Origin of the sequence: Haloferax mediterranei ATCC 33500 (genome assembly GCF_000306765.2) — an archaeon.
Taxonomy (GTDB): Archaea; Halobacteriota; Halobacteria; order Halobacteriales; family Haloferacaceae; genus Haloferax; species Haloferax mediterranei.
Genome location: NC_017941.2, coordinates 1,786,280 through 2,697,767 on the forward strand (window position 1 = coordinate 1,786,280; position 911,488 = coordinate 2,697,767).

A 911,488-nucleotide genomic window follows, 5' to 3' on the forward strand; every position below is an offset into this window, starting at 1 on the left:
CTCGGCCCGAACCGCCCGCCAGCGGCTGACGACTGAAACATAACTCTCCCCAACGATTCGGCCCTCTAATTCCCCGGCGATTCGGCCCTCTAATTCCCCGGCGATTCGGCCCTCTAATTCCCCGGCGATTTGGCCCTCCAATTCCCTGGCGATTCGCTCTTCCTCTTCTCTCCGAACTGACGGAGGTTTTTATTTGATGACGACACACCACGACTCGTGACAGACGGGACATCTCGCGCGGCGGCCATCGACGAAGCGGAGCGTGTGCTTCAGGAGGAACACGACCGACTGCTGACCGTCGTCAGGCAGTGTGCGGATGCGGTCGCCGCCAAGTGGGACGGCGATTCGGTGTCGGACCGCGACCGAGTTGTCCCGCCGTTCGGCCGCGCGCTCGACGGGTCCGGCGCGCTCTCTCGACTCCCACGCGCCCTCGCCAATGCAGTGACAGCGACCGGCCGACCGATGGCCGCGCCGCCAGTCGCCGGCCCGCCGTACGTCGTCGTAACCGGCGAAGGCGTCGTCTTACGTGCCACCGTCGGCGACGAACGATTGGTGATTCTCCTTCGGACGTTCGAAGTCGACGACGGGGGTGATGGTGATGAGGGTGACGACGAAATCAGCGAAGAGAACACGAGCGAGAGCAATCGCTATCGCAGAATCGACGGTCTCTCCCTCGAAATCGAGATTCGCTGAGTCGCTTTTGTCTGGCGCTCGTCCCGAGTTACATCTGGTAGCGGCGCACGTCGTCCCGCGGCGGGGCTTGCGTCTGGCCCGTCATCTCCTCGTAGGTCATCCCGGCGAGGTATTCGTCGTAGGTCACGTCGTAGCCCTGTCGGAGGTGGAAGTCGAGTTGGCCGCGGTCGAGTTCCGACTGGAACAGCGCGTGGATTGCCCGGCGGACGAGTTCGTCCGTATTCTCGGGGTCGAACAGCGCGACGAGCATGGCGAGTTCGTGTCGCGTCTCGCGGTCGAGCGACACGTCGAGGTCGGTACCGAGGTCGCTGTACGCGGATTCCACGTCGTCTGTGAGGTCGTCGAGTGTCATTGCCCGCCGATGGGGTCGTCACGGGGATACGCGTTTCGACCGACGTCTCCTTGTTCGATTCGCGTGCCCGCCTTTCAGTCGCCGGTCCCCTACAGAAGACACTTACTGGTGATTCGACGATTTCCGTGCATGTCCCCGAAACTCTCCCGACGCGCCCTCCTCGGCGGTTTCGCGGCCGGTTCAGCCCTTCTTTCGGGCTGTCTGGGTGGTCTTCTCGGCAGTAGCTGTACGTCCAGTTACTCGCTCGAAGCGACGGTGGTCACCGACCCCGAACTGGTCGATATCGTGACCGAAGACTTCCACGAGCACGCTGAGACAGTATCGCGTCTCGTCGCAACTGCGGCCAGCGAGGGCGCGGCCACGTACAGTACGTACCACTCCATTCCGCTCGATTCGGGCGACTACGTCGAACACGACGGCGCGTACTATCGGGTCGAGCGCGAGCGAACCGAGACGCGAGAACGCATCGCCCGCGAGGTCAGCATCGAGTACGACCGAGACGAGTCTCCTCCCGCAACCGGGGCGACGGTCTTCAAGTTCGATGAACTCCCAGAAGCCGACCGCGAGGCGTTTCTCGCCACGTACCCGAGCAAGGATTTCGAGAACGGCGACGGCCCACGAGGGTTTTCAATTGGCGGATACGGACACGTCTATCCGGCCGGTGCTGACTCTCAACTCATCGACGCCGGACCCGTCTGGATACGGTACGAGGGGCGGTCGTTCGAAGTCACCGTCGGGGAGACACGGACCGTCGAAGAAGAGACGTTCAGATACACGCTCGAACAGGTCGGCGAAGACAGGGCGGCGTTCGCCGCGTTCGTTCACGAAGAAGTCGTCGTTCCGCTCGACGACCTCTCCGACGCCGAACGTGCGGTGTTCGAGCGCGCAATCGACGAGGGGGTAGACGAGTGCGAACCGCTTTCCGACGACTTCGCCGCGCTCAAAGAGCGGCTAAACGAGATCTCTGAGAATAGAGCGGCCAGCTACGGTGACCAACTCGTGGAGTACGAGGGAACTACGTACGAAGTGGAACTCATGCACGCAGTCGTCTGATGGCCGCTCGGCATCGCCACGGCTAAACGCCGCCCGTCCTAAGCCGGGGCGATGAGTGACGCGGCGTCCGAACTCCCCTCCGAACTCGACCGCGAGGCAGTCCAGACCGCGCTAATCGAGTGGTACGAGGACGACCACCGGGATTTCCCGTGGCGGCGCACCGACGACCCCTACGAGATTCTCGTCTCCGAAGTGATGAGCCAGCAGACCCAACTCGGGCGCGTAGTCGACGCGTGGGAAGCCTTCCTCGACGAGTGGCCCACTCCGGAAGACCTCGCAGAGGCCGACAGAGCCGACGTGGTCGGCTTCTGGACGAGCCACCGACTTGGCTACAACAACCGGGCGAAGTACCTCCACGAGGCGGCCCGACAGGTGGTCGAAGACCACGACGGCGACTTCCCGCGGACACCCGACGGCCTCTCGGAACTCATGGGCGTCGGCCCGTACACCGCCAACGCCGTGGCCTCGTTCGCGTTCAACAACGGCGACGCTGTGGTCGACACCAACGTCAAGCGCGTTCTCCACCGCGCCTTCGCCGTCCCCGATGACGACGCGGCCTTCGAGACCGCCGCTTCGGAACTCATGCCCGACGGCGAGTCCCGCGTCTGGAACAACGCTATCATGGAGTTGGGTGGCGTGGCCTGTGAGAAAACGCCGACGTGCGACGAATCCGGGTGTCCGTGGCGACAGTTCTGTCACGCCTACGAGACCGGCGATTTCACCGCTCCCGACGTGCCGACACAGCCGAGTTTCGAGGGAAGTAGGCGGCAATTTCGGGGGCGAGTCGTTCGGATTCTCGGCGAGTACGACGAACTCGGATTGGACGAGTTAGGTCCACGGGTTCGTGTCGATTACGGCGGCGATACCGGCGAGTCGTGGCTTCGTGACCTTGTTGACGACCTTTCTTCGGACGGACTGGTCGATATCAACGAATCCGACGACGAAATTCGTGTTTCGCTGGCGAAGTGAGGCCGCTCCGCCAACGATATCCACTCCCGCTGACGGGTCGACGCTGTTTTTACCTCCGTACTGATGATACTCGGTATGGCTCAGCCACACATTGTCGCCCTCTGCGGCAGTCTCCGCGATGGTAGTTACACTCGATTGGCACTGGAACACGCCCTCGCCGGTGCATCTGAGGCCGGTGGGACGACCGAACTCGTCGACCTCCGCGAGCTCGACCTTCCGACATTAAACCCCGACTACGACGAGCAGGGTGACTCCGCCGAACTCACCCGTATCATCGACGAAGCGGACGCCGTGATTCTCGGAACGCCGGTCTACCACGGGTCGTACTCGGGCGTCCTCAAGAACGCACTCGACCACTGCGGGTTCGACGAGTTCGGCGACAAGACGGTCGGTCTCCTCGCCGTCGCCGGTGGGTCGTTCCCCGTCACCGCGCTCGAACATCTCCGCTCCGTCTGCCGGGCGCTAAATGCGTGGGTCCTTCCCCATCAAGCCGCGATTCCGAGCGTGTCTTCGGCGTTCGAAGACGGTGTGATCGTTGATGACGACCTCCGCGAACGCGTGGAGCGACTCGGCCGCGACGCCGTCGTGTACACGAACATCGAAGCCGAACCACCGACGCTTGAGAGCAGCGAAAACGTCGGCGCTGACGACTAATCCCGAAAGAACGTCACTCCGAGTAGCACTGTCCTCTATTGCTACTTTGCGCTTGACTGTCAACGAGTGACGACCATCGGCGCAGATGAACAATCGTTTTGACCTTCCTCGTCTCCCTCTCGACGTATGCACGCCATCACGCAGAGTGGATGGGTAGAGGTCATTTCCGGGTCGATGTTCTCGGGAAAGACGGAGGAGTTGCTTCGACGCCTCCGACGCGCGGAGATTGCGGGACAGGAGATTTCGGTGTTCAAACCCCAACTCGACGACCGATACGGTGAGACGACAGTCGGCACGCACGCCGGGCGCTCGTGGGACGCGAGCGTCGTCCCCTCGGAAGGCGATGGTGTCTGGCAAATCGTCGAGGAACTGAACGGCGAAGATGTCGTCGCCATCGACGAGGCGAACTTCTTCTCGGCCGAGTTGGTGGGCGTGTGCGAGCAGTTGGCCGCCGACGGCAAGCGCGTCGTCGTCTCGGGAACCGACCAGACGTTCCGCGCCGAACCGTTCAACCCGGTCCCGCAACTGATGGCGCTCGCCGAGTACGTCGATAAACTGCAGGCAATCTGCACCATCTGCGGCGAACCGGCGACGCGGAACCAGCGACTTATCGACGGCGAACCGGCGCACATGGACGACCCGACCATCCTCGTCGGCGCGGAGGAGTCCTACGAGGCGCGGTGCCGGAACTGTCATACCCTCCGGCGCGACTAGAGGCTAGCGTGACTACTTGGGTCGAGACCCCCCGCGAGGGCCGTGACCGTGGGTTAACTGGTATCCTTCGCGCGTGGGTCGCCGTGCTCGTCAGCCCCCGTCGGTTCTTCCGTGACGGTGTCGCTCCCGGCGATCAGGCTCCCGGACTCTTGTTTGCCATCTCCGTCGCGCTCGTCTACCAGAGTCTCCAGTTCGTCTTCGCACCGGCCACGATTCCGGTTATCGGAGGCGGGCCAGTCGCTTCGGCGCTCGTCGCGCTCTTGGTCATTGCGCTCTTTGTCGCGCCGGCACTGCTTCACCTGACGGCGGCGATACAGACCGCGCTCCTCATCCCGCTTCTCTCTCAGCGCGCCGGCGTGAGCGAGACCGTTCAGGTCATCGCTTACGCCACTGCGCCGTGTGCATTTGCCGCGGTTCCGATTCTCAGCGTTCTGATTCCCGGTTTTTCGATACCCGTTCTTCGAGCGATTTGTGCGGTCTACGGGGCTGTCCTCCTCGCAGTCGGCATCAGCGAGGTCCATCAAACTTCGCTCCCGAAGGCGATTCTCGCGACGGCCGTTCCGTCCGGAGTTGTCTTCGGATATGCCTTCGGCGGCTTTCAGGCGCTCTCGAATATCAACGCAGCGCTAATGACCGTGCTCGGCTGAGTCCACATATCCCTTCGAAAGCGGCAATTCGCCGGATGTAGCCCCGTCGAGTCGGCCGCACGCGTGTCGCTCTAGCCTGAGCGTTTTTCGACAATCGTTTTAGTTAGGGGTTGTTTGCTCAACGCAATGGATTGGATTACGCACGAGGAGGACGTCTGGTTCGAGTTCCGGGGCAATAGCCCCCACCAGCTCGTCCCCGGTCGGTTTTACAAAGGCACCGTCGACGGGTACGCCGACTTCGGTGTCTTCGTCGATCTCGCTTCCAACGTCACAGGCCTACTGCACCGCAGCGAACTCGACCGCCGTCTCGAATCCCTCGAATGGGAACCGGGCGACGAAGTGTTCGTCCAGGTGAAGAACGTCCGCGACAACGGCAACATCGACCTCGGCTGGTCGATTCGACAGTCTGACACCGAGTTCCGCGGTGCTCGCATCCACGACCCCGATGGCGACGCCGACGGCCAACCGGTCGAGAAAGAAGCCGAAAGCAGCGGTCCGACGACGATTAAGACCCGCCCCCAGACGGGTAAGACGACGAAACCCGTCGGCGCGACTACGTCGCAGAAATCCGTCGAGACCGAATCTGAACCGGAACCGGAACCGGAACCGGAACCAGTCGAAGCCGAGCCCGAGCCCGAGTCCGCCGCCGGAGACGAGGGCCGCGCCCCGACCGCGAAGGATGTCGTCACCGACATCTCCGAATCGGAAACGGAAGCCGAAACTGCACCCGAAGCAGCCGAAACACATGAAGCGGCCGCCGAACCCGAAGCAGCCGAAACAGTCGAAGCCGAGGAAGTCGAGCGCGTGAGGATCGACAGCATCGACAACCGCGTCGGCGAAGTCGTTCGCGTCGAGGGCGAAATCGCAAGCGTCCGCCAGACCGGCGGGCCGACCGTCTTCGAACTCCGCGACGAAACGGCCATCGCGGACTGTGCCGCCTTCGTCGAAGCCGGCGTTCGCGCATACCCCAGCGTCGAAGTGGGCGACTACGTCCGCATCGACGGCGAGGTCGAACGCCGCCGCGGCGAACTTCAGATCGAGACCGAGGACCTGACGGTTCTCGAAGGTGCTGACGCAGAAACTATCAAACAGCGCCTTGCGGACGCGCTTTCCGACGAGGCCCGACCGGACGCAGTCGCACCCCTCGCGGCTCACGAGCCGGTCGCCGCCGTCGGCAAGTCGCTTCTGGACGCTGCCGAGGCAATCCGCCGAGCCGTCCTCGAATCGCGCCCCATCGTCGTGCGCCACACGGCCACGGCAGACGGCTACGCCGCCGGTGCCGCCGTCGAGCGCGCCGTGCTCCCGCTCATCCGCGACGAGCACCCCCGCGACGACGCCGAGTACCACTACTTCACCCGTCGCCCGCTCGAAGAGGCCGTCTACGGCATGGACGCCGCCACGAACGACGTGACGCGGATGCTCGAAGACCGCGACCGCCACGACGAGAAGCTTCCGCTCGTACTGCTTCTCGGCGCTGGCTCGACCGCCGAATCCCTCGATGGACTCGGCCTGCTCGGTGTCTACGGCTCCGAGCGCGTCGTCGTCGACGCCGCACCCGCGGACGACGAAGTTGCCGAAGAAGTCGATGTGCTCGTCAATCCTCCCCGTGAGGGTGCTGACGCCCGCGACCTCTCTGTCGGCGCGCTCGCTTCGACGCTCTCGGTTGCTGTCAACGAGGACGTTCGCGACGGCGTGTCGCACCTCCCCGCCGTCAGCTACTGGGAGAACTGCCCGCAGCAGTACCTCGACCTCGCCGCGGACCACGGCTTCGACGCCGACCGCGTCCGCGAACTCCGTGAGGCCGTCGCCCTCGAAGCGTACTACCAGTCCTACCAGGACAAGCGCGAACTCATCGCTGACCTGCTCTTCGACGCCGACGAGGGCCTCGCTGGCCACGTCTCCGAGCAGTTCCGCATCAAACTCGAAGACGAAATCGAGACGGCGCAGGCGAACCTCGAACGCCGCCAGGTCGATTCCGTCTCCGCCGCCGTGCTCGACTCCGACGCCTACAGTCACCGCTTCGACTTCCCGCCGACGGGTCTCCTCGTCGACGAACTGCACCGCCGCACGCGCGAGGGTGACGCGTTCGTGACCGTCGCGCTGGGCATGGACGAACTGTACTTCCGCAGCACGGGCGACCTCGACCTTCGCGCCGTCGTCGAGTCGGCCGCCGAGAAGGCACCCGCCGCCGGTCTCGCCGCCGCCGGTATCCGCGAAGGACGCATCGAGTTCCTGACCGGTGCGCGCGACGAGGCGCTCGAAGCCGTCCTCGCCGCCGCTGCCGAGCAGTTCTAAACGACAATCCAGACTCCTCCTCGTTCGTTCTCGATGGAGGGCTGTTTTCGAGCCTCCCGAGCGACACGCTTATCCACGAAACGACCTGATTCGCGCTCATGAGCCGTTACCACGTCGCCACCCGGGAGGTGTGTCCGTGAGCGCTGAGACCGAAACCGAGTCCGAGGCGTTCCAGCGGACCTGCGAGGCGCTCGTCGAGCGCATCCTCGCGGGCGAAATCGACCGCGACGACCTCGAATCGGCCAAGCTCGACGCCTGTTCGGAACACTCCTCGCCGAAGGTACCGAAGAACACCGAGATTCTACAATACGCCCCCAAAGACCGACGCGAGGAGGTCAAAGAGGTCGTTCGACGAAAACCCGTCCGCACCGCCTCCGGCGTCTCGCCGGTCGCCATCATGACCTCGCCGCACATGTGCCCGCACGGGAAGTGTCTGTACTGTCCCGGCGGTCCGGCGAGCGAGTTCTCGTCGTCGCAGTCGTACACGGGCCACGAACCCGCGGCCGCCCGCGGCGTCCAGAACGACTACGACCCGTACGGACAGGTCACGCTCCGACTCGAACAACTCCGGCACATCGGCCACCCGGTCGACAAGGTCGAACTCATCCTGATGGGCGGGACGATGACCGCCCGGAGCCACGACTACCAGGAGTGGTTCGTCAAGCGGGCGCTCGAAGCGATGAACGACTACGACCTCGACTCGGAACCGCAGCCCGCCGAGGACCAATCGTTCAAACCCGACCCCGAGGATGTCGAATTTAAATACGTCGAAGACGTGATTGCCGAAAACGAGACGGCCGACATCCGAAACATCGGAACGACGTTCGAGACGAAGCCCGACTGGTGCGACCCCGAGCAAATCGACCGGATGCTCGATTTGGGTGCGACGAAGGTCGAAGTCGGCGTCCAGACGACCTACGAGCGAATCAACCGCGAGATGCACCGCGGTCACGGCGTGCAGGCGTCAATCGACGCCAACCGTCGCCTCCGCGACTCGGCGTTCAAGGTCGGCTTCCACATGATGCCGGGACAACCCGGGATGACGAAGGAGATGTGTCTGGAGGACTTCCGCCAACTGTTCGAGAACTCGGACTGGCGGCCAGACTACCTCAAAATCTACCCGACGCTCATCGTCCGCGACACCATCACCTACGACATGTGGCGACGCGACGAGTACGACCCGCTGAACAACGAGGAGGCCGCCGACATCATCGCCGAGGTCATGGGGATGATTCCGAAGTACACGCGCCTCCAGCGCGTCCAGCGCGACATCCCAGCGGACTTCATCGACGCCGGTGTCTGGAAGTCTAACCTCCGACAACTCGCCGCTCAGCGGGCCGAAGAGAAGGGTATCGTCCAGCGCAACATCCGCGCCCGCGAGGTCGGCATGAACGAAGCCAACCCGGACCCAGAGCGCATCGAACTCGACGTGATGACCTACGAGGTCGCTGGTGGAACTGAGCACTTCATCTCGTTCGAAGACCCCGTCGAGGACCTGCTCGTCGGATTCTGTCGACTTCGTTTCCCGGGCAATCCGGTCCGACGCGAACTCCAGAACGCGGCGCTCGTCCGCGAACTGCACGTCTACGGGTCGGAAGTCGGTATCGGAGCTGAGGGCGATTGGCAGCACAAAGGCTACGGAAAGAAGCTTCTCGCCCATGCCGAGGAACTCGCCCGCGACGCTGGATACGACAAGATTTCGGTCATCTCGGGTATCGGTGTCCGGCAGTACTACAAGCAGAAACTCGGCTACCAACAGGACGGTCCGTACGTGTCGAAGCGGCTGTAGTAGACCCGTTAGCGCGTTCGTATCCGATTTTTCGAGCCAGTGGATTCGGCTCCCGAATCTGTGTGCCTGTGGTTCTCAATACTGATTAACACTCCGTCACGTTTTTGGAAGTTCACCCGCCCGACTGGGTACGATGGTCGAACAGGGGGCAAGCGGGGTATCGAATCCGGTAACGAGTTGGCTACAGGACTTGCAGGCGACGCTCGCGCAGTTTGTCTCGACGGAGGAGCGCATCGGTATCTCGGTGGCACTCGTGGCGCTCGCGTTCGGGGTGGCGATTTTCCTCGCACCGCGCGTCGTCTCTCGAGCATCAGTGATGTTCCACAAACGGGTGCTTCAGCACTCGAAGGTCCCTGACTCGGTCACCGACGTGGCGTGGATATTCCCGGCGACGGTTATCGTCCGGGCCCTCCAACTCGGGGTCTTCGTCCTCGTCTCACTTTCGTTGCTGCTCCTGTGGGGCTATACGGGTCTCGCTTCGAGTCTCGCGTCGGTAATCGCGATTGCGGTCCCAAACGTCCTCAAAATCGCGGCGACAGTCGCCCTCCTCGTCGGGGCTTTCGTCGGGACGAACGTCCTCGAAGAACAACTCGAATCCTACGCCCGAAACGTCGACCATATCAACGCCCACCAACAGGGTATCGTCTTCCGCGTGCTCCAACTCGTCGTCCTCCTCGCCGTGGGGATGGCGACGCTCACCGTCTGGCAGTTCAAAATCGGCGGCCTGCTCGTCGGTGCCGGATTCCTCGGTATCGTCGTCGGTATGGCCGCCAGACAGACGCTTGGTTCGCTCATCGCCGGATTCGTCTTGATGTTCTCCCGGCCGTTCGAACTCGGCGACTGGGTGAAAATCAACGACGCCGAAGGCATCGTCACCGACATCACCATCATCAACACCCGCCTGAGCAACGCAGACGGCGAGACAGTCGTCTTTCCGAACGACCGCGTGACCAACGCGAAAATAACGAATCGAACGAAGCGAAATCGGCTTCGACTCCGAATCGACGTCGGCATCGACTACGACGCCGACATCGAACACGCCGAAACGGTCGCACAGGAAGCGCTGACCGACCTCACGTTCGTCGAAGAAGTGCCAAAGCCGCAGGTGATGCCGACGACCTTCGGCGATTCGTCGATTGGCCTCCAACTGCGATTTTGGATTACGAACCCGTCGGCACCGCGCCGCGCGCAGGCGAACGCGGAAGTCCTCCGGAGCGTCAAAACCGCCTTCGACCGCGAGGGAATCAAGATTCCGTACCCGCAGCGCGAACTTCTCGCTCGCGAGGAGTCGACAGGATTCAACCTTCGGAGCGAAGAAAACGACCAAGCCGACGCACGGACACAGTCGGCGCAGTCGAACGACTGACGAACCAACCGAACGGGCTACGGTCTACTTTTTGTCGAAGTGTTCGAGACTCTCGTCGAGGGCGTCGGCCGCCGCGCGCTGTTCTTCGGTCACATCGACGATTGTCTCGGATACCATCGAGATTTCTTCTGCGCCGCGATTCACGTCTTCGAGCGCCGCAGCGACGGCTTCGACGGTGTCAGCCTGGTCGTCGCTGGCGCGTGAGAGTTCGGTAATCCCGTCTGTCGCTTCGGAGACATCTTCCGTTGCTTCGGTTAACGAGCTAACGGTCTCCGACATCGACTCGTCGGCCTCGATGACGTCCTCGTGCGTCTGCTCGACAAGGTTGACCGTCTTCGTGGCCCGGTCCTGAATAGTGTCGATTCGCTCGGCAATTCGCTCGGTGTGCGACTGCGTCTCGTCGGCGAGCGATTTCACTTCGCCGGCGACGACCGCGAAGCCTTCACCCGCCTCGCCAGCGCGGGCAGCCTCGATGTTCGCGTTGAGTGCGAGGATGTTCGTCCGGTCCGCGATATCGGAAATCACGGCGGCGACTTCCTCGATTTCGACCATCTCGTCTTCGAGGTCCGCCACGGTATCGACGAGATTCTCGCTTCGGTGTTTCACTTCGTCCGTAACCGTCTGAGTCTCTTTTGTCGATTCGAGTGACGACTGGATGTTGTCGCGGGCACGCGACGAGGCGTTTGCGACCTCTGTCGAACTCGCTGCAACCTCTTCCATCGTCGCACTGAACGACTCCATCTCGTCGCGAACGGAGGCGAGTTCCTCCTGCTGCTCGGTGGTCTGTTCGAAAATTCCCTCGGCGGCGGAATCGGCGGTATCGACGAACGAGGCGAGGTCGGAAGCGTGGACTTCCATCTCCTGTACGACCTGCTCGAATCGCTCGGCTGTTTCGTCGACCGCATCGAGAATGTGGAGCAGTTCGTCGTCGATATGCTCGGTCGAATCGAGGTCGTAGTTGACTCGTCTATCCAACTGGCCGTCGGCGAGCGCTTCGAGCGTTTCGGTCACTTCGGAGACGAGACCATGAAGCGCATCTCGGCGTCGTATCTCTTCGCTCTGGTCTTGGACGATTTCGACGACGGCTTCGAGGTCTCCGTCGTCGTCGAAGACGGGAATCACCTTGAACGAGAGATGAGCCGTGTTTCCGCCAGCGTTTGTGAGCGCCCGTTGGTCGATGTACACGGGTCCGGCAGGGAGGTCTCTCCGTTCGACATCGTACAGGCTGTCCGCATCCCGTGGATTCTCCTGTACCTTTCCGGCGAGCGTCTTGGCTTCGTCGTCGTCTTCGTAGGTAACGAGTTGGGCAGCTTCCGACTCAGAGAGACCGATAATCTCCTCACGCGGAATTTCGAACATCGCCGCCGCCGTTTTGTTCCACTCGATGACAGTCCCTTCGCCGTCGAGGGCGAAAGCAGGCATCGGAAGCGCGTCTAAAATAGGTTCAGCGGCCATCTGTGGCGACCCGCCCGTCTCTGCCTGTGTCTCTGAACTGGTCACTGCCCCCACGACAAGTGACGAGAGCGCGTTGAGCATGCCCGAAGGACGAATGAGGAACCGTATATAGATATACTGCCGATTATCTCATTTGATTTTCTTAGACATACTTATGTCTGGGGTCGAATATGTATCTTACACTGTCATGTGTTGTCGTGGTCCGTGACTAGAGTCTCTTTTCCATCTTGACGTGCGGGATGCCAGCCTCGTCGAACACGTCGCTCGTCGTTTCGTAGCCTAACTCGTGGTAGAACCCTTCCGCGGAGGTTTGGCCGTGAAGTAGGAGGCGGTCGAAGCCGCGTTCACGTGCTTTTGCTTCGAGTGCGTCCATCAGTCGCCGACCCCATCCTTCTCCACGGGCGGATTCGAGGACGGCAACGCGTTCGACTTTTCCGACCGCAGATTCGCTCTCACGCAGTCGGGCCGCACCGACTGCTTCGCCGTCCCGATAGCCGACGAAGTGGACCGCAGGCGAGTCCGGTTCGTCGTACTCGTCCCACTCTAATTCCTCGTCAACGTCCTGCTCGTCTACGAATACGGTCTTTCGGACGAAAAACGCGTCCTCGCGCTCGGCGTCGGTGGTGACGACGCGGACTTCGGTTTCGGTCATGAGCGGTGATTTAGCGGGTGAGTACCTGATGGTTGCGGAGACGGCACTCTCCGACGTGGTTCACGCGCCCGACGCCGCGTTTTCGCTTCCGCCTACGTGCTCCGTCTCCGGGAACTCACCAGCCAGCGTCCACCCGAGGCGATACACGAGCGTCCCTGTTGCGAGCGTGAGACCACCCCAAACGACGAGCAGTATCGCCATGAACACCGGCCCCCAGCCACCGATGGGTAGTGCTGGAATCGTAAAGGTGACAGGGGCTAAGACGATGGCAAACGCGATTGGACGCGTCTCACGTCCTCGGCGAGCACCGTAACCGAATGGGAGGAACAAGACGACGGCCGTCCCGAGCGCGAGCGCGCTCGGGATGTTCCATGGAACCGACGGCGCGGTCACAACCGAGACGGCAACGGCGGCGACGACCGGCGGGACAACGGCCGCGGCGACGAGTCGCCGGAAGGTGAGGACTTCGGGTCGCTTCGCCGCCACGAGTCCGAACGCCATGAGTTGCAGGCCGAGTACCCACGCCATGACGCTGGTACCTCCCGAGAACATCCCGAGCGCAACGAGACAGAGCGACCACACCACACCGAGTGCCGTGACGACCGTACCGAAGCGTGCCTGTGAATCCCGGCCGTCGTCGAACCGGCGGTTGAAATGCTGAACGAAGAGAATACCGAGTATCAGCATGAGCGTCGGAATGAACGCGACCCGGACGAGGTCAGAAAGCAGATTCGGCCCCGAGTCGACAGCGATACTCGCGTAGGCTGCGGCCGTGGTCGTGAGGCCCCCATCTGGTCCGAAGGTGAGGTACGTCTGACTGTGGACGGTCGACTCGTACTGTTCACTATCGCCCCACGTCGCCGCCGTCTCGTTGGTCGCCGCTTTCGGCGGGTTGGTGAGGAGGTGTGACCCCTCCGGGCCGGTGACGACGAACCGGTCGGCACCGACGTAGACGTGTCGCCTCTCGGTCGGGTCGTTGAAGTAGTCCACGAGAAGCACGTCTCCGACGCCGTGCGAGGCCATCTCGGGGACAGTAAAGGTCACGACGACTGTGTCGCCGGCGATTCGACTACTGAGGTCGTGGGGGTCGTCGACGAGACCCCACCGCTCTTCGAACGTCCGTCGGACAATACTATCGAGCAGGCTCGGATTCTCGCGGAAGGTTGCGGCGGACTCGTCGTCTACTGTCACGCGGGCCGTCCAGTGACCGACGCCGTCTTCGTCTATTTGGACGCGGACCGTACTCGACTCGACAGTGAGGTTGACGCCAGCATCGTCCGCAGTCTCTTCGAATCCGTGGCCGCAAACGACGCAGACTGGTTCGGGTGGCGGACTGGCCATTGTCGCCGTCGTCGCGGCGGGGTGCACCGCGGCGACGAGTAGGAGGGCGAAGAACAGAGAGCGGAATCTCATTCACGCCTGAAATTCAGCCTAGGTGATAAGTATCTTCCCCCGCGACAGCAACCCACAGAAACGACACCCCTTTTCGTCCGCCGCGAAAATGCGAATTCATGGACCCGAAGCGGGAACTCACGAGCGTCGACCTCGCGGCCCTCGTCACCGAGATGAACCGGTACGAGGGGGCGAAAGTCGACAAGGCGTACCTCTACGGCGACGACCTGCTTCGCCTCAAGATGCGGGACTTCGACCGCGGTCGCCTCGAACTCCTCTTGGAAGTCGGCGACATCAAGCGCGCACACATCGCCGCGCAGGAGCACGTCCCGGACGCGCCCGGTCGCCCGCCGAACTTCGCGATGATGCTCCGTAATCGGCTCAGCGGGGCCGACTTCGCGGGCGTCGAACAGTACGAGTTCGACCGCATCCTCACGTTCACGTTCGAACGCGGTGACGAGAACACGAAAATCGTCGTCGAACTGTTCGGACAGGGCAACATCGCGGTGCTCGATGAGACGGGCGAAGTCGTCCGCAGTCTGGAGACGGTGCGCCTCAAATCGCGAACCGTCGCACCGGGGTCGCAGTACGAGTATCCGTCCTCTCGACTCGACCCCCTTACCATCAGCCGAGACGCGCTCGGTCGCCACATGGAGCAGTCGGATACCGACGTGGTTCGAACCATCGCAACGCAACTGAATCTCGGTGGCCTCTACGCCGAAGAGTTGTGTACCCGTGCTGGCGTCGAAAAGACCCTCGATATCGCCGACGCGACAGACGACCACTACGACGCTATCTACGACGCAATCGTCAACCTTCGACAGCAAGTCCGCTCCGGCGAGTTCGACCCACGGCTCTACACCGACGACGACGATGCGGTCGTGGACGTGACGCCGTTCCCGCTGCAGGAACACCAGAACGCGGGACTCGACGAAGAGGCGTACGACACGTTCAACGAGGCACTCGACGAGTACTTCTTCCGTCTCGATTTGACCGCGGACGAGCAAGAAGCCACGTCGAACCGCCCCGACTTCGAGGAACAAATCGCCAAGCAAGAACGCATCATCGAGCAGCAAAAACAGGCCATCGAGGGCTTCGACGAGCAAGCAAACGAGGAGCGCGAGCGCGCCGAACTCCTCTATGCGAACTACGACCTCGTCGACGACGTGCTCTCGACGGTCCGCGAGGCCCGCGAACAGGGCGTCCCGTGGGACGACATCGCCGTGACGCTCGACGAAGGCGCAGAACAGGGCATTCCCGCTGCGGAGGCCGTCACGAACGTCGACGGCGCGAACGGCACTGTCACCATCAAACTCGACGACGCGACTGTCACCCTCGACGTGTCGATGGGCGTCGAAAAGAACGCTGACCGACTGTACACGGAAGCAAAGCGCATCCAAGAGAAAAAACAGGGCGCGCTCGCGGCCATCGAAGACACCCGCGAGGAACTGGAGGCAGCAAAGCGCCGCCGTGACGAGTGGGAGGCGGACGACCAAGAAGACGAGAGCGACGAAGACGAAGAACCGGAAGAGACCGATTGGCTCTCGCTCGACTCGGTGCCGGTCAAGTCGACGGAACACTGGTTCGAACGGTTCCGCTGGTTCCACACGTCCAGCGGCTACCTCGTCGTCGGCGGCCGCAACGCCGACCAAAACGAGGAGTTGGTGAAGAAGTACATGAGCAAACACGACCGCTTCTTCCACACGCAGGCCCACGGCGGGCCGGTCACACTCCTCAAGGCCACGGGACCGAGCGAACCCGCACAGAAGGTCGACTTCTCGGAAGAGACGCTTCAGGAGGCCGCGCAGTTCGCCGTTTCGTACTCCTCCATCTGGAAGGAAGGTCGGTTCGCGGACGACGCCTACATGGTCGAACCGTCACAGGTGTCGAAGACGCCCGAATCCGGCGAGTACATCGAAAAAGGGAGTTTTGTCATCCGCGGCGACCGTCGGTACTTCGAAGACGTGCCCGCGAAAGTCGCCGTCGGCATCCAGTGCGAAGACGAGACGCGAGTCATCGGTGGCCCACCGTCTGCCATCGAGACGCGCGCGGAGACGATGCTGACGCTCACCCCCGGGCAGTACGCCCAAAACGACGCTGCGAAGTTGTGCTACCGCCGACTACGCGAGCGCTTCGCCGACAAATCGTTCGTTAGAAAAATCGCATCACCCGACCAGATTCAGGAGTTCCTCCCACCGGGCGGGAGCGACATCGTAGACGGGTAATCGGCGAGTAGAGGGGTTGAAAGACCCGGTTTCGGGATTAATTCTCAATTATTCTGTTGAGACTAGTACAAGATTATATACTTTCTCGGCGTAATGTTCGCCCGAGCGCGTGTGTCACATACTAACGGGAACTCGGCTCGATGTCCCGTGGTTCGGTGACTGCGCTCGGTGATTCCAATGCTTTCAGAATCAATCGACTACCCCAGAAACGGAGAGGACTGGGTAAAGACGGTCCTCATCGGCGGTGTACTCACACTGTTGAGCGGCTTGATTATCCCGATGTTCCTCGTCATCGGGTACCTGCTTCGGGTCGTTCGCGCGACTATGAAGGGTGACGAGGAACCCCCCGTGTTCGACGAGTGGGGTGATATGACCATCGACGGTCTGAAGGGCTTCGTCATCGCGTTCGTGTATAGCCTCGTCCCAGCGCTCATTGCCGGCGTCTTCGGCTTTGCAGGCATTATGAGTGCCGTCGCCGGTAACGGCTCGCAGACGGCGGGCATCTTCGGCGGCATCGTTGCACTCGTCGGCCTCCTGGTCGCGTTCGTCCTCGGCCTCATCGCCGCCTACATCATCCCGGCAGCGCTGTCGAACTACGCCGAGACCGACCGCATCGGTGCGGCCTTCGACTTCGGGACACTTCGACCGATTCTCACCTCGGGGAAGTACGCCACCGCATGGCTCATGGCCTTCGTGGTGCTGTTCGCGGCGACCGTCGCTATCAGTATCCTGAACGTCATTCCGTTCGTCGGTTTCATCATCGGCACCATCGCCGGCCCCTTCGTGACGTTCTACGCCGCCATCGCCGCATACTACATCATCGGCAGGACGTGGGGTGACCTCCACGACATCGAGATGATGGATGAAGGTGGGACGACTGGTGAACAGCCAGCCGTCTGAGCCGTCAACTAAAATAAGACTTTTCAGCGGAATATCTAAACCGATAGCGGAGCGATAGCTTGCCGTCATGCTCTCCGACGCGCTGAGGTTTATGCCGCAAAGCGACGATTGGCTTGCTACCACCGCAATCGGTGGTATTCTTGCCCTCGTCGCGACTGCGCTGCTGTTCCTTTCTTTCGTCGTCCCGCTCCTGTTTTTCCTCTCAGTACCGTTTGTGCTGGTTGCGACGGCACTACTTCAGGGGTACTACGTCAGGTCCATGCGGGCCGCCGCGGATGGGACGAAAGAAGCACCGTCGTTCACCGATTGGGGCGGACTCGTCGTCGACGGCCTGAAGTTGCTCGTCGTCTCGTTCGTCTGGAGTTTCGTCGTGTTGATTCCGATGTTCGTCCTCCCGGTCGTCCTCGAATTCGGTTCGGCCGCCACCGAGTCGATACCGCAGTCCACAACCGCGGCCACGCAAGCGACGAACCTCGGTCTCGGCATCGTTGGCGTCGTCGGGGGGCTGCTCATCATCACTCTCGCGCTTTTCGTCTCCTACGTGGTTCCCGCCGCCGGAGCGAACTTCGCCATCGAAGGGAATCTCGGTGCTGGGTTCCACGTCCGAACGATTCTCAAAGGCGCGTTCACTAGCGAGTACGCCATCGCATGGGTACTCGCACTCCTCATCTTGATGGTAATCGGAACAGTCGGGAACCTCCTGTCGATTATCCTCGTCGGATTCTTCATCAGCTTCTACGCGCAGGTGGCGTCGTTCTACCTGTGGGGCCGGGGCTACGCCGACGGTCTCGGTCGGACGTCTGGTTGGTAACCGCGATAGCAGGACTCTTTTCCGTTCCGCGACGACCGGACGTATATGCGTATTTCGAGCCGCGGTCGAGGCGAGGAAGGGCGCGAGCGAATCACGCTCGTTCCCGAGAACGTCGACGACCTCTGGCACCTCTCGTACGTCCTCGAACCGGGGGATTTGGTCTCCGGCGACACCACCCGCCGCATCCAACGCGACGACGACCAGATGCGGGACACCGGCGGGGAGCGCGAACACCTCAACGTGACCATCGAAGTCGAAGACATCGAGTTCGCCCGATTCGCCAATCGCCTCCGCGTCGGCGGCGTCATCGTCTCCTGTTCCCGCGAAGACCAACTCGGCCACCACCACACGCTCAACGTCGAAGAGCGCGCCGAGATAACCATCGAGAAGCACTTCAAAGCCGACCAGATTGACCGCATCGAGACGGCCGAGCAGGCCGCCGAGAATCCTGATGTGGCAATTGCGACGGTCGAAGAGGGCGCGGCCTACATCCACACCGTCGCCCAGTACGGGACCGAGGAGTACGCTTCGCTCACGAAACCGACCGGGAAAGGCGAGTACGCGCGCCCGCGCTCCGAGTTGTTCGATGAACTCGGAGCGGCGCTCTCGCACCTCGACGTGGACGCTATCATCCTCGCGGGACCGGGCTTCACGAAGAACGACGCGCTGGACTACTTCGAGAACAACTACGCCGAGGTCGCCGAGAACATCGTTACCACCGTCGACACCGCCGGTGTCGGCGACCGCGGCGTCCACGAAGTACTCAAGCGTGGTGCGGTCGACGACGTACAGAAACAGACCCGAATCGCCGAGGAAGCGAACCTCATCGACCAGTTGATGGAGAACATATCGACGGGCGCGAAAGCCGCCTACGGCATCGAACAGGTGGCCGAAGCGGCCGAGTTCGGTGCCATCGAACAGCTTCTCCTCCTCGATTCTCGACTCCGCGCGGAGCGACAGAGCGAAGGCGACTGGGACATCGACGTGAACGACGTTATCGACTCCGTCGAACAGAAAGGCGGCGAGGTGACCGTCTTCTCCGCGGAGTTCCAACCCGGCGAGCAGTTGAGGAACCTCGGTGGCATCGCCGCGATTCTCCGCTACCGACTGCAGTGAAACACGCGGTATCGTAACTCACGGGACAGCTCCAGAGGAGTTAGCTGAAAGTAGGGTCCTAAATCAAAGACTCGCTGGATGGGAGCATCGAACGCGTCTCTATAACGAAATCGTATTCCAAACTACTGTTACTCTCCCGTGAGCGCCTCGCTCGCCGGTGCGAAGTCGATGGTCGTCCCGAGTCCTTCCTCGCGAGCCTTCTCGTAGAGCATGTACGCCGACGCAACTGTCTCGATGCCCGTGCCACCGCTGTCGAACACGGTAATCTCCTCGTCATCTTCGCGGCCCGAAGCGACGCCAGCGACGACCTCGCCCAGTTCGGCGTGGATGTGGTCTTCGTCGACGACACCCGCGTCCATGGCGGCGAGGAACGACCCAGCGTCCATCGTGGCGCGTTCGCGCAGGTCGGGGACGTAGGTCGCGCGCTCGATGGTCGTCGCGTCGAGTTCGCGCTTGTCCGGGTGGTACTGCCCCATCGCGGTGACGTGCGTCCCGGGTTCGAGCAAGTCGCCATCGAAGACCGGGTCGCTCGCGGTGGTCGCAGTGACGACGATATCCGCGCCTTCGACGGCCGCGGCACTGGAGGCGACGGCGGCGACGCTCGCATCGAGAACGCGGTCCATCTCCCCGGCGAACTGCTCGCGGCTCTCCTTTGTCGGCGAGTAGACCCAGACAGTTTCGAGGTCACGGACCGCCGCGATGGCGCGGAGTTGTCCGCGGGCCTGTGCGCCGCTGCCGATGAGTGCGACTGTCGAGGCGTCTTCGCGGGCGAGCGCGTCCACGGCGACGCCGCCTGCTGCCCCGGTTTTGAAGGGATTCATGCTCGCACCGTCGAGGAGTGCGAGCGGTTCGCCCGACTCGGCGTCGAAAAGCGGCGTCATGAACCAGGCGTCTTCCGCGCCGAAACCGGCGGAGTACATGTAGCCCCCCATCGCACCCGTCTCGGGGAGAACCGACGAGTAGGTGGTGAGCATGCCCGGCGGTTCGCGGTTGAAGAGCTTGGTTCGTGGCTCGGCGGGCGCGCCCTCACCGCGCTGTCTATACCCCTCACGGACTGCCTCGACGTATTCTGCCGGGGTCGCCAGTCCGCTGACCTCGTCGCTCGTGAGGAATAACGTGTCTGTCATCATTGGCGAAACGGCGCCGTCGGTCAAAACCCTGCGGGCCGCGGAACCGGCCAATCGGGCGTACGTACGGGGTTAGTCGGCGTCGAGGACCGAAGGAGAAGAAGTCGCGTCAGCGGGACCGGTGTGTTCGTCGAGTCGGTGGATTGGAGTGGACGGGGAGGACGACGATGGGCCGTTCACGAAGAGCGCGTGGCCGGTGAGGAGCGCGGCCACACCCGCAGCCATCGGCACTGCCATGGTCAGTTGCAAGCCGACCACGACGAGAGAACCAGTGATGCCGATGAGTGCGAGCGGGATGAGCCCAAGAATGTAGTCGTAGTATCCGGTCATAATATAGATTAATATACGTGTGTAAGCGGTATAGTTCTTTCCCATAGATGACTGATATTCTTGCCGTGACTTTGCAAACACATTCTCATAACTTATGAGTAAATAAACGCAAGACGGCGTCGTCCTAGCGTCGGGGTACGTTACCTCATTTTGTTTTCATTGTTGTATTCTGTGTTGTATGCCAACAATTAACATATATCGGTGAGAGGGTCTCGTGTGCGTCATCTGCCGTGACTCCACATGATTATCTGTGTTGGAGTCGTCGTCGAACACGTGAATCGCAACGACCGCGAAATCGTCGCTCTGGTGATGCTCGCCCACGGGATGGTTCACACGTACGAGTTGTCGATTCCCATCTTCGTCGCCATCTGGCTCAACGGGTACGCCACCATCGACCTCGGTCTCACGGCAATTCCCGTTACGACCGCCTCACTGGGTGTGATGGTCGGTCTCGGGTTCGCCCTGTTCGGCTTAGGAGCACTTCCCGGCGGCGTCCTCGTGGACCGCATCGGGTCGAAGCGCCTCATCGTCGCCTGCCTCCTCGGAATGGCCGGTTCGTTCGTTCTTCTCGCGGCGGCCCCCAACCTCGTCGTCGTCGCACTCGCGCTCATCGTCTGGGGCGCAGCAGCGAGCGTGTATCACCCCGCCGGACTCCGGCTCATCAGCACGGGCGTCGAAGAACGGGGCACGGGCTTCGCCTACCACGGCATCGCCGGTAACCTCGGTATCGGCTTCGGCCCCTTCCTCACGGCGCTTCTGTTGCTCTTTTTCGACTGGCACCTCGTCGCTGGCGTCCTCGCGATTCCGGCACTCCTGGCGGCCGTTCTCGCGACACGTGCTGACTTCGAAGAACAGGCGGCCGTCGCCGCGGCAGACGGCGGAACTGGGGACGACGCTGCCGCGGTCGACGCTGACGCCGACGACAAAGCCGGGACTGGCGTCTCCTCGTTCGGCGAGTTCGTCTCGCAGTCGAAGCACCTCTTCGCGGGTGGCTTCGCCCTCGTGTTCGCGCTGGTGATGTTCTCGGGACTCTACTACCGCGGCGTCACGACGTTCCTTCCGGACCTCCTCGGCAACGTTATCGGCATCGAACCGGTTCCCATCTCGTCGCTGCTTCCCGCTGCGCTCGTTCCCGGGTCGGCGGCCGCGGCACCGACGCTCGACGTGGAACTGTATGTGTACGCCGGCCTGCTCACCATCGGCGTCTTCGGACAGTACGTCGGCGGGAAACTCACGGACCGCATTCGAACCGAACGGGGGTTAATCGCCGGCTTCGGCGCGCTCGCGGTCGTCGCCGTCGCGTTCCTTCCCGTCGCGAGTCTCGGCGTTGGCCCGCTCCTCGCAATCTGTGCGCTCCTCGGCTTCTTCCTGTTCATGGTTCAGCCGTTCTATCAGGCGACTGTCGCCGAGTACACGCCCGCCGGATTGCGCGGTCTCTCGTACGGCTTCACCTACCTCGGCGTGTTCGGCGTGGGCGCACTCGGCGGCGCAATCGCGGGCTTCGTGCTCGCGGTCGCCGACTCCACGGCGCTCTTCACGGTGCTCGCCGGGTTCGCGGCGGCCGCGGCGCTCCTTGGTGTGACGTTGTTGCGACGGCGGCCGACCCTCGCCTAAAACGGCTCGGGCGGCCAGAATTCGAGTGTTTCGGGGTTTGTTTTTTGAACGATTCAGAGGGTTGGTTTTCAGACGATTCGGAAGTACAGGGTTCGCCAGACGGCGATGGCGGCCGATCCGAGGACCAGCATGACGGCGACGAACGCGGGTTCTGCGCCGCCTTCGAAAAGCGGGGTCCAGCGAATCCCGACACCGACAACCGCGGCGACGAGCCACGACCGGATGCCGAGCGGAACAGCCGACTTTGCCGACTCCGCCGCACCGGGAGAGTACGCACCCAGAAGCGGCGAGATGATTGCCCACGAGATGAGGAACGGTACGGCTGTGAGTACCCACCCTACTGGTTCATTCGATAGGTATGGGACCCCGTTGTGCTGAATCACGCCAGCGGTCACGAGGAGGAAGATGGCGAGTACGTCACCCACGGCGATGGGTAGCGCCCCGGCATCGAGTCGCTCCTCGAGGAAGGACGTCGAGGTTGCCATACCCGTGGATTCGTCGCCCCCCTAATGGTTTTCCCGTTTTTTCCCGACCACCGTGTATTCGAACCCCGTCTCGACAACTGCCGACTCGAACCCGACGCGTTCGAGAAAGCGCGTCAGTTCCTGCGGCGTCGCAAACGACGACCCGAATCCGACGACTCGCTCAGCAACCACCAACCCGCGCCCGAGGAGCGTTTCGGGGTCGAACTCGTTGACGGCGAAGACGCCGCCGGGTGCGAGCACGCGGTAGACTTCTTCCGCGACGGTCCGCTGACTCGGCATGTGGTGGAAGGCGTCGACGACAGTCACGGCATCGACCGAACCATCCGCAAACGGGAGCGACCGGGCATCACCGCGTACACAATCGAGACCGCGCTCTCGTGCCCGCGAAAGCATCCCTGCCGAGCGGTCGAGGACGATTCGCTCGGGAACGTCGAGCGCGAGCGTCGCTCTGCCGGACCCGCCGCCGATGTCGACGACGCGCTCTACGGGACGGTCGGCACGGGCGAGGGCATCTTCGAGTGCATCCGCTTCGGCGGGCGGCATCACGAGGTCGTAGAGCGGTGCGAACCGGTCGAAGAACCGAACGTCGCCAGCGCCGTGCATGACTGATTCGTCGGCTTCGTCGGGGAAGGTTCTTGCGCGCGGCGGACTCTCTCTCACGCATGGAGTTCGACCTCCTCGGGTGGCCGGACGACGGGCCGCGACTCAGGCTCGACTACCGGCGGTTCGCCTACGCGGGGAAGTTCGTCACCCCAAAGACGGGAAAGGCGGTGCTCCGCGACCCGGACACACCGCTTCCGCCACTGGACGACGAGCGACCCGCACCGACCGGCGGTCCGGATTCGCTACCCCCGCTGTCGGAGGACGTGGTCGCGGCAGTCGCATTCAACGAGGACCGAACTGACCCGACGACCCTCTGGCTTAGGTACGTCACCGTCAGAGCCGACCGGAAGGGCGAGGGACTCGGTCCGAAACTCCTCGCTCGAACTTGTGAGGCGGCCGCCGAACGCGGCTACGAGACGGTTCGAATCGCCACGAACAACCCCTTCGCCTACGAGGCGTGCCACAAGGCCGGATTCGGTTTCACCGGCCGCGAGACGGGTGTCGCCGAACTGGTCTTGGAGCGCCCGGCGGACGCGCCCGCGTCGGTTTCCCGTGAGACGTACCAGTCGGGACTTGACCGCTATCGCGTCCGCGACCTCGACGACCGAGAACGGGAATTTCTCGCTGCCCGCGAGGGAACCACTCCCCCCGGCCACGAAGGAGCCGGTTCTCCCTCCACTGACGACGCGCACTCGGACGATTGAAACCCTCGCATCTCGAAGGCCGAGCAAATGGGAAACGCAGACCTGCGGACGCTCGCCGCGCTTTCTGAGGTGTCGTTCGACGAGGTGGCCGGGAGCGTGGTCGCCGTGGACGCGCACAACTGGCTGTATCGCTATCTTACGACGACGGTCAAGTGGACGAGTTCGGAGAAGTACACGACGAGCGAGGGCGAGGAAGTCGCCAACCTCGTCGGTATCGTCCAAGGTCTCCCCAAGTTCTTCGAACACGACCTGACGCCCGTCTTCGTCTTCGACGGTGGCGTCACGGAGATGAAAGACGACGAGGTCGCAAAGCGTCGCAAACAGCGCGAGAAGGCCGAAGAACGCCTCGAAGAAGCACGCGAAGCTGGCGACGCGGTCGAAGCCGCCCGGATGGAAGCTCGCACGCAACGACTCACGGAGACGATTCAGGACACGAGCCGTGAACTGCTCCGCCTGCTCGACGTGCCGGTGGTCGAAGCACCTGCCGAGGGCGAGGCGCAGGCGTCCTACATGGCTCGTAAAGGCGATGCCGACTACGTCGGAAGCGAGGACTACGACACGCTCCTGTTCGGCGCACCGTACACGCTCCGGCAACTCACGAGCAAAGGGAACCCGGAACTGATGGACCTCGATGCAACCCTCGAAAAACACGATATCTCGTGGGAGCAACTCGTGGACATCGCCATGCTCTGCGGGACCGACTTCAACGAGGGAATCACGGGCGTCGGCCCGAAGACCGCCGTCAAGGAGGTCAAGAAACACGGCGACCTGTGGAGCGTCCTCGAAGCCCGCGGCGACAGCATCCCCAACGCCGACCGGGTGCGCGAGTTCTTCCTCGACCCACCAGTCACCGACGACTACGACTACAACACGGGAATCGACCCCGATGTGGACGCCGCCCGCGAGTTCGTCACCGAGACGTGGGAAGTCGACCCCGACGAAGTTCGGCGCGGTTTCGAGCGCATCGAGAAATCGGTTACGCAGACGGGACTGGACCGCTGGACGTAGGATAGATGTCTTCCCCGAATTGACGACACCACAACACGTTTAGTTCGGTCGATTGCGAGTTCAGCCGTATGCCCGACGACGACGAAACATCGTCCCTCCTTTCGCGCCGACAGCTGCTCGGCCTCCTCGGTGGCGGGAGCGCAGCAGTCGCTGGAGTGAGTTGGTTCGCCCCGACGTGGCTCCCGGACCCGGTGACAGACACGCTAACGACGCTGTACCCGGACCCATCGAGTAACTACGTCTGGCGGCCGCCCGTCAGTGACGACCACGCCGACGAGGCGGTGGCGGCGCTGGAGGATGCAGTCGAACTGGCGAACGAGTTGCGCTCGCGTATCGACCTCGACTCGGTCGAAAACGACAATTTACGAGTCCACCTCAATCGCAGCCCTTCCGGCGGCCACCTCGAATCGGCGAAGAGTGGGACTCGCAGTAATCGCGAGCGACTCCATTCGACAATCAGTGGACTGCTGTTCACTGGCCAAGCAATCGGTGCCGCGAAGGTCGTCCTCGATGAGGCCGACCCCGAAGCAGTCGTCGAACGCGGCCGGAAACTCCGACGGACAACCGACGACATCGCCGACTCCATCTCCGAGTACCGCGTCTCCGATGCGGGCCGCGACCTCGGGTACCTCTACGCTATCGAGCGACGACTCATGTTCGCCCGGCTGGAATCGCATCAGGGCGGAATCTTCACCGGCGGCACGGCCGACGCCGACGAGTACGACGCCCACGACATCGCAAGCACGTGGGGGTCGCATCTCCAAGCGAAGCAGTACATCCGAACTGCCCGGCACTACCGAGACCAGTACCAGTCGAACCTCGGAAGCCAACCCACGTCGCATCGGAGTCGCATCCAAAACGCCCTCGACGACTTTCTGGCCGAAATCGAGGAGTATCCGACCCGCGGAGAGATGCGAACCAACGTCGAAGAAGAACTCGGTGACGACGACCGAACCCCCCACGGCGTGGCCAAATTCGAATTATACAGCCTCTGTTACGACAACGACTTCCGCGTGTTCGAGAACAGTCTCGACCGCGACTTGCTCGTGCTTCGAGTCGTGGCCACCGGCGATGCCCTCCTCAAACGCCGAGCACACGATTTCGCCCTCTCAGAACTCGACGTAGAACAGGGTGACACCGACTACGACTCTGGCCGGTCGTTCCGCGCGAAACGCCGGGCGATGCGTCAGTTCCGAACGACCAAAGACGAGTACGATTCGAACTTCGCGGGTGTCGTCGCGAACGAGGCTGCGAGCTTCATTCGCGGTGGCGACGTCGGCCTCGAAATGGGTGACGGTCCAGCGTGGCGCGACCGCGTCAAATCGTCTGTGTACTCTCTCATCGCCGAAGGGATGCTCCGCAACCTCGGCGACGTGGTCGAGCCACTCGAACAGGGCTGAGAAAGCGTAGAAAAACCGGCCGTCGCCCTACGACACGTCCCCGATAGCATCGAGGAGCATGTTCGCGCCGATGTCGATTTCGCGCTCGGTCACGTCGAGCGGTGGGAGGATACGGAGCACTTTGTGACCGCATGCGAGAGTGAGTAGACCGCGCTTGAGCGCGGCTTCCTGCGCGTCGTCGCGGCGGTCTTTGCTGTCGAACTCGACGGCGAGGAGGAGACCCTTCCCGCGCACGTCGGTGACGGTGTCGGGGGCGCTGTCTCGAACCGTCTCTTTGAACTGGCGGCCGTGGGCGACGGCGTTGTCCAGCAGGTCGTAGTCCTCGATTGCTTCGAGAGTGAACACGCCCTGCATCGACGAGAGGATGTCACCTGCACCCCACGTCGAAGAGAGGCGACTCTTCTCTGACGGGAAGATATCGGAGTTCGAGATGGTCGCACCCACGCGGAGACCTTTCGCGCCGGTGATGACATCCGGTTCCATCGGGTAGTTGTCTGCGCCCCACATCTCGCCGGTTCGGCCCACGCCGGACTGAATCTCGTCAGCGATGAGCGTCAGGTCGTAGTCGTCGACGACGGCGGCGAGTTCGTCGGCGAAGGCGTCGGAGGGGAAGCGATACCCGCCTTCGCCCTGAACCGGCTCGACGATGACGTAGGCGACCTCGTCGGCGTCGACGTGGCCCGTCTCGGGGTGGAGTTTCTGCCGAAGTTTCGACGCGGCGGACTCCGAGTCGGGGAAGAACCCACACGAGCACGTTTCGGGGGAGCACGAGCGGTCGTCGCAGAACGGAACGTCGAGAACGCCCGAAATCTCGGGATACTTGCGCCGGTAGACCGATTTCGAGCGGTTGAGCGAGAGCGCCCCGAGCGTGCGGCCGTGGAACGCGCCTTCGAAGGTGATGCCGTACTTCGCGCCGTCGGCGTTGTCGTAGGAGATTTTGATGGCGTTCTCGACGGCCTCGGCCCCGGAGTTCGAGAGGAAGACGGTATCCATGCCGTAGTGGCTCGTGAGGTCCGTCAGTTTGTCCATGAGGGCGGCGGGACCGGGGAACTGCTCTTCGCCGGGGGCGGACCGGTCGCTAACGTAGAAGTCCTGTCCGGCAATCTTGGTCGGGTCGACGAGGTCGAACTCCGACATTCGGTCCATAATCTTCGGGTTGTTGTAGCCGAGTGGGGCGGCGGCGACGTGACTGGTGAAGTCGAGGAGGACGTTTCCGTCGACATCAGTACAAAACGGACCCTCCGCCTCGGCGGTGATGTCCCAGACGAAGTCGTAGACGTAGGTACTCGGTGCAGCGTGGTCGTGGTGGTATTCGACCCACTCACGAGCGCGTTTGCCGGGCATGGTATCGACGTGGGGTTCCGCCGTCTCTCGGTCCATGAGCAATGGTACAACGGCACGTGGATTAAGACATTCGCTATTAATAATGTAATATATACGAAGATAGAGGTTCAGTCGGTTGGTTTCGCGTGGGTCCCCGTCGGACACCACAGGCAAACGTGACGGAGACACGTCTGACCTGTCGAACGCTCGATAGGCTTTTGCCGTTTCCCCGTCCCTGTCCTGTATGGCTCTCCGTGACATTCAGCGTTCCCGTGCGATGTGGTGGGCGCTCGCGTTGGTTCTCGCGGGTGCGTTCACCTTCGTCGTCTACTCTTTCATCGGGACGTTCGTCTTCGGTCTCTTCATCTACTACGCGACTCGGCCCATCTACCGGCGGATTCGTCGACGAATCCGTCCGCCGAGTCTCGCCGCTGCGGTGGCACTGTTCGCACTCGCACTCCCTGCACTCGGCCTCGTCACCTACGCGGCGACAATCGCCCTCCGGGAGTTCTTGAAGTACGCCGACCGTCTGTCGACCAATAACGGCGTAATCGACCTCGAAGCGTACGGTATCGACCCGAAATTACTCGAGGGGATTGCCAGCCCGCAGGCGCTTTTGGAGTACGACTTCGGCTCGCTTTTGACACCGGATGCCATCAGTTCGTTGTTCGACTCACTCAGCGTCGCAGCCAACACCTTCGCCTTCCTCGGCGTCGGCGCAATCCACCTGTTCGTCATGATTGCGTTCGCGTTCTACCTCCTCCGCGACGACCATCGGCTCAGTCGATGGGGTCGGTCGATGTTCAGCGACGACCACGGTATCTTGGAAGCGTACGTGCGCGCCGTCGACCGCGACTTCAACAACATCTTCTTCGGGAACATCCTGAACGCCGTGCTCACTGGAACAATCGGCGTTATCGCCTACTCACTTCTGAACGTGCTCGCACCCACAGGCGTCGAGATTCCTGCCCCTGCCCTCGTCGGCCTACTCGCTGGTGTCGCGAGTCTTATCCCGGTGGTTGGAATGAAACTCGTCTACGTCCCCGTCACGGGGTACATGGGCTTAGAGGCCACATTGGCGAATCCGCCGGGACTGTGGTTCGTTCTCCTCTTCGCCGCCGTCTCGTTCGTCATCGTCGATACGATTCCCGACCTCGTGCTCAGGCCGTACGTCTCCGGTCGGAGCCTCCACGTCGGTGCCGTGATGATTGCCTACACGTTCGGCCCGCTGCTGTTCGGGTGGTACGGCATCTTCCTCCTGCCGATGGTACTCGTCCTCCTCGTGAACTTCGTCCGACTCGTCCTTCCCGAGTTGCTAGCGGGGAAACCGATTCGGCCGTATATGGTCGACCCAGTGCATCTGGTCGACAGTCCGACGGCTGAGGAGACGACACCCTCGCCGGTGACAGACGAACCGAGCGAAGAAGAGAGAATGGACCGGTCGGCAGATGACGACCTCGACGCCCCCGAGTTTTCCGACCGCGACGAGACGAGACCAAGTCGGGACTCTCGCTCGCCCTCTGACACCGGTCTCGACGGGTAGCCTCCCTAGGCGTCGAAGTCTTCCGGAATGTACTCTGCTTCCCACTCGTCGCGGGCTTTGATTTCACGACGGCCGCGACGCGTGAGCGTGTAGTAGTTGGTTCGGCGGTCACGCTGTCCCTTGTCGACGAGACCCTTCTCTACAAGCGTATCGAGGTTGGGATAGAGACGACCGTGGTGAATCTCCTTTTCGTAGTATGCTTCGAGTTCTTCTTTGATAGCGAGTCCGTGCGGCTCTTCGAGACCGGCGATAACGTACAGCAGGTCTCGCTGGAATCCTGTCAGGTCGTACATCGGTAAATTCGAAATGTATGTTATTGTCTAATTCAGATAAACATATCGGCATGTCCCGATGATTCTACGCCCGAAACGGTTCGAGTCACCAGAATATGCTCTCTCAGATTATGTTGATTGATTTACTATTCTTCGATAACTACTGTTTCGTCGACCGGATATGTTCACAACTGGACGGCTCCTCCTCCTTATGCGGCTTGAATGTTTATAGTTACCAATGGGCATTGACCGACTGTTCGAAACGGAAATCCGGGAACAACGGGCTGGAGTCGCTGTGTATCTCCGTGATGCGGCCGACCGGCTCGAAGCCGGTGAGCTGGAATTTCACGATGATGAAGAAACGGTGGTCCTCGATGTTCCCGAACAGGTCACCCTCGAAGTGACCGTCGAACAAGACGATGATGCCCCCGATGCTGGCGACGTTCGTCGTGTCCGGTTCGAACTCCACTTGGAAAAGACGGCGTAGCGACTCAGACTGATAGTCATCGAGTAGAAGGAAAGCATGCCGTGCCGGAAATCTCCGGCACGGCGTGCCGCCCTGAATTGGTCCCCGCTGACGCTTCGGCCCTCCAAAGCGAAGCGTCACTATCAGCTATCGTTCGGTTTCACTTAAAGATAACGACGAGTGCCAACCATTGACAACACGACTGAATGTACGCTTTATTGATGCTCTGTCGCTCGGATTCGCACCTACCGGTGTTTGTGGTCTTCCCAGTTTTGGCTGTCTAACACCGTCCACATGTGTCCGTATGAACTGTCACATGTGTTCTTCTTCGAGGACCCAACCGAGCGCTCGTCTGTAGTGAGTCATGAGTTTTCGAACGCCTTCGTGTCGCATCTCTTCGGATTCCAGTTCCTCCTTTAGGAACTCGTACTGCTCTCGAACCTCCGATTCGCTGCGCATACATTGCCTCTGGGCCGCCGGACGTATGTAGCCCGGACATTCGTGTCGAAGCTCAAACTATTTTATGCGGGTACTGGTCGCTCGACCCGTTACGGGTCGTCGCGTTTTTGCGCGAGCGGGTCGAACTCGCCCGTATGGAGATACGCGGCGAGCGCGAGTGCAAGGAGTGCGGCCGCCAATGGTCGTACTACGAGACGGGGAGTGTATCGTGCCCGCACTGCGGAAGTATGCGGAGCGTCGGCGTGGGCGACCGAGCGCAGCACACCGCCATGCAGACTGAACTCGACCTTTCGAAACACCGGTCTGCGGTCGGCGACGGAACCATCCGAGATGCCGCACCGGCGCTGAAGTCCGACCTCCGAGATTACATTCGAAAGACGGGGTACATACAGGGAGGCGAACTGCTCCCGCTCGATGAGACGTCGCTCGCGGCCCACGAACTACTCCACGCGGTCGACGTCGTCGCACGGTCGAATCGGCCGTCCGACGACGAACAACTCTACGTTCTCAGTCTGCTCCGCGGGACCGACGAGGGTGACCGCCCCGCTTCCGACGAGGTTCCCGACTCGATGACTGATGCACGCGGTCTCGCCTACGCCGAGGCCATCGACGCCTACCGGCGTGACCTCTCGACGTGGCTCGACGACCACCCTGACCCGGAGGCGAGAAAGACGCTCGAAACGCTCTCGAACCACCTCAAGCGCGTCGAAGCGCTCGAAGGTGCAGTTTCGCTCTCGGAGTCGGAATCACTCGTCAGGGCGACGCGTGATATCTACACTGCACTCGCTGACGACGACCTCGACGCCCTCGCGTCGGCTCGGGACCGACTCGCGGCGCTCTTTTAACCCATACCCGTCGCATCTGACGCCCCGATTCACCGAACGTTTTTGCCCTCCGACGACCCTTCGCCGACGATGACTGCTGGGTTCGACATCCACGACGTTCGACACCGCGTCAAACTGCTCCGCGACGACGGCGAGACGATGCTCGTCGAGAACCGCGACGGCGTGGCCTGTCCCGCCTGCGGCGACGACTTCTCTCAACTCCTCATCTCAAACCGGCAGGCGCACAGTTTCGACGTAGACGCTGGGACGCGCTTCTGCGTCCGGCGCGAAGCCGAGCGACTGCTCGTTGCCACACACGAGTAACATACAAGACTGACCCGAATCGGGCGAAAAACCGAACTAAACTGGGAGGTCTGATTCAGCGCTCGCAGAGGAATCGAATCAGCGCCCGGTCGAGCGTGTCATCCGGGAGCCTTTCGAACCACGACACGTCGGTTATCGACTCGTCTTCGAGCCCCGGGTCGTCGGTGAGTTCGCCTTCGACGCGGGCCTCGTAGATGGCGAAGCGAAAACTCGCTTCGTCACCGCCGTGTTGGAACGTCTGTTCTGTGACGACCCGCAGCGCACCCACGTCAGCATCGAGACCCGTCTCTTCGTCCAGTTCGCGAACCAGTGCCTCTGGCTTCGTCTCACCGGGTTCGACGCCACCACCGGGAAGGAGCCACTGGTCGTCCTGTCGGACGAGGAGGACTGACCCGTCCCGTTCACAGAGCGCGCCGACACCCCATTCGAGTCCGCCGCGGATTCGTTCGAGAGCGCGCTCGAACGACTCGGCATCGAGGTCGTGGCTGTTTCGACGCCTGATGATGCCGGCTTCGTCGACGGTCCACTCGCCGTCGATATCGACCCTGGAGGACGCGTCCATCGTGTCGCCGCTTGCTTAGGGGAGGTCGACGTCGATGCCTTCGGATTCGGCGGCAGCCTTCACCGTGTTCCACAGAAGCATGGCGCGCGTCATCGGGCCGACGCCGCCGGGGACGGGCGTGATAGCACTCGCTTTCTCCTTCGCGGAGTCGAAGTCCACGTCGCCGACGAGTTTGTAGCCCTTGTCGTTGTCCGCATCGACGCGGTTGACGCCCACGTCGATGACGACGACGCCTTCCGAGAGCATGTCGCCCGTGACGAGTTCGGGGACGCCCGCGGCGGCGACGACGATGTCCGCCTCGCGGGTCTTCGCGGCGAGGTCCTCGGTCCGCGAGTGGCAGACCGTGACTGTGGCGTTGCCGCCTTCGGCCTTCTGGATGAGCAGGTTCGCCATCGGCTTGCCGACGATATCGGAGCGGCCGACGACGACCACGTCTGCACCTTCGGTTTCTACGTCGGCGGCGGCGAGGAGCTTCTGGACGCCGTGGGGCGTACAGGGCTTGAAGCGGGCGTCGCCAGCGACGAGACGACCCACGTTCTCGGGGTGGAAGCCGTCGACGTCTTTTGCGGGGTCGATGCGGCGGAGGACCGTCCGGTCGTCGACGTGGTCCGGAACGGGCATCTGGACGAGGATACCGTGTACGTCGTCGTTCTCGTTCAGGTCGTCGACGAGCGAGTAGAGTTCGTCCGCGGGCGTCTCGGGGTCGAGTTCGTAGTCGAACGCCTCGATGCCGACTTCCTCGCAGTCGCGCTGTTTCATCGAGACGTACGTCTCGCTCGCGGGGTCCTCGCTCATCAGCACGGTTGCGAGACCCGGCTTCACGCCAGCGTCTGCGAGCGCGTCGATGGCGTCGGCAAGGTCGTCCCGAATCTCCTCGGCGACGGCGTTGCCGTCGATGATGGTCGTCATTGCGTCAAACAGGGTCCCCCGACCATTTCAAAGATTCGGAATCGTGCGTATTCTCGGTTTCAAAATGGAGTAAATATACATGATTGTGGTCATTTTCTCCCCAAATTCACCCGCCGAAGAGCAGATTCACGACGGCCACCGCGACGCCCGCGAGCGCCATCCGAAGGCCGGCGACGTACCAGCGCTGGTCGGATATTGACCCCATGTACGCGCCGAACGTGAAGAGGATTCCCGTGCCGAGGGAGACGGAGACGAGCGTCGCCATTCTCATCGAGAGGACTGTTCCGGCCGCGAAAAACGGAACCAGTGGAACGACGATACCGACGAGCGGCCCGAGACCACTGGCGGCGGCGTTGATGCTCCGGGCGGCCACTTTGTCGCGTTCGACCGCGGTTCCGCTAAGGTCGGCCAACATGGCGTCTTCGATGCGTCCGAGTTCGGCCAGTTTTTCCGCGCGCTCTATCTCCCAGACGCTCCAGACGCCGGATGTCGTGAGACCGACGGCGGCACCGAGACCGATTTTGACGACGGTCACCCCGTCTGTAACACCGGTGAGAAACGCGCCGATAACCAGACCGATGCACGTCAGCGCGCCGTCGAACCCGTTCGAGACGAAGTACCGCCGGGAGATGGCGCGAACGCTGTCTTCTCGCAGGAGTGAGACGAGTCGCCCGAACATCACGATGGCGACCAGTCTTGTGGTTGGTCGCGGTATTCGACGAGTCTCTCGCCGGCGACAACCTCGTCGATGGAGTGGACCGTGCCGCCGAGGTCGCCGATTCGTCGTTCGACCTCGTCGACGTCGATGTCCTCGCCTTCGGCGATGATCCGGAGGTTCTGTACCTCGCGGTCGGTTTCGAGGAGCGTCGTATTCACCCCCGCCACACCGGTGCTTGCGGCGACTTCGCGGGCGAATTCAACCGTCGACGGCGAGTGTGGTTTCAATACGTCGAGGACGAGGCGACGAATAGGTGCCATGGGGCGACGGTACGTCGCGGCGGGTAATAGTGTTACACGAGGTGCAGGTTCGCGGCGAGTGACGTCGAAAGTATCCCGAGAAGAGTGCGCCTACGCATTAGGGGTGGTAAACGACGCACTGTCGTGTCAAAACGGCCGGTCGGCGTGTCGGGAGTGACGCACGACTCGGGCGGTCAGACAGTCGAAAGAATCGGTGGGTATCGAAGCGACGCTTACTCGTACAGCGGGTTGGCGTCGCAGAGTTCCTGCACGCGCTCGGAAACCTCCGCGAGCACGGCTTCGTCGTCGTGGTTGTTGACGACCTTCACGATGAGTTCGGCGACTTCGCGGGTCTCGTCTTCGCCGAAGCCGCGGGTCGTGAGCGCGGGCGTACCGGCGCGGATGCCACTCGGGTTGAACGCCGAGCGCGTCTCGCCGGGGACGGTGTTCGCGTTGAGGACGATACCCGTCGATTCGAGGGCGTCCTCGGCGTCGCCGCCCGTGAGGTCCGGGTGGGAGTCACGCAGGTCCACGAGAACGAGGTGCGTGTCGGTGCCGTCGGAGACGACGCTGAGACCGTGGTCTTCGAACGTCTCGGCGAGGGCCTTCGCGTTGTCGACGACCTGCTGGGCGTACTCCTCAAATTCGGGCTGGAGTGCTTCTTTGAAGCCGACGGCCTTGCCGGCAATGTTGTGCATGAGGGGACCGCCCTGCCCGCCGGGGAAGACGGCGCTGTCGATGTCGGAGGCGTACTCCTCTTTGCACATGATGATGCCGCCGCGACCGGCGCGGATGGTCTTGTGCGTCGAACCGGTGACGAAGTCGGCGATGCCGACCGGCGAGGGGTGGACATCCGCGGCGACGAGGCCCGTGATGTGGGCGATGTCCGCGAGGTGAAGTGCGTCGACGGAGTCGGCGACGTCCTGAATCGTCTCCCACTCGACGGCGCGCGGGTACGCGGAGTAGCCGGAGACGATGATATCGGGTTCGAACGACTCGGCCTTCTCGGCGAGTTGCTCGTAGTCGATGTAGCCCGTCTCGGCATCGACCTCGTACTGCTCGACATCGTAGAGTTTCCCGGTGAAGTTCGCGGGGTGGCCGTGGCTCAGGTGGCCGCCGTGAGTCAAATCAAGCGAGAGAATCTTGTCGCCGGGTTCGAGCATGGCGAGGTAGACGCCCATGTTCGCCTGCGTCCCGGAGTGGGGCTGAACGTTGACGTGTTCTGCGCCCCAGAGTTCTTTCGCGCGCTCGATGGCGAGGTTCTCTACCTCGTCGGCGTACTCACAGCCAGCGTAGTAACGCTTGCCGGGGTAGCCCTCGGCGTACTTGTTCGTCAGGGCGCTCCCCTGTGCTTCGAGAACCGCTTCGCTGACGTGGTTCTCGGATGCAATCATCGCGAGTGTGTCGCGCTGGCGTTCGACCTCACCTTCGAGGGCATCTGCCACAGCGGGGTCGACGTCGCGGACGTGGCTGTAGTCCATACATACTATCCCGCCCAATCACGGCATAAATGTGTCCCCTTTGGCTACGCCTGCCGGTGATGTGTTGCACACATGTGCATATTCGGCCGTGTCATCGGGTAACAGATACACGAATACGTGGAATCGGTTTCACGAAACCTATCTTTGAACCTGAATATCGGCTTACTAAGATATATGTCAACAAATCGCATTACGGTACTGCCACCAGCTACAAATCGATTTTCCCACATTGGAGTAGAAGTAAAATTTCTGAAATGAATTGCTCAATTCGCTTGATTATTACTTGTTACAACCCATTTTCGTATACGTTCTGCTAGTCGACTTGCGTTAATATTAAATATGTTACGGCCGATATTCAAGCTATGGCTATTGGTTCTAATCTACTCGCTGAGGGGGTAGAAGACATCATTGAGTCCGTCCTTTCCTCGACGGAGGACGAGGTCTTGGTTGCGAACCCGACCGCAGAGGTCATCGAAGGTATCGTATCCGTCTCAACAGACATCGGTGAGACACTTCCCGAGATTCGCCTCGTCGCCGACGAAGGCGTGTTGAAGGACGTGCTGGATGACTTCATCATCGCATCCAACGCCGCGAACCTCGTCGCCGACGGCGTGCTCTCCATGCATACCGCCAACGACGAAGTCAAAAACACGCTCTTCGTCACGCCTAACTCTGTCGTCGCGCTCGTCGGCGCTGGCGGGAAGGTCGCCGGGCTTGTCACCGACGACGCGGAGTTCGTCGAGACGGCGTTCGAAGCACACCAAGCACACTGGGAAGACGCACCGGAGTTCAAACTCCGGACGCCGCCGCTGGCGAAGGTTCGCGAAACGCTCGCCGAGGATATTGGCGAGGAGACGCTTGCCGACTTTGACGCGGTACTCGGTTCGCTCTCATCTGCCCGTGGCGACGGCGACGGCCTCGACGAAGTGACCATCTCGCTTCTCGTTGCCGCCCGCAACGAAGTACTTCTCTACGACATCTCGAAATGGGGCGAAGACGTTGGCATCGCGAGTAAGGCGACGTTCTCCCGGACGAAGACGAAACTCGAAGAACTCGACCTTATCGACACGGAGAAGGTCCCAATCGACGTTGGTCGTCCCCGTCTCCGTCTGAAGCTCGGTGCCGACGAACTCGTCGACGCCGATGCCGACGAACTCGCCGCTGTGGCCCAAGAACTGCTCGAAGGCTAACCGTCCTCCGTCGAAGACCCCCCGCTTTTTTGCTTCTCACTTCTTCGTCGCGAACATGAATATCGGACTCGTCGGGAGCGGTCCCGCCGCCGAGTCGATTCGTGCGGCGTGTACCGATATCGACGCGACAGTTACCGAGACCACTCCGGACTCGCTCGGCGAGTTCGACCTCGGGTTCGTCGTCGCGGCAGTCGGTGACGACGCCTTCGACACGGCCGACGCCACTGCGAAACGATGGCTTACAGTCGAAATCGGCGGCATCGGTGGTCACGCCGTCACTGACATCGACGCCGCCGTCTCGGCGTTCGACGAAACGAGCGCCGGATTCGCCGACCTCCGCGCTCGCGTCGCGTCGACCACCGAATCTGACGGACGGCCCTCGGGCGACCGCGCGGCGGTTCGACTCGCCGGTGCCGTTGCGGGTCGACGCGGTATCGCACTGCTCTCCGGCGGCGATATTGCGGGGACCGTCGTGGAGGTTCCCGGCCGAGAGCGGGCGCTGCTTCCGGTTCCCGAACCGACCGACCGCGACCGAGTCGTCCGCCGCGATTTCCGCACGGTCGAGTTGGACGACGCACTCTCGCGAGCGGAGCAGGCGGTCGACGACCGCGTCGGCATCATCACGCAGGTCGGCGAACGCGAATCGTTCCCGCTTCCGTACTATGTCGCACAGACTGCCGACACGACTGCCTACGCGGACGCCCGCGCTGCTGAACTCGCAGGCGGTGCTGCGGCGGGGTGGGACGAAGCGTACATGAAGGCACTCGGCGAGGCGCTGGAGCGCTATTCGGCCGGGGTCTACCGGACGAGCGAGTTCGCCGTCGCACCCACGGCTTCTCGACCGAATGCCATCCCGCCGAGTCGGTTCATCAGACCCGACTCGTACCGCGACCCCGACCCGAGCGAACCGATTCAGTGGGTCGACGGCGAACACCTTGAGACCGGAGATACCGTCTCGCTCCCTGCAGAGTTCGTCCACTACCCGCCGCCGACGGAGCGACACAAGCCGTCGATTACGACGGGACTCGGACTCGGAAACTCCGGAACGGAAGCGATTCTCTCGGGATTGTACGAGACTATCGAGCGCGACGCGACGATGCTCGCGTGGTACTCGACGTTCGACCCGCTCGGTCTCGATGTGACTGACGAGACGTTCGAGACCTTGACCACTCGCGCCCGCTCGGAAGACCTCGACGTGACGGCGTTGTTGGTGACGCAGGACGTGGACGTACCCGTCGTCGCCGTTGCCGTCCACCGCGAGGGGGAGTGGCCGAAATTCGCGATGGGGTCCGGGGCCGACCTCGACGCCAACAGCGCCGCCCGCTCGGCGCTCGCGGAGGCGCTACAGAACTGGACCGAACTCCGCGGGATGGGGCCCGAACAGGCTGCGACGCAGGGCGGTGCGATTGCCACCTACGCTGATTTCCCAGACGCTGCTCAGACATTCGTCTCGACGGAAGCGACGATTCCCGCCGACTCGGTTGGGCCGGACAAGATTCCCGAAGGAGCGGGCGAACTTGATGCCGTAGTTGAGCGCGTCACGGATGCTGGCCTCGACGCTTACGCCGCTCGAATCACGCCCAGAGATGTCGAGCAACTCGGCTTCGAAGCGGTCCGCGTGTTGGTTCCGGAAGCGCAACCACTGTTCATCGGTGAACCATTCTTCGCCGACCGCGCGCGCTCGGTCCCGCGTGACCTCGGGTTCGAACCGCGACTGGACCGCGAGTTCCATCCGTTCCCGTAATTGTCTGGATTTCGCGCTGCTAAGTGGCTGACAGCCGGCACGCTCGTGGTCGCGCGGCGACGTGCCGGACTCCCGCGAGTCGCCGCGCGGCGTAGGTTAGAGCATAGGCGCGCTGGCCGCGGCTCTGTATATGAATCTTCGTTCGGAAATGGCAGAAAAAGAGGTGTACGTGCTTAGACGCCGAACGTCGCGCGAAGCATGTCGCGGGTACCCGGCCCGAGACCGACCGCGAGGACGGCGATGAGGAGCAAAATCGCGTAGCGCGGACTGTCTTCGAATATCTGTTCGTCAAACACCCAGACAACCGCCGTCGCCGCGACGAGTTTCACGAGCAGGAACGGCCACGCGTCGCCCGTGATGGCGAGCACCGATTCCGGCAGCGTGGAGGCCGTGAGGTCGACGACTGCTTTGTTCACCGGGTGTTTCGGAATGAGGTTGTTGCCCGCTCCGAGGGCGGTCATCCAGTCGAGACCGACGACGTTTGCGACGCCGTCGATTGCGTGTCCCCAGATGACTACGAATCCGATTCGACCCGTCCCCTCGTTGACCTCGGGTGCGAAACGTTCGACGAGCCACCACGTCGCGGTGGCGACGACCGTCGCTCCGGCAAGGATGACGAGGAGTACCTGCGGATAGAACGTTGCACCTTGTGCGCCGGTGATGCCGGCCCACAGGAGGTAGCCGAGCGTGGTCGCGAGGACGGCTGTCCCGGCTCCGAGCAGGGGTTTCATGTAGTTATCGACGATGCCCTCTCGCTCGGCGACGACGCTCCCGACGACGGCGACCAGCGTGATTGCGAAGACGGTCACGTAGATGACCGGGCTGATGACGAGCGTATTCACCGGGTACGTGATGAGCGCGTCGGCCACGCCGGGTGCGTCGTTTGCGTCTTCGACGACGCGGAACGCGCCGCCAAAGAACATGAATGGGACGAGAGCGAAGAAGAACCGCGGGTCTTCGCCGATGTCGAGGCGACGCAGGAGGAACACGATCCCCGTGAGGGCGATGATGAGGGTGACCATATACCCGACTTCGGAGACGAGGGTGTAGCCGGGGTACGCGACTGGTTCAGCCGCAGCGGCACAGGCCGACGCACTGTCGAGGTACTGGGTCACGCCGCCCGACCGGGCAGCACAGACGGCCGAGTTCGCGTCGGCCTGGACCGGTCCCCAGAAGTAGTGCCAGATGAAGCCGTCGTAGACGACACGAGGGAACGCGAGCGACCCGCCGACGAGTGCGACGAGGAGGGTCACGACGCCGACGCCCCAGAGGCGTTCAGGGTCGAGACCGACTCGCTCTGCTACCGTTGCCATAGCCGAAACCCCGACGGCGGGCCTGTTTAGGGTTCCGGTCTTTCGCATTCAGAGCGCACGCCCCGCCGCCGGAAAGCAGCCGGTTGGTACGGTGCGAGGAGTGCGTTCCCTTCCGTCAGTCCTCGTCTTCGGGTTCTCGAATCGGTAAGACGGGGTCGTCGTACTCGGTGCCGAGAATAACCATCGTCTGCGAGCGGGAGAACCCTTCGAGTTCCGCGATGTGGTCGAACATGAGTTCACGCAGGGCGTCCGTGTCCTCGGCGTACACCCGGAGCATCACGTCCCACTCGCCGGTCGTCAGATTGATTTCTTGAACACCTTCGATGTCTCGTAGTTCCTGCAACGCCTCTTTTTCGTGTCCTTGTTTGACCTGAAAGCCGACCAGCGCCGAGGTTCCGAGTCCAACCTGTCGGGGGTCGATATGGGCGTGGTAACCCTCGATAACGCCGGCATCTTCCATCCGTCCGACTCGGTCGTGGACCGTCGCACTCGACATGTCGATTCGGCGGGCAATCTCGCTGAACGGTGTCCGTGCGTCCTCCATCAGGATACGGAGGATTGCCCGGTCCGTCGCGTCGAGTTTCATACCCTTCCGTACTGAGGGGGTTAACTTCGCACTTGCGGATAGAGGCATCAATCACCTATTGATTGACACGACCGACAAACCGGGAACTGAGATGCAGCAGAGACGGGTCCAGAATCCAGTATCGTCCAACGCAGGTTAGTGGTCTCCGGCTTCGATTTCGCGGGCTGCTTCGAGCACCGCATCGTGGACGTGCCCGTTCGAGGCGACGAGACCGCGCGAATCGTGTCGCCATTCGTTCCCGTCGAGGTCGGTGACCGTGCCGCCAGCCATCCGGATGAGATGGACCCCAGCAACGGAATCCCACGGGTTCGCCCGCTTGTTCGTGATGACGCCGTCGAGCGCGCCGTCGGCGACGAACGAGAGTGCGACTTGCATACTCCCGTAGCGACGCATATCGCCGAAGCGCGTGACGATAGCGCGGGTCGCGGCCGTGTACTCGTCGCGGGCGTCGTAGTTCCACCAAAACGTCGGACAGACGGTACACGTCTCCGGGTCGTCGCGTGTGCTCACGGAAATCTCCTCTCCGTTGCGGTAGGCCGCCCCGTCGTCGGCGGCGTACAGGTCCTCGAACGCGGGGAGTGAGTTCGCGGCGGCGACGGGTTCGCCATCGACCACGGTGGCGACTGACGTTGCCCATATCGGAATGTTGCGGACGAAGTTGTTCGTCCCGTCGATGGGGTCGACAATCCACGCCGCGCCGTCGTCTGGAACCGACTTCAACTCGTCCGCTTCCTCGCCGACGATAGCGTCGTCCGGGAACGCCCCGCGGATACGCTCGACGACCCGTTGTTGTGCGTCTCTGTCGGCTTGCGTGACGACATCCGTTTTTCCGTCCTTCGTCTCGACGGAGATTCCTGTTCGGAAGGCGCGTCGTGCGACTGCACCGCCGTCGCGTGCTGCGCGTTGTGCACGGTCCGCACGAGCGTCGAGTTCGTTCATGACCGTGGCAGAACGGGAAGGGGCCTATATCCACCGACCGAAGGCGAGACACCAGTCCGGTGGCTTATCATGATGTAGGACTTATTTTCGTGTCGTGACAGACGCAGTCGACCTCCCGGTGCGCGTTCGCGATGCGCTCACTGCGGCCTTCGGTGACGCCCGAGAAGCGATCCGGAGCGGCGACACTGAGACCGCGCGGGAGTGTACCGAGAAAGCGTCCCGTATTCTTCAGCACAAGGTGCCACCCAGTCCCCTCAAAGAGCAACTGAAACACGGATTGGCGGCCGTCGAGCGGACCGTGGCCGACGAACCACTCGTCGCATCGGAATATCTCCGACTGATGAAGCAGTTGCTCGACGAGTAAGTAGGGCAGAGCGGCGGTCGAGACACGGACAGTCGTCTCAGCGGGTGAATATCGAAAAAACCGAAACCGCAATTAGAACCCGGATGGAAGACGTTTTCCACAACCCTCACGACCTTTTTCGGCTTGCGCCGATTTCCCGAACTCCAATTCCTCGTGGTCCGGTACTTGGTCTTCCTGCCACTCACTCGCAGAGTGGTTAACAGGGTTGCTTCGGTTCTTCTTCGGCACTTTGACCTCGTCTTCCTTTTACGAAAGACTCGGTGTTCATGTCGATTCCATCCCTCCGCATCTTGCGATGCGTACCATCGTCGACGTCTTTCACGTCGCCCGACGGATTCGGTTTGGTCATCCAGTGTGTCCTTGCGCCTCCGGCAACTGAATATATGCCCGGTATCTTAATGAACATTTCTGATAAACTCTGGTACGTCGGAGTCAGCTGAAATTCTGGCTGGGAGACAGAATCTGTTGTGTGCTTGAATGTCGTACCGAGTCGGGTCCCGTATGCGAGTTTTCACCAGAAACGTGGTCTGTTGATGATGTTAGATTTGCGAGCGAGTGGTGGGGTAAAATAGTTCGATTGCAGGGATGGATTTGAACACTGTGAGGCCACAGCCTCGCTTACTCACCCTCACTCCGTTCGCGTGAACCTCACTCGCAACGCTTCGCGTTGCTCGCTGGTTCTAATCCTCCGAATGATTCGCACTGTGTCGTCGTACCCATGCGAGGGGAGGGATTTGAACCACGGTCGCAGCAAGCTGCTCCCTGATTCAAATCCCTCCGGACGCATCGCTATCCTCACTGACGTTCGGAAAAACGCGATGCGAGGGGAGGGATTTGAACCCACGGACCCCTACGGGAGCGGATCTTGAGTCCGCCGCTTTTTCCTGACTTAGCTACCCTCGCGCGTATTGAAGTACGACAGGGGGGCCGCTAAAACGTTGCGAATCGTCAGACGAGAACTCCGAACTGCTCGACGACGAGCAGTCCACCGACGATAATACCGATTGTCCCCGCCACAGCGTGGAGAATTCGCGTGTCGCCGATACTCATCGACTGACCCCACAGGAACGAGACGGTCGCCATCGTCGCCACAGTCAAGAGGCTAAACGCCCCGAGGAAGGCGACTGCCTGCCCCATTCCCGGTGCGGCAGTAACCATCGCGATGACGAGTGCACCGCTTCCGGCGAATCCGTGCAGGACGCCAATGCCGAACGACTCGTCGTGAATGTGGGTGTGTTTCGTCCCGAGTGCGATACCGCCAACGGAGAGGTGTCTGTGTGCTCCCTCGTGGTCGTGACCACGAAGTGTCGGCACCGAAACTCCTCCAGCCCGGAGGAGCATCCGAACACCGAGGACGACGAGTATCGCACCAACGACGACCTCGAAAAAGTGCGTTACCGACTCGGGGAGACTCACGCCGAGTGCGACGAAAAGCAGGCCGACGACGACAATCGGAATCGAGTGACCGACGCCCCAGGAAGCGCCGACGATTCCCGGTCGGTTGTCGTCTTCGACCATCGTCGCGATGGCGGCGAGGTGGTCGGCCTCCAGCGCGTGCCGAATTCCGATAACCCCACCAGCCACGAGTGCTGATGCGAGTGCCATACCCCTTCGAAGTCCATTCCATGTAAATACCTCTTGCATTCGGACGCGGAAGCGGTGGTCACACGGGGAGACAGCGACTACGACTTCGCAGGGTCGGGAGCTACGTAGGTGACCACTCACACGACGCACCGGTGGTGAGTTCCTCGTCTTCGATGTACGCCGAGAGACACGCGTAGTTACAGAACCCACCGACTGAAACTCGCTCGCCGTCGGCGGCCTCCTCGACGAAGACGGGGTCGTGACAAGACACGTCGCTTCCGCAGTACACACACTGGGTCGTTGTTCCAGCCATAGTGGTTGTTAGTAACACACCGTAGAAAGTCCCTCGTGTCTATGTTACGCTCGCCGTCAGTAGTGTTCAGTTACGCTCGCCACCAGTCGTGCTCAGATTCGGCCACCGATGGAGTTACTGGGTTTCCCGCCGCTGTCACACCTATGGACGAACACACCCGTGACCCGAGCGTCGCCCCACCGCTCGGGAACCCCTCGGGGTGGAACGAGGAGTTGCGGATGTGGGAACACGCGACGCTTCGCCGAGCAGTCGAACACGGGACCCGCCTGTTCAACTCGGGTGACTTCCACGAGAGCCACGATTGCTTCGAAATCGAGTGGTACAACTACGGGTCGGGGACCGCAGAAAGCGCCTTCCTCCACGGGATGGTGCAGGTTGCTGCCGGCGCGTACAAACACTTCGACTTCGAGAATGACACCGGAATGCGCTCGCTGTTCGAGACGGCCTTGGAGTATATCCACGGCGTCCCTAGCGACTTCTACGGTGTCGACGTCGACGACGTTCGTGTGACTATGCGGGCGGCACTGGATGACCCGACGGCCCTCCACGGCTGGCAAATCGAACTTGACGGCCACCGGGCGACCGCGTACCCCGCTGATTATGAGTACGTTGAGCGGTTGGACCACTAACAGGGTTTTAGCGACACATCTTCTCGCCGATGCGCTACCACGCGAATCTAAAAGCCCTTTAGCGTCTAGTTCTAGAAACTGGCAATGCGAATCTACGAACTCGGTGACGGCACCCCGGAAGTGTCAGTTGTCGGGTCGATTCACGGTGACGAACCGTGTGGTGCTCGCGCTATCGAGCGGTTCGTCGCGGAAGACCCAGACGTTGAACGGCCGGTGAAACTCATCGTCGCCAACGAGGAAGCACTCGAAGCGGATGTGCGCTACCTCGACGAAGACCTCAACCGCGCGTTTCCGGGCGACCCCCACGCGGAGAATCACGAGCGACGCCTCGCACACGACCTCGGCCGCGAGGTTCGCGGAACGACGGCATTCTCTATCCACTCTACGCAGTCCTACGCCGAACCGTTCGCCATCGTCGACACCGTCGACGCCATCGCTCGGTCGATTCTCCCGCGCCTCCCGGTCGACGTGGCCGTCGAGACGAACAACTTCGCCGAAGGCCGACTCATCGAACACGCCCACACCATCGAGGTCGAAGCAGGTCTCCAGAAGTCTGACGAGGCCGCGGACAACGCCTACTGGTTGATTCGTGCGTTTCTCACGGCGACGAACGTCTTGCCCGCTCCGGCCGTCGCGAGCGACGGGTCCGGTGAGGAGTCCGAACCACAGACCGAAGACGACCGCCTGAAGCTCGGTATCCCCGAGGAAAACAGCCTCGACGTGTTCCGACTGCTGGAGCGACTTCCGAAACCCGTCGCCGAGGAATACGAAGTCCTCACCACCAACTTCACCGCCGTCACCGAAGGAACGACGTTCGCCCGTGCCGACGACGAACGGTTCGTGGCCGACCGCGACTTCTATCCGGTTTTGCTTTCCGCGTACGGCTACGCCGACATCTTCGGCTACGCTGGCGAGAAAGTCGGGACTCTGCCGTAGTACTGTCGCAGTAGTTCGTACCCCGTTTCAGTCGAGGATGCGAGCGACCGCTTCGTCGACCGAGTCTACCCGCGCCGGGTCGTCGTCAGGGCCGTCGGTGCCGACGTGGATGGCATCCCACCCGGCCTGTCGTGCACCCACGATATCCTCGTCGTAGGTGTCGCCGACGTAGACGTAGTCGTCCGCCGGGAGGGACGCTTCGGCAGCATGGAAGATACCTGTGTCCGGCTTTCGGGCTGCGACATCGGGGTCGTTCGACACGACGACAGCGTCGACAACTGCTTCGAGGTCGTGGCGTTCGAGTTTCGCCCGCTGCATCTCCAGTGTCCCGTTCGTCAGAATCCCAGTTGGTCTGTCGGACGCAGTGCGAACGAGTGCCTCGTGGGCTGACTCGGGGACGGTCGTCGCCGCGAGTTCGGCCTCAGCGTGCCGGGTTGTGAGCGTCTCGGGGTCGGCGTCGACATCGAACTCGGAAACGACGGCGCCGAACCCCTCGTAGTAGGGGTCCGTCGAAAGCTGGTCGAACGAATCGAGGAGCACCGAAACGTATCGCTCGTAGGCACCATCTGGCGCGTCCGGGACCGCTCGCTCGAAAATACTCTCGAAGTCAGTCGTATACTGGAGGAGCGTCAAATCGAGGTCGAAAAAGACCGCGGTCGTCATAGGCTGGATACTGAGAGAAACGATAAAAACGCTACCCGTACGCGATACACACAGGCGCTACTCGTGTCTGACCTCCGTCGCTACTCGTCGGCCGCTTCGAATTCGACGAGCGTCAGGTTTCGGTCGAGGTAACAGTGGTCGTGCGGCGGGTCGCCGATGACGGTGCTGATACGGTATTCCTGGTCGAACTCAGCACCCTCGGGGACACAGTACTGGTGGCTCGGACACTCGGTGTGCGGGCACGGGCCTTGGAGGCTGGCCTTGCTCCCGGCGTACGCGCCTTTCGACGGCACGTTCGCCCGAACCGGAGCGGGTTCGACCTCGACGGCGCGGACACCCTCGTCGTGGACGGCGCAGTCGAGTACCTGCGTATTCTCGCGTACATCGATGACGCGATAGCGAACGCCCTCGGTGAGATTGAGACACTGCTGGCGGTACGGACATCCCTCACAGGCACTCGATTCACCGCGGTAGACGAATTCGGTACCCGGGTCGGCCAGGCGGGCACCGATGAGTGTGATGGAGGTCATGGTGTCAGATTCATTCGCAGGGCGGTTAAGGCTCTCGACCAGTTAACTCGTCGAGTTTGTCGAAATAGTCCTCACGCGGGATCTGATAGACACCTCGGTAATCTATCTCTCCATCGGCGAACCGCTGTGCGATGTCTTCGGCACCTTCGACAGCCGCCTCGCGGGAGTCGAACTCCTCGACGACCGCCTCGATTTCGGGTTCGAGGTAAAGCACGGCGTGCCACGTCTCGGTCCGAATCTGTGTCGCACCGGGCCGCTTCGCTCGCGAACCATTCCACACGAAGATGGTCGGCATGCACTCGGCGGGGAACGAACTCTCGTTGAAGACGTCTGGACGGTACGCGAGGATTCGCCGCCCCTCGTGCTCGTCATTCCAGAGTGTCCACCCGTCGGGCAAATCGGTCATACCCCCGCTAGTCCGCCGTACATCCTAAGCCTTCCCGCTTATCTCTGGGGCGAAGACTCTCAAAGAAAATGGTCGGTGAACGGCGACATGATTCCGTAGCGACTCGATTAACGAGTCCGTCAACGGACTGAATCGCCGATTAAATCGACACACCTCGGTCTATGAGAGGGTCAATTTCGATGGTATGTATCTGGATATTTCCTGATTAATGACAATCTCCTGACTTGGAACGGAGAAAGGGTTAAATGCTAACGTCTCTCATTATAAATCAGTCTCGGTCACCGGGCCGAGCGAGCCGCCACGCATCGCCTGCTAACCCGCCGATTCTGTCGCCAATCGCCGACCTGTTGTGAGTGCGCAGCGGCGGCGACGTACTGCCCTCCCCGCTCACCGCGACCTGTCGTCGCGTGACGGAAGTGTAGTGTGTCGTCTGCGACCCGTAAATACGGGCGCGTCGCCCTCGACCGTCTTGGGACGGCTGGTCCGACGAGGCTCCACGAACAATGACCGGCGAAATCGAAACACTCGCAGACCTGAGCAAGCACTACAAAGACTCAGTGCCCGCGGACCTCCGCGAGGCGAAGAGCTTCGAGTGGTACTTAGAAGAGGTCTACGCAAATCCGAAGATCGCTCGCAACGCCCACCAACGCGTGGCGGACATGTTCGACTATTACGGCACCCGTTACGACGAAGACGCGGGCGTCGTGGAGTACCTCATGGCCTCAGAAGACCCGCTCCACAACGGAGAGAACGTCTTCTATGGTCGCGAAGTCCACGAGTCGATACACGAGTTCGTCAACAAGGTGAAATCCGGGGCTCGCGGTCTCGGCCCCGAAAAGCGTATCAAACTCCTCTTGGGTCCCGTTGGCTCGGGGAAGTCGCACTTCGACTGGCTCTCCCGACGGTACTTCGAAGACTACACGATGCGCGACGAGGGGCGGATGTACACCTTCCGCTGGTCGAACCTCGGCGATGTCATCCGTGATCAGGACCCGGCCGACGACGTGGTCACATCACCGATGAATCAGGACCCGCTCGTATTGCTCCCGCAAGAACAGCGCGACATGGTCATCGAGCAACTGAACAAGAACCTCGATGCACCGTACACCATCCGGAACGACCAGGCGCTCGACCCCGCCTCCGAGTTCTACATGGACCGTCTGCTCGCGCACTACGACGACGACCTGGAGTCCGTCTTAGAGAACCACATCGAAATCATTCGACTCGTCGCCTCCGAGAACAAGCGGCAGTGTATCGAGACGTTCGAGCCGAAGGACAAGAAAAACCAAGACGAGACGGAACTGACCGGCGATGTCAACTACTCGAAACTCGCGGTCTACGGCGAATCCGACCCGCGTGCGTTCGACTACGCCGGGGCGTTCTGTAACGCCAACCGGGGTATCTTCTCCGGCGAGGAACTGCTGAAACTCCAGCGCGAGTTCCTCTATGACTTCCTGCACGCCTCGCAGGAACAGACGATTAAGCCGAAGAACAACCCGCGTATCGACATCGACCAGGTCATCGTCGGGCGGACGAACATGCCCGAGTACCGCGAGAAGAAAGGCGACGAGAAGATGGAGGCGTTCAACGACCGGACGAAACGCATCGACTTCCCGTACGTCCTCGAATACGAACAGGAAGCCGAAATCTACCGGAAGATGCTCCGGAACGCCGACGTGCCCGACATCCACGTCGAACCGCACACCCTGGAGATGTCCGGGTTGTTCGGCGTCCTCACACGAATCGTCGAACCCGACTCGGATACCATCTCGCTCGTCCAGAAGGCCAAGGCCTACAACGGTGAGTTAGACGATGGCGATGATGTTGACGTGCGGAAACTCCGCGAAGAGGGCGAATCCAAGGCCGATATCGCCGAGGGGATGGACGGCGTCTCCGCCCGGTTCATCGGCGACGAAATCGCCGAGGCAATCATGGACGCGACCCACCGTGACAAGAAGTACCTCTCGCCGCTTTCGTCCTTTACCCACCTCGGAGAGAACTTGGAGACCCACGGGTCGATTCCCGAAGAGAGCCTCGAACAGTACCACCGCTTCCTCGAGATGGTCCGCGAGGAGTACAAAGAACGCGCCATCGAGGACGTGCGCCACGCTCTCGCCTACGATATCGACGAGATTCAAAGGCAGGGCGAGAAGTACATGGACCACGTCATGGCCTACATCGACGACGCGACGGTCGAAGACGAACTGACGGGCCGCGACCAGGACCCAGACGAGAAATTCCTCCGCGCCGTCGAAGAAAAGCTCAACATCCCCGAGGACCGCAAGGAAGACTTCCGTCAGGAGGTCTCCAACTGGGTCTCGCGCCGCGCACGCGAAGGAACGTCGTTCAACCCGCAGGACAACGACCGACTCCGCCGCGCGCTCGAGCGCAAACTCTGGGAGGACAAGAAACACAACATCAACTTCTCGGCGCTCGTGAGCGCGAACGAACTGGACGACGACGAACGCAACTCGTGGATTGACGCACTCGTCGACCAGGGCTACTCGCGTGACGGTGCCCGGGAGGTGCTCGAGTTCGCCGGTGCGGAGGTGGCCAAGAGCGAACTCGAAGGGTGACCATGCGAGATTACATCCGCGACGCTGACGAGGCGCTTCGTGGTACCTACGAGGAGCCGATGAGCCTCGCCGAGTACGTCGAATCGGCGTTCGAATCACCCTCTATCGCGTCGCACGCGTCGAAGTACCTGCTCGAAGCCATCGAGTCGATGGGAACCCGGCAGGTCGTCGAACAGGGCGAAGAAAAAGAGCGGTACCGCTTCTTCGACGACCCCGCAAACGACGGTGAGCACGCGATTCTCGGCAACACAGACGTGCTCAACGCCTTCGTCGACGACCTCAGAACCATCGCCGCCGACCGCGGGAAGGCTGAGAAAATCGTCTGGTTCGATGGGCCGACTGCGACCGGCAAGTCCGAGTTGAAACGCTGTCTGATAAACGGGCTCCGGGAGTACTCGAAGACCGACGCCGGGCGGCGCTACACTGTCGAGTGGAACGTCGCGAACGCCGAAGACACGCGGGGTCTCTCCTACGGAGGCGAAGTCGACGCCGACGACGAGGACTGGTACGAGAGTCCAGTTCAGTCGCACCCGCTTTCGGTCTTCCCCAGCAACGTTCGAAGGCAACTCCTCAGAGACCTCAACCGGGCGAACGGCGACCACATCCCCATCAGCGTGAACCAGGACCTCGACCCGTTCTGTCTCGAGGCGTACAACTACCTCGAAGAGGAGTTCCGCCGCGCCGGCAAGAACGAACTGTTCAGCACCGTCACGGACCCGAAACACCTCCGAGTGAAGAACTACGTCGTCGACGTGGGTCGCGGCATCGGCGTCCTCCACTCGGAAGACGACGGGACTCCCAAAGAGCGACTCGTCGGGTCGTGGATGCCGAGCATGCTTCGCGAACTGAACTCCCGCGGGCGCAAGAACCCGCAGGCGTTCAGTTTCGACGGCGTGCTCTCGCAAGGCAATGGGCTTCTCACCATCGTCGAAGACGCGGCCCAGCACGCCGACTTACTCCAGAAGCTGCTGAACGTCCCCGACGAGGGGCACGTGAAACTGGACAAGGGAATCGGGATGGACATCGACACCCAGCTTGTCATCATCTCGAATCCGGACCTCGACGCCGAACTCGACAAGTTCGCCGATAGAAACGGGCGCGACCCGCTGAAGGCGCTCAAGCGCCGACTCAATAAACACGAGTTCCGCTACCTGACGAACCTCTCGCTGGAGGCCGAACTCATCCGGCGCGAACTGACGAACGAGACGAGCGTCTGGACCGACGACCCCGAGGCGATGGCCGAGCGCGTCGCCGAAGCGGTCACACTGGACGTGCGGAAGGGTCCCGGGAAAGTCCAGGCCCGCGAACTCGCGCCGCACACCATCGAGGCGGCGGCGCTGTACAGCGTCGTGACGCGTCTGGACCCCGACGATATCCCGCGCGACCCGGAACTCGAATTCGACCTCGTGGACAAGGCGTTGCTCTTCGACCGCGGCTACCTCCAAGTCGGCGACCAGCGACGCGAGGTGTCCGCGTTCGAGTTCATCGGCGACAGCGAGGGGACACACGGGATTCCCGTGACGTTCACTCGCGACGTCATCGCCGACCTGCTTCACGACCGCATCGACCGACGGCATCCTGACCTCGATGTCTCGTCAGTGGTGATGCCCGGAGACGTGCTCGACGAGATGGTCGGTGAGTTGCCCGACGCACCCGTGTTCTCCCGCGCGGAGGCCTCGGAGTACGAGGGACGCATCGACATGGTCGAAGACCACATCTTCGAGCAACAGGAAGCCGACGTGCTCGATGCGTTGCTCGCCGAGAAGGGCGTCGAGCGCGAGACGGTCGAAGAGTACGTCGAACACGTCTACGCGTGGGCCTCTGACGGGCAGTTAGAGACCGAACACGGGCTCGTCGACCCCGACCCGCTTCTCATGAAGCTATTCGAGACCGAACACCTCGGCCGGTTTGCCCCCGCCGACTACGAGGGCAACGACCCCTCCGAGGAAGTCGAAACGTTCCGTCACGAGAAGGTCATCACCGCGCTCAACCGGTACGCGTGGGAGAACCGTGACGAGGGATTCACCGTCTCTGACGTGGACCTCACCGAGATTCCCGTCATTCGGACGGTGCTCGAAACGCACGACTGGGAGGACGTGCGTCGACTGTTCCCCGACCTCGAACCCCGCCAGTGGGATGACCCGCCAGCGAACACCGAGACGGCCCGGGTCAAAGACCGCACTATCGATGAGATGGTGAAACGCGGCTACACCACCGCGTCGGCCGAACTCACGAGCCGTGCCGTAATGAAGAGAGTGAGCCAGACATGGGACTGAGAGACGACCTCGAACGATTCCGCGAAGTGGGCGAAGAGCGCCGCGAAGACCTCAAGGAGTTCATCTCCTACGGTGACCTCGGAGCCTCCGGCTCGAAGGACATCAAGATTCCAATCAAAGTCGTCGACCTCCCGGAGTTCCAGTACGACCGCCTCGACATGGGCGGCGTCGGCCAAGGAAAAGGCGGGACGCCCGACGTCGGCCAACCCCTCGGCCAGCCACAACCCGAACCCGGCGAGGGCGACGAAGGCGAACCCGGGGAAGAGGGGGCCGAACACGAGTACTACGAGATGAACCCCGAACAGTTCGCCGAGGCGCTCGACGAAGAACTCGGTCTCGAGCTCGAACCGAAAGGGAAGGAAGTCATCGACGAAATCGAAGGCGACTTCACCGATATCACCCGGAGCGGACCGCACAGCACGCTCGACTTCGAACGCCTGTTCAAAGAGGGTCTCAAGCGCAAACTCGCGATGGACTTCGACGAGGACTACGTCCGCGAGGCGATGAAGGTCGAGGGAACCTCAGCCAAAGAGGTCTACCACTGGTGCCGCGAGAACAACATCCTCGTCTCGATGGCGTGGATCGACGACGAGTGGGGCCGCATCCCCGACGAAGAACGTGGCACGTGGGAGTCCTTCGAGGAGATGGAAGCAAACGTCGAGCGGACCACGACCGTCCAGCGCATCCGGCGTGACGGACTCAAGGAGATTCCGTTCCGCCGCGAGGACGAGCGCTACCGCCATCCCGAGATAATCGAGAAGAAGCGTTCGAACGTCGTGGTCGTGAACATCCGCGACGTGTCGGGGTCGATGCGCGAGACCAAGCGCGAACTCGTCGAGCGCACGTTTACGCCGCTCGATTGGTACCTCACGGGCAAGTACGACCACGCGGAGTTCGTCTACATCGCCCACGACGCGGAGGCGTGGGAAGTCGAACGCGACGAGTTCTTCGGCATCCGCTCGGGCGGCGGGACGCGAATCTCGTCAGCCTACGAGTTGACGAAAGAAGTCTTGGACGAGCGCTACCCGTGGCGCGAGTGGAACCGCTACGTCTTCGCCGCCGGCGACTCCGAGAACTCCTCGAACGACACGAAAGAGCGGGTTATCCCGCTCATGGAGGAGATTGACGCCAACCTCCACGCCTACGTCGAGACGCAACCCGGCGGCACCGCAATCAACGCGACGCACGCCGAGGAAGTCGAGAAGAACCTCGGCGACGAAGGCAACGTCGTCGTCGCGTACGTCTCCCAGCCCGACGACGTAATCGACGCGATATACCGCATCCTCAGTACGGAGGCGACAGCAGAATGAGCTTTAGACGACACCGCAGAGACGCACAGAGAGAAGCCGCTCAACTGGACGAACCCGTCCGAGAAGCGGGCGAACTCGCCCGCAAACTCGGGCTGGACCCATACCCGGTGAACTACTGGGTCGTCAACTACGACGAAATGAATCAGCTCATCGCCTACGGCGGGTTCCAGGAGCGCTACCCGCACTGGCGGTGGGGAATGACCTACGACCGCCAGCGAAAGTCCGACCAGTTCGGCATGGGCAAGGCGTTCGAAATCGTCAACAACGACGACCCGGCGAACGCCTTCCTACAGGAGTCGAACTCGCTCGCCGACCAGAAGGCCGTCATTACCCACGTCGAGGCGCACTCCGACTTCTTCAAGAACAACCAGTGGTTCAGGCTGTTCTCCGACGATGGGCAGTTCGCCGCCGCCGCGATGCTGGAACAGCACGCACAGGCCATCGAACGCTACGTCCAAAATCCGGACGTGAGCCGCGACGAGGTCGAGAAGTTCATCGATGCCGTGCTCTGTCTCGAAGACACCATCGACCAACACCGGTCGATTCGAGAGGCGGCTGCCGACACGGATAGTCGTATCCCCGAAGACATCAGGGCACAACTCGACAGCCTCGACATCTCCGACGACGTTCGCCGCGAAGTGTTCGACGAGGAGTGGCTCGAAGGCGTCGAAGAGGCCGAGCGCGAGGCCGCCAAACTCACCAAGCCCAGAAAGGACGTACTCGCATACATCCGTGAACACGGGATGCGGTACGACGATGAGACGGAGAAAGCAGAGGAGATGGAGCCGTGGCAGAAGGATGTCCTCGACATGCTCCGCGAGGAGTCGTACTACTTCGCCGCCCAGAAGATGACGAAGGTGATGAACGAGGGTTGGGCCGCCTACTGGGAGTCGCTCATGATGGGCGACGAGCACTTCGCGGGCACGGACGAGTTCATCACGTACGCGGACCACCAGGCCCGCGTCCTCGGGTCGCCCGGTCTCAACCCGTACAAACTGGGGAAGGAACTCTGGGAGTACATCGAGAACACGACGAACCGTGCGGCGGTCGCCGACAAACTCCTCCGCGTGAAAGGAATCACGTGGCGGAACTTCCACGACATGGTCGACTTCGAGGAGGTACAACAGCTCCTGCGTACTGACCCTGCTATCGACGGCATCCACGCAGACGCTGTCGACGACCTCGCCGACCTCAGTGAAGACGACCCGCGAGTTGACCACGAAGTGCTCGACAGGGCGCTTTCGGGTGACGACACCCTCGACTTGGAGCGCTACCCGTGGAAGCTACTCACCTACGAGGGACTCGCCGAGCGCCATTACTCGCTCATCAAACCCCAGAACCGTGGGTTCCTTCGTCGCATTCGCCGTTCTGAACTCGAACAGCTGTCGCGGTACATGTTCGACGACGACCAGTACGACAGCATCGAGGAGGCGGTTGCTGACGTGGACAAGACCACCGGTTGGGACCGGATGCGCGAGATTCGAGAGAGCCACAACGACGTGACGTTCCTCGATGCGTTCCTCACCGAGGAGTTCGTCCGCGACAACCACTACTTCGCCTACGAGTACTCGCGGTCGTCACAGCAGTTCCGCGTCTCATCGTCCGAATACGAAGACGTAAAGAAGAAACTGCTGTTCCAGTTCACGAACTTCGGCAAGCCAACCATCGCCGTCTACGACGGGAACTTCGATAACCGCGGGGAACTGCTCCTCGGCCACCAGTACAACGGCGTCATCCTCGACAAGAAGCAAGCAAAGGGTGTACTGGAGCGGGTCTACCACCTGTGGGGTCGCCCGGTCAACCTGATGACTATCATCAAGGAGTTCGACGACCACGAAATCGAGGTCGCCCGTCGGCGCGGGCGTGAGCCGACGCCGGTCGAACGGGCGATTCGCATCCGGTACGACGGAGACGAATTCGAGGAACACGACCTCGATTCGGACCTCGAAGAACGCATCGCAGCCAGTGACATCGACTATGACACCAAGCCTGATGACTGGCTCTAAACGAAGCGATGGGCATTTCTGACCGTCTCATCGGGAGGGTAGATGATGACCCGACCGAGGGAACGATTGACGAGGCAGATATCCACGACGTGCTCCGAAACGAGCGTCGGCGACTCACTCTCGAACAACTCCGCGACAGCGATGGTACGGAGTCGGTCGGCGACCTCGCCGAACACATCGCGGAAGTGGAGTCCGGCGAGTCACCACCGCCGAAGAACGTCAGACAGAGTGTCTATATCTCGCTACACCAGACACATCTCCCGAAACTCGACACGCTCCACATCGTCGCGTATGATTCGACGGCGAAGGTCGTCTCGCTCGGGACGTGCGCCACCGAACTCGACCCGTATTTTGACGACGGCGACGAGGGAACGACACCGTTCGCAGTGCTCTCGTTTACAACCTGCCTCGCCGGACTAGCGCTCCTCTTCGCCGGGTGGATGGGGATGCCCGTTATCGCCGGCGTCGACCCGCGTTTCGTCGCCATCGTCACACTCCTCGCCGTTGCGCTCGTCAGCGGTGCTGAACTCGGGTTGCGGACGCAGAATCGGACCTAAACCGCGGTCGAACTGTAGTCGTACCGGGTCACGCTCAGATACCCCACGCATCGTCTGTCCCACCAGCGCGGGCGACGGCAACCGAAAGCAGGGTCACGAGCGAGAATGCGATGAGCGAGAGTCGCGGGATAGTCAACAACCCACCGAGCATCGGGTACTGGATGGACGTACACGGCCCGCCGACGGTACAGGTCGCACCCGGCGCGACTTGCAGATAGGTGTGATATCCAGCGAGTGCAACCCCGCCGAGCGAAAGCGGGAGGATAGTCTTCCACACATCCGCCCGGTCTTCAACGGCGGCCACTCCGAGAACCACGACAAGGGGGTACATCAGAATGCGTTGGTACCAACAAAGGTCACAAGGTGTCAGTCCCAGTCCGAGACTGAAGTAGAGACTGCCCGTCGTTGCCGCGAGTGCGACGAGTGTTCCCACAGTCAGCAGCGCTCGCGTCGTGTCGCTCATGTCGTTACGCCCCTCCTCTCGGCGGTTCGGTCGTCTCAGTTGTTTGCACTCGGCTCACTGTCGATTCGTCCTCATCTCCGGACTTCGGGCAACGATTCATCCTGGAGTCAGTCTTTCCGAACGATAGACGCCGGTATACCTGAAGCCATCGGCTGTGGTGATTTCGAGGAGTGGCCCTCGCCACACCGGGGGACGACCGGCGGGCGAATCTTCGGGGCCGCTCGGTAACAAAATGGTATGCACCGAACCAGTGCAACTTGATTGGTGTGACACGATGTAATCAATGTTGTGCCGGTGGCGCGGTTACGGACGAAACAGGACGAGGATACCGCCGAGGATACCACTGGTGACGAGAAGTGCACTCTTCCGAGCGACCGGTGCGAGAAGTTCGCGGTCGATACTCGCAGCGAGGAGAACCTTCACGAGGATACTCGCGGCAGTCCCTGCCAGCACTCCAATGACGGCGGTCGAACTCTCGATTTGGCCGCCACTGTAGAGGGTAACTGCAGTCGTCACGACTGACCCACTCGAAACTAGCCCCCCGAGGAAACTGGTCACGACGAACCCTGTCGCGCCGAAGTACTGCTGTGCCGCCGCGGAGACCAGAAGCACCACGAGGAAGAAGACGCCGAACCGGAGGGCGCTTTCGAGACTAAACGGCGACTCGAAGGCTACGTCGAGGTCGACGCCCCACTCCCGGGAGTGCAGTGCGTAGCTGACACCGACGAGCGCGACGAGTCCGAGGGGGACGCCGACTTCCCACGCGATATCGGGGACGAACACGACGATGAGAGCGAGGTTCCGGACGGCCATCGCGGCGTCGGCCATCAGAATCGCGCCGACGGCGAGCGGCCGAATCGACGGATTTCGTCTCGCCCGCCCCGAGATTTCGCCGATGACGGCGGTCGAGTTGACGAGTCCGCCGAAGAAGCCGGTGATTGCGATGCCTCGCTCTCCGTACCGCCTGATGATGACGTAGTTGAGAAAGCCGATGGCGCTCACGGCCACGACGAGAAGCCAGACCGTCTGCGGACTGACTGCATTCCACGGCCCAATTGGTCCCTCCGGAAGCAAGGGGAAGACGACGAACGCGATGATGGCCAACTCGATTGCGCTCCGGACTTCGTCCGAGGTCAATCGGTGTGCGAATCCGTGGAGTTCCCGCCGGAGCACCAACAGGAGCGACGACGTGAGTGCGACGACGACGCCCTCGATGAGGTAGCCGCTCACCACCGCAGCACCGACCGCGTAGGCGACGAGAAGCGACGTCGACGTGGTAAGCGATAGACTCGCTTCTTTGTCGCCGGTTCTTTCCGAGTCGTCCGTCTCAAGGAGACCCGTTTCCGTTCCGAAGTTGTCTGCCTCGGAGTCGTCCGCCTCGGAATCATCATCAGAATCTTCCCTCCCGAAATCGCCGTGCGCCACGCTTCGTTCGACGATACCACGACCCCCGAGGAGCACCGCCTGCACGACCACCAGCACCCCGCCGATTGCGAGGAGAGTGTCGCTCCCAATGGCCACCGCAACGCCGCCGAGGAGACTCGTCAGTGTGAACGTCCGCATTCCGGCGCTCTTTCTCGACCGCTCGCGTTCCAACCCGAGGAACATTCCGAGCGCCGCTGCGAGGAACAACCGGGCGACGATGGGGTCGATTGACTCGAATACCCCCTGCATCACGACACGTCCGGGGAACGAACTCGCGGGTGGCTACGGTGGGCCATACTATGTATGACATTTGTTGTCACAGGATAAAAAGACGAACCCGGTTACGGGGTTGGGGTTTGGATTGCTCGTAGCTGTGTTTGGGAGGAGGTTGAATGTCGTGTTGGGTTCTGTCATACCCTCTTTGCTCGCATGAACGTTGCCCCCTGTCTCGCGTACACAACTTCACAGTCCGAGTGACACGCACAGCGGTCGCTTGGAAGGTAGTTCAGTAGAGAAATGCTCGGTCAGGGATTGTGAACTCCGTGAGACGCTCGTCTCGCGTGCTCACGCTCACTTCGTTCGCGTGAACCTCACTCGCAGCGAAGCTGCTCGCTGGTTCAAATCCCCTGTCTCGCATACACTCTCACAGAACCGAGAGACACAGAGGTCTCTCGAAGGTTAGTGTTCGAGAGAAATGCTCGGTCAGGGATTTGAACCCTGGTCCTCGGCTCGAAAGGCCAAGATGATTGGCCGGACTACACCAACCGAGCTTCTGCATTCACGAGTGGTAGTTGGATTATTTTAAGGGTTGCGTTCCGAGTCGAGTGAGTGAGAGGAACCCACTCACGATGAGTGGTTACTCGCCGGTGAATTCAGGGTCGCGGTCGCTCGTGAACGCGGCGATACCTTCCATCAGGTCTGCCGTGGTAAAGAGCAGGCCGAAGCCCTGCGCCTCGATTTCGAGACCGGCGTCGGTGTTCTCCCAGCCATTGTGCATCGCGCGCTTGGTGTAGCGCTGTGCAATCGGCGGACCTTGGGCGAACTTCTTGGCGTACTCGAAGGCGCGCTCCTCGAAGTCCTCGTTTTCGACGACCTCGTTGATGAAGCCGTAGTCGGCCATCGTCTCGGCGTCGTAGCGCTCGGCGCTGAAGATAATCTCCTTCGCGCGGCCGGTGCCGACGATGCGCTGCAGACGGACGGTGCCGCCCCAGCCGGGGATGAGACCGAGGTCGTGCTCGGGCTGGCCGAGTTTCGACCGCTCCGTAGCGATTCGGAGGTCGGCGCACGTCGCGAGTTCCATCCCACCGCCGAGACAGAAGCCGTCGATACCGGCGATGACGGGCTTGTCCATGTCTTCGAGCTTTCCGAACGTCTGTTGGCCCTTCCGAGAAATTTCGACACCGGAGACGGCGTCGCCGCCACCCGCGGCGATGCTCGTCACGTCAGCACCGGCGGAGAAGGCGCGTTCGCCAGCACCCGTGAGGAGGATAGCGCGCACCTCGTCGTCGTCTTCGAGCACGTCGAGTGCGTCCGAGAGTTCGTCCATCAGTTCGGTGCTGATGGTGTTGAGGCGGTGCGGGCGGTCGAGCGTGATGTGGCCGATTCCCTCGCGAACGTCGACTGCGACGTTGTCGAATTCGAGACCGCCCTCGTCTTCCTCGTCGCCGCCGTGGAAGCCCTCGCCGAACTCGGCGAGTTCGCGGAGGTACTCGACGACTTCGTAGCGCTCCTCACCGGTCTCTTCGTGCAGTTCGTCGAGCGTTTCGACGAGTGTTGGGATGTCGGCCTCGTCGGCCATCTTCGCCGGGCCGTCGGGGAAGCCAGCGCCGAGCATGACCGCGCGGTCGATTGCATCGGGGTCGGCGACCTCGTTTTCGACGAGTCCGGCGACTTCGTTCGCCATGAGCGCGAGCAGGCGGTTTTTGATTTTCTCGCTCCCCTCGCCGTGAGGAATCTGTGCGCCCTCGCCATCCTCGTAGTCGTAGAAGCCCTTGCCGGTCTTCTTCCCGAGGTTCTTCTCTTCGACCTTCTCGGAGAGCAGCGGGCACGGTGCGTAGGCGTCACCGAGCACGTCGTGCATGTATTCGAGGACGTGGTAGCCCACGTCGACACCGACCTGGTCTGCGAGTTCGAAGCTTCCCATCGGAAGTCCGAGGTCGTACTTCGTCGTGGAATCGACTTCGGCGATGGTTGCGTCGCCCGCGTGGACCGTCCACGCCGCCTCGTTCATCAGTGGGACGAGGATGCGGTTCACGATGAATCCGGGGCTGTCCTTGCGGACGCGGACGGGCGTCTTGCCCATCTCCTCTGCGAGGTCCTCGATAACGTCGAGCGTCTCGTCGTCGGTGTGTGCGCCGGAGATGACCTCGACGAGGTCCATGCGAACCGGCGGGTTGAAAAAGTGCATGCCGCAGAAGCGCTCGGGGCGCTCTGTCACTTCGGAGAGTTCCGTGATGGAAAGGCTGGAGGTGTTCGTCGCGAAGATGGTGTGGTCTGGGGCGTGTTCCTCCAGTTCGGCGTACACCTCCTTCTTGATGGACATCTTCTCGGGGACGGCCTCGATGACCACGTCCGTGTCGGAAACGGCCTCACCGAGGTCGACGACGGCCGTAACACGGTCGAGTGCGGCGTCGGCGTCTTCCTGCGAGAGTCGGTCTTTCTCGGCGAGTTTGTTGAGCGACCACTCGATTTGGTCGTAGCCCTTCTGGACGAACTCTTCTTTGATGTCGCGCAGGACGACGTTGTATCCGGCGAGGGCGGCGACTTCCGCGATGCCGTGGCCCATGTTGCCCGCTCCGAGAACGGTGATGGTGTTGATTTCGTCTACCTTCATGGACGAACGTTACAGTGTGCATCGGTTTCAACGTTTCCCTCCCTCGAAAAATAAACTCAACTTAAATTTATTCCTGAACCCAATCGTGGACGGCGAAACCGACGAACACGATGTTGACAGTTAGTCGACACCCCGTCAGAGAGGCAGTCAGTCGACGCTTCGCCAGAGGTAGAGACTCGCGTAACTTCGATACGGAGTCCACCGCTCTGCTCGTTCGCGCATCTCACCTCTGGAGACAGCGTCCTCGTCGAACCCGAAGACGTGTTCCATTCCGCGACGAATCCCGAGGTCCTCGACCGGGAATACGTCCTCACGCGCGAGCACGAAGATAAGAAACATCTTGGCGGTCCAAACGCCGACGCCGCGAATCTCGGTCAGGGCGTCGATGACCTCGTCGTCGTCCATCGCGTGGAGTGACTCGGTCGAGAGACCATCTTGGAATGCGTCGGCGGCATTGCGAACGTAGCCGACTTTCTGACTGGAGAGGCCGCAGTCGCGTAAGACGGTCTCGTCGGCAGCGAGTATCCCTTCCGGCGTGGCTTCGACGCGGTCGAACAGTCGGTTTCGAATCGTCTCCGCGGCGGTCGTGGAGAGTTGCTGGTTGACGATAGAGATGACCAGTTGCTCGAAGGGGTCGCTCGCGGGGTCGAGTGTCAGTGGTCCGTGGTCCTCGACGACGCTGCCGAGGTTCGGGTCGGTTCGGAGTTCACGATACGCATCGTCACTCATCGGTTCGACGTTCGGCTGTCGGGGAGAAAAGTTCGCGTATTGAAGGTATCCGCTGCGCGTCGATTCTTACTCTTCGAGCAACTCCTCTTCTTCGTTCTCTCCGCCCCGGTCGGCGTTGGCACGGCGACGCACGTCCACGCGGTAGTGTTCGAGGATGTCACGACCGAGAAGCAGCGGGTAGTCCATGTGCGAGCGGTCTTCGACGCTGGCGGTCACGGTGTGCTGGGTGCCGCCGATACCGATAACGAGGTCGACGACCGGACGTGCCTTGCCGGTCTTGAGGCTGCCGGACTTCACGCGCGTCATGCTCTTAATCGGCCCAGCGCCGATTTCGGCGGCGAGGCTCGTGTCGATGCTCGTCCGAGTCGCACCCGTGTCGGACTTGGCGAGGGTCTGTTGCGAACCGCTCGTCCCGTTGACGACGACCTCTTCGATGTAGCCGATGATGGGTGCTTCGCCGTCGACGAGGGGCGACTCGTTGGGTGCGCACGAGGGGGTCGAGTCGTCGAGCGTGGCCGACAGTTCTTCGACGCGCGTTTCGTCGACTTCGCCACCGGCGCGTTCGATAGCGAGTTGAGCGATGTACGGTGCGGGGCTTGTGCCCGTCGCCTGATAGAGACCCTTGAATCCTGCCGTCGGGTTCGCTTCGAGGACGAACCAGCCATCGTCGCCTTCGACGAGGTCGACACCGACGTAGTCCATGTCCATCACTTCCGCGGCGTAGAGGGCGGTCTCCTTCGCTTCTTCGGGCATCTCGTCAGTTGCGTCGAGTACGTCACCGCCGAGGGCGACGTTCGTCCGCCAGTCGCCTTCCGGCGCGTAGCGGTACATCGCGCCGATAACGTCGCCGTCGACGATGTAGACGCGGAGGTCGCGGTGGCGGTCGTTGTCGCGGTCGATGAGTTTCTGGAGGAACGCCTGTCGATTGCCCACCTTCGGGTTCACGGGTTCGGTCAGGTCTACTTTCCATGTCCCACCACCGTGCGTACCGATTGCGGACTTGTAGACGCCCACCTCGCCGAAGCGCTCTCGGTCCTGGTTCAGTCGGTCGTTCGAGAGCGCGAGTAGGGCGTCGGGGACCTTGATGTTCCAGTTGGCGAGCGTCGCGGCCGTAGCGAACTTGTGAATCGCCGCGAGCACTGCATCAGGCTCGTTAAGCATCGGTCGGATGCGGTTGAACGTCGTCGCGAGGCCGAGCAACTCCGCAGGCTCTTCTGTGTTCGACAGGAGCAGTCGATTCGCAATGATGTCCACCTCAGGTTCGACTGTCACCTCGCCGTCTTCGATGCTGACCGCCGCGTTTTCGCGGCGAAGCCAGACTGGTTCGTGGCCGAGGTCTTCGACCGCGTTGAGGATTGCCTTCGTCTCCTTGCTGTTGTGCAGGGAAAGCACTCCGACGCGTACCGTGTCGTTTGTGGTGGACATACTACCTTGATGCGAGGCGACTTTCAAAGCTATGACGGTTGAAACGTGCGTCTACGCGAGTATGGCTTAGTCGAGATGAATGTCTGTGATTCAGTGATGATGCGGTGCCATACTTCGACGCGGAGGGTCCTCGCAGTCGGGTGACTGTTTATAACCCCGGCAGCCCCATCGGTTCACATGGCCGACAACGAGGCCTTCACCTACAACGGGGGGAAGGTCGAACCGGGTAAAACGCAAGATATCCGGTACGGCATCTCGGAGACGTATCTCGGTGACCCGGTTCGAATCCCTGTTACCATCATCAACGGGGAGCAAGCGGGGCCGACCGTCTTCCTCTCTGCTGCTGCCCACGGCGACGAACTGAACGGCATCGAAGTCGTTCGTGAAGTGGCCTACGAGTGGGACCTTTCTGACCTCGCCGGGACACTCGTCTGCATGCCGGTGTTGAACGTTCCCGGATTCCTCGCCCAACAGCGATATCTCCCAATCTACGACCGCGACCTGAACCGGTCGTTCCCGGGGTCGGAAACGTCGACCGGGGCGAAGCGAATGGCACACCGCATCTACCAGAACTTCATCGAACCCTGCGACTTCGGCATCGACTTCCACACGTCGACGCGGGGGCGAACCAACATGCTCCACGTCCGCGCCGACATGTCGGACGATGCCGTCGCCCGCCTCGCAAAAGCGTTCGGCTCGCACGTCATCATCGACAGTTCAGGGTCCGACGGAATGCTCCGAACTGAGGCGGCTAAGAGCGGGACACCTGCAATCACTGTCGAGATGGGCGAAGCCCACCGGTTCCAACGTGAACTCATCGACGAGGCGCTGGCTGGCGTCGAGAGCGTCTTCGCCGAGTACGGGCTTCGTGAAACCTCGACCGTCAACTGGCCGGGGTGGCGGACCGTCATCTCCGACGAAAACGAGAAAACGTGGCTCCGTGCCGACGCGGGCGGCATCGTCGACATGCATCACGACCGCGGCGCACTCGTCCACGAGGGCGACCGTATCTGCACGATTACCAACCCATTCAAAGACGACAACGTCACCGTCGTAGCTCCCTTCACGGGGGTTCTCGTCGGTGTTCTCGAAAACCCGGTCGTCTACCCCGGCAATCCGATTTGCCACCTCGTCGAACTGAAAGACAAGGTTCGACGCGTCGTTGAGCGCGAGCAGTCCACCTCGTTCGAAACACCGGGTTGAGTGGGTACGACGTAGGGTTAGGAACCCGGCGTCCGGCGATTTTTGCCAACCTTGATGATACATCATACACGTAAGTTCTATACCCTCCCCGTCCCGACCCTCACAAGAGCATGAGTCAGTCTTACAATCGGGGCCTCATTGAGGACTTCAGCCGATGGCGGGAGTTCTCGGCTGGCATGTGGGCCTGGATATTCCACAAGTTCACCGGCTGGGTACTTGTGGGGTACCTCTTTACCCACATCGCCGTGTTGTCGACGGCCCTCTCGGGCGCGGCGATGTACACGAACACGATACAGGCGCTGGAGAGCCTACTCGTCGTGCGTATCCTCGAAGTTGGGCTGCTCGCCGTGGCGGTGTTCCACATCCTCAACGGGCTGCGTCTGTTGTTCGTCGACCTGGGCGTCGGGCTGGAAGCACAGGACAAGAGCTTCTACGCGTCCCTCATCTTGACGGGTGTCATCGTCGTTGCGAGCGTTCCAACCTTCCTCGCAGGAGTGAGCATCTAATGGCAGAACGATACACGTCTTTCGAGCCTGGCGGACGTCGGTGGCTGTGGCAACGCCTCACCGCCGCGTTCCTCGTAGTCGTATTGGCATTCCACTTCTTCCTACTGCACTTCCTCAACCACGCGGACGAAGTGACGTTCGCCCTCTCACAGGGGCGGATGGAGAACCTGACGTACTTCTCGCTGATGATTCTGTTTCTCGTCACCGCGACGTTCCACGGGGTCAACGGCGTCTACAACGCCCTCGTCAATCAGGGCCTCTCAGGCACCCGTAAGACGGCGGTCAAGGCGATTCTCGGCTTCGCGAGTGTCGTCCTCATCGTGCAGGGCGTCCGTACTGCACTCGCGTGGGCCGGAGGTGTTCCCATCTAACCATGAGTACGCAAGTTCCCGACCAAGTCGAAGACGAATCGTCCGCTGAGACGGTCCCTGCCGGAAAACAGAAGCGCGACGCGAAAAAGCGCGAGCGCGCGGAGCGAGTCCAAGAGCAGCGCGAGGCCGAAGCGGCCGAGAAAGCGCGCGCTGCGGACGACACGTACCACCTCAAGGTCTTCCGCTATGACCCCGAGGTGCCGGACAAACAGGAACCCCGCTTCGACGACTTCTACGTCCCGTACAAGCAGGGGATGACGATTCTGGACGCGCTCATGTGGGCGCGTGACCACTACGATTCGTCGCTTACCTTCCGACACTCCTGTCGGCAGGCAATCTGTGGGTCCGACGCGCTGTTCGTCAACGGGTCGCAGCGACTCGGCTGTAAGACGCAGCTTTCGGACCTCTCGGAACCCGTTCGCGTCGAACCGCTCCCGCACGCCGACGTGGTCAAAGACCTCGTCGTCGACATGGAGCACTTCTACGACCAGATGGAAGCGGTCGAGCCGTACTTCCAGACGAACTCGCTTCCGGACGGCGAACTCGAAGAGCAGCGTCAGACGCGCGAGAACCGCGAGAAGGTCAAGATGTCCACGCGTTGCATCTGGTGCAGCGCATGTATGTCCTCGTGTAACATCGCCGCTGGCGACAACGAGTACCTCGGACCCGCGGCCATCAACAAGGCCTACCGCTTTGCGATGGACGAACGCGAGGGCGAGGACATGAAACAGCGTCGTCTCGAAATCCTCGAACAGGAACACGGTGTCTGGCGTTGCCAGACGCAGTTCTCCTGTACGGAGGTGTGCCCGAAGGATATCCCCCTCACCGAGCACATCCAGGAACTCAAGCGCGAAGCGATCAAAAACAACCTGAAGTTCTGGTGAACTTTCTGGTGAAACCCTGAAGTTCGACCAACCCTACGACACACCCAAACACACCATGTACGAACACGACGTTATCGTAGTCGGCGCGGGCGGAGCGGGCCTGCGCGCGGCGATTGCGGCACACGAGGAAGGAGCCGACGTGGCCATCGTGTCGAAGCTCCATCCGGTCCGGAGTCACACGGGCGCGGCGGAGGGTGGTATCAACGCCGCACTCCGCGAAGGCGACTCGTGGGAGGACCACGCGTATGACACGATGAAGGGCTCGGACTATCTCGCCGACGCACCGGCGGCCGAGACCCTCTGTAAGGACAGTCCGAAAGAGACCATCAAACTCGAACACTGGGGAATGGCGTTCTCCCGTGACGACGACGGTCGCGTCAGTCAGCGCCCGTTCGGTGGCCTCTCGTTCCCGCGAACCACCTACGCGGGTGCAGAGACCGGCCACCAGTTGCTCCACACGATGTACGAGCAACTCGTCAAGCGCGGCATCAAGGTCTACGACGAGTGGCACGTAACGCGGCTCGCCGTCTCCGACGAGGAGAACCCCGAAGACCGGACCTGCCACGGTATTGTCGCCTACGACGTCCAGACCGGGACGGTCGAAGGCTTCAGCGCTCGCAACGGCGTCATCCTCGCAACCGGCGGTCTCGGTCAGGTCTACGACCACACGACGAACGCAGTCGCCAACACCGGCGACGGCGTCGCGATGGCCTACCGCGCTGGCGTGCCGATGGAGGACATGGAGTTCATCCAGTTCCACCCGACCACGCTCCCCTCGACCGGTGTCCTCATCACCGAGGGTGTTCGCGGTGAGGGTGGCATTCTCTACAACGAGGACGGCGAGCGCTTCATGTTCGAGTACGGCTACGCGAACAACCTCGGCGAACTCGCCTCTCGTGACGTCGTCGCGCGGGCCGAGTTGACCGAGGTCAACGAAGGTCGCGGCATCGAAGACGAGTACGTCCACCTCGACATGCGTCACCTCGGCGAAGAACGCATCATCGACCGTCTCGAAAACATCATCCACCTTTCGGAGGACTTCGAGGGCGTCAACCCGGTCGAAGCGCCGATGCCGGTCAAACCCGGCCAGCACTACGCGATGGGCGGCATCGAGACCGACGAGAACGGCGAGACGTGTATCACCGGTCTCTACGCGGCTGGCGAGTGTGCGTGTGCCTCCGTCCACGGCGGCAACCGCCTCGGCGGCAACGCACTCCCCGAACTCATCGTCTTCGGAAAGCGCGCTGGTCACCACGCCGCGGGCAAGGACATGGAAGAAGCCCGGATTACGACCGGCAAGGTCGGCGACTACGAGACCGCAGAGGTCGAAAGTCCCGTCCAACTCGGCGAAGCGGGCATCGGCGAAGATGCCGTCGCAGATGGAGGCGCGGCCGCCGACTCCGGCGCGGCCGCCACCGGAACCGACCTCGTTCAGCAGGCCGTCGAAGACGAGCGCGAGACCATCAACCACCTGCTAGAGAAGGAAGACGGCATCCAGCACGCGGAGATTCGCGAGCGCGTCCAGCAGTCGATGACGCAATACGTGAACGTCTTCCGTGAGGAGGAAGGTCTCAAGCAGGCGCTCCGCGACATCCGTGAGGCGCGCGAACTCTATCAGGACGTCTTCGTGGGCGACAAGTCCCGAACGTTCAACACGGACCTGCTTCAGACGCTGGAGACGCGAAACATCCTCGACATCGCCGAAGCCATCACCCTCGGTGCGCTCGCCCGCAACGAGTTCCGCGGTGCTCACTGGCGCAAGGAGTACCAGGAACGTCGCGACGAAGAGTGGCTCAAGCACACGCTGCTCTCGTGGAACGACGGCAAGCCGGAACTCTGGTACAAGCCGGTCATCCTCGAAGGCGAGAGCAAGACGTACGAACCGAAGGTCCGGAGCTACTGAGCTCCCTTCGCTCTATCGTTGGACCTGAAACCACCTTCTTTCGACGCCGACTACCACGAGCGACCGCGCCGAACAGTCGCAAGAGCCCTGTTCGAGATGGCACGACCCACGCAGGTGTTGTTGATGGCGCTTGTGTACACGCGCTCGCAGCCTAACCATCTGGGTCACGGCCTCGTCGATTCGGCGCTTCGACGACAGTCGAAAGTTGGGACCGTCGAGGGGTGCATTTTATCGAATAGATATTCGTTATGAATACAACGATTCGTTCGAATTCGAGTACCTCGTGGTCTCACTCCCGTCGTTCGATATTCGACGATTGTTGTAAGAGAGTTTTATTATCGTCGAAGCAAACTGAACGACAACGACCATGCAACAGACGGTTCCGACTATCGAAGTTCCAGGTGAGCTCGAATCGCCCTCGGCAAAGCTCGTGTATCTGTACCTCACGACACACGACGGAGCATCTATCGACGACATACAGGACGGTCTCGAAATGAAGAAGATTGCACTCTACAGTATTCTCAGCACGCTCAGTAAACGTGGCTTCGTTCGACAAGAAGCCGAACGCTACCACATCGCTCAGTGATTTCTCGGCGAGCGCGCCGCTCGCACTTGTGCGCCCTCACGAACCATATCCTCACAGTTCGGACAGACGCGCGGAGCATCTATGCCGTTCGGCGTGAAGACTCGGGCATACGCGGGCGTCACGAACGAACTACAGTTCTGACATTCCGGCATGGTGTCTAGTATCCTTAATGAATATAACATAAGCTTTCTCCCTACACGAATGCGAGGAGTGCGCCGAGGATGAGAAGTGCGAAGATGAGGAGTGACACCGCAAGCATGAACTTGTCAGTCGCGTTCATACCGGAACGACGTTCCGAATGAAGATAAAACTCTGTCACGTCGGTTGTCTCGGCGAAATTTCCTAATTTTCTCCCGCGATAACGAGGGGGGTAGAACTAAATTCCTCCCCCCCGTCGCTGTTATAACGGTCTGCTATGGAGTACGTGTACGCGATGTCTGGGTTACTCGCCGGACTCCTCCTCGGAGCCATCGCAGTCGTGACTGCGCTCACGTACACGCCATATGGTGCCTCTTTGTTCGACACGGCAATCACGGCGTTGACCGGTATTACGCTCCAACTGGGCAATTTACTCTCGATTTCCGCGCTCACCGCGTTCGCCTTCGAAGGTCTCGCAATGAGTGGTATTCGGTACCCGATTGTCGTCCCGGCGACGTTCGCGTACGTGTTAACTCACGTTACCGTCTACTACTCGTGTCTCCGGATTACTGACCTTCAGGCGGAACCGCTCGACCCCGACATTATCATTAAGCATAATCCGTTTCGCGCACTCATCCTCGGCGTTCCGGGGTCACTGCTCTTGATTCGGGTTCGACCGTCGTCGGGACGGAACTGACCCCCGTTTAGGGAGGATAATTGGCGGTCGTTATCGGATTTTTCGACCAACTGGTTCGGACAATCGCGTCTGACGACGCTATAGTAGCGTTTGCAACTGGTGACACATCCGTTCGTACAGTTCTTCATTGTTGCAAGAATCTTTGGCTCAGCTGATAGTGTGTATTCCCGTCTGCCGGACTCATTCGAACCAGACGAATTACCGACTATCGACGTGCTGCTTCCTGCGTACAAAGAGGGAAACGTAATCCATCAAGCGATTGAATCTATTCAAGGAGCAGACTACCCTCAAGAGTTGATTAATATCAATGTTCTCGTCGAACCCGACGACAGCAACACTAGAGATGCGCTTGAGCGTCTCTCAGGGCCTTACAACGAGATTGTCGTACCCGAAGAGTATCCCGGGGAACCGAACAAACCGAGAGCCCTCAATTACGGGTTCGAACTAACTGACGGTGACCTTGTCGGGGTTATCGATGCTGAAGACGTTGTCGACCCGAAGCTGTTTCTAAAAATCGCTAACGCACTCACTGTAGAGAACTTCGACTATCTACAGGGGAAGCTCGATATGGTAAATGAAGGCGACGGGTGGAGAAATCTGGTTTTCCGTGGTGAGTACGCATTCTGGTTCCGGCTCTTACTTCCAAGCTTCCACTTCGTCGGGTATCCGGTTCCGCTCGGTGGGACGACGAACTTCTTTCACCGACACGTTTTGGAGGAGATTAGCGAACGCCGTCTCGACCAGTATGGGTCCATTTGGGATGACGAAGCACGAGCGTGGCTTACCGAGAACGGTCTTCAGGGTCGTATCCCGTGGGACCCACAAAATGTGACCGAGGACTTCGAACTGGGGATTTTCCTCTGGAAAGAGGGGTACGAAATGACACTCATCGACTCGGTTACCCGTGAGGAATCACCGCTTGCAGCCGACGTTTGGGTCCGGCAACGCACCCGTTGGCAGAAAGGAAAGATATACACGCTCATCCAATACGCCCACCACCCTCCGCAGGGATGGGCTGCAAAGCTCCACGGCTATTTCCAGTCGTTTCTCCCGCACTTAGCGCCGATCAACATTATTGGAATCGTCCTGTTGACCATGATTGCGAACCTGCTTCAGTACACGGTCCCGCTTGCTGTCCGGATCGTTCTGACACTCGGAATCGTGTTCCTCGTCGAACTGTTCTTCTTCCACTCGGGCGGCTACTGGATTGTCTCTGAGGAGGAAATACCTCGACGCACGCTGCGAGCAGTGCTGATTCCACTCGTTGTCCCGCTTTACTGGGTCTTGCTCTGGGGTGCAGAACTTCGCGCGATTAAGCAAGTCTATCTTAAACAACTCCACTGGGAAAAAACGGAACACCACGGCCGAAACAGTTCGAACTAATCGAAACTACAGACTCAATCACAACCACGGACTGACAAACCAGTCGGCTGGTTGCTTCGATTTCCGGGTTTACAAAACAGAGAAAGCCAGGAGTGGGATTTGAACCCACGAAGTCTCGATTACAAGTCGAGTGCATGAACCGCCCATGCTCTCCTGGCGCATTTTCCGATTATCCGTCCTCCTTTGAGTGTGTATCGTTTTCCATCGATTTCTCCAGTTCGATTCGGTGGGGGGAATAGCCGTGCCGACGGTAGAACCGACGGGCCGAATCGTTCGCTGCCATCACGTCCAACGCAATCGCCCCGACGCCAGCATCCCGTAGTTCCGTCTCTGCCGCATCCAGTAGACGACTACCGATTCCCGAATCACGTCTGTCCGGGACGACGAACAGATTACGGACGGTCCCACGGGTAATGTCCTGTTCGTATGCGCCCGTCTCGACATCGAACATGACGAACCCGGCGATGTCCCGCTTGTGGTCGTCATCGTCGGCTTCCGTTTCAGTCGCCTCGTCGCGCGCGACGAGTACACCACCGACTGAGAGATGGTACGCCATCGACTCGCGTACCACTGTCCTGTTGGCGTCAGCACCGAGGTGTGAGCCGAAGGCCCGCTGCCCGCTTGCGAGGTCGACCCACATGTCGGCGAGCGTGTCGAGGTCCGACCACTCGGCCGAAGTGACGCGCATACCCTCTTGTCTGGGCGCAACGCGTTTTTACATATCGTTGTTTCTCATCCAATCACACCCCGGTGAATAGAACTCAGTTGTCAATTCTGGGTAATCGATGGAGAAAGACTTATGTTTGATTATCGTCCGCACATACCATGAGGATAGTTATCAATGGGTATTGCAGAAACATACACCCGTGGAAGGCGGTTCGCCATCGAGCGCCCGTTTGCGCTCGTACTGGCAGTCATCGCAGTAGCACTGCTCGGTGACCTGCTTCTCGGGATTGTAACTGGGCAGACACAGTTTGCCGATATTGGCACACTGGTCTGGGATGGTCTGATGCGCGGGCTCGTAATCGGCCTCGCAGGCATCGGGTTGTCGATGACGTACAGTATTCTGAACTTCGCGAACTTTTCGCACGGCGACTACATCACGGCCGGGGCATTTTCCGGCTGGGCGACGACGTACCTCATCGCCGGTCTCGGCAGGGCTGACGTGGGCGCACTCCTGTTAGTCGGAGCAGGTGGCTCTGTCTACGGCGGGACCCTCGACATCGGAATGCTCTCGACGCCGCTCGCCGTCGTCGCTGGCATCATCGTCGCCGGTGGCTCCACTATCGCGCTGTCGCTCGCGGTGGACCGGACCGTCTTCCGGCCGATTCGGAGCGAAGACGGTGTCACGCTCCTCATCACGAGTATCGGTATCGCGTTTGCGCTTCGCTACGTGATGCAGTTCGTCTTCGGGTCAGCCGTTCGCGGGACGACCGCACAACCGCCGTCCCTCGGACTCTACCTCATCGACGGCACTGTTTTCATCAATGCACACGACATCACGCTCCTCATCGTCGCATCCGGGCTGATGCTCGGCGTCCACCTACTCCTGCAGCGGACGAAACTCGGAAAGGCGATGCGCGCGATGGCTGACAATCAGGACCTCGCGCTCATCACCGGTATCCCGACCGAACGCGTCGTCCGCGCGACGTGGGTCATCGGTGGCGGCCTCACGGGTGTCGCAGGATACATGTTTATCCTCTGGAAGGGGACACTCGGCTTCAACGATGGATGGCTCTTGCTACTCCTCATCTTCGCGGCTGTCATCCTCGGCGGCATCGGGTCCATCTACGGCGCGATTACCGGGGGGCTCGTCATCGGGCTGACGGCGTCGATGTCGGTCCTGTGGATTCCGTCCGCGTTCGCGCGGGCCGCCGCGTTCGTCGTGATGATTGTCATCCTGCTCGTGAAACCGTCCGGTCTCTTCAGTGGGAGGGCCACAGCATGAGCGTCCGCGACGACATCGCCGCTCGCGTTCCAGGCGGCGACACGGGTCTCATCGTCCTCGTCCTCGCGTCGGCGTACCTGCTGTACGTCCTCGCGGGTATCGGGCTTGGGTACGACCTTCGCGGGCAACTGAACTCCATCGCCACGCTGACGTTCTACATCGGCGTGTTCGCGATGCTATCGCTCGCGCTCAACCTCCATTGGGGGTACACCGGGCTGTTCAACATCGGCATCGTCGGCTTCATGGCCGTCGGTGTGTACGTGATGGCGCTCGTCTCGAAACCAACCTTCGTCGCCGGCGGCGCAGCGCAGGTCGGGGGGCTTGGCCTGCCGCTGTGGGTCGGTATCCTCGCGGGCATGGTTGCGGCTGCGCTGTTGGGTCTCGTAGTCGCGCTTCCTGCACTCCGGTTGCGGGCGGACTACTTGGCAATCGTGACGATTGCGATGTCAGAAATCGTCCGATTCAGTTTCCTCTCGGGCGAACTCCAGCAGTTCTCGCTGTTCGGAAATACCGTCGGATTCGGTGGCGGGTCGGGTCTCATCCTCGACTTCGTTCCGCCACTCGAAGCGTTGTTCCAGTCGGTGGGACTCTGGGGAGTTTACCTCGGACTCATCGACGCGTTCCAGGTCATCGTTCCGACGAATCCCAAGCCGGTCGTCGACGGTATCGTCTACGGCCTGTTGCTCCTCGGCTTCGTCACCGCGTTCTACTGGTTGCTCAAGCGCACCGGTGAATCGCCCTTCGGTCGCGTACTGAAGGCCATCCGCGAGGACGAAGACGTGGCAAACGCGCTCGGTAAGGACACTGATAAGTTCAAGATCAAGTCGTTCATGCTCGGCTGTGCCCTCATGGGCCTTGCCGGTATCCTCTGGCTCATGCCGCAGGGTGCTGTGACGCCGAACTTCTTCCGGCCGCGCGTGACGTTCTTCGTCTGGATCGCCCTCATCATCGGTGGGGCGGGGTCGAACACCGGCAGCGTCCTCGGCGGCGCGGTGTTCGCCGCAGTGCTCTACCAAGGGCCACGGTACTTCCAGAACCTCGTGTCGACGGTGTTCCCCAACCTCGACTCGCCGTCAGGATTCGGACAGGCTATCGGGCCGTTCATCTCGCAACTCGACCCCGTACCGTTCCTGCTCTACACGGTCGACAGCATCCGACAACTCCAGCTTGTGGTAATGGGTCTCGTGCTCATCTGGTTGATGCACAACCGGCCGGAGGGACTTCTCGGCCACCGCAAAGAGACGGCCTCCGTCATCTCGCTGTCGCGTCCGAAGTCGATGGCGACTGACGGTGGGACGGTAGAGGGGGGTGAAGACGAATGAGTGACGCTGCCTCACCACCTGTCGACGATGTCGCGAAGAAAGTCGATGAAGATGCACTGGGGGCGTTCGCCTCGGGCGTCGACACGACGGTCGACTTCCCGCTGCAGGTCGAGGGACTGCACAAGTCGTTCGGCGGTATCACCGCCGTTGACGGCGCGTCCTTCGAGGTCGAAGCCGGGACGCTTACGGGTCTCATCGGTCCGAACGGGGCCGGTAAGTCCACGACGTTCAACCTCATCACGGGGATGCTCAAACCCGATTCGGGAACGGTCACGTTCAACGGTGAGGACATCACCGGCGAGGAACCGCACGAAATCGCCAACCGCGGCATGGTTCGGACGTTCCAAATCGCTCGCGAACTGAGCGACATGACTGTCCTCGAAAATATGATGCTCGCGCCGAAGCACCAGCGCGGCGAAGAACTGTGGCGCTCCGTCATGCCGGGCGTCCGCGACGACGTTCGCGAACAAGAAGAGGAACTCCTCGAACGTGTCTGGGCAGTCCTCGACTTCTTCGACATCGACCACATCGCCGAAGAGTACGCGGGCAACCTCTCGGGCGGCCAGCGGAAACTCCTCGAAATGGCGCGGGCACTTCTCACCGACCCCGATATGCTGCTCCTCGACGAGCCATTCGCGGGAGTCAACCCGACGCTCGAAAAGAAGTTACTCAAACACATCCACGAACTCCGCGAGCAGGGCTACACGTTCCTGCTCGTCGAACACGACATGGACCTCATCATGAACAACTGTGAACACGTCATCGTCCTCCATCAGGGGAAGGTTCTCACTGAGGGGACACCGGACGACATTCGGAGCAACGAAGAGGTCATCGAGGCCTACCTCGGAGGGAACGTATGAGCGTCGACGCTAACACCAGTGCGACGAGCGGTGCGGGCGTCGAAGACCGAAGCGACGTACTTCTGCGCGTCCGCAACCTCGATGCTGGCTACGGCGACCTGCAAATCCTCACCGACGTCGACATGGACGTGTTCGACGGCGAGTACGTCACTATCGTCGGCCCGAACGGGGCAGGCAAGTCGACGACCATGAAATCCGTCTTCGGGCTGACCGCCCTCATGGGCGGGGAAGTCCAGTTCAAAGAAGAGGATATCACCGGCCGACGCCCCGAAGATATCATCCACGTCGGTATCGGCTACGTCCCGCAGAACGACAACGTGTTTCCCACACTGACGGTCGAAGAGAACCTCGAAATGGGCGCGTACATCCTCGATGAGGTGCCGTCAGAGGCGATGCGGGCAGTCTACGACAGGTTCCCGATTCTCGAAGAGCGCAAACACCAGAAGGCGGGCACCATGTCCGGCGGGCAACAGCAGATGCTCGCAATGGGTCGTGCGCTCATGCTCGACCCAGACTTGCTCCTCCTCGACGAGCCATCGGCGGGACTCGCCCCTGACCTCGTCGAAGAGATGTTCGACAAAATCGACGAAATCAACGAGGCGGGCACGGCCGTCCTGATGGTCGAACAGAACGCCAAAGAGGCGCTCCGGCGCTGTGACCGCGGTTACGTCCTCGCAAACGGACAGAACCGCTACATGGATACTGGCACTGCGCTGCTCGAAGACGAACAGGTCAGACAGGACTTCCTCGGCGGATAGCTATCCTCAAACCCGGCGTCCATTTTTCTGACACCTATCCGAGTAGCGACTGTACTACTCGTTGCACCGACTGCGCCCTCAGTCGCACTGGTACAGGAGCGATTCGACTACCGGAGCGCCGTTTTCGAGCTTCAACGTTACTCTCGTAGTCAAGCAGTAGCAGGCGGTGTATCTCACTGTTTCCGAGCCGTCGTCCGTCTCGATAGTTAGTTCGTACTCGCCGCCGATTGGAATGTCGAATTTGAGTTTCGACTCCCCGGGTGATACTATCCGTGTCGTCTCCGTGACGACCCCTTCGTCGTCCGAAAGCGTCAGCATCACCTCGCGGTCGACATCGTCAGTGTTCTCGACGGAAATCCACTTGCCTCTCGGCCACGAACAGCCGACCCTGAGCGACCCGTCCTCAGCGACGAGAATAGTCAACAACGGCCACGCCCAGTTTTCCGGGATGTTCCACTCGTAGGTCGCACGGCGGCCGTCCTCGGCCTCGACGAACACGTCGTAGGTCGCGTGCGACTCCACCAGTGGGGGCGTCGAAATCTCGCGGTCGGTCTCAGCGTTGAAGGTGTGTTCGATGAATCGGTCGCCGTCGAACTCGATGGCGACGGTGAGCATGGCGTCCTCGTCGCTTTCGTTTCGAATTTCGGCGCGCGGCGGCTCGAAGATTTCTTTCGCACCTGAGACGCTGTACGGGAGGTACTCACTGTTGCCTTCGGTGAGTTGCTGGCGGGGTTTGAGGTCGCCGCCGTTCGTAAGTGACGCGCCACTCGTAGTCGAGCGTTGCGCCGGTATCGAGTTCGGCGGCGACGTGGTACGTCCCCTCGCCGACGAGGGTGTCTTCGACGGACATTCCGAAACCGGGTCCGGCACTGACGTCAACCGACCGGTCGATGATGGTGTCGTCGCCGTCTCGAACACGGACTGAGAGTGTCTGATTCACATCGTCTTCGTTTTCAACGACGAGGTTGGCTCGAGGCTCGTAGTCCGGCGTTTGCGTCTCCGGTTCCGTATCCTTCGGCGGCGGTGTCGGGTTAGTCTTCGTGGCTTGCGTATCTGTTACCCCGTCCTTGTCGGAGAGACACCCGGCGGTGAGCGTGAGATACGACCCGCCGAGCGTCGAGAGGAGGGCACGGCGCTTCATTACCTGAGGAGTGTCAACTTCAGAATAAGCGTCTTGTGTCGCAGCGGTAGCCGACACCGCAACGATAGTGCGGTCGCTCACGACGTTGCGCCGAAAGAAAAGTCGAGTCTGCCCGGGTCTTTCGCCCTGCTCAGTTCTCCGGACCGGAGAGCGCCGTTTCGATGACGGAGGAGTACGACGACTCGCCGATGTTGAACGCGACCTGATTGTACACTTCGCCACCGAACTCGTCGGCGAAGACGTTGCTGAAGCGCTCGGAGAGTTGCTGTCCGTAGTCGTTGTTGACGAACAGCGTCGACACCGTACTGACTTCGAGGCGCTCGGACATGACCTGTGCCATGACGCGACCCTGCAGGAAGTCCGAGGGTGCCGTCCGGAAGATGAAGTCGTTGTCTTCGAGGTTCGAGACGGACAGCGCCGTCGAGGACGGCGAACAGCCGACGATTTCGTTCGGGATGAACGCCTGCTGTGAGACGGGGACGTTCACGCCGGACGACGCCGACCCACACACGGACGGGACGCCCGCGGAGACGAGCGACTGCGCGGCTGAGACACCGGCGTCCGGAGACGTTTGGGTGTCTTCGATTTGCGCGTTGACCGAGATGCCGGCCGGGTTGGCATCGTTGACCTGCTTGACCGGTATCTGGGCGGCCTGAATCATCGGCTGACCGACTGCTGCGAGGTCGCCGGTCTCCGGAAGCAGAATACCCACGTCGAGTTCGCGGTCAGTGCCGCCGGGGCCGCTGTCGGCCGCCGGTCCCGCCCCGTCGGGGTTTTCGCCCGCGAAGGGTTGTTTGTCAACTTCCGTCGTTGCGTTGTTCGCTGCGTCGAACTCCCAGATGGCGTAGGACGCCTCTGCTGGGTCGCCCTTCTTGTCGAAGTTGACCGAAGATGACGCCCCTTCGTAACTGATGTCTTCGCCGTTTGCGGCCGCCTCGATACCCTCGACGAGATTGTCTGGGCCGACGGTCATACCGCCGGGGTTGGCCATCCGGCGCATCTGGTCTTTGATTGCCGGTCCGGAGTTCTCACCGGCCGCGGCGTTCGCAAGGAGTTGGACCGCCACGGAGTCGTAACACTGCGAAGTGAAGACGCCGGGTGCCGCGTTGTACTCGTCTTGGAACAGTTGGTTGAACGTCTCTTGGTTCGGGCCGCCTGCTGCCGGTGCCGTCCCGGTGACGTTCGCCATGTCGTTGCCGACCTGTCCGGGCATCGACCCGGAGCGGAGTCCGTCAGGAACCAGAATTTCTTCGTTCCCCTCGGAAGCGCTGTAGTAGTCGCGGAACAGTTGAATACCACTTTCTGGGTAGCCGATGACGACAAGCCCTCCTGGGCCGTCGCCACCGCCACCACCGCCGCCACCGATGCATCCCGATAAGCCAGTCAAACCTGCTGCGCCCGCGGCTCCCACTCCCTTGAGGAAGTCACGGCGTACGATATCACGTACCATGTGAAATGGCATGGGAAGGGTGGTTTATAAATTTAACTACCGCTATTCAGAAACCAGTAGTAATTGCGGTGGACAGCGGTACGAGCATTGGCTGGTTGACATACTCTATCACTATGTTTTATATACCATCTCCGCGAAAAGCGTGAATCGCTGCGTTCAAACGTTTTCCGGGGTGTCTTTCGGTAGATGACTATTCCGTCGTTCGTCATCGGCATCGCCGGGGGCAGTGGTGCCGGGAAGACGACCGTGGCCCGACTCATCACGGAGAACGTCGGTGAATCCGTGACGCGGATTCCGATTGACAACTACTACAAAGACCAGAGTCACCTCGAAATGGCCGAGCGGGAGCAGATGAACTACGACCACCCGTCGGCGTTCGAATGGGACCTGTTGTACGACCAGTTATCCGAACTGCTCGAAGGGCGGTCCGTGGAGATGCCGCAGTACGATTTCGAGGTTCACAACCGAAAACCGGAGCGAGTGACCGTCGAACCCACCGACGTTATCATTCTGGAGGGGATTCTCGCGCTCTACGACGAGGACGTCAACGAGATGCTCGACCTGCGTCTGTACGTCGAAACCGACGCCGACGTTCGTATCCTTCGGCGCATCCAGCGCGACGCCATCGACCGCGGACGCGACCTTCAGGGCGTCATCGACCAGTATCTCTCGACGGTCAAGCCGATGCACGAGCAGTTTATCGAGCCGACGAAGAAGCACGCGGACCTCATCATCCCCGAGGGTGCAAACAGCGTCGCCGTGACGCTTCTCGAAGAGAAGGTTCAGGCCGAAGTCGAAGGCGACGAGACGCGCACGTGGGAACGAGACGCTATCGAACGGGAAGTACAAGAACGAGCCTCGTACGAGAAGTCCGACAGCTAATCGCTCGGTTGGAAGTCCGTGCTTGCGGCGACGATTACGCCGTGTTACTCGTGACGAACTGTTCTGCGCCTTCGTAGAACCAGAAGTCGTTTTCGCGCATCGCCTTGCCGACGGCCTTGTGGAGTTCGATGAAGTCGCCGAACTCCTCGCCTTCGACGTGTTCGAAGATGTCTGCGAGCGAGACGACGCGCTCGTAGTCGAGTCGAATGGGGTGGTCGCCGTACTCCTCGACGAACTCCGCTTTGTTCAGCGGGAAGTCCTCGTCTTCGTCGACCTTCTTCGCGATGACTGCCTGGCCGTACTTGCGTCCGCCTTCGCTCCCTTCTTCGCCGTCCGGGTCGTGTGGCCAATCCATACCCGAGTGTTGGCAGGCCGATTCAAAGCCGTTACGCATTTGTGGAAATCTGTCATGGGGGATTGGGTTGGAAGAGTCAGTAGGTCGCGGTTACTTTGCGGTGATTTCTGGTTGGACTGGGATTGTGAACAACGCCGAGACGGTCCCTCGCTTCGCTCGGGTTGCGACTCGTCTCGTTCAAATCCCAGCCGTTCCCGATTCAGACGCTCACGGAGGCGAGCACACGCTACGCGGTGCTTTGTGTCCGAACTACTACTGAGGTTCCTCAGAAAACCACAGTTTTGTTCAGGGTCTCTCAGCAACTCGATTGTTTTAGCAGATTATCGTCTTTTGTATCGTTTGACTTGGTACGGACGTATTTCGTCGTTCCGCGCGTTGCACTACGAACTTTTGTCCTCCTACCGTTGTGTTCTACTACAACGTCACGTCCTTTGTTCTCAATCAAGTCGTACACCTCCGCAGGTGTTTTTTGCCCCATACCGTCCGACAATCCAATTGACTGAATATCTCGGCAGTCTTGAGGTTTCGATTCTACGTCCACACAATTGACAATTAATGCCATGCCTATCGATACCACTTCAGCAATTATAAAAGTCAGGAATCCAAGATATTGTTAGAATGCGGTGGGACTGGGATTTGAACCTCACTCGCAACGCTTCGCGTTGCTCGCTGCTTCAAATCCACAGTGGACCGATTCAGACGCTCACGGAGGCGAGCACACGCTACGCGGTGCTCGCCGGGTTGTTCGCGTCAGAATGCGGTGGGACTGGGATTTGAACCCAGGATTCCGTGAGGAAACCTGCTTTCAAGGCAGGCGCGTTAGGCCGCTCCGCCATCCCACCTTCGCACGACAATTTTGATTCCGGTACCTAAGAGTTGTCGCTTTCGTTAGCCGCGGACGAGTTCCAACACGCCGTCTGTCTCCTCGACGCGAAGCCCGTGGTCGAAGACGAACGTCGTCGTGTGCTCGGGAACGACGCGCTCCGCCTCGACACGCGAGCGAAGCATCGGAACGACGGTTGCGAGGTCGGCACCCGTTTCGAGGACCGGAAGCATCGGGATGTAATCGAGATTGCGGTCGGCGTCGTCGGCGCACTCGGCGAGCGTCTCGATTTCCGGCGTCTCGTACGCATCGGTGAAGTCAATCGGCTCGCGGAACCCGGAGAAGTAGACCCGTCCTTCCGTCGACGGACCGAGGACGACCGGCGTACTGCGGAGCTTCATCGCCGCGCTGTCGATGTGCGTGCGACCCAAAAGCGGGACGACTGGTCGAGCGACTGCGACCGAGTGGACTTCCTCTTCGTTTAGAAGGTGCGAAACGGTGTTACCCGCGCGTGCGGCGAACGTCGACCCGACCTGTGGCTCGAAGCGCACGTCGCCGGTTCCACCGAGAGCGTCGGCGACGACGCTTCGAATCTCGGCCTCCGCGGAGTGTTCGGCGACGAACTCCTCGGGAAGTTGGTCGTCCGGTCGGTAGTTCACGAGTAAGTCGCCGCCCGACCGCTCTACGGCGGTACAGATGTCCTTGAGCATCGCGGCGTAGAGCGCTGCGGCTTCGTCTTCCGACAGGGGGCTGGTCTCCGCGAGGTCAGAGAGAACCAGTCCGGGCCGCGGCGGTTCGGCGAGTACGGCGATGACGGTCATGGTCTCTTCTCACGCCGGGAAACCCTTGAACCCGCCGCTTATCGACCGCCGTCTCAGCGACTCTGTCGTCCTTTCGTCTGTCGATAGTCTCGGCCGAAGACCGACTCACGGACGTGTTCGACGAACGCCTCAGTCTCCGCGTCAGTCTGTTGTTCCGGTTCCTTCATCGGAACCAGTTCGAACCCGCGCCCGCGGATGGTCGTCGCGTGCTCCGCGTCGATGTCGAAGCTATCCGCCGCGCGCGTGGTGTAATCGAACGCGAGCGCCTCCAGTGCAGCCTGCCCGACGGGAACGATGATGTGCGGGTTTATCATCCGAACCTCGGCGTTCAAGTACGGCTCGCAGGTCGAAACCTCGGTTTCTTCCGGTCCTCGCTCGGGGTGGTGACAGCGGGTCAGATACGTGAGAAAAACGTTCTGTACGTCCGGCTCTTCGGCGTCCGGCTCGGACCGCGAGAACCCGAGTTCACCGAGGATGCGCTGAACCCGTTCGCCAGCGTCGTCACCGGTGAAGGGGACGCCCGTCCGCTCTGCACTCGCAGAGGGGGCCTGGCCGACGAACAGGAACTCCGCCCCCACGTCGCCGTAGCCGTGGACGACCTGCTCGCGGACCTCGCAGAGGCCCGAGCAGTTGGTGCAGTCGGTGTCCATCGAGAAGGGGTTCCGGAACTGGCGTTGGTGTGCGTCCACAGGTATGGATTCGGCTCTAGAACCAAAACCGGCCCGGTCTGTGCAGTCTCTTCTGGTGAGGACGTACCCTCTCACACCAACCAGCCCGTGTTCGAGGTGCGTAGTGAAAGTGAACAGACGACAGAGTAGTATCTGAAACCGCAGGGATTGCTTCGACGGGAAAAACAGCTGTTTCTCAGTAAGCGAATGTGAAATCGAGCGTCGCCGGACTCGTCGCGGTCGAACTCGTAGCAGTCGAATCTGTTGTTCCCGCTTTATCAGCGGTCGAGACCGCCCTGCGCCTTGATATCCATGATGTGACGGACGTTCAGGTATATCTCCTCCGGCGAGGTGTCGCCGTCGGGGTCGTAGAGGTCGCTCACGCGGTAGAGGATGGCCGACACCTGCTTGCTCTCCGAAGAGTCGCCGTAAATATCGTCTGCGACCTCGCGGAGGAGTTCGACCTTCTCGGGGTTTGCGGGGAACTCGGCGTCCGAGTCGGGGGCCATCTCCCAGTCGACTTCGTCCGCGGGCGTCTCATCGTGAGGTCGCTCCTCGTCACTCATTTCTCGCTAACACTCCGTCGCTGGACGATACCGACCATGTCGGCCACGTTTTCGGTCATCACGCGGAAGGCATCAGCGGTCTCGTTCTCGTCTTCGAGGACGATGGGTTGCCCGCCGTCGCCGCCTTCGCGGACGGCCGGGTCGAGGGGGAGCGCGCCGAGGAACGGGAGTTCGTTCGAAGCGGCGAACTCGCGGCCACCGCCCGCGCCGAAGATGTCGTGGTTGTTCCCGCAGTCGGGACAGCGGAACGTGCTCATGTTCTCGACGATGCCGAGGACGTTCGTATCGTGCTTGCCGAACATCCGAAGCCCCTTGTTGGCGTCGTCGAGGGCGACGTCCTGCGGTGTCGTGACGATAACTGCGCCGGTAAGCGGGAGCGTCTGGAGAATCGTCAGTTGTGTGTCGCCCGTCCCCGGCGGCAGGTCGAGAACGAGGTAGTCGAGCGAACCCCACTCAACGTCTTCGACGAGTTGGGTGAGCAGTTGGTGCACCATCGGACCGCGCCAGATGACCGGGTCGTCCTCGCCGACGAGGAAGGCCATCGACATGAGTTTCATCCCGTATCGTTCCGGCGGGACGATGGTCTGGTCCTGCGTCGCCTGCGGCGCTTCCTCGGCGGAGACCATCCGCGGGACGTTCGGCCCGTAGATGTCGGCGTCGAACAGGCCGACGCGCGCACCGAGTTTCGAGAGACCGGCCGCAAGGTTCACCGCGACAGTCGACTTTCCGACGCCACCTTTGCCGGAGGAGACGGCAATAATATTCTTGACGCCCGGCAGAACCTCCTCGTCGGGGTCGCGGTTGGTCGGTATCTTGGCGGTGAGGTCGGCTTCGAGTCCATCTTCTGCGAGCACTTCGCGGATTCGACGGCCGATGGCCGTCTCCGACGGGGAGTATGGTGCCCCGAGCGCGAGTGAAATACGGGCGGTGTCGCCGTCGACTTCGACGGCGTTCACCAGTCCGAGCGAGACAATATCGTCTCCGAGGTCGGGGTCCTCGACCGCTCGTAAGCGGTCGCGTACGTCGGCTTCGTCCATGTCCGTTCATCCGGTGGTGTGTCCGATAAGGGTTTTGTAAGGTCTCGTCTGCTGGTGATGACCCACTGTGACGTCTGCCAACTCAGGCGGCTGACTCGTTGCAACTCGTGTGACTGGCTCGTGTAACCCATACAACCGACTCGTTGCAATCCATGCTATCGGCCTGTACGGACCTGACTTTGACGGCGGCGCATTCGTAACGAAAACCAGTTACTAGTATCCTGCAATCGACAGCGAATTTATCAACGTACATCCCGACTGTTCGGCACATGGTGCTGGTGGACGACTTCGGGAGAGAGGTAACCGGCGTTCGCATCTCCTTGACCGACCGGTGTAACTTCGACTGCGTCTACTGCCACAACGAGGGGTTGGGAGATACGCGCGGACCGATGGACGCCTCGGACGACGAGATGAGCGCGGACGACGTGGTCCGATTCCTCGATGTCGTCGAGGAATACGGCGTCAAGAAAGTGAAATTCACGGGCGGCGAGCCGATGCTCCGTGCCGACCTCGAAGAGATAATCCGGCGAACGCCCGAGTCCATGGAGACTTCGCTTACGACTAATGGGACATTTCTCCCGGACCGTGCCGACGACCTCGTCGAGGTCGGTCTCGACCGCGTAAACGTTTCGCAGGACGCCCTCGACCCGGAGGCGTTCGCCGAGATTACGAAGTCCGGTGCGTACGACAAGGTGATGGAAGGCGTCAAAGCGGCCGTCGACGCCGGTCTAACGCCCGTCAAGCTCAATATGGTTGTATTCACCAAAACCGCGGGCTACGTCGAAGATATGGTCGAGTACGTCGCAGAGAACGAAGGCCTCCAACTCCAACTCATCCAGTACATGCCGGAACTCACGGGTCGCCCTGAGTGGAACATCGATATCGAGCGCGTCCACAAGTGGTTAACAGACCTCGCGGACGAGGTCGAAGTCCGGGACATGCACAACCGCCGTCGCTACTACGTCGGAAACGGTTCCGCGAGCGACGCGAGTGGTGCCCCGTCGGACGCGTCCGGCGGTGGCATGGTCGAAATCGTCGACCCCGTCGAGAACGCCGAATTCTGTGCGAACTGTCATCGCGTGCGTGTGACACACCAAGGATACCTCAAGGGCTGTCTCAACCGGAACGACGACCTGCGACCGATGGGCGAGATGACTCGCACGGATATTCAGCACGCGTTCGAAGAAGTCGTCGCCAACCGTGTCCCCTACTACGGCGAGTACCTCGTCCGCGACGGCGACGGCGGATGGACGCTCAACGAAGAGTACATCGGCGTGTGAACGGTCCACTGACGTTCACTGCTGGTATTCCCCAACAGCACTGAGTAAACTTGTAGGATATTTTTTGAAGTTTCGTTCAATTTATATGTGCTCTCTCCTGACCGTAGGATGTTGATTGTACGTTCAGTCAATTGGGTTTCGACGTGGACAACAGACCGATCTCACGTCTCTACACCCAACCTGGACACAGTAATCACCCACTCCCCACCACTGCTTCACACTCCATGAAATCCTCACGTGCACTTGCGGTCTTACTGGTCGTCTTGGTTGCAGTACCAAGCCCAGCGATGGCCGGAATCGTCGGTGAACCGAACCTTCAGGCGTACGCGCCGAGCAACAAACTCGTCCCCGGACAAGAGACAGCACTGAACGTTGTTGTCACGAACTACGGCGGCGACACCGAATATCGGCGGTTCTCCTCGACTGAGAGTGCCGCAACGCTGAGTAACCAACGGCGCTCGCAACTCGAAACGCAGGTTCGGTCCGCCCGTAACGTCCGTCTCACACTCAAATCCAAGGGTGCGCCCGTCGACGTGAACACGGCGACGCTCCCGATTGGTGACCTCCCGCACGCGACTCAGCGGGATGCGAAGTTCTCTGTTTCCGTCCACGAAAACGCGACTCCGGGAACCTACGAAATGAAACTCGTCGCTCGATACGAACACGACGAGTCCGTCCGCGACAACGGTGACGTCAAAAACGAGGAAGATAAGAAAGTCAAGATTCCCGTGACCGTCGTCATCGAGCAGGCTCCGCGGTTTGAAGTCGTCTCTGTCGAGACCAACGCACAGGTCGGCGGAACCGGAACGACGACCGTCACGATGCGCAACGTCGGCACCCAGACGGCCTTCGACTCCTCGGTTGCGCTGAGTTCCGAGAACACCGATGTTACGTTCGGGAAGGCAGCCTCTGCGAGCCGGTACGCCGGTCAGTGGAGCGTCAACGAGACGCGCCGTCTCGAATACGAGACCACTGTTGCGCCGTCAGCGGCGGCCCAGTCGTACTCGCTTTCTGCCCTCGTCAACTACGAGGACGAAGACGGTGTGCCCACGAAGTCGAAAAAGCTCACCACCGGCGTAAGGCCGCTGGCAGAACAGTCGTTCGTGCTTGATGCGGAAGACAGCACACTCCGCGTCGGTCGAGAGTCGACCATCCAAGGCACCATCACTAACGACGGGCCACAGACCGCCCATGATGCCGTACTCGTCGTCTCCTCGAAGTCCCCTAACACGAACATCAAGGAGACGGAGTATGCACTCGGAACGCTCGAAATCGGCGACTCGTCTGACTTCTCGTTCTCCGTCGAGATGACTGACTCCGCCGACGCCGGCCAGCGGCAACTCAGCTACGTTGTCGAGTACCGCAACACCAACGGCGACACCCAGCAGTCGAAGTCGCTCCTGATGAACGCCGAGGTGAAGCACAAACAGAACCTGTTCGACGTGACGCCGAAAAGCAGGTCTCTCGAAGCGGGTGGCTCGAAGGTCGTCACGCTCGTCGTGACCAACAACGGCGACGAGACGTACCGTAACATCGACGCGGAGGCGAGCGCTGACAGTCCGCTTTCGCTCGCCGACGAAACCGCCTTCATCGACGAACTCGCTCCCGGTGAATCGACCGAGATTCCCGTCGAACTGAGCGCGAGCTCTTCGGCGAACCTGAAGACCTACTCGTTCGACATCGACTTCCAGTACGAGAACGAGGACGGCGAGCAGAAACTCTCCGAGCAGTATCCCGTCCCCGTCGAGGTGACCGACTCGTCGGGTGGTGGCGGTCTCTCGATGTCCCTCGTTGGCGGCATCCTCATCGTCGGGCTCGGTATCGTCGGCTTCCTCTGGTACCGCCGCTAACCGCCCCACTTTCCCCTCACAATGATTGACTACGAAGTGTACGTCGACCGCCTTGGCGAGTACATCGTCACGAACCCCGGCAGAGTCGTCGCGCTGTTCTTCGTGCTGACACTCGTCTTCGGTGCCGGTCTCGGGAATATCTCGACCGACGCCGGAACCTCGCAGTTCACCGAGGACTCGCCTGCACAGGAAGCGCTCGATGACGTTAACCGTGAGTTCAACCCGACGTTCGAGACGAGTTCCGGGAGTACACAACTCATCCAACGGGACGAGAACGTGCTGTCGAAACCGGCGATGCTCGACATGTTGCGGCTCCAAGAGCGCGTCTTGGACCGTCCCGGCCTTCGCACCACCTCCGCGTCGAGTGTCGCATCGACGGTCGCTCAGACGCTCGACCCGTCGGCGGAGACGCTCGACGAGCAGATTGACGCGCTCGAATCGGCGTCGCCGAGCGAAGTCCGCGCCGCGGCCAAGCGGGCAACTGCGAACCCGCAGGTTGCGTCGTTGTTGAGCGACGATTTCAACCGTGAATCCGTCAGCGCCTCTTCGACTATCGGCGTCGTCAGCCACGAGGTTCCCGGACTCTCGTCGACCGCCGGGACTTCGGGAACGAGTCCGATGACCGGTATCCAAGAAGAGATACAGACGATGACCTCCGTCGCCGACAGCGACATTCGCGTGTTCGGCAGCGGTATCATCTCCAGTGAGTTGGGGAACGTCATTTCCGACTCGCTGTTGCTCGTCGTCCCCGCGGCGGTGCTCCTCATCTTCGGGTTCCTCGTCATCGCGTACCGCGACCCTATCGACCTGCTACTCGGGGTTATCTCGCTTCTCTTGGCGGTTATCTGGACGTTCGGGTTTATGGGTCTCGCAGATATCGCGTTCAGCCAGATGCTCATCGCGGTTCCGCCGCTTCTCTTGGCGGTCGGTATCGACTTCGGGCTTCACGCAGTGAACCGCTACCGCGAAGAGCGCGTGAAGGATATCTCCCCCGTTCCGTCGATGCGGACGACCGTCAAACAACTCTCCATCGCGTTCTTCATCGTCACCGGGACGACGGTCCTCGGGTTCCTCGCGAACGTCACGAGCGACCTCGCACCCATCCGCGACTTCGGTCTCGTCGCGGCGGTCGGTATCCTGTTTACCTTCCTCATCTTCGGGGTGTTCCTCCCGGCGGCGAAGCTCTATGCGGACCAACTTCGCGAGCAGTATGACGTCCCCAAATTCGGGTCGACGCCGCTGGGCAACGAAGGCGGGCTACTCGCCCGGGTGCTTTCTGTCGGTGTCGTCATCGGCCGCAAGGCACCTCGTGCGTTCCTCGTCGGTATCCTGCTGACGACCGTCGTCGCGGGTGCATACGGGACCGGCGTCGATACGACGTTCTCACAGGAAGACTTCCTCCCGCCGGAGGAACAGCCCGCATATCTGCAAGACCTCCCTGAGCCGTTCAAACCCGGCGTCTACACCGTTACGAAGGACCTGAACTACCTCGAAGACAACTTCGAAACGACGCAAGGCGACAGCGTGACGATTTACGCCGAAGGGAAACTGAGACGGGACTCCGCGCTGGAAGAGCTATACCGCGCCGGTACGAGTCCGCCCGACTCGTTCGTCACCGAGGACCGCCGTGCTGAATCGAAGAGTATCATCACGGTCATCCAGAGCTACGCGGCTCAGGACCCCGAATTTGCGGCACTCGTCGCCCGGAACGACGCCGACGGCAACGGCGTCCCCGACGACAACCTCGAAACGATATACGACGAACTGCTCGCCTCGCCCGTCTCCGGGCAGGCGTCGTCGTACATCACCGAGGATTACCGCAAGACTCGCGTTGTCTACACGGTCGAGGCCGACGCCTCGCAGGACGACATCGTCGCCGACGGGAAACACGTCGCAGAAGAGCTTCGCATGAAAGGCACTGCGACCGGAAGCACGGTCGTGTTCAAGGACATCTCTGATACTATCTTCATGTCCGCTATCGAGAGCCTCACGGTCGCGCTCTTGGCGACAGCACTGTTCTTGATTCTCATCTATCAGCTCCTCGAAGGACAGTGGACGCTCGGCGTGGTCAACCTCGTTCCCATCGTCGTCTCGCTCGCACTTCTCGCGGGGTCGATGCGGTATCTCGGTATTCCGCTGAACGCGTTGACGGCGACCATCCTCTCGATTGCAATCGGGTTGGGTATCGACTACTCCGCCCACGTCGTCCACCGGTTCGCCGACGAGTACAACGACTCCAACCTCAACGAGGCGCTGCACATGACCGTCAGCGGGACTGGCGGCGCACTGACCGGGAGTATGCTGACGACGACGACCGGTCTCGGCGTCCTCGCAATCGCAATCACCCCCGTCCTCGGACAGTTCGGCGTCGTGACCGCACTGAGTATCTTCTACTCGTATCTCACCGCGCTCGTCGTGACGCCGCCGACCCTCGTGGTCTGGGAACAGCTGACGCAGCAGACCGAATCGACTCCGACAGCACCCTGATAGCCCACGACCAGAACCACTCCTGAAACAGCCCCACTATGCCAGAACCACGCGCCAAACAACCTTTTTCGACTCGGCCGCCTGCAACGCGCACGGTGGCTCCGGTCGTTTACCCCTGCCCATACGCTCGAATCGTCCGCAGAACAGCCCCACGGTGAATCACACGCCAACCGAACTCCAAACCCCACACGACACATTACAAACGGAACTCACATGACCAAGAACCACCCGAACCAAACTATGTCCAAACGCGCAATGGTTCGTCCATTGATTGCCGCAGTGCTCGGTATCCCCATTATGGGGTTTGGCCACCTCTTCCTGCGGCGCTGGCGACGTGCCTTGCTCTGGATGGCGCTTGCTGTCTCTGTTGGCCTGTTGTTTGTCCCTGAGAGTGCGCGCGAATTGCTAATCACCGGTGGGTCGGTACCACCTCTCATGGATGTCCTGCCTCTTCTCGTGGTGAATCTCGTAAGCGTGGTCGACGCATTCTTGCTCGGGATGAAGCAGGTCGCCGAATCGACCCGCGCTGAAATGCTCGATGAGGACATAGAAACGGTCTCTTGCCCGCAGTGCGGGCGCGAAGTCGACCCGGGCCTCGGCTTCTGTCACTGGTGTACCACCCGCCTCGACGAACCGATAGACGACTGAATTACTACGGACACAATATGGACGACGAACGAATCGACACCGGGCGAAGCGAGACCGAGCAGGCGATTATGGACGCCACGCTCAGAGCACTCGCAGAACACGGTTACGCGGACCTTTCGATAAAGAACATCGGCACGGAGTTCGAAAAAAGCACCTCACTCCTGTACTATCACTACGAGAACAAAGACGAACTGCTCTTGGCGTTTCTCGACTACATCATCGACCTGTTCGTCGCGAGCATCGACCCCGATGCGGACGACCCCGACGCGGAGCTTCGAGAGTTCGTTGAGTACGTTCTTCCCCCGGAAGACGGGCCAGATACGTGCGATACGATTCCTCCCGCAGTGCCGTTTCACGAGGATGCAGAACCGTTCCAACGAGTCATCTTCGAGCTTCGCACGCAGACTATCCACGACGAGGCGTACCGCGAGAAGTTCGGACGCATGGAGTCACACATGGTCGAGACCGTCACAGCGCTTATCAGGAGAGAGATGGATGCCGGGAACTACCGCGAGATGAATGCGGAAATCATGGCCGAGAACTTGATGGCGTTTCTCTTTCGGAGTCTCGACGTTCGAATCACAGGAACGAGACCCGAGTCGGCACACATGATGCGTGAATCAGTGTACTTCCTTCTCGACAACGTGATGCCGAAAGGAAGCCACCCAGAAGACGCGGCGAGAGAGCAACGCGACTTCGACGCCTGACACCCGGTTTCTGTCCGCTGCTTTCCTTCTCCGACACTCGTTCGCTCGTCCTGCTCGCTCGTTCTTGCTCGCTCATTCCCGCTCGCTCATTCTTGTTTGCTTACTCTCGCCCTTACTCTGGCCGTTCGACGAAGTCGACGATAGCCTGTGCTCCCTGAAACCCGTCTGCAAGTCGGTCGACGAGTGCTCCATCTTCGAACAGCAGTAGCGTCGGAACGCTCCGAATCGTGTACTGCTCGGCGACGGCCATGTCCGTCTGCGGGTTAATCATCGCAACGACCACGTCGGTCGCCTTTGCGACGTTCCCGAGGACAGGCTCGATGCTCTGACACAGCGTACACCCTTTCGTGTAAATGTCGAGGAGGACGCGGTCGTGTTCGTCGACGAGGGCGTCTAATTCAGCTACTGTCTCGATTCGAACGGGCTTCGTCGGTGCGCTGGCCGAGTCTGTCGAACTCATTGGCCGGAATACGTAACTGTAGTAGTTATGATTTTGGTGAATTGTCATACCACACCACAATTCGGTCGTAACAGGCGGTGTCCCGGCGTCACACGCGAGGTCCCTTTCGTGATGTTTAAGTAATGCCCCCGTCTCGTAACGCATGCAATCGCTGTAGGGGAATGTAGTCCCCGAGTCCGTATGGGCGAAAATAACACGAACGCAGTGTTGCGGTAGCCAAGCCTGGCCCAAGGCGCTGGGTTGCTAACTCAGTGGCGTCAAGCCCCCGGGGTTCGAATCCCCGCCGCAACGCTCACAATACGACTCTCCAAGTCATGAGTGCAGAAGAACCACAGGACGGCTCTCCGGAGGAGGAAGAGGACCTCCGTTACTTCATCCGAATTGGTCAGACCGACCTTGACGGGACGAAGACGGTAGAGCGCAGTCTGACGGACATGAAGGGTATCGGCAAGCGCGCAGCGCGCATCATCGCCGACGCCGCGGAAGTGGACCGAACGGCGCTGTTCGGTAAGCTTCCCGAAGACGAGATCGACTCCGTTGTCGGTGTCGTCGAGAACTTCGAGGACCACGTACCTGAGTGGATGGCAAACCGGCAGAAGGACTTCTTCTCCGGAGAGACCAACCACATCACGGGTTCGGACCTCGAAGAGAAGCGGCGGCATGACATCAACCGCATGAAGATGATCAGCTCCTACAAGGGCGTTCGACACCAGCGCGGCCAGAAGGTTCGCGGCCAGCGGACGAAGTCCACTGGACGTACCGAAGGCACCATCGGTGTCAACGTCGAGGAGATCAAAGAGGCGCAAGAAGAATGACAACGGGCAACAACACAAAGTTCTACGAGACGCCCAACCACCCGTTCCAGGGCGAGCGCATCGCTCAGGAAGCGGACCTCCTCTCTCGGTATGGTCTCAAGAACAAAGAGGAACTCTGGCGTGCGCAGTCCGAACTGCGTAACATCCGCCGTGAGGCACGGAGCCTTCTCGGTCAGGCCCAGGGTGACGTCGAAGAAGCCGAGGCGCTTGGTGCCGAGTTCATGGCACGTCTGCGCCGCTACGGGATTCTGTCTACGGAAGACGACATTTCCCAGACGCTGCGTCTCGACGTAACGGACATTCTCGAGCGACGGTTCCAGACGATTGCCTACCGCAAGGGTCTCGCACAGACTCCGCAGCAGGCACGTCAGTTCATTTCCCACGGTCACGTGACCGTTGGCGGCGCTCGAACGACTGTTCCGTCCCGCAAGGTCGAAGTTGACGAAGAGGACACCGTGGCTTTCGACGAGACGTCGAAGCTCTCGGACGAACTGCACCCTGAGCGCGCGGAGGCCCAAGAATGAGCGAATCTGAAACTGGTGACAAGTGGGGCATCGCCCACGTCCACGCATCGTTCAACAACACGCTCATCACGGTCACTGACATCACGGGCGCCGAGACGATTGTCAAATCGTCCGGTGGTTCCGTCGTCAAGCAGAACCGTGACGAGGCATCCCCGTATGCGGCCATGCAGATGGCAGAGAGCGTCGCCGACCAGATCAAGGCGGCTGGCATCTCGGGTCTGCACGTCCGCGTCCGTGGTCCTGGTGGAAACCAGAACAAAAGCCCCGGACCCGGTGCACAGGCAACGATTCGCGCCCTCGCTCGCGCCGGTCTCGAAATCGGTCGCATCGAGGACGTGACGCCGATTCCGCACGACGGAACTCGCGCGCCCAAAAACAGCCGACTCTAAATCACCATGGCAAACGACTTCGAGGTCGAGTTCATCGAACGCGAGGACCGACGCGCCCGTTTCGTCGTGAACGGTCTGACCCCGGCACTAGCCAACGGCATTCGCCGGGCGATGGTCGCCGACGTGCCGACGTTCTCTATCGACACCGTTCGGTTCGTGGAGAACACATCGGTCATGTTCGACGAGATGATAGGGCTTCGTCTCGGTCTGGTTCCGTTGACCACGCCCCTCGACGAGTTCGAGCCAGGTGACACTGTCACCGTCGCGCTCGAAGTCGATGGGCCGGCAACCGCATACTCTGGGGACATCGAATCCGCGGACGAAATGGTCGTTCCTGCGGACGAGAACATCCCAATCATCGAGCTGAAGGAGGGCCAGCGCCTCGAATTCGAGGCTGACGCCGTCCTTGGTTACGGAAAAGACCACGCCAAGAATCAAGGCGGGGTCGCCGTCGGCTACCGACACCTCCAACGCGTGGAGGTCGTCGGCGATGCTGGCGAGTTCGAGGAACAAGAGCCGAACATTCTCCGTGGCGTCATCGAAGAGGCCGCGGCAGAACACGCGGACGACGAGGACGCCGAAGACGGCGACCTCGTGGTCACAGACGAGTTCGGTAACGACCTGACGAAGCGGTACCCCGGCAAAGAGGTCGAAGTGCACGACGTGCCGGGAGCGTTCGTCTTCAGTGTGGAGACGGACGGTTCCTTCACCGTCGACGAGCTCGTGAAGCGCTCTGTCGCCTCCTTAGGTGACCGCGCAGCCGAGCTCGAAGAGAAGGTCGCACTGTAAGAATGAATACTGCCCCGTCTCAACACCGACGTTCGCCCACCCCGAGAGCAGCCGCAGCCACCGATAGCGTGGCGTGCGACACTCTCGCGGCACCGGGTCGGACCGAAGGTGTTTTTACGGGGCATGAAGTACAGCGGAATGCTTGCAGGGATAGCCAAGTCTGGCCAACGGCGCAGCGTTCAGGGCGCTGTCTCATAGGAGTCCGCAGGTTCAAATCCTGCTCCCTGCACTCCGCTTTCTCTCTGGAGGTAGACAATGAGTAAGACGAACCCGAGACTCAAGAGTCTCATCGCCGAGCTGAAGGCGGTCTCGCGTGAGTCCGGTGCCAACGTCTGGCAGGATGTCGCGGACCGTCTCGAAAAGCCACGGCGCACCCACGCGGAAGTCAACCTCGGTCGTATCGAACGATACGCCCAGGAAGACGAGACCGTCGTCGTGCCCGGCAAGGTGCTGGGTAGCGGTGTGCTGCAGAAGAACGTCACAGTCGCGGCCGTGGACTTCTCGTCCACCGCTCGAACGAAGATCGAGCAGGTCGGCGATGTCGTGACACTAGAACAACTCGCAGAACAGAACCCCGATGGTTCCAACGTACGGGTGATCCGATGAGTTTCGCCGAATTCGACGCAGATGTCGTTGTTAACGCCCGAAACTGCATTATGGGTCGTGTCTCCTCGGAGGTCGCACAGCGCGTCCTCGCAGGCGAGACAGTCGCCGTCGTCAACGCGGAAGACACCGTCATCACGGGCTCGGAAGAGGACGTGATGGGTAAGTTCCGCAAGCGCGTCGAAGTTGGGTCGGACCAGGGTCCCTACTACCCGAAGCGTCCCGACCGAATCTTCAAGCGTGCTATTCGCGGCATGCTCCCGTACAAGAAGCCCCGCGGTCGCGAGGCACTTTCGAACGTCCGCGTCTACGTCGGCAATCCGTACGACGAAGACGGCGAGATGCTCGAAGACACCTCGCTGGACCGCCTTTCGAACATCAAGTTCATCTCGCTCGGAGAAGTTTCCGAGAAGCTGGGTGCTAACGTCACATGGTAACGAACACGTCCGGTAAAAAGAAGACTGCAATCGCTCGCGCCACCGTGCGCGAGGGTGAAGGTCGAGTCCGTATCAACTCCCAGCCGGTCGAGCTGGTCGAGCCGGAGATGGCCCGTCTGAAGATGCTGGAACCCTTCCGCATTGCAGGCGAGGACCTCCGCTCGCAGGTCGACATCGACGTGAGCGTCAACGGCGGCGGCGTGGCCGGTCAGGCCGACGCAGTCCGCACCGCGCTCGCTCGTGGCCTGGTGCAGTACCTGAACGACGCGGAGCTTCGCGACGCGTACATGGAGTTCGACCGTTCGCTGCTGGTCAACGACGTTCGTCAGTCCGAACCCAAGAAGTGGGGCGGACCAGGCGCACGCGCTCGTTACCAGAAATCCTACCGCTGAGGTGATCTAACCATGATGATTCCCGTCCGGTGTTTCACCTGCGGCACAGTGATTGGCGAACACTGGGACGAATTCAAGGCCCGTGCTCGCGACGGTGACGAGGACCCCGCAGATGTCCTCGACGACCTCGGTGTCACCCGTGCCTGCTGCCGGCGGATGATGGTGTCGCACAAGGACCTCGTGGACGTCGTGTCACCCTATCAATGATACAACGGTACAACCGATACGAGAAAGCCCGCATCCTCGGCGCGCGAGCGCTGCAGGTCTCCTACGGCGCACCTGTGCTCGTGGAGACTGAGCAGACCGAACCTATACTAATCGCCGCTGAGGAGTACGACGCAGGTGTACTTCCGTTCACCGTAAAACGAGAGGGCAAGTGACAACATGACTCGAATCACATCCGTATCTCTGCGCCGCGTGCTCGACTCCCGTGGAAACCCGACGGTCGAAGCCGACGTTCTCACCGAATCCGGTGGGTTCGGTCGTGCTGCGGCCCCCAGTGGTGCATCTACCGGCGAGTACGAGGCAATCGAACTGCCGCCGACCGAAGCCATCGCTGCTGCACGCCGACACGCTGTTCCCCGACTCGTGGGCGAAGTCCACGCGGGCAACCAGCGTGAGGTCGATGCCGCACTGCGCGCTGCCGACGGTTCCGAGAACTTCTCGGAAATCGGCGCAAACAGTGCTGTCGCAATCTCGATGGCGGCCGCAAAGGCCGGTGCCGACGTGCTCGGTGCACCTCTGTACCAGCACCTCGGCGGTGCGTTCCGCGGCGACAACTTCCCGACGCCGCTCGGGAACGTCATCGGTGGCGGTGAACACGCCAAGGAAGCGACGAACATCCAGGAGTTCCTCGCCGCACCGGTCGGTGCGCCGAGCGTCTCCGAGGCCGTCTTCGCCAACGCGAAGGTCCACGCCCGCGCATCCGAGATTCTCGATGAGCGCGACGTGCCCGCCGCAAAGGGCGACGAGGGTGCATGGGCACCCGCCGTTTCCGACGCCGACGCGTTCGAGATTATGGCTGAAGCCGTCTCCGATGTCGAGGACGAACTCGGCTTCGAGATTCGCTTCGGACTCGACATCGCGGCGTCCGAAATGTTCGAAGATGGCGTCTACCACTACGGTGACGAGACGAAAACGACCGACGAGCAGATCGACTACGTCGCCGAGATGGTTGACGAGTACGACCTCGTCTACGTCGAAGACCCCCTCGACGAGAACGACTACGAGGGATTCGCGGAACTCACAGACCGTGTGGGCGACCGCACGCTCATCTGTGGTGACGACCTGTTCGTCACCAACGTCGACCGCCTGCAGGACGGCATCGACGTGGGCGCCGCGAACTCCATTCTCATCAAGCCGAACCAGATCGGGACGCTGACCGACGCATTCGATGCCGTCGAACTGGCGGCCCGAAACGGGATGGACGCCGTCATCTCTCACCGCTCCGGTGAGACGGAAGATACGACCATCGCACACCTCGCCGTCGCCACCGACGCGCCGTTCATCAAGACTGGCACGGTGCAAGGCGAGCGAACCGCCAAACTGAACGAACTCATCCGCATCGCGGACGACGCAGTATGAGCGACAACGAAAACGACGCGGTGGAGGTCGCCGACGAGGAACCCGAGACGGAGACCGAAGCGGTCGCCGAGACGGGCACCGACGAGGCCGCCACCGAAGACGAGACAGTAGAGACCGCCGAGGCGGCCGACGAGGCTGCCGAGGCAGAAGAAACGGAAGAGCCGGAACCGGCCTTCGACGAGGACGTTATGCCCGACGAAGACGCCGACCTGCTCATCCCGGTTGAAGACTATCTGGCTGCCGGTGTCCACATCGGTACCCAGCAGAAGACCAACGACATGGTGCGTTTCATCCACCGTGTCCGCGACGACGGGCTATACGTGCTCGACGTCAGCCAGACGGACTCGCGAATCCGCACCGCTGCGGACTTCCTCGCGAACTACAGTCCGGAGCAGATTCTGGTTACGTCCTCCCGTCAGTACGGTCGTTTCCCGGCCGAGAAGTTCGCAGACGCCGTCGGCGCTCGTGCCCGCACGGGACGCTTTATCCCCGGCACGCTGACGAACCCGGACTACGCCGGCTACATCGAACCCGACGTGGTCGTCGTCACCGACCCGATTGGTGACGCGCAGGCCGTCAAAGAGGCAATCACGGTCGGCATCCCGGTTATCGCGATGTGCGACTCCAACAACCAGACGTCGAACGTCGACCTCGTCGTCCCGACGAACAACAAGGGTCGTCGTGCGCTGTCGGTCGTCTACTGGCTCCTCGCCAACGAGACGCTCGACCGCCGCGGCTCTGACACCGTCTACGCCCTCGAAGACTTCGAGGCCGAGCTGTAAGACGGGACGACGACTGTAGTTCGACTTTTCTAACACTCGTCCGGTGAGTGACTGCTTCGGTATTCGCTGAGTTGTGCTGCGTTGGTAGCTGTGACGCCGGGAACTGACAGGGACCGCCGAGAGCCGCCACAAATAGTTTTGTGTATTGTTCACATATCTATACCTATGGGAACGCTCCTCCACCAGATCACCGTCGAAGAACTCGCAGCGGAGTTGGACACCGGTTCGTCCGTCACCGTAATCGATACGCGTCCGCCCGAGAGTTTCGACGCGTGGCATATCGAGGGTGCCGTGAATGTTCCGTTCCACCCAATCGAGGGGCTCGGCAGTGACTGGGATTGGGAGCAAGTCGCCGCGCTCGCCGCCGACGGACCAGTCGTCGCCATCTGCGGGAAGGGATTGTCGTCTACCTCGTTCGGATTCGAACTTTCCGAGCGGGGCTACGATGACGTAACCGTGGTCAAAGGCGGCATGGAAGACTGGAGCAAACTGTACGAGATAGTCGAACTCGACACCGGCGACGACGACCTGTTCGTCGCACAGATTCAGCGCCGGGCGAAGGGATGTCTCGGCTACGTCGTCGGGTCTCGTTCGGCACGTGAAGCAGTCGTCGTGGACGCAACGCGACAGTACCACGAGTTCGAACTCGTCGCCGCCGATGCGGGTATGACGATTTCTGGCGTCCTCGATACCCACGTTCACGCCGACCACATCTCGGGTGGGCACGAACTGGCCGACCGATTGGGCGTCCCGTACTATCTCGGCGCGCACGCGACGGACCGCGACGTTCAGTACGACTTTACCCCACTCGAAGACGGGGAGTCCGTGACGGTTGGTGAGTACGACATCGAGGCGACGTACGCCCCTGGGCACACCTCGGATATGACCAACTATCTCGTCGACGGACGGTTCCTCCTGACTGGTGACACGCTGTTCGTCGAGTCCGTCGGGAGAACGGAACTCCAGTTCGGCGACGAGAAGGCAGCGACCGGCGCGGAACTCCTTTACGACACGCTTCACGGAACAGTTCTCTCGCTTCCGGACGAGACGCGAATTCTCCCCGGACACGTCTCCGTCAGCACCGACGGGACCTACGGCGTCGCCGCGCCGGGCGAGCTCGTGAGCACGACACTCGGTGAACTCCGCGACGAACTCGACATGCTGGAGATGGACAAAGAGACGTTCGTTCATCGCGTTGCCGACAACACGCCGGAGAAACCGCCGAACTACGAGCGCGTTATCGCCATCAATACCGGCCGCGAGACAGTCGGCGACGAAGAAGAGGCGACGGAACTCGAACTGGGACCGAACAACTGCGCCGCCTGAGGGGCACACCCCGGCGAGGACCTCCCTTCACGGGAGTTCGACGACGCCCAACCGACCGTCGAACAACTCGTGGTCGAACCACGCCATCCGGCGGTCGCTGTATCGAATTTCGGCACCGAGCGAAAGCACCTGTCGTGTCCTATCGAGGTCGGTAACGCCGACGAGGAACGCACAGGGTCCTTCGCCAACCTCGTCGAGTCTGTTCGTAAGCGCGCCGCCATTGGGTTCACACAAGGCGACGGGCGTCCCCGGCAGGGCGGCGAAGTTCGAAAACGGACCGTTGATGTCGACCGGAGACGGATAGCGGTGCCGACGAGCGAATAGGTCGGCGGTCGCCTCGCGGTCGCGGGTGGCGACGACGACAGTCTGTAGTCCACGAACTGACGTGTTCTGTGCCGCCTTTGGGACGCGGTAGCCGCGAGGCGTCCGGTCTCGGATGGTAAAGGGAAGCCGCTGGTCTGTTCCTTCGAAGCACATGTCCCACTCGACGAGCCGCCCGTCTGGACGCTCTCTGGCTGCTTCGTGTGGTCCGTCGACTGGCACACCGGCGTCGATGGCAGCCTTGGCACTAGCGGTGATATCGGAGGCTTCGATGCACCACGCGGTCGGCCCGGCCCCGGCTGCGAGGTGGGTCGGCCAGAAACCGGCGTCTTCGGCGTCGGTTCCGAGTGTCGGCGCGATGAGTTCGAGATACGACCCGTCGGGGAACGGAACGACGGCCATGTGAGTCGTTCCACTGCTGTGTTCGCCGCCGTAGGTCGGCGTCAGCCCAACCTCGTTCGCGGCGGCACGGAGTTCGTACAGTTCGATACCACCGAACGCGACGTGGTCGATGGTTCGGTCCATACGCCCTCCACGTCAGACTGCGTATAGTGTCTAGGGGCGTCCTGTCTGTGAATCTGAGCGTCGACCGAAGCGTTTTGCCTCCGGCACCCCTCGATAGCGTATGAACCTCCTTCGGAGCGTCAGAGCGGTTGCAGACGCTTCGGCGACCGGGTCCGGCACGATTGACTGGGACGCTGTCGCCGAGGCCGCAAAAGCTGCGACCGACCCGGGGCCACTCAACCTTTCAGCAGCCGAGCGAGCGGGGTACGCGGCCGACGTTCGCGACGCCCGCGACCGACTCAGGGTCGTCGCCGACGTGACGTTCGACGTGCCCGATGTCGCGGAAGTCCAGAACCGTCACCACTGGATCGACGCCAACGTCGAGACGTTCCGCCGTATCATGCTCCCCTTCGAGGAACACGGGCCGATACTCCTGCCGGGCGTCACCCGCGCTGTCAACACTGGGACCTTCGCGTTCGTCCTCTCATTTCTGGGGAACAACGTCCTCGGTCAGTACGACCCGCTTTTGTTGGCCGAAGGTGACGACGACCACGGGCTGTACTTCGTCCATCCGAACATCCGTCGCGTGGCCGACTCACTCGACGTCGACTATCCGCGGTTCCGTCGCTGGATTGCCTTCCACGAGGTGTCGCACGCGGCGGAGTTCGGTGCGGCCCCTTGGCTCTCGACACACCTCGAATCGCGGATGAAACGCGGTGTCGACGCACTCGTCGACGGTGACCTCGACCGCGACGCCTTCCGCGAACTCGACACGGCGATGACGGCGGTCGAAGGCTACGCAGAACTGCTGATGGACCGCGCGTTCGACGACGATTACGAAGACCTCCGTCGAAAACTCGATGAGCGACGGCAGGGTGGCGGTCCCGTCGCGAAAATTGCACGCCGAGTCCTCGGTCTCGGTCTCAAACGCCGCCAGTACGAGCGCGGCGCGCAGTTCTTCGAATACGTCGCAGACGAGCGCGGCATCGCCGCTGCCTCGCGTGTGTGGGACCATCCGGAGAATTTACCGACCGACGCGGAATTGGACGCGCCCGAGCGATGGATCGCACGGGTGTCGCCCTGAGGAGACTGCAACTCCATCAGAGTGCGCACCCGATACCCGAACGTTGTTCGGGTCGTGCACGCACCTTGGGTAGGTGCGTCGTGTTGAACCAGAGGCCCAACTCCGGTACCCCACGACGCATTCCGGTGTAGAACCAGGTCATTGCCCCTGCCCTGGTTACCGGCGGAAATTTGTGCACAGGGCAGAGATATATACCCTGCGATTCATTGTCACACATTCAGTTCTATTTACGTATGTGTGAGTGAATATCTAAGAAAACGACGTGTTTATTCACAGATTCGTTACTAACGACGGTTTACTTCGGTGAATTCTCGACTCCATTTTGATAGATACCGTGTAAGGAGTACGCCGACGAGAAGTCCACCGATGAGCGCGAGACCCGTCTGGAGAAGCGTCGCACCTGCTTGAACGGCGATGAGCGTCGCGGAAACACCGATGAGTAAGATAAAACCAAGCTTGAGGCGACTGTTTGCGAGTTTCGTCTCGTCGTCGCTCAGGCTTGGTCCGACCATTTCGCCTCCCGCTTACGGACCGAACGCGGTTGTAATGGTCTCTCTACGAATCCTTCGTCCATACACTAGTTAACGGTTTGTAACGGTTTGAAACCGCGGGTGCTTACTCACTGGAACCCGCGGCCGACACCGTCGGATTCGATGAGGTCGTCGAGTTCTGACGAGAGTAACTCGTCGGCGTCCGTGAACTCGTCCGACAGACTGTCGAGGCGGTCGGGTCGGGCGTCGAACTCGTAGTCCATCGGGCCGAACGCGGGACTCTCCAGTGCCTCCATCACGTCGGTGAAAAAGTCGTCAGGTGAGGTCGGGGCCTCCGCGTGGACCTTCACCGTCTCTTCGAGGCGTCGCGCCATCGACTCCGCCTGCGATTCGTCTTCGGGCGGACGTTGCACCCCGAACAGGCCAGCGTCGTCTTCCTCGTGGCGATTCGGGAACAGTGGGTCGAGGTCGTCGTCGATGCGGCGGGCAACGCGAGCACCGACGCCGCGCACGTCGTACGGGTTCTTCGCGTACGTCTTGAGTTGGTAGACACCGACGTCGGGATGACCGAGAAAGAGGTCCTCGCCGATATGCTGCCGTCGCTGACCCGCGACGGCACGCCATGCATCCGGGTCGCGGCCGTCGTCGACAACGTCCGAGAGAATGTCTTGCCAATCTCTGACGCGCATGGGTGAGCATATCGCTGCAGCGGGAAAGAACGTGACGGTTGTTCGGTTCACATTGTCGTTTCGATGGCGGCGCAGTCGTCAGGCCGAGTCGAACGACCGACGGCTATTTGCCCGCGCCTCACCGACGACTTCGACGTGAACCTTCGCGGTCCGCTCGTCGAAGTCGGAGAGCCACGTGAAGTCGAGACGCGGTACGGCGAGCGCTCGCTGGCGGAGGTGACGCTTCGCCCCGAACGCGGGACGGCCGACCCCGTCACCGTGACACTGTGGGGGAAGTGGACCCACGCCGCCGAGCACGCCGAACCGGGGATGGACCTGCTCGTCACCGACGTGGACGAATCGGAGTACAAAGGCGAGACGACCTACGCGACCGGAAAAGAGTCGTTCGTCGTCGTCGAACCCGACTTCCTCGTCGACGTGACCGACATCCGTTCGTGGGTGCAGTGCTCGCGGATGTATTACCTGAACAAACTCTCGGGCATCCCGCTGAACTACCCGGTCGTGAAAGGGACCATCGTCCACGACGTATTCGGCGACCTCCTTCGCGGGCGCGACCTCGATTCTTCCATCGACGAACGTATCGAAGAGCGCGGCCTCGAACTCGGGTTACTTGGGCGCGAAGTCGAGGAAGTCGCGGACGAAGTCCGCCGAAACGCCGCCGCCATCGAGGGCTGGCTTTCGCAGGGCGTGCTCACCGACGAAGACGAATGGCGTTCGGAGTACACGCTCATCTCGCCGACGTTCGGCATCAAAGGCCGCGCCGACGCCCTCCGTCGGGGGTCGCCGGTCGAACTCAAGACCGGCAAGAACCTCAAGCGCGACCCGCGGTTTCAGGACAAGATTCAGGCCGCGGCGTACGCGCTCATTCTGGACGAACGCGGCGTTCCGGTCGATACGGGAACGCTCCTCTACACGAAGAACACGACGCTCGACCGAACCGAAGAATCGGGCGACCTCTCGCCGGCGAAGGACTTCTCCATCGGTCGCGGTCTCCTCGAATTCGTCGTCCGCACCCGAAACGAAATCGCGGCGATGGAACACGACGTGTCGGTGCCGACGGGTTACGAGTCGAACTCGAAGTGCCAGTACTGCTTCGAGAAGGACACCTGCATGGTCGTCTCCGGCCGACTCGGACAGGAGTCGAAAGCCGGAGCCATCGGTAACCCGGTCTCCGAGGACGAACGCGAGTACTTCGACCGCTTCTACCGCGCCATCGAAGAAGAGCGCCGGGCAGTCCACGACGAGTACCGAAAACTCTGGGACCAAACTGCCGAAGAGCGGGCCGACGACGACCGGGCCATCATCGGTCTCGAACCACTCGGCCGCGAGGAACGACCCGACGGGACGTGGGAACTCCGCGCGAAGAAGACCGACGACGCGGTGTCGAAACTCCGCGAGGGCGACGTTGCGCTCGCCAGTGACGGCCACCCCGTCGAGGGTCACGCCGAACTCGCCCGCATCGTCGAACTCGGCGAGGAAGTCGTCGTCACGACCGACGAACCCGTCCCGCTTCGCCGACTGGACGTGTACCCCTCGGAACTCACCGTGGACAGGCTCCTCACCGCCCTCCACGACGCGATTCTGAAGGGGAGTCCAGACCGAAAGGACGTGTTGTTCGACCGCCGTGCGCCCGATTTTTCGGACCGCTCCGCCGAGACGACCTACATCGACAACAACGAGGCACAGGACGAGGCGGTCAGTCTCGCCATCGACGCGGACGACCTCGCACTCATCCACGGGCCGCCGGGCACGGGCAAGACCTACACCATCGCCCGGACCATTCGCGCCCTCGTCGAAGACGGAAACCGTGTCCTCTTGTCCGCGTTTACGAACCGTGCCGTCGACAACGCCCTCGAAGCCCTGCGCGACCAAGGGTTCGAATCTATCGTCCGAGTCGGCACCGAGTCGGGCGTCCGCGAGGACATGCTGGACGTTCGACTCTCCCGAAGCGGCGACCCGAACACGCTCGCAAGCGCCCTTCACGATGCCCCGGTTGTGGCCGCGACGACAGCGACGTGTGGCTCGCGCGTGATGCGCGAACAGTCGTTCGACGTCGCGCTCGTCGACGAAGCGTCACAACTCACCGAACCGGGAACGCTCGCCGCCGCGAACCTCGCAGACCGGTTCGTTCTCGTCGGCGACCACAAGCAACTGCCGCCGGTCGTCCGCGCCGAAAACGACCTGCAGACCTCGCTGTTTCAGCGACTCATCGAATCACATCCGGACGCGTCGGTGATGCTCGACCGCCAGTACCGGATGTCACAGCGGATTCAGGCGTTCGCCTCTGCGGAGTTCTACGACGGCGCACTCCGCCCGGCAACCGGGGAGGTGGCTGCACAGCACCTCCGAGACCTCGGCATCGGTGTCGCCGATCTGCCCGACGAAACCGCCGACCCCGTCTCCTTTGTCGACCCCGACGGTCGGCGCGTCGGCAACACGAACCCAGTCGAGGCCGACCGCGTGGCCGAAATCGTCGCCGCCTACGAGGCCGCTGGAGTCGACGCCGACGACATCGGCGTCATCGCGCCGTTCCGCGCCCAGGTGGCCGAAATCTCCCGCCGAACCGACGTGACCGTCGACACGGTCGACCGGTTCCAAGGGTCGTCGAAGGAGGTTATTATCGTCTCCTTTGTCGCCACCGGCGACCTCGACGGACCGCTGTTCGAGGACCACCGCAGAATCAACGTCGCTCTCACGCGGGCGAAAAAGGCGCTCTGTCTCGTTGGTGACGCCGACGCGCTCGAATCGGACCCGTTCTACGACCGGATGTTGCAGTGGGCGCGACGGTAGTCTCTTAAACCGTGTCGCGTCGGCGGTGACCGCCCTGTCTGCGCCGCCGAGAGCCGGGGTCGCTGAGAGTCGGGGTCGCTGAGAGTCGGGCCGCAGACAGTCGGGCCGCCGTCGAGAGTTGGGCCGCCGACAGATTCTCCTTTCTGCTGCCGTACCAGAAGGCATGAACCTCCCTCTCGGCGATGGGAGACTGTCCGTCTCACTCCCGTCGTGTTCGGTCGATGTCGCACGTCCACCGGGTGGTGCACCCGTCGACCCCCGGACCGCGGCTGAGGCCGCAATGGAGCGCCCGCACGGGCCGCCGCTCGCCGGGCTCGTCAATTCGACCGATGAGGTCGCCATCGTCGTCACCGACGTGACCCGAGATACCCCGGACGACGTGCTCTTGGACGTGCTCTTCGACCATCTGCCGGTCCCGCGAGAGAACGTTACTGTCGTCGTCGGTCTCGGACTGCACCGCCCGATGACGGACGCGGAACTCCGCGACGGTCTCGGCGAGTACGCTGACCTCGCGGTGAACCACGACCCCGACTCGGTCGTCGCCCTCGGCGCGGTCGATGGGTGCCCGGTCTCCGTCCATCCCGCCGTCGCCGACGCCGACGTAGTCCTCTCCACCGGCATGGCCGAACCGCACCAGTACGCGGGTTTTTCCGGCGGCGCGAAGACGGTCGTCATCGGCGCAGGCTCCGAATCCATCATCCGCTACACCCACGGCCCGGACATGCTCTCGCGGGACGGTGTTCGCCTCGGCCGCGTCCGCGGGAACCCATTCCGCGAGACACTCGACAGAGCCGGACTCATCGCCGGTCCCGACTTCTGTCTCAACGTGACGAAGGGACCGGATGGGTTCCTCGGCGCGGCCGCCGGGAACCCAATCTCAGTCGTTCGCTCCTTGGCTGCAACCGCCCGCGAAGCGCTCTCTGTTTCGGTCGACACCAACTACGACGCGGTCGTCTGCGGCGTCGGCGCGCCGAAAGACGCGAACCTCTATCAGGCGACCCGCGCGGCGACGTACGTCGCTCTCGGCGACCGAAACCCGCTCGGGAGCGGTTCCGATGATTGCGGCCGACTCGTCATCCCCGCGGCGCTTCCCGAGGGTGCTGGCGAGGGGACCGGCGAAAAACGATTCTTCGACGCGCTCTCGTCGGCGACCGACGCCGCCTCGCTCTACGAGTCGATGCGGGCGGGCTACGAACCGGGCGCGCAACGGGCGTTCGTCGTCGCGCGCGTCCTCCGCGACCACGACGTGTACGTGACGAACTCGGCGTCGCCGGACGTGGTGAATTCGTGTCTCATGCATGCCCGCGAGTCGGTCGAAGACGCCGTCGAACCCGGCAGTCGCGTGCTCGTCGTTCCCAACGCGCTGAACACGCTGTTGGTCTGATTTTCAGGCGACGTCGATGTCGAGGTCGTCGCCCCCGTCACCGATTTCGTTCAGGACGCGCTCGTGGAACTCTCGAAGCGCCGCGCTCTCGTCTTCGGCGAGAACCACGTCGCTCGCCATCAACGTCGCAAGCCCGAAGGCGCGCGGGGTTGGCGTCGATACCTGTTGGTCAACGATGTCGACCTCGTCGTCCTGTACGGCTTCGAGCACGTCCTCGATGGCCGCGAGGTTCAGTTTGTCCTGCAGAATCTCGCGGTAGGTCTCCTCCATCACGGCGAACTCGTCTAAGTCCTGTGTAAACGACAGCAGCATCTCGGAGGAGACTTGCTGCTGGGCGGCGGACTTCTCGTAGCCCTTGTAGCGCTTCAGAATCATGAGCGAGCGCGTCGCGTTGATACGGAAATAGCGCTTCAGGAGGTCGGTTCCGTTCAGGGCCGCGCGGAGGTCTGCTTCGACCACATCCGGATTCAGGTCGCGAAGGATGCCCGCGAGGTCGACCTTGCGGTTCAGCGGCATCGAGAGCGAAAATCCGTTGTCGGCGACGGCGACCTGGACGTTTGCGTTGGTCCGGCGGGCACAATGGTACGCGAGGAGGCGCGAGAGACCGTCGTTGAACTGTCTGCCGTAGGTGCAGTGAACGTAGTAGTGGCGGCGGTAGGCGTCGCGGTCGAGTTCGGCTTCGACGACCAGTCTCGATGGGGTCGCTACGCTCTCCGGACCGCCGTACTGGACCTGTTCGTCGAACATCCGCGTGATGGCGCGAACGCTGTTTTCGTCGAGCGAGTGGTCGCGGAGCCACGTCCGAACCGCTGGTGGGCCGCCGGACTGGAGACGGTCGACGAGTTCGGCCTGAAACGCGGCTATCTCGCGGCCGAGGTCGTACGAGAGGGGTAGTCGCTCTGAGAACCACGAGGGAACAGTCGGCCGTTGCGAGGTCCGGTCGACGTAGACCTTCGACCCGCGGCGGTATCGGTAGGCGAAGTTGTCGCCGCCGAGGACGAACACGTCGCCTTTCTCCAGCGTGTCGAGGTAGCTTTCGTCCAGCGTGCCGACCCACTGGTCGGCCCCGCGGACCAACACGTCGCAGGTGAAGGAATCGGGGATGGTCCCGATATTGGTCATGTAGATGACGCGGGCCATCCGACCGCGCTTACCGACGAGTGGTTCGCCGACGGGGTACTCCTCGTAGTGATGTTCGCCGTCCGGTGGGTCGTTGGTGTCGCACCAGACCTTCGCGTAGACGTGCTTGTCTTCGAGACCCGCGTAGTCAGCGGTGAGATAGCGAAACAGGCGCTCGAAGTCGTCGTCCGAGAAGTTCCGGTACGGGTAAGCACGTCGGAGTGTCTTGCGGACCTCGAACTCGGGTCGAATCGAATTGATGGCCATCCCGTAGACCTGCTGGGAAGCCACGTCGAAGGCGTTCTCGGGGATAAACACCCGGTCTACGAAGCCCTCCTCGGCTTTCGTCAGCATCACCGCGCACTCGACGAGTTCGTCTCTGTCGAGCGCGATGACCCGGCCTTCGACGGTCTGGCCGAGTTGGTGGCCCGCCCGCCCGACGCGCTGGAGAAGCGAGGCGACGGATTTCGGCGACCCGACCTGCACCACGAGGTCGATGTGGGGCATGTCGATGCCGAGTTCGAGGCTCGTGGAGGTGGTGACGACCTGCAACTCGCCCGCCTTCAGTCTTGACTCGATTTCCTGTCTCCGCTCCTTCGAGAGACTACCGTGGTGGCATCCAGAGTTCGTCTCGTCGATGTCGTCGTAGGTCTCCCGGAGGTTGTGCAGGACGCGCTCCGCCCCGGACCGCGTGTTCGTAAAGACGAGCGTGTTCGTGTGCGACGCGACGAGTTCGTGCAGGCGGTCGTAGAATCGCGTCTGTACCTCGTCTCGGGGCGTCCGAATCAGGTCGTCTGTGGGACACTCAAGTTCGATGTCGAAGTCGCGGACGAACCGCGTGTCGACGATGTCATAGTCGCGTGGCTCGCCGTCTTCGTAGCCGACAAGGAACTCGGCGACCGTATCAAGCGGTTCGACAGTGGCCGAACAGCCGATTCGCGTCGGCGACGACTCGGCAAGGTCTTCTAAGCGCTCTAGTGACACCGACAAATGAGTCCCGCGTTTGTTCTCCGCGAGGCTGTGAATCTCGTCGACGACGACGTACTCGACGGTCCGGAGTTTCTCTTTGAACTTCGGTGAGTTGAGCAGGATGGCGAGTGTCTCCGGCGTCGTATTGAGGATGTGCGGCGTCTCCGAGAGCATCTTCTGCCGGTCGGTAGAGGACGTGTCGCCGTGGCGGATGGCGTGTCTGATATTGATAGTCTCGTCGCGGGCGGCGGCGATGTCCGCGATGCCATCCAGTGGCTCGGTGAGATTCCGATGGATGTCGTTTGCAAGCGATTTGAGCGGTGAGACGTACAGGCAGTAGACGGAGTTGTCGAGCCCGTCGGGAGACTCCCGGTCGCGGCGGAACAACTCGTTGATGATGGCGGTAAAGGACGCGAGCGTCTTTCCCGACCCCGTGGGGGCACAGATGAGGGCGTTTTCTTCCTCGTGAATGAGGGGAATCGCCCCGCGTTGCGGCGGAGTGAAAAAGCCGCCGTTGCCGGGGACGAACTCGCCGAACTGGTCGACCCACCACTCTTGAACGGCGGGTTCCAGTAAGTCGAGTACGCCCTCGTCGGCGACGGACACCGTTTCTGGGTCGAATTCGTAGTCGTCCCCCTTCGCGGTGAGGAGGGAACGGCCACGCTGGGTCATTACTTCGGGGTTAGCCTGCGCAGGTATGAGGGTTGTGCCCCGTCAGTCGTCGTTATGTCCCGTCATCGTCGAACCGGGACGAACGTGTGTTGCGGCCGACTTGAGCACAAGGACTAACGGCCGAGACGTGGTATTTGAGCGTATGCGCGTCACATTCCTCGGTACTGGTAGTGCGATGCCCGTTTCCGGTCGTGCTCAGACCGGACTGCTGCTCGAATCGGACACGCACGCGCTCCTTGTCGACTGCGGGTCGGGCGTGCTGGCTCGACTCGCCGAGACCGAGGTTGGGTACGAAGGCATCTCATCGGTGCTCCTCACACACCTCCATCTCGACCACGTTTCGGACCTCATGCCCCTCGTCAAGGCCCGTTGGCTTGCCGGTGAAGAGTATCTCGAAATCGTCGGGCCGGAGGGGACGAAGGCGCTCGTCGACGGTCTCTTCGACGTACACGACTACCTGAAAGGCCGATTAGAGATTCGGGTCCGCGAGGTCGGTCCCCACGAGTTCGGTATCACCGGATTCGACGTGCTCGGCTACGAAGTCCGCCACTCGATTCCGACGCTCGCGTACCGGTTCACGCACGAAATGGGAGAATCCGACTTCGTCTTCTCCGGCGACACCGAGGCGTTCGACGGACTCGCCGAGTTCGCCGACGGTGCTTCTGTCCTCGTCCACGACTGCTCGTTCCCCGACGACGTGGACGTCTCGAACCACCCGACGCCGAGCAAAGTGGGTGAAACGCTCGCCGGGTACGACATCGACAGGGTCATTCTCACGCACTTGTACCCGCACGCCGACCGCGTCACCGACAACCTCGAAGCGCGAGTCAGTGACCACTTCGACGGCGACGTACAGGTCGCAGAAGACGGGTTAGTCGTCGAATTCTGAACGGTTGTCGCTCTGAGAGCGACCGATACGAAAATCGGGTTTCTTCCGTTATTCCCCGCGAATCACGGTGCCGGGCGACTCGCCAGCGACGAATGCGGAGAGTCCGTCGGGACCGAACACGTGGGCGGGTGCGCCGAGCGCGAGCAACTTGCGAACTTTCGCGGCCATGCCGCCGGTCACGTCCGTCGATTCCGACCCGCCGAGCGCGTCTGCTGCGTCCGCAAACGCGGTGATTTCCGGAATCACCGCTCCGTCGGTATCGAGGACGCCGGGGACGGTCGAACAGAGACCGACGCGGTCGGCGTCGAGACCGGACGCCAGCGAGACCACGAGGTCGTCGCCGCTGACGATGGTTGCACCCTCGCCCGCGTGCGCGATGACATCCCCGTGGAGAACCGGGACGAATCCTTCGGCGAGCATCGTCTCAGTTGCGGCGAGTGAGAGCGACAGCGACCCATCTGTTTCGCGCGCACCAGCCGAGAGTGGGTGAACCGGGAGGGCAGAGACGCCTCGTTCCGCGAGCGCGTCGAGGACGGCGTCGTTCAGGCGCTTCATCGCATCGTGGATGGCACGGACACCGATTTCGTCGTGCGTGCCTGTATCCGAGGAGACGTCGTGGTCGGCGGCGTGGGGGTGCCCGAAGCTTCCGGCGCCGTGGACGACGACGACCTGCCCTGATTCTGCAAGGGTTGCGACGGCGTCTGCAGCAGCGGCAAGACCGTCTTTATCGATCGTCTCGAGTTCGTCTTTGTCGGTGACGACGCTCCCGCCGAGTTTGAGGACGACGAGGCTCACGCCGACCCCTCCGGGGACTGGTCGTCGCCCACATTCGATTCTGCCGATGCTGCCGACGCTGGCGGCTCTTCGACACGAACGCCCTCAGTTGCGAGTTCGGCCCGGAACGCATCCTCACAGCCCGGCGTGAACCGAAGTGCGGTCTGCGTCTCGGGCGTGGGGTCGAGCGCGACGATACAACCGCCGCCGCCCGCACCGGTGAGTTTTGCGCCGTAGGCACCCGCCTCGCGGGCCGCCCAGACCATGGAATCGAGCGAGCGAGAGGAGACGCCGAGGGCTTCGAGCAGGCCGTGGTTGAAGTTCATGAACCGGCCGAGTTCGGAGAGGAGCGCTTCGGAGGGTTCCTCCGGGTCGGCGTCGGCGAGGAGGTCTTCGCCCCGGCGGACGATGTCGCCGATAGTTGAGACGGTGTCGGCGGCGAAGTCGTACTCTTCGCGCAGGGCGCGGACGCCGGAGACGAGCGCGCCGGTGTCGCCTGCGCCGCCGTCGAAGCCGATGACAAACGGGAGTGGAGGCGCGTCGATGGTCCGGCAGTCGTCGCCTTCGACGCGGACGGCCCCACCCATCGCGGAGCAGAACGTATCGGCGCGCGAAGCCTGTCCGTCCTGAACCTCGTGTTCGGCGCGGTAGGCCCGGTCGGCTATCTCTCGGGGGGAGAGTTCGACGCCCAGTTCGCGCGTTGCGGCGTCGATACCGGCGACGACGACGGCCGCGGACGAGCCGAGACCAGCGCCGAGCGGGATGTCGCTTTTGACGGTGATGTCGAATCCAGCGTCGGGCGCGTCGGCGGCGTCACGGGCCTGTGCAACAGCCGCATCGATGTAGCCCATCGCGGCCTCGACGAGCGGTGTGGGAACGTCTACGTCGGGATGGTTGCCGGTCGACCCGCTGTACTCTACCGTGAAGCCGTTGAGACTCAGGTCTTCGGCACGGACGCGGACGTGGTCGTCGTCGCGGGCAGAGACGGAGACGGTCGCTCGTCGCTCGACGGCGCATGGAACCGCCGGTTCGCCGTAGACGACTGCGTGCTCCCCGAACAGATACACCTTGCCGGGAGCGCTCGAAACGGTCATGCTCCGGGCTTTCCACGGGATTCGCTTAAGCGTATCCGACCGGCGTCGTCACTGATGATTAGCTGCTGCCGTATCTTCGGATGAAAAACAGCCGAATCAGGACGGGGTAAGCCGTCGAGTCGTGTTGGGTCTCCGGTCGAGTCAGTGTTACGCGCCGACTTCGACTTCCTCACGTTCGTCGAGTTCGCCGAGTTCGGCCAGTTCGTCGCCGCCGCGGAGGAAGCGAACTGCGGCCGCAACGCCAGCGAGGAGGACGAGACCGAACAGCAGCGCCATCGCGGTGCGGCTCTTCGACCCGCTTTCTTCGCCAGCCTCCTCGGCTTCGGTTTCGTACTCGCCTTCGAGTTCCGCTTCCGCCGCCGTCTCTCCGCCCTTGCTGACGAACGGGGCGCGGTTGGTGGGGCTGAACTCGAAGCCGTCGTGCAGGTGCACCTCGAAGAGGGTAATGTCGGCCATACATTTCAATACGCTCAGAAAACGGATAGTCGTTGCGGCGACGAGTCGACCTGTCGCCAATTGTCCAGCCACCTCCGACACTGAACCACCAGACTGCGGCGAGGATTCGTTGTGTTCTTCACCGGTCCCCCATGAACGAACAGTATGGAAGACGACCGACGCGAATTTCTCGAAGACCTGCTTACCACACCAAGTCCGTCCGGCTACGAGACCGACGGACAGCGCGTGTGGATAGACTACGTCTCCCAGTTTGCAGACGACGTAACCGTCGACGCGTACGGTAACGCTGTCGCGGTTCACGAAGGCTCCGGCGACGGCCCCGAAATCGCCTTTACCGGCCACGCCGACCAGATTGGCTACATCGTCCGCGACATCGACGATGACGGCTTCGTCCGCATCGGTCCCATCGGCGGTGCCGACCGAACCGTCTCGAAGGGCCAGCACGTGACAGTTCACGCCGACGGAGGCGATGTCCACGGCGTCATCGGCCAGACTGCCATCCACCTCCGCGACGTTGGAGAGGAAGAATACGACGACCTCGAAGAGCAGTTCGTCGATATCGGCGCGACGAGCAAGGACGAGGCGAATGACTACGTCGAAGTCGGCGACCCCGTGACGGTCGAAGCACGAGTCCGCGACCTCGCGGGCGACCGCGTCGCAGCCAACGGGATGGACAACCGCGTCGGCACGTGGTCGGCCGCCGAAGGACTTCGCGCTGCCGTCGAGAACGACGTGGACGCGACGGTATACGCCGTCAGCACGGTACAAGAGGAAGTCGGCGTGCAAGGTGCGAAGATGGTCGGCTACGACCTCAATCCCGACGCGGTGGTCGCGGTCGACGTAACGCACGCAACCGACAACCCGGACGTACCGGGCAAGCAGAAAGGACCGGTCGAACTCGCTGAGGGACCGGTTATCTCCCGCGGGAGCGCGAATCACCCGAACGTCGTCGCACTCGCCCGCGACGCGGCTGACGAGGCCGACATCGACGTACAGCTACAGGCCGACGGCATCCGCACGGGTACGGACGCGGACGCTTTCTACACGAGTCGCTCCGGCATTCCCTCCCTCAACATCGGCATCCCGAACCGCTACATGCACACGCCGGTCGAAGTCATCTCGACGACCGACCTCGACGACGTGGCCGCGCTTCTCGGGTCGATAGCGGCGCTCGCTGGCGACGTTGAGTCGTTCGGCGTCGAACTGTAAGCGACCGGCATACGAGCGCGCCCTTCACTGTGCGTAGTTGTCGCATACGGCTCCGGGCGAAAGAAAACCGTTAAAAGTCGCCACACGGTGTTTCCACGTATGGCTGGAACTATCGAAGTACTCGTTCCCGGCGGGAAGGCGAACCCCGGTCCGCCGCTCGGCCCGGAACTCGGCCCGACCCCTGTCGACGTGCAGGCTGTCGTTGGCGAAATCAACGACCAGACCGACGCATTCGACGGCATGGAAGTGCCGGTCACCGTCGAGTACGATGACGACGGCTCGTTCAGCATCGAGGTCGGTGTCCCTCCGACGGCCGCCCTCATCAAGGACGAAGTCGGATTCGAGACTGGCAGCGGCGAACCCCAGAAGAACTTCGTCGCCGACATGTCCGTCGAACAGCTAAAGAAGGTCGCAGAGCAGAAGTCTTCTGACCTGCTCGCGTACGACCTCAAGAACGCCTCGAAGGAAGTCGCAGGGACGTGCGCGTCGCTCGGTGTCACCATCGAGGGCGAGGACGCCCGTACGTTCAAGGAGCGTATCGACGGCGGCGACTTCGACGACCAGTTCGACGACGAGTAATCGTTCCGTCGGGTCGAACCGCCCTTTCCGTCGGGCCGAGTCGACTCGGCCCGCTTTCTTCTCTCCATAAAACCGGACAGTCGAATAGACGTCGCGTTCTCGTCTGGTTGCGTGTGTGGAGGTGGCACGCGAAACACCCGAATTCGGGTGTTTCGGCTCCCGTTCTTCGACGGACTTAAGTTGAGCCTGCTCGTCCTGCCGGACGAGGCAGGCAGTAGCCTGTTTCACTGACCCGTAGGAGCAATCCTGCGTACTACGGAGGTGAATAATGGCAGACACAATAGTTGACGCAGTATCTCGCGCACTCGACGAGGCGCCCGGGCGGAACTTCCGCGAAACGGTCGACCTCGCCGTCAACCTGCGCGATTTAGATCTTAACGACCCGTCGAAGCGTGTTGACGAGAGCATCGTGCTCCCGTCTGGCACCGGCCAGGACACCCAGATTGTGGTGTTCGCGACCGGTGAGACCGCGCTCCGCGCAGAGGATGTCGCCGACGAAGTTCTCGGGCCCGATGAGCTCGAAGACTTCGGCGACGACACCGATGCGGCGAAAGACCTTGCCGACGAGACCGACTTCTTCGTTGCCGAGGCAGCACTGATGCAGGACATCGGTCGCTACCTTGGTACCGTTCTCGGTCCCCGCGGTAAGATGCCGACCCCACTTCAGCCCGACGACGACGTCGTCGAGACAGTGGACCGGATGAAAAACACGGTGCAGCTCCGCTCCCGTGACCGACGCACGTTCCACACGCGCGTTGGTGCGGACGACATGTCTTCTGACGAGATCGCGGAGAACATCGACGTTATCGTCCGTCGTCTCGAAGCGACGCTCGAAAAGGGCCCCCTCAACATTGACTCTATCTTCGTGAAGACGACGATGGGTCCGTCCGTGGAGGTGCCCGCATGAGCGAATCCGGGACTCGACAGACCGAGGTTATTCCGCAGTGGAAGCGTGACGAAGTCGAGGAACTCGTCGACTTCATCGACAGCTACGAATCCGTTGGCGTCGTCGGTGTCGCGGGCATTCCGAGCAAGCAGCTCCAGGCCATGCGCCGCGAGCTGCACGGTTCGGCTGCAGTGCGCATGAGCCGTAACACGCTCGTGAACCGCGCACTCGACGAAGTCAACGATGGCTTCGAGGAACTCAAGGAGTACATCGCCGGACAGGTCGCCCTCATCGGCACGAACGACAACCCGTTCGCCCTGTACAAGGAGCTCGAAGCGTCGAAGACACCCGCTCCCATCAACGCTGGCGAAGTTGCCCCGAACGACATCGTCATCCCCGAGGGTGACACGGGCGTAGACCCGGGTCCGTTCGTCGGCGAACTCCAGCAGGTCGGTGCCTCCGCCCGCATTATGGAAGGCTCGATCAAGGTGACCGAAGACTCCCACGTCCTCGACGAGGGCGAGGAAGTCTCTGAGGAACTCGCCAACGTGCTGGTAGAACTCGGTATCGAACCCAAGGAGGTCGGTCTCGACCTTCGTGGCGTCTTCTCCGAAGGCGTCCTGTTCGAACCCGACGAACTCGCCATCGACGTGGACGAGTACCGTGCCGACATCCAGTCGGCCGTTTCCGCCGCAACGAACCTCTCGGTCAACGCGGTCTACCCGACCGCCCAGACCGCGCCGTCGCTCATCGCGAAGGCGACCAGCGAGGCCAAATCCGTCGGTCTCTTCGCCAACATCGAAAGCCCGGACTTCATGCCGGAGCTTATCACGAAGGCAGACGCCCAGCTTCGGGCGCTCGCCACGAAGATCGACGACGAGGAGGCGCTCCCCGAGGAACTCCGCGGTGTCTCCGCGCCTAGCGCGCCCGCCGCGGACGAAGACGAATCGACTGACGAAGAAGCAGAGGAAGCCGACGAGGCTGAAGCCGACGACACCGACGACGAAGGTGACGACGAAGACGCCGGCGACGCCCTTGGCTCCCTGTTCTAAAACACACAACGAGGAATACAACAATGGAATACGTCTACGCTGCTCTCATCCTGAACGAGACGGACGAAGAGGTCAACGAAGAGAACATCACCGCAGTCCTCGAGGCTGCCGGTGTCGATGTCGAAGAGTCCCGCGCCAAGGCGCTCGTCGCCGCGCTCGAGGACGTTGACATCGAAGAGGCCATCGAGACGGCCGCCGCTGCCCCCGCACCCGCTGCGGGCGGCGCTGCTGGTGGCGAGGTCGAGGCTGCTGAGGCTGACGAAGCCGAAGAAGCCGAAGAAGCCGAAGAAGAGGCCGCTGAAGAAGAAGACGAGGACGAGGAGGCCGACGGTGAAGGTCTCGGCGCCCTCTTCGGCTAACTCTCGCGAGACACACGCCGCACACGCGGCAACGCTCGCTCGATAACTCTGATTTCTTTTGACACCACTCCCCAAGCGACAGCGCTCGCAACGGTTGTAACCGTAGTGTGCACCCTCGCGTCCGTAGCTTCATATCCCAACCCGCGGCTATCTCGGAGCGATGTCGCCCACCGGAACGGTTGGATTCGTCGCGCTGCGCGCCCTCGACCCGACGACCGCCGTCTTCGTCGGCGTCGGTGTTGGCATCCTTCTCGGGACGTGTTCGGGTCTCGTCCCGGGGCTTCACGCGAATGCTTTTGCGCTCGTGCTCGCCAGCGTCGCGGCTGACATACCCGCTCCGCCAGTCGCCGTCGCCGCCGCCGTCCTCGCGGCCTCGACGGTTCACACGTTTCTCGACGTGGTTCCGGCGCTGACGCTCGGCGTCCCTGATGCGGCGCTCGCACCCGGTGCGCTCCCGGCTCACAAACTCGTCCTCGGCGGGCGGGGACGCGAGGCACTCCGTCTCTCAGCGCTTGGAAGCGGTGTCGCGCTCTGTCTCGCCGTCCCTGTGGCAGTTCCCGTCACCGAGGTGCTGGTTCACGGCTATCCGATTATCCGTGACTACCTGTGGGTCGTTCTCGTCGGTGTCGCGGTCGCTCTCATCTGGACCGAACCGACCATCCGGGCGAAACTCACCGCCGGAGTGACTGTTGCCGCCGCGACGGGTCTCGGACTCGCCGTTCTCGACCGCTCTTTCGTCGGACCGCTTCCCGTCGGCGGGGTTTTAGCGCCGTTGTTAGCTGGCCTGTTCGGTGTGCCGGTGCTTCTGGAGGCGCGCCACGGTACCGGAGTCCCTCCACAGGGCGATACGACACTCGCCACGTCTCCGTGGGCCGTTGCGCGGAGTGTTCTCGCGGGCACGGGCGGTGGCGCGTTCGTGGGCTACCTTCCGGGCGTTTCGGCCGGTGTCGCGGGAACACTCGCGCTCGCGGTTCTTCCCGGAAGCGACCCCGACGAATCGGCACGTGCCTACGTTACGGCGACGAGTGCCGCGACAACTGCAACGACCGTCTTCGCACTTTTCGCGCTGGCTGGACTGGGGACGCCGCGAACGGGCGCACTCGTTGCTCTCTCGGCGGCCGACCTGCCGACCGGACTCGGTATCGCGGTCCCAACGACGATTTTCGCGGGCGTCTGCGGTTCGATGTTAGTGCCGATTCTCGGTGACCGCGCGTTGGTGTTCGTCGGTCGACTCGACCAGCGCCGACTCGTCGCCGGAGTCTGTCTCTTTCTCGTCGTTCTCTCGTGGGCGTTTGCGGGCGTGGGTGGTATAGTCGTACTCGGCGTCGCCGCGGGGGTTGGGCACCTCCCGGTAAAATTCGGTTGTCGACGCATCCATCTAATGAGTGTGCTCATGGGGCCGCTTGCACTCGGGTGAGCCATGTCGACTCGGCACACGGTTTTCCCCCGGAAGAACCCGGAAAGACAACGGTTAAAAGTCGTGCGCCGGTTTGTGAGCGTATGAGCGAGTCCGAACAGCGACACGCGCACCAGTGTGTGTCCTGCGGCATCAACATCGCTGGCATGAGCGCCGCGACGTTCAAGTGCCCAGACTGTGGCCAAGAGATTTCGCGTTGTTCCAAGTGCCGTAAGCAGAGCAACCTCTACGAGTGCCCCGACTGCGGGTTCATGGGTCCATAATCATGGGAAAAGTAGCCGCCAAAATCAAGGTCATGCCGAACAGCCCCGAGCTCGACCTCGACGACCTCGAGGACCTGCTCGAAGACTCCCTCCCTGAGGGTGCAAAGATCAAGGGCTTCGAGCGCGACGACGTCGCGTTCGGTCTCGTCGCCCTCCTGCCGACGGTCATCGTCCCCGACGATGCTGGTGGCACTGAAGCTGTCGAGGAAGCATTCATCGAAGTCGACGGCGTCGAAAGCGTCTCCGTCGAGAACGTCGGCCGTATCTGAACTGACGACCGACCCTTTCTCTCACACTCGCCTGCCGAGCAACAGCGTTTTTCTGACCGAGCGTCAGCGATATTCCATCAGTACGACCCCGAAGACGACGCCGACTGTCAAGCCGAGCATCACGCCGAGCGAGAGCGAGTTCGTGAGCACACCGAGAATACCTCCGAGGAGGAATCCGGCGGTGAGCCCGATACCGAACTGCTCTGCGCTGTGACTCGACCCTTCGTGGTCGTCAGAATCGACCATCTTGTGGTCTGTCGACTCGGTCTGCGCCTGCTGCTGTATAGACTCTGCGCTCAACGAGACCGATTCTTGGGACATATGTAATGATTCTTCCCCACACTCAATAACCCTTACTCGCGTTCCCAACTGGCGGCAACAACCGTTAGTGCATGCGAGAGTGCCTGCTGTGGGTGGCACCCACTGAAACGGAAAATCGAGTGTAGAGTGTTAGAACGCCGCGTCGAACGCCTGTTCGAGGTCCGCCTTCATGTCGTCAATGTGCTCGATGCCGACGGAGACGCGGATGAGACCGTCGGTGAGACCGGCTTCGAGGCGTTCTTCGCGGGGGATGGCCGCGTGGGTCATCGCCGCCGGCTGTTCGATGAGGCTCTCGACGCCGCCAAGACTTTCGGCGAGGGTGAACACCTCGGTCTCCTCGACGACGGTCGACGCCTGTTCGAGCGTCCCGTCGAGTTCGAACGAGAGCATACCGCCGAAATCGTCCATCTGTTCGGCCGCGAGTTCGTGTTGCGGGTGGGAGTCGAGTCCGGGATAGTGAACGGTTTCGACCGCGTCGTGGTTGTCGAGCCACGTGGCGAGGTCGCGGGCGTTGTCGCAGTGGCGGTCCATCCGAACCGGGAGCGTCTTCGCCCCGCGGAGGACGAGGAAGCAGTCGAACGGCGACGGCGTCGCACCGACGGAGTTTTGGTAGAAGGCGATTTCCTCGTCGAGTTCTTCGTCGTCGGTGATGAGCGCGCCGCCGACGATGTCGGAGTGGCCGCCGAGATACTTCGTCAAGGAGTGCGAGACGATGTCCGCGCCGAGGTCGAGCGGGCGCTGGAGATACGGCGTCGCGAAGGTGTTGTCGACGGCACAGAGTGCGTCGACCTCGTGTGCGATGTCCGCCAGCGCTTCGATGTCGTTGACGCGCATGAGCGGGTTCGTCGGTGTTTCGACCCACACGAGCGCCGTCTCGTCGCGGACCGCGTCGCGGACCGCGTCGTGGTCGGTCGTCTCGACGAAGTCGAATTCGAGGTCGTACTTCTCGTAGACCTGCGTGAAGATGCGGTGGGTTCCGCCGTACACGTCGTTGCCGGCGACGACGTGGTCGCCCGCTTCGAGCAGGTTGAGCACGGTGTTTATCGCACCCATCCCCGAGGAGAACGCGCGACCGTACGACCCGTTTTCGAGCGCTGCGAGGTTCGATTCGAGGTCAGTTCGCGTCGGGTTCCCCGTTCGGGAGTACTCGTATCCGCGGTGGTCGCCGGGACCGTCCTGTGCGTACGTGGAGTTCGCGTAGATGGGCGTCATGAGCGCCCCGGTCTCTTCGTCGGGTTCCTGACCCGCGTGGATGGCGCGCGTCTCGATGCGTCGCTCGTCTTCAGACATACGAAAACCCCCGTACCCACTCGGGTTAAGTCCGTCCCTCCCGCGCGACCACGCGGGGGCAACACACGCGCGTTCCGTAACGTGCAATTTATAATGACGACGCAAGTATTCGTTCTCACGACTATGCCGAGCTCCAACGGTCCGATGAAGGGGACGCGAGGAAAGCTCTCGAACAAGCCGCGCGAGCGCGGCACTTCGCCGCCGCAGCGCGCTATCGCGGAATTCGAGGAGGGCCAGAAGGTCCACCTCAACCTCGACCCGAGCGTGCGTGATGGTCGGTTCCACCCGCGTTTCAACGGTCTCACCGGTGAGGTCGTCGGAAAGCAGGGCCGCGCGTTCAAGGTCCAGATCAACGACGGCGGCAAAGAGAAGATGGTAATCGCCCGACCTGCTCACCTGCGCGCCCAGCAGTAAGCGATGACCATCTTCAAAGAAAAGCTCGACGAGGAGTATCTAACGACCTCCGAGGTCAAGGAGCTGCTCGCCGAGGTTGAGGCGGAGCGCGCTGCCGACGAAGAGCGTGAGATGCGCTACGAACTGGCTCGTGCAATCGAACACGTCAACCGGTTCGCCCACCTCGACCCCGAGGAATCTCGCGAACTCGTCGAGGAGCTCGCCGAGCTCGAAAAGGTCGACAATCCGACTGCTATCAAAGTCGCAGACCTCCTGCCGCAGTCGCGTGACGAACTGCGTGCGGTGTTCGCCCAACAGCGCTACGCGCTCTCTGGCGACGAACTCGACGAAATTCTGAACATCGTCGCAAAGTACGTCTGACCGCGCGACGGCGCGGCCTACTATTTAAATATCGGCTCACCGTAACTACTGACATGACACGTTCGGAGAGCGGTGACGCCGACGCCACGGCCGAGTACGTTATCGTGCTCGATGTACTCCGCCACGGGCGTCAAGGAGACGGCCAACGGCGATTCGACGCGGAACCTATCGCGTACGCGCTCGGTGAGTCGGACTTCCGTCTCCTCGAGTTGACCCTGGTAGAAGATGCCGACGTGAGTATCGGTGACAGACTTGTCGTGTCACCGACCGCCGACCGTGAAGCAATTCAGTCGGTCGAGGAAGTGTCCTACGATGACCTCTCGAACACCGCAACCGCCGAGGTGGAGTACGTCGTCGAGGATATCGTCGAAGCCAACGAACAACGCTTCACCGACTTCTACAACGATGCACAGCCGATTACCCTGCGACTCCACCAGCTTAATTTACTCCCGGGTATCGGGAAGAAACTCCGGGACAAAATCCTCGAAGAACGCAAGCGTCACGGGCCGTTCGACTCGTTCGAGGACCTCCAAGAGCGCGTCTCCGGACTTCACCATCCGAAAGATGTGATTGTCGAGCGAATCATCGATGAACTGCAGGACAACGACGTGAAGTACAAGACGTTCGTCAGAAACGACGGATAAGCGGAACGGGACTTTTACCCGCTCCCACACGATATCTCTCCCAATGACGAGCGACGGAAGCGAACAGGTTCGTGAGGCCGCGGCACGCGACCCTGACGCCCTCATCCGACGGGCCGGCGTCCGCGGCGACCCGGATCGAGACCAGCACTTTCTCGTCGACGACCGCGTTGTCGACCGAATTCCGACGTACCTCCCTGATGATACCGACCACTCACACGTCCTCGAAATCGGTGGCGGCCCCGGCGTTCTCACCGACCGCCTCCTCGCAGTTGCCGACCGCGTGACGGTCGTCGAACAGGACCGGACGTTCGCCGACCACCTGCGCCGTGAGTTCTCCGATCCGGTCGAAGCCGACCGCCTTACGGTTATCGAAGGCGACGCGCTGGAAGCCGACCTCCCCGAGTTCACGGCGTGTGTCTCGAACCTCCCGTACGGTATCTCCTCGGAGATTTCGTTCCGCCTCCTGCCACGCGGAAAGCCGCTCGTGCTCATGTTCCAAAAGGAGTTCGGCGAGCGGATGGCCGCCGAATCCGGCACGTCCGAATACGGCAGACTCTCGGTAAGCGCCCAGCACTACGGCGATGTCGAAGTCTGCGAAATCGTCCCCCGAGAGGCGTTCGACCCGAAACCGGCGGTTCAAAGCGCAATCGTCCGCGTGACGCCGCGCGACCCGGACTACGAGGTCGACAACGAGGAGTTCTTCTTCGACTTCGTGAAGGCGCTGTTTACCCAGCGTCGCAAAACCATCCGAAACGGCATCCGAAATACGTCGCACATCTCCGGACTCTCCGACCCAGAAGCCGTCGTCGAGGCGGCCGACGAAGACGTACTCCGGAAACGCGCCGGAAACATGGCCCCCGCGGAGTTCGCCGAACTCGCTCAACTCGCCGCGTCCGTCGGCTTATAATCCATGACACTCCCCGCGCTCGATGCGCTTTTGACCCCGCTGTTGCTCCGTTCGACCAGTATCGCCCTCCAGACTAACGGGTTCGTGGACTTCGAAGCGTGGTTCCCCACGTTCGAACTTCGCCTTGCTGCCAGTATCTTCGTCGCCGCCGCCGTCATCGCAATCTGGCGACTCGGCGCTCGTCTCCACGATATGGACGTCGAAGGGGTTTCTTCCCCTGTCTGGCACCTCGGGGTCACAGTGCTTCGCCTCACCGGTGTTGTTTTCGGTGGTACGTTCTTATTCGCGGTCTGGTCGCTTTCGGGCGACATCGGCACGCTCTCCGAGCAGTACAACCTCGGAAAGGAGACGCTCATTCGCGTCAGTCTCTCGGCCGCCTTCCTCGTCGGCGCGTACGTATTGACATCGGTTCTCGGACGGTTTATCAAGGAAATCGCGAGTACGCGCCCCGAGATATCCGACCACCAGCGCGAGATAATCTATCGTCTCGCACAGGTCACGACGTATCTCGTCGCCACCGCTGTCGTTCTCGGTATCTGGGAGGTAAATCTCGGTGGTCTCCTCGTCGGTGCCGGGTTCCTCGGCATCGTCGTCGGTATGGCCGCGAGACAGACGCTCGGCGCGCTCATCGCCGGGTTCGTGCTGATGTTCTCTCGGCCGTTCGAAATCGGCGACTGGGTCGAAGTCGGAAATCACGAGGGTATCGTCACCGAAATCACGGTCGTGAACACGCGAATCCAGACGTTCGACGGGGAGTTCGTGATGATTCCCAACGACGTGGTGAGTTCCGAGAGCCTCGTCAACCGGAGTCGAAAAGGACGACTCCGCCTCGATATCGACGTCGGTGTCGACTACGAAACCGACCTCGACCACGCCGCATCGGTGGCGCAGGCCGCCGTCGAAGAGCTCGACGAGGTGCTGTCGGTGCCGAAACCGCAGGTGGTCGCCAAGCAGTTCGGCGATTCGGCTGTCGTGCTCGGCGTGCGCCCGTGGATCGACCGCCCGAGCGCCCGCCGTCGATGGCGCGCACGAACCGCCGCCATCGGAGCTATCCACGAGGCGTTCGCCGACGAGAATATCACCATCCCGTTCCCGCAGCGCGAACTCTCGGGACGAGAGCAATCAGGGGCGGTTCCTCTCACCGACGGGCCGTCTACGGCAGCGCCAGAGGCCGACGGCGGCGTCGGCAAGACGGAAGACGCCGACGCAGTAGGTGATGACAGATGACCGACCTCGCCGAACGCCGCGGTATGAACACGTCCGTATACCAACCGGCTGAAGACTCCGGACTTCTCGCGCAGGCGGCGCTCGGCCGCGTCAGTGGGCGCGTCCTCGAAGTCGGAACCGGTTCGGGGTGGGTCGCCGCACAACTCGCCGAGAAGACGGACGCCGAGGTTGTCGCAAGCGACCTGAATCCGCACGCATGCAAGCAGGCCGCCGAGCGGTCAGCGTCTCTTCGCGCCGACGGGGACCGCGGCTTCGAGGTTGTCCGCGGGAACCTCGTCGAACCGTTCCGCGACGACTCGTTCGACGCGGTGGCATTCAACCCGCCGTACCTCCCAGAAGACCTCGAAGCGGCCCGAGACGACTGGATGGAAGTCGCACTCACCGGTGGCGAAGACGGCCGCGAAATCATCGACCCCTTCCTCGACACCGTCGGTCGCGTCCTCAAACCGGGCGGTGAGGTGTTCCTTCTCGTAAGTAGCCTCACCGGCTACGACGAGGTGCTCGCCCGCGCCGAGTCGAACGGCTTCGGCCACGAGGTCGTCGTTCAGGAGTCCTACCCCTACGAGACGCTCACAGTTCTCGCACTAAAATAACTGGCGCGCATTTGTCGATACAGGAAATATTATACTCCGTCATTTCTTAGCGGCGAGTGATGACTGAACTCGTCTCGACTACACCGGGATTGTATCCCCTCCCGGATTGGGCGAAGCAAGACCTCTCAGACCTCAAAGGGCACCAGAAACACGACCTCATCTCCGGCGACGAGGGCGCGGACATCGTAAGCGCGTACGAGCGCGCCCGCGAAGAAGTCGTCTCGGAGCAGGTCGACGCCGGTCTCGACCGCGTCGTCGAGGGCCAACTCCGCTGGGACGACATGCTCGCGCATCCGCTGACCGTCCACGAGAACGTCGAGACGGGCGGCATCGTCCGCTACTACGACAACAACAACTTCTACCGCGACCCGCAGGTCCGCGGCGAACTCACCTTCTCCGGTGACGTCGCGGCCGAACTGGACGCGACTGCCGACCTCCTCGGCGACGAGTCGCTACAGGCCGTCCTCCCCGGGCCGTACTCCCTTGCGGACCTCGCGACCGACGAGCACTACGGCGACGACGCCGAGTTCCTCGACGCCGTCGGCGACTTCCTCGCCGGCGAAGTCGACGCCTTCCCGGAACACGAGACGCTGTTCCTCCTCGAACCCTCTCTCGTGTTCTCGCCGCCAGGCGAAGACATCGACGCACAGGTCCCCGAAGCAATCTCCGCCGTCGCCGACGCGACCGATGCAAACGTCGTCGTCCACACTTACTGGGGCGCACTCGAAGAGAAAGTCTACGCGCACCTGATGGACGCCGATGTCGACGCGCTCGGGTTCGACTTCGTCGCTGGCGACCGCGACCAGACGCTCTACAACGTCAACGAGTACGGTACGAAAGACGACATCGCCCTCGGTCTCGTCGACGGCCAGAACACGCTGGTCGAAGACCCCGAGACAGTTCGCGAGCGCGTCGAGTGGACCCTCGACCACGTTCAGAGCCAGACCTTCGACACCGCCTACGTGACCACCAACACCGAACTGTTCTACCTGCCGGAGAACCGCGCCACGGAGAAACTCGCCGCCCTCGCCGCTGCGACCGAGGAGACACAGGAGGTGGAAGCATGAGCCGAAACGTCCAGAACCGCGAGCAGTTCCGCCCCGAGGGCCACGAAAACGAACATTTCCTGCTCACGACGGTCGTCGGGTCGTACCCGAAGCCCAAGTGGCTCAACCGCGCGACCGACCTCGCGGAGGACCCCGATTCGAAGTTCACAGAAGAGCACCTCCACGAGGCGCACGACGACGCGTGCCGGGCTATCGTCGACGAACACGAACGCGCCGGTCTCGACACCGTCGTCGACGGCGAGATGCGCCGCAACGAGATGGTCGAATACTTCGCCCACCGCATCCCGGGCTACGAGTTCAACGGTCCGGTGAAAGTGTGGGGCCACAACTACTTCGACAAGCCCTCGGTCATCGGTGAAGTCGAGTACGACGAACCGTGGCTGGTCGACGAGTTCGAATTCACCCGCAACGCCGCTTCCCGCCCGGTCAAGGTGCCAATTACGGGTCCGTACACCCTCGCCAGTTGGTCGTTCAACGAGCACTACGACTCGGAAGCAGAACTCGCGTACGCGCTTGCCGACCTCGTCAACGAGGAAATCGAGCAACTCGTCGAGGCGGGCGCGACGTATATCCAAATCGACGAACCCGCGCTGGCGACGACGCCAGACGACCACGCCATCGTCGGGGAGTGTCTCGAACGCATCGTCGCGGGCGTCCCCGACGAGGTTCGTATCGGCCTGCACGTCTGTTACGGCGACTACTCGCGTATCTACCCTGAACTCAACGACTACCCAATCGACGAGTTCGACGTGGAACTCTGCAACGGCGGGTACGAGCAGATAGACGTGTTCACCGACCCCGAGTTCGAACCCGACCTTGCACTCGGCGTCGTCGACGTACACACCGCCGAGGTCGAGACGGTCGAAGAAATCAAGGAGAACATCAAACAGGGTCTGAAGGTCGTTCCACCGGAGAGACTCACCGTCTCACCCGACTGCGGCGTGAAACTCCTCCCGCGCGAAGTCGCGTACGAGAAGATGAAGAACATGGTCACGGCCGCTCGCGAAGTCGAAGCCGAACTCGACGCTGGCGAAATCGACCTTACTGCGCCCGTCCCGCAGGCCGACTGAGCGCCACCAGCTCGATTCCTGCGCATCTTTTGTCAGTCTCGGTTTGCTGATTGTCCTCGTTGATAACTGATTTGTCAATAGTTAACAACTGACACAACGTAGTATCGTGTATGAGTTCTGAATCAGTCGCACCGGAGACAGAGAACATCGAACTCTGCCGTCGATACGTCGAAGAGTTCGCGAATACGGGTGACGAAACCGTCGCTGTGGCGGTGCTCCACGAAGATGTACTCACCCACCAGCTAGGTATTGGTGAAGACCGCATGGGTCGAGACGCGCTTGTCGAGCAGATACTCAGTTTCCGCGAGGCAGTCCCAGACTGGCACCTGACGGTCGAAGATGTAACCGCACAGGATGACCGGGTGATGTTCCGCCTGACGGCCCGTGGGACGCCGAAGAAAGCGTGGAGAAACCTCGTTCCGACGGGCCGGTCGTTCGAGGCGGACGCATTCTTCGCGTTCCGTGTTGAAGATGGGCGCATCGTCGAACAGTGGAACCTGGTGAACCTGATGGGAATCTCCCGGCAACTCGGGATGATGCCGCCGACGCCGCGAGCCATCGCAAAGATGATTTCGCACCGTCTCAGGTCCCGGTTCGGGTCAGCGTAGCTGCCCATAGGACAGCCCCGAGCTATCCCGAGAAACAGTCGGAGAACGTCGGGTGCTACCCACCCGCACATTCCGCGCCGAGAGTAGCCCTCTCGTCGAAGAGAGCGCGGACGAGAGGGAGTACGACGTAGCCGCCGCTCCTCTCGGGCAAGAAACTGAAAATCGGTGACGAGAGCTTACTCGTAGAGCCAGGTCTCGTCGATGCGCTCGTAGTCGACCAGTTCTTCTTCGTCGAAGAACAGGGCGATTTCGCGCTCGTTTGCGCCCTCGTCCTCGTGGTCGGAGCCGTGGATGACGTTCCGACCGAGGTCGAGACCGTAGTCACCGCGGATAGTACCGGGGGCGGATGCTGCGGGGTCGGTCTCGCCCATCATACGGCGGACCTGACGCGTCGCGTCCTGACCTTCCCAGACCATCGCGAAGACGGGACCGGACGTGATGAAGTCGACGAGACCCTCGAAGAAGGGCTTGCCCTCGTGTTCGCCGTAGTGCTCGTGGGCGAGTTCCTCGTCGATCTGCATGAACTTCCCGGCGACCATCTTGAGACCGCGGTCCTCGAATCGGGAGACGATGTCTCCGATGAGTCCGCGCTGGACGCCGTCCGGTTTGACCATCACGAAGGTGCGCTCGGCGTCGGACATTTAGTTGTCCTCCTCCGCACGGCCGCTTGCGCGGCGGCCGGCTTCCGTCCACTCAAGGTCGCGAGCCTCGCGACCGAGGAAGTAGTTCTTCTCGGCCTTCGAGTTCTTGAAGTGAAGGATGGTTCCGTCGGTCTTGACGTACATCGTGCCCGTTCCGGGCTCGATCTCTTCACCGCTGTAGTCACACGTGCGCTTCTCGACCATTGTTACTGTCCTCCGATGGAGTCGGCGTCACGCTGGGTCTCGCGGAGCTGGAGAATGTCGCCCTCACGGACGGGACCCAGCACGTTTCGCGTGATGATACGGCCCTTGTTGGAGCCTTCACGGATGCGGCACTTGACCTGCATGGCCTCGCCGTGCATCCCTGTCTTTCCAACGACTTCGATGACTTCAGCAGGCGTCGAGTCGCTGGCTTGTTCGTCCGCGCTCATGGTCGGTTATCGAAGGTCCTCGACCTTAGTCGCGATGTCCTCGACATCGTCGGACGCTTCACCAGCGTCGACGATGGCGGCCGCGGCACTGCCGACTTCGAGGCCGGCGGCGTGGCCGATGTCGTCCTGCGTCTCGACAAAGAGGAACGGAATGCCCTTCTCGTCGGCGAGTTCGGGCAGGTGCATGACGATCTCCTCGGGGGAGACGTCTTCCGCGATGAGAACGAGCTGGGCGTTGCCCCGCTCGATGGACTTGGTCGTTTCGTTGGTTCCTTTCTTCACGATACCAGTATCTCGGGCGACCTCGAGCGCCTCGACGGCGCTGTCAGCGAGGTCGGCCGGTACGTCGAAGTCTACGTAAACAGCCATTGTTGTTCACCTATATCCTGCTCGCGGGCTCGACTCCCTCGCCGGCACACCGGTTGGTCGGTCACAACCGGTAGGCACGAAATCCCTACGGCGAGGAGGTTCATCAACCCCGGACAGGCTGTAACCATTCTTTGCTCCGGCCCCCATAAAAGCGCTTTCAAAATCTCGACGGCGTGCCACGAGTCCGCACGGGACGCGAAAAACGCCGATTTTCACGACTTCGAGTCCGCACACGACTGCCGAACGAAGCGACCGAAGAACGTGAATAGGCTCGCCAGCATAACGGTGATATGACCCGTTCCGGCGACGCTTCTCGCCGACCTGACGCACCCGATATCGAGTCGCTCGCGGCCGCCCGCCGCGACGAGGCGATGGCGGCTAACCAGCGACGACTCCTCGTCTTCACCGGCGACAGGGACGCCGGCATCGACGCCGCCTTTGATGTGGTTCGCGGAACCGACGTCCCCGAGGACGAGGTAACCTTTGTCACGTCCCGTGAGGGCTTTAGATTCGACCGTGTCGAACCCCGGCAGGCCTCGTCGCTTCTTGGGACGACACGAACCGTCGTCGTCCTCGACGCCCACGAGGATTTCTCGCCGAACACGCTCGGTCGCGTCGCCGGTGCTGTCGACGGCGGCGGCCTGCTCGTCCTCCTCACCCCCTCACTCGACGAGTGGGTTTCCCGCCGTGATTCGTTCGACGAGCGCCTCGCCGTCCCGCCGTTTACCGTCGATGACGTGGCCAGTCGCTTCCGCGGCCGATTCGCCTCGATTCTCCGTGACCATCCCGGCGTCGCGCTCGTCGACCTCGACGCCCAAACCGTCGAACGCGATGGGTCGTACAGTCAGGGTATCTCGTTCGATACGCCGGTTCCGTCGGTTCCCCGCGACCGCACCCTTCGATTCCCGCACCGCGCCTACGAGGACTGTCTCACCGCCGACCAGTCAGACGCCCTCGCCGCGCTCGAAGCCCTCAGGAAGTCGGAACAGGCGGTCGTCGTCGAAGCCGACCGGGGCCGCGGGAAATCGAGTGCAGCTGGCCTCGCCGCCGGAAGCCTCGCCGCCGAGGGGCGAGACGTGGTCGTGACCGCACCAAACAAGCGAAACGCCGCCGAGGTGTTCGTCCGGGCCGAACGACTCCTTGCGAAACTCGACAAACTCGTCGCCGGAAGCGCGGACGAGTTCGACCTGTCGACACCCGGTGGTGGACGCGTTCGCTACGTCCCACCGACCGAAGCGGGGGCTGTCGCCGCGACCGCCGAGACCGACGCCCTCATTGTGGACGAAGCGGCCGCGCTCCCCGTTCGACTTCTCGCGTCGTTTCTCGATGCGCCCGCAGTCGCGTTCTGTACGACTGTCCGCGGATACGAGGGTGCAGGTCGCGGTTTCGCCGTCCGGTTCCGTGACCGACTCGACGAGTCTGAGTACGAAGTCACTGACGTACGCCTCGACGACCCGATTCGATACGCTGCTGGTGACCCTGTCGAATCGTGGGCGTTTCGCGCGCTTCTTCTCGACGCCCGTCCGCCTGTCGACCAGTTAGTCGCGGACGCAGCCCCGGAAAACGTCTCGTACTGGACGCTCACGCCAGACGACCTCCTCGCCGACGAACACCTCCTTCGGGAGGCGTTCGGCCTGCTCGTTCTCGCCCACTATCGCACCGAACCGGACGATTTGGCTCGGCTCCTCGACGCGCCGAACCTGACGCTCCGAGCGCTCACCTACGAGGGGAGAATCGTCTCGGTCGCGCTGCTCGCCCGCGAGGGCAATCTGGCTGCCGAGACGCGAACGCACATGTACGACGGCGGGCGCATCCGTGGAAACATGCTCCCCGACGTGTTCACCAGTCAACTCCGCGACGAGGACGCCGGGATTCCTGTCGGCTACCGCGTGATGCGAATCGCCACCCACCACGCGGTTCGTTCGTCCGGACTCGGCTCACGATTGCTCTCTGAGATTCGCGAGGAGTTCGAAGCCGACGCGGACTACCTCGGTGTCGGCTTCGGTGCGACCCCGGAACTCCTCTCGTTCTGGCGTAAGAACGGCTACAGCACGGTTCACCTCTCGACCACCCGAAACGACACCAGCGGCGAGTACTCCGCGCTCATGTTGCACCCGCTCTCGGAGGCCGGCCACGAACTCCACGACCGACACGCCGACTGGTTCCTCCAGCGCGTCGGTGACGTACTCGGAGACGCCCTTTCCGACCTCGATGCCGATGTCGCGCGGGCGGCACTCGCCGCCGTCGACGCCGACTACGAGGCCGCGCTCTCGGACTACGAGTGGCGTGTCGTCGTCGGGGCCTCCTACGGACCGGGGCTCTACACGACCGCTCCCGGTGCATTCCGGAGACTCGCACTCGCACACCTCACGTCACCCGACTGTGCCTCGCTTTCGGCGCGAGCGGAGCGCCTGCTCGTCCGAAAAGTGTTACAAACGCGAGCGTGGTCGGCGGTGGCCGACGAACTCGACTTCCACTCGACTGCGCAAGCGATGCGCGCACTCGGCGACGCCTACGAACCGCTCGTCGACGAGTACGGCGGCGACGTGGCACACGACGAGCGCGAGCGGTATCAGTAACACCTGTCAGATCGCTGCTTCGAGCCGAATCGCCGATACACCGATGGTCGTCGGGGCCGACAGATTTCGCATGGCCGAGTGCAGCGAATCCGACTGCGAGAACGTCGCGGCGGTCAGACTCTACATCCCGTGGGACGCCGACAGAAACGTCTGTACGGCACATGCTCGGACGCTCGCCCAGCAGGATGGCGTCGTCGCCGAACCCCTCGACGGCGCAGCAGAGAATTGGTCGTAGATCCGGTCCGAGACCGGTAGCGCAGCGCGTCCGCTCTCCCAACAAGGTCGATAAAAACCCGGGTTCGGGTTCGATGGCTCCACCTGCGCTTTAGCGGAGCCTGACGGCCATCATCACTTCGTCGACGTACTCGCCGTTGATTTTGTAGTGGTCCTCGCGGACGGCTTCCGTCTCCCAGCCGTGGTCTTCGAGGAACTCGATTGCTCCCTCGTTGGTCGCGGGCACGCTGTTGTACAGTTTCTCGAAGCCGTGTTCGCGGGCCCAGTCGACGCCCCGTTCGAGGAGTTTGCTCCCGATGCCGTGGCCGCGGAACTCCGGTCGCGTTCCGACGGTGAGCACGGCCGTGTGGCTCAGTTTCTCCGCTTCGGGCAGGTCGAGGTGGACCCATCCGGCGAGTTCGTCTTCGACGGTCGCGACGAACACCATCCGGGAACGGACCTCGTTGTGCCGGAGGACGACTTCTTCGTGGTCGAGCACGTCCGCGACGGTCTCTCCCTCGATGTAGCGGCCCTCGTCTGCAACCTCGTGAATAGCGTCGACAAGGCTTTCGAGGTCGACATCCTGTGCCATCCGAATCGTTACGTCGAGGTCGTCGAGTTCGAACGTCTCCTCTTCACCCGGCGCGTAGGCGACCTCGACGTGCTTTCCGACCTTTCGGATGTAGCCGTCGCGCCGCAGAATCGTCAGGTGAGTTCCGAGCGCTACCGGTTCGAAATTGAGCGCTCGCCGAACCTCGTCCTCCCGAACGGTTCCGTGGCTTTCGATGTATTCGTAGATATCTTTCCGGTCTTTGTGTCCGAAGTTGAGACTATCTGTTACTTCCATGGTACACAATCACACTCATGGTTAATAATTGTTGTTCGTGATAGTTTTGACGAATTGTCGGTTTTTTCACAATAGTCTCTGGAACACCGGCGGTTTCCTCGTCGGATGGCGGGTACCAGATGTCACCTTTCACCGCCGCGCCGGAACACACGTCAGCAACTGCGCCGTATCGCGGACGTTGTGCGTCTTGAGAAGCACCTCGGCGGCCTCTCGAATCGTGAAGTCGGCGTCGAGGTCGACCTCGTAGCACCGGGCGTACAGCGTGAGCCAATCGTTGAGTGTTCGGTGAAGTAACTGAAACTCCGTCTCGGTGAACTCGACCATTCGCCCGCCGGTTCGCGCTTCGATGTACAACGAGACGACCGGGCCGACGCCGTCGCGGGCGCATTCGAGGGCACGCTCGTCGGCCGTCGATTCGTCCGGTGGGTCGAACGTCTCTCTCGCCTGCCGCGCCTCGGCCGCGAGGTCCCTGACGCGCTCGCCGAACCGGACGTGCTCCGGGTTGCGGTCGGTGTCTGCCGTGGGCTTCGATGCAGTGTCTCCAGCCACCGACTCACCCCCACTTGAACTCGACGCCCTTGTCGCCGCGTGGGTGTTCCCACTCGGTTTCGGCGACAACGGCGCAGGTTCCGCACTCGACACAGGGTTGTGTGTCGAGACTGACGACGCGCTCCTCTGAGCCGTTCGTCCGGACGAGTTCCTCGCGGTAGCACCCGCCGCCGAAGTCGACCGCCGAAACCGGACAGGCCGCGACGGCGGCCCCACTTGCCTCGTAGGAGTTGTCGAGGAGCGTGATGTGCGGTGACCCGATATCGGTGTCGTACGTCAGGTCGCCGATGCGCGCTTCGAGACTCGGCGGCGTCACCGTATTCTCCTCACGCACACGCGTCCCGAGTTCTTCCGCGATAACCGTCGGGAGCGTGACGTAGGGCGTCTGCGTGTCGGGTATCATCGACGACAGCATCGGAACGTTGTAGAACCGTTCGAGTTGGCCGGAGAGGGCGCGAATCCCGGCGCGTCCGACGGCCGACGTGAGGACGGAATCGACCATGTCGGCCACACTGTCGTCTTCGGCGACGCCGCGGAACAGTTCGTACCCGCGAGGCCGGAGCTTCTTCATCACGCCCTCGCTTCGGAGTTTGCGGGCGTATCGCGTCCCCGCTTTCTCCGGTTCGTTACGGGACTTCGCCTGCGCGTACGCCTCGGCCGCGAGCGCCCCCGCGGTGACAGCGTGGTTCATCCCCTTGATGATGGGACCCTGTGCCTGCATCTGGCCGGCCGCATCGCCGACGAGGAGGAGGCGGCCGAAGTGTGGTTCTCGGAGTGCGACTTTCTTCGAGTCGGGGACGAGTTTGGCGCTGTACTCCAGTTCTGTGTAGTCGTCGCCGAGCCACTGTGCGAGAAGTGGATGCGTCAAAAGCGCATCGAGGAGTTCGTGCGGTTCGGCCTGTTCGGCGACGAGGCTGTCGAGGTGGAAGACGGTCCCGAGCGACAGCGTATCGCGGTTGGTGTAGAGGAATCCGCCGCCGCGGACGCCCTCGAACAGGTCGCCGGAGAACAGGTGTGCGACCCCTTCGTCCGCACCGACGTCGAATCGCTCGGCGATAACGTCGTTCGGCATGTCGACGACGGCTTTCACGCCTTGGAACCACTCTTCGGGTTCTTCCCAGTCCATCAAGCCCGCGTCGCGGGCGAGTTCGGAGTTCACCCCGTCGGCGGCGACGATGATATCGGCCGTTATCGGGTCGAGTTCGTCGGTCGTCACGCCGACAATCTTCCCTTCCTCGCGAAGGAGTCCAGTGACGTGGACGCCGGTCAAGAGTCCACCGCCGGCTTCGCGCGTCCGCTCGTGGACGCGGTCTTCAAGCCACGAATCCATCTTTCGACGGAGGACGGAGTCGGACCACTCGGTGTCGTGTTCGTGGAGTTTGGTCAGGTCGAACGACTCCACCTTGTCGCCGGCGATGTTGTGGATGCGGTACTTCGTGATAGGCCGCTCCGACGCCTCTTCGCGGAAGTCGGGAAAGAGGTCGTCGATGGTGTAGGGTGCGGACTCCTCGGCGTAGATAAGTCCGCCCGAGACGTTCTTCGACCCGGCTTCGACGCCGCGTTCGAGAACGAGCGTCTCGATTCCGTAGTTAGCGAACGTTGCGGCCGCGGCCGCCCCGCCGGGACCAGCCCCGACGACGATTGCTTCGTAGTGTTCGTGTTCAGTCATTGGGTGTCTCCTCGTTCGTCCGCAACCTCGCTGTCGGACGGAACGCCCGACGTGCTCTCATCTGTGGCGAGACCGCCATCGGGCGAAACGTCCGATGTACTCTCACCTTCGGTGAGGCCGCCATCGCGGGCGACCGCCGCCTCGAACTGTCCTTCTTTCAGTGCCGCCGTCAGTTCTGGGAGCACCTCGAACAGGTCTCCCTCGATGAAGTAGTCGGAGAAGTCGCGGATGCGGGCGTCCGGGTCCGTGTTGATGGCGATAATCGTATCCGACTCGTCCATCCCGACCTTGTGCTGAACTGCGCCGGAGATTCCCGCCGCGATGTAGAGTTTGGGCGCGACGACCTGTCCGGTCTCGCCGATTTGTCGCTCTTCGTGGGTGTACTGCTCGACGTGACCGTCGAACTGGAACGACCCCGTGACGATACCGCGAGTGACGCCGATTTCCGAGCCCTCGAATTGGTCTGCGAGTTCCAACGCGAGTTCGATACCCTTCGTCGGGTCGTCGCCGATGCCGCGACCGACCGCGACGATGACCTCGTGGCCCGTCAGGTCGATACCTTCGTCCAACTGGTCGTACTCGGTCACGGTAATGCGGAACCAGTCGTCGTCGAGCGGCGCGTCGTGGTCGACGACGAGTCCTTCACGGAACGGGTCCGGCTCCGGAACGTCGAAGCTCCCCGGAATGACAGACGCGCCCTGCGGGTGGAACTCCCGCGCCGGATTGTCGATACAGAGAATCGTCGAATACTCGAAGCCCGAGAAGTCGGGACGCTTCATATGCAGCACACGCTCGAACTCCTTTTTCTCGCCGGCGACGCCGGTCTTGACGGGATTCGAGATGACCTCTTTCGTGATGTAGAGACCGGAACAGTCGCTGGCGAGTCCCGAGTCGAGTTCGGCCTGCACGAGCGCCGAGAGGTCGCGGCCGTTGTTCGTCGCCGGGAAGAGCACGTACCGCGGCTTGTCGTAGTCGCGCCACTCCTCGTCGCGGCCGCCGTGAACCTCGCCGTTTTCGTGGGTTGCGCCCGCGCGAGCCATATCGCAGAAGATTTCGGTGAACGGTTTGTGCTGGAAGCGGTCGAGACGGTCGTCCTCGCGGGCGACGACCACGTCAGCGCCGTAGGCGATTACGTCGTCGACGTGCTTCGACACGTCCGACCCGATGAGGACGGCGACGACTCGCTCGTCCTCCTCGTAGTCGTCGTTGTAGGTGTCCATCAACTCGCGGGCCTTCCCGAGCATCTCCTTCGACACGTCGATGAGTTCGCCCGCCTGCGTCTCGCAGTAGACCCACATATCACGGTAGGTCCCGTCGCTGAGCGAGCGAACGTGTCGCTTGTCGCGGGTGGGATGGTCGAGGTCCGGATGCCGTTCCTCGGGAGGTCGTTCGTCGATTTCGACTTCAGCGGCTTCTTCGTCGCTGCCCTGCACGGAGTCGATGCGATTTCGGATGAGTCGCTTCACGGGGTCGCGGTCCTCGCTAGCCTCCTCGCGTTCGAGCAGTGATTCGAGGTCCGAAACCTCGTCGACGCTCTGGAGGGCATTTCCGACCTCCGCGGTGCTCATGGACGCGAGGTCGAGTCCCTCGGCGTCGGCCGGTTCCTCCTCGTCTTCGGAGAACTTCTCGATGCGACTCTCGATGAGTGCGATGGCTCCGGCGCGGTTCTCCCCGCGATGTTCGGCCTGGAGAATCTCCTCTAACTCGCCGAGGTCTTCGATATCCTTGATTGCCGGGCCGAGTTCCGAAATCTCGTAGTCTCCCGGGTCGAAGTCGGTCATCGTCAGTCACCCCCCGCAGCGGCGGTATCGCCGCCGACTGCCGACTTCATCGCCTCCAGTACGTCCTGCATCGCGCTCGAATCGTCCGGGTCGACCATCGTCGCCTCGCGTTCCGCTGGTGCCTTCGGAATCGGGTCGACAGAGGAGACGATGGTCGGCGAGCCATCGAGACCGATGTAGTCCGGGTCGACGTTGATGTCCGCGTGGTCCCGAACCGTGAGATGGTCCTCGTAGTTCTCGGCACGCTCCTGTGTCTCCGCGCGGAGGTCTTTCAGCGTGAGTCGCTCGCCCGCCGTCCGATACGACGGGGTGAATTCGGGGTCGGTGACGACGAACGCCGGAAGCGACGTCTCGACCGTTTCGACCTCTTCGATGTCGCCCTCGACGAGTCGTTTCGCGCGCAGGACGCCCTCATCCTCGTCGATATCGAGTGAGATGACGTGCGTGACGAGCGGCATATCCAGACACCAGTTCGTCTGCGGGCCGGTGTGGCCCGTCTCCCCGTCGGCCGTTTTGAATCCCGCAAAGACGATATCGGGTTCGCCGAGCGTTTCGATGCCCGCGCTGAGCGTGATGGCCGTCGCCCACGTGTCGGCGGCCGCCATCTCGCGGTCCGAAACCAGGTGGAGGTCGTCGGCGTACACCGACTCCATCGCCTCCTGTAGCACCTCCTTGTACCCCGGCGGACCCATGCTCATCACGCTGACTCTGCCACCGTGTCGGACTCGCGTCTGCAACGCCGCTTCCAGTGCGAAGCGGTCGTTTGGATTCATCACCGTGGGCGTCTTCCCCCGTTCGAGGTGCCCATCCTCGTCGAACGATACCTGGCCCTCGCGGAAGTCGGGCACACCTTTTGTAAGTACCACCATGTGCATTGAGAACACTCTCGCGTTAATGCTAGTTCATATTCATAATAATCTTTTGTGCCGGCCAGCTGGAACGTCCCCGGTGGCAAGCGCTCACGACGGTGCTCGTGCCGCGAAAAGGACGCGAGTCCCCAGTGACCCCAGTCAGATGCGCCCTGCTCGGCCGGGGTCAACGTCGATTGCGTCGACGGGGCACACGTCGACACAGAGCATGCAGTCGATACACTGGTCTTCGTGTGTCGGTTCCGCCTTGATGTCCGACTCCGGGTGGCCGGGCGTGTCGACCCACGTGAACACGTCGACGGGGCAGTCTTCCAGACACGCGCCGTCAGCGAGGCAGATATCGAAGTCGACGGCGACGTGGGTGCCGTGGATGCCCTGCTTTTCTGGCGGATCGACCGGTCCCCAGACGGCGACACCATCACCAAACGAAGTTTGGTTTGCCGACGAACGGAGTTCGTCCAGCTTTTCTTCGCCGACTTTCTCTCGGTTCGTTTCGAACTGCGGGTCGATAGCCATAGTGTGTCGTGTTATTTTACTGTAAGCGCATTAAATCATACCCCAAGTTAACACATCACTCGCCACTCGAAAACGGTAGTCACCGGAATGCGGAACAGCGTGGACACTGGAAGCCGAATAGAGCGGACACTGGAAGCCGAATAGAGCGGACACTGGAGGCCGAATAGAGCGAACACAGGAACGGCTGGCTCCCCGCTGGGATGATTATCCTGCACGCCGAACGCCCGGCATGGACGTGTTCCTCTGGGTCGCAGTCGCCCTCCTGGTCCTCGGCGTCGTCGGAAGCGTGCTTCCGCTCCTCCCCGGTGCCCTCCTTTCGGTTATCGGTGTTCTCGTTTACTGGTGGTCCACCGGCTACTCGGACCCCGGTCTCCTTGGACTCGTCGGCCTCCTCCTCGTTGGACTCGCTGCACTCGCTGCTGACTATGGGGCTGGCTTCGTCGCCGCCCGCGTCGGGGGTGCATCGAACCGAACATCGCTCCTCGCCGGTCTCGTTGGGTTCGTCCTCCTGTTCCTGCTCGGCCCGCTCGGCATCTTCATCGGGGTCGCTGGAACCGTCTTTCTCGTCGAATACTACGAACACGAAGACGCAGAAGAGAGCGGTCGTCGCGCTCTCTACGCGACAGTCGGCGTCCTCGCGTCCTCAGTCGTGCAGGTGCTCTTGACGTTCTCGATGCTCGTCGGATTCGCCCTCGTCGTCCTGCTCTAGCCCCCGTTCAGGCTCAACTGGCTTCCGACCTCCGCGACGACCCGAGCGGGCGCGCCGTCGGCATCCACACGGAGCGGCATGACGAACAGGTCGAACGTCCGGTCTACGGGAAGTGCATCCAATCCACAGAGATTCTCCACGATGAGTAATTCCGCCCCGAGGAGTGCGTGATGGACTGGTACATCGTCCCCACCTGTTAGGTCCGGGCTGAGTGCGTCGATACCGACCGCGAGTCCTCGGTCGGCGCACACTTGCGCCGTCTCGGGAGCGAGCGCCGGATGGTCGACCATGCGGTCTGTCCCCCACTCGGCTTCCCATCCAGTTCGGAATATCAGACAGTCGACGCCCGGTTCGAGGCGGTCCGGAATCGCGCCGGGCGCGACGAGTTCGTTCGCGCCGATATCGCGGCAATCGACGAGTCGGGTAGTAAACCGAAGGTCGTCAACCGAGTACGAGTCGAGCGTCGCGCCGTCCGGTTCGGTGTGCGCCGGGGCATCGACGTGCGTCCCCGCGTGGCTTCCGAGTTCGAGACGTGAGACGCGGTAGCCGTCCGTGTCGAAATCGGCGTGCGATTCGACCGAGACGGATGGGTCGCCGGGGTACGTCGGCATCCCCGATTCGACGCGGCGAGTGAGGTCTACGAGGGTCACGAGTGGTGCTACGACGGCCGTCGGTAAAACGAGTGTTTGTGTCGGACTGCGCGAGAGGGTCGAACGGGACGGCGGCTTACTTGTGCGCGAAGTAGACGACCGTCTCGTCGTCGCCGCGGTCGTCCACGCGCACGAAGCCGACGCGCTCGAACTGGACGAGTTCGTCCACGCGCACGTCACCGAAGTCGGGTTCCGCGACGCCAGCCACGTCGCCGTCCATGGTGCGCATGCGGACCTGCACGCCCTCGGTCGGTACCCAGTGAATCACGTCGACTTCACCCTCGCGGACCACATCGAGGTCGTCGTCGGTGTAGACGAGGGTGTCGTCCTCGCGGCGGACACAGCCGAAGCCTTTCAGCCAGACGCGGTCGCCTTCGGCGGGGATGTCACCGGATTCGAGGTGGACGCTATCGTCGACGGGGATGTCGCGGGTGCCGCGGTCTTCGAAGCTCGGATGAAGCGGCGGGTGCGCGGTGTCCGGTCCACCTTCGACGCTGAATGCCTCTCCATCCCGGACGAGGAAGTAGCGGTCCGTCTCGTCGTCGACGAGGTCGCGGTTATTCGCGTAGACGGTGGACATCGAGAGGTCGACGTTGGAGGTGGACGTGCCGAGTCCGACCATCGCGTCGACGATGGCCTGTCCGCGGATGCCACGGCGGCGGAGACTCTTGATTGTCGGCGCGCGCGGGTCGTCCCAGTCGTCGAGTTCGCCCGCGTCGATGCGTTCCTTGATGCTCGACGTGGACATCTTCACGTCGTAGGCGTCGACCTGGACGTGACCCCAGTGGACGACTTCGGGGTAGTCCCAGCCGAAGTAGTCGTAGACGAACTGCTGGCGCTTCGCGGAGTCCTGAAGGTCGATGCCGCGGATGATGTGGGTAACACCCGTGAGGTGGTCGTCGACGCCGGACTGGAAGTCGAGCATCGGCCACGCGCGGTAGTCTTCGGCTTCTTCGCGCGGGTGCGGCGTGTCTATCATACGGAAAGCGACCCAGTCGCGCAGGGCGGGGTTCTTGTGCTCGATGTCGGTCTTGACGCGGAGAACCATCTCGCCGGACGAGTAGTCGCCATCGACCATGGCTTCGAACTCGTCCAGCGTCGTTTCTTTGTCCTTGTCGCGGTGGGGACACGGCTTGCCGTTGTTCTTCAGGTTCGAGAAGTCCTCGCCGGAACACGAGCAGGTGTACGCGCCGCCCATCTCGATGAGTTCGCGAGCGTGGTCGTAGTAGGTCTCCACGCGGTCGGAGGCGCGAATCACGTCGTCAGGCTCGAAGCCGAGATACTCGATATCTTCGAGGATGGCGTCGTAGGCCGTCAGGTCGGGTCGCTTCGTCTCCGGGTCGGTGTCGTCGAAGCGGACGATAAAGGAGCCATCGTACATCTCCTTGTACGTCCCGATGACTGCGGGCATTCGGGCGTGGCCGAGGTGCCACGGGCCGTTGGGATTCGGAGCCGCACGCATGCGGACTTCGTCGTAGGCCTCCACGTTCGGGAGGTCGGGAAGCAGCGACTCGTCTTCCTCTTCTTCGGCTTCCATCTCGGCGAGTTCCTCGGGCGCGAGCTCTTCGAGTCGGTCGCGCTTTTCTTCGGTGGAGAGTTGGTTGACCTCCGCGACGACGGGTCCGATGAGTCCCGGAATCTCACCGCCGTGTTGTCGGAAGTCGGGGTTTTCGCCCATCAGCGGGCCCATGATGGCACCTACGTCGGCGTCGCTTTCGTGTTTGACCGCATTGAGGAGGGCGTGTTTCTCCGCCTCTCGCTCGATGCGCTCTCGAAGGTCGTCGTCCATTACCGTCCGATTCCGCGGCGCGCGTAAAAACAGGCCCGGATTGCGGGAAGGGTAATTCTCGCGCGGGCAGGGGTACGATACTTGCTAGCATTCCTGCATAGATATGGGTTGCGGCGACGACGATACAACTCGTGGCGAGTTGACAACGCAAAGAAGACGTAATGGGTCGGAGACGGCTGGCGAGCGGCGAGCGCGATGCGCCGTCAGTATCCGCGGGTGATGAGGTAGTCCGCGATGTCACGGAGCAGGTCGCGGGCCTCGTTGTCGGGAAGGACGTCGAGGCGCGCTTTCGCCTGTTCGGTGAGGTCTTCGGCCATGTCGCGGGCGTAGTCGATGCTGCCTGCCTCGTCGAGTTCGGCGACGGCGGCTTCGACAGCGTCCTCGGTGAGTTCTTCCGCCGTCTCGACATCGACGAGATTGTCCACGTCGATACCCTGTTGACGGGCGTGCAGGGAGATAATCGTCTCCTTGTTCTCGACGAGGTCCGACCCGCGCTGTTTGCCCAGTTTTTCCGACGGGACCGTCAGGTCGAGCACGTCGTCTTGAATCTGGAACGCGCTGCCGGATTCCATACCGTACTGGTAGAGCGCCTCGACAACATCATCGTCAGCACCCATGATAACCGCCGGGACGGCGGCCGCAGTTCCGTAGAGGACTGCAGTCTTGAGTTCGACCATCTGAAGGTACTCATCCGGGGGCACCTCTGTGCGACGCTCGAACTCGATGTCGAGGGCCTGTCCCTCACAAATCTGGGTGCAGGTGGTGGCGAGGCGTCGAACGGCTTCGAGGCTGTTCGCCGGGTCTGCTCCCGTCTTCGTCAGCAGTTCGAACGCTTTGGCGTACAGCGTGTCTCCGGCGAGAATCGCTGTTTCCGTGTCGTACTCCTTGTGGACCGCCGGGACGCCGCGTCGGAGGTCGTCGTCGTCCATGATGTCGTCGTGGATGAGTGTGAACGACTGGATGACCTCGATGCTCCCGGCGGCAATCATCACGTCGATGGGGTCGCCTGCGAGCGTCGGGAACGAGCGGTAATCCTCCGACATCGGCTCGACATCCGCGAGGGCTTCGGCAGTCAGGAGGGACACAGTCGGGCGGAGGCGCTTTCCACCGGCCTGTATGAGGTACCGCGAGGCCTCATAGAGCCGCGCTGGCTCGGCCATCGGTACATCTTCGTCGAGTGCGTCGTTGATGAGTTCGCGTCGCTGGCGAATCGCCTCGAGTACTCGCTGTTCCGTCGCGTCCGGGCTCATCACTCCACCAGTTGAATCATGTTACCGTTCCGCGTCACGTGGAGGTCACGACCGAGGGCGTAGCCCTGCGACTCACAGAGGTCCACGTACGGAGCGAAACCTTTCAGGTTCTGGTGAGCCGGGATGACGTGCTGGGGCTGGAGCGCCTGCAGCATCTCGTAGTGGCCCTCCTCACGAAGGTGACCGGAAACGTGGATGTCGTCGTAGATGCGTGCACCCTGCATGCGCAGGAGACGTTCGGACTGGTAGCGCTGTCCCTCGTTGGTCGGCTCCGGGATGACCCGTGCCGAGAAGATAACCTTGTCACCGTCGTCAAGCTCGTACGGGGTCTCGCCGCGACCCATGCGGGTGAGCATCGCGCGTGGCTCGCCCTGGTGGCCCGTGACGATGGGCAGGTAGTTCTCCTTGCCCTCCTTCATGATTCGCTTGAAGGTACGGTCGACGGACTTGCGGTGGCCGTACATCCCAAGGTCGTCCGGCAGGTCGACGAAGCCGAGACGCTCGGCGGTACCGGAGTACTTCTCCATCGAGCGGCCGAGGAGAACCGGCTGACGACCGATGTCCTTGGCAAACTCGACGAGCGAGGAGACACGCGAGATGTGCGAGGAGAACGTCGTGGCGACGATACCGCCGTCGTAGTCCTCGACGGAGGTCATAACGTCCTTGAGGTGACGACGTGCGACGGACTCGGAGGGCGTACGGCCCTTCCGGCCGGCGTTCGTACAGTCTTCGATGTACGCGAGCACGCCGTTGCCCTCTCGGCCAATCTCACGGAAGCGCTTCATGTCGATGGGGTCTTCGAGGACCGGCGAGTGGTCCATACGCTTGTCAAGCCCGTAGACGATTGCGCCTTCCGGCGTGTGGACGACCGGGTTGATGGCGTCGATAATGGAGTGAGTGACGTGGACGAACTCGAGTTCGACCTGTCCGGAGTCCCCGATGGACATCGTCTCTCCGGCTTCCATCTTGACGAGGTCGTTGTTGACGTTGAATTTGTTCTCGCCTTCGATCTGCTGTTTCACCAGTTCGATGGTGAAAGGCGTCGCAACGACGGGCGCGTCGTAGCGGTGGGCGAGCTTGGAGATTGCCCCGATGTGGTCGAGGTGGCCGTGCGTGGGGACGATGGCCTTTACGTCTCCTTCGAGGTCGCTCATGACACGGTCGTCCGGGATGGCGCCCATGTCGATGAGGTCGAGGCTGTGCATCTTTTCGGTCTCGACGTTGTCGTGGATGAGGACCTGCGACAGGTTGAGACCCATGTCGAAGACGACAACGTCGTCTCCGGCACGGACGGCCGTCATCTGACGGCCGACTTCTTCGTATCCGCCTATGGTTGCAATTTCGATTTCCATGGTTTGTCTCGATAGTTCCGAGCATCGAAAGCCACTGGGTGGCGAGGGTGCTCACGGAAAGACGGGCGTCTGGGGGCCACCGGCCCCGGCGTCTTGCAGCTCGTCGGTCGATTGACCCCGCGTGCGAGACGGCCCGAATCGCGTGGATTGGGCACGTCCGCACTTACCCGCGGGTTTCTGGTACTGGAATCTACTCACGGGGGTACTAAAAACTACGTGGGTTCACTGCGCCCGCACGCCCGCCGTGGTGAGCGCACACACGAGTGGCCAGTCAGGCGCTTTCGTCGAGATACGAGCGGCCAACCGGTCGATTCCGTCGAAATATCACGTTCACTGAGGCTGAAAAATAGGAATATCGGTTCGGTCGGTCCGGCACCTTTAAGATAACTACGAGACGGATTTGAAACATGAGCGGCCGACCCCTCGACGTCCTCGAAGCGTCACTCGACGAACCGGTGACGGTTCTCCTCAAGGACGGAAATGCATACTTCGGCGTCCTCGCTGGTTACGACCAGCACATGAACGTCGTACTCGAAGAAGCGCTAGATGAAGACTCCGTGCCCGGGGATATCGAACTCGAGCAAGTCCAAGACACAACCATTATACGCGGCGATAACGTCGTGACCATCAAAGCATGACGGGTGCAGGAACCCCTAGCCAAGGAAAGAAGAACAAGACGACGCACGTCAAGTGCCGTCGCTGCGGTGAGAAGTCCTACCACGTGAAGAAGAAGGTCTGCTCGTCCTGCGGCTTCGGTAAGTCGAAGAAGCGTCGCAGCTACGCCTGGCAGTCGAAGTCGGGCGACAACTAACGGAAACGACTCTGGACGGTCCCCGACCGTCACTCTGTCTTCTATCTCGCCGCTCGGCGGCGAGAATGACACTGCGTTCCTGACACCCGTTCAGGTTTCAATTCTGTGCTATTAGCTATCACTAGCCATCACTTTCTCCGCTCGATTTCTGTGGACTCACGGAATCAATAGTCTAAAACATGTGCAAATACACCAATTGCCAATACACAATCTTGTATATTATTCGGTTCTAGACCCCGTTGTTACTGCATAAGGACGGGTTTTTTACCTCCTCGACTCTCTACCGTCTTCTATGGCAACTGGGCGGGACGACTCCCACCACATTAGCGGACCGACCGAGAAGTGCGGTGTCGTCGGCGTCGCACTCGGCGGTCGAGACGCTGCACGACCCCTGTACTACTCGCTGTACGCCCTCCAACACCGCGGACAAGAGTCTGCGGGTATCGTCACCCACGATGGGTTCCAACAACACAGCCACGTCCAGATGGGTCTCGTCGGCGACGCCTTCGATGCGGACGATTTAGATGGGTTAAACGGCTCGGCCGGTATCGGCCACGTCCGCTACCCAACCGCCGGCGACGTTTCGAAATCGTGTGCGCAACCGTTCGCCGTCTCGTTCAAATCGGGGTCGCTCGGCCTCGCACACAACGGAAATCTCGTCAACGCCGACGAACTCCGAGACGAACTGGAGAACGTCGGTCACGCCTTTACCTCAACGGGCGACACCGAGGTCATCGCCCACGACCTCGCGCGCAACCTTCTCGAAGAAGACCTCGTCCGCGCAGTCAAGCGAACGATGGAGCGAATCCACGGCTCGTACGCGCTCACGATTATGCACGATGAGACGGTCCTCGGCGTGCGCGACCCCGAAGGAAATCGCCCGCTCTGTATCGGCAAAGTCGACGACGGCTACGTTCTCGCTTCCGAGTCCGCCGCCATCGACACCCTCGACGGCGAACTCGTCCGCGACGTTCGGCCCGGTGAACTCATCGTCCTCGAACCCGACGGCACCGGGTTCGATTCGTATCAACTGGTCGAACGCGACAACACGGCCCACTGCTTCTTCGAACACGTCTACTTCGCCCGCCCTGACTCCGTGATGAACGACACGCTCGTCTACGAGGTGCGCCGCGGACTCGGGCGCAAACTCTGGGAAGAAGGCGGCGTCGATACCGATGTCGTCATGCCTGTTCCTGATTCCGGGCGCGCGTTCGCCTCCGGGTACGCCGAAGCAGCGCAGGAAGACGGTGCCACCGTCGAGTTCGCCGAGGGACTGATGAAGAATCGATACGTCGGCCGGACGTTCATCATGCCGACACAGGACGAGCGCGAACGCGCCGTCCGGCTGAAACTCAACCCGATAAAGAGCACCGTCGAAGGTAAGTCTGTAACGCTCATCGACGACAGTATCGTCCGCGGTACCACCTCCACGCAACTCGTGCAACTGCTCCGCGATGCGGGCGCGGCCGAAGTTCACATGCGAATCGGTGCGCCGCCCATCGTCGCCCCCTGTTACATGGGTATCAACATGGCTACGCGAGAGGAACTCATCGCCTCGGACAAGTCGGTCGAGGACGTGCGCGACACAATCGACGCCGACAGTCTCGGCTACCTCTCTATCGACGCTATCGCGGAGGTTCTCGAGAAGTCCCGCGCCGACCTTTGTCTCGGTTGTGTCACCGGCGAGTACCCCTACGACATCGACGGCGAGGAGACCGACCGCGACGTGACTCGCCCTGCTGTCGACGCTGATGCGCCGTTGAGCGACTAACGGCCACTGCTTGGACGCTCAACGTTCGTGCGTGAACACCGCCTCTCCCGCTTCCGTCGGAAGTTGTTACAATCTCAGTGCTGCCGCGTCTTATCACAATCTCGAACAGTCACTGAAAAACCCGATAACATAATCAACGGGGGATTTCTTTTACCCGGCGTTCGTAGTTTAACGCGTACTTCGACTCGCTGAGTACCGGGTAGCGAGACGGAGTACGGAGTGCGATACTGAAAGACGGGGTGGCTGTGTATTTGCGGGAATGCCCGCCCACCTCGTCTCTGCGACCTGCCGGTCGAGACACGTACTACTACCCGTCTGAGGGACCGCGGTTGCGAGCGAACATCGCAGTGAGGTCCAGACGGGGAACTCCCTTATCCCGTTTTGTCCCCTCCAGCGCCTTAGTAGATGACGTAGAGAAGCGCGTATACGACGTTTCCGAGGACGAACGACACGAGCCACAGCGACGCGGCGATGCGACCGAATCGGGCGTGTTGTGTCCCGAAAACCTCCGAGATGGGTCGCGTCAGCGCCAGCAGCATGGCGTAGTAGACGACCGGAACACAGACGACGGCGAGGAGGATGTGAATCGCCAGCGTCGGGAGATAGATGAACTGATAGACGACTTCCGGCCCTTGGGCCGGGAACGGCGTCGTCCCTTTGACCACGACCTTGTAGAGATAGAGGACGAGGAACGTCGCAAACAGGAGAAACGAAGCGAGCATCATGCGCTGGTGTTTCTCGACCTCGCCGCGTTTGATGAACCGAACACCGGCGACGATAGTCACGATTGCGGCGGTGCTGATGACGGCGTTCGCGTGTGGAATCGCGTCGAACACGGCGTCGGGTGCGGTCGGAATCGCCGCGCGTGGAATCGCCCCGAGCACCGCGCCGAAGACGAGTGCGAGCGAGACGACCGAGAGGAAGGCGGTCAGGCCGCGGACGTGGTCGCGTGCACGAAACTCCATAGGCGTATTGGAGGGCCGTAACGCCAAAATCGTTCTGTCCACGCCCGCTCCACGACGCCTGCAAACGCCCGACATTGTCGAATCGAAAGGAAAGTCATTTAAATTACCGCGGGGTAACGAAGAATGCAGCAAGACACAGCGAGCGTGGGTAGCCAAGCCAGGCCAACGGCGCAGCGTTGAGGGCGCTGTCCTGTAGAGGTCCGCCGGTTCAAATCCGGTCCCACGCATCGCAAGATGCAGGTGATTTCCTACATGGACATCACCCACGCACAATCCTTCCGAACACTACACCCCTGAGAGATTCCTCTCGGTGGGTTTCTACACCGTACCTACATCGCACCGACAGCGACCGCGCTGTCCTGTAGCGGTCCGCCGGTGAGAATCCGGTCTGCCGGATTCGAACGTCGAGACGAGCAACGTGAGTCTCGGAAGTTCAAATCCGGTCCCACGCATCGCATGGGCGGAGTGAAACTCCGCCAGTGAGGCGGCCTAGCCGCCGAACGATGCAGGTGATTTCCTACATGGACATCACCCACGCACAATCCTTCCGAACACTACACCCCTGAGAGATACCTCTCGGTGGGTTTCTACACCGTACCTACACCGCACCGACAGCGACCGCGCTGTCTTCTTTTGCAAACCGACTCCGTGCCGCGAGTTTAAAAGGGTAGAACGAGTAACACGCGCCATGGCCAAGTACTCGACAAACCGGGGCGGTGGTGGCTCCGACGGAGACAGTTGCGAACTCTGCGGTCGAACGACGGCGAAACTCCGCCGTGCGAACGTGGCCGGTGCCGACCTCCTTGTCTGTCCGGACTGCGCACCGCACGGGGAGAACCGCTACACCGACCAAAAGCGCGAATCGACCGACAGCACCCGCGACGACTCCGAACGAAGTCGCCGCAAGCGCGCCGCCCAGCGGACGGCCAAGATGTACGATAGCGCCAAAGGCGACTCGAAACACTGGGAAGAAGAAGGGACGAACTACGAGAAGGACCGACTCCCGTATCTCGTCTCGGGATACGGCGGTGCCGTCGAATCCGCCCGCCAAGACGCTGGGCTTCAACTGTCCGAACTCGCCGAGGAACTCGACCTCGAAGAGAAACAACTCCTCGCTATCGAACAGGGTCGGGCGACGCGTGCGAACGTCGGTGGCTCTGTCATCCGCGCGCTCGAGGAGCGCCTCGACGTGTCCCTCGTCGACGAGTAGCACGATTTTTCTCTCTTGGGCGTCTCGACGCCCACATGTCACTCTCTCTCGCACCCGAATCGCCCGAGGTCCGGGCGTTCGAGTCGACCGTGGCGAGCATCGACGGCCGGTCGGTCGTTCTCGACGAGACGTACTTCTATCCTGAAGGCGGCGGCCAGCCTGCCGACCGCGGCGTCCTCGGCGGTGTCGAGGTCGAACATGTCCGGTCCGAAGGCGAGACCGTCGTCCACGACCTCGCCGCCGCGCCCGAATTCGCGGTCGGCGACGAGGTGACTGGCGTCGTTGACGACGATTTCCGAACCTACTGTATGCGGGCGCACACTGCGAGTCACGTTCTCTACGGTGCGGGCCGCCATATCTTCGACGACCTCGGTTACGGTGGCTTCGACATCTCCGCGGAGAAAGTTCGCGTCGACTTCGAGACGACGACCGAAGTGGACGACGATGCACTCGTCGAGTTAGAACGGCTGGTCAACCGCGCAGTCTGGGACGCTCGCGAGGTTTCGTGGGACGAGATTCCCGTCCCCGAAGCCCGCTCCCGTGATGAAATCGCGTTCAACGTCAAGACCGAGGAGGGCGTCTTCGCCGACGCTGACGAGGTTCGCGTCGTCACTATCGAGGGCTGGGACTGGGGTGCCTGCGGAGGTACGCACGTCTCGAACACTATCGAAATCGGCCCGGTCGAAGTGCTCGGCCGGTCGAATCCCGGCGAGGGACTCACCCGCGTCGAGTTCGCGGTCGGCCCTTCGGCGGTCGACCACCGCGCCGAAGTACAGACTGCAGCCTACGAAGCGGCCCGCGCACTCGGGACGAATCTGGAATCACTCGGAGAGACGGCGGTCGACGTGGTCGCCGCAAGAGACGAACTCGAATCCGAACTCGCAGACCTGAAAACAGAGGTTCTGGGCGCACGACTCGCGAGCTTCGAGACGGTCGAACGCGACGGTGTGACGTGGAAACTCGGCTCAGTCTCGGGATTCGGCGCGAACGAAGTCGGCGAGGCAGCAAAGGAGGCTCGCGACGAGTCCGAAGCGGACGTGTTCGTCGCCGTCGACGAGTCGAACGCACCGTTCCTCGTCGTCGCCAGCACCGGTGACGTCGCTGCTGGCGATATCGTCTCCGAGGTGACGGACGAATTCGGCGGCGGCGGTGGTGGTGGACCGACGTTCGCACAGGGAGGCGGCCTCGGCGCGTCCGCCGAGGAGGTGTTGGCGTACCTCCGCGAGTGAGTCGGCCGCTCTCTCCCTCCGTTTTTCAGCCGACGCGCCGCAAACTGGTCGGTCCGCTGACGGGCGCGCCGACATTTCAATCATCTTTTTCAATGACGGTCCGTACTGACGAGCATGGAAACCGTAGGGTCTGCCACGGGTCTGACCGACGAGCAACGGGCTATCCGCGACGTGGTCCACGAGTTCGCAGTCGAGGAGATTCGCCCAACTGCGCGCGAGGCCGACGAGACGGAGACGTTCCCCGAAGACGTGTGGGACGGCCTCGCAGAACTCGACCTGACCGGACTAACCGTCCCCGAAGAGTACGGTGGCTTCGGTGCCGACCGAGCGACCTACGCGGTGGTCAACGAGGAAGTCGCCTACGGCCAACTCGCCGTCGCGACCGCCCTCTCGGTCCACTGCCTCGCCACGGAGTGTATCGCCGAGTTCGCCACCGACGAACAGAAAGAAGAGTGGCTGCCGAAGATGGCCCGCGGCCGACCCGTTGGGATGTTCGGTCTTTCCGAACCCGAGGCTGGTTCGAACCCCGCACAGATGTCGACCGTCGCCCGCCGCGAGGGCGACGAGTACGTCATCAACGGGAAGAAACAGTGGATAACCAACGGCCAGCGCGGCGGCGTCTGTATCCTCTTCGCCAAGACGGACCCCGACGACCCGTCGTCGGTCACGCAGTTCCTCGTCCCCAAAGAAGCCGGCTACGAAGTCGGCAAGAAAGAAGAGAAACTCGGTCTCCGCGCATCCGATACGACGGCGCTCATCTTCGACGACGTGCGCATCCCGGCCGAGAACCGACTCACCGAGGAGGGGAAGGGTCTCTCGGCCGCCTTCCGCATCCTGACCGGCGGTCGTATCGGTATTGCCTCGCAGGCCGTGGGCCTCGCGCAGGCCGCCCTCGACGACGCCATCGACTACGCCAACGAGCGCGAGCAGTTCGACAAGCCCATCTCGAAGATTCAGGCGATTCGCCACAAGATTGCGGACATGGGAACGCAGGTCCACGCCTCGCGCATGCTCGTCCGCGAAGCCGCCCGCGTCGCCGACGCCGGCGACGACCCGCGAACCGCCGCGTCGATAGCGAAGTACTTCGCCAGCGAGGCCGCGGTCGACGTGACCAACGAAGCCGTGCAGGTCCACGGTGGCTACGGCTACACGACGGACTTCGACGTAGAGCGGTACTACCGCGATTCGAAGATTACGACTATCTACGAGGGAACGAGCGAGATTCAAAAAGAGATTATCGCGCGGTCGCTCCTCGACTGAGTTCGCGCGCTTTTTCCACGCAGCCTTTCTACGCGGTCGATTTCACTCGTTTTCGACGGCGGTAGAGTCCAATCGCAGCGACAGCGGTGAGAAACAGACAGCCCGCGAGCGTCACCCACGTGCCGGGTCCCGCGATGAACGTCCCCTGCCACGACTGGATGAACCAGCCGACTGCGAGTGCTCCGACTGCTCCGACGACGAGTTCGCCGCGCCGATAGCGATAACCAGCTAGCGACAGCGCCGAGAGAAGCAGGACGGTTGGTACGAGGACGAGCCCGTGTGGAAGTTCGAGGCCGCTTCCCATTCCAGAGTGGTAGATACTGATGACGGGTCCCTCGTGCGCGGGACTGACCCGAACCCACGGCAGGAGGACGCCGGCCACGACGACGAGCGAGGGAGCGACTGGAGCGATACGCTCCGGGACTGAGGGGGACACACAGGACGGTGTTCTGTGCGACAGCATAGGCCTTCTCCCAAAGCGTCTTTTCACTCCGGTCCCGTACTGCGGTCAATGGCGCTCCCCGACCTCTCGGATTTCGATGCCGTCGTCTACGACCTCGACGGGACGCTCGTGAACCTCCGCGTCGACTGGGCTGCAGCCGCTCAAGACGCCGCGCTCGTCTTGCAAGACGCGGGCGTCGAAGCGGACTCGATGGACCTCTGGCGGATGCTCGATGTCGCCGACGAGGCCGGCGTCCGCGACGAACTAGAACGAGAACTTTCGGCACACGAGCGACAGGGAGCGTGGACTTCCGACCGGCTCCCGCTCGCCGACCACCTTACCGCCGACGGCGTTCCGTCGGGTGTCTGTTCGCTCAACGCCGAAGACGCCTGTCGCGTCGCACTCGATGTTCACGACCTCACCCACCACGTTGACGCACTCGTCGGTCGCGACACTGTGGCGACGCAAAAACCGGCCCCCGAGCCACTCCTCGAGACGCTCGGTCGGATGGACGTTGACCCCGGCGCCGCGGTGTTCATCGGCGACTCGGCTCGAGACAAGAAGACTGCGGAGCGCGCCGATATCGCGTTCAGATACGTCGATGGCGGTCCATCAGGAGTCTGAACGTCACTTCTGTTGCGGACAGGCGGCACTCGGCACGACCGCTCCGCGAGACGCCGTGCCGCACACCCGCGTCACGCCTCGCGGCGATACTTAGCGCACGGGGATACTGGCCGCGGAATCGTATATGAACATTTGCGGACCGGCGTCTTTCGTTCCGCCGAGGCCGTTAAGCCCGACGGGTTCTACTTCCTCGACATGGGATACCCGGTCTCGTACTACTGTCCGCACTGCGGCGCGGTCGTCGAACTCGAACGCGACGGCTACCTCGCCGACAAGTCAGTAACGCCCTATCCGCTCGAAGGGTGGGTGTACGCTGACCCGGACGAGGACTTCGAGGACGCCGAAGGAATCCACTTCGTCTGCGGCGAAAGCGACGCGCCTGACCTGACGTGGACCGACGTGGTGAGCGAGGCGGACGACGTGGAGAACCCGGGATTGGCGTCGCCATGCGGCCGCGACTTCTATCTCTCGTTCGTAAAGTACGAACACGGCCGCGAAGTGGAGTCCGTTCCCGAAAGCGACTACGTCGTCATCGGCGGACAGGGACCATCGAGTCCGCGAGGGCCGGATACTGGCCCGCGCGGGCCGGGTCGGTTCTGAGAATTCGGGAGTCTCGGACGGTTAGCCCTTGATGTTGCAGACGGGGAACGTCCGAACCACCTTGTCGCCGATGCCTAACTCGTCGGAGACGCGAACGACTTCGTCAACGTCCTTGTAGACGCCGGGTGCTTCCTCGGCCACCGTCGCGCCCGATTGCGCCTTGACGAAGATTTTCTGTTGCTCGCGGAGTTCTTCCTGAACCGTCTCGCCCCAGTACTCCTGTTTCGCTTGCGTTCGGCTCATTAAGCGGCCTGCGCCGTGGGCGGTCGACCCGAACGTGAGGTCGAGCGAGGACTCGCCGCCGCGGAGGATGTAACTTCCCGCGCCCATGCTGCCGGGGATGATGACCGGCTGCCCCACGTCGGCGTACGCCGGTGGGAGTTCGGGTCGGCCCGCGGGGAACGCTCTGGTCGCGCCCTTGCGGTGGACGTAGAGTTCTCGGTCCTCGCCGTCAACGGTGTGGACTTCCTTCTTGGCGATGTTGTGTGCCACGTCGTAGAGGAGTCGCATCTCCATGTCGCGCCAGTCGCGGTCGAACACGTCGGCGAACACCTCGCGCGTGCGGTGCATGACGAGTTGCCGGTTCACCCACGCGAAGTTGATGGCGGCGCACATCGCGCCGTAGTACTCTTCGGCGAGTTGCGACCTCGCGGGTGCGGCGGCGAGTTCCTTGTCCGGTAGCTCTTCGAGGAGGTCCGCGTGTTCCTTCTCGATTCGCCGGAGGTAGTCCGTACAGGTCTGGTGGCCGAGACCGCGAGAGCCACAGTGAATGAGGACGACGATTTGGTCGGCTTCGAGACCGAACGATTCGGCCACGTCCTCGCGGTACACGTCGGTGACGCGCTGCACTTCGAGGAAGTGGTTCCCGGAGCCGAGGCTTCCGATTTGGTTGCGTCCGCGGTCTTTGGCCTTCTGCGAGACGTATTCGGGTCGTGCGTCGTCACGGGACCCCTCGTCTTCGCAGTGTGCAAGGTCGTCTTCGGTCGCATAGCCCGCGTCGAGCGCCCACTCCATCCCACGGGCGAGGATATCGTCGATAGTCTCCGCGTCGCCCGTGACGACACCACCACCGCCGAGACCGGACGGAATCGCCTCGAAGAGGGCGTCGACCAGTTCCGCTTCCTTGCCCTTGAGGTCCTCGTAGGTGAGGTTCGTCGTCATCATGCGGACGCCGCAGTTGATGTCGTAGCCGACAGCACCCGGCGAGATACAGCCATCTGTGGCGTCGGTCGCGCCGACGCCGCCGACAGGGAAGCCGTAGCCCTGGTGGCCGTCGGGCATGCAGATAGCGTGGTTGGTGATGCCCGGCAGGTGCGTCGCGTTCCGCAACTGCTCGAGCGTCTTGTCCTGTCCGATCTGTTCGAGCAACGCTTCGGAGGCGAGCACCCGTGCGGGGGCGTTCATCTCGCCCTCCTGTGGAATCTCCCAGACGTGCTCACGAACTCGTCGCAGTTCGATATCGCCGAACTCGCGTGTAGTCATGTATGAATAATCGAGACGGCGACTCAATAGGATTCCGTCACGCGTCCGCACAAGAAAACGTCTTCACGACACCAAGGTCTGCCCGTCTACCATTTATCCGACTGTCAGTATCGTCGGTTCACACGTCGAAAACGACGTACGCTTCCCACCCGTTTCCGGTCTCCTCGAGTCGCATCTCGGAGTACGTGACGGCCTTCACGTCGCGGGCGTCCACGTCGGCAAAGGGGATTCCCCGTGCCGAGGCGTCGACAATCCACTCGTCGTCTGTCTGACGCACTGTCGCCTCGTGGGCGGCCGGGAGGACGCCGCGCACGTCGCGTTCGTAGATGAGTTGGTCGAGGTAGTCAAACAGCAGCGCTTCTCGACTCTCCGCCCGAACGGAAAACGAAAATCGGTCGCCTGTCTCGGCTAACTCGTCGCACATCGCGGCAGTGAGACCGTCGGCGACGGCGGCGAAGACGTTGCCGAGGGTCGACCCGTGGGCTTCGACTGCCACGTCGGCAGTGTGTTCGCGAAGTGTGTAGCACATACTGAACACAGGGGCACCGCCTACCCTCGTCCTTTCGGTCAGTCGTCGTCCCTGCGCCTCTCAAGAACCCGTCACTTCCCAGGTCTGTTGCCGGCTCTTGACACATTCCACCAGTGGTATCTATGAGGTATACTGACGGACGGTGGAGTTATATTCTCGCTCCGGTAACCTCGGAATGTGAGCGTCAACGTGGAGATGCGGGTCGACGCCCCCGGACAGAAGGAGTACGCCGAGGAGGCGTGGGACCTGAAAGAGCAAATTCGGGTCGATGAGGGTCTCCTGAAGCAACGACGAGGGTTCTTCATGGACGCCTACCGACGGTCGACGACGTATCTCCTCTTCGAAAACGACACGCTCGTCGCCTTCGCCTCGACACGACGTGACGGCTACATTCTCTTTCTCGCCGTCTCCCCCGACGCCCGCGGGAAGGGATACGCGAAGCGACTCGTCGCGGAAGTTGCCAAGGAGCATCCCGTCGTGACCTGTCACGCCCGCACGACGAATCAGAATGCCCTCGACTTCTACGAGAACATCGGCTTTACCGTCCGCCGCCGCATCGAGAACTACTACGAAGACGGCGGCTCCGCGTTCTATCTCCGACTCGGCGAGGAAGCGAGTCTCAGAGAGCGCCTCTCCGAATTCCTCCTTCGGTAGCTCACCACTTCGACCGGCTGCGCGCGTCGATTACCAGTGAATTACCAGTGAGCCACGAGGCTCTTTGCCCGCATCCTTAATTTTTATTCAGTTCGTAGTAATATGCTCGTGTATGTACATCGGTGTGCTCACTGTCCCACTCGGAAACGAATCTCTCGCCGACGCGCTCGACTATCTGTCGGGTATCGGCGTCGAAGGCGTCGAACTCGGCGTCGGCGGATGGCCCGGCGAAGACCACGTCGACCGAGCGGCCGTCCTCGGTGACGACGAGAGACAGGCTGCCCTGCTCGCCGCCGTCGAGGAGCGCGAGATGCAAATCAGCGCGCTAGCGACTCACAACAACCCGCTGCATCCCGACGAAGAAACAGCCGCCGAGGCGGACGAAGAACTCCGCGAGGCAATCGAACTCGCCAGTGTCCTCGACGTAAACACCGTCACGTGTTTCTCCGGCCTCCCGGCAGGCGGCCCGAACGACGAAGTGCCGAACTGGATTACGGCCCCGTGGCCGACCGAGCACGCCGACGCCCACGAGTACCAGTGGGACGTCGCCATCGACTACTGGTCCGACCTCGCCGAATTCGCCGACGACCACGGCGTCGACATGGCCATCGAGATGCACCCGAACATGCTCGTCTACGAACCGACGGGCATGATGCGTCTGCGCGAGGCGACCAACGAACGCATCGGTGCGAACTTCGACCCTTCGCACCTCTATTGGCAGGATATCGACGTAACCGAAGCGATTCGCTTCCTCGGCGACCACGACGCTATCCACCACTTCCACGCGAAGGACACGAAAGTGTACGACCACCACGCGAAGGTCAAGGGTGTCCTCGACACCACCTCCTACACCGACACCGCCGCCCGCTCGTGGCTCTTCCGCTCGATTGGCTACGGCCACGACGAAGGCCACTGGAAGGACGTGGTCTCGACGCTTCGAATGGTCGGCTACGAGGGCGCGCTCTCTATCGAACACGAAGACGCGCTCACCTCCTCGAACGAGGGACTGGAGAAGGCCGTCGACGTGCTCTCGCGCGCCGTCTTCGAAACGCAACCCGGCGAGGCCTACTGGGCGGAGTGATTCTCGATGAGTAACACCGATTCTACGACCGAACCCCTCAAAATCGGCGTCCTCGGCTACCGATTCAGGCCCACCTTTTTCCGGTTCGGGGCCGCTTCGTGGCCCGCTCACCGGAAAAATCTGGACCAAAAAGTGCCACGAGACTCGGCCTTCGGCCTCGCTCGCGGTACTGAATCGGCTGGTGGGGTGACACAATGACTGAATCCCTCAAAATCGGCGTCCTCGGCTACCGATTCATGGGTAAGGCGCACGCGAACGCCCTCGCACGCCTGCCGATGTTCTTCCCCGACGCGCCGGACGTAGAGCGCTCCGTCATCGTCGGTCGCGACGAGGAAGCCCTCGCCGATGCCGCCGACCGCTTCGGCTTCGAGTCGACGGCGACGGACTGGCGCGACGTGGTCGGCGATGTGGACGTGTTCTACAACCTCGGGCCGAACCATCTCCACGCCGAACCGTCCATCGCGGCCCTCGAAGCCGGTGCACACGTCTTCTGTGAGAAACCGCTCGCCCCGACGCTCGAAGAAGCCGAAGAGATGCGCGACGCCGCCCGCGACGCCGACGGCGTGGCCGGATGCGCGTTCAACTACCGGTTCGTCCCGGCGATTCAGTACGCGAAGGGTCTCATCGAGGACGGCGAACTCGGTGAGATTCACCATGTCCGCGGACGCTACCTACAGGATTGGCTCGTCGACCCCGAAGCACCGTGGGCGTGGCGCATGGACAAAGACCTCGCCGGGTCCGGCGCGCTCGGCGACCTCGGTGCGCACACTATCGACCTCGTGCGCTTCCTCGTCGGGGATTCGGATGTCGCGGGCGACATTACACGCGTCTCCGGCCACCTCCAGACGTTCGTCGACGAGCGACCGGTGCCCGGAACGGACGAGTACAAACCCGTCACGGTCGACGACGCCTACACGGCACAGGCCGAGTTCGAAAACGGCGCAGTCGGCTCGTTCGAAGCCTCTCGATTCGCCGACGGCCACAAGAACGACCACACCATCGAGATTCACGGCTCCGAGGGGAGTCTGACGTTCTCGCTCGAACGCCTCAACGAACTGGAGGTAAAGACGGGCGACGCCCGCGGCTACGAGACCGTGCTCGTCACCGACGAGTCGGACCCCTACGTAGGAAACTGGTGGCCACCGGGCCACGTCATCGGCTGGGAACACACCTTCGTCCACGAGAACTACGAGTTCCTCACCGCCGTCGCAGAGCGGGCCGCTGCGGGCAGCCGGACGCAGTCCGGCGAGGCGGCCGAAGGTGGCGAGTTCCACCCATCGTTCGAGGACGCCTACGAGGTCCAAGAAGTGCTCGACGCCATCGAGCGGTCCGACGAGACCGGCGAGTGGGTCAGCCTCGAATAGGCTGAGATGAAACTAGGCCGACAGGATTTTTCACACGCTCTACCGACACGTAGTTGATGGTCCTCAGCCAGCCGCTCATCTTCGGCCTATTGGCCTTCGGTGCGGTCGTCAGCGTCGGCGCTGGCGTCGTGATTCGCCGTCTGGATGTTCATTCGGTTTCTCGACTGCAACTCGGCGTCACGGGACTCGTCGCTGGGACGCTCTTTCCGCTTGCCACGCTCGGCTCGGCCTACTTTCGCGTCGTTCCCGGTCCACTTTGGGACAACCTCGTGGTGAACGCGGTCGTCGTTTCGCTCCCGATTGGCGCGCTGTTCGGATTCCTCGGCTTCCCAGCGGGCACCTCGGCGAAAGCGCGTGCCGCCGCCTCGATTGGATTCGGCGCAGGCTGTGTCGTGCTGCTCGTCGGCGCACTCTTCGTTGGCCAACTCTGAAACCCGCGACGGTGAAAATGAGAACCGCGAATCAGAACGTCAGCACGCCCTCGTCGGTGATGACCTCGTCGATGAGGTCGACCGGCGTGGCGTCGTAGGCGGGGTTCTCCAACTCGATGCCTTCGACGGGTTCGAGCATTACTTCGGAGGGCGAGCGAATCTCGTTTTCGAAGCGGAAACCGTCGTCGACGACTTTCGCACCGGACCCGACGACAGTAACGGGGACGCCAACTTCGTTTGCGGCGGCGACGAGTGGGAACGTTCCGACGCGGTTGTACAGCGTGTCCTCGACGATACAGTCCATCCCGATGATGACGCGGTCGCACTTGGGAAGGAACAGTCCGGATGCACTGTCGACCAGCAGGTGCGGTTCGACGCCGTCGACATCGGCGAGTTCGCGTGCGAACTTGCGCCCGAGGTACCGTGGGCGGGCCTCGGTGAGGTAGGCGGTGAGTTCAGCGCCGTCGGCGACGGCGATTTCGACGGCTTCCATCACCGTCGACGAGTAGTCGTGCGTGAGGAACGTGTCTCCGTCTTCGATTGTCTTGGCCGCCTCTTGCGCCGCGCGGCGCTTGCCCGTCTCGACGTTCTCGACGACGCGGTTGATTGTTTTGTGGGTGAGTTCCCGCGCTTCATCGAGGCTGTCCGTCTCGCCCTGGACGCTCTGGAGAACGTCCTGCAAGGCGTTGTAGAGCGATGCATGCGATGGGTTTGCGCGCTTGAGTGCGCCGATGTTCCGTTCGAGGTCGCGCTCGAACTCCTCGACGGTCGCGTAGTCGCGCTCGGTCAACTCTGCGAGCGACTGCGTGGCCTTGACGGCGACGACCGAGGAGCTGTGCGTCTGCATCTCACGAATCTCCTCGATGGTCTCGTCTATCATACGCGAACGTCGCCGTATCGTGTGAAAGAGTTTCCGGCACTCACCGCCGGAGTGTCAGGTATCTGCTGGGGTCGTTAGGTATCTGCTGGGGTCGTTAGGTCTTTCTGGAAGTCGTCAGGTTCGGAGTCGGGGGTATCAGTCTTCGGTGCTAGTCTCGGCTTTGGTTTCAGGGTCACTTCCGCCGTCGCCCGCGTCGGTTCGCTTGGCGTAGATGAACAGGGCGATGGAGGTCACGAACCAGATGACTGCACCAACACGAATCGCGAATTCGGCGCGCGCACCCCACGTCTGTAGCCCAGCGTTCAACGAGAGGAGCGCAACGATGGGCGACCCGACGAGAATCGTCGTCACGAAGGTCATCTGCATGACCCATCCGTAATCGACACCCTCCGGATTCGTCCGCTCGACTAGTTGCACGGGTAGAGCTATCACGGCGGGGGCTAATGTGTGCCGGTTCCGGTCGGAATTTCGCGTTGTTTACGACCCGAATCAGTCGATACGCCGGGACGGTTACACCCCGGACCGCAAGGGTGACGCTCATAACCCGGACGTGCGAACGGCCTGCATGGTCACGGTACGTGCCCTTCGGTCGAAGGCTGGAAACGAGCCAATCACGATGCTTACGGCATACGATGCGTCGACGGCGCACATCGTCGACGACGTAGGTATCGACATCATTCTCGTCGGCGACAGCATGGGCAATACGGAACTCGGCTACGAGTCGACGCTGCCGGTGACAGTCGAAGAGATGCAGAGTCGAACCGGTGCGGTGGCGCGTGCAACCGACGATGCCCTCGTCGTCGCCGATATGCCCTTCCTCTCGTTCGGCGTGGACGAGGCATCGAGTATCGAGCACTGCGGACGAATGTTGAAGGAGGCCAACGCGGACGCGGTCAAACTCGAAAGCGGGCCGCACACCGTCGAGTTGACTGAGCAACTCGTTCAACTCGGCATCCCCGTGATGGCGCACCTCGGTCTCACGCCGCAGCGTGTCAAACAACTCGGCTACAGCAGACAGGGAACCGACCGGGATGCCGCCCGTGAAATCCTCGAACTTGCGGAGGCGCACGCCGATGCTGGCGCGTTTTCGCTCGTCCTCGAACACGTTCCCGCGAACGTCGCAAAGCAGGTCACGGAGGCAATCGACATTCCGACTATTGGCATCGGTGCGGGACCGGATTGCGACGGACAGGTCCTCGTCGTCGACGACGTCATCGGTATGAGCGACCGCGTGCCGCCCTTTGCAACCCAGTTCGGCGACGTGAAATCGGAGATGGAGAAGGCCGTCGGCGCGTACAAGGAGGCCGTCGAAGACGGCGAGTTCCCCGCCAAAGAACACAGTCACGTCGAAGACGACCTCGACGAGTTGTACTGAGAACTGACAGCAAGCCGGAATTTTTACCTCCTATTCGAGTCGGCGGTCGAGAAACGAGGTCACCGCGTCGTTGAACGCCGTCGGTTGCTCTAACATGGCGAGATGAGCGGCGTCTTCGACGGTTCCGAACTCGCAATCCGGAAGCTCGGCGGCGAGATATTCGTGGTATGACGGCGGTGTCAGGCGGTCGTGCTCGCCGACGAGCGCCAGCGTCGGAACGGTAATCTGGTCGAGGTCGTCGCGAACATCGAAGGTGTGACACGAGCGGAAGTCGCGTCGAGTGACGACCTGTCCCGCATCGTACATCGCTTCTTTCGACCCTTCGCGGAACCGCTCATCGTCCGTGTGTAGTAGTTTGTCTCCGCTGTGGAGAAACGAGATGGCGCGGTCGAAGTCGTTGTCGAGCCACGTCAGGAGATCATCGAGCACGGAGAGTTTAGCCCCAGTTCCGGTGAGAACCAGTGCATCGAGGTCGAGGTCGCGTTCGAGCGCAAGCGTCATCGCAACGGCACCGCCGAGGGAGTTCCCGACGAGGACGCTCGCCCCAGTTGCTTCGGCTACGGCGACCACGTCGTCGACGTAGGCAGAGAGCGTCTCGTAGCCGGGGGCGGCGTCAACATCGTCGCTGTCGCCGTGCCCGCTCAGGTCGAGCGCGGCAACCGGATAGTCGCTGGCGATGCGGAACTGTCCGCGCCAGACGGCGTGTGAGCCGCCGCTTCCGTGAATACACAGCACTGTCGGTCCTGTCCCGCCAGCGTCACGGTGTCGATATGCTATCGTCCGTCCGTGGTGGTCCACCGTAGCCGCGTCCATGGTGGAATCTGGACGCCGCGAGCGAATAAACCCCTACGCCGTGTCGGCCCGCCTTTGCTGCGCCGTGACCGTTCGTTTTCTCCGCTGTATCTATCTCTCTTCGGACGCACCGATTCGACCCTACAACGGACGCTCACCCCGTGTTCTCCCCGGTTCGTACAATAACCGGGATTGTAGCCACTAGATTGACGTTCCTCCGGTGTGAACTATACTGTGAGGTGTGACGAGTGTGAACCGCAATTCAACCAAAGTTCGGTAATACGCCACTGTCACCCGATTCACCGAAACAAGATTTAAATATACAAAGAGCTAACCTTAGGTTAGACTCACTATGAGCATGCAACAGTTCACCGGTGGAAACGAGCGTTTCATCCGCCGGTACGAATACGAAGACAGCTGGGTCATCGCGGCCGACGTCGCTCTCTCGGAAGACGAGATCGACGTCGATATCGTCGGCTCGACGGCCATCGTCGTGGCCAACACCGACGACCACGTGACCGAGACGGAGTTCGAACTCCCCGGCAGCGATGCCGATGTAGAGGTTCGAAACGGCGTGCTCACCATCACCATCCACAAATAAATGAAACTCATCGTCAAACCGCTCAAACAGAAGGACGCCGGCCGTGGACTCGCCGCAATCGACCGAGCCGCTGCCTCCGAACTCGACCTCGAAGGCGGCGACTTCATCCGCATCGAGGGGCCGAACGAGGGCACCGCAATCGCGCGCGTCTGGCCGGGCTACCCCGAAGACCAGGGAACGGGTATCATCCGCATCGATGGCCGTCTCCGCCAGCAGGCTGGCGTCGGTATCGACGACCGCGTCAACGTGGAGAAAGCAGACGTGAAACCCGCCAGTCGCGTCACCATCGCTCTCCCCCAGAACCTCCGTATCGGCGGAAACATCGGGACGTACATCCGCGATAAGCTCTCGGGGCAACCTGTCACGCAGGGTCAGAGTATCCAACTGCCGCTCGGCTTCGGTTTCATGAGCGCGTCGAGCCAGTCGGTGCCCATCAAGATTGCCTCGACTAATCCGGAGGGAACGGTCGTCGTCACCGACAACACTGAGTTCCAGGTGAGCCAGAAACCCGCCGAGCAGATTACAGAGACCGCGGCAGGTGACGGAAGCGGTCCATCCGTAACCTACGAAGACATCGGTGGTCTCGACAAGGAACTCGAACAGGTCCGAGAGATGATTGAACTGCCGATGCGTCACCCGGAACTGTTCAAGCGCCTCGGCATCGAGCCGCCGAAAGGTGTCCTCCTGCACGGCCCGCCGGGTACCGGAAAGACGCTCATCGCGAAGGCCGTCGCCAACGAAATCGACGCGTCCTTCCACACTATCTCCGGGCCGGAGATTATGTCGAAGTACTACGGAGAGTCCGAAGAACAACTCCGTGAAGTCTTCGAGGAAGCGACCGAGAACTCGCCAGCAATCGTCTTCATCGACGAACTCGACTCCATCGCGCCAAAGCGGGGTGAGGCCGGTGGCGACGTGGAACGCCGCGTCGTGGCCCAACTGCTCTCGCTGATGGACGGACTGGACGAACGTGGCGAAGTCGTCGTCATCGGTGCGACCAACCGCGTCGACGCCATCGACACGGCACTCCGTCGTGGTGGCCGGTTCGACCGCGAAATCGAAATCGGTGTTCCGGACCGCGACGGCCGCAAGGAGATTCTGCAGGTCCACACGCGGAACATGCCGCTTACGGACGACATCGACCTCGATGCCTACGCCGACAGCACCCACGGGTTCGTCGGTGCCGACCTCGAATCCCTCGCCAAGGAGTCGGCGATGCACGCACTGCGCCGCATCCGCCCGCAACTCGACCTCGAGGCCGAGGAAATCGACGCCGAAGTACTGGAGACGCTTCGCGTCACCGAGGACGACTTCAAACAGGCGCTCAAGGGTATCGAACCCTCGGCACTCCGCGAGGTGTTCGTCGAGGTCCCCGACGTTACGTGGAAAGATGTCGGCGGACTTGGAGATACCAAAGAACGCCTCCGCGAAACCATCCAGTGGCCCCTCGAATACCCCGAGGTGTTCCAGGCGATGGACATGGACGCCGCCAAGGGCGTCTTGATGTACGGTCCGCCGGGGACGGGGAAGACCCTTCTCGCCAAGGCCGTCGCCAACGAGGCGGAGTCGAACTTCATCTCAATCAAGGGGCCGGAACTCCTGAACAAGTTCGTCGGCGAGTCCGAAAAGGGCGTCCGCGAAGTGTTCAAGAAAGCCCGCGAGAACGCTCCGACTGTGGTGTTCTTCGACGAAATCGACTCCATCGCGGCCGAACGCGGCAGTGATACGACGAGTTCGGGTGTCACAGAACGCGTCGTCTCGCAACTCCTGACGGAGTTGGACGGTCTCGAAGCACTCGAAGACGTGGTCGTTATCGCCACGACGAACCGGCCGGACCTCATCGACGCGGCGCTCTTGCGCCCCGGTCGGCTGGACCGCCACGTCCACGTCCCCGTGCCGGACGAGGAGGCCCGTCGCGCCATCCTCGACGTGCACACGCGCGAGAAGCCGTTGGCCGACGATGTCGACCTCGACAAAATCGCGTCCAAAACCGAGGGGTACGTCGGTGCCGACCTCGAAGCCCTCGCCCGCGAGGCATCGATGAACGCCTCCCGCGAGTTCATCCAGAGTGTGAACAAAGAGGAAATCGACGAGAGCATCGGCAACGTCCGCGTAACGATGGAACACTTCGAAAACGCCCTCGACGAAATCGGCCCGAGCGTCACCGACGACGTGCGCCGCCGCTACGATGAAATCGAAGAACGCTTCCAAAAGAGCGAGGTCGAACGCGACCGCGATACCGGCGTCGGGCGGACCTTCCAGTAAACGGGCTGTAACCCGTCTCTAACCGGCTTCGTTCATTTCGACTCGCTGCTGTTTTTTGGCACATCTTTCGACTGCTGAAGCCACTTTTGACTCCACAATCGATACGTTCTTATCACTCTTGTCCGCTATGTAGGAATACGCAGTTCTCGGGATACGAAATTATCAACTAGTTCTACGTTCATTTCACCGGAAATCCGGTGTGCCCCTCCTCGTTTGTAAAGATAGTACTCGGCATTCGGTAGTCGGTTCTGCGTCTCGTGAGACCGCTCGAGTCTACAGAAACACGAGACGGTCCACAGGGTACTCTCGGAATCTACAGACGACGTCGTTGACGAAGAACTACTGGTGTCTACAGGCGGCGCAATTTACGAAACGTTGCCGACAAATCGCCGACCCTTCCGAGACTCAGGCGTCGATATCGTCGAGAATCGCTTCGGCGTGGCCCTCGGGCGAGACGCCCTCGTAGACCTGTTCGATAGCGCCGTCGGGGCCGACGATGTACGTGTTCCGGAAGACACCGTCGAACGTGTTTCCGAACATGTTCTTTTCGCCGTACGAATCGTACTTCGTCGAGACGCTTCCGTCCTCGTCCGAGAGGAGGGTAAACGGCAGGTCGTACTTTTCGGTAAACGAGTCGAGGTCCGAAACGGGGTCGTCGCTGATGCCGATGACGGCTACGTCGCGGGCTTCGAACTCGTCCCACGCATCCCGGAAGCCGCAGGCTTCGGTGGTACAGCCCGGTGTGTCCGCTCGCGGGTAGAAGTAGACGACGACGTGTTCGCCGTGGAAGTCCGAAAGCGAGACGGTGTCGCCGTGCTGGTCAGACAGTTCGAAGTCGGGAGCCTCGTCGCCAATTTCGAGCATTGCTCCCAGTTCAAGCGGCGCAAAGAAGGGTCTTTCTCACTCGAGTTTTTCCGCGGCACCGCGCTCGACAAGTGGGTCGACGTTGGCGGCGGGGAGCGTCACCACGTCCTCGTTGGCGAGGTCGTATTCGCGTTCGTCGACGCCGAGAATAGTTCCCACGTCGGCGGTGATTCGGACTGTCTCGCGTTCGTCGGCGAGACCCGAAAGTGGGTCGTCTTCGGTGGAGTCCGTACCGCTGCCACTCGTTGGGTCGTCGCCACCAACGACGGCCGCCGCTTCGTCGGTAGGACGGTCCGTTGCGGAGGCGTCGGCACCGTCAGCTGAGGACTGGGATGTCGAGTCGCTCGTACCGGTTCCCATCGCGTCGGCGAGTACGTCGCCGGCGTCTGCTGCAGGTGAGCCAGCGTCGGTAGTCGACCCGGCCGTCTCCGAGTCCGGTTCGTCCGGCGGAAAAGCTGGCTCCGAGTCGGGTGCCTGTGCGGTGTCCGACGATGGCATTGGGTTTGCTGCCGAGTCGGGACCTGTCCCCGTCGGCTCCGAAGTCGACACGTCAGTCGCCGACACCTCGGTCGGTGCGGAATCAGCAGCCGCAACGTCTTCGAGTGCCGAGAGGACGATTCCGCGATTTTCCTCGATTCGAGCGACCAAATCGTCGAACAGTTGCTGTTCTTCGTGAGTCAGGCCGGCCGTCTCGGATGACATGCCGGCGGCAGCGAAACTTGCGGCCTTGACGACCTTGCCGACGCGGCGTTCGTAGATAGACGTTACCACCTCTTCTGCGGTCTCGATTTCGTCGGTGAGGCGCCGGATTTCGGGAGAATAAGGGGTTCCGAGCTGTTCGGCTTTCTGCTGTCGCTTCGCTTTCTGTTGGGCAATATACTCCGCAACGTCCTCGTAGAACGACTCGCGGAGTTGCTGTAAGCTATCTTTCTGTCGCTCCGTCCGAAGCACACTCCTGAGGTCGTCTACGTTCATTCTGTCACCTTCTCAGCTCGACCGCGGGTCATGAGAAACACCCCGAGGCTTTCGCGTACCGACTGCACACCGGATGTGAGTGTAAAGGTATCGCCATCGAACGTCACCTCACCGGGGTCGGTGACTTTGATGGAAACCTCACTTCCGCGGAAGCGGTCCGGAACGGCGTCGACCAGCGGGTCGAACGCCTCGATTTCGTCGCGAGCGAGGGGTTCGACGACGAGTCCCGAACCACCGTGGAGGCTCTTCGGGAGTCGAATCAGCCGCTTCGTGTCGGTCGTCACGGGTTCGTCTATCGGTGACGTTTCGTCTTCGACGGTCTCCCGAGCGAGTGATTCGACCAGTGTTCGAACGCCGGGACCACCGGCTTCGACGTTCCCCTCGCGGATGGCGTCCGGATTATTCCGGAACGCGCCGAGGATGGTCTTCGCTCGACCGTCGCCGATGCCGTCGAGTTCCTTCAGCCGTTCGAGCGCTGCCTCCTCTTCCATGTCCATCAGGCCGTCGACGAAGTCGAGGAGTCTGCGGTGCGTGCGGCGGCCCCACCCGCCTTCGGCTCGGAGGACCCGCTGTGTCGTCGTGCCGTGCTGTCGAGTCTCGATGAGCGCGTCGAAGTCGAGGTCGATGGCGCGGATGTAATCGACGACTTCGCGGCGCGCCTCGCTGTCGAGACCGCGGATAGACTCGTCGCGCACGTGGACGTGGTATCCGCGGCCGCCCGAGAAGACCGCTTGCATCTCGTCGAAGTCGAAATCGTCTTCGAGAAGGTCGAGGAGGTCCAAAAGTGCCTGCTTGCCCGCTTCGAGCATGTCGGCGTAACCGGTCGTCTCGGGGTCGACACCGGGGAGGTGGTCGGCGTCGATATCGAATACGAGGTCGGCTTCTCGCCAACCTTTGTCGTCCATCGTCGCCGCGCCGGGGTCGGCAAACCGGGCCGACGAGAAGTAGACGTGCCGGGGCGCACTGCGGGCGAGGTAGTCCGAGAGCTCACCCAAATCGAGTAACGACTGGTGGCGGTGCATTCGTGTTCCGCCAGCCGACCACGGGATGACGCCCCACTCCCGCTCGTCGGGGGCGGGTGGGAGCGGAACGTCGGTACTCCGGTAGTAGTCACCGAAGCGACCTTCGAGATACTCGCGTGTGCGCCCATCCATACACCCCGGATTCCGGAGGCGGGGCTAAAGCGATTACGTCTCTGCGCGCCCGTGGGCGACTCTCTCACCGTGCGCACGTTTTGTTGTTTGCTAGCTAACACCTAGCCATGTCTGAGATGTCGTACACACGGCTCTGAACGACCGGTCTAGAAGTCTCACGACTTTGTCTCGGCTGTATGAACTTCGGGTCCGGCGCGGACTGGATGATGAACGACCGTGAGGCGAGTCTCGAACTCCTCGACGAGAACCTCGGTGCACTCGAAATCGACCTGACCGACGACGAGATGGCACGTATCGAAGCGCCGAAGACGCCGCAGGGCCGGTGCCGGGTAAAGACTAATACATTATAGGACAAACATATTCAATAATAATTATAAATCGGTGGATTGACTGAAGTCCGGACTGCCGGTAATATTGACAAGTAATTTACTACAACAGCGGTAGTGGCCAGCACCAAAACTATAAATAATCATTGATTGTAGATTACAAACTGTAATGGTTGATATTGACTCTCACACGAGTAAGCGAACTGGCGTCTCTCGCCGCAGTTTCGTAAAGGCTGCCGGCGCATCGGGCGTCGCCGTCGGACTCGCCGGTTGTATTAGCACAGATGGAGGGGGTGGAAACGGTGGTGGTGGAGCGGACACTGATACGCCGATTAACACTGAAGCACCCACAGAAGACATCACGGTCCAGTGGGCCGCCGACACTCGCGTCGGAAACGCAAAGGAGGAAGTATTTCAAGCGCTCCGGGATGCCGGTCTCCCGGAAAACATCACCGTCGAAATCATCGCCGGGTCGCAGGTGACGGACAACCGTCAGGCGCAGTACCAGCAGTGGCTCGGTGGTGACCGTTCGGAACCAACGCTTCTCATGATGGACAGTGGGTGGACGATTCCGTTTATCGCCCGCAACCTCCTACAGAATTTCTCGAAGTCGCTCCCGAGTGAGATGGTGTCAACCATCGAAGACGAATACTTCCAGGCCAGCGTCTCGACGGCGAAAGGGACAGACGGCGACCTCTACGGGCAACCGCTCTTCCCGGACTTCCCGACGATGCAGTATCGCAAGGACCTGCTCCGGAATGCGGGCTACACTGACGCCGATTTCGAGACGTGGGCGACCGAATCCATGTCTTGGGCGGAATTCTCGAAGGTTACGAAGGAAGCACTCGACGCCAACGATGTCAAGCACGGCTACACGTTCCAGGCAAACGTCTACGAGGGTCTGTCGTGCTGTGACTTCAACGAGTTCATGACCTCGTACGGCGGCGCGTACTTCGGCGGCCGAGACAACCTCTTCGGCCCCGTCGGCGACCGTCCCATCACAGTCGAAGAAGAACCCGTACTCGACGCCATTCGAATGGTCCGCACGCTCATCCACGGCGAGGATGACGAGCACTCGCTCGACGGTATCACGGGCAAGGTTTCGCCCGAAGCCGTTCTCCAGTGGACCGAAGAACCGTCGCGCAAACCGTTCACCGGTGGCGACGCCGTCATGCACCGCAACTGGCCGTACTCCATCGTCATCAACGGTGCCGAGCCGTCGGCAGAAAACGACCAGACCGGATTCGGTGAAGACCTCGGTGTCATGCCGATTCCGTACGGCGTCACACCCGAGAACGCCAAGTACGAGGGTACTGGTGGCCCGGTCGCAGCCCTCGGTGGCTGGCACATGACGATGAACCCGAACGCCACGGACAAGAAAAAGCAGGCAGCAGTGCAGGTGCTGAAGACGATGCAAGACGAGCAGTTCCAGCTCGACCTCTTCGAGATTATCGGCTGGATTCCGCCCCGACCGTCGCTTCTCGACTCCGAGCAAGCGAAACAGGTGCCTATCATCGGTCGCTACCTCGACGCCCTAAAGGTCGCCGGAGAAAACGCCATTCCGCGTCCAGTTACCGTCGTCTGGCCCCAGCAGTCCGGGAAAATCGCTCAGGAAGTCAACAACGCGATGGCTCGGGAGAAGACGCCCGAGCAGGCGATGTCCGACCTCGCCTCACAGCTGGAACAAACCGAGCAGAATGCGTAGAGTAACGTCTTTACCGAGACGCACCAAATACATACGTTAACATTTGACATGGCAACAGAACAACAATCTGGGGAGGCGCTTTCCGAAACCCAGCGAAGCGGCCCGTATTCGTCGGTCGTCAACTGGATGGAGACGCTCTCGGAGACGCAGTTCGCGTACCTGCTTCTCGCACCCGCACTCATCCTGTTAGGGGTCATTGCGGTCTACCCGCTCGTGTCGACGTTCAGCATGTCGCTTTTCGCCGACCAGATAACGGGGACCGCACGACTTGGTGAGTTCGTCGGGTTGCAGAACTACGTCGACCTGTTTACTGGCGCGCGAGACTTTGCGCTCCCATCGGCCTTCCTCCCGACATTCACGACAGAATTCCCGTTCGTAACAGACATTTATTCGAGCGCGCTGATGGTGACGCTCATCTTCACCGTGTTCAGCGTGCTCTTCGAAACGCTCATCGGCTTCGGTCAGGCGCTCATTTTGGACCAGGACTTCCGCGGTCGGAGATGGGTCCGCGTTGCCATCATCATCCCGTGGGCTGTGCCCATCGTCATTCAGGGGATGATTTGGTTCCTGATGTTCCAGCCGAACATCGGGTTCCTCGTCGGCACGACCGACAACCCGGCCATCATGAACCAACTCGGCCTCATCGGAACGACACCGCTGCGCGACACCGCAGACGCGTTGTTCCTCATCATCGTGGCTGACGTGTGGAAGACTTCGGCATTCATGGCGCTTCTCATCCTCGCCGGGATGCAGAGCATCGACCGCTCGCTGTACGACGTGGCGAAGGTCGCTGGCGCGTCGCGTTGGCAGCAGTTCAAGCTCATCACCTTTCCGCTCATCCTGCCGACGGTATTGGTTGCGATGCTGTTCCGCACCATCGACGCGATGCGAGTTTACGGTATCATCGAGACGATGGCGGGATGTCAGACCGTCCCGTCGTTGTCGTGTCTCGTCGTCACCACGTTCAACGCACCGCTGTACGGGACCTCGGCGACAGTGGCGTTCGTCACCGCCGGTATCATCGCCATCGTGGTCTCCGTATACATCGTGAACTTCGCCAGTGAGGGAATCTAACATGCCCGACGAAAACCCGGAAATCGGTCTCGGCGCCGAAGACGCAGAGATAAAACGAGGACCGCTCGGTCGGTGGGTCAACACGGCTATCAAAAACCCCGACAGAGTCTACCGCGCGATGTTCTACGTCGCAACGGTGTTCTTCCTCGTCACGACACTCTTCCCGTTCTACTGGCTCCTCGTCTTGGCGCTCACACCGAATCGCCTCATCACCGACATGGGACTGGCCCCGAAGGGGTTCAACCCCGAGGTGTTCATCACGATGTTCGAACGGGTACCGTTCCACTGGTACATGTTCAATAGCTTCGTGCTCGGTATCACGACGACCGTACTCGTGTTGCTCATCGCAAGCCTCGCGGGCTACGTCTTCGGACGCCTCCGCTTCCCCGGGAAGAGCCTACTGATGCTCGGCATTCTCGCCATCTCGTACTTCCCGCCAGCGGCGTTCCTCCTCCCGCTTTTCGAACTGTTCACCGGAAACACCGCCATTAGCATCGGCACGGTAACCATCTCGACGCCGGACCTGTTCAACACGCCGGCACCGATGGTGTTCCCGTTCAGCGCGTTGTTCCTGCCGCTTTCCATCTTCATCCTTACAACCTTCTACGGGCAGATTCCCGACGGGTTGGAAGATGCGGCGCGGGTCGAAGGAACGACTCGTCTCGGGGCGCTTTTCCGCGTCATCGTGCCGCTTTCGGCACCCGGCGTGGCTACTGCGGGAGTGCTCACGTTCATCTCGGTGTACAACGAGTTCTTCTTCTCGTTCTTGATGAACAACGGTGAAGCCTCCTCGTGGGCACCTATCGTCGCTGGTATTCTGAAATATCAGGGCCAGTTCGACACCCCGTTCAACCTGATGGCCGCCGCCTCCATCGTGGGGGTCTTACCCGTGGCCATCCTTGTCATAATTGCGCAGGAACGTATCGTGAGTGGACTGACTGCAGGAGCACTGAAGGAGTAACTATGGGAGACGTTAAACTCGAACACGTAAGCAAGCACTACGGCGACGTAACGGCGGTCGACGACATGAACCTCGAAATCGAGGATGGTGAATTCATCTGCCTCGTCGGTCCGTCGGGGTGTGGGAAGTCGACGACGATGGAGATGATTGCCGGGTTGACCATCCCCTCGGAAGGGAAGGTCTTCATCGGCGACCGCGAGGTCACGAATCTCCCACCGAAGGACCGCGGAGTGGCGATGGTGTTCCAGAACATCGCGCTGTTCCCGCACATGAACGTATACGACAACATCTCCTTCGGGCTTCGACTCCGAAACTACGACAAAGAGGAGATTCAACACCGCGTCGAACGCGCCGCGGATGTCGTCCAACTCGAAGGAATGCTCGAACGCATGCCCGACGAGATGTCCGGCGGTCAGCGCCAGCGCGTCGCTATAGCCCGCGCAATCGTCCGAAACCCCGGCGTGTTCCTCATGGACGAACCGCTCGCGAACCTCGACGCGAAACTTCGCGTCCACATGCGGACCGAACTCCAGCGCCTGCACAAGGAACTGGACACGACCATCATCTACGTCACACACGACCAGGCGGAGGCGATGACGATGTCTGACCGCATCGCAGTTATCGATTCGGGACAACTCCAGCAGATTGACCCACCGCTGGTCTGCTACAACGAACCCGAGAACCTGTTCGTCGCCGGGTTCATCGGGTCGCCCTCGATGAACTTCCTCGACGGTGAAGTCACCGAATACGGATTCGAATCGACGTACATCAGCGTCGAGTTCGACCCCGCGAAGCTGGGGGTCGAGGTCGGAACCGACGTGACGATGGGTATCCGCCCCGAGGACGTGTACCTCCGCGAAGACCAGGGCCTCGTGTCGAACCCCAGCCACCAAATCGACGCGATGACGGACGTGCTGGAGCCGATGGGCGACGAAATCTTCGTCTACCTGAAGCTCTCCGAGGAGGCTCACGCCGACCTCGAAGACACAACCGGCGTCATCAACGACCAACTGCTGATGAGCGTCGCTCCCGACGCGGACATCGAAGATGACGAGGACGTCACGGTCGTCCTCGACCGTTCGCGGGTCCACCTCTTCGATACGGAGACTGGAAAGGCAATCAGCCACGGCATCGAAAGCGGTATCCAGGCAAGCGGCGCGCCCGGCACGGAGGCCGAAAGCGACGACTGAGTCTGGATTCGACCATCCGCCGTCGACCACGTAGCACCTCCAAGCCTCACGATACGCCACCTACCACACAACACCTTTCGAACGACCAACCACCTACCGAACACGCACAACACCTTTCGAACGACCAACCACCTTCCAAACCCCACACTCACACACCATGGTTACCGAAATCGGCTTGTTCTACCTCGTCGGGATGACGGTTCTGTTCTTCTTCTGGGCGTACGGAATCGTCTCGTTCGTTCTCGACCTGAAGAACAAGTTCATCCCAAAAGGGCGGCAGTACCTCCGCGGACGGCGACGCCTTAAGGAAGAACAGAAACGCGAAAAAGAGCGTCAGGAACGCGAGGAGCAACTCTACTAAGACGAGACACTCCCACTGGCCGCCAACGACGGCCACGATTCCTGCCGCCTCTTGTCGGTTCTGGTAAATCAGGCCAAAGAACGTGAAACTTAACACCAGTAGTAGTTAATAATTATCTCATGAGTACAGCGTCATCGGCCCGGGTCGGTATCATCGGACTCGGAAACATCGGACACCACCACGCAGACCGGTTAGTCGACCTCGGTGCAACCCTCGTCGGCGGTCTCGACATTCAGGCGGACGCGCGCCGTCGGTTCGCAGAGAAGTACGACGTGAACACCTACGAGGAGAAAGAAGAACTGTTCGCGGAGGTCGACGCCGTCGTCATCACGACACCGAATCGCTTCCACGAGGAGTACGCCGTCGCCGCGCTCGATGCGGGACTCGACGTCTTACTCGAAAAGCCGCTCGCACACTCGCTGGAGTCTGCCGAGCGCATCGCCGCCGCTTCTGAACGGGCGGACGGCTTCTGTATGGTCGGGTTCAACAACCGCTTTGCCAACCCGGTCGAAGTTATCCGTCACCACCGCGAGACTGGCCGTTTCGGCGACATCACCCACGTGGAAGCCAACTACGTCCGACGACGCGGTATCCCCGGTCGCGGTTCGTGGTTCACCTCGAAGGACATCGCCGGTGGCGGTTCGCTTATCGACATCGGTGTCCACGCAATCGACCTCGCGCTCTACTTCCTCGACTTCCCCGAAGTCGTCGAAGTCTCCGGTATCACTCGCTCCGAGTTCGGCGACCGCGACGACTACACCTTCGTCGAGATGTGGGGCGACGACGTCGGACCGGAAGGCTTCGACGTGGACGACTCCGCCAGCGCGTTCATCCGCACTGACGAGGGCACGACCATCTCCCTCGAAGTCGCGTGGGCAACGAATCGCCCGACCAACGACGAGTTCTTCCTCCGCGGTACTGAGGGCGGCGTCCGGTTCGACCGCGCGAGTCACGAACTCCAGTTCTACGAGGGCGGCGTCGGCGGCGGAAACCACCTTTCGACCGCCGATATCGACACGCAAGCCAACGACACCCACAAGACGGAACAGCAGGTCTTCCTCGACGCAGTCGCGGCGGGCGAACATCCCGGTCGAAACACGGTCGAACAGGGCCTTGCCGTCCAGCGCGTCATCGACGCCATCTACCGTTCGTCCGAGGAGGGTCAATCGGTCCGCCTCGATACGCTCGAAACGCCGCCCGTGAACTAACCTCTACACAGCGCCACCATCCCGAAAACAGCGCTTCCTCCCAAACAGCGAAACACACCCACCCCAATTCTTCCAGTATGTCCGTCTTCGACGCACTCAGGCGACCAGAACACACCGGCGAGAATCGATGTCTCCCGTGCACCGCCGTCAACGCAGTTCTCGTCGTCCTCGTCGGTCTGGCGCTTGGCGTCCTATGGCCCCCCATCGGGGCCGTCGTCATCGCCGTCGGAACACTACTCGTCTACCTGCGCGGCTACGTCGTCCCCGGAACCCCCTCGTTCGCGCCGAAGCTCGTCTCGGCGGTCGGTCTCGACGGCATCTTCGGCCACAGGGAGGACGACGCCGCCGCACGCCAGTCTGACTCGCTCGACGCCAACGTCGACCCCGACGTGATGCTCTCGACGCTCCTGAACGCCGGTGTTCTCGTGGAAGAACCCGACGGACTGTTTCTGACCGACGAGGCCCGCGAGGAGTGGGAATCAGCGATGGCGACGCTCCGAACGGCCTCGGACGAAGAATTGGCCGACGCCGTTGCGAGTGCGGTTCCGTTCGAAGCGACGGTGACGCCCGATTTTGGTGGCCTCGCAATCGAGGGGCCGGCCATGTCGGTGTGGCTCTCGCGCCCGCAAGCAATCGCTGACGTGGCGACGCTCGACACCGTCGTCGAACGCGATGTCGACCCGATGGTCGCACTCGCCGCGACCGAACCGATGCGGATGTTCACCGAAGTGTGTCCCGAGTGCGGCGGCGTCGTCGAAGAGACGACGACGCGCAACTGTTGCGGCGGGACGGCAGGTCTCCACGACTCACCGGAACACGAGATACTCGGCTGTGTGGACTGCGGTGCGGTCGTCTACGAGTTCCGCGAAGAATAGTGAGTGGTTCGCCGTTTCCGCCAGTGTCGAGTTCCCGAGTTAGGCGAACTGGTCGCGGTCCGGAACTTCGTCGCGGCCGAGCAGAATCTCCTGTCCTTCTACGTCTTCGAGCGCGGCGACGAGGCCGCCGACTTCGACGACGCCTTCGTCGGTCTCGATGTGAAGCGACGCGACTTCTTCTGTGTCCTCGAAGGCCGTCTCGATGACGCGGCCCTCGACGACGATGGCATCGCCCGTTTCCACGTCGCGGCCGGAGATGGAAGCGTAGAAGTCACCTTCGATTTCGCGGATGTCCTTGACGGCGCGGCGAATCGAGGCGTAGCGGCGCGGGAAGGGACGGCGCTTGCCGTTCGCGACGATGGTTTCGGCGGTACTCCAGAGGACGGTCCCGAAGAAGCCGCTCACGAGGAAGCCGAGCGCGGAGCGGTTGAAGATGACGCCGTAGCGGTCGCGGTCGTCGCGGAGCGCGTCCTGCGTCGCGTAGATTGAGTACTCGCCGTCGGCAACCGCGAGGACGGGCGAGGTGATACCGCGGCGGGCGCGGGCGATGGTCGCCACGTCGAGGTAGTTGAACTCGTCCGGGTCGGGTGCGCGGGAGGCGGGCGTAATCAGGAGGTCGATGCTGACGCCGCTGTCGATGGCCGCCGCGAGGTCGTCGCGGAAGCGACGGAGCAGGTCCGGCGTCAAAGAGAGCACGAGTTCGTACTCGGCCGCCTCGATAATCTCCTCGATGTAGCGCAGGATGGTCGACCGCGACTTGACGAGCGAGACTGCCTCGGTGTCTCGGGCGGGGGCGGTGTAGCGCGCTTCCAGTTCCTCGATGAGTTCCTCCAGCGAGGTCTTGACGTTCGAGAAGGCGTCGTCCGGGTCGACCGCGACGATTTTCATGGGGCGCGACTCGCGGAGTTCGACGAGTCCGCGGTCGGAGAGGCTTCGAACCGTGTCGTACACCCGAGGTTGCGGGATACTGGTTCGGTCGGCGATTTCGCTCGCCGTCAACTGTCCGTGTTCGAGGACGGCAAGGTACGCGTCGATTTCGTACTCGCCGAGGTTGAAGCGCTCACCGACTCGCTCCATGGTGAGTCGCAGTTCGTCAGCCATGGTCGTGACGTGTACGTCATCACCTAAAACATTTACTGAAAACCGAGTAGCACAGAATTCCGAAAATAGGTGGTATAGTTGGAGACGCGTGGAAGCGGTAGCCGGAGCCACGCCGAGCAGAATTCGTCTCTATATACCGCTTACATATCCCCGGAGTATCTGGTAGTTCCGGTTTGCGCTTGCGGAGTCGCTCGACGAGGCCGTCGCATCCGTGGTCTAGTCTCTGTGTGGCAACTTCCTGTTCGGAGTACCAATACGTAGCCGTTCACTGCGACCTGAATTCCCGCAGTGGCAACCCTTTTTTCGACCCTTCCCGTTGCGGTTTCCATGGACGGAGTCGAGGGGGTCGTCAGCATGCGGGATGTTGTCACCGGGACGTTGCTGGCCGACGGGACACATCCCGCGCTTGTCGCGCTTCAGTCCGGGGCGATGAAACCGCCGGACTTCGTCCCCGAGTATCTGGTGTTCCCCGGATGGCAACTCGTCTTGGCCGCTCTCGTTCTCGGATTGTCAGTCGGTCTCTCGAAGTACGTCGTTCGCCTACTCGGTCGGCCGGTCGCCCGACACTTCCGCCGCCAGAGCGTCGCACAGACGATTCTCAGATTCGTCCGCCTATCCATTATCCTCACGGGTGGCGGCGTCGCCGCGGGTATTCTCGGTTTCGAACTGGGCAACATCGTCCTCTCGGTGACGGTGTTTTCTGCCGTTCTCGGTATCGTGCTCGCTCCCATCGTCGGGAGCATCATCAACGGCGTATTCGTCCTCGCGGACCAGCCCTACGAAATCGGCGACATGATCGAACTCGACAACGGGACCCGCGGGTTCGTCGAGGAAATCAACCTGCGCTACACGAAGGTGTTCACCCTTGACAACACCTTTCTGGTCATGCCGAATTCGAACATCCGCGAGCGCGACGTTACCAACTACTCCGCCGAAGACGAGCGGACGCGCCTGACGCTCGACGTGCTCGTCACCTACGAATCCGATATCGCGGCCGCCCGCGACCTCGTCGAACGCGCCGCCCGCGACTGCGAGGCAGTTATCGAAGGCGGTCCGGACATCCGCATCGGGAGCGCCCGGTATCCGGCGAAGCCAACCGCGTATATCGAATCGTACGCGGATAACGGCGTCCTCCTGCGACTCCGCTACTGGGCGCTGAAACCGTACAAGATGCTCAAGATTCAGTCCGAGGTCCAGACGAGGTTGTGGTCTCACCTCGAAGACTCCGACGCGAACGTCGAGTTCGCGTACCCGCACACGCACCTCGTCTTCGACGACACGAGCGGGGCAGTTCGGGTCTCCGGTGGCGACGGTCCCGAAGACCACCGTCACACGGTTGCGTCGCCACCGACTGGACGGACCGACTCGGTAGAAGCAGCGGATGACGAAGCAGACGAGTAACTCGGTTCGAGCGATACTCAGGAGTCGGCGCGGACAGTGATAACCGTACAGTCGAGTTTCTCGCGGAGGTACACGTCGATATCGGGGTCGTCGAGGAACCGACGGAGCATCTTTCGCCATCGACTCGCCTGTTTCGACCCGATGACGACGATGTCCGCTTCTTCGGCGGCCACCTCTTCGAGAATCGTCTCCTCGACGAGGAACCCATGGCGGACGACGTATCGGGCGCGGACGAGCGGGCCGAACTCGCGTTCGACCGCCCGCTTGAGTTCCGTCCGCGTCACGCCGCGGTTCGACTGGTAGAGGTCGACGTGCAGCACCGTCAACTCGGCGTCGCGCTCTCTCGCAACTCGAATCGCCTCTTCGAGTGTCGCCCGGGAGTGCTTCGAGAGCGGATACCGGACCGGCACTACGACCCGTGTCATACTCGGGACCCACTCGCTACGCGTGCGTGAACCTTTCCTTCGCGGATGGGTTCGCCTCGGTCACTGTCTCTGTCTTGGATAAAGTCGCTGCCGTTGCGGTGGGACCACAGCACGAGTCAGTCCTCTGTGTGGGCGCTCGACCGACGTTCGATTCGGCCTTCGATTTCGGCGTCGAAGCCGACTTCGCGGGCGTACCGCGCCACCGCGTCGTGTTGAATCTCGAACTCGCCGGCGCGGTGCGCCCGCGTGAGCGCCGAGAATTCGACGGAACTGTGAAGCAGGTAGTCACTCGTCGCAACCGTGTAGAGCGCCTCGGAGTCGATTGGGTCGCCGTCGACGAAGGCTTCGACGACTTCGTCCCGGTCGTCGTCCCAGACGATTCGCGCGCCGCTTATCTGGGCGTGCCACCACTCGGGTTCGCCGAAGCCCATCGCGGACCCACGGGCATCGTTGAACACGTCCAGAAGTTCCTCGCCGGTCACTTCGGCGACCACGAGGTGTTCTTCGAAGGGGACGAGACTCACGATATCGGCGTGGGTCACGTCGGGTCCGACGGGTGGACCCGAGCGAATGCCACCGCTATTCTGGAGTCCCACGTCGGCCTCGGTGGCCCACCGGTAGGCGTCCGCGATGGCGTTTCCGACGCGACACTCGCCCGCGGCGACGGTCTCTTCGGTACGGTCCATCGGTTGGTCGATTCTGCAGAGCACTTCGTCGAGACCGGCGGCGTCGACGCGCCCGTGAAGTGCCTCGACGAGCGATTCGTCGCCCCGGTACTCGGACGTTCTGTGTCGAACCGTCTCGATTCGTTCGTCGTCGAGTCGGACTTCCCAGACGACGTGGCCGTTGGCTCCGGGTCGGACAATAGGAACGCCGTCGACGACATCGTCTCGTTCGGCGTGGACGTGCCCACCGAGAACGAGGTCGACATCGCAGCGGCGAGCGAGTTCGTCGTCACCGCTGCCGAGGTGCGAGAGCGCGACGACCGCATCCACGCCTTCTTCGCGGAGTGCAGCGATGGCGTCGGCGGCCGCTTCGTAGGGGTCGGTGAACGTGAGGTCGACCGCTTCGGGGTTGGTCGACTCCGTCGCGGGGTCGGTGACGCCGAAGAACCCGAGCGTCAGTCCGTCGACCGCTGCGGTGGCCCACGGGGCAGTCCCTTCGGCGGCACCGAACCGGTCGCCGGTTTCGTCGTAGACGTTGCTCGTAACCCACGTGGGACGACTCGCGGAGACGAGTTCGCGGGTCCGAGTAGGACCGTAATCGAAGTCGTGGTTGCCGAACGTCTCGAAGTCGGCGTCGACGGCGTGATAAAAGTCGAGCGCCTGCCCACCGCGTTCGATGAGTGACAGAACGCCCGGAGAGGTGTTGTCGCCACTGCCGACGACGAGCGTGTGGTCGTCGTCGAGGGCGGAGACGCACCCGGCGAGCCGACCAGCACGCAGGGGGTCGTCGAAGACGTTCTCGATATCGGAGTAGTGGAGGAGACGAGGCATTCGCTTCTCGAATGTGGGGGTCTGAGTGGACAAGAAGCCGTCGGGACAACACGACGGAGAGGGGTTGATGCGGACGGAAGAACGGGTCGGGACAGTGGTGGGTCCACCTCCCGACTCGCCTCACTCCGCCGCAGTGTGGCGCTCGTCTATTCTTCTGCTTCGAGTTCGAACGCGACGATAACCTCGGCTTGGTACTCTCGTGTCTCGACGGACGCGACTTCGACGCCGAGTTCTTCCACTTCGACCCAGTGGACGCCGGCGAGCGTCTCCTCCGCTCGGTCGATGGCGTCGTCGACTGCCGCGTCGAAACTCTCGTTACTCCGACCGATGAGGGTGATTTTCTTAAACACCATCTCGGCTGACCATTCGTCGTACTATCACAAATAATCGTCCCCAATTTCACGATACAGCATCGCGGTTCCGGTACACCGTAGACGAGCGTCTATAAACACTCGACTACGAGGTCAGCAGCTCGGAAGACGGAAATCACCCTTCCGGGTGGCCTTCTCAAGTTTAGCGGGTGGCCTTCTCAAGTCGTTGTTGAAGCGCCCCGACCACATCAGTAAGGTGAGCCGTTCCCCAGATGGCGACGACGACGCCGCCGATAGCGTCGAACACGAGGTCCAAGAGTGTGTCTTCGAGTCCGTACTGCGTCAGGACGGACCCGGTTCCGGCGAGCGTGGCGACCCCCGAGATGGCGAACTCGATGACTTCCCAGAAGACTCCGAACGCGAGGACGAAAAGCAGGATAAAGACGAACATAAATCTGGGCGGGAGGTAGATGGCAGTCGTGTGTTCGTCGACCGCGCGGACGGTCGCGTAGCCAGCGGCGGCGACAACAGAAGACGACAGTGCGTGCGTGAAGTGGTCCCACCACCAGATGCCTGCGTAGAAACTCGTCTCCGTGCCGGGAACGCCAACGGTCCCGAGGGCGTGGAAAAACGCCGCGGAGGATATCCAAAGCGTCAGGCCCGCATCCATGGGAATGCGGTAGTCGCGTTCGAGTAGTGCTGGGAGGTACGTCACACCGAGGCTGACCGAGGCGTTGACGACGATACCGAAGTTTGGCCGGTCAAGGCCGATGAAGATGAGACCGATGAGAATTATCTGCATGGCTCGTGAGAGCTGTTGCTGTCGCCGTTCGTCGATGTGGAGCCTCGTTCGAACCTTCACGGCAGGTCACCGTCCTCCGACTCTTGGGTCTCCCCGACTTCTGCGACTTCGTTGGGGAGGCGTTCTCGCGACCCCGCCCGGCGGCGGAAGTAGTGCTCGAACAGTAATCCGGCGACGAGCCCGGCGACCGTGGCGGCGACGAAATCCCACATCAGACCTGTCTCGATGACATCGTCGCTCCGCCCGTTGAACAGCAATTCCGTTCCGAGATAGATATCTGAGAGCCACTGTACGACCGCCCAGACGCCCGCCGCGGCCATCGTGGCGATGACGACGAAGACGATAGCAAACGAGTAGTTCATCCGGACGGGTGTGAACACGTCCAACTCGACCGCGACGATGAGTGCGACCGCGGCGACCGCGAGATAGGTCGAAACGCGGCCCGTGAACATCACGCCGCCGATGGTCTGGCCTCGAACGAGAACCCGGGCGACGAGCGGAAACGAAGCCAGCGCGATGACTTCCCACGGAAGCATCGCCTGTGGCTCACGAAACGCAACGGCGGGGACGACGGTCAGGATGGCGACACCCGCGGCGAAGCCGCCCCACACGAGGTCGCCGCCGGTGACGACACTCCCGATAGCGACCGCTGTGAGAAAGCCGACGAACAGCCACGCGAGCGCTGCATTGAGTCGTCTGCTACGGACGAATCGACGGAGCCCCGTCTGCGTGGTCCGTGTCATGCCCGTCCGTTAGCGACGGGCTGAGAAAACGTTTGGGCGCGTGTCTGTGATTATAAGCTGTGCAGGCCGACCCGAGTCACGTGTTCGTGCCCCGGACGACCTCGTAGTCGTCACCTCCGTTGTCGGAGACGCCGATAATTGCCCATTCGTACGGAAGGTCGATACCGCGAAGTCGCTCTCGAAGCGCGCTAATGTGGTCGTCCCACGTCACGAAACAGCGGAGCCGGTACTGTGTCTCGGTTCCGCCGTCTGTAAACGCCGGACGGCAATTGGTCGCTTCGCGCGAACTCAGTGCGGTCACTTGGACCGTACGCCACTTGCGTTCAGCCAGCATATCGGGACCGTCGCCCGAGACGGTGTAGCCGAGCTGACCGAATATCGACCGAGCCTCCTGAACAGGAGGCATCGAAGCCTGGGCCATGCAGGTCAACGTACACCCGCACCTGTGATAAAGATTGTCACGATATACCGTACCAATGACGGCGAATGTGTTGCTTTTGCGGCGATACTATTCGTGGGCGGCGTCCCACTCGTCTGGTTTCCGGACGTTTCCACACTCGTTGCATTCGACGCGACCCATCGTGTCCATCGCGGTATCGAACGAATCGCAGTTCCCACAGCGGTAGCCCCATCGGGACTCGGCGCTATCGGTCGAGTACACGACGTAGAACGGGCCTTTCGACCCACGGTCGAATTCGTTGCTCGCGACGAACACAGTTTTCCCACCCGGTACAGTCTGTGACTGGAGTTGGGTCATAGCACCCGGTTGGGAAGCAGGTGGCTTAAGAAATTGGACCTATGTGCGGAAGGATTCGCCACAGCCGCAACTGCTCGATGCGTTCGGGTTCTCGACGTTGAAACCTGCCCCCTGCAGGCCGCCCTCGTAGTCGAGCGTCGCGCCGCCGATGTAGTTCATACTCGCCGGGTCGACGAACACGCGGAGGCCGTGTTGTTCGACGACGGTGTCGTCGTCTTCCGGTTCGCCATCGAACCGCATCCCATACGACAAACCGGCGCAGCCGCCCTGCTGGACGAACAGGCGGAGACCAGCCACGTCGGTGTCCATCGACTCTCCTTCGAGGAGCGAGATGGCTTCGTCCGCGGCCTCGGGCGTAACCGTGACGGCCGCCTCGTCGCTGCCAGTCGCGGATTCGGTACTCATACTACCCGTTATACTGTGGGAACGGTTAACTGTGCCGCCGGGTGAAAAAAGCTGCTGCCGCGACGACGGTCGTGCCGTTTCCGACCCTTACTCCTCGAACCGTTCGCGGACGCTCTGTGCGTGCGCGTCGAGTCCTTCCGCTTCGGCGAGCGTCGTAACCGTCTCTGAGAGGCCCGAAAGCGCCTCCTGGTCGAGTCGCTGGACAGTTGTCGAGCGGACGAAGTGGTCCACCGAGAGTCCGCCCTGTTGCTTCGCACCGGCACCAGTCGGTAGCACGTGGTTCGTTCCGGAGGCGTAGTCGCCCGCGGCGACTGGGGTGTACGGACCGAGGAAGACGCTTCCGGCCGAGTCGATACGGTCGAGGAGAGCTTCGTCATCGTCGGCCTGAATCGACAGGTGCTCTGCGGCGTACTCTTCGGCGAAGAGCACCGCTTCGGACATCGAGCGGGCGACGAGCACGCCCGAAGCGTCGTTCTCCAGCGCTGCCTCGATGGTCTCGGTGCGTTCGCGCTCTGCGGCCTGTCGCTCGACCTCCTCGACGATTTCTGTGGCGAGGTCGGCGTCGTCGGTGACGGCGACCACGGAAGCGTTCGGGTCGTGTTCGGCCTGTGCGACGAGGTCGGCCGCGACGAATCGCGCCTCTGCGGTCTCGTCGGCGACGACGAGTACCTCGGAGGGACCGGCGAGGAAGTCGATGTCAACGTCGCCGCGAACCTCGGCCTTCGCGGCCGTAACCCACTTGTTGCCCGGGCCGACGACCTTCTGGACGGCCTTCACGGTCTCTGTCCCGTAGGCGAGAGCGGCGATGCCTTGTGCGCCACCAACAGAGTACACCGCGTCAGCACCCGCGACGTGCATTGCAGCGAGGGTGACGGGGTTCATCGTGTCGGCCGGTGGCGTGGCGACCGCGACGTGCTCGACGCCCGCGACTTTGGCGGGGATGACACCCATGAGAACGCTGGACGGGTAGGCTGCGGTACCGCCGGGTGCGTAGACGCCGACGCGGTCAAGGGGGCGGTAGCGTCGCCCGAGTTCGCGCGTGCCGGAAGCGCCGAAGTCCTCGCGCCAGTCTTCGGGGACCTGTCGCTCGTGGAATTCGCGGATGTTCGCCGCCGCCGTCTCGATAGCTTCGCGCACGTCGTCGTCGATTTCGTCGTAGGCGCGTTCGGCCGCGTCGCTCACGTCGATGTTGCCGACTTCGACGTCGTCGAACTCGCGGGAGTAGTCCCGGAGCGCAACGTCGCCCTCCCTGCGGACTCGTTCGACGATGTCGCGTACGTCGGAGCGAACGTCGCCGACGCCGGCGTCTCGTTCGAAGAAGGCGCGGCGAGCGTCGGGGCCGAGGTCGGCCAGTTCGCGAACCTCGATGTTCATACCCGGGCTTTAGCGTCGGCGCGAAAAGTCGTTGCGGAAGCGGTGGGCCACTTTTCGGCGCTCAAACGTCGCTCGCGTCTGCAACCAAATCTCGGATGATGCCCGCAATCAAATATCGGATGACGACCGCAACCAAATCTCGGATGATGCCCGCAATCAGATAACGTCCCGGCGCTCCGAGTATGTAAGCGTCTGCTCGTCGGTTTCGATGGTCGTCTGAATCGTAATCCATCCGTCAGCTTGCTGCACCGCAAACGCCTCCGAGAGCGAGAGTTTGACGCGCCTCGTCGTCGAGTAGGACTCACCAGCAGGCAGGTTTCCGACCTCCTCGCTTCCGCGCCAAATTTCGTCGTCCGCATCGGTGCTGTTGCCGACGAAGATACGACTGTAGACGGTAACGCCGGTGGCGTCTGCGTCCTGTTGATTGACCAGCGTACTCGTCACGTCGCGGCACGTCTGTCCGCACTTCTCGATTTCGTCTATCTGGAATACGAACGGCGGTTCTGGAGTTGACTCGCCCGATGTGGGCGCATCTTCCGTCGAATCACTTTTCTCGTCTTCGCTTGGTGTCGGAGACGACATCTGCGTCGGTGTTGGCGTCTGCGTGGGGAAGTCACTACTGGATGCGTCTTTGTCCCCCGACTCGGGACCGAACCCGGTACCGAGTGCGATACCAACTCCACCGACTGCGAGTACAACGACCAATACGACAACCACGCTGCGTCGCTTCATTGTATGTATTGACGTTCCAGAACATCATGAAGTAGTGAATTAGTTCACGTCATTTTACTCCAGTTTCTCTGATACTCGTTTGTCTCGCTTCGGTTTGGCAGTGGCTAACCCGAAATTGGACCGGGGCAGTCTGTGCCACTCCGTGAGTACTGCGGCCCCACCGTCGCGGTTGGTCAAACCCTACTCGGCAAGCGCGTGGCGCATCGCCTCGAACCCGGTGTCCACGTCCACATCGGCATCCTGCGCCTCCAGCGCCTCGCTGAGCGCCGTTATGAGGAACGAAACGTTCTCGGGCTGGGCGGAGTAGCCCATACAGCCGATACGGAAGATGTCGCCCGCGAGCGCGCCGAGACCGCCGGCGATTTCGAGGTCGTACTGTTCGAGGACGTAGTCGATTGCCTCACCTGCGTGGACCCCGTCGGGGACGAGCACCGCGTTGAGACTCGGCAGCCAGTACTCGTCTTCGGGATTCAGCCCGAGACCCATCGCTTCGACGGCCGCTTTCAGTGCGCCCGCGACGCGGCGGTGGCGGTCCCACCGGTTTTCGATACCCTCCTCGGCGACCAACCTGAGCGCCTCGCGAATGGCGTAGACGTTGGTGATGGGCGCAGTATGGTGGTACGACCGGTCGTCACCCCAGTACCCTTCGAGCAGTGAGAGGTCGAGATACCACGAGCGGGGCGGTTCCTCGCGCGACAGAACCTTGTCCATCGCGCGGTCGTTGAGCGTGAGCGGACTCGCACCCGGCGGACAGGAGAGACACTTCTGCGGCCCAGCGTAGGCGACGTCGATACCCCAGTCGTCGACTTCGAGTTCGACGCCGCCGAGCGAAGTCACACAGTCCGCGATGACGAGGGCGTCGTGGTCGTGAGCGATGCCCGTCAGTTCGGGGACGCTCGGTTGCTTGACGCCGGTCGACGTTTCGGCGTGGACGAACCCGAACACGTCCGGTTGGTATTCGTCGAAGGCCGCCTGCACGTCGGCGGAGTCGAGCGGTTCGCCCCACGGCGCGTCGACGTGGACGACGTTGCCGCCGGCGCGTTCGGCCATCGACTCCATGCGACCGCCGAAATATCCGTTCGTGGGGACGAGCACCGTATCACCCGGTTCGACGAGGTTGCCGATGGCAGCCTCCATCGACGCCGACCCGGTCCCGGACACCGGTATCGTCCACTGGTTATCGGTGCGGAACGTGTAGCGCATGAGGTCCTGCACCTCGTTCATGATGTCGATGAACGACGGGTCGAGATGGCCGACGAGCGGCGTCGACATCGCTCGGAGGACGCGCGGGTGGGCGTCGCTCGGTCCGGGACCCATCAGGGTTCGATTCGGCGGGGTGAGTTCGCCGACATCGGGTGCGTCTGTCATGGTCTTGTGTGACGTGCCACGCAGTGGAACAAAAGAAATGTGATTGCGGAAGGACGTTCGGAGAGCGGTCGGTCTTGTGACTAGAGCCGGTAGAGCGTCTTAGCCGGCCAACGCCGCCGCCACCTTCTCTATCGGGTGGGCTGGCCGGTGCACTCCCTCACGCTCCCGCTCGGCGAGTTGCGACCGACACGAGGCACCGGGCGCGACCACAGTATCGGCCTCGCTCTCGTCTACTTTCTCGAACAGGATGCGGCCGATTGCCTTCGAGAGGTCGTAGTGTTCGGATTCGTAGCCGAAGCTTCCGGCCATCCCGCAGCACCCCGAATTGAGCGGGTCCACGTCGTAGCCGACGCGCCGGAGGACGCCCACGGCGTGGTGGTCCTTGTTCAGCGCCTTCTGATTGCAGTGGCCGTGGTACGTCAGCGACCCGAACTCGCCGCCGTCGGCGACGGCGGTTCCGGCGGTTCCCACAGACCCCAAACCGGTCGATTCGCGGCCGCGAATGGGGAATTCCTCGTCGAGTCGGTACACGTCGATGAACTCCATGACGCCGTAGGCTGCCGCTCCGACCGGAGCGACGGCTTCGTTCGGCAGGAGGTCGTCGTACTCGTCTTGGAACATCACCACGTCGGACGGCTCGGTGAAGACCACGGACCAGCCGTCTTCGACGAACGGACGGAGCGCCTCGACGTTGTGTCCCGCGCGCTTCCGTGCGAGGTCGAGAAATCCGCCGGAATAGGCGGCTCGCCCGCTCGGGTGGACGTTCTCGGCCAGTTGGACGTGGACGCCCGCCGCTTCCAGTGTCCGCACCGCGGCTTTGCCGATTTCGGGCGTGACGTAGTTCGTGTACGTGTCCGGGAACAGGAGGACGCGATGTGTCGCCTCGGCCTGCGAGACGGTGGCTTCGCGGAATTTCATCCACTGTTCGAGCGTGTTGCTGGTGAACGACGGTAGTTCTCGGTCGGACGCGATGCCGACGAGGCGGTCCATCGCGTCCCGCGCACCCGGCAGTTCAGCGGCCCAGTTCGAAACGGGTGCCAGTACGCTCCCGAGTCGCGCAAATCGGTCGATGTTGGCGAATAGTCGTTCCCGAATCGACGCGCCTGCTTCGGCGTGGTGCTTGTGCTTCACTTCGGCTTTGAGTTTCGCGAGGTCGACGCCGGTCGGACAGTCGTTCTTGCAGCCCTTACACCCGATACAGAGGCCGAGAATCTCCTCTTGGAACCGGTCGGTGTAGAGTTCTTCTTCGGGAAGGTCGCCGCTGATGGCCGCCCGCAACATGTTCGCCCTGCCGCGAGTCGTCTCCGCCTCGTCCTTGGATGCCCGGTACGTCGGGCACATCGTCTCCGACCCGGTCTGGCGACACGTTCCACAGCCGTTGCACAGCTCCACGAGGTGCGAGAAGCCGCCTTCGTCCTCGAACTCGAGCGTCGTCGCCGGTTCGAGCGAGGCGTACGACGCGCCGTACCGCAGGTTCTCGCGCATGTCGGTCGGGTCATCGCTGCGGTAGACGACCTTCCCCGGATTCATGCGCCAGTCGGGGTCGAACGCCGATTTTACCTGCTTGAACGCGTCCCAGAGCGCCGGGCCGTACATCTTCGGATTCCACTCGGTTCTGGCGAGACCGTCGCCGTGCTCGCCGGAGAACGCCCCGTGGTGTTCCAATACGAGGTCGGTCACGTCGTCGGTTATCGACCGCATCGTCTCGATGCCGTCTCGGTCTTTCAGGTTCAGAATGGGTCGAATGTGAAGCGTCCCGGCCCCGGCGTGGGCGAAGTACGCCGCCGATGTTCCGTGGTCCGCCAGTACGTCCTCGAACGACTGCACGTACTCCGCGAGTTCTTCCGGCGGAACGCTCGCGTCCTCAATGAAGGGGTACGGCTTCGGGTCGCCCTGCAAGGACATGAGCAGCGGAATCGCCGCCTTCCGGAGTTTCCAGAGGTTCGCCTGCGCCTCGTCGGTGTAGGCTTCGATGGCGTCGAACGCCCTGCCGTCGTCCGCTTCCGATTTCAACTCCGCCTCCGCTTTCGACTCCGCCTCCGCTTTCGACTCCGACCGCAGGAAGTGGTCGTTGGCCGCCTGAATCACCGCCTCGAAGTCGTCGTGGAGTTCGGAATCGAACTCCAGCATCAGCGTCGCAGCCGTCCCGTCGGGAATCCCCTCGACGTACTGGGCGTATTCGCTCGACTCGGCGGCCATCCTGAACACCTCGTCGTCCATGAGTTCGACGGCGCTCGCGTCGAAGTCGAGCGCGTCGGGAACCGCCGTCATCGCGTCGAGGAGGTCGTCGTAGGCGTAGAGCACGAGTGCCGTCTCTTCGGGCACCGTCACGAGCGACACGGTGGCTTCGACGACGACGCCGAGTGTACCCTCCGCGCCGACGAACAGTTTCGAGAGGTTGACGACCGTTTCACCGTCGTCGTTCTCGAAGACGACTTTGTGGAGGTTGTAGCCGGAGACACAGCGCTTGAGCTCGGGATACCGCTGTTCGATTTCGGTTTCGTTCTCTTCGACCAGTCGGACTACGGTCCGATAGATTTCGGCCTCGCGGTCGTCTTTCGCCACGATGTCGTCCCACTCGTCGCTTCCGACGACCACGTCGCGGGTGTGCATGAGCGACCCATCGGCGAGTACGACGCGCAACTCCTCGGTGTAGGCGTCGGTGATGCCGTAGCGGACCGAGTGCGCCCCGGTCGAGTTGTTGCCGATGCCACCGCCGATTGTCGCTCGATTCGAGGACGCGGGGTCGGGTGCGAACTTCAGGCCGTGCGCCGAGAGACGGTCGTCGAGGTCGTCCTGAACCACGCCGGGTTGAACCGTCGCCCGTCGATTCTCGGGGTCGACCGCGACGATATCGTCCATATACTTCGAGAAGTCGAGGACGACACAGCCGGGACCGACCGTCTGCCCCGCCAGCGACGACCCCGCCCCGCGCGGGAGAATCGGAACGTCGTGCGCCACGGCTATCTCGACCGCCGCCCGAACGTCGTCGGGGTCGCGGGGGATGACCACTCCCGCCGGACGGGCGCGGTAAATCGACCCGTCTGTGGCGTACAAGACCTGCGTGTACTCGTCGAATCGAACCTCGCCCTCGACGGCGTCGCGCAAGTCGGACGCCAACTCGGCGTGGGCCGCTACGTCGGATACCTCGTAGTCACGTGACTCCTGAAATCGCCGGAAGTCGCTCAAGTCCCCTTCGTCAACCGCCGTCGTGGCGCGATTCGGCCACGAAGAGTCGTCGCCAACCATTATCATATATAATTGTTTAGAATAGCAAAAGTGTGTGTGCGAGCCGCCATCTTTGCCACCAGAAGGGAGAGATGGCAATTCCTCGCCGAGTTACTGCGGCGGGTTCCGCGGATAGTTCCCCGCGCCCGTCTGGAGTTCGCCGTCGACGACGACCCAGCCCTGTCGGTCAGCAGGGATATCGTAGGCGTGGATTCGGTCGCTGTACTCGTTGTAGTTCCACCCGCCGACCCACCACGAGTTTGTTCCGTAGAGTTCGACGTTCACGGAGACGTTGGTCGTCTCCGGACCGTCGTACTGCAGGAACAGCATCGTGTCGTACGAGTAGCACCGCGTCTCGTCGTCTTCGCGGGGCCACTCGCACGGGACTCGCTGCGAGTTAGCACGCGGGTGGAAGAGCGGTTCAGCTCCCTCGGGAGACCGCGTGTCGATAGAGCGGTTTACCGTCGCGTCGGCGTTGAGGTCTACCGCATCGTGTTCGACGCGGAGCGTATCGGAGTCGTTTCGGCTGTACTCGCGTTCGGGAATCTGCTCCCAGCGGACGAGTCGGTCGTTCTCTACGACTGCTCGGTGGTAGGTCGGTTCGGCGGGTATCTCGTCCGCTCGAACCCGAAGCATCGGGCCGTACTGCGTCTCTACCACGTCGTAGGTCCACGTTTCGGGGACGAGATACTCCCGCGATTCGACGGTATCGCCGATTGGAGACGAGTTGTTAGCGACAGGAAGTGGGACGAGAATCGTCACGTTGGAAATCTGCTCGTCCGCCGAGATACGGACGCTGTAGTCGTACTGACTCCCGTAGGAGTCGAGAAACGAGAGTCGGCCAAACGCCCAGAGACCGCCGCCGATAGCGGCGACGACGAGCAGGACGACGACGACAACGATGCCCAGTGTGCGGCGTTTCATCGGACTCACCCACTGGTCTCTGTCGAAGCGTCGTCCCCACCGTCGTCGACTGAGATTGTCACCGTCTCGTGCCCGCCCGCTTCGAGCAGCGTCGCGATTCGGTCGGCTATCTTCGCAGTCCGTCCCTCTCGTGTACCGTAGGCAATCAGGAGTGAATCCATCTGTTCCCACCATCTTCCTATTCGTTCGCTTACAGCATAACCCTGATACAGGCTCTCAAACCGCGGGAAACGGAGCCGAATCGTGGATGCCCCAGTAGGAACTATTTTGGGGACCTGTGAACCACTACCGAATACAACTAATGAATACCCCGATAGACACCTACCTCGTCACGCAGTCTGACCTCTCCAACGGTCGGACGACGCTCGACGTGGTGCAGGCCGCAGTTGATGGGGGCGTCGATGTTGTCCAGCTCCGCGAGAAGCACGCAAGCGCCCGCGAGCGATACGAAACCGGGTGTGAAGTTCGGGACGTGACGGCCGATGCGGGCGTCTCGCTCGTCGTCAACGACCGAGTCGATATCGCCGCTGCAATCGACGCCGACGGCGTCCACCTCGGCGACGACGACGTTCCCGTCTCCGTCGCACGCGAGCAACTCGGCGCAGACACCATCATCGGTCGGTCGGTTTCGACCGTCGCAGGCGCGAAGGCCGCCGAAGAAGCGGGTGCGGACTACCTCGGCGTGGGTGCCGTCTTTTCGACGACAACGAAGCAGACTGACCCCGACCAGTCCGAAATCGGCGTCAAGCGAGTTTCCGCGGTCGCCGACGCCGTCTCGATTCCGCTCGTCGGCATCGGCGGCATCACGCCGTCGAACGCCGCCGATGTCGTCGCCGCTGGAGCCGATGGCGTCGCTGTCGTCTCCGCCATCACCGCCGCAGACGACCCAGAAAGCGCGACACGTCGGCTTGCGACCGCCGTCGCCGAAGGGAGGGACCGCCGATGAGCAGTCTCGACCCGGAATTCGGACTCTCGCTCGACGAGGCGCTCACCGCTGTTGCCGACAACCAACCGCTCGTCAACTCGGTCACGAACAACGTCACCGTCAACGACGTGGCGAACATCACGCTGCACTGGGGCGGCCTGCCGGTCATGTCCGACGACGAACGCGAGGTTGCCGACATGGTCGCAATCGCCGACGGCTGTCTGCTCAACATGGGAACCGTGAGCGAGACGGGTGAGGCGACGATGCTGGCCGCCGGTGCCGCGGCGGGAGACCACGACGTGCCGCTCGTCGTCGACCCCGTCGGCGTCGGTGCGACCCCAACCCGTTCGCGGGTTGCAGAGCGCCTCGTCACCGAACTCGACGTCGACGTGCTCAACGGAAACTACGGCGAAATTTCCGCGCTCGTCGGCGAGAACGCCGAAGTTCGGGGCGTGGAGTCGGTCGGCGAGTACGCCGAAATCGCCGCGACGGCGGTCGAATGCGCTCGCCAGACGGGTGCCGTCGTCGTCGCGTCCGGTGAGACCGACATCGTCGCAACCGAGGACGCGGCCTACGAGGTTCACGCAGGCCACTCGATGATGGGCGAAGTCGTCGGTACCGGCTGTATGCTCGGCGTGACGCTCGCCGTCTTCGCCGCCGCAATCGACGACCCGCTCGATGCTGCGCTCGCGGGAACGGCCGCCTACGGATTGGCTGGCGAACTCGCGGCTGACGGCGTTTTCGGCGACTACCACGGTCCGGCGAGCTACAGGGTCTCGTTCCTCGACGCGGCTGCCGGACTCGCGGGGGAAGAACTCTCCGACCTCTCCGACCGCGTCGAACGAATCGAGGTGCGGTGAGATGTCACCGACACAGCCGACTCCGCAGACCCCGCCGTACGCAATTACGATTGCCACCAGCGACTCCGGCGGCGGCGCGGGCATCCAAGCCGACTTGAAGACGATGACGCGACTTGGCGTCTACGGCGGGTCGGTCATCGTCGCCGCGACGGCGCAAAACACCCGCGGCGTCGAGGCGACTCACGTCCTTCCCACAGACGCGATTCGCGCGCAGTTTGACGCGCTCGTTGACGACTTCGACATTGCGGCCGTCAAACTCGGCATGTTGGCGACGGCGGAGGCTATCGAGACGGTCGCGGACTGCCTCGCCGACTACGACGGCCCGGTCGTCCTCGACCCCGTGATGGTCGCCACCTCCGGCGACCGACTGCTCGACGAGGACGCCGTCGACGACTACACCGACCTGTTCGCACAGGCGACACTCGTGACCCCGAACGCGGACGAGGCCGAGGCGATTACCGGCCACTTCCCCGATACGGAAGAGACACAGCACGCCGCCGCAGACCAGTTCTTCGAGTGGGGTGCGGACGCCGTGCTCCTGAAAGGCGGGCATGTCGACACCGACGATTCGACCGTCGTCGACGCGCTCGTAACGCCCGAAGAAACGACGACGTACGTCAACTCTCGAATCGACTCCGCAGCTACGCACGGTTCCGGATGCACGCTGTCGAGCGCAATCGCCGCCCGCCTCGCCCGCGGTGACGACCTGCCGGATGCGGTCGAACGCGGTATCGAGTTCACGCACGCGGCGCTCTCCGAACCGGCGGACGTCGGCGAAGGCGCAGGAAGCGTGAATCACCTCGTCGGCGGCGAGTGGTCGAACATGGGGGAGTGAGCAAATCTACCGGGTTCAGAACTTCCCCCACAACCGCGTGAGTTCGTCGGCAACGTCGCTCTCATCACTCTGGCGCTCGATAGTCCAGTCCAGTTCTCCGTCTCGGACTGTTAACTCGAACCGGTCGCGCGGGAGTAGACTCCGCGTTCGTCGCCGGGAACACAGCCTCGACACAGAACTTTCCGTCGCGCCTACCTACGAATCGACTCGCTTTTCGACGTGGCTGATATCGTAAACGGCTGAGTTCTCTATAACGAAAACAGCTGATTCCCCTGCAACGAAAACGGCTGATATCACGGCTATGACCCGGTAACACTCACGTCAGCAGACACTCAAGTCGTTCCGACTCCTACGCTGCGGTGATGACTGACCACACTCCGACGCCGGGCATCCACCACGTTACGTGTATCGCGGGCGACCCACAGCGGAACCTCGATTTCTGGGTCGAGACGCTCGGTCTTCGGCTCGTCAAGCGCTCCATCAATCAGGACGACCCCAGCACGTACCACTTCTTCTTCGCGGACGCCGAGGGGACGCCCGGGACGAGTATGACGTTCTTCCCGTGGGAGAACCTCTCGCAGGGAAAAGTCGGCACCGGACAGGTCTCTCGAACCGCATTCCGCGTCCCCGACGGAAGCCTGGACTACTGGGAAGCCCGGTTCGACGAGTACGGTGTCGAGTACGACGACCGAATCGAGCGGTTTGGCGAGACTGTCCTCCCCTTCAGCGACCCGGACGGCCTGCCGGTCGAACTGGTCGAAGTCGACATCCCCGAGGACGACCCGACCGTCCCGTGGACCGAGTTCGTTCCCGAGGAATCGGCGATTCGAGGGTTCCATTCAGTGACGCTCTGGGTGGCGGACCCCCAACCAACCGAAGAACTCCTCCGGACGATGGGGCTGGAGGAAGTCGGCACCGAGCAGGCACAGGGCGACGTGCAGGGTGACGAGCGAACTCGATTCGCCGCCGCTGGACCCGTCGGGAAGTACGTCGACGTGCTCCCGACTATCGAGGGGAGCCGACAGGGTCACGGGACGGTCCACCACGTCGCCTTCCAGACGCCGACCGACGAGGACCAAGCGGCGATGCGCGAGGCTGTCCAGTCGGAAGGGCTGCGCCCGACAGCCCAGATAAACCGCCACTGGTTCCGTTCGGTCTACTTCCGGGAATTCGGCGGCATCCTGTTCGAACTCGCCACGAAGGACCCGGGTTACACTAGCGACGAACCGCGTTCCGACCTCGGCGGGCGACTCGTCCTCCCCGGCGAGTTCGAAGCACAGCGCGAACAAATCGAAGCGGGGCTGACGGACGTGACGATACCGCGAGCCGATTCGGCGGAAGCCGATAACTGAAGCTGTTAGTTGGTCCGTCACCCGGTGGTGGCCCCGACCCGGCTCGGATAAACAACCGGATTGGTCCGGCACCACACACTCACGATACAGGCGAGAAGCAACACTGGATGGCGACACCGATATCGGATTCGTCTCGGGGGAGACAGGGACAGGGACAGGAACAGGGAAAGAGACAGGACAGCGGCCGTGAACAACCCACGGTCGTTTCACTCGATGGCGAGAAACAGGTTGCCTACGCCGAGTACGGGTGCTCCGATGGCGCGCCGGTCGTGTTTCTTCACGGGACTCCCGGCTCTCGGCGATTAGGGGCACTGTTCGATGCCGCCGCACGAGAACGCGATATTCGAGTGCTCGCGCCCGACCGCCCCGGCTATGGACGGTCTACCCACTGGTCGTCCCGCTCGATACACGACGCAGACGCGGTTATCACTGCCGTCCTCGACGACGCCGACGAGGAGGTTGCGGGTCTCGTCGCATTCTCCGGCGGCGCTCCGCACGCACTCGCAACTGTAGCAACCCAACCGGACCGAATCAATCGAGTCGATGTTGTCGCCGGTGCGACGCCTCCCGGTACCGCCGACTCGACGCCCGCGATACAGCGACTTCTCGGGAAATTGGCGACGGCCACCCCGACAGTTCTCCGCGGACTCCTTCGAGGACAGGCGTGGCTCGCAGACCGCCTCGACCCGTCGTTCGTCGTTTCACAGTACACGAATGGGACCGAGTCGATTCCGGACGATGTCGCGGCCATCGTGAAGGCGGATTTCGTCGAGGCCATTTCGGGCCACGGGGTAGGTGCTGTCACAGATTTTCGAGACGCTGCGACGGCGTGGGAACTGCCCGCCGGTACTATCGAGACCGACGTGTGTTTCTGGCACGGTGCGGAGGACACGAACGTCCCGATTGACGGCGTTCGGCGCTTCAAATCACAGTTTCCGACTGCTCGACTGAACGTCTTCGACGACGCGGACCACCTGCAGACGCTCGTTCGAAGCATCCCCGCCGTCTTGGATGCACACGACCGCGCCGACTAACACCAAGGATTTGCACACACCCATGCCGACTAACACCAACGTACACCGCCGCGTCGACTGATATCACGCCGTTTGATATGCGAGTCGACCGAACGATTTCAAATCGCGGTATGAAACGCATCCTGTTTTCGGTCGCCTATCCCGACCGGCTCGTTCACCCGCTTCATCGGCGGGTCGTGGAGGAACCGTCGGTTACGCGGGCTGAGTTGCTGATGTGGAGTCCAACCGAAGACGCGACGACGCTGCTCTGGTGCGACGGCGACCGAGCGGACACAGAGCGGGTTGTCGCTGGTATCGACTCGCTCGTCACGAGCCATTTCGTGGGGGGCACCGACGGGACCTACGTGTTCCTCCGGCAGGACGGCTACGAGTTCTCGGCGACGTTACTGGATATCGTCGCGGATTCGCGGGTGATTTTCCTTCCACCGGTCGTCTTTTCCGAAGACGGAACGGTCGAGTTCGAGGCCGTTGGCGAATCGACGGCGCTCAGCGCGTTTTACGAGGCACTCTCAGAACTCGGGTCGCTCACCATCGAACGGGTCAGCGAGTTCGAACGACGAAACTCGCCGTCACAGCTCACCTCCCGCCAGCAAGCGGCGCTGGAGACGGCCGTCTCTGTGGGATACTACGAAGTCCCTCGCGACGGGTCCGTCGAGAACGTCGCAGACGAGCTCGACTGCTCGACGAGCACGGCGGGTGAACTGATCCGGAAAGCCGAGGCTGCGGTGATTTCGGCGTACACCGAGACGACCTGACGACTAGACGGTCGGGTTTCGTCAACCGATGGAGTGCCTGTCCAGACCGTGGGTAAGTGGTCTATCGGCCGACAAACGCTGACCATGTCGAGCGTTAACGAACAAGTCGATTTATGCTGATAGCCGCACTATATTCAGCAAACAATGGTTCGTTGCTACATCTGTGAAACACAGTTTAAACGTGACGACGAGGTGTTCTTCTGCCGGCACTGCGGGTGTTACTGCCACCAGCGCTGTATGGAGGAATACAAGGCCGAAGCCTGCCCGAAGTGTGTTGGTGAACCAATGATCGGCGCTGTTGAGTTCTAAGCCTCACTAGTACTGTTGATTCGCCGTATTAGCTGGTGCGTTGTCTCGCCTGTTCCATCCAGGTTGTCACTCGTGACTCGCTGACTCCGAGCCGGTCAGCAAGCGTAGCGGCCTCTGCGGTTGCGAGTTGACCCACCGTCGTGATGCCCGCATCACGGAGTCGTTCCTCGTACGTCGGGCCGATACCGTCGATTGTCTGCAACGATGTCTCCTGTTCGGCCTCCATCTGGGCTTCTTCGCGTTCGGTTGTATCCGGACTCACCGCTTGTGTCGTGGACCGCTCGCGGAACCACGTCGCTACGCGGGGCCACAACTCACCGTGGGATTTCCCCGACACGGCCATGCCGACGTGGCCGGTAGGGAACTCGTAGATATCCGTATCTTCGCTCGGGATGACCTCGCTGAAGGGTTTGCTCGCACCCGGTGGAATGAGGTGGTCGAACGACCCGACAATCTGTAACACCGGCATCGTGAGATTTTCGATGTCGACGTGGTCCCCGTCCAGAACCAGTTCGTTTCGGTAGAGCGCGTTGTCCTGATATATGTCTTCGATGAACTGTCGGTAAGCCTCACCCGCCACGTCCACTCCGTCACGAACCCAGCGTTCCATCCGCCCGAAGTTCTCGACGGCTTCCTTGTCGTCGAGGTGGTCGTACAGAATTCCGTATTTCATGAGGGCGTTTTCGATCAGGTTGAGTTGTGCGAAACCTGTCGCGAGGAACTCCGAAGGCACGTTTCCGTACGTTTCGGTAATCCTTTTCGGGTCGAAGTAGTCCTCGCTCCCCCAGCGTTCGAGAATCCCGCCAGTGTCGTTAAAACACAACCCAGTTGCCATGAGTCCGAGATTGTTGACCTTCTCCGGATACAGCGCGGCGTACATCGTACTTATCGTCCCGCCCATACAGTAGCCGAGCACATTGATCGAATCAGCTCCGGTCTGGTCTCGGACGACGTCGACACAGTTGTCGATGTACCGATTCACGTAGTCACCGAGCGTCAGCGACGCATCGAGGCGAGATGGTTCGCCCCAGTCGATGAGATACACGTCGAATCCGTCTTCGAGGAACCGTCGAACGACACTCTTGTCCGGCTGAAGGTCGAGAATGTAGGGTCGGTTGATCAGCGCGTAGACGACGAGAAGCGGCGTATTATGGCGGTCGTCGTTCAGCGGCTCGTAGTGCAAGAGGTCGAGTTTGTTCTCCGAGTGAATAACCTCACTCGGCGTCTGTCCGACCTCGACGGACGCGAGGTCGTCGAGTCGCTCTGGAAGGAGTCGCATCTTATCGATGGTGTCCGCACCTCGTTCGAACGTTTGACGCTGAATATCCAGTGCCGTCGTAAACGGGTTCATGGTCATCTTTTATCTCGAGTGTGGTGGCGAATTGCTCTGGAAGGGGTCTCTTCGAGTACCGTGGAATCGTCTATCGAGTGGTCGAACCCCCCTCGGCTCAACCGTACGGGAGTCGGGGGTGGATGGTCCCTCCCGCTTCGACGAGATTACGATGTGGAACCTCGCCGTACTTCTGGGGCGCACTGGTAAACAGCGCTCTGCAGTCTCCCGAACAGAAGTCACACAGCCTCCTCCCGTATTCACTGGTCGCACCGGCGGCGTCTGTCGGAATCCCCTCCCACATCCGGAGTCAACCGGCAGAGACGCAGTTGGCGATTTGCTGATGCAATGTGGCTCACAGGTGATGGACTCGTTCAACCGTTTGTCTAGTGTAACGCGGACATTTGTAATCAATTTATGTGCAGGTCTCGGTGGTGCGAAGGGACACTATGCGCTATCGGACGTTCGAATTTCTTCTTCTGTGATACGTATGAGAAAATGGTCATATCACAATCGGACTCAACAAGGACGAGAACCATAAGTTAACAATGAACGAGAGGGGAGACACGCCAGAGACGCGGTTCGCGATCTCGTTAGCGGACGACGATGCGACAAAACTCTCAGTAACCGGTGGAAAAGGTGCAACCCTCGCACGCCTTATCGCGGCTGACTTTCCTGTTCCCTCTGGGTTTTGTGCGACGACCGCTGTCTACCACACCCTCACTGATACTCCCGAAATCCGGGCGGCAATCGAATCGTTGGAAGCACTTGCGCCCGAAGAGACGGAGGCAATCGCCGATGGCAGTTCCGAGGTCCGGTCGAAGATTCAGAGCCGAACCCTCCCGGACACCGTCCGACACGCCGTCACGGAGGAACTCGATACGCCCGATGGAGACACGTATGCGGTCCGGTCGAGCGCCACGGCGGAAGATTTGCCAACCGCGTCGTTTGCGGGCCAACACGAGACGTTTCTCGGAGTCAGCGACGGAGAACCGGTTTTCGACCGGCTCCGTGACTGTTTGGCGAGTCTGTTCACCGAACGCGCCGTCGCATACCGACTCCGGAACGACATCGCTCACTCCGAGGTGGCGATGGCAGTCGTCATTCAGGAGATGGTTGACCCGGCGGTCGCCGGTGTACTATTCACGGCAGACCCCGTAACCGGCAACCGACACGTTGCATCCGTTGATGCCAACTACGGTCTCGGTGAAACGGTCGTTTCGGGCGAGGTATCGCCGGATAACGCCCGTATCGACCGACGCACCAGAGAGATACTCGCGTACGAGGTCGGTGAGAAACGCTACGCACTTCGTTCGGATGCGGGGGGGAACGGGACGGAACCAGTAGCGCTCGATTCCGAAAAACAGGCCACTCGTGTGCTGTCGGATGCCCAACTGCGGAGACTGGTTGCGCTCGGTGGACAGGTCGAGGACCTGCTCGGTACTCCACAGGACATCGAGTGGGCACTCGTCGAGGGGGACTTTGTACTCCTCCAATCCCGTCCAATTACGTCGTTGTTTCCGCTCCCGGAACCAGCCCCGGACGACGACCGCTTACACGTCTATTTCAGTATCGGCCATCAGCAAGCGATGGCAGAGGCACTTCCACCGCTCGTCGTAGACTGGTGGCGGGAACTGCTCAATAACACGGCCGCACGAGTTCGTTCAGGGAACACCGAAGCACCGTGGGCGGTCGAAGCCGGCCATCGAGTGTATATCGATATAACCCCGCTGCTCCGTTTCGGTCCGCTGAAACGAGGAATTCCTGTAGGCATCGCAGCAGCGAACGAACCAGCGGCGGCGGCTCTCCAAGGCCTGCTCACAGGACGGAGCGAAGCGTTCCCTGCTCACGGGCGGGTAACGACTATTCGTTCAGTGGGTCGCGTACTTCGCCGCGGAGCACCGAAACTCGTACCCCATCTTTTGAGAGCTAGTGGCCGATTTATTCGCGTATTCGTTTCCGGGCCGCCGGAGCCAAGACGGGAGCAGGCTCGGATTGAGGCATGGGGTGAAGAACTCGCTTCACGGATACGGGAACCTGAGACGGTCGCTGAGCGCGTCCGAGCCGCCTTCCAGCGCTCTGATTTGTTGACAGTACTCAGTAGATTACTCCCCCGTATCGGGCCGCTCTTGGTTGCGAGCCTCCTCGCCCAGAAGACACTCGAACGCCTGTTTCCGGATGCCGACACGGACCTGGATGCGAGTAGCAAAGGCTTAGAAAATGAGCTGGTCACGCGGATGAACCAGCGACTCGGTGACCTTGCCGACCTCGCCCGTGAACATTCCGAGGTCCGAGAGGCACTCCGGAAAGAGGCTTCGCTCGCGGATATCTCCGAGGGTGAGGGTGGACAGGCCTTCGGTAACGCACTGTCGGAGTTTCTCGACGAGTTCGGACACCGGGCAAGCGGTGAAATCGACCTCAGTCGGCCGCGCTGGAACGATAACCCTGCGACGTTGATACGGACAATCCGGAGCAATCTCGCAGGCACCGACCCCGGCACACACCGAGCACATCTCCAACACTTGGAACGCAATGCTGCGGCGGCGGCGACTCGCCTCGAAGCACGCGCTGACCACGGCGTCCTCGGACCGGTCAGGAAGGCGGTCGTCCGGCGATTGATTCGGGCATACCGCGGCGGGATTCAGTTTCGGGAGTACCCAAAGCAAGGAGTGGCTCACCTCTTTACGGCCGTCCACGAAGTAATATCTGACGCCGGAGCGGCGCTCGCTGCTGACGGCCGTCTCGACGGCCCGGAAGACGTGTGGTATCTCCGCAAGGAGGAGTTATTCGCCGCGCTCGCGGAGGATGCGCCCATCGACGCGGATATCGACGCTCGTCGACGAGCCTACGAACGCGACAGGAAGAAGACGGCCCCGCCGATTCTCACCAGTGAAGGGGAGGCCCCGGCGGCGACGATGGAACCCGAACGTACCGAAGGCGTTCTCTCTGGGACACCTGTCTCTTCGGGCGTCGTTGAAGGACCAGCCCGCGTTATCCGTGACCCGTCCAGCGAGTCACTCGAAAAAGGCGAGATACTCGTTGCTCCCACGACGGACCCGGGATGGACACCGCTGTTTTTGAACGCAGCAGGGCTCGTGATGGAGGTCGGTGGCCGGATGACACACGGGGCGTTAGTCGCACGCGAGTACGGGATTCCGGCCGTTGCCTCCGTTTCGAACGCAACGGAGGAAATCCGAACTGGGGAACGGATTCGCCTTGACGGGAAGCGCGGTACCGTCGAACTCCTCGACCGGTCCGAACGGTACTGACCACACCTTACTCTCGCAACTACGACCGGTTCTTCGGTCCTGCCTCGGCGACAAAACTCGAAATAATCCGACTTTCAGCCCGATGGCGCAATCGACTCACCGCCGAAACGTTGACGTCGAGCGTCTCCGCGAGCTCGCTGAGCGTACACTCACGCGAGGTGTCGTAAAAACCCTGTTCGACTGCTGCGGTAACGAACTCCCATTGTCGTTCGGTAAGCAACTCGACCGAATCGTGAGTTTGGGTTACAGACAGAATCTGATACGGGACGCCGGCAGCCGATAACTCCGCCACATAAGCAGATAGTTGCTGGTGTGAGGCCCGAATCTCCCCCGAAAACCACCCGTCGTGAAGGGGGATGGGGTAGAGTGGGAGATTTCCGGATTCGAGAAGCGCATTATAGGTCTCCGAGATTGGGATCGTGAATCGTATCAGTATCGTCTGTGCATGGGAATGAATCACCTCAAACGAGCGCACTTCGGGTGCGTCCTCGAAATGGCGAACGAGTTTGTCACCATCAGATGTCGTTACCTCGACAATTTCGAACAGGTGGTCGTCGAGAGGTTGGCTCGCCAATATTCTGAATTCGGCGTCTGGAAATTCGGTCGAGGCATCTGCCAGCGTATCCCTCACCGGCGAACCATTGACCCGAAACTGTACACGAGGCATACGTTTCGTTCTCCCGGGTAGTACTTAAATGCAGAAAGTACTTTACGCGCGAAATCATGGTGGTGTCCCATCTGTTATCCGGCATGGTTACACCAAATCCGCAACTTGAGATGCGTAACGTTACCCTCGTGGAAGGTGGGTCCGGAGGAAACGAAGACCAGGACGGCGGTGAATGATGACCCGAACAGACGGGAACACTCGATTGCGCACCGTAGCATTGCTGCTGACGAGTATGTTGACCGTCATGGTATCAACGGCAATCGCCCCGGCGCTACCGGCCATCCATAACGCGTTCGGCGAGGTACCGAACGCGGACTTCCTCGTCCGGTTCGTGTTGACGGTTCCAGCGCTCTCCGTCATCGTTCTCTCGCCCGTCGTCGGCGTGATTATCGACCGTTTTGGACGAACGGTACCCTTGTTCGTGTCGATGGTTCTCTACGGACTGGCTGGTGGAGCAAGTACGGACAGCCGTACACGAGTGACTACGTGCTGGACGAGACAGTGACACTTACGCGTGTTCGAACGGGGTCGTTCGATGCCGCGAACACAGTCGCCAGACGTATCCTTGGTGAAGACCCGTTTCCGACTGTCTTTGAAACGATTCACGTCGAACCCGACGACGTGCGGTCATCGCTGGAGACGTTCCGACGATATGCAGATCAGGACCTTAGTTTCACAGACGCATCTAGCATCTACCTATGCGAGTCGCGAGGCACCGACGCCATGTTGAGTTTCGACGACGACTTCGACGGCCTAGTAGAACGAATCGAAACCGGGTCGCTGAGGCAACAGTCGACGCTGTTGCTAGCGATTCGGAAGTGTCGCCCAGGACACTAACGGCCGGTATCATCCCGAGGCGGCGTGCCGCGTCAACCGGGAAACCCTCGTGCCAGGCGGTCCGTCTTTCGGGCGCGGACGTTCCGAAGTACGCCGGCGGGTGCCGGCCAGTAGGTGTTGCGCACCCGGGTTCGCCGTTCTGTCATCGCTCCCAATGTGGGACAACTCGGACGGGGACTTGAGGTACGCACCCGGGTCTAGTCCACCCGAGGTAAAACGACTTCCGACCGCCTCGTCTCCTCACCGGCGAAGAAGACGGCCCGAACTCTGACAACCTGTCCCTCGATGCGCACGTAGTACAGACGGTCTTCGGACCGATGGACTGCCGGGAGCGCGTCGAGGTCCTGCCGAAGGTCGTCGTAATCGCTCAAACAGTCGGAGACAGTCAACTCGCGTGGATGGCCGCCCGAAGCCGACTCGACGACTTTCTTCACCCATGGACTTTGTTCGACACGCGGGTCGTCTACGTCTACGACGGTTGCATTTTGCGGTACGTGGCCGACTAACTCTCCTCGGAGAAATATCTCGGCAGATGAGCAGCCACGAAGCGACGAGCACCCCGCGAACGAACCCAAAAGACCGACGCCTGCCGTGGCAAGTCCACGGCGGAGAACACGGCGGCGAGATGGAAGCGGGGTCATCGACTGACAGAAATTCGGAATGGCTGATAAAACTTCTGTCAGCTATACTGAATACTCGGATTCGTTCAGCTGGACGTACTTGCCGTTTCGGTACTTGAGTTTCGTCCGCTTGTACTGGGTCGCAAGTTTCGCAGCACTGAATCCGGCGCTGAGTTTGGTGGCGCCGAACGCCTTGTAGCCTTCGTCCTTATCGAGAAGCTTTCTGGCCGCCTTGAACGACTTGTCCCAGTTGCTCGGGCCGTAGTCGTGGACGATTTTGGCCATGGCGACGTTCCGCAGAACCTCGTCGCCGATGGCGTCCTTCCAGCGGGCGTTGTACTCGCTCAGGTCTCCTTCGGCGGCGAGTTCACCCGCAATGGCACCCGTGCGGACGGCAACGTGGTCGCCACCTTCGTGGAAGGCCGAGGTTGCGCCCATTGCACCGCCGGTGACGGCGATACCCGCCGCACTGGGCGAATCGATGGGGCGCGTCGAGGAGATGGCGTACGTCTCGGTCCCGTTGGTCTTGCCACGGTCTTCGACGAGCGGGAAGTCCTCGTCGATGTCGTACTCGTCGCCGAACTCTTGTTCGAGCAAGCGACGGATGTACTCGCGGCCCTGCGGAATGCTGTCGTCGTCTTCGCGGAGGAGTTTGTACTTGTCGCGGTCTTCGACTTCGTCGATGTCCATTCCGATTGGCATCGTGAGTCCGACGCGGCAGACGTTGTTGTCGTTCGGAAACACCCACGGATACGCCGTGTGGCCGGGCATGTAGCCCCACCAGAACTTGATAGCGCCGTCGACTTCGTCGAACAGTTCCGGCGGGAACTCGCGGTGTTCCTGATACGCGATGTGGTTGACTTCCGTCGACGCGAGTCTGTCCGTGATTGCGAACGGCAGGAAGTCGTCGAGAACCTTGTTCGTGACCGTCCGCTGCGGCCCGTCGGCGAGAATGAGGAAGTCCGCACCCACGTCTTCGCCGTTGGCCAACCGGACGACGTGGCGCGGGTCGGTTTCGCTGCCCGATGCGTCGAGGTCCGTCTCTACGTCGCGGACGGATGCCTTGAGTCGGTACTCCGCGCCTGCTTCCTCGGCACGGCTGCGAAGCCAGTCGTCGAACTTGGCTCGGTGAAACGTGTACCCGAACTCGTCGTACGACGAGTCGAGACCGGTACTTCGGAGTGTTAGCGATTCGTTCGGCCCGATGAATTCGGCTCGGTCGAGGACATCGAGGACGACATCGTCCGGCATCTCGTCCGGGTGAATGTCCATGATGTCCACCCAGTAATCGAGGATGCCGGCCGCGTCCGTTGAATCCGGACCGAGACCCTGTCGGTCCGCTCGGGGGACGCCCTTCTCGAGGACCAAAGCGGAGGCACCGGCCGAGGCGGCAGCGTGTGCCGCTGACGTACCGGCCGGGCCGCCGCCAACGATGGCGACGTCTACGCGTTCCATACCGCAACAGCACTTCGCTCAGGTATTAAACCCCCTGAACCGCCTCGCCGGGTCGAAGCGTGGGTATCGTGTCCTTCGTCACCCGATTTTCGCGCCGTCTCGGTTTCAAAACTCGCGGTATTCGAGACCCATACCACACCCAAATACCGCGTCTGATAACTAGGGACGGAGATTTATGGAGGGAACTGCGCTATATGCGAACCAATGACCGCTGACGAGTCGGGCGACCAGCGAGAGCCTGTGGTATTCCGCGACGAGACGGGCGACCTTGTCTTCGTCGATGGCGGCCCCGCACCGCAGGGCTACGCTCCCGTCGCGTGGAAAATCGGCGAAGATGGGTCTCGGTTCGTTGTCGACCCGACTGTCGACGCGGTAGCCGTCACCCGAACGATTTCGAAGCGACGACCACGGAGGCGCGACCCACTCGATTGACGAATTATCTTTGGTGAGAACTACGCCGCGCCGAATCGGACAGATTCATCACCGACTTCGAGAATCATCGACCATGCGCGACCCCGACATTGTGGTGCTGCGTCAGAAGATACACGGACTGTCTGCCGAGGAGTACGCCGAAACGCTCCGTGAGAGACTCCCAGACCGGGAAGTCGCCCTCGCCAACACGCCGACAGAAGAGCGAGACTTGCTCTCTCGCGCCCGCGTCGCCACTGGGTTCACTCTCGCTGAGGACGTACTCGAAACCGCCGCAAACCTCGACCTGTTTGCCTGCGTCTTCGCCGGTACTGGGCACCTCCCGCTCGAAGCGCTGGAGGCCAACGATATCGTCGTCACCAATGCGTCGGGCGTCCACGGCCCGAACATCGCCGAGCAGGTTCTCGGCAGCATCCTCTATTTCACCCGTCGGTTCCACGTCGCAGAGCGGCACAAACAGGACAATCGCTGGCAGTCCTACCCGACCCACGAACTGCAAGGTTCGACGGTCACCGTCGTCGGACTCGGCGCTATCGGACAGGCCGTCGTCGACAGACTCGAACCCTTCGGCGTGGACACCATCGGCGTTCGCTACTCGCCCGAAAAGGGAGGCCCGACCGACGAAGTCGTCGGCTTCGACGACGAGCAGGGCCTCCACGACGCATTCGCCCGCTCGGAGTACGTCGTCATCGCGTGCCCGCTGACGGACGCCACACGCGGTCTCGTTGACGCGGATGCGTTCAAATCGATGGCACCCGAGACCGTCCTCGTCAACATCGGTCGCGGCCCGGTCGTCGACACCGAGGCGCTGGTCTCCGCACTCCGAAACAACGGTATCCGGGGTGCAGCCCTCGACGTGACCGACCCCGAACCGCTCCCGTCGGACCACGAACTCTGGAACTTCGACAACGTGCTCATCACGCCCCACAACGCGGGCCACACGCCGAAGTACTGGGAACGCATGGCAGATATTATCGCCGAGAACCTCGGCAAGTTGGACGAGGGTGACGATGACCTGCGTAATCGCGTGGTCTAAGCCGGGTCGAATCGACACCCTCGCCACCGCGAATTCGGCGGGAATACGACAGCATCCCTCGCCGAAAGTGGTAATTGGTTGAAAGTATTGGGTGTTGTTGTGCAGCTTTCAGAGTGGCAGTGGAATCGAATCTTTGCCTTCTTCGGCGGACTCGGAATTCTGTTTCTCTACTCGTGGGCGGGCCTGTACCAAGTCGTTCCGGAGTGGGCTGTCGACGTTCTCATGTCGATTCCGCTCGGGTTGTGTTGCTACGGCTTCACCGAGCAACCGCGGAAGGTGATTGTACTGATTCCGGTCGGAACGGCGCTTGGAGTCGGGGTCCTCATCCTTTACCGGGCGTCTGGTATTCACCTGTTTTGACGGCGTTCGCGCCGAAATAGAAGCCGCCAGCGACCCGTAGAGAGTCGCTTACTCGTCCCGCTTGACGGCCGGGTTCGTCACGGCACCGTTCGCCGCAGAGCCGAAGTCGCGGGCGTACTTCGCCAGCACGCCGGAGGTGTACGCCGGCGGCTTGGGTTCCCAGTCTTCCGTTCGCGCTTCGAGTTCTTCGTCGGAGAGGTCCACGGAGAGTTCGCGGCTTGGGATGTCGACGGTCACTTCGTCGCCGTCTTCGAGGAGCGCGATTGGACCGCCTTTGGCGGCCTCGGGTGCGACGTGGCCGACCATCGGCCCGCGAGTCGCACCGGAGAAGCGACCGTCGGTGAGAAGCGCCACGTCGTCTTCGTGGCCCTGTCCGACGACGGCGGCGGTGACACCGAGCATCTCGCGCATCCCGGGACCGCCGCACGGTCCCTCGTTGCGGATGGCGATGACGTCACCCGATTCGATGTGGCCTTCCTGCACGTAGCGCATTGCATCCTCTTCGTTCTCGAACACGCGGGCGGGACCGGTGTGGTGGAACTTGTCGTCGCCGGTGACTTTGAGCACCGCGCCGTCGGGCGCGAGGTTGCCGGTGAGAATCTTGATGGCACCCTCCGACTGGTACGGTTCGTCGACGGTGTAGAGGAAGTCCTCGTCTATCTCGTCGTCGGTCGGCAAGTCGAGGTAGTCGAGTTCCTCGGCGATGGTGCGGCCCGTGACAGTCATCGCGTCGCCGTGGAACAGGTCGGCCTCGACGAGGCGACGGACGACAATCGGAATGCCGCCGACCTCGTGGAGGTCGTTCATGACGCGCGTGCCGCCGGGTTGAAGGTTCGCAATCTTCGGCGTGCGCCGGGAGATTTCGTTGAACTCCTCGATGTCGAGGTCGATACCCGCTTCGGCGGCGAGTGCCAGCAGGTGGAGAACGGCGTTGGTCGACCCGCCGATGGCGACCTGGAGGGCGATGGCGTTCTCGAAGGACTTCTTCGTGAGGATGTCGGAGGGGCGGCGGTCGTTTTCGACGCACTGGAGGACGGCCTCACCGGCGCGGCGGGCGACCTCGTAGCGTTCTTCGGACTCGGCAGGGGGCGACGCAGACCCGAGCGGTGCCATCCCGAGGGCTTCCGAGATGGAGGCCATCGTGTTGGCGGTGAACATCCCGCCGCAGGAGCCCGCACCGGGGCAGGCGTGGCGTTCGAGGTCGTCGAGTTCGTCGGCGCTCATGTCGCCTTCGGCGTAGGTGCCGACACCCTCGAAGACGTTCTGGACGGTGACCTCGCGGCCTTCGTGCTCGCCGGGCATGATAGAACCACCGTAGAGGAACACCGAGGGGAGGTCGGTCCGGATGGACGCCATCATCATCCCGGGGAGGTTCTTGTCACAGCCCGCGACGGTGACGAGCGCGTCCATGCGCTCGCCGAAGGAGACGAGTTCGACGGAGTCGGCGATGACCTCGCGGGAGATGAGCGAGGCCTTCATCCCTTCGGTCCCCATGGAGATGGCGTCGGAGATGGTGACGGTCCCGAACTCGATTGGCATCCCCCCGGCGTCTTCGATGCCCTCAATGGCCGCCTCGGCGACGTCGTCGAGGTGAACGTTACACGGGGTGATGTCCGCGGCGGGGTTCGGCACGCCGACCATCGGCGACGAGAGGTCTTCGTCGTCGAAGCCCATGGCGCGGAACATCGCTCGGTGCGGGGCCTTATCGGGGCCTTCTGTGACCTCCGTACTCCGAAGGTTCGGGTCCTTACCGCTGGAGAACACGTCGTCTGCGTCCTCCTCGTGTGGGGACTGCTGGCTCATACCTGTCCGGAGCGGGTGTGCGAACTTAAATGGACGCGACTGGGCAGACGTTGCAGTCGGATTTGGCGGGCTGAACCACAGTTCTATGGGTGATTATTTGCTTCTCGACTGCGAGTCTCCCTCTCCCGCTCGTTCATCGCTTACGCCTCGTCGCGTCGGGCGAGTCCCGTGAGGTGCGGCGCTTCAGGGACGAGTATCTCGGCGGTCCCGAGGCGCGCGGCGTTCTCGCTGCCCGGTAAGCAGAACACCGGCATCCCATCGATGATACCCGCGGTCGCTCGCGTGCCGACGACGCGAGTCCCGATTTCGTCGTATGAGAGGTGTCGGAACAACTCGCCGAATCCGGGGAGCGTCTTGTCGAACAGTTGTTCGGCGGCTTCGACCGTCTCGTCGTCGGGCGTAACGCCGGTTCCGCCGGTGGTAACTGTTACGTCGACATCGCCGCGGTCTACCATCCGCGAGACCTCGGTCTGTATCTCGTCGTAGTCGTCGTCGATGACGCGCCGGACCGAGACCGAGTGGTCGGCCTCGTGGAGAATCGTCTTGATTGCATCGCCCGCGGGGTCGTTCTCCACGTCGCGAGTCGACGAAATCGTCAGGACTGCGACTTGGAGTTCTGCCACGTCGTGTTCGTGATGGTCGTGATTGTGGCCATGATTGTGGTCGTCGTGGTCGTCGTGGTCGTCGTGGTCGCTCACGAACCCGGCTTCGTCACCAGGTGATAAAGTTCTCGCGTCGACTCTCACAGCACTGCAAGGTGGTACCCACGGCTTTAGCCGTTCACAAGACGCAACGCGTCTTGTTAGCTAACCCGAATTCGGAGGGTTCTGATGACGTGGGGGAAATCCGACGTGCGTAACGTTTCTCCAGCCAAAAACTGGTCCGGCGCGTCGCTTCGGCGTGGTTGTGTGTTCACCGGTCTCTCTGGAGTATGCGAGCGTGCATGTGCTGTGCTATTTGATGACCAAGGACGTTATCGGATGTCGTTAAGTTGTCCCTTATCGAATTCGTGCCGATTTCAACAGTCGTGGAAGTTCAGGAAAGATGATTGGCGTAAACCCACACTTTAGTCGCTTCGCTTCGTCAATCGGTCCGAGATGAAAGCGGTCCAATTCGCGGAACACGGCGGTCGAGAGGTGCTCGAATACGGCGGTTTCCCCGACCCGGAGGTCGACCCTGATGAGGTTCTCGTCGACGTAAAAGCGGCGTCGCTGAACCACCTCGATATCTGGACGCGACGGGGGCTTCCGATTCTCGATTTGGACATGCCGCACATCCCCGGCAGCGACATGGCCGGTATCGTCACCGAGGTCGGCGAGCGCGTGACTCGATTCGAGGAAGGCGACCGCGTCGCGCTCCTCGCGGGTGTCGCGGACGGCGACGACGAGTTCTCGCGGAAGGGCGACATGACGCTCGCTCCCGACTACCGACTCATCGGCGAGCACATGCGCGGCGTCCACGCCGAATTCGCGGCCGTGCCCGAGGAGAACCTCGTTCCAGTTCCCGAAGACGTGCCGTGGGAAGTCGCCGGGTCCGCCTCGCTCGTCTTCCAGACAGCGTGGCGCATGCTCATCCACCGCGGCGAACTCCAAGCCGGCGAGAAGGTGCTCGTCCTCGGCGCGTCCGGCGGCGTCGGCCACGCGGCCGTCCAAATCGCCGACTACGCGGGCGCAGAAGTGTACGCCACGGCTTCCACCGACGAGAAACTGGAGTACGCCCGCGAGTGCGGCGCGGACTACGTCATCAACTACGAGGAAGAGAGCTTCTCGAAGGAGGTGTACGAGATGACCGACGGCCGCGGCGTCGACATGGTCGTCGACCATATCGGCGAGAAAACGTACAAGCAGTCGCTCAAAAGCCTCGCTAACGGCGGGCGAGTCGTCACCTGCGGCGCGACGACTGGACCTGACCCGGGTGCGGGACTCAACTACATCTTCTGGAACCAACTGTCAGTTATCGGCTCGACGATGGCGACGCCCGGACAGGCAGACGAAGTGCTCGAACTCGTCTGGGACGGCACGTTCGAACCGCGAATCCGCGAGACGCTCCCGATGAGCGAAATCGAGCGTGCACACGAACTCATCGAGGAGCGACAGGGCTTTGGCAAGGTGGTCGTAATCCCAGATAGTGAGCTCTGACACCACGTCTGGGGGCGACACCGCGAGTCGGTCCGACACCTACGTCCACCGACCGGGCGAGAGCGATGTCGGCGGTAGCGAACCCGAGGCGAAGGGCTTCGGGAGTCGCGGGTGGATACTCGTCGGTGTCGTCGCGCTCTGTTTCCTCGTCGTTCCTGGAGCCGTGTATCTCGTCCCCTCGCTCCCCGCGATGGCGGGCCTGCCGTACATTACCGCGATGCTGGCGCTGCCGATGCTGCCGGCGCTTCTCCTCGGTCTGGTCGCCGTCTGGTCGATGACCGCGGCGACTCGCGGCGGCGACTGAGTTCGGCAACTCGCAACGGGACTCAGATATTCAGGCACCACGGCATCCTGTAACTTTCAGGCACCACGGCATCCAGTCACTCAAACACCACCGGTTCTGGTACTTCGACACCTCAATAGTTCGTTATCTCAACACTCCATTTTCTGACACATCAGTCCCCCCGACCCTCTGAGACGCAAACATCCCGACAACACTGCGCTGCCGCTACCCCGAAACGGTCGAATTGCGGTCCAATATAAAGGATTCCGACAAGGCTTATCCCTTGTCGTGCATGGTATTCACTTGCACAGATGTTTGAACGATTCTCCAGTGGGTACTTCCTCGGCCGGATGTACGTCGAACCGTACGACGGAACCGAGGCCGCGATTCACCGAACGGAACACGAGCGACTCAACGAGCACGTCTACACCACAGGACAGGGTATCGAGCGAACCGACTTCCCGCTCGTAATGAAACTCGACAGCGCACACTTCCCGGTCGTCGGCGATGAGGGTATTCCGTCGGGAACACTCGCACTCCCCCGTGACCGAGTAGACCCACACGCCCTCCCCGACGACCGACCGGTTCTCCTCGCTGACGCACCCCGCGCGGCGGAACTGCTCCGATACGCCGGCTACGACCTCGACGGAATCGACGAACTCATACCGGCGTAGTCGCCGCCGAGAATCTTTTTCGCGGACGAATGTAGCCCACCGCACGAGTACCAACCACGAGTTACGGTGATGTACACTTCTGTGTCACGTCACGTCCACATCTCTCCTCCACGTCCGCATCTTTCCTCGCCACGCCCACATCTCTCCCTCGCCGCGCCACGTCCGAACCCTCAAGTGGTCGGCCTGCACGCTTCCGCGTATGCTGGACGAGTTGTTGGGCCGGGCCAAACTCAAAGCGCGCATCGCCGAGTTGGAAGACGAACGCGATGCGCTCGCGGGTCGTCTCGAAGGCGAGTCTGAACGCCGGAAGGACGCGGTCCGTGCGCGACAGGAAGCCGAAGCAGAAGTCAACCACCTCGAAGACCGCATCACCGAACTCGAAGACCGGGTCGAACGCCTCTCCGGTGACGACGACTCACTCGACTTCCGCGGGACCGACGACCTTCGTGGCGACCGTCTTCGTGAAATTCGTTCCCGCCTCGAATCCGTTTCGACCGCGCCTGAGGGCGCGCTGACCGCTGTCGTCGACAACGAGCGCTCGCTCCCCTCGTCGGTCGAAGACGCCTTCGGTGACCGCGCGTCGTTGGTCCGCCGGGCCGCACCCTGTATCGCCCTCACCGACGACGCCGGACTGGTGCGTGTCGCTCTCTCGCCACCGCGTCTCCCAGCCGCGTTCGACGCGTGGGACGGCGGATTTACCCTCGATTCGGCGTGGTTCCACCCGACCGATACCACGGTCGTCGCGCTCGTCCGGGCCGACCTATTCGCCCTCGGTCGCTACGAAGACGGCGAACTGCACTACGTGACGGGGTTCGAAAGCGACGTGAAATCAGCCCACTCGAAAGGCGGATTCTCACAGGGTCGTTTCGAGCGCATCCGTGAGGGCCAGATTGCGGACCACATCGACCGGTGCCACGAGGCGCTCGACGAGCACGCTGCGGGTGCTGATTCCGAGACCACCACCGACGCCGACGCAGACCTCATCGTCCTCGGCGAACAAACCGTCCTCGACGAGTTCCGCGAGCGGTCGGCACTGACCGCTACGGTCGATGCCAGTGGCGACCCTGAAACGGCGCTAACGGAGGCTTCACGAGAATTCTGGACCACGCGACTGTACCGGCTCTGACCGGAGGTCGCCGTGGGAGAGTGGGGGGAGAAAGTGACGAATAATCGAACTGATTTCCCAACAGTCACTGCCGAATCGACTGCCCTTTTAGGGTGTCATTGCGTGCCACCAACTATGAGCGAGCCACAGCGAGTTGTCGTCCTCGCACACGAGAAGTTCCCCGACCGCGCGAAGACCGCTACGGGCGTGCTGAAGTACGCCGACTACGACGTGGTTGCCGTCCTCGACCGCGACAACCCGGGAACCTCCGCTGCCGACCACCGCCGCGACCTCCCCGACGTACCCATCGTCTCCTCGATGGCCGATGCGCCCGAGGCCGACGCACTCCTCGTTGGTATCGCACCCATCGGCGGCGGCTTCGACGAGACGTGGCGTGACGACGTGCGGACTGCGCTGGAACGCGAGTGCGACATCATCGCTGGCCTGCACTACTTCCTCACCGACGACGAGGAGTTCGCCGCACTCGCCGCCGAACACGGCTGTGAGATAAACGACGTTCGCAAACCCCACGACGACATCGGCGTCGCGCAGGGCAACTCCGCCGACGTGGACGCCGAAGTCGTCCTCACCGTCGGGACCGACTGCTCGGTCGGTAAGATGACCGCGACGCTCGAACTCGTCGAAGCCGCCCGCGAGCAGGGTATCGACGCCGGATTCATCCCGACGGGCCAGACCGGTATCATGATTTCCGGCTGGGGCAACCCCGTCGACCGCGTCGTGAGCGACTTCACCGCCGGGTCCGTCGAGGAGATGATTCTGGAGAAAGGCGACGAATACGACGTGCTCTTCGTGGAAGGCCAAGGCAGTATCACCCATCCAGCGTACTCCGCGGTCACCTGCGGGCTTCTCCACGGCTCGATGGCCGACAAACTCATCCTCTGTCACGAGTCCACCCGCGAAGCGATTCACGGTTACGAGGAGTTCGCACTCCCCTCGATTTCGGAGTACGTCTCGCTCTACGAGACCCTCGCCGAACCGGTCCACGAGGCGGAAGTCGTCGCTGGCGCGCTCAACACGTCGCACGTCGACGACGACGAGGAAGCCGCCGCCGCAGTCGAATCGTTCGCCGACGAACTCGGCGCTCCGGCGGTCGACCCGGTTCGGTTCGACGCCACAGACCTCATCGACGAGGTGTTCTGAGTGCTCTCGACCGAGTTCGAGCGGATTTCGATGCCGCTCGCCGAACCCTTCGGTATCTCTCGCGGCGTCCAGACTGAAGCCGAGAACGTCGTCGTCCGAATCGAAGACGAAGGCGGCATGACGGGCGTCGGCGCGGCCGCCCCGTCGTCGCACTACGGCGAAACCGCCGACACGGTCGAAGCCGTCCTTCCAGACCTGCTCGCGGTCGTCGAGGAGGTCGGCGACCCGCACGCAATCGACCGAATCGAGCGCCGAATGGCCGAGACGGTCCGCCGAAACCCGGCCGCCAGAACCGCCGTGAGCATCGCGCTCCACGACCTCGCCGCGAAGCGACTCGGCGTCCCGCTCTACAGACTCTGGGGACTCGACGCCGACCGAGCGCCGACCTCGTCGTTCACCATCGGTCTCGACGACCTCGACACGATGCGCGAGAAGACGAACGAGGCGTACGAGGCGGGCTACGACGTGCTCAAGGTCAAACTCGGCACCGACCGCGACAAGGCTATCATCGAGGCCGTCCGCGACGAAGCACCCGGCGTGAGAATCCGCGTCGATGCCAACGAGGCGTGGACGCCCCGCGAAGCCGTCGAAATGTCCGAATTCCTTGCGGGCTACGGTGTAGAGTTCGTCGAACAACCCGTTCCCGCCGAGGACTACGAGGGCCTGCAGTTCGTCTACGACCACGGTGCGCTCCCCATCGCGGCCGACGAATCCTGCATCACGGCCGACGACATCCCCAAGATTGCCGACCGTGTCGATATCGCAAACCTGAAGCTCATGAAATGTGGCGGTCTCGTGGAAGCGAAGCGCGCGATTCACACCGCCCGCGCGCACGGTCTCGAAGTCATGCTCGGTTGCATGATTGAGACGAACGCCGCCATCGCGGCAGGGTGTCACCTCACGCCGCTGCTCGATTACGCCGACCTCGACGGGTCGCTCCTCCTCGCGAACGACCCCTACGAGGGCGTTCCGATGCCGAACGGCGCAATCAACCTCACGGAACTGGACCGCGCCGGAACCGGCGCACAGTTGCAATAAGAACGCAGGTCTCCTCGATTAACGTCCGGGAGTCCGACTTAGGATTCCCAATCGAGGTCCTCTTCTCTCGTTTCCGAGCGCAACACGAACGGGCCGATAGAGAGCGTCCGCTTTGCGACCGTCGAAATTCGGAGCACGGCGGCAGCGAGGACCGAGAAGGGCGCTAACGAGATGGCAGTCACGAAAGCAACAACCAACAAGAGATTCGAGACGCCGAGTGTCGCGCCCGTAACGGTCGAGAGGTCGTTGAGAAAGAGAATCGAGCCGACGCTCACCACGAGCGCGGGGACGGCGGTGTAAAACATCGACCGCGAAAGGTTGACGAGTTCCCACCGGAAGTAGAGCGTCTTGACGTGTTCGCGGGCGGGACCGAACAGTTCGAGCGCATCGCGTAGGTCCGAGAGTGCTGCCCTCGTTTCGTCCGGGAGGTCGTCCTCGTAGACGCGGCGGAGCCGCGTTGCCTGATACATCTTCCACGAGTAGTTGAGGTCCAGCGCCGCGGAGAGAACACCGAACGTTCCGAACTGCCGGCCCTCCAGACGCTCGGCGACCGCCTCGGCGTTTCCTTCGACTTCCGATGCGAACTCCCGGACGCGCGCCGCCGCGTCAGTCTCTGGCGCGCGGTCGCCGGAGACCGTCTCTTCGACGGTTCGCGCACGGGCGGCGATGCTCTCGGCGAGCGCGCGCAAGAACGCTGATGGCTCCGGCGGAGCGACCGGTGCGTCGAGTAAGTCGGCGACGTCCTCGCGGAACGCTATCGACCCTTGAATCCGGTCGCGTTGCTCGCCGAGCGGACCGAGTTCGCGCGAGAGTACGAGTTGGTTGATACTGACGACGAGCGTGACACCGGTGATGATTGCAGTGAGAAGTCCCTGTGCGAGCGTCTCGATGGGGTCGGATGCCTCGACGGCCGATTCGAGTGGACTCGGGTCGAGCACGCCGAGAACGACGATACTGAGAAACACAACGACGAGCGGCGCGGTCGCGACGAGTCTGCGGTCGGCACCGAGATAGATGCGAAGCTTTGCCCGACTCGCTGCACCGCGGTCTCGCATCGTATCGTCGGGTTCACCCGACGACGGACCGCCGTTGCTCGCCATATCGTGGTGTTGAGTGGCGCAGTAAAGTTAGTGGCGGCAGTCACCCGCCCGAAGCGTCTCTCTGAAGGGCGGCACAGCCTAACTACAACGCGGCGCGATGTTGCGCGGTGTAGGCGGCACGGTGTAGCGCGATGCGGCGCGATGCGGCACGGTTCGGGGCCAACCGTGAGCGTTTAACGGCCCACAGCGGTTCAGGACGACTCGTCTTCGCTCCTCAGTTCTTCGAGTTCCGCTTCGACTTCCTCGTCGGCAACATCGACATCTGCCTCGACGTCCGTTTCAACATCGGATTCGACATCCACGTCGGAATCGGATTCCGCGTCTTCGGCTGGGGCGGACGATTTACCCATCTCGGATTTCAGCGTCTCCAACTCGGTGTCGACTTCGGCGTCGGACCGTCCGGCTTCGAGTTCACGCTCGATGGCGTCCTTGTCCGAGAGCACCTCGTCGAACGCGCCCTCGTCGACGAGTTCGTCCATCGCGGCGGAACGCGCTTCCATTTCGTCGGTCTGCTCTTCGGCGCGTTCGAGGGCACGGCCCACGTCGGACATTTCGTCGCCGACGCCGGACATGGCTTCGGAGACGCGACTCGACGCTTCGGCGGCCTCGTAGCGGGCCTTCATCGTCTCTTTCTTCGTGCGGAACTCCTCGATGCGGCCCTGGAGTTCGTTCTTCTTCTGGACGAGCGAGTCCTGGGTCTCTTGGAGGCCCGCAATCTGTGCGTCGAGTTCCTCGATTTGGTTCATCTTGGCCTGCTTCTTTTGGAGCGCCTGCCGGGCGAGGTCTTCGCGGTCCTGCCGGACAGCTTCGCGGGCCTGGTCGTTGTGCTTCTCGACGTTCTCTTCGAGGCGGCGCTTTTGAATCTCCAGTCGTTTCTTCTGTGTCGTCAGGTCGGCAATACCCTGTTTGACCTGCTGGAGTTCGTCGCGCATCTTCTCGTACGAGTAGTCGAGTGTCTCGGTCGGGTCCTCCGCACGGTTGAGGAGGGCGTTTATCTTCGACCGAATGACGTACGACGTGCGAGAGAGGATTCCCATATCCATTACCTACGTGACGTTCGGCTTAAAACCTCACCAGTTCAACCGGTCCGTATGACCGACACGATTCTGGTACCGGGCGGCCGTGACGTGCGTGCGACGCTGGATACCGCCGCCGGTGGAACCGGTGGCGACGGTGAGGACGACCAACCGAGAGCCAGCACCGTTGTCGTCGCCTGCCCGCCACATCCACAACACACCGGTCACCGCGGCGACTCCCGCCTCGTCGCCGTCAGCGACGAGCTGACCGACCGCGGCATCGACTGTCTTCGCTTCGATTACGGCGCGTGGGACGAAGGCTACGGCGAACGCGCCGACACGCTCCGGGCGGTCGAGTGGGCGAACGCTCGCTACGAGCGCGTCGCACTCTTCGGATTCAGTTTCGGCGGCGCGATGGCGCTTCTCGCCGCCGCGGAGGGCGCGGACGTAGAAGCCGTATCGGCGCTCGGCCCCGCCGGACGACTTGCAGACGACCTAGACGTGACCGCGGTCTTCGACCAGATTCCCGTACCTGTACAGGTCATCTACGGGACCCGTGACGACATCGCCGACTGGGAACCCGTCGTCGACTGCGCACGCGAGTATCACCAGTCTGTCGTCGAGTTCGCCGCGGACCACTTCTTCGTCGGCCAGCACGGAAAAGTCGCGGATGCGGTCGCCGACTTCCTCGTCCCGTGGCTTCAGGCCGGAGGCGAACGATAGCCGACGTAGAACTGGGTTGCGACGGCGACTAGACCTGCGGCGAGGGCGAACGCCCAGAACGCGCCCCACGCCGCGACGGCGACTTCGGCGGTGATTGTCGTGTACACTACCGCACCGACGGCAAAGGCGACGGCGAACGGTGCGAGGAGAGGGGTGTCGGTCCACCGACCACCTGCGTTGTGATATTCGACGACGTAGCCCCATATGCTTCCGACGGTGAACTGGAAGACGATAGCACCGAGTAGGCCACTGACAACGGCCATGAGTACCGGAAGTGGTTCGAGCGGTTCTCCGCGCAGGGACCACACCGTTCCAGCGACGAACACGGTGAAAATCACGGCGTGCCACGGACGAATACGCTCTCGAAGTCGATTTTGGAGGGACATACGTCGATAATTATGGCCGACTGATAAGAGAATTTGGGGACGACCAGATTCGATGATGGTCGTCTCCCGACTACTATCCAACCGAACGACATTTTTACTCCTGAACGGAACGCGACTGCATGGTCCCACTGAAACGACTCGCCGCCGTCGTCGCCCTCCTCCTCGTCGGCGTGTTGATAACCCAGTCGTTCTCGGTTGCTGGTGAACTACAGACGACGTACGTCTCCGAGGAAGCGACAGCCGAAACCGCCCCCGAACTCGTCGCAGCACACGACTCCGATATCGTCAGCCTCTCCAGACACGTCAACGGAACACCGCAACTCGAAGCACCAGTCGAGACCGCCGCCGAGACTGGAACGTTCGACGGTCAGATTGAATCCGAGGCCTACATGGCCCTCAGTGATATAAACGAAGACACCGAATTTGCGGTCTACGGCGGGCAATACTACCGTCTCTCGCTGACCGTCTCTGGTGACCCCGTTAGCGCGACGCTCCGCCTCTCGCCGACCGACTGGGAAACTGTGTCCCAAGCCGCCACGGAACCCGCCGCGAACGCGAGCGCCAACGTCCAAGCGGCAATCGACGACGGGTCGGTTGATGTCGGGTCGTTCGTGGACCAAGGACTATTCAGTCGTGGCGGGACCTCCTATCTCGTGTACCCGGAGAACATCGGCGCGGTCTACGGGAAGTTCTTCTCGGCTATCGGCGCGTACCTCTTTAATCCGGTCGGATGGGCGTACACTATCGCCGGAATCGGCCTTCTCGTCGCATTTCGGAGCCGCGGTACCGCCCGCCCGCTCGACCAAAGGACGGCACTTGCGGTGATTCCGGGAACGCTCCTCGCCCTGTGGCTGGCGACGACGCTCACCGGAAGCGGGTCGCTGTCGATGCGATACGTGCTCACGCCCGCTTCCGGCGTGGTTGCCGCCTTCGGACTGTTCGCAGGTTTTTGTCTCCGTAGACGAGCGTGGAAATCGCTGGTCGCGGGAAGCGTCATCCTTCCGATTGTCGTCATCGGGGCGAACGCGCTCCTCCTCGGTGCCTTCGGCGCGATATTCTCGGTCCTGTTCGGTCTCTTCATCGGGGGCGTTGGAAGCCTACTGCTCGTGCCCTACGGGTACGTGTTTGCCGCCGACCCGGACGAAACAGTGTCGAGTGATGTCGGTGCAGTGACGGCGGCTGAGCTTATCGACGACTGAGTATTCGGTTTATAGTAGCGTTTGCAAGTCATTACACACTCGGTCGACCGCTGTCATGCGGTCGGATATGTAACCAGTTGCAAACGCTACTATAGCTATCGGATACGCTGTGCCGGAGTAAACAGCTACAGAACAAAATGACGATACCAGCTTGAATGCCCAAAGTAGGGTACGTGATTTGTTTTTGCTTTGGTGTTTGTTATGAGAACATGCACAACAAACCAAGGACAAGAATTACTGCCAAGGTGTGTTATCAGCTCTTTTGAGGCACTGTCTAGTCACGCCAGTTTGAGGAACGAGCAGGTCGTTGAGTGAGTTTGGGAAGATGCTCGCAGCCCTGCTCATCGAGTGCTTTGCGACGGATTATGAAGAAACTGGGAGCGTGAGCGGACGGCGACGTCCCAAACTCGCGATGCGAGTTTGTGGGCTCGAAAGACGCTTGCGTCTTTCGAACGTTCACGAGAGCAGAGCTCTCGTGCAGCCCATCAGAACGCGAAGCGTTCTGAGGACGCCCGTCAGGGTGTTCGCCGTCCAGCTCCACGCGACCGGGTGTTCACTTAGAGAGACAAAAGAAATTCTTCGAATACTCGGCGTTGAACGCTCTCATCAAGCTGTTTGGCAGTGGGTACATCGACTGGCTGACAGCGGTTACACCCCGCCTGAGGCGAAGCCGAAGCGGGTTGCGGTCGACGAGACCGCTGTCAAAATCAATGGCGAATGGTCTTGGTTGTACGCTGCAATAGACATCGAGACGAAGCTGGTTCTTGATGTCGAATTATTTGGACGGCATGGGACTGATCCAGCTGCTGCATTTCTCCATCGACTCTCGGAGAAACACGATCTCTCAGACGCTGTGTTTCTCGTTGATGGCTACGGGTATCAGACTGCCCTCTCTCGATTAGGATTGAGCGGTCGGCTTGACTACGTCGAGCGAAACCTCATCGAAAAGTGGTTTCATACTCTCACAATGCGAGTCGACCGCTTCCATAATTCGTTGGCGGGCAGTCACGGAAACGTCCGCGAGTGGTTCATACAATTTGCGTAATACTATAATTTTCAGAGACCGCATCAAGCGCTTGATGGACGAACACCGGTTGAAGAGGTTACTAACTAGACAGTGCCACTCAACTATGTATTCCATCTGTATAATACAAAAGATTCATAAATTTTCGGTGACACGAGTTGGTATGGCTTATATAAAGTCATTCCCCGAGGAAGAAACTAAGGAAGCGGCAGATAGGTTAATGACATTAGCCAAAAGAGACCTAGTTCTCGACAAACAGTCCAACTCTAATCCTTGGTCGACAGAGTCAGTTGACATTGGTCCGAACCCGATCCCGGATCCACTAGATGATGCTCCAATTGCAAATGAACTTGAGAATTCAATCTCAATAGAAGAGATTGCTAAATCATTATCTGGCAAAAAAAATTTGTATTGACACATCTGATCTTGATGGAGTTGGAGCCGATAAGGTCTGTTTTACTCCCTCAAAATTGGTTGATGCAGGTTGTGATGGGAAACTGAGTGCTGGTAAGGGCGTTTCGTTCGGTTTCCAATTAGTTGGACTTGCAATGACCGATTGTAGAGGGCGTACTATAAGTTACAATATGGGTGGTTTTCTAGGGTTGAATTTTGAGAATGCTTGTATCTATGGTGGCGGTTCCTTTCTACCAGGTATATACCAATGTCAAGAGATATTTTGTTTAGATGATTTATCTAATTCTGGTATTCCAAGTTTGGCAGATCTGTCCCCTCCGAGCTTTAATATTGTCAAACAAGCAATCGCAATGTCAGACGATCTTATGGAGCTTATAAATGGAAATAAAGTTCTTCTTGCTGCATTGGCTGTCATATTTGGTTGTTTTCTCGCGGCAATGGTTGTATCTGGGCCTGGTGCAATTGCTGCTTCGTTCATGGCACTTGGATCTGGTCAGGCTGCGACTCTTGCAAGTGCACTAGGAATTTCTATTTTTGCATACTTTGCAGTAAATTCAGCAAAACCGACTAGATCAATATCGGGATAGAGATACTGGATCCTATTCGCTTTTAGTTCTACTCAACCGTATAGAATGCCGCTGTGACTTTGCGACGGGTTTAGAAGAGTAGGAGCGTGGGGAACGCCAATGTCCCAAACTCGCTTCGCTTTGCGTCTTTTGAACGTTATGAGAACGAAGTCCTCGTGCAGACCAGAGGTCTCTAACTTCTGGAGACGCCCGCCAGGGCGTCTACTGCCCTGCTTCACGCGACTGGTTGTTCCCTCAGAGAGATTCTTCGTTTGCTTAGCGTTCAACGCTCTCATCAAGCGATTTGGCAATAGGTACATCGGATTTCTGACAGCAGTTACAACCCACCTGAGGCGAAGTCGAAGCGGGTTGCGGTTGACGACCCGCTCCAAAACCAATGGTGAGTGGTCTTGGTTGAATACTGTAATGGGTATCAAGACAAAATTGATTCTTGCCATCAAGTTCTTTGGACAACATGGTGCCTGTCCGTCGACTTACTGGGAAACATGATCTCTCAAAAATGTGTTTCTCGCCAGTGGCTACCGCTATCAACTGTACTCGATTAGGATTAAGTGACCGACTCGACTACGTCGAGCGAAACCTCATCGAAAAATAGTTTCGCACCCTCAAAATGTCGACTGCTTTTTAATTTGTGAGTCGGAAGTTACCGAAGTATCCGCGAGTAGTTCATGCAATTTGTGCAATACTGCAACTTCCAGCGGCCGCATCAAGTTCGACGGGCGAACTCTGGTTGAGGAGATTACTAACTAGACAGTACCAGGTTATGTCTCCTCTGTGTTGATTAATTCTTTATCAGTTGATGTCTTTCTAATCATCCAATATCTGATGGGAAGGTACATAGCTGCTAGGTAAAATGCAAACATCTGTCTCGTTAGTACAAGTATCACAACGAAGACTACACCTATCCCTCCCCAATAAAGTGGGTAGGGATTCCAACCAACAGCGCTCTGTCGAATCTTTTTTGTGTCAAAAAATAACGCAACGGGCATAGCCAGTGATAAAATACCCGCACTAAGTGTGAAGAGTATCGTGATACCTGCTAGGGGTATTGTCGTTGCTGACCCAGCCTCATTACTCACTTTTGCAAGTTGGTAGAATATTTGTCCTACTAAATGGAGTGCTCCCGGAACAAGTATCAGTAACCACCAACCGGAGATACTAATCTGTCGCTTAAAATGCTCGTAAGTACTTTGTACGCTCATGTTCGTAGACATGTCTCCATTGGTATAACTTTTATCAGATATTAGGATCTGAGAATTAATTTAGACATAACATATTTTGATAATTAACATAGTATTCAGCAACCATCAAATATACTAAAATCCACTATTCAACGACTTGATGCAAAACTAGGTAGGGCGGATAGAAGTGCCACGAATAGTGGCACATTAATATTGACTGAATTTAACTGTTCATACAATATTTTGAGAATATACAATATGCCAGGGCATCCTTACCGACAGCGACTATTCACATAATTATTTGCTCTTGTTGGCACTGTCTAGTTAAGCCAGTTTGAGGAACGAGCAGGCCGTTGAGTTAGTTGGTCAAGATGCTCGCAGACCTGCTCAGCGAGTGCTTTGAGACGGATTATGAAGAAACTTGGGAGCGTGAGCGGACGGCGACACCCGTCAGGGTGTTCGCCGTCCAGCTCCACGCGACTGGTTGTTCGCTTAGAGAGACAAAAGAAATTCTTCGATACCTCGGCGTTGAACGCTCTCATCAAGCTATTTGGCAGTGGGTACATCGACTGGCTGACAGCGGTCACACCCCGCCTGAGGCGAAGCCGAAGCGGGTTGCGGTCGACGAGACCGCTGTCAAAATCAATGGCGAATGGTCTTGGTTGTACGCTGCAATAGACATCGAGACGAAGCTGATTCTCGATGTCGAATTGTTTGGACGACATGGTACCGATCCAGCTGCTGCGTTTCTCCATCGACTCTCGGAGAAACACGATCTCTCAGACGCTGTGTTTCTCGTCGATGGCTACGGCTATCAGACTGCCCTCTCTCGATTAGGATTGAGCGGTCGGCTTGACTACGTCGAGCGAAACCTCATCGAAAATGGTTTCATACTCTCAAAATGCGAGTCGACCGCTTCCATAATTCGTGGGTGGGCAGTCATGGGCGCTTCCGCGAGTGGTTCATACAATTTGCGCAATACTACAATTATCAGAGACCGCACCAAGCGCTTGACGGACAAACGCTGGTCGAGGAGGTTCTAAACTAGACAGTGCCTAGTACGCTTCTCTCTGGGTAAACAAAAAGAGACGCACCAAATCAGGCGTCGGGACGAGGCATCGATTCCAGCTCTTTGATTCGGCTTGTCTTTTTCACAGCCGCGTATTGCCGTTTCCACGCTTCTTCGGGGAAGAGACCGTTTCGGTCGAATAGTTCGCGTGCTTCGGGAGTGAGTTCGAAGAACTGGTAGGGGTATCCTCGGATACGATTCCCCGGTTCGAACTCGAGAACCCGGACGACACCGACGCCTGCGAGTGTATCGAGATGCCGTCGAATGGAGTCGTCGCTGAGTGGCGGGTTCATATAGTCCAGTTCCTCGACACTGGGTGCCCCTAATGGATGACCGACTATATCCGCGATGATGTCTGCCCGTTTCTTGTTCGTGGCTCGTTGCAGCGCTCGCCACGTATCGAACTCTGATTTGGTATCGGTGACGCCGCCTCCGTTTCCGGCCACGGATTCTGTTTTTGGTTTCATATGATTCTCTCGCCCCTCCACTGCTCAGTACGCTTTGCGTTGGAGAATTGTAGTTCTCCAATTCACATGTATCTCTTGTATTCCCACCAGCATAAAGACTTGCATCTAAATGAGGTTAGTTAGAAACTGATGGCACAACTATCTAAAAGAAGAATCTACAATTAATTAGTGAAGAGATAATACAATTGGATAATGGACGATAACGTCAGTAGTCCCGAAATAGGGGACACTGCTGTAGAAGACATCCCATCGGAGGCCGAAATCATGAGCGGGATAGCTGACGTTCACTTTTCTCCGTCCGATCACCAACGCATCAAGGATTTGGTAAATGGTGAGGAGATGCAGCACATCAAGAACCACGACCGGCGGTACTTGATCGTGGGCGTAGGGGGCGAAACCGGAGCCGCAACACGCCGGATGGATGTGTACGACCTTCTCAACGACCGCAATGGTGCAATTTCGATGCGTTTAGAGGACTTCGGCCTCACCCCCGACGAAATCGAACTGTGGAATCGTGTGTTCGACATCCTCTGTGGACGCGCAACGCACATCGTGGGTGTCTTGGAAGACTTCGACGGCGGGTACGTTTGGGAACTCGGTCTGCTTTTTGCCCCATCGTACCGACAGAAAGTCTGGGTGCTGAAACGACTGTACCCAGACGAGCAGACGGAACGCGACAAATTTGACAACGGAATGGCCGCTTCTCACGTCAAAATGCTGTTGACTGGCAACCGATGTCTGGAATGGCGTGACGAAGATGAACTCTACGACGCTGTGAGCCAACTTCCCTAACAGAGACAGTCGAGATGTGGCGCTCTCTTTATCGTGAGTAAACCTTCTGACCCTCCAACGCGCGAATCTGTACACGTCGAAACCCGTACTAGCAGATCTCCACCGTTTTGCTACTTTGGCTGAGATATGCCGGTGGTAGTGAGGCGTCGCCCCCGTTGTTTAGGTCTTCCCACACCTACGGTAGGTGAGACATGAGAACGTCCGAACACTACCTGATCAATAGGTTAATTTCGTTAGATATTCTAGTTCGAATTGGCTAGAGACGTGGCGCAACTTTCCAAATCGTTCGAAAAACCATTCTCCGGAATGATGGGGTCTGAGCAGATTCGTTAGTTGTACTCCCGCCACCGATACCCGCATTCCTTACATTTAAAGAACCGCGTCGGCGGTTCGTCGGCCGACGCCGTCTGCTTGATGGTGTACCACGCTTCGGTGTGGCCGCACTCGTCGCAGTGAACGTCTTTTGCGGTCGGTTTGCCCTCGAACTCGGCTCCTTCTTCGGTCTCGATGAGTTCGTCACCGGACTGGGCCTCGGTCGAGACGAACTCCTTGGCGCGTTCTTCGTCCCGTTCGGCGGTCGCGCCGCACTCCTCGTTCGTACAGGTCATCACCCCGTTCTGTGAGACCATCATCGAACCGCACTCGTCGCAGAATTGCATACTCAGAACTAGCGGGGCGGGGCACCAAGAAACTGTCACTCTCTGGATTGTTACCAACCCACCCACTACCGACCGCGACGTTACTCGTCGTCTTCGACGATGGGACAGTTCCGCACCCGGAAGTGGTCGCTGTCTACAACCTCGATAATGGCGGTTCCCTCGTGGGTACACGCCAGTTTCGGCGGTGCGCCGAAGTGCTCACACCGCTGGCAAAACTCTTTTTTGGCGACGATGTGGTCCGGGAGCCCGTCGGCGTCGTCGACGGCTTCCGCCTCGGCACCGAGACCGACGCTCTCGGTTTCGTCGCCACCTTCGACGAGCGCCGTCCACACGTCCTCGTCGTCCAGTTCGTCGACTTCCACCGATTCGAACAACTCGGCTACGTCGTCGGGCTCGTTGGAGACGCGTGACCGACCGCGCCGCTCCGCCACTCGGCCAGCGAGGTCCGAAAGCGGAGCAGACTGCGGTTGCTCGTCGGCATCGGCGCGGTCGCTCCGCTCAGCATCGGCGCGGTTGCTCCGCTCAGCATCGGTACGCTCGCTCCAGTCGGTATCTTCGTCGGCGGTTGCGGGCTCCCGCTCGGGTCGCCGTTCGTCTGTCGCGTCGTCTTCGGCTGTGTCGTCGGTCATCGTCGTCGGTGTTCGTCAGTCGTCGCCGTGGTCGCCGCTTGCCGCGGCTTCCTGTTGCGGTGACTCGTCGCTCGGCTTCGGTCGGTCTACTTCGCTGTTCGTCGCGCCGGTTGCCGCCTCGTCTAGGAGTTCCGCTACCTCTTCGCCGTCCTCATCGACCGTTCCGGCGGCCTCGAGTGCGGGTGGCCGCCCGGTGTGGAGCGTCGCCGACCCGAAAAACCCGCTCGATGGTGATAACTCGCGGAACGGTACACGGCACGCGGGACACCGCGGTTCCGTAAGGAGGTTCAGATGTACCGTCTCTCCACAGCCCCCGCACTTCGCCTTGTGCTCGTTGGCGTCGTTCGCAACGCGAAGGAGGTCCGAAAGCGCCTTGCGTTCGAGTTCTGCGGCCTCGATATCAGTCGCCCGAGACCGGAGGTCCAAGAGCACCTGTGCAACCGTGCGAAGGTTCTCATCGAGAGATTCCGTCGCCTCGTCGAGGTACGTGAGTATCTCTTCGAAGTTTTCGAATCCCGCGCCAAGCCGGTTGTCCAACTCCGTGACCCGGTCTCGAATGGCTTCGATATCGTCAGTTGCCCGGTCGAGACGTGCTTCCAACTCGAGGTGTTCGTGTCCCTGCGATGCTTTTTCGTCCGTCTCGCGTTTGACCTGTACGACCCGCATCCGAACGTCGGATATCTTCTCGTCGAGGTCGTCTTCGAGGTCGCCGACGCGACCTTCGACGGTATCGATGCGACTCGGAACCGACGCCGTGTCGTCGAGCGACTCTCCCGCATCGGTCACCGCGAGTCTGTAGATGCCCACTGCTCGCGTGAGCACCGTTTCCGGGTCGACGCCCTCTTCGTCGGCGCGTTCGTCGACCCACTCGCGAAGACCGTCCGGGAGTTCCCCTTCATCGTCCCCTTCCATCTTCGTTTGACGTTCGTCTCCGAACTTTAAGAACTATCGCCGCTGACGGACGCTCTACACAACTGTAACGTGTTTGTTGTTGACAAAAGGGAGGTTACCGTATCTTTCGGATGTCGCTCACGTCGAGTCCGCTCTCGTTGATATCCGTCTCGAATTGGACAATATTCTCAGTTTCCAGCCGTGAGAGGACGCCACGGAACTCTTGGACGACCATCGTCCGGGCACGCTTCGACCCGCCCGATTCCCACTGGAAGAGCAATGTCCCGCCAGTCGCACCTTTGAGGACGCCAAGCTCGGTATTCGAGAGTGCTTCGGTGCTCACGAGCACCAAGATGAGACCGCCCCACTGGTAGGACGCTTTTTCGAGCCCCTTGATGACCATCGCGATATCGGACCACGTCATCTCGTCTGACTGGCTCGCCACGAGGTCGGTCAACGAGTCGATGACGACGAGGTTCCCCGGTGCGTGCTCGCTCAGCGTGCTCCCGAGTGCGCCCAAGACGGACTCGCGGTTGTGGCGGTGGCCGAGGTCCTCCAGTTGCGTCGGCTGGCCGAGATACCACTCGCGCGGAATCGGACTGAGTTGGAAATACTCGGGCGAGAGGTCGTGAAATTCGATATGGTCGCCCGCGGCGTCGACAACCTCGTCGTCCATCGTGTAGCCCATCTCGCGGCGAAGGTACTCTTCGCCAGCGGTGAACGAAATGTAGTGTATCTCCGGCGGTGGAGTGGCGTCGTCGTCGAGCGTTCCGTAGTGGAGATTAAACAGTTCCTCGTCGGCGTGCGAGAGTGCATTCATCGTGGCGCTCGTATAGAGGAATTCACGAGCGCCCGCTCCGGACTCTCCCGCGAGGAGAACGACGTTTCCCGGCGGGGCCCCACCGCCGATGATGCCGTCGAGTCGGGGGACTCCGAAGGGGATGTAGTCCATGTCACTCCCGACTCGACCCCGGCGGTTAGGCGTTTCGGGGACTCGCCGTACCGAACAACACCGCACACAACCCGCGAAGCGGGTGTCTCCCGAGAGTCAGCCCATTTGCGCGCCGTGATTCCGGCCCCGAGCGACTGTGACGGTTCCGTCGATGTCGGCCTCGGCGAGCGCCAGCCGCCCTGCTTCGACCGCTTCGTCAACGTGTTCGGCGTCGGTTACGCCGTAGACTGTAGGACCCCACGACGACTGCCCGGCACCGTAGACGGCCGGTGATTCCGAGAGTACCGAGACGAGCGCACCAACCGGTGGCCGGTAGACACCGCCCTGTTCGTCCGCGTACCACGTGCCGTTGAGTCGGCCAACCGACTCCACTGCCTCGCCGAAGCGCTCGGCGGACCCCTCCGCGAGCGCCGGAAGGAGCCGCCGGGTGACGATACCAGCGATTCGGTCGCTCGTCCGCGGGTCGGCACGTTCGACGACCGAGCGCATACTCGACTCTTCTGCCGCGCCGTTTCGGCCGGGGTCCGCATCGGGGACGACCAAAAGAAAGCGCCACTCGTCTGGGACCGGATGCCGGGCTGCGACGGCCGGAACGGTCCACGAGCCGTCTTCGGGTCGGTCAGTGGTAAATCGGGCTGTCGGGTGACCGGCGTCGACGACGGCTCCCCCATCTTCGAACGTGGCGACACCGACCCCGGAGCGACCGCCACGGCCCATCTCCGGTGCGAGCCTTCGAACGTCGGCTTCGCGTCCGTTCGCGGCGGCGACCGCCCGCAACACGGCGAGTGCGAGTTGTGTTCCGCTCCCGAGACCGGCGTGTCGAGGCAGGGTGCGCTCGACCACGACATCTGCCCCGCGGACGCCGAGGAGTTCGACCGCTTGCTCGGCATACTCGCGCGCGGCGGGGTGACGGCACCGAACGTCCGCGGCGGGTTCGGCGGTGACAACCACCTGTGGTTCGTCGAGTCCGACACCCAGCCCGCCGTAGAGGCGACTGCGGGCGAGGCTCAAGTTGAGGAACCCGAAGTGGATGCGCGCGCCGGTCGAGACCCGTACCATGCTACCGGACCTCAGTGTGCACTGATAAAGGGAGTTGCGACCATGGCAACGCAGGCCGCCATTCCCCGACCACGTCGTGCGATTAGGGGTGCGAAAAGCGGTCGAAACGGGGGTGGTCAGTCGCGACTACGAGTGTGGATGCAGTCGGTCAGTGTGACAGACTGCTCTCTCACTCACTAACTAAACCGATACTAGAATCGAGTACGCTGTAGACAACCCCGGTCGGTTACGAGGGGAGAACCATCCGGAGTCGGTTACGGGGTCGTCCGTGAGATTTCCGTGGCTGTTTAACTGGTTTCGGTGGTCGTCTGGTTAGTTTCTGTAGTCGTCTGGTTGGTTTCGGTGGTTTGGTTAGATTCCGTGGTTGTCTGGTTGGTCTCGGTGGTCGTTTGATTGGTCTCGGTTGTCTCGGCCGATTCGTACTGCACCGTCACCTCGTCGGCGACGGGTTGGAGGACGTACTTTCCGGTTTTTCCGGCCTTCACGGGCGTGAAGTCGGCCGTGAACGTCGTCGTCTCGTCAGCACGAATCTCGAACGACTGTTCGAATTTCAGCGGGGCGGAACCGGGGACTTCGACAGTCGCGGACGACCCGTCAGTAAGGGTCGCGTCGGTGCCTGCGATTTCTAATTGGAGGAATTCGTAGGTGGCCGTCTCCACCTCGAACTCCTCGATGAGGGCCGAAGCATCTCCTTGGAGGTCGACGAGGTCGACTTCGGTGTTTCCGGCGTCGAGCGACTTCGGCTCGCCGTCGGTCGGCTTCACGCGAATAGTCGAGACCGTAACGAGACAAGACTCGAAGTCCGCGATATCTCCGGGCTTGTCGCTCACGCGTGTGGAGAGCGTTCCGGTCTCCGCGGACGCGGTTCCCATGCAGCCAGCGGTTCCAACGGTACTTGCGGCGGCGATTCCGGCGGCGCTCTTAACGAAGTCTCGTCGATTCAGTGTCATTGTCGTGTTGTGTCGGGGGTTCGCGTGTCGTCTCTGGTGTTCGTGTTGCGGTTCGGGTCCTTACTGACGACCGCTCACTTGGGGAGAGCGGCCGAGAGGGATGAGCGAGGGGCGCTCATGCTCATGAAGCGGCCAGTTCCGGCCGTACCCGCGACGCTTCGGCCTGCAGGGACGACTGCATGCAAGCCGACCGCTGCGCCGCGGTACTTCTGGCTGTGGTCGCCGGGGTATTGAAGGGTGGAAATCGCTTCACTGGGTTGTGGTCGTTGGGCTGGAATTGGGCACTGTTCGGACTGATTTTCGCCGAATTTCGTGGGAACTGAGCATCCAAATTCGCCGCTCGTCGCCGGGTTTCACCGATTTTGGGGGACCGGTACACGACCGAGGTGCGTCGGTTAAGGACATACGACCGAGGTGCGTCGGTTAAGGACATACGACCGAGGTGCGTCGGTTAAGGACATACGACCGAGGTGCGTCGGTTAAGGACATACGACCGAGGTGCGTCGGTTAAGGACATACGACCGAGGTGCGTCGGTTAAGGACACACGACCGAGGCGCGTCAGCCGAGCAGTGTCCAACGCGGAATTAAGTTTCTTGCGTCGGCACCACCGCTGGGTCGGGAACCGCTCTTACACTACCAACAATTACGCTACCGACAGGGAAGTACCCGCCTGCACCGAGGCACTCTGAGGAGAAGGAATTGAAAGAAAGAGAACGTCAGCGGTTGAGACAGCCGGGAATCCCGGGTCGCCTCAGACGAGTTCTTCGGCGACCACGTCAACCGCGAGCAGGTCGGGGTCGACCGCAAGGTCGGCCTGTCCTTTGGCGAATTCGGGGAGCGAGTCGTGGGCGTAGGTCACGACGCGCACGTCGGGGTTGCGTTCCTTCGCCACCGAGATAGCCGTCGCGTCGTCCATATCTGTGAGGACGAGCAGGTCGGCCTCGTCGATTCCGGCCTCGTCGAGCGAGTCAGCGGCGGCGATTCCGGTGATTCGAACGACGTTCGCACCTTCCGATTCGAGGGCTTCACCGAGTCCGTCGGGGTCGGTCCCCGCGACGATTGCCGTCGTCATTCGTACTCGATGGTCGCCGGTGGTTTGTGGGTCACGTCGTAGACGACGCGGGCGACATTGTCGTTCGTGCCGGTGATACGCGACTGAATGCGCTGGAGGGTGTCCCACGGGAGTTCCTGTGCGCGCGCGGTCATACCGTCGCGCGACTCCACGGAGCGGACCGAAACGATCCAGCCGTGGACGCGGTTGTCGCCCTTGACACCGGTACCCTTGCCGATGACGGCGGCGAACGCCTGCCATGGCTCGTGCTTTTCGGTCTCGTCTTCGACGATGTGGCACGCCTCACGGGCGACTTCGACCTTCTCGGGCGTGACTTCACCGAGGACGCGGACAGCGAGTCCCGGTCCGGGGAAGGGCATACGCTCCGCGATGATAGATTCGAGTCCGAGCGCGCGAGCGACCTCGCGAACCTCGTCCTTGTAGAGGTCGCGGACGGGTTCGACGATGCCGTCGAAGTCGACAACGTCCGGCAGACCGCCGACGTTGTGGTGGGATTTGATGTTCCCTTCGGACTCGATGCGGTCGGGGTAGATGGTCCCCTGAACGAGGTACTGGGCGTCGGTATCTTTCGCCTCGCGCTCGAACTCTCGGATGAACTGCTCGCCGATGACGGCGCGCTTTTCTTCGGGGTCGATGACGCCTTCGAGCGCGTCGAAAAAGCGCGCTTCGGCGTCGACGACGCGGAGGCTCTCCATGAAGGAGAAGGTATCCGCAATCTGCTCGGTCTCGCCTTTGCGCATCAGGCCGGTGTCGACGTAGACCGGGGTGAGTTGTTCACCGACGGCCTCGTAGGCGAGGGTCGCGGCGACGGAGGAGTCGACGCCGCCCGAGAGGGCGATGATGGCGTGCTCGTCGCCGATTTGGTCGCGAATCGATGCTTTTGCGTCTTCGATAAATGAATCTACGTCTACCATTATGCTGTCACCTCTTCGTTGTCCAGTTCACGCGCGTCGAGTTCGCCGAGGACGCCGCGGAGGAAGCCGAGGAACGGCGGACTCGCGCGGTCGGGCCGGGAACGGAACTCGGGGTGGAACTGCGTTCCGAGGAAGAACGGGTGGTCTGTCAGTTCGAGAATTTCCATGCGGTTGTCTGCGCGGCCGGAGAAGCGGAGCCCCTCGGATTCGAGTTCGTCGATGAGTTCGGGGTTCACCTCGTAGCGGTGACGGTGCCGCTCCGTACAGGAGGTGTCGCCGTAGACCGCTTCGGCGAGGGTTCCGGCCGAGATGTCGGTTTCGTGTGCGCCGAGACGCATCGTCCCGCCCATCGCTTCGACGTCGTACTGCTCGGGGAGCAGGTCGATAACCGGGTACGGCGTGTCGGGGTCGAGTTCGGCAGAGTGGGCGTCCTCGTGGTTGAGGACGTTCCGGGCCTGTTCGACGACGGCCATCTGGAAGCCAAGACAGAGGCCGAGGAACGGAACGTCGTTCTCGCGGGCGTAGCGGATGGCGTCGATTTTGCCGTCGGTTCCGCGGGAGCCGAAGCCGCCGGGGACGACGATGCCATCGGCGTCCTTCAGGCGCTCTTCGTGCTTGTCGTGCATCTCGTCGGCATCGACCCACAGGATGTTCACGTCGACACCGCACTCGATGCCTGCGTGCTTGAGCGCCTCGTGGATGGACATGTAGGCGTCTTCGAGGGCGTACTTGCCGACGAGCGCAATGTCGACCGAGCCGGTGCGCTCGGCGGTGACGAGTTCGCGCCAGCGGTTGTCGCGTTCTTCCTTCGGCATAGCCTCGTCGTCGATTTCGAGTCGCTCCATCACGTACTCGTCGAGACCCTCTTCTTCGACCATCAGCGGGACGTGGTAGATGTCCGGCACGTCGGGGTTCGAGAACACGGCGGCGTCCGGCACGTCACAGAACTGCGCAATCTTGGTCTTGGTCTCGGGGTCGAGTTTGTTATCGGCGCGGCCGACGAGAATGTCGGGTTGGAGACCGATGCTTCGAAGCTCCTTGACGGAGTGCTGTGTGGGCTTGGTCTTCTGCTCGCCGTTCTTCGAGTAGGGAACGAGCGTGACGTGCGTAAAGAGCACGTCGCCGTCCTCCTCTTCGGAGGCGAACTGGCGGAGGGCTTCGAGGAACGGCATGGACTCGATGTCACCGACCGTCCCGCCGACTTCGACGATACACACGTCGGTCCCTTCGGCCGCTTCGCGGATGCGACGCTTGATGTCCTCGGTGACGTGCGGGATAATCTGGACCGTCTTCCCGAGGTAGTCACCAGCGCGTTCCTTCTGGATGACGTGCTGGTAGGTCTTGCCCGTCGTGATGTTGTGGTCGGCGGTCATGTCGATACCCAGGAACCGTTCGTAGTTCCCGAGGTCGAGGTCGACTTCCGCGCCGTCTTTCAACACGTACACTTCCCCGTGTTCGTAGGGGTTCATGGTCCCCGCGTCGACGTTCAGGTACGGGTCAATCTTGACCGCGGTGACGTCGAACCCGGCGTTCTTCAGGAGTCGGCCGGTGCTCGCGGCCGTGATACCCTTCCCGAGGCCGGACATGACACCCCCGGTTACGAAAATGAACTTGCGCCCCATCTCTGGGTCGTATTCGTCCGTCGGCATACTGACCGTGTGCGAGCGTACTTCAAAACCATTTCGGAGCCAACACCGTGTGCCAGACGACCGCATACGCCGAAATTCTCCAGAATCGCCGGACGGGGAGCGAACTATCAGATGCTGTGAGTGTCTGGTGCTGGGGGAGGTCGTCTTGACGGTTAGCCGCGGCTTTCCGCTTTGACCCGTCAGTCCAACTCCTTGACGATGCGCGCCGGGTTCCCGCCGACGACGACGCTATCGGGCACATCATCTGTGACGACGGCCCCCGAAGCGACGACCACGTCGTCGCCGATGGTGACGCCGGGGTTGATAACCGCCCGGCCGCCGAGCCACGCATTGTCGCCAATCGTCACCGGTTCGCCCGACTCAGGGCCTTTGATTCGCTCGGCCGCGTCGAGCGGGTGCGTTGCGGTGTAGATGTGGACGCCCGGCCCGATTTGGGCGTTGTCGCCGATGGTGATTGGACACACGTCGAGAAAGACGCAGTCGAAGTTGGCGAAGAAGTCCTCGCCGACGCTGATGTTGTAGCCGTAATCGCACCGAAACGGTGGTTCGATTTCGAACTCCTCGCCGACCTCGCCGAATAGTTCCCGAATGAGTTCTTCGCGCCGGAGAGACTCAGTTTCGTCGCTCGCGTTGAATCGCCGCGTGAGTCGTCGCGCGCGCTTTCGCTCCATGACGAGTTCCGGGTCGCTCGCGTCGTACAACTCGCCTGCAAGCATCTTCTCTTTCTCGGAGGGCATGGTGGTGAGTTCACGAGGATGTCTCATGTATGTATCCCCGAGTCACTCGTATGTATCCCCGAGTCACTCCTCGCGACCCGACAGTGACGTCACGCCGAACGCGCTTGGGTCGGCATCGGCAACTGCGGGGAGGCGTCGGAGTTGGGGACGCACAAGGAGATACATTCCGGTGAATCCGAACCCGAGCGCGGCGACCGCCATCGTCGTCGTCGTGCCGAGTCCCTCCGCGACGAACCCACCGAGGAGCGACCCGAGTGGGAGCGTCGCGCCGGATGCCGTCCCCTTGGCAGTGGAGACGCGCCCGAGGAGGTCTTTCGGGAATACAGTCTGGTTCAGCGTCGACGTGAGCACGCCGTTGATACCAGCGGGAACCCACGCGAGTCCGAACAAAACGACTGTGAGCGCCGTCGACGGTGCGTACACGGCCGCGAACCAGCAGCACGCTCCTGTCGAGTTGCTGACGAACACGAGTCGGCCGTACGACACGTGCTCAAGGTACGGTGCGACGAGCGACCCGAGGAGGCGACCGATTCCGAGCGCGCCGAGCAACAGGCCGTAAGCGACGGGGCCGCCAAGGGTGTCACCAAACGCCGGGAGAATTGCGAGTGTCACGCCCGCTGCAAGGTTGGCTACCGCCGTCGTGAGTACCAATTCGACGAAGACGGTGCCGCGGAGCGCCGCAGCACCCGCGCGCAGGTCGGAGACGTACGAGCTGAATATCGACTCGTTGGTCGGCTCTGTGGTCGTCGAGTCAGTCGAATCAGGGGTTGTCGCGTCGTCCGACCTGTCAGGTGACGCATCGGTCGGTCCGGTAGTCTGTTCGGCGTCGTCGTGGTCACTGTGCCTCGATACTGCAATCCCGGCAAACAGCAGACCGGCGATGGCGAACGTGGCCGAGTCGAACAGGAACAGCGTCGTCGCACCGAAGACGGCGATGAATGCGCCGCCAAGCGCGTCGAACACCATATCCAGTCCGAGCGTGACGGTCGCCAGCGCGGAGTTTGCCCGCGATAAACGGCCGTCGCTCACGATACGAGGGACGACAGTCGCCTCCATCGGCGTCATCAACAGCGATGCGAGCATCAACACCGGGACGACGCCGAGTAGGACGCCGACACTCAGATGCCCGGTGACTGCGGCTAATGGGAGGACGAGAACGACGATGCCTTGCGAGACTTGCGACCCGACGAGTACGGGTTTGAGCGGGAGGCGGTCGACGACCGGCCCGGCGAATATCTGCAGGAGCCACGGGAGCAGCAACACCGAATTGGCGATGCCCGTGAGAACCGTCGACCCGCTGAGGTCGAAGATGAGCCACAGCACGGCGACGGTGTAGAGACTGTCTCCGGCGTTCGTCACGAACTGTCCGGCGAAGAATCGCCGGAAGTTGGGGTTCCGCCACAGCGACGAGTGTGCATCGGTCGCGTCGGCGGTGTCGGCCGCAGTCATCGACGGCCACCTCCAGCAGTCGGCGCGAGGTTGCCACGCGGTCGACGGGATGTGGAGCGATACGGCTGGTGTTTGGAAATCGAACGGAGGCCGAGCGAGCCCCGACTGTGCGCCGGTGGCTCAGCGAATATCTGCATGTACGTGTGTGTTCGGTCAGTGTATTTCGGCTACAGAACGTAGCGGAGTGAACCCGAGTGCTGCGGCTATCGGGCCCCTCACGCGGCGGTGAGCGCGGGGGGGTTGAACACTGGCCGAATCACACGCCAGCAGGCCATAGAACGCTTCTATCCGTGCGTTTGTGGCTCTCTACTTAGTAGTAACGGTCAGTTGATACGTCAAGCTCGACCGATTCGGGCGGGGAGGCGACCCTCCTCGTTCGTTTCCAGATAACCCCGACAACGGTTCCGCAACCGTAGGATTTGAACCCTCTGCGCGAATTTACTCGCTCATGAAGGAGTTCCCGCAACTCGGTTTCGGGACGTACAAACTCGAAGACCGCGACGAGTGCGTCGAAGCCGTAACGACCGCCCTCGACGTGGGCTACCGCCACATCGACACGGCCCAGATGTACGACAACGAGGAGTTCGTCGGCGAGGGTCTCGCCGAGTCGGACGTTGACCTCGACGACATCTTCGTGGCGACGAAACTCGACACCGACAACCTCGGCTACGACGACGTACTGGAGACCGCACGGGAGTCCGCCGAGAAACTCGGCGTCGAGACCATCGACCTGTTGTACGTCCACTGGCCGCTCGATAGCTACGACGAAGCGGAGACGCTCGCAGCCCTCGACGAACTCTACGAGGACGGACTCATCGCCAACATCGGCCTGAGCAACTTCCGACCCGACCAACTCGAAACGGCTATCGAGAGCCTCGACGCCCCGGTGTTCGCCCACCAGGTCGAGATGCATCCGCTGCTCCAGCAGGACGAACTCCGCGCGTTCGCCGAGGAACACGACCACTACCTCGTCGCCTACTCGCCCATCGCGCGCAACGAGGTCGCCGAAAACGAAACCATCGTCGACATCGCGGAGAAACACGACGCGTCGCCCGCGCAGGTCAGCCTCGCGTGGTTGATGGCGAAGGGCGCGACGCCCATCCCGAAGGCCGCCTCGCCCGAACACATCCGCGACAACTTCGCCGCGCTCGACCTCGAACTCGACGACGAAGACGTGGCAGCCATCGACGCCATCGACGAAACCCACCGCATCGTCGACTTCGACGAAGCGCCGTGGAATCAGGTCTAGACACGCCAACCGAACCCGTCACCTACAGGCCACCCAGTGGCCTGATTCGAAGTTTTTGCCTCCCTTTTGACCTCACTTCCGGCCTTGTTCCGAGCCTCGTTTCCGGGTTCGTTTCCGACGCCTCGAAGGATTGTGTGTCGGCTGCTCCCGAACTGAGTGAACATATATAGCGAACACTCTCGTACGTCTGAATATGGCAACGGTGGTGGTGGTGTGCCCACACTGCGGACAGCAAGTCGAATCGGGATACGAAGGAACGGCCGACTTTGACGGCGTTCGGCATCGGCTCAAACGCGAATATCGCGTGGCACGAGAGACCTGCCCGGTTTGCTCGAATGCGTACGACCTGCGGCGGGCCTGACTCCGCGCGAGTCGGTTGACTGTCTCGGTGGGTGGCCGAGGGGTCGAACGGTTCCGTGTTCAGCTATCTCGGATTCGGTACCTCGTGTGCTTCAATCTCGGGGTTAGCCCGTGTTCTTCATCCCCGCAGCGATACCTTTGACCGTGAGCCGAAGGGTTCGCTCTTCTTCTTCGGTCCGGTGGGTCTGCGCGAGCAGGTGCGTCTGTAACAGGTTCAGCGGGTCGACGTAGGGGTTCCGGCGGCGGAGGCTCTCTTTGAGCCACTCGCGCTTCAGGAGGCTACTGCGCTCGCTGATATCGAGCATGAGGTTCGCGGCGTCCTCGTACTCGGCGGTGAGTCGCGTGAAGAACTCTTCGCGGAGGTCTTCGTCCGCGAGGTCGGCGTACTCGGCGGCGATTTCGAAGTCCGTACGTGCCAGCGACATCGCGGCGTTGTCGAGCGTGCTGCGGAAGAACGGCCACTCGTCGTACATCTCGCGGAGGGCGTCCATGTCGCCGCCGTCGTCGAGATAGGCGTTGACCCCCGCGGCCAGCGAGTACCAACCGGGGAGGATACACCGCGACTGCGTCCACGAGAACACCCACGGGATGGCCCGCAGGTCCTCGACAGTGCGTTCGCCGGACCGAGAGGCCGGCCGAGAGCCGAGGTTGAGTTCCTCGATGACCGTGATGGGCGTCGCCTGCTCGAAGTAGGAGACGAACCCGTCGGATTCGAGGAGGTTGCGATACTCCTCGCGGGCGGCCGCCGCCATCGTGTCCATGGCGTCAACCCAGCGGTCGGGAACCTCCTCTTCGGGTTGCCGAATCGCTTGCAGGCGGGCGCGAATCTGGGCGTTGAGCATCTGTTCGAGGTTTCGCTCCGCGACGCGCGGGTTGGCGTACTTCTCGGCGATTGCCTCGCCCTGCTCCGTGAACTTGATTTGACCCGTGATGGTCTCGTTCGGCAGCGCCAACATCGCCTCGTTCATCGGGCCGCCGCCGCGGGAAATCGAGCCGCCGCGACCGTGGAACAACCGCATCGTCACGTCGAAATCGTCGCAGATGTCGGCGAGGCGGCGCTGGTTCTTGTAGAGGTCCCAGTTGGCCGCGAGGAAGCCGTTTTCCTTGTTGGAGTCGGAGTAGCCCAGCATAATCTCCTGGACGTTGTTCCGGGCGGCGAGCGCCTTGCCGTACGCCTCGTTCTCGAACAGCGTTCCCATGATGCGGCGCGCGCCGTTCAGCGCCGACTCGGTTTCGAGAAGCGGAACGACATCGAGACCGCAGTGGTCCGGCAGAGAGACGACGCCGGCCTGGTCGGCAAGGAAGAGTACTTCGAGGACGTGCGACGGCTCTTCGGTCATCGAGATACAGTAGGTGTCGATGGCGCTGACGCCGTACTCGCGCTGCCATTCGCCGAGTTTGCGGAAGCGGCGAAGCACGCGCTGGGCCGTCTCAGACACGTCGCCGGGGTTTTCGAGGTCGACGACCGGTTCTTCCTGAAGAATCGCGTCGGTAAGGAGTTCGACGCGCTTCTCCTCGGAGCTCCCGTAGTAGTCGAGTCCTTCGTGCGCGAGGGCTTCGTGCACGGCCTCGGTGTGGTTCTCCTGGTGGTCGCGGAGGTCGAGGCTGGCGAGCGTGAAGCCGAAGGTATCGACCTGTCGCATCAGGGGTTCGACGTACACGTCCGCGACCTGCTCGGCACCAATCTCACGAAGGCTGGTGTCGATGACTCCCAGGTCCTCCATGAGTTCGCTCGCTTCGGCGTAGCCGTTGGGTCGAACGTCTTCGATGCGGCGAAGTCGCTCGCGCATCAGTTTCAGTTTCTGGCGGTACGGCTCGTTGGGATAGCGCTCGTCTGCTTCCTCCGCCACGACCGGAAGCAGTTCGCGGTCGGCCTTCAACGAGCGTTCGAGTTCGGGACCGTGGTCGGTTCGTGTTGCGTCTTGACTCAGCACACCGGAGAGACGCTTGAGGGCGCTGCTGTACTGTTCGAGGGCGACGTTCCGCTGGCGGGCGAGTGTGTCTTCTGTGACCTCAGGTGTGACGAAGGGGTTGCCGTCACGGTCAGACCCGGCCCACGACCGGAACTCGAACAGCTTCGGCACGTCGAGGTTGGGGTACTCCTTGTGGAGTTCCTCTTCGAGTTCCTCGTACACCTCGCCGACTACGTCGAAGAGGATGTTTTCGAGGTACCACTGGACGTTTCGGGCCTCGTCGGTCGGCTCCGGACGGCGGTTGCGGACCTGCGAGGTCTGCCAAAGGCTCGTCACCTCGGCGACGATGTGCCGCCATTCCTGGTCGTGTTCGAGGTCGGTGAGGCGGCGCTCGTCGACCGTCTCAAGTCGGTTTGCGATGGAGCGAAGCTTCGCTTTCACCGTCTTCCGGCGCGCTTCAGTCGGGTGCGCCGTGAACGTCGGTTCGATGAGCACGTCTTCGAGAACCTGCCCGAGCAGTTCCTCGTCGACATCCTCCGCTTGGAGTGTGTCGAGTGTGTCGAGGATGCCGTCTTCGAGCGTTCCTTCCTGCGACGCCTCGCGAATGACGCGAACGCGCTCGCGCTCTTCGGCGAGGTTGATGAGTTCGAAGTACGTGGTGAACGCCCGCGCGACGATACTCTCGCGTTCGGGGTCGAGGTCACCGAGCACTTCGTAGAGTGCTTCGCGGGACCCCGCCTCACCCTTTCTGTAGGCGATAGCGGCCTGTCGAAGCTCTTCGACCGTCTCGAACGACGCCGTAGAGGTCTGTGCCTCCAGTACGTCCCCGAGCAGTGCCCCAAGCTCGCGGACGTCCTGTCTGACGTCTCTGGTGTGCAGTCGCATCTCGTACTCGAATACGAGTACCACGTTGTAAAAGCCCACGAGTAGCGCCGAAAAATTGCCCATAATTTAGTTATGAACGAATGTTAGTAACCAACTGGTGGGTTTCTCGGCCACCACCAAGAATCGCGTAATTCACCACCCACAGTATTGGGGGCGGGCGTTTCGTGGTCTATCGTAACACGGGGGATTCGTCACGCTTTTACTGACCGGGTCGAAGTTCAGGGTATGAGCGATAGCGACAAGTACCCCGCCGACTCGGGTCGCCGCCGGTTCGTCAAAGGCGTCGTCGGGGGAGCGGCACTCGCGGGCGTGGGAACGACGGGTGCGGCCGCCATCAACACCGCAACGTCCTCGTCCGGCCACGGTGGCGGTTCGACACAGGCGTACGCCATCGAGAACACCGCCGGTCCCGCTCCGCGCGGCATGCCGCAGATTCCGATCGAGATCGATAGTGACGGTTTCATCAAGGGTGTTTGGCCCGATGTACAGACTGTCACACAGAATGGTGTCGAAGTCAGTCTTGCCCTGGTAGACGACTACAAAGGTACCGGTGTTACCTACTCCCAGGACTGGTTCCAGTACTGCGGTGTGCAGTCCTACGAGGGACTCGCCCCCGACTTCGAGTCTGACAACTACTTCCGTTCTGACAGTGGTAAATACGACTGGCAGAGGGATGCCTACAGCTCCGGTGACAAACTGAACATCGCGGACTTCGACGACTACACCGAATGGGGCAACGATATCGGTCAGTCCGGCCTCGGCAAGCCCGCGACCGGTACGTGGCGCTCGCAGGACGTCGAAAACGTGATTCCGATTCAGGTGCTCCGCTCGAAGCGCATCGAAGAGGCAGCCAAGGACAACGAGTGGCTCGCTGCTTCGACCGATAAGGGCGTCATCGCGTGGCTCAACAAGTGTACCCACTTCTGCTGTGTCCCCGGGTACAAGCAGTCCTCCGACGCCGCCAAGTTCAACGCTGAAGACGGCGTCTACTGTCAGTGCCACCAGTCCGTCTACGACCCGTTCTCCATCGTTCAGACGCTCTTTACGGCACTTCCGCGCCCCGAAGAGTAACGTTTCACTGCGGCCTTCCCTTTCGGCGCGACTCCGCTACACTTCGGTTTCCGTTTTTCCCCATTCCACGGCGGTTAGTATCTTCACTTCCTACGTGGGCGCATGACCGATTCCCCTGTTCCTCCAGTTACGTCCGCACAACTGGAATCGCTCGCCCACCTCGTCTCGCCGGATGGCTCCCGCGAGCAACTCCTAGTTCGGGCCCCGTACGACGACAGTGTCGTCGGTGAGGTCCCGTTGTGTACTCCCGAGGACGTTCAATCGACAGTTGATGAAGCCCGGACGGCCCGGTCAGAGTGGTCAACGTGGCCCGTCGAAGACCGCGCCGCCGTCTTTCGTCGATTCCACGATGCCCTTCTCGACCGCCGCGAATCCCTCCTCGACGTGATTCAGACCGAGACCGGTAAAGCCCGCCCAGATGCGCTCGAAGAAGTCCTCGACGCCGCCACGACAGCTAGATACTACGCGAATCTCGCAGAGCGTGCTCTCACACCGACCCGGCGTTCGGGTGCGGTTCCGTTCGTGACGAAGACCGTCGAACATCACCACCCAGTCGGTGTCGTCGGCGTTATTTCGCCCTGGAACTACCCCCTGTCGCTGTCGGTGTCGGAATCGATTCCGGCCCTTCTCGCGGGTAACGCCGTCGTCCTCAAGCCCGACGAGGGGACGCCATTCACGGCGCTGTGGGCGCTCGACCTGCTCCGCGAGTGCGGGCTTCCGGACACGGTCTTGCAGGTCGTCACCGGCGAAGGACCGACGCTCGGCGACTCGCTCATCGAAGGCGTCGACTACGTGAGCTTCACCGGGAGCACCGAAGTCGGCCGCATCGTCGCCGAAACCGCAGGGCGGCATCTCACCGACTGCTCGCTCGAACTCGGCGGCAAGAATCCGCTTTTGGTCCTCGACGATGCGGATGTCGATGCGGCGGCCCGCGGCGCTGCTCGCGGCTGTTTCGCCAATGCGGGACAACTGTGTATCTCCATCGAGCGAATCTACGTCCACGAGTCCGTCGCCGACGACTTCCGCGACGCATTCATTCGAGAGACGCAGGCGCTCACGCTCGATGCGGGCTACGACTACGACCACGATGTCGGCTCGCTCTTGGACCAAGAGTTGCTGGAGAAAGTCGAGGCCCACGTTTCTGACGCCGTCGAGAAGGGGGCAACGGTCCTCACCGGCGGTCGCGCCCGCCCCGAACTCGGACCGTATTTCTACGAACCGACGGTGTTGACCGACGTGACACCGGAAATGACGCTCGCAGACGAGGAGACGTTCGGTCCGGTCGTCTCGCTGTACGAAGTCGAAAGCGTCTCCGAAGCCATCGAGCGCGCCAACGACTCTGCGTACGGGCTAAACGCGAGCGTCTGGACGCAAAACACCGAACGCGGCGAACAAGTCGCCACTCGGTTGGACGCGGGGACCGTCAACGTCAACGAAGCCTACGTGGCGGCGTGGGCATCCATCGACGCGCCGATGGGCGGGATGAAAGACTCCGGACTCGGACGGCGGCACGGTCGCCACGGTCTCGTGAAGTACACCGAGCCGCAGACCGTCGCAACGCAGCGATTCGGTCTGCTCTCGCCGCCGAAGCGCGGGAAACGACTCTGGGCCGACGGCGCGACGCTCGGGCTTCGGCTCTGGAAACGACTCACCGAGTTGGGACCGTAAGCAACTTCGCCCGCAAGAATCCGGCTGTTCGCTCTGATGCGATGGGCTAACTCTACGGACAGTCTATGCTTTCTTCCCCGAGTCGGTGCTATCTCTCATCCGCCACTAACCGGCGGGAACAGCGCCAGTTCGTCGCCAACGTCCGCATCGTCGCGGAGCGTCGCGGCCTCGCCGTTTCGTAGCACATTGATGTGGTCGTACAGTTCGCCGTCGTCGGCGAACACGCGCGATTCGAGCGACGGGTGCGACCCGACCAGCGCGTCGAGGGCGTCACCGACGGTCGCGCCGCCCTCGACGTCGACGCGGACGGTTCGCGCTCCAGCAACCTCAGCGAGGTCAGCGAACAGTTTCCACTCCATAGTACCGTCTCCTCGCTCGGCGGTCATGAGGATTGCGCCCCCGACGGTCGAGATGATTCGCCGTCCGCATCACTCCCATCATTCGTATCGCCCGCATCGTCACCACCATCTGTTTGACTGTCGGCCATCGTCGCCCGGCGTTCGACCTTCCGGAGCACTTCCGGCCGGCCGACGACGTACAGCGTGTCTCCGGCAGCCAGTCTCCGACTCCGCGGCGGAATGGCGTCGATAGGCTTGTTCGCCGACCGAACGGCGGCAACGGTCGTATCTACGTCGGAAACGAGTTTGCCATCGAGGTTGGCATCGGCGACGATTGTCGTGATAGCCATCGTCTCGTCGGCGTTCCGCAGGAGCGACGCGAACTCGCGGTCGACGGGTGGGTTCGCCGGAAGCGTGACGAGCCGATAGTGTTCGTTACTAGATAGGTTGCTTGCGTCTTCCTCGTCGAGGGCGATGGTTGCTGCGTCCTCTGTGACGCCTCGGAGTTCGCCGAAGGCGATTCGAGTCGGTGTCGGTTCTTCGGGTTCCTCAGCGTCGCCACCGGGCGGTGAATCGACCACGTCGGTCGTGTCAGTGGTGGCCCCTCGCTCGATTTGTTTCGGTTCCTCCGAGTTTGGGTCGGGTTCGGCAGCCTGCTTCGGCACTGACCACACCTGGACCGGGTCGCCAGCGGCCGCACCGGAGCCGGGGTCTCCGCGGATTGCGAGCGCGACGGTCCCCGGCGCGAGCGTCGGGCCGAGACCGGCTGCTCGACTCCCGAGTGCGAGATACGACACGTCGCCGTCTTCGAACTCCACGTCGACGTGGCCGACGCCGTGGTCGTCTTTAATTCGCGTGACGAGTCGGTCGCGAAGTTCTGCTTCGGTGAGTCGGCGAGGGAACAAGAGCGTCTTGCCGCTCAACTGCTCTTTAACCGCGTCTGAAACCGGGTCGTAGCCGCCGATATCGTCGATTACCTCGGGAAGCGTCACCGAGGAAACACGGCCGACTGTCCGGACGAGTCGGCTCACGTCGCTGTTGAGTTCTCTCGCGCCGGCAACGGCGAATACGTCAGTTGCGAGTCGGTCGCCAACGACCCGGCCGGCCGGAGAGATGAGCGCCCCGCCAGCGAGCGACGCCGTGTTGAAAAGGACCGTCTCCAGTTGGAACACCGCAGGTTCGTCTCCCGTGAGAAAGTCACCGAACAGGCCGATGGTGTTCAGGTACAGCGCGACGAGCGCCCCGCCGAAGAGGATGGCGAGCGCGCGCGGAATCATCTCGCGGGTGTACCACCGGTAGAGCAAGGAGACGATGCCCGAGACGACGAACGCGCCGACGACGAGACCCACGAATCGGAGGGTTTGCCTGACGAGCGAGTCGTCTGCGGGCAGTAGTGTGACCTGTTCGGCGAGAACAACAGATATCACGCGACCACCTCCTCGAAGGCGGCGAGGTCACCCCGCGACCCGGCGGCGTAGACCGTATCACCGGCCGAAACACGTTGGTCTCCGCGCGGGGCAATCGTCCAATTGCCGCCGTGGCGGACGGCGAGGACGGCGACACCGTAGGAATCGCGGACACTCACATCCCCGAGTGTTACGTCGTCGAGCGGTCCGTCAGCCCCGACGGAGAGTCGAGCGAATCGTTTGCCGGCGCGGCGGAGCAGCGACACGAGTTCGAACTCGCGGCGCACGCCGCGGGACGTGACGACGAACCGTTCCACATCGGCACTGAGGAGCGATTCGACGGCAGTCCGGTCGACGGAGAGTGTAACTCGTCCCTCCCCACCAACTGCTGTCGGGGCGCGGGGTGCGGCCTTCGGCGCATCGTTGTCGGTGTCGTCGTCCGATTCGCTGGCGACGGGAGTCTCGGCGACCGTATCCACGCCCGCGACGGCCGCCGAAACCGTCTCGTCGTCGGTGACGACCACGACCTCGTCGCCTTGTGCGAGTCCGGTCGGGACGAGCGCGGTGACCGAAACGGCGCGTTCGCCGGGTGGGAGTCGCTTCGAAAGCCCGCCGACGGGGGCGGCCGCCGAGACGGTTGCGTGGGCACGTTCGTCCAGTCTGACTTCGACGGCCGCGAGGTCGAATTCGGTCTGCAGTCGGTCGGCGAACCGTGATTCGAGTTCCACGAGCGGGATATCAGCGGGGAAGGTCCACTCGCCGTTTCGAATACGCGTGCGAATATCGAGTGGAACCGGCGGATAGCCTTCGATATCTCCGACTTCGCCCGCGACGGCGACGCGGACCTGTCCGCGCCCGCCGACGAGTTCGACCACGTCGGTTGAGAGCGTTCGCTCCGTGAGCTTTCGAAGCGAGACCTTTCGCGGAATCTCGTTGGCGAAGGCGTCACCGCGGTTGTGCGCGTACAACGACCCCATCAGGACGACGAGCAGTGCGACCGTCAGTCGGACCTGATTTTCCGACTGCGTAATCGTGGGGTCGGCGAGAGCCATGAGCCCCCCGCTCGCACCGGCGATGGCGACGCTGAGTACGACGACTGCCAGCCCGGGGACGGTGACACCCGTGACGTACCGGAACCCGAACCCCAAGAGCCACGCGATGGCGGCGGGGACGAGTCCCGTAAGAACGCCGAAGTAGAGTCCGTAGACGACTTCGACGGGGAGTGCAGCCATAGCCCTGTCCACTCGTCGGCAGCATAAATGCGTGCCGACGACGTGGATTTCGGGTTATGCCCCGTTTTGAGACCCGACTGTTTTTCCCCGCTCACTGCGGAGGTGCCAGAGGTATGGTCTCGGTACGCGGTTGGTTCGGCGCGCGAACGACTGTCGGGACGGTGTTCGTCGTCGCCGTCCTCTCGGTAGCCATCGGTCTCGTGAACATCAGTTCACCGACGGCCGGCGGTATTCTCGCGCTGTACATTCCGGACGCGGCTCGAATCACGGCCAGTTACACCGGCGCGTTGACCGGCTTTCTGCTTCTCGTCAGCGTGTTTGGGCTCCGACGTCGCCTCCGTGCGGCGTGGTACTTGACGGTCATCCTCCTGCCGGTGACGGCCGCGCAGGGACTCATCCAATCGCCGGAGCGTGCCGCCGTACTGGTCGGTCTATCGGGTGTCAGCCTCGCGCTCTCGCTGTTCAACTACCGCGCATTTGACCGCGCGCTCGACCTGACGGTGACGCAACTGTCGGCGCTTCTCGCCATCGCCGGCGCGCAGACCTACGCGACCGTCGGCACGTACGCCCTCAGAGAAGACTTCAACGGCGTCGAGACGGTCTTCGACGCGTTCTACTACTCGCTCGTCACCGGCAGCACCGTCGGCTACGGCGACGTGACGCCCAACACGTTCTTCGCCAAACTGTTCGCGCTCTCGGCGCTGCTCGTTACGGTATCGAGCTTCGCGGTGGCCCTCGGTGTACTGCTCACGCCCGCAATCGAAGCACGACTCACGAAAGCACTTGGACGTATGACCGAATCACAACTCGACATCCTGGAGAACCACGTCCTCGTTCTCGGCTACGGGGAACTGACCGAACCGATACTCGAAGAACTCGGGAGCCGTGCTCGCGTGGTCATCGTCACGCCTGACGAATCGCGCGCGAAGCGCCTCACGGACCGCGGCTACGACGTTGTCACCGACGACCCGAGCGACGAAGAGGCACTTGAACGGACTCGCGTCGACGCGGCGCGCTCTGTCGTCGTCGCCACCAACAACGACGCTGAAGACGCGCTTGCCATCCTCACAGCGCGGCAACTCAACCCTGACGTGCATATCGTTGCATCGGCGACACAGCGGGAAAACGAGCGAAAGCTTCGCCGCGCCGGAGCGAACACCGTTATCAGTCCCGCTGCTCTCGGCGGGCACTTCCTCGCTGAGTCGGCTCTCGGTGGGACCGGTCTCGAAACGCTCGAAGAACGACTCCTTAACGAACGCCCGGACGAGCCAGCCGACGCCGGTCTCGATAGTTCGAACACCGAATTCGGTGGCTAGCCCTCTCGACACTACCCTCGGCCGCTAGTGTCCGCGGTCGAAGACGGCCACACCAGAGTCGATTTCTTTGATTCGCTCGAACGTCGGCGGTGAGATAAAGCGCGAGGCGGCAGACCGGTCGCCACTCGACCCGAGGACGACGAGGTCGTAGGTCGCAGCGTTCGACGTGATGAACGTCGTCACCTCGGCGCGAGCGACCCGCGTTTCGATGTTCCCGTCCGCCGTCTCGACGAGATTTGCGAGTTTCGACTCCGCCGGTCTGCGCTCGACTTCTGACGAGATACACGTCGTGACGCTCACGTTGCCGGTTTCTCCGGCCAGTCGGGTTGCGAAATCGATCATCGCGTGGGCGGTGTCGCCGGGGCGCGAGACGAGGACGAGGATGCGCCGCCAGCGGAACCTCTCTTCGGTCGACCGAAATGCAACGGTGTCGTAGCTGCCGCCGAACAGGCCGCGAACGTAGTCCGAGAGCAGTCCGCGGTCTTCTTCGTACGGAGTGACGACGAGGTCCGAATTGGTGTTCTCCGCGGCTTTCGTTGTTGCCGACAGCGGGTCACCACGGGCGACGACGACCTCGACGGGGACGCCCAGTCGCGTCCGCAGTCGGTGTGCACACGATTCGAGGCGCTCGACTGCGGCGTCGGCGGCGGGACTCCCAGTCGATTCGCTGGATTCGTCCATCTTCTCGCCTTCGCACGACTGCCCGGCCGCGTCTGTTTCCTCGCCCTCATCTATCCTCCTAACTTCGTCTTTCTGCGAATTAACCTCTGTTACGGGCTCGCTAACCGCTGAGTCCTCCGTGCTCGCAGTGACATCGTTCGATTCAGCGGTGGATGCCGCTGTGCTTTCAGCGGTCGATTCGGGAGCGTCGGGAGAGAGCACGTCGAGCAGTACAACTCTCCCGGCACTGTGGGCCGCGGCGAGTCGCGCGGCGAAGAAAGCCGTCTGGGGAGCTGATTCGCCACGCATCGGAACGATGACGTGGTCGTCCCCGCGGACGGTTCCGTAGAGGTACTCCGCCCGCCGCTCGTAGAACTGCTCGCGCCAGATGAAGAACGCGGCAGCGATGACCAGACTCGCAAAGAAGATACTCACCACGTACTCTTCGGGATTCACGTCGCCCGTGACGAGTGTCAAAAGCGCCGTCGAGAACGCGGAGGGTGCCTCGACGTTCAGGAGCCACGTCGCACTGCCGGTGAGAAAGATTGCGAGCGCGGCCGCCGAGGGGTGAACGAACGCGGTACCAGTCGGTCCGTACGCCCAGTCGGAAAAGCCGACGGCGACGAGGCCACAGAGCGCGCCGACGGTGAGCGTGACGACGAACTTACTCGGTGAGGCGTAGCGACCTTCGGGGTCCGAAAACAACGTGTACGTCCCGGATGCAAGCGGCGGGAACAAGAGGAACGAGAGGGTGCTAACCGCGTTGGAGACGAACGTCACGCTTGCGATGAGAAGCGGGATAACCAGTAAAACGGTGAGATGCAGCAGATTGTTCGTATTCTCTACCCAGCGTCCAAACGCCACCAGTTCACGCCGCTCTATGCACCGAATTCGCGTATAGAGCTTGCTTACGCGTGCGACCACCCGGGCCGCGAGGTGGCGAAGGTTCACGGGTCGTGTCTACGCGAGGTTAGTTGCAGCGTCGAGGGTGATACTAATGGCGCGCTCGACGTTATTCTTCGCCTTCTCGGGCAGTTCATCGTCGGAGTCGGCACCCTTCTGGGTCCCTGCGACGAGGTTGCCGTCGACCGTACAGATTGCGCCTGCGCGGAGGCCCTTCCGGCGAGCGAGCGAGAACACTGTCGCGGCTTCCATCTCGATAGCGAGGAGCCCAGCCGCGTTCCAGTTTTTCACGTACTCGTCGGACTCGTTGTAGAATGCGTCGTCGGAGACGATGGGACCGACGTGTACCTCTTCGTCGTTCGCTTCCGCGGAATCGACGAGCGAGGTGAGCACGTCGTAGTCCGGAACGGCCGGAATGACCTCGGACTCGTAGCGCTTGGAGGTCCCTTCCTCTTTTGCGGCACCCGTGGCGACAATCATGTCACCGATTTCGATGTCCTCCTGTAGGGCACCGGTGGTACCAACGCGGATGAACGTCTCCACACCGACGCGGGAGAGTTCTTCGACGGCGATAGCGGCAGACGGGCAACCGATACCGGTCGAAGAGATGGTAATCGGGACGCCGTCGTACTCCGCGTTGACGATTTTGTACTCGCGGTTCTGTGCGACTTCCTCGACGTTTTCGCACTGCTTGGCGATTCGGTCGACACGTCCCGGGTCGCCCGGGATGAGTGCGATATCGTTCACGTCGCCTTCTTCGATGAGGAGATGGGGTTGCTTCGCCATATCCAAACGTCTCGGGTCGTGGGCAAAAACGACGCGGTTCTCGGGAACCTTGACTCGCTGTCTCTTCCTTCGCACGCTCTCGGGACGAGACCGACTGGTAAGCGGTTCGTAACACTAACCAAAAACGGGTAAATCCGGGTTAAAACGCCCAAATGCGGCGTCTATGGGGTCAAACCGAGCGGCTAACTAACCGGCTTCTTCGCTTCCAACGAGGCGATGGGAACTCGGTCTGTCTCGGTCGTCTCCTCCCCGGAAACACAGAGCGGCGACTGGCGATTCTGGGCGGTTGCTGCGGCGAGAAGTCCGCGCGTGCTCGTATTCGCCACGCTTGCCGTGGTGAGCCTCGGTCTCCTCCCACTTTACGAATCAATCTGGTGGTGGGACATCGCCATGCACTCGACAAATAGCGCCGTGATCGTTGCGTGGTCGTTCCGCTTCCGGTATACGCCACTCTCCGCGCTCGTCCTCCTCTTTGGCATCGGTGTCGGGTGGGAGTTTCTCGAAGCAATGACGCCACACTTCGCTCTCATGGCCGGTGATAGCATCGACACCGCCGGGGACATCGTCTCGAATACGGCTGGCTGGTTCGTCGCGACGCTCATCAGGCGGCGGGTGCGAAGGCTCGACTCGTGATGTGGTTGTGAGGGGGTCGTGATGTGGTTGTGAGGGGGTCGTGATGTGGTTGTGAGGGGGTCGTGATGTGGTTGTGAGGGGGTCGTGATGTGGTGTCGTCACTCTGGCTGTGGTGTGCCGTCTCGCCGCCACGGTAGTTACGAAAGGCCGGTAAACAACGCCGGGGCGAGAATCAACAGCGTTGCGCCGAAGACGAGCGACGAGCGGAGCCACTGCCCGCGAACCGCGGTCGCACGCTCTTCGTAGATTCTCCGCCCGGCACGGGGGAGGACGAAGTGCGAAAACAGGAAGTAGATACTCGCCACGACAGCACCAGTCGCGATGAGGTGCGATGGCACGTCGATGCCGACGAGCGGCAAGTCGGGGAGCACGAAATCGGTGGCCAGATAGACGAGTGCATAGAGAAGTCCTGAGAGTGCACCAGCAACGTGGTGGACGACGTTCGCATCGAGAAACCCGATCTCGTCCGGCTGTGTCCGACGAAGCACCGACGCAGCGATGTAGGCGGGGGTAAAACCCTCGTCCTGTCGCCACATCGGGATATCCATCACAATCGCGGCCGCGACGCCGACGACGGCACCGAGTGCCAATCGCCCGGCGAGTGCGCCGAGGCTCGGAACGACTCCGAGGGCGGCGATGACGGCCGACATGTGCTCCAGCATCGTTCCCAGGGAAGACGGGTGAGGATAAAATTGGTCGGGTCGGCGTGTCGGCACGGAATGTAGCGAGAATGACGAGACGATAGACGACACAGCCATCGATAGAGCGGCGGCTTAGTCGTCGATGAACGTGATTCAGCCGTCGATAAAACTGATTTAGTCGTCGACGAAAGCGGTTTAGCCGTCGATAAGGTCGTCTAGTCGCTGCCAACTCAGTTGTGTTCGCGCACCGGGTTCGGCCGCGGTCAGCGCGCCGCACGCGTTTGCGATGGTAAGTGCCCGCTCGTAGGATGTTCCCTCGATTCGGGCGGCGATGAAACCCGAAGCGAACGCATCGCCCGCACCGGTCGTGTCCACGGCGTCGATGGGATATCCCGGATGGACGTGTTGCTCACCGTCGTCTCGAACTTCTGCACCGTTCGGCCCGTGTTTGAGGACGAGTGTGGTCTGTTCGAGTACCTTGGCGACTGCGCTTCCGTTCGTGGCGGCGTTGCTGTCGTTCGCGCTGGCTTCACCGAGTGCGGTCGCGGCCTCGCGGTCGTTGAGGAAGACGAAATCGACCTGTCGAAGCGCGTCGGTGTAGCCCCGGTCGCCGATGCGCCGCCCGGGGTCGAAACTGACCGTCGTCCCGACTTCGGTGGCTCGGCGGGCGAGCGCGGCAGCCGTCGCTGGTGCCTGACTCGTCAAGTGGAGGTGGTCGGCGGCGGCCAGCGATTCGGCTGGCAAATTCGACGCCTCGAACGCCTCGTTGACGCCGGGAGACCCGAGGACGAACACCTCGCCCGCGGCGTCGACGACGACGTACTTGACGGTCGTCGGGCCGTGGTCGACACGTTCGACGTACCGGCAGTCGACCCCTTTCGAGGCGAGTTCGGCGACGGCGGCGTGGCCGTGTTCGTCGTCGCCGACGCTCCCGAGAAGTGACGACGGAACGCCCAGGCCGACGAGACCGCTGGCAACGTTGGCGGCGCTTCCGCCGCCAGCGCCGACACGTGACTCGACGGTCGCCTCACCGTCTGGGTCGGGGAGTGCGTCCACGCGGAGGGTGACGTCCCAGTTCACGTGGCCGGCGCAGATGACACGGGACATGCGTCCTCATGAATGGGTTCGCCTGTCAGATAACTTTCTCGGGTGGTCGATATTTCCCGGTCGTTTGGAACTTCACGATGCCCGTATCTCAGCGATGTGGAACGGTCGCACAGCACCGACGAAAGAAGACTGGTTATGAGACGTTACGCACCGGCAATCGCGAACAACAGCAGATTGTGAACCCCCGGTCCGAGACCCACGGCGGCGACGAAGCCCAAGAGGAGCGCGCCTTCGGTCGGTTCCTCGCGGACGTAGTCGGCGAGGAGCGTCACGACGAGACCCACCACGGCGAGTTTCACGAGCACGAAGAGCCATCCGATACCGAGCGTTTCGGCGGTCGGAAGCGCGGCGGCAACTTCGAGGATGACCTGCGAGAGCGGCGTTCGCTCACCGAACCCGAGCACGTCGATGCCGACGGCGGTCGAGACGGCGTCGAGGGTGTGACCGAAGATGGCGAGCAATCCGAGCGAGCCTGCTGTGGCCGCCTCCGGGGAAAGCCGCTGGACGACCAGCCACGCAATCGGGCTAATAACGAGTGAGACGACGAGACCGATACCCGGCCAAAACAGGGCGAGCGTCCCGCGCTGGAGTCCTGCTGCGATGGTCGCCGCGACGAGTCCGCCCGCGACGACGAGTCCGGGACCTGCAAGCGCTCGCGGCGAGGCAGCGCTGGCCGCATCGAGCACGAGCCACGTCGCACCGGCGACGATTGCCACCGTGACGTAGACCGATGGCGTCCCGGCCAGCGGTTCGACGACTGGCGGAAGCAGTCCGACCACGTACAGGACGTGCAGCACCGACCCGGTCACCATCCACGGGACGAGTGCGAGGACGTGCGCCGACGAGACGGTCGGGCGCGTTCGAACCAGTCCGACGCCGACACCAACGAGTCCCGCGACGAGGACGACGAGATACGGCAGCGGGGGGAGCGCGAATCCTTCGGGGAGGATGGCCATGCAGGAGGCGCGACGGGGCGGCGTGAAAGCCTTACGTTCTTTAGGCCCGCGTTGCCACCTCCCGGTATGAATCGCGACGACCTCGCCGCCCGTATCGACCACACGGTACTCGGTCCCGAGACGACGATGGCTGACGTAGAATCCGTCCTCGACGACGCCGACGAGTGGGGCATGAACGCCTGCATTCCACCGTGCTACGTCGCCGAGGCGAGCGAGTACGCACCCGACGTGCTGCTCGCGACGGTCATCGGCTTCCCGCACGGCCAGAATACCACCGTCGCCAAGCGCGAAGAAGCGGTCGACGCGTGGGAAGCCGGTGCCGACGAACTGGACATGGTCATCAACATCGGCCGACTCAAAGCCGGAGACGACGAGGCTGTCACCGAGGACATCTCGGAAGTCGTCGCCGCCGTTCCCATCCCGGTGAAGGTCATCATCGAGACGGCGCTTCTCACCGACGAAGAGAAGCACCGCGCCTGCGAGGCGGCCGCCGAGGCCGATGCCGCGTTCGTCAAGACCTCGACCGGCTTCGCCGATGGTGGTGCCACGGTCGAAGACGTGGAACTCATGGCCGAGTATCTGCCCGTGAAGGCCTCCGGCGGCGTCGGGTCGTACGACGAGGCGCTGGCGATGTTCGAAGCCGGTGCAGAGCGTATCGGCGCGTCGTCGGGCGTCGAAATCGTCTCCGGAGCGCCTGAAGAATAGTCGTCTCATCTTTTTCTAACGGCACGTCTCGCAACGCGGCCAGCTGCGTAGCGTCCGCTATCGAATCACGATTAATTGGTGTGTTTCTTGTGGGCGCGAGCGTCCGAGACCGCGCCTCTTTTGCCCGCGGACCCGATATGTGGAGTAACCGAATGGCCCGATACCACATCGAGACGTACGGCTGTACCTCGAACCGCGGCGAGAGCCGCGCCATCGAGAGTGCGCTCCGAGACGCGGGACACTACCGCGTCGATGGCCCCGAGGAAGCCGACGTCGCCATCATGAACTCCTGTACGGTCGTGGAGAAGACGGAGCGGAACATGCTCCGTCGGGCCAAAGAACTCGAACAGGAGACGGCCGACCTCATCGTCACCGGCTGTATGGCGCTCGCACAGGGTGACGACTTCCGCGAGGAGGACATCGACGCCCAGATTCTCCACTGGGACGACGTGCCCACCGCCGTCACCAACGGCGAGTGTCCGACTCCCGGACCCGGCGTCGAACCCGTCTTGGACGGCGTCGTCGGCATTCTGCCTATCGCCCGCGGGTGCATGTCGAACTGCTCGTACTGCATCACGAAGTTCGCGACCGGCCGCGTCGATTCTCCGTCGGTCGAAGAGAACGTCGAGAAGGCTCGTGCGCTCGTCCACGCCGGTGCGAAGGAACTCCGCATCACCGGTCAAGACACCGGCGTCTACGGCTGGGACAAGGGCGACCGCAAGCTTCCCGAACTGCTCGACCGCATCTGCTCCGAAATCGAGGGCGACTTCCGCGTCCGCGTCGGGATGGCTAACCCCGGCGGCGTCCACGGCATTCGGCAGGAACTCGCCGACGTGTTCGCGGAGCACGACAAACTCTACAACTTCATTCACGCCCCCGTCCAGTCGGGGTCCGACGAGGTGCTCGAACACATGCGCCGCCAGCACCGCGTGGACAAGTTCAAGGAAATCGTCGAGACGTTCGACGAGACGCTCGACTACTGGACGCTCTCGACGGACTTCATCGTCGGCTATCCGACCGAGACCGACGAAGACCACGCCAAGTCGATGGACCTGCTCCGCGAGGTCCACCCCGAGAAAATCAACGTCACGCGCTTTTCGAAGCGCCCCGGCACCGACGCCGCCGACCTGAAGGGTCTCGGCGGGACCATCAAGAAGGAACGCTCGAAGGAGATGTCCGAAACGAAGATGGACATCGTCGCCGCCGCCTACGAGGATATGGTCGGGACGGAACACGACGTGCTCGTCGTCGAGGAAGGTACCGGCGACTCCGTGAAGTGCCGCGACGAGGCGTACCGCCAGATTATCGTCCAGAACGCGTCAGAACACGGGCTCGAACCCGGCGATTTCGCCCGTGTGAAGGTGACAGCCCACCAGACCGTCTACGCCTTCGGCGAACTGGTCGAAACGCGCGCCGGACCCGACCGCGAACGCGTGAGCGCCTGAACACACCGACTCACGCGACTACATCCAAGTTTTCCCGTTTACTCTTCGCGCCCGGAAACGCCGTCATCATCGACACGTAGAAACATTCCTTTCGACGCTGGCGCGGTCGGTTCGAACCCCCAGCGTTCGTAGTAGCCGTCTACGTCGGCCATGAGGTTCACGTACGCCGACGGCGGGGCTTCCCGGTCGAGGTAGTCGACGAGGGCATCCATGATACGGGTGCCGAGGCCCTGCCCTTGGTGCTCCGGGCGGACGGCAACGTCTACAATCTGAAAGACGGTTCCGCCGTCGCCGACGAGTCGGCCCATTCCGACGACGCGGTTACTGCCGTCGCCGTCGTCGCCACCGTCGAGGTCGTCAGTCCCTTCGTCGAGGACGATGCTAACGCCGAACGTCGTGTTCGGGACGCCGCGTTTCGCAGCGGCGAGCGAGCGGGAAGCCATTCCGGCGACCTCGCGGAGTTCGACGTACGTCTCTGGGTCCGGAAACTCGGGGACGAGGTGGTACTCAGTAGTCACAACCCGATAGAGACCACTCGGTCTCGTAACCGTTTCTCCCCCAAATACATCAACAGATTGATATCGATTCGAGCGGAGACGAGCACCTGTGTCAGCAGACAGTCCGTCATCCGCGCGTCTGTACGCCAAAGACGTCGCCGAAACGATTGCAGTGGTCGCCGCTGTTGGTGCCATTCTCTTCGCGGTCACCGGTGTCTGGCCACCCATGGTCGCCGTCGAGAGCCCGAGCATGGAACCACACCTCGAACGCGGTGACCTCGTGCTCGTCACCGACGAGGGGCGGTACGCCGGTCCCGCGGCCGACACTAACAACATCATCACGGCGAACGAGAGCGAGGGATACGGACGTATCGGCGGTCGCGGCGATGTCATCGTGTACAAACAGCCGTCCAGAACGGACTCGCCGATAATCCATCGAGCAGTGTTCCATGTCCAAAAGGACGAGAACTGGTACGATAAGGCGAACAAGTCCTACGTTCTCGGCGCGGACTCGTGTTCGGAGTTGCAAAACTGCCCCGCGCCGCACGCCGGATACATCACCCGCGGCGACAACAACGGCTACTACGACCAAGCGAACGACATCGCTCCGCCCGTCCGACCGAAGTGGATTCGGGCGAAAGCACAGTTCCATGTGCCGTATCTCGGTTCGATTCGACTCGAACTGCAAAAGCTGGCCTGAGGCCCGATAGCCTGACTGCGCCCAGTCGGTGCTGGCTCTTACTCGTCGAGACTGACTCCTACTCGTCGCCGCCGTCCGGGGAAAAGATGGTGTATCGGTCCGTGTCGGTGCCGTCTTTCCACTCGCCGAGTTCTTTCGGGTCCACATGGACGAACACGTCGTCTACTTCGTCTATTTCGCCGATGGCCTCTACGACCCACGTTTCGATGTCGTGGGCTTCCGTGATTGTCATGTCGCCTTCGACCTCGATGTGGAGGCTCACGTCGACCTCCGGGCCGACGTAGTGGGCGACTACGTCGTGTGCGCCGTACACGTCAGGGTGCGACAGCGCCGTCTGGACGATAAGGTCGCGGAGATACTCCGGCGGGGCGGCCCCGACGAGGTAGTTCACGTTGTCGCGGACGATTTCGTACCCGGTGTAGATGATGCCGATAGAGACGACCATCGCGGCGAGCGGGTCGAGAATCGGGTAACCGAACTGTGCACCGGCGACGCCGACGAGCGCCGCGCCCGCGGTGAGGATGTCGTTTCGGTTGTCGAGTCCGGCGGCGACGAGCGCCGGAGAGTTTTGCTCGCGTCCGACCGTGTAGCAGTAGCGATAGAGGAAGTATTTGAACAGTGCTGCGGCGACAAGAACGGCGGCACCGAGAACGCCAGCAGTTCCGCCGTAGGTTTCGGTGAGGATGCTACTCGTACTCTGCCAGAGAATCGCGCCGCCAGCCGCGAAGATACCGACAGCGACGAACAGCGAGACGAACGGTTCGATTCGCTCGTGTCCGTGCGGGTGCTCGAAGTCCGGCGGTTTCGTCGTGAGATAGAGTCCGCCGACGATAATCGCGCTGTAGACGGTGTCGGCGAGACTGTTGACGGCCTCCGACCCGAGTGCCAAACTGCCCGTCGTCCACCACACACTTCCCTTTCCGAGGACGAGAAGCACGTTCGCCACGAGGACGACGAGTCCCACTCGACGGATGGCCCGTTTCCGCTCCATTACCGTGGCCTTCGAGACACGGGTTGAAATGCTCTTCGGGCGATAGCGACCGTTTAGTCGTGTTTCACAAGTGTTTTAGATTCAGTCTAATTCAAAGAAAACCGCGTCATTGTCGCCGTCCGTGACGGCTCCATCGAGACCCGCGAAGGCGTCAGAGAGTTGTTCGTAACTGTCGTCCAGCGCCTGCACGAGCACTTTCGTATCCGAGATGATTGGCATGAAGTTGGTGTCTCCGTTCCACCGCGGGACGACGTGGGTGTGAAGGTGGTCGTCGATAGAACCGCCGGCGGCCGACCCGCCGAGGTTTTCGCCTGTGTTGAACCCGTCGGGGTCGAACGCGGCATCGAGAGCGGCGAGCGTCCGTGATTTGAGTCGGGCGTGGTCGAGGAGTTCTTCGTCCGAGAGGTCGGCGAAGTCCCCGGTGTGACGGTACGGAATGACCATCACGTGGCCGGGGGCGTACGGGTAGTTGTTGAGGAGGACGAACGAGTGTTCGGAGCGGGCGACGATTTTGCTCTCGTCGTCGTCGTCGCGCTCGGGGAGCGCACAGAAGGGACAGTTGTCGTCGTCCGAGTCGTCGGCGTCGGCCGCGTCCTGGTCGTCGTCGCGGGCGACCCACTCGATGCGCCACGGCGCGAACAGTTGGTCCATGGCGGGAGAATGGCCCGAGGGATGCAAGCAGTTTCGGTCCTCGGTCTGCGCTCGAATAGGGGCGGTCCTCGGCCGAGCGATTACTTCGTGATGTTCTCGTAGCCGTCTTCGGTGACGATGACGGTATGTTCGGCCTGTCCGACCATCGCACCCTCTTCTTCCTTCAGGACGGGGTAGCCGCGGAGGACGCCCTGCTGTTCGAGGCGACGGATAGCCATCTCGGAGCGCCCGCCGTCGAACCAACGGGCCGCGAAGGGGAGCAGTTTGTACTTATCGCGCACTTCGTCGAGGAGTTGCCGCGACATTCGGTCGCGGACCGAGCGGTCGTTGACGAGGCTGTAAATCTCGTTTTTCGAGCCTTCGGTGACCTTTCCGGAGCCGTCAGTTGCGAACGGCTCGATGGCGACGACGTCGCCGACTTCGAGTTCGACGCCGCGGTCTGCGCCGCGGTTCGGGATGGTCGGGTCGGTGTGTGCGTCCCACTGCTCGACGCCGTGACCGGAGAGATTGAGCACCGGCGTGTAGCCGTAACCGCGAATCACGTCTTCGATTTCGGCACCAATCTTCCCCGTGTGTGCGCCAGCCTCGACCATATCGAGGGCGGCGTCGAGTGCCTCCTCTGCGGACTCGACGAGTTCGTCGTTGCCGGAAAGGTCGACGGTTACGGCCGAGTCGGCGATGTAGCCGTCGACGTGGACGCCGAGGTCCAGACAGACCATGTCCTCGCCGAAGACCGTGTCGTCGTCGCGGCCGGGACTCGCGTGAGACGCTTCTTCGTTGATGCTGATGTTGGCCGGGAACGCACAGCCGTCGGCGAGTTCGCGGATTCGCTCTTCCGCGTACTCGGCCACTTCGAGGTGGGTGACGCCCGGTTCGACCATCTCGGCCGACTCGTCCATCACCGTGCGGAGGACCTCCCCTGCCTTCTGATACTTTTCGACCGTCTCGTCGTCGAGGGGTCCGATACTCATGACCGCGACTTTGCGGTCCCGCCGGAAAGCGATTGCGGGATACGTGAGGGTGTGGACGCGACGCCGTCGCCGAAAGTCTGACTCAGTCGTTGCTCCGAAACGCCTCGCTTTGGTCTGTCTCGGGTTGTCTCGGGACGCTCCTCTTGTTCCCCTGTCTATATAGGTCAATCCTCAGCAACTAGCAACCCTTTCTACCGCCCCACTCCCGAATAATCAAAGAGTCAGCGCCCACATGAGTGTTCCATCCTTCCACCCCGACGTCGCCGAACAGCACCTTCGAGTCGATATCGACGACTGGGACGACGTGTACGTCGTCGGCGACGTACACGGGTGTCTCTCTACGCTCGAACGACTCGTCGGCCGTCTCGAACCCTCGGACGACGACCTCGTCGTCTTCGTCGGCGACCTCGTTCGGAAGGGCCCGGACAGCAAAGGTGTTATCGACTACGTCCGCGGGCGCGACAATTTCCTGACTGTCCGCGGCAACAACGAGGAAAAACTCATCCGGGGCACGAAGGAGGTAGACTCGCTCACGGATGACGACCTTGCGTGGATTGAGGGCCTTCCAGTCGCCATCTCGTGGGACGGCGCGCTCGTCGTCCACGGCGGTGTCCACCCCGAAAAGCCGCTCGATGAGCACGACGTAGACGACCTCGAAACCACCCGTGCGATGAACCCCGGCGACAGCTACGACGGTCCCTTCTGGTTCGAACACTACGAGGGTCCCGACCGCGTCTTTTTCGGCCACACTGTGATGGCACATCCGGCGGTCTTCGAGTACGCGATGGGCCTCGACACTGGCGCGGTCTACGGCGGCGAACTCACGGCCTACGACTTCCACGCGAACGAACTCGTCTCCGTCGATGTGGAAGTCACCCACGAGTCGCGCAAGGACTCAAAGATTCTCGAGCCGGGCCAACCCGCGCTCGTCTGAATCCGAGCACACACAGCGCCGTGGTCGAAGTCGATGCTTCCCATGACGACCAGCCTAGATATTTGCAGAGACTATAGTAGCGTTTGCAAGTCAGTGGACACTCGCCCGACCGCTGTCGTGCAATCGGATGTGTCTCCAGTTGCAAACGCTACTATAGAATGCTGTCTCTCAGAAGTCTCAAAGTACTGAATTCACTCGAACTAGACAATCTACACACAGTTCTAAGCCACTCGGGCGAGTACTCTTAGCCATGGCTGACACTGGTCCAACCCTCGTCTCGATACCCGTCGATGACGTGGAGTTAGAAGGCGACCTCAGGGTTCCTGACGGTGCGTCGGGACTCGTGGTGTTCGCCCATGGAAGCGGAAGCAGTCGGAAGAGTCCGCGAAACAACTTCGTTGCGGAGGTCATCCGCGACCACGGGGTCGGGACGCTCTTGTTCGACCTCCTGACGGAAAGAGAAGACCAAGTCTACGAAAACCGGTTCGACATCCCGCTTTTGACAGAGCGCCTTCTCGGCGCGACCGAATGGCTCCGTGAACGCGACGAGACCGCGGACCTCGAATACGGCTACTTCGGTTCGAGCACGGGTGCAGCGGCGGCCCTTCGTGCGGCGGCCGACCTCGGAGAACAGGCGGGTGCCGTCGTCTCGCGCGGCGGCCGCGTCGACCTCGCCGAATCTCGACTCGGTGACGTGTCCGCACCCACGCTGTTCATCGTCGGTGGCGCGGACGAGCAAGTGCTCGAACTCAACCGCGAGGCGCTCACTCAACTCGACTGTGAGAAGTCGTTAGAAACCGTGCCCGGCGCGGGTCACCTGTTCGAAGGTCCCGGCGAACTGGACGAAGTCGCCGACTTCGCCGCCAACTGGTTCGAGAAGCACCTCGGGTGAGTGCTCTGGTTGCGCCGACCCCGATTTGGTGTCGTCAGAACCCTTCGACCAGTCGTTCTAGCTGTTCCGGTGGGACGGCACCGCGAGCGGCGTAGCCGTCGTAGGCGAACGTCGGCACACCCGTCACGCCGTGGCGCTGCGCCTCGGCGAACTGCTCGTGGACTTCCTCGAAAAGTGCGTCGTCGTCGAGTGCAGAGCGAATCTCGTCCCCCTCGATGCCTGCATCCTCGGCGAGTTCGACCAACAGTTCTTCGTCGCCGATATCCGCACCGTCCTGCCAGAGTGCGTCGAAGATGGACACGTCGAACGCCAGCCACGTCTCGGTATCGTAGTGTTGCTTGACGTAGTACGAGGCCACCTGCGCCGGGAGTGAGTCGATATCGGTGGCAATGTCTAACGTCATGTCGACGCCGTACTTTTCCTGTAGCCGTCGGACGCCCTGTTTCGCCTGTTCGAAATACTCGTCGTCTTTCCCGTCATCGACGGAGAAGTCGATGCTCCCGTCGGGTCGTCGTTTGTGGCTTCGGAGGTCGAACGGGTGCCAGTCGATGTCCAGTTCGTCTTCTCGCGTCTCCTGATAGCGCTTTAGCGACTCGCGGCCGAGGTAGCAAAACGGACAGACGTAGTCCGAATAGATGGTAATGTAGTCGGGGTCGGTCTCGCTCATACATACTTGTATCCGTCACGGTTACAAAAACGAATTGCTTGGCTGTGTGGCATCGTCTCCACACCCGGTGGACATCCCGAGTGACAGCCTACCGAGACGCCGTGCTCGTCTGCATTTCGTCGGCGTTGAACGCCGAACCGAATCCCTCGTCGTCGAGGAGGATGACGCCCGCGGACGAGCCGGTGAGCTCGCCGAACTCTTGAATCGCGAGGTCTGCGGCGGTCTGTGCGTCACAGCCGCGTTCGACGTGGCGGACTGCTCGGCGAGCGAGCGTCACGCGAGCGATGTCTTCGCCCGCGCCCGTCGTGGACGCGCCGCCCGCGGGAGAAGCGTAGAAGCCGGAGCCGATTTGCGGCACGTCGCCGACGCGTCCGGCGAGTGCGAACCAGCGGCCGCCGGTCGAAGTCGCGGAGGCGAACGTCTCGCCGTCCGTGGCAACCGCGCCGACCGTATCGTGGCCGGGGAGGTCAGCGTCGTGCGCCGAGCGGTCGAGACTGCCGGGAGAGAGGCATCCGTCGCTCGCTTTCGCTGTCGGGTCACTCGTACTGCCACCGAAGCGGTCGGCGAGCCACGAGAGGTGCTCCGTGGGCGAACCCTCGGGCGCATCGGCCGCCTCCCAGCGCTCGCGGGTATCCTCGGTAAACAGGTCGACGCCCGTTTCGACGCCCACGTCGGCGGCGAAGTCCACTGCCGGTTCACCCGACAGGAGGACGTGCGGCGTCTCTTCGAGGACCGCCCGAGCGACTGAGACGGCGTGTTCGACACCGGTCATCCCCGACGCAGCGCCCGCCTGCCGGTCGCTCAGCATAATTCCGGCATCGGTTCGGACGACGCCATCCGACTGCACCGCGCCGCCGACACCGGCGTTGAAGCGGCGGTTCGATTCGAGAACACGTACCGCAGATTCGACCGCAGAAAGCGGGTCCGACTCGGCGACGCCGGCGTTTGCTGCTTCGTCGAGAACGTCCTGCCGTGGCTCCGGTTCGTCGGGAATCTCGCCCGCGCCACCGTGAACGATAATACGCATACGAGGGTGCTATCGGAGGGTCTGTGTAAACGTATCGAACGAGCCGTGTTCAGGCGAGATTTGCGAATCGGCGGAGAGAACGGCAGGACTTTTACATCGTACTCAAAATCCCTCATTGTTCATGAGCTACGACCAGATTGAGGTTCCTGCAGACGGCGAGAAAATCACGGTCGATGAAGAAACGGGTGAACTCTCTGTTCCTGACAACCCGATTATTCCGATTATTCACGGGGACGGAATCGGAACTGACGTCGGCCCGGCCGCACAGAAGGTCCTCGACGCTGCCGCAGAGGCAACGGGGCGTTCTGTATCCTGGATGCGAGTCTACGCCGGTTCATCTGCCCGCGACAAGTACGACGAAAACCTTCCCGTAGACACGGTCAGCGCCATCCGCGACCACCGCGTCGCCATCAAGGGCCCGCTCACGACGCCGGTCGGTGCAGGCTTCCGCTCGCTCAACGTCGCGCTCCGCAAAAAGCTCGACCTCTACGCGAACGTCCGTCCGACCTACCACCTCGACGGTGTCCCGTCGCCGGTCAAGAACCCCTCGGCGATGGATATGGTCACGTTCCGTGAGAACACCGAAGACGTGTACGCCGGCATCGAGTGGGAAGCCGGTACCGACGAAGTCCAGCAGGTCAAGGAGTTCGTCGAAGACGAGATGGGCGCAGAGGGCGTCATCCACGACGGTCCCGTCGGCATCGGCATCAAGCCCATCACCGAGTTCGGGACGAAGCGTCTCGTCCGCGAGGCAATCGAGTACGCCATCGAGAACGACCGTCCCTCCGTCACCCTCGTCCACAAGGGTAACATCATGAAGTTCACCGAGGGTGCCTTCCGTGACTGGGGCTACGAACTCGCAGAAGAGGAGTTCGGCGACGTCACCATCACCGAAGACGAACTTTGGGAGGAGTACGACGGCGAGCGTCCCGAGGACAAGATTGTCGTCAAGGACCGCATCGCCGACAACATGCTCCAGCAGCTTCTCACCCGCACCGCCGACTACGACGTCATCGCCACGATGAACCTCAACGGCGACTACATGTCCGACGCCGCCGGCGCACAGATTGGTGGTCTCGGCATCGCACCCGGCGCGAACTTCGGTGAGGGCCTCTGTCTCGCAGAGCCGGTCCACGGCTCCGCGCCCAAGTACGCAGGCGAGGACAAGGTCAACCCGACCGCGATGATTCTCTCCGGCCGTCTCATGTTCGAGTACATGGGCTGGAAGGACGCCGGCAAGCTCATCCGCGACGCCGTCGAGAAGACCATCTCCGAGGGCGACGTCACGTACGACCTCCACCGCCAGATCGAAGGCGGCAACAAGCTCGCAACGAGCGAGTACGCGGACAAGGTCGTCGAAAATATTCACGAATTAGCGTAAACTAATTCGTGGGTCTGCCGAGCTTTGCTCGGCCACTATTCACGAACTCGCGTAAGCCAACGAACTCCCTTCAGAGGCTGTTTCTGGCCTCAATTTCTCCGCTTTCACAGCCGGTTCGGGTCCCGCCGTAACGTCGCAACCCGGTCCCACAGCGGCCGAACGATACCGAAGACGACAGCACCGGCAGTGTCGGCGACGATGTCGATACCCGTGTCTTCGAGATAGAACGAGAGCGACCAATTGACCCAGAAGTCGGTGAAGAGTCGCTCGTACACCTCGAACCACGTCCCGATGGCGGCGACGGCCATCGGAAGGACGACGAGAAGCGCGAGACGCGACCGAAGCAGTCGCGGTTCGAGGACGTACAGCACCGCCGCAACGCCGAACCCGGATGCGGCGTGGACGAAGATGTCCCACCACCAGATGCGGGTGTAGAGGAACAGCGCCATGCTCGTAAAGTGCGTCGCGGTCACGAGGGTACCCCACACGGCGACGACGGCCATCTCTCGTGGACGGTCCTCCCACCGCGAGAGCACCATCTCGTCCCACACCCGCCTCAGCATTCGAGTCGGAGCAAGCGCTGTGCGCTGAGCGAGCTGCATTGCATCTGACTCTGAGTGGTATTGACAAACGGTCGCATAGAAGAGTAATGGAGAATCTGTAATATGTACGTTACTCCCGGGGAAAACAGGTTCCGGCTTAAATTAATATCCCACGCAACCGAGTTTCAGCCGAGAGTCAGTCCGAACGGCCGACTCAGTCGGTCTCAGACTGCGGTTGCTCGCCGCCATCGGACCGGAGTCGTTTGGATGGTTCTGTTGAAGCCGCCTCCAGTTTCGAACCGACCGCGACCGTGGGCCGTCTGGTGAGACTGTTGACGAAGGCGACGAACACGAGTCCGCCGAGAACGTCGACGACGAGGTCGACGAGAGTGTCTTCGACGTAGTACGCCATCGACCAGCCGTACCAGAAGTCCTTGAACAGGTATTCGTACACCTCGAATCCTGCGCCGATAGCGAGGATGAGAGTGCCGACGACCACCGGCGCGCGAGTATCCTCGAATAGTCGCGGAAAGACCAGGAACAGGACGCCTGCGACGCCGAATCCGGAGAGCGTATGGGTGAGAAGGTCCCACCACCAGAGTTTCGTGTAAATATCGTACGCGAGACCTCCGAAGTGGAGCGCGCTGACGAAGACCGCCCAGACACCGACGAATACCCAGAGCCACGGCTTGCGTGCGAGTTCGCGGCGATTCATGGTCACCTGTGGCTCGCTTCCGTGGGTGGTGTGTTCGACGTGCTGGACGCTGTCCATGGAGGATATACGCGGGGAGAGGGCATAGTTGGGGACTACTGTCAAGTGAGTAGTGATACTCCCTTGATAAATGCTTTCTCCTAAGAGTTTCCTCTCAGCAGGTCCCGAACGTTCAAATTCGAAGCGGCGAAATGCACGGCTATGTACGCGGTCGTGGGGTGTACGGACTGTGCGAACATGTGGTTGCTCTCGGACCCACGAGAGTCGAAGACAGCGACGTGTCCGCGCTGCGGCAGGCGACACCAGACGAAGAAACTCAGGCACTTTTTCGAGTCGGAGGACCGGGACGCCGCCAGACAGGCGCGCTCGGCCCTCTTGGCGAAGAAGCACGGCGACAGTGAGGCGTTCGCGGAGGTTGCACACGTCTCGGAACTCGACCGGCAGGTCGACGAATCGGGCGTCGACGACCGCGAATATCTCGAAGGGTCGGGTCTCGACGCCGACGAGGTGTTCGAGGCGGGCGAGAAGGCAACACAGGGTCGAAATTCGGCGACGGGGTCGGCCGACCGCTTGACCATCGTCCGCGAGGCGATTCAGGACGGCGACCGACCGACTGAGGAGGAAATCGTCGCCGCCGCGAGCGACCGAGGCGTCCCGGAAGAGCGCGCTCGCGACCTCCTCGACAAACTCCGACGGCGCGGAGAAGTGTCGGAATCGCGGGGTCGACACCGCTTGCTCTGACCAGCGGCGACTCGGTGGTTCGGTAGTTCGGTGGGTGGACTCAGAGTACACCGAGGAGTTTTGCGACCGTCAGACCGGACGCGACGATTCCCAACGTCAGCTTCACCAACTTGAGCGCGAGGGCGAGTCGCCGCACCTCGTCGTGTTCGTCGGACGATTCTGTGCCGGTGCTGAGGCGAGGGACAGACATGGGAGGGGATGGGATGTGGACACGCCCGCGGGTGCCCCCCGACGGACGCATTTTAATCGTTCTGCCGGGACGGGAGTAAAACCGAGCCACGGATGCGGAGTGAAAGTGAAAGTGGACGAGAGACTACCAATTTAGCTGACCAATGGGCTGTAAAGCACTCACGGCCGCCGATTCAAAATCATACGCCGAGTGAAAGTAAAGACGCAGATGTGTGCTGTTCGGAGTGCTGCTCGGACTGGAATCTCTCCCGAACGCGTTCAATCAGACCGGTTCTGTACCATGTCCTCGTCGCCGCCCTCAGAACAGAATGCTATCGTAGGCGGCCGTCGCAATGCCACCAATCACCCGTTCGCAGTGCGGGCAAACAACCAACTCGGAAGAGCCAGTGCTACTTTCGCTTATTCGCAGGAATCCGACTTTATCGTCGGTAGTTATTCGCTTGTCACACTCGGGGCAGCGCGCACTATCGACAAATGTAAATCCTATGTATAGTTTTGAGAACCGACACGATATGGTATCTTCTCAATACTTTTTCGGGGTGACCCCGCGTCGAACGACCGAGTACACGCGGCGTGTCTGTTCTCGGTGGCTGTTGTGGCTGTTCCGCCGAGTAGCCTCCTACGCCGCCTTACCGACCGAGGTCGGCGTGCGCGCTGGAGAGGTGCCGCGAGGCGAGCGCGGAGAGAAGTGAGAGTTCGCCAGCGAGCGAGCCGACGGCGATTGCTTCCGCGAGCGCGTCGGCGTTCGAACCCGCCGGGTCGCCGCCGCCGCGGACGCCGAGGATGTCGAGGCCTTCGGCTTGGGTCGGGAGCTTCGTCCCGCCGCCGACGGTGCCGACTTCGAGCGAGGCGATAGAGACGGAGACGTAGAGGTCGCCACCGGACTCCGTCCGGTGAGCCTCCGAGTCCCCCGACTCGGAGACGCCCTCCTGTACCTCGGCGGTCGTGATGGCGTTCGCGCCCTCGACGACCTGCGCTTCGTCCTGCCCGGTAGCGAGGAACATCGCGGCGACGACGTTTGCGACGTGGGCGTTGAAGCCGAGGCTCGCGGCCTTCGCCGAGCCGATGAGGTTCTTGCGCGTGTTGAGTTCCGCGATGGCCTCGGGCGTCGTGTGGAGGCGCTCTTCGACGACTTCCCGCGGGATGCGCACGTCGGCGGTGACGCTGCGGCCGCGGCCTTCGACGGCGTTGATGGCGGCGGGCTTCTTGTCGGTACAGAGGTTGCCCGAGAGGGCGACGAGGGAGGCGGTCGTCTCTTCTTCGACGAGGTCACACGCCGCACCCGTGGCGATGGTCACCATGTTCATCCCCATGGCGTCCTTCGTGTCGTAGCGGAAGCGCAGGTAGACTGAGTTGCCGACGACGTAGGGCGTCACGTCGAGGAGTTCGCCGTGGTTCGTCGTCTCCTCGGCGGCGTCTTTCAGCGCCTCGAAGTTGTCGCGGGTCCACGAGACGAGGGCTTCGGCCTCGGCGACGTCGGCGACGCGGAAGACCGGCGCGCGGGTCATCCCGGACTTGAGGACGCGAGCGGTCGCGCCGCCGGCGCTGTTGATGACCGAGCAGCCGCGGTTGACGGATGCGAGAAGCGCGCCCTCGGTGGTTGCGAGCGGGAGGTACTTCTCGCCGGAGGCGGCACCGCCGTCGATGGTGACGGGACCGGCGACGCCCATCGGTACCTGAATCGTGCCGACCATGTTCTCGATGGCCGTCTCGGCGTCTTCGGCGGGGAAGCCGTAGTTCCCGACCGAGTCGAGCGACGCACCCGTGTCCTCTTCGACGAGGAGGCGGCGAGCCTCAGTGGCGGTGTCGGCATCGGCGTGTGCTTCGAGTTCGTGAAGGCGGAGTTCGCCCGCTCGAACGCGGTCGGCGAGAGACGCAGCGTCTGTCATGCTCCGACGTTTTCCGCGCCGGCCCTAACGGTTTCCGGTTCTGTGGATGGCACAGTCGTAACTGGGAGTCGGGCACTCGACTTCGCTCCTTCCCGAACGATTTTGCCCTCCCGCATCGGGGTCGAATGTATGACTGCGGCAGCGGACCTCGTACTGACGAACGCCGAGGTACACACCCTCGAATCACCGGACGAGACCCACGAAGCGGTCGCTATCCGCGGTGGCGAGATTGTCCGCGTCGGCCGCGCCTACGACGTAGAACTACTCGTTGGTGTCGAAACGACCGTCATCGACTGCGAGGGCCGAGTCGTCCTCCCCGGATTCATCGACGCCCACACCCACCTCCCGATGGTCGGCCGGTCGCTCGTCCACGCCGACCTCTCGGGAGCTGATTCGGCCGCGGAGGCTGTCGACCTGCTCCGCGACCGAGCAGCCGAGGTTGGTGACAGTGACGGTGGCTCCGACGCCGTGGATTCGGAGGCTCGTCGGACAACGTCCGGCGGTGACTGGGTGCTCGGGTTCGGCTACGACGAGAGTACGTGGGACGAATCGCGCTACCTCACCCGCGAGGACCTCGATTCCGTCTCCGAAACGGCTCCAGTTGTCGCCTTCCGCGAAGACCTCCACACCGTCGGCGTCAACTCGGTCGTCCTCGACCGCTACGGCGACGAGATGCCCAGCGAGGGCGTCCAGACCGAAGGTGGCGAGCCGACGGGGGTCGTCGTCGAGGAGGCGGTCGACGTGCTCTGGGAAGCGACCGAACCAGACCGTGAGGAGATGACGAAACTCGTCCGCGCGGCACAGGAGTACGCGACCGCCCGCGGAGTCACCGGCGTCCACGACATGGTCCGTGGCTCTCGCGCTCCCGAAGTCTACCGCAACCTCGCCGCCGCGGGCGAGTTAGACCTCCGCGTCCGAATCAACTACTGGTCGGACCACCTCGATTCCCTACGCGAGATTGGCTTGCGGACGAACCACGGTAGCGACCTCGTGCAGGTCGGCGCGATAAAGTCGTTCACCGACGGAAGCTTCGGCGGCCGAACCGCGAAGCTCTCCGAACCGTACACTGACGCCGATACCAACGCCGCGGAGGAGGACGAGAGCGGAACGGGCCAGTGGGTCGTCGCCCCCGACGAACTCCGCGAGTTGGTCGCCGGCGCCGACGAGTCGGGCTACCAATTCACTGCCCACGCTATCGGCGACGTGGCTATCGACACTGTCCTTTCGGCCTACGCGGAAACGTCGGACCCGGAGACCGCCCGCCACCGTGTCGAGCACGTCGAACTCGCCTCGGACGAGGCCATCGAAGCGTTCGCCGAGTTGGGCGTCGTCGCCTCCGTCCAGCCGAATTTCCTGAAGTGGGCCGGTGAAGACGGACTCTACGATGCCCGACTCGGCGACCGACGCCTCCGGACGAACCGCTACCGCGACCTGCTCGACGCTGGTGTCGACCTCGCGTTCGGGAGCGACTGTATGCCGCTCGGCCCGCTTTTCGGTATCGACCTCGCCACCGACCACCCGAACCCCGACCAGTCGCTCACCGTGACCGAAGCGCTTCATGCGTACACGTCCGGGGCCGCTTACGCCGGATTCGACGAGGACCGACTGGGAACCATCGAAGTCGGTACCGCCGCCGACCTCGTCGTCCTCGACGAGTCGCCGTGGGAAGCCACGTCGATTCGAGATATCGACGTTTCGTTGACTATCGTTGACGGTCGCGTCGTCTTCAACGACCGAGCATAACGCGCCCCGCTCGCTCGTCCCGCCCGTCTCGCCTGCTCCGCCCGACTCGCCTGCTCCGCCCGACTCGCCTGCTCTGCCCGACTCGCTTGGTTCGCTCGTGCCGTTCGTTCTGTTTCAGCTCGCTTACTTCTGTTCGTCCCTCCTGTCCCACGTACCCTGTGCGACCAAACGGCAACTCATTTTGAAGAAAATTCTTCTTCAACGAGCGAACGCTGCTTTTCGCCACCTAACAACGATTCGTGTCATATATCACGTCCTAATACGGCCTATAGGAGAACTCCACGTCTCTTTGAGCAGTATTGAAGAAAAATATTTTTCAATATGGCCTACTGATAGTGAGCCAATCGTGGTGAAAATTCGTGGTTGAATTAGAGTCGGTCGGGTTCGAGTCGGATCTCAGTCTGTTCAAATACGACACGTTCGAGCAGCTTCCGGAGAGCCACCGAGACCTCGACGAGGAAGAACGTTCTCAGCGCATCGCCGCCGCCCGTGAACAACTCGGTGACCGAGTTATCGTCCTCGGGCACAACTACCAGCGCCGGGAAATCGTCGAGCACGCGGACTTCATCGGCGACTCCTACGAACTTTCGAAGCGCGCTGCCGAGTCGGACGCCGAGTACGTCGTTTTCGGCGGCGTGACGTTCATGGCGGAAAGTGCGGATATCATCACCGACGACGACCAGACGGTGATTCTCCCGTCGATGGAGGCGTCCTGTCCGATGGCGGGGATGGCCGAGGCGGTACAGGTCGACTCCGCGTGGGAGGAACTCGTCGACGGAACCGGCGGGAAAGACATCATCCCGGTGACGTACATGAACTCCTACGCCGACCTGAAGGCGTTTTGTGCCTCCCACGGTGGTCTCATCTGTACGTCCTCGAACGCCACCGACGCCTTCGAGTGGGCCTTCGAGCGGGGCGACGCCGTGCTCTTCCTGCCCGACAAGCATCTCGGACGCAACACGGCCAACGACCTCGGCATCGAAAACGTGGTCGAGTGGGACCCGTGGGCTGGCGGCGTCGCAGGGGCGGAGGAAGAACTGAACGACGAGGGTGATGAACTCCCCGGCCTCGACGACGCCGACCTCGAAGACGCCGAGGTCATCCTCTGGGACGGCTACTGCCAGGTCCACGAGCGCTTCGAGGTCGACCACGTCGAAGACGCCCGCGACGCGGGTGCGAACGTCGTCGTCCACCCCGAGTGCCGCCCGAGCGTCGTCGCGGCCGCCGACGAAGTCGGTTCGACGAGCCACATCTGCGATGTCATCGCCAACGCCGACCCCGGCGAGACGTGGGCCATCGGGACCGAAGTCCACCTCGCGCGACACCTCGCGCGCTGGCACCCCGAAGTCGACGTGCGCCCGCTCTGTGGCGACGCCTGTATGGACTGCAACGCCATGCGGCAGGTCGACCCCAACTACCTGACGTGGGTGCTCGAAGAACTGGCCGCGGGCCGCGAACCGAACGTCGTCGAAGTCGCGCCCGAGGAGAAAGAACTCGCCGCGGTCGCACTCGACCGCATGCTCGAACTATGAAGACCGACGTATTGGTCGTCGGGTCGGGAATCGCCGGGTGTGCCGCCGCGCTCGCCGCCTTCCGCGAGGGTGCGGACGTGCTGGTCGTCACGAAAGCAACCGAACCCGAAGACGCGAACACCGACTGGGCGCAAGGCGGCATCGCGGTCACGCAGTCGAAACCCGATGCGTTCGCCGAGGATATCCGCCGGGCGAGCGACGACACCGCCGACCCGGAGGCGGTCGACGTGCTCGTCTCAGAGGCCCGTGAGGTCGTCGAGAACGTGCTCTTGGACACCCTCGGCGTGGAGTTCGACACCGCCGGCGACGACTTCGACCTCGCCCGCGAGGCGGGTCACTCGAACCGCCGCATCCTCCACGTCGACGCTAGCACCGGAAAGTACGTCCTCCGTCCGTTCCTCGAACACCTCTCCGACCACGACGGCGTGCGTATCATCGACGACGCGATGGTCCTCGACCTCGTGAGCGACGAAGGCACCGTCCGCGGCGCAACCGTCCTCACCGACGACGGCGTCGAACCCGTATTCGCCGGGGCGACAGTCCTCGCAACCGGCGGTATCGGCGCGTGTTACGCCCAGTCGACGAACCCGTCGGGCGCGACCGGAGACGGCGTCGCGATGGCCGCCCTCGCGGGTGCGACCGTCTCGGACATGCAGTACGTGCAGTTCCACCCGACCGCGTACGACCCGGAAACCGACCCGTCCGCCGAGGAGTCGGCGCAACCGTTCCTCGTGAGCGAAGCCGTCCGCGGCGAGGGTGCTGTCCTGCGAGATGCCGACGGTCGGCGCTTCATGCCCGATGTCCACGAGGACGCCGAACTCGCACCCCGCGACGTGGTCTCCCGCGCCGTCGCTCGCGCCCGCGACCAAACCGGCCGAGTCGTCCTCGACGTCTCCGACATCGACTTCCGCGAAGCGTTCCCCGACCTCGCCGACCTGTGCGACGACCGCGGCGTCGACCTCGACGCCGGGATTCCAGTCGCTCCGAGCGAGCACTTCCTCTGTGGCGGCATCGCCGTCGACAAGCATGGGCAGACCTCGCTCGACCGACTGTTCGCCGCCGGTGAGTGCGCCCGAACCGGCGTCCACGGCGCGAACCGCCTCGCCTCGACGAGCCTTCTCGAAGGACTCGTCTGGGGCACCCGCGCTGGCGAGACGGCGGCAGCGCAAGGTCGTGGAAACGCGACTGTCGTCGAATATTCGCCGCCGCGAGATTCGGACCCGGCGCTCCCCGACGCGTTCGCGGACGCGAAGTTTGCTCGCCTCGGCAAGACGATGGACGAGTTCGTCGGCGTTGAGCGAACCCCGGACGGACTCGAAACCGCTCGGTTGCGGCTCCGCCGCTTGAAGGGCGAGGTCGACGCCTACGCCCGAACTCGCGTTTCGAGGTCGCTCTACGAACTCCGGAACGCCTGTATCTCGTCGCTTCTCGTCGCCCGCGCCGCCGCATCCGCACCGTCAGCTGGCTGTCACTCGCTCTCCGATTCGGAGGTGACTGCCAGTGCTGACGACTGAGACGGTCGAACGATGGTTGGCCGAAGATATCGGCCACCGGGACGTGACGAACCACGTTCCCGGTGAGACGACCGGACGACTCGTTGCAAAAGAATCGACGGTCGTCGCCGGACTGGACGCCGCGGTCGCGGTCTTCGACTACCTCGGAGTCGAGGCCGAACGGACGGTCGAAAACGGTGAGTCGGTCGACGCTGGCGACGTGGTCCTGCGCGCCGCAGGCGATGCACAGAACGTCTTCCGTGGAGAGCGCGCCGCGGCCAACGTCGTCGGCCACGCCTCGGGAGTCGCGACCGCGACCAGAGAGGCGGTCGACATCGTCCGAGAAGTATCCAACTCGGCTCGTGTTGCTGCAACCCGGAAGACGACGCCCGGTCTGCGCGGAGTCGAAAAACGGGCCGTCGTCGCCGGTGGCGGCGACACCCACCGACTCACGCTGTCCGGGATGGTCATGGTGAAAGACAACCATATCGCGGAACTCGGATTAGAGCAGGCGGTTCGACGGTTCGCCGAACGGAAATCGTTCGCAACGAAACTCGAAGTCGAAGTGGAGTCACCGGAGATGGGCGAGCGTGCCGCGGCCGCCGGTGCCGATATCGTCCTCTTCGACAACCTCCCACCCGAACGCGTCCGCGAAGGTGTCGCCCGGCTACCGGACGATGTCATCTCGGAAGCCAGCGGCGGTATCACGCTAGAAACGCTCCAGTCGTACGCGGAGACCGGCGTCGATGTCGTCTCGATGGGGTGGCTCACACACAGTGCGCCGAGTTCGGATTTCTCGTTTAGAACAGGGTGATACCTCCCTGACTGTCACCGAACCGCCACGTTCATAACCGCGTGCAAAGTGGGTCGCACGATGACCGACCAGCGCACCGTCCGCGACTTCTCTGTGACTCCGGTCGCGAAGTATTACGCCTACAAGACGACTGAGTACGTCTCGTTTACCGCGGCGATTTGGATTCTATTCGTCAGGTCGCAGGGTCTCTCGTTTGCTGAAGTCGGTGCGCTCAACAGTATCTGGTGGCTCGCGCTGGTCGCCGGCGAGATTCCGACCGGGTACCTCGGTGACCGACTCGGCCGCCGGTCCGCGATGTCGTTGGGCACGGCCATCATCGCCATCTCGACAGTTGCGATGGGGCTGTCGCAGACGTTTCTCCAGTTCGCCGTCGTCTACGCCGCGTGGGCAATCGGCCAAACCTTCAGGTCGGGCAGCGACGATGCGTGGCTGTACGACCTACTGGAGGAAACGAGCGAGACACACGAGTTCGCCAATGTTCGCGGGCGAGCCACCGGAATTGGCCTCGCAATCGGGGCCGTGACGACACTCGCTGGCGGCGTACTCGCCGACGTAGCGAACTACTCGGTTCCCTTCTTCGCCACCGCAGTGGTGACAGCGCTCGGCATTCCGGTTCTGCTTTCGGTTCCCGAAACGGGTGACGGTGGCGGCGACTTCACCCCGCGGAAGGCGATTCGCGTCATCCGAAATCGACTGACTCAACCCCCACTTCGGAGCTTCGTGGTCTACTTCGCGCTCCTGTTTGGCGTCGTCAACATGGCGTACATCCTCGACCAGCCGATACTCCGTGCTGTCGCAGTGGACCTTGGTATCCCCGAGTCAGCGACAAATACGGCCGTGAGTACCTCGTATGCCGCCTTCTCGATTATCGCGGCGGGGGCAACCTACCGTTCCGGGTGGATTAGCGACCGACTCGGCGTCCGACGGTGGTTCCTCGTCTCGCCGCTTCTCGTCGCCGTGTCCTACGCCGTGCTCCCAATCTTCGGTCCACTGGCGTTCCCGGTATTTGCCGTCGTTCGCGGCGTAAACAACGTCTCGGGCGTCCTCGGAAACCAGTACATCAACGACCGTGTCGACTCGGTTGGGCGCGCAACCGTCCTCTCCGCCGCCGGGATGCTCTACTCGCTCGCCGTCGTTCCGTTCGAACTCGCGGGTGGTGTCGTCGCCGACGTGGTCTCTCCAACCGGCGCACTCGCCCTATTCGGCGGGGTTCTTGCGGTCGGTGCAGGCGTGTTGTGGGTTGTCGAACGCCCAATCTGAGTTTTCTTGTGTGCGGTTCCCTTGCGTACAGTTCCCAGCGACCTTCCCGGCTGCGACGAAGGGAAAACCCCTTACATACGGTCGTCGCACTCGCGGGCAATGGGCTTCTTTGACGACCTTCAGGACCGCATCGAGAAGGTGGACAGTGTCGTCTCGGTCGGACTCGACGCCGACCTCGACCGGATTCCCGAACACCTCCGCGACGAGGACCTGCCGCGGTGGGCGTTCAACCGCCGCATCATCGACGCGACGCACGAACACGCGGCGGCCTACAAGCCGAACGCGGCCTTCTACGAGGACGAAGACGGCTGGCGCTCGCTCCGCGAGACCATCGCCTACGCACACGGAAAGGATGTTCCCGTCCTCCTCGACGCCAAGCGCGCCGACATCGGCAACACGACGCGACAGTACGCGAACCTGCTTGACGACGCCGATGCCATCACCGTCAACCCCTACATGGGCCGCGATTCCATCCAGCCGTTCCTCGCCCGCGAGGACAAGGGCGTGTTCGTCCTCTGTCGCACCTCTAACCCGGGCAGCGCGGACCTCCAGTCGCTCGAACTCGCCTCCGGAGAACCCCTGTACGAGCGCGTCGCGGCGCTCTGCGACCTCTGGAACGAAAACGACAACGTCGGACTCGTCGTCGGCGCGACCGGCCCCGAAGAGTTGGAAGACCTCCGCGAGCAGGTCCCCGACCTGCCGTTTCTCGTCCCCGGCGTCGGCGCACAGGGTGGCGATGCCGAGGCGGCAGTCGAGTACGGACTGGCAGACGGCGTCGGTCTCGTGAACTCCTCACGCGGCATCATCTTCGCCGGCGAAGACCAGGGAGAACACTTCGACAAGGCTGCGGGACAGGCGGCGAAGCGACTCAAAGAGCGGCTGAACCAGTACCGGTAAGTCTGCGGAAATCACAGACTGGCACTGGACTGTACCGCTCTCGGCGGGACGTTTACCAGCGTGCGTCACCAACTACGTCCGTGGACCGAGACCGACTTATCATGGGCCTCGCGGCGGTGTTCGCGGGTATTACCATGCTCCTCGTCGTGTTGGCATTCGCCTACCGACAGCTGTTGTTGTTGTTCGTAGCTGTGCCCTTCGGCGCGACGACGTACTTCATGTACTCGGACGTGAGCGGCCGGTTCGAAGAACGGTTTAGACGGCGAGTTCAGGCGGATGCTGGCGGGGTCGGCTTTCAGTCGGGCGGTGGCGGCCCACAGCAGCGCGAAACCGGCGGGTTCGGTGCAGGGCCACGACGTGGTCCCCGAGAAGGCCCCGGTGCAGGACGGTTCGGGCGCGCCGGACGACAGGGTGGACCGCAAAGTGGCGCACGTACTGACCAGAACAGGGTTCGCCCACCTCGACGCGGGATGAGCCGAAAGAAGGCCCTCCGGACTCTCGGTCTCGACGCCGATGCCTCCTCCGAGGACGTGAAACGAGCGTACCGAGCGCGAGTGAAGGAGACGCATCCAGACGCCGAATCGGGCGACGAAGAGACGTTCAAGCGCGTCAACCGCGCCTACGAACGGCTCTCCGAGTGACGGGTTGCGAACTACTTTTCGAGTAACGGGCTACGAACGGCTTTTCAAGTACGAACTGTGCGTACCGAGTAGTCTACAGAAGGAACAAGGCGAGTGCCTCGGAGTCTCGCAAATCGCGCTGCGATTTGCTGGATACAAGAAATCGAAGATTACCCTTGACTTGACCCCGAGGCAGTTCACAGATTTCTGATAGCTGTTCGAGACGACGCCGTCTCAATTGTGGTATTGTATCATGGTAGTCTCTACCGCGGAAAGCGTTTTCACGGTCGGTTTCCTACGGCTTTCCATGAGCGTGGATCGGTCTCTCCTCGAAGAGGCCCTCGAGCGCGGTGAGGAGGAAGGCGGAAGCGTCGAGTTCAAAGAACGCCTCACCCGTGCCGTTCACCTGTCCGACGGTCGGATGGAGTCGCTCGCGGCCCAACTCCGACACCGAGTGCTTTCCGGCGACGGCGTCGCCACCTACGTGGTCGGCGTCACCGACGACGGGGGCATTGCCGGTATCTCCCCCGATGACTTCTCCGAAACGATGGACGTGCTCTCCTTGCTCGCCGAGGAGGCAGGTGCTCACATCGAAGACGTAGAGACGTGGGGCGTCGGCGACGCCGCCGAACGCGGACTCGTCGGGGTCGCGACCATCCGCGAGGGTGCGATGCTAGATGTCGATGACGACCACATCGTCGTCGGCACCGCCGGCCACGTCGACCACGGCAAATCGACCCTCGTCGGGTCGCTCGTGACGGGACAAGCCGACAACGGAGACGGCGAGACGCGTTCGTTCCTCGACGTGCAGCCCCACGAGGTCGAACGCGGTCTGTCCGCGGACCTCTCGTATGCCGTCTACGGCTTCAGCGAGGACGGACCGATTCACATGCGGAATCCCCACCGCAAATCCGACCGAGCACAAATCGTCCAAGAGGCGGACCGATTGGTCTCGTTCGTCGACACCGTCGGCCACGAGCCGTGGCTCCGGACGACGATTCGCGGACTGGTCGGTCAGCGACTCGACTACGGGTTGCTCGTCGTCGCCGCCGACGACGGCCCGACGCGGACGACCCGCGAACACCTCGGCATCTTGCTGGCGATGGAACTCCCGACGGTCGTCGCCATCACGAAAGTCGACGCCGTCACCGACGAGCGCGTCGACGAAGTCGAACGCGAGGTCGAGCGACTCCTCCGCGACGTGGGACGGACGCCGCTCAGCGTCGCACGTCACGGTGTCGACGCCGCGGTCGACGAAATTAGCGAATCCGTCGTTCCGCTCGTACTGACAAGCGCCGTGACGATGGACGGATTGGAGGTTCTCGACCATCTTTTCGAGGCACTCCCGAAGCGCAGCGCCGCCGAAGGCGACTTCAAGATGTACATCGACCGGACGTACTCGGTCACCGGCGTCGGGGCAGTCGCCTCCGGCACGGTCAACTCCGGCGCGGTCGAAGCGGGGGATACGCTCCTCTTGGGACCGATGTCGGATGGGGAGTTCCGTGAAGTCGAAGTTCGCTCTATCGAGATGCACTACCACCGTGTCGACCGGGCCAACGCCGGTCGAATCGTCGGTATCGCGCTCAAGGGCGTCCGCGAATCCGAAATCGAACGCGGGATGGTGTTGCTCCCGGCGGACGCCGAACCGACAGCGGTCCGCGAGTTCGAAGCCGAAGTGATGGTGCTGAACCACCCGACGCGAATCCGGGAGGGCTACGAACCGGTCATCCACCTCGAAACCGTCTCCGAGGCGGCTATCTTCCACCCCGAGGGCGGCCAACTCCTTCCGGGCGACACGGGGGAGACACGCATCGAATTCAAGTTCCGGCCGTATTTCGTCGAAGAAGGGCAACGATTCGTCTTCCGTGAGGGTCGGTCGAAGGGCGTCGGAACGGTGACGAAGGTTGACTAGTTAGATAGCTGAGTAGCCGAATAACTAGGCGTCGACTGCGACGTACCCGCCGTCTTTCTGCGCTGCCACCCCGAACAGCACCGCCCAGTCGAGAAGCCGCGCGACCCGGTCGCGCCAGCGAGACTCCCAGCCTTCGGGGTCGCGGTGTCGTTCCCAGTTCGGGACCGTCGGTTCGAACGCCTCGAACACGTCGTCTGCCGAACGCGGGTCGTCGCCGAGAGCGTCGAGAACCTCCTGTGCGCCGAAGACGTGCTCGACAAACGCGGTTCTGAGTTCCTCTTTTTGCCGGTCGCCGCGGACGCGCTCGAAGCCACGGCTCACTTCGCGGGCAAGCCCGAGGGACTGACAGAATACCAGCCAGTCGCGGCCCTCGTCAGGTGTCACGTCCAGTCGCTCTGCTACTCGGCCGCAACAGTCGTCTTCGGACCCCGGAATCAGCGGGACGGCGCGGTGGGCATCCCACAGTCTGTCGAGCGAATCCGGGGCGGGCGGGACCGGCTTTCGCCTCACAGTCCGAACGATTCGGCGAGGATATCCTCGTCCGTCTCACCGAGCGTGTAGGTCGGCCCGTCGATAACGTCGATAGTGGCCTGTGCGGGACCGAACACGTCGGGGTCGACCTCGCCGAAGTCCCAGTCGGCGTCTTCGAAGAGTTGCTCGAACGGGACGGCGTAGTCTGCACCGGCGTTGGAGACGACGCTGTCGAACTCGTCGAAGTCCTCGGCGACGGTTACGTGAACCCGCCCGCCGTAGGCGACGGCGTCGTTCGTTCGGCCCATCGCCACACTCTCGTCGTAACTGACAGGGGCAAGCGGGGCGGAACCGCTGATAGAGATGACGTTCGCTGGTTCGTAACCCGCCTCGAACAGGTTGAACATCGCGAGTTCGGCGGCGCGGGCCGCTCCTGTGACGCTTCCGACGAGCGACCCGGTTGCGTACGTCGGGAGGAAGATAGCGCTCGGTTCGAGACCGGTCATGTCGGCGACGTGCTCTGCGACTTCGTCGGTCGGGAGTTCGATACTCTCGACGGCGAGGGCCGTCAGGTCGAACTCGTCGTAGTAGCCGAGGTGGTGGAACTCCTCTTCCTCGCCGACGAGTGCGCGGGCGGGGCCAGAGCCGAGTCCGTCGAAGTCGTCGAAAACGAGTTCCCAGCCCGCTTTCTGCGAGCAAAGAAGGGCGAGAGCGGGGCGGTCTGTCGAGAGTTCGACGGAGGGGCGGGGGGTCCCTGCGACCTCACCCATCCGTGTCTGTACTGTGGCGAGACCCGCGGTCTGAATCTCCGCGAGGAGCATCCCCGCTTCGACACCGCCGTCGGCGTCGACGCCGAAGTCGATGACCGTCGCACCCGAGTCGAGTTCGTAGCCCTCGATGCCGAGTTCACCGGCGAAGTCGAGCGCCTCGTCGACCAGTTCGATGGCCATCCGATTGATGCTATCCATGCGGGTCGATTGCGCGTCTTCAGGTAAAGGGTTTGTCAGTCGGCCACCCTCCGGTGTGCGTGGACGTGCCCCGAAGCCCGCGGTTCGGAGGGCGATAAATCCCTCGTCAGCGCGTTATTCCCGCTCTCCTTTGGCCGCCCGTCCGAGATGCTCTTCGACCGCGTCGACCTTGTCTGCGGCGCGCTGGTCGACCGTTCGCTTGTCGTCTACTTTCAGGAACGTGCTCACACGGTCGCCGTCGACCGCCTTGTGGGCCGCGCCGACGGCGGCGAGGAGTTCGTCGATATCGTCGGCCTCGATGACCGTCCCCATCGGGTTCGTCTCGTAGGACACGTCGAAGTCGTCGAGTGCAGCGACCGCTTTTGCGACTTCACCCGCCATACTGTCTTCGACGACCGGTGCGACGCTCAACATCGCAATGACTGTCATACCTGTATTCTCGTCGTACGGGTTAGTAAAAAGAGGTGTGTGGTGATGACGCACGTCGTGTTGGAACCGATGAGGCTATGACCGCAAACTACCTCGGGTTCCGATATGTTCCAGAGCGGAATCATACGGCTGGCGCTCGTCTTCGCGGCGAACGTCGTCGGGGGAGTTACACTTGGCTCGGCAATCGGGGGGACAGTCGGGTACACGGTGGAGTGGACCGTCACCGGGGCCGTCTTGGGTATCGCCGTCGCCGTCTTCGCCGCTCAGCGGTAGTCATGGACGGCAGCAGGGAACCGAGACAGATGACATTCTGTTAGTCAGTTATCGGCAAACTCACTGTCTACTCTCTTTCGGCCCTCTGCATCGATGTGTTCGCCGTGCTCCCGGAGGGCTTCGAACGTCGTATCGATGTCCGCCGGGGTAGTCCGGTGGCTACAGATGGACAGTCGTATCGCAGTGTCGTCTCGAATTTCGGTCGTCGTAACGAACGCCTCTCCAGTGAGTCTGAGTTCGTCGGTAATTCGCTGGTTGAGCCAGTCGACATAATCGTTGATAGCCTCGCGCTGGTCCGCGTCCGCAACAGCGTCGCGCAGGTCGGTCGGGAGATAGCGGAACGAGTAGATGAACAGATTCGGCTCTTGGAGTACCTCGAAATCGTCCGCTGCAACGACCCGGTCGTGAAGGTGTTCTGCACATCGGCAGTTCTGTCGTAGGAGCTGGCGGTACCCTTCGACACCCCGGTGCTTGAGGCTCATCCAGAGCTTCAGTGCGCGGAACGGGCGCGACATCTCCGGGCCGAGGAAGCCGAGGTTCGTCCCGTGGTACGCTTCCTCTTCGGTGAAGTCGAGATACTCGGCGTGCATGGAGAACGCCTGTGTCTGTGCGTCGGGGTCACGGAAGAGAACGCAGCCACAGGAGTACGGGACCGAGAGCCACTTGTGCGGGTCCAGCGTGACCGAGTCGGCCCGCTCGATACCCTCGTAGAGGTGCTCCTTCTCTGGCAGGATCGCACCAACTGCACCGCAGGCCCCGTCGGCGTGCATCCAGACGCCGTGGTCGGCACACACGTCCGCAATCTCCGCCAGTGGGTCGACTGTCGAGACGTTGATGGAACCGACGTAGGCGATCACACAGAACGGGATACGGCCGTTCTCTACGTCCGCAGTCAACATGTCGTCGAGTGCGGCGGGGTCCATTCGGAGGTCCTCGTCGCACGGCACCGACCGGATGGCGTCGCTGCCGACGCCGATCATCTCGGCGACGCGCTCGGCCGAAGAGTGGCCCTCGTGGGCGGATTCGTAGAGCGTGAACCGGCCGGGACGGTCGATTGAGCGGAGCCCCGACTCCCGCGTCTCGAACTCCGTCGCGGACTGCAGTGCGGTGTAGAGGGCCGCGTGGTTGGCCATCGTCCCGCCACTGGTGAGCACGCCCCCGCAGTCGGCCGGGTAGCCGATCATCTCCGCGAGCCACTGCAGGCACTGGCGCTCGATCTCCGTCGCGGACGGCCCCCCCATCCAGGCACCTGCGTTCATGTTGACCGACGCGGCGAGCGCGTCGGCCAGTGCTCCGATTGGTGTCCCCGACCCCATCACGTATCCGTACCACCGGGGAGAACCCTGGTGAGTCGCGTTGGGGTACACACGCTCGTTCCACTCGGCGAGCACTGCTTCCGGGTCCTCGCCGTCCCGGGGCAGGGGGTCGTCGAACTCCTCGGCTACCTCCGGTGGTGTGGTCTCCGGGAAGGTATCTACCGCTCGAATATTTGCAAAATGCTCTGCCATCATGTCGACCGCTCTGTATCCGAGTTCACGGAACTCCTCGGGGTCCGGGTCGAGTGAATCAAAGCCTTCGGACATGTCTATGTTAGAGTATCTATTTCATGTATGTTATCACTTACCGTGACAATTAGTACGCTGCTTCTTGAAGTAGCGATTGGAGGGTAAAAGGGAATGAGCGATATGCGCCTTCGATTCGGCACGACTGCTGGAACCTAACAGCCAAAAGATTTCAACAGACCCAGCGTTCTTTTTCCCGCCGCCGACGTATCGGATTCTATGAATCCACGCGCAACACGAGCGCTCACGCTCGGTCGAGCAATCGCCTACGAGGTACGAACCGAGCGACTCACGTTCATGGCGGGAAGCATCGCTTACGGAGCTTTTGTCTCGCTTCTCCCCCTTTTTCTCCTCGTTCTCTCAGCGGTCTCCGCGACTGGGAATGGAACTCTCCGACAGAGCGTCATCGCCGTTATCCAGTCCGTCCTGACACCCGGTGCCGGGGAAGTCATCGTCGCCGAACTCGAAGCGTCGACCCAACTTGCGAGTCTCTCCATCGTCGGGGTGTTAGTTCTCATCTGGGGGACGCTCCGCATTTTCCGCGGTCTCGACACCGCCTTCTCGGATATCTACGAGTCCGAGGCGGCGAACACGTTCGCCGACCAACTCACAGACGGCGTCGTAGTTCTCATCACCGTCGCACTCGCTGTCGTCGCCGGGGCACTCATCGAATCCTCCCTCCCCGAACTGGACGGTGCACTCGGCTGGGTCGTCTACCGCAGCCTCCTCGTCGTCGTGCTGTTCGTGACGTTCTACCCGATGTACTACATTTTCCCCGACGAGGATGTGACGTATATCGAAGTCGTTCCCGGGACACTCGTCGCAGCCGTCGGGTTGACGACCTTCGAGTCGCTGTTTCGGCTCTACGTCCAGTTCAGCAGTCGGTCCCCCGAATCGAGCGTCGTCGCCGGAATTCTCGTCCTCCTGACGTGGCTCTATTTCAGCGGTCTGGTCATCCTCCTCGGCGCGGCAGTGAACGCCGTTCTCTCGAACCGCTCTCGCGACGTTAACGTCCGACCACTCTTCGGTGGCGTCCCACTCGACTCACAGGAAGGCGGGGCGACCCGGCGGACCGTCGTCACGGCAATCCAACGCTTCGACCACCTCGTCGCAGACAACCCGCATGAGGACGTAGAAGTCCGCGTCGGTGACGAGACAGTCGTGATTCCGACCCCCGAGAAACTCGTCGTCGACACCGACGTCAACAGATTCTTTCCAGAGGGGCCGGTCCGGCTGGAACTCAGATGGTCGTCGTGGCCGGACAGTAAAGAGGACTGACACGGCTGTTATGCCGCCGGAGACCGTATAATTGTGTATGGCTATCAAAACACCTGCACAGCCGACGCGACCGCTCGAACCAGACCGTCCACTGTGGGAAACTGTCGAGACCAGTCCGACGACGGCGTCTCGGGCAGTTTGCCCGCCAACCGTCGTAGAGCACCGACAGTTGAGTCAGAAAAACTTCGGTGAAGCGCACCTCGTCTGGCGGTGCGACGACTGCGGCGAACTCGGCCCGCTGACCGCGTTTCCGACTGCGTGTCCGGGGTGTGGTGCCGGGCGTGAAGCGCTGTTCTACTGCACCGAAGATTGAGCTCGGTGCGATGCGGCACCTCCGCGGCATCGACCGCGACCGTTTTCTTTCCGGCCGTCAACCGGCGGGTATGTACCTCTCTCATCCGGTTCGTCGCATGCGCGACGACCCACTCGAAGCCGAAACCGTGGAACTCCGGGTCGAACCCGTTGATGACGACGCGCGAGCGAAATTGTCCGAATACGTCCGCTCACTCGGCGGGTCGGTCGAACGGGAACTACAATTTGGCGGCGTCGTCGTCGCGCTCGACGAGGCGAACGTCTCTGCACTCTGTGAATTCGACGGTATCGAACGAATCGAGACGGTCGACACGCTCGGCTACTGATCTCGGACGCTTACTAGTTCTTCTCCGCTCACGCGTGTGTACTGAGATGTCAACTGATTAGTGGTGAGCGTCCGGAGAGCACGTATGGTCTCTGCATCCTCCAGAACGAGCTGGCTGGTCGGTGCCGCCGCCGGGGCTGTTAGTGTCGGAGTCGTCCTCTCGAACGGGACGCTCGACACTGGTGTCCGACAGAGTGTCAACCCGATCGACCTCCTTCTGTCACTGGCCACGAGTTCGCCACTCGTCTTCGGTGCACTAGTCGTCGCCGTGGCTGGATTCGCCGTGGTAGTGCGCCGAGGTACTGAATCGTGATTCCCGAACTGGGCGATAGCTGGCTCCTCCTCGCGTATGCACTCATTCTCGGCGGTGTCGTGATTCAGTACACTCGCGGCAAGTTACCCTTCCATCGAACCGTGCTTCTCGTCTCGGTGAGTTTCACGTGGCTTTCGTACGCGCTCTTCCAAGTCCAACACGGTCTCGTTCCAACTGGAACAACACTCAGCTACGCTCTGCATGGGGTTGCGCTCGTCTTGCTCGTCGTCGGACTGTATGGACTGTACTGGTGGTGGCGACATAGAGACGACGATGGTGATGACCGTGATTCCGGACGGGTTGAAGTGGCGGTGCGTCGCGACTAGGCCGTGTTTGTGGACGTGGGTTGAGCGGCGGGCACCGTGAGCGATAGCAGGTGTGAGTCAGGACCCCGTGAACGAACGAAGTGAGTGAGCGGGTGCGACGGAAGTACCGCGAACGAAGTGAGTAGTACGTCGGCGAGACTACGTCTCGCCAGGATTTGAACTTCACTCGCTCACGGCGTTCGCTCGCTAGTTCAAATCCCAGTGGGCCGCATTTCTTCACTCCACAGAAACTCGGAGTCTAACGACTCCTCGTTTGGTTCCGTTCAGAAAGTGCGTCGGCTGGGATTTGAACCCAGGTTGTGACCATGGCAAGGTCACGTGATACCACTACACTACCGACGCATGTGGTGGAAGTGCGCTGGCTGGGATTTGAACCCAGGTTGTGACCATGGCAAGGTCACGTGATACCACTACACTACCAGCGCATTCCGTGCGTATCGTGGCGTACTGCTGCGTTACTCGATAGTGTCGGGTTGATAAATAAGACTTGCGAAACGGGGGAGGAATCGGGTGACAGCGCGGCACCTGCTACCACGTAAGATTCGTTTGTTTCGACCTGTCGTCGGTCGTGTAATTCGTTGTCATGCGTTTTTCGCTAATTCCCCTACAAACTGGTGCGTGGGACCCTCTATCACCCCAGATAGGATTCGCTACTCTTTTAGGTGGTCACCCGGTACAAACGCCACAGTCTAGACGAGACGAGGATGAATCCGGCATGAACCTTAGCGTACTCGTGCCGACCTCACTCGTCCGGGAAGCCGAAGATCAACGCGAGGCAACTCGCAAACTCGGCTACGTCGCCCGCGCGGCGGCGGTCTTCCGGGCGAACGAACTCGTCGTCTTCCCCGACGAAGACGGCGAGAACAAGTGGGGCGGCGAGTTCGTCGAAACCGTACTTCGGTACGCCGCAACGCCCCCCTACCTCCGGAAGGAGGTCTGGGGCAAGCGCGACGAACTTCGCTACGCTGGGATTCTGCCACCGGTCCTGGTATCGTCTACGACCGCGGGCGACTCTGACGAGACGCCCGCGTTGCGAGAAGGAATCGTGACCGAGGTCGGACCTGACGACCGCGTTCGGGTCAATTGCGGAATGCAACACCCGATCTCCCTGTTCATCCCTCCGGGGATGGATATTGCAAAGGGGGAGCGCGTCGCTGTCAGGATCTCTTCGCGAGAACCGGTCCGTGCGAGGATCGTCGACGAGCCCCTTCCGGGCTTCGACGTATCCCGCATGGACCTCACGGAAGCACTCGGCAGGCCAGATGCGGGCGTGCGAATCGCCACGTCTCGCTATGGCGAGTCGCTGTCGGTCCCCCGACTGGGTGACCTGACGGCCCGCATCACCGATGCCGGCGGTATGACCGTCGCCTTCGGTTCACCAGGCCGTGGGCTTCCGGACATGCTTGGGATGTCTCCCGAGGATGTTGCAGACGTCGAACCTTCCGTTGGTCCGGGGTTCGACCTCTGGCTCAATACGATTCCGCGACAGGGGAGCGAAGTGGTGCGAACTGAAGAAGCGATGTTCGCATCACTCGCCTCCCTGACACTCACGGAGTGAATCCATGCCACAACCAAGCAGACCACGAAAAGGCTCGATGGGCTTCAGCCCGCGCAAGCGAGCGGTCAAGGAGGTCCCACGCATCAAGTCGTGGCCCGACGACGATGGCTCCCCTGCACTGCAGGGCTTCGCTGGCTACAAAGCCGGCATGACCCACGTCATGATGGTCAACGACGAGGCCGACTCCCCCCGCGAGGGAATGGAGGAGTCCGTGCCCGTGACCGTCGTCGAGACGCCGCCAATGCGCGCCGTCGCCCTTCGCGCCTACGAGCAGACGCCGTACGGTATGAAGCCGAAGACCGAGGTCTGGGCGAGCGAGTTCCACGACGAACTCGACCGCGTCCTCGATCTTCCGGCAGAAGACACGTTCGAATCGGACGCCGACGCACTTCGCGAGGCCGTCGAGGCCGGCGAAGTCGATGACCTCCGCGTCATCACGCACACGGTGCCCGCCGAACTCAAGAACGTGCCTAAGAAGAAGCCCGACGTGATGGAGACTCGCGTCGGTGGCGGCTCCATGGTGGAGCGCGCCGACTTCGCCCTCGACCTCGTCGAAGAGGGCGGCGAACACGAGATGTCCGACGTGTTCCGTGCTGGCGAGTATCTCGACGCCGCCGGTGTCACGAAGGGTAAGGGTACGCAGGGTCCCGTCAAGCGATGGGGCGTCCAGAAGCGTAAGGGCAAGCACGCCCGCCAGGGCTGGAGACGCCGTATTGGCAACCTCGGCCCCTGGAACCCGTCGCGTGTCCGTTCCACGGTTCCGCAGCTCGGTCAGACTGGTTACCACCAGCGCACCGAACTCAACAAGCGCCTCATCGACCTCGGTGAGGGTGACGACGCCTCCGTCGAAGGTGGCTTCGTCAACTACGGTGAGGTCGACGGCTCCTACGCGCTCATCAAGGGCTCGCTTCCGGGCCCCAACAAGCGCCTTCTGCGGTTCCGCCCGGCCATCCGGCCGAACGACCAACCGCGCCTCGACCCCGAGGTGCGCTTCGTCTCTACCGCATCGAACCAGGGTTAAACCATGCAGGCAACTATCCGAGACCTGAACGGCGACGACGCGGGCAGCATCGACCTGCCCGAGGTCTTCGAGACGGCTTACCGTCCGGACCTCATCAAGCGCGCTGTCATCGCCGCACAGGCAAACCGAAAACAGCCGTACGGTGCCGACCCCTACGCCGGACTTCGAACCCCGGCAGAGTCCATGGGCAGTGGCCGTGGTATGTCCCACGACCCACGCCAGAATGGCGTTGCCCGACGCGTCCCGCACGCCGTCTCCGGCCGTCGCGCTCACCCGCCGAAGGCCGAGAAGGACCAGGGGAAGGAGATCAACACGAAGGAGCGCAAACTCGCCGTCCGCTCGGCACTCGCCGCAACGACGGACTCCGAACTCGTCGCAGAGCGCGGACACCGCTTCGACGACGACCTCGAACTGCCGCTTGTCGTCTCCGACGACTTCGAGGACCTCGTCAAGACCAAGGAGGTCGTCGACCTCCTGCAGACGCTCGGCGTCTACGACGATATCGAGCGCTCCGAGGACAACAAGAAAGTGAAGGGCGGCCAAGGGAAGCTCCGTGGCCGCAAGTACACCCGTCCGAAATCCATTCTCTTCGTGACGGCAGAGGAGCCCTCGAAGGCTGCTCGTAACCTCGCCGGTGTCGACGTTGCCACCGCGGCAAACGTCTCCGCCGAGGACCTCGCGCCCGGTACGCACGCCGGTCGCCTCACGCTCTTCACCGAGAGTGCAATCGAGGAGGTCGCAGAACGATGAGCATCATCGAGCACCCGCTGGTCACCGAGAAAGCGATGAACCAGATGGACTTCCAGAACAAGCTCCAGTTCATCGTCCACGTTGACTCGTCCAAGGCCGACGTTAAGGACGAAGTCGAGTCGCGTTACGACGTGACCGTCGAGAAAGTCAACACGCAGGTCACGATGAAAGGTAAGAAGAAAGCAACAGTTCGTCTCTCTGAAGACGACGACGCGCAGGAAGTCGCGTCGCGTATCGGGGTGTTCTAACGATGGGACGCCGAATTCAGGGCCAGCGTCGTGGTCGCGGTTCGTCCACCTTCCGGGCGCCGTCGCACCGCTACAAGGCCGAACTGTCGCACAAGAAGTCCGAAGAGAAAGACACCATCACGGGTACGGTCGTCGGCATCGAGCACGACCCAGCACGCAGTGCGCCCATCGCCCTCGTCGAGTTCGAGGACGAACAGCGCATGATTCTTGCGCCCGAAGGAATCTCCGTCGGCGAAGAGCTTCAAATCGGCGTCTCCGCCGAGATCAAGCCCGGCAACACGCTGCCGCTCGCCGAGATTCCTGAAGGTGTCCCCGTCTGTAACGTCGAGCATCAGCCCGGCGACGGCGGGAAGTTCGCCCGCGCCTCTGGCGTCAGCGCGCAGTTGCTCTCGCACGACCGCGAGGTCGCAATCGTGAAGCTGCCGTCGGGTGAGGTCAAGCGCCTCAACCCCAACTGCCGTGCCACCATCGGCGTCGTCGCCGGTGGCGGCCGCACGGAGAAGCCGTTCGTCAAGGCAGGGAAGAAGTACCACAAGATGAAAGCGCGCGGTATCAAGTGGCCGCGCGTGCGTGGTGTTGCTATGAACGCCGTCGACCACCCGTTCGGTGGCGGTGGCCGGCAGCACCCCGGTCAGCCGAAGTCCGTCTCGCGGGACGCCCCGCCGGGCCGGAAGGTCGGCGACATCGCCTCCAAGCGCACCGGTCGCGGTGGGAAGGGAGGTAACTAATCATGAGCACGCAATACCGTACTGGCCGCGAAGGTGAGTTCACCTACCGTGGCTACACGCTCGAAGAGCTGCAGGATATGGAGCTCGACGAAGTCGCGGAACTGCTCCCCGCTCGTCAGCGGCGAACTATCACCCGTGGCCTGTCGACCGAACACGAGAAGTTGCTCGCGAAGGCTGAGAACAAGACGGAAGAAGAGACGGCAAACACGCCGATCCGCACGCACCTGCGTGACATGCCGGTTCTCCCAGAATTCGTCGGTCTCACCTTCGCCGTTTACAACGGTCAGGAGTTCGAGCGCGTCGAGGTTCAGCCCGAGATGATCGGACACTACCTTGGCGAGTTCCAGCTGACCCGAACGTCGGTCGAGCACGGCCAGGCCGGCATCGGCGCGACCCGGTCTTCGAAGTTCGTGCCGCTCAAGTAAACCATGGGAATCAACTACAGCGTCGAGGCCGACCCGGACACAACGGCCAAGGGTATGCTCCGGGACCGGCCCATCAGCCTCAAGCACAGCAAGGCTATCTCCCGCGCCATCAAGGGGATGCCCGTCGCCGACGCCGAGGAGTACCTCGAAGCCGTCATCGACGGCGAGCGGTCGGTTCCGTTCAAGCAACACAACTCTGGTGTCGGTCACCGAAGCGACATCGAGGGCTGGGACGCAGGACGATACCCTGAGAAAGCGTCCAAGGCGTTCCTCGAACTCCTCGAGAACGTCCGCAACAACGCGACCGAACAGGGATTCGACGGACCAGCCATGGAGATTAAGCACATCGCCGCCCACAAGGTCGGCGAGCGCCCAGGTCGGAAGCCCCGTGCCTTCGGCCGGGCAGACCCGTGGAACACCCCAATCTGTGACGTCGAACTCATCATCGAAGAGGTCGAGGAATAATGGCTGACGAACACCAATTCATCGAGAACGGACTGCAGCGGTCCCAGATCGACGAGTTCTTCGCAGAAGAACTCGGTCGCGCCGGCTACGGCGGCATGGACGTCGCCAAGACGCCGATGGGCACCCAAATCGTGCTCAAGGCCGAAAAGCCCGGAATGGTCATCGGTAAGGGCGGAAAGAACATCCGCAAGGTGACCCGCGAACTCGAAGAGCGGTTCAACCTCGACGACCCGCAGATCGACGTGCAGGAAGTCGACGAACCGGACCTCAACGCCCGGATCGTCGCCGACCGCCTCGCCAACGCGCTTGAGCGTGGTTGGTACTTCCGTAAGGCGGGCCACACGACCATCGACCGCATCATGGACGCTGGCGCCCTCGGTGCCGAAATCGTCCTCTCCGGTAAGGTCACTGGTGCCCGCTCCCGCGTGGAGAAGTTCAACCGCGGCTACATCAAGCACAACGGTGAGCCGGCACAGGAGATCGTTGACGAAGGCCAGGGTGTCGCCGTCATGAAGCTCGGCACCATCGGTGTCACGGTCAAGATCATCCCGCCGGGTGCGCAGCTTCCCGACGACTTCGAAGTCGAAGAAGACGCCGAACCCGAACCGGTCGAACAGATCGAAGAGACCGAAAGCGTCGAAGACCTCCTCGAAGAGGAACCGGAGGAGATTCCGGAAGTCTCCGAGGACACTGACGCAGAGACGGAGGAACTCGATGAGGACATCGTCGAGGAAGAAGCCGTTGAAGCGGTCGAAGAGGAAGTCGTCGAAGAAGACGCTGACGAGGAAGCAGTCGAAGAGGAAGTCGTCGACGAAGACGACGAACTCGACGAAGATGTCGCCGAAGAGGCGGCCGACCTCGTCGCCGAGATGGAAGACGACGAAGAAACGGAGGAAGAATAAATGGCGATCCTCTACACCGAAGAGATTCGCGACATGACGCCCGCAGAGCGCGTTGCCGAGCTCGAAGAGCTCGAAACCGAACTGCTCAACGCGAAGGCCGTTCAGGCCGCGGGTGGCGCGCCGGAAAACCCCGGCCGCGTCTCTGAACTGAAGAAGACCATCGCTCGAATCAAGACGATTCAGGGCGAAGAAGGCGACCTCGACGAAGAATAAAATGCCACTCACACCCGAGACCCTCACGCGACACGAGCTTAACGGCCTCCACGTAGAGGTCGTCGACGCGGCAAACCCCGATTTGGTCGGGATAGCCGGTCGTATCGTCGTTGAGACGATGCAGACGCTCATGGTCGACGATGGCTCTCGGGTGCGGCAGGTGCCAAAGCGAGGGGCGACCTTCGAATTTGAGATTCCGTGTACAGATGAAGCCGCCGACGCTGCGAAGGCGTCGGGGACCACGTCCAAACTTCGGTCGGATACTACTGGCGGATTTGATGCCAGTCAGTCTGATCGGCACGCCGAGTCACACTCGGCTGCTTCCCAGTCCGGGAATTGCGAGGGCGTGGCTTACGTTACGGTGGATGGTACACAACTGCTCTCACGACCCGCCCTGCGCACCGAAACTACAGGTGACTCGAAATGGCGATAGGACTTGACGTTCCACAGCCCCCGGAACCCGACGACCCGGAGGCATACGACTATGAGAAGTGTCCGTTCTACGGCTCGCTCTCTGTCCGGGGTCAGACCCTGGAAGGGACAGTCGTCTCGACGGACATGGCAAAGACCGTCATCGTCGAGCGGGAGTACGACGTATTCGTTCCGAAGTACGACCGCTACATGAAGCGACGTTCCCGCATCCCGGCACACGTGCCGGGCGTGCTCGACGACGTCGCTGTCGGTGACGAAGTAACGATTGCGGAGACCCGCCCCCTCTCGAAGACGAAATCTCACGTCGTTGTTGAGATTATCGGAGGTGACGAGTGATGGAAGCGCTCAAAGCAGACATCACCAAAGGCGTCGCTCGCGGCTCGCTGGTCACGTGCGCCGACAACACCGGCGCTCGTGAACTTAAGATTATCAGCGTCGCGGGTTACTCCGGTACGAAGAACCGCCACCCCAAGGCAGGCATCGGGGACAAGGTGACCGTCTCGGTCACCAAAGGTACCCCCGAGATGCGCCGCCAGGTGCTCGAAGCCGTCATCGTCCGCCAGCGGAAATCGATCCGCCGGCCCGACGGGACGCGTGTGAAGTTTGAGGACAACGCCGCCGTCATCATCGACGAGATGGAAGAGCCTCGCGGGACCGAGATTAAGGGCCCCATCGCACGCGAAGTTGCCGAGCGCTTCGGGAGTATCGCATCGACGGCTACGATGATTGTATAGTATGACTCGACAACCGCGCAAACAGCGAACTCAGACTCGCGACGCGCCGCTCCACGAGCGGCAAAAGCAGGTCCGCGCACCGCTGTCGGCCGACCTCCGTGAGGAGTACGGCAGCCGTAACGTCCGCGTCAACGCGGGCGACACGGTAGAGGTTCTCCGCGGCGATTTCGCCGGCGAAGAAGGCGAAGTCACCGAGGTTGACCTCACTGACGCCGTCATCTTCGTTGAGGACGTCACCGTTGCCAAAGCCGACGGCGAAGAGGTCCCACGCCCCCTTCAGGCCAGTAACGTCCGCGTGACGGAACTGGACCTCGAAGACGACGTGCGCGAGGCCCGACTCAAGGAGGATAACGAATGACTCGACACCAGAAGCGACTGTCCGTACCGAAGTCCTGGCCGGTCGAGCGCAAGACAGGCACGTTCACGGTCAAAGCCGGCGCCGGTCCGCACGGCGAAGAGGGGGTTCCCCTCCTCATCGTCCTGCGCGACGTGCTCGGCTACGTGGACTCGAAGAAGGAAGCCAAGTACGCCCTCAACCACCAGAGCATTCTGGTCAACGGCGACCCGGCTTCCGACGTTCGCCGTCCCATCGGGATGTTCGACATCCTGGCGTTCGTCCAGCGTGAGGAGTACTACCGCATCTTCCCCGACGAGGGTGGCCGTCTGGCCCTGACCCCCGTCGACGCTGATGCGGCATCCAGCCGCCTCGGAAAGATCGTGCGTAAGACGCAGGTCACCGGCGGCAACTTCCAGCTGACGCTGCACGACGGTGCCACGCTCGTCGTCGAAGACGCCTCGGAGTACAGCGGTAAGGACTCCATCGTCGTCGACAACGAGACGAAGGAAATCGTCGCACACTTCCCCTACGAGGAAGGCGCACTCGTGACCGCCGTCGCCGGCAGTCACGCGGGCGAAATTGGCGAAGTCACCGAGATTATCGTCACGCCCGGCAGCGGGAACAACTCCGTCGTCGTCGAAACCGACGAGGGCGAGTTCGAAACCGTCGAACAGTACGTCGTCGTCATCGACGAGAACTTCACGGGTGATGATGAATGAGCGAGGCCGAATTCCACGAGATGCGCGACCCGCGCATCGAGAAGGTCGTCGTCCACATGGGCGTCGGCGAAGGTGGCCGTGAACTCGCGAAATCCGAAGACATCCTCGAGGAGATTACCGGTCAGGAGAGCGTTCGTACGATCTCCGGCCGTGCCTCGCAGGACTTCGGTGTCCGTCAGGGCGAACCTGTCGGCGCGAAGGTCACGCTCCGCGGCGAGAGCGCCGTCGAGTTCCTCGAAACCGCACTCCCTATTACGGACCTCTCCGCCTCGTCGTTCGACGAGACCGGTAACTTCGGCTTTGGTGTCGAAGAACACACCGAGTTCCCGAGTCAGGAGTACGACCCGCAGATCGGTATCTACGGACTGGACGTGACGGTCAACATCGTCCGCCCCGGTTACCGTGTGAAGAAGCGCGACAAGCGTTCCCGACAGATTCCGTCATCCCACCGGATGACCGTTGAGGACGCAGTTGCGTTCATCGAGTCCACGTTCGACGTGGAGGTTGAAGAATGAGCGACAGCGAAACAGAACAGACGGGCGAGCACGCATCCCGCCGCACCGGCCAGGAGAACGAGTGCCGTCGCTGCGGTCGGAAACAGGGACTTGTCAGTAAGTACGACATCAACCTGTGCCGACAGTGCTTCCGAGAGATTGCCCGCGAGATGGGATTCAAGAAGTACCGATAAGAATGGCTGACAACGACCCACTCAGTAGCGCGCTTTCCGGTGTGGACAACGCCGAGAGCGTCGGACACCTGTCCCACGAGATCCAGCCCGCCTCCAACATGATTGGCTCCGTCCTCGAGGTCTTCTACGACCGCGGGTACATCGACGGCTTCGAGTTCGTCGACGACGGCAAGGCCGGTCTGTTCGAGGTTGAACTGAAAGGCGCAATCAACGATTGTGGCGCCGTCAAGCCGCGGTATTCCGCTGGCGCTGACGACTTCGAGAAATGGGAGAAGCGTTTCCTCCCCGCCCGTGACTACGGTGCGCTCATCGTCACGACGAGCCACGGCGTCATGAGCCACTACGAGGCCCGCGAACAGGGCATCGGTGGCCAGATCATCGCCTACGTCTACTAGAACAATGAGCCGAATAGAAATCGAAATCCCGGACGAGGTATCCGCCGAGGTCAGCAACCTCGAACTCACCATCGAGGGCCCTAACGGTAGCGTCACCAAGCGCCTCTGGTACCCGAACGTCTCGGTCTCCGCAGAAGACGGCGCAATCGCTATCGAAAGCGACGTCGAGAACGCGAAGACCAACGCGACGATCGGTACCTTCGAGAGCCACGTGAACAACATGCTTCACGGCGCCACCGAGGGGTGGGAGTACCAGATGGAAGTTCACTACGCTCACTTCCCGATGCAAGTGAGTGTCGAAGGTGACGACGTCGTCATCAAGAACTTCCTCGGCGAGAAGTCCCCGCGACGAGCAGCAATTCGCGGAGACACGGACGTACAGGTAGACGGCGAAGAGGTCACCCTGACGGGTCCTGACAAGGAAGACGTCGGGCAGACCGCCGCCGACATCGAACAACTCACTCGCGTCAAGGACAAGGACACTCGCGTGTTCACAGACGGCGTGTACATCACCCAGAAACCGAAGACTGGTGATGCCTAATGTCGGAAGAAATCACCGAACTCGAAGACATCAGCGGTGTCGGCCCGTCGAAGGCCGACGCACTCCGCGAAGCCGGCTTCGAGAGCGTCGACGACGTACAGGCCGCGAGCCAGTCCGAACTGGCCGAGGTCGACGGCATCGGTAACGCGCTTGCCGCGCGTATCAAAGCCGACGTCGGTGGCCTTGAAGTCTCGGAAGAGGCTGAGGCCGAAGTCGAAGACGAGTCCGAAGCCGAAGTAGAAGAGCCAGCCGAAGACGTCGAGACGGAGCTTCGCCCCCGCGGTCACGCGGACAAGAAGCCCCAGCTCGACGACGAAACGGCGGAGGCCCTGGCGCAGAAGCGCCGCGAGGGCAAGCCGCAGTTCAATCGGCAGGACTACCACAAGAAGAAGCGCACGCCCACGTCGTGGCGTCGCCCCCGTGGTGGTCTGTCCAAGCAGCGTCGTGGTGTCAAGGGTAAGGGCCCGAAGGTCGAAGCGGGTTACCGCACGCCGAAGGCCGCCCGTGACCTGCACCCGTCCGGCTTCGAGGAAGTCCGCGTGTTCAACACGGACGACCTCGAGGGCGTCGACGGCGACACACAGGCAGTTCGCATTGCTTCCTCGGTCGGCGCGCGCAAGCGCGAGCGCATCGAGGAAGTGTGTGAGGACCGCGAAATTCGCGTTCTCAACCCCACCTACGTCGAAGTCGAGGTGGATAACTGATGACGGACCTAAAAGCGCAGAAGCGAATGGCTGCCGACGTTCTTGACGTTGGCAAGGGTCGAGTTTGGTTCGACCCCGAGGCACAGTCCGACATCGCGGAGGCCATCACGCGCGAAGACATTCGTGAACTCGTCGACGAGGGAACGATTCGCGCCAAGAACGCCAAGGGCAACTCCAAAGGTCGCGCACGCGAGCGCGCCGCCAAGCGTTCCTACGGTCACCGCAAGGGTGCCGGCTCCCGCAAGGGCCGTTCCGGCGCTCGACAGAACAAGAAAGACGCATGGGTCAGCCGAATCCGCGCCCAGCGCCGTCGCCTGAAGGAGCTTCGCGAGGACGGTACGCTCGACCGTACCCAGTACCGCACGCTCTACAACAAGGCGTCCGGTGGCGAATTCGACAGCGTGGACCGGCTTGAAGCATACATCCAGAACAACTACCAGGTGGAGATTCAATAATGGCGACCGGACCACGATACAAGGTTCCGATGCGGCGTCGCCGCGAAGTCCGGACGGACTACCATCAAAGGTTGCGCCTGCTGAAATCGGGCAAGCCCCGCCTTGTTGCTCGCGTGAGCAACAAGCACGTCAGGGCGCAGCTGGTCACTCCGGGCCCGCAGGGCGACGAGACCCACGCTGCAGCGACCTCTGCCGACCTCGATGAGTACGGCTGGGAAGCCCCCACGGGCAACCTCCCGAGCGCGTACCTCACGGGGTACCTGGCAGGTATCCGAGCGCTGGCCGCCGGCGTCGAGGAAGCGGTCCTCGACATCGGCCTCAACACGGCCACGCCCGGAAACAAGGTCTTCGCGGTGCAGGAGGGTGCTATCGACGCTGGCCTCGAAATCCCCCACAACGACGCAGTACTCGCTGACTGGGACCGCAACCGCGGTGTCCACATCGCTGAGTACGCAGAGCAGCTCGACGAGCCGCTCTACAGTGGAGACTTCGATGCCACGAACCTCCCCGAACACTTCGATGAAGTGCTCGGGAACCTTCAGGAGGACGAATGAGCAGAGATAACAACGGCTGGGAGCCGCGAACGCGGCTCGGCCGCATGGTGCAGAACGGCGACGTCACGTCGATGGACCAGGCGCTCGAGACCGGGCTTCCGCTCAAGGAGCCCCAGATCGTCGACCAGCTCCTTCCGGGGATGGACGACGAAGTGCTCGACATCAACATGGTTCAGCGTATGACCGACTCCGGCCGCCGGGTGAAGTTCCGGTGTGTCGTTGCAGTCGGGAATCGTGACGGCTACCTCGGCTACGCTGAGGCCCGCGACGATCAGGTCGGCGGTGCCATCCAGAAAGCCATCGAGGTGGCGAAACTGAACATTATCAAGGTAGACCGCGGCTCGGGTTCGTGGGAAGACCGCGCAGGCGGCCTCAACTCCCTCTCGCGTAAGGCAGAGGGGAAGGCCGGCTCCGTGACGGTCCGTATCATCCCGGCCCCGCAGGGTCTCGGCCTTGCGGCCGCAGAGACCGTCCGCAACATCCTCGAACTCGCCGGTATCCAAGACGCTTGGACCAAGAGCGACGGGAACACGCGGACGACGGTCAACCTCGCAAAAGCGACCTACAACGCGCTCAAGAACGCGTCGCAGTCCCGTACTCCGCGACGCGCTCGCGAGATTCGACGGGAGGTGCGTGAATAATGCAGGCTATCGTCCAACTTCGCGGTGAAGTCAACATCTCACAGGACGTTCGCGACACGCTGTCGATGCTCAACATCCACCGCGTGAACCACGCGACGTTCGTGCCGGAGAACGACGCCTACCGTGGCATGATCACGAAGGTCAACGACTTCGTTGCACACGGCACGCCGAGTGTCGACGTCGTCGAGACCCTCGTCCGCACGCGTGCCGAGCCCGAATCGGGCGACGGCGACATCTCCGATGAGTGGGTTTCCGAGAACACCGACTACGACGACGTGGCTGCGCTCGCGCAGGCACTCGTCGACGAGGAGACGACGCTGCGCGAGCAGGGCGTCTCCCCCGTGCTCCGTCTGCACCCGCCGCGTGGCGGTCACCGCGGACAGAAGCACGTCACCAAGGAAGGCGGCCAACTCGGTAAGCACGACACCGAACAGATCGACGAACTTCTGGAGGCAATGCGATGACGTCCAAGAAGCGACGACAACGTGGCTCCCGTACGCACAGTGGCGGTACCCACAAGAACCGGCGTGGTGCCGGCCACCGTGGTGGCCGTGGCCGTGCCGGACGCGACAAGCACGAGTACCACCACTACGAGCCGCGCGGCAAGCACGGCTTCAAGCGACCGGACTCCCTGCAGGACACAGTCGCCGAAGTCAAGATCCAGAAGCTCGACGAGGACGCAGCGCTCCTCGCGGCCGACGGAGTCGCCGAGAAAGACGGTGACGCATACACCATCGACGCCCGCGACGTAGCCGAGGACGGCTGGGACGTGGATGTCGTGAAGGTTATCGGTGGCGGACAGGTTCGCAACGAACTGAACGTCGTTGCCGACGCCTTCACTGCTGGTGCCGTCGAACTCATCGAAGAGGCTGGCGGCAGTGCCGACCTCTCCGAACGTGCAGAAGAAGCGGCCGAGGCCGAAGCAGAAGAAGCTGAAGCCGACGCCGACGAGGACGACGAGGAATAAATTATGGGATGGAAGGACGCCGCCGAACCAGTGCTGGCGCGGATGCCCGCAGTCGCCCGTCCGGAGGGACACGTACCGTTCCGCCGGAAACTCGGGTGGACTGGTGGTATCCTCGTCCTGTACTTCTTCCTGACGAACGTGACGCTGTTCGGCCTCGACACCGCGACCGCGAACGACCTCTTCGGTCAGTTCCGGTCCATCCTGGCTGGCCAGCAGGGCTCGGTGCTCCAACTGGGTATCGGTCCAATCGTCACGGCGAGCATCGTCCTACAACTGCTTGGCGGTGCTGACCTGCTCGGGCTCGACACGGACAACAACCCGCGCGATCAGGTCCTCTATCAGGGCCTACAGAAGCTACTCGTCGGGGTTATGATTGTCCTGACGGGTCTGCCGATGGTGTTCGCTGGCAACTTCCTGCCGGCTGACCCAGCCGTAGCAACTTCGCTCGGCATCGGTACAATCGGCGTGAAGGGTCTCATCTTCGCGCAAATCGCCGTCGGTGGTGTCCTCATCCTGTTCATGGACGAGATTGTCAGCAAGTGGGGCGTCGGCTCCGGTGTTGGGCTGTTCATCATCGCCGGTGTCAGCCAGCAGCTCGTCGGTGGGCTGTTCAGCTGGCAGGGACTCGGCGGCGCGTCGGGCTTCTTCCCGACGTGGTTCGGCATCGCTACCGGTGCCGTCGACCTGCCGGCCGCGCCGGACGACCTGCTTTCGACAATCTTCCTCGGCCAGGGTCAACTGCTCGCGCTCATCACGACGCTGCTCATCTTCGGCATCGTCGTGTACGCCGAAAGCGTCCGCGTTGAGATCCCCCTCTCGCACGCTCGTGTGAAGGGTGCTCGCGGTCGCTTCCCGGTCAAACTCATCTACGCGAGCGTCCTGCCGATGATCCTCGTCCGCGCCCTGCAGGCGAACATTCAGTTCCTCGGGCGCATCCTCAACAACCAGTGGGCGGCGATGCCCGCGTGGCTCGGACAGTACACGGGTGGACAGGTCACAGGTGGCCTGTTCTACTACGTTGCGCCCATCCAGTCGCGCTCCGACTGGATGTGGTTCCTCGGACTCACGTCGGCCGACCCCCTCGACATTGCGATTCGCGTGCTCATCGACCTCGGATTCATGATCATCGGTGGTGCGGTGTTCGCAGTGTTCTGGGTCGAGACGACGGGAATGGGTCCCGAGTCGACCGCGCGACAGATTCAGAACTCCGGGATGCAGATTCCCGGGTTCCGACGTAACCCACAGGTCATCGAGAAGGTCATGGAGCGGTACATCCCGCAAGTGACTATCATCGGTGGCGCACTCGTCGGTCTCTTGGCCGTCATGGCCAACATGCTGGGTACCATCGGTGCCGTCTCCGGGACGGGGCTGCTGCTCACGGTCTCCATTACGTACAAGCTGTACGAGGAGATCGCGGAGGAACAGCTCATGGAGATGCATCCGATGATGCGCAACATGTTCGGCTCGGAATAGCTGTTATCTGAGGCCGCTCGGCCTCGATTTTTCCGAACCCACTTTCTTAGAAACACGACGCTCCGAGAGCGGTAGCGCTTTCTCCGACAGGGAGAGAGTTTCCTGATGGGCGTTTTACGCTGATCTCAGTTACGAGTGCAAACGGAAGCTATCGCGCCCCCGTCCACGGAGTGAGGATGAACGACCGGCGAAAAGTAGTGGGTGGTGGTGGAAGTACCAGTGGGGTGCGTGACGTTAGTGCCGTGCATGCAACGCCATCGCCTGAGGCCTCATAATGGTATATGAACACAACCACCAAAGACCTAGTTAAATAGGAAACAATTGTCTCGGGAGAAAGTTGTGATATTCTCTGAAAAACCGGACACCCCTATCGTGTGGCACAACGTATCTCACTCGTCGTCGGGGAACCCGTGTTCTCCGATGAGCGGGACGAACCGAACGCCGCCGTAAGTCGTCCGTTCGATTCTCCCATCCTGTTTCGTTACTAATACCAACTCTTGTGACCCGCCGCGGGGGCCGAGTGGAATGACCATCCGCCCGTCGTCAGCGAGTTGGTCGAAAAGCGGGTCGGGAATTTCCGGTGCGACCGACGCCACGTTGATTCTATCGAAGGGGGCGTGTTCGGGTAACCCGCCAGACCCGTCTGTGACGACCACCGTCACGTCACCGTAGTCAGTCCGAGCGAGAGCGTCCCGTGCAGCATCTGCGAGTTCGGGAACTCGTTCGACAGTGAAGACGTTCTCGGGGCCGACAATCTCCGCGAGAACGGCGGCGTGGTAGCCGCTTCCCGTCCCGATTTCGAGGACGCGCTGTCCCGGTCGCGGTTCGAGCAGTTCGGTCATCCGTGCAACGAGGTGCGGCGCGGTCACGACCTGGTCGTGGCCGATGCCGAGCGGTTCGTCCGCGTAGGCGCGGTCGCGTACCGGATCGGGAACGAACTCGTGCCGCGGGACGGTCTCCATCGCCTTCGCAACCCTCGTCGTGTAGAGTTCGCCCTGCTCGCGGAGCGATGCGACGAGCCTCCGCCGCGCCTGTTCGGTTCGGTCGTCGTCCATATCGGGTTCCCCTCGTCTCTAGCGACGGCTCGAGGGAACAAAGGACTGTCTCGCGGGGGGCGCATCGGCTGGATAGCTATCGCGGAAACACGCTTGATTCCGGTCATTTTTCACACCCCATAGCGACCACCGAGGTATGAACGAGGGGCGACTCGCACTCGACATCGAGACGGCCAGTCCGAACGGCACGCCGAGCGACTTCCGAAACACCGCTGACTTCGAACTCGTCGCCGTCGGTCTCGGCTTCTGTGTCGGTGACGGCGACCCCGAAGTCGAAGTCGTCCTCCGTGACGGTGATTGGAGCGTCGAGCACACGGCCGGCCTCCTCCGAGAAGTCGTCGAGTGGTGCGAGGCCCGAAGTGGACCGGTCATCACCTACAACGGCGAGTACTTCGACGAACACCATCTTCGAGCATGGGCCGAGCAAGTTGCGGACGAAGGCGTCTGGTCTGACGCCCCGGACCGCGTGGATTCGCTTTTCGCCGACCATATCGACCTCGGAACGCTCGCCGCGGAAGCCTACCCGCACGCAGTCCGGCAAAACCGGGATATTCCGGCGCTGTGGAAGGCGTGCAAGGAGGCAGGCATCGACCAACCGACGGTTTGGTACGACGACTACGAGCTCGATTCGAATTATCTCGACCGTCTCGGCATCGACGAGAAACACGTCAAAGGCGCACACGTCGGGGAAGCCCTCGGAGAAGCCTACGTCGACGGCGTCGTCGCCGGTATCGACCATACCCAGACGCATACCGAACTCACGCGACTACTCGCCGAGTACGCCGCTGGCGACATCGCACCTCTCTTTTCGCTTCACGACGCACTCCGGCAGGCCGACGCACAGGTGTAGACGGGCACTGGTCGGCGGATGTTGATTAGTAGACACCGGTCGGCAGACACTGGCGGCAGATGCTGGGGTCGTTCCCGTCCTGTCTCGCGGCAAACGTTTAGCCGTCAGGTATCGTAGCGCTTGGCATGACCGACCTCGAACCGGCGGCCGCCGTCGAGGAGGCGCTTCGTGGTAATGGTATCAGCGTCGAGTCGCTCTCCATCGACGAGTCGGTGTCTTTGACCTACCTCACGGCATTCCCGGATGTCGAACCCGACCACGGGGAGGTAGGACGTGCAGTCACCACCTTCCTCGAACTCGCCCAGAGCGACGAGTGGGAACCGACCACCGTCGAAGCGACGATTCTTCGAAGCGAGGGCGACGTACAGGCGACGTGGCGACTCGAAGCGGACTGGATTCAGGCGTACAACGACTACACGCTGGACGACGAGGAACTGTCCCAGCGCGTCCTCGACACCCTCTACGAGGGGGGAGACGCGTGAGTTCGTGGCGTCTTCGGGGAAAGCAGTCCACCGCTCGCGGTCCCCGCCGCCCGTCGCATTTCGAGTACTCTCGGGTCACCTTGACGTTCGAAAGCGAGGGGACAAACTGCACCGGCTGGCTCTACCGACCTGATGGCGTCGAGTCCCCGCCGGTGGTCGTTATGGCCGGTGAACTCGCCGCAGAGCGTCGGTTCGGTCTGCGAACCTACGCCGAGCGATTGGCTGAAGCGGGCTACGCCGCGTTCCTCTTCGACTATCGAAACACCGGCGACTCCGACGGCGAACCGCGAAACCTCGTTGACCCCGATTCGCAGATTGCTGACTGGCACGCGGCAGTCGAAGGACTCCGCGAACGGGACGAAATCGACGCGAACTCGCTTATTCTCTGGGGGGCCGGTCTCTCCGGTGGGTATGCGCTCCGAGCGGCGGCCGAAGATGGCCGTATCGCTGCCGCCGTCGCCCAGAATCCGATGCTCGACGGAAAAGCTGTGACCGGCGGCCGGGGGCTCAGAGGGACGCTTGGCGCACTCGCGTCCGGACTCCGCGATAAATTCCAGTCGCGCCTTTTCGGCCCGCATCGCGTTTCAGTCCTCGGTGACGGGTCGTCGATGGCCGTCTTCGAAGACCCCGGCGTGCGCACCGCCTACCGCGAACTCGTCCCGCCGGGGAGTGCGTGGCGCGACGAGACGCCCGCGCGCCTGTTCCTCTCGCTGTTCCGCTACCGGGCGCTTCCGGACCCCGAGCGCATCGCCTGTCCGGTATTGCTCGTCGCTGGAACGCGCGACGACATCGCCCCTGCCGACGCGGTGGTCGACCTCGCGGACGAACTCTCGGACGCGACGCTCGTCGAACTCCCGGTGGACCACTTCGACCACTACGACCGGGCGTTCGAACAGACCTTCGGCCACCTACTGTCGTTCCTCCGAACAGTCCGATAAGCGATAACCTCTCAGCCCGCTGAACGCTCGCGGGAATATTATGTCCCCGGTCAGCATACGTCGTATCGCCATGTCCGCAACCCACCGTTTAGTCTCGCTCTTCCTCGTCGTTCTTCTCGTCTCTGCCCCGGGAACAGTTCTCGCACAGGAATCAGAGACGCCCAGCGACGAAGAGATGCAAGAACTCCTCGAAGAGGGAGTCGCGCTGTACAACGAGAACATCGACCAACTCGACGTTTCGTTTGCCCGCGACCTCATCGCCGGAAAGACGGTGAACGTCTACGTCGAAGATGGCGACGAGACGCACGTGTTTTCCGCTGTCGTTAAAGACGATATGCGCATCGCCGACGTAGCCGCAGAGTCGAACGAAGACGCCTCGACGCGCATCGAGACTGACCGCGCGACGCTCGAAACAATCGCTCAGTCGTCAAACCCAGTGGCTGGCGTCAAACAGGCGCTTCGAAACGACCGTATTCGCGTCTCCGGCGAGAAGGGCCACCCGGTCGACCAGGCGGTGTGGACCGTCGCCAACCTATTCAAAGGATTCGTCCTCTGAGGACGATACACGGTCCGTTTTCACTGCTGGCGATTGATTTCACCCCTTCCGCTCGGCGACTGTGAGATACCCCGGAACGGGTATCCGGTTCGTTTCGTAGGGTGTTGCTTCAATGCGCTCGACTGACCACGAATCGCCGAACGAGCGACGAAGGTCGTCCGGCGAGAGGGTGGCCGGACCCCAGTCGTCCGGTGCCTCGTCGCTGAACGCGAGCGAATAGAGTCGGCTGCCGGGATTCGTCACTGCCGCGAGTTCGTCGGTGTAGGACTGTCGTTGGTCGGCTTCTCCGAAGACGTGCAAGAGACCACAGTCGACGACGGTGTTGAACGGCCCCAGACTCGGAGGGAGGTCGAAAGCGTCGGCGACGTGGAACGTTGCCTGAACAGCTCGGTCGTCCGCTTTCTTCCGTGCGAGTTCGATTGCCCGAGTCGACACGTCGATACCCGTCACCGTGTGACCACGCTCGGCGAAATAACACACGTGGGTTCCGGTTCCACACCCTGCATCGAGTACGGGTCCCGAAACCCGCCCGTCTTCGGCGAGTTCCACGAAAATCGGCTGTGGCCGACCGATATCCCACGGTGGAGTTCCATCGTACGCTTCGTTCCACGAAGATTCGGTGTTGTCCGGCATCGGTTTTACTCCGCTGCGATTGCATGTGAAATGTCGGTAGAATTTGATTTGTCCCGGCCTGCGACGGACGAATTCCCGACGATTGGTACGTCGCGTCCGTAACCCACTTTGCCCTCTCCGTTGATTCTTCGTTAATGACGCACACGCGCACGGTCGAACTCGATGGCCACATCATCGACTCGGGGTCGATGCAACAGGCGATGGGCATCGTGATGGACCTCGGGGGCGACTTCGATATCGAGAAGTTCGACGTCGGTCGGCAGAAAGAGGACACGTCGTACTGTCGGATGACGGTCTCTGCCGACGACGAAGACGGCCTGCAGGAGATTCTCCACGAACTCCACCAGATTGGCGCGAACCTCACAGACCCCGTCGATGCGCACGTCGAGCCGTCGCCCGCAGACCAGGTCGTCCCGGTTGGGTTCTACTCGACGACCAATCACCCGACTGACGTTCGATACGACGGCGAATGGATTCCCGTCGAGGACATCGAGATGGACTGTGCGATTATCGTCGAAGAGACCGAAGACGGTGCGCGCGCATACACGAAAGTCCTCAACAGCGTCGAAGAGGGCGACCTCGTCGTCACCGACGAGGCGGGTATCCGCGTCAAACCGCCGGAACGTCCCCGGGATTCCTCCGGTCCATTCGGCTTCATGCAGGGTGGCGTCTCCTCCGAGCGCCCCTCCGAGTCGCTCATCGGTGAGGTCGCGGATGCGCTCCGCGAGACCAAAAAAGAGGGCGGAAACGTCCTCGTCGTCGCCGGTCCGGCGCTCATTCACTCCGGCGGCGGCGACGCTCTCGCGCGACTCATCCGAGAGGGCTACATCGACATGATTTCCGCCGGGAACGGCTTTGCGACCCACGACATCGAGCGCGGCCTCTACGGGACCTCACTCGGGATGGACATGGAGACGATGGAGCACCCACGCAAGGGGCACAAACACCACATCTACACCATAAGCGAAGTCATCCGTGCTGGCGGCATCGAGGAAGCCGTCGACGAGGGACTCATCAAAGAAGGTATCATGTACGAGTGCGTGAAAAACGACGTCTCCTACGTCCTCGCGGGGTCCATCCGCGACGACGGTCCGCTTCCGGACACCATCACTGACGCCATCGAAGCGCAGAACGCCATCCGCGAGCAGGCCCACCAGGCCGACATGGTGCTCATGCTCTCGACGCTCCTGCACTCGGTCGCCGTCGGGAACTGTCTCCCCTCTACGGCGAAGACCGTCTGTGTGGACATCAACCCCGCAACCGTCACGCAACTGCTCGACCGCGGTTCGTCGCAGGCTATCGGGATGGTGACCGACATCGGGACGTTCGTGCCGACGCTCGCCGAGAAAGTGCTCGACGAGACAGACGAGTAACTGTCTCACCGAGCGACGACCATCCGAGTGACGACCGTTTTCCCGCTTACTTGTCATATTCGTGCCGGAGAGACGCTCTGTTTCTCGTACCTATTATGACCCCCGACGTTCTCACCTGAGCCATGCGAACGACAATACGGATTCTTCTCGTCGCACTCCTGGTCCTCGTGGCCGGGTGCTCCGGCGGAATTGGCGGCGACGGCACGACAACAACAGCAGCCCAGACGACGGTAGAGACGGGCACTGCGACAGATGGCGAGACCAGTACCCCCGGAAACGAAAGCGGAAACGCGTCGTCGACGACGGCGTTCGAGTTTAACGGAACGTGGGACAACCAGTACCGTACGGGCCAGTACTACCGATACGAGATAACCGCCGACAGCATCGACGGCACAGCGACCTACGAGTGGGAGGTCCTCTCTGCGACCGACGACGAGGTGACGGTTCGGGCGAAGCTCGTCACGTCCAACACGACGAGCGAACGGACCGTGACCGCGTCGCCGGACAAGATTAACAGCAAACTCTCGGGCAGCCCCACCGGGTCCGTTGCAACACTCGGCTTCGGCTCGCCGTACTACAGCAGCATCGACGGTAAGTCGCTCAGCGTCGGCGACAGTTGGGAAGTCTCGGGAGCCAACGGTGATACGAGCTTCAAGGTCGAGCGCGTCTCTACGTACGCGGGCTTAGAGTGTGCGAACTTCGTCGTCCGGACGAACGGCAGCGTCACCTGGGAGAGTTGCGTCTCGCCCGAAAGCCCGCTTCCGGGTCACATGGCCTTCTACGAGGAGGAAGGTGACGACGAACCGGCGTTCGAGATGGTTCTCGTCGAGTACCGGTCCGGAAACTGAGTACCGCCTGAAAACTGAGATTCCTCAGTAGACTTTTGCTAACGGAACGACTGCCATCGGAATGTTCGAGTTCAACAGCACGTCCTGTGCGGTGCTTCCAAAGACGATTTTCGAGGTCGGGTTTCGCTTTCGAACCCCGATGACGATTTCGTCGGCGTTCTGTTCTTTTGCACACTGAAGGATATCGTCAGCGGGGTCGTTTCCGCGGATGTACTGGTGTGTCTCGATGGTGACGGTGTCGCCGAGCCGGGAGCCGACAACGTTCATCGCGTCTTCCCCGTCGCGGACGTCGTCGCTGTCGGTGTGGTCGCCGCCTTGGTGCGAATTGACGACGTGGATAACGTCGTCTGTTTCAATTCGTTGAGAGAGGTAATCACAAACCTCGGCGCTGGTGTGTACCGAGTCCGTACCCATAACATACGTTGCCATGCCACATATCCCTACGTCGTCCTATAAAAATCCATGCCCCACTACCGCTGGTCAGACTGCTTTCGACGGAGCGAAAATACATCGCTGACGGTCATTCTCCGACGCATTCATCTGGGACAAGACATTTACCGCCCGAAAAATGTCAGTCTGGTATGGATAGGAACGCCCTTCTTGCCAGCGGGGCGGTCGGCGTCGTGGTCATCGCCCTCGCCGCCGCCATCGTCGTTCCCGGTGTCCTCGCGGACCCGACCGACGAGGGACCGGTCCGTCCCGGCCCGGTAGACGTGGCTGATGTCTCTATCGCCGCGGGCCCGGCCACGGGAGAGACGGCGACGCTGGAGATAGAAACACGAATCGACCACCGAAGAAATCCCACGCAGAACGTGAGTGTCCTCGTTCGCGCCGTCGACGCCGAATCAGGACTCCTGACAACGACAAAACAAGTCGACGTCGGCACCATCTCACGCGACGGTGAAAAGACGGTCTCGACGAACCTCACCGTCCCTAGAGAAGGCGGCTACGACATCGAGGTTATACTCTACCGCAACGCAGAGCGTGTCGATGAGGCTCGAAAAAGCGTCCGCGGCGTTTCGGCTATCAAGCCGCCATACTTGCAGTCGACCACGTCGTTCACCGACAGCGAGGCACTCCCGCCCGTCTCGTTTTCCATCGCGGACGCAGGTGAAGACCAGACGACGCTCGACCTCTCGGCGACGCTTGCCAACACCGGCGACGACCCGGCTGAGGACCTCTCGGTCATGTTCGTACTCCGGCAAGCCGAATCGAATATCGTCGCGTCCCGGACGACGGTCGATGCGGGAGCAATCCGCGCCGGGCGAACAGAGACGGTCAGCGCGACGACCACAGTACCGAACGACTACAACTACTACATCGACGCCGTGTTGCTCCGGGATGGTGTCGTCATCGACACCGCCCGCGGCGCGGCGAACCTGAACCCAACGAGGACGATTAGCGTGAACCAGACGACAGAAGAAGTAGAACTGCGCGTCGAAGACTTCGAAAACGGCGGAGACGGCGGCGCACCAGATGAGAGGGAGTACGCGGCCACAGAAACCGAGTCGGCAGCACCCGGCTTCGGTGCCGTCGTCGCACTCGTGGCGCTCCTCGCGAGCGCTCTCATCGCTCGGAGGCGGTCCCAATGAGCGACGAAGCGCCGACGAAATCGAATGCAGACGAGGACCGAATCCCGGCGACGACCGCCGAACCGGCCGAAGACGTGGACGAACAGGAGGACCGCGAGTTCGCCGAGCGACTTCGACGGTATCTCGACTACGCCGTCCTCGCCGGACTGCTACTGCTCGCGCTCATCGCGGCGCTGCAGTTCTACCTCAACGCGAGCCAAATCATCTCGACGTGGGTGAACCCCGAGTTCCGGCCAATCTTCCACGCCGCGTTCAACGTCGTGTTGCTCCTCGGTGCGGCGCTCGGCATCTCCGTCCAACTCCGGCGGTTGACGGACTAATCGGGACGACGGGATACCACCCTATCCCGACACCAGCGCAGCACCGCCGAAGAACAATCCCAGTGCGACGAAGAACAGGCCCATCAGTTTGGTTAGCGTGACGTTCCACGCTGCCGGTTCGACTTCGCTCGCGTGGGTTTTGCTCCCGATTGCGTCGAGCTGCTCGCCGAATTTCGTGATGCCGTAGGCGTACCGATAGGTGATGACTCCGCCAGTAATCGCAAGTAGCCCGAACAATACCGTCTGGATGTCCATCGGTGGCCGACGGTTGTCTCTCGAGTAGTATGTTGTCTTTGACCGGATCTACAAGCGGTAGACGAAAGTCAGCAAGTCGGCCCTAACACGCAGTATTAGCTGAGTAGCAACCACGCACCGAAGACGGCGCCACCGCCGACGACGGTGCTTATCGCGGCGTGAACTCGAAGTCTGTCGAGAATCGCGTGGGCGTGTTCGTCTTCGACGGACAGGAGGTCGTGAATCTCGCTGCCAATCTCACAGCGGGGCAAGAAATCCATGGCGACGTGGAGGAACACGCCCGAGGCGAATCCGAAGACGACACCGCGGAAGGCGTCGGTCGCCGGAAGCGACACGGCACTGGAGATGATAGCCGCGATACCCAGCCCCGCAGCGGGAAGGAGAAGCGGGAAGACGGGCTTGTTCTGGCTCGAAAGGCGACGAGCGGCGGCGTATCCGGCGGGGCCTTTGTGAGAGACGATAGCGAGGCCGAGTCCGACCCCGACATCGATGTTTCCGTAGACGATTCCGATGATGGCACCCGCGGAAATGGCGTGTGCGGAGAGTTCCGTCACGGTGCGGTCGACCGGGAAGTTCATGTGAGCGAACCGGTGGCCCACGGTGTGTGCGCCGAATCCGGCGAGGATACCGAACGCGATACCAAATCCGCCGAACTGGGTGTGGTGGCCGAGTGCCTGCGGGACGAGAAAGACGGCCGCGCTCGTCACCATCGCGCCGCTGGCGAGACCGTAGCCCCAGACGAGTCCCTCGGCGTGTTCGGTCCGAGCGCGCGCGCCGAACGGGGCAGCAAACGCCATCGCCGCAAAGGCAGCCCACGAGACGACGAGGAGCTTCCACGCTCCCGTCGAGACGGCGTACGCCGAGAGTGCGACAAGTATCACGACGCTCCCCGCGCCGACGGCTGTCGAGCGATTCATGTTGTGAACGAAAATACTCTGGTTAATAAGATGCGCGGTTCGACCATTTAGCGTCAGCGCGTCTCACTGAGTTGCGTTCTTCCACGCCGTACGGTCGAGTGTGCCGCCGTCGAAGTCGGTTGGGTCCGCCTCAGTCGCAGCCCAGACGAACAACCCGGCGACATCGTCGGGGTCTCGTCCCTGTCCGCCGCTGAGGTCGGTGGCGACGAGCCCCGGGTCGACGACACAGACGGACTGGTCGCAATCGGCGGCGAACTGCCGAACGAGCGCCTCGGCAGCAGCCTTCGAGACGGCGTATGCCCCCATTCCGGGTTCCGCATCGCGGGCGACGGACCCCGAGGGGACGAGAATGCGAGCGTCGTCGGCCATGTGGGGACGTGCTTCTTTGACCGCCGCGAAGACGCCGCGAACGTTCGTTCGCAAGGTGTCGTCGAAGGCGGCGTAGGATTCTTCGTCGAGAGGCATCTCACCGGGTGTGCCGTGGTTGATGCCAGCGTTGGCGACGAGCACGTCGATATCGCCGCCGATACGGGCGGCAGTTTCCATCAGACGCTCCATATCGAGTTCGTCTCGAACGTCGGCACGGAGTCCCTCGGCGACTCCACCCACGTCTTCTACATCGTCGAGGACATCCCGGAGTGCGTCCTTATCGCGGGCGCAGGCGACGACTGTCGCACCGGTTCGACCGAAGGCCCGGGCGACAGCAGCACCGAGACCTGAACTCGCGCCGGTGACCACCACGGTGGTGTCGTTCATGCAGGCCGTACGGAGGCGGCGTGCCTAAAGATACCTGCCGAGCGCCCCCGATTTGGTCAGTCGATTTATGTTCTCAACGTCCTTACAAAGCTCCATGAATTCCGTCTCGGCCCTCGACTCCCTCGCTGGCGAATCAATCGTCGTTATCGGTGGTGGATTCGGCGGTCTCTCGACAGCCTGCTACCTCGCCGACGCCGGGGCAGATGTGACGCTGCTGGAGAAAAACGAGCAACTCGGTGGCCGAGCGAGCACGCTCGAACGAGACGGATTCCGGTTCGACATGGGTCCATCGTGGTACCTGATGCCCGACGTGTTCGAGCGGTTCTTCGCGTACTTCGGCAAGCGGCCCTCGGACTACTACGAACTCACCCGCCTCGACCCCCATTATCGCATCTTCTTCAAAGACGGCGACCGAGTCGACATGGTTCCCGACCTCGAAACGAACAAGGCGACATTCGAGTCGTACGAACCCGGTGCGGGCGATAAACTCGACGACTACCTCCGGAAATCCGAGCGGAACTACCGCATCGGAATGGAACACTTCGTCTACACCGACCGGCCGAACCTGACGGACTACATCGACCTCGACGTGTTCAAAAACTCGTGGGGGCTGTCGCTCGTCGGGTCGATGCAGGACCACGTCGAGAACTACTTCGACCACCCCAAACTCCAGCAGATAATGCAGTACACGCTGGTGTTCCTCGGTGGCGCACCGAACAACACGCCCGCGCTCTACAATCTCATGAGCCACGTCGACTTCAACATGGGCGTCTACTACCCCGACGGCGGTCTCGCAGGCGTCGTCGACGCCATGGTTTCGCTCGGCGAGGAACTCGGCGTCGAGTACCACACGAACTCGCCGGTGGCCGAGATTGCGGGTCGGCGCGGCGGGTTCGCCGTCCGTACAGAGGGCGGTCGCGAGTTCCTCTGTGACCAGGTCGTAAGCGACGCCGACTACGCCCACACCGAACAAGAACTCCTCCCCGAGAAGAAACGCCAGTACGACGCCGACTACTGGGAGTCGCGAACGTACGCACCGTCCGCGTTCCTGCTCTATCTCGGCGTCGAGGGCGACGTGGACGAACTCGCTCATCACACGCTCGTGCTCCCGACCCAGTGGGACGGCCACTTCGAGACCATCTTCGAGGACCCGGCGTGGCCCGACGACCCCGCCTACTACCTGTGTGTTCCCTCGAAGACCGACGACACGGTCGCACCTGCGGGCCACAGTAACCTGTTCGCACTCGTTCCCGTCGCGGCCGGACTCGAAGACACGCCCGAACTCCGCGAATCCTATCGTGACCTTGTCCTCGACGACATCGCCGAAAACACCGGTGTCGACCTCCGAGACCGCATCGTCGTCGAAGAAACGTTCTGTGTGAGTGACTTCGCCGAACGGTACAACAGCACCAAAGGCACCGCACTCGGTCTCGCGCACACGCTTTTCCAGACGTCGCTGCTCCGCCCGCCACACGGCTCGAAGAAGGTCGACGGTCTCTACTTCACCGGGTCGTTCACCACGCCGGGCATCGGCGTCCCGATGTGTCTCATCAGCGGCCAACTCACCGCGGAGGAGATGGCTGAAGACGCGAGATGAACGGAGACATGGGAGAAGGGTATCTGAGATGAACGGAGACATGAGACGAAGAGGTCTGAGATGAACGGGGACATGAGATGAAGAGGTCTGAGATGAACGGGGACATGAGATGAAGAGGTCTGAGATGAACGGGGACATGGCGGCCAACACAGGGGTCGAAGGCGGCCTTCGGGACCGACTTGCCTACCTGTTGGTCCTCTCACGCCCCCGGTTTTGGCTCTATCTCGCCGGACCGGTCATCGTCGGCGCAGCGGCCGCAGCGAGCACGTTGGCAGACCTGCTAGCCCTCGATACCGTTCTGCTGTTCGCGTACTTCCTCATTCCAGCGAACGTGTTCCTCTACGGCGTCAACGACGTGTTTGACGCCGATATCGACGAAGCCAATCCGAAGAAAGACGACCGCGAGGCGCGCTGGCGCGGCGACCCAGTGAACCTCGTAGTCGTCGTCGGAAGCGGTGTCCTCGGCGTCGGTCTGTTCGCGCTCACGCCGCAGGTCGCGTGGCCGTGGCTCGTCGCGTACTTCTTCCTCGCCGTCGAGTACAGTGCCCCGCCGTTCCGGTTCAAGACGACGCCGTTTCTGGACTCCGTCTCGAACGGGCTGTATATCCTTCCGGGCGTGGCCGCGTACGCGGCGATTACCGGTTCGAACCCGCCAACACTCGCTATCGCCGGGGCGTGGCTCTGGACGATGGGGATGCACACGTTCTCGGCGATTCCCGATATCGACCCCGACCGCGAGACCGGTATTCAGACGACGGCGACAGTCCTCGGCGAGCGCCGAACTTACGCCTACTGCGCCGTGGTGTGGGGGCTCGCGGCCGCCGCCTTCGCTGCCGTCGACGTTCGACTCGGTGGGTTGCTCGCGGCCTATCCGGTCGTTGTCCTCGGAATTGCACTCTCAGGTGTCGACGTAGAGCGGGCGTACTGGTGGTACCCCATTTTGAACACCGTCGTCGGCATGCTCATCACCGTCGGGGCACTTTGGGGTGTCGTCTATGGCTGACTCGCGAACGCAGCTCCCGAGACCACCGAGCACGCGGCGGGAGGCCGAACTCGCGCTCGACCGACTCGTGTGCGACAATCGGTTTACCATCTCGGTGTTCTTCCCGCTGAACGGGGCGGTTCTCCTCGTCGCCAGCGCGATGACGTGGCTCCCGGAGCCGCTGGCGTTCAACGCGTTTCTTATCCTCTTCGGGACGCTCGTCATGCGCTCGCCCCTCATCGTCGGCGTCCTACCACTCGTGACGCGACGGGTCGCGTTCGGGGTCGCTGCGCTCACGGGCTACGCATACGCCATCGAGTACACCGGCATCACGACTGGGTGGCCCTACGGCTGGTTCGAATACGGCATCGACCTCGGGCCGACGGTCGCCGGCGTCCCCATCGGGCTTCCCGTGTTTTTCATCCCGCTCGTGATGAACGCCTACCTGCTTTGTCTCCTGCTTTTGGGCGACCGCGCCAGAGACACGCTCGTCCGACTTCCAGTCGTCATCGCCATGGTCCTCGCCATGGACGTGGTGCTCGACCCCGGCGCGGTCGCACTCGGCTTCTGGGAATACTACCGTCTGGCCGACGGCGCGATAATCTTCTACGGCGTCCCGCTTTCGAACTACGCCGGGTGGGTCGTCAGCGCCACTATCGCCGTCGCCACGCTCGACTGGGCGTTCGACCGCGAGGCGCTTCTCGAACGACTCGATGCGACCGGATTCATGCTCGACGATTTGGTGAGTTTCGTCATCCTCTGGGGCGGCATCAACGCGTGGTTCGGCAACTGGATTCCCGTCGCCGTCGCCGCTCTCTTCGGCATCGGTCTCCTCCGAACCGAGCGATTCGACTCGCGACTGTTCCGTCTCCCGCGGCGCTTGCCGTGGCGGTCCTAAGTCGTAAGTGGACTTCAAAAATCAACGACCAAACTCAGTCCGAACCCCATCGACTCAGCGCCCGTATCCACCCCGAAACGCGGCCTCGGCTCCGTACTTTGCCGACCGGGGTCGAACCGGGACCGAAGTCCGCGTCGAATTCCTCATCTTCCGGGTAGGGAACGACGCTGACGGCCTTGAACACGGCGACCGGGTCACGCCAGACAGCCCAGTACGCCGCCGTCTTCCCGAGCAAGAAGACTTTTCGACCGAAGCTCAGGTCCGGCGTCGTCGAGAGCGTATCGTAGCCGAGTTTGCGAATCGACCGATGGTGGTCGGCGTACAGGACCGCCGAGAGGAGCACCGGGAACTGGCAATCGTGGGGTAGGTACTCGATGCCGGCGACGCCGTCTCGGTAGAGTGACTCGGCTCGGCGGAGTTCGTCGCGCATCACTTCGGCGACACGGTCGTCGAATTCGAGGTCAAGAATCTGCGCTACGTCGACGCCGTGGCGCTCCAGCGTCGTCTCTGGAAGATAGACTCGGTCGCGTTCGACCACGTCCTCGCCAACGTCGCGGAGGAAGTTCGACAGTTGGAACGCCTGTCCGAGCGCCGTCGCGTGCGGCAGTGCCTGTTTCGGGTCGTCGGGGCGCATCACGGCGGTCATCATGCGACCGACGGCCGACGCCGAACCGTCCATGTACGTCTCTAACTCCTCGTAGGTCGCATGTCGGTCCTTGTGGATATCCGACTCCATGGCGTCGATGAAGACGTTCACGTCGTCGGGGTCGATATCGTACTGCTCTCGGAGTTCGGCGAATGCGGACAACACCGGGTCACCTGTCTCGACGTCGCCGAGTGCCTCGGCGCGAAGTCGTTCGAGACGCTCACGCTGTTGCTCCGGTGGGGCGGTCTCCTCAGCGTCGACGACCTCGTCGGCGACGCGGAAGAACGCGTAGAGTACGTATGTGGCGTGTCTGACGCGTTCTGGGAGGAGCCGAGTTGCGAAGTAGAACGTCTTTCCCGTCCGTTGTTGTATTTCTTTTCCGGCTTCGACCTGTGATTCGTTGAGCATTTTCGTATACCGCGTACCGTCCCTGTCACGGGACCGAGTAAGGTGACCGAACGGGCCGCAAATGGTCTCACCTTCTCGTTGGGTTGCTGTCGACATAGCGTTTCGTGCAGCCGTGAAGTCAACCGTTGAATCCACTGACGGCTCTGTGATGGCTGTTTTATTGATTTGTGTCAGGTATCGTTACCAGAACGTGTCGCTACAGTCATAGACGACCCCGTGTTCTGGACAGATGTACTTGCAGTGGCGATGGGTCATCGATGTCTCACAGATAGGGCACGGACGGCCTTTCGGAGACTCGATAGCACACGCGTCCAGACTGGTGTTGTCGTCCATACGATGTTTTCATAGGACGCAAGCGACATATTGCTTACTGCTGTTTGCGGTGTCTCCTCCCAGTTCGATTCGCTCGAATATTGGCCTCTGGTCGACACCGGATCTGTGTGTACCCTCGGACCGACACCGGATTGAAGTAACTTCGGGCCGGGACCGAACGGAAGTACCCACACGCCGCACGAGACGTACCCCGAATTTGGTACTGAAGTGGAACAATACTCATGTACGACGGTCATCGACACACATCGTGGAGTATCGTCCCGGACCCGTGCGAATATTACACCTCTCGACCAACCAGTAGAAAGAACAGTCGATGGAGAAGGCGCTCTGGTATCTACTCACGGCGACACGAGGTGGTGAGAACCGCGTCCGGATAATCCGTACACTGTCGGAGCGTCCGCGGAACGCAAACCGCCTCGCCGACGAACTCGACGTCGGATACAAGACCATCAGACACCACCTCGATGTACTCGAATCCCACGGGGTCATCGAGGCCGGTGGCGACAAGTACGGGCGACTGTACTTCCTCACAGACCACTTCGAACAGTACCGCGATACCTTCGAAGAAATCGCAACACACCTCGATTGAACATGGCAATGAGTACCCAGATTCTGGCAGCGAGCGTCCTCTCGGGCGTGAACATAGTCTTCCTCTCGGCGTTAGCCGCCGTGTGGGTTCGAAACTACCGGACGTTCCGCACGTCGCTCGTCCTCGGCCTTCTCGCGTTTGCTGTCGTGATGCTCGTCGAGAACGCATTCGCCCTGTACTTCTTTTTCACCATGCAGAGTCTCTACTCCGGCGACCCACACGTCCAGCAGGCCGTGTTGGTCCTTCGCGGTCTCCAACTCGTCGCGGTTGCGTTCTTGACGTACGTGACCGTTCGCTGAGCGTCCCCAGTGTGTTCGTTGTGTTATTTTCGGAGCGAATTTGGTACTGACTCAACCCTAACTCGTCACAGAGTCGTCCCGAATCTCGAAAAATCCCCATTAAGTCGTCGTGCGTCTGCTTTGTCGTGGATTCGACCACGTGAGAAGAACCATGACCGATACGAACCCTTCAACGACACGACGAACCGTCCTCGGCCTGACCGGTGCGGGTGCACTGACTGCACTTGCCGGGTGCCTCGGCGACGTAATGATTCCCGGGCAGTCCAGTAACGGCGGTGACCAGTCCGCACGAACCTACCGCGTGACTGTGGCAAATCTCACTACCGGCCAACCGTTCACCCCACCGGCAGTGGTCGCACACCGCGCCAGCGTCGAACTGTTTGCCGTCGGAGACCCAGCCAGCGACGCCATCAAAGAACTCGCCGAAAACGGGAACCTCGACCCGTTAAGCGAACTCGCCGAGAGCACAACGGATATTCGTACCCTCTCCGCGGCCGAGACGCCGCTCGTCCCTCCTGAACTCCCGGCGAGTGAGATGTTCCCCGCCGCAGCCACCCTCGAACTGGAAACCGACGCCAGCGGGATGTATCTCTCGTTCGTGAGCATGCTCATCGGGACGAACGATGGCTTCACCGGTCTCGACACCGTCCCGCTCCCCGAGCGCGTGAACGAGTCGCGGTCGTACTTCGCGTCGAGTTACGACGCTGGAACGGAGATGAACACCGAAGCGTACGGTGACATGGTTCCACCAGCACAGGCACTCTACGGCATCGACTCGGGGACCGAAGGAGCCGGAATGAGCAACCCGGACCTCGCCGAAGATGGCGTCATCACACCCCACGGCGGTATCGTCGGCGACGGCGACCTCGACCCCGCGGTCTACGGCTGGGATGACCCCGCCGCGCTGGTCCAAGTCGAGCGAATCGAGTGAGACGGGAACTGGTGTGTGTTCTGGCTGTCGAGTGGGAGTCGGCCTGGTCTCGGCGTGGTCGTCGCTCACCGAAACTCATGTCGCGTCGGTGAACCGACTTGCTGCAGAGCCACGTCAAAAATGAACGACTCGAGAGCCGTTCGCCACGTCGTGTCCCACGTGGGAACGTAGGTGGCGTTCACCACGTGGTTCTAGTGCAGCCGCGTTTGCCCGTTGTCGGAGCATCGTGGCCCGCTCTGGTGAGATGGTGGTGTGGTGGGGGAGAGATTAGTGAGGGGTACCGGTCGACGTGTCGTCGACATGGCTGAGGGAGGCTCTGACAACGGCAGTTACCAATTTGTTACCATACACCAAAGATGTGTCGGTTGGTGTCATTTGAATCGATACTGGTGTGGGTGAGAGTGTTAGTTTCTTTGTCGAGATTCCAGCGGCGGTAGGTGTGCTCGGGGAAGTATTTAACATGACAATATGGGATGGTATGGTTGAGGCTGTAGACGAAGATGTCTGTGGAAAGCACGCGACGAACGGTTCTCAAATCCGCTTTCGGCACCTGCTTTTGTGGGGTATTCGCTGGGTGTATTGATTTTCAGAAACCCGACACAGACTCACCGTCAACTGAGACGAGCGGCGCGTCGCCCGATACGCGAACGTCGACTTCGGCTCCAACAAGCCAGCATATCGCCCTCCGAATCAACAACTTCAGAGAGACGGAGCGTAGCGGGACGGTCTCGGTTTATCGCCACTCACCCGACGGCGAGGCCGATATCACACGCATTACGGCGACGCCACCCGACGACTCAGTACAGGTCACCCACCACTCGTGGCGTATTCCGCCGGCGGAACAAACGACGTACGAATCGGTGTTCCGACCGGGGACTGCGTATTTGCTGCAGTCAAGCTCGATTCCGGGCTGAGAGAATCGTACGGGGTTTCGATAGCAGACGGCCAAGACCCCGCCTTCGTTAGCGTCGGTCTCTTTGCAGACGAAATTGATGTGAATACGGTGTGGACGTAGGGTCCTCGGTTCAGCTACCCAGCCCCCACATATGACATTCTGAAACAATTATGAGGATGTCAGTGCTGGTCAGTCGTATAATGCTCAGACCGAGGGCAACCGCGCGGAAGACGCCGGCGTGGCCAACCCCGACTCCGGAACAGGTCGAAGTCGTCCTTTTCGGGACGTACCACATGGACGACCCCGGCTTAGACGAGGTGAACGTCAGCGCCGACGATGTTCTCACCGACGGCCGCCAGCGTGAACTGGACTCACTCGTCTCGAACCTCGAACGCATAGGCCCGGACTTCGTCGCTGTCGAACGCCCCGCATCGCAGGCCGAGGCCGTGAACGACCTGTACGTGCGCTATCGAGATGGTGAGGCCACCTACGACGAGGAACACGCATTCGAACCGCGGCATCCGGAACGGGACGATGCCCGGATGGCGTGCCGAAGCGAGGTCATCCAAATCGGGTTCCGACTTGCCGACCGCCTCGGGCACGACCGTGTCGTTCCCGTTGACGTTCCGGAACAACTCGGGACAGGTCCCGACTTCGAGGAACTCGAAGAGCGGGGGTACGAACCGACTCCGAAGATAGATATCCCGCGAATCGACCACGACGAACTCCAGCAGTCGCTCGACGACCGTCTCGCGGACTCGACCATCACAGCGTACCACCGATATCTAAACGAAGCGGCTGCACTCCACTACAACGATGGGATGTTCGACGAGTTCCTCCGATACGGCGACCAAGACAACTACGCTGGTCCCGATGCCCTTTCGAGATGGTACCGGCGGAACCTCCGGATGATTCACAACATCTGGCGGGCCGTGGACGAAGACACTAACCGTGTTTGCTTCGTCGTCGGCTCCGGACACGTCCATATTCTCCGGCAACTCCTCACCGAGTTCCCGCAGTTCTGCCCCGTGAGTCCGCTTCCGTATCTGCCCCGTGGTGAGTAAGCGGGTGTTGAAGATGGTGACGAGTGGATAGTAGTTGACTCGGGAGGTTAGGTGTGGTTGGTGGGTTCGAAGGGGGTGTCCGGATTGGCCGGATAGGCATTTCCGTCGACCCCCCGGGGGGTTGAGGGGTATTGGAGGTCGACGGAAACACTTGAGTGCGAACCGCCTGTAGAGTACTTGTGGCACTCAAATCGGCCATGGTTACAGACGAACCCTAGTTGGGTTGAAGCCACGTCAGGTCGTGTGCCTTGCGCGTTGCGTTGACTTCCGAGCGCACGCTCTTGGTTACAGACGAACCCTAGTTGGGTTGAAGCGGACCCAAAACCCCAATCGAAGACGCGACAGTCGGTTACAGACGAACCCTAGTTGGGTTGAAGCGTGTACGAGGTCGCCCACGACCGTGCCGTCGATGGTGTTACAGACGAACCCTAGTTGGGTTGAAGCCACGGATGGACGGCTAAGACGTAGTCGCCTTCGACAGTTACAGACGAACCCTAGTTGGGTTGAAGCGCGGACGGTGGTTCGGAATGACTGACTCTGCTAAATGTTACAGACGAACCCTAGTTGGGTTGAAGCGGAGGTACAAAACGAGTCACAAAATCTAACGTCGGGTTACAGACGAACCCTAGTTGGGTTGAAGCGGGGAGTGGGAGGTGTCGCAGACCCGACGGCCCGCCGGTTACAGACGAACCCTAGTTGGGTTGAAGCTTCGACGCGAAGGTCGTACACCTGCCCGATTTGGACGTTACAGACGAACCCTAGTTGGGTTGAAGCGAAGATTATTGAGGGAGTAACGTATGAACCATCTAGTTACAGACGAACCCTAGTTGGGTTGAAGCCTTTGTCGGCGAGGACGAGCGCGCCGGCTTCGAGCGTCGTTACAGACGAACCCTAGTTGGGTTGAAGCGACCAGACCCATGTACTCCGCAGACCCGGCCTTCGCGTGTTACAGACGAACCCTAGTTGGGTTGAAGCCGCGAATGCAACAATCGGCGTTGCATGCATGACGTGTTACAGACGAACCCTAGTTGGGTTGAAGCTTGACGAGGGGACAATCCATGAAATCCATGTGAAATTGTTACAGACGAACCCTAGTTGGGTTGAAGCACGGTCTCGAAATGTTGCCCGACCGGAACGCATATCGTTACAGACGAACCCTAGTTGGGTTGAAGCCGGTCCTCCGGCAGATTGGGGAGATTTATCCAGAGGTGTTACAGACGAACCCTAGTTGGGTTGAAGCACACGGCATGGGGGGAAGGATTTGGGGGGGTTGTGAGAGTTACAGACGAACCCTAGTTGGGTTGAAGCGTCTGGAAGCTGGCCATGTTGTTCTACAACGCTTGTTACAGACGAACCCTAGTTGGGTTGAAGCTACGTTGGGGCAGACCCCAATTCCGGAGGGTCGCAGGTTACAGACGAACCCTAGTTGGGTTGAAGCCGTGACAGTCTTCGGGCCGGTCGACGACCAGGGCGTTACAGACGAACCCTAGTTGGGTTGAAGCTTCTGGACGCACCTTCTTCACGTCGTAAACCCCGGGTTACAGACGAACCCTAGTTGGGTTGAAGCAGCAGTCAAATACCGAACTCGCGCTTGAAAATCTGTTACAGACGAACCCTAGTTGGGTTGAAGCGCGGAAATCGTAGTCGAACCCACGCCCGACGACGAGTTACAGACGAACCCTAGTTGGGTTGAAGCGTGGACGGGGACGAGTCTATCACCATCGACAGCACCGTTACAGACGAACCCTAGTTGGGTTGAAGCGGGCGCGCCAGTGAATTTCGTCGTCATGTTACATTCAAGAGCAACAGGTTACAGACGAACCCTAGTTGGGTTGAAGCTCTGGGTCGACCGGCATCAACAGCTCGGTCTACGGTTACAGACGAACGCCTCTGTTTAAATCCTCAGTAATTGATACAAACTGTGTGCTGAATATAGAGGGTGCATTCAGCAACTCCACGACTGGCTGTAGGAGACTCTGATGGAGAAGCACGACTGATCGTGCTGAAATCGGAGTAGGATACCAACCTCGGGTTATTTCAGGACGTGATACATTGCGAAACTGGGAATGCGGGTATTCAGATGGGTGGTTAACCGATACAGACAACTCGAAAATATGGCGTCACACCCTGCAGTAGCTGGAGGACCTGAGATTGCAGTTGACCTGACTATCGTACTGGGTCTTTGGTGCCTCTGGGTACTGATAAGTAGGGGTGTAGGTGCGGCTTTAGATTTCACTCCACTCATACTCATCCCACTTGGTACCGCTATTGCGTTTCTGCTCATTGATACAGTAGTTAGTCGGGTATTTTGACAGAGGCACGATGCAAACAGTGGACTTCAGTGTCTGCCAGCCAACTGAATTCACAACGTAGACTCTTGGGTGCTACACACACGCCCTGTATTCAGCACGGTTTCGATAAACTATCACCGACCGAGGATTTCAACAGAGCCAGACGAACCCTAGTTGGGTTGAAATAAGGTGGAAGCATGGGTGACACTATGAATCGCGGTGGCGGAGATACAGCCTACCAACGAGACAGCCCACCGCCACGAACAACAAGCCGCCACTCAAAACGTCTCTGAGCAACCCAGACACCCCAGTATTTTCCACGATGCCGAAGCTATTCTGAAACACGAGCAATTGAATAACTAAAGCCGACCCTCCAAGCACAGTCAACAGTCGTGCGTTACTGACATTTTGAATACGGCTCATGACACATTCAATACTCAGACATATAAAAATTCATTAACATAATAAAGAATAATTCCGGCGTGGTTTCGGAATATTGGAGATCTGGCAAAACATCCATCTGAATTCCGAGCCTATAGCCCTCTAAGCCACGTGTTCACACGAGCTTCAGACGACCCAAATCAGAGAGAACTCCACAAACACGTCATATCTGCGGCATCACTCAACTTCCACAGTATGGACAGTAAGGTCGTCGTCGACGACGAGTGTCGCAACGGAACCCTCGAATTCGACGTCGACGGCGGCGCGGAAGGGTTCGTCCGACTGGACCCAACCACGCACATGGGGGAGCAGACTCTCCGTCGCCTGCATGTTGCTCGAGGTGGCGGGCGACACGCCCAGTTCGAGTAATGCGCTCGCTACTCGTGGCTCGAACTGGAGTGCGCTCACGATATCGACAGTTGCGAGCCACGAACACGTCTTACAGGACATCTCAGCTGTCGGCGTTTGTTCGCCGTCGAGTCGGTCCTGCGGTATGCGAGACGATATCGCGCCTGCACACGACGGGCACTGTCCCGTCCGCGCCAGTCCGACGTGATACATAGCCCGGTCGTAGAGCGGCTGAGAAATGTCTTCGTCTTGTTGGGCGACGATCCCGTTCTTCGGGAACGCGTACGTCAACCCCCAGAATACGTCACACTCCGGACAGTCGATGGTGAGGTACTCCTGTTCGTACTGGCCGCGTAACTTCGACTCGCAATTCGGACACGGCGCTTCGATGTCGAAATCACTAGGTAGTTGCTCTGTCGGCCGATTCGCGACGACGGCTCGGTAGATCGCGACGGCACCGGCTGTCGGGGCGTACTTGTCGCCGACGTTCTCCACGTAGACGCCGCGAAGCTTCTCTAAGTGATAGTTGAACTTCCCGCTGTCCTGCATGTCGACCGCCGCCATCAGTTCCGAGTACGACAGATGGCGTTTGTCTTTCACTTCAGAAAGTGAGTCCGGGTCCAACGGTTCGTAGGTGTCGAAGAACGCCCGCAAGATGTCGAGTCGCACCTCGTGACCCAAAATCGAGAATGCTTCCTCGGGGACGTTCTCCTCCCAATCGTGACCAGTCATGGTCGTGTATCTGTGAGCGAAGTACTCAACATTGTGATAGATGCTGCTGTGTGAATTGTTCTTGTGAATTTCGGTTCACAGAACCAATAACTTCCACGGTGGCCACCAGTCATTCAATGTCAGAAACACGACGCGGTTCTGCGTCACGCTCTCGCGTTTCGCGCATCCGTGAACGCATCAAGTCGATTAGCCCGTTGTCGTTGGTGATGTTGGGATTTCTCGGGTTCCTCGGAGACGCGTTTAGTCAGCTAGAAATTCTCAAACTCTTCAAGTTCTTCTGGCTATTCGCTTTTTGGCCGATTGCTGCAATGCTATTCGGCGCGATTCGGAACGCACTCGGGTACGAAAAGGACAGTCCAGGCCCGCGTGACTGGCTGTCGATGGACGACAGCCTAACCACGTACCTCGCATTTTTTGTCGGACTCCTGCTTTCGTTTTTTAATCCTCTCGCGCTCTGTCAAGACATGATGCAACTGTTGGGGAGTATCGTCGCTATCGTTCGTAATCGCGGCTCTCTTCCGGACCCAGAGAGCTACGAACAGTCGGGTTCGTACCGGCTTCCCGTCGAGGGAACGTGGACGGTCATCAACGGAAGTCCGATCAAAAAATACTCGCACTCGTGGTTTCCGGCCACCCAGCGGTACGCCCACGACTTCGTGATTACGGACGAGGACGGACGAACGCACCCCGAAGGAACGGACACGAACACGGCCAACTACTACTGCTACGACCAACCGGTTGTTGCACCCGCCGACGGTACCGTTGTCAGCGTCGGCGACAGTGACCCCGAACTGTCGCGAGGCGGCGGATTCTCCCACCCGTTCAAGCGCAGTATCATCGGAAACCACGTCGCGATTCGCCACGCAGAAGGAGAATACAGCAATCTCGTCCACCTCGTTCCGGGGAGCATCGAGGTCGAACCAGGTGACCACGTCAAGCAGGGCGAACAGATTGGTCGGTGTGGTCACACCGGGAACTCCTCAGAACCACACCTGCACTTTCAGCTTCAAGACCACCCGACGTTCGAAATTGCCGCCGGACTCCCGGTCAAGTTCGAGAACGTCGACATCGAAATTCCCGGAACGGATGTCGTCGAAACCACCGACTGGAGCACCCCGGAAGACGAGGACAGCGGTCGGTACATTCACGTCGGCCAGCGGGTCACGCACAACCCGGACGATAGGTCACACCGCAACGAGGTAGAGACGAAACCGTCCGAGACATCGCTCGATACGAGTTCCAATCGCGCCGTCGCGGTTGGGGTGTTCGCCAAGGGTATCTCCATCGGCGGCATCCTCACCGTCTTCGCTGGGGCCGTCGTATCGTCGCTGTCGACTGTTGCAGTGGTGCTCACGGGGAGTGCTGCACTCGCCGTTGCGTACTGGTGCGGCCGCCGTCTCCTGAGCGATGACCCGCCGAGTTCAAGCGGTCTCGTCATAGCTGTTGCCGTGGGTCTCACAGCACTCTCGTGGGCGCGGCCGGAGAACTCGATACGGTTTCGGGATTTAGTTCGTTCTCTGTCGGAGGTGGAATGTTCGTGATAGGTTTCCTGTTGTACGGTGTTACCAGTGCGTATCTGCGGTATCGACTCTCGGAAGATGACGTTGCAGGTAGCCTGTCCCGACGTGTAGGGTCGTAAACGGAGAGTCCGCACCATTCAGAAGCACGGTTACCGTTCGACAGCAGCCACGACCGTCACTGGTCGTGACAGATATCAAAGAACTGTCTCCGTCCTTCAGTAAAACCGTGAGACAGTGTCTCGACTCTGCTATTCGGATAGAATTGTAAAGTAATTGGACCACCCTAGTTAGGTTGAAGCAAGAACTGCCTGTCCAAGCAAGCGGTGATAGAACAGCGGCCGTGCCGACTCGATGGGAATCCTGCGACCCATAGCGAGCATGAGAACAGGATGGGGCGCAGAAGACCGGCCTCTATTTTGTGTCGGAGAACGCGTGGTGCTGAATAGAAGGCACTTACCCAGTGACGGTTGTAGGGGTCGCCTTCGAGTTCCGAATGGAGTGATACGTTTGAGGCCGAATTCTTTACCCAGTTCGTCACGAACAATAGACAATGACCGACACCAGCCCAATCGAGATGGACGAGGATGAGCGGGACGAATTCCTCGGCAACGGCGGCACGGGCGTCATCTCGTTCTCAACGCCGGACGACGACGCTCCCCACTCGGTCCCTGTTTCGTACGGGTATGACGCGACCGAATCGACCTTTTACTTCCGCCTCGCCCTCGGAGGAAACAAGAGTGACGTCATTGACCGTGCTGTTACGTTTGTGACCTACAGCCACGAGGATGACGAGTGGCGGAGCGTCGTTGCCAGCGGACGGCTGGAAGAAGTCTCCGAGGAGTCCATTGCCACCGAAAGCCTTCAGGGACTCGAGAGAGTTCATATCCCACTCGTCGATATATTCGGTGTTCCTTCGCGAGATGTGCCGTTTGGATTCTACCGGCTTACGACCGAGAAACTAACCAGTCGGAAGGAATCGAAGACGATGACTTGAACGACGTGTCGGTTTCACGCTGGGTCAGCAGTTCGCTATTCAATACGACTCTCTGTCTTTTAACTTGACGCGCTACAGCGTCTCTCGGAAGCGTCGGCGCGGATGCGGCTTTCGGAGACTGTCGAATTGTGTGGTGTTGAGCGAGTGAATCATGTCACGTGCAGGAGTCGGCGCACAGACAGCGAAGAGATAGACGCCACCTTCTTCGAGAAGATGCTCGTGTTGGCTCCGTCGGAGAAGGAACCGTCCGCGGCGCTGTGCTTCGCCGTAGACGACCATCGCGCTCTCGATTTCGACGACAGTCCCGGGTTTGAGGAGACAGATGCCGACGAAGAGCAACTACCACAACCACTGCTGGTCGTGACAGGCATCAGAGAATCGCCCCCTCTGTTTCCAGTGAAAAATTAGGAGACAGTGATGTGGCTACCCTATTTGAATGGGCATGTAAAGGAATTGAGGTATGCCCGGGGTGGGCTCCGAACCCACGATCTCCGCATGTCCCAGGTACGAGGCCGGCATGACCTCGCGAGGGGCGGAGGCTTCCAAGGCGTTCCGCACCGATTGTGAAACCCTATGAGTGCGGCGCTATGTCCAGCTAAGCCACCCGGGCTCATCTTGGCGTTGTGCGCTGGTTGTATTTAAGCTTCTCATCTCGGTCGGCCCTGTATCGGGTCACCACAGCACTCGATTCGGTTCATCACCCACGGATTTATGCCCCAACACTGGGTGCACACACGCATGAGCCAACCGGAGATCGTCCAGTCCGTCCTTGGTGAGGAAGACGTGGTGACCCGCGTCCACCTCGGGGGCGAGGACGAACTGTTTGTAACTCCGACGCGGACGCTCGTCTATCGAGCCGAAGGTCTCCTTTCGGACGAGTCCGTCGACGAGTTTTCGCACGGTGCCGAGCGACTGTCCGTAAGCGAGGGTCGACGAAAGGCGAAAATCTCTCTCGACTACGGTCTCGACGGGAGTGAAACGTTCTCTCTCTCCGCGAAACGACTCGACGATGCACTGCAGCCTATCGTCGGCGGCGTGCTCGCGGCCGCTGGCGTGACAGACGAAGGCGAAAGCGTCATCCAGACGTTCCGTTTCAGCGAACTCACCTTCGCCGTCACCGACGCGCGTGTCGTCCGCCATATCGGGAGTGCAGTCTGGGACGAAGACTACGAATCGTACCACTACAGCGACGTCTCCGACCTGGAGTTCGAATCCGGGAGCGTCGCAACGACTGTCGTCCTCACCGTCGACGGCCGACAGGAACGATTCAAGATTCCGAACGAGGAGGCGCGACTCGTCCGCGAGAAACTCGCGCAGGCGTTGTGTGAGTACCACGGGGTCGGTAGTCTCGAAGAGTTCCGCGTCAAGATGGCCGAACAGGCTGAAGCCGAAGCGGAGACTGAACAGGAGCGGGACAACACGGACTTCGGCGCGGGTCCTGACCCGCTGAGTGCGAACCCCGGCGAGCTATCCGACGAGCCCGCCAACGCCACCCGAACGGAAAACGACGAGCCAACTGAATCACCCAACCGCCAACCCGTTGAAGCGGCGTCGACAGCCGGTTCCGTGTCTGAGACGCAGTCAGTCACGTCTGAACCGGACAACGTTGCCGACGCATCTGACCTCGGGTTCGAGGGGTCGGGCTTCGAGTCAGCCACGGAATCGGACGGAAACCAGGCCGACCTCGCCGCCGAAATCGAATCGCTCCGCGAGGTCGTCGAGGCACAGAACGAACAACTCCACTACCAGCAAGAACTCATCGAACAACTCATCAACGAACTGCGCCGCGGTCGATAAGGCCTGAGTTGGAAGGGCTTGACTCGGTAGAGTTAGATTCGATTACTCTCGCCCGAGCACTTTTCTGATACACGACGAGCCGAACGGCCCGAGTTCTCCGGATTCGAAGCGAACGAAGTGACCTGTCGAAATTGACGCCCCGCAACGGCGACAGTCGAAGTCGCCCTCGCGTTGGACGACCTGACTCTCGAAGCGGACGAACGTCCCGCCGCGCTGATGTCGGATGCGCCCGCCGTCTCGCTCGATGATGCCGCGAAGTTCCGCAGTATCGAGAATGTCTCGTGTGAGCGTCGGGTCGGTCGTGACCGTTTCGATGCGGTCGACGACCTCCGAAAGCGAAAGCTCGTCCGCTTCGAGGTGGGCGAGCAGGTCGAGTGCGAGTTCCACGCGTTCTTCGCGCGAGTGTTCCGGTTCCGTCACGAATTAGGAGGCAATCGAGCGGCATCGGGCTAAAGCCCTCCGAAGCACAAAGCGTTTGGTCGCGGCGCGACGACCCAGTGCAGAGCCATCGTGTCCCGTTCGCGTCTCGCTGCCGGTCTCGCACTGGCCGCCGTCCTCGTCGGTGTCCTCCTCGCCTCCCCGGAGACAGTTGTCTCCCGCGCGACGTGGGTCGCCGCAGACCCGGTTCGACTCGTCGTCGTTGTGAGCGCACTCGCGCTCGTTCGCCCGCTGCTTGCGTGGCCGACGACGCTCCTCGCGCTCATCGTCGGCTACGGACTCGGCCCCGTGGGGCTTCCGTTTGCACTCACACTCATCGTTCTCACGAGTATCCCGCCGTATCTCTTCGCGCGCCGCTACCGCGGGTCGACCAGACTGGCCGATATGGGCGAACGAACTATCGCCGTCACCGGTTCTATCCGAGGTGTGACGGCGAGCCGACTGCTTCCGATTCCGTCCGACGTGGTGTCAGTTGCGGCGGGCGTCTCGAACGTCAGTCTCGCCGCGTTCACTCTCGGCACTGCGGTCGGTGAACTCCCGTGGGCCATCGGGGGCGTCGTCGCCGGTGCGTCCGTCGAGACCCTCACGACTGAGTCGTTCGGGGCAATCGTTCGTCCGGAGTTTATCGCGCTCGCGGCGGTCGCGGGAGTTGCACTCCTGGTCCCGACAGTCTACCGCCGGTATCGGGTGGGAACCGAAGCGTAGTCGGAGAAAGTGTGCCGTTCTACAGCGGAGAGTGCGGTTCGAACAGGAGAGTGTAATCCGAAAGCGACTCGCCTATTCGAGCAGTGACTCCCTATTCGAGCAGTGACTCCCTATTCGAGCAGCGACTCGCCGGTCATCGCGGTCGGTTGGTCGACCGTGACGAGTTCGAGGAGCGTCGGCGCGATGTCACAGAGTGAGCCGCCGTCGCGGACGGTTCGACCACCGGAAAGCGGTCGGTCCGCGTCCGCCTCGTCGGTGTCCTTCTGGGTTTCGTTGTCGGTAGTTTCACCGGACGCACCTGCATTTTCCTCCGCGTCCTCGGCCGCGAGGTAGACGAACGGGACCGGGTTGAACGTGTGTGCCGTGTGGGGGGCGTCTTCCGTGCCCATGTCGTCGGCGTTGCCGTGGTCGGCGGTGATGCAGACGTGGCCGCCGTGGTCGCGGACGGTCTCGACGAGTCGGCCGAGTTGTTCGTCGACCGCTTCGACGGCCTCGATAGCAGCCTCGTAGTCGCCGGTGTGGCCGACCATGTCGGGGTTCGCGTAGTTGAGGACCATCACGTTCGGGTCGTCGGACTCGATGGTGTCGATGGCCGTGTCGGTGAGTTCCTCGGCGGACATCTCGGGTTGGAGGTCGTAGGTCGGTACGTCCGGACTCTCGACGATTTGTCTGATTTCGCCGTCGAATTCGACCTCGCGGCCGCCGTTGAGGAAGTACGTGACGTGGGGGTACTTCTCGGATTCGGCCATGCGCATCTGCGTCATCCCCTCTTCCGCGAGGACCTCTCCGAGCGTGTCTTCGGGCTGCTCCGGCGGGAAGGCGACTGACACGTCGAACGTCTTGTCGTACTGCGTCATCGTCGTCATGAGAATCTCCGGCGGGGTCGTCTCGAACTCCCATTCGGGTTCGATGTCGCAGAGCATCCGGACGAGTTGGCGTGCGCGGTCCGCGCGGAAGTTGAAGAAGACGACCGAATCGCCGTCTTCGAGCGCGGGCGCGTCGTCGATAAGCGTCGGTTCGACGAACTCGTCCGTGTCGTCGCGGGCGTACGACTCCGTGACCGCGTCGACCGCCGTCTCGGCAGTCCACTCGGCCTCGCGGTTGACGATGGCGTCGTAGGCGCGCTTGGTGCGCTCCCAGTTCTGGTCGCGGTCCATCGCGTAGTACCGACCGGAGACAGTAGCGACGTGGCCGGTTCCCTGTTCGTCGGCGACGGCTTCGAGTGTCGAGAGGTACTCCTCGCCGCCCGTGGGACTGGTATCGCGGCCGTCGGTGAAGGCGTGGGAGACGGCTTCGACGCCGCGCTCTGCGGCGAGTTCGATGAATGCGTGAAGGTGTTCCTGGTCTGAGTGGACGCCGCCGTCGGAGACGAGTCCCATGAGGTGGACGCGGCCGCCGGTCTCTTCGACGTGGTCGTAAGCCGCCGTGATAGCCTCGTTTTCGTAGAACGAACCGTCTTCGATGCTGTCGCCGATGCGGGTGTACGCCTGCTTGACGACACGGCCCGCCCCGATGTTGAGGTGGCCGACTTCGCTGTTGCCCATCTGGCCGTCAGGCAGGCCGACGCGTCGGCCGTCGACGACGAGCGTCCCGAAGGCACCGGTGTCGCGGTAGCGGTCGAAGTTCGGCGTGTCCGCCGCTTTGACCGCGTCGCGGTGGTCGTGGTCGCCGAGACCCCAGCCATCGAGGATAATGAGGGCTGCGTTCATGCTCGGAGGTTCGACACCCCGGGGTAATTGTCCTTTGTTCTCGGCAGTGGGTGAGAGATTGTCGCGTACTGAGTCGCTGCTTGCGTCCTACTGCGTCGCTGCTTGCGTACCCCTCACCATCGTCCTCGTCGTCACCATCTCAATCCTATCGACCACCACAACCACCACTATCGCCATCTCAATCCCATCAACCACCATCTCCCGACGGCCTTTTCTTTCACCGCTGCGTCCGAATCGGCGATGCGCCTGCGAGACTTCGACCTCGACGCGGCCGTCGACGAGTGGGTCGAGTACTACCTCGGAAACGGACCCAGCCTCGTCGTCTTTCTCGTTCTCAACGCCTCTGCGTTCCTCGTTGGGGTGAGTTTCTACGTCCACTCGGACCCTTCCCTCGCCGACCTGCCGACCTTCTTCTACCCGCTTTTCGGCGACTCGCCCGCGGCCCTCGCGTTGATGACGCTCTCGGCCGCGACGCTTCTTCCGAACCTCGGCCGCCGCGTGGCTGACGCCCCCGTGAACCGCCCGCTCGCGTACCTCCATACCCTCGCATTCGTCTGGTTGCTCAAGTACGGCATCTGGACGGTCGTCGCGCTCAATCTCCGACCCGACCTCTACGTCGGCTTTTCGGGGGCCGCACTCTGGGACTACTGGGGTATCATGCTCACCCACGCCGGGTTCCTCGCACTCGCCTTCCTCGTCCCGCGCTACGGTGCGACCACGAAGGGGGCACTTGGGTTCGCGCTCGCGCTCGCGCTCGTGAACGATATATTCGATTACGGCTTTGGATACTACCCGCCGCTGAAGTACGAAGCAGGGCTTTTGCTCGCGGCTATCACGGTCGGGCTTTCGTTTCTCTCGGTGGTTCTTGCGGCGCGCTCGTTCGACCGCCTCTCACGTACCTCCCCGGAACGGCATAATCGCTAACCGCCCGACTGCGGTGGGTTCCACATGAGTCAGGCTTTTCCCCGCCCACAGTCTATGAGCAGATAATGGACTCCGCGGTACTGCTAGACCTACTCGGGAACGAAAACCGCCGCCGAATCCTGCGGTTGCTCTCGCACAAACCGTGCTACGTCACCGAGATTAGTGAGTACCTCGGCGTCAGCCCCAAGGCCGTCATCGACCACCTTCGGAAACTGGAGGATGCGGGACTCATCGAGTCCCGAACCGACGACCAACGACGAAAGTATTTCCACATCTCGCGGAACCTCAGACTCGAAGTGAACGTCTCACCGTACGGATTCGGCGCGAAGAGTGCCTACCCGCCGAGTCCGAGCCTCGACATGGCCGGCCGGTGTCCGCACGTGTCGCTCGAACTCGAAAACACCGAGACGGACGATATCTCCGACTTGGCGCGCGAACTCGGCAAACTCGAAGAACTCGACAACGAACTCTCACTGGCACAACGGTGGATTCAGGGTCGACTCACGGAGATACTCGACCGCATCAACGACAGACTCGGCGTCGACGCCGACAGTCGGTTCTACGCGGAGATTCTCGCCTCGCTCGCAAACGGGTCACAGTCGGTTCACGGTGTCGCAAAGGACCTGAACGCGGACCCCGCGGTCGTCGACACAGCGCTTCACCACCTCGCTGAGGGCGGATTGGTCGCTCGTGACGGCGACGGTTGGCGAATCGACTGACTAAATCGACTTACAGGTCTTGTGTCAGTCCGCTCCGGAGGTCGCGTCCGAAGTAGTGGCCGACGAGCCCGGCGACCCCGCCGCTCAGTGCGCCGACGCCCGCGATAGCGATTCCGTAATCCGCGAGCAACTGCACCGCAAAGGGCGCGAATACGGAGAACAGCGTCGAGATGACGAACGCGAGACCGGCGGCGATAGCCCCCGCGAGGCCGACTTCGGCGTAGCGTCGTTTCGACCCGACGAGACCGATGAGGAACCCGACGGCAGCGATACCGGCAAAGCGGCCGAAAAACCCGATAATCGGGATTGCACCACCGACGACGAGACCGCCGACGGAGAGGAGCAGGGCCGCGAGGAACGCGCGCGGGGAGAACAGCCCACTGAAACGACCCCCGTTACCGCCTGCTGACTGGGTTGTCGGCGTCGGTTCGTCGTCGGAGTTCAGTCCGGAGAGGATATCGTCGACGGACCGCTCAGACTCTTTTTGGTCCGACCGTTGCATGTGTGACAGGTCGTGGGCGAGGGTGATGGCTCTTGTGCTGAGCCGATTGGAAAAGTGTAGTCAGAGAGGGACGGACCGAGTTCGTATCGCTCCGTTAGGCGTTCCGGCCGAGGAGGACGTACAGCACGATTCCGAGGAGCGGGGCGAGAAAGACGACAACTGCCCAGAGGAAGGCCGGGTGGCTACTGTTCTTCCGTGCATCACTGTACGTCCACACGACCATCCCAATCGTGACGAGGAAGATAAGAAAAAACAGTACGAATGCACCACCACCGCCTGACTGGAGGAATATACTGGAGAGCATACTGTGGCGAATGAGTCTCCGTATAAAATACCTTTTAAATATCATTTCAATGAAATCATAGTATTTCCATCTCCGTCCCTAAGGTCGTACCACTCCAGCAATCGTACCGAGAGACGAGCAAAGCGAGTCTCTCGGCACTTTTTGGTCCAGATTTTTGCTCCGAGCGGGTCGCGGAGCGACCCCGAGGAGGAAAAAGGTGGAATGGTGGGTTTGAAGTCTGCCCCCGCGGTATCCCGCGATATGAACGCAGGGGACCGCGTCCGCGTCACCCGCGCGGGCGTCACGAACGAAGGCGTGCTCATGCCGTCTTCCACAGAGGACCACCTCGTCGTCAAACTCGGCGGCGGCTACAACGTCGGCATCGAACGCGACGATGCAGACGTCGAGGTTCTCGAATCGGATGTCTACGACATCGAAGATGCACAGTCCGAAGGTGACGGCACCTCCGAAATCGAGTTCGACGAGGACCTACCGACCATCTCGCTCATCTCGACCGGCGGGACCATCGCCTCCACCGTCGACTACCGGACGGGAGCCGTGACGGCGCAGTTCGACGCCGAAGACGTGCTTCGTGCCGTGCCGGACCTCGCGGGGCGCGCGAACTACCGCGGGCGCGTCGTCGCCAACATCCTCTCGGAGAACATGACGACCGACGTGTGGGTCGACCTCGCCGAGGCCATCGCGGAGGAAATCGAAGCGGGTGCCGACGGCGTCGTCGTCATGCACGGCACCGACACGATGCAGTTCTCCGCGTCGGCGATGTCGTTCATGCTCGACACGCCCGTTCCCATCGTCTTTACGGGCAGTCAGCGCTCTGCGGACCGGCCCTCTTCGGACAACGTCATGAACGCCGTCTGCGCCGTCGAGGCCGCGAAAGCCGACGCCGCCGAGGTCATGATTTGCATGCACGCCTCGGAGTCCGACGACGTGTGCGCGCTCCACGAGGGCACGCGCGTCCGCAAGAACCACACGTCCCGGCGCGATGCTTTCCAGACCATCGGCGCAAAGCCGCTCGGCAAAGTCGACTACGAGGCAGAAGAAGTCACGTTCCGCCGCGACTACACCGCACGCGACGAAGAAGACCTCGCCCTTCACGCCGACCTCGACGCGGATGTCGAACTCATGAAGTTCACGCCGGGGATGGACCCCGCGGCGCTCGATTACCTCGACGGGAAAGCGGGTCTCGTCATCGAGGGAACAGGTCTCGGCCACATCCACACTGACCTCATCCCTCGTATCGAGGAACTCATCGAGGACGGCACGGTCGTCGCCATGACCTCGCAGTGTCTCGAAGGCCGCGTCTGCGACCGCGTCTACGACACCGGCCGCGACCTGCTCGATGCCGGTGTCATCGAAGCGGGCGACACCCTCCCCGGTACGGCGAAGGTGAAACTCATGTGGGCGCTGGCGAATCTCAGTGACCCCGCGGACGCGATGGGCCGCAACCTCGAAGGGGAACTCACCGAACGGTCGGTTCCGTGGGAGTAACGTGATGGAGGTACGACCCGCACGACCGGAAGACTACGACGCGGTCGCCGCATTCACCCGCGACACGTGGGCCGACCGCGGCGGGTCGGACTACATCCCCGAAATCTACCACGAGTGGATTGCTCCCGACGACCCCGAGCAGGCGACCCTCCTCGTGGATATGGGCGACGAGACACCCTCAGACGAGATTGCGGCCATCGCGCAGGTCGTCATGCTCTCGGAGTACGAAGGCTGGGCACAGGGGATGCGCGTCGCACCCGATTACCGCGAACAGGGGATTGCGACCCACCTCACCCACGCCCTGTTCGACTGGGCGCGAGAGCAAGGCGCACGACGAGTGCGGAACATGATTCACTCGTGGAACACGCCAAGTCTCTCGAACGCCCGTAGCGTCGGGTTCGAACCCGGAACCGAGTTCCGGTGGGCGACCCCCGAACCAGATGCTGACGCGACATCCGAACTGTCCGTCAGCGACGATGCCGACGCGGCGTGGGCGTTCTGGACCGAAAACGAGATGCGAAGCGCGCTTTCCGGCCTCGCGCTCGACCCCGACGAATCGTGGGCGCTGTCGGAACTGACCCGCGACCGACTGCACGACGCCGCGGCCGACGACCGTCTGTTCGTCGTCGGCGACGACAGCGCAAGCGGCTTCACGTACCGAAACCGGACCTACTCGCGCGAACTCGAAGACGAAGGCGAAGTGCTGTGGGCCGAGTACGCCGTCGCCGCGTGGGACGACCTCGACGCCTGTCAGGCCATCATAGATGCCGTTCGACGCGATGCTGCATCCGTCGGTGCCGACCGGACGCGTGTCCTCTTCCCCGAGAGCGTCCAGTGGGTGTCCGACGCAGCGGCAACCAGAAGTGACGTTGCGGACGAACCGACGTTCGTGATGGAAGCCGACCTCTCGTAAGACAGGTCGTCGGGGTTCTTCTCACAGCCACTCCACACCGTCCACTTCGAACCGAGCACCGCCGAGTTCCGAGTCTGAAACTTCGAACGTCCAGCCGTGAAGGTCCACGATTCGCCTCGCGACCGACAGTTGCATCGACTCGTAATCGACGCCGAGCAACTGGTCCGGCTTCGTCGCTGCCCGCTCTTCCGCCGAGGGGCGCGGCCCGTCGTCATCGACGTAGAACCCGCTGTCCGTCGAGCCGACGATAATCTCAGTGGGATAGCCCGGAAACGAACTTCGCTGGACGCTGTTGGTCAGTAGTGACCCGAGGAGCAGGCCGAACAGATGGCGGTCCGCCGAGAGCGTCCCGTCACCGACGATGCGAAACGACGCCTCGCGTTCCTCGTCGAGGTCGTGCCACGCCTGCATCGTGCACTCCCGAAACTCAACCGCTTCGAGTTCCAGCGAATTCGTCTGGGTGACGAGTCCGATGCTCCGTTTGACGATGGTATCGATACGCGAGAGTGCTTCCGAGAGCGCCACCGCGTCTTTTCCGTCCGCCGAAACGAGCCGTTTCGCTGCTTCGATAGCCGACGTGAGGGGTTGTCTGAGTTCCGTCGAGAGGACATTGACGAGCAACGCGAGATGTTGGTTCTTCTCGTTGACCTGCAACTCTGCGAGTCGTCTGTCGGTGATATCGAGGTGGACGACGAGAGCGAACTGGCCGTGTTTCCGTGTGTCGAACGGGACGGCACGGAGCATGAACCACCGGAACACGGACGGGGAGTGACACGGATACTCGGCGGTGAACAGGTCTTGTTCCCCTCGGAGTATCGACCGAATACCGTCGCTGACGACACCGGCCACTTCCTCGTCCTCGCTTGCGGCATCGCACACGTCGAGATAGTTCTCACCGATGGAAGAGACATCACCGACGTAGCCGTTTGCGGCCGCAAACGTCCGCCACGACCGGTTCGTGTAGACGATATCTCCGTGCTCGTTGAGAAGAGCCACCTCCGCCGGAAGTTCGTCGAAACCGCGCTCGATGAGCGATACGTCGTCCATCACATGACAAAATAGGCCGTGAGACTGTTTGACAGTTTCTCCGACCCGAGACGGAGCGCACCGCTCCGTGGGCAACGGTCGCGTCGATTATAAATAGAAAAACGAAATCTGGCCGCAGTGAGACGGCGTTAGTCGGCGATAACTCGCCGCTTACGCCCGTTTCCCTCCGACTCCGTCATAGCGAGTACGTCGTCGAAGAAGCCGAGCGAGTCGTGGGGGCCGGGGTGGGCTTCGGGGTGGTACTGACGGGTGATGACGCTCAGTTCCTCGCTTGCGAGCCCTTCGGCGGTGTCGTCGTTGACGTTGACTTGCGTCACGTCGAGGTGTTCGCCGGGGTCGGCGACGGTGTACCCGTGGTTCTGCGTCGTCATGACGACCTTTCCGGTCTGGAGGTCACGAACGGGCTGGTTCACACCGCGATGGCCGAAGGCCATCTTCTCGGTGGTGCCACCGAGTGCGCTCGCGACGATTTGCTGACCGAGGCAGATACCCGCGAGTGGAATGTCACCGGCGAATTCCTCGACGAGTTCGCGCGTCGCCGTGTAGTTCTTCGGGTCGCCGGGGCCGTTCGAGATAAACAGCACGTCGGGTTCGAGTTCGGATACGTCCTCGGCAGTCGCGTCGTAGGGGAGGACGTGAACCGTCGCGCCGCGGTCGACGAGCGAGTCGGCGATGGACTGCTTCGCACCGCAGTCGACGAGTGCGACTGTCGTATCGCCGTCGCCTTCGAACGTCGTCAGTTCGGGCGTCGTGACCTGCGCACCGATATCGACGTGGTCGCTCATGCCTTTACACTTCGAAAGCTCTTCTTTCGCATCCTCGGGGGTCGCATCCTCGCCGACGGCGATTCCGACTTTCATCGCGCCCTCTTCGCGAATCGACGTGACGAGGTCGCGAGTGTCGAGATGGTCAACCGCCGGGACGTCCTCCTCGGCGAGCCACTCGACGACTTCGTCGGTGAACTCGCGTGCAACGGCGGCACGAGGGTGGACCCGGTCGGACTCGAATCGCTCGGCTCGGACGCCATAGTTCCCGATGAGGGGGTACGAGAAGGTGAGCACCTGTTCCTCGTACGAGGGGTCAGTCAAGCTCTCTTCGTATCCAGTGTATGCGGTTGTGAACACCAGTTCACCGCGTGTGCGTCCCGGAACGCGACCACGCGCTTCGACCACGCGGCCGTCTTCCAGGGCCAGATAGGCGTCCGACATTACGAGAAACGAACGGAACACGGGTGCATAAGTGTTACTTTCGAAGCCGAGTTACGAAATTCGTAATTGGTAAGTCGCTGGGGTCGGCACGTGGGATATGGACGAGTTGGACCGACGTATCCTCGATATCCTTCGACGGGACGCTCGGACCCCGAACACGGAGATAGCGGCGGAGGTCGGGACCTCCGAAGGCACCGTCAGAAACCGCGTCGAACGGTTAGTCGAGGAGGGCGTCATCGAGCGCTTTACGATTGCGACCCGGACGGGGAACCTGAAGGCGATGGTCGAGGTGACTGTCGCGGTCGACGTGGACACGAACGACGTGTCAGATTTGATGGCCGAGTGGGAAGATGTCGACTTCGTCTGGCAGGTTTCCGGCGAGGAAGATATCGTCCTCGTCATCGACGCGGCGGACACGCGAGCGGTCAACGACCTCATCACTCGCGCACGCGAGCACGAAGACGTAAAGAGTACGAAGACGCGCCTGATTCTCGACGAGCGCATCGGCTAACCGTCACCGAGAGCCGTTCCGCATCGAAGCTTAGTTTACCCCCGACTCCGACGAGACGGACATGAGCGACGCACAGGCCGGTGAGGCCACGGAACTCCACGAGAACGCAGCACAGGACGTTATCGCCGTCGACTCTGACGACAACCCCGAAGGGCTCGTCAATCGACTCGAAGCCCACACGGGCGATGGCATCCGACACCGCGCCTTTACGTGTCTCGTGTTCAACGAGGAGGGCCAACTGCTTCTCGCTCAACGCGCGCCGAACAAGCGCCTGTGGGACACCCACTGGGACGGCACCGTTGCCTCCCATCCCGTACAGGGACAGACCCAGAAAGAGGCGACCGAAGAGCGACTCGAAGAGGAACTCGGTATCACGCCCGACCAGTACTCCGACCTCCGCGTGACAGATAAGTTCGAGTACAAGCGCTACTACGGCAACTCCGGTCTCGAATGGGAGGTCTGTGCCGTCCTGAAGGTCACGCTCGAAGACACCAGCCTCGACCCCGACGAAGACGAGATTGCGGGGATGCTCTGGGTGGACTACGAGCACCTTCACGACCACCCCAAATGGTACCGCCAACTGCGTCTCTGTCCGTGGTTCGAAATCGCGATGCGCCGTGACTTCGAATAAACTCTCGCTCGAAGCAGCCACCTCCACGACGATTCTCTCGCACGCTCGCGAGGGGGCCGCCCGCGACCCGCCGCAAGAGGTCTGCGGCGTCCTCGTCGGCGACCGCGACGCGGCGACAATCACCGCCGTCCTCCCCGTCTCGAATGTTGCCGAAGAGCCGCGTGTCGCCTACGAACTCGACCCCGAAGAGACCGTTTCCGCCTTCGACGAAGCCGAATCCGAGGGAAACGACGTGGTTGGCTTCTATCACTCGCATCCCGAGACAGACCCGGTTCCGAGCGCCACCGACCGAGAGCAGGCGTCGTGGCCGGGGTACGTCTATCTCATCTGCAATCCGGATGGTCGCTTCACTGCTCACGAGTGGACCGGCGACGAGTTCCGCGAACTGGCTATCGTCGTGGAGTAGGCGGCCCGGCCGCTCTGCTTCGGTGAGAATATCCTCCCTGAGTCCGCAGTGTCGCCTATGGAACCCACCGTCTACGACGACCTCGACGGACAGATTGCGCTCGTCACGGGCGCGAACCGAGGTATCGGCCGCAAGATTGCGGAGAATCTCCGCGACCTCGGGGCGACGGTCTACGCCGGGTCGCGAAGCGTCACGAACGAGACGCCCGACGGGACTGAACGCGTCCTGCTCGACGTAACCCAAGAGGGCGACATCGAAGACGTGGTCGACGGCATTTTCGCCGACCAAGGACGACTCGACATCCTCGTCAACAACGCCGGAATCGGCGGCGAAGGAGACGACATCGTCGCGGAACCGACCGAACGAATCGACCGTACCCTCGCGGTCAACCTCCGCGGCCCGATGCTCATATGCAAACACGCCGTCCCGCTGCTCCTCCAAAGCGAGGGCGGCCGCGTCGTCAACGTCTCCTCCGGAATGGGCGCGCTCGAAGAGGGCCAGTCCGGTGGCTCGCCGTCGTATCGAATTTCAAAAACCGGTCTCAACGGCCTCACGGTCTACCTCGACGGGCAGTACGGCGACGACGGTCTCATCGCTAACTCGGTCTGTCCGGGGTGGGTCCGAACCGACATGGGCGGCGAGGAAGCGGACCGTTCAGTCGAGAAGGGGGCGGAGACGCCCACGTGGCTTTCGAGATTCGAAGCGGGCAGTCCGTCGGGCAAATTCTGGCGCGATAAGGAAGTTATCGACTGGTAGAGGAAGTGGAATCGTTTTAGCGCCCTTCGTGTCGAACAGACGATTGTTCATGTACGCACTCGCCAACTCCATCGCCTGACTTTCACGTCACCCCGCCGCTCTGTTTCTCGAACTCCTCGTACTCCTTCTCGTCCAGAACTTCGCGCAGATGCTCCACCGTCCTGTACACGTCCTCGAAGCCGACGTAGGACGGAACGGGCGCGATGCGGACGACATCCGGCTGGCGGAAATCCACGATGACGCCGCGTTCTTTCAGCGCGAGGCTGATGCGGTACGCTTCGGGATGTTCGACCGCGACGTGACCGCCGCGGGCCGCCGGGTCGCGAGGAGTACCGACCTCGCACTCGGGAAGGTGCTCGTCTACGAGTTCGATGAGGAAGTCGGTGAGCGCGAGCGATTTCTCGCGGAGTGCGGCCACGCCGCCGGCGTCTTCGACGATGTCGAGTGCGCCATCGAGCGGCGCGGTGGCGAGAATCGAAATCGTCCCGGTCTGGAACGCGGCGGCGGAGTGGGCGGGGTCGTACGTCAGCGCCATATCGAACTGCGTTTCCCTGGCGTTGCCCCACCAGCCAGCCAGCGCGGGGGTCACGCCGAAATGTCGCTCGTTGACGTAGAGACCGGCGAGTGCGCCGGGCCCGGCGTTGAGATATTTGTAATGACACCAGACGGCGAAATCCACGCCGATATCGGAGAGTCGGTGCGGGACGGCCCCGATGGAGTGTGCGAGGTCGAACCCGGCGAGTGCGCCGGCGTCGTGGGCCGCTTCGGTGATGGTCTGGATGTCGAACAACTGGCCGCTCCGGTAGAGCACGGAGGGGAGAAACACCATGCCCACGTCGTCGTCGATAGCTGCGAGCACGTCTTCGATGTCGATGGTCCGGCCGTCACGGCTTTCGACTACACGCAGTGCCTCGTCTGGGTCGCGGCCGTGCTGGCGGAGTTGCGCCCGAATCGCGTAGTGGTCGGTCGGGAAGTCGAGGTCGTCGACGACGATTTTCTCGCCGCGGTCGGGGTCGTAGAACGTTCCGATGAGCGTGTGGATATTGACCGTCGTGGAGTTGGCGACGACGACTTCCTCGGGGTCGGCACCGACGAGGGGTGCGAGTCGTTCGCCGAGTCGCTCGCCGTAGGTGTGCCAGTCTGGGTCGGCGTCAGTCCACCCGCGGATAGCGAGCTCTCTCCACTCGTCGATGACATGTTCGAGTGCGTCCTCGGCGTCGACCGAGAAGAGACCGAGCGAATTACCGTCCATGTACAGTTCGCCGTCCGGAACGTAGAACCGCTCTCGGAGGTCCGAAAGCGGGTCCGCCGCGTCCCTCTCACGGGCGGTTTCGACGGCACTCTCGTCGTCGTTCATAACCTTTGGTAAGCGCGCACATGATAAGTAGTTGCACGACCCATACGGCGTGGTGTTTTTCGTATCCGTTTGCGCTGACAGGAGTTCACTCGTATCGATGAATGCCGGGCGACTACGCTACTTCTCTGCTTCGTTGGCGAGGCGTTCGTAGGCACCCCACGACGGGTCCACATCGGGGTGGTCGATGCGCTTGCCGTCGACGACGACACCCTCGCCCAAGACGACGGTTCCTGCGACGCCGACGGGAGTTCCCCGAGCATTGAGCGCGGAGATTACGTCGTCCGTCACCTCGGGGTCGGTCGCGACGATGAGCGACCCCGCGGTGGTCGAACGCCACGGGTCGATATCGAGATACTCGCACACGTCGCGGACGCCCGGTCGGAACGGAATACTCGATTCGTCGATTTCCAGTTGGACGCCCGCACTCCCTGCAATCTCGTTGAGGGCACCGTGGACGCCGCACTCGGTGGCGTCGTGCATCGCGTGGACACCGTGTCCGCCCGCGGCCGAGACAGTCATGGCGTCGCGGACGGCGTCGGTTTCGTCGAGTCGTTCCTGTGCGATTTCGAGGGTGTCGGGGCCGAGTCCGTCGAAGCCGTCGGGAAAGAGCGTCGTCAAGAGACCAGTCGTCTCGACAGCGGGGCCTTTCGTCACGAGCACATCGTCGCCCGGGCGTGCGCCGTCCGGGCGAACAACGTCGTCGTGGTCGCCGACCGCGAGGGCGGTTGCGCCGCCGACCCACGGGTACGAACAGTCCGAATAGCGGGCGGTGTGACCGGTGACGATACTCACACCGAGGTCTTCGGCCTCGTCGTGCATCGCAGCCCAGAGTTCGGCAAACTCCGCGTCCGTCATCTCTGGCGGGAGCGTAAACGAGATGGCGAGATGCGACGGGTCGAGACCTGAAACGGCGATATCGGAGAGGACAATGTCGATAGCGAACTGGCCTGCTCGCTCGAATCCGAGTGCCGGGAGGACTGATACCGGGTCTGTCGCCAGTGCAACCGCTGTTCCGTCGATGTCGAGGAGGCCGAAGTCGACGCCGTGAGTCGGACCGAGCGCCACGTCGTCCCGGGTGGCACCGAGTCGCGGGTAGATGTACTCATCAAAGAAGTCACGGTCGACCTTTCCGAGGTCGGTCATATCCCGAAGTGAGGTGGCCGCGAGTAAGAACGTACCCATCCGCCGAGGGCGGGCAGGTCAGACGGGGCCAATGCAACGGAGGGACCACCAAGCGCCGGTGTAGTGACTCGGCGAGTGAAAGTGGGACGGTCCCCCGTCCCTGCTCATGAAGAAGACGCGGAGACGGTTCGAAGGAGTATGGAACGTCCCACCACCGGACTGCAACCGCGTCACTCCGATTTGAAGGCCGGACGTACAAGAACCTCGCTAAGTCCCCTCGATGGACCTATATAGTTGAATTTAGACACCGACAAATATTGCCGGATTCGGGGTGTCGACGTGTCACGAACGTTAGACCGGACGATGACTCGTCTCGTCGGGGGTGTTGTTCGGTGTCCGCCACGCATCGTCGACGTGCTCGATGATTGCGCGGGCGACGGCCACTGGCTCTTCGTGGTGTACCCAGTGTGTCGCTTCGTCGAACATCCGGAGATGGCCGTCAGAACAGAACGATAGGCTCTCTCTTGCCATCTTCGACCGGAGGAAGCGGTCACGGGACCCCCAGACGACAAGTGTCGGAACCTCGACCGTCTCGGTTCTCGGCTGTGGGCGCTCTCGAACGGCGGCCCGGTACCAGTTGACCATCGACTGATACGCTCCGGGAACGGACCACGCCGACCGGTAGTGCTCAAGCTCCGCCGTCGAGAATGTTCCTGGAAGCGCGGAGTCGGTCATCGTCCGCTCCAGGACAGCCCAGTCGCCGAGGGGTGCGATAAGTTCTGGGAGCTTCGGAACTTGGAAGAACAGCATGTACCAACTTCGAAGCTGCTGTGCCGGGTCGCGCTTGAGGTGCCGAGCAAAGACCGTCGGATGCGGGACGTTTATCGTCGTGAGTGACCGCACCCGGTCTGGATGGTGAAGCGAGGTCCACCACGCGACAGCGGCCCCCGAGTCGTGGCCGACGATGTGTGCTTTCTCACGGTCGAGTGCATCGAGCAGGCCGACGATATCACTGGCCAGTTCGTCGATACTGTACCACTCGATACCCTCGGGATGGTCGCTCAGGTTGTATCCACGCTGGTCCGGGACGACGACTCGGTAGCCCGCGTCCGTGAGCGGGCGAAGGTAGTCGGCCCAGGCGTACCAACACTCGGGGAACCCGTGAAGCAGGACGACTAACTCTCCGTCTTCCGGCCCTGCTTCGACGGCGTGGAGCGTCACATCACCCACGTCGATACGGCGACCAGTTGCCTCGACGAGCAACTGTACGTCATCGCACGCCAGCCCAGATTGATCCGACATACCCACCGCTACGCAGGCGAGAGACAAATGTACCCCGGCGAGCGGGCCAAGGCCTTAACATTCGCCGGATAAACGTGACGTTCGTTTGGTTCGTCCGGAGGCGTCCGTCCCGTCCGTGTCAGATGGCGGTGACCCACGCGCGGTAGTCCTCTTCGCGGCTATAGACTGCCTGGAAGACGCGATCTGCGAATCCGGCGAGTCGATTCGCATCCGAACGCGCGGTGATTCGGACGTTTGTTCCTTCGGCCTCATCCGGACTTTCGAGTTGGTCGATACGGAACTCGGGGAACTCCGAGAGCAGGTCCTTGAGGCGGTCGAGTTCCTCGTCGGTCACGTCCATATTGAACGTCCGTTCGGAGAACTGAATCCACGGCCCGGGACCCTCGCCGTCGAGGTCCGGGTTGCGTTCCGCCTCGATAGTGAGAAAGGCGCTCCCGCGGTTGCGGTGGGCCTCGACGGCGTCGGCGAAGAGTTTCCGGCGCTCACGGGATGTGTCGGCCTCGAATCGAGTCATGAACGTGGCTACTCCCGCTCGGTACAAAAACGACCCGCGTCTCGATGATGGGACAGAATAGCTCACGTCTCAATAAGAGGGCAACACGGCCCAAGGACCGCCACAAATCAAAAGAGCGTGAGCACCGCTGCAAGCGTTAGTGCGCTGATGGTGAGTAATTGTACGCCGAGGACGGCCAGCGGGGCAACGCCCGTTTCGCGCATGGCATCGAGACGAATGTCGAGTCCGAGACCGACGAACGCGAGTGCGAACAGCGCGTCGCTGGCAGTTCCCACGGCCGCCAGTGCGTCCCCGGAGAGGATACCGAGATTGGCGATAACGGCGACCAGTCCGAATCCGATGAGGAAGCGTGGAACGCCCTCGAAGACGGATTGGAGACCGCTCGTATCTCCTCCAGCGTAGCGAACTGCGTACCAGAGAGCGACGAGGCCGAGCATCGAGTTTCGGGCGAGTTTCGTCACGGTCGCCCACTGACCAGCGACTTCGGAGTGGGCGAATCCGGCCGCGGTAACCGGGCCGGTGCTGAACATACTCAATCCGGCCCAGATTCCGAACTGGCGACCGGTGAGGGGAAGCAAGTCGCCCGCGAGAGGGAACACAGCGAGGGTGAGCGCGTCGAAGAGAAGCACTGCCGCGACGACGTGTGCGAGTGACTCGCCGTCGGCATCGATGGTGCCGGCAATGGCGGTGGCCGCCGAGACGCCGCAGACACTTGCACCCGCTGCGAGAAGCGAGCCAGTTTCGTCGGCGAGACCGAACACGCGCCCGGAGACGAGTTCGACGAGCAAGACGCCCGCGCCGACCGTCACGACGACGAGTGTGACAAGCGTCGGTCCCGAGGCGATGAGTTCGTCGATGGCAATGCGTGCGCCGAGGAGGACGATGCCGGTTTCGAGCAGTAACGTCTGTGTAGCGACGCCCGGACGGGCCCATTCGGGGACGCCCGTCGCGTTGGCGACGATGGCTCCGAAGAAGACACCGAGAAGGAGCGCATTGACACCCGGAATGGCCCCAGCGACAAGCGTCGCTACCCCGGCGAGGACGACGAGGAGGGCGAGTCCGGGGAGGAGACGACCGAGCCGAGCGATTGGCTCCTCGCTCACGGCCCGAGCACTGCGAGGGCGGTCACAACTCCGAGTCCGAGGGCGGTCGCGCGCCACCCGCGTTCGAGGGTGCGCCAGCGACTATAGGCGCGCGCGAGCGGGTCCTTCAGGGTATCGCGCATGAGTGACGAGTCGCGCATTGGTTGGGGTCACGAGGCCCTCCCCGTTGAACGTATCGCCTCTCGTCAGTGGAATCGGCAACATATTCCCATACACTCGGCGTTGAATCACTCCCCCGGTGGTTTACTCGACTAATTGAGGCAATATAATCCTAATTCGACGACGAATATCGCCGCAGAACTGGGCTAGTATCTTCAACACTATATGCTCTCGACGGATGGTGGTCGATATGGGAAAGCGCATCCTCCTGCTCGGAGCCCCGGGCGCAGGTAAGGGCACACAGTCGAAGCGACTCGCCGAAACGTACGACATCGACCACGTCACCACGGGCGACGCGCTCCGCGCGAACAAGGACATGGAGACCGAGTACGGTACGCCCCGGTCGTTCATGGAGAAGGGCGAACTCGTCCCCGACGCGGTTGTCAACGAAATCGTCGAGGCCGCACTCGAAGACGCCGACGGCTACGTCCTCGACGGCTACCCGCGCAACCTCTCGCAGGCGGAGTACCTCTCCGAAATCGCCGACCTCGACGCCGTCCTCTCCCTCGAGGTCGCCGAGTCGGAACTCGTCGAACGACTCACCGGTCGCCGCGTCTGCTCGGAGTGCGGTACGAACTTCCACGTGAAGTTCAACCAGCCCGAAGAAGCGGGCGTCTGCGACGAGTGTGGCGGCGAACTCATCCAGCGCGACGACGACACCGAAGAGACCGTCCGCGAGCGACTCTCTGTCTTCGAAGAGAACACGGAACCCGTTATCGAGCACTACCGCGACGAAGGCGTCCTCGTCGAAATCGACGGCGAACAGACTCCCGACGAAGTGTTCGACGACATCGTCGACAGCCTCGACGACGCGTAATCGACGCGCGCTTTCGGTTTTTTCTGCGCCAGTGGGTGGCTAACTACGTCAGCGGGAGCCGTAGGTGGGTCACGACGCCAGTGGCAGCTGTGCGCAGGCTCGGACGGAGAGTAAAACCTTGATAACGGCCGGTTGCTAAAGAGGTCGTAATGGCACGAATCGAATCTAGGGTGCGCGACCTCGTCGGCTCCGACGCCGACATGCGCGCCGCCGTCGATACCGTCCTCGAACGGGCGGACGACGGAGAAGTCGCGTGGGCCGACGTTCGCGATGAGCTCACGAGCGGCCAATGGGGCCGTCTTATCGAGAAGGGAATCCTCGTCGACGGCGACGAAGGCTTCCGGCTTGCCGACGCGGCGGCGACTCGCGCCGGTCTCGAAGATGACGAGTCCTCGACCGGGTCGAGTAGTTCATCGCCCGTGTCGGTCGACACCGGCGACTCCTCGTGGTCGAAGTACGACAAGGGTGCGGCCGTCGTAACTGTTGGCCTGTTCCTCGGCTACTCGGTCTCTGAGGTCCGCAACGTCATCGGCAGCGCGATGGACATCGCACTCGGACCGCTCGCCGATATGCTCCCCTTCTACGCTATCGTGATGGTGCTCGCGCTCGCAACCGGTCTCTACTCCACGCTCCTCCAGGCGAACCTCATGGACATGGAGAAGATGGGCGCGTACCAAGAGCGGATGAAAGACATCCAAAAACGGCAGAAGGATGCGAAAGAGCGCGGTGACGACGCGGCGCTCGAAAAGATTCAGGAAGAACAGATGGAAGCGATGGGCGACCAGATGGGCATGTTCAAAGAGCAGTTCCGCCCGATGGTCTGGATTATGTTCCTCACCATCCCGGTGTTCCTCTGGATGTACTGGGCCATCGGCGTCGGCGGAAACGCCCAGCCACACATTGATGTCGGAACACTCGTGCTCCCGCTCACGGGGACCGTCGAGTGGACCGAAGGCGTTCTCGGCCCCATGCAGGCGTGGATTGTCTGGTACTTCCTCTGCTCGATGGGCTTCACCCAGATTATCCGCAAGGCGCTCAACATCGACATGTCGCCGTCGGCGTCGTAACGCGGCCATCCTGACCGCTATCGACCCGGCTTTTTCTCCACGACTTTCGTTCTACCAGACTGATTGACACGACTCTCGACGGGCGTGAGAAGTCCCCACAGGGGTCGTCGCCAACGATAACCTCTTTTAGCCAACCCCACCGAGCATGGATATGTTACTGACTGTTTCCGGCCCGCCGGGCAGCGGGAAGAGTACGACCGCCGCCGCACTCGCCGAGGCGTTCGACCTCGAACACATAAGTGGTGGAGACATCTTCCGGGAACTCGCCGCGGAGCGCGACATGACCGCCGTCGAGTTCAACAAACTCGCCGAGGAGGACGACCAAATCGACCGCGACCTCGACCGTCGCCTTCGAACTATCGCACTCGAACGCGACGACGTGCTCCTCGAATCTCGACTCGCCGGCTGGCTGGCAGGCGACGCCGCCGACCTCCGATTCTGGCTGGATGCGCCAGTCGACGTTCGCGCGGAGCGAATCGCCGACCGCGAGGACAAGGCTGTCGACACCGCCCGCGACGAGACTGTCACCCGCGAGGAGAGCGAAAAACACCGCTACGGCGAATATTACGACATCGACATCACGGACCTCTCTATCTACGATATCGCACTCAACACGGCCCGCTGGGGCGAAGCGGAAGTACCCGAAATCATCACCGCCGCAGTCGAATCGTACGACGCCTCGGACGACGAAGGCAAGTACCCCGTCGAAGGCATTCGCTACGATTTCTAACCATGCTCCGAGACCCACCCGAAGACAGAAGCGTCGACGACCTGCTCTCGTTCGGCGTCGTCAACCTCGACAAGCCACCGGGGCCGTCAGCCCACCAGGTGACCGGGTGGGTCCGCGACATGGCGGGACTCGACCGTGCGGCCCACTCGGGAACGCTCGACCCGAAGGTAACCGGCTGTCTGCCCATCCTTCTCGGTGATGCAACTGGCATGGCACAGGTGTTCCTCGAAGGCTCGAAGGAGTACGTCTCGGTGCTCGAACTCCACGGCCCTGCACCCGCCGATATCGAGTCGACTGTCGCGGAGTTCGAGACCAAACTCTACCAGAAACCGCCGCGCAAGTCGGCCGTTTCGCGCCGCCTCCGCGTACGCGAGATTTACGACCTCGACCTCCTCGAAGTACAGGACCGACAGGCGCTCTTGCGAATCCGCTGTGAGTCGGGCACCTACATCCGAAAACTCTGTCACGACCTCGGGCTCGCGCTCGGCACCGGCGGCCACATGGGACATCTCCGCCGCACCGCGACCGACCCCTTCGACGACTCGACGCTCGTGAACCTCCACGACTTCAAAGACGCCCTCGCGTTCGCCGAAGAGGGTGATGAATCCTGGATTCGGGATATCGTTTCACCCGCCGAACGGGCGCTGACGCACCTTCCGGCGGTTACCATCGCCAACAGCGCCGCCCGCGAAGTCGCAAACGGTGCACCCGTCTACGCTCCCGGCGTGTTCGACGTGGACGACGACGCCGACCACGGCGACCTCGTTGCGTGTTTCACCGACGACGGGTCCGCCGTCTGTCTGGGCGAACTCGTCGGCGATGCCGACGCCGAATCCGGCGAGGTTGTGTCGCTGGAAGCCGTGCTGGTCTGAGGGCCGTTTTCCGACATCGGTCGCTATTTTGCTCACTATTTCCGCCGTTTCTGTTCGACGTCCGCGAGTGTCTCCGCTTGCTCGTGGACCGACGCCACTTCTCGGTCGGCCGCCGCCTTGTCGAGGTCGTAGACGTACCGCCACGACGCGAGCGGGTAGCCGCGCGAGTCTTCCGAGCGGTCCTGCGGAGGTTCGGATTCCTCTCCCCGACGGATGGCCCGCCACCGGTGGACGGCCACACCGAATGCGAAGACGACAGCCAGCATCACGAGTCCGGGGAGCAGGCCGAACGGGATGTTCTCCAGCAGTGCAGACATATTGTTGTCATTACTTGGCTGGCGGCAAAAGCGTATCTTCGGTGCGATTTCATAGCACGTCAGGCCGTCTCTCTGCCACGACGAAACGAAGGGCTTAACCGCAAGACACGCATCGCTTTGAATACACCCTGGGACCGTGGGGTAGTGGTATCCTCTGCCGATGGGGTCGGTAGGACCTGAGTTCGACTCTCAGCGGTCCCATAATTTCTCTCGACGCAACTCTTCGAGCCGTGGGTCCGTCAGGACTCCGGCGAGTACTTTCTGTGTCGGGTGGATTCTGCACGAAGCTGAGCGTCGAGCCCGGACGTCGCCTCGACCGGCCAGCGACCGCCGTCACTTCGAATCTGGGGGACCCGTAATTCTCCGTTAGATGTGTGGCTAAAGAGCCACAACCCAAGATTACTTCAGATGAAACACTTGAAGCAGGGGTCGCCGCGCCTACTCGGCGCGGCTTGCTAAGCGCAAACCCTCTAAAGGAGTGGGTCTAGGTAGCGCAGTCCAAAGGAAACGCTCAGAGCGCGGAAGTCACATGTTTCCTTGAGAATTTCTTGTTTTGTCCACCCAGTGCTATTACCAACAGCAAACTTATTGTATATTGATTGTTTTACGATGGACAAATAGAACAAGTATCGCCCGAAGGCCTAAATTAGGCTACAGGTCGATTAAAAAGGACTCAAACGCTTCTCGACTTCTTTAGCTGGAGACATATCTGGCGAAGCTCTGCGAGACGTTATTGTTCGAGGGGATTGGAACAAAGGGCGAACTGAATGTAAAGAATGGTTCTCTGGATTAAATCCAGATATTCGTAGTTATGTCACTGAAAACTATTCCTTCTGGAAGAAAATGTGGGTAATACGAACACCCCGAGCAAGGTGGCCACAGGGTGTGTAACCGTCACTGACGACGACGAAGCGTTGACCGTCCAGACGTTGTACCCGAATGAAGTGGTCGGGTTGCCGTCAGGCACGCTGTGCAGACGCATAGAGAAGTAGCGGTGTGAAATATTAGGGCTTATCGAAGTATATAGTCACCATGACTACGGAAATGGGGGTGCAAGCAGTAAACATCTGTCGCTGAATGTATAATTTGATTAGGTGTAGTAGTCGCAAAATATTGACAATTTGCCAAGAGTACCGCCGACCAGATGATTATCGGTGACAGCTAGTTCTGATTTGTGACTACTTATTTGCATGTCTATTTGGTATATTAAATACTTTCATCACCGAGTGATTATTCACCACAGATATATCTATATAGTATACATTTAGAATTTAAATGACAATTCAAAAAGGTTATTTTAACACTATAATTATGAATTGGTATAGTGAAACTCACCAAAAGAGAATTCGGAAGAATTGCCGTGGGGTCGCTTGGAATTGGTATTGTTGGAGGCAGCGTTTCTGCTGACTCTGGTGATGTTACAACACATTCAGGAGGTAGTAAAGAATACGACAGTGATAGTTATGTTTCGTTGGATGTTGGGTCTTCTCTAGAATATGTCACGAGTGAATGGCAGACACGACCTGACGGTGATGAAGTCTATTCACACATATTTAATGCTGAGATGTGTGCTGAGGACTACAATGAAGATAAAAATGAGAAGTCATATGGGATTAGATCCCAAACATTTGTGGCTGAAACAGATGGAACTGCTACGTTCGATACGGTTCCTAACTCATCAGAATATCTAGCTGGGATGGCAAAACCCAGTACAACTGGCGACGGAAATGTTGCTGAAGCCATTTTGGCAACCACAGAAGGTATTTTGGGTGCAACTCCTGTTGGCTATCTGATTAGTGCTGAAAATATTTATTCAGCATATCATGAAGATTATAACTTTGATGGTGGTAATACAACGAAGTTAGAATTTACGGACGATTATTCTTTTGGGAACTGGGCCGCGTCACATTATGTTGGTTTCCAAGTAGATATGCACACAATAAATAGCACGTCCGGTGAAATGAGCGTACGTATGGGTGTCAATGAAGATGGTTGGGGAGCGATGACTGAATTCGATGTAACGTTTGTTCCTGGTGGGTCTGTCTCTATAAATAGTCTGAATAATATCTCATACGATGAATTAGATTCCTTAAGTAACGCGGAACTGAAGCGAATGGGTATTGAACGACTAACTCGAGACGATATCCGTAAAGGAAATTACAACCATCGACTACCGTTCTGGAAGGTTAACGAATATCTCAACCGAGAGGGTCCAATTTACTTGACTGAATTCCCAGTTGAACTGTCGTCGTAGACACTCCACCAATTACGTTTATCACTGATGAATCTCCCTCTTACTAGGCGAAAGGTACTGTCCAGCACCGCAGTAGCTGCGAGTGCGGCGGTTGGAGGTTGCCTCGGCAGCGGTGAAATACTCAAATCTACAAAGTCAGAACCGCGGCGGTTGTTGTTTGCTATGTTAACTAATAACACGTCAACAAATCAACATATAGAAGTTCGCCTTACTCGTGACGACGAACAAGTTCTACACGCAACCTACAAAGTACCACCTGCTGGAACTCCATCACAGGCTGTTCCTGGAACAACGACACCAAGTCAGTATATGATTGAGCCCAGTTGGAAGAATACACCTGCTGAGTTTATCCTCCATGCACGAACGTCCGAGCGTGAATGGGTTAGAAAATCCGCATCAGATGCCCCGTATGAACACGTGGGAGCTTGGATTACTCTCTGGCCTGAGCCGGTAATAAATATGGTCGGATATCCGGAACCGGAAAAAACGAAATCTGACTCACTTGCAGAAAGAATGACCGCTACGGAGGCCCGTAAGTGGTCTAAAATGTATCTCGATAAGCAAGGAGAACGAGATTATCGCGTGACAGGTAGTTCCACCAGAACCAATCACATCTATACGCTCTCATTTTTATAACCCTGATACAGGACTAATTCTCTAGAAAACAGCAAGGATTCCACGGAGCCCCCATCTCGGGGTTGTCACTCGATTAAAACCCCGCTATTCTGTGGAACTGCGTAAAGCATTTTCGTAGGTTCTCGGCCACTCATCTATCGTTGGTCTCGATTCAATGGCAGACAGAACCAAACTCGCACACTGGCTGAACAGCCCTTCAATTTATTGGAAGTCGAGATGTTCCATCACTCTCGAGGTTATATGGTCCGGCACGGGACCGAGGTAATTCTGCCGGAACGTCTCGCGTTCCGGTCTTCCCGTCGGGAATCGTGAGTCGCCACTTCCCGTTGTCGTCGAGCGGCTGGAAGTGTCGTGGCTTGACGTTCCGTACTTCGTCGCTGCGGAGACCGTGGAGTGCGAGGTCGAGGGCGATGCGTCGACGTGGGTACTCGTCCTCGACGAGTGAGAGGAGTTTCTCTTGTTCCGCGTGTGAGAGCCACAGTCGCTTTCCTGACTTCGATGGATATGGGCGTGCCTGCATGGTTCCGGTATTGGTAGGTAGCTCTATATTCCGGAACCTTAGCTAGTTGGGTCGGGTCGATCTCGGGTGAAAACAGGCCGATTTGGTGGCCTCGACGCGCCGGAGGTTACGAGAATAGGTTATTCTCGGAAGCCTTTGACGAGGAATTGTTTTTGGAGTACCTATCACCAAGTCTATATGATGCCAGCAAGCCAAGAGGTAGAGATACATCGTGATTGGGTTACCGCGGAAGTGAAGCCGAAAGAGACAGACCGAGACATATACTTTACCGACGAGTCGCCAGAATTCACGCTCTCAGTCAGCAATCATCTGGATGCAGATCTTCGTGAAGACAGTAGACTCACATGGTCAATTGCTGTAGGTGATGGTTATCCTGATCCGTACGTCAGAGAACATCTAGAAATACCGGTTCCAGCGAACGAAACAGTTGATTTTACCATCGGTGGCGAACAACTGGCGTTCGAAGGGCATGGAATTGTAGGGTTGAGCGCTGGTGGGATGGGTGGTCCAAGAAGTGACGAACCAGTATTGCAAAAGAGTACGTCGAACAGCTACAACCCTGCCTTGTCATTTAGTATCTGGGACCGAGAACATTACGATGTCATACATCGACAGCCGAAGCGGACACAGGAGCTTGCTTTATTATCTTCAGTTGCAGTTGTAATCCTCGCAATTATCCAAGTTAGTATCGCTTTAGAGGGTCTCTTGGTTGGGTTTGTAGCCATTATACTCGTGATATCTGGGTACTGGGAGGTGGGGAACTTTGAGAGACTCCTCAACCCATGAATCAATCCATAATCGTGCCGACGGTAGCTTACTCTCGTAAGCTGATTGGAGAAATCATCTAGGTCACTGCTAGTTTGACTGAACTGTGCAAGTATTTTTGGCAGTAACTAACATATTGTTTTAGTATGATTGGAATTGGTGACTTACCAGACTTTATCTACATTGATGAACCCCGCGTCAACCAACGCCTACAATTCGTAAACGAAGGCCAAGTTGCCGAACTTGTTGAGACATCTGGTGAGCATGAGTCAAAAGCAAGCGGAGGTGGATTGAATATTTACAAGGTTTTGAACTATAACCGAGAAAAATCAACAGGGGAGACTGAAGAGGTTGTTCGGACTATTCAGAATACCCCGACAGGGAAACTTTCGATATTTTTCAGTTTCATGGATCAGGAGTTAGGAGTAACTGATCTTGATGATGTGACTGTTAGCCAACGAGATGAGCTACAACAAGGAGATTATGTGGTATTCTCAGGAATCGTCGAAGAGCCACCGATCTCAAAGCTCATGCGACTTTCAGAAAAATACGGGCTAGACCTGAGGCAAATTATTGATTTCTCAGATACAGAGGCCACACCAGAAGCTCTTTTCGCAGAGTTAGAAGATGCTCGCAATTATTATTCAATCCAAATGTCTGATAAAGTCAATGGACGGTTTGTTTTCCGCTTAGATCCAGAGAATATGACTGGTATTGAGAGGCAATTCCCTAGTCAATATAAAGAATATACGGTGTTCGGACGCATTGAGCATTTATTCGAAGGCAATGAACGACAGTATCACCTTTCTATCTTTAATGAGATGAGTGCGGGTTCCAGGAGAGAGCGGACAAAAAGGCGACAGAAGATGAAATCATTGGCGAGCGACTTTAGCCAGCTCTACGACCAAGACACCGGCGAGTCAATGTTCTACATCGAATCTCCAGACATACTGATCAACCCGATATCGATCTACGCTCTTATGTAGAGCTGAGGAACGACCGTGTAGTTACGGTGAACGAGCCGAAATCATGAGGTTATGCCTCAGACTCAGCCAGCGTTCGGTGGAATGCTTCGCCAGCTCGTTGATCTTGGATTGTTCGAGTTGGACACCGAGCCGCTCGATGCCGTCATTGAGCGGCGACTCAAGGAGTTCTGGGAGTATACCACGTGTCCTCGCTGCGGCCACCCCAGCATTCACACGTGGGAGTCGTCCGACCGCGTTATCTGCCGAAACTGCGATTTTAAACCGGTCTACACCTATGGCACGCCCTTCCACGAGAAGCACCTCACCACCGGAGAGGTGCTTCTCGCGTACCTCCTCTATGCAGACACGTTGCTCAGTATCTCTCAAATCGCGGTTGTGCTCGACAGGGCGTACAAGACCGTCTATTACGCGATTCGAGAGGTGGAAGCCGCGGTCACGCGCGGCTTCCCCCTCGTCTGGGAGCAATTCCAACACTCCATCTCGGGCCCAACGCAAATCGACGAATCGAGCACGGTCTGTTCAGGCTACAAAGGCCAAGACCCGCCGCGGACCAGTCGGTACCGCGGCGGGTCGTCCCGATCGGGGCGCTCACGATGGAAGGGCCGTCACGGAGACCAGATAACGCTCGTCGCGGCGTGCCGCGACGTGCTTCGGGTGATTCGCGGTCACCTTGGAATCAGCTACCAGGGAGACCTCGAACCGGTACTGCAAGAGGCTGAAGACCTCTCCCAGCGGCTGGGAGAGGTCTGGACTGATGGACTCCAAGCGTATCGAGAGATGGAGTACGACCACCGAACCGTTATCCACGACGAACGGTACGTTTCGGCCGACGGCGTCCACATCAACCAAGTCGAGTGCCTCTTCTCGCTAGTCAAACCGTGGCTGCGGAAGTTTCGCGGCCTGTCCAAGCAGGGCTTGGAGCAGGCCGCTCACACCTTCGGGCTCATTCGCTCGCTGAATCTGGTCGGCGCATCCCTCGAAATCGTCGTCGATTGCCTTGCTACGGGGTCACTCCACAGTTCTACATAAGAGCGTCGATCTATTCCTAACTCAAGTTTAGTGCCGAGAATAACCTCTTCTCGGAAGTTCTCGCACCGAATTCATCGGTCAAAGGGCACCTCCCCAGTGGCCGCAATGTAGCCTGCGATTCCGAGTGCGCCTATACCAGCAACTCCACTCACCCAAGCAGGGACAACCGGAGAAAAAGAGGTGGGCCGTTTCCGTACCCAGCCATGTGGCTGGCGGCGAGAAGGTTCGTTCTGCGAGTCTATCACACCGACGTGCCTGTCGCGTCGACCCATGCAGAACCGTCATACCAGATAGGTTGTCCGAGGTCAGTGTCAAAGAAACGCTGACCAACGACTGGCGACGACGGACGGTTAGCGGTGGTGTCTGACTCCCATACAACATTTGTCGAGACGTTTTGATAGTTGTCGAACTCCGTGAACAACCGCATCCCACCGCCTTTTAGGAAATAGAGGTAATTCTGCCCCCCAGATGCGACTTTTAGATGACCGCCAGAATCTTGGTCTAAATGCTCAATTCGGAAATCAGTCGTGCCGTCGGGGGCTTCGTAGTGGAACCCTGTTCGGCCAGCAGAGTGCCCTTGTCGGAGCGCGTAAATCGTGTTTGTCCCGTCTTGTGCCATATTCCGCACGGCGCTCAGATTTTGCCAGCGCGCCTCGGTCTGGTCGGCCCCTCCGAATACGTCTAGGCGCTTCCAAACGTCGTTATTGTCGACCGTCCCTGCCGGGTCCTTGTGCGTGTAGAGCGACCAGTGCTCATGTTTCGCGTGCGCCCCCATCTTTGCTAACCGCTGGTCTACCTCATGATGCCACCAGCTAATATTACTCTTGTCGGTGATTGCATCCGGGTCGTCACTCGCACGAAGGATCATCGCTACAGCATCATCGCCCTTCGCCCGGATCACCGCGGGCGGGTCGTGCGCGTCGATTTCCTCACGAGCCGATGTTTCGCCGGCTGGCGTTATATCCTCTTGCTCTGTACTTAGCGACGGCACTAGGTCCTCCCCAGATCCGACGTTCGGCTTCTGCCATCCTGACATCGTCACGCACCTCCGAAGTCAAGCACGACACCGCCATCAAGCGTGATGCCGACTGCCGGGTAGTTATCAGGCTCTTCCAGATCGTCGAGTGTCTCTCCGAGATGGAACTCTTTTGCTTCGCTCATGTTGTGTTGTCCGTCAATGTCTGCATCTGTACCGGCCACCCACCACCCCGATTCGAGGGTGATGCAGATTGCCGGGAGTGTCGGCGGCTGTCCGAGAGCGTCGTCTGTCTCCGCGACGAAGACGTTCTCGACGAGTCCGCCGTCGATGGAACGGTTCGTCTGCCCACCTCCTGAGAGGAGAGCTTCGCCACCGTCATCGTCGTCAGCGTCTTGATGGCCGAGATAGGCTCCACCAGCTAACGCTCCGAGTGCCGCGCTGAACGTCCGCCGGCTGACTTCGCTGTCTTTCTTCTTTTCCATGGTTCGTGCAGGCACTCTCCGCCTGCGATGGCCTCTCGTCGGACTCGAACCGACGTCTCGCACCTGCAAGGCCGTACCGTCACGCCGTCAGAGTGGGAGGAGACCCCGAAACCGACGGCAGTGACAGTGTGAAGCCGGGTAACACGGAATACCCGGCGTAGAAACCGACACCGCCGAAGCCGAGGACGACCATCGCGAGGCGCGTCTGGAGCTTCTCGACGACAAGCTCTCGGAAGAGCCACACGAGGACGATAGCGGCCACCGCGATGACGATTGTCTGCGAGTCTGGCATGTTTTGGATTATGATGTCAATCATGTTAAGCTTACCTCATAGATAGAGATTTCTGGCTTTCTGAGTCTTGTCGGCGGAGAATTCGCCGATTCTATCCCACGCATAATTTGGGCAGTACCTCGGCGCGGGCGACATCTGCGCAGCACATCGGACACAGCAACGACTCGCCCTGGAGCGACGCCATCGTGTCCTCGATATCAGACAGCCGAGACCGACAGAACCCGAGCTTGATCCGACGTCGTAAGCGACGAATCATTGCTGGACCTCCAAGACGACGCTCCACGAGTCAATCCCGAATAACCCGAAGGTCTCGCACACCCAGAGCGCGAGCCGGTCACTCGGCAGTAGTCGACCTACACGCACACGAGACACGGACCAGTCGACTACCGAAAGCTCTGGGAACAGCAAGTCACCATCCTCGAGGAATTCTACTGGATGTATCTGGCGCGTGTGATCGAGCCGAGCCGATGATGGATTGTTTGGGTACGGTGTGACGATCTCCAAACGACTAACCGGAGCAAGCACTCGAATTGCTTCCTTCATTGCCTCGACTGGATCGACCAAGTGCTCGAGAACATTATCGAGAAGGTTCGTCTTCCGACGTTCGACTCCACCTTTTTCTGCGTCGGGGTCGCCTCTGGCGACCCACTCCTTGAAAAATCTGGACCAAAAAGGCCGCGAGTGCTCGCTACGCTCGATGTGAGTGAACCGTTCGGTACATTAGGAGATGTTTGCAAAGAGAAGAATCGGAGACCAAATTAGTCAGACAAGTTTAATCAAATCGCCAGATATTCCGAGGACCCTTACTAACTCGGCTGGAAGGCTTATCACGTAGTTTTCCGAGAGCTGTTCTTACTCTGTGTTTCCACTCTTCTTGGGCTGCACCTTCGCCGCAAGTGTGCTTACACATCACGCTGTCGTCACAGAGATGAGGATATTTAGACTTGACCGCAGGGTATATCTCCTTGGAAATGTGGCGTTCCCCTGCCTGCATAAATCGGAAATCTGTTTGTCGTAGCACTTGTTCAACTTCATTCACATGGTCTGGTATACTTCCCATATTTTGTTTCCTCAATTAGTAGCTTGAGACTGACACTGCCAGATTTTTGGTACTAAATAATAAAAAGTATATCGGTTGAATTCGGGGCCCTCAGGCACGTTAAAGCTAATTTCCTAATTCACTCATTCCTAATCTCTTCTAGCTTAGACTAGTCCACTAGCGGCTAGCCATAATCCATTCAGAGCTTGACTTAGTCCACTAGCAACTATTTCTGATCTCGTCTAGCCATGGCTAATTGTGTGATGATCAAACTGCACGCACTACTTCGCAGTTAATTCAACGCTGTTGGGACGGAATAAACGCGATCTTGGAGAGATCTATCCTCTGTATCTATCACTTCGGTCACTTCGAAGCGTACAGGAAGAATTCTATGACACGCTGAACTAACTAGTAATCTACCGTATCTTTGACCCACGTCGATCTCGCAGCTCCTCAAGTAACCCACCACCCAAAATCGAGACTTCACCGAGGATCGGCGGCCACCGGGGGTCCGCCAAATTGCCCCATAATGTAAGTAAGTATACGCCCGGTAGGGGGTGTGTGGTGGTGGCCACTTCCCGAAGTATGCGCCATCTGCCGGTTCGACGTTTTGGACCGACCACGGTCTCACATTCGTAACGAGTCACATCGAAGATAGAACTAAGTAGGATTGGGTGACCGGTAAGGTTCCAAGATACAGAATAGAGAGCGCATGCTTCGGACAGCACACGCCAATGTTCGACAAAAGATGGCACCTGCGAGAAGTGTTCGCCTCCGGGTTCGCTTAGACGCTTGCGGTAGTGCCACTGGACCCGACCTCGTCGCGCACGACGAAGTAGAGAATCCAGACGATGACACCACCCAAGAACGCACCGATACCCCACGCGAGCGCGTGCCTACTGTTTCGGCGCTTTGCGTCTCGATAGACGAAGAAAGCCACGGCTAGCGGTACGACGAGCAGTAGCCCGATGAAGAACAAAATGAGCAGTTCCGGGCCGCCGGGGACACCTGCTTGAAGGATAGACAGCATACTGTCTATTTTTCAAAGTCATACACAAATAGTTTCGGTTGGCCGTCTTGAAGTTCCGAATGAGGGATTTCTATCGAGGGAGTCGCGTACGGATGGACGAGCGTTCCGGCCGTTTTCAGACGGTCCCGCCCGACCACAAACCGAACCTCACCTCGCGTCCGGGGACCCGTACGAGAACCGTCCGAGCAAGCGCTCACGGGCCACGAGAAGGCACGGAAGCACGGTCATACACGCGACGAACGCGTAGATGATGCTCAGTCCAGTGACGAGACCGAACCGCTGCAGCGGTGGCGAAAGCGACAGTGCGAGCACGCCGAACCCGGATGCGGTCGTCACAGCACTGCCGAGCAATGCACTTCCAGTGCCGGTGAGTGCCGTAGACAGCGTGTCCGCAAGCGAGTCGCGCTGGGCGCGTTCGTCGATGAATCGTTCACTGACGTGGATGCTGTAATCCACGCCGAGACCAATCGCCAGACTGGTAATAACGACCGTCTCGCTGTTGAACGGGATATCGAGTACCGCCATCGTTCCGAGCAACCACGCGAGTGCAATCAGGACGGGGGCGATCGTCACCAACCCCACCCCCGGCGCACCGTAGCGCACCCAGTATAGCCCGACGAGAAGCGTGAGAATGACGCCGAGCGTGATGGCGAACCCTTCGACGAGCGTCTCGAACAGCGCGCTTTGGACGACAGCGGTGATGACCGGCCCGCCGGTCGCAGTCGCTCTCACCGGCGCATCCGACTCGATGGCCGATGCGACGTCTCGCACGTCGCCTGCAACCGACTGGGCCGAGGCGTCGCCTTCCACGCCGATAGTCAGTCGCGCGGATTCGTACGTTCCCGTCTCAGAGCGGTAGAGGACCGAGGATGCCTGTTCGGGGGCGACGTCGAACAACAGGTCGTAGACTGCCGCGACGTCCCTCTCCGGAAGCCCGTCACCATCTGTGTCACGCGATTCGATTGCGCCCGCGACCGTCTCGTTTTGGGCGGCGACGCTCCGAAGAACGGATGCCGGGCTCTCGATAGCGGCGTTGCCGTCAGAGCCGACGACGACCGTCTCTCGACTGCTCACGCTATGGGTCACGTCGTCGGTTGCGGTGAGTAGTGCCGGCGCAGTGACGTTCCCCCGTACGAGTATCTGTCCCGCCGACCCCTGTCCACGTTGGCGGAAGTTGTCGCTCAGGTAGTCGAGGTTCTCGCTCGCCTCGTAGTCGCTGGGCGCGAACGGTTCCGGGAGGGACTTCATCCACGCCGGGGCATCCTGCGGGAGGAAGTCGGCTTGGTTGAACTCGGTGTCGATACCAGTCGCACCATACGCGCCTGCGGAGGCGAGCAGTAGCGAGACCACGAGAACGACGACGGGCGCTCGCTGTGCGAGCCTGGCAGCACCTGACAGAAGGCCGTTCAGCCGCCCGGAGCCGACGCCGACAGCAACGTTTCGGCGGCGACCGCGGCGGGCGAACACTCGTTCGAGTTCGAGTTTGACAGCCGGGACGAGCGCGGCGAAGACGACGAAGATGGCGACGATGCCAACGCTGCTCAAGATGGCGAAGTCCTGAATCGAACCCAGCGGGCTAACGTAGTTCGACGAGAAGCCAACAGCCGTCGAAAATGCGGCAGTCGCTAATGCGAGGACGACACCGGCAACCCCGACACGCATCGCTGTCGTTGGGTCTCGCTGGCCGGCAGTTTCGTCGTCGGTGTCGAGGACACCCGCTCGGGCCTCTCGATAGCGCATCACGACGTGGAGCGAGTAGTCGATGCTCAGGCCAATGAGCAAGAACGGCACGGCGATCAACGTCGAGTTCGACGGAATGCCGAGCCACCCCTGTACGCCGGCGTACCAGACCATCACGACGCCGACACCGAACACGCTCACGAGAACGTCCACGATGTCGCGGTAGGCGATGGCGAGCACGACGAGGAGGAGGACGATTGCGACCGGCGTGACGATGATAAACGTATCACCAATCGCCTGCGAGGACTCCGCGTCGATGGTGCCCTGTCCGAAAACGAACGCGTCGGCGAAGCGCTCCGTGACGAGCGACTCGATAGCAACCTGCGCATCGTTGACCTCCCGGGTGGTCGCCGCCGACCCGTCCGGATTCCTCTGGAAGACGAGAGTCGTTCTCGCGTCCGCACTCGAAGTGCCTGGTTCGTATTTCGACGGCAGGAATTCGGCCGGGTCGTTGCCGGGAACGGATGCGTCTGGGCCGAGAATACGGCTGAGATACGTCTCGACCGCTTCATCGGAACTAGCTTCGAGTGCCGCAATCTGCTGGTCGAGCGTCGGCGTTTGCGACGCGCCTCGGGCCGACTGGGCCGAAGCAGACGTGTTGTTTCTCGCGGCCGTAGAGGGCCTCGATGTAGTGTGACTGTCGCGCTGTTCGTGGGCGTACGCGACGTTCGCCACGATGTTCTCGATGCCGACGAGTTTCGTCTCGTCGTGGAGCGTCGAATTGATCGACTCGTTTTCGCGGAGGTCCCGTTGTAGGCGGAGGCTCCGTAGTAGCGAGTCACGAGTGAGAACGTCACCTCCCCGGTCTCTGACGACGATTTGTGCGACGACTGCATCGTCAGTTTCGTACGTCGATTCGATCTGGTCGAGCGCCGCCTGCTCCGGCGAATCGAGACGTGCGGTGCCGATGTCTCCGTCTCCGGTGGTGCCGACAATCGCGCCAGCGCCGACAACGGCACTGACGACGAGTACCAGCGCGATTACCAACCGACTCCGCGAAGCGACCACGTCTGCGTATCGAGACGTTAGGTCCCGCTTCATCGGTCGCAAACACCACCTGTTACGAGAGCGACTGTGAAGTCAGGCCGAGTAACGGACGCTTCGAATTCGTTCATACTCCCACTGCGATAGCGGTCGATAAGGAGCAATGGAGGCGTCCCAAGATGTGGGAGAACTACAGCCGCGTTTCTCCGTCAGTGCGCACGCGACCGACCGCTGTCGTTCGATTTGCTATGTGCCCAGTTGCAAACCTACGGCCGCTTCGATTCGAGGTTAAGTGACCGGATAGCACCCGTTCTGAGAAAATTGGCTCTCAAGTCTGGTAGAGGCCGAATATCATCACGACGAATCCCAGACAGATAATCACGCTCTCGAAGAGCATTCCCTCGGTGGTCGAAGCTCCGCCGAGGTGGTGAAACACGCCGACGAGGGCCGTTCCCAGCGTGATGACTGCTAACCCCACTGCAAAGTACTGAAGGCCGGCAATCCGCGTGCGGTTGTAGGCCCGATACGCCATCAACGAGACGACTCCGCCGAGGACCAACGCGGCAATCTTGACGACAACGAGCGATGCGACGAGTAGCTCCATTACGACTCCTCTTTCATCGCCGACCAGAACGTCGCTAATCGGTCTTCCGCATCCGTCTCTGGACGAGCCACCGTCAACGAGAACTCACCGGTGTCGTCGATGCCGATAGTGACCTCCGTGAAATCCCGCTCGTAGAGCGTGACGTTCGGCCCGTCGCGTCGAACCTCGGTATACTCCCGAACGAGCGCCGAGTCGCGGAGTAATTCGAGCTTTCGGTAGACGGTCGAACTGGACAGGTCGCACTCCTCACAGAGTTCGCTCGCGGACATCGGGCTGTCTAACTGCGAGAGTATCGCTCGACAGTTGCTGTCGTCGAGTGATTGCAACACTATCGGGAGCACGGGACCGTCGAGGTCGTCAGAGGAAACGTGGGCCATTTCGGTAGATGAGTCTGTCGAGCCACTGCTCGACGGGATCAGCGAGAGTCGATTCGACCCAAGGTGTTGTTCACTCATCTCACGTGTTGTCGGTCGCGTCTCCGATTCGGGAATCAGCGGTCACCATACGCTATACACTCGACTCTTCTTTTCGCAGAAGAGGTATAGAAATCCCGGCCATTCCCAGATGCGCGGAATGCCTCGATCACGTTCTTTCCGTACGGTTCTCTCTTTCGTCACCGAAGCTATAGTAGCGTTTGCAACTGGTGACACAGCCGATCGAGTGTGCAATGACTTGCAAACGCGACTGTAGTCCCACAACTTGGGACGCCTCCATCGATGTTTATCTGCCACTCTCGAACACCCCGAAGATGACACACAGAACGGTCGAGCGTAATCCACACGAGTTCAGTTGTCTGGGTACAACCACCACAGCGCGCCGAGAAAACCCGACCGCCGCGCCGACCACGGGGTGTTGCCGATGACGACGGGCTTCGACGTGGCGATGACCATCCACACCCTCTTCGCGGCGCTTTGGACGGGCGGGACGCTCGTCGTTTCGGGTGCGGTTGTTCCGGCGGCGCGCCGTGAACTGCTACCCACGGATGGTCTGACCCTTATCGCGCGTCGGTTCTGGTATCTCACAGTCGCTTCGGTTCTCTTCTTGTTGTTCAGCGGCGGCCATCTCGCCGGGACGCTCTACACCGCCGAAACGCTCCAGACCACGGGACGGGGACACCGCATCTTAGCGATGGTCGGCTTGTGGCTCGTCCTCGCAGTGACGCTTTTCTTCGGCTTCCGCCGACTCACCGGTAGCCAATCCGGCGGGGCCGCAACGGCGGCGACGAAGGCGCGCCCGTGGTTTCTCGGGGCGAGTGGCGTCTCGATAGCACTCCTCGTCCTCGCAGGACTGCTCTGATTCGACGAGTGAGAGACGTGGATTCCTGTCCACGAAACGGGTTTCACGAGAGCAAAGGCGAACTGCGGTCTGAAGATAACGTATCGTTTCGAATCTACGTTCGAGCATAGGGTGGACAGATGCCCGCCGGACTGACCTGGATTCCCACGAGAATCCGAGACTCGCGGTGAGTCTGTCCTGTCCGGCGAACCGCTACCGCATCCGGGGGACACTCACCCAGCAGATTCCAGATTCCAGATACAGAGGGAGGTGTTCAGTTACTCAAAATAGCAAATGTTGCCATCACGAGTCTCATTTCTTGGACAGCACTTGTATTTTCGATTATGATTTTGGCACTGTCAACTATATCGGCGATTAAAAGATAATAATGGACGCACTGCATTAGCGGAGCGGATTTCTCGGTGAGGATAGCTCAAAACTTTTGACCCAAGTCAATTTCAAAAATCTCAGTAGATAGTTTTTCCAGAGATTGAGAAATCACCGCTACCGAGAGAAACAGGCTCGAAACAACTCAGACGAGACCAGTCCAAACAGCAACCGCAACCAACAAACCGAGCACCCCAACCGACAGTACTGTCCATTTCAAAATCGAATTGCTCTCTCGGTCTAGCGCTATTGCATCTTCCGCTAGGTAGTCAGGCTCATCCTCGTATTGTAATGTCCCATCGGGATTCAGGTCTGGACTCTTCGAGTACGTCGGCTCAATTGCTGTACCGACGGTGAGTTCTGGTTCAAATACGCGGTACGGTTTTCCACTCCGTTCGCTCGGTGGCTCGCCGAGAAATTTCGGCTTTTTAGGGGTTCCAGCCGTTGGTTCGCCGCTCAATATTTTGTTGAGACGGCTAATCTTCTCTCGGCGTTCGTCCTCGGTTCGTGATACCGCGTTGGATTTCTGTTCGAGGTGTTTGACTGTTTCATCGACTTGAGAAGGGTCTGTCCCCTCTGCAGTAACGACAGAACGTTCGTCGTCCTTGTTCTGAATGAACCATTTGTCTTCAAGGGATAGTGTGAGTGCGAGTCCAACACAGCCATGCTTCTCGGGTATCCTGTGTTCCGGACAGAAACCATCGCCACAGTAGTTACACTGATAGAATAGGTGCTCAAGCTCGTCACCACAGGCGTCACACGAATGCGCTTGTTTGTTCCCCCTCATTCGAGACACTCAGTATCGGAGTAACCATCAGTATCAAAGAATATCACTGTTCCGGGAATTCGAGGGGAGAAATCAAAGTCGATACTAGATATCTGGGTGGGATTTAATGAAAATCACACGTAACAACAGCTTAGATTCATCCTCCCACTCAAACCAATCGATGATATTATACTTGATAAACAGACACTACAGTTAGAATTCAAGAGATGGGTCGATGTGATCTCCGGGATTGTGACGGAAACGAGCGAATGACATACACCTGCCGTCGGTGTAAGCAAACGTTCTGTTCGACTCACCGACTTCCAGAAACGCACGATTGTCCCGCGCTCGTGTACGAGAAGATGTCTGAAGGGTGGTTTGCCGACCGGGACGAACGGCCAATTATCCGACGGGAGAGCAAGTGGGACCGTCCGAAGGCGATGGACGAACGCGATATTGGCCGGGTTGGTGGCGATGGAAAGCCGATAAAGACGTCTTCGAGCCCCGGTGTGAACGAAGACGGCTCACTCGATTGGAGCAACCGCACTCCACAATCAGATACGGGCAGTGTAAGCGATAAACCGAGCTTTGCCGACCGAATCAAAAGCAGATGGCCGTCGGTAAAACGACGCCTCAAACGAACGCAATGGAAGCTCAAATGGAAGGCAAAACGGACGATGAACCGACTCGTTTCGCTCTGTCTCTCATTGGCAAAGGTCGCTGTCGCGATATTCGTGATTATCGCAGTCGCATCCTTTTCGGCCGGGCTACTCGATGGCGGTTCGATACCCGTGCTTTCGGGGTCGAACGCAACCGAAACAACGCCGATACCAGACGAGAGTACCGCGATTCCGGAGTCAAAGGGGAAATCGTACGTCTCGTCGGATGACCTGGATACGCATCGAATCGAGCTACTCATCTTCGAACGGCTCAACGAAGAGCGCCAAAAACGGGGGCTCAGTCCCGTCGAATACGACTTGGAACTCCAAGCGATTGCCCGCTATCACAGCAAAGATATGGCCGAATCAGGGTATTTTGCTCACGATTCACCCGATGGGGAGTCATTGAAGGCACGCTACCAGAAGTTCGGTTACAACTGTAAGGTCCCAGTCGGCGGGAACGCATACATGACAGGGTCGGAAAACATTGCGCAAACCTATCACGACGAGAACGTCGTTGGGGCTGGCTATCTGGCCACCGAACAAGAGTTGGCAGATGGCCTGATGGATCAATGGATGAACTCGACCGGTCACCGCAAAAACATCCTGACGCCGGAGTGGAATAACATCGGCGTCGGTGTGTACATAATCGAGGAATCGGGCGGAACTGCCGTCTATGCGACGCAGAACTTCTGTTGAGTTCCGGTTCTGCTCACCGAACGTTGACGCCCCCGACCGCCGACTCAACTCCCCGGTGAACCGCCACGAGCGCCACTACGCTCACCACGATAATCCCAACATCCACCGCCGTCGAGAGCAGGCCGAGCGAGACGATAAGTGTCGTCGCACACGCCGGAGGATGAACAGCATCCGTTTTCACCATTCCCCAACTCGTTGCGGCGACGGAGACGACCCCGCTAGTGACGAGTCGAAGCCCATCCACGGACACCGGCGGCGGTGACGCGGTGAGCGTCACGCCCGACGCAACGAGTGCGTAGGAGAGAAAGCCAACCACCGCACCGACGAGGTGTCCGACGACGACGCGAGACGGGCGGGGTTGCGCCCCCCGACGCTCGAACGCGAGGACGAACGCCGACGGGCCGAGACTCGGGAAGATGAACGCCCGTCCGGTCGCCCACGCGACGACGCCGAGCGTGGCGAAGAGCAGCCCGGCGGCGAGTCCCGTTTCGAGCCCGCGACGTTGCATACCCCTACTCGATGGATGCGCACTGAAAACGATGTCTGACTGGACGCGCCGCGCCCGAACGCCTATCGCCCGCTGAAGTGTCTGACTGCGCCGCCCGCCAGACCTGTGATGGCGAAGTCGATGCCTCGAACGACCACGTTGTACAGTGCGCTCCAGACGAGAGTCAATTCGAACGACCCGGATGGGATAATTGCGATGGCGGCCGGGACGAACCCGACGAGTGCTGCGCCGCCGCCGACGAGACCGAAGAGCGCGGCGAACGACGTGTACTCGGCAGGGATGTCCGCTCGGCCGGCGGCCCAGTAGCCGGTCAGAAACAGGAAGACTGGAGCGAGGAGAAACGAGATAGCGCTCAGTCCTATCGCCATCTCGCCGAGCGAGACAGCGCTTCGGTGTGCGACGACCGGGAGGAACTGCTGGACGGCAGTAACGACGCCGATGAGCAAGCCGAGAAGTGCAACGGTGAGTCCAATCTGGCGGGTACGCATAGTGAGCCGTGTATGAAAGTAGACAGCAAGTAGGTCTGTCGGCCACGCCACCAAAATTTCGTCCACTCGCGGCTGGGAAGTGTCCCGCTCATCCGACCCCGCATGAGGGCATTAAAATGTATTTACGGAGATACGTCACACATGCCCGGAGCAATCTTTCTCGAAGGCGACCGCGTCGAACTCCGAACCATCGAATCGGAAGACACCGAATTTCTCCACGAGACCATCAACGACCGGCGAGTTCGACAGGGTCTCGCCGCCGTCGATCCGGTAACGCGGTCGAACGAACGCGACTGGGTCGAGTCCCGCGGCGAGGGCGACGACATCAACTTCCTCATCTGCGACGGCGGGGAGCCGGTCGGAACGATTGGTCTCAAGCCGCCGAACGTCATCAACGGGGCGACCGAGGTCGGCTACATGGTCGCGCCCGACCACTGGGGGAACGACTATGCAACCGACGCGCTCCGGGCACTCTGTGGGTACGCCTTCGAAGAGCGACGGCTCAACAAAGTGTACGCGAACGCCTACGAGACCAACCCGGCTTCGAGTCGCGTCCTAGAGAAAGTCGGATTCCAGCGCGAGGGCGTCCACCGCGAACAGGGCTTTGTCGACGGCGAACACGTGGACGTGTTCCGGTACGGACTGCTCGCTCACGAGTGGCAGCATACTGCCGACGAACCCGGCCGTAAGGCCGAACGCGACAGTTGGATTTAGCTTAAATCCAGCCTTCTTCGGCGAGGAGTTCGCCGTTGAGAACAGACGCGCCAGCAGCACCGCGAATCGTGTTGTGCGCGAGGCAGTTGTACTTCACGCCGCGGTCGGTCGCCTGAATGCCACCGGCGGAGATCTGCATACCATCACCGCGCTCGCGGTCGAGGCGGGGCTGTGGGCGGAAGTTGTCCTCGAAGACGTGGATGAGTTTCTCGGGCGCGCTCGGGAGGTCGACGCCGGGGTACTCCCGCATCGCGGCCGCGACATCCTCGGGGGAGGCGTCCTCAGCGAGGTCCGCGAAGACGCTTTCGAGGTGACCGTCGAGCGTCGGAATACGGTTACAAGAGGCGTTGACCTCGGCGTCGTGGAGTGCGACTTCCGCACCGTCGAACGTGCCGAGAAGCTTCCGCGACTCGCTTTCCATCTTTTCTTCTTCGCCGCCGATGTGCGGGATGGCGTTGTCGATGATTTCCATCGAGGTGACGCCGTCGTAGCCCGCGCCGGAGACGGCCTGCAGGGTCGTCACGTGGACGCGGTCGAGACCGAACTGGTCAAGCGCGGCGAGCGTCGGGACCATCGTGATGGTCGAGCAGTTCGGGTTCTTCACGAGTGCGCCGTCCCACCCGCGCTCGTCGCGCTGGACCTCGATGAGGTCGAGATGGCCGGGGTTGATTTCGGGAATCGTCAGCGGCACGTCGGGGGCCATGCGGTCGTTCGAGGAGTTCGAGGAGACGACGTACCCGGCTTCGAGGAAGTCCGGTTCGACCTCCGCGGCGACCGACGAGGGAAGCGACGAAAAGAGGAGGTCGATGTCGTCTGGCACGTCCGCGGGGTCGGTCCGACCGACTTCCATCTCCGCGACGTCGTCCGGGATGGGGGTATTGACACGCCACTTTGCCGCTTCGTCATATCGCTTGCCCGCGCTCGACTCGCTCGCGGTGAGCGCCGCGAGTTCGAACGTTGGGTGGTCTTCGAGAAGCTGGATGAATCGCTGTCCAACTGCACCGGTTGCGCCGAGGATTCCGACTCGTACTGCCATTACCCATGTCGTAGTGTCGCACACGCATAAGGCCGTTTGGATTTGAGTCGATATTCACCGTATTCCGCTTGTACGTTAGGTTTCTGGCGGGTTCTTTCATGGTCGAACACGTAAATCGTTGACTGTCGAATCATGAACCGACGTGCGTTGTGAAACCGATAGAATAACGTGTGGTTCCCTGAAAGACTACTGTAAATGTTCAGCAAGGTTCTCGTCGCCAACCGAGGCGAGATCGCAGTGCGCGTCATGCGTGCGTGCGAGGAGCTTGGAGTCCGAACTGTCGCGGTCTACAGCGAGGCCGACAAACACGGTGGGCACGTACGCTACGCGGACGAGGCGTACAACATCGGCCCAGCCCGTGCGGCCGACTCCTACCTCGACCACGAGTCAGTCATCGAAGCAGCCCGGAAGGCTGACGCCGACGCTATCCATCCGGGGTACGGATTCCTGGCTGAGAACGCCGAGTTCGCCCGAAAGGTCGAAGATTCCGAGTTCACGTGGGTCGGTCCGTCCGCCGACGCGATGGAGCGACTGGGTGAAAAGACGAAGGCCCGGTCGCTCATGCAGGACGCCGACGTGCCGGTCGTCCCCGGTACGACCGAGCCCGCAGACTCCGCCGAGGACGTGAAAGCCGTCGCCGACGACTACGGCTACCCGGTCGCCATCAAGGCCGAAGGTGGCGGTGGCGGTCGTGGCCTGAAGGTCGTCCACTCCGAAGACGAGGTCGATGGCCAGTTCGAGACGGCAAAGCGAGAGGGTGAGGCGTACTTCGACAACGCCTCCGTCTACGTCGAGAAGTATCTCGAAGCGCCGCGCCACATCGAGGTGCAGATTCTCGCCGACGAACACGGAAACGTCCGTCACCTCGGCGAGCGTGACTGCTCGCTCCAGCGCCGCCACCAGAAGGTCATCGAGGAAGCGCCGTCGCCTGCGCTCTCCGAGGACCTGCGCGAGCGTATCGGCGAGGCCGCCCGACGCGGTGTCCGCGCGGCGGAGTACACCAACGCCGGGACGGTGGAGTTCCTCGTCGAGGACGGCGAGTTCTACTTTATGGAGGTCAACACGCGTATCCAGGTCGAACACACCGTTACCGAGGAAGTGACGGGTCTCGACGTGGTGAAGTGGCAACTGCGCGTCGCCGCGGGCGAGGAACTCGACTTCTCGCAGGACGACGTGGAAATCGAAGGCCACTCGATGGAGTTCCGCATCAACGCGGAAGCCCCCGAAAAGGAATTCGCGCCCGCGACGGGCACGCTTTCGACCTACGACCCGCCGGGCGGCATCGGCATCCGCATGGACGACGCCGTCCGTCAGGGCGACGAAATCGGCGGTGACTACGACTCGATGATTGCAAAGCTCATCGTCACCGGGTCTGACCGCGAGGAAGTCCTCGTTCGCGCCGAGCGCGCACTCAACGAGTTCGACATCGAAGGACTTCGAACGGTCATTCCGTTCCACCGCCTCATGCTCACCGACGAGGCGTTCCGCGAGGGAAGCCACACGACGAAGTACCTCGACGAGGTGCTCGACCCCGAGCGCATCGAGGCCGCCGTCGAGCGCTGGTCCCCCGAAGCCGTCGCCGGCGACGAAGAGGAAGGAGAGGTGACAGAGCGCACCTTCACCGTCGAGGTCAACGGCAAGCGCTTCGAAGTCAGCCTCGAAGAGCGCGGCGCACCCGCTATCCCGCTCGGCGGCGCATCGGCCGCCGCGTCCGCATCGAAGCCCTCCGGCCCACGAAAGCGCCGTGAAGAGAGCGACGAAGGTGGACAGCAGGTAATCGAGGGTGACGGCGAGTCCGTCGCCGCCGAGATGCAGGGGACCATCCTCGCTGTCGAAGTCGACGAGGGCGACGACGTCGAGCCCGGCGACACTGTCTGCATCCTCGAAGCGATGAAGATGGAAAACGACGTTGTCGCCGAACGCGGTGGCACCGTCTCGCAGGTGCTCGTCGGCGAAGGCGATAGCGTCGACATGGGCGACGTGCTTCTCGTCCTCGAATAGCCACTCTCGGTCGAAGTTCTCGCACGGAGAACCGGAACCACGAACCTCTTTCTTCGCGCCGTCGTAGCCGACTTCATGAGCGACACGCGACGCACCCTCCTCGATGCACTCGCCGAGGGGCCAGTCTCCGGTCCCGACCTCGCGGACCGACTCGGCGTCTCTCGCGCCGCGGTCTGGAAGCACGTCGAATCACTCCGCGATGACGGCTTCGGCGTCGAGAGTACAAGTGATGGGTACACCATAACCGACGTTCCCGAATACGGTGGCCCGGCTATCGAGTACGGACTGGAGGCCGACTACGACGTGGAGTTCCACGAGGTTCTTGCCTCGTCGAACGACCGCGCTCGCGAACTCGCCGCCGACGGCGCGACGGACGTGGCCGTCATCGCTCGCGAGCAGTCCGCCAGCAAGGGCCGGAAGGGACGCGAGTGGTCCGCACCCGACGGCGGCGTCTGGATGAGCCTGCTCGTCCGGCCCGACGAGCCACCGGCGCACGCACCGCTGTACACGCTCGCGATGGCCGTCGCCGTCTGCGATGCGGCGCGTGAAGCAGGTGTTGATGCGAGTATCAAGTGGCCGAATGACGTTATCGTGAGTCGTCCGCCGCAGCGGGCGACGAACGATGGCTCGTCGGGCGCATCAGCGTCCGACGGGGGGATTGCGAGCGAAGCGAGCAATCGTTCGGCTGACTCTGGCGAGTCTGACCGCGGCTACAAAAAGCTCTGCGGCATCCTCACCGAGATGGAAGGTGAAGCCGACCGCATCTCGTGGTTAATCATCGGACCCGGTACCAACGTCAACCTCGACCCCGAGACGCTCCCGGAGGGTGCGACGAGTATCGCCGCCGAAGCCGGCCCGGTCGAACGCCGCGTGTTCGTCCAGCGGGTACTCGAACGGTTCGAAGAACTGCGAGATGACCTCGATAGCGTCCTCCTGGCGTGGCGCGAGCGGGCCGACACGCTCGGCAGACAGGTTCGCGTCCACACCGCAAGCGGCGTGGTCGAAGGAAAAGCGGTGGACGTAGAGCACCCCGGAACACTCGTCGTCCAAACCGACGAGGGTGAGACACGCGTCCACGCCGGCGACTGCGAACACCTGCGCCCGGCAACTGACGACAGTCGCTGAGCGGCTTATCTTTCTCCGTCGACAGTGGCGGTTGTGTCTGCTGTTGTCTCAGCATCCACAGGAGAGTCCGCCGCGGATTCGACGGGTACTTCGACTGCCGATTCATCGGTATTGTCTCGGCCGCCTGCGATACGGACAGTCAAGACGGGAACGTTCGACGCGCGGACGACTTTCTCTGCGACCGACCCCAAGAGTAACCGGTCGATGCCACCGCGGCCGTGTGTCCCCATCACGATAAGGTCGCAGTCGCCGCGCTCGGCGAACTCGACGATTTCCCGACTCGGTGACCCTTCGAGGACGTGCGTCTCGACCGGGATATCGTGTTCCTCGGCCGTCCGTTTAATCAGTCTGAGGGCCGCTTCGGCGTCGGAACGCAACAGTTCATCGACGCCTTCCCACGATGATTCCGCTGGAAGTCCGACGAAACTTCCCGCATTTACGACGTAGACCCCGTGTAGTTCCGCATTGTGAACCCCCGCAAGCGCGGCCGCGTGGGTCGCGACGCGCTCGGACCCGTCTGACCCGTCGATGGGGACGATAATTCGGTCATACAACACCATGACACATGGTAACATATTCTTACCAGTAGTAATAACCCTTTGCTACGTGAGGAGTACTGCGAGAATATGATGTGAAGCTGATTGGTCTGAGAAGGTGTCACCGGTGACGGTCGACAGCCGCTCAGAGATGGACGTCTTTTACGTCCGACAGTCCGGCTCGACGGACGACGGCGCGGACCACGTCTTGGACGCCTGCGAGGTTGTCCGTGTCGCCGTCGAGGACGAGCAGTTTCCCCTCGCGGCCCTCCTCGATGAGTCCATAGTTCAGGTCCGCGAGGTCGGCCCCGTTTATCGTCGCCATTCTGAGCACCTCGGCGGCGGATACGTCTGCGAGTTTCGAGGTGAACTCCATCTCGCGGAACATCGACGGACTGTTGAGCATCACGTTGTCCGTTCCGAGCGCGACCTTCGTCCGGTTGGCTAGTTCGCGCACCGGCGGGACACCGACACCGGTGACGAGGTTCGACCGCGGGCAGACGACGATTGGAATCTCGCTGTCTGCGACCCGTTCGAGGTGGAGCGGTTCGGGGTGAACCATGTGGACGAGGAAGTCGGGTTCGAGGTCCAACGCCGGATTGATGTCGTGGGCGTCGCGCTCGCCGGCGTGGATGCCGAACAGTTTTCCGGCCTCTGCGGTCGCGTTTCGAAGCGTTGCGAACTCGGCGTCCCGCGCACCGGACGCCCCGAAGCCATCCGCAATCTCCATTGCGTCCGCTGTCTCCCGTCCGAGGATGACGGCCTCGATGTCTCTGCCGTCGAGCGCCTGACGGATGACATCGACACCGTCGACGCCGCCCTCGCGGAATTCGAGACAGGCCGCCGTTCCCCCTTGTTCCATCAGTCGGAGCGACCGGTGCATTGCGGCGACTTTCTCCTCGGTACTCGCCGCCCGCAGAAGTCGGTGTTTGAGACCATCCGGCGGAGCGACTAACTCGTCTAAGGAGAGCCCACCGCCTGCTTCCTTGGCGATTGAGTCGCCGAGGTGCGTGTGCGCGTTAACGAACGCGGGAAGAATGATATCCGTCGAATCGGTGTCCGCCTCCTCGATGGCGGTGATAATTCCATCTTCGACCACGACCCGCCCTTCGACCGGTTCGAAGTCGCGACCGCGGAGTACCGTGCCCTCGAATTGCATCGCGTTCGAATCAGTCGTCCCGCGGCTTGAACCTCCCGTCTCGTGACGGCGTGTGGATTGTCGATGTCTCGATATCGCTACTCGAACTCGTCGAGCGTGGCGTTGAGTCCGCTTCGAACCTCGGAGACGAGTGTCCCCTTGATGTCGAGACCGAGAACGTTCGCGGCAGCGCGCCCGACTCGCTCTGTCTGTGCTTCGGGTGCGTAGACGCCGAATCGCCACTGCTGTTCCTGTGCGGTTCGAAGCGCCTGCACGAGCGGCGATTCGCGTTCTAACTGCCGCATTTCGCCGTTTACCATCACTCGTGACGAGGATTCTGTCATCGACGGGCGCGGGGGGATGTCGAGAATGACGGACTCGGCGTCTACGTCGGCGGCCGCGGCGATTTCACGCTCGAAGTCGGCTACAGCGTCGTGTTCGGCGTCGATAATCGAGTCGGGTACGTTCGGGAGTTCCGCCCAGACGGCCCGCTTGTACAGGTCGCGTGTGGCGAGTCGCTCCGCAAACTCGGTTGTCGAGGGATTGAGACGGAGCGCGACGAGAAGGTCATAATCGTCCATCCGGCGGAGTTCGTGCGCGTCGATATCCGGTTCCGTGAGGAGCTGTTCGGCCGCTCGTCGGAGCATCGCCTTCGAGATACGTGCGACAGGGTGCTGGTAGACGGTCGGGTTCATCAGTGCACGGGCCAAAAGGAGGGATTCTGCGGTCTGGACGTTCCCCTCGGCAAGCACGAGTTCGCCATCGACGAAGGTGAGTTCACGAATCAGTCGCTCGTGGTCGATGGTGCCGTAGGGGACGCCCGTGTGGTGGGCGTCGCGCACGAGGTAGTCCATCCGGTCCACGTCGAGTTCGCCCGAAACGAGTTGGCCGAACTCGCCGTCACCTTCCACGAGTGCGGCGACGCGCTTCGGGTCGAGTCCCTCGGCTTCGAGCGTCTCGCCGATGGTTCCGCGAGCGACCAGTTCCTCCACGTCGTCGTGGTACTTGCCGGTGTGGCGGTGCGTCACCGACTCGATGTTGTGACTGTAAGGACCGTGACCGACGTCGTGGAGGAGTGCCGCGGCTTCGATGTGAGCGGCGGCGTCGCCCTCGATACCGAGATGCGAGAGAGCACGCGAAGCGAGGTGATAGACGCCAAGGCTGTGTTCGAACCGGGTGTGGTTCGCGGAGGGGTAGACCAGTTGGACCGTACCCAACTGCTTGATTCGCCGAAGTCGCTGCATCTCCGGCGTGTCGAGGAGGGCCTCGGCCGCGCCCTCGACCTCGATGTGGTCGTGGACGCTGTCCTTGATGGTCGTCATTGTCGGGGATTCGGCCGCCATCGGGTAAAAATGGTCGGGCGGGTTTCGAATAAAAAACCGGTCAGTTGCACCACGCCTGAGTCGAGTACTGCCCGGTCACACTACGACAGAATACAGATTGGTCACACTACGACAGAATACAGATTGGCCACACAGGAATACAGATTGGCCACACAGGGAACCACAGCGCGTGGGGCGGCAGCGGCACAACACCCTACTGCGAACCGCTTCAGTCGAGCGCGAATAGACGCTGAGATGGAACCCTGCCCGATGCCACTGTGGCGCATCGGGGCGTACCGCGGCGAGCCATAACTGCGGTCGTCTCCGGTGAAGGAACTTTCAAACCGCCACTCGCCTTACGGCGGAACATGGTCACTTTCCTCGCTGGGGGAACGGGAACCCCCAAACTCCTCGACGGGGCCGCCGAGGTGTTCGACCCCGCTGAGACGACCGTCGTCGCCAACACCGGTGACGACGTCGAACTCGGCGGCCACCTCGTCTGCCCCGACGTGGATACGGTCCTCTTCTCCGGCGGCGGCGTCCTCGACACCGACCGCTGGTGGGGCATCGCCGACGACACCACCGAAACGGACGACGAACTCCACCGTCTCGCCGACGCGGCCGGTCTCGACGCCGGTCCGCGATACCTCCCCGACGAGGCGCAGACCGCCGGGCGCGACATCGCCCGCTGGCGGCGGTTCTCCGGCATCGCGGAGTTCATGGAAATCGGCGACCGCGACCGCGCGGTCCACATCACGCGAACCTCGCTCCTCGACGAGGGCAACACGCTCACCGAAGTTACCCGGACGCTCGCGGCTGCCTTCGGTCTCGACGTGTCTCTCCTCCCGATGACGGACGACCCCGTTGCGACCCTCGTCCACACCGACGAGGGCGTGATGCACTTTCAGGAGTACTGGGTTCACCGCCGAGCCGACCCCACCGTCCACGACGTGGAGTTCCGCGGCGCGGACGAGGCAACCATCACCAACGCGGTCGCCGACGCTCTCTCAGACCCCGTTGTCATCGGCCCGTCGAACCCAGTCACGAGTATCGGACCGATGCTCGCACTCGGTGGCTTCGCCGACGCCCTCGCCGACACGCCTGTCGTCGCCGTCTCTCCGTTCGTCGAAGACCGCGTGTTCTCCGGTCCCGCTGCCGACCTCATGGAAGGCGTCGGCTATGACCCCTCGACCGCAGGCGTCGCTGAGGCGTACCCATTCGCGGACGCGTTCGTCTTGGACGAAGCGGATGGGACGGACCTCGGCTGTCCGGTCGTCCGAACTGACACCCGAATCGATGGCCCGAAAGACGCGGAACGTGTCGCCCGTGCTGTCGATGGCGCGCTCGCGGAGGTGATGTGATGTTCTCCCCTCGCGTCGGAGCCGCAAGCCTCAGCGGCGAATCTGACGCTGCATGGGCACGCGCTGCTGCGCCCCACGTCGGCGCGGCTTTCCTCGGTGGCATCGCCCTCGACGACCCCGCACGGGAGGCCGCACGCGAACTCGTCGCCCGCGGCCGCTCGGAGTTTCTGCCCGACGACCCGTTAGCGTTCGTCACGGACCAACTCGCTACGCTGGACGAGACGGACTTGTTTATCGGTGTCAACGTCCGAGCGACCGAAGCAGAACCGATTCGCCAAGTCGCCGCAATCTGTTCCGACTACGGTGCTGGTGTCGAAGTAAACGCCCACTGCCGACAGGACGAACTCTGCGCCGCCGGTTGCGGCGAGACACTTCTCCGTGACACCGACAGGCTGGTCGAGTTCGTCGGTGCTGCCGCCAACTCCGGTGCACCCGTCGGCGTGAAAGTTCGCGCCGAAGTCGACGGCGTCGCCCTCCGGGAACTCGCACCAACGCTCGCCGATGCGGGGGCCGACTGGCTTCACATCGACGCGATGGATTCCGAGTCGGTCGTCGCCGACGTGGTTGACGCCGCACCAGACCTGTTCGTCGTCGCCAACAACGGCGTCCGCGACCGGGTGACTGCTCACGAGTACCTCCAGTACGGCGCTGACGCTGTGAGCGTCGGCCGTCCGAGCGATGACCCCTCCGTCCTCCATCGCGTCAGAACCGCCGTCGACGACTGGTTCGCGGACGATGGAGTGGAAGGACCGACGAAGTACGACGACGAGGTATCTCTCTGATGTCACCGACGCCGGTCACCAACCGCGGATTCGGCCCCGCACGCCACGCGGAACTCGCGCTCCTGCTCGAAGTCGCCGGAACGCCCAAACCGGGGAACGTCGACCGTCGCCGCGACCTCTCGGACCTTCACTTCGAGCACTTTCTGACCGGTGCTGTCGGGGCGGCGAAAGGACTCCGACTCGCGGAATCCGGCACATCCGTCGGCGAGGCGTTCGAAACAGCCGTCGCAGGAATGAGCAAGCAGGGCGGTGGCAACACGCAATTTGGCTGTCTCCTGCTTCTCGTCCCACTCGTCCGGGCGGCCACCGCAGGTGACCTCTCACCCGACGGCGCGGCGGCGGTTGTCGAATCAACCACCGTCGACGACGCGGTGAATTTCTACCGGGCGTTCGAGCACGTGAACGTTGCCGTTGGCGAGGTGCCTGACGACGCGTCCGACCTCGACGTTCGTCACGGCGGCGATGCTGAGTCCGCGCTCCGGGACCGCGACTTTTCCCTCTACGATGTGATGGAACTCAGCGCCGACCGCGATGCCAACGCACGCGAGTGGACCGGCGGATTCGACCGCACGTTCCGTGCAGCCGACGCGATTCTCGTGGACGACGGCCCAGTCACCGACCGCGTGGCGCGGGCATTTCTCGACCTGCTCGCCGAGGAACCGGACACGCTCGTCGTAACGAATCACGGCGAGTCGGTCGCCCGCGACGTGATGGACCGCGCCGCTGCCGTCTCGAATCTCGACGAGGCCGAGGAGCTGGCTGAGACGTTCGTCACCGAGGGAATCAACCCGGGGACGACCGCCGATATCGCCTGTGCGGCGACGTTCGTCGCGCTGGAGCGGGGGGTCCCGCTGTGACCGACGAGCCTCAGTCCGGGACCGAAGAACCCACCGAGTGGCCCGTCGAACTTCGCGGCGTCACCGAGTCGGTCGTCGCCACGCTCGGCCCGAACGACCTGTGGAACTTCGCGGCACTCGGGCTTCACGCGCCCGAATCGTCGGCGGGCAGCGTACCGGACAGCGTCACCGCAACGACGTGGGGAAACACCCGAACCCGCCGAAACTTCCACCGGCAGGGCGGCGGCGTCGTTCAATTCGTGTCCGACCCGCGGGACTTCGTCGAGGCTGCGATGACCATCTACGAGCGAGAGTCGCCCGTCCTCGACTCGGCCGACGCGTGGGCCGAAGTCGAGGCGACGATGGTCGACTCGGGCGAGGACGGCGGGACGCAGTGGGAAACATGGGAACTGCACCCCGTCGACGCCGACATCGAGCGAACCCGCCCGTGTACCATCAACCGCGGGTTCGGAGCTGTCATCGACGCGACAGTCGCCGCCTCCCGCCTCGACGTGCCCGCCTTCGACACCGACGAGTTGCTCTCCCGACTCGCGTACTTCGCGGAAACGGTCGACAAGTGCGGCGGACCGGCGGAGCGCGAAGCGTTCGCACGAATCGATGAGTTGACCGGGTGGCGCGAGCGGGCGGCGGAGCGACGGAACGAATCGTTTTAGTGTTCGTCCGGGGAAATCTCCGACATGGCAATCAAGCCCAAGTACGTCAAGCAGCTTGGTAACATCCTGCTGGAGCGTTACCCGCAGGCGTTCAACACGGATTTCGAGACGAACAAGGACAGCGTCGAGCAACTGACCACCGTCGAGTCGAAGGGCGTCCGCAACCGCATCGCCGGGTACATCACCCGCAAGAAGGGCGGACAGACCGCGTAATTTCGTAGCAGACGATTCTCTCTGCAATTCCTCTTCTCGCCCCGTTCGGGAGCGGATGCGCCGGCCGCTTTGCTGACCTGTCGCGTGAGATAACGTTTAGTCGCTCGTCTCGCGATGCTCACCCATGCGCGCCATCGGCCACCGTGGTTGTCCCGCTCTCGCCCCCGAGAACACGCTCGCCGCCTTCACCGCCGCCGCCGAACGACTCGACTGGGTCGAACTCGACGTTCGACGCTGCGCGAGCGGCGAACTCGTCGTCTTCCACGACGAGACGCTCGACCGCCTGACCGACGTTGATGGTTCGGTCGCAGAAACGCCCCTCTCGGACCTCCGTGAAGTCACCATCGGCAGTTCCGACGAGCCGATTCCGACGCTCGCCGAAGTGTTCGAGGTACTACCCGACGACATCGCCGTCAACGTCGAACTGAAAGAGGACGGTCTCGCGTCGGACCTCGGGGCTATCGTCGCCGACGCCCCGAACGAGGTGCTGGTCTCGTCGTTCGACGCGGACGCACTCCGAGAAGTGCGCGAAGCGACCGACCTCCCTGTTGCATTCCTTTTCGCCGACGACTGGAACGAATCGCTCGATATCGCCGCGGAACTCGACTGCACGGCTATCCACCCGTACTACGAACTGCTCTCGGAGGCTCGAATCGAAGACGCACACGACGCAGGGTTCGAGGTCAACACGTGGACAGTCCCCGACCGCGGAACAGTCGAGAAACTGCGCGACTGGGGCGTCGATGGCGTCGTTATCGACAACCCGGCGTTCGCGGAGTAAGAACGAAGTAAAGAGGGAACGCATCCCCGGTCTGCGCCGCGACGTACCGCTTACCAGTCAGAACCGGTCAGTACGTCCCGAAGTCAGAACCGGTCAGTACGTCCCGAAGCGGCCCACGCGTTCGTTGGTGCGCCCGACGGGACGCGACGGGCGCATCCCGTAACCGAGTCGAGGCGACCGGCGTACTGCCAGCGCTTTTCGTCCCACGTCTCTTCTTCGTCTGCTGCGGCGGCGACCGCGGCGGCCGTCTGGTCGTGGAGATGTGCGCCGACTGCAGCAGCGATGGCCGCTGCCTCCTCCGAGTCCGCGTCGTCGGGAATCGACAGCCCCGAGAGCAGGTCCTCCGTCATAGCGGGATATTACCGTGCTTCTTGTCGGGTTGCGACTTGCGCTTCGACTTCAGCATCCGGAGGTCCGCAATGAGTCGGTTCCGGGTATCGCCGGGTTCGATAACGTCGTCGACGAAGCCGCGGTCGGCCGCCGTGTACGGGTTAGCGAACTCCTCGCGGTACTCTTCGATGAGTTCGTCGCGGCGGGCGTCAGGGTCGTCGGCCGCTTCGAGTTCGTCGCGGTAGAGGATGTTGACCGCGCCCTGTGGCCCCATGACGGCGATTTCGGCGGTCGGCCACGCGTAGTTCACGTCCGCGCCGAGGTGTTTCGAGGCCATGACGTCGTAGGCACCGCCGTAGGCCTTGCGGGTGATAACTGTCATGAGCGGGACCGTCGCCTCGGAGTAGGCGTACAGGAGTTTCGCGCCGTGGCGGATGATGCCGTTGTGCTCCTGGTCGGTGCCGGGGAGGAATCCGGGTACGTCCACGAACGACAGGATGGGGATATTAAACGAGTCACAGAATCGGATGAATCGCGCACCCTTTTCGGACGCTTCGATGTCGAGGGTACCGGCGTTCACCCGGGGCTGGTTGGCGACGATACCGACGGAGTGGCCGTCGAGCCGGCCGAAGCCGACGACGATGTTCTTCGCGAAGTCCTCCTGTACGCCGAAGAACGAACCTTCGTCGAGGACGCCGTTGAGCACGTCGTGAATGTCGTAGGGCTTCCGCGGTTGGTCGGGAACGATCTCTTCGAGTTCGTCTGCGACGCGCTCTGGGTCGTCCCACGGCTCCACTCGCGGCGGGTCTTCGACGTTGTTCTGCGGGAGGTAGGAAAGCAGGTGGCGGATATCGTCGAGCGCCTGTTCTTCGGTGTCCGTAGCGAAGTGAGCCACCCCGCTCGTCGAAGTGTGGGTCGTCGCACCGCCGAGTTCGTCGAAGGTGACTTCCTCGCCGGTGACCGTCTTGATAACGTCGGGTCCGGTGATGAACATGTGGCTGGTGTCGCGGACCATGAACGTGAAGTCCGTCAGCGCGGGGGAGTACACCGCACCGCCAGCACAGGGACCCATAATAGCCGAAATCTGCGGAACGACGCCGGATGCCTCGGTGTTCCGGCGGAAGATTTCGCCGAAGCCACCGAGCGACTGGACACCCTCTTGAATCCGAGCGCCCGCGGAGTCGTTCAGGCCGATGACCGGCGCACCGACTTCCATCGCCTTGTCCATGACCTTGCATATCTTCTCGGCGAACACTTCGCCGAGCGACCCGCCGAAGACGGTGAAGTCGTGGGCGAAAACAAAGACAGTTCGACCGTCAACCTCGCCGTGTCCGGTGATGACGCCGTCGCCCGGAAGCTTCGTCTCTTCCATTCCGAATTTGTGGTTCCGGTGGGTTCGGAACTGGTCGAATTCTCGGAACGTACCGTCATCGAGGAAATAGTCGATTCGCTCGCGGGCGGTCATTTTGCCCTTGTCGTGCTGGGAGGCGATTCGGTCCTCACCGCCACCCTTCAGCGCTTCCTCGCGTTTCTCACGAAGTTCGTCGATCCGGTCTTCCATCGTCATGCCAGATCACCTTCTCTCATTGAACTGTCAGTGCGCAGGCTGGGGTCAAAGGAGTTCCGCAATCCGGCAACCCTTACTTCGACAGTTGACGTATATTGGTCCGAACAATCATCACAGTTACGAGCCGTGAAAGTAGCGTCCCCGAGAATGTCGCGAAAGGCGGAGTGGGAGAAAACGGACCGGAAACACAGAGCGTGAGAGGACGACCCGGGAAAATTAGTTGGAAATACAGTTCTAATCAACTAGCTGTCAAATAGTGCTAGAGTTTAGACGACAGAATGGGGGTGGCGAAGACCGAGGAATGCGGCGGTGCTCGCGACGATGGCGAGGGCGACGGTCGGCCAGAAGCCGATGTTCGTGTCCACGCCGAAGTGCGTCAGCAGCGTGAAGACGAGAAACAGGGGAAGGATGACACCAACGGCAAAGAGCCACGGCGTTCCGAGGGTTCGTCCAAACTCGCCCGCGCCCGAGGCGAACTCCTCGATAGCGTCACGGCCCATGACCCAGCCAACGAACAGCAGGAAGGCGGCGAGGCCCGCAGTCATGAGTATGTTCACAAGGGTGCCTGCAACGAAGCCGAAAATGGCAGGGTTGAACGCGCAGACGGTCCCGGTCACGGCGACGATGGCGGTCATGCTTATGACAGCATGCTTGCGCGAGACGCCGTACTCGTCGACGAGGAACGCGACGGGGATTTCGAGCATGCTGATGGAACTCGACAGCGCCGCGAGGGTCACGACGGCAAAGAAGGTCGTGGCGATGAGCGTCCCGGCGGGGAGTTGCGAGAACGCGCCCGCGAGGCCAATGAACAGCGCACCCGGCCCGGTTCCGGTCTCGGTCGGGTTGATACCCTGCGAGAAGAGAAGCGGGAAGACGACGAGACCAGTGATGACGCCGACACTCGTATTGAGCACGGCAATGGCGCTCCCGTCGAAGGGAAGCGACCGGTCTTCGTCGAGATACGAGGAGTAGGTAATCATGGTTCCCGCGCCGAGTGAGAGGGTAAAGAGTGCCTGCCCGACGGCCGGGCCGAGGATAGCAAAGAAGTTCTCCGAGATGACGGAGGGGTCGAATCGGAGGAAGAAAGCGTATCCGGCGGCGGCGTTCGGTTGTGTCGCGGCCCACGCCGCGAGCGTGACGAGGAGGACGAGAACTGCGGGCATCATGACTTTGGTGCCGAGTTCGATGCCCTTGCGAATACCTGCGAAGACGATGAGTGCGGTCAGTCCGAGGAACAGGAGGTGGTAGAGTGCGGCATCAGTACCGGCGGAGACACCGCCGAAGTACTGTCCGGGGTTAGTGAAGTACGCGGGATTTCCACCGACGATGGCAGCCCCGCTTTCGATGAGGTAGCGGAGAATCCAGCCACCGACGACGCTGTAGAACGAGAGAAGCGAGAGACCGGTGATAACCGAGAATGCGCCGACGACGCCCCACTTTTTCGACCCCGAGAGGTCACGGAGTGCGCCAACTGGTGATTTATTCGCGCGTCGGCCGATAACGAACTCGCCGAGGAGCCCAGGCACACCGACGAGAAGAACGATTCCGAGATATACGACGAGGAACGCGCTCCCCCCGTTTTCGGCGGTTTGCCACGGAAACCGCCAGATGTTCCCGAGTCCTACCGCGCTTCCGACAGCGGCGAGGATGAACCCGAGCCGTGTTGCCCATGTTTCTCGTGTCATTGATACCCATTGACAGCCCAGGCCTAAAATGACTTTCGAACCGACGAAACATCACTGGAGAAATTTAACGGTTTTAGGTGTCCTATGTGCAAAAACCACTGTCGATGAATCAGAAATAATGTGTTGCCACTAACGATTCATAACTAGCTAAAAAGTGCGATTGTTCGCCGCCTCAGAGAGGCAGCGATGGCAGAGCCGGCGGGATAATGGCCGGCGACTCGCCGAGGAATAACGTCTGGAGACCGAGCACCAGCGTTGCCACGACGGCCACGATGACGAGCGTCCGGGCCATCCAGAGCCACGTGAGGCCGATACCGTCGCCGAGGCCACTACCCTTCATCAGTTCGTCGAGGGCGGGGGCACCGTAGACCCACGCCGCGAAGACGAGGATACCGAGGACGGACACCGGAAGCAGTAGTTTGTACGCGAGCGTGTCGAACCAACCGAGCCACGCGGTGTCGATTGCCGACGGGACGCCGAGCAGGAAGATGACGCTGCCGAGACCGACTGCCATCTGCGGGCGACTCACGTCGTAGTTGTCGATGGCCCACGAGACGACCACTTCGAGGAGACTGATTGCGGACGAAAGCGCCGCGATGAGAACCACCCCGAAGAAGACGAGACCGATGATATTGCCACCGGGAATGTCTCCGAACGCGCCAGCGACGCTGATGAACACTGCACCCGCACCGCTCGTGTTGGGGTCGATACCCTGTGCGAACAAAAGCGGGAGAACGACGAGACCGGCGAGGATGCCGACGAAACTGTTCAGGAAGACGATGGTGATGCCGTCACCGAACAGGCTCTGGTCGCCGTCGATGTAAGAGGCGTAGGTAATCATCGCGCCCATCCCGAGCGACAGCGAGAAGAACGCCTGCCCGACGGCGAACGGGACGATGTCTCCGAAGTTCTCGGCGAGCGCGTTGAAGTCCGGCGAGAGGAAGTACGCGTACCCCTCGGACGCGCCGGGGAGCGTGAAGGCGAACACGGCGAGGATTCCGAGGATGACGATGATACTCGGAACCATCAGCTTCGTCGCCTTCTCGATGCCGTCTTCGATACCGGCCGCGACGATGCCGACGACGAGTACCATGAAGACGGCGTGAAGCGCGAGTGCGTCCATACCGGCCGAAATCTGGCCGAAGTACTCCGCCGGTGCGCCGAAGTACGCACCCGTCAGACTGCCGCCGATGTATCGGAGGACCCACCCACCGACGACGCTATAGTACGAGAGAATCCAAAAGCCGGTGAATAAACCGATTGCCCCGACGATGCGCCAGTTCTTGTAGCCGAGTTTCTCGAAGGCGCTGATGGTATTCAGGTTGGTTTTCCGTCCGATAACGAACTCGGCGAGGATGGCCGGAAGGCCGATACCAAGTGCCGAGATGAGGTAGACGATAAGGAAGGATGCACCACCGAACTGGGCGGTCTTGAAGGGGAACTGCCAGATGTTCCCGAGGCCGACCGCACTGCCCACAGCAGCGAGGATGAACCCTGCCCTAGTTGCCCACGTTTCACGTTCGCTCATTTCTATCACCCTGTTGCTGATGTGGGTATGATAAATGATGCGGTATGCCGTCGCATATCGGAGGAAAAATCAACACATTTCTCCAACCGATTATATATGGTGGCACGTTCGTCCGAATATCGAGGTGATGTATCCTCTATTTTCTAACGGGTGTCGTGTTTGTGATTGGTTCACTTGGGCCGTAATAATTTGCGCGCGCCGGAACTTGTGGGCCGTCTCAGGCCTGTCTTAGGCTTCGCCGTAGACCGGCACCGCGGCACCACTCGTCACCGACGCGGCGTCAGAACAGAGACACAGAATCGTCCGGGCAATCTCCTCCGGCTTCACCCACTTGTCGAAGTCGGCGTCGGGCATCATGTCGCGGTTCATCTCGGTGTCGATGACGCTCGGCATCACCGCGTTTGCGCGCACGACGCCGAGGTTCTCTTCAGCGATGGTCTCCGTAAGCAGTCGAACACCGGCCTTCGATGCCCGGTAGATGCCGTCCCCCTCGCCACCTTCGAGCGACGCCCGAGCAGAGATGCTCACGATTGCGCCATCGGTCTCACGAAGGTGTGGAATCGCGTGTTTCGACGCGAGAAACATCGTCTTCAGGTTCACGTCGAAGAGGAAATCGAACGTCTCAGCGTCGGTCTCGTCGATTGGTGTTCCACCGCGCCACGTCCCGGCGATGTTGGCGAGGTGGTCGATTCGCCCGAAGTCGGAGACAGCGGCGTCGACGACTCGGGCAACCTCCTCCTCGTCGGTGAAGTCTGCCTTGTAGAAGCGGACGCCGTCCGAGTCGTAGAAGCCATCTTCGTTGTCCGGTTCAACCACGTCTGCGGCCGCGACGTTCGCGCCCGCGTCGGCGAACGCCCGTGTGACAGCACTACCGAGTGCGCCGCTGGCACCGGTTACGAGCGCGACTGTCCCATCGAAGTCAAATGACACGTCCATGCGAGTGTGGTTAGTGCGCATATGACATAATTCGGTCGCGGGGGCGTCTTTCCCAGTCCCGTGTTTCGCTTCCCGGCCTCGTCTCTCAGGGCGTGATGACGAGTTTCCCGAGGAAACTGTCTTCCATCACGGCTCGGTGGGCTTCGGCAGCCTCGTCGAGGTCGTAGGTCCGCGCGACCTCGATTTCGAAGTCTCCCGTCTCCATCAGACCGGCAAGTTCGCGCAGCGGGACGGCGAGTTCGGGGGTATTGAACATGCTCATCATCGTGATGTTCAGGTCCTTTCCGCGGGCGGCAGACGAGAGTTCGAACCCGACTTGCGGGTCGTTCTCGCCGATACCGACGACGCGGCCGCCGGTGGTAGCAACCTCGGCGTCGAACTGGAGGTAGTCGTCCAGTCGGTGGTCGAGCGTCAGGTCGACGCCGTCGCCGTTTGCGGCGTCTTTCACGGCATCGGCGAGGTCGTCGCGGCTGTAGTCGAGGACGACATCTGCACCGAGTTCGGAGACGCGGTCGTGGTTCTTCGGTGCCGCCGTGGCGATGACGTGTGCGCCCGCCGCGTCTGCGAGTTGGACCGCTGTGTGGCCGACGCCGCCGGACCCGCCGTGAATCAACACTGTCTCGCCGAGTTGCATCCCACCGTGGTCGACGAGGGCGCGCCATGCGGTGACGCCGACGACGCCCGCCCCACCCGCCGCGACGAGGTCCACATCTTCGGGGAGAACCGCGAGGCGGTCGGTTGGGACCGCCGCGAACTCGGCGTAGCCGCCGTAGTGGTCCTTTCCGATGCCGGTACCGACAACGGAGTCGCCCGCTTCGAATTCGGTCACACCGGGGCCGACCGCCGCGACCGTTCCAGCCACGTCGATACCGGGAATCATCGGCATGGCGAAGGGCTGATACGACCCTTCTCGGAAGTAGGTGTCTACGGGGTTGACACCCGCGGCTGCGACCTCGACGAGGACCTCATCCGAGACCGGCTCGGGCGTGTCGATGTCGTCTACCTGCAATACATTGCGTCCGCCGTGTTCGTGGAATCTGACTGCGTGCATACCGTGTGGTGTGTTCGCGTCGCTGATAAAATCGGAGTCAGCGGAGAGAATCGTAGTGTTTCGGTGCGGCCAGCGCGTCGCTTCCTCGCCGCCATATAGACATTCTTCGTCCGGGCTACCGTCGAGTCATGCCTTCCAGAACGTGTCTCGACTGCAACGTGTCGATGGAACCGGTCGGGCACAAGACGACTTACAACGGCGATGGAATCCGTATCGACACCGACGGCGGTCTCCTCGGTGCACTCGACCTCCGCGGGTCGTACGTGCAGGCGTACGTCTGCGAATCCTGCGGACTCATCCGATTTCACGCCGAACAAACACGACCCCCGGGTCGTTATCTCGTCCACGAGTAAAGTCTCTGCGGCGGGTTGTGCCGGTTTTGGGTGAACGAAGATGAATGGGATTTAAGCGCGTGCCTTCCCCTCCCACGCATGGTAATGAAGCTTCACGAATACCAGGCGAAGGAAATCTTCGCAGAGGCTGGGATTCCGGTGCCAGAGTCCCGTCTCGCGTCGTCCGTAGAGGAGGTTATGGAGGCGGTCGAGGATATCGGATACCCCGCCGCTATCAAGGCGCAGGTACACGTCGGTGGGCGTGGAAAGGCTGGCGGCATCAAGATCGCCATGGACGAAGACGAGGCTCGACAGGCCGCCGAGGACATCCTCGGAATGGACCTCAAAGGCTACACGGTCGAGAAGGTACTCGTCGAGGCCGGCGTCGACTTCGAAAACGAACTGTACGTGGGTATCACGATGGACCGAAGCGAGGGCAAGCCCGTCGCGATGGTCTCGACGGAGGGTGGCGTCAACATCGAGGAAGTCGCAGAAGAGACCCCCGAAGCCATCGCGCGCGAGCACATCGACCCCGCGTTCGGCCTGCACCCGTACCAGGCCCGCAAGATCGTTTTCGAGGCGGGAATCCCCCGCGACGTCGCCTTCGACGTCGCCTCGTTCCTCTCGACGCTCTACGACCTCTACGAGGCCAACGACGCGTCGGACATCGAAATCAACCCCGTCATGATTACGTCCGACCGCGATGTCGTCGCTGCGGACGCCGTCATGAACATCGACGACGACGCGCTCTTCCGCCACGAGGACCTCGCGGCGATGGAAGAGGACTCCTACGAGGACGAACTCGAAGCCAAAGCTGGCGAATACGGCTTCGACTACGTCCGTCTGTCGGGCAACGTCGGTATCATCGGCAACGGTGCCGGACTCGTCATGACGACGCTCGACCTCGTCGACTACTTCGGTGGCTCCCCCGCCAACTTCCTCGACATCGGTGGCGGCGCGAAGGCCGAGCGCGTGGCGAACGCGCTGGACATGGTCTTCTCGGACGAGAACGTCGACTCTGTCGTCTTCAACATCTTCGGCGGCATCACCCGCGGTGACGAGGTCGCCAAGGGTATCAACGAAGCGCTGGAGCAGTTCGACGAGATTCCGAAACCGGTCGTCGTCCGCCTCGCGGGCACGAACGCCGAAGAGGGGATGGAGATTCTGAACACGGAACTCGTACAGGTCGAAGGGACGCTGGAGAACGCCGTCCAGCGTGCCGTCGAGAACGCACAGGAGGTGTCCCAATGAGCATTTTCGTCGACGACGACACGCGGGTAGTTGTACAGGGTATCACCGGTGGGGAAGGCAAGTTCCACACCCAGCAGATGATGGAATACGGCACGAACGTCGTTGCTGGTGCGGTCCCCGGCAAGGGCGGTCAGGAAGTCGAAGGCGTTCCCGTCTACGACACCGTCGCCGAGGCCGTCGAAGAGGAAGACGCCAACGCCTCCGTCGTGTTCGTCCCGCCGGCGTTCGCCGGCGACGCCATCTTCGAGGCACTCGACACGGACCTCGACCTCGTCGTGGCCATCACCGAGGGCGTCCCGACGCAGGACATGGCCAAGGTCAACAAGCGCCTGTCCGAAGTCGACACGCGCCTCATCGGCCCCAACTGTCCGGGAATCATCACGCCCGGCGAGGCCAAACTCGGCATCCTCCCCGGTAACATCTTCGAGGAGGGGAACGTCGGACTCGTCTCGCGTTCCGGCACCCTCACGTATCAGGTCGTTTCGAACCTGACCGAGCGCGGCATCGGCCAGACCACCGCTATCGGTATCGGTGGCGACCCAATCATCGGCACGTCGTTCGTCGACGCTCTCGAAGCGTTCGAGAACGACCCCGACACGCACGCCGTCGTCATGTGCGGTGAGATCGGTGGCGAAGACGAAGAGCAGGCGGCGAAGTTCATCGCCGAGAACATGGACACGCCCGTCGCTGGCTTTATCGCCGGCCGCACGGCACCGCCGGGCAAGCGCATGGGTCACGCCGGCGCTATCGTCTCCGGTTCCGGAACCGGTACCGCGGAGTCCAAGATTTCCGCCCTCAACGACGCGGGCGTCCCCGTCGGCGACACCCCCGAGGAAGTCGCCGACCACATCGAAGACTTCCTCTAAGTCTTCCTCTCGCTATCTTCGTTTTAGCCGCGTTCCACATAGCCCACAGCGTCTGCTCTCGACCGTGTTCGGTGCGCCACACCCCTGACAAACGGTCATCTGTTGGTGCGACTTTTCCCGGGCGGATTGGAGAAACGCGGTCGGGTCGAGAGACGTTCCGGCCGTCCCGGCATCCTCGTCGAGTCTGTCGAGGACGCGCTCGACGAGCGCATCGTCTCGCATGGCGTCGAGGAGACGGACGAACCCGACGAACATGAGCGAGGGCGCAACGATGCAGAACCCCGCTACGAGGAGGCGAAAGCCAACGCCCATGAGGTCTGCTAGCGCCCAGCAACAATGTGGTTGACGTTCGGAGCGGTGACGGCTGCGTTAAAAAACGCTCTCCGAGAATCGCAATCGAACCCACAATAATATCGAATTTGATATTCAGAAACGCGGATTTATGCACGTCATTCTGGTCGGTTTCTCTAATGGCTGATACTATCGTTGAGGAGGCCGAAAGACGGCTCCCTGATGCGATTACAGAAAGTTACATACGTCGGCTCGTCTCCGCGATGCTTCTCGTTTCCGTCCTCGTAGCTGGTGTCGGAATCATTCAGTATCAACAGACGGCATCCAGCATCGACGAAGACGCCCGCGCCGACCTCCTGACCGAGGCAGAACGCGAGGCACTGCAAGTCAATTCGTGGTTCGAAGAACGCGAACGGCTCGCGAGTATCGTCGCTGCCGACCCGTCGGCGGGGAGTACCCTCGGGGACCGTTCCTCTACGGCGCTCACGCAGGCGAAGACCGATATGCCCGACGACGTCGCGGCGTTGCACTTCGTGAACACCGAAACGACCACCGTCATTGGGTCGTCAGAAGACGGTGCTGTCGGTACACCGCTGTTCGAGAACGGAACGCTCCCGCTCCCAGACCGCGCCGACCTCTCTGATGAGGGCGTCGAGCGAACCACGGTTTTCGTCAAGGACGGCGTCGCCTACATGGGCTTTGTCGCGCCGCTTCCCTCCCTCGAACCCCACGCAATCGTCCTCGTGGCCGAAGCATCGTCGCTCGGGACCGCACTCGACGGAAATCGACTCGACGGTGGATTCGCCCAACTCGTGACGAAAAACGGGACCGTCCTGTACGACGGTGGCGGCGGCCAATCGAACGTCGCATACCCCGCAACGAATTCTGACTCCCTCAGCGATGCGTTCGCCGGTGAAGTTGGCGTCTCGCGTCTTTCGCCGGTTGAGGGGTTCATCTCTTCGCCACATGTCGTCGCGCACGTCCCGGTTTACGGTGGTGACGTGCTTCTCCTGCACGCGCCCGCAAGCAGCGTCTTCGCACTCTCTCGGAGCGTCGGATTCCAGATTGCGACGCTTCTGTTCCTCTTTATGCTCGGGCTCGGCGCGTTCGCATTCATCATCCGCGGCAACACCGCAGTTCCGCTCGTCAACCTCGAATCGACCGTCTCCGAACTCCGCAAGGGGGACCTCGACGTGGAACTCGAAACGACCCGCGACGACGAATTCGGACAGGTCGTCCGCGGCATCGACAACCTCCGAAACGACCTCCGTGACCAACGCGCCGACGCCGGTGAGTACAGCGAAGCGATGACTCGGGCGGCGGACGGCGACCTCAGAGTTCGCCTTCCGACCGATTCGAACAGCCAAGATATGGCGCTTGTCGCGGAGGCATACAACGAAATGATGGACGATATCGAACAGACCGTCGGAACGGTCAAAGCATTCGGTGAAGACGTGACAACGCTCGCTAATCGCGTTGCCTCGCGGGCCGACGATGTCTCGTCCGCAAGCGAGGAAGTATCGGGGTCCATCCAGCAGATTTCCGACGGTGCAAGCGAGCAAACGGAGAATCTGATGGCCGCCGCCGACGAGATAAACGACCTCTCAGCGTCGATTCAACAGATTGCTTCGTCCGCGGACGAACTCGTGCGCCTGACCGAGGAAGCGGAGGCCCGCTCGCGTGACGGCCAGTCCGCCGCTACCGACGCCCTCGACGATATCGACGCAGTTCGGTCGGAAACCGAAGCGACCGTCACCGAAGTCAACGAACTGGACGACCGCCTCGAACAGATCGAGCAAATCGTCGAAGTCATCACGGAAATCGCGGAACAGACGGATATCCTCGCGCTCAACGCGAACATCGAAGCAGCCCGCGCAGGCGAGGCCGGCGAAGGATTCGCTGTCGTCTCCAACGAGGTCAAGCAGTTGGCACAGGAGACGAAGTCCTCCGCCGCGGACATCGAAGCACTCGTCGAAGAAATCGAAAGCCAGCGCGATGCCGTTGTCACTCGCATCGAACGGATGCGCGACCAGGTCGAAGAGAGCGCAACCTCGGTCGACGAGGCGCTTGCGTCCTTCGACGGCATCGTCGAGCGCGTCGAAGACACGACTGCGAGCGTCCACGAGATTTCTGACGCGACGAGCAGCCAGGCGGATTCTTCACAGGAGGTGCTGTCGATGACCGACGAGATTGCGGGTATCTCCGAGGAGACAACCGCCGAAGCGCAGAACGTCTCCGCCGCCGCCGAACAGCAGACCGCTGCACTCGACGGTGTCAATCAGGACGTACGCGAACTCTCGACGAACGTCAACCACCTCGACGAACTCCTCGACGCCTTCGAGGTCGGAGACGAATCCGACGTCTCGTCAACGGGGAACAAAAACGGCGTCTCGTCAACGGGGAACGAAACCGACATCGGGCCGACAACAGACGACGTACGCTCCGCCGACGATGAAGCGCCGACACAGCAGTCCGAACCCACTTCCAAACTGTCTCACGAGCAGGCAGAGTCAGTCGCGGACGACTGACCATGCGCGTGGACGAAATCATGACCGAAGCGGTGGCAACCGTCGGCTTGGATGCCAGTATCGCCGACTGCGCGCGGACCATGCTTCGGGAGGGTGCGGGGAGCGTCGTCGTGACGACGGACGACCGCCCCGTCGGTATCGTCACCGAGTCCGATGCTCTCCAAGCGGGTGTCGCGGCTGGCAAACCGCTGTCAGCGATTCCGGCGCGTTCGACCATGTCGAACCCAATCAAGTGGGTCCGGCCGGATTCGACAACTCGCGTCGCCGCCGAGAAGATGCGCGACCAGCACGTGAAGAAACTCGTCGTCGTCGACGGCGCGGATATGGTCGGCATCGTGACGGCGACCGACATCGCGTTTCACCTCTCCGATGTCGCCCGAGGCATCGGTGAGATGGTCGAACTGAAAGACAAGTGGGAATCCGACCGACGGTTCCGATAGTCGCAGGTCGTCGTTCACTCTTCGGTTGCGGTCTCGTTACTGTTTGCCCGGCGAAGAATTGATACTATCTTCTCTCTTCTAATTCGTAACAAGTGCGCGAGAGAATAGCGTCGGTTCGGACCCGCATTCGGACGGGACTCGAACGGGCCTTCGCGGCGGAACACACCCCGCACGAGATTGCCGCGAGCTTTGCGTTTGGCGTGTTTATCGTGGCGATGCCGACCGCGGGAACTGCATTCGCGCTGTTCGCACTCGTCGCGTACTTCGTCAACCGGGCGAGCAAACTCGCGCTCGCCGCCACGCTCGTCGTGTTCAACCCGCCGGTCAAGTGGGCCGTCTACGGCGCGAGCTTTTGGCTCGGGTCGTACCTGCTCGGGCCGGTCCCCGGTGTGTCCCTCTCCGACGTCTCGCTCACCGCCGGTATCGACATCGTCCTCCGACAACTGCTCGGAAACACGATTCTCGCCGTCGCCATGGCGCTCGTCGGCTATATGATTGTGTTGCAGCTTGCGCAGTTTCATCGGCGGCGAAAAGAAGTGGGTACGAATGAGTCGTGGGTAGATATTTTCTCGTGACAATATAATTTAGATTTGAACCTCGCCGAGACGTGCTCGCTCACGTTGTTCGCTGTGCGCGACTCGTCTGGTTCAAATCCGCCGTGACCATTTTCGATTCCACGGACTCCTCGCTCTGCTCACTACGTTCGCTCCGCTCGTCGTTGCGAGGAATCAGAAAATGGGTTGGGGCAGATTTGAACTGCCGGCCTCCTCCATGTCAAGGAGGTGTCATAACCAGACTAGACCACCAACCCGGTGTGTTGCTGACATCGACCGAACTCCAAAACGTGGGAAGAGTAGTGGGTTGGGGCAGATTTGAACTGCCGGCCTCCTCCATGTCAAGGAGGTGTCATAACCAGACTAGACCACCAACCCGGTTACGGTGCTTCCCACGCCCGTTCGGACGTATCTCTCCGTTATCCGGGGTTACAATTTAAGCTTTCGAATCGGACCACGTGCGGCGATTCACAGCACAGCACGCTCCCGACGACCCACACGGCCGAATCGTAGTCGTGCCGCCGGGTCATTCGGCCTGAGACGCACATCCGATGGCGGCGATTTTCGCCAGCCCGATATCCTTAAGACGATGTACGGATTTGTACATTGTAACCCGAACAAGTACATCGGTGATTACCAATGCAGGATTATATCGAACGTGTCACTGGCGGCTCGGACCTGACTGTCGAGGAGGCGCGGGAGGCCGCACAGGCGGTTTTCAACGGTGCGACGGAGGCGCAAATCGGCGCGCTGCTCACCGCTCTCCGCGCGAAAGGAGAAACAGAGGCCGAAATCGCCGGCTTCGCACAGGGCATGCGCGACGCCGCGTTGACCATCGAACCGTCCCGTGGGCCGCTCGTCGACACTTGCGGCACCGGCGGCGACGACTACAACACCATCAATGTCTCGACGACCAGCGCGCTCGTGGCTGCCGGGGCAGGCGCGGCGGTCGCCAAGCACGGCAACTACTCCGTCTCTTCTTCTTCTGGGAGTGCTGACGTGCTCGAAGTCGCCGGCGTGAACGTCGAAGCCAACCCCGACTCCGTCGAGGAGTGTATCGATACCAACGGTCTGGGATTCATGCTCGCGCCCGTGTTCCACCCCGCGATGAAAGCGGTCATCGGCCCGCGGAAAGAACTCGGCATGCGCACGATTTTCAACGTCCTCGGCCCGCTGACGAACCCTGCCGGGGCCGATGCGCAAGTGCTCGGCGTCTACGACCCAGACCTCGTTCCCATGATTGCCCGTGCGCTCTCTCACATGCCCGTCGAGCGCGCCCTCGTCGTCCACGGCTCCGGAATGGACGAAATCGCGCTCCACGACGCGACCACCGTGGCCGAAGTCAACGGCGACGAAATCACCGAGTACACGCTCACGCCGGGCGACCTCGGCCTCGAACAGGCACCGATTGACGCCGTTTCAGGCGGAACGCCGCAAGAGAATGCCCGCGACCTCGAAGGCATCCTGACCGGCGACGTGACCGGCGCGAAACGGGACCTCATCCTCGCCAATGCGGGGGCTGCCCTCTACGTGGCTGACCTCGCAGACTCGCTCGAAGACGGCGTCGACGCCGCCCGCGACGCTATCGACACCGGCGCGGCGAAAGCCAAACTCGACGCGCTCCGGGAGGCGTGAGATGGTTCGTGTGAAAGTCTGTGGCGTCACCCGCGAATCCGACCTCGAAGCCGTCGCCGCTACCGGCGCAGATGCGGTCGGCGCTATCTGTGACGTACCTGTCGACACACCGCGAGAAGTTGACGCCGCACGCGCTCGGGAACTGTTCGCCGCCGCGCCGCCGTTTCTCTCGACGGTGCTCGTGACGATGCCCGAGTCGGTCGAACACGCACGCGAACTCGTCCGCGAGGTACAACCCGATGTACTCCAACTCCACACAGACCTCCCGGCCGACGAACTTGCTGCGCTCCGCGATGAAGGCGTTCGCATCGTCCCGGTCGTCGAAGCGACTGCGGTCGAACGCGCACGCGCTCTCGCGCCCGCTGTGGACGCCATCCTCGTTGACACACCCTCTGCGTCGGGTGCCGGCGGAACCGGACAGACACACGATTGGGACGCTTCCCGGTCGCTCGCAGACGCTGTCGACGTTCCAGTGATACTCGCCGGCGGGCTGACCCCCGAGAACGTCGCCGACGCGGTGCGGACGGTCGCCCCCTACGGCGTCGACGTTGCAAGCGGCGTCGAGGCCGACGGTGGCGTCAAAGACCACGGTGCGGTTCGTACCTTCGTCACTGAAGCGAAAGCTGCACGCGAAGAATACGAAGAGGTGCTCGCGTGACGCGCCCTGAGACCGACCGCGACGAATTCGTCGAACTCGTCGCCAATGTCGACGAGCAACGCTCGTCGGCCTGCCAGACGCAGTCCGGCGACGCCGAAAGAGCCGTGGTGACGCATCTCGTCTCGGAACTCGACGTAGACGTCGACCCGCTCGCCGCGTACACTGCGCTCGCGGACCGGAGCGACTACGGCTTCCTCTTAGAGAGCGCAGAGAAAGTCTCTTCCAGCAATCCGCAAGGTGCGTTCTCGTCGCAGACGACGACTGCAGACTCTCACGCCCGCTTCTCGTTCGTCGGCTACGACCCCGAAGCAGTCGTGACCGTCGGTCCCGACGGTGTCGACGTAACCGACCTCGGCGGCCCCGCCGCGGAATTCGTCGGCGAGGCTGACGGCGACGTACTCGACTCGCTTCGCGGTGCGCTTCCCGACCTCCCACGAATCAACTTCCCCGAGACTGACCGCCAGACGCTCACCGGCGGGCTGGTCGGATTCCTCGCCTACGAGGCCGTCTACGACCTCTGGTTGGACGAAGTCGGCCGCGAGCGCCCCGAGACTGACGACCCGGATGCCGAGTTCGTTCTCACAACACGGACGCTCGCATTCGACCACCGCGAAGACACCGTCCGTTTAGTCTGTACACCGGTCGTGACGCCTGACGACGACCCGGGAGCAGTCTACGACGAAGTCGTCGCGGAGGCCGAACGAGTCGCCGAGAAACTCGCCGCGGCGGACGACCCCTCACCCGGTGGCTTCGAACGAACCGGCGAGGAAGCAGGGTCTCGTGAGTCGTACGAAGCCGCAGTCCGGCAGACGAAAGAACACGTCCGCGACGGCGACATCTATCAGGGTGTCCTCTCCCGGACTCGGAAACTCCGGGGACAAATCGACCCTGTCGGTCTGTACGCCTCGCTCCGCGAGGTGAACCCATCACCCTACATGTACCTCCTCCGCCACGGTGACCGGCGCGTGGTTGGGGCGAGTCCCGAGACACTCGTCTCCGTCGGCGGCGACCGCGTCGCCGTCAACCCCATCGCAGGCACGTGCCAACGGGGGTCCGGCCCAGTCGAAGACCGTCGTCTCGCCGGCGAACTCCTCGCCGATTCGAAAGAGCGGTCCGAACACACCATGCTGGTCGACCTCGGCCGCAACGACGTTCGCCGGGTCGCAAAACCCGGCAGCGTCCGCGTCGAAGACTTCATGAGCATCATCAAATACAGCCACGTCCAGCACATCGAATCGACCGTCACGGGGACGGTCGACGACGACTCCGATGCCTTCGACGCCACGCGCGCGACGTTCCCCGCGGGAACGCTGACCGGTGCACCGAAAGTCCGCGCAATGGAGATTATCGATGACCTCGAAGACGAACCGCGCGGCGTCTACGGCGGCGGCGTCGGCTACTACTCGTGGACCGGTGATGCCGACATGGCCATCGTCATCCGGACGGCGACGGTCGAATCCGACGGAAATGAAGACATTATCACTGTCCGTGCTGGCGCGGGCCTCGTCGCCGACTCCGACCCGGCCTCGGAGTACGACGAGACTGAACAGAAGATGGGCGGCGTGCTCGACGCAATCCGTCGCATCGAGTACAAACCGACGGAGGTGCCGCGATGACGCGCCTCGTCATCGTCGACAACTTCGACTCGTTCACCTACAACCTCGTCGAGTACTTCTCGGAACAGACGGTCGACGGTGAACCGCTCGATATCGAAGTCCGGAAGAACACCGCCTCGCTCGACGAGATTCGTGACCTCGACCCCGACGCTATCGTCATCTCACCGGGACCGGGCCATCCGAAGAACGACCGCGACGTGGGCGTGACGAACGATGTGCTCACCGAACTTTCGCCGGAAATCCCGACCCTCGGTGTCTGTCTCGGTCTCGAAGCCGCGGTGTACGCCTACGGCGGGACAATCGGTCACGCGCCGGAGCCGATTCACGGGAAGGCGTTCCCCGTCGACCACGATGGAGTTGGCGTCTTCACGGAGCTCAAAGACGGCTTTCCGGCCGGTCGGTACCACTCGCTCGTCGCGACCGAGGTTCCCGACTGTTTCTCGGTGTCGGCGACGACCGACCACGACGGCGAAGCACTCGTGATGGGAGTCCGCCACCGCGACTATCCCATCGAATGTGTCCAGTTCCACCCGGAAAGCGTGCTCACAGGGTCGGGACACGGCGTCGTCAGAAACTTCCTTTCGGCAGTCGCTGGCTTCGACGTGGCGTAACCGTGACCGGGGCTACCACCCCGGTGATACAGCGACAGATGCCGGTTCTTAGAAGACGTTGATACCGAAGAACGACAGCAGTAGCAACGCACCGACGATGATTGCGGCAATCGTGACGAGTCGCCACGCAACCTTCAACACGAGACGACCTACGAGGATGACGACGGCAATCGCAACGAGCACCAAGAGAATCCGACCGAGCGGCGCGGCCAGAAGTCCGCCGAGCTGTAACGGCGCGACCGCGAGTGGGGAAAGTACCATACTTCGATATGATACTATTGGGAAGAATAAGCTTGTTGGGGGATAGCGCCGGGCGACACTGACGGTCGACTGCCCCCGCGAAACGACCGATTTTCGCCCCCCTGTGTACCGGCCCTCCCGACAGTATATGACTGGCCTCTTCGGTGTCATACTATTTCTGATACTTCTGCCGGTGTCAACTTTCGCCATGCCCTTTATATTCTCTACGCCGATGCGAGACGCATCACCATGAGACAGCTTCAGTCGGAGTTTATCCCCCCTCACATTCTACTGCATAATCCACCTCCGTCTGTTGGTTTTTGCGAACAAGATTCCACTTTCACTCCGCTCTGGCTACCGTTATGTGACTCCCCTCCCTTCTAGGAAGATGTGCACTTCGGACCGGGAGATTTGCCCCACACATAATTGCACAAAATATGATATATCTGGGGTAAAACGCTCCCAAGTCCGAAGCCCTTAACCGACCACATCACACACACCAACACCATTACCAATGAGCGGAATTCCCGGATACTATCGACGCAACCTCGCCCGAACACATCTCGGGTGGGAGGTACAGTGACATGAGCGACGCTGAACTCTCTACGGACGAAATCGTCTTGCCGGTCAAGCGGACCGAAGGCGAGACGCTCGCCGAGCGGATGACCGGCAACGCATACAACAACATCCTGCCCGCGCGGTACCTGCGCAAGGATGCCGATGGCGAACTCGTCGAGACGCAGGAGGACCTCTTCCCCCGCGTCGCGAAGAACATCGCTCTCGCTGAGGCCGTCTTCGAGGCCGAAAAGCGTGACATCGAGATTACCGTCACGCCGGACCTCATCAAGCCCGGCCACCCCCGCCGCGACGAACTCGCCGAAGAAGTCTTCGGCAAGGGAACCACTGCGGACGACACGGACGAAGAAACGACGCTTTCTGTCTACAACGTCAATAAGTTCGCCTACGACACGCTCGTCCCCGAACTTCCCGAGGAGGTCCACGACGCTGTCGTCGAGAAGCGCGAGACGTTCCAGGAGATGATGGAACAGCTCTCCTTTATGCCGAATTCGCCGACTCTGATGAACGCTGGCGACGAACTCCAGCAGCTTTCGGCGTGTTTCGTCGACTCCCCCGGTGACGATATCACCGACATCCACCAGACGGCGAAGGAGGCCGCAGAGGTCTTCCAGTCCGGCGGTGGCATGGGCTACGCGTTCTGGAAGCTCCGACCTTACGGCGACGCAGTCGGCTCGACCGGTGGCATCGCCTCCGGTCCCATCACGTTCATGCGGACGTTCGACCAGATGTGCGAAACCATCGCACAGGGCGGTGCCCGCCGCGGTGCCCAGATGGGTGTCATGCGCGTCAGCCACCCCGACGTTATCCAGTTCCTCCACGCGAAGAACAAGGACGTTTCGCTCGCACACACGCTCCGTCTGAACGACCCGGACGACTTCACGCACACCAAGTTCGCCGACGCCCTCGAAGAGGCGCGCGAACTCATCGACGAGGACGGTCGCGTCCCCAAGCACCTCCGCAACGCCGTCGAAGGCCACCTCTCGAACTTCAACATCTCCGTCGGCATCACCGACGGCTTCATGGAAGCGCTCTACAACGACGAGGAGTTCGTCTTCACGAACCCCCGCACCGAAGAGCCGCACATTGCGACGCCAGAAACCAAGGAAATCTACGACCTGTTCGGTCTCGGCGAGTACGTCGAAGTCGGCGAAGTCCTCTCAGTTCCCGCCAAGGAACTGTGGGACCAGATTATCGAGGGCGCGTGGGAGAACGGCGAACCCGGTGTCGTCTATCTCGAACGCGCGAACAAGCAGCACTCCTTCGACGTCGAAGAGCACCCCGAACACCGCATCCTCGCGACGAACCCGTGTGGCGAACAGCCGCTCGAAGAGTACGAGGCGTGTAACCTCGGGCACATCAACCTCTCGACGCTCGTCGACTTCGACGCGCCCGACTGGCGCGTCTGGTACGACAACCACGGTGACGAGTACGAGGACCTCTCGGCCGCCGTCGACGCCTTCCTCGAAAACGCCGTCGACTGGGAAGCGTTCGACCACCGCATCGAGAACGGCACGCGCTTCCTCGAGAACGTCGTCACAATGTCGGACTTCCCGGTCGAGAAAATCGAGCAGAAGGTCCGCGAACTCCGTAAGATTGGTCTCGGCATCATGGGTCTCGCTCAGATGTACATCCAGCTCGGCGTCCGCTACGGCTCCGAGGAGGGCAACGAGATTGCCCAGCAGCTCATGACCCACATCAACCACCAGTCCAAGTGGGCCTCTCACGAACTCGCCGAAGAACGCGGTTCGTTCGAGGCGTGGGATGACTCCAAGTACGCGAACCCGACCGAGTACCGAGAGTGGTTCGAACACCACACCGGCGAGTCCGCCGACGACTGGGAAGACGGCTTCCCCATCCGCAACCACAACACGACGACTATCGCCCCGACGGGCACCACGTCGATGGTGTCGAACACCACCGGTGGCTGTGAGCCGATTTACAACGTCGCCTACTACAAGAACGTCTCCGACGACGTGCAGGGCGACGAGATGCTCGTCGAGTTCGACGACTACTTCCTCCGCGTGCTCGAGGCCAACGATATCGACGTCGAGACCGTCAAGACCGAGGCACAAGAACAGATGGCGAAAAACGAGTTCGACGGTGTCTCTTCGCTTTCGACCGTTCCGGACGCTATCTCCGAACTGTTCGTCGTGACGTCCGACCTGGCCGGTCTCGAACACGCCAGTGTCCAGTGTGCCCTCCAGAAGGGCGTCGACTCCGCCATCTCCAAGACCTGTAACTTCCCGAACTCCGCCTCGAAAGAGGACATGGACGAGGTCTACCGCTACATCTACGACCACGGCGGCAAGGGCGTCACCGTCTACCGCGACGGGACGCGCTCGAAGCAGGTTCTCACCACGCGTGCGAAGAACACCGAGTTCTCCGACGACGAAGAGGCCGCTGAGGCTATCGTCTCGCAGATTCGCGATGTCTTCGGCGACGTGGATGCCTTCCTCGAATCCGAGGAAGTCTCCGACCTGATTGGCGACGAACTCGAACTCGCCTTCGCCGACTCGCCCAGCGAAGTCGGCAAGAAGCGCCCACGTCCGGACGTGCTCTACGGCGTCACCCAGCGCATCGACACCGGCTACGGGAAGCTCTACGTCAACATCAACGAAGACGAAGATGGCAACCCGTTCGAACTGTTTGCCAACATCGGCAACTCCGGCGGCTTCACCGCGTCCTTCACCGAGGCGCTCGCGAAGACCGTCTCCACCGCGCTCCGCTCGGGTGTCGACCCCGAAGAGATTGCGAACGAGTTGAAGGGTATCCGGAGCCCGAAAGTCGCTTGGGACAAGGGCGAACAGATCAACTCCATCCCGGACGCTATCGGCACCGCCATGCGCCGCTACCTCGACGGCGACATCGACAAGGGCTACCCGCGTCAGAAGAACCTGACCGAAGTCGAAGCCGAAGCCGCGGCGGCCGAGGATACCGACACTGACGGCGGCGTCGCCGTCGACAACGGGCCGGGCGACGAGTCGGATGCCGTTGCTGACTTGCTCGCGGCGGGCGAAAGCCCCGAGTGCCCCGAGTGTGGAGAGATGGACCTCTACTACTCCGAGGGTTGTAAGACCTGCCAGAACTGCGGCTGGTCCGAGTGCTGACGACGCGACACTAACGTTACCTCAACACCCACGCTTCGGTCACTAACCGGGCGTGGAAGCAACCCCGTTTCTTCCGCTCCGTTCTTTCTACGCCGTCGACAACTCACTCCGGTAGTTCGTCTCTATCCTCCCCGTCTCAATCTCCGTGTTAGCGTCAGTAGAGGTAGCTGAACAACCGACCATTGAAGCGGATGAAACAACGGCTGTCGCTTTTCTGCCGAGGCACTAGCGTTGTCAGTCGCCGATACTGAGTACTGATTCGCGAGACCCGTCCAGACCCCTTCTACGCTCTCACGTTGGACCAGTCGACCTCTCGAAGGCACAGCATCCGTGTGCGGTTGCATTCTCATACCGTCTACGGTCGATGCGACTGAACACGCAATATCACTTGACAGACGCAATGTCTGTGGTCGTGGACACAACTAGTGAGTGCTATTGTAGCCACCCACTAACCCTACCGCCAGAGGTGCCGCCCCAATAATCACGAAGCACTGAGCGCAATAGGAACACTGAGCCGAGAGTGTATTCGTGCTTCGGAGGGCGTTGTTTTGGAACTACAGTAGTTACTCGTCTGTTCCAGATACATCTCCGGGAGCATCTATCCTCACTTCGTCACTCATCGCGGCGGCCACTATCCGTTGAAACAGCCAACCGGATAGTTAGCATTCAGACGGTATTCACGAGTCACGAACGTGACGTGTAGCGGGTCCACAGAAGAGATACCAGTCACCCGAGTGCTGCCGCTCAGAGGTTGAGCGCCGAAAGAAAGGAAAAGGGCCGGGAATGTCCCGGTAGTTAGTTAACGGAATTTAGTCGCGACGGACTGCGAGGAGCGCAGCGGCGACGAGTGCGACGAGGGCAACGACGACACCGAAGCCGGGCGTATCGCCTTCAGTGGTCGTCGTGGTTTCGTTAGTTGCCGTCGTGGTTTCCGTGGTCGTTTCCGTGACATCGGTCGTGTCCGTGACCTCGGTCGTGGTGGTGTTGTTGTCACCAGTTTCCGTGGTGGTCTCGGTTTCGACCGTCTCGAGGACGTTGCCGTCGACCGTCTCGTCAGGTGCGACGCCACCGTCAGCGGTCACTTCGAACTCGTCACCGACGCTCTGTTCGGAGAAGTCGAAGGTTGCAGAGAACGAGCCGTCTTCCTGCACGTAGACCGTAGCGGTCTTGAGGAATTTCGGCTGCGTGTCACCGGAGGACTCGGCCTTGAGCGCGAGTTCCGTACCGGGCGCGACGTTGGAGGAACCAGAGATAACCTGGTCCGCAGCGTTCGTCACGTTGACCTCGTCATTGTCGGAGACATCGAACGTGTGCTCGGCTTCAACGTGACTGTACGAAGTCACAGCCGACTTGTTGTCCTCGACGAGAGCGAGGCTGTTCTGGACTTCCTTCTTCTCGATCATCTTGAACTCGACGTTGTACTCGTCGTCGTCCTCGACGTCAACTGCGTTGTTCGAGGTCATCTCGCCAGAGTCGACCACACCGTTGTCGTCGGAGTCACGGTATGCTTCGATCTCGTTGGAGTCGATCACGACGTAGTACGTGTCGTTGTCACCGTCAGCAACGACGGATGCGTTGGAGACGGCGAGGATCTTGGGGTCGCGGTTCGGACCAGGGTTGGACTGGTTGATGGTCAGACGGTACGAGTCGTTGAAGCCGTTGGATTTCGCGAAGAACTGCGGCGTCTCGTCGTCCTGAGCGCCGACAGTACCTTCGAGGCCGGGGGCTTCAATCTGGACAACAACCTGGTCCTTGAACGCGATCTTCTGGTCCTTGGTCAGGTTAGCGTTGTCGAGTGCGTCGTTAACTTCGTCGAGGTCCGAGAGGGACTCACTGGACGGTGCAGTCCACGTCTGGACGTTGTTGACACCAGCTTCGTTGAGGGTAAGCTGAGCGACGTTCTCGGCGTCCGTCGGCGCGTCGCCGGTGCGGATTTCGAGGTCGTAGGTACCCTCTTCGATGAGTTCACTGGTTGCGACGGTGACTTCCGTCGTACCATCGGAGCCAGTGAGGATGTCGTCGTCACCGTCTTCAACGTCGAAGACAGTGTTGTGGACGTTGTTGGTCACCGTGGACTGCGAACTGTCCCAGAGGAGGGTAACCGTACCGTCGTCGTTACCGTCTTCGACGGTGACGTTTGCGGCGTAACCCTGTTCGGGGGTACCGACGGAGACAGTTGCAATGTCAGTGTTTTCGAGGGTCACCGGGATGGCGACAACGTCGCCACGGTGGTCGTCGATGACGGAGTCGTTGAAGTCCGTCTTACCTTCGCCAGCCTTCGTCACGGTGATGGTGTCGGACTCAACGGTGACACCGGATGGACCGTCAACAACTTCGATAGTGTAATCGCCAACGTCGAGGTCGAGAGAGTCAGTGTCGAATTCGAAGTCGTATTCACCCTGACCGTCGAGCTCTGCGGGGATCGAGTCTTCTTCGTCACCATCGTCGTCGAGGAGGTTGACGTCGACGTCACGGTTACCTGCACGTGCAGAGGCCGTACCCTCGATGATGTCTTCGTTAGTGACGTTCAGGTCGTCGACAGCAACGGAGAGGTTGAGGTCCTTGACCTCGACCTTGCTGTCGGAGTCAGAAGCGATGGTGATGTTGTAGCGCTCACCGGCATTACGCTTCTGGGTGTCGAACGTGAAGACCTCAGAGGTCTTGCCAGTGGAACCCGAGAAGGAGTAACCTTCGTTGTCACCCTGTCCGTCGTCAGATTCGACTTCGACAGGAGTGTTGAGGCTACCGTTCGTCAGAGCGACGACTTCGCCCTTGTAGGCGTCGGTGGTGCCAGAGTCGCTCTCGGTGACAGTGACAGTTGCGACAGTAACAGTCGCGTTGTTGTCGTCGTCGATACCATCACCGATTTCGGTGCTGGAAGTGTCTGTGACACCTTCGAGGTTGACAACGAGGTCACCCGTGTAGAGGTCGTTCGTCTGAACGACGACCTGACCAGGGTTAGGCTCGGAAGATGACGAGACGATAGTATTCGTCTTTTCTTCGTCGTCCTGGTAGACCTGAATGTTGCTCAGGGTAGAGTCGTCCATATCCTCGGAGAAGGAGAGCTCAAGAACGTCGTTTCCGTTCGCGTTCGTGTAGTGAACGGCGGATTCGAGTTCAGGAGCCTCGCTGTCGTCGATGGTGACCGTACCACTGGACATCGTCGTCGCTTCGGACGACGAATTCGTGATGTTGGTCACGACACCGACGTTGTAGTTGCCGCCAGAAACGCCGCTGACGTCAACATCCTCGCTGAGCGAGGTTGCGCCACCGAGGTTCGTGTTGTTCGTGTGCGGTTCGCTTGCGTCGAATGCGTTGTCGCCGTCAACGTCGACGAACGCCGTAGCGTTGTCTTCGTTGCCAGCAAGCGTCGCGGAGACAGTTACCGTGTCGCCAGACACAGAACCGCTCACGCTGGACGCATCGGCAGCAGCACTACCCGTAAACGCGATGGACCCGGCGAAAACCGAGAAGACCATCAGCGCAGCGAGGAGTACCGCGCGGATTTGCTTATTGCGTGTCATTGTTGATTTGATGGGTGTTGCAGTCGGGGACACCGTTTTCGTCGACCCTCGGACGTAACCAAGCCGGGCAAAACCCGGGCCGAGGCGAGGTACTCGCGAATGTCTCCATGGGCAGGGGTACAGTTACACCCGTTGGGCGTTCCCGGTAAATACTTTGTGTGATTGAACCGTTTCTGAAACGTTAACATTCGTTAGATACAGCCCGCGAAAGCGGCATGTAGTCCACAAAGCATTTGTAGTGCTATAGAAAACGGGTATGTTGCGTGCGCACGCCACCTTGGGTAGGAACGGCGTCCCCGGTTCTCCGGGGGCGTACTCGTTCTCGACGACACTGATTCTTGAGTGACTGCTATCTCACGAGAGATTTCACGGAGCGTTTGTCCACACGCGCATACGTGAGAACAATTACTATAGACGAAATGAGCTGAGTCTCATCTCGAAAGTACATCCGCGAGTTCGCTTTTCTCCGCGGTAGCCAGTAATCAAGTCAAGAATACAACGACTAATGTCAATATTAGTTCACAGTCTCTTTCGGGATACCGGCTTTAGAAACTTAAACACCATATAAACAGCATATTAAGCTACCAAATCCTGTCTGTAATATCCCATTAATTTGGCACCTACATTTAAGTTATCCCGGAGATACCAGTCGATTGGACACACCGCGGCGGGTGCCGGGCAGGGAGCTGGCCGAAACGCGTACCAGCACTACGCGCCAGCATGGTTCGGCGTTGCTACCGTCCGGGTGTCGGACACAACGCATGCAACTCAAACATCTCTTCACAGAAGACCGTGCAGTCAGTCCAGTTATCGGGGTTATCCTGATGGTGGCAATCACCGTCATCCTCGCCGCCGTTATCGGTACCTTCGTTCTCGGACTCGGCGACCAAGTTAGTGAGACGGCACCGCAGGCGAGTTTCAGTTTCGATTACGACGGTGTTGACACCCTTACGATTACTCACGAAAGTGGTGAGCAGATTGATGGTGGACTCGTTACTATTACTGGTCCAATCACTACTGATGGTACTGCCTGGGAATCACAGACCGGTGGTACTGCGACTATCTCCGCAGGTGCTAGTATTACAGTTCAAGACCAAGGGACTGATGGATTCTCTGACGGTGAAACTGTCCGCGTCGTCTGGACCTCCGAAAGTGGCAGTACGTCTTCCACTCTCCAGAAGTGGACCTACAACGGATAGATGAATTTCAAGCAACTCCTCGCTGACGACGACGCAGTCTCGCCGGTGATTGGAGTCATCCTGATGGTGGCTATCACCGTCATCCTCGCCGCCGTTATCGGGACGTTCGTCCTCGGTCTCGGCGATCAGGTTGGAGACACGGCTCCGCAGGCGAGTTTCAGCTTCAGCTACAACCAGAGCGCTGACGACTACCTTAACATCACCCACGAAAGCGGTGAATCTGTGAGCCCAAGCCAGCTCAATATCTCAACGAGTGTTACCATCAACGCGACAAGCGCGAAGAATGGGCTCACACCAGCACAGAGTCTTAGCTGGGAAGACCTCACTGACTCCAGTGCCGATGTAACTGCTGGGTCTACAGTGACAGTCTTCGGGAAAAGCGATACACTCCACGACAAAACCGTCCGCATCGTCTGGACCTCCGAAAGTGGCAGCAACTCCGCCACCCTCCAGAAGTGGTCCGGCCCCGACGCCTAACCACGAACTAACCTTCACACCACTGTTTTCTTTGCACTCCTGAATCCCCGGTAGCTTTAGGTTCAAACAAACTGAATTTTCATTGTAACTGACATACCTCCCCAATGAAATTCAAACAACTCCTCACAGACGATAGTGCAGTCTCGCCAGTCATCGGGGTCATCCTGATGGTCGCGATTACCGTCATCCTCGCTGCCGTTATCGGCACGTTCGTGCTGGGACTCGGCCAGCAGACGGGGACGGCACCGCAAGCGAGCTTCGACTTCGACTACACCAACAATTCAGCAAACTCGGACGCGAGTGCAGATGGTGACGTCCTCGAGATTACCCACGAGACCGGTGATAAAATACCTGCAGCGAGGCTCTCCGTCGTAATCGATGGTGCGAAAGACGGTGAAGGGAACGGTGCATCACTTGATTCTGGTGAGCCATCGATACCCGACCCGATGAGTGCCGGTAAGACGATAACAGTCGACGACGACTCGTTTTCCGGACTCGCAACTGGTTCGGGTGAAAACGGTGCAGGAGCAGACGTCAACCTCGCAAGCGCCACCGCCAGCGTTGTCTGGGAATCCGACTCCGGCGAGAACTCCGCGACACTCCAGAAGTGGAGCGGACCAGAGGCGTAACGCGAACGTAGAATTCAGTCTTTTTTGAACGATACGACGAGTGGAAGCGACGGATTCAGACCGGACGGCCGCCTTCGGACGTGCCGACCATCCACGTGCCGAGCGTGAGCGCAAGCGCACCGGGAACGAGTGCGACTGTCATCATCTGTTTGGCTGCCGGAAGCATTCCCGGCAGCATCCCAATCGTCCCGACAATCATCAGCACCATCCCGAGCATGGCTTTGCGCGAACTGAGCAGTCCCATATCTACCGCTGCGGAAGCGTCCGATATGGAACTTGCGCTTTCGATTGCTACGCGGAGTCGTACGTCTGTTCACCCGCGGGAACGACCACGTCGAGCCAATTTTCTTCCGGTGGGAGCGGGCAATCGAACGTGTCCGTAAAGGCACAGAAGGGGTTGTACGCGAGATTGAAATCGACGACTACCTCGTCCAACTCGTCGAGTGGCGCGTCGGGCGTGAGTTCCATGTACCGGCCGCCGTTGTACGTCTGCTGCCCGGTGGTCTTGTCACGGAACGGAACGAACAGCGTCGGTGAGTTGTCGTGTTCCTGTCGGTAGGCACCGAGTTCGAGGTCGGTTCCGCGCAGTTCGAAGTGGAACGTCGCAACGCGGAGATACCGAACTTCACGGCCCGTAGAGGTGTCCATTACGACTGGTTCGGGGTCGTCGTGCGTCTCGACCGATGCGGTCACGCGGTAGTCTGGGTCCGGGTCGAAGTAGTCCAATCCGTCGAACGTGTCCCGCTCTTCTGGCGGAATGGGTGACTGCGGATGGGTGTCGAAAAATTCGTCTTTCTCCGTTCGCTTTGCCCGGAGTTCGGCGATGTATGCTTCGGAGTCGAACACGTCGTCGGTCATGACCGGTGATACCCGCCGCCGACACCTACACCTGACGGTTCGGCGTGTTCACGCGGAGAGATGTTGTTTGGCGGCCGAAATGCGCTCGAATTGGTCGGCCGTGAGGTCGATGTTGGCGGCGACGATATCCTCTTTAAGCTGGTCGACTGTCCGCGCACCGATAATGGGGGCAGTGACCTGCGGGTGGTGCATGAGCCACGCGAGACTAACCTGTGCGGGCGAAGCGTCGACTTCGGTCGCGACAGTCTCGATAACTTCGAGTGCGTCGAAGTTGGCCGGAGTCAGATACGAATCGGCGAAGCGCTGGTCATTCGCAGCGCGAGAGTCCGCTGGTGGGCGCTCGCCGCGAGTGTACTTTCCGGTGAGAAATCCACCGGCTAGCGGCGACCACGGGATGAGACCGATGTCGTAGTCGGCGCACATGTCGAGATAGTTCCCTTCGACTTCGCGGTTGACCGCGTTGTACCGCGGCTGGGCGAGTCGGAACGGTTCGTAGCCGCGCTTGTCCGCGAGTTCGTTGGCCTTGACGACCTTCCAAGCGTTAGGTTCGAGCGTCGACGTTCCGAGATAGTTCACCTTTCCATCGCGGACGAACCCGTCGAGCGTCCGCATGAACTCCTCAACCGGCGTCTCGTCGTCCCAGCGGTGGATATAAAGCAGGTCGACGTAGTCGGTTCCGAGCCGGTCGAGAATGAGGTCAATCTGCCGACGGAGGTGTTTTCGGTTGAGTCCACATCCGTTTGCGTCCTCTCGAGTCGGCCAGAAAATCTTCGATGCGATAACGAAGTCCTCTCGGTCACGGTCCGAGAGCCAGTCTCCGATAAATGTCTCACTCGCCCCGTCGCCGTACATATCCGCAGTGTCGATGAAGTTCCCCCCAGAAGCGGCGTATGCATCGAGGAGTTCGTGTGCCCGGTCACCCCCGACCTCGACAACGCCCGCATCGTTCTGCCGACCGAACCGCCACGTTCCGAATGCAATCTCCGAAACTTTCGTCCCGGTTCGTCCCAGTGGAACCATCTCCAGCGACATACGAAATTCGACGGCCGGACCAGTGGTAAAGACCCCCGATTTGCGACTGTTAATCGTGGTACACCCGTTCTCGCGAGAGTCGGGTGTTGAGACGTAAATTGGAGGGAGGGAAAAGGGAAGGGTGGAAGAGGAGGGAAGAGGAAGGGAGGGATGGAAGAGGAGGGAAGAGGAAGGGAGGGCAGTGAGAGAAACCGTAGCGGTGCAGACTACGAGCGGGCGTAGTTGTGGCCGACGACGAGCGCGAGCGCATTGACTGCGACAAGCGCGACGAAGGCAGTCAGTTCACTTCCGGAGAGACCTCCCACCAGTAGTGGAAGATAGAGGAACGGAAGCGCGACGGCAACCCAGAACCCGATAAAACGAACTGGAATAGCGATGAGTCTGAGCCCGGTGGTGAGTTGCTGTTCGTCCGTGACCCTCTCCCGAAGTTTGGAGAGGCGTTCGCGGGGGACCGTAGACGAGGAGTTCGACATCGTTGGGGGACACCTACAACTACTGTATAGACACGTGGGGTCATAATTACGTGCGAGGATTCGATTCGTTTCATTCTCATTTACCTGTTACAATCTGCTAAACGAGAACATTCACAAATAGCTTAGAAGTAAGCTAATACTTTACAAGCGTCTCTAACTTTTTTATTCATGATAACAATATGAGTTATTGAATAGTCACAGAACCCTGACTAACGTACGACGTCTCGGTGAGTAGCCGAGAGCCAGTCGAGGCCACGTTGAGCATTGGTGTAGTTGTCTATATGAGCGATTTATGATAGTTATAGCACCGTCGGGCTGTCGGGACAGTCTAGGATATTGACGTCGGTGGGTCGACACCAACCGAGTCAGTACCGACAGTCCCGTAGCGATTTATTCGCCGAGAACGACTGTCGAACGATGGCTGACCTCAATCGTGTCGCAAAGCGCATGTACAACATCCATCCGAACACCATGCACCTCGTCGTCGGCGAGGAACTCGACGGAACGTTCACACTGGAGAGCGCCGAGTTCTTCCAGACCGAGTTTCAGGCGGAAGGAAGAAGGGAGGGTGACGACGCAGTGTATCGGTTCGCGACCACTGACGACAACGATGCCGTCATCGTCGGACGACAGCAACCGGGTGAAGACGGGTGGACGATGATCGGTGAAGTCGTCTCCGTCGAACGGCTCGACGAGTAGGCAGTCAGTCGGTCGTTCTGGCTTCGTTGCCGAGTCGATACCGGAGCTCGCTCTGAATCGCCCTGCGTTTTAACAGGATAAACCCGATAAAGATGAGACCGAATCCACCCACTGTGGCAGAAGTCGGTACTTCGTTCAAGAATACCCAGCCAGACAACGCCGCGAAGACGGGTGCGACGTAGGAGACGAGATTAATCTCAATCGGGCCGAGACGGGCGAGCAGGTCGAAGTAGATGAGAAAGCCGAGCGCACTCGCCGCGAGCGACAGGTACGCGAGCGCGACAATGGATTCCGTATTGAGAACCACGTCGGCGAACGACTCGTTGAGACCGACAGAGACGACGTGCATCAGCAGCGCCCCACCGAGCATCGACCACGCCTCCATCGTTTCTATCGGCATGTCGGAATCGACGCGTCGAGTGAGAACCGACCCAAGAGCGAACGCCGCTGCCGCCCCGAAGATGAGGAGTTTCGCAACGGTTCCGCCAGCCAGTAGATTACTCGGGTCGAGTTCGGAGAGGACGGCAACGCCGACGAGTCCGAGGAGGAGACCGACAATTCCGAGCGGCGTCAATCGCTCACTCGGAAGCAGTAGTCGTGCGAAACCGCTCGTGAGAACCGGGCTGAGACTCACAATAACGGCGGCAGCGGCACTGGTAACTGCCGGGTCAGTCTCACCGATAAACAGGAGGGCGTGATAGCTCGCGATGAGGAAGACGGCTCCAATAGCGATTTCCGTCCACTCTGCTCGACCGCGTGGAAGCGGCGAGTCGGTCGCGTAGAACGCATACCCGAGCATTATCACTCCTGCAACGTCGTAGCGCAGAGCGGCAAAGAGAACCGGAGGGAAGAATTCCAGTCCGGCTTTGATTGCCATGAACGCGGACCCCCAGACAGCGGCGAGGACGACGAATAATCCGAGATTGCGATACCGTGTCACAGCGATGATGTGCTCGGTGGGTGCCTGAACGTTTCGTTACGGGGTGATTTCGCCGGTGGGCGAAAGCGGCCATCCAGGTTATGTAGTCGTCTGCGGCGGGACAGAAGCTCAGTCGTCTGCTTCCGCGGGAGTATTGGCGTTCGTCTCGGTAACCGTCACCTCGGGTGACCCCTCGTAAAGGTGGCACGCTGCGGGGTGGGGAACGTCCCCAACGGCAGGGCGGTGTGTTTCACACCGACTCTCGAATCGATCTCGAAGCGTCTCGCGTGCACGTTCGAAATCGCCCTCTGTGAGGTGGCTGAGCGCCGTGTCGACGACGCCCGCAACCTCACCGTGGAGTTCGACGGCGACGTGTCGCGACCGTGCCTCCTCGATGAACGCCTCTGTATCGACTCGCTCGGGGTCGGCGGCCTCCCAGATATGGTCCGGGTTGACATCACCGACAGCGAGAGCGTCTCGGAGGTCCATCACGGCGCGGTACGTCTCTTGGTCGATATCGAGGTCGTCCGGCGGGATGACCTGCGGACACCGCGTCCGGAACCGGCACCCTGACGGGGGGTTCCGGGGAGATGGAACATCTCCCGAAAGCGCCTCGACGCGGCGGCCGTGTTCGTCGGTCGACGGTCGTGGAACGCTTTCCAAGAGCGCTTTCGTGTAGGGATGTTTCGGTGATTCGAACAGGTCAGCTGTGGGTCCGAGTTCGACGATATTTCCGAGGTACATCACCGCGACACGGTCGCAGATGTGTCTGACCACAGAGAGGTCGTGTGCGATGAACAGATAGGTGAGTCCGAACTCGTCTTGCAGGTCGTCGAGCAGGTTCAACACCTGTGCTTGGACGGATACGTCGAGCGCCGAGACGGGTTCGTCGAGGACGATGAAGTCCGGTTCGAGCGCCAGCGCCCGGGCGATACCGATACGTTGGCGCTGGCCGCCGGAGAACTCGTGTGGATACCGGTCGAGTTGGTTCGCGGAGAGACCGACCCGTTCCAGCAACTCACCGGCTTTGTCGCGACGCCACTCCCGTTTCGAGGCGTCGCCGGAGTCGTCCGGAATGCCGTGAATCTTCAGCGGTTCGGCGACGATATCACCGATTGTCATCCGCGGGTCGAGACTCGAAAACGGGTCCTGAAAGACGATTTGTGCCTCCTTGCGGAACGCTTTGAGGTCGTCGTCACCCATCTCGAAGACGTTCTGCCCGTCGAACCGGACCGACCCACCGGTCGCCTCGCGCAGTCGAAGCAGCGTCTCACCGGTCGTGGACTTTCCACACCCGGATTCGCCGACGAGTCCGAGCGTCTCGCCGCGTTCAATCTCGAATGAAATTCCGTCGACCGCTTTGACGCTCTGTTGGCCCCGTCCGAGGAGGCTATCGATGAGCGTGTCCTGTTCGAAATAGTACTTCTGGAGGTCGCGGACCGCCAAGAGCGAGTTAGTCATCGGCTACTTCCTCCGGTTCGATAGATTCGGTTGGGTCGTACTCCTGTTCGACGAGGACACAGCGAGCGCTGTGGCGTCCATCGACTTCGTACTCCGGAATGCGGGTCAGACAGTCAGACATAGCTTTGGGACATCGGTCGGCGAAGAAACACGCGTTCGGCATCTCCGAGTCGATGAGACTCGGAACGTTCCCCGAGATGGGTTCGAGACGGGCGGCGGGGTCGTCAACGTCCGGTATCGACCCGAGTAATCCTTGCGTGTAGGGGTGGACGGGGTTATCGAAAATATCCGCGAGCGACCCCCGCTCGACGACTTCACCGGCGTACATGACGCCGACGCGGTCGCACATCCGAGCGATAACGCCCAGGTCGTGAGTAATCATCAGGATGCTCATCCCCTCTTTTTCCTGCAGGTCGCGGAGCAGGTTGAGAATCTGCGCTTGGATGGTCACGTCGAGCGCCGTCGTCGGTTCGTCGGCGACGAGGATGTCGGGTTCGCCCGCGAGCGCCTGTGCAATCATCGCACGCTGAAGCATCCCGCCGGAGAACTGGTGCGGATACTCGTTTGCGCGGTCTTCCGGGTCGGGGATACCGACTTGGTCCAGCAACTCGACCGCTCTCTCCATGCTTTCGTCGGAGACGTACTCCCGCGAGGGGACGAGTGTGTCCACGATGAGCGAACCGAGACCGTACCCCTGCGTCCGAGAGCGCGTACTCCGTGGGTTCGAGCGGGCGCGGCGCTGTACCTCGACCGCCTCGGCAATCTGCTCGCCGACGGTGATAGAGGGGTTGAAACTACTCATCGGGTCCTGAAACACCATGCTGAACGAGGGGCCGCGGAGCGACCGACGGACGCCTTCCGAGAGTTGTCGGATATCAACGAGGTCGCCGTCGACGGCTTGCGGTTTCGACCCGCGGAACTCGTCGGCGAGGTCGGCGTTGCGGTACCAGACCTCGCCGCTGGTCACGCGACCGGGCGACTCGATGAGGTCGATAACCGACAGTGCGGTGACCGACTTTCCGGACCCCGACTCACCGACGATACCGAATATCTCGCCGTCCTCGATATCGAACGAGACGTTCTCGACGGCGTTGACCTGTCCCTCTTCGGTGAAAAACCGAGTACTGAGACCACGGACTTCGAGAATCTTGTCCGCCATCTTAGACGCCTCCCTCGCCCTCGATACCCGGGTCGAGCGCGTCTCTGAGCCAGTCGCCGACGAGGTTTAGCCCGATGACCGTCACCACGATAGCGAGACCGGGCATCGTCGAAATCCACCACGCGGTCGATTGGTACTGCCGACCGAGGGCGATATCGAAGCCCCACGACACGTCGGCCCCGGAGAACCCGAGGAACGACAGCGCGGATTCGAGGAGGATGATGGCGGCCACCTGAATCGTCGCCAAGACGAGGATGGGTGTGATTGCGTTGGGGAGGACGTGCCGAAGCATCGTCCGCCCATCACTCGCGCCGAGAGCGTGTGCGGCTTTCACGTACTCTTCCTCGCGAATAGAGAGTGCTTCACCGCGCGCGACGCGGGCGAACCAGACCCAGTTGACGAGGGCGACCACGACGATGACCGTCCCCGGAAGCACGGCAGTTTCCGGCATCCCAGTCGGGAGACCGACAGCGGAACGGAACGCCGGGGCGAGCCCAGTCACGACGAACGGGTCGGGGATGGGCGCTTGTGCTTGTCCCCAGACGCCGACGAGGGCGATAGCGAGGACGAGAGAGGGGAACGCGAGCATGATGTCGGCGCTCCGCATCAGCAGGTCGTCGACGCGTCCGCGGTAGAACCCCGCCGACAACCCGACGAGGACACCGATGAGTGCAGCGAGCGACGTTCCGAACAGGCCGACGAGGATGGACGTTCTCGCGCCGTAAATGAGACGAGAGAGGATGTCTCTCCCGTTTCCGTCGGTCCCGAGCGGATGGGCGAGCGTCGCGTTCGTGTAGACAGTTCGCGTCTCGGTGACGACTTCGCCGTTTTCGATGACGACGCTCCCGTTTTCCATCTTCGTGACTTCCTTCGTCTCTTTAGTGCTGAAGCCAATCGGCGGCTGGCGCGCGTTGTCGAGGTCTTGTTTAGACGGACTGTACGGCGAGACAAACGGCGCGAAGATCGCCATCGCGACCATGAAGACGACGACGACGATACCAATCTTCGCGAGAAGACTTCGCTGGAGTTCCCGGCGAAGGTTTCTGCGTGTGCGTTCCGATATCATCGATTAACCTGGAGATTCAATCGTAGGCCACCTGTGGGTTGACGTAGGCGTACAGGGCATCTACGAGGATGTTTACGAGGACGAAGCCGACCGCGACCACGATGAGCGACCCTTGCAGGACCGGCCAGTCGCGGGCGTTGATACTGTTGATGATGAGCGTCCCGAGTCCCGGCCACGCGAAGACGGCCTCCGTGATGACGGCCCCGCCGATGAGCGTGCCGAGTTGGAGCCCGATAACGGTGATGACCGGGATAAGCGTGTTTCGAAGCGCGTGCTTGTAGCGGACCAGCGTCTCCGGGAGCCCCTTCGCCCGCGTCGCACGGACGTAGGTCTGGCCTAACTGGTCGAGCATCCCGCTTCGGGTGAGTCGCGTGATGAGCGCGGTGAAGTACGTCCCGAGCGTGATGGCGGGCAGCGTGATGTGCCACAGCCACGTTCCGAAGCCGTCTATCGCCGCATCAAGGTTACCGCTGGTGAGAAGCCCCACGATGCCGTCGAAACCGATGGGTCGCTGACTCGTCGGGAACAGATTGAACTGCACCGAGAGGACGATGATGAGCATCACCCCGAGCCAGAAGTTCGGGGTGCTGATACCGACGAGCGAGAACACCGTCGCTCCGTAGTCCGCGGGTTCGTGTCGGCGAGTCGCCGAGAGGACGCCCAACGGAATCGCGATGACGATGGCGACGACGGTCGCCGCGATGGCTAGCTCCAGCGTCGCTGGCAACTTCGCAAGGACGCGGGCCGTGACCGGCGTCCGAGTCACGAGCGAGAGCCCAAGGTCGCCGACGGGAACCCCGGAGATGAACTCCCAGTACTGGATGTACAGCGGCTCATTTAGCCCGAGTTCGGCGATGACTTGCGCTCTGACCTCGGGGTCGACGTCGGGGGGCAAGAGCACGTTCGCCGGGTCGCCCGGTGAGATAAACCGGAGACCGAAGACGACCGTGATGACCCCCCAGATGACGAACAGCCCCTGGAGCGAGCGCTTGATGAGGAACCTCGACAGGGACATCGGCTACGGTTGGCTCATCGCGTATGCATCAATGCGCTCGTCGGAGCGGGGTTCCCATTTGATGGCGTTGTTGACGCCGTAGACGCTGAACTGCTGGTTCAGGAATATCCATGGAGCCTGCTCGTGTGCGAGTGCGTTCGCCTCCTGGAGCGTCGCCTCTCGCTCCTCGCCGGACTGGTTTCCGGCCTGTTCGAGAAGCGAATCGAACTCGTCGTTCTTCCACGTGGTGAGCGTCCCGTCCGACGCGAGAAGCGCTTCCATGACGAGACCGCCATCGAAGGTCGCTTCGCCCCAGCCGATGAGAAACCACGGTGGACGCTTTTCGATAGAACCTGCGAGGAGTTCGTCCACGAGCGACCCGAAGTCACGCTGACGAACCGTCGCCGTGACGTTCGGGAGTTCGTCGATGTAGCCGACGACCGCCTGTGCGACTTCGAGGTCCTTCAGATACCGACCGACCGGCGTATTGAGTTCGATTTCGGCACCGGCGTAGCCGGACTCCTCGACGAGTTGCTCGGCCATGTCGGGGTCGTACGGATACGGGTCGATATCGGGGTTGTGACCGACGAACTCGGGAAGCGTCGGCTGGCCCGTCTGTGCGCCGAACCCACCGAGGATATTCTGAACGATACTTTCGAGGTCGATGGCGTAGTTCAGCGCCTGACGGAATTTGACCGAATCGAACGGTTCGAGGTCGTACCGAAGCCCGTTGTAGATAATCCGGGTCGACGGTGCCGCGGCGATGCTGGCATTGTCGGAGTTGTTGATGCGCGAAACCTCCTGTGGCGGGACGTTCACGATGACATCCGTTTCGCCTTGGAGGAGTTGGTTCACGCGCGTACTGGCCTCGGATGCGGCACGGAAGGTGAGTGTATCGACCGCTGCGCGTTCCTGCCAGTACTCTTCGTACGCGGAGAAGACGACGACTTCGTCTTCGGTGTACGAATCGAGTTTGAACGGTCCGGTCCCGTTTACGTTCTGTGCGATGTACGACTTGTCGTTGTTCTCAACCCACGACTGTTGCATCACGTCGAGGTAGGTTGCGAACTCGGAGAACACGATGGGGTTCAGGCCGTCGTTGTTCACCTTGACGGCGTTTTCGCCCTCGATTGCCTCCGCACCGGCGACACCGGCGAGTTGGTCACTCTGTGGGCTCGCGAAGCCGACTTCCTCGTCGACGACGCGGTTGATACTGTACGCCACGTCTTCGGGAGTGAGTTCGTCGCCGTTGTGGAAGGTGACGCCCTCGCGGAGGTCGAACCGAACCGCGTTTTCGCCCTCGATTCGCTCGTAGTTCGTTGCGAGCGCGGTCTGTACTGCGCCGTCGGCGTCGCGGGTCAACACGCCCTCGTACGCGTGCAAGACGACGATAGTCGTCGGTGTTTCGCGGTGGTCGTGCGGGTCGAGACCGGACGGCATCTGCCCCTGTGTAATCGTCACATCGAACGTATCGCCGTTTTCCGACGGCGTCGTGGTCGTCTCAGTCTCGTTCCCCCCACCGGCTGTAGTCGTCGTCTCTGTCCCTTCACCATCATCACCGGTACAGCCGGCGAGTGCAGCCGAGGCCGCTGCGCCGCCTGCTAATTTGAGGTATGAGCGGCGATTAATGTGTGAATTGTTATCAGCCATCGAAGGAAGATTGCGTCGGCCATTCTTATAATTTGCCCGACCACAACCCCAGTATATATTGTCCGACCTATATATTGTTACCAAGCACCATAGTGCATATCCCACTCCAACACGGGGTACGCTTATTAGTCCCCATCGCTGAACGATTTGTATGGCCGTGACCGGCCGTCCTAGCCTCAGGGACTTGTTCGACGAGTCGCCGACGCCCCACATCGCACACCCGCCGCGGACGCACCAACGGCACTTCTACGTCGCGACGGATGGGTCGTACCGTCCGAACGGTGGTGGACTCGGTGTTGTGATAGAGACCCGCGACGGCGAGCGAGTCGCCCGTATCGCGCTTCCAGACGTCGCTCCGGACAACAACGTCTCGGAGTATCGAGCACTCCACCTCGGGTTGGACGTGCTCGCCCACCGGGCACCACCGGGTTCCCGTGTTGGCGTCCTTATCGACCACGACGACCTGGCAGCGAACGTCAACAACGCGGTTCTCGCCAGCGACCACCCAGACTGGAAGTCGCCAAAGCGCATCGTCGTCCCCGCCGGGAGTGAACACCACTGGCGCGGGATTCAGGCTCGAATCTCCGGCTTCGAAGAGATTCGTGCCGCCCGAATCGATAGCCGAGAGAACCCCGCACATCCGCTTGCGAACTCACCGAGCGAGTACGAACACGTCAACAGACGCCCCAATCGGTGCGTGATTCCGGACCCGCCGGAGTTCGAGACGGAAACGGACGCGAGCTACCTGCCGCCGTCCCGGTTCGAAGGTCGGGCGAGCGACTGAACACCGTCAGACCCCACGCCTCGACTCACCGGTCGGAGGTTGATGAGCGCGAGCGGTCCCATTCTACGACCCCCCGTCGAAACAGTCCTCCTCGTCAAAAAGTTGACAACGGGGCGTAGCGACAGCTACACCATGGACACGACGGGAGTCGTCGAACCGTTCGACCCCCGAGGATACGGGCTGTCGCCACTCGCCGCGACACTCAGATGCCGTGCACCGCGACTCATCGCCGGCAGTCTCCTCGTAGCGGTTGTCGTCTTCTTCGCCGCTCGGGACCCAGGATACCTTTCGCCGACTGCGGGACTCCGAACAGACGTGTTCGCCAGTGGCTCGCCTGACCTTCTCGTCCGCCTCGAACTGGCCGGACTCGTGGGTGCTCTCGTCGGCGGGACACATCTCGTCTTGCTGACCGGCCGCGACGCCGCGGTCGACCTCCGTTCGGCCGCGAAATACCTCATTTCTGCCGCTGCGGCGTTCATCATCGGGGTCGGACTGACCTGGTTCGTCGCTCCGAGCGTTGTCGACCTCCTCATCAGTACGGACCGACTCGCATCCGGGTCCCGGCAGGCAATCCTCGAACTCGAACTGTTCTTGCCCGTCGCTGGAGGACTCGGAATGGCTACTGCACCGCTCCTCGTCGGGTTGGCTCGGTCCGGGGCGCTTCCGAGCCGACTCGGTGAGCGGACCAAAGGGATGGCACTCTTGCTTACAGTGGCATTCGCCGCGTTCTTCTCGCCGCCGGACCCGACGACGTTCGCCCTCTACGCGATGCCGCCGCTGGCCGGTGTTGCGGTCGCTGTCGCGTGGATTGACTTCAGGTGACGATTGGGTTGCCTCCGAAAAAATACGACTACCGGACCGATTACTCCTGCTGTGCGTCCACGACCGCAGTCGCTGCGAGGTTGACGATGTCTTTGACTTCGTCGCCGCGCTGGAGGACGTGAACGGGTTTGTCCATGCCGACGAGCATAGGACCGATGGCCTCCGCGCCGCCGAGGCGCTGGAGGAGTTTGTAACCGATGTTACCCGCTTCGAGGTTCGGGAAGATGAGGACGTTCGCCGGGTCGTCGAGTTCCGCGAAGTCGTAGGTCCCTTCGAGGATGTCTTCGACGAGGGCCGTGTCGGCCTGCATCTCGCCGTCGACCGGGAAGTCCACTTCGGGGTCGTTTTGGAGGAGTCTCGCCGCGTCACGCGGCTTCGCAGTTCCCTCGTTACGGACGCTGCCGAAGTTAGAGTACGAGAGGAGTGCGGCGCGCGGTTCGACGTTGAACCGGCGGGCCAGTTCGGCCGTGTGTTTCGTAATCTCCGCGAGAATCTCCTCGTCGGGGTCGAGATTGACTGTCGTGTCAGCACAGAAGACCACGCGGTTCTTGAACGTCATCATGTAGACACCGGCCGCGTAGTTGGCGTCCTCGGCCGTGCCGATAAGCTGGAGTGGCGGTCGAAGCGCCGAGGGGTAGTGGTGGGTCAGACCGGTGAGCATCGCGTCGGCGTCGTCCATGGAGACCATCACGCTGGCGAAGTAATTCGAGTCCTGCTGGACGAGTTCGGCCGCTTCGGTACGAGTAAGTCCCTTCCGACGGCGGCGTTCGTAGAGATGGTCGACGTAGTGGTTCCACTCGCCGTCGTGGGGGTTGGCGATGGTCGGGTCAAATTCGAGGCCCAACTCTTCGGCCTTCCGCAGGATGGTGGTGGTATCGCCGACGAGGATTGGCTCGGCAATGCCCTCCTCTTGCATCTGGTAGGCAGCGCGAATCATCTTCTCGTTGGACCCCTCGGCGAGGGCGACCCGCTTGGGGTCGGATTTCGCCTTATTGAGGACGACGCGCATCATCTCGCGGGACTTGCCGAGGCGCGCTTCGAGTCGCTCGCGGTACTCGTTCATATCGAGGCGCTCTCGGGCCGCGCCGGAGGTCATCGCCGCCTGCGCGACGGCCGGCGCGACTTCGAACAGCACACGTGGGTCGAGTGGTTTGGGGATGAGGTAGTCGGGACCGAACTGCAGCGGGTGGTCGCCGTAGGCTTTGACGACGGCGTCGGGTACGTCTTGCCGGGCGAGTTCGGCGAGTGCCTCGGCGGCGGCGCGCTTCATCGCCTCGTTGATTTCAGTCGCACGCACGTCGAGTGCACCGCGGAAGATGAACGGGAAGCCGAGAACGTTGTTCACCTGATTCGGGTAGTCCGAGCGACCCGTCGCCATGATGACCGTGTCGTCACGGGCGTTCTTGGCATCCTCGTAGGTAATCTCGGGGTCCGGGTTCGCCATCGCGAAGATGATGGGGTTGTCGGCCATCGACCGGACCATGTCTTGACTCACGATGCCACCGACGGAAAGACCGGCGAACACGTCCGCTCCCTCCATGGCGTGCGCGAGCGAGCCCTCTTCGACGTCCTGGGCGAACTCGGCTTTGTACTTGTTAACGTCGCCTGCACTGACGCGTGACTCGGTGATGATACCTGACGAGTCACACATCGTGATGTTCTCTTTTTTCGCGCCGAGCGAGACGTAGAATCGCGCTGTTGCGAGCGCCGACGCGCCCGCACCGGAGAAGACGATTTCGAGGTCTTCGAGGTCCTTACCGAGAACGTCGGCGGCGTTGAGCAGTGCTGCCCCGGAGATGATGGCTGTCCCGTGCTGGTCGTCGTGGAACACGGGGATATCCATCGTTTCGCGGAGTTGTCGCTCGATTTCGAAACATTCCGGTGCCTTGATGTCCTCGAGGTTGATGCCACCGAAGGTCGGTTCCATCGCCTTCGTTGCGGCGACGAAGTCGTCCACGTCGGTGATGTCGAGTTCGACGTCGAACACGTCGATGTCGGCGAAGCGTTTGAACAGGACGCCCTTGCCCTCCATGACCGGCTTCGACGCCTGCGAGCCGATATCACCGAGACCGAGGACCGCCGTCCCGTTCGAAACGACGCCCACGAGGTTGCCCTTCGCGGTGTACTCGTATGCCGCGTCTTCGTCTTCGTCGATATCCCGGCACGGGGCCGCCACACCCGGGGAGTACGCGAGGCTCAGGTCGCGCTGCGTGTTCGTCGGTTTTGTCGTGGCAATCTCTATTTTCCCGGGCGGGTCCCGGCGGTGATATTCTCGTGAGTCGTCGTCCAGTCCCATGAATCACACCACCTCGCCCGGGGGCAAAAAACTATCCAACGGCGTCGAACAGTATTTTCGACAGTAGTCGAATGACTGGGGGACAAAAGGGGGTTTCGACGTCGGTTCAGCGCCACACACTCACAAAAATTACTCCGTTTCGATGTGAAGAATTTCGGGGCGTTCGAGTTCGACCGACCCGTCTTCGGCGGCGACTGTCCGAGTCGGCCACTGGCTTGTCGCCGTCAACACTTCGACGTCGTCAGCCGTGACGAGCACCGTGTCCTCGCTCTTTGCGCCCTCGATGGTTGGGTTGTAGGCGTAGGCCATCGGCACGTGGACAGCATCGTCCGCGTCGGGTGCGGCGAACCACTCTCGTCCGGCGAATCCGGCGGCACCGCCCTGATGGTGATTCAGCCACTCGTCGGATTTGCCGACCTCGTCGTAGGTGTCGCGGATGGAGTCGAACACATCCGCCGCCGTTCCCCCTTCGGCCGCCACTCGCTTCGTCGCCGCAAGCGCTTCCACTTCTACTTGCATCGTCTTCTCGTGTCGCGTTTCGAGCCAGTCGGGCGCGTCGAACGCGACGGTTCGCGTACAACTCGCGTAAAGACCGTCCCGTTGGGCCGTCACGGAGATGAGCGCGTAGTCTCCGAGTTCCTCTTCGGTCGGCGTGTAATGCCGGTACTTCTGGGCGCGTCGGGCACCGCCGACGAGGGCGACGGGCGTCTCGATACCCATCGCGTGCAGTGTGACGCGGAGGCCCGAGGCGACTTCGTGTTCCGTGTCCTGCGGTTCGAGTTCTCGACAGACCCGCTCGACGGCGCTCGCCACGTCGCGGCCGAGTTCGCGGTACGCCTCGATGTCGGCTTCGGTGAGTGGTTGACGAACTGCCGAGGCGTCCACCTCGTCGAATCCGGGTACGTCGAAGTCCGCGGCCGCAGGTGTCGGAGAAACCGTCGCGACGCCGGACGCGAGAGACCCTTCGTGCCACTGGTAGCGGTGAATACGAACGTCTTCGTGCGGGACTTCTTCGTGGAGCAGTCGCGTGGCCTCGATGTTGTCGGTCACGACGTGGAACTCCTCGCCGTCGTAGCCGGCGGCCGCGACACCGATGGGTGCGTCGCGGTCGACGACGTTGTCGCCGCCGAGGAGCCACGCGAAGGAGTTCGGGCGGGCGAACCAGACTGCCTCGATGTCGTGTGTTTCGAGGTACGTGTCGAGGCGGTCTGCCCGAGATGCGAGTCGCTCGTCCATAGTCGGTCGTCCAACTGCACCGACTTGAATGGGACGACTCAGTTGAGAAGCGACGCCCGAACCGGAACAATACGAAATGTGACACCTTCGACGGACGTACCTACGAGGTATAAGTTTGCGCGGGCCTGACCCCCGCGTATGACACCTCGGCTTCGCCGCCTCCTCGCGGGGTCCGCCGTGCTGACTGGTATCCTGATGGTGCTCGGGGTTTACACCGCCGCCGCGGGTGCCGGACTCACGTGTGCCGGTCGCTGGCCCTTCTGCGACGGCTTCCTCGGACTGTTCCCGGCCAACTGGGGCAGTTTCCTCGAATGGTTCCACCGACTCGTCGCCATGATTACCGGCTTCGTCATCCTCGGAACGACGATAAAAGCGTGGCGCGAAGGCGTCTCGAAGCGCGTCCGATACGCACTCGTGGTCGCCACCGCCATCCTTCCGTTCCAAATCGTCCTCGGTGCACTCACCGTCACCGAGTACGAGTGGGTCATCCTCACCGCCCACTACGTCGTTGCCACATCAATCTTCACTGCGATTGTCGCCGCCGCCGCGTGGGGGCTTTCCAACCGCGGAATTCCCCGTATCGCCGACGCGGTCCGGCTGGCGCTCGTCGGGATGCCGATTATGCTCGTCCTCGCTCCCCACATGTTCGTCTCGTTCGGCCCGCTGACGCAGGCCGTATACTACGTCGTCGGTCTCACAACGTACGGCGCGCTCCTCTCCGCGACACTCTGGACCAGCGCCGCACACGGTGCGCGCGCAGATGCGTACGGCCGCCTCAAGGTATCCCTCGCACCCGCGAGCGCAATCGTCGTCACCCTCCTCATCGCCGGACGGCAGGTGTACGACCCGATACTCCAACTGGCTCATCTCGGCGGAACAGTCATCGCACTCGTCCTCGTCGTCGGTGCAGCGGTCGTCGTCCGCGGCGGTCTCCCAATCCCACAGACGAGCGTTACAAACGACGCAGACTGAGTTCGCGGCCAATACCGCTTCTTCGGATACGTTTTCCCGTCTGTCGAATCGAAAATCAGTGACAGAATGATAGTCATACACAATCAAGATGTTTAAAGTTGTAGAGTGTTCGAAAATTAATCGATTTCTTATCGATTTTCTTTCTTTGCTGGCAATTTTCACCAAAATAGGCGCGAATTGATGTTTCGACCGAAGAAGTGTTATAGGGGGAGTGCCACCTGTGGCTTGTTATGAAACGTCGTACCTATCTCAAGGGATCGGCAGGGGCTGCGGCCGCGTTCACGTTGGCTGGTTGTCTCGGTGGTGGAGACGAGATTGTCATCGGTTCGGACATTCCGTACCGGCCGTTCGAGTACGAGACGACCGAAGGCGAACTCGTCGGCTTCGACGTCGAAATCGCACAGGCCGTCTTCACCGACCAACTCGGCTATGAACACAGGTTCAAACCGACGAGCTTCGACGGTATCATCCCGGCGTTGAAAAACGGGAACTTCCGCGTCATCATGTCTGCGATGACCATCACCGAAGAACGCGCCGAGGAGATCGACTTCTCCGACCCGTACTTCACGGCGTACCAGACTGTCGTCGTCCTCAAAAACGGCGACATCTCCTCGAAGGAGGACCTCAAAGGGAAGACCGTCGGCGTTCAGAAGGGGACGACCGGCGCGGCCGCGGCCGATTCACTCAAAGAAGAGTTCGACGGCAACCTGAACATCCAGCGGTACGACCAGATTCCCGGCGCGTTCGACGCGCTCAGGAACAACCAGGTCGTCGCCGTCATCAACGACAACACGGTTAACGCCGAGTTCGTCAACCAGAGTGACAGCGTCACATTCCTCGAAGGCTCCGGTGCCGCGGAGGAGCAGGGCAAAAACGCTCCGCCGTACCTCACGCTCACCGTCGAAGAGTACGGCATCGGGTTCCGCCAAGACGACGACGAGTTCCGCAAGGAGGTCAACGGCGCACTCGAGACGATTCGAGAAAACGGGACGTACGACGAGATTTACTCGAAGTACTTCTCCGGCTAATCCGAACCACCACGCGATTTTATTACACCACTGTGAGATTAATTACCAATGGCAGAATCATACTCTGAGGGGCGAGCCGCCGACGACGGATACGAGGAGCAGTTTTTGAACGACAAGACGCTCAAACTCGCTGGTGCCGCAGTTGCGACACTATTTACGCTTGGTGTCGGTGTCTTTATCGCTGCCATCATATTCACACAGGTCGACTTCGACCTGTTCGTCGAGATTATCTACCCGCAGTTCGTCTTCGCGTACCTGCGGGTGCTCGGCATCTTCCTGGCGGGGAGCGTCCTCTCTATCATCGCCGGCATTTTCGTCGGCCTCGGCCGCGTTTCGAAGACCAGAATTACAAATATGGTTGCGAGTGGCTACGTCGAGTTCTTCCGTGGAACGCCGCTTCTCTTCCAACTTGTCGTCATCTTCTTCGGGATTCCCGCGTTCTGGCCGCCGGGTCAATTCCCCATCTCGAACTGGGCAATTCCGGCTGCTATTATCGGCCTGACGCTCAACCACGCCGCGTACGTCGGTGAGGCTGTCCGCGGCGGCATCAACGCTGTTCCGGAAGGTCAGATGGAGGCGGCCCGCTCGCTTGGAATGTCTTACGTCCAGTCGATGCGCGAAGTCGTGCTGCCGCAGGCGTGGCGCAATGCGCTCGCCGCCATCGGTAACGATCAGGTCATCCTCGTGAAGGACACCTCACTCCTGACGGTTATCGCTGTTGAGGAACTCATCAGTGCCTTCCGGAACGTCAATTCTACGACGTTCGATCCGTGGACGCCGATTCTGCTCGTCGCCATCGCCTACCTCGGAATCACGCTGCCGCTCGGCAAGGTGGTTCGACACCTCGAATCCCGTGCCGAGTGGGGAGGTGACCGACGATGAGCCTCCTCGAATTCGAGAAGGTAAACAAGTACTTCGGCGAGACGCACGTCCTGAAAGACGTCGACCTGCACGTCGAAGAAGGAGAAGTGTGCGTCATCATCGGCCCCTCTGGGTCCGGGAAGTCCACGCTCCTTCGCTGTGCGAACCGCCTCGAAGAGATTCAGGACGGTGAGATTCGACTCGCGGGACAGTCAATCTCCAACCCCGAAGCGGATATCAACCGACTGCGTCAGCGCATCGGGATGGTGTTCCAGAGCTTCAACCTCTTCCCCCACAAGACGGCGCTGGAGAATGTGACGCTCGGGCCGCAGAAGGTCAAAGGAGTCGACAAGGCCACCGCGAAACGAAATGCGGAGACGCTTCTCGACCGCGTCGGTCTCGGCGATCAGGCCGACTCCTACCCGAATCAACTCTCCGGCGGCCAGCAACAGCGCGTCGCCATCGCTCGCGCCCTCGCGATGGACCCGCACGTGATGCTCTTCGACGAGGTGACAAGCGCACTCGACCCCGAACTGGTCGGGGAAGTGCTCGAAGTGATGCACGGACTCGCCGAGGAGGGGATGACGATGCTCGTCGTCACCCACGAGATGGGCTTCGCCCGCGAAGTGGGCGACCGCATCGTCCTCATGGCCGACGGCCGTGTCGTCGAGGATTCGCCGCCCGAAGTATTCTTCGAGAACCCACGAACTGACCGGGGCAAACAGTTCCTCTCGAAGTTGCTCTGAGTTGGGGCCCACTTGCACCCGTGTGTGCTGAGTGAGTCGGGCACACACCCGACAACCATCCAACAAGCTTATACGCGGAACTGCCGCTTCACTGCGGCATGAACGACGTAATTCGCAACTTCAGCTCTGAACCCCCCGATTTCGAACGACGGAAGGCGATTCTGTTCTGCCAAACCTGTGGTCGCGCCGCGCACATCGACGAGTGGCCGGTACAGACAACCGACGACCACACCCGGCGAATCGACTGTCCGGACTGCGGCGAGGTCGTCTGGAACGGACTGGAGTCCGACGAGGCAGAAGCAGCGGACCGACTGCCGACGCCGACGGCGTAATCAGGCGGTCGAATTAACGAACGAATCAGCAGCAGCGGCTCGATTAGAAGAAGTCACTCAGCCCAGACTGACCGTCGTCGGTCGACGCCTCGGCTTCGTCGCTCGCCGCGGATTCGTCGTCGCGGTTGAGAACATCGTCGTCTCCGTCGGTCGCGGCGTCGGTCTCGCCCCCGTTTTCGCCATCGATGGAGACATCCTCCATTCCGGCGAACGCTCCACCGGCGTGTTCTTCGACCAGTTCCTCGCGGAGTTCTTCGGCGTCTTCGACGATGGACTGGACTTTGTTCGTCGTCTCACCGCTCCCGGTGACAAACGAGACGTGAGAGGTGTCGAAGTCGTAGTACGCGGTCATCGCAACCGTCAACTCCCGGGGCTTGCAGTGATGGGTCACCGCCGAGAGATAAGGAAGCACTTCGCGGCGGGCGGTCGACATGCTGAATCCGCCTTTCTCGGCGATTTTCCGGACGACGGTATCGCGTGTCTTGTCTCGGGTCGACCGATAGGGTGCGCCCCCGTAGCGAGTCCACCCGCCGCGGGTTCGGTCCCGCGACGCGGCGACACCGGCGGCGAGGTTGTCCGTCGCGTAGCGCCAGTACGAGTAGTTCTGCGAGGCGCGAACGCGACCCAGCCAGCGGTCGGCGTTGGCGAGGAATTCGTAGGCGCGGGCGAGTTCGTCCGGTTCGTAGACGAGAGAGACTTTGTCCTCGACCCACTTCGTGAGGTCGTCCGGCGTCTCGTCCACGTCGTAGGCGGTGTAGAGCGCCTCTTGTGCGGATTCCTCTTTGAGAACGGCGTCGAGGAACTCGAACAGACCGACCGAGCGGTCGCGGTCGCCCATAATCACGTCTTCTTCCGTGATTTTGTCGCGTCCCTCGGCGATTGCCTGGAGGTCGTTGACCGCCGAGCGCAGGTCGCCGCTGTTCATGTCGGCGATTGCTTGGAGGGCGTCCGATTCGAACTCCAGTCCTTCCTTCCGGCAGATATCGCGGAGGACGGGAACGATAGAACGCGCCGACACGTCGCGGAACTCGATTTCCTGACAGGCGTTCCGCAGGCCGCGACTCATGTCGTAGAACTCGTTGGCGATGAGGACGATAGGTTGGCTCGACGACTTGACGAGTTTCGTCACGGCACTGGACCCGCCGCGGTCGTAGTTGCCGTGGATGTTGTCCGCTTCGTCGAGGATGACCAACTGTCGGGTGGACGTGCCCGTCGACGACCCGGAAAGCGTCGCGTTCTTCGCAGCGCGCCCGGCGAAGCGTTCGATGACATCGCCGGTTCGCTGGTCTGACGCGTTCAATTCGACCGTCTCCCAGCCCATGTCCGACGCGAGCGCGTGGGCGGCAGAGGTCTTTCCGATGCCCGGACTCCCGTAGACGACAACAGCCTCTCGGTGGTCGTCCCACGATTTAGCCCACTCTGCGAGGGCGTCGCGAGCCTTGTTGTTGCCGCGGACCTCGGAGAGCGACGATGGGCGGTACTTCTCCGTCCAGTCTACCATTACCGGAGGAAGGAACGAGGCGCGTTTAGTGATTGCGGAGCGGCGTTCGCCTACGTGGTCTCGTCGGTCAATTCGTCGAACGTTCCGTCTTCGCTCACGTCGGCCAGCGCCCGGTTGAGTAACTCGTAGACCACGAACTCCTCGTAATGCTGTGTCTCGCAGTACTCACACGGTTGTAGCTCCCGCGCGACCGCCTCGATACGCTCGCCGTGTTCGCGGTACAACTGCTCGATAAGCGAAGTGACCCCCTCCCGCGCCGTCGCTTGCGCCTCGCGTAGTTCGTCCGCACTCTCTTCGGGGAGGTCGTACGCGAACACGCGCGTATTCGATTTGTAGTATCTGAGTGTCCCCCCGCTGGCATCTTCGAGCCGGGCGATTTCGATGAGACCAGCGTCTTTGAGGATGGTAACGTGGTGCCGAACTGTCGTCTCTACTTTGTCCTCACCGCGCCGTTGCAACTCCTCGTGAATCTCGCTGATGGTCATCTCCCGGTCGGCCAGCATATCGAGAATTTTCGCGCGTACGTCGTTTTCCAGCGCCTTTGCTTTCTCCGGAGCCATCGTGATGATGTTCCGTACTGGAACATCGGTTTCGAGGAGCGACATCTGTGTCACTAGATATGGGTCTGGGAATCCTAAGGCTGTCGTGAATCTATGCTACCAGTTGGATGAATATAGAACCGGTACAAAATCTATCATAGTGCCTTTCACTGCTCCACTCCAAAGATGAATCACGATGAGTACCGCACGCGTCCACTACGACATCGGGGGAATGTCGTGTTCGTTCTGCGCCGAGAGTATCCGTAAGGCGTACAAACGAACGGAGGGCGTCGAGGAAGTGAACGTGAGCCTCGCCCACGAAGAGGTGCGCCTACGGTACGACGAAGACCTGCTCAGCGAGGTCGAACTCAAGGATACGCTACGCGACCTCGGCTACACCATCCGCGACCCGGACAAGCAGAAGCGATTCGAGGAACAGCAAAAGCAAGTCGAACAGGCCAAGCGACGATTGACGCTCGCGGGCGTGGCATCGCTCGTGACGGCCGGACTGATGCTGTTCATGATTTTCGTTCGAGGGTCCTTCGAATCGGACGCGCTCTGGATGGACCTCGTGACCCTCGGTCTCGCACTGGGGACGGTGTTCGGCCCCGGTCGATATATCATCGAGAAGGCGTACAACAGCCTTCGACGCCGCATTTTCAATCAACACGTCCTCCTCGAAGCCGGCGCGTTCGCCGGACTGTTTGGGGGATTCCTCGGGCTGTTCGTCTTTCCGGCGTTCCCGACGGTCCACTTCTTCGCCGTCTCGGTGTTCATCACGACGTATCACATCCTCTCCGAGTACACGAGCCTCATCGTTCGAACGCGGGCCTCACGAGCAGTACAAGGGCTGCTCGACCTTCGACCCGATACCGCCCGGCGCGTCCACGACGGTACGGTCGAAGAAGTCGGTGTCAGCGAACTGGAAGTGGGCGACCACGTGCGCGTCAAACCCGGCGAAAGCGTCCCTGTGGACGGCACCATCGTTGAAGGCGAAACCGCCGTGGACGAGAGCGTCGCGACGGGTGAGTCCGTTCCCGTAGACAAGAAACCGGGCGACGGGGTGATTGGCGGAAGCATCAACGAAACCGGAACGCTTCTCGTAGAAGTGACCGCCACCGGCGACGACGCGTTCTTGAATCAGGTTGCGCGGCAAATCGAGGCGGCGAGGACGATGAAACCCGGTATCGTCCAGTTAGCGGACCGCGTGCTGAAGTACTTCGTCCCCGGCGTCCTCACTATCGCTGTTGCGTCCTTCTTGTTCTGGGTACTTGCTCCCGCCGTCTGGGCAGGCGGTCCGCTCGGGACGACACCGAACGTTCAGCGCGGGGCGTTCGCGGCGCTGGCCGTCCTCGTCCTCGGGTATCCGTGTGCGCTCGGGATGGCGACGCCGCTCGCCCTTATCCGAGGTGGCGGACTCGCCGCAAACCGAGGGATTCTGATGCGCAGCGGCGACGCCTTCCAGATATTCCAAGACGTGGACACCGTCGTCCTCGACAAGACCGGGACTATCACGAGGGGTAAGCCTGCCGTCGAGGAGGTCGTCGCACTCGGTCGCAACGAGGCGGACACACTCGACCGGGACGAGGCGGACACACTCGACCGGGACGAGGCGGACACACTCGACCGGGACGAGGCGGACACACTTGACCGGGACGAGACTGACGTCGTTCGTTTGGCGGCCAGTGCCGAAGTGTTCAGCGAGCACCCGCTTGCGGACGCTATTCTCGACTACGCCCACGAGCACAACGTCGAGTTTCCCACGCCGGACGAGTTCGATAGCGTGACCGGCAAAGGAGTCCGTGCAGAAACCGAAACAGCGCGGATTCTGGTCGGAAAACCAGCTTGGCTAACCGAGACTGGAATCGACCTCACTGCCGCCCAGGACGACATCGACAGACTCCAAGGACGTGGCTCTACCGTGGTCTGCGTCGCCGTCACCGAATCACGACGCGATTCCGCTGACGCGGCTGAAGTCGTCGGCCTCGTCGCCATCGGCGACCCCGTAAAGAACGACGCCGCGGAGACCGTCGAGCGAATGCAAGCAGTCGGTGTCACGCCCGTTATGATTACCGGCGACAACGAGCGGACCGCCAACGCTGTCGCAGAGCGAGTCGACATCTCTCGGGTGATGGCTGGCGTCCTTCCCGACGACAAGCGCGACGAGATTCGCCGATTGCAGGAGGGTGGCGAGCGCGTTGCGATGGTTGGGGACGGAATCAATGACGCGCCCGCGCTAACACAGGCCGACATCGGCATCGCCATCGGCGCAGGCACCGATATCGCCATCGAATCGGCGGATATCGTGTTGGTTGGAGACCGACTCGGGGGCGTGATGGATGCGTACGAGATTGGAACGAGCAGTTACCGGAAGACGAAGCATAATCTCCTCGCCGCGTTCTCGTTCAACGGAATCGGCGTCACCGCCGCGACGACGGGACTCGTCCACCCGGTGTTCGCGATGATTGCGATGGTACTCTCCGTCTCGGCCGTCCTCGCGAATAGTTTCGGTGGGCAGTTGCTCCGTGGGGAGAGACTCAATACAGACTTCGCTGTCGACTCCGACACCGAATCCGCCAGTTGATGTAGATATCCACTGACGCCGTCGCGCTGAGAATCGAGTTTCACGAAGGTGCGCGCGCACTCTCTCAAAGATTGGATTATCCGGGACACTAAGAGGCAGTAATACCGAGTTTCAACCATGACTGAGCCCTTCGATGATGTTCAGTTCCTTGCTCGGGCGAACACCCGTATCCGAGCAATCAAATTGCTCGCAAAACGTCCGTACAGTCGGGACGAACTCATCGAGGCACTCGATATCTCCCGGGCTACGCTGAGTCGGTTACTACGGCAATTTGAAGACCGAGGATGGGTGGCGAAGGACGGACGACAATACGTGACGACTCGGTTCGGGTCAGCCATCGCCAATGACATCTCCTCGCTCGTAGATACTGTCACCACCACTCAACAGACCCAACACCTCGCACAGTACCTCCCGTTCGATGAACTCGGACTCAAGATACACCAGCTTCGTGGGGCAGAAATAACCGAACCAACGTCTTCAGACCCTGCTGCTCCAGCACGACGCGTCGGGCAGATTCTCGAATCGTCGAACCGAACTCGAATCCTCAAACATGCGATTGATCCGAACGCTTCCCGGCCACACTACGAGGCTGTCATTGAAGGGCGGCAGCGGACAGAAGTCGTCCTCACACGTGAGGCGATGAGGACAGTGAACCAGAATAGTGAAACGAGACACTGGTTCAAAGAGATGATTACGAACGATGTGCCGCTCTACCAGTACGATGGCTCACTGCCGGTGAATCTGAAAATCGTCGATGAGAGGGTGTTACTTACTCCGAGTGATGAAAATGGACTGATTGTGGCGCTCATCGAATGTGAGAACAAGGACATCTTCTCATGGGCAACGGATCTGTTCGAGACGTACTGTAGTCAAGCGACTCGGGTCGGCGCGGATGCGTTCGAACCTTGAGATCGGGTGGCTCATAACTGTTGTAGTCTCTTATCGGTGTCGTCAGCACCGGGACACGGTCACCGATAAATAGTTACAACAGTCCTTGGGGACGACCGATTCCACGTGTGATTGCGCGGGGTGCAATATCGCCGTTTCGTTGCAGTGGGAATCACTAATCGGTCTCTGACCTATCGTTGCATATGGCTCAAAATCAGCCAAGCCAGAGCGACACGCCAGTTGACATCGCAGGAGATGTTCAGGAACTACTCAACGACCGCCCGCTTGACGGAAAGGTCGCACTCGTAACAGGGGGTTCCGGGAGTATGGGAAGCGAAGCCGCGAAAATGCTCGGCGCTCTCGGCGCAGATGTCGCTGTCCACTACCACAGCGATGTGGACACTGCTGCCGCCGTCGTCGATGCAGTTCAGGAGTTCGATAGTACGGCCACCGCGATTCAAGCCGACGTGACCGATGTCGAGTCTATCGAAGCACTGTACGAACAGGTAATCGACGAACTCGGTGGTGTGGATATTCTCATCAACACGCCCGGTGTGATGCTGAAAAAGCCGGTTGCAGAGGTGAGTGAAGACGAGTTCGATAGGATGTTCAACGTCCACACCAAAGGGACGTTCTTCTGCCTACGTGAGGCTGCCCGACACATGAACGACGATGGCCGAATCCTCAATCTCTCGACGACATTAACTGGGGTGATGACTGGGGAGTACTCGGTCTACGCTGGTGCGAAGGCGGCGACCGAACAGTTCACGAAGATGCTTGCGAAGGAAATCGGGAACCGGGGAATCACTGTCAACACAGTTGCGCCGGGACCGGTCGATACATCGTTCTACCATCCCAGTGAAACTGAGGAGTCCACGGAGTTCTACAAGTCGCTCAGTATCGCCAATCGACTGGGTAAGGTGAGCGACGTAATCCCAGTACTCGCGTTCCTCTGTACAGAGCAAGCTGGCTGGATCACCGCCCAAACGATTCGCGTGAACGGCGGACTCGCAAACTAACGACCCGGCAATGGAACCAGACCGACGCTGTTGGCGTGAGGGAAGTGCAGTAGGCGGCACAGGGCAGCGCGCCCTGCCCCAGAGGTTTATTCCAGATTCTCCCGTTATTTGCGGTAATAGACGATGAGTACGCCCGAAACACCAGTAGATGTATCGACAGATGCAGGAGAACGAGAGCAATCCGTAACTCCGCTCGAACTATTCTTCGACCTCGTGTTCGTCTTCGCATTTACTCAGGTGACGAGCTTTCTCGCCCACCATCTCACATGGGCCGGCCTCGCACAGGGTGCTGCACTCTTCGGGGTTCTCTGGTGGTCGTGGGTCTGTTATTCGTGGCTCACCGGAACTGTCAACGCCGAAGAAGTGATGCCTGCTCGATTGGTGGTGTTGACCGCGATGGCGGCGATGCTCATCGTTGCGCTCACCGTTCCCGATGCCTTCGGCGACGACGCGATACTGTTCGGCCTCGCGTACGTCGTCGTTAGACTCCTCCATATCGTCCTCTATACCGTCGTCGCACCCCCAGAGACACAAACCGCAGTTCGACGGATCGCGCCGGGGTTCCTCGGTGGTCCTGCGCTACTCGTCGTCGCCGGGTTCTTCGATGGAGCGATTCAGGCCAGTCTCTGGGTGTTGGCTATCGGTATCGACTACGGCATCGTCTTCGTTCGAGGGGTGGAAGGATTCCACGTCCAAGTCGAACACTTCGTCGAGCGCCACCGGCTTATCATGATTATCGCCCTCGGTGAGTCGCTCATCGCTATCGGTATTGGTGCGGAAGAGATTCCGAGAACACCAACCATTATCGGAGCGGCGTTGCTCGGCATCACCCTCGTCATCGCATTGTGGTGGCTCTACTTCGATTACATCGTCCTCGCCGCAGAGAACCGACTCAGTAAGGAAACGGGCACCGATCGGACTGTGCTGGCACGGGACTCCTACAGCTACATCCACCTGCTCATCGTCGGGAGCATCATCTTCGTCGCCCTCGGAATCGAGCAGACCATCACCCACGTCGGTGAACCACTCGGTCTGATACCGGCTATCGCGTTCTGCGGTGGGTGTGGCCTGTACCTGTTCGGCCACAACGCCTTCCGATACCGCGACCATCGAACCGTTAGCGTTCTCCGTCTCGTCGTTGGTATCGTCGCTGTCGCGCTGATTCCGGTGGCCACGCAGGTCACAGCACTCACAGCCCTGGCACTCCTTACCGCTTTGTTCGTCGGCCTCGCGGTTTACGAGACGGTCTGGTCCGACCACCGGAACCGACTTCGGAGCAGCGAAACGGGACCGGGGCAGTAACGGGACTTCCGGCCACCCCTACCAAAGGCCGGACCTCACGAGCGAACCAAATTTCTACTTCTGATGACGCTAGCCAGTAGTTTTGGACCCCGTTTCGTGCGAGTAATCAGCGGGCGCTCCAGTCGAAACGGATACCACGACAGCCGAGAACATGTGTCAAATATAGGAAAACTTATTACTCCCCTCCGAGTGCGCTCTGTTCCATGTTTCCCGATGAAATTGTCACCCCACGGCTTCGGCTTCGCGCCATGTCGCGGGAGGTTGTCGACCCGCTAGCTACCTACGACTACTTCGCCGCCTCGCGGTCGGACACCATCGAAGAGGAGACGGAGTACGTCTCGTGGACTCCGTACGAGACACCGAAAGAAGGGGTTGATTTCTTGACCCTCGCCGAGGAAGGCCACAAAAAGGCTGAAAACGCCATCTACGCGGTCTTCCCCCGTGACGGCGAAGACGGCGCCGGCGAGTTCGCCGGGACCACCGGGTTCAAGCCCGAGTGGGACAAGCGCCGTGCCGTCTTCGGCATGTGGCTCCGGAAGAAATTCTGGGGCTGGGGCTACTCGGGCGAGCGCGCTGCGGCGCTCTTTGCGGCCGTCTTCGACGTGCTCGACCTCGAAGTCGCCTACGTGCAGGTCGACCCGGAGAACGAGAAGTCCATTCGGGCTATCGAGAAGTACGTCGACCGCTTCGGCGGCCAACACGACGGCCTGTTCCGAAACGCCACCTGCACCTTGGACGGGACACCCCTCGACGTGCACACCTACTCGGTGACGCGCGAGCAGTGGGAAGGCGCGACCGACGGCGAGTACGACGCCGAGTTCCGCTGGGAGGACCGCGAATGAGCGACCTCTTTCCGGAAGTTATCGAAACGGACCGGCTTCGACTCGCGGCCGCAACCCCAGAGGCCGTCCACCCGCTCGACGTGTACGAGGTCTGTTCGAAACCGGAGATGGACGAGGTGACGACGTACATGCCGTGGTCGCGCCACGAGACGCCGAAGGTGACCAAGGACTTCCTCGACGACTGCGCGTCGAAGTGGAACGACGCCGAGAGCGCCCAGTTCGCCGTCTTCCCGCGTGAGGGTGAAGACAGTGCGGGTGAACTCGCCGGCTTCGGTGGTCTCCACACCGACTGGGACCGCCGGGCGGGCACGCTCGGCTTCTGGCTTCGACCGCGGTACTGGGGTCGTGGGTATTCGGGTGAGCGCGCCGAGGCACTTGTGGCGTTGGCCTTCGACGTGCTCGACCTCGAAATCGTCGAAGTCAAGCACGCCGTTGAGAACGAGAACTCAAAGCGGGCCATCGAGAAGTACATGGCTGTACTTGGCGGGGACCGCGACGGGCGCGACCGAAATAGTCTGCCGGTTAGGGACGACGTGGTCGACCAGTTCGTCTACAGCGTCTCCCGCGAGGAGTGGCTGGAGACGACCGGTGGCGAGTACGATGCCGAATTCTACTGGGACGCGAGCGACGTCATCTGATTCGGTATCTTTCACCGCGCGCAATGTGGCCGAGTCATCCGCGAGACTGCCCAGCACGACGGCCACGAGACATATACCGGAGACCGACAACCGGTACCGATACAATGTCAGTAGCAACCCGACCAACCGCCAGTTCGACACAGTCGACGCGAAAAACGGTCGGCACCGGTGCGGTGGCCGGTTTCGGTGCGGCCCTCCTCGGCTATCTCGTGACCTACGTCGCCACCTCGTCGACTATCGAGAACTCGACCGCGAGTCAGATACTCGAAGCGCTCGGCTCGGATATCTCTACGTGGAAGGTCGTCGGCTGGGTGTTCATGAACGCCCACGGCGTCACGACGACGTTCCCGGGCCTGTTCGGAACGACATCGTCAGCAAACCTCATCGAGGGCATCGAGTCGTTCTCGGTCGTCCTCTACACCGTGCCCGTGGTGGCGTTGCTCGCAGCAGGCGTCGCCGCAGCAGTCCTCAGCGGAGCGTCGTCGGCGAAGTCGGGTGCGATGGCCGGTGGTTCGACCGTTCTTGGCTACCTCCCCGTCGCGCTTGCGGGTATCGCGCTGTTCGCCATCACCATCGGTGACGCGACTGCTCGGCCCGACCCGGTGACGAGCGTGCTCCTCGCCGGTATCGTCTACCCCGTCGTACTCGGCGTCATCGGCGGGGCGGCCACCGCAACCCTTCGATAACTGCAGGCGACACGCGCTCGACAACCATCAGAGGTCGCGCGCGACGAGTTCGCCCCAGTGGTCGAACCCATATCGGCTGTAAAATGCCCTCGCCCTGTCGTTCGCCTCGTCTACGTCGAGGACCATCCGGTCCAGCGGGAGGTCCTGTGACCGCGCGTGGTCGAGGACCGCATCCATGAGTGCATCTGCGACACCCGTTCCGCGATACTCGGGAACTAAGAAGAGTTCGTTGAGCACCGCTGCGTCCCAGATAAACGTCATCTCCTCCGGTAACGCGAACGCATAGCCGACGAGCGTGGAGTCGCCCTCGCCGTCCGCGTCTGTCGCTTCCGCGACGACAACGCAGCCGGGGTCCTCGGACGTGCACCGCTCGACCCACGAGAGATACCGTGTTCGATAGTCCTCGGTGAGCTTGGCTTCGTACGTCGTGAGTTTGTCGTCGCCACCGGTCCCCTCACCGATTCCGAGTTCGAATCCGCGCTTGAGTTCCCAGAATTCGTCGGCATCCGAAGTTTCGTACGGTCGAATCTCGACGCCGCCCGGTGTCTCGCTCATGGGGAGCGGTGCGCCGGCATCGGATATGAATGCTTGGAGTCGGTGGGTGGTCGGCGGCGCGTGGACCTTCAGTCGGAGAGCGACGACTGCCGGCGCTCCGAAACGAGTCGACCACCGACGACACTTCCACCGAGGAGTATCAATAGCAGTTCCAGACCAGACGAGGCGAGCGGTGCGATTCGCTCTACAGCCTCCGGTTCAGCACCGGGTGAGGGGTCAACGACGGTACTGTAATGAAGCGTCTTTGTCGTCGGCGGCGACGGTTCTGGCTGCAGTTCGATGAACGTCTGGACGAACCCGCGCGTACTCGACCACTCGGCGTGCCCGTTCACCGAGTAAAAGGCGTCGTGGAGGGGGTAAAAGACGTTGACGCCGTTGGTGAACAAATCGGGGAGGATACCGCCGCCGAGCAGTGCGGCGAGTGCAACCCACGCGACGGCAATACCACGGGTCCCCCACCGTCCCCGAAGGAGCGACTGCTCACGAATGCGCGTGTCGTAGAGTACAAGCACGGCGAGTAAAAGGGGCAATAAGAGCGTGTGGAGGAGCGCTCTGTGACTCCCGGGAATGAGCGTGCTAGTGAACGAGTCGAGGTCCGGGACCGCGGCGGCGACGAGGACGACCGCAACCGCCCGTACATCGAACCAGCGGCCGAGGAGTGCTGTCCCGACAAGTCCACCGACAGCGACGTGAACGAGGGTCGATGGCATGACACACAGTCACTATCCGATGGCCTTGAACGTTCCCGCCCGAGTCGTTCGAACGCACTTCGCTCGTTCTTACCCCCGACGACCACCTGCTGGTGCTCGTGGGACTCCCGCCGGGTTCGTCAGGCGACGACTACCACTTTCGACACCCTTTTGCGGGACACTCTCGCACGTACCCCCATGTCCTACTCGTCCGTCGTACCGAGGTGCGGCCGATGACCGCGGCACCACGCGACGACCTCGCCCGCCGTATTGCGGGAGAGATTACCCTCTCGGACGATCCCGGTGCGACCCTCCGAAAGTGGCGCACAGACTTCGACATCTCGCAGACGGCACTCGCCGAACAACTGGATGTGTCTTCGTCCGTCGTCTCGGACTACGAGAGCGGCCGACGCGAGAGTCCCGGTATCGGCGTCATCCGTCGGATGGTCGAAGCCCTTCTCGATATCGACGAGGCTCGCGGTGGCAGTCGTATACGGCAATACGCCCGCGTTCTCTCCGCCGGGTTCGAAAGCGACATCGTACAGGACCTCCGGGAGTACCCGACCTCGATTCCACTCGATAGCTTCTACGATGCTATCGGTGCGACGCCCATCGTCGACGGCGACCAAGACCGCATCAGCGGCCACACCGTCATCAACAGTATTCAGGCGATTACCCGACTCTCCTCGGAAGAGTTCTACCGCCTGTACGGTCAATCGACGAGTCGCGCACTCGTCTTTACCGACGTCACCCGCGGGGAGTCACCGCTCGTCGCCATGCGCGTCGTCACCCCGACCCCGAACGCGGTGATTCTGCACGGACTTACGGAAGACGAACTCTGGGAGCACGCCCCTTCGCTCGCCACTATCGACGGTTTCGCCCTCGCCGTGACGAACCGCGAGTTAGATGGAATGCTCGAAGACCTGCGGAAGTTACCCTAACCGAATCTCCCGATAGCGCCCGCGAGACACGTCGTTTTCCCAGACTTTCTTCGAGAAGCCCAAAAAGACCGAAGGGACAGTACGTCGACAATCATTCATGGAAATTCGTGAACTTCCAGCACTCCTCGAATCCGAACTCACGTACCCGGTCGATACCGGCCATGTCGTCGACCAGATTGGAAACGTCGAACTCGACACCCCGGCGACAGATACGTCTGAGACCATCGGAGTGATTTTAGCCCCGTTAGGCGCGACAACGTTCGACTCTCCCAACGAGTTGTATAATACGATTCTTGGGAACGTGAGCGACGACTTCATCGGCCGAAAGTTCTACGACGACCGCGGTGCGAACCCGGCGGCCCCCTCGAACGCGCCAGACCCGACTGACGAGATTCAGTCGTTCTGAGGGCGCTTCGGGTCCCCGCCCTTCAACGTCGTTACTCGACGTACTCGTACTTCCGAAGCGGCAGGGCCGCTTCGCCTTCATTCTCACTTCGTTCGAGTGAGCGCTCCCCCGCTACTCGACGTACTCGTAGCGGCGCTCGTTCATCCGACCCCAGCCCGTAAAGACGAATTCGGCTTCGGGTTGGGAGAATTCCTCGACTTCGATTTCCTTTTCGTGGTTGTGCACGTCGTGGATGAGTTCGTAGTCGTCGAATGAAATCTCTGTGCGGGCGGCAAGTTGGTCATCGACGTCGAGTGCCTCGATTTCGTCGAGCCACGTCTCTTGGACAGTTTCGGCGTGAATCTCGGCCTGCGCACCGGAGCCGTACGAGCCGAGTAGAAGCTGTTTTCCGACCATATCCTTGCCCTCCTCGGCGGCGGCTTTCAGCGCCGACGCGCGGGCAATGTGGATCGACCCGGTGTACCAGTTGCCGACGCGGCTGGAGATATCGAGCGTCGGCTCGATGACGCGGGCGTACCAGTCGCGGTACTGCTCGGTCGTCTTCAGCTCATCCATGTACGCGCGGATGGCTTCCTCGTAGTCGTCCCACGTCTCGAAGTCGGCTTCGCGGGGTTGGCGACCGATTTCGCTTTCGAGTTCGTCTTCGATTTCCGTATCGCGACTCATGTGACGGAAGCCGAGTAGTGCGGCCTTGCGGACCATTCCGGGGAACGGCGTGTGGAACGGGATGTACTCGAAGTCGTCGGGATGTGTCCGACCCGCGACGCTCTCGTAGTCTTCGAGCGCCTCGCGCATGCGTGCGAGATACACCTGCATGGAACGCTTGCCGTCCACGGAGGGGAACTGCTGGTTCGGCTTGAGGAAGTCAGTCTCGTCCATGCTGCCGTATCCCTGTTCAGTCGAGAGTTCGACGAGGTCTGGGTCTTCGTCGATGAGCATCGCAACGGCACCGGCACCCTGCGTCGCCTCACCGGGGTCGCCGCGCTCGTAGAGGGCGGTGTCGGTTGCAATGACGAGCGCCGCGCGTCCGCGGTTGCGCCCGGCCTTAATCCAGTTGTAGGCGTCGTCGAGGCTCTGGGTTCCGGCAATGCACGCGAACTTTCGCTCGCCCTTGTTGGCGTGGCGGAAGTCGTCTTCAAACACCTGTTCGAGACAACCGGCGATGTACGTCGATACCGGCTTGGAGTTGTCGAATGCGGACTCGGTCGCCACGTCGATGCGGCCGATATCGTTGGGCGTGAGGCCCTTTCTCTCCATCAGTCGCTTGGCGGCGTTCGCGCCCATCGTGACGATGTCCTCGTACACGTCGGGGAACGACGACATGTGGAGGCCGAGGCCCTTCGTGTACTTCTCCGGGTCTTCGCCCTTCACCGGCGCGAAGGTGTTGGGGAGGTCTAATACGAGGTTGCCCGTCCAAATCTCGATGGCATCGATGCCGACGGAAGTCATGGTCGAGGTTACAGATTCGGGGGATAAGGTTTTGTCGATGACTGGTTACGTTGGATGTCGAACATCCGAACGACCACCGGAGTTCATCTCAGTAGGGATCCGTAGCCGTAAACGTGTACTCTTGTGAACTTCCGTCCCCGAAGTACAGGGTCACGGCCACTTCTTCGCCTTCCATTCTGACACGGTTCCCACCGTTGTTTTGGAATTCGTAGATGTATATCGTCGCTTGACTCCCAGCGTCTACCACGCCATTTTCAGTGAGGCGCTCTCGCTGACCCAGACTGTATGGCGTCCCACTGTCTCCGTAGTACGGCGGGCCGCCGTCCATCTCAAGGAGACCGTCGTCAGATGCGTCGAGATACACCTCGTGTTGTCCGTCTTGATACTGGCCACCGTTGCTCTCACGCACGTAGCGTGCTTGTGATGCGCTGGTTTCGATCGAGATGCCGGTGATACTGACCGAGTCGGAACCGTCGTTTCGAACCTTGAACTGGGCACCGGATGTCTCGCCACCATTTGCGAGTGCAAGCCCGCTCCCCGAGACGTGATTCATATTGTCTCCCGAGGAGCCTCCACCACTTCCCGAGACGATTTTAACACGTATCGTATCGGACGAACCACCGGCCGTCGCGTAAGCAGTTGCGACCCCATCGGAGACTGAAATCGTCGTGCTGGCGACACCACTCCCGTCTGTTTCGTCCGTTCCTAATCCACCGGTCAAAACGGTCGAGTCGTTCGTCGCAAAGTCGACATTCGCGTTCGAAACTGACTGGCTGTCATCCGCCACAGTGACGATTCCGTCGAAGTCCGAAACACTACTGCTGTCAACGACGAGCGTGTCGTTTGCACTGTAATAGTCGACGGCACTGCCGCCGGTCGAATCCATCTCGTCACCATCCCAGACAATATCGTATAGTCCAGTGATTCCGGACCCCGACCCGGAACCAGGGACGACTTCGGCGGTTGCATTCTGCAGGCGAGACGCGTCGAAGTCTGTCGATGGGTCGCGGTTGATACTCGCCCGTACGGTGTAGCTTGTCGCACTCGGATCAGTCAACGAGACCGTAACCTGTCCATCCGCGTCTGTGTCGAGGTCCGTGAGTTTCGATCCGGATTGTCCCTGTGCCGCAAGCGGTGTCGAAGGGAGCGCGGTTACATTTAGGGTTGCTCCACTCACCGGATTGTTGTACCTGTCTCTCACCTCGAACGTCACCGACGAACTACTCTTGTCAGCGACTGTGAGGTAGTGTGGTGACTGGGATTCGGCACCCGACCCGACCTCAATCTTCCCGACTCGGAGGTTATAGGTCTCGCCGCGCTCCATCTCGATGACGACGCTCCCGGCCGCCCCATCGTGAACTTCGTGAACGTAGGCGTCGTTCGACGTATCGCCCGAACCATCTAATTCCTCGGCGTCGGTCAGAATCGTCTTCCAATCCTCGACCGAGAGCTTCGTCGGCACGGTAATCGTCACGTTGCTCGTTGACGAGTTGTTCGTCACGGACACCGTCCGGGTCGCCGAACTCACTGCCTGCGCGTCGATAGTCGCGCTTCTGACGCCGTTTTCGGAGTAGTTCCCGTCGAGAAGAACCAGCGAGATGGTTCGGCCATCCACGAGCGACTGTCCAGTAAGCGTCCCGTTGTACCCGCTTTCGAAGCGGTTGTATGCGATAGTGTTCTCGTACACCGTCGTCGGCGAACTCTGCATGACGTGGTAGCGCGGGCTGTATTCGAGCGATTTCGTGGTGAAGGAAAGCGCATTATCGGCGACGTAGTCGTCCGTTTCGTCCTCGCTCGTGCTGACATTCGAGACGGTGAGCGTTCCGAGTGACTGTGTCTGGAGTGTCCCAGAGACTGGTCCGGGATTGACGAACAGCGTCCGACTCGGATAGCGTGTGCCGAGTGAGACGGTCGCCGGACGAGTCATCGGTTCTGACGCGCTCTCGATGACGGCCCCGCGGAGCGAGACGAAATCGTCGTGAACGTTTTGGTTGTGTTGGAACTCGACCTGCTCGTTTTGATTCGGGACGACGGTTGCCTGGTACATCGACATCGAGATGATGATGATGCCGAAGAGCAGCACTGCTCCGATCTGAACAGTGACTGCACGCTCATCGCCCCGAAAGTTCATATAACCCGAAGGTAACTCGAAGGGGAAAAAGACTCCTACCGTCGTCGATGTGCGTGAGAGGCGGCCGAGATTAGTCTTCTTCTTCGACGACTTCAGGCTCCGACAGCCCGCTCTGGAGGCTGTCGAGACCGTTGACCCACTCGGTGACGAGTCCGAACTCGAGTTCGTCGAGCACTTCGATGTCGAGTTCGTCGCCGTCGATGACGCGGGTACCGACCTGCACGATGTAGCCAAGCGCACTGTCGAGGTCGTCCGCTTCCTCGGCGTCCGCGGCGGCGAGCACGTACGCCTCCATGTCGTCTTCGAGCTCTGCAGGACCTGCAACGAGGTACTCCTCGGCCGCGAAGAAGGCACACGAGAGGCTCGTCTGGACGCTCCCGATGAGAATCTCGGCTTCTTCGTTCTCCGACTCGAATTCGGCTTCCGCCATCACGATGTCGTGGACGGTTGCGAGTTCGTCGAGCGCCTCCTCTTCGTCGAGGGTGTCGTCGTCGTAGGCGGTCAGAATCTTCGCGATTGCGATTGCCGCGTCGTTCTGCACGTTCATCAGCAGACGACCGGTCTCCTCACTTTCGAGGTCCAGGTCCTCTTCTTCGACGCGCGTCAACCAGTTCTGCCAGCGTTCCGGCGAGTAGTATCGTTCCTCGGCCTCGGTCATACTTACAACCTCCCGTGCCGGACTCAAATGCCTTTCTTATCCTGCTGGCAGTGCGTGCGATTCAGGAGCATGTGCGCTCTCGACACGAGACGCACCAAGAACCACCGTCAGCACCCCTTCTGTGCCGCATCAGAACAGCAGCCGAGAGGTATCGGTGATGTTCGCAGTCGGGAGTCGCTTCAGACGAAGTTAGTTGTCGAGGGTCGACTCGGTGTCCACGTCGTACACGAGTGCGGGCGTCTCGACGTGCGCGTTTCTAACTGCCGCATCGTATCCCTCGTCCAAGAGCCAGTCGACCCGACGCGGAACTGTCTTCGGTCCCATCACCGCACCGGGTCGGTCAGGGTCGTCGATAAAATCGGTCTCCATGAGGAACGGCACACCTCGCTCGGCGGCGTCTTCGAGGCGGTCTTTGTCGCTCATGACGCTCGGCGTCCCGCCGGTGAGGTGTCCCTGCGCGTAGTGTTTGACCACTCGCTCGCGCGGGACGTCGCGCTCGTCGGCCCAGTCGGCCACGTCCGAGAGGTCGGTCGTCGATTCCGTGTGGAGTTGGAGTGCGCAGTCGCAGTCGGCCGCGAGGTCGAGTCCGTGTCGGAGCACGGCGTTCGATGCCTCCCAGACGGCGTCCGTAACCTCGTAGTGCGGTCGCCCGGATTTGAGCGCGAGCGCGTCGCCCGCGCGGACATACTCTGCGGCAACATCCAGACCGGCGGCCATCAGGTCTCGCGCGTCTTCGGGGTCGTACCCCCTGTCGTCGACGAGTTTCGAGACGAGTCCGGGGTGGACGCCGAGGACGGGCCACGCGCGTCCGTCGAGGATTTCTGCGGCCGCTCGAACCACGTCGATGGTCGTCTCGAAAACCGGGCGGAAGTCCTCGCCCGTCTCCACCTCGTGGCCGAGGAGCCACGAGGGTTTATTCACGACGAGCAGGTGCGTGCCGCCGCTTCGAGCGAAGTCCTTCACGGCCTCCAGTCCGCGACCGTGGTCCGGGTCGAGGTGGAGGTGATTGTCCAGTACCGGCGTGTCGAACTCCTGCATAGTGTGGTGGTCGAGCGGAGCGGGAAAAAGCGAACCGTTCGCGTGCGACGAAGATGACCCGGTGAACAGTTACAACCGTCTTTATCAGTCGTCGGTGTGGTCGACAACTTCGTCGAGCGTCATCGCGTGGGTGGCCGCGTTTTGGAGTGCGTCCGACCGTCCGTAGCTTCCGGGTGCGATGGCGACCGTTCGGAGACCGTACTCGTTTGCCGTCTCCAGTGCGGGCTTAAAGTCGGTATCCCGCGAGGCAACAGCGATGACATCCGCGCGACCCTCGACGGCAAAGCGTGTGAGGTCGACTGCGAGTTTCACGTCGACATCACCGCTCGTAATCACGACTTCGAAGCCGCGGGCTTCGGCCGCCTGAATCAGTCCGGGGGTAGCGTGCTCGTCGAGATATAGTCGCGTCGCGCTCATCGTTCCGCCGAGCGACCGCGCAGCCATCCGAATGTCGTCTAAATCTACGTCGAACTCGTCGCGGAGAACGTTCGGTCCATCCACGAAGAGTGCTACTTGGCCCGACGGTGCACCATCGGGACCGAACAACCGCCGCAGGAGGTCCATACACCACCTCGCCCGGTTTCAGGTTTATAAATTTCGAGGGAGTCGCCGAAGTAGTGCCGGGGCAGACCGACGGAGCCGACGCGAGAACAATTAGTCAATTTATTTGAGTTTCTGACTATCTCTTAGTAATGTCTTGATAATTATGGTGAAATCTAAATTTCAGTCAAGCTAACACATAATATCGTAGTGCACTGAGTCATGTTTGCCCATGGCAGGCACACCGAACTTCGACAGACGAAGCTTCCTACGACTCGCCGCAGCCGCAGGCCTCACCGGCATGGCTGGTGTAACTAGTGCGACTCCCGGTCGCTCGCCCGGTCCGAAGAAGGACGAAATCCTCGTCGGCGTCACGTCGACTGCCGACAGTCCGCGGAAGGCAGTTGCGGATGCAGTTCCGGGGAATGCTGAGATCGTTCACGAGAACGAGACCCTCAGCTACGCTGCAGTCAAGTTCCCCTCTAAGGCACCGAAACAAGCGCGTGAAAACTTCATCTCGGCGATTACGAAGCGAGATGAAGTGAAGTACGCCGAGAAGAACGCGACGCACGAAGCGCTCTATACGGCGAACGACCCGAAGTATGGTAGTCAGTACGCACCCCAGCAGGTAAACGCCGACTCCGCGTGGGACACCACGCTCGGAAGTTCCTCCGTGAAGATTGCCGTCGTCGACCAGGGTGTCAAGTACGACCACCCCGACCTTTCGAGCCAGTTCGGCTCGAACAAAGGTCGAGACTTCGTCGACAACGACGGAGACCCGTATCCGGACCTGCTCTCCGACGAGTACCACGGAACCCACGTCGCAGGTATCGCCGCCGGGACCACCGATAACAACGAAGGTATTGGCGGAATCAGTAACTCCACGCTCCTCTCTGGACGCGCCCTTTCCGAATCCGGAAGCGGTTCGACGAGTGACATCGCGGACGCTATCGAGTGGGCCGCAGACCAGGGTGCAGACGTTATCAACCTCTCCCTGGGTGGTGGCGGCTACTCCTCGACGATGAAAAACGCCGTATCCTACGCGACGCAGCAAGGTTCGCTCGTCGTCGCCGCTGCTGGTAATGACGGCCGGCAAAGCGTCTCCTACCCCGCGGCATACAGCGAGTGTGTCGCCGTCTCGGCGCTCGACCCCGACGAGACGCTCGCATCGTACTCGAACTACGGGTCGGAAATCGACCTCGCAGCACCGGGGACGAACGTCCTCTCGTGCTGGACGACCAGTACCGAGTACAACGAAATCTCCGGGACGTCGATGGCGACGCCCGTCGTCTCGGGTGTGGCCGGTCTCGCGCTTGCCGTTCACAACCTCTCGCCCGCCGACCTGCGGAACCACCTGAAGAACACCGCAGTCGATATCGGCCTCAGCAGTACGAAACAGGGTTCGGGTCGCGTCGACGCCGCAAACGCTGTCACGACTGACCCCGGCGATGGCGGGGGCGGTGGTGGCGGCGGTTCGAAGGAAACGACCTACGATGGGACGCTCTCCTCGTCGTCGGACTCAAACTGTGTGAGCCACTCGTGGAACTACAGCTCCCCGTCACAGGTGGTCATCGACCTCAGCGGTCCGAGCAGCGCCGACTTCGACCTGTACGCGACCGAAGGGTCGGGAACGTGTCCGACGACGCGCTCCTACGATTACCGCTCGTGGTCCTACGACAGTACCGAACAGATCGTCATCGACAACCCCGACACGTCGGCAGACCTCGGTATCCTGGTCGACAGCTACAGCGGCAGCGGCAGCTACACCGTGACCATCACGGAAAAGGAATAACTCTCCCCAAGAAAGCGCGCTAGCCGTCTTCCGACGGACATTCGAGCAGGCATCGGCTCCACGGACTGTCGATGCTTCATGAGCGCGTAGGGCTATGGTCCCGAAAACCGGGTCCCGAAAACGCGTCATCACGCCCTACATCCTTGCGGCACGGAACCCCACGATGCGCTGATACGACTTCGCTGCCTACCTCCCGTATGACTGGGCGCGAGGCAACACAAACAGTTGGTATTCTGGGGTTCCACAACAGCAGAGAGACGAAAGCCATCTGTAACGCCGTCTCTATGCTCGGGCAGAACGCCGTCTGGCTTCACGAGGAGGCCGTCAGTATTGACGTGTCGTCTGAGGGTGTTACACTCGACCCCGACGTCGATGTCGTGGTCAACCGGCTCCTCCTTTCGAAATCGACGACACCACTCGAAGACCGCTCTATCACCAGTTGCTACGCGGCCGTGCAGTCAGTTCTCAACGACCCTCGAAACGCTCTCTTTGCTGTCCACAAACATGCGGCAGCGAGTCGACTGTCTCTGTATTCCCTCCGGTGCCGAGAGAGGTCTGACCGCGATGATGTGAAAAAGAACGGGTGTGGGTCGAACCGCGTTATTCGTTGACTTCGAGGACCTTCCCGGCCGCGATGGTCTGGCCCATGTCGCGGATTGCGAAGCTACCGAGTTCGGGGATATTCGAGGATGGCTCGATGCTGAGTGGCTTCTGCGGGCGGAGCGTGACGATTGCGGCGTCGCCAGCCTTGATGAAGTCAGGGTTCTCCTCTGCAACCTCGCCCGACGCGGGGTCGAGTTTCTGGTCGAGCGATTCGAACGTACACGCCACCTGTGACGTGTGGGCGTGAATGACCGGCGTGTAGCCAGCAGTGATAACAGACGGGTGCTGCATGACGACAATCTGTGCACTGAACGTCTCGGCTACGGACGGCGGCTCGTCGGCCGGACCACAAACGTCCCCGCGACGGATATCGTCTTTGCCCACGCCGCGGACGTTGAACCCGATGTTGTCGCCCGGACCAGCCTCGGCGACCTCCTCGTGGTGCATCTCGATGGTCTTCACCTCTCCGCCGACGTTCGACGGCATGAACATGACGTTGTCGCCGGTGTTCAGGATACCCGTCTCGACACGGCCGACGGGGACAGTCCCGATACCGGAGATGGTGTACACGTCCTGAATCGGGATGCGGAGCGGTGCGTCAGTCGGCGGTGACGGTTCTGGCAGGTTATTGAGCGACTCCAGCACTGTCGGACCGTCGAACCACGACATGTTCTCCGAGGACTCGGCGATGTTGTCGCCTTCGAACGCGGAGATGGGGATGAACCCGGCGTCTTCGGTGTCGAAGCGGACCTGTTTGAGGAGCTGTTGGACTTCCTCTTTGACCTGCTTGTAGGTGTCCTCGCTGTAGTCAACAACGTCCATCTTGTTGACCGCGATGATGAGCTCCTCGATGCCGAGGGTGCGGGCGAGGAAGACGTGTTCGCGGGTCTGCGGCGCAACGCCGTCGTCGGCTGCCACGACGAGAATAGCATGGTCGGCCTGCGACGCGCCCGTAATCATGTTCTTCACGAAGTCACGGTGACCGGGCGTGTCGACGATAGTGAAGTAGTATTTGTCCGTGTCGAAGCGCTGGTGGGCGATATCGATGGTGACACCGCGCTCACGTTCTTCCGCGAGGTTGTCCATGACGTAGGCGAACTCGAAGCCTGACTTCCCCTTGGACTCCGCTTCCTCGCGGTGCTGTTCGATAATGTGTTCGGGTACGCTACCTGTTTCGAACAGGAGTCGACCGACGAGTGTGGATTTCCCGTGGTCGACGTGTCCGATGATGGCTAAGTTTTGGTGTGGTTTGTCTGCCATGGGTATCAGGGCACTGTCGCCCAGTTTGGTAAAATATGACACGCAGGGGTAAATCCGTTTCCCGGGTTACGGCGTGTTTCTTCCGAAGTCGAACGGTTACGGCGGATATTCCACCCTACGAGACTCTCGCAACAAATCACAGATAAGAATACGTCTCGAATCTACGGAGACGGCCGAGATAGAACAGTAAAATTCGTTCAAAGACGGTGCATCGCGGCGGCCATGTCGGCGAACGTGGCCGTGCGACGAACGGGTACCTCGCGAGCGTCAGCCTCGTCGGTGTTGGTCCTTACAACAATCATAGTAACTGTTTTGTGTCATTGGATAATAAAGATATCCCAAATCATTTTTCGTTTGGATTATGCTGCATTGCGTCCAACGGTTACAGTGCGAACCTTTATTTTTGACCTCCGAAACGTAACATGTGCATGATTCGAAACGAACGAAGCTGTACTCGAAGCCGTGAGTCCGGTGCGACTCACGGCTGGGTTCCGCGATAGTCGTCTCAACGCTGTTTCTCCCCGATTACTGACGAGCACTGTCCTGTTCGACACGTCACCCAGCCACCGGTTCATTGGAGGTGTCCGACGTGCGGCGGAGTGAAGCGATGCTGTTCACCAGTCGCGAAGCAGCGGGCTGGGAGAACGACACGGTTCAACTCGCAGTTCGCGCCGGTTTCATCAGACAGTTCGGAAGTGGACTGTTCGGTTTTACTCCCACCGGAGAGCGCGTCCGGAGAAAAATTATCCGTCGAATCAAGACGGAGATGGATACCATCGGCGGGCAAGCGGTTAGCTTGCCCAACCTCCAGTACAAACCCATCTGGGAGCAAAGCGGTCGCTGGGGGAGTTTCGAAGGCGAGATGTTTACCTTCGAGAACCGCGACGGACAGCAGTTGTGTCTCGCTCCTTCGCACGAGGAAGGAATCGTCCACCTCGTCGAGGGCATTGTCCGTTCCTACGAGGACGTTCCCCTGCTCTTGTATCAGGTCGAACGGAAACACCGCGACGACCATCCCCGGAATGGACTCCTTCGGACGAAGGAGTTCACGATGAAAGACGCCTACAGCCTGCACGCAACCGCCGACTCGCTCGACGAGTGGTACGGCCGCGTCCGCGACGCGTACTGCCGCATCTTCGACGCGCTCGGCATCGACTTCGTCGTCGCCGACGCACAGAATAGTGTGATGGGTGGCTCCGCCTCCGAGGAGTTCATCGCCCCCGTCGAAACGGGAAGCGTCGAACTCGTCTACTGTGAAGCCCAAGGATGTCGCGTCGGTGTGACCGACGAATCTCCCGACGCCTCGCTCTTCGAAGGCGACGTATGCCCCGACTGCGGCGCGGCCCTCACCAGCGGCGAAGGTATCGAAATCGGCCACGTGTTCAAGTTGGGGACGCGGTACACTGACCCCGCCGACCTCACTGTCGACATGGCGGACGGCTCCGAACGACCCGTCCTGATGGGGAGTTACGGAATCGGCGTCGACCGACTCGTCCATACACTCATCGAGCAACACGGCGACGAAACCGGCTGTCGATGGCCCGTGACCGACCGCGGAACCGCCGCACCCTACACCGTCTCGATTATCCCCCTCGAATACGGGGGCGACATCCAAGCGGTGGCCGACCGACTCCACCGTGAGTGCGGCCGAGCAACCGCCCTCCTCTTCGACGACCTCGACCAGACAATCGGCGAACGATTCGCCGAGAGCGACCTTCTCGGCGTTCCCTGGAAGGTAATCCTCGGGAACCACTTCAGGGAGACGGGCGAAGTCGAACTCGAACACCGAGACGGGAAGACTCGGTTCATTGCACCCGGAGCAGTTTCTGAACTTGTCGGGCAGGCGTCATCAGGCAGCGAGTAAGGGAGCGCTCTTTCGGCCTACTGTTTTTTGCTCATTTCGGAGATGCCCACTGGGACCACGAAAGGACACATGTATACTAAATTGGCATTCTGGAATACATGTGTGGTGTCTGCATCTCTTAGATGAATCGTCGGCTAAATCGGGACAACGGTTCGGATTCCGATGTCAAATGGGAATCGTTTCGGGAACACGTCATCTGAGTCTCCAGTTCAGTGAACTGAGATAAAATTCAAATGACCATACGCACCCCCGAAGAGTGAGTTTAGCGCGGACGTTCACTTCGAGTGACTGGATTCGAATCGGGTGAGCGCGTGACCATCTTGTCGAAGACCACTGTTCATCACGCTCAAAACGCCTCAAGCGGCAATAATAATTGACCTCCAACGAGCTTTTCCGCTTTCATCTTCCACGCTACTTCGATGACTAACCGGAGTAAGCCTTCGTTCTCCAAGGGGGGGAGTGGCCTTGAGAACGTCTTTACTGCATCTCCGCTTGATTTCGACGCCGCGAATTTTTGTCAAACGCTGGTGGCGAACACGTCAGGGGGGCTGCTCACGGTTGACGAAGACGGCGTCATCGTCTTTGCCAACCCGGCGCTCGAACACATCTTAGGGTATCAGCCGGACGAGCTGGTCGGACAACCGTTGCAGACACTCGTTCCCGACCACCTCGAACAGGACCCCATGCAGGCGTTCCAGCGGTATCTCCAAACAGGCGAACGACAGAAAGACTGGAACGACATCGGCCTGACAGCGAAACATAACGAAGGCCACGAGGTACCGGTGTCGATCCGATTCCAAGAACACACACACCACGGTCAGCGACTCTTCACAGGGACACTCCGGGACAACACCGACCGAGAACAACGCCGGAACGAACTCGAACGCTACGAAGACATCATCACGCACCTTCCCGAGGGTATCTATCGTACTGAGGCCTGCCCCGATGGCAACTTCGTCGAGGGAAATGCAGCGTTACGAGAGATGCTCGACGTCCCATCGATAGATGCGCTCCGCCAAAAGGGCCCCGAGGATTTCTACGCCAATCCGGATGAGCGAGAGGTATTAGAGGAGCGTCTCCACGAAGATGAAATCCTCTCGGACCACGAGCTGAAAGTACAAACCGCGACGGGCGAGACGATTTGGACGTCGGTCACGGCGATTAAGCGCGAAGAACACGGAGAGATATACTTCGATGGCGTCGTCGAGGACATCACCGAGCGCAAGGAGCGCGAGGAGCGATTTCGTGCCTTCCGGGAAGCGGTTGAACAGGCTGGCCACTCGATTTACATGACCGATCCCGATGGCACCATCGAGTACGTCAACCCGGCATTCGAGAGCATCACCGGCTACTCGGAAGAGGATGCCTGCGGTGAGACCCCACGTCTCTTCAGCTCCAACGAGCACGATGACGACTTCTATGCGGACCTCTGGGAGACCATTAAATCGGGTGACGTGTGGCAGGGTGAAGTGACCAACCAGCGGAAGAACGGTGACCAGTACGTCGTTAATCAGACGATTGCCCCCGTGAAAGATGAAAACGGTGATATCGAACGGTTTGTGGCGGTGAACGCCGACATCACCGAGCAAAAGGAGCGCGAGCGGACACTCGAACGCCAACGGGCGGCGCTCAAGTGTATCAAAAAGATGACTGAGAACCTCCGCCCGCTCAATCGTGCGCTCTCACGGGTCTCGACGCAAGCGGAAATCGAACAGGTCGTCTGTGAACATCTCGCCATGTCCGACACCTACCTGTTCGCGTGGTACGGCGATTACACGCCCGAACGTGAGCAAGTGACCCCACAGGAGTGGGCAGGGGTCGAAGCCGGCTATGTCGACGACTTCGAGTTGGCGACTGACGAGAGCGATGTCGGCCATCGGCTGATTAGTCAGGCCGTCCACACTCGCGATGTCCAAGCATCCCGGAATGTCCTCTCTGACCCGGTATACGAATCGTGGCGTGAAGACGCGCTCGCCCGTGGGTATCAGTCCTTGGCCGCCGTCCCGGTCGTCTTCGGAGACACCGTGTATGGCGTTACTGTGGTGTACTCGAGTCGGCCGAACGCGTTCGACGAATACGAAAAGGGGCTACTCCGCGAACTCGGAGAACGAGTCGGCCATGCAGTCCACGCCGCAGAGAACGAACGACTCCTCCACACGGACACCGTTACCGAACTCGAGTTCCAGACGACGGGCGCGGAGTCCGTCCCCGTTCAAGTGGCTGAGGAACTCGACTGCCGGTTCGAGTTCGAAACCGTCGTTCCGACCTCGGAAAACGGGTTCCTCTGTTATGCGGCTGTTGAAGACGCAACCCCCGAGACAGTTATCGAGTATCTCTCGAACTCGCCGACGGTCGATCATGCGCGAGCGATCAACGCAACGGGCACTCAGGGAATGATCGAGTACAGAGTGAGTGAGTCCCCGATGACAAAGCTACTCGATTACGGCGCGACCGTGACATCGAAGGTCGTCGAAGACGGTGAAGAGACAATCGTTGCGGAGGTTGCACCAGATTCGAATACCCGTAAAGTCATCTCGGGGGTTCAGGCGGCGTATCCGGACACGACCTTCGTCGCCAAACGTTCGGTCGACCGCCCCGTACAGTCGATCAATCTCACGCACGACGTGCTCGACGACCTGTTGACCGACAGACAGCGAGAAGTGCTGGAACTCGCCTATCACGCAGGGTTCTTCGAATCGCCACGCTGCTCGACGGGTGACGAACTCGCTGCTGCACTCGGGATCGCGTCGCCGACGTTCTATCTTCACGTGCGGAAGGCGACTCGGAAGATTCTAGAGCAGATCGACGAAATCGGGCTGTTCGACTAGGTTTAACCCCCGATTTACCATCAGAGGGTGAACTACCACGACACGTGGTGACTAGTGCACTAGGACTGTCGTGATTTTATCAACGTTCATTCACTAGTGTGCTAGAGGCGTTCTACTTCTCGTTTCTCTATTGATATGTGTCCGTTCCAATGAATAGGATCCAAGCAGTTTCCGAACTAAAAGCCCAGCCCACGCTCACCGCACTGCACAACGTTGACTGCCAGCTAACGCTCCCCGATGCGTTGGCCGCCACGTTACCGGTGGACCAACGCCTCACGCGGAACTCGGCTTTGAGCACCGAAACGAAGCGCCCCGTGATAGGATAATGAGCGAAAAAACCACCAATCAACAGCAGATTGAGAAGTACCGCGACCTGTTTATCGAGATTACCGGCAAATCGACGGTAACGGAGCGACAAGAAGAAGCTCGTCTCCGGCGGACCGACGATTCGGAGAAATACCACGAACATCAGGCCCTTTCGGAGTACGTTAAAACTTCGGCGAACGCGGATGGTCTCGGAGATGCAGTCGGCGGGGCGGATTCCACTAGCGAATCGTAAGATTCTGCGGTAGTGGACCGTTCACTCATCTATCGCTAGTAAGCTAGTCTCCCGGTTTTCGGTAGTCCCCCACGACAAATGATTATAATGACCGATCCAGATCGGCACTGGTCAGAGATGGATTCACATGGCAATGAGGTCTCTCTAGATGTCACATTCGATCTACTTCGCAGTAGACGGCGACGCTACATCCTACGGTATCTCACACATCACTCCGATACCATCGAGTTACAGGAGTTAGCTGACCAACTCGTGGCGTGCGAGGAGACGCCTCTGGACGACCGGGAGCGACTCGTTACGTCTCTCTACCACGTTCATCTCCCGAAACTCGCTGACAGTGGTGTCGTCACGTTCTACCCGGAGCAACGTCTGGTCGAACCCGAGGCGACAGCAGACGCCTTGCTTCCTTATCTTGCTCTCGCCGCCAACGACGACGTTCAGACGGATGAATTCAGCCCGGGATGTGAGAGTGGCGTCGGGTAACACACCCTGAATCGACCTACAACAGAGCTACCATATACACACCATCTCCCATGTCCAAAGACCCCAATACAGCGACGAACTGCTCTCAACTCCCCACACACCCCTACCGCCGTCAGATGCTGGTTCACCTCGAACGGCATGTGACGCTCTCGTTAGCCGATATGGCGGACGAACTGGCGGTCTGGGAGAACGACTGTCCCCTTACCGAAATTCCAGCTGAGGACGTTCGAGACATCTATCTGGAACTCTATCACACACACCTCCCGCGACTGGTGCATGCCAACGTCGCCGTGTACGACCAGGAACAGGACCTCGTTTCGCGTTCGGGATACGGTGCGGCTGCAGTGGCCGATATACGCGTCGTTGACGAACAGAGTATCGACGACTACGACGATACTGTTAGCTCCTAACTGATACTTGCTATCAGTTGATTCCGGCCACTTCACACCAGTTAGAGACCGGGAAACGGAAGGTGTGGTTTATTCTATTCATGGCTTGGATGATTGATACTATTTGGATGAGTGACACTAATCCGTTCTGCGTGTCCCGACGAATGGCGATATCGACGCGAGAACTAGCCCTAGTAAGCTAGCCCTCTTACACATCTCAGTCAACTAGTCGACTAGCTATTGGGTTCGTGTCAACCAAGCACATCCCTTTGGATGCCGTCCAAACGACGTCCACCACCTGAGTGAGAAATGGTGGCAAAACAGGAGATCAAACGGTCTCCTCGGTGGAACGGTACGGTCGGTTGTCTCCGACTGAACGAATCCCGTGCAAAGGTGGTTACCGTGGTTTGGCCGGCAACAACTTACGAAGACAAATCATGTACATACATCATCACAAGCGGTTCGTAACGACGTGTTTCGCCCGAAGTCTCGGAACAATGATGTCGGCAGTCCCGGACAGACAATACCGGTGGATGCCTGTTTTGAGTAGCGGACGGAGGCCATCATGAGGGCGTTCTTTTCCTGTTCAGACGGGCAGTACTACTCAGATGTCCAGATCTGGGAACGGTTGGAGAATGATGTCTGGCACGTCTGCTGTTGGGACCCCGAAGATGGTTCGGAATGGGTAGAAACGAACGAGGGGACGCTGTTGCACTTGGTTCCGGTTGCAGAAGAGCAGTTACCCCATACGGTAACCACTGAATCGGTCGATGGTGGCCAAATCGTGGTCGCCAGATCCCACTCGTGAAACCGAGTCACCCATCGTAGGACCGCACAACTGCACTTTAGTATCGCACTATTCAGTTTATCACTCTTTCAGACAGTGTGCTCCAAACCCCATCCATAAGGAAAGTTCCACCGCGTTAGTTGCGGGTTTGTGGTGTTTTTACCCGCAAACAAGTACCGATTAGTGCACGATGATGTACATACCGCGAGAGAAGATACCAAAGCATTACTTATCGTAGTTCGCAGTGCCCTGTATGGGCCTTCGAAAACCGCCGTTATACGACGCCCACGAAGACGCTGGGGCGCATTTCACCGAGTTCGGCGGATGGGACATGCCAGTGGAGTACGACTCCATCAAGGCAGAACACGCGGCCGTCCGTGAGTCCGTTGGCATCTTCGATGTCTCACATATGAGTGAGATTGAGGTGTCTGGCCCGGACGCAACCGCGTTGATGCAACGCCTAACGACGAACGACGTGGCGGCCCTCGAACCGGGTGACTCGCAGTACTCGGCCATCGTGAACGACGAGGGCGTCATCATCGACGACACCGTCGTCTATCGACTCCCGGACCGAGATAACCGGGTGTACCTCTTCATCCCGAACGCTGGGCACGACGAAGAGATGTACGACCGGTGGGCCTCGTTCCGTGACGAGTGGGACCTCGACGCCACCGTCGAGGATGTCACCGAGGACTGGGCCATGTTCGCGGTGCAGGGTCCCGACGCACTCGACACGGTTTCCGAGGCCGCACCTGACGCCAGTTTAGGCGACCTCTCGAAGTTCCAGGCGACGTTCGCCGACGTGGCGGGCATCGAGTGCTGGGTCGCCCGAACGGGCTACACCGGCGAAGACGGCTTCGAGATTCTCTGTCCGTGGGGTGACGCCGAGACCGTGTGGTCGGCGCTGGACGCCACTCCGTGTGGACTCGGCTCCCGCGACACGCTCCGACTGGAGATGGGCTATCTGCTCTCCGGGCAGGACTTCGACCCAGAAAACGAGCCTCGAACCCCCTACGAGGCCGGTATCGGCTTCGTTGTCAAATTGGACACAGAGTTCGTGGGCCGCGACGCCCTCGAACAGCAACACGAGGCGGGCGTCGACGAAACCTTCGTCGGCTTTACCCTCCTCGACCGGGGTGTTCCCCGGCACGGCTACGACATCGCCACCGAAGACGGCGAGGTCATCGGCGTGGTGACGAGCGGGACGATGAGTCCGACCCTGTCGGAACCGATCGGTCTCGGCTACGTCCCCGTCGAATACGCGGACGACGGAACAGAGGTTCACGTCCTCGTCCGCGGCCGTGAGAAGCGCGCAGAAATCGTCACACCTCCCTTTATCAACCAATAATGTTCGAAATTCCCGACGACCGCAAGTACCTGGAATCGCACGAATGGACCACCACCGAAGGCGACACCGTCCGCATCGGTATCTCCGACTTCGCACAGGACGAACTGGGCGACGTCGTCTTCGTCGAACTCCCCACCGAGGGCGACGAACTCGACGCCGGCGACGAGTTCGGTGTCGTCGAGAGTATCAAGGCGGTTTCCGACCTCTACGCGCCGATTTCGGGAACGGTCACCGCGGTCAACGAAGCACTGTTCGACGCACCCGAACTCGTCAACGACGACCCCTACGGCGACGGCTGGATGTTCGAGATGGAACCGTCCGACACGGACGAGTTCGACGACCTCCTCTCTCCCGAGGAGTACCGCGAGCAGACGGAGTGAGATGACGGCTGGAAACGGACGGCGGGCCGGAAGCCCGTACGCCCCACATACCGACGCCGACGAAGCCGCGATGCTGGATGCAATCGGTGTCGACAGCGCCGAAGCCCTCTTCGATATCCCCGAGGAGGTCCGCTTCGACGGCGAATTCGGCATCGACGGCATGGACGAACAGGAACTCAGACAGTCGCTTGCGGACCTCTTTGCGCGCAACGAAGACCTGACTGAGTTCCTCGGCCGCGGCCACCACGCTCACTACGTGCCAGCGCTTGTTGACGACCTCTCGCGTCGCTCCGAGTTCCTCACGTCCTACACGCAGTACCAGCCTGAAATCGCGCAGGGCTTCCTGCAGGTACTCTTCGAGTACCAGTCGATGCTGGTCGAACTGACCGGGCTTCCGGTCGCGAACTGCTCGATGTACGACGCTGCGACCGCCCTCGCCGAGGCCGCACTCCTCGCAAACCGCCTTCGACGCGGCGCGAGCGGCCACCGCGTGCTCGTTCCTGAGCACCTTCACGAAGGCCGCCTCGGCGTCCTCGAAAACTACCTCGACGGCGCGGACATGGCAATCGGCGAGTACCCGATGGACGACGGCGCAGTCGACATTGACGCCCTTTCGGACCTCGTCGACGACGAGACCGTGATGGTCTACGCCGAGAGTCCGACCGTCCGCGGTGTCATCGAGGAGCGACTCACCGGCATCGGCGACCTCGCCCACGAGAACGACGCGCTGTTCTGTCTCGGCAGCGACCTCGTCGCGCTGGCGCTTCTCGAAGAACCCGCGAGCGTCGGTGCCGACGTGGTCGTCGGCGAGGCCGACGCACTCGGTGTCGGCACGGCCTACGGTATGGGTCTCGGTATCTTCGCCACCCGCGAGAAGTTCCTGCGGCAGGTCCCGGGCCGACTCGTCGGCACGTCCGAAGACACCGCCGACAAGCGGGCCTTTACGCTGACGCTCCAGACTCGCGAACAGCACATCCGCAAGGAACGTGCGACTTCGAACATCTGTACGAATCAGGCGTGGGTCGCGCTCCGAACCGCCATGCACATGGCGTGGCTCGGTCCGGACCGTCTCGTCAACCTCGCTACGGACGCCGTCACCGACGCGCGGAACCTCGCAAAGCGCCTCGACAACATTTCGGGTCTGCAAGCGCCGGTCCACGACCGACACCACTTCCGCGAGTTCGTCGTCCACACGGACCAGCCTGCACCCGCTATCACGAACGACCTCGCGGGTCGCGGCTTCGCGGTCCACGCCCTCGACGACCACTACATTCAGGTCTGTATCACCGACGTGAACGCCGATGCCGCGGATGAACTGGTCGCGGCCTTCGAGGAGGTAGCCTAATGAACTTCGACCAAGCCCGATTCAGCCGCGACGACGTGTACGAGCCGCTTCTGTCCGAAAAGGACAGCACTACCGTCGAGGTCGACTCGGAGGACGTCCTCCCGGACGACCTGACCCGCGACGAACTCACGCTACCGGGGCTTTCGGAGCCGCAGCTGGCGCGACACTACACGCGTCTGTCGCAGATGAACTACAGCGTCGAACTGGGGCCGTACCCGCTCGGGTCGTGTACGATGAAGTACAACCCGTCGTTCACCGAGGACGTTGCGGCCGACCCCAACGCCGCTGTCCACCCTGCCCGCTCCGACCGGACGGTTCAGGGGACACTCGGTCTCCTGCACGGTCTCCAGGAGTATCTCGCCGAAATCGGCGGCATGGACGCCGTGACGCTCCATCCCCCAGCGGGTGCCGCAGGCGAATTCACGGGTATTCTCGTCGCAAAAGCGTATCACGAGTCGCGCGACGACGACCGCTCGGAGATTATCATCCCCTCGTCGGCCCACGGGACGAACTTCGCATCGGCCGCCCTGGCGGGCTACGACGTGGTCGAACTCCCCTCGGACGACGATGGTCGCGTCGATATGGAGGCGCTGGACGCCGCCATCTCCGAGGAGACGGCCGCGCTCATGCTCACGAACCCGAACACGCTCGGATTGTTCGAACGCGACATCGTCGACATCGCCGAGATGGTCCACGACGCTGGCGGCCTGCTCTACTACGACGGGGCGAACCTCAACGCCCTCCTCGGGCGCGCTCGCCCCGGTGATATGGGCTTCGACATCGTTCACTACAACGTCCACAAGACGTTTGCCACGCCGCACGGCGGCGGTGGTCCCGGTGCCGGCCCGGTCGGCGTCGTCGACGAACTCGCAGAATTCCTCCCGAGTCCGATGGTTCGCGAGACGGCCGCGGGGTACGAACAGTACGAGCCGGAGTCGTCCATCGGCAAGGTTCACGGCTTCACCGGCAACTGGCTGGTGCTCATCAAGGCGTACGCCTACATCGCCCGTCTGGGCGACGACGGCCTCGCAGACTCCAGCGCGAAGGCCGTGCTGAACGCGAATTACCTCGCTTCGCAGGTGGACTTGGAGGTCCCGTACGGACCGTTCCACCACGAGTTCGCGGCGACTGCCGGCGACCGAGACGCCGCAGACGTGGCAAAGCGCATGCTCGATTACGGCGTCCACCCGCCGACGACGAAGTGGCCCGAACTCGTCTCGCAGGCGATGCTCACCGAACCCACGGAAGTCGAGGACAAGGCGTCCCTGGACGACCTCGCACACGCCTTTAACGCCGCATATGCTGACTCTGACGAGGCACTCGAATCTGCGCCCTCGAAGACGAGCGCTCGCCGCATCGACCAGGTGTCTGCGGCCCGGAACCCGCGGCTTTCGTGGCAGGCGCTCGAACAGGACGAATAACGAAGAATCTCTTTTTCGGCGGTTACGCTTCGGCTTCGACGTAGGTTTCCACGTCGTCGGTGATGTGGATGTAGCCGTAGTCGCACTCGGTGCAGTGCCACTTGGTTTTCTTGCCGAGGTGGACGAGCATGCTGGCGGCGAGGTAGAACGTGTCGTTACCGCAGACGGGGCAGTCGCGCTCGATTTCGAGGTCGCTCATACCCCGGATTCTGTCGGGGTCGTTGTTGAAGATATTGGTTCGTCGGCGGGTGTTTAACGGTGTGATAAATCAGATAGCGCGATATGAAATAGTCCGAGATGGTTCGAATCAGTACGAGAACGACTCGGATGGCCGTCCGGGGGAGGTGACACCGGGGAAGGTCCGCCTTTGACAGTCGGACTGGTTTCTCATTACGAACTCGAACGGCGGAGCGATTCAGCTACGACTGGCTAGTCAGTGTGTCAAAAGATTATCGTCTGGGGGCCGTAACCAGCGCTTGTGCCCTCCACTTCCAAACCGAATTCCTTGGGGTATCACTCACTACTGTTTGGCCTTCTCACGGTGGTCCTCGGTGCAGCGACCGTCTGGACTTTCGTACGCGGCCGAGCGTTGATTCGAGTAGTGCTTCTCGCCTCTCTGACGGCGTACGCATGCAGTAATTTACTGCTCCAGCACATTCCACACATCCAACGCCTCGCTGCGGTCCCGCTCGGCGTCGTCGGCGTGGTTGCGTACGTTCTCGGGGCACCGACGGACCTCCCGATACTTTTGATTCTCCTAGGCGTCGGCAGTCTCGTCGATTTGCTCTGGGACCCAACCGGAAACGTCTACGAGAACCAATCGGAGTAAAACTCGGCTTGCTCACCGAACAATCCGCTCAAGTTCCGACGCAATCTCCCTCGCCCGCTGCTCGTACATCTCGTCCTCTGAGTCGTACCAAAACGGAAGCGCCGCCACCGACCGCCCCATCGCAAGCACTCGGTAGAAGTCCCGCTTCGGCACCCCCGGACCGAATGGAAGCGGGTCGTAGAGCGCGTCACGAATGGGGGCCGGGTCGTCGACGTACCGCGTCAACAGGTACTCAGCGTTGACGGCGGCGAACTCCAGCGGGCCGATTTTGGCTCGTTCGAGGTCGATGACACCGGTGAGTTCATCGACACTGTTCGGCGGAGTCCCATCTCGGCTCATCAGATTCGCTGGCGAGAAGTCCGTGATAATGACAGAGGGAGATGGGGCCTCCGGTAGTCGGTTGCGGTTCGCTCGGAGGAATTCGAGCACATCCGGAACGATTGCGTTCAGCGACTCGTGGTCCGCCGCCGCGTCGTAGAGTTCGGTCCCGTACTCGACGAGCCACGACGAGCAATCGTCGTACTCGCCGACGGCGACCGGGCTACCGTCGCGGTAGTCGGTACGCTGGATGTATCCGTACCCGTCGGTGGCTCGTGCGGGAATCGACCCGAACGCGGCCATGACCGCCCCGAGAAGTCGAACCGCGGCGGGGTCCGTCGCCCGCTCCGTGTCGGGAAAGCCACCGGCCAGCGCCGCGCCGGGGCGGTGTTCCATCGCCACGAACGGAGGGGTTTGGTCGTCACCCTGGTCGAACGCGACGACTTCGGGGACCGGGAGGTCGGTGAACTCCGCGAGGAGTTGGTAGGCGGTCACGCCCGCGCGGAGGTGTCTCGGTTCGGAGTAGGTCCCGAACTTAACGACGAGTCGGTCGGTGTCTCGGTCGTCTCGGGCTTTGCCTTGGGGAGGAGAGAGAACGAATACGTCGTTGAAACCGTCGCCCACGTGCATCAACGATGCCTCCGAGAGAGGGAGATATCCTTCGAGTTCCGGCGCATCCACCCGACGGAGCGCCTGAGAAACGTCGGCACGCGTGAGAGACGACGGTGGTGTCGACATAGCAAACACCTCACGTTCACAACACAATACGATTTCGGAGCCACTGTTTCGAGCATGACAACCGACAGACTGCAATGTTTTTAGGCCGGCCTAAAATATATGTGGGCTACAGAAGATGTTCTACCGATGGCCGAAATCAACGACGACGACTGGCCGATAGTCACCGTGACGTTCGATGGTGGACCAGCAGTACAGGAAACGGAGGCGTTTCTGACGGCTTTCGACGGGTGGTTATCCCGCGAATCGGAGTTTGCTGTCCTCTTGGAGAAGCAGTCGTTTGGGGGAAGCAAAGACGAAACCAAGGAAGCGACGAAGCGGCGCGACGAGTGGCTTGCAGCGAACCGGGCGGAAATCGAGCAGTATTGTCGTGGAATCGCCGTTGTTACCGAATCTCGCACGCTATTCCGCCTCTTCAAGCCGGTGGTCAAGCGTCTGATGGGAAAGAAGTTCGGCTGCCCCGGCGTAATGTACAGTTCGCGGTCCGAGGCGCAGCAGTGGCTCGACGAACGGGTGGGTTCTCACTGAGCTCAGAGCGGTGACACTCGACTTTGGAGACACACGAACAAGAAGCGAATCTCCGCAGCGTTCAGAAGCTAGTTACGCGTCGGACGAGTCGATGCTTCCCAGTTCAGGAACTGTATCTTCTCCGGCCCGCTCCTGCAGTTTGCCGATGACGACGGAGACGGCGTAGATACCTACTGCGAACAGGACAATGACGCCCCCCGCAGTGGCCCCACCGTAGTAAGAGACACCGATACCGAGGAGGACCGCGAGTTCGGCGAGAACGACCGAGACGAGAAGCGACTCGGTGAAACTCTTGGAGACCTGCGCCGCGCCCGCGACCGGGACGACGAGCATCGCGGCGACGAGGATGACGCCCATAATCTGCATCGCACCGACGACGACCAGCGCGGTGAGCATGACCATCACGCGGTTGTACCACGTGACCGAGATGCCCGACACTGCTGCTGCGGTCTCGTCAAAGGTGACGTAAAGCAGTTGGTTCCGGGTGAGGGCAATCGTCGCGACGATGATACCGAAGAGAACGAGGAGGATAGCCGCGTTCTCCGCGGAAACGGTCGAGAGATTCCCGAAGAGATACTGGTTGATACCGACTGCGAGGCCGCCCGCGTTGAGGCTGATAAGCACCGTCCCCAGCGCGAACCCGGTCGAGAGCACGATTGCCATCGACACGTCGTTGTAGGCGTCGGTCGCCTCGGAGATGAGTTCGATGAGGAGTGCGGCGATGACGGCGACGACGACGGCCGTCAGGTACGGCGAGACGCCGAGGCTGAATACGCCGTTGAGGAACAACCCGACCGCGACACCGGCGAAGGCGGTGTGTGCGAGGGCGTCGCCGATGAGCGCGAGTTGCCTATGAACCAGAAACGTCCCGATGAGAGGAGCCATCACGCCGATGCAGAGACCGACGAGGATGGCCCGGTGCATGAACTGGTACTGGAGAAATTCGAGTCCCGTCACGTCGCGGACGACGAACAGCAGGTCCGACCAGAGCGAGAGGAACCAGTAGAGTGGTGCGAGGACCGTGTCTAACGGACCGGCCTGCAACAGGGTGAAGAGTTCGATGTGCATCACACATCACCCATGAACGTCGCGGCCGTCCCGAAGGCCCGGGCGAGCGCGTCGCTCTCGACGAAGTCGTCGGTCGGACCGTCGAAGTACACTTCACGGTTGAGACAGACGATACGCTCTGCGTGGTCAGTGACCGCGCCGAGGTCGTGCTCGATGAGGAGAATCGTGATTCCGTCCTCGTTGAGCGATTCGAGCAGGTCGTAGAACGCGTCGACCGACTCGGCGTCGACACCGACTGTTGGCTCGTCCAAGACGAGTAAGTCGGCTTCCCCGGCGAGTGCGCGGGCGATGAACGCGCGCTGGCGCTGGCCACCCGAGAGTTGGGTTACGCGTCGGTCAGCAAAGGCCGACATCCCGACCGTGGCGAGCGCTTCGTCGACGATTTTGTGGTCTTTGCCCGAGAGTATCCCGAAGCCGACGTGGGGGAACCGACCCATTTTGACGACTTCCCGAACCGTGATTGGCATCTCCTTCGAGGCGCTCGCGTGCTGAGCGACGTACCCGATACGAGCGCCGTCGTCGAACGTGCGCGAGGGTTCACCGAACAGTTGCGCCGACCCCGTATCGGGTTGGAGTAAGCCGAGGATGAGCTTCATCAGCGTCGACTTCCCCGAGCCATTCGGGCCGACGACGGCGACGTACTCGCCGGGGTTGATACGGAGCGAGATATCTTCGACGACGGGTGCCGCGGTGTACCCGAACTCGACGTTCGACAGTTCGATGAGCGGGTCCGCCGATTCGGCTGCTGATTTCGGCTCCGATTCCGGTTCAGCGTGTTCTTTATCGCTTAAAATGCTCATTCAAAGTTCCTCCACTCGTCAGCCCACCCGTCGTAGCCCGCCTCAGTTGGGGACTTGTTGCCGAGGACGACTTCGAAGGTGGGCATGTTGATTTTGTACGCGATTTCCTCGTAGCCCCAGTTGTTTTCGACCCACTCCTCGCGGACGCCCGCGTAGGGAGTCACTGGGTAGTACGACTCGACTGCGGTCTCAGCAATTAGCTGTTTCGCGGGCTTGCGCGTCTCGAAGACGCCGGCACCGATGTACTTGATGTCGTTTTCGTCGATAACGTTCTTTGCTTCCGTGATGTCCGACGGCTTCACGTCGCCGCTGGCTGCGAGATTGACCACGAGCGGGCGCATCTCGACGCCATAGCGGACGCCGATGTACTGGAACGCGTTGTGGGCTGCCAGCTGGACGACGTCCCGAGATGCGCGGTCGAAGATATCTTGGTAGTCCTGGTCGATTCGGTCGAGTACGTCGGTCTTGTACGTCGACGCGTTCTCGCGGAAGGTATCTTCGTGGTCGGGTGCGAGTTCGACCAGCCCCTCCGTGATGTTGTCGACGGAGGTTTTCGCACGCTGCGGGTCGAGCCAGAAGTGCGGGTCTTTCCCGCGACCTTGACCGACGCCCTCTTCGTCCCTGTCGAGGCTGGCGGCGAGTTCGACGAGTTCGACACCCTCGCGGACGTTGATGAGTTGGGTGTCGATGTCGTCGTCTTTCAGCGTTTGAATCGCGCGGTCTGCCCACGGCTGGAAGTCCTCTCCGACATGGATGAACGCGTCCGCTTCGATGATATCTCTCGTGACGCTCGCGTCGGGTTCCCACCCGTGGCCGTGGAGACCGGTCGGTATCAGATTCTTCACCGTGACCGGCGTGTCCTTTGTAATCTTCCGCGCGAAATCGTAGAAACTGAAGAATGACGCGACGGCAACGGGTCCATCGTCGGACCCAGAATTGGAGTTACCCCCGCTAACAGTACTACTCGTTCCACCCAGACAACCGGCGAATCCGGCGGTGGCGAGTCCGGCCCCCGCTGTAAGAATCTTCCTACGCGAGACAGCCGAATTCGTCAGACGACTTTTGTCATCCATTACAATATGAAGTAGATTACACCCAACACATATATTTGTTGCTCTAAGTATGATTTTAGACTAGTCTAATTTTGGCGAGGGCAAGCAGATAGCTGCCGGTGCAAATCTCTTTCCCGGGGGACACCCAAAGCCGAATATGGGAATCGTGTTATACGCGCTCGATGGCTGTCCGTTCTGTGAGGCGGTCCACGACGCGCTTTCGACCGCCGGTGTCGACTACGAGACACACTGGGTCGATGCGCTTCACTCCGAGCGCGATGAGGTAAAGCGAGTCAGCGGCCAGCGCGCTGTCCCCGTTCTCGTGGACGACGACCACGGCGTGACGATGGCCGAAAGCGAAAAGATTCTCCAGTACATCGACCAGACTCTCGCACAATGAAAGTATACACCGGCCGCGGCGACGAAGGAATGACCGACCTGCGGGATATGACCCGCGTGTCGAAAACGAGCCACCGAATCGAGGCGTACGGCACCGTCGACGAGGTAAATGCCATCGTCGGGACCGCCCGTCCGACCGGGTACGACGACGTGGACGAACTCCTCGAAATCGTACAGAACCACCTCCACATCGTCCAGGCGGACCTTGCAAATCCCGACCCCGACGAAGACGACCCGCAGGTCCGCGAGGAACACGTCGAAGCACTCGAAACACGAATCGACGAAGCCGACGAGGAGCTCGACCCGCTTACCTCGTTTATCCTCCCCGGCGGAAGCGAAACGGGGGCGAAACTCCACCACGCCCGCACCGTCTCCCGACGAGCGGAGCGGCGCGCCGTCTCGCTCGCCTCCGAGGAACCCATCAATGCCGAAGTCGTCGCCTATCTCAACCGACTGTCGGACGCGCTTTTCGTCTACGCTCGACTGGTCAACAAACGCGACGGCGTCCCTGAAGCGTCGCCGACATACTGAGAGTGCAGACGCTCACGGGAGGATAAGGTGTCCAGGACGGACGAATCGTGCCCACGGTATCGCCGCCCCGGAAGGGCCAGACGCTAACTGGGGGCCAACCACGGGGGGTGGTCGGTGTCCCAGTTTTAGGTACGCCTAAGAATCACTAAAGTGTATCGCTCTTTCTCTGAAATATGAGTCTTGGTATCTATTGACATAATCGTTTTCTCGTTGCCGGGACTATATGGGGGCATGAACCGACACTTCAGTGATGCGAGATACTACTTCCGACGAGGGTTTGAGCACCTGTACGACGGTCTCACCGAAGAGACAGAACCGCTCCGCCGCCGTCTGATGGAGATGCTCGGGCGTGAGGAAGCAGAGGAAGCGGGGCCGCAGACGCCTCGCGAGCGTGTCGAACGGGGTGCCCGGGAAGCGGCTACCCAAGGTCGGCAGGCCGTGCGGAAAGTCCGCAGGCGCGTGCGGTAATCCTGCCGGCAAAGGAGTCGCGTTCTGCCCCTAATCGGGGCACAACGTAAGTCTTAATTGGCGGCGCGGGAAAGCAGAATCCGTAGCCGGGTTGGTGGTCTAGCTAGGTTATGACGGCTCCTTCACACGGAGCAGGTCGGCAGTTCGAATCTGCCCCAACCCATTTTCTGATTCCTCGCAACGACGAGCGATAGCGAGGAGTCCGTGGAATCGAAAATGGAGACGGCAGATTCGAACTCGGGAGCGAAGCGAACGCAGTGAGTGGAGCGACCAAAGTTCGAATCTGCCCCAACCCACTGCGTCACGTGCTTCTCACACAATAGGAACTCGCCGATACCACAATTCAACCACCTATTGACCCGTATTCACAACGGATTCGTTCGACTCAGTTTCGTTCGATTCGGGTTCATCCGGTTCAAGGACAAGGGAGTCACCGATTTCAGATTCATTCGATTCAGACTCATTCGAATCAGGTTCGTCTGGTTCAGGGATAATCTGCTCACTAATGTCGAACCGGACTGGAACCGGACAGTCGACAACTGGCTCCGGAAGCGTGGCGTAAACCCGGTCGGCGACGTGGGCAGATTCGACGTGGATGACCAACTCCCGGTCGCCACTGACACCCCACACGCCGTCACGCTCTAGCAGGTCGTCGTCGTACCTGTCTCTGAGGTCCGAGACGGTGCAGACTGTGAATCGTTCGGTGTAATCCGGACCAACCGTGTGATAGACCGCACGGTACTCTCCGGGTGTCGTATTGGTTGGGACATCCCATGTATTGACGATGGAATCACCGGGTGAGAGCGTTGTCCCAATATCGAGAACGAGCCCCTGATCTTTGACTGTGACCCACCCATTTCGGGTTCGTTGGTGGATTTCAACGACAGCGATAGTTCCACCTCCGTGCAGAGTGACGCGTCCATCGGTTGCCGTAAACACGATCCGAAGTGGGTCGCCGGGTGAGATGGTGTCCAGATTAAGCAGCAGTGTCCCGTTCCGGCGGGCCATCGGTGCTGGCTCTGAGTGACTGAACTGGCGGTCTGAAGCGATATGTGGTGACGAACTCTCTGACACGCCCATCGGATCAGGTGCTGGCGATTGAGATGAACCGGTGGAACTCGAAAGCCCCGCCCCGAGCGTACCAACGACGACAATTAGTGCAAGCCCGACTGCGATAACCGCAACTGAAGAAGACTGAGCGCGTTTGTCGAAGCGATTCTGCACCGCTACTTTCGAGCGAATACGTTTCATTCGCCCTCCGAACTGTCGAAGCGTACTCTTCATAGGGCAATTCAATATTCGCGAGGAAGTGCGATAATAGCTAGCACGAATAACAAGTTAGGAGAAATAACAGATACCAAAATAGACACGCACACCTTCTGAAACCTCCATCTCACCGCTTCTACACCACTTCACTGACCAAGCGCCGCCAAAATCCCCGCTGGGCACTGAGCAATCCGAACCACACCAACAGGACGACAAGCACCGTATACCCGACCGAGAGGCAGAAATCTTTGACGAGACTGCGAGTGATACACGGCTCTCCCTCCGCAGAAACCACGTCGACAACGACGCGCTCGACGACGATGTTCAAGCCGAGTTGCGCGCACGCCGAGCGGTGACGACGACGGAAGCGTCTGCGAATTTAAGGTAATATTTACCACGACATTGTTAAACATAGTCACAGACTTTCTCGCGCGGAAATTCGCGCCTTTAGCCCGTCGGGGCCTTGCGATTTCGCTCCTTCTTGTGGGGTGGTAACGGGACGAAGTTTCAAGACAGGACAGGTTGTATATCAGAATGTATTATGGATATTGCTGATATCGCCACTCCTGATTTCATCGAGGTCGACGTTGACGAGCGATTAGGCAAGGTCCGCTCTATCTTCGAGCGGGAGAACCCTAAAGCCATCATCGTCCAGAACGACGGCGAGTACGCGGGCGTCATCGGTGAGAAGCAACTCATCAACTCGCACGTCGAAGACAACACGAAAGCAGCGGCTCTCACCCAAGCCGTCCCCAAGATAGACCGACACGAGGACGTGCGCGAGGTCGCACGGATGCTCGTCGAGGGCAACACGAAGGTTGCGCCAGTCTACGAGGGTGAAAAGCAGTACGGAATCATCACGCAGGACGCCATCCTCGAGGCAGTCCTCGACAATCTCGACGCGCTGACGGTCGAACAGATCTACACCGACGATGTCGTCACCATCGGCGAGCGCGACCACCTCGGGCAGGCTATCAACCGGCTCCGAGAACACGGTATCTCGCGGCTCCCGGTTGTCGACAGTGAAAACCGTCTCGCCGGTATCCTGACTACCTACGACCTCGTCGAGTTCATGGTGCGCGACGAAGGCCGCCAGGGCAAACAGGACCGCCGCGGCGACACCGACCGAATGCTCGACCTCCCTGTGTACGACCTGATGACCAGTCCGGCGCGCACGGCGTCGCCCGGGGAGAGCGTCCGCGACGCAGTCGCGCGCATGTTCGAAGACAACATCGCCGGACTCGTCGTCACGCCGGAAGACGACGACGGCGAGGTGCTCGGCGTCATGACGAAGACCGACGTGCTTCGCGCGCTCACGTACACGGAAGAAGAACAGATGGACGTGCAGGTCACGAACATCGGGCTGCTCGAGACGCTCACCCGTTCGACTATTGTCTCGGCCATCACCGAGGTGGCAGACAAGTACCAGCGGATGAACGTTCACCACGCCCACGTTCGCTTCCACGAACACAAAGAGAAACTCCGCGGCACGCCGCTCATCCAGTGCCAGATTCGGCTCCGCACGAGCCACGGCCAACTGGCTGGTAGCGGCGAGGGCTACGGGGCAGAACACGCGTTCCACGTCGCGCTCGACAAACTCGAACGCAACGTGCTCGAAGTGAAGGGCTTCGAAGCCGACGAACGCTACCGCGGACAGCTCCTGCGGAAGCTGAACGAGCTGTAATCGACCACACGAACTGAAACGCCACGCGAACGGATGCGCCCACAGGATTCGACCGGGTCGCCCGGTCACGTCGACCTCTTTTTATAAGTCAGTACCGGTCAGCCCGCGGTCAGTGATTTTGAACGTCGCCGTCTCACCGGCGGGTTTCGCACGGTGCTTTTCGAGCGTCGCACGACGGTTGCCGCCGCGGAATCTGTCGAGTCGGAGGACTGTCCCGGTCCAGTGTTCGAGGGTGTGCCCGCCGAGTGCGCGTGTCCGGTCGCTTTCGGGGTCGGAGTACACCTGGTTCGTGAGGACGACGGCGAGGTCGTGTTTTCGGGCGAGAGAAAGGAGATGTGTGACCTGTCGGGCGACACGGCGAAGCGCTTCGCCGCCGTCGCCGTCGGCGGTTCGTTCGAGTCTGTAGAACCCTGTCGCGGAGTCGAGGACGATGAGGTCCGCACCATCCGCGAACTCAGCGGCATCGCGAACGGCCTGTTCTTGGTCTTCGAAGTCGTACGCCTCGCTGATCATCAGTCGCGAGGTCACAGACTCCACGTCCTCGGGAGCGACGGACTCGGCGAGTTGCTGGAAGCGGTCTACCGACAGCCCTTCGGTGTCGATGTAGACGACGGTTCCTCCCGCGGCGGCGACGCGGACCGCGGCCGAGAGGGCGACGTTCGTCTTTCCGGCGGCCGACGGGCCGTACACCTGCGTGACGGTGCCGCGTTCGAACCCGCCGTCGAGGAGGTCGTCGAGCGTGGAACACCCGGTGGAGACTGACTCTGTCACATCCGTTGGTGGGAACCACCGGCCGAAAAAGACCTCGGTCCCCCCGTCGACCGCCGGACGCCAGCGCACCACTCTTTATTCCTCACCATCGCTAAGAGCCGACTGTGATAGTCGTCGCCACTGCTGACTTCGAACTCTACCACGAAGCCGTCGACGAGTTACGGAGTCGAGGAGTCTCCTTTACGACCGTCGAGCCGGGTGACCCGATACCCGAGCAAGCGCGTGTTCTCATCACCGGCCCGAATGACGATATCGATGCGGATATCGCCCGTGTGACGGCGACCGGCGACGATGTTCGCCGCGCCGTCGACGAAGCCCTCACGACACTCCGCGGTGGCGGCGGACAAACAATCGTCGGCGTCGACCCCGGAATCAGACCGGGCATCGCCGTCCTCTCGGGCGAAACTGTCGTCGCCGCGTTTCACGTCCCGCTCGCGAACGCAGTCGACGTCATCCGACAAGAAACGGAAGACGCCGTCGACCCAGTTGTCCGCATCGGCGACGGTGCCCGCCTGCAGGGCGCGAAGCTGATAAACGACCTCGACGGCGTCGCGGTCGAACTCGTCGACGAAACGGGAACGACGCCGTATCTCGGAACGGGCGCGCGCGGCATGGGCGACGTACTCGCGGCGGTGAACATCGCCCGCATGAACGGCGAAGACACCGAATCCCGCGAGATAGAGCCGACCGAGGGCGAGCTCCAGCGTATCAAGGACCGTTCCCGCGAGGCGTCCGACGACAGCCGAAGCATCGACGACGAACTCGCCCGTCGGGTCGCCGGTGGTGAGCTGAGCATCGAAGAGGCCCTTGTCGAACATCGCGCGCGTGAGGAGTAAGACACCGTAAGTGTCTACACCTCGTAAATGACTGCTTAACCCCCGTTAGCCGCCGTAACTCGGCGTATCGGTGCTCCCGACTTATCCCAATGGCGTGCGTATTGTGCAACTATGTCATCCGCCAGTTCGAACGCGAGAGACGAGGTCATCGCGGCAATTCACGAGGAAGCAGACTGGGTCGACCGTACCGTGTACCCGTTCGAATCGCGGTGTATCGGGCTTTCGTCGGGAGCTGTCCACTATATCGACGAGGGACCGGACGACGGCGGGCGGGAGACGCTCCTGATGCTCCACGGAAATCCGACGTGGTCGTTCCTCTACCGACACCTGGTTCGGGACCTGCGCGACGAGTATCGATGTGTCGCACTCGACTACCTCGGATTCGGTCTCTCGGAGCGCCCAACGGACTTCTCGTACCGCCCCGAGGACCACGCCGATGTCGTCGAAGAATTCATCGACGAACTCGGCCTCGAAGACGTAGTGCTCGTCGGACACGACTGGGGCGGCCCAATCGGGTTTTCGTACGCCATCGACCACCCTGAGAACGTCGGCGGGCTCGTCGTGATGAACACGTGGATGTGGCCGGTGAGCGACGACAAGCACTTCAGTCGATTCTCGAAACTCCTCGGCGGACGCATCGGCCGCGAACTCTGCGAGCGCTACGACCTGTTTACGCGCGTGATAATGCCGATGGGCTTTGCCGACCGCTCGCGGTTCACGGAGTCGGCCCGAGAGCAGTACCGCGCGGCCAACCGCGGCGACAGAACCGGGACGGGCATCTTCCCGCAGGCGATTCTCGGGTCGAGAGCGTGGCTTTCGTCGCTGTGGGAGCAACGCGACAACATCGCCGATATCCCCGCGCGAATCATCTGGGGGATGGAAGATTCGGCGTTCCGACCGGCCGAGTTGCGAACGTTCGAGGCACTCTTCGAGGATTCCTCGACAGTTCGACTCTACGGCGTCGGCCACTACGTCCCAGAAGAATTCGGGTCCGACCTCGTGCCGTTGGTTCGAGAGTTCCTCGAAGAGGTGTAACTACGAGGCCGTTTCTTCGGAGTTGTTTGATTCGGATTTTGCTACGACATCCACCGCCCGGCGCATGACCTCCCGGACGGCGAGCCCCGTCTCCGTGGCGACTTCGAGCGCGTCGTCGTACTCGGTGCTCCGGTCGTAGACGACGCCGTCGGCGTCGCTCGCAACTTTGACCGTTACGTCGTACTCCTCGCCGTCGATATCGAGGGTCGCCGTTTCGAACTCTCGGCGGGCGGTCCAGCGGTGGCCCGCGCCGTGTTCCCGGATTCCGAGCGTGCCGGTTTCGACGGCGAGGCGGTAGGCGACCCGCTCTACGTCCTCGGGTCTGACGATGGCCTTCACGAGGTGTCCGGGTCGGGACTTCTTCATCGTCGCCGGAAGGATGGTCACGTCGCGCGCGCCAGCGTCTTTCAGCGTCTGTTGGAGGCTCCCGAGGATTTCGGGGGTGGCGTCGTCGAGGTTCGTCTCGAGGACGGAAATTTCGTCGCGGACGAGTCGAGAGCCGCCGTCGCCAACGATGGCGCGGAGGACGTTCGGGTGGTCCGGGAAGTCCCAGCCACCGGCCCCGTAGCCGGATGCCTCGACCGACACCGACGGGAGCGTTTCGACGCCGTCGGCGATGTGCGCGAGGATGGCCGCACCCGTCGGGGTGAGCAGTTCGGCCTCGACGGGACCGCCGCGAATCGACCAGTCGGCCTGTTTGGTGACGTTGAGGACCGCAGGGGCCGGGACGGGGTACGTGCCGTGGCTCATCTCGGCTTCGCCGCCGCCGACTGCGACGGGGCCGGTCACGACGCGGTCGATATCGAGGTCGGAGAGAAGCAGACACACCCCGACCACATCGGCGATGGCGTCGTCCGCACCGACTTCGTGGAAGTGGGTTTCGTCGAGGTCGGTCCCGTGAACCTCGGCCTCGGCCTCGCCGAGAATGCGGAAGATAGCTGTCGCGTCTTCGACGACGTCCGCCGGAAGGTCCATCGATTCGACGAGTTCGACCACTTCTGGGTACGTTCGGTGTGGACCGTGGCCCTCGGCGTGTGTGTGGTCGTGGTGCGAATGGTCGTGGTGCGAATGGTCGTGCTGGTGGTGCGAGTGCGTGTGCCCGTGGCCAGCAGATAGACTCCCTCGCAGTCGGTGCTGACGCGGTTCGTCGTCTTCGTCGTGCTCGTCGTGACCCTCGCCGTGCGGGCCGCCGCCGTCGGTCTCCGCGAGGAGGACATCGACTTTCGTCGCCATAATACCGTTTTTGTCCACCTCGTGGATTCGGTAGGTCACGTCGAGCGCGTCTTCGACGGGGTCGAGAACGGACGGGTCGGCACCGGCGGCGACGAGTGCTCCGAGGAGCATGTCACCGCTGGCACCCATCCGGCCGTCGAACGTGAGCAGTCGCATACCTGTACCCCTCGTGCCCGAGGATAAAAACGACAGCCATCGCCGTATCAAACCCTGCGTAGTCGGTAGGGATTAGTAGCCACCCGCCATAGTTTGAGGTAGGCTGTGACTACGAGAAGGCTCGACCCCGGACCGACCGGGGAAGGACTTATCCGATGGCCTCTCACAGGTATCAGCATCCCCGCGAGGTAATCATGAACGAAGTCCAACTCGAAGTGGCGAAAGCGTACCCGAACGACTCGGGGCGCGGTATCGCCCGTCTTGATCCGGACACCTTGCTCCATCTCAAGCTCTCGCCGGGAGACATCATCGAGATAGAGGGAGGGAAAACGACCGCCGCGAAGGTGTGGCGGGCAGACCGGCAGGACTGGAACACGGATACCGTCCGTATCGACGGGTTCACGCGGCAGAACGCCGACGTGAGCATCGGCGAACGGGTGACAATCCGCAAAGCAGAGGCCAAGAAGGCTGACAAACTCGTGTTGGCACCGCCCGAAGAGGCGAGTGTCCAGTTCGGGTCCGATGCGGCCGGCATGGTCAAACGGCAGATTCTCAAGCGACCGGTGGTCGAACGCGACATCGTCCCGGTGATGTCGAGTACGAACCACCCATTCATGCGGTCGCCCGGACAGGCGATTCCGCTTATCGGCGTCGAGACGAAGCCCGAGGGCGTTGTCCTCGTCACCGAGGATACCGACGTCGAACTCCGCGAGGAGCCGATTTCAGGCTTCGAGAAGACCGGAAGCGGAATTACGTACGAGGATATCGGTGGGCTGACCAACGAGATTCAGCGCGTCCGCGAGATGGTCGAACTGCCGATGAAGCACCCCCAGATATTCCAGAAACTCGGCATCGAGCCGCCGCAAGGGGTGCTGCTTCACGGCCCGCCGGGGACCGGGAAGACGCTTCTCGCCCGCGCGGTCGCAAACGAGACCTCGGCGAGTTTCTTCTCTATCGCTGGTCCGGAAATCATCTCGAAGTACTACGGTGAATCCGAACAGCAACTCCGCGAGATATTCGAGGACGCCAAAGAGGAGTCGCCGAGCATCATCTTCATCGACGAACTCGACTCCATCGCGCCGAAGCGTGAGGACGTGACCGGCGAGGTCGAACGCCGCGTCGTTGCCCAACTCCTGACGATGATGGACGGGCTCGAAGCGCGCGGACAGGTTATCGTCATCGCGGCGACGAACCGCGTCGACTCCGTCGACCCCGCGCTTCGTCGTCCCGGTCGGTTCGACCGCGAAATCGAAATCGGCGTCCCCGACGAGGAAGGCCGCAAGGAGATTCTCCAGATTCACACCCGCGGCATGCCGCTTTCGGACGATGTGGACCTCAATAACCTCGCGGACGACACTCACGGCTTCGTCGGTGCCGACATCGAAGCGTTGACCAAGGAGGCCGCGATGAAGGCGCTGCGTCGGTACTTGCCCGAAATCGACCTCGACCGGGAGGACATCCCGCCGAGTCTTATCGACCGGATGGTCGTCAAGAACGACGACTTCGGCGGCGCGCTCGGCGAGGTCGAACCCTCGGCGATGCGCGAGGTGCTCGTCGAGATTCCGAAGGTCACGTGGAAAGACGTCGGCGGACTCGAAGAACCCAAACAGAAGGTCAAAGAGAGTGTCGAGTGGCCGTTGACCACGCCGGAGAAGTTCAACCGAATGGGAATCGAGGCACCGAAAGGGGTGCTCCTCTACGGCCCACCCGGAACCGGGAAGACGCTCATCGCAAAGGCGGTCGCCAACGAGACGAACGCGAACTTCATCTCGGTTCGTGGCCCGCAACTGCTCTCGAAGTGGGTCGGTGAGTCGGAGAAGGCGATTCGGCAGACGTTCCGCAAGGCGCGGCAGGTCTCGCCGACCATCATCTTCTTCGACGAGTTGGACGCACTCGCACCAGCCCGTGGCAACGATATGGGTAACAACGTCTCCGAGCGCGTCGTCAACCAGCTCCTGACGGAGTTAGACGGACTCGAAGACACCGGAAACGTCATGGTCATCGCGGCGACGAACCGCCCGGACATGATCGACCCCGCGCTCATCCGCTCGGGTCGTTTCGACCGTCTCGTGCTCATCGGCCAACCCGAAGAGGAGGGTCGCGAGCAGATTCTCGACATTCACACCCAGTCGAGCCCGCTCGCGCCCGACGTGAGCCTCCGCGAAATTGCGGAGATAACCGACGGCTACGTCGGTTCGGACCTCGAATCCATCTGCCGCGAGGCCGCCATCGAGGCCCTTCGGGAGAACGACGACGCCGAAGAAATCGAGATGCGGCACTTCCGCAAGGCGATGGAGTCGGTCCGGCCGACCATCACCGAGGACCTCATGCGGTACTACGAAGAGATTCAAGACCAGTTCAAGGGCGGCACCCGCGAGGGCCTCTCGCCCGACACGCGCGACGGCCGTATCGGCTTCCAATAGGTCGCCGCCGTCGTATCGCCGTCGGATTTTTGCACTGATTGGTTGGTCGCGATTCCGTGTTCAATGTGTCAGAGACGCATCTGTGCCGAGGCACGTAGAAAGCGAGAAAACGGGAAAACGGAACCGTACCGAAAATCGTCGGTCGAGTTAGAACAACAGCGAGTCGTCGTTGTCGATCATGTAGAGCGTCCGCGCAGCAACGTTGACGGCGTGGTCGCCGATGCGTTCGAGGTCGCGAACCGTAAGCAGGAGTCGGCGCACGTCGATGAGGAAGTCCTCGGGTTCGAGGTCGCTGTCGCCTTCGAAGTCGTCGCCGGACATGAGGTCGCGGACGATACTCTGGGAGGCTTCGTCACACATCGTGTCGAGGCTGTCGTCCCGCTCGGCAACGGAACGACACAGTTCCGTATCTTCGCTCTCGTAGGCATCCATCGCCTGGTCGACCATATCGAGGGCAGCGTCGCCGATGCGCTGGATGTCAACTTCCGCGTACACGTCGTGTTCAGCGTCGATTGCGTACTGCGCGAGGTTGGTCGCGAGGTCGCCGATGCGTTCGAGGTCGGTGATAATCTTGAACGATGCGGCGATAAAGCGGAGGTCACCTGCGACCGGCTGTTGGAGTGCCAGCAGGTCGATGCAGTCCTGTTCGAGGTCGAGGTAGATTCGGTTGATTTCGCGGTCCCCCTCGATAACCTCCTGTGCTTTCTGTTCGTCTTTGTCTTCGAGTGCGTCGAGGGCGAATCGGACCCGTTCAGCGACGAGTTCACTGAGGTACAACACGTCCTCTTCGAGTTCTCGGAGGCGTGATTGGTACGTGTTTCTAGCCATATGTGGTGTTCCGAGAGGAGGCATCAAATTCCTTGTGATGGGTTGAGTATGTGTCACAAGGACAATAATTGATTCGAACAATCCGATGCTCGATGAGATGGTGACAAACAGAATGAGCGAAACCGGAACTGAGCCGAACGTACAGACTGGGCTGACGGTCGATGCCACGGTCGAAGACTGCCTGATAGTTCGGTTCGCGCGAGTCGCGGGCGCGGCGTTATCCGAATTTACCGGTGATGTAGTCTTCGACGCGCTGGCTCTCGGGGTTCTCGAAGATTTTCTGCGTGTCGTCGAACTCGACGAGTTCGCCGCCGGTGAGGAACACGGCGGTCTTGTCGGAGATACGCGCGGCCTGTTGCATGTTGTGAGTAACGATGACGACCGTGTAGTCCTCGGCGAGTTCCTCGACGAGGTCTTCGATTTGTGAGGTCGCAACCGGGTCGAGTGCGGACGCCGGTTCGTCCATCAAGAGGACTTCCGGGTCGGGTGCAATCGCGCGGGCGATGCAGAGACGCTGTTGTTGCCCGCCGGACAGGTCGAGACCGGATTCGTGGAGGCGGTCTTTGACTTCGTCCCAGAGGGCGGCGCGCTTGAGCGACTTCTCGACGATTTCGTCGTAGTCGCCGTCGATTCCCTGAATCTTCAGGCCGTAGATGACGTTCTCGTAGATGCTCTTCGGGAACGGGTTCGGCTTCTGGAACACCATTCCGACGCGGCGGCGAAGTGCGACCGGGTCAACATTATCGTCGTAAACGTTCTTGCCGCGGAGGGTGAGGTCACCTTCGACACGGGCAACGTCGATGAGGTCGTTCATGCGGTTGATACACCGGAGGAACGTCGATTTCCCACAGCCAGAGGGACCAATCATCGCGGTCACGCTGTTTTCGGGAATCTCCATCGAGATGTCGGTGAGCGCGTGGTCGTCACCGTACCAGACGTTGATGTCTTCCGAGCGAATGACGGTCTCCGCCTCGTGGGTTACCGACTCCTCCGACGCCGAGAGACCCTCGCTTACGTCCGTCTGTACGAGCATCTCGTCGTTCGTCGGGTCCTCTGTTCCGGTCATAGCTGACTGTTCTATCTCGGTTGCTTTGTCTCTTTGGCTCATTGGTTTCACTTAACTTTCGCTTTCGAACTTGTTCCGGAGGACGATGGCGATGGAGTTCATCGCGAGGAGCACGACGAGCAACACGACGACGCCTGCCGGGACGGCCTTCGTGTAGAAGTCTTCACTCGCGAACAGACTCGACCATGCGTACACCTGCAGGGGCATCGCACTCACCTTGGAGGAGAGTTCGGTCGGGAGACTGAACACGACGCTCGGTGCACCAATCATGATAAGCGGTGCAGTCTCACCGATAGCGCGGCCCAACGCGAGAATCGTCCCGGTCAGGATACCGGGGAATGCTTCGGGGATGACGACGTTCTTGACGGTTTGCCAACGAGTCGCACCCATCCCGTAGGACGCCTGTCGGAGGTCACCCGGAACAGCCCGAATCGCCTCTCGGGAGGAGATGATGACGATGGGCAGAATGAGCAGTGCGAGTGTCGCACCGCCGATGAGAACGGTCCCCGTAGACTGTCCGAGGTACGTGACGAACACGCCGAGTCCGAGCAGTCCGTAGACGACGGAGGGGACACCGGCGAGATTCGAGATGTTGACGTCGATAAAGCGGGTGAAGGTGTTGTCAGGAGCGTACTCTTCGAGATAGACTGCCGCACCAACGCCAATCGGGAACGAGAGCGCGGCGACTGTGGCCATGAGTAGGATGGAGCCGCCGATGGCGGGATAGAGACCGGCATTCTCGGCAGACCCGCTGTGGGGACTCGTGAGGAAGTGCCAGTTGACCCACGACTGTGGTCCGGCGAACCCGAGTATGTCGACGGCCGCCGCACCGACCAGCGAACCGACAATGACGGTTGCTGCGAAGAGGAGGCCGATTCGTTCCTGTTCACGGGTGAGCGCCGCGCCGCCAGCGTACGTTGCGGTGGGAACGAACGCGACGGTGGTGACGACGACGAGGGCGTTCGCATCGATACCCAGGAATGGGCCAACGAGTGCTGCGAGACCCGTCAGACCGAGCGCGGCGACACCGGCGAGCAGTCCTGCGGTGGTGTCTTCGCGGATTCGTGCGACGTATCGACTGACCGCGAGTGCGACCACGCCACCGAGAACGAGAGTGAGGATGACCCATTCGGTCGGAACCACCGGGGCTTTTTGGACGAGTTCCGGCACGCTGTGAAGGTAGCCCGGAACACCGAACAGCGAGAGGAAAAAGGCCGCACCCGTCACGGCGACACGCGGGGTGAACGAAATCTTGTTTTCGTACTTCGTCAGGACGACGGTGAGCGCGGCGGGAATTGCGAGTCCGATGGCGTACGAGAGTCCAGTGAGCGGTGGGATAATATCGATGAACGTGATGGCCATTCCGCCACTGAACAGCAGAGAGACGGCCAACATGCCGACAATCAGACCTCCGAGTTTGAGCGCGGCGGTGTTCCGCCGGTAGAGATATCCGCCGACGAGTATCGTCGGAAGCACGAGCGTCACGAAGAACGTGAGGTGCCATCCGAGGTCGGCGGTAAGCGGTCGAATCGCGTCGTTTGCGACGTAGACGAGGAGTACGGCAAGTGTGACGATGCCGAACATCGTCGCAGCCAACAGCAGATACCGGAAGATAGTTCCTGCCGTTCGGCTGACCTGACCGAAGCCACCGGCATAGCTGGATTCGGTGTCGGTTGCCATGGTTAGTAGACCTCCCGGTACCGCCGTGTCACGTAGTCGCTGATGACGTTCATGATGAGCGTGATAACGAACAGGACGAGACCGATAGCGAACAGGCTACGGTAGGCCAGTCCGCCGCCGGTGATGTCACCGGTGAGTAGCTTGATCATCGCGGCGGTCATCGGAAGCGCGCCTTCGAGGTAGGACGAGGGGAGGAACGGATTGAGGAACTGCGCTTTCGAACCGGCAGCGACGGTGACGGCCATCGTCTCGCCGATAGCGCGAGAAATCGCGAGGATAAACGAAGAGAAGATACCGGAGAGCGCCGCGGGAACGACAATTCCGGTGGATACGTCGAACTTCGTCGCGCCCATCCCGTAGCCCGCCTGTCGGAGTTCGTCCGGAACGGCGGACATCGCGTCCTCGCTGATGGACGCGACCATCGGGATAATCATGATGCCGACGACGATACTCGCAGAGAGCATGTTGAACGTCCCGATGCTGGGGAAGATAACACTAAGCGCGGGCGTGATGTACAGGATTGCGAAGAATCCGTAGACGACGGTCGGGATTCCGGCGAGAATCTCAAGTGCGGGCTTGAGGATGGAACGGGCCTGCGGACTCGCGTACTCGCTGAGGTAGATTGCCGTCGCAACACCGAGTGGAAGGGCGATGATGCCCGACCCGAAAGTCACCATCAGGGTCGCGGATACGAGTGTGAGGACGCCGAATTCCTGGTTGTGTATGTTCCAAGTCGTTCCTGTGAGGAAGTCGATGAGAGACGCCGTCTCCCCTTTGACACCCATCAGCGGGGCTGTAACGCTGAAGAACTTGGACGCCTCGACGGTGAGGAGTCCAACGATACTGAGTGTCGTCACGACGGATAACGCCGCGCACAGGAAAAAGAACGACCGCGTCAGTAACTCACGCGGCGTGTTCTCCGTATTCCGCGTGAGGTCAGTTTCGAGGTCATCTGTGCTCATTGGATGATATGAATTGTGGGTTGTGAAAAAGCGCTTCGTTAGGCTATTGTGTCGGGAATTCTCTACTTAGCCTCTTCGATGGCCGAGTTGAGCTTGTCGAGCATCTCCTGCTGTGTGTCCTCACTGAGCGGGACGTAGCCGACTTCGTCGGCGACGATTTTCTCATCCGTGGAGTTGTTCAGCCAGAAGCGAGCGAACTCGGCGACGGGCTTCTCTGCGAGGGACTCCTTCGCGGGGTAGGTAAACAGCGGACGCGACAGCGGCGTGTACTCGCCGGAAAGCGCCGTGTCGAGAGACGGTTCGACGTAACCGTCGCCGTTGTCGATGGCGACAGCCTGTACGGTGTCGGTGTTCTCGCTGTAGTAGGCGAATCCCATGTATCCGATGGCGTACTTCGAACCTTTGACACCCTGAATGATGTTGCGGTCCTGTTCGGTCGGAGAGTAATCTTGGCGGTGACCCGGACCTTCCTCGCCGAGGATTGACTCGATGAAGTAGTCGTAGGTACCGGATGCGTCGGTGGGGCCGAAGATTTCGATTTCCTTGTCCGGCCACTCGGAGTTGACGTCTGCCCACGTTTTGGGCTTGGTCTCGGCGGAGAAGATGGTCTTGAGCTGTTCGACGGTAAGACCCTCACCGAGGAAGTCGTTGTCGTTGTTGACGATGACCGTCAGCGCGTCAGTTGCGACCTTGAGTTCGAGGGGGGTGATACCGTTGTTGGAACACTGCTCTTTCTCTTCGGGCTTGATTGGACGCGAGGCGTTGTTGAAGTCCGTCTGTCCGGTACAGAAGTTGTTCGCAAACCCGCCACCGGTACCGGTGGGCTGAGTGGGGACGCTGACCTTCGGGTGTTTTTCCTTGAAGCGCTCGGCCATGGCGGTTGCGAGCGGGAAGACCGTCGAAGACCCGGAAACGTCGACGGTTCCAGACAGCTCCTGGCTTCCTTCGTCACCCGACTGCTCCGTTCCACCGGATTCGCCGCCGTCCGAGCCATCGCTGTTGTTTTCCGTACAACCAGCAAGGCCCGTGAGGCCAGCAGCACCCGATGCAATCAGGAATTTTCGCCGCGAAAGAACACCTTCCGAGTTACGCGTCATCAACGTTGTGGAGCCGATTTGTCCGTAAATACCCTGCTATGACAAATATATAGTGGTACGTTTTGCTATGTGGACCGTGGCTATCCGCGGGTCGTGGACACAGGCGGCTATATTCGCCGATATTCGAATAACCGTTAGACGGGTGAGTGTCAATTGGTGTCGTGCCTCGGCTCAGTACAGCCGGTTTACGGCATATATACAGTGTGAAGGAGTGCTCCAGAGTTGCCGAGACGCCCACCATCTCTCAGCGTCTCTGATATGATATCTTCGCTCGCGGTAATTCCCGTGGTCAGTATATAGAGATAGACAGTTTTATTGTGTGAAGATGATGACCATCATTCATGGTCGAAACCCGAAAGGTGCAGGTGACCGGTGGTTCCACCTACACCGTCTCCATCCCCAAAGACTGGGCGACCGAGAACGGCGTCTCTGCAGGGAGCGAAGTCGAATTCTACCCAGAGGGCGATTCGTTGTTCTTGACTCCCCGGTCCGAAGAAGAACGTACTGAGGGTACACTCGACATTACAAACCTCGAAGGCGACGAACTCACGCGTGCGGTCATGACGATGTACGTGAGCGGGTTCGACATCATCGCGCTGGAGAGTTCGCGTATCACGACCGACCAGCGCCGAACCATCCGAGAGGCGACACAGAGCCTCGTCGGGTTGGAAGTCCTCGAAGAGACCCGCGACCGAGTCGTCATCCGCGACCTGCTGGACTCCTCGGAACTCTCTATTCACAACGCGGTCACACGCATGCGTCTCATTGCACTTTCCATGCTCGAAGACGCCATCGCCGCCATCGCCGAGATGGACGAAGACATGGCCCGCGACGTTATCCAACGCGACGACGACGTAGACCGACTCTGGATGGTCGTTTCCCGTATCTTCCGGGCGACGCTTCGGACGCCGAAGGCCGCCGAGGAACTCGGTCTGCCTCGCGAGGCCTGTTTCGACTACCAGTCTGCGGCACGACAACTCGAACGCATCGGCGACCACGCGACGAAGATTGCACACCTCTCGTTGAACTTCGAGGAACCCGTCAACGAGGAAATCGTCGAGGCCGTCTGGGAACTGTTCGAAGAGGCCAAGTCGGTCGTCAACGGCGGGATGGACGCACTTTTCGCCGAAGACAGCGGCGAGGCGACCAGGCTGGCAAACGAGTCGCGCGAAGCCGTTCAGGCTATCGACGAGCGCGCCCGGAGCATCGACGAACTCCTCCGTGACCTCGACCCGGCCCGTGCACAACTGCTCGGTCTCATCGTCGACTCCGTTTCCCGGAGCGCCGACTACGGTGGCAACATCGCAGAAACGGCGCTGCAGAAGGCTGCGCCGACGCCCTGAATTGCGACACTGCCACGATACTGGTTGAAACTGTTACGACGGTCTCGATTCATTCTCGATTCCTTTTCGATTCGGGTTTTCATCTGCGTCGTTCTCGATGAAGATGCAGTACGGTCACTCTCAGTGCAGAAATGCTACATCACTACCCCGGGCAAAACCACAGCGCTGCCGCTTTCCGTACTGAAACAGTAATACCGCGCCGAATCCGACGCGGAGAGGGAGAACTTACTCCTCGTCGATGCGGACTGCGTTGACCTGCCCGTCCTGACCGGGGCGGGAGGTGACGCGGGCGCGACCGGCGCTCGTGTCGATGATGGAGCCCTTCGTGATGATGTTCCGGCGGGCGTAGTTGACGTTCGACGGGTTGTCGATGACGCCTTCGATGTCGGCCTGCGTGACCTCGGCACCGTCGGCGACCTGCGCGACGTCGGTCGAGAGGGCGCGGATCTTCTCGTTGTTACCGCGGGAGTCGATAATCTGGAATCGGTGTTCACCGACCGTCGTGGCGGCAGGCTCGCGACCCAGCTGGTAGCGCTTCTTGTTTCGGAACGGCTTGCGCCGTCCACCGGTCCGCTTCCGCTTGGAGCGTCCTTGGTCCTTCATACGGGGTAAAAACCTCGGTGAGTACTTGAATCGCTCGGAACGGCTTTCAGCGAGTGGGGGAAGAGGGGCCTCGGGGCGTCGAAGCCAACACAAACCGTTTAGTTCGCCCGCGCCCGCCGTCGAACCGATGAGTCTCGACGTTACCGTCGCCGTCCCCTTCCGTCAGCACGGGTCGACCCGACTCGGCGAAGGCGAGTTCGTCGTCGCCCTGTCTCTCGACCGCGACTGGTTCTCGCCGGACCAGGCAAAGCGTCTCATCGACCTCGCCACGGGTCGGGGGCTGGTCGAACGCGACGACGGCGACGTGGTCGCAACGTTCGACCCCGCGACCGTCCAGATTCCCGAAGAGTTCGAACCCGACGCGTCCGTTCTCCGCGAGCAGTCCGCATTCGAGCAGGTGCTCGATGCCTGCGTCGCCGCCGGTATCGAAAAGCAGGCCGCGGTCGCCGGTATCAACGAGCGCCAGTCCCGCCTCGGCGTGACCGCGGAGGCCGCGGCGATTCTCTTCGCCCGCGAAAACGATGTCGGCGTGGGCGACGTGGTCGCGAAGGCGAAGCAATCGTTGAGTGAGTAGCGGTAAGGCGACAGACGTGGTGCTGGCCCGCCGCCGAAGCGACACCCCAAAACCGTCCGCCCGCGAACGAGACGACATGGTCGTCGACAAACTCTCCGACGGAACACGTATCGCACAGCTCCTTGCGTCCGAGTTGACCGGCCACGAAGACGCCTTTTCGGTGCTTTCGGTCGTCGACGCCGACCCCGACGTGAAACCGACCGACGACGGTGCCCTCGCCTACGCCGTCGCGGCCGGTGACGAACGGGTCGCAGAAGTGTACGTCCAACCCGACCGCGCCCGCGTGGAGTTTCTCGCCCATCCGGACGTGACCGCCGACGCGGCGTCCGAAGAAAACCTCCGCGTGCGACCGAAAGCTGTCCGCCCGCCGCGGACGCTCGTGTTCGTCGAAGACGGCGCGCAAGTGAAGTGGACCCTTCCGGCGTTCCGCGCGCTGGTCGCGGCACTCGAAGCAGAAGCCGAGAACGGAGACGGGGACGAAGCAGAAGCCCAAGACGAAGATAAAACAGAAGGGAGCGACTAATTAGAGGTCTGCGAGAAGTTCCGGAAGTTCTGTCGGGAGCGATTCGCGCGGAATGTGCGCGATTGCGCGAGGGTCCGGGTCGTCACAGCCCTCGCCAAGAACCTGTACCGGGAGTAGTCCTGCGTCGTGCGCGCCAGCAATGTCGTGGTGAACGCTGTCGCCGACGTAGACGGTCTCTTCTGGGGGGACGCCGAGCGCATCGAGGAGCGCTTCAAACGCCCGTTCGTCCGGTTTGCCGGCCGGAAGTGCACCGGTGACGAGCGCTGTATCGAAATAATCGCGCCAGCCGAGTTTGTCGAGTTTCGCCTCCTGTGCGACCACAGGACCGTTGGTGAGGAGACCGACCCGGTAGGTTGTCCGAAGTCCGACGAGCATCGATTCGACACCGTCTGCGGGAACGACCGCGTCCGTGATTCGTTCCCGGTAGGCCGTCGCCACGTGCTCCGGGTCGACGGGTGAGCCGTGCTCGTCGAGGAGCGTCTCGAAGATAGGCTCGCGCGTCTCGCGCGTGAGATTGTCTTGATGTGCCCGAAGATACGCCTCCCGAGACAGTGGCGGAGCACCTGCTGCCGCCGCCGCCTCGGAGAGAATCGTCTCGCGGTCCCGCGTCGGAACCGCGAGCGTGTAGTCGAGGTCGAACCCGACCGCGGTGACAGACATCGTCGGCGAATCGTTGGAAACGAACCGATATGAGCGTGCCGGGAACTGTCGGAGCGAGCGACACTCACCGCAGTGGTTGGATTCGGCTCTGAGTTCGACCCGGCGGACGACAATTCATATTACTGTCCACGACGACGCCGAAATATGACCCTCGACCCCGTCCACGTGGACGACATCGCGTCCATGGCGAGTTCCATCGCGGACTCGGTCGATGACACCGACTACGACGACCTCGCGCGGACGGTCTGGGAGTCGTGGCTGGACCCACTCTCATCGCCCGACGGCGGACGGCCGATTATCGAGCCAATCGGCGAAAAGCGACTCCACGCCGCAAACGTGGACGACATTGCACTTACCGAGACGCCCTTTCCGACCGTCCACGGACTCGATTCGGGTACTATCAACCCGACGACGTTCAAGAACGGCCTCGTACTCGACGTGGCACACGCCGCGATGGCGGCCGAACCATCGGACCTCGACCTCCACCGTGCCCGGTCCATCGTCATGACCGCCCACACGCACGACCCGGTTCCGATTTTCGACACCAACGAGTGGTTGAAGTCCGACCGCGGGTACACCCGCAAACGGATTCTCCGCGCTCCCCGCGTCAACCGCTACGCCGAAGGCGTCGTCCACGCGCTATCTCTGTATCTCGCTGAGAGCGCCCACGCGCTCGAATACGCGGAGGCGGTCTCTGACCTCCTCATCCTCGACGGCCCGGTGTATCCGAAGGAGCTTCTGAACTGGCGGGACCGCGACGCCGAACTCAACGACCTCGCCCGCGACGCGAAGCCGAAAGCGATTGTCGAGAACTACGTCCGAATCGTCGAGCGGTTCGTCGAACGCGACGTTCCCGTCGCCGGATTCGTAAAGAATCCGGGTGCCAAACACATCGTGCGCACGGTCAAAAAGCACCTCAACGAGAGCGGAGACGGCAACGCACCGTGGGTAGACGACACCTCGTTTTTCGTCAGTTTGCTCGAACGGCGCGACGGTCCCGACTCCGAAGACCGCCGCACGGACGAACTCACGTTCACGAACTGGTTCATCTCGCGCGGCGGGTCCGACCGACAGATGAGCGCCGACGGCGATGCGTTCGGCGTCGAGCGAAACCTCGACCCCGAATCATACACGCTCACGTTCTTCGTGCTGTACGACCCCCGTACCGACGTGTGCTACCGGGTCGAAGCCCCCTACGCGTTCACGAAAGACGCCGACCGCCGGGAGAATCTGATGCACCATATCGTCCGCGACGTGGCCGCGACTCGCGGACCACCACAGGCAGTCGAGAAAGCCGACGAGTTAGCACGGGTGAGCGTCGGCGAAAAAGCCGCACTCAGACGAAAGCTCTCGGAAAAACTCGGGTCTGACGCGGTAAAGAGCTACGACAATATCCGCTGGGTCGACGCTGACGAGTGAGCAAAAGCGAGTTCGAATTCGAGTGAGTCACTCGTCCCCGTCGGGTTAGCCCTCTTCTTCGGGTCTGACGACCTCGATTCGAACGTCGTCCTCCGGAACGCCGATGCGTGCGAACTGTGTCCTGATATGTTCTTTCGCCGCATCGAGTGCTTGCTCGCGGGTATCGAATCCGCGCGGAAGCGGCGTGTCGAACGCCACCCGGATGGAGTGGCCGTCGATTTCCATCTTGGAGCCGCCACTTTCGACCTCGTAGAATTCGTCGCAGACCCATACGTACGGTGCGTCTTCGTTTGGGGCACCGCGGTACGTCGGCGCTTCCTCACCTCGTTCGAATATTGTTCCGGTGAGCGCCGTGCCGCCACCGTGTCCGCGGACAAGAAGCATATTTTGAGTTATGGGCGCTATACGGAAAAATCGCACGCGGCGGTACGATGGCATGCCACACACATGTATGCGACTGGCTGTGTAATCTGGCGTCGTCGACGTGTGGGTTTTTACTCACCGCCTACAAGCGTTGGAACATGACCGACCTGGGGGACTTCAGCGACTTCGGCGGCGACGGCCCCGAAGAGCCGGACGACTCGGAGCGAGGCGACCGAGCGGAGCAACCCGCCGCAGACGGCGCTGGGAGTAGCCGTGAGGATGTTACTTCCACCGACACCAACCGGGAGAACGTCGCTTCCGTCGAGACGAACCGGCAAACGGAAGACGAACTGCAGTTCGACGAGTACGACGCCGACCCGGTCGGAACCGAGCAAGGTATTGGCTCGATTGCAGTCTCACAGGGACTTCGCGTCGCCGAAGACCACGAGCGGACGAGACTCCGAGCGTACGTCACAGCCGGGAATCGCGAGCAAGTCAGACTCGGGAAGTATCTCATCGTTCCCTACCCCGACGACGAACTGCTGTTCTGCCGAATCGTCGGCCTGGAGTACGCCCAGGAGTTCCAGGCCGACGACGCAACCGAGATTCACGCGCGGCGCGCCATGCGCCGCTCGGCCGACGAGTTCGTCGAGCGCGACTACAAGTTCATGGCCGAACTCGAACCCATCGCCGTCCTGTTTTCGGACCGCGGCGAACTCAAGCGCCGAATGGTCGACCGCGTGCCGAAACCCGGAGCGACAGTCGGTGAGGCCGACGACGCGACCCAAATCAAGACCGGACTGAAGATTCCCGAAGACGGCGTCTTCCTCGGCCACCTCTCAGTCGGTGGCGAGAAGGTCCGAACCGCGGCGCAACCGCCGACTATCGACTACCGATTGAAGGACGACTACACCGACGGCGACCCCCTCGTCTTCCGTCACACGCTCGTCGCCGGTGGAACCGGGTCGGGGAAGACCCACGCCTCGAAGAACATGCTCCGACAGTATCTCTCGGGCGAGCGAACCTACGAGATGGACGACGGGCGCGACGTTCAAGCCGCCGTCGTGCAGTTCGACCCGCAGGACGAGTACGCACAGATGCACGACGATAATCCGGATATGGACACAGAAATCGCCCGACGCTACGAGCGAGAGGGTATCGCCCACGGTGGCCACGACGACACGATTGCGCTCGTCCCGAAGATGGCTGGGTCGTCGTATCCGGGGTCGAACCACCGTGCAGAGCAGTTGGAGTTCACCATCCCCTTTTCGATGGCGCGCGACCTGCCGTGGCTCGTTGCCGGAAGCAGCCTCAACGACAACCAGTATCCGGCACTTCTCGAACTACTGAATCGGTTCTTCCGGAACTACAGCGACAGCGGAACCTACAAGGAGTTCCTGACGTTCCTCGACGACCCGGCGCTCAAGGAGGAACTGCACGAATCGGGTCGCGTCCACGAAGCGACCTTCGACGCGGTGAAACGCAGAGTTCGTGGGGTTCCGAACGGTGTCTTCGACCAAGACGCCCGGCCCATTACGGACCTCGACCACGAACTGGTCCGTCCCGGCGGACTGACGGTCGTTCCGACCTACCACCTCTCGTCGAGTCGGGCGAAAGAGCTGTTTGTCCTCGCCGTTTCGGCGCTCCTCATCGACGACAAACTCTCGAACGACCCGTCGAGCCAGCGCATCAAGGAGACGCCGCTCGTGCTCGGGATGGACGAAGCGCACAACTTCCTAACCGACGCAGACACGGTACAGGCACGGAAGGTCATCGAGAAGTTCACCGAGGCGGCCAAACAAGGCCGAAAAGAGCGCCTCGGCCTGTTCCTCATCACGCAGGACCCACAGGACATCGCCGACCCCGTGTTCAAGCAGGTGAACACGAAGGTCGTGCTCAACCTCGGTGACGAGGATGCCATCAAGAGCGTCAACATCCCGCCGAACCTCGAAGACAAAGTCCCCTACATGGAGAAAGGACAGATGGTCGTCTACTCCCCGGACAACTCCGAGCCGGTCGAACTGAAGGGCCTTTCGACCTGTGTGACGCGCCACGGCGACTGATACTGCCCGCTGTGAGCCCGTGAAGAGTTTCGGTACCACGGGTGGCGAATATCTTGAATACGTTCTCTCAGCACGTCTCACCGCGAGTCCGCAGGACGGGTTTTTGTCCCAGCACCAAGTAGATGGGGATATGGCCGAACACGTTCTCGTTCCCGTCGATGGGTCGCCGCAGTCAGTCGCTGCGCTACGTTTTGCCGCTTCGGAGTGGCCGGACGCCCGAATCACGCTGTTGAAAGTCATCAACCCCGCAGATGCAGACTTCCGAGAGCGGGCCCTCAGTGGGACCGAAGAGTGGTACCAAGAGGAAAAACGGAAGGCGAACGAGACGTTCGCCGAGGTAAAATCCGAGGTCGATATCGAACGACCAGTCGCGGACATCACCGAAGTCGGAAGCCCCGAAAAGGCTATCGTGGAGGTGTTAGAAGCAGATGGCGCCGACTTCGACCACGTCGTTATGGGAAGCCACGGCCGAACCGGTGTCTCGCGCATCCTCCTCGGGAGCGTCGCCGAAGAGGTCGTCCGTCGTTCGCCCGTCCCGGTCACTATCGTCAGGTGACCGCACTCCGTGTGACGCCCACCATCGCACCAAGTAACATCGATGTTACCAGGTAAAATCGATGGAATGAGTACTGCGACCATACTGGAATCGGCGGATTCACCCGGATTCCGACCCCCTATTGTCGTGTCGACCATTATACGGAACAATGGATTTCGAAGAAGTCGTTGCAACCCGACGTTCTATCCACGAGTACGCCGACGAACCGCTCGACGACGAGACGCTCGAAACGATATTCGAAAACGCGATTCAGGCACCGTCGAGCTACAACCTCCAGCCGTGGGAGTTCGTCGTCCTGCGCGAAGACGAGACGAAGCAGGCTCTGCGCGAGGCCGCCTACGACCAGGAACACGTTACGGGTGCCGCCGCATCGGTCATTATCCTCGGCAACAAGGACCCGGAAGCGCATGCCCAGACCGTCGCCGACGACATGCTGGAGAAGGGCTACCTCCCGAACGAGGACGCCCGCGACGGCGTCCTCGAAAGCATCGCCGGAATGGCTGACCTCCCCGAACAGGAGCGTCGCGTCTGGACCGTTCGCTCCACGTCGCTCGTTGCGATGTCTCTCATGAACGCCGCGTGGGACGAGGGTGTCGGCACCTGCCCAATCGGCGGCTTCGACCCCGATGCGGTCCTCGAAGCGTTCGACATCGACGGCGAGCAGTACGAACCCGTGATGCTCCTGACGATGGGCATCCCCGCCGAAGACGCCGGCGAACTGCAGGCCGAAAAGAAGTACCGCCGTCCCGTCGACGAAGTCGTCCACTACGAGGCGTTCGCGCCGGAGCAGACGGCCGACCCCGCACCCGCCGACGACTGAGCGAGATTCTTCTCCTCGGACACGTTCTACTTCCCCCGTTCTCTCGCTTTTGTTAATTACCGAGGCCGCAGGTTCGGGTGTAGCCGAGAGTATTATTCAGCACGCGATTCTTATCAAATTTTGAGGATTCCAACGGAGCCGGATTAGAAAATATTCGCCTGCCGGTAGACGCTGATTCCATCGCTCGTGAGTTCGTAGGGCTTCGTCTCACGGGAGTGGTTGGCGTCGCGTATCTTCTGAATCTCGATTGCGAGGCGCGTCTCGCGGAAGTCGTCGGGGCGGACGTATTGAAGGACGAACACTGCGTCAGAGAGGTACTCGACGATGCCGTGCCGAGAGACGTAGGGGTTAGTCTGGTCCGCTTCGGAGGTGAGCATCGTCGTCACACCCGCGTCCTTCAGCGACCGGGTGAAGTTGAACACCTCGCTGCGGCGCTTGGACGGCCGGTCGTACATCATCTCCAAGAGCGACACGGAGTCGAGGACGAGTCGGTCCGCGCCGAAATCCTCGATGAGTCGCGGGAGGTCGTTTCGGATGCTCGAAAGACTGTTCGCCATCTCGACGGGGTCCAAGTCGACGATAGCCAGTCGGTCGTCCGCCTCGTGTTCGGAGAAGTCCCAGCCTTTCTCGTCGGCGGTGTTGAGGATGCGTTCGCGGCTTTCTTCGAGCGTAATATAAACGCCACTGCCACCTTCTCGGAGCGTCTTCCAGAGGAACTGGAGCCCGAACGTCGTTTTCCCGGTCCCGGCGCTCCCGATAGCGACCATGAGCGACCGCTTCGGGACGCCACCGAGAATCATGTCGTCGAGCCCCTCGATGCCGATGTCGATACGGTCGATTTGGGATTCGAACTCCTCGTCGTCGAACGACTGCGAGTCAGGTCGGTCACCCGCATCAAACATGAAGTCGTCACCCATGCCGCCGGACGACTGCCCACCGAATCCACCTTCCGTGTCGTCCACCTCCGGCATCGGCGCGTTCTCGAAGGCCGTGGCGAAGTCCATCGAGAATGGGTCGTCTTCGACATCGTCCGGTGAGTCCGCCGGGGCGTCCGCAGCTGTGTCTGCCGGTGCGTCTGCCAGGTTATCTCGGTCGGATGCGTCGTCTGACGAACCCGCCGGGAAGGCTGCGGGAGGTTGGTCGGAAAACGTGTCGCTGTCCGGGGCGTCACGCTGCGAGGTATCCGGAACGTCGGCGTCGCTGTCGTTAGTGTCGGCTTCAGAACCGTCGCTACCCGAGTCTGCTCCGGAGTCGTCGCTGCCCACATCGGCCGTTGAATCAGTAGCCGCCTCTGATTCGGTATCTTCCTCGTCCCCATCGGTCTCGCCATCGCCACGCTCTCGGAGTGCTCGCTCAAACCAGTCGTCGTCTTCGCTCATAGAGACCACCTCCAGAGGGCCGCGTGGCTGGCGTCCGTGCCTGCCATCATCTCATGGTCGTAAGGAAGCGTCATGAACGTTTCCCGTGTGGGGGAATAGCGTGACGGTGGGCTTTTGCCCGGGGACATCAAATCGCGGGGCATGAAAGTCGGTATCGTCGCACAGAAAGGCAACAGTCGGGCCGCATACCTCGCAGCGGACATACGTGAGGCGCTTTCGGGCGTCGACGTCGAGGCGGTCGTCGATGGAGCGACGGCCGACGAACTGGATGTTGACGGTCTGCCCGTGGAAGCGTTCGACGAGTGCGACCTCGTGGTGAGTATCGGTGGCGATGGCACGTTTCTCTACGCCGCCAGAGGCGCGGACGGTGTTCCAATCCTCGGCGTGAATCTCGGCGAAGTTGGGTTCCTGAACGCCGTTTCGCCGGCCGACGCCATCGACGAAGTGTTATCGGAGGTCGCCGCGTTTCGTGACGGTACCTCGTCGGTTCGGGAAGTCCCTCGAATCGTCGCCCGCGGCGACGACTGGGAGATAGAACCGTCGGTCAACGAAGTCGTCGTCCACGGCCCGAGACGAGGCCACGGCGGCGGTGCCGGATTAGAGATTCGCGTCGATGGGTCGCTCTACTCAGGTGGCAACGCCGATGGCGTCCTCGTCACGACGCCTACAGGCAGCACAGCCTACAACCTCAGCGAGGGCGGCCCGCTCGTCCACCCGGGAGTCGACGGACTCGTCGTTACCGAGATGGCCCCGCAGGAGGGAATGCCGCCGCTCGTCGTCCCGCAGGATGCGACGGTGACCGTTACCGTTACCGACGCCGACTCGGCAATTGTCGTCGGCGACGGTCGGATTCGACAACCGATTTCACCGCCGACCGAGGTACGCATCGAACAGTCTAACTCGCCGGTTCGACTCGCCGGACCGACATCTGATTTCTTCGAGGCGCTCGGCAAACTCGACTAGTCAGCGTCGTCGCTTCGGAGCGTTTCGGAACTACGTGCGAATGCAGAACTAATCTGCTGGCTCGCGCTCGCCGCTTTGGGATTCGTCCTGCGGAATCGGTGTCCACTGTACGTCGACGACGCGGTCCGCTCGGCCGCGAAGTCCCGGTCGCGAGACGATTTCGAACGTCCGTTTTTCTGTTTCTCTCGTGAATAGCGAGTGGACGAGGACGTTCGCCACGTCGGCCCGTGGGATGCTTCCGCAGACCGAGTCACCACCCTCACCGACGAGCACCTCGCCAGTTGCGGGGGCGTCGGTGAGCGCACCCGGCCGGATAATCGTATGGTCGAGCGGCGCGTTCCGAAGTCGCGTTTCGCTCTGCGCTTTCGCTGAGAGGACGCCGGCGGCGGTGAGAATAGCCCGCAACGACAGCGGGAGACCATCTTTCGAGTCGCCGACGCCGATAGAGGACATAAGAACGAATCGCTGGGTTCCGGAAGCAGTTGCGGCATCGACGAGGTTTTCGATGCCAACTCCATCCACGAGGTCGCCGCGAATCGTGTCGAGTCCAGCGGCGACGCCAACGGTCGAGACCACGGCATCGACATCGGCGACCGCCCGCCGGGCGTCACCGGGTTCTAATAAGTCACCGACGACGACCTCGTCAGCACCGCGTGCTCGGAGGTCCGCTTTCGCGTTGGAGTCGCGGGTCAGCGCCCTGACGACGAACGGCGTTTCCGCCAGCGCATCGAGGACGAGTCGGCCCGTCCGACCCGTCGCACCGGCGACGAGGACGCGGCCGCGCTTCCGTGTCATATCCGCACATGGGTCCGAGAGTCAATAACCTTCGTGAACGCGTCAAAAGTCCTGTGAGGTAGGTCGTGTCGTCTAGAAAACGAGCGGTGTACCACACCCCGCTCGAAGATGTCGCTATTACGGTCAGAGAGTGGTTGAGAGAGGTTAGAAGCTACCTAGAACGCGAGCTTACTTGCCCCAATCGGCGACGACGCGCGGACGCTCGGAGACGGGGTGAACGTCGATGTCTTCGTCCGCTGCGCCGCGTGCTTTGAGGGCAGCCTTCGCGGAGGCGTAGGTGGAGAAGTAGCTAACTTCCTCTTCGACACAGTCGATGAGTGTCTCGCGGTCGCGGGAGACGACGAACTCGAGTTCGCCCTCGCGGAGCGACGTAAGAAGGTCGTCCACGTCGTCGGGCGTGAGTACGTCGTAATACTCGGCGAGTCCATCGAGAAGCTCCTGTCCGGCCTCGCTGTCGGCGTCGGGGAACTCCGAGTCGGCGAGGTCGACGAAGATGGTTCCGTCCTCCGGAACAGGGTCGTTCGCCGCGGCTTGGGCCTTCTCGTAGGCTTTGCCGAAGGTGGTCGCGGTCCCCATGACTTCACCCGTGGACTTCATCTCCGGGCCGAGACGCGGGTCCGAACCCGGCAGGCGGTCGAACGGAAGGACGACTTCCTTGACCGACACCTGCTCGGGAATCTGTTCGTCCACGTCGAGGTCGGAAAGCGTGTTGCCGGCCATGACCTTCGCGGCGAGTTTGGCAATCGGCACGCCCGTCGCCTTCGAAACGAACGGGACAGTGCGCGACGAGCGCGGGTTTGCTTCGAGGACGTACACGTCGTTCGAGCCGTCTGCCTTCTCCTTGACCGCCAATTGGACGTTCATGAGACCGACCGTACCGAGGGCGCTGGCAATGTCCTCTGTAACCTCGCGCACGCGGGTCATCGTCTCCTCCTCGAGCGAACGCGGCGGAATCATACAGGCGGAGTCGCCGGAGTGGACACCCGCAGCCTCGACGTGTTCCATCACCCCGCCGATGAGGACGTTTTCGCCGTCGGAGACGGCGTCCACGTCGAGTTCGACGCCGTCGGCGAGGAACTCGTCGATGAGGATTGGTTTGTCCGGCGAGACGCGAACTGCTTCCTCGATGTACTCTTTGAGTTCCGCGTCGGAGTAGACGACTTCCATCGCGCGGCCGCCGAGCACGTACGACGGGCGGACGAGAACTGGGTAGCCGAGGTCGTTGGCGAGGTCGAGCGCTTCGGACTCGCTCGTCGCGGAGCCACCTTCCGGTTGCAGGATGCCGAGGTCGTCCATCAGGCGGTTGAAGCGGTCGCGGTCCTCGGCGAGGTCCATCGCGTCGATGGTCGTACCGAGAATCTCGCAGTCGAGACCGCGGCGCTTGAGTTCGGATTCGAGCGGATGGCCGATGTTGACCGAGGTCTGCCCACCGAACTGGAGCATCACGCCGTCGGCGTCGATTGCCTCGACAACGTCGGCGACCTCTTCGGCCGTAATCGGCTCGAAGAAGAGACCGTCGGAGGTGTCGTAGTCGGTCGAGACCGTCTCGGGGTTGTTGTTGACGACGTGCGCGTCGATGCCCATGTCGCGGAGCGCCTGCACAGCGTGGACAGAACAGTAGTCGAACTCGACTCCCTGTCCAATGCGGATGGGGCCACCGCCGACAACCACGACGCTCTCGATGTCACGGTCGACGCGAAGTTCGTCGCCCGCGGCGTCGCCCTTGAGCGGCCCGCGGAGGAATTCCGGCTGGCGCGCGGAGTAGTAATACGGGGTCTGTGCGGCGAACTCGCCAGCACAGGTGTCGACCTGTTTGTACGTGCGTCCGGGAACCTGTTGTTCGACTTCGTCAACGGTCGCTCCAGTTGTCGCAGCGATGCTGGCGTTCGTGTGGCCAGCAGAGGCGGCCTCGGCGAAGTCGCCCTCCGAGGCGGCGGCCACGGACTCGACGACGCGTCCGAAGCGCTCGACGTACCATTCTTTGATGCCCGTGAGTTCGACCACGTCTTCAGTAGTGTACCCGCGCTCGAACGCCTCGAAGATGGCGTACGGACGGTCCGGCGTCGGCTTCACGAGGTACTCCGATTCGAGTTCGTCGTCGGACACCTCGTCCCAATCGGCGGCGGGTTCGTACTCGGAGGAGCGAAGCGCCTTCAACAGCGACTCTTCGAACGTCCGGCCGATGGCCATCGCCTCACCCGTGGACTTCATCGCCGTCGAAAGCTCGAAGTCCACGTCGGTGAACTTGTCCTTGGGCCACCGGGGAACCTTCGTGACGACGTAGTCGATTGCCGGTTCGAAGGCGGCGGTGGTCTCGCCCGTAATCTCGTTGGTAATCTCGTGGAGGCGCTTGCCGAGTGCGACCTTTGCGGTCACGCGGGCGATGGGGTACCCGGTCGCCTTCGAGGCGAGCGCGGAGGAGCGAGAGACGCGGGGGTTCACTTCGACGACGCGGTATTCGCCGCCGGGTGTGCCGTCGTCATGCCACGCGAACTGGATGTTACAGCCACCCTGGATTCCGAGTTCGCGGATGACTTCGAGCGCGGCGTCACGCATCTCCTGGTGGCCCTCGTCGGGAATGACCTGCGATGGAGTGACGACGGTGGATTCGCCGGTGTGAATCCCCATCGGGTCGATGTTCTCCATGTTGCAGATGATGATACACGAGTCGTCGGCGTCGCGCATCACTTCGTATTCGAGTTCGACCCATCCGGAGATGGACTCCGTGATGAGCACCTCGCTGTTGCGAGAGAGACGAAGCCCCTTGCGGACGCGGGCGACGAGTTCATCCATCTCGTGGACGACGCCGGAGCCGGACCCGCCAAGCGTGTAGGTCGTGCGGGCGATGACCGGCAGGCCACCGACTTCGTCGACGGCCGCTTCGACGCGTTCTTCGAGGTCCGATTCGGTGATGTTGGAGACCTTCTCGTCGTCCTCCAGCGAGATGGTCGTCGAACGCGGAACCGGCTGGCCGATTTTCTCCATCCGCTGGCGGAAGAGGTCGCGGTCCTCCGTGGCGTAGATAGTGTCCAGCGGCGTCCCCATGATGTCCACGTCGAACTCGTCGAGGACGCCTTCCTCGGCCAGTTCAGCCGTGACGTTCAGCCCCGTCTGGCCACCCAGTCCGGCGATGACGCCATCGGGACGTTCCTGTTCGATAATCTCCGAGATAGCGTCGGTCGTGATAGGTTCGATGTAGACCTTGTCGGCCATCTCGGGGTCCGTCATAATCGTCGCGGGATTCGAGTTGACGAGGACAACTCGTGCACCCTCTTCTCGGAGCGCGCGGCAGGCCTGCGCGCCCGAGTAGTCGAATTCCGCTGCCTGTCCAATCTGGATTGGGCCACTTCCGATGAGCAGAATCGTCCGGTCCTCTGCGTCCGGTTGAGTCCCGGTTGCGGTGTCCTCGTCAGTCATCGTCGTAATCCAATCCGCACATCGTAATAAGCCCGGCGAAAAATTACGAGGTCCGAAACTCGATTGCGAATTTCGAAATACTTGCCGAGCGCCGGTGTCACGGCTGGGGAAGGCTTTTCCAGGGGGTTGCGAAGAACTTTTGCTGAATTTGCGTGAACTACGCCCATGCCACCCGTGTTCACGACCCCTCCACCACTCGAAACCGAGAGCCAAATCGCTATCGTCGCCCCGTCGCGTCCCATCGACGAGTCGCATCTCGACCGGGCATGTACGCGGCTTCGAGAGACGTTTTCGCTCGAACCGGTCGTCTTCGAGTCGGCTCGAAAGGACTGGGAGTGGCTTCGAGATAATCCACGGGCGCGCGCGGAAGACATTATGGAGGCGTTCGAAGACCCCTCGATACGCGGCGTTATCGCTGTCACCGGCGGCGACGACCAACTGCGCGTGCTTCCCCATCTCGACCCGACCAGACTGACCGCCTCCCCGACTCGCTTCTTCGGCTACAGCGACAACGACAATCTCCGACTGTACCTGTGGAAACACGGCATCGTGAGCTACGGCGCGACGCTCCACCCGACGCTCACGGTTGACTCTCAGATTCACCCCTACGTCGAGCGGTATCTGAATCGCGCATTCTTTCAGCGGTCGCTCGGGGTCGTCGAACCGACTCCCGAGTGGACCGACGAGTGGTTCGATTTCGACACTGGAGAGCCACGTGAGTGGCGTGACAATCCGGGCCGGACGTGGCACGGTGAAGCGCGCGTGACTGGGCGGCTCTGGGGAGGCAATTTCAGCATCGTGAAGTGGCACCTCCAGACCGACCACTATCTCCCCTCCCTCGACGAACTCGATGGGGCGATTCTCGCACTGGAAACGTCGGAGGACGTCCCACTCCCCCGTGAGATCCGCTACACGCTTCGGGCGATGGGCGAGCGCGGTCTCCTCGAACGGTTCGACGGTCTCGTGATGGGACGACCCCGAACGCACTCACCGGGGTTAGAGTGGGAGCCACCCGCGGACTACGGCGAGCAACTCCGCGAAGAAGTGCTGTCGGTTCTCGGCGAGTACAACCCCGACGCGACGGCGGTGTTCGACGTCGAATTCGGCCACGCAGACCCGAACGTCCCGCTTCCATTGGGCGCGAAGGCGACGCTGGACCCGACTGTGGGTCGGATTCGAATCGAGTAGCAAAACAGAGGCGCGCGCACATCACTCGAACAGAGACGCGCACATCACTCGAACAGAGACGCGTGCGTCACGCGGGGGATGACCGCGCGCATCTACGCGTCACATGTACGGTTCTGGGTCGAGGTCGCGCTGGGCGCGGTACTGTTCGACGAACTCGCTCACGTCGAACTCGAGCATCTTCGATTCGAACTCGGAGACGACGCTGTCGTCGTCGGCGTGGCTCACGGCGTGTTCCATGAGTTCGACGACGAGTTCGACGATAATCTCGTGGAGCCTTCGAGAATCGAAGTCGGTCACCCAGACGATGCCCGCGCCGACTTCGCCGTCATCGGAGACATCTTCGGAGATGACGGCTTCGGGGAACTCTTCGAGGACGATTCCCATGAGGTGCGCCGTGCCGAACTCGGGCATATCCTCGCTCGTCGTTTCAATCGTCTCCTGAAGGATTTCGACGAGGAATTCGGGAATGAATCGGTCCGGTGGGTGCGCGTCCATGACGACGGCGTGCGTGTCGCCACAGGGGCAGTCGAACTCTCGTTTGCCCAAGTCGAGTTCCCGGACGCGCTTTTCTTCGCCACAGGGCAACTCCAAGACGGCCCCGCGACCGCCGGGAACGCGCGGTTCAGACATACCCGTGGGTTGCGGTTCTCGCCGTTTAAACGTCGCGTTCTTCCGAATCGGCGGCGGAGAATTGGTCGGTCGGTGTCGATGCGTCGGTCAGCGGCGGCCCGTAACGTAGAGGATGGGACCGACGATGAGCAGCGTGACGCCGAAAAAGAGGTAGTGCGGCTTGGCCAGCGTCACCGGCGTCAACAGGAAGATGAGCCCGAAGATGACGGTGTTGATACCGATGATACGACGGGACTTCAGCGGCAGTGCTCCGACCGTCGACAGAATGAACACGAGCAACAGCGCCTGCCCGATGTTGTAGTCGAGCAGGAAGGTGTCTATGAGCTGAAGGGGAAGCATTCTTGTTTTCTCGGTCGGTTCGAATCGACTATCAAAGTTCCGTTATTCTCGCTGGAGACGCGTGTCCACGACCCATCATATAGGGGCATTCCCGGTTGGAGTGGTCTCGGCACGGAATTACGTCGCCATCAGGTCGTCAGGGATTCTGCTCTTTTGGACCGGTGATGTCGAGCGGTCGAATCCAGCCGAACCAGACGATGAACACCATTCCAGCGTAGCCGAGGGCGAACACAATCATCCCGAGGTTCGTGTAGCCCGCGTTCCCGAGATACCAGCGCGCGACGCCCGGGAGAATGACCCCGAGCGTCACGACGGCGATGAGAAAGAGGTTCCCTCGCGTGAAAAACGACTCCTGCGTCTCGCTCATGTACTGGTGTCAGGGCCGTGGGGACGTGAATCGTACGGTTCGTTGAGGACGTCACCCAGACAACCGGAATCGCCCGACTGCGGTCGAGAGCCACCCAAAGCATATACCACCCGCCGACGCACCGCGATTATGCATCTTCGTTTCCTTCCCGAAGAACACCGCGAGACGTACGGCGAATTTCTCAATTACGCCTTCCGTCCGCAAGAAGGCCCTAACTGGGACGATAACCGCATTCCCGACCCCGAGATATACCACCCCAGAGGGTTCTACGACGCACCACCCGACACACCAGCGGCGGACCTCGACTCAGCAGACCTCGTGACCGTCTGCGCCTTCTACGACTTCACGGCGCGCGTCCGCGACGAGTGGCACCCACTTCCCGGCATCTCGGCGGTCGCATCGCCGCCGGAAGCGCGCCGACAGGGACACATTGCCGCGATGCTCGACGAACTTCTCGTCGAGTTCCGCGATAGCGGTCGCTATCTCTCGGCGCTGTGGCCGTTCAAGTACGAGTTCTACCGCCGATTCGGGTGGGCGACGACGAACAACTACGCGCAGACGACCGTCCCGCCGGACGAACTCTCGGCGGCCGTCCCCGAACCGGACGGCGAATTCGTGCGCCTCGACGCCGACGACTGGGACCGGACCGAATCTATCTACGCCACTGCCGCGACCGAAGACCTCGCGCTCGACCGAACCGAAGGATGGATTCGACACCGTCTCTTCCGCAGGTGGGACTCCGACCCCTACGTGTACGGGTGGGAACGAGATGGCGACCTCCGCGGCTACGTCGTCTACACGGTGGACGGTGACTTCGACTCCCGGACGCTCACCGTTTACGAACTCGTCGGCGTCGACGCCGACGCACGAAGCCACCTGCTTCGGTTCCTCCGTGACCACGATTCGCAGGTTGACGAGGTCTTCTTCAAACGCGAGCACGAGTCCACCCGCCTCATCGACGACCTGACCGACCCGCGGGCGGCGACAGTCGAGATTCAGCCGGGACCGATGGTCCGAATCACGGATGTTTCGGCGGCGCTTGAAGCCGTGTCGCTGCCGGAGGACGCAACCTGTGACCTCGTTATCGATGTGGCCGACGACCGCTGCGAGTGGAACGATGGCGCGTTCCGTCTCGTCGTCGAAGCAGGATCGGCAACCGTCGAAGCGACCAATGTCGACTCGGACGTGGCAGTCGAAATCGGCGCGCTTTCACAACTACTCGTCGGCGCACAGTCAGTCGACGAGTTGGTTCGGACCGAGGCCCTATCAGTCGCTGATGCGGACGCAGCCGACACACTCAGAGCGGTCTTCACCGAGCGGGACGTCTTCCTCCGAGAAGGTTTCTAACGCATCAGTTCGGGAGAGTCGTGAAAACGGACCGTCTCCGAAGCGTCTGCACAGCGCAGTCGCTCCGAGCGTAAAAACAGACTCGCCGCGAAAGAGGTCCTGCGGCGAGCGAGGTTGATATTGACCGCACGGGCGGTCGGGCCGGGGGAGGACTCCCGAATCCTGCTTAGTCGCCGGGCGTGTTACCACGCTGGTAGCGACCGACCATCTTCCACATCGCCGCGTCGAGGTCGTCGCCATCCGCGGCGGACTGGAGCTGACGGTACAGGTGTTCGGAGACGTCGATGGTTGGCATCACCAGCACGTATGTCGTGTGTGACTTTAATACTACTGGGATACAGAACTGAGTAAATTTGTTCAGGGTGTGTCGGTCGAATAGCGAATAATCGGCCGACAGCGAGTACCTGCTTCGCTTTCCACAGTTAGGCATTCGAGACAGTCGAAGTATTCTATTTGGCAACTTTCTTTGTGATTGCTCGAATTCCCCGCCGAACATCGCCTCCTTCGAACTACAAGCGGAGTACAACGCGCTCAACGCCCTACAGAGCGATACCAGAGGGATATGACACCGATACGTATCTTTCCCATAGACGATGACGTGTGACCAGTTCCAAACACTCAGGGACTGTCTGTATTCGGAGTCGAGAGAACCATCGCGAACGAACGCCAGAGCGAACGCTCTTTGTTGTAGTTTCGTCAGAAGTTGGGTGGCCGGGGAGTTTGAGCCCCTAACTCGCATCGGCAACGAATCGTTACCGATGTGAGTGGGCCAACGCGGATTTGAACCGCGGGCCTCCCGGTTATCAGCCGAGCGCTCAACCTGACTGAGCTATTGGCCCAGGTAAGCGCATTCACTCGTTGTGCGCTGTTGATTTTAAGACTTTCTTTTCGAGGCAGCGTTGGTGCGTGTTAGTGAATGTCGGCTTCGTCGGTCGATTCAAGCGAGGGACACGAAAGCGAATACCCGGATTCGACTGCAGGCGCTCACAACACGGCTGTACAGAAAGAAAGCGAGAAGCGCAGAGGAGGAACGTTACTCGGAGTCCTGCCCGCCGAAGCGGTACGAGTCGGGGTCCGCGTCGTAAACGCCGTCGCCGCCGCCACTGCCACTGCCGCCACCGCCGTTTGTGGTCTCGTCCTGCGGGAAGCCAGCGGTCCAGACGTTTCCGGTGACGAAGCCGTCGGCCCGCTTGTCGAGGTACGGCTTGACGACAAAGCGCTTGAGCACCGTGCGGATGGGGTACCGAGTCACCGGAATGGCGAGGAGGAAGCCAATGGTGTCGGTGACGAGTCCCGGCGTGAGGAGGAACGCACCCGCCGCGATGAGCAGTCCGCCGTCCATGACCTCGTTCGTCGGGAGGTCACCGCGAGCAAATTTCCGCTGGAGACTTCGAAGCGTGTGTCTCCCTTCGGCGCGGACGATGAGCATCCCGACCAGGCCGGTCAGGACCACCAGTGCGACGGTGGGGACGAGGTCGATGTGCTGCGCCACGACCACGAGCAGCAACGCGTCGGAGAAGGGGATGAGGAGCAAGAGCGCAATGAGCGTACGCGTTCGCATACGCGCCACTACCGGGTCGCGGCCCATAGCCCTTTTGTCCCGCTTTCGACGTCGGGTGAGACCGTCCAACCCGCCGACGGAACTGCCTCCGTGCGCCGTGGCCTCGAAGCGCTTACCCGCATCCACCGCGGAAGTGGGGACATGACCGACGAGACACGCGTCGAGTGGCGGTCGTGGGGTCCCGACGCGTTCGCCGAAGCACGAGCGACGGACAAGCCTGTCCTGCTATCGCTGACAGCGACGTGGTGTGAAGACTGTCACGAGATGGACGCCGAGACGTACGCGGAACCGCGCATCGCCGCGAACCTCAACGACGGGTTCGTGCCGATTCGGGTCGATGTGGACCGCCACCCGCGCATCCGCGAGCGATACAACATGGGCGGGTTCCCGTCGACGGTGTTTCTCGCGCCGGACGGCCACCCGATTACGGGCGCGACGTTCATCGGTCCGGAGGGGATGCGACAGGTCATCGACCGCGTCCGCGAAGTGTGGGAAAAGAAGGGGTCCGACGCCGGGCGAACCCCGCGCGCACTCGCTGGTGACCTCCCACCAGCGGGCGAAGTCTCGCCGCAAATCGAGGCGCACCTCGCCGGCCAATTGGAAGTCAACTTCGACGAATCCCACGGTGGATGGGGTGACGCCGCGAAGTTCCCACTTCCGCGGACCGTCGAGTTCGCCCTGAAACGCGACCAACAGCGCGCGCTCCGGACGCTCGATGCGATTCGTGACGGTCTATTCGACCCCGTCGAAGGCGGCTTTTTCCGCTACGCTGACGACGCGGCGTGGACAAAGCCGAATCGCGAGAAGACGCTGGAGTCGAACGCCGCACTTCTCCGAGCATTCGCCAACGGCTATCGGTACACCGGCGAGGAGGCGTACCGTGACCCCGCCGTCGAGACGGCCGAATTCCTCGTGGAGTCGCTGTGGACCGGGACCGGATTCGGTGGGAGCATGGGTCCCGCTTCGGGAACCGATTACTACCTCCTCGGGGCTGAGGGTCGTGCGAGTGCACCGGGACCACGAACCGACCTCACGGTCTACGCCGGCGGCAACGCCCTCGCGGTGGACGCGCTCTTGGTTCTCAGCGGCCTCACAGACCACGAACAGGCCCGCGAGTTCGCCGCTCGAACTCTCGACCGAATCGCCGAAGACCTCGTCGAGGACGGCGTCGTGACGCACTTCCACTCAGGCGGCGACGTCGGCGAGTCGCTTCTCCTCGAAGACCATGCGCGTGTGGTCACCGCGGCCTGCCGCGCCCGGCAGGTACTCGGTGACGGCACCGTCGCAGGCGAGTCCTATCTCGACTTCGCCGCGGCAGTTGCAGACGCAGCCATCGATGAACTGTTCGTCGACGATTCGTTCCTCGACGGCCCTGCGAGCGGCGAGGCGCTTCTCTCGTCGCCGCTTCGCCCCCTCGACGGGAACGCCGAGATGGCGAACGCGCTTCTCGACCTCGCCGCGCTCACGGACGACGACACCTATCGCGACGTGGCCGAGACGACTATCGGCGCGTTCGCCGGCGCGTGGGACCGCATCGGCGTGCAGGTCGCCGAGTACGGGACCGCGGCGGCACGACTCCTTCGCGACCCGATTCTCATCGAACTCGGCGACGAGGCCTGGTCTGACCTTCACCGCGCCGCGCTCCGCGTTGCCGACCACGAGGCACTGGTCGTCCCCGAAGCCGATGTTACCGACGGTGTTGCCCGTGTCAGCTCTGGAACTACATCAGTGGAAGCAACCACTCCCGACGAGTTGATGCAGGCGGTCTCCTCAGTCACACCCGACGCCTAAGTAGAATTGATGCCAACACCAACCGGGTGTAAACATCCGGTTTGTTTATAACGGAGAAACGAGACGAACGGAGCATGACCAGTCTTCGAGACCTCGGGTTGTCCGAGTACGAAGCCCGTGCGTACCGAGCATTGCTGCGGACCGGTGCGACGACGGCGAAAGAATTGTCGCGTGCGAGCGACGTTCCGATGGGTCGGATTTACGACGTGCTGAACAGCCTCGAACAGTATCATCTCATCCGGAGTCAGGCGGCGAGTCGCCCGAAAAAGTACGTCGCTGTCGAACCGGACACGGCGCTCGACCGACTCCTCGAAAGCAAGCACCAGGAGTTAGAAGAGAAAGCAGAGCAGTACGAAAACGTCGTCGCGGAGTTGACCGACGAACTCGACGCCGCAGAGCCGGTTCACGACCAGTTCTGGACGGCCGCCGTCGGTGCAGACGAGACGATGGACCTGCTCGTCGAGCGGTTGGCAGCGGCCGACGACACGCTCATCATGGTTGCCGGAACGCCCTCGCCGCAGTTCGACCTCGGCACGCTCGGCGACCTCGTCGTCGAAGAACTCGAAGCAGCACTCGAACGAGGCGTCGAGATATCGCTCCTTATGTCACCGGACCTCGTCGACAGTCTTCCCGAGAGCGTCGGTCGGCGGTACATGAATCGGCTCTCGAAGCTCCCGAACTTCCACGTTCGGACGGCGGAGAATCTCACAGGCGTGTTCAACCTCATCGACGACGTCGAAGTCTGTATCGAGGTTCACAACCCGCTCAACCCAGGACAGGCGTTTGCGATGATCGACCTGAAAGACCCCGACTTCGCCGCGGACCTTCGGTCGACGTTCGACCCGCGCTGGGAAGAGGCAACGCCGCTTCCGTTGTAATGCCACTCCCGCTGTAACGCTGCTCCCGTTGTAACGTCGCTCCCAATGTAACACCGACTTCGCTGTCGCGTTGCCACCGTCGAAATAGAACCCGAAAAACGCAGAAAAACGTAGAGACGTTAGACGTCGAGTTCGTCGCGGAGTCGCCCCAGCGTCACTTCGCGCTCTGCGTGCGCGTTGTGCTGGTGAATCGATTCGTCGTTCGACTGTTTCATGTGGACCACCGCGTCGTCATCGAGATGCTCGAACGAATCGACGGCCATCTCCGCCATCGACCGGACGCAGTCTTCGACGAACTTCGCGTTCGCGTGGGCGTGGTACGTCATGTGGTCTTCGTCCGGGCGCTTTGCGAGGTTGTAGATGCGCGCGGACATCGAATCACGGGCGATATCGATCAGGTCGATCAGGTCGACATCCGGCGACCCTTCCGTTTCGACGGTGAGCGTCGCGTGGCCGCGCTGGGAGTGACCCGGTTGCGGGACCTTTTCGAGGAACTCCTCGATGGTGTCGTCGTCGACCGAGAGGTCTTGGAGCACGTCGCGGGCGCGGGAGGCGGACATTCCCTGCGAGCAGGGACAGACGGTCATTCCGACGACTTCTGCGCCGATCTCTTCGCGGGTTCCGTCCTCGGTAGCGGTCGCACTCGCAATGATCTGGGCGGTGCTTTGCGTGGAGAGACCGCTCGCGGGGGTGTCCTCGCGGACGACGAGTTCAGCGGTCATGCTGACCTTGGCGGTCGACGTGTAGTCGTGTTTCGCGAGGAGGCGCTCGGCGGCGTCGCCGCACATATCTTCGACGCGGTAGGCGGGTTCGGAGACCGCCGCTTCGAGCACCTCGTCGATGACCTGCATATTTCGGCTCATGTCGATGCCCTTGCGGCCTCCCGGAAGATCGACGAAGACTTCGAACTCCGCCATCAAGACGAGGGGACGCTTTCCGTCGCGGGCGATCTTGACGAGCTTCTCGACGCCTGTGACGCCGACTTGGCTCAACCCGACGGTCACGTCCGGCTGAGAGGCCTGGACGTCAGGCAACTGGTGACTCATCGGCGAGTAAGAAGTGCTGTTGCTGATTAGTGCTTTCGATAGGGGAACGGAATCACGAGAAGAAACGGCAATGTGCGCTGGATTTTCTACCTAGAACGATTTTCGGGAGTAGTCTGGCTACCGAGTGTCGTTTCTGTGTCGTCACTGCCGTCACGACTGTCGCCGAGTAACCTGTCTCTCCTTGCCATTCTAAACCCAACAATCATCCAGCACCAATGATTCCGTGAGTAAGTTCGGTCCACTCGATTTCTGTAAAAGTGTACATTTCGCTGTTCTACTCGCGTTTACCTCCTCACCACAGAGATAATTGACACAACCTATATGTTCCAAGTCAACATAGGACATGGCATGAGTGCCGAAAGCCTCGAACGAGAAACGCGGAGCTATCTGAGCAATAACGTCCCGCAGATACAGGAACACGGCGGCTTCTTCGAGATACAAGACATCGACGAGGAGACCGGAGAAGTGACCGTCGCCATCGGCGGTGCGTGCTCCGGATGTGGTATCGCACCGATGACGATGAACGCAATCAAACACCGACTGCCCGACGAACTCGAAGAGATTTCGAAAGTGAACGTGATTCGGGCGGGCGGCCCGCGCGCCGCCGTGATGCCAACCAAGACAGAAGATATGGAAGAAATGGAGGAGTACGAAGACTACTCCCCACCGTTCTGAGCGATTCCGGATTCACTTCGTATTCTATTCGACACTTGCGCACACGGAGTGCTGTTGCTGAGTAGACTTTGAAGCGAGACCGAAACGGTCAGAAAGCGGACCGCTACGGCGCTACATTCCGACGAGGGCTGCTGTCTCCCCGACGATGGCTGTCGTTTTCCGACTACGGCCAGTCGTCGCGGCCGTCGTCTTCGAAGGGGTCTTCGACGGGTTCGTCGTCATCGGCGAGCGCCCACTCGGCGGCCTCGGCGGCGTCTTCGACGGCGAGATACTCCCAACCGGTCTCCTCGGCCATCTCGCGGTCCTCGTCGGACGTGCCGATGAAGACGTGTCTGTCGGTGTCGAACTGGCGCATCACGTTTCCGAGGCTCTCTTCGACGCCGCGTGGCCCGGAGAAGAAATCCTGACGGATGCGCTCTTTCCGAGTGAAGTTGGTCACAACGTAGGTGGGCTTTTCGCTCACCACGCCGACGTACTTCGTCCACGTCCGGGCGTCCGAAAACGCCGCGTTCGGGTCTGCAAGGTGTTTGAGTGCCTCTAGTTCGAACGCGAGCGTCATCGTCCCTTGTCCGCCACCTGCTGCCATACCCGCCGATATGCAGCGAAGCGTGGAAAACCACTTCGGTCCTCGCCGTCAGCCGAGAAGTGGGTTGGCCGACAGCCGGGGAGCCGAGAGCCGGGGGCTGAAAGCCGATTCGGACGACCGACGACGTGGTAGTGGAGAGTGTTGCTGTGACGAGTCTACCGGAGACTCACGTCTGACTGATCTCGAAGATATGACACTCCGCGGAGAACACCCGGAGAGTTCACTGAATGCGGACGTATTCGGTAAATACGACGACATCGCCACGCGAGAGGCGCGTGGTCGACGGGTCGATGTCGAGTTCTCCCGTCGGGAGTGCAGTCAAGAGTGCGTCCTGTGTCCGCTCGCCCAATTCGTCGAAGTGGTGCACGCGGGCACTGCTGGGAACATCAGTAACGGGGACGACAGTCGGCGTCGTAGTGACGTCTGTAGCAGACGTTGGCTGTCCATCCATTGATGACATGTGATAACACACATCAGTAAATAACATAAATGTTTGGTATATTCGATGTTCGTACTACGGCGGGGAACAAACCGCGATTCTCGGTTGAGCAAAGCAGGAATCGGAGAAGAGACAGGCAGTCGCAAAGATGCGAACTGCGGCGAAAACCGTGAGTCTCCGAGAGAGTCAGTCGAGACGAACGCAGTCGCGGCTGTGCGAGATGAAAATAACGGGGTATGTCGACCCGGTTACTGTTCTGCTGCTGCGCCTTCGAGGTCGTCCAGCTCGAAGTCCTGTTTCATCAGGACGTCTTTCTGTCCGCTGATGTCGACCTGTTCGCGCATGAGCTTCTTGTACTTCGTCTGCGGCGAGAGGTCGCCGATGAGGACGCCACCGACGATTTTGCCGTCCTTGATGGCGAGACGCCGCCATTCGGTGTCGGAGTACTTCGCTTCGACGTGGTCGTCGCCGAGGGTCGGGTGACCGAACGAGAGGAACGGGAAGTCGAAGTGCGTAATGGAGTACGACGAGACCCAGCGGAACTCTTCGGAGCCGTAGTCGACCATGTTCTTGGCCGCGATGGTGCCCTGTTCCTTGGCGGAGCCCCACGCACCGTTCTGGGCGCGCTCGCCGAGGATAAGGTCGTGGAACTCGGTGATATCACCGGCCGCGAAGATGTCCTCGTGGCTCGTACACATGAACTCGTCCGTGTAGATACCGTTGTCGTACTCGATACCGGTCCCCTTGATAATCTCCGTATTGAAGTTCAGGCCGATAGCGATACCAACGAAGTCGGCGTCGTAGCGGTCGCCATTGGGGTCGACAGCGGTCGTGACACGGTCGTCGTCGTCGACTTCGAAGTGGTCGACGCCGGAGTCGAAGACGGGTTCGACGTTACGCTCGCGGAGGGCGTTGTGGATAATCTCCGCACCGTCTTGGGAGAGTGCGTAGCGCCACCACGCCTTCCCGCGCATGAGATACTTGCCTTCGACGTCCTGTGCGGCGGTGATGGCCGCGAGGTCGATACCGAGGAGACCTGCGCCGATAACGACGGAGTTGTCGGCCTGCTCGATGTGGTCCTTGATGTCGCGGGCGTCCTGGAACGTCCAGAAGTGGTGAATACCGTCTGCGTCGGAGTTCTCGACGGGAAGCTGCGTCGGCGTGCCACCGATAGCGAGGAGGAGCTTGTCGTAGTCGAACTCGGTACCGTCGTGAGCCGTGACGGTGTGTCCTTCGGGGTCGATATCCGTGATGAGCGTATTCAGGACGAGGTCTACGTCGCGGTCGTCGTACCACGACTCTTCGTGGATGGAGATGGGTGCCTCGGGAAGTTTGCCCTTGGCGAATTCTTTGATCAGAATACGATTGTACAGTGGTTCACCCTCGTCCGTAATGATGGTGATGTCGGCGTCGGGTTCCTCTTCGCGGAGTGTCTCAGCCGCTGAGGCCCCGGCGACACCGTCGCCGACGATCACGTACGATTGACTCATGACCCGACGTTTGTATTCGGGGTTAATGTGGATTGCTATCTCCCTCATGATTGTTTAAAAGTCAAAAGCGGCTCCGAAACGGAATCTGCGAGCAGAACAGCGGTTACTGGCAGTCACACGGCTCGCCCGGACAGCCGCCGTCAGTTACGACGGGGTCAGGGATGCGGCGACGACGGAGTGCCCCACGAGCGAGCGCGGGAACGCCGCTTTTGACGACTGCGTGAGTGGCTTTGCGGAGTGCGAGCACCGTCGCAACGAACCCGACTGGCCAGCCGAGGAACAGCGTGACCAGCCCGAGTACCGGAGCGAAGGGAGCGACGAGGGCCGCAGCGACTGCTGCCGCGACGATACCGATACCTGCTGCAAGCGAGAGGAGCGCCGTCTCCGCGAGTGAGCGATGTCCAGTCTTCGCGTGCGTGTCGAGTTCGTTTGGCGGCGTGTCCTGTCTGTTCGGTTGCATGTCCACTGCGTCAGGAACTCCGGGGTGGTTGTCGTGCGTCATCGTGGTTCTTCTCAACTAGACGAACGACTCCTGCTACCAAAAGGGTAATCAGAATGATATTTTTGTAAGCCGACTTACCGTACCGAGTTTATGCAGTTGCTTCGATAGGTTCGACGGTCGAATCGACAACGAGGAGGGACTCATCGAGGTCGACGACGAGCGCCTCGTCGCCGTATTCGATACGGACGCGGATGTGCCACGGGTCGTCCGAGACCACGGTGAGGGCGTCGTTGCCGACGACCCACGGGAACTGCCAGAAGGGCGTTCCGCACACGTCGTTCCCGCGTGAGGAGAGGAACCCGAGGACGGTGGACTCATCGAGAAGGACCAGTCCAACGGGCGAGATAGCTTCGTAGGCACACTGTGCGCAGCGGTGGGTCACGACCACGTCGAGGTCGAACGGTTCGGAGTCACGCGAGAGGTTGGTTCCGGTCGTTCCGCCGCACTCCGGGCAGACGCCGTCGGCGGCGAGACAGTGGAGGTGGCGAACCCGCTGGTCGAACGCCGACAGAAGTGCGTCCGAGGTCCGACCTTCGAGTCCGCCGGGTGGGAACTCCTCGTGCGCGTGAACTCGTGCGCAGTCGGCGCACGAGATGGTGAGTTTCTCGTCGCCGTAGTCGGCTTCGAGTGACCCACCGCACGAGACGCATGCCCCGGGTGCGGGGAATGCCGGGAGGACCGGGTCTTCGTTGAACGTTCCGGCCAATACGGCGCGGACGACCTTCTCACCGGCGTGGCGGAAGTCGTAGCCGTCGTCGGTTTTGCGGACGAACTGGCCGCGGAGTTTCCCGAGATGGTAGTTGAACCGCGCGCTATCGTCGACGCCGACCCGTCGACGAAGGTCGGAAAACGAGACGGGACGGTCCGGGGACTCCCAGAGCGCTTCGAGAATGGTCAGTCGAGTCTCGTCGGCGACGATTGCGAAGGCTTCGGCGGGGGAGAGACAGTCGTCACAGTCGAGGACGGAGTCCTCGCGGACGGATGCGGAATTACTCATACTCGATGCATGTGGACGAATCACATTAAATAGGTCGTGAAATTTCGTTCAGTATGACGGAGAACGCGGCCGGACATTCGACCTTCAAGAGACGTGGTCTTTAGGTGTATCCGACCCTAAGCCGACGACGAAATGAAAATTCGCCAGAACATTCGTCATTTTGCGACGAAGAAGGCCCTCACGATGCCGGTCATCGGTGACATCGCCACCGAGAAGATGGTGAATCTCCACGTCCGAATCTTCGGCGAGCGCGCGGACCCAGACCACCGAGAAGAGCGCGAAGCCCACATGGCGGCGTTCTTCGAGTGCACCTTCGACACCTACCTCGAAGCGTTAGACGCCGGTTTTTCCGAGGCCGAGGCGCGCGAGATAACTCACATCCAATCTAATTTCGACTTCTACAACCACGGCTGGACCGAGATGATGGAGTTCCCGGTCGACGAGGTAGAAGCTCACTACGAGCGCTACGGGGAGTTCTTCGAGCGCCACGACATCGACATCGCCAACCCGCTGGGTGAGTTCCGGACTATCGACATTCCGGACGCACCCGCGACGTTGGAGAAATTAGACGACCCAGAACACCCGCACGCAGAGGCTGGCTTCGCCGACGACGTGTACGTCGAAGACGAGAGCGGCGATGTCGATGTCGGCGGCACTGAAGAACCGGACGACGTGGACGTGACGGCTGCACCCGGCATGCAAGAAGTCGACAACGCCGACGAAGAAACCGCGTAACAGAGCGTTCAACCCCGACCACTGGTCGGAGGCGTAGTGGCGAAGACCTCAGTCGTCGCTCGGCACGCGAGGGCCAGCGTCGACGACGCTTTCTTTCCACGTTCCGCGCGTGAACCACGCGAACGCGAGGAACGCCGCCGCGACGTTCGAGAAGGCGATACCGTACCAGATACCGGTCGGTCCCATCGAGAAGAACTCGACGAGGACGAACGACGCCGGAATGCGGAGTACCCAAAGCGAGATGAGCGAGAACGTCATCGCCGTTCGGGTCGACCCGCTCCCCCGGAACCCGCCGTTGACGACGTTGAACACCCCGAGGAAGAGGAACGTCGGACCGATGATTCTGAGATACTCGACGCCGATAGAGATGACCGCCTGCTCACCGGGGATGAACACCGCAACGATGGGTTCGGCGAAGAGGTACGCCACCGCGGAGACGAACACCAGTGTGCCCGCGATGATGCCGACCGCCCAGAAGACGGCGCGCTCCGCCCTGTCGGCGTAGTCGGCACCGAGGTTCTGCCCGACCACTGTCGAGACCCCCTGTGCAAGCCCGATAGCCGGGAGGAAGACGAGCGAGTTGAGGCGGTTCCCGATACCGAAGGCGGCGACGGCTGTTTCGGTGTCGACACCGGCCGCGTTGACGGCAGCGTAGGCGACGAGCGCCGTGAGCGCGGTGACGCCGAGCGCGCGGGTCGATTGCTCGATGCTCGACGGTGCGCCGATGCGGACGATTTTCTCGACCGTCTCGCGCTCCGGTACGAGGTCACGGGGCGAGAGGTCGATGCCGACCCGACCGGACAGGAGGAGCCAGAAACCGACGAGCGCGCCGACGCCGCGGGAGAACACCGTGGCGATGGCCGCGCCCTGCACGCCGAACCCGTGGAAGCCGGTCTGTACGAGGAGCCACTGGCGGAGGCCGTCGAGACCGAGCACCGCAAAGACGGGGTTCGCGTCGAACCCGAGGATAAGGAACGGGTCGAGGAAGACGTTGAGGACGACACCGAACGCCATCAGATACATCGGCGTCTTGGTGTCACCCCATCCGCGGAGCAGCGCCTGGAAGATGAAGAAGCCGAACATGAACGCGACACCGAGGAAGATGGTTCGCGTGTAGTCGACCGAGAGGCGGTGAACTTGTGTTCCCGGCGTCGTCCCGATGAGCGGGAGCAGTATCGGCGTCAGGAAGTAGCCGAGGATGGCGAACCCGGTCGACAGGAGAATGACGAACCCGAGGGTCTGTCCGGCGACGCGGTTGACCTGGTCGTGGTTACCTGCGCCCTTGTTCTGAGCGACCAGCACCGTCCCGGCGACGGTGAACCCGCCGCCGAAGGAAATCATGAGGAAGACGAGCGGCCACGAGAACGAGAGGGCCGAGACCGCATCGGCACCGACGCGGCCGACCCAGAAGGTGTCCGCGAGGTTGTACGCGACCTGCATCAACTGCGAGAGCACGATTGGAAGCGACAGCACCAACATCGGCTTGACGAGGTCGCCGTCGACGAGGTCGACGTCCTTCGGTTTCGCGCTCATCAGGTTCCCTCCTCGCGGACGAGGTGCGACACGACGAACTCGTCGAGCGCGGCGCGCACATCGTGCGGCGCTTCGTGTGCGGGCGTTCGCTCACCTTCCGCCGTCGGTTCGGCCACGACGACCCGTTGCAGTCGTGCACCGTCGAGCGCAGCGAAGAGGAGCGTCGCCGTGCGGTCGGCGTCGACCTCGCGGAAGACGCCCTGTTCGATACCGTCGCGGATGACATCGGCGAACCGCCCGCGAATTGCCGCCTCGCTCTGGGCGATTTGCTCGCGGTAGGTCTCCACGTAGGGTGCTTGCGTCCGAATTTCCGCCAAGGCGAGACCGAAGCGGTCGTACTCGCCGTCGTCGTCCTCGTCCGGGACCATCTTGTCGAGGAGGAATCGAAGTCGCTCCTCGGGAGCGTCGCCTTCGGTCGCTTCGACCCGCTTTTCGAAGCGCTCGAAGAGGAAGCCGAGAAACGCGACGAGTAGTTCGCGCTTCGTCCCGTAGTGGTAGTGGAGGAGGGACTTGCTCTTTCCAGCCTCGTCGGCGATTCGTTGCATCGTCAAATCGGCGTACCCGTGGGCACACAGCGCCCGATAGGTCGCCTCCATCAACGTTTGGTGAACGTCGTCGGGGACCGATTGGTCAGACGTTTCGTCAGAACTCACTAACTGACTAGTCAGTCAGCGAGTTCAAAAGGGGTTTCGAATAGAAAATAGATTGCCGGTAAGCGTGGTATGAGCTGTCGCTTCGCGGTGGACGCATGGAAAACGCAAATCGGGACGTACGCCGAGAGAGCAGCCGATTACAGTCAGTCGACGATTCGGTCGGCGACTTCGTAGCCTGCGACGATACCGCCGTTCAGCGAGCGCTCGGGGTACTGCGCTTCGGACGCCATTCCGGCGTAGTAGACGCCCTCGGCGACGTCGTCTGCGAGGTCGTAGGGAACGACGAGGTCGAGGTAGCCGCGTTCGTACACCGGCCCGGCACGGGGGTTCCGGGAGACGCGGAACTCCTCGACGGCCGAGCGGTCGAAGTCGGGGTACATGGATTCGATTTCGTCGAACCACACGTCGTAGACTTCGTCGTCGTCCATCTGCCAGAGGTCCTCGTGGGGTCCCTGTACGTAGCTTGCGATGTAGAGGAGGTGGTCGCCGCCGTAGCGCTCTTTCGGGATGAAGTTCGTGTGCTCGATGAGCGAGCCAAAGGGCGCGTCGTGGGCGATGTTGAGCCAGTAGGTGTCCATCAGCGACTCGGACATCGTCGCGAGGCCGCAGACTGCGCCCTGGAAGTCGATGTCGCACTCGAATCCGGTCAGGTCTTCGAGCACGTTCGGCATCGTCGCGACAATCACCGAATCGACCTCGTGGGTTTCGGTTCCGTCTTCTGTTTCGACGGTCAACGTGCTTACTTCCTCGCCGTCGGTGTCGAGTTCAGTCACGCGAGCGCCGGTTTGGATGTTTTCGCGGCCAACCGCGCCTACGAGGGCGTCGATAAGTGGCTCAAAACCGCCGTCGAAGTACCCGAGTTTCTCGCCGCGGAGGAGGTCACGCTCGCCGCGGAAACGGACGCGTCCGAGGAACCACGCCGCCGACACGTCGTGTTTGCGCTCGCCGAACTTCCCATCCAAGAGCGGGTCGACGAAGTTGTCGTAGACGCCCTCCGTCGTGTGTTCGACGACGAAATCCTTGATGGGCGTGTGTTCGTACTCTGAGAGCGTCTCGTAGGCGTTGACGTCCGGAATCCCGCCGCGAACGTCGACACCGAGCGTGAGCATTCCGAGGCGGAACTTGTCGTAGAAGCTCATGTGCGGATAGGCCGCGATTTGCCACGCGGTGTCCAGCGGGTGGGCTACTCCGTCGACGTAGTAGGCGTTCTTGCCGATGCGCCACTCTAAGTCGTCGCCGAGGCCGAGTTCTTCGGCGAGTTCGACGATGGTCTCTTCGGATTTCGAGAGGTGATGGTAGTACCGCTCGATGTCGTCGCCTTTCGTCTCGTAGGTGGCCGCGAGGCCGCCGAGTGAGTCGGCCGCCTCGAAGATTCGAACGTCGTGACCCCGGTTACGGAGTCGGTGCGCCGCAGCGAGACCCGCAATGCCGCCGCCGACGATACCTATCATAGCCCGGATTTCGATGTGCGGCGGAAAGTCCTTTCTGATGTGGTCAGTGCCGGTTTCGACGGGGGAATTTTAACCCCGGTCGATAGAGTGCGGAGCATGCAGGGCGCGTCTCAATGGCAGGCTACGCCGTACACGATTCCGCTTGGGGTCGGTGCCGGTCTCTTCGTAGCCCTCGGACTGTATCTTCTCCACCGCCAGACGGAACGCCGCCTCATCCCGGGCGCGGCACTCGGTGCACTCCTGTTGTTCGCATCGGGGCTCTGGATGGGGCTGTACGCGCTCGAACTCTCCCGAACCGGCTTCGCGACCAAGGTGCTTTTGAACCAACTCGGCTATTTCGGCATCGCGCCGCTCCCGTTGCTGTGGTTCGCGTACGTGATGCGTCACGCCGGATTTGATGATTTGCCGCGGTCGGCGTGGGCGGCCCTCGGGAGTGTCCCTGTCGTCACAATCGGACTCGTCCTGACGAACCAGTGGCACAAACTCATCTGGACCGACCTGCGGCTCTCCACGCAGCCTGGGTACGTCGTCCTCGTGAACGAACACGGCGTCGCGTTCACTGTCTACATCATCTACGCGTACGTACTCGTCTTCGCGGGCGTCGGCATCCTCGTTCGGACGCTCTTCCGTGCTAGTGGAATCCATCGAAAACAGACACTCGGGTTGCTCGTCGGCGGTCTCATCCCTGCGGCTGGTGGCATCATCTACATCACCGACCTGAGTCCCGTTTCGGGCCTAAACCTCCCCGCACTGGCGTTTTCGCTCACCTCGGCAGCCGTCGCGTGGAGTGTCTTCCGACACCGACTGTTCACGCTCGTTCCGGTCGCATGGGAGTCCGTCATCGAGTCGATGCACGACGCCGCCATCGTCCTCGACAACGACAGGCGAGTGCTCGATGCGAATCCAGCGAGTGAGCGACTCCTCACCCGTTCGCTCGAAGGGTCATACGGGCAGTTGGTCGACGACGTGTTGTTACCCGAAGTCGTTGCTGCGCTTCCTGCAACTCCCAACGCGGAGGCGACGGTCACACTCGACGGCGAGGAACGGGACCTGTTGGTGGAGACGACACCGCTCGGCGAGGAGTCGCTGACCACGGGAACACTCGTTCTCGTCCGCGACATCACTGAGCGTACGGAGCGCGAACGACAACTCCAGCGCCAGAACGAGCGCCTCGATGAGTTCGCTTCGGTCGTCTCCCACGACCTGCGAAACCCGCTTACGGTCGCCTGCGGCTATCTGGAACTGGCACAGGAGACCGGTGACGACCAGTACTTCCAACGGGTCGAAGAAGCCCACGACCGGATGGAGACAATCATCGAAGACCTGCTGACGCTCGCCCGGCAGGGGGAGACACTGACGGACGTGACACCGGTTGCCCTGAAGACGGTCGCGCAGGAGGCATGGGACAGTACCGCCGTCGGCGACGCCACGCTCGATGTTCGACTGGACCGGACGATTGCTGCCGACCGGGGGCGACTCCGCCAACTGCTCGAAAACCTGTTTCGGAACTCGGTAGAACACGGTGAGACAGACGAGTTCGCGTCCGACGACCGCTCAATCACTGTTACTGTCGGTGCGCTGGACGACGGGTTCTACGTCGAAGACGACGGTCCCGGAATCCCCGAGCGGGAGCGAGAAAACGTGTTCGAACGTGGCTACACGACACACGAAGACGGCACCGGCTTCGGCCTTCCTATCGTCAAATCAATCGCCGACGCCCACGGCTGGTCAGTCGACCTCGTGGCGTCATCGTCCGGCGGGGCGCGGTTCGAGTTCACCGACGTAGCAGCCGAACCGGAGGCCGTGGCCGCAGAGAACCGAGAAGCGACCGAATAGCTGGACGGCTGACTGACTGATTGGATTGGTGAGTAGAATTACACGTCTGCGGGACAGTTGCGACGTTCGCCACATTTTTATCTGCGATACGGCAACTGCGGGCATGGTTACGGTCCGCGCACCCGCCACGAGCGCCAATCTCGGAAGTGGGTTCGACGTTTTCGGAGTGGCTCTCGACCGCCCCGCTGACGTCGTTCACGTCGAAAAGGCGGACCGCACAACAATCGAGGTCACGGGCGTCGGTCGCCAGTACATTCCGACTGACCCGGACCGAAACGTCGTCGGTGCCGTCGCCGAGGCACTCGACGCCCCCGCACACATTCGTATCGACAAAGGTGTCCGGCCCTCGTCGGGTCTCGGGTCGTCGGCCGCGAGTTCCGCCGCGGCCGCAGTCGCCCTGAACGAACTGTACGACCGCGGACTCTCCCGCGAGGAACTCGTCCCGGTCGCCGCTGAGGGGGAGGCAGTCGTCTCCGGCGAACCCCACGCCGACAACGTCGCGCCCGCACTGCTCGGCGGTTTCACCGTCGCAACCGACGACGGAGTCACGACTGTCGACGCCGACATCCCGCTCGTCGCGTGCCTTCCCGAAATCGCCGTCTCGACTCGCGATGCACGGCGTGTCGTCCCGAGTCGGGCCAGCATCGAAGACATGGTTCACACGGTCGGTCGGGCAGCGACGCTCGCTGTCGGGATGTGCCGTCGCGACCCCGAACTCGTCGGGGCCGGGATGGACGACCGCATCGTCACGCCGGCACGAGCGGAACTCATCACCGGCTATCACGATGTTCGAGAGGCGGCACTCGAAGCCGGGGCGGAAGGCGTCACCGTCTCAGGTGCCGGCCCGTCGGTTCTCAGTGTGTGCCACGCCAGCGACCGAACTCGCGTTGCGGGTGCGATGCTCGAAGCCTTCGACGAGACCGATGTGGCTGCCCGCGCCTACAAGACGCGTGTCGGTCGCGGCGCTGAAATATTTGATATCTGAATGGTATAGAGAGAACAACTAGCACACCAAATTATGGTGTTTTTTGGACCCTGAGCCACTGGAAAAAGTTCTCACGGTCCGTGTTAACACGATTCCGAGAAGACTTTTCTCATTTACGCGAGACATTCAGGATATGCAACGAGCACTCGTCGTCGTCAGTCCGAACGAACGGTCGAATCGAATCCTCCGCGAAGCAGGCGAACTCGCCGCCGGCAGCGGAGCGGAACTCGTCGTCCTCACCGTCCTCCCCGACGAGGAGTTCGAGCGCACGCGCTCGGCCCTCGCCGATGTCGGGTCGTCCGATGTCGTCTACGGCATCGACCAGGCAACCGAGTCGGCCACGCGCAAAGCCAAGCGTCTCGCACGCGAGGCTCTCGACGACCTCGATGTCGACTACCGAGTCGTCGCCGACATCGGCCCGGAAGTCGATTCGGTTCTCGAAACGGCCGAGGCGGAATCGTGCGACCACCTCTTCGTGTCCGGTCGCCGCCGCTCGCCGACAGGGAAGCTTCTCTCTCGGGACGTGACCCAGACGGTCATGCTCAACTTCGACGGGCCGGTCACCGTCCTCCTCGGCGAAGAGTCAGAGACGGAAGACGACTCGAATCGGAAGTCCCGCGCGCTCGCGTAAGACTGCCAAGAGAACCCGCGTACGTGGACGCGTCGGCGACGAACACGATTCTCATTTTCCGACACCGCCGACAGTCGTACCTCGAAAACGCGCATTACTGCCGACCTGTAGACACCACTGTCGACCTGTAGAGACTGGTCCGTGTGTCACGCGTCGTTCGGCGACAACAATCTAAGCGTCGCGCTCACGACTGTTTCGTAGCAAAAGCGGTCGAAATCGGTACGAGAGTGGAGTGAGAAGTCGCTTAGACGCCGCGGCCTTGCAGCTTCTTCTCTTCGGGCATGTCGACGTTCGCTTCGCCCTTCATGCCCTTGCCGATGCCGGAGGCGATGTCGGCGAGTTTCTCGGGGTCGTCCCAGTTGTTGACGGCCTCGACGACTGCCTCGCCCATCGTCTCTGGGTCCTCTGCGCCGAAGATGCCGGAGCCGACGAAGATACCGTCACACTCGTGGTACATCATGAGCGCCGCGTCGGCGGGCGTCGCGATGCCACCGGCGGCGAAGTTCACGACCGGCAGCCGACCCATCTCGGCTGTCTCGTGGACGAGGTCAGCAGGTGCTTCGTGCTCGCGAGCCCACTTCTCGCGCTCGTCGAAGTTCAGACCCGTAAGCGTCCGAATCTGGTTTTTGATGGTCCGCTGGTGAGTGACGGCCTGGTTGACGTCGCCAGTACCGGCTTCTCCCTTGGTGCGAATCATCGCGGCACCCTCGTTGATGCGGCGGAGCGCCTCGGGGAGGTTGCGCGCACCACAGACGAACGGCGACGTGAACTCGCGCTTGTCGATGTGGTATTCGTTGTCCGCCGGGGTGAGAACCTCACTCTCGTCGACCATGTCGACACCGATAGCTTCGAGAATCTGTGCTTCGGTGTAGTGGCCGATGCGGGCCTTGCCCATCACCGGGATGGAGACGGCGTCGATGATTTCTTTGACCTTCTCGGGGTCGGCCATCCGAGAGACGCCACCACGCTTGCGGATGTCGGCCGGAACGGCTTCGAGTGCCATTACGGCGACTGCGCCCGCCTCCTCGGCAATCTTCGCTTGCTCTGCGTTGACAACGTCCATGATGACGCCGCCTTTCTGCATCTGGGCGAACCCGCGCTTGACGAGTTCGGTCCCACGCCGGAGTTCCTCAAGGTCGGTCTCCTCAGCCATGTCCGTGGGTTGCGACCGGGTACACTTAAGCAATCGCTTCCGCTCGTCAGTTCTTCGCACGGTCGGCCCCTCCATGGGTGAGACCGGCACCGCTTTGGCTTCCCCCTACTTCGGCGTGTATATGGACGAGGCGACGCGATTACGCCACATACTCGACGACCCGAGACGCCTCTTCGGCGACGACGACTTGCCGCCCACGACGAATCTGCCGCGGTGGCTCGCGCCCCTCCCGGAGTGGCTGGAAAATTTCGGACTCAATATCGCGTGGCTCGTCGTCGTCATCAACCTCGTCGGGACCGCGTTCGGGTTCTGGTACTACGGCTTCCAGTTCAGCATCGAACCGACGGTAATGTGGCCGCTCGTTCCCGATAGCCCCGTCGCTACGCTCTTTATCGCACTCTCACTCGCGTTCTGGAAACTCGGGCGGTCGAACGAGTATATCAACGCGCTCGCGTTCTTCGGCTGTCTCAAACTCGGGTTGTGGACGCCGTACGTGCTTCTCGTGTTCAAAAGCGACTTCTCGTATCTCCACTGGGCGATGTACAACTTCCTCTTTTGGAGCCACCTCGCCATGGTCGTCGAGGCGTTTCTCATCCAGCGCTACGCCCGGTTTCCCATCGGTGCCGTCCTCGTCGCGGTCGTCTGGTACGGTTTCAACGACCTCGTCGACTACTTCGTCCCCATCGTCGGGTCGGCGCACCACACGCTCATTCCCGCCGAACCAATCGTCGATGGCGTCGTCCAGCACGTCGCGCCAGCCCACGAACTCGCCGCCGCCGGTGCTGTCGTACTGACGTTCGCGGCGACGTTCCTCGCGCTTGCGACGCGGGTAGAGAAGGTCGAACACGGCGCGGTCTGAATCACAAACGCAACACAGTTCGAATCGGCACCAACCGGCCCGACGTGTACGTTTTTAGGCCTCCGAATCCAACTGCTCACTCGATGACTCTTTTCGACCGCGTGGCTGACCTGCCGCTCACCGTCGAGTCTGTCACCCGCGACCGCTTCGAGAGCGACACGTCGAGTGACTTTCTCCGCAAGACAACGGTCTTCTCACTCTCCGGCGACGGCGACGTTGGCCGTGGCGAAGACGTAACGTACGACTCGGAGGACCACGACGCCCTCGCTGACGCGCCCGACGACGTGTTTGACCTTCAGGGGGCGTACGACTCCTTCGCCGACTTCTCCGCTGCTCTCGACGATGTGGACCTGTTCCCGACGAAGGGACCCGAACGCGAGACATCGGTGCACTACCGTCGCTGGGCGCTCGAATCCGCCGGACTCGACCTCGCGCTCCGACAGCACGGGACCGACCTCGCGGCGGCACTCGGTCGCGAGCGCGACCCGGTTCGGTTCGTGGTGAGCACGCGACTCGGCGACTCACCATCGGCCGACCGAATCGAGATGCTCCTCGACCGCGACCCCGACTGCGAGTTCAAACTGGACCCCACGTCGGCGTGGGACGACGACCTCGTGGCGACCCTCGCCGAGCGGGACTGTGTCCGCATCCTCGACCTCAAGGGCCAGTACAAGAACACCTCTGTCGATCAGGAAGCAGACCCTGCACTCTACGAGCGAATCATCTCGGGATTCCCCGACGCCGTGATAGAAGACCCCGAGTTCACCGACGAGACCCGACCGTTATTCGACGGCGAGAAATCGCGTGTTTCGTGGGACGCGCCGATTACGGGCGTCGAGTCGGTCGAAGAACTCCCGTTCGAACCGTCGTGGCTCAATATCAAGCCTTCGCGGTTCGGGACCGTCGAGTCACTCTTCGAGACCATCGAGTACGCCGAGGCTCGCGGCATGTCCCTGTACGGCGGCGGCCAGTTCGAACTCGATGTGGGACGCGACCACATCCAACTGCTCGCGTCGGTGTTCTATCCGGACGGCCCGAACGACGTAGCTCCTCGCGGCTACAATCTCCCGGACCCGCCGAGCGGACTTCCGCGGAGTCCGCTGACCCCGAGTAACGACCCGTCGGGTCTCGAGTTCTAAAGAGTACAGCGAGAGTTCCACGGACCACCTGACCGTGGTACTCTACACCGTCTGGACTGCTATCGGTGGTTGGTTGTGCGACACGTTGGCGGCCCCGCACACACCAGAGCAATACCGGTCTTCCCTCGTACCGTCTCGTTATTCCATCACCAGCGGCCGCGACCCGAATCAACACCGCTGTTGAAAGCGGTTGGACGAGCCTGTCGGGACCGCGAGGCTAGACGCTACACGAACGGCGTCCTCGGCCGTCAGTTCGCCGATTTGAATCGGAACCGGGTCTAGATGAGTTGGGTCGTCGGTGGTTTGTGAGTACCATTCAAGATATTCCTTTTCGAGGTCAGTCAGCGGGCGACGCTGAACGATGTGCCCGTCCATCCGGACGACTATCCGTGCATTTTCGACCGAATCAGGGAGGAATGTCTGAAACGTGGGACCGAACAAGGACCGGATATACCGGTTCTCTTCTGTGGGTGCAGCTACTTCGTAGGCTTCCCCACGGGTCTGGATACTAATGTCGTCTGAGACGAGGTCGTTTCGTCCAATTGAACTCTCAAAACGGTGTTGGAGGTTTTTTGATGAGTTCCAATCCGGTTTTTCGAGTGTGACAGAGACCCTCCCGGACGGTTCGAGAAGGCGACGAACTCTTGTCACCGCCTCACGAACTGGTTGTGATTCAGCACTCACAATACCGACCTGCGTCTTTGTTGCAGAAAGCTCGGGGAGGGAAAGTGCTACACTCGCAGCGGCTTCGTGGAGTGCTTCGACACGTTGGACTAGGAGTGGTGTTTCCCAAGGCCAACTGGACGACCCATCGATATCAGAGAGCGAACCTCCGTCGGTTGTGTAGGTCTCAATCGAGAGAGTGGTCAGGCCCCATAATCGACGGTGGCAGTGGCAGTGTAGCCGCGTTCTTCGAGAGTCCTTTCGACATCCCTCGCTGCAGCTCCTTGATCGAATGGCACCTTAACGAGAGTAACCCGTGACTGTAGAGTTAAGACTGCAGACATACTGGAACAGGAAAGGGTTCGCCCCGAACCAGCCACACAACCAGCAAGGCTACTGGCTGTCAAGAGAGAGATGATCCTGAGAATCCACCGCCGTGATGGCTTTTCCATATGCTTGCTCATAACTCAGCGATAGAAAGGTTCGGGTGGTCGCCGACTACGTCTTGACGCCTGCCGCAATACCTCGTTCGAGTAATTCGACGAGAGATACCACTTCAGAATTCAACGATTCCTGTTCCGCTCCAGAGAGTGTCTTTATCCGCTTGATATGAGTGAACAGTCCGTTGAGTCGTTGCTTCGGGGAGAACATCTTTTGTGGCGCTTGTTTGCTTGAAAGCGTTCCGTCACTGAGACCGATAGCGACCGATTTCGGCTCCCGAAGCGACTGATTTGTAATCGGCCGTACCGACCTGAGAGAGTGACGATTCTTTCTCAATCGCCTCGAAAACGACAGATTCGACTCACTCCTCGCTGTCCGCGTGGGCGCGGACCCACAACTCGCCGATACGGGAGAGTCGCGTCCGGTAGGACTTCCCTCGTTCTTCCTGCTCGATGTAGCCCTTCCCGCCGGGGCCGAGACGGTCCACGTTGTAGATGACCTTCGAGCGGAAAGAATCGGTGTACTCCTCGTTCATCTCGCGGGCGAGCGCCTCCGCGAGTTCCGAGACGGACCCGAACTCGCCGTGTTCGCCGAGTTTGAACAGGATGACTTCCTCGAACGGCTTGACGTTGGAAAAGGAGGCGACGGGCAGTTCGACGATGTGCCGACCGTCGATTTCCTTCGCGCCGATGGTCGTCCCTCGCTCGTCGAATTCCGAGAGGAGGTCCGAGGCGACGTCGAGGCGTTCGCGGATTCGGTCGGCGTCGATTTCACCGGATTCGAGGATATCCTCCAGCAGGTCGCGGCCGGTTCGGAGTTCCTCGGCGAGTTCGGTCTCCAGATACTTCTCGGGGGCCGTGTAGTAGGTGTGGATGCGGTCTCGGTCGGCCTGCCGTTCTACCATGATGGAGTGCGCGGCGGTTGCGAAGGCAAAGGAGACGGGCCGTGGCATCGCGCTCACGTTGACCCACACCTCACCCGGTTCCTCGTCGTCCCCGCGGAGTTCGTCGTCGGCGTCGAGTTCGGCGTTGATGAGGTCGTAGGCCTGCTCGAATGCGGCGTCGTAGTCGTACACGTCGTCGACGATGACCTGCTCGGTCTCCGCGCCGAGGAGGTTCTGGAAGTCCTTGCCGAGTTTCCCCGACAGGTTCCGCGAGTACTCGACGTTCGCTTCGCTCCCGATAGCGCCTTCGAGGAGGATGACGCGGTCAACGTCCAACTGGTCGCGGATGAGTGGCGCGATGAGTCGGTCGTAGTCGAACCCGACGGGAACGATGTGCGTCTGCATACGCTATACTCCGTGGGAACGTTTATTAATCCCCTCAAGTAGCATACCGTTCAATTGTACATTGCCCATGTTCGCACCTCTCCCGTCGCGGGCTTCACAAGAACCGCAGGGCCGAATGTTATAATCGTTTGGCAGGTGAAGATAATTCTCCCCCTGAATCTCACCCTACGCCCCGGGGGCTGATGGGGGGTCTGTGGTTAGCGGGGCGATGAGTGAGAAACCCGTCGGGGAGTTACTTCCGCCCATTGTGCTTGTGGGGTCGGATTGGACAGGTGAACACCACGTCGGTTGGGATGATGTCTACGTTAGTCGCGTTCTGAATGCGGCTGGCGCTGGTTAGATAGTCTCCATTTTGGTCTGTTCTGACCAAATCCTCCGGGGGTTTACCCCCTTCCTCCACGACAAAATGAACGTGCCACTGAGCAGTGAACGAAGGTCCATCTAACGGAACGACGTGGTCGATATCAAATGGAAGTGGGGCTGGATGTGGGCTATGCTCACTTCCATCTACGCCCGTATCAGTCATGGGTTTGATTAACCAAAGCGGTCTGTGGGCCGCTTCGTTTCCTTCATTATCTTTACTCCCCGGGTGTGGCTCCGATTCCAGCATTTCAAAGAGGGTGTTCTGCCCCCACGCGAACGTGTCTTGTCGCCTATTATTCCCAGTATCGCCGGCGGTTGCTGTCCCTACAAGCGTGGTCCCCCCTGCTACACCTGCTCCGATTGTTTTCAGTACTGTTCGTCTGTCGAAAATATGGTCTGCCATTGTTGGGACCCGTCACTGAATTCCGCGTGCACCATGGTAGCTATAAGCTCCCTTCTTCATGTTAATCGTTGGCTATCAATAGGGGTAGAATTAGATGCTCTCGCTGAGATGGATGGTGCGTAGTCTTCTCCCTAACTGCTTGGCAATCATCCATGTCCCGACCATGGAGACAGTGACCCCCGTTGAGTTGACGGGGGTGAGTCCACCGATACCTGGTTTCTCGAATCGTAGACTTAGAGATTCGTCCGAATTGGGTGGTTAGCAGTGGAATCACTCCGTGTTCGTCGGTCGCATCTTCGCGGTTGTGGTCGATGTAGTTGTAAAAAGGGCCAGACTGACGGGTGGCAAATGACGCTTCGAACGAGCCCATAGATGCTCACGAGGGAATGATTTTTTCGCTTACACTAGTTCAGGTCACCCATGGAACGAAACAAGGCACTCACAGTGTACATCATCCTCCCGTGTCTCCTGTTTGGTGCTGTCTTCGTGGCCGCACTCACGAAGCTCTCTACCAGCGTCAGTCTCATCCAACTCCGCCTGTTGACGACCGCATTCGGTGTGGTCTTGACACTAATCGTCTACACGAAGAAAGACGAATTAGCGAAGCAGTAGGCGTCTGCTCCACTGAGTGGGTTACCACGGGTTGGTTAGCGGCCATCAGCAACGTCAGTCGCGACCCCCTCGGCTACCAACCCACTCCCACACCACCCAAACCCCAACCCCGACCACAAACGCCACTCCAAGATTCACCACGACCCCAACCACGCCCACACCAACCACGAACGCGTACCCCTCCGCCCGAACCAAACTCGTCCGACCCAACTGCACGCCGATAATCGCCAGTACGACGCCGAGCATCGCCACGGGAAACGCGGCGACAACGTCCACGGCGAAGAGGGCGACGAGCACGTAGCCCACGCCGAGAACGACGTTCGCGCCCGCGGTTCGAGCGCCGAAGGCGTACTTTCCGGCGACGCCGCCGCTGCCGTGGCACATGGGGAAGCCGCCGAACGGGACGGCGACGAGGTTCATCACACCCATGCTGGAGGCGAGTTCGTCGGCCGAGATATCGCGGTTGAAGTAGTCGGCCAAGAGGACTGAGGTTGCAAGCGCGGCGTTGCCGACGGTCATGGCCAACTGGGCACCCGCCGCCTCTAGTGCGGGCGCGGTGAATTCGACGGTTCTGAAGAGAGCAAAACTGCCTACGGACGGAAGCGTCGGCGACGGAATTCCGACGTGGAAGAGGGCGACCACACCGCCGACCGCGAGAACCGCGAGCGCGCTCAGGTTGCGGCGTCGGCCCACGACCGCGAGCAACGCGACGACGACCGCGAGACCGGCCAGTCGAAGGTCACCCAATCCGAGTCGGAGACCGGTCGTGAGCAGGACGAGGGCGACGCCGAACTGGACGCCGCGGACGACCGGGTCGCCGATATACCGACTCACGCGACCCAGCGAGTTTGTCCGACCGATGCCGAGGAGGACGACGCCGAGAAGCACGCCCGCGAGGAGCGCCTCGCCCGCCGTGACCGACTCCGCGAGGACGAGCGCGGCCAGCGCCTTCATCGGTTCGACCGACAGCGGGGCCGCGTAGTAGAGCCCCCACACGACCTGAAAGACGCCGAACCAGACGAGAACGAGGGCCAACGAGAGGTCCGTCAGGCGGGCGACCGCAACGACAATTGGGAGGACCGTGACCGAATCACCCACCGCGCCGGTGAACTCGTTCCACGCGAAATCGACTGCGAGCTTATCGCGGTACGGAAACGAGACTCCCATCTCGAATCAGATTTCGTGGGAAAGCTGAAATGCATTTGCGTAATTGTACCATGGTACATATTCGGTCGAGAGAAATCAGATATAGTTACGCACTGGTCAGACGCCGACACCAATCTCAGGGCCTGAAAGCCGTGCAATCACAGGTCGAACACGCCGAGACCGAAGAGAAATCGTCGCTTCATACGGATGCTATTCTCGACAGGCATGAAAAAATATCGACAAAATCAGGAGCGGCCGCGGGCGTCGGATTACCGCGTCGGCAACAGCGCCGCCGACTCGACGATAGTCGCGAATTCCCCGTGTAGGTGCGCTAGCGCGGTCCGGTGCATCTCGTCGGCCGTGTACGACTGGCCGTCGTGTCCCTCGCGGTCGAACGTCGCCGTCGCGTCGGCGGGGAGATACACGTCGAAGCCGAGGTTTTCGGCCATCCGCGTCGTCGTCGAGACGCAGTGGTCGGTCGTGAGACCGCAGATGACGAGCGTGTCGTAGTCGCGCTCGCGGAGCCACGCTTCGAGGTCGGTGCCGATGAAGCCGCTGTTGACGTGTTTCGTGAACGTCGGTTCGTCGCCGACGGGCTCGGATTCGGGTTTCCAGCCGAATCCCTCGCCGTCGCTTCGAAGGGGTGAGTCCGGTTCCGTGGAGTCGTGGCGGACGTGGACGACCGGGCGGTCGGTCTCGCGCCACGCCGTGAGGAGGTCCGAAACGCGGGCTTCCATCCCGGGGTTGTTTCGGTCGCCCCACGCGGGGTCGTCGAAGCCGACCTGCATGTCGATACAGACGAGAGCGGTGTCGTCGGGAAGGTCGAGAACGGCGTCGGCCGGGAGTTCGAGCGTACGCGTCGGTGTGGCGTTATCGTCGGTCATTAGTCGTCCGCCGGAGCCACCGGCACTTTCGGGTGCTCGCGGGAGATTCGAATCGGGCACTCGTCGGGTGCTTGCGACTCGTCCGACGAGAACATGTACTGCGGCCACTCGCGGTCGCCCTCGACGCCCCAGTCACCGAGGTCGGCGTGGGGACAGACGCCGTCGTACTCCTCGATGCGGTTCTGGATGACGTTGCGTGCTTTCTGTCCGGCCTCGGTGTCGGCGGTGATGCCGTCGAACAGCGCCCGTGGTTGGAACGTGATTTCGAGGCCCCACGGGCAGTAGCGACTCATCCGCTCGTCGTAGAAGGGAGCACGCGTCGTCGGGAACATCGGTTCGCCGCCGAAGGAGAACTCCCACTTCGGGTCGTCGGGGTCGGTCGGGATGCCCTCGGGCCACGGCTCCGGGTCGTTGACGTGGAGGAACTGGAGAATGTGCCAGAGGTGTTCGTGGTAGTCGGCTTCGGTCAACTCCTCCGCGGGTGGTTTGAAGAACGTGACGAGCGAACACTGCTCGGAGTACTCTCGGTACACGTCGATGTATTCGAGGAGGGTGTCCCGAAGCGCCAGCAGGGCGTCCTTGTCGGTCATCGAATCGACGAACGTGTACAGCGCGTCGCCGTTTCGCTCGGAGTCGATGCCAAAGTAACACGGGAACGGCGCACCATCGTGGTCGCCGAGCATCGTCTCGCGGAACGTCTCGTAGTGCTGTTCCGCCCATTCGGGCAGGGTGCCGTCGTCGAGACGGCGACGAAGCACGTCCTGCTCCATGAGCACCTGGTGACCCGGCTCGTTCATGCGCGGGGGTTGGAGTGCGGAGGTTTGAGGGTTCGGGTTTGAGGGCCGAATGGCCCTCTCGAAACAAAACGGAGGGTCAATACGAGAGGAAGCGTCCGTTCACAGCGGGCGGTCCATCTTCACGTATCGTGTCTCGTAACCCAGTTCCTCGTAACACGACTGTGCAACGTCGTTGCGGGCGTGGACGCTCAGGGTGGCTTGTTCGCATCCACGCTCGCGGCCCCACTCGTGTGCCCGCTCCAGCAGTGCCGTCCCGAGACCGTCGCCCCGTGCCTCGGGAGCGACGTAGAGGTCTTTCACCTTGGCAACCGAGCCGCGGGCGAACACCGACGGTGCCTCGGAGTACGAGACTGTCGTGTACCCAGCGAGACTCTGCCTCTCACTCTCGTCGTCGACCGCGACAAACGTCTGTACGTCTTCGTCGCCGAGTTGGTTCCGCCGGTACTGGATGGCTTCAGAGCGAACGTCCACATCGTCAGCCAGCGAATCGTGCGGGTCGATATCGCCCATCTCCTCCGCGAATGGGAACCACAGGTCGTCGACGAGTGCAGGTACGTCGGCGGCGTGAAGCGGTCGAATCTCCATGTGTCACCGACAACACCCAGTGTTGTCAAAAGATTATCTTCTTAAAAAGCGGTGAATATTCGGTCGCCTCTGTACTCGGTTACTCGATTTCCAGACTTCCGGATTCGCCCCCATCGCCGCCGTCTTCGTCCCATTCGAGTTCGAACTCGATGCTCAGCTCGCCGGGACCGTTGGCGGGGCCTTCGCGTTCGGCTTTCACCTCGAACGTCGGGGAAGCCGGTGGTTCCATCGTCACCGTCTGGTCGCCGGTCTTCAGCGTAATCGACTCGCCGGCGTCGAGTTTATCGGCGACGGTTCGGAGGTATGTCGCGATTTCGGTTCTCGTCTGTCGGCTCTCGGATTTGAATAGGACTTCTTCAGGCACAATCAGGCATTGGGCACGCAAGGGGATAAGCTTCGTCTCGGTAACAGAAAGAGACCTGTGACACGAAACGGGATGAGTCAGTCCGCTCGCAGGCCCTCAGTGAACCGGTGCTGGTTCTCCTCGGGTGCGGCGACAGTGAGCGCGGAAACACCGACAGTGAGGACGGCCGAGAGGACCATTCCCCAGAGGGCGTAGTCCCACGTGAGGTAGGTCGCACCGAAGACCGTCATCGACCCGACTTCGACCGCGGGGATGAAGACGTGTGCGAGGTAGAACACCTGTCCACCGAGGATACCGGCGAACATGCCCGAGCGCGTGGTCTTGGCCCAGTAGAGCGCGACGATAACCGGCAGTGCCATCTGGGCGAAGCCGCCGAAGGCGGTGTCACCGACTTCGACGAGCGTGCCGGGGCGGAACAGGCTCGCAACGAAGGTCAGGGTCGCAAAGAGCGCGACGCCGATGCGGGCAATCCACGCCTCGCGGGCGTCGGTCGCCGACGGGTTGACGAACGGGCGGTAGAGGTCGCGGGTGAAGTACGACGACCCCGAAAGCAGCATCGAGTCCGACGACGACATCATCGCGGCCATCGCACCGGCGACGACGAGGGCGGCGAACCATACCGGCGTGTACTCGTTGAGCAGGACAGGAAGGACGTTCGCACCTTCGGGTACGGAGATGCCGAGACCGGCGGCCCACGTGCCGAGAATGAACGCGGGGACGAAAAGCAGGACGACGAGGACGGGCCACAGGGCAAACGAGCGCTTGAGGACCGCGCCCGATTTGGCGACGAAAAAGCGCTGGTTAATCTGCGGGAACATCGCCACGCCGAAGGCGATGGTGACGGCCGACGAGATGATGAACTGCGGCGAGTACAGCCCGCCGCCGAGGGCGAGAAACTCGGGCTTGTTCGTTGCGAGCGCGTTCGAGAGCGCCGAGGGACCGCCGGCCGCGGTCGCGACCCAGCCGACCGCGAGCCACACGACGCCGAGCATGAACAGCCCCTGAAGCGTGTCGGTCCACGCGACACCGCGCAGCCCCGCGATAACGACGTAGACAATCATGAACACCGTGATTCCGGCGGCACCGGCCCAGTACGGGACGATACCGTTTGTGAGGCCGACGATAGCCTCACCGGCACCCATCTGCTGGAGCATCACGTACGGGAACAGCCAGAAGAGACTGAGACCCGCGACGAGGGCGCGGAGGCGCTTCGAGCCGAAGCGGTCGCCGAGCATCTCGCCGAGGGTAACGTAGCCGTGGGCCTTCCCGACGAGCCACTGCTTGTAGCCGACGACGTACCAGAGAATCGCGAAGAGAACGCCGTCCATGACGCCCATCACGAGAATCCACTCCGGACCTGCCCGGAAGGCGAGGTCCGGCCCGCCGAAGAACGTAAACGCCGACAGGAGCGTCGCAAACGTCGTAAAGAGGAGGACGACGGTCCCGACGGACCGTCCGGCGAGGTAGTAGTCTTCAGCGTCCCTACTGGTGAGACGGTAAGCGAGTAACCCGACAGCGAGTGCGACCACCAGGTACGCCCCGACGACGCCGAGTTGGATTTCGAGTTGAGACACCATCACTGCGTCCCTCCGATGATGCCACGGTCCCACGCCTGCCGCGTGAACAGGTGAAAGACGATGGCCGTCAGAATCATCCAGCCGATGTGCCACCAGAGCCACAGCGGAAGCCCAGCAAACACCCGGTCGTCGCCCCAGAGAAACCACGGGATGGCGAACGCCACGAGGACCGCGAACGTCGCAATCCAGCGATAGTCGATGCGCGTGCTCGTCATTCGTAGGAACGATAATCGACAATTAGACGTAAAGGTTACCCTATTAATCTTCGTTGCGGCGAATTGAAGACTAATTTTCTTCAATGGGCGGCGGCGTTCCGGCCGCGACGATTCGCCAGTGACCGCACCGGCGGAACAATTTCCAGCGGTGCACCCGTCTTTGTAGCGTATGAAGTTCGGGTTGCAGTTGTACTCGCTCCGGGCGCTCGGCGAGTCGACGCCGTCGATGATGAAACGCGCCGCCGCCGCCGGCTTCGACGGTGTCGAGTTCGCGGGCGTCGACGAGGACGAGTCCGTTCGCGCGGTGCTCGACGAGACGGGTCTCGAAGCACCCGCCGCCCACGTCCCAATCGAGGACCTCGAATCCGACCTCGACGCCGTCTGCGAGCGATATGGGAGACTCGGCGTGGAGACACTCGTCGTTCCGTATCTCCCACCCGAAGCCTTCGCGGACGCCGACACGGTCGACGAAACAGCGCATCGGTTAGACGACTTGACGGCGAAGTGCGACGACCGAGGGGTCAGACTGCTGTATCACAATCACGAGCACGAATTCAGGACGGTTGCGGGCGAACCTGTGCTCGAAAGGGTGGCAGCACACTCCGGTATCGGATTCGAACTCGACCTTGCATGGATACTGGCCGCCGGCTACGACCCCGCCGAATACGTCGCCCGCTACGCCGACCGGACACCCATTATCCACCTGAAAGATGTCGTCCTCGACCCCGACGCCGAACGCGGCGGTCGGCCTGTCGCGCTCGGCGAAGGCGAACTCGATATCGAGCGCTGCCTCGCGGCCGCCGGAACCGAGTTCGTCGAGTGGGGTATCGTCGAACACGACGACCCCGACGACCCGGCCACGTTCTGTGAATCCGCAGGGAGTGCCATTGCGACCTTCCGCACCGAGAAGTGATAACGAAGTAGGGAGAGGTGTGACGGGAAAACGAGTGGAAGCGTGACGGCTGTTAGCGTCAGTGAATGACCGATGTAGCACGTTCGAATCGTCGGCCACGATAGATATTTCCCTCGGGGACAACTTATATAAAGACGTTCGTGGGTCACGCCCATGACGCCATCACAATCACCCCATCATCACCCCCCGTGGGGGGAATTCACCAATGGACGACACTGCAAAATATCTCATTCACGCTTCCATCTCCGCCGACGGAGTCGTCGAACGGAGCGACGTGGTCGGGGCCATCTTCGGCCAGACCGAGGGCCTCCTCGGCGACGACCTCGACCTCCGTGACCTCCAACAGTCCTCGAAGGTCGGTCGGATAGACGTACAGATAGACTCGGAAAACGGCCACTCGTTCGGCCAAATGACCATCGCGAGCAGTCTTGATAAGGTTGAGACGGCGATTCTCGCGGCCTCACTGGAGACGCTGACCCGCGTCGGCCCGTGTCAGGCGGTCATCGAAGTTACGAACATCGAAGACGTTCGGGAGGCCAAACGCCGGATGGTCGTCGAACGCGCCAAAGAACTGCTCTCGGAATCGTTCGACGACACCGTGATGACCTCGTCGGAAATCCTCGAAGAGGTCAAAGAGAGCGTCCGCGTCGAAGACATCTCCGAGTATCACGGGCTTCCGGCCGGTCCTCGCGTCACCGACTCGGACGCCATCATCGTCGTCGAAGGCCGTGCCGACGTGCTGACGCTGCTTCGATACGGTATCAAAAACGCCATCGCCGTCGAGGGGACCAACATCCCAGACGAGGTGGCCGGACTCACCCAAGAGCGGACCGTCACGACGTTTCTCGACGGCGACCGCGGCGGCGAACTCATCCTCCGCGAACTCGCGCAAGTCGGCGACGTAGACTACGTCGCGTTCGCACCCGAGGGGCAGTCCGTCGAAGACCTCGACCGCAGTGCAGTCATCCGGTCGCTTCGGAACAAAGTCGCCTTGGCATCGCTCCCCGACGACAGCGAATTCCGGGCCGCCGTTGCTGCTGCCAACGAGACAGGGGAAGTTCCACCGGACCCTCACACGGAGTCGCCGACGACTGACGACGCGTCGTCGACTCCAACCGCGGACGACCCCACCGACGCGGCCACCGAGACGGGTTCCAACACCGGCAGTGCCGTCACCGTCGAAAAAACTGCGGACGTTGACGCCGGTATCGACACGGACGACAGCGTCGGTTCGGGGGAGCGTATCGATACAGGCGACGAAGGAGACGGAAACACCGGCACCGATGCAGGCGCAGGTTCTGACGTGTTCACGGCGGAAGTCGAAACCGTCGCCGAGACAGTCGACGCTGTACCGGAGACACGGTCGCTCTCAGACCACGTCCGCGAGATTGTCGACGACGAAAGCGGCTTGGCTCGCCTGCTCGATTCGGACCTCGGACTCATCGACGAAGTCGCCGTCGAGAAGATTTACGACACGATAGAGTACACCGAACCAGTCCCGGCTTTCGTCGTTATCGACGGCGAGGCGAGTCAGAAACTCGTCGATATCGCGGCCCAGCAGGGTGTTGGAGATATCGTTGCTCGCTCGACCGGAGAGTACGTGAAAAAACCAGTCAGCGTCCGCGTCAGGACTGCCAGTCAACTGCTAGACTAAGAGCCAACGATACCTAAGGCGTCAGAACGAGTCGTATTCCGTCGTCGCTGCCGAACGCACCGGAAATTCGGTCATCACGGTGGAACCCGAGTGTTTCGTAGCATGCCCGAGCACCGTCGTTTTCCGGATGAACTAACACCGTGAGCGGCGCATCCGACCGTGCCGCACGGTACGCCTCGAGCAACGCAGTCGCACGCCCCTCCCGTCGGGCATCGACGGAAACCGCGAGTTCGGTCAAGTGGGTGCCAACACCGAGGAGATAGCCGACCGGCCGGTCGCAGTCGTCGACAGAAACGAAGAGCATACCGACCGCCGGCCACGCGTCGAGGAGGGCTGGTGACGGATGCGAGATGAGACGCTGGAGCGATTCGACAGCGTGTTCGTCATCGGGTCGGCCGCGCCGAACGGTCACAGCGGAATCCACACGGCGAGCGCACCCAGCGCGCCAGCAAGGGTTGCGAGGAAGTTGACCGCCTGATTGCCGAGTCCAGCACCCTCGACGGTCGCACCGAGGAGACTGTCGACCGTCATGCCGATGATACCGCCCGCGAGAACCGCAACCGCGCCCGTGGTCGAGAGCGGAAGCAACACCGAAGCGACGCCCGCGATAAGCGCCGACCCGACGATACCAGCGACTTCACCCTGCCACGTGACCCCACCGTCGGTACCCGGCGGAACCGGTTTGAACGACGTGATAAGCCGTGGGTTATCGAACAGGCCACCGATTTCGCTGGAGAGTGTGTCGCTCATCGCGGCGGCGACGGACCCGGCAAACGCGAGGACGAACAGGTCGGTTCCGAGCGAGTGTCCGAGCGTCTGTGTCGTAGCATAGCCGATAACCGAGACGAGTGCGACCGCCGCGTTACCGAGGACGTTCCCCGTGCCACGAGCGCCGTCATTCCCTTCTGCGACGCCGCGTTCGGCCTTCTGGTCGTACTTGAACTTGGTTGCGAGCGCGCCGACACCGAAGAACGAGACGAGGACGACAGCCCACCCGAATCCGCCGAAGCCGATAGTGAGGAGCAAAAGCAGTACGCCCGTAATAACGCCAGCAATGGAGGCCGTGCCGAGCGCGTAGGCGGCATACCCGATTGCAATCGTAAAGGCAAACGAGACGGCAGTCTGTGTCGGTGAAATCGGCCCGGCAATCGCGTTGAACCCCCACAGTGAGAGGCCGACAGAGAGCATGACGAGCGGGTCGTCACGCTCGTAGAGGGTGGTTCGGAGCAGTGTGGCGACGAGTCCGCCCAGCGCGGCGAGGAACGTGAACTGGGAAATCTGAACCTGATTCAGTTCACCCGTCAGTACCACGATAACCACTTGTCCGGCCGTTCCGGCCAGTACCGCGGCGGTGACGAACCCGGCCGAGCGAAGGAACTCGTCGTCCGTCGTCGACTCCACCAGTCGTGCCCCGAGGTTGCCGTATGCGAGTAGTAACACGGCTGCAACGAACACCGTGAGCGGCATCTTGACCCGGGGGACAGTCGCTAACAGCGCCAGTCCGGTCGCGGCGAGGGCGAATCCAGCCAGCCCGTTGAGGCGGCCGTCTTCCCTGTCACCGGGTCGCGCGAACAGCTCGAAGAGGGGGCCGTCGTCGATGACGAAGGCCGCCAAGAGCGCGACTGCGGCGAAGGGCGCGAAGGCGGCCGTACCGAGACTGGGGGCCGCGAGGGCCAACGTCCCGACGACCGCGAACCCACCCGCTCGCCGTAGTGTGGAAGTCACACCGTTCGGTATCCCCGACTCGCACTTAACCCTCCCGACATCAGAGACCCCCGACAATCGCGCCCACACCCCGGCGCGTCGAACCCGAAGCGTTAGGGGAACCGGCGAAAGACGAGACGGCGTGGGACTGTACGACTACTACCTTGCCCTCCGGTTCCGCCTCGACGACGCTGCAGCACCCGAACACGTCGCGCTCGTCATCACCGAGCGCGACCTGCTGGAACAGGGTGCCTACGACACGCTCGAAGCGTTCATTCGCTGGGCGTTCGAGTTCGGGAGCGAACGCGTTACCATCTCCGTGAGCGTCCTCGACGAGGCAGTCGTTCCGACGCTCGCCCGCGAACTCCGCGACATCGATTCGCCCGCCGAAATCGAGGTCCGAGAACCCGGCGATACCGAGCGCGCCGACGCCCCCGTACAGGTCAATATCGGTCTCGGCGGCAAGCGCGAGTTCGCCGCCGTCGTCCGGTCGCTCGCCGAGGAAGTCGATGCCGGAGAAATCGACCCCAAGGATATCGACTCCGAGGACATCGAAGAACGACTCGTGTTCCCCGACGAACCCGATTTCGTGGTCAAGACGGGGGCAGAGCGCCTGTCTGACTTCATGATTTGGCAGTCCGTGTACGCCGAACTGTACTTCACCGACGTGAACTGGCGGGACTTCCGGAAACGGGACTACTTGCGTGCGTTGCGTGACTATCAGGACAGACAGCGGCGGTTTGGTCGATAGCCCGAATCACGCATCGACGGACATCAACTCCTGCTGCTTTCCGACCGAATCGCGTTTCTCGATAACACAAAGAGCACGTTGACTTAACAGAAAGCACATTGTTAGCCAATTGAATGGTTTCGTATGAATCGCCGTGAGATACTGGCGCTGTCGGGCGCACTCGCCGCCGCGAGCCTTGCGGGTTGCGCTGGCGGTGACGGGTCGCAGACAGAGACCGAGACAGACGAAACACCCTCCACAGACACGCCGACGGAAACGCCAACCGAGACACCGGACGGAGAGCCACCGACTGGTGAGCCAACTGTCGACAACGAGCAACTCGCTGCTCTGGCGGCTGGAAACGCCGAGTTCGCACTCGACCTGCATTCCCATCTCGCGGCCAAGGACGGCGGCAATCAGTTCCTCTCGCCGTACAGCATCTCGGTCGCACTGGCGATGACCTACGCCGGTGCCCGCGGCGAGACCCGCACGCAGATGGAGGAGACGTTGCGCTACACGCTCGGTGACGAGGTTCACCCGGCATTTTCCGACCTGCAAGCCGCCCTCGAATCTCGGGAGACGGCGAAGAATAGAGTAGAGGACGAGGAGGTCGATGCCTTCCAGTTGGCCGTCGCAAACGCGCTGTGGGGGCAAGAGGGGTACCCGTTTTCCGACGAGTACCTCTCGGTGCTGGAGGAGAATTACGGGAGCGGACTCCGAGAGGCGGACTTCACCAACGACCCCGACGGCGAGCGAAAGCGCATCAACCAATGGGTCGCCGACCAGACCGAAGACCGAATCGAAGACCTGCTTCCGGCGGACGCCATCACCCCACAGACCGTCCTCGTCCTCACGAACGCCATCTACTTCATGGCCAGTTGGTTGCACAAGTTCGACCCCAAGAACACCGAAGACGGCATCTTCACCGCGCTGGACGGAACCGAATCGACGGTTCCACTCATGCAACAAGAACTGGAGGCAAACTACGCTGACCTCCCTACTGCGCAGGCTGTCGAACTCCCGTACATCGGTGAGGAGGTGTCGATGGTGCTCATGCTCCCCGACGAAGGTGAGTTCGAGTCGTTCGAGCAGAACCTCGATACGAGTCGCCTGTTCGGCATTTTCCAAGAATTGAGTCGGGCACAAGGAACGCTCGTGTTTCCTCGGTTCGAGTTCGAGACGGAGGTCCAACTCTCGGACGCACTCTCCGAACTCGGAATGCCCATTGCGTTCGGTTCGGGTGCCGACTTCAGCGGCATGGTCGAAGGCGACCAGAGTGGCCTCATGATAGACGAAGTGTACCACAAGACGTTCGTATCCGTCGACGAGGAAGGGACGGAGGCAGCGGCCTCGACAGCCGTGGTTATGATGGAGTCGTTGCCGCCGCAGTGGGACGAACTCCGGTTCGACCGCCCGTTCCTGTTCTGTATCCGCGACAAGCCGACTGACGCGGTGCTGTTCTACGGCCGGGTCGTCGATGCCGGCGCTGCACAGGACGAGAACTAGCACCGCAGAATCTTCGCGCCGCGGAATCGGTGGTCGTTCGTTCCGGTTAGTCCGCCATCTCGTCGCTTCGCTTTGCCAACTCGGCCGACACCTTGTCGGCTCCCGACGAGGGAAGTTGCTTCCGGAGTCGACCCGCAACGGCCCGCGCATCCGCTAATTCGACTTCGGCAACAGCCCGGACGAGCGTAACGGCGCGTTCGGTCCGCGTCCGTTGCCACGATTTCTCACGCGACTCGTAGGTTCGGATACCGCGGAGCAGGTCGACCCGCGAAAACTCCGGCCAGTAGGGTGCACAGAAGTAGACCGCGGCCTCGTTGCCGTTTGCGTGCCACGGAAGAAAGTTCGAAGTTCGTTCGTCGCCGCCGGTGCGGATGATGAGGTCGACGTCGCGGACGGGCTTTCGAGAGAGGCGCTGGTCGACCGCCGACACGTCGACATCCTCTGGAGACAGTTCACCGGACTCGACTGCGTGACAGACATCGCGGGCGGCCCCGAGTAGTTCCGCTCGCCCGCCGTACGCGAGTGCGACATTGAGCGTAAAGCCGTCGTAGTCGGCAGTCCGCGACTCCGCGTAATCGACGGCCTCGCGGAGGCGGTCGGGGAGCATGTCCACCTCACCGATGGCCCTGATGACCACCTCACTGTCGTGGACGCGGTCGGATTCGGCGAACTCGTACAGTTTGTCCTCGATAAGGTCGAAAAGCGGTTCGCGTTCGTGGGGCGGGCGGTCGAAATTCTCGGTCGAGAAGGTGTACAGCGTCAGTTCCTCGATACCGAGTTCCTCACACCAAGTCAGGACGTTCTCCGCCGTTTGCGCACCCGCACGGTGGCCGTCCGGGGCGTCGCCGCCGTGCTTTCGAGCGTAGCGTCGATTCCCGTCCTGAATGATGGCGACGTGGGTCGGTCCGTCGCCAATCTCGCGAGAGAGTACACGCTCGTACGCACGTCGAAATCCACGTCGGACCCACCCGAACATGTACCGTGTGTTGCATGCCGGGGCTATGTGTCTTGTGGGTTACGGAGACCCATGGGTACGTGAACGAGAACCATAGCCCTCGATAGACGGGCGGTTTAGATGGGGGTTCGACCGACAAATCGCCATCCGTTTGTATCTCCCCGAGAAGACACCGACATGAGCGAAACTATCGACGAGGACCTCTACCAGCGAACGCTTGCACTGCTCGAACCCGGCGACATCGAGCTTGTGGGAGCTATCGTCCACACCGACCTCTCCGGCCGCGAGGACCTAGAGATGCAAGAGCTGACCGTCGAAATCAACGAGGTCATTGCCGAACACGCGGGCAAGGGCGACGCGTGGATTTACGCCGGTAACGACGACACGGACTTCTCGTCGAACCAGTTCCAGGGACTGTCTGTCGAGGACGACGAATTCGTCTGGGAGTGCCAACAGCTCATCCGAAACGGCACATTCGACCTCGTATTCTACTACGAGGCCATCGCGGATCAGGACGCCATCGTCGATGGATTGGCGGCGCTCGAACACATCGACCGCGTCACGCCCGTTCCCTGACCAGACTTTTTTCCCCTCGGCGATCGGGTCTGAGCAGCAGCGAATCGAGGGCGTACCGATATCTCGGCGACCGTACCGACCGTTTCGCGGATATGAGAACAAGCGAGTCGTTTATTCCCCTTGCATCCTGATTCACGTCCATGATTCAGGCGGACGCGGACCTTTCTCGTCTCGACCGCGCCATCGTCAACGCCTTCCAAGGTGGCTTTCCTGTTGTCGAACACCCCTTCGAACCTGCCGCGGCCGCGCTCCGAGAGCGCGGGGTGGACGTGACCGAAACGGAACTCTGTGACCAAGTCAAGGCGCTCGATGAATCGGGTGTCCTCTCGCGCTTCGGTGCACTCGTCAACGCCGAGGAGATCGGCGGTACAGCGACGCTCGTCGCCATGCACGCGCCGCCGGAGCGGTTTGACGAGGTAGCCGAACAGGTGAACGCTCACCGCGAAGTCGCACATAACTACGAGCGCGAACACCCCCATCTCAACATGTGGTTCGTCGTCTCGGTCGCCTCGGAGTCACGAGTCGACGAGGTGCTCGGCGAAATCGAGTCGGAGACTGGACAGCAGACGTACAACATGCCCAAGCGCCACGAATTCCACGTCGGTGCGAAGTTCCTCCTCGACGGCCCCGTTTCCGACGGCGACCTCGACTGCTCGCATCTCGGTCCCGACGTGGAACCGTCGGGCGAGCAAACCCTGACCCCCGACGAACGGGACCTCGTCTTGGAGATTCAGGGCGGTCTGCCTATCACGGAGACGCCCTACGCCGACGTGGCTGAGGCGCTTGAACAGGATACCGCGTGGGTCGTCGAGACCATCAAGCGATTCAATTTAGAGGGCAAGGTGCGCCGCGTCGGCGTCATCCCGAACCATTACGCACTCGGCTACTCGGAAAACGGGATGACCGTCTGGAACGTCCCCGACGACCTCGTGATGGAGGTCGGTCCCGAAATCGCCTCACTCGACTTCGTGACGCACTGTTACCGCCGACCGCGACACGAGGGTGTCTGGCCGTACAACTTCTTCGCGATGACGCACGGTCGCTCAGAGGAAGAGAGCCAAGCCCGCATCGAACGCGTCCGCGAGGTTATGAGCGACTACTGGCAGGTCGGCGACGACGACTGGGACACCCTGTTTTCGACGCGCATCCTGAAGAAGACGGGTATCAGACTCGACGAACGCGCCGACGCCAACACGGAGTGAGATGATTCCACTGATTCACGACCTGTCCGGTGAGACTGTCCTCGTGTTCGGCGGCGGCCCCGTCGGCGCACGAAAGGCCCGGCGGTTCGCACGCGAAACCCGAACCGTCGTCGTCAGCCCCGAGTTCGCCGAGCAGGATTTCGGTGACGCCGAACTCATTCGTGCGGCTCCGACCGCCGACGGTGTGTCCAGTTGGGTCGAGCGGTTCGAACCGGCGCTCGTCGTCGCGGCGACAGACGATACCGAGGTGAACGACGCTATCGTCGCGGCGGCGCGTGACTGTGACGCGCTGGTCAACCGAGCCGACCGAAGCGGCGAGCGCGAGGTTGGAAGCGTGGTCGTCCCCGCGACAGTCGAAGACGGCACCGTGTCGGTTGCAATCACCACCGGCGGGGCGAGTCCGGCCCTGTCGAAGTACCTCCGCGAGCGTATCGAGACCGAACTTGAGGGAGCGGGTGCGATGGCCGCGCTGACCGCGGACCTCCGCGAAGAACTCAAGGATTCTGACAGGTCTCCGTCCGAGCGCCGTGATGCGATTCGCGCTGTGGTTCAGGATTCGTCAGTTTGGAAGGCTTTACGTAGTGGCGATGCAAATCCCCGACGAGAGGCAGCGCGCGTGATACGAAACACACAGCGGGGTGATTCATGAGAAACGCAGGAGTCATCTCTGGTGTGAGCGTGGCCCACGACCGGGCTACCGTCCGAGAGATAGAATCCGCTTCGAGTGACGACGTACAGACGGTCGTCAAACGACTCCTCGCCTGCGAGGGCGTCTCGGAGGCGTTCTCCTTACAGACGTGTAACCGGGCCGAAGCGTACGTCGTCACCGACGACGCGACCGACGGCCGTCGCGCGCTGGACGATTTCGCTCCCGACGTCCGAGACGGGAGCGTTCGACACATGGACCACGAGGAGAGCCTTCGCCACCTCATGCGCGTGGCGGCGGGGCTCGAATCGCTCGTCCTCGGTGAAGACCAGATTCTCGGGCAGGTCAAATCCAGCATCGAGACGGCTCGAGAACTCGGCGCAATCGGCCCGATGCTCGAAGATGCCCTGCTGAAAGCGGTCCACGTCGGCGAGCGCGCCCGCGACGAGACGGCAATCAACGAGGGGGCGGTCTCGCTCGGAAGCGCCGCCGTCAGACTTGCTCGGGCGGAACTGGACGAACCAATCTGTGCGAGCACCGCCCTCGTCATCGGTGCCGGTGAGATGGGGACGCTCGCCACGAAAGCGCTCGCGTCCGTCAATGTCGGCGAATTGGTGGTGGCGAACCGGACCGTCTCACACGCAGTCCACCTCGCTCGTGAGGTTCCCGGCGTCACCACCGCTGCCGGACTCGACGACATCAGCGACTTGCTCGGCGAGGCAGACCTCGTCATCACCGCGACGAGCAGTCCGGACTACGTCGTCGACGCCACGCATCTGTCCGGTGCCGAGACGACGATACTCATCGATATCGCACAACCCCGCGACGTCGACCCCGCCGCCGACGAACTCGACGGTATCAGCGTCCGCGACATCGACGACTTAGAGACGGTCACCGACCGAACGGCCGAACGCCGCGAACGTGCGTCCCGTGCGGTCGAAGCCATGATAGACGAGGAGTTCGACCGCCTGCTCGCCGCCTACAAGCGCAAGCGGGCCGACGAGGCCATTAGCTCGATGTACGAGGCCGCAGAGCACGTCAAGCGCCGCGAGGTGTCGACCGCGCTTTCGAAACTCGAAGCACAGGGAGACCTCACGGACGAACAGCGTGAGACGGTCGAATCCCTCGCAGATGCGCTTATCGGCCAACTGCTCGCCGCGCCGACGAAGAGCCTCCGCGACGCCGCTGGCGACGACGACTGGACGACCATCCAGACCGCGATGCGCCTGTTCGACCCGGGATTCGGCGACCTGCCCGGACCGAACGCCGCGGACTCGTCGACACCGCGTGTGGACATTCCCGACGACCACCCCATCGAGATGGACCGTGACGTGTCCGAAAAAGAGGTGTCTCGTCGGATGCTCGAACAGCTCTCGAACGACTGAGAGCGTTCAGAACGACTGAAGACACTCGGTTCGGACCACTGAGAGCGTTCAATTCTGTTTCTGGCGACGATACTGACCGGCCGCAGTCGTGGTGAAGCTTCTTGTACGAAGCCGAGTCCAATCGCCCTCAATGGACGTCCCAGTTCGACCGACGCTGATACTATCGGGAATCCCCGGAGGGAGTGTGTCCCGTCGTCTCTGCGGTTCCCGAAACTTCGGTCGGCGACTCATCTCGCGGTTCCACGTACGTCACAGCCGCCGTCTCATCGAAGGGACGCCCCGACGGCGGGTGTGCGACCTCGCCGATGTCACCCGGGCGACCGTTGTCGGGCGAGTCGTCGAGGTTGCGGGCGACGGCCCCGCAGTCAAGACATGGCGGGAAGGGGGTGCAGAAGGGGAAACAAAAAGCAAGCCAGTTGTGGGTCGGACGACTCGGCCGTTCACCGTCGGCGACGAAACAGGAACCGTTCGCGTTCGCGTGCCGCCGGACGGGCATATCGTCGCCGCCGACGGGCATGGGACCGTCAGCAGGTGTGACCCGCCAGTCGTCCTCGACTGTGGTGACACAGTATCCGTTACGGGGCACGTCGTCCGCGGGCGAGGGACAGACCGACTCCTGACCGGCCCAAGGTTCGTCATCGCAGTTCTGTGACGACCCGGCAGAATCCTTATCGGTTTACCGCCCGACAGATTCGCCATGGCAGATACACTCTCCGCAGACGAGGTCGAGGCGCAACTGAGTGACGGCTGGGAACGCGACGGCGACGAAATCGTCCGCGTCTACGAGTTCGATGATTACCTCGACGGCGTGGCGTTCGCCACCGACGTCGGCGAAGTCGCAGAAGAGGAGTTCCACCACCCGGAGATAACGATTCGGTACAAAGAGGTCGAAGTCCGCCTCACGACCCACGACGCGGGTGGAATTACCGAAAAAGACCTTCGTCTCGCCGACCTGTTCGACGACGAGTTGTGAGCGGCGATGGGACTCACGTACGTATTCCGCGTTCGCTTCTATCTCGAAACGGCGGCGGGCGTCCACACTGACCCCCGCGAGTTCGAGACGGTTGTTCGCGTCACACCGCCGGAACCGGGCGAGTCCGGATGGATGCTGTTCCGGGACGCGCTCTGGCGCGGTGAGGTAAACGACGACGTCTACGCTCGCCAACTCGCCGAGTCGTGGCTCGATGTGTCGGTCGTCGCCTGCGAATTCGCCGAGTTGCGGACGGACGAAGACGCGCTGGACGACCTTCGCGAGGTCATCGCCGCGAATCTCGACGAGTTCAACGCCGAGTCGGTCCGTGAGGTGCTACACAAGTACTTCGGGAGCGCAATTCATATCAAATCAAACGAATGAGAATCTGCAGCGGCAGAAGACATTTATTCGCTCTTGACCTACATAGTTATCCGAATGGTCGCCGATAATTACAATTTCTGGCTGTTCGACCTCGACGGTACCCTCGTGGACGCCGAATGGTCCTACACGCGCGACGTGTTCGACCGGGTCGGCGAACGGTTGGGCCGCCAGTTTACCGACCGAGAAGCAGAGATAATCTGGCACGGACTCGGCGGTGCACGCGACCCGACCCTCCGCGAGTGGGACATCGACCCCACCGAGTTCTGGTCCGCCTTCCACCGTGAGGAAGACCCGCTAAAGCGTGCCGAAGTAACGTACCTCCACGATGACGCCGCCCGACTTATCGACGAAATCCACGCCACGGGCCGCCCCGTCGGCATCGTAACGCACTGCCAGCAGTTCTTGACAGACCCCGTGTTGGACCACCTCGATATCCGCGACTGGTTCGACACCGTCGTCTGTTGTACCGAAGAGACTGGCTGGAAACCCGATGCACAACCCGTAAAGCGTGCGATTTCACAGCTGAGTCGAGACGACCAACTCCTGACCGACGGCGGGACCGCAGGTGTCCTCGCCGGCGACGGTGAAAGCGACATCGGTGCCGCGTGGAATGCCGGTCTCGACGGGATTCACGTCGAACGACACGGCCCCGACCACCGCGGTCGTTGTGTCCTCGGCGAGTACCGCGTCGAGACGTTTGACGAACTCCCGCGGGCCGGAGACTAATAACCGAGTCTACGAGCAAAAGCGTCCCGTGGCTGACAGCAATCCGTCGATTAGTAGAGCGTCTCGGCAGGCATCGGCCGGGCGTAGATATCACCGGCGCTCGTGACGGCGAGTTGGAAGTCGTCGTAGGGGAATCGGATTTCGATACCCGGACGCTCCTCGTCTTCGATGACCGGACGAAGCAGTTCTTCGAGTGCGTCTGCGTCGATAAATTCGTATAGGGGGTTCTCGATAGCTGGGAGTCCGGCGTGGGACTCGATGGCCTCGACGATGACGATACCGAGTTCTTCGTCACCAACCCACTGGCCGATGAGTTCCCAGTCCTCGTTGAGACTGAAGGTTGCTTCCGAAGTGGCGTCGGCATGGTCCGAGAGTGCTCTGGTCACCGCCGATGAATCATCACCTTCGAGTCCGATGTCGACACCGGCGCTGGCGTCCTCGTCGGTGAGGTTTCGGACACGCTGGAGCACCGTCGAGAGGTCACCGGGACCAGCCTTTTGGACGTACTCAGTGACGCCAGCGGTCGAAGCCACATCGGCGACTTCCGGCCACTCCTTCGCCGTGAACAGGAAGATAGGGATGTCGTCGCGCTCCTGTCGAACGGCTTCGACAAGTGAGACTCCGTTGGGAAGGACCAACGAGTCACTGACGACGCAATCGACATGCTCTCGTGAGACGACGTCGAGCGCTTCGCTGGCCGACCCAGCGGTACGGAGAGAAACCGCGTCGAGTTGTCGAAACGCGGCCTCCGAGAGCGCAAGCATCTCGGGGTCGTCGTCAGCATGAAGGACTGTTAGCGGACGATGCATATAGCCTATATTTAGACTACGTCGGTAAAAACGTTCCACATATTTTATACTTCAATGAATCATGAATATCTGAACGTGGAGAGGTTTCTTTTTAAAGCGTTACCGTCGTGTTCGGACCTTCTCGAACCCTGTGAGCGCGTCAAATATGTCGTCGCTTTCGGCGAGTACGTCGCCGAACGACCGCACACTCGGCTTCTCCGTCCGGGCGGAGTTTGCCAGGACTCGAACAGGTTGCTCGCCGAGTGAGACAAAGTCCAACCCGAGCGAGTCGGCCGTCTCACGAAGTCCCAAGCCGACGGCCGCGCGTCCGGACCGGACGGCACGGGCCGGACTCTCGAACGCCTTCGCCCCGTGGTCGAATCCTTCGATTTCGTCAACGAGTTCGTGTCGGGTCGTCCCGCGCGCCTCGGCGAGGGCGGCGATGGCGTCCCCGAGTTCGGTTCGCAGCCCAGAGTTTGTATCGCGGTTGACGAACCGCAGGTCTTCGTCGACGAGTTCTTCGAGACCGGTCACGCCGTCCGGGTTTCCAGCGGGGACGACAAGTCCCCACTCGCGTGTCCACGACCCGAGTTCGACCGCGTCCACGTCTACGTCTCCGTGGGTCTCACCCGCGACGACGGCCACGTCGGGAATCCCGTCGCGGAGTCGACGAATCCCCTCGCGCGACCCGAATGCGAGATACCGCGGTGTCGGTACGCGGTCGAGCAGTCGCGATAGGGCCGGGTCGTCCTCGCCGACGCCGAGCAGTTCCGGCGGACGAACATCGGGTGAGAACAGTTGGACCGTGACCGATTCGCCTTCGGCGAGATACTCGACATCGGCAGGGATTTCGACCACGCCGTCCGCTTCGACCAGACTCGTCGTCGCGCCGGAGCCTTTGTCGACGGGGTAGACGAGCATCTCACCCGCGCCGTCGGACTGCGTTTGGCGGGGTGACGGCGTTCCTCCGATGACGAGACCGACCGGCATGAGTCGCGTCCGGCCCTCGGCGTATCGCTCGCGGACGGCCATCGACCCTTCGACGGTCGCAGTCTGCGGTTCGGGGAGTCCCGCAGCGCTGCGGATGGCTGGTGCAGCGAAGGTTCGGAAAATCGTGAGCGCCGAGACGGGGTAGCCGGGCAAGCCGATGTAGGCGCTTCCCTCGCCGAGCGTGCCGACGAGCATCGGTTTTCCGGGCTTGACGGAGACGCCGTGAAGCAGCAACTCGCCGCGTTCTTCGACGACGCGGTAGATAACGTCAACCGCGCTCGCCGAGGTCGACCCCGACGAGAGGACGAGGTCGCACTCGTCGGCCGCCTGTCTGAGCAGGCGCTCCATCTCGTCGTAGTCGTCGCCAGCGTGGGGGTAGAGTTTGGGCACGCCGCCAGCTTCCTCGACGCCCGCAGCGATGGTGTAAGTGTTCACGTCGTAGATTTGGCCCGCTTCGGGTCGCAGCTCTTCACCCGGTCGGACGAGTTCGTCACCGGTCGAAACGATGCCCACGACGGGCGCGCCGCGGACGGGCACCTCGTCGATGCCGAGCGCCGAGAGAAGCCCGATTTCGCGGGGTGTGAGTCGCGTTCCGGGACCGAGCGCACGAGCGCCTGCGGCGATGTCGGTTCCGGCGGGCATCACGCTGTCACCCGGCGCGACGGATTTGTAGACGACGAGTGAATCGTCTCGCTCTTCGGTTCGTTCGACGATGACGACGGCATCTGCACCCGGCGGCATGACCGCGCCGGTCGATATCTCGACCGCGGTTCCGGGGTCGACTTCCACGTCGGGTTCGGCACCCGCGTGAACCTCGCCGACGAGTTCGAGCGTGACTGGGTCGGCTTCGTCCGCGCCGAACGTGTCGCGGGCGCGAACTGCGTAGCCGTCCATGCTCGCGCGGTCGAAGCCGGGAACGTCCATTCCGGCGTCGATTCGCTCGGCGAGGACGCGCCCGCGAGCGTCGGACAGCGGGACGGTCTCCGAATCGGGTGTCAGGTCGAGCGACGCGATGGTCTCACGCGCCGCTGCTGGAGTGGACAGGTCGCGGAACTGCCGTCTCATGCGGACCACTCCCACCCCTCGACGGTGACAGTTTCGCCTTCGTCGTGGCCCTCCAGGTCCTCGGGGACGACCACCCAGCCGTCGGAGAGTGCGACGCTGGAGAGAATCCCCGACCCGCTGGTCCGGGCAGGTTCAGCAGTTATCTCGTCGCCGGAGTGGTCGAGCCGGACGCGGGCGAAGGTCCGAGTGCCGGGTGAACTCGGGACTTTCCGGGTGAGCGTCGCGCCGACCGTCGGAAGTGGGCGCTGGGGAAGCGAGCCAACGTGTTTGAGCAGCGGTCGGAGGAACTGGAAGGCGTTGACGAGGCAGGCGACCGGGTAGCCGGGGAGCATGACGACTGGCGTGCCTTCGACAACGCCGAGCGCGACGGGGTGGCCGGGTTTGAGCGCGACGCCGTGGACCAGTACCTCGCCGAGTTCGGCGACGACATCGGGGATGAGGTCGCGTTCGCCGACGGACGACCCGCCGGTGGTGACGACCACGTCGTGGTCGAGGTCGGACTCGATGGCCTCCCGAAGCAGGTCGGCATCGTCGACGACGATATCGCGGTAGGTCGCGTCGCCGCCCCAGCGCTCGACCAGTCGGGAGACAGTCAGTCCGTTCGTCTCGATGACCTGACCGGGTTCGGGGTCGGATTCGACGAGTTCCTCGCCTGTCGGTACGACGGCGATTCGGGGGCGCTCGAACACGGTCACGTCTTCGACGCCGACCGACCGAAGGAGTCCGAGGTCAGACGGTCGAAGTTCGTGTCCGACGTCGAACAGCGCGTCGCCTTCGCGTACGTCTTCACCGCGCTCGCCGACGTTCTTTCCTTCAGCGAGGGGGGAAAACACCTCCAGTTCGTCGCCGAGGCGTTCCGTGTCTTCGACCATCACGACGGCGTCGGCACCGTCCGGAAGGTCGCTTCCCGTGTGGACGCGGGCCGCGGTGCCGGGCTCGACTACGCCGTCGACGACGCGGAGGATACTCGGTGACCGACCGCTCGCCCCGAAGGTGTCGGCCGCGCGGACGGCGTATCCGTCGACTGCGGCGCGGTCGTAGCCGGGAACGTCCGCGGGTGCGACAGCGGTTTCGGCAAGTGCCCGACCGTCAGCCTCGCCGAGCGGGCGTCGCTCGGTCCGTTCGTGGGGAGAGACCGCCGCGAGGAGTGTCTCGCGGGCATCCGCCACCCGGGTTCGTTCTTTGAACCCGGCCGTGCGTCGGTCGTCGTGGTTCATAGCGAACCTTTGGCGGCGGGGACAAAAAGCGTCGGCCCCGCTCTCGATTTCGGAGACTGCGCCGGAGGTCGGTCGAACCGCGAGGTGTGCGTGGCGGCCGAACTTCGAACCGCGAGACGGATGTGGGGCGGTCGAAGACGGATGTGGGGCGGTCGAAGACGGATGTGGGGCGGTCGAACCTGCATCTCGAGCTTACACGCGCCCGCGCGGGACCGCCGGGTTTTTCGACCCCGCCTCCTTATGGTCGCTCATGTCAACGCTGCGCGACGCGCTGTCCGAACTCCCGGACGCGGTGTTCGCCGACCTGTTGGAATCCGAGACGTCGTACCTGCTGGTCCTCGACCTCCCGGGTGTGACCGCCGGGACCGCCGACCTTCGGGTCGAGAAGGGTCGATTGGTCGTCGAAGCGCGACGCGACAAAAGCCTCCCTCCGGAGTTCGATTACGTCCGCGAGGAACGCCCGTTGTTCCTCGATGCCGAACTTCCACTTCCTCCGGACGCCGTCGCCGACGACGCCGAGGCGACGATGGAGCGCGGAACCCTCGAAATCCGCCTTCCAAAGCGTAAGGCCGCCACAGAGCGGACCATTCCCATCACCGCTGGCGACGACGAGGGAACCTCGTCGGCCCACCGGAAGACATCCGGCGACGTTGATGAGGGAACCACATCAGCCCGCCAGAAGAAATCCGGCGACGACGCCTGACGAGGCGGGTGGTCACGCTGGTCAATCTTCGCGCCTATTGGCGGTTCCTCGTCGTCCTGTACCAGTTCTTCCCGCTTATCGTCGCGTACACCCGCGACAAGCGGAAGTACATCCTCTTCGGCGGCACACGCCGCGTCTCGACGGAGATGCGCGTCAAGCGTGCCGAAGTCCTCTTAGAGTCGCTACTCACGCTCGGCCCGACGTTCATCAAACTCGGCCAACTGCTGTCGACGCGTCCCGACATCCTCCCACCGCAGTACATCGATGTCCTCGGGAGCCTCCAAGACGACGTGCCGCCTGCGCCGTGGTCCGAGTCGAAAGTCGTTCTCGAAGAGGAACTCGGCCCGGTCGACGAGGCGTTCGACTCGTTCGACAGCGACCCGATAAGCGGCGCGAGTCTCGGGCAGGTGTACGTGGCGGAGTACGAAGGCGAGAAAGTCGCCGTCAAGATTCGACGCCCCGGTATCGAGGAACTCGTCGAAGCCGACCTTCGGGTGATTCGGTGGTCGCTGCCGCTTCTCATGCGCTTTATCGGCCAAAGCCGAGCGTTCTCGCTCGAAAACCTCGCCGACGAGTTCGCCAAAACCATCCGCGAGGAGATGGATTACGACGAGGAAGCGGAGACGCTCCGGCAGATTCAGGAGAACTTCGAAGACGACGACACGCTCGTCATCCCCGAACCCATCGAAGAGCGGTCGGACGACCGGGTACTCACGATGGAGTACCTCCCGGGGACGAAGATAAACAACGTCGCTGCACTCGACGAACTCGGTATCGACCGGACCGAGTTGGCGACGAACCTGCAACGAACCTACCTGCAGATGATTGTCGAAGACGGCGTCTTCCACGCCGACCCGCATCCGGGGAACCTCTCTGTGACCGACGACGGGCGAATCATCTTCTACGACTTCGGGATGCACGGGGAGGTCGACCCGTTCATCCAAGAGAAAATCGTGGAGTTCTACATCGCCGTCGCCAATCAGGACGTGGACGCGATTCTCGACACCCTCATCGAGATGGGGACGCTCAGCCCCAACGTCGACCGACAGGTGATGGGCGACGTGATGGAACTCGCCATCGCGGACGCTCGCGGCGACGACATCGAACAGTACCGGGTCAATCAGATTCTCGAACAGGTCGAATCGACCATCTACGAGTTCCCGCTTCGACTCCCGCGAAATCTCGCACTCGTCTTGCGCGTGGCAGGCGTGGTCGAAGGAGTGTGCGTCACGCTCGACCCGAACTTCGATTTCATCTCGGTGGCGACCGACTATCTGACAGAACAAGGCTACCGCGAAGAGAGTATCCAGAAAATCATCGAAGGCTTCGGACAACAGACCCAGCAGACTGCCCAGTCGCTGGTTCGCGTCCCGCCGAAACTGGAGCGTGTCCTCGACAGGGCGGACCGAGACAACCTGACCGTCAACGTCCGCCTCGAAGACAACAAAGGCATCTTCGACCGACTGGCGAAGCGACTCATCTACGGTATCTTCCTGTCGTTCGGGTTTGTCTCGACGGTCATCATCTACGCGCTGAATCCGGAGAATCTCACTGCTGTCGGGGCCGCCGGGGTGCCGACGGCAGTCGTCGCCGTGCTCCTGTGGCGGTCGTTCCGCGGGCGAAAGGGCATCCGTGCCACGCCACAGTTCACCCGGCAGAACCTCCGACAGCAGCGCGAAGAGTAATCAAAGCTGAGAATCAGGCGCATAATTTTATCCGTATTCGTGAAGTAACCTCCCGCCATGACGGAGTGGCGGCCGGTACTCGTTGGAACGTGCCTCGCCGCGTGTACCGAGGCGCTTGTCTACGCGATGACCGGACAGTTCACGCTTGTCGGCGGGGTCACAGGGAGTGCACTCGCCGGATACGTCGTCGGCACCGACCCTGCCGACGGTGGGTGGCACGGACTGATGGCTGGCGTCGTCTGGGGAAGTCTGCTCATGCCCGTCTCCATCCTCCTCACGTTCCTCAACCGAACGCCGATTCTCTTCCCATTTCAGTATCTTATCCCGCTGTTCGAGTCGCCCGGAGAGCTCACGACAGCCATCATGTTGGCACTGGCGCTGCCTAACGTCGCCACGGGGATGCTCGGCAGTCTCGCCCGCCGCGACGCCAAAGGGACGTGGTTCGACCCGGCGATGGCAGAAGTCGATGCGGTTGAAGACGCCTGAGTGGCGCGGTCGAATCCCTGTGAACTGAGCGGAGCAGTCGAACACCGAGGAAGCGTGTCTGGCCGCCTGCGGAGGCCACGGCAAGGATTCGCGTGCGAAGACGGTTCCAAACCGTTTATACCTTCCATCCGATAACGAGTGGACATGGCGAAAGAGCAGAAGCAGGTGCGCGAGCTCCAAGAAGGCAGCTACGTCATGATGGAAGAAAAGCCGTGCAAAATCTACGCTTATAGTACCGCAAAGCCCGGTAAGCACGGCAGCGCGAAAGCGCGTGTCGAAGCCCGCGGTGTCTTCGACGACAAAAAGCGCTCGCTCTCCCAGCCTGTCGACGCGAAGGTGTGGGTCCCCATCATCGAGCGAAAGCAGGGCCAGGTCGTCTCGGTCACCGGCGAAGACGCCCAGATCATGGACCTCGAGACCTACCAGACGTTCACGATGCTCATCCCGGACGACGAAGACCTCAACCCCGAAGACGAGATCGAGTACCTCGAGTACGAAGGCCAGCGAAAGATCGTCTAAACGGGGGCGAGAGAGATGTTCCCCGGAGCCATCGCAGACCGCGAGGTCGCTGACTACGTTATCGTCGGTGCTCCGCTCGACATCTCCACGTCATTCCAACCTGGAACCCGTTTTGGACCGAATCGTATCCGTCGGTTCGCCGAGTCGTTCGACGATTACGACCGGCGCACCGACCAATTTTTCACTGACTTGCGCGTCCACGACGCGGGAGATATCCGCGCGTGGGACGACGCACCTGAATACAGCGAGTGGCTTGCCGGGAGCGTCCGCGACGCCGTCTGGGACGATGCCGTTCCGCTCATCCTTGGCGGTGAACACACCGTCACGGCCGCTGGCGTCACCGGCGTCGAACCCGACGTGTTCGTCTGTCTCGACGCCCACCTCGACCTCCGGCGCGAGTACGATGGCAACGAATGGAGTCACGCCACGATTACGCGCCGCGTGCTCGACAAACTCGACGTCGACGAGGCCATCATTCTCGGCGCGCGTACCGGGTCACCCGAGGAGTGGGAACGCGCCGAATCGGACGACGTGACCGTCGTCGAGCCCGAGGCGGTCGCCGACTGGAATCCGGATTTCGACGACGAATCGGTCTATCTGAGCGCCGATATCGACGCCGCGGACCCTGCGTTCGCGCCGGGAACCGGGACGAAAGAGCCGTTTGGCCTCACGTCTCGCGAGATGCGTGACGTGGTTCGGGCGGTCGCCCCGTACACGGACGGCTTCGACGTGGTCGAAGTGAACGACCGAGACGACGGACAGGCGGCGTCGTTGGCGGCGAAGTTGCTTCGGGAGTTCGTGTTTTCGCACGCCGCGACGGACGACTGAGTTCACGTCTCACACGCCGCGGACGACCGAGTTCACGTCTCACACGCCGCTGACGACTGAGTTCACACTCGCACCTGCGTTCGGTCGGTCTTCTTCCGATTCGACCGCATCCCGTTTCTTACAAGTCGCCGAACCACGACTGACCAGTATGCAACTCTCCGAAATCGTCTCCCAGCTCGACGAGACGCTCTCGACCGCCGACTTCGCCGACGTGGACGCCAGCGCGAACGGCTTGCAGGTCGGCCCCGACGAGAAATCCGTCGAGACGGTGGCGTTCGCCGTCGATGCCGCGGAAGCGACCATCAAAGCGGCCGTCGATGCCGACGCCGACTTGCTCGTCACCCACCACGGACTGGTCTGGGGCGGTCTCGACCGCCTGACCGGACGGGATTTCTCCCGCACCGAGCCGTTGATTCGCAACGACCTCGCGCTCTACGTCTCGCACCTCCCGCTCGATGGCCACCAAGAAGTCGGGAACGCGGCGGGCGTCGCCGACCATCTCGGTCTGTCGGACCGCGAGCCATTCGGCGAAATCGGTCCGATTCACATCGGCCAGTCCGGGGCGTTCGAGTCGCCGAAGACGGCCGACGAGATTCGAGCGGCGCTCGACGACCTTGACGGCAACGAGGGGACGCAAGTGCTCGACTTCGGTCCCGACGAGATTTCCGAGGTCGCTATCGTCACCGGCTCCGGCGTCGACTGGCTGGACGAAGCCATCGACCGCGGCGTCGACGCGCTCGTCACCGGAGAAGGTAAACAGAAGGTGTACCACGAGGCGCGCGAAGCCGGAATCTCCGTATTCCTCGCCGGGCACTACGCGACCGAGACGTTCGGGGTTCGAAACCTCGAAAAGAGGGTCGCCGAGATGGGATTGGAAACCGTGTATATCAGCCACCCGACCGGGTTATAGGACTGTTTGATTGGCCTTGTTGAATCCCTCAACCGATGATATGTTCTGGGGGGCGTGATAAATACACAGCGCGTATCGGTCAACGTGATTAGTGAACCAGCGCAGGGTCAAGCCAAGGGAAATCGAAGATTACCCGTATCCAACAATCGCGGAGCGGTTTGCGAGACTCTGAGGCACTCGCTTGCTTATCTGTAGATTAGGTGAATAACCAAATCTTTAACACTAAATTAGGCTAGCCTAAACATATGTTGGACGACGTCGCGGTACGCGAGGTACCGACACAGCAAGACATCGTGAAGCACGACGGCACGGCATTGAGGATGGGCCTGCTCGTCGGCAGTACCAACCCGCTTTCCGGTGGCGACTCCTGCAATGAGGGTCCTACTGGTACTTCTAGGAAAAACCGCTTACACTCACGATGTCGCCAACACAATTCGTTAAGCTTGAACCGACGTCAGAAAGCTCCGTACCACACAGTTCCAAGTAAATGACAACAGCCAGCCGCGACGTCGTCATCATCGGTGGTGGTCCAGCGGGATGCGCTGTCGGGGTCTGTACTGCCCGATACGGACTCGACGCCGTGATATTCGACCGGGGGAACTCATCACTTCGCCGTTGTGCGTTTCTGGAGAATTACCTTGGGTTCCCTGCGGGTATCGACATCGAGACGTTCTACAAACTCATGCACGACCACGCCGTTGAGGCGGGCTGTGACCTCGTATCCGACATGGTCGAGTCTGTTGAGCGTACGGATGGTGGCTTCCGTGTTCGGACCCAAGACGGCCGCTCCGTCCTCGCCCCACGAGTCGTGGCGGCGACCACCTACGATGGCGAATATCTCAGGGGACTTGACAGCGACGAGGCGATGTTCGACACCCATGAGCATCACGGTGAGGTTCACGAAGAGTTCGACCGTGAGTACGCCGACGCCGACGGACGGACTTCGGTCGACGGACTGTACGTGGCCGGGGGTCTCGCTGGACATGGCGAACAGGTACTCGTCGCAGCCGGGCACGGAATGACCGTCGGCCGTGAACTGCTGGCCGATGTCCGCCGCGAAGAAGGGTACTGGGAAGAAGCCGCCCCCCACTACGACTGGCTTCGGCGGCGTGCGGCTCTCGATTACGACTGGGACGACGAAGAGACCTGGCACCGGCAATTCGCGGATCACAGGGTAGCTGACGACCACGACATCGATCAGGAGCGACTCCAACGGGTCCGCCAGCGCGAAATCGAGTTCGTCAAATCCAACCACCTCGACCGGTCGGAGATTGACCATCGTCGAGAACGCGCACAACGACGGCTCGCTACTCATCTCGACGAGGAACTCCTCCTCGAGGTCATCGACGACGATCGGTTACGGGAATACATGGCCGAACAGGCGGAGACGGCGGGTAATGGCGGGAGGGACATTCGCGACTAATATCCAATAGAATTGGGAGACGACGCCGTGGCAGTGACGCAAGGTCCACCGCTGGACCGGACAGACCAGGGTGGCAGAGAGCCCTGTTCTCGTAGCTGTCCAGGGTACAGGTAGAAATAGTTATGTGTTTTTAGGTCAGCCTAAAAGCATGGCAACAGAGACCGACGTTCACGAGGTTCCGACACGGAGGGAGATGATAAAGGGCGGCAGTACCATCCTCGGCGGAGGGCTGCTCGCGGGATGTACCAGCGATGGTGATAACCCAACGCCGGCAGATGGGACTGACACGGCGACGAACTCGCCGCCGCCGACGGACAGTCCGACGTCGTACGAGGTGACCATCGAGCCGGCGGGGAGCCGCACGTTCGAGGAGGCTCCAGAAACGTACGCGAGCATTCCCGGAGCGTGGATGGATATCGCGATGGGATTTGGCATCCAGCCGAAGGCTGTCGCGGCCTTCGATCGGCTCCCGTTGAAGTACTACGATGCGCTCCCCGGCGTCGATTTCGATGCCGATGCCGTCCGAACGCTCGGTGAATCGGCCGAATCGCAGTACGATAAGGAGGTGTTCTACGACGTTGACGTTGACGTCCATCTCATGGACCCGCGTATGCTGAAGAAGTACTCAGGGTGGAATGACGAGGACCTCGAAGAGATTGAATCGAACGTCGGCCCGATTCTCGGGTCACTGATTCGGTTCCCGTTCGGCGGACGCGATCCGTACTACACGCTCTACGAGGCGTTCGAGAAGGCGGCTCAGATTTTCCAGCGTCAGGCCCAGTACGAGGCGTGGGTCACCCTCAAGGAGTCGTTCTACACCGACATCGAATCCCGTGTGCCCGTCTCGGGAGACGACATACCGACGGTCGCCGCCTTCAACTTCGGGTTCGACCCCGAGTCTGGGAAGTTCTTCGCGGCGAACATCGACGCGCCGCGGAACGATACACGGAGCTTCCGGATGCTGGGCGTCAACAATGCGTTCCAGGGCGAAGAGTACATCCCATTCAAGCCGATTGGGACCGAGAAACTCCTCGATGTCGACCCCGACTACATTGGGATGATCGGCTCCCTCTCGTATATCGATGACACTCAGTTCCAGAAGATTGTCGAGACGGCACAGGACCACGACACGCTGAGTCAACTACGTGCCGTCGAAAACGGGAACTTCGTCCGGACTGGCGGCCAATACATGGGACCGATTATCGACCTCTTCTCGGCGGAGGCGCTCGCCAAACAGCTGTATCCCGAAGAGTACGGCGAGTGGCCTGGTTCGATTCAGGATGTTCCCGAAGAGGAGCAGCTGTTCGACCGCCAGCGGGTCGCGGACATCATCAACGGCGACGTCTAATCCAGAAACGCATACAGGCTCCGACACTCATTACCTACGCACTCCCATGGCTATTTTCGGGAGCTATCTGAATCCAGCCTCGTATGCAGTAGACCATTCCTCTCAGAATCAGCAGGGAGAACTATTCTATGATACACTCCCAACCGAGCAGTAATCAGTAGCCGTCATTTTCAAATCCCGCCAAGCCTCCACACGGCTTCGCCGGACCGGGGCGTTCAAACGCTCGGCCGTCGCACATCACCCCATGAGCGACCACGACGACGCCCACGACGGCGGGCACGAGGAGTCCCACGGCGACGAGGGACACGACGATACCAACGAGGAGGGCGGCTACGAGATGCCGCACCGAGAGGAGTTCCAGCACGACCCGTTAGGCCACGCCGAGGTTCACGGCGGCATGACCGTCGGCGAACTCGTCGAGCAGTACGGCCACGCCGGAATCGGCGCGGCCGACGTTCACGAGGCGGCCGACATCTACGCCGAGATGCTGGCCGACGAGGACTGCACCGTCTTCATGTCGCTCGCCGGCGCGATGGTTCCCACGGGCATGCGTAAGGTCGTCTCCGACCTCATCCGTGACGGCTACGTCGACGCGCTCGTGACGACGGGCGCGAACTTGACCCACGACGCCATCGAAGCTATCGGCGGCAAGCACCACCACGGGTGTGAGAGCCACGACGAAAAGACCCACCGCGAGCACGACGAGACGCTCCGCGACGAGGAGGTCGACCGCATCTACAACGTCTATCTCCCGCAGGAGTACTTCGCGCTGTTCGAGTCACACCTTCGAGACGAGGTGTTCCCGCCGCTCGAAGAAGAGGGCATCGTCAGCATCGAACGCCTCTGCCGCGAACTCGGCCGCGCCAACAGCGAGGTCAACGAGCGCGAGGGAATCGAGGAAGATGCGGGCGTTGCCGCCGCGGCCTACGAGTGCGACGTCCCCATCTACTGCCCGGCAGTGCAGGACTCCGTCCTCGGCTTGCAGGCGTGGATGTACTCCCAAACCTCGTCGTTCTCGTTGGATGCGCTTTCGGACATGACGCCGCTTACGGACCTCGCGTACGACGCCGACAAGGCCGGTTGTCTCCTCGTCGGCGGCGGCGTTCCGAAGAACTTCACGCTCCAGACGATGCTCGTCACACCCGGTGCGTACGACTACGGCGTCCAGATTACGATGGACCCCGCGGCGACCGGCGGCCTCTCCGGCGCGACGCTCGATGAAGCTCGCTCGTGGGGGAAATTAGAGAAAGACGCCCGGAACACGACGGTGCTGGGCGATGCAACCATCATGCTCCCGCTTCTGGTCGCGGCAGCCCGCGAGCGACTCGACTGAGTCGTTTTCGAATTCGATATTTTCAGTTCCTTGATTCGAGGCGTTGTCACTGGATTGATTGGCAAGTTCTCAACTCCGAGAACTGCGTACTAACATCTAACAGTCGCGACTGGCATCGTCGGGATGAATGAAAGAGCCGTCGCTCGGGTCGATTATCGGAGACCGCTCCGATGTCGAACTCGCGGCCATCTTCGAGCGAATTTGGGAGGCACGAGGATACGAGGCACGGGTCAGGTTCCACGGCCCGGACGTGAACGTCGAAGCCGAGGGCGAAACACCTGAAGGGGCGCACCGTGAGATTCGTATCTGGGTGACGTCGACCAGAGCCATCACTGCAGACATGACGAGCGCGTTCGTCAGGACCTGCAATCGGGCAGATATCGAACCCTACGTGGCTGCAGTCGGCCACGGCCGACTCGAAGCCGACGCGTACCAACCCGGACTCGTCGTGCTCGACGCACCTTCGATTGCCGTCGAAGTCCGCGAAACCGGCGTCGAGTCCTTCGTGCACCAACTCGTCGATGAGGATGACGAATCCACCGCGACGAACTGGTTGGGCGACCCCGTCGACGCCGACGGGGAGGCGGACGAAACTGCGACCGACGAAACCGACGACGAGGAGGACGGCGAAGACGACGATGACAAGATATCCCGCCGCGAGGCCGTGAAAAAGGCCGGCACGTACGTCACCGGCGGTCTCGTGACGTACCTGATTGTCGAGAAGATATCGGACATCGTCCAACGGTCTCCGAAACTTCGGGCGGCCATCTCGCGCCGTGCGGCGTGGGTCGAATCCCACCTCCCCGAGATTAACACCCCTACGGTCGAGTGGTCGGTGCCGACTCCCCAACCGCTCTACGACGACCCGAGGCAACCCAACCGCACGACTACGTCGAGCAAGCCCGCGAACGCGACAGCGATTCCATACGAGACGCTTCGGGAAGACCCTGCGGCATACACCGGAACGGCCGTCACGTACACCGGCCGAGTCGAAGAGACGATGGAGCGAGGTGAGATACGATTTGCGACGATTGCCGTCGAGGACTCGAAAGGCCGCCTTCGCGGTGATGTGGTTGCCCGCTGGCCCGTGGGTCAGTTTTTCGACGACGATATCGGCTTTCGGCTCCTCGATACCGAGCGCGTCCGAATATGGGGTGTCGTTTCCGGTGCAGGGTCGTTGTCTGGGAGCAGGCAGTACCCACAAATCGATGTCTCGGTGCTGGAGAAAGCGTGACTAAACTCGGCTGAGACCGATGGTGATTACTCGATTGCGGGGCGATATACGGGTGGCCGATGACGACGGCACCGTTCCGAACCGAACTAGGCACTCGGTGATGCGGAGCCCTATGAGTGCCGAGGCCGACCATTCTGGTCCCGTTTCAGACCAAATAAACCCAAGAAATCCAATTTCAGGGAGTTTTGTAGCATATTGACTATATAGTCGTTCGGTGGTTGATTTTCATAGGATTTCAGTGGGCCGAGGGAGGCCCGAATGATTATTATCAATCGATGGTGTCGCACAATTGTTCTCACGCCGTGTGAGAATGATGTCTGTCTCGACTGCGACCATTCGACCATATTTCCATACACTGACCGAGATGACGAGATAACATCCGCGCTCTGTGCTCTCCAAGGTGAGTGGATTCATTTATGGATGTACTGGGAATTACGGATACTGTAGGCGTTTTCGCCATTTGCCGTCTGCGGAACCGTTTCGCTCCTCGTCTTTTCGGGGTGGTTAGCCGAGTGTGACCTGATCAGACCCGGATTGCCTGAACTATATTCGACAGACCTTCTATATCTAATACGAAAGATGAACGCACTACGAATTGACCACGTTCACCTCCGAATCCCGGAGGACGAGATCGAGCACGCAGTCGAATTTTATCAGGGCCACCTCGGGTTCCCGCTCGAAGGATTCGACGAGTACGAAGCGGGTGAGACACCGATTTTCCACTTCCGGCTGACACCAGACACGATTATCCACGTGAGACCGACCGACGAGTTCGTCCACCCTGAACGCGAGAACTTCGATCACCTCGCAATCATTCTGAACGAGGATATCAAAGACGTCAAGCAGGAACTCGAGGACGCCGGCGTCATTATCGAGCGAGAAGGGACGCCCTACGGTGCGACTGGTGAAGCCCCAGCAATCTACGTTCGAGATCCGTTCGGCTATCTTCTCGAACTCAAAGAACCCGTCGTGGAAACAGCCTAATCGACGCACGCACACGACCACCAACTACAATTCAGCACATATGGGACGCCTCATCGACGGCCACTGGAAGACGACTGACGAATTGACCGAGAACGACCAGAATCGAAGTGACGATGGATTCCGGGAGCGGGTCTCCCCGGACTCTCGATATCCCCCGGAATCGGGACGCTATCACCTGTACATCGCCCGCGCCTGTCCATGGGCACACGGGGCTACCCTCGTCCGGAAACTGCTCGGGCTTGAGGACGTCATCTCAATGGACATCGTCGACCCCGACCGTGGGGCCGGTGGCTGGCAGTTCACCCCTGACAAACCCGGCTGTACGCCGGATTCCATCCACGATTCGGACTTCCTCCACGAAGTCTACACAGCAGCCGACCGGGAGTATACTGGCGGCGTCACCACGCCAGTCCTCTGGGACCGAGAGGACGGGACTATCGTCAACAACGAGTCCATCGAGATCATGCAGATGCTCGCGACGGCGTTCGCTGACCACACCGACGAGTACGACCTGTACCCGGCGGGCAAGCGTGACCGCATCGACGCGGTCGTCGAGAAACTGTACGAACCGATTCTCAAAGGCGTGTATACTGCCGGCTTCGCGCAGTCGCAGGACACCTACGAGAGAGCAGTCGAGGCCATGTTCGACGCCCTCGACTACTGGGAGGACGTGCTCGATAACCAGCGATTCCTCGTCGGGGATTCACTCACCATCGCCGATCTTCGACTGTTCCCCGCGCTGGTCCGGTTCGACCCGGTCTACTACACGCATTTCAAGTGTAACATCCGACGACTCGTCGACTATCCCAACCTCTGGGGATACACGCGCGACATTTACCAACACGACGGCGTCTCAGAGACGGTTAATCTCGACCACATCAAGAAGCACTACTACCGGAGTCACACGGATATCAATCCGACCGGATTCGTGCCGGTCGGACCGAATATCGATTTTACGGCCTCTCACAGTCGCAAACGAACAGTAAGTAAATGACATCGGCCCAATGAGTCCCTGTATTCGAAGTCACTGGGGAGAGAAGCGGTCCATATGAATCGTTCCAACTCGCCCGAAACAGGATTCATCGATCCGAGTGGGGCTAACGCCGAAGCCATCCGGGATCTCACCGAGGACGTGCTCGATCAGCTCCTCGGGCAGCTCGGAGCGGCCGAAAAGCGGTCGCCGTTACCTGACGAGTCGACCGCCCCTACGGGAACGATTCCAGAATCACCACGGTCCCAGACCGACCTTCTCGACGACCTCGAGACCATCGCTGCTGGGTCGATGAACCCCGCGCATCCGGGATATATCGGTCATATGGATACGATGCCGACGACGGTATCGGTACTGGGTGACCTCGTCGCATCGGCGGTCAACAACAATATGTTGAGCGTGGAGATGTCGCCAGTATTCTCGGAACTCGAGGTCCAGTTGACCGAGACCATCGCCAGCGAGTTCGGCCTCGGCCCCAACGCCGGTGGGGTCCTCGCCAGCGGGGGGTCACTCGCGAACCTACATGCCCTCTCGGTCGCTCGAAACCAAGCATTCGATGTTCACGACGATGGGCTCGCCGGACTGGATGGTGAGCCGGTGCTGTTCGCGTCAGACGTTGCACACACCTCCCTACAGAAAGCCGCGATGCTGCTGGGGCTCGGGACCGACGCGGTCGTCGCCGTCGAAACGAACGCGAACTCTCGAATGAAGCCGAGCGCGCTGAACCAGGCGGTCGAACAGGCCGAACGAGACGGTCGCGTGCCCTTCTGTGTCGTCGCGACCGCTGGCACGACCACGACTGGGAACATCGACCCGCTCCCGGCGGTTCGTGATGTCGTCGATGAACATGACCTGTGGTTCCACGTCGACGCGGCCTACGGCGGGGCGCTCGTCTTCTCCGAAGCCGAACGGGACCGACTGGATGGCATCGAGGGGGCCGACTCCGTGACGTTCAACCCCCAGAAGTGGTGTTACGTCGCGAAAACGTGCGCCATGGCTCTGTTCGCTGATTTGGACATCTTACAGGAGGACTTCCGGGTTGGGGCGCCGTATATGCGCGGTGACGATGCGATTCCGAACCTCGGTGAACTGAGCGTCCAAGGGACCCGGCGGGCGGAGGTTCTGAAACTTTGGCTCACCTTTCAGCACCTCGGCCGGGAGGGACTCGGACAGTTAATCGACGAGAGCTACCGCCTGGCGGCTGTGATTCGTGACCGCGTCGCTGACCAGGATGCGCTGGAGCTGGCCAGCGAGCCAGAGATGAACATCGTCTGTTTCCGTGCCGCCCCGGACTGGTGTCCACCGGACGAGCGAGATGCACTCAACGGACGACTCCAGCGCTACCTGCTCTCCAGACAGGACGTCTTTGTCTCGCTACCGACCTATCGGGACACACGGTGGCTCCGAGTCGTCCTATTGAACCCATTCACAGACAAAACGACGCTTGATCGACTGTTCGACGGAATTGATCTCTTCCTAGAGGCTGAACGACCGTAGCCTACTGGAGATGACTTCATGAGCGATACGTATCCCATCCCGGTTCAGTCATTCCAGTTTACCCTCATCTAAATATAGAAGTCGCGCTACCAATTACGATAAAGGCGCAAATCACCTGTACAGCCGGTACGCTCATCAGTATCTGAGAGGCACAAGGCAATCCAAGACAAATGCTTACATTGGGGGACTGCCGTATAGCCGATATGGTCCCAGCACCCGACGAGGAGATCGATGACAACCTACGAGAGGTTCGGGAACTCACACCGGAAGCATGTTCGGGCGTTCAATCGCTGGATCAGTTCGGCACCAAGTGGCGGCTTCGGATTCTGTATAACCTGTTCGATGGCGACCACCGATTTAACGAGCTGAAACGAGCCTCTGGGGCGAGTTCGTACACACTCTCGCGGGTGCTCGAATCGCTCGAGGAAGACGCAATCGTCGACCGCCGTGTCGAGGAAGGGCCGCCCGTCGAGACCCACTACAGCCTGACTGAGAAGGGTGCAGCACTCCAGCCAGTGTTCGACGCAATCGACGAATGGAATGCAGAGTGGGTGGGTGAGAATGGCGAAGAATGCCACAGAAACGCATGACGTGTGAGTTACTCCTTGAGGGCGTGGGCAGCGACTGCGAGTTTTCCGAGGCCTCCTTGATTGGCGATAACCTTCACCGTCTCGGCGAGTTCCTGCTCGGAAACGCCCTGTGAACGGGCGACGGCAGCGAGATCTTTCACGCCGGTCGTGTTACCATCGGCGGCATCGAGTGCGAGCGTGATGAGTGTCTTCGTCTGTGCTGACAGTTCGCCGTCTGTCCCGGCGGTTCGCGCTCAGAGAGAACGGCTAAGAAACCAGCGTCTTCACCGGAAAAGCTCCACGTCAGGCGGCCACCCCGATAATCCAGAGCAGAGACGCTTTACCCGAATCTCCCCTCATCAAGCAGTTCAGAATCCGCTCGAACCGACGCATACACACGCTCGGCCCACTCGCGGGCGATGGGTGAGTCGGTATCGACGAACACCTCCATCATGCCCGTCGATTCGTCGTAGCCGCCGATGCCGACGCAGTCGTCGAAGAGCACGAGTCCGTACGGAAGCTCCTCGCGCGTCCGGAGGGTCAGGTGCCCGCGTTCGACCGCTTCGGTTGCCTTCTCCGGGTAGGTATCGAACAACTTCTCGACGATGTGCGGCAGGTAGATAATCTCGGTTTCGGTCCCCTCGAAGACGTGCTCGTGGAACTCGCCGAGGACGAGCGGGGCCATGTGGGTCGTATTGAATCCGCGGAAGGTCTCCGACTCGCGGACGAGAGAGATAAAGCGCTCGACCGGGCGGTAGGGATTGTCCGGTTCGGCGACGCTCACAGCCGCATCGACGAACGGTTCGACGACGAACTCCTGGTGGTCTTCGCAAATCACGTCCAAAAGCGGAGCCAGTCGGTGGACAGTCTGGATGTTGGCCTCGAACCGGAGCACTTCGTCGGTGATGGCCTCACCGCGGCCGGTTAGTTGGAACCGGCTGTCGACCTTCTCGGCGAAGCCTCGCTCGTCGAGCCACTGCGTCAAGCGATGGCTCGTCGCCCGCGAAACATCCAGTCGGTCTTCGATTTCACCGCGGTCGAGCGGTTCCTGTCGGAGCGCTTCGAGTACGGGGCCGTGCCGAATGATGTCGCCGAGGAGGTCCGTGTCGATGCGGTCGCCCGTCGCGTCCAGTCGCTGTCCGAGATACTGCCGGTTTCGTGCGTTCTCCAGTACCGCCTCCAGTATCGGTGACCCCGGCGGGGGAAGCACGTCGCCGGAGTCAGTCTCGTCTTCGTGAGTCCCCATGGATACCTTCTTCGTGAACTACGGTGTCGCGGGTCGTAACTGTACGGCCATAGATACCCTACCGCATGAATGGCAACTGTGGTTGCGAGCAACCACTTCATCTCACACCGTGAAACGAGTCTCACGTCGCCGAACGCTTCTCGATAGGTGAGGCCAACAGCCATGCACACGTTTGTTATTCCATGGCACAGAACGCGCTCGACGACAGACTGGCCGAACAGTTCGAAGGAGACCTTCACGGACCACTCATTCGCCCCGGAGACTCCGACTACGACGACGCCCGCGCCGTCTGGAACGGGATGATAGACAAGTATCCAGGCCTCATTGCACAGTGTTCGGGTGTTGCGGACGTCATCAGGTCAGTGAACTTCGCCCGCGAGAACGACATTCCCGTATCGGTTCGCGGCGGCGGCCACAACGTCGCCGGAACGGCAGTCTGCGACGACGGACTGGTCATCGATTGCTCGGAAATGACCGGCGTCAAAGTCGACCCCGATGCCCAAACTGCGTGGGTCCAATCCGGTGCGACGTGGGCCGACCTCGACCACGAAACACAGGAGTTCGGACTCGCGACGCCGGGCGGGGTCGTTTCGGATACTGGCATCGCCGGGTTGACCCTCGGCGGCGGTATTGGCCATCTCCGCTGCAAATACGGGCTCAGCTGTGACAACCTCCGCTCGGTCGAACTCGTCACGGCCGACGGCGAGTTCCTGCGGGCGAGCGCGGATGAGAACCCCGAATTATTCTGGGGACTTCGTGGTGGTGGTGGTAACTTCGGGGTTGTCACGGCCTTCGAATACGAACTCCACCCTGTCGGTCCGGAGGTCGCGACCTGTCTCGTGTTCTACTCGGCGGACAAGTTGACCGAGTTGCTGCAAGCGTACCGCGGATTCGTCGCGACGGCCCCCGAAGAGATTAGTTCCCTCGTCTTCGCCGGTGAACTCCCGGACGAGGAGTTGTTTTCGGGTGCCGACGTTCACAGACAGAAGTTCGCCATCATGGGCTGTTACGCCGGCCCCCCCGACGTCGGCGAAGTCGAACTCGCACCCCTACGAGAGTTCGCAGAGCCGATTGCCGACTTCAGCGGCACTATGCCCTACACCGAATTCCAGCAACTCCTCGACGAGGAGTATCCGGACGGGATGCGCTACTACTGGAAATCGCTCTACCTCGACGGGCTTTCCAGAACCGCCATCGACCGAATCGAGTACTGGGCCGAAGCCGCACCGTCCCCGCTTTCGACGGTCGACGTCTGGCAACTCGGTGGCGCAATCGAGGACATCGGTATCGAAGAGAGTGCCTTCGCCGGTCGACACGCACCGTTCCTCCTCGGCGTGGAGGCGAATTGGGAGGATGCTGAACACGACGAGGCTAACGTTCAGTGGGTCCGCGACTGTCTCGACGACATGCGCCAGTTCTCCGACGGCTCGGTGTATCTGAACTTCCCGGGCTTCCTCGAAGAGGGCGACGAGATGATGCAGACCACATTCGGTCCGGCCTACGAACGGTTAGTCGCCTTGAAAGACGAGTACGACCCGACGAATCTGTTCAACCTAAATCAGAATATCGCGCCGTCCGAGGAGGTGTGAACCGACCACTGTCGGCATCGCACTCGGTTCCCTCACACAGAGCGAACCACTTTTCCGCCGATTAGTAAAACGGACTCTATGCAACAACTCGAGCAGTCTCTGCACGAAGCGCCCATCATCGACAAAGACGGCTACCACTATCTCGTCCACCCAATCAGCAACGGCGTCCCGATGCTCGACCCCGAACTCCTTCGGGAGGTCGTCATCGGAATTTCCCGCGTAGCAGACCTCGACGTGGACAAAATCGTCGCCCCGGAAGCGATGGGAATCCACATCGCCACCGCGCTCTCCCTGCAGACGGACATCCCCCTCGTCGTCATCCGCAAGCGCGAATACGGTCTCGATGGCGAAGTCGCACTCCACCAGACCACCGGCTACTCCGAATCGGAGATGTACATCAACGACGTCGAAGAGGGCGACCGCGTGCTCATCGTCGACGACCTGCTTTCGACCGGCGGCACGCTCGCGGCAATCTGTGACGCGCTCGACGACATCGGCGCGGACATCTCCGATATCGTCGTCGCCATTCGGAAGGTTGGCGAGACAGCGCTCGACGACACCGACTACGAGGCGACGAGTCTCATCGACATCACCGTCGACGGCGACGAAGTCACGATTCACTGACTGACGACGAGGTCGCCAGTTCGTCCGCTTTCTGCCCGGCTTCCGTTTTCTGCTTGTTCGACGCTAGTTGTCTGTCCACCTACGTCGGAATCCCAGTTGGGCGAAAGTATACAAGAATATGTATTGAACGTGTGCTTAGAAGGCCAAAAATGAGCTCGAACGCGAAACTATTATCTGAGGACACTCTGTTCGTGGTGAGTATAGATGTCAGCCGACAAAAGCGGGGAAATCGACCTCGAGTACGAACTCGACGACCGGCCACCGTGGCTGGAGTCGATTCTATTGGGGATACAGCACGTTGCGGTGATGATTGTACCGGCGACTGCGGTCGCATTCATCGTCGCGGGTGAAGTCGGACTCGACGCGGCCAATACCGCGTACATCGTTCAGATGGTGCTCCTATTTTCCGGGCTGGCGACCGTAGTGCAAGCCTACACCGTCGGTCCGGTCGGGTCGCGACTCCCCATCGTGATGGGGACGAGTTTCACGTTCGTCGGCGCGGCGGCGACAGTCGGAATCGACTACGGCTTGAGTGCGGTTTTCGGCGCGATACTCGTCACCGGATTCGTCGTCGAAGGACTCATCGGCTGGCAGTTCAACCGCATCAAACCCTTCTTCCCGCCGCTTGTGACGGGGTTAGTCGTCGCTATCATCGGCCTCTATCTCGTTCCCGTCGGGATGGACTACTCAGCCGGTGGCGTGGGTGCCGCCGACTACGGTGCGGCCTACAACATCGGACTCGCGGCGCTCGTCCTCGGGGTCGCTATCGCGCTCAACCTCTTTACGGACGGAGCGACGCGCCTTCTGAGTACGCTTGCTGGTATTGCCGTCGGCTACGCTGTCGCTATCCCGCTCGGTGTCGTTGACTTCGGGCCAGTCACCAGTGCCGCGTGGGTCGCAATTCCCCAACCCGGTGCGTTCGGGCTTTCGTTCGAACCGGTTCCCATCGTTACGTTTGCCTTCCTCTTTCTGGTGTCCGCGATGGAGACTGTCGGCGACATGTCCGGCATCACGGCTGCAGAGGGTCGAAACCCGACTGACGAAGAGTTCCGTGGTGGATTACTGACGGACGGACTGCTGAGTTCGGTCGCATCTATCTTCGGCGCGTTCCCTGTCACGTCGTTCTCGCAGAACGTGGGTATCGTCAACTTCACCGGCGTGATGAGTCGTCACGTCGTCGGCGTCGCCGGCGTCATCCTCGCGGTGTTAGGTCTCAGCCCGAAGGTGGGTGCCGCCGTTACCACTATCCCGAGTGCCGTCTTCGGCGGGGCCGTGCTCCTGATGGCCGGAATGGTCGCCGCAAGCGGCGTGCGCCTCATCTTCCTCCATACGAACCTCGACCGCCGGAACATGGTCGTCGTCGCCGCCTCACTCGGTCTCGGTCTAGGCATCGCCACGCGTCCCGAAGCGTTGCATGGACTTCCGCAAGCGGCTCAGACCTTCTTCGGCCAACCAGTCATCGTGACCGCCCTGACAGCGCTCGTGCTCAACACGTTCGCACCGGGTGACCAGAGTCCACTGTTCGAGACAGCGGACGACGGCACTCTCGCCGACACCCCGGAGCAACCAACGGTCACCGACGACTGATACACGACAGCGCCTATCTTCAGCGAACGGCGTCAGCCGTGAGCGAGTAGGGTAGAGAAGGGTGGGTAGAGTAGAGAAGGGTGGGTAGAGTAGAGAAGGGTGGGTAGAGTAGAGAAGGGTGGGTAGAGTAGAGAAGGGTGAGTCGAGTAGAATAGTCCACAAACAATTACTCTCTTCTGTGCTATTCCATATCCCGAGAAGTGTTGTTGTCAGCATACGACCATACTGGATATCAGTGGTTTTTTAGATATATCTGCCATGAATTGTTAGATTCCGAATAGCACCCACTATTAGTTGTCAGTTCATCAAGAAAACAGTCAATCGACCAATGAATTAATTTCTGTCCACCACATTGAACCAATCCTAGATGAGTGAGCAGCGGGTCAAATTCAACGGAGATACGAAGGTGTTGTATCGAAAAGCGGTCAGGATACCGCTACCAGATAAAGACGCCGAGCGAATGGTTCACGAGGATATGATGAACGTCGCGGACGCTCGAGAGCAGACAGCGGAGATGCTTGCTGACCCCGATATTCCGTTGGTCGAGGCCTACGAGAAGGAAACAGAACGGGCTGCTGAAACGTACAGACGACGCTGTCGCCACATTGCGGGAGACGACTACGAAGAAATCGCGATGGCGTACAGTCGCGGCGAGCGCAACGACCGAGTCGGTGCGATAACCGCGTACTTCTTCGAGGGGTTGTGGCGAATGCAACAGCGCATCAGCGTCACCGATATGATGTTCTTTCCCATCATTCTGCGGTATCCCGATTGTCTCACTGTTAACATCCGATTCACAAGTAGTGGATACACCACGTCCGAGTCCGTTTTGTACGAGTCTCCGGAGCACTCGCCCGAAGACCTCGAGGGCGAGTACGGCGAGCGGTACTACAACGAGAGTCTCTACTCGCAAAAGGAAGCGGCAAAGCAAATCAAAGCCACCTCACAGATAATCCGCGAAGAATTCCCGAGTCCGGATGAATCGACCTTTGAGGAGCGTAAATACGGCGGGATTGTGACTGCCGGTGGGAAAAAGGGGTCTGTGTTCTCGTCGATGCTCCAGCGCGTCGAACCGGACCCAAACCGGTTTTCGGAACCAGCCACTGAACCGATGCTCGTCGACGAGGGGAACGAAGCAAAGCGAACCGAACGGGAGTTGCTCCCCGACGGCGTAATCGTCCTCTGATGTCGTCTACGCGGATGTATCTGGGCTACTAGCGACTCCTCAACCCGCTCCAATCCGCTCTGAGGAGAGAGCAGGTATTTCTTCGGTCAGTCGGCACTGCTGGAATCCACTTCGACTATTGAGACGACTACGGTCGCCGCCACGGTATAAGTAGCTCACGGGTGAATCCGAAATATGGGTAGCCACGCGCCCGGCTCGCACGGAGGGACTCTCCGAGACGTCATTCGATTTTACCTCCTCGACCACAAGACGATTGTCGGCAAGGCAATCGACATCTCGCTGCTCGTGCTTAATCTCGTGTTCGTGGGAGTGTTCGTCGCCGAGACGTACTCAGTCGCTGCGTCACTCCAGTCGATGTTCTGGGTTATCGAAGCCGGTATCTCGGTTATCTTCCTCGTGGAGTATCTGCTTCGGGTGTACGGTGCCCGGAGCCGTCTGGATGAAATATTCAATTTCTACTCGTTCGTCGACCTCTTGGCCATCTTGCCGACGCTCGCGGTGTTGGTCTTATCGGTTCCGGCTGCCACGGCGAACAGCGGTTTTCTCCGTTCGATTCGCGTGGTTCGTGTGCTTCGCTTCTACCGATTTACGCGGGACGAGGAGTTCTTCTTCGGGACTGTTTCGGTCGGCACACTCCGTGTGATGAAGTTACTACTGACGGTCTTGACCATCTTCTTCGTCGCCGCGGGGATGTTCTACTCGTTCGAGCACGAACTGAACCCCGGCATCAACACGTTCGGCGATGCGTTCTACTTCACCGTCGTCACACTCTCGACGGTTGGATTCGGAGATATCGTCCCTGTCACACAACCGGGGCGGTGGGTCACAGTCGCGGCGATTCTAGCGGGCATTATCCTCATCCCGTGGCAGGCGAGTAAAATCGTCAAAGAGTGGGGTCACAGGGACAAGGTAAACGTCGTCTGCGAGAACTGCGGGTTGGCGTACCACGACCGCGACGCCTCACACTGCAAGTCGTGTGGCCACGTCATCTACCAAGAGTTCGACTCGCGAGAGTAACCCGCGTTCCCAGGGGCGAACATCGGAACACGAGGGAATCAAACAGTCCGGATGAGTTCAACATGAACATTTATTATAGATTGGGATGAACTGCCGGGTACATCATGTCGGTCGTACGTGTACACCCCTAACTCTCATTCGTAACAGTACAGCCGTCCGACCGAACTATCACACCCTATACCCGTGAGCACAAACATACGCCCGACATACGAACCGCAACGACAGCCAAACCGACAGTCGACATCCCGAGCTACCGAGACCACCGAGACCGACTCGTGGGTCGCGCGGTGTCAACAACAGTTCAACGCTTCTCGAACCGAGCGCATCCACAACCTCGTCGACCGCGAAAACCAGTCGATACCGCGGATGCGCCGAGACGCACCCGCATCCGACTAAGCTATTCGTGTCCGACTAAGACACCAGAACCCGGCTAAGCACCCTGTACCCTGCCCCCGACAAAAGCGGGCTGCGCCATCGACTACCTCATCGCTACGTTGGAGACCACTTACAGAGACACGGCGCTTGAAGTAAGTGGCCAACGCACACACGGATGATGCGATTGGCACGGATTCGAACCGACGACGGAGTTCTGGCTGGGGAGTATGACGACGGCGTCGTCGCGGTGGGCACTGACCAGTACGAAGTTGGCGTCGACGCCGAGTTACTCGCCCCCTGTGGGCCATCGGCACTCTACTGTGTCGGGCGGAACTACGCGGCGACGGTCGACCAGATGGAGTACGAGATTCCAGACCAACCGGACTGGTTCATCAAACCACCCGTTTCGGTACTCGACCCCGGTTCGCTCATCGAGTATCCAGCATGGACCGAGGAACTGACCTACGCCGGTGAGTTGGCGGCCGTCATCGACTGTGAGTGCTCGAACGTGGACGAAGCCGACGTCCCGGATGTCGTCCGCGGCTACACGATTCTGAACGACCTCGATGCCCTCGACCAACCGGGTCGAACCGCACGGAAGGCCTTCGATGGCTCAGGGCCACTGGGACCGTGGATAGAGACTGCTGTCGACCCGTCGAACCTCGATATGACGACCCATGTCGGCGGCGAGTTACGACAGGAAGCAAACACCGAGCAGATGCTCTTTTCACCCGCCGAAGTCGTCTCGTTCCTCTCCGAACGCTACACCTTCCAACCGGGCGATGTCGTCTCGTTCGGAAGTCCAGCGAATCCCGGTCTAATCGAGCCCGGCGACGAAGTCGAAATCTGGTACGAAGGAATCGGGACGCTCACGAATCGCGTTGCCGAAAAAAGCTAATCGGAGCCGGCATGGGGTGCCACGCTCGCTCAATTCAACGCGTCAACCTCGTTCGTAAGGTCGGCCGCTTCGTCCACAGGGCCGTTGATGAACAGGCCGTGGCCCATCACGCCGGCAGCGAGGAAACTGAATACGACGAGAGAGGTCGTCAGCGCTATCGGAGTGAGATGACCCACGAGGACGCCGGCGGCGAGGCTCCCGAAGATACCGGCGAGGACGAGGTCGTAATATTGCAACGTGTACCCCATGCGTGGTAATTATATGGCCAACACCGAAGGTGTATTGTTTGTTTACCATCCATTATTGGTTGGGAATAATGGGAATCGTGTCCCGGTTGCGGGAAGAACGGTCACGGAACGGCTATACGTCGCCAGACACTCGAAAGCCTATGGAGTATCAGACTGCGCTCGACCGAGCGCTCGACGTCCTTCCGGAACGAAACGTAGAACAGGAGCGTCTCACAGTCCCAGACCCCGCAGGTGAGACTGACGGCGCGTTCACGCGTCTCACCAACCTCGGCGAAATCGCGGACGCCCTGTCACGGACGCCCGCACACCTTCACAGTACCATCCAGCGTACCCTCGGTACCAGCGGACAACTGGAAGACGACCGCGCCCGCTACAGTGGTTCGTTTTCCATCAACGACTTCGAGGAAGCCATCGACGGCTACGTCGAAGAGTACGTCATCTGTTCGGAGTGTGGCCTTCCGGACACGCGTCTCGTGACCGAAGACGGCGTCGACATGCTTCGCTGTGAGGCCTGTGGTGCCTTCCGCCCGGTCCAGAAGAGCTCCAGCGTGAGCAAGAAACGCCAGCGCGAAGCCGTGGAAGAAGGTCGTACCTACGAGGTCGAAATTACCGGTACCGGCCGCAAAGGCGACGGTGTCGCCCAGCGCGGGAAGTACACTATCTTCGTTCCCGGCGCGCAGGAAGGACAGACCGTCCGTGTCTACATCAAGAACACGAGCGGTTCGCTCGCATTCGCACGACTCGCCTGAAGGCGTTTGGCTCTCATCTAATTTCGTGACTGCGAGACGCAGCCACGTTCGTGGCTGAGAACTGCAGCACAGTCTTATATTCTCTCGTCACGGCCGGGACACGCGACTGAGTAGCGACGGTACTGGAGGCGACAGTACCGAAGCGACGACGCGACGGGCGTGCGTTACTCGTCCTCGTCGCTCCCACGACACAGTCCCCGAAGGCCGAGATAGAGGAACACGGCTCCTTCGACTCGCGTTGCGGTCGTCATCCACGACTTCGCCGTCATCTCGCTTCCGTCTTCGTAAGCAATGCGAGTGAGGACACGGACGAGTTGGTCGGGGAATAGCAATTCAACCAGACCGAACAGGACGAACAGTGCTCGAATCATACGAAAACGTAGGCGCGCAATCAGTGAAAAGCTGCTGTCGGTTCCCACGGTACGAGAGTAGTGGCGGGACGGCCTCGGTCACGATTCGGCTTCATGTCACAACACCACAGTACGTCTTTGACGACAACTCCGGGGCGAACCACATCAGCACGCCTGCGAGGAGTTGATACTTCAGAAGTCCGAGTGAAGTCTCCGCGCCCGAGAGACACGTGATTGAACAAATAAGGCTGTGTGGAAATCAGAGACGAGTGCAACAACAGTGAGAGTGGTTCTACGTGATTTTCGCAACCCCGTTGTCAACCAGAAGTTCCCACCGAGCGGGAACTGGCAAATAGAGTGATAGGCTTCCAGCCTAACATCCAATCGATGTACGATACTATCCTCGTGCCAATCGACGGAAGCGACTCGATGATGCCGGTCGTCGAAGACGCTGCGGCCCTCGCTGCCGAGCGTGATGCCTCCGTCTACCTTCTCTACGTCCTCGACAAACGAGCCTTCCTGACGCTTGCCGATGACCGACTTGACGAAGTGTACGAGGAACTCGAAGCACAGGGCGAGGCCGCCCTCGAAGCGGCCGCAGAAATCATGGCAGAACACGGTGTCGACGCCGAGACCATGCTCCGCCGCGGCGACCCGGCAAACGAGATTCTCTCGTTCGCCGGTGAAATCGATGCGGACCTCATCTCGATGGGAACCCACGCCCGGTTCGAAGACAACATCCTCGGAAGTGTCTCGCGCTCGGTCGTCACTGAGTCGGACATCCCCGTGCTCACGACCCCAATCGAGGCACGCTGACTGCGACTCGGTTCGATGGCTCTCACGCGCAACTGACGTAACGGTAGTTCCCCGCAACTGAGAGAGCGCCGGTCCACCACCGGCGTCTCGGACTGCTTATCGAAGCACGTGCTACAGGCGAAGGAACAACAGGACCAGTCCGTACAGCGTCGATGGCACACCGAGGAGCAGGAGCCCGACGCTTATTACAATCGCTTGGCCGTTTACCCCCGGAATCGACCCGGCCGCGGCGATATACATGCCGGAGAGTCCTGATAGGATGTCGAACGTAAGAACGAGAACAGCGGCACAGAACGCGGCTGCTCCGGAGAAAATGAGTACGAACGAGGTGAACGACGGTTTCTGTCGTGGGGAATGGTGGTGAGTGGAGTAACCACGGGACATATCCCAGAGTACGACACTAACCAAGTTTGTTACATGTCGACTAGCGGCAAATTCTCGTCGTTAGAAGGGTCCTACTGCGCTGAAACGGGGTTTGGTTGAGGACATACCGTCATCGGACTCACCGGGCTGTGTTTGTGACTGAAGTCGACGCCACCAACGTCACTCCGACTGCACGGTGTCGTTGCTGTCCGTCCGACTACGCGTCGTCGCCGTCTCCGTCCGCATCTTCGTCCGGTTCGAAGTCGAGCGCGACCGAGTTGATACAGAACCGTTTGCCCGTCGGTTCCGGGCCGTCGTCGAAGACGTGTCCGAGGTGGCCATCACAGGTCGAACAGACGACTTCGGTGCGGTCCATGCCGTGGCTCCGGTCGCGTCGGAGTTCGATGTTCGAATCCTCGGCGGCGTAGAAACTCGGCCACCCACAGTGGGAGTCGTACTTCGTGTCCGACGTGAACAACTCGGTTCCGCATCCAGTACACCGATAGATGCCGTCGTCGCTGCGGTCGACGTGCTCGCCAGAGAATCGCGGTTCGGTTCCCTGTTCACGGAGGACGCGATACGCCTCGTCAGAGAGTCGTTCGCGCCACTCGGACTCTGAGAGACTGAAATTGTTGCTCATACGGGTTCAAAAGTACTCCGAGCGGAAAGGCACGTCGGCTATTCGAGTCAGAAACGGTAACGTCGGCTATTCGAGTCAGAAACGGTAACGTCGGCTATTCGAGTCAGAAACGGTATCGGCTAGCCGCACACGGAAGAAATCGTCACCTATTCGCGCCGGAGGAACTCGGGCAGTCGAAGCTGAGAGAAGTCATCAGTCCCGGCGTCGAGCACGTCAATTCGGTCGACAGCCTTCGGGATGCCCTGTTTATCCGTGGGCTTTTGCATCGACACGTCGGCACGTCCTGTCGTCGATGGGGTAGCGTTCTCGTCGACGAGGGCCTCCCACACGTCCTGTTTCGAGTCATATTCGCCCTTGTTGCGAGCAACGCGCTGTTTTCCCTCCTCGAATGCGAGTTGGAGAACGCTACGACCGTACGCAGTCCCCGCCTGTCGGCGAATGCGTTCAAATTCCCCTCGGTTCGGGTAGCCGAGAGCGCTGGAGACACCGAGTGCGTACATCCGGCGGATGGCCTCTTCGTCCGAAATCGTCCGCCAATCCGTCCCATAGACCCGTTCGTACATAATTCTCCTCAGAGGTCGACCTTCGAGCGTGGGTTGACCACAAGCCCGTTGTCGGTGAAGTTGAGCGACCGGATGTCGCAATCGATGTTCGTCCCGCGCATCTTGATGACCTGGATACCACGAGTCATCCCCGTCGCTTCGAGATAGTTGTGGAAGAACACGACGCCGTGGGCCAGGAAGTGTTCGTCGGAGTACGACGACGGGTCGGTCATCTCCGAGATGAGAAGTGTCGTCGCGTCACCCTGCTTGAGCGCCGTGAGGAACCGCGTCATCTCCTCGGACCCGTTGGCGAAGAACAGACGGAGAAGCATCGTCGAGTCGATGACGAGACGGTCGACCTGTCGGGAGTTGACGAAGGCGACAATCTTGTCGGTGAGACTCTGGACACTCGACGCACTGCCGCCTTGGGAGAACTGGTTGAGGATGTGTTTGCCCTTCGGACTCACGAGGTTGATAAACCGGAACCCCTCCGAACTCGCGAGCGCCTCGAACCCGAAGTCAAAACTTGACATATCGTTGATTAGTTCGTCTTCGGTCTCGTGCATGGTGATGTACATACACTTCTCACCGTTTCGAAGTCCTTCGGCGATAAACTGTGCCGTAAACGTCGTCTTTCCACTCCCTGGTGGTCCGCTCAACACATACAGGCGTCGCGGAAGGAAGCCACCCTGGATGAGTTCGTCGAACCCGCTTACCCCACTCGGAATCCGCATGTTCGGACACTCCGTGCGTCCTATTATAATCGTTCCGGGACTGGTCTCAAAATTGAGACTTCGTAGGCGCCGATTCCCCCGGGTGACAAGTCATTCCGGAAACAGTTCGACTTCGGCTTCGATGCTATCGATGGCGGCGACATCGGTCTCGTCGAGTTCCAGTTCGACCGCCTCCAAGTTCGTTCGGAGATGGCGCTCGCTCGACGCCTTCGGAATGGAGCACAGACCCTTCGCGGCCAGCCACGCGAGACTCACGGTTTCGGGGGTCGTGTCGTGTTTCTCCGCGACATCGACGACCTCGTCTACCTCGCGGACGCGCCCGCCAGCGAGCGGCGAGTAGGCGACCACATCGTAATCGTGTTCTTCGGCGTGGTCGAGGAGTTCAGGGCGCTGGAACAGCGGATGAGACTCCGTCTGGTGGGCGACAAGCGGCGCGTCGAGTAGGTCGACCGCCTCGTCCAGTTCGGAGACGGTGAAGTTGCTGACACCGACAGCGCGGGCGAGACTGTCGTCGACGAGTTCGTCGAACGCGGAAAGCGTCGATTCGGGGTCGTACGTCTCGATTGGTCGGTGGACGTACAGCAAGTCCACGTAGTCCGTCCCCAGTCGGTCGAGACTCTCGCGGGTCGTCCGAAGCACGTCGTCGTACGCGAGGCTGTCGGCCCAGACTTTGGTCGCGAGAAATACGTGCTTCCGCGGGACCTCGGCGGCCGCGATGGCGTCGCCGACGACGGCTTCGTTCTCGTAAATCTGGGCGGTGTCGATGTGACGGTAGCCCATCTCCAGCGCCGTCGTCACGGCGGCGGCTTCCTCGGGCGTGTCGAGACCCATCGTTCCGAGTCCGATTCGGGGGATAGAGCGGCTCATTGTGTCGTCTCTTCGTCGGTAAGGCTGGGGCCACCCGCAACTGGGACGCCGTCGATATCGAGTAGGTCGTCGAGACCGCCAATCTCGTGTGTCGGGTCGGGCGATGGTGTGTGGTCAGCACGGTGGCCGCGGCGGATGAACGCCGAGTCGACACCTGCGGCCCGGGCCGCGACGATGTCGCTGTCGCTGTCACCGACGAAAAGCGGCGAGTTGACGCCGAGGTCCGACATCGCGCGTTCGATGTAGTACGGTTCGGGCTTCTTCCGGTGCAGACTCGTCATCGACGGTTCGCGGCCGTAAGCAGTCCCGAACAGGTCGGTCGCATCGAGGTGGTCGAGCACGTAGTCGATGGTCGCCTGTTGGTTGCTGGAGACGATTCCCATCGGGGCGTCGATACGCCGGATGGCGTCGAAGTCGTCGTATGGCACTTTTCGCCCGTCGTTGACGGCCTCTTTCTGGGCGGCCGAGGCGATTTCGTCGCGGACGCGAAACAGCGTTTCGGGGTCGAGGTCGTACGCGCCAGCGACGGCGTGTACGTCGGCGGGCGTGACGTGGATGACCATCCGCTCGACGTGGTCTGGGTCGGGGTCCGTGACGCCGAGTTCGTCGAATGCATCCCACGTCGCATCGTGGAGGAGCGAAAGGTCGACGAGCGTGGTCAACACGCCGTCGTGGTCAAAGATGACCGAGTCGTACATACACGCTGTCCGTCGTCGAGAACTGAATCGTTTTCGTCTCCGGACATCGGCTTTCCACAGTGATTCCCCATCCCGCCGCGTTAGGAGCCTTTTAGCGCCTCGAAGTCCACAGGTTCAGACAATGCTGGCTGGACTCACACGCGAGGGGTCAACATGACTCGTGACGTGTGCATCGTCGGAGCGGGTGCCGCGGGGGCTGGCGCGGCGTACGCACTGCGCGATACGAATTCGAACGTGACAATTCTCGAAAAGAGCCGCGGAGTGTGCGGGCGCGCCGCGACCCGCCGAAAAAACGGCTGTCGATACGACCACGGCGCGAACTACATCAAAAATCACGACCAGCGGACGACGCAACTCATCCGCGACCTTGGTGAAGACGGACTCGTCGACGTCGAAAAGCCCGTCTGGACGTTCGACGGCGACGGCGTCATCTCCACAGGCGATGCGCGCGACCAGTACAAGTGGTCGTGGACCGAGGGAATCACCCAACTGGCGAAGCGACTGCTCGCACAAACCGATGCGGCTGTCGAACGCGAGACACAAGTCGCCGCCATCGACCACAACCCGGACACCGGATACTGGTCTGTCGTCGACGCAACGGGAACACGGCGCGGGCCGTTCGACGTCGTCCTGTTGACGCCACCGGCCCCGCAGACGGCCGCAATCCTCACCGAAACAGGGTGGGGCAACCAGTGCATGGTCGGCCTCCGCGAGGCCATCGGAAGCGTCGAATACCGGACGATTCGAACGATTGTGCTCCACTACCCGTTCGAGCGCGAAGAACCGTGGTACGCGCTCGTCAACACCGACAAGGAACACGATATCGGCTGGGTCGCACGCGAGGAGTGCAAGGACGGCCACGTGCCCGATGGCGAGAGTCTCCTCGTCGTGCAACTGAGTCCCGAATGGTCGACAGAACACTACGATGACCCACTCTCAGAGGTTGCCCCCGATGTGGCAGACATGGTCGCGGCCCTCCTCGACGACGACCGACTCCGCGACCCTGACTGGGTCGATGACCAGGGCTGGCGGTATGCACTCCCTAACGGCGTTGCCAACCGCGAAATCATTCGCCGTGGGGAGCCGAACGGACTGTACTTCGCGGGCGACTGGACGGTCGGCGAGGGACGGGTTCACGCCGCCCTCTGGAGCGGTATCGAAGCGGGCGAGCGAATCGCTAACGGCTGATGAGAACGAGTATGACAGTAGCCCTCGGCGAAACCACAATCGTCGTGGCGGTACTGATGCTCACGGGACTGGGTCTCTGTTATCTCGGCTATCGCATCCGGTATCTGAAGGACTATCATCTGATTGCCGGGTACCGGTCGGAGGAGGTCGCCGACGCGGACAGTCTCGCGCGACTGGTCGGCGGCGGGACGATTGTCATCGGTCTCGTCACACTCCTTTACGGGGCCGGAGCCATCGTGCTTCGAGCAGGCGACACCTACTGGCTCAGCTACACTGTCCTCGTACTCGTCTCTGCGGGCTACCTCTCGGTGCAGAGTCGGCAGTACGCGGCCGAGACGTGAGCAAAAGTTGGGTGCCATCTGCTTCAGGTTTCTTCGTGAAGTGAGCGACCGCGCGGCCAGCGTCGTTCACTCGACCCTCCGCGTCGAACGTCGCGGCGAGGGTTTCGAGCCCGGCCGTGGATGCCATATGCAAACAATCGACAGAAGAATTCCTAAACGTTCGCTGAATTGAATTTATGTACGCAGAGGGGACAGTTCGCGGATAGCAGAAACAATTCACGGATACGCGAGAGCATTCAAAACGGTGCTGTCCTCGAAGGCCAGACCCAACAGGATGTTGTCGTGTCGGATGGTACTAGCTAGCACACTTCTGGCATGTCTTTTTCGTTACCGAACTCTAACGAGTGAGTGTGTCCACGCTGACCGTTCGCATCGACCCTCACGTCCACTCGGAAGGTTCATACGACGCACACGACCCGGTCGAGCTTATCTTAGAGCAGGCCGCGGAGATTGGACTGGACGCCGTCGTCGTCACCGACCACGACGTTATCGACGAGTCCATCCGAGCGGCGCAACTCGCACCGATGTACGGTCTCGTCGGTATCCCCGGTGTGGAAGTTTCGACGGCTGACGGCCATCTTCTGGCCCTCGGCGTGGAGGAGCTACCCCCGCGCCGTCGACCGCTCGACGAGACCGCTCGTTGGGTTCGCGAGCGCGGTGGCGTCGCAATCGTTCCCCACCCGTTCCAGCGGAGTCGGCACGGCGTCCGACGCAAGCGACTCGGCCGATACGACGACGCCGCCCGCGGCGACGCCTTCGACGCCATCGAGACGTACAACTCGTGGCTGTTCACCGGGTACAAGAACCGCCGCGCCCGCCGGTTCGCCAGAAAGCGTCAGTATCCCAGTGTTGCCGGAAGTGACGCCCACAACGTCGGATACGTCGGACGTGCCTACACGGAGATGGAGATTCCCGACGTGTCTCGGGCTTCGCTCACGGCCGACCACATTCTCGACGCCATCCGCGACGGTTCGACGCAGGTTCAGGGCCGCCGGACGCCGATTCCGACGAGTACGAAACACTACGCGGGTGCGGCGGGGCGCAAATCCGCGTACTACGCCAAACGGGGCGCGTTGGGAAGCGCCATTCTCGCCAAGAAAGGCGCATTTAAATCCGGGTACTACGCGAAAATCGGCGCGCTGAAAAGCGGGTCGCTCGCGAAGACCGGTGCCGTACAGGCCGCACGAATGCTCTACCGCGTTTCGCCGTTCTCGCAGTAATTCATCGTCCGATTGCTCCGTGGCACGACTACAACAACAGTGACCGGCAGGTCTGGCGGGAAGAAAGCGTCATGTTGGCCGGTATCTCACTCGTCCGGCCCGGTAGCTCACTCGTCCGAACTGACTAACGTTTCGTACTGCGCGCCGGTCTGTTTCAACTTCTCCGTCGAGTAGAGGCGTTCGTGGTCGAACGGCAGATACTCATCGGCGAGTTCGTCGATTTTCTCGTCCACTGCGTCGGGGTCGCGGCCGTGAATCATGGTGAATAGGCTGTACGGCCAGTCTTGGTCGGGTCGGCGCGGGCGGTGATAACAGAGCGTTACGTACGGGAGGCTTCCGACGAGTTCGCCGCGGTCGTCGAGTTCGTCGTCCGGCACGTCCCAGACGACCATGCAGTTGTTTCGAAAGCCGGTGACGATGTGGTTGACGACACAGCCGATACGCTTGATACAGCCGTCGGCGAGGAGGCGCTCGATGGCCGAAACGACCGCGTCGGTGTCGGCGTCGATGGCCTCGGCCACGTCGCGGTACGGTGTCTTCGATAGCGGGAAGCCGCCTTGAATCTCCACGAGCAGTCGGGCGTCGAGGTCCGAGAGGTTCCCCGTGGCGTTCTCGGAGATACGAGTCGCGCTCACCTCGGTCTCGTCGAGACTCTCGCGGGCGAAGCGGTCGTCGTTCATGATGGGAAATTCGAGGTCGATGTAGTAGTCGGTGAGCATCGGGAGGTTCAGCACCTCACACCCGGTTCGCTCCTCGATTTCGGTGAGGATGTGGTCGCGCGTCTCGCGGGACCCGGCGGTGACGACGAACCACATGTTCCACTCGTGGGCGCGGCGGTAGTTGTGGTTCACCTGCTGGTAGCCGTTGATTAGCTCGGCAATCTCGTCGAAGCGGTCGTCGGGTGCCGAGACGGCCGCGAGGGTCGAACTACCGATGACTGGCGGGTTGAGAACGGGACCGAAGCGACGGAAGATACCTTGCTCCCGGAGTCGCCGAACGCGGGCGAGGGCGTCGTCCTCGTCGATTCCTAACTCGTCGGCGACGACGCGGAAGGGGCGTTCTTCGACCGGGAATCCGCTTTGGTACCCGTCGATGAGTGCCGCGTCGACCTCGTCGAGACCGTCCCGCCAGCCATCCGACAACGCGCTCATTGGCCGGGGTTAGGAGTCAAGCGGCCTATCCCTTTCGGACCGCGAGACACCTCCCGAAAGCCGGGACCGAACAGGACGTTTTTTGCACACACAACCGAAGGTATGGGCATGGCAGCAGTCGACAGCGAGTTCGGTGAGTGGCCGCTGAAGCGTCTGATGACCGAGGTTGTCGGGACGGGCACGAAGTCCGCCGAGGACATGACCCGCGAGCAGGCGATGGAAGCGATGCGTCGCATCCTCGCCGACGAACCCGACCACACCACGCTCGGGGCGTTCTGGCTCGCCAACCGCTGGAAGCACAACAACGCCGAGGAACTCGCCGGGTTCACCGACGTGATGGCCGAACACGTCGAGTACGCCGAACCCGAAGTCGACCCCGTCGACTGTGGCGCGAACTACGACGGCAAGGGCAAGACGGCTATTCTCGGCGTCGCCGCTGGCATCACCGCCGCGGCCGCCGGCACACCTGTCGTCGTCCACTCCGGCGACCGCGTTCCGACACAGAAACAGGACGCCTACAAGCACGTCCTCGACGAACTCGGCGTTCGAACGGAACTCGACCCCGACGAGTCCGCCGACATGGTCGACGAGACCGGCTTCGGCTTCTACTACCAGCCGAAATTCAACCCCGCAATCCACGCGCTCTGGGAGCGCCGCGACAACATGGGCGTTCGGACCTTCGTCAACACCATCGAGACCATCGCCAACCCGGCGAACGCCTCGACGCACCTCGGGTCGTTCTACCACCTCGCGTTCGCCAAGAAGATGGTGAACACCTTCGAAGCGAGCGAACACCACGACCTCCACCGCGTCGTCATGTTCCAGGGGATGGAAGGCTACGACGACATCCGCCCCGGCTACACGAAGGTCGCAGAATGGACCGACGGCGAGTTCGACGACTTCGAAATCGAGACCGCCGACTACGGCATGGACTTCGAGTACGACGACCTCGGCGTCGACGAAGACGACGTTGCTGGTGACTCCGCGGAAATTACGGAAGCCGTGCTCTCCGGCGACCGCGAGGACCGCTTTGCCGACGCCGTCGCCCTCAACGCCGCACTCCGCATCTACGCCCGCGAAGACGCCGATTCCATCGACGAAGGGCTTGAGATGGCGCGCGAGGCCATCGACTCCGGCGCGGCCGCGGACGTGCTCGAAGACCTGCGCGCGTTCTAAGGTTCGACCACGTCGAACAGCGCGCCGAGCGATTTTTCAGGCGTCATTCCGGATGCGACGGTCGCATCGCGGTCGAACAAGCGGGTTCAGTCGGTGGATGCGCGTTCAGTCGCTCGTCGCCCCCGCACCCTCACCGACGTTCGTGACTTCGACGCCGCCCGAGAGTTCCGTGTTGGGGTACGGCATATCGATTCCTTCCGCGTCGAAGCGCTCCTTGACCGCCTCGACGAACTGCGCGCGCACCGCGCCGTAACTACTTTCGTCCGGGTCAATCCAGAGTCGACCCGAGAGGACGACCGCCGAGTCGCCCAGTTCCGTGACGGGGGCCGTCGGCTCGGGGTCGTCGAGGACGCCCTCGATGCGCGACCCTTCCTCGACGATGGCATCGCGTGCCTGCTCGATGTCGTCGTCGTACCCGATGCCGAATCCCACCGACACCCGACGCTGGTCGTTCGCCACGTTGTTGACCACTGCCGCGTTAGCGAGGTCGCTGTTCGGGACGGTGACCAGTTCGTTGTCGAACGTGTCCAGCCTCGTCACACGCAGTTGAATATCGCGGACTACACCGCTGTTTCCGTTCCACTCGATCCAGTCACCGACGGTGAACGGTTCGTCTTGGATGATGAACACGCCAGCGACGAAGTTGGCGATGAGGTCCTGTGCAGCGAACCCGACTGCGAGGGCGAGAGCACCACCCAACGTCGCAAACGCCGCGAGGACGACACCGAAGCCAGCGACTGTCGCGGCCAGCGCGACTGCGACGACGGCGGTGACGACGGTGGTGGTGCTCATTGCAAGCCCGATAATCGTCTCGTCGAAGTCGCGACGTCTGAGGCCTTCTTCCACCACCCGGGTCACGAAGGACTTTCCGAACAGATAGATGACGGCGAACACGACGACGAACAACACGACCGTCGTGACTGCACTGACGAGTTGCGGGACGTACTGCTGTGGGTCGAGCGCGAACCCCTGTTGAAGTAAGACCATATTCCTTCGACAATCATCCATGATTAAACATAATAGTGTGGTAGAATCGAGACGAACGAGGCGCGTCAACAGGCACAGGGCGAACTACAACGGTCGACTGCCGGTTCAATCGGTGCCACCTAGGCCCCGACAGTCCGTCTGCTCGAAGGTTCCGGCGGGCGCGTAGTCCTATATGTCAAGCACGTCGTCGTCGTCCGCGAACGGGTCGTCTTCATCCAGGTCAGCGTCCAGTCCGTCGGCCAAGGGAAGCGCGACACCGACGAGCGTCGTTCCGGCCGTGACGGTGGCCTCGCGAGTAATGGAGTAAACGATGCCCGCGCGCTCGGCTTCGACCTCTTGGAGAACCGTGTACTCTGTCGGGTCGTACACCCAGCCGAGGTGGTCGCCGGGGCGGACCTCGTGGCCGAGTTCGACGTCCTCGCGGGCGACGAAGAGACCGGAGGTGGCTGCGCTGACGCGACCGAGGTGGTTCCGATAGGTTTGGCCGTTCCACGGTTCGACTGCGCCTGTGAGAATACTCAGACTGCGGCAGACGTTGAGCAGGCCTTCGACGCCGGCGACGATGGCCGATTCGACGAGTTGCTTGTTATGCGCGAGTTCCGGCGTAATCGAAGGGATATTGGCCGTTGTCGCCGCCACGCGGAGCTTCCCATCGAAGTTTCGCTTCGTCCATTCTTCTTCGGCATCTTCGCCGGCGGCTTCCGCGAGGAGGAGGTCGGCGCCGAACGCCTCCGCGAGTTCCCGCGACTCGTCGTCGTTCTGGCGGTAGACCGTGTGAGTGAGCATATCCGGGCTGCCGGTGTGGAGGTCGACGATGGCGTCGGCCTCGCCCGCAAATTCCCAGAGCGTAGCGGCCATACGCTCGTGGAGAGTGCCTTCGGCATCCCCCGGCCAGACGCGGTTCATGTTCGAGTTGAGCGAATCGAGCGCCTCCGGGGTCGCATACGAGACGCGGTCGAACGTGAGCGGGTCGGCGACGGGAACCGCGACGACGCGGCCCGAAAGGTCAGCACGTTCGAGTTGACTGTGGAGCCGTCGGAGTACCTCGGTTCCGTTTATCTCGCGACCGTGTTGCGCAGCTTGCACGTAGAGCGTCGGCCCGTCGGTACCGTCATCGGGTTCGTAGGTATGAACCGTCGTTTGTACCGGGACGCCGGAAGGAAGGCGAGCGAGCGTCACGGTCTCCGCAGTGTGCATATTCGACGCATCGCGGGGGGATGTCTTGTAGTTAGGGGACGATACAACTCCGAGACGAGCGAATCCGACCGCAGCGAAATCTAGACTGTCGTCGCCGCCGACGAGATTTAGTCGTCTGCGGGTGACGTTCGAACGACTGCCTCTTCAGCGCGCGAGAAGTAACTCGCCAAGAGCGGCCCGGTGATGTTGTGCCAGACGCTGAAGAGCGCAGGTGGAAGTGCTGCCGCCGGGGAGAAAAACGAGAGCGCGAGCGCGGCCGCGAGACCGCTGTTTTGGAGTCCGACTTCGAAGGTCGTCGTTCGAACGCGGTCGTCCGACATGTCCGCGAGTCGTCCCGTGCCGTACCCTGTGCTGAGACCGATGGCGTTGTGGATGACGACGGCGGCGATGGCCGCCACGCCCGCACCGAGAATCGTGTCCACGTTGAGGCCGACGACGGCCGCGACGATAGCGACGATAGTCACGACCGACACGAGAGGGAACACGTCGAGTCCGACTTCGGCCACCTCGGGTGCGTATCTGTCGAGCGCGAGTCGGAGCGCGAACCCGAACACGACGGGGATGAAGACGATTTGAAGGATGTTCACGAAGAGGTCCACGAACCCGACCTGTAGCTGTTCGCCGGCGAGGAGGACGACCCACGCGGGCATGACGAGCGGCGCGGCTAGCGTAGTGACGGTCGTGATTGCGACCGAGAGGGCCACGTCGCCTTTTCCGAGATAGGCCATGACGTTTGACGCGGTGCCGCCGGGTGCCGCACCGACGAGGATGACACCGACGGCGACCGCCGGCGGAAGCGACAGGGCGACGGTGAGCGCGTAGGCGGCCACCGGCATGATGACCCACTGCGCGACAGCGCCGATGGCAACGTCCCGGGGACGCTCTGCAAGCCGCCGAAAGTCGACCGGTCGGAGCGTAAGCCCCATGCCGAGCATGATGACGCCGAGTAGCGGCGAGATGTACGGCGCAATCCACGTGAATGTGCCGGGGCGCACCAGCGCAGTGGCCGACGCGAGAAGTACAAGCCCGACGAAATAGGTGTTTGCGAGGTCCGACAGACGCCGAAGGGCTGACCGAGCAGTCACGCTCAGAAACCTCCATTCGTTTGATACATCATTTCACGAGAATCGGTAGCGAACGACAAATATGTTTATCGGTATGACATCACGGTTCGAGGCGGCACGGTTTTCACCCGTCCGCCCGACGGTGGTACCATGAGCGACAACCCAACGGCCACGCTCCACACCAACAAGGGCGACATCACGGTCGAACTCTTCGAAGACAAGGTCCCGAACACGGTCGAGAACTTCATCGGCCTCGCGACGGGCGAAAAGACGTGGGTCCACCCGGAGACCGACGAGACGATGGAGGGCGAACCGCTCTACGAGGACATTCTCTTCCATCGAATCATCAGCGACTTCATGATTCAGGGCGGCGACCCGACCGGAACCGGCCGCGGCGGCCCGGGTTACACCTTCGACGACGAGTTCCACTCGGACCTCAGCCACGACGGTCCCGGCGTCCTCTCGATGGCGAACCGCGGTCCCAACACGAACGGGTCGCAGTTCTTCATCACACTCGACGCACAGCCCCACCTCGACGGCAAGCACGCCGTCTTCGGGAAAGTTACCGACGGAATGGATGTCGTCGAAGACATCGGTTCGGTCCCGACCGACAGTAACGACAAGCCGGTGTCGGACGTCGTCCTCGAATCCGTCGACGTCGAGCAGTAAGCGAACACACTTGGTCACCGTCTGCTATAGTAGCGGTCGACCCACAGCGGTCGCCTGACCGTCGTCTCGCCGACGGCATCGTATTCGAACCAGACGGTGATGCCGAGTCCGTCGCGTGTCTCGTAGGAGACCCGCATCGAACGGACGAACCCATTTCTTCGCCGACCGCAGTAGCCTCGTAGTCACGCGAGCGCGGGAAATCTCAAGGGAGGAATATCAGCCGCGCCCGACGACCGACAGCGCAAAGTCCGCTGAGTTGTAATCACCGCCGATGAGCGAGGAGTCCGACCGACCGAAGCCGAGCGACTTCGGCACCGACGAGAACGCCCCACCGGTCGAAGAAAAGCCCTACAAGATAATCTTCGAGGCGAACAAGTGCTTCGGGGCTGGCCGATGCGCAGAGGTCGCCGACAATTGGGTGATGGACCTCGAAACCAGTCTCGCCCGCGCGAAATCGTACTTTATCGGCGAAGACGAACTCGACGAGAACATCCGCGCGGCGGAGGTCTGCCCGGCGAAGAAGGACCGTGGCGTCATCCACATTATCGACCGTCGGACCGACGAGGAGATTTCGCCTGACCCTCACGGCGACGGGACCCTCTCGGTCGACTGGTAAAGCGAAAGCACTTTTCACCCCCTCGGTGAACGATAGACTGAGCGGGGGTGGCTGAGCTAGGCCAAAAGCGGCGGACTTAAGATCCGCTCCCGTAGGGGTTCGCGAGTTCAAATCTCGTCCCCCGCATTTTCATCTCCGAGCGACAGCGAGGCGTGAAAATCGAACGACGAATTTGAACTAAGGAGCGACGCGAGCGGAGCGAGTGGAGTTCAAACCTCGTCCCCCGCACTTGTGCCGAGGAACGAAGTGACGAGTGTCAAGTGCAGACAGAGAGATTGGAACGAGACGAGTCGCAGCGCCCGAGTGAAACGAGGGCGACCGTCTCGGCGTTGTTCAAACCTCGTCCCCCGCACTCGTTGCTTCGAACGTCAGTGAGAATAGTGATGCGTCCGGACTCACACCGAAGTTGGTGTTCACCGTGAACCCGCGCACGCAACCGTGAAAAAACGGACCCGACCCAGCACCCACCACGTGCTTACGTCGGGATATCGATGCCGAGTTGGTCGAATAGTATCCCCATGCTCGCCGCGTCTTTGACTTCGGCGATGGTGCCGTCGTCGAATTCGTCGAGGTTGTTCTCGTCCACACCCACTCGAATTTCGTCTGGACCGTGTCCTGGTTCCCTCCGAGAGCCTTCCTGTCGGCATGTGTTCCGACTGGCGTCATCCCCCCACCACCCGGCGCAGTAGCTTGACGCCGTTGCCTACTACAACGAGGACGCACATAGTTTCTTGTTACCATATAGCATTCAAAATCCGGCATGGCTGTGTGTGAGTACTGTTGGTTCACGCCTGCAACCGAGGTTGAGGCGAGTAGTCCCGCGCCCACAAATATTTTGACAGTTCCGATAATTACATCTAATTAGAACGTGCCTCCCAAGTCCCTCCCAAGTCGATTCGACGCCGCTCTCGCCGGAATGGCACTTTGCCTCGCTATCGGTGTCGGCATCGGTGTCACGTCGGGGTTGTCGATGCCTGTCGCCACGGGCGGCGGCGCCACCGGCGCTGCCGTGGTCGCACTCGGCGTGACCGTCAGCGAATTTATGTGAGTCTCCAGTTCGATAGCGACTGGTTTTACCGGCAGGCGTGTCGATAGTTATCACGCCTGATACTCGGCGGGTCAACGCTTTACGTTTCATCTCCATGCCAACGAGTATCATGAGACTCGCCACGCTGGTTCCGACGGTACTCAGGCGGAGTTACCTTCGGAAGTTTCTGCTCGTTCTCTTGGTCGTGGCCGGGGTGATGGGGGGATTCGGCCTCTACGTCTCGGACATGGTCGGACAAGAGGTCAGAGCGGACGCGCACGCCGAACTCGAGATGGTCGCCACGCTCGAAGCCGAAGAATTGTCGAGTTGGATGGACGGGTACACCCAGACCGCCCGGATGCTCTCGGAGTACGAGGACATCCGAACAGGCGACCCCGAGACGATAGACGAGGCACTCGAAACGGAGAAGGATAATCTCCCGTCGGAGGTGCTCGCCATCCACTACGTCAAGCCGTCGAACCGTAAAATCGTCCGAAGTACCGACGGGGTGATAGAGACGAAAAGCGTCTCCGACCTCGACGTATCGTGGACGACCGGTGCGCTGACCATGTACGACCCCGACGGTGTCGCCATCTCGGAAGTGTACCGCTACGGCGGTGGCGAACGACTCGCATTCCTCAGCCCCGTCGAAGGCCGCGACGGTGCCGTGATGGTCGTCGTGGACGCGACCGAACACGCAAAGACCCTGAGCGAACCCGTCGAAGGGTCTCGAACGCGGGTGGTCACCGCCGAACAGGTCATCGCCTTCGACAAGTACGGAAACAACGTGCTCACGAAGTACCGCGACGGAACCGAGACGCCCGCGCTCGACGCCGCACTCGATGGCAACGCGGGCGTGCTCGAACGAGCAGGAGAGAAAGGAACGCAAAACGAGGATTCTGTCGTCGCCTACGCGCCCGTCTCGGGGACGAGTTGGGCTGTTATTATCGAGGCACCGCCCCAGAACGCCTACGCGGTCGCGCAGTTCGTCGAACGGGACATTGCGATTCTCATCGGTGTCGCACTCGGCGGCCTCGCATTAGTCGGTCTCACCATCGGCCGCGGAACCGTCGTCTCGCTCCGTCGACTCCGGAAGCGCGCCGATACACTCGCTGGCGGCGACCTCGACGTTGACCTCACGACCCAGCGTGTCGACGAATTCGGGGTGCTGACCGAGGCGTTCGCAGAGATGCGAGACGGGTTGCGCGACCGCATTGAAGCCGCTGAAGCCGCCAGCCGTGACCTCGCGAACGCGGCGACGGACTACCAGAAGACGATGGACCGCGCCGCAACGGGCGACCTGACTGTCCGCACGACTGTCGAGCCCGACGACGAGGCGATGGCCGCCGTTGGCGAGGGAATCGACGCGATGCTCGCCGACCTCGAAGCGACCGTCGGGCAGGTTGCGACGTTCGCGGCCACGGTTGACGCCGCGGGCGAGCGCGTCACTGCCGGAACCGAAGAAGTGAGTTCGGCGTCCGAGCGTGTCGAGCAGGCGACCGCCGAAATTTCGGAAGGTGCGGCCGAACAAGCGTCGCTTCTCGACGAGGTATCCTCGGAGATGCAAGACCTCTCTGCGACAGTCCAAGAGGTCGCCGCCTCCGCCGACGAACTCGCTCAACTCACGAGTGATGCAACCAAGTACGGTGAAGCCGGCCGTGATGCGAGCGCCGCCGTCCACGAGGAGATGGCGAATATCGACGACCGAGTCGCGTCCGCGGCCGAAGGCGTCGAAACGCTCCGCGAGGAGGTCACAGAGATTGGCGAAGTGGTCGACCTCATCGAGGACATCGCCGACCAGACCAACCTGCTGGCGCTCAACGCCTCTATCGAAGCAGCTCGCGCGGGCGAGGCTGGCGAGGGGTTCGCGGTCGTCGCCGAAAGCGTGAAAGAACTCGCGGGGGAGACCGCCGAGGCGACGACCGAAATCGCCGACTCCATCGCGGCGGTCGAGACGGCCGCAGACGAGACGGTCGAAGAAGTCAGAGCCGCGCGCGAGCAAGTCTCACAAGGCTCCGAAACGGTCGAAGAAGGCGTCGAAGCAATCGACGAAGCGGTCGACCGACTCGACGAGGTTGACCACGGCGTGGCCGCGATAGACGAAGCGACTGCCACCCAAGCGTCGGCGGCGCAGTCGGTTGCAGTTCTCGCCGACGAAGCGGCCGAAATCGCCTCCGAGACGCAGACCGAGGCCGCGGATGTCGCCAATGCGGCGCACGACCAGAACGACGCCATGGTCGGCGTCGCCGGACAGATGCAGGAACTCTCGTCGACCACCGACGAACTGCGGTCGCTTGCCGACCGGTTCGAGGTGCGAGATGAGGCGACGGTCGGTGACGGCGCAGGCGAACGACCCGGCAGTAGTGACACTGACCAAGTAACCGGGGGTGACAACACGGGCGAAGTCGACGATATCGACGAGGTCGACGACGCGGAAGCGGGCGACGAACCGAATGAATTCGGTGAACCTAGTGAGTCCAGTGACCCTAGTGAGTCCGACGAGTCCAACGAACTCGACGAGCCTGACGACTCCGCTGAACCAGACAAACCAACTGGTCCCGACGAACCTGCTGAATCCGCTGAACCCGTCGACTCCGACGAACCCAACAAAAAATCGGTAGACGCGGAGGCCAGAGAGTCGATGTCGTCACCGACGATGGCAGACCTCGCAGCAGACGGCCCGGGCGCGGACGGCGAGTAAGCGTCGGCGACGGACGGTTTTTACGAGTACTTCGCGCCGACGCCGAGTCGAGAGTGCGGCCGCTCGCGCGCTGCGTTCGAGTCAGTACTCGGAAGCCGACGGCTCGTTGGTGTTGGTTCTTCAGAAAGGGATAGGCAGCCGCACGGGAGCGGCCCGCGCGGCAATTGCCGCCCTAGATTGGTCCCCGCTGACGCTTCGGCCCTCCAAAGCGAAGCGTCACCTGAAAGGAGTGCGGCAAGATACTTAAACGTGCCGCCATCGGGTTGATTCCGGCGTTGTCGGCCGATTCAGGGGGTGAATGCGACGCAATGGGCTTTTCTCTCGTCGGAACGTTCACCCTCCCATGAGCGAACACGAGATTCCCGGTCGGGTTCGTCGTGCGTTCGGCGACCATGGGTCGTTCGAACAGGCCGACGACGGGATGTTCGAGTCGGTGACGACGCCCTTCGACGGCACCGTCAGCGTCGCAACACGAGAGAACGGACACGTCGAATTCGATGTCGAGATTCGCGTGCCGATGCTCTCGGCTGTCGTGGCCGACGAAGTCGCCGAAATCGTCGAAGACGGCTGGTACGAGACGTTCGAACTCCGTCTGGAAGACGTTGACGGCGTCGTCGCTGGCGACCACGAACTCGACCCGGCCGTCCGGCGCGTCGCAGATGAGGCGGTCATCGAGGCGACGTTCTCCGACATTAACGAGCGACGCGGCGTTGACGACGCCGGCGCAGTCATCGACTACGTCGAAGGAACGTACGTCGAGGGAATCATCCCCGGCTACGAGTACACGGAACCGGTGACGAGTATCCTGCGCAGCGCACGCGACGCGGCCGGAACTGGATTCTGAGGCGTTGGGGTTTTCTGAGGTGCTGGAGGGCACTCTCAAGCATTAGTTACCGACCACTGCTGGCATTAGTTACCGACCACTTCTGAGCAGTCTTTCGAGAGCCACCGGAACGGTGGCGACACGGAAAGCGGTTCGAAGTGGGCCGATGAAAACGTGTGTCGACAGCCGAGTCGGGGGCGATAGCCGCCTGCGACCGCTCAGTCCATCGTGATGTACGTCTGAGTATCTTCGATGCCCTCGACGGACTGAATCCCACCGGCGATATCTTTCACGTCTGTCGGCGACTCTACATCGACCTTGACAATGAAGTCGACGTCGCCAGCGACGATGTGAGCACTCTCGATACCGTTGTCGACCGCGAGCAAGTCCTCTTTCAGTTGATCGATACCGTTCGTCAGGGCTGCAGCTTTGACCATGATGTAAGCGGTAACCATTATTATGCACCTCCTGCCGCGGCAGCAACTTCATCGCCGACGAGCAGTTGTCGCACCTCGTTGAGCACGTCGAAGTCGGCGAGAACGGCGACACGGTCTCCCGTTTCGAGGGAGTCGTCGGAAAGCGGAATCCCCATCGACTGACCCTTCTTGCCGAACGCAAGAAGCCGGGAATTCGCCGGGAGTGCCACCTCCTCGATACTGTATCCGTTCATTGGCGAACTCTCGGTCACCGTCACGAGAATGACCTGCAAGTGCTGTGCGATGTCCGCGATAGCGCGGATAGACCCGCCGAGCAAGGCATTCTTCGCACCGATTGCACCGAGGCGCTCGGGGTAGACGATTTCGTCCACCTCTCTGGCGTACTTCTGGTAGATTTCTTCGCGGTAATCCTCGTCGACGCGGAGGACCGTCCGACAATCGAAGTGCTTGGCGATCATACACGCCGCGAAGTTCACGTTGAGGTCAGCCGTGAGTGCGCCGAGTGCATCCGAATCCTCGATTCCCGCCTCGATGAGCACGTCTTCGCGGGCACCGTCGCCTTCGATAACCTCGAAGCCCACCTCTCGAGCCCGCTTGACGCGGTCTCGGTCTAGTTCGACCAAGACGATATCGTGGCCCTCCTCGCGAAGGACACGGGCAGTGCGCAAACCGACCCGTCCAGAACCAATGATAACGAACCGCATGGTAATACGGTATGTCGGCGGGAACAAATAACCTTACCCCGGTTTGGGTCAAGTTGGCGCGTTCGGTCGAAGCAAGGCTTTTGCCACATGTGGTAGAATATATCACGCATGGTTCACGCGTTCATCATGGTGAAGACCGGCGCTGGGGAATCCGAACAGTTGCTCGGTCCCATCCGCGACTTCGACGCGGTGGCCGAGGCACACATCGTCGCCGGTGCGTACGACGTTATCGCCGAGGTCGACACCGACGCAGTGTACGAGGTGCTGAAGACGGCATCGAGTCGAATTCAAGGGTTAGAAGGTGTCGCCGACACGAAGACGTATATATCGCTCGACGACTGAGGTGGCGACACAGCGGGCTGCAGTGTTGATGTGGCAAGCTACGGTACCGACGCAGCATCCCACGGTACTGACGCAGCATCCCACGGTACTGACGCGGCGGGTTACGGTGCCATCGCAACGGCACCAGCCGCACCAATCCAGTTATGCAGCGTTCGTCGTCTAGCCTTAGCGCTCGATATCGAACGGGCCGTGTTCTTCGATAAACTCGACGTGTTCCTCGCGCTGGCGGGCGAGTTCAGGCGGCAATTCCTCGTAGATGTGACCGAATAGCTCCTCGGTTCCCGGTTCGGGAGTCTCTTCGGCTATCTCGATGGCCTCGCGTAGCTCCTCGTTGGCTTCCTCGTACATCGATTCGATGAGGTCGTCATCGGCGATGTCATGCTCACGGCAGAACTCCTCGAAGCGTTCGACCGGGTCACGGGTCCGCCACTCCGGAAGGTCCGGGTCGTCGTCGCGGTACCGCGAGGGGTCGTCCGCAGTCGTGTGTGGCCCCTGTCGGTAGGTCAGGCTCTCGATGAGCACTGGCTCGCCGTTGCGTGCCTTCTCCAGTCCTTTCTCGACGGCTCCCCTGACTGCGAGCGGGTCGTTACCGTCAACCTGCATTCCTTCGATGCCGTAGGCCTCAGCCTTCGCAGCGATGGACTCGCTTGCTGTCTGTCGGTCGCGGGGGAGCGAAATCGCCCACCCGTTGTTCTCACAGAAGAAGACGACAGGTGCGTCGAAGACACCGGCGAAGTTGAGCCCTTCGTGGAAGTCGCCTTCGGACGTCGCGCCGTCGCCGAAGCAGGCCAGCGCCGCGTAGTCGTCGTCGCGGTAGTCCGCGGCCATACCGACGCCCGCAGCGTGGGGAATTTGGCTGGCGATTGGGACCGCCTGTGGAAACACCGGCACGTCGTGGTCGGAGGTGTACTCGGCGTGACCGCGGCGGAAGAGAAGCAGGTCACTCGGGGGGACCCCACGGGCGATTTGGAAGGCGTTGGACCGATAGGTCGGCAAGAGCACGTCGTCCTCGCGCATTGCGTGGGCTGCTCCGATTTGTGATGCTTCCTGTCCATGGAACGGCGGGTAGCCGCTCATCCAGCCGCGTCGCTGGAGAGCAAGTGCACGCTCGTCGAACCGTCGCGCTCGAATCATGTCGCGGAGGGCGGTGCGAGCATCCTCGGCGGTGAATCCCGTTCCGTCCAACCCGCGCTCTGCGATGAGTCGATGCATAGCGGTCAGTCACGGTCCTTCGTGATAAACGTCTGCGGTTCGCATACTCCAGTGGGGATGTACTCCAGTCGAGTTATTATTGTTCCGTGGGCGCACGGGACGGCCACCGAGAGCGACAGGCCAAAGACCACCGCCACCGTAGGCGGGATATGGTCTCGGTGGTCAACCTCGTGCTCATGGGAGTGGTCATTATCCTCCACACCCTCATCGCGGCGGTCATGACGCGCTTCTTCCGCCTCCGACTGAAGACGCAGTGGGGGTACATACTGTATGCGCTGTTTCTCATCCCACTCGTGCTGTTCGTCTCGACGCTGGTATTCTCCGGGGTGCTCGGTATCGGTGTGGACCTCGGCAGTGCCACGGCCGCGTTCGGCGTGATGATTGGCATGCCGCTAGCGCTCGGATTCACTATCGACACGCTGTACGTCCCGCCGCCGGAAGAGTTCGAGAACCTCCCCGAATCGCAGTAGCGAAGGTAAGTCCGTAGAGACGACCGACACGTCGTCTCTGACTGGACTGCTCAGTTTGAGCCTCTTCCTTCGAACGTTTATAGCGGGCAAGTTTATGTGGCGGATGTGGTTTGTTTCACTCACCCGGTCAGTGTGTTCACGGACTGTTCTCCATAAGGTATTTGATAGGTCATGTAGATTTCAAAAACGCTTACCACGAATGTCTGTGTGTAATACTACCGTGGGAAAGGATGCATTATGCTTATTGGGAAGCGGTGTACAACATGCCACGATAGCATCGAGACGGACGAGTACGTGTACTGTGATGCGTGTGGGAGGACGATTCACAAACGCTGTGCAGAATACGAGATGGCCTTCGAATGCCCAGAGTGTGCGACCGACCTCGAAATCGGAGTCGTGGAGTTCTGACGGGTGTTACCCGTGTCACTTCCACTCTGGGTCCGCGTCGTTAGTTTTGCTGAAGGGTTTGAGAACGACACCGCCGACCTACATCGAACGGATGTGAGAACGGCTCTATGACGCCGTCGCGTTGTTTTCGAGACAGTATTTGAGTGTCGCTCAGTTCGCGTCGAGAATCTCTTCGAGCGCCGACTCGACGGCATCGAGTACGTCTTCCGGCGGCTGCGTCGCGTCGACGCGGACGAACCGCTCCGGTTCGGCGTCGATGAGTCGCTCGTAGTTCGCCCGCACGTCCGCGAGGTACGCTGCCTGCTCGAACTTATTCGTCGACCCACTTCGGGCGGCCGCCGTCTCGGGGTCCACATCGAGGTAGATGGTCTTGTCCGGCGGACGCGAGAACGCAGAGTGGATACCCATGATGTACTCCATCGGGCGCGTGAGGTCGCTGTCGCGGAGCGAGGCGGCCTGATAGGCGTACCGGGAGTCCGAGTAGCGGTCCGAGATGACGAGGTCTCCCTCGGCGAGCGCCGGGCGAACGACGCGCGAAAGGTGGTCGGCGTGGTCCGCGGTGAAAAGAAAGAGCGTCGCCAGCGGGTCGGCGTCGTCGTCGCCGATTGCACGGTTGACCGCATCTCCGTACCACGAATCCGACGTGGGTTCCCGAGTGAAGACTGCATCCGGATAGACATCGTGGAGCGCCTCCCAGACGGTGGTCTTGCCGCTTCCGTCGAGGCCCTCAAGCGTGACGAGCATACACCCATAGATTCGGCGCTGCGGAAAAAGCACCCCGAACTGCCGCAACGATAATGTCAATTCAGAATTATCTATGCGTGTGCCATCCGCTTACGGACAGCCAGATACCCTCCTCCCGACCGAACAGTCCTACAGTATCGTCCGCTTCGACGAGAGCGTTCCACCTGACCACGAATTGTTCGCAACGAAACTGGCGGAAGTGGACGACCTCGATGAGTCTCCGGACGAATGGAAGCGCTCGAACGAAGAACTCGTCGTATACGACGAAGTCGGTCGAATCATCAAGCGAACCGACGGTCCGGCTGCCCCGTCGGTATTATTCTAAGTTTCCGTCCTTCGTGTCTAGTTATCTCTCAGAGAGACAGTATTGACACTCATAGAGACAGTCATTGGCACCAAATTGTTTCCGAGTGAAATCGATTTTACTTCCCCGTTAGCTTTACCCTGATTCCGCCGAATATTACGGTATGAACGTCCTTGTTGTCGGTGGAACTGGATTCATCGGAAGCCACCTCTGCCGCGAATTACACTCGCGAGGACACGACGTGACCGCGATGTCACGGAGTCCAAGCGGGGCAGACCTTCCGGACGGTGTCGAAACGGCAACTGGTGACGTTACGGACTACAACTCCATGACGGACGAGTTCGAGGGGCAGGATGCCGTGGTAAATCTCGTCGCCCTCTCGCCGTTGTTCGAGCCAAAGGGAGGCAACCGGATGCACGATATCGTCCACTGGCAAGGGACCGAAAACGTCGTGAAGGCCGCCGAGTCCCACGACGTTCCCCGCGTCGTTCAGATGAGTGCTCTCGGTGCCGACCCCGAGGGTGACACGGCGTACATCCGCTCGAAAGGGAAAGCAGAGCGGGCGGTTAAGTCGTCGGGCCTCGACTGGGTCATCTTCCGACCGTCCGTCGTCTTCGGTGACGGCGGTGAGTTCGTCTCGTTCACCAAGCGTCTCAAAGGGATGTTCGCCCCCGGCGTTCCCCTCTATCCACTCCCCGGAAACGGGAAGACGCGCTTCCAACCCATCTGGGTCGGCGACCTCGCCCCGATGCTCGCGGGCGCCGTGGAGGGAGATGAACACGTCGGCGAGACGTACACTATTGGCGGCCCAGAAAATCTCACACTCCGCGAGATTACGGAGATGGTCTACGATGCCGAAGGGAAATCTATCACCATCGTCCCCCTCCCCATGGCCCTCGCTGGCATCGGATTGACGGTCCTTGGCGCGGTTCCAGGGTTCCCGATGGGGAAAGACCAGTATCGCTCGCTCCAGTTCGACAACACGACGGACACAAACGACTGTACTGTGTTCGGCGTCGACACGTCTTCGATGAAGACACTCGGGACGTATCTGTCCGAACGAAACTGACAATTAAAAAATCCACCCTAGCAACATATCTCGGTCTGAACAACAGCAGAATCTGCCGCATTCATCGCTCTATGAACGATAATGTGTGCTTAACACCGCTTCGGCGGGTCCTATTTTTCCGCATAATCTGACGTTTGTCATACACTTACCATCACAACGCTTATGTCCGCGTTCGTACTGCCATTCACGCAATGGCGAGGGGACCGAACCTATGAAGCTCGCAATGATCGGATTCGGGCAAGCCGGGGGAAAAGTAGTCGACAAATTTGTCGAGTACGACCGTGAACGCAACGCTGGAATCGTCCGCGCTGCGGTCGCAGTGAACTCAGCGAAAGCCGACTTGCTCGGATTGAAGAACATCCCGAAGGACCAGCGCGTCCTCATCGGCCAGTCCCGCGTGAAGGGACATGGTGTCGGTGCGGACAACGAACTCGGTGCCGAAATCGCCGAGGAGGACATCGACGAGGTACAGGGAGCTATCGACAGCATCCCCGTCCACGAAGTCGACGCCTTCCTCGTCGTCTCCGGTCTCGGTGGCGGTACCGGGTCCGGCGGCGCGCCGGTCCTCGCAAAACATCTCAAACGTATCTACACTGAGCCTGTCTACGGTCTCGGCATCCTGCCGGGGTCCGACGAGGGTGGTATCTACACCCTGAACGCCGCACGCTCCTTCCAGACGTTCGTCCGCGAGGTTGACAACCTTCTCGTGTTCGACAACGACGCCTGGCGGAAGACCGGTGAGTCGGTGCAGGGTGGCTACGACGAGATTAACGAAGAGATTGTCAACCGCTTCGGCGTGCTCTTCGGCGCTGGCGAAGTCCAAGACGGACAGGAAGTCGCAGAGTCCGTCGTCGACTCGTCGGAGATTATCAACACGCTCGCCGGCGGCGGCGTTTCGACCGTCGGCTACGCTTCCGAGGGCGTTGAGCCTCGGAAGCAGAAGGGTGGCGGCCTCCTGTCGCGGCTCACTGGCAGTGAGGAACCCGACGACAATCTCGATACTGCACACACTACGAACCGCATCACCAGCCTCGTGCGCAAAGCCGCACTCGGCCGCCTCACACTCCCGTGTGAGATTGAAGGCGCAGAGCGCGCGCTGCTCGTTCTCGCTGGTCCGCCGGAGCATCTGAACCGGAAAGGCATAGAGCGCGGGCGGAAATGGATCGAGGAGCAGACCGGTTCCATGGAAGTTCGCGGCGGCGACTACCCGATTCCGGGCGCAGGGAAGGTGGCTGGTGTCATCCTCCTCTCGGGCGTGACGAACGTCCCGCGCATCAAGGAGCTACAGCAGGTTGCCATCGAAGCGCAGGACAACATCGAAGAGATTAGACAGGAGAGCGATTCCAATCTGGAGAACCTCATAAACGATGACGAGGACGAACTGGAGTCGCTTTTCTAAGCTGGCGCTCGCGCTCGTCGTGCTCCTGTCGGTCACCGCGATTCCGGCAGGTGCCGTGAGCGTTGCGTCTAAGGACGTACCCGAGGAGGAGGAAGTCGGGTCGAAGGTGACCACATCGGTCACACTCGACGAACTCTACAAGGACCCACAACTCGAATCGTGGACGCTTGCAGGTGAGACCGAACTCGAAGACGTGACGTGGACCGTCACGTACTACGACCAAACGGGCGCGAAGGTCGACCAGCAGTCCTTCGACGGGCAGAACTTCAGCGGCGCGCAGGTCGCTGCAAACGACGGCACGAGCGAAGTTGAGGTCTCCGTGACTGGAACGACGCCTGCGGTCGAGGAGTACTCCTACGACCCTGAACAGTCGTTCACGCTCATCTCGCTCGACCAGACCCGCGAGGGCGGCTCCAGTAACGATATCGACACGTGGACGGCTCACCACTACACGCAGGAAAGCGCTGCCACACGCGACAAACTCGACAGTGCGCAGACAGCCATCTCGGCTGCCGGTGGTGCCAACACGAAAGACGCACAGAACCAGTTCGACAACGCAGTCGAAGCGTTCGAAGGGGGCGAGTTCGGGCTTGCGTCGAACCTCGCCGAGGACGCAAAGACGAAAGCGAACAAGGCGAAGCAGTCGAGTCAGACGACGCAACTGCTCATCTACGCCGCGGGCGGTCTCGTAGTCATCGCCCTCATCGTCGGTGGATTCCTCTACTGGCGGTCACAGCAGAGCACGTACGACAAGCTGGGCTGATTCTCAGTGCGAGTCGTCGTACCGTTCGGGGGACGCGCCCCGAAGACACGACTCGCTTCATTTTTCGATGCCGACGAGCGACGCGACTTCGCCACCGCGATGCTCCGGGACGTGCTCGACGCCGTCACGGACGCCGGCGGCGACCCATCGGTGGTCGCAGACACCCGCGTCGACGTCGACGCACCCGTCACGGTCGACGACCGACCGCTTTCCGCTGTCGTCGAAGACGAACTCGGAAGTGACGAGCCTGTAGCCGTTGTCATGGCCGACCTCGCACTCGCGACACCGGCGGCACTTACCCGCCTGTTCGAAACCGACGGCGACGTGGTCGCTGCCCCCGGTCTCGGTGGAGGGACGAACGCGCTCGTCGTTCGCCACCCGGATTTCTCGGTCGACTACCACGGTGCGTCGATTCTCGACCATCGGCATATCGCCCGCGACGCCGGCCTCTCGTTCGTCGAAGTCGATTCGATGCGACTCGCCGTCGACGTGGACGAACCGACGGACCTCGTGGAGGTTCTGTTACACGGGACGAGTCGCGCGCGAACGTGGTTGACGGACGCTGGTGTGGAACTCGAATGTGGAACGGGACGAGTCGAGGCGGTCCGACACCGCCGATAGGACCATAACACTCCGAGATAAACATTGGCTGGCGCGGTTGTCCGTCTGCCCGGCGGGAACTGAGGCAACGTGCGCCGCGCGCTCCCGTGCCGCAAGTCGGCGCGGGGATGAAGTGGAGTCCGAACGTCACGGCGACAGCGCGAGTTTCCCTCGCATGCGGTTACAGCGCCTGACATCGCTTCGGACGGACCGGGGAGTGTCTGGCACCAATGTCCCGGTCCCTTTCTCGACTTCTGTCTCTGGAATCGACCGCGAGTGACACGTTTTTAGTGATTCGTTGCGCACCGGGAGGTATGTTCCCGGGTGCCGCTGAGTACGGAGTCGACGTGCATATCGACGACGCCGAAGTCGAAAGACTACTCTCGGTTACCCCGGACGACGCCGAGCCACCCGCATCGCTGTCGTTCTCGCGCAACGTGTTTCTCCCCTTGACCACCGCGTGTCGCTACACCTGTACCTACTGCACCTACTACGACGTGCCCGGCGAAGCGACGCTCATGTCGCTCGACGACGTGCGAGAGGTGGTCCGCATGGGTGCGGATGCTGGCTGTACGGAGGCACTGTTTACGTTCGGAGACGAACCGGACGAGCGCTACACCGAGGTTCACCGCCAACTCGACGAGTGGGGCTACGACGATATTCTCGACTACCTCGCTGCCGCGTGCGAGGTCGCACTGGATGAAGGACTCTTGCCGCACTCGAATCCCGGTGACTTGACTCGCGAGGAGTTCGCCGACCTCGCACCGCTGAACGTCAGTATGGGCGTGATGCTGGAGACGACGGCCGACGTGGTCGCTCACTCGGGCAATCGGCGGAAAACACCGGGACAGCGACTCAACACCATCCGTGCCGCGGGCGAAGTGGGCGTCCCGTTCACGACGGGCATCCTCGTCGGCATCGGCGAGTCGTGGCGCGACAGAGCCGAAAGCTTGCTCGCCATCCGCGCCCTCCACGAGCGGTACGGGCACATTCAGGAGGTCATCGTCCAGAACGTCGTGCCGAACGAGCGGTCGAGCTTCGAGCGCCCGTCGCTCGAAACGATGCGGCGAGTAGTGTCGATGGCACGGGTCGCCCTTCCCGAGGAGGTGTCCGTGCAGGTCCCGCCGAACCTCTCTGCGGCCGCCGAGTTAGTCGATTGCGGCGTGGACGACCTCGGCGGCGTCTCGCCGGTTACCGACGACTACGTGAATCCCGACTACGCGTGGCCGGCTCTCCAGGAACTCGTCGATATCGCCGACGACGCGGGCGTGCCGCTCCGCGAGCGACTACCAGTGTACGAGCGGTTCCTACCCGACGACGCTCGGGCGACAGATAGCGATATTGTACCCGCCGAGAAGGCCGAGATAACTCGGAACGCCGAGGAGACCGATTGCGACTGGCTCGGAGACCCAATCATCGAGCGTCTCCGGTCAGAAGATGTCCACGGTGAGCGATTCCGGAGCGTCGCTCGCGGCGACGGGCCGCTGTCGATTCCGAAGTAACCAGTGGACCGAGTGAGGTGCCGATTGGTCGCCTACCGCCGGCGGACAAGCATGGAGAGAAACGCGACGAGTGCCGGGTACACCGCGGGCGTCCGTCCGGAGAGTTGCGGGACGCGCTTTCGAACGATGGTGTATCCAACGCCAACGAGGAGACTCCCGATGAGCACCGTTCGAGCGCCGTCGCCGAGCGTCGTGAAGCCCGGAACCGAGAGGATAGCCGCGAGTGTGAGGTCGCCGGGCGACCCGTCGTAGGCAGCGATGCGTCGAGGTGCAACCCATCCGCCGGCGGTGCGGACGTAGATTCCGCGGTCGGTTTTCGCTTCCCACGGGTTCGGTTCGCTGCTGCCACCGAAGTAGTCCGCAACGCAGTGAAGCGAAGCAGCGGCAAAGCCGGTCGCAGCGAGAACCGCCACAGGAGCGCGAGTGGTGGCCGCGAGAGCGCCGAAGAGAAGCATTCCGATGGTGAACGCCTCGAACTGGTGGAGCGTCTTACGATGGACGCCAACGACCATATCGAGGTCGGGGAAGACGCCACCGACGAGCGCGACGACGGCGACGAGTGGCGCGACGGCCGGAGCGACGACCGCAACCGCAGCGGCGAGCGCGAGGCTCATCGCCACGTGGGTTGGAGCCATCACGGAGCGGCCACCCCCGGACAATCCTGTCGACGAACCATTATCACATCCTCTCGGCGACCGAGACGTATGAGTCTCGTGGTATTTCCCGTGCTGCCGAAGAAACCGCCGCGTTAGGTGCTCCGAAGAAACACCCGATAGATGCCGAAGAACACCCGTTAGATGCCGAGCCAATCCGGAACCCGTTTTCTGAAGCCGGTGTAGACGAGCGCGATGGCGACGCTAAGTGCGACGACCACGCGAAGCACGCCATCGAAGGCGAACATCGGCGGGACAGAAAACAGCAGAGTCAACACGAGGTCTTCGGGCGCACCGTCATAGCGGACGACATACTGCGGCTGGAGCCATCGCTTCGTCGGGTGGACGTAGACCGCGCGGTTGGACGTGCGGTCCCACGGGCGGAGTTCGTCGCCCGCGCCGAACCAGTCTAAGACCGAGTGGAGCGCCGCCGAGAGGAAGAAAAACGTCAGTCCGACAGTGAGCGCTGAAGTCGAGACGGTGGCGACGAATCCGGTAGCACCCGCGGCGACGGTGTAGTAAACCGGGAAGTGCAGGGTCTTGCGGTGGACGCCGACGAAGAGGTCTACGTCGGGGAAGACGCTCCCGACGAGCGCACCGACCGCCGCGACGGTCGCGAGTTCGGGTGCCACCCACACGAGCGACGCGGCGAGGCTGAGACCCATCGCCGCGTGGGTCGTCGCCATCATCTCAATCGTCGGCCGTTGGGGGGTCGCGGCGGCGGTCGAGGAGGGGCGTACCGTCGGCACGCGGGCCGAGCGTCGGGCCGTGTGAGCCGTCGTCGGGGTCGAGCGGGCGGCGCGTCCGGTAGTCGGTCGAGCGTTCGACCGGCCGGCGACCGATGGCGGTTATCATATCGACGTAGTCGTCGAACGAGCGGAACTCGCCGAACCCGCCGCCCGCGCGCTTCGTAATCTCCTCGGAGAGAATCGTTCCCATCAGGTCGTCAGCACCGCAGTTGAGGAGTTTAAGTGACTTCGCGTTCCCGAACTTCACCCACGACGACTGGATATGGTCGATGTTGTCGAGATAGAGCCGCGAAACGGCAACCATCAACTCGTCTTCGTCGTCGGACGCACCTTCGGTGACGAGACCGCGCTCGTAGAGCGGCGTGTTCTGGTAGACGAACGATAAGGGGACGAACTCCGTGATACCGCCGTAGCGGTCCTGGAGGTCGCGAATCACATCGAGGTGCAGCACGCGGTGTTTCTCGTTTTCGACGTGGCCGTACATGATGGTCGCCGTCACGTCGAGACCGGCGTCCATCGCGCCCTCCATCCCGGCAACCCACTCGTCGGTGCCGATTTTTCCGGGACAGATAACGTCTCGAACTTCAGGGACGAGTATCTCTGCGGCGGTCCCCGGGGCGCTGTCGAGTCCGGCGTCGGCGAGGCGGCGGTACACCTCCACGTAGCTCCAGTCGGTCCCGCGTTTTGCGTGGTAAGCCTCTTCGGGCGTCATCGAGTGGACGTGGACGCCGTCGACCGACATCGCCGCCAGTTGCTCGGTGTAGCTCCCGGGGTCTATGTCGTACGCCGCGGGCGGTTTGTAGTTCACCTCGGCGGCGGGGTTGTTGTACGATTCGAGGATTTCGCGGTGTTCCTCATCGAGAACGAGCGCCGGGTGAAGCCCGGAAACGGACGTGACTTCGTAGATACCCATCTCGACTGCGTCGGCGACGATATCGCGTGATTCGGCCGGCGTCTTCGTGAATCCACCGTGGTCAGCGTCGGAGTCGGCCTCGAAGAGGTGTGCGGTGTTCTTGAAATTACAGAACAGACAGCCCGTGGTACAAGCCGTCGTCACGTTGTTGTTGAGGTTGGCGACGAAGGTCACGTCGTCGCCGACGACTTCGGCGCGGCGACGGTCGGCGGCTTCGAGGACGAGTTCCTTTCGGTGGCGGTCGATTCCCTCGCGGTCGGTCCCCGTCGTCATCAGTTCGACGCCGTCCGCGACGGTGAGGCGCTCGCCCGCTCGCGCCTTTGCTAAGGCGTTCTCGAACGACTGGTCGGTCTCCGGGCGGTGGTCGAACCCGAAGTCGTGGGCGGCACCGGTCATGGTCGATGAGAACGCGCCACGGTCGTAAAAAACGGGGCGGTACAGGAACTACGGGTGGTCAACAACGACTGGTCGAACAGGGGGAGAAAGGATTAGTCCGCAGACGGTGTTATGTCGAGTATGGAACACTCAACGTCCCCAACCACCGAGTCCACCCTCGACGACAACGGGGAGAGCCTCCTGTTTTCGGCACTCGTCGGCGCAATCGCCAGCCTCGTTCTCTCTCCGGTTCCGGGGTCGCCAATCCTTGGCGGCGCGCTTGCGGGCTACCTGACCGGAACCGACCGCACTCTCGGCACGAAATCCGGCGCGCTCTCCGGCCTGTTCATGGGTCTCGTCAGTACCTTGTTGGCCGTCGTCTTCCTCGGGTTCTTCGGTATTTTTGTTTTCGCCAGCGCGCCGTTCGACTTCAGTCTCGGATTTCTCGGGGTCGCCACCGTCGCTATCTTTGGACTTCTTATCGGTCTCGTCTACACCGTTGGCCTCGGTGCACTCGGCGGCTATCTCGGTGCGTACCTAAATGAAGAGTTCAACTGAGCCGATTCGAGCCATCCAAAACCGAATAGTGGTCCCCCGCCTCAAACGAGTTCTTCGACCGCGGGCAGGAACTCCGTGAGGTCGTCGCGAACGACCCGGTCTGCACTGCTGTCGTACTGCGTCTCGTCGAAGTTGACGACGACCAGCGAGCCGTCTTCGGCGGCTCTACCGGCGAGTCCGGCCGCCGGATGAACCGTCAGCGACGACCCGAGCGCGAGAAACACGTCGGCCTTGTCCGCCAGTCGGTTGGCCTTACTGTAGGCGACGCGCGGAAGTCGCTCGCCGAACAGCACGACATCGGGTTTGACGATACCGCCGCACTCGCCGCAGGTCGCTGGCGCGTCACCGGCGCGGACCTGTTCGAGCGCCGTTTCGGCCGCAAAGTGGGATTCGCAGTCCTCACAAACGACCTGCGAGGCGTTTCCGTGGAGTTCGACGACGCGGTTCGACCCGGATTCACGGTGGAGACCATCCGTATTCTGTGTGATGACCCTGTCGAGAATGCCCCGTGATTCGAGTTCGGCGAGCACGTCGTGACCGGCGTTCGGGGCCACGCCATCGGGAAACATCCGCTCGTGGAGGCGAACGCGCTCCCGCCAGAACCCCGCCGGGTCGTTCACGAAGCGGTCGCGGTGAAACGACGCCGGGTCGAACTCGGTGTTCCAGATGCCGTCGTCGCCGCGGAAATCGGGGATGCCCGAAGCGGTGCTCATCCCCGCGCCGGTGAAAGCGACGACGAACTCGGCCTCGCGGAGTCGGCGGGCAACCCACGCGGCATCGGATTCGAGGGCAATGTCCATAGCCAGACGGACGAGTTCCGAGCGAAAAAGCGGCTTGATTTGTCGGTGTTCGAGTTCGTGTATATATTAGGACAAAGTAAGTGCGAGATGCGCACAGAAGTGGAAGGTTCTTAGTGTGAAGAGCGTGAGGGTCGACCATGACCAGCGTGAAGGACTTCCGCGTCGAGGAGGAACCGACGGCGACCGACCTCGGCCGGGGCCGCTTCGTCTTTTCCGACCGCTACTCCGTGTTCGACTGGGGTGAGATGCCCGACCACATCCCGAACAAGGGCGCAAGCCTCTGTCTCATGGGCGCGTACAACTTCGAACTGCTCGACGTGAACCACATTCCGACCCACTACCTCGGGGTACTCGAAGACGGCGAAATCAAGGACCTCGAAGAGTGCGAGTCGCCGCCGACGGAGATGGCAATCGAACTCACGCAGGTGCCTGACCTCCCGCACGACGACGGCGAGTACGACTACGACGCCTACCACGAGACGGCGGGCGACAACTACCTCATCCCGCTCGAAATCGTCTTCCGAAACACCGTTCCCGTGGGGTCGAGCCTCCGGAAGCGCGGCGAACCCGCCGACTACGGTCTCGATGTCGACGAGTGGCCGGACGAAGCCGTTTCACTCCCCGACCCCGTCGTGGAGTTCTCCACGAAGTACGAAGAACAGGACCGCTATCTCGACCGCGAGGAAGCCGACTTTGTCGCTGGCGCAGTCGACCTCGACCGCCTCGAAGAACTCGCGCTCGCCGTGAACCACGTCCTGAACGAGCAGGCCGTACGCGCCGGGTTCGACCACGAAGACGGGAAAATCGAGTGTCTGTACCACGACGGGACCGTGAAGGTCGCGGACGTGGTCGGCACGTTCGACGAAAATCGCTTCTCCTACGACGGCCAGCAGGTCTCGAAGGAGGTCGTCCGCCAGTACTACAAGCGCGTCCAACCCGAGTGGGTCGACGCCGTGTCCGCCGCGAAGCAGGAAGCCATCGAAACGGGCGAACCCAACTGGCGCGAGGCGTGCGAAATCGAACCCGAGCACCTCCCCGACGACATCGTAACCGCACTTTCGGACATCTACTGCGCGGGGACGAACGCCTACGTCGATTACGACTGGTTCGACGCGCCAGATATCGAGGACGCGGTCGAGCGCGTGCAAGAGCTGTAACTCGGTCCGCACTACCAACTCGGTCCGCACTACCCTCCGAAACCGCTGACACGAGACGGGAAGGCACTTGTCTGCCTACCGTCACTATCGGGGCATGCCCTCCCTGCCCTCCCGTCGAGCATTTCTCGCTACACTCGGAACCGCCGCGAGCGTCAGCCTCGCGGGGTGTAGCGGTCTCCGCAGGAGATACTTCCCGCGGTCGCACACGAACGACGCTGACCTCTCGGGTGACGACGGCCCGTGGCCGACTCTCGGCCACGACGCCCGGCGAACCGGGTCGACGCCCGCGAGTGGTCCCGACGAAGGGGCGGCGCTCGGACTCCACGCCGAAGCGAGTCACTACCCAGAACGGCAGGTCGTCGTCGGGTCCGACGTGATTCTGTTCACGGTTCGTCGATGGCGGGAATACGAGCACTCCGACCTGTTTTCGGGAGTCGTCGCCGTCGGCCGACACGGTGGTGAACACTGGCGCTTGGAAGCTAAATCAGATATGGGCGTTCCTACGGTCGTCGGCGACACAGTATTCATCGAGGACAGAGTCGGCACGCGCGCCGTCGATATCGAGACGGGCGACGTGAACTGGACCTACCGAAGTGGCTACGGGTTCCCCCACGTCTCACCCGCAGTGACCGAGGGCCGAGTGTTCATCGGTGGCCGCGAGTTCCTCGCCCTCGACGCGGTGACCGGGAAACGACTGTGGCAGACCGACGAAGAGATGCCCGCCGTACAAACGTGCGCCGCGACAGACGAGTCCGTCGTCGTCTCGAACGGGTACAACGAGAACGGCGGCGGCCTGTTCTGTCTCGATGCCGCAGATGGGAGCGTTCGCTGGGAGTCGTCGATACCCGTCGTTCACAACCCGGCCGCCGTCGGCGACGAGGCGTGTTACGTCGTCGACGACAGGGGCACCCTGCGGGCCGTCTCACTCGCTGACGGCGAGGAGCTGTGGACGCAACACGCCGCCGGAATCAACGGCGGATACGACAGGTACGAACAGGCCGTTCTGGCGGGTGATACCGTCCTCTCCAGTGGTCGCGACGACCCGCTCGTTGCCTACGACCGGAAGACGGGTAACCGAGTGTGGTCTGCAGGACCGGCGGGAGAGCGGTACCACGTTCCAGTCGTCGCTTCCGATGGCATCTACGGCGTCACCCGCGAGGGTACCGTCTTCGAGGTCGGTTTCGACGGAACGGAGCGCTGGCGACGTAGTATCGACCTGACGGTGTCGGCGTCACCGTCACTCGCGGATGGGTCGCTCTACATGGGTGGTCGAACTGGCGAGCGTAGCGGGGAGTGGGAAGGTGGGTTCTTCCGGTTCGGTCCGTGAACGCCGGCCGCGTCTCGGACCGGATTGCTCGTACTGCTCGGTGAGAGGCGGAATCGAGGTCGGAGGCGTGTTTTCGGAGTCGTTCGACCTCGGCATCGAGGCCGCCGGTGGGTTCGCCGAGGCCGACGACAAAAAAGAGACCAGTCTCAGTCTTCGGACGGTTCGAGCGTAAGCGCTTCTCGCTCGCCGCCGAGCCCGTCGATGAGACCGTCGACCGGCCGGTCGGGGTTCAACGCCTGCGCTTCGCGGGAGAGCCCGAGTTGGTAGTCCTCGGCGTCGGTCTCCGAGCGGAGGCTGGTGCGTCCACGGTGAACCGTAATGTCGTCGTTGAGGTGGAGCTTCACGGCTTCGAGGAGCGCGTCGGCCTCAAGCGGTTGCCCGCGCGACTTTATCTCGTCGATGGTGGCGTCGTCGGGCACGTCGAAGGCCCGCTGGGCGATAATCGGCCCTTGGTCGAGGTCCGTCGTCACGTAGTGGGCGGTGACGCCCGCGATGCGGACGCCGCCTTCTTTCGCCTGCCGGTAGGCGGCGGCACCGGGGAAGGCCGGGAGCAACGACGGGTGGATGTTGATGATGCGGTCTTCGTAGCGGAAGACGACGTTCGGCCCGAGGATGCGCATGTAGCGCGCGAGGACGATGAGGTCGACGTCGTACTCTTCGAGGAGTTCGAGCAGGTGGTCTTCGTCCGCGGTGCCCTTCTCGTCGCCGATGTCGTGGAAGGGAACGTCGTAGTGGCTCGCCAGCGGTTCGAGCGTGTCGTGATTACCGATGACGACCGAAATCTCCGCGCCGAGGTCGTCGTTCGCCCACGCCTCGAACAGCGCTTCGAGACAGTGGGACTCCTTCGTGACGAGCACGGCGATTTCGCGCGTCTTGCGGTCCGACGGGAATCGTACCTGCACGTCGACGCCGAGTTCGTCGCCGAGGTCGGTGAGTGCGTCGCGGAGTTCGTCGCGGCTGCAGGTCATCTCCGAGGTGTCCGCGTGAAGCGTCATCCGGAAGATTCCCTCCCGGACCGCTTGGTCGAGGTCCTCGACGTTGATTCCGCGTTCGAACAGCAGGGTGGTCACATTCGCGATGAGTCCGGTCTTGTCTCCTCCGATGACCGTGATTTCGGTTAGTTCTCGCGTCATACCGTCACCTCCAGCTGTTCGAAGCTGAACATACACCGCCCTGAGTGGTCGAACGGTAAACCGCTGTCGTTCTCCGCAACGGTCCCACCTGAACGACCGTGAATTACCGGCGGACGGCTCGAACGGTGGGCAACCGAGTTACGACAGCGGGAACACCGTCGAGACGACGAGGACGACGACGAGGCCGGTTACGGAGATAATCGTCGTCAAGGCGGTCCACGTCTTCAGCGTCTCGGCCTGCGTGAGGCCGCCGATTTCCTTGACGAGCCAGAACCCGGAGTCGTTGTACCACGAGCAGATGTTGCCGCCCGCGCCGATGACCATCACCAGATACGCGGTGTGGACCGGAAGCTGACCGGTCAAGGGAGCCATGATTCCAGCTGCGGTGAGCATCGCCGCGGTCGCGGAACCCTGCGCGACGCGGACGATAGCGGCGATGAGCCACGCCGTCACGAGAAGCGGAATGCCGAAGCCTTCGAGTCCGTTTGCGATGTAGGGGCCGATTCCCGAGGCGGCGAGCAGTGCGCCGAACGCGCCACCCATCGAGGTGATGGCCGCGATGTTACCGCCGCTTTTCAGCGCCTCGGTGAGCTCTTCTTCCCACGCCGACCGCGAGAGGTCGGTCCAGCGGTAGTACGTGTAGGCTGCGGCGAGCGCGGCGACGGTGAGCGCGACGTTCTTGTCGCCGATGAACGCGATAAACGGCCTGACCTGTTCGACCATCGGCGCCACGCCTTCGAGGGCGTTGGCGACGGTGAGCGAGCCGACGAGCGCGACGGCGATGACGATAGGCGCAGTGGCTTCGAGGAAGCTCGGCAGCGACGACACGTCGCGCTGGGCGCGCTCCTGCAGTTCGTCCGTGGTCGTCCCCATCGCATCGCGGAGCGGGATGTCGATGCGGCGGTTAATCCAGCGACCGTAGACGAGTCCCCCCATCGTGGCCGACGGGACGGCGACGGTGACGCCGATGAGCATCGTGGTGCCGATGTCGGCCCCGATTTCGCTGGCGACCGCGAGCGGGCCGGGCGTCGGCGGGATGAACACGTGAGCCGTGGCAGCGCCGGCCCCGACGACGACGAGGTAGAGCGCGTAGTTGTCGCCCATCCGCGCCCGCATCGAACGTGCGAGTGGTGCCATCAGGTAGAAGACGCTGTCGAAGAAGACGGGGATGGCGAGGACCGTACTGCTCCCCCACAGCGCGATATCGCTATTGTCTTTCCCGACGAGAGACTGGAACGACCGGACAATTCGCTGGGCGGAGCCGCTTTCAAGCATCGACTTCCCGATGATTGCAGCCATCAGGATGGGGATGCCGATTCCGGCCATCCCATCCCCGAATGCCGTCGCCGTCTTCGTCGCCGCCTGAGCGAGTGTGAAGTCGGGGACGAACGCCGCGTTGACGAGTCCGACCGCGAACGCGGCTATCGCTAACCCGACGAAGGCAGGGAGGTCCAAGACGACGAGGAGAAGCACGACTAGTGCGAGTCCGACTACGAACGTCAAAAGTGGGCTCTGTGCGAATTCGAGTACCATGTGCGGGACAGTGTCCCAATCACGGGTAGAAAATGATTACTATTTGTTGTATACATGATTTTTATTAACTAGTATTATATTATTATTCTAATTGACCGCAAGCATCAGATATCGTGCGTTCAAAACCGCCTGTCGGGGTCTTCCCGGGTTGTTGACGCCTGTAGACGAGACACTCGCTCTCACCACGACGGGCACTTCACTGACCAGATCGTTTCCCGATCTCTGAGAGAGTAACCGCTAGTCCGCACTGGATGAGCATATTCATGTACAACAAACACGACCCAAAACCGTTTTTGCACATCACCACGCATCGTCACCCGATGACCACCTACACCGCGACGGTGACGGTGCGCCTCAAGCGTGGCGTGCTCGACCCGGAGGCGGAGACGACGAAGCGCGCACTGGAACGACTCGGGTTCGAACTCGACGCGTTGCGCTTCACCGAACGGTACGAAGTCGACCTCGACGCGTCGGGTGCCGACGAGGCCGCCGACCGCGCCGACGAGATGGCCGAACGCTTACTGGCGAACCCGACCATCCACGACTACGAGGTCGAGGTCGCAGAGGCTTGAGATGATTGCAGTTGTGCAGTTCGGCGGGTCGAACTGCGACCGAGACGCCGTGCGCGCGCTGGAGGACCTCGGGTTCGAAGCCGAGCGCGTCTGGCACGAAGACCAACTACCGGAAGAAACGACGGGTATCATGCTCCCCGGTGGGTTCTCCTACGGCGACTACCTGCGCGGTGGTGCGATGGCCGCACGCTCGCCCATCATGAAGACTGTCCGCGAGGCTGTCGACGACGACCTCCCCGTCCTCGGCGTCTGCAACGGCGCGCAGGTCGGCTGTGAGTCCGGTCTCACGCCCGGCGCGTTCACGACGAATGCGAGCGCTCGATTCCAGTGTGAACACGTCTATCTGCGCGTCGAAAACGCCGACACGCCGTGGACCGAAGCATACGAGGAAGGCGACGTCATCGAACTGCCCATCGCACACGGCGAAGGGCGATTCGAAATCGACGACGAAGGCTACGAAGAACTCGAGTCGGAAGACCGCATTCTGTTTCGGTACTGTGACGAAGACGGGAACATCACCGACGAGGCGAACCCTAACGGCTCGCGCGGAAATGTCGCCGGAATCCTCGGTGCGTCCGAGTCAGTGGCAGTGCTGATGCCGCACCCTGAGCGGGCATCGCTCCCGAACCTCGGCAATACCGACGGTCGTGGCGTGCTTGCGGGCTTCGACGGCTGACTGCGATAAAGAGACCGTCCGCTGCGGTGGCGGGCGGTACGGGGTCGGTTGGGCGAATGTAGCGGCGTACACGATGAGCGATGGTTGGAGTTTGGGATTTTCCGACCCGCGTACTGCGTGCTATGGAGCGAGAGCGCAAGGAGCGTCCGTAGCAACCCATGCTTCGGTGTTCTCCTCCTCGCGAATCTCGAACCATCCATCCGCATAGTAGACGGTCTTGTACGTGTGTTTCGTCATGATGGCGGGCAGTCCGGATGGACACGTCCGAACCACCAAATGTGACAATGATTCACATCCTCTTTGATACAAACGCCCTATCGACCCGTTAGGAGCCACTTACCACCGTATAGGAGTCCCTAATGTCACTAGAACCCACAAAATACGGGCCTACTATAGCCTGAGACTGGGCAAACGTACGGTGTCTGTCTCAGCGAACGAGCGGCATATTGTAGCTCGTCTCGTTGTCGAGAACGAACTCCCAGGTCGACTCGCACTCACAGGACACCTGGTCGAAGACGCTCGGGTCCTGTCGGAGGTTGAAGTCCTTGACCGCCTTGAACACGAGTTCGTCGCACTCGCCGCAGTTGTGTGCGCCGCGTTCTTGGCCGCCGCCGACGGGGTCGGAGACGACGATTGCGTCCACGTCGACCGTGTCACGGAGCGCCTCGGCGACCGACCAGAGCCACGGCGGACGGTACCCGCCGTTGAAGAACAGTTCGTCCACCATCGTGTAGCGCTGGACGTTCGTCGGGTTCATCGAGACGGTGTGGCAGTTGTCCACTGCAGCACATCGGCGGATAGAGGATTTCATGTCATCGAGCGCTTCGGGTTCCGAGAGGAACGGCGGCTTCATCAGCAGGTACGCCTTCACGCCGCCACCCGCCGCGGCCGCCTCGTCGCAGGCGTCTTCGAAGTCGGCGAAGTCGAAGTACTTGTTCACGCAGTCGTGGCGGACGCGGTCGGTCGCCGTCTCCAGTCCGATTGCCACGTCCGTTTCGAGGCCGCGGTCGGTGAAGTCAGCGAGTTTCTCGCGCGTGACGAAATCCGGCAGCGACTCGACGACCATGCGGTCGCGGTCCGAGAACGTCTCGGCGATAGCGTCGCGTGTCTCTGCGGGCACTTCGCGCTCGTCGAGGAACGACCCGGAGGTGTAGATTTTGATGAGACCGGCCTTCTCGCCGTCGTCCATGGTATCGGCTTCGTGGTCGAGACAGACCTGAATCTGGTCCATCAGCGCCTCGTGCGAGACGGTCCCGCCTTCGACGGACTCGGCGACGTAGCCGCACATCGTACACCCGCCAGCGCGGGCCCAGCGACAGCCGCCGGTGTTGAGGATAATCGTCAGCGAGTCGTACACGCCGTCGGGCGTGTTGTCCTCGTCAATCCACACCCGCGTCGGTTCGTGAGGGTCGTAGGTCTTCTGCTTCTGCGAACGGATGTCGCGCATCACCTTGTTGTGCGCGTCCATCCCGCGTCCCCGTTCGTAGACCTCGGGGCTCGGCTTACTCATTGGAGACTCCTATCGGATGGGTGCGTAAAGCCGCTTCGTCTGGGCTGCGCCGACGTCGGAGAGTGAGTTCGGGACCGGCAGGGACTCCCCGTCGAACCCGACGGACGTTCATGTGCTCGCAGGCCGTAGACGGTGCTATGGACCGCCGGACCCTTCTCTCGCTCGTCGCGGCCGGTGTCACCGGGGGAGCGGGCTGTGGAACGCCCGAAGTCGAGACTGTAACACCCACACCGGAAGCGGAGACGCAACCGCCGACTGCGACACGAACACGAACGCCTGAATCGCGCGTCGAGCGCACGCTCACTATCTGGAATCCGACGCCGATGCCGGTGTTCACGACGGTCGTCGGCACCCGCAACGACCGCGACGTATTTTTCGAGAATCGCGACCTCCTCGCCGGGGAACGAACCATGGCTACGGTTGCTGTTCCGCTCGGCGACACCGAGGTCCTCGTCGAAACTGATACGGGCGTTCGAGCCCGGTCGACGTGGACCGTCGAGACCCACTTCGACGGGTTTGCGGTCGTGCTCGGGCTGGAGACGACGGCGTTCTGGCACACCGTTTCGTGCGACCCGCGCGGTGAGTGTGCGCTCGGCGCTAGCTCCAACAGCGACATCGAATCAGCAGTCGAACTTCCGCTCGTCGGCGACGGTCTCTCGCGGTGGTACGCACCCGCTGGCGTCGTCGTAGAGAATTCCGGCCCGAAGACGACGGCGAGACTCCGTATCGACTTCCGCGACACGGTACTCGTCGACCGACGATACCGACTCCCGGCGAGAACGCAACTGACCGTGCCGGTGACCTACCGAACCGGAACCTACCGCGTCGTCGTGGAGACTGACGAACGAACTGTCGATACGACGTGGTCCGTCCCCGACGAGCCGACGAAATACATCGATTCGACGAGTGGAAAAACGGGGTGTGGGCCGGCGAATACGACATTGATGGTCGACAACCGCGACGACGAGCCCCACCGACTCAGACTCCGAGTCAACTCGAAAGGGAACGTGTTCGACCGCGTCGACTCCACGGGCGAAGTGTTCGACCGCGTCCTCGACCTCGGCCCCGACGAAACGCGCGAACTGGTTCCTGTAGCCACGTCTGGGTCGTACCATGTCACCGCGACCCTCGAAACCGGCGCGGAAGTGTCCGGGACGTGGTGGTCGTGTCCGCCGCGTGGCCCGGCGAGCGTCGTCGTCGACGCCACGGGGTCGCCCTCGTTGACCGCGGCGGGACCGCAACCAGGATGAGTCGCACAGAGTGCCGCAATGCCGAGACGGAACAGCGTCGTCGCAGTGGGGAGTAACCACGATTGGTTACGGACGTGTGAGAATCACTAACTCAGCAGAATACGTATATAACCATTGAGGATTACAATGACCGAACTTGGTGGCTATCACGACAGAGTCGCGCGTGTGGACCTGTCGGAGGACGATATTCGATACGAGGGCATCGACGACGAGGACGCAAAGAAGTACATCGGGGCACGGGGGCTCGGCGTCAAATACGTGTTCGACCAGGGGCCGGACGTGGACCCGCTTGGCCCCGACAACCTACTCGCGTTCATGACAGGACCGCTAACGGGCACACAGACCGTGATGAGTGGTCGTATTGCGGTCGTGACGAAGTCTCCGTTGACGGGGACGGTCACTGACTCGCACCACGGCGGTTGGAGTGGTGCCCGGCTCAAGTGGTCCGGTCTCGACGGCCTGCTTTTCACCGGGAAGGCCGACCACCCGGTGTATGCTGTCGTCGAAGACGGCGATGTGACGCTCCACAGCGCCGAACACATCTGGGGATGGGGCGTCCACGACACCATCGACGAACTCGAAAGCGAGGTCGACGGCCAACTCGGCAAGAACCTCTCGGTGATGGCTATCGGACCGGGTGGCGAAAACGGCGTCCGCTTCGGCTGTATCGTCAACGAGGACGACCGGGCGTCAGGCCGCGGTGGCACGGGTGCCGTCATGGGGTCGAAGAACCTCAAAGCCGTCGTCGTCAAATCCGGCACGAAGATGCCGAAGCCCGCCGACCCCGAGACGTTTAAACAGGGCTACCAGCAGGCGATGCAACTCATCCGCGAGTCGGAAGTCACCGCTCCGAACGAAGGCGGCCTGTCACTGTACGGAACGAACGTCCTGATGAACGCGACCGAGGAGATGGACGGGCTTCCGACCCGCAACGGGAGATACACGTCTACGTCGAGCGAGGCGGCGGCGAACCCAACAGACCACAATATCGAAGCCGAGAAAGTCTCCGGCGAGAACGTCCGCGAGAACATCCTCGTCGACGAACCGACGTGTCACTCCTGTCCGGTCGCCTGCAAGAAGGAAGTCGAGGTGACCACGACGGTCAAAGGCGAGGAGATGAACGTCCGCGGCGAGTCCTACGAGTACGAATCGGCGTTCGCGCTCGGCCCGAACTCGATGAACGACGACCGCGACAAGATTGCGGTCATGATTAACCTATGTAACGACCTCGGCATCGACACCATCGAGGCTGGCAACATGATTGCCATGGCGATGGAGATGACCGAGCAGGGCAAACTCGACACCCTTGACGAGGATATCGAGTGGGGCGACGCCGACGAGATGATCGAGCTCCTCGAACGCATCGCCAACCGCGACGGCGACCTCGGCGACCTGCTCGCGGGCGGCGCAACCCACATCGCCGAGACGATGGACGCCCACGAGAATTCGCTCGCCGTCAAGGGCCAAACTATCCCGGCGTACGACCCCCGCTCTATGAAAGGCATGGGCATCGGTTACGCCACCTCGAATCGTGGTGCATGCCACCTGCGTGGCTACACGCCATCTGCCGAGATTCTCGGCATCCCCGAGAAGTACGACCCTCACGAGTGGGAAGGCAAGGGCGACCTCGTCGCGCTTTTCCAGGACATGCACGCCATCTCGGACTCGTTCGACATCTGCAAATTCAACGCGTTCGCGGAGGGCATCGAAGAGTACGTCCTGCAGTACAACGGCATGACCGGCCGCGACGTGACCGAGGAAGAACTCCTCGAAACCGGCGACCGCATCTACACCCTCGAACGCTATTACAACAACCTCGTCGGCTTCGACGGGTCGGACGACTCGCTGCCGGGTCGCTTTATCCCCGGCGACGAGGCAGTTCCGGGACAGGGTGGCTCCGAAGGCCAACTGTGCGAACTCGAAGAGATGAAAGAAGAGTACTACGCGCGCCGCAAGTGGGTCGACGGCGTCGTTCCCGACGAGCGCCTCGACGAACTCGGCATCGACATCGGCCCCGGCACGGGCGTCTCCCGCGGCGACTCGTCGGCACCGGCGGACGACTGAGTCGAACGAATCAAAAGGCAGAGCTAGCCAACACGCCGACCCACCTTTTGCGTGTTTCGACAGGAACCACTCGACACGTCGCCGTGCATGGTCTCCTGCGTATCACGGAGCCTCAGACCACGAACCGGAGGAACCAGAGCGCACCCATCCCGACGGCGATGGTGACGATAACGCGCTCTGTGTACCACGCCGCGAGCGCGGCGAGCACGCCAGCCACGAGTCGTTCGTTGCCGAGTGAGACCGAAAGGTCGCCCGCGGGAGCGACGAGAGGCGGGAAGACGAGCGCCGCAAAAACGGCCGCAGGCACGTAGTTGAGAGCTGACTTGGCTCGCGGTGGAAGCTCATCGATACGGCCGAACAGGTAGACGAACGAGCCTCTGATGGCGAAGGTGAGTGCGCCCGCAAGGACGATGACCCCCCAAACGGTGATGGGGTCGTAACTCGTCGTCATCTACAGTTCACCCCCGAACGATTCGACCGCTAGACCGGCGAGGACGCCGACGACGGCGGCGACAATGATGTCGAGGTGGAACGGAACCCCGGCGACGACGACCGCGACTGCGACGACGCCACCGGTGAGGCCCGAGGCCGCCGCGGCACGGTTCTTCAGAGCGGGGACGAGAAGCGCGAGAAACACCAGCGGAGCGGCGAACTCGAAGCCCCATTCGGGTGGGAGTCCCGTCCCGAGGAGCGCGCCAGCGATAGTCGCGAACTGCCAGACGACCCACAGCGAGGCGGCGACGCCGAAGTAGTATGCGAATCGGTCGGTCTCGCCATCGCGACCGTAGCGAGCGATAGAGAGCGCGTATGCCTGGTCGGTGAGGAGATACGACGAGACCGCTTTCGACCGCGCGGCGAAATCCCGGAAGTGCGGGGCGATAGAAGCCGAGTACATCAGCATCCGGAGGTTCACGACGACGGCGGTTCCGACGACGATAGCGAGCGGCGCGTCGGCACCGAGGAGTTCTATCATCGCCAGTTGCGAGGCACCCGCGAAGACGACGCTGGAGAATCCAATCGCGTGGAATATCGAAAGACCCTGTTCGACGGCGGCGACACCCGCGACGAGGCCGAAGGGAGCGATGCCGAGGTGGAGCGGTGCTGCATCCCGAACACCATCGAGAAAGTCAGAGGGGAGTGTTGGCATCTATCGCATGCAGGACATCGCACCCGAAATAGGCGTCTATCTAACAGTGCCCCATTATGTGTTATTTTCCATGATTTATTCCTGGGCTAGTGCACATTAATCACGAGGTTCCGACAAATTATCAGTCTGGGTTGTTAGAGGTTAAACGCGATATTCTTCAGCAGAATCAGCATCCCCTTTGCTCACTGAAGGTGTACAGTAGTACCTTGATTACTGCTCATCACAGACAGTATCAATACGAATTTTATACTCGTATCCACACGTCGCTTTTAGCTCAGATAGTGAATTTCGAACCAGGTCCAGATCTGTCGTCTCCTCCACGTTGACCGTTGTTGGCAATTCGTTGTTCCGGTCAACCAGCTTTGATAAGATAGCCGACGACAGATTTTGGCTTTGCCAAGTAAACCTAATCGTATGATTTTGTTCATTAATATGAATCTCTGATAGGCGGTTAAGATCGATCCACGTTGGAGAGTCATCTTCTTTGATTGGAGTAATGCCGAGTCGAGTCGGTTTGAGGACGTATCGGTACTGTTCACCTTTCCAGTGGGTGATATATGGTACTGGGAAAATGCCAACACCATCGAGGTCTTGAATGCACTCTTCAACTTGGTAGACTATCGACGATGCATCTGTATTATCGCGTAAATCGCGTTCAAACGAACTTTCAGGGAAGACATGGCAGATCCACTCACCCTTATTTAAAACCGCAATGTGTCTTACCCCGTATAAGCGCCAGGCAAGACACGAGTCTTCTCCGTTGTCGAGTGACAATAGGTCAGAAATGAGTGGTTCTCCATCCGGTAGAGCCGCCCGATATTCGACGCCATCCTGTCCAAGGATACGATCACTCTCCCGAACGTGAGTAAACTCGGAATCAAGCCGGTCAGCTATACTAGGCTTGGATGATTGAATTTCTTCGGTCCACACCGAAACTCGGACTTCATCGCCGAAGTGAGAGGAAGTCCTAACGAGACAATTTTCGGCGCGTATTCGCTGTCTGTTTGCTTCCTCATTAGGGGAACAAACAAACAGCCGATGAGTGGCATCATCGGGATCAATTACAGTCATAACTGGTCTCGTATCCGGAAGGAATTATATTTATGTTAGATTGGGGTGCCGGTCGGTGGAGCGAGAATCATTCCGGCTGCGATGGCATAGGCAAGTGCTGCTGCTACGCCTGCTGGAAGTACAATTCCAGCTGCATCTGCTGAACTCTTGATAGCTTTCTCTATTTTGTCTGTAAGCCAACTCACACCGGGCAGACCGTCACCGCTATTTGGACAATGGCGCCAGCAGCGCTGTGTTTTATTTTCTTCTCCAACCCAAGTACAATCACCATCCGTTTCTTGACCATAGTAGAAACTCACGCCTCCATTTGCATTATTGGTTGGGACGACCTCAAATTTCCAAACATTAATTAATGGAGTATGATCTCCTGCAGGAGGAGTACTTTCACACTTCTCTCTAGAAGAATATCCTCCCCGAGCGTTCACGCACCAAATCCCTGCGACTTTAGTATCTACCTTTTTATGGCACCGTTTTGCGCCTTGTAGCGTAATACCCGATTTTTGATCTGCAATTAGTGGCTTAATATCCCGGATATCATCACTAATTTTAGTAGACTGGATCTCACTGGACGATCTAATTTCGGACTTATACGTAGCCCCGTCCATTGAATAAGTCAGGGTAAGCCTACTCGCTTTTTGATCATGTTTTATTCCATGAACTCCAGCATCAGCGTGGGTGAGTTGTTGGGGATCATCAACTGGGACTTCCGCCGAATTAGCCCCTCGTTGAATGTATAGTTGGAAACCATCCCCGAGATACGGGGTAGTGAAAGCAACTGCTGAATAATCAGGAAGAACGATATACTCGGTAGCAATATCACGAATTAATTCAACTACACTTGAGTTATTTTCTTGATATTCTTTATTAGTGGAATTGGATTTAGCACTAGCAAGTGGAACCTGTGTTGTCACTGCTGCTATACCAATACCCTCCAATAGCCGACGTCTATTGAATTTCTTGCCTGACATTAATAACTACATAAACCATGGATAATAATAATGTTTTATATATTATCATATAATTGGAGAATCAATAATGCCGAGATATAACCTTACTATTTGATGAGTTATGAACTATATTAATTAATGTAGTCATATATTTCCGATGAATTTTCCTCCCAAATACTGTATTTTCTATCTGCACTGGTCCAAGAACCTTTACGAGCGTTACCGTCTTCACAACCAGCCCTCGCTATCGGTGAACGACGGCGACTTCACGTATTTCGAGTGCGGTCTCGAACTCGTCGCGGCGGTCCGCCTCCCTGCCGACGCGTCGGAGGTGCTCGGTGTGCGCCCGGCGGACCGCGTCAACCTCGCGGTGAGAAAAGCCGAGGGCGACGCCTTTCGTGTCCCAGTGACCGAGCGGGACGAAGTAGACCGCTGTATCGGCGTCTTTGTGGATACACTCAAACTCCTGTGCGTACTCGTCTGCGTGGTCGTCGAGATACGCCTGCACTCTGTCGAGGAGTATCGGGAGTACCGAGGAAGGCACACTCGCCATCGCGGCGGCAATCATGATGGCGGTGCCGTCAATTGCACTTTCCCGTGGTGTCTCATCGTCCATATCTGAGGCGAGTCTGTCGCTGGGTCGTTCGTGGTCGCGTTGCCGGTCTCCGTCGGTTCCCATGGCTCACCCTCCCGCGCGCATCGCCTTACGGGAGAACCGCTCGATGAGGTCGTCGAGTGTCTCGTCGTCGCCCTCGAAGGTGAGTTGGACCTCGGTGAGTTGGATACTGTTCGTTATCGTGACCTCCTCGGTGTCGAGGTCGACCGTCCAATCGGGACCGACGACACGTGTCTCGCTCTCGGCTTCCCCACCGAGACCTTCGAGGTACTGAATGGCGAGACGTGTCGAGATACCGCGAAACGCCCGCTCTCGTCGTGCCATCTCAACCACCGGCAACAGGTGGGAAAACGCTCACTGCATCCCCGTCTTCGAGGTCAGTTTCGAGACCATCGAGGTGGACCACTTCGCGTCCATTCTTCAGCACGTTCACGTGGGGTCGAATATCACCATTTTCGATGAGTTGACCGGAGAACCCATCGTACTCGGCTTCGAGTGAGTGCAGTACGTTGCCGACCGTCGAGCCGTCGTCGACCCGCCAGTGAATCGTCTTCTGTCCGACCACCTCCCGAAACGTCGCGAAAAAACGTAATTCGAGTTCCATACCCCTTCTCGGCGGTCACGAGACAAAAAGGTACGTCGCACAGATAGCAGTCTGCCGTAATCGTCTCTCCCACCTACTGCGAACCAATATTGTGCTAGGAACACAATTTAATCAGAGGATAGGAGAAAATATATGATAATATTTAACTAACAATAATATGGCTTGGGGCATATTTAATTATTGATCGTAATTCAGTCGCTATCACGCGGTAATGAGATTGAAAGGACATTCGTCACGGAGATGAGTCCGAGACCGCACTACAAACCCAACCAGACGTGGGTTTCACAGCCGCGATTTATTTTGGATTTCGATGAGACCGGCCGAATCGACAGTGACGACGAGCGCTCCGTATGAGAACTCGAGTGTTGCACCAGATAACGAAGGTGCTCCGGGGCTGTTATCCCCGAAAAGCGTGTTGAGCGCGTCGATGTCGGTATACGAGGACAGCGGTGGTAATTCCGACGTATCACAGTCTGCATGCTCACTCGCAGCCGAGAGTACGGCCTCCGAGATAGATTCTGTACGGTCGCAGTCGTACCAGACCCGCGTCCGTTCACGTTCGTCCTTTTGATGTGCGATGGCAGTAGTGATAGTAGACACCTCCGAGTGTCGTCTACTCGATATGTACTCCGAAGTGTTATATCACTTGCGTACTGTCGGTATGTGCTTCCAATATTGTTCTAATTTAGCAATATAATTTCGGATTGATACGGTTGTAGGCCACTCGTCGGGACCACCAACAGGAATGGTCGAAATGAAGTGGGGTGGATGAGATGGCGGCAGTCAAAGTCGATGTCCCGGTAACGATGGTCAGTAGCGGTGGACCAGTATGGTGTAGTCGAGGATTTCGGTGTCGAAAATGTTGTATCAGCAGGAAAATGAGTGAACGCCGGTCGAGGCGTCAGATTATGCCGATGAGGCGACGCCGTCGCCCCACTTGACGCGGTCGTACGCCGAGTCGAGTGCCTGTGCGTCTTCGGGTAAGAGCGCAGCGACGAGGAACGACGGGTACTGTTCGAAGTGGTCGACCAACGCCGCGATACGTTCGGAATCGATGGCTTCCACTGAATCGAGGAGCATGAACGGAACGTCCTCGTACACTTCGTGGACGAGATAGCCCGCGAGTGCGAACACGAGACCGATAACCTCGCGTTCGCTCTCACTGAGATGGTCGATAGAGTCTTCGTACACCGCGCCGGAGTCGGACTCTCTGACGATGTGGAGTTCGAACTGCGTCTGTCGGACCTTCCTGCGACCCTCACGAACTCGGCGTTCGACCTGTTCTAACCAGACGCGCTCGATGTTTTCGTACCCGAGGAGACCGAGAACCGTCTCCATCTCTTCGTTGAATGCCTCGACGGCAGACGACGTAAGCGACTGAATTCGAGTTCTCGCATCTTCGAGGTCGGCGGTCAGTTGCTCGCGCTCGTCTTTGAGCGACGAGCGCTTGTCGAACTTCGCGTCGAGTGCCTCCAGGTCGTCGTGTACCGCCGCGAGGTCGTCTCGCGTTCGGTCGAGGGTGAACTCGACTTCGTTGAGTTCCTTGTGCAGTTCGATGAGGTCCCCTTCGGCCTGCCCACGAAGCTCGGACGCTTCGGTTTCCAGTTCCTCGACGCGGTCGGCGAGTTCCTCTCGCTGGTCGGTCAACGACTCGATTTGGTCGGTTCGACGGTCGAGTTCGTCTTCGAGACGGTCGAGTTTTTGCCGTGCCTGCTGCCGCTGCGTCTGCGATTTTTCTGCGGCTCGTAGGTCACTTTCGAGGTCGTCGAGTTCGCGGCGGAGTTCGGAGCGCTGTTCGCGGTGTTCGTCTCTGACCTCGCGAAGTCGACCCGTTGTCTGCTGAATCTGGTCGCGCTCGACTTCGGTGCCACATGTCCAGCAGGTAATCATGCTCGACGAGACCAGTTGGTCGGTGACTGCACCGGTCTCAGCGTCTCCGCCGAGCGAGTCCTCGACGAGGTCGGCTTTACCGTCCAGTACGTCCTCCGTGTACTGGATAACCGTCTGAAGTTCGGAAATCGTCTTGTTCAGCGATTCGATTTGCGTTCGAATCTGGTCGATGCGCGTCGTGACCTCACTGTGGTCGATGTCGGTCGCTTCGAACGAGTCGAGTTCTGCTTCGAGTTCCGAGCGCTCCTGTCGGAGCGACTCCACGCTCTCGCGTTCGCTCTGGAGACGGAACCGAACTGTTTCGAGGTCCGAGCGCGCCGACTGAAGGTCCGAGAGGACGGCATCCAACTCCGCTTGGTTCTCGCGCTGTGTCTCGACTGTCTGGTCCTCTTCGTCGATACGCTCCGCGAGTCGGTCACGCTCGGCTTCGAGGTCTTCGATCTTCGCTTCGAGTTCCCCCCGCTTGGTTTCGAGCGACTGCTGTTCGGATTCGAGCGATTCGAGCGATTCAAGCCGACCTTCGACCTGTTTCCGCTCGGTCTGCAAGCGCTCGATTTCCGCTTCGATGGCGTCGGTATCGACCGGTGCCATGATGACCTCGTGGAGGTCACGCTTCGTGATGACCGCCTGTCGCGCCTCGTTCGACCCAAGGAGAAACGCGAACAGGTCCGCGGTTGTCGTATCCTGAAGATACGGCGTGCCGTCGAGCGTGACCTGCCCGTTTTCCCGTTTGAGGATTCGTGTGAACGTTCGCCCATTAAGTTCGAGTTCGACAGACCCCTCGTCCGCGTCACCTTTGAGACTGACCGCGTCGCTACCGCACGCACCCATGAGTGCGCGAAGGAACGACGTTCGGTTAGTCGCGTTCCGACCGGTGAGAACGGTTACACCGGGTGAGAGGGTAACAGTACGTTCATCGATCCCCCCAATATTTCGAATTCGAACAGTTCCTGCCTCAAATGCCTCTGAGTTATTCATGTGAAGAGCTGTGTTGTCTGGCGTGGCTACTCGTCTACTGCGTGGTCGCAGTTACAGTGCCCGGAGGAGAGCAGCGCCGCCGGTGTCATTCGTGTTTCGCAGTCTGTACAGGTTACGCGGATGTCCACTTCGACCTCGTACGCGCCGATGACGACTTCCTCGGCCTTGACTAGACGGTCGATAACGTCGATTGTAACCGTCCGTAGTCGAGACCGAAGCTTTCGAATCGTGTTCAGTCCGGATTCAGCCGCGGTCTGGTCGTCATCGCTGGATTTGCGTTCGACGTTCCGATGTCGTTTGAGGTAGTTATAGACCGACTGATAGGAGATGATGTCTGCTTCCAACTGGTCGACATCAACGCCCTTCTCCCGAAGCGTGTTCCGTGCTTCGGTGCGACTACCCGCAGTCACATCGTCGCTCGTCAGGAGTCGATAGAAGTTGTCAACTTCGCCGTCGAGGACGTGTGCGCCTGCTTCGTCGAGGGCGGCCTGGATAACCCGTCTGTTTACGTCCCCTTCGAGTTCACGGAGGCTCCGCTGTTCTCGGCCTTCACCGAGCCATGCGTCGACGAGTTCATCGCCGAGACCGGTGATTCCGTATCGGTCTGCGATTCGTTCGATCTTTGGACCCCGTCCACCGCGGCGGGAGACCTTGGTTCCTGTATCTCGCATCCTGACTTTGCCTTCGAATATTCGGTGTGCAGTACCGTAAACATTACTTAACAATTATCACGAGTGATAAAATTAAGAACACTAGTATTTTACACGACTAGTGGGTTACAAATGTCTAGCTATGTCTATAAATATACGACAATCAGAAGACTCTGTCGCGTTAAATAGCGTATCGAACCTCTCTCCGGAGGTCGAAGTCAGACAGATGTCAGTCTCTGGTAATGGGGAGTCACGCCGCCAGCGACTGAACGTTACTCGGGGCGAACCGTGACCCAGAGGTGAACTTCTTGATACGCATTCTCGATAGTCGGCGATTCCGGCGGCGCTTCCTTGTAGAGTAGGTACGTCAGTCGGAGGCGCTCACCGGTCATCGTCGGCTGAATCTGGTGTTCCTGGTGCCACGTCTCGTTGTGTTCGAGTTGCGGTGAGAACGTCTTGAGTCGCTCTTCTTCGAGGACGGTCGTAGAATTGTTCTCCACTTCGACCCGCTGGAGTAACACGACCGTGGTGTAGTTCACCGGCCGGTGTTCCTGATTACCGATACCGAGGACGAGCGAGGTGGGTTCACCCTGAACGAGTGTTTCAGGATAATTGTCTGCCACGAGTTCGTCTCCGTCTTCGGTGAGAAGGTACAGTTCGCTGAAGGACTCGCCGCCGTCGTTGGGCACTGCAACGACATAGCCAACAGACGTCGTTGCGAGGAGCAGACTCACGACGAGGACGACGTTCAATACCGCGTCCGTGCTGGAATCGGGGTCGAAAAGCTCTCCCTTCGCCGCGTCGATCCACGTCTCGTACGGGACGGCGAAACGCTCGTCTTCGGGGAGTGCGTTCCGACGGACCGACGCAAATACGAGAGTGACAACGGTAAACCCGCCCACTGCGGTGAGGATAGGGACGAGTCGAAGCCCCCACGGCGTGAAGTTAAGGACGAGTCCGATGAGGGGGGAGACAGCGATACTCGCCCCGAACGAGAGTGCGACCCGCTCGATACCGTCGATTCCGCTGTAGTCGCCGTCTGGTTCGTTCGATGTTGGACCACACTCGGGGAAGAGTGCGGCGATGAGTGTGTATCCGGGAACGAATAGAACGAACGGGAGGCCGATGATGTCTCGAAGCGGTGTCTGGTTGAGTCCGGGTGTGAGTGCCGCAATGAGCGTCAGTACGACTGTTGCGAGCACTACGGCGAGGTCGGCCGGAAGGGCTCGAATCGGCTCGGGAAAGTAAAGTCTCCAGTCTGAGCGCGCCGCCATCTATCTGGGGATGGGAAGTAGAGACACAAAAATCAGTTGGTCAACGTGTCTGGTTCAGTTGCATCGACGAGCGCATGCGCCGTCTCGACTAACTGTTCGGCATCGTCCTCACTCACCGAAACACCACTATACGCCGCTGTTTCGTAGCCAGCGGTGAGTGATTCGAGCGACTCGGCAGAGCCGACCTCCGCATCGACACACTGCTCGTAGAACTCCCAGTGGGTCGCGGCGGCATCGATATCGGTTGCTGCTGCGAGTGCGTTCCGTGCTCCCGCGTAGGCGACGACGACAGCATCATTCGGTCGGCCCGCAGAGAGCGAGTCCACCGCAGATTCGAGCGCGGTGGCCACCACGTCGGCCGATTCCGGCTCTGTTTCCTCGTCATGAGTCGAGATGACTGGTTCTGCGGTACCCCCGTCAGAGGCGGCCGTTTCGTTACCTCGTCGAAGGAGAACCGCGGCGACGAGTCCGACGATTGCCGTGCCTGAGACGACCCACAGAAGGTCAAATAGGCCGAACGGAAGCCCGCCGCCCGCCGATTCACCACCACCGCTCGGGCGCGGAATGTCCGTCGTCGCTGACGACGAGTCGAGGTTCGTCCCGTCACCGTCGAACGCAACCGTAACTGTCGCGTTCCTCGCGCTCACGTCTGCCGGGAGGTCGATTGTCGTCCGATACGTTCCCGACTCACCGGTTGTGACCGTATCGATGGTCTGACCGTCGATGCTGACGGTAACAGGTTGGTCGCCGACCGCTTCGCCCTCCTGTGTTTCGAGTTGTCCATCGATGACGACGGTCCGGTTCGCCGATGTGCGGGCGCGCACATCAAGCGCCGTCTCCTCGCTCGTGATGGGAACCGACACCGTTCCCGGTTCGAACCGGACGGCGCGGCCATCACGGTCGGGTGCCACCCGAATCGCTGCGGTGCCAACCGAAGCAGTCGCAGGAATCGTTCCGGTAAGCGTCGACCGGCCGCTCGAATCTGTCTCCGCCGTCGACAGCGGGACGCCACCGAGCGATGCGGAAATCGGGTAGTTCGCAATCGGCGTCTCGTTTACCGACACGGTCGCACGAAGGGAGACCGAATCCGCGTATCCGTACGCCGACTTCGCGGGGCCAGACAGTGCCGTCGTCGCGGTCACTTGCGTAACCGACACGGGAATCGTCTGCTCCGATATCTGGTACACCGACGAGTTCGATGGGAGATACGTGACGGTGAGTTCCGAACTGTTCGCTGGGACCCGTATTGGTCGATACGTGAGTTCGAACTGTCCGTCGGCGTCGACTGCCGTTTGTAGCGTCTGTCCGCCGATGGCAAAGCTCGCATTCGTCGCCTCGACTGGCGTTCCGTTGTCGGTTGCGAGTGAACCGGACAGCACTAACGGGTCAGTAAAGGAGATATTTTGCTCGTACGACTCGACAGTAAGGTTCGTCGCAATGAACTCGCGGCCGATAATCTCGTTTCGCTGCTCGGTGATGTTGGACTGAATCGACGCGAGTTGGGTGCTCGTCTCTGTGAGGTCGCTGTCGGTCTCGTTCGAGATACTGCCGAACATGTCAACTAAACTCCCCGATTGCGTTTCGCCGTCCTCAGCGAGGCGCGACAGTCGCCGAGCGAGTTCGCGAGCGCGCTCCGTCTCGCCAGCCTGTTTCGCCGCTTCGTACTTCCGGCGCGTCTCGTGGAACTCGCGGACGGTGTCGATATACTCGCGCTGTGTCTCCTGGACGGTTTCGTACTCCTCGCGGGAACCGTCCCCATCAGTCTCGCCTTCGACATCGACGTATTTGCTAAGCGAATCGTCGTAGTCGTCGCCGAGCGCCGATTTGGCGGCTTCGTACTCGCCTTGACTGAGTCGAAGCGTACTCGACCCAATCTGTGTGTTCAGCTCGCCGGAGAGATAGGAGATGAGGCGATTGAGGTCGTCCTCGTCGTCGACCTCGTCGGGGTTCTCGTGAATTACGCCGCTGGTGTTGTTCGTCTCTCCCGCAGTCTGTTGCGGCAGCGACTGGTGCTCGCCGAGCGCGGGGGCTACTGGCGCTTTCTCGTCGGCAATCGCCGAAACGGCAGCAACGGGTGCTGTCGTGACGGCACTCACCACGATCAGTAGCGTCCAGAGTAGACAAACCGAACGACTCCAGTCTCTACGCACTACTCGTAGCCAAACGTGCGACCGTAATGGGTTTTCGCATTTGAACCGGTACGGGGTGTGAGAAATCTGAGGAGTGTTGGGGAAAATCGACGTACAGTCGCTCGCAGCGGTTTTTTCGCGTTTAGCAACTGTATAAGGTCGTGAGGGACGTGGTCGTCAGACAATATGATAGTTGGAATGAATCGACACGGCAATAGACAACAACCATCGTAGCCCGGTTACACGTCGGAGAACACAAACATTCAACTTCGGTGCAACGAATCGACACCACGATGCTTCCGACCCGTCGGTGGGCCGTGCTCGCTGGAACTGCGTGCTTCTTCGCCGTCTTTGCAGTCCTCCTCGGCGAGTCGACGCCGCTTTTCGCCGCGGGCGGTCTTGCCGCGTGGCTCGTAGTTGCGCAGTTCGGCGCGCTGCGGACGATGACTAAGGTCGACCAGTCTCTTTCGGCGACCGTTTCGGTCGACCGTGCGACCGCGTTCGTCGGCGACCGCACCGCAGTTACGATGACCGCATCGATGCCCGACGCGCTCGATTCACCCGTCGAAGTCGAACTCGTCGCACCACCGAGTGTGGACGCACCGGAGCGGAGTCGCCGGACAGTCACCATCGAACCCGGCGCGACCGCCGGTTCGACCACGTGCAGCGTCGAGTTCCCGATTGCCGGGCGAATCGCGTTCGACACTGTCCGTGTCACAATCGAAGACCGAGCAGGATACTTCACCGAGACGGTGACGCTGGATGTCGATGCCCGCTGTCTCGTCGAACCGCCGGCCCCCGATGGCGTCCACATCGGGCAGGGCGGCGAGTTAGTCGGTGCGACGTTCGGAGACCATTCGAGCGACCAGACTGGACCGGGGTTGGTTCCCCACGAGACGCGGCAGTACCTCCCGGGCGATACGCTCTCGCAGATTGATTGGCGGACGACAGCCCGGATGAACCAACCGTACATCCGCGAGTTCGAGTCTGCGTCCGACTATCTGCTCTCGCTCGTCGTCGACATGGGGTCGCACATGAACAGCGGGCCGACGGGTCGAACGATGTTCTCGTACGCGCGCGAAGTCGCACTCGGCTGTATCCACGCGGCGGAATTGCACGGTGACCCGGTTTCGGCACAGTTCGTCGACGACAGCGCGACGACGTGGGAGTTCGGCCCGTCGTCGTCATCGAACGCATACCAGACGATTCGGCGGGAGTTGCTGGAGGTCACACCGACAGACGGCGACCGCCGAACGGTCGAGTCGTCGCGACCGGTTGCGCCGGCAGACGCCCGCAAGCGAAGCCAGTCGCTCGTCGGCGACGAGTCGGCGTTTGCGACGACACTTCGGCCGTTCCTTTCCGACGGGACTAGCTACGTCTCGCGGGTTAGCGACCGGCCGCTTTTCGATGCAGTCAAAGCCTCGTGTTTGCGCTCGGACCGCGAGGACCACCTCGTTCTCGTTACCGACGACTCGGCGAAAGTCGAGACCTACGAGTCCGTCGTCGTCGCATCGAAACGAAGCAGTCAGACGACGGTCTTTCTCACGCCGAACGTGTTGTTCGGCGACGTACCGACGGCTTCCGGCGATGGATTCGACGGATTTGTCGACTTCGAGCAGTTCCGAAAGCGCCTCGACCGCTTGCCGAACGTCACCGCCTACGAAGTCGCACCGCGGAGTGCAGTTGAACTGGCGACGGCCGAGACGGCCGCGACGGTGGAGTGATACTCGATGGAAACAACGCTGAAACAGCGCATCCCGACGATTCGAACTGTGTTGGAGTCAAACGAGCTTACCCCCGCAGACGCGGTCGGCGTGTTCCTACTCACCGGCGCGTTAACGCTCACGGGCGGTGTGTGGGGCGTCGTTGCTGGTCTTTCCGTCCTCGGTGGCGCACTCGCTACCGCCGGTCCAGCCGCGTTTATCATTGCGCAACTCTGGGTAATCTCGTTGCTGTCGGCAGAGACCATGTGGTTAGTGACTGCCACACAGGTTGCGACATTCCCACTTCTCGTGAGTGCGGCGTGTTCGTGGCCGCCGGACCGACCCCGACTCACCCGGTTGACGGCGGCGTTCTTCGTCGCGCTCGGGACGGTCTGGGCGCTCTGGGCGAGTCTCAAGTGGGCGTGGCAGTCCGCACTGGTGTTCGTCGTACTCGCGGTGACCATCTCGTACGCGCTGCACCGGTACGAGCGCGTCACACTCGGGTTCGTCTCCGCGGAGGCTGACCGATGAGTGTAGACAAGCGGAATAACCGCAAACTGGCGAACGGGCAGTCACACGGTCCCGTCTCGTCCCCGACGCAGGGCAGTTCCGACACCGAAAACACGTCCGAACTCGCTGCACTCCGCCGCGAGAACGCCCGGCTCAGACAGCGGTACGACAGCCTCAGACAGAGCCAGTACCGACAGGCAACCGCCGTGCTGGCCGCGCTCGGTGTCGCCGGGGTACTGGGTGCTGCGCTCTTCCCACCTGTCCGAGAGGTGCTCGTCGTTCTCGGCGCAATCGGGCTGTTCGCCGCGGCCGTGACGCGATATCTCAGCCCCGAGCAGTTCATCCCCGTTGGCATCGGGTCATCGGTGTTCCAAGCACACGCGGCAAACCACGGGGCCATCGTCAACGAACTCGGGCTTCAGGACACGACTGTATACGTCCCCGACGCTGAGAGGGAAACAGTTCGCCTATTCGTTCCCGAGCACCGGTCGTACACGCTCCCGGACCCGGACGCGCTTCGCGACACGTTCGTCGTCACCGACGACGAGACACAGCGCGGCGTCACGTTCACCCCGAGCGGCGTCGGTCTGTTCGACGAATTCGAGCGGAGCAGCGACGGTCCGCTCGGTGACGACCCGACGACGCTCGCCCGTCAGACCACCGACGCGCTCGTCGAACTGTTCGAACTCGTGGAGACGACGACAACGGAGACAGACGCCGCAGATGGCCGACTCACCGTCCGCGTCGAAGGCTGTCGATTCGCGTCGGCGGAGACGTTCGACACGCCTGTTGCATCGTTCCTCGGCGTCACCGTCGCTCGCGGACTCGACACGCCAGTCACCACCGAGGTGACACCCGGTGACGAGACGAGTTTCGCCGTTACCTGCCGCTGGGAAGTGGGTGACGATATTCCTGAAACGGGTGACGATATTCCTGAAACGGGTGGCGATATTTCTAAATCGGGTGACGGTACCTCTGAGCCGGCTGCAGGAGTCGACGGAATCGAAGATACCGAAAAAGCGAACTGAATCGAATCGAGACCCGGACCGCGCTTAGTCGTCGCTCGCAACCGACGGCGGCTTCGAATCGCCTAACTCGACTTCCGGTGTCGGAACGGTGTCGACGACTTCATCGACGATTTCTCTCGGGTTGCGTCCACTGATATCCGCTTCCGTCCCGAGGACGAGACGATGCGAGAGGATGAGCGGCGCGAGTCGCTTGACATCGTCGGGGATGACGTAGTCGCGGCCACGAATCGCTGCGGCAGCCTTCCCGGCTCGCAGGAACGCGAGCGAGGCACGGGGAGATGCGCCGAAGTCGACCGCGGAGTGGGTTCGCGTCGCAGAGACGAGGTCGAGGATGTAGTCGAACACTTTGTCGGCGACGTGGACGTTCGTGACGACCTTCCGCGCTGCGCCGATATCGGCGTCGCTGATGACGTTCGAAATGTCCGACGGCTTGAGCGACGGTGAGTTGTCGAACCGTTCCAGAACCTCGCGTTCGTCCGCACGCTCGGGAAGGTCGACGACGACCTTGAACTGGAAGCGGTCGCGCTGGGCCTCGGGGAGGTTGAACGTCCCTTCGTACTCGATTGGGTTCTGGGTTGCGATGACCATGAACGGATAGGGGAGTTTGAGCGTCTCGCCCTCGATTGTCACCTGCCCCTCTTCCATCGCTTCCAGCAGCGCGGACTGCGTCTTCGGTGTCGCCCGATTAATCTCGTCGGCGAGGACGACGTTGGAGAAGACGGGACCCCGCTGCAGGTCGAATTCACCGAGATTCTCGCGGTAGATGTGCGTGCCGGTGATGTCCGCCGGAAGCACGTCGGGTGTCATCTGAATCCGCTGGTAGTCGAGGTTCGCGGCGTGCGCAAAGAGGTTCGCAATCGTCGTCTTGGCGACGCCCGGGACCCCTTCGAGGAGTACGTGTCCGTTGGTTAGTAACGCGATTGTAAGCGCCTCAATCGCGTCTTCGTTCCCGACGAGGAGCTGTGATGTCTCGTCGAGGATGGCTGAGTAGACCTCTTCGGGAGCACTCATTCTTACTGCTACTCCGGACGGCGACCACAAATAAGTGCGGACTTTCGACAGAGTTGAGACAAAAAATCAAGTCGTGGACGAGAGGAAACGAGTATTGTCGAACAGCACGACCGCAACAGTCGTTACAACTCGAATCGGCCGCGCCGGGAGATGAGGGCCAGTGCGCCGACGACGACGACGCCGAAGAGTAACTGGAGGCTAGCTGAGTCGCGAAGGGTGCGGAGTGCAATCTGAAGCGGCGGTCGTTCCTTGGTGTGTGAGAAGTCCAGGAAGACGGTCTCGTGTGACCCTACAAGTGACGCTGTGAAGGCGCGGTTGTCCGGTTGTTCGAGCATCGAGTTGATGAAGATACTCGGGTCGCTGACGACGACAACCTCGCCAGCGCCGAGTCGCTCAGTAGTCACGACGGGATACGACTGGAGCGACTCGGACTCGTCGAGTTCCTCGTCGCCGTCGGTGTCGCGGTACGAGAAGTTCGACGAACGGACGAGCACGGTGCTTTCGTTCGCTGCCACCGTCGCCGGGTGGTTTAGCGTGAGTTGGTCTACGTTACTGGTGAGTGAGTCCGATGTCGTCTGCGTCGCTATCGGGAGCGCGCCCGACTTGAATTGGTGGCGGTCGTCGCGAAGCGGCGTCCGGTTGATGCGCGCGCTTGCGCCGAGCCGGGTCAAGAGGGCGTTCCCGTGCGGTCTGAAGTCGTCGGCGACGACGAGTGTCCCTCCGTCGCGGACGAACGACTCGATGCGGGCCGACTCGGCGTCGGTGTACCCTGTCTCAGGAGAGATGACGAATGCGACCGACTGGGACGCCTTAGCCTCGCCGTAGTCGGTGGTGTTGTAGGCAATGGTCGTCTCGGCGGGCGAGTCCGCCGCAACGTCACGAACGCCGGAGCCACCGTCCCACGCGGGGTTGAACGCGCCGTAGGTGGACGAAGACGTGCTCGCACCGATGCCGACGCCGATGAGCATCGTGAGGAGCAAGCCCGCTGCGAGGAGGTGCGGATAGCCAACCTCGCGAGACCCGATACGCACTCAGACCACCCCCGACGGAAGGATGTCGAGAATCCGTCGTATGACGATGTATCCGAAGACCACGAGTCCGCCGCCGATGAGCCACAGGAGTCTGCGCCGCCACGTCGGCGTCACTGCGATGGGCGCGGTGAGTTCGACGATGACGAGAAAGCCGATGAGCGACACGACGAACACCAATTCGTAGGACAGCGAGTCGAGGAGAACGAGGATGAGCGTCGCTCCGAGCATCCACGCGAGTTGTGCACGGATGAATCGCTCACGTCGTGCCGTTGCCATATGCAGTGGTGGTCAGTCCGGGGTAACTAAACTATCGCTTGTGGGTGCGGGTGCGTAAAGCGGTGTAAATCGTCGCCGCCGCGGACAGCCGACGCCTTACAGGTGCTCAAGCGGTCGAATACCGGCAATTTGTCGGCTGACGACGAGTGACGAGATGAGGCTCATCAGGAACGCGATGGCAAAGCCGCCGATGAGGACGGACTGTGGGAGGACGACGATATCACCGAACCCGACGACGAGTTTCGCCAGTCGGTTCAGACCGCGCGCGGCCGGGAAACTGAGTACGACGCCGAGGATACCGCCGACAGTCCCGAGGACGAGCGCCTGCACGACGAGCGTCAACGAGAGCGTCGACGAGGACGTACCGAGTGCCTTGAGCGCGGCGAACTCCCGCTGTTGGTGGTACACGTGCGAGAGCAGGATATTCACGGTGAGCGCAAGCCCCGCGAGCAGCGCGAGGAAGACAAGACTTCCGCCGGCGGCCATGAGGACCGCCTGGTCGCGGAGAATCTCTTTCAGTTGCTCCTTGTTCGTCCGAATATCGTAGGCCGGATACTCCGCTTCGAGGTCGTCCGCAACCGCTTCGGGGTCGGCGTCGTCGGCGACGGTGAGCGTCATAATCGTCGCTTTGTCAGTGCCGGTCGTTCCCGTCACTTCTTGTAGTTCGCTCAACTGGACGACGACGCTCGGCGAGCCGAGGAACCGCGAGAACGTCGGCGAGATGCCGACGACGGTAAACTCGTTTTTCCGAGCAATACCCGTTGTCCCGCCGATGTACAGCGAGTCGCCGATTGAGACGTTCATCATGTCGGCGGTTCGCTGGTCGATGATGACCTCGTGAGTCATCGGCCCGGAATAGTTGCCGTCGGCGTAGTGTACGTCTCTAGAACTGAATCCGGAGCCGTTCGTAATCTGAACCGACCCGCCGTGGGCGGGCGACCCAACACCGATGAGCGTCTGATAGTCCGTGTCGTTCGATTTGACGTACACTGTCTGGAACGCCATCGGAACCGCCACCTGAACGTCTTCGTGGGCCTCTAACTCGGCGTCTAACTCGTGTGCGCCGACAATAGTGTTCTCGAAGCCGCCGACACCGGCTGGCGAGAACCGAACCGGGCCGCCGGTAACCCACACGTCGCGGCCAGCCGCGTCAAACTTCTGTTGACCCGTCTGGATAACACCGATACCTGTTCCGGCGAGAAGCGTCGCCGCGAGCACGGCCAGCGTGATGCCGAGAACGGTCAGAACCGTCCGCCCGCGGGCGTGCGAGAGTTGCGAGAACGCGATGCCCGCCGCGGCGCGAGCGCGAGCGAGTCGCGGGAATCGCGCAGTAGTCGGGTCGGAATCAGTCATGCGACATCGCCTCCAGTGTCGGGGTTCGCCAGGTGAGCCACGCGGGATACACGGACGAGATAAGCCCGATAGCCGCCGCGACGGCGACGCTGTACCCGATGAGAATCGGGTCGAACAGCGCGACCTGCACACCAAGTATCTCCTGTGTAATCGCGTTCGTCAGATGGATGCCGCCGATACCCATGATGACGCCGATGACGCCGCCGATAGTAGCGACGATGACCGTCTCCGCGACGACGAGGAGCGTTTGTGAGCCGGTTCGATAGCCCATCGCCGAGAGAACGGCGAGATTGCGCCGGTCAGCGTTGACTTCGAGCCCCATCATGGTCGCCACGAAGAGGACGCCGACGAGGATGGCGACGGTAAGTGAGACGGCGGCCATCGCGAGCGGGAGACTCGACGTAGACGCGCCGCGAACCGCTAGCCCGGTCTGCGTGACGACCGAAGTTCGCGGATACACCGCTTCGATGTCCGACTTCACGCCCGCGGCGTTCGTGCTTACGAGGAGTTGGTCCGCGAGGTCGCCAGAAGTCGACCCAGTCATCGTCTGGAGTTCCGAGTGGTGGACGAGTGCAACCGGAACGGGACCGACGCCGCTCGAAACGTCGGCCTGCCGAACGTCGGTGACCGTGAACGTCGCACGCGAATTGCCGACCGTTGCGGTCACTTCGTCGCTAGCCGAGAGACCCAACAGCTCTGCACCGGCCTCGTTGAGCACGAGTTCGCCGGTTCGCGGCCCTTCGTAGGTGCCGTTTGCATAGTGGGGGTCTCCCGGTTCGAGCGCGTCCGTCGGGACGCCGACGACTTTCGTCGGCTTTTCGGGTGGGATAATGCCTGCAACCAGGACGTACTCCTCTGTGGACCCGTTTCCATCGCCGGGAGACAACCGGACGAGTTGCGTCTGGACCGGCGTCGCGTAGTCGATGCGCTCGTCCGTGTCGAGTCGCTCGGTAATCGCGTGTGTGTTACCGAGTTGCGGACTGCCGACGTCGACCGCGACCGAAGAGGCCGTACTCGCCTCGGGGACGACCCAGTAGTCGACATCCTCGCTTTGAATCGCGTTCTCCGCACCCATCCCGAGCGCGATGCCGCTGACGGTCGTCATGAGCGTCACCGCGAGCGCGACGCCGAGGACGCTCAACAGGACCTGCTTGGACGAGGTCGTCCGCAGGCGACCGAGAATACGCCGGACAGCAAGTCCGAGGATGCCGAGCAGTCGATGCCGCCTACTCATCGCTCACCACAACACCGTCACGGAGGCGAACGACGCGGTCGGCCCGGTCGATGACGTGGTCGTCGTGCGTTGCGACGACGACCGCACGGTCAGAGGCCGTCTGTTCGATGTAGTCGAGGACGCGTTGGCCCGTTTCCGTGTCGAGTTCGCCCGTCGGTTCGTCGGCGATGAGAACCGCGGGGTCAGAAACGAGCGCCCGTGCAATCGCGACGCGCTGTTGCTCGCCGCCGGAGAGTTCGCCCGGTTTGTGCCCGGCGCGGTCGGCGAGTCCGACCTGTTCGAGCAGTTCGTCGGCGCGCTTGCGACGCCCTCGTTTGGAGACGCCGCGTTCGATAAGCGGGAGTGCGACGTTGCCGCGAGCCGAAAGCGAGGGCAACAGGTGGAAATGCTGGAAGACGATGCCGATGGTATCGCGTCTGAGCTTCGTCCGACCGCGAGCGGACAGGGAACGAACGTCGGTTTCGGCGACGGTCACGTCACCCTGCGTCGGCGTGTCGAGGGCGGCGAGGAGGTGCAACAACGTCGACTTGCCGCTGCCGCTCGGGCCGGCGATGGCGACGAACTCACCGGTCGAAATCGACAGGGAGACGCCATCGAGGGCACGAACCGTCGGCGCGTCCGACCCACGGGAAAAAAGCGAGTCGGGACCGCGTGAGTACTCCCGAACGACACGCTCACAATGGAGAGCAGTCGCTGCGTCGTCTACTGAACGGGGGCGATGTTCGGAGACCGAATCAGCCATTACCCCACGTGATGCGCGACGGAGCATATAGCTGGCGTGTCAATGTAAGAATGGGTCTCGACTGCATAGCCACGGCGAAGCGCTCGATTACCACCGTCTAGTCGGACGCTCCGGTCACTCCGGTCACCCCGGCCACTCCAGCCCAGTCGCTCCGGTCAGCCCAATCGCTACCAATGAAAGCTACATAAAAGAGCCAACCGAGATGGTGGCGTCAGTCAGTTACGGACGAGTCGTCGGCCGACAGCGAAGACGACGAGCACACCGAACAGCGCTTGGGGTGCCGTGTTCGGGACGTCCGACGAAGTCGTCGGTTGCTCGGTCGTCGTTGCCGACTCGTTTGGCGTCACGACGTTGTCCGTCGTCGTTGTTGCCGTAGTCGTGGGCTCCGAGTGGTCCGTCCCTTCGGTGGTCGTCGTGGTCGTCGGGTTGTTTGTCGTGGTCGTCGGCGTCGTCGAGTTGTTCGACGTGGTCGTCGTGGTCTTGTTCGTGGAATCGGAGTCGCCATCCGACGAATCGCCGTCGGACGGGTCGCCACCGGACCCGCCACCGCCGGGCGTCGAGGTTTCGGATTCCTTCTGGTCGACGACTTCGACCGTCGAAGCGTCGCTCACGCCGACGAGTTCGTTCTCGCCCATCGCCTTGTCGTCGGTGCGGACGACTGCGTACAGCGAGTAGTCGCCGGTTGCGAAGTCGTCGGTCGAGACCGACGCCGAGTAGTTCGAATCGTTGACTTTCGAAGCGTCGACTCGGGTGTTCTTGGAGTCGTTCGCGAGGACGACTTGGACGGTTTCGACGGGTTCGCCCGACTCGACTTGGTCGAGTTCGACCGTCACGTCGAGGTCGTTGCCATTTTCGACGGCGTCGTCGGCGTTGACCGTGAGGCGGTACGCGCGAATCACGAGCGGTTCAACGTCGTGCACCTCCTCGGTCGATTGGTTGGTGGCCGAGACGGAGTAAGTGCCCGGTTCGAGTCCGTCGGTATCGAATGACTTTGAGTCGTCGCCGGTGCGAGAAATCGACCGGCGGATATTCTCGTCGGCGTCGTGAATCATAATCGAGTATTCGGCACCGCTCGGTGCGTCAACCGAGACTCCGACGCTATCGCCAGCGTCGGCACGGCCGACCTCAGTGACGAGGAAGTCGCCGCGTTCTGTCGAAACAGTTCTGTCGACGGTGTCGATGGAACCGTCGATGTCGATATCGTAGTTGCCACTCGCCCCAAGAGTTGGGGGTGCGACCGCTGCGAGGAGTACCGCAGCAACCACAAGGGCAAAAATCAAGAAACGGGGTCGAGGCATCGTTGTCCGATTTGGACACCGGTAATAAAAATCTGTAGGCAGTTGCGTCGCTCTCGGACCGCAAAAGATGAAAAAGGAATGAAACGAACCGCGTCGAGCGGTTACTAGTCGCGGCGCACCGCGATGAGTGCGACCGCGAGCAGCGCAATCACGGCGAGCACGGCACCGAAGCCGGGGACGCCAGTACCCGTCGTGGCCGGTTCACCCGTCGTGGTGGGCGATTCGTCCGTCGTCGGCGGTTCGTCGGTCGTCGTCGGCGGTTCAGTCGTCGTGGTCGTCGGCGGTTCGGTCGTCGTGGTCGTCACCTGCTTCGACGTGATGGCGAAGTAGGAGAACCCGGGCGTTTCAGCCTCGAGAACGACCGTGTCGCTGGATTCGTTGACCACGCGCGTGTCGAGTGCTTCCCACTCGCCGGTGTCGCCGTTGAACCGTTGGACCTGAAGGTCCGACGCGCTCAGGTCGAGGTCGTCCAGTCTGCTCTGTCTGACCGAGAACGTGAGCGTCGACGGTTCGTCGCGTGCCGAAGCGGGAACCTGAATCTTGACGTAGCCGACCGCGGTTTCCGCAGGCTCACCGACGATTCCGGGGACGCTGGTCCGTTCTTCCACGGTGACCTGACCAGTCGTCTCGTTGCTGAAGGTGATGTTCGCAGCGGAGACCGACTCGCCACCCTTCAGCGGCGCGTCGAACTGCGTCTCGTGGAAGAGACGGCCGCTCTCGTAGGCGTCGTCCGCGTCGTCACCACCGCCGCCGCCACCGCCACCGCCGGTGGTTGGGGTTTTGACGGTAATCGTTCCGAGCGTGACGCCATCGACCGTGAGGGTGTAGTTCCCGTCAGAGTCAATCGACGTGGAGTACGTCAACGTACTCGAGCCGCCAGCGTCAAGCGTGACGCTCTCGGTTGCGAGTGCGGTTCCGTTCGCCTTCAGGGCCTTGCTGAAGGTTCCACGAGCGGTACCGACGTTGTCGACATCGACCGAGACGGTGAACGTCTCGTCCGGTTTGACCGTCTGCTCCGAGATGGAACTCGAACCGGCGTCGACGCTGAAGGACGGCGCGCGTTGGGAGACGGTAACCGTTCCAACTTCAGCGCCGTTGAAGGTGTAGACGTAGTCACCGGTCGACGGCGGCGTGTCGGTGAAGGTGAACGTCTTCTTCGCACCCGAGGCAATCGTCGTGCTCGGGATCTGGTAGACAGTGGAACCGTTTCGGGTCACGTCACCCGAGATGGTTCCGCCCGACCCACCGAGGTTGCCGAGGGTGACCGTGACGGTCGTCTCCTCGTTCTCAAGGAGCGTCGTCGGACTGACCGACGACTCACTGAGCACCTGGATATCCGCGTTCGGCGAGGTGACCGTCAGCGCGTTGGTCGTGGTCGTTCCGTTGACCATGACGCTGTAGGTACCTGCGTCGTCCGGCGTGATGACGAAGTTCACGGACTTCGATTCGGAGGCGTTGACCTCGACGGACTTCGTGACGCCGAAGTCGGTCGTGCCGGCCTGACTCTCGCCGGTAACGCCGAGAGCCATCGTACCGTCCTCGTCGCCGAAGTTCTCGACGGTGGCGCTCACTTCAACTGGGTCGTTAATCTGTACGTCGGTCGTGTTGAGACCAGCGTTCGTGACCTGGATGTCCGAACCCTGGCTGACCGAGAACGTCGTCTCGTTCGCCGTCAGGTCACCATTGTTGTTGGTGACGTGGACACCAAGTTGGTGCTCACCGGAGCCGATGTCGCTCGAACTGAGTTCGAGCGAGGCACCGGGGTTCGGATGGACGGTCGCGTTCTCAGTGACATCCTCGCCGTCGAGCAGTAGCGTCACCGCGGAGGCGTCGATACCGCTCTCGGGGTCGGTGTAGTTCACTTCGATAGCAAGGGTGCCAGTGCTGTCGAAGGTCTGGTCCTTCGAGCTCACTCGCGTGATTTCCGGCGCGGTCTCGTCGGGGGCAACCGTGAAGTTGACCGTCGACTGGTTGACGTTGCCGTCCGCGTCGGCCGCGGAGACGACGACCGTGTGGCTCGTGCCGGGTTCGAGACCCGTCTTATTGAACCAGATGTTCGAGAGGTCGTCGAGGTTCGCCGCGCTCGTGACCTCCGTGCCGTCGAAGGTGACCGCAACTGAGCTGAGGTTCACACCGCTCTCAGCGTCCGACACGGTCGCCGTGACGTTTGCGTACGTCGTCGTGTTCGAGAGTTCGTCGCCCTCTGCGGGGTTCGTAATCTCGACTGCGGGGTCAGTGTCGTCAGCCGTGACACTGAAGTTCGTCGTTTGTTCGATGCTGTTACCGGCCTTGTCGGGCACGCGGACCGTCAGGTTGTGCGTCTCGGTGTCGCTTACCGTGACGTTGGTGTCGAATCCGCTTGCCGTGACATCGGCCGCGCTGGTGATGTCTTCACCGTCGTAGAGGACGGTGATGTTCCGCGTGTCGATGCCGGTGTCGTTCACCGCATCGCTTGCTTCCTCGTAGGTCGCGTTGAGGCGGAACTCGGACGTTCCGAACGGGAACGTCTCCCCTTCGGTCGGGTTGAACGAAGTGAACGACGGCGCTTCGCGGTCGTCTTCGATGGTGAAGTTGACCTGCTCGGTCGCCGTGTTCGCCGTGAGGTTCGTGTCCGACGCTTCGATGGTCACCGTGTAGTCACCGGGTGCCAGCGCGTGCGTCGTGTAGTTCACCGACTCGTTGGTGATAGCCGCCGAGCCAGTGACGTCCATGCTGTCGGTGCCGTTGTCGAGCGTGACTGTGACCGACGATTCGTTGACTTCGACGTCGTCCGAGAGCGTGGCGTTCACGTCGACCGTGTTCTCGGTCTCGTTGAACGTTGCGCCTTCGGCCGGAGTGTCGAAGGTAATCGTCGGCGCGGTCGTATCGTTCACCATTGCACCGTAGGTGGACAGTCCACCGCGGGTCCCCACGTAGTAGTCACCGTTGAGACCGAACGGGTCGGTCTGGCGCTCAGTCGGGAGGACCTTCGTCCCACCGTTCTCGATGTAGGTGATGTAGAAGCCCTGTCCCGTCGTGTCGAGGTCTTCGCTGAAGCCGTAGGAGACTTCCTCGATTTGGTCGTCGGACAGTCCGGAGTTCGCTTCGAGGTACCGCGTTGCTGCGGTGCCCTGTGAGAGCGCGTTCGGCGGAACGTTCGTATCGGACAGCGTGATGACCGTCTGGCCGTCCGGCAGGTTCGCCGAGTCGCTGGCGTTGATGTGGATGAACGTGTCGCCGCTCGCACTCACGAGGAGGACGGTCTTGTCGTCCGAGAAGTTGTGACCCTCAACCTTCGAGGTGCTGGTGTCGCTCGCCGAGTTGCCGGCGAGGTCGGTTCCGGAAACGTCCAGCGTGTACTCGCCGGACGCGTTCGTGTCGAGTTCGTCGGTCCACGTCGTCGAGCCGACCTTCGTGAGCGTCAGGGCTTCCGTGTTCGAATTGGGGTACGTAACCTCTGCGTCCGGCGTCGTGGCGAGCGATTCCGTGCTCGTCACGTTGACGGTGAGGTTCCCCGTCGCCTCGTTGAAGTCGAGCGTTGCCGCGATTCCGGGCTTCGTCGTGTCGACTACGACCGGGTTGTTCCGGGTGACGACGCGCTCGTTGTTCGCTTCGTCGGTGACCGTCGCTTTCACGCTGTAGGTGCCGTCCGAGAGTGCGGACGTCACGTCGAGCGTGTGGTCCGCACCGGACGTCTGGCCCGACGTTCGCGTGAACGTCTTCTTCACGCCGGTTTCAGACTCCAGCGTGTATACGATGGTGACGTTCTCATCAGTGCTGTACGTGACGTTGACCGAGTCGTTCGTGTAGACCGTGCTGTCGGTGCCGTCGATGGACGCGAGGTCGTACGTCGGCAAGTTGTTGTCGACAGAGACGGTCGCGTTGCCGACCTGGCTGTTGTCACCAGCGTCGGTGCTCACGAGCGTGAGGTTGTAGTTGCCGTTGGAGAGTTTGTTACCGCTGTCGTCAGTGGCGTCCCACTCGACGACGAACGAGTCGTCGCTCGCCTGTGCGAGCGTCGTCACGTCGCGCGTGTAGACCGCATCGCCGTTGGAGTCTTCGACGACGAACTGTGCGGTTTCGAGGTTCGCATCCCCGGCGTCGAGCGTGACGTTAACCGTGTTGTTGGCGCTCACGTGCTCCGAGATATCCGTCGAGAGGTCAGCCGTCGGCTTCGTCTCGTCGTACTCGAAGGTGAACAGACGCGAGGTCGCGTGACCAGCGTCGTCCTCGACCGTGAGCTTCGCGGTCATCTCGCCTTCGGTCAGCGAGACGCCGAGTTCGGAGAAGTCGATTTCGAGCGCGGACTCGGTGTTGGTCGTCGCACCCGAGAGGTCGACGGTCTGCCCGTCGATGACGAGCGTCGTCGCGCTGGCGTTGATGCCCGTCTCCGAGCTACCGTGGCGGTTGTCGGCGAACGTCGCGTTGATAGTGCTCGACGGACCGACGACGTCCGTCGGGGTGACGCTCTTGATACGCGGCGAGGAGACGAAGTCGAACTCGAAGGTCCGCGTGAGTTCGTTACCCTCCGTGTCCGTCGCGGTGACGGTGAGCGTCTTCTGACCCTCTTCGAGCGAGTCGGTCGCGATAGTCGCGGTGCCGTTCGCGTCGAGCGAGAGCGTCTTCGAGTCGTTACCGAAGCTGTAGGTTGCCGAGTCGACGCCCGAGCCATCAGTAACGGAGAGGTTGATGGGCGTGCCGTACGGGGTCAGCCCCTGCGACGGCGTCTGGAGTCGAATCGTCGGCGGAAGCCGGTCGGACTTCGCGACCGTCAGCTTCGTGTTCGCCTCGACATCGTTGACTTCGACGGTGAAGTTCTCGATGTCGTCGGAGCCGAGTTCCTGCGGGGCGAGCGTCGAGACGGTCTTTTGTTCGGTCGCGTCGGGACCGACGACGAGCGTCTGCGTGGTGTTGTAGACTTCTTCCGTACTTTCGTTGGAGACGGTGTACGTCAGGTCGACAACGTCCGAGAGTCCGCCGGTGTTCTCGACCGTCGCGGTGATCGAGTAGCGCTCGGCGGTGTCGATAGTCGACGGAGCGACCGACACGTTGGTCACACTCGAATTTGCGGCCGCGACGACGCGGACGGACTTCGAGATGAGTTCGTCGCTCTCGGTCGAGCGTTCATCGATAGTGACGTTGTAGCTACCGGCGGTGTTGAACGTCTTCGTGAAGCTCACCGTCGTCGATTGACCGGGCGTCAGGTTACCGGTCGACGAGGTTTGAGCGGTCCCGTCGACGACGAGTGTCGCATTGTAGCTTCCTGCGATATCGCCGACGTTCTCGATGGTCGCGTTCACGGTCACGTTGGAACCGGGGAGGACCTGCCGCGGTTCGACGGTCAGGTTACTGTATTCGAACGTTGCGGGTGACTGCACGTCGAGTGCGAGCGTGTCGTCAGCAAACACTTCGCCACCGGCAACCGCTTTCGAGACGGTTGCGGTGAGCGTCCCGGACGTGTCGACAGGGACCGTCGCCACACCGTTGGCGTTCGTTTGCATGCTCGTTCCATCGACCGTGACGTTCGCGTCTTCGACTGTCGCGCCGGTGTCTTCGCGCGTGACAGTGAATTTCACGTCATTGCCTGCGAGCGGGGACGTCGTGTTCGCCGTCAGGTTGAGTTGGACACTCTCTGCGACCTGCAGCGGTTCTCGGTCCGTCACCGAGTTCGTCCCGGACTGGTTCGTCGCGACGTGCATCACGACGTACTCGCCCGCGGGGGCGTCGTCAGCGATGGGGACTTCAACGGTTGTCTGGTTACCCGCAACCTTCGCCACGGCAGAGCCGTGAACCGTCGCCTTTGGGCCGACAACCGAGATGTTGTCGAAATTGGAGGTGGAGTTGTTGAAGCGCTCGAAAACTGACAGGGCCGTCACGCTCCCGGAGTACGACTGCGAGCCGGGGGCGACGCCCATAATATTCGCGTTGGACGGGATGTCACCCGTGCCGTTGACCCGCGCGATTTCGGTCTCGAGCGTGATGTTCGAGCGGTCCGTCGCGTTGATAGTCTGGTCGTACTTCGTGAGGTCGGACTCGTTGAAGATGGCGACCGTGTGAGTGACCTCGGACGCATCGAGCGACGAGGCGTCAACGGAGACTGTCACGTTCTGGCCGTTGCCAGCGAGTTCTGGGACGTCTACTGACGACGAGCCTTCGTGGACGGGGAGGGCGTCGACGCCGACGAAGGTGACGTTCCCGTTCGTTTCGAGGTTACCGTCAGAGTCGGTGTCGGAGAAACCGGTACCGTCATCGACGGTGGCGACCGCGAACATCCAGAGGCCGGACTCGTTGGGCGTAAACGAGAACGAATTCTCGTTTTCGGTTCCAGTTGTCGAGCCGACGACAGACGCGGTCACGTCCTCGTCATTGGTGAGTTTCTGTGCAACAGCGGAGATGTTTCGGGGCACCGAGGCACCCTTTTCCATCTTGGCTGCGACGAGTTGGACTTCTTTCCCGTCGATTAGCTGGTCGTTCGAAACGCCTTCGAAGGTGAAGGGAACCTCCGAACCGGCGTTATAGACGTAGACGGGGTTCTTCTGAAGGTCCTTGTTGGCGACACTCGATTTGACGAACGTGTCGACAGTCTTGACCTTGTACGCCTGGGCCGAATCAAACCGCGAGTCGGACGTGTTCGGCCGAAGCGTGAGAAACGCGCCGTCCCAGACACTGATGTTTTCGGATGCAGTAGTCAGTTGGTCACTGGGAACGGTATCCAGTTGTTGGGCGGGTGGTCCGCCTGGCTGTACCTCATGTGTGGCACTCCCGAGACTTGCAGATACGGGGCCTGCAAAGACCGAGATTACCATTATGAGTGTGAATGCGAGACTCAACCCTTGTTGGGAGAGCCTGCGGTAGCGACTCATATATCTCTCAACTAATAGAATCGTCATAATACTTTTGAATATCAGGGTATTTGAACTGTCTTCATCAGGGCCACTGTATCCGTCAAATTCTGCTAATCGCATGCCGTCACGGTGAACGAAAAATGAACCCGTTGTGCTTACTCTATCTAACAATCATCTATGTTACAATTATGTCGAAGACTGTTACAGAAAGGTAACCAATGGCCCGAACCAATCCCAACGGAGTCCATACCTGACCGAAATCGTCGGAGTTCCTGCCTCTCCAACCAAGTATAACAAACGTACGTATATCATACTAGGCAGGTCGTCGCCCCCGTGACGAGCCTTTTAAATGAATCAACCCCGAGCCGTGAGTGATGTGATTTGAGAAATAATTATGTCAGTGGTGGTTAAAGAGTTATTCGAACTGCTCAAGCAGTACCTCGAAAAGAGGGTGGGTTACTGCTGTGAGTTATCGACACAGGTGTGGGTTGTCAAAGCATGGCCAACAAGAAATTCGATGCAGGGGACGTTGTACCGGTGGAAATCTACTCAGCTCCCGACGGCGAGAGCGAAGTTGAGTTCGCCGTCTCCGTCGAGGTTTACGACGGGTTCGGGAGTGCGAAGCACATCTATCCGACAGAACAAATCGACCGTGCCTCCGACCTGTTCGCCGAGGACAAGTCCGACGGAATCACAGTCAACGATGAAGTAAGACTGTACACGATTCCGCACGACGAACTTCGGTGAGCCTGCGCGGACAGTTTCACGGTCGTTTTCGGGTTGTTCACTCGTCGGCTGCGGGTGTTATTCGAAGGTGTGACGTGAGTCGGTTGCGGTAAACCGGAAGGAATCACGTTTCGCCGCATTCGTGAGCGATGCGGTCGGTCGCTGTGAGAGGACTGTGTAGCCTGCTCTGCAGACAACCTACACAATCATAGTCGTGCTCACAAAACTACTCACTGAGCTATTGCTTTATCCAATGCATTTTCTCAGCCCTCGCTGTTGGAGCGAAGAGGCTACATTTCTCAACGACTGCATCACGATTAATGACACTCGAGGACGACGCCCGAGACTACCACCGCCGACCACCGTCGGGGAAAATAGAGATTGCCACGACGAAGCCGACGAACACGCAGCGCGACCTGAGCCTCGCGTACTCCCCTGGTGTGGCGGCCCCGTGTCTCGACATCGCAGATGACGAAACGGTCGCGTACGACTACACGGCAAAGGGAAACCTCGTGGGTGTCGTCTCGAACGGCTCTGCGGTCCTCGGTCTCGGCGATATCGGCGCGCAGGCGTCGAAGCCGGTCATGGAGGGCAAGGGCGTCCTGTTCAAACGCTTCGCCGACATCGACGTGTTCGACGTCGAACTCGGCCTCGATGACCCCGAGTCATTCGTGCAGGCCGTCGCGGCGATGGAACCGACCTTCGGTGGCATCAATCTCGAAGACATCAAAGCGCCGGAGTGCTTCGAAATCGAGGCCGGTCTCCGCGACGAAATGTCGATTCCCGTCTTCCACGACGACCAACACGGCACGGCCATCATCTCCGGAGCGGCGCTCTTGAACGCCGTCGATATCGCCGACAAAGACCGCTCCTCGCTACAGGTCACTTTCGCGGGTGCGGGCGCGGCAGCGACGGCGACAGCCCGGTTCTACGTTTCGCTCGGCATCCCCCGCGAGAACATCACGATGTGCGACATCGACGGAATTCTCTCGGAGCGTCGCGCCGACGCAGGCGACCTCAACGAGTACACCGAACCCTTCGCCCGCGGCGTCGACGACGGCGAACTCGAAGATGCGATGGAAGGTGCGGACGTGTTCGTCGGTCTCTCTGTGGGCGGCATCGTGAGTCAGGACATGGTCCGGTCGATGGCCGACAATCCCATCATCTTCGCGATGGCGAACCCGGACCCCGAGATTACCTACGAGGATGCCAAGAACGCCCGCGACGACACGGTCATCATGGCGACGGGTCGCTCGGACTACCCGAATCAGGTGAACAACGTTCTCGGGTTCCCGTTCATCTTCCGTGGCGCGCTCGACGTGCGCGCGACCGAAATCAACGAGGCGATGAAGCGCGCCGCCGCCGAGGCGCTTGCAAACCTCGCTAGACAGGACGTTCCTGACGCCGTTGTCAAAGCCTACGGCGACGAACCGCTGCAGTTCGGTCCCGACTACCTCATCCCCAAACCGCTCGACCAGCGCGTGCTTTACGAAGTGACGCCTGCCGTCGCCGAGGCGGCGATGGAAAGCGGTGCGGCACGCCGCGAGCGCGACCTCGACGCGTACCGCGAAGAACTCGAAGCGCGCCTCGGCAAGTCCCGCGAGATGATGCGCGTCGTCCTCAACAAGGCGAAATCCGACCCCAAGCGCGTCGCCCTCGCGGAGGGAGAAGACGAGAAGATGATTCGCGCGGCGAGTCAACTGGTCGAAGACGGCATCGCCGAGCCGATTCTCATCGGGCGCACGACGGAGATTCTCCGGACGGCCGAAGAACTGGGTCTCGATTTCGACCCGACCATCGCCAACCCCCACGACGGCGAATGGAACCACTACGTCGACCACCTCTACGAGCAACGCCAGCGGAAGGGCCTCACCCGAACCGAGGCGGCCGAACTCGTCCAACAGGACTCGAACCACTTCGCCAGCGTGATGGTCGATATCGGCGATGCCGACGCGATGCTCACGGGTCTCACGCATCATTACTCATCGGCGCTTCGACCGCCACTCCAGCTTATCGGCACCGCCGAGGACGCGACCTACGCCGCTGGCGTCTACATGCTGACGTTCAGGAACCGCGTGATTTTCTGCGCCGACGCGACGGTCAACCTCGACCCCGACGAAGAGGTGCTCGCCGAGGTGACGAAACACACAGCCGAGCTCGCCCGCCGGTTCAACGTCGAACCGCGCGCCGCACTCCTCTCGTACTCCGATTTCGGCAGCGTCAATAACGCCGGTACCGCCAAGCCACAGAATGCAGTGAAACGCCTGCATGACGACCCGGACGTTGACTTCCCGGTCGACGGCGAGATGCAGGCCGACACGGCCCTCGTCGAAGAGATGCTCACCGATACCTACGACTTCACGGAACTCGACGGGCCTGCAAACGTCCTCGTCTTTCCGAACCTCGAAGCGGGTAACATCGGCTACAAACTCCTCCAGCGCCTCGGCGGCGCGGAGGCTATCGGTCCGATGCTCGTCGGTATGGACAAACCCGTCCACGTCCTCCAGCGCGGCGACGAAGTCAAAGATATCGTCAACCTCGCTGGGATTGCGGTGGTCGACGCGCAAGAATAGCGTAGACCTCAAATCACAACCCAACCATATTGTGTTATAGTTGAACTACTAGTGAGCTTAGATTGTAGTTACCTAGCTTTATCGATGTGAGCAAACCCATCAGAGAGACGAGTTGTTTGCTCGTTCGACCCGGGCGTGGCGGTTCTTCTCATTCACAAGACACCAACACCCACAGGATGCACAATCGCCGTGCAAGAATCGACTGGCCAACCCTCACAGTGGCAGGGAAACCGCAGACGGACTCACAGAATCGCCGCTGAGCGTGTTGCATATGGGCCGCTTCCTCGTTGAGACTCATGCTCTGTTCCCGGAGTTTCTGATGGAAATAATTGCGTTCTGCTCAAATGAATAGTGATGAGACACAGCACTCCCATCCAAATGATATTCTGCATTTTTCACACTACTATAAGACAGTACGTCCCCCACAAGAGTCCCATTAGGTCCAGCGTCTCACTCCCACGGATTCGTCCCGAGCGCGTGAACGATGAAAATCGCACTCACCGCGATGCCGATGAGGACGACCGCGACGGGAAGCGCCGCATCGAGACCCGTCGAGAGGTACGACACCCAAATCTGGACGGGGAGGGTCCGCGGATAGTACGCCATCATGAGCGTCGCGCCGAACTCGCCGATAGCCCGAGCGAACGTCAGCGTCACGCCGGCGAGAATCCCGGGTTTGGCGAGCGGAAGCGTAATCCGCCGAATGGCACCGAGTCCGTCTTCGCCGAGCGAGCGGGCGGCCGCCTCAAGTTCTCTGTCGACCCCATCGAACGCCGTCTTCGCGGTGACGACCAGAAACGGTGAGGCGACGTACGTCTGGGCGAGAATGACGCCGAACAACGAGCGCGTCAGCGGAACGGTGACCACGCGTCCGAGTCCCGCCGGACCGACGACTTTGAGTAGCAACATCCCGCTTACGACCGGCGGCAGGACGAGCGGAAGCATCACGATTGCGAGCACCACGTTCTGCCCGCGGAACTTCGTCCGCGAGAGCCAGTACGCCAGCGGTACCCCGAAGATGACCGCAAGTAGCGTGCTAAGAGACGCCGCGACGATTGAGTTGGTCGCCGCCGTCAGAACGAACTCGCTCGTAATGCCGTCGACCAACGCGCTCGGCGATTGCGACGTCCAGAGCGCGACGACCGGCAGGAGATAATAGACGAAGAGGACGCAAGCGAGCACCAGCGTGACGCCGCGCCACTGCGATACCGACGTGAGTGAGCCACCGCGGGAGCGATAGCTAGCGTGTTGTTGGGACATCTCCGGAGTAGGTGGGCTGTTCGGCGTGGACGGTAAAGCCGTGCGATTCGAGGTACTCCGTCGCGGTTTCGACGAGGGCGTCGAAGACGGCCGTCGCGGCCTCGGTTTTCGTCCGCTGCGTTGCGGCGTACTGAATGGGTGACCCGCGAACGACGACCCCATCGGGGAGTGTGTAACTGGTCGTCGCGTACGACGAGGCGTGTTCGGGATCACTCAGATTAATCGCCGCCGGGAGGTCGAGAGACGGGTACCCCCGCTCGACAGCCATACTTCGATAGACGAACGCGGCGTCGATGCTCCCGGCGTCGAACTGCGCAAGAAGTTGCGTCTCGGGATAGATTTGCTCGCGAGACAGGAGGTCGTTGCCTAGTGCTGGGCGGTCGTAGTAGTCGGCAGCGAGCGTGAGCGCGAACCGCGTCCGGTAGCCAAGCGGGTCGAGGTCAGGGTCGGTACGGCCGAGTCGAACACCACCGTCGAGTAGTGGAGCAAACCACGTGTCGGCGGATTCGAATCGCTTCCCTTCAGGCGTCGATGGATTGTACGCGAGTACGACTGCGTTGTTGGCGAAGGTCGCATACCACGGAACCGAAAGCGGTGCCGTGAACAACGCGGGGTCCGCGAGTGCGACGATATCCGGGTCACGCTGCTGGTCTGCGACCATGCGGGCGGCCCGAGCCGACCCGTGAGCTTCGACCTCGATGCGGGTATCTGCCGGCGGTTCGAAGCCAGTCGTGAGCGCGTTCTGAAGACTTCCGGCGACGAGGAGCGTGACCGCCGAATTCGACGAGGACCTGCCGACACAGCCAGTTGTCGTCGCAAGCCCGGCGGTCGCCGCAAGAAACGCCCGACGGCTCCAGCCCGGCGGGGACTGATTCATTGGTTCGCCTCGCACGGCGCTGCGATTCGTTCGAGTTCTCGACACGTATTGACGTTCGTCACCGAGGTTCGGACCGCTCGCGGCAGGTCGGCAAACGGCACGTAGTCGACATCGGCGAGTTGCTTCAGCAGGACGCCGAACCCGTCACCCGTCGAGAGCGCGGAAGCAATGTTGCGGACCGCCGAGCACCGATACAGGGCGTGCAGCGGTTCGTGGTAGCCACCTTCCGAACGCGGAACAATCGCGGAGGCGGTTCGGGCGGAGTCCTGCGCAGCTTTGTCGAACAATGCGCTGATGGCTCGCGGTTCGAGAAGCGGCATATCACACCCGGCCACGAAGAGCCACGGCGTTTCGGCTTCCGCACAGGCCGCCGTCACACCGGCGACTGGACCCGAAAGTGACTCCGCATCCTGTACGAATCGAACGTCCCACGCTGTCGGAAGCACAGTCGACAGTCGCGCTTGCTGCTCAGGCGTTCGGACAGCGACGATAGGAGGTCGTCCCGTCACGGCGCGGAGAGTACCGACCACGCGTTTCAAAAGCGGGTCGTCGCCGAGCGTGGCAAGGGCTTTGTCTCCGGCTTCGAAGCGGCGGCTCTGTCCTCCAGCGAGGACGACACCGGTCACATCGAGCGGATGGTCGGTCATGTGAAATCAGGGTTTCTTGAAGATATCTTCGAGCGTCTCGGGGTCGGTTCCGGGGTCAAGCTGTCGGGCCTCGATTGACTGGACATCCTTCGCCGTCCGAGAACCGTCGATACTGGGCGCGATAAATCGGGTTTCGTACGACTTCTCGTCGGCAATCGGCGTCCCGTCGCGGGCGAACGCGAGCAGGCCATCGAGCGCCGCATAGACGTCGATGCAGATTCGATAGCCGTCGTCGCTTTCGACGAGGACGTGGGTCGTCTCGTCCGAGAGGTCGGCTTCCGACAGCAGGTCGAGGACTGGAATCCCGGTCCACGTGGCGGTATGACGCGTCCCCGAGGCACACTTCACCGTCACCGTGCACTCGTCGGTGGGGAACGTCGCAAGGTCAGCACCGGACAGCGAGACCTGTCTGTCACCCCTCACGTGAATCGGGGTTGTAAGCGGAAACGCCTCGTGAGTAGGGAACCGTGGTACAGACATGAGCAGTCACTATGCAATGGTTGGTTGACGCGGACGCTGTATGTAACCGCGAATAATTAAGGGCTTTAATACAAGGAGGTGGAGACGAAGCGCTCCGACCGGGTTCCTAGCAGTTCAAAACAGTGTAGGGGGGAGTCAGTCGTAGGCTGCTGACTGCGGCGATGGCGAAGTTGCGCTGAGCGGAATCGTCACTGGCGTCCACACGACTGTTGTCAGGTTGTCGGTCATCGTCCGGAGTCGGTCGAGACACTGGTGGTGGCTCTCGGCGGTGACGAACGCGTTCCAGTCGCCGAGCGTATCGAACTCGAATCGAAGTCGGACGCTCGGCCCCGGCCCGACCACGGTGTGTTCACACTGAAAGCCGCACACCGTCTCGGCGGTAATCCACTGCGCCGTTGCCGCAGAGAGCCACGACTCGTATTCATCTCGGGACCCGTCGACGACATCGTACGTGACTTCGTAGCTGTATCGGTCGGAAGTCCTCATGACAAACCCTCCACGTTCGGTGGTGCTACCGTCGTGGTCCACCCCGAACGCGAGCTACCGTTGGAGCACCTCGCGCGTCGTCGCTGCCAGCGACGCGTAGAACGGCTCGTTCGTCTCGGCTTCGACCCGGTCGAGGAACGCCGTCGTCCAAGCCCGGGGGTGTTCGTCGAGGAACTGTTCGAGGCGGTCGTCCCTCCCCTCCGACGCGAGGTGGGCACAGAACTCCAGTTCGGTTGCGATGTGGTCCGGCAGGTCCGCCTGCTCGGGAGCGTTTTCGAGACCGAAGGAGCGATACCAGTGGTCGACCGCAATCGTCGCGGGACCCATGACTGGTCCGAAGTCGTCGCCGTCGCCGTCGCGGTAGACGCTCTCGTACGGCGGACACGGCGGGCCGGCCGGCCCGATGAACAATCGGGCGTACTCGCTTCGAAGGTCGCGTCCGTCAACCTCGTCGAGCGACCCGAAAAGCGGCGTCAGCTCGCCGCGTTCGAGGACCGAAACGAGGTGGTCGGTCGGCTCGCGCCAGCACGTGGTGAGGACGGCATACGTCGCCGCGACCTCCGAGTCGAACGACTCAGCAGATTCCGACTGTGTGCCGGATGGGCTGTCGGGTTGGGTTTCAGGTGTTTCAGGGGTTTCAGCCGTTGGATTGCTCATCGTTCTCCCTCCGAGAGGGTCGTTGGTTCGCCGCCGTCAGTCGCGTGAGCCGGTTCGACACCGTGGGTGTCGGGAGTCGACTGCGTGTCGAACTGCTCCATCGGAATGTACCGAAGCCCGAGCGTGACGATTATCGCACCAAGTGCGACGATGCCGAGCGTGATGGTAACTTCGACGAGCGTGGGCGTGTACGTCCCCGCAGTCGCCCAAATATCGGTGGTGACGCCGTTGTATCCAGCACCCACGGAGATACCCGGTGCGGCGTCGATGTTCGCCACGTCGTAGCCCGTGAAGACGAGGCGGATACCCTCGAACATCGTCCCGAAGACCGCCAGCAGACCGGCCGTGAAGATAACCGACACGCGCTTGCGGAGCGACGGCACCGACAGTAAGGCGAGCGGAATCGCCCCGCCGACGACGGTCCACAGCCAGAAGTAGGCCGATTCGCCGACGAGGAAGCCGCTGGTGATTGCCCAGAACTCGAAGTGGTCCGCCCACGCGTGCGGGAGTCGCTCGGCAGCGAGCAGGTAGACCACGTGGAACGCGAGGAAGATACCGAGCACCTTCCCGAGGCTGGTGAGTTCCTCGCGGTTGACGCTGAACTTCGTGAACCGGTCTGCGAGGATGGACACGACCAACAGCAGGCCGAGGCCGGAGACGAGCGCCTTTGCGATGAACACCGGCGCGACGAGCGGGCTAAACCAGTCACCGCGACCGATTTGCGTCGCGAAAATCCACCCGGTGACCGAGTGGAGCGCGACGGCGGTCGGCAGCGCGATGGCTGCGGTCCAGAACATGAGCTTACGGTCGCGTTTGCGACCGGCCTCCGTATCCGAGACGCCGAAGGCTAACTTCGAGCCGCGAGCCGCGAGGTCACGCCGAGTCAGCAACCACAGGTACCAGAGGTTGAGCACCCCGTAGAGGATGACGATGGCAAAGTCCCACACCATCGGCGACCGGAAGTCCGGCGAGGTGAAAAACTGATAGATACGCTCTGGGCGACCGATGTCGGGCAGGATTAACAGCCCGGCGACGGTGATACACGCGAGACTCACCAAGACACCGAGGCGTGCGAATCCTTCGTATCGGTGCGAGTGGAAGAACTTCGGGGCGCTCGAAATGATGAGTCCGCCCGCCGACAGCCCGACGAACAGGACGAACATCATGATGTACAGCCCCCACGAGAACACGTTGCGCATTCCCGTCGCGACCAACCCGGTGGTGAGTTGGTACATCCACGCGGCGACGCCCGCGACCACGAGCACGCTGAGGAGACCTAACCATAGCTTCCCGGTGCTCCCGAACGCTGGAATCGCAAACCGTGATGAGACGGTCTGTCTGGACATTAGTCGTCACCTCCGTTGTTCACGACCGGAACGTGTGGCATCGCATCGGCCGAGACCGAGCCGTGACTTGCGCCGGCACCGCTCGACTCATCCGCCGATGGTTCCTCCGGGGGCGTCCACGTAGAGAGGTCTTCTTCGTCGAGTTCGCTCTCCATCTTGTCCGAGGTCTGCGGTCGACCGGGACTCATCTCCCCGCGGATGTAGTACGTCTTCGGGTCGGTGCCGCGGTCTTCGAGCAGTCGGTGGGTTTCGTACTTCTTGATGTACCGCGAGACGGTGCTTTCCTCGTTGTCGAGGTCGCCGAAGATACGAGCATCGGCGGGACAGTTCACGACACAGGCGGGGTCGAGGCCCTCGTCGACGCGGTGGCTACAGAAGGTACACTTCTCGACGACGCCCTGCGGACGGGCCGGAACGTCACCGGTCCCTTCCTCGGGAATCGTCTTGGATTCTTCCCAGTTGAACACCCGTGCGTTGTACGGACAGGCGGCCATGCAGTACCGGCACCCGATACACTTGTCGTAGTCGATTTCGACGATTCCGTCGTCGCGGGTGTAGGTCGCGTTGACCGGACACACTTTGACACAGGGTGCGTTCTCACAGTGTTGGCACGCCGTCGGCTGGTAGCCCATGTCGAGCGTGCCGTCTTCGCCGTGTTCCGGGTACGTCCCGGCCGGGGTGTCGATTTTGTCGCCGCCTTCCGTGAGGACGCGGTTCCAATACTGTCCCATCGGGACGTTGTTCTCTTGTTTACACGTGACTGCACACGCGTGACAGCCGATACATCGCTCTTGGTCGATTACGAGTCCGTATTTCGTCATGATTAGTCACCTCCTGCCCCAGCGACGGGTTTGTTGACCCCGGTCGGCTGGTTATCCGCGTATTTGCTCGTGTCGATATCGTCCGGGGCCGGTTCGACCTCGACCCGCACGTCGTAGAACGCGAAGTTGCCGGTCACTTCGCAGACATCGGTGTGCGTCAGGTCGTTGTGGTGGCCGCGAACGTAGTCGCTACCCCACCAACCCTGATCGGTGTTGACTAAGCCGGGTTGGATAGCTTCGTTCAGCTTCGCTTTGACGACCATCTCGCCGCGGTCGTTGTGGACGCGGACGTAGTCGCTGTCCTCGATACCGCGTGCCTTCGCATCTTTGGGGTTGATGTCGAGCTGCGGCTCAGGGTTAATCTCACGAAGCCAGTTTTGGTACTCGTACTGCGAGTGGATGCGCCACTTCGAGTGCTTCTGGATGAACGTCAGTGGGTAGTCGTCCGCAGTCTCCCAGTCGTCGGCGGTCCGACTCTCCATCGGTTTCGGGAATTCGAGGGAGACCCCGTTTTCCGTCGGCGCGTCTTCGTCGTATATCTCCAGCCGACCCGACGGCGTGTTGAACTCGCCTTTGAACTTGACCGTCGGGGTGTTGACCTTGACCGTACCTTGTCTCTTGAGCGTCTCGTAGTCGACGACGTCGTCGTGTTTCAACATCGTCTTCAGCGTCTCCGACTTGTCGCGGATGAAGTAGTCGCCGTACCCGAGCCGTTCGGCGAGGCGGACGAGCATCCAGTGGTCGGATTTCGCCTCCCACAGCGGGTCGTGTGCCGGCTGGCGATACATGATGTGCGGGTGGCCACCCCACGTCGTGACGACGTCCTCACGCTCGAACCAGTGCGACGCGGGCAGGATGATATCCGCGTGCTGGACGGTCGGCGTGTGGTGCATGTCCGCCACGGCGATGAGGTCGAGGTTCTTCGCCGCCTCCAGCCAGCGTTGTCGGTCGGGGAGCTGGTTGGCGATGAAGTTCGATTCCTGGGCGTACATCACCTTCAGTTGGTGCGGGTCGCCCGACTCCATGGCTGTGAGAATTTTTGTCTGTGGGAGGACGGTCGTGCCGGCGCCGTCTTCCACCGAGCCGTAGCCACCGTCGTTGTAGGAACCGCCTGCGGGGTGGCTTCCCTGAAGGCTCCCGTGGCGACCGTAGTCGCCGGTGAGCGCCAGTAGGATGGCGTACGCCTGCCCAAAGATATGACCGTACTTGTACCGGTCGATACCGTACCCAGACGCGATTCCGCCGGGGCCGCGGGTCGCAAGCCACCGTGCGGCCGTCCGGATGTTCTGGGCTTGGATGCCGACCTCGCTGGCGATTTCGTCCGGGTCGTAGTCGGCGACGAACGATTCGAGCATCGTCATGGCCGTCTGGCAGGTAACCCCGCCGACGGTGTACTCCCCGAAGAGCGCGTACTCGCCGTACGTCTCGGGTTCGAGTGCGACCGGTTCGCCCGTCGTTTCGTCGATGGCGACCGGGCGGTCCTCGGTGACGCCCTCGACGACCTCGCTCGCGTCGAGCAGTTTGCCGTTGTCCGAGCGGACAAGCGCCGGAGCGAGCGACCGCTCGCGGAGGAACTCGGTGTCGTAGGTCTCTTCGTCGAGAACAGTCTTGATCATCGCCAGCGTCAGCGGCGTGTCTTTGCCGGGTTTGACCGGCAACCACAGGTCCGCTTTGGCCGCGGTGTTGGTGAACACCGGGTCGACGCAAACGAGTTTCGCCCCGTTTTCGACGGCATCGAGGAGCTTCGACGCATCTTGCTGCAGTTGGCTGGCGAAGATGTCCGACCCCCAGACGATGACCGTGTTCGCGTTTTTCCAGTCGGCGACCTCGTTCGTCGGGACGTTGAAGAAACCGCCGCCGGAGAGGCGACGGAATCCGAGACCGACGTTGATGTCGATAGACCACGTCATCTGCGTCCCACCGAAGAGGGACGAGAGACGGCTCTGTATCGTCGCGCTGATACCGTTGTCACCGGAGCCGGTTTCGAAGTAGACGCTCTCGGGACCGTACTGTTCGCGCGCGTCTTCCATCTCCGACGCGATGTGGTCGAGGGCTTCGTCCCACGTGATGCGCTCGAATTCGGCGTCGTCACCGCGGCCCTCCGGGTTCGGGTCGTCCGGCGACCAACCGACACGACGCATCGGGTATTTCAAGCGCGTGGAGTTGTAGACGCGCTGTGTGTGAGACAGGCCGAGCGTACAGGCGCGCTTGTACCGCTCGTCTTCGGGAACCTGCGGTTCGATCTTTCGGACGCGTCCGTCGCGGACGTGCGCCTCTAACGGGCACTTGCCACGGCAGTTAGGGGCGCACGCGGTCTTGATGACCTCGTCCTGCCCGACGAAACTGTCGATGCCGGGGTTTTGCTGCGAGAACGGTTCGTCGCCCGTCTGGGCCAGCGACGAAATGTATCCGCCCCCGCCGAGGCCGAGTGCGACGGCGGCGGCGCTACTCGCCTTCAGGACGTCGCGGCGGTAGACACCATCACCGTCCGCCATCATCGAATCCCTCTGGACGCGTCGGGCGGCTGTCCTCGCCGAACTCGGCGAGGACCTCCTCGTGGTACTTCTCGTGGAACGCTTCGTCGGTTAGCTCGCCGTTTGAGACACGAATCGCGTCACGGGCCATGCGTAATCCTAAATCGGCGTCGTAGTCGACGCCGTCCAGAATCTGCTTGGCCTCGGCTTCCCACTCCGGGAGTGGTGTCAGTCTCGGCTGTTGGAGGTCCCTCATGGGTACACCTGAACTGACGGACTCGGGTCCGGTAGGCCGCTTGCTGCATAATGAAGCGGTTTATATACCGTCTTCGACGTGTGCGAACAATCGTCAGTGGCTTCACCGCGAGAAACGGGCCGTTGCGGTCGGTGAGAGACGAGTCGGTCAACGGCACTGGCACTCGAAGAGACCAGTCGCTCAGGAGAATGGGGGACCAGTCGATCAGGAGAACGAGAGACGACCAGACGACGGGAGAACTCGGCTTGTCTTCGAACGCGTGAATGGGGAGTGAGGAGGGGTGGGAGACGACCAGTTCACTCCCCGACGGCAATGATGCGATGTGTGCCGTTCCGATTAGTCACCTCCCACGCCAGCGCTCGACGCGTCAGCGCCGGTCGGCTGGTTGCCTTCGTATTTGCTCGTGTCGATGTCGTCCGGTGCCGGTTCGACCTCGACGCGCACGTCGTAGAACGAGAACGTCTTTCCGACGTCGCTCACTTCGTCGTGCGTCAGGTCGTTGTGGTGTCCTTTGACGTAATCCCGTGTCCACCATCCCTGGTCGGTGTTGACGAGACCGGGTTTCATCGCGTCGTTCAGCTTCGCTTTGACAACCATCTCGCCGCGGTCGTTGTGGACGCGGACGTAGTCGTCGTCCTCGATACCGCGCGCTTCGGCGTCTTTCGGGTGAATGTCGAGCTGTGGCTCCGGGTTAATCTCCCGAATCCACTGCTGATACTCGAACTGCGAGTGGAGACGGAACCGCCCGTGTTTCTGCATGAAGATGAGTGGGTACTCGTCGGCCCCCTCGTAGTCCTCGGCCGTCCGCGACTCGATGGGCTTCGGTAACTGGAGGTCGACGCCCTTCTCCGAGGGTGCGTCCTCGTCGTACAGTTCGATACGGCCGCTCGGAGTCGGGAACTCGCCGGTGTACTTGACGGTCGGCGTCCCGAGGTGTGCGGTCCCCCGTTCGCGGAGTTCGTCGAAGTCGAACCGGTCGTCGCCATCCGACATCGTCCGGAGGACCTCCCGCTTTTCTTCCGGGAAGTAGTCCCCGAAGCCGAGTTTCTTCGCGAGGTCGCGAATCATATAGTAGTCGTCGCGCGACTCCCAAAGCGGCTCTTGGACCTTGTGTCGATAGGTGATGTGCGGGTGGGACCCCCACGACGAGACGATGTCTTCGGTCTCGAACCAGTGGGCCGCCGGGAGGATGATGTCCGCCTGTTGGACCGTCGGCGTGTGGTGGATGTCTGCGACGACGAACATATCGAGATTCTCGATACCCTTGAGGTGGCGCTGGCGGTTGGGGAACTGGTTCCCCAGCATGTTCGACTCGATGGAGTAGACGGCCTTGATTTGTCGCGGGTCGCCGTTCAGCATCGCGTCGGCGTACTCGTGGAAGTAGAGCGTCTTCGAACCGGGCGCATCGTCCGGCGACCCCCACCCACCGGTGTCGAGCGATGCGCCGAGTGGGTGGTGGGCGTGAACGTTTCCGTGCTTCCCGTAGTCGCCGGTGAGCGCGAGCATAATCGCGTACGCCTGCCCGAAGACGTGGCCGTGGATGTACCGGCCGATTGCGTAACTCGGCGCGATACCGCCGGGGCCACGGGTCGCAAGCCACCGCGCAGCCTTCCGGATGTTCTTCGCGGGCACGCCGCTGATTTCGGCCATCTCCTCGACGGGGTAGTCGGCGACGTGTCCCTTGAGTCGAGACAGCGCCGTCTCGTACGATTTCCCGTCGACTGTGTACGTGCCGGTGAGGACGTACGAGCCGGGCGTCTCGGGTTCGAGCGCGACGAGTTCCCCGGTCTGTTCGTCTACGCCCACCGGTTTCGACTCCGTCACGCCCTCGATGACGCCCTTCGCGTCGAGCATCGTTCCGTCGGGGCCGATGAGTGCGGGCGCTGTCGTCCGCTTCCGGAGGAACTCGGTATCTTCGAGTCCCATATCGAGGACGTAGTTCATCATCCCGAGGATGAGGTGTACGTCCTTGCCGGGGTTGACGGGTAACCAGAGGTCGGCCTTCGACGCGGTCGTCGTGTAGACCGGGTCGACGACGACGAGCTTTCCGCCCTGTTCTTTCATATCGAGGAGCTTCGACGCGTCCATCTGGAGTTGGCTGGAGAAGATATCGGTCCCCCAAGCGATGAACGTCTTCGCGTTCTCCCAGTCTTCGGACTCGTTCGTCTGCGGGAGGTAGTACCCGTGTCCAGTGATTCTGTTGAACCCGCGGCCGACGTTGGCGTCGATAGACCACCCCGGCGTCGACCCACCGAAGAGGTTGGCGAGGCGGGATTCGACGGTGCTGTTAATCCCGTAGTTCCCGGAGCCAGCGTGGAACAGGACGCTCTCGGGACTGTACGTGTCTTTGACGCGGGTCATCCCTTCTGCGACGAGGTCTAACGCCTCGTCCCACGTGACGCGCTCGAACTCCGCGTCCTCACCGCGGCCCTGCGGGTTCGGACTGTCCGGCGACCAGTCGACCCGCTTCATCGGGTACTTGAGTCGCGTCGGGTTGTAGATACGCTGGGTGTGACTCAGACCGAGTAGACACGCCCGCTTGTACCGCTCGTCTTCGGGCACCTGCGGTTCGATTTTACGGACGCGCCCGTCTCGGACGTGGACCTCTAACGGACACTTCCCACGGCAGTTGGGTGAACAGGCGGACTTGAACACCTCGTCCTGCCCGACGAAACTATCGATGCCCGGGTCTTTCTGTGAGAACGGTTCGTCATCGGTCTCGGCTAGCGATGAGATGTAGCCCCCGCCACCGAGGCCGAGCGCGACGGCGGCGGCACTACTTGCTTTCAGTACGTCTCGTCGATACACGCCGTCACCGTCACTCATCGTCGAAACCCTCCGGTCGCGTCGGGCGGCTGTCCTCGCCGAACTCGTCGAGGACCTCCTCGTGATATTTCTCGTGGAACGCTTCGTCGGTTAACTCGCCGTTTGAGACGCGAATCGCGTCACGGGCCATTCGTAATCCAAGGTCGGCGTCGTAGTCGACGCCGTCCAGAATCTGCTTGGCCTCGTCCTCCCATTCCGGGAGTGGCGTCAGTCTCGGCTGTTGGGGGTCCGTCATAGGTACAGTCGAGATGAGGTATTCCGGTCCAGTAGGGAAGTCGCTGCATAATGAAGTAGTTTATAACCACGCTATGCGGCGAGAAGCCATAGCACAGAACGATTGAGACGCATACTGACACTCGAATCGTCGTGCAATGCAACTAGGTCTGAGACGAGTCGGCAGAATCGAAGACGGCCCTCGTAAGCTTCGATTCGACGGCGTTCAGTCGCTGTGAGAGCGCCGACTTCGAGATTTCGAGGGTCGCCGCAAGCGTTTCGAGGTCTGTCCGCCGTGGCGTCTCGTAATAGCCTTCGCTGACAGCAATCATCGCGGCCTCTCGTTGTTTCTCCGTGAGGTGCGAGAGGTCGATTGTGGCCGTCGGCGACGCAGTCGCCGCCGTCGACTGCTTGGTCGTCAGACGTCTGAGTGAGACGCGCTCGGCAACAGCATCGAGCCGTTCGATAAGGTCGTTGATAATCGACCGCTCGGAGAGGAACGTCTCGATAATGATACCGGACGAATCGGCACGCTGGATACGAGGGACACAACCGACTTCACTGAACGCGAGGCAGAGACACGATTCGTCGACCGATGTCGTCGAATGGACAACGTGAGAATCGCCGGCTTCACCGTGAATAGTGACTTCCGCGTGGCACGTATCCTGGGTAATCTGATTGTGTACGTCCTCGACGGTCGAGTCCGGATGCGACAGCGGACAAGCGCACTCCTCTGCAAGTTCAATCTCCAACAGAACTTGAAGCGATTGCTCCCGCGAAGGTACTGGCTTTGAACGCGTTGACCCCGTCTCAGAATCCCCCATCGTAACCAGAAGTCGACAGTGTGGTATTAAATATATTGTGTTGATTTGAAAAATACAGTAATGATAGAGTGCGATATGAGCTAGGAACAGAATAAATGTCTACTCTATAACCATTGTAGTTTACAAATTATGAATATCCAATTGTAAACAATATGTGCGTCTATTGGTTTCGTTTCGTGCGTCCTCAGGCGCCGGGTGCTCCGACATACACTTGGCCAATGTATAGAACCCCGAACAACGTCGCGTTGTACAGGCCGTGGACCAGCGAGGGGACGACGATATTGTCGGAGTATTCGTACACGGTTCCGAAGGCGAGCGCCGGGACGAGCAACAGCCCGATTGTCACGAGTCGGGCGCTGGCAGCGCCCGTCAGTGCGACGTAGTGAATCGAGGCGAACAGAAGACTGGTCAACCCGATTGCGAGTACGGGCCCGAATCGCTCGCGGAGCCGGCCCTGAACGACACCCCGGAACAAGAGTTCTTCACCGGGGCCGATTAGCAGAATCGAGGCGGGAACCAACAACAGCAGAATGTGTGGGTGTTCCAGCCCGGTGGTGGCGGCGCTGTTTGCTGCGCCTTCGAGGCCGAGTTGTGAGATTGTGTAGCCAGCAATCCCGATTCCGACGAACGTGAGAACGTAGGTTACAACGACGGCAAGCGCCTCGCGGGTCGAGGGCACGCGAGCGGGGATTCGGAACTTCGACTGCCGGACCCACGACCGGTCGCCGACGACTGTTGCGAGGAACTGGCCGACGTAGTGTCGAGCGCCGGCGTAGGTCAGTGCCGTCGCGAAGCAGCCGACCCCCTGTGTCGTAATCAACCCGATGACGATGAGCGCCGTCGGGGTGAGTTCGTATCCAGCTACCGAAAGCGCCAAAATCGAAATCACCGAGAGGAATGCACCGAGAGCTAATCCGCCAGCACCGAGAAACGTCCCGCTGAGCACGGGCAGCAGAAGGCCAAGAATGCGGTCCAAAAGACCGGGGACCGACTCAGCGTCTCCCGATTTTTGATAGGAGGACATACTAGTCAACACGGACTTACTTGTGAAATATGGGACTTCCGTTTTTCCGGGTCAGAAAATTGCGCTCAGGGTTCATGTGGACCCACGGTATCTGTGTAATTGCCGGGTACGCGTCCCCCCGCTGACCCGACCCCCTCCATACGCCTTTGGATACCTCCCCCCGGTATCCAACCCGTTTTCAGCGTCTGGAGCGACAGTAGCAACACGTTCGCCGGAGATTTCGGAATTCTGTTATCGCATCTGAAGGGACGGGCGCGACGAACCCGCCGGACGCCAAAAAGAAAGCGGGGACCAGAGTGGTGCTTAAATCGCTTCAGTAGTCGCTGCGGCTGACCGCTCGTCCCGGAGTTGGACGAACGCCTCCGCGATGATACCGAGGCTGAGCACCGAGAAGGGGAGGAACACGAGCGCGGAGAGGATAGTCGAGGCGGCCGGAGAGAGCATGGAACCGATGGAGAACAGCACTCCCAGGACCCCACCGATAACGCCGATAACAACGAACAACAGGAACAATCGGAGCCAGTTACCGCGGGTCAGCGACCAACTGTCTCCGAGCGCCGCGACGAAGTTCTCGTCCTCGACGGCGATGTAGACCGTCATGAAGACGAACGCCAGGTACGCGATGATGCCGGGGATGACGAGTATCGAGCCGATGACAACGAGAGCGCTATAGACGATGCCACCGACGAACAGGTTGACGATTGCAAGCGGGATGTTCCGCGTCAACAGGTCGTTCGGAATCGTGCGTTCGTAGCCGCCGACGAGGATTCGGGTTGCGACCAGCGCCATATACTGGAGCACGAGGAATAGAACAAACGTTAGCACAGCGAGAACCCCAAGAGGAAGGTCGACACTTAGCACCCCAGGTGAGGCATCAGCAGCCTCGGGAGCGAATTGCGCAACCCCTTGTACGAAGAGGCTATTGAACGAGACCTGCCAGATGAGCCCGACAACGGCGTATGCGGCTATGAGCAGGAGTCCGTTTCGCGTCGCGACACGACGGAATCCGCCTTTGATGGAGGTTGTAACGTTGAGTGACACAGAAGAATAGATACTGCAATGATAGTTAAGCAGTCGCCCTTTTTTCTGAGTCAGAAAACCGATGAGGATATTGATACCTGTTCACCGCCTCAGGTGGGTTGTTGGCCGTGTTGCCCCACGCTGGCCAACAGCCCCTGCCCGATTCGTTCTTCTCCCTTCTCTCTCCCGTTCTCGACTATCGTCCGTGCTCTCGTACTCATCTCACCTGATTGAGAGTGAATACAGAATCACTCCAAGCCCACACACCTCGACAATCCGCCCCACGATTGGGAGGTAGTATGTGTATACAATCGGTTCTGCGCCGAGGAGTTGCCCGACTGACGCCCCAGCAAGCGAGATACCAAACGGGATGACAGTCAGCAGTGCAAATCCGATTGCGAGATAGAGCATCGGTTGGCTCTGGTTGCGACGATAGCCACGGTACGCCTGAAACACGATGAAAAGCCCCATTGCGATTGCGACGAGCGTGATGCCGAGGAGTACGAGATAGGCGGCGTAAACCGATGCGGAGTCAGCGTGGAGAGGAATCATTAGAGACCCTCCCACATGTCGGTAAAGCGGTCGGCGACGTCGGGCGCGGGCTTGGTTTCGATAGAGAGTTTGAGCTCATCGTCTTCGAGTTCGATGGTGAGTCGTTCGAGGCGGGCCTCGTAGACGCTGTAGTGGTGGCCGTCTTTGACCACCTCCGTTTGTTCCTCGAGGAGGCCACACTCGATGAGGCGGTCGGCACGTCGATAAATCGTCGGCAAGGACGCATCGCATGCGTCACTCAGGGCTTTAGCTGACATCGGTTCGGCGTTGGTAGCAGTGAGAATCGCGCGTGCGTACTCATCGTCGAGGAGTGCGTACACGTCGGTTGCGCGAATATCCTCACTCACAGAAACGCATCTACTGGATTCGAGTTGAAATAGGTGGCTGGTTTTCTCGCCCAGAAAACCGGACGTGAAACACGGATGAACTGACGCAGTACCCTCTAGCGTCTGATAGTGCGTATCTCGATACGGTTAACACCACGACTTGTGTGCCTTCCCAGTATGGCTCTTCACGTCCGCCATGCAATCCGCGAGGGACTCGCTCGCGGAACTGCGCGCAGCGGTATCATTCTCATGATACTGTTCTTTCTTGGAACGGCTATCCAGACGGTATTCGTCTGGCTTGCCACCTCGACGTACCTTCCGCTTGGGACGGTTGCGACACCTCCAGAAGCGATTGGTTCCGACTTACCGCTCGCTGGGACAGAACTACCGAAAGCGCTCGCCTTTCAGGCGTCGATCGTTGCGAGTTTCGTCGGTGGACTCCTGACCATTCCGGTTCAAGTCGTCGCACACCGGACTCTCGTAAGCGACTGGCGTGAGAGCATCCCCGAGGAGTTCGTCCTGTATCGACTCGGTCGAGCGACCCTTCATCTACTCCTTGGGTCGTGGATTACGTTCGTCCTCGGTGCGATTATCTTCCTGCTGTCGGCCGGTATCGGCGTTGCGGGCGCGGCGGCCGTCACGACCGTTACGGCATCCGACTGGCTGGTGGCGACGTGGCCCGGACGCGGCCTGTTGGTGGTCGCCTCGCTCGTTCTCCTCCTGCCGACGGCCGTCTTCGGCATCGGTGTCGCCTTCTTTAGTCAGGAGGTTGCGATTCGCGACAAGGGCGTTCGTGGCGCACTCGTCGGAAGTTGGCGGCTGACCCGTGGGCACCGACTCCGACTGGGCGTGCTCATTTTCGTCCCGCTTGTGATACACGGCATTCTTGGCATGGTCTTGTCCCTGTTGGCGACCGGTGCACTCTCACAGGGCATCGTCGTCGTAGAGACTGCAATCGCGACCGTACTCATACAGGGTATCATGGCGGTTGCGTACCTCGAAATTAGTGGGATTAATCCAGATACGGAACTCACAACCACGCGAGTCCGCTAACCTCAAAATAGAGACCCGCTCCCTCGGAGCACAGAGACGTCGTCCACACAAAGTTGCTATCCCTGGAACACAGACTGCAACGCAACTTTTCATCGGTTCAGAAGACAAAGCCCAACTAGTTCTATTGTCCCTCCGAGATACCCGCCTACCCCACCAAGCACTTACCGGCGGGCCGTGTAGTTCAAGCACACTGATGAACGGCATCGAGCTTTCGAGTCGATTGCTCGTTGGACTGCTCCTCATCCTCGTCAACGGATTTTTCGTCGCCATCGAATTCGCGCTGACGCGGGTCCGTCAGTACCCAGAAGCCGAGTTCGACAAGCCGGGGCTCCGGCGGGCGTGGGAGATGACGAACGACCTCGAAATCTATCTGACGAGCTGTCAGGTCGGAATTACGGCGTCGAGTATCGCCGTCGGTATCGTCGCCGAGCCTGCGCTCGCAGCGTTGTTCGAACCGTACTTCGAGTCGACCATTCTCGCGTCGGTCGGCGCTGGTGGCATCATCGCCTTCGCCATCATCAACCTCCTGCATCTAACACACGGTGAACAGACGCCGACCTACCTCGGCGTCGAACGAACGAAATTCGTCACCCGCTACGGGGCCACGCCGCTGTACTGGTTCGCAAAGCTCATCTCGCCGCTTATCTCACTCGGAGACTCCGTCGCAAAGTGGACGCTCAAACTGTTCGGCGTCGAGATGACCGGCGCGTGGTTGGAAGCCGAAACAGACGCCATCGAATCGCGCGCGGACCTCAGAAACCGAATCGGCTCCGTTCTCGACCGCGGTGACCTCTCCGACGAACGCCGCGAAGAAGTCCTCAACGCCCTCTCCGTCGACGAACAATCGGTCGGCGACGTCATGGTTCCGACCGAGGAAATCGTCTCGCTTTCGACCGCAGACACCATACAGGAGAACATCGACCGTATCGGCGGGAGCCCCCACACGCGCTTCCCGCTCGTCGGCGACGACCACGAGGAGTTCCACGGTATCGTCTACGTGCCGACCGTCGTCGACAACATCGACGAACTTCGGGCGGGCAACGTGACGCTACGCGATATCGCCACGCCGCCGATGACGCTCTCAGCGGAGACATCGATTAGCGAGGCAATCGACCAGTTCCAAGCCGCGAGCCAGGAGTTGGCGCTCGTTCTCGACGGCGGCGAAGTGACCGGGTTGCTGACCGCGACCGACGCGTTCGAGGCCGTCATGGGCGACCTCGAAGACCCACTGGACGTACGCCACAGCGCACCGGTTGCGAGCCATACCTGAGAGTAACAACACAGCTACCGTCCTTACCATGCGCTGGCGACCATCCTTCCATATTTTGTAGCTACACTGAGAACTGTGAACTATGTTTGACCGCCTGCTCTTTCCGACAGACGGCAGTCGTGGGTCCGAGGCAGTCCTCGAACACGTCCTCGATATCGCCGAGATGCACGGGGCTGCGCTCCATCTACTGCACGTCGCGCCGCCCGAACCGGAACGACGCCCCCAACCCGACGACGAGGCCACGAGTCGCCGTGCCACCGAGGGTGAGAAATTCGTCGACGATGCGGCCGCCCGTGCGTCACAGACCGATGTCGAGACGATAACCGAAGTTGTACATGGCGAACCGTATCAGGAGATTATCAACTACGGGGAGACGAACGATATCGACCTCATCGTCATGCCGACCCACGGGCGGAGCGGGCTGAGTCGCCTCTTGCTTGGGAGCACGACAGAGCGCGTCGTCCGCCGCTCGGATGTACCCGTGCTCACGGTACGCCCGGATGAACAATCTGCACTCTCGTATCCGTACGAGCATATTCTCACGCCGACCGACGGAAGTCCGTGTGCGAACGCCGCGGTCACGCTCGGGAGCGAACTCGCGGTGGCGACCGAGGCGGACATCCACGGGCTTTCAGTCGTGAATGTTGCGTACTTTGGTGCGGATGTTCGGGGACCGGTTCTCGTCGAGGAGTTCGAAGAACGCGCCGAACGTGCAGTGAGCGAGGCTATCGACATCGCGACGGAGACGGGTGTTGCGAACGTCACCGACGCTGTCGAGCGTGACGTCTCGATTCATCAGGGTGTGCTCTCGTACATCGACGACCACGATATCGACCTCGTGGTGATGGGAACACACGGTCACACGGGATTCGACCGCTACATGCTGGGGAGCGTCGCCGAAAAGCTGCTCCGCACGTCGCCGGTACCCGTCTTGACCGTTCGCGAACCGAAACGAGAAGAGTAGCAGCGGGCGGTTAGTTTTGAATCAGATTTGTCAGCCCGATTGTTTCAGTGACAATCCACGCGACGAACACGAGGTACGAGAGCATGAGCCCGTAGGCCTCGCCTCGTGTGAGCGATAAGTCGGTTCGGAGCATACCGAACAGGAGAACCGTTGCGAGCGTCAGCACACCCAACATCGGGACAGCGACGGCGAAGTCGACCGGGACGCTGCCGACGATGAGGACGCCCACGGGGATGGCAACGAGCAGGTCGAAGGTGTTCGACCCGAGGACGTTTCCGAGGCTCGTCGCGCTGTTTCCGTTCGTCGCGGAGCGGACGCTCACGAGCGTGTCGGGAAGACTCGTCGCCGCAGCAATGATGGTAATACCAGAGAGGAACGTCGGGACACCGAAGGTCCTGCTGAGCGATTCGACGCTACCGACTAACAGGTCGACGCCGACGAGGATAATCAGGAGACCGACGAGCAGTCGACCCCACTCGCGGGCGATGCCGTCGTCGACGCCCTCGCCGCCGCCGTCGTAGTCGCTCACGTCCTGCCACTGAATGAAGAGGTAGAGTCCGTAGAGAAACAGCGGGATGAGTGCGAGCGGACGGGTGATTTGGCCGGTGAGCGGTGGAGCGTTCGGCTCGGGGAAGTAGATGACGGCAAGCGAAAACGTGACCACGAGTGTAGCGACGGCGACCATGTAGAATTGCGCCTCCTTGTAGACGACGAGACGGCTGGTTTCGAGGTCGCCTTCGGAGGCGAGTCCCGACAGCGCCGGAATCACGAGAATGTTGAAGATGGCGGACCCGACAATTGCGCCGACACCCATGTCGAAGACACCGGCGGCCGCAGCGATAGTGACGCTTGCGAACTCGGGGAAACTCGACCCAAGCGCGACGATAATCGAGCCTTGAACCACTGCTGGCAGGCCGTAGTGGGTCGCGAGGTGGTCCGCAGACTCTTCGAGCCACCCGCTGCCGAACCAGATGAGGCCGGGCGTAAGGAGAACCACGAGGACGTTCACGAGCGGAGACGAGGGGACGAAATCGCCGAGGACCATCGAGGTAGCAATTCAAACACGGAGAAAATGAAGCCACCGACACGTCGCGGAAATATCCGATTGCACGCTGTTCGCTGTTCGCCGCAACGTATTAGTAAGTGACACCCACACAACATTTATGGCAGTGAGAGGTGGGTCCCGGATTCGGCGTCTCCAGCAAGGACTCGCCGTCGGCGTTTTCGGGGTTCTCATCGCACTGTTCACCATTCCGCCTGTGCGTCTCTCGCAGTTGTCGGCGACGACACTGGGAGGGGTCGTAATCGGTGGTGGGATATGGGTTACACCAGCCCTCCTGAGCGTGGTTTCCCTCACTCAGGTTCGTGCCGCCGAACGCAGTATCGCCTCGGTCGTCATCGTCGGACTGAGTTTCGTGACGCTCGGACTCACGCTACTGAACGTTCGGACACTCGTCGTCACCGAGGAATTCCTTCGGTACGGCGGGAAAGGGGCGTTCGTCGGACCATTGATTGCCCTCGTGACTGGCTGCCTGCTCGGCGGTGTGGTGCTCCTCGGTGAGGCGGTCTCGTCCACTTCGGACTGAGGGTTTTCGGCCCTTTAGTCGTCGGCGTGGCTGTGTTCGTGTTCGTGGTCGTGTTCCGGCGTGAACGTGACGCCGTTGATTTCGATTTCCTCGGGGACGCCGCTCGTGTCGTGCGTGCCGACCGGGGGAAGGTTCGCCTCAGCAGCTTCGGACACGTTCAGGTCCGTCTCGGATTCGATTTCCGACATCTCGCCGTCGGCGTCGCGGGCGTCTTGGTCGATGCGCATCGAACAGAACTCGACACCACACATCGAGCAGAACCGCGCTTCCTTGTAGTTGTCGCCGGGCAGCGTCTGGTCGTGGTACGACTGGGCGCGTTCGGGGTCGAGTGCGAGGTCGAACTGCCGACGCCAGTCGAACTGGTAGCGTGCCTCCGAGAGCGCGTCGTCCCAGTCGCGAGCGCCCGGCAGGTCGTTGGCGACGTCGGCCGCGTGGGCGGCGATTCGGTACGCGGCGAGTCCCTCGCGCACGTCCTCTTGCTCGGGAAGTCCGAGATGTTCTTTCGGCGTCACGTAACACAGCATCGCGGCCCCGGAGCGACCCGCTTCGGCCGCTCCGATAGCGCTCGTAATGTGGTCGTAGCCGGGAGCAACGTCGGTGACGAGGGGACCGAGGACGTAGAACGGCGCGCCGTCACAGACCGCCTGCTGTCCTTCGACGTTGTCCGCAATCTCGTCCATCGGAACGTGTCCGGGGCCTTCGACCATCACCTGAACACCGTGGTCCCACGCGGTCCGGGTGAGTTCGCCCAGCGTTTCGAGTTCGGCAAACTGCGCGTCGTCGGATGCGTCGGCGAGACAACCCGGCCGAAGCCCATCGCCGAGTGAGAAGGTCACGTCGTGCTCGGCGAAGATGTCACAGATCTCTTCGAACTTCGTGTACAGCGGGTTCTGCATGCCGTTTTCTTCCATCCATTGTGCGAGGATAGACCCGCCGCGAGAGACAATTCCCGTCTTCCGGCCGTCGGTCAAAGGCAAGTGTTCCATCAACACCCCGGCGTGAATCGTCATGTAATCGACGCCCTGTTTGGCCTGCTTTTCGATGACATCGAGCAGCAGTTCGTGGGTGATTTCTTCGGGGCTTTCGGCGCGTTTGACCGCCTCGTAAATCGGGACCGTCCCGACCGGAACGGGCGAATATTTGATGTTCGCTTCCCGGATTTCGTCGAGGTTCGACCCCGTCGAGAGGTCCATGACGGTGTCGGCCCCGTAGTGAACGGCCGTGTGAAGTTTTTTGAGTTCCCCTTCGAGGCTGCTCGTCTCCTCGCTGTTGCCGATGTTGGCGTTGACCTTCGTGGAGAACTCCCGCCCGATAATCATCGGGTCGAGCGACTCGTGGGCGTGGTTGGCCGGGATAACGGCCTGCCCGTTGGCGACTTGCTCCCGGACGAACTCGGGGTCACGGTTCTCACGCTCTGCCACGCGTTCCATCGCCGGGGTTACCTGCCCGTCGCGGGCACGCTGCATTTGAGTTGACGCCATTAACCACCTAGTTATACCACTAGCTGATAATCTTTATGACAAGCGGCTCTGAGCGTTGTGTAGGTTGCTATCACTGGTAGTGATTGGTTCCCGACCACCCAAATAGATAATTGGTTGACAATACAATCAGTCAGTAATGCCCTCCACACCGCTTTTTGCCCCACGCGAGTTTTTCGAACAGCACACGCCCTCGTTCGCTGGCGCTGTACTCATCCTGTATCTCACCGGGGTCGTCGCCGTCGCAAGTGGTCTCCCCTTCCTGTCGCAGTTCAGCGACGCCGACTTCTCGGTGGGTATCCAAGTCGTCGCGGTCCTGCTCGGCGGCGGAATCGGCGCGGCCGGTATCTGGGTCGTTTCGACCGCCTTGGTGTACATCCTCTCACGAGTGGCCGGTGGCGTTGGCTCGGTTACGAGCACTGTGGTGACTGTTGGTTGGGTTGCGTTGCCGCTGTTACTCGTGAATACGATTTCGACAGCGACGGTCTGGGTTCTTCACCTCACCGGTGGACTCCCAACCACTACGCCGACACAAACGCAGCTTCCGGAGTGGCTCGTCCTGCTCAACACCGTGACTGGGTTCGTTGGATACCTGTGGATTGGCTACATACTTACGTATGCAATTCACGATGTACACGACCTCACAGTCCGACGGGCGGCCGCTATCTCGGGAGTCGTGATTCTGGTCCCTCTGTTGAGTAGCATCTCCACTCTCGTTTCCTAAAAAGCGACCCACCACACCCTCGAAAGCCCGTGAACCCCTCCCTCGGACGCTTCACGTAGATGGGTATGGCTGCCAAAAATGAACGACTCGGGGGACAGTCCCCGCGAGTTATTGCGGTTCGTAGCCCGCGTAGTCCATCAGTTGCGAGAAGATATCGCTCTTCATCGCTTCCTTGTAGACGACGCCGCCGAGCATGCCGCCGGGGTAGAAGTCCCCGTTCATCACGTGGTTCACCTTGTGGCAGTGCATCAGGTAGATACCCGGCTCTGAGTCGGCAGTGAACTCGATAGTATGGCGCTCCGCAGGTGCGATATTCGTCACGTCTTCCTCGTAGCGCGCGGCCTCGGGGATGACCCCACCATCCTTCTCGACGAGTTGGAAGCGGTGGTTGTGGATGTGCATCGGGTGGCTCATGTAGCCCGCGTTGACGTAGTGAAGCCGGACTTTGTCGCCGTGTTCGACGATAATCGGTGAGCCATCTTCGGGGTGGAGCGTCCGCGGGGCGCTCTTCCCGTTGACGGTGAACACGTCGGGCTTGCGGTTACGCGGGTCGTAGCTCACGTCCTCGCCAGCCATCTGCCGGGGAAGCCGCGAATCCCAGTCTCTAACCGTCATGAAGTACTCCTTGTCGGCCGGTTCGTAGCCCTTCGGGTCGACACGGAAGATACCGTACATCCCCATCTCGATGTGGCGATGGGTCTGGTAGTGGCAGTGATAGAGGTGGGTGCCGGGAACGTTCGCCGGGATGGTGTAGGTGTGTTTCTCGCCCGGGTCGACGCGGATACCCGTCGTCGTCGGTACGCCGTCGTCCTTCCACGCCTTTTGCGCACCGTGGAAGTGGACCGTGTGAGGGCGCATCCCGTCGGTGTTATCGAGCGTCACTTCCATGTCGTTGCCCTCGGTCGTCCGGAGAATCGGACCGGGAACGCTCGGGTCACCGTCGTCAGCACTGAATGCCCACACCTGCGGTAACTCGACAGGGCCGCCCATCGACTCGCCGGGGTGGACGGCGTGGCGTGCTGGTGCGCTCTTGAGCGTCACTTTGCCGCCCTGGTCGTCAACCTGAACCACCTCGGGCGGGCTGGTGTACGGCAGCGCCGAGTTGTCAGTTGCCGCCGTCGTTGTATCATCGGTACCGACTGCTGCATTCGAATCTTCGTTCGTGGGCGCAGTACAGCCAGCGAGACCAAAGATACCTGCCCCGCCGGTCGCAGCGAGGAACTCGCGACGCGACATCGTCGAACCGGGTGCACCGACGTATTTTCTCATTACAACCGGTCGTTAGCCCAGGGTATCGGTATAACGCTCGTCTGTTCCCAGGCCTCAGGAATAATTCGAACATGTTCGGGGGCGACGATACATTCCGAGAGGGAAAACAGGTCAAGTGAGATTACCTGTCAGAACCGACGGCCAATCGTTCGGCGTGTTACGCCACTGGACCACACACCTTTCCCACTAGCTGAGGATATACCGACAGCGCGATATGGATTGCGAGCAGAGTACACCCGTACACCCGAGGAACTGAGTCGATGTCTACGAACCCTCTCTCTGACGCGCTCGAACCGGATTTTCAGACCGTGTTCGACGCGCTCACGAGTCAGCAGTGTCGGACAGTCCTCAGACACCTCGACAGTCCGATGACCGCCAGCGAAATCGCGGATACCTGTAACCTTCCCCGGTCGACAGTGTACCGGAAACTCGAACAGATGGTCGACGCCGGGTTACTCGATAAGCGCGGCGACAAACGGGAGGCCGCGCAGTACGCACTCGGGTTCGACGAAGTGGTTGTGACACATACTTCGGGCGAACTCGACCTGTCAGTCTCTTCGCCGTCGCGGTCGGCGTCAGACCAGCTCTCACAACTCTGGTCGGAAGTCAGGAAGGAGACGGGACAGCGGGAGTAGTCAGGAAGCGAGACAACGAAATAGCAGAGAACCACGACTACGGAAGCGTTGGCCTGGCGGCACACTCAATCTAACGTGATGTCGTCCCGCGTGAGGAACGCTTTCATGACTTTTCCCTCGGCACGGTGGAGTTTTTCGCTCGTCGTCGACTTCGCCAGACCCACGGTGTCGGCCAGTGCTGTGAGTGTACACGTACGCGGCGTGTCGTAGTACCCCTCCGAGACTGCCGTTTCGAGGAGGTCGTACTGGTCGTCGGTGAGAAGCGACTCCGTGCTGACCGACTGGTGAATCGAGACGAGGTCGAACGGGATACCGAACTGGGTAAGCTGTTTTCCTAACTCCGAGAGGCTCTCTCGGGGTGCCGTAACCTCGACGATAACCTCGCTATCGACAATCGTAATCGGGAGTTCGAGCGGGATGCCGACCTCACTCAAGGTGAGAATCAACAACGGCTCGGTCGTCTCGAACTGGACCAACGCTTGGTCGGGTTGCGCTTCGAGAATCGTCACCGAGACGACCGAGTCGTACTCGTCGATTGTCGTAACGATTGGCTCGATATCGTCCGCGTGTATCTCGACGAGTCCGACACCCGTCTCTTCGGCGGGCATGGCTGCGAGGACGGTGAACTCGGCGTCGGGGTACCGACTGGAGAGGTCGGAGACCCAAACCACGTCGGGGAGACTGAGAGAAAGTGTTGCCCTGGGCATCTGTATATGGTCCTTTCCCCCTACCGAGACAAAAACATTCGCGAACATGTTCGGGATATTTCCACGTTTCGGGAACAACCGGTTCGGGTATTCATGTATAGCCCAACAGTTCAGGTGTCGAGCGAGGTTGCCCACCATCCTCGCCGCGGTACCATTCATGACGACAAACGACTCCACAAACCCGACGCTCGGACGACGAAACGTACTACGATTATTTGGCGGCGCTGTCGTCACCGGGTCCGCACTGGGGAGCGTCGCGGAGACCGCGCAAGCGCAGGCGAGCGGTGCCAACCTCGACAGTTGGTTCGAGAAGACCTCGAACTACGACGGCATCGTCGACAAGACCGGGTCGTCGTCGGTGACGGTCACTGTCGGGTCGCAGGCGAACAACGGCGCATTCGGGTTTGGCCCCGCGGCAGTTCGCGTCGACCCCGGCACGACCGTCGTCTGGGAGTGGACCGGGAAAGGCGGCGTTCACGACGTGACGGCCGACGACGGCTCGTTCGGGAGTGAACTCGTCGGCGATGCGGGCCACACGTTCGAACACACCTTCGACAGCGAGGGCGTCTACAAGTACGTCTGTTCTCCCCACGCAGCCTTGGGGATGAAAGGGGCAATCGTCGTCGGCAACGCCGCGGCAGGGTCGGCCGCGACGACGCAGTCGAGCGAAGAGACGGAGCAGGAGGAAACTGAAGAGACTGCCGAGCAATCCAGCGGAGAGGACGTCGACCTCAACACATGGTTCGAAAACACGTCGAACTTCGACGGCGTCGAAGGTCAGACCGGACTGAAGCGGGTGACGGTCGAAGTCGGGACCCAAGCGAACGACGGGGCATTTGGCTTTGGGCCGGCGGCGATTCGCGTCTCCAAGGGGACGACCGTCGTCTGGAAGTGGACCGGCAACGGCGGGTCCCACAACGTCGCGGCGACGGACGGGAGCTTCAAATCCGAACTGGTCAGCGACAGCGGGCACACGTTCGAACACACCTTCGACGAGACGGGGACGTACAGATACGCGTGTACGCCGCACGAGACGCTCGGTATGAAGGGCGCAGTCGTCGTGAGCGACGACGAAGGCGGTTCCAACGCGCAGGTCGCCGAACCGTTCGACGACCCGGAGACGGAGCGACTCGGTGGACTGGCACTGGCCGGAACGTTCGGTGCCGCAATCACCTCGCCGGCGCTCTTCGGCGCGTTCCTCTGGTTCAAGGACCGCGGCAACGACGGTGAGTCGTACCCGAAGCAAAAATCAGAGTAAACGGGGACGGCTCGCTACAAAACCAGTGACATAACTCGACACGAACCGTCGAACAATCGCTGACTCAATTCTGCTCCAGCGCAATTAGGCAACGTAGACACGGGTGACGTGTCCACCGCAACCGCACTGTTGGATGTACTCGAACTCGATTGCTGTGTCACAGTGCTGTGAGAGCGCGTCGTAGAGGTACGTCCGGGGGTGGCCGTGGTCGCCGTGTGTGACGAGGTTGACGTGGTTGCCGGGAACCGTGTGTTCGATTGCATCGAGTGCCTGCTCGACGACGAGGTCGCGGTCGGCGGCGTGCTGCGGTTTTTCGAGGTTCGCCGACCACGAGTTGTCGTGTCGCCGCTCCGTTACCGGGTCCGGTTCGTCGTGGTCGTGGCCCGCGTCGGTTGCTTTCCCGCTGCTCTCTCCGTGTTCATCTGGGGAGCTCATCACAGTCTGAAGTAACGGCACACCAACCAAAGAGCGCAAAGGCGAACATGTTCGACCCGCCTGACGGACGACGAGAACTGTCGTATGCACCCTATAGGTAGCCTTCGAACCACATCTTGTATGGAACTCAAGCGTAAGACCATCGCGAAGGTGATCGCCGTCGTGTTCATCTTCAACCTCGTCGTGATGGGTGCCGGTGCCTGGTTTGCATACCAGGAGGCACCGCCCATTCCGGAGAAGGTTGTCGGTCCCGACGGCGAGGTCATCGTCAACGGCGAAGAGATTAGAGACGGAAAGAAAGTCTTCCAACAAAACGGCCTGATGAACCACGGGTCGATACTGGGCAACGGGGCGTACTACGGTGTGGATTACACCGCCGACGCGCTCGAATTGAAAGTCCAGTACATGCGGGACTATTACGCCCAAGAGCGCCACGGCGAATCGTACAGCGCGCTCGATTCCGCGACGCAGGCCGCCATCGCCGATGTCGTCGAAAAGGACCTCGACGGCACGTACGAAGGCGGTGCTATCGAGTACTCCGAAGCGGAGCGATACGCCCACGAACAGGTCCGCCAGGAGTACGTTCAGCGCTACCACGAGGGCGACCACGAGCGCGGCGTCCCCGTCGGAATGATCGACAGTGAGGCCGAAGCCGAACAGTTCGCCGACTTCGCCATGTGGACGGCGTGGTTCTCGCACACCGACCGACCCGGGAGCACCCACTCCTACACGAACGACTGGCCGTACCAACCCGGTGCCGGGAACGACGCAACGGCCGCCTCGATGACGTGGAGCGTCATCGCCATGGTGCTTCTCGTCGCCGGCGCGGGGCTCGGAATTTGGCTCTACAAGTCGGTTGAACTCCCCGAACCGTCCGCGGAGGGGATTTCGGTTCCCGAGCCGGGAGAGGTGAGTATCTTCCCGAGCCAGCGGGCAGCACTCCGGTTCATCCCGGTGGCAGCGGGGTTATTCGTCGCGCAAGTACTCCTCGGTGGGTTACTCGCGCACTTCTACATCGAACGGGCCGGGTTCTTCGGTATCGAGACGCTATTCGGCATCCACATCCTGCAACTGCTTCCGTTCTCGATTGCGAAGACCTGGCATATCGACCTCGCCATCCTCTGGATTGCCGCGACGTGGCTCGGGGCCGGGTTGTTCCTGCCACCGCTCTTGACCGGCTATGAACCACGGAAACAGTCGACGTACATCAACGGCTTGCTCGGTGCTATCGTCGTCGTCACCCTCGGCGGTCTCGGTGGTATCTGGCTCGGCGCGAACGGCTACATCGACGGACCGCTCTGGTGGATTCTCGGCAACGAAGGTCTCGAATACCTCGAAGTCGGGAAGCTCTGGCAGTTCGGTATCCTCGCCGGCTTCCTCATCTGGGCCGGACTCGCGGTTCGCGGGTTGAAGCCACTCTTGGACAAAGAACCGGTGTACGGACTGGCGCACATGATTCTGTACGCCGGTGGCTCGATTGCCCTCCTGTTCACCGCCGGGTTCCTCTTTACCCCCGATACGAACATCGCCGTAACGGAGTTCTGGCGCTGGTGGGTCGTCCACATGTGGGTCGAAGGGGCCTTCGAGTTCTTCATCGTCGCCATCGTCGGCCTGACGCTGGTGTCGATGAATCTCCTCTCGCGCCGGAGCGCCGAGAAAGCGGTCATGCTGCAGGCGCTCCTCGTGATGGGGACGGGCATCATCGGCGTCTCGCACCACTACTGGTGGGTCGGGATGCCCGATATGTGGGTCCCGCTCGGAAGCGTCTTCTCGACGCTCGAACTCATCCCGCTGGTGTTCATCCTCTATGAGGCACTCGGCCAGTACCGCACCATGTCGACCGGCGAGAACTTCCCGTACCGCCTGCCGTTCATGTTCATCATCGCAAGCGGTGTGTGGAACTTCGTCGGCGCGGGCGTCCTCGGATTCTTCATCAACCTCCCGCTCATCAACTACTACGAACACGGGACGTATCTCACCGTAGGACACGCCCACGCCGCGATGTTCGGCGCGTTCGGGTTCCTCGCGCTCGGGATGGTCACGTACATGCTCCAACTCTCTATCGACCCCGCGCGCTGGGACGGGTCGTGGCTCCGCGCCGCGTTCTGGTGTTGGAACGTCGGTCTCGTACTGATGGTGTTCGTCTCGGTGCTCCCGGTCGGATTCCTCCAGTTGGAGACGGCGTTTACCGGAAGCTACGCCGCCGCCCGGAGCCTCGCCTTCTACAACCAGCCGATTATTCAGACGCTGTTCTGGGCGCGACTCCCCGGTGACACGCTCATGATTCTCGGGACGGTCATCTACGCCGCCGACCTCGTCAGAAAACGGTTCGTCCTCCGTGAGTCGTCGGACGACCCGAGCGTCGAAGACATGGCCGTGGCCGAGGGTATCCTCGGCGACGACTGAGAACGCGGTTCGTCAGACTTCTTTTTTCGCTCTTATGTAGAACTGTGGAGTGACCCCGTAGCAAGGCAATCGACGACGATTTCGAGGGATGCGCCGACCAGATTCAGCGAGCGAATGAGCCCGAAGGTGTGAGCGGCCTGCTCCAAGCCCTGCTTGGACAGGCCGCGAAACTTCCGCAGCCACGGTTTGACTAGCGAGAAGAGGCACTCGACTTGGTTGATGTGGACGCCGTCGGCCGAAACGTACCGTTCGTCGTGGATAACGGTTCGGTGGTCGTACTCCATCTCTCGATACGCTTGGAGTCCATCAGTCCAGACCTCTCCCAGCCGCTGGGAGAGGTCTTCAGCCTCTTGCAGTACCGGTTCGAGGTCTCCCTGGTAGCTGATTCCAAGGTGACCGCGAATCACCCGAAGCACGTCGCGGCACGCCGCGACGAGCGTTATCTGGTCTCCGTGACGGCCCTTCCATCGTGAGCGCCCCGATCGGGACGACCCGCCGCGGTACCGACTGGTCCGCGGCGGGTCTTGGCCTTTGTAGCCTGAACAGACCGTGCTCGATTCGTCGATTTGCGTTGGGCCCGAGATGGAGTGTTGGAATTGCTCCCAGACGAGGGGGAAGCCGCGCGTGACCGCGGCTTCCACCTCTCGAATCGCGTAATAGACGGTCTTGTACGCCCTGTCGAGCACAACCGCGATTTGAGAGATACTGAGCAACGTGTCTGCATAGAGGAGGTACGCGAGAAGCACCTCTCCGGTGGTGAGGTGCTTCTCGTGGAAGGGCGTGCCATAGGTGTAGACCGGTTTAAAATCGCAGTTTCGGCAGATAACGCGGTCGGACGACTCCCACGTGTGAATGCTGGGGTGGCCGCAGCGAGGACACGTGGTATACTCCCAGAACTCCTTGAGTCGCCGCTCAATGACGGCATCGAGCGGCTCGGTGTCCAACTCGAACAATCCAAGATCAACGAGCTGGCGAAGCATTCCACCGAACGCTGGCTGAGTCTGAGGCATAACCTCATGATTTCGGCTCGTTCACCGTAACTACACGGTCGTTCCTCAGCTCTACATAAGAGCGTCTTTTTTTGATGCGACGTGGAGGCAAACTCATGCTGAGTGACCGCTATGCCGAACAGCAGTCGGCCTCTATTCTCGCATCGAGAGTATCTTCGGAGGCGCGAGGGGGCCTTACAGAACTAGCACCACGACGTGAGTCTACATTGGCATTGACCAAGAACAGCCGACTGGAGGAGAGCCACTCCACTCACTGAGCATCCCTCACGGGTTGCCGCAGTACCGGCGAACGAGGGTCACGAAAGCAATCCGGAACGCGGAAAACTGGAACGGCGAAAAGAGAAGGGACAGGCCGGTCACTGAAGAGCGACCCTCAGGAACACTCGATTCGGACGCTGCCTACTCGACGACCACCGCGCCTTTCATGCCGAGCGTCTCGTGAGGGACACAGGAGTACGTGAACGTCCCCGCTTCCTCGAAGGTGTGTTCGAACGTGTGGCCCGAATCGCCGACCATCTCGGATTCGAACGCCCCGTCCGTCTCGACGACGTTGTGTGACCCGCCGTCGCCGGTCCATTCCCAAGCGACGGTCGTTCCCTTCGAGACGCGAATAGCGGCGGGACCAAACCCGAACGCCCCGCCGTTGGCCTCCACCCCGACATCGACCGTAACCGTGTCGGAACCGGTCTTGTCCACGACGCCGTCGTAGTTCTTGACGCCGTCGAACCACCCGTCGAAGGACTGTTTCGCTGCGTCCCCGCCAGCGCTGTCTCCGCCGGACTCCGCCGGTTCCGTTGTCGCAGCCGGTTCGGACTCGGCCTGGTTCTGGCCCGAGTCAGCCGATGCGCTACTGTTCGAACCCGTACAACCGGCGAGTGTCGCAGAGAGGGATGCGGTTGCAGCGAGTGCGGTAAAGCGCCGTCGCGTGAGTGTACGTTCGTGCGTCATCGTTTGCTCGTCAGTGTCGACCGATGCAATCGATTATCCCGAACATGTTCGTACCCAGTCTCATCAGTCGCTACTCGCTCGTCCAGTCGGCATAGGACCGGTGTATCCCTCGGGGACGTACGCACAGAGCGGGTCGCTCGCGTGCGGGTCGCCCGTGTGGGCGTAGGCACGTGACCTGCTTCCACCGCAGATGTGGCGGAACTCGCAGGACCCGCACTTTCCGCGGAGGTTGTCGCGGTCGCGGAGCGCTCGGAACAACTCGCTTTCTCTGTATCCCTCGACGAGTCCGCCGTCGCGGACGTTCCCGACCGATTTCGGGAGGAAGCCAGACGGGAACAGCTCACCGGTGTGGCTGACGAACGCGAAGCCGTCGCCTGCGGAGATGCCGAGCCGCCGACCGATGCCGTCGTTCGACGGGGCGTCGATAGAATCCCGCCGCTGTTGAATCGAGACGCGCCGGTAGTGTGGTGCTTCGGTCGTCTTCACGCCGAAGGGAGCGTCGTCGCTCACCGCCGAGAGCCACTCCATAACCTCCTCGGCGTGGTCAGGAGTCAGCGGGTCGAGGACGCGGCCGCGACCCACGGGAACGAGGAAAAACACCGACCACAGCACCGCGCCGAGGTCCGCCACGAGGTCGCGAAGGGCTGGTAGTTCGTCGACCGTTTGGGCACAGACGGTCGTATTTATCTGAAGCGGAATACCGGCGTCGCGGGCCGCCCGTGCCGCTTGGACCGTCTGCTCGAAGCTCCCGTCGACACCTCTGAAAGAGTCGTGTGCCGATGCGGACCCGCCGTCGAGGCTCAACGCGAGACGCTTGATTCCCGCGTCGCCCAGTTGGCTGACCGTCTCCGGCGTCAACGACGTTGTCCCACTGGGCGTCAACGTCATTCGAAGCCCCTGTTTCGTCCCGTACTCGACGAGTTCCGTGAGGTCCGGGCGTGTGAGCGGGTCACCCCCGGAGAGGACGACAAGTTGTCCCGGTCCGAACTCGCTCGCCTGGTCGAGCAGTCGCTTGCCCTCTTCGGTCGTCAGTTCCTCGGGATGACGCAGCGGATTCGCGTCCGCCCGGCAGTGGTTACAGGCCAGATGGCAGGCCTGCGTCACCTCCCAGATGAGGACGAACGGTCGTTGCGTCGTATCGATGTTCGACGGGTCCGGTGCGGCGGATTTCGGTGGGCGTTGTGGTCGAGTCATGAGTCGTTCTGGACAGGGCAGTCGTCACCGCGCTCCGAGCGGAACGTTTCGGACGGTTCTCGCGTTGCCGGTTGCGCCGTCGGTCTCATTATAGGGCTAGTTCATTCCCACAGCAAGAGAGTCGCATCCCGAATATATTCGCCCCCGTGACGGAGACCCCGGGCGAACCAGTTCGGGGTGAACTACCTGCAGGTGCAGGACCATCGATTGAACATGGATACCGATGCGTACCTCGACGAAGTTGGTGCACCGAACAGACGAACAGTCGACTTTCTCGACGCGCGCGAACTCCCCCCACCGGAACCACTTCAACAGACGATGAACCGGCTGGTGGAACTCGACGCCGAGACGGTGTTCGTCCAACTCAACGACCGAGCGCCGCAGTTCCTCTATCCGAAACTTGAGGACCGCGGGTTCTCGTATCGAACCGCCGAACACGACGACGGCGTCGTCACCGCAATCTGGCAGGCAGAACCCGACGAGTGAGTACTGCAAGAAATCGACCGGGCAACCACATTCGGTCACGATACATGAAAATGGAGGTGTTTGAAATATATGGAGAAAATAGCCACTAATCAAACAATCCTTCCGCAGAGTCTTCTCAGTATGTGATTAGAAGTCCACCAGTAGGAAACGTACGTCCAATCTTCACCGAATATGTTCGCACAGCATCTCTCAACGGTGAAATCGGTGTTTGATTATACCCGTCGAAAACTCCTCGATTCAACTGGAGGGAGACGACAATGCTATCAACAACCCGAAGACGGACGTTACAGTTACTCGGTCTCGGCGGTGTCGCATCACTCGCAGGGTGTGCCTCTGAGGCACCGACCGCGGCACAATCGCTCGACCAAACTGAAGAACCAACCCCGGCGCAACAAGAGAGCCCGAAAATCGTGGAGCAAGTCGCAGCTAACCCGACGGATATCCCAGACCCGATTACCCGAAGCGAACCCACCGAAGTGGACGTAACGCTCCGTCCAGAGGAGGTGACAGCCGAGGTGGAAGAGGGAGTCACGTTCACCTACATGACCTACAACGGGCAGGTACCGGGACCGTTTATCCGCGTCCGGCAGGGCGACACGGTCAACCTGACCTTCGAGAACCCAGAAGAGAACTCCATGCCGCACAACGTCGATTTCCATGCGGTCGCCGGTCCCGGTGGCGGCGCGGAAGCGACGATGACGAACCCCGGTGAGACAGTGAAAATCCGGTTCAAAGCGACCTATCCCGGTGCGTACATCTACCACTGTGCGGTGCCGAACATGGATATGCACATCAGCGCGGGGATGTTCGGACTCATCCTCGTCGAACCGCCGGAGGGACTTCCGGAAGTCGACAAAGAGGTCTACATCGGACAGCACGAACTGTACACCGACAAGAAGGCGGGCAAGAAAGGAAAGCACAACTTCGACTTCGAAGCGATGCGGAACGAAGAACCGACGTACGTCGTCATGAACGGTGAAAAGTACGCGTGGACCGACGCCGGACGCGGCCCCGCAGCGACCGTCAACACCGGCGAGACGGTTCGGGTGTTCTTCGTCGACGGCGGGCCGAACCTCTCCAGTAGCTTCCACCCCATCGGCAGCGTCTGGGAGACGCTCTACCCCGATGGGTCGCTGAGTACGGACCCACAGACGCACATCCAGACGCGGCTCGTGCCGCCAGGAAGTACGACAGTCGCGACAATGAGTTCGCCAGTTCCGGGTGACTTCAAACTCGTCGACCACTCACTGTCCCGTGTCACACGCAAGGGTTGTATGGCAGTTATCAGAGCAGAGGGGCCCGAAGACCCCGAAATCTTCGACCCAAACCCTGAGTAGGTGACAACCGCCCGTATCGGGCAGTGAAACTGTTCCTTCGATTCCCACCTCGGTGCTGTTCCTTCGATTCTCGCTGCTTCTTCTCTCCCCATCCCGGTGAACATGTCCGGGGGTACCCATAGGGTCCGTCCGACCGTCGATACAGGTATGATCGGATTCCCCTCACCGTTCGGCGGCGGAAGCGACGACGAACTCTTCGACGAGTACGACGAGTTCGTCCCCGAGCACATCCCCGAACCGGACGAGTTCCTCGACGGACACCGCGTCCTCACCGGCGACGAGCACGTCGCGTTCCACGAGATTACCCGCGACCTGTTCGACGAGCGGACGGTGTACGATATGACCTTCAACTACAACCTCGCCCGATTGAATCTCGATACGCGGCACGAGGGTGCGGGCTACCGCTACGCGGAAGAGCGCGACGACCCCTCGGTGCTGCGAGCCGAATTCACGCCGACGACGCCGTTTTGCCCGCAGACGACTACACTCATCGTCGGGTCTTTTCGAGCGTGGAACGGACTCTCGGAGCGCCACGACTACGACCTCGTCCGCGTTCGCGTCTCGCAGATGCACCACCAAAGCGAGGTAATCAACGAGCAACTCAAGGAATTAGAGACGACAGTCGGTGACTCGGAGTCGGTCGGTTCAGGGTCGGCAGACGAAGACAGACTGTCCGCTACGGACGAGGACGCGATGGAGGGACTGAACGAGGGTGAACTCGACGTTGACGGATTCGGAGAGAGCAACCTCCAATCGCCGTTCTAACACTGAGGTCGGGATGTTTCGGGGACTGGTTCCCACACCAAAAGGCGGTTATTCAGAGGTGGGGGCTGGCGCGAACACGAGAACCGCCGTACTGTCGTCGACTGCGCGGGGCGAGATATCGCGTTCGCCGCTGAATTGAACGAGTTCCCCCGGATGTACGTCGACTGTCTCGTCGTCAAGAGACAGTTCGAGGTGGCCCGAGACGAGGTGGAGGACGATATCCATCCCCGGGTGGGTATGTGCAGGGATTTTCTCACCTTGTTCGAGGGTGAGCCTGACCGTTCGGGGCCTGTGTGCTTCGAAGACCTCTGCGTGCGTCTCTTCTGGAAGTTCGTCGAGGGAGGTATGTTCAGCCATGAGTGGGTTGTAGTCCAGCGAGCGGGTAAGTGTTCAGCCGAACCGGTTCGGAACTGCCGGGCAGGGAAATTGTCACCTCGTGTCGACCGAGTCAGTCGAATCGTGCCCCGGTTCGGCGTCTTCGAACAGGGTCGTAACCAGAACGCCGAACAACGAGTGAGGGCTGTGCGTTCGGATGACCGACAACACGTTGGTGATGAACAACGCGACGCCGACGAGAATGAAGGCGCTTCCCAGTCCGGTCGCCACGGTCGGAAGCGCGAATAAATCGGCCGCGACGAGTACGACGCTCCCCCCGACGAGGAGTCCGAAATCGAGCGTGGCGAGGCGAGTGCTGTACAGGTCGTCGACCATCGGGACCGACTCGTATCCGAGTCGGTCGCTGTAGCGGTGAACCCAGACGATGAACGGGACGACGTGGTACAAGGTGCCGAAGATGACGAAGCCGACGAAGCCGACGGCAAAGAGGTGGACTGTGGCTGGCGCGCCGAATAACGTGTCGCGGGCGAGCGGGTTCGCGAGCCACGACGGAAGCGTGAGCAGTCCCCAGACTGCGAGTGCCGGTGCGGCGACTGCATACCGAGCGAGCATCGGGTTCCAGCCGACCGACGACTCGTAGAGTCGCCGCCCGAACACGACGCTAAAGCCGAGCAGTGAGAGTGTGACGAAAAGCCCGCCGACCCGAGCGAGCGACGCGAACTCGACGAGTCGTCCGGTTGCGAGGAGCAGGACACCGACGGGGTATCCGACTTCCTCGACCCGCTGGAGCCAACTATCGATACGACCGAGTTCCGTCTGCGTGAACATGGGACCGAGTTGGTAGAGCGCGCCGACGATTGTCGTCACGACCGCACCAAACACAGCAAGCGTCGCATGTGACTCGATGACGGCCCCTCGCGTCACGCCAAGTGTCGCAAAGACGGGATAGACGAACCCGAGCGCGAGAAGGAACCCAAACGTCGTGACGAGCAAGAAAAATCCGAGTGCGAGAGCGAAATGTCGCTCCGTCACGTCGTACTCACTGCACCGCCGAAGCGTTCGGCCGATATTGTACGCGAAGACCCAGAAGCCGAGGAGCATCGCGGCACCGAACACGGGCGTCCATGCGAACTCACCCAGAAGGAGACTCACGGCGAACCCGACCAAACCACCGGTCACCAACCACAACTGAACGGTCGAAAGTCGCTGAGAGTAAAGTTCGACGCCGGACCAGACCGGAACGAACTGCGTCATCGCGCCCATGATGGTCACACAAACCCACCCCGTAAGCAGGAGATGAACATGCGCGAGCGTGCTGCCACCGGAGATGACATCCAAGACGATGCCGAGTCCGATGGCCACCCCAAACAGGAGGAGACCGAGGGCGACGAGAAAGTGGCGAAGCGGGACTGTCATCGGCGGTTGCCGGGACGCTTCGACTTTCGCGAGGAGATTGTTCATACACTAGTGGACGAACCGCTGGACTGTACAGGTGCCTCCGAACATATTCGCCACTCACGGTGTGCACGATATACGTCGAAGGAGTACGGTGAAGAGTGTGCGCCGACGGACTGTCTCGCGGCGCTCGGGCCGACGACTGCGACTATTTTTTCGGGAACGTCGCAGCGAATTCTGCCGGGCCGCGCTGCTCGACGGCGTAGTTGTCGGCATCGAATGCATCGACCTCGGCCTGCATTTCGTAGAACAGCGGCTTCGGGTCGTGGTCGTTCAGAATCGTGAGCGCCTCGCCGCTTTCGAGGTCGTCAAACGCGCTGTGAATCTTCGGATGGCGCTCTGCGGGAGGTAACTCGCGAACGTCGAGTGTCGTATCGGACATGCATCTCCCGGTTCTCGACCCTCCATTGAGGGTGTTGTCCCGAACATATTCGGCGACAACCTCCGCAACGTGGTCGACGAGTGCAGAACTACGGAGGCCGACGAATCAGGGCCAGAGCCCGCGCGCGTCGTGTGCTGCCGCAATCCGCGACAGTGCAACGATGTACGCCGCATCGCGCCACGGGACGTCGCGCGACTCGTATTCGTCGCGGACGACCGACCACGCGTTCAGCATCTCCGTTTCGAGTTCGTCGTGGACGCGTTCGAGGGACCACGTCCGCCGGTTGATGTCCTGCAACCACTCGAAGTAGCTCACGGTGACGCCGCCAGCGTTGGCGAGAATATCCGGGATGACCGGAACCCCACGCTCGGCGAAGTTGGCGTCGGCCGCACTCGTCGTCGGCCCGTTAGCACCCTCGACGATGAGGTTCGCCTGTACGTCGTCGGCGTTCTCGGCGGTCAAGACGTTGCCGACCGCCGCCGGGATGAGCACGTCGACGTCGAGTTCGAGGAGTTCCTCGTTCGAAAACGTCTCCGGCGCGTCGTGCGTCATCACGGCTTCGGGTTCTTCTTCGTGAGTCGGAATTGCGTGCGTGTCCAGTCCGTCGGGGTCGTAGATTGCGCCGTTCACGTCGGAGACGGCGACGACATTCGCGCCGTAATCATCGAGCAGACGTGCAGCGGGGGCACCGACGGAACCGAAGCCCTGCACGGCGACCGTGGTGTCTTCGATATCCCAACTGAGGTAGTCGATGGCTTCGCGGGCGATGATGGCAACCGAGCGACCGGGTGCGGTATCACGGCCTTCGCTCCCACCGACAATCGGCGGTTTGCCCGTCACGACGCCGGGGACCGTCTCGCCTTCCTGCATCGAATAGGCGTCCATCACCCACGCCATCGTCTGCGGGTCGGTCCCCATATCCGGTGCCGGGATATCCTTCATCGGCCCGATGATGGTTCGAATCTCTTGTGTGAACCGTCGAGTGAGCCGTTCTTTCTCGTCGAGGGTCAGGTCCTTCGGGTTGACCGCGATACCGCCTTTCGCGCCGCCGAAGGGGAGGTCCATCACGGCGCACTTCCACGTCATCCACATCGAAAGCCCGACGCACTCATCGCGGGTCACACCCGGGTGATAGCGGAGGCCACCTTTGTAGGGACCGCGGACGCTGTCGTGCTGGGCTCGGTAGCCGGTGTAGACCGAAACAGACCCGTCGTCGCGCTCGATTGGGACGGTCACCTCGTGGACTGCTTCCGGGTGTTTGAGACGCTCGACCACGTTTGGGTCGATATCGAGGTGGTCGGCGGCGCGGTAGAGCTGTCGCCGTGCCGTTTCGAGCGCCGACTCCGACGCTGGCTTCGGCTCCGAGGACTGAGACGCTGCCTCCGCGGTGTTAGGGGACGACCCTTCAGGTTCAGATGTCTGCATTACTCGAGTGGCGTTCCTCGGTTCCGGAGTCGACCGCTACAGTCGGGGCAGGTTCCGGGGTTCGATTCTGCGACGATAATCGTCCCGCACTGGAAGCACTCGTACGGCCGTTCGCTATCGGGGTTCGCTGGAACATCTCTCATAGATATCTGAGCGCGCCGAACTCGTGCCGACCGCGCTCTGCAAACAGATATCAATTGTATAAGGGAGTATTTACACGTTGAATAACGAAGTAGTTGCAGAAGTTCTACCTAGTTATTCAACTCTTTTATAAAGAGTCAGTGGATGCCGGGATACTGGCGTCTTCGAACAGCGTCGAGAACAGCTTTCGTTGCACTGTGCGTACATGTTGATAGAACGCTGGCGGCGAGATGTCGAGCATGTCGGCGACGTCCTCGCCGGTGTTCTCTCGCGGGGATTCGAAGAAGCCGCTGTAGTACGCTGTCTGGAGCACTTCGAGTTGGCGCTCGGTCAATCGTTCGAAGAACTTCGGCCCGGCCGTCTGCGCCTTCGACTGGTCAAACGTTCGCTTCGAACGGAGTTCGGCGACCGCGAATGCTCGTTTGACTAAGTCGGTGACGTGGTGTAAGTCGACGCTCTCGGGAACGTCAATGACGACTGTCGTGCGCGTTGTGTCGGCGGTTGCGCTCCGGAGCACCGCGCCGTGGTCTGCGAGTTCGAGCGCCAAGAACGGCTGCGAGAGGCGGAGTCTCAGTACCCCACCGGTGCCGTCGGCGGAGATTCGCTGGACATCGTCAACAGCGAGAATGTCTGCGGCTGCCCGTTCGACCGCCTTGACGGACGTGCCGTCAACGGTGACGAACACGAATGTCCCGTCCGCAGTCTGTTGGACACCCCCCTGATACGAGACCGAACAGTCAGCCTGTGCCGCGAGTCTGGAGAGAACGAACGTCGAGTCGTCGATTCCGAACTCCAGGCGGGTCAAAGACGTTGTGAGGAGTGCGTTTTTCCGTTCGAGTGCACTCGTGGCTGAGGCGATCGTCTCACCGAGTTCGCCCAAGACCGCCTGGGCGGTTTCGTCGAACGCGTGCTGGCTGTCTGCGTAGACTGTCAGCACGCCGTAGGAGAATTCGTTGTACACGAGCGGGATGCTTAGTACCGACAGGAAGTCACGCGAGAGCGCGTGCTTTCGCCACTCTTCCTGTCTGAGTTTGCTGGCGACGTTGGTGACCATCACCATCTGCTGTGTTGCCGCCGTTCGGACCGATGGCTCGCTGCCGGACTGCGCTTGCTGAATCATCACACTATCTAGATAGCCCTGTTCGGCACCGGACCACGCGCGGGGTTCGAGCGTACCAGTCGCCGAATCGGCAGTGCCAATCCACGCGAAGTCGAACCTGTCGTCGGCGGTCAGGAGTTCGCAGACCGTGTGTTCGATTTCTTCGCGCGTCTCCGCCTGCACCAGTGCCTGGTCGATTTCGCGAATGGTCTCGTTGATTCGGTTTAGCGCCGTCAACTGGTCGTTTCGACGTTGCAGTTCTCGGTCCTGCTCGCGCAGCGTGCTCTCACGAGCGACCCTGTCGAGTGCCGCCTCGGCGGTAGCGGCCAACAGGTCGACGAGTTCGCGGGCGACGTCGTCGAAGACCGCTACATCGGGCGACCCGACGACGAACACGCCGTGTTCGCCGAGCGGAACGTACGCCGCGCTTCGGAGGTCAGTCGCTCTATTTTCGAGTTTCTGGGCGTCGTGTACGTCATCGAAAAACAACGCCTCGTCTTCGACGAAACTGTGACTGGGAAGTGTTTCAGTGTCCGCGTGGACGACCGAGAGCGGTCCGTTCACTCGCTCTATCTCGGGCGAACTGGCCACTGGCCGGAGGTCGTTCGCCTTCGCATCGAACAGGTAGACGGCGCTCGCGTCCACGTCGAGTACCCCGGCGGTGTCGTCGACGACGTGCTGGGCGATTTCGTGTTTCGTCTCCGCATAGAGGAAATCGCGCGCCGTCTCCTGAAGAGTCGCCAGCGCTTCTTCGCGTTGCTTTCGTTTGGTGATGTCACGACAGCTATACAGGAGCGTCCCGTCCTGAATCGAGACTTCACGGACGTTCACCAACAGCGTGTGTTCCCGGCCGAGTTTGTCAGTCGCGGTGCATTCGATGTTCTTGAGCACGCCCTCGGACGCGAGTTCGTCGCGGTCGAACAGGTCTTCGCCGAGTAGTTCGTCGATACCGCCCAACTCGCGAATTTCGTCGGCTGAGTAGCCGAAGATAAAGTGAACGTTCGGGCAGACGTAGGTGTACTCACCTGCCTCGTCGGTCATGAGGACGGTGTCGGTCATGTTGTTGAGCGTGACGCGGTGGAGTTCTTCGGACTGTCGAAGGTCCCGTTCGAGGTCGACTCGGTCGGTGATATCGACTCCCTCGACAACGACCGAAACGAGTTCACCGCGCTCGGAGTGAACCGGCCGTGCGGAGAGTTCGATGACCTGCACCGAATCCGCGTCGGGGCGGGTGACGACCGCGTTCCCGAACGTGCCGTTTAGCGCGGGGTCGATGATTTGTTTCACGTCTTCCCGCGTACCAGCGGAGTCGGTCCACCACGGGAGTTCCCAGAACGGCCGCCCGACGACTTCCTCAACGCCACGGTCGACCATCTCCTGTGCGGTCCGGTTCACGCGAGCGAGGTTGCCGTCGGCGTCGAGCACCCACGTCGCGGTTCGCGAGTCGTGAAAGATGGCATCAAACTGTCGTGCTCGCTCGCGGCGGGTCCCAGTTCGCCGGGTATCACGAAGACAGCGTTCGGCCCGCGAGAGAACGTGCTCCGGATCGACCGTATCCGACGACGAGAGTGCGATATAGTCGTCGACCCCGGCGGCAATCGCGTCACTGGCGAGTGATTCACTTCCCCCGGCAGTACACAACACGACGGGAAGCGTGGGAGCGTACTCACGAACCCGCGCGAGCAGTTCGAGCCCCGTCGATTCATCCAGTTCGTACTCCGTGATAACGCAGTCGATGGCCTGCGACCGGACTGCTTCGAGCGCATCCTCGGCGGTCGGTTCCATCCGTACGGTCGCCTCGGTACTCGTTTGCAGGGCCACTGCAACCGGAGCGACCCAACTGGTCTTCCCAACGAGAACGACGCTCGCTGTGTTCAAGGTACCGGCGGATGCGTCCATTGCGGTGGGGTAACAGAGCGGTGAGGTTCAAGATGTCGACACCACACAGAGAGTCTTTTCCGGAAAGGTTGCAAGCCAATCTCAGCGGTGGTCACGCTCACCACGCAAAACTAGCCGGTGCGTTACTGACCAGTAACCATATGGGTACCTTCGTCACCCATTAGTTATCGAGAGTATAGCTGGTTACCAACCTTCCTCTTCATCACCTAGTGGTTAGCGAGAATATATCGATTGATAATACGTACTAGTATATGCTGTTCACAGTGTCTGTAAGCCACGAATCAATGAATTGAGCAATTGTCAATTGCAGCATGATTTGATTCTGAAGCTATCGGCTTCCCGTGAGCAGAGGTGAACACAATGATAACTAAATACCTACTCAAACCTCTCTCCACTCTACTAGTGCTCAGTATGGTGCTGTCGGTGATAGCTGCGCCAGCCGCAGCGAGTCACCGGTCCGACTTCGATGTCGAGATTGGAGACAACCGTGTCGAGCTTCAAGGCGACGACTTCGACATCGAATTTAGAGACGACGGTCGGATCGACATCGAAGGCGAAGATGACGATCTCGATATCGAACTCGACGGTGACCGCGTCGAAATCGATAGCGATGACGTTGACGTTGATATCGACGACAACTCGATCGAGGTCGAAGGCCGTAGCGGTGGCAGCCTCGGGCTCGACGTCGAGTACGACGGCGAGGACCTCGAGGTCGAAAGTGACGATTTCGACATCGAACGTAGAAACGGCGAACACGACATCGAAACCAACGACGAAGACCTCGAGGTCGAGAGCGATGGCGACACCATCGAAATCGAGAGCGACGACTTCGATGTCGAGTTCGACGACGACCGTATCGAGATAGAGGGTGACGACTTCGACGTCGAGATCGACGCTGACGGCGACGTCGAGGTCGAAACCGATGAGTTCGACTTCGAGTACGACGGCGACGAACTCGACCTCGAAAGCGACGACTTCGACGTCGAGTTCGATGACGGTCGCATCGAAGTTGACGGCGACGACAGAGACTTCGAGTTCGACCTCGACTCGAACAATGGCTTCGGTGGCCTCGATATCGATGCCGACGATGACGATGTCGACTTCGACGTGGAGCTAGACGACCTCGAAGTCGAACGCGACGGCGACCGCGCCGAGGTCGACAGCGACGACCTAGAGTTCGACAGCGATGATGGTGAAGTCGACATCGAGGTTCGTTCTGGCGGCGGCGTGGACATCGAAATCCGTGACGGACGCGTCGAGTTCGAGAACGACGACTTCGACATCGACCACGACGGCGACGAATTCGAGTTCGAGGGCGGCGACCTCGACCTCGACCAAGACTGAGCACCGTCCCAGTGATTTTTGATCGCAGTAGAGACGGAGTAGAGACACTGACAGGAACTATCGTGGCTCCGACTTTGGTCCCGTTTTGGCCTGTAATATGTGAGCAATCGAGCCTAAACAGCGCCAGCGGTGTCGGAGCAATTCGCGTGTAGAAACTAATTTAGGCTGCCCTAAATAATACGCTTTCATTCAGATGCCGATAGTAAATTCGGAGCACCGGGTGGGAGGCTGGAACGACGGAGGCCCGTCGCACAGTGCGATTGAATCGGTCGCATTCCTTACTCGCTCGGAACACCGCGTCCACGTTCTCGAACTGCTTGACCAGGGGCCTTGTACCCGCGATAAACTGAAGGAGCGGATGAACGTTTCACGAGTAACGCTTAGTCGAATCCTCGGTGACTTAACGGACCGCGGATGGATTACACGAAACACGTCGGAGAACGTGTACACGCTCACCAACTTCGGGGAACTTGTGTACACGGATTTCAGCCGACTACTCGGGACTGTGTCGGTCGGAAGCGAATACCCCAACATCGTCGAGCGACTGCCGACGGAGTGGTTCGACTTCGACCTTCGGTGTCTCGCCGACAGTGAACTGGTGGCTGGTGAGAGCGCGGACCCGCTGTCTGCGGCTCGTGTCGTTGCGAACGCCGTTCAGAATGCATCTTCCTGTGACTCCTTCCTTGGGACGTTTATCACCCTTCCAATGTACACCTACGAAGAGGCGGTCCGGGCGGGAAACGAGCCGGAGACGACCGTCGTCTTCGATGCCGATGTTACCGAAACCATGCTCACCGATTCGGACTTAGTGAACCGGTGGCAGGAGATCGAGGGCGCCACCGAGTCTGTAGTCTACTACTGTGTCGAGAATCGCGTCCCTTGCAGTATTGACCTCATCGACGAGGAGACGGTGTTCCTGACCGTCGACCGCGAACAGCAAAGCGGCTTTGACATCATACGGTCTACGCACCCTGAAGTGGTCGAGTGGGCACAGAAAGTACTCGAGGAGTACCAAGCGATAGCAACCCCGCTCAAGCAGCGTGCGAGTAACAGCGAGACCTAAACATCCGAATCGAAAACACGACCGGCCAGAGGATACAGTTCTATAGGAGATTGCAGTGAGGAGATTGTAGGGAAATGACATTGTAGTGATAGAAACACACCGTGATACACGTAACACGGTGTGTTTCAACGTAAGCCAGGAATCACTAATACGTTTTAGGACAGCCTAAACCACATGCCGAATAGGCGTCAACTACTCTCTCGTAGCGCAGGTCTGATTGCCGTTGGTCTCGCTGGCTGTCTGGGAAGTAACTCCAACTCGGAGACGACAACAAGCACGAACGAGTCTACGGAGACGGAGACACCGACGAATACGACCGCTTCTGAGACGGAAGAAGGTATCGAACCGTACACCGTGACGGTCGAGCCGAACCCGTCGTACACCTTCGAAGAGGTCCCCGAAACGTACGCAACTATCCCCAGCGTCTGGATGGATATCGGGATGGCACTCGGGATACAGCCCTCGGCGACGGCGAGTCTCAAGCGCGCACCGTTGAAATTCTACGAGCTGCTCCCTGGAGTCTCCTTCGACGAGAGCGAGATTACAAAGCTCGCAGAGGGTTCCGAATCGGGGTTCGACAAGGAGAACTTCTACGCGGCGGACTGCGATGTCCACCTCATCGACCGTCGGATGCTGAAGTTCTATGCCAACTGGGACGAGTCCGACCTCGACGAGATTTCCACCAGTGTCGGTCCGTTCCTCGGCTCGTCGATTCGGTTCGCCTCCACATCGGTGACCGAAAACGAGCCGTACTACGACCTATACGGTGCATTCGAGAAGGGGGCAAAAATCTTCCAGCGACAGGACCGCTTCGAGGCGTGGCAGTCGCTTCACGACGACTTCATGTCTGAGATTACATCGGAGCTTCCGCCCGAAGACGAACGGCCGACTGTCGCTGCAATCTGGCGCGGCGTCAACCCCGATTCCGGGAAGTTCCGCATCGCACCGCTCCATCCACTCCAGAACAACACGCTCACCTACCGTCGCCTCGGGATGCGAGACGCGTTTGCGGGGCGCGTTCCGGACGGTCCCATCGGCTACGAAGAACTGCTCGACGTCGACCCGGACTACATCGGCGCAGTCGGTGGTCTCACTTCGTTGACGCACGAGGAATTCGTGAACACCATCGTCGAACCGTTCGAGAACAACCAGAACGCGAAGAACCTGACCGCCGTTCAAGAGAAAAATCTCGTCCGAACCGCCGGGCAGTTCATGGGTCCTATCGTCGACCTCTTCGCAACCGAGGCGCTCGCCAAGATGGTCTACCCCGACACGTTCGGCGAATGGCCGGGGTCCGCAGCGGAAATCCCCGAGTCAGAACGGCTCTTCGACCGCCAACGAGTCTCGGACATCATCAACGGAAACAACTAGGCCGTCAGGAATACTCGACCCCCGCACTAATTGTATATTTTCATACAATAATGCCATAGTAGGACAAACGACTATATCGAGATGTACGACAGTCTTAATGTACATAGTAACGGTATATCGAATATGAAAGGTGCAACTGTTGACAATATAGAAACATTACTAGAGGGGGTCCTTGCGGAGGCGGACGATTCGGAGATTCACTTTAAAATTAGGACGGCGCTTCAGTTCCTGTCGGCCCTCAGAGTCCAGCACCAAGACGAACTCGAAATCATCGAGGACAGCGGTGAAATCGACTCGGACGTGTTCGAGAATCTCCGCAAGATGGGATACATTGAGTAGCGGTATTGACGTTGGCCTTCTGACATCAAGACCAGCTTATTATTCAAACGACGATGGACGTAACCAATTACGAATACGCGTCCGCGAGGACTACCTCAACGCTAATTCGGGAATACCTCAACGCTAATTCGGGAATACCTCAACGCTAATTCGGGAATTACCGTACTGGGTACCTGTCTTACCCATTAGTTATCGAAAGTATAGCTGGTTACCGACCTTCTTCTCCCTCACCCATTGGTTAGCGAGAGTATATCTTCTAAGAATGCTTACTAGTATACGCTGTTCACAGTGTTTGTAGCCCCAACTGTGGCGAATCAATAATTTGAGCTGCTATCAGTTGCAGTACATTATTGTTCTGAAACTGTTTCGGCTTCCCGTGAGCAGAGGTGAAAAACAATGATACCTAAGCGATTAACCAAACCTCTCTCCACCTTGCTAATTCTTAGCATGGTTCTGTCGATGATAGCTGCGCCAGCCGCAGCGAGTCACCGGTCCGACTTCGACGTCGAAATCGGAAATGACCGTGTTGAGGTCGAGGGAAACGACTTCGATATCGAATTTAGAAGCGACGGCCGCATCGACATCGAAGGTGACGATATCGAAATCGAACTCGACGGTGACCGGGTCGAAATCGATAGTGATGACGTCGACATTGATATCGACGACAACTCGATTGAAGTCGAGGGCCGCAGCGGCAGCAGCCTCGGGCTCGACGTCGAATACGACGGCGACGACCTCGAAGTCGACAGTGACGACTTCGATATCGAACGCAGAAACGGCGAATACGACGTTGAATCCCACGGTGGCGACCTCGAAATCGAGAGCGACGGCGACAACGTCGAGATAGAAGGCGATGACTTCGACATCGAGTTCAACGACAACCGTATCGAGATCCAGACTGACGAATTCGACATCGAAATCGACGCCGACGGCGACATAGAAGTCGAGACCAATGACTTCGAATTCGAGTACGACGGCGACGAACTCGACCTCGAAAGCGACGACTTCGACGTCGAGTTCGACGACGGCCGTATCGAAGTCGACAGCGACGACCAAGACTTCGAGTTCGACCTCGCCAGCGGCAGTGGCCTTGACATCGACGCCGATGACGACGGCGTGGATTTCGACGTTGAACTAGACGACCTCGAAGTCGAACGCCGTGGTGACCGCGTCGAGGTCGACAGCGACGACCTGGAGTTCGACAGCGATGACGGTCGCGTCGACATCGAGGTTCGTTCTGGTGGCGGCGTGGACATCGAAATCCGTGACGGACGCGTCGAGTTCGAGAACGACGACTTCGACATCGACCACGACGGCGACAAATTCGAGTTCGAGGGCGGCGACCTCGACCTCGACCAGGACTGAACACCGTCCCAACAATTTTTGGCCACAGTAGTGATTCCGTGGCTACTTTCGCCCGCAGTAGTCCCATCAAAATAGATATGAAACTATCGCTGGACTACCACAAATATGGTTGCTTTCGGACCGGACGAGCGGGAGGCCGTCTACAAATCCATCTATACGCGCCGGGATATCAGACGTTTTAGCGGGGAGGCGATTCCCGAAATAGCGCTCGCGCGTATACTCGATGCTGCACATCACGCCCCCAGCGTTGGGTTTTCGCAACCGTGGGACTTCGTGGTCATCGAAGACGACGACACGAAACGCGAGATTGCAGGAATTGCTGAGCGGGCGATTGCTGCCGCGCGTGAGGGCTATCAAGAACCGCGAAAGTCCGACTTCGGTGAGCTGAAATTAGAGGGTATTACCGATGCGCCGGTGAACATCTGTGTAACCTGCGACCCGACTCGCGATGCCCCCCACGTCCTCGGCCGCAATACGATGCAGGAGATGGACCGCTATTCGACGTGTCTCGCGGTCCAGAACCTCTGGTTAGCCGCTCGTGCCGAGGGTATCGGTGTCGGCTGGGTTTCGTTTCTCTATCCCCACGAAGTCCGTGACGTGCTGAATATTCCGCACCACATCCAACCAATCGCCTACCTCTGTGTTGGCTATCCCGAGGACGGATTCCCCGACGAACCGGTGCTTCAAAAACAGGGGTGGCGAGAGCGGATTGACGGAGACGAGTTAGTTCACTACGGGGAGTGGAACCACACGCAGACGCCAGCAAAGCAACCGCACGACTGCGTCTCAGTAGACGATTGAAAGGGTGTATCGTCGCAATGCAAGGATTTCCCGCTTGGGAATCGAAACACGGTGTCGGCTCCCAGAATGCGAAACGTTCGGTCAACTACGATACTCCCTATGAGACGCCAACGAACGAAGAACTATGAGACGCCAACGAACGAAGAACTATGAGACGCCAACGAACGAAGAACTATGAGACGCCAACGAACGAAGAACTATGAGACGCCAACGAACGAAGAACTATGAGACGCCAACGAACGAAGAATCTCGAGTTAGCGCCCGTTCGACGAATCGTACTCTGAGAGGCGAGTGGAAACCTGGTCGTTCATCTGCCGAAGCACGCGGTCGAGGTCGCGTCCATCGAAGAGTTCAGAGAGTCCCTCGGAGATGATTGTCCGGACGGTCGTAAACGGACCGACGCGAGCACCGCGCGTCGCCGGTGTGTCCTCGCTCTCGGCCAACTGTTCGAATGCGACCGCAAACTCGGGTTGTTCGTCGAACCAGCCGTCCCGGTCGAGAAGCTGTTTCGTCTGCTGGTGAACCGGGAAATAGCCCGTCTGACGGTGCCACCGGGCCTGCTGCTCGGGCTGTGTCAACCACGCAAGGAACTCGCCTGCGGCGGCCTGCTGTTGGTCCGGCACGTCGTCGGCGACCCAAAGCGAGGCTCCGCCGACGACGACTCCCGAGCGCGACCCGGGTGCCGGGAGCTTTCCGACCTTGGCGGTGAATCCGTTTGCGTCCGCTCCTTCGATGACCGACATGGTACTCGAACTGGAGTCGATGAGCATCGCCGCCTCCCCGTTGAGGAATGCATCCCGCGCATCGCCACGCGCCTCGACGCCGGGGTCGTAGAGAAGCCCGTTCTGTTCGAGGTCGCGCCACCACCCGAAGATGGTCGCCGCAGCCTCTCCATCGAAATTTGCGTGTTTTGAAGCCCCGTGTCGTCCGTTTTCGGCGTCGAAGAGACACTCGCCCGCCGCTGCAAACCACTGTTCGATAAACCAACTGTAGTTCGCCCACGTGGCTCCGTACTGAGTGGTTCCGTTCGTCGTCAACGTCGCCGCAGCATTCGTCACGTCGTCGAACGTCTCGGGCGGCGAATCCGGGTCGAGTCCGGCACGGCGGAACGCATCCGCATTGTAGTATAAGACAGGGTTCGACGCGTTGAACGGCATCGACCAGAGCGTGCCATCGTGGCGGTAGTAGTTCGCTATTTCGGGGACGAGAGCGTTTGCCGATGCGGTTCCGGGGAGAACCGATTCGACGGGCGTGAACTCCCCGCTGTCCAGTGCGCGCTGCGTTCCGATTTCGTAGAGTTGTGCAATCGTCGGCGGCATCCCCGAGCGTGCGGCAGCAAGGGTCGCATCGAACGTACCGCGATAGTTTCCTTTTGCCGCCGCTTCGACGCGGATATCGTCGTGCTCGGCGTTGAACTCCGACACCAACGAATCCAGTAACATCGCCTTCGACCCGGACATCGCATGCCAGAACTGGACGACCGTCTGGCCGCTTTCCGTCGTCCGCTCCGAACGTAACTGGTAGTCGTCGATTGTCTCTTGGAGCGCATCGGCTTGCTCCGTGAGGCTGTGTATCTTGCTTACCGCTTCGGAGAGCGAGACGGTCTGTCGCCGGGCCGAGCCAGCAACCTCGGTCGCCTGAGAGGCGGTCTCTTCACTGATTGCACCGACGTTGTCGGCCTGGGTCACAACCTCCTGCGACGTGGCCGCCTGCGAGTCCGTCGCATCACTAATCTCGTGGACGCTACTGTTGGTTTCGTGGATGTCTTCGACGACGCTATCGAGCGCGAGCAACGCATCTTGAATGGTCTCGCTGCCGTCTTCGATGCGACGTTTGGTGTCCGTGATTTCGTCGACCGTCTCGACCGACTGTGATTGGACCGCGTCAATCGTCGTCTCGATGTCTTCGGTTGCGGACTGTGTCTCCTCGGCGAGCGACTTCACCTCGTTCGCGACGACTGCGAATCCCTCTCCTGCTTCACCGGCGCGTGCTGCCTCGATTGAAGCGTTCAGCGCGAGGATGTTCGTCTGTTCGGCAATATCGGAGATTTTCGAGGCGATACCCGTAATCTCCCCAATGTGGTCGTTGAGCGTCTCGACTTGTTCGACCGTCGCGTTGGTCTGTTCGCCGATTGCGTCCAGTTCTTCGATTGCCTCCTCGGCCGCTTGCTTCCCCTGTTCACCCCGCGTGACTGCCTCGTCGGTGGAGTGTCTGATTTCGTCCGCCGACGCGGCGACCTCTTCAATCGTCGCCGACAGGTTCCGCATCTCGTCTGCGACTTCGTCGACGCTCTGACTCTGCTGGCGCGCACCAGTTGCGATATCGTCGACCGATTCGGCGACTGTCCGACTTTCGCTCCGACTCTCTTCGACCGAATCCGCGACGACCGCAGTCGAGGCAGCGACCTGTTCTGCGAACGCATCGACGTTGCGTATCGATGCTTGCATGCCCTCGAACAGTTCGTTGAGCAACCGCGCATGGCGTTCGAGCGTCGGGTCGTCCGGGACATCGACGCGAACGGTCAGGTCACCGTCGATACACTGTGCGACTGCGTCAGAGAGTGCTTCGAGTTGCTCCCTCGACGCAACTGCATCGTCGCGTTCGCGTTCGTGCGGATCTACTTCAGTCTCGCCTGTGAGAACTGTCTGCCCGTTGCTCGACGAAGGTGACGGTGGGTCGTCATCCTCGACCCGTTCCGAAGCATCTGTTTGCTCCGTGCCATTCGTGACGAGTGCTGTTTCGAGGGCCGCTCGGACCGATGACAATTGTTGTCGAATTCGGTCATCGCTGTTCATTATCTGAGTTCATTTATCATCGCTAATAATCACTCGGCTCCGAGTATCAGGGTTGATATCTGATGAGAAGGCCATGTGGTGTCGGAGGGGTAATTCGGGCAAATATAACAATTTATAATCATTGATTGGAGAAGGACTGCGTTCGCTCGGGGATTCTTTAAGTAGTAGTATATAAAACACAACTATGATGTCGCACGAAGCTCGTCTCGAGTCTCTTGAGATTCAGAACGTCGTCGCCTCCACGGCCGTTGGTCAGGAGTTAGACCTGGAATCGCTTTCGATGGACCTCGTCGGCGCGGACTACGACCCGGACAACTTCCCCGGACTCGTTTACCGCACGCAAGAGCCGAAAGCAGCGAGTCTCATCTTCCGCTCGGGTAAGATTGTGTGTACTGGCGCGAGCAGCGTCGACGATGTCGACCGAGCGCTCGAACAAGTCTTCGGGGAACTGAGTAAACTCGGTATCCCAACTGAGGACCGCGAAGAAGCCACGATTCAGAACATCGTCTCGAGTGCCGACCTCGGAACGACACTCAACCTGAACGCGCTTGCTATCGGACTTGGTCTCGAAGACGTCGAATACGAACCCGAACAGTTCCCCGGTCTCGTCTACCGAATCGACGAACCGAGTGTGGTTGTCCTGATGTTCGGCTCCGGTAAAATCGTCATCACGGGAGCCAAACAGGTCGAACACGCGCGCGAGGCGATTAACGTCGTCACCGACGAAATCGACTCGCTCGGTCTGCTCGGCTAAGCGCCGGTCGAGAGTGCACAAAACAGAAGTAACGTCCGGGGGATGGGCCGCCGTCCCCTCTGTCAATCGAGGTATGCGAGGTGTTCTTACGACGAGGGGGTGGACACCTGCACCACCTGTTTTCCAATATTATCACCGGAGAAGAGACCAAGGAACGCATCCGGTGCGTTCTCCAGTCCGTCGACGACGGTCTCGCGGTGGGAGAGATCACCGGTCGCAACCCACGTCGCGAGGCGCTCGCTTGCCTCACCGAATCGTGTCGCATAATCGCCGACGAGTAGTCCCTGAACCTTGGCGCGCGGAGCGATGAGCATGGGGAGCTTCCGCGGCCCCATCGGCACGTCTTCGTCGTTGTAGTGGGCGATTTGTCCGCACACTGCAACGCGGGCGTCGACGTTCAGTTTCGTGAAGACGGCGTCCGTAATCGGGCCACCGACGTTATCGAAGTACACGTCGACACCGCCAGGTGCAACCTCGTCCAGTGCAGTGCGGTAGTCGTCGGTCGTTTTGTAGTTGATCGCGGCGTCGAAACCGAGGTCCTCGGTGAGCCATTCGGTCTTTTCGTCCGACCCGGCGAACCCGACGACACGACAGCCGTTCAGTTTCGCAATCTGGCCGACGACCGAGCCGACAGCACCCGCCGCACCGGAGACGACGACCGTGTCACCGGGCTTTGGCTCACCGACGTCGAGCAGGCCGAAGTACGCCGTTCGGCCGGGCATTCCCAGAACTCCTAGATACGCCGGGAGGTCGGCGACCGTCGGGTCGACTGGGGCGACATCGTCCGCATCCACGACGCTGTAATCTGCCCACGTCCCTTCGCCGGTAACGAGGTCGCCGGTGTCGTACTGGTCGCTCTCGCTCTCGACGACCTCGCCGACGATACCGCCTTTCAGGATATCGCCGACATCCCACGGCTCAGCGTACGATTCGGTATCGCGCATCCGGCCGCGCATGTACGGGTCGACCGAGAGGTAGTTGACGCGCACGAGGAGTTCGCCACTCGTCGGCTCTGGACGTTCGGTTTCGCGCAGTTCGAAGCTGTCCGCGTCTGGTTCGCCATCCGGTCGCGCAGCGAAGTACCACGCACGGTTCGTATCTCGCATACCGCCCTTCCGAGTGTCCTATAAAAGGGCCTTCGGGCTTCGGCACGCATTTCTGCCATTTGACAACTCATTCGGCGTTTTCGAGCGTTGTCGTCGACTCGCAGCAGCCGTCGTCTCTGATATTCGATGGTTTGTCAGAGTCGTAAGAGTGCCGCTGTGAGGAGGTAACCGTGAGCGTGCTGCTACTTCGTAGTACATATGTCTGTTTAGAGACAATTTTCGAAGCATGGTTGAGAAACTACCCCGAAACCGACGGCGAGACGGGTTCTTCACTCTCCTCGGAATTACTGGGTTGGTGTTCATCGAAGCCATCGTGCCGTCAGGGTCACTCGTTGCTGGACCGCTAACGGTCGACGGCACCGCTCCTCACGAGTTCGTATTCGGATGCTCGCTCGGGATACTTTTCTCTGGGATATTCCGGAGACCCAACAGACAGGCGCTCATCTCGACCGTTGCGACTGGGGTCGGCTTCGCCGTGGGTGCGCTGCTATAGACTCGAACAACTGTACCTGTATTCAGGAGTGTGCATCTCGGTGGATTACCGAATGCGCTACCGTCGCCGAAAACCGTTCGAGGGAGGGGACTCAGTTCATCCGCGACTGTGCGACACCGACGACGTTTCCGACGGCCGTGTCGAGAAGGTCGATAGCGAGGTCGAGTTCGCGCTCGGTGACGTCGAGCGGCGGGAGGAGTCGGAGCGACCGCTTACCGCAGCCGAGCGTCAGCAGGCCTTCGGCCAGCGCGGCATCGACGACGGCATCGCGGTTGTCTTTGGTATCGAACTCGATTGCGGTCATCAGACCGAGACCGCGGACATCGGTGATGCAGTTGGTGCGCTCGGCGAGGCGGTCGAGGTGGGTGCGGAGGTACGTCCCTTTCTCGGCGGCGTTCGACATCAGGTTCTGCTCTTCGATGATTTCGAGCGTCAGTGCGCCCTGAATCGAAGCGAGGATGTCGCCTGCGCCCCACGTCGAGGAGAGTCGCGCTTCCGTATCGGGGAACATCTCGTCGTTCGATACCGTCGCGCCGACGCGGAGGGCCTTTGCACTCGTAATCACGTCCGGTTCGAGGTCGTAGTGGTCCGATGCCCACATCTCGCCGGTACGGCCAACGCCCGACTGGATTTCGTCGGCGATGACGGGAATGTCGTGCTCGCTACAGATATCCTGGAGTTCGCGCATGAACTCCTCGCTCGGTACGCGGTAGCCGCCTTCTCCCTGCACCGGTTCGAGGATGAGGAACGCGACTTGGTCGGCAGGGACGTGGCCGTGTTTGGAGTCCAGTTTGGCGCGGAGTTGTTCGAGTCCCGCCATCGAATACGGGACATCGTGAATCCCGCTTATCTCGGGGAATTTTCGTCGGTGAACGGATTTCGACCGGTTCAGCGAGAGTGCGCCGAGCGTCCGACCGTGGAACGCTCCTTCGAACGTGATTCCGTACTTCGGTGTCTCACAGTGGTCGTAGCAGACTTTGATTGCGTTTTCGACCGCTTCAGCCCCGGAGTTAGAGAGGAAGACCGTATCTAGCCCGTACTGGTCTGTGGCGTCGGTCAAGAGGTCCATAAGGTGGGACGGGCCGGGGAGCGACGTGGTCTCCGGCGTTCCGCCGGTGCTCACATAGAAATCCTGCCCGGCGATTTTCATCGGGTCGACGAGGTCAAGTCCATCGAGACGCGCCTTCAGTTCCGGGTTGTTATACCCGAGCGGGGCCGCAGCGACGTGGCTGGTGAAATCCAGCAACACGTTGCCGTCCGGGTCGGTACAGAACGGACCAATCGCATCCTTCGTGATATCCCAGACGAATTCGTAAACGTACGTACTGGTTGCGGCCGTCTGTTGGTGATATTCAACCCACTCTGTCGCTTTGGGACCGGGAAGCGACGTAACACTCGGCTCGACTGTGTCTCGATCCATACTAACACCGTACTTAACAATCATACATAAATTTAGCTGATAAACTATCTATCTACTCGAATTGCTGTGTTGAACAGACGATTGTCAGACTCTGTTCGGACTCAATTCGATAATACCAAACAATATTGGAGCGTGTGAACACTCACCAGATTATGGTATCGCTCGTAATCCTGCGATAACATCGTCAATCCTTCACAGTCAGGGGACTATTCACCGACAGATGGGTTTGGAACTATCAAACAGATGCTCTCGATTAGTGCTGCTGTTCGAAAACAGTCGTTTCAAGATTCACTTCGATAATATTCGCTGTTTGCATCACGAGTTCTGGAATCTCCGTCTGGAAGCGCTCCCCGGAGAGTCGACTTGTCGGGGCCGTCACGCTGACCGCGCCACAGATATCGCCGTCGACGCCGCGGACCGGAGCACCAATCGACCGCGTGCCGCGTAGCTCTTCTTCGTCGTTGACAGCGTACCCCCGTTCACGAATCTGTTCGAGTTCGCGAAACAGGCGGTCCGGGTCGGTGATGGTGTTTTCAGTCCGCTTGGCGAGACCCTGCTCGTCGATGATATCGCGGACGCGGGCTTCGTCGAAGTTCGCGAGCATCGCTTTCCCAGTCGACGTACAGTGGAGGTACTGAGGTGCCTCGCGCATGCGGAGGTGGTAATCCATCGCGACGGCGTTGTCACCGCGACTCTCGTACATCGTCACTTCCTTGCCACGGTAAGCAACAGTCAAGTGGACGTACTCGCTGGTCTGTTCTGCGAGTTTGTCGACCTCGACTTGGCCCGCCCGGTACAGGTCCGTCTCGTTGCGGACGGTCTCACCCATCGTAACGAAGCGCAAGCCGAGCCGGTAGTGTCCATCCGACTTCGCGATGAATCCCTCATCTTCGAGCGTCGCGAGGTAGGTGTGGACGGTCCCCTTCGATGCATCGAGCACGTCACACAGTTCACTGAACGTCGGTTCGGACTGCTGTTGTATCGTGTCCAATATCTCACTCGCAGTCTGTACGGACTTGATTCGACGGGGGGCGTCTGCGTGCCGATTGTCGTCCATACCCCTCTTTCTCGACGGCCGTGTAATAGTTCTGGTATATCAAACAGTGAATCAGTGGCGTGTTTCATATGTCCGCTTTCGGCACCCATCTGTTTGAGATTCCCAAACATATCACGGCATAGTGTCCGAATAAAAAATTTATATGCGACGTTCATGATTGTTTGAGTGGTATGGATTGTCAACCACACCACCGCCGTCGGCACGTCGACGCGGGGGACTGGTTACGAGTGTTCGCGCATCGGCTTTCAATCTCTCGCAGCAGAAGCGTTCTGATGGCACGGGGAGACAACAGGCTCACTCCCACCCTTGTGGTTGACTCTCAACGGGAGACTCCGGAGGTACCCCGATGGGACTAGCATTCGAACCGCAACTGTATGAGGAAATCGACCCAGAAAAACGACCATCGCTGCTTGAGGCGTTGGTACCGGTTGTCGGGATGCTCGTGTTCCTCGGAGCAGGCATCGTGGTGTACGGGCTTGACCCGCAGTTCCCCCTCTTTTGGGGCATTACGTTTACTGGACTCTTCAGTCGGTACTGGCTCGGCATCACGTGGGACGACCTCTACAGCGGTATCACGGACAGTCTCCACATGGGGATTCAGGTCATCCTCATCATGTTCGTCGTCTACACGCTCATCGCTACGTGGGTCGCCGCGGGGACGATTCCGAGCCTGATGTACTACGGGCTCGAACTGTTAACACCGAAGATTTTCCTGCCCGTCACGGCGGTGCTCGCAGCACTTGTCACGTTCGCCATCGGGTCGTCGTGGACGGCCGCCGGGACGCTCGGAGTCTCCTTTATTGGTATCGGGGCTGGACTCGGAATCCCCGAACCGATGACCGCCGGTGCAATCCTCTCTGGAGCGTACATGGGTGACAAGCAGTCACCGCTGTCGGATACAACGAACCTCGCGGCGGCCGTGACGAACACGGACCTATTCGACCACGTCAACGCGATGCGCAACGGGTCGCTCCTCGCGTTCGTAATCGCGGTCGCGCTGTACGCCGTCCTCGGATTCCAGGCGTCCGGTAACATCCCAGTGGGTCGTATCGCCGAGATACAGGGCGCACTCACCGGGTCGTACGAGATTTCGGTGCTCACGTTCGTCCCGCTTTTAGTTACGTTCGGACTCGCCATCTACGGCGTTCCCGCGCTGCCGACGCTCGGGGCGGGTGTGTTCGCGGGCGCGATAACGTCGGTCGCGATGCAGGGAACCAAATTCGCCGCCGTGTGGTCGATTGCCCAGTCCGGAACGAGCCCCGCGACCGGCATGGAACTCGTCGATGGTCTGCTGGCGAGTAGTGGCATGATCGGCGGTGCGTGGGTCGTCACCATCGCCATCGCCGCGCTCTCGCTCGGTGGCATGCTCGAACGGACCGGTATTCTTGCCGTCCTCGCACACCACCTCGGTCGGCTCAGCCGTGGCGTCGCCAGTCTGACCGGCGTCACTGCCATCTCCGCGGTCTCGATGAACATCCTCGCCGCAGAGCAGTACATCAGCATCGTCGTCCCCGGAATCACGCTCCGGAACCTCTACGAAGACCAGGGACTCAGCAGTGAGAACCTCTCGCGAGCCATCGAGTCCGCCGGAACGACCACGAGCGCGCTCATCCCGTGGAACAGCGGGGCGCTCTTCATGGCCGGAACACTCGGCGTCGGCACCCTCGAATACGCGCCGTACTACTTTTTCGGCATCCTCTCGCCGGTGGTCTTACTGCTGATGGGTCTCACCGGCTGGCAAATCACGTACAAAGCGGGTGCGGCCCCCGCCGGTGCCGAAACGCACCGCGGGCCGGCGTCGACGACCGACGACTGACACCAGTCGTGGCTCAGGGGTCGAGCAGTTTCGCCTCGGCCTTGCGGAGATGTTCGAGAAACGTCGTTTTCGATATATCTAACGCGGCAGCGAGTTTGCGGGTCGAAGTGTCACGTGGCCAGTTGTAGTATCCTCGTTCGCGGGCCAGTTCGAACACCTCGCGTTGTCGCGGAGTCAGTGTCTCCAGTTGGTGTACTTCCCGCGGACCACCACTGACGGCCCCGATGCGTGCGATTTTGATATCCGCGTTCGAACTGTCGCGGACCGCATCGAGCGCCGTCTCGATTTCACTTCGCGTCCCCGTGTAGCGAACGTCCCAATACTCGCGGCCATCTTCGATTTTGCCCGGCGCGCTGTGGACGAAGCCGTGTTTTCGCAACTGGGGGAAAATCAGGTCACTGGGGTCGTATTCGACGAACACCTCCCGGGCGACGGCCCCCGGAGCGATGCGTTGTCTTCGGGTGTCAAACTGCGTCTGAATCTCGTCAATCGCCCCGACCAGCGGTGAGGCCCCGATAGCCTCGATTAACCGCGTCAGCTCCCGTTCCGAATCGGCGTATGCAGTGTACAGGCCCGTCACCGTCGATGACTCCGTGCCGTACGTCGGGGTTTCGTACACCGCGTGAGCGATGATGCCGCCTGCGTGCTCGGCAGTCGCTTGGATGGCCCAACAGTTCGGATGCCAGAGGTCGAGCGTCAAGTGAGTGCCAGTGTCCGTCGACGACGCGCTCATGGGGTCGGTGAAACACACGTCGTCGTAACTGTATCAATTTTTCCGTCGGGTTCTTCGGGAGGGCAGCGAGTGACCATCTCCCGATTCAGTCACTCGATTCTTCGGGCCGGGGAACGAGCACGACCGGCACCGGTGACAGTCGCGCGAGTCGGTCCGCAGTGCCTCCGAGAATCGCTTCTGGAAGCGAAGTACTGCCGTGTCGACCGGCGACGATGAGGTCGGCATCGACCGCCTCCGAATGCGCAAGAATCCCATCGTAGGGGGTCTGTGCCCGCCGGACCTCGGTCTGAATCTCGACGGTAGTCCGCTCACGGGCCGCGACAGCCGCCTCGACGAGGTCCTGAATCGCGGCATCCAACTCCGCGACATCGTTGGAAGCGAATCCGAGTCCGCCACCGGATGGCTCGACCACGGTAATCACGTGGACGGCTGCGTCGAACGGTTCCGCAATCGACAGTGCGTGCTGGAGGGCAGCATGTGACGCGTCAGTGCCGTCAATCGGAACGAGAATAGACTGGTACATGGTAAAAATTGCGTTGGAATCGAGAAAAAGCCTCTGTCGAGGGGGAGTACGGCCGAATGTAGTTCAGACAACTACCACACCCCTGTTAAAAAGTGAAAACAATTCACATACATAGTCTATAGAGAATATTTATATGGTGTGCGTGATGAGTGCACAGCGAATCACATGCTTGGAAGAGATGAACTCGCGGCCCACTCTCCGTGGAGACGGCCGCTGACGGGGCGACACGTCGCCCGACGGAGGCGACCATGATGCAAGTCGATGTGACGGTCCTCCCGATTAGCCCTCGCATCACGCAGTTGTTTATCGCGGCGGCGTTAGGGATGTTTCTCGGTCTCGAACGTGAGTGGTCACAGAAGTCAGCAGGGATTCGAACCTTCGCACTCACGAGTCTTATCGGGGCGATTTCGACGACAATCGACAACAACGCGCTCCTCATACTCGGCGGGGTTCTCGTCTTGCTGCAGACCGTCCTGCTCGGTGCTGATGGTCTCCTCGACGATGACTCGCCGCGAAGCCTCTCGTTGACCACCTCTGCCTCGCTGTTCGTCGCCTATAGCGCCGGGGTGATGGTCGCCGCAGATTTCGTCCTCGAAGCGGTCGTGCTCGTGATTATCTCGTCGCTGCTCTTGGTGCTCCGGCGAGAGCTACACCAGTTCGCGTGGGGCCTCTCGAAAGAGGAGGTCAAGAGCGCGGCCGAGTTCGCGATTCTCGCGTTCGTCGTCTATCCGCTTCTCCCGTCAGACCCGGTTGGCCCGTGGAACGCCATTCAGCCCCAACTCGTCTGGTTGCTCGTCGTCGCCGTGAGCGGGCTCGGCTTCGTCAACTACGTCATCATGCAGCGCTACGGGAGTCGCGGCATCGCGATTACGGGTTTTTTCGGCGGTCTCGTGAACTCCACAGCGGTCATCGGCGAGTTCGCAGACCGCGCGGAGCGAAACAAAAACATCCTCTCGCTGTCGGTCGGCGCGGTGTTGCTCGCGGACGCGGCGATGGCCGTCCGAAACCTGTTTCTCGTCGGGGTGTTCATCCCGGAGGTCGTCCCTGAGGTCGGAACGCCACTCGGCGTCATAGCGATTGTCGGTGTCGGTCTCTCCGTCTACCTTACCGACTGGGATACCGAGTTGCAACTCGATTTCGACTCTCCGTTTAGCCTGTCGAACGCGCTCAAGTTCGGCGGGCTGTTCTTGGTGATTCTCGTCGTTTCGGCGGGCGCACAGCAGTTCTTCGGTGCAGCCGGATTGGTGACGACCAGCTTCCTGAGCGGTCTTATTTCCAGCGGGTCCACGACCACGACCGCTGTCACGCTCTATCTCGCCGGGAAGGTGTCCGCCGACGTCGCTGCAGCAAGCATCCTCGCCGGGACGAGCGCGAGTATTATCGTGAAAATCGTCCTCGCAGCCAGCATCAACCGCTCGCTCTTCCGACCCGTCGCAAAGGCGAGTGGCGCACTCATCGTTGCTGGTCTCATCAGTGGCGGACTATTAGCCGCCATCTAACAGCCCAATATATACATATTACTATTTTCGGGTATTTCCACGATATACTACTATATAATCATTCATAACATTTATACCGAATGTCCGTTTCAATGGCGGTACACCAATGACTAGGTTCGACCAATCGAGACGTTCACTCCTCGCTAGCGGCGCAGCAGCCATGTCTTTCGGCTTCGCAGGCTGTATCCAAAGTGGCGGTGAAGACGGTAACGCCACCGAGTCGGCGACCGACTCAGAGGGCGAGTCCGGCAGTGAAAGCACGGATAGTGGCAGTACGTCGGACTTCGATCCGTCGAACCCAGAGTTCCCACAGCCCATGGCGGCGCTCATCAACGCCGGGTTCGAGACGGGGTCACTTTCGGACCTCAATAACATGGAAGAGCGGGACAAGCCCCGCTACGGGAAACCGGTCAAGGAGACGCCGACCAAGGAAAGCGAACTCCTCGACCCCGACAAACTCGCGTTCGCGATGACGCCATCCGAGGACCCGGCGGCCTACCGGACGACCATGAAGCCGCTCATGGACAACATCGCCAAAGAGACCGGCAAGGAAGTCGAGTACTTCCCACTGCAGTCGTACGCGTCGCAGGTCGAAGCGATGCGCTCCGAGCGACTCCACATCGCCGGCTTCTCCACGGGACCGACGCCGTTCGCCGTGAACCTCGCCGGTGCCGTGCCGTTCTCGCTGCAGGTCTCCGGCGAAGGAGACTTCGGCTACCGGCTCTGGCTGGCAACGCAGGCCGACAACGACGAAATCGACTCGCTTTCGGACCTGAAGGGCAAGCGCGTCGCCCACTCCGAGCCGTCGTCGAACTCCGGCAACCAGGCTCCGCGCGCACTCTTCGCCAATCAGGGCGTCGTGCCCGGTGACGACTACGAAGTCGCCTACTCCGGCGGGCACGAACAGAGCGTCCTCGGCGTGGCAAACGGCGACTACGACGCCGCCCCCGTCTGCAGTACGTGTGTGACGCGCGTCGCAAACGCCGGCAACCTCGACCCCTCGAAAATCAAGGTCGTCTGGGCGAGCAACCCCTTCCCGACGACGAGCTTTACCTACCGCTACAACCTCACTCCCGAGATTCAGGAGGGAATCCGGGCTGCGTTCGTCGACTACGATTACTCCGACACGCAGATCGCAGAGACGTTCGAAGGGCGTGGGAAGTTCACAGAAATCGACTACGCGACCGTCTACGACATCATCCTCCAGATTCAGGAGAACAACGGCGTCGAGTACCAGACGGAGAACCTCGGCGAATAATCTACACTACCCAATCCCATGCTGACTGTCAACGACATAGAAAAAGTATACGACTCCGGCGACCGGGCCCTCAAGGGCCTCTCGATGGAAGTCAGTGGCAACGAAATCGTCTCGATTATCGGGCCGAGCGGAGCCGGTAAGAGTACGCTTATCCGCTGTATCAACCGTCTCACGGAGCCGACGGACGGTGAGGTCTGGCTCGGCGACACCGAGATTACGGGGCTATCGAGCACGGAACTCCGGGACGCCCGCCGCGACATGGGCATGATTCACCAGGAGTTCAACCTCATCGAGCGCCTAACCGTGATGGAAAACGTCCTCTCGGGTCGACTCGGCTACATGAGCACGTGGGACGCGTTCCGCCGCAACTTCGACAGCGAGGACATCGCCAAGGCGCGAGAGGTCCTGCACCGGGTCGGGCTCGAAGGCGTCGAAAACGACCGCGCGGACGAACTCTCCGGCGGCCAGCGCCAACGCGTCGGCATCGCCAGAGCCGTCATTCAGCGCCCGAAAATCCTCCTCGTCGACGAACCGACGAGCGCGCTCGACCCGGAAACGTCGGTCGAAGTGATGGACCTGCTCACCGAAATCGCGCGCGAAGACGATATCCCCGTCCTCATCAACATCCACGAAGTCGACCTCGCGACCGACTACGCCGACCGCGTCGTCGGCCTGAGCGACGGCGAACTCGTCTTCGAGGGCGACGCGGACGACCTCGACGAGCGCGCCAAAGACATCATCTACCGCGGCGGCGAGTCGCGCGAAGAGCGCGACGCCGCCAAGGCAGAACAGACAGCGAGCGCGGGGGAGTAAGCGATGGCGACCAAGTCCGGCTCGGTCGATGGCAAATGGGAGCGCCCAACCGCCTTCTACAATCGGACGACCAAGTACCTCGTGTACGCCGTCATCGCTGCGTTCGTCCTCTACAGCATCTGGAGCATTCGCGTCCCGCCGGACCGCCTCCTTCGAGGTGTCGGAGAGGGGATAGCACTCGTCTCGAACATGCTCCCACCGGCGCTGACGCCGGTGCAGTTCGACCTGATGGTGCAGGGTATCTTCGAGAGTATCCTCATGTCCATCGTCGCCACGACGCTCGGCATCATCGTCAGTGCACCCGTGGCGTTCATGGCGGCCAACAACCTCGCTCCGCGTCCCATCTACCTCGTCGGACGGAGTATCATCGCCGTCACGCGGTCGTTCCACGAACTCATCGTCGCTATCGTCATGGTGAAAGCGGTGGGTTTCGGCCCGCTCGCGGGCGTGCTCGCGCTTGCATTCAAGACGGTCGGGTTCTTCGCAAAGCTCCTCTCGGAGGAGATCGAGGATATCGACACGGGACAGATGCAGGCTATCGAGGCCGTCGGTGGTAGTCGCCTACAGGTGTACCTCTACAGCGTCCTGCCGCAGATTATCCCGCGAATCATCGGGCTGTCCATCTACCGCCTCGACATCAACCTTCGACACAGTACCGTCGTCGGTATCGTCGGCGCGGGTGGTATCGGTATCACCCTGTTGAACTCGTTCCAGAAGTACGACTACCAGTACAGTTCGATGATTATCCTCGTCATCGTCGGCATCGTCATGATTGGCGAGGCCGCGAGTGCGTACGCCCGACGGAGGGTTCAGTAAATGGCGAGTAAATCTTCGAACGGCACGGCAGAGTGGGAGCGGTTCGAACCGCGCGAACGCCTGCTTCGGTATCTCGTCACGCTGGGCGTGTTGGTCGTCCTCGCCGCCTCGTGGCGGGCAATGGACATCAACTACGGCTACGTCGCGTCCGCGCCGCGCGAAGTGATGGACCTCTTCACGCGGATGTACCCGCCGAACGTGATGTACACGAGCGAGATCGCCAGGCCGCTGCTCGAGACCATCAACATCTCGATTCTCGGCACGGCGCTCGCCATCGTGATGGCGCTTCCGGTCGCGTTCCTCAGCGCCAGCAACACGACACCCAGCCGCGCGACGTACCTCCTCGGGAAGTTCATCGTCTCGTTCACGCGCTCCGTGAACGTCATCATCTGGGCGCTCATCTTCGTCGTGGTGTTCGGCCCGGGCGCACTCGCCGGCGTACTGGCGATTGCGGTCCGCTCGGTCGGATTCACCGCGAAACTTCTCGGTGAAGCTATCGAGGAGATCGACCCCGGCGAAGTCGAGGCCGTCAGAGCCACCGGTGCGTCGACGCTTCAGACGTTCATCTACGGGATTGTCCCGCAGATCAAGCCAGCGTTCATCAGCGTCGCGACCTTCCGCTGGGACATCAACGTGCGCGCGTCGACCATCATCGGATTCGTCGGCGCGGGCGGCATCGGCGTCCCCCTGCAGACGAATATTAACTACTTCAAGTGGGATGCCGTACTCACGATTCTGCTCGCCATCCTCGGCATCGTGCTCATCAGCGAGGGCGTCTCCGCGTACCTCCGCGGGAAGGTGAGCTAACTTCACCTTCAGTCGAGAACACCGTTCTCGACGCGCAACCTCGTTTCCAACCTCGATTTTGTCCCTCGCCATCGGCGAGGGATTACTCGTTACTCGTTGATTCGCAATACGGTAGCCATCGAATTCGGTTGCGAACCAACTGGTGCAGTGCGTGCTGAATTATTCGTCAGTCAGAAGTCCCACTGCTGGGGATGGCCCACTTAATGTAGATTGTGAGTCCGCAGATGTACATCCCACTAACAAGCAGTGGAACGGCCAACAGTGACCATTCTTCGGGCGTCAAAAGTTGAAACTGGTAGGCAACCGAGCCGAGAGCGATGAATGACAGTGCCCCGAATGTAGTAATCGCAAAGAGGGCAATCCGAGCAGATGGAGGCAGGTTCCACCAGACTCGGCGAATGAGCGACATGTTTTCTCGTTCATGGTTGTATTCAGTTGTCTTGAAATTTCGGGTTTCTAACAGTACGGCGTTCGTTGGAACGTATGGAAGCAGTATCACTCGCGTCAGGCGACAGTATGGACCATCGTAAGTGTGTGCTCACGAGGAGAGGGGGAGGGAGATGCAAGCCACTGCTCCTCGGCAGTTCCGTGGAGCGGAAACTGCTACACACACGGACAGCGGCCTGCGCTATCTATGAACGCCGCACATTACGTGCCGCAGGACCAGACAGCAAGTCCTGCGCGTGGATATGTTCTGGTGCAAGCATGGTAGGTATATTGGTTCACCCCTCAAATTACGGTGTTCTTAGTGGATTTCGAGGCAGAGACAGAACTACCGAAGTGGGGGACGCTCCAACCCTGTGTTGAGAACCACGAAATGTGGCGTCTTCTCCTATCAGCCTCAGTATTAGCCTCATAAACCCCGAGATAGCTACCCCCGATATTCCCGAGTTACCCCGCTTTACTGGCTGGTAATGGCCTGTTAACGGTAGTTAATATACTAGTTACATTATCAGAATAAAACAAATTCATAGATGAAATCCTATGGTGTCCCTCAGAATAGTTTTGGTACTCTTCATCGCCGGGTTGCTCCTGGCGGCAACACTGGTTCCAACCGTCGCGAGCCAGCCCCCAGGTACCCCGCCTGTCGAGACCGCCGATGGAACGGATACGGCAGATAGTGCAGGTGCGTCCGGTGCCGCGGATGATGCATCGAACGACAGTAACCAGACCAACAAGTCCGAGCGAGCCGCTTCGAACTCCGATACGGCGACGAATGGCAGTTCACGCGCTAGCGACAGGTCCGCGTCCGAATCAAACACTACCGAAGCCGCCAGCGAGAGGACCGAGTCCGGCGCGAACACGACGCTCGAAGCGACTCCGGCCCCTCAGCAGTCATCGAATCACTCCGAAGTCGCTGTCGTTCCGGCAGCAGAGAACGACTCCACCGACCCGAGAGCGGACAATCGGTCTGCCGCTGGAAGTTCCACACCGTCCATGCCACATGCTGATCCGAACGACTGCCAACTTGCGTCCAACGACTCGAAGACGATTGGACAGCACGTCTCCGAGTTCGTCGGTGGTCTTGTCGGCGCTGACGAGCGGGCGAATAACCACTCAAACTGTGGGTCAGCTTCCAATGCATCTCCTTCCGGTGTTCCGGCCACGCCACCCGCGCACCAATGTGACCAGCCCACCGAAGACGACGACGACGACGCACCGACCAGCATCGGTGAACAGGTCTCCCAGTACGTCGCTAGCCTTCTCGGCGGAAGCGACCGGCCTACAGCACCCGACTCACAGCCATCTCACCCGGTGGACTGCGACGACGGGGATACAGATAATGGCGACGATGCGGGTGATGGTGACGATGGCGACGGTGCGGGTGATGGTGACGATGGCGACGATGCGGATGATGGAAGCGATGGTGACGATGCGGATGATGGAAGCGATGGTGACGACGCCGGCACCCCCGACGATGGAGACAGCACTGGTGACGCTGACAACTCTACTGATGAAGACAGCAGTGGAGATACCACGTCTGGAGACGGCGATAGTACTGGTGACGACGGTACCAGCGATGGTGATAGTACCGAAAACACTACCGACGACACCAGCGACTCCAACGAAACCGGCGAGGTAGAGAACGAAACCACTACTTCGACATCCAGCGACGACACGACCCAATCTACGGAAGACGAGACAACCACCAGCAACGAGATCTCGTCCAGTAGTGGGTCATCAAGTCTGGATAGTGGAGATTCGAGTTCGTCGACGACGACTACCGACGCGACCTCCGAGGCGGGGAGTTCTGAGACGGAGACGAATGTCACCGATGGGGCTGTCGTCGGAGGCGACACCGAAGGTGACGACGGTGATGGGCAGTCTGCGGACGATTCGGTGAGCACTGAGACGGAAACGACGGATGCCGCTGTCGCTGAGATGGGTCAACCCAGCGGCCCATCCGGTGGTGACAACCTTACATCGCCCACCGACCAATCCAGCAGCATCCTCCCCCTCCTGTTGGTACTCCTCTGGCTCTTGGTCGTCGTCGTCATCTACCGACACTACAAAGAAGAACTCGCTAGCCACGCTGGCGGCGTAGAGTCGCCAATCCAGTCACCCTCCCGCTGACTGTTCGGGAGGATTCTACCTGTTTGGGAGACAACGTTTACTACGCCCGAAGCGAAGAGGTATCCTACTGTCCCGCCCCTGCTTCTCGACCATATGACCGCTTTGGTTGGAATTCGAACTGCGCACCACCAGCCGAACTTTCGGTCACTGACGCAGTCCACCCGTGAGCGTCGGCAATTTCTTTGACAATCGAGAGCCCGAGGCCGGTCCCCTGCGATGCAGTCGAGTATCCCGGACGGAACACCTGCTCGAACTGTTCGGTGGGAATCCCACACCCGTTGTCGGCGACGAAAAAGCCACCACTGTCGAGTGGGCCGACGGTAACTGCCGTCGCGCCGCCGTGTGTGATTGCGTTCCGAAAGAGATTCTCGAAGAGGTGTCGACTCCGCATAGCATCCGCCTCGACGACGAGGTCGTCAGTGTCGGCCGTCTCGACCGAGAGCGTTGCAGCCTCCGTCTCGACGTAGTCCCACGATTCCGTAGCGAGTGCCTCCATATCAACAGGGGCCGGGTCGACGACACGTTCGCCTTGCCGTGCGAGCATTAGGACACCTTCGATGACTTCTTCCATGCGTTTGTGCGCGCGCGTCATTCGGTCGAGTTGCTCGGTGAAGTCGCGCATCTGTCCGAGTGTGCCTTCGGCGACGTTCAGCGGGTTTCGCAAGTCGTGCGAGACGGTCTGTGCGAAGCGTTCGAGTCGCTCGTTTTCGTGGGCTAACTCCTGTTCGTGTTCGAGCATTCGCAACGCCGATTCGGCGTTCATGCCGAGAATCTCGACGAGTTGCGTGTCGGTCTCCGTGAATGCATTCGGGGCGGTCTGGCCAACGCTGATGATGCCGTAGTCACCGAGTGGGACGTAGAGCCACGACCGGATCGAACCGCGGGTCTCGGTGTCGGTGTCGGTGTCCGAAAGTGCCTGAATATCGTCGTAGACGCGTGGCTCGCCCGCTCGGAAGGCCTCGCCGACCAGACTATCGTCGATGTCGTAGACGGGGCGGTCACCGAGGAGGTCTCTGGTCTGGTCGTCGACGTGCACCGGGACTAACTGGTTGTCGTCGCGAAGCCGAACTACGTTGATGGGAAACCCGAGAATGGCCGTAATCGCCTCTCCAACACCGGTCGCGACACCATCGAAGCTCTCCGCCTGGAGGAGGTCTCGCGTCGCGGTGTGCAGTGCTTCGATGCTTCGCTCGCGTTCCCACTTCTCGGTGATCTCGATATTGATGGCGACGTAGCCGTGTCGCTCACCATCCTGTGTAATCGGGGCGATAGTCTGCTCGATGACGTAGGTCTCGCCGTTCTTGCGTTTGTTGACCAGTTCACCCTCCCAGACATTCCCCGACGAGATGGTCTCCCACATATCGGCATAGAGTTCGTCGTCGTGAACCCCCGAGCGGAGCATACTGGGATTGCTCCCGATGGCCTCCGATGCATCGTAGCCAGTCGTCTCCTCGAACGTCGAGTTGACGTACTGGATTGTTCCATCCAAGTCGGTGAACATCACGACGTGCCCGGAGCTTTCGACCGCTTCCTGGAAATACATCTGATCGACCATGTCGTGGTCCGAGGGCGGAACCCACCCGCCATCGAAACAGACGCGCCTATCGGCGCAGGGTTTCTCGCACGAGAGAGACCACCTATCCATACGCTTCGGTGCACCCTCCGCGCGCTTGAAGATGGCGTTCCACCATACACATGTAAGAGTACTGGATTTTCTATAGTCGGTCGTAGACCGGAAGTTCGAGCCAACACTCAGAGAGTTCATATGTTTTATCCGAATACAAACACTTTGAATCGACATGTGAGTTGATGTATATTCTGGTGGTGTGCAGGCGACAGGTGACGTGTTGCTCGCAGTTGGAAGAGGAATCAAGTGAGTAACTGGTCGTCGGCAGGTGAATGTATAAGCGAGAATATCTAATATGTTCATATTATCTCCATGGCACCTACACCCATGCCTCGACGTCACTTGGCGCGGGCGCTCGCGGCGCTGGTGGTATCCTCGCTGTTGGTCTCAGTGGGAATATCCGCGCTGACCCACACGCCGACGGACTCCCGAACTGGCACGGTCGAGTCGCCCGCTGATGGCCCGACGGTCGTTGGCATCCAAGGATTCCACTTCCGTGGTCAAGGTGCCACGAAGAAGCCAGCGCGGCTCATCTCCGTGGGGCCGAAGGCTAGTCTGCACCGGTCGTTCGACGGCTCTCGCGTCGGCGCGCAGTGGTTCTACGATGTCGACCCAGTGGGCGATAACGACATTCTGGTCAGCGCAACGATTCCGCAGGGGACCGTCGTCGTCCGATTCGACCGCCTGACGGGCAAGGTCGTCTGGTCCGAGCAGCTGCCGTATCACGACACGCACGATGTCGACTCCCTCGGCGACGGCAAACTGCTCATCGCAAACATGCGTCAGTACAACGAGACGACGAGCGTCAGCAACGACCGGCTGCTCGTCTACGACCGTCACGAGGACGAAGTAGTCTGGGAGTGGCTGTTTCACGAGCACTACCCCAACTCGACGGACGGCGGCTTTGCTGGCGACTGGACCCACGTCAACGATGTCGACAAGGTTGGTGACGGGCTCTACTTGGCATCGCCGCGCAACTTCGACCAGGTCATCGTCGTCAACCGCTCTACGGGAGAGATAGAACTCCGGCTTGGCGAGGACGACACCCGTGAGATTCTCCACAGACAACACAATCCCGACCTTATCCGAGGGCCGAACGGTTCGGTGTCAGTCCTCGTCGCCGACAGCGAAAACGACCGCGTCGTGGAGTACACCCGGCACTGCGAGGATGGGAAAGTCGGCGTCGTCGAGGCCGACCCCGAAGACTGCGAGTGGGAACGCACGTGGACACTCGCGGGCGGACTCAACTGGCCGCGGGACGCCGACCGACTCCCAAACGGTAACACACTCGTGACGGACACGCTCAACCACCGCGTCATCGAGGTCACCCCCGAGGGCCGCATCGTCTGGGAGTATTACGCTACCTGGGGTCCCTACGACGCCGAGCGAATCGGCACCGGCGACGGGTCGAACGGCCCTCCGATGGTCTCTATCGACGCACCCAAACACGCCACTCTGTCGAATTCAGTGGGGGTGACGCCGGGGACCGGCGACCGTCAGACGTTCCACGGCTGGCTCACCGAGACTACTGCCGGAACACCGCTTTCCGGCCCTGTCGAGAAGTTCGCCCTCCGCTGGGCGCACGTAACGCCGTGGCTGACGCCCGTCTGGATGACCGGTTGGGACTTCGCGCGGACCATTCTCGCGATGCTCGTCCTGCTCGGCTGGACCACCGTCGAGACCTATTACCGCCGGGAACGCCTCTGGGACCGCGTCAACAACTTCGCCGAGCGGGTCCGTGCCGCAAGCGATGACTGGTAGTCAGAAGACTGGGCACTGTCTAGTCCTCTTCTGGACCGTCCTCTTCTGACCCGAATCTAACTCAAGGAGAGCGTTCAGTCGGTTACGGTGTTGACGAGACCACCGCCAAAATAACGGCGATTGTCTTGTCTACAAACTACAATATCGGTCGGAGGGATTACACTGTCCTATCGTAGTTTTAAGCGACACGTGACTGAACCGTCGAGTGCGTTCCTTCACAACCGTACCGGGACACACGATTATCTACAAGCAATATATCATCCTACCCATATCAGTTGTTGAGGGTATAGGGGTTTTACTCTGGATAAACAGACAAATGTTAGACACTGACAAAAATATGATTGGAATCGATTTTAAACGTGAACAGAGAATCAGCTGTTCCACGATTTGTGGGTCGGGAATCGGTCAGATGTCCACCATAGTATTGTGGTTTTTGTTCAATACTATCGAATTCAATGTCGAGTTCAACAAAGTTCTCGACTGCTCGATAGACGAACGCCAACTCAGGAGTGGTAAGGCGAGTTTAAACGAGATACCCGGTCTGAATCACATTCCGTTTTCGGAGTTGCAGTGGCCTACTAGTGTAACATGAATATGTCCGTTATATCTTCAATCGCAGCGCCTCGTGACAGCTGGCGTGGAACCCCCGTTTCTGTGGGGTGGCTCAGTTCTCTTCAGCCGCGGTTTCCCGCAGTTCCGTCCGCCGAATCTTCCCCGTCACAGTCTTCGGAAGTTCGTCGACGAACTCGATTTCGCGGGGGTACTCGTGCGCGGAGAGTTCGGATTTGACGTGCGCTTTGATCTCCTCGGCGAGCGAGTCCGACGGCGTCGCATCCGCACTCGGGACGATAAACGCCTTGACGATGTTCCCGCGTTCGCGATGGGGCTTGGGGACGACCGCGGCCTCTGCGACCGCCGGGTGCTCGCCAAGCGAACTCTCGACTTCGAACGGGCCGATGCGGTAGCCCGACGAGAGAATCACGTCGTCGGCGCGGCCTTCGAACCAGAAGTAGCCGTCTTCGTCCATGTGCGCGAGGTCGCCCGACAGATACCACTCCCCGTCAGGGCCGTCGATGAAGCAGGCACGCGTCTTCTCGGGCTTGTTCCAGTACTCCGCGAAGAAACAGGGGTAGTCACCGCGTTCGGCGATTTCGCCCGTCTCACCCGGCGGCAGAACCTCGCCGGACTCGGGGTCGACGATGGCTGCCTCGATGCCGGGGAGGGGCTTGCCCATCGACCCCGGTCGCACGGGCATCGTCGGGTAGTTGTTGATAATCATGTTCCCCGTCTCGGTCTGGCCGTAGGTGTCGAGAACGGTCACGCCGAGGGTGTCTTCGGCCCATTCGACGACGCCCGCACTGAGGGGTTCGCCGATGGAGAGGGCGTGACGGAGGTCGGAGTCGGTGTCCGCGAGCACGTCTTCGTGTTCGCGGAGCATGCGGTAGGCCGTCGGGACGGAGAAAAGGACCGTGATAGGATAGGTGTCGAGCAGGTCCGCCCACATTTCGGGGTCGAACTCGCCTTCGTAGGTGAAGAGTGCCGACCCCCAGAACCACGCACCGAGGGTGTTGATTGCCCCCGTCAGCCAGCCGAGGTCACCGGTGCTCCAGTACACGTCGCCGGGTTGGAGGTCGACGGCGTAACGCTGGGTTGCCGCGACGCCCGCAATCCAGCGGTGTTTGTGCAGGACGCCCTTTGCGAGCCCGGTCGTCCCGGAGGTGTAGTACAGAAGCGCGTTGTCCTCGCCGCCGGTCCGTGCGGGTTCGTAGTCCGTGCTGGCGTCGTCGAGCGCCGTGTTGAAGACCACATCGTCGGTCGGTGCGCCGTCACCGCGGTCGACTGTGATGACGTGTTCGACGCTCGGCGCGTCGGTGAGTGCGTCGGCGATGGTCTCGCGGTTGTCCGTCGTCGTGACGACGACCGAGGCGTTACAGTCGTCGAGTCGGTAGGAGATGCCGTCGGGACCGAACCGCTCGTTGACGCTGCCCCACACTGCGCCGTGTTTGAGCGTCCCCACGAGGGCGACGTAGTGTTCCGGAATGCGCGGCATGTACGAGACCACGCGGTCGCCCGCCTCGACGCCGAGGTCGTCGAGGACGTTCGCGAACTGGCTCGAACGGTTTGCGAGTTCCCAAAAGGTCAGCGTCGTGAGTTCGCCGTCCGTGTCGACCTGATAGAGAGCGACTCGGTCGCCGTTTGCCGCATGTCGGTCGACGGTTTCGTGAGCGATATTGAGTTCCTCCGGGGCGTTCCACGAGGCTTCAGTGTAGATGTCGTCCCACGAGAAGTCGGCTCGCGTCGCGTCGTAGTCGCCGAGATTGTGTGTCATCATTTCGACCTGAGAGACGATATTTGGGTAAATAATTGTGAGGGATGGGAACAGGGAACGTGTGGTTGGTTGGCGCCCCAAATAATATCAATATTATATTATTTGAAGCCGTTCGATTTATGTTCTAAGTGACTGAAAACGGACCTGTGAAAATACCTGAGTCAATTCACGAAAAAATGACTAGTGCGCTAAGACTCCCGTACTATAGCTATCTTTCCTGTTGGTTCGGAGTCACATCGCGGCGGCCTATTGGTACTAACATATTTTCCCGGGACTGGGATGTCCTAATAGTATTAGATGCATGTCGAGTAGATGCACTTGATCAAGTGAAAGAAGAGTACGACTTCCTTCCTGATAAGATCGACAGTATTTGGTCTCTTGGAAGTGGCTCTGCAGAGTGGATTGCACAGACATTTTCAGAGGACTATGCCGATGAGATTGCTGACACGGCATACGTATCTACTAACGGCTTCACAGAATGGGTGTTAAACCATAGAGAGATGCCTTCTGAAAAAGGTTGGTTTGATATATCTAAGTGGGACACGGTTCATCCAGAAGACTTCAAACTACTACACTATATCAAAGACGATGCACCAGAGCTGGATTTCTACCGATATGTTCCTACAAAATATATTAATGAAAGAGCGATAGCTGCAAAACAGCAAATTGATCCTGAACGGCTGGTTATTCATTACCAACAGCCTCATGACCCTTACGCTCACGAAGCGCTGAGTGAAGGACGTGAACTCACCGAATATGAGAAAAAGCCTCTCCGTCATCTTGCACGTGGCGAATGTAGCCGAGAAAAAGCGTGGGGGGACTATATTCAGGAATTGCGAGCGGGCTTAGATGGTGTGGAAGACTTATTAGAATCAATTGATGCCGATAAGGTCGTGATTACAGCTGATCACGGCGAAGCCTTCGGAGAGTACAATATCCATCGACATCCATTAGGAATACCAATTCCAGAATTACGTAGAGTTCCGTGGGTGGAAACGTCAGCAGAGCGTATGAAAGACGTAGATGTAAACTACAATTTCGAATCTGATAAGATGGGGACAAAAGATGAGATTCTAGACCACCTTGCTAACCTCGGTTATCGATAGCGGACAGGGTATTACAAGATGGTAAGAGCAATTCGAATAAGATACAATAGGACATGAAAATGACAAAAAATAACAAGACAATAACATGGTTAACCCCACATAGTTCTCAAACTGGGGGGAACTGGGTGACAAAAAAAGTTCAGTCTGAGCTTTCCGAGAACTATTCGATAACAACAAAAACATTTGAACACGGTTCATCACTAATAGGCCATGGATTATCTGCAGCTCAATTTGCAACACATAACAATGATTCAGTTGACCTATGGGTTGAAAATCCATTCACTTTCTCATTTAAAAGGCCAGGAATTAGAACAGATGACATAGTTGCGTGCCATCACATACATTATCCACACCCATCAAATGCATGGTATCAACCGTCGGAAGTGGGACGTCGAATCAAAAATGAGTTGTTCTTAAAGAGAGCAGCACATGCTAGTCGCGTAGTTGTTGTTTCAGATTACTGGAAACAGTTCTTAAATAATCACGGAATAACGAATGTTTCCAAGGTACATAATGGACTTCCAATAGAAAATTTTGACTTTGACCAGGAGAAAGTAGACAAGTTAAAGAAAGAGCTTTCGCCAGATGATAAGCCGATCATTCATCTTGGGATACCAGCTAAACTAAAGGGTACAAAAAAAGCCTACCACGAACTCAAAGGGATGGATGCAAAATTCATTACGACAGGTCGAAAGGACTACCATTTGCCGGTTGAACATTTAAATCCAGACTACGAAGGCTATCTCAGGATTCTTGCTGCAGCAGATGTTGTCGTATCTATGTCTCAGTTTGATGAAGGTTGGGGGTTATTTGTTCACGAGGCTCTGCTAGCTGGGACCCCCGTCGTTGGTACTGGTCGAGGAGGAATGAGTGAGTTACTGAACGGCGGAGATCAAATCGTGTGTGAGGAATTTTCAGACCTAAAATCATCAGTTAGGAAGGCGCTGGATATGAAAGAGTCACTTGGAAAGTCGGGTCATCAATTTGTGAAGCAATTCTCAGTTGAACGGATGGTCTCTGGCTGGGATCAGATATTCAAAGAGATTCCATAGATCTACTGTTGAGAGAATCGTTAATACAACTATTTCCCAGAGCCCACATAATATAGTCTAAATGTGCTACTTGAATATACTTTATTAATATCTCGGTCACGGTTGAGGTAATTAAAGTCGGTGGAGTTGAACCTGAAGCCACCATACAATTTAGTTTCACGTACTGTGTCTCCTTCTGTTACAGCAAGATAGTGTGGTTCGGCATAAGCGGAGGGTAAGTCGTGGTTATTGAAGTGGTCAGGTGCCATTGACTTTCTGAGCCATGCTCTTCTGTCAACACCCTCAATTGCATATCGATATCGAAATGCCTCAGCTCGAATCTCGTTATACTCAACCGACTCCTCTTCGAATTGGAAGATCCAACTATACCCGTCCATATTTGTTTCGGGTATATGTTTATTTGGCCTAAGCATATCTGAGGAAGCATAAGCGCCGGATACGGATACTGTCAGTCCTATTACCAAGAACAACGTAACTGCAACCGAAGAGGCGTTGACATCTAAAATTGAGTATTTGGGACTTGTGTCAATTAGCACAGATACGAGTCCAGAGACCACGACTGTCGAGAAAAACACAAATATAGAAATTAAACGATAACTGAATTCACCATAATCAATGGCTACAAATATAGCAAATGCTACGAACACGAAAGATAGTCCAAACCCTAATCGGAGTACGTCTAATTCCAGACTATTTACGGACTCTTGTCTAAGTACTTTTTTAAGTGACCACAGTCCATAGAGGCCGGCAATAATACACAGTAAAATGTCAAATCCATAAATGTTCAGAATAACCGAAGACACAGATTGCCCAGTTGAATTCACACTTGATGACTGAGACGAAAAATACCCATAAATATCAATGGAGTTTATTTTTGCAAAAATCCCCGATGCTGCACGTTGATACATAAATTGATTCATGATCCGATAAAAGAACGCCAGCAGTACAATTATCACACCTCCAATTGCTGATGAGCGAATCCCAATTGGAAATCTGCCAACTAGAACGGAGACTATCAGTACACAACCAATGAGAATTCCTGCAAGAGGATGGGCCAAACAAATGACGACAGCGCCACACAAACCGATAATGGAACTTCTCCATCCGTTTACCGATGATCGATCCGCAGAATAAAAGTACGCGAGACTAACAAACGGCAAGGACAACATTGCTAGACTAAATGGGTGAGGGGTTAGTCGAGTGGAAAAAGCGTCTACAACACCAAACATTACTGCAAATATTGCACCGCCAACATACCCAATTCGGGTTCCAGTGAAATGCCTAACGACAATAGGGAGAGTAACCATATACAAGATTCCATAAACAACCACCGAGAACATAAGTGCCCGACGTAAACTAATGTTCAATATACTCGATATAACCAAGGAAATCAATTGTAGACCCATATATCGAAGTCCAAAGATGGAGAACTCACCATCTTTTATTGCTTTCAACCAACCTAACTGAGTGAGTCCATCACCTCCAGCATGGAAATAGAACCCTAGGAGGGTCGGTGCAAATAAAACAATTACTCCAACCAGGTATAGGACCCCAATTGATAATCTTCTACGCGAGCCTAGAACGATCGTAACGATACTAAGTCCACCTGCAATAGTAACACCCAACCAAAAAAGCGGGTTCTCGGCGTAAATACTTAGGCTGTACTTTGATGACGGATTGAAACTCGCATATACAACTGTAAGGGAAAGACATACAGTCGATAGTGTAATAGCAAATTTCTCCCAATCCATATTTAATGGCCGTCTGACTAGACAAAATGGTTTTCGGTACAGACCCTTTCAATGGGATAGTTTAGTATTGTACTAGTGACAGGTTTAGCTTAAACTCTCAAATAATAGCTGATCTCGTTCTGAGAATAGGAACAGATAGACTACCGAGATGAAAGCTAGGCTCCCAACAACTCCTGCACCAAGAGCAGCAATTAAGCTGGATGGGTAGATGAATTTAATAGAAACAAATATAATTCCTGACACCATGATCCCCGGGACGATTTTAATTATGCTTGAGAAACCGGGCCGGATTCCGAGTAGATAGCTCGCCTGAGAAACTCGAAGGGTATTCAATAGAACTAGAGACGTTCCAGTAGCAACTGCCGCACCGATAATTCCATACTGGCTAATCAAAATATAGTTTAAAACGATATTTGATAGAGCAGTTACTATTGTATTAGCGGATTCAACCCTCTCGTATTGAGACATTGAAAGTAGATACCCTGCAGGTCCAGCGACTGCATTAGCAATGTACCCAACACACAAGACGGCAATCATTGGTTTGACTCCATCAAACTCGTTTCCGAATATGGACATCACTTGGCTAGAATAAGTGACCAGATATAGTGATCCAAGTATTGTGAACCCGCCAGTCCATTTCGTGGTTGATTTGTAGATATTTGTTAAGCGTTTTCTATCACCATTATGATATAATCCAGACGCGATAGATGGGAAGACGGAGTTTACTGAATATAGTATAAACCCAAGCATCGCTGTCGTCTGGAAAGCTGCCTGATACTGGCCAATTTTTGCATTATTTGAGAGTAGTGCCCCTAACATGAGAATATCTGTCCAAGTTACGAGATAATTTGCAACAGCAGATAACATGAGGGGAAGAGAATACACAGTGATTTTTTTCAGTTCGAACTTTGGCTTCATGGAGAAAGACAAACCACTCAGTTTTAACAGATAGTACGAAATCACAATAGCACCGAACAATAGTGACAGACTGTATCCAATAACAACAAATTCTATCGATTCGAGAACAAATGCTGCAATCCCAACTAAGATAATCGCCGACCCTGATTGGACGATGTCTTTTGCATAGACTGCATAAGTCGTGTTGAAAAAACCTCTCGAAGCAGCCATACCAACGCTCAACACTGCTAAAAGCGGGACTCCAAATAAAAAGAAAGTCGCCTCATCTGGTATTGAGACCCCAAATGTAGACCTAATAGTCCCTAAGAAGACAAATATGAGGAGAGAGATAATTGACCCAACTACAAACGCACCGCCCAGTGATGAGATAACAACACCAACTAGTCTCTCTTGATCTCCAGACTCTCGATAAACGGGAATGAACTTACGCGCAGCATTGTCTAATCCTAAACGACTTACAACACTGGCAATATTGAGGATAACGTATCCAATTGAGAAGACACCCAATGCCTCTGCACCTAAGCCCCTAGCAATTGCAATATATACACCGTACTGCAAGAGTCGGCCAAGCGCACCACCGACAAATGTGATTGAAGCTAAATCCGTGATTGATTTGTCACTCATTGTTCATCCATACTACCAATCTGTTCAAGAATTATCGATGTTGTATCAGTCTTCTCAGCTAGTAATTCTGCTCTCTGCTCCTCGATGCCAAGGTCAGATTCCAATATTTGAACTGCACGAGAAATTGCATTCTGCTGTGCATTTTCTCCAGTCATATGATGCACCAAGCCATACTTGGATTCCAGTTCGTCAATATAGCCTAATCTCAAAGAGTTCACGTAAATCGCCGGGGTCCCCAAGACAGCGGACTCAGCCGCCATTGTTGAACTTTCGCCGATGAATACGTCTGCAAACGCCATCACGTGATGCATCTTCTCGGGAGGTACTTCCAAGCAGCGGGCTTCGAGTACGTCCGGAAGATCACCCTCAGCACTAACAACGACCGAAGCACCGGTTTCCTCAAGACTCCCCACAACATCAGCGACACTGTTGAACCCTTTTTGACCAACGTCGTGGGCAGCTTTCCAAGCGACTGACCGAACGATGGCATACTTCTCATGAGGATCAACACCAGCCTCACGAACAATCTGTGGGTCCGGTTCAAACCGGTTTGGGTGTAAGTAGGATAATTCGTGATACCCCGGATAAGAGACTTGCTTCGAGCCAATAGTATCATAGTAGCATTCCGGAGTACAAATTCGGTGAGCAAAGGGGAATGCCAATCTATTCTGGAGCGTCGCGTGCTCAGTATCGACGAATATTACGCTCTTCGAATTAATCAGCCGAGAAACATGTGTGACTGCCGGTTCTGAGATGGCAGTCATCACGTCTGGCTTAAACTTGATCGCACGCGCCAACAATTTACTCTCGTAGACAGCTTGTGTTTTTACAAGTTCACTAAATGTTGAAGAGTCGCCGGCGAGGATTTCGTACTCAATGTCGTATGCATCAAGCAACTCGACAGCTATATCTTTGTTCCGACAACACACCTTCACCTCGTGGCCACTATCTAATAGTTCAGAAATTGCATTCCGAAAGAAATGCACGTGTGCTGGATGCTGAATAGTGACGAGAACCTTCATTCATACACCTGCGTTTCGAGATCTCGGTTGACCTGCATATCGAACAGCATACCGAACATGAGGAACATGCTCCCGATACTAAACAGGAGCAGACTCGACACTGCCGGGACAAACAGAGAGTCTCCGTAGGTGAACTTTGCGTAGGTTGCCCACCCAGCACCCAATAACGCGAATAAGGACATTATCGAACCAAACACGTAAAATAAAGCGAGAGGATGGAAGTCAAGGACTAGGTACTTGACCTTCAACCTCCAGAAGAAATTGCGCAACAGCATCAACGAGACCTTACGGATATAGGTTGAATATTGGATACTTGATTCCTCGTCTCCATAGACAGCAGGCATCGCAACGTCTGCAACGCGGATTCCTTTCGCGTTCATCTTTACGAGGAGGTCGTTGCAGTAGCCATAGTACTCATACATGTCCTCAATCCCTGCATTCTCAAGTGCATAGAGGGAAATCGCAGTGTATCCGTTTTGAGGATCCATTGTTTTCCAGTAACCACTGGATATCTTTGTGAGGAACGTCAAGATAGAATTGCCAAAGAATCTGAATTTTGGCATCTCAATACGATAATCCTTGTACAGAAGCCTATTCCCCTTTGCATAGTCAGCGTCACCTTCTACAATAGGATCGAGTAGCTTCGGTAATAAGCTGAGATCCATCTGACCGTCCCCATCCACGGTCGCTGTTATATCGATCTCATCTTCTCGTGCTGCGAGGTACCCTGTTTTGATGGCACCACCTGCACCGAGGTTCTCAGTGTGTTCAATTGGGACTACGCGACCAATCGTATCATGCCTCTTCGCCCGGTTAGTGAGCGACAGACCACCATCTGTCGCCGTCATAACTCCATCAGCGGAGTTATCCCCGTTTGGGCTTTCGCGGGTTTCACGCGCAGATGCTAAAATCTCGTCCCAAGTACCATCAGTGGAACAATCGTCGATCACAAAAATCCGATCGACATATTCGGGCATGTCACGAATGACGTCGCCGATAAACCCCTCTTCATTGTAAGCAGGGACGACAACGCCGATTGAGTGTTCACGATACATTAGAGTCGATAGTATTTGATGTTGGTTTCTTTGAGATCCCCTTCGAATATGTCTTCAGTATCGATGAAAACAGGGTTTTCACCGAGTTCTTCTGACATCGTCTTTATATCTATGCTCTCATACTCATCGTGAGCGGCACCGAGAATAACCGCATCAAAATTGTCGAAGTCAAGCTCGTTTTGGACTGCAATCTCGAACTCGCAACGAACTTCATCATTGTCCGCTTGTGGGTCGTGACCGGTAACCTCGATACCGAACTCCTCAAGACCTTTGATTGTCCCGCCAATCGCTGATGTCCGAATGTCTTCGACGTTTGGTTTGTAAGTAAGACCCAGAATCAGTACCTTGCTTTCTTGCAGAACCTTCCCTGACAGATTCAGACCCTTGATCGTCTGCTTTGCAACATGCTCTGGAATGTATTCATTCACCTCACGCGCAGTTTCGATTAAATTCGGATTGAACCCCTGTTTTTTAGCCTTGTATATGAAGAAGAATGGGTCAACTGGTATACAATGACCGCCAACAAGACCTGGGCGGTAGTCGTGGAAATTCCACTTTGTTCCTGCTGCCTCGAGTACTGCATTCGAGTCAACCCCAAGATAATCGCACGCAATGGCTAATTCATTGACAAGGGCGATGTTTATGTCTCGTTGAATGTTTTCGATACATTTCGCGGCCTCGGCAACTTCTAGTGATGGTGCTTCATGAATACCGGCGTCAATAACCGAGCTGTATAATTCAACTAGATCATCAAGGGTTTCCTTGTTACAACCACTTACAATCTTAACGACGTTTTCTAAGCTATGTTTCTCATCTCCAGGAACAAGACGCTCAGGAGAGTACCCAACAGAGAATTCGTCACCAAGTGTGTAGTTCGATGCTTCCTCTATCACTGGTGCAAGGACTTCCCGAGTTGCACCAGGGAACACAGTTGACTCAAGGACTACAGTCGAACCGGGGCTCAAGTTCTCGCCTACTGTACGGGCTGCACTCTTAACATAGTCAAGGTTTGGGTCTTTCTCATCGGAAACTGGTGTCGGTACGGTGATGATTACATACTCGGCATCAGTGATCAATTCTGGATCGGTTCCAAAATTAATATCTGAGTTTTGAATTGTGTCATCACCGAGATCTTTGGTGGGATCTTCTCCCTCTTCAAGCCGACTTATTGTTGCTTTCGATATGTCATAACCTCGTACGTTATGGCCTGCTTGGTCGAATCCCACTGCTAGGGGGAGACCCACGTATCCGAGCCCCACAATACAAACGTTTCTCGTGTCTACGGCCTTGTACCTCTCTGACTGTCTATTTAGTTTTGTATCTGACATTGATATCCCCACCAAGACAGAGGCCGGTAGTAACTCAACCACAGGCACGACACACTGGAATTATTACAAGTGTTATTGTAGCCGTGATTGCGACACTCTGTGAACTTGATATTTTCTTTCTCACTATGTCCATACTCGAACCAAAACATAAAATTGACGGCTATTTATTAATGAATAAACAGGAGAGTAAGTGAGGATGAGAGTGGCATAATTAAATTTAGCTCACCTAGAAAAAATCTGTGACGTAAAAATGAAATGGACACACGCAAAAAAATATTACAATGAAAGCAATCATTCTCGCTGCTGGTGAGGGAACCCGGCTTCGCCCACTTACCCAAGCACGACCCAAAGCGATGCTCCCAATTGGAGACAAACCATTGCTGGAGCACATCGTCGAAGCAATCAAAGCCGCCAGTGTTGACGAGATCATCATCGTGGTCGGCCACAAACGCGAGCGAATCCAGAACCACTTCCAAAACGGTGACGACTGGGGAGTCGACATCCAGTACGTCGTCCAAGAGAACCCCCGAGGCACCGGTGACGCACTACTAGAGGCGGAACACGCAGTCAGCGGGGACTGTATCGTCATCAACGGCGACCGAATCGTCGAACCGGAACTCATCGAGCGACTGATCGAGCGCCACCGGACGACCAACGATGCCTGCCTCGCAATCACCGAGGTCGAAGACCCGACTCAGCACGGTTCTGTCAGCGTCCAAACCGGCCACGTAACCGACATCAAAGAGAAACCGGAGGAACACGAGGTCCAATCGAACCTCATCAATGCGGGCGTGTACGCGTTCGGCCCGGAAATTTTCGCGGCCATCCGGCGGACCGACCACTACGGCGAGCTCAGACTGACCGACACGCTCAGAGAGTACATTCAGGACCACCCACTCCACGCCGTCCACTACGATGGACTGTGGCTCGAACTCTCTCGACTGTGGGACCTGCTGTCGGTCAATAGCGGCGTCCTCGCCAAGAATAACTCGATGGTCGCTGCGTCCGCGAGTATCAGCGAGGATGCAACGGTCGGCGAGCCGGTCGTTGTCGGCGAACACTCCCGTATCCAACCCGGCGCGCGGGTCTTCCGCGACGTCGTCATCGGCGATAACGTCACCATCGGGGCAAACGCCGTCGTCACGAATGCCGTCATTCTCGAAGATACGGTCATCAAGCCGGGAGCGGTCATCTCCGACTGTATCATCGGCGCAGGCTCCGAAGTCGGACCACTGACCGCAATCGAAGGCGGCCACAGCGACGTCCGCGTCGACGACGAACTCTACACCGACGTTAGATTCGGCGGCCTCATCGGTGACAACGTCCGAATGAAAGGCAACGTCACTGTCGAACCGGGGACGATTGTCGGCAACAATGCCCGCGTCGAAAGCGGGGCGACACTCACCGGACAAGTCCCCGGCGATGCGAATGTCTTCCGAGGCTGACCAAGATCTAACGAACATACCTCTGTTTTACTACCCGAATTATACAACGAAAATGTGTATTCAGGTTTGTACTAGTTAAGCCATTAACACTAAATAGATTCATCCGAATACAATGATATCAACGACTACGTTGGCGTTCGCCAGCGATTAGCAACAGGAGTTTACGAAAACAATGTGTGGGATTACCGGATACATCGGTGTGGAAGAGAGTGCGTCGATCCTTGCGTCGGGGTTGAAGAATTTGGAGTATCGTGGCTACGATTCGGCTGGGGTCGCCCTCGTCGGCGACCAGATCAACGTGCACAAACAGGAAGGGACGATTGATGGGCTAACTATCCCGAACGAGACGAGTGCAACTCACGGCATCGGCCATACGCGATGGTCGACCCATGGGGAACCGACTGACGAAAACGCCCATCCGCATACGGACTGCAGCGGTGATATCGCGGTCGTACACAACGGTATCATCTCGAATTACGACGAACTGAAGCGGCAACTCGGTGGGCACATCTTCGAAAGTGAGACCGATACCGAGGTCATTCCGCATCTTTTGGAAGAAGAAATGGCCACAGGTGCAGACCTCCGCGCAGCAGTCATGCGCGTGCTCGACCGCCTTGAAGGGAGCTTCGCCGTCGCCGCAACGCACGTGGACTACGAAGGCATCGTCGCGGCACGCCAGGACAGCCCACTCGTCATCGGTCACGGTGAGGATGGGATGTACCTCGGAAGCGACGTGACGGCGTTCGTCGAGTACACCCGACAGGTCTCCTATCTCGAAGACGGCGACGTGGCGCACCTGTATTCGGATGGTATCACCGTGTTCAACGAAGGCGAGCGCGTCGAGCGCGAGATTCAGACGGTCGACTGGGATGCCTCCGCCGCAGGCAAGGCCGGTCACGACCATTACATGCACAAGGAGATTCACGAGCAACCCAATGCGCTCCGACAGGCCATCTCCGGACGCATCGACGAACTCGCCGGAAACGCCTCGCTCGATATCGACCTCGACGACCGCTTCCTCCAAGCCATCGACGAGATTCACATCGTCGCGTGCGGAACCTCGTATCACGCTGGACTCTACGCGAAAGAGTTGCTCGAAGAACTCGTCGACATCACCGTGCGCGTCGACCTCGCGAGCGAGTACGAGGTCTGTGACGGCCACGATACACGACGGACGCTCGTCGTCGCAGTCACCCAGAGTGGTGAGACAGCCGACACGCTGTCGGCGATCCGCCGTGCGAAGGCTCCGGGAATGACGACGCTCGCTGTGACGAACACGGTCGGCAGTACGATTACGCGAGAAGTCGACGATTCGCTGTTTATCAAAGCCGGACCGGAAATCGGCGTCGCGGCGACGAAGACGTTCGTCTCGCAGGTGACGGCACTCGCGTTATTCGCGACATACCTCGGTCGCCTCCGCGGGACGCTCACTGCGGGCGAAGGCGTCGACATCCTCGGGAATATCCGCCAACTCCCGAACGCCGTCCAATCGGTTCTAGATTCTGAGTCCCGGATTCGCCGACTCGCCGACCAGTACACCGGCAGTGACGCGTTCTTCTTTATCGGGCGCGGTCCCGCCTACCCGGTCGCACTCGAAAGTGCCCTCAAGCTGAAGGAAATCTCGTACGCTCACGCAGAGGGCTTCGCCGCGGGTGAGCTGAAACACGGTCCCCTCGCGCTCGTCACCGAGAACACGCCCGTGCTCGCGTTCCTCAACCAGAGTGCGTCGCCCGAAGAGACGCTCAACAACGTGAAAGAGGTAGAATCACGCGGTGCGCCCGTCATCTGCCTCTCAACGCCGGGTGAAACCGCGTCGTTCTGCAATCACACCATCGAAATTCCGGATATCGGTCGCCTCGAACCGCTCGTTGCCAACGTCGCCCTCCAACTGTTCGCCTACCACGTCGCCCACGAGATGGGACGCCCTATCGACAAGCCGCGAAACCTCGCGAAGTCCGTGACTGTTGAGTAACGGACTTCGCTTCTTCTGACCAACTGCTAACCAACCGTTTTGGTGGGTTTTCTTATCTAGTTGGCCGCTACTGCAATGTAATGAAAGTCACACCGGGTCGCCGTCTCATTGGGATTTTCCTTCTATTAGGGTGTCTTTTCGGGCTACTGGTCTGGTTTGGGTCTCTTGCACCTGCCCCTGCTGTGGGGGCGTATCCTGACGACACGAACTTAGGGACAAACTACGATGCGTGGGTCGGTGAGAAAGCGAGTCTGACCGGCGAGGTGGTCGAAACCGACCCGCTCACGATTGTTGCCGAATACAGTGCTGGTGAGCGTATTCGCCTCCGCGTGACCGGAACAGACCTCCAGCCAGCACCGGGAGACCGACTTACCGTCTTCGGCGTCGTCAAACCGGACCGGACACTCCACGTGCAGACAGCCTATATCGTCCCCAGTTCGGGGTACACCTACATGTACACCGTTTCGTTTATCGCCGGTCTCTGGGTCCTCGGACGACTCGTTCGAACGTGGCGAATCGACCGGCAAACGTGGTCGTTGGAACCGCGGTCGACACCCCTCAGGTTGAGTAACGTCATCCGTAGCCAAAACGCGGAGGACCGCGATGCCTGATCTGCTCGCACACGCGCTGTTGGCCTACAGCCTCGCGACGGTTGCCTCGTGGCGCTACGAGTGGATTTCACGGCCCTACGTGACCGTCGCGATGGCCGGGGCATTCATCCCCGATATGGCGAAGGCTGCACTCGTCATCCCCAGTGCTCGAGTCGAGCAACTGCTCGGTGTTCCGTTCGATTGGTTTGGACTCCACACGGCGGGGGCTGTACTGTGCTCAGTCCTCGTTGGCGTCCTTCTCGTCACCGAGTCCGAACAGCTCCGTGTCTTCACCCTCCTCGCAGTCGGTGCTGCATCCCATCTCGTCGCAGATGCACTTCTGTTGAAACCCACGGGTGTATCGTATCCACTCCTCTGGCCACTCACCAGAATATACCCACCAACGCCGGGATTGTACCTAAGTACGGACATCGAGCCAGCTATCGTCCTCGGTGCAGCCGCACTTCTCGTGTCTGGGGTGACTCGATACCGAACTGGACGACGTGAGTCGAGTCGAAGTATTCAGGAATAGGCGTTGTCAGCCTACCTGCGCATCGGAAAACCTCTCGATTAGACTCGAACTACTACCCAACTTCAGGAGCTACCACAACATCTCACTTCTCAGTCGTCGAATCTCGAACCGACTGACCCCCACCCCTCGCAACGAGTGACAGCGGGGCGGGAGACAGTCTCGCTTGGAGTGTTGAGAAACCCCTCATACTCACCCCTCGTACCGAGTGACAAACTGGCTTGTTAGAGCCTTATACCCGTGATTTGGTAGACCGTGGAAATCTGACTGTGCAGTAGTGCATCTCCTCTGTGACGAATGTAGTAACGAAGAGAATAGAAGTGATTTATATATTTACTTGTGTGGGCAATATGTGAACTAATATTACTGCTAACTCGATGTTCTGGTACGTCTCTCAAAGAGATTGAGTTCACAGTTGAGTCCGACAACTGACCCGCGATTCGATGATTGCTGTCACTCGTTGCGAGGGGTGGGCGTAGCTGTCGACTCTCGATCCAGACGACCATCGTCACTCGGTACGAGGAGTGGCTAGGTCGTCAACATAGAATCACAAAAGCATAGATTCAATGACTGTAGATAGATGATATCGACGTTTGTCACTCGGTGCGAGGTTCGGTAGCTTAATGGTACTCCGCCCTTCTCTTCCTTCAATGAGTGAGGGCTACTCTGACGCCGACCTCTTCTCGACGGGCGATATCTTTGCTCGCCGGGAGCTCCTCCGTGTCGGCCACGTCCCTGACCGGGACCGTATCGTCGGTCGTGATAGTGAAATGCGACAGGTCGGGTCAGCCTTGGGGCCGGCAACGAACGGTGGGCCACCGCGGAACCTCATCGCCTTCGGGAAGACTGGAACCGGAAAGTCACTCGTCTCGCGACACATCTGCCGGCGTGCGCGTAAACACTCCAAAAAGAACGGTGTCAACCTTCGGCACGTCTACGTCGACTGTAGCGACGCCGACACCGAGACGCGCGTCGCTCGCGAGTTGGCACTCCAAATGCGCGACGAACTCGCTCCATCGACGGATATCCCGGTGCAAGGGATCGGAGCCTCAGAATACTATCGCTACCTGTGGACGCTTCTCGACGACGTGGATGTCTTCGTGGTCATCCTCGACGAAATCGACAAGCTCGGTGATGACGACGTTCTCATGCAACTGTCGCGCGCAGAGGAATCAGGGAAGACCGACACCTACGTCGGCGTTATCTCGATCTCCAACAAAATCGAGTATCGCGAGCAACTCAACGAACGCGTCAATTCCTCGCTTCAGGACCGGGAGCTGACGTTTCATCCGTACGACGCCCCGCAACTAGAGGAAATCCTTGAAAATCGTCGTGATGCGTTTCTCGACGGTGTGCTCCACGATGACGTGATTCCGAAAACCGCGGCACTCGCCGCTCGTGAACACGGCGATGCTCGTAAGGCCGTTGACATCCTCTTCGAGGCCGGCTCGCTTGCGGAGGAACATGGTGACTCGGAAGTAACGAGTCAACACGTCGACGACGCCCAACAGCGTACAGAAGTCAAGCGTTTCCAAGACCTCGTCTCCGGCTCAACGCCACACGTCAAGTACATCCTGCGAGCACTCGCGTTGCTCACACTCAACAGCGACGATCAGCAGTTCTCGACAAGTGACATTCACCGACTCTACGAACGCCTCGCAGAGAAGGAAGGCTCAGATCCACTCTCACATGACCGTGTTTATCGCTTACTCAAAGAACAGTCATTCCTTGGAATCACCGAGAGCTACCATACCGGCGGCGGCGCATCGAAGGGAGCGTTCCTCCAACATCGGCTGATGAAAGATCCCGAAATCGTAATCGAAGCGCTGGATTCCGGCGAGAAAAGAAACTAATCCAGACCCTCGAAGGATGGTTCGCTGAATACAGGCGGTTTGGAACGCTCCCCATACACCGTAATCGGAATTGGTTCTCCTGGCCGCTAGTTGACCCTCTTTTCGGCTCTTCTCATATACATCCGGCCGACGGTGTAAAGTATGGTTCTTCGAGGTCGCCGACGACCTCGACGAAACCACCCACCCCCACGACTTCATCTGTTTTCGCGTGTCTAACGGCCCAAAAAGCCGGATATCGACCGGGGACACAAATCGAAACCGAACGTCCTATGCAAAACCTTCTCACATCCTCTCACCCCCCACGACTTCATCTGTTCTGCAGAGACGCGCAAGCGATGTCGTGCAACGCGCACGCCGTAGCCTGTCGGACCACCGTCAAATGTGTTCCAAGTGTTCAGGTTGCATATATACCGCCCTCACACCGTTTTGCAAGTGCTATTCTCATATCTCTGTCTGCTTCCCAAACAGAAACACTTGCAAAACGGTGTGTCTGACACCGTCAATACCACAACAAATTTTGGCTGTTCGAGAAGCACTGTATTGCTCAAAGAACACTTGCAAAACGTGTCCCCCTCTCAAACGCACCGACTGCTGTCTTACAACGCGAAAAGCATACGAAATCTACTGTCCTTCACCCGAACCAATACCCGACCGTCGTCGTAAATCCAAACACCCTTCAAAAACCCATATGGATTGACAATAGCGCATGATGATTTACATGCCCTATCTCATTGCTGGACTTCTCACAGTGCTGTTGTTCGTCGGGCTTGTCACTATCCACGCGACTCGACGAGGGCTTCCTGCAGGAGTTCATCGGCTGTCGTCGGTACTCGTCGCCGCGGCCGGTGTGTTCGGCTTTGCCATCCCGTACGTGTACGACCGCCAAATCGGTTATCTGTACTTCATGGTCCTCAAGCCGAGGCCAATTGCGGTGTCGCCGTACGAGGCGATTGTCATGCAATTTACGGTCGGGTTACTGATCAACCTCGTGGTGTTCCTCTTGTATATCGGCTACACTCGGAGGGCCTCCTTCGAGAGCGCCAGTACCGACCGCTAACAGCCCAACAATTAAGCGTGACTGAGTACTCGTGGCGTTGGGATAGCCGAATCGTACTTTCCGCGTAAACGAACGGTTCCCTGAGACCGATACCTGTGCCGAGCTACTGGTCTTCGAGGTAGGGTTCACACACTCGCTCGACACCCTCCTCGAACGTAATCTCGGGTTCCCAACCAGTATCCTCCTTCATCTTCGAGTAGTCAGCCTTCGTGTCGTGCACGTAGATCTCGAAGGGATTCTCGATGTATTCCGGCTCTACGGCGGTCCCAAGCACTTCGTTAATCATCGCGACCATCTCGTTGAAGTTGTAGCTCTGACTGGTGCCGAGGTTGTAGATACCTTGCAGTCGCTCGTCAGCAGCCATCTCCAACCCACGGACAATGTCGTCGACGTGCGTGAAGTCACGCGTTTGTGAACCATCACCAAACAACTCCGGTGACTCGCCGTTAGCAATCTTGTCGGCGAACTGCGCGACCGTATTCGCGAACTCTCCTTTATGCTCTTCTGCGCCGCCGAAGCCCTGATACACCGAGAAGAAGCGCATCCCGGCGAGTTGCATGTCGTAGTGGTTGTGGAAATACTCGGCGTACCGTTCACGAGCCAACTTCGATGCCTCGTATCCCGTCCGGGCTTTGACGGGCATATCTTCGGGCGAGGGTTCCGTCCGCGAGCCATAGATGGAGGATGTCGTTGCATAGACAACGGTGTCACAGCCATCCTCGCGAGCCTGCTCGACCGTATTCACGAACCCTTCGATGTTCACACGTGCACCCTTCGTGGGGTTCTCTTCGTGCATCTTGTACGACGACAGCGCTGCAAGGTGGAACACTACGTCTACATCCTCGGTCGGCAGGTCGTCGTCGAGAACGCTCACGTCGTGGAACTCGACAGCATCATCAAGATTCTCGGGCGTCCCGAGATAGAGGTCGTCAATCGCAACCACGTCGTTGTCCGCAGCGAGGTGATTTGCGAGGTTCGACCCGATGAATCCGGCACCGCCAGTAACGAGGACTCGTTTACCGTCCATAGTTCGACCCTCTCGTGAAATGATATGAAGGTATCGGCGACCGTGACAGGCGTGAACAACCGTGGAAAACGACTCAAACGGCCGAAATCAAAATATGCCGGGGATGACAAGTACGTACTGCGAATGGATACGCGAGAGAAGATCGATCAGAAGCCAACCAGCGAACAGCGCGCAAAACTCGCCGAACAGGATACTCGCGACGATTCCGAAACCGTCGCTACGACCCCGAGCGGCGCATACACGGGCGGCTACGCGTACCACGAACTCGACGACGAGGGCGAACTCGTCTGCGGCGGCCACAGCGAAGGCCACTTCGTGGAGATGACCCGCGGCGAAGCCAAAAAGAGCGGAAAGACGCCGTGCGGGAAGTGCGAGTGGATTCTCGACCTACAGCAGTCCTAAGGGCATACCGTAGCTGACTACGTACAGAACAACCAGTGAGATATCCGTCTATTAGTATAACATACGTACATCCATTATACCGACCACACAGTTGAGACCATACCGAGATGGTCACAACCGGCCCAAGCGTTCATACTTTCGCAACCACATTCTGAAACCCACATACGTGAATCGAGACACCGTAACAATGACTCTCAAGAAGAGAAAGACCCATAACGAATACTCATCACACGTCCGACATGGGATTATTTGATCGCCTCACCGGTGGGAGTGACGACCCCCGCGTCGCCTTCCTCGGTATCGACGGTGTACCGTACTCGCTTATCGACGAGAATCCGGACGTCTTCCCGAACCTCACCCGAATCGCGTCGCAAGGAACAGGCACTCCGATTGACTCAATCGTGCCGCCGGAGTCCAGCGCCTGCTGGCCCGCACTCACGACCGGCGTCAACCCCGGTGAAACGGGTGTGTTCGGTTTCCAGGACCGCGAGCCCGGAAGCTACGACGCCTACGTTCCGATGGGGAGCCACGTCGAAGCAACCCGCGTCTGGGACCGCGTCACCGACGCCGGCCGCAAGGCAACCGTGATGAACGTCCCCGTGACGTTCCCACCGCAGCGAGACGTCCAGCGCATGGTCTCTGGGTTCCTCTCGCCCAGCGTCGACAAGGCTGCCCATCCACAGTCGCTTGCGGACACCCTAAACGAGGGTAATTACCGAATCGACACGGATGCAAAACTCGGTCATAAAGACGACAAGTCGGGGTTTGTCGAGAACGCCGAACAGACACTCAAACGTCGCTACGAAGCGTTTAAACGGTATATCGAACAGGACGACTGGGACCTCTTTTTCGGCGTCTTCATGACGACCGACCGCGTCAACCACTTCCTGTTCAAGGATTACGCCGAAGACGGCACCTACAGCGAGGAGTTCATCGAGTTCTACCGCACGGTCGACGAATACATCGGCGACCTCCACGACTCGCTCCCCGAGGACGTGACGCTCGTCGTCGCCTCCGACCACGGCTTCACCTCGCTCGATTACGAAGTCCACTGTAACACGTGGCTCGAAGAGAACGGCTGGCTCACCTACCAGAGCGAGGACCACGACTCGCTTGGCGATATTGCCGCGGAGTCGAAGGCGTACTCGCTCATCCCCGGTCGCTTCTTCATCAACCTCGAAGGCCGTGACCCACGCGGGTCGGTCCCCCAGGACGAGTACGAGGAAGTCCGCGCCGAGCTGAAGGCCGAACTCGAAGCCCTCGAAGGCCCGAACGGGAAGAAGGTCGCCGACCGCGTCGTCACGAAAGAAGAGGGGTTCCACGGCGCACAGGACCATCTCGCCCCGGACCTCGTCATCATCCCGAACCACGGGTTCGACCTCAAATCCGGCTTCAAGGGTCACGACGACGTGTTCGGCGTCGGCCCCCGCAACGGCATGCACTCGTTCGATAACGCGACGCTGCTTATCGACGACCCCGAGGTATCGGTCAGTGACGATATCGACCTCTACAACATCACGCCGACGATTCTCGATCTCATGGAGATTGATACTGACGCCACGTTCGAAGGTCGGAGTCTCATCTGAGCTTCGGCTTAGCAAGTCCGAGGAACGCCTGTGCTCTCAGTAGCCTATGGACTCGGTCTCCAGAAAGAGATGTACGTTCCTCAGTGGAAGCAAGCGAACAAAAGGCTCACAGATACTGTTTGCGAGGAGTGTCACCCTCGTCAAAAACCACAGAACGGCTGCAAACTGTGTCCTATTTTCGCTTCTCCACCAACCGCCGGAAGCTGACCGCGAGGGAGATAGATGCCACCGCGAGCCCTAACACAACCAGCAGACTGTAACCGGGGTCATCCGTCGCTCCAGCGTCGCTCTCACCAGCGCTATCCGTGGGTGGGGTTCCGAACTTCGAACTGCCCTCCTTGACGGTCACGTCGACGACTCGGTCGTTCACCCTGAGGGTGTACTCGCCGGGTGACTCGATAGTCTGTTCGAACGTAACGACTTCCCGTTGTCCAGCGGGAACGGTGACCGTTCTGGACTCGGTGACGCTGTCGACCCCTTCGAACGTGAGCGTCGTCGTCTCCTCACCCTCGCCAGTGTTGGTGACGGTCGCGATGAGCGTGACGCTCTCGCCCGGCCCGATGGTCGATGCATCCACCGTTAGGTCGGTGAGCACGGCGGTAGACTGTTCACGTACGACGGTGTCGACGCGTTCCCCATTGAGTGCCACAGTGTGCGACCCGGCCGTATCGAACTGGTGGTCGAACGTGACGGACTGCGTGTCTCCGGATTGGAGTGTCACCGACTGGTTCGAGACTATCTCACCATCGACGGTTAGGTTGACTGTGACGACACCGTCGACGTGGCCCGTGTTGGTCACGTCGGCGGTTACGGTGGTTGTCTCGCCGGTCACGATGCCCGGTTCAGTGGTAACGTTCGAGACGGTCGCGACGGGGTGCTGGATTCCGAGCGCGAAGTAGGACGTTCCCGGTGATGTCGCTTGCATCAGGTACTGTGACTGCGTGTTCGTCTCTTTCAGTTTCGTATCGAGTTGTTCCCACGTTCCGTTGTGGTATCGGTAGAATGCGACGTTCTCTGGAGTCGTCCCGCGGGCACTGAGGTCGTCTTTCGCCAGGGAGAAGTCCACGGTCGCCGCGTCGAGAGACCGGTTCATCGTCTCGTCGCCCTCGATCTCCAGATACAACGGCACGTCGTCGGTGAGAGCGACTGCCCCGACGCCCTCAGGCCGCTCCGTGTATCCCTTCACGTCCATCGTGAACGTGGATGCGGGCTTGGACAACGTGACTGTAACCTGGGTGACTTCGACACTGGATTCGGCAGTCACCGACGAGGGGAGTCGGACTTCGATTGGCGTCTCGGCTTGGGCATCACTCACAGTGTACCGAACGTGGGTGTCCGTTACCTTCGTGGTCTCAACTTTGGTTGTCGGCTTCGGGGAACTGTAACTCCCACTGCTAGAGCTACTACTGCTTGAACTCCCACCGCTTGAACCGCCGCCACCTGAGCTACGCGTCGGTGTAGGCTCGGGCGTTGGTGTTGGAGTTGGTGTTGAGGTCGGCGTCGGTGTCGGGGTCGGTGTTGGAGTCGGCGTCGGTGTCGGGGTCGGTGTTGGAGTCGGCGTTGGGGTTGGGGTCGGCGTCGGAGTCGGTGTTGGTGTTGGGGTCGGCGTCGGAGTCGGTGTTGGTGTTGGGGTCGGCGTCGGAGTCGGAGTCGGTGTTGGTGTCGAGGTTGGCGTCGGAGTTGGTGTCGGCGTTGGGGTTGGCGTCGGGGTCGGCGTCGGTGTTGGTGTTGGGGTCGGCGTCGGAGTCGGAGTTGGCGTTGGTGTTGGTGTTGGCGTTGGTGTTGGTGTTGGCGTTGGCGTCGGAGTTGGTGTCGGCGTTGACTCCTGGCACGAACCGGCGGTAATCGTGAGTTCCGACTCCATGTCGAGGGTGACAGTACTCTCGTTGGCGTGGATAAGTCGGAACTCGGTGATTTGGTTGTCGCCGGTGCTCCAGCGCCAGTCGTCATAGTGGTCCGCCTGTTCGTTGAAGCCAGGCGTAATCGTGACGTTGTCGCCCGTCTCGAGGTTCTCGAACCCGCGGTAGGCACCCCCATCGGTTCGGTTAGGTGCCCATTTCCAGTCGATATTCGCTGTCGAGTTTTCTTCAACCCAGTCGTCGTCCTGCGTCCCGTTGCCGTAGTAGTCGTCTCGAACGACCCAGCCGTCGCCCGACGGAAGGCCATCGAACGCCATCGTCACGGTCCCGCCGGATGGACTGTCACCGAGTCTGTCGTGAAGAATGACGAGACTGACACCCTGCGAGCCGTGATAGAAGAACAGATTACTCGTCTGATTCTCCTGCAGGTAGCCTGTCCCGTACGACGAGAAGATACCAGTCGGCGAGGTCTCGTTGTTCCGGTAGTCGTAGAACGAACCGACGGGTGTTGTCCCGTCACCGAGTGCCTCGACGGTATAGCAGACACCGCCCTGACTAACGGAATAGACCGGAGTCTCGCCGTGGTGGGCGAATGTGCCACTCATCATCGAAGGCAGGACCACCAGCAGGGCTATCCCGACGACGAGAAGTCGTTGCAGAGCGGTCATCAGTCACGCTTTACCGTGGCGGTCGATGGCGACTGCTGGCGCGAACTGTCCCATTCCATAGCAACGGACGAACCACAAACCGCAGTCCGAGAGGTGTTGGATGGAGTCATATTACCAGTAGTAGTTGACTAATACGCTCGCAGGAGTTTCGTTATGAATGTTGTACCACCAATTAAGCTGAATGAGACTGGCGACTCCCCCGACACTAACCACGACCAGTGCGTCGAATCGGTCGCAATGGACCGCGATGGACAGCCTCCGAAAAGTCACAACTCCACGGGTCGATGGCCGAGAATACTCTGGAGAACGCCACATGAACTAAATAATCTGATGTATTAGGCATGGATAGAAGGAAGTACCTAACCAACGATTCCGTTCACATACTGGCAGTACATACGTATACGTACCCAAACTACTGGAACTGACGAAAGAAATATAGACTGTCCAACACGTCTGTGAGACGATGACTCAAACGCTCGAGGTCGCCCCACACGTAATTACGGAGGGGTCGACGATTCGGCATGCGACGTTATGTACGGAACAGACGGTGGTGGAGATTGCAGAGGAGACGATTCGAACGACACAGGGCGACGAAGAGTTCGTCTATCCGCGTGAGCAACTCGCCCTTGACCTCTCTGTCGGACGGTTTGAAGTCATCTCTTAGGACGGTACCGACGCCACAGAGCGTTGGCATGCAGGCGAGTTGAACGGTGTCCCTGTACTGTCGAACCGTAGACTCACCCAATAGTACAGACGAAGACCGGAGGCTGGCCTTTTAAACGCACCAACTATATTCTGGTAAACTGTCGAAGTCGAAACTGTTTTAATGCGATTTGGTATATAGCTGAGATACATGTGGGTAGTGGGTACTCATGGCATACCATGAGTAAACGCGGTAGACCGCTCTCCGCTATTCGCTGTGAGTAAATCATACTATGACACAGGATAACAGCAAACAGATGCGTGCGATAGTCCTCGCGGCGCTGATGGTGCTTTCCGTTATGGGAGGCACCGTCGCGTTCACGGGGGGGACTGTTGCCGCTCAAGCCGCCGGCCCTGAGGGGGCCTCCGATATGGGAACGGACGCGGGGGAACTCGCGGGCGGCGACACAGCAGTCGTACAGACGATCAAACTAACCGACACGGACCGTAACGACACGAGCACGGTCAATCTAACGGCGGTCACGGTCGCCGGCAGTAGCGACAACACCGCCTCCGCAGCAGACCTCTCGTCGGTCCGTATCCTAGACGCGGACGGGAACGAACTCGCCAGTGCTGCTCCCACTGACAATCTGTTCGGCACAGGGCAGACGTTCGATATCTCGGATGTCACTATCCCGGACGACGGCAGTACCACGCTCCAAGTGTCGGTCACGGTTGCCGCCAACGTCTCCGAGTCAGCAGTTCTGGGACTTGAGACGAATGCCGACTGGAAAGAAAACGGGAGTTCCGGCCAGACAGCGTTCGTTTCTGACGGGAAGCCTGAGTCGCTTGGAACGGCCGCGACCAACCTGAACGGAAACGAGACGGTCGACAGCGGGAACCAAACGGCTGACAGCGACAACCAGACTGCCGACAGCGGAAACGAAACAGTCGGTAGCAACGAGACGACCGACAGCGGCAACCAGACCGTCGACAGCGGCAACGAAACAATCGACAGCGGCAACCAGACCGTCGACAGCGGCAACGAAACAATCGACAGCGGCGACGAGACGGCCGAAAACGACACCGTCACCACCGAACCGACCGGTGAAATGACGACGACCCCAGACGAGCAGAACGCAACGACGAACGAAACGGAACAAAACACCACGTCGTCCGATTCGGCGACTGCGACGCTCAATAACTCGTCTGCCGCGCCGGACCTGCAAATCGTCTCTCCTGAAAACCAGACCATCGTCGAGTCCGACGACCTCCTCGATGTGACCTACGGGTACGTCGAAGACGTCCCGGACGACGTTGTGTCCACGAGAGTCACGCTAACCGACGAGCAGGGAACGTCGTACGACTACACGGTCGACAAAGCCGACTACGTCGCGGGTGCGACCGTGACGGTACCGCTTGACCTCGACAAGCCCGCCGACAATCTCACTGACGGCGCATACTACGTCGAGGTGGCGGTGACAAACGCCTCGGGTGATACCGAGACAACCCAGACCGCAACGCCAGTCGTCGTGGTGAACGACGAGGCCCCGACGGTGGGTAACGTCTCTATCACGAGTAATACGACCGACCTCGCGCGCGACGCGGCGCTGAATCTCACGTACGACTACGGCCCGGCACCGAACGCTTCGAGCGTCACGGTATGGGTCGTCGACAGCGAGGACACCGCGAACTTCACGTCCGGCGACCTCGCGAACGCATCGTACACGACCTACGAACAGTCCGTCGACCACGGCGTCGTCGCTGACCGCAACCTCACCGTCGGTCTCGGCTACCGGCTTGCGGACAACGCCAACTACAGCGTCTTCGTTACCGCGACCGACGCGACTGGGCTGCAGAGCAACGCCAGCGCGACCGGAACGCTCGACGTGAACGCCGAAAAGCCGAGCATCGAATCCGTGGAAGCGACCATCGGTAGCGACACGGTGACGGTCCACTTCACCGAAACCGTGGTCGCCGGTGACGGCGACGACAATATCTCCCGCGCCGACTTCGCGTTCCAGAACGGTAACGACGGTGGCGCTGGGTCGATTACGTCCGTCGTCGTACACAGCGGCGATACGGTGACGCTCGGTCTCGACGCCAACGTCACGCTTGGGGACCTCGATAGCGACCACGTGAGCGTCCGCAGTGGCCAACTCGTGGACACTCACGACGACGACCCCCGAGCGGTTGGTACCGGTTCGGTCGCACTCGACGATACGATTCCTCCAGGGTTCGGGTCAATCACAGTACCCGACATCAACGCGAGCAACACCGACAACTACAGGGTTGCAATCGACACGTACAGTGATGCGACCGACGTCACGGTGACACTCACTGGGTCTGGTGGCACGACAGTCACCAAAAGCAAGGACGCGGTGACGGGCGAGGCGAACTTCACGCTGAACGCCACCTCCCTCGACGAAGGCTACGCGAACGTAGAATTCAATCTGACGGATAGGGCCGGAAACAGCCAGATTGTTGGGCGTGACACCGAGAAGGACACTGTCGCGCCGACACTCGAATCGGTAACGACGAACGCGGGAACCAAAGAAATCGAATTACAGTTCTCCGAGTTCGTTGCTGACCCGTCGACGTCGGACTTCGAACTGTCCAACCTCTCTCACAAGGTCAACACGACAAGAGCCGTGGGCGGGGACGTGTTGCTGACGCTAAACGAGTCCCTTCCGGCGAGTGCTATCAACTCCAGCGACGTCGTGATATCTGCGTCTGGTGTCACGGACATCGCCGGGAACCCAGCCACGAACGACCACACGCTCGATGACGTTGACGCACCGACCCTGTCGGGTGTCGCCGCCGAGCCAGGTGACGAGCAGATTGTCGTCACGTTCTCCGAAGATGTCACGCCCGGAGCCGACGAGACATTCACCGTCGACGACTTCGGATACACGGAGAACAACAGCTCTGGTGTCACTGCTCTCGAGTCGGTCACCCAGACCGGCCCGCAGACGGTCGTCCTCGAAACGAACGGTCCGCTCACGCCCGACGACCTCGAACAGGACAACGTTACCGTCGCAGCCAACAGCGTCTACGACGTGGTCGGACATTCGGTTTCGGAGGCCAACTACACGATTGGTGTCGAATCCGAGCTCAAAGTCTCCGTCAACAGTGGCACAATGACCGTGACCGTCGTGTCGCTGAAAAACATCACTAACGCGACTGACTTGGGGATTACGATTAGTGAGATGAACCGTGAACTCGACTCGCTCGAAGGCTTCGAACTCGACGACCGGTTTGTGACGACGCTGAACGCGTCTGACTTCGAGCAGACGGAATCCGACGTGTTCGAAGCGACTGTTACCGTTCCATCGGACGGCGACTACGCCGAAGACGGCGAGTACAGGGTCACTGGCAGCGTTGACGGTCAGATGAGATCCAAATTAGTCTCCGTCGATACGACCGCACCGCATCCGACCGACGCGGTCCTTCTCGACGTGACTGACGCTGCACAGCTCGACGACACCCGGAATACCACCGAGATTCGCGTGCTGTTCAACGAGCCAATCAACGCCAGCAACATCATGCCGAGCGACGTGTCCATCGAAGGATTCGATGGAGAAATCATCGCAGTGCAGAATGCTGGCCCGTTCGGCTCGGTTACGATTATCACCGAAGGCAAGGTCCAGACAGGGACTCGCCCCACGGTGACAATCGACGGTGACAGCTACGTCGACGCCGCCGGAACGAACGGCAACGCCAACAGCCAAACCGTCATCCATACCGATGTGCTCGATCTCGAAACGGGCCGGAACTTCGTCTCCGTGCCCGCATCGAGCGGCGACCTCTCGCTCGACGAGGTGAACCTGTCCGCCGTCGACGCCATCTACGCGTACGACGCGGAATCCGGGTCCTGGGATGCCTTCGACCCTGATGCCAGCGAGAACGACATCACGGCGCTGGAGGGCGGTAACGGCTACATCTTCGTGATGGACCACGCCACGACGCTCACACTGAACGTCTACAACCGCCCCGGAAGCGAACAGAATGCGAGCGACATCGCGCCTGCACCGACACAACAGGAACTGACCGAAGGCTGGAACCTAGTGGGTCACTATCAGGAGTACGACCAGAACGTCTCCACGGCGCTCTCGTCGTTAGATAGCGACTCCGTCTACAACCTCCTCGCACACGACGAGTCGGCCGACAGTCTCGCTTACCGCTCTTACAACGCCGGTGACTTCGAGACGATGGACCGCGGCGAAGCCTACTGGGTCTTCGTCCGTAACGACGAGGTCTACACCGAAGCGACGAGGAACACGGCGGACAGCTAACACACTCCCCCATCTTTGCGTAACCTACTATGAGAATACGACAGACGAACTGGCGAACCGGGCTGACGGCCGCAGCGGTGGCACTCGTCACGCTGCTCGTCGTCACCGGTGCCGCGGGCACAGCAATGGCGTCGCCCCCGTCGCCGCCACATCGGTTCTTCGGGACCGTTGAAGACGACGGCGAACTAGTCTCCGGTGCCACCGTCGAAGTGGTGTACGAAGGTTCGGTCGTTGCGTCCGACACGACCGACTCGGACGGCTACTTCGACCTGAAGGTACCTGAAGAACACATCAACACCAGCGGGGAACGGACTGTGACCGTCACCGTCCGTAACCAGTCGAAGCAGTTCGAGTGGCAGTCGACGGGGTCGACCGAAGTGAACTTCGCTTTCGGCGACAGCGACGATGGCGATGACAACACCGACGGTGGCGGCGATGGTAACACCGGCGGTGGCGGCGACGGTAACACTGGCGGCAACGGCGATGGTAACACCGGCGGTGGCGGCGGCGGTAACACTGGCGGTGGCGCGGAAACGACAACGTCCACCTCCACGAGTACGCCCACGACAACCACAACGATGTCGCCGACTACGAGTGAAACGACGCAGACTGCGACGGCGTCACCCACCGCGAGCACGACGGCGGCAACCACGACGGAAACCACAGCGGCCAACGATACACCGACGACAGGGACCGGCGTCCCCGGCTTCGGTGTGAGCGCTGCGCTCATGGCCCTCCTTGCGGCCGCCCTGCTCGCGCTCCGAATCGAGTAGTTCGCCGGCTACCCCCGACCGATTTTTTCGGCCGACGGGGCCTTAGTTAAGTGATTCTCTCCCATGTTCTTCGGTAACAATATATATGATTGGTATATGCTGGTATACATGGAGCAGACACGTCGAAGATTTATCAAGACAGCTGCGGCCGCAGCAGGTGGCCTGTCGATGGCAACGTCTCCGGTTGTCGCAAACGGCGTCCGCGAGAACCACTTCCTCGTCGATACGCGTTCGGCAGATTCGGAAGCGTGGCGTGAACAAGTAGAGATTGTCGACGAAGCCGACGCGGTTCAATTTGCATCGGTGAAAGGAGACGAAAGTGACCTCGAAGGCTTCGGGCTCGATTTCGCACCGGAAATCGAATTCTCTATCGAACCGCCGGAAGTCAAAGGCGTCTCACCCGACGACGTTCCGGACAAACTCCCCGAAACCGGACAGTTCGACGCCACACAGGAGGCCGAAGACGGGATTCCGGAGCCACACCCATACCAGTGGTCGAAACGCAGTCAGAACGTCAAAGCGCTCCACGAGGATGGCATCACGGGTGACGGGGCGACGATTGCGATTGTCGATTCCGGTATCGACCCAGACCACCCGGACCTCGTCGTCGACACGGAACGCTCCGGGAATTTCTCGCTGGACGATTCTATCGGCACCAGCGACGACAGCAGCCACGGAACGCACTGTGCCGGAATCTCCGCCGCAAACGGGAGCCGTGCTTCTGAGGGCGGTCCGTACGTCGTCGGCGTCGCACCCGATGCCGTCCTCTTGGACATGAAGGTGTTCCCGTTCAAATCCAGCGCCTCGATTCTGAGCGCCGTGACGACGGCCGTCGACAACGGTGCCGATGCGATTAATCTGAGCCTCGGCCCGGGCAGTCCCGTGGGGCCGAGCGTCAGCCAGCATCTGAGTGTTAAATCGTACCGTCGCGTCGGCGAGTACGCACGCAAAAACGGCGCGATACTCATCGAGGCGGCCGGAAACGACGACACGAACATCGACGAGTTCGAGCCCCAGATTACGAACGCCGGAAAGGGCAGCCAGTCCGGTTGGGTGACGGTGTCTGCGACCGGACCGTACTCAGAGGCGCCCTCGTACATGGATGCACCGAAGGACCTAGACGAAAACGGGAACCCCGACTACGGTACGATTTTACCGGTTCACACGCCGTCAGATTACACGAACTACGGTCCCAAATCGCTTGACGTGAGCGCACCGGGCGGGAACGCCGGATACCGCGGGACGCTGTTCGACGGCGTCATGAGTACGCTCTCACCGAAGGTCGACAACTATGGGTTCGTCCGTATCGGTCCTGGCGGAGGGTCGGCGGGCCTTGTCGGCTCCGGAATGTACGGGACGCTCCACGGAACGAGCATGGCCGCCCCGCACGTCACGGGGCTTGCTGCGCTCATTATGGCCGAATACCCAGATGCTGCCCCAGACCAGGTGAAAGCACACATCAAGAATACGGCTAAACACATCGACGCGACCTACTCGAATTCGAATTACTTCACGGACGAACCCACCGACAGGGACGACTACGACGACGGTATGCTCGAAGACCCGTACGACTCGAAGACGTTCCGCGGCGCTGGACATATCGACATCGAGCGCGCGGGAAGAAAATCGATTCCCTTCCCCGGTGGAGTCGAAGTCGACGGCCAGACGGTCTACCCCGCCGACCCTGACGACGACGGTCTCTACGAAGACGTCAACGGCGACGGGGTCGTCGATATGAAAGACGCCGAGTTGCTCTATCAAATCGCACTCGAAGACGCCGTCGATTCCGAAGCAACGGCGTTCGACTTCGACGGTAACGGCCGGTTCGATATGAACGACGTGCAGGAACTGATTCGCCGAGTCGAGTAGCGTAATTGAGTCGGCGGGTTAGTGGTACATCTTTTTTAGAGAGCCCGGACCACGAGTTCCCGGAAATCACGGTAGTTACCCGCGCAGTATCTCCACAAGTATTTTGACCTAATTCCAGAACATATCGGTATGCAGACTGTCATCCTCGCTGCCGGACAGGGAACGCGAATGCGGCCGCTCACCGAGCGCCGTGCGAAGCCGATGCTCCCCGTTGCGGACAAACCGCTGGCCGCGCACACCGCCGCAACCGCCGTTGATGCCGGCGCATCGCGTCTCATCATCGTCGTCGGCTACGAATCCGAAGCCGTGCGCGAGTACTTCGGTGAGGAGTACGCGGGCGTCCCCGTCGAGTACGCCGAACAGACCGAACAGCGAGGAACGGCCGATGCCGTCCGCGCCGCCGAACCACACCTCGACGACGGTCCCTTCGCCGTGCTGAATGGCGACGCCCTCTACGACGAACCGTCGCTCACACGGCTGTACGAGTCCGCCCCCGCAGTCGGGTCGTACCGCGTCGACGACCCAACCCAGTACGGTGTCCTCTACACCGACGAGACTGGCGACGATACCCGCGTCACGGGCGTCATCGAAAAGCCCGCAGACCCGCCGTCGAATCTCATCAACACGGGAGCGTACGTCTTCCCCGACGATGCACAAGCGTGGTTGGAGGTCGGCGAAAGCGAGCGTGGCGAACTCGAACTGACTGACGTCCTCGAACGCGCGTGTGAGGAGTCGACTGTGACGGCTGTCCCGTTCGAGCGCTGGTTGGACGTTGGCCGGCCGTGGGAACTCCTCGAAGCCAACGAGTGGAAAGTCGGCGAGGTCACTCGCACGCTCACCGGCGAGGTCCACGACGACGCCGACATCCGCGGCGATGTTGTCGTCGAAGCGGGCGCAACCGTCGATGCGGGCGTCGTCATCGAGGGACCGGCTCTCATCCGTCGTGGGGCGACCGTCGGCCCGAACGCGTACATCCGCGGGAACACGCTCGTCGCGGAAGACGCGAAGGTTGGTCACAGCGTCGAAATCAAGAATAGCGTCCTGATGGCGGGTGCAACCGTCGGTCACCTCTCCTATGTCGGCGACAGCGTCCTCGGACGCGACGTGAACTTCGGTGCGGGAACGACCGTTGCGAACCTGCGCCACGACGACGAACCCGTGAAGACGCCCGTCAAAGGAGACCTCACCTCGACCGGCCGTCGCAAGTTCGGCGTCGTCTGCGGCGACGACGTGAAGACCGCGATTCAGACCAGCCTCAACGCGGGCGTGAAATTAGACTGCGACGCGACGACAACGCTCGGGGAAGTCGTGCTTCGGGATAAATCCGAGTAGCGACGTCGGCAACACAACGTACTCGGCACGGAGGTTGGGAACGAGAACGGCTAATGGTACGTGGAGAGTCCAATGGGAATGGGAACTGGGAGCCGTTCTCAACTGCCATATCGGCCGGCACGAGCCTGAATCCAGTGGTCACTGCAATTTCGACCACAACGTGATAGGTTGGGTTGGAATATAGGTACGGTGTACACCGATTTTTCAGCCGCCACCTGTGTCGACCCGGCAAATTTCGTGGACATCTGATATTGTGATTCTCAACGGGAATATCACAACGCGGTCCGTGAAGCCCACTACTGGCAGTCTCGTAACGGCAAAAAGATTAATTAGAAGCTGAGTGGTGGTCGGTACCATATGGGAGTGGTCAGAAACATCCAAGAGCTCACCCAGGTGCTCGAGGAGTTACATAGTATCAGTGGAACACTCACTGACGTCCAACTTACGAGCGAGGGGTCGAGTGAAGACGGCATCGCGACCGCAAGCGGCACACTCGAGTTTCCGGTAGCGGCAGCCGTCGGTATCGACGCCGACCGACTGTCGTTTTCGACGCCATCCGGACAATCGTCCGAAGACGGACATCTCCGTATCGAACTCGATATCGAGCTTACGCCAGCCGCAGAGACGACTGTCGATGCAAGTACAGACAGAGATGCAGACACAACCGGCAGCGCCAACACCGCACAGGTACATACCGATGGGGGTGGAGTCGGTGTGCATCCACCGGGCGTCCGACAGACGCCGCCACTCGAAGCAGCTGAGTCTCCATCCGCATCGTCGACCGACGCGACGAGCGTCGATGATGCAGTCGAAGCCGGTACTGCGACCAATACCGCCTCAGAGACCAGTGTAGACACGTCAACCGAGTCGGCTGCGAGCAGCAATTCTGGTGGGAGTGCTGACGCGACAGGCGTCTCGACAGCCGACACCGAAGACACGGGCACGGATACGGACGGAGCCGAAGACGTCCCCGCACATCGCGACCCTGCACAACTTCAGGCGGTCTACGACGAACACAAGACGTTCAAGGAAATGACCGACGCACTCGGCGTGGACGTCACCCCGCAGACCGTCCGTAACCAGATGATTCAACACGGGATTCACCAGCCAAACTCCTACGGCGAAACCTCGTCGTCGGAGTCCGACGAGCCGTCTCCGTCCGACTCGCAGGGAGATGCGACCGATATGGAGTCCCAGTCAGATGTACGGTCAGTTGGTGTGAGCGAAAAGCCGGATACGACGTCGGCGACGAGGGACGCAGAGAGAGAGGATAAGGCGGACAGAGACACAGAGTCAGAAGATAAGGCAGACACAGAGGGAGAGGATGAGATAGACACAGAGGGAGAGGATGAGATAGACACAGAAACAAAAGAGAAGACAGACACAGTGACGGAGACGACCGCAGGCTCCGACGCAACCGAGCGCGAGACTGACGAAGCGACAGAGACACAGCCCGAGTCAACGACAGCGTCGCTTCCACCGCTTCCGGAGGAGTTTGCACACCTCGAACTCACCACCACCGAAGTCTGCGACGCAGTCGAAGGCGCGAAGACACTCTACGAAGTCGAGCGCACCCTTGGACTCGACCGCGAGCCCGTTCGCGATCTCCTGTCGACGCTCGACCTCCTCGAACTCGTCACGGGACGGATGGTACGTCGCGACCAACCGTCTGCCGCCGAACCCGAGATTCACGAGCGGGTTCACACAGCGCTGGACGCATAATAGCCAGTACAACCCGTCCTTACATGCACCCTTCCCAACCTGCACAGTTATAGCCTAGTATCCCAAATTCACTATATGGTGAATATAGAAAATATAAACGAGACGGGAACCCAAACACCGGTCGAAACCCCACGAAGCGGTCCACTCGGACTCTGGGACCGGCTCGTTGGACCGAGCGCGAGCGTCACGGAACAGGCACTCGTACTGGCGTTTGGGGTCGTGTTCACCGGCGTCGTGTTCTTCTACGCCCGTACGAAAGCACTCGATTGGACGGTGATTCAGCAACTGCTCGTCGCGTTTCTGGCACTCGACATCGCGGGGGGTATCGTCGCCAACACGACTACGAGCGGGGTCGAATGGTGGCATCGACCCTCGCAGCGCCGCCGCGACCACTTCGCGTTCGTGGCACTCCACATCTACCCGTTCGCGCTGGCGCTGGTCTTCGAGACGGTTTCGTGGGCCGAAGGCGCGCTCGTCTACGGCTATCTCCTCGGGAGCGCGGTGATGATTCTCCTGAGTCCGCGGCACCTTCGACGACCGGTCGCGATGCTGTTCACGGCAGTCGGAATCCTGCTTGCACTCGTTGGTGTCTCGTTCGGTCCCGGCTTGGAGTGGTTCGTCCCGTTCCTCTATCTCAAACTCCTCGGGGGACACCTCGCAGCGGAGTGAGGGCGAGAAAACGACCGAGTGAAGGATAGCAGAAAACGACCGAGTGAAGGATAGCAGAAAACGACCGAGTGAAGGATAGCAGAAAACAAGAACCCTTCAGCTGAGGTGACGCTACGAGTCGTCGCCCGTCGAGTCGCGCGCCTCGACTTCGGCGGCGACGGCGAGGAACTCGTCGAGTGAGACGTTCGTGAAAAACGAAAGTAGCTGTTCGGACTGGTCGTAGAAGTGTTGGAGGTCCGCAATCCGCGCTTGCGCCTGTGCCGTCTGTTCCGTCTCGGGCGCGTTGTCGAGCGTCTCCTGTGCCGTTTCGAGCGCCCGCGTCATGATTCGAATCTCGCGGCGACCCTGCTGTTCGAGAAATTCCTGCATAACTGTCCAGAAGTCCGTCTCGGCCTCGAAGTACACTTTCCGGCCCTCACCGGGACTCGACTGCCGACGGACGAGGTGATACGGTTCTAACGCGGACATGGCGTTGCTCACGGTCGATTTGGCGTAGCCCGATTCGGCAACTAACTCGTCGAGCGACATGGGTTCCCCCACGAAGTACAGCAGTCCGTAGATGTGCCCGTAGCTCCGGTTGAGCCCGTACATCTCCGCTGTTCGGGCCATCGCATCGGCGATTTCGACCTTTGCGTCGTCGTATGCGTCGGCGGTCATGACGCGGTGTTCGCGCCGGAATAGTAATACAGTATCGAGACTATATTCGGTATATAGTGAATATAGAAAACATAAGGTCGGAGCGAACGGGAGCAGAGCGATGACGCGTGTGTTGGTCGCCGGGGCAACCGGCTATCTCGGAAGGCACGCCGTACAGGCGTTCAGCAATCGGGGATACAGCGTCCGGGCGCTTTCGCGACCGCAGTCGGTGGACAAACTCTCGACCGCGGGGAAGTATCTCGAACCGGCAGTCCGCGACGATATTGATGACCTCTTTGTCGGGACTGCGACCGACCCAGACACTCTCGGGGGACTGTGCGACGATGTGGATGTCGTGTTTTCGTCGCTCGGAGTGACTCGTCAGCAGGCGAGCCACTGGGAGGTAGACTACGAGGCGAACCGGACGATTCTCAATCTCGCGGCTGCGGCGGCTGTCGACCAGTTCGTGTTCGTCTCGGTAGAGCGTCCGGACCTCTGGGGGTCGCTCATCGAACCGCGGGAGCAATTCGTCGCGGAACTCCACGAGTCGGGACTCTCACATACCGTCGTCCGCCCGACGGGCTACTTCTCAGATATGACCGAATTCTTCGAGATGGCACGCCGCGGCCGGGCGTTTCTCGTCGGCGACGGGACGGCACAGATGAATCCCATTCACGGGGCTGACCTCGCCGAGGTGTGTGTCGATGCCGTCGGCGACTCCCGAAGCGAATTCTCCGTTGGCGGTCCGGATGTCTTCACCTACGACGAGATTGCCGAACTCGCGTTTGATGCCCTCGACAAGTCGCCGACGGTGACGCACCTCCCGAAGTGGCTCGTCGATTCCCTACTGACGGCGGTCCAACCGTTCAATCGACGCTATGCAGCGCTGGGAAGTGCGTTCTCGGATATTCTCACGACCGACGTGGTTGCCCCGAAAACGGGGTCGCACTCGCTGGCGGAGCAGTACGCGAAGTTGGCGGCGCGTACGTGAGAGAAAAAACGCGGAAGATTACCGGGCGTCGTCGACGAACTCCCGAGCGTCGGCCAACAACGCATCCGCACGGGCCTCGTCGCGGGCTTCGGCAGTCAACCGAATCAACGGCTGTGTCCCGCTCGCGCGAACGAGGAACCAGCCGTCGTCCTCTTCGACGCGGACGCCGTCGAGCGTCGATACGGCGTCAGGGTCGTAGGTATCTAAGAGCGCACTGCGGACCGCGCTCATCACTTCGCGTTTCCGGTCGGTTTCGACACTTGTCCGTCGCAGTGGGTACGACGCGAGTTCTTCGCGCTGCGCTGCGAGCGGGCCGCGTCGGTCGATGAGTTCGACGAGCTTGCACGCCGCCAGCGGACCGTCGGGGCAGAGCGTCTCCGCGGGCCAAATCCACGCGCCGCTCGGTTCGCCGCCGAAGACGACATCGTCGTCACGGGCCGCCTCCGCGACGAACACGTCGCCGACTTTCGTCCGGGTGAGCGACGCGCCCTGCGTGTCGAGTACGTCGTCGACGACGAGACTCGTGTTGAGCGGGGCGGCGACGCGTTCGCCGGAGGATACGGCCTCACGACCGAACAGCGCGAGGAGTTCGTCGCCTTCGATGAACGACCCCGTTTCGTCGACAGCCATCATGCGGTCGGAATCGCCGTCGTGTGCAATGCCGAGGTCGGCGTCCGTATGTGCGACGACCGAACACAGTGTCTCGCAGGTTTCGGCCGTTGGCTCACTCGGCCGGCCGGGGAAGCGACCGTCGGGCGTGGCATTGAGTGTCTGTACGTCACACCCCAGTCGACGGAGGGCCTCGACGGTCGCGCCACCCATGCCGTTTCCGAGGTCGACGACGACCGAAAGGTCGCCTTCGATATCGACTGCCGAACAGAGCGCATCGACGTGTCGGGCGGTGAGGTCCGGTGCAGTCGACTCGTCGCCGACAGCGTCCCACGCCGCGTATGACCGCTCGTCGGCGTCGAGCGCGGCTTCGATTTCCGTGCGCCGGTCCTCGCCGAACGCTTGGCCGGACGGGGCCCACAGTTTGAATCCGTTATCTTCCGGCGGGTTGTGCGAGGCGGTAATCATTAGTCCAGCGTCCGAGTCGGTCCACGCGACACCGCGTGCGAGCGCCGGCGTCGACACTTGACCGGCGCGGACGACTTCCACACCAGCACTTCGGAGCGCCGCACTCGCTGCATCGGAAAGAAGCGGGCTGGTCGTTCGTGCGTCACGGCCGACGACGACGCGGTTGTTCCCACAGGCTGCGAGCGCCTGTCCAAGTGCTGTCGCAAACTCGGGCGTGATCAGGTCCCCGACGGGTCCCCGCACACCACTCGTTCCGAACATGTGCGACGATTTTCTCATTGAACAATGAACGCTTCGGCCTGCAAACCGACCACGTATCGATAGACGAAATCAGGAACTAACAGGATTGTGCCGGGGAACATCGGCTTTCTTCCCGAGATTGACCTGAAGAGATGTGCAACAGAGATAACTACAGAACACCCCAGTCTTCGGGACAATATACGTAGAGGCCCCTAATGGGGCAGGAACAGCCAGCGGAGCCAATAGTGTGTAGTGGGTGTACACAGTATCAGCGCTGACCATTCACCCAGACACGGTTCTCCAAGAAAAAATATTTGGTTGGCATGTACTGCTAGTACTTTCAGAGGCAATTTCGAAGAGCCAGTCGTGAAACGGGCATCGGTCGGGTCGCCCGCGACAACGGTTCAGATGTTGACTCCGATACGACCGCTCAAGTGGTGAGTAGTAGACAATATATATGACACTATACATACATTCTCTCCCCCACAAATAGACAGTTTATCAAAATATCACATCATCTATGTACTACAATTATTAGAGATTATCAACCACCAATCGGAGCGGACAGGTGTGTCTTCGCACACACCGAAACAGTCAGCACTCAGTCGCACTGTAACGGTGCTATTGGTGTTAGTGCTCACAACCGCAATGCTCCCCACAGGCGTGGCGAGCGCGGCGGCGGACACTGACATCACTGCACTCGAAACCACCAATCAGTTCGCGATGGACGAAGCCGCCGGACCAGCCGACGTGTCCATCACCGAACTCCAGTCGAATACGACCGATGGCGACGCCTCGGCCTACGAAGGTCAGGTCGTCAACACCTCGGGAACCGTCACAGCAACCAACGCCAATGGCTTCTTCTTGCAGGACGCGTCCGCGGACGATGTTCAGCACAGCGGCGTGTACGTCTACACCGGCGGCGCGCCGAGTGTCGCACCCGGCGATGTCGTGGACGTGGAAGCTCCCGTAAAGGAGTACAACGGACTCACGGAACTCGACCTGACGGGCGACAACGCCACGGTGTCGACGACCGGCAGTGAGTCCGTCCCTGAAGCGACGCCCATCTCCACGGCGGACGCCGCACAGGAAGCCTACGAGGGCGTCTTCGTCAACGTGACCGACCTCGAAGTCACGAAAACGCCCGGCCAGTACGGCGAGTGGGCAGTCACCGACGGCTCGTCAGCCATCGCCGTGGACGACAAGACGACCGGCGACGAGACCACGCCGAGCGAGAATGGAAGCACCATCGACGCCATCGAAGGCCCGGTGTTCTACAGCTTCGGCGCGTTCAAGCTTCAGCCTGCGACCGTTTCGAACCTGACCGCCCCGGGAACCGGCGGCGGCGATGGCGGCGACGGGGGAAGCGGAGACGGTTCCGATAACACCACGAGTCCGAACGAGACGACGATTACGCTCGTCGGCTACAACGACATCGGCAAGGCCGCGGCCGGTTCGGGCGACGACGAACTCGGCCGGATGATTACGCTCATCGAACAACAGCGCGCCAACGCGGACGGTCCCGTGTTCGTCGCCGGCGGCGGCGACGAACTGAGTCCGCACGCCCTCCGCAACTACGACGGCCTCGACAAGCCCTACGAACCGCCGGTAACGGCGCTGAACCTCATCAACCCCGACGCTGAGGTCGTCCAGAATCACGAACTCGACTACGACGAAGACGCCGGGGCCAACGACTTCGCCGTCTTCGAAGCAATCTCCAACGAATCCACCTACCCGTGGTTGCTCGCCAACGTGGTTCACGAGGACACCGGCAAGAACCTCCCAGGAACCCAGAACTACACCGTCGTCGAGCGCGACGGTGTCCGCGTCGGCTTCTTCGGACTCACCGACGAGGCTATCAACGCCAAGACAGACGGCGTCATGGAGCGCAACGGCTACAAAGTCCTCGACCCGACGACGGCCGCACAGCGGACGACGAACACCCTCCGCAACGAGGAGAACGTCGATGTCGTCGTCGCGCTCGCGCCGCTCGGCATTCCGGACTCGAAGCAACTCGCACGGGACGTCGACGGGATGGACGCGCTCATCTCCGGCGACGACCACCAGCGTTACTCCCCGCAGCAGACCGACGGCGTCCTCATCGGCGAGACGAGCGGGAAGGCAAGCGCCATCATGTCGATGAAGCTCACCGTCGAAGACGGCACAGTCACCGATTCGTCGGGCGAACTTGTCGACGTGACGACCAACACGTCCCGCAACGAGACGTGGAAGAACTACATCAACCCGCTCCGCGAGGAGTACCTCAACACGAAGCTCGCAACGGCGGTCATGCCGGAACACACGGGTGTCGGCTCTAGCTACACCGACGACTCCGCCACGGGCCACCTCGTCACTGACGGGGTTCGAAATTACACCGGCGCTGACGTGGCCGTGACGAACGCCGGCGGCATCCGTGACACGCTCTACCCGACCGACAAATACGGCGCGGGTGAGACGTTCAACATCACCCGCGGGATGGTCACCTCGACTCACTCGTTCGGAAACACCATCGTCGTCGTGGAAGTGACGGGCGCGGAACTCCGCGAGGTCGTCAAGAGCCAAATCACGCCGCTCGGTATGGAGAACCAGTACGGCACACAAACCCAAGAACAGGTAAGCGGCGTCACCTTCGAATGGGTTCCGCACTCCGACAGCGCGTCCCCAAGTGAGGGCGATGCGACCGTACAGGACCTCACGGTGAACGGCGAACCCGTCAACGACTCCGAGACGTACACGCTCGCAGTCAACTCCTACATCGCCGACGGCGGCAGTAGCTACCCACTCGCCGACGCTCCGCGCGTGAAGGTGTACAACGAGACGACGATGGCCGAAGGTGTCATCGGCTACCTCCAGAACCGAAGCACAATCGAAGCCGTCGAAGTCGATACCGAGTCCGACGACCGGATGCGCCGCGTCGACACGGTCGTCGACGCCTCAGCAGTCGACATGTCCGCATCGAACGGCCAGACGCCGTTCACCATCGACGCCCCCTCGCGTGTGACCGGCGTCGACGGCGCGGCAGCGTTCGCCGACCGCAACGGTACGTACGTCACGACGACGAACGTCACCTACGACGGCCAGTCCGGTACGGTGACTGTGACGGTCCCGACTGACGAATTGGCCGCCTTCGAGACGGCCCCGCTCGCGCCTAACTCGGGTATCGACCTCTACGTCGACTACACCGACAGCGAGTATTCGAGTCAGTACGAGAACTTCGACACCGCAGTGTTGAATGTCGACCTCGAAACCGGGTCGCCGACGCCGACACCGTCGCAGTCGGTCGCGCTCGCCATCGGAGACAGCGACGGACCCGTCCCGCTCGGCGACGAACGGGAATTCGAAATCACCGCAAGCGACGTCGAGCAGGGCATCGGTGCCTACGAAATGACGGTGACGGTCGGCGACGCCGAGGTTGCTCGCATCACCGACGTTTCGTTCGCCAGCGAACCCGGCTTTTCGGAAGTTCACATCAGTGAGAACGGAACGAGCGCGGACATCGCCGTCGCAGGTGCCGAAGCGTCCGCATCGGACGAACAGGTTCTCGCAACCGTCTCGGTCGAGGGCGTCACCCTCAACGAGTCGACGACGCTCGAACTGACGCCGACCGCCGGGCCGTACGCCCAAAACGGAAGCAGTTACGGGGTCTCGGAAATCGACAACCGACAGGTGACTGTCGAACCCGGTGACGTGACCGGAAACGGGCAGAAGATGGCCGACCCCGACGGTGACGGCACGTTCGAAGACATCAACGGCGATGGCTCCGTGGATATCATCGACGCACAGGCGCTGTTCGTGAACCGCGAAAGCGACACCATGCAGTCGAACGTCGATGCGTTCGACCTGAACGACGACGGGAAGGTCAACGTGGGCGACGTGCAGCGACTGTTCTACGGCGCAGATGTCTAAGCCAGTGACCCAACACATGTCGACAGCGACGACGCGAATCACGCGGGTGCTCGGCCTTGCAGTCTGTCTCAGTGTGGTCTGTCTGGTCGTGGCTGCCCCAGTCACACTCGCGGCCACAGCGACCAGCGTCGGCTTCGAGACGGGACAGACGACCATCGAACCCGGTTCGACAACGACTGTCGACATCGTCGTCGACAACGTCGATGCCGGCGTCGGTGCGTACAACCTGACGGTTGCGCTCGAAGACGAATCTGTCGGCGAGATTTCTGAGGTGACGCTTCCGGACGGTGCTGAAGTCGCACCGAGAAACGTCTCGTACAGTGATAACCGAACGTCGGCGACCGTTCGAGTGGTCGGTCTCGACACGGCTGAGACGGGAACCGTTCCGATTGCCAGCGTCACCGTCGAAGTGGCTGATTCGACCGGCGAGAGCACGCTGGACGTTGCCGTCTCCAAACTCGGTGACAAAAACGGCAACGCCTACACGGTCTCCGATACCTCTGGAATCGACCTGTCGGTCTCCGAGTCTAACGGGTCGACAGGCGGTGGGGGTGGAGGCGGCGGAGGCGGCGGCGGTTCGGACAACGACGATTCCGACGGCGACGGTTCGGACAACGACTCGCAGACGACCACCGCGAGTTCACCAACGCCGACAACCGACGCACCGACGACGACCGCGTCGGCGACGCCGACATCCCAATCGACGACCGTGACGACACAGGATACCGCGACTGGCGAACCAACGACCGAAACCGGCGTGCCCGGGTTTGGAACCGTGGCTACGCTCGTCGCGGCGGGCGTCTTCAGCCTGCTGCGTGTAACGCGACGGCGTCGCTAGCGACGCTCGGCTATTTTTTTGGCTGTCGCAGAGAGTGTTGTATCTGTGTCTGTGCTCCCGACCCTACTCGAAATAGAGGAGTAGTATGCAAACCGGAGCAATCACAGCACCCCCGAGTAGTATCCCAGCGATAGACGATAGCAAGCCCAACCCTCCATCGGGGGCGAAGGTGAGTCCAGCGTAGATTCCCACTGTGATGCTGATAAGCGTCAGCGTGAAAACTAACGCCGGTGTCAGAACCGGGCGGTTCAGTTCATCTTTCCCGAAGAGTCCGTTTACAGTCGCTTCGAGGTCAGACGCCATGCGATAGTGTTCGTCCACGTCCAGATATAGATGTTGGGCAGACGAGGGTCGGGTACGAAAAAGTATGTCTTGCAACCGCCCTCAGGTCGTATCGTGTGGCACGTACGCGCCAAGGTACAGAGCACGTACTCACTAAATGCACACCGACAGTCTGTGTACGCCAAGACACCTAATCACGATGAATCGAAACGAAACGTCTGAAGGGAGGTGGCGGATTTCGGATGCAGTTGTCGGAGGTTTTTCACTGCTAATCGCGTCCCGGATGGGATTTCGTTCGCATTTTTTCAGCGCAGTTAGGATTGCGATGTTTAGTGTCGTTGCCGCGCTGCGATTTCGGTCACGGCGTGTTCGCGCGTGGATGGACGAGCACACATGGGGCTTTGTTGACGATTCTGACCGTGTTTTTCCTCATTACGGTCGCCGGAGTGTATCCATGACGACCGCTGCCCGCGAATTAGTCGCCGCTAGTCGAGGTAAACGGGTGATTGCCACCGAGGAAGGGAGTGGTCAGACTGCCTCAGTAGTGTGGTGGTGGGGGGAAGAGAGGTACCGAGGCGGATGGGCATCTGACCAGTATCCGATTTTCACTGAAGTATGAAAAACATACTGGTAGTAGTTACCATCGATAGCGCCCAAGTCAGCCAATAGATGAAGCCTACAAACGAGACATAGTTGGTGTAATCGGCACGAAGCCTCGTTAACGGTGGTTCGATAGGTTACAGCGACTATATTCAACCGCAACCACATTGTTTTTCATTGATAGGTTCGATAGCTACCACTATGGCCCTCCATTCAACGACGAGTGTCGAACCGATTCCGAGCGTCGACGGACTCCCTGTGTACGCAGCGTCGGGGAACCGCATTGGTGAGGCAATCGACCTCTGTGTCGACCTCGAAAACGACTGTGTGACGGGGCTTCTCGTCTCGATGGACGAGCCACTGGCGAACGTCGAAGCGGGGGAACGCGGCGTTCGAATCCCATACCGGTTCGTCGATGGCATTGCAGATATCATCGTCCTGACGAGCGACCCCATCATCGAATCCGTGGAGTGATGGTTCTCCCGTTTCCGACGGATGTAGACACGTTGATAGTTCGCAATCGAGAACAAGAGGTATGAGTCTCTACGAGTCGATACATAAGTTCGTCGGCGACCACGAGACGCTTCACTCGGTCAGCCAGCATGAGCAGGCGACGGTGCTCCTGACGGACACGCGTCTCGTCGAAGTTCAGTATACGGCCGGTGGGGAGAAGCCGGAAGACCTCACAAGGTTGCGGTCAATCCAACTCAATCGCTCACTCTTTGCCGGATACTCGGCGGTGTTCGATGAGGACCGGACGGTCATCGAGTTCCACGGGGAATCCGGCGATACGGTCGAATCGGTCACGTTACCCGCCCGAGACCACGGATTCGTCGCCACGTTCTCGGCGGTCGTCGGCGATGCCGAAGCGGCCGAAGTGGCCTCACAGTAGCTGCCGTGGTGTGAATCTGTGCCAGTACGTGACAATCTATTTATGAAATAGACACTGAATGTGAGGTGTCGTGAAAAACGACCCTCGGTGCGCCTACGAGCACGTCTACCGCGATACAACCGACGAGCAGGTGGACGCCAAAGAGGGCCCCACCGTCTGGCAGTGTCCACATCCAGCGAGCGGCGCGACCGAATACTGTCTCTTTCACGCGCCGATTGAGGGGAAGAACGCGGAGGCGGTGACGGAGAGCCTTCTCGACGTTGTTAACGACCCCACGAGACCGTCTGTGTTCATCGGCGGGAAGTTCGAGACGCTCGGGTTGGCGTCGGCGGACCTCGAAAGCGAGGAACCAATCGACCTCCGTGGAGCCATGATTCACCACAACTGCGACCTCAGAGATGCGACCGTTGATGCTCCACTACGACTCGACGGGGTTTCGGTTGGTGGGGCGATGTGCATGCAACGATTTGAGGCGCGTTCGACGGTCTCCTGCCGAGGACTCCAAGTCGGCGGTCGATGGGCACTCTGTGAGGCGACCGTCGACGGCCGTCTCGATGCGACTGACTTTAGCACCGAGTCGCTTATCGCGACAGATGCGCACTTCGTCCGTGGTGCCACGTTCAGGAGAGGGACTGTCGAAGCCCAGTTTGCCGCTGCTCGTGCCACGTTCGACGGCCCGACATGGCTCTCACATACGCGAGTCGGAGGACACCTCGACCTCGGGAACGTCACGTGTACGCATCGACTCTCCCTCGCACACTGCCACGTCGACGAACACGTCAACATCCAGTCGGCGACAGTCGACGACGGAATATCTCTCGACCATCTTCACGTCGGTCACGAGTTCGATGCAACACGGCTCACGGTCACGGGCGGAATCGACGCAACCACCGGACAGTTCGACGGCACCGTCGACTGTACGGGACTCACAGTGACGGACGGACGAGTCGACTTCGGACACTGCACGTTCGAAGGCCCAGTGTACTTCGACGGCGCAACAATCAGTGGCCGGAAACTCCGGTTCCACGATGCGCAGTTCGAATCAGGAACTGTATCGTTCGTCCGAACTGCTATTTCCGGAAACCTCGACCTCTCGGGTGTGACGTGCTCGACCACAGCTACAGTACGTGTCGTAGAAGGGTCAGTCGGGGGGAGCATCATCTGTGACCATGCGACGTTCGAGGACGAACTGTTCTTCTCGAACGTCCGCGTGAAACGCGACTTCGACTTCTCGGACTGTACCGTCGGAACACTCACGTTCGGCGTCGAAGTCGACGGCCGATTGGACTTCGCGTACACACACGTCACTGATAGCGCCGAGTTCAGAGCGACAATCATACACGGCCCCGCTCGATTCACCAGCGCACAGTTCGATACCGACCCGTCGCTCACGGATGCAACGCTCGACGGGACCGTCGCGGCGTACAACCTCTCGGTCGAGTCTCCCGACCAGTCGTGACTCCTCGTCGTCGCCGGACGAACATTATATGTCACGTGAGCGAATCCTCTGACATATGACGAGTGACGGGCAGAACAGACTCCTCGCCCTTTATCGGCACTACGTCGGCTCAGACCCCGACGAGACGACCGTCTATCTGGGCTTCGCGCTGTTCTTCACGGCAATCGGACTACTCGCAGTCGCACTGGCGACGGTGATCTGGAGCGGTGGCGTCCCACCCGAAAACATCTTCAAATACGAACTCCGCGAGGTCGCCGGCGTTACGGGCGCAATCGGGATTCCGTTGTTGCTTACCTCGGTCGTCGTGTTGTTGCCGACGAAGTATCGACTGCCGACGATTATCGTCGCCGTCGTTGGCCTCATCATCTGCGCTGTTGGCGTCAACCAGTTCGTCACCGCGTACCCGCACAACTGGAACGTCGGGGCGGCCGCAGACCAGAGTGGGGAAATCGTCGGTATCTACGCCATCGGCGCGGTCGCCGTCGTCGCCGCGAGCGGAACGACGCTCGTCGGGTTCCAACTGGCGCGCGCTCGGACGCCGGAACCATCGGCGGCGGACAACAATGCTGACGGTGACGATGGCGTCGACGAGGAAGCCGTCTCGGAGCAAGTGCGCCGCGACATGGACGAAGCGCTCTCGAACACCGAACTGTCGTGGGGCGGCGTCCGAAAGAAAGAGACGACGCGCCTCAAACTCGACACGTCGTCGGTCGACGACATTGACCGGTCCAGTTTCGAGAACGCGAAGGTAACCGAGACACGTGGAGGCAGCGTCGACGATGCGGTCTCGGGACTCCAAGGGCTTCGTGGCGGTGAAAAAGAGACGGCCGTCGGTGAAAGCACGGACGACCAAGCCACCGCACTCTCCGAACTCCGTAAGCAACAGCAGGCCACAGAGGAGGCGGAATCGACCGGCCTTCTCGACCGGATTCGCGGGCTGTTTTCCTGAACGCCGCGCGCTCGCGCAAGGTTATTTTGCAGGTTCTGGGGCCGACTGACTTCACAACATCAAGCGTGCCGCGAAACAGTGAAACCAACCGCCGTATAGCGATTCACCAGAGCCTAATTTTCAGCGACCGCATCAATCGCTCAACGGACGACCGCCAGCTCAGGAGGTTAACTAGACAGTGTCCACGAAACTATTGTGTCACGGGGTATAGCTCAACCTGAATTCGAAGGGGTATCCTATTCGTGGGGTCCGGAGAAATGACAGCGGTTGATACGTGTTTGCCCTGCATTAACCGGCAGTGTTCAGATAGGGATGAGCAGTGAGGCTGCGCGTTTTCTGCGTGCACTATGCTCGAAAACGCCTGACACAGTGGCTTCGCCTTCGCGTAGCATCAGCCAATCAGAACCTACCGAAATGAAGGGGATAGCCTGGCGGTTCACTGCCCCCCGGACATCAGCGAGGTCGGGTAGCGAAGTAGGTCAGCACGACCAGGCCACCGATCGGACCAAGTAACTCGGCCCCGAATCGCGAGAAATCGCCCGTGAGATAGCCGAACGCGAGGCCAACAATCAATATAGCGACGAGCAGGCTGACGAAGCCCCAGACGTAACTCGGTGACTGATTGCTGTCACAATGGTCGATGCCTGAACTGGTCAGTTCACCCAGGGCGGCGACGATACCAGACACCCCCCACAGCAGACCAACAGTCAACTCTGGCACCCACGCGATCGCTGGGGCGTTCGCAGCAGATTCGACCGCGGGAACAACCCGCATAAACGACATTGATCCGCTAATGACGAGGAACGCCACCGCCTTCTGGGTACGCTTTTCCATCGTATTACAGGTGTTCTTGGCCTTGGATGTAATGGTACGGGGGAAGGTTGTCTGGTGCCGGGTCGACGTAGTCGTTGACGATGAGGACATCGATCGCGACGCCATGCCCGTCGTTCGATATCTTTACCCAAGAGAGTTCAACAGCGATGACGGCAGCAAAGGCCGCAATGATGAGTGGCCCAATCGGGCCGGTGACGCCGGCAGAAACCAGGGCCGCTTCGGCTGCCACCGCACCGACCCCGCTGGCCGCTGTGACCGCTTCAACTAGGTCCTTCGTCAAGTTGTCGTCCATGAAGATCCGGTACCTGTCGCGTAGGGGACCCTGATGAAGGATTTCCAGTTTGGTTTTGCCGCTGTTGCCTGAGTTATGCGACAAGGTACCTACTTGGTCATTACTCTTAATGTGCCACTCGGCTTCGACTTGGTCGCCGTCCTCGCTGAACGTCACGTCGCCGTCCTCAGAGGCCTTGTTGAGGCCCTGAATGCCCTGGTTCATCTCGTTGTAGCTGAGACGCTTGAAGTGGTCCGGGACGTGATCCACTTCGGAGGCGTCCGGCGCGGACTCCCACTCTCGTTCGGAGACAGCCATGTTGAAACGGCCATTCTGGAACTGTGCCCAGTCAGGCGGACCTCGTCGCCCTCTCCCTTGACCGTCGCCGCGACCACGACCGGGGTTCGCAGATGCGGCGCCAGAGGCACCAACGAGTCCGACGAGAGTCATTCCGGTAGTTTTCAAGATGTTTCGTCTAGTCGAATTTGAATCATTTGGTGACATGATTCAAATCATATTTCAAACAAGTAGATTTAAAACATTTTCATATGCTGGGATGCGGGAAACGACTACTGTGTCCACCAGCGCCGATTCCCTGCAAGATGAGACTTGTACCAACGAGTCCCGCGATCTCGTTGTCCGTACCCATCGTGTTACCGAGAATTTCGTGAACTCGTCGTAAAATGTGTTGTTCATAACATCAAGCGTACCGCAACATAGCCGGATCAACCGCTGTATGGCGATTCACCAGAGCCAAATGCCACAGACCGTGGTTGCCATCAAAGTGATTTCGCCGGAGACAGAACGCAGACCCAAGTTATCACTCATTAATACATAACGAGAGTGAATGTAATCTCTGTATACAGATTTATGCGAGGGCCATACGAGGTATTACGTATGGCGAAAGGCCTTGACGTAGGTACGATGAACATCCTGTCCGCGAGTCAGGATGGAAACGAGACGGTTTTTGTCCAGCAGCGAAACTCGTTTGTCGAAATCGACTACAGCGACATGGCGGAACAGATGCTCTCGCGGAGCGACGTTCTGCACATCCGCAAGGACGACAAAGTGTACGTCGTCGGCGACGACGCACTCAACTTTGCGAACATCTTCAGCAAGGAAACGCGGCGGCCGATGCAACACGGCATCCTCTCCAGCGAGGAGTCCTCCGCGATTCCGATGATTAAACTCATCATCGAACAGGTCGTCGGCGCGCCCTCCCGCCCGAACGAACGCCTGTTCTATTCGAGTCCCGCAGACCCCATCGACTCCGAGCTTTCGACGCTGTATCACGACAAGACGCTCGAATCGATGCTCGGCGATATGGGGTACGACCCCGAACCCATCAACGAGGGGATGGCGGTCATCTACAGCGAACTCGCAGACAACAACTTCACCGGTCTCGGCATCTCGTTCGGCGCAGGCATGACGAACATCTGTCTGTCGTACTACGCGGTCCCCGTGATGCAGTTCTCCATTGCCCGCGGTGGCGACTGGATCGACAACCAGACCGCACAGGCGACCGGAACAGCCGTCGACAAGGTGACCTCAATCAAGGAAGACGGCTTCGAACTCGACTTCCGCACCGACGTCGGCGGCGTCGAGGGCGCACTGTCCATCTACTACGAAAACCTCCTCGACTACGTTATCGAGAACATTGAACGCGAAGTCGACGAAGAAGACATCGAAGAAGGACTGGACGTACCGGTCGTCGTCACCGGCGGTACGTCGAGTCCCGAAGGCTTCGAACAACTGTTCGAACACCACCTCGAAGACTCGACGATTCCGTTCTCCGTGAACGAGGTCCGCAGTATCGAACGCCCGCTGTACAGCGTCGCTCGCGGGTCGCTCGTCGCGGCACGGTCTGAAGAGGAATCCAACGGTGGGTCCGGAAGCGGGTCCCGCAAAAGCTCGAAGTCGAAATCTAAGTCCAAAGCGAACTCCAAGTCCAAGTCCAAGTCCAAGTCCAAGTCCAAGTCCAAGTCCAAGTCCAAGTCCAAGTCCAAGTCGAAAAAGGAAGCCGAAGCGTCGAGCGAATCGAACTAACCAACGACGCCAGACGAAGTGTCGAGCACGCGGCACCGACAGCAGCGCGGCGGTGACCAGTCGGAAGCGCCGAAAGCGGAAGCGACTCGTTTAGCAGTCGTCGCCGCCGTCGCATCGCGTCTCCGCGGCCTGTTTGCGAAAACGCGTTATAGCGTCGTCCCACGACTCACTTGCAGGGGCGTCGCGCTCGTGCGATGCTTCGATATCAGCGAAACCGCAGCGCTCGCAGTACAGCGCTGCATGTCCATCGAAAGCAAGCGTAGACAGGTGCTGTGAGCAACGCGGGCAAGGCATACGGTATCCGACGCCCGATACTCACTCACGTCGTATAGAACTAACCCAGTTGCTTCAGCGAGAGACCGGTCGGTGAAACCTCCATATATAAATAATGGATATCTAACAGAAGATTCACCACGACGTGGGTCCGAACGGGTAGATGATGAAGGTCCTCTGCTTTGGTATGGGGCAAGCGGGCGGGAACGTCCTCGACGCCCTCATCCAGTACGAAAAACGAACGAACGCCGATTTCCTCATCGACGCGGTTGCCTACAATACGGCGTCTGCAGACCTCCGTGGGCTCGAACACGTTCCCGAGTCGAACCGCATCCTCTTCGGTGCCGACGAGGTGAGCGGACACGGCGTCGGCGCGGACAACGAACTCGCCGCGGAACTCGCAGAGCGCGACAGTCGACAACTGCTCCGCGGTACCGACGGAACGCCGACATCGCAAGCGGACGCGTTCATGATATTCGCTGGACTCGGCGGTGGAACCGGCAGCGGCGCAGCGCCGGTCCTCGCAAAGCACCTCAAACGCATCTACAACCAGCCCGTCTACGGCGTCGGCATCCTCCCTGCGGCGGACGAAGGCGGTCTCTACTCGCGGAACGCCGCTCGCTCGCTCAAGACGTTTGTCGACGTAACTGACCACGTCTTCGCCTTCGACAACGGCGCGTGGTCACAGAGCGGCGAAGACGTCGCACAGGCACACGATTCGATGAACGAGACGCTCGTCCGGCGGCTGGGTATCCTCCTTGCATCCGGCGAAGTGAGCGACTCGGGAACCGTCGCAGAGAGCGTCGTCGACTCGTCCGAGATTATCAACACCCTCCGCGGCGGCGGCATCTCGACGATTGGCTATGCGGCGAGCGAACTGCCGACCGACGCCGACGACAGCAGTGGGTTCAGCATCAAAGGGTTGCTCGGCAAGAAGTCGTCGTCGGTGGACGAACTCGACTCCATCAACCGCATCACGACGCAGACGCGAAAGGCGGTTCTCGGCCGACTCACCCTCCCGTGCGACGTTGACTCGGCAGCGCGTGGACTCGTCATCGTGAGTGGCCCGCCCGAATGGTTGAACAGAAAAGCTATCGAGCGGAGTCGAACGTGGGTCGAAGAACAGACCCAGAGCATGGAAGTTCGCGGCGGCGACTACCCGGTGCCGGCGTCGAACCACATCGGTGTGTTGGTCCTCCTCGGCGACGTGGCGAGAAGCGACCGCATCAAAGAGATTCAATCGACCGCCATCGATGCACAGCGAAACGGTGAGTCGACCCACGAAGCGACGGAGCAAGTCGTCGACGAACGGCTCGACACGCTCTTTTGAACGCGTTCGGTTTCCTTCGCTTCTGAGAGGTGGGGAGTGCTTCGGTGACACGGAGATACGGGTAATATTCCGCAGTTTGAGAATGTTCTCTCAAACTGCAGGTCGACACCGAACTAATGGCTCGTCCGGTGGACGGTCGACGACAGCGGAGGAACAATCGACGTTCGGAACAACGACCCAAGAGGAGCAGTTGTTGAGGTCCGGATACCGCGGAAGTCGCAGGATGACCCGAACTAACACATTTTGACCGGGACACAGTGAGACACATCGAAGAAGAGAGCAGATGGTGCACTAGGACTGACAATTCGTCAATGGGCCGTTACACCGGTTTATCACCGTCTGAGTTGGCATACTACTAGACAGTATATGAGAAAATATCATATAGTCTCGTTGAGAACTCTTGAATGCGTGTCCCAGATTAGCATGGTGTCGACACCACGCCTCCTCGTTTATGGACCACCACCGGACCAGCAGCCGCCCCAAGGAGTTGTGGAGGTACAGTACGTGAGTTCGAATCAGGAGTTGTCCGACCAATTGACCGGACAACCAGCGCATTTGATACTCTGTCTACACGCACCACCGCAGTTCAACGGTGTCGAGGCGGTGAAGGCGGTCCGCCGCTTCGATGCGTCGGTTCCGGTGGTGTTAGCAACGCAGATGCAGAATGCGAGAGTCAACATACAGGCGATACAATCACAGGTCACCTGGAGCGTGGGTCTTCCGAGCGATGTGCCGGCAGAGGAAGCGCTCTCTGAAGTCGTCGTCGACGCGGCCGAGTGGCTTGACGGTCAAACCGAGTAAGAACTCCCGTGTGTAGCGGAACCTCGCTTAGTCGTGAGTCGGCGTATCGGCTGACTCCAGCGATACGTCGGCGTCAGTCGATGGAACCACATGTTCCAGTTCGTACTGTGCGCTCCACAAATTGTCGAACAGTCGGTCGAACTCATCGGGGGTTGTATCGGTGGGGCGACGGCGCGAATACTCCCACAGAAGCACCTCCGCCTGTTGGAGATACACTTTGGCCTGCAGGAGCGTATCGTCAACGCCGTGCTCTGGATAGTGACGAGACATATCATGATACACGCTATCAAACAACATGAGTGTTTCAATTACTGTGACGGCAGTATGGTTGTTTTATCACTGATTTTTCCATACATGTGTCAGGCTCAAAACCAGAATCATTAATATGTCGTCAGTAAGTGTATGCTAGTGGATGCAGTACCGCACAGTGTAACCCCTCGGACGCATCCGCTGACCGAACTCATCCCCCCTTCCCCCTTCCCATTAGGTTCGGTCACCCACCTTTATAAGAAAATTACCTGCACGAGACAGTTCCGTCCGCGCTGAACTCCAGAACTACGTCGAAAAGTGAGGCGAACGTTCGAATCGTCTGCTCGTCGTGGCGAGTCGGGTCGAGATAATACTGTGCACGGGCGTCTGCGGCCCTAACCTGTGCAGTAAGGGCGTGAAGGAACCGGAAGACATGCTGGTCGTTATCGACAGCCTCGAGAAGACTCGATAGTGAGTGGATAGACACGTTCCACGGTGCGTCGGTCCACTGAGTCAGAAGATTGGTTACTTCGGTACCGAGACGGGGGAGGTCAGTCGGTCGCTCGACGTTCAGTACGTCGACCTGTCTCTCCGACATCTCGATGGCGCGGGTCCGGTCGTGAGGCGGTGCAGTGATGACCACGCGTTGTTCGGTTACTTCAGTACGAGAGGTACGGAGAATGTCGAGTTGTGCGTCGAACGGTGTCTCGATACACATAAGAAGTTGGTTCGTTGCTGTCGATTCCGTCATTGACTGCCGTATGGAGCGACCACACGCGACTGCAGACGCAGCAGGGCCGACGAAGAGTACGTTTGGCTGGTCCGTAAGACGGTCGAACGCATCAGTTGCCGGTGTGCCGAACCCAATTTCGGAGGCAGTATCGTCGCTCCCCACAGGCTCGGTTTGCTCGGGAGGATTCGGGGGAGTTGCGTCGCTGGTGCGGACCCCCGCACGACTCGTCTGTCGTGATGCTGCGAGGCCCACTTGAGACGACGAGGGTTGCATCTCGGAGTCGGAAGTCGACGTGGGAGGCTCTAGCTCGTCGTGTTCGTCCATAGTTCCCAATGTTGTTCAGAGAGAATAAAAATATATCGGGATATATCCCAACTATCTGGACAACAGAAGATAAGTAGCCTAGAAGAAACACTATAAGACAATCTATATCCAATATTTGTAATCAATTGTAAACCAACAGGTGCTGGAGCCACCCCAGGAGGATTGGGGATTGCATAATGGTATCTACCTCGGTTACTAACTGCCCTGAGTCATGGTAGATACCAAGCAAATTCGGGCATAAGAGATATATCAAGACTGTGCTATATAAAATCCAATACTACTCCAAGTGGGTCAACAATGGGAATGAGTATCTCGGGGCACGAAAGCCCCAAACGAACGCGGGTGTGGTACGACTGTGAACGAGACGAATCAGTGTCCGAGGCGATTCTGACAGCGACAAGCGAGCATAAAGCGTGTGAACCGACCGAGCTCGCACCGCTCGGCGAGTACGCCGATACAGATGCACTCGACACGTTATTCGGTGCCGAGAGTTCGTTCTCGCCGTCGCTGTCGAACGGGAACCTCGAATTCGAATACGACGACGTGGTCGTCAAAGTCGATACGATGGGCGTAGTCGAAATCATCGACCCCGACTGAATTAACACTGGAGAAACGGTGGGCAGTATTGCTCATATTACAAAATTTAACTCCGCGCCCACAAGTAGACCGGTATCAACAGAAGTGCCCCAGATAGCAATATGCGTTATTCTTTCGCTCATCCTACTCAGTATTCTTCAGAGAGTGTGAACCCCACACTATAAAAAGAATAAATCATACCTGTATGGTGCTTAGTGCCTCCTAATATAGGACCTAAAGTCAGGATAAACCGCATACTGCACGATATATTGGCTGAAGGTGTGTTATGTCGAATTTTGAATATTGTATATTTTAAGCAATATTATTGGACCATACCAGATCACTATAGCCATAGAATTGCGTCGACAGCAACTGCGACACGGAAAAGGCAATCGGGCGAGCGTTCGGTCGGACGCAGTTCTCAATTAACGCTTCCCGAATCGAATCCCGTCTTCGACGAGTCGGAGGTTTCGTTCGCGGTCGACGTATGGTTTCAGCCAGTCGTACTCCTGAAGCTGTACGATGAGGTCGGCTTGGAGGTTTCGCCACGCAATCGCGTAGATAGGTGATTGTCCCCACGCGCGGAGTTCAGGGACGAACTCGTCGTACTTCTCGTAGTGGGCTTCGAGTCGTTCGATTGCGTCGACGACGTATTCGGCTGCCTCCGTTTCCGACTCGGCGTCGGCGATAGCACGGTTCAATCTCGTCTCCAGTCCTTCGACCGCTCGCTGCATGTCCTGTGCGGCCGTCCCCTCCGGTTCCGGCAGTGCGTCGAGAATCGGCTTCGGAACACCAAGTGAGAGTTCTTCGATAGGCATATCGTGCAGTGAGTGACCAGATAGCAAAAAGGCGGCGACGACCCAGTACGAGCACGAGAACCAGTGCGCCAAATACGGTCATCAGAGTCCGAGGCCGGTTTCGTATCCACTTCTGAGAATGAAGCTGGCGTTGTAACTCGTCGTACGGTTCGTCCGCAGAAGCGCGCCGGGGTGCCTCCGAAGGCCGTCCCAGACCTTCGGTTGTGGCGCGTAGTTGTCTCGCTATTCTGCTGCAGCGTCGTCGCCGGTCCGTGCCCTAAGTTCGGACTCGACGAGGTCGTCGAAATCGACGCCTTCTGTACGATACTGGTCGCGGTTGTCGAGGACGACCAGTCCCTTCTCGGTAATCTCGTACAGACCGGAGTTCGGCGCGGGCCCGACTCGCGCCAGCAGTCCGTAGTCTGCTAGTATCGGCAGTCGCGTGTTAATGTACGAACGGTTCTTGTCGAGGATATACGAGAGGTTTACAGCAGTATTCCGCCTCCCATCAGAGAGTGCCTCCAGTATATCGAAGTCAGTTGGGACGGCCAACTTCATACACGGTTGTTTTCATCGCATGTTAAATAAACATCTTATGAGTAGGTCACATACAGATATTAGTAGGTAGACACGATTGGTGTCGGAGAAAACGGGAATATCGGCACCAAAAGTGGGAGTAGCCTGGTCAAAGTGTCTAGTTTGGGAAGCTGCTACTTGTGCTCGAGTGCGTCGCGAGCGAATCGAAGGTCTTCGAGAATCTGTTCGTGTCGGTCGATAGCGGCATCGATGTGTGCCCGAGGCGAAACCGCCTCGTGGTCGTCGTGGTTGTGGTACTGTGCCTGTATCAGATGCGCCTCAAGTGCGCGAGACGTCGAGTCACTCGCGGCCAAGAGCGCCTGCGTAATCGTCCAGTCGATCGAGTTGTTGTCGGGGAGTTCGTCGAATACCGCTAGTTCCCCCTCGTGTCGATTGTCCATCATTGACCACGTTGTGGCGTGATAGTATTTAAAACTATAGAGAACTGATAATTCCAAGACTCCAGAACCTCCATAAAACCAGCTATATGGCTGATTAAGGCCGTTATGACCTATCAAACTGTCCTTGTAAATTCATCAAATAAAATATAATTTCGTTAATCAGATGTTGTCGGCCGCTGGTTTACTGCCGGAAAAGAAGGTTTTCCTCCCCCACTTCGGTACCGTGGGGAATCGTCGCTACTTCTCTTCGACGTGGCGAATCTCGACGCCGATACCGCGCGTGGAGTCGACCATCTCAGCACCACTCATCTCCGCGCGCCCGATAGCGAATGCCTTCGGACCCTCGACAATAACCTCGTCGCCCGAGCGAATCTCCGCGTCAGCGTCGACGACACCGGGTGCGAGGACCGAGCCGTGCGGAACGAACCCGTCGATTTCGACTGTCTTCGTCGGCGCGTCGCTGTCGCGCCAGACCTTCGCACCTTCGAGCGTAAAGGAGATGACGCCGTACTGCGGCACCATCGTCGCTAACTGCTCGCCTTCGCCGTTCCACACCTGCAGTTTGGGGTAGCGACTCGTCATCTCCAGTTCCACATCAGAAAAGAGCGCGTCGCCAGCCGCCGGGCCGAGTTGGTAGTCGGCGATAGCCTTTACCACGTTGTGCTCGCGTTCCTCCCGGGTGAATTTGGGTTCGCCGTCGAGCGTCCGCATCAGGTTCCCGATGGATTCACTCGTCGTCGGGTGTTCCGAAACCGTGTACTCGACATCGAGGTCGAGGTCGGCTTCGACGCGTTCGACGATTTCGGTGTACGCGCCCGGCGGCACGTGCGCGATGATGCGCGGGTAGTCGTTGCGCTTCAGGTACCGACGGAGTACCTCGGCGACGAACGTTTTCTCGTCTTCGGACCAGTCACCCGTGACGACCGAGTCGTAGTGCTGGGCGGGATACGTGAGTTCCAACTCCTGCGGAACGACGCCGATAGGCGAGGTCATCGACACCATGTGTCCACGGTATTGGACGGCCTCGTGGAACTGACGGTGACTCTGTGACTCGCTGTAGGGCTTTTTCGCCGAACACGGAAGGAGAACGAGCGGGTGGTCGAACCGGTTTTTGTAGCGCGTCGTCACGCGGTCGGCGAACCGCTGAATCTCCACGCGGTCGATGGATTCCTCGGATGCGGCCGTGAGTTCCGAGTCGCGGATGACGGGAATCCGCTCTTCCATGAACGAGTACTGCTGGTCGAACCGGCGGAACGCGGCGGTCAGCCACTGGTCGTTTCGGGCCTGCCCCTCGATGTAGTCGCGGAGGCGACCGTCACGAATTCGGCGACGGACGCGGGCGAGTTCCGCCCGAAGCGCGTTGGCGTTGTGGTCGGCGGCGTCGGCGCGGGTGAACTCCGAGGCGGGTTTCTGGCAGGCGGTACAGACACACGGGAGTTCGTCGAGGTCTTCGAGGAAGTATTCGCCGTCGGTCGTGAGATAGAAGCCGTCAAGGCCGCGGGCACGCGCGAACGTCTCGTCGACGAGGTCGACGCCCGCGTAGGCGAGAAGCGAAACGTTCCGCGGCGTGGCAACGCCCGAGAGCATGAGCGCCGTGTCAGCAGGCAGATTTTCTTTCGCCTCGACGATGTTGTCGCGGAAGGCTCGCGCGTGGCCGACGAAGCCCTGCGCGTCCGAGAGGATGTACGCGTCAGCGCCGTAGTCATCGGACGTATCGGCGGTGACGGTGGCCGCGGACGGAAAGTCCACATCGGGGTAGTCGACGGAGAACGACTCACGAATCTCGTCTGCACTCCCGGCAGGGAGCGAGCGGTGTGGGAGGACGGTCAGCACGTCGTCTGAACCATCCGGCATCTCGCGCTCGGCGGCCCAAAGGCTACCGGCGTCCTCGATAACGTCGTCCACGACCGCCGGCGTCGTCACCGAGTCGGAGAGGCGCAACTCCCCGATTCGGGCGGCACCGTCGCGCGCGTGAACCTCGAAGTAGTCGGTCATACGGGTTCGTCAGCCCCCCACGGGCAATTATCTTCCCTTCCGCGGGCGCAAACCACAGGGCTATTCACGTCGATAATCCAACGTGTTGGTGATGCGCACGCCCTCCTCGCTCTCTCGACGACGCGCCCTCTCGCTGCTTGGAGGTGGTCTTTGCGTCGGCGCTGTCGGTGGCTACGTCGTCCGCGACACTCTCGGTAGGAACGCCGAAGCCGCGCCGCTGGTTATCACGCCATCGGACTGGAGCCATCCGAACTACGACGCGACCAACAACCGGCACCCGCCGAAAGCGAACGCGCCCGACGACCCCCATGTACTCGATGTCGTCTGGACTGCGTCCATACCGCTCAAACAGGGGTATTTCCCGGACTTGCCAGAGCCAGTAACTACGAACGGCCTCGTGGTCGCCAGTGAATCCACCGTCAACCCGGATGGCGTCCAATTCGATTTCCTCACCACTCGAAATGGGACGTCCTCCCAACGCTTCTCCAAGGTCGGTCCGGAGCACGTCGTAGTTGCCACGAGCAGCCGACTATTCAGCCACTACGACGGAACAGACGGGATGCAACTGGATGCGTGGAGTCTCAGTGGTGGCGAGAAATTGTGGTCGTGGAGCGAAAATATGTCAAGTCACCCACCGCTGCAACCCGTCGTTGCGGGAGGTCTCGTCCACGTAGCAACACCGACGAGTCATTCGACCTCGATGGCGTACGGGTTCACGCCGGATGGGAAGGTCGAGTGGAAAACACGGTTTGGGGGGTCAACACTCACTCTGGTCCCCCCGGCTGCAACGGCCCGCACGCTGGTCCACCCGAAGTCAGACGGGTTCACCGTCTTCGATACGCAAACCGGTGAGTATCGGTGGGAGACCGACTGGACCGATTCGACCCACTGGTCCGGGTCGTCCCGGACGATATCCGCCGCCCCGGTCATCTACGACGAACTACTTTACACATCGGCCCACGGTCGGGTGGCCGTCTACGACCTCGAAGAGAAACGAGACCCACGATGGGTCAACGAACAGGGCGACAGCAGGAGCGTCCGAATCGCCGCCGTCGATGAAAATCACGTGTATCTAACGCAGTTCGGAGGAGCACTCACCGCCCTTCACGCTGACGACGGAACCATCGACTGGACGCTCGGGTTCCGTGACCTCCATCCTGCTGCGACCGGACAGACGGCGGCGACACTGTGTGATGGGAAACTCTACGTCGGCGTCTACGCGGAGGAAGACGACCACCAACCCAGACTCGCCATCGTCGACGCTGAGTCCGGGGAAATAGACAAACGAACAACCCTTCCTGCCGTACCCAAATCCGGTCCGATACTATCCAACGGGACAGTTGTCCTGCGGACGAGAGAAGGATTCGTCGGCCTCCGGTAGCCCGGGCTCGCGTGGGCGGCCTAACAGGCAGACAGCCACCGTACCTTAGCCCCTGGCCCGCGAACATCCCACTATGAACGGTCCTGAGCCATCCGGCCCGTGGTCGCGCGAACGCGTCGAGGAGTTCCTGACGATGACGACGATTCCCGTCAGACTCTCGTGTCGAACCCCGGCGGACGACCTCTGGATGCTCTCGTTGTGGTACGAGTGGGACGCCGAGCAGTCCGAACTTCGATGCGCCACCTCGGCCGACGCCGACGTGGTTCGGTTCCTTCGCGCGTACGACGACGTCGCCTTCGAAATCTCGACGAACGACCCGCCGTATCGCGGCGTCCGCGGACGGGGAACCACGACCGTCGAAGCCGACGAGCAAAAGACGGTGCTCCGGCGGCTTATCGGCCGCTATCTCGGTGACGACGATACCCCGCTGGCCGAGCGACTGTTGTCGCCCGAGCGCGACGAAGTGACGATTCGAATCCGGCCCACGAAGTTGCATACGTGGGACTACGCGAGTCGAATGAGTTCATCAAAATAACCCCAAACGGGGCCGGTGCCGCGCGGAGAGGGGCTTTGTTGCCCGCGCGGCGTACGAAAAGTGGGTGTTTGGAGGGTTGTACGAGGGTAGGTCAGCGGAACCCGATTACCGACGCCGGGCGGCGATAAGTGCCGCCGCGACAAGGGCGATGAGGGCAACGACGAGACCGAATCCGGGCGCTTCGGCGGACGAATCGGTCGTCGGTTCGTCGGTCATGTCGCCCATCTCGTCGTCCGTCATTTCGTCGTCTGTCATCGTCTCAGTCTCCATCGGCGTCCCGGTGTCCGTGCCTTCGACCGTGTAGGCCGCCGTGTCGACGACCGCGCTGCCATTCGCCACGTACGGACCGTCGTCAGCGCCTTCGCTGGTCAGGAAGTCGTAGGCCTCGTTGCCGTTGGTGTCTCTGTGCGCCATCGGAACGAGCGTGCCAGACTCTTCGAGCGGCGTGTCGAGGGTGATTTCGACGTTCTCGTGCGTGCCGGGTTCGAGGTATTCGGACGTTCCGCGGACGCTTTCGAAGACCTCACCGTCGGTGACCGTCGCGTCGTGAATCGTCACGAAGCCGCCGTCGTGGAGCGTGACGGACTCGACCGTGACGGTCGTGCCATCGCCGGACTGATCCACCGCGGTCACGACGGCGCTAACCGAGGTGTGGGCGCTGGCGACGACCGCGCCGCCGTCTGCGGTGTACGGGCCATCAGCCTCACCATCTGACTCCTCGAAGGTGTACATCTCGTCGCCGTCGGTGTCCATGTGCGCCATGGGAGTGAGCACCTGCGAGGAGCGAATCGGTTCGTCGAGCGTCACGACCACGTCCTCGTGGACGCCGGTCGAGAGGTATTCGGACGTGCCGATGACGCTGTCAAAGACTGCGCCGCCGGAGAGCGCGGGGTCGTGGATGACGACGAAGCCGCCCTCCGAGAGTTCGACGCGGTCGACCACGACGGTCGTGCCGTCGGACGATTTCATCGTGTAATCGACGCTCGCGGAGACGGTCGCGTTCCCACTATCGATGACTGCACCGCCGTTTGCGGTGTACGGGCCGTCGTTCTCGCCTTCCGATTCGGGGAAGGTGTACGTCTCGTCACCGTCAGTATCCATGTGTGCCATCGGGACCACGGTGGTCGTCTCGTTCAGCGGGGAATCGAGTGTGACCCGCACGTCGCGGTGCAGACCGGGTTCGAGGTACGCGGACGTGCCGCGGATGCTCTCGAACACTTTGCCTTCGGTGACGGTCCCGTCGTGGACGGTCACGAAGCCACCATCGGGGAGGTACGCGGACTCGACGACGATGGAGTAGCCACCGGTCGCCTGCGCGCTGTAGTTGACGCTCGCGGTGTCCGAAGGCATCACCATCGCCGTGTCGACGACGGCGCTCCCGTCAGCGGTGTACGGGCCGTCCGTCTCGCCTTCCGACTCGGGGAAAGTGTAGGTCTCGTCACCATCAGTGTCCATGTGCGCCATCGGGACGAGCGTCGTGTTCTCGGTCACGGGCGCGTCCAGTTCGACGCGGACGTTCTCGTGAACGCCTGCTTCGAGGTATGCCGAGGTGCCGCGGATGCTCTCGAACACTTCGCCTTCAGTGACCGTCGCATCGTGAATCGTCACGAAGCCGCCCTCCGAGAGTTCGACGCGGTCGACCACGACGGAGTCGCCGGTCGTTGGCTGGTCAGTCATCGAGACGGACGCGCTGGCGTTCACCATCGCGTCGTCGACGACTGCACCGCCGTCTGCGGTGTACGGCCCGTCGGCGTTGCCGTTGGCGGCGACGAACGAGTACACGCGGTCATCGTCGGTATCCATGTGGGGCATGGCGACGAACGTTCCCGATTCGTCGATTGGGTCGTCCAGATGGACGGTTACGTTCTCGTGCGTACCGGCGTCGAGGTACGTCGACGAACCGACGACGCTCCCGAGCACGCTCCCGTCTGAGAGCGAGGCGTCGTGAATGGTCACAAAGCCACCCTCCGGAAGCGTTACGGAGTCAACTGTGACAGTCGTTCCACCCGTTGCTTGGTCTTCGAAGGAGACGCTCGCGGCCTCCTGCTGTGCCGTCACGGCCACCGGGACGCCCCCGGCGACCACGACGAGAGTCATCAGTACTGCGAGTGTTCGTCGCATACCTCAGTTGGGGACGAGTATTTAAAAGAAGATTTTCCGAACTCTCACCCAAATCTATCCCCGATGTGCCCCCAGTCTCCCGATTTCGGCTGCCAGAAGCGTTATCATACGGATAGTCGAGCCGACGAGGGTAGTTGATCGACCGGATGGGACGCGCTTCCAGAATGATACGAAAAAACGACAATCGAAAGCAATGAGACGAGATTAAATAGCGTCCGCCCACCAACTATCGCTATCGAATGTCCTACACGTACTCGGGCGACGTTCACCAGAGCCTCATAGCGTCGTACCGCGACGACGAACCCCCGTTCCCAACCGATACGTCGCTTTCCTTCCCGCGGCGGAACCACCTCCGGGAGGACGTGGACCTCCTCAAGCGACTCTTGTTCCCGCGATGCTGGAACGCCGGGAACTGGGTCGAAGACGGAGAGACACTCCGTGACGGCGTTGCAAACTTCGCTTCACTCTGTTATTCTGGAATCAAACCCTACAACGGGAACGACGCGCAAGTGGTGGTCGATACGGTCGTCGAACGCCTGCCGTCGATTCGAGAGACGCTAAAGAAAGACGTCGAGGCGGCTTACAAAGGTGACCCCGCGGCGCGAAGCTACATGGAGATTATTCGGTCGTACCCCGGCGTACAGGCGGTCGTCGTCCACCGAATCGCCCACGCATTCTACGAGGCTGGCGCACCGGAATACGCCCGTGAACTGGCTGAATACGCAAAGATGGAGTCCGGCATCGATATCCACCCCGGAGCCACCATCGGCGACTACTTCTTTATCGACCACGGCACGGGCGTCGTCATCGGCGAGACGACGACCATCGGCGAGTGGGCCAGAATCTATCAGGACGTGACGCTCGGCGCGCTCCACTTCGAAGAACAAGAAGACGAAGAGCACACACTGAAGAAGGGATACAAACGCCACCCGGATATCGGTGACAGCGTCGTCATCGGTGCGGGAAGCAAAGTTCTCGGCGCGGTCGCAATCGGTGACCACGTGAGCATCGGCGCGAACTCGTGGGTCACAGAAGACGTGCCGGACCACACGAGCGTCTTTATCTCCGAACATCCGACCCACGAGCGAAAACAGCGAGACTGAGCGGGAGACGGGGCGACCGCGACGCAGGTAGTTTAGTCGACCGTTACCCACGCGAGGAACGCAAGCCCAATCGTCTCGAAGACGTGGAGGAGCATCATGAGTCGCCAGACGATGACGGGCACTTTGGTGCTGAACCATCCCGATAACGTGGGGTCCAAAAGGTACATGTAGAACGCGAGCGCGTTCTCCGCGAGGAGGAACACCCCGAACACGAGGAGGCCGACGGCGTGTTTGGACCTGAAGGTCAGGTAGTTCCGGGCCCAAATCGCCGACAGTGCGAGAAGCACGACGACGTTGATTCCCGAGGAGACCTTCGCAACGTCCACCCAGATACTCATTCGTCCACCTGTTTCCCCGTGAGCCTCATATACACTTTCCCAAATCTCTCCATAGTCAGTCTATCCTGTCGACAATCGTCTCGACGGTTTCCCAGTTGGCGCGGCATCGCTGCGACGGGAGGTAGACCGCGCCGTAATCGTCGCCGCTGCGCTGGACGACGTCGTTGTCCATCAGTACATCGAGGTGGTGTCTGATGGTCTTGTAGTCGAGGTCGAGCGTCTCGGCCAGTTGGTTCGCGTTGCGTGGCTGTTCCTCCACGGTCTTGAGAATACGCACACGGTTTTCACCCCCGCGAGTTCCCGTGAGTACGTACCAGAGGACAGCCTCCATCGTATGCGGTGACACGTCGGGAGAACCTAAGACCATCGACCGGCAGACTGCGGGGCGGTCGAGAAGGGAAGAACCCGACTCATCGGCCGAGATGTCAGGAGCGAATTCTACTCGTCGGCCGAGATATCGTGCGAAGTTGCAGAAGCGTCTTCTTCGTCCGCCGCCTCCTCCGCCAGTCGCTCGGAGACCGCCGACAGCGCCTCCAGTTCGACCGACTCGGGGACGAGTTCGAGCGCCGACGCGGGCCAGTCGTTGTGGGCGAGCGTGAACGTCGCATCGGGGTTCTCCTCGACCAATCGGGACACACCGGTCGCGGCCTGTTCGTAGGCGTCGCGGTCGAGTCGCTCCGGCACTTCGGCGGTGAGCGGGTACGTCTCCGAGAGTGCACGCGGGAAGGGGCCGAACGGCGGGACGACCCGCCACGTCGCGTCGAACTCGTCGCCGGAAGGCGTGCCGCCTTCAGTGAGGAGAACGTGACCCTCGGCGGTCAGGCGGTCCATTCGGTCGTGGTGGCGCACAACCTCGGGCCGGTGAGCGCTCTCGTTGGAGACGTAGAAGAACGCGCCCTTCGAGGCGGGGTCCTCGCGTTCGAGCAGGTCGGCGTGGTCGAGTAGAGCGCGGTAGCCATCGAGCATCGCGGGGTGCGAACGGGCGCGCTCCTCGACGAGTTCCATCAGGTCGCCGTCGCGGATGGCCTGTTTGATGCGGCGGAGTTCCGCGAACGTGACGTGGAGGTTGTGCTCGGCGAGCAGTTGTTCCTGTTTTTCCGACCCCTTCGCCCGGAGGTCGTCCGGCGAGTATTCGGTACAGATGGGACAGGTACACGGGAGATAGTCGAGGTCTTCGAGGTGTTCGGTCCCGCGAACCGTCAGATAGCGCCCGTCGCGAGCGTAGAGCGCGTAGGCGGCCGAGTCGAACAGGTCACAGCCGAGGGCGACCGCGAGAGCGAGCATCATCGGGTGGCCCGCGCCGAACAGGTGAACCGGCGTGTCGACGCCGAGACCCCGTTTCGCGGCGGCAACAGCGTCAACCATGTCGCCGTAGCGGTAGGCGTTCATCATCGGCACGACCGCGCCGACAGGGAACACGTCGAGGTCGGACGCCGAAGCGTGACGACCGGCCTCCTCGCGGAGGTCGGGATACGTCGACCCCTGGACGGGCGCGTTGACGAGCATTTCACCCGTATCGGCGACCTCGGCGTCGGCGATAGCCTGTTTCGTGACTTCGAGGTCCTCTTCAGCCTGCTCGCGGTCGGCGTCCGGCGGAGTTGGAATATCGACCGGCGTGGCGATGTCCGTGCCGATGTCGTGTTGGAACTGCAGAATCTCCTCGGTGGTCGTATCGATTTCGCCGTACTCCGCAAGTTGGAACGACCCGGAGTCGGTCATGATGGCCCCGTGGAAATCAAGCATCTCGTGAAGCCCCACGTCGAGTGCCTCCTCTTGGAGGTGCTCGTTTTTCTTGATGATGTAGGAGTTGGTGATGAGAATCTCCGCTCCGAACTCGGATTCGAGTCGCTCCGGAGGGATAGTAATGATATTCGGGTTGACGACCGGCAGGAGGGCCGGCGTCTCGACAGTGACCCCCGCGCGAGGGACGGTCAAGCGGCCGATTCGGCCGGCGAGGTCCCCATCGCGGATTTCGAAATGGTCGCGCATGGGTTGGCGTTCCGCGAGCGCGGCGGTAAGGGTTGCGTTCGCACCTGAAGATGACGGCGCACATCGAGACACCCTATACCGTAATCGATTGCGGCAGATACTGTCAGTTCTTAAAAATAAGTTTGCATATGTCTAGCTAGTGGGCGAGAGAATTATCAAAATAGATTATTTGGGCGACTAATTTAAAAACATTTTAGCAGAACTAGGAACTCAAATGTTGGCTGAGCTATCACCACTCGAAGTAACTGGACTGGTCGTGTCCCTCGTCGGGCTCATACCAGTCGTTACGCAGTACAGAGACGAAACGAAACTGTTCACCGCAGGCTACGTGTTGCTCGTCGCTGGAATGGTGGCGACGAACGTCGAAGTGTTCCTCTTAGAACCACTGTTCAACTTCGTCGAACACGGTCTCGGCATCGGCATGGCTGGTATCACGTTCCTCGCAGCGGCGTACGTCCGCCGCCAGCAGGTCATCAATACGGAGTGAACAGAGATGGTTACACTCGCAGCACTCTTCGACGCAATCGGCACGCTCGGCTTCATCGGTGCGGCAGGACTTGGATGGCTCAACTACCGCGATAGCGACGCTGAATCACCGTTTTGGCTCACGTTCGCCTTCGGTTCCATCCTCGGCGTCATGTGGACGTTCAGCCTCGCACTCGAAAAGGCAGGGATCTACGCAGAGGTGTTTGACCTCGTGACCGGGCCGCTTATGACCGCGACGGTTGCCGTGTTCGCAATCGGCGGCACCGCGACGCTCGCAATCGTCGAGGACATGAAGGACCTCCTCGCGGACGCGGAAGCAAAGCGCGAGGAACTCGACAAACAGCGTTCAGAACTCGACGCGCTCACGTCTGACCTCGAACGGCAGGCCGAGGAATACGGCGAAGCGATGGAACAGGCCGCCGCCGGCGACCTCACCGTCCGAGTCGACGCGCAGAGTCAGAACAAAGCGATGCAGCGTATCGGGAACGGATTCAACGAGATGATGGACGCCATCGACTCGGTGATTATCCAGATTCAATCGTTCGCAGAACAGGTCGACGACGAGAGTTCGGAAGTCACCGCGAGCGCGAACGCGGTGAAGGTAACGAGCACCGACGTCGCCGACAGTATCGAAGAAATCTCCGCGGGGAACGAGACGCAACACCGGAATCTCAACTCCGCGGAGTCGGAACTGAGTAACCTCTCTGCGACAATCGAGGAGATTGCATCCTCCTCCGAAGAGATTGCTCGGCAGTCGCGGCGAACCGTCGACCGCGCAAAAGAGAGCCAGCAGGCGGCCAGTTCGACTATCGAGAAGATGGAGCAGTTAGAATCGCGGTCGACCGAGACCGTCTCCGAAGTCGAAGACCTCCAGCAGTCGGTCACGCAGATCGGAGAGGTCGTCGAACTCATCGACGACATCGCCGAGAAGACGAGTATTCTCGCGCTCAACGCCTCCATCGAAGCGGCCGGTGCTGGCGATGCGGGCGAAGGCTTCGCTGTCGTCGCAAGCGAAGTGAAGACACTCGCCGAAGAAACCGCAGAGGCGACCCAAGAAGTCGAGTCGCTCATCGGCGATATCGAAGAGTCAACTGAGAACGTCGCGGAAGACACCTTCGAGACGCAATCCGAAGTCGAAGCGAGTCGCGAAACGGTCGGCGAGACGGTCGAAGTACTCGAAGAAATCGTCCACAAAATCGAAGACAGCAACGACTCCATCCAGTCGATTAGCAGTGCCACCGACGAGCAGGCGAAATCGACGCAGGAGGTCGTCACGATGATGGACGAGATTACGAATCTCAGCGACAAGACGGCGACAGAAGCACAGAACGTCTCGGCGGCGGCCGAAGAACAGACGGCCGCGACTCAGGAAATCGCGTCCGCGTCCGAATCTCTCTCGGACCGCGCACAGCAACTCCAGTCACTCGTTACCCAGTTCGAGTCCAGCAACTCACCAGCGGGGAACGCTGGCCAGCAGTCGACTCACTCGGACTCGACGGGTCAGCCGTCGGTGTCGAACGGCGCAACTGAGACCAGACAACTGAACTGAAAACAGAATCGAACCAGACCGGACACCGGGACAGAACAGGGCTGAACGTCCCGCAAGCCCACGAATGTTGATTCGTGGTGAAACGCTTCGTTCTCCCGTCTGCCCGCCAACACCTTTTATCGCACCTCCTGAATGCCCGGTATGCAACCAGTCAACGAGACAGACATCGAGTGGGACGACTACGAGGGCGTCGAAGGCGAGTTCAAACAGAAACAGTTGGGTGGGACCGCCGGGAGCGAGCAACTCGGCTGTAGCCTCTACGAACTCCCGGCGGGGTGCCAACCGTGGTCGTACCACTACCACGCGGCGAACGAAGAGGCGCTGTACGTCCTTTCTGGTACTGGAACGCTCCGCCTCGGCAGTGAAACGTACGAGTTACAAGAGGGAGACTACGTGCCGTGTCCAACCGACGAGTCCGGCGCGCACTGCGTCGTCAACGACTCCGATTCCACGCTCCGATATCTCGCAGTGTCGACCATGCGCGAACCTGACGTGACGGTCCACCCCGATATCGGGAAAGTCGGAGTGTACGTCGGTGCACCGCCGGGAAGCGACGACGACCGAGCGATTTCGGAGTTCTACGACCACGCGAGCGGCGCGGAGTCGGAAGAGCCGTAACCCCGCCTCACACGCCCAGCCCCCAGAAGAACGCGATTCCGAGGACGGTGACGATCGACAGGAGAAACTGCAACGGCGCACCCACACGCAGGAAGTCGGAGAACGTGTACCCGCCGGGGCCGTAGACGAAGAGATTCGTCTGGTAGCCCACCGGCGTCATGAACGCTGTCGACGCGGCGAAGGTCACGGCGAGGACGAACGCGAACGCATTCGCACCGATTGATTCGGCGGCGCTGGCGGCGACGGGAATCATGAGCACGACGCTCGCGTTGTTCGAAATGACGCTCGTCAGCAAACCGGTTGCGAGGTAGAATACCCACAGGACACCGAGCGCAGGGAGAAACGTCGCCGTTGAGGCGACTGCCGACCCGAGGAGTGACGCCGCCCCCGTCTGCTGGAGGGCGATACCGAGCGGGATAACCCCCGCCAAGAGGAAGATGACGTTCCACTCGACGGATTTGTACAGTTCGTTCGGTTTGAGGACGCCGGTGAGAATCATCGCAACCACGCCGGCGAGCGCCGAGACGACGATAGGCAGGATGTTGAATGCCGGAAGCCCGACGACGCCAGCGATGATAGCGACGGCGAACGGAATTTTCTCGTTTCGGTAGTCCACGTCTTCGAATTCGTGGGCGACGATGAAGTCCTCGTTTTGAACGAGGCGGGTGAGGCTATCCGGTGGGGCCTGTACGAGGAGTGTGTCGCCGACGCGAATCCGAATATCCTCGAAGCGGTCGCGGACGACTTTCCCGCGGGTGCGAAACGCGAGGACATTCGCGTCGTAGCGCTGGCGGAACGTCGAACTGGAGAGTGTCTCGCCGACGAGGAACGACCCCGAAGGGATAACAACCTCGACGAGAACCGGCTCTTTTTCACCCGGGTGGAGGTCTTCTGCAGTCCGAGGCCCGCCGACGAAGGTGAGTCCCTCGGTCCCCATGATTTGTTCGAGCGTTTCCCGGTTCGTCCGGAGCCTGAGGGTGTCGTTCTCGTGAATCTCTTTGCGGGCGAGCGGCTCGGAGAACTGCTCACCGTAGCGGATGAGCTGTAACACATCGATATCGAGGGTATCGTCACCGAGCGCCTCCTCGACTGTCTGCCCGATGAGCGTCGAGTTGGCGGGGACGACCACGTCTGCGAGATACTCTTGTAGCGCGTACTCCTCGACCAGGTCGTCCTCGGCCGGAACGCGCTCGGGAAGCAGTCGGACGCCGACAGTCATCAAGTAGAGTGCACCGACGGCGAAGACGACAATACCGAGCTTGGTGAACTCGAACATCCCAAACGCGTGCAGGCCGAGACCCGGTGACTCACGTCCGATTTGGGCCGCGATGTCGCTCGCGAGGATGTTGGTGGAGGTCCCGATGACCGTCAGCGTCCCCCCGAGCATCGAGGCGTACGAAAGCGGGATGAGAAGCTTCGACGGCGACGTTTTTCCCTTGTGCGCGATGTCAGAAACGACGGGAACCAGTATCGCGACAACTGGCGTGTTGTTGACGAACCCCGAGACCGGACCGGTGACGCCGATGGTCGCGGCGAGTTGTTTCTGGCGGTCGTTTCCAGCGAAGGCGGCCATCTTTCGCCCGATGAGTTGGACGATTCCGGTTCGGTTGATACCCGTGCTCAGAATGAGCATCGCCAGCACCGTTATCGTGGCGGGACTGGCGAATCCTGAAAGCCCTTCTCGTGGGGAGATTTGCGTCCACGGTTCGAGTACCATCAGAAGAACCATCACCACGATTGCGGTGACGTCGATGGGGAGCCATTCGGTCGCGAACAAGACGAGAGAGAGAAGAATCAGCGCGAAAACGACAAGCATCTCGCCTGTGATGGCAGTCGGAACTACACCCTGGGCTGCCAACATAGGTTGCGAAAAGAACACAATTACCCGAGGTGGCAGCGAAAGAAAAAAGCTGGTATTGTCGTCGGTCAGAACAGCAGTTCGGTCGGAATCTCACCGGGGTTCATCTCGGCGAGCTTGAACGTGAGATACGCGATGGTGAAGAGTGTCGCGTTGTACGCGCCGTGGATGAGCGCCGGGACGGCGAGGTTGTCGGTGAGTTCGTACGCTGTCCCGAAGACGACGCTCGGGAAAAAGAGGATACCGATGGTGACGAGCCGACCACCCGCGCCGCCCGTGAGCGCGACGTAGTGAATCGCAGCGAAGATGGCGCTGGCGAGGGCGATACCCGGGACCGGACCGAACGCCTCGCGGATGCGATTCTGGACGACGCCGCGGAACAGTAGTTCCTCACCGGGGCCGATGAGGAGGAACGACGCCGGAACGAGGAGGAGTAACACTTCGGGGTCCTTCGCAGCGATTTCCGTCACCTGATTCGACCCGGGTTCGACGCCAATCGCCGAGATGATGAACGCGCTCACGAAGACCGCACCAAGCGCCGTCATGTAGCCGAGAACGACGGCAACGATGTCACGAAGCGACGGGATTGATACGCCGAAGTACGACCGGTCGAGACCGCGATAACGGGAGTACAGGAGGGCGACGCCACCGAAGGAAATCCCCTGGATGAGGATGAGCGAGGTGACGATAAGCGACAGCGGTGTCAGTTCAACGCCTGCGCTCACCACCGCAAACTGGGTGGTGAAGACGAGTGCCGTCCCCACGATGAGACCACCAGCGCCGAGGGCGATAGCGGCAAAGAAGGACCGGATTGGGTCAGAAGAGCGCGTCGTAGTAGTCACAGGCGAGTAATACGAACCCCGACGCCAAAATCCTTCCCGCCTGCGCCCCCGAATTCGACCGCTCGACTCGCGTCCTGACCCGCCTCACTCACCGGCGAGTTCGTAGTAGAGAACCCCGAGAACCGTCCGGGCGTCCCGAACCTCGCCCGCGAGAATCGACTGCCGGAACTCGTCGTAGTCGACCGTCGTCGGTCGAATGCTCTCGTTGAAGTCGAGGTTCTGGTCGGCGCGCTGTTCGCACCCGCGGGCGACGAAGTAGTGGTGAATCGAGTTGGCGATGCCGTTGGCGGGCTCGACGGTCACGAGCGGTTCCATCGACTCCGCCTCGTAGCCCGTTTCCTCCACGAGTTCGCGGTGGGCGGCGGCCGCGTAATCGTCGTCGCCCTCCTCGGTGCCACCGGCGGGGAGACCGCGGTTCGTCCGCCCGACCGCCTGTCGCCACTCGTCGATGACGACGAGTTCGCCCGCGGACGTGAAGGGAAGGACCACGACCGCCGGTGGCTCGTCCACGTAGTGGAAGTCCGTCTCGGTCCCGTCAGGAAGTCGCACGTCGTCCATGCGGATGTCGAAACCGGGACACGAGTAGTCGATTCGCGTGTCGGTTGTCTCCCACGCGAGGTCGTCATCAGCCATAGATTCACGTGGCGGTGGTGAGTGCAAAAACGTCGCGGTCGGCGTACGGGGCCCTCCAAAGACGACGAATCTCAGTTCGTGCCGTCGAACGAGACCTGCGCAAGGTCGGCTTCTAACTCGTCGACGTACTCGTTGTACGCCTCGACGAATCCGACGAAATCACCGGCGAGTTCCCGAACGTCCGGGGCTGACGGCGGTTCGTACTGCGAGAGCAGGTAGACACCACCCTCACCGCCGACGCGGAGATACGACACTTGCGGGCCATCCCACTTTAGCTCCCAGCGGGTGCCGCCGACGCGCTGGGTGAACGTGCCGTACTCGCCGTCGAATCGGTTCAGTTCACCCGCGATGGTGTTTGCGACTTCGCGGATGGTGCCGACCAGTTGGTCCCGCTCGGCGACGATTTCCTCAGTCGTCGTGATTGCCGGGAACTCGGTCGGCACGTCGTCGAGAACCCCGTCGAGCGACTCGACGTGTTCGTTGTACGCCTCGACGAACACCGGGTAGTCCTGCATCGCCGTCGCCAACGGCTTCGGCTCGGGCGGTTGCTTGGTCGAGACGACGTACGTCTCACCACCTGATTTGCCTTTGAACCGGAGGTACTGCAGCGCGCCCGCCTCGTACTTGAGCGTCCACTTCCCGCGGCGCGTCTTGAATGTCTCTTGACCGTAGTCGCCGCCCTGGAGGATAGCGAGTTCGCGCGCAATGGTTCCGGCGTGGGATTCGACCGCCGCGACCACTTCGTCCCGATTTTCGGCAACGTCGTCGACGCTCGTAATATCGAACGAGAGGGCGTCTGTCATTGAGGGGAGGACGCTACTGGAAGGGATAAGTGCGTCCGTCGCCGGGGGCGAACCGGTGTGTCCGTCGCCGACCGCGAGCCGATGTGTCGCCGACCGCGAACCGGCGCGTTCTCAACCGCCGGGAAGCGGCAAGGCGACATTTACTCTCGGTAGAGTATCTTCACTCGGAGCTGTAACGTATGTCCACACGCCCCTCCGAAGCGTCCTGGTTCGCCGTTCCAAACAGCCGTCGGGGGACAACCCGGTTGTTCCTCGCCGTCTTCGCCGTCGTCGGCCTGCTCTATCTTTTCACTTTCACTGTCGTCGTCAACCCGTGGGTAAAAGCGAACGTCAATATCCCTTTGTACGAGGCGACGGGAGGGTTCCTCCGGCCAGAGCTTTTGGTCTATCTCGGTGGGCTCGCCCTCGTCCTCGCGATTCTCAGGCGCGAATCGCTCCGGCCGAGTGACGTCGGGTTAGATAGCACGAAGACCCGGATGGCACTCCGGAGTATCGTCCTCGTCTGGGTCGTCGCACAGGGTATCATCGTCGCCGCGGCGTACGTTTCGACCGGCACGATTCCCGGACCGTCTCCCACACTCTCAGGGGGTCCCGTCGTTCTCGCGGGGCTGGTGGTCACCGAACTGGCAGGTAACTCGCTGTTCGAGGAGGTCGTCTATCGCGGCTTTCTCGCGGAGCAGGTTCGTCTGTACGTCGAACAGCGAGGAGACTTCCCTGCGACACCGACGCTGGGGCTCGCACTGCTCGGGTCTCAATCTGTATTCGCCCTCGTTCACGTACCCGTTCGTCTGTACCAGGGTGCGACGCCGACGCAGACGCTCCAGAGCGTGGGCCTGTTGTTCGTACTCGGAGTGTTGTTCGCGCTCGTCTACTACCGAACCGGGAACCTCCTGCTCGCAGTCGGGGTCCACACGCTCAACAACGTCCCGCTGTTCGCGTTGGGGGGCCCGGTCAAGTGGCCAATCTGGGTTGCAACTGGGGTTGTCCTGTCCGTCTGGCCGCGGTTGGAGACGGCGTTGCTGGCGAGCGCAAGCGCCGAGTCGACGACACATTCATAACAGCCTCGTTCGTCACTCGTCTCGTCTGAACACGCGCAACGTGTCGTGTTCGCCGCGTTCCGACTCTACTTGGACGAATCCGTACTGAGTAAAGATATCTCGCCAGTTCCGATAGTAGAGTGGGAAGTCGTACTGGGTGTCGTTGACCGACCTCCCGTCCGTCGACTGGTGTTCGTCCCCCTCGTTTTCGACGGTGATGAGCACATCACTCGTACACCGAGCGAGTTCCTCAAAAACCCATTCGTCGTCCGGGTGGATGTGCTGAAGCGTCTCGATGGAGTAACTGGCGTCGAACTGCTCGTCGTCGAACTCGGTGACGATATTCTCGATAGCGTCGGCGTAGAACGTGCCGTCGGCGGCGAGGTCGGGATACGTGTCGGCCATTACCTCGAACGAGTCGGCGTTGATATCGACGCCGGCGAGGTTCTCGAAGCCGTGTTCGTGGAGGTGCGAGAGGTGGCGTCCCGGCCCACAGCCGAGTTCGAGGATTACCGCAGTCGGGTCGAGAAATCGCTCGAAGAGTCGACGTATCGATTCACTCGCCTCGTTTGGTCCGTAGTACGCGTAGTATTCTGGCGAAAACTCTCCCGACCGGCCTTCCCACTTGCGACGAACGTCGTTAGCATCCACAGGTATCGACACGGCCGCTCCACGGGTAAAGCCTCGTCGGAGACGGTGGCTGTCTTTCGAACCACAGAATTGTCAGCATGACAGAATAACTCGCAAATCTTTGAAATACGAGACAAGCGCGTGTATAACCGAAACATCATTCAATACAGACACCACATATAATAAATTTCACATCTTTTTGGCCCACCTAAATTCGGAACGTTTATCAAATATTAGGTGGCCCTAAAAACACATGAACCGACGGCGTTTCATCGCGGCAGGCGGAACAGCACTTGGGGCGATATTGGCTGGCTGTACGGGCCAAACTGAAAACGGGGGCGAATCGACGCCAACAACAACGTCCACATCTACTTCGACCCAATCGGAGTCGACAGAGACAACGACGGCAGAATCACAGTCCTACACTGCCTCGATGGAACCGGTCGGTGAGGTCTCATTCGACCAAGTGCCAGAAACGTGGGTTGCGAATAATGGGAGTTGGGCCGACATGGGTATCGCGCTCGGACAGGAACCGCCCAAAGGAGTCTGGCTCACTTCGCGCTATCACACGCACTATTACGACGACATTCCAGGACTGAGCGTCGATAAGAGCGATATGGTGTCCCTCTCACAGGGCGGCAGCGTCAGTAAGGAAGTACTCTACAAACTCGACGGGGACGTCCACATTATGGACCCCAACTTCCTGATGAACCGCTTCAAGGGGTGGGAACAGAAGGACATCGACGAAGTGCGCGAGAACATTGGCCCGGTGTTCGGTAATACGGTCTTCTCGACGGATTACCCGTGGCATGAAGATTACCGGTACTACACCCTGATGGAGGCCTTCGAGAAACTCGCGCAGGTGTTCCAGCAACAGGAGCGCTACGAGGCGTTCGAGGCGGTCCACGATGAGTTCCAGACGAACCTCGCTCCAGTTGTGCCCGGCCGAAGCGAACGCCCATCGGTGGCTGTCACCTGGGCCAGCGGTGACGCACCGGGGAAATTCTATCCCTACACAATCAGCTCTGGAACGAGCTTCAAACATCTCCGCGACCTCAAAGTAAAGGACGCGCTCGCGAAGACAGACGTTAAAGACTTCCACAGTAGCCGCGGGGCAATCGACTACGAGACGCTGTTGGAGGTCGATCCCGAAGTGTTGCTCATCCGCGGGCAAGAAGCCAAGACCGCCGAGGAATTCCAGAACACGGTCGTCAAGCATATGAAAAACCATGAGGTGGCAAGCAGCCTCACCGCAGTCAAGAACGATAACGTCTACCGTGCGGGTGGTCTCTACCAGGGTCCGATTACGAATCTCGTGGTGACCGAACGTCTGGCGGCCGACCTGTACGGCGCTGATGCAGAGCTATACGACCGTCAACGCGTTGCCGACATCGTCAACGGCGACTTCTGACGCGACGGCCGAAGCAAAAACGAACCACGCGCCATCGTTTCGTTCGGTAGATATTTTGGAAATATTGAAATTTCGAGTATTCGGGTCGCACCCCGGCGAGACACCTTCTGCGCGGCCGTTGCTCAAGTGAGATTTCGTCGGAGACAGCGACCGTCTTTCGAGCCTCAAAACTGCTGATACCACAGAAGGGCGTGCAATCCTCTTCGAAGCACTAGGTCAGCGCGCACAGAACCGACATACTAGAAACAAATGTCTACTGATACCGCTGTTTCAGAAAAGATTCACAGAAAAATGCACCCATGACACTACGACCCTCACAAGTCTTATCCGTGAAGGGCGTGTGTGTTCAAAAGCAATGGCGAAAGGAAACGTTGATTTCTTCAACGACACTGGCGGCTACGGTTTCATTTCGACGGACGATGCTGACGACGACGTGTTCTTCCACATGGAAGACATCGGCGGCCCGGACCTCGAAGAAGGCACGGATGTGGAATTCGATATCGAGCAGGCCCCCAAGGGCCCTCGCGCGACGAACCTCACGCGTCTTTAAACTAATTTAGTACGCCGCACCTCGCGGCAGAACGATAACACACACTTTCTATAGCAACTCAACCGGTGAGCGACGCGTCGCGTCGACACTGAGAGACTGAATTTCCAAACAGCACCTGCTGGCGCAGTCGCGACCTCAGAGTTTGTTTGCGTTCTGCGCCTGCTCAGAGCGACGACGGGACTGGGTAAGTCGACGCTCGGTCGCCTGAAAGAGTTCGTCCGGGAGGTCCGAACGAGCCGCGGCTAACCGCTCTGCAACTCGTTCGAGCCGCGAAACGACGGTGTCGAGGTTTGCATCGGCCTGCCCGCGGTCACCCGCGTCGGCGCGTTCCGCTGCCCGCCGAGCAGCCTCGGCGACGGCACCGAGCGCCTGTGCAAGCCCCTGAACAGCATTTGATGCACCACCGTTGTCGGTCTGCTGGTTGCCAGTCGATGTGTCTCCGTCGTCGGTCTGCTGGCTGTCGGTCCCGTCGGTGCTATCGTCTACGTTGGCGACCGCCGCCTGCGTCTCTTCGGCCACGTCGGCGAGGTACGACGCCAACGACGCCTTTCCGGTTCGGGGGGTGTCGATGCGGACGGCGTCGGCGATATCCGACCCCGGCTCGGAACTGTCCGAATCGACGTTCGGGTCCGGGTTCACGCGGAAGGCCCCAATCTCGTCGTCGGTGTCGCGAACCTCGACGGTGTAGGCACCGCCGCGGTGGACGTAGACGGCATCCGGACCCGAAAGCGGAGCATCGTACAGTTGGCCGGCGAAGTCGTCTTCCAGCGCGAGGACCGTGAGGTCGCTGTCGGCCCCGTCGGCGTCGACCTCCAGTTTCGTCGCCGACTCGCGGGCGACGAGCGGAATCTCGCCGTCGACACCAGCCGCCACGAAGCCGTCTTCGGACTCGCCGACGCGAACACTCTCGCTGTGCGGCGCGACACCCGCCCCGTTGACGGTGATTCGATGCTCCCCCGCGGGTACGTCCTGTACTATGCCGATGCCGCCGAACGTCGGAGCCGCCTCGGGGTCGCTTTCCAACAGCAACACCGACTCGACGGTCGGTTCCTTCGTCGTTAGCCCCTCACCGTCGGGTGCGTCGTCGGACGTGACCGCATCTGTAACTTCCACGAAGACGGTGTTCAGCGTCGATGGCCCGTCGATACTGTCGTAGCGCTCGGCCAGTGCGGCCCGATGACTCGGGTCGGAGATGTCCGCCGCGGGATTCTCATACCGCGATTGGGTCCACGGCGTGCTCGTCGTGGTGATGTGGCTGGCGATGGCGTCCTCGGCGAACGACGGCACGGCGAACTCGAAGCTCAGTTGCGGCCCGACGAAGTCAGCGATGTGTTCGACCTCGCTCGTCGGGACGAGCGTGTATTCCACGTCGGCGTCGGCGGCAGTGGCGGTGTTAGTATCAGCGTTCGGAGCGAACACCAATCCCGTCGAGCGCTCCGGCAGGTCCGCCGGCGGGGAAGTGAGTGCGTCGAACGACCGGACGGTCAGCGCCTGGTCAACGAGGTTGTCCCGAGTCACCGAGGGGAGTCGCTCGTTCTCGTACAGTGGAACGCCGTCGAGTTCCGGAACGACGTACGGCAATCGCGCCCCTTCGTCCCGCGGCAGTCCGTAGGCGACCGGAATCTCCTCGAGGTCCTCGAGGCGGTCGAGTGCGCGGTTTGTGATGTCCGCGAACGTCTCGCCGGTCGGCAGTCGCTGGAATCGGTCGGGCCTGTCGTTGAGCGAGAGCGCACTCGAATGCGAACCGAGTTCGGAGAGGATACGCGGCGGTCGCTCGGGGTCCGGGTCGAGGAACTCGTTGTTCGGCACCTTCCGCGAGTGCGAACTGGCGACGTAGAGTTGCGGCACGCCGACGGACTCGCCGGCCTCCGTGTCGACGAAGACGTGCAGTACCTCCCAGTCGTGCCAGTGGAAGTTCGTCGAGAACTGGTCGAACGCCGAGTACAGCCAGTACTGGACCACCGCGAGCGGCGAGTCGTCGTACTGGACCACGTTGTAGAACACCGTCGGGTCCGGTGCCTGCTCGCCCGTCTCGTGTTTCCGTTCGTGGTAGCCGTTGAAGGCGTCGAAACCGGAGACGACCGTCTTGCCGTCCTGCTCTGTGGTGTACGGACGCGGGTCCGTCGGGAACCACTGTTCGGCCGCGTCGAAGTACAGCGTCGGCGCGAACTGGGTTGCGAGTTCGCGGGCAGTTTCAGACCCGACTGCGGACGTATCTCCATCTCGGTTCTCGGTGCCGCCGCCGAGGGCCGAACACCCCGCGAGCGACCCGAGACCGGCAGTTGCGAGTGCGCCGAGGACGGTTCTGCGGTCGAGTGGTGGACTGTCCGTCATTGCATCACCGTTGGGAGGGTATTCGCGTCGGATGACGGTCGCTCAGCACCGTACCGTGTCTTCGTTGCCACACGGACAGGGCGTATCATACCGGGTGCAACCAAGGCCGGGACATAGCTCTTTTGTCACGGGAGTTACGAGATGGCAGCTTTCTAAGGAGTGTTTAGCCCGCGATATGCACGAAGAATCGACTCACATACGACGCATAGAATACCTCTCTTTCGCCTGCTTCAAGTGGAACTCCAACGCCCGAGACAACCCTTCTGTACTTGCTCGGACCACCAGCGTGTGCCTCCAGACACGCTTCCGAAGGTGCCGTACCACACAACGGAAAGACGGCCCGTCTGGCGGATTCACCCATCTGCTCACAGGTTAGTCTGAGCCATCACTACCGCAACTACATTCGGATCGCAGCCGGTTGGTATGTAACTGGAGGTGAAAGACACGGGTTGGTGGAGAGTGTTGCCACTCACACGGAGCGAGCTATCTTCTTTCGGTGGGAGAATTCCACAGTTTACGGCGGGCGTGAATCACTGCTGACACATCGGCTGAACCAAACCAACCTACTCTCGTTGCCAGTCTGCTGAATAGAATCGCTTCACCCAGTTCAGCAGCCGAAGTACAAGACCGAGGACTCCGTTACCGGCTGTGACGCTCCGTGACTGTCACCGATTCGTTCGAGGACGCAGTCACCGCGACCGAGTCGAGGAACGTCTCGTTTCCTGCCAGCAGAACCGTCGTCTCCGGTGCGACGCGCTTGAACCGATATCGGTACGCATCGGTATTCGCTCGCTGCCGGTCGAGATGGCGTTTCGCCGCATCCTCGAACTGGTCCGCCTCAGTTGGCGAATCCCACCGGTGGGCCCACACGACGCCAACTGTTTCAGCACCCTCCGGACCGAACTGATAGTACGTGTCGTTGCTCCAGCCCGCTGTGGCACGGGTTGCCCGTTCTTCTCTCAGTGAGTCCCGTAACATAATCCGGGTAGCGAGTTCACCCCACGTCTGGGTTCTCGTGACCGACTTGTTCACTGAGGCGACGACCGAAAGCGGGGCCGTGCCGGAACCGTTCGCATGCAGTACTTGTTCACTCGTCGCCCGCGGAGTCCGAACCACCGCAGGAAGCTCCGATGGGGAGTCGACTCGCCGGTCGTAGTATTGCATCCCATAGAAGTACGGGGCAAACGTGTATCGTTCCGCCGTCGACGACGTATCGTACCTGGTCTGGCGACGGTCGGATGGGAGGTCGAGATAGCGGCGTTCGTACGCCTTCTGCACGTACTCTGCCATCCCCTCACGAAGCGTCGTCGCTACCATCCAGTCCTTCGAGGAAGGACCGGAGCCGTTCCGACGGAATCGCTGGTCTCGGCTTTGTATCGCGTGCCCGTATTCATGGACGAGTATCGCTTCCAACTCGTCAGGTGTCGACTGGTTTACCGTCCGTTGGTAGATAACGACGGTGTCGTTCAACGGGAGGTACGCCCCACCAATGCCAGATTGACGCTCTTTCGAGACGTTCGTGAAGACACGCAGATATCGCGGAAGTCCAAAGTACCCAGTTGACTCGACTTCGATGACCTTGATGGACGGACGCTGTTGTATCTGTGTGCCGACCATCTGTGTCGTTCGATTCCACGCCTTCGTCGCATTCACACCAGCATCAGCCAGCGGTCGAACTGAGTCCGAGGCACTCGTCGTGGGTGCTGACTCCGAGGGAGAGGGAGTGGGTGTGGATGTGGGTGTGGGGGAGGTGGTGGTAGTCGTTTGGGCTCCGCTACAACCAGCAAGCGCGACGAGGAGAACCAGTATGATCGTCGCGGTAGACCGGCGGAATTGCCGGTCACAAACTCGTTGCAAGAGGTTGGGTGGCTTACTTGGGGACATACGATTCAAACATAAACCGTCTGTCACATAAACCCCGGAACTAATTCGACAGACGCTAAACTCACAGTGGGGACCGGGTGATTGTGGTGTCGAGTCCGAGTCCAGTCGGTGAGTCTCGTCTCTGTACTGAGTGGCTGTTTCAGAGGCAATTCCGAATACAGAATCCCTACTACCAGCGTCTACCACGGTAAACGAGTTCGGCGTCGAACTCGCGATGGAGGACGCCAAGCACGGTTCCGACATCAGATAGTTAGATATGGACTCCGGTTCCGGGAACCTCAAAATGTGAGGCCCGAATTCTCAGCGGGTCTACTTGGGGGTGAGAATATTTGTTCTCTCGACTTGGGTTCTAACATCATCCCCAGATACCTAGTCTTTAGACCGGGATTTATCTGTATGTTCGCTTACACTTGCGTCTAAACAAGCCCCAAGGGCGCGTATTGATCACAGTGTGTCGATGAACTGGCTCACGACCCGATTGAACCGTTCGGGTTCCTCGAAGCACGGTCCGTGGCCGCTGTCTTCGAACAGTTCGAACTGGGCGTCTGGAACGAGGTCCGCGACGTTTCTCACTGCCGCGACGGTCCCCCGTGTTGTTTCTTCGTCTGCCCCGGCGCACACCAACATGGGGACATCTATCTCGCGGAGGACGCGTCGGTAATCGCGTGTGACCGCATCGATCAGAATAGCACTTCTGATTGAGGCCGGCGTCCGAGAGATCTCGTCGAACTGTAACGTTTTCGTCTCGGCGCTGGGGTTTTTGAAGACCTGCTCCGTCATGCGTTCGATGAGGCTCGTCCGGTCTCCCTGCGCCAACGCGAGCGTGTCCTGAATTCCCTCCAAGTCGGTGAGTCCGTGATCGTAGTCATCCCACTGAAATCGAGATGCCTCCATGTCAACGTCGACCAGTCCTCGTATCCGTTCGGTGCCGAATTGATCCACGTAATCCCACGAAACGAGAGCGCCCAACGACCATCCAACGAGGACGACATCCTCAAGGTCTCGTTGTTCGACGAAGGTGTGAATATCGCGGGCATATTGGGCAACTGTGTGGCCCAGTTCCGTCTTCTCCGACCGGCCGTGACCCCTGAAATCGACGGCGACCGCGCGGTACTTGTCCGAGAGACCAGCTAACTGCGGCTCGAAAAAACGCAGGCTGTGCAACACACCGTGGAGAAACACGATTGGGGGGCCTTCGCCGTGATCTTCGTAATAGAGGTCTGCCCCGTTACACTGGACGTATGCCATGGCAGATTGTACATTGTATTTAATGATAAATCCGCTCTTCAGACCAACGAGAGGTGGAGAAGTCTCTCTATTCAGCAGCCCATGCCTGTCAGTATCACTGTGGCTCACTACCGTTCATGGAGACTGTAAGAGCCTTTTTGATATTGTGAACGACACACTGATAACGAGTTCACGGAACTGCTTCCACCAGATGCGTGACCGCACGAATACCCCAAATTTCTGTTTAATCGCCGCCGGAGACGTGCCGTATCTCTGTGTGGTGTTGTAGAAGGGTTGTTTCGACGGTGTCTCCCGCCTTCCGAGAGGGCGCGAGACTCATGCCGACCACCCCCAGCAGTGGCTGGAAAGTGTAAGAAAATGCGGGAAAGGGGTATATACAGTATGGGCCGGCTCAGATTCGAACCACGGTCACTCACTGCGTTCGTTCCCTGATTCGAACCTTCACCGGGTGAAATCTCCCACACCTCTCAGACCACTCGCTGTCGCTCGTGGTCTGTGAGAGGTGGGGAGAATATGGGCCGGCTCAGATTCGAACTGAGGTTACGGCCACCCGAAGGCCGAAGGATACCAAGCTACCCCACCGGCCCGCATTCTCACGCAAGCCACGGCCGCGTTTAACAGTTATGATTGGCAGCCACTGAACGACTCAGTGGCACACCTCGACCCCGATTCAGTACTGCGAATAGCCTTCTGTATCGAGGTAGTTGTGCGCCACCGTAATCGAGTGGTCGGCGTGGAGAATCTCCGGTCCGAGGCGAACCCGCTCGTCCGCTGCATCGGCCAACAGGTCGGCCTCCTCGTCGGTGAAATTGTTGTGGTCCGAGAGGACGAACAGGGGATTCTCCGGGGGTTCGACTTCGACCACTGCGTCGCCGTCTTCGTGGAGTTCGACGACAGTCGCGTCGCGGGCCGCTTCGTCGAGCGTCTCCTCGAAGCCCATCCGCCGGATGGAGACTCCCGGTGACGACTCGGCGGGCATGTGGCCGATTGCTTCCTCGCGTTTCTCCAGCGCTTTTCGGACGAGGGCGGCGGTAGAGCGCTCGTCGGGATTGAGTCGCCGAAGCTCCGAACCTTCGAACCGGACGGTGTACTCGTCGCCGAGGACGAGATGCACGCGTACATCCTTGCGGATATCGTGCGAGAGGAAGAACGCGGAGTTGACACAGCGACAGAGGACGTCGAGGCGACCGGCACCACCGGCGATGTCGTCGAGCGAGAAGTCGGGTGTCGTCGGCGCGTCGTGGCCGAGGACGATGAATTGGCGCATGGAGATACCTCGTTTCGAGGTCATCTTAGCCCTGTTCACTCGCGGGCTGAATAGAGACCCGAGACAGTGCTGAAGGAGACACCGGAGGGAGCGTTAGTCCGTCAGCCCGTACCCGCGCCGGAACAACACGACGTTGACACCGACGACCCCGAGCGTGAGCGCCGTCAGCACGCCGAGAGACAGGTTCGGATCGACTTCCGTAACGCCGAGGAAGCCGTAGCGGACGCCGTTGACCATGTAAATCATCGGATTGAGGAGCGACGCCTGTCGGAACAGTTCGGGAATCTCGTTGAGCGAGTAGAAGACGCCGCCGAAGAAGACCAGTGGGCGGAGGATGAACTGGTTCATCATCGTCAAGTCGTCGAAGTCGTCGGCCCAGAGACCGCCAACGACGCCGAGACCCGCGAAGAGCAGGGTGATGACGAGCATGAACGCGACGAGGTAGAAGGGCCGGGCGACGCCGACAGCCGTGAAGAACGCGCCGATGAGGGCAACGAGTGTACCGACGAGAATGCCGCGGGTCGCACTGGAGAGGACGTACGCGCCGACCATCGAAGTGTACGAAAGCGGCGAGGTGAGTGCCTCCTCGATGTAGCGGTTCCAGCGGCCGTGGAAGATGGAAAACGACGCGTTCTCGAAGGCGTTCGAGACGGCTCCGAGGACGATGAGGCCCGGGAGGATAAACAGGATGTAGGGCACACCCGCAATCTCGTCGATTCGCTCGCCGAGGATGACGCCGAAGACGGAGAAGTACAGCACGTTCGTGATAAATGGTGGGACGAACGTGTTACGCGGGCGACGGACGAAACGGAGGATTTCGCGCCGGAGCAGGGCGTAAAAACCGGTTACGTCGAGGTTCATTGTGTCACCTCCGCCGTCGCGCGGCCTTCGCCCTGTCGCGTCATCTCGACGAACACCTCTTCGAGCGACGTGCGCGAGATTTCGAGGTCGACGATTTCGTGGCCCGCGCGGTCGAGTGTCTGGACCACGTCGGGGGCGACGAGTCCCCCCTGTTGGGCGGTGACGACGAGGCGGGTGCCCTCAAGGTTGACTGCCTCTACGCGGTCGTCGTCGGCCGCGAAGTCGGGGACTGCCGTCGGCGGGTCGCGAAGTTGGACGACGATGTCGTCGGTGCCGCGGTCCATCAGCTCCTCGGGGCTGGCGACTTCGATGATGCGCCCGGAGTCGAGGATAGCCACTTCGTCACAGAGTCGTTCTGCTTCCTCGATGTAGTGGGTGGTCAGCAGGATGGTCGTCCCGCGGTCGTTGAGGTCGATGATGGTCTCCCAGAGTTCGTGGCGGAGTTGCACGTCGACGCCGGCGGTCGGTTCGTCGAGGATGAGGAGGTCCGGGTCGGTGATGAGCGCTCGTGCGAGCATGAAGCGGCGTTTCATCCCGCCGGAGAGCCAGTCGAACCGGGTGTCGCGCTTGTCGTAGATGCCGACTCGCTTGAGTACCTCGTCAGCCCGTTCCCGCGCCTCCGACTGCGGAATTCCGTGATAGCCAGCCTTGTGTTCGAGCACTTCTCGGATGGGGAAAAAGCGGTCGACGTTGAACTCCTGCGGTGCGAGGCCGATTCGGTCGCGGGCCTCGCGGTAGTCGTCTTCGACGTCGTAACCGAACACGCTCGCCGTCCCGCCGGATTTGCGCACGAGACCGACGAGGATGTTGATGAACGTCGTTTTCCCGGCACCGTTCGGCCCCAACAGTCCGAAGAACGACCCTTCGGGCACGTCGAGGTCGATACCGTCGAGCGCCGTGACGTCGCCGTAGGACTTCGTCAGGTCGCGTATCTCAATCGCAGATGCCATTCGCTGGTGCGTCGTCGGGTGTGAACGCGATTAAGCGTGGTGTACGCGGAATGCACTGTTAGCACGTGCCATAACGAACGACGGAGGTGAGTCTGACCGGGTGCGCACCGGCACTAGTTTGGTATGCTATAACACCACAATTTATGTCATAATATGCCACCGTACTAAAGTAAATCATTAATGAATATTATCATTATAAATGATTAACTTTTAGTGTCGGACCCGACTCGGACCATGTGAGGCAACGCACAATGGTAGTATCCGCAGCATCTGACCTCACACCCACCGCCACACGACTGGACCGCTATCGACCACCGACTCCACCAACGTAGACGATGACAGACCAACCCAACACGACCCGAACCGACACGACCCGAACCGACACGACAACTCGCCCTCCCCAGATCCCTCGGCGGTACCCCAACAACGAGGAGAACATGGACGCGCCGCTCGTCCCCTTCATCCAGCAACCGGGTGAAGAAGACGAGCTGACGAACGTCCGGCGCGAACTCGCCGCGCTCCGTGCCCAACTGAACCGTATCGAGCGAGCTATCCAGAATCCTACCGACACCCAATGAATCCGACCGAACTCGACAGCGACGTCTTCGTCCGCGATATCGACAACCCGAAAGGCCGCGAACTCCGCGAGATGCTGAACACGCAGGACTTCGTGTTCGCACCCGGCATGTACCATGCTCTCGACGCGCGGCTCGCCGAGATGACCGGCCACGACGCTGCCTACATGTCCGGGTATTCGACCGTCCTCGGGCAGTTCGGCTTCCCGGACCTGGAGATGGTCACGATGACCGAAATGGTCGAGAATGCAAAGCGCATGGTCGAGGCGACGAACCTCCCTATCATCGCCGACTGTGACACGGGCTACGGCGGCATCCACAACGTCCGTCGCGCCGTCCGCGAGTACGAGAAGGCCGGTGTCGCCGCCATCCACATCGAAGACCAGACGACGCCGAAGCGCTGTGGCCACATCGCGGGCAAGCAAATCATCTCCCGCGAGAAGGCTCGCGCCCGCTTCGAGGCGGCCGTCGACGCCAAGCAGTGCGACGACACGGTCATCATCGCCCGCACCGACGCCTACGGCTCGGCCAACGGCGACTGGGAAGAACACCTCGAACGCGGTCGCATCTACGCCGACGCCGGCGTCGACCTCGTCTGGCCCGAGATGCCGAACCCGTCCCGTGAAGATGCGGTCAACTACGCCGAGAAGATTCACGAGACGCACCCGGACCTGAAGCTCGCGTTCAACTACTCGTCGTCGTTCGCGTGGTCCGAAGAGGAAGACCCGCTCACGTTCCAGGAACTGGGTGACCTCGGCTACAAGTACATCTTCATCACGCTGTTCGGCCTGCACTCGGGTGCCCACTCGGTCTACGAGGACTTCAAGAAGCTCGCCGAAGAGGACGAACAGGGGCAGTTCGACCTCGAACAGCGCTACCTCGGCCACCCGACCGAGAGCCACCACGAACTCTCGTTCGTCTCGCGCTACCAGGACATCGAGACGGAATTCGACCCCGAGGCGCGCCGCCGCATCGAGGAGTCGGAAGGCTTCAGCGAAGACGAAGCCGACCCCATTACGAGCAACGCCAGAGCCAACGACGATGACTGAGCGACGCCACGACCGCGAGTTCGTGCGGACGTTCTTCACCTCGCCGACGGCCGTCGAGGGCGAAGACGACTCCGCGAAGATGCTCCGGAGCGCCGCCCAACTCCGCGGCATGCAGGCACCGGACGTGTGGGTGCCGGACAACGAGGATGCAACAGCACCCTCGATGCGTGACGAGGGTGCCGAGAACATCATCGAAGTCGTCTCCGAACACGGCGCGGACTTCCCCGGCGAGATTCACCCCCGAATCGTCTGGCACCGCGACAGCCCGACGACTCGGTATCAGGGCTTCCAGCACATGCTGGAAATCGCCGACCCCGAGCGAGGAGCCATCGAGCACATCGACGGATTCGTCGTCCCCGAAGTCGGCGACATCGACGACTGGAAGAAGGCCGACGAGTTCTTCACTATCGTCGAAAACGAGCACGGTCTCGAAGCAGGCAGCATCGCCATGTCCGTCATCATCGAGAGCGGTCAGGCCGAACTCGCGATGGGGACACTCCGCGAGGAGATGGGCAAGCCCACGAACAATCTCGAACGCCTGTTCCTCCTCGTCGACGGCGAAGTCGACTACACGAAGGACATGCGCGCGATTACGCCGACCGGCGAGTTGCCGCCGTGGCCGGAACTCCGACACAACACCTCTCGCGGCGCAAGCGCTGCGGGTCTCATCGCGGTCGACGGTCCCTACGACGACATCCGCGACGTGGAAGGCTACCACGAGCGCATGACCGAGAATCAGGCGAAAGGGATGCTCGGCATCTGGTCGCTCACGCCCGGACAGGTCGTGGAGGCGAACACGTCGCCGCTTCCGCCGAAGACCGGTAGTTGGCTGCTCGATATCGACGGGCAGCAAATCGAACTCGAATCTGAAGACGGCGTTGAAGTGTACGACGGCGACCGCTTGTCACTCGAAGCCACGGGCGACGGGTACGAACTCCGTATCGGCGGAGATACCCGAGAACTCGACGAGGACGAACTGCGCGAGGAACTCCTCGATATAACCTCGTACGTCCCGAGCATGGACGACATCGTCGACTCCATGGAGGAGTTCGAGGCGGCCAAAGAGGCCGGGCGCGGTGCTATCGCCATGGAGCAGTCGGCGACGCTCCGTATCGGTGGAACCGAGCTCTCCATCTCTAAGGACCGAATGTGGGACGAGGCGACGTATCAGGCTGCGATGACGCCGATTAGCCTGTTCCAAGACGTCTACGAGAACCGTCCGGACCAACACGAGGAACTGAACGAGCGCTACGGCGCGAGCGTCGTGTCGCGCGCGATGGAGGTGGGTCTCTAAGGAGAACCATCGACACCTGAGCAATCACCGTCGGTCTCCTCACCACCTCATCCGACGGTGCTTCCCTGGTTGTAGCTCTTCTTCGGCGCACCGCCCGATACCGTGGGGGCAGTGTGCCACACCCGTTTTTGACACCGTATCACCGTCGTTGCCGCCAAAACCATCCACCGTCGTTGACACCACGCTCAAGTCCGAGCCACGTGATTCGTCGCGTGTGAACGATTCGACGGATTCGGCCGGAGCGACCACCCCCGCGGGCGACGACGACGAGCCACTGGAACCAGACACCATCGTCGACTTCGACGATAGTAGAGTCAACGCCAGTGCCGACCTCGACACCATCGCGTCCGGTTCCACACCCGAAGCCACACTCGACCGACTCCACACCGTGAGTTTCTATCTCGACGAAGCGTTCGAGATTCCGGGGACGAACTATCGTATCGGACTGGACCCGTTGTTGGGACTCGTTCCGGGTATCGGCGACGCGACGGCAGCGGCGCTCTCCGCGTACATCCTCGTCGAGGCCGCGATGCTTGGCGTTCCCAGAGCGACGCTTGCCCGAATGTTCGGGAATATCCTCCTTGATTCGACCGTTGGTTCGTTGCCGCTGGTCGGTGACGTGTTCGACGCCGTCTGGAAGGCGAACGCGCGGAACGTTCGACTCCTCGAAGCACGCTACGAAGACCCATCACGCGAAGCCGTCGAAGCAGACCGTCGCTTCCTCATCGCTGCCGTCGTTTTGATTATGATTCTGTTAGTGGCACTGGGTGTGGCCACGACACTCGCCGCGCTGTGGATACTCGGACAGGCCGGTTTACTCTAAGTCCCCATTTTCGATATTGATAAAATTGTCCGTGTTGAGGGTTATCATCAACCAAAATATAAAGTATAAGACATTTATACATCCTCGAAAGAGAGACTGTATGGAACGACGAACTTTCCTCAAAAGCGTCACTGCTGCAGGAGCCCTCCTCACCACCGCTGGCTGTCTCGGCGGTGGGTCTGGGCCCGGAGCCGGGTCGGAAAATAACTCGTCGGCGACGGGCACGAGCGAGTCCGTGCCAGTTCCGAATCCCGACATCAGCTTCAAGACCAAAGACGGTGTTCTCCGCGTTGTCCACATGGGCGGCGACGAAATCAAAGATGAGAACACTACGGAAGTGTACGTGACCGTCGACGGCGAGCGAGCCACGACGTGGGTCGCGGACGACAAGGAAACGCAGGCGTACCCCATCTCGGTGGGTAACTTCATCGAAACCGAATCCGCCGAAGCCGGATCGACCGTGGAGGTCGTCTGGGTCGACAAAGCGGGCACCGAGTCCGTCCTCGCCACGCACGAGGTTCCCACCGAGGAGACCACCACCAACGAAACGACCACGTCTAACGAGACGGCGACGAACGAAACCGTGACGACGACCACCAACGAAACGGCGGTCAACAGCACGACGACGACCACGTCCAACGAGACGACTACGACAACCGGCAACGAGACCACGACGACGAACTCTACGACGACCGACAGCGAGTAAGCGACTCTCTCCGTCGATACTTGGTGACGTTTTTTCTGCGAAGATTGGAATCGATACGGTTCAGTACGACCAGTCTATCCAGTTCGTTCGATAACGACCGCTGAGACAGCAGCAGTGAACCCACCCCGAGGTCAAGCCTCGGGGCTTCCTGCTTCTACGACGCGCTTTGCAGGAACCGAAAGGGGTCCCGTAGGGAGCGCAGTCTGCACAGGCGTTGATTCGGAGCGTCCCGCCCCTATCTGTGAGCGACCGCGAGAAAGGATGTTCTTCGCCGCGTTCAGGTCCCTGTCCTCGGTGTGACCGCACGCCGGACAAGAGTGTTCTCGAATCCAGAGTGGCTTTGACGTTTCCACACCGCACTCCGAACACTCTTTGGTCGTTCCTGCTGGTTTGACTCGAACGACGTGAGTGCCATGCAGGTCGGCTTTGTACTCCAAGAGGTCCAGAAACCGCGACCATGCGGCGTCCTGCTTGTTCTTGGCATTCTGGCTGGTTTCCAGCATCGGCTTTACGTCCAAATCCTCGACGGCCACCAAATCGTACTTTCGGACCAGCCACGTCGTGAGTTTGTGCTGATAGTCCAGCACTTTCCGTTTGATTTGCCGCTTCGCCGCAGCGACCTTCTGCCGTTGTTTCTCCCAGTTGTTCGAGCCGTGCTGTTTGCGGTCGAGTTTCCGCTGTTCGCGCCCGTAGCGGTCGTACTCGTCGGACAGGTCGAGCATATCCACCGCCGTATCGTCGCTGGTGTGGATATACGAGAGAATCCCGAGGTCTACCCCTACGCAGTCGGCAGGGTCGAGCGTACTGGGGTCGGGTTTTTCGGGAAGGTCCTCGTCCGGGCGTTCCGTGACGAGACAGACAAACCAGTCGCCAGTTCGCTCCTTCTTTAACACGACGCGCTTGATGTTCTCGGTCGCGGGAAGCTCTCGGTGCGCTCGAATCGGGATGTTGCCGATTTTCGAGAGTCGAACAGTGGCGTACTCGTCTTGGCCCGTGGTGTGATTCACGTCGAAGCCTTCGGTCTGATACGCGACTGACCGACAGTCGCCGCTTCCCTGCCACTTCAACCGCCCCGTCTTGTGGCCGTTTTCCCGCCGACCCTTCTGTGTCTCGACGTTCTTGTGTATCTCCGAAACAGTCTGTTGGGCGGCGTGTGCCGAAACTTCCGAAAAGAGCGGCCACCGCTGTTTCCAGCCGGTGAGTTTGCGGTGCTGGTCGTAGGCGGTTGGCCGGTTTCCGTAGTCGTGTGAGTAGTAGTCGCGGATGGCGTGGTTTCGTATCTGTCGATGGATTTCGATGTGACGCCACGCTTCGCTGGCGGTTTCCTCGTCGGGATACGCACGACAGCGAAGCGTTACGTCCATCTGAGTTAGTCCAGTCGTTCGACAGTGAGTTTGATTCGGTCGCCCGGCTCGATACCGAGCGGTTCGCGCACATCTTCGGGAATCGTGACCTGTCCCCGGTCACGGACAGTCGGGTAACATTCCATCTCTGTCTGACCCATACACACTCATTCTGATTCGCTCGAAGTGAGTGTTTCGATACCGTGGGCCTGTGGGAAGGGAGAAACAACCCGGCGGCTGGTCGGCCACTGTCGGCTTCACCCTCGGGGTCAAGCCCCGAGGCACTCGCCTTGAACCGCCTGTAGAATCAAATCCAGAATCCGAGTTAGGTCCGAATTAAATCGAGGCCGGAACAGAGATTTCTTCAGTCGTCAGCGGGCACGCCGTCGGGGTTAAACACCGAATCCGGCGTGATGATGCCTGCGCGGATGCCAAGGCGGTAGACGACCGGCTGGAGGGAAGCGCGTTTCATGAACGCGAATCCGGTGAGGATGAGGAAGAATCCGGAGATGGTTGCGGGACCGATATGCTCGTCGAGGAACACCCACCCGCTGACGGCGGCGACGATGGGGACGGCGTAGTTGACGAGGCTGATTTCTACCGCGCCGATGCGGTCCAAGAGGACGAAGTAGATGATGAAGCCGACCGCGCTGCACAGCACCGCGAGAAAGAGCAGCGAGCCGACGACGAGCGGTGACCACTCGACGGTCGAAAGCCCCGGTTCGCCGAGAATCGGGCTGACGATGTGGAGCATGCCCGAACCGAGGAGCATCATCCACGCCTGCATCGGGACGACCGGCGGATTTCCGGGGAGGCGTTTGACGAGAACGGAGCCGAACGCCCAACTCGCAGCGGCGAGGAAAAGCAGTACGACGCCGATGAGTTGGCCGCCGACCGACCCCGATGAGAGGGCGATAACGACGGTGCCAGCGAGACCCAAGAAGACGCCGAGGAAGCCGAACGCGTCGAGTCGCTCTTCGGGGAGCATCGAGAAGGCGAAAAGCGGCGTCAGAACCGGAGACAGACTAAGGACGATTGCGGCAACGCCACTTGTCACGTAGCGCTGACCGGAAAACAGGAGCGCGAAGTGCGCCCCGATAAGCAACGCGCCGCCGACGGCGACGACAATCCACTCGTCGCGACCGCGGGGTCGCCAGTCCTCTGCGGCGAGCAGACCGTAGACGAACAGGACGGCACCCGCAACGTCGTAGCGAAGCGCGGCGAAGAGTGCAGGTGGAAGCACATCAAGCCCGACTTCGATAGCCATGAATGATGTCCCCCAGAGAACCGCGAGCGTAGCGAACAATGCGAGATTCCGATGTGTTTGTGTTCCGATAGACACGAGATATCGACCTTGGACCCAGGTGTTGAAGCGCCTACCACCTCTCCGTACATGAATTTTCTCGGAGTCGAGATAGCACCTGACTTGGTGTTCGTTCACAAATGCCTCATGGACTGAACAAGCATTTCAGATTATTGACTTCCATCACACCAGCAAGCGAACAAAGTAAGGTAGTTACGCGCGCCCCGATAGACACCGAACATGAGTATCCTCGAGGACGCGCGAGCGCTCGCCGAGAGCGGGCCGGTCTGTGACGCCTGTCTGGGCAGGGTGTTCGCCGACCGCAGTTTCGGATTGACGAACGCCGAACGAGGGAAGTCGCTTCGAATCGCTGCCGCCCTCGACGCGGACGAACCCTACGAAGCGGTCGAGACCGAAGCCTGCTGGGTCTGCGAAGGCGCTTGTGCACACTTCGACGAGTGGGCCGAACGCTGCGCCGCGGCCATCGAAGACGTTGAAGTCGAGACGTACCAGGTCGGGACGCGAGCGCCGCCGCTGGTCGAAGAAAACGAAATCCTCCTGCGCGAAGGGGCCGGACTTCCCGAAGACGCTGGCGAACTGTTCAAATCCGAGTTCAACCGCGAAGTCGGAAAGCGCGTCGGGCGACTCACCGGCACCGAGGTGGACTTCACCCGGCCGGACGTACAGTTCCTTCTCGATATCGAAGCCGACACCGTGGAGGCGCAGATTAACTCCGCGTTCGTCTACGGTCGCTACCGCAAACTCGAACGCGACATTCCGCAGACCGAGTGGCCCTGCCGCGAGTGCGACGGCTCCGGCTACAAGGGCAAAGAGCCGTGTGACTACTGCGGCGGGTCCGGCTACCTCTACGAGGACAGCGTCGAGGGCTTCGTCGCCCCCGTCGTGATGGACGTGATGGACGGTGTCGACGCGAAGTTCCACGGCGCGGGCCGCGAGGACGTCGACGCCCTGATGCTCGGAACGGGCCGCCCGTTCGTCGTCGAAATCATGGAACCTCGCCGCCGAAACGTCGATGCCGAACAACTCGAAGGCGACATCAACGCGATGGCCGAAGGCGAAATCGAAGTCGAAGGGCTTCGCCTCGCTACCTACGACATGGTCGAGCGCGTGAAGAAACTCGATGCATCGAAGCAGTACCGCGCCGCCGTCGAATTCGACGACGACGTGACCAACGAGGACCTCCAAGCCGCGCTGGACGAACTGACCGGCGCGACCATCGAGCAGTACACGCCGAATCGCGTCGACCACCGGCGCGCGAGTCTCACACGCACGCGACACGTCTACGACGCTACCGGTGACCTCGAAGACGAACGACACGCCACCGTCGAGATTCACGGCGAAGGCGGACTCTACATCAAAGAACTCGTTTCCGGCGACGAAGGCCGAACGAACCCGAGTCTTGCAGGTATCCTCGATACGGGCGCAGTCGTTACCGCGCTCGACGTGATTGCGGTGGAAGGCGAGGACGAACCATTCGAGGACGACGAGTTCTTCAAGGACTGAACAGCAAATCGCAGACCGCAATCTCTAATCCCTCACCCCAACACCCGACGAAGTATGCGAATCGGCGTCGACGAGGCCGGAAAGGGACCCGTATTGGGTCCGATGGTCGCCGCAGCGGTCCGGGCGGACCCGGAGGCGCTACCTGATGGAATCGCTGACTCGAAGCGACTCACACCCGTCCGGCGCGAGGAACTCGCCGCGAAACTCCGCGAGCGGGACGACATCGCGGTCGGCGTCGCATTCATCGAACCCGCGACCATCGACGACCCCGAGACGGATATGAACCTGCTTACCGTTCGGGCGCAGGTCGAAGCGGCCGCCGCAGTCGCGGCCGACGACGACGAACTCGTCTGCGACGCGGGCGACGTGAGCGAATCCCGGTTCGGGCGACGCGTGCGCGACGGGGTGGCCGAAGCGGGCGCGTCTGTCGAGGTCCACGCCCAGCACCGTGCCGACGACGAACACGCTATCGTCGGCGCAGCGAGTATCGTTGCAAAGGTCGAACGCGACCGGCGCGTGGCGGCCATCGCCGACGAGTACGGCGAAGTCGGCAGTGGCTATCCGAGCGACCAGACAACCCGCGATTTCTTGCGCGAGTTCGTCCGCGAACACGGCATTCTCCCGGACTGCGCTCGGAAGTCGTGGTCGACGTGCGCCGACCTGTTGGCCGCACACGAACAGTCGTCACTGGGCGATTTCTGAACCGAGTCCGCAAAAACCAGAATCGTGGTGGGTTGCGCTACGCGAGAGCGGAGAACTATCGCATCGCTTCGAGTGAGACGTACGCGCCCTCCTGTGCGGAGACCCACGTCGTCATCATCTCGGCCTCGGTGAGACCAGCGGGGAAGATGGTGCATTCGTCTGGGGCATCGTCGTAAGGTGCGACGATTGCCGTATACTCCACGTCGTCTGTCGAGAGGTTTGCTCCCGGGTTCTCCGTCCGCGTCGTCGTTGTCGCGTCCGAGTCGTCGTGTCGAAGAGGAGTGTCTTCCATAATTGGAGTATGTACACCGTGATTACCGACGGGCGGCGGTTTTTCAATGGTCGCTTCAATCAATAGTTTTGGGACGCTCTATATGATTCTGTCGGAGAGTATACCAATGTTAGAATAATCAACACACGATACCTATGTAGAGTCTAGAGGCCTGCCAGTCACGGTTTTTGAGTACGGAGCGGAGAAACGGAGAAGTGAGACGTTCGAAAAGGGTCTGATGCCGCTGAGCGGCGTTAGCGGTCCTCGGTCAGGAGGAGACGCAGAATGTCACCGTAGGCGGGGCGCGTGACGAGCACACCGACGATGACACCGAGGATGGTGAAGATAGCGAAGCCCTGCAGGTCGCCGAGCGAGAGCACGGCGAGCGGACTCATCGCGATGATAGTCGTTGCTGCAGCAGCGCCGATTACCCAGAAGGCGCGACGGAAGCGAGACCGGAAGACCTTGCGTGACTTCACCGACCCTTCGGCCATCACCTCATCGGCGATAATGATGAGGTCGTCTACACCGGTCCCGATGACGGCGATGAACCCGGCGATGACAGAAAGGTCGAGCGGGTAGCCGATTGCCGCGGCGAAGCCGAGGAGGACGTACACCTCGGAGAGGCCGGTGACAATCATCGGGAGTGCGACCTGCGGCTTGCCGTACCGAATGAAGACGACGCCGGCGACGGCGAGGACGGCGACGATACCCGTGATGAGCGAGTCGGTCTTGAAGCTCTCACCCTGGCTCGGGGAGATGTACGACGAGGTGCCGCCGTCTTCACCCGAGAGGTCGAGCTTGGCCGGAAGCGCACCGGCGCGGAGGTTGATAGCGATTTCCTGTGCTTCGGAGATGTTGCGCGTCGAGAGTTGGAAGCCCGGTGCTTGGGCCCACTCGCCGGAGCGCATACTGTCGGCGAGGCTGGCCTGCATCCCGAACGCGTTGACGACTTCGCCGTTGACGACGAGGAGGAGGCACGGCTCAGTCGAGTTCTTCCCGCCCTCTTCCATGTAGGTACACCGCGACCCACCGGGCTGTGCGACGCCGGTTTCGACAGTGGCCTGCTGGAAGCCGGGTGCAGGTTCGTCACGGACCGAGACGGGAACGAACGCGCCGCCGCCGGCCTGCGGTTCCTGTGCGGTCCCGATGGACGTGAAGTCCGACTGCGTGAGAACTGCTTCGCGTGTCTCGTAGACCCGCGAGCCGTTCTGCGTGGTCGGGTAGTAAATGTCTATCTGGACAGTCCCACGCTCGCCGACGAGGTCGATAACGTCCTGTCGGTCGCGGTTCGGGACCTCGACGAGGACGAAGTGGTCGTTCGTCGCCGTGGTCACCTGTTGAACCGTCCCGCCGGAGAGACCGGCTTCGTTGATTTTCGACTGGAGGACACGAACCGTCTCGGCCCGCGTCGTCTCGGTGACGCCGTCTCTAACTTCGCCGTGGGCATATCCCGCGGCATCGAGGGCGCTGCTCAACTCGTCGGTCGTGACGTTCTCGATGGTCACTTCGACGGTGTTGGATTCCGCGCCGAAGCGAGCGATAACGTCGGCCGCGTCGGCACCGTCCAATTCGGCGGCGACCTGCTGTTCGATGACGCGTTTAGACTCGTTGTTGAACTCGACATCTTCGGCTGTGATACCGACGAGCGGGGCGCGGATGCGCGTCCCACCATCGAGTTGCAGACCGTATTTGAGGTTGGTCATGCTATTGTCCTCGCCGACGGTGGGTTGGGAGCCAATCGTCGGTGAGAACAGGGCGAACGTCGAAACCAGGATGGCCACGACGAGGAAGATGACCCGCCAGTTGTCTCGGAACGTGCTCATCGGGCCACCCCCTCGAACTTGTACCAGCGAAGGAGCGTCACGTTGAGCATGTAGGTGTTCATCAGGTCGGCGGTGAGACCGAAGACGAGGACCGTCCCGATAGCGGCGAGCAGCTGAATACCGAACAGCGTCGCCGTGATGGTCATGACGACCATCGCCGCGATAGATGTGAGCGTCATAGTCACACCAGTTCGCATGGCGCGGGCGGTGGATTCGTAGAAGTCACCGGACCGACGAAGGATGTGGTTGTTCAGGAGAATGTCCGAGTCGACCGAGTAACCGATGAGCATGAGCAGTGCTGCGACGGTCCCGAGCGACAGTTCGATGCCGAGGAGATTCATCAGCGCCACCGGAATGACGATGTCGGAGAACGCCGAGATGACGACGGCGATAGAGGGAACGAACGACCGGAACATCGCGAACACGAGCACGCTCATGCCGACGAACGCGACGGCGACGCCGCCGAGTGCGAGCAGTTGCGTGTCGGACCCGAAGCTCGCCGAAACGGCGTCGATAGAGCGGACTTCGTAGCCCGCTGCCTCGGCTTGCTGTTCGAGTTCGGTCGTCGATGCACTGCCGGACTGGAAGGTCACGACGTACGTCCCGTCTGCGGCGACAGAGCGAATCGACTCAGGAGGGGTATTGAAGGCTGTAGAGACTTCCTCTTGCGGGGCATCCGTTGCGATACGGAGTTCAGTGCCACCGGTGAAATCGACGCCCGGGTCCACCGGTGCACCAGTCGCAGCGTACCACCCTCCGATGACCAACAAGGCCACCGCGAGTACCGCGAGGGGGACAGCCGCGAGTTGGCGATTCGTGTACCGGGTGTAGTCTACCTCCGGTACCGTAAACTCAACCATGGGTTGCGGTCCTGAGCGATGCCGAATAAGGTTTCTTATCCGCGATAGGATTTCCCCGAGGGTCGGTCTGACGAGGCGGTAACGAACCCGCGACAACCCCATAGTCATTGAACAATAATCGTGAGCTATGGCGACCGAATCGACGGCGACGAACGTCGTCGTCTCCTTTCCGGACGAACTCAGTGCGTGGGGTTACGACCAACTGACCGCCGACCGCTTCGTGAACTACCTGAAACGGGTCCACGAGGAAGCGGTTCCGGGCGACGAATGGGAGGAGTTCCTCGATGTCGGGTGTTGTGGTGACGCGCTTACACTGACACTCCGCGTCGAAGCACTCGAACCGGAAGGAGCGACGACACTCGGCGAGGAAACCGAAATCGAGTTCGTCGAACGCGAGGGGACCGTCAACGGCGGCTGGTGCGTCCAGAGTGCCGACGGTCCCAAATCATCGACCGCAAATCAGCGATAGCGAAGCGTTAGACTGGCGTTCCGACGCGACTTAGGGCATGTATCGAACCGCGACGACACCCGGTTGGGAGCGAATTTCGACGCGATTGACTTCGAGTCTGGCGGCCCGCGAGAGCAGTCCCTCGCGGTCGTCGAGGATGTCTTCGACGGCCTGTTCGGTCATGTCGTCGGGGACAGAAAGGACGTGAATCTCACCGATTCCCGCCCGCTCTTTCCGGACGAGTTCGCCGTCGGGGTTGTCGCTGGCGATATTTCGTGAGTTGGTCGTCGGCGACTCCGACGAGTGCTCTACGGAGAGAGACCAGCGGGATTCGACCTCCACGAGTTGCCACGAGACGTTCATCGGCGGGTCGGGTGCGACGGTACCGCGGACGGCTTCCTCCTCGGAGACGCCGGGGTTCGAAGAAAGCGCGTGTACCTGCCCGGACTGAACGTCTTTCAACACTGCCGACTCCTCGTCGGCCGCAGTTACGAGATACGTTCCCGTTCGTTCGGACTCGGTCATCACCCGGTGTATGCCATCGTGCCTTTTCCCCGTTTCGGGCGCTGACGACGGCCTTTGGCACTCGTGTGCACGCCGGCGGTGCGCTTTTCTCGCCCGCCTTCGACCCGACGAACGATGCCCGCGCTCTGGCGGTTGACCCGAACCGAGACGGCACACCGCGTCTACGACGCACTGAAGGCACACGGTCTGACGGCGACCCAGATGGACGAATACGTCGTCCACACGAGCGAACTAGAGGCGACCCGCGACCCGCCGACCGGCGTCGAAGTTCGCGCACTCGACTCCGATGACGCACGCGTGCACGAACAGACATACGACGCATTCGCCGAACTCCGCGACGACGAGCGGGCGGTGTGTGCGTTCGACACCGATACGGTCGACAGTGACTCGTTTGGTGGGGACTCACTCGGTGACGACTCGGTTGATGGCGACTCGCTCGTCGGCTACCTCTTTCTCGGCGACCCGGGCCTGACGTATCGCATCCACCCGCTGGAGACGGACGTGACGTTTTCCGGCGGGTACATCCGAAGGGTGTTCGTCGCGCCGTCGGCACGGAATCGCGGCATCGCCACGACGCTCGTCTCGGAGGCGGTTTCGCTGGCCGACGAACAAGGCGCAGAGACCGTCCACGCACTCGTCGCCCGCGACAACCGACCATCGCAGTGGACGTTCGAGTCCAACGACTTCCGCGTGGAGCGAACGCGGTCGTACTACCGTATCGGGCCGTGGCGTCGACAGCGCGTCACCGAGCGCTAACCAGCAGTATAGAGTCCTCTATGCGTAATCGACCACTCTGAGTGGCACAGAACACTCTGTTCACCACAGAGTGCTTCATCCGGGGACATTTGTATATAGATTTCAATTTTATATATACTATAGCGATTAACTTTATACTCTATCGGCCGGGTATGTCAGGTAGACAGGCATGACGGACGAACTCAGGTCAACGCTTCGTGGCGGGGTGAATGCGATTGACGCGCGAGCGAGTGAGATTGTGCGGTCCTCGACGGGAGAGAACATGATTTCGCGGCTCGGCACCGCGGACTGGTTGAGTTTGGGCGCGCTCTTTTGGGCGTGGGTCGGGGCAATCCTCTTCGTGTCGAACGAGCCGAATTGGGCGATTATGGCCGTCCTCGTCGGATTCGTCTTCGACAAGGCGGATGGCTACTACGCCCGAAAGACGGGAACCACGTCGGCGTTCGGCCGCCAAATCGACTCTTTCATCGACATCTTCACGTACCTCGTGTCGGCGGCGCTTCTGTACCATATCGCGCTCGCGCCGAACGCGGTCGTGAGCGCCGTCGTCGGGTTCGTCGTCCTCTCCTTCGGCGGCCTTCGCCTCATCCGGCACAATAGCGAAGGGTTCGGCGACGAGTCCGGAACCTCGTACTACCACGGGACGACCGTCGTCCACACGCATCTCGTGGTGCTGGCGAACTACTTCCTCTTTCAGTTCGTGCCGATGTGGAACGGGTGGGTTGCCGGCGCGACTATCGTCGCCGTCTGCCCGCTCATGACTTCCGACTACAAGGCGTACAAAACCGACGCTGGTCACGTTCTCGTCGGCATCGCCGGTTCCATTGCGGTTGCAGGCTGTCTCGCGCTCGAATTCGGCGTGCTATGACAGGACAGAAGCCCGACGAAGCGGACAGCAACAGCAGGGAAGACAGTGGTGGACGCGATAAGACAACTCTTGCAGTCGACCTTCACGTCCACACTGACGCGTCCTACGACTGCGAGATGTCGGTCGAAACGGTGTTGGCCCGCGCTTCGGCGGTCGGTCTCGACGCCGTCACAATCACTGACCACGACTCGGTCGGGTCGCTCTCGCGGGCGTTCGAAATCGCCCACGAATACGGCGTCCGAGTCGTACCCGGCGTCGAAGTCACCACGGCGGACGGCCACCTTCTCGCGCTCGGCATCGACGAACCACCGGAGCGAGGACGGCAACTTGTCGAGACGGCACGGTCAGTCCGCGAGTCGGGGGGACTCGCGGTCGTTCCGCATCCGTTTCAGACGTTCCGACACGGGGCGTCTCGCCGGGATATCCGCGACGTTGACGCCATCGAGGTCTACAATGCGCACACGCTCACCGGATTCAGAAACGGGCAGGCGCGACGATACGCCCGACGGCAGGGACTTCCGGGCACGGCTGGGAGCGATGCGCACAGAGCTTCGCTGGTCGGACAGGCACACACGATGGTCTCGGTCAAGCCAGCGAACGAGCCGATTTCGACCGCCGACATCTTGGACGCGATTCGCGCCGGGCGAACCGTCGCCCGCGGGACACGAACGTCCGCGCGACAGTACCTGAAAAAGTACGCGACTAACGCCCGTCTCAAGACCTTCTCGTTACTGTGACTCGCCGCGTGTTCGACTCCGCGAGAGCGCGGACTGCGGCGCTCGTCCGACTCGGGGTCGTTGCGATTCTGCTCGGTGCAGGTGTCCTCGTAATTGCCGAGTTCGCACCCTCACTTACCGACCCGGCGTGGATTCAGTCGGCCGTTTCCGCGGCGGGGCCGTTCGCCCCGCTGGTGTTTGTCGGTATCCAGACGGTGCAGGTGATACTCGCACCCATCCCCGGACAGGCGCTCGCGGCCGTCGGCGGCTATCTCTTCGGGACAGTCGTCGGGACTGTCTACAGCATGGTCGGCGTCGTGACCGGGAGCGTCGTCGTCTTCCTTCTCGCGCGTCGGTTCGGCCGCCCGGCCGTCGAGCGCTTCGTCGACGACGCGATTCTGGAGAGGTTCGACGACTTCGCCGAGCACCGCGGTGTCGCCGGTCTGTTCGTTCTCTTTCTCTTGCCGACGTTCCCCGACGACGCGCTCTGCGCGCTCGCCGGTCTCTCCCCGATTCGACTGCGGACGCTCGTCGTCCTCGTCGCCGTCGGCCGCCTCCCGACGTTCGCGTTGGCGGCCGCCGCGGGGCAGAGCGCAGAGGCGGCGAACTACAGCACGATGGTCGTTCTCGTCGTCGCGGGACTCGGCGCGTCGGCGGTCGTCTACCGATACCGCGACAAACTCGCGGGCGTGGCTGGCTGAGAAGGGGAAGGAGTCCGTTTCAGACAGCGGCGCGAGGATTCAAACAGAAAGACGGCTCCACAGCGTCCTACGACTCTCACCGGAGCAGTCGGTGAACGCCGTAGATACCCAGCGCGCAGACGACCGGCGGGACGAGACCGTAGATGGCCGGAAGGTCGTAGAGGAAGTTGACGAACAGAACGGCCACCGAACCGGTCGTTTGGCCGACCGGCGTCTGCAACTCAGCAGGAACCGACGCAACCAGACCGACGTATACCGACGCCATGAACACGAAGCCCGAAAGCGCGAGCGTGAGGTCGTACCGGCGGTCGGAGCCGGTTTTTCGGTGTCGCCGCGCGACGAACAGTATCGGGGCGATGAGCGGTGCGACGATAAACAGTCCAACGAGGATGTAGAACGACCGCGAGAGGGTGAGCGAGCCACCGGGAACGCCCGCCGTGGCGCCGATGAGGACCACGAGTCCGAAGACGACGAGCAACGAGACGATACCGGTCGCGACGGCACCGGCGAGGACGTAGCACTTGAACAGCCACGACTCGCTGTGCCGAAACGCGTACGGAAACGCGCCGATGACGCCGCCGTAGTCGTCTGCCATTGGTCGCCCCTTGGAAGCGGCCGCGATTAAAGCGACCGGTGTCGTTTTGACGCCGGGGGACGCGCCATCCAGTATGCAGGTAGACCTCGGGAACGTTCTCGACACCGCAACGGTCCACGGTGTCTCCCGCGAGACACTCGAACGACTCGACGCGCGCGTCGCGGACGCTCACGACCGAATCGAACGCGGCCGCGAGGCGAGCGAACACGGCTACGAGGCGCTGAACCTCCCGAGCCGAACCGACCCCGACGCGATTCGCGACGCAGTGAGCCGGTTCGACGACCCATCCGCCGTCGTCACGGTCGGTATCGGCGGGAGCGCCCTCGGCGCGGCCACGCTCACCGACGCTCTCGAAAGCGACGTGGACGCCTACTACCTCGACAACGTCGACCCCGAAGCGGTCGAAGAACTCCTCGACTCGCTCGACCTCGCTTCGACCGTCGTCAACGTCGTCTCCCGGTCCGGCACGACCGCCGAGACGCTGGCCAACTTCCTCGTCGTCCAAGAAGCGATGGCCGACGCCGGTGTCGACTGGGCCGACCGAACCTTCGTCACGACCGGCGAGGAAGGCAACCTCCGCGACCTCGCCGAGAAACACGACCTCCCCTCGCTTTCCGTTCCCGACGGCGTGCCGGGACGCTTCTCGGTGCTCTCGACGGTCGGTCTCGCCGCCGCGGCAATCTGCGGCCACGATATCGACGCGATTCTGGAAGGCGCGGCCGCACAGGAAGCCCAACTCTCCGACTCGCTGTTTGACTCGCCCGCCTACGCCTACGGAGCCGTCTCCTACGCCCTCGCCGAGCGCGGCATGCTCCAGAACGCGATGATGCCCTACGCGGAATCCCTCGAAACGTTTTCCGAGTGGTTCGCGCAACTGTGGGCCGAATCGCTCGGCAAGGACGGTCTCGGCCAGACGCCGCTTCGCGCACTCGGCGCGACCGACCAGCACTCGCAACTCCAACTGTACCGCGCCGGGCCGCGCGACAAACTCGTGACGCTCGTCCGCGCGACCGAACGCGAAGACGTGGCCATCCCCGAGACCGACCTCGACGGTCTCGCGTACCTCGGCGGCTCCTCGCTCGGCGAACTTCTCGACGCCGAGTTCGAGGCGACCGAAGCCAGCCTCGCCGCCGCCGGTCGCCCGAACGTCCGCATCGAAATCGACCGCGTGGACGAGTACGGCCTCGGCGAACTGCTCTACGCGATGGAAGCAGCCTGCGTCCTCTACGGCGAACTCGCTAACGTGGACACCTTCGTCCAACCGGCCGTCGAGTGGGGCAAACGCGCCGCCCGCGGTCTCCTCGGCGGCGGCGACTTCGAGGAAGCCGACGCAGTTGCCGAGAAAGAGCGACTCGTCATCGAGTAGACGAAACCGCCGGACGCGACATCGACGGGCTGTTTTTCGGCGACGGCCGCCTGCCAATCCACGAGCGACGACTGCCGGCTACTCTACGAGCGACAACTAACCGAGCAATCCACGGGTGGGACTGAAAGGGGCCGCGACGAGCACGAAGGCGGCCGACAGTAGCACCGCAGGCCGAAGGCCGAGGAGCGCACGGAGGCCCCCGAGCGCTCGTCGCGGGGGCTTTCGAGGTGTCGTCGTCAGCTCTCGAACCAAAGCCAGCCATAACCACGTCTCCAGCGGTCAACGGGGTTCAAATCCAGAGGTGCCGAATGAAAATCGTAATCGACCCGAATCGGTTATCCGACACGATTACGAAGAAAGGCCAATGGCACACGACTCCGCCCGTGCGTCCGGGTCCTCCGGAGACCACCTCCAGACGTACGGTGGCATCATCATCGTCGTCGCCCTCGCGCTCATCGTCGGCGCGACATTCGGGTCACTCGCAAAAGGATTTGCAATCAACTTCCTCCCACAGACGGACCCGCTCGTCGGCGCGCTCTCCAGCGCCGGACAGTTCGTCGGGTTCGGTGTCGTCGGCGTGGGTTACCTCGCGGCCCGTGACGACTGGCGTCTCGTCCGCTTTGACTGGCCGACCCGACGTGACCTACTCTGGATTGGCGGCGGCCTCGTCGCCGTCGTCGGCGTCTATCTCGGTGCAACGGCGCTCATGAACGTCCTCGGTATCCAGAGCGGTAACAGCGTCATTGCGCAACAAGGCCGAGAAAGTCCGGTGTACTTCCTCTATCTCACCGTCGTCACTATCGTCCTCGTCGGCCCCGCCGAGGAACTCATCTTCCGCGGCATCGCCTTCGGCGAACTCCGCCGACTCTGGGGTCCGATGCCGGCCATCGCCCTGTCGAGTCTCGTGTTCGCGTCGATTCACTTGTGGTCCTTCTCGGGCGAAGGGATGTACGTCTCGCTGGCGATGGTGTTCCTCCTCGGAAGCGTGCTCGCGGTCGTCTACGAGAAAAGTGGGAACTTGCTCGTGGCCGCGGTCGTCCACGGCCTGTTCAACGCGGTGCAGTTCCTGGTGAGTTACGCGCAGGCGACCGGGCTGGCGTAAAACGCGCGAACGATAGGTTACGCCGGATTCTTCCGCGACAGGTCCATCCCGCAGATGGGACAGCGGTCTTTGTTCTCGTCGAACTCGCGTCCACAGCCTTGGCACTGGAACTTCCAGTTTCGTTGCTCGGCGATGCCGTCCTGTGCGATGACTTCGACGGCGACGTTGAGCCGTTCGGCGACGTTTTGCATCGCGTAATCGTCGGTGACGAGCGTCGCATCGAGTTCGAACGCGGCGGCGATGAGACGCGCGTCGGTCTCGGAGAGCACATCCCTGTCGCCGGTCTTGCCAGCGGCTCGAAGTACCTTATCGACGGTACCCTGTCCGGGGATGTGGACGTACATGCCAGCGCCTTCGAGGGCGTCGAAGCGGAAGGCATGCTCGCCGGTAAGTTCCTCCTTGACGAGCGGAATCGAAGCCGTCTCGTCTTCGGTATGATACTCGTGGATGAAAGCAGAAGCGTCGAGGATCCGCATTGAAAACTTACCGTTGGACGACGATGTAGTCTTTGACTGCCTGCACGCGATTCACCGGAATGCGGAATCGACCATTTTCGTCTTGGTCGAATGGGACGCGGCCGGGGGCGACTTCCTCGTTCGGTCGGACGAGCAGGTCGTCGAGTTCTCCCGACTTCATGTTCATCGTGATGTTGTACAGCATCCCGAGTTCCGTTCCGTCCGACCCCATGACGGCCTTTCCGGAGAGGTTCTCGGCGAGTATGTCGGCCATACACACTCCTTCCTCGCCAGTTCACATAAACGACACGGGCACGTCTGACGAGCGACCGACGCGTCAACAGCGAGCTATTACGATAACAATTGTCACACTAGAATTTGGTTTCCATGCGTACGGGCGTGACGATGGACTTAACTTGAGTCACCGACTCGATTCCGGTAAGAGCTTTCTCCGGGGCGATTCTCCATGTCCGACACTGATTCGACGTCACAATCCGATACGCTTCGCACACCTATCGTGGCCGTCCTCGGCCACGTGGACCACGGGAAGACGAGTCTTCTCGACAAGATTCGCGGGTCCGCCGTCAGCGAGGGTGAAGCCGGTGCCATCACCCAGCACATCGGCGCGACCGCGGTCCCGTTAGACACAGTCTCGCAGATGGCAGGCAGCCTCGTCAAGCCCGAGGACTTCGACCTGCCGGGACTGTTGTTTATCGACACGCCGGGACACCACTCGTTCAGCACGCTTCGTTCGCGTGGTGGTGCCCTCGCCGACATCGCCATTCTCGTGGTCGACGTAAACGACAGTTTCCAGCCACAGACCGAGGAGGCAATCGACATCCTCAAACGAACGGGAACGCCGTTCATCGTGGCCGCGAACAAAATCGACACGACACCGGGATGGAACCCACAGGAGGGAGAACCCATCCAGAAGAGTTACGAGGCACAGTCCCAGCGCGCCCGGTCGAAACTCGACGAAAAACTGTACGAGATTATCGGCGAACTCTCCGATATGGGCTTTTCGTCCGACTTCTACTGGCGCGTCCAGAACTTCCAGTCGAACATCGGTGTCGTCCCCGTCTCCGCGCTGACCGGCGAGGGGATTCCGGACCTCCTCGGCGTTCTCATGGGCCTCTCGCAGCGGTACATGAAAGACGAGATGGCCATCGACGTGGCCGGTCCCGGTTCCGGGACCGTCCTCGAAGTCAAGGAAGAACGCGGATTCGGTGCAACCCTCGACGTGGTCCTCTACGACGGGACGATTCACGCGGGCGACACTATCGTCGTCGGCGGCGCGAACGACCCCATCGTGACCGAAGTCCGCGCGCTCCTCCAGCCTCGACCGAACGCCGAAATCCGAACTGAAAAGCGGTTCGACAAGGTCGACGAAGTCCGCGCCGCGGCGGGTATCAAAATCGCCGCTCCCGACCTCGAAGACGCGATGGCCGGTGCGCCGGTTCGCGTCGTCGGCGACCGCGACACCGACGAGGTCATCCGCGAGGTCGAAGCCGAACTTGCCGACATCGAAGTTACCACCGAAGAGGAGGGTGTCGTCGTCAAGGCGGACACGCTCGGCAGCCTCGAAGCAATGGCGAACGCGCTCCAAGAGGCCGAAGTCCCCATCCTCCGCGCCGAAGTCGGCGACGTCGCCCCGCGCGACGTTGCCGTCGCATCGACCGCCCGCGAACCGGAGCACGAGGTCATCCTCGGATTCAACGTGGACGTGCTCTCGAACGCCGAAGACGAACTCGACAAAAACGACGTCAAACTGTTCGAAGACGACGTTATCTACCAACTCGTCGATGAGTACAAGGAGTACGTCGACGAGATGAAGCGCGCCCAACAGGAGACGATTCTCGACAAAATCGTCCGACCGTGTCGCTTCCGCATCCTCAAAGACCACGTCTTCCGCCAGAACAACCCCGCCGTCGTCGGCGTCGAAATCATGGCCGGGACGATAAAGAACAACATGAACGTCATGAAGTGGGAAGACGGCGAGCCGACTCGCGTCGGCCAACTCTCGGGGATTCAAGAACAGGGTGAAGACGTATCGAGCGCCCGCGCCGGCTCTCGCGTCAGTGTCGCTATCGACGGCCCGACCGTCGGCCGCCAGATAGACGAGGGCGACGAACTCTGGATCGAACTCCCCGAAAAGCACGCGAAGATTCTCGAACAGGAACTCCGCGACGACATTCCGACCGACGAACTGGAGGCACTTTCGGGCTATCTCGAAAAGCACCGCCGTCGCGACCCCTTCTGGGGCAAATAACGACTCACGCGTCCAGTCTGCACCCCACACATCCAGTTTGCGACCTACGCCTCCGATGTACGGGGTTAGATGGCTGTGCGCGCCGAAACGAATAATATTCTCACGTTCGTACCTGTCTGATGGTGGTATCATGCGCAGACAAACAACTCATAGCGACAGCATCGTCTCGGAGCCAACGCGGTACGACGCCATCCTCGCGACGCTCCCGCTCCCGCTTTTCCTCGGCGTCACCGTCGGGATGCTCACCGAACTTCCGATTTCGCTCGTCGTCGGTGTGAGCGGTCTCATCTCGGTCGCCGTCCTCGCCTACGGATTGTTCGTCGCCGCGCCGACGACGCCGACGGCACCAGCATCGAGTGCGACCGAGGTGTCACTCGATGGGCGGAAATCGCACACCCGCGACAACGCTCGGCGAAATCGTCGCCGCGGAAGTGTCTAACGAACCAGTTGTCCTCGGCTGTCGATTCAAGGGCGGTTCCACTCCCAGAACCAGTACGCCACGCCGAACAGCATTAATCCGGCGCCGAAGGTGGACGTTGCCGGTTCAGGGATGAGGACCAACACGAGGCCGACAATGATGATAGCCGTTGGTCCGATTTCGTCCGCGTAGTCGACACGAGAAACCATATCACACCTACGGTCCCATCCGTAAAGTGCATTGTTCTGATTCTAGTACGGTGATAGCGCGCCAAAGCGGCGACAGAAAGCGGTAGCCGAGACTCGGCGTGGGGAAATCAGCCGGACGAACAGAAGTCAGCCGGCTGGCAGGGACGGGCAGAAGTCAGCCGGCTGGAAGTAATCACCGCGTGCGCTCGGGGCGAGGCAAACGTTGTTATCGAGCTGCGGGCGTGAGGTCGTCGCCGACGGCGCTCATCACCTGGAACGCGGCGCTGGCGGCGAGACCACGTGCGACTTCGTCGCGGTCCTCGTCAGTGAGTCCAGCGTCGAGGTCGTCGGCGTTCGGCGAGAACCCGGCGCTGACGGGGTGGCCGACAGGAGGATGTACGGCGACGGTAGCTAGTGGGCCGGCCGACCCGGTCGAAAGTTCGGACCCGACGGCGAACCCCTCGGGGAGATACGACTCCGTCCGGGAGACGATACCGGCGACCGCTCGCCGGAGCGAGTCCATCTGTTCGACGGTCAGTTCGCGGTCTTGCGACGGCTGACCGGCACCAGGTACGCCGGGAGCGCCCGCATATGGGTTGTTCCCGTTCATCAGTCGTCTGGGCTACGGGAAGGACGTGTAAAAAGGCGTCGTCGGTCAGGGTCGGGTGCCGCACGTCGAAACTCGAAGACGGCGTGCCTACGACGGCGAACAGGGGATCGAGACGGTCACAACTGTGCCCTGGTCGTCCCCGGTCTCGATATCGAGGGTCCCACCGGACGCATCGACGATGGCGCGAACCAACCAGAGGCCAACGCCACTCGTGTGACTCAGTTGCGTTTCGGTCCCCGAGTCGAGCGCGTCGCGTTCGGCTCCCGGGATACCAGGACCGTCGTCAACGATAGTGACGTGCGCCGTTTCAGCGGTTTTTTGCACGGTGACATCGACGGCTGTCTCGTCGCCATTCGAGTGGATGGCGGCATTTTCGAGTAGTTCCGTGATACTTCGTGGCAGCGCCGGGTGTGCCTGTACCACCAGTGTTGCCGGTGCTGTCACCGAGACATCCACACGTGGATGTTCAGTTCGGAAGTCCTTGACGGCATCGCCAACCGCACAGGAGAGGTCAATTTCGACTTCGGTCCCCTCTGCTAACTCGACGCTACGGAGGAGTGCGACTTCGTCGCTCACCTCGACCAACCGGTTCGCACGCGCTCGAATCGCTTCGACAGGGTCGACACTTTCGGGGGCGTCCGCCTGCGGTTCGATGAGCTCGGCGTAGCCCAAAATCGACATGCAGGCGTTTCTGATGTCGTGTCGGAGGATTCGGTGGAGGACGCTCGTATGCGAGAGCGTCGATTCGAGTCGCGAGGTCGTTCGGCTCAGTTTGGAGTGGCTGCGGTCGACGAGGACATAGACGAGAACCGCGGAGATAGTGACGAACAACCACCCTTTCACCGTCTGGAGAACGACTTGGTTGGGGAGCTTCGCGACCACCTGGTCGCTCGTGGCGACCCACAGAAAGCCGAACGCGGCATAAATAAGTGCTACTCGACCGGGTGAGAGGTCGGAGCGTGTGTCCCCACTCATGAGTGAGGATTCTCACACCGCCTGATGAGTACGTCGGTCAACGCTCGAGAATGTCAGGGAGAGAGACACATAATTCGAGGTGGGGACTCAGGGCGGGAACTGGCAGAGAATCCTGACTCAGAAGATAGATTCGCTCTGCCCGTAGGCTGCGACCGTAATCGCGGTCGTGTAGCCGTCGTCCTCGTGTTCCGCCGTGGTGAGTGCGACCTGTTCGTCGTCGAACGACCAGTCACGAAGCCCTTTCCCGGCGTCGAGTCCGTCGACGACCGCTTTTCGAACGGCAGATTCGTTGGTGCCGGTCGCCTCGTAGAAGAGTCCCGGACCGGAGCCGGTCGCCCAGCCGAGACCGGCGACGGCGGTCTCACCGGGGGTCGAAGTCGTCTGGCGGGCCTGCACGACGGTTAGTCGGTTCCCGGCGGGGCCGAGGTCGGGTGCGACCTCGACTTCCTCGACGGTTGCGTCGCCGGGGACGACCGAGGAGACGGCGACGAGATTGTAGTTGTGGATGTTCGCCGCGGCGAGGGCGGCATCGTAGGAGGCCATCTCCGTCGGGGCGGTTCCGACCCCGCGGACGACGCGAATCGTGTTCATGCCCGAACTCTCGCGTCGGTGGAAAAGGGGGTTACGAATGAGCGCTCCCGGAGTGAGAGTAAAGCCGCGAATATCTCTATATAGAACGGTTCTGACGGACGAAACTCCATAGATAGGTGGCGCGGCACCGCCGACCCAATAACAGCGGCAGTTATCTGACGAGTTACCGAAACACCGACGAGCGAACCGAAACCGGTGTCGAAAACGCAGACGCAGACGTGTTAGTACTGGTAGTCGGTGAATCCGGTGATGGGACCCGTTCCGGATTCTTCGACGTTCGTAAGTTTCTCGTGGGCCGCATCGAAGTCAACGCCGGTGACTTCGGTTCGGCCGTCGCGGATGGCGAACATCCCCGCTTCCGTGGTGAGCGACGCGATATCGGCACCGGAGTAGTCGTCGAGTTCATCCGCGAGCGCGTCGAGGTTCACGTCGTCGGCGACGTTCATATCGCGGGTGTGGATATCGAGAATGCGGCGACGTCCTTCGACGGCGGGCTTGGGGACCTCGATGAGACGGTCGAACCGACCGGGGCGGAGAATCGCCTCGTCGAGCATGTCGAAGCGGTTGGTCGCCGCGATAATGCGAATCTCGCCGCGGTCGTCGAAGCCGTCCATCTCGGAGAGCAACTGCATCATGGTCCGCTGGACCTCGGCGTCGCCGGAGGTCTTCGAGTCGGTCCGCTTGGAGGCCACGGCGTCGATTTCGTCGATGAAGATGACAACTGGTTCACGCTCGGCCGCGAGTTTGAACAGGTCGCGGACGAGTCGCGCGCCCTCGCCGATGAACTTCTGGACGAGTTCGGAGCCGGCCATCTTGATGAACGAGGCGTTCGTTTCGTTGGCGACGGCCTTCGCGAGCATCGTCTTCCCGGTCCCCGGCGGACCGTAGAGGAGCACACCAGCGGGCGGGTCGATGCCGACTTCCTCGAACATCTCGGGGTTTTCGAGCGGTTGTTCGACCGCCTCGCGGACTTCGCGAACCTGTTCGTCGATGCCGCCGATGTCGTCGTAGCAGACGGTGGGCGACTCGACAACTTCCATCGCCTGCGCCCGCGCATCCGTCTCGTCGTCGAGGACGGTCTGGACGGCAAACGAGTCGTTGATGGCGACGCGGTCGCCGGGCTCGATGTCGTCGTAGCGTAGGTTCGGTGCGAACTCGGTCAGAACTTCCTGGTTGTTGCCGTGTTGTTTGATGATGACGCCATTGTCGGTCAACTCCTCGACCGTGGCGATGTAGTACGAGGCCGTCTTCAGGGCCTCGTTGCGTGCTTTCATCTGGTCGACCTCGTCGACCAACTCGGCGTGCCGGTTGTCAGCAGTCTGGAGACGCTGGGTGAGTTCTCGGTTGACCTCGACCATGCGTTCGAAGTGCTGGCGGAGTGCAGAGAGACGCTCTGCATCCGACATCTCGGGGTCCAGATCGAGATGAGGGCGTTCCGGGAGAGATGGACTCCGTGACATCAGTGATTGGACGCACTTAGGTGTGCGCGTAAATGTGCCTTTGGGTCAGGGAACATTGGTACGCCTCTCGAAAAGGCCATACGTACCGGAATGGCGCAGCACGTCTACTCACCGAATGAAAAATGCAGTCGGGAGGAAGGTGCGGAGGTATTGGTCTTCAGGTCGCCCCTCGCTCGGCCCGGACACTACTCCTCCGCAAGCTAATAATAGACCGGCCAGTGACTTGAAACAAATTCGTCATTACCGAGAACGTCGGGAGAACTAGTACGTTACTACTTCTCCCGTATTTTTGGAGCGAGATGGTGGCCGAGAGGCGGGACTGTCCGTCGTTCGGTTCGTTAGGGCGTCGGGTCGGTTCGTTCGCCCTGATAGCTCCCGTCGTACGTCTCGTTGTGGTTCGCCTTCGTGAGTACGATTTGCGCGACTCGCGCGCCGCGTTCGAGTTCGATGGGGTGGTGTACTTGCAGCAGTCCTTCCCCTTTGCCCTCGTAGCCGGCGTCCCAGACGGCGGTGTTGAGCATACACGAGTTCCGCATCAGCGACGAGCGAGGATAGATGAACCCAACGTGTCCGTCGGGGATGTGGACCGTCTCGGCGTATTGGAGGACGTACCCACCGGGTTCGAGGTGGTACGATTCCGTATCGGCATCGGCGAGGTCGAGTTCGCGGCGCTCACCGATTGTCTTCCCCTCGCGACCGATGCGGCCGGGTTCGACCTGTTCGAGCACCGAGTCGAGTGTCAGGTCCACGCCATTGGGTTGGACCTGTTCGTCGGTGACTGGCGAGATATGCTGTGCGACGAAGGAGCCAGCGCGGTACATAATTGGTCAGCGTTGGGGGGGCCAAAAACAGTAGCGAAACCCGAGTCAACACATAAACCTCGGGGACGGTTATCATGGAAGAACCACCAAGGAGTTTAATGGTCCTTAGACGCTAGAAACCCGGAGACGGCGGTATCCTTCACGTTCGAAGATAGGGAAGTACGCGGGATTTATATCCGAGGGCCATCGACATTCGCCTGTTATGGGACAGACGCTCACGGAAAAGATTCTCTCGGACCACCTCGTCGAGGGCGAACTTACCCCCGGAGAGGAAATTGGAATCGAAATCGACCAGGTCCTGATGCAGGACACGACTGGGACGATGGTGTGGCTCCAGTTCGAGGCACTCGACCTCGACGAGGCCCAGACCGAACTCGCAGCCCAGTACTGTGACCACCAGACCTACCAGTTCGACTTCAAGAACACGGACGACCACCGCTTCCTCCGTTCCGCGGCCGGGACATACGGTGCCCACTTCTCCCGACCCGGTAACGGTATTTGTCACAACGTCCACAAGGAGAACTTCGCCGCACCCGGCAAGACGCTCCTCGGCTCCGACTCGCACACGCCGACTCCCGGTGGTCTCGGCCAGCTCGCCATCGGTGCAGGTGGTCTCGACATCGCCGTCGCCATGGGTGGCGGCGCGTACTACGTCGAGATGCCGGAAGTCGTCAACGTTCGCCTCGAAGGCGAGCTTCCCGAGTGGTCCTCTGCGAAGGACGTTATCCTCGAGATGCTCCGCCGCGAGACCGTCAAAGGCGGCGTCGGCAAGGTCTTCGAATACTCCGGCCCCGGTGCTGAATCGCTCTCCGTGCCCGAGCGCACGACCATCACCAACATGGGGACGGAACTCGGCGCGACCTCGTCCATCTTCGAGACGGACGAAAAGACCAAAGACTACCTCGAACGCCAGGGCCGCGGCGACGAGTACGTCGAGCTGACGGCCGACGACGACGCGGAATACGCCGACGAAATCGTCATCGACCTCTCGGACCTCGAACCGCTCATCGCCTGCCCGTCGATGCCCGACAAGGTCGTGCCCGTCCGCGAAGTCGCCGGCAAGAAGGTCGAGCAGGTCCTCGTCGGTTCCTGTACGAACGGTGGCTACGAGGACATCCTCCCGGCCGCGAAGATGTTCGAGGGCCGCGAAGTCGCAAAGCACCTCGAAATGATTGTCGCACCCGGTTCGAAGCAGGCCGGCGAGATTCTGGCCCGTGAAGGCTGGACGGCTGAGATGATGGCGGCCGGCGTCAACGTCTCCGAGGCGACCTGTGGACCGTGTATCGGTATCGGCCACGTGCCCGCCTCTGACTCCATCTCCCTGCGTACCTTCAACCGCAACTTCGAGGGTCGCTCCGGTATCGAAGACGACAACGTCTACCTCTGCTCGCCGCAGGTCGCCGCCGCCGCGGCACTCGAGGGCGAAATCATCGACCCGCGCGACCTCGCCGACGAACTCGACGACCTCGAAGCGCCCGGCGTCGAGCTTCCCGACGAGTACGACGGTTCCAAGACGGACCTCATCTACGCGGAAGACGCCATCGACGACGACCTCATCAAGGGACCGAACATCGGCGAAGTCCCACTGCAGGACCCACTCGGTGCCGACATCTCGGGTGAGGCGCTCCTGAAGATGGAGGACAACATCACGACCGACCACATCATCCCGGCAACGTCCGACATCCTCAAGTTCCGCTCGAACATCGAGCGCCTCTCGGACTTCACGCTCTCGCGTGTCGACGAGACGTTCGCACAGCGCGCCAAGGAAGCCGGTTCCGGTGTTCTCGTCGCTGGCGAGAACTACGGTCAGGGTTCCTCCCGCGAACACGCCGCGATGTGTCCGATGTACCTCGGCATCGAGACCGTCCTCGCGCAGTCGTTCGCCCGCATCCACAAGGCGAACCTGTTCAACTTCGGTATCGTCCCTCTCGCCATCGACGAGGAGACCTACGAGAAGCTCGAACAGGGCGACGACATCGAAATCGTCGACGACGTGGCCGAAGGCGTCAAATCCGGCCAGGAAGAGTTCACCATCCGCGTGAACGGCGACTGGGAAGCGACGGCGGACCTGCACGCCTCCGAGCGTGAGCGTCGTATTCTCACCGCCGGTGGTAAGCTGCCTCTCACGAAGCAGCAGGCCGAAGGCGGCGCAGCGCCCGCGGACGACTAAGTCCACACCCAATATTCTCACGTTTTTCGGCCGGTGAGCGGCCGCACCGTGAGCGCCATTCATTCGACTCGGTGAGCGCCATTCATTCGACCCGGTGAGCGCCATTCATTCGACCGATTACAAACGATATTCGACCGTAACTCACACACGAGCGAAGCCGCGTGCTTTTCCATCACCGTCACATACCGCCGAATGTGAGGGAGTTCGACGACGCACTCGCCGACAACGTGGTCATCCGGCAAGCTGACCGCGCCGATTTACTCGACGTGCTCCGCATCGAGCGGGCGTGTTTCTCAGAGCCGTGGCCATACTCGGCGTTCGAGCTATTCGTCGACGAACCCGCATTCCTTGTGGCGACTCGCGAAAACGAGGTCCTCGGCTACGTCGTCGCCGACGTGATGCCGAACCACGGCAACGATATCGGCCACGTCAAGGACCTCGCGGTCCGAGAAGACGCCCGCGGAAACGGACTTGGACGGCGACTACTCGTACAGTCACTGGCGGCGATGACCATCGCAGGAGCGACCGTCGTCAAACTCGAAGTTCGCGTCTCTAACGACCCGGCGATACGGCTCTACCGGAGCGTCGGCTTCGAATCCGCCCGTCGAATTCCCGGCTACTACGGCAACGGGGAAGACGCCTATATCATGGTTCTGGACCTCAGCGAGTGGAAATCTGACTGACACAAGCGCGGTGAAGTTCGTGGGAGTCCTTATCATGGACACGGTCGTACTTCGATTGTGTCACCGCCAGCCGAAGTTCTCTGTGTAAGTGACGACGGCGGTTTTGTGGATTCCCTCGAATCGTCGTTCGACTCACGTTCCGAGGACACAACCATCCGCCACGTCAAAAGCGGATTCGCTGCCTACGTGGAACTTCTCGATGCAGCGTCGGTTATCCACTGTGTCGTCCTCGCTGTCCCGCTCGCAGACGGTGACGAAGCCGAATTTACCCGCAATATTCGCGAACACGGACTTGACGTTCCAGTCGTCGTTGCGACCGACGACGAGCGCGTCGCCAAGCGGGTTCTCGACGCGGGCGCGACGGATTATGTCGTGTACGACGACCCCGAAACGCTGTCGCGGGTCGCCACTCGTGTCCAGCGAGCGCTTTCGGAATACCGCTTTAGACAGTCCCATCGCGACCGCCTCGAACAACAGGAACGAGAAGCAGCGGCCGAGCAGTACGTCCGAATGGTGGACGCCGTCGCCGACGCGGTATACGCGATCGACGCCGACGGACGGTTCACCGCCATCAACCCCGCGTTCGAGCGTCTCACGGGACTGACGCGCGAGCAGGTCATTGGCTCGCCTGCGAGTCACATCGTCGGAACCCACGACCCAACCGACGGCGGTGACGGCGACGACCCAACCGACAGCAGTGATAACGCCTTTGTGGCGACATCGACGCAGATAGTCGAGTTCGAGCTAGAGACGCCCGACAACGGCGTGGTTCGGGTCGAAAACCACCGGACACCACTCGTCGTCGACGGCGAAAAAGTCGGGTCGGTCGGCGTGCTTCGCGACGTGACGCAACGACACCGCTACGAGCAGTTACTGGCGACACTTCACGAACGAACACGTGAGATGATGAGTGCAACCAACCGGGAGGCGGTTCTCGACGCCGCCGTCGAAACCTGTGACGAGGTACTCGGCGACGCTCGAACTGAGTTGTTCGTCTTCGACGAGGACCGAACCGCTCTCACTCGCGTCGGCGAGGAGGGGTCGGGTCTGGGTGAGAAGCCGCCCAGTAGCGGTATCAGCGACGGCGGCGTCTGGGAGGCGTTCGTCACCGGCGAGGTTCGCGTTGTCGAGGTGATACTGGGCGGGGATGTCGTCGATGGCGCAGAACAAGTTATCGCTGCGCCACTCGGTCGACACGGCGTCCTCGTCACCGGCCATCCGGGAACCGTCGCCCCGAACGAGGTCGACGTCGAACTCGTGAACTTGCTGTCTGCCACCGTCGAAGAGTTACTGGAGCGAATCGACGCAGAAACCGAGTTACGCGAGCGCGACAAGCGACTTGCCAGACAGAACAAGGCGCTCACGAAACTCAACCGGATAAACACGACTATCCGAAACGTCATTCAGTCGCTCATTCGTGCCCCAACCCGTGGCGAGGCACTCTCCGCCGTGTCCGAGCATCTCGCCGATGCAGCCCCTTACAGCGTCGTCTGGCATGCCGAAGCGAGCGAGGTCGACGACGAGTTCCGGCCACCGCCAGACACCGTACACGGAGCGGATGCCGCCTACATAGATAGACTCGGTGAGGTAGCGACGAACGCGCCGCTGTTCGGTCTGCTCACCGACGCCATCGAGACGGGCGAGATACAGACCGTCGACGACGTGCTCGACGACCTCGCATGGGCGGACCACCGGGGCGATGCGCTCGCCTACGGATTCCGGTCTATTGCAGTCATCCCCGCGGTTGCCGACGACCGGGTCGAAGCGTTGTTCGTCGTCCACGCAAACGAACAGGAGACCATCGCGAACGAAGACGGCCTCCTCACGGAACTCGGAGAGACCGTAGGCTACGCCATCACCGCGACGAATCGCGCCGATGCCATGCTGACAGAACGACAGACACAACTCCAGGTCCAACTCGGTGGCGACCGACTCTCACTCACCCGTCTCGCTCAGCGCGTCGGCCACGAGGTGAACCTCACTGGAGTCATCCCGCAGTCGGATGGCTCCGTCATCGCGTTTATCGTCACCGACGCAGCCCCCGACGACGTGGCCGATGCGGGACGGGACGTTGCGACTCGTGTCAGACAACTCTCGACGGATGGGTCAGAACATCTATTCGAACTTCGTCTTCCGCGAGAATCGTTATTCGAGACACTGTACGCCTCCGAGGCAACGCTCTGCGCACTGCACGCGTCAGGAACACAGACCACGCTCACAGTCGAAGTTCCGGAGCGGATTCGCGTCCGGTCGTTCGTCGACGCACTCGATACGAACTACCCCGGCACGAGCCTCCTGTCTCGTCGGACCTGTACCGAAGGAGCCACGTCACCGGCGACGTTCGTCTCCGAGATACGCGATGCGTGGACGGACCGCCAGTACGAGTCGATTCGGGCGGCACACCTCGCGGGATTCTACGAGTGGCCGCGTCGCAGTACGGCGGAGACGCTTGCCGAGACGTTCGACATCAGCGCGCCGACGTTCCAGTACCACCTTCGCGCCGCCGAACGGAAGCTTGTCGAACACGTCTTCGAATGAGGCGTGTTACCAATTGTTTCTCAGTCAGGACTCTAGGTGAATAGAGTCGTCACAGGAGACACCACTAGTTGGATAGCAGGGAGCGATATATCCACAACTGCCGACAGGGTAGATGTCGGCATCTCGCCGACGCGAACCGAACCATGGACGAAACTCGCGTATTACAGGGCAATGATGTGGGATGGAACACTGGCACGAGCGAAGAGGTTGTCGCTCGACATGATTGGGATGGACAAGACACACTCGCTGTGACTGTCGTTTCGGCGACCGCCCAACTAATTGATAAAGACGTTTCTGAGCTTCCACCACTCTCCGAAACCATCGACCCGGATGCGCTCAGTCGACTGTTCGCCCCGCTGTCCCGGGAACCAGCGTCGGGCGAACCGATTGTGCGTGGATCGAAGGGCTCTGCACGCGGGCGAGTCCGGTTTCGGTACGCTGCCTGTGACGTGACCGTCTGGGCCGACGGGACGGTCATGGTCACGTCTACCTAACAGCATCGCGACGCAATTACCACCACCACCATAGGACACACCACAGAGGGGTGCGCCGTGGCCACTCGTCGGCAGTCCGCACACCACAACCACACCACACCGCACCATTGCGGACGCCACGACCGCTTCCTCCCTCTTTCGAGTAAACTGCGACGGGTTTTGGTACACTCAGCCACTACCGGCCGGTATGGGATACGCCTGTCCGGTCTGCGACGCACCGCAACGCGACGAGACGCATCTCGCGAACCACCTCGCGTTGCAAGCCATCGTCCACGGTGACGACCACGAGACGTGGCTGGACGAACACGCGCCCGACTGGGATTCGATGAATCCCGATTCGCTCGGGCCAGTCGTTTCCGACTTCGCGGAGGAACACGAGTTCGACGAAGTGTTCGAAGACACGGTCGACCGCACGCAGCGCCACAAGCACGGACACGGCCACGAGCATGGAATCGGACACGAACACGGACACGGTCAGACACCCCAGTTCGGCGGCCGAGACGGGTCGGAACCGCTGTCCGGTGACGCGGCACGCATTTTCGAGGAGGCGAGGTCGCTCACTGAGGAGATGCAAGACGACGAGGGAGGAACGAATGACGACGAGAGTGGAGCAAACGGCGACGAGAGTGGAGCAAACGGCGACGAGGGCGGTGCAAACGGCGACGAAGTCGGGACCGAGGATGCCGACCAGCGCAACTCGGACGACGACGCCGACGAGAAAGAGTCGTAAGCCCGGCCCTCGAATCGATGGGCGATGGAAACCCACGGGACGATTTCTCCGGAGTCGCTCGCTGACGCCGAAACGGCCTTCGACCGCGTTGGGCCGACAGCGCAGGTGGTCGTCAGAGAGACAGCCAAAGCGATGGACTTCGACCGCGACGAGTACCGAGACCGCGTGACCGGCGAGGTCGTCGAGACCGTCCGCAACGCGCTGTTCGCCGAGTCACTGGCGGTTCGCGTCGGGTCGCGAGCCGAATTCGACGACTGGCGTTCGGACCACCCGGACTACGAGGTGGTCGAACTGGGCAACCCCGATGTCGAGCGCGTCGCGTGGCACGCGATTCCGTTCGCTGAGACGGTCATCGCGACGACCTTCCAGAACGAACGCGAGGCCGCGGTAAGCACGCTCCGCCGCAACGCCTTCGGACGCGTCTACCGTGATGCAATTCTTGAGGGAGGAGACGAAGACAACGACGACACGGGTGACGGTGAAGAACACGAAGGCGACACAGGTAGCGACGAAGACAACAGAGACGATACAGACGGCGACGAAGACAACAGAGACGATACAGACGGCGACGAAGACAACAGAGACGATACAGACGGCGACGGAGGCGACCAATGACCGACGACGGCCGTCGGCACGAACAACTTCCTGACCCCGAGTGGCCGGTGCTCGAATCGGAGACCGAGTACGAAACGGGCTGGTTCACCGGCGGGTACGACCTCGTCAAACAGCCGAACGGCACCACGAAACGCTACTACTGGGCCGAACTGGCGACTGCCGTCGTCGTCATCGCCGTCGCCGACGACCACGTCGTCTTCGTCGAGCAGTACCGTCCGACCATCCGCCAGACGCAACTCGAACTGCCCGCGGGAATCGTCGAACAGGGCGAGTCTTTCACGGATGCCGCAGTGCGCGAACTCCGTGAGGAAACCGGGTTCGCCGCCGATTCGGCTTCGGTCATCGGCGACGTGTGGTGTTCAACTGGCGTGCTCCGTCACCGACGCGGCTTCGTCTTCGCGGAGGGACTCACGCCGGTCGAGCGCGACTTAGACGACAACGAGTTCCTCTCGGTTCGTGCGGTCCCAGTCGACGAAGTCGTCGAACGCGCGACCGAGTCGCCGACAAACGACGCCACGCTCGAAGGCGTCCTGCTCGCGTACGAAGAGGGGTTATTGTAACGTGTCAGTCGAAGAAATCCCGCCCGCGGAAGTCCAGTCGCTCCTCGACAGCGACGACCCACCGGTCGTCGTCGACGTGAGCACGGAAGCGGAGTTCGAGTTGGGTCACATCCCCGGAAGCATCAACATCCCGCTCGTCAACCTCGTGTCGCATCTCGGGCGCGTCGCGGGCGCGGACCACATCATCACCGTCTGTCCCCGGGGAGAAGCGAGTATACAGGCGGTCCGACTGCTATCGTCCTACGAGGGGACCCAAGACGCGCAAATCGAGAGTATGGCCGGTGGCCTCAACGAGTGGGAGGGACCACTCGAAGAGGGCCTCGACGAAGCGACTGCTGGTGGCGAGTAGTTCAGACTGTCGGCTGTAACTGGTTCAAGATATTCGGCACCCCAAGGTGCCGAAATGCTTCACGGACTTACAGCCGGTAGTATCAACGCAACGCGCAGTCGAGCTAGTGCAGTCGCTCTCGACGGCTTGGTCACAAAAATAACTCGACGTCGGGCTAGTTTAGAGGTCGGTCACGCGACGTTGAACCCCTTTTCGCGGAGGAAATCCCCCACTCGGCCGCGGTGGTTGCCTTGGAGTTCGATGGAATCGTCTTCCACGGTCCCACCACAGGCGAATTTCGATTTCAGGTCCGACGACAGGCTATCCATGTCGACGTCCTTCGGATCGAATCCCTCGATGACTGTAACCTCTTTTCCGTAGCGGCGCTCGTCGATGCGGATGACAATCTCCTGAGACTCTTTAGCGACGTCCTCGCAGACGCAGAGCTCTTCAGGGAGCCCGCACGTCGAGCAGACTTCCGACATTACAGTGTGGACCTACAGGATGGGGATATTAAACAGTATCGGGAGAAAGGGTGTGGTCGCCCGAATTAGGTATTCGAATCGTCGGTGGACGACGTTTCGCTATCGGCGGTGGTCGTCTCCGTGTCACCGTCTGCTGTCGCCTCCGTTCCGTCTTCAGTGGACTCGTCGTCCGTCGTCACAAACGGGTTTCCGTGGTCGGCGTCTTTGGCTTTCGCGTCTCGGCCCGGCGGCGTGTCGGGAGAGTTGGTGCGGTCGTCGTCAGCGGGACCATTTCCAGACTTCTTGTTGGAGGAGCTAGTGTCGCTGGCGTTCTCTGTCGAGTTGTTCCCTCCCGAATTACCATTTCCCGGGACAGCACCCGGACCAACGTCGTTCGGCCTGCCTCGGTTGTCGTCGGACTCGTTTTTATCGTCGCCCGACCTTGCTCGTTCGAGACCCTTTCCGGGGTTGTCGCCCGTGAGGCCACGGGCCATCTCGGCCACTTCCGGTCCGGTGAGTTCGCTCGCCCGAGTACGGAGTCTGTCGAGGTCGGCGGTATCGACCCCGCGCTCACGCAGGGCTTCGGCGGGGACCGACGAAGCGGCGTCCGAGGTCCGGTTCAACATCGACTTGGTCCGTTCGATATCCGCAACCGTCCGAGTCATCTTAACCCGGTACTGGCCCTCAGGAATCGTCCCGTTCTCACGACGTGCGTCGAGTCGTGCTTTGCGCTGTTGGAGGTCAGTCAGTCGCCCGCGGACCGTCTCGACCTGTTGGGCGACGACGGCCGCCTTTGAACTGTTAGAGTTCGCCTTGGAGAGACGTGTCTCGAACGCTCGGCGTTCGAGTTCACCGTCTGTCTCGGACCCCTGAACGCCGATAACAGCGGCGAGTTTCTGTCCAGGTGGCGTCTGTGAGGCGGCGGCGTTGGCGGGCGGGGATTCGGTGCTGTTGTTCGTTGAACTCTGGGCAGCAGGAGCTGTGAGTGGCCCGTCAGAGACAGCGGCAACTGTCTGTGTCGGACTACTCGGGGCGGCAATAGCGAGCGGTGCACCCACCGTCGCCAGCAACACGAGCGCAGCGACAGCAAGTGCAGCGGTTCGTCGGCTCATCACGCCACTGTTGGACTCCCGATTCAATATAAGCGTGCGGTCGTGGCCGCGAATCAACTCCAGTTAACGGCAGTTTGGGGGTTCCAAACCAACACGCCTCCGTCTCCCGATTAGCAGGTACTGAGAACCGTGAACGGTCGTAAGCCTTTTATTGGTCCTCGGAATCGTCGTCTTCTGGCAGCCTAAGTACGTTTTCGCGGCCGAGGCGGAAGCCTTCGATGGTACCCTCGTCGCGCATCCCGCGAACGACCTTGCTCGTCTTCGCGTCGGTCCAGTCGAGCGCGCCGGCGACTTCCTGTTGCTTGACGCGGCCGCCGCGAGACTCGATGAGGCGAAGGACGCGCTCTTCGTTGCTGAGGAGTTCGGACGGTGGACTCGGGGTCTCGTCGCCAGCCTCGTCGGCCGACGGTTCGGGACCTGCCACGCTCCCCTCGTCGCCCGAATCCGCTTCGGCGGCTGTGTCGCTGGCAGCGCCCGGACCAGCGGTTGGCCCTGTCGTTTCAACGCTATCGGCTGACGAGGGTTCGCCGCCACCGAATACTCCGCGTGACCGGAGGTACATAGCTGCACCACCGACAAGTATCGCCACGAGGGCAAGTGCGGCGAGCGCGCCTGTCGTGGAGAAGGGACTGTCTGCCGTGTCCGGCGTCGGACTCTGCGTCGTCCCGGGTCCACCCGCGCCGCGTTCGAGGACGACGCTGGGTTCACCCGAGACGAATTCGGTTTGGGAACCGCGCCAGATAGCCGTGTTTTCTCGCGTATCGTCGGCCGACGGTTCGACCGTCACCGCGCCGTACTCGTCGGGCCACGAGACGATAAGTCGGGAACTGCTATCGAGGAAAAAACCCTCGATGGAATCGCCGACGACGATTCGGTCACCGTCGACCGCCGCGAAGTTGGACCAGTCGAACGAGTAAGTGACGACGCCATAGCTGTCGGGAAGCGACCGCGTTTCGGCCGAGACAGAGATGTTCGTCTCGGCCATCTCGCGACCGGTCGCGTTCTCCGCGGCGGTGACCGTCGAGTTGATACGGTCCGCGAACGCGGCCGTGTAATCGCCCGGGTTGGCTCGTACGTCTTCCTGTAACGACTGGAAGGCGTCGGTGGTGTTCTGGTCGTCGAGTCGGGTCCAGTATTGGATTTCCCAGCGAGCATCGCCACTCGCGTCGACATCGACGACGATACGCGTGCTGTCAGGCTCGACGCCCTGCTGGACGAGAGGCTCGACACCGGGGCCGGTTGCTGACCCCTGTGCCGTGACTGGTGCGGCCACGGCAAGCACACAGAGCACGGCACATAGCAGTGCGGAGACAGCGTGTCGTGTCGCCATTGGACGTTCCTGTGTGCGCACACAGAAAAAGTGACGCGATTCAGTTCGTCCAGCGTCTGACAACCGGCAGACGCGACCTAACGGCAGTGTTCGCCACAGCGATTGCTTCATCAGCGTCCGCCCGGGTGACGCCGTGGCCGTACCGGGCGCGCTCGTAGATTCGACCGACGTGCCGAGTTCGTTCGTCGAGGCCGACCCGAGAGAGTGCGTCGAGGTAGTGCCGAACCGTCTCGCCGGGGCGGCGCGGTCGATATTCGCGTTCGAGTGCGAGTTCCAGACGGTCGTACGCGCGGAACACGTCGTGTGCTGGCGAGTCAGTTCGTCGCTGATATGCCGCGGTGGTCACAAAGCGAAGTTGGTCCGGGAACCGAGTCCGACGGACGCCCGCGACGAGACCGACGAGGGCGGCAAAGCCAACAAACAGCGTCTCCCGCGACGGTAACGTCGGATTGAATCCGCCGCCCGTGTCATCCGTGCCCGTCGTGTTACTGGCGGTTGGGGTGATACCGAGGCGCTCGTCGAGGCTGGGAGGGCGGCGGTTTTCGGTCGTCGTGTTCGATTCCGTCTCGTTCGGCGTCTCGGTGGGAGTTGGCGTAACCTCCTCGAACGTGTTCTCCTCATCTTTCGTCTCGTTGGTGTCGACTCCCGCAAGACCCTCGGTTCGGGCGTCGTCGAGCGCCGTCGATTCGGCGTTCCGCCGGGGGCCTGTGGGCGTCGGGTCGAAGCGAACCCATCCGGTGTCCTCGAAGTACACCTCGACCCACGCGTGCGAGTCGAGGCCGCGAACGACGTACCGGTCGTCACCAACGCGTTCGCCTGTCGTGTAGCCGGTTACGAAGCGCGCCGGAACGCCCTCAGAGCGCAGGAGGACGACCATCGTCGAAGCATAGTAGGTGCAGTATCCCTCCTCCATCTCGAAGAGGAACGATTCGGCGATGTCTCCGTCCGGACGCGACACCTGCAAGGAGTAGTTCTTGTTCGTTTCGAGCCATTTCTCGACGGCGACGGCCTTGTCGTAGGGTGTCTCCGCAGTGGCTGTTATCTCGGCGGCGTGCTCGCGAACGCGGTCAGACGTGCTGTCGGGGAGCACAAGATAGCGCTCGCGAATCTCGTCCGGGTAGTCGGTTCCGGTTCGCCGGAGTGATGCCGGGGTGTACTGCGGGACGGCGCTCGTCACGTTGTAGGTCTCGTCCGTGCCGATAGTCCGACTGGGTCGGATATTCCCTTGCTGGGTGACGAGCGTCTCGGATGCAACATCCCCGTTGACGGCGACCGGTCGCCACGCCGCGGGCATCGCATCGAGCGGTGTCGCCGGCGAGACAGTCTGTTCGACCAGCCGTGACGGTCCCTTTGGGCCAGTCAGTCGTCCGCCTGAGTAGGGTTCAGCATCGCCGGTACGAACCCACCCGTCGCCCGTATATCGGTCGAACGAGGCTGTCTGCCAGTACGACGGCGACGTGCTCTCGACCTCGAACCGAACCTTCGGCGAGAGACTGATGCTCCCGATGACGGAGATGCGGTCGCTTGCGCTCACCAGACTGGCTTCGACGGTCGGTTGCTCGGCCACGCCGCCGCTCGGGATGACGGGCGACGCGCCCGCACCGGGGAGCACCGTGACACTGGCCGAGAGGACAATCATCGCGGCGAGAACGATGGTAAGGACGTCGAGTTGGCCGCCGTCGCGACCGAATCGGTCGATACCGTCGAAGCCAACCGCCGCCATGCCCGCGGCGATGCCGACGAACGTGAGCGTTCCGGTCGCGTCGGTCGTCAGAACGAACAATCCGAGGCCGCTCCCGGCGATGGCGACCGCGGGGGCGATACGACCCCGGACAGCGAGGTACCACGCGAGAAACGTCGGACCGGGCGTTACTGCGAGCGCCCATACGTCCGCAGAGAGCAGGCGGAGCGCCGACAGGCCGCTGAGCAACGCCAGCGAGTCGGCGAGGATTCGCTCCGGTGAGAGCAACGCGAGTTGACTCGGCGGGAGTGCAAGAAAGTACGCAGCGAAGCCGCCACCGGCGATGAGTGCGCCGAGAGCGAGTGCGACGCGCGGTCGAACCGTGCGCCCGACAATGGTCGCGAGGACGAGCGTTCCGGCCGCGAGAAGGACAAACTGGGTGCGTCGACCGACCACGTCGGTGATGTCGTAGAGTACGGTGAGGAACGTCCCGAGGAGGACGAGCGTTCCGGCCACGGCCAACAGATTCGCGGGGATTCCAAAGACCGTGTGCTGCGCCGTCGAATCGGTCGCTTCCGTCGAAGACGACCGTCTGCGGGGCGATTCGGTACTCATGCTGTCACCCCGTGTCGTCCAGACTGACCTATTCCACCGTCGCCGGACCGGCCATCCGCAGAGGCACCCGTGTCCGTGGTCTCGCTCACCCGAAGTTGGTCGAACGTCGTCTCGCGCCCGGCAATCCGCACGTGTGTCCGTCCGGCGTCACCGCGGACGACGACTTCAGCGGTCTCGTCCGGGACCACGCCCGTCCGCATCCGCGAGAGGTGAGCGAGGATACGCCGTCCGTCGCCGGGTGCCGCATCGACGATGCCAGCGGGCGTCGTGAGACGGACCGGGATGCCCACATCGAGGAGTGAACAACAGAGCGTCGCGGCCGCCTCAGCCACATCGTCTTCGTAGCCGTCCGACGTGCCGACCGAGACGGCCACTGCGTCGGATGCAGCGCGGTCGTTGTACGCCTTCACCACGAGGTCGCCCGATTTGGCGCTCGATTTCCAGTGGATATCGCGGAGCGAGTCGCCCGGAACGTACTCGCGGAGACGGTCGAACTCGTCGCGGTCGTCGGTTAGTTGGCGCGTAACGAGCGCCGAGAGGTTGCGCCGAGCCGTCGCGGTGAGCGACCGAACGCGGGGAAAAACGAGTACCTCGGTCGTTTCGCCGACAGTGAAGGACTTCGAGAACAGGCTGAGGAGGTCGTGTGCGACGATAGTCACCGGGCCAATCGTCGCCGGGCCGCGAGCGCGGTACGTCACGTCGTACGAACGTCGCCCGTCGCCGACGACCGACTCGATTGTCGCCTCTCCCGAGAGACCGTCCGAGAGCGCGTCCGTCGTCGTCGCCGGAAACGCCCTGTCGGCCTCAATAGTAAGTGAGACTGTGTGTGTTTCACCCGGGAAACCGTCGTCAGGTGGGTCACGAACGACTCGCGGCGGGGAGGCCCGCCATACCTGTACCGCCCCAACAACGAGGGCGACGACGACCGGGATGACGACGGCGTTGAGCGCCCGCGGTCCGAACGCGACGGCGTTCACCACCCCGAGTACGACGACTACCAGCGCGACCCAGCCACGGCGAGTCAGTCTCATTCGACCGGGGTGTACTCGACCGCTCGTTCGACCACATCAACCCCGGATTCGCCACTCGTCGTCCGAATGCGGTGCGCCCAGACGCTCCGAACCTCGCGCTGTACGTCGTCGGGAACGACGTAGTCGCGGGCGTCGAGCGCGGCGCGGGCCTGCGCGGCGCGGATGAGCGCAATCGAGCCGCGCGGACTCACGCCGAGATGTGCGCGTTCTCGGGTGTCGGCGGCGAGTCGCGAGACGTAGCGCCGAACGGGTTCGCTCACGGTTACGCCGAGGATGGTCTCACGGGCGTCTCGAACGTCGGCCGCTGTTGCGACTGGTTCAAGCGACTCTATCGGATGATGGCCGGAAACGCGGCCGAGTAGTTCGGTCTCTTCGGCTTCGTTCGGATAGCCCAGATGAATCTTCTTCATGAACCGGTCGAGTTCGGCCAACGGGAGGTCGTAGGTTCGGTCGGGTTCGACGTCGTTCTGTGTCGCGATGACCGTGAAGGGGTCGGGAACCCGTCGTGTGACGCCGTCGACGGTGACCTGCAACTCCTCCATTACTTCGAGGAGCGCGGCCTGCGTCTTCGGCGGTGCGCGGTTTATCTCGTCGCCGAGGACGACGTTTCCGAACACCGGGCCTTCGCGGAATTCGAACTCACTCGTCTGTTGATTGAAGACGTTCACGCCGGTCACGTCCGACGGCAGGAGGTCGGGGGTAAACTGAATGCGCTCGAACGAGCCTTCGATGGAGGTGGCGATAGCGCGGGCGAGCATCGTCTTTCCCACGCCCGGAACGTCCTCCAAGAGGAGGTGACCGCGGGCGAACAGCGTCACGATGATATCTTCTATCGCGTCGTGGTGGCCGACGATGACGCGTTCGACGTTCTCGGAGATTCGCGTTGCAAGGTCCGAGACCGCCTCGGCCGACTGCGCGGAGTCGAAGTCGGAGTCTGCATGTGCATCAGTCATTGATAATCCGGATGTCCCGCCGACTGGACTGCAAAGCCGGACGGGTCTCTGTTCAGTATTATTATCTCAATCTACCTAACCTTGCTGGGTGTGCGCACACATCACCCAAGAGAACCGCCGGACGGGTGAGGTGCCCCAAGAGAACGCCGAACAGTCGAGATGACCCAAGGAAACGCCGGACAGTCGGAATTCTTACACGAAACGGGTGACTCCCGAGCGGGCCGTTCCCGGGCGTTTTTATCGCTCGGCAACCCGGTACCGGGTATGAATTCGGACGCCCAGCGCGAGGCGGTGTACGGCGCACCGCCGGAGATGCTGGAAGTGCGAGACGACCTGACGCCCATGCTCTCGCAGTACGCCGACCTCTGTGAGACCCACGATGACGCGGTCGTACTGTTCCAGGTCGGCGACTTCTACGAGGCGTTCTGTGGTGCGGCGAAAGCGGTCGCACGAACCTGTGAGGTCACGCTCACCAAGCGCGAGGACTCGACCGGGACGTGGCCGATGGCCGGCATTCCCATCGATAACGCGGCGGGCTACCTCGAACGACTGCTCGACGCAGGCTATCGCGTCGCGCTCGCCGAGCAGGTCGAAGACGCCTCGGAAGCCTCCGGCTTGGTGGACCGCGCCGTCACACAACTCATCACGCCGGGGACCGTCGTCGACGAAGAGCTACTGGAAGCGGGACGGGCGACCTACCTCGGCGCAGTCGCAAAGAGTAGCAAGAACAGAAGTGACGACGAATACGGCATCGCCGTCGTCGATGTCTCGACCGGTGAGTGTCTCGTTACGGGCGCTGACAGGGCCTTGGCACTCGAAGAACTGGAACGCCTCGCGCCCGCCGAACTCGTCGTCGGGCCGAACTGCGACCTGCCGTCGCTCTCGTTCGACCCGATGCAAACGCCGTTCGAACCGGAAGCATTCGAGCCGGGAGCAGCGAGAGAGACGCTTTCTCAGTACGCGCCGCGCCCCGAGGCCGTCGTCGACTCTGATGCAGAACTCCGGGCGGTCGGCGCGCTCCTCGCCTACGCGGAGTACGCACAGGGCGATTCGAAACTGGAGTACGTGACTCGGGTGACGCGCTTCGACCCCCGTGAGTTCCTCCAACTCGACGCGACGGCCATCCAGAGCCTCGAACTGTTCGACTCGCGGAGCACCCGCGCCGGAAGCACGCTCTTTTCGGTCCTCGACGAGACGGCCTGCGCACTGGGTCGCCGCCGACTCGAAGCGTGGCTTCGTCGCCCGCTCGTAGACCGCGAGGCCATCGAGGCGCGACTGGACGCGGTGGACGCCCTCTGCGACGACGCGCTCTCGCGGGCCGACCTTCGAGACCACCTCTCGTCGGTCTACGACCTCGAACGTCTGGTCGCCCGGGTCTCGCGCGAGCGAGCGAACGCCCGCGACCTTCGCTCCCTGAAGACGACGCTCGACCGCGTTCCCGAAATTCGCGAAAGTCTCGCAGAGACCGACTCCGCGCTCCTCTCCAAACTCCGTGACTCGCTAGACGAACTCGAATGTGTTCGCGACCTCGTCGGTCGCGCAATCGTCACCGACCCGCCGCAGGAGATTACCGAAGGCGGCGTCATCGCCGACGGGTTCAATGCCGAACTCGACGACCTCCGCGGCACCGCCGAAGACGGCCGCGAGTGGGTTTCGAACCTCGAAGTACAGGAGCGCGAACGAACCGGCATCGACTCCCTCGAAGTCGGCTACAATCAGGTCCACGGCTACTACATCGAGGTGACGAATCCGAATCTCGACCGCGTGCCCGACGACTACGTCCGCCGCCAGACGCTGAAGAACTCCGAGCGCTTCTACACGCCCGAATTGAAGGAGCGCGAAGACGAGATTCTCCGGGCCGCCGACCGGGCCGACGCCCTCGAATACGACCTCTTCTGCGAGGTTCGCGCCGACGTGGCCACGGAATCGGAGCGCATCCAAGCCGTCGCGGACGTGTTGGCCGACCTCGATGTGTTGCGCACCCTCGCCGACGTGGCCGTCGCCAACGACTACGCCCGGCCGGAGTTCCACGGCGGTAGTGCTGGTGGCGGCGAGAACACGTCGAACGCGAAGTTCGACGGAGAAGGCATCGAGATCGACGCCGGAAGACACCCTGTCGTCGAGCGCGCCCAAGGCGAGTTCGTCCCAAATCCGGCGTCGATTCCACAGGGCGGCGTTGCGCTCATCACTGGACCGAATATGTCCGGCAAGTCGACGTACATGCGGCAGGTGGCGCTCGTCTGCATCCTCGCCCAGATGGGGAGTTTCGTCCCCGCCGATGCGGCCCGGTTGCCGGTCGTTGACCGCGTGTTCACCCGCATCGGTGCCTCTGACGACATCGCGGGTGGCCAATCGACGTTCATGCGCGAGATGAGCGAGTTGACCGAGATTCTCCACAACGCCACCGACGACTCGCTCGTCCTCCTCGACGAGGTCGGCCGCGGCACCTCGACGGCCGACGGGTTGGCTATCGCCCGCGCCGCAACCGAGTTCGTCCACGACGAAGTCGGCGCGATGACACTCTTCGCCACACACTATCACGACCTGACCGACGCCGCCGCCGACCGCGACGGCGTGTTCAACCTCCACTTCACCGCCACCCAGCGCGACGGCGAGGTCACCTTCCTCCACAGCGTCGCCGACGGTCCCTCGTCGTCCTCGTACGGGGTCGAAGTGGCTCATCTGGCGGGCGTCCCCTCGACCGTGGTCGACCGTGCGCGGAACCTCGTGGAAGAAGACGTATCTAACGAGGCCGAAATGAACACGGTCGGTGCTGCCGCGAATGGAAAAGCCGGAGCAACCGACCATACCGAAACAGCCGGAGACGGGACGCTTGCGGCGTACGTCGATGGACTGGAGAACGGCCACAGCGAGGGAGAAACTCGTGACGTGGCGAAATCGAATGCCGAGCCGGCTCCCGAACTCGAAGTCGTCGCCGACCGACTCCGCGAGGCTGATTTGGTTGATACCACCCCACTGGAGGCGCTCAACCTCCTCTCGGAACTCAAAGGCCACCTCGAATGATTCACCGACTCGACCCACAGACCCGCTCGAAAATCGCCGCCGGAGAGGTCGCTACCCGACCCGCGAGCGTCGTGGTCGAACTGGTCGAAAACGCCCTCGACGCGGGTGCTGGAACCGTCGAAATCGAGGTCGGAGGTGACGGAACCGACCGAATTCGCGTTGCTGACGACGGCCACGGAATGTCCGAATCGGACGCCGAACTCGCCGTCGAGCACCACACGACGAGCAAATTGACGGAGGCTGACGACATCGAAACCGTCGAGACGCTCGGCTTCCGGGGCGAAGCCCTCCCGAGCATCGCCGCGGTCTCCCGCCTCGAACTGACGACCAACACCGGCGGACCGCGAGGAACGCGAGTCGTGGTCGAAGACGACGAAACAACTGTCTCGCCCGCGGGCCGCGCGAAAGGGACGACCGTCGAAGTCACCGACCTCTTCGCCGACCGCCCGGCCCGGAAAAAGGCGCTCGCCTCGCCGAAAGCAGAATTTGCCCGCATCTCGGCGGTCGTCACGCGGTACGCGCTGACCCGTCCGGACGTTCGGTTCGTCCTTCGGCACGACGGGCACGAAACCCTCACCACGCCCGGAACGGGCCGGTTCGCGGACGTGATGCTCGCAGTCTACGGACGCGATGCGGCGAGCCACGCGTCCACTTTCGACTCGGTGCGCGAGGTAAAAGCGGGCGGCGAGACGGCTACCGTCGAAATCGACGGGCTACTGTGCTACCCGGACGTGACGCGCTCTCGCCGGGACCACGTCCACGTCTCGGTGAACGGCCGTGCTCTCGCCGAGCCACGAATCAGGCGGGCGGTTGTCGAGGGCTATGGAACGCTGCTCCCGGACGGCCGCGAGCCAGTTGGCGTCGTTCGCGTCAACCTCCCTCCCGAATGGGTCGACCACAACGTCCACCCCGCGAAGGACGAAGTGGGCTTCAGGGACGCAGACGCGGTGGCCGAGGCCGTCGAATCGAGCGTCCGCGACGCGCTCTCGACCGCCGACCTCCGGCGGAGCGGCGAGTTGGCGATGGACCTCGACAGTTCGCTCGAACCGGTCTCTGCCGAGTCGGTCTTCGACGAGATTCGCGTCATCGGTCGCTTCCGTGAGTTGTACCTGCTCTGTGAGGCCGACGACGACCTGCTCGTCGTGGACCAACACGCCGCCCACGAACGCATCAACTACGAACGACTCCGTGAGGCCGTCGAAACCGCGGGAATCGACTCTGTCGCGGTCGACCCACCAGCGACCGTCTCGCTCTCGTCGACCGACGTAGCGCTCCTCGAAGCGAACCGGGGCGTTGTCGAGGCCCTCGGCTTCCGTATCGCCGAGTTCGGTGACGGAACATACCGCGTCGGGGCCGTGCCAGCACCGCTCGGACGGCCATTTAGCCCGGATGCGCTCACTGACGTGGTTGCCGATGTCGCAGCAGGCGATGTCTCCGACCCCCGCGACGAGTTGCTCAAAGACCTCGCGTGTCACCCGTCCATCAAAGCCGGTGACGACCTCACGGACGAGGACGCGACGCGGTTAGTCGAACGCCTCGGGTCGTGCGAGACGCCCTACGCCTGCCCGCACGGTCGGCCGACGGTCCTCTCCATCGACGAAGAGACGTTCGTCCGCGGCTTCGGCCGTCGGAGCGGCCGGCGCGGGTAGATTCGTTTTGTGTGCAGTCTGCTACCGAATGTTTGCTAACTAGTAGCAAGATGGTTGCGCATAGACACCACATATATACCAATTACTTACCAACTGAATACCACACGGTTGCTACAGCACCACAACCGGAGAGCAGCGACTACCAGTCTTTGCAGTCGATACAGACGTACTCGTCGCCGTCGAGCCACCGCTTTTCGACCGATTCGCCACATTGCGGGCACGGTGTCCCGTCAGGGTTCCAGCGGTAGGTTGCGAGTGTGTGTACGCTGTTCTCGGAGTCTGCTTCGGCGTCGCCTTTCGTGTCACTCCCCATGTCGGCAACGGTGTCGCTCTCGGAGTCCGCTTCGGCATCGTCCTCTCCGTCCGTGTCGGCAGTCGATAACTCGGTAGACTCCGTCTCTTCGTCGTCCTCAGCGAAGTAATCGTCAAGCGAGCGGTTCGGCATGGCTCTGAGTCGGTGGGCGCGGCCCTTATCGGTGCCGACAGTCGCCGACAGAGTGTTACTCCGCCACCACCGCCGCCGTGCGAAACCCACACAATCAATATCCCCGAATCCCGAGACTCGCCTATGGCAACACTCACGGATTTCGTCGTGGCGCTCATCCAGAGCGTCCTCGAACTTGTGGTGACGTTCGCCGATGTGGCGCTGAGCGACCCGCTTTCGACGATAAACTTCGTCTTCGGGAACCTGTTTATTCTCGCGTCGGTGGGCGCGTTCGCGTACCTCGTCCTCGGCGCACTCGGCGCGGAGATTGGCATCGGCGCTACTGCTCGGTCACGCAGTATGCCTCCGCAGCAAGAGTAATCGCTTCTTCGAGGTCGGGACCGATTGGTGACCCGACCACGATACCGTCCGCGTAGTCGCGCACTGCGGCCATCTGGTCGGCCACATCGTCGGGCGACCCGGCCATCGAGAAGGCGTCTATCATCGCCGGCGTGACGAGGCCGAACGCCTCGGAGAACGCCCCAGCCGAGATTTTTTCACCGATGTCGCTCGCACGCTCGGCGTCGATACCGTGTCTATCGAGGACCGGCGGGGCCGCTCCCGCAGTGATGAACGCGACCGGCGGCCGGGCAGCCTCGCGGGCCGCGTCCTCGTCTTCCGAGATGGAGACGCTTGCGTAGGCAGCGAGTGTAAACTCGCCACGTTCGTCGGGGCGGTCCTCGCGGCCGATATCGACTTGCTCGCGGGCCCACGCGAGGTCGTCAGGGTGAGAGCCGTTGAACAGCAAGCCATCGGCGTGCTTGCCCGCCATGCGACACATGTGCGGGCCTTCGCCGCCGACGTAGACCGGAATCTCGCCGGGCACGTCGAAGTTGAGTCCGGCGTCGTTGGCTTCGAAGGTACCGTCGTGAGAGACGCGCTTTCCGTTCCAGAGGTCCTGTGCGACTTTGAACGCCTCCAAGACGGAGCGGAGGCCGCGTTCGTCCTCCAGACCAAGGTTTCGGAGCGTCGATGGGTCGCCGGGGCCGATGCCGAGGAGGCCGCGCCCGCCGGAGGATTCAGCGACGGTCGCGACCTTCGCGGCGAGCGTCACGGGGTGCATTTCGTAGGGGTTGGCGACGCCGGGTCCGAGGCGGATATCGTCCGTCTCGGCGGCGAGTCGCGCGAGGACCGCGAAGGGGTCGCGGTTGTTGTAGTGACACGAGACGAAAAGCGAGTCGTAGCCCTCGCGTTCCGCCTGCGTGCCCAGTTCGACGAGGTCGGCTACCGGGTGTTCCGGGGTGAGTTCGAGTCCGAGCATGGATGTGATGTGATGAAGGAAAGAGGGTTCTTAGGGTTCGTAGCTCCAGTCGCGGAGCGCCTGTCGCACGAAATCGCCGTCGATGTCGCGGAAGTGGGCCTCGCTTTCGCCGTGGTCGCCCCACTCGAAGTTGCGGACGACGACGACCGGCGTGCCGTCGTCGCCCTCGCCCTGTACGAGGTTGGCCGCGGCGGCGAGTTCGTCGACGACGCTTTCGACGGTGACGCCGAGTTCGCGGCCGTCGCGGTCGGTTTCGCCGCGCCAGTCTCGTGACGCGCTCAGTCCGGCCCAGCCGAGAGCGACGCCGCGCTGGCCGTGTCTGAAGGGTCGACCGCAAGTATCGGAGACGATGACGCGGTCGGCGGTGATACCGGCGCAGATGCGCTCGGCCGACTTGTTCGGGCGCTTGGGGAGCAACAGCAAGTCGTGGTCGGGGACGTTCGACCGGTCGATGCCGGCGTTGACGCCGACGTGGCCGAATCGCGTCTCGGTCAGGAGGAACGGTTCGTCCATCACGAGGTCGACGCTCTCTTCGAGGACGGCCTGCGCGAATCGCGGATCCTTCTCGTCGTCCGTTAGTTCCGAGAGTCGGGCGGCGAGTTCGCGGGCCCGCGGACCGGCGGGGAAATCGTCGAGGTCGGCGAACCGCCCTTCGGCCTTCGAAACGACCGTCGACGCGACACAGACCACGTCACCGGGGCGAAGGTCGACGCGCTCCGAGATGAGGGCCGCAAGGTCGTCGCCCTCACGAATCTCGGGGACGTCGGGGACGGGAAACAACTCCATACGGGACGGGAGGAAGACGGCAGTGAAAAACAACGGGGTGTTGGCGAACCGGGCCGGTATCACAGTTGGGGTCGAAGTCTGAGAACCCGCGGTACGATTAAGCCATTGTGAACAAACCACATAGTATGCACGACCGGCCGATCGACCCGATGGGGGAACACACAGTCGAGGCGTACCTCGAATACGTCGGTCGCGTTCCGCAGTCAATCCGCGACCGAATCGAGAGGGATGTCCATCCGTTGACTGGAAATCGGGGTTCGTTCCGGTTGAACAATCACGTCCTCTTCGCGGAACTGTATCTCCTCGCCGAAAAGACGGGGACCAGTCCGACGCCGGTCGATATGACGCGGTTCGGAGCGTTTCACGTCTCGTTCTATCGGGACCGGTTTGGGGCGTTCGCGTGCGGGGTCGAGTTCGCCGGTCTCGAACCGAATTTTCACTCGCCCGAAGAACGCGTTCGATACGAGGAGTACGACGTACGCGAGTTCTATACTGAGCCAGTGACGGACGACTGACAGGGAGTATCGTAGCCATCGACAGGGAGTATCGTAGCCATCCGTCTGTTTCGGGTTCCGGGAGTCGACACCGTGGTTCGAGTCCCGAGCAGGAAATCGCTGCACTACGACGATATGCCCCACGAGCGAACAGCAGCAACTCGCCACGTCACCCGCCGCGAACGACCTCGACTGAAAGCGACCCGTCGACGACCGAGCCGACCATCATCGTCGCGTCGTCACTCGGGTTCGCAGCCGTCGCAGTACCCGGATTCAGGATGCGGATACCATCGACGACCTCGTCAAGCACTTCGTGGATGTGGCCGGCGATGCCGACCGCGCCGGTTCCCGCGGCGTCTCTGACGACCTCAGCGACGCGAGACAAGTACCCCGTTCTCGTCCCCGTGCCGTGCGTAACGACGAAGGTGAGTCCATTGAATTCGACGACCTCGACGAAGGGGAGGTCAATCTCTGGTGGGTCGACGTTTCCACAGACGCCGACGAATCTCGACGAGAGGGAACGGAGGTGTTCGAGCGTTTCCGCCGAGTCGAAATCGCCCGCGTGAATCACGAGGTCGGCCGCCCGGACGCGGTCTTCGACCCACATCGGAATGGCGTCGACCCGGCCCGGAACGTGCGTATCGCTCAAAATAGCGAGTCGCATAGTAACACCACAACACCAGTCTGAATAGGCGTTTTGTCAGTTGCCGACGTAGTTCACGATATGACGCACGTCGCCACCGCGTTCCTTCGACACGGCGGGCGCGTTCTCCTCACGCGCCGGAGTGACGAAGTCGGAACGTACCAAGGGCGCTGGGCTGGGGTCTCAGGCTACGTCGAGGGAGACCCCGAAAACACCGAGGTCGACGCTCGGCGAGAACTCAGAGAGGAAGTCGGCGTCACCGATGCCGAACTCGTCCGCTCGGGCCAGCCGCTGTCCATCACCGACGACGGCCGAGAGTGGACCGTCCACCCGTTTCTGTTCGACGTGGCGGACCGCACAGTCGACCCGAACGAGGAACTCGCCGAAGTTGAGTGGGTCCACCCGACCGAAATCCCGAACCGCGAGACAGTCCCCGGGTTATGGTCGACCTATCGCCGCGTTGCGCCGACCGTCGAAACCGTTCGTGACGACGAGACGCACGGCTCAGCCTGGATTTCAATCCGCGCACTGGAGGTGCTGCGTGACACCGCAGTCGAGGCAGAATCGCGAGATGATTTGGTCTCGCTCGCCCGGGAACTCCGCGACGCCCGTCCCAGCATGACCGCCGTCGGCAACCGCGTTAATCGGGTGATGGCGGACGCCGACCGGAGTCCGGAGGGAATCCGCCGCCGCACCGAAGCGGAAATCGACAGCGCGGTCGTCGCCGACGAAACCGCGGCGGCGGAGGCGGCACAACTCCTCCGCAAGCGCGACTTCGACCGGGTTGCGACGCTCTCTCGCTCCGGTACAGTCGTCGCGGCACTCAAAGATGCACAGCCAAGTGTCGTCGTCGCCGAATCACGACCCGGACTTGAAGGCGTCACCGTCGTCGAAACGTTGGCGCGAGCGGGCATCGAAACCACACTCACCACCGATGCGGCGCTTCCGAACCTCGTCGCGTCGGGCGAGGTCGACTGCGTGCTCGTCGGTGCCGACTCGGTTCTCGCGTCGGGTGCCGTCGTCAACAAGGTCGGGAGTTACCCCGTCGCGCTCGCGGCCGACCGCGGCGGAGTTCCGTTCTTCACGGTCTGCGCCCGCGACAAGATACGCAGTGATGACGAGTTTGTTGGTGAAGACGACGGTTCGTTGTACGACGGCGAGGAGTCGGTGAAGACTGAAAACCCGCTTTTCGAGGTCGTTCCCGAGGAGTTCGTGGCGGGCGTCGTCACCGAAGACGGGGTTCTCGACGCTGAAGGCGTTTCGAAGGTTACGGTGGAACACGCCGAACTCGAAGCGTGGGACGACCAAGACGACGACACCGGTCGATGAAAACCGTGAAATGTGCCACCGGCCTAGTCCCTCACGGGCGGCGGTGACGAAGGTTACCCCCTCCGAGCCCCTTGTGACGATGCTCAACAACACCTGAGCCGCCCTTCTAACGACGATTGATTGCTGAGATACATCGTTCCTATCCCTAATCCGTGCGACACTGACACACAACCCCAGTGCGGTTTCAGCCTCCGCGACCCCAGATACCGCATGGACCGACGGGCATTTCTCGGCGTTCTCTCGGCCGCAACTGCCGGACTCGCGGGCTGTACCGGCGGGAATATCCGACCGCCGATAGCGGGCTTTCCCGCGCCCGAAAACCCCGACCCGGTGGTCAAACACGGCTTTCCTGGAACCGTCTGTGGCGACCCGCCGAACCCGTTCGTCGGTATCGAGGCGATTCTCGAACCAGCAGTTGCTCCGGATTGGGAGGGCCGGAACATCGCCGAGAAGTACCGCCTCGGCTACGAGGTTGGACCGGGTCTCGACGACGACGGCTACGTGATTGGTATCGAACGCGGGGGCACGGCCCGCGCGTATCCGCTTTCGATTCTCTGGTGGCACGAAGTCGTCAACGACACCCTCGGCGGCGACCCGGTACTCGTGACCTACTGTCCGATTTGTCAGTCCGGAATGGTCGCGGAGCGCCGCGTCGACGGCGAGGAAACGCGCTTTCAGGTTTCCGGACACCTCTGGCAACCGCCCGAAATCTACGGGTTCGCCAGCGTGCAGGAGGGCCGGGCGTTCGGCGCGTCCGCGTCGTCCGGCGACGCCGACGTTCGAAATTCGGGGAATCTCGTCCTCTACGACGAAGCGACCGGAAGCTACTGGAGTCAACTCTTGGCGAAGGCCATCTGCGGGCCGCAGTCGGGCGAACGAATGCGTATTCTTCCATCGACGGTAACGACATGGGGCGAGTGGCGCGCGGCGCACCCGGGGACTGACACGGTGCTTCCGCTGCCGTGGTCGGAGACGGCGTAGCGTCATTTCGAGGGGCGGAGTTCCGCGGTGAGAACCGGTCACCGACGCCGCCGGCACAAGTTCCTTCGTCCATCGGTGTGACACGCACCCATGCATATCGAACGTCTCGCGGTGGACGAATCGGTCGGTCGCGCAATGCCGCCACAGCGATTCATCGAGGCACTGTCCGACCTCGGCGTGCCCGTCGAATTCGCCGGCGAGGACGAACAGTTCGGGCCGGGCGACGCGGTGGCCTCGTTCGGCCACAGAGACGCCTTTCTCGATGCGGACTGGGTCCACTGCATTCGCGCCGGATACGACGAGTTCCCCGTCGGTGTCTACGAAGAAGCGGGGACGTATCTCACCAACAGTACTGGAATACACGGCACGACCGTCGGCGAGACGGTCGCAGGGTACATGCTGACGTTCGCCCGCCGTCTCCACGCCTACCGCGACGCCCAGCACGACCACGCGTGGGACCTGCCGCGCTACGAAGAGCCGTTCACCCTCGCGGGAGAGCGCGTCTGTGTCGTCGGTCTCGGCACGCTCGGTCGGGGGGTCGTCGACCGCGCGGCCGCCCTCGGTATGGAGGTCGTCGGCGTCCGCCGCTCGGGCGACCCGGTCGACAACGTCTCGACGGTCTACACGCCCGACCGATTGCACGAGGCCATCGCAGATGCTCGGTTCGTCGTCTTAGCGACGCCGCTGACGGACGAAACCGAAGGAATGGTCGCCGCGCCGGAGTTCGAAACGATGCGCGAAGACGCCTCTCTCGTGAACGTCGCTCGCGGACCGGTCGTCGTCGAGTCGGACCTTGTCGCGGCACTCGACTCGGGCGACATCGCGGGCGCAGCACTCGACGTGTTCTCCGAGGAACCGCTCCCGGAAGACTCGCCGTTGTGGGATTTCGAGGACGTGCTCATCACACCGCACGTCAGTGCCGCGACGAGCAAGTACCACGAGGACGTTGCCGCACTCATCCGTGAGAATATCGAGAAGATAGCTACCGGAGACGAACTCACAAATCGCGTGGTGTAATCACCGGGCGAGCGAGGGAGACGGAAAGAACTCCGCGAGAACCGCTAGAGGAACTTGAACAGGTCGTCGCGACCCTGTTCGTGGAGATGCGACCGGAGTGCCTCTTCGAGGTTCGTGATGTCGCCTCGCTTGGCGGTAATCGGGGCGATGACGTTCCGCCACTGCTTCCACGGCGGGAAGAGACCGAGACGGTCACAGAGGTCGTTCAGGCGCTCGTCGCGGTCGTCGACTTTGTCCATCTTGTTCACGGCGACGACGGTCGGAATGTCGAGTTCGTCGAGGAAGTAGAACATCTCCACGTCGTGCGGAATCGACTCGTCTGTGGTGTGGCGGTCGATAATGTCGATGACGCTCTTGCCATCGACGACGAGAACTGCCGCGAGGATATCGTCGGCGTTCTCCTCGATATACTGGACGATATCGGTCTTGATGGCCTCGCGGGTGTCGCTGTTGACGCCCGACATGAACCCGAACCCAGGAAGGTCGGTGAACATGAATTTCTCCGAGGTCCAGTCGAAATGGTTGGGTTTGCGCGTGACGCCGGGTTTCTTTCCCGTCGTGAACTTGCTGTGACCAGTCAACTCTCGCATCAGGGTCGACTTGCCCACGTTCGACCGCCCGACGAGGACGATTTCGTCGCGGTTCGGTCGGTCTTCGAACATACCCGGGGTTCGCCATCACGACAGATAAGCGGGACGGAAGCGACGCGGTAGGTGCTTGGCTCGGTCAATCGCTGGAGAGCGACGAAGGAGAACTCAGATGCGTCTGACGAGTTTGAGCGTCGCCGCCGGAAGGTCGTCGTGTGGTTGCGAGTCGGCGACATCGAACCCTCGTGCCCGATAGAACGAAAGCGTGTCTTCGTCGCCGTCGAGACAGGACGCCCACTGCTCGCGCGCACCGCTGACGACGTGTTTCGCCGTCATCGTCCGGAGGAGCGCAGTGCCGGCACCCGACCCCCGCACATCCGGGTGCGTGTGGAGCGAAAACACCTCACCGCGGCGTTTGTCCGTCATGCCACCGCCGCCAGCCGCGACGACTTCGCCGTCCTCGACAGCGACGACCCACCCATGTATGTCGTCCGCCTTACGCACTTCTCGGTGGAGACGTGACTCGCTGAACCGCGCGTCGACGACCGACCCGACTTCGGTCGGTGCGACGATATTCGCCGCCGCGTCGCGCCACCCTTCGGCGCAGATATGGGCGATGTCCGATACGTCGGCCGCTCTCGCAGTTCGGACGAACATACGCATACGTTCGGACAGATATTGCAAAATCGTTTCGCGGGAGTGAAAGTCAGACTACGGGGGTGAACCAACCAAGACGGGGAAGCTATTCACCCCGTCTGAGATACTGAAGACGAGACCGATGGACAAAGCAGCACTCCGAGACACGGTCTGGGACGAACTCGAATCATCGGGCGAAGCCCGCTTTCCCTTCCCGCCACACGGTCGCATTCCCAACTTCGCCGACGCACGGGCAGCGGCCGATAGGCTCGCCGGGACGCCCGAATGGGCAGACGCGACCGCAATCAAGGCCAATCCTGATGCCCCACAACTCCCGGTCAGGCGGCGCGCCCTCCGCGAAGGTAAAGTCGTCTACATGGCCGTCCCGCGACTCCGCGACGAGCGGTGTTTCTACGAACTCGACCCCGCCCGCATCGACGACGACAACCTCGATAGCGCGCCGACCGTTTCACACGTCGAAAGCTACGCCGAGCAGGTCGCCCCGGACGAACTGCCGGCAATCGATTTCGTGGTCTCCGGGTCGGTCGTCGTCTCCGAGCAGGGTGTCCGAATCGGCAAAGGCGAAGGGTTCAGCGACCTCGAATACGCGGTGTTGCAGGGCCTCGGGGCGGTCGACGACGAGACGACCATCGCAACGACGGTTCACGAACTGCAAGTCCGCGACGACCTCCCGGAGCCGGATTCCCACGACGTGCCGATGGACCTCGTCGTCACGCCCGAGCGGACGGTTCGAACCGAAACGCCGTATCCGCGACCGGAAGGAATCGACTGGTCGGCGCTTTCGGCCGAGCGACTCGAAGAGATGCCCGTGTTGCAGCGGCTTCGGGACAAGCGGGACGCCGAATAGCCCCTGCTTATTTGGCTGTCCGGAGTGACGTGAGGCCGTGCGACTCGTACAGGTGATGGTGCCGACCGGCAAGCGCAAAGCGGTCCTTCGGACACTTGACGAGGAGGGTGTCGACTACGCCGTCTCCGAGGAGACGTCCGGGCGCGACTTCGTCGCCGTCGTCACCTTCCCGGTCCCGAAGGAAGCGGTCGAGCCAGTGCTGGCGCGCTTGCGAGACGCGGGTGTCGAACGCGACGCCTACACCGTCGTTGTCGCCGCCGAGACCGTTGCGTCGAAGCGGTTCGACAAGCTACAGAAAGAGTACGAGGAGGAGGATGAAAACGGCGATAGAATCGCTCGGGAGGAGTTGGCGTCGAAAGCCGCCAGTCTGGCCCCGTCGGTGCCGACGTTCGTCATCATGACGATTATCTCGGCGGTCGTCGCCACCGCCGGGTTGCTCCTCGACTCACCCGCAGTGGTCGTCGGGTCGATGGTTATCGCCCCGCTCGTCGGGCCCGCGATGTCGGCAAGCGTCGGCACCGTCGTCGACGACGACCAGATGTTCGCCCGCGGGATTCGACTCCAAGTGTTCGGCGGTGTCCTCGCCGTCGGGTCGGCGGCCCTGTTCGCGCTTCTCCTCAGGGAATCGGGTGCAGTCCCGCTTTCAACCGCGGAAGTCCTCTCAGTTCCCGAAGTAGACGAACGCCTCGCACCGGACGTGCTCTCGTTGGTTATCGCTCTCGGGGCCGGTGCAGCGGGTGCGATTTCGCTATCGTCGGGCGTCTCGACGGCGCTCGTCGGCGTCATGATTGCCGCCGCGTTGATTCCGCCGACAGCCGTGGTCGGGATTGGAATCGCGTGGGGGTCACCCGAGGCGGTCGTCGGCTCTGCGATTCTCGTCCTCGTGAACATCCTCTCTATCAATTTCGTGGCAATCGGCGTGCTCTGGCAACAGGGCTACCGCCCGGAACACTGGATTCGACGCGACGAGGCCCGTCGGGCCGCCCTGTACCGTATTGCAATCATCGGGATTGGACTGCTCGTCCTCTCGTCGTTCCTCGGGACGGTCACGTACACGACGTACCGAAACGCGGGATTCCAGAGCGATGCACAGGAAGCCATCGAAGGCGTGCTCGCAGACACCGACGCGCAACTGCTATCGATGGACGTCCGGTACGATAGCGGACCGTTACAGGAACCCGCCAGAGTCGTCGTTACGGTCGGGTACGACCCGTGGTCCGACCCACCGGAAGTAAAAGATGAACTCACACAACGAGTGAATGCGGTCGCACCTGACCCGCTTTCACCGTGGGGGACAGACCGGATTGCGGTCGAGGTTCGCTACGTCGCCGTCGCAGAGTAGGTCGCCGTCGACGAATCGGCCGCTGTCACCGAGTCATCGTCGTTGCGAATCGGCCGCTGTCACCGAGTCATCGTCGTTGCGAATAGACCGCTATCGTCGAGTATCACACCGCTACACAGTCAGGGATTCAGTAGTTTTCACTAAAGGGTACAGTCGCTCTTTGTCTTTAGCGCGACTTGAATAGCATCGCAGACGTTTCAGCAAGTATGCAACGACGCATCATCGCCCCACTACTCCTCGTGGGACTCGTACTCCTCGCAGGGTGTCTGTCACCGTTACAGGCGGCACCTGGAGAGAGCGCAAACAGCACAAATGCGACGACCATCTCCGCGACCGGAACTGGTGAGGTCACCGCCGACGCCGACCTCGCCGTCGTCAACATCGCGGTGACCCACACCGCAGACTCCGCCGACGAGGCGCGCGGGACGGTCGCTGACAACGTTTCAGCTGTTCGCACCGCCCTCACTGACGCCGGTATCGCCGAGGACGACATCCAAACGACCGGCTTCACTATCCGTCCCGAATACGACCACGGCGGTGAAAAACGCGAACTAGTCGGCTACCGCGCTGTCCACACGCTGAGCGTCGAAGTCGCCCCCGACCGTGCCGGTGAAGTCATCGACCTCGCCGTCGGTGCCGGAGCCAGCGAGGTCCAGAACGTGCGCTTCACGCTCACCGACGAGACGCGCGCCGAACTCCGCAGTGAAGCCCTGACGAAGGCCGTCGAATCGGCAAAGGCGGACGCTGACGACGTCGCCACCGCATCCGACCTCACTGTCACGGGCGTCCAGACCGCCACCGTCGGCGGGAGCAACTCGCCCGGTCCGTACCCAGTCGCCTTCGAAGACGCCCGCACGACTTCCGGAGCACCAACTGAACTCACACCCGGTCCCGTAACCGTCTCGGCGACGGTTGAGGTCGTCTACACGGCCGAGTAACGAGCAGTATCACGCGAACACCCGCTGACCGCCCTCCAATCGGCCCTCCACCGCATTCAGGCCACCCCGCACCCTCCCCCTTCGGTCCACACACTCCCAACGCCTGCCTTCGGCCCTCCCCACCCCCGCTCCCGCTTCGACCCTCCCCGCTTCCGAACCCAACCCCCCTACCTCGGACTACTCGACTCCTCACATCAGTCGCTACACGCTGAGTTCAGTCACACACTCCCCGCTCCGCGTCACTCTTTCAACAGTAGAAAACAGACCAAAAGCCGAGCAGTTACTCGTTTCGCGACGGCGGGATGTCGGGTTCGAACCCGATGGCGTCGGCCGCGGCGTCGAGGACTGCATCGACGTTTTCACCCGTCTCGACGCTCATGTAGAGGTCTGCCTCCATGTCGGTCGAGCGGTCGCTCTTGTTGCAGACGGTGAGGACCGGAATGTCACGTTCCTCGAATCGGGCTTGCACCGCGTCTCGGAGTTCGAGTTGCGATTCGATGGGGTAGCCGCACTCCGCGCTGGCGTCGGCGACGAAGATGACGGCGTCCGCGAGGTGTTCGAGGGCGCTGACGGCCTGTTTCTCGATATCGTTTCGCTCGTCTTCGGGACGGTCGAGCAGCCCCGGCGTGTCGATAATCTGGTACCGGATGCGCTCGCGGTCGAAATGGCCGATTTGGACGCCCTTCGTCGTGAAGGGGTAGCGCGCGATTTCGTTCGATGCGCGGGTCACGTCGTTGACGAACGAGGACTTCCCGACGTTCGGATAGCCGGCGACGACGATTGCCGGTTCGTCCGGGCGGATGTCGGGGAGGTTCTTCAGTGCGTCGCGGGCCTCGCCGATTCGGAGCAGGTCGTCTTCGACCTCCTCGGTGATGTTTGCCATACGGGCAAACGCCTGTTTTCGGTGCTTGCGAGCGAGGTCGGCGTCGGTTTTGCGGAGTTTCGGCTGGTACTCGCGAGCAATCTCGTCAATCTGCCGCGAGGCCCACATAATCTCCGAGAGGCTCTTTCGAACCTCGTCGACATCGACGATTGCGTCGGCGAGTTCGTAGTAGAACGGGTCGACCGTCTCGAAGTCGGGCCACTCGACGACGACGTTTTCGAGGTTGTCCGAGAGGATGTTCGACGCCGTCTGAAGCATCGACTGCTGAGCCTCCAACTTGTTCTGCTTCGCTCGCCCCGTGCGCGCGGCCCGCGAAAAGGCCTTGTCGATGAGTTCGTCCGACCGGGGCGTGGTCGGGAGAGACTCGAAAATCATTGCAACCCGCTACACGGTCGAGGCGTAAAAGCGCGTTCGTTTGGGGCTTGGCGCCTCGAACGCTGAATTAAGCGTGCTTGTCACCCGCACGGTTCGCCACGAGGTTCTTACCCGAAGACGATGAACCTCAGCACATGACAGACTGGAAAGCGGTCGCCGTCGGCTTCGTCATCATCCTCGTCATCGGCACCGGCGGGCTGTCAATCCCAATTATCGGGCAAATCGGAGCGGGCCTCGTCGGCGGGTTCGCGGCGGGCTATCTCGCCGGTGGCACGCTCGGCAACGGCGCGTGGAACGGACTGGTCGCCGGGTCGCTGTCCGGTATCGCCGTCACCCTGCTTGCAGCGCTCCTCGGCGGACTCGTGGGACTCGCGGGCGGACCGCTCGGTAGTCTCCTCGGCGGCGTCGGCGTCTTCGTCGTCGGTATCGTCTTGACGCTCATCTTCGCCATCGACAGCGCCATCGCCGGGGCAGTCGGTGCGTGGGTGAAAGGTTGAGAACGTTCGAATCCCAGCTATTCGCCGCGTTCGAGGTACTCGCGCTGAACTTCGACGACCTCGGTCGAATTCTCGCACTCGCTGTAGCGCCGCAGCGGTTCCTCGTTGAGTTCGAGGAAGGTGTGACCCCAGTTGAATTTCGAGAGAATTTCCTCGGCGTGCGGCTTCTCGCCGAAGATGACGAGCGCGGCGGCCAGTGCCTCGACGGTCGTCAGTTGCATCGGACGACCGAAATTCACGGGGTTGGCGGCGACGAGATACGGGAGCGCGCGATGCTCACCGGGAAGCGAAAACATCGCCTCCTCGGCGGACTCCCACGAGCAGTCGAGCGCGACGAGCGCGCCCGTGTCCTTGTCAGCAGGCGAGAGCGCCCGCTCGGCGTGGGGATTGAGCACGACGCCGTAGGGTGTCGCCCGGTCCGTGCCGTGGAGGGTCGCCATCTCGAACCGTTCGAGCTTTTTCGCCGTGCACTTCTTCGGGTCGTCGTCACCCTCGTATCGAACGTGCAGGTCCACATCGGCGGTACGCGACTCCCGGAGAAAAGCGTCCCGAACGAGACAGTGGGGTCGGTACAGGGTCTATCCGAGCGTGCCGACGGCGCGGGCGGCGGATTCTTCCGCCCGGCCGACGAAGGGGAACCGTGCATCCCGACGCAACGTATCTGGCTCGACAGTATTACACGGCAATCGACCACCATGGATACGACATGCTTCGGAACCTCCTCGACCCCGGGTTCGTCCAGCAGCGCGAGGACATGCGACTCGACGGGCGCGAGGAGTTCGTTTCGTTCATGCGCGACGGTCGGCCGCAGACGGATACGAGGCACGTCATCGACCGCTACATCCAGTCGAAATCCGACGACGAAGTCGTCGTCCGCGGTCACCTCGAAGACAGTGGCGGAAGCGAGATATTCGTCTTCCTCGACCGGTTTCGAGCGCGGGACGGAAAGCTCGCCGAGTTGAAGACGTTCACGCGCCCGCCGAACTGAGCGCAGTCGCCACACAAAAGAGAATAGAGAAACGAACGCGTCAGTCCTTCTTGCCCGCGCCGACTGCCGATTCACCGACCGGCTCGTGACCCTCGATGACTTCGCGGCCGCCCATGTAGGGCTGGAGGACTTCGGGCACGTCGACCGTGCCGTCCTCGTTCTGGTAGTATTCGAGCAGCGCGACCATGATTCGGCCGACGGCCGTCCCCGACGCGTTGAGCGTGTGGAGATACTCGGCCGACTCGTGGCGCTCGGGGCGGTAGCGAAGCCCGGCTCGGCGCGCCTGGAAGTCCTCGAAGTTCGAGGCCGACGAGACTTCGAGCCAGCGACCGCCCAGTTCCGGAGCGTCGTCCGACTCGGTGCCCGGTGCCCAGACTTCGAGGTCGTACGTCTTCGCCGACGCGAAGGTGAGGTCACCGGTACAGAGCGAGAGCACGCGGTACGGCAGGCCGAGTCGGTCGAGCACTTCTGCCGCCTCGTCGACGAGGGCTTCCAGTCGGTCGTACGACTCGTCGGGTTCGACGAAGTTGACGAGTTCGACCTTGTTGAACTGGTGGACGCGGACGATACCGCGGGTTTCGGTCCCGTGTTCGCCAGCCTCGCGTCGGAAGTTCGGCGTGTACGCCTGATGCTTCAGCGGGAGGTCGTCCTTCAGGAGGATTTCGTCGCGGTACATGTTCGTGACCGGCACCTCCGCCGTCGGGCAGAGCCACAGGTCGTCGTCCTCGTAGTTCTCGGTCTCCGACCCGCCAATGCGATAGGCGTCCTCGGCGAACTTCGGAAGTTGGCCGGTGCCGACCATCGAGGTCGTCTTGACCGGAACCGGCGGGAAGAGGTCCACGTAGTCCTGTTCGCGGTGCACGTCCAGCATGAACTGGATGAGCGCGTGTTCGAGCATCGCGCCCTCGCCCTTGAGGAAGTAGAAGCCCGACCCGGTCGTCTTCGCCGCGCGCGCCTCGTCGATGATGTCGAGTTCCTCGCCGAGGTCGTAGTGCGGCGTCACCTCGTCGGGGAGGTCGCGCAGGTCGTCGAAGCCGACGCGGCGAATCTCCTCGTTGTCCGACTCGTCTGCACCGACCGGGACCGACTCGTTCGGGATGTTGGGGAGTTCGAGAAGCGCTTCGTCGAGTTCCGCTTCGAGTTCGTCGGCGCGGTCTTCGAGTTCCTGTAGTTCTTCTTTGAGTTCACCCGAGCGGTCGATGGCCGCCTGGGCTTCCTCGTCTTTGCCCTCCTGCTTTAGCTGGCCGATTTTTTGGCTGACCTCGTTTCGCTCGTGTCGGAGGTCGTCTCCCTCGGCTTTCAGCGTACGCCACTCGTCGTACACGTCGATGATGTGGTCGACATCCACGCCCTCCATGTTTCGGGCCGCGAGCGCGTCGCGGACTCGCTCCGGTTCGTCGCGGAGCAGTTGCCTGTCAATCATTGGTCAGTGATTCCCGGGCGGGCGGGAAAATCGTATCGCATCACCGGGGGATGGTACAGTACGGCGAAAAACAGAACCCGGGGGTACCCGCCACCCCGAAGAGTAGGTTACAAGCGGTTACAGGTCCACCCGCTCGAACCGGCGATAGCCGAGGTACAGCGGGAGCGTCGTCGCTGTTAGAACGACGACCGCGCTAAAGACGAAAAGCGGGACAGACCCTGGAACGGGGTCATCAGGAATCTGTAGAGGGAACAGCATTCGTCCGAGCGTTGTGTGCGCTCGGAGCGGGCTCAGGTGGTTGATGAATTGGGCTGGCGGTGTTGTCATACCAACATGAAGACCCCTAGTATCGGTCCCAGTGAGAGCTCCGATTACTGGCCTTACCACGTCCCCCCAGAACAGCAAAAAAAACAGAAACGTCGTAGCAGTGCCCGCAATCGAACGGTATGGTGACGAGGTGGCCGCGGAAAACCCAAGTGAGATTGTAGTCCAAAGGAGCGTGAGCGTGGTAACACTCCCGACCACGGTGAGGAATAACACAGGGTAGCTATGGCCGAATCGAACAAGCACGAGTAGTTCAGCGAAAACGAACAGCGGAAGCAAAACAAGAACCGCCGTGGTCAATCGAGAGACGGCTTTGGCGACGAAAACGTCCCGACGAGTCGCCGAGTTGCCAAGAACGACACGGAGCGTTTTCTCCGCTCGCTCGCCGACGATGGCTCGATATCCGAATAGCGCTCCCAGCACTAACGGGGCAAAAGAGAACGCACCACTGATATCAGCCACCTGTTCTCTTGGGCCGAACGCAGAGGACGGGTCTATCGACTGTGAGATACCAGGGAGTACAAACAACGCCGTCACGGCGATACCGCCAAGTACCAACCGGTTCCGGAACAGTTGTCGAACGTCCTGAACCAAAAGTACCCACAAGCGCGAGTCGCTCCACCGAGTGGGTCGTAGCAGTTGTCTCGCTGGCTTCGTCACGCGGCCAACGTATCGGCGGAGACGCGTCTGTCCCGACGACGAGTCGTCACCGAGATCCCTTCGAGTGAGGCGACGATAACCGAACAGGAGCGGGACCGCGCCGAATCCGAGAAACACGAGCGTCCCGAAGAGGTTCAACGCGAGGGTTTCGCCGAAATCACCCGAAGGCGTTCCGGGGCCGACCACGCGAACCGACCAACTCGCGGCCTTCCAGAAGGCGAGTAGCGGGTTGAACCGCTCGGTAACACGGTACCACAGCGGCATTTCGGCCAATACCTCGTACGAGGCCGTGGACAAAGAACCGGTGAAGATAAACGTGAACGCGGGACGGAACGTGGACCCCCACACGGAGTAATCAGGCGAGAAAAGAAAGAAGGACCCGGCGATTGCGAGTAACGTTCGATACGCCGAATCGAAGGCCGCTGAATAGCCGACGGTGACCGCAGTCCAGACGACGACGTACAGGAGCATCCACGCGCCAATCGTCCAGTACGGGAGCAGATACGGCCGTCCGTATCCTTGAGCGAGCAAGAAATTCCCGATTACGAGTATCGTCGCGGTCGCTACGAGAGAGATTACGACCCGCGACAGCACCTTTGCGAGAAGCAGGTCACGACGCGTACTGGGCAGACCGAAGATAAGCTTCATCGTTTTGGCCGTTCGCTCACCGACGACGGAGTTGTAACCGACAGCCGCGACGACGACTAACGTGTACGTCTGCAACTCGTACGGGATGAGAAGGGTGTACTCGGCAATCGGCCTGTGACCGCTCGCCGCGATAGAGCCTGCACTCGGCAAGTACATCAGTCCGAGCAGAATCACCGCACCCCAGACCAGTCGGTCCCGGAGCGCGTGACCGAAGTCGTGCCGTGCGAGCAAGAGAACCCGCTTCATGCGCACGGACCCTCGACTGCCGTCTCCATGAAGACCTGTTCTAACGACGGTTCACCGGTCCTGACGTCGAGTATCGCCGCTTCGGTGTCGTCGAGGAGCGTGATAACGTCGGCTTTCGCACTCGCGTCGGCGCAACCGACACGCAGGACGTCGTCATTCGTCGAGACCGCTTCGACGCCGTCGAGACACAGCAAGTCGTCCTGTATACGGTCTGGAACCGTATCGAGCGTGACCGATAGCTCGAACGGGACCTCCGGCATCGTCCGGAGCGCTTCGACCGTATCGACCGCGACGAGACGGCCGTCGTTCATGATACCGACGCGGTCGCAGATAGCCTCGACTTGGTCCATGATGTGACTCGAAAAGAAGACTGCCGCGCCGCGGTCGCGCTCTTCTCGGATGATGTTGCGGAAGGTCTGGGCGCCGGTCGGGTCGAGACCGCCGAGGGGTTCGTCGAGGATGATGAGGTCCGGTTCGCCGACGAGCGCAATCGCCAAGCCGAGGCGCTGACGCATGCCTTTCGAAAAGCCCCCGACAGCCCTGTCGCCGGCGTCCGCGATGCCGACTCGTTCGAGCAACGCCTGCGGGTCGTCGTCCGCGCGCTTCATCGCGATTGCGAATTCGAGATGCTCGCGGGCGGTATCGCGTTCGTAGAAGCCGGTCGCTTCCGAGAGCACGCCGAGGCGTTCACGAGCGGCACGCGGGTCTTCCTGCGGGTCGATACCGAAGATAGAGGCACGCCCGGCTGTCGGCCGCACGAAGTCGAGAAGGATATTGATAGTCGTTGATTTTCCGGCACCGTTCGGGCCGAGAAAGCCGAACACTTCGCCTTGCTCGACAGTGAGACTGACATCCTCCACTGCACAGATATCGCCGTACCGTTTCGTGAGAGAGTGTAGTTCGATTGCCACTACTGACCGGGTTTAAAGAAACAGAACTAAAATATTTATATTTATTTGATATTTTGTCCCACCGGCTGGCGTCGAGCGGGTACCGAGCGGATGTCGAGCGGGTATCGGGCGGGTGTCGGGCGTTTCGTCTCTCGGTCGTAAACTGAGAGTCGGAGCGGATGGCGATGGCCGAACGCTTTTGCTCCCCGGAGACGGCCCTCAACTATGGCCATTGGCGATGTCGAAGCCGTTCCGAACAGCACGGACGTGTACTACGTCGATACCGGAATGTACGAAGTCGAACACTACGGTTCTGTCTATCTCATCGACGCGGAAAAGCCGGCGCTCATCGATACCGGCATCGCGGCCGACAGAGAGCACGTGTTCGGAATGCTCGACGAACTCGGCGTGGACGACCTCGCGTACATTCTGCCGACGCACGTCCACCTCGACCACGCGGGCGGCGCGGGCTACCTCGCCGAGCGCTACCCCGATGCGACCCTCATGACCCACGAAATCGGCGCACCGCACCTCGTGGACCCCTCGCGTCTCGTTGCGGGCACGAAAGCCGCCGTCGAAGACCAGTGGCGCTTCTACGACGAACCACTCCCAATCGACGAAGACCGGGTGGAGTCGCTCACCGACGGCGACGAAATCGACCTCGGCGACCGGACGCTCACGGTGCACCACGCGCCCGGCCACGCACCGCATCAGGTGATGTATCACGACGACCGCGACGACCTGCTATTCACGGGCGACGCGCTCGGAATCTGGGAACCGCGGTCGCGGACGCTGCTCCAGACCTCGCCGCCCTCGCAGTTCCACCTCGAAAAGGCGCTCGACGACGTGCGAACCATCGAGGACATCGACCCCGAAACCATCTGCTTCGGCCACTTCGGGTCGAGACCGTACGACGATGACCTCGCAGCGGAGTACAAGCGCGTTCTCGTGGAGTGGGTCGAAGCCATCCGACAGAAGCGCGAGGAACTCGACGATGACGAGGCGGTCATCACGCACTTCGTAGAAAACACCGAGATGGACGAGGTTTGGGGCGTGCGGAAGGCTCAGGACGAAGAACGATTGAACGTGCGAGGCGTACTCGGCTACCTCGACTACATCGAAGACGACGAGTAGCGACCCGCAGGCGAGACGCCTAGCGGCCCTGTATCTGCGTTTTCCCGTGATACGTCGGGCTTTCAATTGTACGAACGTACATAGTTTTAAATGTTGAATCTGTACTAACAGGATATGGACTGGCGGGACGCAGAGGCGACTTTCGACGACCCCGTTATCGCTCGAACGACCCTCCCACGAATGTTCGAAGAGAGCGCAGCGCGGAACGCCTCACGAATCGCACAGCAGTACAAAGGTGGTATCTACGAGCGCTCACTCGTCGGCGAGGGTGTCGTACCGGCGGCACCCAACGGCGTGTTCAGCGACGTGACCTACGAGAAGATGCGAGATATCGTCCGGAACCTCGCCGCGGGGTTCCGTGACCTCGGAATGGAGACGGGTGACCGAGTGGGCATCTTCGCACACACACGCATGGAGTGGGCACAGACCGACTTCGCCGTCCTCGGTGCTGGCGGTGTCGTCACCACGGTCTACACGTCGTCGTCGGAGCGGCAGGTTCGGTATCTCCTGTCGGACCCCGGTGCAAACGCCGTCGTCGTCGAGAATCAGGAACTCTTAGAGCGCGTACTGGCCGTCGAAGACGACCTCGACTTACGGTTTATCGTCGTCATCGACGAGTACGAGGGCTACGACGACCGCGACGACATTCTGACGCTCGGTGAAGTACATCGCCACGGCGAGGAGGTGTTCGACGAAGCGGAGTACGAATCGTGGTTGGATGCGCGCGACCCCGACGACCTTGCCAGCCTCATTTACACCTCCGGAACCACGGGACAGCCAAAGGGTGCCCAACTCACCCACTGGAACTTTCGGTCGAACGTCAACGAGAGTTATCGACGGTTCGGGCCGCGTCCGAACAAGAGCGACGCACCCGCTGTCAGCCCCGACTCCGTGTCGCTGTCGTTCCTCCCCTTGGCACACGTCTTGGAGCGCATGGCCGGTCACTTCATGATGTTCGCTGCGGGTGCGACCGTCGCCTACGCCGAGAGTCCGGACACCTTGCGCGAGGACTTCCAACTCGTCCAGCCGACCGCCGGGACGAGCGTCCCGCGCGTGTACGAAAAGCTCTACGACGCGATTCGTGCGCAGGCGAGCGAATCACCGGTCAAAAAGCGCATTTTCGAATGGGCCGTCGACGTCGGACAGGAATACCACACGACGGACTCGCCCGGCTATCTTCTCAGTGCGAAACACAGAGTCGCTGACCGCCTCGTCTTCGACCAGGTGCGTGAAGCCCTCGGTGGCAACATCGAGTTCTTCATCAGCGGCGGTGGAAGCCTCTCGGCGGAACTCTGTGCACTGTATCACGCCATGGGACTACCGATATTCGAGGGCTATGGACTCACCGAGACCTCGCCTGTCATCACGGTCAATCCACCGGAAGCGCCGAAAATCGGGACTATCGGCTACCCGCTTCGGGAGGTTGAAATAAAACTCGACAAGACGGTCGTCGGCGACCAGCTTGGTGATGCGGGTGGCGAAGTCGGGGAACTACTCGTTCGCGGGCCGAACGTCACCCCGGGATACTGGAACCGCCCCGAAGAAACCGAGGAGGCCTTCGTCGAAGACGACGAGGGCAACCGCTGGTTCCGGACCGGCGACGTAGTCGAACGCCGGCCAGACGGGTACATCGCCTTCCGCGAGCGTGCCAAACAGATTCTCGTGCTTTCGACGGGGAAGAACGTCCCTCCTGGACCCATCGAAGACGCCTTCGCTTCGTCGACAGTGGTCGAACAGTGCATGGTTCTCGGGGACGGCCGGAAGTTCATCTCCGCGCTCATCGTCCCAAGTTTCGACGGCCTACATGCGTGGGCCGACGAGCAGGGAATCGACCTCCCCGAAGACCCCAAAGACATCTGTCGCGACGACCGGGTGTACGAGCGCATCGAGGAGGAAGTCGAGAAAGCAAACGAGAACTTCGAGTCGTACGAGCGAATCAAACAGTTCCGAATCGTCCCCGAAGAGTTCTCCGAAGGTAACGACCTCATGACGCCGACGATGAAAAAGAAGCGTCGAAACATTCTCGACCGCTATGCCGACGAGGTCGACCTCATCTACGACGAGGCCAATCAACGGACAGAAGAGCAACGGAGCGGCAGACAAACAGCGGAGCGATAGAATATAACAGGATAAACTTTTTTCGAAATATTCTGAACATACGTTTCCGTAAAACGGCGGAAATGCCGTCCGAGATGTATGGTTTTATCTTCCGTCGTCACATGAACCGAATCTATGGAGGCGATATAAGTGGCCGCAGCTGGAGGGGCGAATCTCATCCCGCTCGTCGCCGCAATCATCGGCATCGGCGTGGTCTCGCAGGTGCTTTCGGACCGGTTTCAGGTCCCGAGCGTCGTGTTCCTCATCGCGTCGGGTATCCTACTCGGCCCCGAGGTTCTCGGCGTCATCTCTCCCGATTCGTTCGGGAACGCACTACAGGCCATCGTCGGTCTCTCGGTCGCTATCATCGTGTTCGAAGGGGCGTTCCACCTTCGAATCGATAAGCTCCGGGAGGCACCGTCGGCGACGTTCCGCCTCGTCACGCTCGGTGCGGTAATTTCGTTCATCGGAACGAGTGTCGTCGTCCACTACGCGCTCGACGCGCCGTGGGCGGTCTCGTTCCTCGTCGGAGCGTTGCTCGTCGCAACCGGGCCAACGGTCATTGCCCCGATTCTCGAAGTCGTCCCCGTCCGTGACCGGGTCGGGGCGGCACTCGACACCGAAGGGATTGTCAACGACGTGACGGCTGCCATCGTCGCCGTCGTCATCTTCGAGGCTATCCTCGAAGGCGTCAGTAGTCCCAACGCGCTCGTGACGCTGTTCGCCGAGCGACTCGGCGTCGGCGTCGTCGTCGGGGGTATCGTCGCGGCGGCGCTGTACTACGTGCTTCGGTACGTCGACCTCTCGCCCGGAAACGCGCCGCAGAACGCGCGACTACTCACTCTCGCAGGGGCGCTCGTATCCTACGCGGCCGCCGACTTCGTCGCCACCGAAGCGGGTATCGCCGCCGTGGCGACCGCCGGTATCCTGCTCGGGAACGCCGAGGTTCCGTACGAAGAGGAGATTTCGGCGTTCAAAGGCGACATTACGCTGCTCGTCCTCTCGTTCGTCTTCATCGCCCTCGCGGCGTTGCTGGAGTTCGAGAACCTTCTCAGCCTCGGCGTCGGCGGCATCGCGGTCGTCGTCGCGGTCGCCCTCATCATCCGGCCGCTTCTGGTCTTCATCTCGGCGAGAGGCGACCGATTCACCAGAGAAGAGAAGCTCTTTATGAGCTTCGTCGGCCCGCGCGGTATCATCCCCGCGTCGGTTGCGACGCTGTTCGCCATCGCATTCCGCGAGAAGGCGACAGAGCTCGCCGCTCAGGGGGCGACACAGCAGGCCGTCATGCTGAACCAGAGCGCCTCGATTCTCGTCGGGACGGTCTTCTTGGTCATCCTCACGACCGTCGTCTTCGAAGCAGGGCTCGCTCGGCAGATTGCAGAATACCTCGATGTCATCCCAATGCGTGTACTTATCATCGGAGGCGGAAAGGTGGGCCGTGCGCTCGCCGAACGCCTCGCAGACCGTGGAGAGAACGTGGTCCTCATCGAACAGGACCTGGAAGTAGTCCAGACCGCCCGAAACAAGGGCTTTACCGTCCATCACGGTGATGGAACCGACACGGATGTCCTTCGGTCGGCGGGGGCGGATAACGCCAAAGTCGTGGTCGCCGCGACCGGTGACGACGACGTGAATCTGCTCGTCTCGCAACTGTCGAACTCGAAGTTCGACCCCGAGAGTGTCCTCGCGCGGGCGAACAACCCCGACAACGTCGAGGCGTTCGAAGAACTCGGTGTCCGAACTATCTCGTCGACCATGGCTACCGCACAGGCGATGGACAACTACATCGAGCGACCGACGATGTCCAACTGGATGGGCGAAATCGGTCGGTCCGGCGACGTTCAGGAGGTCGAAGTCACGGCTGAGGAACTCATCGGTCGGACCATCCGCGAGGTCGGTCCCGAACTCCCCGACGGGTGTCTCATCACGCTCATCTCCCGAAACGGCGACACGACCGTCCCCAACGCGGAGTTCACACTCCAAGAGGGAGACCGCATCACCATCATCGGTGAGCGGGACGCCGTTCGCAACGCCGAAACGTTCGTCCACCCGAACTAACCGTACCCACCCTCGTTTTCGGACCTTAGCTCCGTGCCCACCGCAGGAAGACGGTCCAGTAGCCGACGGTGATGGCGACGAGTACGTACCAGACAGGTGCGCCGAGGTCGGGACTCGGAACAACGCCCGACGACGCGACGCCAACGGCCGCGAGCAGCGCGAAAACCCCCGTCAGTACAGTCGTCGTGAGATTCATCGTCCGCTATTCTCTGGCTGTACAGTATGAACGTGACGGAAGCAGCATATACATTCATTACGGATAACAATATTACAGAAGGTGTCAGTAAAGACCACAGTATATTTGGTTTATATAATGTGGCGTCGAATTCCATGTCCATTGTGAACATACGAATCATTATTCGGCTGGTGACCGAAACATAACTATGCGACACGCGGAGGGCCCACTGTGCTCGGTCGACCTCACGGCGTGGACAGTCGGGACGACCGACATCGACGACGTACTCGAATCGTACCTCGGGGGTCGAGGCGTCGGGACGAAACTCGTCTACGACCGCGTCCCGTTCGACGCCTCTCCACTCGGTCCGGAAAATCGGTTGGTCCTCGCCGCCGGGCCGATGCAACAGTCTCGGATGAGCTTCACCGGCCGGACCAGTCTGACCGGCGTCTCACCGCTAACCGACGGGCTTGTCTCGTCGAACGCCGGAGGTTTTCTCTCGCGGAACCTCGTCGGGACGGGCTACGGCGCAGTCGAATTCACCGGCGCGGCCGACGAACTCCTTGCGGTCCACGTCCGACCCGATGGCGTCGAGTTCGAACCCGTCCCGGACTTGGAAGGGGAAGAGGTCCCTGCCGTTACCGAGTACGCAGACACGGAGTGGGACCTCGACGCGGAACAACTCATCTGCATCGGACCGGCGGGCGAAAACGAAGTCCGCTTTGCGGCCGTGATGACGACCGAAACGCGGGCGTTCGGTCGCGGCGGTCTCGGGGCTGTGATGGGTTCGAAGAACCTCAAAGTCGTCACCTTCGAGGGCGACGACGCGCCCGACGTCGAAATCGAGTTCCCGAGCGAGGCGATGGATGTCCACCGCAAAGCCGCCACCTCGGACCACGCGATGAAGCGACAGGGAACGAACGCCGGTACCGACTACGCGAACGAAGTCGAGGCGTTGCCGACGCGGTACTTTTCAGAACGTGAGTTCGAGGGTGTCGAGGGAATCAACGGCGACGCCGTCGAATCGAAGAAGTACAAGAAAGGGACCTGCTCGCAGTGCGCCTTCGCGTGCAAACTCCCGACCAAAGACGAGGCGGCAGACATCGAAACCGAGGGGCCGGAGTTCGAGACGATGATGGCCTTCGGGTCGAACTGCGCCGTCGACGACATCGTCGAGGTGATGAAATCCAACGACCTGTGTGACCGCCTCGGCATGGATACCATCTCCTGTGGCGACACCATCGCGGCGTACCTGATGGCCGAAGACGAGTTCGGCAACGTCGACCTGATTCACGAACTCGTCGAGCAAATCGGCTACCGCGAGGGCATCGGCGACCTGCTCGCGGAAGGGACCCACCGCGCACACGAGGAACTCGGCGTCCACGATTGGACGGTCAAAGGCATGGACTTCCCGGCCCACGACGGTCGCCATCTCCACGGACAGGGTCTCTCCTTCGCCACGGCGAACCGCGGCGCGGACCACATGTACGCCTCGTTCTACGCGCTGGAGTACCCCTACGTGGAGAAGTCGAAAGCGGTCGAACCGCACGGTCTCGACGGCAAGCCCGAACTCCTCGTGAAGAAAGAAAATCACAACGCCGTCCTCGACAGCGGCGTCGTCTGTAAGTTCTCGCGGGACTTCCTCGACGAGGAGACGCTGGCCACGCTGTTGGACACGACCTACGACCGCCTTCAGGACGTCGGAAATCGCATCGTCACCCTCGAACGCCACTTCAACAACCAGCGCGGCTTCGACCGTGACGACGATAGGCTCCCGTACGACCTCCCCGGATTCGAACACGCACTGTCAGAATACTACGAGATTCGCGGGTGGAGCGACGATGGAGTGGTTCCGGAGTCGGCAGTGGGTGGGACAAGTGGGGCGGCACCGGCGGACGACTGAAGCGACGGTCCATATACAGTTGGGCTGAAATGTATGCCCAGCTATGAAACGAAACGCGAAGCTCACGTTCGTCACGAGCGCCCACCTCGTGTTGCTGTCGCTGTTTTTCAAACTGGAACCGGCCAACACCGATGCAGCGGGCTTTCTCGCCACGGCCGGGGTGGTCGTATTCCTCGCGGGACTGGCCCTCGAAACGTCGGTTATCTCGTTTAGCTCGTCGGATACTGAGTCGTCGTGAGCGGTCGCTGCGTGGCAGTTCTGGCAGTCTAAAATCAGGGTAAAGAGGCCTTACCGGCTGAACTCTATTGCCGCACCGCTGCCACCTTTTTCCGGGATTCGCTCACGCTCATCCCGCAAAAATCTGGACCAAAAACCGCTTAGAGAGGCCTTACCGGCTGAACTCTATTGCCGCACCCTGACCGAACCCGACACAGAGCGAGGCGAGACCGCGGTCCACGTCGCGCTTAATCATTTCGTGGATAAGCGTCACGGGGAGGCGCGCACCGGAGGCACCGAGCGGGTGACCGAGGGCGATTGCGCCGCCGTTGACGTTGAGTTTGTCCTCGTCGATACCGAGTTCGCGACGGGAGTATTCGCACTGGCTGGCAAACGCTTCGTTGATTTCGACGAGGTCGTAGTCCTCGATATCGCTTCCGGCGCGTTCGAGGAGACCGCGGGTGGCCGGAACCGGACCGATACCCATCACGGTCGGGTCGACACCAGCGACGTTGTTGGTGCCGACAGATGCGAGTACCTCGAGGCCGTGTTCGTCGGCGAACTCGCGACTCGTGACGAGAACGGCGGCCGCACCGTCGGTAATCTGCGAGGAGTTACCTGCGGTGACAGAGCCGTCGCCGGAGAACGCCGGCGGAAGGCCGCCGAGCGCTTCCAGCGAGGTGTCGTGGCGAATTCCCTCGTCTTCGGTGACGACGCCGTCGTCCGTCTCGATAGGGACGATTTCGTCGTCGAAGCGACCGGTTTCGGTTGCCTCGGCAGCTCGCTCGTGGCTGCGGAGCGCGAAGGCGTCCTGGTCCTCGCGGGAGACTTCGTGTTGCTCTGCGACCTTCTCGGCGGTCATCCCCATCTGGAGTTGGAAGACGTTGTACTGCTCGCTCAGTCCGGGGTGGAGGTGCTGGTAGGAGTCGCCGTCCATCGGGACGCGAGACATGCTCTCGACGCCACCGGCGATGATGCACTCGCGGTTGCCCGCGGCGATGGCGTCGGACGCCGAGATAATCGCCTGCATGGACGAGGCGCACCAGCGGTTGATGCTCGTCCCGGGCGTCCCCTCGCCGAGTTTCGAGAGAAGCGCGATGACGCGAGCGACGTTGTTGTCCTGTTCGGCTCGCTGCTGGGCGACACCCCACATCAGGTCTTCCACGTCGTCAGCCTCGACATCGTGTTCGTCGAGGATGTGGTCGATGAGCGCGACCGAGAGGTCTTCGCTTCGAACGTCTTCGAAGACGCCGCCCGCCTTCCCGAACGGCGTTCGATATGCTGCTGCGATGACTGGTTCTGGCATGACACACTATCGGGGTTCAAACACCATAAATAGTTTAGAACCCATAATACGTCGTAAAGAGTTGTTTTGGGAGCAGTACGTGAAAAGCAGAAAAAATCGAGGAAAGCGGGAAAAGCGGGTCGAACGAAGTCGGCTCCCGTTAATCGGGTTCGACAGCGTGTCCTGATTCGTCCGCAGAAGCCGAGTCCGAATCGACCGTACTCACCGGGAACAGCTCAGGTGCGACATCGGCGGAGGCGTGTTCACGGACCGTATCTCCGAGGTCGAAATAGTCATCCGACATACTCAATCACTCGTCATCGGTTGCTCCGTCTTCGGGGGTTCGTCCTCGTCGGCGAAGGGGTACCAAGACTGCTTCGCGTCGTGCATGTAGGGGGCTTCGAAGTCCGTCTCAATGGGTTCGCAGTACTCGGCGACGGCGTCGGGTCCTTCGGCTTCGACCCACTGCCGGAACGTCTGTCCGGCGGTTCGGTGGGCGGCGAACGCCTCGACTAACGATGCGATGGCCCCGGGAACCTCGTCCGCGGGAACGCGCTGGTGAATCCACTCGACGAAGGAAGGTTCGTCACCGATACCGCCGCCGACGCCGATATCCATCGCCTCGACCATCTCGCCGTCTTTCTGCGCGCGCATCCCGAACAGGCCGATATCGGCCGTGTTCGCCTGTCCACAGTCGGCGGTACAGCCCGAATAGTGAATCTTCAACTGGTGGACGTCGTCGGGAACCTCGACATTGTCTCTGAGCCAGCGAAGCATCCGGGCCGTCCGCGCCTTCGTCTCGGTGAGCGCGAGTGAACAGAACTCCGTCCCGGTACAGGCGACGGTCCCGCGCTGGAACGGGTTCGGCTCCGGCGTGTGCTTCGAGAGGAGCGGTTCGGCAAGCAAGTCGTCGAGAGCACCTGCCGGAACGTCCATCACGATTGGATTCTGTCGGCGAGTGAGTCGTATCTTGCCAGAACCGTACTTATCGGCGAGGTCGGCTAGTTCGAGCGCGTCCGCCGCAGTAAGTCGGCCGACCGCGACGCTGAGTCCGACGTAATACCGACCGTCAGATTGCTCGTGAACGCCGACGTGGTCGGACTTGCCTGCCGACTGCGGTCGACCCGCATTGTAGGTGTACTCGTCGCGGATGTCCTCTCCTGCCGACTGGAGTTCGAAGTCGAGGTACTCCGATTCGAGTCGGTCGCGTATCTTTTCCGTTCCCCAGTCGTCGACGAAGAATCGACTGCGGGCGCGGGCGCGAACGTCCCGGTTCCCGTGGTCGTGGTAGAGTTCGACGAATCCGCGAACCACCTCGTAAGCACGCTCTTCGTCGGCGACGAACACGTCGAGGCTGCGTGCAACGCGCGGTTTTCGAGAGCCGAGACCACCACCGACGCGGACGTTGAAGCCCGTGATAACCTCTCCGTCGACCTCTTTCCGGGCGGGTTCCAGTCCGATGTCGTTTATCGAGTCCTGTGCGCAACCCTCCCGACAGCCGGTGACGCTGATGTTGAACTTTCGAGGCATGTTCGACAGCGCGTCGTCCTCGCGGAGTTCCGACTGGAACCGGTCGAGAAGTGGTTTCGATTCGACCAGTTCGTGGGTGTCCTTTCCGGCGACCGGACAGCCGGTGATGTTCCGCATCGTGTCGCCACCGGCGGACCGTGAGGTCACACCGACGGATTCCAGCTGCTCCCAGATTTCGGGGATATCTTCGAGTTCGAGCCAGTGGAGCTGAATCGACTGGCGCGTCGTCAAGTCCACCCACCCGTTTCCGAACTCGGGGTTGTCGACGGGGCCGGTGGCATAGTCGCGTGCCACCTCGGCAATCGTCCGGAGTTGTCCGGGTTCGAGAACGCCGTTCGCGTTCGTCAGCCGCATCATGAAGTACGACTCCTGACCCGTCCGCTGCTGGAAGACACCCCAGAACTTGAAGCGAGTGAACCACTTGTCACGCTCGTCTTCCGGAATCGACTCGAAGCCCTCCTCGGCGAACGCCTCCAGTTCGTCGCGAACCGCGTCGCCGTAGAGGTCCGATTTCCACTGTTCCTTCTTACTCGCCATGGCCGACCACCAGTGGGCATTCGTCCACTAATCGAGCGCATCTAATTCCGAACACAGTCATGTTACGTGATAACACTGCAGACAACGATACATAATACTACTCGTTGTCAAAACACACAAATGACCTCAATTTCAGAATATTTTCCAATTTATAACCATATATTCCGAATATAAGGTTGTATTCTGACCAAGTATTGGTTCTTTTTCTTCACAATCAGAACTCAAGTTCGTGGACAATCATTACCATTCTACGAGGGAGCAATCAGCGCCGGGAGGAGAGCGCGCGCAGGTCGTCGATAGTATTCACGTTGGAGAACGCGTCTAAACCGGCGTGTGCCTGCACTTCGCGCCCGTCCAAGACGTTCACACCGAGCGTGGACATCACATCCTTGAGTCGGTCGCTTCCCGCCCGAATCGTCTCGGTACAGGCGACTTCCCCGGCGCGACAGTGAACGACCGAGGGTAGCGGGACGGGAGTCTCGGAGACAGACGGAATCACGCCAGTTCCGCCCTGAACTCGGCCGAAGAGGTGCGAGATAAAGCCGGTCGGGACGAGCGGCATGTCACACGGGAGAATGGCCGCGTACTCGGCGTTCGAAGCTCGTACTGCGGTCCTGAGGCCGAAGACGGGACCATGGTCTGGGTGAGAGTCCTCCGCGAACCGGACATCGAAGTCCGACAGTGCGGCGGCAAACGTGTCTCGTTGGTCGGCGCGGCAGTTGATGACGAGTTCGTCGACGGCGGGGTCGAGAGATGCCGCAACACGGTGAATCATCGGTCGTCCGCCGACCGGTGCAGTCGCCTTGTCGATGCCGTCGAACCTTCTTGACCGACCACCCGCGAGGATGATGCCGGCGCGGCCCGTGTCGAGGTTGCGGGAGGACTGTTCGGCCATTGTTCAGTCGTCGCTCTGACTGGACTCGAAGCGACTCCCGTCGAAGAAGCCGTCCACGTGGGCGCGACTCGCGATATGCGGACGCGAGATGAACGCGTTCAACGCGAGTATCGGAATCATGAGCGCCGCCACGATGACGTAGCCCGTGTGAATCATCCCTTCCGCGGCGGCGAACGAGTAGACGAGCGGGAATCCGATGCCGCCGAAGGTTCCGATTCCGCCCACGATACCGGCGGCAGCGCCCGACCGGTTCGGGAACATGGCAGGGACTTGCGCGAATATCGCACCCTCCGTGAACGCGCAACTCATCCCGACGAGGAAGCCAGCTGCGACGGTCAGGAGGACGTTTCCAGTCTGCCCTGCGAAGGTGAGTCCGGTCATCGAGACGACGATGAACGTCATGCAGAGGACAGTCCACTGCTCCCGGTAGCGACCCGCGAAGAACGGGAGAATGTCGCGCTGGTCGCGAACGAGGCGGTCGGAGACGTAGCCGCCGATTGGCCGAAGCAACCCGGCAGCGAGCGAGAACGTCGCCGCGAAGGTGCTGGCGATGACGAGGTTCGAACCGAATCCTTCGCGGAAGTACGTCGGAAGCCAGCCGTTCATCGAGATTTCGAGCCCGAAGCTCATCACGTAGCCGAGTGCGAGCGCGACGACGCCGTAGCGGGTCGCTGTGTGGACCCACGTCGAGAGCGTCGCCGACTCGCTGGTGGCCGCTGCACGGGCTTTCGTGGCGGCGTCCTGTCCGAAAACGACGTAGACGATGGCCATCAGGATGGCGACGACACCGGTGTAGAAGAACGCCGCGCGCCACCCGGTCGAAAACAGCGGGCCGCTCCAGTTCCCGAACGCCCGCGGGAGGATGAGCGCACCCCCCGCGGCACCGGCATTGCCGATACCCGCGTAGATGCCCTCGGCAGTCCCGAGTTCCTCCTCGGGGAACCACTGGGAGACGTGCTGGATACCGACGACGAAGGTGATACCCGCCGAGGCGACGACGACCCGTTCGACGAAGAACACCTCGTACGAGGTCGCGAACGCGCTGGCCATGCTGAATATGCCGACGTAGGCGAGGACGATACCGAACACCGTCGAAGCGCCGAAGCGGTCCGAGAGCCAGCCAGTGAGAATACGCCCCGGCGGTGCCGACCAGATGGCGGCGCTGGCGAGAATGCCGAGGTCGGTGAGCGAGAGTCCGAACTCCGCGGCGATTTGCCCCGTGAACGGGGCGAACGAGAACCAGATGAGAAACGAGAGGTTGAACGCCGCGGTGGCGAGGACGAGCGTCCGCCACCGAGTCATCTTGACGAGACCCATCAGTCGCTCACCTCCGCCGCGAGAAAGTCAGCTTTGGCGGGTGCATCGGGATGCACAAAGCGGACCGCACACTGTTTGAAGTTCGGTTCGTTCGACTGCGGGTCGACTGCGGGGCTGGTGAGTTGGTTGGTCATTGGGTGGTGAATCGAAAGCCAGACGAGTCCTGGCGGGACAGCGTCGTCGCGGTCGAGCGTCACGGAAACGGACGCGCGACGCGAGACAACGGTAGTTCGAAGCTCGCCGTCCGTGTCGGCGACTGCGTCGTGATACGTGTCGACGGTCTCGGGGTTGACGCGGGCAACCGGCTCTTCCGGCGTGTCGCTCCGTGAGCGAACGCCGGTGTTGTACCCGTCGGCCTCGCGGCCGGTCGTAAGCGTCAGCGGGTAGTCGCCGTCAACCGGCTCGGGCAGCGGTTCCCCATCGAGTGTGCTGAATCGAGCTTTCCCCGATGGCGTCGGGAACGTCCAGCGCGAAGTGCTGGGGTCGTAGTACCGGTAGCCCGCGTCACTGTTCGGTTCCGGAGCGGGCCAGCGGACGGCACGCTCGCCGTCGAGCCGGGTGTACGAGATGCCGGAACAGTCAGCGTCGGTTCCCTCCGTGAGCGCGGCGAACTCGTCGAATATCGCGCTGGGGGAGACGGGTGGCCGAGGGAGGAGACCGGGGGCAACCCGAGCGGCCACATCGGCAATAATGTCGAGGTCCTGTCGGACGCCGGGAGGCGTCTCTGTGGCCGCGCGGATGCGCGAGACCGTCCGCTCCATGTTCATCGCCGTCCCCTCGGACTCGCCCCACGTCGCGGCCGGAAGCACTACATCGGCGAGTTCAACCGTATCCGACCGGAAGGCGTCTTGCACCACGAGGAACGAGTCGCGGAGAACCTCGCGAGCAGCCGTCGCATCCGGGAACCCGGCGAGTGGGTTCGTCGCAACAGTCCAGACCACGGATGGCGACGAGTCGAGGATGCCCACCGGACCCGGTCCGCTGTCGTCGGGGAGTCGAGAGACAGGAACGTCCCACGCCTCGGCGACCGCTCGGCGGTGGTCGGGATGTTCGAACGGTCGGTGACCGGACCACGTTCCTTTCGAGGAACAGACTCGCGTCCCCATCGAGTTCGCTTGACCGGTGAGCGAGAACGGACCGGTTCCCGGACCGAGGTTACCCGACGCGAGACAAAGATTCACGAGCGCACCGGCGGTTGCGGTACCGCGGACGCTCTGATTCACACCCATCCCCCAGTAGATGAGCGTCGGCGCGTCGAGCAGTGCAGCCAGTTCCTCGACTGTGTCGAGCGAGACGCCAGCGCGGGCCGCCGCGTCCGTGACCGACGGGAGTGCAGAGACGACGTCGTCGAACCCCTCGGTGTTCGAGCGGACGAACGACTCGTCGATTTGGTCGGTATCGACGAGGTGCCGGAGGATGGCGCGGGCCAGCGCGAGGTCACCGCCGGGCGCGACAGAGACGTGGTCGTCTGCGACCGCCGCAGTCTTCGTCTCGACGGGGTCGACCACGACGAGTCGACCGTCTGTCGCCGACTGCCGTATCCAACGGAACATGACAGGATGGGCAACTGCGGGGTTCGCACCCCAGACGAGGTGTGTCTCGGCGTTCGGGATATCGTCGTACGTCGGTGGGGGCGCATCGCTCCCGAACGCCCGATAGTACGCTGTGACTGCGCTCGCCATGCAGAGTGTCGTGTTCGCGTCGTAGTTTCGGGTCCCAATGCCGGCACGAGCGAGTTTGCCGAGCGCGTACGCGGCCTCGTTCGTCTGCTGGCCGCTTCCCAGAACCGCGACCTCGTCCGGGTCGGTCGCCACCGCTGTTCGGATGGTAGCGCCGACACGGGCCATCGCGTCCGACCACGAGGTCTGTACCAGTTCGCCGTCCTCCCGGACGAGCGGCCGAGTAAGCCACTCGCCAGCAGGGTCTGCCGACTCGCGGATGCCACGACCGCACGCCAGTCCGTTGTTTACCGGATGTGAGGGGTCGCCACGAACTGTTTCGAGACCGTACGCGTTTTCGGACCCAAGGTGAACGTGACCACACCCCACAGCACAGCGCATACAGGTCGTCGGGACTTGTTTCGTCACGTGGTTCACCACCGACAAGAATCGGAGATTCCGGGGCATTTGTGCAATTTTTCCATGTATGATGAACACATCATTTCACTATCTTGGCTCATACTGGTGAAAGGAGAACATAAAATACCAATCGTTTAATAAATCAAATTATTCCGCCCAATTCCCCCATATCGTGCAATCTACAAACGTATACTAAGAATATAGTCGCGTAATCCCGGTGTTTTTAGATATTTATTTGAAAATGTTTTTCGGAATTAATTCGTCGTGCGGTCCACCGGGGCGTCCCTGTATACCCGGAGCGCGCGGTGAGAAGGTTTCTCTTGGTCACGCGCGCTCCGACGCTCTTATGCGTCTGCCCCGGCAATTTCGGGGGGATGAGTGAACGGGCGCTCGAGGTTGTCGAGTTTCTGCTGACGGCTCACCTCTACACCGACGACCGAACGCTTGACGAGAACGACCTTCCCCCGCGGTATCGGCGCGTCTTCTGGGCGGACACCGGAGACGACGAAGACGATTCGTCGGCGGGCGGCATCGAGCGACCGCTCGTGGTGACCGATTCCATCGCGCGGAAGGCGACAGGAGTCGAACACCCATGGGACGCGATTTCGGACCTCATGTTCACCCAACGTGAGGACTTCTCCGGCCGCCTCTCTCTGACGCAACCCGAGATGGCGCTGGAGTGGTTTGTCAACCGTGCCAACTACGACCGGTTGGTGACGAACCCGACTATCGCGAAGGCGGTCGAAGGACACGACGACGTGGACGTAACCCACGAAGAAGCGAGAGAGCAAACGCGACCGATTCACGCCGACCGGGTCTGGATCGACAGCCTCCTCGACGAGTACTTCGACGACGAGGACGACGCCGAGATGCTCGACCTCGTGCAGGTCCGCGCACCCGAGGAGATAGAGATGACTCTCGACGACCTCGTGCTCACGACGGACCAGGAAGGCGAAATTCACAAACTCATGAAGGCTATCGAGCACCGCGAGTACCTCGCGCAGATTGGCCTTCGCGAAATCGGGAAGATTCTCTTCGTCGGCCCGCCGGGGACGGGGAAGACGACCGTGTCGCGGGCGCTCGCCCACGAACTCGGTCTTCCCTTCGTCGAGGTGAAACTCTCGATGATTACGAGCCAGTACCTCGGTGAGACGGCCAAGAACGTCGAGAAGACCTTCGAGGTCGCAAAGCGACTCTCGCCGTGTATCCTCTTTATCGACGAGTTCGACTCGGTCGCAAAGACGCGCCGGTCGGACGAACACGCCGCGCTCAAGCGCGCCGTCAACACGCTCCTCAAGAGCATCGACGACATCTCGCTGATTCGCGACGAGGTCATCCTCATCGGGGCGACGAACCACCCCGACCAACTCGATTCGGCGGCGTGGCGGCGCTTCGACGAAATCGTCAACTTCCCCAAGCCGGACCACGGCATGCGCGCCGACATCCTGCGCGTCATCACGAACCGGATGGACATCAACGAGTTCGACCCCGAGGCCATCGCCGAAGTAACCCAAGGCCTTACCGGGTCCGACCTGCGACTCGTGCTCCGCGAGGCCGTCCTCGAAGCACTCACCGAAGAGCGAATGGAACTCAAGCAGGACGACCTGCTGGAAGCCGTCGCCGACTTCGAAGAGCGGGACAACCTGAAGAACCTCGACATGATGTCGGATTCGTCGGAACTCGTCGCCGGGTCGGGAGATGGGCACGACCACGGCCACGACGACCACGACCACGCGGACGAACACGAAGGCGAGACGCAGAAAGACGCCGGCACGGCGCAGTAACTGCGCTCTTTTCTGAGAAAGTTTTCACCAGTTGTCAGTGCACGTCGAGCCGATGCCTTCCAGCAGACGGCGGTTCGTTCAGGCGCTTGGGGCGACTGGACTGTTCTCGTTCGGCGGCTGTCTTACAGACGAACGTGGTGCAGAAAAACCAGCCACCGAGACGACGACTTCGCGGACGACGGTGAAGACGACAGCACAGCGTTCGCCCACAACCGCCGAGCCAACGAGCGAACAGACACCTGCAGTTGCTCCCACATATGAGAAGGTTCGCGGCGAAGCCGCCCCCGTCTCGGCCAGTCAGAAGTTCACCGAGAACGATGGATACGAGTACCTCGAAGAAGAGGACGAAGTTCGGTACGTCGCCGCCTACCGGTCGAGTACGGGCAACGAGACGCGCGCGCCGGTGTATGACACTATTTCGTTCGACGACTGGGCGACATCCGAGTGTGCCAGCGTAGCAAGACAAGCGGTGATGACTGCCCTCTACCAAGCACTCGGGGAATCGAACCTCGACTCAATTGTTGCCAGTGTCCGCGGGCGAAACACGGGGAGTGCTACAATCACTATTCTGCATCAGACAGTTCTCTCACGTTCGGGGAGTGTCGTGAGCCAGCCTACTATCCCATTCGACGAACTCGTCGCGACGACGCCACGAAGTGCAACTGGGACGGTGAACCTAGACGGTGCAGAGCCCGCCGAACGAACCTCCGAAGTCTGGGTCGACGACTGGGTGATACAAGAAGAGTGACTCACCGCCGTCGGCCACGTTTAAGCCGCACCATCTCCCTTCTCTGAATCGATGCGCGTGACCCTCCTCGGCACCGGCGACACGACCGGGACGCCGACCGTCGGCTGCGACTGCGACACTTGCCGCGAGGCCCACGAGCGGGGTATCGAGCGGACACGCTTTTCGGTCCACGTCGAAAACGAGCGAACCGACGAGTCGCTGCTCGTGGACTTCAGTCCCGACTTTCGCCACCAGTTTCTCACACAGGAGGTGCCGCTCCCCGACGAAGCGCTCGTGACCCACATTCACTTCGACCACTTAGACGGTCTCGGGAACGTCTACCGCCTACTCGACGACCTTGACGTCCACGCCACAGACGAAGTCGACCCGGTCACGGGCGAAAGCGTCGCCGACACGATTCGCTCGAAGTTCGACTACCTCGACCGAATCGCGGTCGAAGACCAGACGCCCTTCGAGTCGTTCCGCGCCTGCGGGTTCGACGTGACGTTTGTCCCGGTCGTCCATCCGCCGCTCGTCTGCTACGGCGTCGCCATCGAGGACCCGGAAACCGGGGCGAAGCTCTCGCTGTCGGGCGATTCGACGTACGCGATTCCGGCGGAATCCCGCGACGTACTCCGCGGCCCGGACCTCCTCCTCGCGGAGGCCATCGTCCCCGCGTCGGTCTGCGAGTATCACCCAATCGGCGGCGACGATTACGACGAAGACGGTGTTGCGCGGACGTTCGGCACGAAGCATATGACCCGCGAGGGAGCCATCGCACTCGGCGAAGACCTCGACGCCGACGTGACCCGACTCGTCCACGTCGCGCACTACTACCCGCCCGAAGAGGCCTTCGAAGACCCGCTAGCCGTCGACGGCGAAGTGTACGAATTGTAATAGTTTTTTCACGGTCGCGGGGGGAGCGTTGGTATGGTCCCTTCCCTGCGAACCTCCCGAGGAATTTCGTCTGTCGTTTCGCTCGGAATCGTGGGTACCGTCGGGTACACGCTCTTGTCCCCCCGACCGCCCACAGAGACGCAACTCGCGATTCTGTTCGTCCTCTCGGTCTGTCTCGGTGCGGCGAGTCTCTGGATGCTGTCGGAGCCACCGGAGGGTGACGCGTGAGTCTCCGAGCGATTGTGGAGGACAACGCGTTCAAGTATTTTCTCCTCGTGGGCGGTCTCGCCGCCGTGATTGACCTTCTCACGACCTACTTCGAGACGGGAGGAGTCGATTTGCTCGTATCAGCACTCCATTTCGTCGTCGTCGTTATCTTCGCAGTTCCGCTCATCGCGTACTGGAACTACATGGACAGACGCGCCGAAGCCGAGTGACCAGCGGTGCGGAAATTTGTGCTCGCGCAGTAACAGCTTCTTTGAATTTAGCGCCGTACCGGTCTGTTGGTCGCCCGCAGACAGATTAGGCAACCTTATTTGTCATAATTAAATCTCGCTTGTATATGAGAGAGAATCCGGGTCGAGCAAGTATCGCAAAAGTCGGACCCAGTCGTCGACGAGTACTACAGGGGGTAGCCGCTGGAATCGGAGGAATTGCGGGGTGTATCGGAGAATCTGACCACGGACAGCGAGACACGGGTCAGTCGGCAGACGATACGGTGACGTTCCGCGTCGGTTCGCCGTGGACGCCTGACGCGCTCGACCCGATTATTAACGGCTGGTTGTGGCGTCGAATCAGCGTCATCGAGCCGCTTCTGACGGTCGATTACGACACGTCAATTACCGCTGGTCTGGCGACGTCGTGGGAACTGGCGGACGACGGAGAAACGTGGCGGTTCGACCTCAGGGAGGGCGTAGAATTTCACGACGGAACGCCGTTAACCGCGGATGCAGTCGTCTTTTCGTTGAAGCGGGCGTTCGACTCGAACGCGCTGGCGGCGCTGCCTATCGAGTCGGTATCGGCGCTGGATGAACAGACAGTGTCTATCACCACAGACGGCCCCTTTGCCCCGCTCCCGGCGCACTTGACTCGTGGGAGAACCAGTATCATCGCGTCGAGTTCCGTCAACTCGGACGGAGACGTTACCAAGCCAGTCGGAACCGGTCCGTTCCAGTTTGCGTCTTGGGAGCCGGGGATGAGCATCACGGCGACTGCGAATGGGGACTATCACGGCCCCTCACCCAAGATAGACCGCTTGGTCTACGAAGGAGTCGCTGATTCACAGACACGCCGTCTCAAGCTCCAAAACGACGAGCTCGATATGGCACGGATTTTGCCGAATCACACGGTTGAGCAGATACAGCAGACAGAGAATCTGAAGGCGTACACCTACGAGATTCCTCGCTCGCGGTACCTGGTCTTCGATACGACCTCGGAACCGTTTGACGACCGACGTGTTCGGCAGGCGGTCATGCACGCCATCGATGGGCAAGCGCTTGTGGAATCGATTCTCGAAGGGCTCGGGTCGGCGGCGACCGGCCCGTTCCCACCCGAGATGACCTCGTGGGCGAACGACGACCTCGAACCATACGAGTACGCGCCGGAAAAAGCGGGCGAACTCCTCACGGAGGCTGGCTGGCGAATGGTGGATGGGACACGCCAACGGGACGGTGTCCCGCTCGACGTTGATATCTGGACGTACGAATCTCGGCCGCTTCTTTCCCCTCTCGCGCAGGTTCTCCAGGCGAAATTAGGCGAGGTCGGCTTCGACGTCTCCATTCTGACGATGGAGCCAGCAACGATTAGAGAGCGGGCAAATTCCGAAGCGTTCGGGATGGTGCTGTGGTCGAACTCGGTCCTGTGGTATCCCGACCCTGATCGGTTGACGGATTTCGTACACTCCAGTGAGGCGACAATGTTCAGCGGCTACGAAAACCCCGAAGTCGATGCGCTCCTCGAACAGGGGCGAAGGACGCCGAAGTACGAGGAGCGCAAGCAGATATACGACGACGTACAGGCGATACTTCAACGCGACGTGCCGATTGGGTGGCTGACGTACTACACGAACGTCGTCGGGACGCGCGCAGACGTGACAGGATATCGGCCGCATCCGACAGAGGCGTCGTATCATCTCGAAACCGTGAACAAATAAGGACACGAGAGAGCAGTCACCAAAACCGGTCCAAACCCGACTGTCGCCGAGTGATGCCGGTTGGGTCTGCAACCCAGCCGGTTCGAGCCTCGCGAAGTTCCGCGCGGTCGAGTTCCGGCGGGTCGGCCGGTTCGAATGCGGTACACTCGGTTCCGCACTCCGAACCGGGGTCGACCACGCGACCGAAGTGTTCGCAGACGGGGCGACCGTCGGCGTCGACGCCGGCGTGAGTGCACGCCGGTAAGTCGTATCCTCGCCACCCTTTGCCGTAGGCGCGCTCGGCGAGTCGGAGCCGAGCGGTTCGCTTGTCGGCGGGCGGCACGAGGGCGACATCTGTGTGAAGTGAGTGGTATTCGACTGGTTCGACACCGGTCGCATCGGCGGTGAGCGGTTCGGCGTCGCGGACGACTTCGCGCTCGCCGGTTTCGGGGTCGAATCGCCAGACACCGACTTGGTCGGGAATTCGGTTCAGGTGCGCGCCCGTGACGTAACTCTCAGTGGCGAGAACGACCTCGTCGAAAAGTGCGAGGCTCACGTCGAGTCGGAGTTGCCGGAGGAGGTCGCCCGGTTCGCCGAGGTCGGGTTTGTTCTCGATACCGACGAGGCGGGAGAACCAATCGCCGGGATAGCGAGTCGCGCGGCGGACGTACTCCCGACTACGGCGATGCTCGGACTCGAAGAACCCGACTTCGACGGCGCGGTCGGTGGCGCGACGGGCGCGGGCAGGGGGGCAATCGAAGGCGTCGCGCCAGAAGACGGCGCGTCCGACTCCGACGTCGCTCTCGATGGCTGTCGCGGGGATATCACGGTCGGTAATACGAGTTCGGTCGGTGAACGCTGGGCCCGGAACGACGGCGCAGATGTCGATAATCCGGCTCCCCGGCGAGGCGACGGCAGCGCCGAGTTGCCGGGCAGGGAGCCAGTCCGTCGTCTGTTCGAGATGCGAACACAGCGCCAGTTCGAAGGCGAACTCCGAAGGCGACGACACCGGAGCGGGCACATACGAATTCGGGAGGCGAACGGCAAAAGTCTCGCTTTCAGAAATCTCGACCGAGAGGAGGTGTGTTCTCGTATTTGATTTTCGGGGAGATAGCTATTTGGGAGAGAACGCGGCAACATCGACCGATGAAGGGGAAAGACGACGGAGCCGACAGAATCGGACGGCGAACGTACCTTGGGGTTGCGGCTAGTGCGGGACTTGCCGGCCTCGCCGGGTGTACTTCCGGAACCACCGCGAGCGCCGGGCGGGCACCTCCGAAAGTACCGAAGGCGATGCTCGAATCGGGCGGCTGGGAGCACATCGGTGGCCAGACACTCGACCCGGCCTTCGAGCAGTCGGTCGGGCCGGTGAGCGTCTCCGCCGCATTCGAGACGCTCGTGTACGAGGACACGGCACTGGCGGCCGAGATAAAAGAACAGACGCTCGGGCAGGCCGAAGGGCAGTTTTTCCTGTTTTTCGCCACGCGCGTAACGCTCGAACCGAGCCTCTCGAACATCCCCAAAGCGGCTCGCGGGACGGTCGTCGACCAGATTGAGACGCAGGCACGGACACAGTACGAAGCACAACTGAAAGACGTCGGGGTCACGAACGTCGAGCAATCGGGGACGGGGTCGATGACGGTCGACACCGGCGATTCGGCGCGCGTGACCGAGTACGCGGCCACCATCCCGTTCGAGAGCATCACCTTCCCGTTTACCGAGGAGAAAAAATTCGAAATCGAAGGGCGCGAAGTCGACGTTAGTGGGCTGCTCGCCGTCTGGGAACACGATGGGACGGTCCTCGTCGCGGGCGGGGCGTATCCGGGTGAGAACTTCGAACTCGACGTCACCAAGGAACCGACCGACGCCATTTCGGTGTCGGTCGACATCGACCTCGGACTCACGCCGGACGCCTACCGGGAAGAACTCCGAAGTATCATCAAAGCGGTCGAGTAACGCCGAACGAAGACCAATTTTGTACGCACCTGGAGATTCGTTTCGGACCGACCGCGTCTCGAAGGTCAGCCTCAGTCACGGAGCATCGAGTCGCGAGAGTCAGCCTCGGTCGCGGAGCATCGAGTCGCGAGAGTCAGCCTCGGTCGCGGGGCATCGCCGTGAGACACCGATAAACGGCACTTCGTGGTGTGTGACCGGCCGACGTAGCGGCAGCGTTGCCGCCCCGAGAACAGCACCTTTATCAGTCGTTCGGAGCCAAGTTCACGCAAGATTACTCTCAGGAGGTCAATGGTGACGAAAAACCCACAACAACCGGAGGTGAACATCGGACTCGTCGGTCACGTCGACCACGGAAAGACGACGCTCGTCCAAGCGTTGTCTGGGTCGTGGACGGACCAACACTCGGAAGAGATGAAGCGCGGTATCTCCATCCGACTCGGATACGCCGACGCGACGTTCCGTCAGATTCCCGGCGCCGATGCGCCGGAGTGCTACACAGTCGAAGAAGAGACCGAAGACGGTGACGAGACGGACGTTCTTCGTACCGTTTCGTTCGTCGACGCGCCCGGTCACGAGACGCTCATGGCGACGATGCTCTCTGGTGCCGCCATCATGGACGGTGCCATCCTGCTCGTGAGCGCGACCGAGGACGTGCCGCAGGCCCAGACGGCCGAGCACCTGATGGCGCTCGATATCATCGGTATCGAGAACATCGTCATCGCGCAGAACAAAGTCGACCTCGTCGACCGCGAGCGTGCCCTCGACAACTACGAACAAATCAAGGAGTTCGTAGAGGGGACGGTGGCCGAAGACGCCCCAATCGTGCCCATCAGCGCACAGCAAGAGGTCAACCTCGATCTGCTCATCGAGACTATCGAAGCGGAGATTCCGACGCCCGAACGCGACGAGACTGAAGACAGTCAAATGTACGTCGCGCGCAGTTTCGACATCAACCGTCCGGGGACGACCTGGGACGGTCTCATGGGCGGCGTTGTCGGCGGCAGCGTCGTCGCCGGAAAGCTCGAAGAAGGCGACGAACTCGAACTTCGCCCCGGCCGCGAAGTCGAAGAGGAAGGCCAGACCGAATGGCGCTCCATCACGACCGAGATTCGCTCGCTTCAGGCGGGCGGCAACATGGTCGACGAAGTCCGCCCCGGCGGGCTCTGCGGTGTCGGGACCGGTCTCGACCCGAGCTTCACGAAAGGCGACGCCCTCGCAGGGCAGGTCGCCGGCGAACCCGGCACGCTCCCGCCGACGCGCGAACGGTTCACGATGGACGTGGAACTGCTCGAACGCGTCGTCGGTGGCAACGGAGACGAGGGTATCGAGGAGATATCCACCGGCGAACCGCTGATGCTCACCGTCGGCACCGCGACCACCGTTGGCGCGGTGACGAGTGCGCGCAGCGGTGAAGCCGAAGTTTCGCTCAAGCGACCCGTCTGCGCCGAGGAAGGTGCGAAGATTGCCATCAACCGCCGCGTGGGCGCTCGATGGCGTCTCATCGGTATCGGGACGCTCAAGTGACGTGACCGCCACCGTAGTCGTCATGGACACGAACGCACTCATGATGCCGGTCGAACTCAACGTTCGCGTGTTCGACGAACTCGACCGGCTTCTCGCGGCCGACGCGGACCTCGTGGTCCCCACGGCCGTCCTCGACGAGCTGGAGAAGCTCTCGACGGGCGGCGGGACCGAGGGCGTCGCGGCGAGTGTGGGTGCGGACCTGGCGAACCGGTGCCGGGCGGTCGAGACGGACGAATCGTACGCCGACGACGCAGTTGTCGAACTCGCCGAATCGGGCGAAGTCGACTACGTCGTCACGAACGACAAGCCCCTCCGTGACCGGGTGCTCGACTGCGGGATTCCCGTCGTCGGCATCCGGGGGCACGCCACACTGGCAATCACGGAACCTTAACGAAACTATGTACAAACGGGTACGACTCAAAGATACAGTCGAAGTCCCACCCCGACACTTGGGCGACGTGACGCCCGAGCGGGTCAAGCGACTGTTGCAGGACAAACTGGAAGGACGGATGGACGAAGACGTGGGGAGCGTCGTCAGTGTCGTGAACGTCAACGACATCGGCGAGGGCACCGTGTTGCCCAACCGCCCCGGCGTCTACTACGAAGCCGACTTCGACGCCATCACCTACGACCCCGACATGCAGGAGGTCGTCGATGGCATCGTGGTCGAAGTGGTCGAGTTCGGTGCCTTCGTCGGTATCGGTCCGGTCGACGGACTGCTGCACGTCTCACAGATTTCCGATGAATACCTCGCCTACGACGGCGAGAACCAGCAACTCGCATCCACCGAGTCCAACCAGACGCTCGCCGTGGACGACGAGGTGCGCGCCCGCATCGTCACAAAGAGCATCGACGAGCGCAACCCGCGCGACTCGAAGATTGGACTCACCGCCAAACAGCCGGGGCTCGGCAAGCACGGTTGGCTCGAAGCAAAGCGCCAGCAGAGCGAGGCCTCGGCGGAGGGTAACTGATGGCGAAGCAGCGTCTCGCCTGCCGCGAGTGTCACTTCGTCAACGACCCGAACAAGCAGACGTGTGATAACTGTGGTTCGACGAGTCTCACCGAAGACTGGGCGGGCTACGTCGTCATCACCCACCCCGAAGAGAGCGAAATCGCCACCGAGATGAACGTCACCGAACCCGGCGGCTACGCGCTCAAGGTCCGCTGAAGATGCTCACCCTGCCGACGGACCTCCGCGCGGCGTTCAAAGAGCCGTTCGGCCCCGTCTACACCGAGGCCGAGGCGCTCCTCGCAGATGCATCCAGCGAGGAGACGGACGCGCCACTCGTCGCCGTCGGCGACGTTGTCACCTTCCACCTCCGCCGCGCCGGTCGCCCACCGGACGTAGCCATCATCGACGGCAAGACGAAACGTGAGGCCGTCGACGAGGAGATTCGTCGAGCAATCGAAACCGGCCGCCTCGTCGAAGTCACCAACGAACCGGGCACTCTCTCTTTCGATCTCGTTTCGGCGCTCGTCGAGGCGCTCGACGCCGAAGAACCGACGACGCTTCTCGTCACGGGCGAAGAGGACCTCGCGACGCTTCCGGCGGTCCTCGCCGCGCCGCTCGGGTCGACAGTCGTCTACGGCCAACCAGACGAAGGAATGGTCCGTGTGACCGTTACAGAGGCCGCTAAGACCGAAATGCGCGACCTCCTCGCGCAGTTCGACGGCGACATCGAGACGGTTCTTTCCCCCCTCGACACCTGATTCAGACGCCTCTTCGTCCCTTCGAAATCCTTTTACTTGCTTCGCGGGGAATTACTGGTAACTGAACCATGGATATCGAAATCATCTCCGAGGAGGAGAACCCCATGTTGCACCGGACGGACGTCCGATTCGAGATCGTCCACGAGGAAGCTACGCCCTCCCGTCTGTCGGTCCGCGACTCGCTCGCGGCCAAGCTGAACAAGGACTCCGACGAAGTCGTCGTCCACGAACTCGACACGAAGTTCGGTATGCGCAAGACGGCGGGCTACGCGAAGGTCTACGAGAGCCCCGAGTTCGCACGCGACGTCGAACAGGAACACATGCTCGAACGCAACAAGATCACCGACGCCGAAGCCGAAGCCGAAGAGGCCTAATTTCGGCTTCGAATCGCCGTTTCTTCACACTCGATGCGCATTCTCGGAATCGAAGGTACAGCGTGGGCCGCGAGCGCCGCGGTTTTCGAAACGGACGACCCCGACGCGCTCAGTACTGAAACGTATCGAACGCCGGACCCGTCTGCGGACCACGTCTTTATCGAATCGAATCCCTACCAACCCGAAAGCGGCGGCATCCATCCGCGCGAGGCCGCAGAACACATGGGAAACGCTATTCCCGAAGTGGTCGACACGGCACTCGCACACGCCGCCGACAGACACGACGGTGACGGCCCGATTGTCGACGGCGTCGCCTTCTCTCGCGGCCCCGGGCTCGGCCCGTGTCTCCGTATCGTCGGCACCGCGGCCCGTGCTGTCGCCCAGACGCTCGGTGTGCCGCTCCTCGGCGTCAATCACATGGTCGCCCACCTCGAAATCGGGCGCTACCAATCCGGGTTCGAATCGCCCGTCTGTCTGAACGCGTCGGGCGCGAACGCCCACCTGCTCGGCTACCACAACGGTCGGTACCGCGTCCTCGGAGAGACGATGGACACCGGCGTCGGCAACTCCATCGACAAGTTCACCCGCCACGTCGGCTGGACTCACCCCGGCGGCCCGAAGGTCGAACAGGCCGCGAAAGACGGCTCGTACGTCGACTTGCCGTACGTCGTCAAGGGGATGGACTTCTCGTTTTCGGGCATCATGAGCGCCGCGAAGCAGGAAGCGGACGCCGGAACGCCCGTCGAAGACATCTGCGTCGGATTACAGGAGACCATCTTCGCGATGCTCACCGAAGTCGCCGAGCGCGCCCTGTCGCTGACGGGGACGGACGAACTCGTCCTCGGCGGCGGCGTCGGGCAGAACGCCCGTCTCCGCGAGATGCTCGCCGAAATGTGCGAGCAGCGCGGTGCGAAATTCCACGCACCCGAACCGCGGTTCCTCCGCGACAACGCGGGGATGATTGCGGTGCTCGGTGCACGGATGCTCAATTCGGGCGACGCGCTTTCGGTCGAAGAATCCTCGGTCGACCCGAACTTCCGCCCGGACCAGGTAGCGGTGACGTGGCGCGGGGCCGACGAATCGGTCGCGCGCGCGTACACCGACGACGGCGCAATCCGCGGGGCCGAAGCGACAGTCGATATCGGCACCGACGAGGTCGTAAAGCGGCGCGTCCCGAAGACGTATCGCCACCCCGAACTGGACGACCGACTCCGGCGCGAGCGGACGAAAGCCGAAGCGCGCCTGACGAGCGATGCGCGGCGCGCCGGCGTCCGAACACCAATCGTCCGCGACGTAGACCCCATCGAGGCCGTTATCACCTTCCAAAAGGTCGGTGATGCGGACCTCGCAGAGCGCCTCAGTCCCGAGGCCGCTCGTACTGTCGGCGAGTATCTCGCGAAACTCCACCGGGTAGGAATCGTTCACGGCGACCCGACCACACGGAACGTCCGCGTCGAGAGTGGGACGCACGGAACCTCTCGCGTCTTCCTCATCGACTTCGGTCTCGGGTTCCACACGGACCACGTCGAGGACCACGCGATGGACCTTCACGTATTCGCCCAGAGCGTCGAAGGCACCGCTGACGACGCCGAGCCGCTGCTCGACGCCCTCGAAGCGGGGTACGAATCTATCGGCTCCGACGAGGTCATTACCCGACTTCGCGAAGTCGAATCCCGCGGCCGGTACCGGTAGTCGGCGGTCGGTGATTCCATCGTAAGGCCAAAACGATTTATCGCCCGCCAGCATATTCGTCTCATATGGTAGACAAACCGCAGAGCGGAACTCTCTTTGGCATCCCATACAACTTCGAGCGCCCGAGCGTGGGCCGACTACTATCATCTTACTGGCAACCCGGTGAGGGGATGCTCGTCGAGAAGCCATTCGGCATCGGTTACACGCTGAATCTCGCGAGTTGGCGGTCGTGGGTCGTCCTTCTCGTCGCCGGTGGCCTGCTCTGGAACGAGCGCCAGAAAGCGGAGGAAAAAGAAGAGGTAGAGGCCGACGAAGGTCCCGTCGAGGTCATCGTCGACTAACTCCGAGAACGAACGAACTACCAGCGGACGGACAGACGAACGACACACCGACGACTTTTCGATGCCCGCCCCCGGAGGGGCGGACATGCTCAGATACGTTACGACGAACGAGGGAAAGGTCCGCGAGGCACTCGACTACCTCGACGACGACGTGACACAACTCGACTTCGACTACACCGAGATTCAGGCGGCCGAACTCGGTCCAATCGCGGCCCACGGTGCCCGCGAAGCCTACCGCTACGCCGACGAGCCAGTCCTCGTCGACGACGCCGGCCTGTTCATCGACGGGTTCGACGGTTTCCCCGGCCCGTACTCGTCGTACGCCGAGGACACGCTCGGAGTCGAGGCGGTCTACCGACTCGCCGCCGCCGAACTCGACGAACCGCGGCGCGCCTCCTTCCGCTGCGTGCTCGCGTACTGTGACGGCCAGCCATTCGAAGCGAGTCCCAACCCAATCGACCGCGACGACAGGACGGTTGCGGCCGCCCGTGGCGCGGAGCAGGACGAAGAGGAGACGGACGTGCTTCCCGTGAAGTTGTTCGAAGGCGTCGTCAACGGGCGTATCGTCCCGCCGCGCGGTGAGGGTGGATTCGGGTACGACCCGATTTTCGAACATGACGGAACGACGTTTGCCGAGATGAGCGCCGAAGAGAAGAATTCGATTTCCCACCGGGGGCGGGCGTTAGCGAAGTTTGCGACGTGGTATGCTGAGCGAACGGCGTGAGCGAAGCATGCCTCGTCGGGCGCGAAGCGTCCGACGGTGGTACGCCGAACGCTAGTGAGGCGTACGTCGAGAACCGTTGGTTTTCGGGAGTACGCCGAAGGTAGTGAGGCGTACGCTGGAAATCAGAGATTTCCAGAAGTTCGCTGAAGCTAGTGAAGCGAACGGCGTGAGCGAAGCAAGCGGCACAACCCCTGACGAATGAGAACGATTCACGCGAATTAGTCCGTCTCAGGCCGAAAAGCGCACTACTGACCCGAGAATTTGATATGGCCGGGCGTAGCATGTCAACTATGATGTTCCCCGACCGTGACCCTCCAGTCGCGCTCGTTACCGGGTTCGGTTCAACCGGTGACATCGGCCGCACGCCCTCCCCAGGACCGGCCACAGGCTGGTGCAACCGAGCGGCCGTCCGAAAGACGGTACGTCTCGTCCAGCCACGCCCACAGCCAGATGTGTATCGACTCGTGAATCCGCTTCAACAGTCCAACTGACGATGGAACGTATCGAAGCTCACCGATTCGGTTCAGGAGTACACACAGTCGCTATCGACGCACACGGAGGAACATGAATCGAGCGACCGCCGTCGCTGCCGGCGCAGCGAGTGGCTATGGCGTCGCCGTCTTCGCAGCTATCGCGGTGTTCTTCCAGGATATGTCCGGAAGCGTCAGCGTCGCGGTCGCATTCGGCGTCGTGACCCTGCTCGCGACGTTCGCCGTGACGCGCGTCACTCACGACAAGTGAGCGACCTGCTGTGACTGTTACGCCCGCGGGTCGCGGTCCGGACCCGGATAGGGGTCGTCCGCGACCTCGGCGTAGAGACTTTCCGGCGCGAATAGCGACGCAAACGCCTTCGGGTGACGAATGCTGACCGGGAAGCGTTCGCCGAGCGACACGCCCGCCTCCGCGGAGCGAAGTCGCTCGTCGAACGTGAGCAGATGCATCGCACCGCCGTGATAGGCAGCTGCGAGTGCGGGATGGTCGCCTTCTGGATGGTCGACGACTTCGGCCCACTCGTCGACCTTGGTACGCCAGTCCGCGGCGAGTTCCTCGTCCGAGAGCGTCGAAATGACCGCCTCGGCGTCGTCGAGAAGAGCGTCGCTGGCGACGAGCGTCGTCCACGAATGGCCCCGAAGCTGGTCGAGTGCGGCTCTGGACGGCCCGTCGACGAGAAGGTCGGCGGCGAGTACGTCAGCGTCGGCGACGACTCGCGTGGGCGACGGCTCGACCTCAGGCATCGTCGCCTCGGTGGGCGCGAAGCGCCTCAGTAATCTCCGTTTCGGTCGTCTCGTACGCTGCTGCGCGGACGAAGAGTGACTCCCAGTTCATAGACGAACAGACGTATTCGTTGGAGATGAATCCGACGCAACCACCCATGGGTTCGAAGTGATTACGCGGGGCGAATATTTGAACCATTAATAATTACATCGCGTGGGAAACAGTTAATTCCCGTTCAGCACAGGAGACAGTCATGACGATACAGCGACGGCGCTTCTTGCAGGCGGCGGGGGTCGGTGCGATTCTCGGACTGAGTGGTTGTACGGGCGAGTCGAATCCGCAGCAGGCAGACGACGGAACACAGACAGACACCGCCTCCGGCGGTGGTTCGGGCGAGGGTGACAGTGGTACGAAACAGGAGTTGACGCTGGCAACGACCACGAGTACCTACGACACGGGGCTCCTCGATGCGCTCAACCCGGTGTTCGAAGAGAAGTTCAACGCCCGAGTGAAGACCATCTCGCAGGGGACCGGCGCAGCCATCGAGACGGCTCGAAACGGGGACGCCGATGTTATTCTCGTCCACGCTCGCGGCGCGGAAGACGAGTTCCTGCAGGAGGGCTACGGCGTCAACCGCCGAGACGTGATGTTCAACGACTTCGTCATCGTGGGACCGTCGAACGACCCCGCCGGAATCAAGGGGATGGAACGTGCGACCGAGGCATTTGCGACCATCGCCGAGTCCGAATCGACGTTCGTCTCGCGCGGCGACGACTCCGGGACGAACAAGAAGGAACTGCTCATCTGGGACGCCGCTGGCGTGGACCCGAGCGGAAAGTGGTACCGCGAAATCGGCAAGGGGATGGGCGACACACTCGTTCAGGCCGACCAGTCGGGTGCGTACACGCTCTCAGACCGCGGGACGTACCTCGCGACGAAGACCAACATCAAATCAGAGATTCTGGTGCAGGGACCGCTCAAAGGCGGCCCGACCATTCTGAAGAACCCCTACGGCGTCATCCCGGTCAACCCCGCGAAGTACCCCGACGTGAACTACGCGCTGGCGATGGCCTACGTCGGATTCCTCACGAGTCCCGAGGGACAAAACATCATAAGCAGTTACACCGCAAACGGCTCGCAGTTGTTCTTCCCGAACGCGCTCTCTGAGTCCTCACAGTTCGGTCAGTACGTTCCCGAAGAGTACGAGGGTGGAAACGCTGCAAACGCCTCGACGGCAGACGCCTCAGCGTCGGTCTCCGACGCGCAGTTCGAACAGTGGGTTACGGAGAACGTCCCCGAGGACTTTTAGTCCGGTCAGCCCCCATCACATCCCGTGTTCGGCCTTGGCGACCTGAATCTCACCTACCTCGTCAGCATTACTCTCGTCTCACTGTACGTGAGTACCGTGGCTGTCGTCCTCAGCGCCGCCATCGGCCTTCCGATATCCCTCGCCGTCGGCTTCCGCGACTTTTACGGAAAGTCCGTCGTAACCTCCATCATCTCGACGGGGATGGGATTTCCGAGCGTCGTCGTGGGTCTCGTCGTCCTCCTCGGACTCTCACGGTCGGGACCGCTCGGCACGTTCGACCTCCTGTTTACGCCCGAGGCCATGATTATCTCGCAGACGATTCTCGCACTCCCCGTCCTCGTGAGCGTCTCGCTTTCCGCGGTCCAATCGGTCCCACAGGACCTCAGAGACGCCGCGTTCGCCGCGGGCGGAACCTCGACTGACGTTGCCTTCCTCGTCGTCCGTGAGGCTCGCTACGGTATCGTCACGGCACTCTTAGCCGCGTACGGCCGCGCCATAAGCGAAGTCGGGTCCGTGCTCATCGTCGGCGGTAACATCGTCTTCTCCGACAGCACGTCGTTCACGCGGACGCTCACGACCGCCATCACGGTCGAAGCGCGGAAGGGGAACATCGAGACGGGTATCGCCCTCGGAACGATTCTGTTGACGCTCGTCCTGACAGTGAACGCACTCGGCGCGCGCTTCCGTGACCGAACGCCGAGGGGAGGCAACCGATGACGAGCGAGAGGCGGTCACCGGATACGCACGAGTCGGCAGCAACAGGCGAAAAGCGGGCAGGTACCCGACTGGCCGCCCGCAACCTCAGTCACGGCTTCGAAAACGGTGCTATCCTCGAAGACATCTCCATCGCCGTCGAACCCGGCGAGATTCTCGCCGTCGTCGGCCCCTCCGGAACCGGAAAGACGACGCTCTTTCGACTGCTCGCGATGTTCGAGCGACCGACAGATGGGACGGTCGAAGTCGACGGCGACGACGTGTGGGAACTCCCCGAAGAGCGTCGGCTAGCCGTTAGACGCCGGGTTGGAATGGCGTTTCAGAGTCGGAGTCTCTTCTCTTCGACTGTCGTCGAGAACGTCTCGTACGGACTGCGCGTGCGGCGGGCGTGGTCGGCTCGGCTCCGCGATGCGGTCGAGAGCGCCTTCGGCTCCGACGAACCGTCAGAGACCGTCGTGACGGCGTTGCAGACTGTCGGCATGGCGGATAAGATACACCGCGACGCTGCGTCGCTCTCAGCCGGTGAGGCCCAACGGGTTGCCATCGCGCGGGCGCTCGCGCCGGACCCCGACGTGTTACTCCTCGACGAGCCGACGTCGAATCTCGACCCGCGAAACACCGCCGCCATCGAGTCGGCGATGCGAGCAGCGCGCGACCGCGGCATCGCCGTCGCGTTGGCGACCCACGATATGCAACAAGCACAACGAGTGTCTGACCGGACGGCCGTCCTCCTTGATGGGACGTGTATCGAATCGGGGCCGACTGCGCAGGTATTCGAATCGCCAGCCGACGACCGGGTTCGAAGATTTGTCGAAGGTAAACTCGTTTACTGATGGCAAAATACCGCGGTTTGCTGGAAGGCGAAAGAGCCGAATATGGGACGTAACCAGCGTGTGACTGCCGTCTGACACAGCTTTAAGGTCCGAGGAGCGTACCCCAGAATAGGGCGCGCATTTCCGGCCTCAGTTCCCATCCTCCCACCCGCGCGCCCGGCACACACCACCACCTTCGTCGTTCTGGTTCCCCCGGTACGGCGTGCGGCGCCGCCACCACGGCGCCATTTTCGAGTGACCTACTCAGTGAGCGAATGCGCTCTGCTCCGAGTCGTGTCATCAGCCGAGGAGCTTCGACCGGACCTCTTTAAGCGCATCGCGTTCCGCAATGAGTGCCAACTGGTCACCGGGTTCAACAATCGTCCCTGGAAGCGGAATCGTCATCGATTCGTGCTTCCGCCCGTGAGCGTAGACGCGCCCACCCGACCCGAGGTCGATGTTAGCGACGTGTTCGCCGATGATGGGTGCACCTTCGGGAACCCGAACCGTTGTGAGACTGAGTTGGTCGGTCAAGTCGCCGATGGCGTTGAAGTCACCCCCGAGGAGTGCCGTCTTCGCACCGGCCGCACCGAGACGTTCGGGATAGACGATTTCGTCGACGCCGTCGGCATAGCGCTCGTAAATCTCCTGCCGGTAGTCTTCGCTGATTCGCATGACCGTCCGGCAGCCGAACTCTTTGCCGAGCATACACGCCGCGAAGTTGATGTTCGGGTCGCCGGTTAGCCCACCAATCGCGTCGGCGTCTTCGATGCCCGCCTCTTTCAGGACACTTTCTGTCCCGCCGTCACCGAGGATGGCGTCGAATCCTTCGTCGCGGGCGCGGTCGACTTTCCGTTCGTTGTTGTCGACGATGGTCAGGTCGTGTCCCTCCTCTCGAAGCACCCGCGCGGTCCGGGAACCGACGCGACCATATCCTACGATAACGCACTTCATGGTATTACTATGCACACCAGGTGGCTAAAAGATAGTCCCCGGTCAGGTTCGGGTGCGTTCGAGGTGTTCAGTTAGCGAGTCGATGGTCTCTGTGAGGGGCGAGGTTCCGAACAGAGCCACGAGGGCCGCGCCGACGCTGTCGAAGACGAGGTCGATAATCGTGTCGCCGAGTCCGTACTGGACGAGGATGGCCTCCATCCCGACTGCGTCGGCCGCGAGGCGTGCACCGAACTCCAACACCTCCCAGAAGACGCCCGCTGCGAGGGTAAAAAGTAGGATGTAAACGAACATAAACCGGTCAGGAAAGTAGACGGCGTCGGAGTACTCGTCGATGGCCCGCGCCGTCGTGTAGCCGACGGCAGCGACCACCGTCGCCGAGAGCGTGTGGGTAACGTGGTCCCACCAATCGATGTAGTGGTACGGCCCGAGCATCCCGATTGCGTGGAGCAGAACCGCCATCGCCAGCCACATGCCAAGAAACGGGTGAAGTCTAATCTGCCAGTCGCGACGGAGTATCGCGGGGAGAAACGTCGCACTGAGCGCGACGACAGCGTTGACGAGGACGCTCAGATTCCGCGTATACACGCCCGCGAAGAAGATGAGACAGATAGCGAGCTGTATCGCTCGGCCTACCACTCGCTCGCTCTGCTGTGACCACATAGATACCGATACGTACGCCATAGACACGCTAAATCCCGGTGTGGCAAGAGCTAGCACAACCACCGACATTGTTTTTCCTTCTGGTTACATACGCCCCACCGATGATGGCCACCACTCACGCCCTCGCGGGTGTCGTCCTCGGCACCGCCGTGTGGGCGTTGGTCCCCGAGGCCGGGATGCTTCCGGTCCTCGCGGCCGCACTGGGCGGCCTGTTCCCCGACTTCGACTTGTACGCAGGACACCGGAAAACACTCCACTTCCCTGTGTATTTCAGCGCACTCGCCGCTCCAGCGAGTGTAATCGCCGCGTTGAATCCGACTACCACCAGCCTCGCCGTCGCACTGTTCCTCGCGGCCGCCGCGCTGCACTCCGCTTCGGACGTGCTCGGCGGCGGCCTCGAACTCAAGCCGTGGCTCGGCACGTCCGAGCGCGCCGTGTACGACCACTGGAATGGCCGCTGGCTCGCCCCGAAACGGCTGATTCGGTACGATGGCGCACCTGAAGACCTCGCGCTAACGCTTGCCTTCGCCGTTCCACCTGTCGTCGCCTTTGACGGACTCGTCGAGATGCTCGTCATCGGTGCAGTCGCTATCTCGGGCATCTACGTGCTGCTCCGGAAACCGATGGTCACGATTGCCGAGAAACTCGTCGATGCGATGCCAGACCACGTTATCGACCACGTCCCCGAACGATTCGTGCAGGACCTCCGGTAGTCGGTCCCGTCGTCCAGCCCGGCCGTCACAACTCCGAAAAAGGAGAAGACGAAGACGCGTAACTGCTCACACCAGACAGTCTTAGTCAAACAGTAGGTGGTTGAGAGGGAGTCGGTTAGTCAGGAATCGAGTAGTCAGGAGTTGGCTAGTCAGGAATCGAGTAGTCGGCCAGTCAAGAGTCGGTTAGTCAATCGGTCACTTCGGCACTCTTCGTCGGTGTTGCCTCGGTCCGTGACTCGCGTCGGTGGAGCAGATAGGCACACAGCACCGCGATACTTCCTGCAGCGGTGGCAATACCGAACGCCACGCGATAGCCAGCGGGTGTGTAGACTCGTGCGCCGGCGACGGTCTCGCCCGTCCAGTAGGCGTCGAGCGCGAAGCCCATCACCGCGGGGAAAACGGCCGCGCCGAAGTACCCCATGCTGTTTATCGCACCTGTCGCCGTCGCACTCGCGGTTGCGTCGTGTCGCTCCTTGGCGACGGTGAAAGCGATGACCGCCCCTCCCATGACAAACAGGGCGGCGAAAAGCAGGACGCCGACCACGAGCAACGGCGGCGTCACGAGGAGGAAGATGAGACTGTAGGAGACAGTAAACACCAGACAAGACGCGAGGATGAATTCGGTTCGGTGGCCCAGTCGGTCCGAGAGCGTCCCGATGACGGGCGACCCGAGGAGAAACCCGATGTTGCCGACGAAAACGAAAAGCGAAGCCGTCTGAACCGACACGTCGTAGAGGTCGGCAATGTACGGCACCCCCCACAATCCGGTGACGGTGAAGTTCGTCCCGATGACCAGAAAGAGCATCGTCCCCATCAACCACGTCTCGAACTCCCCGAGAACTCGTCTGGTGTTCGTGACGACGGTCGAGAACTCGACGTTCGACTCCGGTGGCTGGACGCCGTCGAGTGGGTCGAACCCGGCGTCACGCGGTCGGTCTCGAACCGCGAGATACGTCACCACCGCGAGGCCGACACCGCCGACACCGATTGCAAGGAGGACGGACCGCCACCCGGCGCTGTCGATTGCGATAGCCAACGGCGTCGTGGCGAGAACACCGCCCATGCCCGCCGCCGCGACGGTCCACCCGGTCATCGTGGCGAACTCGTCCGGTCGATACCAGTTCGCGAGGAACCGCAACGTCGCCGTGTAGAGGACGCTTCCGCCAAGCCCCAACAGTGCTCGTGAGGCGAACGCGATGCCATAAGTCGGTGCAAGCGCGAATCCGAACACCCCGACTGCCATCACCCCGAGCCCACCGGCGGCAACTCGACGCGACCCCGTACGGTCTACGAGGATTCCCGCGGGTAGCTGTAGCCCGGCGTAGATGTAGAAAAAGGAGGCGTGCAACAGACCGAGTTCCGTTCCGGTCGTGTCGAACGCCCGCGAAAGGTCATCGGCGAGGACGGCCGATGTTACCCGATGGAAACTGACGAGCAGAAACCCGGCCGTGAGGAGCGCCCAGAGGACCCATCGGAGGCGTGTCGGACTGGTCCGAATCGAGAACCGTGTCATGAGTCACGAAACAGAGCGTGCGTGTAAATGTCTATCGAGGAGAACGATGGAAAGCAGGTACCGGTCATCGGGAGAAAAGCTCCCAGTCACAGCCACCCCTCCGGGTTTATGGCAGTGTGTCTTCAGTTCATCTGTGATGGTTACCTTGGAAGACCCAGAACAACTCCGCGACCGAGAAAACATCGCGTTTCACGAGGAGACACACATCGTCGGGCACGAGGAGTTCGAATCCTGCCGCGACGACTTAGATAGTCACGTCGCAGTCGGTGTCACCAACGACGCGAGCGAGGTTCTCCTGATGGACGACGGGTCGCACGGGTGGACACTCACCGCCTTCCCGGCCGAACCGGGCGACGATTGGGTGGCGACTGCCCGCGAAGGAGTGCAGTCGTTGATTGGCGTTCCCGTCGAACTCGACTGCCCGGAGCGAGTCCGCCGTATCGACTTCCAAAAGGAAGGGACGGACCAGCAAACCACGATATACAACGTCGTCTGCCGAGCGGTGCCCGTGGAAGGGTGTCCAGTCGCTTCGAACCCTGAACTCGACGGCGAAGCGCTACAGGACCTCAGATGGTTCGACGAAATTCCGACGGAGTGTGAGGGACCGATTGTCGAGGATATCCGGTTGTTTGTCGAGTGAAAATCCCGCAGGAATGACGAAACCGTCTCCTTCAGTCAGTTCGACGAATTAGCGACAGCCCGGTCGTACCACGATGGCTGTTCCACCATCGTCGACCCGATATCTGAGTAGGTGGCCTGTTCTGTCACGTTCACCTCGTCGCCGTTCAGCGTTCCCTGAAATGATAGCTGATACGTTTTGACGAGTCCGTCCGCAGTGACCGTCGCTGTGAGATTGGCGGCCGTAACGTTCGTCACCATCAGTCCGTCGACTTCCAGTAAATCGCTTTTAAACGACGTCGCAGTGACGCGATAGGTCGATTCGTCCTGCTTCGTGACTGAGTCGTTCGAAAATCCCGCAAGGAGAACCGGGATCCACCCATTGTTGAGCGGTGTACCGCGAGAGACCTCCGACGGGGGGACGGTTTGTCCGCTCGGGCCCGCAATGATTCCGTACGTGCTATTCTGTCCCGTCTCGATTTTTCGGAACGCGACAGACCCGTTTGAATAGTGGGCGACCGTGCCGTTCGTTTCGTTGCCGAACCGCGGGAACGACCCCTCCATAGTCGAATTGAACAGGAAGCGGTTCTCAGTCGATGAGACCTGTGTCGAGACCGTGTTACGGGTGTATACCGTTCCGTTCTCCGCATAACGGATTTCGGAAACTTCCTGCACTGAGTAGGACGACTCTTGGAGAATAGTTTCGTGGGCACCCGATACTGTAAACGGTTCTTCGACACCGTCAGCAGTTATTCCCGGCGGGAATTGGGCGGACTCCTCTGCTGTAGTCGTCGCAGTCGTGGTCGTCGTTGTAGCTGTGTTGGGAGTTGTCGTCGAAGTTGTGTTTGCGGGTGTCGCCGTGTCTGTCGTCGGTGAACCGGGACCGAAGCCAAAGCCGGAACAACCGGCAAGGAGGACGATACTGAGGGCGGCGAGTGCTGACCAGCGAGAGCACATAAAGACAAATTTCTAACAACTCAAGGAATGTCTTGTGGCTACCTCAACACCGTGGACGCAAAACGGACTCTCGTGTCGTTCTCGGGTGAGGTTCCTCAGCAGACAGCTGCCGGTTTCGATTGGGTCTCCGACTCTCCGCGGGTGAGGAGCGCGGTCACGAGGAAAATCGCCGCCGTCGGCAGCATGACCAGTCCGATGGTGAACTGCCAGAAGCCGAGGAGGAACAGCCCAAGAGCACTGCCGACAGTTAGGGCGAATCGATTCCGGACTGCGCCAGCGGCACCAACCCATCCCAACCCGATAACGACCGCGAACAGAACGAGTCGCGATGTTTGATAGCCGGGTTGTGGAAGCAGGGCCACGAGAAATATCGTTTGGAGTGCTGCGGCTGCGACTGACGCTCCTCTGAGGATGTTCGCTTTCGAGTAGGAGGGCATCATATGTTGTGATACGTCTGTTGGTTAGTTAATAGTTTTCTCAGAAGTGGGCCGGTCGTGCAGTCAAACCGTTGAGATGGGGTATTGACACCTACAAAGAGAGACGAGGGTCACGTCTCCGTTCGCCAGTCCTCCGCTAACAGTCCGTAGTGGTGCAAGTCGAGGTGTCGCCCGTTGTGGTAGACGTGGTTACGAAGCGTCCCTTCGTGTGTGAAGCCGAGTTTCTCGGCCAGCCCACGCGAAGCCCGGTTCGAATCGAAGATTCGAGCTACGATTTTGGTAACTGGCAAGTGGTCGAATCCGTATCCGATGAGCAACTGGCAGGCTTCGGTGGCCAATCCTCGACCGTGGAACTCCGGAGCCACGTAACACGTGAGTTCGGCGTTCCCCCAGTCTTTGTCAATATCTACGAGTCTGACTCTCCCCGCTGGCGCTTCATCGCGGCAAATGAGCAGTTCGACGTCCGTATTTTGTTCCTCAAACTGTTGGGCTACTGTGTGTCGGCTTCGAGGGTTCGGAGCGCCGAACCCCTGCCATAAATCGGGGTTGTTGATCATCTCGTGGAGGAAGTCGATGTCCTCCCGTTCGATGGTTCGAAGCGTGACTGTGTCCCCGTGAAGAAACGCGGCTCCGGGCATAATGGAATTTGTTTGATAGAACTGAAATTTGTTTGGGAGTTCGGAGGTTAGTGGGGAGTTGCCGGTGTGCTGTGCTGTCGTCGGGAAGAGGACGTCGGCGAGCAACGCGATGGCGAACGCCGCTGCGAAGACCAGCCCCGCTAACGCCCGTGCTTTTCGAAGTCGCATTCATGAGTCTCTGAGGGTTGGTGGTCGGCCGCGAGGGCCCCTCTTCACGTCGCGGGGCCGGTGATGTCAGTTGGGGGCTCGCTCCGTGAGTCGACGGCGTCAGGGATGGTGACGGTGCGGGGGGTCATCGCGGGTTAATTACAGGGGTGGGGAAAGAGAATCAGCCGCTAACTACGCGCCTAAAGCGTTCAGGCCGATCTCGGGACTTTGTAAATCTTGAATGTGAGTTCTACGCTGGCATTCGCAGTCTGCTCGATGAACGCAACACGGGTTTCGCCACCGCCGTAACGCATCTCGTGTCGCACGTCGACCGCGGCCGCCGGCTCAGTTGCGAATGACCACACTGGCAAAACAGGCTCTGTCGGACCAGTATCCACGGTCACCACTGTCGAACTCCCGGCCGACACAGTCACAGTCCCCTCGTTGACGACTTGACCTCCGACCAGTTCCTCCCATTCGGAACGTGTGTCGGAGTAAAATCGCGGGAACTCCGTGCTAAGGTTGTAATAAAGCCGACCATTCGCTGGTCCGGCTTTTATGAATGTCGTGGGGTCGGACGACATTTTAGGGAGTGTGGTAACCGTCTCGCTGGTCGTTTCATCGGTGATGATTGAGAGGCCTGGGGCGTCGATGTCGTGAGTTAGACTATTCTGAGCAACGGTCGAGTAGTCAACTGTCTTGATCGTACATCCACGCCTCCCCCTTGCGATGGCGTAGGCGTTCTGAAACGTCGTGTTCTTCCCGATTTTTAAATCTGAGCTGTCGGTGACGACTATACATGGCTCATTATCTCCGTTCGCATCGTAGAGGCTGTTAGAAAATGCTAACACCACCGATTCCTGTTTGGCTTTGATCACGGAGTTCCCGCCACCGGTCCCTACAATCTCTCCCTCACACTCTAGCATCGAATTGATTAGCTCGATGTTATTGTCCGCGCCGGTTGTCCCGGTAATGTCCCATTTTGAGGCAGCGTCGATACGAAGGACAGAGTTCTGACCGACGCCTGCATTTCTGAAGCCTCCGTCAATCACATCACAGTTGATTGTTTTGCAGTAGACGAGATTCCGCAGGAGCAGATTCCGATTGTCGGCGTTCTTCAAGACAACGTTTTCGAGAGTTACCAGCATCGGACCCCACGCGTCAACACCGTACTTGTTCCCACTCGCGTCGAGAACGCCAGCAGGATTCCCGCTCCCGTCGGTTGCCCCAACGATATGGAGGAACGGAACGGACGCCTCTCGGAGTTCGACCAGGTCGGTTGCGGTGTCGCTAATAGTGTCGCTTCCGATGTCTATAGTGAGTCGAGTAGTTCGGTCGCCGTGGATAGGCGCGTCTGCGATGGCGGCATTAATCGTTTGCTTGGGGTTGTCCGCAGAGAGACCGTCGTTCGCGTCGTCGCCGGTCGACCGAACGTACATTGTCACGCCCCCGACATATGCGGATTCTGTAGTTAGCTCTTCGACCGGGACTGCAACCTTGTTTCCAGTGTCTTTGTCGTACGCGACGATCTGTCCGCCTTCGTTTTTGAGTTCGATATCCGTCATTTAAGCCTCCGTGTCCGCAAGTCCGAGTCCTGTGTTTGCTTCGATGACGAGCCGACCGCCATCGTGCCATTCGATACTGTCGAACCACTCGACGCTCGTCGTGGTCGTCGTCGTCTCCGCCGGGACGACGAGCGTTCCGTTCGCGGCCGTGGCCGTCGCGCCCGGCGTCTCTGTGTTATCCTGCGGTTCGTTGTACCCTGCGAGCCCGGCCGTCGCCCCAACGACGACCAGCAACTCCCTTCGCGTGAGACCTGCACCCATTGTGTTACTTTTTCATACATTACAATTGGCATAAATTTTGTCGTGATTATCACGCTGAAGTGTCTGGGAGCACGAGGGAGTCCACCGACAGTGCGCCGGTCCCATCGAGTGTGGTTTGACAGGTACGGTGTGCTGAATATAGAGGGCGTATGCAGCAACTGCTGCCCTCTCTTTCACCGGAGGTCGGTTAGATTGTCTGATAGAAAGAAACTGTGTACGCCTCAGATTGGACAGCACGTGTCTGAGTAAGTACGCTCGTGAGTTACAATCCGCCGATTGCGATTCCACCACCGTATAATATAATCAGCAGACCGGCGGCTCGGCCAAGCATTATGGACTCTTGACTCATCTCGACATCGGTTGCACTTTGTTTGGTCCCCATCGTTCTCGAGGCGCGCCTGATTTTGTCTACAAGAGGGTGGGTGATTCACAACGGCTAACGCACCCATCGCCGCGATTGCAAGCCCTATCCCGACCCGGAGAAGATCGGTCATAGAGGTACCCAACAGACAGTCGTATGAATATTTTGTCACTTAGCATATACTTCCACCCCTTCCGTGAGGAGTACCTACTCTCTATCCACCACTCGATACAACCAATGATGGCAACGTAGTGATAGCCGATACGCGCTCTGTATTCAGCACGGGGTTACTAAACCATCAACGACTGAGGATTTCAGCGGGGCCAGATAGCATAAGGAATGACCCCGGCTAGAACACGCCGAAACGCTGCGGTCCCGAATCAACGTAACCCGCCGCGAGAAAATTTGTGGATTTTGAATATAGCATAAGGCCGTCCACTAAGCCCTGCTGAAATGTCAACTGCTGTTGTGTGCTATCACTCGCGCGTTCCCGCGTTTCACCGCCATTTCCAGAAAACCGCCTACGGCACAGGGTGGTTGCGCACGCGGGTGTCCTTTCACAGGCCGATTCATCGCAAATCAGGCCGAAAAACGGGTGTCCTTCTCGAATCTAATCGGTTGAAAACTTATGCTAGAGGACCACTGTCTACGAATTACAATTTGCTTCGAAGAAGCAATCCTAGGCCGGGATTTGAACTCACTCGCAAATCGAAGATTTGCTCGCTGCTCAAATCGCCGGGGACGGCATTTCCCTCACCCCGTCGCAGCGCGACAAGACGCGCTGCTCGGGAGTTGGGTTCGGAAAAAGCCTAGGCCGGGATTTGAACCCGGGCTCTCGTCCTTACCAAGGACGCGCTTTACCGCTAAGCTACCCAGGCGCTCTATGGGTGAATATCCCCATTGACGCGCTTTCTGCATCCAATTTTACTACAGGGCTGTATAAGAATGTGATGAAACGCTTCGGGTGTGTCTCAACGTACCGTGCCAAAACAATCCTCCTTTGTTTCTCGGCTATCTGACCCGCGCTCAATGAATTAAACTGGTCCATCAATATTATAAGGAGTGAATCAACGGTAACCGCCGATGATTTCGATACATTTGTTGAGAACAAACGTTTGATTGGAATTCGACGTTCAGAAATAGTTCCTACTTGCAGTTCGGAAACTTTTGTTTACCTCTTCAATAGAATTGAAATTGGTGACGTGTTCCATCTGATTGAATAATTCCACTACGTCGTCATCATCTAGAACCTCAGCATCCTCTTTCCCACTTATTTCTTCTATCGCCTCAGGCGTCCCTTTAAATTTCACTACAAAGCCTGGTTCACAATCTTCGAACCGATTCCCGCTATGGCCTGAGATGCCCGGTAAGTCCCCATACTTTGGTCGGAAAGAATCCCCATGCTTCCCACTACCAATTGTAGGTACTCGGAACCAGCCAGTCTCTATCTGTTCCACGTGCTTTACCCAACGGTCTATTAAATTAATATAGACCCCACAGATGTCAACAACAGAAACAAACGACATAGAAAAAGACCCTACTTCTTGAGTGAAGTGTTCATAAACACTCTTTGGAAGGTCGCCAACAGCAAAGCAAACAGTACCTTCTACAACTACCATTCTACGTGAAATTCCGGAATACGGTTCATCAATCCACTCGTTAGGATGATGTATTGGATTCCGAAGGCTGGTTCGTAGGAAATTATGTAAATCTGCTTTCCATTCTGAATCAGTCCATTTGTCAAATTGTTTGACACTCTGCGATTGATAAAATGCCTTGATGCTCATTATCGAACCGATATACCCGTCGAAGTAGTAACGAAACTCGTTTGCCTCATCACTATCAGAAGAAAGAGGTTCAAGTTCCGCCATTTTATCTTTGAAGAACTCAGCGGCGTCCAGTTTATCTAATAGCAATTGTTTTGGAAATGTTTGTTTATTTTCTGTGTCGTGTATGTCAGAAACGCTAATTCCTTCGCCTAAGCCCTCGGGGGTTGATTCTCGCACGTTTTCTTAGAGGTATTTGACAAAAATAAGTTGACCGGGGAACTAATCCTCTACCAGATTTGTTCCACCGCCGTAGACCGCATCTCGGTGTCCGAGTGTAGGTACTTCATCGTCGTCGTCACGCTCTTGTGACGAAGTTGCTCCTTCGCATGATGTGGGCCGACGTGGTTCGCCCAATGGGTCGCCACACCGTGCCGAATCGAGTACCACGTAATCTCCTTGTGTTCTGGAATCGGCACATCTCCCTCCTCAATGAGTCGAGTCAATAGGTAGTTACACGACTTCGAACTGTACGGAGTCGCCTTCTTTGTCAACCACAACTCGTCGCGGTCTTGGTACTTGTCGTAGGTGGCACGCTCATTGAGCCAGCGACGAAGCACCTTGACCGTTCGGTTCTTCAGCGTACAGTTCCAGTGAGCCTCGTTCTTCGTCGACTCATCCTTCGGGATGTTCAACTCGTGAGCCTCCAGATTCACCCAATCCACGGTGGCCCGTCCCGCCTCGATGGGTCGAAGCCCTGTATCGAGCGTTACGGCGAGAAGCGATGGAACCTTCCATGAGTTCGCGGCCTTGAACTCCTCCGGGCCGATCTCGTCTTTGGGAACTCCATCTCGCCGGGCGAGGTACGTCTTGATTCGGTCGCGCTCCTCGGGCGTCATCGAAGAACTGTGATAACTCTTGACCGTGCCGAAGTCAAGCGCGGCTTTATACAGTGCCTTGAACGCCCGTCGATGAAGGTAATCACGCTCGTCTCCGTTGGATTGGCTCAACTCAACGTCTGGATTCCAGTCGTAATCCGTTCCGTGGACGTGGTTGTGGAACTTGAAGTACCGTTTGATGACCTTGAGATGGTGGAGAACGCTGGAGTCAATCATCCCATCGGACATATTCAGGAGATGGATGAACCGGTCTGCCTTCTCCGGGGTTAGATCAGTCGTGTACTTCTGCTCGTAGTCCCACAGCCAGCGGAAGACTGTCTCAAGTTTGTAGTGGGTGGATTGGAGCGTGCTTTCTGCCAGTCCTTCTCCCTTCTCGGGGTGCTTCCCATAGTTGGCGAGCCACGACAGGACTTCCTCTTTGAAGTCATAGTAGTCGCCAAGCATATTGACCCCAAATTTCTCCAAGTCCTCCTTGGAACGCTTGCTCACGAGCGGGGACGAGAACTCGACCGGCTTGCGAGCCGGAGGAAGATTTGGAGTCTCCTCGGAACTCGATGCGGGGAT

At 60.9% G+C, this 911,488-nt stretch carries 918 protein-coding genes, 18 tRNA genes, 5 pseudogenes and 1 CRISPR repeat array (2 of these 942 cut by a window edge); of the genes and pseudogenes, 504 read left to right on the top strand and 437 right to left on the bottom strand.

What is annotated here, in order from left to right; translation table 11 throughout:
• Together HFX_RS09105 and HFX_RS09110 are read left to right on the top strand one after the other, a co-directional pair.
• Positions 1-36: the final stretch of a methyl-accepting chemotaxis protein gene (locus HFX_RS09105; RefSeq protein WP_014732573.1), read on the top strand. The gene continues 2,268 nt to the left of window position 1, outside the view; the window shows 36 of its 2,304 coding nt (coding positions 2,269-2,304); its start codon lies beyond the left edge, outside the window; its stop codon occupies positions 34-36.
• Between the two features lie 180 nt (positions 37-216).
• On the top strand, positions 217-693 hold the full coding sequence (locus HFX_RS09110; protein ID WP_004060394.1) for a hypothetical protein: 477 nt from the start codon (positions 217-219) through the stop codon (positions 691-693).
• Between the two features lie 28 nt (positions 694-721).
• Here HFX_RS09110 and HFX_RS09115 read toward each other — a convergent pair whose 3' ends face one another.
• Positions 722-1,045 carry a hypothetical protein gene (locus HFX_RS09115; RefSeq protein ID WP_004060393.1) on the bottom strand — a complete coding sequence of 108 codons (324 nt, stop codon included), beginning with the start codon at positions 1,043-1,045 and terminating at the stop codon, positions 722-724.
• A 129-nt stretch (positions 1,046-1,174) separates the two neighbouring features.
• Between HFX_RS09115 and HFX_RS09120 the strand changes: the two genes are divergently transcribed.
• The 8 genes from HFX_RS09120 to HFX_RS09155 all read left to right on the top strand — a co-directional run bounded on the left by HFX_RS09120 (position 1,175) and on the right by HFX_RS09155 (position 10,532).
• Complete coding sequence (locus HFX_RS09120; RefSeq protein ID WP_004060392.1) at positions 1,175-2,098, top strand: hypothetical protein; 924 nt, start codon at positions 1,175-1,177, stop codon at positions 2,096-2,098.
• 51 nt (positions 2,099-2,149) lie between these two features.
• Positions 2,150-3,067, top strand: coding sequence for an HhH-GPD family protein (locus HFX_RS09125; RefSeq protein ID WP_004060391.1), 918 nt, complete (start codon positions 2,150-2,152; stop codon positions 3,065-3,067).
• Between the two features lie 75 nt (positions 3,068-3,142).
• Positions 3,143-3,721, top strand: a complete 579-nt coding sequence (locus HFX_RS09130) for an NADPH-dependent FMN reductase (RefSeq protein WP_004060390.1) — start codon at positions 3,143-3,145, stop codon at positions 3,719-3,721.
• 126 nt (positions 3,722-3,847) lie between these two features.
• Complete coding sequence (locus HFX_RS09135; RefSeq protein ID WP_004060389.1) at positions 3,848-4,435, top strand: thymidine kinase; 588 nt, start codon at positions 3,848-3,850, stop codon at positions 4,433-4,435.
• Between the two features lie 8 nt (positions 4,436-4,443).
• Positions 4,444-5,082, top strand: coding sequence for a YIP1 family protein (locus HFX_RS09140; RefSeq protein WP_004060388.1), 639 nt, complete (start codon positions 4,444-4,446; stop codon positions 5,080-5,082).
• Between the two features lie 126 nt (positions 5,083-5,208).
• Positions 5,209-7,377 carry a DHH family phosphoesterase gene (locus HFX_RS09145; protein ID WP_004060387.1) on the top strand — a complete coding sequence of 723 codons (2,169 nt, stop codon included), beginning with the start codon at positions 5,209-5,211 and terminating at the stop codon, positions 7,375-7,377.
• 130 nt (positions 7,378-7,507) lie between these two features.
• The gene (locus HFX_RS09150) at positions 7,508-9,166 is read left to right on the top strand and encodes a tRNA uridine(34) 5-carboxymethylaminomethyl modification radical SAM/GNAT enzyme Elp3 (RefSeq protein ID WP_004060386.1); all 1,659 of its coding nucleotides are present in this window, start codon (positions 7,508-7,510) and stop codon (positions 9,164-9,166) included.
• Positions 9,167-9,299: 133 nt separating this feature from the next.
• Positions 9,300-10,532, top strand: coding sequence for a mechanosensitive ion channel family protein (locus HFX_RS09155; protein ID WP_004060385.1), 1,233 nt, complete (start codon positions 9,300-9,302; stop codon positions 10,530-10,532).
• Between the two features lie 24 nt (positions 10,533-10,556).
• Here HFX_RS09155 and HFX_RS09160 read toward each other — a convergent pair whose 3' ends face one another.
• From HFX_RS09160 to HFX_RS09170, 3 genes are all read right to left on the bottom strand, one after another.
• On the bottom strand, positions 10,557-12,068 hold the full coding sequence (locus tag HFX_RS09160; RefSeq protein WP_004060384.1) for a methyl-accepting chemotaxis protein: 1,512 nt from the start codon (positions 12,066-12,068) through the stop codon (positions 10,557-10,559).
• A 127-nt stretch (positions 12,069-12,195) separates the two neighbouring features.
• Positions 12,196-12,639: a GNAT family N-acetyltransferase gene (locus HFX_RS09165; protein WP_004060383.1), complete on the bottom strand. Its 444-nt coding sequence runs from the start codon at positions 12,637-12,639 to the stop codon at positions 12,196-12,198.
• Positions 12,640-12,699: 60 nt separating this feature from the next.
• On the bottom strand, positions 12,700-14,052 hold the full coding sequence (locus HFX_RS09170) for a hypothetical protein (protein ID WP_004060382.1): 1,353 nt from the start codon (positions 14,050-14,052) through the stop codon (positions 12,700-12,702).
• Between the two features lie 98 nt (positions 14,053-14,150).
• On the opposite strand from HFX_RS09170, the gene rqcH reads away from it, so the two are divergent.
• The 4 genes from rqcH (at position 14,151) to HFX_RS09190 (ending at position 19,083) form a co-directional block, all read left to right on the top strand.
• The gene (gene rqcH, locus HFX_RS09175) at positions 14,151-16,256 is read left to right on the top strand and encodes a ribosome rescue protein RqcH (protein ID WP_004060381.1); all 2,106 of its coding nucleotides are present in this window, start codon (positions 14,151-14,153) and stop codon (positions 16,254-16,256) included.
• A 177-nt stretch (positions 16,257-16,433) separates the two neighbouring features.
• On the top strand, positions 16,434-17,156 hold the full coding sequence (locus HFX_RS09180; protein ID WP_004060380.1) for a DUF4013 domain-containing protein: 723 nt from the start codon (positions 16,434-16,436) through the stop codon (positions 17,154-17,156).
• Positions 17,157-17,223: 67 nt separating this feature from the next.
• Positions 17,224-17,967, top strand: coding sequence for a DUF4013 domain-containing protein (locus tag HFX_RS09185; RefSeq protein WP_004060379.1), 744 nt, complete (start codon positions 17,224-17,226; stop codon positions 17,965-17,967).
• Positions 17,968-18,012: 45 nt separating this feature from the next.
• On the top strand, positions 18,013-19,083 hold the full coding sequence (locus tag HFX_RS09190; protein ID WP_004060378.1) for an mRNA surveillance protein pelota: 1,071 nt from the start codon (positions 18,013-18,015) through the stop codon (positions 19,081-19,083).
• Positions 19,084-19,211: 128 nt separating this feature from the next.
• Here the strand turns inward: HFX_RS09190 and HFX_RS09195 are convergent, their stop codons facing one another.
• Positions 19,212-20,210: an ornithine cyclodeaminase family protein gene (locus tag HFX_RS09195; protein ID WP_004060377.1), complete on the bottom strand. Its 999-nt coding sequence runs from the start codon at positions 20,208-20,210 to the stop codon at positions 19,212-19,214.
• A gap of 72 nt (positions 20,211-20,282) precedes the next feature.
• A complete protein-coding gene (locus tag HFX_RS09200) occupies positions 20,283-20,540 on the bottom strand; it encodes a hypothetical protein (protein ID WP_004060376.1) in 258 nt (85 codons plus the stop codon).
• Between the two features lie 246 nt (positions 20,541-20,786).
• Between HFX_RS09200 and HFX_RS09205 the strand changes: the two genes are divergently transcribed.
• Positions 20,787-22,154, top strand: a complete 1,368-nt coding sequence (locus HFX_RS09205; RefSeq protein WP_394295041.1) for an MFS transporter — start codon at positions 20,787-20,789, stop codon at positions 22,152-22,154.
• Positions 22,155-22,222: 68 nt separating this feature from the next.
• On the opposite strand, the gene HFX_RS09210 is transcribed toward HFX_RS09205, so the two are convergent.
• Positions 22,223-22,639 (bottom strand): DUF3054 domain-containing protein, encoded by a 417-nt coding sequence (locus HFX_RS09210; protein WP_004060374.1) that lies wholly within the window; start codon positions 22,637-22,639, stop codon positions 22,223-22,225.
• A 21-nt stretch (positions 22,640-22,660) separates the two neighbouring features.
• On the bottom strand, positions 22,661-23,242 hold the full coding sequence (locus HFX_RS09215) for a class I SAM-dependent methyltransferase (RefSeq protein ID WP_004060373.1): 582 nt from the start codon (positions 23,240-23,242) through the stop codon (positions 22,661-22,663).
• Positions 23,243-23,301: 59 nt separating this feature from the next.
• Between HFX_RS09215 and HFX_RS09220 the strand changes: the two genes are divergently transcribed.
• The 3 genes from HFX_RS09220 (at position 23,302) to HFX_RS09230 (ending at position 26,354) form a co-directional block, all read left to right on the top strand.
• Positions 23,302-23,946, top strand: coding sequence for a GNAT family N-acetyltransferase (locus HFX_RS09220; RefSeq protein WP_004060372.1), 645 nt, complete (start codon positions 23,302-23,304; stop codon positions 23,944-23,946).
• A 27-nt stretch (positions 23,947-23,973) separates the two neighbouring features.
• The gene (gene fen / locus HFX_RS09225; RefSeq protein WP_004060371.1) at positions 23,974-24,954 is read left to right on the top strand and encodes a flap endonuclease-1; all 981 of its coding nucleotides are present in this window, start codon (positions 23,974-23,976) and stop codon (positions 24,952-24,954) included.
• A gap of 68 nt (positions 24,955-25,022) precedes the next feature.
• Positions 25,023-26,354: a hypothetical protein gene (locus HFX_RS09230; RefSeq protein ID WP_004060370.1), complete on the top strand. Its 1,332-nt coding sequence runs from the start codon at positions 25,023-25,025 to the stop codon at positions 26,352-26,354.
• A gap of 27 nt (positions 26,355-26,381) precedes the next feature.
• Here the strand turns inward: HFX_RS09230 and HFX_RS09235 are convergent, their stop codons facing one another.
• A complete protein-coding gene (locus HFX_RS09235) occupies positions 26,382-27,734 on the bottom strand; it encodes an aminotransferase class III-fold pyridoxal phosphate-dependent enzyme (protein ID WP_004060369.1) in 1,353 nt (450 codons plus the stop codon).
• Between the two features lie 220 nt (positions 27,735-27,954).
• Here HFX_RS09235 and HFX_RS09240 point away from each other — a divergent pair, with 220 nt between their 5' ends.
• Positions 27,955-29,220: an AI-2E family transporter gene (locus HFX_RS09240; protein ID WP_004060368.1), complete on the top strand. Its 1,266-nt coding sequence runs from the start codon at positions 27,955-27,957 to the stop codon at positions 29,218-29,220.
• A 5-nt stretch (positions 29,221-29,225) separates the two neighbouring features.
• Here HFX_RS09240 and HFX_RS09245 read toward each other — a convergent pair whose 3' ends face one another.
• Entirely contained in the window at positions 29,226-29,513 is a 288-nt protein-coding gene (locus tag HFX_RS09245) for a PadR family transcriptional regulator (protein WP_004060367.1), read from the bottom strand.
• A gap of 217 nt (positions 29,514-29,730) precedes the next feature.
• Between HFX_RS09245 and HFX_RS09250 the strand changes: the two genes are divergently transcribed.
• Entirely contained in the window at positions 29,731-29,979 is a 249-nt protein-coding gene (locus tag HFX_RS09250; RefSeq protein ID WP_049917517.1) for an amphi-Trp domain-containing protein, read from the top strand.
• 291 nt (positions 29,980-30,270) lie between these two features.
• Here HFX_RS09250 and HFX_RS20035 read toward each other — a convergent pair whose 3' ends face one another.
• Positions 30,271-30,417 (bottom strand): hypothetical protein, encoded by a 147-nt coding sequence (locus HFX_RS20035; protein ID WP_004060365.1) that lies wholly within the window; start codon positions 30,415-30,417, stop codon positions 30,271-30,273.
• Positions 30,418-30,551: 134 nt separating this feature from the next.
• Between HFX_RS20035 and HFX_RS09255 the strand changes: the two genes are divergently transcribed.
• Together HFX_RS09255 and HFX_RS09260 are read left to right on the top strand one after the other, a co-directional pair.
• On the top strand, positions 30,552-31,262 hold the full coding sequence (locus HFX_RS09255; RefSeq protein ID WP_049917516.1) for a DUF7117 family protein: 711 nt from the start codon (positions 30,552-30,554) through the stop codon (positions 31,260-31,262).
• 69 nt (positions 31,263-31,331) lie between these two features.
• Complete coding sequence (locus HFX_RS09260) at positions 31,332-31,565, top strand: DUF7385 family protein (RefSeq protein WP_004060363.1); 234 nt, start codon at positions 31,332-31,334, stop codon at positions 31,563-31,565.
• Between the two features lie 55 nt (positions 31,566-31,620).
• Here HFX_RS09260 and HFX_RS09265 read toward each other — a convergent pair whose 3' ends face one another.
• The 5 genes from HFX_RS09265 to glyA form a co-directional block, all read right to left on the bottom strand.
• Positions 31,621-32,127: an NUDIX domain-containing protein gene (locus HFX_RS09265; RefSeq protein WP_004060362.1), complete on the bottom strand. Its 507-nt coding sequence runs from the start codon at positions 32,125-32,127 to the stop codon at positions 31,621-31,623.
• A 15-nt stretch (positions 32,128-32,142) separates the two neighbouring features.
• Positions 32,143-33,036 carry a bifunctional methylenetetrahydrofolate dehydrogenase/methenyltetrahydrofolate cyclohydrolase FolD gene (gene folD, locus HFX_RS09270; protein ID WP_004060361.1) on the bottom strand — a complete coding sequence of 298 codons (894 nt, stop codon included), beginning with the start codon at positions 33,034-33,036 and terminating at the stop codon, positions 32,143-32,145.
• Between the two features lie 106 nt (positions 33,037-33,142).
• Positions 33,143-33,715 carry a VIT1/CCC1 transporter family protein gene (locus tag HFX_RS09275; protein WP_004060360.1) on the bottom strand — a complete coding sequence of 191 codons (573 nt, stop codon included), beginning with the start codon at positions 33,713-33,715 and terminating at the stop codon, positions 33,143-33,145.
• Positions 33,715-34,014 carry a DUF211 domain-containing protein gene (locus HFX_RS09280; RefSeq protein ID WP_004060359.1) on the bottom strand — a complete coding sequence of 100 codons (300 nt, stop codon included), beginning with the start codon at positions 34,012-34,014 and terminating at the stop codon, positions 33,715-33,717. Before HFX_RS09280 ends, HFX_RS09275 begins: the two co-directional genes overlap by 1 nt.
• Positions 34,015-34,226: 212 nt before the next feature.
• Positions 34,227-35,474 carry a serine hydroxymethyltransferase gene (gene glyA / locus HFX_RS09285; protein WP_004060358.1) on the bottom strand — a complete coding sequence of 416 codons (1,248 nt, stop codon included), beginning with the start codon at positions 35,472-35,474 and terminating at the stop codon, positions 34,227-34,229.
• Between the two features lie 362 nt (positions 35,475-35,836).
• Here glyA and tbsP point away from each other — a divergent pair, with 362 nt between their 5' ends.
• Together tbsP and HFX_RS09295 are read left to right on the top strand one after the other, a co-directional pair.
• Positions 35,837-36,664, top strand: a complete 828-nt coding sequence (gene tbsP, locus HFX_RS09290; RefSeq protein ID WP_004060357.1) for a transcriptional regulator TbsP — start codon at positions 35,837-35,839, stop codon at positions 36,662-36,664.
• A 55-nt stretch (positions 36,665-36,719) separates the two neighbouring features.
• Positions 36,720-38,408, top strand: coding sequence for a YcaO-like family protein (locus tag HFX_RS09295; RefSeq protein WP_004060356.1), 1,689 nt, complete (start codon positions 36,720-36,722; stop codon positions 38,406-38,408).
• Between the two features lie 173 nt (positions 38,409-38,581).
• On the opposite strand, the gene HFX_RS09300 is transcribed toward HFX_RS09295, so the two are convergent.
• The 3 genes from HFX_RS09300 to HFX_RS09310 form a co-directional block, all read right to left on the bottom strand.
• Entirely contained in the window at positions 38,582-39,721 is a 1,140-nt protein-coding gene (locus tag HFX_RS09300; protein ID WP_004060355.1) for a DUF63 family protein, read from the bottom strand.
• 115 nt (positions 39,722-39,836) lie between these two features.
• Positions 39,837-40,307 carry an Lrp/AsnC family transcriptional regulator gene (locus HFX_RS09305; RefSeq protein ID WP_004060354.1) on the bottom strand — a complete coding sequence of 157 codons (471 nt, stop codon included), beginning with the start codon at positions 40,305-40,307 and terminating at the stop codon, positions 39,837-39,839.
• 135 nt (positions 40,308-40,442) lie between these two features.
• Positions 40,443-41,246, bottom strand: a complete 804-nt coding sequence (locus HFX_RS09310; protein WP_004060353.1) for an inositol monophosphatase family protein — start codon at positions 41,244-41,246, stop codon at positions 40,443-40,445.
• A 94-nt stretch (positions 41,247-41,340) separates the two neighbouring features.
• Here HFX_RS09310 and HFX_RS09315 point away from each other — a divergent pair, with 94 nt between their 5' ends.
• Entirely contained in the window at positions 41,341-41,610 is a 270-nt protein-coding gene (locus tag HFX_RS09315) for a hypothetical protein (protein ID WP_004060352.1), read from the top strand.
• Between the two features lie 819 nt (positions 41,611-42,429).
• Here HFX_RS09315 and HFX_RS09320 read toward each other — a convergent pair.
• The 3 genes from HFX_RS09320 to HFX_RS09330 form a co-directional block, all read right to left on the bottom strand.
• A tRNA-Leu gene (locus HFX_RS09320) sits at positions 42,430-42,513 on the bottom strand.
• Positions 42,514-42,558: 45 nt separating this feature from the next.
• A complete protein-coding gene (locus HFX_RS09325) occupies positions 42,559-43,215 on the bottom strand; it encodes a sulfite exporter TauE/SafE family protein (RefSeq protein WP_004060351.1) in 657 nt (218 codons plus the stop codon).
• 100 nt (positions 43,216-43,315) lie between these two features.
• On the bottom strand, positions 43,316-43,507 hold the full coding sequence (locus tag HFX_RS09330) for a hypothetical protein (RefSeq protein ID WP_004060350.1): 192 nt from the start codon (positions 43,505-43,507) through the stop codon (positions 43,316-43,318).
• Positions 43,508-43,650: 143 nt separating this feature from the next.
• On the opposite strand from HFX_RS09330, the gene HFX_RS09335 reads away from it, so the two are divergent.
• Together HFX_RS09335 and HFX_RS09340 are read left to right on the top strand one after the other, a co-directional pair.
• Positions 43,651-44,136 carry a DUF309 domain-containing protein gene (locus HFX_RS09335; RefSeq protein WP_004060349.1) on the top strand — a complete coding sequence of 162 codons (486 nt, stop codon included), beginning with the start codon at positions 43,651-43,653 and terminating at the stop codon, positions 44,134-44,136.
• Positions 44,137-44,220: 84 nt separating this feature from the next.
• Positions 44,221-45,072, top strand: coding sequence for a M14 family metallopeptidase (locus HFX_RS09340; protein ID WP_004060348.1), 852 nt, complete (start codon positions 44,221-44,223; stop codon positions 45,070-45,072).
• 27 nt (positions 45,073-45,099) lie between these two features.
• On the opposite strand, the gene HFX_RS09345 is transcribed toward HFX_RS09340, so the two are convergent.
• From HFX_RS09345 to HFX_RS09355, 3 genes are all read right to left on the bottom strand, one after another.
• Positions 45,100-45,735: an HAD family hydrolase gene (locus HFX_RS09345; RefSeq protein ID WP_004060347.1), complete on the bottom strand. Its 636-nt coding sequence runs from the start codon at positions 45,733-45,735 to the stop codon at positions 45,100-45,102.
• A gap of 80 nt (positions 45,736-45,815) precedes the next feature.
• Positions 45,816-46,265, bottom strand: a complete 450-nt coding sequence (locus tag HFX_RS09350) for a UPF0179 family protein (RefSeq protein ID WP_004060344.1) — start codon at positions 46,263-46,265, stop codon at positions 45,816-45,818.
• 25 nt (positions 46,266-46,290) lie between these two features.
• Positions 46,291-46,671 carry a DUF5820 family protein gene (locus HFX_RS09355; protein ID WP_004060342.1) on the bottom strand — a complete coding sequence of 127 codons (381 nt, stop codon included), beginning with the start codon at positions 46,669-46,671 and terminating at the stop codon, positions 46,291-46,293.
• Positions 46,672-47,174: 503 nt separating this feature from the next.
• Here HFX_RS09355 and HFX_RS09360 point away from each other — a divergent pair.
• Genes HFX_RS09360 through HFX_RS09380 form a run of 5 tightly spaced genes read left to right on the top strand, consistent with a single transcriptional unit; the run spans position 47,175 to position 55,396 of the window.
• Positions 47,175-49,247, top strand: coding sequence for a PrkA family serine protein kinase (locus tag HFX_RS09360; protein ID WP_004060340.1), 2,073 nt, complete (start codon positions 47,175-47,177; stop codon positions 49,245-49,247).
• Positions 49,248-49,249: 2 nt separating this feature from the next.
• Entirely contained in the window at positions 49,250-51,523 is a 2,274-nt protein-coding gene (locus HFX_RS09365; RefSeq protein WP_004060338.1) for a PrkA family serine protein kinase, read from the top strand.
• Complete coding sequence (locus HFX_RS09370; RefSeq protein WP_004060335.1) at positions 51,514-52,833, top strand: YeaH/YhbH family protein; 1,320 nt, start codon at positions 51,514-51,516, stop codon at positions 52,831-52,833. The genes HFX_RS09365 and HFX_RS09370 overlap by 10 nt, the downstream gene beginning before the upstream one ends.
• On the top strand, positions 52,830-54,839 hold the full coding sequence (locus HFX_RS09375) for a SpoVR family protein (RefSeq protein WP_004060333.1): 2,010 nt from the start codon (positions 52,830-52,832) through the stop codon (positions 54,837-54,839). Before HFX_RS09370 ends, HFX_RS09375 begins: the two co-directional genes overlap by 4 nt.
• 8 nt (positions 54,840-54,847) lie before the next feature.
• The gene (locus tag HFX_RS09380) at positions 54,848-55,396 is read left to right on the top strand and encodes a DUF7344 domain-containing protein (RefSeq protein WP_004060332.1); all 549 of its coding nucleotides are present in this window, start codon (positions 54,848-54,850) and stop codon (positions 55,394-55,396) included.
• Between the two features lie 34 nt (positions 55,397-55,430).
• On the opposite strand, the gene HFX_RS09385 is transcribed toward HFX_RS09380, so the two are convergent.
• The 6 genes from HFX_RS09385 to HFX_RS09410 form a co-directional block, all read right to left on the bottom strand.
• On the bottom strand, positions 55,431-55,859 hold the full coding sequence (locus HFX_RS09385) for a disulfide bond formation protein B (RefSeq protein ID WP_004060330.1): 429 nt from the start codon (positions 55,857-55,859) through the stop codon (positions 55,431-55,433).
• Between the two features lie 303 nt (positions 55,860-56,162).
• Positions 56,163-57,533, bottom strand: a complete 1,371-nt coding sequence (locus HFX_RS09390; protein ID WP_004060328.1) for an MgtC/SapB family protein — start codon at positions 57,531-57,533, stop codon at positions 56,163-56,165.
• 446 nt (positions 57,534-57,979) lie between these two features.
• Positions 57,980-58,054: transfer RNA gene (locus HFX_RS09395), tRNA-Glu, on the bottom strand.
• An 86-nt stretch (positions 58,055-58,140) separates the two neighbouring features.
• Positions 58,141-60,117, bottom strand: a complete 1,977-nt coding sequence (locus tag HFX_RS09400; RefSeq protein WP_004060326.1) for a 3-hydroxyacyl-CoA dehydrogenase/enoyl-CoA hydratase family protein — start codon at positions 60,115-60,117, stop codon at positions 58,141-58,143.
• Between the two features lie 147 nt (positions 60,118-60,264).
• Positions 60,265-60,846: a DNA-3-methyladenine glycosylase family protein gene (locus tag HFX_RS09405; protein ID WP_004060324.1), complete on the bottom strand. Its 582-nt coding sequence runs from the start codon at positions 60,844-60,846 to the stop codon at positions 60,265-60,267.
• Positions 60,847-60,912: 66 nt separating this feature from the next.
• Positions 60,913-62,271 carry a putative ATP-dependent zinc protease gene (locus HFX_RS09410; protein ID WP_004060322.1) on the bottom strand — a complete coding sequence of 453 codons (1,359 nt, stop codon included), beginning with the start codon at positions 62,269-62,271 and terminating at the stop codon, positions 60,913-60,915.
• 177 nt (positions 62,272-62,448) lie between these two features.
• On the opposite strand from HFX_RS09410, the gene HFX_RS09415 reads away from it, so the two are divergent.
• The 6 genes from HFX_RS09415 (at position 62,449) to HFX_RS09440 (ending at position 67,724) form a co-directional block, all read left to right on the top strand.
• Positions 62,449-63,474, top strand: a complete 1,026-nt coding sequence (locus tag HFX_RS09415) for a succinylglutamate desuccinylase/aspartoacylase family protein (RefSeq protein ID WP_004060320.1) — start codon at positions 62,449-62,451, stop codon at positions 63,472-63,474.
• Positions 63,475-63,584: 110 nt separating this feature from the next.
• Positions 63,585-63,980 carry a succinate dehydrogenase, cytochrome b556 subunit gene (sdhC, locus tag HFX_RS09420; protein WP_004060318.1) on the top strand — a complete coding sequence of 132 codons (396 nt, stop codon included), beginning with the start codon at positions 63,585-63,587 and terminating at the stop codon, positions 63,978-63,980.
• Positions 63,980-64,351 (top strand): succinate dehydrogenase hydrophobic membrane anchor subunit, encoded by a 372-nt coding sequence (locus HFX_RS09425; RefSeq protein ID WP_004060316.1) that lies wholly within the window; start codon positions 63,980-63,982, stop codon positions 64,349-64,351. The genes sdhC and HFX_RS09425 overlap by 1 nt, the downstream gene beginning before the upstream one ends.
• A gap of 2 nt (positions 64,352-64,353) precedes the next feature.
• On the top strand, positions 64,354-65,235 hold the full coding sequence (locus tag HFX_RS09430) for a succinate dehydrogenase/fumarate reductase iron-sulfur subunit (RefSeq protein WP_004060314.1): 882 nt from the start codon (positions 64,354-64,356) through the stop codon (positions 65,233-65,235).
• Between the two features lie 55 nt (positions 65,236-65,290).
• Entirely contained in the window at positions 65,291-67,138 is a 1,848-nt protein-coding gene (locus tag HFX_RS09435; protein ID WP_004060312.1) for an FAD-binding protein, read from the top strand.
• Positions 67,139-67,505: 367 nt separating this feature from the next.
• Positions 67,506-67,724, top strand: a complete 219-nt coding sequence (locus tag HFX_RS09440) for a helix-turn-helix domain-containing protein (protein WP_004060310.1) — start codon at positions 67,506-67,508, stop codon at positions 67,722-67,724.
• On the opposite strand, the gene HFX_RS20690 is transcribed toward HFX_RS09440, so the two are convergent.
• The gene (locus tag HFX_RS20690; RefSeq protein WP_425497312.1) at positions 67,718-67,876 is read right to left on the bottom strand and encodes a DUF7563 family protein; all 159 of its coding nucleotides are present in this window, start codon (positions 67,874-67,876) and stop codon (positions 67,718-67,720) included. The two genes, HFX_RS09440 and HFX_RS20690, sit on opposite strands and share 7 nt — an antisense overlap.
• A gap of 41 nt (positions 67,877-67,917) precedes the next feature.
• A complete protein-coding gene (locus tag HFX_RS20500) occupies positions 67,918-68,043 on the bottom strand; it encodes a hypothetical protein (protein ID WP_269321948.1) in 126 nt (41 codons plus the stop codon).
• 96 nt (positions 68,044-68,139) lie between these two features.
• Between HFX_RS20500 and HFX_RS09445 the strand changes: the two genes are divergently transcribed.
• A complete protein-coding gene (locus HFX_RS09445; RefSeq protein WP_004060309.1) occupies positions 68,140-68,559 on the top strand; it encodes a hypothetical protein in 420 nt (139 codons plus the stop codon).
• A gap of 99 nt (positions 68,560-68,658) precedes the next feature.
• Complete coding sequence (locus HFX_RS09450; RefSeq protein ID WP_238547482.1) at positions 68,659-69,942, top strand: glycosyltransferase; 1,284 nt, start codon at positions 68,659-68,661, stop codon at positions 69,940-69,942.
• An 84-nt stretch (positions 69,943-70,026) separates the two neighbouring features.
• Here the strand turns inward: HFX_RS09450 and HFX_RS09455 are convergent.
• Together HFX_RS09455 and HFX_RS09460 are read right to left on the bottom strand one after the other, a co-directional pair.
• Positions 70,027-70,100 (bottom strand) — tRNA-Thr (locus HFX_RS09455).
• An 11-nt stretch (positions 70,101-70,111) separates the two neighbouring features.
• Positions 70,112-70,630: a GNAT family N-acetyltransferase gene (locus tag HFX_RS09460; protein ID WP_004060305.1), complete on the bottom strand. Its 519-nt coding sequence runs from the start codon at positions 70,628-70,630 to the stop codon at positions 70,112-70,114.
• A 321-nt stretch (positions 70,631-70,951) separates the two neighbouring features.
• Here HFX_RS09460 and HFX_RS09465 point away from each other — a divergent pair, with 321 nt between their 5' ends.
• The 4 genes from HFX_RS09465 to HFX_RS09480 are packed head-to-tail and all read left to right on the top strand — an operon-like array spanning position 70,952 to position 74,830.
• Positions 70,952-71,890 carry a branched-chain amino acid ABC transporter permease gene (locus HFX_RS09465; protein WP_179955377.1) on the top strand — a complete coding sequence of 313 codons (939 nt, stop codon included), beginning with the start codon at positions 70,952-70,954 and terminating at the stop codon, positions 71,888-71,890.
• Positions 71,887-73,212, top strand: a complete 1,326-nt coding sequence (locus tag HFX_RS09470; protein WP_004060301.1) for a branched-chain amino acid ABC transporter permease — start codon at positions 71,887-71,889, stop codon at positions 73,210-73,212. Before HFX_RS09465 ends, HFX_RS09470 begins: the two co-directional genes overlap by 4 nt.
• The gene (locus tag HFX_RS09475; protein ID WP_004060298.1) at positions 73,209-74,072 is read left to right on the top strand and encodes an ABC transporter ATP-binding protein; all 864 of its coding nucleotides are present in this window, start codon (positions 73,209-73,211) and stop codon (positions 74,070-74,072) included. The genes HFX_RS09470 and HFX_RS09475 overlap by 4 nt, the downstream gene beginning before the upstream one ends.
• Positions 74,069-74,830, top strand: coding sequence for an ABC transporter ATP-binding protein (locus tag HFX_RS09480; RefSeq protein WP_004060296.1), 762 nt, complete (start codon positions 74,069-74,071; stop codon positions 74,828-74,830). Before HFX_RS09475 ends, HFX_RS09480 begins: the two co-directional genes overlap by 4 nt.
• 78 nt (positions 74,831-74,908) lie before the next feature.
• On the opposite strand, the gene HFX_RS09485 is transcribed toward HFX_RS09480, so the two are convergent.
• The 3 genes from HFX_RS09485 to HFX_RS09495 form a co-directional block, all read right to left on the bottom strand.
• Complete coding sequence (locus HFX_RS09485) at positions 74,909-75,445, bottom strand: hypothetical protein (RefSeq protein ID WP_004060294.1); 537 nt, start codon at positions 75,443-75,445, stop codon at positions 74,909-74,911.
• Between the two features lie 85 nt (positions 75,446-75,530).
• Complete coding sequence (locus HFX_RS09490; protein WP_004060292.1) at positions 75,531-75,971, bottom strand: hypothetical protein; 441 nt, start codon at positions 75,969-75,971, stop codon at positions 75,531-75,533.
• Positions 75,972-76,101: 130 nt separating this feature from the next.
• On the bottom strand, positions 76,102-77,421 hold the full coding sequence (locus tag HFX_RS09495) for an ABC transporter substrate-binding protein (protein ID WP_004060289.1): 1,320 nt from the start codon (positions 77,419-77,421) through the stop codon (positions 76,102-76,104).
• A 186-nt stretch (positions 77,422-77,607) separates the two neighbouring features.
• Here HFX_RS09495 and udk point away from each other — a divergent pair, with 186 nt between their 5' ends.
• Complete coding sequence (gene udk, locus HFX_RS09500; RefSeq protein ID WP_004060288.1) at positions 77,608-78,303, top strand: uridine kinase; 696 nt, start codon at positions 77,608-77,610, stop codon at positions 78,301-78,303.
• Positions 78,304-78,337: 34 nt separating this feature from the next.
• Here udk and HFX_RS09505 read toward each other — a convergent pair whose 3' ends face one another.
• From HFX_RS09505 to HFX_RS09530, 7 genes are all read right to left on the bottom strand, one after another.
• Positions 78,338-78,658 carry a DUF5785 family protein gene (locus HFX_RS09505; RefSeq protein WP_004060286.1) on the bottom strand — a complete coding sequence of 107 codons (321 nt, stop codon included), beginning with the start codon at positions 78,656-78,658 and terminating at the stop codon, positions 78,338-78,340.
• Between the two features lie 295 nt (positions 78,659-78,953).
• The gene (locus HFX_RS20620) at positions 78,954-79,220 is read right to left on the bottom strand and encodes a DUF3892 domain-containing protein (protein WP_081603730.1); all 267 of its coding nucleotides are present in this window, start codon (positions 79,218-79,220) and stop codon (positions 78,954-78,956) included.
• 196 nt (positions 79,221-79,416) lie between these two features.
• Positions 79,417-79,500, bottom strand: a tRNA-Ser gene (locus tag HFX_RS09510).
• A 46-nt stretch (positions 79,501-79,546) separates the two neighbouring features.
• Complete coding sequence (locus HFX_RS09515) at positions 79,547-80,302, bottom strand: TIGR04282 family arsenosugar biosynthesis glycosyltransferase (protein ID WP_004060284.1); 756 nt, start codon at positions 80,300-80,302, stop codon at positions 79,547-79,549.
• Positions 80,303-80,355: 53 nt separating this feature from the next.
• Positions 80,356-80,991: a uracil-DNA glycosylase gene (locus HFX_RS09520; protein WP_004060282.1), complete on the bottom strand. Its 636-nt coding sequence runs from the start codon at positions 80,989-80,991 to the stop codon at positions 80,356-80,358.
• 257 nt (positions 80,992-81,248) lie between these two features.
• On the bottom strand, positions 81,249-81,536 hold the full coding sequence (locus HFX_RS09525) for a hypothetical protein (protein ID WP_004060279.1): 288 nt from the start codon (positions 81,534-81,536) through the stop codon (positions 81,249-81,251).
• A complete protein-coding gene (locus tag HFX_RS09530; RefSeq protein WP_004060278.1) occupies positions 81,533-82,573 on the bottom strand; it encodes an Mrp/NBP35 family ATP-binding protein in 1,041 nt (346 codons plus the stop codon). The genes HFX_RS09525 and HFX_RS09530 overlap by 4 nt, the downstream gene beginning before the upstream one ends.
• Before the next feature lie 269 nt (positions 82,574-82,842).
• Between HFX_RS09530 and moaA the strand changes: the two genes are divergently transcribed.
• The 5 genes from moaA (at position 82,843) to HFX_RS09555 (ending at position 89,545) form a co-directional block, all read left to right on the top strand.
• Positions 82,843-83,853: a GTP 3',8-cyclase MoaA gene (moaA, locus tag HFX_RS09535; RefSeq protein ID WP_004060277.1), complete on the top strand. Its 1,011-nt coding sequence runs from the start codon at positions 82,843-82,845 to the stop codon at positions 83,851-83,853.
• A gap of 224 nt (positions 83,854-84,077) precedes the next feature.
• Positions 84,078-85,703: a COG1361 S-layer family protein gene (locus HFX_RS09540; RefSeq protein WP_014732559.1), complete on the top strand. Its 1,626-nt coding sequence runs from the start codon at positions 84,078-84,080 to the stop codon at positions 85,701-85,703.
• Positions 85,704-85,724: 21 nt separating this feature from the next.
• The gene (locus HFX_RS09545; RefSeq protein ID WP_004060275.1) at positions 85,725-88,190 is read left to right on the top strand and encodes an efflux RND transporter permease subunit; all 2,466 of its coding nucleotides are present in this window, start codon (positions 85,725-85,727) and stop codon (positions 88,188-88,190) included.
• Between the two features lie 240 nt (positions 88,191-88,430).
• Complete coding sequence (locus HFX_RS09550; RefSeq protein ID WP_049917522.1) at positions 88,431-88,838, top strand: zinc ribbon domain-containing protein; 408 nt, start codon at positions 88,431-88,433, stop codon at positions 88,836-88,838.
• A gap of 17 nt (positions 88,839-88,855) precedes the next feature.
• A complete protein-coding gene (locus HFX_RS09555; RefSeq protein WP_004060273.1) occupies positions 88,856-89,545 on the top strand; it encodes a TetR/AcrR family transcriptional regulator in 690 nt (229 codons plus the stop codon).
• Positions 89,546-89,657: 112 nt separating this feature from the next.
• On the opposite strand, the gene HFX_RS09560 is transcribed toward HFX_RS09555, so the two are convergent.
• Positions 89,658-90,005, bottom strand: a complete 348-nt coding sequence (locus HFX_RS09560) for a thioredoxin family protein (protein WP_004060272.1) — start codon at positions 90,003-90,005, stop codon at positions 89,658-89,660.
• Positions 90,006-90,211: 206 nt separating this feature from the next.
• On the opposite strand from HFX_RS09560, the gene HFX_RS09565 reads away from it, so the two are divergent.
• The 14 genes from HFX_RS09565 (at position 90,212) to HFX_RS09630 (ending at position 97,646) form a co-directional block, all read left to right on the top strand.
• Positions 90,212-90,296 (top strand) — tRNA-Ser (locus tag HFX_RS09565).
• A 23-nt stretch (positions 90,297-90,319) separates the two neighbouring features.
• Entirely contained in the window at positions 90,320-90,820 is a 501-nt protein-coding gene (locus HFX_RS09570; protein WP_004060271.1) for a 30S ribosomal protein S13, read from the top strand.
• Positions 90,817-91,344, top strand: coding sequence for a 30S ribosomal protein S4 (locus HFX_RS09575; protein ID WP_004060270.1), 528 nt, complete (start codon positions 90,817-90,819; stop codon positions 91,342-91,344). Before HFX_RS09570 ends, HFX_RS09575 begins: the two co-directional genes overlap by 4 nt.
• Positions 91,341-91,733 carry a 30S ribosomal protein S11 gene (locus HFX_RS09580; protein ID WP_004060269.1) on the top strand — a complete coding sequence of 131 codons (393 nt, stop codon included), beginning with the start codon at positions 91,341-91,343 and terminating at the stop codon, positions 91,731-91,733. Before HFX_RS09575 ends, HFX_RS09580 begins: the two co-directional genes overlap by 4 nt.
• Positions 91,734-91,739: 6 nt before the next feature.
• Positions 91,740-92,522 (top strand): DNA-directed RNA polymerase subunit D, encoded by a 783-nt coding sequence (locus tag HFX_RS09585; protein ID WP_004060268.1) that lies wholly within the window; start codon positions 91,740-91,742, stop codon positions 92,520-92,522.
• 144 nt (positions 92,523-92,666) lie between these two features.
• Positions 92,667-92,751: transfer RNA gene (locus tag HFX_RS09590), tRNA-Leu, on the top strand.
• A 26-nt stretch (positions 92,752-92,777) separates the two neighbouring features.
• The gene (locus tag HFX_RS09595; protein WP_004060267.1) at positions 92,778-93,128 is read left to right on the top strand and encodes a 50S ribosomal protein L18e; all 351 of its coding nucleotides are present in this window, start codon (positions 92,778-92,780) and stop codon (positions 93,126-93,128) included.
• A complete protein-coding gene (locus tag HFX_RS09600; protein WP_004060266.1) occupies positions 93,125-93,562 on the top strand; it encodes a 50S ribosomal protein L13 in 438 nt (145 codons plus the stop codon). The genes HFX_RS09595 and HFX_RS09600 overlap by 4 nt, the downstream gene beginning before the upstream one ends.
• Positions 93,556-93,954, top strand: coding sequence for a 30S ribosomal protein S9 (locus tag HFX_RS09605; RefSeq protein ID WP_004060265.1), 399 nt, complete (start codon positions 93,556-93,558; stop codon positions 93,952-93,954). The genes HFX_RS09600 and HFX_RS09605 overlap by 7 nt, the downstream gene beginning before the upstream one ends.
• A gap of 12 nt (positions 93,955-93,966) precedes the next feature.
• The gene (locus tag HFX_RS09610) at positions 93,967-94,161 is read left to right on the top strand and encodes a DNA-directed RNA polymerase subunit N (protein ID WP_004060264.1); all 195 of its coding nucleotides are present in this window, start codon (positions 93,967-93,969) and stop codon (positions 94,159-94,161) included.
• The gene (locus tag HFX_RS09615) at positions 94,158-94,334 is read left to right on the top strand and encodes a DNA-directed RNA polymerase subunit K (RefSeq protein ID WP_004060263.1); all 177 of its coding nucleotides are present in this window, start codon (positions 94,158-94,160) and stop codon (positions 94,332-94,334) included. The genes HFX_RS09610 and HFX_RS09615 overlap by 4 nt, the downstream gene beginning before the upstream one ends.
• 4 nt (positions 94,335-94,338) lie before the next feature.
• Positions 94,339-95,538 (top strand): phosphopyruvate hydratase, encoded by a 1,200-nt coding sequence (gene eno / locus HFX_RS09620; protein WP_004060262.1) that lies wholly within the window; start codon positions 94,339-94,341, stop codon positions 95,536-95,538.
• Entirely contained in the window at positions 95,535-96,320 is a 786-nt protein-coding gene (gene rpsB, locus HFX_RS09625; RefSeq protein ID WP_004060261.1) for a 30S ribosomal protein S2, read from the top strand. The genes eno and rpsB overlap by 4 nt, the downstream gene beginning before the upstream one ends.
• A 165-nt stretch (positions 96,321-96,485) precedes the next feature.
• Positions 96,486-97,646: an MBL fold metallo-hydrolase gene (locus HFX_RS09630; RefSeq protein WP_004060260.1), complete on the top strand. Its 1,161-nt coding sequence runs from the start codon at positions 96,486-96,488 to the stop codon at positions 97,644-97,646.
• A gap of 27 nt (positions 97,647-97,673) precedes the next feature.
• Here the strand turns inward: HFX_RS09630 and HFX_RS09635 are convergent, their stop codons facing one another.
• Positions 97,674-98,492: a VOC family protein gene (locus HFX_RS09635; RefSeq protein ID WP_004060259.1), complete on the bottom strand. Its 819-nt coding sequence runs from the start codon at positions 98,490-98,492 to the stop codon at positions 97,674-97,676.
• Positions 98,493-98,592: 100 nt separating this feature from the next.
• Here HFX_RS09635 and HFX_RS09640 point away from each other — a divergent pair, with 100 nt between their 5' ends.
• Positions 98,593-99,555 (top strand): zinc-dependent metalloprotease, encoded by a 963-nt coding sequence (locus HFX_RS09640; RefSeq protein WP_004060258.1) that lies wholly within the window; start codon positions 98,593-98,595, stop codon positions 99,553-99,555.
• A 284-nt stretch (positions 99,556-99,839) separates the two neighbouring features.
• Here the strand turns inward: HFX_RS09640 and HFX_RS09645 are convergent, their stop codons facing one another.
• Complete coding sequence (locus HFX_RS09645; protein WP_004060257.1) at positions 99,840-100,067, bottom strand: hypothetical protein; 228 nt, start codon at positions 100,065-100,067, stop codon at positions 99,840-99,842.
• A gap of 107 nt (positions 100,068-100,174) precedes the next feature.
• Entirely contained in the window at positions 100,175-100,735 is a 561-nt protein-coding gene (locus tag HFX_RS09650; protein ID WP_004060256.1) for a hypothetical protein, read from the bottom strand.
• A gap of 135 nt (positions 100,736-100,870) precedes the next feature.
• On the opposite strand from HFX_RS09650, the gene HFX_RS09655 reads away from it, so the two are divergent.
• Both HFX_RS09655 and HFX_RS09660 read left to right on the top strand, forming a co-directional pair.
• Positions 100,871-103,525 carry an AAA domain-containing protein gene (locus HFX_RS09655; protein WP_004060255.1) on the top strand — a complete coding sequence of 885 codons (2,655 nt, stop codon included), beginning with the start codon at positions 100,871-100,873 and terminating at the stop codon, positions 103,523-103,525.
• Positions 103,526-103,688: 163 nt separating this feature from the next.
• On the top strand, positions 103,689-104,909 hold the full coding sequence (locus HFX_RS09660; protein ID WP_004060254.1) for a lactate racemase domain-containing protein: 1,221 nt from the start codon (positions 103,689-103,691) through the stop codon (positions 104,907-104,909).
• 3 nt (positions 104,910-104,912) lie between these two features.
• Here the strand turns inward: HFX_RS09660 and HFX_RS09665 are convergent, their stop codons facing one another.
• On the bottom strand, positions 104,913-107,669 hold the full coding sequence (locus tag HFX_RS09665) for an ATP-dependent helicase (RefSeq protein WP_004060253.1): 2,757 nt from the start codon (positions 107,667-107,669) through the stop codon (positions 104,913-104,915).
• 142 nt (positions 107,670-107,811) lie between these two features.
• On the opposite strand from HFX_RS09665, the gene HFX_RS09670 reads away from it, so the two are divergent.
• Entirely contained in the window at positions 107,812-108,558 is a 747-nt protein-coding gene (locus HFX_RS09670) for an MBL fold metallo-hydrolase (RefSeq protein ID WP_004060252.1), read from the top strand.
• Between the two features lie 48 nt (positions 108,559-108,606).
• On the opposite strand, the gene HFX_RS09675 is transcribed toward HFX_RS09670, so the two are convergent.
• From HFX_RS09675 to HFX_RS09685, 3 genes are all read right to left on the bottom strand, one after another.
• The gene (locus tag HFX_RS09675) at positions 108,607-109,353 is read right to left on the bottom strand and encodes an isopentenyl phosphate kinase (RefSeq protein ID WP_004060251.1); all 747 of its coding nucleotides are present in this window, start codon (positions 109,351-109,353) and stop codon (positions 108,607-108,609) included.
• Complete coding sequence (gene mvk, locus HFX_RS09680) at positions 109,350-110,426, bottom strand: mevalonate kinase (RefSeq protein WP_004060250.1); 1,077 nt, start codon at positions 110,424-110,426, stop codon at positions 109,350-109,352. The genes HFX_RS09675 and mvk overlap by 4 nt, the downstream gene beginning before the upstream one ends.
• 147 nt (positions 110,427-110,573) lie before the next feature.
• Positions 110,574-110,882 (bottom strand): hypothetical protein, encoded by a 309-nt coding sequence (locus tag HFX_RS09685; RefSeq protein ID WP_004060249.1) that lies wholly within the window; start codon positions 110,880-110,882, stop codon positions 110,574-110,576.
• Positions 110,883-111,026: 144 nt separating this feature from the next.
• Here HFX_RS09685 and HFX_RS09690 point away from each other — a divergent pair, with 144 nt between their 5' ends.
• The 8 genes from HFX_RS09690 to HFX_RS09720 all read left to right on the top strand — a co-directional run bounded on the left by HFX_RS09690 (position 111,027) and on the right by HFX_RS09720 (position 116,916).
• Complete coding sequence (locus tag HFX_RS09690; protein WP_004060248.1) at positions 111,027-112,091, top strand: M20/M25/M40 family metallo-hydrolase; 1,065 nt, start codon at positions 111,027-111,029, stop codon at positions 112,089-112,091.
• Positions 112,092-112,190: 99 nt separating this feature from the next.
• Positions 112,191-112,670 (top strand): 50S ribosomal protein L11, encoded by a 480-nt coding sequence (locus HFX_RS09695; RefSeq protein WP_004060247.1) that lies wholly within the window; start codon positions 112,191-112,193, stop codon positions 112,668-112,670.
• 268 nt (positions 112,671-112,938) lie between these two features.
• Positions 112,939-113,577: a 50S ribosomal protein L1 gene (locus tag HFX_RS09700; protein ID WP_004060246.1), complete on the top strand. Its 639-nt coding sequence runs from the start codon at positions 112,939-112,941 to the stop codon at positions 113,575-113,577.
• Positions 113,574-114,608, top strand: coding sequence for a 50S ribosomal protein L10 (locus HFX_RS09705; protein WP_004060245.1), 1,035 nt, complete (start codon positions 113,574-113,576; stop codon positions 114,606-114,608). The genes HFX_RS09700 and HFX_RS09705 overlap by 4 nt, the downstream gene beginning before the upstream one ends.
• Positions 114,609-114,631: 23 nt before the next feature.
• Complete coding sequence (gene rpl12p, locus HFX_RS09710; protein ID WP_004060244.1) at positions 114,632-114,967, top strand: 50S ribosomal protein P1; 336 nt, start codon at positions 114,632-114,634, stop codon at positions 114,965-114,967.
• Positions 114,968-115,127: 160 nt separating this feature from the next.
• Complete coding sequence (locus tag HFX_RS09715) at positions 115,128-116,384, top strand: tripartite tricarboxylate transporter permease (RefSeq protein ID WP_004060243.1); 1,257 nt, start codon at positions 115,128-115,130, stop codon at positions 116,382-116,384.
• An 83-nt stretch (positions 116,385-116,467) separates the two neighbouring features.
• Positions 116,468-116,647: an HVO_2753 family zinc finger protein gene (locus HFX_RS19145; RefSeq protein WP_004042997.1), complete on the top strand. Its 180-nt coding sequence runs from the start codon at positions 116,468-116,470 to the stop codon at positions 116,645-116,647.
• A gap of 2 nt (positions 116,648-116,649) precedes the next feature.
• A complete protein-coding gene (locus tag HFX_RS09720) occupies positions 116,650-116,916 on the top strand; it encodes an elongation factor 1-beta (RefSeq protein WP_004060242.1) in 267 nt (88 codons plus the stop codon).
• A 63-nt stretch (positions 116,917-116,979) separates the two neighbouring features.
• Here the strand turns inward: HFX_RS09720 and HFX_RS09725 are convergent, their stop codons facing one another.
• Positions 116,980-117,237 carry a hypothetical protein gene (locus tag HFX_RS09725; protein ID WP_004060241.1) on the bottom strand — a complete coding sequence of 86 codons (258 nt, stop codon included), beginning with the start codon at positions 117,235-117,237 and terminating at the stop codon, positions 116,980-116,982.
• 129 nt (positions 117,238-117,366) lie between these two features.
• Positions 117,367-118,527 carry a cystathionine gamma-synthase gene (locus tag HFX_RS09730; protein ID WP_004060240.1) on the bottom strand — a complete coding sequence of 387 codons (1,161 nt, stop codon included), beginning with the start codon at positions 118,525-118,527 and terminating at the stop codon, positions 117,367-117,369.
• Between the two features lie 123 nt (positions 118,528-118,650).
• Here HFX_RS09730 and HFX_RS09735 point away from each other — a divergent pair, with 123 nt between their 5' ends.
• The 9 genes from HFX_RS09735 (at position 118,651) to HFX_RS09775 (ending at position 125,417) form a co-directional block, all read left to right on the top strand.
• Entirely contained in the window at positions 118,651-118,941 is a 291-nt protein-coding gene (locus tag HFX_RS09735) for a 50S ribosomal protein L21e (protein ID WP_004060239.1), read from the top strand.
• 3 nt (positions 118,942-118,944) lie between these two features.
• Positions 118,945-119,301 carry an RNA polymerase Rpb4 family protein gene (locus tag HFX_RS09740; protein ID WP_004060238.1) on the top strand — a complete coding sequence of 119 codons (357 nt, stop codon included), beginning with the start codon at positions 118,945-118,947 and terminating at the stop codon, positions 119,299-119,301.
• A gap of 53 nt (positions 119,302-119,354) precedes the next feature.
• On the top strand, positions 119,355-119,945 hold the full coding sequence (locus tag HFX_RS09745) for a DUF655 domain-containing protein (RefSeq protein WP_004060237.1): 591 nt from the start codon (positions 119,355-119,357) through the stop codon (positions 119,943-119,945).
• A gap of 43 nt (positions 119,946-119,988) precedes the next feature.
• Entirely contained in the window at positions 119,989-120,852 is an 864-nt protein-coding gene (locus HFX_RS09750) for a 16S ribosomal RNA methyltransferase A (RefSeq protein ID WP_004060236.1), read from the top strand.
• 3 nt (positions 120,853-120,855) lie between these two features.
• The gene (locus tag HFX_RS09755; protein WP_004060235.1) at positions 120,856-122,079 is read left to right on the top strand and encodes a mechanosensitive ion channel family protein; all 1,224 of its coding nucleotides are present in this window, start codon (positions 120,856-120,858) and stop codon (positions 122,077-122,079) included.
• Positions 122,076-122,672 (top strand): HemK2/MTQ2 family protein methyltransferase, encoded by a 597-nt coding sequence (locus HFX_RS09760; protein WP_004060234.1) that lies wholly within the window; start codon positions 122,076-122,078, stop codon positions 122,670-122,672. The genes HFX_RS09755 and HFX_RS09760 overlap by 4 nt, the downstream gene beginning before the upstream one ends.
• Positions 122,673-122,731: 59 nt before the next feature.
• Complete coding sequence (locus HFX_RS09765) at positions 122,732-123,739, top strand: 5-methyltetrahydropteroyltriglutamate--homocysteine S-methyltransferase (protein WP_004060233.1); 1,008 nt, start codon at positions 122,732-122,734, stop codon at positions 123,737-123,739.
• Positions 123,736-124,809: a methionine synthase gene (locus HFX_RS09770; RefSeq protein ID WP_004060232.1), complete on the top strand. Its 1,074-nt coding sequence runs from the start codon at positions 123,736-123,738 to the stop codon at positions 124,807-124,809. Before HFX_RS09765 ends, HFX_RS09770 begins: the two co-directional genes overlap by 4 nt.
• Positions 124,810-124,919: 110 nt before the next feature.
• Positions 124,920-125,417 (top strand): ester cyclase, encoded by a 498-nt coding sequence (locus tag HFX_RS09775; protein WP_004060231.1) that lies wholly within the window; start codon positions 124,920-124,922, stop codon positions 125,415-125,417.
• Between the two features lie 176 nt (positions 125,418-125,593).
• On the opposite strand, the gene ndk is transcribed toward HFX_RS09775, so the two are convergent.
• Genes ndk through rpl7ae form a run of 4 tightly spaced genes read right to left on the bottom strand, consistent with a single transcriptional unit; the run spans position 125,594 to position 126,858 of the window.
• On the bottom strand, positions 125,594-126,058 hold the full coding sequence (ndk, locus tag HFX_RS09780; RefSeq protein ID WP_004060230.1) for a nucleoside-diphosphate kinase: 465 nt from the start codon (positions 126,056-126,058) through the stop codon (positions 125,594-125,596).
• The gene (locus HFX_RS09785) at positions 126,059-126,262 is read right to left on the bottom strand and encodes a 50S ribosomal protein L24e (RefSeq protein ID WP_004060229.1); all 204 of its coding nucleotides are present in this window, start codon (positions 126,260-126,262) and stop codon (positions 126,059-126,061) included.
• Between the two features lie 2 nt (positions 126,263-126,264).
• The gene (locus HFX_RS09790) at positions 126,265-126,489 is read right to left on the bottom strand and encodes a 30S ribosomal protein S28e (RefSeq protein WP_004060228.1); all 225 of its coding nucleotides are present in this window, start codon (positions 126,487-126,489) and stop codon (positions 126,265-126,267) included.
• Positions 126,490-126,495: 6 nt separating this feature from the next.
• Positions 126,496-126,858: a 50S ribosomal protein L7Ae gene (gene rpl7ae, locus HFX_RS09795; RefSeq protein WP_004060227.1), complete on the bottom strand. Its 363-nt coding sequence runs from the start codon at positions 126,856-126,858 to the stop codon at positions 126,496-126,498.
• A gap of 290 nt (positions 126,859-127,148) precedes the next feature.
• Here rpl7ae and tmcA point away from each other — a divergent pair, with 290 nt between their 5' ends.
• Both tmcA and HFX_RS09805 read left to right on the top strand, forming a co-directional pair.
• Positions 127,149-129,437, top strand: coding sequence for a tRNA(Met) cytidine acetyltransferase TmcA (gene tmcA, locus HFX_RS09800; RefSeq protein ID WP_004060226.1), 2,289 nt, complete (start codon positions 127,149-127,151; stop codon positions 129,435-129,437).
• A gap of 70 nt (positions 129,438-129,507) precedes the next feature.
• The gene (locus HFX_RS09805) at positions 129,508-129,672 is read left to right on the top strand and encodes a hypothetical protein (RefSeq protein ID WP_169330960.1); all 165 of its coding nucleotides are present in this window, start codon (positions 129,508-129,510) and stop codon (positions 129,670-129,672) included.
• A 90-nt stretch (positions 129,673-129,762) separates the two neighbouring features.
• On the opposite strand, the gene HFX_RS09810 is transcribed toward HFX_RS09805, so the two are convergent.
• The 6 genes from HFX_RS09810 to HFX_RS09835 all read right to left on the bottom strand — a co-directional run bounded on the left by HFX_RS09810 (position 129,763) and on the right by HFX_RS09835 (position 135,881).
• The gene (locus tag HFX_RS09810; RefSeq protein ID WP_004060224.1) at positions 129,763-130,497 is read right to left on the bottom strand and encodes a GNAT family N-acetyltransferase; all 735 of its coding nucleotides are present in this window, start codon (positions 130,495-130,497) and stop codon (positions 129,763-129,765) included.
• A gap of 129 nt (positions 130,498-130,626) precedes the next feature.
• Positions 130,627-131,046, bottom strand: a complete 420-nt coding sequence (locus HFX_RS09815) for a hypothetical protein (RefSeq protein WP_004060223.1) — start codon at positions 131,044-131,046, stop codon at positions 130,627-130,629.
• Between the two features lie 4 nt (positions 131,047-131,050).
• Entirely contained in the window at positions 131,051-132,715 is a 1,665-nt protein-coding gene (locus HFX_RS09820; RefSeq protein ID WP_004060222.1) for an FAD-dependent monooxygenase, read from the bottom strand.
• Positions 132,712-134,496 (bottom strand): electron transfer flavoprotein subunit alpha/FixB family protein, encoded by a 1,785-nt coding sequence (locus tag HFX_RS09825; protein WP_004060221.1) that lies wholly within the window; start codon positions 134,494-134,496, stop codon positions 132,712-132,714. Before HFX_RS09825 ends, HFX_RS09820 begins: the two co-directional genes overlap by 4 nt.
• Before the next feature lie 2 nt (positions 134,497-134,498).
• Positions 134,499-135,371 (bottom strand): electron transfer flavoprotein subunit beta/FixA family protein, encoded by an 873-nt coding sequence (locus HFX_RS09830; RefSeq protein WP_049917514.1) that lies wholly within the window; start codon positions 135,369-135,371, stop codon positions 134,499-134,501.
• Positions 135,372-135,506: 135 nt separating this feature from the next.
• Positions 135,507-135,881, bottom strand: coding sequence for a 4Fe-4S dicluster domain-containing protein (locus HFX_RS09835; protein ID WP_004060219.1), 375 nt, complete (start codon positions 135,879-135,881; stop codon positions 135,507-135,509).
• 229 nt (positions 135,882-136,110) lie between these two features.
• Here HFX_RS09835 and HFX_RS09840 point away from each other — a divergent pair, with 229 nt between their 5' ends.
• A complete protein-coding gene (locus HFX_RS09840) occupies positions 136,111-136,590 on the top strand; it encodes a DUF456 domain-containing protein (protein ID WP_004060218.1) in 480 nt (159 codons plus the stop codon).
• Here the strand turns inward: HFX_RS09840 and HFX_RS09845 are convergent.
• The 4 genes from HFX_RS09845 to HFX_RS09860 all read right to left on the bottom strand — a co-directional run bounded on the left by HFX_RS09845 (position 136,587) and on the right by HFX_RS09860 (position 141,631).
• Positions 136,587-137,240, bottom strand: a complete 654-nt coding sequence (locus HFX_RS09845) for a cyclase family protein (protein WP_004060217.1) — start codon at positions 137,238-137,240, stop codon at positions 136,587-136,589. The genes HFX_RS09840 and HFX_RS09845 overlap by 4 nt on opposite strands.
• A gap of 76 nt (positions 137,241-137,316) precedes the next feature.
• Positions 137,317-139,029, bottom strand: a complete 1,713-nt coding sequence (locus tag HFX_RS09850; RefSeq protein WP_004060216.1) for a glutamate--tRNA ligase — start codon at positions 139,027-139,029, stop codon at positions 137,317-137,319.
• 203 nt (positions 139,030-139,232) lie between these two features.
• Positions 139,233-140,279 carry a geranylfarnesyl diphosphate synthase gene (gene idsA3, locus HFX_RS09855; RefSeq protein ID WP_004060215.1) on the bottom strand — a complete coding sequence of 349 codons (1,047 nt, stop codon included), beginning with the start codon at positions 140,277-140,279 and terminating at the stop codon, positions 139,233-139,235.
• A complete protein-coding gene (locus tag HFX_RS09860) occupies positions 140,279-141,631 on the bottom strand; it encodes a ribonuclease J (RefSeq protein ID WP_004060214.1) in 1,353 nt (450 codons plus the stop codon). Before HFX_RS09860 ends, idsA3 begins: the two co-directional genes overlap by 1 nt.
• A gap of 407 nt (positions 141,632-142,038) precedes the next feature.
• Between HFX_RS09860 and HFX_RS09865 the strand changes: the two genes are divergently transcribed.
• From HFX_RS09865 to purF, 3 genes are all read left to right on the top strand, one after another.
• Entirely contained in the window at positions 142,039-142,269 is a 231-nt protein-coding gene (locus HFX_RS09865) for an LSM domain-containing protein (RefSeq protein ID WP_004060213.1), read from the top strand.
• Entirely contained in the window at positions 142,266-142,442 is a 177-nt protein-coding gene (locus tag HFX_RS09870) for a 50S ribosomal protein L37e (RefSeq protein ID WP_004042936.1), read from the top strand. Before HFX_RS09865 ends, HFX_RS09870 begins: the two co-directional genes overlap by 4 nt.
• 292 nt (positions 142,443-142,734) lie before the next feature.
• Positions 142,735-144,213: an amidophosphoribosyltransferase gene (gene purF / locus HFX_RS09875; protein ID WP_004060212.1), complete on the top strand. Its 1,479-nt coding sequence runs from the start codon at positions 142,735-142,737 to the stop codon at positions 144,211-144,213.
• A gap of 398 nt (positions 144,214-144,611) precedes the next feature.
• Here the strand turns inward: purF and HFX_RS09880 are convergent, their stop codons facing one another.
• Positions 144,612-145,178, bottom strand: a complete 567-nt coding sequence (locus tag HFX_RS09880) for a DUF420 domain-containing protein (protein WP_004060211.1) — start codon at positions 145,176-145,178, stop codon at positions 144,612-144,614.
• Between the two features lie 142 nt (positions 145,179-145,320).
• Between HFX_RS09880 and HFX_RS09885 the strand changes: the two genes are divergently transcribed.
• The 4 genes from HFX_RS09885 (at position 145,321) to HFX_RS09900 (ending at position 148,877) form a co-directional block, all read left to right on the top strand.
• Positions 145,321-145,405, top strand: a tRNA-Leu gene (locus HFX_RS09885).
• A gap of 461 nt (positions 145,406-145,866) precedes the next feature.
• Positions 145,867-146,388 carry a helix-turn-helix domain-containing protein gene (locus HFX_RS09890; RefSeq protein WP_004060210.1) on the top strand — a complete coding sequence of 174 codons (522 nt, stop codon included), beginning with the start codon at positions 145,867-145,869 and terminating at the stop codon, positions 146,386-146,388.
• A gap of 35 nt (positions 146,389-146,423) precedes the next feature.
• A complete protein-coding gene (locus HFX_RS09895) occupies positions 146,424-147,617 on the top strand; it encodes an alanyl-tRNA editing protein (protein ID WP_014732553.1) in 1,194 nt (397 codons plus the stop codon).
• A gap of 114 nt (positions 147,618-147,731) precedes the next feature.
• The gene (locus HFX_RS09900) at positions 147,732-148,877 is read left to right on the top strand and encodes an acyl-CoA dehydrogenase family protein (RefSeq protein WP_004060207.1); all 1,146 of its coding nucleotides are present in this window, start codon (positions 147,732-147,734) and stop codon (positions 148,875-148,877) included.
• A gap of 28 nt (positions 148,878-148,905) precedes the next feature.
• Here the strand turns inward: HFX_RS09900 and HFX_RS09905 are convergent, their stop codons facing one another.
• Entirely contained in the window at positions 148,906-149,313 is a 408-nt protein-coding gene (locus HFX_RS09905; protein WP_049917507.1) for a hypothetical protein, read from the bottom strand.
• Positions 149,314-149,388: 75 nt separating this feature from the next.
• On the opposite strand from HFX_RS09905, the gene HFX_RS09910 reads away from it, so the two are divergent.
• A complete protein-coding gene (locus HFX_RS09910) occupies positions 149,389-149,943 on the top strand; it encodes an HAD family hydrolase (protein WP_004060205.1) in 555 nt (184 codons plus the stop codon).
• A 195-nt stretch (positions 149,944-150,138) separates the two neighbouring features.
• Complete coding sequence (locus HFX_RS09915) at positions 150,139-150,543, top strand: hypothetical protein (RefSeq protein WP_049917513.1); 405 nt, start codon at positions 150,139-150,141, stop codon at positions 150,541-150,543.
• Between the two features lie 21 nt (positions 150,544-150,564).
• Here HFX_RS09915 and HFX_RS09920 read toward each other — a convergent pair whose 3' ends face one another.
• Positions 150,565-152,025, bottom strand: a complete 1,461-nt coding sequence (locus tag HFX_RS09920; protein ID WP_004060203.1) for an RtcB family protein — start codon at positions 152,023-152,025, stop codon at positions 150,565-150,567.
• Positions 152,026-152,143: 118 nt separating this feature from the next.
• On the bottom strand, positions 152,144-152,554 hold the full coding sequence (locus HFX_RS09925; protein ID WP_049917506.1) for an archease: 411 nt from the start codon (positions 152,552-152,554) through the stop codon (positions 152,144-152,146).
• A 177-nt stretch (positions 152,555-152,731) separates the two neighbouring features.
• Between HFX_RS09925 and HFX_RS09930 the strand changes: the two genes are divergently transcribed.
• From HFX_RS09930 to HFX_RS09945, 5 genes are all read left to right on the top strand, one after another.
• Complete coding sequence (locus HFX_RS09930) at positions 152,732-153,208, top strand: GNAT family N-acetyltransferase (protein WP_049917505.1); 477 nt, start codon at positions 152,732-152,734, stop codon at positions 153,206-153,208.
• A gap of 112 nt (positions 153,209-153,320) precedes the next feature.
• On the top strand, positions 153,321-154,289 hold the full coding sequence (locus HFX_RS09935) for a sugar phosphate isomerase/epimerase family protein (RefSeq protein WP_004060200.1): 969 nt from the start codon (positions 153,321-153,323) through the stop codon (positions 154,287-154,289).
• Positions 154,290-154,295: 6 nt separating this feature from the next.
• Positions 154,296-154,487: a hypothetical protein gene (locus HFX_RS19675; protein ID WP_137685674.1), complete on the top strand. Its 192-nt coding sequence runs from the start codon at positions 154,296-154,298 to the stop codon at positions 154,485-154,487.
• Positions 154,484-155,653 carry a Gfo/Idh/MocA family protein gene (locus HFX_RS09940; protein WP_004060199.1) on the top strand — a complete coding sequence of 390 codons (1,170 nt, stop codon included), beginning with the start codon at positions 154,484-154,486 and terminating at the stop codon, positions 155,651-155,653. Before HFX_RS19675 ends, HFX_RS09940 begins: the two co-directional genes overlap by 4 nt.
• Before the next feature lie 56 nt (positions 155,654-155,709).
• Positions 155,710-156,084: a hypothetical protein gene (locus HFX_RS09945; RefSeq protein ID WP_004060198.1), complete on the top strand. Its 375-nt coding sequence runs from the start codon at positions 155,710-155,712 to the stop codon at positions 156,082-156,084.
• Positions 156,085-156,115: 31 nt separating this feature from the next.
• Here HFX_RS09945 and HFX_RS09950 read toward each other — a convergent pair whose 3' ends face one another.
• Together HFX_RS09950 and HFX_RS09955 are read right to left on the bottom strand one after the other, a co-directional pair.
• Positions 156,116-156,964, bottom strand: a complete 849-nt coding sequence (locus HFX_RS09950; protein WP_004060197.1) for a translation initiation factor eIF-2B — start codon at positions 156,962-156,964, stop codon at positions 156,116-156,118.
• Positions 156,965-157,099: 135 nt separating this feature from the next.
• Positions 157,100-157,381, bottom strand: a complete 282-nt coding sequence (locus HFX_RS09955) for a DUF5822 domain-containing protein (protein WP_014732551.1) — start codon at positions 157,379-157,381, stop codon at positions 157,100-157,102.
• Positions 157,382-157,529: 148 nt separating this feature from the next.
• Between HFX_RS09955 and panB the strand changes: the two genes are divergently transcribed.
• Complete coding sequence (panB, locus tag HFX_RS09960; protein WP_004060195.1) at positions 157,530-158,339, top strand: 3-methyl-2-oxobutanoate hydroxymethyltransferase; 810 nt, start codon at positions 157,530-157,532, stop codon at positions 158,337-158,339.
• Between the two features lie 30 nt (positions 158,340-158,369).
• Here the strand turns inward: panB and HFX_RS09965 are convergent, their stop codons facing one another.
• Complete coding sequence (locus HFX_RS09965) at positions 158,370-159,152, bottom strand: alpha/beta fold hydrolase (protein WP_004060194.1); 783 nt, start codon at positions 159,150-159,152, stop codon at positions 158,370-158,372.
• Between the two features lie 331 nt (positions 159,153-159,483).
• On the opposite strand from HFX_RS09965, the gene HFX_RS09970 reads away from it, so the two are divergent.
• Both HFX_RS09970 and HFX_RS09975 read left to right on the top strand, forming a co-directional pair.
• Positions 159,484-159,732 (top strand): DUF7127 family protein, encoded by a 249-nt coding sequence (locus HFX_RS09970; protein ID WP_014732550.1) that lies wholly within the window; start codon positions 159,484-159,486, stop codon positions 159,730-159,732.
• Positions 159,733-161,997 (top strand): CDC48 family AAA ATPase, encoded by a 2,265-nt coding sequence (locus tag HFX_RS09975; RefSeq protein WP_004060192.1) that lies wholly within the window; start codon positions 159,733-159,735, stop codon positions 161,995-161,997.
• Between the two features lie 405 nt (positions 161,998-162,402).
• Here the strand turns inward: HFX_RS09975 and bcp are convergent, their stop codons facing one another.
• From bcp to priS, 3 genes are read right to left on the bottom strand one after another with little or no spacing between them, the layout of a single operon-like run.
• Positions 162,403-162,861, bottom strand: a complete 459-nt coding sequence (bcp, locus tag HFX_RS09980) for a thioredoxin-dependent thiol peroxidase (protein WP_004060191.1) — start codon at positions 162,859-162,861, stop codon at positions 162,403-162,405.
• 36 nt (positions 162,862-162,897) lie between these two features.
• On the bottom strand, positions 162,898-163,836 hold the full coding sequence (locus HFX_RS09985; protein ID WP_004060190.1) for a hypothetical protein: 939 nt from the start codon (positions 163,834-163,836) through the stop codon (positions 162,898-162,900).
• Complete coding sequence (gene priS, locus HFX_RS09990; protein ID WP_004060189.1) at positions 163,833-164,990, bottom strand: DNA primase small subunit PriS; 1,158 nt, start codon at positions 164,988-164,990, stop codon at positions 163,833-163,835. The genes HFX_RS09985 and priS overlap by 4 nt, the downstream gene beginning before the upstream one ends.
• 107 nt (positions 164,991-165,097) lie before the next feature.
• Here priS and HFX_RS20290 point away from each other — a divergent pair.
• The 8 genes and pseudogenes from HFX_RS20290 to HFX_RS10025 all read left to right on the top strand — a co-directional run.
• A pseudogene (locus tag HFX_RS20290) lies at positions 165,098-165,247 on the top strand (aldo/keto reductase); the annotation flags it as partial.
• 238 nt (positions 165,248-165,485) lie between these two features.
• Positions 165,486-167,021: a substrate-binding domain-containing protein gene (locus tag HFX_RS09995; protein ID WP_004060187.1), complete on the top strand. Its 1,536-nt coding sequence runs from the start codon at positions 165,486-165,488 to the stop codon at positions 167,019-167,021.
• Positions 167,022-167,147: 126 nt separating this feature from the next.
• Positions 167,148-168,095: a carbohydrate ABC transporter permease gene (locus HFX_RS10000; protein ID WP_049917512.1), complete on the top strand. Its 948-nt coding sequence runs from the start codon at positions 167,148-167,150 to the stop codon at positions 168,093-168,095.
• Position 168,096: 1 nt separating this feature from the next.
• Positions 168,097-169,056, top strand: a complete 960-nt coding sequence (locus tag HFX_RS10005) for a carbohydrate ABC transporter permease (RefSeq protein WP_004060185.1) — start codon at positions 168,097-168,099, stop codon at positions 169,054-169,056.
• Positions 169,057-169,058: 2 nt separating this feature from the next.
• Positions 169,059-170,246: an ABC transporter ATP-binding protein gene (locus HFX_RS10010; RefSeq protein WP_004060184.1), complete on the top strand. Its 1,188-nt coding sequence runs from the start codon at positions 169,059-169,061 to the stop codon at positions 170,244-170,246.
• Positions 170,247-170,403: 157 nt separating this feature from the next.
• On the top strand, positions 170,404-170,607 hold the full coding sequence (locus HFX_RS10015; RefSeq protein ID WP_004060183.1) for a hypothetical protein: 204 nt from the start codon (positions 170,404-170,406) through the stop codon (positions 170,605-170,607).
• 119 nt (positions 170,608-170,726) lie between these two features.
• On the top strand, positions 170,727-171,815 hold the full coding sequence (locus tag HFX_RS10020) for a Gfo/Idh/MocA family protein (RefSeq protein WP_004060182.1): 1,089 nt from the start codon (positions 170,727-170,729) through the stop codon (positions 171,813-171,815).
• Positions 171,816-171,892: 77 nt separating this feature from the next.
• Complete coding sequence (locus tag HFX_RS10025) at positions 171,893-172,690, top strand: hypothetical protein (RefSeq protein WP_004060181.1); 798 nt, start codon at positions 171,893-171,895, stop codon at positions 172,688-172,690.
• 39 nt (positions 172,691-172,729) lie between these two features.
• Here HFX_RS10025 and trmB read toward each other — a convergent pair whose 3' ends face one another.
• Positions 172,730-173,791, bottom strand: a complete 1,062-nt coding sequence (trmB, locus tag HFX_RS10030; protein ID WP_004060180.1) for an HTH-type sugar sensing transcriptional regulator TrmB — start codon at positions 173,789-173,791, stop codon at positions 172,730-172,732.
• Between the two features lie 327 nt (positions 173,792-174,118).
• On the opposite strand from trmB, the gene HFX_RS10035 reads away from it, so the two are divergent.
• Complete coding sequence (locus tag HFX_RS10035) at positions 174,119-175,192, top strand: mechanosensitive ion channel family protein (RefSeq protein ID WP_004060179.1); 1,074 nt, start codon at positions 174,119-174,121, stop codon at positions 175,190-175,192.
• A 17-nt stretch (positions 175,193-175,209) separates the two neighbouring features.
• Here HFX_RS10035 and HFX_RS10040 read toward each other — a convergent pair whose 3' ends face one another.
• The 14 genes from HFX_RS10040 to HFX_RS20045 all read right to left on the bottom strand — a co-directional run bounded on the left by HFX_RS10040 (position 175,210) and on the right by HFX_RS20045 (position 187,918).
• The gene (locus tag HFX_RS10040; protein ID WP_004060178.1) at positions 175,210-175,617 is read right to left on the bottom strand and encodes a universal stress protein; all 408 of its coding nucleotides are present in this window, start codon (positions 175,615-175,617) and stop codon (positions 175,210-175,212) included.
• A 116-nt stretch (positions 175,618-175,733) separates the two neighbouring features.
• Entirely contained in the window at positions 175,734-177,113 is a 1,380-nt protein-coding gene (locus HFX_RS10045; RefSeq protein WP_004060177.1) for a bifunctional metallophosphatase/5'-nucleotidase, read from the bottom strand.
• Between the two features lie 146 nt (positions 177,114-177,259).
• Positions 177,260-177,466, bottom strand: a complete 207-nt coding sequence (locus HFX_RS10050) for a dodecin (RefSeq protein ID WP_004060176.1) — start codon at positions 177,464-177,466, stop codon at positions 177,260-177,262.
• Between the two features lie 160 nt (positions 177,467-177,626).
• Positions 177,627-178,286 (bottom strand): hypothetical protein, encoded by a 660-nt coding sequence (locus tag HFX_RS10055; protein ID WP_004060175.1) that lies wholly within the window; start codon positions 178,284-178,286, stop codon positions 177,627-177,629.
• On the bottom strand, positions 178,283-178,969 hold the full coding sequence (locus HFX_RS10060) for a hypothetical protein (RefSeq protein ID WP_004060174.1): 687 nt from the start codon (positions 178,967-178,969) through the stop codon (positions 178,283-178,285). The genes HFX_RS10055 and HFX_RS10060 overlap by 4 nt, the downstream gene beginning before the upstream one ends.
• Before the next feature lie 76 nt (positions 178,970-179,045).
• The gene (locus tag HFX_RS10065) at positions 179,046-179,390 is read right to left on the bottom strand and encodes a DUF7116 family protein (RefSeq protein ID WP_014732548.1); all 345 of its coding nucleotides are present in this window, start codon (positions 179,388-179,390) and stop codon (positions 179,046-179,048) included.
• Positions 179,391-179,477: 87 nt separating this feature from the next.
• Positions 179,478-179,726, bottom strand: coding sequence for a DUF5816 domain-containing protein (locus HFX_RS10070; RefSeq protein ID WP_004060172.1), 249 nt, complete (start codon positions 179,724-179,726; stop codon positions 179,478-179,480).
• A 39-nt stretch (positions 179,727-179,765) separates the two neighbouring features.
• Positions 179,766-180,131: a HesB/IscA family protein gene (locus HFX_RS10075; protein WP_004060171.1), complete on the bottom strand. Its 366-nt coding sequence runs from the start codon at positions 180,129-180,131 to the stop codon at positions 179,766-179,768.
• Positions 180,132-180,218: 87 nt separating this feature from the next.
• On the bottom strand, positions 180,219-181,499 hold the full coding sequence (gene hisD, locus HFX_RS10080) for a histidinol dehydrogenase (RefSeq protein ID WP_179955378.1): 1,281 nt from the start codon (positions 181,497-181,499) through the stop codon (positions 180,219-180,221).
• A 162-nt stretch (positions 181,500-181,661) separates the two neighbouring features.
• The gene (locus tag HFX_RS10085) at positions 181,662-182,237 is read right to left on the bottom strand and encodes a hypothetical protein (protein WP_004060169.1); all 576 of its coding nucleotides are present in this window, start codon (positions 182,235-182,237) and stop codon (positions 181,662-181,664) included.
• A gap of 180 nt (positions 182,238-182,417) precedes the next feature.
• A complete protein-coding gene (locus tag HFX_RS10090; protein ID WP_179955379.1) occupies positions 182,418-183,554 on the bottom strand; it encodes a pyridoxal-phosphate-dependent aminotransferase family protein in 1,137 nt (378 codons plus the stop codon).
• A 150-nt stretch (positions 183,555-183,704) separates the two neighbouring features.
• The gene (locus HFX_RS10095; protein WP_004060167.1) at positions 183,705-186,854 is read right to left on the bottom strand and encodes an FAD-binding and (Fe-S)-binding domain-containing protein; all 3,150 of its coding nucleotides are present in this window, start codon (positions 186,852-186,854) and stop codon (positions 183,705-183,707) included.
• Positions 186,855-186,944: 90 nt separating this feature from the next.
• The gene (locus tag HFX_RS10100) at positions 186,945-187,757 is read right to left on the bottom strand and encodes a hypothetical protein (protein WP_004060166.1); all 813 of its coding nucleotides are present in this window, start codon (positions 187,755-187,757) and stop codon (positions 186,945-186,947) included.
• 5 nt (positions 187,758-187,762) lie between these two features.
• On the bottom strand, positions 187,763-187,918 hold the full coding sequence (locus HFX_RS20045) for an NADPH-dependent FMN reductase family protein (RefSeq protein WP_004060165.1): 156 nt from the start codon (positions 187,916-187,918) through the stop codon (positions 187,763-187,765).
• Positions 187,919-188,058: 140 nt separating this feature from the next.
• Between HFX_RS20045 and thiE the strand changes: the two genes are divergently transcribed.
• From thiE to thiD, 3 genes are read left to right on the top strand one after another with little or no spacing between them, the layout of a single operon-like run.
• Positions 188,059-188,703 (top strand): thiamine phosphate synthase, encoded by a 645-nt coding sequence (gene thiE / locus HFX_RS10105; protein WP_004060164.1) that lies wholly within the window; start codon positions 188,059-188,061, stop codon positions 188,701-188,703.
• Positions 188,700-189,542 carry a hydroxyethylthiazole kinase gene (gene thiM, locus HFX_RS10110; protein WP_004060163.1) on the top strand — a complete coding sequence of 281 codons (843 nt, stop codon included), beginning with the start codon at positions 188,700-188,702 and terminating at the stop codon, positions 189,540-189,542. The genes thiE and thiM overlap by 4 nt, the downstream gene beginning before the upstream one ends.
• 1 nt (position 189,543) lies before the next feature.
• Positions 189,544-190,377 (top strand): bifunctional hydroxymethylpyrimidine kinase/phosphomethylpyrimidine kinase, encoded by an 834-nt coding sequence (gene thiD, locus HFX_RS10115; protein WP_004060162.1) that lies wholly within the window; start codon positions 189,544-189,546, stop codon positions 190,375-190,377.
• Between the two features lie 15 nt (positions 190,378-190,392).
• Here the strand turns inward: thiD and HFX_RS20050 are convergent, their stop codons facing one another.
• On the bottom strand, positions 190,393-190,551 hold the full coding sequence (locus HFX_RS20050) for a hypothetical protein (RefSeq protein WP_004060161.1): 159 nt from the start codon (positions 190,549-190,551) through the stop codon (positions 190,393-190,395).
• A 188-nt stretch (positions 190,552-190,739) separates the two neighbouring features.
• On the opposite strand from HFX_RS20050, the gene HFX_RS10120 reads away from it, so the two are divergent.
• The 3 genes from HFX_RS10120 (at position 190,740) to HFX_RS10130 (ending at position 193,518) form a co-directional block, all read left to right on the top strand.
• A complete protein-coding gene (locus HFX_RS10120) occupies positions 190,740-191,729 on the top strand; it encodes a ring-cleaving dioxygenase (RefSeq protein ID WP_004060160.1) in 990 nt (329 codons plus the stop codon).
• Between the two features lie 107 nt (positions 191,730-191,836).
• The gene (locus HFX_RS10125; protein ID WP_004060159.1) at positions 191,837-192,763 is read left to right on the top strand and encodes an alpha/beta fold hydrolase; all 927 of its coding nucleotides are present in this window, start codon (positions 191,837-191,839) and stop codon (positions 192,761-192,763) included.
• A 110-nt stretch (positions 192,764-192,873) separates the two neighbouring features.
• Complete coding sequence (locus tag HFX_RS10130) at positions 192,874-193,518, top strand: helix-turn-helix domain-containing protein (RefSeq protein ID WP_197034210.1); 645 nt, start codon at positions 192,874-192,876, stop codon at positions 193,516-193,518.
• A gap of 337 nt (positions 193,519-193,855) precedes the next feature.
• Here HFX_RS10130 and phaC read toward each other — a convergent pair whose 3' ends face one another.
• Positions 193,856-195,184: a class III poly(R)-hydroxyalkanoic acid synthase subunit PhaC gene (gene phaC / locus HFX_RS10135; protein ID WP_004060157.1), complete on the bottom strand. Its 1,329-nt coding sequence runs from the start codon at positions 195,182-195,184 to the stop codon at positions 193,856-193,858.
• A gap of 521 nt (positions 195,185-195,705) precedes the next feature.
• Between phaC and HFX_RS10140 the strand changes: the two genes are divergently transcribed.
• Positions 195,706-198,426, top strand: coding sequence for a PEP/pyruvate-binding domain-containing protein (locus HFX_RS10140; protein ID WP_004060156.1), 2,721 nt, complete (start codon positions 195,706-195,708; stop codon positions 198,424-198,426).
• Between the two features lie 19 nt (positions 198,427-198,445).
• On the opposite strand, the gene HFX_RS10145 is transcribed toward HFX_RS10140, so the two are convergent.
• A complete protein-coding gene (locus HFX_RS10145; RefSeq protein ID WP_004060155.1) occupies positions 198,446-199,093 on the bottom strand; it encodes a helix-turn-helix domain-containing protein in 648 nt (215 codons plus the stop codon).
• A 172-nt stretch (positions 199,094-199,265) separates the two neighbouring features.
• On the opposite strand from HFX_RS10145, the gene HFX_RS10150 reads away from it, so the two are divergent.
• Both HFX_RS10150 and HFX_RS10155 read left to right on the top strand, forming a co-directional pair.
• Positions 199,266-199,598 (top strand): MFS transporter, encoded by a 333-nt coding sequence (locus tag HFX_RS10150; protein WP_004060154.1) that lies wholly within the window; start codon positions 199,266-199,268, stop codon positions 199,596-199,598.
• Entirely contained in the window at positions 199,580-199,930 is a 351-nt protein-coding gene (locus HFX_RS10155; protein WP_345775729.1) for a type II toxin-antitoxin system VapC family toxin, read from the top strand. The genes HFX_RS10150 and HFX_RS10155 overlap by 19 nt, the downstream gene beginning before the upstream one ends.
• A 197-nt stretch (positions 199,931-200,127) precedes the next feature.
• Here the strand turns inward: HFX_RS10155 and HFX_RS19150 are convergent, their stop codons facing one another.
• The gene (locus tag HFX_RS19150) at positions 200,128-200,571 is read right to left on the bottom strand and encodes a Tat pathway signal protein (RefSeq protein ID WP_081603729.1); all 444 of its coding nucleotides are present in this window, start codon (positions 200,569-200,571) and stop codon (positions 200,128-200,130) included.
• Between the two features lie 42 nt (positions 200,572-200,613).
• Positions 200,614-202,005, bottom strand: a complete 1,392-nt coding sequence (locus HFX_RS10165; protein WP_004060151.1) for an NAD(P)/FAD-dependent oxidoreductase — start codon at positions 202,003-202,005, stop codon at positions 200,614-200,616.
• A 204-nt stretch (positions 202,006-202,209) separates the two neighbouring features.
• Between HFX_RS10165 and HFX_RS10170 the strand changes: the two genes are divergently transcribed.
• From HFX_RS10170 to HFX_RS10180, 3 genes are all read left to right on the top strand, one after another.
• A complete protein-coding gene (locus HFX_RS10170; protein WP_004060150.1) occupies positions 202,210-202,437 on the top strand; it encodes a hypothetical protein in 228 nt (75 codons plus the stop codon).
• 73 nt (positions 202,438-202,510) lie between these two features.
• The gene (locus tag HFX_RS10175) at positions 202,511-203,470 is read left to right on the top strand and encodes a D-2-hydroxyacid dehydrogenase (RefSeq protein WP_004060149.1); all 960 of its coding nucleotides are present in this window, start codon (positions 202,511-202,513) and stop codon (positions 203,468-203,470) included.
• A 99-nt stretch (positions 203,471-203,569) separates the two neighbouring features.
• On the top strand, positions 203,570-203,830 hold the full coding sequence (locus HFX_RS10180) for a hypothetical protein (protein ID WP_004060148.1): 261 nt from the start codon (positions 203,570-203,572) through the stop codon (positions 203,828-203,830).
• A gap of 48 nt (positions 203,831-203,878) precedes the next feature.
• Here HFX_RS10180 and ilvD read toward each other — a convergent pair whose 3' ends face one another.
• Both ilvD and HFX_RS10190 read right to left on the bottom strand, forming a co-directional pair.
• Positions 203,879-205,633 carry a dihydroxy-acid dehydratase gene (gene ilvD, locus HFX_RS10185; RefSeq protein ID WP_004060147.1) on the bottom strand — a complete coding sequence of 585 codons (1,755 nt, stop codon included), beginning with the start codon at positions 205,631-205,633 and terminating at the stop codon, positions 203,879-203,881.
• A gap of 140 nt (positions 205,634-205,773) precedes the next feature.
• On the bottom strand, positions 205,774-206,331 hold the full coding sequence (locus HFX_RS10190) for a MogA/MoaB family molybdenum cofactor biosynthesis protein (protein ID WP_004060146.1): 558 nt from the start codon (positions 206,329-206,331) through the stop codon (positions 205,774-205,776).
• A gap of 399 nt (positions 206,332-206,730) precedes the next feature.
• Here HFX_RS10190 and HFX_RS10195 point away from each other — a divergent pair, with 399 nt between their 5' ends.
• The 6 genes from HFX_RS10195 to HFX_RS10220 all read left to right on the top strand — a co-directional run bounded on the left by HFX_RS10195 (position 206,731) and on the right by HFX_RS10220 (position 212,032).
• Positions 206,731-207,771 carry a zinc-binding dehydrogenase gene (locus tag HFX_RS10195; RefSeq protein WP_004060145.1) on the top strand — a complete coding sequence of 347 codons (1,041 nt, stop codon included), beginning with the start codon at positions 206,731-206,733 and terminating at the stop codon, positions 207,769-207,771.
• On the top strand, positions 207,761-208,075 hold the full coding sequence (locus tag HFX_RS10200) for a hypothetical protein (protein ID WP_004060144.1): 315 nt from the start codon (positions 207,761-207,763) through the stop codon (positions 208,073-208,075). Before HFX_RS10195 ends, HFX_RS10200 begins: the two co-directional genes overlap by 11 nt.
• A 290-nt stretch (positions 208,076-208,365) precedes the next feature.
• Positions 208,366-208,728: a DUF5802 family protein gene (locus HFX_RS10205; protein WP_004060143.1), complete on the top strand. Its 363-nt coding sequence runs from the start codon at positions 208,366-208,368 to the stop codon at positions 208,726-208,728.
• Between the two features lie 199 nt (positions 208,729-208,927).
• On the top strand, positions 208,928-209,854 hold the full coding sequence (locus HFX_RS10210; protein WP_004060142.1) for a Vms1/Ankzf1 family peptidyl-tRNA hydrolase: 927 nt from the start codon (positions 208,928-208,930) through the stop codon (positions 209,852-209,854).
• Positions 209,855-209,968: 114 nt separating this feature from the next.
• Positions 209,969-210,994, top strand: a complete 1,026-nt coding sequence (locus tag HFX_RS10215) for a DUF1611 domain-containing protein (RefSeq protein ID WP_004060141.1) — start codon at positions 209,969-209,971, stop codon at positions 210,992-210,994.
• Positions 210,995-212,032 carry a dipeptide epimerase gene (locus HFX_RS10220; protein ID WP_004060140.1) on the top strand — a complete coding sequence of 346 codons (1,038 nt, stop codon included), beginning with the start codon at positions 210,995-210,997 and terminating at the stop codon, positions 212,030-212,032.
• Between the two features lie 38 nt (positions 212,033-212,070).
• On the opposite strand, the gene HFX_RS10225 is transcribed toward HFX_RS10220, so the two are convergent.
• Both HFX_RS10225 and HFX_RS10230 read right to left on the bottom strand, forming a co-directional pair.
• Positions 212,071-213,132, bottom strand: a complete 1,062-nt coding sequence (locus tag HFX_RS10225) for a hypothetical protein (protein WP_004060139.1) — start codon at positions 213,130-213,132, stop codon at positions 212,071-212,073.
• A gap of 191 nt (positions 213,133-213,323) precedes the next feature.
• A complete protein-coding gene (locus tag HFX_RS10230; protein ID WP_004060138.1) occupies positions 213,324-214,169 on the bottom strand; it encodes a PspA/IM30 family protein in 846 nt (281 codons plus the stop codon).
• A gap of 54 nt (positions 214,170-214,223) precedes the next feature.
• Here HFX_RS10230 and HFX_RS10235 point away from each other — a divergent pair, with 54 nt between their 5' ends.
• The gene (locus HFX_RS10235; protein ID WP_004060137.1) at positions 214,224-214,871 is read left to right on the top strand and encodes a dienelactone hydrolase family protein; all 648 of its coding nucleotides are present in this window, start codon (positions 214,224-214,226) and stop codon (positions 214,869-214,871) included.
• Here the strand turns inward: HFX_RS10235 and HFX_RS10240 are convergent.
• Positions 214,850-215,257, bottom strand: coding sequence for a hypothetical protein (locus tag HFX_RS10240; RefSeq protein ID WP_004060136.1), 408 nt, complete (start codon positions 215,255-215,257; stop codon positions 214,850-214,852). The genes HFX_RS10235 and HFX_RS10240 overlap by 22 nt on opposite strands.
• Positions 215,258-215,376: 119 nt before the next feature.
• On the opposite strand from HFX_RS10240, the gene HFX_RS10245 reads away from it, so the two are divergent.
• The 5 genes and pseudogenes from HFX_RS10245 to HFX_RS20295 all read left to right on the top strand — a co-directional run.
• Entirely contained in the window at positions 215,377-216,456 is a 1,080-nt protein-coding gene (locus HFX_RS10245; protein ID WP_004060135.1) for a hypothetical protein, read from the top strand.
• A gap of 475 nt (positions 216,457-216,931) precedes the next feature.
• A pseudogene (locus tag HFX_RS10250) lies at positions 216,932-217,570 on the top strand (IS6 family transposase).
• Between the two features lie 73 nt (positions 217,571-217,643).
• The gene (locus HFX_RS19680) at positions 217,644-217,895 is read left to right on the top strand and encodes a hypothetical protein (RefSeq protein ID WP_014732538.1); all 252 of its coding nucleotides are present in this window, start codon (positions 217,644-217,646) and stop codon (positions 217,893-217,895) included.
• Entirely contained in the window at positions 217,858-218,481 is a 624-nt protein-coding gene (locus HFX_RS19685; protein ID WP_160163659.1) for a hypothetical protein, read from the top strand. Before HFX_RS19680 ends, HFX_RS19685 begins: the two co-directional genes overlap by 38 nt.
• Positions 218,482-218,666: 185 nt before the next feature.
• Positions 218,667-219,231 (top strand): annotated as a pseudogene (locus HFX_RS20295) (IS6 family transposase); the annotation flags it as partial.
• A gap of 11 nt (positions 219,232-219,242) precedes the next feature.
• On the opposite strand, the gene HFX_RS19690 reads toward HFX_RS20295, so the two are convergent.
• Positions 219,243-219,683 (bottom strand): hypothetical protein, encoded by a 441-nt coding sequence (locus HFX_RS19690; protein WP_137685676.1) that lies wholly within the window; start codon positions 219,681-219,683, stop codon positions 219,243-219,245.
• A 350-nt stretch (positions 219,684-220,033) separates the two neighbouring features.
• Here HFX_RS19690 and HFX_RS10255 point away from each other — a divergent pair.
• A pseudogene (locus HFX_RS10255) lies at positions 220,034-220,710 on the top strand (IS6 family transposase).
• Positions 220,711-220,760: 50 nt separating this feature from the next.
• On the opposite strand, the gene HFX_RS10260 reads toward HFX_RS10255, so the two are convergent.
• A complete protein-coding gene (locus tag HFX_RS10260; RefSeq protein ID WP_004060131.1) occupies positions 220,761-221,198 on the bottom strand; it encodes a hypothetical protein in 438 nt (145 codons plus the stop codon).
• A gap of 192 nt (positions 221,199-221,390) precedes the next feature.
• Here HFX_RS10260 and HFX_RS10265 point away from each other — a divergent pair, with 192 nt between their 5' ends.
• Positions 221,391-221,990 (top strand): hypothetical protein, encoded by a 600-nt coding sequence (locus tag HFX_RS10265; protein WP_049917503.1) that lies wholly within the window; start codon positions 221,391-221,393, stop codon positions 221,988-221,990.
• A gap of 329 nt (positions 221,991-222,319) precedes the next feature.
• On the opposite strand, the gene HFX_RS10270 is transcribed toward HFX_RS10265, so the two are convergent.
• From HFX_RS10270 to HFX_RS10320, 11 genes are all read right to left on the bottom strand, one after another.
• On the bottom strand, positions 222,320-222,649 hold the full coding sequence (locus HFX_RS10270) for a transcription factor S (protein ID WP_004060129.1): 330 nt from the start codon (positions 222,647-222,649) through the stop codon (positions 222,320-222,322).
• An 80-nt stretch (positions 222,650-222,729) separates the two neighbouring features.
• On the bottom strand, positions 222,730-223,278 hold the full coding sequence (locus tag HFX_RS10275; RefSeq protein WP_004060128.1) for a hypothetical protein: 549 nt from the start codon (positions 223,276-223,278) through the stop codon (positions 222,730-222,732).
• 15 nt (positions 223,279-223,293) lie between these two features.
• Positions 223,294-224,190 carry a hypothetical protein gene (locus HFX_RS10280; RefSeq protein ID WP_004060127.1) on the bottom strand — a complete coding sequence of 299 codons (897 nt, stop codon included), beginning with the start codon at positions 224,188-224,190 and terminating at the stop codon, positions 223,294-223,296.
• A gap of 94 nt (positions 224,191-224,284) precedes the next feature.
• Positions 224,285-225,121: an RAD55 family ATPase gene (locus HFX_RS10285; RefSeq protein WP_004060126.1), complete on the bottom strand. Its 837-nt coding sequence runs from the start codon at positions 225,119-225,121 to the stop codon at positions 224,285-224,287.
• A gap of 96 nt (positions 225,122-225,217) precedes the next feature.
• Positions 225,218-226,180, bottom strand: coding sequence for a beta-ribofuranosylaminobenzene 5'-phosphate synthase family protein (locus HFX_RS10290; protein WP_004060125.1), 963 nt, complete (start codon positions 226,178-226,180; stop codon positions 225,218-225,220).
• A gap of 287 nt (positions 226,181-226,467) precedes the next feature.
• Positions 226,468-227,130: a DUF4382 domain-containing protein gene (locus HFX_RS10295; RefSeq protein ID WP_004060124.1), complete on the bottom strand. Its 663-nt coding sequence runs from the start codon at positions 227,128-227,130 to the stop codon at positions 226,468-226,470.
• A 752-nt stretch (positions 227,131-227,882) separates the two neighbouring features.
• Positions 227,883-228,203, bottom strand: coding sequence for a DUF7126 family protein (locus HFX_RS10300; RefSeq protein ID WP_004060123.1), 321 nt, complete (start codon positions 228,201-228,203; stop codon positions 227,883-227,885).
• The gene (guaA, locus tag HFX_RS10305; RefSeq protein ID WP_004060122.1) at positions 228,200-229,117 is read right to left on the bottom strand and encodes a glutamine-hydrolyzing GMP synthase; all 918 of its coding nucleotides are present in this window, start codon (positions 229,115-229,117) and stop codon (positions 228,200-228,202) included. Before guaA ends, HFX_RS10300 begins: the two co-directional genes overlap by 4 nt.
• Positions 229,117-230,766, bottom strand: a complete 1,650-nt coding sequence (pyrG, locus tag HFX_RS10310) for a glutamine hydrolyzing CTP synthase (RefSeq protein ID WP_004060121.1) — start codon at positions 230,764-230,766, stop codon at positions 229,117-229,119. Before pyrG ends, guaA begins: the two co-directional genes overlap by 1 nt.
• Before the next feature lie 179 nt (positions 230,767-230,945).
• Entirely contained in the window at positions 230,946-231,503 is a 558-nt protein-coding gene (locus HFX_RS10315) for a sugar O-acetyltransferase (RefSeq protein ID WP_004060120.1), read from the bottom strand.
• A gap of 63 nt (positions 231,504-231,566) precedes the next feature.
• Complete coding sequence (locus HFX_RS10320) at positions 231,567-232,952, bottom strand: MFS transporter (protein ID WP_004060119.1); 1,386 nt, start codon at positions 232,950-232,952, stop codon at positions 231,567-231,569.
• 448 nt (positions 232,953-233,400) lie between these two features.
• Here HFX_RS10320 and HFX_RS10325 point away from each other — a divergent pair, with 448 nt between their 5' ends.
• Both HFX_RS10325 and HFX_RS20055 read left to right on the top strand, forming a co-directional pair.
• Positions 233,401-234,201 (top strand): aldo/keto reductase, encoded by an 801-nt coding sequence (locus tag HFX_RS10325; protein WP_004060118.1) that lies wholly within the window; start codon positions 233,401-233,403, stop codon positions 234,199-234,201.
• A 193-nt stretch (positions 234,202-234,394) separates the two neighbouring features.
• Positions 234,395-234,562: a hypothetical protein gene (locus HFX_RS20055; protein WP_169330959.1), complete on the top strand. Its 168-nt coding sequence runs from the start codon at positions 234,395-234,397 to the stop codon at positions 234,560-234,562.
• A gap of 103 nt (positions 234,563-234,665) precedes the next feature.
• Here HFX_RS20055 and ppc read toward each other — a convergent pair whose 3' ends face one another.
• A complete protein-coding gene (gene ppc, locus HFX_RS10330; RefSeq protein ID WP_004060117.1) occupies positions 234,666-237,359 on the bottom strand; it encodes a phosphoenolpyruvate carboxylase in 2,694 nt (897 codons plus the stop codon).
• Between the two features lie 225 nt (positions 237,360-237,584).
• Here ppc and HFX_RS10335 point away from each other — a divergent pair, with 225 nt between their 5' ends.
• Positions 237,585-238,430, top strand: a complete 846-nt coding sequence (locus HFX_RS10335) for a Rieske (2Fe-2S) protein (RefSeq protein ID WP_004060116.1) — start codon at positions 237,585-237,587, stop codon at positions 238,428-238,430.
• A gap of 102 nt (positions 238,431-238,532) precedes the next feature.
• Positions 238,533-240,098 carry a succinic semialdehyde dehydrogenase gene (locus HFX_RS10340; RefSeq protein WP_004060115.1) on the top strand — a complete coding sequence of 522 codons (1,566 nt, stop codon included), beginning with the start codon at positions 238,533-238,535 and terminating at the stop codon, positions 240,096-240,098.
• 95 nt (positions 240,099-240,193) lie between these two features.
• Here the strand turns inward: HFX_RS10340 and HFX_RS10345 are convergent, their stop codons facing one another.
• Genes HFX_RS10345 through HFX_RS10355 form a run of 3 tightly spaced genes read right to left on the bottom strand, consistent with a single transcriptional unit; the run spans position 240,194 to position 243,074 of the window.
• Positions 240,194-240,457: a ubiquitin-like small modifier protein 1 gene (locus HFX_RS10345; protein WP_014732532.1), complete on the bottom strand. Its 264-nt coding sequence runs from the start codon at positions 240,455-240,457 to the stop codon at positions 240,194-240,196.
• A 23-nt stretch (positions 240,458-240,480) separates the two neighbouring features.
• The gene (locus HFX_RS10350) at positions 240,481-241,863 is read right to left on the bottom strand and encodes a hypothetical protein (RefSeq protein WP_004060113.1); all 1,383 of its coding nucleotides are present in this window, start codon (positions 241,861-241,863) and stop codon (positions 240,481-240,483) included.
• Positions 241,860-243,074 (bottom strand): potassium channel family protein, encoded by a 1,215-nt coding sequence (locus tag HFX_RS10355; protein WP_004060112.1) that lies wholly within the window; start codon positions 243,072-243,074, stop codon positions 241,860-241,862. The genes HFX_RS10350 and HFX_RS10355 overlap by 4 nt, the downstream gene beginning before the upstream one ends.
• A gap of 113 nt (positions 243,075-243,187) precedes the next feature.
• Here HFX_RS10355 and HFX_RS10360 point away from each other — a divergent pair, with 113 nt between their 5' ends.
• Positions 243,188-244,390 (top strand): NAD-binding protein, encoded by a 1,203-nt coding sequence (locus HFX_RS10360; protein ID WP_004060111.1) that lies wholly within the window; start codon positions 243,188-243,190, stop codon positions 244,388-244,390.
• A gap of 24 nt (positions 244,391-244,414) precedes the next feature.
• Here the strand turns inward: HFX_RS10360 and HFX_RS10365 are convergent, their stop codons facing one another.
• Together HFX_RS10365 and HFX_RS10370 are read right to left on the bottom strand one after the other, a co-directional pair.
• Entirely contained in the window at positions 244,415-246,001 is a 1,587-nt protein-coding gene (locus tag HFX_RS10365) for an HPP family protein (protein WP_049917502.1), read from the bottom strand.
• 9 nt (positions 246,002-246,010) lie between these two features.
• Positions 246,011-246,739: a nucleoside phosphorylase gene (locus HFX_RS10370; protein WP_004060109.1), complete on the bottom strand. Its 729-nt coding sequence runs from the start codon at positions 246,737-246,739 to the stop codon at positions 246,011-246,013.
• Positions 246,740-246,955: 216 nt separating this feature from the next.
• Between HFX_RS10370 and HFX_RS10375 the strand changes: the two genes are divergently transcribed.
• The gene (locus tag HFX_RS10375) at positions 246,956-247,372 is read left to right on the top strand and encodes a hypothetical protein (protein ID WP_004060108.1); all 417 of its coding nucleotides are present in this window, start codon (positions 246,956-246,958) and stop codon (positions 247,370-247,372) included.
• A gap of 137 nt (positions 247,373-247,509) precedes the next feature.
• Here HFX_RS10375 and HFX_RS10380 read toward each other — a convergent pair whose 3' ends face one another.
• The 3 genes from HFX_RS10380 to HFX_RS10390 form a co-directional block, all read right to left on the bottom strand.
• Positions 247,510-248,034 (bottom strand): hypothetical protein, encoded by a 525-nt coding sequence (locus HFX_RS10380; RefSeq protein WP_179955336.1) that lies wholly within the window; start codon positions 248,032-248,034, stop codon positions 247,510-247,512.
• Positions 248,035-248,208: 174 nt separating this feature from the next.
• On the bottom strand, positions 248,209-249,120 hold the full coding sequence (locus HFX_RS10385) for a carbohydrate kinase family protein (protein ID WP_004060106.1): 912 nt from the start codon (positions 249,118-249,120) through the stop codon (positions 248,209-248,211).
• 143 nt (positions 249,121-249,263) lie between these two features.
• The gene (locus HFX_RS10390) at positions 249,264-250,076 is read right to left on the bottom strand and encodes a DUF63 family protein (RefSeq protein WP_004060105.1); all 813 of its coding nucleotides are present in this window, start codon (positions 250,074-250,076) and stop codon (positions 249,264-249,266) included.
• A gap of 66 nt (positions 250,077-250,142) precedes the next feature.
• Between HFX_RS10390 and deoC the strand changes: the two genes are divergently transcribed.
• Together deoC and HFX_RS10400 are read left to right on the top strand one after the other, a co-directional pair.
• Positions 250,143-250,781, top strand: coding sequence for a deoxyribose-phosphate aldolase (gene deoC / locus HFX_RS10395; protein WP_004060104.1), 639 nt, complete (start codon positions 250,143-250,145; stop codon positions 250,779-250,781).
• 152 nt (positions 250,782-250,933) lie between these two features.
• On the top strand, positions 250,934-252,226 hold the full coding sequence (locus tag HFX_RS10400) for a tRNA (N(6)-L-threonylcarbamoyladenosine(37)-C(2))-methylthiotransferase (protein ID WP_004060103.1): 1,293 nt from the start codon (positions 250,934-250,936) through the stop codon (positions 252,224-252,226).
• A 38-nt stretch (positions 252,227-252,264) separates the two neighbouring features.
• On the opposite strand, the gene HFX_RS10405 is transcribed toward HFX_RS10400, so the two are convergent.
• Positions 252,265-252,744: a GNAT family N-acetyltransferase gene (locus HFX_RS10405; protein WP_004060102.1), complete on the bottom strand. Its 480-nt coding sequence runs from the start codon at positions 252,742-252,744 to the stop codon at positions 252,265-252,267.
• 88 nt (positions 252,745-252,832) lie between these two features.
• Here HFX_RS10405 and HFX_RS10410 point away from each other — a divergent pair, with 88 nt between their 5' ends.
• On the top strand, positions 252,833-253,423 hold the full coding sequence (locus HFX_RS10410) for a S26 family signal peptidase (RefSeq protein WP_004060100.1): 591 nt from the start codon (positions 252,833-252,835) through the stop codon (positions 253,421-253,423).
• A gap of 58 nt (positions 253,424-253,481) precedes the next feature.
• Here HFX_RS10410 and HFX_RS10415 read toward each other — a convergent pair whose 3' ends face one another.
• From HFX_RS10415 to map, 3 genes are all read right to left on the bottom strand, one after another.
• Positions 253,482-254,414 (bottom strand): cation diffusion facilitator family transporter, encoded by a 933-nt coding sequence (locus HFX_RS10415; protein WP_004060098.1) that lies wholly within the window; start codon positions 254,412-254,414, stop codon positions 253,482-253,484.
• A gap of 81 nt (positions 254,415-254,495) precedes the next feature.
• Positions 254,496-255,065: an HIT family protein gene (locus HFX_RS10420; protein ID WP_004060095.1), complete on the bottom strand. Its 570-nt coding sequence runs from the start codon at positions 255,063-255,065 to the stop codon at positions 254,496-254,498.
• An 80-nt stretch (positions 255,066-255,145) separates the two neighbouring features.
• Positions 255,146-256,036 carry a type II methionyl aminopeptidase gene (map, locus tag HFX_RS10425; protein ID WP_004060093.1) on the bottom strand — a complete coding sequence of 297 codons (891 nt, stop codon included), beginning with the start codon at positions 256,034-256,036 and terminating at the stop codon, positions 255,146-255,148.
• 232 nt (positions 256,037-256,268) lie between these two features.
• Between map and HFX_RS10430 the strand changes: the two genes are divergently transcribed.
• Both HFX_RS10430 and HFX_RS10435 read left to right on the top strand, forming a co-directional pair.
• A complete protein-coding gene (locus tag HFX_RS10430; RefSeq protein ID WP_004060091.1) occupies positions 256,269-256,970 on the top strand; it encodes a metallophosphoesterase family protein in 702 nt (233 codons plus the stop codon).
• 250 nt (positions 256,971-257,220) lie between these two features.
• Positions 257,221-257,862, top strand: a complete 642-nt coding sequence (locus HFX_RS10435) for a dienelactone hydrolase family protein (protein WP_004060090.1) — start codon at positions 257,221-257,223, stop codon at positions 257,860-257,862.
• A gap of 34 nt (positions 257,863-257,896) precedes the next feature.
• Here HFX_RS10435 and HFX_RS10440 read toward each other — a convergent pair whose 3' ends face one another.
• Entirely contained in the window at positions 257,897-258,529 is a 633-nt protein-coding gene (locus HFX_RS10440; RefSeq protein WP_004060088.1) for a DsbA family oxidoreductase, read from the bottom strand.
• 88 nt (positions 258,530-258,617) lie between these two features.
• Positions 258,618-259,556, bottom strand: a complete 939-nt coding sequence (locus HFX_RS10445; protein WP_004060086.1) for an isoaspartyl peptidase/L-asparaginase — start codon at positions 259,554-259,556, stop codon at positions 258,618-258,620.
• 121 nt (positions 259,557-259,677) lie between these two features.
• Between HFX_RS10445 and icd the strand changes: the two genes are divergently transcribed.
• Entirely contained in the window at positions 259,678-260,937 is a 1,260-nt protein-coding gene (gene icd, locus HFX_RS10450) for an isocitrate dehydrogenase (NADP(+)) (protein ID WP_004060084.1), read from the top strand.
• 104 nt (positions 260,938-261,041) lie between these two features.
• Here the strand turns inward: icd and HFX_RS10455 are convergent, their stop codons facing one another.
• A complete protein-coding gene (locus HFX_RS10455; RefSeq protein WP_049917510.1) occupies positions 261,042-261,500 on the bottom strand; it encodes a hypothetical protein in 459 nt (152 codons plus the stop codon).
• Positions 261,501-261,693: 193 nt separating this feature from the next.
• Positions 261,694-262,194, bottom strand: coding sequence for a hypothetical protein (locus HFX_RS10460; protein ID WP_179955380.1), 501 nt, complete (start codon positions 262,192-262,194; stop codon positions 261,694-261,696).
• A 198-nt stretch (positions 262,195-262,392) separates the two neighbouring features.
• Between HFX_RS10460 and HFX_RS10465 the strand changes: the two genes are divergently transcribed.
• Complete coding sequence (locus HFX_RS10465; RefSeq protein WP_004060080.1) at positions 262,393-262,932, top strand: DUF5817 domain-containing protein; 540 nt, start codon at positions 262,393-262,395, stop codon at positions 262,930-262,932.
• Positions 262,933-262,972: 40 nt separating this feature from the next.
• Here HFX_RS10465 and HFX_RS19695 read toward each other — a convergent pair whose 3' ends face one another.
• Both HFX_RS19695 and hmgA read right to left on the bottom strand, forming a co-directional pair.
• Positions 262,973-263,173 carry a hypothetical protein gene (locus HFX_RS19695; RefSeq protein WP_137685677.1) on the bottom strand — a complete coding sequence of 67 codons (201 nt, stop codon included), beginning with the start codon at positions 263,171-263,173 and terminating at the stop codon, positions 262,973-262,975.
• A gap of 577 nt (positions 263,174-263,750) precedes the next feature.
• Entirely contained in the window at positions 263,751-265,010 is a 1,260-nt protein-coding gene (gene hmgA / locus HFX_RS10470; protein ID WP_004060079.1) for a hydroxymethylglutaryl-CoA reductase (NADPH), read from the bottom strand.
• Positions 265,011-265,139: 129 nt separating this feature from the next.
• Between hmgA and HFX_RS10475 the strand changes: the two genes are divergently transcribed.
• The 8 genes from HFX_RS10475 (at position 265,140) to HFX_RS10510 (ending at position 275,281) form a co-directional block, all read left to right on the top strand.
• Complete coding sequence (locus HFX_RS10475) at positions 265,140-266,753, top strand: amidohydrolase (RefSeq protein WP_004060078.1); 1,614 nt, start codon at positions 265,140-265,142, stop codon at positions 266,751-266,753.
• Positions 266,754-267,112: 359 nt separating this feature from the next.
• Positions 267,113-268,285 carry a quinolinate synthase NadA gene (nadA, locus tag HFX_RS10480; RefSeq protein ID WP_004060077.1) on the top strand — a complete coding sequence of 391 codons (1,173 nt, stop codon included), beginning with the start codon at positions 267,113-267,115 and terminating at the stop codon, positions 268,283-268,285.
• Positions 268,282-269,799 (top strand): L-aspartate oxidase, encoded by a 1,518-nt coding sequence (locus tag HFX_RS10485; RefSeq protein WP_004060075.1) that lies wholly within the window; start codon positions 268,282-268,284, stop codon positions 269,797-269,799. The genes nadA and HFX_RS10485 overlap by 4 nt, the downstream gene beginning before the upstream one ends.
• Positions 269,786-270,592, top strand: coding sequence for a carboxylating nicotinate-nucleotide diphosphorylase (gene nadC, locus HFX_RS10490; RefSeq protein WP_004060073.1), 807 nt, complete (start codon positions 269,786-269,788; stop codon positions 270,590-270,592). The genes HFX_RS10485 and nadC overlap by 14 nt, the downstream gene beginning before the upstream one ends.
• A 60-nt stretch (positions 270,593-270,652) precedes the next feature.
• Positions 270,653-271,852, top strand: coding sequence for an MFS transporter (locus HFX_RS10495; protein WP_004060071.1), 1,200 nt, complete (start codon positions 270,653-270,655; stop codon positions 271,850-271,852).
• Positions 271,853-271,951: 99 nt separating this feature from the next.
• Positions 271,952-272,749 (top strand): orotidine-5'-phosphate decarboxylase, encoded by a 798-nt coding sequence (gene pyrF, locus HFX_RS10500; protein ID WP_004060069.1) that lies wholly within the window; start codon positions 271,952-271,954, stop codon positions 272,747-272,749.
• A gap of 80 nt (positions 272,750-272,829) precedes the next feature.
• Positions 272,830-273,390: a J domain-containing protein gene (locus HFX_RS10505; RefSeq protein WP_014732529.1), complete on the top strand. Its 561-nt coding sequence runs from the start codon at positions 272,830-272,832 to the stop codon at positions 273,388-273,390.
• A gap of 286 nt (positions 273,391-273,676) precedes the next feature.
• Positions 273,677-275,281, top strand: coding sequence for a GTPBP1 family GTP-binding protein (locus HFX_RS10510; protein WP_004060065.1), 1,605 nt, complete (start codon positions 273,677-273,679; stop codon positions 275,279-275,281).
• 24 nt (positions 275,282-275,305) lie between these two features.
• Here the strand turns inward: HFX_RS10510 and HFX_RS10515 are convergent, their stop codons facing one another.
• The 3 genes from HFX_RS10515 to HFX_RS10525 all read right to left on the bottom strand — a co-directional run bounded on the left by HFX_RS10515 (position 275,306) and on the right by HFX_RS10525 (position 277,149).
• Complete coding sequence (locus tag HFX_RS10515; protein ID WP_004060063.1) at positions 275,306-275,791, bottom strand: hypothetical protein; 486 nt, start codon at positions 275,789-275,791, stop codon at positions 275,306-275,308.
• Positions 275,788-276,720: a methenyltetrahydromethanopterin cyclohydrolase gene (gene mch / locus HFX_RS10520; protein ID WP_004060061.1), complete on the bottom strand. Its 933-nt coding sequence runs from the start codon at positions 276,718-276,720 to the stop codon at positions 275,788-275,790. The genes HFX_RS10515 and mch overlap by 4 nt, the downstream gene beginning before the upstream one ends.
• 114 nt (positions 276,721-276,834) lie before the next feature.
• On the bottom strand, positions 276,835-277,149 hold the full coding sequence (locus tag HFX_RS10525) for an MTH1187 family thiamine-binding protein (protein WP_004060059.1): 315 nt from the start codon (positions 277,147-277,149) through the stop codon (positions 276,835-276,837).
• Positions 277,150-277,254: 105 nt separating this feature from the next.
• On the opposite strand from HFX_RS10525, the gene HFX_RS20060 reads away from it, so the two are divergent.
• A complete protein-coding gene (locus HFX_RS20060) occupies positions 277,255-277,422 on the top strand; it encodes a hypothetical protein (RefSeq protein ID WP_169330958.1) in 168 nt (55 codons plus the stop codon).
• Positions 277,423-277,466: 44 nt separating this feature from the next.
• Here the strand turns inward: HFX_RS20060 and HFX_RS10530 are convergent, their stop codons facing one another.
• On the bottom strand, positions 277,467-279,005 hold the full coding sequence (locus HFX_RS10530) for a pyridoxal phosphate-dependent decarboxylase family protein (protein WP_004060058.1): 1,539 nt from the start codon (positions 279,003-279,005) through the stop codon (positions 277,467-277,469).
• Positions 279,006-279,203: 198 nt separating this feature from the next.
• On the opposite strand from HFX_RS10530, the gene HFX_RS10535 reads away from it, so the two are divergent.
• The 5 genes from HFX_RS10535 to HFX_RS10555 all read left to right on the top strand — a co-directional run bounded on the left by HFX_RS10535 (position 279,204) and on the right by HFX_RS10555 (position 281,538).
• On the top strand, positions 279,204-280,262 hold the full coding sequence (locus HFX_RS10535; protein ID WP_004060057.1) for a YihY/virulence factor BrkB family protein: 1,059 nt from the start codon (positions 279,204-279,206) through the stop codon (positions 280,260-280,262).
• A 37-nt stretch (positions 280,263-280,299) separates the two neighbouring features.
• The gene (locus HFX_RS10540) at positions 280,300-280,575 is read left to right on the top strand and encodes a DUF7130 family rubredoxin-like protein (RefSeq protein ID WP_004060056.1); all 276 of its coding nucleotides are present in this window, start codon (positions 280,300-280,302) and stop codon (positions 280,573-280,575) included.
• 70 nt (positions 280,576-280,645) lie between these two features.
• Complete coding sequence (locus HFX_RS10545; RefSeq protein WP_049917501.1) at positions 280,646-280,900, top strand: hypothetical protein; 255 nt, start codon at positions 280,646-280,648, stop codon at positions 280,898-280,900.
• 84 nt (positions 280,901-280,984) lie between these two features.
• A complete protein-coding gene (locus HFX_RS10550) occupies positions 280,985-281,212 on the top strand; it encodes a hypothetical protein (protein WP_004060054.1) in 228 nt (75 codons plus the stop codon).
• A complete protein-coding gene (locus HFX_RS10555) occupies positions 281,209-281,538 on the top strand; it encodes a hypothetical protein (RefSeq protein WP_004060053.1) in 330 nt (109 codons plus the stop codon). The genes HFX_RS10550 and HFX_RS10555 overlap by 4 nt, the downstream gene beginning before the upstream one ends.
• 271 nt (positions 281,539-281,809) lie before the next feature.
• Here HFX_RS10555 and HFX_RS10560 read toward each other — a convergent pair.
• Both HFX_RS10560 and HFX_RS10565 read right to left on the bottom strand, forming a co-directional pair.
• Positions 281,810-281,880, bottom strand: a tRNA-Gly gene (locus HFX_RS10560).
• A 12-nt stretch (positions 281,881-281,892) separates the two neighbouring features.
• Positions 281,893-281,963, bottom strand: a tRNA-Gly gene (locus HFX_RS10565).
• 290 nt (positions 281,964-282,253) lie between these two features.
• Here HFX_RS10565 and HFX_RS10570 point away from each other — a divergent pair.
• The 25 genes from HFX_RS10570 to secY are packed head-to-tail and all read left to right on the top strand — an operon-like array spanning position 282,254 to position 296,488.
• A complete protein-coding gene (locus HFX_RS10570; RefSeq protein WP_004060052.1) occupies positions 282,254-283,096 on the top strand; it encodes a putative RNA uridine N3 methyltransferase in 843 nt (280 codons plus the stop codon).
• A gap of 4 nt (positions 283,097-283,100) precedes the next feature.
• The gene (locus HFX_RS10575; protein WP_004060050.1) at positions 283,101-284,117 is read left to right on the top strand and encodes a 50S ribosomal protein L3; all 1,017 of its coding nucleotides are present in this window, start codon (positions 283,101-283,103) and stop codon (positions 284,115-284,117) included.
• A 3-nt stretch (positions 284,118-284,120) separates the two neighbouring features.
• A complete protein-coding gene (rpl4p, locus tag HFX_RS10580; protein ID WP_004060048.1) occupies positions 284,121-284,867 on the top strand; it encodes a 50S ribosomal protein L4 in 747 nt (248 codons plus the stop codon).
• Positions 284,864-285,115 (top strand): 50S ribosomal protein L23, encoded by a 252-nt coding sequence (locus tag HFX_RS10585; RefSeq protein ID WP_004060046.1) that lies wholly within the window; start codon positions 284,864-284,866, stop codon positions 285,113-285,115. The genes rpl4p and HFX_RS10585 overlap by 4 nt, the downstream gene beginning before the upstream one ends.
• Before the next feature lie 2 nt (positions 285,116-285,117).
• On the top strand, positions 285,118-285,843 hold the full coding sequence (locus HFX_RS10590) for a 50S ribosomal protein L2 (RefSeq protein ID WP_004060044.1): 726 nt from the start codon (positions 285,118-285,120) through the stop codon (positions 285,841-285,843).
• A gap of 2 nt (positions 285,844-285,845) precedes the next feature.
• Positions 285,846-286,268: a 30S ribosomal protein S19 gene (locus HFX_RS10595; protein WP_004060042.1), complete on the top strand. Its 423-nt coding sequence runs from the start codon at positions 285,846-285,848 to the stop codon at positions 286,266-286,268.
• A gap of 3 nt (positions 286,269-286,271) precedes the next feature.
• A complete protein-coding gene (locus tag HFX_RS10600; protein WP_004060032.1) occupies positions 286,272-286,733 on the top strand; it encodes a 50S ribosomal protein L22 in 462 nt (153 codons plus the stop codon).
• Positions 286,733-287,635: a 30S ribosomal protein S3 gene (locus tag HFX_RS10605; protein ID WP_004060030.1), complete on the top strand. Its 903-nt coding sequence runs from the start codon at positions 286,733-286,735 to the stop codon at positions 287,633-287,635. Before HFX_RS10600 ends, HFX_RS10605 begins: the two co-directional genes overlap by 1 nt.
• Positions 287,636-287,848 carry a 50S ribosomal protein L29 gene (gene rpmC, locus HFX_RS10610; RefSeq protein WP_004060028.1) on the top strand — a complete coding sequence of 71 codons (213 nt, stop codon included), beginning with the start codon at positions 287,636-287,638 and terminating at the stop codon, positions 287,846-287,848.
• Position 287,849: 1 nt separating this feature from the next.
• Positions 287,850-288,281 carry a ribonuclease P protein component 1 gene (locus HFX_RS10615; protein WP_004060027.1) on the top strand — a complete coding sequence of 144 codons (432 nt, stop codon included), beginning with the start codon at positions 287,850-287,852 and terminating at the stop codon, positions 288,279-288,281.
• Positions 288,272-288,616: a 30S ribosomal protein S17 gene (locus HFX_RS10620; RefSeq protein ID WP_004060026.1), complete on the top strand. Its 345-nt coding sequence runs from the start codon at positions 288,272-288,274 to the stop codon at positions 288,614-288,616. Before HFX_RS10615 ends, HFX_RS10620 begins: the two co-directional genes overlap by 10 nt.
• On the top strand, positions 288,616-289,014 hold the full coding sequence (locus tag HFX_RS10625) for a 50S ribosomal protein L14 (RefSeq protein WP_004060025.1): 399 nt from the start codon (positions 288,616-288,618) through the stop codon (positions 289,012-289,014). The genes HFX_RS10620 and HFX_RS10625 overlap by 1 nt, the downstream gene beginning before the upstream one ends.
• 1 nt (position 289,015) lies before the next feature.
• Entirely contained in the window at positions 289,016-289,372 is a 357-nt protein-coding gene (gene rplX / locus HFX_RS10630) for a 50S ribosomal protein L24 (protein ID WP_004060024.1), read from the top strand.
• Positions 289,369-290,070, top strand: a complete 702-nt coding sequence (locus HFX_RS10635; RefSeq protein WP_004060023.1) for a 30S ribosomal protein S4e — start codon at positions 289,369-289,371, stop codon at positions 290,068-290,070. The genes rplX and HFX_RS10635 overlap by 4 nt, the downstream gene beginning before the upstream one ends.
• Positions 290,067-290,585 (top strand): 50S ribosomal protein L5, encoded by a 519-nt coding sequence (locus tag HFX_RS10640; RefSeq protein WP_004060022.1) that lies wholly within the window; start codon positions 290,067-290,069, stop codon positions 290,583-290,585. The genes HFX_RS10635 and HFX_RS10640 overlap by 4 nt, the downstream gene beginning before the upstream one ends.
• Positions 290,582-290,758, top strand: coding sequence for a 30S ribosomal protein S14 (locus HFX_RS10645; protein WP_004042587.1), 177 nt, complete (start codon positions 290,582-290,584; stop codon positions 290,756-290,758). The genes HFX_RS10640 and HFX_RS10645 overlap by 4 nt, the downstream gene beginning before the upstream one ends.
• A 2-nt stretch (positions 290,759-290,760) precedes the next feature.
• Complete coding sequence (locus tag HFX_RS10650; protein WP_004060021.1) at positions 290,761-291,153, top strand: 30S ribosomal protein S8; 393 nt, start codon at positions 290,761-290,763, stop codon at positions 291,151-291,153.
• Positions 291,154-291,157: 4 nt separating this feature from the next.
• Entirely contained in the window at positions 291,158-291,694 is a 537-nt protein-coding gene (locus HFX_RS10655) for a 50S ribosomal protein L6 (protein WP_004060020.1), read from the top strand.
• A complete protein-coding gene (locus HFX_RS10660) occupies positions 291,694-292,398 on the top strand; it encodes a 50S ribosomal protein L32e (protein ID WP_004060019.1) in 705 nt (234 codons plus the stop codon). Before HFX_RS10655 ends, HFX_RS10660 begins: the two co-directional genes overlap by 1 nt.
• Positions 292,398-292,853 carry a 50S ribosomal protein L19e gene (locus HFX_RS10665; RefSeq protein ID WP_004060018.1) on the top strand — a complete coding sequence of 152 codons (456 nt, stop codon included), beginning with the start codon at positions 292,398-292,400 and terminating at the stop codon, positions 292,851-292,853. The genes HFX_RS10660 and HFX_RS10665 overlap by 1 nt, the downstream gene beginning before the upstream one ends.
• Complete coding sequence (locus tag HFX_RS10670; protein ID WP_004060017.1) at positions 292,853-293,407, top strand: 50S ribosomal protein L18; 555 nt, start codon at positions 292,853-292,855, stop codon at positions 293,405-293,407. Before HFX_RS10665 ends, HFX_RS10670 begins: the two co-directional genes overlap by 1 nt.
• Positions 293,404-294,048, top strand: a complete 645-nt coding sequence (locus HFX_RS10675) for a 30S ribosomal protein S5 (RefSeq protein ID WP_049917499.1) — start codon at positions 293,404-293,406, stop codon at positions 294,046-294,048. Before HFX_RS10670 ends, HFX_RS10675 begins: the two co-directional genes overlap by 4 nt.
• On the top strand, positions 294,048-294,512 hold the full coding sequence (locus tag HFX_RS10680) for a 50S ribosomal protein L30 (RefSeq protein ID WP_004060015.1): 465 nt from the start codon (positions 294,048-294,050) through the stop codon (positions 294,510-294,512). Before HFX_RS10675 ends, HFX_RS10680 begins: the two co-directional genes overlap by 1 nt.
• Positions 294,509-295,015 (top strand): uL15m family ribosomal protein, encoded by a 507-nt coding sequence (locus HFX_RS10685; protein ID WP_004060014.1) that lies wholly within the window; start codon positions 294,509-294,511, stop codon positions 295,013-295,015. The genes HFX_RS10680 and HFX_RS10685 overlap by 4 nt, the downstream gene beginning before the upstream one ends.
• Before the next feature lie 3 nt (positions 295,016-295,018).
• Positions 295,019-296,488, top strand: a complete 1,470-nt coding sequence (gene secY / locus HFX_RS10690; RefSeq protein ID WP_004060013.1) for a preprotein translocase subunit SecY — start codon at positions 295,019-295,021, stop codon at positions 296,486-296,488.
• 389 nt (positions 296,489-296,877) lie between these two features.
• On the opposite strand, the gene HFX_RS10695 is transcribed toward secY, so the two are convergent.
• A complete protein-coding gene (locus tag HFX_RS10695; protein WP_004060012.1) occupies positions 296,878-297,543 on the bottom strand; it encodes a protein-L-isoaspartate(D-aspartate) O-methyltransferase in 666 nt (221 codons plus the stop codon).
• A gap of 136 nt (positions 297,544-297,679) precedes the next feature.
• On the opposite strand from HFX_RS10695, the gene HFX_RS10700 reads away from it, so the two are divergent.
• The 4 genes from HFX_RS10700 to HFX_RS10715 all read left to right on the top strand — a co-directional run bounded on the left by HFX_RS10700 (position 297,680) and on the right by HFX_RS10715 (position 300,369).
• Complete coding sequence (locus tag HFX_RS10700; RefSeq protein ID WP_004060011.1) at positions 297,680-298,393, top strand: hypothetical protein; 714 nt, start codon at positions 297,680-297,682, stop codon at positions 298,391-298,393.
• 125 nt (positions 298,394-298,518) lie between these two features.
• The gene (locus HFX_RS10705; protein ID WP_004060010.1) at positions 298,519-298,875 is read left to right on the top strand and encodes a hypothetical protein; all 357 of its coding nucleotides are present in this window, start codon (positions 298,519-298,521) and stop codon (positions 298,873-298,875) included.
• Positions 298,872-299,813: an alpha/beta hydrolase gene (locus HFX_RS10710; RefSeq protein ID WP_014732525.1), complete on the top strand. Its 942-nt coding sequence runs from the start codon at positions 298,872-298,874 to the stop codon at positions 299,811-299,813. The genes HFX_RS10705 and HFX_RS10710 overlap by 4 nt, the downstream gene beginning before the upstream one ends.
• Positions 299,814-299,883: 70 nt before the next feature.
• A complete protein-coding gene (locus HFX_RS10715; protein ID WP_004060008.1) occupies positions 299,884-300,369 on the top strand; it encodes a hypothetical protein in 486 nt (161 codons plus the stop codon).
• A gap of 39 nt (positions 300,370-300,408) precedes the next feature.
• On the opposite strand, the gene HFX_RS10720 is transcribed toward HFX_RS10715, so the two are convergent.
• The gene (locus HFX_RS10720; protein WP_004060007.1) at positions 300,409-301,002 is read right to left on the bottom strand and encodes a class I SAM-dependent methyltransferase; all 594 of its coding nucleotides are present in this window, start codon (positions 301,000-301,002) and stop codon (positions 300,409-300,411) included.
• Between the two features lie 134 nt (positions 301,003-301,136).
• Between HFX_RS10720 and HFX_RS10725 the strand changes: the two genes are divergently transcribed.
• On the top strand, positions 301,137-302,375 hold the full coding sequence (locus tag HFX_RS10725) for an ornithine cyclodeaminase, nickel-pincer nucleotide-dependent (protein WP_004060006.1): 1,239 nt from the start codon (positions 301,137-301,139) through the stop codon (positions 302,373-302,375).
• A gap of 122 nt (positions 302,376-302,497) precedes the next feature.
• On the top strand, positions 302,498-303,223 hold the full coding sequence (locus HFX_RS10730) for a hypothetical protein (RefSeq protein ID WP_004060005.1): 726 nt from the start codon (positions 302,498-302,500) through the stop codon (positions 303,221-303,223).
• 24 nt (positions 303,224-303,247) lie between these two features.
• Here the strand turns inward: HFX_RS10730 and HFX_RS10735 are convergent, their stop codons facing one another.
• Entirely contained in the window at positions 303,248-303,652 is a 405-nt protein-coding gene (locus tag HFX_RS10735; RefSeq protein ID WP_004060004.1) for a universal stress protein, read from the bottom strand.
• 152 nt (positions 303,653-303,804) lie between these two features.
• Between HFX_RS10735 and HFX_RS10740 the strand changes: the two genes are divergently transcribed.
• Both HFX_RS10740 and HFX_RS10745 read left to right on the top strand, forming a co-directional pair.
• The gene (locus tag HFX_RS10740; protein ID WP_004060003.1) at positions 303,805-304,815 is read left to right on the top strand and encodes a DUF7490 domain-containing protein; all 1,011 of its coding nucleotides are present in this window, start codon (positions 303,805-303,807) and stop codon (positions 304,813-304,815) included.
• Positions 304,812-305,135, top strand: coding sequence for a hypothetical protein (locus HFX_RS10745; protein WP_004060002.1), 324 nt, complete (start codon positions 304,812-304,814; stop codon positions 305,133-305,135). Before HFX_RS10740 ends, HFX_RS10745 begins: the two co-directional genes overlap by 4 nt.
• A 21-nt stretch (positions 305,136-305,156) precedes the next feature.
• Here the strand turns inward: HFX_RS10745 and HFX_RS10750 are convergent, their stop codons facing one another.
• The 3 genes from HFX_RS10750 to HFX_RS10760 form a co-directional block, all read right to left on the bottom strand.
• The gene (locus tag HFX_RS10750; RefSeq protein ID WP_004060001.1) at positions 305,157-305,390 is read right to left on the bottom strand and encodes a hypothetical protein; all 234 of its coding nucleotides are present in this window, start codon (positions 305,388-305,390) and stop codon (positions 305,157-305,159) included.
• A gap of 95 nt (positions 305,391-305,485) precedes the next feature.
• Positions 305,486-306,307, bottom strand: coding sequence for a ZIP family metal transporter (locus tag HFX_RS10755; protein WP_004060000.1), 822 nt, complete (start codon positions 306,305-306,307; stop codon positions 305,486-305,488).
• Between the two features lie 63 nt (positions 306,308-306,370).
• Positions 306,371-307,063: an SDR family NAD(P)-dependent oxidoreductase gene (locus HFX_RS10760; RefSeq protein WP_004059999.1), complete on the bottom strand. Its 693-nt coding sequence runs from the start codon at positions 307,061-307,063 to the stop codon at positions 306,371-306,373.
• A gap of 94 nt (positions 307,064-307,157) precedes the next feature.
• Here HFX_RS10760 and HFX_RS10765 point away from each other — a divergent pair, with 94 nt between their 5' ends.
• From HFX_RS10765 to cruF, 3 genes are all read left to right on the top strand, one after another.
• Positions 307,158-308,660, top strand: coding sequence for a phytoene desaturase family protein (locus HFX_RS10765; RefSeq protein ID WP_004059998.1), 1,503 nt, complete (start codon positions 307,158-307,160; stop codon positions 308,658-308,660).
• Between the two features lie 124 nt (positions 308,661-308,784).
• Entirely contained in the window at positions 308,785-309,663 is an 879-nt protein-coding gene (locus HFX_RS10770) for a prenyltransferase (protein WP_004059997.1), read from the top strand.
• Positions 309,656-310,540 carry a bisanhydrobacterioruberin hydratase gene (cruF, locus tag HFX_RS10775; protein ID WP_004059996.1) on the top strand — a complete coding sequence of 295 codons (885 nt, stop codon included), beginning with the start codon at positions 309,656-309,658 and terminating at the stop codon, positions 310,538-310,540. Before HFX_RS10770 ends, cruF begins: the two co-directional genes overlap by 8 nt.
• Positions 310,541-310,574: 34 nt before the next feature.
• On the opposite strand, the gene HFX_RS10780 is transcribed toward cruF, so the two are convergent.
• Positions 310,575-311,594 (bottom strand): phytoene/squalene synthase family protein, encoded by a 1,020-nt coding sequence (locus HFX_RS10780; RefSeq protein WP_004059995.1) that lies wholly within the window; start codon positions 311,592-311,594, stop codon positions 310,575-310,577.
• Positions 311,595-311,774: 180 nt separating this feature from the next.
• Positions 311,775-311,927 carry an HVO_2523 family zinc finger protein gene (locus HFX_RS20565; protein ID WP_014732523.1) on the bottom strand — a complete coding sequence of 51 codons (153 nt, stop codon included), beginning with the start codon at positions 311,925-311,927 and terminating at the stop codon, positions 311,775-311,777.
• Between the two features lie 313 nt (positions 311,928-312,240).
• Between HFX_RS20565 and HFX_RS10785 the strand changes: the two genes are divergently transcribed.
• The 4 genes from HFX_RS10785 (at position 312,241) to HFX_RS10805 (ending at position 315,705) form a co-directional block, all read left to right on the top strand.
• Positions 312,241-312,516, top strand: a complete 276-nt coding sequence (locus tag HFX_RS10785; RefSeq protein WP_004059994.1) for an ArsR/SmtB family transcription factor — start codon at positions 312,241-312,243, stop codon at positions 312,514-312,516.
• A 2-nt stretch (positions 312,517-312,518) separates the two neighbouring features.
• Positions 312,519-312,815 (top strand): hypothetical protein, encoded by a 297-nt coding sequence (locus tag HFX_RS10790; protein WP_004059993.1) that lies wholly within the window; start codon positions 312,519-312,521, stop codon positions 312,813-312,815.
• A 151-nt stretch (positions 312,816-312,966) separates the two neighbouring features.
• Complete coding sequence (locus HFX_RS10795; protein WP_004059992.1) at positions 312,967-313,746, top strand: spondin domain-containing protein; 780 nt, start codon at positions 312,967-312,969, stop codon at positions 313,744-313,746.
• A gap of 1,095 nt (positions 313,747-314,841) precedes the next feature.
• Positions 314,842-315,705 (top strand): DUF5694 domain-containing protein, encoded by an 864-nt coding sequence (locus tag HFX_RS10805; protein WP_004059990.1) that lies wholly within the window; start codon positions 314,842-314,844, stop codon positions 315,703-315,705.
• Between the two features lie 200 nt (positions 315,706-315,905).
• A CRISPR array of direct repeats spans positions 315,906-317,544; the repeat unit is 30 nt; unit sequence GTTACAGACGAACCCTAGTTGGGTTGAAGC.
• Between the two features lie 1,070 nt (positions 317,545-318,614).
• Here HFX_RS10805 and HFX_RS10810 read toward each other — a convergent pair.
• The gene (locus tag HFX_RS10810; RefSeq protein ID WP_004059989.1) at positions 318,615-319,517 is read right to left on the bottom strand and encodes a DUF7351 domain-containing protein; all 903 of its coding nucleotides are present in this window, start codon (positions 319,515-319,517) and stop codon (positions 318,615-318,617) included.
• Between the two features lie 380 nt (positions 319,518-319,897).
• Between HFX_RS10810 and HFX_RS10815 the strand changes: the two genes are divergently transcribed.
• Positions 319,898-321,058: a M23 family metallopeptidase gene (locus HFX_RS10815; RefSeq protein ID WP_238547483.1), complete on the top strand. Its 1,161-nt coding sequence runs from the start codon at positions 319,898-319,900 to the stop codon at positions 321,056-321,058.
• 529 nt (positions 321,059-321,587) lie between these two features.
• Entirely contained in the window at positions 321,588-322,031 is a 444-nt protein-coding gene (locus HFX_RS10820; protein ID WP_004059987.1) for a pyridoxamine 5'-phosphate oxidase family protein, read from the top strand.
• Between the two features lie 147 nt (positions 322,032-322,178).
• Here the strand turns inward: HFX_RS10820 and HFX_RS10825 are convergent.
• Positions 322,179-322,370, bottom strand: a pseudogene (locus tag HFX_RS10825) (hypothetical protein); the annotation flags it as partial.
• Positions 322,371-322,492: 122 nt separating this feature from the next.
• Positions 322,493-322,641 (bottom strand) — tRNA-Met (locus tag HFX_RS19700).
• Between the two features lie 128 nt (positions 322,642-322,769).
• Here HFX_RS19700 and HFX_RS10830 point away from each other — a divergent pair.
• The gene (locus HFX_RS10830) at positions 322,770-323,828 is read left to right on the top strand and encodes a DUF7115 domain-containing protein (protein WP_004059985.1); all 1,059 of its coding nucleotides are present in this window, start codon (positions 322,770-322,772) and stop codon (positions 323,826-323,828) included.
• 42 nt (positions 323,829-323,870) lie between these two features.
• Here the strand turns inward: HFX_RS10830 and HFX_RS10835 are convergent, their stop codons facing one another.
• A complete protein-coding gene (locus HFX_RS10835) occupies positions 323,871-324,248 on the bottom strand; it encodes a DUF5830 family protein (protein ID WP_004059984.1) in 378 nt (125 codons plus the stop codon).
• Positions 324,249-324,338: 90 nt separating this feature from the next.
• On the opposite strand from HFX_RS10835, the gene HFX_RS10840 reads away from it, so the two are divergent.
• Positions 324,339-324,971, top strand: coding sequence for a TVP38/TMEM64 family protein (locus HFX_RS10840; protein ID WP_004059983.1), 633 nt, complete (start codon positions 324,339-324,341; stop codon positions 324,969-324,971).
• Between the two features lie 110 nt (positions 324,972-325,081).
• Here the strand turns inward: HFX_RS10840 and gpmI are convergent, their stop codons facing one another.
• Positions 325,082-326,680, bottom strand: a complete 1,599-nt coding sequence (gpmI, locus tag HFX_RS10845) for a 2,3-bisphosphoglycerate-independent phosphoglycerate mutase (RefSeq protein ID WP_004059982.1) — start codon at positions 326,678-326,680, stop codon at positions 325,082-325,084.
• Between the two features lie 240 nt (positions 326,681-326,920).
• On the opposite strand from gpmI, the gene HFX_RS10850 reads away from it, so the two are divergent.
• Positions 326,921-327,604 (top strand): DUF1405 domain-containing protein, encoded by a 684-nt coding sequence (locus HFX_RS10850; protein WP_004059981.1) that lies wholly within the window; start codon positions 326,921-326,923, stop codon positions 327,602-327,604.
• A gap of 65 nt (positions 327,605-327,669) precedes the next feature.
• Positions 327,670-328,323, top strand: coding sequence for an ArsR/SmtB family transcription factor (locus tag HFX_RS10855; RefSeq protein WP_004059980.1), 654 nt, complete (start codon positions 327,670-327,672; stop codon positions 328,321-328,323).
• A gap of 10 nt (positions 328,324-328,333) precedes the next feature.
• Here HFX_RS10855 and HFX_RS10860 read toward each other — a convergent pair whose 3' ends face one another.
• Complete coding sequence (locus HFX_RS10860) at positions 328,334-328,825, bottom strand: hypothetical protein (RefSeq protein WP_004059979.1); 492 nt, start codon at positions 328,823-328,825, stop codon at positions 328,334-328,336.
• Between the two features lie 94 nt (positions 328,826-328,919).
• Positions 328,920-329,129 carry a PLDc N-terminal domain-containing protein gene (locus HFX_RS10865; protein ID WP_004059978.1) on the bottom strand — a complete coding sequence of 70 codons (210 nt, stop codon included), beginning with the start codon at positions 329,127-329,129 and terminating at the stop codon, positions 328,920-328,922.
• A 240-nt stretch (positions 329,130-329,369) separates the two neighbouring features.
• On the opposite strand from HFX_RS10865, the gene gatD reads away from it, so the two are divergent.
• Both gatD and HFX_RS10875 read left to right on the top strand, forming a co-directional pair.
• On the top strand, positions 329,370-330,617 hold the full coding sequence (gene gatD, locus HFX_RS10870) for a Glu-tRNA(Gln) amidotransferase subunit GatD (protein ID WP_004059977.1): 1,248 nt from the start codon (positions 329,370-329,372) through the stop codon (positions 330,615-330,617).
• 4 nt (positions 330,618-330,621) lie between these two features.
• A complete protein-coding gene (locus tag HFX_RS10875; RefSeq protein WP_004059976.1) occupies positions 330,622-331,530 on the top strand; it encodes a GNAT family N-acetyltransferase in 909 nt (302 codons plus the stop codon).
• Between the two features lie 21 nt (positions 331,531-331,551).
• Here HFX_RS10875 and HFX_RS10880 read toward each other — a convergent pair whose 3' ends face one another.
• Positions 331,552-332,577, bottom strand: coding sequence for a PAS domain-containing protein (locus tag HFX_RS10880; RefSeq protein WP_004059975.1), 1,026 nt, complete (start codon positions 332,575-332,577; stop codon positions 331,552-331,554).
• A gap of 128 nt (positions 332,578-332,705) precedes the next feature.
• A complete protein-coding gene (carA, locus tag HFX_RS10885; RefSeq protein ID WP_014732514.1) occupies positions 332,706-333,785 on the bottom strand; it encodes a glutamine-hydrolyzing carbamoyl-phosphate synthase small subunit in 1,080 nt (359 codons plus the stop codon).
• A 97-nt stretch (positions 333,786-333,882) separates the two neighbouring features.
• Between carA and HFX_RS10890 the strand changes: the two genes are divergently transcribed.
• From HFX_RS10890 to HFX_RS10905, 4 genes are all read left to right on the top strand, one after another.
• Positions 333,883-334,296 (top strand): Lrp/AsnC family transcriptional regulator, encoded by a 414-nt coding sequence (locus tag HFX_RS10890; RefSeq protein ID WP_004059973.1) that lies wholly within the window; start codon positions 333,883-333,885, stop codon positions 334,294-334,296.
• A 61-nt stretch (positions 334,297-334,357) separates the two neighbouring features.
• Positions 334,358-334,927 (top strand): NUDIX hydrolase, encoded by a 570-nt coding sequence (locus tag HFX_RS10895; protein ID WP_004059972.1) that lies wholly within the window; start codon positions 334,358-334,360, stop codon positions 334,925-334,927.
• Positions 334,914-335,333: a desampylase gene (locus HFX_RS10900; RefSeq protein WP_004059971.1), complete on the top strand. Its 420-nt coding sequence runs from the start codon at positions 334,914-334,916 to the stop codon at positions 335,331-335,333. Before HFX_RS10895 ends, HFX_RS10900 begins: the two co-directional genes overlap by 14 nt.
• Before the next feature lie 57 nt (positions 335,334-335,390).
• Positions 335,391-336,089, top strand: a complete 699-nt coding sequence (locus HFX_RS10905; protein ID WP_004059970.1) for an SDR family NAD(P)-dependent oxidoreductase — start codon at positions 335,391-335,393, stop codon at positions 336,087-336,089.
• A gap of 82 nt (positions 336,090-336,171) precedes the next feature.
• Here the strand turns inward: HFX_RS10905 and kynU are convergent, their stop codons facing one another.
• The 6 genes from kynU to HFX_RS19705 all read right to left on the bottom strand — a co-directional run bounded on the left by kynU (position 336,172) and on the right by HFX_RS19705 (position 341,627).
• Positions 336,172-337,446 carry a kynureninase gene (kynU, locus tag HFX_RS10910; RefSeq protein WP_004059969.1) on the bottom strand — a complete coding sequence of 425 codons (1,275 nt, stop codon included), beginning with the start codon at positions 337,444-337,446 and terminating at the stop codon, positions 336,172-336,174.
• A gap of 117 nt (positions 337,447-337,563) precedes the next feature.
• Entirely contained in the window at positions 337,564-338,589 is a 1,026-nt protein-coding gene (locus HFX_RS10915; RefSeq protein WP_049917509.1) for an AIR synthase family protein, read from the bottom strand.
• Positions 338,590-338,919: 330 nt separating this feature from the next.
• On the bottom strand, positions 338,920-339,870 hold the full coding sequence (locus tag HFX_RS10920) for an alpha/beta fold hydrolase (protein ID WP_004059967.1): 951 nt from the start codon (positions 339,868-339,870) through the stop codon (positions 338,920-338,922).
• A 118-nt stretch (positions 339,871-339,988) separates the two neighbouring features.
• Positions 339,989-340,384 carry a hypothetical protein gene (locus tag HFX_RS10925; protein ID WP_004059966.1) on the bottom strand — a complete coding sequence of 132 codons (396 nt, stop codon included), beginning with the start codon at positions 340,382-340,384 and terminating at the stop codon, positions 339,989-339,991.
• 107 nt (positions 340,385-340,491) lie between these two features.
• Positions 340,492-341,487, bottom strand: coding sequence for a YeiH family protein (locus HFX_RS10930; RefSeq protein ID WP_004059965.1), 996 nt, complete (start codon positions 341,485-341,487; stop codon positions 340,492-340,494).
• The gene (locus HFX_RS19705) at positions 341,484-341,627 is read right to left on the bottom strand and encodes a hypothetical protein (RefSeq protein WP_155844694.1); all 144 of its coding nucleotides are present in this window, start codon (positions 341,625-341,627) and stop codon (positions 341,484-341,486) included. Before HFX_RS19705 ends, HFX_RS10930 begins: the two co-directional genes overlap by 4 nt.
• A gap of 209 nt (positions 341,628-341,836) precedes the next feature.
• On the opposite strand from HFX_RS19705, the gene HFX_RS10935 reads away from it, so the two are divergent.
• The 4 genes from HFX_RS10935 (at position 341,837) to HFX_RS10950 (ending at position 345,132) form a co-directional block, all read left to right on the top strand.
• Positions 341,837-342,463 (top strand): adenylate kinase, encoded by a 627-nt coding sequence (locus HFX_RS10935; protein ID WP_049917508.1) that lies wholly within the window; start codon positions 341,837-341,839, stop codon positions 342,461-342,463.
• A gap of 149 nt (positions 342,464-342,612) precedes the next feature.
• On the top strand, positions 342,613-343,530 hold the full coding sequence (locus tag HFX_RS10940) for a DUF106 domain-containing protein (RefSeq protein WP_004059963.1): 918 nt from the start codon (positions 342,613-342,615) through the stop codon (positions 343,528-343,530).
• 151 nt (positions 343,531-343,681) lie between these two features.
• A complete protein-coding gene (gene cmk / locus HFX_RS10945; RefSeq protein WP_004059962.1) occupies positions 343,682-344,260 on the top strand; it encodes a (d)CMP kinase in 579 nt (192 codons plus the stop codon).
• A 2-nt stretch (positions 344,261-344,262) separates the two neighbouring features.
• Complete coding sequence (locus HFX_RS10950) at positions 344,263-345,132, top strand: RNA-guided pseudouridylation complex pseudouridine synthase subunit Cbf5 (protein WP_004059961.1); 870 nt, start codon at positions 344,263-344,265, stop codon at positions 345,130-345,132.
• Positions 345,133-345,167: 35 nt separating this feature from the next.
• Here HFX_RS10950 and HFX_RS10955 read toward each other — a convergent pair whose 3' ends face one another.
• A complete protein-coding gene (locus tag HFX_RS10955) occupies positions 345,168-345,449 on the bottom strand; it encodes a hypothetical protein (protein ID WP_004059960.1) in 282 nt (93 codons plus the stop codon).
• 130 nt (positions 345,450-345,579) lie between these two features.
• On the opposite strand from HFX_RS10955, the gene HFX_RS10960 reads away from it, so the two are divergent.
• Both HFX_RS10960 and HFX_RS19710 read left to right on the top strand, forming a co-directional pair.
• A tRNA-Pro gene (locus HFX_RS10960) sits at positions 345,580-345,650 on the top strand.
• A gap of 1,123 nt (positions 345,651-346,773) precedes the next feature.
• A complete protein-coding gene (locus tag HFX_RS19710) occupies positions 346,774-347,703 on the top strand; it encodes a hypothetical protein (RefSeq protein WP_137685678.1) in 930 nt (309 codons plus the stop codon).
• Between the two features lie 832 nt (positions 347,704-348,535).
• Here HFX_RS19710 and HFX_RS10965 read toward each other — a convergent pair.
• Entirely contained in the window at positions 348,536-348,859 is a 324-nt protein-coding gene (locus HFX_RS10965) for a hypothetical protein (RefSeq protein WP_004059959.1), read from the bottom strand.
• 177 nt (positions 348,860-349,036) lie between these two features.
• Between HFX_RS10965 and HFX_RS10970 the strand changes: the two genes are divergently transcribed.
• The 3 genes from HFX_RS10970 to HFX_RS10980 all read left to right on the top strand — a co-directional run bounded on the left by HFX_RS10970 (position 349,037) and on the right by HFX_RS10980 (position 351,639).
• A complete protein-coding gene (locus tag HFX_RS10970; RefSeq protein WP_004059958.1) occupies positions 349,037-349,645 on the top strand; it encodes a hypothetical protein in 609 nt (202 codons plus the stop codon).
• Positions 349,646-349,770: 125 nt separating this feature from the next.
• On the top strand, positions 349,771-350,610 hold the full coding sequence (locus tag HFX_RS10975; RefSeq protein ID WP_049963731.1) for a DUF6414 family protein: 840 nt from the start codon (positions 349,771-349,773) through the stop codon (positions 350,608-350,610).
• A 51-nt stretch (positions 350,611-350,661) separates the two neighbouring features.
• A complete protein-coding gene (locus tag HFX_RS10980; protein WP_014732722.1) occupies positions 350,662-351,639 on the top strand; it encodes an IS1595 family transposase in 978 nt (325 codons plus the stop codon).
• Between the two features lie 241 nt (positions 351,640-351,880).
• Here HFX_RS10980 and HFX_RS10985 read toward each other — a convergent pair whose 3' ends face one another.
• The 7 genes from HFX_RS10985 to HFX_RS11020 form a co-directional block, all read right to left on the bottom strand.
• Positions 351,881-352,675, bottom strand: coding sequence for a hypothetical protein (locus tag HFX_RS10985; RefSeq protein WP_004059956.1), 795 nt, complete (start codon positions 352,673-352,675; stop codon positions 351,881-351,883).
• Positions 352,676-352,677: 2 nt separating this feature from the next.
• Positions 352,678-353,100 (bottom strand): hypothetical protein, encoded by a 423-nt coding sequence (locus tag HFX_RS10990; RefSeq protein WP_004059955.1) that lies wholly within the window; start codon positions 353,098-353,100, stop codon positions 352,678-352,680.
• Positions 353,101-353,179: 79 nt separating this feature from the next.
• Entirely contained in the window at positions 353,180-353,392 is a 213-nt protein-coding gene (locus tag HFX_RS10995) for a hypothetical protein (protein ID WP_231512881.1), read from the bottom strand.
• Between the two features lie 1,823 nt (positions 353,393-355,215).
• Positions 355,216-355,461, bottom strand: coding sequence for a hypothetical protein (locus tag HFX_RS11005; RefSeq protein WP_004059952.1), 246 nt, complete (start codon positions 355,459-355,461; stop codon positions 355,216-355,218).
• 147 nt (positions 355,462-355,608) lie between these two features.
• Positions 355,609-358,242 carry an efflux RND transporter permease subunit gene (locus HFX_RS11010; RefSeq protein ID WP_004059951.1) on the bottom strand — a complete coding sequence of 878 codons (2,634 nt, stop codon included), beginning with the start codon at positions 358,240-358,242 and terminating at the stop codon, positions 355,609-355,611.
• Positions 358,243-358,513: 271 nt separating this feature from the next.
• Positions 358,514-358,789, bottom strand: a complete 276-nt coding sequence (locus tag HFX_RS11015; RefSeq protein ID WP_004059950.1) for a DUF7521 family protein — start codon at positions 358,787-358,789, stop codon at positions 358,514-358,516.
• Positions 358,789-359,244 carry a winged helix-turn-helix domain-containing protein gene (locus HFX_RS11020; protein WP_004059949.1) on the bottom strand — a complete coding sequence of 152 codons (456 nt, stop codon included), beginning with the start codon at positions 359,242-359,244 and terminating at the stop codon, positions 358,789-358,791. The genes HFX_RS11015 and HFX_RS11020 overlap by 1 nt, the downstream gene beginning before the upstream one ends.
• A 403-nt stretch (positions 359,245-359,647) precedes the next feature.
• Between HFX_RS11020 and HFX_RS11025 the strand changes: the two genes are divergently transcribed.
• Positions 359,648-360,085 carry a hypothetical protein gene (locus tag HFX_RS11025; protein WP_014732506.1) on the top strand — a complete coding sequence of 146 codons (438 nt, stop codon included), beginning with the start codon at positions 359,648-359,650 and terminating at the stop codon, positions 360,083-360,085.
• Positions 360,086-360,596: 511 nt separating this feature from the next.
• Here the strand turns inward: HFX_RS11025 and HFX_RS20625 are convergent.
• A complete protein-coding gene (locus tag HFX_RS20625; protein ID WP_004059947.1) occupies positions 360,597-361,238 on the bottom strand; it encodes an AN1-type zinc finger domain-containing protein in 642 nt (213 codons plus the stop codon).
• 341 nt (positions 361,239-361,579) lie between these two features.
• Here HFX_RS20625 and HFX_RS11035 point away from each other — a divergent pair, with 341 nt between their 5' ends.
• The gene (locus tag HFX_RS11035; protein ID WP_004059946.1) at positions 361,580-362,575 is read left to right on the top strand and encodes a CAP domain-containing protein; all 996 of its coding nucleotides are present in this window, start codon (positions 361,580-361,582) and stop codon (positions 362,573-362,575) included.
• 13 nt (positions 362,576-362,588) lie between these two features.
• On the opposite strand, the gene HFX_RS11040 is transcribed toward HFX_RS11035, so the two are convergent.
• A complete protein-coding gene (locus tag HFX_RS11040; RefSeq protein ID WP_004059945.1) occupies positions 362,589-363,083 on the bottom strand; it encodes an HPP family protein in 495 nt (164 codons plus the stop codon).
• Between the two features lie 62 nt (positions 363,084-363,145).
• Positions 363,146-363,571, bottom strand: coding sequence for a hypothetical protein (locus HFX_RS11045; RefSeq protein WP_004059944.1), 426 nt, complete (start codon positions 363,569-363,571; stop codon positions 363,146-363,148).
• A 141-nt stretch (positions 363,572-363,712) separates the two neighbouring features.
• On the opposite strand from HFX_RS11045, the gene HFX_RS11050 reads away from it, so the two are divergent.
• A complete protein-coding gene (locus HFX_RS11050; RefSeq protein WP_004059943.1) occupies positions 363,713-364,285 on the top strand; it encodes a GNAT family N-acetyltransferase in 573 nt (190 codons plus the stop codon).
• Position 364,286: 1 nt separating this feature from the next.
• Here HFX_RS11050 and asd read toward each other — a convergent pair whose 3' ends face one another.
• On the bottom strand, positions 364,287-365,321 hold the full coding sequence (gene asd / locus HFX_RS11055; RefSeq protein ID WP_004059942.1) for an aspartate-semialdehyde dehydrogenase: 1,035 nt from the start codon (positions 365,319-365,321) through the stop codon (positions 364,287-364,289).
• A 195-nt stretch (positions 365,322-365,516) separates the two neighbouring features.
• On the opposite strand from asd, the gene pccA reads away from it, so the two are divergent.
• The gene (gene pccA / locus HFX_RS11060; protein ID WP_004059941.1) at positions 365,517-367,322 is read left to right on the top strand and encodes a propionyl-CoA carboxylase biotin carboxylase/biotin-carboxyl carrier subunit; all 1,806 of its coding nucleotides are present in this window, start codon (positions 365,517-365,519) and stop codon (positions 367,320-367,322) included.
• 75 nt (positions 367,323-367,397) lie between these two features.
• Entirely contained in the window at positions 367,398-368,447 is a 1,050-nt protein-coding gene (locus HFX_RS11065) for a bifunctional biotin--[acetyl-CoA-carboxylase] synthetase/biotin operon repressor (RefSeq protein WP_004059940.1), read from the top strand.
• A gap of 5 nt (positions 368,448-368,452) precedes the next feature.
• On the opposite strand, the gene HFX_RS11070 is transcribed toward HFX_RS11065, so the two are convergent.
• The 3 genes from HFX_RS11070 to HFX_RS11080 form a co-directional block, all read right to left on the bottom strand.
• Positions 368,453-369,007, bottom strand: coding sequence for a universal stress protein (locus HFX_RS11070; protein ID WP_004059939.1), 555 nt, complete (start codon positions 369,005-369,007; stop codon positions 368,453-368,455).
• Positions 369,008-369,128: 121 nt separating this feature from the next.
• A complete protein-coding gene (locus tag HFX_RS11075) occupies positions 369,129-370,142 on the bottom strand; it encodes an amidohydrolase family protein (protein ID WP_004059938.1) in 1,014 nt (337 codons plus the stop codon).
• 77 nt (positions 370,143-370,219) lie between these two features.
• The gene (locus HFX_RS11080; RefSeq protein WP_004059937.1) at positions 370,220-371,443 is read right to left on the bottom strand and encodes an HD domain-containing protein; all 1,224 of its coding nucleotides are present in this window, start codon (positions 371,441-371,443) and stop codon (positions 370,220-370,222) included.
• 368 nt (positions 371,444-371,811) lie between these two features.
• Here HFX_RS11080 and cofD point away from each other — a divergent pair, with 368 nt between their 5' ends.
• The 6 genes from cofD (at position 371,812) to HFX_RS11110 (ending at position 376,090) form a co-directional block, all read left to right on the top strand.
• Positions 371,812-372,804 carry a 2-phospho-L-lactate transferase gene (gene cofD, locus HFX_RS11085; RefSeq protein ID WP_004059936.1) on the top strand — a complete coding sequence of 331 codons (993 nt, stop codon included), beginning with the start codon at positions 371,812-371,814 and terminating at the stop codon, positions 372,802-372,804.
• The gene (locus HFX_RS11090; RefSeq protein WP_014732504.1) at positions 372,804-373,586 is read left to right on the top strand and encodes a tRNA-dihydrouridine synthase; all 783 of its coding nucleotides are present in this window, start codon (positions 372,804-372,806) and stop codon (positions 373,584-373,586) included. Before cofD ends, HFX_RS11090 begins: the two co-directional genes overlap by 1 nt.
• On the top strand, positions 373,586-374,443 hold the full coding sequence (locus HFX_RS11095; RefSeq protein WP_004059934.1) for a triphosphoribosyl-dephospho-CoA synthase: 858 nt from the start codon (positions 373,586-373,588) through the stop codon (positions 374,441-374,443). Before HFX_RS11090 ends, HFX_RS11095 begins: the two co-directional genes overlap by 1 nt.
• The gene (locus HFX_RS11100) at positions 374,440-375,096 is read left to right on the top strand and encodes a DUF447 domain-containing protein (RefSeq protein WP_004059933.1); all 657 of its coding nucleotides are present in this window, start codon (positions 374,440-374,442) and stop codon (positions 375,094-375,096) included. The genes HFX_RS11095 and HFX_RS11100 overlap by 4 nt, the downstream gene beginning before the upstream one ends.
• Before the next feature lie 24 nt (positions 375,097-375,120).
• Entirely contained in the window at positions 375,121-375,309 is a 189-nt protein-coding gene (locus tag HFX_RS11105) for a 30S ribosomal protein S17e (protein ID WP_004059932.1), read from the top strand.
• A gap of 124 nt (positions 375,310-375,433) precedes the next feature.
• On the top strand, positions 375,434-376,090 hold the full coding sequence (locus HFX_RS11110; protein ID WP_004059931.1) for a glycerophosphodiester phosphodiesterase: 657 nt from the start codon (positions 375,434-375,436) through the stop codon (positions 376,088-376,090).
• Between the two features lie 83 nt (positions 376,091-376,173).
• Here the strand turns inward: HFX_RS11110 and pccX are convergent, their stop codons facing one another.
• The 6 genes from pccX to HFX_RS11140 form a co-directional block, all read right to left on the bottom strand.
• Positions 376,174-376,440 (bottom strand): propionyl-CoA carboxylase subunit PccX, encoded by a 267-nt coding sequence (pccX, locus tag HFX_RS11115; RefSeq protein WP_004059930.1) that lies wholly within the window; start codon positions 376,438-376,440, stop codon positions 376,174-376,176.
• Positions 376,437-377,981, bottom strand: coding sequence for an acyl-CoA carboxylase subunit beta (locus tag HFX_RS11120; protein ID WP_004059929.1), 1,545 nt, complete (start codon positions 377,979-377,981; stop codon positions 376,437-376,439). Before HFX_RS11120 ends, pccX begins: the two co-directional genes overlap by 4 nt.
• Positions 377,982-378,253: 272 nt before the next feature.
• A complete protein-coding gene (locus tag HFX_RS11125; RefSeq protein ID WP_004059928.1) occupies positions 378,254-379,672 on the bottom strand; it encodes a sodium-dependent transporter in 1,419 nt (472 codons plus the stop codon).
• Between the two features lie 172 nt (positions 379,673-379,844).
• The gene (locus tag HFX_RS11130; protein WP_004059927.1) at positions 379,845-381,200 is read right to left on the bottom strand and encodes a sodium-dependent transporter; all 1,356 of its coding nucleotides are present in this window, start codon (positions 381,198-381,200) and stop codon (positions 379,845-379,847) included.
• Positions 381,201-381,428: 228 nt separating this feature from the next.
• The gene (locus tag HFX_RS11135; RefSeq protein ID WP_004059926.1) at positions 381,429-382,136 is read right to left on the bottom strand and encodes an SDR family oxidoreductase; all 708 of its coding nucleotides are present in this window, start codon (positions 382,134-382,136) and stop codon (positions 381,429-381,431) included.
• 85 nt (positions 382,137-382,221) lie between these two features.
• Positions 382,222-383,187 (bottom strand): NADPH:quinone reductase, encoded by a 966-nt coding sequence (locus tag HFX_RS11140; protein ID WP_004059925.1) that lies wholly within the window; start codon positions 383,185-383,187, stop codon positions 382,222-382,224.
• A gap of 128 nt (positions 383,188-383,315) precedes the next feature.
• Between HFX_RS11140 and HFX_RS11145 the strand changes: the two genes are divergently transcribed.
• The 3 genes from HFX_RS11145 (at position 383,316) to sucD (ending at position 385,636) form a co-directional block, all read left to right on the top strand.
• Positions 383,316-383,540, top strand: a complete 225-nt coding sequence (locus tag HFX_RS11145; protein ID WP_231512879.1) for a hypothetical protein — start codon at positions 383,316-383,318, stop codon at positions 383,538-383,540.
• An 84-nt stretch (positions 383,541-383,624) separates the two neighbouring features.
• Complete coding sequence (gene sucC, locus HFX_RS11150; protein ID WP_004059920.1) at positions 383,625-384,770, top strand: ADP-forming succinate--CoA ligase subunit beta; 1,146 nt, start codon at positions 383,625-383,627, stop codon at positions 384,768-384,770.
• On the top strand, positions 384,767-385,636 hold the full coding sequence (gene sucD / locus HFX_RS11155; RefSeq protein ID WP_004059918.1) for a succinate--CoA ligase subunit alpha: 870 nt from the start codon (positions 384,767-384,769) through the stop codon (positions 385,634-385,636). Before sucC ends, sucD begins: the two co-directional genes overlap by 4 nt.
• Before the next feature lie 12 nt (positions 385,637-385,648).
• On the opposite strand, the gene HFX_RS20305 is transcribed toward sucD, so the two are convergent.
• Positions 385,649-385,948, bottom strand: coding sequence for a hypothetical protein (locus tag HFX_RS20305; RefSeq protein WP_004059916.1), 300 nt, complete (start codon positions 385,946-385,948; stop codon positions 385,649-385,651).
• Positions 385,949-386,106: 158 nt separating this feature from the next.
• Between HFX_RS20305 and HFX_RS11165 the strand changes: the two genes are divergently transcribed.
• From HFX_RS11165 to HFX_RS11175, 3 genes are all read left to right on the top strand, one after another.
• Entirely contained in the window at positions 386,107-388,455 is a 2,349-nt protein-coding gene (locus HFX_RS11165) for a methyl-accepting chemotaxis protein (protein ID WP_014732501.1), read from the top strand.
• A 2-nt stretch (positions 388,456-388,457) separates the two neighbouring features.
• Entirely contained in the window at positions 388,458-388,895 is a 438-nt protein-coding gene (locus HFX_RS11170; RefSeq protein ID WP_004059914.1) for a CBS domain-containing protein, read from the top strand.
• 92 nt (positions 388,896-388,987) lie between these two features.
• Positions 388,988-389,470, top strand: coding sequence for a DUF2062 domain-containing protein (locus HFX_RS11175; RefSeq protein WP_004059913.1), 483 nt, complete (start codon positions 388,988-388,990; stop codon positions 389,468-389,470).
• A 161-nt stretch (positions 389,471-389,631) separates the two neighbouring features.
• On the opposite strand, the gene HFX_RS11180 is transcribed toward HFX_RS11175, so the two are convergent.
• Positions 389,632-389,706 (bottom strand) — tRNA-Val (locus HFX_RS11180).
• A gap of 46 nt (positions 389,707-389,752) precedes the next feature.
• Positions 389,753-389,827: transfer RNA gene (locus tag HFX_RS11185), tRNA-Val, on the bottom strand.
• A 261-nt stretch (positions 389,828-390,088) separates the two neighbouring features.
• On the opposite strand from HFX_RS11185, the gene trpD reads away from it, so the two are divergent.
• From trpD to trpG, 4 genes are read left to right on the top strand one after another with little or no spacing between them, the layout of a single operon-like run.
• The gene (gene trpD, locus HFX_RS11190; RefSeq protein WP_004059911.1) at positions 390,089-391,084 is read left to right on the top strand and encodes an anthranilate phosphoribosyltransferase; all 996 of its coding nucleotides are present in this window, start codon (positions 390,089-390,091) and stop codon (positions 391,082-391,084) included.
• A 1-nt stretch (position 391,085) separates the two neighbouring features.
• Entirely contained in the window at positions 391,086-391,742 is a 657-nt protein-coding gene (locus HFX_RS11195; RefSeq protein ID WP_004059909.1) for a phosphoribosylanthranilate isomerase, read from the top strand.
• Entirely contained in the window at positions 391,739-393,358 is a 1,620-nt protein-coding gene (trpE, locus tag HFX_RS11200; RefSeq protein ID WP_004059907.1) for an anthranilate synthase component I, read from the top strand. Before HFX_RS11195 ends, trpE begins: the two co-directional genes overlap by 4 nt.
• Positions 393,355-393,969 carry an anthranilate synthase component II gene (gene trpG, locus HFX_RS11205; protein WP_004059905.1) on the top strand — a complete coding sequence of 205 codons (615 nt, stop codon included), beginning with the start codon at positions 393,355-393,357 and terminating at the stop codon, positions 393,967-393,969. The genes trpE and trpG overlap by 4 nt, the downstream gene beginning before the upstream one ends.
• A gap of 48 nt (positions 393,970-394,017) precedes the next feature.
• On the opposite strand, the gene HFX_RS11210 is transcribed toward trpG, so the two are convergent.
• Positions 394,018-394,230, bottom strand: a complete 213-nt coding sequence (locus HFX_RS11210) for a hypothetical protein (protein ID WP_004059904.1) — start codon at positions 394,228-394,230, stop codon at positions 394,018-394,020.
• Between the two features lie 563 nt (positions 394,231-394,793).
• Between HFX_RS11210 and HFX_RS11215 the strand changes: the two genes are divergently transcribed.
• Positions 394,794-397,895, top strand: coding sequence for an adenosylcobalamin-dependent ribonucleoside-diphosphate reductase (locus tag HFX_RS11215; RefSeq protein ID WP_004059903.1), 3,102 nt, complete (start codon positions 394,794-394,796; stop codon positions 397,893-397,895).
• 809 nt (positions 397,896-398,704) lie between these two features.
• Here the strand turns inward: HFX_RS11215 and HFX_RS11220 are convergent.
• On the bottom strand, positions 398,705-401,419 hold the full coding sequence (locus HFX_RS11220; RefSeq protein ID WP_004059902.1) for a BGTF surface domain-containing protein: 2,715 nt from the start codon (positions 401,417-401,419) through the stop codon (positions 398,705-398,707).
• 761 nt (positions 401,420-402,180) lie between these two features.
• Between HFX_RS11220 and HFX_RS11225 the strand changes: the two genes are divergently transcribed.
• From HFX_RS11225 to HFX_RS11235, 3 genes are all read left to right on the top strand, one after another.
• On the top strand, positions 402,181-402,618 hold the full coding sequence (locus HFX_RS11225; protein ID WP_004059901.1) for a type IV pilin: 438 nt from the start codon (positions 402,181-402,183) through the stop codon (positions 402,616-402,618).
• On the top strand, positions 402,619-403,095 hold the full coding sequence (locus HFX_RS11230) for a type IV pilin (protein ID WP_004059900.1): 477 nt from the start codon (positions 402,619-402,621) through the stop codon (positions 403,093-403,095). It abuts the gene before it with no gap.
• Between the two features lie 104 nt (positions 403,096-403,199).
• Positions 403,200-403,724, top strand: coding sequence for a type IV pilin (locus HFX_RS11235; RefSeq protein WP_004059899.1), 525 nt, complete (start codon positions 403,200-403,202; stop codon positions 403,722-403,724).
• A gap of 55 nt (positions 403,725-403,779) precedes the next feature.
• On the opposite strand, the gene HFX_RS11240 is transcribed toward HFX_RS11235, so the two are convergent.
• The 4 genes from HFX_RS11240 to HFX_RS11255 all read right to left on the bottom strand — a co-directional run bounded on the left by HFX_RS11240 (position 403,780) and on the right by HFX_RS11255 (position 406,087).
• Entirely contained in the window at positions 403,780-403,968 is a 189-nt protein-coding gene (locus HFX_RS11240) for a hypothetical protein (protein WP_004059897.1), read from the bottom strand.
• A 47-nt stretch (positions 403,969-404,015) separates the two neighbouring features.
• Complete coding sequence (locus HFX_RS11245) at positions 404,016-404,582, bottom strand: DUF1684 domain-containing protein (RefSeq protein ID WP_004059895.1); 567 nt, start codon at positions 404,580-404,582, stop codon at positions 404,016-404,018.
• A 48-nt stretch (positions 404,583-404,630) separates the two neighbouring features.
• Positions 404,631-405,614, bottom strand: a complete 984-nt coding sequence (locus HFX_RS11250) for an aldo/keto reductase (RefSeq protein ID WP_004059893.1) — start codon at positions 405,612-405,614, stop codon at positions 404,631-404,633.
• Between the two features lie 206 nt (positions 405,615-405,820).
• On the bottom strand, positions 405,821-406,087 hold the full coding sequence (locus tag HFX_RS11255; RefSeq protein WP_004059892.1) for a hypothetical protein: 267 nt from the start codon (positions 406,085-406,087) through the stop codon (positions 405,821-405,823).
• A 417-nt stretch (positions 406,088-406,504) separates the two neighbouring features.
• Between HFX_RS11255 and HFX_RS11260 the strand changes: the two genes are divergently transcribed.
• Entirely contained in the window at positions 406,505-406,786 is a 282-nt protein-coding gene (locus HFX_RS11260) for a hypothetical protein (RefSeq protein ID WP_004059890.1), read from the top strand.
• Positions 406,787-406,790: 4 nt separating this feature from the next.
• Here HFX_RS11260 and HFX_RS11265 read toward each other — a convergent pair whose 3' ends face one another.
• The 6 genes from HFX_RS11265 to HFX_RS11290 all read right to left on the bottom strand — a co-directional run bounded on the left by HFX_RS11265 (position 406,791) and on the right by HFX_RS11290 (position 414,035).
• Complete coding sequence (locus HFX_RS11265) at positions 406,791-407,726, bottom strand: DMT family transporter (RefSeq protein ID WP_004059888.1); 936 nt, start codon at positions 407,724-407,726, stop codon at positions 406,791-406,793.
• A 108-nt stretch (positions 407,727-407,834) separates the two neighbouring features.
• Positions 407,835-409,166 (bottom strand): ABC transporter ATP-binding protein, encoded by a 1,332-nt coding sequence (locus HFX_RS11270; RefSeq protein WP_004059886.1) that lies wholly within the window; start codon positions 409,164-409,166, stop codon positions 407,835-407,837.
• Positions 409,159-410,325, bottom strand: a complete 1,167-nt coding sequence (locus HFX_RS11275) for an ABC transporter ATP-binding protein (RefSeq protein ID WP_004059884.1) — start codon at positions 410,323-410,325, stop codon at positions 409,159-409,161. Before HFX_RS11275 ends, HFX_RS11270 begins: the two co-directional genes overlap by 8 nt.
• A 1-nt stretch (position 410,326) precedes the next feature.
• Positions 410,327-411,391: an ABC transporter permease gene (locus HFX_RS11280; protein WP_004059882.1), complete on the bottom strand. Its 1,065-nt coding sequence runs from the start codon at positions 411,389-411,391 to the stop codon at positions 410,327-410,329.
• 16 nt (positions 411,392-411,407) lie between these two features.
• On the bottom strand, positions 411,408-412,406 hold the full coding sequence (locus HFX_RS11285; RefSeq protein WP_004059880.1) for an ABC transporter permease: 999 nt from the start codon (positions 412,404-412,406) through the stop codon (positions 411,408-411,410).
• 3 nt (positions 412,407-412,409) lie between these two features.
• Positions 412,410-414,035 carry an ABC transporter substrate-binding protein gene (locus HFX_RS11290; RefSeq protein WP_004059879.1) on the bottom strand — a complete coding sequence of 542 codons (1,626 nt, stop codon included), beginning with the start codon at positions 414,033-414,035 and terminating at the stop codon, positions 412,410-412,412.
• 151 nt (positions 414,036-414,186) lie between these two features.
• Between HFX_RS11290 and HFX_RS11295 the strand changes: the two genes are divergently transcribed.
• Both HFX_RS11295 and HFX_RS11300 read left to right on the top strand, forming a co-directional pair.
• The gene (locus HFX_RS11295) at positions 414,187-414,819 is read left to right on the top strand and encodes a ribonuclease H family protein (protein ID WP_004059877.1); all 633 of its coding nucleotides are present in this window, start codon (positions 414,187-414,189) and stop codon (positions 414,817-414,819) included.
• A gap of 132 nt (positions 414,820-414,951) precedes the next feature.
• Positions 414,952-415,641 (top strand): twin-arginine translocase subunit TatC, encoded by a 690-nt coding sequence (locus HFX_RS11300; protein WP_049917496.1) that lies wholly within the window; start codon positions 414,952-414,954, stop codon positions 415,639-415,641.
• A gap of 40 nt (positions 415,642-415,681) precedes the next feature.
• On the opposite strand, the gene HFX_RS11305 is transcribed toward HFX_RS11300, so the two are convergent.
• On the bottom strand, positions 415,682-417,937 hold the full coding sequence (locus HFX_RS11305) for an NADP-dependent malic enzyme (RefSeq protein WP_004059874.1): 2,256 nt from the start codon (positions 417,935-417,937) through the stop codon (positions 415,682-415,684).
• A gap of 129 nt (positions 417,938-418,066) precedes the next feature.
• Positions 418,067-419,173: a M24 family metallopeptidase gene (locus HFX_RS11310; protein WP_004059871.1), complete on the bottom strand. Its 1,107-nt coding sequence runs from the start codon at positions 419,171-419,173 to the stop codon at positions 418,067-418,069.
• Between the two features lie 138 nt (positions 419,174-419,311).
• Between HFX_RS11310 and HFX_RS11315 the strand changes: the two genes are divergently transcribed.
• From HFX_RS11315 to HFX_RS11335, 5 genes are all read left to right on the top strand, one after another.
• A complete protein-coding gene (locus HFX_RS11315; RefSeq protein WP_049917494.1) occupies positions 419,312-420,145 on the top strand; it encodes a COX15/CtaA family protein in 834 nt (277 codons plus the stop codon).
• A 230-nt stretch (positions 420,146-420,375) separates the two neighbouring features.
• Complete coding sequence (locus HFX_RS11320) at positions 420,376-421,173, top strand: basic amino acid ABC transporter substrate-binding protein (RefSeq protein WP_004059868.1); 798 nt, start codon at positions 420,376-420,378, stop codon at positions 421,171-421,173.
• 48 nt (positions 421,174-421,221) lie between these two features.
• Positions 421,222-422,055: an amino acid ABC transporter permease gene (locus HFX_RS11325; RefSeq protein WP_004059866.1), complete on the top strand. Its 834-nt coding sequence runs from the start codon at positions 421,222-421,224 to the stop codon at positions 422,053-422,055.
• Entirely contained in the window at positions 422,052-422,780 is a 729-nt protein-coding gene (locus HFX_RS11330; protein ID WP_004059865.1) for an amino acid ABC transporter ATP-binding protein, read from the top strand. Before HFX_RS11325 ends, HFX_RS11330 begins: the two co-directional genes overlap by 4 nt.
• A 98-nt stretch (positions 422,781-422,878) precedes the next feature.
• Positions 422,879-423,112, top strand: a complete 234-nt coding sequence (locus HFX_RS11335) for a hypothetical protein (protein WP_004059864.1) — start codon at positions 422,879-422,881, stop codon at positions 423,110-423,112.
• A gap of 43 nt (positions 423,113-423,155) precedes the next feature.
• On the opposite strand, the gene HFX_RS11340 is transcribed toward HFX_RS11335, so the two are convergent.
• The gene (locus tag HFX_RS11340; protein WP_004059863.1) at positions 423,156-424,613 is read right to left on the bottom strand and encodes a replication factor C large subunit; all 1,458 of its coding nucleotides are present in this window, start codon (positions 424,611-424,613) and stop codon (positions 423,156-423,158) included.
• Between the two features lie 50 nt (positions 424,614-424,663).
• Positions 424,664-425,218 carry an ArsR/SmtB family transcription factor gene (locus HFX_RS11345; protein ID WP_004059861.1) on the bottom strand — a complete coding sequence of 185 codons (555 nt, stop codon included), beginning with the start codon at positions 425,216-425,218 and terminating at the stop codon, positions 424,664-424,666.
• Between the two features lie 130 nt (positions 425,219-425,348).
• On the opposite strand from HFX_RS11345, the gene HFX_RS11350 reads away from it, so the two are divergent.
• The 7 genes from HFX_RS11350 (at position 425,349) to HFX_RS11380 (ending at position 433,111) form a co-directional block, all read left to right on the top strand.
• Positions 425,349-427,736: a heavy metal translocating P-type ATPase gene (locus HFX_RS11350; RefSeq protein ID WP_004059859.1), complete on the top strand. Its 2,388-nt coding sequence runs from the start codon at positions 425,349-425,351 to the stop codon at positions 427,734-427,736.
• A 117-nt stretch (positions 427,737-427,853) separates the two neighbouring features.
• Entirely contained in the window at positions 427,854-428,645 is a 792-nt protein-coding gene (locus HFX_RS11355; protein ID WP_004059857.1) for a helix-turn-helix transcriptional regulator, read from the top strand.
• A 182-nt stretch (positions 428,646-428,827) separates the two neighbouring features.
• Positions 428,828-429,643, top strand: coding sequence for an SDR family oxidoreductase (locus HFX_RS11360; protein ID WP_004059855.1), 816 nt, complete (start codon positions 428,828-428,830; stop codon positions 429,641-429,643).
• 123 nt (positions 429,644-429,766) lie between these two features.
• Positions 429,767-430,945 (top strand): low temperature requirement protein A, encoded by a 1,179-nt coding sequence (locus HFX_RS11365; protein WP_004059853.1) that lies wholly within the window; start codon positions 429,767-429,769, stop codon positions 430,943-430,945.
• A gap of 203 nt (positions 430,946-431,148) precedes the next feature.
• On the top strand, positions 431,149-431,787 hold the full coding sequence (locus HFX_RS11370) for a GNAT family N-acetyltransferase (RefSeq protein ID WP_004059851.1): 639 nt from the start codon (positions 431,149-431,151) through the stop codon (positions 431,785-431,787).
• Complete coding sequence (locus HFX_RS11375; RefSeq protein ID WP_004059850.1) at positions 431,784-432,425, top strand: GNAT family N-acetyltransferase; 642 nt, start codon at positions 431,784-431,786, stop codon at positions 432,423-432,425. The genes HFX_RS11370 and HFX_RS11375 overlap by 4 nt, the downstream gene beginning before the upstream one ends.
• Positions 432,426-432,529: 104 nt before the next feature.
• Entirely contained in the window at positions 432,530-433,111 is a 582-nt protein-coding gene (locus HFX_RS11380) for a hypothetical protein (RefSeq protein WP_004059848.1), read from the top strand.
• A 27-nt stretch (positions 433,112-433,138) separates the two neighbouring features.
• On the opposite strand, the gene HFX_RS11385 is transcribed toward HFX_RS11380, so the two are convergent.
• Both HFX_RS11385 and HFX_RS11390 read right to left on the bottom strand, forming a co-directional pair.
• The gene (locus tag HFX_RS11385) at positions 433,139-433,666 is read right to left on the bottom strand and encodes a GNAT family N-acetyltransferase (RefSeq protein WP_004059847.1); all 528 of its coding nucleotides are present in this window, start codon (positions 433,664-433,666) and stop codon (positions 433,139-433,141) included.
• Between the two features lie 68 nt (positions 433,667-433,734).
• On the bottom strand, positions 433,735-434,376 hold the full coding sequence (locus tag HFX_RS11390) for a metal-dependent hydrolase (protein ID WP_004059846.1): 642 nt from the start codon (positions 434,374-434,376) through the stop codon (positions 433,735-433,737).
• Positions 434,377-434,588: 212 nt separating this feature from the next.
• On the opposite strand from HFX_RS11390, the gene HFX_RS11395 reads away from it, so the two are divergent.
• Together HFX_RS11395 and HFX_RS11400 are read left to right on the top strand one after the other, a co-directional pair.
• Positions 434,589-435,296: a helix-turn-helix domain-containing protein gene (locus HFX_RS11395; protein ID WP_004059837.1), complete on the top strand. Its 708-nt coding sequence runs from the start codon at positions 434,589-434,591 to the stop codon at positions 435,294-435,296.
• A 97-nt stretch (positions 435,297-435,393) separates the two neighbouring features.
• Positions 435,394-435,702 carry a DUF5789 family protein gene (locus tag HFX_RS11400; protein WP_004059835.1) on the top strand — a complete coding sequence of 103 codons (309 nt, stop codon included), beginning with the start codon at positions 435,394-435,396 and terminating at the stop codon, positions 435,700-435,702.
• A gap of 111 nt (positions 435,703-435,813) precedes the next feature.
• Here the strand turns inward: HFX_RS11400 and hmgB are convergent, their stop codons facing one another.
• The 5 genes from hmgB to HFX_RS11425 all read right to left on the bottom strand — a co-directional run bounded on the left by hmgB (position 435,814) and on the right by HFX_RS11425 (position 441,542).
• The gene (gene hmgB, locus HFX_RS11405) at positions 435,814-437,151 is read right to left on the bottom strand and encodes a hydroxymethylglutaryl-CoA synthase (RefSeq protein WP_004059833.1); all 1,338 of its coding nucleotides are present in this window, start codon (positions 437,149-437,151) and stop codon (positions 435,814-435,816) included.
• A gap of 88 nt (positions 437,152-437,239) precedes the next feature.
• The gene (locus tag HFX_RS11410; RefSeq protein WP_004059831.1) at positions 437,240-439,282 is read right to left on the bottom strand and encodes an Ig-like domain-containing protein; all 2,043 of its coding nucleotides are present in this window, start codon (positions 439,280-439,282) and stop codon (positions 437,240-437,242) included.
• Positions 439,283-439,352: 70 nt separating this feature from the next.
• On the bottom strand, positions 439,353-439,940 hold the full coding sequence (locus HFX_RS11415) for a DUF2150 family protein (protein WP_004059830.1): 588 nt from the start codon (positions 439,938-439,940) through the stop codon (positions 439,353-439,355).
• Positions 439,941-440,129: 189 nt separating this feature from the next.
• On the bottom strand, positions 440,130-440,978 hold the full coding sequence (locus HFX_RS11420; RefSeq protein WP_004059829.1) for a TatD family hydrolase: 849 nt from the start codon (positions 440,976-440,978) through the stop codon (positions 440,130-440,132).
• Positions 440,979-441,062: 84 nt separating this feature from the next.
• The gene (locus tag HFX_RS11425; protein ID WP_004059828.1) at positions 441,063-441,542 is read right to left on the bottom strand and encodes an NYN domain-containing protein; all 480 of its coding nucleotides are present in this window, start codon (positions 441,540-441,542) and stop codon (positions 441,063-441,065) included.
• A 208-nt stretch (positions 441,543-441,750) separates the two neighbouring features.
• On the opposite strand from HFX_RS11425, the gene hly reads away from it, so the two are divergent.
• Positions 441,751-443,310, top strand: coding sequence for a halolysin R4 (gene hly / locus HFX_RS11430; protein ID WP_004059827.1), 1,560 nt, complete (start codon positions 441,751-441,753; stop codon positions 443,308-443,310).
• A gap of 197 nt (positions 443,311-443,507) precedes the next feature.
• On the top strand, positions 443,508-443,921 hold the full coding sequence (locus HFX_RS11435) for a hypothetical protein (protein WP_004059826.1): 414 nt from the start codon (positions 443,508-443,510) through the stop codon (positions 443,919-443,921).
• Here the strand turns inward: HFX_RS11435 and tuf are convergent.
• Entirely contained in the window at positions 443,911-445,173 is a 1,263-nt protein-coding gene (gene tuf / locus HFX_RS11440) for a translation elongation factor EF-1 subunit alpha (protein ID WP_004059825.1), read from the bottom strand. The genes HFX_RS11435 and tuf overlap by 11 nt on opposite strands.
• A 607-nt stretch (positions 445,174-445,780) precedes the next feature.
• Between tuf and HFX_RS11445 the strand changes: the two genes are divergently transcribed.
• The 10 genes from HFX_RS11445 to gcvPB all read left to right on the top strand — a co-directional run bounded on the left by HFX_RS11445 (position 445,781) and on the right by gcvPB (position 456,577).
• Positions 445,781-447,037, top strand: coding sequence for an aminoacyl--tRNA ligase-related protein (locus tag HFX_RS11445; protein ID WP_004059824.1), 1,257 nt, complete (start codon positions 445,781-445,783; stop codon positions 447,035-447,037).
• A gap of 527 nt (positions 447,038-447,564) precedes the next feature.
• Positions 447,565-449,865, top strand: a complete 2,301-nt coding sequence (locus HFX_RS11450; protein WP_004059823.1) for a PAS domain S-box protein — start codon at positions 447,565-447,567, stop codon at positions 449,863-449,865.
• A 325-nt stretch (positions 449,866-450,190) separates the two neighbouring features.
• Positions 450,191-450,424, top strand: coding sequence for a hypothetical protein (locus HFX_RS11455; protein WP_004059822.1), 234 nt, complete (start codon positions 450,191-450,193; stop codon positions 450,422-450,424).
• An 87-nt stretch (positions 450,425-450,511) separates the two neighbouring features.
• On the top strand, positions 450,512-450,907 hold the full coding sequence (locus HFX_RS11460) for a DUF7344 domain-containing protein (RefSeq protein ID WP_238547485.1): 396 nt from the start codon (positions 450,512-450,514) through the stop codon (positions 450,905-450,907).
• Positions 450,908-450,957: 50 nt separating this feature from the next.
• Positions 450,958-451,317, top strand: a complete 360-nt coding sequence (locus HFX_RS11465; protein WP_231512874.1) for a DUF7344 domain-containing protein — start codon at positions 450,958-450,960, stop codon at positions 451,315-451,317.
• A gap of 544 nt (positions 451,318-451,861) precedes the next feature.
• On the top strand, positions 451,862-452,104 hold the full coding sequence (locus HFX_RS19160; protein ID WP_014732493.1) for a hypothetical protein: 243 nt from the start codon (positions 451,862-451,864) through the stop codon (positions 452,102-452,104).
• A gap of 232 nt (positions 452,105-452,336) precedes the next feature.
• Positions 452,337-453,431 (top strand): glycine cleavage system aminomethyltransferase GcvT, encoded by a 1,095-nt coding sequence (gcvT, locus tag HFX_RS11470; protein ID WP_004059819.1) that lies wholly within the window; start codon positions 452,337-452,339, stop codon positions 453,429-453,431.
• The gene (gene gcvH / locus HFX_RS11475) at positions 453,431-453,811 is read left to right on the top strand and encodes a glycine cleavage system protein GcvH (RefSeq protein WP_004059818.1); all 381 of its coding nucleotides are present in this window, start codon (positions 453,431-453,433) and stop codon (positions 453,809-453,811) included. Before gcvT ends, gcvH begins: the two co-directional genes overlap by 1 nt.
• A gap of 1 nt (position 453,812) precedes the next feature.
• On the top strand, positions 453,813-455,156 hold the full coding sequence (gene gcvPA / locus HFX_RS11480) for an aminomethyl-transferring glycine dehydrogenase subunit GcvPA (protein WP_004059817.1): 1,344 nt from the start codon (positions 453,813-453,815) through the stop codon (positions 455,154-455,156).
• The gene (gene gcvPB, locus HFX_RS11485; RefSeq protein ID WP_004059816.1) at positions 455,156-456,577 is read left to right on the top strand and encodes an aminomethyl-transferring glycine dehydrogenase subunit GcvPB; all 1,422 of its coding nucleotides are present in this window, start codon (positions 455,156-455,158) and stop codon (positions 456,575-456,577) included. The genes gcvPA and gcvPB overlap by 1 nt, the downstream gene beginning before the upstream one ends.
• A gap of 22 nt (positions 456,578-456,599) precedes the next feature.
• Here gcvPB and HFX_RS20070 read toward each other — a convergent pair whose 3' ends face one another.
• Positions 456,600-456,776, bottom strand: a complete 177-nt coding sequence (locus tag HFX_RS20070; protein ID WP_004059815.1) for a DUF7838 family putative zinc beta-ribbon protein — start codon at positions 456,774-456,776, stop codon at positions 456,600-456,602.
• A gap of 402 nt (positions 456,777-457,178) precedes the next feature.
• Between HFX_RS20070 and HFX_RS11490 the strand changes: the two genes are divergently transcribed.
• Entirely contained in the window at positions 457,179-457,406 is a 228-nt protein-coding gene (locus tag HFX_RS11490; RefSeq protein ID WP_014732492.1) for a hypothetical protein, read from the top strand.
• A 12-nt stretch (positions 457,407-457,418) separates the two neighbouring features.
• Here HFX_RS11490 and HFX_RS11495 read toward each other — a convergent pair whose 3' ends face one another.
• Positions 457,419-458,462, bottom strand: a complete 1,044-nt coding sequence (locus HFX_RS11495) for a phosphotransferase family protein (RefSeq protein WP_004059813.1) — start codon at positions 458,460-458,462, stop codon at positions 457,419-457,421.
• Between the two features lie 126 nt (positions 458,463-458,588).
• Between HFX_RS11495 and HFX_RS11500 the strand changes: the two genes are divergently transcribed.
• Positions 458,589-458,987: a hypothetical protein gene (locus tag HFX_RS11500; RefSeq protein WP_004059812.1), complete on the top strand. Its 399-nt coding sequence runs from the start codon at positions 458,589-458,591 to the stop codon at positions 458,985-458,987.
• A 72-nt stretch (positions 458,988-459,059) separates the two neighbouring features.
• Here the strand turns inward: HFX_RS11500 and HFX_RS11505 are convergent, their stop codons facing one another.
• The 3 genes from HFX_RS11505 to HFX_RS11515 are packed head-to-tail and all read right to left on the bottom strand — an operon-like array spanning position 459,060 to position 461,928.
• Positions 459,060-460,055: a metal ABC transporter permease gene (locus tag HFX_RS11505; protein WP_004059811.1), complete on the bottom strand. Its 996-nt coding sequence runs from the start codon at positions 460,053-460,055 to the stop codon at positions 459,060-459,062.
• Positions 460,055-460,855, bottom strand: coding sequence for a metal ABC transporter ATP-binding protein (locus HFX_RS11510; RefSeq protein WP_004059810.1), 801 nt, complete (start codon positions 460,853-460,855; stop codon positions 460,055-460,057). The genes HFX_RS11505 and HFX_RS11510 overlap by 1 nt, the downstream gene beginning before the upstream one ends.
• Positions 460,852-461,928, bottom strand: a complete 1,077-nt coding sequence (locus tag HFX_RS11515) for a metal ABC transporter substrate-binding protein (RefSeq protein WP_004059809.1) — start codon at positions 461,926-461,928, stop codon at positions 460,852-460,854. Before HFX_RS11515 ends, HFX_RS11510 begins: the two co-directional genes overlap by 4 nt.
• 136 nt (positions 461,929-462,064) lie before the next feature.
• Between HFX_RS11515 and HFX_RS11520 the strand changes: the two genes are divergently transcribed.
• From HFX_RS11520 to HFX_RS11535, 4 genes are all read left to right on the top strand, one after another.
• Positions 462,065-462,307 (top strand): glutaredoxin family protein, encoded by a 243-nt coding sequence (locus tag HFX_RS11520; RefSeq protein WP_004059808.1) that lies wholly within the window; start codon positions 462,065-462,067, stop codon positions 462,305-462,307.
• A complete protein-coding gene (locus HFX_RS11525; RefSeq protein ID WP_004059807.1) occupies positions 462,304-462,837 on the top strand; it encodes a cob(I)yrinic acid a,c-diamide adenosyltransferase in 534 nt (177 codons plus the stop codon). The genes HFX_RS11520 and HFX_RS11525 overlap by 4 nt, the downstream gene beginning before the upstream one ends.
• A 231-nt stretch (positions 462,838-463,068) precedes the next feature.
• The gene (locus HFX_RS11530; protein WP_004059806.1) at positions 463,069-463,305 is read left to right on the top strand and encodes a hypothetical protein; all 237 of its coding nucleotides are present in this window, start codon (positions 463,069-463,071) and stop codon (positions 463,303-463,305) included.
• A gap of 88 nt (positions 463,306-463,393) precedes the next feature.
• Positions 463,394-463,468 (top strand) — tRNA-Val (locus tag HFX_RS11535).
• Positions 463,469-463,656: 188 nt separating this feature from the next.
• Here the strand turns inward: HFX_RS11535 and HFX_RS11540 are convergent.
• Positions 463,657-464,556 carry a hypothetical protein gene (locus tag HFX_RS11540; protein WP_137685679.1) on the bottom strand — a complete coding sequence of 300 codons (900 nt, stop codon included), beginning with the start codon at positions 464,554-464,556 and terminating at the stop codon, positions 463,657-463,659.
• Positions 464,557-465,112: 556 nt separating this feature from the next.
• Between HFX_RS11540 and HFX_RS11545 the strand changes: the two genes are divergently transcribed.
• Positions 465,113-466,255: a CBS domain-containing protein gene (locus HFX_RS11545; RefSeq protein ID WP_004059803.1), complete on the top strand. Its 1,143-nt coding sequence runs from the start codon at positions 465,113-465,115 to the stop codon at positions 466,253-466,255.
• An 81-nt stretch (positions 466,256-466,336) separates the two neighbouring features.
• Here the strand turns inward: HFX_RS11545 and radB are convergent, their stop codons facing one another.
• The gene (gene radB, locus HFX_RS11550; RefSeq protein WP_049917493.1) at positions 466,337-467,026 is read right to left on the bottom strand and encodes a DNA repair and recombination protein RadB; all 690 of its coding nucleotides are present in this window, start codon (positions 467,024-467,026) and stop codon (positions 466,337-466,339) included.
• A gap of 104 nt (positions 467,027-467,130) precedes the next feature.
• Here radB and HFX_RS11555 point away from each other — a divergent pair, with 104 nt between their 5' ends.
• Positions 467,131-467,862, top strand: a complete 732-nt coding sequence (locus HFX_RS11555) for a hypothetical protein (protein WP_004059801.1) — start codon at positions 467,131-467,133, stop codon at positions 467,860-467,862.
• 111 nt (positions 467,863-467,973) lie between these two features.
• On the top strand, positions 467,974-468,897 hold the full coding sequence (locus tag HFX_RS11560) for an alpha/beta fold hydrolase (RefSeq protein ID WP_004059800.1): 924 nt from the start codon (positions 467,974-467,976) through the stop codon (positions 468,895-468,897).
• Here HFX_RS11560 and larC read toward each other — a convergent pair whose 3' ends face one another.
• Complete coding sequence (gene larC / locus HFX_RS11565) at positions 468,898-470,286, bottom strand: nickel pincer cofactor biosynthesis protein LarC (protein WP_004059799.1); 1,389 nt, start codon at positions 470,284-470,286, stop codon at positions 468,898-468,900.
• A gap of 194 nt (positions 470,287-470,480) precedes the next feature.
• Between larC and HFX_RS11570 the strand changes: the two genes are divergently transcribed.
• Complete coding sequence (locus tag HFX_RS11570) at positions 470,481-472,709, top strand: CDC48 family AAA ATPase (RefSeq protein WP_004059798.1); 2,229 nt, start codon at positions 470,481-470,483, stop codon at positions 472,707-472,709.
• A gap of 147 nt (positions 472,710-472,856) precedes the next feature.
• Here HFX_RS11570 and phoU read toward each other — a convergent pair whose 3' ends face one another.
• The 5 genes from phoU to HFX_RS11595 all read right to left on the bottom strand — a co-directional run bounded on the left by phoU (position 472,857) and on the right by HFX_RS11595 (position 478,342).
• Complete coding sequence (gene phoU, locus HFX_RS11575; protein WP_004059797.1) at positions 472,857-473,537, bottom strand: phosphate signaling complex protein PhoU; 681 nt, start codon at positions 473,535-473,537, stop codon at positions 472,857-472,859.
• Between the two features lie 217 nt (positions 473,538-473,754).
• Entirely contained in the window at positions 473,755-474,603 is an 849-nt protein-coding gene (gene pstB / locus HFX_RS11580) for a phosphate ABC transporter ATP-binding protein PstB (protein WP_004059796.1), read from the bottom strand.
• Positions 474,604-474,654: 51 nt separating this feature from the next.
• Complete coding sequence (gene pstA / locus HFX_RS11585) at positions 474,655-476,283, bottom strand: phosphate ABC transporter permease PstA (protein WP_004059795.1); 1,629 nt, start codon at positions 476,281-476,283, stop codon at positions 474,655-474,657.
• 2 nt (positions 476,284-476,285) lie between these two features.
• Positions 476,286-477,245, bottom strand: a complete 960-nt coding sequence (gene pstC / locus HFX_RS11590) for a phosphate ABC transporter permease subunit PstC (protein ID WP_004059794.1) — start codon at positions 477,243-477,245, stop codon at positions 476,286-476,288.
• A gap of 62 nt (positions 477,246-477,307) precedes the next feature.
• Positions 477,308-478,342, bottom strand: a complete 1,035-nt coding sequence (locus tag HFX_RS11595) for a PstS family phosphate ABC transporter substrate-binding protein (RefSeq protein ID WP_004059793.1) — start codon at positions 478,340-478,342, stop codon at positions 477,308-477,310.
• A 341-nt stretch (positions 478,343-478,683) separates the two neighbouring features.
• Here HFX_RS11595 and HFX_RS11600 point away from each other — a divergent pair, with 341 nt between their 5' ends.
• Complete coding sequence (locus tag HFX_RS11600) at positions 478,684-479,685, top strand: phosphate uptake regulator PhoU (protein WP_004059792.1); 1,002 nt, start codon at positions 478,684-478,686, stop codon at positions 479,683-479,685.
• 225 nt (positions 479,686-479,910) lie between these two features.
• Here the strand turns inward: HFX_RS11600 and HFX_RS11605 are convergent, their stop codons facing one another.
• Complete coding sequence (locus HFX_RS11605) at positions 479,911-480,288, bottom strand: 30S ribosomal protein S8e (RefSeq protein ID WP_004059791.1); 378 nt, start codon at positions 480,286-480,288, stop codon at positions 479,911-479,913.
• A gap of 127 nt (positions 480,289-480,415) precedes the next feature.
• Between HFX_RS11605 and HFX_RS11610 the strand changes: the two genes are divergently transcribed.
• Both HFX_RS11610 and HFX_RS11615 read left to right on the top strand, forming a co-directional pair.
• The gene (locus HFX_RS11610; RefSeq protein WP_004059790.1) at positions 480,416-480,862 is read left to right on the top strand and encodes a DUF2240 family protein; all 447 of its coding nucleotides are present in this window, start codon (positions 480,416-480,418) and stop codon (positions 480,860-480,862) included.
• A gap of 76 nt (positions 480,863-480,938) precedes the next feature.
• Positions 480,939-481,385: a hypothetical protein gene (locus HFX_RS11615; protein WP_004059789.1), complete on the top strand. Its 447-nt coding sequence runs from the start codon at positions 480,939-480,941 to the stop codon at positions 481,383-481,385.
• Here the strand turns inward: HFX_RS11615 and HFX_RS11620 are convergent, their stop codons facing one another.
• Positions 481,386-482,045 carry an HAD family hydrolase gene (locus HFX_RS11620; RefSeq protein ID WP_004059788.1) on the bottom strand — a complete coding sequence of 220 codons (660 nt, stop codon included), beginning with the start codon at positions 482,043-482,045 and terminating at the stop codon, positions 481,386-481,388. It abuts the gene before it with no gap.
• Positions 482,046-482,189: 144 nt separating this feature from the next.
• Here HFX_RS11620 and HFX_RS11625 point away from each other — a divergent pair, with 144 nt between their 5' ends.
• Complete coding sequence (locus HFX_RS11625; RefSeq protein WP_004059787.1) at positions 482,190-483,464, top strand: DNA double-strand break repair nuclease NurA; 1,275 nt, start codon at positions 482,190-482,192, stop codon at positions 483,462-483,464.
• 45 nt (positions 483,465-483,509) lie between these two features.
• Here the strand turns inward: HFX_RS11625 and HFX_RS11630 are convergent, their stop codons facing one another.
• Positions 483,510-483,848, bottom strand: a complete 339-nt coding sequence (locus tag HFX_RS11630) for a DUF7113 family protein (RefSeq protein ID WP_004059786.1) — start codon at positions 483,846-483,848, stop codon at positions 483,510-483,512.
• Between the two features lie 137 nt (positions 483,849-483,985).
• On the opposite strand from HFX_RS11630, the gene HFX_RS11635 reads away from it, so the two are divergent.
• The 3 genes from HFX_RS11635 (at position 483,986) to HFX_RS11645 (ending at position 487,266) form a co-directional block, all read left to right on the top strand.
• Positions 483,986-485,890, top strand: a complete 1,905-nt coding sequence (locus HFX_RS11635; RefSeq protein WP_004059785.1) for an ATP-binding protein — start codon at positions 483,986-483,988, stop codon at positions 485,888-485,890.
• A 130-nt stretch (positions 485,891-486,020) separates the two neighbouring features.
• Complete coding sequence (locus HFX_RS11640; RefSeq protein ID WP_004059784.1) at positions 486,021-486,446, top strand: universal stress protein; 426 nt, start codon at positions 486,021-486,023, stop codon at positions 486,444-486,446.
• Positions 486,447-486,594: 148 nt separating this feature from the next.
• Entirely contained in the window at positions 486,595-487,266 is a 672-nt protein-coding gene (locus HFX_RS11645; protein ID WP_004059783.1) for a nitroreductase family protein, read from the top strand.
• Between the two features lie 143 nt (positions 487,267-487,409).
• On the opposite strand, the gene HFX_RS11650 is transcribed toward HFX_RS11645, so the two are convergent.
• Positions 487,410-488,645 (bottom strand): KaiC domain-containing protein, encoded by a 1,236-nt coding sequence (locus HFX_RS11650; RefSeq protein WP_004059782.1) that lies wholly within the window; start codon positions 488,643-488,645, stop codon positions 487,410-487,412.
• A gap of 141 nt (positions 488,646-488,786) precedes the next feature.
• Here HFX_RS11650 and HFX_RS11655 point away from each other — a divergent pair, with 141 nt between their 5' ends.
• Positions 488,787-489,608: an NAD(+)/NADH kinase gene (locus HFX_RS11655; protein WP_004059781.1), complete on the top strand. Its 822-nt coding sequence runs from the start codon at positions 488,787-488,789 to the stop codon at positions 489,606-489,608.
• A gap of 48 nt (positions 489,609-489,656) precedes the next feature.
• Here the strand turns inward: HFX_RS11655 and HFX_RS11660 are convergent, their stop codons facing one another.
• On the bottom strand, positions 489,657-490,403 hold the full coding sequence (locus tag HFX_RS11660) for an SDR family oxidoreductase (protein WP_004059780.1): 747 nt from the start codon (positions 490,401-490,403) through the stop codon (positions 489,657-489,659).
• Between the two features lie 168 nt (positions 490,404-490,571).
• The gene (gene carB, locus HFX_RS11665) at positions 490,572-493,820 is read right to left on the bottom strand and encodes a carbamoyl-phosphate synthase large subunit (RefSeq protein ID WP_004059779.1); all 3,249 of its coding nucleotides are present in this window, start codon (positions 493,818-493,820) and stop codon (positions 490,572-490,574) included.
• Positions 493,821-493,985: 165 nt separating this feature from the next.
• Between carB and HFX_RS11670 the strand changes: the two genes are divergently transcribed.
• On the top strand, positions 493,986-495,008 hold the full coding sequence (locus tag HFX_RS11670; protein WP_004059778.1) for a S66 family peptidase: 1,023 nt from the start codon (positions 493,986-493,988) through the stop codon (positions 495,006-495,008).
• Positions 495,009-495,107: 99 nt separating this feature from the next.
• Here HFX_RS11670 and HFX_RS11675 read toward each other — a convergent pair whose 3' ends face one another.
• The 3 genes from HFX_RS11675 to HFX_RS11685 form a co-directional block, all read right to left on the bottom strand.
• Complete coding sequence (locus tag HFX_RS11675) at positions 495,108-495,638, bottom strand: DUF5815 family protein (RefSeq protein ID WP_004059777.1); 531 nt, start codon at positions 495,636-495,638, stop codon at positions 495,108-495,110.
• 87 nt (positions 495,639-495,725) lie between these two features.
• Complete coding sequence (locus tag HFX_RS11680) at positions 495,726-495,977, bottom strand: hypothetical protein (RefSeq protein WP_004059776.1); 252 nt, start codon at positions 495,975-495,977, stop codon at positions 495,726-495,728.
• Between the two features lie 136 nt (positions 495,978-496,113).
• The gene (locus HFX_RS11685; RefSeq protein ID WP_004059775.1) at positions 496,114-496,344 is read right to left on the bottom strand and encodes a hypothetical protein; all 231 of its coding nucleotides are present in this window, start codon (positions 496,342-496,344) and stop codon (positions 496,114-496,116) included.
• Between the two features lie 129 nt (positions 496,345-496,473).
• Between HFX_RS11685 and HFX_RS11690 the strand changes: the two genes are divergently transcribed.
• The gene (locus HFX_RS11690) at positions 496,474-497,691 is read left to right on the top strand and encodes a GNAT family N-acetyltransferase (protein WP_004059774.1); all 1,218 of its coding nucleotides are present in this window, start codon (positions 496,474-496,476) and stop codon (positions 497,689-497,691) included.
• Between the two features lie 166 nt (positions 497,692-497,857).
• Here the strand turns inward: HFX_RS11690 and HFX_RS20505 are convergent, their stop codons facing one another.
• The 3 genes from HFX_RS20505 to HFX_RS11700 form a co-directional block, all read right to left on the bottom strand.
• Complete coding sequence (locus tag HFX_RS20505) at positions 497,858-497,986, bottom strand: hypothetical protein (protein WP_004059773.1); 129 nt, start codon at positions 497,984-497,986, stop codon at positions 497,858-497,860.
• A 470-nt stretch (positions 497,987-498,456) separates the two neighbouring features.
• Positions 498,457-498,530: transfer RNA gene (locus HFX_RS11695), tRNA-Ile, on the bottom strand.
• A 194-nt stretch (positions 498,531-498,724) separates the two neighbouring features.
• A complete protein-coding gene (locus HFX_RS11700) occupies positions 498,725-499,252 on the bottom strand; it encodes an FxsA family protein (RefSeq protein WP_014732487.1) in 528 nt (175 codons plus the stop codon).
• 141 nt (positions 499,253-499,393) lie between these two features.
• On the opposite strand from HFX_RS11700, the gene HFX_RS11705 reads away from it, so the two are divergent.
• Positions 499,394-501,043, top strand: a complete 1,650-nt coding sequence (locus tag HFX_RS11705; protein WP_049917492.1) for a DUF255 domain-containing protein — start codon at positions 499,394-499,396, stop codon at positions 501,041-501,043.
• Positions 501,044-501,117: 74 nt separating this feature from the next.
• Positions 501,118-501,921, top strand: coding sequence for a TrmB family transcriptional regulator (locus HFX_RS11710; RefSeq protein WP_004059770.1), 804 nt, complete (start codon positions 501,118-501,120; stop codon positions 501,919-501,921).
• Positions 501,922-502,040: 119 nt separating this feature from the next.
• On the opposite strand, the gene mptA is transcribed toward HFX_RS11710, so the two are convergent.
• Complete coding sequence (gene mptA / locus HFX_RS11715; RefSeq protein ID WP_004059769.1) at positions 502,041-502,967, bottom strand: GTP cyclohydrolase MptA; 927 nt, start codon at positions 502,965-502,967, stop codon at positions 502,041-502,043.
• Between the two features lie 348 nt (positions 502,968-503,315).
• On the opposite strand from mptA, the gene HFX_RS11720 reads away from it, so the two are divergent.
• Positions 503,316-503,642 carry a NifU family protein gene (locus HFX_RS11720; RefSeq protein ID WP_004059768.1) on the top strand — a complete coding sequence of 109 codons (327 nt, stop codon included), beginning with the start codon at positions 503,316-503,318 and terminating at the stop codon, positions 503,640-503,642.
• 163 nt (positions 503,643-503,805) lie between these two features.
• Here HFX_RS11720 and HFX_RS11725 read toward each other — a convergent pair whose 3' ends face one another.
• The 5 genes from HFX_RS11725 to HFX_RS11745 form a co-directional block, all read right to left on the bottom strand.
• Positions 503,806-504,201, bottom strand: a complete 396-nt coding sequence (locus tag HFX_RS11725) for a DUF7124 domain-containing protein (protein WP_014732485.1) — start codon at positions 504,199-504,201, stop codon at positions 503,806-503,808.
• Between the two features lie 247 nt (positions 504,202-504,448).
• Positions 504,449-504,688 carry a hypothetical protein gene (locus HFX_RS11730; protein ID WP_137685680.1) on the bottom strand — a complete coding sequence of 80 codons (240 nt, stop codon included), beginning with the start codon at positions 504,686-504,688 and terminating at the stop codon, positions 504,449-504,451.
• Between the two features lie 227 nt (positions 504,689-504,915).
• Positions 504,916-506,157 (bottom strand): NAD(P)/FAD-dependent oxidoreductase, encoded by a 1,242-nt coding sequence (locus HFX_RS11735; RefSeq protein WP_004059765.1) that lies wholly within the window; start codon positions 506,155-506,157, stop codon positions 504,916-504,918.
• Positions 506,158-506,260: 103 nt separating this feature from the next.
• Positions 506,261-506,659 carry a hypothetical protein gene (locus HFX_RS11740; protein ID WP_004059764.1) on the bottom strand — a complete coding sequence of 133 codons (399 nt, stop codon included), beginning with the start codon at positions 506,657-506,659 and terminating at the stop codon, positions 506,261-506,263.
• 88 nt (positions 506,660-506,747) lie between these two features.
• Positions 506,748-507,656 (bottom strand): winged helix-turn-helix domain-containing protein, encoded by a 909-nt coding sequence (locus HFX_RS11745; RefSeq protein ID WP_004059763.1) that lies wholly within the window; start codon positions 507,654-507,656, stop codon positions 506,748-506,750.
• 132 nt (positions 507,657-507,788) lie between these two features.
• Between HFX_RS11745 and HFX_RS11750 the strand changes: the two genes are divergently transcribed.
• Positions 507,789-508,391 (top strand): DUF6149 family protein, encoded by a 603-nt coding sequence (locus tag HFX_RS11750; protein WP_004059762.1) that lies wholly within the window; start codon positions 507,789-507,791, stop codon positions 508,389-508,391.
• Positions 508,392-508,439: 48 nt separating this feature from the next.
• On the opposite strand, the gene HFX_RS11755 is transcribed toward HFX_RS11750, so the two are convergent.
• From HFX_RS11755 to HFX_RS11765, 3 genes are all read right to left on the bottom strand, one after another.
• Positions 508,440-509,924: an MATE family efflux transporter gene (locus HFX_RS11755; RefSeq protein ID WP_004059761.1), complete on the bottom strand. Its 1,485-nt coding sequence runs from the start codon at positions 509,922-509,924 to the stop codon at positions 508,440-508,442.
• Positions 509,924-510,577 (bottom strand): TetR/AcrR family transcriptional regulator, encoded by a 654-nt coding sequence (locus HFX_RS11760; protein ID WP_004059760.1) that lies wholly within the window; start codon positions 510,575-510,577, stop codon positions 509,924-509,926. The genes HFX_RS11755 and HFX_RS11760 overlap by 1 nt, the downstream gene beginning before the upstream one ends.
• Positions 510,578-510,720: 143 nt before the next feature.
• A complete protein-coding gene (locus HFX_RS11765) occupies positions 510,721-512,028 on the bottom strand; it encodes an NAD(P)/FAD-dependent oxidoreductase (protein WP_004059759.1) in 1,308 nt (435 codons plus the stop codon).
• A 96-nt stretch (positions 512,029-512,124) separates the two neighbouring features.
• Here HFX_RS11765 and HFX_RS11770 point away from each other — a divergent pair, with 96 nt between their 5' ends.
• The 3 genes from HFX_RS11770 (at position 512,125) to HFX_RS11780 (ending at position 515,480) form a co-directional block, all read left to right on the top strand.
• Positions 512,125-513,864, top strand: coding sequence for a sensor histidine kinase (locus tag HFX_RS11770; RefSeq protein WP_004059758.1), 1,740 nt, complete (start codon positions 512,125-512,127; stop codon positions 513,862-513,864).
• 103 nt (positions 513,865-513,967) lie between these two features.
• Positions 513,968-514,849 (top strand): homoserine kinase, encoded by an 882-nt coding sequence (locus HFX_RS11775; RefSeq protein ID WP_004059757.1) that lies wholly within the window; start codon positions 513,968-513,970, stop codon positions 514,847-514,849.
• Positions 514,850-514,982: 133 nt separating this feature from the next.
• On the top strand, positions 514,983-515,480 hold the full coding sequence (locus tag HFX_RS11780; protein ID WP_004059756.1) for a universal stress protein: 498 nt from the start codon (positions 514,983-514,985) through the stop codon (positions 515,478-515,480).
• A gap of 244 nt (positions 515,481-515,724) precedes the next feature.
• On the opposite strand, the gene pdxS is transcribed toward HFX_RS11780, so the two are convergent.
• On the bottom strand, positions 515,725-516,633 hold the full coding sequence (gene pdxS / locus HFX_RS11785) for a pyridoxal 5'-phosphate synthase lyase subunit PdxS (protein ID WP_004059755.1): 909 nt from the start codon (positions 516,631-516,633) through the stop codon (positions 515,725-515,727).
• Between the two features lie 121 nt (positions 516,634-516,754).
• On the opposite strand from pdxS, the gene HFX_RS11790 reads away from it, so the two are divergent.
• Positions 516,755-517,492 (top strand): DUF1405 domain-containing protein, encoded by a 738-nt coding sequence (locus HFX_RS11790; protein ID WP_004059754.1) that lies wholly within the window; start codon positions 516,755-516,757, stop codon positions 517,490-517,492.
• Positions 517,493-517,575: 83 nt separating this feature from the next.
• Entirely contained in the window at positions 517,576-518,631 is a 1,056-nt protein-coding gene (locus tag HFX_RS11795; protein ID WP_004059753.1) for an enolase-like domain-containing protein, read from the top strand.
• A 1,465-nt stretch (positions 518,632-520,096) separates the two neighbouring features.
• Here the strand turns inward: HFX_RS11795 and HFX_RS11805 are convergent.
• The gene (locus tag HFX_RS11805; protein ID WP_004059751.1) at positions 520,097-521,023 is read right to left on the bottom strand and encodes an HFX_2341 family transcriptional regulator; all 927 of its coding nucleotides are present in this window, start codon (positions 521,021-521,023) and stop codon (positions 520,097-520,099) included.
• A 1,186-nt stretch (positions 521,024-522,209) separates the two neighbouring features.
• Between HFX_RS11805 and HFX_RS11810 the strand changes: the two genes are divergently transcribed.
• Positions 522,210-522,401, top strand: a complete 192-nt coding sequence (locus HFX_RS11810) for a hypothetical protein (protein ID WP_004059750.1) — start codon at positions 522,210-522,212, stop codon at positions 522,399-522,401.
• A 54-nt stretch (positions 522,402-522,455) separates the two neighbouring features.
• Here the strand turns inward: HFX_RS11810 and HFX_RS11815 are convergent, their stop codons facing one another.
• The 7 genes from HFX_RS11815 to HFX_RS11845 all read right to left on the bottom strand — a co-directional run bounded on the left by HFX_RS11815 (position 522,456) and on the right by HFX_RS11845 (position 527,969).
• Positions 522,456-523,568 carry a putative sulfate/molybdate transporter gene (locus HFX_RS11815; protein WP_004059749.1) on the bottom strand — a complete coding sequence of 371 codons (1,113 nt, stop codon included), beginning with the start codon at positions 523,566-523,568 and terminating at the stop codon, positions 522,456-522,458.
• Positions 523,569-523,816: 248 nt separating this feature from the next.
• Entirely contained in the window at positions 523,817-524,431 is a 615-nt protein-coding gene (locus HFX_RS11820) for a cysteine hydrolase family protein (RefSeq protein WP_004059748.1), read from the bottom strand.
• Positions 524,431-525,228 (bottom strand): YqcI/YcgG family protein, encoded by a 798-nt coding sequence (locus tag HFX_RS11825; RefSeq protein ID WP_004059747.1) that lies wholly within the window; start codon positions 525,226-525,228, stop codon positions 524,431-524,433. Before HFX_RS11825 ends, HFX_RS11820 begins: the two co-directional genes overlap by 1 nt.
• Before the next feature lie 99 nt (positions 525,229-525,327).
• Positions 525,328-525,813: a GNAT family N-acetyltransferase gene (locus tag HFX_RS11830; RefSeq protein ID WP_004059746.1), complete on the bottom strand. Its 486-nt coding sequence runs from the start codon at positions 525,811-525,813 to the stop codon at positions 525,328-525,330.
• Positions 525,814-525,892: 79 nt separating this feature from the next.
• On the bottom strand, positions 525,893-526,177 hold the full coding sequence (locus HFX_RS11835) for an amphi-Trp domain-containing protein (RefSeq protein ID WP_004059745.1): 285 nt from the start codon (positions 526,175-526,177) through the stop codon (positions 525,893-525,895).
• Between the two features lie 77 nt (positions 526,178-526,254).
• Complete coding sequence (locus HFX_RS11840; RefSeq protein WP_004059744.1) at positions 526,255-527,754, bottom strand: sodium:solute symporter family protein; 1,500 nt, start codon at positions 527,752-527,754, stop codon at positions 526,255-526,257.
• Entirely contained in the window at positions 527,754-527,969 is a 216-nt protein-coding gene (locus HFX_RS11845; protein WP_004059743.1) for a DUF3311 domain-containing protein, read from the bottom strand. Before HFX_RS11845 ends, HFX_RS11840 begins: the two co-directional genes overlap by 1 nt.
• 169 nt (positions 527,970-528,138) lie before the next feature.
• Here HFX_RS11845 and HFX_RS11850 point away from each other — a divergent pair, with 169 nt between their 5' ends.
• Both HFX_RS11850 and dnaG read left to right on the top strand, forming a co-directional pair.
• On the top strand, positions 528,139-528,882 hold the full coding sequence (locus tag HFX_RS11850) for a sugar phosphate isomerase/epimerase family protein (protein WP_004059742.1): 744 nt from the start codon (positions 528,139-528,141) through the stop codon (positions 528,880-528,882).
• A 205-nt stretch (positions 528,883-529,087) separates the two neighbouring features.
• Positions 529,088-530,536, top strand: coding sequence for a DNA primase DnaG (gene dnaG / locus HFX_RS11855; protein ID WP_004059741.1), 1,449 nt, complete (start codon positions 529,088-529,090; stop codon positions 530,534-530,536).
• A gap of 13 nt (positions 530,537-530,549) precedes the next feature.
• On the opposite strand, the gene HFX_RS11860 is transcribed toward dnaG, so the two are convergent.
• On the bottom strand, positions 530,550-530,948 hold the full coding sequence (locus tag HFX_RS11860; RefSeq protein ID WP_004059740.1) for a GNAT family N-acetyltransferase: 399 nt from the start codon (positions 530,946-530,948) through the stop codon (positions 530,550-530,552).
• The gene (locus HFX_RS11865; protein WP_004059739.1) at positions 530,945-532,261 is read right to left on the bottom strand and encodes a DUF92 domain-containing protein; all 1,317 of its coding nucleotides are present in this window, start codon (positions 532,259-532,261) and stop codon (positions 530,945-530,947) included. The genes HFX_RS11860 and HFX_RS11865 overlap by 4 nt, the downstream gene beginning before the upstream one ends.
• Before the next feature lie 121 nt (positions 532,262-532,382).
• Here HFX_RS11865 and HFX_RS11870 point away from each other — a divergent pair, with 121 nt between their 5' ends.
• Together HFX_RS11870 and HFX_RS11875 are read left to right on the top strand one after the other, a co-directional pair.
• Complete coding sequence (locus HFX_RS11870) at positions 532,383-532,991, top strand: undecaprenyl diphosphate synthase family protein (RefSeq protein ID WP_004059738.1); 609 nt, start codon at positions 532,383-532,385, stop codon at positions 532,989-532,991.
• A 123-nt stretch (positions 532,992-533,114) separates the two neighbouring features.
• Positions 533,115-534,476 carry a serpin family protein gene (locus tag HFX_RS11875; protein ID WP_004059737.1) on the top strand — a complete coding sequence of 454 codons (1,362 nt, stop codon included), beginning with the start codon at positions 533,115-533,117 and terminating at the stop codon, positions 534,474-534,476.
• 46 nt (positions 534,477-534,522) lie between these two features.
• On the opposite strand, the gene uppS is transcribed toward HFX_RS11875, so the two are convergent.
• Entirely contained in the window at positions 534,523-535,452 is a 930-nt protein-coding gene (gene uppS / locus HFX_RS11880) for a polyprenyl diphosphate synthase (protein ID WP_004059736.1), read from the bottom strand.
• Between the two features lie 156 nt (positions 535,453-535,608).
• On the opposite strand from uppS, the gene HFX_RS11885 reads away from it, so the two are divergent.
• The 8 genes from HFX_RS11885 to HFX_RS11920 all read left to right on the top strand — a co-directional run bounded on the left by HFX_RS11885 (position 535,609) and on the right by HFX_RS11920 (position 541,320).
• Entirely contained in the window at positions 535,609-536,007 is a 399-nt protein-coding gene (locus tag HFX_RS11885; protein ID WP_004059735.1) for a DUF5778 family protein, read from the top strand.
• Positions 536,008-536,147: 140 nt separating this feature from the next.
• Entirely contained in the window at positions 536,148-537,209 is a 1,062-nt protein-coding gene (gene ahbB, locus HFX_RS11890) for a siroheme decarboxylase subunit beta (RefSeq protein WP_004059734.1), read from the top strand.
• A 1-nt stretch (position 537,210) separates the two neighbouring features.
• Positions 537,211-537,858 (top strand): precorrin-2 dehydrogenase/sirohydrochlorin ferrochelatase family protein, encoded by a 648-nt coding sequence (locus HFX_RS11895; protein ID WP_004059733.1) that lies wholly within the window; start codon positions 537,211-537,213, stop codon positions 537,856-537,858.
• A complete protein-coding gene (hemA, locus tag HFX_RS11900) occupies positions 537,855-539,240 on the top strand; it encodes a glutamyl-tRNA reductase (protein ID WP_004059732.1) in 1,386 nt (461 codons plus the stop codon). The genes HFX_RS11895 and hemA overlap by 4 nt, the downstream gene beginning before the upstream one ends.
• 130 nt (positions 539,241-539,370) lie before the next feature.
• Entirely contained in the window at positions 539,371-539,892 is a 522-nt protein-coding gene (locus HFX_RS19715; protein WP_238547486.1) for a hypothetical protein, read from the top strand.
• 45 nt (positions 539,893-539,937) lie between these two features.
• Entirely contained in the window at positions 539,938-540,213 is a 276-nt protein-coding gene (locus HFX_RS11910) for a 4a-hydroxytetrahydrobiopterin dehydratase (protein ID WP_004059730.1), read from the top strand.
• 6 nt (positions 540,214-540,219) lie between these two features.
• A complete protein-coding gene (gene lwrS / locus HFX_RS11915; RefSeq protein WP_004059729.1) occupies positions 540,220-540,594 on the top strand; it encodes an LWR-salt protein in 375 nt (124 codons plus the stop codon).
• A 54-nt stretch (positions 540,595-540,648) separates the two neighbouring features.
• On the top strand, positions 540,649-541,320 hold the full coding sequence (locus HFX_RS11920; RefSeq protein ID WP_004059728.1) for an HAD family hydrolase: 672 nt from the start codon (positions 540,649-540,651) through the stop codon (positions 541,318-541,320).
• A gap of 50 nt (positions 541,321-541,370) precedes the next feature.
• Here HFX_RS11920 and HFX_RS11925 read toward each other — a convergent pair whose 3' ends face one another.
• The 3 genes from HFX_RS11925 to HFX_RS11935 all read right to left on the bottom strand — a co-directional run bounded on the left by HFX_RS11925 (position 541,371) and on the right by HFX_RS11935 (position 545,380).
• On the bottom strand, positions 541,371-542,129 hold the full coding sequence (locus HFX_RS11925; protein WP_081603727.1) for a response regulator: 759 nt from the start codon (positions 542,127-542,129) through the stop codon (positions 541,371-541,373).
• Positions 542,130-542,228: 99 nt separating this feature from the next.
• Positions 542,229-544,163 carry a molybdopterin biosynthesis protein gene (locus tag HFX_RS11930; protein WP_004059726.1) on the bottom strand — a complete coding sequence of 645 codons (1,935 nt, stop codon included), beginning with the start codon at positions 544,161-544,163 and terminating at the stop codon, positions 542,229-542,231.
• Positions 544,160-545,380, bottom strand: a complete 1,221-nt coding sequence (locus HFX_RS11935; RefSeq protein ID WP_004059725.1) for a molybdopterin molybdotransferase MoeA — start codon at positions 545,378-545,380, stop codon at positions 544,160-544,162. Before HFX_RS11935 ends, HFX_RS11930 begins: the two co-directional genes overlap by 4 nt.
• Positions 545,381-545,630: 250 nt before the next feature.
• Between HFX_RS11935 and HFX_RS11940 the strand changes: the two genes are divergently transcribed.
• The 14 genes from HFX_RS11940 to HFX_RS12005 all read left to right on the top strand — a co-directional run bounded on the left by HFX_RS11940 (position 545,631) and on the right by HFX_RS12005 (position 559,911).
• Complete coding sequence (locus HFX_RS11940; RefSeq protein WP_004059724.1) at positions 545,631-546,083, top strand: Hsp20/alpha crystallin family protein; 453 nt, start codon at positions 545,631-545,633, stop codon at positions 546,081-546,083.
• An 8-nt stretch (positions 546,084-546,091) separates the two neighbouring features.
• Positions 546,092-547,768 carry an ABC1 kinase family protein gene (locus HFX_RS11945; RefSeq protein ID WP_004059723.1) on the top strand — a complete coding sequence of 559 codons (1,677 nt, stop codon included), beginning with the start codon at positions 546,092-546,094 and terminating at the stop codon, positions 547,766-547,768.
• Positions 547,769-547,825: 57 nt separating this feature from the next.
• The gene (locus HFX_RS11950; protein WP_004059722.1) at positions 547,826-548,254 is read left to right on the top strand and encodes a DUF5518 domain-containing protein; all 429 of its coding nucleotides are present in this window, start codon (positions 547,826-547,828) and stop codon (positions 548,252-548,254) included.
• 144 nt (positions 548,255-548,398) lie between these two features.
• Positions 548,399-548,773 carry a translation initiation factor IF-5A gene (locus tag HFX_RS11955; RefSeq protein ID WP_004059721.1) on the top strand — a complete coding sequence of 125 codons (375 nt, stop codon included), beginning with the start codon at positions 548,399-548,401 and terminating at the stop codon, positions 548,771-548,773.
• A 15-nt stretch (positions 548,774-548,788) separates the two neighbouring features.
• On the top strand, positions 548,789-549,601 hold the full coding sequence (gene speB, locus HFX_RS11960; RefSeq protein WP_004059720.1) for an agmatinase: 813 nt from the start codon (positions 548,789-548,791) through the stop codon (positions 549,599-549,601).
• A gap of 148 nt (positions 549,602-549,749) precedes the next feature.
• A complete protein-coding gene (locus tag HFX_RS11965) occupies positions 549,750-550,511 on the top strand; it encodes a Nif3-like dinuclear metal center hexameric protein (protein WP_004059719.1) in 762 nt (253 codons plus the stop codon).
• 487 nt (positions 550,512-550,998) lie between these two features.
• Positions 550,999-551,934 (top strand): NAD(P)/FAD-dependent oxidoreductase, encoded by a 936-nt coding sequence (locus tag HFX_RS11970; RefSeq protein WP_004059718.1) that lies wholly within the window; start codon positions 550,999-551,001, stop codon positions 551,932-551,934.
• Positions 551,935-552,082: 148 nt separating this feature from the next.
• Entirely contained in the window at positions 552,083-553,282 is a 1,200-nt protein-coding gene (locus HFX_RS11975) for an ABC transporter substrate-binding protein (protein ID WP_004059717.1), read from the top strand.
• A gap of 244 nt (positions 553,283-553,526) precedes the next feature.
• Positions 553,527-554,615, top strand: a complete 1,089-nt coding sequence (locus tag HFX_RS11980; RefSeq protein WP_004059716.1) for a deoxyhypusine synthase — start codon at positions 553,527-553,529, stop codon at positions 554,613-554,615.
• Positions 554,616-554,742: 127 nt separating this feature from the next.
• A complete protein-coding gene (locus tag HFX_RS11985; RefSeq protein ID WP_004059715.1) occupies positions 554,743-555,849 on the top strand; it encodes a hypothetical protein in 1,107 nt (368 codons plus the stop codon).
• Positions 555,850-556,428: 579 nt separating this feature from the next.
• A complete protein-coding gene (locus HFX_RS11990; RefSeq protein WP_004059714.1) occupies positions 556,429-556,833 on the top strand; it encodes a VOC family protein in 405 nt (134 codons plus the stop codon).
• Between the two features lie 40 nt (positions 556,834-556,873).
• Entirely contained in the window at positions 556,874-557,827 is a 954-nt protein-coding gene (locus HFX_RS11995; protein WP_004059713.1) for a glutathione S-transferase family protein, read from the top strand.
• Positions 557,828-557,881: 54 nt separating this feature from the next.
• Complete coding sequence (locus tag HFX_RS12000; RefSeq protein ID WP_004059712.1) at positions 557,882-559,321, top strand: pyridoxal phosphate-dependent decarboxylase family protein; 1,440 nt, start codon at positions 557,882-557,884, stop codon at positions 559,319-559,321.
• A gap of 203 nt (positions 559,322-559,524) precedes the next feature.
• Positions 559,525-559,911, top strand: coding sequence for a winged helix-turn-helix transcriptional regulator (locus HFX_RS12005; RefSeq protein WP_004059711.1), 387 nt, complete (start codon positions 559,525-559,527; stop codon positions 559,909-559,911).
• Between the two features lie 8 nt (positions 559,912-559,919).
• On the opposite strand, the gene HFX_RS12010 is transcribed toward HFX_RS12005, so the two are convergent.
• Together HFX_RS12010 and HFX_RS12015 are read right to left on the bottom strand one after the other, a co-directional pair.
• Entirely contained in the window at positions 559,920-560,117 is a 198-nt protein-coding gene (locus HFX_RS12010; protein WP_197034208.1) for a carboxymuconolactone decarboxylase family protein, read from the bottom strand.
• A gap of 113 nt (positions 560,118-560,230) precedes the next feature.
• Positions 560,231-561,136, bottom strand: coding sequence for a helix-turn-helix transcriptional regulator (locus tag HFX_RS12015; RefSeq protein ID WP_004059709.1), 906 nt, complete (start codon positions 561,134-561,136; stop codon positions 560,231-560,233).
• A gap of 182 nt (positions 561,137-561,318) precedes the next feature.
• Here HFX_RS12015 and HFX_RS12020 point away from each other — a divergent pair, with 182 nt between their 5' ends.
• The 7 genes from HFX_RS12020 to HFX_RS12050 all read left to right on the top strand — a co-directional run bounded on the left by HFX_RS12020 (position 561,319) and on the right by HFX_RS12050 (position 568,412).
• Positions 561,319-562,725, top strand: coding sequence for an FAD-binding oxidoreductase (locus HFX_RS12020; protein ID WP_004059708.1), 1,407 nt, complete (start codon positions 561,319-561,321; stop codon positions 562,723-562,725).
• Between the two features lie 78 nt (positions 562,726-562,803).
• Positions 562,804-563,349, top strand: a complete 546-nt coding sequence (gene hpt / locus HFX_RS12025; RefSeq protein ID WP_004059707.1) for a hypoxanthine/guanine phosphoribosyltransferase — start codon at positions 562,804-562,806, stop codon at positions 563,347-563,349.
• Positions 563,350-563,553: 204 nt separating this feature from the next.
• Complete coding sequence (locus tag HFX_RS12030) at positions 563,554-564,936, top strand: uracil-xanthine permease family protein (protein WP_004059706.1); 1,383 nt, start codon at positions 563,554-563,556, stop codon at positions 564,934-564,936.
• A 367-nt stretch (positions 564,937-565,303) separates the two neighbouring features.
• Complete coding sequence (locus HFX_RS12035) at positions 565,304-566,122, top strand: hypothetical protein (protein WP_014732475.1); 819 nt, start codon at positions 565,304-565,306, stop codon at positions 566,120-566,122.
• A gap of 174 nt (positions 566,123-566,296) precedes the next feature.
• The gene (locus tag HFX_RS12040; protein WP_004059704.1) at positions 566,297-567,139 is read left to right on the top strand and encodes an ion channel; all 843 of its coding nucleotides are present in this window, start codon (positions 566,297-566,299) and stop codon (positions 567,137-567,139) included.
• Positions 567,140-567,322: 183 nt separating this feature from the next.
• On the top strand, positions 567,323-567,535 hold the full coding sequence (locus HFX_RS12045; RefSeq protein ID WP_004059703.1) for a hypothetical protein: 213 nt from the start codon (positions 567,323-567,325) through the stop codon (positions 567,533-567,535).
• Positions 567,536-567,692: 157 nt separating this feature from the next.
• Positions 567,693-568,412, top strand: a complete 720-nt coding sequence (locus HFX_RS12050) for a fumarylacetoacetate hydrolase family protein (RefSeq protein WP_004059702.1) — start codon at positions 567,693-567,695, stop codon at positions 568,410-568,412.
• A gap of 29 nt (positions 568,413-568,441) precedes the next feature.
• On the opposite strand, the gene HFX_RS12055 is transcribed toward HFX_RS12050, so the two are convergent.
• Positions 568,442-568,660: a hypothetical protein gene (locus HFX_RS12055; RefSeq protein ID WP_004059701.1), complete on the bottom strand. Its 219-nt coding sequence runs from the start codon at positions 568,658-568,660 to the stop codon at positions 568,442-568,444.
• Between the two features lie 140 nt (positions 568,661-568,800).
• Between HFX_RS12055 and HFX_RS12060 the strand changes: the two genes are divergently transcribed.
• Positions 568,801-569,409: a translation initiation factor IF-2 subunit beta gene (locus HFX_RS12060; protein WP_004059700.1), complete on the top strand. Its 609-nt coding sequence runs from the start codon at positions 568,801-568,803 to the stop codon at positions 569,407-569,409.
• 164 nt (positions 569,410-569,573) lie between these two features.
• Here the strand turns inward: HFX_RS12060 and HFX_RS12065 are convergent, their stop codons facing one another.
• Positions 569,574-569,780 (bottom strand): hypothetical protein, encoded by a 207-nt coding sequence (locus tag HFX_RS12065; RefSeq protein ID WP_004059699.1) that lies wholly within the window; start codon positions 569,778-569,780, stop codon positions 569,574-569,576.
• Positions 569,781-570,146: 366 nt separating this feature from the next.
• Here HFX_RS12065 and HFX_RS12070 point away from each other — a divergent pair, with 366 nt between their 5' ends.
• On the top strand, positions 570,147-570,575 hold the full coding sequence (locus tag HFX_RS12070; RefSeq protein WP_004059698.1) for a universal stress protein: 429 nt from the start codon (positions 570,147-570,149) through the stop codon (positions 570,573-570,575).
• A 111-nt stretch (positions 570,576-570,686) separates the two neighbouring features.
• On the opposite strand, the gene HFX_RS12075 is transcribed toward HFX_RS12070, so the two are convergent.
• The 6 genes from HFX_RS12075 to HFX_RS12100 all read right to left on the bottom strand — a co-directional run bounded on the left by HFX_RS12075 (position 570,687) and on the right by HFX_RS12100 (position 574,419).
• Entirely contained in the window at positions 570,687-570,959 is a 273-nt protein-coding gene (locus tag HFX_RS12075) for a hypothetical protein (protein WP_004059697.1), read from the bottom strand.
• Between the two features lie 196 nt (positions 570,960-571,155).
• The gene (gene msrB, locus HFX_RS12080) at positions 571,156-571,578 is read right to left on the bottom strand and encodes a peptide-methionine (R)-S-oxide reductase MsrB (RefSeq protein WP_004059696.1); all 423 of its coding nucleotides are present in this window, start codon (positions 571,576-571,578) and stop codon (positions 571,156-571,158) included.
• A 146-nt stretch (positions 571,579-571,724) separates the two neighbouring features.
• A complete protein-coding gene (locus HFX_RS12085; RefSeq protein WP_004059695.1) occupies positions 571,725-572,141 on the bottom strand; it encodes a hypothetical protein in 417 nt (138 codons plus the stop codon).
• 8 nt (positions 572,142-572,149) lie between these two features.
• Positions 572,150-572,854: an RAD55 family ATPase gene (locus tag HFX_RS12090; RefSeq protein WP_004059694.1), complete on the bottom strand. Its 705-nt coding sequence runs from the start codon at positions 572,852-572,854 to the stop codon at positions 572,150-572,152.
• A gap of 90 nt (positions 572,855-572,944) precedes the next feature.
• Positions 572,945-573,721: an aldo/keto reductase gene (locus tag HFX_RS12095; protein ID WP_004059693.1), complete on the bottom strand. Its 777-nt coding sequence runs from the start codon at positions 573,719-573,721 to the stop codon at positions 572,945-572,947.
• Complete coding sequence (locus HFX_RS12100) at positions 573,718-574,419, bottom strand: HAD family hydrolase (RefSeq protein ID WP_004059692.1); 702 nt, start codon at positions 574,417-574,419, stop codon at positions 573,718-573,720. Before HFX_RS12100 ends, HFX_RS12095 begins: the two co-directional genes overlap by 4 nt.
• 153 nt (positions 574,420-574,572) lie before the next feature.
• Here HFX_RS12100 and HFX_RS12105 point away from each other — a divergent pair, with 153 nt between their 5' ends.
• From HFX_RS12105 to HFX_RS12115, 3 genes are all read left to right on the top strand, one after another.
• The gene (locus HFX_RS12105) at positions 574,573-575,607 is read left to right on the top strand and encodes an NAD(P)/FAD-dependent oxidoreductase (protein ID WP_004059691.1); all 1,035 of its coding nucleotides are present in this window, start codon (positions 574,573-574,575) and stop codon (positions 575,605-575,607) included.
• 11 nt (positions 575,608-575,618) lie between these two features.
• Positions 575,619-575,948 carry a DUF3784 domain-containing protein gene (locus HFX_RS12110; RefSeq protein WP_014732472.1) on the top strand — a complete coding sequence of 110 codons (330 nt, stop codon included), beginning with the start codon at positions 575,619-575,621 and terminating at the stop codon, positions 575,946-575,948.
• A 350-nt stretch (positions 575,949-576,298) separates the two neighbouring features.
• Positions 576,299-577,168 (top strand): CehA/McbA family metallohydrolase, encoded by an 870-nt coding sequence (locus HFX_RS12115; protein WP_004059689.1) that lies wholly within the window; start codon positions 576,299-576,301, stop codon positions 577,166-577,168.
• Between the two features lie 107 nt (positions 577,169-577,275).
• Here HFX_RS12115 and ahbB (HFX_RS12120) read toward each other — a convergent pair whose 3' ends face one another.
• The gene (gene ahbB, locus HFX_RS12120; RefSeq protein ID WP_004059688.1) at positions 577,276-578,319 is read right to left on the bottom strand and encodes a siroheme decarboxylase subunit beta; all 1,044 of its coding nucleotides are present in this window, start codon (positions 578,317-578,319) and stop codon (positions 577,276-577,278) included.
• A 108-nt stretch (positions 578,320-578,427) separates the two neighbouring features.
• Here ahbB (HFX_RS12120) and HFX_RS12125 point away from each other — a divergent pair, with 108 nt between their 5' ends.
• Positions 578,428-579,495 (top strand): anthranilate phosphoribosyltransferase, encoded by a 1,068-nt coding sequence (locus HFX_RS12125; protein ID WP_004059687.1) that lies wholly within the window; start codon positions 578,428-578,430, stop codon positions 579,493-579,495.
• A gap of 105 nt (positions 579,496-579,600) precedes the next feature.
• On the opposite strand, the gene HFX_RS12130 is transcribed toward HFX_RS12125, so the two are convergent.
• From HFX_RS12130 to HFX_RS12140, 3 genes are all read right to left on the bottom strand, one after another.
• Positions 579,601-580,482, bottom strand: coding sequence for a mechanosensitive ion channel family protein (locus HFX_RS12130; protein WP_004059686.1), 882 nt, complete (start codon positions 580,480-580,482; stop codon positions 579,601-579,603).
• Between the two features lie 168 nt (positions 580,483-580,650).
• Complete coding sequence (locus tag HFX_RS12135) at positions 580,651-581,679, bottom strand: succinylglutamate desuccinylase/aspartoacylase family protein (RefSeq protein WP_004059685.1); 1,029 nt, start codon at positions 581,677-581,679, stop codon at positions 580,651-580,653.
• A 107-nt stretch (positions 581,680-581,786) separates the two neighbouring features.
• Positions 581,787-582,764 (bottom strand): bile acid:sodium symporter family protein, encoded by a 978-nt coding sequence (locus tag HFX_RS12140; protein ID WP_004059684.1) that lies wholly within the window; start codon positions 582,762-582,764, stop codon positions 581,787-581,789.
• Between the two features lie 129 nt (positions 582,765-582,893).
• Here HFX_RS12140 and HFX_RS12145 point away from each other — a divergent pair, with 129 nt between their 5' ends.
• On the top strand, positions 582,894-583,412 hold the full coding sequence (locus HFX_RS12145) for a peptidylprolyl isomerase (RefSeq protein WP_004059683.1): 519 nt from the start codon (positions 582,894-582,896) through the stop codon (positions 583,410-583,412).
• Positions 583,413-583,426: 14 nt separating this feature from the next.
• Here the strand turns inward: HFX_RS12145 and HFX_RS20510 are convergent, their stop codons facing one another.
• On the bottom strand, positions 583,427-583,549 hold the full coding sequence (locus HFX_RS20510) for a hypothetical protein (RefSeq protein ID WP_004059682.1): 123 nt from the start codon (positions 583,547-583,549) through the stop codon (positions 583,427-583,429).
• Between the two features lie 134 nt (positions 583,550-583,683).
• On the opposite strand from HFX_RS20510, the gene HFX_RS12150 reads away from it, so the two are divergent.
• The 5 genes from HFX_RS12150 to HFX_RS12170 all read left to right on the top strand — a co-directional run bounded on the left by HFX_RS12150 (position 583,684) and on the right by HFX_RS12170 (position 588,600).
• The gene (locus tag HFX_RS12150) at positions 583,684-584,028 is read left to right on the top strand and encodes a ferredoxin (protein WP_004059681.1); all 345 of its coding nucleotides are present in this window, start codon (positions 583,684-583,686) and stop codon (positions 584,026-584,028) included.
• 41 nt (positions 584,029-584,069) lie between these two features.
• Positions 584,070-584,154, top strand: a tRNA-Leu gene (locus HFX_RS12155).
• A 742-nt stretch (positions 584,155-584,896) separates the two neighbouring features.
• The gene (locus HFX_RS12160; RefSeq protein ID WP_049917490.1) at positions 584,897-585,076 is read left to right on the top strand and encodes a hypothetical protein; all 180 of its coding nucleotides are present in this window, start codon (positions 584,897-584,899) and stop codon (positions 585,074-585,076) included.
• Between the two features lie 109 nt (positions 585,077-585,185).
• Positions 585,186-587,756 carry a methyl-accepting chemotaxis protein gene (locus HFX_RS12165; RefSeq protein ID WP_004059680.1) on the top strand — a complete coding sequence of 857 codons (2,571 nt, stop codon included), beginning with the start codon at positions 585,186-585,188 and terminating at the stop codon, positions 587,754-587,756.
• Between the two features lie 343 nt (positions 587,757-588,099).
• A complete protein-coding gene (locus tag HFX_RS12170) occupies positions 588,100-588,600 on the top strand; it encodes a DUF5813 family protein (protein WP_004059679.1) in 501 nt (166 codons plus the stop codon).
• A 197-nt stretch (positions 588,601-588,797) separates the two neighbouring features.
• Here HFX_RS12170 and HFX_RS12175 read toward each other — a convergent pair whose 3' ends face one another.
• Positions 588,798-589,034, bottom strand: a complete 237-nt coding sequence (locus tag HFX_RS12175) for an Lrp/AsnC ligand binding domain-containing protein (protein ID WP_004059678.1) — start codon at positions 589,032-589,034, stop codon at positions 588,798-588,800.
• A gap of 2 nt (positions 589,035-589,036) precedes the next feature.
• Positions 589,037-589,720 carry a potassium channel family protein gene (locus tag HFX_RS12180; RefSeq protein ID WP_004059677.1) on the bottom strand — a complete coding sequence of 228 codons (684 nt, stop codon included), beginning with the start codon at positions 589,718-589,720 and terminating at the stop codon, positions 589,037-589,039.
• 108 nt (positions 589,721-589,828) lie between these two features.
• Between HFX_RS12180 and HFX_RS12185 the strand changes: the two genes are divergently transcribed.
• Positions 589,829-590,062 carry an Lrp/AsnC ligand binding domain-containing protein gene (locus HFX_RS12185; RefSeq protein WP_004059676.1) on the top strand — a complete coding sequence of 78 codons (234 nt, stop codon included), beginning with the start codon at positions 589,829-589,831 and terminating at the stop codon, positions 590,060-590,062.
• A 165-nt stretch (positions 590,063-590,227) separates the two neighbouring features.
• On the opposite strand, the gene HFX_RS12190 is transcribed toward HFX_RS12185, so the two are convergent.
• A complete protein-coding gene (locus tag HFX_RS12190) occupies positions 590,228-591,274 on the bottom strand; it encodes a thiamine pyrophosphate-dependent enzyme (protein WP_004059675.1) in 1,047 nt (348 codons plus the stop codon).
• Positions 591,275-591,423: 149 nt separating this feature from the next.
• Between HFX_RS12190 and HFX_RS12195 the strand changes: the two genes are divergently transcribed.
• Positions 591,424-591,744: a hypothetical protein gene (locus tag HFX_RS12195; protein WP_004059674.1), complete on the top strand. Its 321-nt coding sequence runs from the start codon at positions 591,424-591,426 to the stop codon at positions 591,742-591,744.
• Between the two features lie 558 nt (positions 591,745-592,302).
• Here HFX_RS12195 and tmk read toward each other — a convergent pair.
• Positions 592,303-592,896, bottom strand: coding sequence for a dTMP kinase (tmk, locus tag HFX_RS12200; protein ID WP_004059672.1), 594 nt, complete (start codon positions 592,894-592,896; stop codon positions 592,303-592,305).
• A 73-nt stretch (positions 592,897-592,969) separates the two neighbouring features.
• On the opposite strand from tmk, the gene HFX_RS12205 reads away from it, so the two are divergent.
• The 6 genes from HFX_RS12205 to cofG all read left to right on the top strand — a co-directional run bounded on the left by HFX_RS12205 (position 592,970) and on the right by cofG (position 598,533).
• A complete protein-coding gene (locus tag HFX_RS12205; RefSeq protein ID WP_004059671.1) occupies positions 592,970-593,221 on the top strand; it encodes a hypothetical protein in 252 nt (83 codons plus the stop codon).
• Between the two features lie 142 nt (positions 593,222-593,363).
• Positions 593,364-594,269 carry a complex I NDUFA9 subunit family protein gene (locus tag HFX_RS12210; RefSeq protein ID WP_004059670.1) on the top strand — a complete coding sequence of 302 codons (906 nt, stop codon included), beginning with the start codon at positions 593,364-593,366 and terminating at the stop codon, positions 594,267-594,269.
• A gap of 211 nt (positions 594,270-594,480) precedes the next feature.
• Positions 594,481-595,668, top strand: coding sequence for a tubulin/FtsZ family protein (locus HFX_RS12215; protein ID WP_004059669.1), 1,188 nt, complete (start codon positions 594,481-594,483; stop codon positions 595,666-595,668).
• Positions 595,637-596,431, top strand: coding sequence for a hypothetical protein (locus HFX_RS12220; protein WP_004059668.1), 795 nt, complete (start codon positions 595,637-595,639; stop codon positions 596,429-596,431). The genes HFX_RS12215 and HFX_RS12220 overlap by 32 nt, the downstream gene beginning before the upstream one ends.
• 6 nt (positions 596,432-596,437) lie before the next feature.
• Positions 596,438-597,052, top strand: coding sequence for a 2-phospho-L-lactate guanylyltransferase (gene cofC, locus HFX_RS12225; protein ID WP_004059667.1), 615 nt, complete (start codon positions 596,438-596,440; stop codon positions 597,050-597,052).
• Positions 597,053-597,345: 293 nt separating this feature from the next.
• Complete coding sequence (gene cofG / locus HFX_RS12230) at positions 597,346-598,533, top strand: 7,8-didemethyl-8-hydroxy-5-deazariboflavin synthase subunit CofG (RefSeq protein ID WP_004059666.1); 1,188 nt, start codon at positions 597,346-597,348, stop codon at positions 598,531-598,533.
• A 32-nt stretch (positions 598,534-598,565) separates the two neighbouring features.
• Here the strand turns inward: cofG and HFX_RS12235 are convergent, their stop codons facing one another.
• The 3 genes from HFX_RS12235 to cofH form a co-directional block, all read right to left on the bottom strand.
• The gene (locus tag HFX_RS12235) at positions 598,566-599,168 is read right to left on the bottom strand and encodes a hypothetical protein (RefSeq protein WP_179955338.1); all 603 of its coding nucleotides are present in this window, start codon (positions 599,166-599,168) and stop codon (positions 598,566-598,568) included.
• A gap of 158 nt (positions 599,169-599,326) precedes the next feature.
• Positions 599,327-599,875: a metal-dependent hydrolase gene (locus HFX_RS12240; RefSeq protein ID WP_014732464.1), complete on the bottom strand. Its 549-nt coding sequence runs from the start codon at positions 599,873-599,875 to the stop codon at positions 599,327-599,329.
• Between the two features lies 1 nt (position 599,876).
• Complete coding sequence (gene cofH / locus HFX_RS12245) at positions 599,877-601,244, bottom strand: 7,8-didemethyl-8-hydroxy-5-deazariboflavin synthase subunit CofH (RefSeq protein ID WP_004059663.1); 1,368 nt, start codon at positions 601,242-601,244, stop codon at positions 599,877-599,879.
• A gap of 120 nt (positions 601,245-601,364) precedes the next feature.
• On the opposite strand from cofH, the gene HFX_RS12250 reads away from it, so the two are divergent.
• Positions 601,365-601,781 (top strand): DUF5518 domain-containing protein, encoded by a 417-nt coding sequence (locus tag HFX_RS12250; RefSeq protein WP_179955339.1) that lies wholly within the window; start codon positions 601,365-601,367, stop codon positions 601,779-601,781.
• 41 nt (positions 601,782-601,822) lie between these two features.
• Here the strand turns inward: HFX_RS12250 and HFX_RS12255 are convergent, their stop codons facing one another.
• The gene (locus HFX_RS12255) at positions 601,823-602,581 is read right to left on the bottom strand and encodes an NAD-dependent protein deacylase (RefSeq protein ID WP_004059661.1); all 759 of its coding nucleotides are present in this window, start codon (positions 602,579-602,581) and stop codon (positions 601,823-601,825) included.
• 137 nt (positions 602,582-602,718) lie between these two features.
• Here HFX_RS12255 and HFX_RS12260 point away from each other — a divergent pair, with 137 nt between their 5' ends.
• Complete coding sequence (locus HFX_RS12260; RefSeq protein WP_004059660.1) at positions 602,719-603,738, top strand: phosphoribosylaminoimidazolesuccinocarboxamide synthase; 1,020 nt, start codon at positions 602,719-602,721, stop codon at positions 603,736-603,738.
• Positions 603,739-603,832: 94 nt separating this feature from the next.
• On the top strand, positions 603,833-605,065 hold the full coding sequence (locus tag HFX_RS12265; RefSeq protein ID WP_004059659.1) for a PQQ-like beta-propeller repeat protein: 1,233 nt from the start codon (positions 603,833-603,835) through the stop codon (positions 605,063-605,065).
• 146 nt (positions 605,066-605,211) lie between these two features.
• On the opposite strand, the gene HFX_RS12270 is transcribed toward HFX_RS12265, so the two are convergent.
• Positions 605,212-606,198, bottom strand: coding sequence for a formyltetrahydrofolate deformylase (locus HFX_RS12270; protein ID WP_004059658.1), 987 nt, complete (start codon positions 606,196-606,198; stop codon positions 605,212-605,214).
• Positions 606,199-606,336: 138 nt separating this feature from the next.
• Positions 606,337-607,731 carry a GntP family permease gene (locus HFX_RS12275; protein ID WP_004059657.1) on the bottom strand — a complete coding sequence of 465 codons (1,395 nt, stop codon included), beginning with the start codon at positions 607,729-607,731 and terminating at the stop codon, positions 606,337-606,339.
• A gap of 320 nt (positions 607,732-608,051) precedes the next feature.
• Between HFX_RS12275 and purS the strand changes: the two genes are divergently transcribed.
• A complete protein-coding gene (gene purS / locus HFX_RS12280) occupies positions 608,052-608,303 on the top strand; it encodes a phosphoribosylformylglycinamidine synthase subunit PurS (RefSeq protein ID WP_004059656.1) in 252 nt (83 codons plus the stop codon).
• 1 nt (position 608,304) lies between these two features.
• Complete coding sequence (gene purQ, locus HFX_RS12285) at positions 608,305-608,979, top strand: phosphoribosylformylglycinamidine synthase I (protein ID WP_004059655.1); 675 nt, start codon at positions 608,305-608,307, stop codon at positions 608,977-608,979.
• 427 nt (positions 608,980-609,406) lie between these two features.
• Here purQ and HFX_RS12290 read toward each other — a convergent pair whose 3' ends face one another.
• A complete protein-coding gene (locus HFX_RS12290) occupies positions 609,407-610,489 on the bottom strand; it encodes an archaeosine biosynthesis radical SAM protein RaSEA (RefSeq protein ID WP_004059653.1) in 1,083 nt (360 codons plus the stop codon).
• A gap of 137 nt (positions 610,490-610,626) precedes the next feature.
• On the opposite strand from HFX_RS12290, the gene HFX_RS12295 reads away from it, so the two are divergent.
• Together HFX_RS12295 and HFX_RS12300 are read left to right on the top strand one after the other, a co-directional pair.
• Positions 610,627-611,739, top strand: coding sequence for a hypothetical protein (locus tag HFX_RS12295; protein ID WP_004059652.1), 1,113 nt, complete (start codon positions 610,627-610,629; stop codon positions 611,737-611,739).
• A 126-nt stretch (positions 611,740-611,865) separates the two neighbouring features.
• The gene (locus HFX_RS12300; RefSeq protein WP_004059651.1) at positions 611,866-613,803 is read left to right on the top strand and encodes an aldehyde ferredoxin oxidoreductase family protein; all 1,938 of its coding nucleotides are present in this window, start codon (positions 611,866-611,868) and stop codon (positions 613,801-613,803) included.
• A 112-nt stretch (positions 613,804-613,915) separates the two neighbouring features.
• On the opposite strand, the gene HFX_RS12305 is transcribed toward HFX_RS12300, so the two are convergent.
• The 12 genes from HFX_RS12305 to HFX_RS12350 form a co-directional block, all read right to left on the bottom strand.
• Complete coding sequence (locus HFX_RS12305; protein ID WP_004059650.1) at positions 613,916-614,254, bottom strand: AzlD domain-containing protein; 339 nt, start codon at positions 614,252-614,254, stop codon at positions 613,916-613,918.
• On the bottom strand, positions 614,255-614,950 hold the full coding sequence (locus HFX_RS12310) for an AzlC family ABC transporter permease (RefSeq protein ID WP_004059649.1): 696 nt from the start codon (positions 614,948-614,950) through the stop codon (positions 614,255-614,257).
• A 210-nt stretch (positions 614,951-615,160) separates the two neighbouring features.
• Positions 615,161-616,021 carry a hypothetical protein gene (locus HFX_RS19720; protein ID WP_014732461.1) on the bottom strand — a complete coding sequence of 287 codons (861 nt, stop codon included), beginning with the start codon at positions 616,019-616,021 and terminating at the stop codon, positions 615,161-615,163.
• Positions 616,022-616,056: 35 nt separating this feature from the next.
• Positions 616,057-616,989: a hypothetical protein gene (locus tag HFX_RS19725; protein ID WP_137685644.1), complete on the bottom strand. Its 933-nt coding sequence runs from the start codon at positions 616,987-616,989 to the stop codon at positions 616,057-616,059.
• Between the two features lie 223 nt (positions 616,990-617,212).
• Complete coding sequence (locus HFX_RS12315; RefSeq protein WP_004059648.1) at positions 617,213-617,647, bottom strand: hypothetical protein; 435 nt, start codon at positions 617,645-617,647, stop codon at positions 617,213-617,215.
• 3 nt (positions 617,648-617,650) lie between these two features.
• Positions 617,651-617,908 carry a hypothetical protein gene (locus tag HFX_RS12320; RefSeq protein ID WP_004059647.1) on the bottom strand — a complete coding sequence of 86 codons (258 nt, stop codon included), beginning with the start codon at positions 617,906-617,908 and terminating at the stop codon, positions 617,651-617,653.
• A 1-nt stretch (position 617,909) separates the two neighbouring features.
• Entirely contained in the window at positions 617,910-618,188 is a 279-nt protein-coding gene (locus HFX_RS12325; RefSeq protein ID WP_004059646.1) for a ubiquitin-like small modifier protein 1, read from the bottom strand.
• Positions 618,189-618,470: 282 nt separating this feature from the next.
• Positions 618,471-618,788 (bottom strand): HalOD1 output domain-containing protein, encoded by a 318-nt coding sequence (locus tag HFX_RS12330; RefSeq protein WP_004059645.1) that lies wholly within the window; start codon positions 618,786-618,788, stop codon positions 618,471-618,473.
• A gap of 306 nt (positions 618,789-619,094) precedes the next feature.
• Entirely contained in the window at positions 619,095-621,056 is a 1,962-nt protein-coding gene (locus tag HFX_RS12335; protein ID WP_004059644.1) for an archaea-specific SMC-related protein, read from the bottom strand.
• Positions 621,057-621,082: 26 nt separating this feature from the next.
• On the bottom strand, positions 621,083-621,727 hold the full coding sequence (gene rdfA, locus HFX_RS12340) for a rod-determining factor RdfA (RefSeq protein WP_004059643.1): 645 nt from the start codon (positions 621,725-621,727) through the stop codon (positions 621,083-621,085).
• Positions 621,728-621,978: 251 nt separating this feature from the next.
• Positions 621,979-622,980, bottom strand: coding sequence for a DUF1616 domain-containing protein (locus HFX_RS12345; RefSeq protein ID WP_004059642.1), 1,002 nt, complete (start codon positions 622,978-622,980; stop codon positions 621,979-621,981).
• 32 nt (positions 622,981-623,012) lie between these two features.
• Positions 623,013-625,079, bottom strand: a complete 2,067-nt coding sequence (locus HFX_RS12350) for a hypothetical protein (protein WP_004059641.1) — start codon at positions 625,077-625,079, stop codon at positions 623,013-623,015.
• 323 nt (positions 625,080-625,402) lie between these two features.
• Between HFX_RS12350 and HFX_RS12355 the strand changes: the two genes are divergently transcribed.
• Genes HFX_RS12355 through HFX_RS12365 form a run of 3 tightly spaced genes read left to right on the top strand, consistent with a single transcriptional unit; the run spans position 625,403 to position 628,350 of the window.
• Positions 625,403-626,833 (top strand): DUF58 domain-containing protein, encoded by a 1,431-nt coding sequence (locus tag HFX_RS12355; protein ID WP_004059640.1) that lies wholly within the window; start codon positions 625,403-625,405, stop codon positions 626,831-626,833.
• A 6-nt stretch (positions 626,834-626,839) separates the two neighbouring features.
• Positions 626,840-627,343 carry a hypothetical protein gene (locus HFX_RS12360; protein ID WP_004059639.1) on the top strand — a complete coding sequence of 168 codons (504 nt, stop codon included), beginning with the start codon at positions 626,840-626,842 and terminating at the stop codon, positions 627,341-627,343.
• Positions 627,340-628,350 carry a hypothetical protein gene (locus HFX_RS12365; RefSeq protein ID WP_004059638.1) on the top strand — a complete coding sequence of 337 codons (1,011 nt, stop codon included), beginning with the start codon at positions 627,340-627,342 and terminating at the stop codon, positions 628,348-628,350. Before HFX_RS12360 ends, HFX_RS12365 begins: the two co-directional genes overlap by 4 nt.
• Positions 628,351-628,374: 24 nt before the next feature.
• On the opposite strand, the gene HFX_RS12370 is transcribed toward HFX_RS12365, so the two are convergent.
• From HFX_RS12370 to HFX_RS12405, 8 genes are all read right to left on the bottom strand, one after another.
• A complete protein-coding gene (locus tag HFX_RS12370) occupies positions 628,375-629,361 on the bottom strand; it encodes an AAA family ATPase (RefSeq protein WP_004059637.1) in 987 nt (328 codons plus the stop codon).
• A gap of 122 nt (positions 629,362-629,483) precedes the next feature.
• The gene (locus HFX_RS12375; protein ID WP_004059636.1) at positions 629,484-630,392 is read right to left on the bottom strand and encodes a DUF4350 domain-containing protein; all 909 of its coding nucleotides are present in this window, start codon (positions 630,390-630,392) and stop codon (positions 629,484-629,486) included.
• The gene (locus HFX_RS12380) at positions 630,393-630,668 is read right to left on the bottom strand and encodes a hypothetical protein (RefSeq protein ID WP_004059635.1); all 276 of its coding nucleotides are present in this window, start codon (positions 630,666-630,668) and stop codon (positions 630,393-630,395) included.
• Positions 630,669-630,764: 96 nt separating this feature from the next.
• Entirely contained in the window at positions 630,765-632,021 is a 1,257-nt protein-coding gene (locus HFX_RS12385) for an ABC transporter permease (protein ID WP_004059634.1), read from the bottom strand.
• Positions 632,014-633,255: an ABC transporter permease gene (locus HFX_RS12390; protein WP_004059633.1), complete on the bottom strand. Its 1,242-nt coding sequence runs from the start codon at positions 633,253-633,255 to the stop codon at positions 632,014-632,016. The genes HFX_RS12385 and HFX_RS12390 overlap by 8 nt, the downstream gene beginning before the upstream one ends.
• Positions 633,248-633,997: an ABC transporter ATP-binding protein gene (locus tag HFX_RS12395; protein ID WP_004059632.1), complete on the bottom strand. Its 750-nt coding sequence runs from the start codon at positions 633,995-633,997 to the stop codon at positions 633,248-633,250. Before HFX_RS12395 ends, HFX_RS12390 begins: the two co-directional genes overlap by 8 nt.
• Positions 633,998-634,212: 215 nt before the next feature.
• Positions 634,213-635,295, bottom strand: a complete 1,083-nt coding sequence (locus HFX_RS12400; RefSeq protein ID WP_179955340.1) for a cell surface protein — start codon at positions 635,293-635,295, stop codon at positions 634,213-634,215.
• A 104-nt stretch (positions 635,296-635,399) separates the two neighbouring features.
• Positions 635,400-642,080: a PGF-pre-PGF domain-containing protein gene (locus tag HFX_RS12405; protein WP_004059630.1), complete on the bottom strand. Its 6,681-nt coding sequence runs from the start codon at positions 642,078-642,080 to the stop codon at positions 635,400-635,402.
• A gap of 537 nt (positions 642,081-642,617) precedes the next feature.
• On the opposite strand from HFX_RS12405, the gene HFX_RS12410 reads away from it, so the two are divergent.
• Together HFX_RS12410 and HFX_RS12415 are read left to right on the top strand one after the other, a co-directional pair.
• A complete protein-coding gene (locus HFX_RS12410; protein WP_004059629.1) occupies positions 642,618-642,866 on the top strand; it encodes a hypothetical protein in 249 nt (82 codons plus the stop codon).
• Between the two features lie 299 nt (positions 642,867-643,165).
• Positions 643,166-645,418 carry an NADP-dependent malic enzyme gene (locus tag HFX_RS12415; protein ID WP_004059628.1) on the top strand — a complete coding sequence of 751 codons (2,253 nt, stop codon included), beginning with the start codon at positions 643,166-643,168 and terminating at the stop codon, positions 645,416-645,418.
• Between the two features lie 450 nt (positions 645,419-645,868).
• On the opposite strand, the gene HFX_RS12420 is transcribed toward HFX_RS12415, so the two are convergent.
• From HFX_RS12420 to HFX_RS12500, 17 genes are all read right to left on the bottom strand, one after another.
• Positions 645,869-646,678 (bottom strand): molybdate ABC transporter permease subunit, encoded by an 810-nt coding sequence (locus tag HFX_RS12420; protein WP_004059627.1) that lies wholly within the window; start codon positions 646,676-646,678, stop codon positions 645,869-645,871.
• Entirely contained in the window at positions 646,659-647,555 is an 897-nt protein-coding gene (locus HFX_RS12425; RefSeq protein ID WP_004059626.1) for an extracellular solute-binding protein, read from the bottom strand. Before HFX_RS12425 ends, HFX_RS12420 begins: the two co-directional genes overlap by 20 nt.
• Positions 647,552-648,202 (bottom strand): molybdenum cofactor guanylyltransferase, encoded by a 651-nt coding sequence (gene mobA, locus HFX_RS12430; protein ID WP_004059625.1) that lies wholly within the window; start codon positions 648,200-648,202, stop codon positions 647,552-647,554. The genes HFX_RS12425 and mobA overlap by 4 nt, the downstream gene beginning before the upstream one ends.
• A gap of 6 nt (positions 648,203-648,208) precedes the next feature.
• Entirely contained in the window at positions 648,209-648,682 is a 474-nt protein-coding gene (locus tag HFX_RS12435; protein ID WP_049917488.1) for a molybdopterin-dependent oxidoreductase, read from the bottom strand.
• Between the two features lie 135 nt (positions 648,683-648,817).
• Complete coding sequence (locus HFX_RS12440) at positions 648,818-649,168, bottom strand: hypothetical protein (protein WP_014732457.1); 351 nt, start codon at positions 649,166-649,168, stop codon at positions 648,818-648,820.
• A 54-nt stretch (positions 649,169-649,222) separates the two neighbouring features.
• Positions 649,223-649,825, bottom strand: coding sequence for a TorD/DmsD family molecular chaperone (locus tag HFX_RS12445; protein ID WP_004059622.1), 603 nt, complete (start codon positions 649,823-649,825; stop codon positions 649,223-649,225).
• Positions 649,822-651,171 (bottom strand): NrfD/PsrC family molybdoenzyme membrane anchor subunit, encoded by a 1,350-nt coding sequence (nrfD, locus tag HFX_RS12450; RefSeq protein ID WP_004059621.1) that lies wholly within the window; start codon positions 651,169-651,171, stop codon positions 649,822-649,824. Before nrfD ends, HFX_RS12445 begins: the two co-directional genes overlap by 4 nt.
• Positions 651,171-651,992, bottom strand: coding sequence for a sulfate reduction electron transfer complex DsrMKJOP subunit DsrO (gene dsrO / locus HFX_RS12455; protein WP_004059620.1), 822 nt, complete (start codon positions 651,990-651,992; stop codon positions 651,171-651,173). The genes nrfD and dsrO overlap by 1 nt, the downstream gene beginning before the upstream one ends.
• Before the next feature lie 2 nt (positions 651,993-651,994).
• On the bottom strand, positions 651,995-654,487 hold the full coding sequence (locus HFX_RS12460) for a molybdopterin-dependent oxidoreductase (RefSeq protein ID WP_004059619.1): 2,493 nt from the start codon (positions 654,485-654,487) through the stop codon (positions 651,995-651,997).
• Positions 654,474-654,722 carry a 4Fe-4S ferredoxin N-terminal domain-containing protein gene (locus HFX_RS12465; protein WP_004059618.1) on the bottom strand — a complete coding sequence of 83 codons (249 nt, stop codon included), beginning with the start codon at positions 654,720-654,722 and terminating at the stop codon, positions 654,474-654,476. Before HFX_RS12465 ends, HFX_RS12460 begins: the two co-directional genes overlap by 14 nt.
• Positions 654,723-655,058: 336 nt before the next feature.
• The gene (locus tag HFX_RS12470; protein WP_004059617.1) at positions 655,059-657,548 is read right to left on the bottom strand and encodes a molybdopterin-containing oxidoreductase family protein; all 2,490 of its coding nucleotides are present in this window, start codon (positions 657,546-657,548) and stop codon (positions 655,059-655,061) included.
• Positions 657,541-657,783 carry a 4Fe-4S ferredoxin N-terminal domain-containing protein gene (locus HFX_RS12475; protein WP_004059616.1) on the bottom strand — a complete coding sequence of 81 codons (243 nt, stop codon included), beginning with the start codon at positions 657,781-657,783 and terminating at the stop codon, positions 657,541-657,543. Before HFX_RS12475 ends, HFX_RS12470 begins: the two co-directional genes overlap by 8 nt.
• Positions 657,784-657,925: 142 nt before the next feature.
• Positions 657,926-658,585, bottom strand: coding sequence for a helix-turn-helix domain-containing protein (locus HFX_RS12480; RefSeq protein WP_179955341.1), 660 nt, complete (start codon positions 658,583-658,585; stop codon positions 657,926-657,928).
• Positions 658,586-658,769: 184 nt separating this feature from the next.
• A complete protein-coding gene (locus tag HFX_RS12485; RefSeq protein ID WP_004059614.1) occupies positions 658,770-659,609 on the bottom strand; it encodes a CPBP family intramembrane glutamic endopeptidase in 840 nt (279 codons plus the stop codon).
• Between the two features lie 303 nt (positions 659,610-659,912).
• A complete protein-coding gene (locus HFX_RS12490; protein WP_004059613.1) occupies positions 659,913-660,650 on the bottom strand; it encodes a hypothetical protein in 738 nt (245 codons plus the stop codon).
• 201 nt (positions 660,651-660,851) lie between these two features.
• The gene (locus tag HFX_RS12495) at positions 660,852-661,181 is read right to left on the bottom strand and encodes a DUF7521 family protein (protein ID WP_004059612.1); all 330 of its coding nucleotides are present in this window, start codon (positions 661,179-661,181) and stop codon (positions 660,852-660,854) included.
• Positions 661,181-661,528, bottom strand: a complete 348-nt coding sequence (locus tag HFX_RS12500) for a winged helix-turn-helix domain-containing protein (protein WP_004059611.1) — start codon at positions 661,526-661,528, stop codon at positions 661,181-661,183. Before HFX_RS12500 ends, HFX_RS12495 begins: the two co-directional genes overlap by 1 nt.
• Positions 661,529-661,684: 156 nt before the next feature.
• On the opposite strand from HFX_RS12500, the gene HFX_RS12505 reads away from it, so the two are divergent.
• The 3 genes from HFX_RS12505 (at position 661,685) to HFX_RS12515 (ending at position 664,794) form a co-directional block, all read left to right on the top strand.
• Entirely contained in the window at positions 661,685-662,560 is an 876-nt protein-coding gene (locus HFX_RS12505) for a hypothetical protein (protein WP_004059610.1), read from the top strand.
• Between the two features lie 193 nt (positions 662,561-662,753).
• Positions 662,754-663,830 carry a CNNM domain-containing protein gene (locus HFX_RS12510; RefSeq protein WP_004059609.1) on the top strand — a complete coding sequence of 359 codons (1,077 nt, stop codon included), beginning with the start codon at positions 662,754-662,756 and terminating at the stop codon, positions 663,828-663,830.
• A gap of 82 nt (positions 663,831-663,912) precedes the next feature.
• Positions 663,913-664,794, top strand: coding sequence for a universal stress protein (locus HFX_RS12515; RefSeq protein WP_004059608.1), 882 nt, complete (start codon positions 663,913-663,915; stop codon positions 664,792-664,794).
• A 10-nt stretch (positions 664,795-664,804) separates the two neighbouring features.
• Here the strand turns inward: HFX_RS12515 and HFX_RS12520 are convergent, their stop codons facing one another.
• Entirely contained in the window at positions 664,805-665,839 is a 1,035-nt protein-coding gene (locus HFX_RS12520; RefSeq protein ID WP_004059607.1) for a sodium:calcium antiporter, read from the bottom strand.
• 118 nt (positions 665,840-665,957) lie between these two features.
• Between HFX_RS12520 and HFX_RS12525 the strand changes: the two genes are divergently transcribed.
• On the top strand, positions 665,958-666,380 hold the full coding sequence (locus tag HFX_RS12525) for a hypothetical protein (protein ID WP_004059606.1): 423 nt from the start codon (positions 665,958-665,960) through the stop codon (positions 666,378-666,380).
• 14 nt (positions 666,381-666,394) lie between these two features.
• Here HFX_RS12525 and thiC read toward each other — a convergent pair whose 3' ends face one another.
• The gene (thiC, locus tag HFX_RS12530; RefSeq protein ID WP_004059605.1) at positions 666,395-667,810 is read right to left on the bottom strand and encodes a phosphomethylpyrimidine synthase ThiC; all 1,416 of its coding nucleotides are present in this window, start codon (positions 667,808-667,810) and stop codon (positions 666,395-666,397) included.
• Between the two features lie 187 nt (positions 667,811-667,997).
• On the opposite strand from thiC, the gene HFX_RS12535 reads away from it, so the two are divergent.
• Positions 667,998-668,582, top strand: coding sequence for a YIP1 family protein (locus HFX_RS12535; protein ID WP_004059604.1), 585 nt, complete (start codon positions 667,998-668,000; stop codon positions 668,580-668,582).
• Positions 668,583-668,690: 108 nt separating this feature from the next.
• Here HFX_RS12535 and HFX_RS12540 read toward each other — a convergent pair whose 3' ends face one another.
• Positions 668,691-669,851 (bottom strand): multicopper oxidase domain-containing protein, encoded by a 1,161-nt coding sequence (locus HFX_RS12540; protein ID WP_004059603.1) that lies wholly within the window; start codon positions 669,849-669,851, stop codon positions 668,691-668,693.
• A 260-nt stretch (positions 669,852-670,111) separates the two neighbouring features.
• Here HFX_RS12540 and HFX_RS12545 point away from each other — a divergent pair, with 260 nt between their 5' ends.
• Entirely contained in the window at positions 670,112-670,486 is a 375-nt protein-coding gene (locus HFX_RS12545; protein ID WP_004059602.1) for a winged helix-turn-helix domain-containing protein, read from the top strand.
• 65 nt (positions 670,487-670,551) lie between these two features.
• Here the strand turns inward: HFX_RS12545 and HFX_RS12550 are convergent, their stop codons facing one another.
• Positions 670,552-671,193, bottom strand: coding sequence for a helix-turn-helix domain-containing protein (locus HFX_RS12550; RefSeq protein ID WP_004059601.1), 642 nt, complete (start codon positions 671,191-671,193; stop codon positions 670,552-670,554).
• 157 nt (positions 671,194-671,350) lie between these two features.
• Here HFX_RS12550 and HFX_RS12555 point away from each other — a divergent pair, with 157 nt between their 5' ends.
• The gene (locus HFX_RS12555; protein WP_004059600.1) at positions 671,351-672,451 is read left to right on the top strand and encodes a halocyanin domain-containing protein; all 1,101 of its coding nucleotides are present in this window, start codon (positions 671,351-671,353) and stop codon (positions 672,449-672,451) included.
• Positions 672,452-672,535: 84 nt separating this feature from the next.
• On the opposite strand, the gene HFX_RS12560 is transcribed toward HFX_RS12555, so the two are convergent.
• Positions 672,536-672,886: a CGCGG family putative rSAM-modified RiPP protein gene (locus tag HFX_RS12560; RefSeq protein WP_004059599.1), complete on the bottom strand. Its 351-nt coding sequence runs from the start codon at positions 672,884-672,886 to the stop codon at positions 672,536-672,538.
• A 120-nt stretch (positions 672,887-673,006) separates the two neighbouring features.
• Between HFX_RS12560 and HFX_RS12565 the strand changes: the two genes are divergently transcribed.
• Positions 673,007-675,292, top strand: a complete 2,286-nt coding sequence (locus HFX_RS12565) for a nitric-oxide reductase large subunit (protein WP_004059598.1) — start codon at positions 673,007-673,009, stop codon at positions 675,290-675,292.
• A 32-nt stretch (positions 675,293-675,324) separates the two neighbouring features.
• Here the strand turns inward: HFX_RS12565 and HFX_RS12570 are convergent, their stop codons facing one another.
• The 3 genes from HFX_RS12570 to HFX_RS12580 all read right to left on the bottom strand — a co-directional run bounded on the left by HFX_RS12570 (position 675,325) and on the right by HFX_RS12580 (position 678,444).
• A complete protein-coding gene (locus HFX_RS12570) occupies positions 675,325-676,302 on the bottom strand; it encodes an IS1595 family transposase (RefSeq protein WP_014732722.1) in 978 nt (325 codons plus the stop codon).
• 399 nt (positions 676,303-676,701) lie between these two features.
• Complete coding sequence (locus tag HFX_RS12575; protein ID WP_004059597.1) at positions 676,702-677,250, bottom strand: halocyanin domain-containing protein; 549 nt, start codon at positions 677,248-677,250, stop codon at positions 676,702-676,704.
• Positions 677,251-677,313: 63 nt separating this feature from the next.
• Positions 677,314-678,444, bottom strand: coding sequence for a TIGR04053 family radical SAM/SPASM domain-containing protein (locus HFX_RS12580; protein WP_004059596.1), 1,131 nt, complete (start codon positions 678,442-678,444; stop codon positions 677,314-677,316).
• 213 nt (positions 678,445-678,657) lie between these two features.
• Between HFX_RS12580 and HFX_RS12585 the strand changes: the two genes are divergently transcribed.
• The 3 genes from HFX_RS12585 to HFX_RS12595 all read left to right on the top strand — a co-directional run bounded on the left by HFX_RS12585 (position 678,658) and on the right by HFX_RS12595 (position 681,032).
• Positions 678,658-678,930: a DUF2249 domain-containing protein gene (locus HFX_RS12585; protein WP_004059595.1), complete on the top strand. Its 273-nt coding sequence runs from the start codon at positions 678,658-678,660 to the stop codon at positions 678,928-678,930.
• A 257-nt stretch (positions 678,931-679,187) separates the two neighbouring features.
• Positions 679,188-680,267 carry a copper-containing nitrite reductase gene (gene nirK, locus HFX_RS12590; protein ID WP_004059594.1) on the top strand — a complete coding sequence of 360 codons (1,080 nt, stop codon included), beginning with the start codon at positions 679,188-679,190 and terminating at the stop codon, positions 680,265-680,267.
• 147 nt (positions 680,268-680,414) lie between these two features.
• A complete protein-coding gene (locus tag HFX_RS12595; protein ID WP_004059593.1) occupies positions 680,415-681,032 on the top strand; it encodes a hypothetical protein in 618 nt (205 codons plus the stop codon).
• A gap of 48 nt (positions 681,033-681,080) precedes the next feature.
• Here HFX_RS12595 and HFX_RS12600 read toward each other — a convergent pair whose 3' ends face one another.
• The 6 genes from HFX_RS12600 to HFX_RS12620 form a co-directional block, all read right to left on the bottom strand.
• Positions 681,081-681,389, bottom strand: coding sequence for a cupin domain-containing protein (locus HFX_RS12600; RefSeq protein WP_004059592.1), 309 nt, complete (start codon positions 681,387-681,389; stop codon positions 681,081-681,083).
• A 72-nt stretch (positions 681,390-681,461) separates the two neighbouring features.
• Complete coding sequence (locus HFX_RS12605; protein WP_004059591.1) at positions 681,462-682,829, bottom strand: heme-copper oxidase family protein; 1,368 nt, start codon at positions 682,827-682,829, stop codon at positions 681,462-681,464.
• A gap of 142 nt (positions 682,830-682,971) precedes the next feature.
• Positions 682,972-683,205, bottom strand: a complete 234-nt coding sequence (locus HFX_RS12610) for a DUF2249 domain-containing protein (protein WP_004059590.1) — start codon at positions 683,203-683,205, stop codon at positions 682,972-682,974.
• A 105-nt stretch (positions 683,206-683,310) separates the two neighbouring features.
• Positions 683,311-684,630, bottom strand: coding sequence for a glutamate dehydrogenase GdhB (gene gdhB, locus HFX_RS12615; protein WP_004059589.1), 1,320 nt, complete (start codon positions 684,628-684,630; stop codon positions 683,311-683,313).
• Positions 684,630-684,773, bottom strand: a complete 144-nt coding sequence (locus tag HFX_RS19730) for a rubrerythrin-like domain-containing protein (protein WP_004059588.1) — start codon at positions 684,771-684,773, stop codon at positions 684,630-684,632. Before HFX_RS19730 ends, gdhB begins: the two co-directional genes overlap by 1 nt.
• 125 nt (positions 684,774-684,898) lie before the next feature.
• Complete coding sequence (locus HFX_RS12620; RefSeq protein ID WP_004059587.1) at positions 684,899-687,769, bottom strand: bacterio-opsin activator domain-containing protein; 2,871 nt, start codon at positions 687,767-687,769, stop codon at positions 684,899-684,901.
• Positions 687,770-688,192: 423 nt separating this feature from the next.
• Here HFX_RS12620 and HFX_RS12625 point away from each other — a divergent pair, with 423 nt between their 5' ends.
• The 6 genes from HFX_RS12625 (at position 688,193) to bluB (ending at position 694,052) form a co-directional block, all read left to right on the top strand.
• A complete protein-coding gene (locus tag HFX_RS12625; RefSeq protein ID WP_231512872.1) occupies positions 688,193-689,113 on the top strand; it encodes a putative sodium/potassium/calcium exchanger in 921 nt (306 codons plus the stop codon).
• Positions 689,114-689,306: 193 nt separating this feature from the next.
• Positions 689,307-690,176 carry a helix-turn-helix transcriptional regulator gene (locus HFX_RS12630; protein WP_269321946.1) on the top strand — a complete coding sequence of 290 codons (870 nt, stop codon included), beginning with the start codon at positions 689,307-689,309 and terminating at the stop codon, positions 690,174-690,176.
• Positions 690,177-690,350: 174 nt separating this feature from the next.
• Positions 690,351-691,547: an ABC transporter substrate-binding protein gene (locus HFX_RS12635; RefSeq protein ID WP_004059584.1), complete on the top strand. Its 1,197-nt coding sequence runs from the start codon at positions 690,351-690,353 to the stop codon at positions 691,545-691,547.
• A 123-nt stretch (positions 691,548-691,670) separates the two neighbouring features.
• On the top strand, positions 691,671-691,886 hold the full coding sequence (locus HFX_RS12640; RefSeq protein ID WP_231512870.1) for a hypothetical protein: 216 nt from the start codon (positions 691,671-691,673) through the stop codon (positions 691,884-691,886).
• A 459-nt stretch (positions 691,887-692,345) separates the two neighbouring features.
• The gene (locus tag HFX_RS12645; RefSeq protein WP_014732452.1) at positions 692,346-693,251 is read left to right on the top strand and encodes a DUF4097 family beta strand repeat-containing protein; all 906 of its coding nucleotides are present in this window, start codon (positions 692,346-692,348) and stop codon (positions 693,249-693,251) included.
• Between the two features lie 105 nt (positions 693,252-693,356).
• A complete protein-coding gene (gene bluB, locus HFX_RS12650) occupies positions 693,357-694,052 on the top strand; it encodes a 5,6-dimethylbenzimidazole synthase (protein WP_004059581.1) in 696 nt (231 codons plus the stop codon).
• A gap of 254 nt (positions 694,053-694,306) precedes the next feature.
• On the opposite strand, the gene HFX_RS12655 is transcribed toward bluB, so the two are convergent.
• The gene (locus tag HFX_RS12655) at positions 694,307-696,847 is read right to left on the bottom strand and encodes a methyl-accepting chemotaxis protein (RefSeq protein ID WP_004059580.1); all 2,541 of its coding nucleotides are present in this window, start codon (positions 696,845-696,847) and stop codon (positions 694,307-694,309) included.
• Positions 696,848-697,034: 187 nt separating this feature from the next.
• Here HFX_RS12655 and HFX_RS12660 point away from each other — a divergent pair, with 187 nt between their 5' ends.
• Positions 697,035-697,601 (top strand): TATA-box-binding protein, encoded by a 567-nt coding sequence (locus tag HFX_RS12660; protein WP_004059579.1) that lies wholly within the window; start codon positions 697,035-697,037, stop codon positions 697,599-697,601.
• A gap of 86 nt (positions 697,602-697,687) precedes the next feature.
• Here the strand turns inward: HFX_RS12660 and HFX_RS12665 are convergent, their stop codons facing one another.
• On the bottom strand, positions 697,688-698,707 hold the full coding sequence (locus HFX_RS12665) for an NADP-dependent oxidoreductase (RefSeq protein WP_004059578.1): 1,020 nt from the start codon (positions 698,705-698,707) through the stop codon (positions 697,688-697,690).
• 226 nt (positions 698,708-698,933) lie between these two features.
• Here HFX_RS12665 and HFX_RS12670 point away from each other — a divergent pair, with 226 nt between their 5' ends.
• Positions 698,934-699,200: a hypothetical protein gene (locus HFX_RS12670; RefSeq protein ID WP_004059577.1), complete on the top strand. Its 267-nt coding sequence runs from the start codon at positions 698,934-698,936 to the stop codon at positions 699,198-699,200.
• A gap of 91 nt (positions 699,201-699,291) precedes the next feature.
• On the opposite strand, the gene HFX_RS12675 is transcribed toward HFX_RS12670, so the two are convergent.
• Both HFX_RS12675 and HFX_RS12680 read right to left on the bottom strand, forming a co-directional pair.
• Complete coding sequence (locus tag HFX_RS12675) at positions 699,292-700,620, bottom strand: class-III pyridoxal-phosphate-dependent aminotransferase (protein WP_004059576.1); 1,329 nt, start codon at positions 700,618-700,620, stop codon at positions 699,292-699,294.
• A 253-nt stretch (positions 700,621-700,873) separates the two neighbouring features.
• Positions 700,874-701,677, bottom strand: a complete 804-nt coding sequence (locus HFX_RS12680) for an IclR family transcriptional regulator (RefSeq protein WP_004059575.1) — start codon at positions 701,675-701,677, stop codon at positions 700,874-700,876.
• A 346-nt stretch (positions 701,678-702,023) separates the two neighbouring features.
• Here HFX_RS12680 and arcD point away from each other — a divergent pair, with 346 nt between their 5' ends.
• On the top strand, positions 702,024-703,493 hold the full coding sequence (arcD, locus tag HFX_RS12685; protein WP_004059574.1) for an arginine/ornithine antiporter ArcD: 1,470 nt from the start codon (positions 702,024-702,026) through the stop codon (positions 703,491-703,493).
• 13 nt (positions 703,494-703,506) lie between these two features.
• Here the strand turns inward: arcD and HFX_RS12690 are convergent, their stop codons facing one another.
• Together HFX_RS12690 and HFX_RS12695 are read right to left on the bottom strand one after the other, a co-directional pair.
• Positions 703,507-704,226 (bottom strand): helix-turn-helix domain-containing protein, encoded by a 720-nt coding sequence (locus tag HFX_RS12690; RefSeq protein WP_004059573.1) that lies wholly within the window; start codon positions 704,224-704,226, stop codon positions 703,507-703,509.
• Positions 704,227-704,311: 85 nt separating this feature from the next.
• The gene (locus tag HFX_RS12695; RefSeq protein WP_004059572.1) at positions 704,312-704,749 is read right to left on the bottom strand and encodes a universal stress protein; all 438 of its coding nucleotides are present in this window, start codon (positions 704,747-704,749) and stop codon (positions 704,312-704,314) included.
• 251 nt (positions 704,750-705,000) lie between these two features.
• On the opposite strand from HFX_RS12695, the gene HFX_RS12700 reads away from it, so the two are divergent.
• From HFX_RS12700 to HFX_RS12730, 6 genes are all read left to right on the top strand, one after another.
• On the top strand, positions 705,001-706,248 hold the full coding sequence (locus HFX_RS12700; protein ID WP_014732450.1) for an MgtC/SapB family protein: 1,248 nt from the start codon (positions 705,001-705,003) through the stop codon (positions 706,246-706,248).
• Positions 706,249-706,354: 106 nt separating this feature from the next.
• Complete coding sequence (phnD, locus tag HFX_RS12705) at positions 706,355-707,506, top strand: phosphate/phosphite/phosphonate ABC transporter substrate-binding protein (protein ID WP_014732449.1); 1,152 nt, start codon at positions 706,355-706,357, stop codon at positions 707,504-707,506.
• Positions 707,507-707,524: 18 nt separating this feature from the next.
• On the top strand, positions 707,525-708,319 hold the full coding sequence (gene phnC / locus HFX_RS12710) for a phosphonate ABC transporter ATP-binding protein (protein WP_004059569.1): 795 nt from the start codon (positions 707,525-707,527) through the stop codon (positions 708,317-708,319).
• Between the two features lie 3 nt (positions 708,320-708,322).
• Positions 708,323-709,135 carry a phosphonate ABC transporter, permease protein PhnE gene (gene phnE, locus HFX_RS12715; RefSeq protein ID WP_004059568.1) on the top strand — a complete coding sequence of 271 codons (813 nt, stop codon included), beginning with the start codon at positions 708,323-708,325 and terminating at the stop codon, positions 709,133-709,135.
• Positions 709,136-709,942 carry a phosphonate ABC transporter, permease protein PhnE gene (phnE, locus tag HFX_RS12720; protein WP_004059567.1) on the top strand — a complete coding sequence of 269 codons (807 nt, stop codon included), beginning with the start codon at positions 709,136-709,138 and terminating at the stop codon, positions 709,940-709,942. It begins immediately after the preceding gene.
• A gap of 1,005 nt (positions 709,943-710,947) precedes the next feature.
• Positions 710,948-712,516 (top strand): hypothetical protein, encoded by a 1,569-nt coding sequence (locus HFX_RS12730; protein WP_004059565.1) that lies wholly within the window; start codon positions 710,948-710,950, stop codon positions 712,514-712,516.
• Positions 712,517-712,580: 64 nt separating this feature from the next.
• Here the strand turns inward: HFX_RS12730 and HFX_RS12735 are convergent, their stop codons facing one another.
• Complete coding sequence (locus HFX_RS12735; RefSeq protein WP_137685645.1) at positions 712,581-714,161, bottom strand: sensor histidine kinase; 1,581 nt, start codon at positions 714,159-714,161, stop codon at positions 712,581-712,583.
• Positions 714,162-714,470: 309 nt separating this feature from the next.
• Between HFX_RS12735 and HFX_RS12740 the strand changes: the two genes are divergently transcribed.
• Positions 714,471-715,904: an aryl-sulfate sulfotransferase gene (locus HFX_RS12740; protein WP_231512869.1), complete on the top strand. Its 1,434-nt coding sequence runs from the start codon at positions 714,471-714,473 to the stop codon at positions 715,902-715,904.
• A gap of 664 nt (positions 715,905-716,568) precedes the next feature.
• Here the strand turns inward: HFX_RS12740 and HFX_RS12750 are convergent.
• Positions 716,569-718,236 carry an acyl-CoA synthetase gene (locus tag HFX_RS12750; RefSeq protein WP_179955342.1) on the bottom strand — a complete coding sequence of 556 codons (1,668 nt, stop codon included), beginning with the start codon at positions 718,234-718,236 and terminating at the stop codon, positions 716,569-716,571.
• A gap of 323 nt (positions 718,237-718,559) precedes the next feature.
• Here HFX_RS12750 and HFX_RS19735 point away from each other — a divergent pair, with 323 nt between their 5' ends.
• Positions 718,560-719,339, top strand: coding sequence for an alkaline phosphatase family protein (locus HFX_RS19735; protein ID WP_137685646.1), 780 nt, complete (start codon positions 718,560-718,562; stop codon positions 719,337-719,339).
• A 59-nt stretch (positions 719,340-719,398) separates the two neighbouring features.
• Entirely contained in the window at positions 719,399-720,391 is a 993-nt protein-coding gene (locus tag HFX_RS19185) for a glycosyltransferase family 4 protein (protein ID WP_160163658.1), read from the top strand.
• Positions 720,392-720,420: 29 nt separating this feature from the next.
• Here the strand turns inward: HFX_RS19185 and HFX_RS19190 are convergent, their stop codons facing one another.
• The 5 genes from HFX_RS19190 to HFX_RS12780 all read right to left on the bottom strand — a co-directional run bounded on the left by HFX_RS19190 (position 720,421) and on the right by HFX_RS12780 (position 727,089).
• Positions 720,421-722,142 carry a hypothetical protein gene (locus HFX_RS19190; RefSeq protein ID WP_004059558.1) on the bottom strand — a complete coding sequence of 574 codons (1,722 nt, stop codon included), beginning with the start codon at positions 722,140-722,142 and terminating at the stop codon, positions 720,421-720,423.
• A gap of 84 nt (positions 722,143-722,226) precedes the next feature.
• Complete coding sequence (locus tag HFX_RS12765; RefSeq protein WP_004059557.1) at positions 722,227-723,684, bottom strand: flippase; 1,458 nt, start codon at positions 723,682-723,684, stop codon at positions 722,227-722,229.
• Positions 723,681-724,706, bottom strand: a complete 1,026-nt coding sequence (locus HFX_RS12770; RefSeq protein ID WP_004059556.1) for a DUF354 domain-containing protein — start codon at positions 724,704-724,706, stop codon at positions 723,681-723,683. Before HFX_RS12770 ends, HFX_RS12765 begins: the two co-directional genes overlap by 4 nt.
• A complete protein-coding gene (locus HFX_RS12775; RefSeq protein WP_004059555.1) occupies positions 724,703-725,761 on the bottom strand; it encodes a glycosyltransferase family 2 protein in 1,059 nt (352 codons plus the stop codon). Before HFX_RS12775 ends, HFX_RS12770 begins: the two co-directional genes overlap by 4 nt.
• Positions 725,761-727,089, bottom strand: coding sequence for a nucleotide sugar dehydrogenase (locus HFX_RS12780; protein WP_049917482.1), 1,329 nt, complete (start codon positions 727,087-727,089; stop codon positions 725,761-725,763). Before HFX_RS12780 ends, HFX_RS12775 begins: the two co-directional genes overlap by 1 nt.
• 281 nt (positions 727,090-727,370) lie before the next feature.
• Here HFX_RS12780 and HFX_RS12785 point away from each other — a divergent pair, with 281 nt between their 5' ends.
• The 6 genes from HFX_RS12785 (at position 727,371) to HFX_RS12810 (ending at position 734,535) form a co-directional block, all read left to right on the top strand.
• On the top strand, positions 727,371-728,534 hold the full coding sequence (locus HFX_RS12785) for a sugar phosphate nucleotidyltransferase (protein WP_004059553.1): 1,164 nt from the start codon (positions 727,371-727,373) through the stop codon (positions 728,532-728,534).
• A gap of 172 nt (positions 728,535-728,706) precedes the next feature.
• On the top strand, positions 728,707-730,506 hold the full coding sequence (gene glmS / locus HFX_RS12790) for a glutamine--fructose-6-phosphate transaminase (isomerizing) (RefSeq protein WP_004059552.1): 1,800 nt from the start codon (positions 728,707-728,709) through the stop codon (positions 730,504-730,506).
• 80 nt (positions 730,507-730,586) lie between these two features.
• Positions 730,587-731,117, top strand: a complete 531-nt coding sequence (locus HFX_RS12795; protein ID WP_231512868.1) for a hypothetical protein — start codon at positions 730,587-730,589, stop codon at positions 731,115-731,117.
• The gene (locus tag HFX_RS12800) at positions 731,110-731,628 is read left to right on the top strand and encodes a metal-dependent hydrolase (protein ID WP_004059550.1); all 519 of its coding nucleotides are present in this window, start codon (positions 731,110-731,112) and stop codon (positions 731,626-731,628) included. The genes HFX_RS12795 and HFX_RS12800 overlap by 8 nt, the downstream gene beginning before the upstream one ends.
• A 647-nt stretch (positions 731,629-732,275) precedes the next feature.
• On the top strand, positions 732,276-733,478 hold the full coding sequence (locus HFX_RS12805; protein ID WP_004059549.1) for a Cdc6/Cdc18 family protein: 1,203 nt from the start codon (positions 732,276-732,278) through the stop codon (positions 733,476-733,478).
• 718 nt (positions 733,479-734,196) lie between these two features.
• Positions 734,197-734,535: a hypothetical protein gene (locus tag HFX_RS12810; RefSeq protein ID WP_137685647.1), complete on the top strand. Its 339-nt coding sequence runs from the start codon at positions 734,197-734,199 to the stop codon at positions 734,533-734,535.
• 103 nt (positions 734,536-734,638) lie between these two features.
• Here HFX_RS12810 and HFX_RS12815 read toward each other — a convergent pair whose 3' ends face one another.
• Complete coding sequence (locus HFX_RS12815) at positions 734,639-735,562, bottom strand: NAD-dependent epimerase/dehydratase family protein (RefSeq protein WP_004059547.1); 924 nt, start codon at positions 735,560-735,562, stop codon at positions 734,639-734,641.
• A 123-nt stretch (positions 735,563-735,685) separates the two neighbouring features.
• Here HFX_RS12815 and HFX_RS12820 point away from each other — a divergent pair, with 123 nt between their 5' ends.
• The gene (locus tag HFX_RS12820; protein ID WP_014732442.1) at positions 735,686-735,964 is read left to right on the top strand and encodes a hypothetical protein; all 279 of its coding nucleotides are present in this window, start codon (positions 735,686-735,688) and stop codon (positions 735,962-735,964) included.
• A gap of 239 nt (positions 735,965-736,203) precedes the next feature.
• A complete protein-coding gene (locus HFX_RS12825) occupies positions 736,204-737,550 on the top strand; it encodes an alkaline phosphatase family protein (protein ID WP_004059545.1) in 1,347 nt (448 codons plus the stop codon).
• A 172-nt stretch (positions 737,551-737,722) separates the two neighbouring features.
• Here HFX_RS12825 and HFX_RS20310 read toward each other — a convergent pair whose 3' ends face one another.
• Both HFX_RS20310 and HFX_RS20315 read right to left on the bottom strand, forming a co-directional pair.
• Positions 737,723-738,865: a PGF-pre-PGF domain-containing protein gene (locus tag HFX_RS20310; protein ID WP_004059544.1), complete on the bottom strand. Its 1,143-nt coding sequence runs from the start codon at positions 738,863-738,865 to the stop codon at positions 737,723-737,725.
• Positions 738,866-738,995: 130 nt separating this feature from the next.
• Complete coding sequence (locus HFX_RS20315) at positions 738,996-739,382, bottom strand: hypothetical protein (protein ID WP_004059543.1); 387 nt, start codon at positions 739,380-739,382, stop codon at positions 738,996-738,998.
• A gap of 1,158 nt (positions 739,383-740,540) precedes the next feature.
• Here HFX_RS20315 and HFX_RS12835 point away from each other — a divergent pair.
• The 7 genes from HFX_RS12835 (at position 740,541) to HFX_RS12865 (ending at position 751,379) form a co-directional block, all read left to right on the top strand.
• The gene (locus HFX_RS12835; protein WP_004059541.1) at positions 740,541-740,741 is read left to right on the top strand and encodes a hypothetical protein; all 201 of its coding nucleotides are present in this window, start codon (positions 740,541-740,543) and stop codon (positions 740,739-740,741) included.
• 271 nt (positions 740,742-741,012) lie between these two features.
• Entirely contained in the window at positions 741,013-745,014 is a 4,002-nt protein-coding gene (locus tag HFX_RS12840) for a beta strand repeat-containing protein (RefSeq protein WP_004059540.1), read from the top strand.
• Between the two features lie 29 nt (positions 745,015-745,043).
• Positions 745,044-745,787 carry a PGF-CTERM sorting domain-containing protein gene (locus HFX_RS12845; protein ID WP_004059539.1) on the top strand — a complete coding sequence of 248 codons (744 nt, stop codon included), beginning with the start codon at positions 745,044-745,046 and terminating at the stop codon, positions 745,785-745,787.
• A gap of 108 nt (positions 745,788-745,895) precedes the next feature.
• Entirely contained in the window at positions 745,896-747,656 is a 1,761-nt protein-coding gene (locus HFX_RS12850) for a S8 family serine peptidase (RefSeq protein WP_049917480.1), read from the top strand.
• A 168-nt stretch (positions 747,657-747,824) separates the two neighbouring features.
• Entirely contained in the window at positions 747,825-748,988 is a 1,164-nt protein-coding gene (gene glmU, locus HFX_RS12855; protein WP_394295040.1) for a bifunctional sugar-1-phosphate nucleotidylyltransferase/acetyltransferase, read from the top strand.
• Between the two features lie 357 nt (positions 748,989-749,345).
• Entirely contained in the window at positions 749,346-750,710 is a 1,365-nt protein-coding gene (locus tag HFX_RS12860) for a hypothetical protein (RefSeq protein ID WP_004059536.1), read from the top strand.
• Positions 750,711-750,785: 75 nt separating this feature from the next.
• Positions 750,786-751,379 (top strand): hypothetical protein, encoded by a 594-nt coding sequence (locus HFX_RS12865; protein ID WP_004059535.1) that lies wholly within the window; start codon positions 750,786-750,788, stop codon positions 751,377-751,379.
• 111 nt (positions 751,380-751,490) lie between these two features.
• Here the strand turns inward: HFX_RS12865 and HFX_RS12870 are convergent, their stop codons facing one another.
• A complete protein-coding gene (locus HFX_RS12870; RefSeq protein WP_004059534.1) occupies positions 751,491-752,036 on the bottom strand; it encodes a GbsR/MarR family transcriptional regulator in 546 nt (181 codons plus the stop codon).
• Between the two features lie 100 nt (positions 752,037-752,136).
• On the opposite strand from HFX_RS12870, the gene HFX_RS12875 reads away from it, so the two are divergent.
• Positions 752,137-753,006 carry an SDR family oxidoreductase gene (locus tag HFX_RS12875; RefSeq protein ID WP_004059533.1) on the top strand — a complete coding sequence of 290 codons (870 nt, stop codon included), beginning with the start codon at positions 752,137-752,139 and terminating at the stop codon, positions 753,004-753,006.
• Between the two features lie 18 nt (positions 753,007-753,024).
• Here the strand turns inward: HFX_RS12875 and glmM are convergent, their stop codons facing one another.
• On the bottom strand, positions 753,025-754,344 hold the full coding sequence (glmM, locus tag HFX_RS12880) for a phosphoglucosamine mutase (RefSeq protein WP_004059532.1): 1,320 nt from the start codon (positions 754,342-754,344) through the stop codon (positions 753,025-753,027).
• A gap of 627 nt (positions 754,345-754,971) precedes the next feature.
• Here glmM and HFX_RS12885 point away from each other — a divergent pair.
• Both HFX_RS12885 and HFX_RS12890 read left to right on the top strand, forming a co-directional pair.
• Entirely contained in the window at positions 754,972-758,229 is a 3,258-nt protein-coding gene (locus HFX_RS12885) for a 5'-nucleotidase C-terminal domain-containing protein (protein ID WP_004059531.1), read from the top strand.
• Positions 758,230-758,245: 16 nt separating this feature from the next.
• Complete coding sequence (locus HFX_RS12890; protein ID WP_004059530.1) at positions 758,246-759,067, top strand: hypothetical protein; 822 nt, start codon at positions 758,246-758,248, stop codon at positions 759,065-759,067.
• Positions 759,068-759,130: 63 nt separating this feature from the next.
• On the opposite strand, the gene HFX_RS12895 is transcribed toward HFX_RS12890, so the two are convergent.
• On the bottom strand, positions 759,131-759,370 hold the full coding sequence (locus HFX_RS12895; RefSeq protein WP_004059529.1) for a hypothetical protein: 240 nt from the start codon (positions 759,368-759,370) through the stop codon (positions 759,131-759,133).
• 780 nt (positions 759,371-760,150) lie between these two features.
• Here HFX_RS12895 and HFX_RS12900 point away from each other — a divergent pair.
• The 4 genes from HFX_RS12900 to HFX_RS12915 all read left to right on the top strand — a co-directional run bounded on the left by HFX_RS12900 (position 760,151) and on the right by HFX_RS12915 (position 763,249).
• Complete coding sequence (locus tag HFX_RS12900) at positions 760,151-760,423, top strand: PRC-barrel domain-containing protein (protein ID WP_004059528.1); 273 nt, start codon at positions 760,151-760,153, stop codon at positions 760,421-760,423.
• Positions 760,424-760,484: 61 nt separating this feature from the next.
• Positions 760,485-760,841, top strand: a complete 357-nt coding sequence (locus HFX_RS12905; RefSeq protein ID WP_004059527.1) for a hypothetical protein — start codon at positions 760,485-760,487, stop codon at positions 760,839-760,841.
• 70 nt (positions 760,842-760,911) lie between these two features.
• A complete protein-coding gene (locus tag HFX_RS12910; protein WP_004059526.1) occupies positions 760,912-762,300 on the top strand; it encodes a pentapeptide repeat-containing protein in 1,389 nt (462 codons plus the stop codon).
• A 55-nt stretch (positions 762,301-762,355) separates the two neighbouring features.
• A complete protein-coding gene (locus HFX_RS12915; protein WP_004059525.1) occupies positions 762,356-763,249 on the top strand; it encodes a DUF7139 domain-containing protein in 894 nt (297 codons plus the stop codon).
• A gap of 453 nt (positions 763,250-763,702) precedes the next feature.
• On the opposite strand, the gene HFX_RS12920 is transcribed toward HFX_RS12915, so the two are convergent.
• Together HFX_RS12920 and HFX_RS12925 are read right to left on the bottom strand one after the other, a co-directional pair.
• Positions 763,703-764,083 carry a hypothetical protein gene (locus tag HFX_RS12920; protein ID WP_004059524.1) on the bottom strand — a complete coding sequence of 127 codons (381 nt, stop codon included), beginning with the start codon at positions 764,081-764,083 and terminating at the stop codon, positions 763,703-763,705.
• 4 nt (positions 764,084-764,087) lie between these two features.
• Complete coding sequence (locus HFX_RS12925) at positions 764,088-764,672, bottom strand: hypothetical protein (RefSeq protein WP_014732433.1); 585 nt, start codon at positions 764,670-764,672, stop codon at positions 764,088-764,090.
• A 579-nt stretch (positions 764,673-765,251) separates the two neighbouring features.
• On the opposite strand from HFX_RS12925, the gene HFX_RS12930 reads away from it, so the two are divergent.
• Positions 765,252-766,400, top strand: coding sequence for a disk-shape morphogenesis protein volactin (locus tag HFX_RS12930; RefSeq protein ID WP_014732432.1), 1,149 nt, complete (start codon positions 765,252-765,254; stop codon positions 766,398-766,400).
• Positions 766,401-766,490: 90 nt separating this feature from the next.
• Here HFX_RS12930 and HFX_RS20630 read toward each other — a convergent pair whose 3' ends face one another.
• Entirely contained in the window at positions 766,491-766,694 is a 204-nt protein-coding gene (locus HFX_RS20630) for a zinc finger domain-containing protein (protein ID WP_014732431.1), read from the bottom strand.
• A 166-nt stretch (positions 766,695-766,860) separates the two neighbouring features.
• Between HFX_RS20630 and HFX_RS12935 the strand changes: the two genes are divergently transcribed.
• Both HFX_RS12935 and HFX_RS20325 read left to right on the top strand, forming a co-directional pair.
• The gene (locus tag HFX_RS12935) at positions 766,861-768,003 is read left to right on the top strand and encodes a tubulin/FtsZ family protein (RefSeq protein WP_179955361.1); all 1,143 of its coding nucleotides are present in this window, start codon (positions 766,861-766,863) and stop codon (positions 768,001-768,003) included.
• 555 nt (positions 768,004-768,558) lie between these two features.
• Positions 768,559-768,804, top strand: coding sequence for a histidine kinase (locus HFX_RS20325; protein ID WP_231512865.1), 246 nt, complete (start codon positions 768,559-768,561; stop codon positions 768,802-768,804).
• A gap of 27 nt (positions 768,805-768,831) precedes the next feature.
• Here the strand turns inward: HFX_RS20325 and HFX_RS19740 are convergent, their stop codons facing one another.
• Complete coding sequence (locus HFX_RS19740) at positions 768,832-769,074, bottom strand: hypothetical protein (protein WP_014732429.1); 243 nt, start codon at positions 769,072-769,074, stop codon at positions 768,832-768,834.
• Positions 769,075-769,318: 244 nt separating this feature from the next.
• The gene (locus HFX_RS12950) at positions 769,319-770,110 is read right to left on the bottom strand and encodes a DUF7504 family protein (protein ID WP_004059519.1); all 792 of its coding nucleotides are present in this window, start codon (positions 770,108-770,110) and stop codon (positions 769,319-769,321) included.
• Positions 770,111-770,407: 297 nt separating this feature from the next.
• Between HFX_RS12950 and HFX_RS12955 the strand changes: the two genes are divergently transcribed.
• Positions 770,408-770,707, top strand: coding sequence for a HalOD1 output domain-containing protein (locus HFX_RS12955; RefSeq protein WP_004059518.1), 300 nt, complete (start codon positions 770,408-770,410; stop codon positions 770,705-770,707).
• Between the two features lie 404 nt (positions 770,708-771,111).
• On the opposite strand, the gene HFX_RS12960 is transcribed toward HFX_RS12955, so the two are convergent.
• The 4 genes from HFX_RS12960 to arcS form a co-directional block, all read right to left on the bottom strand.
• A complete protein-coding gene (locus HFX_RS12960) occupies positions 771,112-771,504 on the bottom strand; it encodes a hypothetical protein (RefSeq protein WP_004059517.1) in 393 nt (130 codons plus the stop codon).
• A gap of 222 nt (positions 771,505-771,726) precedes the next feature.
• A complete protein-coding gene (locus tag HFX_RS12965) occupies positions 771,727-772,041 on the bottom strand; it encodes a helix-turn-helix domain-containing protein (RefSeq protein WP_004059516.1) in 315 nt (104 codons plus the stop codon).
• 152 nt (positions 772,042-772,193) lie between these two features.
• Positions 772,194-772,463, bottom strand: a complete 270-nt coding sequence (locus HFX_RS12970; protein WP_014732428.1) for a hypothetical protein — start codon at positions 772,461-772,463, stop codon at positions 772,194-772,196.
• Positions 772,464-772,697: 234 nt separating this feature from the next.
• Positions 772,698-774,455: an archaeosine synthase subunit alpha gene (arcS, locus tag HFX_RS12975; protein WP_004059514.1), complete on the bottom strand. Its 1,758-nt coding sequence runs from the start codon at positions 774,453-774,455 to the stop codon at positions 772,698-772,700.
• A 91-nt stretch (positions 774,456-774,546) separates the two neighbouring features.
• Between arcS and HFX_RS12980 the strand changes: the two genes are divergently transcribed.
• Together HFX_RS12980 and HFX_RS12985 are read left to right on the top strand one after the other, a co-directional pair.
• Positions 774,547-775,836, top strand: a complete 1,290-nt coding sequence (locus HFX_RS12980; protein WP_004059513.1) for an outer membrane protein assembly factor BamB family protein — start codon at positions 774,547-774,549, stop codon at positions 775,834-775,836.
• Positions 775,837-775,909: 73 nt separating this feature from the next.
• Complete coding sequence (locus HFX_RS12985; RefSeq protein WP_004059512.1) at positions 775,910-776,371, top strand: pyridoxamine 5'-phosphate oxidase family protein; 462 nt, start codon at positions 775,910-775,912, stop codon at positions 776,369-776,371.
• A 105-nt stretch (positions 776,372-776,476) separates the two neighbouring features.
• Here the strand turns inward: HFX_RS12985 and HFX_RS12990 are convergent, their stop codons facing one another.
• Entirely contained in the window at positions 776,477-778,468 is a 1,992-nt protein-coding gene (locus tag HFX_RS12990; RefSeq protein WP_179955362.1) for a DUF7282 domain-containing protein, read from the bottom strand.
• 263 nt (positions 778,469-778,731) lie between these two features.
• Here HFX_RS12990 and epsC point away from each other — a divergent pair, with 263 nt between their 5' ends.
• Positions 778,732-779,595: a serine O-acetyltransferase EpsC gene (gene epsC, locus HFX_RS12995; RefSeq protein WP_004059510.1), complete on the top strand. Its 864-nt coding sequence runs from the start codon at positions 778,732-778,734 to the stop codon at positions 779,593-779,595.
• Positions 779,596-779,627: 32 nt separating this feature from the next.
• On the opposite strand, the gene HFX_RS13000 is transcribed toward epsC, so the two are convergent.
• From HFX_RS13000 to tgtA, 3 genes are all read right to left on the bottom strand, one after another.
• Positions 779,628-779,933, bottom strand: a complete 306-nt coding sequence (locus HFX_RS13000) for a hypothetical protein (protein ID WP_004059509.1) — start codon at positions 779,931-779,933, stop codon at positions 779,628-779,630.
• 55 nt (positions 779,934-779,988) lie between these two features.
• The gene (locus tag HFX_RS13005; RefSeq protein ID WP_004059508.1) at positions 779,989-780,264 is read right to left on the bottom strand and encodes an ArsR/SmtB family transcription factor; all 276 of its coding nucleotides are present in this window, start codon (positions 780,262-780,264) and stop codon (positions 779,989-779,991) included.
• A gap of 107 nt (positions 780,265-780,371) precedes the next feature.
• Positions 780,372-781,922: a tRNA guanosine(15) transglycosylase TgtA gene (tgtA, locus tag HFX_RS13010; protein WP_004059507.1), complete on the bottom strand. Its 1,551-nt coding sequence runs from the start codon at positions 781,920-781,922 to the stop codon at positions 780,372-780,374.
• 214 nt (positions 781,923-782,136) lie between these two features.
• Between tgtA and HFX_RS13015 the strand changes: the two genes are divergently transcribed.
• The 3 genes from HFX_RS13015 (at position 782,137) to HFX_RS13025 (ending at position 784,575) form a co-directional block, all read left to right on the top strand.
• Positions 782,137-782,409, top strand: coding sequence for a hypothetical protein (locus tag HFX_RS13015; protein WP_014732425.1), 273 nt, complete (start codon positions 782,137-782,139; stop codon positions 782,407-782,409).
• Between the two features lie 6 nt (positions 782,410-782,415).
• Positions 782,416-783,957 (top strand): methyl-accepting chemotaxis protein, encoded by a 1,542-nt coding sequence (locus HFX_RS13020; protein ID WP_004059505.1) that lies wholly within the window; start codon positions 782,416-782,418, stop codon positions 783,955-783,957.
• A gap of 141 nt (positions 783,958-784,098) precedes the next feature.
• On the top strand, positions 784,099-784,575 hold the full coding sequence (locus HFX_RS13025; protein WP_049917477.1) for a cupin domain-containing protein: 477 nt from the start codon (positions 784,099-784,101) through the stop codon (positions 784,573-784,575).
• 7 nt (positions 784,576-784,582) lie between these two features.
• Here the strand turns inward: HFX_RS13025 and HFX_RS13030 are convergent, their stop codons facing one another.
• The 4 genes from HFX_RS13030 to HFX_RS13045 form a co-directional block, all read right to left on the bottom strand.
• Positions 784,583-786,391 carry an SLC13 family permease gene (locus HFX_RS13030; RefSeq protein ID WP_004059501.1) on the bottom strand — a complete coding sequence of 603 codons (1,809 nt, stop codon included), beginning with the start codon at positions 786,389-786,391 and terminating at the stop codon, positions 784,583-784,585.
• A 110-nt stretch (positions 786,392-786,501) separates the two neighbouring features.
• Complete coding sequence (locus HFX_RS13035) at positions 786,502-787,275, bottom strand: CPBP family intramembrane glutamic endopeptidase (RefSeq protein WP_004059500.1); 774 nt, start codon at positions 787,273-787,275, stop codon at positions 786,502-786,504.
• Positions 787,276-787,359: 84 nt separating this feature from the next.
• The gene (locus tag HFX_RS13040; protein ID WP_014732424.1) at positions 787,360-787,908 is read right to left on the bottom strand and encodes an NUDIX hydrolase; all 549 of its coding nucleotides are present in this window, start codon (positions 787,906-787,908) and stop codon (positions 787,360-787,362) included.
• Positions 787,909-787,979: 71 nt separating this feature from the next.
• Entirely contained in the window at positions 787,980-788,711 is a 732-nt protein-coding gene (locus HFX_RS13045; RefSeq protein ID WP_004059485.1) for a hypothetical protein, read from the bottom strand.
• A 179-nt stretch (positions 788,712-788,890) separates the two neighbouring features.
• Between HFX_RS13045 and HFX_RS13050 the strand changes: the two genes are divergently transcribed.
• Positions 788,891-789,769 (top strand): CPBP family intramembrane glutamic endopeptidase, encoded by an 879-nt coding sequence (locus tag HFX_RS13050; RefSeq protein WP_004059482.1) that lies wholly within the window; start codon positions 788,891-788,893, stop codon positions 789,767-789,769.
• A gap of 12 nt (positions 789,770-789,781) precedes the next feature.
• Here the strand turns inward: HFX_RS13050 and HFX_RS13055 are convergent, their stop codons facing one another.
• Positions 789,782-790,399, bottom strand: coding sequence for a class I SAM-dependent methyltransferase (locus tag HFX_RS13055; protein ID WP_004059481.1), 618 nt, complete (start codon positions 790,397-790,399; stop codon positions 789,782-789,784).
• Between the two features lie 232 nt (positions 790,400-790,631).
• On the opposite strand from HFX_RS13055, the gene HFX_RS13060 reads away from it, so the two are divergent.
• On the top strand, positions 790,632-791,789 hold the full coding sequence (locus HFX_RS13060) for an ABC transporter substrate-binding protein (RefSeq protein WP_014732423.1): 1,158 nt from the start codon (positions 790,632-790,634) through the stop codon (positions 791,787-791,789).
• Between the two features lie 355 nt (positions 791,790-792,144).
• Entirely contained in the window at positions 792,145-792,339 is a 195-nt protein-coding gene (locus tag HFX_RS13065) for a cold-shock protein (RefSeq protein ID WP_004041873.1), read from the top strand.
• 135 nt (positions 792,340-792,474) lie between these two features.
• Here the strand turns inward: HFX_RS13065 and HFX_RS13070 are convergent, their stop codons facing one another.
• The 7 genes from HFX_RS13070 to HFX_RS13100 all read right to left on the bottom strand — a co-directional run bounded on the left by HFX_RS13070 (position 792,475) and on the right by HFX_RS13100 (position 800,883).
• Positions 792,475-794,673, bottom strand: a complete 2,199-nt coding sequence (locus HFX_RS13070; protein ID WP_004059479.1) for a hypothetical protein — start codon at positions 794,671-794,673, stop codon at positions 792,475-792,477.
• A gap of 639 nt (positions 794,674-795,312) precedes the next feature.
• Positions 795,313-796,326 carry a M48 family metalloprotease gene (locus HFX_RS13075; protein ID WP_014732422.1) on the bottom strand — a complete coding sequence of 338 codons (1,014 nt, stop codon included), beginning with the start codon at positions 796,324-796,326 and terminating at the stop codon, positions 795,313-795,315.
• Positions 796,327-797,001: 675 nt separating this feature from the next.
• Positions 797,002-797,805: an alpha/beta fold hydrolase gene (locus HFX_RS13080; protein ID WP_004059477.1), complete on the bottom strand. Its 804-nt coding sequence runs from the start codon at positions 797,803-797,805 to the stop codon at positions 797,002-797,004.
• Positions 797,806-798,319: 514 nt separating this feature from the next.
• Positions 798,320-798,392, bottom strand: a tRNA-Pro gene (locus HFX_RS13085).
• Positions 798,393-798,475: 83 nt separating this feature from the next.
• A complete protein-coding gene (gene trmY / locus HFX_RS13090) occupies positions 798,476-799,072 on the bottom strand; it encodes a tRNA (pseudouridine(54)-N(1))-methyltransferase TrmY (protein ID WP_004059476.1) in 597 nt (198 codons plus the stop codon).
• 93 nt (positions 799,073-799,165) lie between these two features.
• Positions 799,166-799,933, bottom strand: coding sequence for an ABC transporter permease (locus HFX_RS13095; RefSeq protein ID WP_004059474.1), 768 nt, complete (start codon positions 799,931-799,933; stop codon positions 799,166-799,168).
• Positions 799,930-800,883: an ABC transporter ATP-binding protein gene (locus HFX_RS13100; RefSeq protein WP_004059472.1), complete on the bottom strand. Its 954-nt coding sequence runs from the start codon at positions 800,881-800,883 to the stop codon at positions 799,930-799,932. Before HFX_RS13100 ends, HFX_RS13095 begins: the two co-directional genes overlap by 4 nt.
• 335 nt (positions 800,884-801,218) lie before the next feature.
• Here HFX_RS13100 and HFX_RS13105 point away from each other — a divergent pair, with 335 nt between their 5' ends.
• From HFX_RS13105 to HFX_RS13125, 5 genes are all read left to right on the top strand, one after another.
• Positions 801,219-801,461, top strand: coding sequence for a hypothetical protein (locus tag HFX_RS13105; protein ID WP_004059469.1), 243 nt, complete (start codon positions 801,219-801,221; stop codon positions 801,459-801,461).
• Complete coding sequence (gene aceA, locus HFX_RS13110; RefSeq protein WP_004059467.1) at positions 801,458-802,507, top strand: isocitrate lyase; 1,050 nt, start codon at positions 801,458-801,460, stop codon at positions 802,505-802,507. The genes HFX_RS13105 and aceA overlap by 4 nt, the downstream gene beginning before the upstream one ends.
• Complete coding sequence (gene aceB / locus HFX_RS13115) at positions 802,500-803,801, top strand: malate synthase AceB (RefSeq protein WP_004059465.1); 1,302 nt, start codon at positions 802,500-802,502, stop codon at positions 803,799-803,801. The genes aceA and aceB overlap by 8 nt, the downstream gene beginning before the upstream one ends.
• A 214-nt stretch (positions 803,802-804,015) precedes the next feature.
• Positions 804,016-804,624, top strand: a complete 609-nt coding sequence (locus HFX_RS13120; protein WP_004059462.1) for a DUF4112 domain-containing protein — start codon at positions 804,016-804,018, stop codon at positions 804,622-804,624.
• 100 nt (positions 804,625-804,724) lie between these two features.
• Positions 804,725-805,330 (top strand): twin-arginine translocation signal domain-containing protein, encoded by a 606-nt coding sequence (locus tag HFX_RS13125; protein WP_004059460.1) that lies wholly within the window; start codon positions 804,725-804,727, stop codon positions 805,328-805,330.
• Between the two features lie 131 nt (positions 805,331-805,461).
• Here HFX_RS13125 and HFX_RS13130 read toward each other — a convergent pair whose 3' ends face one another.
• From HFX_RS13130 to HFX_RS13135, 3 genes are all read right to left on the bottom strand, one after another.
• Entirely contained in the window at positions 805,462-806,694 is a 1,233-nt protein-coding gene (locus HFX_RS13130) for an RNA-guided endonuclease InsQ/TnpB family protein (protein ID WP_004059454.1), read from the bottom strand.
• A gap of 5 nt (positions 806,695-806,699) precedes the next feature.
• Positions 806,700-806,819, bottom strand: a complete 120-nt coding sequence (locus HFX_RS19200) for an AbrB/MazE/SpoVT family DNA-binding domain-containing protein (protein ID WP_231512863.1) — start codon at positions 806,817-806,819, stop codon at positions 806,700-806,702.
• A gap of 218 nt (positions 806,820-807,037) precedes the next feature.
• On the bottom strand, positions 807,038-808,015 hold the full coding sequence (locus HFX_RS13135) for a DMT family transporter (protein ID WP_014732421.1): 978 nt from the start codon (positions 808,013-808,015) through the stop codon (positions 807,038-807,040).
• A 201-nt stretch (positions 808,016-808,216) separates the two neighbouring features.
• Between HFX_RS13135 and HFX_RS13140 the strand changes: the two genes are divergently transcribed.
• Positions 808,217-809,500: a tRNA pseudouridine(54/55) synthase Pus10 gene (locus tag HFX_RS13140; RefSeq protein WP_004059450.1), complete on the top strand. Its 1,284-nt coding sequence runs from the start codon at positions 808,217-808,219 to the stop codon at positions 809,498-809,500.
• A 54-nt stretch (positions 809,501-809,554) separates the two neighbouring features.
• Entirely contained in the window at positions 809,555-810,202 is a 648-nt protein-coding gene (rnhB, locus tag HFX_RS13145; protein ID WP_004059449.1) for a ribonuclease HII, read from the top strand.
• Between the two features lie 55 nt (positions 810,203-810,257).
• Here rnhB and HFX_RS13150 read toward each other — a convergent pair whose 3' ends face one another.
• From HFX_RS13150 to secF, 3 genes are all read right to left on the bottom strand, one after another.
• On the bottom strand, positions 810,258-810,494 hold the full coding sequence (locus HFX_RS13150) for a DUF7511 domain-containing protein (RefSeq protein WP_004059448.1): 237 nt from the start codon (positions 810,492-810,494) through the stop codon (positions 810,258-810,260).
• 233 nt (positions 810,495-810,727) lie between these two features.
• The gene (gene secD / locus HFX_RS13155) at positions 810,728-812,299 is read right to left on the bottom strand and encodes a preprotein translocase subunit SecD (RefSeq protein WP_004059447.1); all 1,572 of its coding nucleotides are present in this window, start codon (positions 812,297-812,299) and stop codon (positions 810,728-810,730) included.
• A complete protein-coding gene (secF, locus tag HFX_RS13160; protein WP_004059446.1) occupies positions 812,296-813,159 on the bottom strand; it encodes a protein translocase subunit SecF in 864 nt (287 codons plus the stop codon). The genes secD and secF overlap by 4 nt, the downstream gene beginning before the upstream one ends.
• Before the next feature lie 127 nt (positions 813,160-813,286).
• Here secF and HFX_RS13165 point away from each other — a divergent pair, with 127 nt between their 5' ends.
• Positions 813,287-813,628 carry a hypothetical protein gene (locus tag HFX_RS13165; protein WP_004059445.1) on the top strand — a complete coding sequence of 114 codons (342 nt, stop codon included), beginning with the start codon at positions 813,287-813,289 and terminating at the stop codon, positions 813,626-813,628.
• A gap of 30 nt (positions 813,629-813,658) precedes the next feature.
• Here the strand turns inward: HFX_RS13165 and HFX_RS13170 are convergent, their stop codons facing one another.
• Positions 813,659-814,132 carry a DUF5812 family protein gene (locus HFX_RS13170; protein ID WP_004059444.1) on the bottom strand — a complete coding sequence of 158 codons (474 nt, stop codon included), beginning with the start codon at positions 814,130-814,132 and terminating at the stop codon, positions 813,659-813,661.
• A gap of 114 nt (positions 814,133-814,246) precedes the next feature.
• On the opposite strand from HFX_RS13170, the gene HFX_RS13175 reads away from it, so the two are divergent.
• The 4 genes from HFX_RS13175 to HFX_RS13190 all read left to right on the top strand — a co-directional run bounded on the left by HFX_RS13175 (position 814,247) and on the right by HFX_RS13190 (position 817,173).
• Complete coding sequence (locus HFX_RS13175) at positions 814,247-814,888, top strand: GNAT family N-acetyltransferase (protein ID WP_004059443.1); 642 nt, start codon at positions 814,247-814,249, stop codon at positions 814,886-814,888.
• Positions 814,889-815,057: 169 nt separating this feature from the next.
• Positions 815,058-815,756, top strand: coding sequence for a CDP-alcohol phosphatidyltransferase family protein (locus tag HFX_RS13180; protein WP_004059442.1), 699 nt, complete (start codon positions 815,058-815,060; stop codon positions 815,754-815,756).
• Complete coding sequence (locus tag HFX_RS13185; RefSeq protein ID WP_004059440.1) at positions 815,753-816,493, top strand: CehA/McbA family metallohydrolase; 741 nt, start codon at positions 815,753-815,755, stop codon at positions 816,491-816,493. Before HFX_RS13180 ends, HFX_RS13185 begins: the two co-directional genes overlap by 4 nt.
• Positions 816,490-817,173, top strand: coding sequence for a TVP38/TMEM64 family protein (locus HFX_RS13190; protein WP_004059439.1), 684 nt, complete (start codon positions 816,490-816,492; stop codon positions 817,171-817,173). The genes HFX_RS13185 and HFX_RS13190 overlap by 4 nt, the downstream gene beginning before the upstream one ends.
• A 76-nt stretch (positions 817,174-817,249) precedes the next feature.
• Here the strand turns inward: HFX_RS13190 and HFX_RS13195 are convergent, their stop codons facing one another.
• Positions 817,250-817,768 carry a hypothetical protein gene (locus HFX_RS13195; RefSeq protein WP_004059438.1) on the bottom strand — a complete coding sequence of 173 codons (519 nt, stop codon included), beginning with the start codon at positions 817,766-817,768 and terminating at the stop codon, positions 817,250-817,252.
• 73 nt (positions 817,769-817,841) lie between these two features.
• Between HFX_RS13195 and HFX_RS13200 the strand changes: the two genes are divergently transcribed.
• The gene (locus HFX_RS13200; protein WP_004059436.1) at positions 817,842-819,134 is read left to right on the top strand and encodes a hypothetical protein; all 1,293 of its coding nucleotides are present in this window, start codon (positions 817,842-817,844) and stop codon (positions 819,132-819,134) included.
• Between the two features lie 364 nt (positions 819,135-819,498).
• Positions 819,499-820,236 (top strand): CPBP family intramembrane glutamic endopeptidase, encoded by a 738-nt coding sequence (locus HFX_RS13205; protein ID WP_004059434.1) that lies wholly within the window; start codon positions 819,499-819,501, stop codon positions 820,234-820,236.
• Between the two features lie 17 nt (positions 820,237-820,253).
• On the opposite strand, the gene HFX_RS13210 is transcribed toward HFX_RS13205, so the two are convergent.
• Together HFX_RS13210 and HFX_RS13215 are read right to left on the bottom strand one after the other, a co-directional pair.
• Positions 820,254-820,712 (bottom strand): NOB1 family endonuclease, encoded by a 459-nt coding sequence (locus HFX_RS13210; RefSeq protein ID WP_004059433.1) that lies wholly within the window; start codon positions 820,710-820,712, stop codon positions 820,254-820,256.
• Positions 820,713-820,719: 7 nt separating this feature from the next.
• Positions 820,720-820,965 (bottom strand): PRC-barrel domain-containing protein, encoded by a 246-nt coding sequence (locus tag HFX_RS13215; RefSeq protein WP_004059432.1) that lies wholly within the window; start codon positions 820,963-820,965, stop codon positions 820,720-820,722.
• Between the two features lie 192 nt (positions 820,966-821,157).
• Between HFX_RS13215 and infB the strand changes: the two genes are divergently transcribed.
• Both infB and HFX_RS13225 read left to right on the top strand, forming a co-directional pair.
• Positions 821,158-822,960 (top strand): translation initiation factor IF-2, encoded by a 1,803-nt coding sequence (gene infB / locus HFX_RS13220; protein WP_004059431.1) that lies wholly within the window; start codon positions 821,158-821,160, stop codon positions 822,958-822,960.
• A 130-nt stretch (positions 822,961-823,090) separates the two neighbouring features.
• Positions 823,091-823,399 (top strand): hypothetical protein, encoded by a 309-nt coding sequence (locus HFX_RS13225; protein WP_004059430.1) that lies wholly within the window; start codon positions 823,091-823,093, stop codon positions 823,397-823,399.
• Positions 823,400-823,425: 26 nt separating this feature from the next.
• On the opposite strand, the gene HFX_RS20075 is transcribed toward HFX_RS13225, so the two are convergent.
• From HFX_RS20075 to HFX_RS13250, 6 genes are all read right to left on the bottom strand, one after another.
• Positions 823,426-823,587 carry a hypothetical protein gene (locus HFX_RS20075; RefSeq protein WP_004059429.1) on the bottom strand — a complete coding sequence of 54 codons (162 nt, stop codon included), beginning with the start codon at positions 823,585-823,587 and terminating at the stop codon, positions 823,426-823,428.
• A 205-nt stretch (positions 823,588-823,792) separates the two neighbouring features.
• The gene (locus HFX_RS13230) at positions 823,793-824,176 is read right to left on the bottom strand and encodes a DUF5811 family protein (RefSeq protein ID WP_004059428.1); all 384 of its coding nucleotides are present in this window, start codon (positions 824,174-824,176) and stop codon (positions 823,793-823,795) included.
• An 87-nt stretch (positions 824,177-824,263) separates the two neighbouring features.
• Positions 824,264-825,151, bottom strand: coding sequence for a sensor histidine kinase (locus HFX_RS13235; protein WP_004059426.1), 888 nt, complete (start codon positions 825,149-825,151; stop codon positions 824,264-824,266).
• Between the two features lie 117 nt (positions 825,152-825,268).
• Positions 825,269-825,742, bottom strand: coding sequence for a pyruvoyl-dependent arginine decarboxylase (locus tag HFX_RS13240; protein ID WP_004059425.1), 474 nt, complete (start codon positions 825,740-825,742; stop codon positions 825,269-825,271).
• 221 nt (positions 825,743-825,963) lie between these two features.
• Complete coding sequence (gene pan2 / locus HFX_RS13245; RefSeq protein ID WP_004059423.1) at positions 825,964-827,202, bottom strand: proteasome-activating nucleotidase Pan2; 1,239 nt, start codon at positions 827,200-827,202, stop codon at positions 825,964-825,966.
• A gap of 338 nt (positions 827,203-827,540) precedes the next feature.
• The gene (locus HFX_RS13250; RefSeq protein ID WP_004059422.1) at positions 827,541-828,023 is read right to left on the bottom strand and encodes a deoxyuridine 5'-triphosphate nucleotidohydrolase; all 483 of its coding nucleotides are present in this window, start codon (positions 828,021-828,023) and stop codon (positions 827,541-827,543) included.
• Between the two features lie 202 nt (positions 828,024-828,225).
• Between HFX_RS13250 and HFX_RS13255 the strand changes: the two genes are divergently transcribed.
• The 8 genes from HFX_RS13255 to HFX_RS13290 all read left to right on the top strand — a co-directional run bounded on the left by HFX_RS13255 (position 828,226) and on the right by HFX_RS13290 (position 836,162).
• Entirely contained in the window at positions 828,226-830,193 is a 1,968-nt protein-coding gene (locus HFX_RS13255) for an aconitate hydratase (protein ID WP_004059420.1), read from the top strand.
• Between the two features lie 194 nt (positions 830,194-830,387).
• Positions 830,388-830,876: a ribosomal protein S18-alanine N-acetyltransferase gene (gene rimI / locus HFX_RS13260; RefSeq protein ID WP_004059414.1), complete on the top strand. Its 489-nt coding sequence runs from the start codon at positions 830,388-830,390 to the stop codon at positions 830,874-830,876.
• Between the two features lie 105 nt (positions 830,877-830,981).
• A complete protein-coding gene (locus tag HFX_RS13265) occupies positions 830,982-833,414 on the top strand; it encodes a bacterio-opsin activator domain-containing protein (protein ID WP_004059412.1) in 2,433 nt (810 codons plus the stop codon).
• Between the two features lie 143 nt (positions 833,415-833,557).
• Positions 833,558-833,908 carry a HalOD1 output domain-containing protein gene (locus tag HFX_RS13270; protein ID WP_004059410.1) on the top strand — a complete coding sequence of 117 codons (351 nt, stop codon included), beginning with the start codon at positions 833,558-833,560 and terminating at the stop codon, positions 833,906-833,908.
• Between the two features lie 187 nt (positions 833,909-834,095).
• Entirely contained in the window at positions 834,096-834,638 is a 543-nt protein-coding gene (locus HFX_RS13275) for a DUF5810 domain-containing protein (protein WP_004059408.1), read from the top strand.
• A 24-nt stretch (positions 834,639-834,662) separates the two neighbouring features.
• Positions 834,663-835,253, top strand: coding sequence for a DUF5809 family protein (locus tag HFX_RS13280; protein WP_004059406.1), 591 nt, complete (start codon positions 834,663-834,665; stop codon positions 835,251-835,253).
• Entirely contained in the window at positions 835,250-835,813 is a 564-nt protein-coding gene (locus tag HFX_RS13285) for an NUDIX hydrolase (RefSeq protein ID WP_004059404.1), read from the top strand. Before HFX_RS13280 ends, HFX_RS13285 begins: the two co-directional genes overlap by 4 nt.
• 1 nt (position 835,814) lies before the next feature.
• Positions 835,815-836,162 carry a rhodanese-like domain-containing protein gene (locus HFX_RS13290; RefSeq protein ID WP_004059391.1) on the top strand — a complete coding sequence of 116 codons (348 nt, stop codon included), beginning with the start codon at positions 835,815-835,817 and terminating at the stop codon, positions 836,160-836,162.
• A 170-nt stretch (positions 836,163-836,332) separates the two neighbouring features.
• Here HFX_RS13290 and yciH read toward each other — a convergent pair whose 3' ends face one another.
• The 6 genes from yciH to HFX_RS13320 form a co-directional block, all read right to left on the bottom strand.
• Entirely contained in the window at positions 836,333-836,626 is a 294-nt protein-coding gene (yciH, locus tag HFX_RS13295) for a stress response translation initiation inhibitor YciH (RefSeq protein ID WP_004059389.1), read from the bottom strand.
• Positions 836,627-836,691: 65 nt separating this feature from the next.
• Positions 836,692-837,717 (bottom strand): hypothetical protein, encoded by a 1,026-nt coding sequence (locus HFX_RS13300; protein ID WP_004059387.1) that lies wholly within the window; start codon positions 837,715-837,717, stop codon positions 836,692-836,694.
• A 148-nt stretch (positions 837,718-837,865) separates the two neighbouring features.
• A complete protein-coding gene (locus HFX_RS13305) occupies positions 837,866-839,047 on the bottom strand; it encodes a helix-turn-helix transcriptional regulator (protein WP_004059385.1) in 1,182 nt (393 codons plus the stop codon).
• Between the two features lie 40 nt (positions 839,048-839,087).
• Positions 839,088-841,343, bottom strand: a complete 2,256-nt coding sequence (locus HFX_RS13310) for a transglutaminase TgpA family protein (protein WP_004059383.1) — start codon at positions 841,341-841,343, stop codon at positions 839,088-839,090.
• Positions 841,340-842,374 carry a DUF58 domain-containing protein gene (locus HFX_RS13315; protein ID WP_004059381.1) on the bottom strand — a complete coding sequence of 345 codons (1,035 nt, stop codon included), beginning with the start codon at positions 842,372-842,374 and terminating at the stop codon, positions 841,340-841,342. Before HFX_RS13315 ends, HFX_RS13310 begins: the two co-directional genes overlap by 4 nt.
• Entirely contained in the window at positions 842,371-843,327 is a 957-nt protein-coding gene (locus HFX_RS13320) for an AAA family ATPase (protein WP_004059374.1), read from the bottom strand. Before HFX_RS13320 ends, HFX_RS13315 begins: the two co-directional genes overlap by 4 nt.
• Positions 843,328-843,591: 264 nt before the next feature.
• Here HFX_RS13320 and mutS point away from each other — a divergent pair, with 264 nt between their 5' ends.
• Complete coding sequence (gene mutS / locus HFX_RS13325) at positions 843,592-846,351, top strand: DNA mismatch repair protein MutS (protein ID WP_004059373.1); 2,760 nt, start codon at positions 843,592-843,594, stop codon at positions 846,349-846,351.
• Positions 846,348-848,000 (top strand): DNA mismatch repair endonuclease MutL, encoded by a 1,653-nt coding sequence (mutL, locus tag HFX_RS13330; protein WP_004059371.1) that lies wholly within the window; start codon positions 846,348-846,350, stop codon positions 847,998-848,000. The genes mutS and mutL overlap by 4 nt, the downstream gene beginning before the upstream one ends.
• Positions 848,001-848,139: 139 nt before the next feature.
• Here the strand turns inward: mutL and HFX_RS13335 are convergent, their stop codons facing one another.
• Positions 848,140-848,445, bottom strand: coding sequence for a zinc ribbon domain-containing protein (locus HFX_RS13335; RefSeq protein ID WP_004059370.1), 306 nt, complete (start codon positions 848,443-848,445; stop codon positions 848,140-848,142).
• Between the two features lie 123 nt (positions 848,446-848,568).
• Here HFX_RS13335 and HFX_RS13340 point away from each other — a divergent pair, with 123 nt between their 5' ends.
• On the top strand, positions 848,569-848,805 hold the full coding sequence (locus HFX_RS13340; protein ID WP_004059369.1) for a hypothetical protein: 237 nt from the start codon (positions 848,569-848,571) through the stop codon (positions 848,803-848,805).
• On the opposite strand, the gene HFX_RS13345 is transcribed toward HFX_RS13340, so the two are convergent.
• Both HFX_RS13345 and HFX_RS13350 read right to left on the bottom strand, forming a co-directional pair.
• Positions 848,765-849,745, bottom strand: a complete 981-nt coding sequence (locus HFX_RS13345; RefSeq protein WP_004059368.1) for a 5,10-methylenetetrahydromethanopterin reductase — start codon at positions 849,743-849,745, stop codon at positions 848,765-848,767. The genes HFX_RS13340 and HFX_RS13345 overlap by 41 nt on opposite strands.
• A 30-nt stretch (positions 849,746-849,775) precedes the next feature.
• Positions 849,776-850,531 carry a coenzyme F420-0:L-glutamate ligase gene (locus HFX_RS13350; RefSeq protein ID WP_004059367.1) on the bottom strand — a complete coding sequence of 252 codons (756 nt, stop codon included), beginning with the start codon at positions 850,529-850,531 and terminating at the stop codon, positions 849,776-849,778.
• Between the two features lie 125 nt (positions 850,532-850,656).
• Here HFX_RS13350 and HFX_RS13355 point away from each other — a divergent pair, with 125 nt between their 5' ends.
• Complete coding sequence (locus tag HFX_RS13355) at positions 850,657-851,046, top strand: homing endonuclease associated repeat-containing protein (protein ID WP_004059366.1); 390 nt, start codon at positions 850,657-850,659, stop codon at positions 851,044-851,046.
• Between the two features lie 148 nt (positions 851,047-851,194).
• Here the strand turns inward: HFX_RS13355 and HFX_RS13360 are convergent, their stop codons facing one another.
• Positions 851,195-851,689, bottom strand: coding sequence for a metallophosphoesterase family protein (locus HFX_RS13360; RefSeq protein ID WP_004059365.1), 495 nt, complete (start codon positions 851,687-851,689; stop codon positions 851,195-851,197).
• Between the two features lie 60 nt (positions 851,690-851,749).
• On the opposite strand from HFX_RS13360, the gene HFX_RS13365 reads away from it, so the two are divergent.
• From HFX_RS13365 to ddh, 3 genes are all read left to right on the top strand, one after another.
• The gene (locus HFX_RS13365; protein ID WP_004059364.1) at positions 851,750-852,997 is read left to right on the top strand and encodes an NUDIX domain-containing protein; all 1,248 of its coding nucleotides are present in this window, start codon (positions 851,750-851,752) and stop codon (positions 852,995-852,997) included.
• Between the two features lie 210 nt (positions 852,998-853,207).
• On the top strand, positions 853,208-853,978 hold the full coding sequence (locus HFX_RS13370; RefSeq protein WP_004059363.1) for a DUF3179 domain-containing (seleno)protein: 771 nt from the start codon (positions 853,208-853,210) through the stop codon (positions 853,976-853,978).
• A gap of 90 nt (positions 853,979-854,068) precedes the next feature.
• Positions 854,069-854,995, top strand: a complete 927-nt coding sequence (ddh, locus tag HFX_RS13375; protein WP_004059362.1) for a D-2-hydroxyacid dehydrogenase — start codon at positions 854,069-854,071, stop codon at positions 854,993-854,995.
• A gap of 44 nt (positions 854,996-855,039) precedes the next feature.
• Here ddh and engB read toward each other — a convergent pair whose 3' ends face one another.
• Together engB and HFX_RS13385 are read right to left on the bottom strand one after the other, a co-directional pair.
• Entirely contained in the window at positions 855,040-855,657 is a 618-nt protein-coding gene (engB, locus tag HFX_RS13380) for a GTP-binding protein EngB (RefSeq protein ID WP_004059361.1), read from the bottom strand.
• Between the two features lie 93 nt (positions 855,658-855,750).
• The gene (locus tag HFX_RS13385) at positions 855,751-856,239 is read right to left on the bottom strand and encodes a GNAT family N-acetyltransferase (RefSeq protein ID WP_014732408.1); all 489 of its coding nucleotides are present in this window, start codon (positions 856,237-856,239) and stop codon (positions 855,751-855,753) included.
• A gap of 121 nt (positions 856,240-856,360) precedes the next feature.
• On the opposite strand from HFX_RS13385, the gene HFX_RS13390 reads away from it, so the two are divergent.
• The 3 genes from HFX_RS13390 to HFX_RS13400 all read left to right on the top strand — a co-directional run bounded on the left by HFX_RS13390 (position 856,361) and on the right by HFX_RS13400 (position 859,366).
• On the top strand, positions 856,361-857,086 hold the full coding sequence (locus HFX_RS13390; RefSeq protein WP_004059359.1) for a 5-formyltetrahydrofolate cyclo-ligase: 726 nt from the start codon (positions 856,361-856,363) through the stop codon (positions 857,084-857,086).
• A gap of 37 nt (positions 857,087-857,123) precedes the next feature.
• Positions 857,124-858,428 carry a TIGR00341 family protein gene (locus HFX_RS13395; RefSeq protein WP_014732407.1) on the top strand — a complete coding sequence of 435 codons (1,305 nt, stop codon included), beginning with the start codon at positions 857,124-857,126 and terminating at the stop codon, positions 858,426-858,428.
• A 206-nt stretch (positions 858,429-858,634) separates the two neighbouring features.
• A complete protein-coding gene (locus HFX_RS13400; protein WP_004059357.1) occupies positions 858,635-859,366 on the top strand; it encodes an SIMPL domain-containing protein in 732 nt (243 codons plus the stop codon).
• A gap of 280 nt (positions 859,367-859,646) precedes the next feature.
• Here the strand turns inward: HFX_RS13400 and HFX_RS13405 are convergent, their stop codons facing one another.
• The gene (locus tag HFX_RS13405; RefSeq protein ID WP_004059356.1) at positions 859,647-860,624 is read right to left on the bottom strand and encodes an NOG1 family protein; all 978 of its coding nucleotides are present in this window, start codon (positions 860,622-860,624) and stop codon (positions 859,647-859,649) included.
• Between the two features lie 134 nt (positions 860,625-860,758).
• On the opposite strand from HFX_RS13405, the gene HFX_RS13410 reads away from it, so the two are divergent.
• Positions 860,759-861,121, top strand: a complete 363-nt coding sequence (locus tag HFX_RS13410; RefSeq protein ID WP_004059355.1) for a DUF5518 domain-containing protein — start codon at positions 860,759-860,761, stop codon at positions 861,119-861,121.
• 17 nt (positions 861,122-861,138) lie between these two features.
• On the opposite strand, the gene HFX_RS13415 is transcribed toward HFX_RS13410, so the two are convergent.
• Positions 861,139-861,636: a DUF367 family protein gene (locus HFX_RS13415; protein WP_004059354.1), complete on the bottom strand. Its 498-nt coding sequence runs from the start codon at positions 861,634-861,636 to the stop codon at positions 861,139-861,141.
• 125 nt (positions 861,637-861,761) lie between these two features.
• On the opposite strand from HFX_RS13415, the gene HFX_RS13420 reads away from it, so the two are divergent.
• A complete protein-coding gene (locus HFX_RS13420; RefSeq protein ID WP_014732406.1) occupies positions 861,762-862,109 on the top strand; it encodes a nuclear transport factor 2 family protein in 348 nt (115 codons plus the stop codon).
• Between the two features lie 40 nt (positions 862,110-862,149).
• Here HFX_RS13420 and serS read toward each other — a convergent pair whose 3' ends face one another.
• From serS to HFX_RS13435, 3 genes are all read right to left on the bottom strand, one after another.
• Entirely contained in the window at positions 862,150-863,532 is a 1,383-nt protein-coding gene (serS, locus tag HFX_RS13425) for a serine--tRNA ligase (protein ID WP_004059352.1), read from the bottom strand.
• A gap of 117 nt (positions 863,533-863,649) precedes the next feature.
• Complete coding sequence (locus tag HFX_RS13430; protein WP_004059351.1) at positions 863,650-865,410, bottom strand: ABC transporter permease subunit; 1,761 nt, start codon at positions 865,408-865,410, stop codon at positions 863,650-863,652.
• Entirely contained in the window at positions 865,407-866,321 is a 915-nt protein-coding gene (locus tag HFX_RS13435) for an ABC transporter ATP-binding protein (RefSeq protein ID WP_004059350.1), read from the bottom strand. The genes HFX_RS13430 and HFX_RS13435 overlap by 4 nt, the downstream gene beginning before the upstream one ends.
• A gap of 204 nt (positions 866,322-866,525) precedes the next feature.
• On the opposite strand from HFX_RS13435, the gene HFX_RS13440 reads away from it, so the two are divergent.
• The 3 genes from HFX_RS13440 to HFX_RS13450 all read left to right on the top strand — a co-directional run bounded on the left by HFX_RS13440 (position 866,526) and on the right by HFX_RS13450 (position 871,589).
• Positions 866,526-867,434, top strand: coding sequence for an MBL fold metallo-hydrolase (locus HFX_RS13440; protein WP_004059349.1), 909 nt, complete (start codon positions 866,526-866,528; stop codon positions 867,432-867,434).
• Between the two features lie 114 nt (positions 867,435-867,548).
• A complete protein-coding gene (locus HFX_RS13445) occupies positions 867,549-869,552 on the top strand; it encodes an AMP-dependent synthetase/ligase (RefSeq protein WP_004059348.1) in 2,004 nt (667 codons plus the stop codon).
• A 129-nt stretch (positions 869,553-869,681) separates the two neighbouring features.
• The gene (locus tag HFX_RS13450) at positions 869,682-871,589 is read left to right on the top strand and encodes a cation:proton antiporter domain-containing protein (protein ID WP_004059347.1); all 1,908 of its coding nucleotides are present in this window, start codon (positions 869,682-869,684) and stop codon (positions 871,587-871,589) included.
• Positions 871,590-871,614: 25 nt separating this feature from the next.
• Here the strand turns inward: HFX_RS13450 and HFX_RS20080 are convergent, their stop codons facing one another.
• Positions 871,615-871,785: a hypothetical protein gene (locus HFX_RS20080; RefSeq protein ID WP_169330957.1), complete on the bottom strand. Its 171-nt coding sequence runs from the start codon at positions 871,783-871,785 to the stop codon at positions 871,615-871,617.
• A gap of 187 nt (positions 871,786-871,972) precedes the next feature.
• Here HFX_RS20080 and HFX_RS13455 point away from each other — a divergent pair, with 187 nt between their 5' ends.
• The gene (locus HFX_RS13455; RefSeq protein ID WP_004059346.1) at positions 871,973-873,667 is read left to right on the top strand and encodes an aldehyde ferredoxin oxidoreductase family protein; all 1,695 of its coding nucleotides are present in this window, start codon (positions 871,973-871,975) and stop codon (positions 873,665-873,667) included.
• Between the two features lie 43 nt (positions 873,668-873,710).
• Complete coding sequence (locus HFX_RS13460) at positions 873,711-873,905, top strand: hypothetical protein (protein WP_004059345.1); 195 nt, start codon at positions 873,711-873,713, stop codon at positions 873,903-873,905.
• A gap of 150 nt (positions 873,906-874,055) precedes the next feature.
• On the opposite strand, the gene HFX_RS13465 is transcribed toward HFX_RS13460, so the two are convergent.
• The 6 genes from HFX_RS13465 to nasA form a co-directional block, all read right to left on the bottom strand.
• The gene (locus HFX_RS13465) at positions 874,056-875,189 is read right to left on the bottom strand and encodes a thiolase family protein (protein ID WP_004059344.1); all 1,134 of its coding nucleotides are present in this window, start codon (positions 875,187-875,189) and stop codon (positions 874,056-874,058) included.
• A 139-nt stretch (positions 875,190-875,328) separates the two neighbouring features.
• Positions 875,329-875,472 (bottom strand): hypothetical protein, encoded by a 144-nt coding sequence (locus HFX_RS20085; protein ID WP_169330956.1) that lies wholly within the window; start codon positions 875,470-875,472, stop codon positions 875,329-875,331.
• A 2-nt stretch (positions 875,473-875,474) separates the two neighbouring features.
• Complete coding sequence (locus HFX_RS13470) at positions 875,475-877,235, bottom strand: nitrite/sulfite reductase (RefSeq protein ID WP_004059343.1); 1,761 nt, start codon at positions 877,233-877,235, stop codon at positions 875,475-875,477.
• Positions 877,236-877,497: 262 nt separating this feature from the next.
• Positions 877,498-878,130 (bottom strand): molybdenum cofactor guanylyltransferase, encoded by a 633-nt coding sequence (locus HFX_RS13475; protein WP_004059342.1) that lies wholly within the window; start codon positions 878,128-878,130, stop codon positions 877,498-877,500.
• 3 nt (positions 878,131-878,133) lie between these two features.
• Positions 878,134-879,432: an MFS transporter gene (locus HFX_RS13480; RefSeq protein WP_179955363.1), complete on the bottom strand. Its 1,299-nt coding sequence runs from the start codon at positions 879,430-879,432 to the stop codon at positions 878,134-878,136.
• A gap of 14 nt (positions 879,433-879,446) precedes the next feature.
• Positions 879,447-881,573: an assimilatory nitrate reductase NasA gene (gene nasA / locus HFX_RS13485; RefSeq protein ID WP_004059340.1), complete on the bottom strand. Its 2,127-nt coding sequence runs from the start codon at positions 881,571-881,573 to the stop codon at positions 879,447-879,449.
• A 326-nt stretch (positions 881,574-881,899) separates the two neighbouring features.
• On the opposite strand from nasA, the gene HFX_RS13490 reads away from it, so the two are divergent.
• The 6 genes from HFX_RS13490 to HFX_RS13515 all read left to right on the top strand — a co-directional run bounded on the left by HFX_RS13490 (position 881,900) and on the right by HFX_RS13515 (position 887,085).
• Positions 881,900-883,309, top strand: a complete 1,410-nt coding sequence (locus HFX_RS13490; protein ID WP_004059339.1) for an ATP-binding protein — start codon at positions 881,900-881,902, stop codon at positions 883,307-883,309.
• A gap of 52 nt (positions 883,310-883,361) precedes the next feature.
• Entirely contained in the window at positions 883,362-884,057 is a 696-nt protein-coding gene (locus HFX_RS13495) for a hypothetical protein (protein WP_004059338.1), read from the top strand.
• 51 nt (positions 884,058-884,108) lie between these two features.
• A complete protein-coding gene (locus HFX_RS13500) occupies positions 884,109-884,933 on the top strand; it encodes an MBL fold metallo-hydrolase (RefSeq protein WP_004059337.1) in 825 nt (274 codons plus the stop codon).
• A 33-nt stretch (positions 884,934-884,966) separates the two neighbouring features.
• Complete coding sequence (locus HFX_RS13505) at positions 884,967-885,161, top strand: hypothetical protein (RefSeq protein WP_004059336.1); 195 nt, start codon at positions 884,967-884,969, stop codon at positions 885,159-885,161.
• Positions 885,158-885,370, top strand: a complete 213-nt coding sequence (locus tag HFX_RS13510; protein ID WP_004059335.1) for a hypothetical protein — start codon at positions 885,158-885,160, stop codon at positions 885,368-885,370. Before HFX_RS13505 ends, HFX_RS13510 begins: the two co-directional genes overlap by 4 nt.
• 125 nt (positions 885,371-885,495) lie before the next feature.
• Positions 885,496-887,085 carry an ABC transporter substrate-binding protein gene (locus tag HFX_RS13515; RefSeq protein WP_231512862.1) on the top strand — a complete coding sequence of 530 codons (1,590 nt, stop codon included), beginning with the start codon at positions 885,496-885,498 and terminating at the stop codon, positions 887,083-887,085.
• A 16-nt stretch (positions 887,086-887,101) separates the two neighbouring features.
• Here the strand turns inward: HFX_RS13515 and HFX_RS13520 are convergent, their stop codons facing one another.
• A complete protein-coding gene (locus HFX_RS13520) occupies positions 887,102-888,085 on the bottom strand; it encodes a DUF5787 family protein (protein WP_179955344.1) in 984 nt (327 codons plus the stop codon).
• A gap of 125 nt (positions 888,086-888,210) precedes the next feature.
• Here HFX_RS13520 and HFX_RS13525 point away from each other — a divergent pair, with 125 nt between their 5' ends.
• The 11 genes from HFX_RS13525 (at position 888,211) to HFX_RS20090 (ending at position 896,126) form a co-directional block, all read left to right on the top strand.
• On the top strand, positions 888,211-889,020 hold the full coding sequence (locus HFX_RS13525; protein ID WP_004059332.1) for a DUF6517 family protein: 810 nt from the start codon (positions 888,211-888,213) through the stop codon (positions 889,018-889,020).
• Positions 889,021-889,308: 288 nt separating this feature from the next.
• Positions 889,309-890,544, top strand: a complete 1,236-nt coding sequence (locus tag HFX_RS13530; RefSeq protein WP_004059331.1) for a translation initiation factor IF-2 subunit gamma — start codon at positions 889,309-889,311, stop codon at positions 890,542-890,544.
• 22 nt (positions 890,545-890,566) lie between these two features.
• Positions 890,567-890,935, top strand: a complete 369-nt coding sequence (locus tag HFX_RS13535; RefSeq protein ID WP_014732403.1) for a hypothetical protein — start codon at positions 890,567-890,569, stop codon at positions 890,933-890,935.
• 7 nt (positions 890,936-890,942) lie between these two features.
• Entirely contained in the window at positions 890,943-891,515 is a 573-nt protein-coding gene (locus HFX_RS13540) for a DNA-directed RNA polymerase (RefSeq protein WP_004059329.1), read from the top strand.
• A complete protein-coding gene (spt4, locus tag HFX_RS13545) occupies positions 891,515-891,712 on the top strand; it encodes a transcription elongation factor subunit Spt4 (RefSeq protein WP_004059328.1) in 198 nt (65 codons plus the stop codon). Before HFX_RS13540 ends, spt4 begins: the two co-directional genes overlap by 1 nt.
• Positions 891,713-891,714: 2 nt before the next feature.
• The gene (locus HFX_RS13550; RefSeq protein ID WP_004059327.1) at positions 891,715-892,254 is read left to right on the top strand and encodes a GTP-dependent dephospho-CoA kinase family protein; all 540 of its coding nucleotides are present in this window, start codon (positions 891,715-891,717) and stop codon (positions 892,252-892,254) included.
• 68 nt (positions 892,255-892,322) lie between these two features.
• On the top strand, positions 892,323-892,628 hold the full coding sequence (locus tag HFX_RS13555; RefSeq protein ID WP_004059326.1) for a 30S ribosomal protein S24e: 306 nt from the start codon (positions 892,323-892,325) through the stop codon (positions 892,626-892,628).
• A gap of 33 nt (positions 892,629-892,661) precedes the next feature.
• Positions 892,662-894,320 (top strand): bifunctional N(6)-L-threonylcarbamoyladenine synthase/serine/threonine protein kinase, encoded by a 1,659-nt coding sequence (locus tag HFX_RS13560; RefSeq protein WP_004059325.1) that lies wholly within the window; start codon positions 892,662-892,664, stop codon positions 894,318-894,320.
• 65 nt (positions 894,321-894,385) lie between these two features.
• Positions 894,386-894,661, top strand: coding sequence for a DUF5808 domain-containing protein (locus tag HFX_RS13565; protein ID WP_004059324.1), 276 nt, complete (start codon positions 894,386-894,388; stop codon positions 894,659-894,661).
• Between the two features lie 85 nt (positions 894,662-894,746).
• Positions 894,747-895,385 (top strand): non-canonical purine NTP pyrophosphatase, encoded by a 639-nt coding sequence (locus tag HFX_RS13570; protein WP_004059323.1) that lies wholly within the window; start codon positions 894,747-894,749, stop codon positions 895,383-895,385.
• 564 nt (positions 895,386-895,949) lie between these two features.
• Positions 895,950-896,126, top strand: coding sequence for a hypothetical protein (locus HFX_RS20090; RefSeq protein WP_004059322.1), 177 nt, complete (start codon positions 895,950-895,952; stop codon positions 896,124-896,126).
• Between the two features lie 17 nt (positions 896,127-896,143).
• Here the strand turns inward: HFX_RS20090 and HFX_RS13575 are convergent, their stop codons facing one another.
• Positions 896,144-896,620, bottom strand: a complete 477-nt coding sequence (locus tag HFX_RS13575; RefSeq protein WP_004059321.1) for a PIN domain-containing protein — start codon at positions 896,618-896,620, stop codon at positions 896,144-896,146.
• Positions 896,621-896,853: 233 nt separating this feature from the next.
• On the opposite strand from HFX_RS13575, the gene HFX_RS13580 reads away from it, so the two are divergent.
• From HFX_RS13580 to HFX_RS13590, 3 genes are read left to right on the top strand one after another with little or no spacing between them, the layout of a single operon-like run.
• Positions 896,854-897,909 (top strand): substrate-binding domain-containing protein, encoded by a 1,056-nt coding sequence (locus HFX_RS13580; protein WP_014732400.1) that lies wholly within the window; start codon positions 896,854-896,856, stop codon positions 897,907-897,909.
• A gap of 24 nt (positions 897,910-897,933) precedes the next feature.
• On the top strand, positions 897,934-898,626 hold the full coding sequence (locus tag HFX_RS13585; RefSeq protein WP_004059319.1) for an ABC transporter permease: 693 nt from the start codon (positions 897,934-897,936) through the stop codon (positions 898,624-898,626).
• The gene (locus tag HFX_RS13590) at positions 898,623-899,456 is read left to right on the top strand and encodes an ABC transporter ATP-binding protein (RefSeq protein WP_004059318.1); all 834 of its coding nucleotides are present in this window, start codon (positions 898,623-898,625) and stop codon (positions 899,454-899,456) included. Before HFX_RS13585 ends, HFX_RS13590 begins: the two co-directional genes overlap by 4 nt.
• A gap of 279 nt (positions 899,457-899,735) precedes the next feature.
• Here HFX_RS13590 and HFX_RS13595 read toward each other — a convergent pair whose 3' ends face one another.
• Positions 899,736-900,389 (bottom strand): potassium channel family protein, encoded by a 654-nt coding sequence (locus tag HFX_RS13595; RefSeq protein ID WP_004059317.1) that lies wholly within the window; start codon positions 900,387-900,389, stop codon positions 899,736-899,738.
• A 42-nt stretch (positions 900,390-900,431) separates the two neighbouring features.
• Entirely contained in the window at positions 900,432-901,049 is a 618-nt protein-coding gene (locus HFX_RS13600; RefSeq protein WP_004059316.1) for a hypothetical protein, read from the bottom strand.
• 101 nt (positions 901,050-901,150) lie between these two features.
• Between HFX_RS13600 and HFX_RS13605 the strand changes: the two genes are divergently transcribed.
• Complete coding sequence (locus HFX_RS13605; protein ID WP_179955345.1) at positions 901,151-901,762, top strand: metal-dependent hydrolase; 612 nt, start codon at positions 901,151-901,153, stop codon at positions 901,760-901,762.
• A 187-nt stretch (positions 901,763-901,949) separates the two neighbouring features.
• Here HFX_RS13605 and HFX_RS13610 read toward each other — a convergent pair whose 3' ends face one another.
• Entirely contained in the window at positions 901,950-903,275 is a 1,326-nt protein-coding gene (locus HFX_RS13610; protein ID WP_004059314.1) for an MFS transporter, read from the bottom strand.
• Between the two features lie 136 nt (positions 903,276-903,411).
• Between HFX_RS13610 and HFX_RS13615 the strand changes: the two genes are divergently transcribed.
• On the top strand, positions 903,412-903,915 hold the full coding sequence (locus tag HFX_RS13615; RefSeq protein WP_004059313.1) for a hypothetical protein: 504 nt from the start codon (positions 903,412-903,414) through the stop codon (positions 903,913-903,915).
• Positions 903,916-903,950: 35 nt separating this feature from the next.
• Here the strand turns inward: HFX_RS13615 and HFX_RS13620 are convergent, their stop codons facing one another.
• The 8 genes from HFX_RS13620 to HFX_RS13655 all read right to left on the bottom strand — a co-directional run.
• Positions 903,951-904,850 carry a DUF7537 family lipoprotein gene (locus HFX_RS13620; protein WP_004059312.1) on the bottom strand — a complete coding sequence of 300 codons (900 nt, stop codon included), beginning with the start codon at positions 904,848-904,850 and terminating at the stop codon, positions 903,951-903,953.
• A gap of 95 nt (positions 904,851-904,945) precedes the next feature.
• A complete protein-coding gene (locus tag HFX_RS13625; RefSeq protein WP_004059311.1) occupies positions 904,946-905,290 on the bottom strand; it encodes a hypothetical protein in 345 nt (114 codons plus the stop codon).
• Between the two features lie 107 nt (positions 905,291-905,397).
• Positions 905,398-906,093 (bottom strand): GNAT family N-acetyltransferase, encoded by a 696-nt coding sequence (locus HFX_RS13630; protein ID WP_004059310.1) that lies wholly within the window; start codon positions 906,091-906,093, stop codon positions 905,398-905,400.
• Positions 906,094-906,281: 188 nt separating this feature from the next.
• A complete protein-coding gene (locus tag HFX_RS13635; RefSeq protein ID WP_004059309.1) occupies positions 906,282-907,637 on the bottom strand; it encodes a hypothetical protein in 1,356 nt (451 codons plus the stop codon).
• Positions 907,638-907,898 (bottom strand): hypothetical protein, encoded by a 261-nt coding sequence (locus tag HFX_RS13640; protein ID WP_004059308.1) that lies wholly within the window; start codon positions 907,896-907,898, stop codon positions 907,638-907,640.
• 1,167 nt (positions 907,899-909,065) lie between these two features.
• Positions 909,066-909,137, bottom strand: a tRNA-Thr gene (locus HFX_RS13645).
• Between the two features lie 255 nt (positions 909,138-909,392).
• The gene (locus HFX_RS13650; protein ID WP_049917472.1) at positions 909,393-910,265 is read right to left on the bottom strand and encodes a hypothetical protein; all 873 of its coding nucleotides are present in this window, start codon (positions 910,263-910,265) and stop codon (positions 909,393-909,395) included.
• A gap of 50 nt (positions 910,266-910,315) precedes the next feature.
• On the bottom strand, positions 910,316-911,488 hold the 3' portion of the coding sequence (locus HFX_RS13655) for a tyrosine-type recombinase/integrase (RefSeq protein ID WP_014732396.1). The gene runs 27 nt beyond the window's last position; the window shows 1,173 of its 1,200 coding nt (coding positions 28-1,200); the start codon falls outside the window, past its right edge; it ends in the stop codon at positions 910,316-910,318.

Coding starts and splice junctions, on each gene's coding strand:
- HFX_RS09115 (WP_004060393.1), bottom strand. CDS start 1,045: ATGACACTCGACGACCTCACAGACGACGTGGAATCCGCGTACAGCGAC.
- HFX_RS09120 (WP_004060392.1), top strand. CDS start 1,175: ATGTCCCCGAAACTCTCCCGACGCGCCCTCCTCGGCGGTTTCGCGGCC.
- HFX_RS09125 (WP_004060391.1), top strand. CDS start 2,150: ATGAGTGACGCGGCGTCCGAACTCCCCTCCGAACTCGACCGCGAGGCA.
- HFX_RS09130 (WP_004060390.1), top strand. CDS start 3,143: ATGGCTCAGCCACACATTGTCGCCCTCTGCGGCAGTCTCCGCGATGGT.
- HFX_RS09135 (WP_004060389.1), top strand. CDS start 3,848: ATGCACGCCATCACGCAGAGTGGATGGGTAGAGGTCATTTCCGGGTCG.
- HFX_RS09145 (WP_004060387.1), top strand. CDS start 5,209: ATGGATTGGATTACGCACGAGGAGGACGTCTGGTTCGAGTTCCGGGGC.
- HFX_RS09155 (WP_004060385.1), top strand. CDS start 9,300: ATGGTCGAACAGGGGGCAAGCGGGGTATCGAATCCGGTAACGAGTTGG.
- HFX_RS09160 (WP_004060384.1), bottom strand. CDS start 12,068: ATGCTCAACGCGCTCTCGTCACTTGTCGTGGGGGCAGTGACCAGTTCA.
- HFX_RS09165 (WP_004060383.1), bottom strand. CDS start 12,639: ATGACCGAAACCGAAGTCCGCGTCGTCACCACCGACGCCGAGCGCGAG.
- HFX_RS09170 (WP_004060382.1), bottom strand. CDS start 14,052: ATGAGATTCCGCTCTCTGTTCTTCGCCCTCCTACTCGTCGCCGCGGTG.
- rqcH (WP_004060381.1), top strand. CDS start 14,151: ATGGACCCGAAGCGGGAACTCACGAGCGTCGACCTCGCGGCCCTCGTC.
- HFX_RS09180 (WP_004060380.1), top strand. CDS start 16,434: ATGCTTTCAGAATCAATCGACTACCCCAGAAACGGAGAGGACTGGGTA.
- HFX_RS09185 (WP_004060379.1), top strand. CDS start 17,224: ATGCTCTCCGACGCGCTGAGGTTTATGCCGCAAAGCGACGATTGGCTT.
- HFX_RS09190 (WP_004060378.1), top strand. CDS start 18,013: ATGCGTATTTCGAGCCGCGGTCGAGGCGAGGAAGGGCGCGAGCGAATC.
- HFX_RS09195 (WP_004060377.1), bottom strand. CDS start 20,210: ATGACAGACACGTTATTCCTCACGAGCGACGAGGTCAGCGGACTGGCG.
- HFX_RS09200 (WP_004060376.1), bottom strand. CDS start 20,540: ATGACCGGATACTACGACTACATTCTTGGGCTCATCCCGCTCGCACTC.
- HFX_RS09210 (WP_004060374.1), bottom strand. CDS start 22,639: ATGGCAACCTCGACGTCCTTCCTCGAGGAGCGACTCGATGCCGGGGCG.
- HFX_RS09215 (WP_004060373.1), bottom strand. CDS start 23,242: ATGCACGGCGCTGGCGACGTTCGGTTCTTCGACCGGTTCGCACCGCTC.
- HFX_RS09220 (WP_004060372.1), top strand. CDS start 23,302: ATGGAGTTCGACCTCCTCGGGTGGCCGGACGACGGGCCGCGACTCAGG.
- fen (WP_004060371.1), top strand. CDS start 23,974: ATGGGAAACGCAGACCTGCGGACGCTCGCCGCGCTTTCTGAGGTGTCG.
- HFX_RS09230 (WP_004060370.1), top strand. CDS start 25,023: ATGCCCGACGACGACGAAACATCGTCCCTCCTTTCGCGCCGACAGCTG.
- HFX_RS09235 (WP_004060369.1), bottom strand. CDS start 27,734: ATGGACCGAGAGACGGCGGAACCCCACGTCGATACCATGCCCGGCAAA.
- HFX_RS09240 (WP_004060368.1), top strand. CDS start 27,955: ATGTGGTGGGCGCTCGCGTTGGTTCTCGCGGGTGCGTTCACCTTCGTC.
- HFX_RS09245 (WP_004060367.1), bottom strand. CDS start 29,513: ATGTACGACCTGACAGGATTCCAGCGAGACCTGCTGTACGTTATCGCC.
- HFX_RS09250 (WP_049917517.1), top strand. CDS start 29,731: ATGGGCATTGACCGACTGTTCGAAACGGAAATCCGGGAACAACGGGCT.
- HFX_RS20035 (WP_004060365.1), bottom strand. CDS start 30,417: ATGCGCAGCGAATCGGAGGTTCGAGAGCAGTACGAGTTCCTAAAGGAG.
- HFX_RS09255 (WP_049917516.1), top strand. CDS start 30,552: ATGGAGATACGCGGCGAGCGCGAGTGCAAGGAGTGCGGCCGCCAATGG.
- HFX_RS09260 (WP_004060363.1), top strand. CDS start 31,332: ATGACTGCTGGGTTCGACATCCACGACGTTCGACACCGCGTCAAACTG.
- HFX_RS09265 (WP_004060362.1), bottom strand. CDS start 32,127: ATGGACGCGTCCTCCAGGGTCGATATCGACGGCGAGTGGACCGTCGAC.
- folD (WP_004060361.1), bottom strand. CDS start 33,036: ATGACGACCATCATCGACGGCAACGCCGTCGCCGAGGAGATTCGGGAC.
- HFX_RS09275 (WP_004060360.1), bottom strand. CDS start 33,715: ATGTTCGGGCGACTCGTCTCACTCCTGCGAGAAGACAGCGTTCGCGCC.
- HFX_RS09280 (WP_004060359.1), bottom strand. CDS start 34,014: ATGGCACCTATTCGTCGCCTCGTCCTCGACGTATTGAAACCACACTCG.
- glyA (WP_004060358.1), bottom strand. CDS start 35,474: ATGGACTACAGCCACGTCCGCGACGTCGACCCCGCTGTGGCAGATGCC.
- tbsP (WP_004060357.1), top strand. CDS start 35,837: ATGGCTATTGGTTCTAATCTACTCGCTGAGGGGGTAGAAGACATCATT.
- HFX_RS09295 (WP_004060356.1), top strand. CDS start 36,720: ATGAATATCGGACTCGTCGGGAGCGGTCCCGCCGCCGAGTCGATTCGT.
- HFX_RS09300 (WP_004060355.1), bottom strand. CDS start 39,721: ATGGCAACGGTAGCAGAGCGAGTCGGTCTCGACCCTGAACGCCTCTGG.
- HFX_RS09305 (WP_004060354.1), bottom strand. CDS start 40,307: ATGAAACTCGACGCGACGGACCGGGCAATCCTCCGTATCCTGATGGAG.
- HFX_RS09310 (WP_004060353.1), bottom strand. CDS start 41,246: ATGAACGAACTCGACGCTCGTGCGGACCGTGCACAACGCGCAGCACGC.
- HFX_RS09325 (WP_004060351.1), bottom strand. CDS start 43,215: ATGGCACTCGCATCAGCACTCGTGGCTGGTGGGGTTATCGGAATTCGG.
- HFX_RS09330 (WP_004060350.1), bottom strand. CDS start 43,507: ATGGCTGGAACAACGACCCAGTGTGTGTACTGCGGAAGCGACGTGTCT.
- HFX_RS09335 (WP_004060349.1), top strand. CDS start 43,651: ATGGACGAACACACCCGTGACCCGAGCGTCGCCCCACCGCTCGGGAAC.
- HFX_RS09340 (WP_004060348.1), top strand. CDS start 44,221: ATGCGAATCTACGAACTCGGTGACGGCACCCCGGAAGTGTCAGTTGTC.
- HFX_RS09345 (WP_004060347.1), bottom strand. CDS start 45,735: ATGACGACCGCGGTCTTTTTCGACCTCGATTTGACGCTCCTCCAGTAT.
- HFX_RS09350 (WP_004060344.1), bottom strand. CDS start 46,265: ATGACCTCCATCACACTCATCGGTGCCCGCCTGGCCGACCCGGGTACC.
- HFX_RS09355 (WP_004060342.1), bottom strand. CDS start 46,671: ATGACCGATTTGCCCGACGGGTGGACACTCTGGAATGACGAGCACGAG.
- HFX_RS09360 (WP_004060340.1), top strand. CDS start 47,175: ATGACCGGCGAAATCGAAACACTCGCAGACCTGAGCAAGCACTACAAA.
- HFX_RS09365 (WP_004060338.1), top strand. CDS start 49,250: ATGCGAGATTACATCCGCGACGCTGACGAGGCGCTTCGTGGTACCTAC.
- HFX_RS09370 (WP_004060335.1), top strand. CDS start 51,514: ATGGGACTGAGAGACGACCTCGAACGATTCCGCGAAGTGGGCGAAGAG.
- HFX_RS09375 (WP_004060333.1), top strand. CDS start 52,830: ATGAGCTTTAGACGACACCGCAGAGACGCACAGAGAGAAGCCGCTCAA.
- HFX_RS09380 (WP_004060332.1), top strand. CDS start 54,848: ATGGGCATTTCTGACCGTCTCATCGGGAGGGTAGATGATGACCCGACC.
- HFX_RS09385 (WP_004060330.1), bottom strand. CDS start 55,859: ATGAGCGACACGACGCGAGCGCTGCTGACTGTGGGAACACTCGTCGCA.
- HFX_RS09390 (WP_004060328.1), bottom strand. CDS start 57,533: ATGCAGGGGGTATTCGAGTCAATCGACCCCATCGTCGCCCGGTTGTTC.
- HFX_RS09400 (WP_004060326.1), bottom strand. CDS start 60,117: ATGAAGGTAGACGAAATCAACACCATCACCGTTCTCGGAGCGGGCAAC.
- HFX_RS09405 (WP_004060324.1), bottom strand. CDS start 60,846: ATGAGTGACGATGCGTATCGTGAACTCCGAACCGACCCGAACCTCGGC.
- HFX_RS09410 (WP_004060322.1), bottom strand. CDS start 62,271: ATGTCCACCACAAACGACACGGTACGCGTCGGAGTGCTTTCCCTGCAC.
- HFX_RS09415 (WP_004060320.1), top strand. CDS start 62,449: ATGGCCGACAACGAGGCCTTCACCTACAACGGGGGGAAGGTCGAACCG.
- sdhC (WP_004060318.1), top strand. CDS start 63,585: ATGAGTCAGTCTTACAATCGGGGCCTCATTGAGGACTTCAGCCGATGG.
- HFX_RS09425 (WP_004060316.1), top strand. CDS start 63,980: ATGGCAGAACGATACACGTCTTTCGAGCCTGGCGGACGTCGGTGGCTG.
- HFX_RS09430 (WP_004060314.1), top strand. CDS start 64,354: ATGAGTACGCAAGTTCCCGACCAAGTCGAAGACGAATCGTCCGCTGAG.
- HFX_RS09435 (WP_004060312.1), top strand. CDS start 65,291: ATGTACGAACACGACGTTATCGTAGTCGGCGCGGGCGGAGCGGGCCTG.
- HFX_RS09440 (WP_004060310.1), top strand. CDS start 67,506: ATGCAACAGACGGTTCCGACTATCGAAGTTCCAGGTGAGCTCGAATCG.
- HFX_RS20690 (WP_425497312.1), bottom strand. CDS start 67,876: ATGCCGGAATGTCAGAACTGTAGTTCGTTCGTGACGCCCGCGTATGCC.
- HFX_RS09445 (WP_004060309.1), top strand. CDS start 68,140: ATGGAGTACGTGTACGCGATGTCTGGGTTACTCGCCGGACTCCTCCTC.
- HFX_RS09460 (WP_004060305.1), bottom strand. CDS start 70,630: ATGCGCGTCACTTCGGCCGAGTGGTCGGACCTCGACACGCTCGCCGAC.
- HFX_RS09465 (WP_179955377.1), top strand. CDS start 70,952: ATGCGCGGGCTCGTAATCGGCCTCGCAGGCATCGGGTTGTCGATGACG.
- HFX_RS09470 (WP_004060301.1), top strand. CDS start 71,887: ATGAGCGTCCGCGACGACATCGCCGCTCGCGTTCCAGGCGGCGACACG.
- HFX_RS09475 (WP_004060298.1), top strand. CDS start 73,209: ATGAGTGACGCTGCCTCACCACCTGTCGACGATGTCGCGAAGAAAGTC.
- HFX_RS09480 (WP_004060296.1), top strand. CDS start 74,069: ATGAGCGTCGACGCTAACACCAGTGCGACGAGCGGTGCGGGCGTCGAA.
- HFX_RS09485 (WP_004060294.1), bottom strand. CDS start 75,445: ATGCTCACCGTCGCCATCGAGTTCGACGGCGACCGATTCATCGAACAC.
- HFX_RS09490 (WP_004060292.1), bottom strand. CDS start 75,971: ATGAAGCGCCGTGCCCTCCTCTCGACGCTCGGCGGGTCGTATCTCACG.
- HFX_RS09495 (WP_004060289.1), bottom strand. CDS start 77,421: ATGGTACGTGATATCGTACGCCGTGACTTCCTCAAGGGAGTGGGAGCC.
- udk (WP_004060288.1), top strand. CDS start 77,608: ATGACTATTCCGTCGTTCGTCATCGGCATCGCCGGGGGCAGTGGTGCC.
- HFX_RS09505 (WP_004060286.1), bottom strand. CDS start 78,658: ATGGATTGGCCACACGACCCGGACGGCGAAGAAGGGAGCGAAGGCGGA.
- HFX_RS20620 (WP_081603730.1), bottom strand. CDS start 79,220: ATGGCATTAATTGTCAATTGTGTGGACGTAGAATCGAAACCTCAAGAC.
- HFX_RS09515 (WP_004060284.1), bottom strand. CDS start 80,302: ATGACCGTCATCGCCGTACTCGCCGAACCGCCGCGGCCCGGACTGGTT.
- HFX_RS09525 (WP_004060279.1), bottom strand. CDS start 81,536: ATGAGTGACGAGGAGCGACCTCACGATGAGACGCCCGCGGACGAAGTC.
- HFX_RS09530 (WP_004060278.1), bottom strand. CDS start 82,573: ATGGACGAAGCCGACGTACGCGACCGCTTACGAGCGGTCGAGGACCCC.
- moaA (WP_004060277.1), top strand. CDS start 82,843: ATGGTGCTGGTGGACGACTTCGGGAGAGAGGTAACCGGCGTTCGCATC.
- HFX_RS09540 (WP_014732559.1), top strand. CDS start 84,078: ATGAAATCCTCACGTGCACTTGCGGTCTTACTGGTCGTCTTGGTTGCA.
- HFX_RS09545 (WP_004060275.1), top strand. CDS start 85,725: ATGATTGACTACGAAGTGTACGTCGACCGCCTTGGCGAGTACATCGTC.
- HFX_RS09550 (WP_049917522.1), top strand. CDS start 88,431: ATGTCCAAACGCGCAATGGTTCGTCCATTGATTGCCGCAGTGCTCGGT.
- HFX_RS09555 (WP_004060273.1), top strand. CDS start 88,856: ATGGACGACGAACGAATCGACACCGGGCGAAGCGAGACCGAGCAGGCG.
- HFX_RS09560 (WP_004060272.1), bottom strand. CDS start 90,005: ATGAGTTCGACAGACTCGGCCAGCGCACCGACGAAGCCCGTTCGAATC.
- HFX_RS09570 (WP_004060271.1), top strand. CDS start 90,320: ATGAGTGCAGAAGAACCACAGGACGGCTCTCCGGAGGAGGAAGAGGAC.
- HFX_RS09575 (WP_004060270.1), top strand. CDS start 90,817: ATGACAACGGGCAACAACACAAAGTTCTACGAGACGCCCAACCACCCG.
- HFX_RS09580 (WP_004060269.1), top strand. CDS start 91,341: ATGAGCGAATCTGAAACTGGTGACAAGTGGGGCATCGCCCACGTCCAC.
- HFX_RS09585 (WP_004060268.1), top strand. CDS start 91,740: ATGGCAAACGACTTCGAGGTCGAGTTCATCGAACGCGAGGACCGACGC.
- HFX_RS09595 (WP_004060267.1), top strand. CDS start 92,778: ATGAGTAAGACGAACCCGAGACTCAAGAGTCTCATCGCCGAGCTGAAG.
- HFX_RS09600 (WP_004060266.1), top strand. CDS start 93,125: ATGAGTTTCGCCGAATTCGACGCAGATGTCGTTGTTAACGCCCGAAAC.
- HFX_RS09605 (WP_004060265.1), top strand. CDS start 93,556: ATGGTAACGAACACGTCCGGTAAAAAGAAGACTGCAATCGCTCGCGCC.
- HFX_RS09610 (WP_004060264.1), top strand. CDS start 93,967: ATGATGATTCCCGTCCGGTGTTTCACCTGCGGCACAGTGATTGGCGAA.
- HFX_RS09615 (WP_004060263.1), top strand. CDS start 94,158: ATGATACAACGGTACAACCGATACGAGAAAGCCCGCATCCTCGGCGCG.
- eno (WP_004060262.1), top strand. CDS start 94,339: ATGACTCGAATCACATCCGTATCTCTGCGCCGCGTGCTCGACTCCCGT.
- rpsB (WP_004060261.1), top strand. CDS start 95,535: ATGAGCGACAACGAAAACGACGCGGTGGAGGTCGCCGACGAGGAACCC.
- HFX_RS09630 (WP_004060260.1), top strand. CDS start 96,486: ATGGGAACGCTCCTCCACCAGATCACCGTCGAAGAACTCGCAGCGGAG.
- HFX_RS09635 (WP_004060259.1), bottom strand. CDS start 98,492: ATGGACCGAACCATCGACCACGTCGCGTTCGGTGGTATCGAACTGTAC.
- HFX_RS09640 (WP_004060258.1), top strand. CDS start 98,593: ATGAACCTCCTTCGGAGCGTCAGAGCGGTTGCAGACGCTTCGGCGACC.
- HFX_RS09645 (WP_004060257.1), bottom strand. CDS start 100,067: ATGGTCGGACCAAGCCTGAGCGACGACGAGACGAAACTCGCAAACAGT.
- HFX_RS09650 (WP_004060256.1), bottom strand. CDS start 100,735: ATGCGCGTCAGAGATTGGCAAGACATTCTCTCGGACGTTGTCGACGAC.
- HFX_RS09660 (WP_004060254.1), top strand. CDS start 103,689: ATGAACCTCCCTCTCGGCGATGGGAGACTGTCCGTCTCACTCCCGTCG.
- HFX_RS09665 (WP_004060253.1), bottom strand. CDS start 107,669: ATGACCCAGCGTGGCCGTTCCCTCCTCACCGCGAAGGGGGACGACTAC.
- HFX_RS09670 (WP_004060252.1), top strand. CDS start 107,812: ATGCGCGTCACATTCCTCGGTACTGGTAGTGCGATGCCCGTTTCCGGT.
- mvk (WP_004060250.1), bottom strand. CDS start 110,426: ATGACCGTTTCGAGCGCTCCCGGCAAGGTGTATCTGTTCGGGGAGCAC.
- HFX_RS09685 (WP_004060249.1), bottom strand. CDS start 110,882: ATGGCCGACATTACCCTCTTCGAGGTGCACCTGCACGACGGCTTCGAG.
- HFX_RS09690 (WP_004060248.1), top strand. CDS start 111,027: ATGGAAGACGACCGACGCGAATTTCTCGAAGACCTGCTTACCACACCA.
- HFX_RS09695 (WP_004060247.1), top strand. CDS start 112,191: ATGGCTGGAACTATCGAAGTACTCGTTCCCGGCGGGAAGGCGAACCCC.
- HFX_RS09700 (WP_004060246.1), top strand. CDS start 112,939: ATGGCAGACACAATAGTTGACGCAGTATCTCGCGCACTCGACGAGGCG.
- HFX_RS09705 (WP_004060245.1), top strand. CDS start 113,574: ATGAGCGAATCCGGGACTCGACAGACCGAGGTTATTCCGCAGTGGAAG.
- rpl12p (WP_004060244.1), top strand. CDS start 114,632: ATGGAATACGTCTACGCTGCTCTCATCCTGAACGAGACGGACGAAGAG.
- HFX_RS09715 (WP_004060243.1), top strand. CDS start 115,128: ATGTCGCCCACCGGAACGGTTGGATTCGTCGCGCTGCGCGCCCTCGAC.
- HFX_RS19145 (WP_004042997.1), top strand. CDS start 116,468: ATGAGCGAGTCCGAACAGCGACACGCGCACCAGTGTGTGTCCTGCGGC.
- HFX_RS09720 (WP_004060242.1), top strand. CDS start 116,650: ATGGGAAAAGTAGCCGCCAAAATCAAGGTCATGCCGAACAGCCCCGAG.
- HFX_RS09725 (WP_004060241.1), bottom strand. CDS start 117,237: ATGTCCCAAGAATCGGTCTCGTTGAGCGCAGAGTCTATACAGCAGCAG.
- HFX_RS09730 (WP_004060240.1), bottom strand. CDS start 118,527: ATGTCTGAAGACGAGCGACGCATCGAGACGCGCGCCATCCACGCGGGT.
- HFX_RS09735 (WP_004060239.1), top strand. CDS start 118,651: ATGCCGAGCTCCAACGGTCCGATGAAGGGGACGCGAGGAAAGCTCTCG.
- HFX_RS09740 (WP_004060238.1), top strand. CDS start 118,945: ATGACCATCTTCAAAGAAAAGCTCGACGAGGAGTATCTAACGACCTCC.
- HFX_RS09745 (WP_004060237.1), top strand. CDS start 119,355: ATGACACGTTCGGAGAGCGGTGACGCCGACGCCACGGCCGAGTACGTT.
- HFX_RS09750 (WP_004060236.1), top strand. CDS start 119,989: ATGACGAGCGACGGAAGCGAACAGGTTCGTGAGGCCGCGGCACGCGAC.
- HFX_RS09755 (WP_004060235.1), top strand. CDS start 120,856: ATGACACTCCCCGCGCTCGATGCGCTTTTGACCCCGCTGTTGCTCCGT.
- HFX_RS09760 (WP_004060234.1), top strand. CDS start 122,076: ATGACCGACCTCGCCGAACGCCGCGGTATGAACACGTCCGTATACCAA.
- HFX_RS09765 (WP_004060233.1), top strand. CDS start 122,732: ATGACTGAACTCGTCTCGACTACACCGGGATTGTATCCCCTCCCGGAT.
- HFX_RS09770 (WP_004060232.1), top strand. CDS start 123,736: ATGAGCCGAAACGTCCAGAACCGCGAGCAGTTCCGCCCCGAGGGCCAC.
- HFX_RS09775 (WP_004060231.1), top strand. CDS start 124,920: ATGAGTTCTGAATCAGTCGCACCGGAGACAGAGAACATCGAACTCTGC.
- ndk (WP_004060230.1), bottom strand. CDS start 126,058: ATGTCCGACGCCGAGCGCACCTTCGTGATGGTCAAACCGGACGGCGTC.
- HFX_RS09785 (WP_004060229.1), bottom strand. CDS start 126,262: ATGGTCGAGAAGCGCACGTGTGACTACAGCGGTGAAGAGATCGAGCCC.
- HFX_RS09790 (WP_004060228.1), bottom strand. CDS start 126,489: ATGAGCGCGGACGAACAAGCCAGCGACTCGACGCCTGCTGAAGTCATC.
- rpl7ae (WP_004060227.1), bottom strand. CDS start 126,858: ATGGCTGTTTACGTAGACTTCGACGTACCGGCCGACCTCGCTGACAGC.
- tmcA (WP_004060226.1), top strand. CDS start 127,149: ATGACCCGTTCCGGCGACGCTTCTCGCCGACCTGACGCACCCGATATC.
- HFX_RS09805 (WP_169330960.1), top strand. CDS start 129,508: ATGGCCGAGTGCAGCGAATCCGACTGCGAGAACGTCGCGGCGGTCAGA.
- HFX_RS09810 (WP_004060224.1), bottom strand. CDS start 130,497: ATGGAAGTAACAGATAGTCTCAACTTCGGACACAAAGACCGGAAAGAT.
- HFX_RS09820 (WP_004060222.1), bottom strand. CDS start 132,715: ATGACTGAACACGAACACTACGAAGCAATCGTCGTCGGGGCTGGTCCC.
- HFX_RS09825 (WP_004060221.1), bottom strand. CDS start 134,496: ATGACCGACTTCGACCCGGGAGACTACGAGATTTCGGAACTCGGCCCG.
- HFX_RS09830 (WP_049917514.1), bottom strand. CDS start 135,371: ATGCACATGGTGGTACTTACAAAAGGTGTGCCCGACTTCCGCGAGGGC.
- HFX_RS09835 (WP_004060219.1), bottom strand. CDS start 135,881: ATGGCTATCGACCCGCAGTTCGAAACGAACCGAGAGAAAGTCGGCGAA.
- HFX_RS09840 (WP_004060218.1), top strand. CDS start 136,111: ATGGACGTGTTCCTCTGGGTCGCAGTCGCCCTCCTGGTCCTCGGCGTC.
- HFX_RS09850 (WP_004060216.1), bottom strand. CDS start 139,029: ATGGACGACGACCTTCGAGAGCGCATCGAGCGAGAGGCGGAGAAACAC.
- idsA3 (WP_004060215.1), bottom strand. CDS start 140,279: ATGAGCCCGGACGCGACGGAACAGCGAGTACTCGAGGCGATTCGCCAG.
- HFX_RS09860 (WP_004060214.1), bottom strand. CDS start 141,631: ATGGAAATCGAAATTGCAACCATAGGCGGATACGAAGAAGTCGGCCGT.
- HFX_RS09865 (WP_004060213.1), top strand. CDS start 142,039: ATGAGCGGCCGACCCCTCGACGTCCTCGAAGCGTCACTCGACGAACCG.
- HFX_RS09870 (WP_004042936.1), top strand. CDS start 142,266: ATGACGGGTGCAGGAACCCCTAGCCAAGGAAAGAAGAACAAGACGACG.
- purF (WP_004060212.1), top strand. CDS start 142,735: ATGGCAACTGGGCGGGACGACTCCCACCACATTAGCGGACCGACCGAG.
- HFX_RS09880 (WP_004060211.1), bottom strand. CDS start 145,178: ATGGAGTTTCGTGCACGCGACCACGTCCGCGGCCTGACCGCCTTCCTC.
- HFX_RS09890 (WP_004060210.1), top strand. CDS start 145,867: ATGGCCAAGTACTCGACAAACCGGGGCGGTGGTGGCTCCGACGGAGAC.
- HFX_RS09895 (WP_014732553.1), top strand. CDS start 146,424: ATGTCACTCTCTCTCGCACCCGAATCGCCCGAGGTCCGGGCGTTCGAG.
- HFX_RS09900 (WP_004060207.1), top strand. CDS start 147,732: ATGGAAACCGTAGGGTCTGCCACGGGTCTGACCGACGAGCAACGGGCT.
- HFX_RS09910 (WP_004060205.1), top strand. CDS start 149,389: ATGGCGCTCCCCGACCTCTCGGATTTCGATGCCGTCGTCTACGACCTC.
- HFX_RS09915 (WP_049917513.1), top strand. CDS start 150,139: ATGGGATACCCGGTCTCGTACTACTGTCCGCACTGCGGCGCGGTCGTC.
- HFX_RS09920 (WP_004060203.1), bottom strand. CDS start 152,025: ATGACTACACGCGAGTTCGGCGATATCGAACTGCGACGAGTTCGTGAG.
- HFX_RS09925 (WP_049917506.1), bottom strand. CDS start 152,554: ATGTGCTACACACTTCGCGAACACACTGCCGACGTGGCAGTCGAAGCC.
- HFX_RS09935 (WP_004060200.1), top strand. CDS start 153,321: ATGTACATCGGTGTGCTCACTGTCCCACTCGGAAACGAATCTCTCGCC.
- HFX_RS19675 (WP_137685674.1), top strand. CDS start 154,296: ATGAGTAACACCGATTCTACGACCGAACCCCTCAAAATCGGCGTCCTC.
- HFX_RS09940 (WP_004060199.1), top strand. CDS start 154,484: ATGACTGAATCCCTCAAAATCGGCGTCCTCGGCTACCGATTCATGGGT.
- HFX_RS09945 (WP_004060198.1), top strand. CDS start 155,710: ATGGTCCTCAGCCAGCCGCTCATCTTCGGCCTATTGGCCTTCGGTGCG.
- HFX_RS09950 (WP_004060197.1), bottom strand. CDS start 156,964: ATGATAGACGAGACCATCGAGGAGATTCGTGAGATGCAGACGCACAGC.
- panB (WP_004060195.1), top strand. CDS start 157,530: ATGGTCACGGTACGTGCCCTTCGGTCGAAGGCTGGAAACGAGCCAATC.
- HFX_RS09965 (WP_004060194.1), bottom strand. CDS start 159,152: ATGGACGCGGCTACGGTGGACCACCACGGACGGACGATAGCATATCGA.
- HFX_RS09970 (WP_014732550.1), top strand. CDS start 159,484: ATGAGCATGCAACAGTTCACCGGTGGAAACGAGCGTTTCATCCGCCGG.
- HFX_RS09975 (WP_004060192.1), top strand. CDS start 159,733: ATGAAACTCATCGTCAAACCGCTCAAACAGAAGGACGCCGGCCGTGGA.
- bcp (WP_004060191.1), bottom strand. CDS start 162,861: ATGCTCGAAATTGGCGACGAGGCTCCCGACTTCGAACTGTCTGACCAG.
- HFX_RS09985 (WP_004060190.1), bottom strand. CDS start 163,836: ATGAACGTAGACGACCTCAGGAGTGTGCTTCGGACGGAGCGACAGAAA.
- priS (WP_004060189.1), bottom strand. CDS start 164,990: ATGGATGGGCGCACACGCGAGTATCTCGAAGGTCGCTTCGGTGACTAC.
- HFX_RS09995 (WP_004060187.1), top strand. CDS start 165,486: ATGGTTGATATTGACTCTCACACGAGTAAGCGAACTGGCGTCTCTCGC.
- HFX_RS10000 (WP_049917512.1), top strand. CDS start 167,148: ATGGAGACGCTCTCGGAGACGCAGTTCGCGTACCTGCTTCTCGCACCC.
- HFX_RS10005 (WP_004060185.1), top strand. CDS start 168,097: ATGCCCGACGAAAACCCGGAAATCGGTCTCGGCGCCGAAGACGCAGAG.
- HFX_RS10010 (WP_004060184.1), top strand. CDS start 169,059: ATGGGAGACGTTAAACTCGAACACGTAAGCAAGCACTACGGCGACGTA.
- HFX_RS10015 (WP_004060183.1), top strand. CDS start 170,404: ATGGTTACCGAAATCGGCTTGTTCTACCTCGTCGGGATGACGGTTCTG.
- HFX_RS10020 (WP_004060182.1), top strand. CDS start 170,727: ATGAGTACAGCGTCATCGGCCCGGGTCGGTATCATCGGACTCGGAAAC.
- HFX_RS10025 (WP_004060181.1), top strand. CDS start 171,893: ATGTCCGTCTTCGACGCACTCAGGCGACCAGAACACACCGGCGAGAAT.
- trmB (WP_004060180.1), bottom strand. CDS start 173,791: ATGGCTGACGAACTGCGACTCACCATGGAGCGAGTCGGTGAGCGCTTC.
- HFX_RS10035 (WP_004060179.1), top strand. CDS start 174,119: ATGGACGGAGTCGAGGGGGTCGTCAGCATGCGGGATGTTGTCACCGGG.
- HFX_RS10040 (WP_004060178.1), bottom strand. CDS start 175,617: ATGACACGGGTCGTAGTGCCGGTCCGGTATCCGCTCTCGAAGCACTCC.
- HFX_RS10045 (WP_004060177.1), bottom strand. CDS start 177,113: ATGCCTCGTCTCCTCCACTACTCCGATATCGAGAACGTCTTCGACGAC.
- HFX_RS10050 (WP_004060176.1), bottom strand. CDS start 177,466: ATGGTGTTTAAGAAAATCACCCTCATCGGTCGGAGTAACGAGAGTTTC.
- HFX_RS10060 (WP_004060174.1), bottom strand. CDS start 178,969: ATGACACGGACCACGCAGACGGGGCTCCGTCGATTCGTCCGTAGCAGA.
- HFX_RS10065 (WP_014732548.1), bottom strand. CDS start 179,390: ATGGCCCAGGCTTCGATGCCTCCTGTTCAGGAGGCTCGGTCGATATTC.
- HFX_RS10070 (WP_004060172.1), bottom strand. CDS start 179,726: ATGACCCAACTCCAGTCACAGACTGTACCGGGTGGGAAAACTGTGTTC.
- HFX_RS10075 (WP_004060171.1), bottom strand. CDS start 180,131: ATGAGTACCGAATCCGCGACTGGCAGCGACGAGGCGGCCGTCACGGTT.
- HFX_RS10085 (WP_004060169.1), bottom strand. CDS start 182,237: ATGAAGCGACGCAGCGTGGTTGTCGTATTGGTCGTTGTACTCGCAGTC.
- HFX_RS10090 (WP_179955379.1), bottom strand. CDS start 183,554: ATGGGTCCCGGACCGAGCGACGCCCACCCGCGCGTCCTCCGAGCGATG.
- HFX_RS10095 (WP_004060167.1), bottom strand. CDS start 186,854: ATGGTTGGCGACGACTCTTCGTGGCCGAATCGCGCCACGACGGCGGTT.
- HFX_RS10100 (WP_004060166.1), bottom strand. CDS start 187,757: ATGAAACGCCGCACACTGGGCATCGTTGTCGTCGTCGTCCTGCTCGTC.
- HFX_RS20045 (WP_004060165.1), bottom strand. CDS start 187,918: ATGGATTCACTCCTGATTGCCTACGGTACACGAGAGGGACGGACTGCG.
- thiE (WP_004060164.1), top strand. CDS start 188,059: ATGAATACCCCGATAGACACCTACCTCGTCACGCAGTCTGACCTCTCC.
- thiM (WP_004060163.1), top strand. CDS start 188,700: ATGAGCAGTCTCGACCCGGAATTCGGACTCTCGCTCGACGAGGCGCTC.
- thiD (WP_004060162.1), top strand. CDS start 189,544: ATGTCACCGACACAGCCGACTCCGCAGACCCCGCCGTACGCAATTACG.
- HFX_RS10120 (WP_004060160.1), top strand. CDS start 190,740: ATGACTGACCACACTCCGACGCCGGGCATCCACCACGTTACGTGTATC.
- HFX_RS10125 (WP_004060159.1), top strand. CDS start 191,837: ATGGCGACACCGATATCGGATTCGTCTCGGGGGAGACAGGGACAGGGA.
- HFX_RS10130 (WP_197034210.1), top strand. CDS start 192,874: ATGAAACGCATCCTGTTTTCGGTCGCCTATCCCGACCGGCTCGTTCAC.
- phaC (WP_004060157.1), bottom strand. CDS start 195,184: ATGACCATGAACCCGTTTACGACGGCACTGGATATTCAGCGTCAAACG.
- HFX_RS10140 (WP_004060156.1), top strand. CDS start 195,706: ATGAACGAGAGGGGAGACACGCCAGAGACGCGGTTCGCGATCTCGTTA.
- HFX_RS10145 (WP_004060155.1), bottom strand. CDS start 199,093: ATGCCTCGTGTACAGTTTCGGGTCAATGGTTCGCCGGTGAGGGATACG.
- HFX_RS10150 (WP_004060154.1), top strand. CDS start 199,266: ATGATGACCCGAACAGACGGGAACACTCGATTGCGCACCGTAGCATTG.
- HFX_RS19150 (WP_081603729.1), bottom strand. CDS start 200,571: ATGACCCCGCTTCCATCTCGCCGCCGTGTTCTCCGCCGTGGACTTGCC.
- HFX_RS10165 (WP_004060151.1), bottom strand. CDS start 202,005: ATGGAACGCGTAGACGTCGCCATCGTTGGCGGCGGCCCGGCCGGTACG.
- HFX_RS10170 (WP_004060150.1), top strand. CDS start 202,210: ATGACCGCTGACGAGTCGGGCGACCAGCGAGAGCCTGTGGTATTCCGC.
- HFX_RS10175 (WP_004060149.1), top strand. CDS start 202,511: ATGCGCGACCCCGACATTGTGGTGCTGCGTCAGAAGATACACGGACTG.
- ilvD (WP_004060147.1), bottom strand. CDS start 205,633: ATGAGCCAGCAGTCCCCACACGAGGAGGACGCAGACGACGTGTTCTCC.
- HFX_RS10195 (WP_004060145.1), top strand. CDS start 206,731: ATGAAAGCGGTCCAATTCGCGGAACACGGCGGTCGAGAGGTGCTCGAA.
- HFX_RS10205 (WP_004060143.1), top strand. CDS start 208,366: ATGTTTGAACGATTCTCCAGTGGGTACTTCCTCGGCCGGATGTACGTC.
- HFX_RS10210 (WP_004060142.1), top strand. CDS start 208,928: ATGCTGGACGAGTTGTTGGGCCGGGCCAAACTCAAAGCGCGCATCGCC.
- HFX_RS10215 (WP_004060141.1), top strand. CDS start 209,969: ATGAGCGAGCCACAGCGAGTTGTCGTCCTCGCACACGAGAAGTTCCCC.
- HFX_RS10225 (WP_004060139.1), bottom strand. CDS start 213,132: ATGGCGAGCAACGGCGGTCCGTCGTCGGGTGAACCCGACGATACGATG.
- HFX_RS10230 (WP_004060138.1), bottom strand. CDS start 214,169: ATGGGAATCCTCTCTCGCACGTCGTACGTCATTCGGTCGAAGATAAAC.
- HFX_RS10235 (WP_004060137.1), top strand. CDS start 214,224: ATGACCGACACGATTCTGGTACCGGGCGGCCGTGACGTGCGTGCGACG.
- HFX_RS10240 (WP_004060136.1), bottom strand. CDS start 215,257: ATGTCCCTCCAAAATCGACTTCGAGAGCGTATTCGTCCGTGGCACGCC.
- HFX_RS10245 (WP_004060135.1), top strand. CDS start 215,377: ATGGTCCCACTGAAACGACTCGCCGCCGTCGTCGCCCTCCTCCTCGTC.
- HFX_RS19680 (WP_014732538.1), top strand. CDS start 217,644: ATGGCTTATATAAAGTCATTCCCCGAGGAAGAAACTAAGGAAGCGGCA.
- HFX_RS19690 (WP_137685676.1), bottom strand. CDS start 219,683: ATGAGCGTACAAAGTACTTACGAGCATTTTAAGCGACAGATTAGTATC.
- HFX_RS10260 (WP_004060131.1), bottom strand. CDS start 221,198: ATGAAACCAAAAACAGAATCCGTGGCCGGAAACGGAGGCGGCGTCACC.
- HFX_RS10265 (WP_049917503.1), top strand. CDS start 221,391: ATGGACGATAACGTCAGTAGTCCCGAAATAGGGGACACTGCTGTAGAA.
- HFX_RS10270 (WP_004060129.1), bottom strand. CDS start 222,649: ATGCAATTCTGCGACGAGTGCGGTTCGATGATGGTCTCACAGAACGGG.
- HFX_RS10275 (WP_004060128.1), bottom strand. CDS start 223,278: ATGACCGACGACACAGCCGAAGACGACGCGACAGACGAACGGCGACCC.
- HFX_RS10280 (WP_004060127.1), bottom strand. CDS start 224,190: ATGGAAGGGGACGATGAAGGGGAACTCCCGGACGGTCTTCGCGAGTGG.
- HFX_RS10285 (WP_004060126.1), bottom strand. CDS start 225,121: ATGGACTACATCCCCTTCGGAGTCCCCCGACTCGACGGCATCATCGGC.
- HFX_RS10290 (WP_004060125.1), bottom strand. CDS start 226,180: ATGGTACGGGTCTCGACCGGCGCGCGCATCCACTTCGGGTTCCTCAAC.
- HFX_RS10295 (WP_004060124.1), bottom strand. CDS start 227,130: ATGACACTGAATCGACGAGACTTCGTTAAGAGCGCCGCCGGAATCGCC.
- HFX_RS10300 (WP_004060123.1), bottom strand. CDS start 228,203: ATGACGACGGCAATCGTCGCGGGGACCGACCCCGACGGACTCGGTGAA.
- guaA (WP_004060122.1), bottom strand. CDS start 229,117: ATGGTAGACGTAGATTCATTTATCGAAGACGCAAAAGCATCGATTCGC.
- pyrG (WP_004060121.1), bottom strand. CDS start 230,766: ATGCCGACGGACGAATACGACCCAGAGATGGGGCGCAAGTTCATTTTC.
- HFX_RS10315 (WP_004060120.1), bottom strand. CDS start 231,503: ATGCCCTCCGAGAAAGAGAAGATGCTTGCAGGCGAGTTGTACGACGCG.
- HFX_RS10320 (WP_004060119.1), bottom strand. CDS start 232,952: ATGACTGCGGCCGACACCGCCGACGCGACCGATGCACACTCGTCGCTG.
- HFX_RS10325 (WP_004060118.1), top strand. CDS start 233,401: ATGAAGGAGTTCCCGCAACTCGGTTTCGGGACGTACAAACTCGAAGAC.
- HFX_RS20055 (WP_169330959.1), top strand. CDS start 234,395: ATGGCAACGGTGGTGGTGGTGTGCCCACACTGCGGACAGCAAGTCGAA.
- ppc (WP_004060117.1), bottom strand. CDS start 237,359: ATGCGACTGCACACCAGAGACGTCAGACAGGACGTCCGCGAGCTTGGG.
- HFX_RS10335 (WP_004060116.1), top strand. CDS start 237,585: ATGAGCGATAGCGACAAGTACCCCGCCGACTCGGGTCGCCGCCGGTTC.
- HFX_RS10340 (WP_004060115.1), top strand. CDS start 238,533: ATGACCGATTCCCCTGTTCCTCCAGTTACGTCCGCACAACTGGAATCG.
- HFX_RS10345 (WP_014732532.1), bottom strand. CDS start 240,457: ATGGAGTGGAAACTGTTCGCTGACCTCGCTGAGGTTGCTGGAGCGCGA.
- HFX_RS10355 (WP_004060112.1), bottom strand. CDS start 243,074: ATGGCTGCACTCCCCGTCGAAGTCGTCTACGGACTCTACTTCGGCGTT.
- HFX_RS10360 (WP_004060111.1), top strand. CDS start 243,188: ATGGTCTCGGTACGCGGTTGGTTCGGCGCGCGAACGACTGTCGGGACG.
- HFX_RS10370 (WP_004060109.1), bottom strand. CDS start 246,739: ATGGCGAAGCAACCCCATCTCCTCATCGAAGAAGGCGACGTGAACGAT.
- HFX_RS10375 (WP_004060108.1), top strand. CDS start 246,956: ATGGGAACTCGGTCTGTCTCGGTCGTCTCCTCCCCGGAAACACAGAGC.
- HFX_RS10380 (WP_179955336.1), bottom strand. CDS start 248,034: ATGCTGGAGCACATGTCGGCCGTCATCGCCGCCCTCGGAGTCGTTCCG.
- HFX_RS10385 (WP_004060106.1), bottom strand. CDS start 249,120: ATGTCCCGTGTCATCTGCGCCGGCCACGTGAACTGGGACGTCACCCTC.
- HFX_RS10390 (WP_004060105.1), bottom strand. CDS start 250,076: ATGGCCATCCTCCCCGAAGGATTCGCGCTCCCCCCGCTGCCGTATCTC.
- deoC (WP_004060104.1), top strand. CDS start 250,143: ATGAATCGCGACGACCTCGCCGCCCGTATCGACCACACGGTACTCGGT.
- HFX_RS10400 (WP_004060103.1), top strand. CDS start 250,934: ATGGCCCGATACCACATCGAGACGTACGGCTGTACCTCGAACCGCGGC.
- HFX_RS10415 (WP_004060098.1), bottom strand. CDS start 254,414: ATGGAGCGGAAACGGGCCATCCGTCGAGTGGGACTCGTCGTCCTCGTG.
- HFX_RS10420 (WP_004060095.1), bottom strand. CDS start 255,065: ATGGACCAACTGTTCGCGCCGTGGCGCATCGAGTGGGTCGCCCGCGAC.
- map (WP_004060093.1), bottom strand. CDS start 256,036: ATGAGTATCGGACCCCTCGACGACGAGACGGTCGAAAAGTATCAGAAG.
- HFX_RS10430 (WP_004060091.1), top strand. CDS start 256,269: ATGAGTGTTCCATCCTTCCACCCCGACGTCGCCGAACAGCACCTTCGA.
- HFX_RS10435 (WP_004060090.1), top strand. CDS start 257,221: ATGGCTGACACTGGTCCAACCCTCGTCTCGATACCCGTCGATGACGTG.
- HFX_RS10440 (WP_004060088.1), bottom strand. CDS start 258,529: ATGAGCGAGACCGACCCCGACTACATTACCATCTATTCGGACTACGTC.
- HFX_RS10445 (WP_004060086.1), bottom strand. CDS start 259,556: ATGCGTATTATCGTTCACGGTGGCGCGGGCGAGATTCCCGACGAACCG.
- icd (WP_004060084.1), top strand. CDS start 259,678: ATGAGCTACGACCAGATTGAGGTTCCTGCAGACGGCGAGAAAATCACG.
- HFX_RS10455 (WP_049917510.1), bottom strand. CDS start 261,500: ATGCTGAGGCGGGTGTGGGACGAGATGGTGCTCTCGCGGTGGGAGGAC.
- HFX_RS10460 (WP_179955380.1), bottom strand. CDS start 262,194: ATGAATCGCCGCGAACTCGCACGCAAGCCGTGGCTCTGGGTATTCGTC.
- HFX_RS10465 (WP_004060080.1), top strand. CDS start 262,393: ATGTACGCGGTCGTGGGGTGTACGGACTGTGCGAACATGTGGTTGCTC.
- HFX_RS19695 (WP_137685677.1), bottom strand. CDS start 263,173: ATGCGTCCGTCGGGGGGCACCCGCGGGCGTGTCCACATCCCATCCCCT.
- hmgA (WP_004060079.1), bottom strand. CDS start 265,010: ATGACAGACGCTGCGTCTCTCGCCGACCGCGTTCGAGCGGGCGAACTC.
- HFX_RS10475 (WP_004060078.1), top strand. CDS start 265,140: ATGACTGCGGCAGCGGACCTCGTACTGACGAACGCCGAGGTACACACC.
- HFX_RS10485 (WP_004060075.1), top strand. CDS start 268,282: ATGAAGACCGACGTATTGGTCGTCGGGTCGGGAATCGCCGGGTGTGCC.
- HFX_RS10495 (WP_004060071.1), top strand. CDS start 270,653: ATGACCGACCAGCGCACCGTCCGCGACTTCTCTGTGACTCCGGTCGCG.
- pyrF (WP_004060069.1), top strand. CDS start 271,952: ATGGGCTTCTTTGACGACCTTCAGGACCGCATCGAGAAGGTGGACAGT.
- HFX_RS10510 (WP_004060065.1), top strand. CDS start 273,677: ATGAGCGTGGATCGGTCTCTCCTCGAAGAGGCCCTCGAGCGCGGTGAG.
- mch (WP_004060061.1), bottom strand. CDS start 276,720: ATGGATAGCATCAATCGGATGGCCATCGAACTGGTCGACGAGGCGCTC.
- HFX_RS10525 (WP_004060059.1), bottom strand. CDS start 277,149: ATGACAGTCATTGCGATGTTGAGCGTCGCACCGGTCGTCGAAGACAGT.
- HFX_RS20060 (WP_169330958.1), top strand. CDS start 277,255: ATGTTCCAGAGCGGAATCATACGGCTGGCGCTCGTCTTCGCGGCGAAC.
- HFX_RS10530 (WP_004060058.1), bottom strand. CDS start 279,005: ATGTCCGAAGGCTTTGATTCACTCGACCCGGACCCCGAGGAGTTCCGT.
- HFX_RS10535 (WP_004060057.1), top strand. CDS start 279,204: ATGAATCCACGCGCAACACGAGCGCTCACGCTCGGTCGAGCAATCGCC.
- HFX_RS10540 (WP_004060056.1), top strand. CDS start 280,300: ATGGCTATCAAAACACCTGCACAGCCGACGCGACCGCTCGAACCAGAC.
- HFX_RS10545 (WP_049917501.1), top strand. CDS start 280,646: ATGTACCTCTCTCATCCGGTTCGTCGCATGCGCGACGACCCACTCGAA.
- HFX_RS10550 (WP_004060054.1), top strand. CDS start 280,985: ATGGTCTCTGCATCCTCCAGAACGAGCTGGCTGGTCGGTGCCGCCGCC.
- HFX_RS10570 (WP_004060052.1), top strand. CDS start 282,254: ATGAACCTTAGCGTACTCGTGCCGACCTCACTCGTCCGGGAAGCCGAA.
- HFX_RS10575 (WP_004060050.1), top strand. CDS start 283,101: ATGCCACAACCAAGCAGACCACGAAAAGGCTCGATGGGCTTCAGCCCG.
- rpl4p (WP_004060048.1), top strand. CDS start 284,121: ATGCAGGCAACTATCCGAGACCTGAACGGCGACGACGCGGGCAGCATC.
- HFX_RS10585 (WP_004060046.1), top strand. CDS start 284,864: ATGAGCATCATCGAGCACCCGCTGGTCACCGAGAAAGCGATGAACCAG.
- HFX_RS10590 (WP_004060044.1), top strand. CDS start 285,118: ATGGGACGCCGAATTCAGGGCCAGCGTCGTGGTCGCGGTTCGTCCACC.
- HFX_RS10595 (WP_004060042.1), top strand. CDS start 285,846: ATGAGCACGCAATACCGTACTGGCCGCGAAGGTGAGTTCACCTACCGT.
- HFX_RS10600 (WP_004060032.1), top strand. CDS start 286,272: ATGGGAATCAACTACAGCGTCGAGGCCGACCCGGACACAACGGCCAAG.
- HFX_RS10605 (WP_004060030.1), top strand. CDS start 286,733: ATGGCTGACGAACACCAATTCATCGAGAACGGACTGCAGCGGTCCCAG.
- rpmC (WP_004060028.1), top strand. CDS start 287,636: ATGGCGATCCTCTACACCGAAGAGATTCGCGACATGACGCCCGCAGAG.
- HFX_RS10615 (WP_004060027.1), top strand. CDS start 287,850: ATGCCACTCACACCCGAGACCCTCACGCGACACGAGCTTAACGGCCTC.
- HFX_RS10620 (WP_004060026.1), top strand. CDS start 288,272: ATGGCGATAGGACTTGACGTTCCACAGCCCCCGGAACCCGACGACCCG.
- HFX_RS10625 (WP_004060025.1), top strand. CDS start 288,616: ATGGAAGCGCTCAAAGCAGACATCACCAAAGGCGTCGCTCGCGGCTCG.
- rplX (WP_004060024.1), top strand. CDS start 289,016: ATGACTCGACAACCGCGCAAACAGCGAACTCAGACTCGCGACGCGCCG.
- HFX_RS10635 (WP_004060023.1), top strand. CDS start 289,369: ATGACTCGACACCAGAAGCGACTGTCCGTACCGAAGTCCTGGCCGGTC.
- HFX_RS10640 (WP_004060022.1), top strand. CDS start 290,067: ATGAGCGAGGCCGAATTCCACGAGATGCGCGACCCGCGCATCGAGAAG.
- HFX_RS10645 (WP_004042587.1), top strand. CDS start 290,582: ATGAGCGACAGCGAAACAGAACAGACGGGCGAGCACGCATCCCGCCGC.
- HFX_RS10650 (WP_004060021.1), top strand. CDS start 290,761: ATGGCTGACAACGACCCACTCAGTAGCGCGCTTTCCGGTGTGGACAAC.
- HFX_RS10655 (WP_004060020.1), top strand. CDS start 291,158: ATGAGCCGAATAGAAATCGAAATCCCGGACGAGGTATCCGCCGAGGTC.
- HFX_RS10660 (WP_004060019.1), top strand. CDS start 291,694: ATGTCGGAAGAAATCACCGAACTCGAAGACATCAGCGGTGTCGGCCCG.
- HFX_RS10665 (WP_004060018.1), top strand. CDS start 292,398: ATGACGGACCTAAAAGCGCAGAAGCGAATGGCTGCCGACGTTCTTGAC.
- HFX_RS10670 (WP_004060017.1), top strand. CDS start 292,853: ATGGCGACCGGACCACGATACAAGGTTCCGATGCGGCGTCGCCGCGAA.
- HFX_RS10675 (WP_049917499.1), top strand. CDS start 293,404: ATGAGCAGAGATAACAACGGCTGGGAGCCGCGAACGCGGCTCGGCCGC.
- HFX_RS10680 (WP_004060015.1), top strand. CDS start 294,048: ATGCAGGCTATCGTCCAACTTCGCGGTGAAGTCAACATCTCACAGGAC.
- HFX_RS10685 (WP_004060014.1), top strand. CDS start 294,509: ATGACGTCCAAGAAGCGACGACAACGTGGCTCCCGTACGCACAGTGGC.
- secY (WP_004060013.1), top strand. CDS start 295,019: ATGGGATGGAAGGACGCCGCCGAACCAGTGCTGGCGCGGATGCCCGCA.
- HFX_RS10695 (WP_004060012.1), bottom strand. CDS start 297,543: ATGGACGACGACCGAACCGAACAGGCGCGGCGGAGGCTCGTCGCATCG.
- HFX_RS10700 (WP_004060011.1), top strand. CDS start 297,680: ATGAACGAGGGGCGACTCGCACTCGACATCGAGACGGCCAGTCCGAAC.
- HFX_RS10705 (WP_004060010.1), top strand. CDS start 298,519: ATGACCGACCTCGAACCGGCGGCCGCCGTCGAGGAGGCGCTTCGTGGT.
- HFX_RS10715 (WP_004060008.1), top strand. CDS start 299,884: ATGTCCGCAACCCACCGTTTAGTCTCGCTCTTCCTCGTCGTTCTTCTC.
- HFX_RS10720 (WP_004060007.1), bottom strand. CDS start 301,002: ATGCCGGACAACACCGAATCTTCGTGGAACGAAGCGTACGATGGAACT.
- HFX_RS10725 (WP_004060006.1), top strand. CDS start 301,137: ATGACGCACACGCGCACGGTCGAACTCGATGGCCACATCATCGACTCG.
- HFX_RS10730 (WP_004060005.1), top strand. CDS start 302,498: ATGCGAACGACAATACGGATTCTTCTCGTCGCACTCCTGGTCCTCGTG.
- HFX_RS10735 (WP_004060004.1), bottom strand. CDS start 303,652: ATGGCAACGTATGTTATGGGTACGGACTCGGTACACACCAGCGCCGAG.
- HFX_RS10740 (WP_004060003.1), top strand. CDS start 303,805: ATGGATAGGAACGCCCTTCTTGCCAGCGGGGCGGTCGGCGTCGTGGTC.
- HFX_RS10745 (WP_004060002.1), top strand. CDS start 304,812: ATGAGCGACGAAGCGCCGACGAAATCGAATGCAGACGAGGACCGAATC.
- HFX_RS10750 (WP_004060001.1), bottom strand. CDS start 305,390: ATGGACATCCAGACGGTATTGTTCGGGCTACTTGCGATTACTGGCGGA.
- HFX_RS10755 (WP_004060000.1), bottom strand. CDS start 306,307: ATGAATCGCTCGACAGCCGTCGGCGCGGGGAGCGTCGTGATACTTGTC.
- HFX_RS10760 (WP_004059999.1), bottom strand. CDS start 307,063: ATGAACGACACCACCGTGGTGGTCACCGGCGCGAGTTCAGGTCTCGGT.
- HFX_RS10765 (WP_004059998.1), top strand. CDS start 307,158: ATGAATTCCGTCTCGGCCCTCGACTCCCTCGCTGGCGAATCAATCGTC.
- HFX_RS10770 (WP_004059997.1), top strand. CDS start 308,785: ATGAACGGGGACATGGCGGCCAACACAGGGGTCGAAGGCGGCCTTCGG.
- cruF (WP_004059996.1), top strand. CDS start 309,656: ATGGCTGACTCGCGAACGCAGCTCCCGAGACCACCGAGCACGCGGCGG.
- HFX_RS10780 (WP_004059995.1), bottom strand. CDS start 311,594: ATGCTCAACGAATCACAGGTCGAAGCCGGAAAAGAAATACAACAACGG.
- HFX_RS20565 (WP_014732523.1), bottom strand. CDS start 311,927: ATGGACGACAACACCAGTCTGGACGCGTGTGCTATCGAGTCTCCGAAA.
- HFX_RS10785 (WP_004059994.1), top strand. CDS start 312,241: ATGGAGAAGGCGCTCTGGTATCTACTCACGGCGACACGAGGTGGTGAG.
- HFX_RS10790 (WP_004059993.1), top strand. CDS start 312,519: ATGGCAATGAGTACCCAGATTCTGGCAGCGAGCGTCCTCTCGGGCGTG.
- HFX_RS10795 (WP_004059992.1), top strand. CDS start 312,967: ATGACCGATACGAACCCTTCAACGACACGACGAACCGTCCTCGGCCTG.
- HFX_RS10805 (WP_004059990.1), top strand. CDS start 314,842: ATGCTCAGACCGAGGGCAACCGCGCGGAAGACGCCGGCGTGGCCAACC.
- HFX_RS10810 (WP_004059989.1), bottom strand. CDS start 319,517: ATGACTGGTCACGATTGGGAGGAGAACGTCCCCGAGGAAGCATTCTCG.
- HFX_RS10815 (WP_238547483.1), top strand. CDS start 319,898: ATGGACGACAGCCTAACCACGTACCTCGCATTTTTTGTCGGACTCCTG.
- HFX_RS10820 (WP_004059987.1), top strand. CDS start 321,588: ATGACCGACACCAGCCCAATCGAGATGGACGAGGATGAGCGGGACGAA.
- HFX_RS10830 (WP_004059985.1), top strand. CDS start 322,770: ATGAGCCAACCGGAGATCGTCCAGTCCGTCCTTGGTGAGGAAGACGTG.
- gpmI (WP_004059982.1), bottom strand. CDS start 326,680: ATGAACGCAGCCCTCATTATCCTCGATGGCTGGGGTCTCGGCGACCAC.
- HFX_RS10850 (WP_004059981.1), top strand. CDS start 326,921: ATGCGCCTGCGAGACTTCGACCTCGACGCGGCCGTCGACGAGTGGGTC.
- HFX_RS10855 (WP_004059980.1), top strand. CDS start 327,670: ATGGACTCCGCGGTACTGCTAGACCTACTCGGGAACGAAAACCGCCGC.
- HFX_RS10860 (WP_004059979.1), bottom strand. CDS start 328,825: ATGCAACGGTCGGACCAAAAAGAGTCTGAGCGGTCCGTCGACGATATC.
- HFX_RS10865 (WP_004059978.1), bottom strand. CDS start 329,129: ATGCTCTCCAGTATATTCCTCCAGTCAGGCGGTGGTGGTGCATTCGTA.
- gatD (WP_004059977.1), top strand. CDS start 329,370: ATGAACGCAGGGGACCGCGTCCGCGTCACCCGCGCGGGCGTCACGAAC.
- HFX_RS10875 (WP_004059976.1), top strand. CDS start 330,622: ATGGAGGTACGACCCGCACGACCGGAAGACTACGACGCGGTCGCCGCA.
- HFX_RS10880 (WP_004059975.1), bottom strand. CDS start 332,577: ATGGACGACGTATCGCTCATCGAGCGCGGTTTCGACGAACTTCCGGCG.
- carA (WP_014732514.1), bottom strand. CDS start 333,785: ATGTCGGACGCCTATCTGGCCCTGGAAGACGGCCGCGTGGTCGAAGCG.
- HFX_RS10890 (WP_004059973.1), top strand. CDS start 333,883: ATGGACGAGTTGGACCGACGTATCCTCGATATCCTTCGACGGGACGCT.
- HFX_RS10895 (WP_004059972.1), top strand. CDS start 334,358: ATGAGCGACGCACAGGCCGGTGAGGCCACGGAACTCCACGAGAACGCA.
- HFX_RS10905 (WP_004059970.1), top strand. CDS start 335,391: ATGGAACCCACCGTCTACGACGACCTCGACGGACAGATTGCGCTCGTC.
- kynU (WP_004059969.1), bottom strand. CDS start 337,446: ATGAACGACGACGAGAGTGCCGTCGAAACCGCCCGTGAGAGGGACGCG.
- HFX_RS10915 (WP_049917509.1), bottom strand. CDS start 338,589: ATGACCGACCTCGGAAAGGTCGACCGTGACTTCTTTGATGAGTACATC.
- HFX_RS10920 (WP_004059967.1), bottom strand. CDS start 339,870: ATGTCGGATCAATCTGGGCTGGCGTGCGATGACGTACAGTTGCTCGTC.
- HFX_RS10925 (WP_004059966.1), bottom strand. CDS start 340,384: ATGACTCGATTCGAGGCCGACACATCCCGTGAGCGCCGGAAACTCTTC.
- HFX_RS19705 (WP_155844694.1), bottom strand. CDS start 341,627: ATGCGCGACTCGTCACTCATGCGCGATACCCTGAAGGACCCGCTCGCG.
- HFX_RS10935 (WP_049917508.1), top strand. CDS start 341,837: ATGGGAAAGCGCATCCTCCTGCTCGGAGCCCCGGGCGCAGGTAAGGGC.
- HFX_RS10940 (WP_004059963.1), top strand. CDS start 342,613: ATGGCACGAATCGAATCTAGGGTGCGCGACCTCGTCGGCTCCGACGCC.
- cmk (WP_004059962.1), top strand. CDS start 343,682: ATGTTACTGACTGTTTCCGGCCCGCCGGGCAGCGGGAAGAGTACGACC.
- HFX_RS10950 (WP_004059961.1), top strand. CDS start 344,263: ATGCTCCGAGACCCACCCGAAGACAGAAGCGTCGACGACCTGCTCTCG.
- HFX_RS10955 (WP_004059960.1), bottom strand. CDS start 345,449: ATGTCTGCACTGCTGGAGAACATCCCGTTCGGCCTGCTCCCCGGACTC.
- HFX_RS10965 (WP_004059959.1), bottom strand. CDS start 348,859: ATGCAGGCACGCCCATATCCATCGAAGTCAGGAAAGCGACTGTGGCTC.
- HFX_RS10970 (WP_004059958.1), top strand. CDS start 349,037: ATGATGCCAGCAAGCCAAGAGGTAGAGATACATCGTGATTGGGTTACC.
- HFX_RS10975 (WP_049963731.1), top strand. CDS start 349,771: ATGATTGGAATTGGTGACTTACCAGACTTTATCTACATTGATGAACCC.
- HFX_RS10980 (WP_014732722.1), top strand. CDS start 350,662: ATGCCTCAGACTCAGCCAGCGTTCGGTGGAATGCTTCGCCAGCTCGTT.
- HFX_RS10985 (WP_004059956.1), bottom strand. CDS start 352,675: ATGTCAGGATGGCAGAAGCCGAACGTCGGATCTGGGGAGGACCTAGTG.
- HFX_RS10990 (WP_004059955.1), bottom strand. CDS start 353,100: ATGGAAAAGAAGAAAGACAGCGAAGTCAGCCGGCGGACGTTCAGCGCG.
- HFX_RS10995 (WP_231512881.1), bottom strand. CDS start 353,392: ATGCCAGACTCGCAGACAATCGTCATCGCGGTGGCCGCTATCGTCCTC.
- HFX_RS11005 (WP_004059952.1), bottom strand. CDS start 355,461: ATGCTGTCTATCCTTCAAGCAGGTGTCCCCGGCGGCCCGGAACTGCTC.
- HFX_RS11010 (WP_004059951.1), bottom strand. CDS start 358,242: ATGAAGCGGGACCTAACGTCTCGATACGCAGACGTGGTCGCTTCGCGG.
- HFX_RS11015 (WP_004059950.1), bottom strand. CDS start 358,789: ATGGAGCTACTCGTCGCATCGCTCGTTGTCGTCAAGATTGCCGCGTTG.
- HFX_RS11020 (WP_004059949.1), bottom strand. CDS start 359,244: ATGAGTGAACAACACCTTGGGTCGAATCGACTCTCGCTGATCCCGTCG.
- HFX_RS11025 (WP_014732506.1), top strand. CDS start 359,648: ATGACGACGGGCTTCGACGTGGCGATGACCATCCACACCCTCTTCGCG.
- HFX_RS20625 (WP_004059947.1), bottom strand. CDS start 361,238: ATGAGGGGGAACAAACAAGCGCATTCGTGTGACGCCTGTGGTGACGAG.
- HFX_RS11035 (WP_004059946.1), top strand. CDS start 361,580: ATGTCTGAAGGGTGGTTTGCCGACCGGGACGAACGGCCAATTATCCGA.
- HFX_RS11040 (WP_004059945.1), bottom strand. CDS start 363,083: ATGCAACGTCGCGGGCTCGAAACGGGACTCGCCGCCGGGCTGCTCTTC.
- HFX_RS11045 (WP_004059944.1), bottom strand. CDS start 363,571: ATGCGTACCCGCCAGATTGGACTCACCGTTGCACTTCTCGGCTTGCTC.
- HFX_RS11050 (WP_004059943.1), top strand. CDS start 363,713: ATGCCCGGAGCAATCTTTCTCGAAGGCGACCGCGTCGAACTCCGAACC.
- asd (WP_004059942.1), bottom strand. CDS start 365,321: ATGGCAGTACGAGTCGGAATCCTCGGCGCAACCGGTGCAGTTGGACAG.
- pccA (WP_004059941.1), top strand. CDS start 365,517: ATGTTCAGCAAGGTTCTCGTCGCCAACCGAGGCGAGATCGCAGTGCGC.
- HFX_RS11065 (WP_004059940.1), top strand. CDS start 367,398: ATGAGCGACACGCGACGCACCCTCCTCGATGCACTCGCCGAGGGGCCA.
- HFX_RS11070 (WP_004059939.1), bottom strand. CDS start 369,007: ATGGTGTTGTATGACCGAATTATCGTCCCCATCGACGGGTCAGACGGG.
- HFX_RS11075 (WP_004059938.1), bottom strand. CDS start 370,142: ATGCAATTCGAGGGCACGGTACTCCGCGGTCGCGACTTCGAACCGGTC.
- HFX_RS11080 (WP_004059937.1), bottom strand. CDS start 371,443: ATGACGACCATCAAGGACAGCGTCCACGACCACATCGAGGTCGAGGGC.
- cofD (WP_004059936.1), top strand. CDS start 371,812: ATGGTCACTTTCCTCGCTGGGGGAACGGGAACCCCCAAACTCCTCGAC.
- HFX_RS11090 (WP_014732504.1), top strand. CDS start 372,804: ATGTTCTCCCCTCGCGTCGGAGCCGCAAGCCTCAGCGGCGAATCTGAC.
- HFX_RS11095 (WP_004059934.1), top strand. CDS start 373,586: ATGTCACCGACGCCGGTCACCAACCGCGGATTCGGCCCCGCACGCCAC.
- HFX_RS11105 (WP_004059932.1), top strand. CDS start 375,121: ATGGCAATCAAGCCCAAGTACGTCAAGCAGCTTGGTAACATCCTGCTG.
- HFX_RS11110 (WP_004059931.1), top strand. CDS start 375,434: ATGCGCGCCATCGGCCACCGTGGTTGTCCCGCTCTCGCCCCCGAGAAC.
- pccX (WP_004059930.1), bottom strand. CDS start 376,440: ATGACGGAGGACCTGCTCTCGGGGCTGTCGATTCCCGACGACGCGGAC.
- HFX_RS11120 (WP_004059929.1), bottom strand. CDS start 377,981: ATGGAAGACCGGATCGACGAACTTCGTGAGAAACGCGAGGAAGCGCTG.
- HFX_RS11125 (WP_004059928.1), bottom strand. CDS start 379,672: ATGACACGAGAAACATGGGCAACACGGCTCGGGTTCATCCTCGCCGCT.
- HFX_RS11130 (WP_004059927.1), bottom strand. CDS start 381,200: ATGAGCGAACGTGAAACGTGGGCAACTAGGGCAGGGTTCATCCTCGCT.
- HFX_RS11135 (WP_004059926.1), bottom strand. CDS start 382,136: ATGGACGTGTCATTTGACTTCGATGGGACAGTCGCGCTCGTAACCGGT.
- HFX_RS11140 (WP_004059925.1), bottom strand. CDS start 383,187: ATGCACGCAGTCAGATTCCACGAACACGGCGGACGCAATGTATTGCAG.
- HFX_RS11145 (WP_231512879.1), top strand. CDS start 383,316: ATGCCTTCCAGAACGTGTCTCGACTGCAACGTGTCGATGGAACCGGTC.
- sucC (WP_004059920.1), top strand. CDS start 383,625: ATGAAGCTTCACGAATACCAGGCGAAGGAAATCTTCGCAGAGGCTGGG.
- sucD (WP_004059918.1), top strand. CDS start 384,767: ATGAGCATTTTCGTCGACGACGACACGCGGGTAGTTGTACAGGGTATC.
- HFX_RS20305 (WP_004059916.1), bottom strand. CDS start 385,948: ATGGGCGTTGGCTTTCGCCTCCTCGTAGCGGGGTTCTGCATCGTTGCG.
- HFX_RS11165 (WP_014732501.1), top strand. CDS start 386,107: ATGGCTGATACTATCGTTGAGGAGGCCGAAAGACGGCTCCCTGATGCG.
- HFX_RS11170 (WP_004059914.1), top strand. CDS start 388,458: ATGCGCGTGGACGAAATCATGACCGAAGCGGTGGCAACCGTCGGCTTG.
- trpD (WP_004059911.1), top strand. CDS start 390,089: ATGCAGGATTATATCGAACGTGTCACTGGCGGCTCGGACCTGACTGTC.
- HFX_RS11195 (WP_004059909.1), top strand. CDS start 391,086: ATGGTTCGTGTGAAAGTCTGTGGCGTCACCCGCGAATCCGACCTCGAA.
- trpG (WP_004059905.1), top strand. CDS start 393,355: ATGACGCGCCTCGTCATCGTCGACAACTTCGACTCGTTCACCTACAAC.
- HFX_RS11210 (WP_004059904.1), bottom strand. CDS start 394,230: ATGGTACTTTCCCCACTCGCGGTCGCGCCGTTACAGCTCGGCGGACTT.
- HFX_RS11215 (WP_004059903.1), top strand. CDS start 394,794: ATGAGCGACGCTGAACTCTCTACGGACGAAATCGTCTTGCCGGTCAAG.
- HFX_RS11220 (WP_004059902.1), bottom strand. CDS start 401,419: ATGACACGCAATAAGCAAATCCGCGCGGTACTCCTCGCTGCGCTGATG.
- HFX_RS11225 (WP_004059901.1), top strand. CDS start 402,181: ATGCAACTCAAACATCTCTTCACAGAAGACCGTGCAGTCAGTCCAGTT.
- HFX_RS11230 (WP_004059900.1), top strand. CDS start 402,619: ATGAATTTCAAGCAACTCCTCGCTGACGACGACGCAGTCTCGCCGGTG.
- HFX_RS11235 (WP_004059899.1), top strand. CDS start 403,200: ATGAAATTCAAACAACTCCTCACAGACGATAGTGCAGTCTCGCCAGTC.
- HFX_RS11240 (WP_004059897.1), bottom strand. CDS start 403,968: ATGGGACTGCTCAGTTCGCGCAAAGCCATGCTCGGGATGGTGCTGATG.
- HFX_RS11245 (WP_004059895.1), bottom strand. CDS start 404,582: ATGACCGACGACGTGTTCGACTCCGAAGCATACATCGCCGAACTCCGG.
- HFX_RS11250 (WP_004059893.1), bottom strand. CDS start 405,614: ATGTCGCTGGAGATGGTTCCACTGGGACGAACCGGGACGAAAGTTTCG.
- HFX_RS11255 (WP_004059892.1), bottom strand. CDS start 406,087: ATGTCGAACTCCTCGTCTACGGTCCCCCGCGAACGCCTCTCCAAACTT.
- HFX_RS11260 (WP_004059890.1), top strand. CDS start 406,505: ATGGCTGACCTCAATCGTGTCGCAAAGCGCATGTACAACATCCATCCG.
- HFX_RS11270 (WP_004059886.1), bottom strand. CDS start 409,166: ATGACTAACTCGCTCTTGGCGGTCCGCGACCTCCAGAAGTACTATTTC.
- HFX_RS11275 (WP_004059884.1), bottom strand. CDS start 410,325: ATGGCGGACAAGATTCTCGAAGTCCGTGGTCTCAGTACTCGGTTTTTC.
- HFX_RS11280 (WP_004059882.1), bottom strand. CDS start 411,391: ATGATATCGGAACGCACACGCAGAAACCTTCGCCGGGAACTCCAGCGA.
- HFX_RS11285 (WP_004059880.1), bottom strand. CDS start 412,406: ATGTCCCTGTCGAGGTTCCTCATCAAGCGCTCGCTCCAGGGGCTGTTC.
- HFX_RS11290 (WP_004059879.1), bottom strand. CDS start 414,035: ATGGCTGATAACAATTCACACATTAATCGCCGCTCATACCTCAAATTA.
- HFX_RS11295 (WP_004059877.1), top strand. CDS start 414,187: ATGGCCGTGACCGGCCGTCCTAGCCTCAGGGACTTGTTCGACGAGTCG.
- HFX_RS11300 (WP_049917496.1), top strand. CDS start 414,952: ATGGACACGACGGGAGTCGTCGAACCGTTCGACCCCCGAGGATACGGG.
- HFX_RS11305 (WP_004059874.1), bottom strand. CDS start 417,937: ATGGGACTGGACGACGACTCACGAGAATATCACCGCCGGGACCCGCCC.
- HFX_RS11310 (WP_004059871.1), bottom strand. CDS start 419,173: ATGGACGAGCGACTCGCATCTCGGGCAGACCGCCTCGACACGTACCTC.
- HFX_RS11315 (WP_049917494.1), top strand. CDS start 419,312: ATGACACCTCGGCTTCGCCGCCTCCTCGCGGGGTCCGCCGTGCTGACT.
- HFX_RS11320 (WP_004059868.1), top strand. CDS start 420,376: ATGAAACGTCGTACCTATCTCAAGGGATCGGCAGGGGCTGCGGCCGCG.
- HFX_RS11325 (WP_004059866.1), top strand. CDS start 421,222: ATGGCAGAATCATACTCTGAGGGGCGAGCCGCCGACGACGGATACGAG.
- HFX_RS11330 (WP_004059865.1), top strand. CDS start 422,052: ATGAGCCTCCTCGAATTCGAGAAGGTAAACAAGTACTTCGGCGAGACG.
- HFX_RS11335 (WP_004059864.1), top strand. CDS start 422,879: ATGAACGACGTAATTCGCAACTTCAGCTCTGAACCCCCCGATTTCGAA.
- HFX_RS11340 (WP_004059863.1), bottom strand. CDS start 424,613: ATGGTAGACTGGACGGAGAAGTACCGCCCATCGTCGCTCTCCGAGGTC.
- HFX_RS11345 (WP_004059861.1), bottom strand. CDS start 425,218: ATGTCGCTCCTCGAAACCGATGTTCCAGTACGGAACATCATCACGATG.
- HFX_RS11350 (WP_004059859.1), top strand. CDS start 425,349: ATGAGTACCGCACGCGTCCACTACGACATCGGGGGAATGTCGTGTTCG.
- HFX_RS11355 (WP_004059857.1), top strand. CDS start 427,854: ATGACTGAGCCCTTCGATGATGTTCAGTTCCTTGCTCGGGCGAACACC.
- HFX_RS11360 (WP_004059855.1), top strand. CDS start 428,828: ATGGCTCAAAATCAGCCAAGCCAGAGCGACACGCCAGTTGACATCGCA.
- HFX_RS11365 (WP_004059853.1), top strand. CDS start 429,767: ATGAGTACGCCCGAAACACCAGTAGATGTATCGACAGATGCAGGAGAA.
- HFX_RS11370 (WP_004059851.1), top strand. CDS start 431,149: ATGTTTCCCGATGAAATTGTCACCCCACGGCTTCGGCTTCGCGCCATG.
- HFX_RS11375 (WP_004059850.1), top strand. CDS start 431,784: ATGAGCGACCTCTTTCCGGAAGTTATCGAAACGGACCGGCTTCGACTC.
- HFX_RS11380 (WP_004059848.1), top strand. CDS start 432,530: ATGTCAGTAGCAACCCGACCAACCGCCAGTTCGACACAGTCGACGCGA.
- HFX_RS11385 (WP_004059847.1), bottom strand. CDS start 433,666: ATGAGCGAGACACCGGGCGGCGTCGAGATTCGACCGTACGAAACTTCG.
- HFX_RS11390 (WP_004059846.1), bottom strand. CDS start 434,376: ATGCCATCGACCCTCGTTCACGTCGCTGTCGGTGGACTTGTCGGGACA.
- HFX_RS11395 (WP_004059837.1), top strand. CDS start 434,589: ATGACCGCGGCACCACGCGACGACCTCGCCCGCCGTATTGCGGGAGAG.
- HFX_RS11400 (WP_004059835.1), top strand. CDS start 435,394: ATGGAAATTCGTGAACTTCCAGCACTCCTCGAATCCGAACTCACGTAC.
- hmgB (WP_004059833.1), bottom strand. CDS start 437,151: ATGACTTCCGTCGGCATCGATGCCATCGAGATTTGGACGGGCAACCTC.
- HFX_RS11410 (WP_004059831.1), bottom strand. CDS start 439,282: ATGAACTTTCGGGGCGATGAGCGTGCAGTCACTGTTCAGATCGGAGCA.
- HFX_RS11415 (WP_004059830.1), bottom strand. CDS start 439,940: ATGACCGAGGCCGAGGAACGATACTACTCGCCGGAACGCTGGCAGAAC.
- HFX_RS11420 (WP_004059829.1), bottom strand. CDS start 440,978: ATGCAGGAGTTCGACACGCCGGTACTGGACAATCACCTCCACCTCGAC.
- HFX_RS11425 (WP_004059828.1), bottom strand. CDS start 441,542: ATGGACCTCCTGCGGCGGTTGTTCGGTCCCGATGGTGCACCGTCGGGC.
- hly (WP_004059827.1), top strand. CDS start 441,751: ATGGCAGGCACACCGAACTTCGACAGACGAAGCTTCCTACGACTCGCC.
- HFX_RS11435 (WP_004059826.1), top strand. CDS start 443,508: ATGACTGGGCGCGAGGCAACACAAACAGTTGGTATTCTGGGGTTCCAC.
- tuf (WP_004059825.1), bottom strand. CDS start 445,173: ATGGCAGACAAACCACACCAAAACTTAGCCATCATCGGACACGTCGAC.
- HFX_RS11445 (WP_004059824.1), top strand. CDS start 445,781: ATGCTGTTCACCAGTCGCGAAGCAGCGGGCTGGGAGAACGACACGGTT.
- HFX_RS11455 (WP_004059822.1), top strand. CDS start 450,191: ATGAGCGAAAAAACCACCAATCAACAGCAGATTGAGAAGTACCGCGAC.
- HFX_RS11460 (WP_238547485.1), top strand. CDS start 450,512: ATGACCGATCCAGATCGGCACTGGTCAGAGATGGATTCACATGGCAAT.
- HFX_RS11465 (WP_231512874.1), top strand. CDS start 450,958: ATGTCCAAAGACCCCAATACAGCGACGAACTGCTCTCAACTCCCCACA.
- HFX_RS19160 (WP_014732493.1), top strand. CDS start 451,862: ATGAGGGCGTTCTTTTCCTGTTCAGACGGGCAGTACTACTCAGATGTC.
- gcvT (WP_004059819.1), top strand. CDS start 452,337: ATGGGCCTTCGAAAACCGCCGTTATACGACGCCCACGAAGACGCTGGG.
- gcvH (WP_004059818.1), top strand. CDS start 453,431: ATGTTCGAAATTCCCGACGACCGCAAGTACCTGGAATCGCACGAATGG.
- gcvPA (WP_004059817.1), top strand. CDS start 453,813: ATGACGGCTGGAAACGGACGGCGGGCCGGAAGCCCGTACGCCCCACAT.
- gcvPB (WP_004059816.1), top strand. CDS start 455,156: ATGAACTTCGACCAAGCCCGATTCAGCCGCGACGACGTGTACGAGCCG.
- HFX_RS20070 (WP_004059815.1), bottom strand. CDS start 456,776: ATGAGCGACCTCGAAATCGAGCGCGACTGCCCCGTCTGCGGTAACGAC.
- HFX_RS11495 (WP_004059813.1), bottom strand. CDS start 458,462: ATGTCGACACCACCGTCGTCTCTCACGCGTGCCGACGTTTCTCAGGCG.
- HFX_RS11500 (WP_004059812.1), top strand. CDS start 458,589: ATGGCCGAAATCAACGACGACGACTGGCCGATAGTCACCGTGACGTTC.
- HFX_RS11505 (WP_004059811.1), bottom strand. CDS start 460,055: ATGCACATCGAACTCTTCACCCTGTTGCAGGCCGGTCCGTTAGACACG.
- HFX_RS11510 (WP_004059810.1), bottom strand. CDS start 460,855: ATGAGCATTTTAAGCGATAAAGAACACGCTGAACCGGAATCGGAGCCG.
- HFX_RS11515 (WP_004059809.1), bottom strand. CDS start 461,928: ATGGATGACAAAAGTCGTCTGACGAATTCGGCTGTCTCGCGTAGGAAG.
- HFX_RS11520 (WP_004059808.1), top strand. CDS start 462,065: ATGGGAATCGTGTTATACGCGCTCGATGGCTGTCCGTTCTGTGAGGCG.
- HFX_RS11525 (WP_004059807.1), top strand. CDS start 462,304: ATGAAAGTATACACCGGCCGCGGCGACGAAGGAATGACCGACCTGCGG.
- HFX_RS11530 (WP_004059806.1), top strand. CDS start 463,069: ATGAACCGACACTTCAGTGATGCGAGATACTACTTCCGACGAGGGTTT.
- HFX_RS11540 (WP_137685679.1), bottom strand. CDS start 464,556: ATGAAACGTATTCGCTCGAAAGTAGCGGTGCAGAATCGCTTCGACAAA.
- HFX_RS11545 (WP_004059803.1), top strand. CDS start 465,113: ATGGATATTGCTGATATCGCCACTCCTGATTTCATCGAGGTCGACGTT.
- HFX_RS11560 (WP_004059800.1), top strand. CDS start 467,974: ATGTCATCCGCCAGTTCGAACGCGAGAGACGAGGTCATCGCGGCAATT.
- larC (WP_004059799.1), bottom strand. CDS start 470,286: ATGCGACTGCTCACGTTCGACGGCCGGATGGGTGCCAGCGGTGACATG.
- HFX_RS11570 (WP_004059798.1), top strand. CDS start 470,481: ATGAACGAAGTCCAACTCGAAGTGGCGAAAGCGTACCCGAACGACTCG.
- phoU (WP_004059797.1), bottom strand. CDS start 473,537: ATGGCTAGAAACACGTACCAATCACGCCTCCGAGAACTCGAAGAGGAC.
- pstB (WP_004059796.1), bottom strand. CDS start 474,603: ATGACCGGAACAGAGGACCCGACGAACGACGAGATGCTCGTACAGACG.
- pstA (WP_004059795.1), bottom strand. CDS start 476,283: ATGGCAACCGACACCGAATCCAGCTATGCCGGTGGCTTCGGTCAGGTC.
- pstC (WP_004059794.1), bottom strand. CDS start 477,245: ATGAGCACAGATGACCTCGAAACTGACCTCACGCGGAATACGGAGAAC.
- HFX_RS11595 (WP_004059793.1), bottom strand. CDS start 478,342: ATGACGCGTAACTCGGAAGGTGTTCTTTCGCGGCGAAAATTCCTGATT.
- HFX_RS11600 (WP_004059792.1), top strand. CDS start 478,684: ATGGTCGAAACCCGAAAGGTGCAGGTGACCGGTGGTTCCACCTACACC.
- HFX_RS11605 (WP_004059791.1), bottom strand. CDS start 480,288: ATGAAGGACCAAGGACGCTCCAAGCGGAAGCGGACCGGTGGACGGCGC.
- HFX_RS11610 (WP_004059790.1), top strand. CDS start 480,416: ATGAGTCTCGACGTTACCGTCGCCGTCCCCTTCCGTCAGCACGGGTCG.
- HFX_RS11615 (WP_004059789.1), top strand. CDS start 480,939: ATGGTCGTCGACAAACTCTCCGACGGAACACGTATCGCACAGCTCCTT.
- HFX_RS11620 (WP_004059788.1), bottom strand. CDS start 482,045: ATGTCTGTCACCGCGGTCGGGTTCGACCTCGACTACACGCTCGCGGTT.
- HFX_RS11625 (WP_004059787.1), top strand. CDS start 482,190: ATGACCCTCGACCCCGTCCACGTGGACGACATCGCGTCCATGGCGAGT.
- HFX_RS11630 (WP_004059786.1), bottom strand. CDS start 483,848: ATGCTTCTTGTCCGCGGACACGGTGGCGGCACGGCGCTCACCGGAACA.
- HFX_RS11635 (WP_004059785.1), top strand. CDS start 483,986: ATGACCGACCTGGGGGACTTCAGCGACTTCGGCGGCGACGGCCCCGAA.
- HFX_RS11640 (WP_004059784.1), top strand. CDS start 486,021: ATGGCCGAACACGTTCTCGTTCCCGTCGATGGGTCGCCGCAGTCAGTC.
- HFX_RS11645 (WP_004059783.1), top strand. CDS start 486,595: ATGGATTTCGAAGAAGTCGTTGCAACCCGACGTTCTATCCACGAGTAC.
- HFX_RS11650 (WP_004059782.1), bottom strand. CDS start 488,645: ATGAGCGAAGACGACGACTGGTTTGAGCGAGCACTCCGAGAGCGTGGC.
- HFX_RS11655 (WP_004059781.1), top strand. CDS start 488,787: ATGAAAGTCGGTATCGTCGCACAGAAAGGCAACAGTCGGGCCGCATAC.
- HFX_RS11660 (WP_004059780.1), bottom strand. CDS start 490,403: ATGACACGGAAGCGCGGCCGCGTCCTCGTCGCCGGTGCGACGGGTCGG.
- carB (WP_004059779.1), bottom strand. CDS start 493,820: ATGACTGACGAGGACACCGCAACCGGGACTCAACCGGACGCAGAGGAC.
- HFX_RS11670 (WP_004059778.1), top strand. CDS start 493,986: ATGCCACCCGTGTTCACGACCCCTCCACCACTCGAAACCGAGAGCCAA.
- HFX_RS11675 (WP_004059777.1), bottom strand. CDS start 495,638: ATGTCTGAACCGCGCGTTCCCGGCGGTCGCGGGGCCGTCTTGGAGTTG.
- HFX_RS11680 (WP_004059776.1), bottom strand. CDS start 495,977: ATGCTTCCCCTTCAGCTCATAGACACCTTCCTGCTCGACTACAACATC.
- HFX_RS11685 (WP_004059775.1), bottom strand. CDS start 496,344: ATGAGCGAGACGCAGGAGTCGTTTTTCACGCGAGGGAACCTCTTTCTC.
- HFX_RS11690 (WP_004059774.1), top strand. CDS start 496,474: ATGCATCTTCGTTTCCTTCCCGAAGAACACCGCGAGACGTACGGCGAA.
- HFX_RS20505 (WP_004059773.1), bottom strand. CDS start 497,986: ATGCCAACCATCGACGTCTCCGAACACCTGTACCGTCAGCTCCAGTCC.
- HFX_RS11700 (WP_014732487.1), bottom strand. CDS start 499,252: ATGCGAACGCGTACGCTCATTGCGCTCTTGCTCCTCATCCCCTTCTCC.
- HFX_RS11705 (WP_049917492.1), top strand. CDS start 499,394: ATGACCGACGAGACACGCGTCGAGTGGCGGTCGTGGGGTCCCGACGCG.
- HFX_RS11710 (WP_004059770.1), top strand. CDS start 501,118: ATGACCAGTCTTCGAGACCTCGGGTTGTCCGAGTACGAAGCCCGTGCG.
- mptA (WP_004059769.1), bottom strand. CDS start 502,967: ATGAGTCACCAGTTGCCTGACGTCCAGGCCTCTCAGCCGGACGTGACC.
- HFX_RS11720 (WP_004059768.1), top strand. CDS start 503,316: ATGAGTGCCGAAAGCCTCGAACGAGAAACGCGGAGCTATCTGAGCAAT.
- HFX_RS11725 (WP_014732485.1), bottom strand. CDS start 504,201: ATGACGCTCGCGTTCGAACTAGAGGCACTCAAACACCTTGCAGACCCG.
- HFX_RS11730 (WP_137685680.1), bottom strand. CDS start 504,688: ATGTCATCAATGGATGGACAGCCAACGTCTGCTACAGACGTCACTACG.
- HFX_RS11735 (WP_004059765.1), bottom strand. CDS start 506,157: ATGAGTCAATCGTACGTGATCGTCGGCGACGGTGTCGCCGGGGCCTCA.
- HFX_RS11740 (WP_004059764.1), bottom strand. CDS start 506,659: ATGACGCACGACAACCACCCCGGAGTTCCTGACGCAGTGGACATGCAA.
- HFX_RS11745 (WP_004059763.1), bottom strand. CDS start 507,656: ATGAGTAATTCCGCATCCGTCCGCGAGGACTCCGTCCTCGACTGTGAC.
- HFX_RS11750 (WP_004059762.1), top strand. CDS start 507,789: ATGAAAATTCGCCAGAACATTCGTCATTTTGCGACGAAGAAGGCCCTC.
- HFX_RS11755 (WP_004059761.1), bottom strand. CDS start 509,924: ATGAGCGCGAAACCGAAGGACGTCGACCTCGTCGACGGCGACCTCGTC.
- HFX_RS11765 (WP_004059759.1), bottom strand. CDS start 512,028: ATGATAGGTATCGTCGGCGGCGGCATTGCGGGTCTCGCTGCGGCGCAC.
- HFX_RS11770 (WP_004059758.1), top strand. CDS start 512,125: ATGCAGGGCGCGTCTCAATGGCAGGCTACGCCGTACACGATTCCGCTT.
- HFX_RS11775 (WP_004059757.1), top strand. CDS start 513,968: ATGGTTACGGTCCGCGCACCCGCCACGAGCGCCAATCTCGGAAGTGGG.
- HFX_RS11780 (WP_004059756.1), top strand. CDS start 514,983: ATGCAACGAGCACTCGTCGTCGTCAGTCCGAACGAACGGTCGAATCGA.
- pdxS (WP_004059755.1), bottom strand. CDS start 516,633: ATGGCTGAGGAGACCGACCTTGAGGAACTCCGGCGTGGGACCGAACTC.
- HFX_RS11790 (WP_004059754.1), top strand. CDS start 516,755: ATGGACGAGGCGACGCGATTACGCCACATACTCGACGACCCGAGACGC.
- HFX_RS11795 (WP_004059753.1), top strand. CDS start 517,576: ATGACTCTTTTCGACCGCGTGGCTGACCTGCCGCTCACCGTCGAGTCT.
- HFX_RS11805 (WP_004059751.1), bottom strand. CDS start 521,023: ATGCAGACGCACATCGTTCCCGTCGGGTTCGACTACGACCGACTCATC.
- HFX_RS11810 (WP_004059750.1), top strand. CDS start 522,210: ATGGAACGAAACAAGGCACTCACAGTGTACATCATCCTCCCGTGTCTC.
- HFX_RS11815 (WP_004059749.1), bottom strand. CDS start 523,568: ATGGGAGTCTCGTTTCCGTACCGCGATAAGCTCGCAGTCGATTTCGCG.
- HFX_RS11820 (WP_004059748.1), bottom strand. CDS start 524,431: ATGACCGACGATAACGCCACACCGACGCGTACGCTCGAACTCCCGGCC.
- HFX_RS11825 (WP_004059747.1), bottom strand. CDS start 525,228: ATGAACGAGCCGGGTCACCAGGTGCTCATGGAGCAGGACGTGCTTCGT.
- HFX_RS11830 (WP_004059746.1), bottom strand. CDS start 525,813: ATGGAGATTCGACCGCTTCACGCCGCCGACGTACCTGCACTCGTCGAC.
- HFX_RS11840 (WP_004059744.1), bottom strand. CDS start 527,754: ATGGTGTCTCAACTCGAAATCCAACTCGGCGTCGTCGGGGCGTACCTG.
- HFX_RS11845 (WP_004059743.1), bottom strand. CDS start 527,969: ATGACGAGCACGCGCATCGACTATCGCTGGATTGCGACGTTCGCGGTC.
- HFX_RS11850 (WP_004059742.1), top strand. CDS start 528,139: ATGAAGTTCGGGTTGCAGTTGTACTCGCTCCGGGCGCTCGGCGAGTCG.
- dnaG (WP_004059741.1), top strand. CDS start 529,088: ATGGACGACACTGCAAAATATCTCATTCACGCTTCCATCTCCGCCGAC.
- HFX_RS11875 (WP_004059737.1), top strand. CDS start 533,115: ATGAATCGCCGTGAGATACTGGCGCTGTCGGGCGCACTCGCCGCCGCG.
- uppS (WP_004059736.1), bottom strand. CDS start 535,452: ATGTTCGGGTGGGTCCGACGTGGATTTCGACGTGCGTACGAGCGTGTA.
- HFX_RS11885 (WP_004059735.1), top strand. CDS start 535,609: ATGAGCGAAACTATCGACGAGGACCTCTACCAGCGAACGCTTGCACTG.
- ahbB (WP_004059734.1), top strand. CDS start 536,148: ATGATTCAGGCGGACGCGGACCTTTCTCGTCTCGACCGCGCCATCGTC.
- HFX_RS11895 (WP_004059733.1), top strand. CDS start 537,211: ATGATTCCACTGATTCACGACCTGTCCGGTGAGACTGTCCTCGTGTTC.
- hemA (WP_004059732.1), top strand. CDS start 537,855: ATGAGAAACGCAGGAGTCATCTCTGGTGTGAGCGTGGCCCACGACCGG.
- HFX_RS19715 (WP_238547486.1), top strand. CDS start 539,371: ATGGACGTCCCAGTTCGACCGACGCTGATACTATCGGGAATCCCCGGA.
- HFX_RS11910 (WP_004059730.1), top strand. CDS start 539,938: ATGGCAGATACACTCTCCGCAGACGAGGTCGAGGCGCAACTGAGTGAC.
- lwrS (WP_004059729.1), top strand. CDS start 540,220: ATGGGACTCACGTACGTATTCCGCGTTCGCTTCTATCTCGAAACGGCG.
- HFX_RS11920 (WP_004059728.1), top strand. CDS start 540,649: ATGGTCGCCGATAATTACAATTTCTGGCTGTTCGACCTCGACGGTACC.
- HFX_RS11925 (WP_081603727.1), bottom strand. CDS start 542,129: ATGCATCGTCCGCTAACAGTCCTTCATGCTGACGACGACCCCGAGATG.
- HFX_RS11930 (WP_004059726.1), bottom strand. CDS start 544,163: ATGAGACGGCAGTTCCGCGACCTGTCCACTCCAGCAGCGGCGCGTGAG.
- HFX_RS11935 (WP_004059725.1), bottom strand. CDS start 545,380: ATGAACCACGACGACCGACGCACGGCCGGGTTCAAAGAACGAACCCGG.
- HFX_RS11940 (WP_004059724.1), top strand. CDS start 545,631: ATGTCAACGCTGCGCGACGCGCTGTCCGAACTCCCGGACGCGGTGTTC.
- HFX_RS11950 (WP_004059722.1), top strand. CDS start 547,826: ATGACGGAGTGGCGGCCGGTACTCGTTGGAACGTGCCTCGCCGCGTGT.
- HFX_RS11955 (WP_004059721.1), top strand. CDS start 548,399: ATGGCGAAAGAGCAGAAGCAGGTGCGCGAGCTCCAAGAAGGCAGCTAC.
- speB (WP_004059720.1), top strand. CDS start 548,789: ATGTTCCCCGGAGCCATCGCAGACCGCGAGGTCGCTGACTACGTTATC.
- HFX_RS11965 (WP_004059719.1), top strand. CDS start 549,750: ATGCAACTCTCCGAAATCGTCTCCCAGCTCGACGAGACGCTCTCGACC.
- HFX_RS11970 (WP_004059718.1), top strand. CDS start 550,999: ATGACAACAGCCAGCCGCGACGTCGTCATCATCGGTGGTGGTCCAGCG.
- HFX_RS11975 (WP_004059717.1), top strand. CDS start 552,083: ATGGCAACAGAGACCGACGTTCACGAGGTTCCGACACGGAGGGAGATG.
- HFX_RS11980 (WP_004059716.1), top strand. CDS start 553,527: ATGAGCGACCACGACGACGCCCACGACGGCGGGCACGAGGAGTCCCAC.
- HFX_RS11985 (WP_004059715.1), top strand. CDS start 554,743: ATGAAAGAGCCGTCGCTCGGGTCGATTATCGGAGACCGCTCCGATGTC.
- HFX_RS11990 (WP_004059714.1), top strand. CDS start 556,429: ATGAACGCACTACGAATTGACCACGTTCACCTCCGAATCCCGGAGGAC.
- HFX_RS11995 (WP_004059713.1), top strand. CDS start 556,874: ATGGGACGCCTCATCGACGGCCACTGGAAGACGACTGACGAATTGACC.
- HFX_RS12000 (WP_004059712.1), top strand. CDS start 557,882: ATGAATCGTTCCAACTCGCCCGAAACAGGATTCATCGATCCGAGTGGG.
- HFX_RS12005 (WP_004059711.1), top strand. CDS start 559,525: ATGGTCCCAGCACCCGACGAGGAGATCGATGACAACCTACGAGAGGTT.
- HFX_RS12015 (WP_004059709.1), bottom strand. CDS start 561,136: ATGGGGACTCACGAAGACGAGACTGACTCCGGCGACGTGCTTCCCCCG.
- HFX_RS12020 (WP_004059708.1), top strand. CDS start 561,319: ATGGCACAGAACGCGCTCGACGACAGACTGGCCGAACAGTTCGAAGGA.
- hpt (WP_004059707.1), top strand. CDS start 562,804: ATGCAACAACTCGAGCAGTCTCTGCACGAAGCGCCCATCATCGACAAA.
- HFX_RS12030 (WP_004059706.1), top strand. CDS start 563,554: ATGTCAGCCGACAAAAGCGGGGAAATCGACCTCGAGTACGAACTCGAC.
- HFX_RS12035 (WP_014732475.1), top strand. CDS start 565,304: ATGAGTGAGCAGCGGGTCAAATTCAACGGAGATACGAAGGTGTTGTAT.
- HFX_RS12040 (WP_004059704.1), top strand. CDS start 566,297: ATGGGTAGCCACGCGCCCGGCTCGCACGGAGGGACTCTCCGAGACGTC.
- HFX_RS12050 (WP_004059702.1), top strand. CDS start 567,693: ATGCGATTGGCACGGATTCGAACCGACGACGGAGTTCTGGCTGGGGAG.
- HFX_RS12055 (WP_004059701.1), bottom strand. CDS start 568,660: ATGGGGTACACGTTGCAATATTACGACCTCGTCCTCGCCGGTATCTTC.
- HFX_RS12060 (WP_004059700.1), top strand. CDS start 568,801: ATGGAGTATCAGACTGCGCTCGACCGAGCGCTCGACGTCCTTCCGGAA.
- HFX_RS12065 (WP_004059699.1), bottom strand. CDS start 569,780: ATGATTCGAGCACTGTTCGTCCTGTTCGGTCTGGTTGAATTGCTATTC.
- HFX_RS12070 (WP_004059698.1), top strand. CDS start 570,147: ATGTACGATACTATCCTCGTGCCAATCGACGGAAGCGACTCGATGATG.
- HFX_RS12075 (WP_004059697.1), bottom strand. CDS start 570,959: ATGTCCCGTGGTTACTCCACTCACCACCATTCCCCACGACAGAAACCG.
- msrB (WP_004059696.1), bottom strand. CDS start 571,578: ATGAGCAACAATTTCAGTCTCTCAGAGTCCGAGTGGCGCGAACGACTC.
- HFX_RS12085 (WP_004059695.1), bottom strand. CDS start 572,141: ATGTACGAACGGGTCTATGGGACGGATTGGCGGACGATTTCGGACGAA.
- HFX_RS12090 (WP_004059694.1), bottom strand. CDS start 572,854: ATGCGGATTCCGAGTGGGGTAAGCGGGTTCGACGAACTCATCCAGGGT.
- HFX_RS12095 (WP_004059693.1), bottom strand. CDS start 573,721: ATGAGCCGCTCTATCCCCCGAATCGGACTCGGAACGATGGGTCTCGAC.
- HFX_RS12100 (WP_004059692.1), bottom strand. CDS start 574,419: ATGTACGACTCGGTCATCTTTGACCACGACGGCGTGTTGACCACGCTC.
- HFX_RS12105 (WP_004059691.1), top strand. CDS start 574,573: ATGACTCGTGACGTGTGCATCGTCGGAGCGGGTGCCGCGGGGGCTGGC.
- HFX_RS12110 (WP_014732472.1), top strand. CDS start 575,619: ATGACAGTAGCCCTCGGCGAAACCACAATCGTCGTGGCGGTACTGATG.
- ahbB (WP_004059688.1), bottom strand. CDS start 578,319: ATGAGCGCGTTGTCGGATGGCTGGCGGGACGGTCTCGACGAGGTCGAC.
- HFX_RS12125 (WP_004059687.1), top strand. CDS start 578,428: ATGGCAGCAGTCGACAGCGAGTTCGGTGAGTGGCCGCTGAAGCGTCTG.
- HFX_RS12130 (WP_004059686.1), bottom strand. CDS start 580,482: ATGGTCTTACTTCAACAGGGGTTCGCGCTCGACCCACAGCAGTACGTC.
- HFX_RS12135 (WP_004059685.1), bottom strand. CDS start 581,679: ATGCACACTGCGGAGACCGTGACGCTCGCTCGCCTTCCTTCCGGCGTC.
- HFX_RS12145 (WP_004059683.1), top strand. CDS start 582,894: ATGAGCGACAACCCAACGGCCACGCTCCACACCAACAAGGGCGACATC.
- HFX_RS20510 (WP_004059682.1), bottom strand. CDS start 583,549: ATGCGGGTCTCCTACGAGACACGCGACGGACTCGGCATCACCGTCTGG.
- HFX_RS12150 (WP_004059681.1), top strand. CDS start 583,684: ATGAGCGAGGAGTCCGACCGACCGAAGCCGAGCGACTTCGGCACCGAC.
- HFX_RS12165 (WP_004059680.1), top strand. CDS start 585,186: ATGAGACTCGCCACGCTGGTTCCGACGGTACTCAGGCGGAGTTACCTT.
- HFX_RS12170 (WP_004059679.1), top strand. CDS start 588,100: ATGAGCGAACACGAGATTCCCGGTCGGGTTCGTCGTGCGTTCGGCGAC.
- HFX_RS12175 (WP_004059678.1), bottom strand. CDS start 589,034: ATGGTTACCGCTTACATCATGGTCAAAGCTGCAGCCCTGACGAACGGT.
- HFX_RS12180 (WP_004059677.1), bottom strand. CDS start 589,720: ATGCGGTTCGTTATCATTGGTTCTGGACGGGTCGGTTTGCGCACTGCC.
- HFX_RS12185 (WP_004059676.1), top strand. CDS start 589,829: ATGGTTCACGCGTTCATCATGGTGAAGACCGGCGCTGGGGAATCCGAA.
- HFX_RS12190 (WP_004059675.1), bottom strand. CDS start 591,274: ATGCATCGACTCATCGCAGAGCGCGGGTTGGACGGAACGGGATTCACC.
- HFX_RS12195 (WP_004059674.1), top strand. CDS start 591,424: ATGGTCTCGGTGGTCAACCTCGTGCTCATGGGAGTGGTCATTATCCTC.
- tmk (WP_004059672.1), bottom strand. CDS start 592,896: ATGCTCGTCACGCTTGAGGGCCTCGACGGAAGCGGCAAGACCACCGTC.
- HFX_RS12205 (WP_004059671.1), top strand. CDS start 592,970: ATGCGTGTGCCATCCGCTTACGGACAGCCAGATACCCTCCTCCCGACC.
- HFX_RS12210 (WP_004059670.1), top strand. CDS start 593,364: ATGAACGTCCTTGTTGTCGGTGGAACTGGATTCATCGGAAGCCACCTC.
- HFX_RS12215 (WP_004059669.1), top strand. CDS start 594,481: ATGAAGCTCGCAATGATCGGATTCGGGCAAGCCGGGGGAAAAGTAGTC.
- HFX_RS12220 (WP_004059668.1), top strand. CDS start 595,637: ATGACGAGGACGAACTGGAGTCGCTTTTCTAAGCTGGCGCTCGCGCTC.
- cofG (WP_004059666.1), top strand. CDS start 597,346: ATGTTCCCGGGTGCCGCTGAGTACGGAGTCGACGTGCATATCGACGAC.
- HFX_RS12235 (WP_179955338.1), bottom strand. CDS start 599,168: ATGGCTCCAACCCACGTGGCGATGAGCCTCGCGCTCGCCGCTGCGGTT.
- HFX_RS12240 (WP_014732464.1), bottom strand. CDS start 599,875: ATGATGGCGACGACCCACGCGGCGATGGGTCTCAGCCTCGCCGCGTCG.
- cofH (WP_004059663.1), bottom strand. CDS start 601,244: ATGACCGGTGCCGCCCACGACTTCGGGTTCGACCACCGCCCGGAGACC.
- HFX_RS12250 (WP_179955339.1), top strand. CDS start 601,365: ATGGAACACTCAACGTCCCCAACCACCGAGTCCACCCTCGACGACAAC.
- HFX_RS12255 (WP_004059661.1), bottom strand. CDS start 602,581: ATGGACATTGCCCTCGAATCCGATGCCGCGTGGGTTGCCCGCCGACTC.
- HFX_RS12260 (WP_004059660.1), top strand. CDS start 602,719: ATGACCAGCGTGAAGGACTTCCGCGTCGAGGAGGAACCGACGGCGACC.
- HFX_RS12265 (WP_004059659.1), top strand. CDS start 603,833: ATGCCCTCCCTGCCCTCCCGTCGAGCATTTCTCGCTACACTCGGAACC.
- HFX_RS12270 (WP_004059658.1), bottom strand. CDS start 606,198: ATGACGCGAGAACTAACCGAAATCACGGTCATCGGAGGAGACAAGACC.
- HFX_RS12275 (WP_004059657.1), bottom strand. CDS start 607,731: ATGGTACTCGAATTCGCACAGAGCCCACTTTTGACGTTCGTAGTCGGA.
- purS (WP_004059656.1), top strand. CDS start 608,052: ATGACCACCTACACCGCGACGGTGACGGTGCGCCTCAAGCGTGGCGTG.
- purQ (WP_004059655.1), top strand. CDS start 608,305: ATGATTGCAGTTGTGCAGTTCGGCGGGTCGAACTGCGACCGAGACGCC.
- HFX_RS12290 (WP_004059653.1), bottom strand. CDS start 610,489: ATGAGTAAGCCGAGCCCCGAGGTCTACGAACGGGGACGCGGGATGGAC.
- HFX_RS12295 (WP_004059652.1), top strand. CDS start 610,627: ATGGACCGCCGGACCCTTCTCTCGCTCGTCGCGGCCGGTGTCACCGGG.
- HFX_RS12300 (WP_004059651.1), top strand. CDS start 611,866: ATGACCGAACTTGGTGGCTATCACGACAGAGTCGCGCGTGTGGACCTG.
- HFX_RS12305 (WP_004059650.1), bottom strand. CDS start 614,254: ATGACGACGAGTTACGACCCCATCACCGTTTGGGGGGTCATCGTCCTT.
- HFX_RS12310 (WP_004059649.1), bottom strand. CDS start 614,950: ATGCCAACACTCCCCTCTGACTTTCTCGATGGTGTTCGGGATGCAGCA.
- HFX_RS19720 (WP_014732461.1), bottom strand. CDS start 616,021: ATGACTGTAATTGATCCCGATGATGCCACTCATCGGCTGTTTGTTTGT.
- HFX_RS19725 (WP_137685644.1), bottom strand. CDS start 616,989: ATGTCAGGCAAGAAATTCAATAGACGTCGGCTATTGGAGGGTATTGGT.
- HFX_RS12315 (WP_004059648.1), bottom strand. CDS start 617,647: ATGGGAACCGACGGAGACCGGCAACGCGACCACGAACGACCCAGCGAC.
- HFX_RS12320 (WP_004059647.1), bottom strand. CDS start 617,908: ATGGCACGACGAGAGCGGGCGTTTCGCGGTATCTCGACACGTCTCGCC.
- HFX_RS12325 (WP_004059646.1), bottom strand. CDS start 618,188: ATGGAACTCGAATTACGTTTTTTCGCGACGTTTCGGGAGGTGGTCGGA.
- HFX_RS12335 (WP_004059644.1), bottom strand. CDS start 621,056: ATGAATAACTCAGAGGCATTTGAGGCAGGAACTGTTCGAATTCGAAAT.
- rdfA (WP_004059643.1), bottom strand. CDS start 621,727: ATGCGAGATACAGGAACCAAGGTCTCCCGCCGCGGTGGACGGGGTCCA.
- HFX_RS12345 (WP_004059642.1), bottom strand. CDS start 622,980: ATGGCGGCGCGCTCAGACTGGAGACTTTACTTTCCCGAGCCGATTCGA.
- HFX_RS12355 (WP_004059640.1), top strand. CDS start 625,403: ATGCTTCCGACCCGTCGGTGGGCCGTGCTCGCTGGAACTGCGTGCTTC.
- HFX_RS12360 (WP_004059639.1), top strand. CDS start 626,840: ATGGAAACAACGCTGAAACAGCGCATCCCGACGATTCGAACTGTGTTG.
- HFX_RS12365 (WP_004059638.1), top strand. CDS start 627,340: ATGAGTGTAGACAAGCGGAATAACCGCAAACTGGCGAACGGGCAGTCA.
- HFX_RS12370 (WP_004059637.1), bottom strand. CDS start 629,361: ATGAGTGCTCCCGAAGAGGTCTACTCAGCCATCCTCGACGAGACATCA.
- HFX_RS12380 (WP_004059635.1), bottom strand. CDS start 630,668: ATGGCAACGGCACGACGTGAGCGATTCATCCGTGCACAACTCGCGTGG.
- HFX_RS12385 (WP_004059634.1), bottom strand. CDS start 632,021: ATGACTGATTCCGACCCGACTACTGCGCGATTCCCGCGACTCGCTCGC.
- HFX_RS12390 (WP_004059633.1), bottom strand. CDS start 633,255: ATGAGTAGGCGGCATCGACTGCTCGGCATCCTCGGACTTGCTGTCCGG.
- HFX_RS12395 (WP_004059632.1), bottom strand. CDS start 633,997: ATGGCTGATTCGGTCTCCGAACATCGCCCCCGTTCAGTAGACGACGCA.
- HFX_RS12400 (WP_179955340.1), bottom strand. CDS start 635,295: ATGCCTCGACCCCGTTTCTTGATTTTTGCCCTTGTGGTTGCTGCGGTA.
- HFX_RS12405 (WP_004059630.1), bottom strand. CDS start 642,080: ATGGTAATCTCGGTCTTTGCAGGCCCCGTATCTGCAAGTCTCGGGAGT.
- HFX_RS12410 (WP_004059629.1), top strand. CDS start 642,618: ATGGCCAACAAGAAATTCGATGCAGGGGACGTTGTACCGGTGGAAATC.
- HFX_RS12415 (WP_004059628.1), top strand. CDS start 643,166: ATGACACTCGAGGACGACGCCCGAGACTACCACCGCCGACCACCGTCG.
- HFX_RS12420 (WP_004059627.1), bottom strand. CDS start 646,678: ATGTCCCAACAACACGCTAGCTATCGCTCCCGCGGTGGCTCACTCACG.
- HFX_RS12425 (WP_004059626.1), bottom strand. CDS start 647,555: ATGAATCAGTCCCCGCCGGGCTGGAGCCGTCGGGCGTTTCTTGCGGCG.
- mobA (WP_004059625.1), bottom strand. CDS start 648,202: ATGACCGACCATCCGCTCGATGTGACCGGTGTCGTCCTCGCTGGAGGA.
- HFX_RS12435 (WP_049917488.1), bottom strand. CDS start 648,682: ATGTCTGTACCACGGTTCCCTACTCACGAGGCGTTTCCGCTTACAACC.
- HFX_RS12440 (WP_014732457.1), bottom strand. CDS start 649,168: ATGAGGACTTCCGACCGATACAGCTACGAAGTCACGTACGATGTCGTC.
- HFX_RS12445 (WP_004059622.1), bottom strand. CDS start 649,825: ATGAGCAATCCAACGGCTGAAACCCCTGAAACACCTGAAACCCAACCC.
- nrfD (WP_004059621.1), bottom strand. CDS start 651,171: ATGTCCAGACAGACCGTCTCATCACGGTTTGCGATTCCAGCGTTCGGG.
- dsrO (WP_004059620.1), bottom strand. CDS start 651,992: ATGACGAAATACGGACTCGTAATCGACCAAGAGCGATGTATCGGCTGT.
- HFX_RS12460 (WP_004059619.1), bottom strand. CDS start 654,487: ATGGCGGACGGTGATGGTGTCTACCGCCGCGACGTCCTGAAGGCGAGT.
- HFX_RS12465 (WP_004059618.1), bottom strand. CDS start 654,722: ATGAGGGACCTCCAACAGCCGAGACTGACACCACTCCCGGAGTGGGAA.
- HFX_RS12470 (WP_004059617.1), bottom strand. CDS start 657,548: ATGAGTGACGGTGACGGCGTGTATCGACGAGACGTACTGAAAGCAAGT.
- HFX_RS12475 (WP_004059616.1), bottom strand. CDS start 657,783: ATGACGGACCCCCAACAGCCGAGACTGACGCCACTCCCGGAATGGGAG.
- HFX_RS12480 (WP_179955341.1), bottom strand. CDS start 658,585: ATGGGGGATTCTGAGACGGGGTCAACGCGTTCAAAGCCAGTACCTTCG.
- HFX_RS12485 (WP_004059614.1), bottom strand. CDS start 659,609: ATGTCCTCCTATCAAAAATCGGGAGACGCTGAGTCGGTCCCCGGTCTT.
- HFX_RS12495 (WP_004059612.1), bottom strand. CDS start 661,181: ATGATTCCTCTCCACGCTGACTCCGCATCGGTTTACGCCGCCTATCTC.
- HFX_RS12505 (WP_004059610.1), top strand. CDS start 661,685: ATGGCTCTTCACGTCCGCCATGCAATCCGCGAGGGACTCGCTCGCGGA.
- HFX_RS12510 (WP_004059609.1), top strand. CDS start 662,754: ATGAACGGCATCGAGCTTTCGAGTCGATTGCTCGTTGGACTGCTCCTC.
- HFX_RS12515 (WP_004059608.1), top strand. CDS start 663,913: ATGTTTGACCGCCTGCTCTTTCCGACAGACGGCAGTCGTGGGTCCGAG.
- HFX_RS12520 (WP_004059607.1), bottom strand. CDS start 665,839: ATGGTCCTCGGCGATTTCGTCCCCTCGTCTCCGCTCGTGAACGTCCTC.
- HFX_RS12525 (WP_004059606.1), top strand. CDS start 665,958: ATGGCAGTGAGAGGTGGGTCCCGGATTCGGCGTCTCCAGCAAGGACTC.
- thiC (WP_004059605.1), bottom strand. CDS start 667,810: ATGGAACGCGTGGCAGAGCGTGAGAACCGTGACCCCGAGTTCGTCCGG.
- HFX_RS12535 (WP_004059604.1), top strand. CDS start 667,998: ATGCCCTCCACACCGCTTTTTGCCCCACGCGAGTTTTTCGAACAGCAC.
- HFX_RS12540 (WP_004059603.1), bottom strand. CDS start 669,851: ATGAGAAAATACGTCGGTGCACCCGGTTCGACGATGTCGCGTCGCGAG.
- HFX_RS12545 (WP_004059602.1), top strand. CDS start 670,112: ATGTCTACGAACCCTCTCTCTGACGCGCTCGAACCGGATTTTCAGACC.
- HFX_RS12550 (WP_004059601.1), bottom strand. CDS start 671,193: ATGCCCAGGGCAACACTTTCTCTCAGTCTCCCCGACGTGGTTTGGGTC.
- HFX_RS12555 (WP_004059600.1), top strand. CDS start 671,351: ATGACGACAAACGACTCCACAAACCCGACGCTCGGACGACGAAACGTA.
- HFX_RS12560 (WP_004059599.1), bottom strand. CDS start 672,886: ATGAGCTCCCCAGATGAACACGGAGAGAGCAGCGGGAAAGCAACCGAC.
- HFX_RS12565 (WP_004059598.1), top strand. CDS start 673,007: ATGGAACTCAAGCGTAAGACCATCGCGAAGGTGATCGCCGTCGTGTTC.
- HFX_RS12570 (WP_014732722.1), bottom strand. CDS start 676,302: ATGCCTCAGACTCAGCCAGCGTTCGGTGGAATGCTTCGCCAGCTCGTT.
- HFX_RS12575 (WP_004059597.1), bottom strand. CDS start 677,250: ATGACGCACGAACGTACACTCACGCGACGGCGCTTTACCGCACTCGCT.
- HFX_RS12580 (WP_004059596.1), bottom strand. CDS start 678,444: ATGACTCGACCACAACGCCCACCGAAATCCGCCGCACCGGACCCGTCG.
- HFX_RS12585 (WP_004059595.1), top strand. CDS start 678,658: ATGGATACCGATGCGTACCTCGACGAAGTTGGTGCACCGAACAGACGA.
- nirK (WP_004059594.1), top strand. CDS start 679,188: ATGCTATCAACAACCCGAAGACGGACGTTACAGTTACTCGGTCTCGGC.
- HFX_RS12595 (WP_004059593.1), top strand. CDS start 680,415: ATGATCGGATTCCCCTCACCGTTCGGCGGCGGAAGCGACGACGAACTC.
- HFX_RS12600 (WP_004059592.1), bottom strand. CDS start 681,389: ATGGCTGAACATACCTCCCTCGACGAACTTCCAGAAGAGACGCACGCA.
- HFX_RS12605 (WP_004059591.1), bottom strand. CDS start 682,829: ATGAACAATCTCCTCGCGAAAGTCGAAGCGTCCCGGCAACCGCCGATG.
- HFX_RS12610 (WP_004059590.1), bottom strand. CDS start 683,205: ATGTCCGATACGACACTCGACGTTCGCGAGTTACCTCCCGCAGAGCGC.
- gdhB (WP_004059589.1), bottom strand. CDS start 684,630: ATGCAGACATCTGAACCTGAAGGGTCGTCCCCTAACACCGCGGAGGCA.
- HFX_RS19730 (WP_004059588.1), bottom strand. CDS start 684,773: ATGAGAGATGTTCCAGCGAACCCCGATAGCGAACGGCCGTACGAGTGC.
- HFX_RS12620 (WP_004059587.1), bottom strand. CDS start 687,769: ATGGACGCATCCGCCGGTACCTTGAACACAGCGAGCGTCGTTCTCGTT.
- HFX_RS12630 (WP_269321946.1), top strand. CDS start 689,307: ATGCCGATAGTAAATTCGGAGCACCGGGTGGGAGGCTGGAACGACGGA.
- HFX_RS12635 (WP_004059584.1), top strand. CDS start 690,351: ATGCCGAATAGGCGTCAACTACTCTCTCGTAGCGCAGGTCTGATTGCC.
- HFX_RS12640 (WP_231512870.1), top strand. CDS start 691,671: ATGAAAGGTGCAACTGTTGACAATATAGAAACATTACTAGAGGGGGTC.
- HFX_RS12645 (WP_014732452.1), top strand. CDS start 692,346: ATGATAGCTGCGCCAGCCGCAGCGAGTCACCGGTCCGACTTCGACGTC.
- bluB (WP_004059581.1), top strand. CDS start 693,357: ATGGTTGCTTTCGGACCGGACGAGCGGGAGGCCGTCTACAAATCCATC.
- HFX_RS12655 (WP_004059580.1), bottom strand. CDS start 696,847: ATGAACAGCGATGACCGAATTCGACAACAATTGTCATCGGTCCGAGCG.
- HFX_RS12660 (WP_004059579.1), top strand. CDS start 697,035: ATGTCGCACGAAGCTCGTCTCGAGTCTCTTGAGATTCAGAACGTCGTC.
- HFX_RS12665 (WP_004059578.1), bottom strand. CDS start 698,707: ATGCGAGATACGAACCGTGCGTGGTACTTCGCTGCGCGACCGGATGGC.
- HFX_RS12670 (WP_004059577.1), top strand. CDS start 698,934: ATGGTTGAGAAACTACCCCGAAACCGACGGCGAGACGGGTTCTTCACT.
- HFX_RS12675 (WP_004059576.1), bottom strand. CDS start 700,620: ATGGATCGAGACACAGTCGAGCCGAGTGTTACGTCGCTTCCCGGTCCC.
- HFX_RS12680 (WP_004059575.1), bottom strand. CDS start 701,677: ATGGACGACAATCGGCACGCAGACGCCCCCCGTCGAATCAAGTCCGTA.
- arcD (WP_004059574.1), top strand. CDS start 702,024: ATGGGACTAGCATTCGAACCGCAACTGTATGAGGAAATCGACCCAGAA.
- HFX_RS12690 (WP_004059573.1), bottom strand. CDS start 704,226: ATGAGCGCGTCGTCGACGGACACTGGCACTCACTTGACGCTCGACCTC.
- HFX_RS12695 (WP_004059572.1), bottom strand. CDS start 704,749: ATGTACCAGTCTATTCTCGTTCCGATTGACGGCACTGACGCGTCACAT.
- HFX_RS12700 (WP_014732450.1), top strand. CDS start 705,001: ATGCAAGTCGATGTGACGGTCCTCCCGATTAGCCCTCGCATCACGCAG.
- phnD (WP_014732449.1), top strand. CDS start 706,355: ATGACTAGGTTCGACCAATCGAGACGTTCACTCCTCGCTAGCGGCGCA.
- phnC (WP_004059569.1), top strand. CDS start 707,525: ATGCTGACTGTCAACGACATAGAAAAAGTATACGACTCCGGCGACCGG.
- phnE (WP_004059568.1), top strand. CDS start 708,323: ATGGCGACCAAGTCCGGCTCGGTCGATGGCAAATGGGAGCGCCCAACC.
- phnE (WP_004059567.1), top strand. CDS start 709,136: ATGGCGAGTAAATCTTCGAACGGCACGGCAGAGTGGGAGCGGTTCGAA.
- HFX_RS12735 (WP_137685645.1), bottom strand. CDS start 714,161: ATGGATAGGTGGTCTCTCTCGTGCGAGAAACCCTGCGCCGATAGGCGC.
- HFX_RS12740 (WP_231512869.1), top strand. CDS start 714,471: ATGCCTCGACGTCACTTGGCGCGGGCGCTCGCGGCGCTGGTGGTATCC.
- HFX_RS12750 (WP_179955342.1), bottom strand. CDS start 718,236: ATGATGACACACAATCTCGGCGACTACGACGCGACGCGAGCCGACTTC.
- HFX_RS19185 (WP_160163658.1), top strand. CDS start 719,399: ATGACAAAAAATAACAAGACAATAACATGGTTAACCCCACATAGTTCT.
- HFX_RS19190 (WP_004059558.1), bottom strand. CDS start 722,142: ATGGATTGGGAGAAATTTGCTATTACACTATCGACTGTATGTCTTTCC.
- HFX_RS12765 (WP_004059557.1), bottom strand. CDS start 723,684: ATGAGTGACAAATCAATCACGGATTTAGCTTCAATCACATTTGTCGGT.
- HFX_RS12770 (WP_004059556.1), bottom strand. CDS start 724,706: ATGAAGGTTCTCGTCACTATTCAGCATCCAGCACACGTGCATTTCTTT.
- HFX_RS12775 (WP_004059555.1), bottom strand. CDS start 725,761: ATGTATCGTGAACACTCAATCGGCGTTGTCGTCCCTGCTTACAATGAA.
- HFX_RS12780 (WP_049917482.1), bottom strand. CDS start 727,089: ATGTCAGATACAAAACTAAATAGACAGTCAGAGAGGTACAAGGCCGTA.
- HFX_RS12785 (WP_004059553.1), top strand. CDS start 727,371: ATGAAAGCAATCATTCTCGCTGCTGGTGAGGGAACCCGGCTTCGCCCA.
- glmS (WP_004059552.1), top strand. CDS start 728,707: ATGTGTGGGATTACCGGATACATCGGTGTGGAAGAGAGTGCGTCGATC.
- HFX_RS12795 (WP_231512868.1), top strand. CDS start 730,587: ATGAAAGTCACACCGGGTCGCCGTCTCATTGGGATTTTCCTTCTATTA.
- HFX_RS12800 (WP_004059550.1), top strand. CDS start 731,110: ATGCCTGATCTGCTCGCACACGCGCTGTTGGCCTACAGCCTCGCGACG.
- HFX_RS12805 (WP_004059549.1), top strand. CDS start 732,276: ATGAGTGAGGGCTACTCTGACGCCGACCTCTTCTCGACGGGCGATATC.
- HFX_RS12810 (WP_137685647.1), top strand. CDS start 734,197: ATGCCCTATCTCATTGCTGGACTTCTCACAGTGCTGTTGTTCGTCGGG.
- HFX_RS12815 (WP_004059547.1), bottom strand. CDS start 735,562: ATGGACGGTAAACGAGTCCTCGTTACTGGCGGTGCCGGATTCATCGGG.
- HFX_RS12820 (WP_014732442.1), top strand. CDS start 735,686: ATGGATACGCGAGAGAAGATCGATCAGAAGCCAACCAGCGAACAGCGC.
- HFX_RS12825 (WP_004059545.1), top strand. CDS start 736,204: ATGGGATTATTTGATCGCCTCACCGGTGGGAGTGACGACCCCCGCGTC.
- HFX_RS12835 (WP_004059541.1), top strand. CDS start 740,541: ATGACTCAAACGCTCGAGGTCGCCCCACACGTAATTACGGAGGGGTCG.
- HFX_RS12840 (WP_004059540.1), top strand. CDS start 741,013: ATGACACAGGATAACAGCAAACAGATGCGTGCGATAGTCCTCGCGGCG.
- HFX_RS12845 (WP_004059539.1), top strand. CDS start 745,044: ATGAGAATACGACAGACGAACTGGCGAACCGGGCTGACGGCCGCAGCG.
- HFX_RS12850 (WP_049917480.1), top strand. CDS start 745,896: ATGGAGCAGACACGTCGAAGATTTATCAAGACAGCTGCGGCCGCAGCA.
- glmU (WP_394295040.1), top strand. CDS start 747,825: ATGCGGCCGCTCACCGAGCGCCGTGCGAAGCCGATGCTCCCCGTTGCG.
- HFX_RS12860 (WP_004059536.1), top strand. CDS start 749,346: ATGGGAGTGGTCAGAAACATCCAAGAGCTCACCCAGGTGCTCGAGGAG.
- HFX_RS12865 (WP_004059535.1), top strand. CDS start 750,786: ATGGTGAATATAGAAAATATAAACGAGACGGGAACCCAAACACCGGTC.
- HFX_RS12870 (WP_004059534.1), bottom strand. CDS start 752,036: ATGACCGCCGACGCATACGACGACGCAAAGGTCGAAATCGCCGATGCG.
- HFX_RS12875 (WP_004059533.1), top strand. CDS start 752,137: ATGACGCGTGTGTTGGTCGCCGGGGCAACCGGCTATCTCGGAAGGCAC.
- glmM (WP_004059532.1), bottom strand. CDS start 754,344: ATGTTCGGAACGAGTGGTGTGCGGGGACCCGTCGGGGACCTGATCACG.
- HFX_RS12885 (WP_004059531.1), top strand. CDS start 754,972: ATGCTCCCCACAGGCGTGGCGAGCGCGGCGGCGGACACTGACATCACT.
- HFX_RS12890 (WP_004059530.1), top strand. CDS start 758,246: ATGTCGACAGCGACGACGCGAATCACGCGGGTGCTCGGCCTTGCAGTC.
- HFX_RS12895 (WP_004059529.1), bottom strand. CDS start 759,370: ATGGCGTCTGACCTCGAAGCGACTGTAAACGGACTCTTCGGGAAAGAT.
- HFX_RS12900 (WP_004059528.1), top strand. CDS start 760,151: ATGGCCCTCCATTCAACGACGAGTGTCGAACCGATTCCGAGCGTCGAC.
- HFX_RS12905 (WP_004059527.1), top strand. CDS start 760,485: ATGAGTCTCTACGAGTCGATACATAAGTTCGTCGGCGACCACGAGACG.
- HFX_RS12915 (WP_004059525.1), top strand. CDS start 762,356: ATGACGAGTGACGGGCAGAACAGACTCCTCGCCCTTTATCGGCACTAC.
- HFX_RS12920 (WP_004059524.1), bottom strand. CDS start 764,083: ATGGAAAAGCGTACCCAGAAGGCGGTGGCGTTCCTCGTCATTAGCGGA.
- HFX_RS12925 (WP_014732433.1), bottom strand. CDS start 764,672: ATGGCTGTCTCCGAACGAGAGTGGGAGTCCGCGCCGGACGCCTCCGAA.
- HFX_RS12930 (WP_014732432.1), top strand. CDS start 765,252: ATGGCGAAAGGCCTTGACGTAGGTACGATGAACATCCTGTCCGCGAGT.
- HFX_RS20630 (WP_014732431.1), bottom strand. CDS start 766,694: ATGCCTTGCCCGCGTTGCTCACAGCACCTGTCTACGCTTGCTTTCGAT.
- HFX_RS12935 (WP_179955361.1), top strand. CDS start 766,861: ATGGGGCAAGCGGGCGGGAACGTCCTCGACGCCCTCATCCAGTACGAA.
- HFX_RS19740 (WP_014732429.1), bottom strand. CDS start 769,074: ATGTCTCGTCACTATCCAGAGCACGGCGTTGACGATACGCTCCTGCAG.
- HFX_RS12950 (WP_004059519.1), bottom strand. CDS start 770,110: ATGGACGAACACGACGAGCTAGAGCCTCCCACGTCGACTTCCGACTCC.
- HFX_RS12955 (WP_004059518.1), top strand. CDS start 770,408: ATGGGAATGAGTATCTCGGGGCACGAAAGCCCCAAACGAACGCGGGTG.
- HFX_RS12960 (WP_004059517.1), bottom strand. CDS start 771,504: ATGCCTATCGAAGAACTCTCACTTGGTGTTCCGAAGCCGATTCTCGAC.
- HFX_RS12965 (WP_004059516.1), bottom strand. CDS start 772,041: ATGAAGTTGGCCGTCCCAACTGACTTCGATATACTGGAGGCACTCTCT.
- HFX_RS12970 (WP_014732428.1), bottom strand. CDS start 772,463: ATGATGGACAATCGACACGAGGGGGAACTAGCGGTATTCGACGAACTC.
- arcS (WP_004059514.1), bottom strand. CDS start 774,455: ATGACCGACTACTTCGAGGTTCACGCGCGCGACGGTGCCGCCCGAATC.
- HFX_RS12980 (WP_004059513.1), top strand. CDS start 774,547: ATGCGCACGCCCTCCTCGCTCTCTCGACGACGCGCCCTCTCGCTGCTT.
- HFX_RS12985 (WP_004059512.1), top strand. CDS start 775,910: ATGAACGGTCCTGAGCCATCCGGCCCGTGGTCGCGCGAACGCGTCGAG.
- HFX_RS12990 (WP_179955362.1), bottom strand. CDS start 778,468: ATGACTCTCGTCGTGGTCGCCGGGGGCGTCCCGGTGGCCGTGACGGCA.
- epsC (WP_004059510.1), top strand. CDS start 778,732: ATGTCCTACACGTACTCGGGCGACGTTCACCAGAGCCTCATAGCGTCG.
- HFX_RS13000 (WP_004059509.1), bottom strand. CDS start 779,933: ATGAGTATCTGGGTGGACGTTGCGAAGGTCTCCTCGGGAATCAACGTC.
- HFX_RS13005 (WP_004059508.1), bottom strand. CDS start 780,264: ATGGAGGCTGTCCTCTGGTACGTACTCACGGGAACTCGCGGGGGTGAA.
- tgtA (WP_004059507.1), bottom strand. CDS start 781,922: ATGCGCGACCATTTCGAAATCCGCGATGGGGACCTCGCCGGCCGAATC.
- HFX_RS13015 (WP_014732425.1), top strand. CDS start 782,137: ATGTTGGCTGAGCTATCACCACTCGAAGTAACTGGACTGGTCGTGTCC.
- HFX_RS13020 (WP_004059505.1), top strand. CDS start 782,416: ATGGTTACACTCGCAGCACTCTTCGACGCAATCGGCACGCTCGGCTTC.
- HFX_RS13025 (WP_049917477.1), top strand. CDS start 784,099: ATGCAACCAGTCAACGAGACAGACATCGAGTGGGACGACTACGAGGGC.
- HFX_RS13030 (WP_004059501.1), bottom strand. CDS start 786,391: ATGCTTGTCGTTTTCGCGCTGATTCTTCTCTCTCTCGTCTTGTTCGCG.
- HFX_RS13040 (WP_014732424.1), bottom strand. CDS start 787,908: ATGGCTGATGACGACCTCGCGTGGGAGACAACCGACACGCGAATCGAC.
- HFX_RS13045 (WP_004059485.1), bottom strand. CDS start 788,711: ATGACAGACGCCCTCTCGTTCGATATTACGAGCGTCGACGACGTTGCC.
- HFX_RS13050 (WP_004059482.1), top strand. CDS start 788,891: ATGTCCACACGCCCCTCCGAAGCGTCCTGGTTCGCCGTTCCAAACAGC.
- HFX_RS13060 (WP_014732423.1), top strand. CDS start 790,632: ATGAACCGACGGCGTTTCATCGCGGCAGGCGGAACAGCACTTGGGGCG.
- HFX_RS13065 (WP_004041873.1), top strand. CDS start 792,145: ATGGCGAAAGGAAACGTTGATTTCTTCAACGACACTGGCGGCTACGGT.
- HFX_RS13070 (WP_004059479.1), bottom strand. CDS start 794,673: ATGACGGACAGTCCACCACTCGACCGCAGAACCGTCCTCGGCGCACTC.
- HFX_RS13080 (WP_004059477.1), bottom strand. CDS start 797,805: ATGGCATACGTCCAGTGTAACGGGGCAGACCTCTATTACGAAGATCAC.
- trmY (WP_004059476.1), bottom strand. CDS start 799,072: ATGCGCCAATTCATCGTCCTCGGCCACGACGCGCCGACGACACCCGAC.
- HFX_RS13095 (WP_004059474.1), bottom strand. CDS start 799,933: ATGAACCTCGACGTAACCGGTTTTTACGCCCTGCTCCGGCGCGAAATC.
- HFX_RS13100 (WP_004059472.1), bottom strand. CDS start 800,883: ATGGCATCTGCGATTGAGATACGCGACCTGACGAAGTCCTACGGCGAC.
- HFX_RS13105 (WP_004059469.1), top strand. CDS start 801,219: ATGACAGACCAACCCAACACGACCCGAACCGACACGACCCGAACCGAC.
- aceA (WP_004059467.1), top strand. CDS start 801,458: ATGAATCCGACCGAACTCGACAGCGACGTCTTCGTCCGCGATATCGAC.
- aceB (WP_004059465.1), top strand. CDS start 802,500: ATGACTGAGCGACGCCACGACCGCGAGTTCGTGCGGACGTTCTTCACC.
- HFX_RS13125 (WP_004059460.1), top strand. CDS start 804,725: ATGGAACGACGAACTTTCCTCAAAAGCGTCACTGCTGCAGGAGCCCTC.
- HFX_RS13130 (WP_004059454.1), bottom strand. CDS start 806,694: ATGGACGTAACGCTTCGCTGTCGTGCGTATCCCGACGAGGAAACCGCC.
- HFX_RS19200 (WP_231512863.1), bottom strand. CDS start 806,819: ATGGAATGTTACCCGACTGTCCGTGACCGGGGACAGGTCACGATTCCC.
- HFX_RS13140 (WP_004059450.1), top strand. CDS start 808,217: ATGAGTATCCTCGAGGACGCGCGAGCGCTCGCCGAGAGCGGGCCGGTC.
- rnhB (WP_004059449.1), top strand. CDS start 809,555: ATGCGAATCGGCGTCGACGAGGCCGGAAAGGGACCCGTATTGGGTCCG.
- HFX_RS13150 (WP_004059448.1), bottom strand. CDS start 810,494: ATGGAAGACACTCCTCTTCGACACGACGACTCGGACGCGACAACGACG.
- secD (WP_004059447.1), bottom strand. CDS start 812,299: ATGAGCACGTTCCGAGACAACTGGCGGGTCATCTTCCTCGTCGTGGCC.
- secF (WP_004059446.1), bottom strand. CDS start 813,159: ATGGTTGAGTTTACGGTACCGGAGGTAGACTACACCCGGTACACGAAT.
- HFX_RS13165 (WP_004059445.1), top strand. CDS start 813,287: ATGGCGACCGAATCGACGGCGACGAACGTCGTCGTCTCCTTTCCGGAC.
- HFX_RS13170 (WP_004059444.1), bottom strand. CDS start 814,132: ATGACCGAGTCCGAACGAACGGGAACGTATCTCGTAACTGCGGCCGAC.
- HFX_RS13175 (WP_004059443.1), top strand. CDS start 814,247: ATGCCCGCGCTCTGGCGGTTGACCCGAACCGAGACGGCACACCGCGTC.
- HFX_RS13180 (WP_004059442.1), top strand. CDS start 815,058: ATGACGGACGAACTCAGGTCAACGCTTCGTGGCGGGGTGAATGCGATT.
- HFX_RS13185 (WP_004059440.1), top strand. CDS start 815,753: ATGACAGGACAGAAGCCCGACGAAGCGGACAGCAACAGCAGGGAAGAC.
- HFX_RS13195 (WP_004059438.1), bottom strand. CDS start 817,768: ATGGCAGACGACTACGGCGGCGTCATCGGCGCGTTTCCGTACGCGTTT.
- HFX_RS13200 (WP_004059436.1), top strand. CDS start 817,842: ATGCAGGTAGACCTCGGGAACGTTCTCGACACCGCAACGGTCCACGGT.
- HFX_RS13205 (WP_004059434.1), top strand. CDS start 819,499: ATGGCACACGACTCCGCCCGTGCGTCCGGGTCCTCCGGAGACCACCTC.
- HFX_RS13210 (WP_004059433.1), bottom strand. CDS start 820,712: ATGCGGATCCTCGACGCTTCTGCTTTCATCCACGAGTATCATACCGAA.
- HFX_RS13215 (WP_004059432.1), bottom strand. CDS start 820,965: ATGGCCGACATACTCGCCGAGAACCTCTCCGGAAAGGCCGTCATGGGG.
- infB (WP_004059431.1), top strand. CDS start 821,158: ATGTCCGACACTGATTCGACGTCACAATCCGATACGCTTCGCACACCT.
- HFX_RS13225 (WP_004059430.1), top strand. CDS start 823,091: ATGCGCAGACAAACAACTCATAGCGACAGCATCGTCTCGGAGCCAACG.
- HFX_RS20075 (WP_004059429.1), bottom strand. CDS start 823,587: ATGGTTTCTCGTGTCGACTACGCGGACGAAATCGGACCAACGGCTATC.
- HFX_RS13230 (WP_004059428.1), bottom strand. CDS start 824,176: ATGAACGGGAACAACCCATATGCGGGCGCTCCCGGCGTACCTGGTGCC.
- HFX_RS13235 (WP_004059426.1), bottom strand. CDS start 825,151: ATGAGTGGGGACACACGCTCCGACCTCTCACCCGGTCGAGTAGCACTT.
- HFX_RS13240 (WP_004059425.1), bottom strand. CDS start 825,742: ATGAACACGATTCGCGTCGTCCGCGGGGTCGGAACCGCCCCGACGGAG.
- pan2 (WP_004059423.1), bottom strand. CDS start 827,202: ATGTCACGGAGTCCATCTCTCCCGGAACGCCCTCATCTCGATCTGGAC.
- HFX_RS13250 (WP_004059422.1), bottom strand. CDS start 828,023: ATGTACCGCGCTGGCTCCTTCGTCGCACAGCATATCTCGCCAGTCACC.
- HFX_RS13255 (WP_004059420.1), top strand. CDS start 828,226: ATGGGACAGACGCTCACGGAAAAGATTCTCTCGGACCACCTCGTCGAG.
- HFX_RS13270 (WP_004059410.1), top strand. CDS start 833,558: ATGGACGAAACTCGCGTATTACAGGGCAATGATGTGGGATGGAACACT.
- HFX_RS13275 (WP_004059408.1), top strand. CDS start 834,096: ATGGGATACGCCTGTCCGGTCTGCGACGCACCGCAACGCGACGAGACG.
- HFX_RS13280 (WP_004059406.1), top strand. CDS start 834,663: ATGGAAACCCACGGGACGATTTCTCCGGAGTCGCTCGCTGACGCCGAA.
- HFX_RS13285 (WP_004059404.1), top strand. CDS start 835,250: ATGACCGACGACGGCCGTCGGCACGAACAACTTCCTGACCCCGAGTGG.
- yciH (WP_004059389.1), bottom strand. CDS start 836,626: ATGTCGGAAGTCTGCTCGACGTGCGGGCTCCCTGAAGAGCTCTGCGTC.
- HFX_RS13300 (WP_004059387.1), bottom strand. CDS start 837,717: ATGAGCCGACGAACCGCTGCACTTGCTGTCGCTGCGCTCGTGTTGCTG.
- HFX_RS13305 (WP_004059385.1), bottom strand. CDS start 839,047: ATGGCGACACGACACGCTGTCTCCGCACTGCTATGTGCCGTGCTCTGT.
- HFX_RS13310 (WP_004059383.1), bottom strand. CDS start 841,343: ATGAGTACCGAATCGCCCCGCAGACGGTCGTCTTCGACGGAAGCGACC.
- HFX_RS13315 (WP_004059381.1), bottom strand. CDS start 842,374: ATGAGACTGACTCGCCGTGGCTGGGTCGCGCTGGTAGTCGTCGTACTC.
- HFX_RS13320 (WP_004059374.1), bottom strand. CDS start 843,327: ATGACTGATGCACATGCAGACTCCGACTTCGACTCCGCGCAGTCGGCC.
- mutS (WP_004059373.1), top strand. CDS start 843,592: ATGAATTCGGACGCCCAGCGCGAGGCGGTGTACGGCGCACCGCCGGAG.
- mutL (WP_004059371.1), top strand. CDS start 846,348: ATGATTCACCGACTCGACCCACAGACCCGCTCGAAAATCGCCGCCGGA.
- HFX_RS13335 (WP_004059370.1), bottom strand. CDS start 848,445: ATGCCGAACCGCTCGCTTGACGATTACTTCGCTGAGGACGACGAAGAG.
- HFX_RS13340 (WP_004059369.1), top strand. CDS start 848,569: ATGGCAACACTCACGGATTTCGTCGTGGCGCTCATCCAGAGCGTCCTC.
- HFX_RS13345 (WP_004059368.1), bottom strand. CDS start 849,745: ATGCTCGGACTCGAACTCACCCCGGAACACCCGGTAGCCGACCTCGTC.
- HFX_RS13350 (WP_004059367.1), bottom strand. CDS start 850,531: ATGGAGTTGTTTCCCGTCCCCGACGTCCCCGAGATTCGTGAGGGCGAC.
- HFX_RS13355 (WP_004059366.1), top strand. CDS start 850,657: ATGCACGACCGGCCGATCGACCCGATGGGGGAACACACAGTCGAGGCG.
- HFX_RS13360 (WP_004059365.1), bottom strand. CDS start 851,689: ATGCGACTCGCTATTTTGAGCGATACGCACGTTCCGGGCCGGGTCGAC.
- HFX_RS13365 (WP_004059364.1), top strand. CDS start 851,750: ATGACGCACGTCGCCACCGCGTTCCTTCGACACGGCGGGCGCGTTCTC.
- HFX_RS13370 (WP_004059363.1), top strand. CDS start 853,208: ATGGACCGACGGGCATTTCTCGGCGTTCTCTCGGCCGCAACTGCCGGA.
- ddh (WP_004059362.1), top strand. CDS start 854,069: ATGCATATCGAACGTCTCGCGGTGGACGAATCGGTCGGTCGCGCAATG.
- engB (WP_004059361.1), bottom strand. CDS start 855,657: ATGTTCGAAGACCGACCGAACCGCGACGAAATCGTCCTCGTCGGGCGG.
- HFX_RS13385 (WP_014732408.1), bottom strand. CDS start 856,239: ATGTTCGTCCGAACTGCGAGAGCGGCCGACGTATCGGACATCGCCCAT.
- HFX_RS13390 (WP_004059359.1), top strand. CDS start 856,361: ATGGACAAAGCAGCACTCCGAGACACGGTCTGGGACGAACTCGAATCA.
- HFX_RS13400 (WP_004059357.1), top strand. CDS start 858,635: ATGCAACGACGCATCATCGCCCCACTACTCCTCGTGGGACTCGTACTC.
- HFX_RS13405 (WP_004059356.1), bottom strand. CDS start 860,624: ATGATTTTCGAGTCTCTCCCGACCACGCCCCGGTCGGACGAACTCATC.
- HFX_RS13410 (WP_004059355.1), top strand. CDS start 860,759: ATGACAGACTGGAAAGCGGTCGCCGTCGGCTTCGTCATCATCCTCGTC.
- serS (WP_004059352.1), bottom strand. CDS start 863,532: ATGATTGACAGGCAACTGCTCCGCGACGAACCGGAGCGAGTCCGCGAC.
- HFX_RS13430 (WP_004059351.1), bottom strand. CDS start 865,410: ATGAAGCGGGTTCTCTTGCTCGCACGGCACGACTTCGGTCACGCGCTC.
- HFX_RS13440 (WP_004059349.1), top strand. CDS start 866,526: ATGGCCATTGGCGATGTCGAAGCCGTTCCGAACAGCACGGACGTGTAC.
- HFX_RS13445 (WP_004059348.1), top strand. CDS start 867,549: ATGGACTGGCGGGACGCAGAGGCGACTTTCGACGACCCCGTTATCGCT.
- HFX_RS20080 (WP_169330957.1), bottom strand. CDS start 871,785: ATGAATCTCACGACGACTGTACTGACGGGGGTTTTCGCGCTGCTCGCG.
- HFX_RS13455 (WP_004059346.1), top strand. CDS start 871,973: ATGCGACACGCGGAGGGCCCACTGTGCTCGGTCGACCTCACGGCGTGG.
- HFX_RS13460 (WP_004059345.1), top strand. CDS start 873,711: ATGAAACGAAACGCGAAGCTCACGTTCGTCACGAGCGCCCACCTCGTG.
- HFX_RS13465 (WP_004059344.1), bottom strand. CDS start 875,189: ATGCCAGAACCAGTCATCGCAGCAGCATATCGAACGCCGTTCGGGAAG.
- HFX_RS20085 (WP_169330956.1), bottom strand. CDS start 875,472: ATGTCGGATGACTATTTCGACCTCGGAGATACGGTCCGTGAACACGCC.
- HFX_RS13470 (WP_004059343.1), bottom strand. CDS start 877,235: ATGGCGAGTAAGAAGGAACAGTGGAAATCGGACCTCTACGGCGACGCG.
- HFX_RS13475 (WP_004059342.1), bottom strand. CDS start 878,130: ATGGCCGAACAGTCCTCCCGCAACCTCGACACGGGCCGCGCCGGCATC.
- HFX_RS13480 (WP_179955363.1), bottom strand. CDS start 879,432: ATGACTCGGTGGCGGACGCTCGTCCTCGCCACCGCGGCGTTCAACCTC.
- nasA (WP_004059340.1), bottom strand. CDS start 881,573: ATGCCCCGGAATCTCCGATTCTTGTCGGTGGTGAACCACGTGACGAAA.
- HFX_RS13490 (WP_004059339.1), top strand. CDS start 881,900: ATGAGTGAACGGGCGCTCGAGGTTGTCGAGTTTCTGCTGACGGCTCAC.
- HFX_RS13495 (WP_004059338.1), top strand. CDS start 883,362: ATGCCTTCCAGCAGACGGCGGTTCGTTCAGGCGCTTGGGGCGACTGGA.
- HFX_RS13500 (WP_004059337.1), top strand. CDS start 884,109: ATGCGCGTGACCCTCCTCGGCACCGGCGACACGACCGGGACGCCGACC.
- HFX_RS13505 (WP_004059336.1), top strand. CDS start 884,967: ATGGTCCCTTCCCTGCGAACCTCCCGAGGAATTTCGTCTGTCGTTTCG.
- HFX_RS13515 (WP_231512862.1), top strand. CDS start 885,496: ATGAGAGAGAATCCGGGTCGAGCAAGTATCGCAAAAGTCGGACCCAGT.
- HFX_RS13525 (WP_004059332.1), top strand. CDS start 888,211: ATGAAGGGGAAAGACGACGGAGCCGACAGAATCGGACGGCGAACGTAC.
- HFX_RS13530 (WP_004059331.1), top strand. CDS start 889,309: ATGGTGACGAAAAACCCACAACAACCGGAGGTGAACATCGGACTCGTC.
- HFX_RS13535 (WP_014732403.1), top strand. CDS start 890,567: ATGGACACGAACGCACTCATGATGCCGGTCGAACTCAACGTTCGCGTG.
- HFX_RS13540 (WP_004059329.1), top strand. CDS start 890,943: ATGTACAAACGGGTACGACTCAAAGATACAGTCGAAGTCCCACCCCGA.
- spt4 (WP_004059328.1), top strand. CDS start 891,515: ATGGCGAAGCAGCGTCTCGCCTGCCGCGAGTGTCACTTCGTCAACGAC.
- HFX_RS13550 (WP_004059327.1), top strand. CDS start 891,715: ATGCTCACCCTGCCGACGGACCTCCGCGCGGCGTTCAAAGAGCCGTTC.
- HFX_RS13555 (WP_004059326.1), top strand. CDS start 892,323: ATGGATATCGAAATCATCTCCGAGGAGGAGAACCCCATGTTGCACCGG.
- HFX_RS13560 (WP_004059325.1), top strand. CDS start 892,662: ATGCGCATTCTCGGAATCGAAGGTACAGCGTGGGCCGCGAGCGCCGCG.
- HFX_RS13565 (WP_004059324.1), top strand. CDS start 894,386: ATGGTAGACAAACCGCAGAGCGGAACTCTCTTTGGCATCCCATACAAC.
- HFX_RS13570 (WP_004059323.1), top strand. CDS start 894,747: ATGCTCAGATACGTTACGACGAACGAGGGAAAGGTCCGCGAGGCACTC.
- HFX_RS20090 (WP_004059322.1), top strand. CDS start 895,950: ATGAATCGAGCGACCGCCGTCGCTGCCGGCGCAGCGAGTGGCTATGGC.
- HFX_RS13575 (WP_004059321.1), bottom strand. CDS start 896,620: ATGCCTGAGGTCGAGCCGTCGCCCACGCGAGTCGTCGCCGACGCTGAC.
- HFX_RS13580 (WP_014732400.1), top strand. CDS start 896,854: ATGACGATACAGCGACGGCGCTTCTTGCAGGCGGCGGGGGTCGGTGCG.
- HFX_RS13590 (WP_004059318.1), top strand. CDS start 898,623: ATGACGAGCGAGAGGCGGTCACCGGATACGCACGAGTCGGCAGCAACA.
- HFX_RS13595 (WP_004059317.1), bottom strand. CDS start 900,389: ATGAAGTGCGTTATCGTAGGATATGGTCGCGTCGGTTCCCGGACCGCG.
- HFX_RS13600 (WP_004059316.1), bottom strand. CDS start 901,049: ATGTGGTCACAGCAGAGCGAGCGAGTGGTAGGCCGAGCGATACAGCTC.
- HFX_RS13605 (WP_179955345.1), top strand. CDS start 901,151: ATGATGGCCACCACTCACGCCCTCGCGGGTGTCGTCCTCGGCACCGCC.
- HFX_RS13610 (WP_004059314.1), bottom strand. CDS start 903,275: ATGACACGGTTCTCGATTCGGACCAGTCCGACACGCCTCCGATGGGTC.
- HFX_RS13615 (WP_004059313.1), top strand. CDS start 903,412: ATGGTTACCTTGGAAGACCCAGAACAACTCCGCGACCGAGAAAACATC.
- HFX_RS13620 (WP_004059312.1), bottom strand. CDS start 904,850: ATGTGCTCTCGCTGGTCAGCACTCGCCGCCCTCAGTATCGTCCTCCTT.
- HFX_RS13625 (WP_004059311.1), bottom strand. CDS start 905,290: ATGATGCCCTCCTACTCGAAAGCGAACATCCTCAGAGGAGCGTCAGTC.
- HFX_RS13630 (WP_004059310.1), bottom strand. CDS start 906,093: ATGCGACTTCGAAAAGCACGGGCGTTAGCGGGGCTGGTCTTCGCAGCG.
- HFX_RS13635 (WP_004059309.1), bottom strand. CDS start 907,637: ATGACGGATATCGAACTCAAAAACGAAGGCGGACAGATCGTCGCGTAC.
- HFX_RS13640 (WP_004059308.1), bottom strand. CDS start 907,898: ATGGGTGCAGGTCTCACGCGAAGGGAGTTGCTGGTCGTCGTTGGGGCG.